At 68.5% G+C, this 896843-nt stretch carries 837 protein-coding genes, 9 tRNA genes, 1 other RNA gene, 5 pseudogenes and 2 riboswitches (2 of these 854 only partly in view); of the genes and pseudogenes, 422 read left to right on the forward strand and 430 right to left on the reverse strand.

From position 1 onward, the window contains the following. The 4 genes from glmM to ACYBYQ_RS15300 form a co-directional block, all read right to left on the reverse strand. Positions 1 to 1173: the 5' portion of a phosphoglucosamine mutase gene (gene glmM, locus ACYBYQ_RS15285; protein WP_459615124.1), read on the reverse strand. It extends 171 nt beyond the left edge of the window; the window shows 1173 of its 1344 coding nt (coding positions 1-1173); its start codon is at positions 1171 to 1173; its stop codon lies beyond the left edge, outside the window. Continuing rightward, entirely contained in the window at positions 1170 to 2012 is an 843-nt protein-coding gene (gene folP / locus ACYBYQ_RS15290; RefSeq protein ID WP_459615125.1) for a dihydropteroate synthase, read from the reverse strand. Before folP ends, glmM begins: the two co-directional genes overlap by 4 nt. A 22-nt stretch (positions 2013 to 2034) precedes the next feature. Beyond that, complete coding sequence (ftsH, locus tag ACYBYQ_RS15295) at positions 2035 to 3918, reverse strand: ATP-dependent zinc metalloprotease FtsH (protein WP_459615127.1); 1884 nt, start codon at positions 3916 to 3918, stop codon at positions 2035 to 2037. 176 nt (positions 3919 to 4094) lie between these two features. After that, positions 4095 to 4730 (reverse strand): RlmE family RNA methyltransferase, encoded by a 636-nt coding sequence (locus ACYBYQ_RS15300; protein ID WP_459615128.1) that lies wholly within the window; start codon positions 4728 to 4730, stop codon positions 4095 to 4097. Positions 4731 to 4748: 18 nt separating this feature from the next. Here ACYBYQ_RS15300 and ACYBYQ_RS15305 point away from each other — a divergent pair, with 18 nt between their 5' ends. After that, a complete protein-coding gene (locus ACYBYQ_RS15305) occupies positions 4749 to 5345 on the forward strand; it encodes a YhbY family RNA-binding protein (RefSeq protein WP_459615129.1) in 597 nt (198 codons plus the stop codon). Positions 5346 to 5441: 96 nt separating this feature from the next. Here the strand turns inward: ACYBYQ_RS15305 and greA are convergent, their stop codons facing one another. Beyond that, positions 5442 to 5918, reverse strand: a complete 477-nt coding sequence (gene greA / locus ACYBYQ_RS15310; RefSeq protein ID WP_459615131.1) for a transcription elongation factor GreA — start codon at positions 5916 to 5918, stop codon at positions 5442 to 5444. A gap of 314 nt (positions 5919 to 6232) precedes the next feature. Beyond that, a complete protein-coding gene (locus ACYBYQ_RS15315) occupies positions 6233 to 7555 on the reverse strand; it encodes a solute carrier family 23 protein (protein ID WP_459615133.1) in 1323 nt (440 codons plus the stop codon). 190 nt (positions 7556 to 7745) lie between these two features. On the opposite strand from ACYBYQ_RS15315, the gene ACYBYQ_RS15320 reads away from it, so the two are divergent. Beyond that, the gene (locus ACYBYQ_RS15320) at positions 7746 to 8387 is read left to right on the forward strand and encodes a histidine phosphatase family protein (protein WP_459615135.1); all 642 of its coding nucleotides are present in this window, start codon (positions 7746 to 7748) and stop codon (positions 8385 to 8387) included. Positions 8388 to 8432: 45 nt separating this feature from the next. Here ACYBYQ_RS15320 and ACYBYQ_RS15325 read toward each other — a convergent pair whose 3' ends face one another. The 4 genes from ACYBYQ_RS15325 to carA form a co-directional block, all read right to left on the reverse strand. Continuing rightward, the gene (locus ACYBYQ_RS15325; RefSeq protein WP_459615136.1) at positions 8433 to 9197 is read right to left on the reverse strand and encodes an SDR family oxidoreductase; all 765 of its coding nucleotides are present in this window, start codon (positions 9195 to 9197) and stop codon (positions 8433 to 8435) included. 67 nt (positions 9198 to 9264) lie between these two features. Beyond that, the gene (gene lpxO / locus ACYBYQ_RS15330) at positions 9265 to 10161 is read right to left on the reverse strand and encodes a lipid A hydroxylase LpxO (protein ID WP_459615137.1); all 897 of its coding nucleotides are present in this window, start codon (positions 10159 to 10161) and stop codon (positions 9265 to 9267) included. A gap of 52 nt (positions 10162 to 10213) precedes the next feature. Further along, positions 10214 to 13456: a carbamoyl-phosphate synthase large subunit gene (carB, locus tag ACYBYQ_RS15335; protein WP_459615138.1), complete on the reverse strand. Its 3243-nt coding sequence runs from the start codon at positions 13454 to 13456 to the stop codon at positions 10214 to 10216. A gap of 10 nt (positions 13457 to 13466) precedes the next feature. Beyond that, positions 13467 to 14639, reverse strand: a complete 1173-nt coding sequence (carA, locus tag ACYBYQ_RS15340; protein ID WP_459615140.1) for a glutamine-hydrolyzing carbamoyl-phosphate synthase small subunit — start codon at positions 14637 to 14639, stop codon at positions 13467 to 13469. Positions 14640 to 14812: 173 nt separating this feature from the next. On the opposite strand from carA, the gene tal reads away from it, so the two are divergent. After that, complete coding sequence (gene tal, locus ACYBYQ_RS15345; protein ID WP_459615141.1) at positions 14813 to 15763, forward strand: transaldolase; 951 nt, start codon at positions 14813 to 14815, stop codon at positions 15761 to 15763. A gap of 37 nt (positions 15764 to 15800) precedes the next feature. On the opposite strand, the gene ACYBYQ_RS15350 is transcribed toward tal, so the two are convergent. The 4 genes from ACYBYQ_RS15350 to ACYBYQ_RS15365 all read right to left on the reverse strand — a co-directional run bounded on the left by ACYBYQ_RS15350 (position 15801) and on the right by ACYBYQ_RS15365 (position 19729). Continuing rightward, a complete protein-coding gene (locus ACYBYQ_RS15350) occupies positions 15801 to 16595 on the reverse strand; it encodes an ABC transporter permease (RefSeq protein WP_459615143.1) in 795 nt (264 codons plus the stop codon). 3 nt (positions 16596 to 16598) lie between these two features. Next, the gene (locus ACYBYQ_RS15355) at positions 16599 to 17408 is read right to left on the reverse strand and encodes an ABC transporter ATP-binding protein (RefSeq protein ID WP_459615144.1); all 810 of its coding nucleotides are present in this window, start codon (positions 17406 to 17408) and stop codon (positions 16599 to 16601) included. Next, on the reverse strand, positions 17401 to 18441 hold the full coding sequence (locus tag ACYBYQ_RS15360) for an ABC transporter substrate-binding protein (RefSeq protein ID WP_459615145.1): 1041 nt from the start codon (positions 18439 to 18441) through the stop codon (positions 17401 to 17403). The genes ACYBYQ_RS15355 and ACYBYQ_RS15360 overlap by 8 nt, the downstream gene beginning before the upstream one ends. Before the next feature lie 178 nt (positions 18442 to 18619). After that, complete coding sequence (locus tag ACYBYQ_RS15365; RefSeq protein ID WP_459615146.1) at positions 18620 to 19729, reverse strand: LacI family DNA-binding transcriptional regulator; 1110 nt, start codon at positions 19727 to 19729, stop codon at positions 18620 to 18622. Between the two features lie 150 nt (positions 19730 to 19879). On the opposite strand from ACYBYQ_RS15365, the gene ACYBYQ_RS15370 reads away from it, so the two are divergent. Genes ACYBYQ_RS15370 through araD (ACYBYQ_RS15380) form a run of 3 tightly spaced genes read left to right on the forward strand, consistent with a single transcriptional unit; the run spans position 19880 to position 23465 of the window. Continuing rightward, complete coding sequence (locus tag ACYBYQ_RS15370) at positions 19880 to 20869, forward strand: Bug family tripartite tricarboxylate transporter substrate binding protein (RefSeq protein ID WP_459615148.1); 990 nt, start codon at positions 19880 to 19882, stop codon at positions 20867 to 20869. Between the two features lie 6 nt (positions 20870 to 20875). Further along, positions 20876 to 21691: an aldolase/citrate lyase family protein gene (locus ACYBYQ_RS15375; RefSeq protein ID WP_459615149.1), complete on the forward strand. Its 816-nt coding sequence runs from the start codon at positions 20876 to 20878 to the stop codon at positions 21689 to 21691. Positions 21692 to 21695: 4 nt separating this feature from the next. Beyond that, complete coding sequence (gene araD, locus ACYBYQ_RS15380) at positions 21696 to 23465, forward strand: L-arabinonate dehydratase (RefSeq protein WP_459615151.1); 1770 nt, start codon at positions 21696 to 21698, stop codon at positions 23463 to 23465. 18 nt (positions 23466 to 23483) lie between these two features. Here the strand turns inward: araD (ACYBYQ_RS15380) and recR are convergent, their stop codons facing one another. From recR to ACYBYQ_RS15420, 8 genes are all read right to left on the reverse strand, one after another. Beyond that, entirely contained in the window at positions 23484 to 24092 is a 609-nt protein-coding gene (gene recR / locus ACYBYQ_RS15385; protein ID WP_459615153.1) for a recombination mediator RecR, read from the reverse strand. Positions 24093 to 24120: 28 nt separating this feature from the next. Beyond that, a complete protein-coding gene (locus ACYBYQ_RS15390) occupies positions 24121 to 24447 on the reverse strand; it encodes a YbaB/EbfC family nucleoid-associated protein (RefSeq protein ID WP_459615154.1) in 327 nt (108 codons plus the stop codon). A 38-nt stretch (positions 24448 to 24485) separates the two neighbouring features. Then, complete coding sequence (locus ACYBYQ_RS15395) at positions 24486 to 26582, reverse strand: DNA polymerase III subunit gamma/tau (protein ID WP_459615156.1); 2097 nt, start codon at positions 26580 to 26582, stop codon at positions 24486 to 24488. Between the two features lie 147 nt (positions 26583 to 26729). After that, positions 26730 to 26827, reverse strand: an RNA gene (gene ffs, locus ACYBYQ_RS15400) — signal recognition particle sRNA small type. Between the two features lie 396 nt (positions 26828 to 27223). After that, positions 27224 to 30682: a UvrD-helicase domain-containing protein gene (locus ACYBYQ_RS15405; RefSeq protein ID WP_459615158.1), complete on the reverse strand. Its 3459-nt coding sequence runs from the start codon at positions 30680 to 30682 to the stop codon at positions 27224 to 27226. Continuing rightward, the gene (locus ACYBYQ_RS15410) at positions 30679 to 33351 is read right to left on the reverse strand and encodes a PD-(D/E)XK nuclease family protein (RefSeq protein WP_459615160.1); all 2673 of its coding nucleotides are present in this window, start codon (positions 33349 to 33351) and stop codon (positions 30679 to 30681) included. The genes ACYBYQ_RS15405 and ACYBYQ_RS15410 overlap by 4 nt, the downstream gene beginning before the upstream one ends. A 90-nt stretch (positions 33352 to 33441) precedes the next feature. After that, positions 33442 to 33576 carry a hypothetical protein gene (locus ACYBYQ_RS15415; protein ID WP_459615162.1) on the reverse strand — a complete coding sequence of 45 codons (135 nt, stop codon included), beginning with the start codon at positions 33574 to 33576 and terminating at the stop codon, positions 33442 to 33444. A gap of 11 nt (positions 33577 to 33587) precedes the next feature. Further along, positions 33588 to 34796 (reverse strand): MFS transporter, encoded by a 1209-nt coding sequence (locus tag ACYBYQ_RS15420; RefSeq protein WP_459615164.1) that lies wholly within the window; start codon positions 34794 to 34796, stop codon positions 33588 to 33590. Positions 34797 to 34995: 199 nt separating this feature from the next. Here ACYBYQ_RS15420 and ACYBYQ_RS15425 point away from each other — a divergent pair. Continuing rightward, positions 34996 to 35070 (forward strand) — tRNA-Arg (locus tag ACYBYQ_RS15425). Between the two features lie 216 nt (positions 35071 to 35286). Beyond that, positions 35287 to 36606, forward strand: a complete 1320-nt coding sequence (pbpG, locus tag ACYBYQ_RS15430) for a D-alanyl-D-alanine endopeptidase (RefSeq protein WP_459615165.1) — start codon at positions 35287 to 35289, stop codon at positions 36604 to 36606. Positions 36607 to 36640: 34 nt separating this feature from the next. On the opposite strand, the gene ACYBYQ_RS15435 is transcribed toward pbpG, so the two are convergent. The 5 genes from ACYBYQ_RS15435 to ACYBYQ_RS15455 form a co-directional block, all read right to left on the reverse strand. Then, the gene (locus ACYBYQ_RS15435; RefSeq protein ID WP_459615166.1) at positions 36641 to 37012 is read right to left on the reverse strand and encodes a ribbon-helix-helix domain-containing protein; all 372 of its coding nucleotides are present in this window, start codon (positions 37010 to 37012) and stop codon (positions 36641 to 36643) included. Between the two features lie 80 nt (positions 37013 to 37092). After that, positions 37093 to 37671 (reverse strand): DJ-1/PfpI family protein, encoded by a 579-nt coding sequence (locus ACYBYQ_RS15440; protein ID WP_459615167.1) that lies wholly within the window; start codon positions 37669 to 37671, stop codon positions 37093 to 37095. A 130-nt stretch (positions 37672 to 37801) separates the two neighbouring features. Then, positions 37802 to 38290 (reverse strand): Cys-tRNA(Pro) deacylase, encoded by a 489-nt coding sequence (gene ybaK, locus ACYBYQ_RS15445; RefSeq protein ID WP_459615168.1) that lies wholly within the window; start codon positions 38288 to 38290, stop codon positions 37802 to 37804. 61 nt (positions 38291 to 38351) lie between these two features. After that, complete coding sequence (gene xerD, locus ACYBYQ_RS15450) at positions 38352 to 39335, reverse strand: site-specific tyrosine recombinase XerD (RefSeq protein ID WP_459615169.1); 984 nt, start codon at positions 39333 to 39335, stop codon at positions 38352 to 38354. After that, positions 39305 to 40201 (reverse strand): LysR substrate-binding domain-containing protein, encoded by an 897-nt coding sequence (locus ACYBYQ_RS15455; RefSeq protein ID WP_459615170.1) that lies wholly within the window; start codon positions 40199 to 40201, stop codon positions 39305 to 39307. The genes xerD and ACYBYQ_RS15455 overlap by 31 nt, the downstream gene beginning before the upstream one ends. A gap of 137 nt (positions 40202 to 40338) precedes the next feature. Between ACYBYQ_RS15455 and ACYBYQ_RS15460 the strand changes: the two genes are divergently transcribed. Together ACYBYQ_RS15460 and ACYBYQ_RS15465 are read left to right on the forward strand one after the other, a co-directional pair. Further along, positions 40339 to 42039: a thiamine pyrophosphate-binding protein gene (locus ACYBYQ_RS15460; RefSeq protein WP_459615171.1), complete on the forward strand. Its 1701-nt coding sequence runs from the start codon at positions 40339 to 40341 to the stop codon at positions 42037 to 42039. 57 nt (positions 42040 to 42096) lie between these two features. Next, entirely contained in the window at positions 42097 to 43290 is a 1194-nt protein-coding gene (locus ACYBYQ_RS15465; RefSeq protein ID WP_459615172.1) for an acyl-CoA dehydrogenase, read from the forward strand. A gap of 73 nt (positions 43291 to 43363) precedes the next feature. Here the strand turns inward: ACYBYQ_RS15465 and ACYBYQ_RS15470 are convergent, their stop codons facing one another. The 3 genes from ACYBYQ_RS15470 to ACYBYQ_RS15480 all read right to left on the reverse strand — a co-directional run bounded on the left by ACYBYQ_RS15470 (position 43364) and on the right by ACYBYQ_RS15480 (position 46659). Continuing rightward, positions 43364 to 44350 (reverse strand): Bug family tripartite tricarboxylate transporter substrate binding protein, encoded by a 987-nt coding sequence (locus tag ACYBYQ_RS15470; protein ID WP_459615173.1) that lies wholly within the window; start codon positions 44348 to 44350, stop codon positions 43364 to 43366. Continuing rightward, entirely contained in the window at positions 44343 to 45620 is a 1278-nt protein-coding gene (locus ACYBYQ_RS15475; RefSeq protein WP_459615175.1) for an amidase, read from the reverse strand. Before ACYBYQ_RS15475 ends, ACYBYQ_RS15470 begins: the two co-directional genes overlap by 8 nt. Before the next feature lie 88 nt (positions 45621 to 45708). Beyond that, on the reverse strand, positions 45709 to 46659 hold the full coding sequence (locus ACYBYQ_RS15480) for a LysR substrate-binding domain-containing protein (protein WP_459615176.1): 951 nt from the start codon (positions 46657 to 46659) through the stop codon (positions 45709 to 45711). A 197-nt stretch (positions 46660 to 46856) separates the two neighbouring features. On the opposite strand from ACYBYQ_RS15480, the gene ACYBYQ_RS15485 reads away from it, so the two are divergent. Genes ACYBYQ_RS15485 through ACYBYQ_RS15500 form a run of 4 tightly spaced genes read left to right on the forward strand, consistent with a single transcriptional unit; the run spans position 46857 to position 53406 of the window. Continuing rightward, positions 46857 to 47861 carry a Bug family tripartite tricarboxylate transporter substrate binding protein gene (locus ACYBYQ_RS15485; protein ID WP_459615177.1) on the forward strand — a complete coding sequence of 335 codons (1005 nt, stop codon included), beginning with the start codon at positions 46857 to 46859 and terminating at the stop codon, positions 47859 to 47861. Positions 47862 to 47900: 39 nt separating this feature from the next. Beyond that, entirely contained in the window at positions 47901 to 48377 is a 477-nt protein-coding gene (locus ACYBYQ_RS15490) for a (2Fe-2S)-binding protein (protein ID WP_459615178.1), read from the forward strand. Continuing rightward, complete coding sequence (locus tag ACYBYQ_RS15495) at positions 48374 to 51175, forward strand: c-type cytochrome (RefSeq protein WP_459615179.1); 2802 nt, start codon at positions 48374 to 48376, stop codon at positions 51173 to 51175. The genes ACYBYQ_RS15490 and ACYBYQ_RS15495 overlap by 4 nt, the downstream gene beginning before the upstream one ends. Then, positions 51172 to 53406, forward strand: coding sequence for a xanthine dehydrogenase family protein molybdopterin-binding subunit (locus ACYBYQ_RS15500; protein WP_459615180.1), 2235 nt, complete (start codon positions 51172 to 51174; stop codon positions 53404 to 53406). Before ACYBYQ_RS15495 ends, ACYBYQ_RS15500 begins: the two co-directional genes overlap by 4 nt. 45 nt (positions 53407 to 53451) lie before the next feature. On the opposite strand, the gene ACYBYQ_RS15505 is transcribed toward ACYBYQ_RS15500, so the two are convergent. The 9 genes from ACYBYQ_RS15505 to ACYBYQ_RS15545 all read right to left on the reverse strand — a co-directional run bounded on the left by ACYBYQ_RS15505 (position 53452) and on the right by ACYBYQ_RS15545 (position 62972). Next, positions 53452 to 54156, reverse strand: coding sequence for a class II aldolase/adducin family protein (locus tag ACYBYQ_RS15505; protein WP_459615182.1), 705 nt, complete (start codon positions 54154 to 54156; stop codon positions 53452 to 53454). A gap of 27 nt (positions 54157 to 54183) precedes the next feature. Then, a complete protein-coding gene (locus ACYBYQ_RS15510; protein WP_459615184.1) occupies positions 54184 to 55122 on the reverse strand; it encodes a helix-turn-helix domain-containing protein in 939 nt (312 codons plus the stop codon). Positions 55123 to 55256: 134 nt separating this feature from the next. Further along, entirely contained in the window at positions 55257 to 56264 is a 1008-nt protein-coding gene (locus ACYBYQ_RS15515; protein ID WP_459615185.1) for an NADPH:quinone oxidoreductase family protein, read from the reverse strand. Between the two features lie 10 nt (positions 56265 to 56274). After that, positions 56275 to 56718: a PaaI family thioesterase gene (locus ACYBYQ_RS15520; RefSeq protein ID WP_459615186.1), complete on the reverse strand. Its 444-nt coding sequence runs from the start codon at positions 56716 to 56718 to the stop codon at positions 56275 to 56277. Further along, entirely contained in the window at positions 56715 to 58391 is a 1677-nt protein-coding gene (locus tag ACYBYQ_RS15525; RefSeq protein ID WP_459615187.1) for a class I adenylate-forming enzyme family protein, read from the reverse strand. Before ACYBYQ_RS15525 ends, ACYBYQ_RS15520 begins: the two co-directional genes overlap by 4 nt. Before the next feature lie 43 nt (positions 58392 to 58434). Next, positions 58435 to 59214, reverse strand: coding sequence for an SRPBCC family protein (locus ACYBYQ_RS15530; protein WP_459615188.1), 780 nt, complete (start codon positions 59212 to 59214; stop codon positions 58435 to 58437). Continuing rightward, on the reverse strand, positions 59214 to 61601 hold the full coding sequence (locus ACYBYQ_RS15535) for a xanthine dehydrogenase family protein molybdopterin-binding subunit (protein WP_459615189.1): 2388 nt from the start codon (positions 61599 to 61601) through the stop codon (positions 59214 to 59216). Before ACYBYQ_RS15535 ends, ACYBYQ_RS15530 begins: the two co-directional genes overlap by 1 nt. A gap of 2 nt (positions 61602 to 61603) precedes the next feature. Beyond that, positions 61604 to 62083 (reverse strand): (2Fe-2S)-binding protein, encoded by a 480-nt coding sequence (locus tag ACYBYQ_RS15540; protein WP_459615190.1) that lies wholly within the window; start codon positions 62081 to 62083, stop codon positions 61604 to 61606. Next, positions 62076 to 62972 carry an FAD binding domain-containing protein gene (locus ACYBYQ_RS15545; protein WP_459615191.1) on the reverse strand — a complete coding sequence of 299 codons (897 nt, stop codon included), beginning with the start codon at positions 62970 to 62972 and terminating at the stop codon, positions 62076 to 62078. Before ACYBYQ_RS15545 ends, ACYBYQ_RS15540 begins: the two co-directional genes overlap by 8 nt. Positions 62973 to 63119: 147 nt before the next feature. On the opposite strand from ACYBYQ_RS15545, the gene ACYBYQ_RS15550 reads away from it, so the two are divergent. Continuing rightward, complete coding sequence (locus ACYBYQ_RS15550) at positions 63120 to 64022, forward strand: polysaccharide deacetylase family protein (RefSeq protein WP_459615192.1); 903 nt, start codon at positions 63120 to 63122, stop codon at positions 64020 to 64022. Positions 64023 to 64089: 67 nt separating this feature from the next. Here ACYBYQ_RS15550 and ACYBYQ_RS15555 read toward each other — a convergent pair whose 3' ends face one another. The 13 genes from ACYBYQ_RS15555 to ACYBYQ_RS15615 all read right to left on the reverse strand — a co-directional run bounded on the left by ACYBYQ_RS15555 (position 64090) and on the right by ACYBYQ_RS15615 (position 75464). Continuing rightward, entirely contained in the window at positions 64090 to 64530 is a 441-nt protein-coding gene (locus tag ACYBYQ_RS15555; protein WP_459615193.1) for a MaoC family dehydratase, read from the reverse strand. A 135-nt stretch (positions 64531 to 64665) separates the two neighbouring features. Beyond that, a complete protein-coding gene (locus ACYBYQ_RS15560; protein WP_459615195.1) occupies positions 64666 to 66225 on the reverse strand; it encodes an acetolactate synthase large subunit in 1560 nt (519 codons plus the stop codon). A 164-nt stretch (positions 66226 to 66389) separates the two neighbouring features. Next, a complete protein-coding gene (locus ACYBYQ_RS15565; protein ID WP_459618799.1) occupies positions 66390 to 67115 on the reverse strand; it encodes an amino acid ABC transporter ATP-binding protein in 726 nt (241 codons plus the stop codon). Between the two features lie 32 nt (positions 67116 to 67147). Then, on the reverse strand, positions 67148 to 67840 hold the full coding sequence (locus ACYBYQ_RS15570) for an amino acid ABC transporter permease (RefSeq protein ID WP_459615196.1): 693 nt from the start codon (positions 67838 to 67840) through the stop codon (positions 67148 to 67150). Positions 67841 to 67873: 33 nt separating this feature from the next. Then, entirely contained in the window at positions 67874 to 68665 is a 792-nt protein-coding gene (locus ACYBYQ_RS15575) for an ABC transporter substrate-binding protein (protein ID WP_459615197.1), read from the reverse strand. A 41-nt stretch (positions 68666 to 68706) separates the two neighbouring features. Further along, entirely contained in the window at positions 68707 to 69615 is a 909-nt protein-coding gene (locus tag ACYBYQ_RS15580) for an arginase family protein (RefSeq protein WP_459618800.1), read from the reverse strand. Positions 69616 to 69858: 243 nt separating this feature from the next. Continuing rightward, on the reverse strand, positions 69859 to 70692 hold the full coding sequence (locus ACYBYQ_RS15585) for an IclR family transcriptional regulator (protein ID WP_459615198.1): 834 nt from the start codon (positions 70690 to 70692) through the stop codon (positions 69859 to 69861). A gap of 112 nt (positions 70693 to 70804) precedes the next feature. After that, positions 70805 to 71848 carry an L-threonylcarbamoyladenylate synthase gene (locus tag ACYBYQ_RS15590; RefSeq protein ID WP_459615199.1) on the reverse strand — a complete coding sequence of 348 codons (1044 nt, stop codon included), beginning with the start codon at positions 71846 to 71848 and terminating at the stop codon, positions 70805 to 70807. A 63-nt stretch (positions 71849 to 71911) separates the two neighbouring features. Continuing rightward, a complete protein-coding gene (locus ACYBYQ_RS15595) occupies positions 71912 to 73099 on the reverse strand; it encodes a 5-(carboxyamino)imidazole ribonucleotide synthase (RefSeq protein WP_459615200.1) in 1188 nt (395 codons plus the stop codon). A 1-nt stretch (position 73100) separates the two neighbouring features. Continuing rightward, positions 73101 to 73610: a 5-(carboxyamino)imidazole ribonucleotide mutase gene (purE, locus tag ACYBYQ_RS15600; RefSeq protein WP_459615201.1), complete on the reverse strand. Its 510-nt coding sequence runs from the start codon at positions 73608 to 73610 to the stop codon at positions 73101 to 73103. A 93-nt stretch (positions 73611 to 73703) separates the two neighbouring features. Beyond that, a complete protein-coding gene (locus ACYBYQ_RS15605; RefSeq protein WP_459615202.1) occupies positions 73704 to 74261 on the reverse strand; it encodes a disulfide bond formation protein B in 558 nt (185 codons plus the stop codon). Positions 74262 to 74271: 10 nt separating this feature from the next. Continuing rightward, positions 74272 to 74430 carry a DUF5993 family protein gene (locus ACYBYQ_RS15610; protein WP_459615203.1) on the reverse strand — a complete coding sequence of 53 codons (159 nt, stop codon included), beginning with the start codon at positions 74428 to 74430 and terminating at the stop codon, positions 74272 to 74274. A 152-nt stretch (positions 74431 to 74582) separates the two neighbouring features. Next, positions 74583 to 75464: a phosphoribosylaminoimidazolesuccinocarboxamide synthase gene (locus ACYBYQ_RS15615; RefSeq protein WP_459615205.1), complete on the reverse strand. Its 882-nt coding sequence runs from the start codon at positions 75462 to 75464 to the stop codon at positions 74583 to 74585. Positions 75465 to 75574: 110 nt separating this feature from the next. On the opposite strand from ACYBYQ_RS15615, the gene ACYBYQ_RS15620 reads away from it, so the two are divergent. Further along, complete coding sequence (locus ACYBYQ_RS15620; RefSeq protein WP_459615206.1) at positions 75575 to 76009, forward strand: GFA family protein; 435 nt, start codon at positions 75575 to 75577, stop codon at positions 76007 to 76009. 4 nt (positions 76010 to 76013) lie between these two features. On the opposite strand, the gene fba is transcribed toward ACYBYQ_RS15620, so the two are convergent. Beyond that, on the reverse strand, positions 76014 to 77078 hold the full coding sequence (gene fba, locus ACYBYQ_RS15625) for a class II fructose-bisphosphate aldolase (RefSeq protein WP_459615207.1): 1065 nt from the start codon (positions 77076 to 77078) through the stop codon (positions 76014 to 76016). 181 nt (positions 77079 to 77259) lie between these two features. Here fba and ACYBYQ_RS15630 point away from each other — a divergent pair, with 181 nt between their 5' ends. The 3 genes from ACYBYQ_RS15630 to ACYBYQ_RS15640 all read left to right on the forward strand — a co-directional run bounded on the left by ACYBYQ_RS15630 (position 77260) and on the right by ACYBYQ_RS15640 (position 78725). Then, a complete protein-coding gene (locus ACYBYQ_RS15630) occupies positions 77260 to 77676 on the forward strand; it encodes a GFA family protein (protein ID WP_459615208.1) in 417 nt (138 codons plus the stop codon). 399 nt (positions 77677 to 78075) lie between these two features. Continuing rightward, on the forward strand, positions 78076 to 78339 hold the full coding sequence (infA, locus tag ACYBYQ_RS15635; protein ID WP_459615209.1) for a translation initiation factor IF-1: 264 nt from the start codon (positions 78076 to 78078) through the stop codon (positions 78337 to 78339). 95 nt (positions 78340 to 78434) lie between these two features. Then, a complete protein-coding gene (locus tag ACYBYQ_RS15640) occupies positions 78435 to 78725 on the forward strand; it encodes a hypothetical protein (protein ID WP_459615210.1) in 291 nt (96 codons plus the stop codon). A 9-nt stretch (positions 78726 to 78734) separates the two neighbouring features. Here ACYBYQ_RS15640 and ACYBYQ_RS15645 read toward each other — a convergent pair whose 3' ends face one another. From ACYBYQ_RS15645 to mog, 3 genes are read right to left on the reverse strand one after another with little or no spacing between them, the layout of a single operon-like run. Further along, positions 78735 to 79607 carry a peptidoglycan DD-metalloendopeptidase family protein gene (locus tag ACYBYQ_RS15645; RefSeq protein WP_459615211.1) on the reverse strand — a complete coding sequence of 291 codons (873 nt, stop codon included), beginning with the start codon at positions 79605 to 79607 and terminating at the stop codon, positions 78735 to 78737. After that, complete coding sequence (locus ACYBYQ_RS15650) at positions 79607 to 79945, reverse strand: hypothetical protein (protein ID WP_459615212.1); 339 nt, start codon at positions 79943 to 79945, stop codon at positions 79607 to 79609. The genes ACYBYQ_RS15645 and ACYBYQ_RS15650 overlap by 1 nt, the downstream gene beginning before the upstream one ends. A 43-nt stretch (positions 79946 to 79988) precedes the next feature. Then, entirely contained in the window at positions 79989 to 80642 is a 654-nt protein-coding gene (mog, locus tag ACYBYQ_RS15655) for a molybdopterin adenylyltransferase (protein ID WP_459615213.1), read from the reverse strand. A 153-nt stretch (positions 80643 to 80795) separates the two neighbouring features. Here mog and ACYBYQ_RS15660 point away from each other — a divergent pair, with 153 nt between their 5' ends. Continuing rightward, entirely contained in the window at positions 80796 to 82271 is a 1476-nt protein-coding gene (locus ACYBYQ_RS15660) for an inorganic phosphate transporter (RefSeq protein ID WP_459615215.1), read from the forward strand. 17 nt (positions 82272 to 82288) lie between these two features. On the opposite strand, the gene ACYBYQ_RS15665 is transcribed toward ACYBYQ_RS15660, so the two are convergent. The 3 genes from ACYBYQ_RS15665 to ACYBYQ_RS15675 form a co-directional block, all read right to left on the reverse strand. Beyond that, on the reverse strand, positions 82289 to 82633 hold the full coding sequence (locus tag ACYBYQ_RS15665; protein ID WP_459615217.1) for an AzlD domain-containing protein: 345 nt from the start codon (positions 82631 to 82633) through the stop codon (positions 82289 to 82291). Further along, complete coding sequence (locus ACYBYQ_RS15670; RefSeq protein WP_459615218.1) at positions 82630 to 83349, reverse strand: AzlC family ABC transporter permease; 720 nt, start codon at positions 83347 to 83349, stop codon at positions 82630 to 82632. The genes ACYBYQ_RS15665 and ACYBYQ_RS15670 overlap by 4 nt, the downstream gene beginning before the upstream one ends. Positions 83350 to 83412: 63 nt before the next feature. Then, positions 83413 to 84342, reverse strand: coding sequence for a DnaJ C-terminal domain-containing protein (locus ACYBYQ_RS15675; RefSeq protein WP_459615219.1), 930 nt, complete (start codon positions 84340 to 84342; stop codon positions 83413 to 83415). Positions 84343 to 84522: 180 nt separating this feature from the next. Here ACYBYQ_RS15675 and ACYBYQ_RS15680 point away from each other — a divergent pair, with 180 nt between their 5' ends. The 13 genes from ACYBYQ_RS15680 (at position 84523) to ACYBYQ_RS15740 (ending at position 96936) form a co-directional block, all read left to right on the forward strand. After that, entirely contained in the window at positions 84523 to 85002 is a 480-nt protein-coding gene (locus ACYBYQ_RS15680; RefSeq protein ID WP_459615220.1) for a GNAT family N-acetyltransferase, read from the forward strand. A 50-nt stretch (positions 85003 to 85052) separates the two neighbouring features. Continuing rightward, a complete protein-coding gene (locus tag ACYBYQ_RS15685) occupies positions 85053 to 85382 on the forward strand; it encodes a DHCW motif cupin fold protein (protein ID WP_459615221.1) in 330 nt (109 codons plus the stop codon). A gap of 111 nt (positions 85383 to 85493) precedes the next feature. Then, on the forward strand, positions 85494 to 86135 hold the full coding sequence (gene yfcF, locus ACYBYQ_RS15690; protein WP_459615222.1) for a glutathione transferase: 642 nt from the start codon (positions 85494 to 85496) through the stop codon (positions 86133 to 86135). A 27-nt stretch (positions 86136 to 86162) separates the two neighbouring features. Next, a complete protein-coding gene (locus ACYBYQ_RS15695) occupies positions 86163 to 87299 on the forward strand; it encodes a sensor histidine kinase (protein ID WP_459615224.1) in 1137 nt (378 codons plus the stop codon). A gap of 6 nt (positions 87300 to 87305) precedes the next feature. Then, a complete protein-coding gene (locus ACYBYQ_RS15700; protein WP_459615225.1) occupies positions 87306 to 87947 on the forward strand; it encodes a response regulator in 642 nt (213 codons plus the stop codon). Positions 87948 to 88071: 124 nt separating this feature from the next. Further along, positions 88072 to 88755 carry a DJ-1/PfpI family protein gene (locus tag ACYBYQ_RS15705; protein ID WP_459615226.1) on the forward strand — a complete coding sequence of 228 codons (684 nt, stop codon included), beginning with the start codon at positions 88072 to 88074 and terminating at the stop codon, positions 88753 to 88755. An 18-nt stretch (positions 88756 to 88773) separates the two neighbouring features. Then, positions 88774 to 90132 (forward strand): CmpA/NrtA family ABC transporter substrate-binding protein, encoded by a 1359-nt coding sequence (locus ACYBYQ_RS15710; RefSeq protein WP_459615227.1) that lies wholly within the window; start codon positions 88774 to 88776, stop codon positions 90130 to 90132. Continuing rightward, positions 90132 to 90977: a nitrate ABC transporter permease gene (gene ntrB / locus ACYBYQ_RS15715; RefSeq protein ID WP_459615228.1), complete on the forward strand. Its 846-nt coding sequence runs from the start codon at positions 90132 to 90134 to the stop codon at positions 90975 to 90977. Before ACYBYQ_RS15710 ends, ntrB begins: the two co-directional genes overlap by 1 nt. 4 nt (positions 90978 to 90981) lie before the next feature. Beyond that, positions 90982 to 91803, forward strand: a complete 822-nt coding sequence (locus ACYBYQ_RS15720) for an ABC transporter ATP-binding protein (protein ID WP_459615229.1) — start codon at positions 90982 to 90984, stop codon at positions 91801 to 91803. Continuing rightward, entirely contained in the window at positions 91803 to 92246 is a 444-nt protein-coding gene (gene cynS / locus ACYBYQ_RS15725; protein WP_459618801.1) for a cyanase, read from the forward strand. The genes ACYBYQ_RS15720 and cynS overlap by 1 nt, the downstream gene beginning before the upstream one ends. A gap of 115 nt (positions 92247 to 92361) precedes the next feature. Beyond that, complete coding sequence (locus ACYBYQ_RS15730; RefSeq protein ID WP_459615230.1) at positions 92362 to 94785, forward strand: DUF3141 domain-containing protein; 2424 nt, start codon at positions 92362 to 92364, stop codon at positions 94783 to 94785. Then, positions 94782 to 95726, forward strand: coding sequence for a phosphate acetyltransferase (locus ACYBYQ_RS15735; protein ID WP_459615232.1), 945 nt, complete (start codon positions 94782 to 94784; stop codon positions 95724 to 95726). Before ACYBYQ_RS15730 ends, ACYBYQ_RS15735 begins: the two co-directional genes overlap by 4 nt. Before the next feature lie 25 nt (positions 95727 to 95751). Next, positions 95752 to 96936, forward strand: a complete 1185-nt coding sequence (locus ACYBYQ_RS15740) for an acetate/propionate family kinase (RefSeq protein WP_459615233.1) — start codon at positions 95752 to 95754, stop codon at positions 96934 to 96936. Here ACYBYQ_RS15740 and hutI read toward each other — a convergent pair. Next, positions 96923 to 98191: an imidazolonepropionase gene (gene hutI / locus ACYBYQ_RS15745; protein ID WP_459615235.1), complete on the reverse strand. Its 1269-nt coding sequence runs from the start codon at positions 98189 to 98191 to the stop codon at positions 96923 to 96925. The two genes, ACYBYQ_RS15740 and hutI, sit on opposite strands and share 14 nt — an antisense overlap. Positions 98192 to 98295: 104 nt before the next feature. On the opposite strand from hutI, the gene hutC reads away from it, so the two are divergent. The 6 genes from hutC to ACYBYQ_RS15775 are packed head-to-tail and all read left to right on the forward strand — an operon-like array spanning position 98296 to position 105443. Continuing rightward, on the forward strand, positions 98296 to 99042 hold the full coding sequence (gene hutC / locus ACYBYQ_RS15750; RefSeq protein WP_459615236.1) for a histidine utilization transcriptional repressor HutC: 747 nt from the start codon (positions 98296 to 98298) through the stop codon (positions 99040 to 99042). 22 nt (positions 99043 to 99064) lie between these two features. Continuing rightward, positions 99065 to 100747: a urocanate hydratase gene (hutU, locus tag ACYBYQ_RS15755; protein ID WP_459615238.1), complete on the forward strand. Its 1683-nt coding sequence runs from the start codon at positions 99065 to 99067 to the stop codon at positions 100745 to 100747. 33 nt (positions 100748 to 100780) lie between these two features. Further along, entirely contained in the window at positions 100781 to 102559 is a 1779-nt protein-coding gene (locus tag ACYBYQ_RS15760) for an HAL/PAL/TAL family ammonia-lyase (RefSeq protein WP_459615240.1), read from the forward strand. Between the two features lie 42 nt (positions 102560 to 102601). Beyond that, positions 102602 to 103588, forward strand: coding sequence for a Bug family tripartite tricarboxylate transporter substrate binding protein (locus ACYBYQ_RS15765; RefSeq protein WP_459615242.1), 987 nt, complete (start codon positions 102602 to 102604; stop codon positions 103586 to 103588). A gap of 14 nt (positions 103589 to 103602) precedes the next feature. Further along, positions 103603 to 104607, forward strand: a complete 1005-nt coding sequence (locus tag ACYBYQ_RS15770) for an ornithine cyclodeaminase family protein (protein WP_459615244.1) — start codon at positions 103603 to 103605, stop codon at positions 104605 to 104607. 17 nt (positions 104608 to 104624) lie between these two features. Continuing rightward, positions 104625 to 105443: a phosphate/phosphite/phosphonate ABC transporter substrate-binding protein gene (locus ACYBYQ_RS15775; protein ID WP_459615245.1), complete on the forward strand. Its 819-nt coding sequence runs from the start codon at positions 104625 to 104627 to the stop codon at positions 105441 to 105443. A 229-nt stretch (positions 105444 to 105672) separates the two neighbouring features. Here the strand turns inward: ACYBYQ_RS15775 and ACYBYQ_RS15780 are convergent, their stop codons facing one another. The 4 genes from ACYBYQ_RS15780 to tkt all read right to left on the reverse strand — a co-directional run bounded on the left by ACYBYQ_RS15780 (position 105673) and on the right by tkt (position 111856). Beyond that, positions 105673 to 107373: a SulP family inorganic anion transporter gene (locus tag ACYBYQ_RS15780; protein ID WP_459615246.1), complete on the reverse strand. Its 1701-nt coding sequence runs from the start codon at positions 107371 to 107373 to the stop codon at positions 105673 to 105675. 214 nt (positions 107374 to 107587) lie between these two features. Next, positions 107588 to 108784, reverse strand: a complete 1197-nt coding sequence (locus tag ACYBYQ_RS15785) for a phosphoglycerate kinase (RefSeq protein WP_459615247.1) — start codon at positions 108782 to 108784, stop codon at positions 107588 to 107590. Positions 108785 to 108788: 4 nt separating this feature from the next. Then, positions 108789 to 109799 carry a type I glyceraldehyde-3-phosphate dehydrogenase gene (gap, locus tag ACYBYQ_RS15790; RefSeq protein ID WP_459615248.1) on the reverse strand — a complete coding sequence of 337 codons (1011 nt, stop codon included), beginning with the start codon at positions 109797 to 109799 and terminating at the stop codon, positions 108789 to 108791. A gap of 14 nt (positions 109800 to 109813) precedes the next feature. Further along, positions 109814 to 111856: a transketolase gene (tkt, locus tag ACYBYQ_RS15795; RefSeq protein WP_459615249.1), complete on the reverse strand. Its 2043-nt coding sequence runs from the start codon at positions 111854 to 111856 to the stop codon at positions 109814 to 109816. Between the two features lie 222 nt (positions 111857 to 112078). Between tkt and ACYBYQ_RS15800 the strand changes: the two genes are divergently transcribed. Further along, positions 112079 to 112819, forward strand: coding sequence for a 16S rRNA (uracil(1498)-N(3))-methyltransferase (locus tag ACYBYQ_RS15800; RefSeq protein WP_459615250.1), 741 nt, complete (start codon positions 112079 to 112081; stop codon positions 112817 to 112819). A gap of 54 nt (positions 112820 to 112873) precedes the next feature. On the opposite strand, the gene ACYBYQ_RS15805 is transcribed toward ACYBYQ_RS15800, so the two are convergent. From ACYBYQ_RS15805 to ACYBYQ_RS15820, 4 genes are all read right to left on the reverse strand, one after another. Continuing rightward, complete coding sequence (locus ACYBYQ_RS15805) at positions 112874 to 113341, reverse strand: barstar family protein (RefSeq protein ID WP_459615252.1); 468 nt, start codon at positions 113339 to 113341, stop codon at positions 112874 to 112876. Next, positions 113338 to 114495: a patatin-like phospholipase family protein gene (locus ACYBYQ_RS15810; protein WP_459618802.1), complete on the reverse strand. Its 1158-nt coding sequence runs from the start codon at positions 114493 to 114495 to the stop codon at positions 113338 to 113340. The genes ACYBYQ_RS15805 and ACYBYQ_RS15810 overlap by 4 nt, the downstream gene beginning before the upstream one ends. 46 nt (positions 114496 to 114541) lie before the next feature. Further along, positions 114542 to 116830 (reverse strand): NADP-dependent malic enzyme, encoded by a 2289-nt coding sequence (locus tag ACYBYQ_RS15815; protein WP_459615253.1) that lies wholly within the window; start codon positions 116828 to 116830, stop codon positions 114542 to 114544. Between the two features lie 103 nt (positions 116831 to 116933). Next, positions 116934 to 117836: a hypothetical protein gene (locus ACYBYQ_RS15820; protein ID WP_459615254.1), complete on the reverse strand. Its 903-nt coding sequence runs from the start codon at positions 117834 to 117836 to the stop codon at positions 116934 to 116936. 114 nt (positions 117837 to 117950) lie between these two features. On the opposite strand from ACYBYQ_RS15820, the gene ACYBYQ_RS15825 reads away from it, so the two are divergent. After that, entirely contained in the window at positions 117951 to 119105 is a 1155-nt protein-coding gene (locus ACYBYQ_RS15825) for a pyridoxal phosphate-dependent aminotransferase (RefSeq protein WP_459615256.1), read from the forward strand. Between the two features lie 47 nt (positions 119106 to 119152). Here the strand turns inward: ACYBYQ_RS15825 and ACYBYQ_RS15830 are convergent, their stop codons facing one another. Continuing rightward, the gene (locus ACYBYQ_RS15830) at positions 119153 to 119998 is read right to left on the reverse strand and encodes a lytic transglycosylase domain-containing protein (RefSeq protein ID WP_459615257.1); all 846 of its coding nucleotides are present in this window, start codon (positions 119996 to 119998) and stop codon (positions 119153 to 119155) included. 86 nt (positions 119999 to 120084) lie between these two features. Between ACYBYQ_RS15830 and ACYBYQ_RS15835 the strand changes: the two genes are divergently transcribed. Further along, the gene (locus ACYBYQ_RS15835) at positions 120085 to 121629 is read left to right on the forward strand and encodes a UbiD family decarboxylase (protein ID WP_459615258.1); all 1545 of its coding nucleotides are present in this window, start codon (positions 120085 to 120087) and stop codon (positions 121627 to 121629) included. Positions 121630 to 121669: 40 nt separating this feature from the next. Here ACYBYQ_RS15835 and ACYBYQ_RS15840 read toward each other — a convergent pair whose 3' ends face one another. The 4 genes from ACYBYQ_RS15840 to ACYBYQ_RS15855 form a co-directional block, all read right to left on the reverse strand. Further along, positions 121670 to 122068 carry a hypothetical protein gene (locus ACYBYQ_RS15840; protein WP_459615259.1) on the reverse strand — a complete coding sequence of 133 codons (399 nt, stop codon included), beginning with the start codon at positions 122066 to 122068 and terminating at the stop codon, positions 121670 to 121672. 2 nt (positions 122069 to 122070) lie between these two features. Further along, positions 122071 to 122487: a phage holin family protein gene (locus tag ACYBYQ_RS15845; protein ID WP_459615260.1), complete on the reverse strand. Its 417-nt coding sequence runs from the start codon at positions 122485 to 122487 to the stop codon at positions 122071 to 122073. A gap of 62 nt (positions 122488 to 122549) precedes the next feature. After that, a complete protein-coding gene (locus ACYBYQ_RS15850) occupies positions 122550 to 122867 on the reverse strand; it encodes an ElaB/YgaM/YqjD family protein (protein WP_459615261.1) in 318 nt (105 codons plus the stop codon). A gap of 83 nt (positions 122868 to 122950) precedes the next feature. Next, a complete protein-coding gene (locus tag ACYBYQ_RS15855) occupies positions 122951 to 123676 on the reverse strand; it encodes a hypothetical protein (RefSeq protein WP_459618803.1) in 726 nt (241 codons plus the stop codon). Positions 123677 to 123880: 204 nt separating this feature from the next. Between ACYBYQ_RS15855 and cysG the strand changes: the two genes are divergently transcribed. After that, a complete protein-coding gene (gene cysG, locus ACYBYQ_RS15860) occupies positions 123881 to 125302 on the forward strand; it encodes a siroheme synthase CysG (protein WP_459615262.1) in 1422 nt (473 codons plus the stop codon). Positions 125303 to 125333: 31 nt separating this feature from the next. On the opposite strand, the gene upp is transcribed toward cysG, so the two are convergent. Beyond that, entirely contained in the window at positions 125334 to 125972 is a 639-nt protein-coding gene (upp, locus tag ACYBYQ_RS15865) for a uracil phosphoribosyltransferase (protein WP_459615263.1), read from the reverse strand. A gap of 267 nt (positions 125973 to 126239) precedes the next feature. Continuing rightward, complete coding sequence (gene dacB / locus ACYBYQ_RS15870) at positions 126240 to 127682, reverse strand: D-alanyl-D-alanine carboxypeptidase/D-alanyl-D-alanine endopeptidase (protein WP_459615264.1); 1443 nt, start codon at positions 127680 to 127682, stop codon at positions 126240 to 126242. A 145-nt stretch (positions 127683 to 127827) separates the two neighbouring features. Between dacB and queA the strand changes: the two genes are divergently transcribed. The 5 genes from queA to secF all read left to right on the forward strand — a co-directional run bounded on the left by queA (position 127828) and on the right by secF (position 133513). After that, positions 127828 to 128874, forward strand: coding sequence for a tRNA preQ1(34) S-adenosylmethionine ribosyltransferase-isomerase QueA (gene queA / locus ACYBYQ_RS15875; RefSeq protein WP_459615265.1), 1047 nt, complete (start codon positions 127828 to 127830; stop codon positions 128872 to 128874). Further along, complete coding sequence (tgt, locus tag ACYBYQ_RS15880) at positions 128871 to 130007, forward strand: tRNA guanosine(34) transglycosylase Tgt (protein ID WP_459615266.1); 1137 nt, start codon at positions 128871 to 128873, stop codon at positions 130005 to 130007. The genes queA and tgt overlap by 4 nt, the downstream gene beginning before the upstream one ends. Before the next feature lie 221 nt (positions 130008 to 130228). Further along, a complete protein-coding gene (gene yajC, locus ACYBYQ_RS15885) occupies positions 130229 to 130570 on the forward strand; it encodes a preprotein translocase subunit YajC (protein WP_459615267.1) in 342 nt (113 codons plus the stop codon). A 67-nt stretch (positions 130571 to 130637) separates the two neighbouring features. Beyond that, positions 130638 to 132524, forward strand: a complete 1887-nt coding sequence (gene secD / locus ACYBYQ_RS15890; RefSeq protein ID WP_459615268.1) for a protein translocase subunit SecD — start codon at positions 130638 to 130640, stop codon at positions 132522 to 132524. A 59-nt stretch (positions 132525 to 132583) separates the two neighbouring features. Then, positions 132584 to 133513 (forward strand): protein translocase subunit SecF, encoded by a 930-nt coding sequence (secF, locus tag ACYBYQ_RS15895; RefSeq protein ID WP_459615270.1) that lies wholly within the window; start codon positions 132584 to 132586, stop codon positions 133511 to 133513. A 96-nt stretch (positions 133514 to 133609) separates the two neighbouring features. On the opposite strand, the gene ACYBYQ_RS15900 is transcribed toward secF, so the two are convergent. From ACYBYQ_RS15900 to ACYBYQ_RS15930, 7 genes are all read right to left on the reverse strand, one after another. Continuing rightward, complete coding sequence (locus ACYBYQ_RS15900) at positions 133610 to 134599, reverse strand: tripartite tricarboxylate transporter substrate binding protein (RefSeq protein WP_459615271.1); 990 nt, start codon at positions 134597 to 134599, stop codon at positions 133610 to 133612. Positions 134600 to 134687: 88 nt separating this feature from the next. Continuing rightward, positions 134688 to 135938: a CaiB/BaiF CoA transferase family protein gene (locus tag ACYBYQ_RS15905; protein ID WP_459615272.1), complete on the reverse strand. Its 1251-nt coding sequence runs from the start codon at positions 135936 to 135938 to the stop codon at positions 134688 to 134690. Positions 135939 to 135973: 35 nt separating this feature from the next. Continuing rightward, a complete protein-coding gene (locus ACYBYQ_RS15910; RefSeq protein ID WP_459615273.1) occupies positions 135974 to 137104 on the reverse strand; it encodes an acyl-CoA dehydrogenase family protein in 1131 nt (376 codons plus the stop codon). Positions 137105 to 137126: 22 nt separating this feature from the next. After that, positions 137127 to 138323, reverse strand: a complete 1197-nt coding sequence (locus ACYBYQ_RS15915; RefSeq protein WP_459615275.1) for an acyl-CoA dehydrogenase family protein — start codon at positions 138321 to 138323, stop codon at positions 137127 to 137129. Positions 138324 to 138360: 37 nt separating this feature from the next. Continuing rightward, positions 138361 to 138537 carry a hypothetical protein gene (locus tag ACYBYQ_RS15920; RefSeq protein WP_459615276.1) on the reverse strand — a complete coding sequence of 59 codons (177 nt, stop codon included), beginning with the start codon at positions 138535 to 138537 and terminating at the stop codon, positions 138361 to 138363. 365 nt (positions 138538 to 138902) lie between these two features. Next, positions 138903 to 140216, reverse strand: coding sequence for an IS1380 family transposase (locus ACYBYQ_RS15925; RefSeq protein WP_459615278.1), 1314 nt, complete (start codon positions 140214 to 140216; stop codon positions 138903 to 138905). Positions 140217 to 140315: 99 nt separating this feature from the next. Then, positions 140316 to 141038 carry a phosphatase PAP2 family protein gene (locus ACYBYQ_RS15930; protein ID WP_459615279.1) on the reverse strand — a complete coding sequence of 241 codons (723 nt, stop codon included), beginning with the start codon at positions 141036 to 141038 and terminating at the stop codon, positions 140316 to 140318. Positions 141039 to 141204: 166 nt separating this feature from the next. Between ACYBYQ_RS15930 and miaB the strand changes: the two genes are divergently transcribed. The 5 genes from miaB (at position 141205) to lnt (ending at position 146807) form a co-directional block, all read left to right on the forward strand. Further along, positions 141205 to 142614, forward strand: a complete 1410-nt coding sequence (miaB, locus tag ACYBYQ_RS15935; protein WP_459615281.1) for a tRNA (N6-isopentenyl adenosine(37)-C2)-methylthiotransferase MiaB — start codon at positions 141205 to 141207, stop codon at positions 142612 to 142614. Next, positions 142611 to 143630: a PhoH family protein gene (locus tag ACYBYQ_RS15940; protein WP_459615283.1), complete on the forward strand. Its 1020-nt coding sequence runs from the start codon at positions 142611 to 142613 to the stop codon at positions 143628 to 143630. Before miaB ends, ACYBYQ_RS15940 begins: the two co-directional genes overlap by 4 nt. After that, the gene (gene ybeY, locus ACYBYQ_RS15945; RefSeq protein ID WP_459615284.1) at positions 143620 to 144126 is read left to right on the forward strand and encodes an rRNA maturation RNase YbeY; all 507 of its coding nucleotides are present in this window, start codon (positions 143620 to 143622) and stop codon (positions 144124 to 144126) included. The genes ACYBYQ_RS15940 and ybeY overlap by 11 nt, the downstream gene beginning before the upstream one ends. A gap of 144 nt (positions 144127 to 144270) precedes the next feature. Then, entirely contained in the window at positions 144271 to 145182 is a 912-nt protein-coding gene (locus tag ACYBYQ_RS15950) for a CorC family transporter (protein WP_459615286.1), read from the forward strand. Then, positions 145179 to 146807 carry an apolipoprotein N-acyltransferase gene (gene lnt, locus ACYBYQ_RS15955; RefSeq protein WP_459615288.1) on the forward strand — a complete coding sequence of 543 codons (1629 nt, stop codon included), beginning with the start codon at positions 145179 to 145181 and terminating at the stop codon, positions 146805 to 146807. The genes ACYBYQ_RS15950 and lnt overlap by 4 nt, the downstream gene beginning before the upstream one ends. 20 nt (positions 146808 to 146827) lie before the next feature. On the opposite strand, the gene ACYBYQ_RS15960 is transcribed toward lnt, so the two are convergent. Beyond that, positions 146828 to 147835, reverse strand: coding sequence for an aldo/keto reductase (locus ACYBYQ_RS15960; protein ID WP_459618804.1), 1008 nt, complete (start codon positions 147833 to 147835; stop codon positions 146828 to 146830). A gap of 355 nt (positions 147836 to 148190) precedes the next feature. On the opposite strand from ACYBYQ_RS15960, the gene ACYBYQ_RS15965 reads away from it, so the two are divergent. From ACYBYQ_RS15965 to ACYBYQ_RS15985, 5 genes are all read left to right on the forward strand, one after another. Then, positions 148191 to 148266: transfer RNA gene (locus ACYBYQ_RS15965), tRNA-Ala, on the forward strand. A 29-nt stretch (positions 148267 to 148295) separates the two neighbouring features. Then, positions 148296 to 148371, forward strand: a tRNA-Glu gene (locus ACYBYQ_RS15970). A gap of 36 nt (positions 148372 to 148407) precedes the next feature. Next, positions 148408 to 148484 (forward strand) — tRNA-Asp (locus tag ACYBYQ_RS15975). 450 nt (positions 148485 to 148934) lie between these two features. Continuing rightward, positions 148935 to 149927, forward strand: a complete 993-nt coding sequence (gene bioB / locus ACYBYQ_RS15980) for a biotin synthase BioB (protein ID WP_459615290.1) — start codon at positions 148935 to 148937, stop codon at positions 149925 to 149927. Continuing rightward, positions 149924 to 150784, forward strand: a complete 861-nt coding sequence (locus ACYBYQ_RS15985) for an EamA family transporter (protein ID WP_459615292.1) — start codon at positions 149924 to 149926, stop codon at positions 150782 to 150784. The genes bioB and ACYBYQ_RS15985 overlap by 4 nt, the downstream gene beginning before the upstream one ends. Positions 150785 to 150832: 48 nt before the next feature. Here the strand turns inward: ACYBYQ_RS15985 and ACYBYQ_RS15990 are convergent, their stop codons facing one another. Beyond that, positions 150833 to 152176, reverse strand: coding sequence for an MFS transporter (locus ACYBYQ_RS15990; protein ID WP_459615294.1), 1344 nt, complete (start codon positions 152174 to 152176; stop codon positions 150833 to 150835). Positions 152177 to 152240: 64 nt separating this feature from the next. Continuing rightward, a complete protein-coding gene (locus ACYBYQ_RS15995) occupies positions 152241 to 152744 on the reverse strand; it encodes a peroxiredoxin (RefSeq protein ID WP_459615296.1) in 504 nt (167 codons plus the stop codon). A gap of 226 nt (positions 152745 to 152970) precedes the next feature. Between ACYBYQ_RS15995 and ACYBYQ_RS16000 the strand changes: the two genes are divergently transcribed. Further along, the gene (locus ACYBYQ_RS16000; RefSeq protein ID WP_459615298.1) at positions 152971 to 153408 is read left to right on the forward strand and encodes a hypothetical protein; all 438 of its coding nucleotides are present in this window, start codon (positions 152971 to 152973) and stop codon (positions 153406 to 153408) included. 18 nt (positions 153409 to 153426) lie between these two features. Here ACYBYQ_RS16000 and ACYBYQ_RS16005 read toward each other — a convergent pair whose 3' ends face one another. Both ACYBYQ_RS16005 and ACYBYQ_RS16010 read right to left on the reverse strand, forming a co-directional pair. Then, complete coding sequence (locus tag ACYBYQ_RS16005) at positions 153427 to 154314, reverse strand: dienelactone hydrolase family protein (RefSeq protein ID WP_459615300.1); 888 nt, start codon at positions 154312 to 154314, stop codon at positions 153427 to 153429. Between the two features lie 22 nt (positions 154315 to 154336). Next, a complete protein-coding gene (locus ACYBYQ_RS16010; protein WP_459615302.1) occupies positions 154337 to 157663 on the reverse strand; it encodes a DUF748 domain-containing protein in 3327 nt (1108 codons plus the stop codon). Between the two features lie 152 nt (positions 157664 to 157815). Here ACYBYQ_RS16010 and moaC point away from each other — a divergent pair, with 152 nt between their 5' ends. From moaC to ACYBYQ_RS16035, 5 genes are read left to right on the forward strand one after another with little or no spacing between them, the layout of a single operon-like run. Beyond that, complete coding sequence (gene moaC, locus ACYBYQ_RS16015) at positions 157816 to 158304, forward strand: cyclic pyranopterin monophosphate synthase MoaC (RefSeq protein ID WP_459615304.1); 489 nt, start codon at positions 157816 to 157818, stop codon at positions 158302 to 158304. Beyond that, positions 158285 to 158536: a MoaD/ThiS family protein gene (locus ACYBYQ_RS16020; protein ID WP_459615306.1), complete on the forward strand. Its 252-nt coding sequence runs from the start codon at positions 158285 to 158287 to the stop codon at positions 158534 to 158536. The genes moaC and ACYBYQ_RS16020 overlap by 20 nt, the downstream gene beginning before the upstream one ends. Before the next feature lie 7 nt (positions 158537 to 158543). Continuing rightward, positions 158544 to 159026 (forward strand): molybdenum cofactor biosynthesis protein MoaE, encoded by a 483-nt coding sequence (locus ACYBYQ_RS16025; RefSeq protein WP_459615308.1) that lies wholly within the window; start codon positions 158544 to 158546, stop codon positions 159024 to 159026. Then, positions 159023 to 159547 carry a molybdenum cofactor biosynthesis protein B gene (moaB, locus tag ACYBYQ_RS16030; RefSeq protein ID WP_459615310.1) on the forward strand — a complete coding sequence of 175 codons (525 nt, stop codon included), beginning with the start codon at positions 159023 to 159025 and terminating at the stop codon, positions 159545 to 159547. Before ACYBYQ_RS16025 ends, moaB begins: the two co-directional genes overlap by 4 nt. A gap of 25 nt (positions 159548 to 159572) precedes the next feature. Continuing rightward, the gene (locus tag ACYBYQ_RS16035) at positions 159573 to 160778 is read left to right on the forward strand and encodes a molybdopterin molybdotransferase MoeA (RefSeq protein WP_459615312.1); all 1206 of its coding nucleotides are present in this window, start codon (positions 159573 to 159575) and stop codon (positions 160776 to 160778) included. Here the strand turns inward: ACYBYQ_RS16035 and mobA are convergent. The 3 genes from mobA to ACYBYQ_RS16050 form a co-directional block, all read right to left on the reverse strand. After that, positions 160751 to 161302, reverse strand: a complete 552-nt coding sequence (mobA, locus tag ACYBYQ_RS16040) for a molybdenum cofactor guanylyltransferase MobA (RefSeq protein WP_459618805.1) — start codon at positions 161300 to 161302, stop codon at positions 160751 to 160753. The two genes, ACYBYQ_RS16035 and mobA, sit on opposite strands and share 28 nt — an antisense overlap. Positions 161303 to 161363: 61 nt before the next feature. After that, positions 161364 to 162479, reverse strand: coding sequence for a GTP 3',8-cyclase MoaA (moaA, locus tag ACYBYQ_RS16045; RefSeq protein ID WP_459615314.1), 1116 nt, complete (start codon positions 162477 to 162479; stop codon positions 161364 to 161366). 7 nt (positions 162480 to 162486) lie between these two features. After that, positions 162487 to 163581, reverse strand: coding sequence for a substrate-binding domain-containing protein (locus ACYBYQ_RS16050; RefSeq protein ID WP_459615316.1), 1095 nt, complete (start codon positions 163579 to 163581; stop codon positions 162487 to 162489). 160 nt (positions 163582 to 163741) lie between these two features. Here ACYBYQ_RS16050 and ACYBYQ_RS16055 point away from each other — a divergent pair, with 160 nt between their 5' ends. The 6 genes from ACYBYQ_RS16055 to ACYBYQ_RS16080 are packed head-to-tail and all read left to right on the forward strand — an operon-like array spanning position 163742 to position 171027. Further along, positions 163742 to 164272: a formate dehydrogenase subunit gamma gene (locus ACYBYQ_RS16055; RefSeq protein ID WP_459615318.1), complete on the forward strand. Its 531-nt coding sequence runs from the start codon at positions 163742 to 163744 to the stop codon at positions 164270 to 164272. Continuing rightward, positions 164269 to 165840 (forward strand): formate dehydrogenase beta subunit, encoded by a 1572-nt coding sequence (locus tag ACYBYQ_RS16060; RefSeq protein WP_459615320.1) that lies wholly within the window; start codon positions 164269 to 164271, stop codon positions 165838 to 165840. The genes ACYBYQ_RS16055 and ACYBYQ_RS16060 overlap by 4 nt, the downstream gene beginning before the upstream one ends. Positions 165841 to 165856: 16 nt before the next feature. Continuing rightward, positions 165857 to 168733, forward strand: a complete 2877-nt coding sequence (gene fdhF / locus ACYBYQ_RS16065) for a formate dehydrogenase subunit alpha (RefSeq protein ID WP_459615322.1) — start codon at positions 165857 to 165859, stop codon at positions 168731 to 168733. After that, entirely contained in the window at positions 168730 to 169572 is an 843-nt protein-coding gene (gene fdhD, locus ACYBYQ_RS16070; RefSeq protein ID WP_459615324.1) for a formate dehydrogenase accessory sulfurtransferase FdhD, read from the forward strand. Before fdhF ends, fdhD begins: the two co-directional genes overlap by 4 nt. A 5-nt stretch (positions 169573 to 169577) precedes the next feature. Further along, positions 169578 to 169835 carry a formate dehydrogenase subunit delta gene (locus ACYBYQ_RS16075; RefSeq protein ID WP_459615326.1) on the forward strand — a complete coding sequence of 86 codons (258 nt, stop codon included), beginning with the start codon at positions 169578 to 169580 and terminating at the stop codon, positions 169833 to 169835. 46 nt (positions 169836 to 169881) lie between these two features. Continuing rightward, on the forward strand, positions 169882 to 171027 hold the full coding sequence (locus ACYBYQ_RS16080) for a methyltransferase (RefSeq protein ID WP_459615328.1): 1146 nt from the start codon (positions 169882 to 169884) through the stop codon (positions 171025 to 171027). Between the two features lie 32 nt (positions 171028 to 171059). Here ACYBYQ_RS16080 and ACYBYQ_RS16085 read toward each other — a convergent pair whose 3' ends face one another. From ACYBYQ_RS16085 to ACYBYQ_RS16095, 3 genes are all read right to left on the reverse strand, one after another. Further along, positions 171060 to 171587, reverse strand: a complete 528-nt coding sequence (locus ACYBYQ_RS16085; RefSeq protein ID WP_459615330.1) for a chromate transporter — start codon at positions 171585 to 171587, stop codon at positions 171060 to 171062. Continuing rightward, a complete protein-coding gene (locus ACYBYQ_RS16090; RefSeq protein WP_459615332.1) occupies positions 171584 to 172156 on the reverse strand; it encodes a chromate transporter in 573 nt (190 codons plus the stop codon). The genes ACYBYQ_RS16085 and ACYBYQ_RS16090 overlap by 4 nt, the downstream gene beginning before the upstream one ends. A 180-nt stretch (positions 172157 to 172336) precedes the next feature. After that, entirely contained in the window at positions 172337 to 172714 is a 378-nt protein-coding gene (locus tag ACYBYQ_RS16095; protein WP_459615334.1) for a COG4315 family predicted lipoprotein, read from the reverse strand. A 452-nt stretch (positions 172715 to 173166) separates the two neighbouring features. On the opposite strand from ACYBYQ_RS16095, the gene urtA reads away from it, so the two are divergent. The 5 genes from urtA to urtE all read left to right on the forward strand — a co-directional run bounded on the left by urtA (position 173167) and on the right by urtE (position 178852). Then, positions 173167 to 174417: an urea ABC transporter substrate-binding protein gene (gene urtA / locus ACYBYQ_RS16100; RefSeq protein WP_459615336.1), complete on the forward strand. Its 1251-nt coding sequence runs from the start codon at positions 173167 to 173169 to the stop codon at positions 174415 to 174417. A gap of 23 nt (positions 174418 to 174440) precedes the next feature. Beyond that, positions 174441 to 176096 (forward strand): urea ABC transporter permease subunit UrtB, encoded by a 1656-nt coding sequence (gene urtB / locus ACYBYQ_RS16105; protein ID WP_459615338.1) that lies wholly within the window; start codon positions 174441 to 174443, stop codon positions 176094 to 176096. Further along, a complete protein-coding gene (gene urtC / locus ACYBYQ_RS16110) occupies positions 176093 to 177244 on the forward strand; it encodes an urea ABC transporter permease subunit UrtC (protein WP_459615340.1) in 1152 nt (383 codons plus the stop codon). Before urtB ends, urtC begins: the two co-directional genes overlap by 4 nt. Beyond that, positions 177241 to 178083: an urea ABC transporter ATP-binding protein UrtD gene (urtD, locus tag ACYBYQ_RS16115; protein ID WP_459615342.1), complete on the forward strand. Its 843-nt coding sequence runs from the start codon at positions 177241 to 177243 to the stop codon at positions 178081 to 178083. Before urtC ends, urtD begins: the two co-directional genes overlap by 4 nt. Before the next feature lie 70 nt (positions 178084 to 178153). Next, a complete protein-coding gene (urtE, locus tag ACYBYQ_RS16120; RefSeq protein ID WP_459615344.1) occupies positions 178154 to 178852 on the forward strand; it encodes an urea ABC transporter ATP-binding subunit UrtE in 699 nt (232 codons plus the stop codon). Positions 178853 to 178880: 28 nt separating this feature from the next. Here urtE and ACYBYQ_RS16125 read toward each other — a convergent pair whose 3' ends face one another. The 3 genes from ACYBYQ_RS16125 to ACYBYQ_RS16135 all read right to left on the reverse strand — a co-directional run bounded on the left by ACYBYQ_RS16125 (position 178881) and on the right by ACYBYQ_RS16135 (position 181923). Further along, positions 178881 to 179363: a YajQ family cyclic di-GMP-binding protein gene (locus ACYBYQ_RS16125; RefSeq protein WP_459615346.1), complete on the reverse strand. Its 483-nt coding sequence runs from the start codon at positions 179361 to 179363 to the stop codon at positions 178881 to 178883. 115 nt (positions 179364 to 179478) lie between these two features. Further along, positions 179479 to 181068, reverse strand: a complete 1590-nt coding sequence (locus ACYBYQ_RS16130; RefSeq protein ID WP_459615347.1) for a gamma-glutamyltransferase family protein — start codon at positions 181066 to 181068, stop codon at positions 179479 to 179481. A 168-nt stretch (positions 181069 to 181236) separates the two neighbouring features. Next, positions 181237 to 181923: a peptidoglycan DD-metalloendopeptidase family protein gene (locus ACYBYQ_RS16135; RefSeq protein WP_459618806.1), complete on the reverse strand. Its 687-nt coding sequence runs from the start codon at positions 181921 to 181923 to the stop codon at positions 181237 to 181239. A 182-nt stretch (positions 181924 to 182105) separates the two neighbouring features. Here ACYBYQ_RS16135 and chrA point away from each other — a divergent pair, with 182 nt between their 5' ends. Continuing rightward, positions 182106 to 183302, forward strand: coding sequence for a chromate efflux transporter (gene chrA, locus ACYBYQ_RS16140; protein ID WP_459615349.1), 1197 nt, complete (start codon positions 182106 to 182108; stop codon positions 183300 to 183302). Between the two features lie 18 nt (positions 183303 to 183320). Here chrA and ACYBYQ_RS16145 read toward each other — a convergent pair whose 3' ends face one another. Beyond that, positions 183321 to 184025 carry a YrbL family protein gene (locus tag ACYBYQ_RS16145; RefSeq protein WP_459615351.1) on the reverse strand — a complete coding sequence of 235 codons (705 nt, stop codon included), beginning with the start codon at positions 184023 to 184025 and terminating at the stop codon, positions 183321 to 183323. A 260-nt stretch (positions 184026 to 184285) separates the two neighbouring features. Here ACYBYQ_RS16145 and ACYBYQ_RS16150 point away from each other — a divergent pair, with 260 nt between their 5' ends. From ACYBYQ_RS16150 to ACYBYQ_RS16185, 8 genes are read left to right on the forward strand one after another with little or no spacing between them, the layout of a single operon-like run. Further along, the gene (locus tag ACYBYQ_RS16150; RefSeq protein ID WP_459615353.1) at positions 184286 to 185278 is read left to right on the forward strand and encodes a TRAP transporter substrate-binding protein; all 993 of its coding nucleotides are present in this window, start codon (positions 184286 to 184288) and stop codon (positions 185276 to 185278) included. Between the two features lie 11 nt (positions 185279 to 185289). Continuing rightward, complete coding sequence (locus ACYBYQ_RS16155) at positions 185290 to 185847, forward strand: TRAP transporter small permease (protein WP_459615355.1); 558 nt, start codon at positions 185290 to 185292, stop codon at positions 185845 to 185847. Next, positions 185844 to 187124 carry a TRAP transporter large permease gene (locus ACYBYQ_RS16160; protein ID WP_459615357.1) on the forward strand — a complete coding sequence of 427 codons (1281 nt, stop codon included), beginning with the start codon at positions 185844 to 185846 and terminating at the stop codon, positions 187122 to 187124. The genes ACYBYQ_RS16155 and ACYBYQ_RS16160 overlap by 4 nt, the downstream gene beginning before the upstream one ends. A gap of 17 nt (positions 187125 to 187141) precedes the next feature. Then, positions 187142 to 188347, forward strand: coding sequence for a CaiB/BaiF CoA transferase family protein (locus tag ACYBYQ_RS16165; RefSeq protein WP_459615359.1), 1206 nt, complete (start codon positions 187142 to 187144; stop codon positions 188345 to 188347). A gap of 34 nt (positions 188348 to 188381) precedes the next feature. After that, positions 188382 to 189563, forward strand: a complete 1182-nt coding sequence (locus ACYBYQ_RS16170) for a carbohydrate ABC transporter substrate-binding protein (RefSeq protein WP_459615361.1) — start codon at positions 188382 to 188384, stop codon at positions 189561 to 189563. A gap of 3 nt (positions 189564 to 189566) precedes the next feature. Then, positions 189567 to 190334: an enoyl-CoA hydratase/isomerase family protein gene (locus tag ACYBYQ_RS16175; RefSeq protein WP_459615363.1), complete on the forward strand. Its 768-nt coding sequence runs from the start codon at positions 189567 to 189569 to the stop codon at positions 190332 to 190334. 16 nt (positions 190335 to 190350) lie between these two features. Further along, positions 190351 to 191430: a LacI family DNA-binding transcriptional regulator gene (locus ACYBYQ_RS16180; RefSeq protein ID WP_459615365.1), complete on the forward strand. Its 1080-nt coding sequence runs from the start codon at positions 190351 to 190353 to the stop codon at positions 191428 to 191430. Next, the gene (locus ACYBYQ_RS16185) at positions 191427 to 191894 is read left to right on the forward strand and encodes a MaoC family dehydratase (protein ID WP_459615367.1); all 468 of its coding nucleotides are present in this window, start codon (positions 191427 to 191429) and stop codon (positions 191892 to 191894) included. Before ACYBYQ_RS16180 ends, ACYBYQ_RS16185 begins: the two co-directional genes overlap by 4 nt. A 6-nt stretch (positions 191895 to 191900) precedes the next feature. Here ACYBYQ_RS16185 and ACYBYQ_RS16190 read toward each other — a convergent pair whose 3' ends face one another. The 5 genes from ACYBYQ_RS16190 to ACYBYQ_RS16210 are packed head-to-tail and all read right to left on the reverse strand — an operon-like array spanning position 191901 to position 197002. Next, positions 191901 to 192656, reverse strand: a complete 756-nt coding sequence (locus ACYBYQ_RS16190; protein ID WP_459615369.1) for an SDR family NAD(P)-dependent oxidoreductase — start codon at positions 192654 to 192656, stop codon at positions 191901 to 191903. Positions 192657 to 192689: 33 nt separating this feature from the next. Then, positions 192690 to 193742, reverse strand: a complete 1053-nt coding sequence (locus ACYBYQ_RS16195) for a LacI family DNA-binding transcriptional regulator (RefSeq protein WP_459615371.1) — start codon at positions 193740 to 193742, stop codon at positions 192690 to 192692. A gap of 19 nt (positions 193743 to 193761) precedes the next feature. Beyond that, the gene (locus ACYBYQ_RS16200) at positions 193762 to 194937 is read right to left on the reverse strand and encodes an aldose 1-epimerase family protein (protein WP_459615372.1); all 1176 of its coding nucleotides are present in this window, start codon (positions 194935 to 194937) and stop codon (positions 193762 to 193764) included. Then, complete coding sequence (locus ACYBYQ_RS16205) at positions 194934 to 195845, reverse strand: sugar phosphate isomerase/epimerase family protein (protein ID WP_459615374.1); 912 nt, start codon at positions 195843 to 195845, stop codon at positions 194934 to 194936. Before ACYBYQ_RS16205 ends, ACYBYQ_RS16200 begins: the two co-directional genes overlap by 4 nt. Before the next feature lie 47 nt (positions 195846 to 195892). After that, complete coding sequence (locus tag ACYBYQ_RS16210; RefSeq protein ID WP_459615376.1) at positions 195893 to 197002, reverse strand: Gfo/Idh/MocA family protein; 1110 nt, start codon at positions 197000 to 197002, stop codon at positions 195893 to 195895. A gap of 292 nt (positions 197003 to 197294) precedes the next feature. On the opposite strand from ACYBYQ_RS16210, the gene ACYBYQ_RS16215 reads away from it, so the two are divergent. The 10 genes from ACYBYQ_RS16215 to ACYBYQ_RS16260 all read left to right on the forward strand — a co-directional run bounded on the left by ACYBYQ_RS16215 (position 197295) and on the right by ACYBYQ_RS16260 (position 208556). After that, a complete protein-coding gene (locus ACYBYQ_RS16215) occupies positions 197295 to 197849 on the forward strand; it encodes a hypothetical protein (RefSeq protein ID WP_459615378.1) in 555 nt (184 codons plus the stop codon). Between the two features lie 128 nt (positions 197850 to 197977). After that, complete coding sequence (locus ACYBYQ_RS16220; RefSeq protein WP_459615380.1) at positions 197978 to 199162, forward strand: MFS transporter; 1185 nt, start codon at positions 197978 to 197980, stop codon at positions 199160 to 199162. A 195-nt stretch (positions 199163 to 199357) separates the two neighbouring features. After that, entirely contained in the window at positions 199358 to 199741 is a 384-nt protein-coding gene (locus ACYBYQ_RS16225; RefSeq protein WP_459615382.1) for a DUF4148 domain-containing protein, read from the forward strand. Positions 199742 to 199932: 191 nt separating this feature from the next. Continuing rightward, positions 199933 to 200700, forward strand: a complete 768-nt coding sequence (locus ACYBYQ_RS16230) for a class II aldolase/adducin family protein (protein ID WP_459615384.1) — start codon at positions 199933 to 199935, stop codon at positions 200698 to 200700. Between the two features lie 98 nt (positions 200701 to 200798). Then, the gene (locus tag ACYBYQ_RS16235; protein WP_459615386.1) at positions 200799 to 201536 is read left to right on the forward strand and encodes a sulfite exporter TauE/SafE family protein; all 738 of its coding nucleotides are present in this window, start codon (positions 200799 to 200801) and stop codon (positions 201534 to 201536) included. A gap of 77 nt (positions 201537 to 201613) precedes the next feature. After that, entirely contained in the window at positions 201614 to 202273 is a 660-nt protein-coding gene (locus ACYBYQ_RS16240; RefSeq protein WP_459615388.1) for a response regulator, read from the forward strand. After that, positions 202270 to 203640 (forward strand): ATP-binding protein, encoded by a 1371-nt coding sequence (locus ACYBYQ_RS16245; protein ID WP_459615390.1) that lies wholly within the window; start codon positions 202270 to 202272, stop codon positions 203638 to 203640. Before ACYBYQ_RS16240 ends, ACYBYQ_RS16245 begins: the two co-directional genes overlap by 4 nt. A 63-nt stretch (positions 203641 to 203703) precedes the next feature. Then, entirely contained in the window at positions 203704 to 205149 is a 1446-nt protein-coding gene (locus ACYBYQ_RS16250) for a DegQ family serine endoprotease (RefSeq protein ID WP_459615392.1), read from the forward strand. Between the two features lie 200 nt (positions 205150 to 205349). Beyond that, positions 205350 to 206495: an MFS transporter gene (locus tag ACYBYQ_RS16255; RefSeq protein WP_459615394.1), complete on the forward strand. Its 1146-nt coding sequence runs from the start codon at positions 205350 to 205352 to the stop codon at positions 206493 to 206495. A gap of 60 nt (positions 206496 to 206555) precedes the next feature. Beyond that, complete coding sequence (locus tag ACYBYQ_RS16260) at positions 206556 to 208556, forward strand: alkaline phosphatase D family protein (protein ID WP_459615396.1); 2001 nt, start codon at positions 206556 to 206558, stop codon at positions 208554 to 208556. A 6-nt stretch (positions 208557 to 208562) separates the two neighbouring features. Here the strand turns inward: ACYBYQ_RS16260 and ACYBYQ_RS16265 are convergent, their stop codons facing one another. The 3 genes from ACYBYQ_RS16265 to ACYBYQ_RS16275 all read right to left on the reverse strand — a co-directional run bounded on the left by ACYBYQ_RS16265 (position 208563) and on the right by ACYBYQ_RS16275 (position 213143). Further along, positions 208563 to 210362, reverse strand: coding sequence for a gamma-glutamyltransferase family protein (locus ACYBYQ_RS16265; RefSeq protein ID WP_459615398.1), 1800 nt, complete (start codon positions 210360 to 210362; stop codon positions 208563 to 208565). Between the two features lie 19 nt (positions 210363 to 210381). Next, positions 210382 to 211881, reverse strand: coding sequence for an ABC transporter substrate-binding protein (locus tag ACYBYQ_RS16270; protein WP_459615400.1), 1500 nt, complete (start codon positions 211879 to 211881; stop codon positions 210382 to 210384). A 104-nt stretch (positions 211882 to 211985) separates the two neighbouring features. Next, the gene (locus ACYBYQ_RS16275; RefSeq protein ID WP_459615402.1) at positions 211986 to 213143 is read right to left on the reverse strand and encodes a metallophosphoesterase; all 1158 of its coding nucleotides are present in this window, start codon (positions 213141 to 213143) and stop codon (positions 211986 to 211988) included. 127 nt (positions 213144 to 213270) lie between these two features. Between ACYBYQ_RS16275 and ACYBYQ_RS16280 the strand changes: the two genes are divergently transcribed. The 5 genes from ACYBYQ_RS16280 to mdoH all read left to right on the forward strand — a co-directional run bounded on the left by ACYBYQ_RS16280 (position 213271) and on the right by mdoH (position 220074). Next, positions 213271 to 213720, forward strand: a complete 450-nt coding sequence (locus ACYBYQ_RS16280) for a MarR family winged helix-turn-helix transcriptional regulator (RefSeq protein ID WP_459615404.1) — start codon at positions 213271 to 213273, stop codon at positions 213718 to 213720. After that, entirely contained in the window at positions 213717 to 214928 is a 1212-nt protein-coding gene (locus ACYBYQ_RS16285) for a multidrug effflux MFS transporter (RefSeq protein ID WP_459615406.1), read from the forward strand. Before ACYBYQ_RS16280 ends, ACYBYQ_RS16285 begins: the two co-directional genes overlap by 4 nt. A gap of 74 nt (positions 214929 to 215002) precedes the next feature. After that, on the forward strand, positions 215003 to 215710 hold the full coding sequence (locus ACYBYQ_RS16290) for a hypothetical protein (protein ID WP_459615408.1): 708 nt from the start codon (positions 215003 to 215005) through the stop codon (positions 215708 to 215710). A gap of 169 nt (positions 215711 to 215879) precedes the next feature. Beyond that, the gene (locus ACYBYQ_RS16295) at positions 215880 to 217565 is read left to right on the forward strand and encodes a glucan biosynthesis protein G (protein ID WP_459615410.1); all 1686 of its coding nucleotides are present in this window, start codon (positions 215880 to 215882) and stop codon (positions 217563 to 217565) included. Next, positions 217546 to 220074: a glucans biosynthesis glucosyltransferase MdoH gene (mdoH, locus tag ACYBYQ_RS16300; RefSeq protein WP_459615412.1), complete on the forward strand. Its 2529-nt coding sequence runs from the start codon at positions 217546 to 217548 to the stop codon at positions 220072 to 220074. Before ACYBYQ_RS16295 ends, mdoH begins: the two co-directional genes overlap by 20 nt. Here the strand turns inward: mdoH and ACYBYQ_RS16305 are convergent. Then, positions 220064 to 221233, reverse strand: a complete 1170-nt coding sequence (locus tag ACYBYQ_RS16305) for a zinc-dependent alcohol dehydrogenase (protein ID WP_459615414.1) — start codon at positions 221231 to 221233, stop codon at positions 220064 to 220066. The genes mdoH and ACYBYQ_RS16305 overlap by 11 nt on opposite strands. A gap of 216 nt (positions 221234 to 221449) precedes the next feature. Between ACYBYQ_RS16305 and ACYBYQ_RS16310 the strand changes: the two genes are divergently transcribed. Further along, positions 221450 to 222457, forward strand: coding sequence for an SDR family oxidoreductase (locus tag ACYBYQ_RS16310; RefSeq protein ID WP_459615416.1), 1008 nt, complete (start codon positions 221450 to 221452; stop codon positions 222455 to 222457). Between the two features lie 18 nt (positions 222458 to 222475). Here ACYBYQ_RS16310 and ACYBYQ_RS16315 read toward each other — a convergent pair whose 3' ends face one another. Continuing rightward, positions 222476 to 222946: a hypothetical protein gene (locus tag ACYBYQ_RS16315; protein WP_459615418.1), complete on the reverse strand. Its 471-nt coding sequence runs from the start codon at positions 222944 to 222946 to the stop codon at positions 222476 to 222478. Positions 222947 to 223053: 107 nt separating this feature from the next. Here ACYBYQ_RS16315 and ACYBYQ_RS16320 point away from each other — a divergent pair, with 107 nt between their 5' ends. The 3 genes from ACYBYQ_RS16320 to ACYBYQ_RS16330 all read left to right on the forward strand — a co-directional run bounded on the left by ACYBYQ_RS16320 (position 223054) and on the right by ACYBYQ_RS16330 (position 225476). Then, complete coding sequence (locus ACYBYQ_RS16320; RefSeq protein ID WP_459615420.1) at positions 223054 to 224367, forward strand: SDR family oxidoreductase; 1314 nt, start codon at positions 223054 to 223056, stop codon at positions 224365 to 224367. Beyond that, complete coding sequence (locus tag ACYBYQ_RS16325; RefSeq protein WP_459615422.1) at positions 224355 to 224819, forward strand: DUF2269 family protein; 465 nt, start codon at positions 224355 to 224357, stop codon at positions 224817 to 224819. The genes ACYBYQ_RS16320 and ACYBYQ_RS16325 overlap by 13 nt, the downstream gene beginning before the upstream one ends. 162 nt (positions 224820 to 224981) lie before the next feature. Beyond that, the gene (locus ACYBYQ_RS16330; RefSeq protein WP_459618807.1) at positions 224982 to 225476 is read left to right on the forward strand and encodes a YciE/YciF ferroxidase family protein; all 495 of its coding nucleotides are present in this window, start codon (positions 224982 to 224984) and stop codon (positions 225474 to 225476) included. 34 nt (positions 225477 to 225510) lie between these two features. On the opposite strand, the gene ACYBYQ_RS16335 is transcribed toward ACYBYQ_RS16330, so the two are convergent. After that, positions 225511 to 226362, reverse strand: coding sequence for an IclR family transcriptional regulator (locus ACYBYQ_RS16335; RefSeq protein ID WP_459615424.1), 852 nt, complete (start codon positions 226360 to 226362; stop codon positions 225511 to 225513). 123 nt (positions 226363 to 226485) lie between these two features. On the opposite strand from ACYBYQ_RS16335, the gene ACYBYQ_RS16340 reads away from it, so the two are divergent. Both ACYBYQ_RS16340 and ACYBYQ_RS16345 read left to right on the forward strand, forming a co-directional pair. Further along, positions 226486 to 227457, forward strand: a complete 972-nt coding sequence (locus ACYBYQ_RS16340) for a Bug family tripartite tricarboxylate transporter substrate binding protein (protein ID WP_459615426.1) — start codon at positions 226486 to 226488, stop codon at positions 227455 to 227457. Between the two features lie 84 nt (positions 227458 to 227541). Next, complete coding sequence (locus tag ACYBYQ_RS16345; protein ID WP_459615428.1) at positions 227542 to 229887, forward strand: cytochrome P450/oxidoreductase; 2346 nt, start codon at positions 227542 to 227544, stop codon at positions 229885 to 229887. A 15-nt stretch (positions 229888 to 229902) separates the two neighbouring features. Here the strand turns inward: ACYBYQ_RS16345 and ACYBYQ_RS16350 are convergent, their stop codons facing one another. Beyond that, a complete protein-coding gene (locus tag ACYBYQ_RS16350) occupies positions 229903 to 230817 on the reverse strand; it encodes a LysR family transcriptional regulator (RefSeq protein WP_459615430.1) in 915 nt (304 codons plus the stop codon). 220 nt (positions 230818 to 231037) lie between these two features. Between ACYBYQ_RS16350 and ACYBYQ_RS16355 the strand changes: the two genes are divergently transcribed. After that, positions 231038 to 232435: an APC family permease gene (locus ACYBYQ_RS16355; RefSeq protein WP_459615432.1), complete on the forward strand. Its 1398-nt coding sequence runs from the start codon at positions 231038 to 231040 to the stop codon at positions 232433 to 232435. A gap of 50 nt (positions 232436 to 232485) precedes the next feature. Here the strand turns inward: ACYBYQ_RS16355 and ACYBYQ_RS16360 are convergent, their stop codons facing one another. The 5 genes from ACYBYQ_RS16360 to ACYBYQ_RS16380 all read right to left on the reverse strand — a co-directional run bounded on the left by ACYBYQ_RS16360 (position 232486) and on the right by ACYBYQ_RS16380 (position 236621). Next, positions 232486 to 233919, reverse strand: a complete 1434-nt coding sequence (locus ACYBYQ_RS16360) for a PepSY-associated TM helix domain-containing protein (RefSeq protein ID WP_459615435.1) — start codon at positions 233917 to 233919, stop codon at positions 232486 to 232488. An 82-nt stretch (positions 233920 to 234001) separates the two neighbouring features. Further along, positions 234002 to 234532 carry a hypothetical protein gene (locus ACYBYQ_RS16365; protein ID WP_459615437.1) on the reverse strand — a complete coding sequence of 177 codons (531 nt, stop codon included), beginning with the start codon at positions 234530 to 234532 and terminating at the stop codon, positions 234002 to 234004. A 37-nt stretch (positions 234533 to 234569) separates the two neighbouring features. After that, on the reverse strand, positions 234570 to 234971 hold the full coding sequence (locus tag ACYBYQ_RS16370; RefSeq protein WP_459615439.1) for a hypothetical protein: 402 nt from the start codon (positions 234969 to 234971) through the stop codon (positions 234570 to 234572). A 49-nt stretch (positions 234972 to 235020) separates the two neighbouring features. Then, the gene (locus ACYBYQ_RS16375) at positions 235021 to 235602 is read right to left on the reverse strand and encodes a YceI family protein (protein WP_459615441.1); all 582 of its coding nucleotides are present in this window, start codon (positions 235600 to 235602) and stop codon (positions 235021 to 235023) included. A 98-nt stretch (positions 235603 to 235700) separates the two neighbouring features. Then, the gene (locus tag ACYBYQ_RS16380) at positions 235701 to 236621 is read right to left on the reverse strand and encodes a LysR family transcriptional regulator (protein ID WP_459615443.1); all 921 of its coding nucleotides are present in this window, start codon (positions 236619 to 236621) and stop codon (positions 235701 to 235703) included. 97 nt (positions 236622 to 236718) lie between these two features. Here ACYBYQ_RS16380 and ACYBYQ_RS16385 point away from each other — a divergent pair, with 97 nt between their 5' ends. After that, on the forward strand, positions 236719 to 237927 hold the full coding sequence (locus ACYBYQ_RS16385; RefSeq protein ID WP_459615445.1) for an MFS transporter: 1209 nt from the start codon (positions 236719 to 236721) through the stop codon (positions 237925 to 237927). A gap of 19 nt (positions 237928 to 237946) precedes the next feature. Here ACYBYQ_RS16385 and argC read toward each other — a convergent pair whose 3' ends face one another. Then, positions 237947 to 238870, reverse strand: a complete 924-nt coding sequence (gene argC, locus ACYBYQ_RS16390) for an N-acetyl-gamma-glutamyl-phosphate reductase (protein WP_459615447.1) — start codon at positions 238868 to 238870, stop codon at positions 237947 to 237949. Between the two features lie 257 nt (positions 238871 to 239127). On the opposite strand from argC, the gene ACYBYQ_RS16395 reads away from it, so the two are divergent. The 5 genes from ACYBYQ_RS16395 to ACYBYQ_RS16415 all read left to right on the forward strand — a co-directional run bounded on the left by ACYBYQ_RS16395 (position 239128) and on the right by ACYBYQ_RS16415 (position 244354). After that, a complete protein-coding gene (locus tag ACYBYQ_RS16395; RefSeq protein WP_459615449.1) occupies positions 239128 to 240012 on the forward strand; it encodes a LysR family transcriptional regulator in 885 nt (294 codons plus the stop codon). 305 nt (positions 240013 to 240317) lie between these two features. Then, positions 240318 to 240719, forward strand: coding sequence for a response regulator (locus ACYBYQ_RS16400; protein ID WP_459615451.1), 402 nt, complete (start codon positions 240318 to 240320; stop codon positions 240717 to 240719). A 524-nt stretch (positions 240720 to 241243) separates the two neighbouring features. Beyond that, positions 241244 to 242299 (forward strand): helix-turn-helix domain-containing protein, encoded by a 1056-nt coding sequence (locus tag ACYBYQ_RS16405; protein WP_459615453.1) that lies wholly within the window; start codon positions 241244 to 241246, stop codon positions 242297 to 242299. A gap of 195 nt (positions 242300 to 242494) precedes the next feature. Continuing rightward, positions 242495 to 242941 (forward strand): GNAT family acetyltransferase, encoded by a 447-nt coding sequence (locus tag ACYBYQ_RS16410; RefSeq protein ID WP_459615455.1) that lies wholly within the window; start codon positions 242495 to 242497, stop codon positions 242939 to 242941. A 99-nt stretch (positions 242942 to 243040) separates the two neighbouring features. Then, entirely contained in the window at positions 243041 to 244354 is a 1314-nt protein-coding gene (locus ACYBYQ_RS16415) for an IS1380 family transposase (RefSeq protein ID WP_459615278.1), read from the forward strand. A gap of 182 nt (positions 244355 to 244536) precedes the next feature. On the opposite strand, the gene ACYBYQ_RS16420 is transcribed toward ACYBYQ_RS16415, so the two are convergent. After that, positions 244537 to 245592, reverse strand: a complete 1056-nt coding sequence (locus ACYBYQ_RS16420; protein WP_459615457.1) for a glycosyltransferase family 4 protein — start codon at positions 245590 to 245592, stop codon at positions 244537 to 244539. Between the two features lie 556 nt (positions 245593 to 246148). Here ACYBYQ_RS16420 and ACYBYQ_RS16425 point away from each other — a divergent pair. Continuing rightward, positions 246149 to 247960 (forward strand): ABC transporter ATP-binding protein, encoded by a 1812-nt coding sequence (locus ACYBYQ_RS16425; protein WP_459615459.1) that lies wholly within the window; start codon positions 246149 to 246151, stop codon positions 247958 to 247960. Between the two features lie 172 nt (positions 247961 to 248132). Then, entirely contained in the window at positions 248133 to 250214 is a 2082-nt protein-coding gene (locus tag ACYBYQ_RS16430) for a TonB-dependent siderophore receptor (RefSeq protein ID WP_459615461.1), read from the forward strand. Between the two features lie 52 nt (positions 250215 to 250266). Here the strand turns inward: ACYBYQ_RS16430 and ACYBYQ_RS16435 are convergent, their stop codons facing one another. From ACYBYQ_RS16435 to nirB, 5 genes are all read right to left on the reverse strand, one after another. Beyond that, positions 250267 to 251535, reverse strand: coding sequence for a nitrate- and nitrite sensing domain-containing protein (locus ACYBYQ_RS16435; RefSeq protein ID WP_459615463.1), 1269 nt, complete (start codon positions 251533 to 251535; stop codon positions 250267 to 250269). A 14-nt stretch (positions 251536 to 251549) separates the two neighbouring features. Then, positions 251550 to 252323, reverse strand: a complete 774-nt coding sequence (cobA, locus tag ACYBYQ_RS16440) for a uroporphyrinogen-III C-methyltransferase (protein ID WP_459615465.1) — start codon at positions 252321 to 252323, stop codon at positions 251550 to 251552. A gap of 22 nt (positions 252324 to 252345) precedes the next feature. Further along, positions 252346 to 253158, reverse strand: coding sequence for a formate/nitrite transporter family protein (locus ACYBYQ_RS16445; protein ID WP_459615467.1), 813 nt, complete (start codon positions 253156 to 253158; stop codon positions 252346 to 252348). Positions 253159 to 253228: 70 nt separating this feature from the next. Continuing rightward, positions 253229 to 253588, reverse strand: coding sequence for a nitrite reductase small subunit NirD (gene nirD / locus ACYBYQ_RS16450; RefSeq protein ID WP_459615469.1), 360 nt, complete (start codon positions 253586 to 253588; stop codon positions 253229 to 253231). Continuing rightward, positions 253585 to 256143, reverse strand: coding sequence for a nitrite reductase large subunit NirB (gene nirB / locus ACYBYQ_RS16455; RefSeq protein ID WP_459615471.1), 2559 nt, complete (start codon positions 256141 to 256143; stop codon positions 253585 to 253587). Before nirB ends, nirD begins: the two co-directional genes overlap by 4 nt. Positions 256144 to 256460: 317 nt before the next feature. On the opposite strand from nirB, the gene ACYBYQ_RS16460 reads away from it, so the two are divergent. Together ACYBYQ_RS16460 and ACYBYQ_RS16465 are read left to right on the forward strand one after the other, a co-directional pair. Continuing rightward, positions 256461 to 256742: a peptidylprolyl isomerase gene (locus tag ACYBYQ_RS16460; RefSeq protein ID WP_459615473.1), complete on the forward strand. Its 282-nt coding sequence runs from the start codon at positions 256461 to 256463 to the stop codon at positions 256740 to 256742. A 201-nt stretch (positions 256743 to 256943) separates the two neighbouring features. Continuing rightward, positions 256944 to 257930 (forward strand): tripartite tricarboxylate transporter substrate binding protein BugE, encoded by a 987-nt coding sequence (locus tag ACYBYQ_RS16465; protein WP_459615475.1) that lies wholly within the window; start codon positions 256944 to 256946, stop codon positions 257928 to 257930. Positions 257931 to 257968: 38 nt separating this feature from the next. On the opposite strand, the gene ACYBYQ_RS16470 is transcribed toward ACYBYQ_RS16465, so the two are convergent. The 7 genes from ACYBYQ_RS16470 to ACYBYQ_RS16500 all read right to left on the reverse strand — a co-directional run bounded on the left by ACYBYQ_RS16470 (position 257969) and on the right by ACYBYQ_RS16500 (position 264103). Next, the gene (locus ACYBYQ_RS16470) at positions 257969 to 258352 is read right to left on the reverse strand and encodes an Hsp15 family ribosome-associated heat shock protein (protein WP_459618808.1); all 384 of its coding nucleotides are present in this window, start codon (positions 258350 to 258352) and stop codon (positions 257969 to 257971) included. 55 nt (positions 258353 to 258407) lie between these two features. Next, on the reverse strand, positions 258408 to 259346 hold the full coding sequence (locus tag ACYBYQ_RS16475; RefSeq protein WP_459615477.1) for an MBL fold metallo-hydrolase: 939 nt from the start codon (positions 259344 to 259346) through the stop codon (positions 258408 to 258410). Between the two features lie 115 nt (positions 259347 to 259461). Next, the gene (locus tag ACYBYQ_RS16480; protein WP_459615479.1) at positions 259462 to 260331 is read right to left on the reverse strand and encodes an amidohydrolase family protein; all 870 of its coding nucleotides are present in this window, start codon (positions 260329 to 260331) and stop codon (positions 259462 to 259464) included. Next, entirely contained in the window at positions 260328 to 261389 is a 1062-nt protein-coding gene (locus ACYBYQ_RS16485) for an isocitrate/isopropylmalate dehydrogenase family protein (protein WP_459615481.1), read from the reverse strand. The genes ACYBYQ_RS16480 and ACYBYQ_RS16485 overlap by 4 nt, the downstream gene beginning before the upstream one ends. Before the next feature lie 34 nt (positions 261390 to 261423). Then, positions 261424 to 262428: a Bug family tripartite tricarboxylate transporter substrate binding protein gene (locus ACYBYQ_RS16490; protein WP_459615483.1), complete on the reverse strand. Its 1005-nt coding sequence runs from the start codon at positions 262426 to 262428 to the stop codon at positions 261424 to 261426. A 25-nt stretch (positions 262429 to 262453) separates the two neighbouring features. Beyond that, positions 262454 to 263443, reverse strand: coding sequence for a tripartite tricarboxylate transporter substrate binding protein (locus tag ACYBYQ_RS16495; RefSeq protein WP_459615485.1), 990 nt, complete (start codon positions 263441 to 263443; stop codon positions 262454 to 262456). A 27-nt stretch (positions 263444 to 263470) separates the two neighbouring features. Beyond that, positions 263471 to 264103 (reverse strand): GntR family transcriptional regulator, encoded by a 633-nt coding sequence (locus ACYBYQ_RS16500; protein ID WP_459615487.1) that lies wholly within the window; start codon positions 264101 to 264103, stop codon positions 263471 to 263473. Positions 264104 to 264346: 243 nt separating this feature from the next. On the opposite strand from ACYBYQ_RS16500, the gene ACYBYQ_RS16505 reads away from it, so the two are divergent. The 8 genes from ACYBYQ_RS16505 to ACYBYQ_RS16540 are packed head-to-tail and all read left to right on the forward strand — an operon-like array spanning position 264347 to position 272283. Beyond that, positions 264347 to 265030 carry a GntR family transcriptional regulator gene (locus ACYBYQ_RS16505; protein WP_459615489.1) on the forward strand — a complete coding sequence of 228 codons (684 nt, stop codon included), beginning with the start codon at positions 264347 to 264349 and terminating at the stop codon, positions 265028 to 265030. 20 nt (positions 265031 to 265050) lie between these two features. Then, positions 265051 to 266763, forward strand: coding sequence for a dihydroxy-acid dehydratase (gene ilvD, locus ACYBYQ_RS16510; protein ID WP_459615491.1), 1713 nt, complete (start codon positions 265051 to 265053; stop codon positions 266761 to 266763). Next, complete coding sequence (locus ACYBYQ_RS16515; RefSeq protein WP_459615493.1) at positions 266760 to 267650, forward strand: NAD(P)-dependent oxidoreductase; 891 nt, start codon at positions 266760 to 266762, stop codon at positions 267648 to 267650. The genes ilvD (ACYBYQ_RS16510) and ACYBYQ_RS16515 overlap by 4 nt, the downstream gene beginning before the upstream one ends. Next, complete coding sequence (locus tag ACYBYQ_RS16520; protein WP_459615495.1) at positions 267647 to 268444, forward strand: hydroxypyruvate isomerase family protein; 798 nt, start codon at positions 267647 to 267649, stop codon at positions 268442 to 268444. Before ACYBYQ_RS16515 ends, ACYBYQ_RS16520 begins: the two co-directional genes overlap by 4 nt. After that, positions 268441 to 269391, forward strand: a complete 951-nt coding sequence (locus tag ACYBYQ_RS16525) for an SDR family oxidoreductase (RefSeq protein ID WP_459615497.1) — start codon at positions 268441 to 268443, stop codon at positions 269389 to 269391. The genes ACYBYQ_RS16520 and ACYBYQ_RS16525 overlap by 4 nt, the downstream gene beginning before the upstream one ends. A 43-nt stretch (positions 269392 to 269434) precedes the next feature. Then, positions 269435 to 270463 carry a TRAP transporter substrate-binding protein gene (locus ACYBYQ_RS16530; RefSeq protein ID WP_459615499.1) on the forward strand — a complete coding sequence of 343 codons (1029 nt, stop codon included), beginning with the start codon at positions 269435 to 269437 and terminating at the stop codon, positions 270461 to 270463. A 49-nt stretch (positions 270464 to 270512) separates the two neighbouring features. Further along, on the forward strand, positions 270513 to 270998 hold the full coding sequence (locus tag ACYBYQ_RS16535; RefSeq protein ID WP_459615501.1) for a TRAP transporter small permease: 486 nt from the start codon (positions 270513 to 270515) through the stop codon (positions 270996 to 270998). After that, entirely contained in the window at positions 270991 to 272283 is a 1293-nt protein-coding gene (locus ACYBYQ_RS16540) for a TRAP transporter large permease (protein WP_459615503.1), read from the forward strand. Before ACYBYQ_RS16535 ends, ACYBYQ_RS16540 begins: the two co-directional genes overlap by 8 nt. A gap of 48 nt (positions 272284 to 272331) precedes the next feature. Here ACYBYQ_RS16540 and ACYBYQ_RS16545 read toward each other — a convergent pair whose 3' ends face one another. After that, positions 272332 to 273231 (reverse strand): LysR family transcriptional regulator, encoded by a 900-nt coding sequence (locus ACYBYQ_RS16545; protein WP_459615505.1) that lies wholly within the window; start codon positions 273229 to 273231, stop codon positions 272332 to 272334. 98 nt (positions 273232 to 273329) lie between these two features. Here ACYBYQ_RS16545 and ACYBYQ_RS16550 point away from each other — a divergent pair, with 98 nt between their 5' ends. From ACYBYQ_RS16550 to ACYBYQ_RS16575, 6 genes are all read left to right on the forward strand, one after another. Then, positions 273330 to 274484, forward strand: a complete 1155-nt coding sequence (locus ACYBYQ_RS16550) for a TauD/TfdA family dioxygenase (protein ID WP_459615507.1) — start codon at positions 273330 to 273332, stop codon at positions 274482 to 274484. A gap of 11 nt (positions 274485 to 274495) precedes the next feature. Continuing rightward, the gene (locus tag ACYBYQ_RS16555; RefSeq protein ID WP_459615509.1) at positions 274496 to 275368 is read left to right on the forward strand and encodes an isocitrate lyase/PEP mutase family protein; all 873 of its coding nucleotides are present in this window, start codon (positions 274496 to 274498) and stop codon (positions 275366 to 275368) included. A 45-nt stretch (positions 275369 to 275413) separates the two neighbouring features. Further along, positions 275414 to 276385, forward strand: coding sequence for a Bug family tripartite tricarboxylate transporter substrate binding protein (locus ACYBYQ_RS16560; RefSeq protein WP_459615511.1), 972 nt, complete (start codon positions 275414 to 275416; stop codon positions 276383 to 276385). Between the two features lie 13 nt (positions 276386 to 276398). Continuing rightward, on the forward strand, positions 276399 to 277301 hold the full coding sequence (locus tag ACYBYQ_RS16565; protein ID WP_459615513.1) for an amidohydrolase family protein: 903 nt from the start codon (positions 276399 to 276401) through the stop codon (positions 277299 to 277301). Positions 277302 to 277343: 42 nt separating this feature from the next. Then, complete coding sequence (locus ACYBYQ_RS16570; protein ID WP_459615515.1) at positions 277344 to 278297, forward strand: Bug family tripartite tricarboxylate transporter substrate binding protein; 954 nt, start codon at positions 277344 to 277346, stop codon at positions 278295 to 278297. A gap of 98 nt (positions 278298 to 278395) precedes the next feature. Then, a complete protein-coding gene (locus tag ACYBYQ_RS16575; RefSeq protein WP_459615517.1) occupies positions 278396 to 279055 on the forward strand; it encodes a GntR family transcriptional regulator in 660 nt (219 codons plus the stop codon). Positions 279056 to 279087: 32 nt separating this feature from the next. On the opposite strand, the gene ACYBYQ_RS16580 is transcribed toward ACYBYQ_RS16575, so the two are convergent. From ACYBYQ_RS16580 to ACYBYQ_RS16625, 10 genes are all read right to left on the reverse strand, one after another. Beyond that, complete coding sequence (locus ACYBYQ_RS16580; protein ID WP_459615519.1) at positions 279088 to 280125, reverse strand: hydroxyacid dehydrogenase; 1038 nt, start codon at positions 280123 to 280125, stop codon at positions 279088 to 279090. 2 nt (positions 280126 to 280127) lie between these two features. Beyond that, entirely contained in the window at positions 280128 to 280802 is a 675-nt protein-coding gene (locus ACYBYQ_RS16585; RefSeq protein WP_459615521.1) for an RraA family protein, read from the reverse strand. A 34-nt stretch (positions 280803 to 280836) separates the two neighbouring features. Continuing rightward, positions 280837 to 281805 (reverse strand): Bug family tripartite tricarboxylate transporter substrate binding protein, encoded by a 969-nt coding sequence (locus tag ACYBYQ_RS16590; RefSeq protein WP_459615523.1) that lies wholly within the window; start codon positions 281803 to 281805, stop codon positions 280837 to 280839. A 62-nt stretch (positions 281806 to 281867) separates the two neighbouring features. Continuing rightward, positions 281868 to 282752 carry an NAD(P)-dependent oxidoreductase gene (locus ACYBYQ_RS16595; protein ID WP_459615525.1) on the reverse strand — a complete coding sequence of 295 codons (885 nt, stop codon included), beginning with the start codon at positions 282750 to 282752 and terminating at the stop codon, positions 281868 to 281870. A gap of 141 nt (positions 282753 to 282893) precedes the next feature. After that, complete coding sequence (locus ACYBYQ_RS16600) at positions 282894 to 283628, reverse strand: hypothetical protein (RefSeq protein ID WP_459615527.1); 735 nt, start codon at positions 283626 to 283628, stop codon at positions 282894 to 282896. A gap of 10 nt (positions 283629 to 283638) precedes the next feature. Continuing rightward, entirely contained in the window at positions 283639 to 285249 is a 1611-nt protein-coding gene (locus ACYBYQ_RS16605) for an MFS transporter (RefSeq protein WP_459615529.1), read from the reverse strand. 24 nt (positions 285250 to 285273) lie between these two features. After that, on the reverse strand, positions 285274 to 287163 hold the full coding sequence (locus tag ACYBYQ_RS16610) for an amidohydrolase (RefSeq protein WP_459615531.1): 1890 nt from the start codon (positions 287161 to 287163) through the stop codon (positions 285274 to 285276). 8 nt (positions 287164 to 287171) lie between these two features. After that, positions 287172 to 287852 (reverse strand): hydrolase, encoded by a 681-nt coding sequence (locus ACYBYQ_RS16615; RefSeq protein ID WP_459615533.1) that lies wholly within the window; start codon positions 287850 to 287852, stop codon positions 287172 to 287174. A 159-nt stretch (positions 287853 to 288011) separates the two neighbouring features. Next, positions 288012 to 288935 carry an NAD(P)-dependent oxidoreductase gene (locus tag ACYBYQ_RS16620; RefSeq protein WP_459615535.1) on the reverse strand — a complete coding sequence of 308 codons (924 nt, stop codon included), beginning with the start codon at positions 288933 to 288935 and terminating at the stop codon, positions 288012 to 288014. After that, positions 288932 to 289348, reverse strand: a complete 417-nt coding sequence (locus ACYBYQ_RS16625; protein ID WP_459615537.1) for a carboxymuconolactone decarboxylase family protein — start codon at positions 289346 to 289348, stop codon at positions 288932 to 288934. Before ACYBYQ_RS16625 ends, ACYBYQ_RS16620 begins: the two co-directional genes overlap by 4 nt. A 303-nt stretch (positions 289349 to 289651) precedes the next feature. On the opposite strand from ACYBYQ_RS16625, the gene ACYBYQ_RS16630 reads away from it, so the two are divergent. From ACYBYQ_RS16630 to ACYBYQ_RS16675, 10 genes are all read left to right on the forward strand, one after another. Continuing rightward, entirely contained in the window at positions 289652 to 290392 is a 741-nt protein-coding gene (locus tag ACYBYQ_RS16630) for a DUF3348 domain-containing protein (RefSeq protein WP_459615539.1), read from the forward strand. A gap of 10 nt (positions 290393 to 290402) precedes the next feature. Continuing rightward, positions 290403 to 292760: a DUF802 domain-containing protein gene (locus tag ACYBYQ_RS16635; protein ID WP_459615541.1), complete on the forward strand. Its 2358-nt coding sequence runs from the start codon at positions 290403 to 290405 to the stop codon at positions 292758 to 292760. Beyond that, entirely contained in the window at positions 292757 to 293407 is a 651-nt protein-coding gene (locus tag ACYBYQ_RS16640; RefSeq protein WP_459615542.1) for an OmpA family protein, read from the forward strand. The genes ACYBYQ_RS16635 and ACYBYQ_RS16640 overlap by 4 nt, the downstream gene beginning before the upstream one ends. Continuing rightward, positions 293400 to 294011 (forward strand): DUF2894 domain-containing protein, encoded by a 612-nt coding sequence (locus ACYBYQ_RS16645; RefSeq protein WP_459615544.1) that lies wholly within the window; start codon positions 293400 to 293402, stop codon positions 294009 to 294011. Before ACYBYQ_RS16640 ends, ACYBYQ_RS16645 begins: the two co-directional genes overlap by 8 nt. A gap of 162 nt (positions 294012 to 294173) precedes the next feature. Beyond that, positions 294174 to 294650: a thioesterase family protein gene (locus tag ACYBYQ_RS16650; protein ID WP_459615546.1), complete on the forward strand. Its 477-nt coding sequence runs from the start codon at positions 294174 to 294176 to the stop codon at positions 294648 to 294650. A gap of 257 nt (positions 294651 to 294907) precedes the next feature. Beyond that, complete coding sequence (locus ACYBYQ_RS16655) at positions 294908 to 295054, forward strand: hypothetical protein (protein ID WP_459618841.1); 147 nt, start codon at positions 294908 to 294910, stop codon at positions 295052 to 295054. 22 nt (positions 295055 to 295076) lie between these two features. Next, positions 295077 to 296567 carry a YXWGXW repeat-containing protein gene (locus ACYBYQ_RS16660; protein WP_459615548.1) on the forward strand — a complete coding sequence of 497 codons (1491 nt, stop codon included), beginning with the start codon at positions 295077 to 295079 and terminating at the stop codon, positions 296565 to 296567. A gap of 184 nt (positions 296568 to 296751) precedes the next feature. Further along, the gene (locus ACYBYQ_RS16665) at positions 296752 to 298908 is read left to right on the forward strand and encodes a TonB-dependent receptor domain-containing protein (RefSeq protein ID WP_459615550.1); all 2157 of its coding nucleotides are present in this window, start codon (positions 296752 to 296754) and stop codon (positions 298906 to 298908) included. A 4-nt stretch (positions 298909 to 298912) separates the two neighbouring features. Next, entirely contained in the window at positions 298913 to 299944 is a 1032-nt protein-coding gene (locus tag ACYBYQ_RS16670) for a MerR family transcriptional regulator (protein ID WP_459615552.1), read from the forward strand. A 58-nt stretch (positions 299945 to 300002) separates the two neighbouring features. Then, complete coding sequence (locus ACYBYQ_RS16675) at positions 300003 to 300881, forward strand: class I SAM-dependent methyltransferase (protein WP_459615554.1); 879 nt, start codon at positions 300003 to 300005, stop codon at positions 300879 to 300881. Between the two features lie 29 nt (positions 300882 to 300910). Here the strand turns inward: ACYBYQ_RS16675 and ACYBYQ_RS16680 are convergent, their stop codons facing one another. Continuing rightward, positions 300911 to 301675 carry an IclR family transcriptional regulator gene (locus tag ACYBYQ_RS16680; RefSeq protein WP_459615556.1) on the reverse strand — a complete coding sequence of 255 codons (765 nt, stop codon included), beginning with the start codon at positions 301673 to 301675 and terminating at the stop codon, positions 300911 to 300913. Between the two features lie 255 nt (positions 301676 to 301930). Here ACYBYQ_RS16680 and ACYBYQ_RS16685 point away from each other — a divergent pair, with 255 nt between their 5' ends. The 9 genes and pseudogenes from ACYBYQ_RS16685 (at position 301931) to ACYBYQ_RS16725 (ending at position 309881) form a co-directional block, all read left to right on the forward strand. Beyond that, positions 301931 to 303976, forward strand: a complete 2046-nt coding sequence (locus ACYBYQ_RS16685) for an acetate--CoA ligase family protein (RefSeq protein WP_459615558.1) — start codon at positions 301931 to 301933, stop codon at positions 303974 to 303976. Next, on the forward strand, positions 303933 to 304661 hold the full coding sequence (locus ACYBYQ_RS16690; RefSeq protein WP_459615560.1) for an enoyl-CoA hydratase/isomerase family protein: 729 nt from the start codon (positions 303933 to 303935) through the stop codon (positions 304659 to 304661). Before ACYBYQ_RS16685 ends, ACYBYQ_RS16690 begins: the two co-directional genes overlap by 44 nt. Before the next feature lie 39 nt (positions 304662 to 304700). Then, positions 304701 to 305843 (forward strand): acyl-CoA dehydrogenase family protein, encoded by a 1143-nt coding sequence (locus ACYBYQ_RS16695; RefSeq protein WP_459615562.1) that lies wholly within the window; start codon positions 304701 to 304703, stop codon positions 305841 to 305843. Further along, positions 305840 to 307003: a thiolase C-terminal domain-containing protein gene (locus ACYBYQ_RS16700; protein WP_459615564.1), complete on the forward strand. Its 1164-nt coding sequence runs from the start codon at positions 305840 to 305842 to the stop codon at positions 307001 to 307003. The genes ACYBYQ_RS16695 and ACYBYQ_RS16700 overlap by 4 nt, the downstream gene beginning before the upstream one ends. Positions 307004 to 307008: 5 nt before the next feature. Further along, positions 307009 to 307110 (forward strand): annotated as a pseudogene (locus ACYBYQ_RS16705) (hypothetical protein); the annotation flags it as partial. 48 nt (positions 307111 to 307158) lie between these two features. Further along, entirely contained in the window at positions 307159 to 307416 is a 258-nt protein-coding gene (locus ACYBYQ_RS16710; RefSeq protein ID WP_459618809.1) for a Zn-ribbon domain-containing OB-fold protein, read from the forward strand. Continuing rightward, positions 307413 to 308198, forward strand: a complete 786-nt coding sequence (locus ACYBYQ_RS16715) for an enoyl-CoA hydratase/isomerase family protein (protein WP_459615566.1) — start codon at positions 307413 to 307415, stop codon at positions 308196 to 308198. Before ACYBYQ_RS16710 ends, ACYBYQ_RS16715 begins: the two co-directional genes overlap by 4 nt. A 42-nt stretch (positions 308199 to 308240) precedes the next feature. Continuing rightward, positions 308241 to 308828 (forward strand): cysteine hydrolase family protein, encoded by a 588-nt coding sequence (locus ACYBYQ_RS16720; protein WP_459615568.1) that lies wholly within the window; start codon positions 308241 to 308243, stop codon positions 308826 to 308828. 60 nt (positions 308829 to 308888) lie between these two features. Beyond that, entirely contained in the window at positions 308889 to 309881 is a 993-nt protein-coding gene (locus ACYBYQ_RS16725; protein WP_459615570.1) for a Bug family tripartite tricarboxylate transporter substrate binding protein, read from the forward strand. 113 nt (positions 309882 to 309994) lie between these two features. On the opposite strand, the gene ACYBYQ_RS16730 is transcribed toward ACYBYQ_RS16725, so the two are convergent. Together ACYBYQ_RS16730 and ACYBYQ_RS16735 are read right to left on the reverse strand one after the other, a co-directional pair. After that, the gene (locus tag ACYBYQ_RS16730) at positions 309995 to 311410 is read right to left on the reverse strand and encodes an FAD-dependent oxidoreductase (RefSeq protein WP_459615572.1); all 1416 of its coding nucleotides are present in this window, start codon (positions 311408 to 311410) and stop codon (positions 309995 to 309997) included. Position 311411: 1 nt separating this feature from the next. Next, positions 311412 to 312560, reverse strand: coding sequence for a polysaccharide pyruvyl transferase family protein (locus ACYBYQ_RS16735; RefSeq protein ID WP_459615574.1), 1149 nt, complete (start codon positions 312558 to 312560; stop codon positions 311412 to 311414). Between the two features lie 142 nt (positions 312561 to 312702). On the opposite strand from ACYBYQ_RS16735, the gene ACYBYQ_RS16740 reads away from it, so the two are divergent. After that, positions 312703 to 313512, forward strand: coding sequence for an alpha/beta fold hydrolase (locus ACYBYQ_RS16740; RefSeq protein WP_459615575.1), 810 nt, complete (start codon positions 312703 to 312705; stop codon positions 313510 to 313512). Here the strand turns inward: ACYBYQ_RS16740 and ACYBYQ_RS16745 are convergent. The 3 genes from ACYBYQ_RS16745 to ACYBYQ_RS16755 all read right to left on the reverse strand — a co-directional run bounded on the left by ACYBYQ_RS16745 (position 313481) and on the right by ACYBYQ_RS16755 (position 318790). After that, the gene (locus ACYBYQ_RS16745; protein ID WP_459615576.1) at positions 313481 to 314464 is read right to left on the reverse strand and encodes a CatB-related O-acetyltransferase; all 984 of its coding nucleotides are present in this window, start codon (positions 314462 to 314464) and stop codon (positions 313481 to 313483) included. The genes ACYBYQ_RS16740 and ACYBYQ_RS16745 overlap by 32 nt on opposite strands. A gap of 143 nt (positions 314465 to 314607) precedes the next feature. Further along, positions 314608 to 316584 (reverse strand): choice-of-anchor I family protein, encoded by a 1977-nt coding sequence (locus ACYBYQ_RS16750; protein WP_459615577.1) that lies wholly within the window; start codon positions 316582 to 316584, stop codon positions 314608 to 314610. Between the two features lie 187 nt (positions 316585 to 316771). Next, positions 316772 to 318790 carry a helix-turn-helix domain-containing protein gene (locus ACYBYQ_RS16755; protein WP_459615578.1) on the reverse strand — a complete coding sequence of 673 codons (2019 nt, stop codon included), beginning with the start codon at positions 318788 to 318790 and terminating at the stop codon, positions 316772 to 316774. Between the two features lie 112 nt (positions 318791 to 318902). Between ACYBYQ_RS16755 and ACYBYQ_RS16760 the strand changes: the two genes are divergently transcribed. The 10 genes from ACYBYQ_RS16760 (at position 318903) to ACYBYQ_RS16805 (ending at position 328114) form a co-directional block, all read left to right on the forward strand. Next, positions 318903 to 319748, forward strand: a complete 846-nt coding sequence (locus ACYBYQ_RS16760) for an SDR family oxidoreductase (RefSeq protein WP_459615579.1) — start codon at positions 318903 to 318905, stop codon at positions 319746 to 319748. Between the two features lie 54 nt (positions 319749 to 319802). Continuing rightward, the gene (locus ACYBYQ_RS16765; RefSeq protein WP_459615580.1) at positions 319803 to 321047 is read left to right on the forward strand and encodes a branched-chain amino acid ABC transporter substrate-binding protein; all 1245 of its coding nucleotides are present in this window, start codon (positions 319803 to 319805) and stop codon (positions 321045 to 321047) included. Between the two features lie 111 nt (positions 321048 to 321158). Next, a complete protein-coding gene (locus tag ACYBYQ_RS16770) occupies positions 321159 to 322100 on the forward strand; it encodes a branched-chain amino acid ABC transporter permease (RefSeq protein WP_459615581.1) in 942 nt (313 codons plus the stop codon). A gap of 4 nt (positions 322101 to 322104) precedes the next feature. Next, positions 322105 to 323385, forward strand: a complete 1281-nt coding sequence (locus tag ACYBYQ_RS16775) for a branched-chain amino acid ABC transporter permease (RefSeq protein WP_459615582.1) — start codon at positions 322105 to 322107, stop codon at positions 323383 to 323385. After that, positions 323382 to 324137 (forward strand): ABC transporter ATP-binding protein, encoded by a 756-nt coding sequence (locus ACYBYQ_RS16780; protein WP_459615583.1) that lies wholly within the window; start codon positions 323382 to 323384, stop codon positions 324135 to 324137. Before ACYBYQ_RS16775 ends, ACYBYQ_RS16780 begins: the two co-directional genes overlap by 4 nt. After that, positions 324134 to 324850 (forward strand): ABC transporter ATP-binding protein, encoded by a 717-nt coding sequence (locus ACYBYQ_RS16785; protein WP_459615584.1) that lies wholly within the window; start codon positions 324134 to 324136, stop codon positions 324848 to 324850. Before ACYBYQ_RS16780 ends, ACYBYQ_RS16785 begins: the two co-directional genes overlap by 4 nt. 44 nt (positions 324851 to 324894) lie before the next feature. Beyond that, positions 324895 to 325836, forward strand: a complete 942-nt coding sequence (gene kce / locus ACYBYQ_RS16790; RefSeq protein WP_459615585.1) for a 3,5-dioxohexanoate:acetyl-CoA acetone transferase — start codon at positions 324895 to 324897, stop codon at positions 325834 to 325836. A 30-nt stretch (positions 325837 to 325866) separates the two neighbouring features. Next, on the forward strand, positions 325867 to 326763 hold the full coding sequence (locus ACYBYQ_RS16795; protein WP_459615586.1) for an SDR family NAD(P)-dependent oxidoreductase: 897 nt from the start codon (positions 325867 to 325869) through the stop codon (positions 326761 to 326763). Positions 326764 to 326968: 205 nt separating this feature from the next. Then, positions 326969 to 327304, forward strand: coding sequence for a hypothetical protein (locus ACYBYQ_RS16800; RefSeq protein WP_459615587.1), 336 nt, complete (start codon positions 326969 to 326971; stop codon positions 327302 to 327304). 24 nt (positions 327305 to 327328) lie between these two features. Further along, positions 327329 to 328114, forward strand: coding sequence for a mechanosensitive ion channel family protein (locus ACYBYQ_RS16805; RefSeq protein ID WP_459615588.1), 786 nt, complete (start codon positions 327329 to 327331; stop codon positions 328112 to 328114). A gap of 85 nt (positions 328115 to 328199) precedes the next feature. Here the strand turns inward: ACYBYQ_RS16805 and ACYBYQ_RS16810 are convergent, their stop codons facing one another. Beyond that, positions 328200 to 328478, reverse strand: coding sequence for a hypothetical protein (locus ACYBYQ_RS16810; RefSeq protein ID WP_459615589.1), 279 nt, complete (start codon positions 328476 to 328478; stop codon positions 328200 to 328202). Between the two features lie 245 nt (positions 328479 to 328723). On the opposite strand from ACYBYQ_RS16810, the gene ACYBYQ_RS16815 reads away from it, so the two are divergent. Further along, on the forward strand, positions 328724 to 329128 hold the full coding sequence (locus ACYBYQ_RS16815) for a RidA family protein (RefSeq protein WP_459615590.1): 405 nt from the start codon (positions 328724 to 328726) through the stop codon (positions 329126 to 329128). Between the two features lie 4 nt (positions 329129 to 329132). Here ACYBYQ_RS16815 and ACYBYQ_RS16820 read toward each other — a convergent pair whose 3' ends face one another. From ACYBYQ_RS16820 to ACYBYQ_RS16850, 7 genes are all read right to left on the reverse strand, one after another. Continuing rightward, positions 329133 to 329414: an alpha/beta fold hydrolase gene (locus ACYBYQ_RS16820; RefSeq protein ID WP_459615591.1), complete on the reverse strand. Its 282-nt coding sequence runs from the start codon at positions 329412 to 329414 to the stop codon at positions 329133 to 329135. A 128-nt stretch (positions 329415 to 329542) separates the two neighbouring features. After that, positions 329543 to 330457 carry an Ldh family oxidoreductase gene (locus ACYBYQ_RS16825; protein ID WP_459615592.1) on the reverse strand — a complete coding sequence of 305 codons (915 nt, stop codon included), beginning with the start codon at positions 330455 to 330457 and terminating at the stop codon, positions 329543 to 329545. A 70-nt stretch (positions 330458 to 330527) separates the two neighbouring features. Continuing rightward, a complete protein-coding gene (locus ACYBYQ_RS16830) occupies positions 330528 to 331502 on the reverse strand; it encodes a tripartite tricarboxylate transporter substrate binding protein (RefSeq protein ID WP_459615593.1) in 975 nt (324 codons plus the stop codon). 162 nt (positions 331503 to 331664) lie between these two features. Then, a complete protein-coding gene (locus ACYBYQ_RS16835; RefSeq protein WP_459618810.1) occupies positions 331665 to 332693 on the reverse strand; it encodes an amidohydrolase family protein in 1029 nt (342 codons plus the stop codon). After that, the gene (locus ACYBYQ_RS16840; RefSeq protein WP_459615594.1) at positions 332693 to 333241 is read right to left on the reverse strand and encodes a carboxymuconolactone decarboxylase family protein; all 549 of its coding nucleotides are present in this window, start codon (positions 333239 to 333241) and stop codon (positions 332693 to 332695) included. Before ACYBYQ_RS16840 ends, ACYBYQ_RS16835 begins: the two co-directional genes overlap by 1 nt. Before the next feature lie 13 nt (positions 333242 to 333254). Further along, positions 333255 to 334073, reverse strand: a complete 819-nt coding sequence (locus tag ACYBYQ_RS16845) for an SDR family NAD(P)-dependent oxidoreductase (protein ID WP_459615595.1) — start codon at positions 334071 to 334073, stop codon at positions 333255 to 333257. Positions 334074 to 334087: 14 nt separating this feature from the next. Next, the gene (locus ACYBYQ_RS16850) at positions 334088 to 335869 is read right to left on the reverse strand and encodes a flavin-containing monooxygenase (protein ID WP_459615596.1); all 1782 of its coding nucleotides are present in this window, start codon (positions 335867 to 335869) and stop codon (positions 334088 to 334090) included. 217 nt (positions 335870 to 336086) lie between these two features. Between ACYBYQ_RS16850 and ACYBYQ_RS16855 the strand changes: the two genes are divergently transcribed. The 4 genes from ACYBYQ_RS16855 to ACYBYQ_RS16870 all read left to right on the forward strand — a co-directional run bounded on the left by ACYBYQ_RS16855 (position 336087) and on the right by ACYBYQ_RS16870 (position 340322). Then, positions 336087 to 337028, forward strand: coding sequence for a LysR family transcriptional regulator (locus ACYBYQ_RS16855; protein ID WP_459615597.1), 942 nt, complete (start codon positions 336087 to 336089; stop codon positions 337026 to 337028). A 197-nt stretch (positions 337029 to 337225) separates the two neighbouring features. Then, positions 337226 to 337513 (forward strand): co-chaperone GroES, encoded by a 288-nt coding sequence (locus ACYBYQ_RS16860; protein WP_459615598.1) that lies wholly within the window; start codon positions 337226 to 337228, stop codon positions 337511 to 337513. A gap of 32 nt (positions 337514 to 337545) precedes the next feature. Further along, positions 337546 to 339186, forward strand: a complete 1641-nt coding sequence (groL, locus tag ACYBYQ_RS16865; RefSeq protein WP_459615599.1) for a chaperonin GroEL — start codon at positions 337546 to 337548, stop codon at positions 339184 to 339186. Positions 339187 to 339398: 212 nt separating this feature from the next. Then, on the forward strand, positions 339399 to 340322 hold the full coding sequence (locus tag ACYBYQ_RS16870; protein ID WP_459615600.1) for a YihY/virulence factor BrkB family protein: 924 nt from the start codon (positions 339399 to 339401) through the stop codon (positions 340320 to 340322). Between the two features lie 44 nt (positions 340323 to 340366). Here the strand turns inward: ACYBYQ_RS16870 and ACYBYQ_RS16875 are convergent, their stop codons facing one another. From ACYBYQ_RS16875 to ACYBYQ_RS16915, 9 genes are all read right to left on the reverse strand, one after another. Further along, positions 340367 to 341884 carry a mannitol dehydrogenase family protein gene (locus tag ACYBYQ_RS16875; RefSeq protein WP_459615601.1) on the reverse strand — a complete coding sequence of 506 codons (1518 nt, stop codon included), beginning with the start codon at positions 341882 to 341884 and terminating at the stop codon, positions 340367 to 340369. A gap of 10 nt (positions 341885 to 341894) precedes the next feature. After that, the gene (manD, locus tag ACYBYQ_RS16880; RefSeq protein WP_459615602.1) at positions 341895 to 343106 is read right to left on the reverse strand and encodes a D-mannonate dehydratase ManD; all 1212 of its coding nucleotides are present in this window, start codon (positions 343104 to 343106) and stop codon (positions 341895 to 341897) included. Positions 343107 to 343152: 46 nt separating this feature from the next. Continuing rightward, complete coding sequence (locus ACYBYQ_RS16885; RefSeq protein ID WP_459615603.1) at positions 343153 to 344691, reverse strand: D-arabinonate dehydratase; 1539 nt, start codon at positions 344689 to 344691, stop codon at positions 343153 to 343155. Between the two features lie 28 nt (positions 344692 to 344719). Next, complete coding sequence (locus ACYBYQ_RS16890; protein ID WP_459615604.1) at positions 344720 to 345586, reverse strand: fumarylacetoacetate hydrolase family protein; 867 nt, start codon at positions 345584 to 345586, stop codon at positions 344720 to 344722. 49 nt (positions 345587 to 345635) lie between these two features. Continuing rightward, entirely contained in the window at positions 345636 to 347039 is a 1404-nt protein-coding gene (locus ACYBYQ_RS16895) for a TRAP transporter large permease (RefSeq protein WP_459615605.1), read from the reverse strand. A gap of 9 nt (positions 347040 to 347048) precedes the next feature. Continuing rightward, entirely contained in the window at positions 347049 to 347669 is a 621-nt protein-coding gene (locus ACYBYQ_RS16900; protein WP_459615606.1) for a TRAP transporter small permease, read from the reverse strand. A gap of 34 nt (positions 347670 to 347703) precedes the next feature. Further along, positions 347704 to 348678 (reverse strand): sialic acid TRAP transporter substrate-binding protein SiaP, encoded by a 975-nt coding sequence (locus tag ACYBYQ_RS16905; RefSeq protein ID WP_459615607.1) that lies wholly within the window; start codon positions 348676 to 348678, stop codon positions 347704 to 347706. Between the two features lie 70 nt (positions 348679 to 348748). Next, positions 348749 to 349777 carry an L-idonate 5-dehydrogenase gene (locus ACYBYQ_RS16910; RefSeq protein ID WP_459615608.1) on the reverse strand — a complete coding sequence of 343 codons (1029 nt, stop codon included), beginning with the start codon at positions 349775 to 349777 and terminating at the stop codon, positions 348749 to 348751. Next, positions 349774 to 350490, reverse strand: coding sequence for a FadR/GntR family transcriptional regulator (locus ACYBYQ_RS16915; protein ID WP_459615609.1), 717 nt, complete (start codon positions 350488 to 350490; stop codon positions 349774 to 349776). The genes ACYBYQ_RS16910 and ACYBYQ_RS16915 overlap by 4 nt, the downstream gene beginning before the upstream one ends. Before the next feature lie 190 nt (positions 350491 to 350680). Between ACYBYQ_RS16915 and ACYBYQ_RS16920 the strand changes: the two genes are divergently transcribed. The 4 genes from ACYBYQ_RS16920 to ACYBYQ_RS16935 are packed head-to-tail and all read left to right on the forward strand — an operon-like array spanning position 350681 to position 354295. Next, positions 350681 to 351076, forward strand: a complete 396-nt coding sequence (locus ACYBYQ_RS16920) for a diacylglycerol kinase (protein WP_459615610.1) — start codon at positions 350681 to 350683, stop codon at positions 351074 to 351076. 40 nt (positions 351077 to 351116) lie between these two features. Further along, positions 351117 to 352436 (forward strand): NAD(P)/FAD-dependent oxidoreductase, encoded by a 1320-nt coding sequence (locus tag ACYBYQ_RS16925; protein WP_459615611.1) that lies wholly within the window; start codon positions 351117 to 351119, stop codon positions 352434 to 352436. Between the two features lie 5 nt (positions 352437 to 352441). After that, positions 352442 to 353260 carry an orotidine-5'-phosphate decarboxylase gene (gene pyrF, locus ACYBYQ_RS16930; RefSeq protein WP_459615612.1) on the forward strand — a complete coding sequence of 273 codons (819 nt, stop codon included), beginning with the start codon at positions 352442 to 352444 and terminating at the stop codon, positions 353258 to 353260. A 24-nt stretch (positions 353261 to 353284) separates the two neighbouring features. Beyond that, the gene (locus ACYBYQ_RS16935) at positions 353285 to 354295 is read left to right on the forward strand and encodes a zinc-dependent alcohol dehydrogenase family protein (RefSeq protein WP_459615613.1); all 1011 of its coding nucleotides are present in this window, start codon (positions 353285 to 353287) and stop codon (positions 354293 to 354295) included. 55 nt (positions 354296 to 354350) lie between these two features. Here ACYBYQ_RS16935 and ACYBYQ_RS16940 read toward each other — a convergent pair whose 3' ends face one another. Genes ACYBYQ_RS16940 through ribBA form a run of 6 tightly spaced genes read right to left on the reverse strand, consistent with a single transcriptional unit; the run spans position 354351 to position 358663 of the window. Further along, complete coding sequence (locus ACYBYQ_RS16940; RefSeq protein ID WP_459615614.1) at positions 354351 to 354914, reverse strand: CinA family protein; 564 nt, start codon at positions 354912 to 354914, stop codon at positions 354351 to 354353. Next, complete coding sequence (locus ACYBYQ_RS16945; protein WP_459615615.1) at positions 354911 to 355417, reverse strand: phosphatidylglycerophosphatase A family protein; 507 nt, start codon at positions 355415 to 355417, stop codon at positions 354911 to 354913. The genes ACYBYQ_RS16940 and ACYBYQ_RS16945 overlap by 4 nt, the downstream gene beginning before the upstream one ends. Before the next feature lie 26 nt (positions 355418 to 355443). Next, the gene (gene thiL, locus ACYBYQ_RS16950; RefSeq protein ID WP_459615616.1) at positions 355444 to 356439 is read right to left on the reverse strand and encodes a thiamine-phosphate kinase; all 996 of its coding nucleotides are present in this window, start codon (positions 356437 to 356439) and stop codon (positions 355444 to 355446) included. A 40-nt stretch (positions 356440 to 356479) separates the two neighbouring features. Continuing rightward, a complete protein-coding gene (nusB, locus tag ACYBYQ_RS16955) occupies positions 356480 to 356944 on the reverse strand; it encodes a transcription antitermination factor NusB (protein WP_459618811.1) in 465 nt (154 codons plus the stop codon). 7 nt (positions 356945 to 356951) lie between these two features. Then, positions 356952 to 357470, reverse strand: coding sequence for a 6,7-dimethyl-8-ribityllumazine synthase (gene ribH, locus ACYBYQ_RS16960; RefSeq protein WP_459615617.1), 519 nt, complete (start codon positions 357468 to 357470; stop codon positions 356952 to 356954). Then, a complete protein-coding gene (gene ribBA, locus ACYBYQ_RS16965; protein ID WP_459615618.1) occupies positions 357467 to 358663 on the reverse strand; it encodes a bifunctional 3,4-dihydroxy-2-butanone-4-phosphate synthase/GTP cyclohydrolase II in 1197 nt (398 codons plus the stop codon). The genes ribH and ribBA overlap by 4 nt, the downstream gene beginning before the upstream one ends. 137 nt (positions 358664 to 358800) lie before the next feature. Here ribBA and ACYBYQ_RS16970 point away from each other — a divergent pair, with 137 nt between their 5' ends. Together ACYBYQ_RS16970 and ACYBYQ_RS16975 are read left to right on the forward strand one after the other, a co-directional pair. Further along, the gene (locus ACYBYQ_RS16970) at positions 358801 to 359628 is read left to right on the forward strand and encodes an IclR family transcriptional regulator (RefSeq protein WP_459615619.1); all 828 of its coding nucleotides are present in this window, start codon (positions 358801 to 358803) and stop codon (positions 359626 to 359628) included. 98 nt (positions 359629 to 359726) lie between these two features. After that, positions 359727 to 361364, forward strand: coding sequence for a CYTH and CHAD domain-containing protein (locus ACYBYQ_RS16975; RefSeq protein WP_459615620.1), 1638 nt, complete (start codon positions 359727 to 359729; stop codon positions 361362 to 361364). A 61-nt stretch (positions 361365 to 361425) separates the two neighbouring features. Here the strand turns inward: ACYBYQ_RS16975 and ftsY are convergent, their stop codons facing one another. Further along, positions 361426 to 362661, reverse strand: a complete 1236-nt coding sequence (ftsY, locus tag ACYBYQ_RS16980) for a signal recognition particle-docking protein FtsY (protein WP_459615621.1) — start codon at positions 362659 to 362661, stop codon at positions 361426 to 361428. A 101-nt stretch (positions 362662 to 362762) separates the two neighbouring features. Here ftsY and rsmD point away from each other — a divergent pair, with 101 nt between their 5' ends. The 4 genes from rsmD to ACYBYQ_RS17000 all read left to right on the forward strand — a co-directional run bounded on the left by rsmD (position 362763) and on the right by ACYBYQ_RS17000 (position 365457). After that, complete coding sequence (rsmD, locus tag ACYBYQ_RS16985) at positions 362763 to 363383, forward strand: 16S rRNA (guanine(966)-N(2))-methyltransferase RsmD (protein WP_459615622.1); 621 nt, start codon at positions 362763 to 362765, stop codon at positions 363381 to 363383. An 18-nt stretch (positions 363384 to 363401) separates the two neighbouring features. After that, positions 363402 to 363908, forward strand: a complete 507-nt coding sequence (coaD, locus tag ACYBYQ_RS16990; protein ID WP_459615623.1) for a pantetheine-phosphate adenylyltransferase — start codon at positions 363402 to 363404, stop codon at positions 363906 to 363908. Positions 363909 to 363997: 89 nt separating this feature from the next. Continuing rightward, positions 363998 to 364249 (forward strand): YfhL family 4Fe-4S dicluster ferredoxin, encoded by a 252-nt coding sequence (locus ACYBYQ_RS16995; protein WP_459615624.1) that lies wholly within the window; start codon positions 363998 to 364000, stop codon positions 364247 to 364249. After that, positions 364246 to 365457, forward strand: a complete 1212-nt coding sequence (locus ACYBYQ_RS17000) for a benzoate/H(+) symporter BenE family transporter (protein WP_459615625.1) — start codon at positions 364246 to 364248, stop codon at positions 365455 to 365457. Before ACYBYQ_RS16995 ends, ACYBYQ_RS17000 begins: the two co-directional genes overlap by 4 nt. 46 nt (positions 365458 to 365503) lie before the next feature. Here the strand turns inward: ACYBYQ_RS17000 and ACYBYQ_RS17005 are convergent, their stop codons facing one another. The 11 genes from ACYBYQ_RS17005 to ACYBYQ_RS17055 form a co-directional block, all read right to left on the reverse strand. After that, positions 365504 to 365887 carry an MOSC N-terminal beta barrel domain-containing protein gene (locus ACYBYQ_RS17005; RefSeq protein WP_459615626.1) on the reverse strand — a complete coding sequence of 128 codons (384 nt, stop codon included), beginning with the start codon at positions 365885 to 365887 and terminating at the stop codon, positions 365504 to 365506. Continuing rightward, positions 365884 to 368388, reverse strand: coding sequence for an AsmA family protein (locus ACYBYQ_RS17010; RefSeq protein ID WP_459615627.1), 2505 nt, complete (start codon positions 368386 to 368388; stop codon positions 365884 to 365886). The genes ACYBYQ_RS17005 and ACYBYQ_RS17010 overlap by 4 nt, the downstream gene beginning before the upstream one ends. Positions 368389 to 368680: 292 nt before the next feature. Then, complete coding sequence (locus tag ACYBYQ_RS17015) at positions 368681 to 370336, reverse strand: TRAP transporter large permease (RefSeq protein WP_459615628.1); 1656 nt, start codon at positions 370334 to 370336, stop codon at positions 368681 to 368683. 2 nt (positions 370337 to 370338) lie between these two features. Continuing rightward, the gene (locus tag ACYBYQ_RS17020; RefSeq protein WP_459615629.1) at positions 370339 to 370962 is read right to left on the reverse strand and encodes a TRAP transporter small permease subunit; all 624 of its coding nucleotides are present in this window, start codon (positions 370960 to 370962) and stop codon (positions 370339 to 370341) included. A gap of 46 nt (positions 370963 to 371008) precedes the next feature. Then, the gene (locus tag ACYBYQ_RS17025) at positions 371009 to 371785 is read right to left on the reverse strand and encodes an ABC transporter permease (protein ID WP_459615630.1); all 777 of its coding nucleotides are present in this window, start codon (positions 371783 to 371785) and stop codon (positions 371009 to 371011) included. Next, positions 371782 to 372567, reverse strand: a complete 786-nt coding sequence (locus ACYBYQ_RS17030; RefSeq protein ID WP_459615631.1) for an ABC transporter ATP-binding protein — start codon at positions 372565 to 372567, stop codon at positions 371782 to 371784. The genes ACYBYQ_RS17025 and ACYBYQ_RS17030 overlap by 4 nt, the downstream gene beginning before the upstream one ends. Beyond that, on the reverse strand, positions 372564 to 373589 hold the full coding sequence (locus ACYBYQ_RS17035; protein ID WP_459615632.1) for an ABC transporter substrate-binding protein: 1026 nt from the start codon (positions 373587 to 373589) through the stop codon (positions 372564 to 372566). Before ACYBYQ_RS17035 ends, ACYBYQ_RS17030 begins: the two co-directional genes overlap by 4 nt. Before the next feature lie 56 nt (positions 373590 to 373645). Continuing rightward, positions 373646 to 374827 carry a xanthine dehydrogenase family Fe-S subunit gene (locus tag ACYBYQ_RS17040; RefSeq protein WP_459615633.1) on the reverse strand — a complete coding sequence of 394 codons (1182 nt, stop codon included), beginning with the start codon at positions 374825 to 374827 and terminating at the stop codon, positions 373646 to 373648. Positions 374828 to 374836: 9 nt separating this feature from the next. Continuing rightward, positions 374837 to 375667: an FAD binding domain-containing protein gene (locus ACYBYQ_RS17045; protein WP_459615634.1), complete on the reverse strand. Its 831-nt coding sequence runs from the start codon at positions 375665 to 375667 to the stop codon at positions 374837 to 374839. Beyond that, positions 375664 to 378042 (reverse strand): xanthine dehydrogenase family protein molybdopterin-binding subunit, encoded by a 2379-nt coding sequence (locus tag ACYBYQ_RS17050; RefSeq protein WP_459615635.1) that lies wholly within the window; start codon positions 378040 to 378042, stop codon positions 375664 to 375666. Before ACYBYQ_RS17050 ends, ACYBYQ_RS17045 begins: the two co-directional genes overlap by 4 nt. 34 nt (positions 378043 to 378076) lie before the next feature. Then, entirely contained in the window at positions 378077 to 379177 is a 1101-nt protein-coding gene (locus ACYBYQ_RS17055) for a TRAP transporter substrate-binding protein (RefSeq protein ID WP_459615636.1), read from the reverse strand. 479 nt (positions 379178 to 379656) lie between these two features. Here ACYBYQ_RS17055 and ACYBYQ_RS17060 point away from each other — a divergent pair, with 479 nt between their 5' ends. From ACYBYQ_RS17060 to ACYBYQ_RS17075, 4 genes are read left to right on the forward strand one after another with little or no spacing between them, the layout of a single operon-like run. After that, positions 379657 to 379968 carry a non-heme iron oxygenase ferredoxin subunit gene (locus ACYBYQ_RS17060; protein ID WP_459618812.1) on the forward strand — a complete coding sequence of 104 codons (312 nt, stop codon included), beginning with the start codon at positions 379657 to 379659 and terminating at the stop codon, positions 379966 to 379968. After that, positions 379949 to 381220, forward strand: a complete 1272-nt coding sequence (locus tag ACYBYQ_RS17065) for an NAD(P)/FAD-dependent oxidoreductase (RefSeq protein WP_459615637.1) — start codon at positions 379949 to 379951, stop codon at positions 381218 to 381220. Before ACYBYQ_RS17060 ends, ACYBYQ_RS17065 begins: the two co-directional genes overlap by 20 nt. A gap of 45 nt (positions 381221 to 381265) precedes the next feature. Continuing rightward, positions 381266 to 382555 (forward strand): aromatic ring-hydroxylating dioxygenase subunit alpha, encoded by a 1290-nt coding sequence (locus ACYBYQ_RS17070; RefSeq protein WP_459615638.1) that lies wholly within the window; start codon positions 381266 to 381268, stop codon positions 382553 to 382555. 13 nt (positions 382556 to 382568) lie between these two features. Next, entirely contained in the window at positions 382569 to 383087 is a 519-nt protein-coding gene (locus ACYBYQ_RS17075) for an aromatic-ring-hydroxylating dioxygenase subunit beta (RefSeq protein ID WP_459615639.1), read from the forward strand. Between the two features lie 112 nt (positions 383088 to 383199). On the opposite strand, the gene ACYBYQ_RS17080 is transcribed toward ACYBYQ_RS17075, so the two are convergent. From ACYBYQ_RS17080 to ACYBYQ_RS17110, 7 genes are all read right to left on the reverse strand, one after another. After that, positions 383200 to 383820: an isochorismatase family protein gene (locus ACYBYQ_RS17080; RefSeq protein WP_459615640.1), complete on the reverse strand. Its 621-nt coding sequence runs from the start codon at positions 383818 to 383820 to the stop codon at positions 383200 to 383202. A 53-nt stretch (positions 383821 to 383873) separates the two neighbouring features. After that, a complete protein-coding gene (locus tag ACYBYQ_RS17085) occupies positions 383874 to 384947 on the reverse strand; it encodes a 2,5-dihydroxypyridine 5,6-dioxygenase NicX family protein (RefSeq protein WP_459615641.1) in 1074 nt (357 codons plus the stop codon). Between the two features lie 43 nt (positions 384948 to 384990). Continuing rightward, positions 384991 to 385878, reverse strand: coding sequence for an alpha/beta fold hydrolase (locus tag ACYBYQ_RS17090; RefSeq protein ID WP_459615642.1), 888 nt, complete (start codon positions 385876 to 385878; stop codon positions 384991 to 384993). A 15-nt stretch (positions 385879 to 385893) separates the two neighbouring features. Continuing rightward, entirely contained in the window at positions 385894 to 386646 is a 753-nt protein-coding gene (locus tag ACYBYQ_RS17095; protein ID WP_459615643.1) for a maleate cis-trans isomerase family protein, read from the reverse strand. Between the two features lie 25 nt (positions 386647 to 386671). Continuing rightward, positions 386672 to 387634 (reverse strand): amidohydrolase family protein, encoded by a 963-nt coding sequence (locus ACYBYQ_RS17100; RefSeq protein ID WP_459615644.1) that lies wholly within the window; start codon positions 387632 to 387634, stop codon positions 386672 to 386674. A 360-nt stretch (positions 387635 to 387994) separates the two neighbouring features. Continuing rightward, a complete protein-coding gene (locus tag ACYBYQ_RS17105) occupies positions 387995 to 388462 on the reverse strand; it encodes a MarR family winged helix-turn-helix transcriptional regulator (protein ID WP_459618813.1) in 468 nt (155 codons plus the stop codon). A gap of 128 nt (positions 388463 to 388590) precedes the next feature. Further along, a complete protein-coding gene (locus ACYBYQ_RS17110) occupies positions 388591 to 389547 on the reverse strand; it encodes a LysR family transcriptional regulator (RefSeq protein WP_459615645.1) in 957 nt (318 codons plus the stop codon). 174 nt (positions 389548 to 389721) lie between these two features. Between ACYBYQ_RS17110 and ACYBYQ_RS17115 the strand changes: the two genes are divergently transcribed. The 13 genes from ACYBYQ_RS17115 (at position 389722) to ACYBYQ_RS17175 (ending at position 401174) form a co-directional block, all read left to right on the forward strand. Then, complete coding sequence (locus ACYBYQ_RS17115; protein ID WP_459615646.1) at positions 389722 to 389901, forward strand: hypothetical protein; 180 nt, start codon at positions 389722 to 389724, stop codon at positions 389899 to 389901. Beyond that, complete coding sequence (locus tag ACYBYQ_RS17120) at positions 389898 to 391307, forward strand: amidase (RefSeq protein ID WP_459615647.1); 1410 nt, start codon at positions 389898 to 389900, stop codon at positions 391305 to 391307. The genes ACYBYQ_RS17115 and ACYBYQ_RS17120 overlap by 4 nt, the downstream gene beginning before the upstream one ends. Positions 391308 to 391387: 80 nt before the next feature. Beyond that, positions 391388 to 392557, forward strand: a complete 1170-nt coding sequence (locus ACYBYQ_RS17125; protein ID WP_459615648.1) for an ABC transporter substrate-binding protein — start codon at positions 391388 to 391390, stop codon at positions 392555 to 392557. Between the two features lie 90 nt (positions 392558 to 392647). After that, positions 392648 to 393514 (forward strand): branched-chain amino acid ABC transporter permease, encoded by an 867-nt coding sequence (locus ACYBYQ_RS17130; RefSeq protein WP_459615649.1) that lies wholly within the window; start codon positions 392648 to 392650, stop codon positions 393512 to 393514. Between the two features lie 47 nt (positions 393515 to 393561). Next, the gene (locus ACYBYQ_RS17135; RefSeq protein ID WP_459615650.1) at positions 393562 to 394533 is read left to right on the forward strand and encodes a branched-chain amino acid ABC transporter permease; all 972 of its coding nucleotides are present in this window, start codon (positions 393562 to 393564) and stop codon (positions 394531 to 394533) included. Beyond that, positions 394530 to 395312: an ABC transporter ATP-binding protein gene (locus ACYBYQ_RS17140; RefSeq protein WP_459615651.1), complete on the forward strand. Its 783-nt coding sequence runs from the start codon at positions 394530 to 394532 to the stop codon at positions 395310 to 395312. Before ACYBYQ_RS17135 ends, ACYBYQ_RS17140 begins: the two co-directional genes overlap by 4 nt. Next, positions 395290 to 396000 carry an ABC transporter ATP-binding protein gene (locus ACYBYQ_RS17145; protein WP_459615652.1) on the forward strand — a complete coding sequence of 237 codons (711 nt, stop codon included), beginning with the start codon at positions 395290 to 395292 and terminating at the stop codon, positions 395998 to 396000. The genes ACYBYQ_RS17140 and ACYBYQ_RS17145 overlap by 23 nt, the downstream gene beginning before the upstream one ends. Positions 396001 to 396002: 2 nt before the next feature. Further along, positions 396003 to 396773 (forward strand): glucose 1-dehydrogenase, encoded by a 771-nt coding sequence (locus ACYBYQ_RS17150; protein ID WP_459615653.1) that lies wholly within the window; start codon positions 396003 to 396005, stop codon positions 396771 to 396773. A 69-nt stretch (positions 396774 to 396842) separates the two neighbouring features. Further along, positions 396843 to 397664 (forward strand): phytanoyl-CoA dioxygenase family protein, encoded by an 822-nt coding sequence (locus ACYBYQ_RS17155; RefSeq protein ID WP_459615654.1) that lies wholly within the window; start codon positions 396843 to 396845, stop codon positions 397662 to 397664. A gap of 40 nt (positions 397665 to 397704) precedes the next feature. Then, positions 397705 to 398601 (forward strand): polysaccharide deacetylase family protein, encoded by an 897-nt coding sequence (locus ACYBYQ_RS17160; protein ID WP_459615655.1) that lies wholly within the window; start codon positions 397705 to 397707, stop codon positions 398599 to 398601. Continuing rightward, positions 398598 to 399524, forward strand: a complete 927-nt coding sequence (locus tag ACYBYQ_RS17165; protein ID WP_459615656.1) for a polysaccharide deacetylase family protein — start codon at positions 398598 to 398600, stop codon at positions 399522 to 399524. The genes ACYBYQ_RS17160 and ACYBYQ_RS17165 overlap by 4 nt, the downstream gene beginning before the upstream one ends. A 13-nt stretch (positions 399525 to 399537) precedes the next feature. Further along, the gene (locus ACYBYQ_RS17170) at positions 399538 to 400524 is read left to right on the forward strand and encodes an NAD-dependent epimerase/dehydratase family protein (protein ID WP_459615657.1); all 987 of its coding nucleotides are present in this window, start codon (positions 399538 to 399540) and stop codon (positions 400522 to 400524) included. Positions 400525 to 400535: 11 nt separating this feature from the next. After that, positions 400536 to 401174, forward strand: coding sequence for a flavin reductase family protein (locus ACYBYQ_RS17175; RefSeq protein ID WP_459615658.1), 639 nt, complete (start codon positions 400536 to 400538; stop codon positions 401172 to 401174). A gap of 25 nt (positions 401175 to 401199) precedes the next feature. On the opposite strand, the gene ACYBYQ_RS17180 is transcribed toward ACYBYQ_RS17175, so the two are convergent. Then, positions 401200 to 402144 carry a siderophore ABC transporter substrate-binding protein gene (locus ACYBYQ_RS17180; protein ID WP_459615659.1) on the reverse strand — a complete coding sequence of 315 codons (945 nt, stop codon included), beginning with the start codon at positions 402142 to 402144 and terminating at the stop codon, positions 401200 to 401202. A 271-nt stretch (positions 402145 to 402415) separates the two neighbouring features. Here ACYBYQ_RS17180 and ACYBYQ_RS17185 point away from each other — a divergent pair, with 271 nt between their 5' ends. From ACYBYQ_RS17185 to ACYBYQ_RS17205, 5 genes are all read left to right on the forward strand, one after another. Then, positions 402416 to 402922 (forward strand): flavin reductase family protein, encoded by a 507-nt coding sequence (locus tag ACYBYQ_RS17185; RefSeq protein ID WP_459615660.1) that lies wholly within the window; start codon positions 402416 to 402418, stop codon positions 402920 to 402922. A 25-nt stretch (positions 402923 to 402947) separates the two neighbouring features. Continuing rightward, entirely contained in the window at positions 402948 to 404432 is a 1485-nt protein-coding gene (locus ACYBYQ_RS17190; RefSeq protein WP_459615661.1) for a 4-hydroxyphenylacetate 3-hydroxylase family protein, read from the forward strand. Between the two features lie 28 nt (positions 404433 to 404460). Beyond that, positions 404461 to 405657: an amidohydrolase family protein gene (locus ACYBYQ_RS17195; RefSeq protein ID WP_459615662.1), complete on the forward strand. Its 1197-nt coding sequence runs from the start codon at positions 404461 to 404463 to the stop codon at positions 405655 to 405657. 27 nt (positions 405658 to 405684) lie between these two features. Then, positions 405685 to 406293 (forward strand): amino acid synthesis family protein, encoded by a 609-nt coding sequence (locus tag ACYBYQ_RS17200; RefSeq protein ID WP_459615663.1) that lies wholly within the window; start codon positions 405685 to 405687, stop codon positions 406291 to 406293. Positions 406294 to 406527: 234 nt separating this feature from the next. Continuing rightward, complete coding sequence (locus ACYBYQ_RS17205; RefSeq protein WP_459615664.1) at positions 406528 to 407511, forward strand: Bug family tripartite tricarboxylate transporter substrate binding protein; 984 nt, start codon at positions 406528 to 406530, stop codon at positions 407509 to 407511. Between the two features lie 83 nt (positions 407512 to 407594). Here ACYBYQ_RS17205 and ACYBYQ_RS17210 read toward each other — a convergent pair whose 3' ends face one another. After that, positions 407595 to 408056, reverse strand: coding sequence for a MarR family winged helix-turn-helix transcriptional regulator (locus tag ACYBYQ_RS17210; RefSeq protein ID WP_459615665.1), 462 nt, complete (start codon positions 408054 to 408056; stop codon positions 407595 to 407597). 488 nt (positions 408057 to 408544) lie between these two features. On the opposite strand from ACYBYQ_RS17210, the gene ACYBYQ_RS17215 reads away from it, so the two are divergent. Genes ACYBYQ_RS17215 through ACYBYQ_RS17235 form a run of 5 tightly spaced genes read left to right on the forward strand, consistent with a single transcriptional unit; the run spans position 408545 to position 412739 of the window. Continuing rightward, the gene (locus ACYBYQ_RS17215; protein WP_459615666.1) at positions 408545 to 409777 is read left to right on the forward strand and encodes a cytochrome P450; all 1233 of its coding nucleotides are present in this window, start codon (positions 408545 to 408547) and stop codon (positions 409775 to 409777) included. A 35-nt stretch (positions 409778 to 409812) separates the two neighbouring features. Continuing rightward, a complete protein-coding gene (locus ACYBYQ_RS17220) occupies positions 409813 to 410007 on the forward strand; it encodes a ferredoxin (protein ID WP_459615667.1) in 195 nt (64 codons plus the stop codon). Continuing rightward, the gene (locus ACYBYQ_RS17225; RefSeq protein ID WP_459615668.1) at positions 410004 to 411179 is read left to right on the forward strand and encodes an NAD(P)/FAD-dependent oxidoreductase; all 1176 of its coding nucleotides are present in this window, start codon (positions 410004 to 410006) and stop codon (positions 411177 to 411179) included. Before ACYBYQ_RS17220 ends, ACYBYQ_RS17225 begins: the two co-directional genes overlap by 4 nt. A 22-nt stretch (positions 411180 to 411201) precedes the next feature. Then, positions 411202 to 412023 (forward strand): SDR family NAD(P)-dependent oxidoreductase, encoded by an 822-nt coding sequence (locus ACYBYQ_RS17230; protein WP_459615669.1) that lies wholly within the window; start codon positions 411202 to 411204, stop codon positions 412021 to 412023. 11 nt (positions 412024 to 412034) lie between these two features. Continuing rightward, positions 412035 to 412739 (forward strand): alpha/beta fold hydrolase, encoded by a 705-nt coding sequence (locus ACYBYQ_RS17235; RefSeq protein WP_459615670.1) that lies wholly within the window; start codon positions 412035 to 412037, stop codon positions 412737 to 412739. A gap of 31 nt (positions 412740 to 412770) precedes the next feature. Here ACYBYQ_RS17235 and ACYBYQ_RS17240 read toward each other — a convergent pair whose 3' ends face one another. Beyond that, the gene (locus ACYBYQ_RS17240) at positions 412771 to 413214 is read right to left on the reverse strand and encodes a MarR family winged helix-turn-helix transcriptional regulator (RefSeq protein ID WP_459615671.1); all 444 of its coding nucleotides are present in this window, start codon (positions 413212 to 413214) and stop codon (positions 412771 to 412773) included. A gap of 212 nt (positions 413215 to 413426) precedes the next feature. Here ACYBYQ_RS17240 and ACYBYQ_RS17245 point away from each other — a divergent pair, with 212 nt between their 5' ends. The 9 genes from ACYBYQ_RS17245 to ACYBYQ_RS17285 all read left to right on the forward strand — a co-directional run bounded on the left by ACYBYQ_RS17245 (position 413427) and on the right by ACYBYQ_RS17285 (position 421382). Further along, positions 413427 to 414302 carry a branched-chain amino acid ABC transporter permease gene (locus ACYBYQ_RS17245; RefSeq protein WP_459615672.1) on the forward strand — a complete coding sequence of 292 codons (876 nt, stop codon included), beginning with the start codon at positions 413427 to 413429 and terminating at the stop codon, positions 414300 to 414302. Next, complete coding sequence (locus ACYBYQ_RS17250; protein ID WP_459615673.1) at positions 414302 to 415159, forward strand: branched-chain amino acid ABC transporter permease; 858 nt, start codon at positions 414302 to 414304, stop codon at positions 415157 to 415159. The genes ACYBYQ_RS17245 and ACYBYQ_RS17250 overlap by 1 nt, the downstream gene beginning before the upstream one ends. Next, entirely contained in the window at positions 415156 to 415944 is a 789-nt protein-coding gene (locus ACYBYQ_RS17255) for an ABC transporter ATP-binding protein (RefSeq protein ID WP_459615674.1), read from the forward strand. The genes ACYBYQ_RS17250 and ACYBYQ_RS17255 overlap by 4 nt, the downstream gene beginning before the upstream one ends. Beyond that, entirely contained in the window at positions 415941 to 416651 is a 711-nt protein-coding gene (locus ACYBYQ_RS17260) for an ABC transporter ATP-binding protein (protein WP_459615675.1), read from the forward strand. The genes ACYBYQ_RS17255 and ACYBYQ_RS17260 overlap by 4 nt, the downstream gene beginning before the upstream one ends. 40 nt (positions 416652 to 416691) lie before the next feature. After that, a complete protein-coding gene (locus ACYBYQ_RS17265) occupies positions 416692 to 417885 on the forward strand; it encodes an ABC transporter substrate-binding protein (RefSeq protein WP_459615676.1) in 1194 nt (397 codons plus the stop codon). Positions 417886 to 417991: 106 nt separating this feature from the next. Beyond that, the gene (locus tag ACYBYQ_RS17270) at positions 417992 to 418987 is read left to right on the forward strand and encodes a Bug family tripartite tricarboxylate transporter substrate binding protein (protein ID WP_459615677.1); all 996 of its coding nucleotides are present in this window, start codon (positions 417992 to 417994) and stop codon (positions 418985 to 418987) included. Continuing rightward, positions 418974 to 419654, forward strand: a complete 681-nt coding sequence (locus ACYBYQ_RS17275) for an aldolase/citrate lyase family protein (RefSeq protein WP_459615678.1) — start codon at positions 418974 to 418976, stop codon at positions 419652 to 419654. Before ACYBYQ_RS17270 ends, ACYBYQ_RS17275 begins: the two co-directional genes overlap by 14 nt. Before the next feature lie 47 nt (positions 419655 to 419701). After that, positions 419702 to 420718 (forward strand): TauD/TfdA family dioxygenase, encoded by a 1017-nt coding sequence (locus tag ACYBYQ_RS17280; protein WP_459615679.1) that lies wholly within the window; start codon positions 419702 to 419704, stop codon positions 420716 to 420718. 19 nt (positions 420719 to 420737) lie between these two features. After that, complete coding sequence (locus ACYBYQ_RS17285) at positions 420738 to 421382, forward strand: aldolase/citrate lyase family protein (RefSeq protein WP_459615680.1); 645 nt, start codon at positions 420738 to 420740, stop codon at positions 421380 to 421382. Positions 421383 to 422002: 620 nt separating this feature from the next. On the opposite strand, the gene ACYBYQ_RS17290 is transcribed toward ACYBYQ_RS17285, so the two are convergent. The 13 genes from ACYBYQ_RS17290 to ACYBYQ_RS17350 form a co-directional block, all read right to left on the reverse strand. Next, positions 422003 to 422635, reverse strand: a complete 633-nt coding sequence (locus tag ACYBYQ_RS17290) for a type I restriction enzyme HsdR N-terminal domain-containing protein (protein WP_459615681.1) — start codon at positions 422633 to 422635, stop codon at positions 422003 to 422005. Between the two features lie 90 nt (positions 422636 to 422725). Then, positions 422726 to 423787: a Fic family protein gene (locus ACYBYQ_RS17295; protein ID WP_459615682.1), complete on the reverse strand. Its 1062-nt coding sequence runs from the start codon at positions 423785 to 423787 to the stop codon at positions 422726 to 422728. A 213-nt stretch (positions 423788 to 424000) separates the two neighbouring features. Beyond that, on the reverse strand, positions 424001 to 424801 hold the full coding sequence (locus ACYBYQ_RS17300) for a tyrosine-type recombinase/integrase (protein WP_459615683.1): 801 nt from the start codon (positions 424799 to 424801) through the stop codon (positions 424001 to 424003). Between the two features lie 196 nt (positions 424802 to 424997). Then, the gene (ychF, locus tag ACYBYQ_RS17305; protein ID WP_459615684.1) at positions 424998 to 426089 is read right to left on the reverse strand and encodes a redox-regulated ATPase YchF; all 1092 of its coding nucleotides are present in this window, start codon (positions 426087 to 426089) and stop codon (positions 424998 to 425000) included. 241 nt (positions 426090 to 426330) lie between these two features. Beyond that, positions 426331 to 426780, reverse strand: coding sequence for an SRPBCC family protein (locus tag ACYBYQ_RS17310; protein ID WP_459615685.1), 450 nt, complete (start codon positions 426778 to 426780; stop codon positions 426331 to 426333). A 173-nt stretch (positions 426781 to 426953) separates the two neighbouring features. Further along, positions 426954 to 427715 (reverse strand): CPBP family glutamic-type intramembrane protease, encoded by a 762-nt coding sequence (locus tag ACYBYQ_RS17315; protein ID WP_459615686.1) that lies wholly within the window; start codon positions 427713 to 427715, stop codon positions 426954 to 426956. Between the two features lie 46 nt (positions 427716 to 427761). Next, a complete protein-coding gene (gene pth / locus ACYBYQ_RS17320; protein ID WP_459615687.1) occupies positions 427762 to 428358 on the reverse strand; it encodes an aminoacyl-tRNA hydrolase in 597 nt (198 codons plus the stop codon). Positions 428359 to 428520: 162 nt separating this feature from the next. Beyond that, positions 428521 to 429126, reverse strand: coding sequence for a 50S ribosomal protein L25/general stress protein Ctc (locus tag ACYBYQ_RS17325; RefSeq protein WP_459615688.1), 606 nt, complete (start codon positions 429124 to 429126; stop codon positions 428521 to 428523). Between the two features lie 136 nt (positions 429127 to 429262). Continuing rightward, positions 429263 to 430213 (reverse strand): ribose-phosphate pyrophosphokinase, encoded by a 951-nt coding sequence (locus tag ACYBYQ_RS17330; RefSeq protein ID WP_459615689.1) that lies wholly within the window; start codon positions 430211 to 430213, stop codon positions 429263 to 429265. A gap of 129 nt (positions 430214 to 430342) precedes the next feature. Then, positions 430343 to 430416 (reverse strand) — tRNA-Gln (locus ACYBYQ_RS17335). Between the two features lies 1 nt (position 430417). Next, positions 430418 to 431350, reverse strand: coding sequence for a 4-(cytidine 5'-diphospho)-2-C-methyl-D-erythritol kinase (gene ispE, locus ACYBYQ_RS17340; RefSeq protein ID WP_459615690.1), 933 nt, complete (start codon positions 431348 to 431350; stop codon positions 430418 to 430420). Further along, entirely contained in the window at positions 431347 to 431925 is a 579-nt protein-coding gene (lolB, locus tag ACYBYQ_RS17345) for a lipoprotein insertase outer membrane protein LolB (RefSeq protein ID WP_459618814.1), read from the reverse strand. Before lolB ends, ispE begins: the two co-directional genes overlap by 4 nt. A 2-nt stretch (positions 431926 to 431927) precedes the next feature. Further along, entirely contained in the window at positions 431928 to 433808 is a 1881-nt protein-coding gene (locus ACYBYQ_RS17350; RefSeq protein WP_459615691.1) for a tetratricopeptide repeat protein, read from the reverse strand. Between ACYBYQ_RS17350 and mutM the strand changes: the two genes are divergently transcribed. The 4 genes from mutM (at position 433807) to ACYBYQ_RS17370 (ending at position 437659) form a co-directional block, all read left to right on the forward strand. After that, positions 433807 to 434634, forward strand: a complete 828-nt coding sequence (gene mutM / locus ACYBYQ_RS17355; RefSeq protein WP_459615692.1) for a bifunctional DNA-formamidopyrimidine glycosylase/DNA-(apurinic or apyrimidinic site) lyase — start codon at positions 433807 to 433809, stop codon at positions 434632 to 434634. The genes ACYBYQ_RS17350 and mutM overlap by 2 nt on opposite strands. A 90-nt stretch (positions 434635 to 434724) precedes the next feature. Then, positions 434725 to 435678, forward strand: coding sequence for an MBL fold metallo-hydrolase (locus tag ACYBYQ_RS17360; protein ID WP_459615693.1), 954 nt, complete (start codon positions 434725 to 434727; stop codon positions 435676 to 435678). 95 nt (positions 435679 to 435773) lie between these two features. Next, positions 435774 to 437474, forward strand: a complete 1701-nt coding sequence (locus ACYBYQ_RS17365; RefSeq protein WP_459615694.1) for an FAD-dependent oxidoreductase — start codon at positions 435774 to 435776, stop codon at positions 437472 to 437474. Continuing rightward, complete coding sequence (locus tag ACYBYQ_RS17370; RefSeq protein ID WP_459615695.1) at positions 437465 to 437659, forward strand: DUF2783 domain-containing protein; 195 nt, start codon at positions 437465 to 437467, stop codon at positions 437657 to 437659. The genes ACYBYQ_RS17365 and ACYBYQ_RS17370 overlap by 10 nt, the downstream gene beginning before the upstream one ends. A 21-nt stretch (positions 437660 to 437680) precedes the next feature. Here the strand turns inward: ACYBYQ_RS17370 and ACYBYQ_RS17375 are convergent, their stop codons facing one another. From ACYBYQ_RS17375 to ACYBYQ_RS17400, 6 genes are read right to left on the reverse strand one after another with little or no spacing between them, the layout of a single operon-like run. After that, positions 437681 to 439432 (reverse strand): ABC transporter permease, encoded by a 1752-nt coding sequence (locus ACYBYQ_RS17375; protein WP_459615696.1) that lies wholly within the window; start codon positions 439430 to 439432, stop codon positions 437681 to 437683. A 1-nt stretch (position 439433) separates the two neighbouring features. Then, positions 439434 to 440585, reverse strand: a complete 1152-nt coding sequence (locus ACYBYQ_RS17380; protein ID WP_459615697.1) for an ABC transporter ATP-binding protein — start codon at positions 440583 to 440585, stop codon at positions 439434 to 439436. Positions 440586 to 440594: 9 nt separating this feature from the next. Continuing rightward, positions 440595 to 441617: an ABC transporter substrate-binding protein gene (locus ACYBYQ_RS17385; protein WP_459615698.1), complete on the reverse strand. Its 1023-nt coding sequence runs from the start codon at positions 441615 to 441617 to the stop codon at positions 440595 to 440597. 55 nt (positions 441618 to 441672) lie between these two features. Further along, positions 441673 to 441867 (reverse strand): hypothetical protein, encoded by a 195-nt coding sequence (locus ACYBYQ_RS17390; protein WP_459615699.1) that lies wholly within the window; start codon positions 441865 to 441867, stop codon positions 441673 to 441675. Positions 441868 to 441889: 22 nt separating this feature from the next. Then, entirely contained in the window at positions 441890 to 442438 is a 549-nt protein-coding gene (locus ACYBYQ_RS17395; RefSeq protein ID WP_459615700.1) for a 3-phenylpropionate/cinnamic acid dioxygenase subunit beta, read from the reverse strand. Continuing rightward, positions 442435 to 443805: an aromatic ring-hydroxylating oxygenase subunit alpha gene (locus ACYBYQ_RS17400; RefSeq protein ID WP_459615701.1), complete on the reverse strand. Its 1371-nt coding sequence runs from the start codon at positions 443803 to 443805 to the stop codon at positions 442435 to 442437. Before ACYBYQ_RS17400 ends, ACYBYQ_RS17395 begins: the two co-directional genes overlap by 4 nt. Positions 443806 to 444262: 457 nt before the next feature. On the opposite strand from ACYBYQ_RS17400, the gene ACYBYQ_RS17405 reads away from it, so the two are divergent. Further along, positions 444263 to 445012, forward strand: a complete 750-nt coding sequence (locus ACYBYQ_RS17405; protein WP_459615702.1) for a FadR/GntR family transcriptional regulator — start codon at positions 444263 to 444265, stop codon at positions 445010 to 445012. A gap of 8 nt (positions 445013 to 445020) precedes the next feature. Here ACYBYQ_RS17405 and ACYBYQ_RS17410 read toward each other — a convergent pair whose 3' ends face one another. Then, on the reverse strand, positions 445021 to 445926 hold the full coding sequence (locus tag ACYBYQ_RS17410) for a LysR family transcriptional regulator (protein WP_459615703.1): 906 nt from the start codon (positions 445924 to 445926) through the stop codon (positions 445021 to 445023). Between the two features lie 154 nt (positions 445927 to 446080). Here ACYBYQ_RS17410 and hmgA point away from each other — a divergent pair, with 154 nt between their 5' ends. Together hmgA and fahA are read left to right on the forward strand one after the other, a co-directional pair. Next, entirely contained in the window at positions 446081 to 447379 is a 1299-nt protein-coding gene (gene hmgA / locus ACYBYQ_RS17415) for a homogentisate 1,2-dioxygenase (RefSeq protein WP_459615704.1), read from the forward strand. Between the two features lie 30 nt (positions 447380 to 447409). After that, positions 447410 to 448726 (forward strand): fumarylacetoacetase, encoded by a 1317-nt coding sequence (fahA, locus tag ACYBYQ_RS17420; RefSeq protein ID WP_459615705.1) that lies wholly within the window; start codon positions 447410 to 447412, stop codon positions 448724 to 448726. 102 nt (positions 448727 to 448828) lie between these two features. Here the strand turns inward: fahA and ACYBYQ_RS17425 are convergent, their stop codons facing one another. From ACYBYQ_RS17425 to ACYBYQ_RS17450, 6 genes and pseudogenes are all read right to left on the reverse strand, one after another. Next, complete coding sequence (locus ACYBYQ_RS17425; RefSeq protein WP_459615706.1) at positions 448829 to 450769, reverse strand: LTA synthase family protein; 1941 nt, start codon at positions 450767 to 450769, stop codon at positions 448829 to 448831. 88 nt (positions 450770 to 450857) lie between these two features. Continuing rightward, on the reverse strand, positions 450858 to 452168 hold the full coding sequence (locus tag ACYBYQ_RS17430) for a sensor histidine kinase (RefSeq protein ID WP_459615707.1): 1311 nt from the start codon (positions 452166 to 452168) through the stop codon (positions 450858 to 450860). Continuing rightward, on the reverse strand, positions 452165 to 452866 hold the full coding sequence (locus ACYBYQ_RS17435; RefSeq protein WP_459615708.1) for a response regulator transcription factor: 702 nt from the start codon (positions 452864 to 452866) through the stop codon (positions 452165 to 452167). The genes ACYBYQ_RS17430 and ACYBYQ_RS17435 overlap by 4 nt, the downstream gene beginning before the upstream one ends. Before the next feature lie 9 nt (positions 452867 to 452875). Further along, positions 452876 to 454291 (reverse strand): FAD-binding oxidoreductase, encoded by a 1416-nt coding sequence (locus ACYBYQ_RS17440; RefSeq protein WP_459615709.1) that lies wholly within the window; start codon positions 454289 to 454291, stop codon positions 452876 to 452878. A 145-nt stretch (positions 454292 to 454436) separates the two neighbouring features. Beyond that, positions 454437 to 455383: pseudogene (locus tag ACYBYQ_RS17445) on the reverse strand (IS481 family transposase). A gap of 86 nt (positions 455384 to 455469) precedes the next feature. Further along, complete coding sequence (locus ACYBYQ_RS17450; protein WP_459615710.1) at positions 455470 to 456096, reverse strand: BPTD_3102 family carboxylase-like protein; 627 nt, start codon at positions 456094 to 456096, stop codon at positions 455470 to 455472. A 278-nt stretch (positions 456097 to 456374) separates the two neighbouring features. Here ACYBYQ_RS17450 and ACYBYQ_RS17455 point away from each other — a divergent pair, with 278 nt between their 5' ends. Both ACYBYQ_RS17455 and pgi read left to right on the forward strand, forming a co-directional pair. Then, positions 456375 to 457760, forward strand: coding sequence for a phosphomannomutase/phosphoglucomutase (locus ACYBYQ_RS17455; protein ID WP_459615711.1), 1386 nt, complete (start codon positions 456375 to 456377; stop codon positions 457758 to 457760). A gap of 10 nt (positions 457761 to 457770) precedes the next feature. Further along, positions 457771 to 459342 carry a glucose-6-phosphate isomerase gene (pgi, locus tag ACYBYQ_RS17460; RefSeq protein ID WP_459615712.1) on the forward strand — a complete coding sequence of 524 codons (1572 nt, stop codon included), beginning with the start codon at positions 457771 to 457773 and terminating at the stop codon, positions 459340 to 459342. Positions 459343 to 459386: 44 nt separating this feature from the next. Here pgi and ACYBYQ_RS17465 read toward each other — a convergent pair whose 3' ends face one another. The 10 genes from ACYBYQ_RS17465 to coq7 all read right to left on the reverse strand — a co-directional run bounded on the left by ACYBYQ_RS17465 (position 459387) and on the right by coq7 (position 472155). After that, entirely contained in the window at positions 459387 to 460550 is a 1164-nt protein-coding gene (locus ACYBYQ_RS17465) for a glycosyltransferase family 4 protein (protein ID WP_459615713.1), read from the reverse strand. Then, positions 460547 to 461707 (reverse strand): glycosyltransferase family 4 protein, encoded by a 1161-nt coding sequence (locus ACYBYQ_RS17470; RefSeq protein ID WP_459615714.1) that lies wholly within the window; start codon positions 461705 to 461707, stop codon positions 460547 to 460549. The genes ACYBYQ_RS17465 and ACYBYQ_RS17470 overlap by 4 nt, the downstream gene beginning before the upstream one ends. Next, on the reverse strand, positions 461704 to 462825 hold the full coding sequence (locus ACYBYQ_RS17475) for a glycosyltransferase family 4 protein (protein WP_459615715.1): 1122 nt from the start codon (positions 462823 to 462825) through the stop codon (positions 461704 to 461706). Before ACYBYQ_RS17475 ends, ACYBYQ_RS17470 begins: the two co-directional genes overlap by 4 nt. Continuing rightward, positions 462822 to 464771 (reverse strand): asparagine synthase (glutamine-hydrolyzing), encoded by a 1950-nt coding sequence (gene asnB, locus ACYBYQ_RS17480; protein ID WP_459615716.1) that lies wholly within the window; start codon positions 464769 to 464771, stop codon positions 462822 to 462824. The genes ACYBYQ_RS17475 and asnB overlap by 4 nt, the downstream gene beginning before the upstream one ends. A gap of 40 nt (positions 464772 to 464811) precedes the next feature. After that, the gene (locus ACYBYQ_RS17485; protein ID WP_459615717.1) at positions 464812 to 465957 is read right to left on the reverse strand and encodes a glycosyltransferase family 4 protein; all 1146 of its coding nucleotides are present in this window, start codon (positions 465955 to 465957) and stop codon (positions 464812 to 464814) included. After that, positions 465954 to 467309 (reverse strand): murein biosynthesis integral membrane protein MurJ, encoded by a 1356-nt coding sequence (gene murJ, locus ACYBYQ_RS17490; protein ID WP_459615718.1) that lies wholly within the window; start codon positions 467307 to 467309, stop codon positions 465954 to 465956. The genes ACYBYQ_RS17485 and murJ overlap by 4 nt, the downstream gene beginning before the upstream one ends. 1 nt (position 467310) lies before the next feature. Beyond that, positions 467311 to 468339, reverse strand: coding sequence for an SDR family oxidoreductase (locus ACYBYQ_RS17495; RefSeq protein ID WP_459615719.1), 1029 nt, complete (start codon positions 468337 to 468339; stop codon positions 467311 to 467313). An 18-nt stretch (positions 468340 to 468357) separates the two neighbouring features. Continuing rightward, positions 468358 to 469632 (reverse strand): Vi polysaccharide biosynthesis UDP-N-acetylglucosamine C-6 dehydrogenase TviB, encoded by a 1275-nt coding sequence (gene tviB, locus ACYBYQ_RS17500; RefSeq protein ID WP_459615720.1) that lies wholly within the window; start codon positions 469630 to 469632, stop codon positions 468358 to 468360. A gap of 129 nt (positions 469633 to 469761) precedes the next feature. Further along, the gene (locus ACYBYQ_RS17505) at positions 469762 to 470865 is read right to left on the reverse strand and encodes an MraY family glycosyltransferase (RefSeq protein ID WP_459615721.1); all 1104 of its coding nucleotides are present in this window, start codon (positions 470863 to 470865) and stop codon (positions 469762 to 469764) included. Positions 470866 to 471474: 609 nt separating this feature from the next. Beyond that, positions 471475 to 472155: a 2-polyprenyl-3-methyl-6-methoxy-1,4-benzoquinone monooxygenase gene (coq7, locus tag ACYBYQ_RS17510; protein WP_459615722.1), complete on the reverse strand. Its 681-nt coding sequence runs from the start codon at positions 472153 to 472155 to the stop codon at positions 471475 to 471477. Between the two features lie 125 nt (positions 472156 to 472280). Between coq7 and ACYBYQ_RS17515 the strand changes: the two genes are divergently transcribed. The 3 genes from ACYBYQ_RS17515 to ACYBYQ_RS17525 are packed head-to-tail and all read left to right on the forward strand — an operon-like array spanning position 472281 to position 474214. Then, positions 472281 to 472715: an OsmC family protein gene (locus tag ACYBYQ_RS17515; protein ID WP_459615723.1), complete on the forward strand. Its 435-nt coding sequence runs from the start codon at positions 472281 to 472283 to the stop codon at positions 472713 to 472715. A gap of 10 nt (positions 472716 to 472725) precedes the next feature. Then, positions 472726 to 473697 carry a thymidylate synthase gene (locus ACYBYQ_RS17520; RefSeq protein WP_459615724.1) on the forward strand — a complete coding sequence of 324 codons (972 nt, stop codon included), beginning with the start codon at positions 472726 to 472728 and terminating at the stop codon, positions 473695 to 473697. A 31-nt stretch (positions 473698 to 473728) separates the two neighbouring features. Continuing rightward, positions 473729 to 474214, forward strand: a complete 486-nt coding sequence (locus tag ACYBYQ_RS17525; protein ID WP_459615725.1) for a dihydrofolate reductase — start codon at positions 473729 to 473731, stop codon at positions 474212 to 474214. 21 nt (positions 474215 to 474235) lie between these two features. On the opposite strand, the gene ACYBYQ_RS17530 is transcribed toward ACYBYQ_RS17525, so the two are convergent. Then, on the reverse strand, positions 474236 to 475660 hold the full coding sequence (locus ACYBYQ_RS17530) for an aminotransferase-like domain-containing protein (protein WP_459615726.1): 1425 nt from the start codon (positions 475658 to 475660) through the stop codon (positions 474236 to 474238). Between the two features lie 157 nt (positions 475661 to 475817). Here ACYBYQ_RS17530 and aptA point away from each other — a divergent pair, with 157 nt between their 5' ends. The 3 genes from aptA to ACYBYQ_RS17545 all read left to right on the forward strand — a co-directional run bounded on the left by aptA (position 475818) and on the right by ACYBYQ_RS17545 (position 480773). Then, positions 475818 to 477143 (forward strand): omega-aminotransferase AptA, encoded by a 1326-nt coding sequence (gene aptA, locus ACYBYQ_RS17535; protein ID WP_459615727.1) that lies wholly within the window; start codon positions 475818 to 475820, stop codon positions 477141 to 477143. Between the two features lie 86 nt (positions 477144 to 477229). After that, positions 477230 to 478723 (forward strand): CoA-acylating methylmalonate-semialdehyde dehydrogenase, encoded by a 1494-nt coding sequence (locus ACYBYQ_RS17540; RefSeq protein WP_459615728.1) that lies wholly within the window; start codon positions 477230 to 477232, stop codon positions 478721 to 478723. Positions 478724 to 478844: 121 nt separating this feature from the next. After that, positions 478845 to 480773 carry a DUF945 family protein gene (locus tag ACYBYQ_RS17545; RefSeq protein WP_459615729.1) on the forward strand — a complete coding sequence of 643 codons (1929 nt, stop codon included), beginning with the start codon at positions 478845 to 478847 and terminating at the stop codon, positions 480771 to 480773. 57 nt (positions 480774 to 480830) lie between these two features. On the opposite strand, the gene gcvP is transcribed toward ACYBYQ_RS17545, so the two are convergent. The 7 genes from gcvP to ACYBYQ_RS17580 all read right to left on the reverse strand — a co-directional run bounded on the left by gcvP (position 480831) and on the right by ACYBYQ_RS17580 (position 489752). Next, complete coding sequence (gene gcvP / locus ACYBYQ_RS17550; RefSeq protein WP_459615730.1) at positions 480831 to 483692, reverse strand: aminomethyl-transferring glycine dehydrogenase; 2862 nt, start codon at positions 483690 to 483692, stop codon at positions 480831 to 480833. 99 nt (positions 483693 to 483791) lie between these two features. After that, positions 483792 to 484166: a glycine cleavage system protein GcvH gene (gene gcvH / locus ACYBYQ_RS17555; RefSeq protein WP_459615731.1), complete on the reverse strand. Its 375-nt coding sequence runs from the start codon at positions 484164 to 484166 to the stop codon at positions 483792 to 483794. Between the two features lie 79 nt (positions 484167 to 484245). Next, entirely contained in the window at positions 484246 to 485346 is a 1101-nt protein-coding gene (gene gcvT, locus ACYBYQ_RS17560; protein WP_459615732.1) for a glycine cleavage system aminomethyltransferase GcvT, read from the reverse strand. 88 nt (positions 485347 to 485434) lie between these two features. Then, positions 485435 to 485554: riboswitch (glycine riboswitch) on the reverse strand. Between the two features lie 34 nt (positions 485555 to 485588). Continuing rightward, positions 485589 to 485695, reverse strand: a riboswitch (glycine riboswitch). 91 nt (positions 485696 to 485786) lie between these two features. Then, positions 485787 to 486680 (reverse strand): ZIP family metal transporter, encoded by an 894-nt coding sequence (locus tag ACYBYQ_RS17565; protein ID WP_459615733.1) that lies wholly within the window; start codon positions 486678 to 486680, stop codon positions 485787 to 485789. 19 nt (positions 486681 to 486699) lie between these two features. Beyond that, complete coding sequence (locus tag ACYBYQ_RS17570) at positions 486700 to 487314, reverse strand: superoxide dismutase (protein ID WP_459615734.1); 615 nt, start codon at positions 487312 to 487314, stop codon at positions 486700 to 486702. Between the two features lie 272 nt (positions 487315 to 487586). Next, positions 487587 to 488789 carry a BaiN/RdsA family NAD(P)/FAD-dependent oxidoreductase gene (locus ACYBYQ_RS17575; RefSeq protein ID WP_459615735.1) on the reverse strand — a complete coding sequence of 401 codons (1203 nt, stop codon included), beginning with the start codon at positions 488787 to 488789 and terminating at the stop codon, positions 487587 to 487589. A 9-nt stretch (positions 488790 to 488798) separates the two neighbouring features. Beyond that, on the reverse strand, positions 488799 to 489752 hold the full coding sequence (locus ACYBYQ_RS17580; protein WP_459618815.1) for a helix-turn-helix domain-containing protein: 954 nt from the start codon (positions 489750 to 489752) through the stop codon (positions 488799 to 488801). A 139-nt stretch (positions 489753 to 489891) separates the two neighbouring features. Here ACYBYQ_RS17580 and ACYBYQ_RS17585 point away from each other — a divergent pair, with 139 nt between their 5' ends. Further along, positions 489892 to 490818: a DMT family transporter gene (locus ACYBYQ_RS17585; RefSeq protein ID WP_459615736.1), complete on the forward strand. Its 927-nt coding sequence runs from the start codon at positions 489892 to 489894 to the stop codon at positions 490816 to 490818. Here ACYBYQ_RS17585 and axcR read toward each other — a convergent pair. Further along, complete coding sequence (gene axcR, locus ACYBYQ_RS17590; RefSeq protein WP_459615737.1) at positions 490784 to 491644, reverse strand: putative beta-lactamase transcriptional repressor AxcR; 861 nt, start codon at positions 491642 to 491644, stop codon at positions 490784 to 490786. The genes ACYBYQ_RS17585 and axcR overlap by 35 nt on opposite strands. A gap of 151 nt (positions 491645 to 491795) precedes the next feature. Here axcR and bla point away from each other — a divergent pair, with 151 nt between their 5' ends. After that, positions 491796 to 492647 carry a class A beta-lactamase gene (bla, locus tag ACYBYQ_RS17595; RefSeq protein WP_459618816.1) on the forward strand — a complete coding sequence of 284 codons (852 nt, stop codon included), beginning with the start codon at positions 491796 to 491798 and terminating at the stop codon, positions 492645 to 492647. A 25-nt stretch (positions 492648 to 492672) separates the two neighbouring features. On the opposite strand, the gene ACYBYQ_RS17600 is transcribed toward bla, so the two are convergent. After that, on the reverse strand, positions 492673 to 494934 hold the full coding sequence (locus tag ACYBYQ_RS17600; RefSeq protein ID WP_459615738.1) for an Orn/Lys/Arg family decarboxylase: 2262 nt from the start codon (positions 494932 to 494934) through the stop codon (positions 492673 to 492675). 139 nt (positions 494935 to 495073) lie between these two features. Then, the gene (locus ACYBYQ_RS17605; protein WP_459615739.1) at positions 495074 to 495532 is read right to left on the reverse strand and encodes a hypothetical protein; all 459 of its coding nucleotides are present in this window, start codon (positions 495530 to 495532) and stop codon (positions 495074 to 495076) included. 181 nt (positions 495533 to 495713) lie between these two features. Between ACYBYQ_RS17605 and ACYBYQ_RS17610 the strand changes: the two genes are divergently transcribed. Further along, complete coding sequence (locus ACYBYQ_RS17610) at positions 495714 to 496118, forward strand: VOC family protein (RefSeq protein WP_459615740.1); 405 nt, start codon at positions 495714 to 495716, stop codon at positions 496116 to 496118. Between the two features lie 28 nt (positions 496119 to 496146). Here the strand turns inward: ACYBYQ_RS17610 and dcd are convergent, their stop codons facing one another. From dcd to apbC, 4 genes are all read right to left on the reverse strand, one after another. Further along, on the reverse strand, positions 496147 to 496710 hold the full coding sequence (gene dcd, locus ACYBYQ_RS17615; RefSeq protein ID WP_012250980.1) for a dCTP deaminase: 564 nt from the start codon (positions 496708 to 496710) through the stop codon (positions 496147 to 496149). Positions 496711 to 496773: 63 nt separating this feature from the next. After that, entirely contained in the window at positions 496774 to 500337 is a 3564-nt protein-coding gene (locus tag ACYBYQ_RS17620) for a translocation/assembly module TamB domain-containing protein (RefSeq protein ID WP_459615741.1), read from the reverse strand. After that, the gene (locus tag ACYBYQ_RS17625; protein ID WP_459615742.1) at positions 500334 to 502247 is read right to left on the reverse strand and encodes an autotransporter assembly complex protein TamA; all 1914 of its coding nucleotides are present in this window, start codon (positions 502245 to 502247) and stop codon (positions 500334 to 500336) included. The genes ACYBYQ_RS17620 and ACYBYQ_RS17625 overlap by 4 nt, the downstream gene beginning before the upstream one ends. Before the next feature lie 3 nt (positions 502248 to 502250). Beyond that, positions 502251 to 503339 (reverse strand): iron-sulfur cluster carrier protein ApbC, encoded by a 1089-nt coding sequence (gene apbC / locus ACYBYQ_RS17630; RefSeq protein ID WP_459615743.1) that lies wholly within the window; start codon positions 503337 to 503339, stop codon positions 502251 to 502253. 101 nt (positions 503340 to 503440) lie between these two features. Here apbC and ACYBYQ_RS17635 point away from each other — a divergent pair, with 101 nt between their 5' ends. Together ACYBYQ_RS17635 and metG are read left to right on the forward strand one after the other, a co-directional pair. After that, positions 503441 to 503695, forward strand: coding sequence for a hypothetical protein (locus ACYBYQ_RS17635; protein WP_459615744.1), 255 nt, complete (start codon positions 503441 to 503443; stop codon positions 503693 to 503695). Between the two features lie 310 nt (positions 503696 to 504005). Next, the gene (metG, locus tag ACYBYQ_RS17640; protein WP_459615745.1) at positions 504006 to 506096 is read left to right on the forward strand and encodes a methionine--tRNA ligase; all 2091 of its coding nucleotides are present in this window, start codon (positions 504006 to 504008) and stop codon (positions 506094 to 506096) included. Positions 506097 to 506210: 114 nt separating this feature from the next. Here the strand turns inward: metG and ACYBYQ_RS17645 are convergent, their stop codons facing one another. From ACYBYQ_RS17645 to tssJ, 8 genes are all read right to left on the reverse strand, one after another. Then, positions 506211 to 506960, reverse strand: coding sequence for a sulfurtransferase (locus ACYBYQ_RS17645; protein WP_459615746.1), 750 nt, complete (start codon positions 506958 to 506960; stop codon positions 506211 to 506213). Continuing rightward, on the reverse strand, positions 506957 to 507751 hold the full coding sequence (locus tag ACYBYQ_RS17650) for an META domain-containing protein (RefSeq protein WP_459615747.1): 795 nt from the start codon (positions 507749 to 507751) through the stop codon (positions 506957 to 506959). The genes ACYBYQ_RS17645 and ACYBYQ_RS17650 overlap by 4 nt, the downstream gene beginning before the upstream one ends. A gap of 80 nt (positions 507752 to 507831) precedes the next feature. Beyond that, the gene (locus tag ACYBYQ_RS17655; protein ID WP_459615748.1) at positions 507832 to 509511 is read right to left on the reverse strand and encodes a hypothetical protein; all 1680 of its coding nucleotides are present in this window, start codon (positions 509509 to 509511) and stop codon (positions 507832 to 507834) included. A 21-nt stretch (positions 509512 to 509532) separates the two neighbouring features. Continuing rightward, on the reverse strand, positions 509533 to 510249 hold the full coding sequence (gene tagF / locus ACYBYQ_RS17660; protein WP_459615749.1) for a type VI secretion system-associated protein TagF: 717 nt from the start codon (positions 510247 to 510249) through the stop codon (positions 509533 to 509535). Between the two features lie 8 nt (positions 510250 to 510257). After that, positions 510258 to 513872, reverse strand: a complete 3615-nt coding sequence (gene tssM, locus ACYBYQ_RS17665; RefSeq protein ID WP_459615750.1) for a type VI secretion system membrane subunit TssM — start codon at positions 513870 to 513872, stop codon at positions 510258 to 510260. Further along, the gene (locus tag ACYBYQ_RS17670; RefSeq protein WP_459615751.1) at positions 513869 to 515152 is read right to left on the reverse strand and encodes a DotU family type VI secretion system protein; all 1284 of its coding nucleotides are present in this window, start codon (positions 515150 to 515152) and stop codon (positions 513869 to 513871) included. Before ACYBYQ_RS17670 ends, tssM begins: the two co-directional genes overlap by 4 nt. A 10-nt stretch (positions 515153 to 515162) precedes the next feature. Then, positions 515163 to 516497, reverse strand: a complete 1335-nt coding sequence (gene tssK / locus ACYBYQ_RS17675; RefSeq protein ID WP_459615752.1) for a type VI secretion system baseplate subunit TssK — start codon at positions 516495 to 516497, stop codon at positions 515163 to 515165. Between the two features lie 75 nt (positions 516498 to 516572). Beyond that, on the reverse strand, positions 516573 to 517079 hold the full coding sequence (gene tssJ / locus ACYBYQ_RS17680; protein ID WP_459615753.1) for a type VI secretion system lipoprotein TssJ: 507 nt from the start codon (positions 517077 to 517079) through the stop codon (positions 516573 to 516575). A 262-nt stretch (positions 517080 to 517341) separates the two neighbouring features. Here tssJ and ACYBYQ_RS17685 point away from each other — a divergent pair, with 262 nt between their 5' ends. Both ACYBYQ_RS17685 and ACYBYQ_RS17690 read left to right on the forward strand, forming a co-directional pair. Further along, positions 517342 to 517725 (forward strand): TssQ family T6SS-associated lipoprotein, encoded by a 384-nt coding sequence (locus tag ACYBYQ_RS17685; protein ID WP_459615754.1) that lies wholly within the window; start codon positions 517342 to 517344, stop codon positions 517723 to 517725. A gap of 36 nt (positions 517726 to 517761) precedes the next feature. Beyond that, a complete protein-coding gene (locus ACYBYQ_RS17690) occupies positions 517762 to 518598 on the forward strand; it encodes an FHA domain-containing protein (protein WP_459615755.1) in 837 nt (278 codons plus the stop codon). A 12-nt stretch (positions 518599 to 518610) separates the two neighbouring features. Here ACYBYQ_RS17690 and tssH read toward each other — a convergent pair whose 3' ends face one another. The 13 genes from tssH to rocF all read right to left on the reverse strand — a co-directional run bounded on the left by tssH (position 518611) and on the right by rocF (position 532276). After that, positions 518611 to 521241, reverse strand: coding sequence for a type VI secretion system ATPase TssH (gene tssH, locus ACYBYQ_RS17695; protein WP_459615756.1), 2631 nt, complete (start codon positions 521239 to 521241; stop codon positions 518611 to 518613). A gap of 41 nt (positions 521242 to 521282) precedes the next feature. Next, complete coding sequence (locus ACYBYQ_RS17700) at positions 521283 to 521666, reverse strand: DUF2195 family protein (protein ID WP_459615757.1); 384 nt, start codon at positions 521664 to 521666, stop codon at positions 521283 to 521285. Next, positions 521656 to 522177, reverse strand: coding sequence for a DUF2778 domain-containing protein (locus tag ACYBYQ_RS17705; RefSeq protein ID WP_459615758.1), 522 nt, complete (start codon positions 522175 to 522177; stop codon positions 521656 to 521658). Before ACYBYQ_RS17705 ends, ACYBYQ_RS17700 begins: the two co-directional genes overlap by 11 nt. Further along, on the reverse strand, positions 522174 to 523226 hold the full coding sequence (gene tssG, locus ACYBYQ_RS17710; RefSeq protein ID WP_459618817.1) for a type VI secretion system baseplate subunit TssG: 1053 nt from the start codon (positions 523224 to 523226) through the stop codon (positions 522174 to 522176). The genes ACYBYQ_RS17705 and tssG overlap by 4 nt, the downstream gene beginning before the upstream one ends. Positions 523227 to 523318: 92 nt before the next feature. After that, a complete protein-coding gene (locus tag ACYBYQ_RS17715) occupies positions 523319 to 523975 on the reverse strand; it encodes a DUF3540 domain-containing protein (protein ID WP_459615759.1) in 657 nt (218 codons plus the stop codon). Between the two features lie 29 nt (positions 523976 to 524004). Further along, on the reverse strand, positions 524005 to 525906 hold the full coding sequence (gene tssF / locus ACYBYQ_RS17720; protein ID WP_459615760.1) for a type VI secretion system baseplate subunit TssF: 1902 nt from the start codon (positions 525904 to 525906) through the stop codon (positions 524005 to 524007). After that, positions 525906 to 526460, reverse strand: a complete 555-nt coding sequence (gene tssE / locus ACYBYQ_RS17725) for a type VI secretion system baseplate subunit TssE (RefSeq protein WP_459615761.1) — start codon at positions 526458 to 526460, stop codon at positions 525906 to 525908. The genes tssF and tssE overlap by 1 nt, the downstream gene beginning before the upstream one ends. Beyond that, complete coding sequence (locus tag ACYBYQ_RS17730) at positions 526460 to 527281, reverse strand: type VI secretion system accessory protein TagJ (RefSeq protein ID WP_459615762.1); 822 nt, start codon at positions 527279 to 527281, stop codon at positions 526460 to 526462. The genes tssE and ACYBYQ_RS17730 overlap by 1 nt, the downstream gene beginning before the upstream one ends. Positions 527282 to 527370: 89 nt before the next feature. Next, positions 527371 to 527838: an Hcp family type VI secretion system effector gene (locus ACYBYQ_RS17735; protein ID WP_459615763.1), complete on the reverse strand. Its 468-nt coding sequence runs from the start codon at positions 527836 to 527838 to the stop codon at positions 527371 to 527373. 75 nt (positions 527839 to 527913) lie between these two features. After that, the gene (gene tssC / locus ACYBYQ_RS17740; RefSeq protein WP_459615764.1) at positions 527914 to 529416 is read right to left on the reverse strand and encodes a type VI secretion system contractile sheath large subunit; all 1503 of its coding nucleotides are present in this window, start codon (positions 529414 to 529416) and stop codon (positions 527914 to 527916) included. Positions 529417 to 529437: 21 nt separating this feature from the next. Further along, a complete protein-coding gene (gene tssB, locus ACYBYQ_RS17745; RefSeq protein WP_459615765.1) occupies positions 529438 to 529998 on the reverse strand; it encodes a type VI secretion system contractile sheath small subunit in 561 nt (186 codons plus the stop codon). A gap of 40 nt (positions 529999 to 530038) precedes the next feature. Further along, the gene (gene tssA, locus ACYBYQ_RS17750) at positions 530039 to 531076 is read right to left on the reverse strand and encodes a type VI secretion system protein TssA (protein ID WP_459615766.1); all 1038 of its coding nucleotides are present in this window, start codon (positions 531074 to 531076) and stop codon (positions 530039 to 530041) included. Between the two features lie 288 nt (positions 531077 to 531364). After that, positions 531365 to 532276: an arginase gene (rocF, locus tag ACYBYQ_RS17755; RefSeq protein WP_459615767.1), complete on the reverse strand. Its 912-nt coding sequence runs from the start codon at positions 532274 to 532276 to the stop codon at positions 531365 to 531367. A 208-nt stretch (positions 532277 to 532484) separates the two neighbouring features. Here rocF and putP point away from each other — a divergent pair, with 208 nt between their 5' ends. Further along, positions 532485 to 533996 carry a sodium/proline symporter PutP gene (gene putP / locus ACYBYQ_RS17760; protein WP_459615768.1) on the forward strand — a complete coding sequence of 504 codons (1512 nt, stop codon included), beginning with the start codon at positions 532485 to 532487 and terminating at the stop codon, positions 533994 to 533996. Positions 533997 to 534036: 40 nt separating this feature from the next. Here the strand turns inward: putP and ACYBYQ_RS17765 are convergent, their stop codons facing one another. The 3 genes from ACYBYQ_RS17765 to ACYBYQ_RS17775 form a co-directional block, all read right to left on the reverse strand. Further along, entirely contained in the window at positions 534037 to 535098 is a 1062-nt protein-coding gene (locus ACYBYQ_RS17765) for a metallophosphoesterase (RefSeq protein ID WP_459615769.1), read from the reverse strand. A gap of 79 nt (positions 535099 to 535177) precedes the next feature. Next, positions 535178 to 536548 (reverse strand): heavy metal sensor histidine kinase, encoded by a 1371-nt coding sequence (locus ACYBYQ_RS17770; protein WP_459615770.1) that lies wholly within the window; start codon positions 536546 to 536548, stop codon positions 535178 to 535180. Next, positions 536545 to 537243: a heavy metal response regulator transcription factor gene (locus tag ACYBYQ_RS17775; protein ID WP_459615771.1), complete on the reverse strand. Its 699-nt coding sequence runs from the start codon at positions 537241 to 537243 to the stop codon at positions 536545 to 536547. Before ACYBYQ_RS17775 ends, ACYBYQ_RS17770 begins: the two co-directional genes overlap by 4 nt. Before the next feature lie 297 nt (positions 537244 to 537540). Here ACYBYQ_RS17775 and ACYBYQ_RS17780 point away from each other — a divergent pair, with 297 nt between their 5' ends. Next, complete coding sequence (locus tag ACYBYQ_RS17780; RefSeq protein ID WP_459615772.1) at positions 537541 to 538515, forward strand: LysR family transcriptional regulator; 975 nt, start codon at positions 537541 to 537543, stop codon at positions 538513 to 538515. Between the two features lie 61 nt (positions 538516 to 538576). After that, positions 538577 to 538882, forward strand: a complete 306-nt coding sequence (locus ACYBYQ_RS17785; protein ID WP_459615773.1) for a DUF4148 domain-containing protein — start codon at positions 538577 to 538579, stop codon at positions 538880 to 538882. 73 nt (positions 538883 to 538955) lie between these two features. Here ACYBYQ_RS17785 and paoC read toward each other — a convergent pair whose 3' ends face one another. From paoC to paoA, 3 genes are read right to left on the reverse strand one after another with little or no spacing between them, the layout of a single operon-like run. Then, on the reverse strand, positions 538956 to 541160 hold the full coding sequence (gene paoC / locus ACYBYQ_RS17790; protein ID WP_459615774.1) for an aldehyde oxidoreductase molybdenum-binding subunit PaoC: 2205 nt from the start codon (positions 541158 to 541160) through the stop codon (positions 538956 to 538958). 3 nt (positions 541161 to 541163) lie between these two features. Further along, entirely contained in the window at positions 541164 to 542114 is a 951-nt protein-coding gene (locus ACYBYQ_RS17795) for an FAD binding domain-containing protein (protein ID WP_459615775.1), read from the reverse strand. Next, positions 542111 to 542761 (reverse strand): aldehyde dehydrogenase iron-sulfur subunit PaoA, encoded by a 651-nt coding sequence (paoA, locus tag ACYBYQ_RS17800; protein ID WP_459615776.1) that lies wholly within the window; start codon positions 542759 to 542761, stop codon positions 542111 to 542113. The genes ACYBYQ_RS17795 and paoA overlap by 4 nt, the downstream gene beginning before the upstream one ends. A gap of 110 nt (positions 542762 to 542871) precedes the next feature. Here paoA and ACYBYQ_RS17805 point away from each other — a divergent pair, with 110 nt between their 5' ends. From ACYBYQ_RS17805 to ACYBYQ_RS17815, 3 genes are read left to right on the forward strand one after another with little or no spacing between them, the layout of a single operon-like run. Further along, on the forward strand, positions 542872 to 543243 hold the full coding sequence (locus tag ACYBYQ_RS17805; protein ID WP_459615777.1) for an ArsR/SmtB family transcription factor: 372 nt from the start codon (positions 542872 to 542874) through the stop codon (positions 543241 to 543243). Continuing rightward, entirely contained in the window at positions 543240 to 543773 is a 534-nt protein-coding gene (locus ACYBYQ_RS17810; RefSeq protein ID WP_459615778.1) for an SRPBCC family protein, read from the forward strand. Before ACYBYQ_RS17805 ends, ACYBYQ_RS17810 begins: the two co-directional genes overlap by 4 nt. Before the next feature lie 43 nt (positions 543774 to 543816). Next, the gene (locus ACYBYQ_RS17815; protein WP_459615779.1) at positions 543817 to 545067 is read left to right on the forward strand and encodes an MFS transporter; all 1251 of its coding nucleotides are present in this window, start codon (positions 543817 to 543819) and stop codon (positions 545065 to 545067) included. A 110-nt stretch (positions 545068 to 545177) separates the two neighbouring features. On the opposite strand, the gene ACYBYQ_RS17820 is transcribed toward ACYBYQ_RS17815, so the two are convergent. From ACYBYQ_RS17820 to ACYBYQ_RS17830, 3 genes are all read right to left on the reverse strand, one after another. Beyond that, positions 545178 to 547496: a xanthine dehydrogenase family protein molybdopterin-binding subunit gene (locus tag ACYBYQ_RS17820; protein WP_459618818.1), complete on the reverse strand. Its 2319-nt coding sequence runs from the start codon at positions 547494 to 547496 to the stop codon at positions 545178 to 545180. Positions 547497 to 547528: 32 nt separating this feature from the next. Beyond that, positions 547529 to 547993 (reverse strand): (2Fe-2S)-binding protein, encoded by a 465-nt coding sequence (locus ACYBYQ_RS17825; RefSeq protein ID WP_459615780.1) that lies wholly within the window; start codon positions 547991 to 547993, stop codon positions 547529 to 547531. Positions 547994 to 548179: 186 nt separating this feature from the next. After that, positions 548180 to 549124: an AraC family transcriptional regulator gene (locus tag ACYBYQ_RS17830; RefSeq protein ID WP_459615781.1), complete on the reverse strand. Its 945-nt coding sequence runs from the start codon at positions 549122 to 549124 to the stop codon at positions 548180 to 548182. A 192-nt stretch (positions 549125 to 549316) separates the two neighbouring features. On the opposite strand from ACYBYQ_RS17830, the gene ACYBYQ_RS17835 reads away from it, so the two are divergent. From ACYBYQ_RS17835 to ACYBYQ_RS17845, 3 genes are read left to right on the forward strand one after another with little or no spacing between them, the layout of a single operon-like run. Continuing rightward, the gene (locus tag ACYBYQ_RS17835; RefSeq protein WP_459615782.1) at positions 549317 to 550051 is read left to right on the forward strand and encodes an SDR family oxidoreductase; all 735 of its coding nucleotides are present in this window, start codon (positions 549317 to 549319) and stop codon (positions 550049 to 550051) included. A 16-nt stretch (positions 550052 to 550067) separates the two neighbouring features. Further along, a complete protein-coding gene (locus ACYBYQ_RS17840; protein ID WP_459615783.1) occupies positions 550068 to 550550 on the forward strand; it encodes a carboxymuconolactone decarboxylase family protein in 483 nt (160 codons plus the stop codon). Further along, complete coding sequence (locus ACYBYQ_RS17845) at positions 550547 to 550909, forward strand: Atu4866 domain-containing protein (RefSeq protein ID WP_459615784.1); 363 nt, start codon at positions 550547 to 550549, stop codon at positions 550907 to 550909. The genes ACYBYQ_RS17840 and ACYBYQ_RS17845 overlap by 4 nt, the downstream gene beginning before the upstream one ends. Positions 550910 to 550939: 30 nt before the next feature. Here the strand turns inward: ACYBYQ_RS17845 and ACYBYQ_RS17850 are convergent, their stop codons facing one another. Continuing rightward, positions 550940 to 551842 carry an alpha/beta fold hydrolase gene (locus ACYBYQ_RS17850; protein WP_459615785.1) on the reverse strand — a complete coding sequence of 301 codons (903 nt, stop codon included), beginning with the start codon at positions 551840 to 551842 and terminating at the stop codon, positions 550940 to 550942. 91 nt (positions 551843 to 551933) lie between these two features. On the opposite strand from ACYBYQ_RS17850, the gene ACYBYQ_RS17855 reads away from it, so the two are divergent. Continuing rightward, the gene (locus tag ACYBYQ_RS17855; RefSeq protein ID WP_459615786.1) at positions 551934 to 552329 is read left to right on the forward strand and encodes a MerR family transcriptional regulator; all 396 of its coding nucleotides are present in this window, start codon (positions 551934 to 551936) and stop codon (positions 552327 to 552329) included. Between the two features lie 29 nt (positions 552330 to 552358). Here ACYBYQ_RS17855 and ACYBYQ_RS17860 read toward each other — a convergent pair whose 3' ends face one another. From ACYBYQ_RS17860 to ACYBYQ_RS17875, 4 genes are all read right to left on the reverse strand, one after another. Further along, a complete protein-coding gene (locus ACYBYQ_RS17860) occupies positions 552359 to 553258 on the reverse strand; it encodes an SDR family NAD(P)-dependent oxidoreductase (RefSeq protein ID WP_459615787.1) in 900 nt (299 codons plus the stop codon). Positions 553259 to 553287: 29 nt separating this feature from the next. Continuing rightward, positions 553288 to 554472, reverse strand: a complete 1185-nt coding sequence (locus tag ACYBYQ_RS17865; RefSeq protein ID WP_459615788.1) for an acetyl-CoA C-acyltransferase family protein — start codon at positions 554470 to 554472, stop codon at positions 553288 to 553290. 10 nt (positions 554473 to 554482) lie between these two features. Beyond that, positions 554483 to 557839 carry an acetate--CoA ligase family protein gene (locus ACYBYQ_RS17870; protein WP_459615789.1) on the reverse strand — a complete coding sequence of 1119 codons (3357 nt, stop codon included), beginning with the start codon at positions 557837 to 557839 and terminating at the stop codon, positions 554483 to 554485. Positions 557840 to 557985: 146 nt separating this feature from the next. Further along, positions 557986 to 558888 (reverse strand): LysR family transcriptional regulator, encoded by a 903-nt coding sequence (locus ACYBYQ_RS17875; RefSeq protein ID WP_459615790.1) that lies wholly within the window; start codon positions 558886 to 558888, stop codon positions 557986 to 557988. A gap of 199 nt (positions 558889 to 559087) precedes the next feature. Here ACYBYQ_RS17875 and ACYBYQ_RS17880 point away from each other — a divergent pair, with 199 nt between their 5' ends. Then, positions 559088 to 560068 carry a Bug family tripartite tricarboxylate transporter substrate binding protein gene (locus ACYBYQ_RS17880; RefSeq protein ID WP_459615791.1) on the forward strand — a complete coding sequence of 327 codons (981 nt, stop codon included), beginning with the start codon at positions 559088 to 559090 and terminating at the stop codon, positions 560066 to 560068. A 41-nt stretch (positions 560069 to 560109) separates the two neighbouring features. Here the strand turns inward: ACYBYQ_RS17880 and ACYBYQ_RS17885 are convergent, their stop codons facing one another. Then, positions 560110 to 561108: a GntR family transcriptional regulator gene (locus tag ACYBYQ_RS17885; protein WP_459615792.1), complete on the reverse strand. Its 999-nt coding sequence runs from the start codon at positions 561106 to 561108 to the stop codon at positions 560110 to 560112. 182 nt (positions 561109 to 561290) lie between these two features. Here ACYBYQ_RS17885 and ACYBYQ_RS17890 point away from each other — a divergent pair, with 182 nt between their 5' ends. Genes ACYBYQ_RS17890 through ACYBYQ_RS17910 form a run of 5 tightly spaced genes read left to right on the forward strand, consistent with a single transcriptional unit; the run spans position 561291 to position 566199 of the window. Continuing rightward, complete coding sequence (locus tag ACYBYQ_RS17890; RefSeq protein ID WP_459615793.1) at positions 561291 to 562133, forward strand: fumarylacetoacetate hydrolase family protein; 843 nt, start codon at positions 561291 to 561293, stop codon at positions 562131 to 562133. Between the two features lie 5 nt (positions 562134 to 562138). Further along, positions 562139 to 563311, forward strand: coding sequence for an alpha-hydroxy acid oxidase (locus tag ACYBYQ_RS17895; protein WP_459618819.1), 1173 nt, complete (start codon positions 562139 to 562141; stop codon positions 563309 to 563311). Continuing rightward, positions 563308 to 564081: an acetoacetate decarboxylase family protein gene (locus ACYBYQ_RS17900; protein ID WP_459615794.1), complete on the forward strand. Its 774-nt coding sequence runs from the start codon at positions 563308 to 563310 to the stop codon at positions 564079 to 564081. The genes ACYBYQ_RS17895 and ACYBYQ_RS17900 overlap by 4 nt, the downstream gene beginning before the upstream one ends. 1 nt (position 564082) lies before the next feature. Then, a complete protein-coding gene (locus tag ACYBYQ_RS17905; RefSeq protein WP_459615795.1) occupies positions 564083 to 564847 on the forward strand; it encodes an SDR family NAD(P)-dependent oxidoreductase in 765 nt (254 codons plus the stop codon). A 47-nt stretch (positions 564848 to 564894) separates the two neighbouring features. Next, positions 564895 to 566199 carry an MFS transporter gene (locus ACYBYQ_RS17910; protein WP_459615796.1) on the forward strand — a complete coding sequence of 435 codons (1305 nt, stop codon included), beginning with the start codon at positions 564895 to 564897 and terminating at the stop codon, positions 566197 to 566199. Between the two features lie 138 nt (positions 566200 to 566337). On the opposite strand, the gene ACYBYQ_RS17915 is transcribed toward ACYBYQ_RS17910, so the two are convergent. From ACYBYQ_RS17915 to ACYBYQ_RS17930, 4 genes and pseudogenes are all read right to left on the reverse strand, one after another. Then, a protein-coding gene (locus tag ACYBYQ_RS17915) for an IS3 family transposase (RefSeq protein ID WP_459614343.1) occupies positions 566338 to 567527 on the reverse strand; the annotation gives its coding sequence in 2 pieces (ribosomal slippage) (positions 566338 to 567257 and positions 567257 to 567527; 1191 coding nt in all). A 54-nt stretch (positions 567528 to 567581) separates the two neighbouring features. Beyond that, positions 567582 to 568184: pseudogene (gene istB, locus ACYBYQ_RS17920) on the reverse strand (IS21-like element helper ATPase IstB); the annotation flags it as partial. Then, positions 568174 to 569706, reverse strand: a complete 1533-nt coding sequence (gene istA, locus ACYBYQ_RS17925; protein ID WP_459615797.1) for an IS21 family transposase — start codon at positions 569704 to 569706, stop codon at positions 568174 to 568176. The pseudogene istB and the gene istA, both read right to left, overlap by 11 nt. Before the next feature lie 90 nt (positions 569707 to 569796). Then, on the reverse strand, positions 569797 to 570711 hold the full coding sequence (locus ACYBYQ_RS17930) for a LysR family transcriptional regulator (RefSeq protein ID WP_230592673.1): 915 nt from the start codon (positions 570709 to 570711) through the stop codon (positions 569797 to 569799). Between the two features lie 99 nt (positions 570712 to 570810). On the opposite strand from ACYBYQ_RS17930, the gene ACYBYQ_RS17935 reads away from it, so the two are divergent. The 3 genes from ACYBYQ_RS17935 (at position 570811) to map (ending at position 572422) form a co-directional block, all read left to right on the forward strand. Further along, the gene (locus ACYBYQ_RS17935; RefSeq protein ID WP_001554375.1) at positions 570811 to 571203 is read left to right on the forward strand and encodes a nuclear transport factor 2 family protein; all 393 of its coding nucleotides are present in this window, start codon (positions 570811 to 570813) and stop codon (positions 571201 to 571203) included. A 242-nt stretch (positions 571204 to 571445) separates the two neighbouring features. Beyond that, positions 571446 to 571658 (forward strand): ParD-like family protein, encoded by a 213-nt coding sequence (locus ACYBYQ_RS17940; RefSeq protein WP_009618131.1) that lies wholly within the window; start codon positions 571446 to 571448, stop codon positions 571656 to 571658. After that, on the forward strand, positions 571655 to 572422 hold the full coding sequence (gene map, locus ACYBYQ_RS17945; RefSeq protein WP_009618130.1) for a type I methionyl aminopeptidase: 768 nt from the start codon (positions 571655 to 571657) through the stop codon (positions 572420 to 572422). The genes ACYBYQ_RS17940 and map overlap by 4 nt, the downstream gene beginning before the upstream one ends. A 128-nt stretch (positions 572423 to 572550) precedes the next feature. Here the strand turns inward: map and ACYBYQ_RS17950 are convergent, their stop codons facing one another. After that, a complete protein-coding gene (locus ACYBYQ_RS17950) occupies positions 572551 to 572793 on the reverse strand; it encodes a hypothetical protein (RefSeq protein WP_052754977.1) in 243 nt (80 codons plus the stop codon). 102 nt (positions 572794 to 572895) lie between these two features. After that, entirely contained in the window at positions 572896 to 573684 is a 789-nt protein-coding gene (locus ACYBYQ_RS17955; RefSeq protein ID WP_009618129.1) for an alpha/beta fold hydrolase, read from the reverse strand. Positions 573685 to 573813: 129 nt separating this feature from the next. Here ACYBYQ_RS17955 and ACYBYQ_RS17960 point away from each other — a divergent pair, with 129 nt between their 5' ends. Next, complete coding sequence (locus ACYBYQ_RS17960; RefSeq protein ID WP_009618128.1) at positions 573814 to 574740, forward strand: LysR family transcriptional regulator; 927 nt, start codon at positions 573814 to 573816, stop codon at positions 574738 to 574740. Positions 574741 to 574881: 141 nt separating this feature from the next. On the opposite strand, the gene ACYBYQ_RS17965 is transcribed toward ACYBYQ_RS17960, so the two are convergent. The 3 genes from ACYBYQ_RS17965 to ACYBYQ_RS17975 form a co-directional block, all read right to left on the reverse strand. Then, on the reverse strand, positions 574882 to 575457 hold the full coding sequence (locus tag ACYBYQ_RS17965) for a TetR/AcrR family transcriptional regulator (protein ID WP_024128187.1): 576 nt from the start codon (positions 575455 to 575457) through the stop codon (positions 574882 to 574884). Positions 575458 to 575540: 83 nt separating this feature from the next. Next, positions 575541 to 576230: a glutathione S-transferase gene (locus ACYBYQ_RS17970; RefSeq protein ID WP_009618127.1), complete on the reverse strand. Its 690-nt coding sequence runs from the start codon at positions 576228 to 576230 to the stop codon at positions 575541 to 575543. A 504-nt stretch (positions 576231 to 576734) separates the two neighbouring features. Then, entirely contained in the window at positions 576735 to 577628 is an 894-nt protein-coding gene (locus ACYBYQ_RS17975; protein ID WP_088928724.1) for a LysR family transcriptional regulator, read from the reverse strand. A 103-nt stretch (positions 577629 to 577731) separates the two neighbouring features. Between ACYBYQ_RS17975 and ACYBYQ_RS17980 the strand changes: the two genes are divergently transcribed. Genes ACYBYQ_RS17980 through leuD form a run of 3 tightly spaced genes read left to right on the forward strand, consistent with a single transcriptional unit; the run spans position 577732 to position 580745 of the window. After that, positions 577732 to 578610 carry an alpha/beta fold hydrolase gene (locus ACYBYQ_RS17980; protein WP_043223427.1) on the forward strand — a complete coding sequence of 293 codons (879 nt, stop codon included), beginning with the start codon at positions 577732 to 577734 and terminating at the stop codon, positions 578608 to 578610. A gap of 18 nt (positions 578611 to 578628) precedes the next feature. Next, the gene (gene leuC, locus ACYBYQ_RS17985) at positions 578629 to 580047 is read left to right on the forward strand and encodes a 3-isopropylmalate dehydratase large subunit (RefSeq protein WP_043223483.1); all 1419 of its coding nucleotides are present in this window, start codon (positions 578629 to 578631) and stop codon (positions 580045 to 580047) included. Continuing rightward, on the forward strand, positions 580044 to 580745 hold the full coding sequence (leuD, locus tag ACYBYQ_RS17990) for a 3-isopropylmalate dehydratase small subunit (RefSeq protein ID WP_459615798.1): 702 nt from the start codon (positions 580044 to 580046) through the stop codon (positions 580743 to 580745). The genes leuC and leuD overlap by 4 nt, the downstream gene beginning before the upstream one ends. Positions 580746 to 580847: 102 nt before the next feature. Here leuD and ACYBYQ_RS17995 read toward each other — a convergent pair whose 3' ends face one another. After that, positions 580848 to 581633 (reverse strand): AraC family transcriptional regulator, encoded by a 786-nt coding sequence (locus ACYBYQ_RS17995; RefSeq protein WP_459615799.1) that lies wholly within the window; start codon positions 581631 to 581633, stop codon positions 580848 to 580850. A 106-nt stretch (positions 581634 to 581739) separates the two neighbouring features. Here ACYBYQ_RS17995 and ACYBYQ_RS18000 point away from each other — a divergent pair, with 106 nt between their 5' ends. From ACYBYQ_RS18000 to ACYBYQ_RS18030, 7 genes and pseudogenes are all read left to right on the forward strand, one after another. Next, complete coding sequence (locus ACYBYQ_RS18000) at positions 581740 to 582543, forward strand: sulfite exporter TauE/SafE family protein (RefSeq protein ID WP_027350552.1); 804 nt, start codon at positions 581740 to 581742, stop codon at positions 582541 to 582543. Positions 582544 to 582673: 130 nt separating this feature from the next. After that, positions 582674 to 582826: pseudogene (locus ACYBYQ_RS18005) on the forward strand (type I methionyl aminopeptidase); the annotation flags it as partial. Between the two features lie 317 nt (positions 582827 to 583143). After that, positions 583144 to 583581 carry a TIGR03757 family integrating conjugative element protein gene (locus ACYBYQ_RS18010; RefSeq protein WP_032958302.1) on the forward strand — a complete coding sequence of 146 codons (438 nt, stop codon included), beginning with the start codon at positions 583144 to 583146 and terminating at the stop codon, positions 583579 to 583581. Further along, positions 583578 to 584528, forward strand: a complete 951-nt coding sequence (locus ACYBYQ_RS18015; protein ID WP_459615800.1) for a TIGR03756 family integrating conjugative element protein — start codon at positions 583578 to 583580, stop codon at positions 584526 to 584528. Before ACYBYQ_RS18010 ends, ACYBYQ_RS18015 begins: the two co-directional genes overlap by 4 nt. 11 nt (positions 584529 to 584539) lie before the next feature. After that, entirely contained in the window at positions 584540 to 585934 is a 1395-nt protein-coding gene (locus ACYBYQ_RS18020; RefSeq protein ID WP_043223424.1) for an integrating conjugative element protein, read from the forward strand. Beyond that, on the forward strand, positions 585931 to 586281 hold the full coding sequence (locus tag ACYBYQ_RS18025) for a hypothetical protein (RefSeq protein WP_287497682.1): 351 nt from the start codon (positions 585931 to 585933) through the stop codon (positions 586279 to 586281). Before ACYBYQ_RS18020 ends, ACYBYQ_RS18025 begins: the two co-directional genes overlap by 4 nt. Before the next feature lie 13 nt (positions 586282 to 586294). Then, on the forward strand, positions 586295 to 587818 hold the full coding sequence (locus tag ACYBYQ_RS18030) for a conjugal transfer protein TraG N-terminal domain-containing protein (protein WP_459615801.1): 1524 nt from the start codon (positions 586295 to 586297) through the stop codon (positions 587816 to 587818). A gap of 14 nt (positions 587819 to 587832) precedes the next feature. Here the strand turns inward: ACYBYQ_RS18030 and ACYBYQ_RS18035 are convergent, their stop codons facing one another. The 4 genes from ACYBYQ_RS18035 to ACYBYQ_RS18050 are packed head-to-tail and all read right to left on the reverse strand — an operon-like array spanning position 587833 to position 588893. Beyond that, positions 587833 to 588030: a DUF3742 family protein gene (locus tag ACYBYQ_RS18035; protein ID WP_459615802.1), complete on the reverse strand. Its 198-nt coding sequence runs from the start codon at positions 588028 to 588030 to the stop codon at positions 587833 to 587835. Then, the gene (locus ACYBYQ_RS18040) at positions 587936 to 588205 is read right to left on the reverse strand and encodes a DUF3742 family protein (RefSeq protein ID WP_459615803.1); all 270 of its coding nucleotides are present in this window, start codon (positions 588203 to 588205) and stop codon (positions 587936 to 587938) included. The genes ACYBYQ_RS18035 and ACYBYQ_RS18040 overlap by 95 nt, the downstream gene beginning before the upstream one ends. Positions 588206 to 588261: 56 nt before the next feature. Further along, positions 588262 to 588675, reverse strand: a complete 414-nt coding sequence (locus ACYBYQ_RS18045; RefSeq protein ID WP_459615804.1) for a putative toxin-antitoxin system toxin component, PIN family — start codon at positions 588673 to 588675, stop codon at positions 588262 to 588264. Beyond that, positions 588675 to 588893, reverse strand: a complete 219-nt coding sequence (locus ACYBYQ_RS18050) for an AbrB/MazE/SpoVT family DNA-binding domain-containing protein (RefSeq protein ID WP_006489017.1) — start codon at positions 588891 to 588893, stop codon at positions 588675 to 588677. The genes ACYBYQ_RS18045 and ACYBYQ_RS18050 overlap by 1 nt, the downstream gene beginning before the upstream one ends. Positions 588894 to 589227: 334 nt before the next feature. Between ACYBYQ_RS18050 and mobH the strand changes: the two genes are divergently transcribed. Continuing rightward, complete coding sequence (mobH, locus tag ACYBYQ_RS18055) at positions 589228 to 591024, forward strand: MobH family relaxase (RefSeq protein WP_032958330.1); 1797 nt, start codon at positions 589228 to 589230, stop codon at positions 591022 to 591024. 65 nt (positions 591025 to 591089) lie between these two features. On the opposite strand, the gene ACYBYQ_RS18060 is transcribed toward mobH, so the two are convergent. The 4 genes from ACYBYQ_RS18060 to ACYBYQ_RS18075 all read right to left on the reverse strand — a co-directional run bounded on the left by ACYBYQ_RS18060 (position 591090) and on the right by ACYBYQ_RS18075 (position 593550). Continuing rightward, positions 591090 to 591764, reverse strand: a complete 675-nt coding sequence (locus ACYBYQ_RS18060) for a class I SAM-dependent methyltransferase (RefSeq protein ID WP_459615805.1) — start codon at positions 591762 to 591764, stop codon at positions 591090 to 591092. After that, positions 591761 to 592684 carry an NAD(P)/FAD-dependent oxidoreductase gene (locus ACYBYQ_RS18065; RefSeq protein ID WP_459615806.1) on the reverse strand — a complete coding sequence of 308 codons (924 nt, stop codon included), beginning with the start codon at positions 592682 to 592684 and terminating at the stop codon, positions 591761 to 591763. The genes ACYBYQ_RS18060 and ACYBYQ_RS18065 overlap by 4 nt, the downstream gene beginning before the upstream one ends. After that, positions 592681 to 593130, reverse strand: a complete 450-nt coding sequence (locus ACYBYQ_RS18070) for an Rrf2 family transcriptional regulator (RefSeq protein WP_032972743.1) — start codon at positions 593128 to 593130, stop codon at positions 592681 to 592683. Before ACYBYQ_RS18070 ends, ACYBYQ_RS18065 begins: the two co-directional genes overlap by 4 nt. Before the next feature lie 120 nt (positions 593131 to 593250). Next, positions 593251 to 593550 (reverse strand): helix-turn-helix domain-containing protein, encoded by a 300-nt coding sequence (locus ACYBYQ_RS18075; protein WP_027350562.1) that lies wholly within the window; start codon positions 593548 to 593550, stop codon positions 593251 to 593253. Positions 593551 to 593654: 104 nt separating this feature from the next. Between ACYBYQ_RS18075 and ACYBYQ_RS18080 the strand changes: the two genes are divergently transcribed. Next, complete coding sequence (locus tag ACYBYQ_RS18080) at positions 593655 to 594278, forward strand: LysR family substrate-binding domain-containing protein (RefSeq protein WP_032972513.1); 624 nt, start codon at positions 593655 to 593657, stop codon at positions 594276 to 594278. A 27-nt stretch (positions 594279 to 594305) separates the two neighbouring features. Here ACYBYQ_RS18080 and ACYBYQ_RS18085 read toward each other — a convergent pair whose 3' ends face one another. The 6 genes from ACYBYQ_RS18085 to ACYBYQ_RS18110 form a co-directional block, all read right to left on the reverse strand. Continuing rightward, on the reverse strand, positions 594306 to 596231 hold the full coding sequence (locus ACYBYQ_RS18085) for a tyrosine-type recombinase/integrase (RefSeq protein ID WP_062737768.1): 1926 nt from the start codon (positions 596229 to 596231) through the stop codon (positions 594306 to 594308). A gap of 239 nt (positions 596232 to 596470) precedes the next feature. Further along, a tRNA-Gly gene (locus ACYBYQ_RS18090) sits at positions 596471 to 596544 on the reverse strand. Between the two features lie 100 nt (positions 596545 to 596644). After that, a complete protein-coding gene (locus ACYBYQ_RS18095) occupies positions 596645 to 597637 on the reverse strand; it encodes a Bug family tripartite tricarboxylate transporter substrate binding protein (protein WP_459615807.1) in 993 nt (330 codons plus the stop codon). Positions 597638 to 597693: 56 nt separating this feature from the next. Next, positions 597694 to 598644 carry a hydroxymethylglutaryl-CoA lyase gene (locus ACYBYQ_RS18100; protein WP_459615808.1) on the reverse strand — a complete coding sequence of 317 codons (951 nt, stop codon included), beginning with the start codon at positions 598642 to 598644 and terminating at the stop codon, positions 597694 to 597696. Continuing rightward, positions 598641 to 599834, reverse strand: a complete 1194-nt coding sequence (locus tag ACYBYQ_RS18105) for a CaiB/BaiF CoA transferase family protein (protein ID WP_459615809.1) — start codon at positions 599832 to 599834, stop codon at positions 598641 to 598643. Before ACYBYQ_RS18105 ends, ACYBYQ_RS18100 begins: the two co-directional genes overlap by 4 nt. 63 nt (positions 599835 to 599897) lie before the next feature. Beyond that, entirely contained in the window at positions 599898 to 600845 is a 948-nt protein-coding gene (locus ACYBYQ_RS18110) for a LysR substrate-binding domain-containing protein (RefSeq protein ID WP_459615810.1), read from the reverse strand. A gap of 75 nt (positions 600846 to 600920) precedes the next feature. Between ACYBYQ_RS18110 and trmB the strand changes: the two genes are divergently transcribed. The 3 genes from trmB to thiS are packed head-to-tail and all read left to right on the forward strand — an operon-like array spanning position 600921 to position 602869. Continuing rightward, positions 600921 to 601712: a tRNA (guanosine(46)-N7)-methyltransferase TrmB gene (gene trmB, locus ACYBYQ_RS18115; RefSeq protein ID WP_459615811.1), complete on the forward strand. Its 792-nt coding sequence runs from the start codon at positions 600921 to 600923 to the stop codon at positions 601710 to 601712. Then, a complete protein-coding gene (gene pip / locus ACYBYQ_RS18120; protein WP_459615812.1) occupies positions 601712 to 602659 on the forward strand; it encodes a prolyl aminopeptidase in 948 nt (315 codons plus the stop codon). The genes trmB and pip overlap by 1 nt, the downstream gene beginning before the upstream one ends. 9 nt (positions 602660 to 602668) lie before the next feature. After that, positions 602669 to 602869, forward strand: coding sequence for a sulfur carrier protein ThiS (gene thiS, locus ACYBYQ_RS18125; RefSeq protein WP_459615813.1), 201 nt, complete (start codon positions 602669 to 602671; stop codon positions 602867 to 602869). 10 nt (positions 602870 to 602879) lie between these two features. Here the strand turns inward: thiS and ACYBYQ_RS18130 are convergent, their stop codons facing one another. The 4 genes from ACYBYQ_RS18130 to ACYBYQ_RS18145 form a co-directional block, all read right to left on the reverse strand. Next, entirely contained in the window at positions 602880 to 604259 is a 1380-nt protein-coding gene (locus ACYBYQ_RS18130) for an aminotransferase-like domain-containing protein (protein ID WP_459615814.1), read from the reverse strand. Between the two features lie 91 nt (positions 604260 to 604350). Next, the gene (locus ACYBYQ_RS18135) at positions 604351 to 605610 is read right to left on the reverse strand and encodes a TRAP transporter large permease (protein ID WP_459615815.1); all 1260 of its coding nucleotides are present in this window, start codon (positions 605608 to 605610) and stop codon (positions 604351 to 604353) included. A gap of 55 nt (positions 605611 to 605665) precedes the next feature. Then, entirely contained in the window at positions 605666 to 606205 is a 540-nt protein-coding gene (locus ACYBYQ_RS18140; RefSeq protein ID WP_459615816.1) for a TRAP transporter small permease, read from the reverse strand. 21 nt (positions 606206 to 606226) lie between these two features. After that, positions 606227 to 607210 carry a TRAP transporter substrate-binding protein gene (locus ACYBYQ_RS18145; RefSeq protein ID WP_459615817.1) on the reverse strand — a complete coding sequence of 328 codons (984 nt, stop codon included), beginning with the start codon at positions 607208 to 607210 and terminating at the stop codon, positions 606227 to 606229. 275 nt (positions 607211 to 607485) lie between these two features. Here ACYBYQ_RS18145 and hisC point away from each other — a divergent pair, with 275 nt between their 5' ends. From hisC to ACYBYQ_RS18165, 4 genes are read left to right on the forward strand one after another with little or no spacing between them, the layout of a single operon-like run. Beyond that, positions 607486 to 608601, forward strand: coding sequence for a histidinol-phosphate transaminase (hisC, locus tag ACYBYQ_RS18150; RefSeq protein ID WP_459615818.1), 1116 nt, complete (start codon positions 607486 to 607488; stop codon positions 608599 to 608601). A gap of 11 nt (positions 608602 to 608612) precedes the next feature. Beyond that, complete coding sequence (locus ACYBYQ_RS18155; protein ID WP_459615819.1) at positions 608613 to 610688, forward strand: hydantoinase/oxoprolinase family protein; 2076 nt, start codon at positions 608613 to 608615, stop codon at positions 610686 to 610688. A gap of 6 nt (positions 610689 to 610694) precedes the next feature. Further along, the gene (locus ACYBYQ_RS18160) at positions 610695 to 612317 is read left to right on the forward strand and encodes a hydantoinase B/oxoprolinase family protein (protein ID WP_459615820.1); all 1623 of its coding nucleotides are present in this window, start codon (positions 610695 to 610697) and stop codon (positions 612315 to 612317) included. Positions 612318 to 612334: 17 nt separating this feature from the next. After that, on the forward strand, positions 612335 to 613018 hold the full coding sequence (locus tag ACYBYQ_RS18165) for a maleate cis-trans isomerase family protein (protein ID WP_459615821.1): 684 nt from the start codon (positions 612335 to 612337) through the stop codon (positions 613016 to 613018). A 256-nt stretch (positions 613019 to 613274) separates the two neighbouring features. Here ACYBYQ_RS18165 and ACYBYQ_RS18170 read toward each other — a convergent pair whose 3' ends face one another. Next, positions 613275 to 614015 carry a transporter substrate-binding domain-containing protein gene (locus tag ACYBYQ_RS18170; RefSeq protein ID WP_459615822.1) on the reverse strand — a complete coding sequence of 247 codons (741 nt, stop codon included), beginning with the start codon at positions 614013 to 614015 and terminating at the stop codon, positions 613275 to 613277. 53 nt (positions 614016 to 614068) lie between these two features. Next, a complete protein-coding gene (gene ffh / locus ACYBYQ_RS18175; protein WP_459615823.1) occupies positions 614069 to 615472 on the reverse strand; it encodes a signal recognition particle protein in 1404 nt (467 codons plus the stop codon). Between the two features lie 85 nt (positions 615473 to 615557). Here ffh and ACYBYQ_RS18180 point away from each other — a divergent pair, with 85 nt between their 5' ends. From ACYBYQ_RS18180 to ACYBYQ_RS18195, 4 genes are all read left to right on the forward strand, one after another. After that, complete coding sequence (locus ACYBYQ_RS18180) at positions 615558 to 616403, forward strand: cytochrome C assembly family protein (protein WP_459615824.1); 846 nt, start codon at positions 615558 to 615560, stop codon at positions 616401 to 616403. A 1-nt stretch (position 616404) separates the two neighbouring features. Next, positions 616405 to 616668 (forward strand): PP0621 family protein, encoded by a 264-nt coding sequence (locus tag ACYBYQ_RS18185; RefSeq protein WP_459615825.1) that lies wholly within the window; start codon positions 616405 to 616407, stop codon positions 616666 to 616668. 91 nt (positions 616669 to 616759) lie between these two features. Continuing rightward, positions 616760 to 617341, forward strand: coding sequence for a 1,6-anhydro-N-acetylmuramyl-L-alanine amidase AmpD (ampD, locus tag ACYBYQ_RS18190; protein ID WP_459615826.1), 582 nt, complete (start codon positions 616760 to 616762; stop codon positions 617339 to 617341). 18 nt (positions 617342 to 617359) lie between these two features. Then, on the forward strand, positions 617360 to 617980 hold the full coding sequence (locus tag ACYBYQ_RS18195; protein WP_459615827.1) for a glutathione S-transferase family protein: 621 nt from the start codon (positions 617360 to 617362) through the stop codon (positions 617978 to 617980). Between the two features lie 8 nt (positions 617981 to 617988). Here ACYBYQ_RS18195 and ACYBYQ_RS18200 read toward each other — a convergent pair whose 3' ends face one another. After that, on the reverse strand, positions 617989 to 618870 hold the full coding sequence (locus tag ACYBYQ_RS18200; protein WP_459615828.1) for a LysR family transcriptional regulator: 882 nt from the start codon (positions 618868 to 618870) through the stop codon (positions 617989 to 617991). Between the two features lie 131 nt (positions 618871 to 619001). Between ACYBYQ_RS18200 and ACYBYQ_RS18205 the strand changes: the two genes are divergently transcribed. Continuing rightward, positions 619002 to 620342, forward strand: a complete 1341-nt coding sequence (locus ACYBYQ_RS18205) for a lactonase family protein (protein ID WP_459615829.1) — start codon at positions 619002 to 619004, stop codon at positions 620340 to 620342. A 51-nt stretch (positions 620343 to 620393) separates the two neighbouring features. On the opposite strand, the gene ACYBYQ_RS18210 is transcribed toward ACYBYQ_RS18205, so the two are convergent. Further along, on the reverse strand, positions 620394 to 621095 hold the full coding sequence (locus ACYBYQ_RS18210) for a GntR family transcriptional regulator (RefSeq protein ID WP_459615830.1): 702 nt from the start codon (positions 621093 to 621095) through the stop codon (positions 620394 to 620396). A gap of 104 nt (positions 621096 to 621199) precedes the next feature. Between ACYBYQ_RS18210 and araD (ACYBYQ_RS18215) the strand changes: the two genes are divergently transcribed. The 3 genes from araD (ACYBYQ_RS18215) to ACYBYQ_RS18225 are packed head-to-tail and all read left to right on the forward strand — an operon-like array spanning position 621200 to position 624724. After that, entirely contained in the window at positions 621200 to 622933 is a 1734-nt protein-coding gene (araD, locus tag ACYBYQ_RS18215) for an L-arabinonate dehydratase (protein WP_459615831.1), read from the forward strand. Between the two features lie 35 nt (positions 622934 to 622968). Further along, positions 622969 to 623688: a ribonuclease activity regulator RraA gene (locus ACYBYQ_RS18220; RefSeq protein WP_459615832.1), complete on the forward strand. Its 720-nt coding sequence runs from the start codon at positions 622969 to 622971 to the stop codon at positions 623686 to 623688. Between the two features lie 46 nt (positions 623689 to 623734). Then, positions 623735 to 624724, forward strand: a complete 990-nt coding sequence (locus tag ACYBYQ_RS18225) for a Bug family tripartite tricarboxylate transporter substrate binding protein (RefSeq protein WP_459615833.1) — start codon at positions 623735 to 623737, stop codon at positions 624722 to 624724. 13 nt (positions 624725 to 624737) lie between these two features. Here ACYBYQ_RS18225 and ACYBYQ_RS18230 read toward each other — a convergent pair whose 3' ends face one another. The 4 genes from ACYBYQ_RS18230 to htpG all read right to left on the reverse strand — a co-directional run bounded on the left by ACYBYQ_RS18230 (position 624738) and on the right by htpG (position 629278). Next, entirely contained in the window at positions 624738 to 625601 is an 864-nt protein-coding gene (locus ACYBYQ_RS18230) for a spermidine synthase (RefSeq protein ID WP_459615834.1), read from the reverse strand. Between the two features lie 42 nt (positions 625602 to 625643). Continuing rightward, entirely contained in the window at positions 625644 to 626909 is a 1266-nt protein-coding gene (locus tag ACYBYQ_RS18235; RefSeq protein ID WP_459615835.1) for a type II toxin-antitoxin system HipA family toxin, read from the reverse strand. Beyond that, on the reverse strand, positions 626906 to 627172 hold the full coding sequence (locus ACYBYQ_RS18240; protein ID WP_459615836.1) for a helix-turn-helix domain-containing protein: 267 nt from the start codon (positions 627170 to 627172) through the stop codon (positions 626906 to 626908). The genes ACYBYQ_RS18235 and ACYBYQ_RS18240 overlap by 4 nt, the downstream gene beginning before the upstream one ends. 204 nt (positions 627173 to 627376) lie before the next feature. Further along, positions 627377 to 629278, reverse strand: coding sequence for a molecular chaperone HtpG (htpG, locus tag ACYBYQ_RS18245; RefSeq protein ID WP_459615837.1), 1902 nt, complete (start codon positions 629276 to 629278; stop codon positions 627377 to 627379). Between the two features lie 224 nt (positions 629279 to 629502). On the opposite strand from htpG, the gene ACYBYQ_RS18250 reads away from it, so the two are divergent. From ACYBYQ_RS18250 to ACYBYQ_RS18265, 4 genes are all read left to right on the forward strand, one after another. Beyond that, positions 629503 to 629587, forward strand: a tRNA-Leu gene (locus ACYBYQ_RS18250). Positions 629588 to 629690: 103 nt separating this feature from the next. Then, entirely contained in the window at positions 629691 to 630212 is a 522-nt protein-coding gene (locus ACYBYQ_RS18255; protein WP_459615838.1) for a hypothetical protein, read from the forward strand. Between the two features lie 107 nt (positions 630213 to 630319). Further along, positions 630320 to 630634 carry a DUF1153 domain-containing protein gene (locus ACYBYQ_RS18260; RefSeq protein ID WP_126624673.1) on the forward strand — a complete coding sequence of 105 codons (315 nt, stop codon included), beginning with the start codon at positions 630320 to 630322 and terminating at the stop codon, positions 630632 to 630634. Further along, positions 630631 to 631452, forward strand: coding sequence for an IS3 family transposase (locus tag ACYBYQ_RS18265; RefSeq protein WP_126624674.1), 822 nt, complete (start codon positions 630631 to 630633; stop codon positions 631450 to 631452). The genes ACYBYQ_RS18260 and ACYBYQ_RS18265 overlap by 4 nt, the downstream gene beginning before the upstream one ends. Positions 631453 to 631518: 66 nt before the next feature. Here ACYBYQ_RS18265 and ACYBYQ_RS18270 read toward each other — a convergent pair whose 3' ends face one another. Then, positions 631519 to 632259, reverse strand: a complete 741-nt coding sequence (locus ACYBYQ_RS18270; protein ID WP_459615839.1) for an SDR family oxidoreductase — start codon at positions 632257 to 632259, stop codon at positions 631519 to 631521. A gap of 111 nt (positions 632260 to 632370) precedes the next feature. Beyond that, positions 632371 to 633429 carry a helix-turn-helix domain-containing protein gene (locus ACYBYQ_RS18275; RefSeq protein WP_459615840.1) on the reverse strand — a complete coding sequence of 353 codons (1059 nt, stop codon included), beginning with the start codon at positions 633427 to 633429 and terminating at the stop codon, positions 632371 to 632373. A 204-nt stretch (positions 633430 to 633633) separates the two neighbouring features. Between ACYBYQ_RS18275 and ACYBYQ_RS18280 the strand changes: the two genes are divergently transcribed. Continuing rightward, positions 633634 to 635223, forward strand: a complete 1590-nt coding sequence (locus tag ACYBYQ_RS18280) for a GMC family oxidoreductase (RefSeq protein ID WP_459615841.1) — start codon at positions 633634 to 633636, stop codon at positions 635221 to 635223. Between the two features lie 44 nt (positions 635224 to 635267). Here the strand turns inward: ACYBYQ_RS18280 and ACYBYQ_RS18285 are convergent, their stop codons facing one another. Then, positions 635268 to 636002 (reverse strand): class I SAM-dependent methyltransferase, encoded by a 735-nt coding sequence (locus ACYBYQ_RS18285; RefSeq protein ID WP_459615842.1) that lies wholly within the window; start codon positions 636000 to 636002, stop codon positions 635268 to 635270. 256 nt (positions 636003 to 636258) lie between these two features. On the opposite strand from ACYBYQ_RS18285, the gene ACYBYQ_RS18290 reads away from it, so the two are divergent. Beyond that, positions 636259 to 636711, forward strand: a complete 453-nt coding sequence (locus ACYBYQ_RS18290) for a (2Fe-2S)-binding protein (RefSeq protein ID WP_459615843.1) — start codon at positions 636259 to 636261, stop codon at positions 636709 to 636711. A 2-nt stretch (positions 636712 to 636713) separates the two neighbouring features. Further along, positions 636714 to 638924: a xanthine dehydrogenase family protein molybdopterin-binding subunit gene (locus ACYBYQ_RS18295; RefSeq protein ID WP_459615844.1), complete on the forward strand. Its 2211-nt coding sequence runs from the start codon at positions 636714 to 636716 to the stop codon at positions 638922 to 638924. Between the two features lie 35 nt (positions 638925 to 638959). Here the strand turns inward: ACYBYQ_RS18295 and ACYBYQ_RS18300 are convergent, their stop codons facing one another. After that, positions 638960 to 639793 carry an AraC family transcriptional regulator gene (locus ACYBYQ_RS18300; protein WP_459615845.1) on the reverse strand — a complete coding sequence of 278 codons (834 nt, stop codon included), beginning with the start codon at positions 639791 to 639793 and terminating at the stop codon, positions 638960 to 638962. Between the two features lie 111 nt (positions 639794 to 639904). Here ACYBYQ_RS18300 and ACYBYQ_RS18305 point away from each other — a divergent pair, with 111 nt between their 5' ends. Then, positions 639905 to 640855: an alpha/beta fold hydrolase gene (locus ACYBYQ_RS18305; RefSeq protein WP_459615846.1), complete on the forward strand. Its 951-nt coding sequence runs from the start codon at positions 639905 to 639907 to the stop codon at positions 640853 to 640855. Between the two features lie 238 nt (positions 640856 to 641093). Then, positions 641094 to 643163 (forward strand): BCCT family transporter, encoded by a 2070-nt coding sequence (locus ACYBYQ_RS18310; RefSeq protein WP_459615847.1) that lies wholly within the window; start codon positions 641094 to 641096, stop codon positions 643161 to 643163. Positions 643164 to 643258: 95 nt separating this feature from the next. Here ACYBYQ_RS18310 and ACYBYQ_RS18315 read toward each other — a convergent pair whose 3' ends face one another. The 5 genes from ACYBYQ_RS18315 to ACYBYQ_RS18335 form a co-directional block, all read right to left on the reverse strand. Next, positions 643259 to 644809 carry an argininosuccinate lyase gene (locus ACYBYQ_RS18315; protein WP_459615848.1) on the reverse strand — a complete coding sequence of 517 codons (1551 nt, stop codon included), beginning with the start codon at positions 644807 to 644809 and terminating at the stop codon, positions 643259 to 643261. A 106-nt stretch (positions 644810 to 644915) separates the two neighbouring features. After that, complete coding sequence (locus ACYBYQ_RS18320) at positions 644916 to 645491, reverse strand: hypothetical protein (protein WP_459615849.1); 576 nt, start codon at positions 645489 to 645491, stop codon at positions 644916 to 644918. Positions 645492 to 645571: 80 nt separating this feature from the next. Beyond that, positions 645572 to 646552 carry an asparaginase gene (locus ACYBYQ_RS18325; protein ID WP_459615850.1) on the reverse strand — a complete coding sequence of 327 codons (981 nt, stop codon included), beginning with the start codon at positions 646550 to 646552 and terminating at the stop codon, positions 645572 to 645574. 12 nt (positions 646553 to 646564) lie between these two features. Beyond that, the gene (locus ACYBYQ_RS18330; protein WP_459615851.1) at positions 646565 to 647560 is read right to left on the reverse strand and encodes a tripartite tricarboxylate transporter substrate binding protein; all 996 of its coding nucleotides are present in this window, start codon (positions 647558 to 647560) and stop codon (positions 646565 to 646567) included. A 187-nt stretch (positions 647561 to 647747) separates the two neighbouring features. Then, positions 647748 to 648614: a LysR family transcriptional regulator gene (locus ACYBYQ_RS18335; RefSeq protein WP_459615852.1), complete on the reverse strand. Its 867-nt coding sequence runs from the start codon at positions 648612 to 648614 to the stop codon at positions 647748 to 647750. A gap of 116 nt (positions 648615 to 648730) precedes the next feature. On the opposite strand from ACYBYQ_RS18335, the gene ACYBYQ_RS18340 reads away from it, so the two are divergent. Genes ACYBYQ_RS18340 through ACYBYQ_RS18350 form a run of 3 tightly spaced genes read left to right on the forward strand, consistent with a single transcriptional unit; the run spans position 648731 to position 651853 of the window. Beyond that, entirely contained in the window at positions 648731 to 649708 is a 978-nt protein-coding gene (locus ACYBYQ_RS18340) for a Bug family tripartite tricarboxylate transporter substrate binding protein (protein ID WP_459615853.1), read from the forward strand. A gap of 16 nt (positions 649709 to 649724) precedes the next feature. Beyond that, the gene (locus ACYBYQ_RS18345; RefSeq protein WP_459615854.1) at positions 649725 to 650591 is read left to right on the forward strand and encodes an HpcH/HpaI aldolase/citrate lyase family protein; all 867 of its coding nucleotides are present in this window, start codon (positions 649725 to 649727) and stop codon (positions 650589 to 650591) included. 50 nt (positions 650592 to 650641) lie between these two features. Continuing rightward, the gene (locus ACYBYQ_RS18350; protein ID WP_459615855.1) at positions 650642 to 651853 is read left to right on the forward strand and encodes a CaiB/BaiF CoA transferase family protein; all 1212 of its coding nucleotides are present in this window, start codon (positions 650642 to 650644) and stop codon (positions 651851 to 651853) included. Here ACYBYQ_RS18350 and ACYBYQ_RS18355 read toward each other — a convergent pair. Then, positions 651850 to 652602 (reverse strand): GntR family transcriptional regulator, encoded by a 753-nt coding sequence (locus ACYBYQ_RS18355; RefSeq protein ID WP_459615856.1) that lies wholly within the window; start codon positions 652600 to 652602, stop codon positions 651850 to 651852. The genes ACYBYQ_RS18350 and ACYBYQ_RS18355 overlap by 4 nt on opposite strands. 132 nt (positions 652603 to 652734) lie before the next feature. Between ACYBYQ_RS18355 and ACYBYQ_RS18360 the strand changes: the two genes are divergently transcribed. From ACYBYQ_RS18360 to ACYBYQ_RS18380, 5 genes are read left to right on the forward strand one after another with little or no spacing between them, the layout of a single operon-like run. Beyond that, the gene (locus tag ACYBYQ_RS18360) at positions 652735 to 653718 is read left to right on the forward strand and encodes a Bug family tripartite tricarboxylate transporter substrate binding protein (protein WP_459615857.1); all 984 of its coding nucleotides are present in this window, start codon (positions 652735 to 652737) and stop codon (positions 653716 to 653718) included. Between the two features lie 7 nt (positions 653719 to 653725). Next, the gene (locus ACYBYQ_RS18365; protein WP_459615858.1) at positions 653726 to 654868 is read left to right on the forward strand and encodes a mandelate racemase/muconate lactonizing enzyme family protein; all 1143 of its coding nucleotides are present in this window, start codon (positions 653726 to 653728) and stop codon (positions 654866 to 654868) included. Between the two features lie 3 nt (positions 654869 to 654871). Further along, on the forward strand, positions 654872 to 655771 hold the full coding sequence (locus tag ACYBYQ_RS18370; RefSeq protein WP_459615859.1) for a fumarylacetoacetate hydrolase family protein: 900 nt from the start codon (positions 654872 to 654874) through the stop codon (positions 655769 to 655771). Continuing rightward, positions 655768 to 656730, forward strand: a complete 963-nt coding sequence (locus tag ACYBYQ_RS18375; protein WP_459615860.1) for a hydroxyacid dehydrogenase — start codon at positions 655768 to 655770, stop codon at positions 656728 to 656730. The genes ACYBYQ_RS18370 and ACYBYQ_RS18375 overlap by 4 nt, the downstream gene beginning before the upstream one ends. Before the next feature lie 7 nt (positions 656731 to 656737). After that, entirely contained in the window at positions 656738 to 657880 is a 1143-nt protein-coding gene (locus ACYBYQ_RS18380) for a mandelate racemase/muconate lactonizing enzyme family protein (RefSeq protein WP_459615861.1), read from the forward strand. Positions 657881 to 657899: 19 nt separating this feature from the next. Here the strand turns inward: ACYBYQ_RS18380 and ACYBYQ_RS18385 are convergent, their stop codons facing one another. Then, positions 657900 to 658634 (reverse strand): IclR family transcriptional regulator, encoded by a 735-nt coding sequence (locus ACYBYQ_RS18385; RefSeq protein ID WP_459615862.1) that lies wholly within the window; start codon positions 658632 to 658634, stop codon positions 657900 to 657902. A 97-nt stretch (positions 658635 to 658731) separates the two neighbouring features. Between ACYBYQ_RS18385 and ACYBYQ_RS18390 the strand changes: the two genes are divergently transcribed. The 5 genes from ACYBYQ_RS18390 to ACYBYQ_RS18410 all read left to right on the forward strand — a co-directional run bounded on the left by ACYBYQ_RS18390 (position 658732) and on the right by ACYBYQ_RS18410 (position 663495). Continuing rightward, positions 658732 to 659451 carry a PIG-L deacetylase family protein gene (locus ACYBYQ_RS18390; protein WP_459615863.1) on the forward strand — a complete coding sequence of 240 codons (720 nt, stop codon included), beginning with the start codon at positions 658732 to 658734 and terminating at the stop codon, positions 659449 to 659451. Between the two features lie 71 nt (positions 659452 to 659522). Beyond that, a complete protein-coding gene (locus tag ACYBYQ_RS18395) occupies positions 659523 to 660485 on the forward strand; it encodes a Bug family tripartite tricarboxylate transporter substrate binding protein (protein WP_459615864.1) in 963 nt (320 codons plus the stop codon). A gap of 70 nt (positions 660486 to 660555) precedes the next feature. Then, positions 660556 to 661209, forward strand: coding sequence for a dienelactone hydrolase family protein (locus ACYBYQ_RS18400; RefSeq protein ID WP_459615865.1), 654 nt, complete (start codon positions 660556 to 660558; stop codon positions 661207 to 661209). Between the two features lie 198 nt (positions 661210 to 661407). Continuing rightward, a complete protein-coding gene (locus ACYBYQ_RS18405; protein ID WP_459615866.1) occupies positions 661408 to 662463 on the forward strand; it encodes a DUF481 domain-containing protein in 1056 nt (351 codons plus the stop codon). 84 nt (positions 662464 to 662547) lie between these two features. Then, positions 662548 to 663495, forward strand: coding sequence for a LysR substrate-binding domain-containing protein (locus ACYBYQ_RS18410; protein WP_459615867.1), 948 nt, complete (start codon positions 662548 to 662550; stop codon positions 663493 to 663495). Here the strand turns inward: ACYBYQ_RS18410 and ACYBYQ_RS18415 are convergent. From ACYBYQ_RS18415 to ACYBYQ_RS18425, 3 genes are all read right to left on the reverse strand, one after another. Next, positions 663478 to 664437: an alpha/beta hydrolase gene (locus ACYBYQ_RS18415; RefSeq protein WP_459615868.1), complete on the reverse strand. Its 960-nt coding sequence runs from the start codon at positions 664435 to 664437 to the stop codon at positions 663478 to 663480. The genes ACYBYQ_RS18410 and ACYBYQ_RS18415 overlap by 18 nt on opposite strands. Further along, positions 664427 to 665425 (reverse strand): tripartite tricarboxylate transporter substrate binding protein, encoded by a 999-nt coding sequence (locus ACYBYQ_RS18420; protein WP_459615869.1) that lies wholly within the window; start codon positions 665423 to 665425, stop codon positions 664427 to 664429. The genes ACYBYQ_RS18415 and ACYBYQ_RS18420 overlap by 11 nt, the downstream gene beginning before the upstream one ends. Positions 665426 to 665558: 133 nt before the next feature. Then, the gene (locus ACYBYQ_RS18425; RefSeq protein ID WP_459615870.1) at positions 665559 to 666575 is read right to left on the reverse strand and encodes a histone deacetylase family protein; all 1017 of its coding nucleotides are present in this window, start codon (positions 666573 to 666575) and stop codon (positions 665559 to 665561) included. 254 nt (positions 666576 to 666829) lie between these two features. Between ACYBYQ_RS18425 and ACYBYQ_RS18430 the strand changes: the two genes are divergently transcribed. Next, positions 666830 to 667810, forward strand: a complete 981-nt coding sequence (locus tag ACYBYQ_RS18430; RefSeq protein WP_459615871.1) for a Bug family tripartite tricarboxylate transporter substrate binding protein — start codon at positions 666830 to 666832, stop codon at positions 667808 to 667810. Between the two features lie 63 nt (positions 667811 to 667873). Here the strand turns inward: ACYBYQ_RS18430 and ACYBYQ_RS18435 are convergent, their stop codons facing one another. From ACYBYQ_RS18435 to ACYBYQ_RS18475, 9 genes are all read right to left on the reverse strand, one after another. Beyond that, the gene (locus ACYBYQ_RS18435) at positions 667874 to 668200 is read right to left on the reverse strand and encodes an NIPSNAP family protein (RefSeq protein WP_459615872.1); all 327 of its coding nucleotides are present in this window, start codon (positions 668198 to 668200) and stop codon (positions 667874 to 667876) included. 36 nt (positions 668201 to 668236) lie between these two features. After that, positions 668237 to 668626, reverse strand: a complete 390-nt coding sequence (locus ACYBYQ_RS18440) for a cupin domain-containing protein (protein ID WP_459615873.1) — start codon at positions 668624 to 668626, stop codon at positions 668237 to 668239. A 13-nt stretch (positions 668627 to 668639) separates the two neighbouring features. Continuing rightward, positions 668640 to 669533 carry an NAD(P)-dependent oxidoreductase gene (locus ACYBYQ_RS18445; RefSeq protein ID WP_459615874.1) on the reverse strand — a complete coding sequence of 298 codons (894 nt, stop codon included), beginning with the start codon at positions 669531 to 669533 and terminating at the stop codon, positions 668640 to 668642. A 99-nt stretch (positions 669534 to 669632) separates the two neighbouring features. Beyond that, positions 669633 to 670856, reverse strand: coding sequence for an ABC transporter substrate-binding protein (locus ACYBYQ_RS18450; RefSeq protein WP_459615875.1), 1224 nt, complete (start codon positions 670854 to 670856; stop codon positions 669633 to 669635). 38 nt (positions 670857 to 670894) lie between these two features. Next, positions 670895 to 671602, reverse strand: coding sequence for an ABC transporter ATP-binding protein (locus ACYBYQ_RS18455; protein WP_459615876.1), 708 nt, complete (start codon positions 671600 to 671602; stop codon positions 670895 to 670897). Beyond that, entirely contained in the window at positions 671595 to 673379 is a 1785-nt protein-coding gene (locus ACYBYQ_RS18460) for a branched-chain amino acid ABC transporter ATP-binding protein/permease (protein ID WP_459615877.1), read from the reverse strand. The genes ACYBYQ_RS18455 and ACYBYQ_RS18460 overlap by 8 nt, the downstream gene beginning before the upstream one ends. Continuing rightward, positions 673379 to 674341, reverse strand: coding sequence for a branched-chain amino acid ABC transporter permease (locus ACYBYQ_RS18465; protein WP_459615878.1), 963 nt, complete (start codon positions 674339 to 674341; stop codon positions 673379 to 673381). Before ACYBYQ_RS18465 ends, ACYBYQ_RS18460 begins: the two co-directional genes overlap by 1 nt. Then, a complete protein-coding gene (locus tag ACYBYQ_RS18470; RefSeq protein ID WP_459615879.1) occupies positions 674338 to 675723 on the reverse strand; it encodes an MmgE/PrpD family protein in 1386 nt (461 codons plus the stop codon). The genes ACYBYQ_RS18465 and ACYBYQ_RS18470 overlap by 4 nt, the downstream gene beginning before the upstream one ends. 29 nt (positions 675724 to 675752) lie before the next feature. Next, entirely contained in the window at positions 675753 to 676496 is a 744-nt protein-coding gene (locus tag ACYBYQ_RS18475) for an SDR family NAD(P)-dependent oxidoreductase (protein WP_459615880.1), read from the reverse strand. A 352-nt stretch (positions 676497 to 676848) separates the two neighbouring features. On the opposite strand from ACYBYQ_RS18475, the gene ACYBYQ_RS18480 reads away from it, so the two are divergent. Then, positions 676849 to 677553 (forward strand): GntR family transcriptional regulator, encoded by a 705-nt coding sequence (locus ACYBYQ_RS18480; RefSeq protein ID WP_459615881.1) that lies wholly within the window; start codon positions 676849 to 676851, stop codon positions 677551 to 677553. Between the two features lie 156 nt (positions 677554 to 677709). Continuing rightward, entirely contained in the window at positions 677710 to 678519 is an 810-nt protein-coding gene (locus tag ACYBYQ_RS18485; protein ID WP_459615882.1) for an N-acyl homoserine lactonase family protein, read from the forward strand. 103 nt (positions 678520 to 678622) lie between these two features. On the opposite strand, the gene cyoD is transcribed toward ACYBYQ_RS18485, so the two are convergent. The 6 genes from cyoD to ACYBYQ_RS18515 all read right to left on the reverse strand — a co-directional run bounded on the left by cyoD (position 678623) and on the right by ACYBYQ_RS18515 (position 684431). Continuing rightward, a complete protein-coding gene (gene cyoD, locus ACYBYQ_RS18490) occupies positions 678623 to 678979 on the reverse strand; it encodes a cytochrome o ubiquinol oxidase subunit IV (RefSeq protein ID WP_459615883.1) in 357 nt (118 codons plus the stop codon). Continuing rightward, entirely contained in the window at positions 678979 to 679593 is a 615-nt protein-coding gene (cyoC, locus tag ACYBYQ_RS18495; protein ID WP_459615884.1) for a cytochrome o ubiquinol oxidase subunit III, read from the reverse strand. Before cyoC ends, cyoD begins: the two co-directional genes overlap by 1 nt. A 3-nt stretch (positions 679594 to 679596) precedes the next feature. Further along, a complete protein-coding gene (cyoB, locus tag ACYBYQ_RS18500; protein ID WP_459615885.1) occupies positions 679597 to 681573 on the reverse strand; it encodes a cytochrome o ubiquinol oxidase subunit I in 1977 nt (658 codons plus the stop codon). Positions 681574 to 681576: 3 nt separating this feature from the next. After that, positions 681577 to 682485 carry a ubiquinol oxidase subunit II gene (gene cyoA / locus ACYBYQ_RS18505; protein ID WP_459615886.1) on the reverse strand — a complete coding sequence of 303 codons (909 nt, stop codon included), beginning with the start codon at positions 682483 to 682485 and terminating at the stop codon, positions 681577 to 681579. Between the two features lie 195 nt (positions 682486 to 682680). Then, entirely contained in the window at positions 682681 to 683235 is a 555-nt protein-coding gene (locus ACYBYQ_RS18510; protein ID WP_459615887.1) for a response regulator transcription factor, read from the reverse strand. Continuing rightward, on the reverse strand, positions 683232 to 684431 hold the full coding sequence (locus ACYBYQ_RS18515) for an ATP-binding protein (RefSeq protein ID WP_459615888.1): 1200 nt from the start codon (positions 684429 to 684431) through the stop codon (positions 683232 to 683234). Before ACYBYQ_RS18515 ends, ACYBYQ_RS18510 begins: the two co-directional genes overlap by 4 nt. 405 nt (positions 684432 to 684836) lie before the next feature. Here ACYBYQ_RS18515 and ggpS point away from each other — a divergent pair, with 405 nt between their 5' ends. After that, positions 684837 to 687095, forward strand: coding sequence for a glucosylglycerol-phosphate synthase (ggpS, locus tag ACYBYQ_RS18520; protein WP_459615889.1), 2259 nt, complete (start codon positions 684837 to 684839; stop codon positions 687093 to 687095). Positions 687096 to 687110: 15 nt separating this feature from the next. On the opposite strand, the gene ACYBYQ_RS18525 is transcribed toward ggpS, so the two are convergent. Further along, the gene (locus ACYBYQ_RS18525) at positions 687111 to 688277 is read right to left on the reverse strand and encodes a mandelate racemase/muconate lactonizing enzyme family protein (RefSeq protein ID WP_459615890.1); all 1167 of its coding nucleotides are present in this window, start codon (positions 688275 to 688277) and stop codon (positions 687111 to 687113) included. A gap of 155 nt (positions 688278 to 688432) precedes the next feature. On the opposite strand from ACYBYQ_RS18525, the gene ACYBYQ_RS18530 reads away from it, so the two are divergent. Further along, entirely contained in the window at positions 688433 to 689347 is a 915-nt protein-coding gene (locus tag ACYBYQ_RS18530; protein WP_459615891.1) for a LysR family transcriptional regulator, read from the forward strand. A gap of 45 nt (positions 689348 to 689392) precedes the next feature. Here ACYBYQ_RS18530 and ACYBYQ_RS18535 read toward each other — a convergent pair whose 3' ends face one another. From ACYBYQ_RS18535 to ACYBYQ_RS18545, 3 genes are all read right to left on the reverse strand, one after another. Beyond that, complete coding sequence (locus tag ACYBYQ_RS18535; RefSeq protein WP_459615892.1) at positions 689393 to 690163, reverse strand: phytanoyl-CoA dioxygenase family protein; 771 nt, start codon at positions 690161 to 690163, stop codon at positions 689393 to 689395. 102 nt (positions 690164 to 690265) lie between these two features. Next, complete coding sequence (locus ACYBYQ_RS18540; protein WP_459615893.1) at positions 690266 to 691363, reverse strand: AI-2E family transporter; 1098 nt, start codon at positions 691361 to 691363, stop codon at positions 690266 to 690268. Between the two features lie 151 nt (positions 691364 to 691514). Next, positions 691515 to 692537, reverse strand: coding sequence for a LysR family transcriptional regulator (locus tag ACYBYQ_RS18545; RefSeq protein ID WP_459615894.1), 1023 nt, complete (start codon positions 692535 to 692537; stop codon positions 691515 to 691517). Between the two features lie 198 nt (positions 692538 to 692735). Between ACYBYQ_RS18545 and ACYBYQ_RS18550 the strand changes: the two genes are divergently transcribed. Genes ACYBYQ_RS18550 through ACYBYQ_RS18560 form a run of 3 tightly spaced genes read left to right on the forward strand, consistent with a single transcriptional unit; the run spans position 692736 to position 698659 of the window. Continuing rightward, complete coding sequence (locus tag ACYBYQ_RS18550) at positions 692736 to 693932, forward strand: efflux RND transporter periplasmic adaptor subunit (RefSeq protein WP_459615895.1); 1197 nt, start codon at positions 692736 to 692738, stop codon at positions 693930 to 693932. 19 nt (positions 693933 to 693951) lie between these two features. Continuing rightward, on the forward strand, positions 693952 to 697137 hold the full coding sequence (locus ACYBYQ_RS18555) for an efflux RND transporter permease subunit (RefSeq protein ID WP_459615896.1): 3186 nt from the start codon (positions 693952 to 693954) through the stop codon (positions 697135 to 697137). Between the two features lie 10 nt (positions 697138 to 697147). Further along, on the forward strand, positions 697148 to 698659 hold the full coding sequence (locus tag ACYBYQ_RS18560) for an efflux transporter outer membrane subunit (protein WP_459615897.1): 1512 nt from the start codon (positions 697148 to 697150) through the stop codon (positions 698657 to 698659). A gap of 10 nt (positions 698660 to 698669) precedes the next feature. Here ACYBYQ_RS18560 and ACYBYQ_RS18565 read toward each other — a convergent pair whose 3' ends face one another. Next, the gene (locus ACYBYQ_RS18565) at positions 698670 to 699293 is read right to left on the reverse strand and encodes a TetR/AcrR family transcriptional regulator (RefSeq protein WP_459615898.1); all 624 of its coding nucleotides are present in this window, start codon (positions 699291 to 699293) and stop codon (positions 698670 to 698672) included. 73 nt (positions 699294 to 699366) lie between these two features. On the opposite strand from ACYBYQ_RS18565, the gene ACYBYQ_RS18570 reads away from it, so the two are divergent. From ACYBYQ_RS18570 to ACYBYQ_RS18600, 7 genes are all read left to right on the forward strand, one after another. Beyond that, positions 699367 to 700572 (forward strand): ABA4-like family protein, encoded by a 1206-nt coding sequence (locus tag ACYBYQ_RS18570; RefSeq protein WP_459615899.1) that lies wholly within the window; start codon positions 699367 to 699369, stop codon positions 700570 to 700572. Between the two features lie 111 nt (positions 700573 to 700683). Further along, positions 700684 to 701223 (forward strand): RNA 2',3'-cyclic phosphodiesterase, encoded by a 540-nt coding sequence (gene thpR / locus ACYBYQ_RS18575; RefSeq protein WP_459615900.1) that lies wholly within the window; start codon positions 700684 to 700686, stop codon positions 701221 to 701223. A 48-nt stretch (positions 701224 to 701271) separates the two neighbouring features. Further along, positions 701272 to 701832: a 5' nucleotidase, NT5C type gene (locus tag ACYBYQ_RS18580; RefSeq protein ID WP_459615901.1), complete on the forward strand. Its 561-nt coding sequence runs from the start codon at positions 701272 to 701274 to the stop codon at positions 701830 to 701832. 82 nt (positions 701833 to 701914) lie between these two features. After that, positions 701915 to 702589 (forward strand): GntR family transcriptional regulator, encoded by a 675-nt coding sequence (locus tag ACYBYQ_RS18585; protein WP_459615902.1) that lies wholly within the window; start codon positions 701915 to 701917, stop codon positions 702587 to 702589. Positions 702590 to 702671: 82 nt separating this feature from the next. Further along, positions 702672 to 703547, forward strand: a complete 876-nt coding sequence (locus ACYBYQ_RS18590; RefSeq protein ID WP_459615903.1) for a phytanoyl-CoA dioxygenase family protein — start codon at positions 702672 to 702674, stop codon at positions 703545 to 703547. Next, positions 703544 to 704881 carry an NAD(P)H-dependent oxidoreductase gene (locus ACYBYQ_RS18595; RefSeq protein ID WP_459615904.1) on the forward strand — a complete coding sequence of 446 codons (1338 nt, stop codon included), beginning with the start codon at positions 703544 to 703546 and terminating at the stop codon, positions 704879 to 704881. The genes ACYBYQ_RS18590 and ACYBYQ_RS18595 overlap by 4 nt, the downstream gene beginning before the upstream one ends. A 176-nt stretch (positions 704882 to 705057) precedes the next feature. After that, positions 705058 to 706224 (forward strand): MFS transporter, encoded by a 1167-nt coding sequence (locus tag ACYBYQ_RS18600; protein ID WP_459615905.1) that lies wholly within the window; start codon positions 705058 to 705060, stop codon positions 706222 to 706224. A 48-nt stretch (positions 706225 to 706272) separates the two neighbouring features. On the opposite strand, the gene ACYBYQ_RS18605 is transcribed toward ACYBYQ_RS18600, so the two are convergent. Further along, positions 706273 to 707028 carry an IclR family transcriptional regulator gene (locus ACYBYQ_RS18605; protein ID WP_459615906.1) on the reverse strand — a complete coding sequence of 252 codons (756 nt, stop codon included), beginning with the start codon at positions 707026 to 707028 and terminating at the stop codon, positions 706273 to 706275. Positions 707029 to 707223: 195 nt separating this feature from the next. Here ACYBYQ_RS18605 and ACYBYQ_RS18610 point away from each other — a divergent pair, with 195 nt between their 5' ends. From ACYBYQ_RS18610 to ACYBYQ_RS18660, 11 genes are all read left to right on the forward strand, one after another. After that, on the forward strand, positions 707224 to 708003 hold the full coding sequence (locus ACYBYQ_RS18610) for an enoyl-CoA hydratase/isomerase family protein (RefSeq protein ID WP_459615907.1): 780 nt from the start codon (positions 707224 to 707226) through the stop codon (positions 708001 to 708003). Further along, the gene (locus ACYBYQ_RS18615) at positions 708000 to 709613 is read left to right on the forward strand and encodes an acyl-CoA mutase large subunit family protein (protein WP_459615908.1); all 1614 of its coding nucleotides are present in this window, start codon (positions 708000 to 708002) and stop codon (positions 709611 to 709613) included. The genes ACYBYQ_RS18610 and ACYBYQ_RS18615 overlap by 4 nt, the downstream gene beginning before the upstream one ends. Beyond that, positions 709610 to 710026, forward strand: a complete 417-nt coding sequence (locus ACYBYQ_RS18620) for a cobalamin B12-binding domain-containing protein (RefSeq protein ID WP_459615909.1) — start codon at positions 709610 to 709612, stop codon at positions 710024 to 710026. Before ACYBYQ_RS18615 ends, ACYBYQ_RS18620 begins: the two co-directional genes overlap by 4 nt. 155 nt (positions 710027 to 710181) lie before the next feature. Next, positions 710182 to 711282, forward strand: coding sequence for a CaiB/BaiF CoA transferase family protein (locus ACYBYQ_RS18625; RefSeq protein ID WP_459615910.1), 1101 nt, complete (start codon positions 710182 to 710184; stop codon positions 711280 to 711282). Then, complete coding sequence (locus ACYBYQ_RS18630) at positions 711267 to 712181, forward strand: ArgK/MeaB family GTPase (RefSeq protein ID WP_459615911.1); 915 nt, start codon at positions 711267 to 711269, stop codon at positions 712179 to 712181. Before ACYBYQ_RS18625 ends, ACYBYQ_RS18630 begins: the two co-directional genes overlap by 16 nt. A 35-nt stretch (positions 712182 to 712216) precedes the next feature. After that, a complete protein-coding gene (locus tag ACYBYQ_RS18635; RefSeq protein WP_459615912.1) occupies positions 712217 to 713185 on the forward strand; it encodes a Bug family tripartite tricarboxylate transporter substrate binding protein in 969 nt (322 codons plus the stop codon). A gap of 12 nt (positions 713186 to 713197) precedes the next feature. Beyond that, positions 713198 to 714118, forward strand: coding sequence for an IclR family transcriptional regulator (locus ACYBYQ_RS18640; protein ID WP_459615913.1), 921 nt, complete (start codon positions 713198 to 713200; stop codon positions 714116 to 714118). A gap of 103 nt (positions 714119 to 714221) precedes the next feature. Further along, positions 714222 to 715541: an alpha-hydroxy acid oxidase gene (locus ACYBYQ_RS18645; protein ID WP_459615914.1), complete on the forward strand. Its 1320-nt coding sequence runs from the start codon at positions 714222 to 714224 to the stop codon at positions 715539 to 715541. Then, complete coding sequence (locus ACYBYQ_RS18650; RefSeq protein ID WP_459615915.1) at positions 715462 to 716430, forward strand: Bug family tripartite tricarboxylate transporter substrate binding protein; 969 nt, start codon at positions 715462 to 715464, stop codon at positions 716428 to 716430. The genes ACYBYQ_RS18645 and ACYBYQ_RS18650 overlap by 80 nt, the downstream gene beginning before the upstream one ends. A 29-nt stretch (positions 716431 to 716459) precedes the next feature. Next, positions 716460 to 717335, forward strand: coding sequence for a TauD/TfdA dioxygenase family protein (locus ACYBYQ_RS18655; protein WP_459615916.1), 876 nt, complete (start codon positions 716460 to 716462; stop codon positions 717333 to 717335). Positions 717336 to 717355: 20 nt separating this feature from the next. After that, a complete protein-coding gene (locus tag ACYBYQ_RS18660) occupies positions 717356 to 718078 on the forward strand; it encodes an RraA family protein (RefSeq protein WP_459615917.1) in 723 nt (240 codons plus the stop codon). On the opposite strand, the gene ilvD (ACYBYQ_RS18665) is transcribed toward ACYBYQ_RS18660, so the two are convergent. Both ilvD (ACYBYQ_RS18665) and ACYBYQ_RS18670 read right to left on the reverse strand, forming a co-directional pair. Beyond that, complete coding sequence (gene ilvD / locus ACYBYQ_RS18665; protein WP_459615918.1) at positions 718068 to 719927, reverse strand: dihydroxy-acid dehydratase; 1860 nt, start codon at positions 719925 to 719927, stop codon at positions 718068 to 718070. The genes ACYBYQ_RS18660 and ilvD (ACYBYQ_RS18665) overlap by 11 nt on opposite strands. 48 nt (positions 719928 to 719975) lie before the next feature. Then, on the reverse strand, positions 719976 to 720890 hold the full coding sequence (locus ACYBYQ_RS18670; RefSeq protein ID WP_459615919.1) for a LysR family transcriptional regulator: 915 nt from the start codon (positions 720888 to 720890) through the stop codon (positions 719976 to 719978). 133 nt (positions 720891 to 721023) lie between these two features. Between ACYBYQ_RS18670 and ACYBYQ_RS18675 the strand changes: the two genes are divergently transcribed. Then, positions 721024 to 721575, forward strand: coding sequence for a GNAT family N-acetyltransferase (locus ACYBYQ_RS18675; RefSeq protein WP_459615920.1), 552 nt, complete (start codon positions 721024 to 721026; stop codon positions 721573 to 721575). A gap of 8 nt (positions 721576 to 721583) precedes the next feature. After that, on the forward strand, positions 721584 to 722792 hold the full coding sequence (locus tag ACYBYQ_RS18680) for an MFS transporter (RefSeq protein ID WP_459615921.1): 1209 nt from the start codon (positions 721584 to 721586) through the stop codon (positions 722790 to 722792). Between the two features lie 20 nt (positions 722793 to 722812). Here ACYBYQ_RS18680 and ACYBYQ_RS18685 read toward each other — a convergent pair whose 3' ends face one another. Continuing rightward, entirely contained in the window at positions 722813 to 731731 is an 8919-nt protein-coding gene (locus ACYBYQ_RS18685) for a hypothetical protein (protein ID WP_459615922.1), read from the reverse strand. Positions 731732 to 731899: 168 nt separating this feature from the next. Further along, positions 731900 to 732601, reverse strand: a complete 702-nt coding sequence (queC, locus tag ACYBYQ_RS18690; protein ID WP_459615923.1) for a 7-cyano-7-deazaguanine synthase QueC — start codon at positions 732599 to 732601, stop codon at positions 731900 to 731902. 140 nt (positions 732602 to 732741) lie between these two features. On the opposite strand from queC, the gene ppc reads away from it, so the two are divergent. From ppc to ACYBYQ_RS18730, 8 genes are all read left to right on the forward strand, one after another. After that, positions 732742 to 735597: a phosphoenolpyruvate carboxylase gene (gene ppc, locus ACYBYQ_RS18695; RefSeq protein WP_459615924.1), complete on the forward strand. Its 2856-nt coding sequence runs from the start codon at positions 732742 to 732744 to the stop codon at positions 735595 to 735597. A 278-nt stretch (positions 735598 to 735875) separates the two neighbouring features. Continuing rightward, the gene (locus ACYBYQ_RS18700; RefSeq protein WP_459615925.1) at positions 735876 to 736802 is read left to right on the forward strand and encodes a 3-hydroxyacyl-CoA dehydrogenase NAD-binding domain-containing protein; all 927 of its coding nucleotides are present in this window, start codon (positions 735876 to 735878) and stop codon (positions 736800 to 736802) included. Between the two features lie 40 nt (positions 736803 to 736842). Further along, positions 736843 to 737568 carry an SDR family oxidoreductase gene (locus ACYBYQ_RS18705; protein ID WP_459615926.1) on the forward strand — a complete coding sequence of 242 codons (726 nt, stop codon included), beginning with the start codon at positions 736843 to 736845 and terminating at the stop codon, positions 737566 to 737568. 65 nt (positions 737569 to 737633) lie between these two features. Then, positions 737634 to 738323 (forward strand): 3-oxoacid CoA-transferase subunit A, encoded by a 690-nt coding sequence (locus ACYBYQ_RS18710; RefSeq protein ID WP_459615927.1) that lies wholly within the window; start codon positions 737634 to 737636, stop codon positions 738321 to 738323. Next, the gene (locus tag ACYBYQ_RS18715; RefSeq protein ID WP_459615928.1) at positions 738320 to 738967 is read left to right on the forward strand and encodes a 3-oxoacid CoA-transferase subunit B; all 648 of its coding nucleotides are present in this window, start codon (positions 738320 to 738322) and stop codon (positions 738965 to 738967) included. The genes ACYBYQ_RS18710 and ACYBYQ_RS18715 overlap by 4 nt, the downstream gene beginning before the upstream one ends. Before the next feature lie 44 nt (positions 738968 to 739011). Beyond that, positions 739012 to 739308: a YciI family protein gene (locus ACYBYQ_RS18720; RefSeq protein ID WP_459615929.1), complete on the forward strand. Its 297-nt coding sequence runs from the start codon at positions 739012 to 739014 to the stop codon at positions 739306 to 739308. 54 nt (positions 739309 to 739362) lie between these two features. After that, entirely contained in the window at positions 739363 to 739710 is a 348-nt protein-coding gene (locus ACYBYQ_RS18725; protein WP_459615930.1) for an FxLYD domain-containing protein, read from the forward strand. A gap of 66 nt (positions 739711 to 739776) precedes the next feature. Continuing rightward, complete coding sequence (locus tag ACYBYQ_RS18730) at positions 739777 to 740439, forward strand: carbonic anhydrase (RefSeq protein ID WP_459615931.1); 663 nt, start codon at positions 739777 to 739779, stop codon at positions 740437 to 740439. A 68-nt stretch (positions 740440 to 740507) separates the two neighbouring features. On the opposite strand, the gene ACYBYQ_RS18735 is transcribed toward ACYBYQ_RS18730, so the two are convergent. After that, the gene (locus tag ACYBYQ_RS18735) at positions 740508 to 741923 is read right to left on the reverse strand and encodes an amidase (protein WP_459615932.1); all 1416 of its coding nucleotides are present in this window, start codon (positions 741921 to 741923) and stop codon (positions 740508 to 740510) included. Between the two features lie 212 nt (positions 741924 to 742135). On the opposite strand from ACYBYQ_RS18735, the gene ACYBYQ_RS18740 reads away from it, so the two are divergent. Further along, positions 742136 to 743872, forward strand: a complete 1737-nt coding sequence (locus ACYBYQ_RS18740) for a nitrite/sulfite reductase (RefSeq protein WP_459615933.1) — start codon at positions 742136 to 742138, stop codon at positions 743870 to 743872. Next, on the forward strand, positions 743865 to 744398 hold the full coding sequence (locus ACYBYQ_RS18745; RefSeq protein ID WP_459615934.1) for a DUF934 domain-containing protein: 534 nt from the start codon (positions 743865 to 743867) through the stop codon (positions 744396 to 744398). The genes ACYBYQ_RS18740 and ACYBYQ_RS18745 overlap by 8 nt, the downstream gene beginning before the upstream one ends. Before the next feature lie 81 nt (positions 744399 to 744479). On the opposite strand, the gene ACYBYQ_RS18750 is transcribed toward ACYBYQ_RS18745, so the two are convergent. The 5 genes from ACYBYQ_RS18750 to hemA all read right to left on the reverse strand — a co-directional run bounded on the left by ACYBYQ_RS18750 (position 744480) and on the right by hemA (position 748690). Next, on the reverse strand, positions 744480 to 745058 hold the full coding sequence (locus ACYBYQ_RS18750) for a UbiX family flavin prenyltransferase (RefSeq protein WP_459615935.1): 579 nt from the start codon (positions 745056 to 745058) through the stop codon (positions 744480 to 744482). 2 nt (positions 745059 to 745060) lie between these two features. Then, on the reverse strand, positions 745061 to 745387 hold the full coding sequence (gene grxD, locus ACYBYQ_RS18755; RefSeq protein WP_459615936.1) for a Grx4 family monothiol glutaredoxin: 327 nt from the start codon (positions 745385 to 745387) through the stop codon (positions 745061 to 745063). A gap of 36 nt (positions 745388 to 745423) precedes the next feature. Beyond that, a complete protein-coding gene (prmC, locus tag ACYBYQ_RS18760; RefSeq protein WP_459615937.1) occupies positions 745424 to 746236 on the reverse strand; it encodes a peptide chain release factor N(5)-glutamine methyltransferase in 813 nt (270 codons plus the stop codon). A gap of 11 nt (positions 746237 to 746247) precedes the next feature. After that, positions 746248 to 747330 (reverse strand): peptide chain release factor 1, encoded by a 1083-nt coding sequence (gene prfA, locus ACYBYQ_RS18765; RefSeq protein ID WP_459615938.1) that lies wholly within the window; start codon positions 747328 to 747330, stop codon positions 746248 to 746250. A gap of 85 nt (positions 747331 to 747415) precedes the next feature. Then, positions 747416 to 748690, reverse strand: a complete 1275-nt coding sequence (gene hemA, locus ACYBYQ_RS18770; RefSeq protein WP_459615939.1) for a glutamyl-tRNA reductase — start codon at positions 748688 to 748690, stop codon at positions 747416 to 747418. Positions 748691 to 748898: 208 nt separating this feature from the next. Here hemA and ACYBYQ_RS18775 point away from each other — a divergent pair. Beyond that, positions 748899 to 748974, forward strand: a tRNA-Phe gene (locus ACYBYQ_RS18775). 19 nt (positions 748975 to 748993) lie between these two features. Here ACYBYQ_RS18775 and ACYBYQ_RS18780 read toward each other — a convergent pair. Genes ACYBYQ_RS18780 through ACYBYQ_RS18790 form a run of 3 tightly spaced genes read right to left on the reverse strand, consistent with a single transcriptional unit; the run spans position 748994 to position 750052 of the window. Then, positions 748994 to 749506 (reverse strand): hypothetical protein, encoded by a 513-nt coding sequence (locus tag ACYBYQ_RS18780; protein ID WP_459615940.1) that lies wholly within the window; start codon positions 749504 to 749506, stop codon positions 748994 to 748996. Further along, the gene (locus ACYBYQ_RS18785; RefSeq protein ID WP_459615941.1) at positions 749485 to 749709 is read right to left on the reverse strand and encodes a hypothetical protein; all 225 of its coding nucleotides are present in this window, start codon (positions 749707 to 749709) and stop codon (positions 749485 to 749487) included. The genes ACYBYQ_RS18780 and ACYBYQ_RS18785 overlap by 22 nt, the downstream gene beginning before the upstream one ends. 22 nt (positions 749710 to 749731) lie before the next feature. Beyond that, positions 749732 to 750052: a DUF1153 domain-containing protein gene (locus tag ACYBYQ_RS18790; RefSeq protein ID WP_459618820.1), complete on the reverse strand. Its 321-nt coding sequence runs from the start codon at positions 750050 to 750052 to the stop codon at positions 749732 to 749734. A 74-nt stretch (positions 750053 to 750126) separates the two neighbouring features. Between ACYBYQ_RS18790 and ACYBYQ_RS18795 the strand changes: the two genes are divergently transcribed. Both ACYBYQ_RS18795 and herA read left to right on the forward strand, forming a co-directional pair. Next, positions 750127 to 751392: an SIR2 family anti-phage-associated protein gene (locus ACYBYQ_RS18795; protein ID WP_459615942.1), complete on the forward strand. Its 1266-nt coding sequence runs from the start codon at positions 750127 to 750129 to the stop codon at positions 751390 to 751392. A gap of 68 nt (positions 751393 to 751460) precedes the next feature. Continuing rightward, positions 751461 to 753134 carry an anti-phage-associated helicase HerA gene (gene herA / locus ACYBYQ_RS18800; RefSeq protein WP_459618821.1) on the forward strand — a complete coding sequence of 558 codons (1674 nt, stop codon included), beginning with the start codon at positions 751461 to 751463 and terminating at the stop codon, positions 753132 to 753134. A gap of 216 nt (positions 753135 to 753350) precedes the next feature. Here the strand turns inward: herA and ACYBYQ_RS18805 are convergent, their stop codons facing one another. Continuing rightward, on the reverse strand, positions 753351 to 753686 hold the full coding sequence (locus tag ACYBYQ_RS18805; RefSeq protein WP_459615943.1) for a helix-turn-helix domain-containing protein: 336 nt from the start codon (positions 753684 to 753686) through the stop codon (positions 753351 to 753353). Further along, on the reverse strand, positions 753658 to 753969 hold the full coding sequence (locus tag ACYBYQ_RS18810) for a type II toxin-antitoxin system RelE/ParE family toxin (RefSeq protein WP_510677852.1): 312 nt from the start codon (positions 753967 to 753969) through the stop codon (positions 753658 to 753660). The genes ACYBYQ_RS18805 and ACYBYQ_RS18810 overlap by 29 nt, the downstream gene beginning before the upstream one ends. On the opposite strand from ACYBYQ_RS18810, the gene ACYBYQ_RS20890 reads away from it, so the two are divergent. The 5 genes and pseudogenes from ACYBYQ_RS20890 (at position 753919) to ACYBYQ_RS18830 (ending at position 756421) form a co-directional block, all read left to right on the forward strand. Beyond that, entirely contained in the window at positions 753919 to 754050 is a 132-nt protein-coding gene (locus ACYBYQ_RS20890; RefSeq protein WP_510676923.1) for a hypothetical protein, read from the forward strand. The two genes, ACYBYQ_RS18810 and ACYBYQ_RS20890, sit on opposite strands and share 51 nt — an antisense overlap. A gap of 41 nt (positions 754051 to 754091) precedes the next feature. Then, on the forward strand, positions 754092 to 754370 hold the full coding sequence (locus ACYBYQ_RS18815; protein WP_459615944.1) for a DUF1153 domain-containing protein: 279 nt from the start codon (positions 754092 to 754094) through the stop codon (positions 754368 to 754370). A gap of 13 nt (positions 754371 to 754383) precedes the next feature. After that, a protein-coding gene (locus ACYBYQ_RS18820; protein WP_459615945.1) for an IS3 family transposase occupies positions 754384 to 755471 on the forward strand; the annotation gives its coding sequence in 2 pieces (ribosomal slippage) (positions 754384 to 754636 and positions 754636 to 755471; 1089 coding nt in all). 42 nt (positions 755472 to 755513) lie between these two features. Further along, a pseudogene (locus ACYBYQ_RS18825) lies at positions 755514 to 755603 on the forward strand (DUF1153 domain-containing protein); the annotation flags it as partial. After that, positions 755600 to 756421 (forward strand): IS3 family transposase, encoded by an 822-nt coding sequence (locus tag ACYBYQ_RS18830; RefSeq protein ID WP_126624674.1) that lies wholly within the window; start codon positions 755600 to 755602, stop codon positions 756419 to 756421. The pseudogene ACYBYQ_RS18825 and the gene ACYBYQ_RS18830, both read left to right, overlap by 4 nt. Here the strand turns inward: ACYBYQ_RS18830 and ACYBYQ_RS18835 are convergent. Further along, a complete protein-coding gene (locus tag ACYBYQ_RS18835; RefSeq protein WP_459615946.1) occupies positions 756410 to 757003 on the reverse strand; it encodes an efflux RND transporter periplasmic adaptor subunit in 594 nt (197 codons plus the stop codon). The genes ACYBYQ_RS18830 and ACYBYQ_RS18835 overlap by 12 nt on opposite strands. Positions 757004 to 757012: 9 nt before the next feature. Beyond that, positions 757013 to 758485 (reverse strand): efflux transporter outer membrane subunit, encoded by a 1473-nt coding sequence (locus ACYBYQ_RS18840; RefSeq protein WP_459615947.1) that lies wholly within the window; start codon positions 758483 to 758485, stop codon positions 757013 to 757015. Between the two features lie 289 nt (positions 758486 to 758774). Between ACYBYQ_RS18840 and ACYBYQ_RS18845 the strand changes: the two genes are divergently transcribed. The 3 genes from ACYBYQ_RS18845 to ACYBYQ_RS18855 are packed head-to-tail and all read left to right on the forward strand — an operon-like array spanning position 758775 to position 761591. Continuing rightward, positions 758775 to 759533: a MipA/OmpV family protein gene (locus tag ACYBYQ_RS18845; protein ID WP_459615948.1), complete on the forward strand. Its 759-nt coding sequence runs from the start codon at positions 758775 to 758777 to the stop codon at positions 759531 to 759533. Further along, positions 759533 to 760219, forward strand: a complete 687-nt coding sequence (locus ACYBYQ_RS18850; RefSeq protein ID WP_459615949.1) for a response regulator transcription factor — start codon at positions 759533 to 759535, stop codon at positions 760217 to 760219. Before ACYBYQ_RS18845 ends, ACYBYQ_RS18850 begins: the two co-directional genes overlap by 1 nt. Continuing rightward, entirely contained in the window at positions 760182 to 761591 is a 1410-nt protein-coding gene (locus ACYBYQ_RS18855; RefSeq protein ID WP_459615950.1) for an ATP-binding protein, read from the forward strand. Before ACYBYQ_RS18850 ends, ACYBYQ_RS18855 begins: the two co-directional genes overlap by 38 nt. A 26-nt stretch (positions 761592 to 761617) precedes the next feature. Here ACYBYQ_RS18855 and ACYBYQ_RS18860 read toward each other — a convergent pair whose 3' ends face one another. The 4 genes from ACYBYQ_RS18860 to ACYBYQ_RS18875 all read right to left on the reverse strand — a co-directional run bounded on the left by ACYBYQ_RS18860 (position 761618) and on the right by ACYBYQ_RS18875 (position 765128). Then, complete coding sequence (locus ACYBYQ_RS18860; protein WP_459615951.1) at positions 761618 to 762082, reverse strand: hypothetical protein; 465 nt, start codon at positions 762080 to 762082, stop codon at positions 761618 to 761620. A gap of 26 nt (positions 762083 to 762108) precedes the next feature. Further along, positions 762109 to 763296 carry a glycosyltransferase family 4 protein gene (locus ACYBYQ_RS18865; RefSeq protein WP_459615952.1) on the reverse strand — a complete coding sequence of 396 codons (1188 nt, stop codon included), beginning with the start codon at positions 763294 to 763296 and terminating at the stop codon, positions 762109 to 762111. Then, positions 763293 to 764027: a polysaccharide deacetylase family protein gene (locus tag ACYBYQ_RS18870; RefSeq protein ID WP_459615953.1), complete on the reverse strand. Its 735-nt coding sequence runs from the start codon at positions 764025 to 764027 to the stop codon at positions 763293 to 763295. The genes ACYBYQ_RS18865 and ACYBYQ_RS18870 overlap by 4 nt, the downstream gene beginning before the upstream one ends. 189 nt (positions 764028 to 764216) lie before the next feature. Then, entirely contained in the window at positions 764217 to 765128 is a 912-nt protein-coding gene (locus ACYBYQ_RS18875; protein ID WP_459615954.1) for a helix-turn-helix domain-containing protein, read from the reverse strand. 800 nt (positions 765129 to 765928) lie between these two features. Between ACYBYQ_RS18875 and arnB the strand changes: the two genes are divergently transcribed. The 6 genes from arnB to arnF are packed head-to-tail and all read left to right on the forward strand — an operon-like array spanning position 765929 to position 771640. Next, positions 765929 to 767065: a UDP-4-amino-4-deoxy-L-arabinose aminotransferase gene (gene arnB / locus ACYBYQ_RS18880; RefSeq protein ID WP_459615955.1), complete on the forward strand. Its 1137-nt coding sequence runs from the start codon at positions 765929 to 765931 to the stop codon at positions 767063 to 767065. A 5-nt stretch (positions 767066 to 767070) separates the two neighbouring features. After that, positions 767071 to 768045, forward strand: a complete 975-nt coding sequence (gene arnC / locus ACYBYQ_RS18885) for an undecaprenyl-phosphate 4-deoxy-4-formamido-L-arabinose transferase (protein WP_459615956.1) — start codon at positions 767071 to 767073, stop codon at positions 768043 to 768045. After that, complete coding sequence (gene arnA, locus ACYBYQ_RS18890) at positions 768042 to 770045, forward strand: bifunctional UDP-4-amino-4-deoxy-L-arabinose formyltransferase/UDP-glucuronic acid oxidase ArnA (RefSeq protein WP_459615957.1); 2004 nt, start codon at positions 768042 to 768044, stop codon at positions 770043 to 770045. The genes arnC and arnA overlap by 4 nt, the downstream gene beginning before the upstream one ends. Continuing rightward, positions 770020 to 770916, forward strand: a complete 897-nt coding sequence (gene arnD, locus ACYBYQ_RS18895; RefSeq protein WP_459615958.1) for a 4-deoxy-4-formamido-L-arabinose-phosphoundecaprenol deformylase — start codon at positions 770020 to 770022, stop codon at positions 770914 to 770916. The genes arnA and arnD overlap by 26 nt, the downstream gene beginning before the upstream one ends. Continuing rightward, positions 770913 to 771263 (forward strand): EamA family transporter, encoded by a 351-nt coding sequence (locus ACYBYQ_RS18900; RefSeq protein WP_459615959.1) that lies wholly within the window; start codon positions 770913 to 770915, stop codon positions 771261 to 771263. Before arnD ends, ACYBYQ_RS18900 begins: the two co-directional genes overlap by 4 nt. After that, positions 771260 to 771640 (forward strand): 4-amino-4-deoxy-L-arabinose-phosphoundecaprenol flippase subunit ArnF, encoded by a 381-nt coding sequence (arnF, locus tag ACYBYQ_RS18905; protein WP_459615960.1) that lies wholly within the window; start codon positions 771260 to 771262, stop codon positions 771638 to 771640. Before ACYBYQ_RS18900 ends, arnF begins: the two co-directional genes overlap by 4 nt. Before the next feature lie 36 nt (positions 771641 to 771676). On the opposite strand, the gene ACYBYQ_RS18910 is transcribed toward arnF, so the two are convergent. The 4 genes from ACYBYQ_RS18910 to ACYBYQ_RS18925 all read right to left on the reverse strand — a co-directional run bounded on the left by ACYBYQ_RS18910 (position 771677) and on the right by ACYBYQ_RS18925 (position 773982). Beyond that, positions 771677 to 772087 (reverse strand): lysozyme inhibitor LprI family protein, encoded by a 411-nt coding sequence (locus tag ACYBYQ_RS18910; protein WP_459615961.1) that lies wholly within the window; start codon positions 772085 to 772087, stop codon positions 771677 to 771679. Between the two features lie 73 nt (positions 772088 to 772160). After that, positions 772161 to 773360, reverse strand: coding sequence for a transporter substrate-binding domain-containing protein (locus ACYBYQ_RS18915; RefSeq protein WP_459615962.1), 1200 nt, complete (start codon positions 773358 to 773360; stop codon positions 772161 to 772163). Then, complete coding sequence (locus tag ACYBYQ_RS18920) at positions 773357 to 773719, reverse strand: EF-hand domain-containing protein (RefSeq protein ID WP_459615963.1); 363 nt, start codon at positions 773717 to 773719, stop codon at positions 773357 to 773359. The genes ACYBYQ_RS18915 and ACYBYQ_RS18920 overlap by 4 nt, the downstream gene beginning before the upstream one ends. A gap of 11 nt (positions 773720 to 773730) precedes the next feature. Next, positions 773731 to 773982 carry a hypothetical protein gene (locus ACYBYQ_RS18925; RefSeq protein ID WP_459615964.1) on the reverse strand — a complete coding sequence of 84 codons (252 nt, stop codon included), beginning with the start codon at positions 773980 to 773982 and terminating at the stop codon, positions 773731 to 773733. Between the two features lie 348 nt (positions 773983 to 774330). Here ACYBYQ_RS18925 and ACYBYQ_RS18930 point away from each other — a divergent pair, with 348 nt between their 5' ends. The 5 genes from ACYBYQ_RS18930 (at position 774331) to ACYBYQ_RS18950 (ending at position 782250) form a co-directional block, all read left to right on the forward strand. Next, complete coding sequence (locus ACYBYQ_RS18930) at positions 774331 to 776100, forward strand: ArnT family glycosyltransferase (protein ID WP_459615965.1); 1770 nt, start codon at positions 774331 to 774333, stop codon at positions 776098 to 776100. Between the two features lie 121 nt (positions 776101 to 776221). Beyond that, a complete protein-coding gene (locus tag ACYBYQ_RS18935; RefSeq protein WP_459615966.1) occupies positions 776222 to 777271 on the forward strand; it encodes a phytanoyl-CoA dioxygenase family protein in 1050 nt (349 codons plus the stop codon). Positions 777272 to 777436: 165 nt separating this feature from the next. After that, a complete protein-coding gene (locus tag ACYBYQ_RS18940; protein WP_459615967.1) occupies positions 777437 to 779422 on the forward strand; it encodes a BCCT family transporter in 1986 nt (661 codons plus the stop codon). A 389-nt stretch (positions 779423 to 779811) separates the two neighbouring features. Then, the gene (locus ACYBYQ_RS18945; protein ID WP_459615968.1) at positions 779812 to 780000 is read left to right on the forward strand and encodes a hypothetical protein; all 189 of its coding nucleotides are present in this window, start codon (positions 779812 to 779814) and stop codon (positions 779998 to 780000) included. Positions 780001 to 780048: 48 nt separating this feature from the next. After that, positions 780049 to 782250: a phosphocholine-specific phospholipase C gene (locus tag ACYBYQ_RS18950; protein ID WP_459615969.1), complete on the forward strand. Its 2202-nt coding sequence runs from the start codon at positions 780049 to 780051 to the stop codon at positions 782248 to 782250. A 79-nt stretch (positions 782251 to 782329) separates the two neighbouring features. Here the strand turns inward: ACYBYQ_RS18950 and amaB are convergent, their stop codons facing one another. Then, positions 782330 to 783805 carry an L-piperidine-6-carboxylate dehydrogenase gene (gene amaB / locus ACYBYQ_RS18955; RefSeq protein ID WP_459618823.1) on the reverse strand — a complete coding sequence of 492 codons (1476 nt, stop codon included), beginning with the start codon at positions 783803 to 783805 and terminating at the stop codon, positions 782330 to 782332. Between the two features lie 191 nt (positions 783806 to 783996). Between amaB and ACYBYQ_RS18960 the strand changes: the two genes are divergently transcribed. Continuing rightward, positions 783997 to 784896, forward strand: coding sequence for a LysR substrate-binding domain-containing protein (locus ACYBYQ_RS18960; RefSeq protein WP_459615970.1), 900 nt, complete (start codon positions 783997 to 783999; stop codon positions 784894 to 784896). A 21-nt stretch (positions 784897 to 784917) separates the two neighbouring features. Here the strand turns inward: ACYBYQ_RS18960 and ACYBYQ_RS18965 are convergent, their stop codons facing one another. The 8 genes from ACYBYQ_RS18965 to ACYBYQ_RS19000 all read right to left on the reverse strand — a co-directional run bounded on the left by ACYBYQ_RS18965 (position 784918) and on the right by ACYBYQ_RS19000 (position 792359). Next, a complete protein-coding gene (locus ACYBYQ_RS18965; RefSeq protein ID WP_459615971.1) occupies positions 784918 to 786555 on the reverse strand; it encodes an acyl-CoA synthetase in 1638 nt (545 codons plus the stop codon). Positions 786556 to 786612: 57 nt separating this feature from the next. Further along, the gene (locus ACYBYQ_RS18970; protein ID WP_459615972.1) at positions 786613 to 787650 is read right to left on the reverse strand and encodes a phosphotransferase; all 1038 of its coding nucleotides are present in this window, start codon (positions 787648 to 787650) and stop codon (positions 786613 to 786615) included. After that, a complete protein-coding gene (locus ACYBYQ_RS18975; protein WP_459615973.1) occupies positions 787647 to 788864 on the reverse strand; it encodes an acyl-CoA dehydrogenase family protein in 1218 nt (405 codons plus the stop codon). The genes ACYBYQ_RS18970 and ACYBYQ_RS18975 overlap by 4 nt, the downstream gene beginning before the upstream one ends. A gap of 43 nt (positions 788865 to 788907) precedes the next feature. Further along, the gene (locus ACYBYQ_RS18980) at positions 788908 to 789669 is read right to left on the reverse strand and encodes an SDR family NAD(P)-dependent oxidoreductase (protein ID WP_459615974.1); all 762 of its coding nucleotides are present in this window, start codon (positions 789667 to 789669) and stop codon (positions 788908 to 788910) included. A gap of 192 nt (positions 789670 to 789861) precedes the next feature. Then, positions 789862 to 790821, reverse strand: coding sequence for a CDF family Co(II)/Ni(II) efflux transporter DmeF (gene dmeF, locus ACYBYQ_RS18985; protein WP_459615975.1), 960 nt, complete (start codon positions 790819 to 790821; stop codon positions 789862 to 789864). A gap of 7 nt (positions 790822 to 790828) precedes the next feature. Further along, the gene (locus ACYBYQ_RS18990) at positions 790829 to 791104 is read right to left on the reverse strand and encodes a metal/formaldehyde-sensitive transcriptional repressor (protein ID WP_459615976.1); all 276 of its coding nucleotides are present in this window, start codon (positions 791102 to 791104) and stop codon (positions 790829 to 790831) included. Between the two features lie 56 nt (positions 791105 to 791160). Next, positions 791161 to 791829, reverse strand: coding sequence for a GntR family transcriptional regulator (locus ACYBYQ_RS18995; protein ID WP_459615977.1), 669 nt, complete (start codon positions 791827 to 791829; stop codon positions 791161 to 791163). A gap of 29 nt (positions 791830 to 791858) precedes the next feature. Then, the gene (locus ACYBYQ_RS19000; protein ID WP_459615978.1) at positions 791859 to 792359 is read right to left on the reverse strand and encodes a V4R domain-containing protein; all 501 of its coding nucleotides are present in this window, start codon (positions 792357 to 792359) and stop codon (positions 791859 to 791861) included. Positions 792360 to 792575: 216 nt separating this feature from the next. On the opposite strand from ACYBYQ_RS19000, the gene ACYBYQ_RS19005 reads away from it, so the two are divergent. Genes ACYBYQ_RS19005 through ACYBYQ_RS19030 form a run of 6 tightly spaced genes read left to right on the forward strand, consistent with a single transcriptional unit; the run spans position 792576 to position 799750 of the window. Continuing rightward, positions 792576 to 794108, forward strand: coding sequence for an ABC transporter substrate-binding protein (locus tag ACYBYQ_RS19005; RefSeq protein ID WP_459615979.1), 1533 nt, complete (start codon positions 792576 to 792578; stop codon positions 794106 to 794108). Positions 794109 to 794114: 6 nt separating this feature from the next. Then, a complete protein-coding gene (locus ACYBYQ_RS19010; protein ID WP_459615980.1) occupies positions 794115 to 795131 on the forward strand; it encodes an ABC transporter permease in 1017 nt (338 codons plus the stop codon). After that, positions 795131 to 796021: an ABC transporter permease gene (locus ACYBYQ_RS19015; protein ID WP_459615981.1), complete on the forward strand. Its 891-nt coding sequence runs from the start codon at positions 795131 to 795133 to the stop codon at positions 796019 to 796021. The genes ACYBYQ_RS19010 and ACYBYQ_RS19015 overlap by 1 nt, the downstream gene beginning before the upstream one ends. Before the next feature lie 2 nt (positions 796022 to 796023). Continuing rightward, positions 796024 to 797901, forward strand: a complete 1878-nt coding sequence (locus tag ACYBYQ_RS19020) for a dipeptide ABC transporter ATP-binding protein (protein ID WP_459615982.1) — start codon at positions 796024 to 796026, stop codon at positions 797899 to 797901. Continuing rightward, positions 797898 to 799244 (forward strand): aromatic ring-hydroxylating dioxygenase subunit alpha, encoded by a 1347-nt coding sequence (locus ACYBYQ_RS19025; RefSeq protein ID WP_459615983.1) that lies wholly within the window; start codon positions 797898 to 797900, stop codon positions 799242 to 799244. Before ACYBYQ_RS19020 ends, ACYBYQ_RS19025 begins: the two co-directional genes overlap by 4 nt. After that, the gene (locus ACYBYQ_RS19030) at positions 799241 to 799750 is read left to right on the forward strand and encodes an aromatic-ring-hydroxylating dioxygenase subunit beta (RefSeq protein WP_459615984.1); all 510 of its coding nucleotides are present in this window, start codon (positions 799241 to 799243) and stop codon (positions 799748 to 799750) included. Before ACYBYQ_RS19025 ends, ACYBYQ_RS19030 begins: the two co-directional genes overlap by 4 nt. A 19-nt stretch (positions 799751 to 799769) precedes the next feature. Here ACYBYQ_RS19030 and ACYBYQ_RS19035 read toward each other — a convergent pair whose 3' ends face one another. Further along, on the reverse strand, positions 799770 to 801149 hold the full coding sequence (locus ACYBYQ_RS19035) for an MFS transporter (RefSeq protein WP_459615985.1): 1380 nt from the start codon (positions 801147 to 801149) through the stop codon (positions 799770 to 799772). 143 nt (positions 801150 to 801292) lie between these two features. On the opposite strand from ACYBYQ_RS19035, the gene ACYBYQ_RS19040 reads away from it, so the two are divergent. After that, entirely contained in the window at positions 801293 to 801880 is a 588-nt protein-coding gene (locus tag ACYBYQ_RS19040; RefSeq protein WP_459615986.1) for a TetR/AcrR family transcriptional regulator, read from the forward strand. Between the two features lie 12 nt (positions 801881 to 801892). Here ACYBYQ_RS19040 and ACYBYQ_RS19045 read toward each other — a convergent pair whose 3' ends face one another. Continuing rightward, a complete protein-coding gene (locus tag ACYBYQ_RS19045; RefSeq protein WP_459615987.1) occupies positions 801893 to 802927 on the reverse strand; it encodes an alpha/beta fold hydrolase in 1035 nt (344 codons plus the stop codon). Positions 802928 to 803125: 198 nt separating this feature from the next. Here ACYBYQ_RS19045 and ACYBYQ_RS19050 point away from each other — a divergent pair, with 198 nt between their 5' ends. Then, positions 803126 to 804067: a fatty acid desaturase gene (locus ACYBYQ_RS19050; RefSeq protein WP_459615988.1), complete on the forward strand. Its 942-nt coding sequence runs from the start codon at positions 803126 to 803128 to the stop codon at positions 804065 to 804067. A 22-nt stretch (positions 804068 to 804089) separates the two neighbouring features. Here the strand turns inward: ACYBYQ_RS19050 and ACYBYQ_RS19055 are convergent, their stop codons facing one another. Next, on the reverse strand, positions 804090 to 804827 hold the full coding sequence (locus ACYBYQ_RS19055; RefSeq protein ID WP_459615989.1) for a GntR family transcriptional regulator: 738 nt from the start codon (positions 804825 to 804827) through the stop codon (positions 804090 to 804092). 285 nt (positions 804828 to 805112) lie between these two features. Between ACYBYQ_RS19055 and ACYBYQ_RS19060 the strand changes: the two genes are divergently transcribed. The 11 genes from ACYBYQ_RS19060 to ACYBYQ_RS19110 all read left to right on the forward strand — a co-directional run bounded on the left by ACYBYQ_RS19060 (position 805113) and on the right by ACYBYQ_RS19110 (position 815336). Next, positions 805113 to 805898 (forward strand): SDR family oxidoreductase, encoded by a 786-nt coding sequence (locus ACYBYQ_RS19060; protein ID WP_459615990.1) that lies wholly within the window; start codon positions 805113 to 805115, stop codon positions 805896 to 805898. A gap of 11 nt (positions 805899 to 805909) precedes the next feature. After that, positions 805910 to 807043: a pyridoxal phosphate-dependent aminotransferase gene (locus tag ACYBYQ_RS19065; RefSeq protein WP_459615991.1), complete on the forward strand. Its 1134-nt coding sequence runs from the start codon at positions 805910 to 805912 to the stop codon at positions 807041 to 807043. 8 nt (positions 807044 to 807051) lie between these two features. Beyond that, entirely contained in the window at positions 807052 to 807933 is an 882-nt protein-coding gene (locus ACYBYQ_RS19070; RefSeq protein ID WP_459615992.1) for an alpha/beta fold hydrolase, read from the forward strand. Continuing rightward, entirely contained in the window at positions 807930 to 809186 is a 1257-nt protein-coding gene (locus ACYBYQ_RS19075; RefSeq protein ID WP_459615993.1) for a M20 family metallo-hydrolase, read from the forward strand. The genes ACYBYQ_RS19070 and ACYBYQ_RS19075 overlap by 4 nt, the downstream gene beginning before the upstream one ends. A gap of 71 nt (positions 809187 to 809257) precedes the next feature. After that, a complete protein-coding gene (locus ACYBYQ_RS19080; RefSeq protein WP_459615994.1) occupies positions 809258 to 810112 on the forward strand; it encodes an ABC transporter ATP-binding protein in 855 nt (284 codons plus the stop codon). After that, positions 810109 to 810909 carry a class II aldolase/adducin family protein gene (locus tag ACYBYQ_RS19085; RefSeq protein ID WP_459615995.1) on the forward strand — a complete coding sequence of 267 codons (801 nt, stop codon included), beginning with the start codon at positions 810109 to 810111 and terminating at the stop codon, positions 810907 to 810909. The genes ACYBYQ_RS19080 and ACYBYQ_RS19085 overlap by 4 nt, the downstream gene beginning before the upstream one ends. 40 nt (positions 810910 to 810949) lie before the next feature. Next, a complete protein-coding gene (locus ACYBYQ_RS19090) occupies positions 810950 to 811792 on the forward strand; it encodes a TauD/TfdA dioxygenase family protein (RefSeq protein WP_459615996.1) in 843 nt (280 codons plus the stop codon). 71 nt (positions 811793 to 811863) lie between these two features. Next, positions 811864 to 812883 (forward strand): ABC transporter substrate-binding protein, encoded by a 1020-nt coding sequence (locus ACYBYQ_RS19095; protein ID WP_459615997.1) that lies wholly within the window; start codon positions 811864 to 811866, stop codon positions 812881 to 812883. Then, a complete protein-coding gene (locus ACYBYQ_RS19100) occupies positions 812880 to 813656 on the forward strand; it encodes an ABC transporter permease (RefSeq protein ID WP_459615998.1) in 777 nt (258 codons plus the stop codon). The genes ACYBYQ_RS19095 and ACYBYQ_RS19100 overlap by 4 nt, the downstream gene beginning before the upstream one ends. Next, entirely contained in the window at positions 813653 to 814411 is a 759-nt protein-coding gene (locus ACYBYQ_RS19105) for an ABC transporter permease (protein ID WP_459615999.1), read from the forward strand. The genes ACYBYQ_RS19100 and ACYBYQ_RS19105 overlap by 4 nt, the downstream gene beginning before the upstream one ends. Continuing rightward, positions 814395 to 815336: a cupin domain-containing protein gene (locus ACYBYQ_RS19110; RefSeq protein ID WP_459616000.1), complete on the forward strand. Its 942-nt coding sequence runs from the start codon at positions 814395 to 814397 to the stop codon at positions 815334 to 815336. The genes ACYBYQ_RS19105 and ACYBYQ_RS19110 overlap by 17 nt, the downstream gene beginning before the upstream one ends. A 41-nt stretch (positions 815337 to 815377) precedes the next feature. On the opposite strand, the gene ACYBYQ_RS19115 is transcribed toward ACYBYQ_RS19110, so the two are convergent. The 7 genes from ACYBYQ_RS19115 to ACYBYQ_RS19145 form a co-directional block, all read right to left on the reverse strand. Beyond that, entirely contained in the window at positions 815378 to 816241 is an 864-nt protein-coding gene (locus ACYBYQ_RS19115; protein WP_459616001.1) for an FkbM family methyltransferase, read from the reverse strand. 135 nt (positions 816242 to 816376) lie between these two features. After that, positions 816377 to 816913, reverse strand: a complete 537-nt coding sequence (locus ACYBYQ_RS19120) for a hypothetical protein (protein ID WP_459616002.1) — start codon at positions 816911 to 816913, stop codon at positions 816377 to 816379. A 97-nt stretch (positions 816914 to 817010) separates the two neighbouring features. Continuing rightward, positions 817011 to 818098, reverse strand: a protein-coding gene (locus ACYBYQ_RS19125) for an IS3 family transposase (protein ID WP_459615945.1) whose coding sequence is annotated in 2 segments (ribosomal slippage) — positions 817011 to 817846 and positions 817846 to 818098 — 1089 coding nt in all. Because the reading frame shifts where the segments join, the coding sequence is not laid out codon by codon here. Between the two features lie 13 nt (positions 818099 to 818111). After that, a complete protein-coding gene (locus tag ACYBYQ_RS19130; RefSeq protein WP_459616003.1) occupies positions 818112 to 818690 on the reverse strand; it encodes a hypothetical protein in 579 nt (192 codons plus the stop codon). Between the two features lie 233 nt (positions 818691 to 818923). Further along, positions 818924 to 819000: transfer RNA gene (locus tag ACYBYQ_RS19135), tRNA-Pro, on the reverse strand. Between the two features lie 61 nt (positions 819001 to 819061). Continuing rightward, positions 819062 to 820027, reverse strand: coding sequence for an octaprenyl diphosphate synthase (ispB, locus tag ACYBYQ_RS19140; RefSeq protein ID WP_459616004.1), 966 nt, complete (start codon positions 820025 to 820027; stop codon positions 819062 to 819064). A 124-nt stretch (positions 820028 to 820151) separates the two neighbouring features. Continuing rightward, entirely contained in the window at positions 820152 to 821309 is a 1158-nt protein-coding gene (locus ACYBYQ_RS19145; protein WP_459616005.1) for a fumarylacetoacetate hydrolase family protein, read from the reverse strand. A gap of 101 nt (positions 821310 to 821410) precedes the next feature. Here ACYBYQ_RS19145 and ACYBYQ_RS19150 point away from each other — a divergent pair, with 101 nt between their 5' ends. The 5 genes from ACYBYQ_RS19150 (at position 821411) to proB (ending at position 825594) form a co-directional block, all read left to right on the forward strand. Next, positions 821411 to 822193 carry an IclR family transcriptional regulator gene (locus tag ACYBYQ_RS19150; protein WP_459616006.1) on the forward strand — a complete coding sequence of 261 codons (783 nt, stop codon included), beginning with the start codon at positions 821411 to 821413 and terminating at the stop codon, positions 822191 to 822193. 257 nt (positions 822194 to 822450) lie between these two features. Next, a complete protein-coding gene (rplU, locus tag ACYBYQ_RS19155; RefSeq protein ID WP_459616007.1) occupies positions 822451 to 822762 on the forward strand; it encodes a 50S ribosomal protein L21 in 312 nt (103 codons plus the stop codon). Positions 822763 to 822792: 30 nt separating this feature from the next. Beyond that, positions 822793 to 823050, forward strand: coding sequence for a 50S ribosomal protein L27 (gene rpmA / locus ACYBYQ_RS19160; protein WP_459616008.1), 258 nt, complete (start codon positions 822793 to 822795; stop codon positions 823048 to 823050). A 194-nt stretch (positions 823051 to 823244) separates the two neighbouring features. Continuing rightward, positions 823245 to 824390 carry a GTPase ObgE gene (gene obgE, locus ACYBYQ_RS19165; RefSeq protein ID WP_459616009.1) on the forward strand — a complete coding sequence of 382 codons (1146 nt, stop codon included), beginning with the start codon at positions 823245 to 823247 and terminating at the stop codon, positions 824388 to 824390. A gap of 67 nt (positions 824391 to 824457) precedes the next feature. Beyond that, positions 824458 to 825594: a glutamate 5-kinase gene (gene proB, locus ACYBYQ_RS19170; protein WP_459616010.1), complete on the forward strand. Its 1137-nt coding sequence runs from the start codon at positions 824458 to 824460 to the stop codon at positions 825592 to 825594. Here proB and ACYBYQ_RS19175 read toward each other — a convergent pair. Next, on the reverse strand, positions 825481 to 826293 hold the full coding sequence (locus ACYBYQ_RS19175; RefSeq protein WP_459616011.1) for a response regulator transcription factor: 813 nt from the start codon (positions 826291 to 826293) through the stop codon (positions 825481 to 825483). The two genes, proB and ACYBYQ_RS19175, sit on opposite strands and share 114 nt — an antisense overlap. Positions 826294 to 826396: 103 nt before the next feature. On the opposite strand from ACYBYQ_RS19175, the gene ACYBYQ_RS19180 reads away from it, so the two are divergent. Then, the gene (locus tag ACYBYQ_RS19180) at positions 826397 to 826798 is read left to right on the forward strand and encodes a helix-turn-helix domain-containing protein (RefSeq protein WP_459616012.1); all 402 of its coding nucleotides are present in this window, start codon (positions 826397 to 826399) and stop codon (positions 826796 to 826798) included. A gap of 74 nt (positions 826799 to 826872) precedes the next feature. Here the strand turns inward: ACYBYQ_RS19180 and ACYBYQ_RS19185 are convergent, their stop codons facing one another. Next, positions 826873 to 827475, reverse strand: coding sequence for a SecDF P1 head subdomain-containing protein (locus tag ACYBYQ_RS19185; protein ID WP_459616013.1), 603 nt, complete (start codon positions 827473 to 827475; stop codon positions 826873 to 826875). A 322-nt stretch (positions 827476 to 827797) separates the two neighbouring features. On the opposite strand from ACYBYQ_RS19185, the gene thiC reads away from it, so the two are divergent. Continuing rightward, the gene (gene thiC / locus ACYBYQ_RS19190; RefSeq protein WP_459616014.1) at positions 827798 to 829711 is read left to right on the forward strand and encodes a phosphomethylpyrimidine synthase ThiC; all 1914 of its coding nucleotides are present in this window, start codon (positions 827798 to 827800) and stop codon (positions 829709 to 829711) included. 55 nt (positions 829712 to 829766) lie between these two features. Here the strand turns inward: thiC and ACYBYQ_RS19195 are convergent, their stop codons facing one another. From ACYBYQ_RS19195 to gpmA, 7 genes are all read right to left on the reverse strand, one after another. Then, the gene (locus ACYBYQ_RS19195; RefSeq protein ID WP_459616015.1) at positions 829767 to 831200 is read right to left on the reverse strand and encodes an aldehyde dehydrogenase family protein; all 1434 of its coding nucleotides are present in this window, start codon (positions 831198 to 831200) and stop codon (positions 829767 to 829769) included. A gap of 86 nt (positions 831201 to 831286) precedes the next feature. Continuing rightward, positions 831287 to 832699 (reverse strand): FAD-binding oxidoreductase, encoded by a 1413-nt coding sequence (locus ACYBYQ_RS19200; RefSeq protein ID WP_459616016.1) that lies wholly within the window; start codon positions 832697 to 832699, stop codon positions 831287 to 831289. Then, entirely contained in the window at positions 832696 to 833427 is a 732-nt protein-coding gene (locus ACYBYQ_RS19205; protein ID WP_459616017.1) for a FadR/GntR family transcriptional regulator, read from the reverse strand. Before ACYBYQ_RS19205 ends, ACYBYQ_RS19200 begins: the two co-directional genes overlap by 4 nt. A gap of 87 nt (positions 833428 to 833514) precedes the next feature. Continuing rightward, a complete protein-coding gene (locus tag ACYBYQ_RS19210) occupies positions 833515 to 834264 on the reverse strand; it encodes a HesA/MoeB/ThiF family protein (RefSeq protein WP_459616018.1) in 750 nt (249 codons plus the stop codon). Beyond that, positions 834261 to 835706, reverse strand: coding sequence for a S41 family peptidase (locus tag ACYBYQ_RS19215; protein ID WP_459616019.1), 1446 nt, complete (start codon positions 835704 to 835706; stop codon positions 834261 to 834263). The genes ACYBYQ_RS19210 and ACYBYQ_RS19215 overlap by 4 nt, the downstream gene beginning before the upstream one ends. An 84-nt stretch (positions 835707 to 835790) precedes the next feature. Further along, positions 835791 to 837380 (reverse strand): murein hydrolase activator EnvC family protein, encoded by a 1590-nt coding sequence (locus tag ACYBYQ_RS19220; protein ID WP_459616020.1) that lies wholly within the window; start codon positions 837378 to 837380, stop codon positions 835791 to 835793. A 4-nt stretch (positions 837381 to 837384) separates the two neighbouring features. Then, complete coding sequence (gene gpmA / locus ACYBYQ_RS19225) at positions 837385 to 838137, reverse strand: 2,3-diphosphoglycerate-dependent phosphoglycerate mutase (RefSeq protein WP_459616021.1); 753 nt, start codon at positions 838135 to 838137, stop codon at positions 837385 to 837387. Between the two features lie 117 nt (positions 838138 to 838254). On the opposite strand from gpmA, the gene ACYBYQ_RS19230 reads away from it, so the two are divergent. Genes ACYBYQ_RS19230 through ACYBYQ_RS19250 form a run of 5 tightly spaced genes read left to right on the forward strand, consistent with a single transcriptional unit; the run spans position 838255 to position 841670 of the window. Continuing rightward, entirely contained in the window at positions 838255 to 838677 is a 423-nt protein-coding gene (locus ACYBYQ_RS19230) for a rhodanese-like domain-containing protein (protein ID WP_459616022.1), read from the forward strand. A 29-nt stretch (positions 838678 to 838706) separates the two neighbouring features. Next, positions 838707 to 838964, forward strand: a complete 258-nt coding sequence (grxC, locus tag ACYBYQ_RS19235) for a glutaredoxin 3 (RefSeq protein ID WP_459616023.1) — start codon at positions 838707 to 838709, stop codon at positions 838962 to 838964. Positions 838965 to 839014: 50 nt separating this feature from the next. Continuing rightward, complete coding sequence (secB, locus tag ACYBYQ_RS19240) at positions 839015 to 839542, forward strand: protein-export chaperone SecB (RefSeq protein ID WP_459616024.1); 528 nt, start codon at positions 839015 to 839017, stop codon at positions 839540 to 839542. A gap of 15 nt (positions 839543 to 839557) precedes the next feature. Beyond that, positions 839558 to 840631, forward strand: a complete 1074-nt coding sequence (locus tag ACYBYQ_RS19245; RefSeq protein WP_459616025.1) for an NAD(P)H-dependent glycerol-3-phosphate dehydrogenase — start codon at positions 839558 to 839560, stop codon at positions 840629 to 840631. Between the two features lie 40 nt (positions 840632 to 840671). Beyond that, positions 840672 to 841670: a Bug family tripartite tricarboxylate transporter substrate binding protein gene (locus ACYBYQ_RS19250; protein WP_459616026.1), complete on the forward strand. Its 999-nt coding sequence runs from the start codon at positions 840672 to 840674 to the stop codon at positions 841668 to 841670. A 105-nt stretch (positions 841671 to 841775) separates the two neighbouring features. Here the strand turns inward: ACYBYQ_RS19250 and ACYBYQ_RS19255 are convergent, their stop codons facing one another. Together ACYBYQ_RS19255 and ACYBYQ_RS19260 are read right to left on the reverse strand one after the other, a co-directional pair. Then, the gene (locus ACYBYQ_RS19255; RefSeq protein WP_459616027.1) at positions 841776 to 842246 is read right to left on the reverse strand and encodes a tRNA (cytidine(34)-2'-O)-methyltransferase; all 471 of its coding nucleotides are present in this window, start codon (positions 842244 to 842246) and stop codon (positions 841776 to 841778) included. 40 nt (positions 842247 to 842286) lie between these two features. Next, positions 842287 to 843066: a ComF family protein gene (locus ACYBYQ_RS19260; protein ID WP_459616028.1), complete on the reverse strand. Its 780-nt coding sequence runs from the start codon at positions 843064 to 843066 to the stop codon at positions 842287 to 842289. A gap of 85 nt (positions 843067 to 843151) precedes the next feature. Here ACYBYQ_RS19260 and ACYBYQ_RS19265 point away from each other — a divergent pair, with 85 nt between their 5' ends. Then, complete coding sequence (locus ACYBYQ_RS19265) at positions 843152 to 844084, forward strand: methyltransferase domain-containing protein (protein WP_459616029.1); 933 nt, start codon at positions 843152 to 843154, stop codon at positions 844082 to 844084. Positions 844085 to 844115: 31 nt separating this feature from the next. On the opposite strand, the gene ACYBYQ_RS19270 is transcribed toward ACYBYQ_RS19265, so the two are convergent. Continuing rightward, positions 844116 to 845348 carry a YbdK family carboxylate-amine ligase gene (locus ACYBYQ_RS19270; RefSeq protein ID WP_459616030.1) on the reverse strand — a complete coding sequence of 411 codons (1233 nt, stop codon included), beginning with the start codon at positions 845346 to 845348 and terminating at the stop codon, positions 844116 to 844118. 437 nt (positions 845349 to 845785) lie between these two features. On the opposite strand from ACYBYQ_RS19270, the gene ACYBYQ_RS19275 reads away from it, so the two are divergent. Continuing rightward, a complete protein-coding gene (locus ACYBYQ_RS19275) occupies positions 845786 to 846070 on the forward strand; it encodes a hypothetical protein (RefSeq protein WP_459616031.1) in 285 nt (94 codons plus the stop codon). A gap of 49 nt (positions 846071 to 846119) precedes the next feature. Here ACYBYQ_RS19275 and ACYBYQ_RS19280 read toward each other — a convergent pair whose 3' ends face one another. Both ACYBYQ_RS19280 and ACYBYQ_RS19285 read right to left on the reverse strand, forming a co-directional pair. Further along, positions 846120 to 846905, reverse strand: a complete 786-nt coding sequence (locus tag ACYBYQ_RS19280; RefSeq protein WP_459616032.1) for a hypothetical protein — start codon at positions 846903 to 846905, stop codon at positions 846120 to 846122. A gap of 38 nt (positions 846906 to 846943) precedes the next feature. After that, the gene (locus ACYBYQ_RS19285; RefSeq protein WP_459616033.1) at positions 846944 to 847435 is read right to left on the reverse strand and encodes an RNA polymerase sigma factor; all 492 of its coding nucleotides are present in this window, start codon (positions 847433 to 847435) and stop codon (positions 846944 to 846946) included. Between the two features lie 168 nt (positions 847436 to 847603). On the opposite strand from ACYBYQ_RS19285, the gene ACYBYQ_RS19290 reads away from it, so the two are divergent. Further along, positions 847604 to 848992, forward strand: a complete 1389-nt coding sequence (locus ACYBYQ_RS19290; RefSeq protein WP_459616034.1) for a S8 family serine peptidase — start codon at positions 847604 to 847606, stop codon at positions 848990 to 848992. Here the strand turns inward: ACYBYQ_RS19290 and ACYBYQ_RS19295 are convergent. From ACYBYQ_RS19295 to ACYBYQ_RS19340, 10 genes are all read right to left on the reverse strand, one after another. Further along, positions 848890 to 849522: a nucleotidyltransferase family protein gene (locus tag ACYBYQ_RS19295; protein ID WP_459616035.1), complete on the reverse strand. Its 633-nt coding sequence runs from the start codon at positions 849520 to 849522 to the stop codon at positions 848890 to 848892. The genes ACYBYQ_RS19290 and ACYBYQ_RS19295 overlap by 103 nt on opposite strands. A 29-nt stretch (positions 849523 to 849551) precedes the next feature. Beyond that, complete coding sequence (locus tag ACYBYQ_RS19300) at positions 849552 to 851021, reverse strand: TrkH family potassium uptake protein (RefSeq protein WP_459616036.1); 1470 nt, start codon at positions 851019 to 851021, stop codon at positions 849552 to 849554. Positions 851022 to 851080: 59 nt separating this feature from the next. Further along, positions 851081 to 852460 (reverse strand): Trk system potassium transporter TrkA, encoded by a 1380-nt coding sequence (trkA, locus tag ACYBYQ_RS19305; protein WP_459616037.1) that lies wholly within the window; start codon positions 852458 to 852460, stop codon positions 851081 to 851083. Beyond that, the gene (locus ACYBYQ_RS19310; RefSeq protein ID WP_459616038.1) at positions 852457 to 853149 is read right to left on the reverse strand and encodes a response regulator; all 693 of its coding nucleotides are present in this window, start codon (positions 853147 to 853149) and stop codon (positions 852457 to 852459) included. The genes trkA and ACYBYQ_RS19310 overlap by 4 nt, the downstream gene beginning before the upstream one ends. 11 nt (positions 853150 to 853160) lie before the next feature. Further along, the gene (locus ACYBYQ_RS19315) at positions 853161 to 855449 is read right to left on the reverse strand and encodes a sensor histidine kinase (protein ID WP_459616039.1); all 2289 of its coding nucleotides are present in this window, start codon (positions 855447 to 855449) and stop codon (positions 853161 to 853163) included. Continuing rightward, entirely contained in the window at positions 855446 to 856033 is a 588-nt protein-coding gene (locus tag ACYBYQ_RS19320) for a DUF4390 domain-containing protein (protein ID WP_459616040.1), read from the reverse strand. The genes ACYBYQ_RS19315 and ACYBYQ_RS19320 overlap by 4 nt, the downstream gene beginning before the upstream one ends. A 41-nt stretch (positions 856034 to 856074) precedes the next feature. Then, the gene (rsmB, locus tag ACYBYQ_RS19325; protein ID WP_459616041.1) at positions 856075 to 857403 is read right to left on the reverse strand and encodes a 16S rRNA (cytosine(967)-C(5))-methyltransferase RsmB; all 1329 of its coding nucleotides are present in this window, start codon (positions 857401 to 857403) and stop codon (positions 856075 to 856077) included. A 68-nt stretch (positions 857404 to 857471) separates the two neighbouring features. Next, a complete protein-coding gene (locus ACYBYQ_RS19330; protein ID WP_459616042.1) occupies positions 857472 to 858161 on the reverse strand; it encodes an HAD family hydrolase in 690 nt (229 codons plus the stop codon). Between the two features lie 129 nt (positions 858162 to 858290). Beyond that, positions 858291 to 858905, reverse strand: coding sequence for an OmpA family protein (locus ACYBYQ_RS19335; protein ID WP_459616043.1), 615 nt, complete (start codon positions 858903 to 858905; stop codon positions 858291 to 858293). A 177-nt stretch (positions 858906 to 859082) separates the two neighbouring features. Continuing rightward, positions 859083 to 859391, reverse strand: coding sequence for a hypothetical protein (locus ACYBYQ_RS19340; RefSeq protein WP_459616044.1), 309 nt, complete (start codon positions 859389 to 859391; stop codon positions 859083 to 859085). Between the two features lie 232 nt (positions 859392 to 859623). Between ACYBYQ_RS19340 and rimO the strand changes: the two genes are divergently transcribed. After that, positions 859624 to 860985, forward strand: a complete 1362-nt coding sequence (rimO, locus tag ACYBYQ_RS19345) for a 30S ribosomal protein S12 methylthiotransferase RimO (RefSeq protein ID WP_459616045.1) — start codon at positions 859624 to 859626, stop codon at positions 860983 to 860985. 28 nt (positions 860986 to 861013) lie between these two features. Here rimO and ACYBYQ_RS19350 read toward each other — a convergent pair whose 3' ends face one another. Continuing rightward, positions 861014 to 861568: a ferritin-like domain-containing protein gene (locus tag ACYBYQ_RS19350; RefSeq protein ID WP_459616046.1), complete on the reverse strand. Its 555-nt coding sequence runs from the start codon at positions 861566 to 861568 to the stop codon at positions 861014 to 861016. A gap of 231 nt (positions 861569 to 861799) precedes the next feature. Between ACYBYQ_RS19350 and ACYBYQ_RS19355 the strand changes: the two genes are divergently transcribed. Genes ACYBYQ_RS19355 through ACYBYQ_RS19370 form a run of 4 tightly spaced genes read left to right on the forward strand, consistent with a single transcriptional unit; the run spans position 861800 to position 864259 of the window. Then, positions 861800 to 862387 carry an LOG family protein gene (locus ACYBYQ_RS19355; RefSeq protein ID WP_459616047.1) on the forward strand — a complete coding sequence of 196 codons (588 nt, stop codon included), beginning with the start codon at positions 861800 to 861802 and terminating at the stop codon, positions 862385 to 862387. A 2-nt stretch (positions 862388 to 862389) separates the two neighbouring features. Further along, positions 862390 to 862971 carry a hypothetical protein gene (locus tag ACYBYQ_RS19360; RefSeq protein WP_459616048.1) on the forward strand — a complete coding sequence of 194 codons (582 nt, stop codon included), beginning with the start codon at positions 862390 to 862392 and terminating at the stop codon, positions 862969 to 862971. After that, entirely contained in the window at positions 862968 to 863597 is a 630-nt protein-coding gene (locus ACYBYQ_RS19365) for an HAD hydrolase-like protein (RefSeq protein ID WP_459616049.1), read from the forward strand. Before ACYBYQ_RS19360 ends, ACYBYQ_RS19365 begins: the two co-directional genes overlap by 4 nt. 20 nt (positions 863598 to 863617) lie before the next feature. Beyond that, positions 863618 to 864259, forward strand: coding sequence for a pyridoxamine 5'-phosphate oxidase family protein (locus ACYBYQ_RS19370; RefSeq protein WP_459616050.1), 642 nt, complete (start codon positions 863618 to 863620; stop codon positions 864257 to 864259). A gap of 46 nt (positions 864260 to 864305) precedes the next feature. Here the strand turns inward: ACYBYQ_RS19370 and fmt are convergent, their stop codons facing one another. Together fmt and def are read right to left on the reverse strand one after the other, a co-directional pair. After that, positions 864306 to 865256: a methionyl-tRNA formyltransferase gene (gene fmt, locus ACYBYQ_RS19375; protein ID WP_459616051.1), complete on the reverse strand. Its 951-nt coding sequence runs from the start codon at positions 865254 to 865256 to the stop codon at positions 864306 to 864308. An 80-nt stretch (positions 865257 to 865336) separates the two neighbouring features. Next, positions 865337 to 865849: a peptide deformylase gene (def, locus tag ACYBYQ_RS19380; protein ID WP_459616052.1), complete on the reverse strand. Its 513-nt coding sequence runs from the start codon at positions 865847 to 865849 to the stop codon at positions 865337 to 865339. Between the two features lie 171 nt (positions 865850 to 866020). On the opposite strand from def, the gene dprA reads away from it, so the two are divergent. From dprA to ACYBYQ_RS19395, 3 genes are all read left to right on the forward strand, one after another. After that, complete coding sequence (gene dprA / locus ACYBYQ_RS19385) at positions 866021 to 867130, forward strand: DNA-processing protein DprA (protein ID WP_459616053.1); 1110 nt, start codon at positions 866021 to 866023, stop codon at positions 867128 to 867130. Positions 867131 to 867230: 100 nt separating this feature from the next. Further along, complete coding sequence (locus ACYBYQ_RS19390; RefSeq protein WP_459616054.1) at positions 867231 to 868139, forward strand: hydroxymethylglutaryl-CoA lyase; 909 nt, start codon at positions 867231 to 867233, stop codon at positions 868137 to 868139. A gap of 34 nt (positions 868140 to 868173) precedes the next feature. Then, complete coding sequence (locus tag ACYBYQ_RS19395; RefSeq protein WP_459616055.1) at positions 868174 to 868650, forward strand: hypothetical protein; 477 nt, start codon at positions 868174 to 868176, stop codon at positions 868648 to 868650. A gap of 35 nt (positions 868651 to 868685) precedes the next feature. On the opposite strand, the gene ACYBYQ_RS19400 is transcribed toward ACYBYQ_RS19395, so the two are convergent. Continuing rightward, positions 868686 to 869699 (reverse strand): amino acid ABC transporter substrate-binding protein, encoded by a 1014-nt coding sequence (locus tag ACYBYQ_RS19400; protein WP_459616056.1) that lies wholly within the window; start codon positions 869697 to 869699, stop codon positions 868686 to 868688. A 24-nt stretch (positions 869700 to 869723) separates the two neighbouring features. Then, positions 869724 to 870965, reverse strand: coding sequence for an aminotransferase-like domain-containing protein (locus ACYBYQ_RS19405; RefSeq protein WP_459616057.1), 1242 nt, complete (start codon positions 870963 to 870965; stop codon positions 869724 to 869726). A gap of 213 nt (positions 870966 to 871178) precedes the next feature. Between ACYBYQ_RS19405 and ACYBYQ_RS19410 the strand changes: the two genes are divergently transcribed. Then, the gene (locus ACYBYQ_RS19410; RefSeq protein WP_459616058.1) at positions 871179 to 871925 is read left to right on the forward strand and encodes a YggS family pyridoxal phosphate-dependent enzyme; all 747 of its coding nucleotides are present in this window, start codon (positions 871179 to 871181) and stop codon (positions 871923 to 871925) included. 47 nt (positions 871926 to 871972) lie between these two features. Here the strand turns inward: ACYBYQ_RS19410 and ACYBYQ_RS19415 are convergent, their stop codons facing one another. Beyond that, positions 871973 to 872482 carry a copper chaperone PCu(A)C gene (locus ACYBYQ_RS19415; RefSeq protein WP_459616059.1) on the reverse strand — a complete coding sequence of 170 codons (510 nt, stop codon included), beginning with the start codon at positions 872480 to 872482 and terminating at the stop codon, positions 871973 to 871975. A gap of 34 nt (positions 872483 to 872516) precedes the next feature. Continuing rightward, positions 872517 to 873437 (reverse strand): LysR family transcriptional regulator ArgP, encoded by a 921-nt coding sequence (locus ACYBYQ_RS19420; protein ID WP_459616060.1) that lies wholly within the window; start codon positions 873435 to 873437, stop codon positions 872517 to 872519. Positions 873438 to 873568: 131 nt separating this feature from the next. On the opposite strand from ACYBYQ_RS19420, the gene ACYBYQ_RS19425 reads away from it, so the two are divergent. After that, positions 873569 to 874195 (forward strand): LysE/ArgO family amino acid transporter, encoded by a 627-nt coding sequence (locus ACYBYQ_RS19425; RefSeq protein ID WP_459616061.1) that lies wholly within the window; start codon positions 873569 to 873571, stop codon positions 874193 to 874195. A 7-nt stretch (positions 874196 to 874202) separates the two neighbouring features. On the opposite strand, the gene ACYBYQ_RS19430 is transcribed toward ACYBYQ_RS19425, so the two are convergent. From ACYBYQ_RS19430 to ACYBYQ_RS19440, 3 genes are all read right to left on the reverse strand, one after another. Continuing rightward, positions 874203 to 875204: an Lnb N-terminal periplasmic domain-containing protein gene (locus ACYBYQ_RS19430; protein ID WP_459618824.1), complete on the reverse strand. Its 1002-nt coding sequence runs from the start codon at positions 875202 to 875204 to the stop codon at positions 874203 to 874205. 25 nt (positions 875205 to 875229) lie between these two features. Continuing rightward, entirely contained in the window at positions 875230 to 876606 is a 1377-nt protein-coding gene (locus ACYBYQ_RS19435; protein ID WP_459616062.1) for an HdeD family acid-resistance protein, read from the reverse strand. Between the two features lie 85 nt (positions 876607 to 876691). Next, a complete protein-coding gene (locus ACYBYQ_RS19440) occupies positions 876692 to 876949 on the reverse strand; it encodes a hypothetical protein (RefSeq protein WP_459616063.1) in 258 nt (85 codons plus the stop codon). Positions 876950 to 877115: 166 nt separating this feature from the next. On the opposite strand from ACYBYQ_RS19440, the gene ACYBYQ_RS19445 reads away from it, so the two are divergent. Next, positions 877116 to 878015, forward strand: a complete 900-nt coding sequence (locus ACYBYQ_RS19445; protein ID WP_459616064.1) for a helix-turn-helix domain-containing protein — start codon at positions 877116 to 877118, stop codon at positions 878013 to 878015. Here the strand turns inward: ACYBYQ_RS19445 and ACYBYQ_RS19450 are convergent. Beyond that, positions 877979 to 878677: a Crp/Fnr family transcriptional regulator gene (locus ACYBYQ_RS19450; RefSeq protein ID WP_459616065.1), complete on the reverse strand. Its 699-nt coding sequence runs from the start codon at positions 878675 to 878677 to the stop codon at positions 877979 to 877981. The two genes, ACYBYQ_RS19445 and ACYBYQ_RS19450, sit on opposite strands and share 37 nt — an antisense overlap. A 196-nt stretch (positions 878678 to 878873) precedes the next feature. Here ACYBYQ_RS19450 and ACYBYQ_RS19455 point away from each other — a divergent pair, with 196 nt between their 5' ends. The 10 genes from ACYBYQ_RS19455 (at position 878874) to ACYBYQ_RS19500 (ending at position 889812) form a co-directional block, all read left to right on the forward strand. Next, positions 878874 to 880850: an AMP-dependent synthetase/ligase gene (locus ACYBYQ_RS19455; RefSeq protein WP_459616066.1), complete on the forward strand. Its 1977-nt coding sequence runs from the start codon at positions 878874 to 878876 to the stop codon at positions 880848 to 880850. Position 880851: 1 nt separating this feature from the next. After that, positions 880852 to 881661, forward strand: coding sequence for an ABC transporter ATP-binding protein (locus ACYBYQ_RS19460; protein ID WP_459616067.1), 810 nt, complete (start codon positions 880852 to 880854; stop codon positions 881659 to 881661). A 14-nt stretch (positions 881662 to 881675) separates the two neighbouring features. Continuing rightward, positions 881676 to 882605 carry a branched-chain amino acid ABC transporter permease gene (locus ACYBYQ_RS19465; protein WP_459616068.1) on the forward strand — a complete coding sequence of 310 codons (930 nt, stop codon included), beginning with the start codon at positions 881676 to 881678 and terminating at the stop codon, positions 882603 to 882605. A gap of 9 nt (positions 882606 to 882614) precedes the next feature. Then, on the forward strand, positions 882615 to 883679 hold the full coding sequence (locus tag ACYBYQ_RS19470) for a branched-chain amino acid ABC transporter permease (protein ID WP_459616069.1): 1065 nt from the start codon (positions 882615 to 882617) through the stop codon (positions 883677 to 883679). Between the two features lie 93 nt (positions 883680 to 883772). Continuing rightward, positions 883773 to 885107, forward strand: coding sequence for an ABC transporter substrate-binding protein (locus ACYBYQ_RS19475; protein WP_459616070.1), 1335 nt, complete (start codon positions 883773 to 883775; stop codon positions 885105 to 885107). 50 nt (positions 885108 to 885157) lie between these two features. Next, positions 885158 to 886006, forward strand: a complete 849-nt coding sequence (locus tag ACYBYQ_RS19480) for an ABC transporter ATP-binding protein (RefSeq protein WP_459616071.1) — start codon at positions 885158 to 885160, stop codon at positions 886004 to 886006. A 44-nt stretch (positions 886007 to 886050) separates the two neighbouring features. Then, positions 886051 to 887316 carry a phenylacetate--CoA ligase family protein gene (locus ACYBYQ_RS19485; RefSeq protein ID WP_459616072.1) on the forward strand — a complete coding sequence of 422 codons (1266 nt, stop codon included), beginning with the start codon at positions 886051 to 886053 and terminating at the stop codon, positions 887314 to 887316. A gap of 110 nt (positions 887317 to 887426) precedes the next feature. Beyond that, positions 887427 to 888896 (forward strand): polyphosphate:AMP phosphotransferase, encoded by a 1470-nt coding sequence (pap, locus tag ACYBYQ_RS19490; protein ID WP_459616073.1) that lies wholly within the window; start codon positions 887427 to 887429, stop codon positions 888894 to 888896. 5 nt (positions 888897 to 888901) lie between these two features. Beyond that, complete coding sequence (locus ACYBYQ_RS19495; RefSeq protein ID WP_459616074.1) at positions 888902 to 889351, forward strand: GNAT family N-acetyltransferase; 450 nt, start codon at positions 888902 to 888904, stop codon at positions 889349 to 889351. Between the two features lie 2 nt (positions 889352 to 889353). Further along, positions 889354 to 889812: an HIT family protein gene (locus ACYBYQ_RS19500; protein WP_459618825.1), complete on the forward strand. Its 459-nt coding sequence runs from the start codon at positions 889354 to 889356 to the stop codon at positions 889810 to 889812. 10 nt (positions 889813 to 889822) lie between these two features. Here ACYBYQ_RS19500 and ACYBYQ_RS19505 read toward each other — a convergent pair whose 3' ends face one another. Then, positions 889823 to 891991 (reverse strand): phosphocholine-specific phospholipase C, encoded by a 2169-nt coding sequence (locus ACYBYQ_RS19505; RefSeq protein ID WP_459616075.1) that lies wholly within the window; start codon positions 891989 to 891991, stop codon positions 889823 to 889825. Positions 891992 to 892046: 55 nt separating this feature from the next. Beyond that, positions 892047 to 892226 (reverse strand): hypothetical protein, encoded by a 180-nt coding sequence (locus ACYBYQ_RS19510; protein ID WP_459616076.1) that lies wholly within the window; start codon positions 892224 to 892226, stop codon positions 892047 to 892049. Positions 892227 to 892370: 144 nt separating this feature from the next. Here ACYBYQ_RS19510 and ACYBYQ_RS19515 point away from each other — a divergent pair, with 144 nt between their 5' ends. After that, complete coding sequence (locus ACYBYQ_RS19515) at positions 892371 to 893183, forward strand: HAD-IIA family hydrolase (protein WP_459616077.1); 813 nt, start codon at positions 892371 to 892373, stop codon at positions 893181 to 893183. 4 nt (positions 893184 to 893187) lie between these two features. Here ACYBYQ_RS19515 and ACYBYQ_RS19520 read toward each other — a convergent pair whose 3' ends face one another. Continuing rightward, positions 893188 to 894021 carry a MurR/RpiR family transcriptional regulator gene (locus ACYBYQ_RS19520; RefSeq protein ID WP_459618826.1) on the reverse strand — a complete coding sequence of 278 codons (834 nt, stop codon included), beginning with the start codon at positions 894019 to 894021 and terminating at the stop codon, positions 893188 to 893190. Between the two features lie 200 nt (positions 894022 to 894221). Here ACYBYQ_RS19520 and nhaA point away from each other — a divergent pair, with 200 nt between their 5' ends. The 3 genes from nhaA to ACYBYQ_RS19535 all read left to right on the forward strand — a co-directional run. Next, complete coding sequence (gene nhaA, locus ACYBYQ_RS19525) at positions 894222 to 895457, forward strand: Na+/H+ antiporter NhaA (RefSeq protein ID WP_459618827.1); 1236 nt, start codon at positions 894222 to 894224, stop codon at positions 895455 to 895457. A 114-nt stretch (positions 895458 to 895571) separates the two neighbouring features. Further along, positions 895572 to 896330: a uracil-DNA glycosylase gene (locus ACYBYQ_RS19530; RefSeq protein WP_459616078.1), complete on the forward strand. Its 759-nt coding sequence runs from the start codon at positions 895572 to 895574 to the stop codon at positions 896328 to 896330. Positions 896331 to 896648: 318 nt separating this feature from the next. Then, positions 896649 to 896843 carry the 5' end (the start) of a DEAD/DEAH box helicase gene (locus ACYBYQ_RS19535; protein WP_459616079.1) on the forward strand. Its footprint extends 1533 nt past the window's final position, so 195 of the gene's 1728 nt are visible here — the first part of the coding sequence; the start codon lies at positions 896649 to 896651; the stop codon falls past the right edge of the window.

Raw genomic sequence — 896843 nt, forward strand, 5'->3', positions numbered from 1 at the left:
GCGGGTCCAGTCGAGGCCCGGCGCCAGCGGCACGTTGATCATCTTCTGCGGATACATGCGCAGGTCGCCCACCCAGGCGGCCAGGGGCTGGCCGCCACGGCGCAGCGCGGTCAGCACCTGCAGCGCCGCGATGATGCCGTCGCCCGTGGTGTGGCAGTCTAGGCACAGCAGGTGGCCGGAGCTCTCGCCACCATAGAGCCAGCCGCGCGCAAGCATCTGCTCGAGCACGTAGCGGTCGCCCACGTTGGCACGCTCGAACGGGATGCCCAGTTGCTGCAGGCGGCGCTCGAAGCCGTAGTTGGTCATGAGCGTGCCCACCACGCCCTCGATCGGGCCGCGCTGCATGCGTTCGCGCACGATGGCGTAGAGCAGCTCGTCGCCGTCGTAGATGCGGCCTTCGCCGTCGACCATCTGCAGCCGGTCGGCGTCGCCGTCCAGCGCGATGCCGAGATCGGCGCCGCGGGCCCGCACCTCGCGCGCCAGGGATTCGGGATGCAGGGCGCCCACGCCCTCGTTGATGTTGAAGCCGTCGGGCGACACCCCGATGGCATGCACCTCCGCGCCCAGCTCGCGGAATACGTGCGGCGCCGTGTTGTAGGCGGCGCCGTGCGCGGCGTCGACCACCAGCCGCATGCCGTTCAGGTCGAGGTCGGAAGGGAAGGTGCTCTTGCAGAATTCGATGTAGCGGCCCTGGGCGTCGGGCATGCGCCGGGCGCGCCCCAGCTCGTCGGAACCCACGCAGCCCAGCGGCAGCTCGAGTTCGGCCTCGATCTCGGATTCGACTTCGTCGGGCAGCTTCATGCCCTGGGCCGAGAAGAACTTGATGCCGTTGTCCTGGTAGGGATTGTGCGAGGCGCTGATGACCACGCCGGCCACCAGGCGCAGCGCCCGCGTGAGGTAGGCCACCGCCGGCGTGGAAATGGGCCCGGCCAGCAGCACGTCGATGCCGGCGGCCGACAGGCCGGCTTCCAGGGCCGATTCCAGCATGTAGCCGGAAATGCGCGTGTCCTTGCCGATCACCACCTGCGGGCGGCCGCCGCCGCGGCTCGCCTGCTTGCGCGCCAGGACCTTGCCTGCGGCATAGCCCAGGTGCAATGCGAAGGCCGGATTGATGAGCGCTCCGCCCACTTCGCCCCGCACGCCGTCGGTGCCGAAATACTTGCGCTGGCTCATGTCGTTATGGCTCCTTGTTCTGCCGACTGCCACACTTTCAGGGCGTCCACCGTGGCCGCCACATCGTGCACGCGCACGATGGCGGCGCCGCGGGCCACGCAGGCCAGGGCACCGGCGATGCTGCCGGCCAGGCGTTCGCCCACGGGCCGCCCGGTGGCCGCGCCTATCATCGACTTGCGCGACAGCCCCACCAGCAGCGGCTGGCCGGACCCGGCCAGCCCGGGGAGCCCGCGCAGCAATTCATAGTTCTGGTCTGCGGTCTTGCCGAATCCGAAACCCGGATCGAGCGTGATGCGCCGCGGATCGACCCCCGCGGCGCCCAGGCGCTGCGTGCACTCGGCCAGGAAAGCGCCGACCTCGCCCAGCAGGTCGGTGTAGTGCGGCGCATCCTGCATGGTGCGGGGCTCGCCCTTCATGTGCATCACGCACAGGCCGCAGCGCGACTGCGCCACGGCTTCGACGGCGCCGGGCTGCCGGAACGCACGGATGTCGTTGATCATGTCGGCGCCGGCATCGAGCACGGCCCGCATGACCTCGGGCTTGAAGGTGTCGACGGACAGGGGCACGCCGGCTTGGCGCAGGCCTTCGACGACGGGCAGCAGGCGCTGCAGTTCGACGTCGGCCGGCACGGGCGGAGCGCCGGGGCGCGTGGACTCGCCGCCGAGGTCGAGGATGTGCGCGCCTTCGGCGACGAGCCTCAGGCCATGCGCGATGGCGGCGTCGGGCGCATCATGCGAACCGCCGTCGGAGAAGGAATCGGGCGTGACGTTGACGATGCCCATGACCAGCGGGCGTTCGAGACCAAGCTCGAAACGCCCGCATAGAAACGTAGAGGCCATGCGGGAACGGGGTGCGCGACGATCAGACGGCGGGAGCCGTGGTGCCGCCGGCCAGGCCCGAAGCAGGCGAGTCGGGCGTGTCGGAGGGACCCTGCGGCGTCTTGGGCGGACGCGGCGGACGGCCGTTCATGATGTCGTCGATCTGCTCGGCGTCGATGGTTTCCCATTCGAGCAGCGCCGCCGTCATGGCCTCGACCTTGTCGCGGTTCTCTTCCAGGATCTTGCGCGCCACGGCGTACTGCTCGTCGATGATGCGGCGGATCTCGGAATCGACCTTCTGCATCGTCGCCTCGGAGACGTGCGTGGTCTTGGTGACGCTGCGGCCCAGGAAGACCTCGCCTTCATTCTCGGCGTAGACCATGGGCCCCAGCTCTTCGGTCATGCCGTAGCGCGTGACGATGTCGCGGGCGATGGCCGTGGCGCGCTCGAAGTCGTTGGAGGCGCCGGTGGTCATCTGGTTCATGAAGATCTCTTCGGCGATGCGCCCGCCGAACAGCACCGCGATGGTGGACAACAGGCGCGTCTTGTCCATGCTGTAGCGGTCGTTCTCGGGGAGCTGCATGGTGACGCCCAGCGCCCGGCCGCGCGGGATGATGGTGACCTTGTGCACGGGATCCGTCTTGGGCATCATGCGCGCCACGATGGCATGGCCGGACTCGTGGTATGCCGTGTTCCTGCGCTCTTCTTCCGGCATGACGATGGACCGGCGCTCGGCACCCATGATGATCTTGTCCTTGGCCTTCTCGAAGTCGGACATGTCGACGGTGCGACCGTTGCGCCGCGCCGCGAACAGCGCCGCCTCGTTGACCAGGTTGGCCAGGTCGGCGCCGGAGAAGCCGGGGCAGCCGCGCGCCAGGATGGTGGCGTCGACGTTGGGCGACAGCGGCACCTTGCGCATGTGCACCTTGAGGATCTGCTCGCGGCCGCGGATGTCGGGCAGCGGCACCACGACCTGGCGGTCGAAGCGGCCCGGGCGCAGCAGCGCGGGATCCAGCACGTCGGGACGGTTGGTGGCGGCGATGACGATGACGCCCTGCCCCGACTCGAAGCCGTCCATCTCGACCAGCATCTGGTTCAGCGTCTGCTCGCGTTCGTCGTTGCCGCCGCCCAGGCCGGCGCCGCGCTGGCGGCCGACCGCGTCGATTTCATCGATGAAGATGATGCACGGGGCATGCTTCTTGGCGTTCTCGAACATGTCGCGCACGCGCGCCGCGCCCACGCCGACGAACATCTCGACGAAGTCGGAGCCCGAGATGCTGAAGAACGGCACCTTGGCCTCGCCGGCGATGGCCTTGGCCAGCAGCGTCTTGCCGGTGCCGGGCGAGCCCACCATCAGCACGCCGCGCGGGATGCGGCCGCCGAGCTTCTGGAACTTGCTGGGGTCGCGCAGGAAGTCGACGAGCTCCTGCACGTCTTCCTTGGCTTCGTCGCACCCTGCCACATCGGCGAAGGTGATCTGGTTGGTGTTCTCGTCGAGCATGCGCGCGCGCGACTTGCCGAAGCTGAACGCGCCGCCGCGCCCGCCGCCCTGCATCTGCCTCATGAAGAAGATCCAGACGCCGATGAGCAGCAGCATCGGGAACCACGACACGAAGATGCTCATGAGCAGCGACGGCTCTTCGCGGGCCTTGCCCGATACCTGCACGCCATACTTGAGCAGGTCGGACACCATCCAGAGGTCGCCCGGCGACGTGAGCGTGTAGGGACGTCCGGCGTCGGGCGTGACATAGAGCACGTCGCCCTGCACGTCGACCTTGCGTATGCGACCGGCCTTGGCGTCGTCCATGAACTGGGTATAGGTGACGCCGTCCTGGGTCTGGGCACGGCCGTCGAACTGCTTGAATACCGTGAACAGCACCAGGGCGATCACCATCCAGACCGCGACTTTAGAAAACGAATTGTTCAAGGTCGATCTCCTGCTTTCGATTCCGACCGATGGCCGTGCACCACGCTTTGCGGGCGCGGCCGATTGTAGATGAACCCATTCTACCCTGTCGGCGCCGATTGCGTTTTCGCGCGCAGGCAGGGCCCGGGAACGGGCGTATATGGTTACAAACCGGGCTGCAAGCCGCGCTGCAGCCCCTATTGCTTGAGGTTGCGCGCAACCAGAAAAGTTTCCGAGGATTTGTCGCGGGAGGCCTTGGGCTTGCGCTCCACGACCCGGCGGAAACGCTGCTTGAAGGATTCGACGATCTGCGAGAAACCGCTGCCGTGGAAAGCCTTGACGATCAGGGCTCCGTCGGGCTTGAGGTGGTTGCAGGCGAATTCCATGGCCAGCTCGCACACGTGCTGGATGCGCGCCGAATCCGCCACGCCCACCCCCGACAGATTGGGGGCCATGTCGGAAATTACAAGGTCCACGGCCTGACTGCCCACCCGCTCTTCCAGCTGGCGCAGCACCTCGTCGTCGCGGAAGTCGCCCTGGATGAACTCCACGCCCGCCACGGGTTCCATGGGCAGCAGGTCCAGCGCGATGATGCGCCCGTCCACCGCCCCGCCTGGGCCCGCCAGGCGTTCGCGCACCACCTGCGACCAGCTGCCCGGCGCCGAGCCGAGGTCGACCACGACGTCGCCCCGGCGCAACAGTTTCTCGGTGTCCAGTATCTCGATCAGCTTGAACGCCGCGCGTGCCCGGTAACCCTTCTGCTGGGCCAGCTTCACGTAGGGATCGTTGATATGCTGGTGTATCCAGTCTTTGGAGAATTTATTCTTGGCCATTACCGTACAATTCCACGCATGCCTATATTAGAACTTACCTCTCGCGAACGCAGCGACATGCGGGCTGCGGCGCATCCCTTGCGGCCGGTGGTGCTCATCGGCGACAACGGGCTCACGCCCGCCGTGCTCAAGGAAATCGATCGCGCCCTCACGGCGCACGGCCTGATCAAGGTCAAGGTGGCCGGCGAAGACCGCGATGCGCGCGACGCGATGCTCGCCGAGATCACCGACGCCCTCTCCTGCGCGCCGGTGCACCACCTCGGCAAGACCCTGATCCTGTACCGGCCCCAGCCCGGGCAGCAGGCCGCATCCGCCGAAGCCGCGCCGGGGCGGCGCAAGCCCTCGGAACCCTACACGCCCAAGAAAATGGCCGCCGAAGGCAAGCGCCTGGGCAAGACCCGTGCGCCGCGCAAGACTGCCAGCGAGCCGGCCGAGCCCGCCGTTCCGGCCCGCGGCGCCCTGCAGGGCGAACGCCCGCCCCGCCCCAGCACGCGCAAGCCGGCTGCCGGCGCCCACGGCATACCGCGCCGCGCAGGCAGCGCGCTCAGCCTGCGCGCCGGCGCACGCCGCGCCCCGGGCGCCGCCCGCAAGTCGGTGAGGTCGTTCAAGAAATAACGGCAGGCAAGCCGCCGCTTGCCGCGCCTCGCGCACCGGCGCAGGTCGCGCCGGGCGGAGCCGGCGGCAAGGGCTGCGCCGGCCCGCCGCGCCGCTTCAGACGTAGCGCACGTCGATCACTTCGTATTCACGCACGCCCGACGGGGCCTTGACCTCCACCACGTCGCCGGCGGACTTGCCGATCAGCGCACGGGCCACCGGGCTGGACACCGAAATCAGGTTGGACTTGATGTCTGCCTCGACGTCGCCGACGATCTGGTACGTGACGCGCTCGCCCGACTCCAGGTCTTCGATCTCGACCGTGGCGCCGAACACGGCGCGCCCGTCGGTGTCGAGCTCGGCAGGATCGATGATGTGGGCATTGGACAGGGTGCCCTCGAGCTCGGCGATGCGGCCCTCGATGAAGCCCTGGCGCTCGCGCGCGGCGTCGTATTCGGCGTTTTCCGACAGATCGCCCTGCGAGCGCGCCTCGGCTATGGCGTTGATCACCGCGGGGCGTTCGATGGTCTTGAGCCGGTGGAGCTCTTGTTGCAAGCGCTCGGCCCCGCGCACGGTCAGAGGAATGGCAGACATGTCGTTTCCCAAACAAAAAGTAGAAAACGCCCCCGAAGGAGCGTTTCGGTGAAGGTCGAGGCTGGCTATCCGGCTGCCGCGCAACGGCAGGCAGCCCGGACGAGAGCCCAAAGGCGCAGCGCCGCGGCCGGCTGGCTCGCGGGCATGGTGTCTCCTCTGGGGATCGCGGGCCGTATTGGGGCACATCTGCCGGAAAGCAGACCGTCGACCAAAACAAAACCCCGGCTCGGGTCGGAACCGGGGCAATCAGGTGATATTGTGGTCAAAACCGGGCGCAATTGCAAGCCGCCCGCCCCCTCCGCCGAGGCCGCCGTTCAGCCGGCCCGGCGGCGGCGCCCGCCCAGCAGCAGGTGCAGCAGGATCGCGCCGAAGGTGGCCGTGCCGATGCCACCCAGCGTGAAGCCGCCGAGCTTCAGGGTGAAGTCGCCGGCGCCCAGCACCAGGGTGACGGCCGCCACGATGAGGTTGCAGTTGTCGCTGAAGTCCACCCGGTTGACGACCCAGATGCGCGCGCCCGCGATGGCGATCAGGCCGAACACCACGATGGACATCCCGCCCAGCACCGGGCCGGGTATGGTCTGGATCAGCGCGCCGAATTTGGGCGAGAAGCCCAGCACGATGGCGATCAGGGCGGCGACCACGAATACCAGGGTGGAATAGATGCGCGTGACCGCCATCACCCCGATGTTCTCGGCGTAGGTGGTGACGCCGGTGCCGCCCACGGCGCCCGACACCATGGTGGCCACGCCGTCGCCCACGAAGGCGCGGCCCAGGTAGACGTCGAGGTTGCGGCCCGTCATGGCGCTCACCGCCTTCACGTGGCCCAGGTTTTCCGCCACCAGGATGATGGCCACCGGCACGATCAGGCCCATGGCGTCGGCGCGGAACACCGGCGCGGAGAAGCTGGGCAGGCCCAGCCAGGCCGCAGCCGCCACGCCGGAGAAATCGATGGGCTTGCCCAGCCCCAGCCCGTTGGCGCATAGGGCGTACACCGCGCAGGCCAGCAGCAGGCCCACCAGGATCAGCAGGCGCTGGGTCATGCCGCGCGTGTATACGGCAATGCCGCCCACGCACAGGATGGTGACGATGGCCATGGCGGCGTCGAAGCCGCCCGCGCCCATGGCGCTCCTGGCGGCGATGGGCGCCAGGTTCAGGCCTATCACTGCCACGACCGCGCCGGTTACCACGGGCGGCATCAGCGCCTCGATCCAGTCGGCCCCGCCGCCCGAGCGTGCGCCTGCCACCCAGACCACCAGCCCGATCGCCGTATAGGCCAGGCCGCAGGCGATGATGGCCCCCAGCGCGGCGCCGATGTCGGGATTGGGCCCGGAGCCCGCATACCCGGTGACGGCCACCACCCCGCCGATGAAGGCGAAGCTGGACCCCAGGTAGCTCGGTACCCGCCCGCCCACGAACAGGAAGAAGATCAGCGTGCCGACCCCGGACATCAGGATGGCGACGTTCGGGTCGAAGCCCATCAGCAACGGGGCCAGCACGGTGGCGCCGAACATGGCGACCACGTGCTGCGCTCCCATGGCGATGTTCTTGGGCCACGACAGGCGCTCGTCGGGCGCGATCACGGCGCTGGGCGCCGCGTCGTCGGCCAGCCGCCAACGCGGGAAATAGGAGTCGGACATGGATCCCCCTGCAGGTTTGGATGAGTTGTGCACGGCTTCGAGCCGGCGCAAGTGTAATGGGCGCGCCAAGCCGCGGGCAACCACGGCGCCGGCCTGCCGGCATGGCGGTCAGCGCGCCTGCGTCCATCCCCTATCATTCGGGGTACCCGGCCCCCCGTGCTTCCGGCCGCCAACCTCGACTCGACTTGCCATGACTGAAATCTGGTTCATCCGCCACGGAGAAACCGACTGGAACCGCCAGCGCCGCCTGCAGGGCTGGCAGGACACCCCGCTGAACGCCACGGGGCGCGAACAGGCGCGATGGCTGGCCGAAAGGCTGCGGGCCGATGCCGCCGGCACGCCCTTCGCCGCGCTCTACAGCAGCGACCTGCAGCGCGCGCATGCCACCGCCGCGCCGGTGGCGCAGGCCCTGGGCCTGCCGGTGCGTGTGGAGGCCGGCATCCGCGAGCGCGGCTTCGGCGTGCTCGAGGGCCTGGAGATGGAACGGCTCGACGAACTGGCGCCGCAGGCGGCGGCCGCCTGGAAAAGCCGCGATCCGCTGCGCCTGCTGGAGGGCGGCGAGAGCCTGGGGCAATTCCATGCGCGGGTGGTGGCAGCCATGGAAGCGCTGGGGCGGCGCCATCCCGGCGAGCGCGTGCTGGCCTTCACGCACGGCGGCGTGCTGGACATCGTGTGGCGGCATGCCAGCGGGGTGCCGCTGCATGCCCCGCGCCAGGCCGCCCTGCTCAACGTGAGCATCAACCGGATCGGCCGCCAGGGCGAGGGCTGGCAGGTGCTGCAATGGGGCGACGTGGCCCACACGGAACGCGCGGCGCGCGACGATATCGTCTAGGGGGCCGGCACGCCCCTCGAGCCTGCCGCCCGGCACCCGGCGCAGCTAGGAACGCCGCGGCTTGCGCGGCGCGTTGCGCGCGAGCCGGTCGTACAGGGCGTCGGGCAGGGCCCGCATCAGCCGGGCCACCACGCCCATCTGCCACGGGATCACGGCATACGACACGCCGCGGTCGATGGCGGCCTGGGCGCGCAGCGCGAAGGCGTCGGCGTCCATCAGGAACGGCATGCGGTACGGATTGTGCTGCGTCATGGGCGTGCGGATGTAGCCCGGCGCCAGCGTCACCACGCGCACGCCGCCGGGCGCGAGCTCCAGGCGCAGGCTCTCGCAATAATTGATGACCGCGGCCTTGGAGGCGCTGTAGGCGCCCGCGCCCGGCAGGCCGCGTATGCCCGCCACGCTGGCGATGCCCACCAGCCGCCCGCCGCCGGCGGCCCGCATCGGCTCGATGAAGGGCTCGAAGGTGGATACCGTGGCCAGCAGGTTGGTCTGCACGATGGCCTCGAAGACGGCGTGGTCCTGCATGCATTCGGTGAGCGTGCCGGCGCTGATGCCCGCGCTGGCCACGACCACGTCGACCTTGCCGCCGCAGTGGGCGAGGAAGTCCGCCGCGGCCGCATGCAGCGCGCCGCGCTCGCGCACGTCGACCGGGTAGCAATGATGGCGGCCGGGCAGCGCGGCGGCCAGGGATTCCAGGGCTTCCCCGCGGCGCGCCAGCAGGCCCAGCGTGGCGCCGCGCGCCGCATAGCGCAGCGCCAGCGCGCGCCCCAGCCCGCTGCTGGCGCCGGTGATGAAGACGTTCTGTGTCATGCCGGCCTTTGCGTGATGGCGTCCGGACGCCCGTGCGGGCGGACGGCGCGCCCTGCCCGGACGCGCCCTACAGGAAGATGAGCGCCAGTATGCCCAGTACCAGGGCCCACTTCAACGTGTAGTACAGGGGCTTGCTGCGTTTCTTGATGCCCTTGCCGAAGCGGCGCACGGCATAGACCGCCCCGAAGATGCGGTTGATGCCGCCGGTGCGGTCGCCCTCCTGGTTGGGCGATGCGGCCGCGCGCAGCAGCACGTTGGCGAAGAAGCGATTCACCGCCTGCGCCCAGCGGTACTTCATGGGCCGCTCGATGTCGGCGAACAGGATGATCCGGTTCTGGTCGGTGCGGTTCTCGGCGAAGTGGATGAACGTCTCGTCGAACACCACCGCCTCGCCGTCGCGCCAGAAGTAGCTCTGGCCGTCGACGTTGATGTAGCAGTCGGGGCTGTTGGGCGTGATCAGGCCCAGGTGGAAGCGCAGCGAGCCCGCGTAAGGATCGCGGTGGCGCGGCAGCTTGCTGCCCGGCGGCAGCGCCGCGAACATGGCCGCCTTGATGCCCGGGATGCCGGCGAGCAGCCCGGTGGTGACCGGACACAGCGCACGCGCGGAGGGATGGTCGGTGTCGTACCACTTCAGGTAGAAGCGCTTCCAGCCGCTCTTGAAGAACGAGTTGAAGCCCGCGTCGTTGTAGGTGCTGGAAGACTTGATGTGGCCGTCGCCGAACAGCTGCTCGGCCTCCGCGCGGATGTCCTGCCAGCGCGCCATCAGCGGCGCGAGCTGGGGGAACGCTTCCAGGTCGATGTACGGCTTGTTGGGCACGCGCGAGAACGCGTACATGAACACGTTGACCGGCGCCGTGAAGGTGGAGTGGTCCAGCACCTGCCGGGAGAATCGGTGCCTCACCCTGCCGCGGTAATGCACCACGGTTGCCGTGATGACGAACAAGGACAGAACGAACCACTTCATGGGACCACGCCTTCCGGTCAGGCGCGGCCCTCACCGCGCCTGGTGCCCGGTCTTATTGCTGTGCCAATGCCCCATGCAGCTCCTGCAGCGGGTAGACCTGGAGCCCCAGGCCCTGGCGCAGGTACTGCATGCCCTCGACCGCGGCGCGCGCGCCGGCGATCGTCGTGAAGAACGTGACGCGGTTGCCCAGCGCCTGCGTGCGGATGGTGCGCGAATCGGCGATGGCGTTGCGGCGCTCTTCGACCGTGTTGATCACGAGCGAGATCTCGCCGTTCTTGACCATGTCGACGATGTGCGGCCGGCCTTCCGTGACCTTGTTGACGACCTGCACCGGGATGCCGGCGGCTTCGATCTCCGCCGCGGTGCCCCGGGTGGCGACCAGCTTGAAGCCCAGCTCGTGCAGGCCGCGCGCCACGGCCACGGCACGCGGCTTGTCCTGGTTCTTGACGCTGATGAAGGCCGTGCCGGATTCCGGCAGGCGCACGCCGGCGGCGAGCTGCGACTTGACGAAGGCCTCGCCGAAGCTCGTGCCCACGCCCATGACCTCGCCGGTGGACTTCATCTCGGGGCCGAGGATGGTGTCCACGCCCGGGAATTTCACGAACGGGAACACGGCTTCCTTGACCGAGAAGTACGGCGGCACGATCTCGCGCGTGATGCCCTGCTGCGCCAGCGTGCGGCCGGCCATGGCGCGCGCGGCGATCTTGGCCAGCTGCAGGCCGGTGGCCTTGGACACGTAGGGAACGGTGCGGGAAGCGCGCGGGTTGACCTCGAGCACGTAGACGTCGCCGCCCTGGATGGCGAACTGCACGTTCATCAGGCCGCTGACGTTCAGGGCCTTGGCCATGACGCTGGTCTGGCGCTTGATCTCGGCGATGACCTCGTCGGAAAGCGAGTACGGCGGCAGGCTGCAGGCGGAGTCGCCGGAGTGCACGCCGGCCTGCTCGATGTGCTCCATCACGCCGCCGATGAAGACGGTTTCGCCGTCGGCCAGGCAGTCGACGTCGACTTCGGTGGCATCGTTCAGGAAGCGGTCGAGCAGCACCGGCGAATCATTGCTGACCTTCACGGCCTCGCGCATGTAGCGTTCGAGGTCCTGCTGCTCGTGCACGATCTCCATGGCGCGGCCGCCCAGCACGTAGCTGGGGCGCACCACCAGCGGGTAGCCGATGTCGGCCGCGTGCGCCAGGGCCTCGGCCTCGGTGCGCGCGGTGCGGTTGGGCGGCTGGCGCAGGCCCAGCTTGTTGAGCAGTTTCTGGAAGCGCTCGCGGTCTTCGGCGATGTCGATGGACTCGGGGCTGGTGCCGATGATGGGCACGCCGTTGGCCTCCAGGGCACGGGCCAGCTTGAGCGGCGTCTGGCCGCCGTACTGCACGATCATGCCGACCGGGTTTTCCTTGTGCACGATCTCGAGCACGTCCTCGAGCGTGAGCGGCTCGAAGTACAGGCGATCGGAGGTGTCGTAGTCGGTGGACACGGTTTCCGGGTTGCAGTTGACCATGATGGTCTCGTACCCGTCTTCGCGCAGCGCCAGCGCAGCATGCACGCAGCAGTAGTCGAACTCGATGCCCTGGCCGATGCGGTTGGGCCCGCCGCCCAGCACGATGATCTTCTTGCGGTCGGAGGGCTGCGCCTCGCACTCTTCCTCGTAGGTGGAGTACATGTAGGCGGTGCGCGTGGCGAACTCGGCCGCGCAGGTGTCGACCCGCTTGTACACGGGGCGCACGTTGAGCTGGTGGCGCAGCTTGCGCACCTCGGACTCGGAGGAGTCCAGCAGGAAGGCCAGGCGGCGGTCGGAGAAGCCGCGGCGCTTGAGCTCCCAGAGCGTGGCGTGGTCGAGGTCGGCCAGCGTCTTCTGTTCGAGCGCGAGCTCGATGTCGACGATTTCCTTGATCTGCGCCAGGAACCACGGATCGATGCGGGTGAGGTTGTGCACTTCCTCGAGCGTGAAGCCCTGGGCGAAGGCGTCGCCCACGTACCAGATGCGCTCGGGGCCGGGCTCGCCCAGCTCGACCTGCAGCTTCTCGCGGTCGGTGGTCTTCTGGTTGAGGCCGTCCACGCCCACCTCGAGGCCGCGCAGGGCCTTCTGGAACGACTCCTGGAAGGTGCGGCCGATGGCCATGACCTCGCCCACGGACTTCATCTGCGTGGTGAGGCGGGCGTCGGCCTGCGGGAATTTCTCGAAGGCGAAACGCGGCACCTTGGTGACCACGTAGTCGATGGTGGGCTCGAAGGAGGCCGGCGTGGCGCCGCCGGTGATCTCGTTCTTGAGCTCGTCGAGCGTATAGCCCACGGCCAGGCGCGCGGCCACCTTGGCGATGGGGAAGCCCGTGGCCTTGGAAGCCAGCGCCGAGGAGCGCGACACCCGCGGGTTCATCTCGATGACGATCATGCGGCCGTTCTGCGGGTTCACGGCGAACTGCACGTTGGAGCCGCCCGTGTCCACGCCGATCTCGCGCAGCACCGCGATGGAGGCGTTGCGCATGATCTGGTATTCCTTGTCGGTCAGCGTCTGGGCCGGCGCGACAGTGATGGAATCGCCGGTGTGCACGCCCATCGGATCCAGGTTCTCGATGGAGCACACGATGATGCAGTTGTCCGCCTTGTCGCGGACCACTTCCATCTCGAATTCCTTCCAGCCCAGCAGCGACTCCTCGATCAGCAGCTCGCTGGTGGGCGAGGCTTCCAGGCCGCGGCGGCAGATGGTCTCGAACTCTTCGGCGTTGTAGGCGATGCCCCCGCCGGAACCGCCCATGGTGAAGCTGGGGCGGATGACCACCGGGAAACCGGAGGTGCCGGCCTCGGCCGCGATGCGGCGCTGCACCTCCCAGGCCTCGTCCATGCTGTGGGCCACGCCCGACTTGGCCGACTCCAGGCCGATGTCGGTCATGGCCTGCTTGAACTTCTGGCGGTCCTCGGCCTTTTCGATGGCCTGCTCGTTGGCGCCGATGAGCTCGACGCCGTGCTTGGCCAGCACGCCCTGGTGGGCGAGGTCGAGCGCGCAGTTGAGCGCCGTCTGGCCGCCCATGGTGGGCAGCAGCGCATCGGGCTTCTCGCGCTCGATGATCTTCTCGACGGCCTGCCAGGTGATGGGTTCGATGTAGGTGACGTCGGCCGTTTCCGGGTCCGTCATGATGGTGGCGGGGTTGCTGTTGACCAGGATGGTGCGGTAACCCTCGGCCTTGAGCGCCTTGCACGCCTGCGCGCCGGAATAGTCGAACTCGCAGGCCTGCCCGATGATGATGGGGCCGGCGCCGATGATCAGGATGCTCTTTATGTCTGTACGCTTGGGCATGGTGGAATCTTTATTTCTGGCCGGCCATCTGGCTGATGAACTTGTCGAACAGCACGATGATGTCGTGCGGGCCGGGGCTGGCTTCCGGGTGGCCCTGGAAGCAGAAGGCCGGACGGTCGGTCAGTTCGAAGCCCTGCAGCGTGCCGTCGAACAGCGAGACGTGCGTGACGCGGGCGTTGGCCGGCAGCGTGGCGGCGTCGACGGCGAAGCCGTGGTTCTGGCTGGTGATGAACACCCGCTTGCTCTGGACGTCCTGCACAGGGTGGTTGGCGCCATGGTGGCCGGTCTTCATCTTGACCGTCTTGCCGCCCACGGCCAGGCCCATGATCTGGTGACCCAGGCAGATGCCGAAGGTGGGCAGCTTGCGCTCGAGGAACACGCGGGTGGCGGCCACGGCGTAGTCGCAGGGCTCGGGATCGCCCGGGCCGTTGGCCAGGAACACGCCGTCGGGGTTCAGGGCAAGCACCTCGTCGGCCGGCGTCTGGGCCGGCACCAGGGTGATGCGGCAGCCGCGGTCGGCCATCAGGCGCAGGATGTTGCGCTTCACGCCGAAGTCGTAGGCCACCACGTGGAACCGGTCTTGTGCGGGGCTGGCGTAGCCGCGGCCCAGTTGCCAGGTTCCCTGTTCCCAAGCCTGGGTCTGCGTGATGCTGACGTCCTTGGCGAGGTCCTGCCCCGACATGCCGGGAAAGCCGCGCGCCAGCTCCACGGCGCGGGCGGCGTCGTCGCCCACGAAGATGCACGCGCCCTGCGCGCCCTGGTCGCGCAGGATGCGGGTAAGCTTGCGGGTGTCGATGCCGGCGATGGCGACCACGCCCTCGTCGGCCAGGTACTGCGGCAGCGAGCGCGTGGCGCGGAAATTCGAGACGCGGGCGGGGCAGTCGCGGACCACCAGGCCGGCTGCGTACACACGAGCTGCCTCGACGTCTTCGTCATTGACGCCGGTGTTGCCGATGTGAGGATAGGTCAACGTGACGATCTGCCCGCTGTAGCTGGGATCCGTCAGGATTTCCTGGTAGCCGGTCATGGCGGTGTTGAACACCACCTCTGCCACGGTGTAGCCAGGCGCGCCTATCGATACGCCCCGGAAAATGGTACCGTCCGCCAAGGCCAGAATTGCAGGAGGGAAGCGGTTTGCTCCCTCGGGAAAGAGTTGCGGCAGCACAGTAAACCCCGGTTTCATAATCGATAATCAAACCTTAGGATTATACCCCGGATGCGGGTTTTTCCCGGGAAGCCCCGTCCTGCAAGGCTCTGCAGCCGGCCGGCCGCCGATACACCGCGTTAATGCGTCCCCTATTGATGCGGTGATACGCTAGGCGTTCGTGCATCGATTACCGAGGACCTGCAACCGCCATGCCCAGTCAACTCGAGGCTTTGCGCCGCCATACCACCGTGGTCGCCGACACCGGCGATTTCGAGGCCATGCGCCAGCTGCGCCCCACCGACGCCACGACCAACCCCTCGCTCATCCTGAAGGCCGTGCAGAAGGAGGCCTACCGTCCGCTGCTCGAGCACGTGGTGCGCGATCACCGCGCCGCCGGCACGGCCGAACTCACCGACCGCCTGCTGGTTGCGTTCGGCCGGCAGATCCTCGAGGTGGTGCCGGGCCGGGTCTCCACCGAGGTCGACGCGCGCCTGTCGTTCGACACGCGCGCCACGCTGGAGCGCGCCCGCGGCCTGGTGGCGCTGTACGAGCGCGCCGGCGTGCCGCGCGAGCGCGTGCTGATCAAGATCGCGTCCACCTGGGAGGGCATCCAGGCCGCCCGGGTGCTGCAGGCCGAGGGCATACGCTGCAATCTCACCCTGCTGTTCTCGCTGGCTCAGGCCGCGGCCTGCGCCGATGCCGGCGTGCAGCTGATCTCCCCTTTCGTGGGCCGCATCTACGATTGGCACAAGAAGGCAGCGGGCAGCGGCTGGGACGAGGCCGCCCATGCCGGCGAAGCCGATCCCGGCGTGCGTTCGGTGGCCACCATCTACCGCTACTACAAGGCGCACGGCATCGCCACCGAGGTGATGGGCGCGAGCTTCCGCAACGTGGGCCAGGTGCTGGCGCTGGCGGGCTGCGACCTGCTCACCATCAGCCCGGAACTGCTCACCGCGCTGGCCGGAACCGAGGGAGAGGTGCCGCGCCGGCTGCAGGCCGACGATGCCGCGCCCGCCCCGGCACGGGTGCCCACCGACGAGGTGTCGTTCCGCACCCTGCTGAACGCCGACGCGATGGCCACCGAGAAGCTGGCCGAAGGCATCCGCCAGTTCGTCGCCGATGCCGAAAAGCTCGACGGCCTGATCGAGGCGGCGCGCTGAGCACGCCGCGGCGGCGGGAGCCCCGGCGCTCCGGGGCTCAGAGCTTCTCGGTTTCCCCCGACCTGGGCTGCCACTTCATCAGCCGCTTCTCGCCCAGGCCCACGATGTAGTCGAGCACCAGGGCAAAGGCGGTAAGCACCACGATGCCCGCGAACACGGTGTTGACGTCGAAGGTGCCCTCGGCCTGCAGGATCAGGTAGCCCACCCCGCTTGCCGAGCCCAGGTATTCGCCCACCACCGCGCCCACGAAGGCCAGGCCCACCGACGTGTGCAGGCTGGAGAACACCCAGCTGGTGGCCGAGGGCAGGTACACATGGCGCAGCAGCTGGCGGCGCTGGGCGCCCAGCATGCGGGCATTGTCCAGCAGCGTGGGGCTGACCTCGCGCACGCCCTGGTACACGTTGAAGAACACGATGAAGAAGACCAGCGTGACGGCCAGCGCCACCTTGGACCAGATGCCCAGGCCGAACCACATGCCGAAGATCGGCGCCAGGATGACCCGCGGCATGGAATTGGCCGCCTTGATGTAGGGATCCAGCACCGCGCTGGCGGCCGACGACAGGCCCAGCCACAGCCCGAATCCCATGCCGGCCACGGTGCCGATGAAGAAGGCCAGCACCGTCTCGGACAGCGTGACCCACAGGTGGGCATAGATGTCGGCGTTGGTGACGAACCACGCCCAGATGCGGCCCCAGACTTCCAGCGGCTCGCCGAAGAAGAAGGCCACCTTGGGATCGCGCGAGGCCAGGTGCCAGACGGCCAGGATGATCACCAGCAGCCCGAGCTGCCATGCACGCAGGGACAGGGAACCCGGTTTGAAGGACTTCGACATGATTCAGGCCCGCTTCTGTTGGGCATAACCCTTGAGGACTTCCTCGCGCAGCACGGCCCAGATGGCGGCGTGCAGCTCGACGAAGCGAGGATGGACGCGAACTTCGGCCACGTCGCGCGGCCGGGGGAGATCGATGGCGAATTCGCCGATGGGGTGCGTGCCGGGCCCGGCCGACAGCACCACCACGCGGTCGCTCATGGCGATGGCCTCGTCCAGGTCGTGCGTGATGAACAGCACCGCCTTGCGCTTGGCCATCCAGAGGTCCAGCACCTCGTTCTCCATGAGCTGCCGCGTCTGGATGTCGAGCGCGGAAAACGGCTCGTCCATCAGGATCACGTCGGGATCGCGGATCAGCGTCTGGGCCAGCATGACGCGCTTGCGCATGCCGCCCGACATCTGGTGCGGATAGCGGTCTTCGAAGCCGCCCAGGCCCACCCGGCGCATCCATGCGCGGCCGCGTTCCAGGGCCTCGGCGCGCGGCACGCCGGCGAAATCCAGGCCGGCCGTGACGTTGTCGAGGGCGCTGCGCCAGGGCAGCAGCGCTTCGCCCTGGAACATGTAGCCTGCGCGGGCGTTGATGCCGGACAGGGGCTGGCCGAACACCCGCACCTGCCCCGAGGACGGGGCCAGCAGGCCCGCGCCCACGTTGAGCAGCGTGGACTTGCCGCAGCCGGTGGGGCCGACCACGGAGACGAACTCGCCCGGCGCGACCGCCAGCGAGGTGTCCTGCACCGCCGTGTAGCGCTTGCCCCCGCCATCGCGCGACACGAACGTGCAGGTGATGTTTTCCAGCGAAAGTGCAGCGTCAGCCATTGGGGTACTTCTCGTTCGCGCGCTTGGCGTATTCGTTGGTCCAGACCTTGGCCGGGTCGATCTTGCCCGCGTCGAAATCGGGCACGAAGGCGGCCAGGGCCTTGAGCGCGGTGTCCGCGCCGTCTTCCGGGATGATGCCGTCGGGCGACAGGCCTTCCATGCTCTTCTTGATGGCGGTGATGTAGACCTCGGGCTCGCCCAGCAGGTAGTTCTTGGGCACCACCTTGGCGATTTCCTCGGCGCCGGCCTGCTGGATCCACTTGTCGGCGCGCACGATGGCATTGGCAAGCGCCTGGGCCGTGTTCGGGTTGGCCGACACGAACTCCTCGGGCGCATACAGGCAGCCGGCCGGCATGTTGCCGCCGAAGATGTCCTGGGTGTCCTTGAGCGTGCGGGTGTCGACGATGATGCGCGTGTCGCCGGCCATCTCCAGCATGGAAACCACCGGATCGGTGTTGGAGATGGCGTCGATCTGCCCGCTGCGCAACGCAGTGACGGCGCCCGCGCCCGCCCCCACGCCGATGATGGACACGTCGCTGGCCTTCAGGCCGTGCTTGGCCAGGAAGAAGCTGACCACCATGTTGGTGGACGAGCCCGGCGCCGTGACGCCGATCTTCTTGCCCTTGAGGTCGGCCGCGCCCTTGTAATCGGGCATGTTCTTGCGCGACACGCCCACGCCTATCATGGGCGCGCGGCCCTGCAGGGCGAAGGCGCGGTAGGCCTGGCCCTTGGCCTGCAGGCTGAGCGTATGCTCGAAGGCGCCCGACACGACGTCGGCGCTGCCGCCCACCACGGCCTGCAGGGCCTTGGAACCCCCGGCGAAGTCGGCGATGCTGACTTCCAGGCCTTCGTCCTTGAAGTAGCCGCGCACCTCGGCGATGGTGAGCGGCAGGTAGTAGATCAGGGCCTTGCCGCCCACGGCGATCTGGACCTTGCTCTTTTCCAGCTTCTGGGCGCGCACGATGGCGGGCGCCAGGCTCAAGGCGCCGGCGGCGCCGGCCAGCTTGAGCAGTTCACGGCGAGTGACTGACATGGTTGTTGTCTCCTTGTGGCCGCCCGGGGCGGCAGGGCGAGGGCGAGTGTGCCCCGCGTTCTTTCGAGCCGGGCCGCGAGCCTGCTGCTGCACCGCGGCCGGATTACGCCGGTCTGCGCCGGCTTTGCGATCGCCGCATGATACCCCAGGCTCCCGTCGGCTTCTTCCGGATGTTCCCCTACGGGCGCGGCGCCAGCACGCTGCTGTCCCGCACCACCAGCGTGCACGGCACTTCCTCGCAATGCAGGTAGTCTGCAGCGTCGTCCCCGCGCAGCAGGCGCAGCACCGCTTCCGCGGCGGCACGCCCGATCTCGTAGGGCTGCGGACGCACCGAGGTCAAGGCCGGAGACACGATGGCTGCCAGCGGCGCGTCGCCGAACCCCGCCACGGCGCAGTCGCGCGGAATGGCAACCCGATAGGCCGGCGCCCGCAGGATGGCGGCGATCGCCATGTTGTCGCTGGCGAAGGCGATGGCGTCGGGCCGTTCGGTCGCTGCCAGGGCGGCATAGCGCGCCAGGATCTCCTCGCCGGCGGCAAGGTCGTCGGCCGCGGCGGCCGTGACCACCTCCGCCTTCAGCCGCGCCCCCCGCATGGCGGCGCGGTAGCCCTCGGCCCGGCGGCGCGCGCGCACGTCGCCCGTGGCGCCGCTCAGCGCGAACCAGATGCGGCGGGCGCCCTGCCCGATGAAATGGCGCGCCTGCATCCTGCCGACGTCCTGGTGCCGGAACCCCACCTGGTGGAACGGCCGGCCCTCGACCATGTCCCATGCCTCGACGATGGGAATGCGCGCCGCGCGCAGCTGCGCTTCCAGCTGCGGCGTGTGGTCGCCGCGCGTGAGGATCAGGGCGCTGGGGTGCCACCCCAGGAAGGCCTGCACGGCGCGCTCCTCGGCCTCCTGCCGGTAGTCGCTGCTGGCCAGCAGCAGCTGCAGCGAGGCCTGCTCCAGCACATGGCCCATGCCCTGCACCACCGATGCGAACGTGGGGCTGCCCACGGCCTGCATGATCGCCCCCACCACTCCGCCGCGTGACGAGGCCAGGCGTTTGGCGACCTGGCTGGGCACGTAGCCCGTGGCCTCGACGGCCGCGCGCAACCGTTCGCGCAGCGCCTCGGAGACCTGTTCCGGCGTGTTGAAGTAGCGCGAAACCGTGACCACCGACACGCCGGCGAGCGCGGCGATGTCGCGATTGGTGTAGGCCAGCAATTTGGGCCGCGGACCGCGACGGCGGACTGCGCCGCCCTCTGCGGGCAGGGCGGGAGCATCCGGCTTCGGGTTGGAACGAGGCATGGAGCGCAGGTATCCCGTGGGCGCGATTGACAATTTTTCCGGGCCGATCATACACTGCCCCCAAACAATGAAACCGGTTTCATCGGTGCGGAGATGACGCGATCCACCGCCTGCCGCGCCGCCCACCGCCCGCCCCTATGAGGAGACACCATGCACTTACCGAGGCGTATCGCAGCAGCCTTCGCCCTGCCGCTGGCAGCGGCCCTGATCATCCCCGCCGGGGCGCACGCGGCCGGGGGCTATCCGGCCCAGCCGGTGACCATCGTGGTGCCCCAGCCCGCCGGCGGCGCGGCGGACCAGTTCGCCCGCCCCTTCAGCCAGCAATTGAGCAAGGTGCTGGGCCAGCCAGTCGTCGTGCTGAACCGGCCGGGCGCCAACGGCAACATCGCCGCGTCCAACGTGGCCCGCATGCAGCCTGCGGACGGCTATACGGTGTTCTACGGCTCCATCAGCACCCTGGCCGTGAACCCCCATCTCTACCAGGATGCCGGCTTCGATCCCTTCAAGGACTTCCAGCCGGTCACCCTCACCAACCAGACCCCCAATGTGCTGGTGGTCGGCGCGCAGACGCCGTACCGGTCGGTGGCCGACGTGGTGGCCGCCGCCAAAAAGGCGCCCGGAGAGCTGGTGTTCGGCTCGGCGGGCAACGGCAACACCATGCACCTGGCTGGCGTGCAGTTCCAGGCGCGCAGCGGCACCGAACTGCTGCACGTGCCATACAAGGGCGGCCCGCCCGCGCTCAACGACGTGCTGGCCGGACAGATTCCCATGATGTTCCACAACCTGTCGGCCGTGGTGCCCTACCACAACAGCGGCAAGGTCCGCGTGCTGGCCGTTGCCGCGAAACAGCGCTCGCCCCTGCTGCCCGACGTGCCCACGATGGCCGAGGCCGGCGTGCCGGGCGTGGAATCCGTGGCCTGGAGCGGCATGCTGGTGCGCACCGGCACGCCGCCCGAGATCGTGGCGCGGCTCAACCAGGCCATGACGCAGGTGCTGCGCGACCCGGCCTTCCGCCAGCCGCTGGAGGGCCAGGGCTTCGAAGTGCTGGCTTCCACGCCCGACGAGTTCGCCGCGCGCATCAGGCAGGACTACGACGCAATGGGCGTCGTCATCAAGACCGGCAACGTCAAACTGGACTGATACCCCATGCCCCAGACCAATATCTTCAAGCAGGCGCTGCGCGCCGGCACGCCGCAGATCGGCCTGTGGTCGACCCTGAGCTCACCCTTCGTGACCGAGCTCATCGCCGGCGCCGGCTTCGACTGGATCATGCTGGACACGGAACACGCGCCGAGCGACGTGACGACGCTGTGGCGCCAGCTGCAGGCCGTGGGCTGCGATCCGCAGCACCAGCCGTCCGCGGTGGTGCGGCCGGCCTGGAACGACGCCGTCATGATCAAGCGCTACCTGGACCTGGGCGCGCAGACCCTGCTGATCCCCTTCGTGCAGAATGCCGACGAGGCGCGCGCGGCCGTGGCGGCGATGCGCTATCCGCCGCATGGCGTGCGCGGCATGGGCGGCGCCACGCGCGCCTCGCGCTACGGCCGCGACACGGCCTATGCGCAGCAGGCCGAAGAACAGCTCTGCCTGCTGGTGCAGGCGGAGACCGAAGAAGCGCTGGCGCGCATCGAGGAGATCGCGGCGGTGGACGGCGTGGACGGCATCTTCGTCGGGCCCGGCGATCTTTCCGCCAGCATGGGCCTGCATGGGCAAGTCACGCATCCGCGGGTGAACGCCGCGGTGGACGACGCCATTGCGCGCATCCGCGCCTGCGGCAAGGCGCCCGGCATCCTGATGGCCGACGAAGCGCGCGCCCGCGCCTGCCTGGACCAGGGAGCGCTGTTCGTGGCCGTGGCCACGGACCTCGTGCTGCTGCGGCAAAGCGCCGATGCCGCCGCGGCGCGCTATCGCACGCCGGCGGCAGGCCATGCCCCCGCCGTTTCCGACTCGACCCGCTATTGATCCCATGACGTCTCCCAAGCAAAACCGGCCGCGCGTTGCGCTGGCGGCGCTGCGCAGCCAGCGCTGGTTCGCCAGCGACGACATCCGCGGTTTCGCCCACCGCCAGCGCATGCACCAGCAAGGCGTGGCGCGCGACGCCTTCATGGGCCGGCCGGTGATCGGCATCCTCAACACCTGGAGCGAGCTCTCGCCCTGTCATGCGCACCTGCGCGAGCGCGCCGAGGCCGTCAAGCGGGGCATCCTGCAGGCAGGCGGCTATCCGTTCGAACTGCCCGCCATGAGCCTGGGCGAGGTCATGGTCAAGCCCACCACCATGATCTACCGCAATTTCCTCGCTATGGAGGCGGAGGAGCTGCTGCGCAGCCTCCCGCTGGACGGCGTGGTGCTCATGGGCGGCTGCGACAAGACCACCCCCGGCCTGCTGATGGGCGCCTTCTCGATGGACCTGCCCTGCCTGTTCCTGCCGGCGGGCCCCATGATGAACGACCGCTACCGCGGCCAGGTGGTGGGCGCCGGCACGCACACGAAGAAATTCTGGGCCGAGTACGCCATCGGCAATATCGGCGCCGAAGAATGGATAGGGCTGGAGGGCCGCATGGCCCGCACCCCCGGCACGTGCAACACCATGGGCACGGCCAGCACCATGACGGCCATCGTGGAGACCATGGGGCTGTCGCTGCCGGGCGCGGCATCGATCCCGGCCATGGACGCCGCCCACAGCCGCATGGCCTGGGCCTGCGGCCGGCGCATCGTCGACATGGTGTGGGAAGACCTGAAGCCGTCGGCCTTCATCACCAAGGCCTCCTTCATGAACGCCGTCGTGGCCTACATGGCGCTGGGCGGCTCGACCAACGCGGCCGTCCACCTGCCCGCCATGGCGGGGCGCATCGGCGTGCCGCTGACGCTGGACGAACTGGATGCCGTGGCGCGGCGCGTGCCGGTGATCGTGGACCTGCTGCCCTCGGGCCGCGGCCTCATGGAGGACTTCCACTACGCGGGCGGGATGCCCGCGGTGCTGAACAAGGTGGCCCGCCACCTGGACCTCGGGGCGATGACGGCCACCGGCCATACCCTGGGCGAGAACATCGCCGGCTGGGAATGCCACGACGCCGCGGTGATCCGCGACCTGGATGCGCCCCTGGTGACGCCGCCCGCCGATTGCCCGGAAGCAGGGCTGGCGCTGGCCGTGCTGCGCGGCAACCTGTGCCCCGACGGCGCGGTCATCAAGCCTTCCGCGGCGACGCCGGCGCTGCTGCGCCACAGCGGCCCTGCCCTGGTGTTCGACACGCACGCCGACCTGCTGGCCGCGGTGGACGACCCGGACCTGGACGTCGACGAACACACGGTGCTGGTGCTGCGCAATGCCGGCCCAGTGGGCGGGCCCGGCATGCCCGAGTGGGGCAACCTGCCCATTCCCAAGAAACTCCTGCGCCGGGGCGTGCGCGACATGCTGCGTATTTCCGATGCCCGCATGAGCGGCACGCACTACGGCACCTGCGTGCTGCACGTGGCGCCCGAGGCGGCGGTGGGCGGCCCGCTGGCGCTGCTGCGCACCGGCGACCGCGTCACCCTGGACATCGGCGCGCGCCGGCTCGACATGGAGGTCGGCGCAGAAGAGCTGGCGCGGCGCCGGGCAGCGTGGCGCCCGCCGGCCCAGCCCTACACGCGCGGCTACACCCGGATCTACCAGCGGGAAGTGCAGCAGGCCGATACCGGCTGCGATTTCGCCGCGTTGTGCGGCAACGCGCCCACGCCCGAGCCGCCGATCTACTGACGCAGCGGCCCGCGCCGCTCAGGCCGAGCGGCGCTCCATCAGCGCCCAGGCGATGGTGCCGGCATCGACGTATTCGAGTTCGCTGCCTGCGGGCACGCCGCGCGCCAGGCGCGAGACCTTCAGCCCGCGGCCGGCCAGCGCCTCGCTGAGGAAATGGGCGGTGGTCTCGCCTTCGGCGGTGAAGTTGGTGGCGAGGATGACTTCCTGCACCACGCCGTCGCCGGCCCGTTCGAGCAGCCGCTGGAAATCGAGCTCGCGCGGGCCCACCCCCTCGAGCGGCGCCACGCGGCCCATGAGCACGTAATACAGGCCGCGGTAGCCGTGGCTGGACTCGATCATGTTCTGGTCGGCAGGCGTCTCGACCACGCAGAGCAGCGCGGGATCGCGCCGCGGATTGGCACAGGTGGCGCAGATCTCGGCTTCGGTGAAGCCATTGCAGCGCGCGCAGTGGCGCAGGTTCTGCACGGCGCCGGCCAGGGCGCGGCCCAGGATCTCGGCGCCCTGCAGGTCATGCTGCAGCAGGTGGTAGGCCATGCGGCGGGCCGAGCGCACGCCCACGCCGGGCAGCCGGCGCAGCGCCTCGATCAGCGAGACCAGGGGCTCGGGTTCCGGAAGCTGGGAATCCATGAGAACTGCCGAAGGCTGCCGGGGAATGTCAGAACGGCAGCTTCATGCCCGGAGGCAGCGGCATGCCCGCCGTGACCGCGGCCATCTTTTCCTGGGCGGTGGATTCGGCCTTGCGCAGCGCGTCGTTGAAGGCGGCGGCAACCAGGTCCTCGACCATGTCCTTGTCGTCGGACAGCAGGCTGGGATCGATCTCCACGCGCTTGACGTCGTGGCGGCAGGTCATGGTGACCTTGACCAGGCCGCCGCCGGAGGCGCCCTCGACCACGATCTCGGCCAGCGACTCCTGGGCCTTCTTCATGTTTTCCTGCATCTGCTGCGCCTGGCGCATGAGCCCGGCCAGTTGGTTCTTCATCATGATGGGTGTTTCCTCGAAGAAAAAGACATGCCGCCGCGTCAGGCGGCGGACTGCGACTCGACGTGGCGCACCGAGCCGGGCAGCACGCGCCCGCCGAAATCGGTGACCAGCGCCTGCACGAAGGGATCGCTTGCCACCGCGTCTTCGGCAGCCTGCTGGCGGGCGGCCCGCTCGATCTGGGCCACGGCATGCGCCGTGCCGTCGCCCGTGGCGCCGACTTCGATCTCCAGCCTCAGGCCCTGGCCGAAATGTTCGCACAGCACGGTCTGCAGGCGCACCCGGCTCTCGCTTTCGGCCAGCGTCTTGACCGCGACGCGCAGCACGACCGCGTCGCCCTGCACGCCGGCCCATTCGCTCTGGCGGGCCAGCTCGGCGGCCAGGCCGGTGACCGGCAGGCGCGCCGCCAGCTCGGGCCAACCGGCGGCAGACATGTCGGACAGCCGCATCCGTGCCGTGCGCGTACGCGGACGCGCCGGCTGCGCCATGGGACGGACCGGCGCCGGACGCTCGACTTCGGCGCCGGCCAGCGTTTCGAATTCCTCGTCGGGATCGGCGAGGTAGCTTGCCTCCGGCACCCCGGCGGCATCGGCGTCATCGGGTATGGCCTCGTCCACCCACGCCGGCGGGCCGTCGTCGTCCGCGGACACAGGCGGTTCGGCAGGGGCGGACGCGCCCGGCTGCGCGGCGGCTTCGGTGGCTTCGGTGACTTGGGCTGCTTCGGTGGCAGCCGGAGGTTCCGCTGTCTCGGGGGGCAGGTCTTCCCAGGGCGGGACGGAGGCCGGTGCAGCAGGGGCAGGCGCTTCGGCTGCGGGCTGTGCTGCCGGCGCGGGCGCTGGCGCCTGCACGGCCGGCGGCGGCGCGACCGGTGCGGATGCAGATGCGGGTGCGGATGCGGATGCCCGGGCCGGTACCGGAGCGGGCGGCCTGGCGGCAGGCTGGGCCGCGGCCGCGGCGGGTTGCGCCGATGCGGCCGTGGCCTGGGGAACGGCTTCGGGTGCGGGCACGGCTTCGGCCGGCGCAGGCGACGCCTGCAGCGCAGTGGCCGGGCCGGCGTCGCCGTTCAGCGCCAGCATGCGCAGGCAGGCCATCACGAAGCCGGCGTATTCGTCGGGCGAGAGCGAGAGCTCGCCGCGGCTGTGCACCGCCACGGAATAGAACAGCTGCACCGCGTCGGGATGCAGCACCGACCCCAGCCGCTGCAGGTCGGCGGTGAGCGGGTCCTCGGCCGGCAGGGCGCCCGGCACGCGCTGGGCGATGGCCACGCGCGACAGCATGACGGCCAGGTCGGCCAGCGCCCCGGAATACGACAGGCCGCGGGTGGCGAGCTCGTCGGCCACGGCGAGCACGCCACCCGCGTCGCCGCCCGCGAGCGCCTCGAGCAGCCGCACGAGATGGCGCTGGTCTATGGTGCCCAGCATGCCGCGCACGGCTTCATCGGTGAGGTTGCCGGCGCTGTAGGCGATGGCCTGGTCGGTGAGCGACAAGGCGTCGCGCATCGAGCCGCCGGCAGCCTGGGCGATGAGCCGCAGGGCCGGCAGCTCGAAGCCGATGGACTCCTCGCCGAGCACCGCCTGCAGGTGGCCCACGATGGCGTCGGGCGGCATCTGCTTCAGATTGAACTGCAGGCAGCGCGACAGCACCGTGACCGGGATCTTCTGCGGATCGGTGGTGGCCAGGATGAACTTGACGTGCGGCGGCGGTTCCTCGAGCGTCTTGAGCATGGCATTGAACGCATGCCCGGTGAGCATGTGCACTTCGTCGATCATGTAGACCTTGAAGCGCCCTGCCCCGGGGGCATACACCGCCTGCTCGAGCAGCTGGGTCATTTCATCGACGCCGCGGTTCGAGGCGGCATCGAGCTCGAGGTAGTCGACGAAGCGGCCCGCGTCGATCTCGGTACAGGCGCGGCACTGGCCGCAAGGCCGCGACGTGATGCCCGTCTCGCAATTGAGGGACTTGGCCAGGATGCGCGAGAGCGTGGTCTTGCCCACGCCGCGCGTGCCCGTGAACAGCCAGGCATGGTGCAGGCGCTGGGTATCCAGGGCGTGGGTCAGGGCGCGCACCACGTGATCCTGCCCCACCAGGGTATCGAAGGATCGGGGACGCCACTTGCGGGCCAGTACCAGATAAGTCATGGGCGGATTGTAGAGCCAGTTGCGCGCAGCGTCGTGTGCACGACGGCAGCCCATGGCGGGCCGACAAAGCGAAAGGGGCGCCGCGCCGGCACGCCGCGCTGGAATATGCGCATGACGCTGCCGACACGGCGCCCCTAGGGGAAGCCGGGAGGCGAGCCTTACTCCGGCACTGGCTCTGAACGACTATGGCTGCTTCGTTCCCGACCTGACCAGGTTCGCCGTCGAACCATGCGAAGGGGCCCGCCAACTGCAATTCTAGCAGAACGGCCCCTTCGGGCCGTTCGCGACGAATTGCAGTTGGCGGGCCCCCTTGGGGCTGCATGGACGCCCCCCCTCCCCAGCCCTCCCCCTTGGGGAGGGAGGGCGTTGGAGGTGGGGGTTCTTATCGCGGGCGTTGCTTGATGGAGAGGTCTGTTTATCGACACGCGCCTGCATGGGAATGGAGCAGAACGGCCCCTCCGGGCCGTTCGCGACGAATTCCGGTTGGCGGGCCCTCTTGGGGCTGCATGAACGCCCCCCTCGCCGGCCCTCGCCCCTGGGGAGGGAGGGCGTTGGAGGTGGGGGTTCTTATCGCGGGTGTTGCTTGATGGAGAGGTCTGTTTATCGACACGCGCCTGCATGGGAAGTTGGAGGTGGGGGTGCTACAGATCTATCCACGCCTGCGCGCGGGGGAAATACAGGGCGGCGCGGGCGGGGCGGCCGTCCAGGGCCTGGACCTGGCGGCAATAGCGCTCGAGCTGGTCGCCATGGCGGCGGCGCATGCGGTCGGCGAAGGCGTCGGCGGACTCGCCGGGATGCGGGCGGCCGGTCTTGTAGTCGACGATGAGCCAGCCGTCCTCGGTGCTGAGCGCCAGGTCGATCACCGATACCCGGCCCGCCGCGTCGATCAGCGGCCATTCGCGGCGCGCGCCCGACTGTCCCAGCAGCCACAGGCCGCGTTCATGTTCCAGCGTGGCAAGCAGGGTGTCGAGGACGGCCTGGGCCGCCGCTTCGGATTGGGCTGCCGGCACGCCGGCGCGGGTGAGCTGCTTGCGCAGCAATGGCAGCCGCCGCCGCAGCGTCCCGGCGGGCCAGGCCTGGGGGCCGTCCTGCCCGATGCGCGCCAGCCAGGCGTGCGCCAGCGTGCCGATGGCGGCATCGTAGGCTTCGTCGAGCTGCCAGGCGGGATGGTCGGCGCCCTGGCCCCACTGCCGGCTGCCCGGCAGCGGAACGGCGAATCCGGGATTGCCCGCTACGCGGGGCCGGGCCGCCAGCTCGGCGAGCGCCGCGTCGGCCACGCGGCGCAGTGGTTCGCCGCGCGCGTACGTTTCGCGTTCGGGCGGCCGCAGGGGCATGCCGTCGGCGGGCGGCTGCTTTTCATGCGCGGGCAGCGCGTCCCAGAGCCGCGCCAGCAGGCTGCCGGACGCCGGCGCCCTGGCGGCGCCGGTCTGCGGGTCCAGGGCCACGTTGGCGACCAGGTGCAGGCGGTGGCGCGCGCGCGTGGCCGCGACGTACAGCAGCCGGTCGGTCTCGAACGCGGCGCGCCGCTTCTCGCGCTGGGCGAGGTAGTGGGAGATGGGGTCGGCCTGCCGTTCGGCGCGCGGCTTGACCGGACCGAACAGCACGCGCTCGCCGCTCTGCTCGAAGCTGACGAGCGGCGCGCGATCGCCGCGGGGCGAACGATGCAGGCCGTAGAGGATCACGGTGTCGAACTGCAGGCCCTTGGACTTGTGCATCGTCATGACCTCCACGACCCCGCCGTCCTCCTCGTCCGCCGCCGGTGCGGCATACAGGCGTGCCAGCGCGGCGTCCAGCCGGGCGGGATCGAGGCCGCCGTGCGGCGCCAGCCGTTCGAGCAGCAGGAAAAGGCTCTCGGCGTCTTCGGCGGCGCCGGCATCGGCGTAGAGAGCCGGGCCCCCCAGCCGGCGCCACAGGGTTTCGATCCAGGCGGCATACGGCAGCGCGCCCGCCGAGTTGGCGTCGTCGAGCAGCACCGCGGCAACGTGCCGCAACCGCTGCAGCTCGGCCGGATCCAGCAGCTGCGCGGCGCGGCAGCCCGCCGAGGCCGGCGGCGCGTCCCAGAGATCCAGCGTCTGGCCAGGCGGCGCAGCCGGCGCCGCCTGCCGCGGCTCGCGCAGCGCCTCGGCCAGCAAGGCCGGCACCGGCGCAGTCAGGTCGTGCCCGAACAGGGCGTGCAGCGTGTTCAGGGTGAGCCCGCACCACGGCGCGCGCAGCACCGACAGCCAGGCCAGCCGGTCTGCCGGATGGGCCAGGGCGCGCACCAGCTGGACCAGGTCGGAGACCACCGGCCGCTGCGCCAGAGGCACCAGGTCCACCGCCCGGCACGGAATTCCTTCCTGCGCCAGGCGCTTGACGAGCCGGCCCAGGTGGCCGCGCGCGCGCACCAGTATGGCCACCGGATGGCGGCTGGCGGGATCGCGCTGCGCGAGGGCCTGGCGCACCAGGTCCACGGCGATGCGCTCGGCCGTCTCGTCGGCCGCGCCCACGCCCTCGCCTTCGGGCGCGAAAGCGCCATGGAAGCGCACGGCCGGCCCGTCCAGGCCGGGATTGAAGGCGATGGAGTCCGAGTACTTGATCGCGCCCGCCGCGGCATCGTCCGCTTCGGGCAGCAGGCTGCGGAACGTGGCGTTGACCCACTCGACCACGCCGGCCTGCGACCGGAAGTTGTCGGTGAGCGCCAGGAACCCCGGGGCGATCTCGCCTATGCCGCGCTGCGCCACCTGCAGGAACAGCCCGACCTCCGCCTTGCGGAAACGGTAGATGGACTGCATGGGATCGCCCACCAGGAACAGCGTGCGCCCATCGTCCGGCTGCCACCCGGAAGTAAGCGTGGCCAGCAGCTGGATCTGGGCGAGACTGGTGTCCTGGAACTCGTCGATGAGCAGGTGGCGTATCGAGGCGTCGAGCTTGAGCAGCAGTTCGCCGGGATCGTCGGCGCTGCCCAGCGCGGCGGCGGCACGCTGCGATATCTCGATGAAATCGACTTCGCCGGTTTCGGCGAACCGCAGCTGCAGCTGGGCCACGGCAAGCTTCAGCGTCATGAGCTGCGCACCCAGCACGCGCCACTGCGCGTCGCTGAATTCGGCCGGCGGCGCCGATCTCAAGGCATGCAGCATACCGATCCAGCGTGCGGACTCGTCGGCGGCGTCGAGCCATTGCGTGAAGGGCTCCTTGTGCGCGCACCTGGCCGGGAAGCCCAGGTTCTTGTTCACGCCCCGGCTGCTGCGCAGCCTGCCTTCGCCGGTGAGCAGCAGGTGCGCCAGCGCCTGCCACTGCGGCAGGTGTTCGGCACGGGCCAGCAGCGGCGCATCCCAGTCGCGCAGCGCGGCCAGCTTGTGTGCGGTGCCGGCTTCGTCCAGCACGGACGCTGCCAGGCGCGCGGGCCCGCACAGCGCCTCCTGCCAGCCGTACGGCATGGCCTGCATGCAGGCGTCGAGGTCTTCGGCGATGGCTTCGGCCAGCGCGTCCTGCAGGGCCTCGCGGTTGCTGCCATGGCGCAGCAGCGGCAGCCATTGGTCGCGCTGGCCCAGCATGGCGGCGATCGCTTCGCGGGCAGCTTGCGTGTCCACGTCGAGGTGGGCGAGCAGGATGCGCACGTCCTCGAAATCGTCGGCGAGCTCGAGCGTGGCGCGCGCCGCCGCGTCGTAGTGGGCGCCGGCGTCGTCCGTGATGGCAGGCATGCCGCCCAGCTCGGACAGCCAGGGCATGCTGCGCACCAGCCCGGCGCAGAACGAGTCGATGGTACGGATCGCCAGGCGGGCCGGGTGCTGCAGCAGGTTCCAGCCGCGTTCGTCGTTGCGCGCCAGCGCGGCGCGCGCCAGGTCCCAGCTGCGCCGGCCGTGCTCGCTCGCGGGAGGCGGGCCTGCCGCGTCGCGCAGCTTGCCCAGCACGCGCGCATGCATCTCCGATGCCGCCTTGCGCGTGAAGGTGATGGCGACGATCTCCTCGGGGCGGTCGACCGTGGCCAGGAGGGCCAGGATGCGGTCGGTGAGCAGTTCGGTCTTGCCCGACCCGGCCGGGGCCTGCACCAGGAAGGAGTGCCGGGGATCCAGTGCGCGGGCGCGCGCCGCGTGATCGGAGGGCTGGCGTGCGCCGCTCATTCGTCGTCCTCCGCATCCAGGTGCAGGCGCAGGAAAGGCATCGCGTCGCAATACTTGAGATCGTCGGGACGCACGGCCAGGTTGGCGGCGTAGCCCGAGGCATACTCGTCGGCCAGGCCTTCTATGGCGCTGCGCCAGCGCGCCAGGATCTCGTTCCAGGCCAGGCCGTCGAACGCCCTGCTGTCGTGCACGGCCGATACGCCTTCCAGGCCCAGGTCGGCGTCGGCCAGGCCCTGCGCTCCCACCTGCCGCGCATGCACTTGCGCCAGCACCAGCCCCGCCACCTCGTCGCCGGCCGATTCGCCCGCCAGCACCGCGGCGTAGAACGGCAGCTGCAGATTGACCGGCCGCTCGCGCGACCAGTCGGCTTCCGGACTGGCCGGCGCCATGCCGGTCTTGTAGTCGACGATCACCGCGCGTCCGTCGGCAAGGCGGTCCTTGCGATCCAGCCGCACTTTCAGGACCAGCGCGCCGCGCGACCATTGCCGGTCGGCCTCGACCTCCTCCACGGCGAACGGCAGGCGCCGCGCCTCCAGGTCGAACCACCCGGCCAGCACATCGCGCGCCCGCTGGCACTCGAGTTCGCGCAGCGCCGCGGGGTAGCCGGACAGCCGCTCGTCGGCCGCCTGCGCCACCGCCTGCGCAGCGATCTCCTCGAGACCGCCCTCGGCCATGACTTCGTGCAGGCGCTCCTGGTCGGGCAGCATGCGCCACACCAGCTCCAGGGCGCGATGCAGGAACTCCCCGCGCACCCGCATGGCCGCCGCCTCGGCATAATCGGCCAGCGCGCGGCCGCCCAGGCGATGCCGCACGAAGGCCCACAAGGGATTGCGCGCCTGGGTGTCGAGCACGTCCAGGCCGCCCGTGGCGCCGGCCACGGCTGCCTGGCCCTGCGCCGCGGGCAGCGGCGGGCCGCGGTCGTCCTGCAGCACCTGCTGGGGCAGGGGCGCGGCACGGACCGGCGCAGGCGGACGCCAGGCGGTTTCCTGCAGCGCGTCGATCAGCGGCGACCCGCGCAGCTCGCGTTCGCCATCCATGCGCGCGTGGCTCACGACGACCTCCGGCGCGCAGGCGCACAGCGCCGCGTAGAGCGTCTCGGCCCATAGCCGCTCGCGTTCGGGCGTGGCGCGCGGAGCGCCTGCCGCCCGCAACACGGCCAGCGGCAGCAAGGGATTGGGCTTGGGCGAGGCCGGCAGCACGTCGTCGGTGAGGCCCAGCATCCAGATGCCGTCCCAGGCCCCGCCCTCCGCTTCCAGCAGGCCGAGCACATCCAGCCTGGCCAGCGGATCGCGCTGCGGCTGGAAGGTGCTGGCCTCGGCCGCGCGCGCCAGCAGTCGCACCGCGGCAGGCCCGTCGAGCAGTCCGGCCGCGGGCGCCAGGGCGCCGTAGCGCCCGAGCAGCTCGCCGAAGGCGCCGACCACCTGGTAGGAGACGCTGTCGAGCGGCCGCTCGCCGGGGAAGCCCAGGGCGGCCAGGGCCGCGCGCATCACCGGCATCCAGCCGTCCGCACCGGCGCGGCGGGATGCCCCGCGCCATGCCTGCGCCGCGGCGCGCCATGCGTCGGCCAGCGGCGTGCCGCCCAGATGGTGCAGCCAGCGATCCGCATCCAGCTGCACCACCGCCTGGCGGCGCCACCGGGCATCGAGCGCCGCGTAATGATGACCCTGCGCGGCATCGCCGGCACAATGCCCCGCCAGCAGGGCAGCGCCAAGGGCGGACACGTCCACGGCGCCGGCATGCTCCATCTGCGCCAGCGCCCGCAGCCAAGCCAGCGCCGCCCGCACGGCAGGCCATTCCGACAGCGGCCGGCCCACCGCCACGTTGAAGGCATGGCCGCCTGGAGCCAGGGCGCGGCCGACGACGCGGCGCGCGAAGGGCGATTCGTCTTCGAGCTGGGCCGACACGATGGCGTAGCGCCCGGCCGGGTCCTGGGCCAGGCGCTCGGCGGCCCAGGCCGCGGCGGCGCGCCATTCCGCGCCGTGGTCCTGGGCGCTGTAGCGGCCGGGGCGGGCCGGCGTGCGCGCGGCGTCCGCCAGCCAGGCAAGTTGCGCGCCCGCCCCGGCGAATGCATCGAGCAGGGCGGCAAAGCGCGGCGACACGTCGGCAAAACCGGCCAGCACCACGTGCGGCGGCGCAGCCAGGTCGCCCGCCTGCAACGAGGCCAGCACGCGTTCGTAGACCTGGTTGGCGTCTTCGGCATCGATTTCCTGCAGGCGCTGGCGATAGCGCATCCGCCAGCGGGCGAAGCTGCGGTATTCGTCGGTGTCTGCCCCGGCCGGCACACGCAGGCGCCATTCGTCCATCAGGAAATCCGCGTCGGCGGCCAGGCGGGCCGCCTGCGCCACGTCCAGCAGCACCCGTCCGGCTTCTTCCTGCTCGATGGCATCGACCCACACCATCTGGGCGGCGAAGGCATCGAGCCGGTAGGCCGGCAGCTCGGCCTCCGGCAGGAAGGCCAGTTCGTCTGCCGCCTCGCCCAGCCAGGCCGACAGCGGCAACACGCGCGGCAGTTCGCTGACCTGGCGTTCGCGGCGCAGCTGGCCCGCCAGCTCCAGCACCAGGCGGCGCGCCAGGCGGTTGTTCACCGTCAGCACCAGGGTGCCGTCGGCGGGCAGCGCGGCGAGTTCGTACGGCGCCAGCTCGCGGCGCCCGGAGGCTTCATACGACATGGACGTCGGACCTGGACGGCAGCGCCGCAGCGCCTGCGGCGCCGGGCAGTAAACGGAAAGACCGTAGGATAACCGCGCGGCGCGCCGGGATCAGAAGCCGCAAAGCGCTGCCAGGGCCTCCCAGCTGGCACGCAGGGACGGGCTGCGATAGCCCCAGAACGCCAGGGCCAGCACGGCGGCAAGCGCCACGGCGCCGGCCAGCCTGCGGATGCGGGGATGCGCCATGGCGACGATACCTAGGACACGGCGGCGGCGCGCACGGCCACCGGCTGTTCGCGCACAGGCAGGCACAGCACGGCGGCCACGAGAGCCAGCGCCACACCGGCCCACCACACCGGATCGTAGCTGCCGGTGCGCGCATAGGCGTAGCCGCCCAGCCATACGCCGATGAAGCTGCCGATCTGGTGGCCCAGGAAGGCGATGCCCGACAAGGTGGCGGCGTAGCGCAGGCCGTAGATCTGGCCGATGAGCCCCTGGGTGAGCGGCACGGTGCCCAGCCAGAAGGCGCCCATCCACGCGGCAAAGAAGTACAGCACCGCAGGCGAGAGCGGCAGCGCCAGCAGCACCAGGATGCCGATCGCGCGCATGGCGTACACCCCCGCCAGCAGCCGCTTCTTGCTGTAGCGGCCGCCGAGCTTGCCGGCATAGTACGAGCCGAACACATTGAACAGGCCGATCAGGGCGATGGCGGTGGCGCCGTGGCCCGCGTTCAACCCGGCGTCGACCACGTAGGCCGGCAGGTGCAGGGTGATGAAGGCGGTATGGAAGCCGCAGACGAAATAGCTCCAGAACAGGAAGTGGAACGACGGATGCGCCATGGCCTGGCGCACCGCGCTGCCCAGCGACTGCTGCGGCCCGCCCGCGCTGGCGGGCCGCCCGCGCAGGAAATACGCCAGGGGCAGCGCCACCGCCACCAGCATCGACAGCGCCCACAGCGCGCCGCTCCAGTCCAGGCCGTCGATCAGCATCTGGCCGGCGGGCACCACCACGAACTGCCCCATGGAGCCCCCGGCGCTGGCGATGCCCATGGCCGTGCTGCGATAGCTGGCCGGCACCGAGCGCGCCACCACCGGCAGGATGACCGGGAACGTGGTGCCGGCCTGGCCCAGGCCCACCAGCACGCCCGCGCTGAGGTACAGCGTGAACTCGTCGGTGGCGAAGCGCGTGCCCACCATGCCCAGGGCATACAGCACTACGCCCAGCGCCACGGTGCGGCCGGAGCCGTAGCGGTCGGCCATCATGCCCATCAGGATGCAGGCGGCACCCCACACCAGGTTCTGCAGCGCGAAGGCCATGGAGAACACTTCGCGGCTCCAGCCGTGCGCCAGCCCCATGGGCTGCATGAAGAGGCCGAACGTGGCGCGCACGCCCATCGCGAGCAGCACGACCAGCGTGCCCAGCAGCACGATGCGCAGGGATATGGGTTGGGATTCGGGTTGGGACATGGTCCAGCCTGGAATGGTAGGGTAAGGGGCACGCTCCCTCCTCGGAGCGCCCGCCCCGGGCGGGAATCCATGATAGACCAAGAGTCCCGCCCGTACCGGTACGGTGACTGCGGCCGTCGCCGGTACGGATACCGCAGGACGATTTGGGCTGGCCCGCGTCGGCTGGTAGACTTGCGTCCTGCCGCCATGTCGCGCACGCCTCGCCGTAGTTAAATGGATATAACCGGCCCCTCCTAAGGGTCAATTGGTGGTTCGATTCCACCCGGCGAGGCCACTCTCCCCCCCTTCCAGCACGAGTCCCGTCGTCGCGGCACCGCCCCTGGCGCAGCCCTGCACCCGCGCCGGCGCCGCCAAACCCGGCCCTCGCATCAAACACTTGCGGAAGTGCTGAAACTTCTGTTTAAATTCCGCCCGTAACCCGCTAATTTTTTTGATTTTTTTAAATCAAGCCTACGCGGGCCGTTCCCTGCCTCATCCTGTTCGCTACATCATGGCATTTTCCTGGGCCCGCGTATTCGGTGCCGCCTCGGCCGCTCTGTTGATCGCCGCCGGCGCACCACGCATGGCGCTGGCCGCCGCCGACCCCTGCAAGTCCGCACCCAAGTCGTCGGCCTGCAAGGCCCAGCAGGCCAAGGCCGCCGGCAGCAAGCGCGCCGCCCCGACGCCGGCGGCCAAATCCACGGACCGCACCAGCGCGGCAACCAAGACCAGCAGCGCCAAGACCGCCAGCACGAAGGCCGTCACCCGGACCGCCACCAAGACGGCAACTGCCAAGACGGCGGCCAAGACGGCAGCCAAGACCCCCACCCGCACCGCCAAGGCCACGAGCCGGCCCGCCACGAAAGCCACTGCCAAGACCAGCGGCAAGAGCACCGCCACGCGTACCTCGAGCCGCACGCTGAAGGCTGCCACCCGCACCGCCACCAAGGCCACCACGCGCAAGGTCGTGGTCCGGTCGGGCCCCACGCAATCCCTCAGCAAGGCGGCGGCCAGCCGCAGCACGAGCGGCCAGGCCATGGTGCGCCAGGCCTCGCTGGCGGCCACGGGCGACATCGGCAGCGACATCGCCGACCTGCGCTCCAGCACCGCCTATGTGCAGGACCTGGACTCCTCGGCCGTGCTGTTCGCCAAGAACGAGAACGTGGTCCGCCCCATCGCCTCGATCTCCAAGCTGATGACCGCGCTGGTGGTGGTGGACGCGCAGCTGCCGATGGACGAGATGCTGGAGATCACCGAGGAAGACGTGGACCAGATCAAGCACACCTCGTCGCGGCTGTCGGTCGGCACCCGGCTCAGCCGCGCCGACATGCTGCACCTGGCGCTGATGTCCTCGGAAAACCGCGCGGCCCATGCGCTGGCGCGCCACTATCCCGGCGGCCTGGGCGCCTTCGTGGCGGCGATGAACGCCAAGGCGCAAGCGCTGGGCATGACGAGCACGTACTTCATCGAACCCACCGGGCTGTCGAGCCGCAACGTCTCCTCGCCGCGCGATCTCACCCGCCTGCTGCGCGCGGCATCGCAGCAGCCGCTGATCCACCGCTATTCCACCGACACGGAATACACCGTGGAGATCAAGGATCGCACCCAGGTGTTCCGCAACACCAACCTGCTGGTGCGCAAGCCGGACTGGGACATCAAGGTATCCAAGACGGGCTTCATCAACGAAGCCGGCGAATGCCTGGTGATGATGGCGCGCATCGATGGCCGCAACGTGGCCATCGTGCTGCTCGACTCGCAGGGCAAGCTCTCGCGCATCGGCGACGCGGTGCGCATCCGGCGCATCCTCCAGAACCAGGTGGCGATGCTGTAAGGCCCTGCTGCGGAGCCAGCGCGGGGCCCGGCCGTCAGGCCGCCTGCATGGCCGCGTCGCACAGGCCTTCCGGCAGGTCGCGCAGCACCTCGGCCGGATCCAGCATGCGCAGCGGCACGGCGACGTCGTGCGGGATGCGCCCCTGTGCCATCAGCATGGCGTAGCGCAGGCAGCACACCCGTAGGAAGGACGCGAAATTGGCGGCTGCGCCGCGATAGGCGACCAGTTCGTCGTACAGCCGCGCGATCAATTGCGGCAGGCGCATGTCGTCGCGCGCGGCGATTTCCTCCAGCACGCTCCAGAAAAGACGCTCCAGGCGCACGCTGGTGGCTGCGCCGTGCAGGCGCAGCGAGCGTGTCTCGCAGGCATACGAGCGCGGATCGGCACGGATGAAGATTTCGCACATGGCGGGCTCCCGCAGAGATTCCCCGGCCACTGTACGGCCATGGGCAGGCCGGCGGCAAGCCTGCGCCGCCGGCCGCTCCCTCAGTGCGTGATGCGGGTGCCCAGCACCTCGAGGAACTGCGCTATCCACGCCGGATGGGCCGGCCAGGCCGGCGCCGTGACCAGATTGCCGTCGGTGTGGGCCTGGTCGATACCGATGTCGGCGTAGGTGCCGCCAGCCAGCCGCACCTCGGGCGCGCAGGCCGGATAGGCCGAGCACGTGCGGCCTTCGAGCACGCCGGCCGCGGCCAGCAGTTGCGCGCCATGGCAGACGGCGGCGATGGGTTTGCGGGCCTGCGCGAAATGCCGCACGATATCCAGCACGCGCGCATCGAGGCGCAGGTATTCGGGCGCCCTGCCGCCGGGAATGACCAGGCCGTCGTAGGCCGAGGGCTCGACCTGCGCGAAATCGTGGTTCAGCGCGAAGTCGTGGCCGCGCTTCTCGCTGTAGGTCTGGGCGCCGTCGAAGTCATGGATGGCCGTGGCGACCTTGTCGCCGGCCTTCTTGTCGGGGCACACGGCGTGCACCGTATGGCCCACGGCCTGCAGCGCCTGAAAGGGAACCATGGTCTCGTAGTCTTCGGCGTAGTCGCCGACCAGCATCAGCAGCTTCTTGCTCATGGATGTCTCCTGGTGTGCGGGCAGGCCTGCCCGGACGAGGGAATGCCGTTGCCCAGCAGGCCGATTGTGCAGCCGGAGGCGAGCCTGCTGGTGGTATGGGAATACTACGCACCGCACCGCGCTGCGCGGGCTATTCCAGCGCCGCCGACACCGGCCTCGCACCCAGCAGGTCCACCAGCACGCGCGGCTCGATGCCCACCAGGTAGCCGCGCCGCCCGCCGTTGATGTAGATGCGCGGGCATTCGAGCACGCTGGCCTCCACCCACACGGGCATGCGCTTGCGCGTGCCGAACGGCGAAGTGCCGCCCACCTGGTAGCCGGAATGGCGCTGCGCCACGTCGGGATGGCAGGGCGCGACCCGCTTGGCCCCGGCCTGGCGCGCCAGGTTCTTGGTGGAGACCTCGCGGTCGCCGTGCATCAGCACCACCAGCGGCCGGGCAGCCTCGTCTTCCATGACGAGCGTCTTCACCACCACATGCGGGTCCAGCCCCAGCTGGCGGGCAGCCTCGCCGCTGCCGCCGTGCTCGACGTAGTCGTAGACGTGCTCGGTGTAGGCGACCTTGTTCTGCTTGAGGAACTGGGTGGCGGGCGTTTCGGAAACGTGGCGGGCTTTGCTCATGGCGGACTCGGCGGCATGCGCGGCAAGTTTAGGCAGCGCCGCCGGCCTTGCGCAAGCCCGGTCAGCCGCGGGGATGATGCGCCGCGTGCAGCGCCTTGAGCCGCTCGCGCGCCACGTGCGTGTAGATCTGCGTGGTGGAGATGTCGGCATGCCCCAGCAGCATCTGCACCACGCGCAGGTCGGCCCCGTGGTTCAGCAGGTGCGTGGCAAAGGCATGGCGCAGCACGTGCGGCGACAGCGGCGCGTGGATGTCGGCCAGCCGGGCGTATTTCTTCACGAGCTGCCAGAAGGCCTGGCGCGTCATGGGCTGCGCGCGGGCCGTGACGAACAGCGCGTCGCTGACGCGCGCCCCCACGAGTTCGGGGCGCGCGCCGCGCAGGTAGGCGTCGATCCAGTGCGCCGCCTCGGCGCCCAGCGGCACGAGGCGGTCCTTGCCGCCCTTGCCCTGCACCACGCGCACCACGCCTTCGTTCAGGCTGACGTCGAGCACCCGCATGCCCACCAGCTCGGAAACGCGCAGGCCGGTGGCGTACAGCGTCTCGAGCATGGCGCGATCGCGCACGCCGCGGGCTGTGTCGAGGTCGGGCGCGCGCAGCAGTGTCTCGACCTGCGCCTCGGAGAGAGTCTTGGGCAGGCGCGGCGGCTGCTTGGCCGCCACCAGCGTGAGACAGGGGTCGCGCGGGCTGCGCTGCTCGCGCAGCGCCCAGGCATAGAAGCGCCGCAGCGCCGCGAGGCGCCGGTTGGCGGTGGTGGGCCGGGTTTCGGCATGCAGGGCGGCGAACCACGCCGCGATGTGGCCCGTGTCGGCCTGGCACAGCGGCAGCGCCGCCGGCAGGCCGCTGGCGGCGGGATTCTCGAGCCAAAGCGCAAAGGCGGTGAGGTCGCGGCGATAGGCGGCCAGCGTGTTGGCGGCCAGGCCGTCCTCGAGCCAGACGGCGTCGATGAAGGCGTCGATGTCGGCCTGCGCCGCCAGCGGACGCGACGGCGCGCCGGGCGCGGGAGAGCGGGAGGTCTTCACGGCGTGGCGGCCACGGTCTTGAGCCATAGTTCGAAGGCGCGCAGCGCGTCCGAGCGTTCGTTGCGCTGCGGGTAGCCGAAATAGTAGCCCTGGCGCACGGCCAATGCCTGCGGCACGGGCATCACCAGCGTGCCGGCCTCCAGGGCGGGGCTGGCGAGGAACCGCGGGATCAGGCCCACGCCCAGCCCGGCCTGCACCGCCGCCATCACCATGGTGAAGAGTTCGTAGCGCGGCCCGCCGGCCGCCTGCGGGCCGTAGGCGAGCTGGTTCGCGTCGTACCAGTGGCGCCACGCGTCGGGCCGCGAGATCATGTGCAGGTGCGTCAGGCCGTCGAGCGCGGCCGCGCCGCGCGCGCGCAGGCCCTCGGCCAGGTGCGGCGCGCACACCGGCACCAGCTCGCGCTCGGGGAACAGCAGCACCCCCTGCGTGCCGGGCCACAGGCCGTCGGCATGGTAGATCGCGGCGTCGAAGGGATGGTCCTTGAACTGGAACGGCAGCGTGCGCCCCGACAGGCTGACGGTGATGTCGGGATGCAGGCGCTGGAAATCGGCCAGCCGCGGCACCAGCCAGGTGGTGGCGAGCGTGGGCACCACCGCGATGTGGATGCTGCGGCCCATGCCGGTGCGGCTGACCAGGCCGAAGGTGTCCTTCTCGATCTGGTCCAGGTGGTGGCGGATGCGGCCGGCATACTCCGCACCGTGGTCGGTGAGCACGATGCGCCGCCGCACCCGGGTGAACAGCTGCACGCCCAGCCGCGCCTCCAGGCTGGCCACCTGGCGGTAGACTGCGCTGTGGGTGAGCGAGAGCTCCTCGGCCGCGCGCGAGAAACTGCCCAGCCGCGCCGCGGCCTCGAACGCCTGCAGCGCGCTGAGATTGGGAATGCCGTTGCGCATGGGATACCTGGCGCCGCGCCGGCCCCGCCGCAGCGGCGCCTCGCAACTTGCCCTCCAATCAAGAGATTGTGCAATTTTATCAATTGCTTTGTGCATTGCAGGCACACTATGCTCGGGCGATTGTTCATTGGTGCATCATGACGACAGCAACTTCTTCCACGCCCGCGGCCCGCATGGGCGGACACATCCTGGTCGACCAACTGGCCGCGCACGGCGTCAGGCACGTATTCTGCGTTCCCGGCGAGAGCTACCTGGCCGTGCTCGACGGCCTGCACGATGCCAGCATCGAGGTCACCGTCTGCCGCCAGGAAGGCGGGGCGGCCATGATGGCCGACGCCCATGGCAAGCTCACCGGCGAACCGGGCATCTGCATGGTCACGCGCGGGCCGGGCGCCTCCAACGCGCTGGCCGGCGTGCACATCGCCAAGCAGGACTCCACCCCGCTCATCCTCTTCGTGGGCCAGATCGAGCGCGGCATGCGCGAACGCGAGGCGTTCCAGGAAATGGACTACCGCGCCGTGTTCGGCACGCAGGCCAAGTGGGTCACCGAGATCGACCAGGTGGAGCGCATTCCCGAACTGATCTCGCGCGCCTTCCACGTGGCCACCTCGGGCCGCCCCGGTCCGGTGGTGATCGCCCTGCCCGAAGACATGCTGGTCGAGACGGCCGCCGTGCCCGATGCGCCGCGCTACGAAGTGATCGACACCGCGCCCGCGGCCGGCCAGCTCGACACGCTGGCCCGCATGCTGGCCGAGGCGCGCCAGCCCGTGGCCATCCTGGGCGGCTCGCGCTGGGATGCGCGCGCGGTGCAGCAGTTCGCCGATTTCGCGCAGCGCCACGCCCTGCCCACCGCGGTGTCGTTCCGGCGCCAGATGCTGTTCCCGGCCGACCATCCCTGCTACATCGGCGACGTCGGCCTGGGCATCAACCCGGCGCTGTCGAAGTACGTCGAGGAGTCCGACCTGATCCTGCTGGTGGGCGGGCGCATGTCGGAGAACCCCAGCCAGGCCTACACCCTGCTCGACATCCCGGTGCCGCGCCAGAAGCTGGTGCACGTGCATCCCGACGCCGCCGAGCTGGGCCGCGTGTATCGCGCCAGCCTGGCGATCAACGCCTCGCCGGCGGCGCTGTGCACCGCGCTGTCGGCCCTGCCGGCGCCGGCCGCCACACCGGCCTGGGCCGAGCGTACCCAGGCCATGCGCGCCTCGTACCTGGCCTGGAGCGATCCTGCCACGATCCGCACGCCCGGCAAGCTGCAGCTCGGGGAAGTCATGGCCTACCTCGAGCGCACGCTGCCGCCCGATGCCATCATGACCAACGGCGCCGGCAACTACGCCACCTGGCTGCACCGCTTCCACCGGTTCACCCGCTACGGCACGCAGCTTGCGCCCACGTCCGGCTCCATGGGCTACGGCCTGCCGGCCGCGGTGGGCGCCAAGCGCACCTGGCCCGACAAGACCGTGGTGTGCTTCGCCGGCGACGGCTGCTTCCTCATGCACGGCCAGGAGTTCGCCACGGCGGTGCAATACGACCTGCCCATCGTGGTGGTGCTGATCGACAACAGCATGTACGGCACCATCCGCATGCACCAGGAAAAGCACTACCCCGGCCGCGTCTCGGCCACCAGCCTGAAGAATCCCGATTTCGCCGACTACGCCCGCGCCTTCGGCGGCCACGGCGAGCGCGTGGAGACCACCGAAGAATTCGCGCCGGCCTTCGAACGCGCCCTGGCCAGCGGCAAGCCGGCCATCCTGCACTGCCTGATCGACCCGGAGACCATCTCGCCGTCGACCACGCTGCAGAAGATCCGCGAAGCCAGCCTGAAGGCCCAGGGCTGAATCGAGCCGGCCCCTATACTTGAAACCTGAACTTTTTTGATCATCCCGGAGTCCCGCATGTCCTCGATGCCCTCTTTCAACTGGCAAGACCCGCTGCTGCTGGACCAGCAGCTCACCGAAGAAGAACGCATGGTGCGCGAAGCCGCCCAGGCCTACGCGCAGGACAAGCTGGCCACGCGCGTGCTGGAGGCCTTCCGCCACGAGAAGACCGACCCGGCCATCTTTGCCGAGATGGGCGAGCTGGGCCTGCTGGGCCCCACCATTCCCACCGAATACGGCGGCGCCGGCCTGAACTACGTGTGCTACGGCCTGATCGCGCGCGAAGTCGAGCGCGTGGATTCCGGCTATCGCTCGATGATGAGCGTGCAGTCCTCGCTGGTGATGGTGCCCATCAATGAATTCGGCAGCGAAGCCCAGAAGCAGAAATACCTGCCCAAGCTGGCCCGCGGCGAATGGATCGGCTGCTTCGGCCTCACCGAGCCCAACCACGGCTCGGATCCCGGCAGCATGGACACGCGCGCGGTCAAGACGGCCGACGGCTACAAGCTCACCGGCAACAAGATGTGGATCACCAACTCGCCCATCGCCGACGTGTTCGTGGTCTGGGCCAAGTGCGTGGGCGGCGAGTTCGACGGCAAGATCCGCGGCTTCATCCTGGAAAAGGGCATGAAGGGCCTCACGGCCCCCGCCATCCACGGCAAGGTGGGCCTGCGCGCCTCCATCACCGGCGAGATCGTCATGGACGAGGTGGAGGTGGGCGAGGAGCAGATGCTGCCCGGCGTCAGCGGCCTGAAGGGCCCCTTCACCTGCCTGAACTCGGCCCGCTACGGCATTGCCTGGGGCGCGCTGGGCGCCGCGGAGTTCTGCTGGCACACGGCGCGCCAGTACACCATGGACCGCAAGCAGTTCGGCCGTCCGCTGGCCGCCAACCAGCTCATCCAGAAGAAGCTGGCCGACATGCAGACCGAGATCACGCTGGGCCTGCAGGGCTGCCTGCGCCTGGGCCGCATGAAGGACGAAGGCACCGCCGCGGTGGAGATCACCTCCATCATGAAGCGCAACTCCTGCGGCAAGGCGCTGGACGTCGCCCGCATGGCGCGCGACATGCTGGGCGGCAACGGCATCTCCGACGAGTTCGGCGTGGCCCGCCACCTGGTGAACCTGGAAGTGGTGAACACCTACGAAGGCACGCACGACGTGCACGCCCTGATCCTGGGCCGCGCCCAGACGGGCCTGCAGGCCTTCTGCTGAACGGAGCCGGCCGCGCGGCGAGCGCGGCCCGCCACGGCCTCCGCACCGGCGACGGGCGGAGGTCTTTTTGTTCCTAGTGCCCCAGCCCGGCCTCGCGCACCACGCGCGCCCAGGTTTCCACCTGGCCGGCAACGAAGGCGGCGAAGTCCGGGCCGGCCAGCGGGGCGATCTCGTCGCCCGACCGGGCCAGCGCCTCGCGCAGGGCCGGGCTGGCAAGCGCGTGGGCCAGCGCGCGCTGCAGCGCCTGGACCGCTTCCGGCGGCGTACCGGGGGGCGCGAACAGGCCGGTCCAGAACAGCACCTCGAAGCCGGGCAGCGTTTCGGCCAGGGCCGGCAGCCCGGGGAACGCCGCGCTGCGCGTGCGCCCCGTGGTGGCCACGCCGGCGAGCCGGCCCTCTGCCAGGTAGACGCGCGCGGCCGCGGTGGTGGTGATGGACGTATCGACCAGGCCCGACACCAGGTCGGACATGGCCAGCGCCCCGCCCTTGTAGGGCACGTGGACCAGGTTGGCGCCGGTGCGCAGCCGCAGCAGTTCGCCCGCCATGTGGGCCGCCGTGCCCACACCGGCGGTGGCGAAGGTCACGCCGTCGGCGCGCTGGCGCGACAGCGCACCGATGGCCTGCACCGTTTCGGCCGGCAGGCCCGGCGTGCGCACCATGACGTAGGGAGAAGCGGTAAGCCGGCCCACGGCGACCAGCCCGGTGCGCGCATCGTAGGGCGCCGGCTGCCGCAGCACCTGGTTGATGGGCAGGGCCGGATCCGCGATGAGCAGCGTGTAGCCGTCGGGCTCGGCGCGCATGGCAGCCGCCACCCCGATCTGCGAGCCCGCGCCGGCGCGATTCTCGATCACCACGGATTGGCCCAGCGCCTCGGCCAGCGGCTGGGCCACGGCACGCGCAATGGTATCCACGCCGCCTCCCGGCGGATAGGGCACGACCAGGCGGACGGGCTGCGACGGATACCCGGCGGCCACGGCCGATGCCGCCCAGCCGAGCCCCGCCAGCAGGACGCAGGCCAGCGCGGCCCGGCCGCGCAGCAGGCCGCGGCGGGATTCAGGCATCGCGCAGGATCTCGTGCAGCCACCCGCCCCACTGCAGCAGGCTGGCATCGCCGTGATAAGGGGCCACCAGCTGCACGCCGATGGGCAGGCCGTTGGCGGCGTGCCCGGTGGGCAGGTGCAGGCATGGCCAGCCGAGCGCCGACCAGATCTTGTTGTAGGCGGAGGAACCGGTGCTGGCCAGGCCGCGCGGCGCGGGGCCGGGCGCGCTGGGCGTGAGCACCAGGTCGGCCGCGCCGAAATACGTGTCCCAGGCGTGGCGCAGCGTCTCCTGCTCGGCGCGGCGCGCCAGGTATTCCTCGTGCGGCACCGCCAGCCCCTGCGCGACGGTTTCGCGCAGCCCGGCGCTGAGGAGTTCTGCATGCCGGCCCACCACCGGCGCCAGGCTGCGCGCGAACTCGTAGGTCATCACGGTTTCGTGCACCGCGTTCAGGCGCGCGCTGTCGACGAAGGCGTGCTCGTGGATGACCTGCACGCCCTGCGCGGCAAGCCTTGCGCAGGCCTGCTGCAGCGCGCGGTCGGCCGCGGGCTCGAGCGGCAGCGCAGGATTGGACGCCACCACGGCAATGCGCATCGGGCGCTGCGCCGGCGCCTGCCGCGTGCCCAGCGGCGACAGCACCCGCAGCACGGCGGCCGCGTCCGCCACGCAGCGCGCGTACCAGCCGATGACGTCGAGCGATTCGCAGGTCTGGGTGAGGCCGTCGCGGAACACCGTGCCGAAGGAGGGCTTGAAGCCGACCACGCCGCAGTAGGCCGCCGGGCGGATCATCGAGCCGCCGGTCTGCGTGCCCAGGGCGAGCGGCACCATGCCGGCGGCCACCGCGGCCGCCGAGCCGCTGGACGAGCCGCCGGGCGTATGCGCAGGATTCGCCGGATTGCGCGTGGGCCCGGGCTGGCGGAACGCATATTCGGCCGTGACCGTCTTGCCCACCGGCACGGCGCCTGCCCGGCGCAGCAGCGCGACGCTGGAGGCATCGTAGCGGCGGGGCGCCGGATCGGCGGCGGGGCTGCCGCAGCCCGTGGGCATGCCGGCCACGTCGATGACGTCTTTCACGGCGAACGGGATGCCATGCAAGGGCCCCTCGGGGATGGCGTCTTGCACGGCCTGGAGCGCGGCGGGCTGGCCCACGTGAGACCAGGCCTGTATGGCCGGATCGGCCTGGGCAATGCGGCGCAACGCCGCATGCACGCCCGACCATGCGCCATGGCCCGCATCCGCCGGCGTGACGGCCAGATCGGCAAAGCCGGTGCAGGGAGGAACGGAGCTATTCATTTAATTGGAATTTATACCTATTTTGGAACAAATCATGCGAGGGTATACCCGAATCCAGGCTCAGGCATGACCGGAAGCTGAAAAAAATTCAGTCCAGGCGATCCGGCGCGAGCGTCTCGCGCAGCCACTGCTTGAACTGCAGCACCGCGGGCCGCGAAGTGGGCCGGTGGACCAGGTGATAGGAATGGTCCAGCGCAACCCGCAGGTCGAACGGCGCCACCAGCAGGCCGGCGTCCAGTTCGGCGCGGCACAGCGCAGGCGTGGTCACGACCAGCCCCCGGCCGCGCACGGCAGCGTCGATGGCCAGCGCGGCATGGGTATAGCGGCTGCCGGCGCCGGCATCGGGCAGGTCCAGCCCGGCGGCGTCGAGCCACAGGCGCCAGAACGACGTACCCCCGTACTTGCTGCCGCGTTCGTCATGCAGCCAGGGGAAACGGGCCACGTCGGCGGGTTCCCGCAGCGGCGCGGGCCCGCGCAGCAGCGCCGGGCTGCACAGCAGCGTGATGGACAGGCGCAGCAGCTCCTCCCCCTCCAGGCCAGGGCAGACGCCCCCGCCGTAGACGATCACCACGTCGCTGGACTCGGCCCAGGCGCGCAGGGTCTCGGCCTCTTCCGCGGGGCGCCTGCCGATGTGGCCGGGCTCGCGCATGCGCGTTGCGATGTGCAGGTCGATCTCCGGGTGCAGGGCCAGGAATTGGTGGGTCACCGGCATCAGCAGCCGCATGGTGAAGGAAGGCGGCGCGCTCACCGAAAGGCGGCCGTCGTCCTGGTACTGGCGCAGGGTCTCCACGACGCGGCACAAGGCCCCGAAGCCGTCGCGCAGGGGCTGCAGGCAGGCCTCGGCTGCGGGAGTCAGCGCCAGGCCGCGATGCAGGCGCACGAACAGCTCCACGCCCAGCATGCGCTCCAGCGCCTGTATCTGGTGGCTGATGGCGGTGGGCGTGACGTGCAGTTCGGCCGCGGCCGCCTTGAAGCTGAGGTGGCGCGCCGAGGCCTCGAACGCTCTCAGCGCGGTAAGGGGTAGCTGGGAGGGCTGCATGCGGTTGAGATGAATTTAATTCTGCAAAGCTCCAGATTAAATCGTTTGACCCAATTTTGGTACACGCCTATCGTGTAGCTCGCGCCATGCCCAGCGGCATGCCATGCCGGGATCATGGCGCCCCAGTTCAACCGTCCTGACCCGTATGCCGAAAAAGACGGGCTGCAAGGGGACGATATCGCCTATCGGAGCGTTGAATGTTCAAGGCCAGCCTTACCCATACCCGGCGCCGCCGCGCCCTCCTGTCGGCCGCGCTGGCGTCCTTCGCCATCGGCCTGTCCGCCCAGCCCGCGGCAGCAGCCGAAGCGGCCTACCCCGACCGCCCCATCACCCTGGTCCTGGCCTATCCGCCGGGCGGCGCCGTGGACTTCGTGGGCCGCCAGCTGGCGCGCTATCTCGAAAGTTCGCTGGGCCAGCCGGTGGTGGTGGAAAACCGCCCGGGCGCCGGCAGCATCATCGGCACCAATGTGGTCACGCGCGCCAAGCCCGACGGCTACACCCTGCTGCTGGCCGATCCCGCGCTGGTCATCAATCCCAGCCTGATGAAGAGCGTGCCGTACGACGTCAAGCGCGACCTCGTGGCCGTGTCCACCGTCACGCTGTCGCCGCTGGTGCTGGCCGTGCCGCAGAACTCCCCGGTGAAGACGCTGGCCGATCTCGTCGCCGCCGGCAAGCAGGCCAAGACAGGCATCAACTTCGCTTCGGCCGGGCTGGGCACCACGCCGCACATGGCCGGCGAGCTGCTCAAGCTGCAAAGCGGCGCAGATTTCGTGCATATTCCCTACAAGGGCAGCGGCCCCGCCATGACGGACCTGATCTCCGGGCAGGTGGACTTCGCGTTCGCCACCCAGCCGGCCGCCGCGCAATACATCGCCCAGGGGCGCCTGCGCGGCCTGGCCATCAGCGGCGACCAGCCCAGCAAGGTGCTGCCCGAGCTGCCCACGATCGCCAGCTCCATTCCCGGCTTCCGCGTGCTGTTCTGGACGGCGCTGTTTGCGCCGGCCCAGACGCCCCGGCCCGTGCTCGAGAAACTGAGCCATGCCGTCGAACAGGCCATGACCCAGTCGGAAATGCCCCACGCATTGGAAAAAGCAGGAGAAAATCCCGCCTACATGTCGCTGGACCAGACGGCCGGATTCATCGATCAGGAAAGCGCCATGTGGACCAAGGTGGTGAGCCAGAGCCACATCAAGATCGACTGACCCGAGGGGGGCGCGCCGCGCCCTTGCCCAACGCACATCATGCCACTGGAACTGCGAGTCAATGACCAGGCGCACCGGCTGGAAGTCGAGGCCGGGACGCCGCTGCTCTACGTATTGCGCAACGATCTCGAGCTGAACGGCCCCAAGTACGGCTGCGGGCTGGGCGAATGCGGCGCCTGCACGGTGCTGCTCGATGGCGTGCCCGCGCGCAGCTGCGTGATTCCCGCCGGCGCCGCCGTGGGCCGGCAGGTCACCACGCTGGAAGGCCTGGGCACGCTGGAGCGGCCGGGCGTGGTGCAGCAGGCGTTCATCGACGCGCAGGCCGCGCAATGCGGCTACTGCATCAACGGCATGATCATGGCGGCCCACGCGCTGCTGGCGGCCGACCCGCACGTCACGCGCGAGGACATCCGCCGGGCGCTGCAATACCACTTGTGCCGCTGCGGCACCCACCTGGAAATCCTGGACGCCGTCGAACTGGCGGCCCGCCGCCTGCGCGAGGACAGTCCCGAATGAGCGCCGCCGTCCCGCTGCCGCCCTCGTCCTGCTGGACGGCCGTGGTGCTGCGCGCGCCCGATGCCGGCTGGGACGGCGCGCGCGCCACCGGCGCACGGCCCGAAGCGGTGCACGACGCCGCGGCCGGCGACGTCGACGCGCCTTATCGCATCGTGCAGCATGCGGGGTTCGTCGCGGTGGCCGCTCCGTCGGCCGAAGTGGCCCGGCACGTGGCCGCGCGGCTGCGCGTCGAATGGCGGCCCGCCGATGCGCTGCAGGCCCCGGCGCAGGAAGCCGCCGCCGAACTCGAGCACGCGTACCGCTGGCCGCTGTCGGCCCCCGCGCCGGCCGTCCTGCCCCATGCCGTGGCGCACTGGAACCAGGCCCGCCTGCGGGTCTGGGCCGAGCACGTGGACGCGGCGCGCCTGCAGCGCGAACTGGCCGCCCTCCTCGCGCTGCCCGCCGCCGACGTCGAGGTCCATGCCGGCCAGGCCGGCCCGGCCGACACCGCGGCGCACGACGCCGCAGTCGACGCGGGCCTGCTGGCGCATCGCCTGCACGTGCCGGTGCGCGTGCAGGCACAGGGGCGGGCCTGCGCCACGCCGCTCACGCTGCGCTATCGCGCCTGGCGCGACACGCAGGACGCGCTCGCCCGCTGGGCGTGCGGCGCCAGCCTGCCGCTGGCGCCGCGGCCGGCAGCCGCGGTCCTGCAGGCCGGCCTCGCGCCGGCCACGCCCGAAACCGCCACGCCGGTCTACGACCTGCCCGCCGACATCCTGCCGCCTGACCGGCCCCTGCCGCTGGATACGCGCCTGCCGGACGGCGAGGTGGCCCACGCCCAGGCGTTCGCCCGCGAGAGCTTCGTCGACGAACTCGCGGCAGCCCAGGGGCAGGACCCGGTGCAATGGCGGCTGCAGCACCTGTCCGACCCCACCGGACATGCCCTGGTCGAGGCCGTGGCGCGCCAGGCGGGCTGGCAGCCACGCGTCCAGCCTTCACGGCAGGGCCGCGGCCGCGGCTTCGCCTATGCCAGCATGCCGGACACCGCCTCGCAGCCCGCGCGCCAGGCCTGGGCGGCCTGGGTGGTGGACGTGGCCGTGGACAGCGACAGCGGCCATGTCCGTATCGAGCGCCTGACGGTGGGACACCATGCAGCCGGCGCGCCCGCCCTGGCCGACGACCCGCGCTGGCAGCGCCAGATCACCGCGGCAGCCAGGCAGCTGCTGGCTCCGGCGCCGGCCCACGACGACTGGGGCCCGCCTGCAACGGCGCCTGACGCCGCGGCGGCCAGCATGGGCGCGCTGCAATGGGTGGACCTGCCCGTGGCGCAGGTTGCCGAGCCCGGAGCGCTGTCCGAAAGCCCTGCGCTCACGCTGCCCGCCGCGGCCGCCATGGCCAACGCCATATACGACGCCACGGGCATCCGGCTGCGCGAACCGCGCTTCGACGGCCTGGGCCGGCAGGCACAGGCTGCGCTGCGCGGGCCGGCGGCACGCCGGCCGCTGGCGCGTGCCTGGGCCTGGGCCGGCGCGTCGGCGGCTGCGCTGGTGGGCCTGGGCGCCGCCCTGCTGCCATGGCGCGCGGAACTCCCGCTGGCCACGCCCGACCCCAGCCTGTATTCCGCCGCCGCCATCGAACGCGGCCGCCTCATCGCCGCGGCCAGCGACTGCGTGGTGTGCCACACGGCGCCGGGCGGCACCCCCAACGCCGGCGGCCTGGGGCTGGAAACGCCCTTCGGCACGGTGTATTCCACCAACATCACGCCCGACCCCGAAACCGGCATCGGGCGCTGGTCCTTCGAGGCATTCGACCGGGCCATGCGCCATGGCATCAGCCGCGACGGACGCCACCTCTATCCGGCGTTCCCCTACACCTCTTTCGCGAAGTTCTCCGACGGCGACATGCAGGCGCTGTACGCCTTCCTCATGACGCAGCCCGCCGTCCCGGCCCGGCCGCCCGAGACGCGGCTGGCCTTTCCCTACAATCTGCGCGGCATGATGGCCGGCTGGAATCTGCTGTTCCACGACGCCGCGCCGTTCCAGCCCGATCCGGCCCGCTCCACGCTGTGGAACCGCGGCGCCTACCTGGTGGAAGGCGCAGGGCACTGCGGCGCCTGCCACACGCCGCGCAACGCGCTGGGCGCCGAACGCGGCGGCCTGCAGCGCTACCTGGCCGGCGCACAGGTCGACCACTGGGACGCGCCCGCGCTCAATGCCCTGTCGAGCGCGCCCCTGCCCTGGACGCAACAGGACCTGTACGACTACCTGCGCACCGGCTTCTCGGCCCGCCACGGCGCGGCCACCGGCCCCATGGCCCCCGTGGTCGCCGGCCTGCAGGCGCTGCCCGACCACGACATCCTGGCCATGGCCACCTATCTCAGCGACCTGCCCGGCGCACCGGCGCCCGCGGCCGCGACGCCTGCGCCGGCCGCGACACCGGCCGCCGCCCCCGACGGCGCGGCGCGCGTGCTGGCGATGGCGGGCCGCGGCATCTACGAAGGCGCCTGCGCGGCCTGCCACGACCCGGCCCACGGCGCGCGCCTGTTCGGCGTGCGGCCCGATCTCGCGCTCAACAGCAACATCGCCGCGCCGCGGCCCGACAACCTGATCCAGGTGATCCTGCACGGCATCGCGTCGCCCGCCGACAGCGCGCTCGGCTACATGCCCGGCTTCGCCGACAGCCTCGACGACGCGCAGATCGCCGACCTGGCCGCCTACCTGCGCGCCCGCTACGCCGCCGACGCCCCGCCCTGGCAGAACCTCCCCGAAACCGTGCGCCGCCTGCGCGCCCTGCAACCCGTTGCGGAGCACGCGCCATGAGCCTGCCTGCATCCGCGGCCGCGCCCGTCTCGCGCGAGCGGCTGAACGCCTCCGGCGAGCCGCCGCCCCGCCATGCCGTGAACCTGGTCTCCAAGGGCAAGGTGGACACCTACGTGGCCATCACGGCCGAGGGCGAGGTGATCGCGGCCAATGGCCACGTGGACCTGGGCACGGGCGTGCGCACTGCCTTCGCCCAGATCGTGGCGGAAGAACTGGACGTGCCGCTGGAACGCGTGCGCATGGTGCTGGGCGACACCGACCGCACGCCCGACCAGGGCCCCACCACGGCCAGCGCCTCCATCCAGAGCGCGGCGGTGCCCATGCGCCGCGCCGCGGCCCAGGCGCGCCGCTTCCTGCTGCGCCGCGCCGCGGAGCTCATGCAGGTCGACGCCGGCCAGCTGCAGGTGGTCGACGGCGTGGTGCAGACTGCCGACGGCAGGCAGCGCCTGAGCTACGCCGAACTGCTGCGCGGCCAGCGCTTCGAGCTGGAGCTGGACCCCGACGTGCCGCTCAAGCCGCCCGGCACCTATCGCATCGTGGGGCGCGCGGTGCCGCGCGTGGACATCCCGGCCAAGGTCACCGGCGCGCTGACGTACGTGCACGACCTGCGGCTGCCCGGCATGCTGCACGCGCGCATGGTGCGGCCGCCCTATGGCGGCCGCGACGCCGGGCCGATGGTGGGAAACAGCCTGGTGGCGATACGGCGCGAATCGGTGGCGCACATCCCCGGCATCGTGGCCGTGGTGGCGCTGGGCGACCTGGTGGGCGTGGTGGCGCGGCGCGAGGAGCACGCCATACACGCCGCCCGGGCGCTGGAGGTGCAGTGGCGCGAGCCGCCGCCCCTGCCCGAACTCAACGAGCCGGCGGCTGCCGTGCGCGCGCAGGCCGCGCAGCGCCGCGAGCTGCGCAACACCGGCAACGTCGACGCCGCGCTGGCGCAGCATGGCGGCGGCCATGCCGCCACCTACCAGTGGCCCTACCAGATGCACGGCTCGATCGGTCCGTCCTGCGCGGTGGCCGACTATCGCGATGGCCAGGTCACCGTGTACAGCGGCACGCAGAATCCGCATTTCCTGCACGTGGACATCATGACCCTGCTGGACCTGCCGCAGGAGGCGGTGCGCATCGTGCGCATGGAGGCCTCCGGCTGCTATGGCCGCAACTGCGCCGACGACGCGGCGGCGGAGGCCGCGCTGCTGTCGCGCGAGGTGGGCGCGCCGGTGCGGCTGCAGCTGATGCGCGAGGAAGAGCATGTGTGGGAGCCCAAGGGCACCACCCAGCTCATGGACGTGCGGGGCGCCGTCACCGCCGGGGACACGCTGGCCTACGAATACACCAACCGCTATCCCTCCAACAATGCGCCGGTGCTCGCGCTGATGCAGACCGGCAAGCTGCCGGCCGATCCCATCGTCGAGCACAAGGGCGACCGCACCGTGGTGCCCCAGTACCGCTGCAGCGACGCGCGCGTCGCGGTGCACGACATGCCGCCCATCGTGCGGGCGGCATGGATGCGCGGCGTCTCGGCGCTGCCCAATGTGTACAGCCACGAGTCCTTCATCGACGAACTGGCCTGCCTGCACGGCGAAGATCCGATCTCCTTCCGGCTGCGCTTCATGGAAGACCCGCGCGCGCGGGCGCTGAGCCTGGCCCTGGCCGAGCGCGCGGGCTGGCAGCCGGGCGTGCGGCCCGGCCTGCGGCAGGATCCGGAGCGGCCGGGCCTGCGCCTGGGACGCGGTTTCGCGCAGCACCAGTACGTGCACGGCACGTTCCCGGGCGTGGGCTCGGCCTATTGCGCCTGGATCTGCGACGTGGAGGTCGATGTGCAGACCGGCCGGGTGCGCGTGGCGAAGGTGTGGGTGGGCTACGACTGCGGGCAGGTCATCAACCCCGCCGGCGTGCGCCACCAGGTGCACGGCAACGTGATCCAGTCGGTCAGCCGCGTGCTGCACGAGCAGGTGCGCTTCAACGCGCGCGGCGTGGCCGCGCGCGAATGGGGCGGCTACCCCATCCTGCGTTTCGACGAGGTGCCGGAGATCGAGGTGCTGATCATGCCGGCCAACGGCAACCCGCCGCTGGGCGCAGGCGAATCGGCCTCGGTGCCCAGCGCCGCCGCCATCGCCAACGCCATCCACGATGCCACCGGCGCGCGGCTGCGCAGCGTGCCGTTCCGGCCGGAGAAGGTGCGGGCGGCGCTGCAGCCCGCCGTGGCTCGAGAGGCCCTGCCCGCCTGAGGGTCCTGTGGTCCGGCGGCCATCGCGGGCGCCGGACCGCGGCGATCAGGCCTGTCCGCGGCTCGCCCAGAGATCCCAGGCGCGGTCCATGGGCGCCGGCGGCAGCCTGGCGGCGCGCTCCACCTCGCCCGGAGTCAGCCCGGCCACCGGGCCGAGCGCCATGGCGCGGTACTGGAACTCCGCGTTGTTGCAGGCCGCCACGGCGCGGAACACCAGTTCGCGCAGGCGCGTGCCCACCACGGTGGCGCCATGATGACGCATCAGCACCATCTGGGCTTCCCCCAGGGCGCGCGCCAGCGAAGCGCCCTGCTCGGCGCTGGTCACCAGCAGGTTGGTGTCGCCGAACTCGTCCCGGCTATCCCACAGGGGCACGGTGGCGCCGATCAGCGCGCCATGCTGGAACACCGGCACGATGGCCGCGCCGCTGATGCAGAACGGCATCACCGCCGGGCTGTGGTGATGGCAGATGGCGTGCACGTCGGGACGCAGCCGGTAGATCTCGCTGTGGATGTAGCGCTCGGCATAGTGGCCGCGCGTTTCCTCGTGCACGGGCTGCGCCTGCGCATCGTATTCGATGATGTCTTGCTCCGAGACCAGCTCCGGCGCCCTGGACACCGACAGCAGGAAATTCCCGGGACGCTCCGGGTGCCGCACGCTGACGTGCCCGAAGGCATCCAGCACGCCTTCGCGCGCCAGTATGCGGTTGGCCAGCACGAGTTCGTGGCGGCAGCGGGCTTCGTCCTGATTCATTGCGGCTCCGTGGAAGAATGGGAAAGTTCAGTCCGTCGGCATGGACTTGCGCGCACGCGGCGGCGGCTCGGATTCGGCGCGCGCGACGGCATCCGCGTCCAGCAGCGCACGCAGGTGCGCTGCGGCGGCCGGGCCCTTGATGGCCGTCTTCCAGGCATCCATGACGATCTTCTCGTGCAGCTTGAGCGCCTCGGGGGCGGACGTGAGCATGGCCACGCCGACGCGGATGTTGGGCTGTTCGCCCAGGCGGAACGGGCTGATGGTGAGGGTGCTGCGATCGGCCTGGCGGAAGATCTGGAAACCGTTGAGCGGCAGCACGTCGGTGACCAGGCCGATCTGCACGCCCAGGTTGTCTTCCTCGATGAGGCGCGCCAGGTGCTCGATCTCGGCGCGGGCGAGCGCATGGCGCTCGCGCTGGACCGCGGCCGGCAGGTCGCGCCGGCCCATCAGGCCGTTCTTGAGGAAGCGCGCGATCTGGTCCGCCGAGATCAGGTTGACGATGCTGGGGCGGCGATGCAGGTAGGCGCGCTTGCGCTGGTGCAGGATCTCCATCACCCGGTCCACGTCGGCCAGCAGCCGGGCGCGGTGTTCGCTGTCGTCGGGGATGGACTCGCGCAGCAGCTGCTCCAGCGCCGCCTCGAAGCGTTCGGAAGCCAGCAGGAACGATACCGGGCCGGCCAGCACGATGATCTGGTCGGCCTTCTCCTCGATCTGCCGGGTGCGCTCGAAGTAGCTGACCGCCGAGGCCAGGTATTCGATGCCCACGCCCAGCAGCGTGGGCAGCGAGACCTCGAGCAGGTCGGACAGGCGCTCCAGCGTGTCGATCTTGGCGATCTCGCCCTTTTCGACGCGATACAGCGCGGTGCGCGATATGCCGATGCGCTGCGCCACCTCGTCTGCACTGAAACCCGAGGCCAGGCGAAATGCCTTGACCCGCTGCCCTATCTCTTCATACCGCCAACGCATCAGCAACTCCCGTCGTAACCTGCCGCGGGGGCCGCATCGGCGGCCCGGCCGCTGTCTCCCGGCTGCCCGGCGATCCGCCGGACAGTGCGGATAGTACAACGGTGATCCATTTTTGGTACGCCGCCGACAGCCGTTCAGCGGCCCTGCGGATCGCCATTGGGCACGAGGATCTGGCGCCCGGCCGCGCGGCGCTCGCGCAGCGCCACCAGGGCCTCGGCCGCCGACGCCAGCGGGACCAGCGTGGCCGGCGCCGCGGCCAGCCTGCCCTCGCCGTGCAGGCGGAATATCTCAGCCATGCAGTGCGCCATCTTCCCGGGGGTGCGCTTGCGGTAGTCGCTGACCTGCACGCCGCTCACCTCGATATTCTTGAGCAGCACATAGTTGACCTTGAGCGTGGGGATGCGCCCCGCGGCGAAGCCGATGACCACCAGCCGGCCGCACCAGGCCACCGCGCGTATCGCCGCGTCGAAATAGTCGCCGCCCAGGGGATCGAGCACGATGTCCGCGCCGCGCCCCTCGGTGAGGGCGTGCACCTGCTCGCGCAGGCTGTCGCGCAGGTTCTCGCGCGACAGGTCGATCCAGTCGTGCGCGCCGGCCGCCAGCACGGCCTCGGCCTTGGCCGCGCCCGAGACGCCCGCAATGACGCGCAGCCCGTAGGCGCGCGCCAGCTGCACCGCAGCCAGACCCACGCCGCCGCTGGCGCCCAGCACCAGCACGGTTTCGCCAGCCTGGGCCCGTCCGCGTTCGCACAGGGAGAACCAGGCGGTGTCGTAGGCCAGCGCCATGCTCGCGGCGTCCACGAAGCCCAGGCTGTCGGGCAGGCGATAGCAGTCGCTCGCCTGGGCCAGGGCCAGTTCGGCATAGCCCCCCTGCTCGGCCAGCGTGAGCACGCGGTCGCCCGGCGCCAGGTCCGTCACGCCCTCTCCGACGGCGCGCACGATGCCGGCCGGCAGCTTGCCCGGCACGAAGGGCCGTGGCGGCAGGAACTGGTACTGGCCGGTGACCACCAGCAGGTCCACGAAATTGGCGGCGGCGGCCTGCACGGCAATCAGCACCTGGCCGGGGCCGGGCACCGGATCGGGGATCTCCTCGACGCGCAAGGCCTCCACCGGCCCGAATTCACGTATCAACACTGCTTTCATTGGCTGTCCTTTATGCGTGCGTATCCAGGGTGCTGAAGGTGCCGCGGCCGGCCGCCAGCAGGGGCGCGTCGGCCGCGGCGCGGATTTCCACGTCGACGCGCGCCACGGCGCGCCCCACCTTGAGGGTGCGGGCCGTGGCATACAGGTCGGCCGCGGGCGCGGGGCGCAGGTAATCGATGCGCAGGTCTATGGTGGGCGCCATGCGGCCGGTCTGCACCGCCACGGCCGCGTGGGCGCTGAGGTCGATCAGCGCTGCGACCACGCCGCCGTGCACGGCATCGCTGCCTGCCGCGCGGCCGAATGCCGGCTGGTACGGCAGGCGCACGACCACCACGCCCTGCGCGGCATCGGCGGCCACGGCCTGCGGCCCCAGCACGGCATGGAACGGCGGGTGCGCCAGCTCATGCTGGAGCCGCCGCATGGCTTCGGCGGAATCGGGCGGGACGGCGTTCATGCGCCGCTCTCCTGGGCCGCAGGCCGGAAACGCACCGGCGTGAGCGCCAGCCTGCCGGCGCGCGCGGCTTCCACCAGGTCGCGCTTGTACATCTTGCCGCTGGCCGTGAGCGGAATCTCGTCGAGCGCCACGAAGTACTCCGGCATGTCGTAGCGCGACAGCCCGGAGGCGTCCAGGTGCGCGAGCAGGGTCTCGGCCTCTGCCTGCGCGCCCGGCTTGAACATCACGGCCAGGCAGACCTTCTCCCCGAGCCGTGCATCCGGCACCGGCAGCACGGCCGCGCGCGCCACGGCGGGATGCTGCATGGCCAGGTTCTCGATGCGCGCCGGATAGATGTTGTGCCCGCCGCGGATGATGAGGTCTTTCTTGCGTCCGGTGATCACCAGGTAGCCGTCGGCATCCAGGCGGCCCAGGTCGCCGGTCATGAACCAGCCATGGGAATTGAACGAGGCTTCGGTGGCCTGCTGGTTGTCGTAATAGCCCAGCATCAGGCTGGCGCCGCGTCCGCCGATCTGGCCGACCTCGCCCACCGGCACTTCTTGGTCGGGGTCCTCGGTGGACCAGATGCGCACTTCGTAGCCGGCGCAGGCGCGTCCCGAGGTGTGGATCACACGCTCGGGGGGATCGTCGGGCAGCGTGTAGTGGTGCGAGCATGCCTCGGTCATGCCGTAGCCGCTCTGCGGCGTGACGCCGTGCTCCAGCAGGCCCGCCACCACTTCGGGCGGCGCCGACGCGCCGGAAATGCGGAACCCTTGCAGCCGGCCGATGCGCTGCAGCCCGCGGGCCCGCAGCTCGGCCAGAATGTCGATGGCATGGGTGGGCACGCCGAACAGGAAGGTGGCGCCGGTCTCCACCAGGCGGTCGACCAGGCTGTGGCCGCGCGGCAGGTCGTGCACCACCAGCTCGGCGCCGGTGGCCAGCGCGCTGATCATGGCGCCCAGGCCGAGGTTGTGGCTCAGCGGGCTCATGGTGTAGATCACCGACTCCGGCCCGAAATGCCAGTCGGCGGCAATGGTGCGGGCATTGGCCAGCAAGGTGTTGTCGCTGTGCATCACGCCCTTGGGCTCGCCCGTGGTGCCGGAAGTGAAGGCCAGGTACACCACCCGGTTCGGGTCGGTGGACCTGGGCGCCGCCAGGCTGGCCGGTGCGGCAGCCGGCACGAGTTCCGAAGCGCCGCCCACGCGCTCCAGCGCGATGCACAGGCGCAGCCCCTCCTGGCCGGCCAGGCGCTCGAAGATATCGTGGCGATCGGCATCGGCGCCCCAGCCGCGCTCGCCGATGAAGGCCGCCGCGCGCACGCGCGCCATCAGCGCCTGCACGTCGGCCACGGTGTGGTCGCGGTGCAGCGAGGGGCAGCAGGTATAGCCGTTGCGCGAGCAGGCCAGCCACGCCACGGCGGTCTCGACGCGGCTGGAGGTCCACAGACCCACCCGGTCTCCTGCGCGCAGGCCGGCGGCATGCAGCCGCTCGGCCAGGGCGTCGGCGCACGCCAGCAGTTCGCCGTAGCTCAGGCGGCGCGCGCCGTCGCGCAGCGCATGGCCATCGGGCCGCGCCTCGGCCTGCGCCCGTGCGCAGTCATAGATCGTCTCGCTGCGCCAGTGGCCGGACGCGTAGAACTGCGCGAGCTGCTCGGCGCTGAGCAGGGTGAGGACCGTGTTCTTCTTGAGGGACAAAATCAGACTCCTGGATTGGGACGCGGGACGGCGCGGGCGGCGGTCAGGATGGCCGGCGGCCGAACCAGCCGCGCACCGTGGCCCACAGCGAAGCGAAGAAGAGCGAGAAGCCGCCTATGGGCTGGGCGCGCGCAGGCCCGGCGTGCCGCGACGCCAGCGGGTCGCGGCCCTGGCGCAGCAGTTCGGCCGCGGCGCCGTAGCCCGCGAGGTGTCCGGCCGCGAAGCCCGCCATGTAGCCCTGGCGATAGACCTGGAGGAAATCGCCGCCTGCAGCGGCCGCGGCCGCGGCCGGCATGTCCGGCATGCCGGAGAGGGCAGCCCCCGCCGGCGGCGGCATGCCCGGCACCGCGGCCTCGCCATCGGCGTCGCGGCGCTGCGCGATGCGGGCCTCGAGATTGGCGGCGAACTGGCGGATGATCTGGTTGGCCACGTTCTGGATCAGGCCCACGCCCCGTCCGTACTGCGCCACCGTGCCCGACAGGGCCAGGTCGGTGTCGATCAGGATGAGCGAACCGGCCACGCAGGGCTGGCAGCGAAAGCCGATGGTGGCCTGCGCCCCGCCGCGTCCCTTGGCATCGGAACCCGTGGCCTGGACCGTGGCGGTGCGGGCCTGCGCATCCACGTCCTCGAAACGGGCATCGCACAGGAACACCAGGTTCACCGGCCCCAGCCGCACCGACACCTTGCCCTTGAAGGTGCGCTCGTCCACCACCTCCACCAGCTCGGCGCCCGGCATGCACGGCACCACTTCCCGCACGTCCATCAGGAGCGGCCAGGCCTCCTCGGGCGGCAGCGACACTTCGAAGCGATTGGCGAATTGCATCAGGGTTCTTTCCTTGGAGGCGCGTGCCGCGACGGCCGGCCGGCATCGCCGGCCAGGCAGTCCAGCACCTGCATGGGCATGATGGGTAGACGGACGATGGCGCCGGGCTGGCCGAGCGCGTCGTCGACGGCGGCGGCCACCGCGGCGCCCACGGCATTGGTGCCGCCTTCGCCCGCCCCCTTCAGGCCCAGCGGATTGAGGGGGCTGGGCGCGTCCTCGGTGATCAGCACCTCGACCTCGGGCATCTCGTGCGCCGTGACCATCAGGTAGTCGGCGAAGGTGGTGGACAACGGCTGGCCCGCGGCGTCGTAGGCGAACTGCTCGTACAGGGCGCCGCCCAGCCCCTGGGCCAGGCCGCCGACGATCTGGCCTTCGATCATCTTGGGATTGACGGCGCGGCCCACGTCATAGGCCACGAAATAGCGCTCCACGCGCACGCCGCCCGTGCCGGCATCCAGGCAGACCTGGGCCACGTGTATGCCGTAGGGATAGTTCATGTGCTCGCTGTAGAACCAGCCCTCGGCCGACAGGCCGGGCTCCAGCCCCTGGCTGGTCTTCTGGCCGGGATGGCGGTAGCGCGCCACCTCCGCCAGCGTGACGCCCTCGGCCTGCGGTTCGTCGCGCGGCACCACGCGGCCCTGGCGGACGGTGAGTTCGTCGGGAGCACGGCCCAGCATGCGGGCGGCTGCCTCCAGCGCCTTGGCGCGCACCTCGCGCGCCGCGATCTGGGTGGCCGAGCCGGACATCACCGTGACGCGCGAGGCGTGCGCCCCGTTGCCGAACTCGATCTGGTCGGTGCGCCCCTTGACCACGCGCACGCTGCGGTAGTCCACGCCCAGCTCGTGGGCGCAGATCTGCGCCAGCGCCGTTTCCATGCCCTGCCCCACCGAGCCCGCCCCCGTGACCAGCTCGACGCAGCCCGCGGTGTCCACCGTGAGGCGCACCATGTCGGAAGGCCCCAGGCCCGACTTCTCCACGAACATGGCCAGGCCCAGGCCCACGTGCTCGCCGGCGGCGCGGCGCCGTCGCAGGTCCTGCTGCAGCGATTCCCAGTCCAGCCGGGCCAGCGTCTTGTCGAGCAGGCCGGCGTAGTCGCCGGAATCCAGCACCACGTCGACGCCCAGCGCATCCAGCGGCCGGGTATAGGGCATTTCGTGCTTGCCCACGAGGTTGCGCCGGCGCACCTCGATCGGGTCGATGCCGACGCGCTGCGCGATGGCGTCCATGAGGCGCTCGCGCACGAAGGTGGTTTCGTAGCGCCCCGGCGAGCGGTAGGTGGCGGCCGGGGTCTTGTTGGTGAGGCGATAGTGCGCCGCGACGCGATACGCCGGCACGCAGTAGGGCCCCAGCAGCAGGCCGGCCGACATGTCGGCCACGCGCGGGCCGTGCGTGCGCACGTAGCCCCCCTGGCTGTGGTAGAACACGTTGTCGATGGCCAGGATGCGGCCGTCCTGGTCGATGGCGGCGCGGATGTCGTGGTACTGCTCGCGCGAGTGGTTCATCGCCACGAGGTTCTCGCGGCGATCCTCCACCCACTTCACCGGACGCCGCAGGCGCAGCGCCGCCAGGCACACCAGCACGTCTTCGGGATAGAGCTCGCCGCGCACGCCGAAGCCGCCGCCCACATGGCCTTCGTAGAGGTGCATGCTGGCCGGCGCGCGGCCCAGCATCTTCGCCATCTCGTCGCGATTCCAGTGCGACTTCTTGGCCGCGCCGTACATTTCCAGCACGTCGCGCGCGGCGTCGTAGCGCGCGATGGCGCCGCGGCACTCGAGCGGCACGCCGCTGTGCCGCCCCACCGACAGCGACAGCGAAACCTCGCCCCAGGCCGACGCGAAGGCGGCGTCCACGTCGCCATAGCCCTTGCGGATCACCGTGGGCTCGGTATCCAGGCCTGGCAGGAATTCGCCGGGCGCCTGGCGCGCGTCCAGCACCGGCGGCAGTGCCTCGATCCGCACGGCGACCAGCGCGGCCGCATCTTCGGCGAGATACGGATCGGTGGCGAACACCACCGCCACGGGCTCGCCCACGTAGCGCACGCGCGCCTGGGCCAGGATGGGCTGGCAATAGGGTTCCAGCCCCTGCACCTTGGTGGCCCGGAACGGAATCGGCGGGATGTCGGCCACGTCGGCGCCGGTCCAGACGGCCACCACGCCGTCGGCGCGGCGCGCGGCCTCGGTGTCGATGGCGCGCAGCAGGCCGTGCGCCACATCGGAGCGCACCACCCGCATGTGCAGCTGGCGCGGGAAATTGACGTCGGCCGCGAAGCTGCCCTCGCCGCGCACCAGCGGCGGATCCTCGAGCCGCGGCACCGAGCGGCCGATGACGGCTTCGGCGGCGTCGGCGGCATCCTGGGGCCGCGCCGGCGGCCTGGTCCGGGTATCCATGTTCAGCTTCCCTCCCGCATCGCGGCGCGCGCCTGGCGCACGGCCGCCATGATGTTCTGGTAGCCGGTGCAGCGGCACAGGTTGGACGACAGCGCGTCGAGCAGGTCGGCGTCGCTGATGTCGGGGTCGCGCTCGAGCACGCCGCGCGCCAGCATGAGGAAGCCGGGGGTGCAGAAGCCGCACTGCAGCGCATGCTGGTCCATGAATGCCTGCTGCAGCGGATGCAGGCAGCCGCCGCAGGCCATGCCTTCCACCGTGTCGATGCGCTTGCCCTGGGCCTGCACGGCGAACATCAGGCAGGAGCGCACCGGTTCGCCGTCGACCAGCACGGTGCAGGCGCCGCACACGCCGTGCTCGCAGCCCAGGTGGGTGCCGGTAAGGCCGCATGCGTCGCGCAGCGTGTCGGCCAGCGTACGGCGCGGCTCGACGCGCAGCGGGTAGGAATCGCCGTTGACGTCCAGCGTGATCTCGATCTCATGCATGTGCGGGCTCCTGGCCGCCTTGCGGCAGCCCATGGGCCAGGGCGCGCTGCAGCGCCCTGCCTGCTACGGTGGCGACCAGGCGCCGGCGGTAGCGTTGTTCTGCGGGGTCGGCGTCCACGGGCTCCACCGACTCGGCGGCGGCCTGCGCCGCGGCGGCGACGACGGCGGCATCGGGCGCGCGGCCTTCCAGCATGGCTTCCGCCTCGGCCAGGCGCCGCGGCTTGGCTTCCACCGCGCCCACGCCCAGCCGCACGTGCCGCATGACCCCATCGTGCAATTCCAGCGTGGCCAGCGCCATGGCCTGGGCGAAATCGCCCGCACGGCGGCTGAACTCGTCGAAGCCGAAGCGCGTGGCCGGCGCCAGCCGCGGCAGGCGCGCCGCCACCAGCAGTTCGTCGGGCGCCAGCGCCGTGGCCATGTAGCCCTGGAAGAAGGCCGACGCCAGCACCGTGCGCGTGCCGCGCACGCTGGCGACTTCCAGCCCGGCCTCGAGCGTGGCCGCCACCAGGCACCATTCCGAGGCCGGGTCGGCATTGGCCAGGCTGCCGCAGAAGGTGCCGCGGTTGCGTATGGGCAGGTGGGCGATGTGCCGCACCACGGTGGCCAGCAGCTCGCCCAGCGGCCCCTGGACCACGGGCTGATGGAACGCCGCATGGCGCACACAGGCGCGCACCACCAGGGCGTCGTCCTCGAGCGAGAGCTCGCGCAGCGCGGCGATGCCGTTGATGTCGATCAGGTAGGCCGGCTGCGCATAGCGCAGCGCCATGGCGGGCACCAGGGTCTGCCCGCCGGCGATGACCCTGCCGTCGTGGTCGGCCACGTCGGCCAGCATGACGCAGGCCTGCTCCACCGACGTGGGCTCGTAATAGGCGAATTTGCCGGGCTTCATTGTGGACGGGATCCGACGGGCAGCTGGCCCGTGCTGTTAACGTATTGGGATAATAACCAATTTTGGTACACTGCCGCCAGTCCTTTTCACACTGTTCACCTCGTTCACACCGGCCCGCGTCGGGCCGCCATCCTGCAGGAGGTCCGCATGCTGCTGCCGCACCACAACCGCTATGCCTACAGCCCGATCATCGAGCGCCCCGACTACAGCTGGCCCGAGGGCAAGCGCCTGGCCTTCTACATCGGCCTGAACATCGAGCACTTCGCCTTCGGCGCGGGCCTCACGCATTCCCTGTCCACGCCGCTGCCCGCGCCCGACCAGCGCGCCTTCGCCTGGTGCGACTACGGCAACCGCGTGGGCGTGTGGCGCGTCTTCGACCTGCTGGACGAGCTCGGGCTGCCGGCCGCCCACCTGATCAACACCACCCTGTTCGAATACGCGCCGCAGATCCTGCGTGCCATCCGCGCCCGCGGCGACGAGATCATCGCGCACGGCCGCACCAATGCCGAACGGCACGGCGGCATGTGGGAGCGCGACGAGGCCCGCTTCATCGCCGAGGTGCGCGACGAGATCGCGCAGCATTGGGGGCAGGCGCCGCGCGGCTGGATGGCGCCCTGGATGTCGGTGAGCAAGGTCACGCCGGATCTGCTCGAGGAGGCCGGCTTCAAGTTCGTGATGGACTGGCCGGCCGACGACCAGCCGCTCTGGATGAAGACGCGGGGCGGACGCATCATGTCGGTGCCCTACCCGTTCGAACTGAACGACTCGCCCCAGATGCTGGTGCGCCAGCAGAGCCCCGACGACTTCACGCAGGCCATCGTGGACCAGTTCGAGGAAATGCTGGCACAGAGCGCCAGGCAGCCGGTGGTATGCAGCCTGGCGCTGCACGCCATGGTGGTGGGCCAGCCCTACCGCCTGCGCGCCCTGCGCCGCGCCCTGCAGCACATCGCCCAGCATCCCCAGCGCGACCGCATCTGGTTCACGCGGCCCGGCGAGATCTACGACCACTGCGCGCAATTGCCGGCAGGCACCCTGCCCGAACCGGCCTGACCGGGCGCCCGGCCGCACGGCCTGGCCGGGCCACCGGCTTCGCGCCTGTGCCGGCCTGCCGTCAGGGCTAGTTGCCGGCCAGGTCGAACAGGCTGGTCGCGTCGAGCTCGAGCACCGCCTCGTTGTGCTGGTTGAGCACGATCCACGCCCAGGTGACGATGCCCAGGTCTTCGCGGGAGGAGGAAGCCCGCACGGCATGCACCCGCGCCTCCAGGCGCAGCGTATCGCCGGGCCGCACCGGCACGCGCCAGCGCACCTCGCCCAGGCCGGGCGAGCCGAACGACTCGGAATCATGGAGGATGGCGTCGACGGCCATGCGCATGGCCAGGGCACAGGTGTGCCAGCCGCTGGCGATCAGGCCGCCCCAGCGGCCTTCCTGGGCGCGCTGCACATCGGTATGGAACCACTGCGGATCGTACTTGCGCGCAAATTCCAGGATCTCCTGCTCGGTGACCACGACAGGCCCACCCTGGATCACCATGCCTTCGCGCAATTCGGCAAACTTCATGTCATGAATCCTTGCTGGCCGGCCGCGCCCCGCATGGCGAAGCGCCGCCCGGAAATCTTTCGCACTGCACAATCAGCATAGAGCAAACGCCCGCCCGGCGCAGGCGGGATGTCCGCGCCACGGCCATCCGCGGCGTCAGATGAGCGCTTCGATGAGATAAGGGCCCTTGCGCCCCAGCCCGTCGCGCAGGGCGCGCGTGAAGCCTTCCACCGTATCGGCGCGCACCGCCTCCACGCCCATGCCCCGGGCGACGTGCACCCAGTCGATGCTGGGGTCGTCGAGGTCCAGCATGCGGCGGGCATTGTGGCCGGGCTGCTGCACGCCCACGTTCTTCATTTCGCCATGCAGGGTGGCATACGACCGGTTGGCATAGATGATGGTGAGCACGTCCAGGCGCTCGCGCGCCTGGGTCCAGAGCGACTGCACGGTATACATGCCGCTGCCGTCGGCCTGCATGACGACCACCTTGCGGTCGGGGCAGGCGACGGCGGCGCCCACCGACAGCGGCAGGCCCGCGCCGATCGCGCCGCCGGTGAGCTGCAGCCAGTCGTGCGGCGCGGCAGCCACGTTGTACAGCGCCAGTTCGCGCCCCTGCGTGATCGACTCGTCGCACACGATGGCGTGCTCGGGCAGCATGGCGGCGGTGATGCGGTTGAGGGCGCTGCTGGTCAGGGCGCCCGAAGTGGGCAGGTCGAAATCGATGGCAGGCGCCTGCAGCTGCGGCGCGTCGGGCGCGATGCCCAGCTCGTCGGCCAGCCATTCCAGCGCCTGGGCCAGGTCCTGCTCGGGCGTGGCCATGGTGACGTGGCGGCACGACTCGGCCGCCAGCAGGCTGGGCTTGCCGGGATAGGCGAAGAAGGCCACGGGCGAGCGCGCGCCCACCAGCACGAGGTGGCAGACGTCCTTGAGGAAGGCCACGGCCAGGTCCACCGGGTAAGGCAGGCGCTCCACCGGTGTGCGCGTGATGCCGCGCTCGATGCGGCGATTGGAGGTCTCGGACGCCAGGCGCACGCCCGTGGCCTGCGCGATGCGCCCGGCGGCGGCCAGGGCCCGGCCGCGCAGCGCGGCGCCGCCCAGCAGCAGCATCGTGGCCTGGCCGGAACGGATGGCCTGCGCCGCTTCGCGGATGGCCTGGGCATCGGGCGCGGCCGGCGCAGCCGGCTCGACCGGCCGGGGCGCCGGCGTGTCGGCAGGCAGTTCGGTCCAGGCGGCATCGGCGGGCAGGATGAGGGTGGCGATGTTGCCCGGCGCCTGGCGGGCCACGCGGATGGCTTCGCTGGCGCGGGCCGACATGGAAGCGGCATCGGGAATCCGGCCTACCCAGTGCGACATGGGCGCCGCCACGGCATCCACGTCGCTGGTCAGGGGTGCGTCGTACTGGACATGGTAGGTGGCGTGGTCGCCCACCACGTTGACCATGGGCGTGCGCGCCCGCTTGGCGTTGTGCAGGTTGGCCAGGCCGTTGCCCAGGCCCGGCCCCAGGTGCAGCAGCGTGGCGGCCGGCTTGTCGGCCATGCGCGCATAGCCGTCGGCCGCCCCCGTGACCACGCCCTCGAACAGGCCCAGCACGCAGCGCATGCGCGGCTTGCGGTCGAGCGCGGCCACGAAATGCATCTCGGACGTGCCGGGATTGGCAAAGCAGACATCGATGTCGTTGGCAAGCAGGGTGTCGCAGAGGCTGTCGGCGCCGTTCATGGTGTTCCAGGCAGAGGATTTTGCAAAAGCGCGACCGGCCGGCCGCGCGGGACGTGGATACGCATCATAGGAAGGGAGCCGCCTCGCGGATAGGTCCACTCCGTGCCGCAAGGATAGAACCATTGCCGCGGGCGCGCCAACGCGGCGGCAACCGCGGCCCGCCCTCAGGGCAGGATCTGGCCCAGGAAGGCGCGGGCGCGCTCGGTGCGGGGCGCGCGGAAGAAATTGTCGGGCGTGTCGGTCTCGACGATGCTGCCCTGGTCCATGAAGACGATCCGGTTGCCCACCTCGCGGGCGAATCCCATTTCATGGGTCACGCAGATCATCGTCATGCCGTCGCGGGCCAGCTCCACCATGGTGTCCAGCACTTCCTTCACCATTTCCGGATCCAGGGCCGAGGTGGGCTCGTCGAACAGCATGACCTTGGGCTGCATGCACAGGGCCCGCGCGATGGCCACGCGCTGCTTCTGGCCGCCCGAGATCTGGCCCGGGTACTTGTCGGCCAGCTGGGGGATATGGACCCGCGACAGGTATTCCATGGCGCGGGCGCGGGCCTCGGGCTCGGGCACGCGCTTGACCAGCATGGGCGCCAGCGTGCAGTTCTCCAGCACGGTGAGATGCGGGAACAGGTTGAAATGCTGGAACACCATGCCGACTTCCGCGCGGATGCGCTCGATGCTGGACATCCTGTCGTCGAGCTCGATGCCGTCGACCACGATGCGGCCCTGCTGGTGCTCCTCGAGCCGGTTGATCAGCCGTATGGTGGTGGACTTGCCCGAGCCCGACGGCCCGCACAGGATGACGCGTTCGCCGGGCTGCACCTGCAGCGTGATGTCGCGCAGGACCTGGAACTCGCCATACCACTTCGACACGCCTTCGAACGAGATCATCGGCGCCTGGGGGGTTGCTACGCTCATGTCTTTCATGCCTTGCTGATGTCGTGGTTCTCGCCCGCCCCGCTCCAGTAGCCCGGGATGGTCAGCCGCTTCTCGGAGCGGCGGAACAGGTACGACAGCACGCTGCACATGGCGAAGTAGATCACGCCCACCATGGTGTAGACGGTGAGGGCCTGGAACGTGGCCCCGGCCAGCATCTCGCCGGCGCGCATGAGCTCGTATACGCTGATCACGGCGACCAGCGAGGTTTCCTTCACCAGCACCAGCGCATAGTTGCCCAGCGCCGGGAACACGGTGCGCAGCGCCTGGGGCAGCACGATGCGGCGCAGCCGCTGGGTCTTGTTCAGGCCCAGGGCGCGCGCCGCTTCGTACTGCCCGGAATCCACCGACTGGATGCCGCTGCGGAACAGCTCGGCCAGGTAGGCGCCGAAGTTGAGGGTGAGCCCCAGCACGCCCGCCACGAAGCCGTCCATGACGATGCCCATCTCGGGCAGGCCGTAATAGATGTAGAAGAGCTGCAGCAGCAGCGGCGTGCCGCGGATCACTTCGATATAGAAGCGGGCCGCGCGGCTCAGCAGCCGCGAGCGCGACAGCCGGCACAGGCACACCACCAGCCCGAGCGCGACGGCCAGGATGGCGGAACAGAAGAACAGGGCGAGGGTCCACGCCGACCCTTCGGCCAGGGGCGTGAGGTACATGCGCAGCGTGTCGAGCGTCATGCGGGGCTCCGGTGGGGATTCATGAAGGCCGGCTTACTTGCTGAGCAGGTCCGAAATGCCCCACTTGCGGCCGATCTCGGCCATCTCGCCGCTGCGCTTGATCTCGGCCAGCGCCTGGTTCACCGCGGCCAGCAGCTCGGCATTGCCCTTTTCCACGGCCATGCCCACCTGCCAGATCTTCTGCGGCTTGTAGCTCGTGTCGAGCTTGACGCCCGGGATGTTCTTGCTCTTGATCTGGTAGATGATGCTGGGGGGATCGACGATGCCCAGGTCGATGCGGCGGGCCCGCACGTCGGCCAGCAGCGTGGCATAGTCGGGATAGGTCGATACCTTGGTGCCGGGCATGTCCTTGATCATGTTGAACTGCACGGAATCCACCAGCACGCCCACGCGGCTGCCCTGGATCTGCTCGAAGCTGGCGTAGCTGCGCTCGCTTTTCTCGCTGACCACCACGCCTTCGCCCCATTCGTACACCGGCACGGAGAAATCGATGGCCTTGGCGCGCTCCTCGGTGATGAACAGCGGCGCCGACATGACGTCGGCGCGCCCGGAAGTCAGCGTGGGAATGAGGCCGGAGAACGGCACCTGGATCAGTTCCTGCCTGACGCCCAGCCGCTTGGCCACGGCGGCCCCCACGTCGACCATGATGCCTTCCATCCGGTTCGACGCCGGATTCATGAAGCCGTGCGGCGGCGCCGAGGCGGTGGTGACCACGTTGAGCGTCTGGCCGGCGCGGATCTCGTCGAGCGGCCGGGCCGAAGCGGGCATGGCGTGGGCAAGCAGGCCCGCAACGAGCAGGCCTGCGGCGATGATTCCGGATTTCATGTATTTCCCCTTGTTCACAGAATGGTGCAGCGTCGGCCCGCTCAGGCGGGACGGCCCTGCGGATGACGCTGGATGGCGGCGGCGGCGAGCATGCAGAACTCCTGCATCACCGTGGCCGCCAGGAAAGCGGTGGCGCCGCCCACGTCCTGCGGGGGCGACACCGTATTCACGTCGAAGGCGACGAAATTCAGGCCGACCAGGCTGCGCAGCAGCTCCAGGCCTTCGCGCGCCGACAGGCCGCCCCACTCCGGCGTGCACACGCCCGGCGCGCAGGAGGGATCGAAGATGTCCATGTCGAAGCACAGGTATACCGGCCGGTCGCCGATGCGGGCGCGGATGTCGGCGAACAGGGCCTGCGGATCGCGCTGCATCTCGTCGAACGGCACCACGGTGTAGCCCACTTCGCGGCCGTACTCGACCACGCCGCCCATGAAGGAATTGCCGCGGGTGCCCACGTGGTAGCTGGCGCCCACGTCCAGCAGCGACTCTTCGGCCGCGCGGGTGAACGTGGTGGCCGTGTTGTAGCCCGGGATCGGATAGGTGTCGGTGTGCGAATCGATGTGCAGCACCACGAAGCCCGGATGGCGGCGCGACACGGCGCGCAGCTGCGGCAGCGTGACGGCCCCGTCGCCGCCCATGCTGATCGGGATCGCGCCGGCATCCAGCACGCTGGCCACGGCAGCCTCGATCAGCGGATACGAAGCCTCGGGGTCGCCGGGATGGCAGACCACGTTGCCCAGATCGACCGCGCGCAGGAAATCCGGCGGGTTGTCCACGCCGGCGCGGCGGAAGAGATCGAAAGGCCGCAGCAGGCGCGACTGTTCGCGTATGGCATCGGGCCCCTGGCGCGACCCGACCCGGAACGGGTGGGTGCCGCAATCGAACGGAATGCCCATGACGCAGGCGCGGGGAGCGCCCGCCCCGGCCGGCAGGCTGGACGGCAGCCCCATGAAGCCCGCGACGGGCTGGAAAACTGGCGAAGACGGCTCTGGCACGAAAGGACTCCCGATGAGGCGCGCAGATGAAATCTGGATGATGGTATCGACAGACGATACGATCGTGTTGTTATTAGATTAACAAGTGCCACACCGTTCGGATAAGTAGGGAAATCCCCTTATGCCGATAAATAATCCCGATTAAATAAGTATGGAATCAACCCGCCTGGACGCGCCGGAGCGCGTGCCGCCGACTTGCTAGCCGGCCGGCGCCGGCGCGGCCATGGCGTAGAACGGATGGGCGCGGCCTATGGTGCGCGAGGCACTGATCGCATGCGCGGTCTCGAGCACCTGCGGGCCGAACACGGCCTGCGCCTCGTCGAAACTCCAGCGGCTGGACGGCACCGAGACGTTGACCGCCCCCACCGGCGTGCCGCCCGAATCCAGGATGGGCGCGCTCACGGTGATGTCGCCGGGATAGAACTCGCCATCGGAGCGGGCATAGCCGTGGTGACGCGCAAACGCCAGCTCTTCCATGAGCTGCGCCATGCCGGTGATGGTCGTGGCCGTATAGGCCCTGCGCTCGCAGCGCTCCAGCAGGCCGCGCGCCACCTCCTCGGGCAGGCGCGACAGCACGGCCCGGCCGGCCGCCGTGCAGTACAGCGGCAGCCGCATGCCCACGGGCATGTGCACGAACATCTGCTTGTGCGTGGCGAAGCGCGCCACGTAGACCATGTCGGTGCCGTCGGGCTCGGCCAGGCTGCAGGTCTCCTGGCTGGTCCGGTTGAGCGAGTGCAGGAACGGGTTGCCCCCCAGCACCACGGGGCTGGTCTGGGCATAACGCATGCCCAGTTCCAGCGACAGCGGTGCCAGCGAGAATTTCTTGTTGACCGGATCCTTGCGCAGGTAGCCCAGCGTCCAGAGCGTGTGGGCGAACCGCTGCACGGCGCTCTTGGTGAGCCCGGTGGCCTCGGCCAGTTCCGGCAGCGTCATGGCGGGACGCCCTTCCTTGAAGGCCGTCAGCAGCGAGATCCCGCGCGCAAGCGCGGCAACGAACAGCGGCGAGTCTTCATGGGAGGCAACGGACGGCATGGCGCGAACGGATCGGGACGAAGGATCGCGTAGCGTACAACGAACCGACCGTATCGCCTATCGATGTTTGCCCTTCCCCTCGCCCGCCCGCGGCGGCACAGGGCCTGTGCCCCTATTCGCCGGGCTCGAAAGCGGCCGCGGCACGGCCGATGCGGTCGTTCACGGCATCCCATTCCGGCGTGCGCGGCGGCGCCTGCACCAGGATGCGGTCATAGCCCTGGCGGTCGAGTTCGCGCAGCGTGGCATACAGGGCCTGCGCGTAGCGCGCCGGCTCGGCCGGCACGGGATGCAGCTGCAGCCGGCCGCCAACCGCGTCGGCCAGGGGCGGCGCCTGGTACGCCACCAGGGCGCTGCGTCCGGCCGGCAGTCCGCGCCCGAGCGCGAGATCGGCCAGGCGCCCCGGTCCGACCAGGGCCAGGGGCGTGCGCGGCGCATAGTGGGCCTTGAGCGTGCCGGAGGCGCGCGGCGCCGCCGCATCGGGCAGGCCCACCGGCTCGCCCAGCACGGCTTCGAGCTTGGCCTGGGTGACATGCCCGGGGCGCAGCAGCACCGGCCCCACGCCCTGATCCAGGCGCGACAGGTCGACGATGGTCGATTCGATGCCGACCTCGGCATCGCCGCCGTCGAGCACCGGCATGCCCTGCGCCACCTCGTGGGGGAACTCGGCGCGCACGTGCGCGGCACGCGTGGGAGAAACCTGCCCGAACTTGTTGGCCGATGGCGCCGCCACGCCGCCCTGCCCGCCCGGCTTGCCGGCAGCAAAGGCGCGCAGCAGGGCCTGGGCCACCGGATGCGCGGGGCAGCGCAGCCCGATGCTGTCCTGCCCGCCGCTCACCGCGGCGCAGACATGCGGCGCACGCTTGAGGATGAGCGTGAGCGGCCCGGGCCAGAATGCTTCCATCAGGCGCCGGGCCTGCGCTGGCACTTGCGCCGCCCAATACGCCAGGTCGGCCTCGGGAGCCACGTGCACGATGACCGGATGGTTGGCGGGCCGGCCCTTGGCGGCGTAGATGCGCGCAACCGCCTCCGGGCTCTCGGCATCGGCGCCCAGGCCATACACCGTCTCGGTGGGAAAGGCCACCAGCCCGCCGTCCAGCAGCCTGCGGGCCGCGGCCTGTATGGCTGCGGGATCGGCGGCGGAATCAGGGTGCGTCATGGTGCAGGAGCCGGGCAATCAGGAGCTGGGAAATCAGCGGTTGGAAAGTCAGGTGCTGGAAAGTCAGGGACTCGGCATGCCCAGGATACGCGCCACGCGGCCGGCGGCGTCCTGCGCCTCGGCCAGGGTCTGGCCGACGAGGGTGATATGGCCCATCTTGCGGCCGGCGCGCGCTTCGCGCTTGCCGTACAGATGCAGCTTCGCTTCGGGCGCCGCCGCCAGCGCCGCGGCCCAGTCGGGCTCGACGGCGCCGCCGCCGGGCTGCGGGAACCAGAGGTCGCCAAGGATGTTGAGCATGATGGCGGGCGCCAGCTGCCGCGTGCTGCCCAGCGGCAGTCCGGCCATCACGCGCGCCTGCTGCTCGAACTGGCTGCTGACGCAGGCGTCGATGGTGTAGTGGCCGCTGTTGTGCGGACGCGGCGCGATCTCATTGACGACGAGCCTGCCGTCCTGCAGCACGAAGAATTCCACGCACAACACGCCGTGGTAGTCCAAGCCGCGGGCGATGGCGCGCGCCGCCCGGGTGGCGTCGTCCTGGCGGCGCGCCGCATCGGGATCGGCCGCGTCGGCCACCGTGGAAACGGCCAGGATGCCGTCGCGGTGCACGTTGCGCGCCACGGGGAACACCACGTCGGCGCCGTCGAAGCCGCGCGCCAGCACCACCGAGATCTCGTAGGCCAGCGGCATCAAGGCCTCCAGCACGCAGGGCACGCCGCCGAATGCGGCATAGGCCTGCAGCGCCTCTGCGCGCGTGGCCACGCGCGCCTGGCCCTTGCCGTCATAGCCGAGGCGGGCGGCCTTGAGGATGCCCGGGAACAGGCTGTCGGGCGCGCCGTGCAGGTCGGCCTCGGCCAGCACCGGCACGTTGGGCGCCACGTCGATGCCTTGGGCCGACACATGGGCCTTCTCGGCATTGCGGTCCTGCGCCACGGCCACGGCATCGCCCGAAGGGCTCACGCGGCAGCGCGCAGCCAGCATGCGCAGGCTGTCGGCCGGCACGTTCTCGAATTCGGTGCTGACCGCGGGGCACAGTTCGGCCAGTGCCGCCAGGCCGGCGGGATCGTCGTAGGCGGCCCGGATGTGGCGGTCGGCCACCACGCCGGCGGGGCATTCGGCGGCCGGATCCAGCACGGCCACGCGATAGCCCAGGCTCTGGGCCGCGTGGCAGAACATGCGGCCGAGCTGGCCGCCGCCCAGCATGCCCAGCCACGAGCCGGGAGGAAGAGGAAGCGGGGAGTGGGAAGCGCTCATGTCAGGCAGCGGGAGGAACTTGCATGTTGCGGGCGGTTTCGGTCTGCCGGGCGCGGAACGCCACCAGCTTCTGGTGCAGGGCCGCGTCGGTGGTGGCCAGGGTGGCGATGGCGTGCAGCGCGGCATTGGCCGCGCCGGCCTCGCCGATGGCGAAAGTGGCCACCGGCACGCCCTTGGGCATCTGCACGATGGACAGCAGCGAATCCTCGCCGCGCAGGTAGCGCGACGGCACCGGCACGCCGAACACCGGCACTTCGGTCAGGGCGGCCATCATGCCCGGCAGGTGGGCCGCGCCGCCCGCGCCGGCGATGATGGCGCGCAGGCCCCGGGCGTGCGCCGCGGCGCCGTAGTCGGCCATGTCCTGGGGCATGCGATGCGCGGAGATGACGCGCGCCTCGTGCGGCACGCCGAACTCCTCGAGCATCGCCACGGCGTGCTTCATGATGTCCCAGTCGCTGGAAGAACCCATGATCACGCCGATGAGGGGCGTGGCGGTGGTGTCGGTCGTCATAGGAAGGAAGGGAGGCGGTTGGCGCGGGAGGCTGCGTCTGCCCGCAAAGCCGCCTATTTTACCCGCCGCCGCGGGCGCCCTACCGGGCGGCCCCTATGCGCCTTGCCGGGCAGCGTGCGCGTGCGCCAGCGGGTCGGGCCGGCAGGCGCCGTCGCGGCATGCCAGGGTGGCCGCCACCGCGTTGGCCAGCACGGTCACGGCGAACAGGGCCACCACGGCGACGGCCGGCCACGCCAGCGGTTTCCTGAGGGCGTTGTCGCCCCATTTGCGATCCAGCGCCAGCATCAGCACGGCGAAGCACAGCAGCGCGGCGTAGGCGGCGAAGGCCCAGGTATCGAAGCGCCATCCGGCCAGCGTGCCGGCCATGTCCGGCCCGGGCATGAGGATGCGCCAGCCCGCCAGCACCAGCCCGGCCATGGCCGCGGCGATGACCATGGCATAGTGCAGCGGCGAAGGCCCCAGCCGGACGTTGAGCAGCAGCCCTATGCCGGCCAGGACGAAGGCGGCGCGCTGCATCAGGCACAAGGGGCACACCGGCGCGCCCGTGGCCAGCTGCCACCCCAGCGTGAATGCCAGGATGCCGGCCACCCACAGCAGCACCAGCGTGTTGAGCACGCGCGAGCCGCGGCCGGGATTGCGCAGGAATATCATGGCGCACCCGTCATAGTGCAAGCGACGGCACGCCGTGCATGTGCCGGGAGGCGCCGGCGGCGAGTACGGCCAGGGTGGCGACCCACAACATGAAGCACGCGGACCGCTTGCCCTGAAAGCCGCACCAGGCGGCCAGCGCCCCGGTGAGAAACGGCAGCATCAATACCATGGACCGGCTCCGTGATTGCATCGGTGAGCCAGTATAGGTAACAAAGCGAAATATATGCAACACATCCGTGACGAGAGACCCGTCACGGACGCCGCCGCCCCGGACGCCGCCGGCCGGGCCGGCCCGTATTGCGCCCGGGTTGCGCCCGATCTTCAGCCCTTCAGGCGCTCCAGCGCTTCCCGGTACTTGGCCGCGGTCTGCTCGAGCACCGACTGCGGCAGGCGCGGGGCGGGCGGGGTCTTGTCCCAGGGCTGCGTCTCGAGCCAGTCGCGCACGAACTGCTTGTCGAAGGACGGCGGGCTGATGCCGGGACGGTAGCCGTCCGCGGGCCAGAAACGCGAGGAGTCGGGCGTGAGCACCTCGTCCATCAGGCACAGGTTGCCGGCGTCGTCGAGCCCGAACTCGAACTTGGTGTCGGCGATGATGATGCCCTGGGTGGCCGCATAGGCGGCCGCCTCGGTGTAGAGCCGCAGCGTGACGTCGCGGATGCGCTCGGCCATGTCGCGGCCGACTTCCTTCACGACGTGCTCGAAATCCACGTTCTCGTCGTGCATGCCGAACTCGGCCTTGGCAGCCGGCGTGAACAGGGGCTCGGGCAGGCGACTGGCCTGCTGCAGGCCGGGCGGCAGCGCGATGCCGCACACCGAGCCGCTGGCCTGATAGTCTTTCCAGCCGGAGCCGATCAGGTAGCCGCGCGCCACCGCTTCCACCAGGATGGGCTTGAGCCGCCTGACCACCATGGCACGGCCGCGCACCTGCTCGACCTCGTCGGGTGCGACCACGTCTTCGGGCCGGATGCCGGTGGCGTGGTTGGGCAGCACGTGGGCGAGCTTCTCCAGCCAGAACTCCGTGAGTTCGGTGAGGACCTGGCCCTTGCCGGGAATCGGATCGTCGAGGATCACATCGAAGGCGGAAATGCGGTCGGAAGCAACGATGAGCAGCTTGTCGTCGCCCACGGCGTACATGTCGCGCACCTTGCCGCGTCCCAGCAGCGGCAAGGACTTGATGCTGGATTGGTGCAAAGCAGAAGTCACGGATCGGCCCATGGCAAAGAAGACGGCCGCGCAGGACGCGGCCAAAGCGCATAGATTACTGCAAATGGACCCCAGAGTCGGTCCGCCACCCCCCAATTCCAGGAGCCACCATGTCCGATACGTCCCGCCCGCAAACCCGAGTCCTCAGCGGCGGCTGCCGCTGCGGCGCCATCCGCTACGTGCTGGAAGGCGCCCCGCTGACCGCGGCCACCTGCCACTGCCGGGATTGCCAGTACCTGAGCGGCGGCGCGCCCGCCCATGCGCTGATCTATGCGCAGGACGCGCTGCGCCTGCTGCACGGCAATCCGCGCGAATATCGCTATGAAGGCAGTTCCGGACACGGCGTGATGCGCAGCTTCTGCGGCGACTGCGGCACGCCGCTGTTCGGCGGCTCGGAAGGCCAGGGATATGTGATCGTGCGGGCCGGGTCGCTGGACGACCCGGAACATTTCCGCACGCAGGTGAGCCTGTGGACGGCCTCGGCGCCGTCCTGGCACAGCGTGGATGCGGAAGCGCCGCGCCACGCGCGCAACGCTCCCGCCTGAGGGCTTACTGCACCACCTGGGCCAGTTGGCCGGCGGCGTAGCGCTGCGCCATTTCCGACAGGGGCACCGCCTTGATCTTGCTGGCGTTGCCCGCCGTGCCGAATTGCTGGTAGCGCTGCACGCAGATGCCCTTGGCCGCCAGGCGGGCCGGCTTGAGGTATTCGCGCGGATCGAACTTGGACGGGTTCTCGGCGAAGAAGCGGCGGATGGCGCCGGTCATGGCCAGACGGATGTCGGTGTCGATGTTGACCTTGCGCACGCCGTACTTGATGGCTTCCTGGATTTCCTCGACGGGCACGCCGTAGGTTTCCTTCATGTCGCCGCCGAACTCGCGGATCTCGGCCAGCAGATCCTGGGGCACGCTGGAGCTGCCATGCATCACCAGATGGGTGTTGGGCAGGCGGGCGTGGATTTCCTTGATGCGCTTGATCGAGAGGATGTCGCCGGTGGGCTTGCGCGTGAACTTGTAGGCGCCATGGCTGGTGCCGATGGCGATGGCCAGGGCGTCGAGCTGGGTCTGGGCGACGAAGTCGGCAGCCTGCTCGGGATCGGTGAGCAGCTGTTCCATGGTCATGGTGCCTTCGGCGCCGTGGCCGTCTTCCTTGTCGCCCTTCATGGTCTCGAGCGAGCCCAGGCAGCCCAGCTCGCCCTCGACGGTGACGCCCACCTTGTGGGCCATCTCGACCACCTTGCGCGTGACCTCGACGTTGTAGTCGTAGTCGGCGATGGTCTTGCCGTCTTCCTTCAGCGAACCGTCCATCATGACGCTGGAGAAGCCCAGATCGATGGCGCCCTGGCACACCGTGGGCGACTGGCCGTGATCCTGGTGCATGACCACCGGGATGTGCGGATAGGACTCGACCGCGGCCTGGATCAGGTGCTTGAGGAAGCCCTCGCCCGCATATTTGCGCGCGCCAGCCGAAGCCTGCATGATCACCGGGCTGTCGGTTTCGGCGGCAGCCTCCATGATGGCCTGGACCTGCTCCAGGTTGTTGACGTTGAAGGCGGGAATGCCGTAACCGTGCTCGGCGGCATGGTCGAGCAACTGACGCATCGAAACTAGGGCCATGGGATGACCTCCTGGTACTGTTATTGAAATGATGAATACCTGCTGAACAGCCGGATTTTACGAGGGAATCACCGAAAGGTCTTGTGAGCATGCGTTGCAGATGGCGACGCCGCGCGCTGCGGTTAAGATTCGCACGTGAAGGCAAGACCCGATTCAACCGATCGCCATTCCGGAACCCGACATGCTCCATGGATCCTGCCTGTGCGGACGCGTGGCCTACGAGATCGACGGCCCGCTCTTCCATGCCCTCAATTGCCATTGCACCATGTGCCGCAAGGCCCATGGCGCGGCATTCCGCACGCGCGCCACGGTGCTCGCCCGCGATTTCCGCTGGGCCCGCGGCGAGGAGCACATCACCTGGTACTCTTCCTCGCCCGGCCATTACCGCGGATTCTGCGGCGCCTGCGGCACGCCGCTGCTCACGCGCTTCGACCAGACTCCCAGCGTCTATGGCCTGCCGCTGGGCCCGCTGGACGACGACCCCGGCATCAAGCCGGATCGCCACGTGCACGTGGCCGACAAGGCGCCATGGTTCGACATCTCCGACGCCTTGCCGCAATACCTGGGCGGACGCGACCCCGAGGCTGGTCAAACTTGACATAACGCGCTAGAATGGATGTTGGCTTTTGCATCACCCAGCGCTTTTGCATCACCCAGCATCCGGTATCTGCCCAAACCCGGTGCCAGCCCCGGTACCCAATCCCGGGCCGCCGTGCGACAACGGAGGCTTTCACCGGGAGGCTTCCATCGGGTGGCTTCCACCGCTTCTTCCGGCGGGGCCTGCCAGCCCTGTCGCGACCAAGCCGCGCCCCAAGCGCACCTTACCCTCCGGCATGAGTTCCTGCCCCAGGGCCTGTCAACCCTAACCGCCCGCTGCGGGGATCGTGGCCGTACCCGTGCCTGCCCGGACGAATTTCGTCTGCAGGCGCCACGCCTGCCCCGGAACGAGACGGCAAGACCGCTCGCGGCGGATCCGCGTAACGACCAAGGAGTCAATATGGCGAAAGAAGAGCTGATCGAACTGAACGGCGTCGTGGACGAAGTGCTGCCCGACAGCCGCTATCGCGTCCGTCTGGACAACGGCGTCGAAGTCGGCGCCTATGCGTCCGGCCGCATGCGCAAGCACCGCATCCGCATCCTGGCCGGTGACCGCGTCACCCTGGAAATGTCGCCCTACGACCTGACCAAGGGTCGCATCAACTTCCGGCACAAAGACGAGCGCGGCGCCCCGCCCCCGCGCAGCCCCCAGCACCGGCGCTGAGGCGCCCGGGGTGCGGGCGACCCGCAGCGAACCCGGCTGCCGGGTGCCGTAAACTGTGCAGTCGTGCGCGGCACATCGCGCCTGAGACGGCTGCAATGTCAGACACCCCCGAAGCACTGCGAGAAGCCGCGGACCGCCTGGCCCGCGCAAGACGCGAATACGAACGAGGCGAAACCGGACTGAAGCTGCTGCGCCAGTCCCGGACTGCCTTCGTCCACAGCCTGCGCAACACAGGACTGTCGCATGCGCAGGCCTGCCTCAAGTACGACAATTGCATGGAAGAACAGCTGCGCCTGCACCAACAGGCCGCGGCTGCGCTGCAGTATGCCGAGCGGCAATACCGCGCGCTGTGCGCGCAGGCCGGCACGCCGGCCCAGCCCGCCTGAGTTGCGGCATCAGGGCGTGTAGGCTCCGATGAATATCGCGGGATCGACCCGCGCGTCATTCAGGCTGACGTTCCAGTGCAGATGCGGGCCGGTGGCGCGGCCCGTGGCGCCGACCCGGCCGATCGGCCCGCCGCGCGGCACCTCGTCGCCCACGCGCACGTCGATGCGCGACAGATGGCAGAACATGCTGATGAAGCCCTGCCCATGGTCGAGGAACACCGTCTTGCCGTTGAAGAAGTAATCCCCCACCAGCACCACGCGTCCGGCGGCAGGCGCCGATACCGGCGTGCCTGCCGGCACCGCGAAGTCCAGCCCCGAATGCGGATTGCGCTCCTGGCCGTTGAAGAAGCGGCGCAGCCCGAACGGGCTGGACAGCCTGCCGCCCGCCACGGGACGATCGAGCAGCACGTTGCTGGGCACGACGCCCTCGCGATAGGCGGCGTAGGCGCGCATCTGCTCGGCGAGTTCGCGCTCGATGCGCCGCAGGTCTGCCGGATCGGGCGTGACCTGCCGCTTGTTCTTCAGGGTGATGTGCTGCGCGGCGTAGGTCTTGTGGGCCACGTCGAACGGCACGTGGCGCTCGCCGGCGGCGTCGCGTACGCGCAGGTGCTCGGTGCCGGGCTGGGTGGCGAGCGGGATGCCCACCACGGCCGCCCACGCGCCGGTGTCGTCGCGCAGCACCATGGTGCGATGCTCGCCATACCACGCCTGCGGCATCGTCGCCGATTGCCCCAGCGGCACCACCGCCACGCCGCCGGGCACGCGCGCATCGAGCTTGCGGGCGATATAGCTGGCCTGCTGCGCAGGCGCGCGGCGCGCGGCCGGCGCCAGGACGGCCAGCAAGCCCGCCTGCAGCAGGCGGCGTCTGGCGCGCGAGCCCATTACATGCACAGGTTGGCCGACTCGATCAGGGGCTGGCCGCGCGAAGGCAGGCGCGTGTAGAGCTTGACGTCGGTCTGGCCCCGCCACGTGATGACGTCGAGCACCGCCTCCACGCTGATGCTGCTGCTGGCCGACACGCGGTAGCCATCCTGGATGGGGGTGCGCTCGACCTGCTGCCCCTGGCCCTCCCAGGCCGCCGCCACGCAATTGCTGTAGTCGGCGGCATTGCGGGCCGAAGAGCCGAAGAAGGTGGGATCGCGGCTGGCGATGTCGTCGACGCTGGCGCAGCCGGCCAGGGCCAGGCCGAGAACGAGGGCGGCGGGAAGACGGATTTTCATTGTTTTGACGGGACTCCGGGCAGAGGAAGCAAGGCTGCCCAAACTATACCGCAGGCCTTCTTCCCTGCGCGCGCGGCGGCCGCTGCGCCGACTTGGGGCGGAACGCGCGCACCACGTTTTCGTGTGTCTCGATGTAGGGCCCGCCGATCAGGTCGATGCAATAGGGTACGGCGACAAAGATGCCGGGCACCTGCACCGCGCCGTCGGGGCCGCGCAGGCCTTCGAGGGTCTCGCGGATGGCCTTGGGCTGCCCGGGAAGATTGATGATGAGCGCGGCATGGCCGGACGGTATTTCGCGCAGCACGGCCACCTGGCGCGACAGGATGGCGGTGGGCACGAAGCGCAGGCTAATCTGACGCATCTGCTCGCCGAAGCCCGGCATCTCGCGGCTGGCCACCGCCAGCGTGGCCTCGGGCGTGACGTCGCGGCGCGCCGGGCCGGTTCCGCCCGTGGTGAAGACCAGGTCGCAGCCGCACTCGTCCACCAGTTCCACCAGGGCGGCCGAGATGCGGCCGGCATCGTCGGGCACCAGGCGCTCGGCGGCCTGCCACGGGCTGGCAAGCGCGCCGTCCAGCCAGGCGCGCAGCGAGGGGATGCCCTCGTCCTGGTAGACGCCCGAGGAGGCGCGATCGGAAACGGAAACCAGGCCGACGATGAGTTCGTCGGGGCTGCGGCGGGCGATGGAGGCTGCGGACATGGCAAAGGGAACGAAAAATGCGGGAGGAAGAGGCAGCGGACGCCGGCGCGGCGGCCGTGCGCCCTTCCCGATGCTACCTCATGCGCGGGCAGGCGGAATGCTGTCATGAATCTGCAATAATTCCACTCCGCACCCCTCCTCTTCCCTCTCCGCATGTTTTCGCTTTTCTCCGGTCTGGACTTCTGGGTGGGCGCCAGCCTGGTCCTCGCGCTGGCCTTCGTCCTGGCATTCGAGTTCATCAACGGCTTCCACGACACCGCCAACGCCGTGGCCACGGTGATCTACACCAAGGCCATGCCGCCGCACCTCGCGGTGCTGCTGTCGGGCATATTCAATTTCCTGGGCGTGCTGCTGGGCGGGGTGGGCGTGGCGTATGCCATCGTGCACCTGCTGCCCGTGGAACTCCTGATCAATGTGGACACGGGCCGCGGCCTGGCCATGGTGTTCGCCATGCTCACGGCCGCCATCGTCTGGAACCTGGGCACCTGGTATTTCGGCATCCCGGCCTCGAGCTCGCACACCCTGATAGGTTCCATCCTCGGCGTGGGCCTGGCCAACTCGCTGCTCACCGACGTGCCGCTGTCCGAGGGCGTGAACTGGGGCAAGGCGGCCGACATCGGCATGTCGCTGGTGGCCTCCCCGCTGGCGGGCTTTGCGGTGGCGGGCGTGCTCCTGCTGGGGCTGCGCCGCTGGCGGCCGCAGTCCAAGATGCACAAGACGCCGGAGCAGCGCCGTGCGCTCGACGCCAAGAAGCACCCGCCCTTCTGGAATCGCCTGGTGCTGGTGCTTTCCGCCATGGGCGTGAGCTTCGTGCACGGCTCCAACGACGGCCAGAAAGGCATAGGGCTGATCATGCTGGTGCTGATCGGCATCGTGCCGGCCAAATTCGTGCTCGACGCCACCGCCACGCCCTACCAGATCGACCGCACGCGTGACGCGGCCGCCCACATGGCGACGTTCTACGAGCGCAATGCGGCCGCGCTGGAGCCGCACATGGCCCTGTCGCGCCAATCCGCCACGCAGGACCTGCCCGCCGCGTTCCGCTGCGAGCCGCAGCTCACGCTGGCCACGATCGGGGCCCTGCAGCGCGACCTGCAGGGCGTGGCCAGCTATGACGACCTGGCGCCGTCACGGCGGGTGGCCGTGCGGCGCTACCTGCTGTGCCTGGACGACACGGCCAAGCGCGTGTCGGTGCTTGAAGCGCTGCCGGCCCGCGAGCGCGAAGACCTGCATCGCCTGCGCCGCGACCTCACCGCCACGACCGAGTACGCCCCGCTGTGGGTCATCGTGGCCGTGGCACTGGCGCTGGGCATCGGCACCATGGTGGGCTGGCGGCGCGTGGTCACGACCGTGGGCGAGAAGATCGGCCGGCAGGGCATGACATATGCGCAGGGCATGTCCGCGCAGATCACGGCGGTGGGCGCGATCGGGCTGGCCAATGTGTTCAGCCTGCCGGTATCGACCACGCACGTGCTGTCTTCGGGCGTGGCCGGCACCATGGTGGCCAGCGGCAGCGGGGTGCAGGGCGGCACCGTCCGCACCATCCTGCTGGCCTGGGTGTTCACGCTGCCCATCGCCATGCTGCTGTCGGCCCTGCTGTACTGGCTGGGCCTGGCGCTCGCCGCCTGAGGCCGCGCCGGCCGCCGCTACGCGCCGGCGAGCCAGCGCAGCAACGCATAGGCCGCCAGGCCGGCCAGCACCGCCGCACCGGTATTGCGCCACCTGCGCGCCACGCCCGCCGTCGCGGCGAGGCCCGCCAGGTAGGCGGCCAGGCGCCGCGCATCCGTGCCGGCGGCGATCACGTCCGGCACGATCACCGCCGCAGCAATGCCGGCCAGCAGGGCCGGCCCCAGCACGGCCAGCGCCTTGCCCTGCGCCAGCCGCTGCAGTCGCGGGCTGCGGGCCGACAGCAGGAAGGGCAGGGCCCGCGTCAGATAGGTGACGCCGGCCATCGCCGCCACGGCGCTCCAGAATGACAGGGAGTCGGTCATGGGCGCCGCTCCCGCCAGAAATGCGCCGCGCAGCCCGCCGCGGCACCGAGGATGATGGCAGCCGTGGCATGGCCTGCGGCCGCCACCGCGCCGCCGCAGGCCAGCGCCAGCCCGATGGGCAGCCAGAGGCCGCGCCGGCCGCTCTGGCACACCAGCGCCACGAAGAGCGCAGGCAGCGCGAAGCGCATCACCTCGGCCAGCATGGGGTAGCGCTGCTCCAGCCCGCCGCCGGCATAGACGCCCACGGCAGTGCCGGCGATCCAGGTGCACCAGGCCCCCAGGCCGAGGGCCGTCATCCAGGCCTGCCGCCGCGGGCCGGGCACGGCTTCGAGACGATGCAGGGCCGTGGCGAACACCTCGTCGGTCAGCAGGAACGCCAGGCCCAGGCGGGCGGACAAGGCCTCGGGCAGGAAGCGCGACAGCAGCGGGCCATACAGCAGGTGCCGGGCATTGAGCAGCGAGCACAGGGCCACGACGCCGAGCCAGGGGGTTCCCGCCTTGATGGCCGCCAGCAGCAGGAACTGGCTGGCGCCGGCATAAACCAGCACCGACACGCCGATGACCTGCAGCGGCGCGAGGCCCAGGGCCGCGCCGGCGATGCCGAAGGCCATGGCCACGGGAAAATAGCCGATCATCACGGGCAGGCAGGCCTGCAGGCCGTCGCGCCATGCGCGGGGCGCCGCAACCTGCCGCTCGCCGGCGACTCTGCTGTCCACCTCTCCCCCTCATGCTGGATTGCAACCGGGCCGATAGTGTAGCGGCGCCGCGCCGCGCGCCCCTCAGCCGCGCGGATCGCGCAGCCCCTGCCGCGGATCGAAAGCCAGTTCGCGGGCCATGCGCTGGTACGCCTGTCGCGCCTGCGGCGTGTCCGCCGGGGGCAGCACGACGTCCAGCACCAGATACAGGTCCCCGGGCGGCTTGCCCGGTATGCCGCGGCCCTTGAGGCGCAGCTTGCGGCCATTGCGCGAGCCCGCGGGAATGGCGAGCTCCACCGGGCCGGCCGGGGTGGGCGCCTGCACTGTCGCGCCCAGCGCCGCTTCCCAGGGGGCCACCGGCAGCGTCAGGTACAGGTCGGCGCCCTCGGCGCGGTACAGGCGGTGCGGCCGGAAGCGGACTTCCAGGTAGAGATCGCCGCTGGGCGCGCCGCCCTGCCCCGGCATGCCCTGGCCGGCCAGGCGTATGCGCTGGCCTTCGCGTACGCCGGCCGGGATGCGCACGCTGAGCGTGCGGGTGCGCACCTGCGGCGCGCCCTGCGCATCGGCCACCAGGGCGCGCAGCGAAATGTCGCGGACGGCGCCGTGCAGCGCATCCTCGAGGTCGATCTCGATGGTGGCCTGGTGGTCTTCGCCGCGCTCGCGGTAGGCTCCCCATTGCCCGAATTGTCCGCCGAACAGGGAAGAAAAGAATTCGCTGAACTGCCGGTCGGCCCCGCTGCCGCGGAACTCGAAGCCCTGGTCCCAGCCCGGCGGCGGCTGGAACCCGCCGTCATCGGACACGCCGGCGGCGAGCCTGTCGTAGGCGGCCCGCTTCTCCGGGTCGCCCAGCACGGCATAGGCCTCGTTCACGTCGCGCATGCGCGCCTCGGCGTCGGACTCCTTGCTGACGTCGGGGTGGTAGCGGCGGGCGAGCCTGCGGTAGGCGCGACGGATCTCGTCGTCGGAAGCGGTGTTCGCCACGCCCAATATGCCGTAGTAATCCTTGAATTCCATGGTCGGGCTCCGTAGCGCGGCGGGCCGCGCGGCGCGACGCCGCTCGGCCCCTCCTGCCCATGAGGATGGGGACGATCGCGGCGCTTTTCAATCGCGCCGGCCCGGCCGGCGGCGGGCCGGGCCGGCCGGTTCTATACTCCACCGGGTTTGCCGGCGCGCCGGCCCGCACAGGACAGCAAGGTGGTAGAGATCATCGACGCAGATTTCACGCATCCGGAGCATGGCGCCGCCGTGGTGGCCCTGCTGGACGAATACGCCCGCGACCCCATGGGCGGCGGCGCGCCGCTGTCGGCCCGGGCGCGCGACGGCCTGCTGCCCGAGCTGGCCCGCCGGCCCTGGGCGCACGCGCTGCTCGCGCGCGTGGACGGCCGGCCCGCGGGCCTGGCCATTTACTTCGAGGGTTTTTCCACCTTTGCCTGCAAGCCGCTCCTGAACCTGCACGACTTCATGGTGGCCGGCGCCTTCCGCCGCCGCGGCGTGGCCCAGGCGCTGCTCGCCGCGCTGGAGGCGCGCGCCCGGCAGCTGGGGTGCTGCAAACTGACGCTGGAAGTGCTGGAAGGCAATGCCTCCGCCCAGGCGCTCTACCGCAAGGCCGGCTTCGAGGGCTACCAGCTCGCCGAAGCCACGGGGCGCGCCATGTTCTGGCAGAAGAAGCTCTAGGATCCAGTCTGCGGGGCCGATTCCATGTCTTTCCTTCCACCGAGATTCCCATGAACATGCACGACATCCCCTTCGGCACCACCGACTGGTCCGAAGTAGAACGCACCGAGCACCCCGGCGAGACCGGCAAGGCCTACTGGCGCACCCGCCACTTCGGCAACATCCGCGTGCGCATGGTGGAGTACACGCCCGGCTACCTGGCCGACCACTGGTGCAGCAAGGGCCACATCCTGTTCTGCCTGGACGGCGAGCTGCATACCGAGCTCGAAGACGGCCGCCGCTACGTGCTCGGCCCGGGCATGAGCTACCAGGTGGCCGACGGCGCGGAGCCGCATCGCTCCTCCACCCTCACGGGCGCGCGCCTCTTCATCGTCGACTGACGCCGGCCTGCGGGTGGTGTCCGCGCCCGGCCAATTGCGTTACCCTTTTTCCTACACCGCATACGGGCGCCCGGGCCGTTCCGGGCCGACCTGCACAGCCGGAGATGCAACGTGGCAGTCCCCCTGACTCTGTACGTCGACGCGGCGTTCCTCAGCCCCTACGCGTTCTCGGCCTTCGTGGCCCTGTCGGAGAAACAGGTGCCCATGCAGCTGCGGCCCGTGGACCTCGACTGCGGCGAGCAGCACATGCGCCCCTTCCTGGTGCGCTCGCCCACCGGCCGCGTGCCGGCGCTCACGCACGACGACTTCCACCTGTCCGAATCTTCGGCGATCGCGCAGTATCTCGAAGAGGCCTTCCCGCCGCCGGCACACCCTGCCCTGTATCCCGGCGGGCTGCAGCCGCGGGCGCGGGCCCGCCAGGTGCAGTCGTGGCTGCGCACCGACCTGCAGGCCCTGCGCGCGGAGCGCAGCACCCGCTGCCTGTTCGAGGCGCCCTGTCCCGCGCCGTTGTCCGATGCGGCGCAGGCCGAGGCCGCCAGGCTGGTGCGGGTGGCGCAGGAGCTGCTGGCGCACGGCGCCCCGCACCTGTTCGGCGACTGGGGCATCGCCGACACCGACCTGGCGCTGATGCTCAGGCGGCTGGCGCACGACGCCGACGCCCTGCCCGCGTCCCTGCGCGACTACGCCGAGGCCCAATGGCAGCGCCCCGCCGTCCGGGAATGGGTGGCGCACCGTGCGGCAGCCAGCGCCTGAAGGCGCGGGCCGCCCGGTTTCCACGCCATGTTCGCCGATCTCCACCACCTGTCGCACCATGCCGCCTGGCGCCGCCAGCTCGAGATGCTGCTGGAATCGGCCGGCGAGGGCATCTACGGCATCGACCTGCGCGGCCGCTGCATCTTCATCAATGGTACGGGCGCGCGCATGCTGGGCTACACGGCCGACGAGATCGTCGGCCGCAACATGCACTACCTGATCCACCATTCGCGCCAGGACGCGACGCTGATCCCGCTGTGCGACTGCCGCATCTTCCGGGCGTTCCGCGACGGCAAGGGCGAGCGGGCCGACGACGAGGTGCTGTGGCGGCGCGACGGGACCTGCTTCCCGGCCCATTACGCCTCGCACCCCATCCTGGACGGCGAACAGGTCGTGGGCGCCGTGGTCACGTTTTCCGACATCTCCGAGCGCAAGCGCATCGAACACGAGCTGCAGGCCAGCCATGCGCTGCTGGAGCGGCGCGTGGCCGAGCGCACCGCCGAGCTCAGCAGCGCGCACGAGTCGCTGCGGCGGCTGTCGGCACACCTGAGCACCATGCGCGAAGAAGAACGCGCCCACATCGCGCGCGACATCCACGACGACCTCGGCGCCTCGTTCACCGCGCTGCAGCTGGACCTGAAATGGCTGCGCCAGCGCCTGGACACGCAGCCCGACCTGGCGGCCCACGTGGAACGCATGCTCGACGTGGCCCAGGCCGCCATGGGCGCCACGCGGCGCCTGCTCAACGACCTGCGCCCGGTGGTGCTCGACCACCTCGGCCTGTGGGCCGCCATCGAAGTCCTGCTGCAGGACATCCAGGCCCGCACGGGCCTGCAGTGCCGCTTCGTCTGCGGCCCGATGGCCGAACGCAAGCGGCTGGGGCGCGACGCCGAGATCGCCGTCTACCGCATCGTGCAGGAATTGCTCACCAACGTGCAGCGGCACGCCCGGGCCAGCCAGGTGAGCGTGGAGGTCGAGTGCGACGCCGGCGGGCTGGCCCTCACCGTGCAGGATGACGGCCAGGGCATGCGCGTGCCGCAGCGTCCCGCCACCTTCGGGCTGCTGGGCGTGCATGAACGGGCCCGGGCGATCGGCGGGGAACTGGCCATCGACAGCGCCCCGCAGGCCGGCACGCGCGCGCGCCTGCGCCTGCCCGGCATCTGAACCGCCATGGCCATCAACGTACTCATCATCGACGACCACATGATCATCCGGCGCGGCCTGCGCCAGATCCTGGCGGAGTCGCCCCGCATCGGCGAGATCGGCGAGGCCGGCGACGGCCCGTCGGCGCTGCGCGAACTGCGCCGCGGCAACTGGCACGCCATGCTGCTCGACATCGCGCTGGGCGAACGCGACGGCCTGGATTTCCTCAAGAGCGCCCGCACGGAGTTCCCCGGCACGGGCGTGGTCATGCTGTCCGTGTATCCGGAATCGCAGTTCGGCGTGCGCGCCATCCGCAGCGGCGCGCACGCCTACCTGAACAAGGGCTGCGATCCGGAGCAGATCCTGGCGGCCATAGGGCGCGCCGCCCAGGGCAGGCTGTACATCACGCCCGAGCTGGCCGAACTGCTGGCGCACGACGTGCGCCGCAAGCCCTCCGAAACACCGCACGAGGCGCTGTCCAACCGCGAATTCCAGGTCCTGCAGCTGCTGCTGCGCGGCCGCTCGGTGTCGGAGATCGCCGAACAGCTGGCGCTGTCGGCCAACACCATATCCACGTACCGCGCCCGCATCTTCGACAAGCTGGCGGTGCGCAGCCTGCTCGAGCTGGCGGACTACGCCTCGCGCCACGGCCTGAACCCGCAGGCCTGAACCCGCCGCCCCGCGGGTTATCCCTGTAGTGCCAGCACTACAGATCTTTCACGTCCGCCGCGATACCGGCAAACGCGCCGCGCCGCCATCATGCCGGCAAAAGCAACTCGCGGGCAGCGCTGGCATGAAGAATCCGGGTTACCGGCTGGGGATCTACGTCTATCACGACGCCGAAGTCATGGACATCTCGGTGCCGTTCGGCGTGTTCGCCACCGCCCGCCGCTACGAACCCGAGCTGGGCGTATTCCTGGTGGGCGACACGCGCGCCCCGGTGCACGCCGGCTCGGCTTTCTCGGTGACGCCGCGCTACGGGCTGGACGACCACCCTGCGCTCGATGCCTTCCTGATGCCGGGCGGCGCGGGCGCGCGCGACGAACTGCACAACCGGCGGCTGCACGACTACGTGCGCGCCCTGTCCGGGCACTGCCTGCTGGCGGGGCTGGGCAGCGGCGCCTGGCTGTACGGCCGCATGGGCCTGCTCGACGGCCTGCCGGCCACCAGCCGCAAGGAACCCGACAGGCTGGAGGCCTCCCATCTCGGGCAGTCGCCGCTGGACCGCCTGTCGGGCCTGGCGCCGGGCTGCCGGCCCAGCCGCGCGCGGGTGGTCGATGCCGGCCGCGTCGTCACGGCGGGCGGCGCCGCGGCCGGGCTGGACCTGGGCCTGCACCTGCTGCGGCGCGCCGGGCTGCCGGACGAAACCATAGACGACGTGGTGCGCGTGCTGGAGTACCAGCACGCGTACGCGCATTACCGCGAGGACATCGAGTACGCCGCCGGGCGCACCGGGTCCCCCTCCCTGCCGGCCTGATCCTTCAAGGAAAGCATCATGTCCCTGTTCCGCAATCCCTTCGACGCGAACACCCGCCTGTCCCTGCGCTGCAGCTGCGGCCAGCATGCCAGCCAGGCCCAGCACGACGAGGCCGCCTCCGCCGAGGCGCGCCAGGCGCGCGTGGTCGAAGGCGCCGTCATGCGCGCCCTGTTCCCGCAGGACGCCGTGCGCCGCGCCTTCATCCGCAGCGTGGGCGCCGGCACCGCCCTGGCGGCCGTCTCCAGCCTGTTCCCGATGGGCCTGGCCAAGGAGGCCTTCGCGCAATCCGCCGGCCCGCTGGAGAAGCCGAAACTGAAGATCGGCTTCATTCCCATCACCTGCGCCACGCCCATCATCATGGCGCATCCCATGGGCTTCTATGCGCGCCACGGGCTCGATGTGGAAGTGGTGAAGACGGCCGGCTGGGCGCTGATCCGCGACAAGGCGCTGTCCGGCGAATACGACGCGGCCCACATGCTCTCGCCCATGCCGCTGGCGATCTCGCTGGGCGCGGGCACGGGCAACGCCATCCCCTGGACCATGCCGGCGGTCGAGAACGTCAACGGCCAGGCCATCACGCTGTCGATGAAGCACAAGGACAAGCGCGACCCGCGCGACTGGAAGGGCTTCAAGTTCGCCGTGCCCTTCGACTACTCCATGCATGCCTACCTGCTGCGCTATTACCTCGCCGAGCACGGCCTGGATCCCGACCGGGACGTGCAGATCCGCGCCGTGCCGCCCCCCGAGATGGTGGCCAACCTGCGGGCCGACAACCTCGACGGCTTCCTCGCCCCGGATCCGGTGAACCAGCGCGCGGTCTACGACGGCGTGGGCTTCATCCATACGCTGTCCAAGGAGCTCTGGGACGGCCACCCGTGCTGCGCCTTCGCGGCCAGCCGGCAGTTCGTCACGCAGATGCCCAACACGTATCAGGCCCTGCTCAAGGCCATCATCGAGGCCACGGCCTATGCGCACGACCCGGCCCACCGCAAGGAGATCGCCGCGGCCATCGCCACGCCCAACTACCTGAACCAGCCGGTCACGGTGGTCGAACAGGTGCTCACCGGCACCTATGCCGACGGCCTGGGCAACGTGCGCCAGGTGCCCGACCGCATCGATTTCGCGCCCTTCCCGTGGCAGTCGTTCGCCGTGTGGATCCTCACGCAGATGAAGCGCTGGGGCCAGGTCAAGGGCGACCTCGACTACCAGAAGATCGCCGCCAAGGTGTTCCTGGCCACGGACGCGGCCAAGCTGATGCGCGAGGCCGGCCTCACGCCGCCGGAGGGTGTCAGCAAGCCGTTCTCGGTGATGGGCAAGCCCTTCGATCCCGCCCGGCCGGAAGAATACCTGGCCGGCTTCGCGATCCGGAGGAGCTGATGCAGGCAGGCAGCCAGGGCGGGCGCGCAACGCTGCTCTCCCTCCTCATTCTTGCGGTGCTGCTGCTGGCCTGGCACCTGGCCACCCGGCCCGACGCGGCCGCCGCCACCGTGGACCCCGCCTATGCGGCGCTGGTGGGCGGGGCGGCCGCCGGCGGCGGGCAGACCCCCGTGCCCGGGCCGCTGGAGGTCGGCGCCCAGCTGTGGGCCCACCTGCAGGATCCCTTCTACGACCGCGGCCCCAACGACAAGGGCCTGGGCCTGCAGCTGGGCTACTCCATCGCGCGCGTGCTGGCAGGCTTCCTGCTGGCGGCCCTGGTGGCGATCCCGCTGGGCTTTCTCATCGGCATGTCGCCGCTGGTCTACCGCGCGCTCGACCCCTACATCCAGATCCTCAAACCGATCTCGCCGCTGGCCTGGATGCCGCTGGCGCTCTACACGATCCGCGACGCGGGCATCTCGGCCGTGTTCGTGATCTTCGTGTGCTCGCTGTGGCCCATGCTGATCAACACCGCCTTCGGCGTGATGTCGGTGCGGCGCGACTGGCTCAACGTCGCGCGCACGCTGGAAGTGTCGCGGCTGCGCACCGTGCTGCACGTGGTGCTGCCCGCGGCCGCGCCCACCATCATGACCGGCATGCGCATCTCCATCGGCATCGCCTGGCTGGTGATCGTGGCGGCCGAGATGCTGATCGGCGGCACCGGCGTCGGCTATTTCGTCTGGAACGAATGGAACAACCTGTCCATCAGCAACATCATCTGCGCCATTCTCGTCATCGGCGTGGTCGGCATGCTGCTGGACACCCTGCTGGCGCGCCTCGCGCGGCTGGTGGCATACCGGGAGTAGACGCATGGCACGGCATTTCCTGCAGGTCCAGGGGCTGGCGCGGCGCTACCCCGGCCCGGGCGGCAAGGGCGAAACCACCGTCTTCGACGGCGTGGATTTCCATATCGAGCGCGGCGAGGTGGTCTGCGTGATCGGGCATTCCGGCTGCGGCAAGACCACCATCCTCAACATCCTCGCGGGCATCGACACGGCCAGCGCAGGCACCGTGATCATGGACGGCCGGGAGATCTCCGGCCCGGCGCTGGACCGCGGCGTGGTGTTCCAGGCCCACGCCCTGCTGCCCTGGTTCACGGCGCTGCAGAACGTGGCCTTCGGCGTGCGCTCGCGCTGGCCCGGCTACACGCGCCGGCAGGTGGAGGAGCACAGCGTGCGCTATCTCGAAATGGTGGGGCTGGGCCATGCGCTGCACCGCAAGCCGGCGGAACTGTCGGGCGGCATGAAGCAGCGCGTCGGCATCGCCCGGGCCTTCGCGGTGCAGCCCAAGATGCTGCTGCTCGACGAGCCCTTCGGCGCGCTCGATGCGCTCACCCGCGGCACCATCCAGGACGAGCTCCTGGCCATCGTGCGGGCCACGGGCCAGACCGTATTCATGATCACCCACGACGTGGACGAGGCCATCCTGCTGGCCGACCGCATCCTGCTCATGAGCGGCGGGCCGCGCCAGCCGGGCGGCCACGGCCGCATCGCCGCGACGGTGCCGGTGGACCTGCCGGCCGAGCGCAGGCGCGCCACGCTGCACCACCTCCCGCGTTACCAGGACATCCGCAACCAGCTGGTCGACTTCCTCATGGGCAAAGACCAGCCTCAATTGGAGACATCGCCATGATGACCCGCAATGAAGTCACCGAGCTCGTCGTCGCCCGCAAGATCGCCAAGGGCATCAAGTGGGAGGCCATCGCCGAAGCCGTGGGCCAGAGCAAGGAATGGACCACCGCCGCCCTGCTCGGCCAGATGACCATGACTGCCGAACAGGCCGAGGCCGCCGCCCGGGTGCTGGACCTGCCCGAAGAAGCGGTGATCCAGCTGCAGGTGGTGCCGTACAAGGGCTCGCTGCCCACCGCCGTGCCGACCGATCCGCTCATCTACCGCTTCTACGAGCTGGTCAACGTGTACGGCACCACGTTCAAGGCCCTGATCCACGAAGAGTTCGGCGACGGCATCATGAGCGCCATCGACTTCAAGATGGACATCGCGCGCGAGCCCGATCCCAAGGGCGACCGCGTGCAGATCGTGATGAGCGGCAAGTTTCTGCCGTATAAAACGTACTGAGGCGCGCTGCGCAGCCTGGCGCCCGTCGTGTTGCACTGCAACATGGATTGCGGTGTAATGGGGGTAAACCCCGCCGCGCTCGCAGGATGTGGGCGCGGCTCCCAAGGAGTACGCCATGGCAGCATCCGCAGCCGGTTCCCTTCCCCTTCCGGCCAGCCACCCCTGGAACGCCGCGTACGAGTACGCCACCGACGCCTGGCAGCGCGGCATCCTGTTTGCCGACGTCATGCGCCAGCGCGGCAACCAGTACCTGGCGCACATCGCCAAGCGCGCGCCCAACGTCCTGAGCATGAAATCGCAGGTCGTGCTCGACGGCCGCGAGTTCGAGCGCCCCGTCAACTACGTGCTGCTGCGCATCATCCCGCCCGAGGGCGTGGCGGTGGACCCGCTCAAGCGCCCCTTCCTCGTGGTGGACCCGCGCGCGGGGCACGGCCCGGGCATCGGCGGCTTCAAGCCCGAGAGCGAGATCGGCGTGGCCGTGCGCGCGGGCCATCCCTGCTACTTCGCCAGCTTCCTGCCCCGGCCCATGCCCACCCAGACGGTCGAGGACGTGATGCGCGCCGAGGCGCGCTTCATGGAAGAGATCATCGCCCGCCATCCCGAGGCCGAGGGCAAGCCGGTGGCCGTGGGCAACTGCCAGGCCGGCTGGCAGCTCATGATGACCGCGGCGATGCGCCCCGAGCTTTTCGGTCCCATCATCATCGCCGGCGCCCCGCTCTCGTACTGGGCCGGCTGGCGCGGCATGAACCCCATGCGCTACGCCGGCGGCCTGCTCGGCGGCAGCTGGCTCACCGCCTTCGCCAGCGACCTCGGCGCCGGCCAATTCGACGGCGCCTGGCTGGTGCAGAACTTCGAGAACCTCAACCCGGCCAACACGCTCTGGACCAAGCAGTACAACCTGTACGCCAAGGTCGACACCGAGGCGCCCCGCTACCTGGATTTCGAGAAATGGTGGGGCGGGCACGTGTTCCTCAACGGCCCCGAGATCCAGTACATCGTCGACAACCTGTTCGTGGGCAACCGCCTGGCCACGGCCGGCCTGGTCACCTCCGACGGCATCCGCATCGATCTGCGCAACATCCGTTCCCCCATCATCGTGTTCTGCTCCAAAGGCGACAACATCACCCCGCCGCCCCAGGCGCTGGGCTGGGTGCCCGACCTCTACCAGAACGACGAGGAGATCCGCGCCCACGGCCAGACCATCGTCTATGCCGTGCACGAAAGCGTCGGCCACCTGGGCATCTTCGTCTCGGGCAGCGTGGCCCGCAAGGAACACCAGGAATTCACCAGCAATATCGACTTCATCGACGTGCTGCCCCCGGGAATCTACGAGGCCGAGTTCGCCGAGAAGACCGCCGAAACGCCCCACGCCGACCTGATCGAGACCGACTACGTGATGTCGTTCGAACGACGCCACCTGCAGGACATCCGCGACATCGTCCAGCAGATCCCCGAAGACGACCGGCGCTTCGCCGCGGTCGCGCGCATCTCGGACATCAACCTGGGCCTGTACCGCAGCTTCCTGCAGCCCTGGGTGCGGGCCTGCGTCACGCCGCAGTGGGCCGAGGCCATGCAGCGCCTGCATCCGCTGCGCCTGCCCTACGAACTCATCTCCGACAACAATCCCTGGGTTGCGCCGGTGGCCAGGCTGGCCAGGGAAGTCCGCGAGCATCGCCAGCCGGTGTCCGAGGACAATCCTTTCCTGCAGGCCCAGAAGCTCATGTCGGGCGTGATCGAAAGCGGGCTGACTCTTTATCAGAAGTGGCGCGACGCGGCCGAAGAACAGCTGTTCATGGCCGTCTACGGTTCGCCGCTGGTGCAGGACTGGGCCGGGCTGGGCGCCAAGGAGGGCCCGCCGCGGCGCCACCCCGGCATTTCGCCGGAACACCGCGCCTTCATGCAGGAGCGCGCCCAGGAACTGCGCACGCTGGTCTCGGTGGGCGGGCTGCGCGAAGCGGCCATGCGCATGCTGCTTTACGTCAGCGGCATCGAGGGCGGCATGGACGCGCGCAGCTTCGCCCTCGTGCGCAAGCTGCGGGCCGAGAAAGACCACGTCCTGGCGCTGCAGCAGTTCAAGGACGTGGCACGCGAGCAGGCCATGGTGATGCGCCTGGACCGCGCCGGCGCGATCGACGCGATCCCCGTGCTGCTCCAGCATGCCAGCGCCGAAGAGATCCGCGCCGTGCTGGCCGACACCAAGCAGGTGCTGGAAGTCGGGCAGCCCCTCAATGAAAAGGCCCAGCGCAGCCTGCGCGAAATGGAGGAAGTCTTCGAGGCCGCCGCGCGCCGCGCCGAGGGCCGGCAGCCCGCGCGCAAGCGTGCCACGCCGGCCGAAACGGCCCTGGCGCTGCCGGCGCGCACGCCAGTGGCGGCGCAGTCCAAGGCGGTGGCGCAGGCTTCCGCCACCCTGCCGCTGCCTACCCATGCCGACGAGGCGCCGCCCCCGGCGGCGCGGCCCGCTGCACGCCGCCGCGCCGCCGCCAAGCCCGCAGCCAAGCGCGCCGCCAGGCCGGCGCCCCGAAGCAGGAAGCAGACATGAGCGGGGACGCGCAGCGGGCCCACTACGACAGGCTGATCGGCCGGGCCCAGGCCTTGCCGCCTGCCGTCTGCGCGGTCGCGCATCCCTGCGACGAACCGTCGCTGGGGGCCGCCGTGGAGGCGGCAAGGCTGGGCATCCTGCAGCCCGTGCTCGTGGGGCCGCAGCGCAGGATCCGCGATACCGCGGCCAGCTGCGGGCTGGACATCGACGGACTCGACATCCTGGACACCCCGCACAGCCACGCCGCCGCCGCCGCGGCGGTGGCCGAAGTGCGTGCCGGCCGCGCCGCCCTGCTCATGAAGGGCAGCCTGCACACCGACGAACTCATGCACGAAGTCGTGGCCCGCGACACCGGCCTGCGCACCGCGCGCCGCATCAGCCATGTCTTCATCATGGACGTGCCCACCTACCCGGAGCCGCTCTTCATCACCGACGCGGCGGTGAACATCTTCCCGGATCTCGCCACCAAGGCCGACATCGTGCGCAACGTCATCGACCTGCACGCCGGCCTGGGCCTGGGGCCGCCGCGGGTGGCCATACTGTCGGCGGTGGAACAGGTCAATCCCGGGATCCCGAGCACCATCGAGGCCGCGGCACTGTGCAAGATGGCCGAGCGCGGCCAGATCACGGGCGGCGTGCTGGACGGCCCCCTGGCACTGGACAACGCCATCAGCCCCGAAGCCGCGCGCATCAAGGGCATCGTGTCGGAAGTGGCGGGCCGCGCCCAGGTGCTGGTGGTTCCCGATCTCGAGGCCGGGAACATGCTGGCCAAGAACCTCACTTTCCTCTCCAACGCGCAGGCTGCGGGCATCGTGCTGGGCGCGCGCGTGCCCATCATCCTCACCAGCCGGGCCGACAGCCCCCGCACCCGCCTGGCCTCCTGCGCCGTGGCCGCGCTCTATGCGCATCATCTGGCGCACTCCCGGCCCGTGCCCGTCTGAAACCTCCTGCCCCACGGCGGCTCCCATGAGCGACACCCTACTCGTCATCAACGCCGGCAGTTCCAGCATCAAGTTCCACCTGTACGACGCCGCGGCCGATCGCACGCTGCATCCGCGGCTCGGTGGGCAACTCGACGGCATCGGCACCGCGCATCCCCGGCTGCGCGTGCGCGACGCGCAGGGCGCCATCCTGCTGGAACGCCAGGAGGCGCCGGCCCATGCGGCCGACGTGCACGCTGCGCAGGAAGTGGTGGGCACCTGGCTCGGCGGCCACCTCGGCGGCGCTCCGCTGGCGGTGGGCCATCGCGTCGTGCATGGCGGGCCCGACTTCGCCGCACCCGTGCGGGTCGACGACGCCGTGCTGCGCCGCCTCGAAGCGCTCACGCCGCTGGCGCCGCTGCACCAGCCCAACAATCTCGCCGCGATCCGCGCCATCCGTGCCCGGATGCCCGACATGCCGCAAGTGGCGTGCTTCGACACGGCCTTCCATCGCAGCCACGGCGAACTCGCCGACCGCTTCGCCCTGCCCGAGGCCATGCACCAGCGCGGCGTGCGCCGCTACGGCTTCCACGGCCTGTCGTACGAATACATCGCCCAGCGCCTGCGGGCCGCCCTGCCCGAGCTGGCCGCCGGCAAGGTGGTGGCTGCGCACCTGGGCTCGGGCGTGTCGGCATGCGCCATGGTGGCCGGGCGCAGCGTCGACAGCACCATGGGCTTCACGGCGCTGGACGGCCTGCCCATGGGAAGCCGTCCGGGCAGGCTCGACGCCGGCGTGGTGCTGTGGATGATGGAGCAAGGGATGGACCACGACCGGATCCAGCACCTGCTCTACCATGACTGCGGGCTCAAGGGCCTCTCGGGCCTGAGCGCCGACGTGCGCGACCTGCAGGGCAGCGACGACCCGCGGGCGCGCCTGGCGCTGGACTACTTCGCATGGCGCGTGGCCGAGGGCATGCTGGGGCTGGGCTGCGCCATGGACGGCATCGACGGCTTCGTCTTCACCGCCGGCATCGGCGAGAACTCGCCGGAAATTCGCGCAGCCATCTGCTCGCACTGGCGCTGGCTGGGCGTGCGCCTCGATCCCGAGCGCAACGCGCGCCACGGCCCGTGCATCTCGGCGCCGGACAGCCGCATCGGCGTGTATGTGGTGCGCACCGACGAAGAACGCATCATCGCGCAGCACACGCTGAACCTGGTCAGGCCCGCATGAACCCGCCTCCGATCCCGGCGCGCGCCACGCCCGCGTGCCAGACATGGGTGGGCAGATGGGCGCCGTAGCTATAGCAAAGCTCGGCCAGTTCCGGTACATCCCAGCACAGCAGGTCGGCGCGCTTGCCAACGGCCAGGCTGCCTGTTTCCGACTCCAGGCCGAGGGCGCGCGCGGCGGTAAGCGTGACGCCTTGCAGCGCTTCGGCCGGTGTCAGCCGGAACAGCGTGCAGGCCATGTTGAGCATGAGCAGCAAGGAGGCGAAAGGCGACGTGCCGGGGTTGCAATCGGTGGCCACCGCCATGGGCACGCCGTACCGGCGCAGCAGCGCGATGGGTGGCGCGTGGGTATCGCGCAGGAAGTAATAGGCGCCGGGCAACAGTACCGCCACCGCGCCGGACCGGGCCAGCGCGCGCGCGCCGGCTTCGTCCAGGTGCTCCAGGTGGTCGGACGAGAGACCGGCGTGGCGCGCCACCAGTTCGCTGCCGCCCAGGTTGGTCAACTGCTCGGCATGCAGCTTGACAGGCAGCCCCAACGTAGCGGCAGCCGTGAAGAGGCGCTCGATCTGCGCCGTGCCAAAACCGATGTTCTCGCAGAAGCCGTCGACCGCATCGACCAGGCCTGACTGGGTCGCCGCTGGAAGCACTTCGGCACAGACGAAATCGATGTAATCATCGGCGCGGCCGGCGTATTCCGGCGGCAGCGCATGCGCGCCGAGAAAGGTGGTGCGCACGCTCACCGGCTCGCGCTCGCCGAGCAGCCGCGCCGCGCGAAGCATGTTCAGCTCGGTGTCGCGGTCCAGGCCGTAGCCGGACTTGATCTCCACCGTGGTGACGCCTTCGCGCATCAGGGAGCGCAAACGCGGCAAGGACTGCTCGACGAGGGTGGGCACATCCGCTGCGCGCGTGGCACGGACCGTGGAGACGATTCCGCCGCCGGCGCGCGCAATGTCTTCGTAGCTGGCGCCGTTCAATCGCAGTTCGAACTCGCGGGCGCGGGAACCGGCGTGGACCAGATGCGTGTGGCAGTCGATCAGGCCCGGCATGAGCCATTGCCCACCGGCGTCGACCACGGTCTGTGCCCCACGCCCGCCTGCCTGGCCGGTGCGGCCTATCCAAGCGATCCGCCCTTGCGAAATGGCAAGGGCGTCGGCGTCTTGCGCCACGCCGTAGGGCGTGCCAAGGGCCGGATCGAAAGTCGCCAGACGGGCATTGACGATGAGGGTGTCCCACTGCGTGGAGATATCGGAAGCCGTCATGGGGAAAATCCTTTAACGCATGAATACATGATCAAAGTTTACTTGACTATACTTGTATATCCAAGTTAAATCCTGGTCATCCGCTGTTGCTTCCGAGATTTCTCATGAGCGCTCCTTCATCAGATAGCCGGCTCGCGCCCTACGCCCGTATCAAACGCCACATCGTCGAGAACATCGAGTCGGGCCAATGGGCGGTAAACGAGCAAGTGCCTTCCGAGAACCAGTTGGCCGCCCAGTTCGACGTATCGCGCATGACCGCGCGCCGCGCAATCCTTGAACTGACGCAAGACGGCATGCTGGTCCGCAGCCAGGGGTTGGGCACTTTCGTGGCCGAACGGCGGCCGGTGCTGCCCGTGCTGGAAGTGCGCAACATCGCCGATGAGATCGCCGGACGCGGCCACCGCTACGCCAACCGCGTCATCGAGCTGAAGGAGACCCCGGCCACCGAGGGCATCGCCATCGCGCTGAACGTCGCGCCGGGCAGCCCCGTCTACCACTCGCTGATCCTGCACCTGGACAACGACGTGCCGGTGCAGTTGGAAGACCGCTACGTCAATCCGGCGGTGGCGCCCGGCTACCTGGAGCAGGACTTCGGGCTGGAAACCCCTAACGCCTATCTCAGCCGCGTCGCGCCGTTGTCCGCGGTCGAACACACCATCGAGGCCATCCTGCCCAGTGCCGACGTGGCCCAATGGCTGGGCGGCAAGACCCCGCAAGCCTGCCTGCAGGTACTGCGTCGCACCTGGGCCGGCTCCCACATCGCCACCTTCGCGCGGCTGATCCATCCCGGCGATTCGTATCGCCTGAGCGGCTACGCCACGGTGCCGCCGCAGCCTGGCCGGCCCGCCTGACAAGACCTTCCGGAGACACGAGATGAGTGAACGCAATCCCGCCCGCCACGACGCCACGCGCACGGTCCGCGCGCCGCGCGGCAACCAGTTGAGCTGCAAGAACTGGCTGATCGAGGCCGCCTACCGCATGATCCAGAACAATCTGGATGCCGAAGTGGCCGAGCATCCTCACGAACTGGTGGTCTATGGCGGCATCGGCCGCGCCGCGCGCGACTGGCAGGCCTACGACAAGATCCTGGAAGTGCTGCGTCGCCTGCAGGAGGACGAAACCCTGCTGATCCAGTCCGGCAAGCCGGTAGGCGTGTTCAAGACCCACGCCGACGCCCCGCGAGTGCTGCTGGCCAACTCCAACCTGGTGCCGCACTGGGCCACCTGGGAGCATTTCCACGAGCTCGACCGCAAGGGCCTCATGATGTATGGCCAGATGACCGCGGGCAGCTGGATCTACATCGGCTCGCAGGGCATCGTGCAGGGCACCTACGAAACCTTCTACGCGGTGGTCAACCAGCATTTCGGCGGCGACCCAAAAGGCCGCTGGATCCTGACTGCCGGCCTGGGCGGCATGGGCGGCGCGCAGCCGCTGGCCGCGACCATGGCGGGCATGAGCATGATCGCGGTGGAATGCGACGAATCTCGCATCGATTTCCGGCTGCGTACTCGCTATATCGACGTCAAGGCCACCTCGCTGGACGAGGCGCTGGCGATCATTGAAGAAGCCCGCAAGGACCAGCGCGCCATCTCGGTCGGCCTGCTCGGCAACGCCGCCGACGTCGTGCCCGAACTGGTGCGACGCGGCATCACGCCGGATTGCGTCACCGACCAGACATCGGCGCACGATCCGCTGAACGGCTACCTGCCACAAGGCTGGAGCATGCAGCAATGGCGCGAGAAGCGGCACAGCGATCCGGCCGCCGTCGTCGCCGCGGCCAAGCAGTCGATGGCCCTCCATGTGCGCGCCATGCTGGCGCTGAAGGAACGCGGCGCGGCCACGCTCGACTACGGCAACAACATCCGGCAGGTGGCGCTCGAGCAAGGCGTGGAGAACGCTTTCGACTTTCCCGGCTTCGTGCCCGCCTACATCCGCCCGCTGTTCTGCCAGGGCATCGGGCCGTTCCGCTGGGTCGCGCTGTCGGGCGACCCCGAAGACATCTACAAGACCGACGCCAAGGTCAAGGAGCTGCTACCCGACGACGCGCACCTGCACAACTGGCTGGACATGGCGCGCGAGCGCATCGCCTTCCAGGGCCTGCCCGCCCGCATCTGCTGGGTGGGCGTGCGCGACCGCGCGCGGCTGGGGCTGGCGTTCAACGAAATGGTGCGCAACGGCGAACTGAGCGCGCCCATCGTCATCGGCCGCGATCACCTGGACTCCGGCTCGGTCGCCAGTCCCAACCGCGAAACCGAATCCATGCTGGACGGCTCGGATGCGGTGTCCGACTGGCCCTTGCTTAACGCGCTGCTGAACACAGCCGGCGGCGCCACCTGGGTGTCGCTGCACCATGGCGGCGGCGTGGGCATGGGCTTCTCGCAGCACGCCGGCGTGGTCATCGTCTGCGACGGCTCGGCCGAAGCTGATCGCCGCCTGGAGCGGGTGCTGCGCAACGATCCGGGCACCGGCGTGATGCGCCATGCCGACGCCGGCTACGACATCGCCGCTCGCTGCGCCGAAGAAGTCGGTCTGGACCTGCCCATGCTCCAACCGTAGTCCCTCCCTTCGTCCTGCCATCAAGGAGTTGTGATGCGCCATCCCATTGCGGCCCACCGCCGCGCAGTCCAGACCTTGTCTACCGCGTTCGGCTTGAAGGCCGGGGCGGCGCTGCTTGCCGTCACGGCCGCCTTGGGCGGGCTCGCCCCCCAGGCGCGGGCAGACGATACGTCTACCGCCGTGGCCACGCAGGCCGCGCACGGCGCTCGAGCCGAACAGGCCCCCCTGGCGCTGGATGGCCGATCGCTGACGCCGGCGCAGGTCCTGGAAGTGGCGCGCGGCGGGCGGCTAGTGGAGCCGGCGCAGCAAGCATGGAAGACAGTGCAGCGCTCGCACGACCTGCTCCTGGCCTACGCGCGCCTGGGCCAGCCCGTCTATGGACTGAATCGCGGCGTGGGACAGAACAAGGACCAGACGATCTTCTCCGGCGATGCGATCTCCGAGGAGGCGCGCGCCTTGTCGGAGGCGTTCAACCATCGCATGCTGTTGTCGCATACCGTGGCCTACGGCGAGCCCGCCCCGCGCGACGTGGTGCGTGCCACCATGGTGCTGCGGCTGAACACGGCACTGTTCGGCGGAACGGGCATGAGCCCTGCGCTGGTGCGGCAATACGTCGAGTTCCTGAACAAGGGCCTGACGCCCGTGGTGCTGGGCGAAGGCTCGGTCGGGCAAGCCGACATCACCATCCTGCCGCAGATCGGCTTGGCGATGATGGGCGAAGGGCAAATCGAGTTCGACGGCCAGGTCATGGACGCCGCCGATGCGCTGCGGCGCGCCGGCGTCGAACCGGTCAAGCCCTATGCCAAGGACTCCCTGTCCCTCCTGAGCTCGAACGCCTACGGCGCGGCGCTGGCCCTGCTGGCCGCACACGACGTGCGGCAACTGATCGAGCGTGCCGACGAAGTGGCGGCCTTGTCGCTGGAGGGGCTGAACGGCAACGTGGCGCCGCTGCTGCCGGTCACGCAGGGGCAACGTCCCTATCCCGGCCAACGCCAGAGCGCCGAACACATCCTTGGCCTGCTCGAAGGCAGCGCGCTGTGGCAGAAGGACGAGCAACGATTCTTGCAGGATCCGCTGAGCTTTCGCACCGTCAGCCAGGTCCATGGGGCGGCGCGCGAAGCGTTGCGGGCGCTGGATGCCCAACTCGCCATCCAGATCAACAGCTCAGACGACAATCCGACCGTCGCGCTGGGCGCCGTGCCGCCTGCCGGCGTCACGCCCCAGGAAGCGCGCTACTACGTAACCGAGGGCGAGGTGCGCGGCGCGATTCTGCCTAGCGCCGGCTTCGACCCGACCGTCTGGGCCGTGCCGCTGCAAGGCGTGGGCATCGCCTTGTCGCACATCGCGCAATCGTCGGCGCAGCGCGTCCTGCGCATGGGCGATGCGACCTTCACGCGGCTGCCTCGCTTCCTGGCGCCGGACGACAAGACGCTGGCCTACACGACCATCCAGAAGCCGGTGTCCGTGCTGGCCACCGAAATCCGTGCGCTGTTGCATCCCGTTTCGTCCGATGCGCTGGTGGTCGCCGGCCACATCGAGGACGTCGGCACCAACGCGCCGCTGGCCGCGCAACGGGTGGGCCGGCAGGTTCAGCGCCTGCGCACCCTGTTGGGCATCGAACTGATCCATGCCGCCCAGGCGGTGGACCTGCGTACCCGCGCTGACCCGCAACGCCAGGTGGGCAAGGGCACCGCTGCGCTGCTGCGCGACTTCCGCGCGCATGTCGCCTTTCTTTCAGAAGACCGGCGGCTGGCCGACGACATCGAGCGTGCCCGCCGCTTTCTTGAACGGCCCCGCGATACGGCACGCTGAGTACCGGGGCCCATCCGCGAACCGAGACAGCAAGGGGAAAACATGAAAGCGTCTCTCGCTCTACGCACCACGATGGCCATCCTGGCCGCAACACTGACCACGGCGCCAACACTGGCTGCCGAGGCCCGCTATCCCAGCAAACCCGTCACCGTCGTCGTGCCCTTCGGCGCGGGCGGCATCGCCGATGCCCTGCCGCGCATCGTCGGCCAGAGACTCAGCGAGAAATGGGGCGTACCTGTCGTCGTCGAGAACAAGGCCGGCGCATCGGGCAACATCGGCATGGCGCAGGTGGCGCGCGCCGCGCCCGACGGCTACACGCTCGCCCTGGCGCCGGCCGGCAACCTGACGGTCAATCCGCTGTTGTACAAGCAACTGCCCTTCGACACCGCCCGGGACTTCGCCCCGGTGACCCTGCTGGCCACCTCGCCCAACGTGCTGGTGGTCAACGAGAAGGTGCCGGCGCAAAGCTTCGAAGAACTCGTGGACTACGCCCGCCAGCACCCCGACAAGCTGAACTACGCCTCGCCCGGCCCCGGCAGCGGCGCGCACCTGGCAGGCGAATTGCTGAACCAGTCGGCGGGCATCGTCACCCGCCACATCCCGTACAACGGGATGGCGCCGGCGGTCAACGATGTCGTGGCGGGCAACGTCGACATGATGTTCGCCGGCATCTCAACCGTGCTGCCGCATATCCAGAGCGGCAAGCTGCGCGCGCTGGCGGTGGCCGGCCCCGAACGCCTGCCGCAGTTGCGCGACGTGCCCACGGTGGCGCAAAGCGGCTACCCCGGCTTCGACGTGACCTCGTGGTACGGCATCGTCGCGCCCGCCGGGGTACCCGCCGAAATCCTCGACACCCTGCAAAAGGACATCGCGCTGGCCTTGCGCGACGAGGCGGTGGGACAGAAATTTTCCGGCCTGGGCGTGACGCCCGCCGATTCCGGCCGCGAGGCGTTCGCCAGGATGATCCAGGACGAGACGCGCAAATGGGCAGACATCGTCGAGAAAGCCGGCATCCCGCCCATCCAATGAAACCCGGAGACACCATGCAGCCCATAGACATCACCTACCTGAACGGCCCCGACGTGCGGGCACTGGCGCTGACCGACGCCGAGATCCTGGCGGCGGTCGAAAGCGCGCTCGACGCCCAGGGGCGCGGCCGGACCGTCATCGAGCCGCGCGTGCACCTGGTGCCGGAGTCTTCGGACAAGGGGCATTTCAACGTGCTGCGCGGCTACATCGAGCCGCTGCACGTGGCCGGGGTCAAGGTGGTCAGCGATTTCGTGGACAACTACAAGATCGACCTGCCCTCGGAAATGGCTTTGCTCAACCTGTTCGATCCCGTCAACGGCAAGCCGCTGGCGGTGGTCGACGCCACGGCCATCACGGACATGCGTACCGGCGCGGTCACCGCGCTGGGCGCCAAGCACCTGGCCCGCAAGCACAGCAAGGTGCTTGGCCACATCGGCGCGCGCGGCACCTCGTACTGGAACGTGCGCCTGCTCGACAGCCTGTACGACTTCGACGAGATCCGCGTGCACTCGCGCCGCCCCGAAAGCCGCTGCGCCTTCGGCGAGCGGCTTTCGCAGGACCTGGGCAAGCCGGTCAAGGTCGTGGACGACTGGGAATCATGCGTGCGCGAAGCCGACATCGTCGTCGAGGCTTCGCGGCTGCCCGAACCCACTCCGCTGCTCAAAACCGAGTGGATCAAACCCGGTGCCCTGGTCATGCCCTACGGCACCATGAGCGCGGTCGAGCTTTCGCTCACCGACATCATGAGCAAGGTGATCGTGGACGACTGGGGCCAATGCCGCAAGGGCCTGCCCTATGGGGCGCTGCGCGCCCATGTCGACAGCGACCGCGTGACCGAGGAGAACCTGCACGCCGAACTGGGCCAGATCGTCGCGGGCCTGAAGCCTGGCCGGGAGCGCGAGGACGAAACCATCCTGTTCTGGCACCGGGGCTTGTCCACGACCGACATCGCCCTCGGCCACGCGATGCTCGAGAAGGCCCGCAAGCTGGGATTGGGACAGACGCTGAAGTTCGCCTAGACTGACGCGCGGCCGACATGACGCTCATCGCCTCGACCCGTATGTACGACGTTGCGCCAGCGGCACGTGCGGCCTGGCATGCCTTGCTGCACGAGGCGCACACGCGTGCCGGGCTGCGCGTGCGTTGGGTCGAGCATGGCTGGCCCACCCCTATCGGCGAACTCTGGGAGCGCCCCGGGCTGTGCCCGGCCTTCATGTGCGGCTGGCCGTTCGTCCAAGCCCTGCGTGACGGACGTCGCTTCGTGCCGGTAGCCGCGGTAGTGCCAGTGTGGTCAGCCTACGAAGGGTTGCCGCGTTATCGCAGCGAGTTCCTGGTACGGGACGCCGCCGGCTGGCGCACGCTGAATGAAGCGGCGGGAAGCCGCTACGGCTGGATGGTGCGCGACTCGCAATCGGGCTGGAATGCTCCGCGCGCGGTACTGGCCGGGCTCGCGCCCGCCCGGGGCGCGTTCTTTGCCGAATCCAAGGGTCCTTACGGCAATCCGCGCGGCTTGCTGCGCGCGCTCACCGAAGGCGAAATCGACCTGACCGCCGTCGACGGCTGGTATCTCGACCTGCTGCGGGAGCACGACCCGGCGGCGCTCGAAGGCCTGCGAACGCTTGCTTACACCCCTTGGACGCCCAATCCGCTCCTGGTGGCCAGCCGCGATGTGGACACCGCAATCGTCGCCCGATTGTCTGCCGCCCTGCTGGAATTGCATGCGGACGAGCAAGGCGCGCGCCTGCTGCGCGAGGCCGGTATCGCGCGCTGCGTGGAACCCGAGGTGGAAAGCTACCAGTCGCTGATCGACATGCAGGCGGCAGCGGAATCGGCCGGTTATCAGGAGATCCGCTGAATGGCTAGCTGCCGCTACGAACCGTTCCGCATTGCACTGAGCGAGCTGCCGGCCCACCCTGGCGCAACGGCGGCGGCATCACCCGCGAGATATCGCCCGCTTTCCCGAGATCCCGCGGCTACAGCGCGGAGCTCAACGGTCGTCTCAAGGGCGGCTACAACACTCGTCAATACGGCAGGCCGGACCAACGCATCGATGCCATCCCTGTACATCGACGGCGGCTACCACATCATCGATTGAGACCCGGCGCCGCGGCGGACGGCCCTGCCATCCCCCGCTCGATGGCCTCCACGGCCTGTTCCGGACTGGCGTAGAGGCGCCCGGGCCCCATGCGCCCGGCCAGGCCGCTGCGTTCCAGCGCGGTGCGGAACCGGCCGTGCCCTCCTCCCACGACCAAGCCGATGCCGCGCGCCGCGAGGTCCTGCCTGAGCCACTCCAGCGCCTCGATCGCGTCGGCGTCGGCCTGGGTCATGGCTTCCGCATCCAGCACGAACCACTGCACCGGCCCCGCCTGCGCGATGATCTCGCGCGCGCGGCGCCGGAAGGCCTCGGCATTGAAGAACCAGATCGAGGACTCGAACAGCCACACCACGGTGCCCGGTATGGGACGCGCCGCAGGATCGAGATGGAGCTTGGCCAGGATGCGCTCGTTGGGCAGCCTGCCGAGCAGGGCATCGCGCGGATTGGCCGACACGTACAGCGCATACAGTAGGGTCGCCCCCACCGCCACGGCCACGCCCTGCAGCACGCCGAAGGCCACCACGCCCACCGCCGCGAGCAGCGCAAAGACCAGCTCCACGCGCGAGACGCTCGCCAATTGCCGGAACGCCTGCAGGTCCACCAGGCTGGCTGCGGCCAGCAGCAGGATGGCCGAGAGCGTGGCCTGCGGCAGCCAATAGAGCGGCGCGTTCAGCAGCGCCACCACCAGGAGCAGGGCCAGCGCCGCGCAGATGCCCACCAGCGGCGTTGATCCGCCCGCCACGCGCGCCACGGCAGTGCGCGAATCGGCGCCGGTGACGGCGAAGCCCTGGAACAGCCCGGCCGCCACATTGGCCGCGCCGAATCCCACCAGCTCGCGGTTGGGGTCCACGTAGTCGCCGCTGCGCGCAGCGAAACTGCGCGCCGTGACAATGCCGCTGGAAAAGCTCACTACGAGCACTCCGGTGGCGCCCAGCAGCATGGCGTCGAGGCTCTCCACGCGCGTGGGCAGGCCGAATGCCGGCAGGCCGGCCGGCACCGCGCCCACCACCGCGATCCCCAGCCTGGGGAAATCGAGCAGCCACGACAGGACGCAGGTGACGGCCACCAGGATGATGGGGCCGGGCAGGCCCGGCCGCCAGCGGCGCAGCGCCAGCAATGCCGCGCAGCAGGCCACGCCCAGCGCCAGGGTGGGCAGGTGTATCTCGCGCAGGCTGCGCGACAGCTCCACGAACGGCGAGATCAGGCCGGCGTGGCGCAGCCCCACGCCGGTGAGCCCGCTGAGCTGCGACAAGGCCAGTGTGACGGCCACGCCGGCCAGGTAGCCCACCAGCACGGGCCGGGACAGCAGGTTGGCCACCAGGCCCAGCCGCAGCACACGGGCCAGCAGGCATCCCAGCCCGACGGCCAGCGCCATCGCGGTGGCCGCCTCCAGGCGCGCTTCCGGCGTGACGAGCCCCATGCCGGTGAGGGTGGCGGCGATCAGCGTGCAGGTGGCGGTGTCCGGACCGACAATGAGCGTGCGCGAGGCGCCGAACACGGCATAGCCCAGCATCCCGGCGATGGCCGCCCACAGGCCGGCCACGGGCGGCAGCCCCATCATGGCGGCATACGCCAGGCCCACCGGCAGCGCCACCGCCGCCACGCTGAGCCCCGCCACGAGGTCTTGCCGGGCCGTGGCCCGCGTCATGCCGCGTAGGTGGTTCAGGCCGGGAAAGTAGTCGAGGACCATGGTCTGCAGGAGAGATGTGCCGCGCAGGCGGCGGGTGAATACCGGCAGTAGCCTACACCAGGCAGGGCCGGGATACGGGATCTGCCATGGCTTTCCTTGGGATGGGGCGCGCCGGCGGCCTGGGGCCGGGGTGGCGGGGGATGGGTGTTGCCCGAACGGAAAACGCCCTGCCCGTCTTGCGGCGGGCAGGGCGTCGGGGGCTGGGCGCGCGGGTTCAGGGTTGGGCGCGCTGCTCCAGGATTTCCACGGCGGGCAGGGTCTTGCCCTCGAGGAACTCGAGGAAGGCGCCGCCGCCGGTGGAGATGTAGCCCACCTGGTCGGCGATGCCGTACTTGGCGATGGCCGCCAGGGTGTCGCCGCCGCCGGCGATGGAGAAGCCTTGGGCCCCGGCGATGGCGCGAGCCACCACCTCGGTTCCCTTGGCGAACTGGTCGAACTCGAACACGCCCACGGGGCCGTTCCACACGATGGTGCCGGCCTTTTCCAGCAGCGCAGCCAGCTGGCCGGCCGTCTGCGGGCCGATGTCGAGGATCAGGTCGTCGTCGGCCACGTCGGACGCGGCCTTGACGGTTGCCTCGGCCTCGGCGCCGAAGGTCTTGGCGCAGACCACGTCCACGGGAATGGGCACGTCGGCGCCGCGCTGCTTCATGATGTCGATCACGGCGCGGGCCTGGTCGGCCTGGTCGGGCTCGGCGAGCGACTTGCCGATGGGCAGGCCCGCGGCCAGCATGAAGGTGTTGGCGATGCCGCCGCCCACCACCAGCTTGTCGACCTTGCCCGCCAGCGACTGCAGGATGGAGAGCTTGGTCGAGACCTTGGAACCGCCCACGATGGCCACCAGCGGACGCCTGGGCTCGTGCAGCGCGCGCCCCAGGGCGTCCAGCTCGGCCTCGAGCAGCGGGCCGGCGCAGGCCACGGCCGCAAAGCGCGCGATGCCGTGCGTGGTGGCCTCGGCGCGGTGCGCCGTGCCGAAGGCGTCGTTGACGTAGACGTCGCACAGCGCCGCCATCTTGCGCGACAGCGCCTCGTCGTTCTTCTTCTCGCCCACGTTCACGCGGCAGTTCTCGAGCAGCACGACCTCGCCCGGCGCCACGCTGACGCCGTCGACCCAGTCCTGCACCAGCCGCACCGGCTTGCCGAGCAGTTCGGACAGGCGCTCGCCGACCGGGGCCAGCGTATCGCCCTCGCCCAGCTTGCCTTCGGACGGACGGCCCAGGTGCGAGGTGACCATGACGGCCGCGCCCGCCTCCAGCGCCATCTGGATGCCGGGCACCGACGCGCGGATGCGGGTGTCTTCGCTGATGCGGCCGGCATCGTCGAAGGGCACGTTGAGATCCGCGCGGATGAAGACCCGCTTGCCGGCCAGGGCGCCGGCCTTGGCCAGCGCCGTGAGGGTGTTGACCTTGGCCATGGGCTTACTTGGCGGACATCAGCGCGACGGTGGTGTCGAGCATGCGGTTGGAGAAGCCCCACTCGTTGTCGTACCACGACGAGACCTTGACCAGCGTGCCCGACACCTTGGTGAGCGTGGCGTCGAAGGTGCTGGAAGCCGGGTTGTGGTTGAAGTCGACCGACACCAGGGGCTCGGTGTTGTAGTTCAGGATGCCCTTGAGCTCGCCCTCGGACGCCGCCTTCAGGATGCCGTTGACCTCTTCCACCGAGGTTTCGCGCGCGGCCACGAACGACAGGTCGACGATCGACACGTTGATGGTGGGCACGCGGATCGCGAAACCGTCGAGCTTGCCGTTGAGCTCGGGCAGCACCAGCCCCACGGCGGCGGCGGCGCCGGTCTTGGTGGGGATCATGCTCTGCGTGGCCGAACGGGCGCGGCGCAGGTCTTCGTGGTAGACGTCGGTGAGGACCTGGTCGTTCGTGTAGGCGTGCACCGTGGTCATCAGGCCCGACACCACGCCCAGCTTCTCGTGCAGCGGCTTGACCAGCGGGGCCAGGCAGTTGGTGGTGCACGAGGCGTTGGAGATGACCGTGTCGGTGGCCTTGAGCACGCAGTGGTTCACGCCGTAGACGATGGTGGCGTCGACGTCCTTGCCGCCCGGGGCCGAGATCACGACCTTCTTGGCGCCGCCCTTCAGGTGGGCGCCGGCCTTTTCCTTGGAGGTGAAGAAGCCGGTGCATTCGAGCACCACATCCACGCCCAGCTCGCCCCAGGGCAGCTCGGCCGGGTTGCGGTTGGCCAGCACGCGGATCTTGTCGCCGTTGACCACCATGTAGTCGCCGTCGACCGAGACTTCACCCGGGAACTTGCCGTGCGCCGTGTCGTAGCGCGTGAGGTGGGCGTTGGTCTTGGGGTCGCCCAGGTCGTTGATGGCGACGATCTCGATGTCGTGCTTCTTGCCGGCTTCGTAGTGGGCACGCAGGACGTTGCGGCCGATGCGGCCGTATCCGTTGATGGCAACGCGGATGGTCATAGTCGATCTCCTTTTTACAGAACCTGCTTGACGGCCTCGGCCACCTTGTCGGCGGTCAGTCCGAAGAACTTGAACAGGGCGCCTGCGGGCGCGGATTCGCCGTAGCGGTCGATGCCGACCACCTTGCCCTCCAGGCCCACGTACTTGTACCAGAACGCGGTGACCCCGGCCTCGACGGCCACGCGCGGCAGGCCCGGCGGCAGCACGGCGCGCTTCCACTCGGCATCCTGGTGGTCGAAGACGTCGGTGCTGGGCATGGAAACCACGCGCACGGCGATGCCTTCCTTGCCCAGTTGCTCCTGCGCGGCCAGCGCCAGGGCCACTTCCGAGCCGGTGGCGAGGATGACCGCACGCGCGCCTTCGGCGTCGCGCAGCACGTAGCCCCCGCGCGAGATGGCCTGCAGCGTGGCGGCGTCGCGCGGCACGAAGGGCAGGTTCTGGCGCGACAGCAGCAGCGCCGTGGGACCGCCGTCGCGCACGTCCATGCCGATGCTGGCCGGGCGCGACACCGCGGCGCCCCAGGCCACGGCCGTCTCGGTGGTGTCGCACGGGCGCCAGACCGAGAGGTTGGGAATCAGGCGCAGGCTGGCGGCGTGCTCGATGGACTGGTGCGTGGGGCCGTCTTCGCCCAGGCCGATGGAATCGTGGGTGAACACGTGCACCACGCGCTGCTTCATGAGCGCGGCCATGCGTATGGCGTTGCGCGAGTAGTCGGAGAAGGTGAGGAAGGTGCCGCCGAAAGGCAGGTAGCCGCCATGCAGGGCGATGCCGTTCATGATGGCCGCCATGCCGAATTCGCGCACGCCGTAGTTGATGTGGCGGCCGAACTGCACGCCGCCGCCTTCGGCTGCGGCGCGCACCGGCGCCACGCCCTTCCAGTCGGTGTAGTTCGAGCCGGTGAGGTCGGCCGAGCCGCCCAGCAGCTCGGGCAGCAGCCCGGCCAGCTCGGTGATGGCGAACTGCGACGCCTTGCGCGTGGCCACGGTTTCGCCCTTGGCGTCGGTGGCCTGCACGAAGGCCTGCAGCCGCCCGGCAAAGCCCTCGGGCAGCTCGCCCTGCATGCGCCGCGTGAATTCGGCGGCCTCGGCCGGATAGGCGGCGGCATAGGCGTCGAAGGCCTGTTGCCATTGCGACTGGGCGCGGGCGCCCTGCTCGCGGGCGTTCCAGCCGTCGTAGACGGCCTGGGGGATCTCGAAGGCAGCGTTCTGCCAGCCCAGCGCATCGCGCGTGGCGACGATCTCGGCGGCGCCCAGCGGCGCGCCGTGCACGTTGTGGGAACCGGCCATGTTGGGCGAACCCTTGCCGATGACGGTGCGGCACACGATCAGCGTGGGCTTCTCGTTCTGCGCGCGCGCAGCCGCGATGGCGGCGTCGACGGCGTCGACGTCATGGCCGTTGACGCCGCGGATGACGTTCCAGCCATAGCCTTCGAAGCGCGTGGCGGTGTCGTCGCCGAACCAGTGCTCGACTTCGCCGTCGATGGAGATGCCGTTGTCGTCGTACAGCACAACCAGCTTGGACAGCTTGAGCGTGCCGGCCAGCGAGCAGGCCTCGTGCGAGATGCCTTCCATCAGGCAGCCGTCGCCCGTGAAGGCGTAGGTATGGTGATCGACGATGGTGTGGCCGGGGCGGTTGAACTCGGCCGCGAGCAGCGACTCGGCCAGCGCCATGCCCACCGCGTTGGCCAGGCCCTGGCCCAGCGGGCCGGTGGTGGTTTCCACGCCCGGGGTGATGCCGACCTCGGGGTGGCCCGGCGTGCGCGAGTGCAGCTGGCGGAACTGCTTGAGCTCTTCGAGCGGCAGGTCGTAGCCGGTGAGATGCAGCAGCGCGTAGATCAGCATGGAGCCATGGCCGTTGGACAGCACGAAGCGGTCGCGGTCGGCCCAGGCGGGATCCGCCGGATTGTGGCGCAGATGGCGCGTCCAGAGCGCCTGGGCCATCTCCGCCATGCCCATCGGCGCCCCGGGGTGGCCGGAATTGGCTTGCTGCACGGCATCCATTGCGAGAACGCGGATGGCGTCGGCCAAGGCAGGGGTGGGAACGTTCGACTGGCTCATTCGGAAGGCTCTGGCGGTAAGGGCGGGGAAATCGGGAATTGGCTGGCGCAGGCTGGAAACTCCAGCCGCAGGCAGGGAGCAAAGCCTCTGGATTTTAGCATCCGGGCCTGGGGCGCCCTGCCGCCTGCGGCCCCGCAGAGGTACCAGTCTGGATCAAAATGTTAGGCTACGCGGACTCGTGAGACACCACGTCCGGCCTGCCCGGACGCCCCAGACCCTACCATGCCCCTGCCCCGCTTCTACTGCGATGTGCCGCTGTCGGCCGGCGCGCGCATCGTCCTGCCGGATGCCACGGCGCACCACGCCGTGCGCGTGCTGCGCCTGCGCGACGGCGCCGCCCTCACCCTGTTCAATGGCACGGGCGGCGAATATCCCGCGGTCCTGCGCCTGGACGGCCGCAGCGCCAGCGCCGAACTGGGCCCGCTGGACCCGCGCGAGGCCGAGCTGCCCGGCCGCATCACCCTGGTGCAGGGCCTGCCCGGCAGCGACAAGATGGACTGGGTGGTGGAAAAAGCGGTGGAGCTCGGCGCTGCCTGCATCGTGCCGGTGAGCGCGCGCCGCAGCGTGGTGCAGCTGTCCGGCAACCGCGTCGAGAAACGGCTGGCGCACTGGCAGCGCATCGCCCAGGCGGCGGCCGAGCAATGCGGACGCAACCGCCTGGCCGCCGTGGAAGCGCCGTGCACGCTGGCCGAGTGGCTGGCGCGTCCGGCCGAGGGCCTGCGCCTGATGTGCCACCCCGAGGCTGCGCTGCCGCTGGCCGAAGCCCTGCCGCCCCGCGGCAGCGCGCCTTTTTCTCTGGCCCTGCTGGTAGGCCCGGAAGGCGGCTGGTCGGACGAAGAGATTGCGGCAGCCCGCGCCGCGGGTGTACAGGCGGTGCGCTTCGGGCCGCGCGTGCTGCGCACCGAGACCGCCGGCCTGGCCCTGATGGCCGCCGCGTGCGCGCTGCTGGGCTGGACCGACTAGGGCGCGCGTCAACTCGGACGCGCGCCCGCAGCAAGGCGCCGCGCGCCGGCCGGATCAGTCGTTCACGCCATAGGGCGCAGCGGCCACGCCGGGCTCGGGATCGGGATGGCGGCCGGCATGCTCGATCACGTAGGCGAAGATGCGCCCGTTCTCGCGCGCGAACTCGGCCGCGTCGGCACAGACGGCCTCGATGCGCCCGGCATCCTCGGCCAGGGCGGGATCGCCCGAATGCAGCCGGTACAGCCACAGCACCACGCCGGCCTTCTGGTCGAGCACCGTATCGCACAGGCAATCGTAGAGGGCGTCGAGATTGCCGCCGAAATATTCGGGGAAATCGACTGCCTTGGCGATGGCGCGCAGCACCGCCGAACGGCTGCGCGCGCGATCGCAGTCGGCGACCATGAGCGGCACGCCCAGCGCCTGGGCTGCGTCCACCATGGCCTGCTTGTCGACTTCGTCATGGTCGATCGCGCCGCCTCGGCGCAACTGGCGTAACAGGGAAGATTGGCCGTTCCGCGTCATGCTCTGGCCTCCTCGAAAAACCGGCTGACTTCTTCGATACGCCGCATCGTATCGGCATAACCCAGTTCGATCAATCGCCGCGTGTAGCCTGCCTCGAACAAGAGGTAGGACAACAACGCCCCGCCGCCCGAGGCCCCGGCTTCGGCGGACACGCCGAGCACGCGGAAGAGTGTCCGCGCCTGGGCCGGCATGTCGTCCAGATGCGCCAGGGCCAGATCGTCGAGCGACTGACTGGGGGTGAGCGCCAGCACGTCCACCTGCCGCAATCCCGTGGCATCGGGCGGCGAGGCGTGCCGCAGCAGCGCGTTGGTGCGTTCGAGCCGCTCCACGTCGGTGGAGAGGCTGTCCAGGAAAATGCCGGACAGCGCGTGGCCGGCCACCTGCGCCAGGGAAGGATAAGGCGGCGCCTCGGTGCGGTCCTCGGGATGGGTGTCGTCGCGGTAGGCGGTGCCGATGACCAGCACCCGGTGTGCACCAAGATGGATCGCCGGGCTGATCGGCGCCAGCTGCCGCATGGACCCGTCGCCGCACCATTCGAGCTGCCCGTGGACCTGCACGGCGCGGGCCGGAAAGATGAAGGGAATGGCCGAAGAGGCCATCAGGTGTTCGACGCCGATGGCCGTGGGCACGGCACGGCGCAGGAAACGGTGCCAGGGCTCGATGGGGTGGCCCGCCTGGTAGAAGGTGAGATGTTCGCCGCTGTTGTAGCCCAGGGCGGTCACGGCCAGCCCGGACACGAAACCGCGCGAAAGATTGGCCTGCAGCCGCCGGAAATTCAGCGCCCGGCCCAGCAGGTCCGCCAGCGGCGCATTGTCGAGCAGCGAGCGCGGGCGCTCGCCCGTGGCGCCGGCCATCATCCAGCCCAGCGACATCAGGCCCAGCCAGCGCACCCCCGTGCGTATCAGGCCGGGCGCGTCGGCCCGATACACCATGCCGGTTTCCAGCGATTCCCACAGCTGGCGCATGCGCCGCAGCGCCAGGTGCGGACGGTGGGCCCGGCACGCCAGGGCCGTGGCGTTGATCGCCCCGGCCGAGGTGCCGCAGATGATGGGAAAGGGATTGAGGAAGCCGGGCCGCCCGGCGGGGTCGAGTATGGCCATGACGGCGGCCAGTGCGCCGACCTGGTAGGCGGCGCGCGCGCCGCCACCCGTCAGGACCAGGCCGGTGGGCCGCAGCGACGGCGCGGCGACGGCGGGAGGCTCATCGGGCCATGTTGGCATCGACGACCGTGAGGGCGGTCATGTTGATGATGCGGCGGACGGTGGCGCTGGAAGTCAGGATGCACACCGGGGCATTGGCGCCCAGCAGGAACGGCCCCACCGCCACGTTGCCGCCGGCCGCGGTCTTCAGCAGGTTGTAGGCGATGTTGCCCGAATCCACGTTCGGGCACACCAGCAGGTTGGCCTCGCCCTTGAGCGTGGACGAGGGCAGGATGCGCAGGCGCAGCGCCTCGTCGAGCGCGCAGTCGCCGTGCATCTCGCCGTCGATCTCGATATGGGGCGCGTGCTCGCGCACCAGCTCGAGGGCGCGGCGCATCTTGGCGCCCGAGGCCGAGCTGCCCGAGCCGAAGTTCGAGCGCGACAGCAGCGCCACCTTGGGCGCCAGGTTCAGGCGCGTCATTTCCTCGGCGGCGGCAATGGTGAATTCGGCGATCTGCTCGGCCGTGGGATCGTCGTTGACGTGGGTGTCCACCAGCGCCACCGTGCGCTCGTTGAGCAGCAGGATGTTCATGGCTGCGTAGGTGGTGGTGCCGGGCCGCTTGCCGATGACCTGGTCGATGAAGCGCAGGTGTTCGGCATAGGCGCTGACCGTTCCGCACACCATGCCGTCGGCGTCGCCCAGGTGCAGCATCATCGCGCCGATCAGGGTGAGGCGGCGGCGCATTTCCACGCGCGCCATCTCCTTGGTGATGCCCTGGCGGCACATGAGCTCCCAATACGTGGTCCAGTAGCGGTGGAAGCGCTCGTCGTATTCGGGGTTGGTGACCTCGACGTCCTGGCCCAGGCGCAGGCGCAGGCCGAACTTCTCGATGCGCGCCGACAGCACCGCCGGGCGACCCACCAGGATGGGCTTGGCCAGGCCTTCGTCCACCACCACCTGCACGGCGCGCAGCACGCGCTCGTCCTCGCCCTCGGTGAAGACGATGCGCGCCTTGCCGCCCTCGCGCACGAGGCGCTTGGCGGCGGAGAACAGCGGCTTCATGAAGGCGCCCGAGTGGTACACGAACTGCTGCAACTGCTCGACATAGGCGTCGAGGTCGGGCAGCGGCCGGGTGGCCACGCCGCCGTCCATGGCGGCCTTGGCCACCGCAGGGGCGATGCGCACGATCAGGCGCGGATCGAAAGGCTTGGGGATGAGGTATTCGCGGCCGAAGCAGAGGTCGTAGGTGCCGTAGGCAGCCGCCACCACTTCGTTCTGTTCTTCCTGGGCCAGCTGGGCGATGGCGTAGACCGCCGCCTTCTCCATTTCGCGCGTGATGGTGGTGGCGCCCACGTCGAGCGCGCCGCGGAAGATGTAGGGGAAGCACAGCACGTTGTTGACCTGGTTCGGATAGTCCGAACGGCCCGTGGCCATGACCACGTCGTCGCGCACCGCGTGGGCTTCCTCGGGCAGGATCTCGGGAGTGGGATTGGCCAGCGCCAGGATCAGCGGCCGGCTCGCCATGGCCGCGACCATCTCGGGCTTGAGCACGCCGCCGGCCGAAAGGCCGAGGAACACGTCGGCGTCCTGGATCACCTCGGCCAGCTTGCGGGCCTCGGTGGCCTTGGCGTAGCGCGCCTTGTCGGGATCCATCAGGGTGGTGCGGCCCTCGTACACCACGCCTTCGATGTCGGTGACCCAGACGTTCTCCACGGGCAGGCCCAGGTCGACCATGAGGTCGAGACAGGCCAGCGCGGCGGCGCCGGCGCCGGAGGTCACCACCTTGACCTGCTTGATGTCCTTGCCCACCACCTTCAGGCCGTTGATGAACGCCGCGCACACCGTGATGGCGGTGCCGTGCTGGTCGTCGTGGAACACCGGGATCTTCATGCGTTCGCGCAGCTTGCGCTCGACGGTGAAGCACTCGGGCGCCTTGATGTCCTCGAGGTTGATGCCGCCGAAGGTGGGCTCCAGGCCGGCGATGATCTCGACCAGCTTGTCGGGATCGGTTTCGTTGATCTCGATGTCGAAGACGTCCAGGCCGGCGAACTTCTTGAACAGCACGGCCTTGCCTTCCATGACCGGCTTGGAGGCCAGGGCGCCGATGTTGCCCAGGCCCAGCACCGCGGTGCCGTTGGTGATCACGCCCACCAGGTTGCCGCGCCCGGTGAAGCGGAACACATTGGCGGGATCTTCCACGATCTCTTCGCAGGCTGCGGCGACGCCGGGCGAATACGCCAGCGCGAGATCGCGCTGGTTGGAAAGTTGCTTGGTCGGCGTGACCGAGATCTTGCCCGGGCGGCCCAGCTCATGGTACTCGAGCGCGGCCTTGCGAAGATTGGCGTCCATATGCGATGCGGGAAGAGTTGGAATAGGTTGAGACGAAGTGGGGCATTCTAGCCCCACCGGCGACATGAGCCCGACCCTGGCCGGGGCGGTCCGCAATCTGGCGCTATCTTACCTCCGCTGCCTGGCGCTGCCCGGCGGGCGCGGCATAGACGCCCTGCGGGTCGAACAGACCGACCACGGCGCCATCGAGCCGTGCGGCCGCCGCGCGCACCGGCGCGTCGGGTTCGTCGTGTCCGTCGCGCGCATCCACATCCACATCCGCATCCGCGGCCGGGGCCGGCATGGCGTGCAGGCTCAGGCCTTCCACCCAGGCCAGCGCGCCGCCATGGCCCAGCAGCAGGTGCGCCAGGTTCACGGCCCCGCCGGCGGGGCGCAGCGCATCCAGCCGGTATCGCGCGGGCCAGCGGCGGCGGGCCAGGCAGGCCGCGGCATCCGCGCCCCCCGCCAGCTGGAACAGCGCGGGCACCAGCCGCTGCGTGGTGGCCGAGGCCAGCGGCCGCTGGTCGGCGGCGCCGAACGGGCCCAGCACCTCGATGGTGCCGTCGGCCAGCAGCACATCGACCTCGTGCACGCCGCTGTCCGCCGTGGCGCCCGCCGGATACCGGTGCGGACCGGCCAGCCACGCCGCCACCGTGAGGCCGGGGTCCGCGCCCTGGAACTGCGTCAGGCCCGCCTCCAGCAGCCGGCCCACCCGGCATCCGGGCCCGGCATGCCAGCGCCCGCCCAGCCGGCTCAAGGTGTCCAGCGCAGCCGGGTCTATCCGCAGCACGGGGCGCCCCGCCGCCGCGCAGGGCACGCCGTCGAGCGCCAGCACGGCGCCATGTTCGGCGCACAGCGCACGCGCCCGGCGCACGTCGGCCACGCTGGCCGCCCGCAGGCGCGCGCAGCCCTCATCGATCTGCTCCACCCGGCCCTCGGCCACGCGCGCCAGGCGCAGCGTCAGCATTTCCCAGTCGGAGGGCCGGGGCCGGCGACCCAGCAGGAAGGCGCGCCGCGATGGCTGCATGGTCAGCGCGCCTCCCGCTTCATTGCCTGCGGCCCGAACCTGTATCCACGCATGCCCACTCCTCGTTCCGGGCCGGGCAGGCCCTAAAATCCGCTTTTCGCCCTGAGAATCACCATGCCGCGCCTTGCCACACGTACCGAATCCTTCCTCACCTTCCAGGTGGTAGAACTCTTCAAGCAGGCGCAGGCCCTGCAGGCCGCCGGGCGCGACATCATCAGCCTGGGCATCGGCGAACCGGATTTCACCGCGCCGCCCCAGGTGCTCGAGGCGCTCGAACGCGCCGCGCAGGCAGGGCTCAGCGGCTACAGCGCGCCGGCCGGCCTGATGCCGCTGCGCGAGGCCATCGCCGCATTCTACGAAAACGAGTTCGGCGCACGCGTCGATCCGCGGCGGGTGATCGTCACGGCCGGCGCCTCGGGCGCCCTGTCGCTGGCCTGCACCGCCCTGGTCAACCCGGGCGCCGAAGTGCTCATGCCGGACCCCTCCTACCCCGCCAACAGCAATTTCGTGCTGGCCGCAGGCGGCACGCCGCGGCTGATCCCCAGCACGGCGGCCGAGCGCTATCAATTGTCCGCCCAGGCCGTGCGGGAGCACTGGGGCCCGGCCACGCAGGGCGTGCTGATCGCCTCGCCGAGCAATCCCACCGGCACCTCGATCGCGCCGGCGGCGCTGGCCGAACTGCTGCAGGCGGTGCGCGAGCGCGACGGCTTCGTCATCATGGACGAGATCTACCTGGGCCTGTCCTACGACAGCGCGGGCCGCTCCGCCCTGACGCTGGACGACGACGTGGTCGTGATCAACAGCTTCTCGAAGTATTTCCACATGACGGGCTGGCGGCTGGGCTGGATGATCGTGCCCGAACCCCTGAGCGCCGCCGTCGAGAAAATGGCCGCCAGCCTGGCGATCTGCGCCCCCACCCTGGCGCAGCATGCCGCGCTGGCCTGCTTCACGCCCGCCGTGCTCAAGCTGTATGCACAGCGGCGCGAGGCCTTCCGCCAGCGGCGCGACTACCTCCTGCCAGAATTCGAGCGCCTGGGCATCCCGGTGCCGGTGCGGCCGGACGGCGCCTTCTATATCTATGCCGACCTCAGCCGCCTGGGACTGGACAGCGTGGCGTTCTCGCAGCGCCTGCTGCACGAAGCCGGCGTGGCCGCCGTGCCCGGCATCGACTTCGGCCCGGCGCACGGCAGGCACACCATGCGCTTCTCGTACGCCACGGGGCTCGACCGCCTGGAAGAGGCGGTAGCCCGCATCGCGAAAGTGCTGTAAGGGGAAACGGCATGCCCCCGGCCATCCGGGCAGCCGCCGCCGGGCGCTCAGTCGCGCGCCAGGGCGATGCCCGAGGCCAGCGCCAGGCGGCGCCGCTCGGCCTGCACCTTGGCGCTGTAGCCGCCGTCGTTCGGACCGGTGGCGCCCACGTAGCAGGCCAGGCCGCCGTCCAGCGAGCCGCGCCGGCTGATGCAGTCGCGCAGGATGGTGGTGCCCACGTGGATGTTGGCCACGGGATCCAGCGGATTGGCCCTGCCGCTGTCGGCGAGCTCCTCGAACTTGTCGAGGTGCACGCGCGTCATCACCTGCATCAGGCCCTGCGCCCCCACGGAACTCTCCGCGAAGGGGTTGTAGCGCGACTCGATGGCGATGACCGCCAGCACCAGCAAGGGATCCAGCTTCTTTTCCCGGGCCACCCGGTATACGGTGTTGACCATCGGGCCGGTGGCATCGTAGGCCACCTTGTACTTGCGCGAGATATAGTTCCGCAGCGCTTCGACCTGTGCGCTGGACACGCCGGGCGGCATGCCGCGCTCGCGCTTGGGCGCCGGCGGATGATCGCTGCGCAGCGGACCGAGAAAACCCGTGGCGTTACTCGTCGGCGCGGCCGGCACGGCCATTGCGACGGCGATCGCCGCATCGGAAGCGGTATCGAAAGCCGGATCGGAGTCCGCCGAAGCGGGCTGCGTGGACGAGGGAGCCAGGGCTGTCAGCAATGCGGTGTGCACCTGGAGGGCCTGGTCGCGCAAGCCGGGCAAGGCAACGCCCATGGCGACCGTGACGATGACCGCGATGCCCAGGTAAACGGAACAGATGCGCAGCCATTCGGCCAGGTGGTGGTGCACTCCCCGGGCCAGCTGCTGAAGAGAGCCGGCCACTGACGCATCGGGCATAGTGACCTCCTGCGGGGAAAAATGGAAGGACTGGATGTTAACCTCTCTTCTCCGATGAAAATGTAACCAAATCTCCGGGATCTGTAGTGAAATACCGCGACCTTCGTGATTTCGTGACCCAGCTCGAACGCCAGGGAGAACTCCGGCGCATCGGCCTGCCGGTGTCCACGAACCTGGAAATGACCGAGATTTCCGACCGCGTGCTGCGCGCCGCAGGCCCGGCGCTCCTGTTCGAGAACGCGCGGCACGGCGAGGCCGCGGCCGAGATGCCGGTGCTGGCCAACCTGTTCGGCACGCCGCGGCGCGTGGCCTGGGGCATGGGCGCCGAGGACGTCGGCGCGCTGCGCGAAGTCGGGGAGCTGCTGGCATCGCTGCGCGAGCCCGAACCGCCCCGGGGCCTGCGCGACGCCATGGCAAAAGTCTCCATGCTCAAGGCGGCGCTGTGGGACATGAGCCCCAAGCGGGTGCGCGGCCCGGCCTGCCAGGAGGTCGTGTGGGAGGGCGCCGACGTGGACCTGTCGCGCCTGCCCATCCAGACCTGCTGGCCCGGCGACGTGGCGCCCCTGCTCACCTGGGGCCTGGTGATCACGCGCGGGCCGAATGCCCGGCGCCAGAACCTGGGCATCTATCGCCAGCAGCTCATCGGCCGCGACAAGCTCATCATGCGGTGGCTGTCCCACCGCGGCGGGGCGCTGGATTTCCGCGACCACGCCCAGGCCTTTCCCGGCCAGCCGTTCCCGGTGGCCGTGGCGCTGGGCGCCGACCCCGCCACCACCCTGGGCGCGGTGACCCCCGTGCCCGACAGCCTGTCCGAATACCAGTTCGCCGGCCTGCTGCGCGGATCCCGCACCGAGGTCGCCCAGGCCCTGGGCAGCGAGCTCTCGGTGCCGGCCTGGGCCGAGATCGTGCTGGAGGGCCACCTGCTGCCCGCCGACGATCCGCGCGCGCGCCGCCCGGAAGTGCCGGAAGGCGTGCCGCCTCCCCCCGACACCGGCTACGAGATGGCGCTGGAAGGCCCCTACGGCGACCACACCGGCTACTACAACGAGCAGGACTGGTTCCCGGTGTTCACGGTAGACCGCATCACCATGCGGCGCAACCCCATCTACCACTCCACCTATACGGGCAAGCCGCCCGACGAGCCGGCCGTGCTGGGCGTGGCGCTGAACGAAGTGTTCGTGCCGCTGCTGCGCCGCCAGCTGCCGGAGATCGTGGACTTTTACCTGCCGCCCGAGGGCTGCAGCTACCGGCTGGCGGTGGTGTCCATCCGCAAGCAGTACGCCGGCCATGCCAAGCGCGTGATGTTCGGGCTCTGGAGCGTGCTGCGCCAGTTCATGTACACCAAGTTCATCGTGGTGGTCGACGAGGACATCGACCCGCGCAACTGGCAGGAAGTGATCTGGGCCATGACCACCCGCATGGATCCGGTGCGCGACACGGTGCTGGTGGAGCGCACGCCCATCGACTACCTGGACTTCGCCTCGCCCGTCTCGGGGCTGGGCGGCAAGATGGGCCTGGATGCCACCAACAAGTGGCCGGGCGAGACCGAGCGGGAGTGGGGCACGCCCATACGCATGGACGACGACGTCCGGCGCCGGGTCGACGCCATGTGGGGGGAACTGGGGCTCTAGAGGCCAGGCGGCGCGTACGGCGATTTGGCGTCAACAGGCCCTAGAAAGCGCCGTCGTCCCGGATCCGCGGGTCGGCCGGGCCGGCCGGCTTGCGCCGGCCGTGGCGCCAGGCCTTGAAGAGCTGCCAGCCGGCCAGTGCGCCGCCGGCCACGCGCAAGAGCCCGCGGCCCTTGCCCTTGCCCAGGAACACCGCCGACAGCGTGGAACTGAGGAAGGGATAGCGCCGCAGGGTCGAGACGGCCTGCCACAGCAGCGAACCGTGGCCGCCGCCGCCTCGCAGCAGGTTGCCCGGCAGCAGCCTGCGGATCAGGTTGGAAGGCTCCAGGGTATGGCTGACGTCGGCAATGCTCTGGGCGAACGCCTCGCGTTCTATGGCGGCCCGGGCGCGCAACATTTCGATGCGCACCTGGCGTTCGACGAAAGGAGAGACCTTGGCCATGCTCAAGCCTCCGGACGCCGGGACGGCGCCTCGTCATCGTCGGGATCGTCGTCGCGCACACGCTCGAGCAGCGCGGCGTCGCGGCCCAGCTCCTCGAGGGTGGCGGAAAACGGCGGGGGATCCTCGACCAGCATCCGGCGCACGCCCCACAACAGCAGCAGCCCCACGACCGCATACACGGCCGCCAGGACGCCCAGAGCCATGTAGCGGTTTTCCGTGGGCCAGAAACCCACCGCGATGGCGATGGTGAAGACCAGCACCGCCAGCGTAAGGAACAGCAGGGCTGCGAAGGCCATGCCCAGCAGCTTCAGCAGCCGGGCCTTCTCGTTGGCGGCTTCGAGGGAGAACAGCTCCAGGCGCGTACGCGCCAGCCCGACCAGACTGGCGGCCACACCGAGGACGGATTTACGCAGACCCATGGTGACGGCGATCCAATGTGCGGCCGACGGCAGTCCCGGGGCGGTGCCCCGGGACCGGCGCGTCAGCGGCGGCTGATCAGCAAGCCCAGCAGCAGGCCGGTGACGCCCGCGATGGTGATGGCTTGCCAGGGGTTGTCGTGCACGTAGTCGTCGGTGGCGCGGGCAGCGCGGCGGCCGCGCTCGAGCACCGCGTCCTGCGCATCGTGCAGGGCCTCGCGGGTGCGCTTGAGCGAGGCCATGGCCCGGTCGCGCAGCTCGGCGGCCTTGTCGCCCGTGGTGCCCGCCGCTTCCCGCAGCAGTGCCTCGGCATCGTTCAGGCTGGCCTTGACGTTGTCAATGAGCTTTTCCTTGGCGACGTCTTCAGATCTACTCGCGTTCATCGATGGACTCCTGTTGATGTGACGGGACCGACCCATGATACAGCGCCCCGCGGCTAAAGTGGGGACGCCCTTGCTACCTTCTGCTACTTCATTTGCGTAATCTCAACGGTGGAGCGGGTGCCCGCCAGGTCGATCTCCTGCTTCATGACCAGGTTGACCTCGGGGCAGAACCAGTCCGTCACGGTGGTGCTCATGCCGGGTATGGGCAGGGTGATGCCCTTGAAGGTGGCGAACGTGGGCTCGGTATCGCGGGAATACGTGATGGGCCAGCACGCATAGCGGCCCAGCGCCGTCTGCAGCGGCTGGCGCGCGCCCACCTGCTTCTCGCCGATGCGCACCGTGGTGGGCGAGCCGCCCACCGGCGCATCGCGCCCCGCGTTGATGCGATAGGTGGCGCCGGGCAGGCGCTGGCCCTCGCCGCTGATGCGGTCGTACGCGAAGAGTCCCAGCATGCGCAGGTCGAACTGGCCGTCGTCGGCCGGGCGCTCGCCGGCGCGGTCGTAGCGCACGAACGTGGCCTGGCCGCTGCGCACCGTCATGAGGTAATCGAGCTCGGACTTGCCCGGAGGCAGGCCGGCGTAGCTGAAGCGCGCCACGCCCTGCACGCGCGCCCGGCAATCGCCCGCCCCCTGCTTCGCCACCTCGGCGAAGCTCAGGTCGGCGCCCAGGTTGATGTTGCCCGAGCCGGTGAGCTGCACCATGCCGCCATCGTGCATGAACGGCGCATCGCAGATGCCCGCGTGGGCGGCCGGCGCCGCGGCGGCGCCCAGCAGGGCCAGCGAAAACAGTGAATTGCGGTAATGACGCAGGACCAAGAAGCACTCCCGAAGCCGCCTGGCGGCGCACCGCCGCCCAGGCCGATGGCCCAAGCGTACTATAGGCGGCGCCCGGCGGGCGTTACGGTTTTAAATCACTGCTGGCTATATCAATCCAAGAAAACAAAAGTTGTAGAGATGTGGCATCGCTTCCTATGATGCCGGAACATTCCCCGCGGCATGCCCGCCAGCCGATTCATGAATCTCTTTCCCCTCTTTGCCGACATCAAGGGCCGCCGCGTGCTGGTCGTGGGCGGCGGCGCAGTCGCCAGCCGCAAGACGCAGGCCCTGCTCGAGGCCGGCGCAAACGTCCGCGTCGGTGCGCCGGAGCTCGACCCCGCCCTCGCCGAGCTGCTGTCCGCCGGCCGCATCGGCTACCTGCCGGGCACCTTCGAGCCCTACTGGCTGGACGACGCCTGGCTGGTGGTGGCGGCCACCGACGACCGCGCCGTGAACGCCGCGGTGTCCCGGGCCGCCGAGGCCCGCCGCATCTTCGCCAATGTGGTGGACGATCCGGAACTCTCGTCGTTCCAGGTGCCGTCCATCGTCGACCGCTCGCCGCTCATCGTGGCCATCTCGTCTTCCGGCGTGGCGCCGGTGCTGGCACGCCGCCTGCGCGAGCGCATCGAATCGCTGTTCGACCATGCGCTGGGGCCGCTGGCCGCGCTGGCCGCGCGCTACCGCCCCCGCATCCGTGCCGCCCTGCCCGACCTGCGCCAGCGCCGGCGCTTCTACGACTGGCTCCTGGACGGCCCGGTGGCCGGATGGCTGCGGCAACAGCAGCCTGAGCAGGCCCAGGCCGCGCTCGAAGCCGCCCTGCGCCGGCCCGAGGCTCCGCCGGAAGGCAGCGTGGCGCTGGTGGGCGCGGGGCCGGGGGATCCGGGCCTGCTGACGCTCAAGGCGCTGCGCGCGCTCAACGAGGCCGACGTGATCCTGCACGACAGGCTGGTCAGCCCCGACGTCCTGGCACTGGCCCGGCGCGATGCCGAGCGCATCGCCGTGGGCAAGCTGCCCGGCGAGAACCACGACGCCACTCAGGCCCGCATCCATGCCCTGATGACGGAGCACGCCCGGGCCGGCCGCCGGGTGGTCCGCCTCAAAGGGGGAGACGCGTTCATTTTCGGCCGCGGCGGCGAGGAGCTCGAGCACCTGCGCGGCGCCGACATCCGCTACGAAGTGGTGCCGGGCATCACCGCGGCCCTGGCCTGCGCTGCCTACGCCGGCATTCCGCTCACCCATCGCGGCCTTGCGCAATCGGTGCGCCTGATCACCGCGCACTGCCAGAAAGACGAGGACACCCTCGACTGGCCCGGCCTCGCGCGCCCGGGCCAGACCCTGGCGTTCTACATGGGCGTGAGCGAACTCGAGCGCCTGGGCGCGCGCCTGGTGGATCACGGCCGCCCGGCCGACACGCCCTATGCGCTGGTGGAAAACGGCAGCCGCCCCGAGCAGCGCGTGATCGCCGGCACCCTGGCCACGCTCGCCGCCGATGCCCGGGCCGGGGCCGTGCGCTCCCCCGCCCTGCTCATCGTGGGGGAAGTCGCCGCGCTGGCGGACAGGCTGGCATGGTATTCGGAAACCGCCGAGGTGGCGGCCGGGGGCCCGGCCGCGGCGCCCTGAGCGCGGCGCATCATCGCGCCGCGGCGCTGGCTTATTCGGGCTTCTGCTTGGTGCCGAAGATGCGGTCGCCGGCGTCGCCCAGGCCGGGGATGATGTAGCCGTCGTCGTTCAGGCGCTGGTCGATGGAGGCCGTGTAGATGTGGACGTCGGGATGGCGCGACAGCACGGCCTCGATGCCGGTCGGCGCGGCCACCAGCACCAGGGCGCGGATCTCGCGGCAGCCGGCGCGCTTGAGCATGTCGATGGTGGCCACCATGGAGCCGCCGGTGGCCAGCATGGGATCGACGATGAGCGCCAGGCGCTGGTCGATCTCGCCCACCAGGCGTTCCAGGTAGGTGTGGGCCTGCAGCGTTTCCTCGTTGCGGGCGATGCCCACCACGCTGACCTTGGCGCCCGGGATCAGGCTCAGCACGCCGTCGAGCATGCCGATGCCGGCCCGCAGGATGGGCACCACGGTGACTTTCTTGCCGGCGATCTTCTCCACTTCCACGGTGCCGCACCACCCTTCGACGGTGGCCGACATCAGGGGCAGGTCTTTCGACGCCTCGTAGGTGAGCAGGGCCCCGACCTCCTGCGACAGCTCGCGGAAACTCTTGGTACTGAGGTCGGCCCGCCGCATGATGCCGAGCTTGTGGCGAATCAGCGGATGGCGGATTTCGTGCACGGGCATGTGCGTGTTTCTCCAGAAAGGGCGGGCATCGGTCGGAATGCCGCTGCGGGCTCAATGGTAGCCCGAACCGGGGGTGGAACGGGAGGTGGCGCGGGTCCGAAGTCGGGGTGTCGGACAGCTCTCTTTCTCGCTTGCCTGCGGAGACTGGTCCAAAGTCAGGAGGTGTCAGACACCTCGCTTTCGGGCCTGCCTGCGGAGACTGTCCTGGAGTCAGGAGGTGTCAGACACCATAGGTGTCAGACACCTCAGGGGAGTCACATCAGGGGATTACTGTTCGGCCAGCCAGGCGATCAGGGCGTCGTCGAAGGGGCGGACGGCGGCGGCGCGGTCGTGGTTGACCAGGCTCACCACCACGTAGCGCCGGCCGCTGGCGCCCTGCACGTAGCCGGCGATGGCGCGCACGTCGCGCAGCGAACCGGTCTTGAGGTGCGCCATGCCCTCGGCCTCGTTGCCGCGCAGCCTGCGCCGCACCGTGCCGTCCACGCCGGCGATGGCCAGGGACGACACGAACTCCGGCATCAGCGGCGAGCGCCAGGCCTGGGTGAGCAGCGCGGCCAGGCTGTCGGCCGAGATGCGCGCGTCCCGCGACAGGCCCGAGCCGTTGTCCACCACCAGTTCGGGCATGCTCAGCCCCTGGGCGGTGAGCACCGTATCGAGCACCACGCTGCTGGAGTCCGTGGTGGCCGGACGCGTCCCGCGTTCGGCGCCCAGCGTCAGGAGCAGGGTGCGGGCCATGACGTTGTTGCTGCGCTTGTTGATGACCCGGATGGCTTCGCCCAGCGTCGGCGATTCGTGCGCCGCCAGCACCACGGCGGCCGGGGGCACGATGCCGGCGCGCACGCGCCCCGTAAACTCCCCGCCCAACTCGCGCCACAGCAGGCGGAAGACGGCGTCGGCGTACTCGGGCTGCGCCAGCGCCAGGCGGTACAGGCTGAACTCGCCGCATGAACCGGCCACCGTGCCGCCCAGCCGTATCGACACCCCTTGCTGGGTCACCAGGGGTTCGGTGCGCACCACCGGGGCGCCGGGACAGGACACGTCGCTCCACTCCACTGCCCCCTCGAGGCGCAGGCCGGGAATCGGCGGATCGATCACGGGCACCCATTTCCGCGCCACGGGATCGGGCGTGAACAGCAGGCGCAACGCGCCGAAGCCCACCATGAGCGCGTCCGGGCTGGCGTTGTAGGCGCGGTCGGCCGCGCCGTCGAAGGCGCCGGGGTCGATCGCCACCTGGCCGAAGATGCTGCGGTCGATGACCAGGTCGCCGATGCGCTTGACCCCGCGCAGGCGCAGTTCGCGCAGCAGTGTCCAGACGTCTTCGAGCTGCAGCTGCGGATCGCCCCCGGCCCGCAGGTAGAGCGGCCCCCGCAATGCCCCCTCGGCATCGGGCCGCACGCCCGGGTCGGCCAGGAACTCCGTGCGCCACACATAGCTGGGGCCGAGCTCGGACAGGGCCGCCCAGGTGGTGACCAGCTTCATCACGGAAGCCGGATTGCGCGGAACGCCCGGATTGAACGACATCATCCGCGGGCCGTCCACCGGCTGCACCACCAGCGACAGCGCCTCGTCGGGCAGGCCGGTGGCCCGCCAGCGCGCCGCCAGTTCGGGCGGCAGCGGCTGCGACCGGACCGGCTGCGGCGCCTGCATGAGGCCCAGCGCCACGCACGCCGCCACCAGCCATCGTCCCAGCCCCCCGCGTCTGCCTGCCATGCCGTACCTCGTCCTGCGCGCGATTCGCGAAAACGAGAGCATACCCAAGGCGCGGCGCCCGTGGCGGCACGGGGGGGCCCGCGGCGTTGCGACTTACAATACCGGGTTCGCCGGCGCATGCCGGCACCCACTTTCCCGTATCCGCGTGTCCTCCCCGCTCACTCTTTCCGATTTCGACTACGACCTGCCGCCCGAGCTGATCGCCCAGCACCCGGCCGAGCAGCGCGGCGGCAGCCGCCTGCTGCACCTGGACGCCCGGAGCCAGCTCCACGACCTGCGCTTCCCGGATCTCGCCGGCCTGCTGCGCCCCGGCGACCTGCTGGTGTTCAACGACACCCGCGTCATCAAGGCCCGGCTGACCGGCCACAAGGCCACGGGCGGACGCGTCGAGGTCCTGGTGGAACGCATCGTCGAGCCCGACCGCGCGCTGGCCCACGTACGCGCCAGCAAATCCCCCGGCGCCGGCATGGTGCTGCGCCTGGCCGATGCCTTCGACGCCACGGTGCTGGGCCGCGAAGGCGAGCTCTTCGACCTGCGCTTCCCGGCACCGGTGCTGGACCTGCTCGAGGCCCATGGGGCCACGCCGCTGCCGCCCTACATCACCCATGCCGCCGAGTCGGAGGACGAAAGCCGCTACCAGACCGTGTATGCGCGCGAACCCGGCGCCGTGGCAGCGCCCACCGCGGGGCTGCACTTCGACCAGGACATGCTGGAGCGCCTGGCCGGGCTGGGCGTGGCCCGGGCCTTCGTGACGCTGCACGTGGGCGCCGGCACCTTCCAGCCGGTGCGCGTGCAGAACGTCGCCGAACACGTGATGCATGCCGAGTGGTACACCGTGCCGCCGGCCACGGCGCAGGCCGTGGCCGAGACCCGCGCGCGCGGCGGCCGCGTGGTGGCCGTGGGCACCACCAGCGTGCGGGCCCTGGAGTCGGCGGCCGCCGCCACCCCGCCTGGCGCGCCGCTGGCCGCTGCCCAGGGCGATACCCGGCTCTTCATCACGCCGGGCTACCGCTACCGGGTGGTCGACGCCCTGCTCACCAACTTCCACCTGCCCCAATCCACCCTGCTGATGCTGGTGTCGGCGCTGGCCGGCATCGAGCCCATCCGCCGCGCCTATGCGCATGCGGTGGCCCAGCGCTATCGCTTCTTCAGCTACGGCGACGCGATGTTCATCGAAACCCCCAACCCATGACCGGACTGCAATTCGAGCTGCTGGGCACCGACGGCGCCGCGCGCCGCGGCCGCATCACCCTGAACCACGGCGTGGTCGAGACGCCCATCTTCATGCCCGTGGGCACCTACGGCAGCGTCAAGGCCATGCTGCCGCACGAGCTCGCCGACATCGGGGCCCAGATCGTGCTGGGCAACACCTTCCACCTCTGGCTGCGGCCCGGCACCGACATCCTCGACAGGCATGGCGGCCTGCACGGCTTCATGCAGTGGCACAAGCCCATCCTCACGGATTCGGGCGGCTTCCAGGTCTTCAGCCTGCAGGGCATGCGCAAGATCACCGAAGAAGGCGTGAAGTTCGCCTCGCCCATCGACGGGGCGCGGCTGTTCCTCACGCCCGAGGAGTCCATGCGCATCCAGCGCTCGCTGAATTCGGACATCGCCATGGTGTTCGACGAGTGCACCCCCTACGAGATCGACGGCCGCCCCGCCACCGTGGAGGAGGCCGCGCGCTCGATGCGCATGTCGCTGCGCTGGGCGCGCCGCTCGCGCGACGAGTTCGACCGCCTGGGGAATCCCAACGCGCTGTTCGGCATCGTCCAGGGCGGCATGTACGAGTCGCTGCGCGACGAGTCCCTGGCCGGACTGGCCGACATCGGCTTCCACGGCTATGCGATCGGCGGCCTGTCGGTGGGCGAGCCCAAGGAAGACATGCGGCGCATCCTGGCCCACGTCACGCCGCGCCTGCCGCAGCACGCGCCGCGCTATCTCATGGGCGTGGGCACGCCCGAGGACCTGGTGGAAGGCGTGTCGCGCGGGGTGGACATGTTCGATTGCGTGATGCCGACCCGCAATGCCCGCAACGGCTGGCTGTTCACCCGCCATGGCGACCTGAAGATCCGCAACGCCCGCTACCGCGACGACACGCGCCCGCTGGACCCGCACTGCGCCTGCCATACCTGCAGCCACTTCTCGCGGGCCTACCTGCATCACCTGCAGCGCGCCAACGAGATCACCGGCGCGCGGCTGAACACGCTGCACAACCTGCACTTCTACCTGACCATCATGGCGGAGATGCGCCAGGCCATCGCCGAACAGCGTTTCGACGCCTGGCGCGCGCAGTTTGCCGCCGACCGCGCCCGCGGCGTCGAGTAGCCGGCGGGCGCCCCCGGGGCCGCCCGCGCGCCGGCCGCCGGTGGCATGGACGCCTCCCGCAAGCCCGCTACAATAGCCGGCTTGCCCGGTTACGGCTCGCGGCTCTGGCCGGGCGGGAACAGGCACGTGGTGCCGGTGGGGGGATCCGCCGGCACGGCCCATGTGCCGACGCACCCCAACCAAAACCCAACGACAACAGTCAAACCCTCAGGAGTACAACCATGTCCGCTATCGACACCGCCGGCCTCGTCCTGGCCCAGGCCGCCCCCGAAGGCAACGCGCTGATGGGCATGCTGCCCATCATCCTGATGTTCGTGATCCTCTATTTCCTGATGATCCGTCCTCAGATGAAGCGCCAGAAGGAACACCGCAACATGGTTGCCGCCCTCGCCAAGGGCGACGAAGTCGTGACGGCCGGCGGCCTGCTGGGCAAGGTTTCCAAGGTCACCGACAGCTACATCTCGGTGGAAGTGGCCGAACTGGCCGACAAGCCCGTCGAAGTGACCATGCAGAAGACCGCGGTGACGACCGTCCTGCCCAAGGGAACCATCAAGGCCCTGTAAGCGTCCCATGAAGCCCCCTACTCCCGAGAGGGGGCTTTCATCTTCTTCTCGCTAGAACTCGCCGGCAATGAACCGCTATCCCCTCTGGAAGTACATCACGGTCCTGGTCGCGGTCGTGATAGGCCTGCTCTACACCCTGCCCAATTTCTACGGCGAGTCGCCGGCGGTCCAGGTTTCCAGCGCCAAGGCCACCGTCAAGGTGGATCCTGCCATGCTGCAGCGGGTGGAGCAGATCCTGGCCAGCGCCAATCTGCGGCCCACCAGCGTCTATTACGAGCAGACCGGCACGCTGGGCACCGTGCGTGCGCGCTTCGAGTCCACCGACGTGCAGCTGCAGGCACGCGACGCGCTCGACCACGCCCTCAACACCGTGGCCGGCGATCCCCAATACACCGTGGCCCTGAACCTGCTGCCGGCCTCTCCCCCGTGGATGCGCGCGCTGGGCTGGTTCGAGCCGCGGCCCATGTACCTGGGCCTGGACCTGCGCGGCGGCGTGCACTTCCTGCTGCAGGTCGACATGCAGGGCGCCCTGACCTCCCGCTACGACGCGCTGGCCACCGATGTGCGCGCGGTGCTGCGCGACCAGAAGATCGAGGCATCGGGCGTCGAGCGCGCCGGCATGTCGGTGACGGCCACCTTTGCCGACGAGGCGGCCCGCGACCGCGCGCGCGACGCCCTGCGCACGCGCATGGCAGACCTGGAATTCACCGACGCCGAGAACGGCGGCCGGCCCCAGCTGGTGGCCCAGCTCAGCCCCGCGGCCGTCACGCGCGTGCAGGACAACGCGCTCCAGCAGAACATCAGCACCCTGCACAACCGCATCAACGAGCTCGGCGTGGCCGAGCCCGTGATCCAGCAGCAGGGCTCGGATCGCATCATCGTGCAGTTGCCCGGCGTGCAGGACGTGGCCAAGGCCAAGGAACTGCTCGGCCGCACCGCCACCCTCGAGATCCGCATGGTCGACGATACGCCGGCCGCGCAGAGCGCCCTCATGAACGGCACCGTGCCGTTCGGCCTGGAGCGCTACACCGACCGCGACGGCCGGCCCATCCTGGTGCGCCGCCAGGTGGTGCTCACCGGAGAGAACCTCCAGGACGCCCAGCCGGGACGCGATTCCCAGACCCAGCAGGCGGCCGTGCACCTCACGCTCGACGCGAAGGGCGCGCGCATCTTCCGCGACGTCACGCGCGACAACGTGGGCAAGCGCATGGCCATCCTGCTGTTCGAGAACGGCAGGGGCGAGGTCGTGACGGCGCCGGTGATCCGCACCGAGATCGCCGGCGGCCAGGTGCAGATCACCGGCAGCATGACGGCCGAGGAAGCCGCCGACACCGCGCTGCTGCTGCGCGCCGGCGCGCTGGCCGCGCCGATGTCCATCATCGAGGAGCGCACGATCGGCCCCAGCCTGGGCGCCGACAACATCTCCAAGGGCTTCAACTCCACCCTCTACGGCTTCCTCGCCGTGGCGCTCTTCATCATCGTCTACTACCACCTGTTCGGCGTGTTCTCGGCCATCGGCCTGACGATGAACGTGCTGTTCCTGCTCGCGCTGCTGTCCATGCTGCAGGCCACGCTAACCCTGCCCGGCATCGCCGCCATCGCCCTCACGCTGGGCATGGCCATCGACTCGAACGTGCTGATCAACGAGCGCATCCGCGAAGAGCTGCGCAACGGCGCGTCGCCGCAGGCCGCCATCCACCAGGGCTTCGAGCGCGCCTGGGGCACCATCCTCGACTCCAACCTCACCACGCTGATCGTGGGCCTGGCGCTGCTGGCCTTCGGATCCGGTCCGATCCGGGGCTTCGCGGTGGTGCACTGCCTGGGCATCCTCACCTCGATGTTCTCGTCGGTGGTGTGCGTGCGTGCGCTGGCCAACTTCTGGTACGGCCGCAAGCGCAAGCTCGAGCGCATCTCCATCGGCACCGTCTGGAAACCGGCCAGCAAGAAACAGTGATCGAATGATCGCGCGGGCGGCCCCTGGCCGCCCGCCCCCGAACCCTAGCAAGGCGACTCATGGAATTCTTCCGGATCCACCGCACCATCCCGTTCATGCGCCATGCGCTGGTGCTGAACGCCATCAGCCTCGTCACCTTCGTGTTGGCGGTGTTCTTCATCATCACGCGCGGCTTCCACCTGTCGATCGAATTCACCGGCGGCACGGTCATGGAGGTCAGCTACGCCCAGACGGCGCAGCTCGACGAAGTCCGCGGCGCCGTCTCCAGGCTGGGCTATACCGACTTCCAGGTGCAGAACTTCGGCACCTCGCGCGACGTCATGATCCGCCTGCCGCTCACCGAGGGCCAGACTTCCGCCACGCAGAGCGAGACCGTGATGCAGGGCCTGAAGGCCGTCGACCCTTCGGTGGAACTGCGCCGGGTGGAGTTCGTGGGCCCGCAGGTCGGCCAGGAACTGCTGCACAACGGCCTGATGGCCCTGCTGGTGGTGGTGATCGGCATCATGGTCTACCTGGGCTTCCGCTTCGAATGGAAGTTCGCCGTGGCCGGCGTGATCGCCAACCTGCACGACGTGGTGATCATCCTGGGCTTCTTCGCCTTCTTCCAGTGGGAATTCTCGCTGGCCGTGCTGGCCGGCGTGCTGGCCGTGCTGGGTTATTCGGTGAACGAGTCGGTGGTGATCATGGACCGGATCCGCGAGAACTTCCGCAAGTACCGCAAGGCCGACGTCAGGGAGGTGATCAACAGCGCCATCACCCAGACGATCTCGCGCACCATCATCACCCACGGGTCGACCCAGCTGATGGTGCTGGCCATGCTGTTCTTCGGCGGCCCCACCCTGCACTACTTCTCGCTGGCCCTGACCATCGGGATCTGGTTCGGCATCTATTCGTCGGTCTTCGTGGCCGCGGCGCTCGCCATGTGGATGGGCGTCAAGCGCGAGGACCTAGTCAAGCCGGTCAAGAAGGACGAGGCCGAGATCGCCTGATCCGGCCGGGCACCGTGGCCCGCATCCGAGACGACGAAGCCCGCGGCATGCCGCGGGCTTCGTGTTTTGCGGCGCCGCTGGCGCCTGCTGCACCCGCTATTGCACCGAGACCCCGGCCTCGCGGATCACGCGCGCCCACTTCACCGTCTCGGCCTCGATGAAGCGCCGGCAGTCCTGCGGCGTCGACCCCTCGGGCAACGTGCCCATGGCCTCCAGGCGGGCCTGCGCCTCCTGGCCGCGGATGATGCGGCCGATTTCCTCCGACATCCGCTGGACGATCTCCTGCGGCACCCCGGCCGGCGCGATCACCGCGGCCCAGGTGCTGCCCATCAGGCCTTCGATGCCCTGCTCGGCGAAAGTCGGCACGTCCGGCAGCACGGGCAGGCGCTTGTCGCTTGCCACGCCGATGAGGCGGATGCGCCCGGCCTTGGCCGGTTCGATCAGGTTGGGCGGGGGATCCAGGAACAGCGAGATCTGCCCGCCCATGAGGTCGACCAGCGCCGGCGCGGCGCCGCGGTAGGGCACGTGCACCATGTCGGTCCGGGTGAGCAGCTTCAGCAGCTCGGTGGTCAGATGGGCGCTGGAGCCGTTGCCGGAGGAGCCGAAGCTCACTTCGCCCGGATGGGCCCGCGCATGGGCCACCAGCTCCTGCGCCGTCTTGAAAGGCGCGTTGCTGGCCACCGCAGCCACCAGCGGCGAAACGCCCAGCAGCGACACGCACGCCAGGTCCTTGGCCGGGTCGTAGGGCAGCTGGGGATACAGCGTGGTGTTGGCCGCATAGGCCGCAATGACCACGCCGAAGGTGGTGCCGTCGGGCGTGGCCTTGGCCACCTGGTCCACGCCGATGATGCTGTTGGCGCCCGGCTTGTTCTCGATGATCACGGGCTGGCCCAGCGCCTGCTGCAGGCCCGGCTGTATCAGGCGGGCCATCTGGTCGGTGAAGCCCCCCGCGGTGTAGGGCACCACCAGGCGGATGGGCTGGTCGGGCCAGGCGCTGCGGGCGCGCGCGGGCAGCCCCACGGCCGAGGCCGCAGCGGCAGCAGCCGCCAGGCGCAGGAATGCGCGGCGCGAATGAGGATGTGGCATGGTTCGTCTCCTTGGTCTTGTCGTTGGCATGGTGCGGGCGTGCGCCGCGTGGTCGGCCCGGCCGCGCGGGCCTGGCCGGCTTGGAATATCAGGCGGGCGCGTCGGGCAGCGTCAGCACGCCGCGCGCCTGCAGCGCCTCGAGCTCGGCGTCGGGCAGCTGCAGCAGGCGCTGCAGCACCTCGCGCGTGCCCTCGCCCAGCGTCGGCGGCGCGTTGCGGATGGGCAGGCGCTGGCCGTCCAGGCGGTACGGCGGCGCGAATACGTGGGTGGAACCCGCCACCGGATGCGGCATCTCGCGCAGCAGGCCGCCGCGGCGCGTGCGTTCGCTGGTCAGCGCCTCGTGCAGGCCCGCCACCCGGCCGCAGGGGATCCCGCAGGCCGACATGCGCTCGATCAGCACGTCGCGCGGGAAGCCGGCGATCAGCTCCTTGAGCAGCGGCTGCAGGGTCAGGCGGTTGCGGGCGCGCTCCACGTTGGTGGCATAGCGCGGATCCTGCAGGATGTCCGGGCGCAGCACCACCTGGGTGCAGAACTTCTCGAACTGGCTGTTGTTGCCCACGGCGATGATCAGCGGGCCGTCGGCCGCCTCGAACATGCCGTAGGGCACGATGGACGGATGGGCGTTGCCGTAGCGCTGCGGGTCCCGGCCCAGCTGCATCGCGTCCAGGCCGTAGTAGCCGGTGATCATGATGCCGCAGTCGTAGAGCGCCATCTCGATCAGCCTGCCCCTGCCCGTGCGATCGCGCTGGTACAGGGCCGCCAGCACCGCCTGGGCCGCATACATGCCGGTCATCATGTCAACCACGGCCACGCCGAACTTGAGCGGCGGCTGGCTGGCCTCGCCGTTGATGGCCATGAGCCCGGACTCGCCCTGTATCACCAGGTCGTAGCCGGGGCGGCTGGCCTCGGGACCGCTGCCGTCGTAGCCGGTGAAGGCGCAGTAGATCAGGTCAGGCTTGAGGGCGCTGAGCTGCGCGTAGCCCAGGCCCAGCTTCTCGGCCCCGCCGGCCTTGAAGTTGTGGATCACCACGTCGCACCGGGGCAGCAGTTCGTGGACGATGCGCAGGCCCTCGGGCGTCTGCAGGTCCAGCGTGATGGACCGCTTGTTGCGGTTCATGCTGTTGTAGTAGGTGGTTTCGGTCTTGCCGATGCGCATGCCCCAATCGCGCGTGTCGTCGCCCCGGCACGGGTGCTCCACCTTGATGACCTCGGCGCCGAAGTCCGCCAGCACCTGGCCGCACAACGGACCGGCGAAGACGCGGGACAGGTCCAGCACCCGTATCCCCTCGAGCGGAAAATCCACGCCGTCGCCGGCCTGCGTCCTGGTCTGTTCTGTCATGCCTCGTGTCTCCCTCTTCCAATCCCGGCCGGCGTTCAGGCCGCCAGGGCGATATAGCGCGCCAGGTGGTGATCTTCGTCGCCGTACTGGTGGTCGATCATGACCAGGCGCTTGGCATAGTGCGCCAGCGGCAGTTCCCAGGTCATGCCGATGCCGCCGTGCATCTGTATGCTCTCTTCGGCCACCCGCGTGCCGATGCGGCCCACGCTGTACTTGGCGGCGGACAGCGCCCGCTCGCGCGGCACCCGCTCTGCGCCGTCGATGGCCGCGGCCGCGTTGATGACGGCCGAACGCGCCTGCTCCACCTCCAGCAGCAGGTCGGCCATGCGATGCTGCAGCGCCTGGAAGCTGCCGATGGGCACGCCGAACTGCTTGCGCGTGCGCAGGTATTCCAGCGTGTGCTGCTTGGCCACGTCCATGGCGCCCAGGGCCTCGGCCGACAGCGCCAGCAGCGCATAGCCGCAGATGCGCTCCAGCAGGGCATGGCCCTCGCCCTCCCCGCCCAGCAATGCCCCGGCGCCGACCTGCACGCCCTCCAGGCGCAGTTCGGCCGCGCGGCCGCCTTCGAACCGCCTGTAGCCGCGGCGCACGATGCCGGCGGCATCCCCCGGCACCAGGAACAGGCTGATCCCGCGGGGATCGGAGGCGTCGCCCGACGTGCGGGCGGAAACCAGCAGCAGCCCCGCCTGCTCGCCGAAGCTCACCACGCCCTTGGCGCCGTCGATCACCCAGCCGCCGCCGTGCCTGCGCGCCCGAGTCGACACCTGCGCAAGCTCGTAGCGGCTGCCCGGTTCGTCGTGGGCCAGTGCCGCGACCACGCTGCCGTCCATGATGCCTTCCAGCCACGCCCGCTGCGCGGCGTCGCCCGCCCGGACCAGGGCCTGGCCCACCACCAGCGCCCCCAGCAGCGGCTCGACCACCAGGCCGCGGCCCAGGCACTCGAAGACCACGCTGATGTCGAAGCCCCCGCCCCCGAAACCGCCCGCCTCTTCGGGGAACAGGGCCCCGATGGCGCCGAGCTCGGCGAAACGGCCATACAGCGCCGCGCTGTGTCCCTCGGCCCCGTAGGCGAGCCGGTTGCGGGTCTCGATGCCGTACTGCTGGGAGATGAAGCGCTCCAGCGTGTCCGCCAGCATGCGGCGGTCCTGCGTATGTTCGAAATTCATGGCGCCCGATTCCTTCCGTGCCTCACAGGCCCAGGATCATCTTCGAGATGATGTTCTTCTGGATTTCGTTGGAGCCGCCGAAGATGGACAGCTTGCGGTAGTTGAAGTAGGCGCAGGCGGCCGACGCGGCCTCCTCCGGCCCCACCGGATCTTCGTCGTAATCGTCGTAGAGGGCTTCCTCGATGAAAGGCGCGGCATAGGGCCCCAGGGCGCGCCGCATGAGCGAGAGGATCTCCTGGCGGATCTCGGTGCCGCGTATCTTGAGCATGGAGCTCTCCGCGCCCGGCACCCCGCCGCCCGCCACCGCGGCGAGCACGCGCAGATTGGTCGTCTTCATGTTCTCGAGATCGATGCCCACGCGGGCCATGCGCGCCGCGAACAGCGGATCCTCGGCCAGGGGCCTGCCGTTGTAGCGCAGCTTGCCGGCCAGCCGCTGCAGCCGCTCGAATGCCTCGGCCGAAAAGCCCACCCCGGCGATGTTGGTGCGCTCGTAGGTCAGCAGGTACTTGGCGTAGGTCCATCCCTGGTTCTCCTCGCCCACCAGGTTCTCCGCTGGCACCCGCACGTCGGTGAAGAACACCTCGTTGACCTCGTGCTCGCCGTCGAGCGTGATGATGGGTCGCACCTCCACGCCGGGCGCGGTCATGTCGACCAGCAGGAAGCTGATGCCGCGCTGGGCCTTGGCCTCGCGGTCGGTGCGCACCAGGCAGAAGATCATGTTGGCGTAATGGCCCAGCGTGGTCCAGGTCTTCTGGCCATTGACGATGTAGTGGTCGCCGTCGCGCACGGCCTGGGTCTGGACCGAGGCCAGGTCGGACCCCGCGCCGGGTTCGGAATAGCCCTGGCACCACCAGTCCTGGCCGTTCAGGATGCGGGGCAGCCAATGGCGCTTCTGCGCCTCGCTGCCGTACTTGATCAGCACCGGTCCCAGCATGTTCACGCCGAAGGGCACGATGCGCGGCGCGCCGGCCAGCGCGCACTCGTTCTCGAAAATGAATCGCTCGACCGGCCCCCAGCCCGGGCCGCCGTACTCCCTGGGCCAATGATTGGCCAGCCAGCCGCGCTCGTTCAGGATGGCATGCCACTGCGCGAGATCCTGCCTGGACAGGCGCAGCCCGTTCTTTACCTTGCGCGCCATGCCGGCCGGCAGCCTGTCGCGCAGGAAGGCCTGCACCTGCTCGCGGAATGCCTGTTCTTCGGGGGTGAATTGGAGGTCCATCTCTGCTTGGTCCTTGGTGTATCGGCGGCCCGTGCGCTCAGCAGCGCTGGCACGGGCTGCGCATGGCGGCCCGGCGTCGGCGCGTGGCCGAGCCGATGTCGTCGCCGGCCAGGTCCGCCCACAGGGCGTGGACGGGTGGGTTCTCCTTTGCGACCCCCAGCACGCTGCCCACGCGGCGGGTCGCAACGGGCAAGGCCTGGGCTGGTGCCGGCATGCGCTGTCTCCGATGCTGTTCTGATATCCAACAGAGGATTCTTGGGCCGGCAAAGGATCTTGACAATCCCAGCAGCCATTGACATGCCGTCAAGTTTTTTTGGACAGACAGCGGGCAAATCCTGCCGAGGGCAGCACCCTCCGGCGCCTGCGATGCCGTGTCCGGAGGCCCGATGCGCTGTCCGGAACCCCTAGCCCGGATATTTCGCGAGCAGGTCAGTTTCCGTAGGGGATGGCGCCAGAGGGAGCCAGAGGGGTGTGAGAGGGGGGCTGAAGTCGTTGAACAGGGTTTTTAACCGGCGTCAGGGCGCACGGCCCCCTTTCCCCCGAGCTGGACAGCGTGCCGGGGCCAGCACTTTGGATGGGTTATGGACCGAGCCGTTGTGCGGCGAGCAGGAAGACGGCTTTCATGGGATGGTTCGAGGCCAACAGCACCCGCACACGACGGGTGTTGCGCAGGATGGCCGCGCCGATTTTCAGTAGCCGGGTGCGGATGGTCTGGGTGCAGGCATGGGCCAGTTGCGTGCCTTGCAGGGCCAGTCGGCGCAAATGGACCATGAGGGTGTAGGCCAGCGCAGCGAGCAGCAGCCGAAGCTGATTGGCCTGCCAGGCGTGGCAACTGGCGCGTCGGCCGAACAAATCGAGTTGGGCTTCCTTGATGCGGTTCTCGGCCTCGCCGCGCGCGCAGTACAGGCGCTCGTACAGTTCGGCCGCATCGCCGCTCAGGCTGGTGACCACGAAGCGCGGATTGGCTCCACGCGCATCGTGTTCCAGGCGGGCGATGACGCGCCGTTGCCGGCTCCAGGTGCGTGCCGCGTAGGAGAACTCGCCGATCAGGCGCTGCTTGCTCTGCGCGCGCTCGTAGTTCTCGGCCAGCGCCAGTTCGGCCAACGCGGTCCGTTGCAGCAGCGCGGCGTTCTTCTGCAGCCCGATCACGTAGTCGATGCCCCAACGCTCGAAGCGGCGCAAGGCCGGCGCGCGGCAGAACCCCGAGTCGGCCCGCACAATCAGCTGTACCTGCGGCCAAGCCTGGCGCAGCCGCCGCGCCAGGGTGCGCACCAGCGCACTGAGAATCTTGGCCGGATCGCGGTCGCTGGGCCGCAGCACACAGGCCAGCAGATCCTGCCCGCAGAACACGTACACCGGCAGATAGCAGTAATTGTCGTAATGCCGGTTGAACGCGGCGCGCTCCTGCGCCCCGTGCAGCGGCACGTGCGTGGCATCGATGTCCAGCACCAGTTGGGCCGGCGGCGCACCGCGCCAATGTGCAATGAACTGCTCCACGAGCACCGCCTGCAAACGGGCCGTATCGCCCCGATCCACCGCGTTCTCGAACCGCGACAAGGTCGGCGCCGAAGCCAGCTCCTGGACTTGGCCGAGCGCCGTCTGCAGCGCCATGTCACCGCGCAGCACATTGTGGTCGCTGATGTCTTCCCAGCCGCAGCACAATCCGTAGACCCGCTGCGACAGCAGCGTATGCACCTCATGGCGCACGCTCGCAACGCGCCGGCGATCCGACAGTGCCGCGCTGGCCGAACGGGTCAGCCCAAGGCGACGGTCCACCTGGCGCAACAACAGCACCCCGCCGTCGCTGACCAGATCGCCACCTGTAAAGGATGCCTGAATCCGGCGACGTCCCACTCGCCCCATCGGCACCACTTCGACGGTACACTTTGGCATAGGCAGACCCCGTTTCGGTTAACGCTTCGACACCGCTAACCATAAGCCTTCGGGCTGGGGCTGCCTACCCCCATTCCCTCTCCTCGTGAAATATCCGGGCTAGGGGCGCCACCAGCGCCACGGTGCGCGCAGCATCCAGCGGCGCTCCTCATTCAGCACGTGGGGCGCCAGGTAGTGCGCCACGGCAATGCCGATGAAGGCGGAGGCCGTCACGTCGGAGAGGTAGTGGTCGAGATTGATGACCCGGCTCAGCGCCACCAGTACCGCCACCGCCAGCACCGGCCAGCGCCAGCGCGGCGCGATCTCGGCCAGCACCGCGGCCACCGCGAACGCGGTGAGGGTGTGGCTGGACGGGAAGGAATCGTAGGGGTCGCCCGAGAACGGCACGGCCAGGCCGTGGAAGCCGCGTTCGAAGAGCTCCTCGGGCCGCGCCCGCGACACGACTTTTTTCAGCAGGAGCGTAATCAGGCCGCCGATGGCCATGGTGCCCATCAGCAGCACGGCGTAGCGGGCGAGCTTCTCGTAGCCCGCCTGCAGCGGGCAGGCCCAGCCCCGCCGCAGCCCCACCAGCGACACCACGTAGAGGAGCAGCGCGGCGATCACGTAGCGCTCGCTGTCGCCGATGTCGCTGATGCGGTCGAACACCGCGTCGACCCAGGGCGCCACATGCCGCGACAGGGCATGCGCGAGCGGCTGGTCGACCCAGCGGCTCATCATGAGCAGCAGCACGGCGAAGCCGGCGGTGAGCACCACCGCCCGGCAGGAGCGCGGCCTGGCGGGGGGAACGGCGGGAGGCAGGGGAGCCGGAGGTATCTGGGACATGAACGGGACGATCAGGAATGCTGCGCGGGTATCCCGCGGCGCGGGCGCGCCCGCCATCGTATCCGGCATCCCGGCCGCTTCCAAGCGCGCATTCGTGTCAGCGCGGTAAAATTTCGTTTTCACCAGACCGCGCCCCCGGGATCTACACCCGTCACGGCCACCCCCAATGCAAGAAACCACGATCCGACGCGCGCCGGCCCAAGCCGGTGCCGACATGCCGCCCGCCACCGCCGGCGACCGCACCCGCAAGCTCTTCATCCGCACCTTCGGCTGCCAGATGAACGAGTACGACTCCGACAAGATGGCCGACGTGCTGCGCGGCGACCAGGGGCTGGAGCTCACCGACAATCCGGAAGAGGCCGACGTCATCCTCTTCAACACCTGTTCGGTGCGCGAAAAGGCCCAGGAAAAGGTCTTCTCCGACCTGGGCCGGGTGCAGCACCTCAAGAAGCTCAACCCGGACCTCGTGATCGGCGTGGGCGGCTGCGTGGCCAGCCAGGAAGGCGAGGCCATCGTCAAGCGCGCGCCCTACGTCGACGTGGTGTTCGGCCCGCAGACCCTGCACCGCCTGCCCGAACTCATCCGCCGCCGGCGCGCCCAGGGGGTGTCGCAGGTGGATATCTCGTTCCCCGAGATCGAGAAATTCGACAACCTGCCGCCGCCTCGCGTCGAGGGCGCCACCGCCTTCGTCTCCATCATGGAAGGCTGCAGCAAGTACTGCAGCTTCTGTGTCGTGCCCTACACCCGCGGCGAGGAGATGTCGCGGCCCTTCGACGACGTGCTGGTCGAGGTGGCCGACCTGGCCGACCAGGGCGTGAAGGAAGTCACGCTGCTGGGCCAGAACGTGAATGCCTACCGCGGCCGGATGACAGACACCGGCGAGATCGCCGATTTCGCCACCCTGCTCGAATACGTGCACGAGATCCCCGGCATAGAGCGCATCCGCTACACCACCTCGCATCCCAAGGAAATGACCCAGCGCATGGTCGAGGCCTACGCCCGGCTGCCCAAGCTGGTGTCGTTCCTGCACCTGCCCGTCCAGGCCGGCAGCGACCGCGTGCTGGCCGCCATGAAGCGCGGCTACACCGCCCTGGAGTTCAAGTCGGTGGTGCGCAAGCTGCGCGCCGCCCGCCCGGGGCTGACGCTCTCGTCCGACTTCATCGTGGGCTTTCCCGGCGAAACCGAGGAAGACTTCGGCAAGACCATGAAGCTCATCGAGGACGTCGGCTTCGACACCTCGTTCTCGTTCGTCTATTCGCGCCGTCCCGGCACGCCGGCGGCCGACCTGCACGACGACACGCCCCAGGAAGTGAAGCTGCGCCGCCTGCAGCGCCTGCAGGCGCTGATCAACGAGCAGGCCGCCGCCATCGCCCGGGCCATGGTGGGCACGCGCCAGCGCGTGCTGGTCGAGGGCCCGTCGCGCCGCGATCCCAACGAGCTCATGGGCCGCACCGAGAACAACCGCATCGTGAACTTCCCCGCCCCGCCCCGGCTCATCGGGCAGATGGTCGACGTGATCATCGCCGAGGCCTATCCCAACTCGCTGCGCGGCCGCGTCGCAGGCAGCGACGCATGAGCGCCCCCCGCAACCGCGCGCGCCGGCACATGCCCGTGATCGTCCAGCTCGACGGCGACAACACCCACCTGGCCAATCTGTGCGGCCCGCTCGACGAGAACCTGCGCCAGCTGGCCGACGGCATGGGAGTGAGCCTGTCGCGCCGCGGCAGCCGGGTCACCCTGGAAGGCGAGAAAGCCGAGCTGGCCGGCCGTGCGCTGCGCCGCTTCCACGACCAGGCCACGCACCGCGCGCTGTCGGTCGACGACATCCAGCTCGGGCTGGTGGAGATCGGCGTGGGCCGGGCCGAGGAGCCGGTGCGCGAAGAGGACGCGCGCGAACTGCCGCCGGTCGCGGACGAAAGCGGCGCCATCGTGCTGCGCACCCGCCGCAGCGACCTGCGTCCGCGCACGCCGCGCCAGCGCGACTATCTCGACAACATCCTCAAGCACGACATCACTTTCGGCGTGGGCCCGGCGGGCACGGGCAAGACGTGGCTGGCGGTGGCCTGCGCCATCGACGCGATGGAGCGCGAAACGGTGCAGCGGCTGGTGCTGACGCGCCCCGCCGTGGAAGCCGGCGAACGCCTGGGCTTCCTGCCCGGAGACCTGGCCCAGAAGGTGGATCCGTACCTGCGCCCGCTGTACGACGCGCTGTACGACCTGATGGGTTTCGAGCGCGTGCAGCGCCTCTTCGAGAAGCAGACCATCGAGATCGCCCCCCTGGCCTACATGCGCGGCCGCACGCTGAACCACGCCTTCGTCATCCTGGACGAAGCGCAGAACACCACGCCCGAGCAGATGAAGATGTTCCTGACCCGCATCGGCTTCGGCAGCAAGGCGGTGATCACGGGCGATCCGTCCCAGGTCGACCTGCCGCGCGGCCAGCAGAGCGGCCTGGCGCACGCCACCCGGGTGCTGGAGTCGGTGCAGGGCATTGCCACCACGCGCTTCACCAGCCGCGACGTCGTGCGCCATCCGCTGGTGGCCCGCATCGTCGATGCCTACGACCGCGCCGCCGACGAAGATGACGCCTGAGCTCTCGCTGTCGGTACAGTACGGCGTGGCGGAGCCGCGCCTGCCGCGCTGGCGCCTGCGGCGCTGGGTGCAGCATGCCCTGGCCGGCGCCGCCCACGACGGGCTGGTGCCGTTCCGCGCCGCCGAGCTCAGCATCCGGCTGGTGGGCCAGGCCGAGGGCCGGCGCCTGAACCGCGAATTCCGCGGACGCGACTACGCCACCAACGTGCTCACCTTCGAATACGGCCTGGACCCGGCCGGCACCGCCCGCGGCGACATCGTCATCTGCGTGCCGGTGCTGGCGCGCGAAGCCCGCGAGCAGGGCAAGACACTGCTGTCGCATGCCGCGCACCTGACGCTGCACGGCGTGCTGCACGCCCTGGGCTACGACCACGTCCGGGCCCGCGACGCCAGGCGCATGGAAACCCTGGAAACCGCCGTGCTGGCGCGCATGGGCATCGCCGACCCGTACACGCTGCCCCGCGACGCGGCGCCCCCGCGGGCGCGCGCCGCCTGAACGCCGCTGCCGGGCCGCTGCAGGAACCCGCACCTGTCCCGCGCGGATCCGCCGCCATCCGGCACCATCGCGACCGGCACGGTAACAATTCGTGCGACAGATTCGGGTATGCTGGACATCTTCGCAAACTTGTCCTCCCGGACGATGCCTGACCCTTCCCCTGCCTCCGATGCGCCTGCGCGCAGCGCAAAGCCCAGCAACAAATCCCTCCTAGACCGGCTGCTGTCCATCGTGCGGCGCGAGCCCGAAGACCGCGAAGGCATCAAGACCTTCCTCGAAGCCGCCCACGAGCGCGACCTCATCGACGCCGACTCGTACGCCATGATCCGGGGCGCCCTGGCCGTGTCCGAACGCACCGTGGCCGACGTGATGGTGCCGCGCTCGCGGATGGACCTGCTCGACATCGCCCAGCCCCTGCCGCAGCTGCTGGCCATCGTCATCGAGACCGCCCACTCGCGCTTTCCCGTCTACGAAGACGATCGCGACAACATCATCGGCATCCTGCTCGCCAAGGACCTCCTGCGCTGCATGCTGCAGCCCGACATCGAGCCCCGCACGCTGGTGCGCCCGGCGGTGTTCATCCCTGAAGCCAAGCGCCTCAACGTGCTGCTGCGCGACTTCCGCGCCAGCCGCAACCACCAGGCCATCGTCATCGACGAGCACGGCGGCATTTCGGGGCTGGTCACCATGGAAGACGTGCTCGAGCAGATCGTGGGCGACATCGAGGACGAGTTCGACGAGGACGACGAAGACTCCATCTTCCCCGAGGGCGAGAACCAGTGGCGCGTGCTGGCCTCCACCGAGATCAGCCACTTCAACGAAGCGGTGGATGCCGACCTGCCCGACGACGAGTACGACAGCGTGGGCGGCTGGATCGGCGGACAGCTGGGCCGCATCCCCCGCCGCGGCGACAGCGCGCGCTGCGGCGACATGCAGATCGAAGTGCTGCGCGCCGACGCCCGCCGCGCCTTGTGGCTGCGCGCCCGCCGGCTGCCGGCCGGGACGCCGGGCGCCGGAGCGCCGGCCGCCGCCACGCCCCCCGACAACGCCGCATGATCCGGCGCGCCCCGTTCGCCTGGCGTGGCCCGGCGCTGCTCGGCGTGGCGGCGTGCGCCCACGCCCTCACCTTCGCACCCGGACCGCTGCCCGCCTGGGCCCTCGCGCCGCTGCAGATCCTCTGCCTGGCCGTGCTCGCGCGCGCCACGCTGCGCGCCCCCGGGCTGCGGCCGGCCTTTGCCGCCGGCTGGTGGTTCGCCAGCATCACTTACGCCGTGGGCCTGTACTGGCTGTTCGTCAGCCTGCACCGCTACGGCGGGCTGTCCGCGCCGCTGGCGGTGGCCGGGGTGCTGGCGCTCTCCCTCTTCCTGGCCCTGTTCCCCGCCGCGGCCTGCCTGCTGGCGCGCTGGCTGTGGCCGCCCGAACGCGGCGCCACGCCGGCGGCAGCGCTGCGCGCCGCCCTCACCTGGGCTGCCGCCTGGACGCTGCTGGAATGGCTGCGGGCCACCGTGCTCACGGGCTTCCCATGGCTCAACATCGGCTATGCCCAGGTCGACGGCCCCATCGCCGGCTGGGCTCCCGTATTGGGCGTGCACGGCATGGCGCTGGTGGCAGCCTTCGCGGCCGCCGCCCTGGCCACGCTGTGGCGCCCCGCGGGCGCGTCCGGCGCCCGGCGCGACAGCCGCCAGTCCCTGGCCGCCGGCGTGGCGGTGCTGGCGGTGGCCGCGGGCTGGGCGCTGGGGCAGCTGCGGTGGGCCGAGCCTCACGGCGAACCGCTGCCCGTGCGGCTGGTGCAGGGCAACGTCGAGCAATCGCAGAAATTCGACCCCGCCCTGCTCGAATTCGGCGTGCGCCGCCACCTCGAGCTGGCCGCCCTTGCGCCGGGCGAGGGCGTGCCGGCGCCCGCCCTCATCGTGCTGCCCGAGACCGTGCTGCCCATATTCCAGGACCAGCTCGATCCGCGCGTCTGGGAGGCATGGCGGCAGACCGCCGCGCTGCGGGATGCCACCATCGCCATGGGGGTGCCGCTGCATACGCGCGGCGCCGACGGCCGGCACCGCTACACCAACAGCGTGATCGGCTTCGACGCCGCCACGCCGCTCGAGGCGCTGCAGTCCGGGACCACCAGCCTGCGCTACGACAAGCGCCACCTGGTGCCATGGGGCGAGTACGTGCCGCCGGGGTTTCGCTGGTTCGTCGACATGCTGGCCATCCCGCTGGGCGATTTCGACCGGGGCCCCGAGCGCCAGGCGCCGTTCGGCGTGCGCGACCAGCACCTGGCCTTCAACATCTGCTACGAAGACCTCTTCGGCCCCGAGCTGCTGCCCGCCCTGCTGCCCGGCGCCGACGGCAGCCCCGGCGCCACCATCCTGGTCAACGTGAGCAATCTCGGCTGGTTCGGCGACACCTGGGCCTTGCGCCAGCACCTGCAGATCGGCCGGCTGCGCACCCTCGAGACCGCGCGGCCCATGCTCGCCGTGACCAACACCGGCATCACCGCCGCCATCGACGCGCGCGGCCACGTGGCCGCCCGACTGCCCGCCCACCAGGCCGGCGTGCTGCCGGTCAATGTGCAGGGCATGACGGGGCTCACGCCTTATACCCGTCACGGAGACCTGTGGGCGCTGGCCCTGACCGGCATGCTGCTGATCGCGGCGGCGCGCAAGCCGCGCGTGCGGCGCTGAGCTCGCCACGGGGGCCGGATTCACCCGAGTATGTGGCCGGCCAGCGTGGCCGCGTCCCCTTCGGGCCGCAACGGCCCCGCGCCGGCTCCGCTGGCTTCGATCGCCAGCGCGACCTCGGCCATGTCCTCATCGTCCAGCTCCAGGGTTGCTGCCGCGATCCAGCCGTCGACCTGGCGCGCGTTGCGGGCCCCCGCGATCGCGCCCGTCACGCCCGGCCAGGCCAGCGTCCATGCCACGGCCGCCGCGCCCGGCGTGGTGCCGTGGCGCTGCGCGATCGGGCCGAACGCCTCGGCCAGCGCCAGGTTGCGCACCAGCTCGGGCGGCGTGAAATCGGGGTGGCGCGAGCGCCAGTCCGATGCCGGCAGCGCCCCGGCCCGCTCGGCGGAGAATGCGCCGGACAGCAGCCCGGAGTGCATGGGGCTGTACACGATGACGCCGACCTCATGCCCGGCACACCATGGCAGCAGATGTTCCGCCGCCTCGCGGCGGATCGCCGAGAACGGCGGCTGCAGCACGTCCACCGGCGCGACCCGTTCGGCAGCCTGCAGCTGCGCGAGGTTGTGGTTGGACAGGCCGATGGCCCGCAGCTTGCCGGCCTGCTTGAGGTCCTGCAGCGCCGCCCAATAGACCTCCAGCGGCGTGCCGTCGCCCGCAGGCCAGTGCATCTGGAACAGGTCGATGCGCTCCACGCCCAGGCGGCGCAACGACGCCTCCACCTCGCGCCTCAGGCTGTCGGGATTGCCGACGCGCCGCAGCCTGCCGGAAGGGTCGCCGGGCGTGCAGGCCAGGCCGCCCTTGGTGAACACATAGGGCCGCTCGGATGCCGGCATGCGCGCCAGCGCCTGCCCCACCAGGGTTTCGGCATGGCCCAGGCCATAGGCGGCCGCCGTGTCGATCCAGTTGATGCCCCGCTCCACCGCGTGGCGTATCGCGGCCAGGGTGTCGCCGTCGTCCTGCGGCCCCCACCCCATGGCCCAGCGCTCGCCGCCGAAGGCCCAGGTGCCCAGGCCCACACGGGTGATGTGCATGTCGGTGCGGCCCAGCCGCCGCGTCGGGAAGGATGTGCTTGCCATGCGCGACTCCTTTCAGCGTCCACAGCCCGAGTTCATCGCCGCGGGCCCGCGGCCCGCCTCGCGCCACGATGCCTGAGCCCGGTGGCATGCACAAGCATCCCGCGTTCCTGATGCGATGTTCGGGGCCGACTTGCACGCCACAAAAAACTTGTGCATAATCTCGTTTCTTCGCCAACGGCACTAAACAAAGCCGGCAACGACGAGACGGAAAGTTGAAAATCGACGCTTGAATTTCTCAGCTCAAGCAAAGATCCAAAACTTGGGTTATAATCCCGCTCCTGATCGAAATCGCCGGAATTGCTTGGAAAACGGGGGTATAGCTCAGCTGGGAGAGCGCTTGCATGGCATGCAAGAGGTCAGCGGTTCGATCCCGCTTACCTCCACCAGTCAAAAGCGAAGAGATCGTGCAGTCCAAGTCCCCTTCGTCTAGAGGCCTAGGACATCACCCTTTCACGGTGAGTACAGGGGTTCGAATCCCCTAGGGGACGCCAGCTTGCTGGCAATTGCATAGTGACATACGCCGCTGCGGAGCGGTAGTTCAGTTGGTTAGAATACCGGCCTGTCACGCCGGGGGTCGCGGGTTCGAGCCCCGTCCGCTCCGCCAAAAAATTCAGGAAGCCCTGCCGGGAAACCGGTGGGGCTTTCGTTTTTCCGGGTGTTCATTTCCCCAGGCGTTCGTCTTTCCTGGCTTTCGTTTTCTGTTTGCGCGCCCGGTTTCCGCATCGGCGCGCGTACATGGGATTGCCTTCTCATTGCGGCTACGCCGTGCTGCATTTCTTTCCCGTGCCCGACACCGGGCCCACAGTTGGCCACGGACGATGCCGGCGACCGGCATTGCCGCTCGCCCCGGTTACTTACATTTTGATTCAAAATTTCCGTGCGAGGCACGATGCGGAGTTGCCGTCACGATGACGCCGGCTGCCCCTCAACTTGCCCCCTTCGTCGGACTACCGCAAGCAAACCGCCGCCAAATCAGCGAAAAAACCGCCGATTGGCAAGGCGGTTCCGGCTTCATACGATCGCGGCTCGTTCCGCATCGCTGCAAGGAGCCCACATGCCGACGCCAACCGATCCCTGCCCCACGCCGCCCGCCCCCTGGACGGTGGACGCCGTGCTGGCGCTGTATGAACTGCCTTTCCCCGACCTGATGCACCAGGCGCAGCGCGCGCATCGCCGCCACTTCGCCGCCGACGCGGTGCAGCTGTCGACCCTGCTGTCGATCAAGACGGGCGGCTGCCCCGAGGACTGCGCCTACTGTCCGCAATCGGCACACCACGATACGGGCATGCAGGCCGGCAAGCTGCTGCCGCTGGACGCCGTGCTGCAGGCCGCCCGGGCCGCGCGCGACCAGGGAGCAAAGCGCTTTTGCATGGGCGCGGCCTGGCGCAGCCCCAAGCCGCACCAGGTCGAGGCCGTGGCGGAGATGGTGGCGGGGGTCAAGGCGCTGGGGCTGGAAACCTGCGTCACTCTGGGCATGCTGCGTGAGGGCCAGGCCGAACAGCTGCGCGACGCCGGCCTCGACTACTACAACCACAACCTGGACACGGCGCCGGAGTTCTACGGCCACATCATTTCCACGCGCACCTACGAGGACCGGCTGGAGACGCTGCAGCGGGTGCGCGAGGCCGGCCTGCGCGTATGCTGCGGCGGCATCGTCGGCATGGGCGAATCGCGCCGGCAGCGCGCCGGGCTGCTGGCCCAGCTGGCCAACCTGGATCCCTACCCGGAATCGGTGCCGATAAACAGCCTCATCCGCGTCGCCGGCACGCCGCTGGAAGGGGCCGAGCCCTTGGATTCCTTCGAGTTCATCCGTACGATTGCCGTCGCGCGCGTCATCATGCCGCGCGCCATGGTGCGACTGTCCGCCGGGCGGGAAAGCTTGAACGATGCCGAGCAGGCCCTGTGCTTCCTGGCCGGGGCCAATTCGATTTTCCATGGCGAAGTCCTGCTCACCGCCGCCAACCCGCAGGCCGAAGCCGACAGGCGCCTGCTGACACGGTTGGGCATGCGCGCTGCCGATGCCGTACCTCAACCGGAGACCCCATGACGTCTGGACTGTTCTACCTGCTTGCGAGCGTGACCTGCAGTGTCACAGTGGCCGTGCTGCTGAAGCTCGCACGACGGAAGGGGATAGACATACGCCAGGCCATCGCGGCGAACTATGCCGTCGCCGCCGCGCTATGCGTGTTCACGCTGCGTCCCTCGCTGTCCCAGACGCTGGCCAACACCGGCACCTGGCCCGTGCTGCTGGCGCTGGCGGTGCTGCTGCCCACGGTTTTCATGGCCATGGCCCAGTCGGTGCGTTTCGCGGGCATCGTGCGCAGCGATGCCGCACAGCGCCTCTCGCTGTTCATTCCGCTGCTGGCCGCCTTCGCCCTGTTCGGCGAAACGCTCACCACGCGCAAGTTGATCGCCATCGGCTTGGCCTTCGTGGCGCTGGCCTGCGTGCTGCGCCGCGTCCGGGAAGAGCAGGACGAAGGCGCGGACACCCGGCAGGCATGGATGTGGCCGCTGGCCGTATGGCTGGGCTACGGGGTGATCGACATCCTGTTCAAGCAGCTGTCGCGCGCGGGCACCGCCCTGCCCGGCACCCTGTTCTCCGTGTTCGTGCTGGCCGGGCTGCTGATGCTGGGCTATCTGCTGTGGCGCCGGGTGCAGTGGCAACCGCGCCACCTGGCCGCCGGCGCGCTGCTGGGGATGATGAATTTCGCCAACATCCTCACCTACATCCGGGCCCACCAGGCGCTGCCGGGCAATCCTTCGCTGGTCTTCGCCTCCATGAACATGGGCGTGATCGCCCTGGGCACGCTGGTGGGGGCCCTGGCCTTCCGCGAACGCCTGAGCCCGCTCAACCTGTTCGGCCTGGTGCTGGCCCTGGCCGCCATCGTGGCCATGATGCCGTGATGGCGCACCGGGTGTCCGGCGCCCGGGCGCCTGGAAGGCCTCGGCCGCTCAGGCGGCGCCGGGCCTGGCTGGCGGCGGTTCGGCCGGGGGGCCGGCCGGCGCCGGCGGAGTGACCACGTCGGCCTGGGGATCGGCCATGGACATGGTGACGTCCACGTCGGGATCCACGCGCGGATCCAGGGCGGCGGATGCAGGCGAGCTCTGCAGCGTGTCGGGCATGGGCACGAAATGCACCGGCGCATCCTCGACCTGGTGCACGCCCGTGACGCGGGCCGGCCGCACCTGCCAGACCAGGATCGCCGCGCACGCGGAAATGAACACGAAGTACATGGCCGGACCGCCCGCCGACATCAGCACCCCCGCCACCAGGGGCCCGAGGCAGGCGCCCACGCCGTAGGTCATGAGCAGGATGGCGCTCAGGCCCACGCGCCGCGCCGACTCGACGTGGTCATTGGCCAGGGCCGCCCCGAGCGGATAGAGGGTGAACTGCAGCACGCCGAACACGCAGGACAGCAGCACCAGCAGCCAGAACGGCAGCGTGACCCAGCCCCACATCAGGATGGGCAGCAGGGTCAGCAGCGCGGCATTGAAGCGGATCAGCCCGGCGCGGTTGATGCGGTCGGACAGCCAGCCCATGGGCCATTGCGACAGCAGCCCGGCCGTGACCGAGGCGGCCACGAACACGGCCGCCTGCGAAGTGCTGAGCCCGTACTTGGCTGCGTACACGGGAGCCAGGCCGTAGAAGGCGCCGGACACGTTGCCCGCGACGAACAGCACGGTCAGGGACAGCGGCACGCGCCGCATGAAGAATTTCAGGTCGAGCGGCGCCGGCAGCGGCGTGGGCGGATGCGACCGCGCGGTGACCGCCACGGGCACCAGGCACAGCACCATGCACATGGCGACCAGCGTCAGCGGGCTGTCGTCGAGCGTGGCGTAGCTGGTGAGCGCAAGCTGGCCCAGCACGGTGCCCAGGCCGGACACCACCATGTACACGGAGAATACGCGTCCGCGCTGGTGATTCTCGGTCTGCTCGTTGAGCCAGCTCTCGATCACCATGAGCTCGGTGACCATCACCATGCCCGCCAGCAGGCGCAACGCCAGCCACACCGGCATGCTGTCGATCTGCATCTGGGCCAGGATCATGCTGGTGGACACCGCCGCGCAAGCCACGAAGGCGCGGATGTGCCCCACGCGGATGATCAGCTTGTGGCCCAGCCGCGCCCCGCACACCAGCCCCAGGTAGTAGGCCGCGATCAGCGTCCCGATCCAGATTTCGCTGACCGACTGCTGCGTCAGGCGCAGGCCCATGTAGGTATTGAACAACCCGGTACCCACCAGCATGAGCAGCGTGGCGATGTAGAGGGACGAGAAGGACGAAATCGTGGCTAGCATGGAAAAGGCACGCGCGGGCGCAGCAGCGCCGCCCGTGGGCGGCGCTGCACGGGGAACGGAAGAATCAGAGCTGCGACAGCAGCGTGTCGACGTCGCTCACTTCGAACTTGCCCGGCGCCTCGACGTTCAGCGCCTTGACCACGCCGTCGTCGAGCAGCGCGGAATAGCGCTGCGAACGCACGCCCATGCCGCGCGCGTCGAGGTCCAGCGTGAGGCCCAGGGCGCGCGTCCAGTGGGCCGCACCGTCGGCCATCATGCGCACCTTGCCGGCGGTCTGCTGCTCGCGGCCCCACGCGCCCATCACGAAAGCATCGTTCACGGCCACGCACCAGATCTCGTCCACGCCCTTGTCGAACAGCGCCTGCGCCTTGGCCACGTAGCCGGGCAGGTGCTTGGCCGAGCAGGTGGGCGTGAAGGCGCCGGGAACCGCGAACAGCGCGATCTTCTTGCCCTTGACCAGGTCGGCCACCTGGAAGGCATTGGGGCCCACGGTGCAGCCCGGGGTTTCGGTTTCGATGAATTCGGTCAGGGTGCCGTCGGGCACGCGATCGCCGACTTTGATGGTCATGGACCTTCTCCGTGATGGGGGGGAATACGGGCGGCCCGCTGGTGCGCGGCGCCCGCAGGCTCAATCATAGATCGACTTGCACGATCCGACCGGCGGGGCCTCCCGCCGGCTACAGACTGATACCACCGCACACCGCCGGTGCGGGGGCCGTGCCGCCAGCCCTTGGCATAATGACCCGAGACCCGTGCGCCGCCTCCCGGCGGCCCAGACATCGAGCATCCCAGCCATGACCAAGCATCCCATTCACGGCCTGCGCGCATTGCTGGCCGCCGCGGCCCTGGGCCTGGCGGCGCAAGCCGCCGCGGGCGCTGACGACCAGTCCGGCTTCCAGCAGCTCGTCGCCGCCTCCGGCGCAAGCAACGGCGCAGCGCGCATCTGCGGCGCCTCCGCCGCCGACGTCGGCCAGCATGAAGCCACTGCCCGGGCCAACCTGCAGCGCTACGCGCGCGAATATGGCTACCGCACCGACGACTTCGACGCGCATTTCCGCCAGGGGCAGTCGCGCGGGGCGGAGATGATGCTGGGCATGCGCAACAACGGCGTGGACGGCTGCGCCGGCGTGCTCGACGCCTTCCAGCGCGAGCGCGCCATCAGCTACGAGGACATGAAACGCGGCATCGCCGAAGTGACCGACGGCCTGCCGGGGGAGAAGCCGGCCGAGTGACAACCGGCCACGCCGCCGTCAGCCGGCCGCCAGGCCGTGGCCGGCAAACCACTCCAGCATGCGGCCCCAGGCCAGTTCGGCCTCGGCCTTGCGGTAACTGGGCCGGTAGTCGGCATGAAAGGCGTGGGGCGCCTCGGGATAGATATCGATGCGCGAGGCCTTGGCCGGTGCGGGCCCCTGCGCCAGCGCCACGCGCATCTTGTCGACGTCTTCCAGCGGTATGCCTGCGTCCTTGCCGCCATAGGCGCCCAGCACCGGGGCCTTGAGCTGGTCGACCAGGCCGAGGGCCGAAGTCGGGCGCAGCGGGTTCGGCTGCCCGCCGAGCTGTCCGTACCAGGCGGCACCGGCCTTCAGGCCGGGATTGTGGGCGGCATACAGCCACACGATGCGCCCGCCCCAGCAAAAGCCCAGTATGCCCAGCCTTGCGGAATCCCCGCCGTGCGCGGCAGCCCATTTGGCCGTGGCATCCAGGTCCGCCATGACCTGCGCGTCGGACGCCTTGTCCACCACTTCGGCCCGCAGCTTGGCGATCTCGGTGTACTTGGACGGATCGCCGTGGCGGGCAAAGAGCTCGGGCGCGATGGCCAGGTAGCCGAGGTGCGCCAGGCGCCGGCACACGTCCTGGATGTACTCGTGCACGCCGAAGATCTCGGAAACCACGAGCAGCGTGGGCAGCTTCTGCCTGCCGGCCGGCGCCGCGCGGTATGCGGGCACCTCGCCGTCGGCGGTGGGAATCTTGACCTGGCCCGCCTCCAGGCCTGCGGCCTCGGTCTTGATGGCGGTCTGGGCGGCGGCATTGACCGCTGCCAGCGAGAAGCCGGCCGCCACGCTGGTGACCAGGAAACCGCGCCGCGAAACCTGGTGCGGCGGCAGCAGACTGTCGAAATGGGGATCTTGCACTGTCATCGCGAGCCTCCGGAAGAAACACCTACTGCAGGGAAAAATCCACTCGGGTCGTCTTGCCGCCATCGTCGACGCCATCGGCATCGAACCTGGGGGCCACCACGTAGATGCGATCGGCCGGCCCCTGCGCCTGCAGGGCCTCGAAGACGCCCTGCGCGCGCGCCTCGGCCAGCGCGCGCAGTGATTCCGGGCCGACCGGCGCAGCCTGGCGCAGCAGCGCCTCCATGTCGGCGGCCGGGATCGACTTGGCCATGCCGATGAAATTGCGCGGCTTGTTCTCGATGTCGGTGTCATCGTAGACCTGTTCGAGGTAGCGTGCGCGTTCTTCCGCCGTCAGCGTCACGCCGGCCGGATCGATCCTGGCGCCGCGCCGCGATTGCGCGCGGGCCTTGGCCTCGCGCAGCCGCGCCTCCAGCCAGGCCTGGCGCAGGGCCGGCTCGTCCAGCGCCGGGTCGACGCGCCCGCCGACGTCCAGCTTCAGGCCAGGACGATCGTTCAGCGCCTTGGCGAGCGTGGCGATGGCCTCGCCGGCCTGCGCGTCGAGCTCGGCCGAACCGGGCTCGAACGCGACGTACGACAGCTCCGCGTCGCCGCCGAAGGCCGAGGCCAGCAGCTGGAACGGCGCTGTGACGGCCTTGGTGAGCAGGTTCACGATCACGCGCAGCACGATGCCGCCGACGGAGAACTCGGGGTCGTCGAGCGAGCCCGAGACCGGCAGATCGATGTCGATGTTGCCGCGGCTGTCCTTGAGCAGCGACACGGCGAGCAGCACGGGCAGTTGGATGGCGTCGGGGCTGTCGGTGCGCTCGCCGAAGGTGAGCTGGTTGAGGACCAGGCGGTTGCGGGCCTGCAGCGTGCGGTCCTTGATCTGGTAGCGCACGTCCAGCGACAGCTTGCCGCGGCGTATGGGGTAGCCCACGTACTTGGCCGAGTAGGTGGTGAAGCGCGGCAGGTCCACGCCCCTGGCGGTGGCGTGCAGGTCCAGGGAGAGGAATTCGGCGAAAGGCTGCACCGTCCCCGTGACGGAGAACGGCGCGCTGCCGTAGACCCGTCCGCCCACCTTGACCTTCGCGGGGGTGGGACGGCGCGACGACACCGCCGACACCGAGCCCTCCACCGCCGAGAGCTCGGCCGTGTAGTTGGGCTTCACGAAGCGGTCGTTGAAAGTCATCTTGCCGCGCGCGAGCCGGATGCTGTTCACCGCGATCTCGGGCCCGGCGCCGGCTGCCCGTGCCGGGGCGCGCGCACGCGTCTGGGTGTCCTGCGTGATCGAGCCGCCGGCCTGGCCGGGCTCGGCCACCAGGTCCATCACGTTGAGCCGGCCCTCGGCGTCGAGCAGCACGTTGCCGTAGAAGTCGTCCAGCAGCACGTTGCCCAGGTTGGCGCTGATGCGCTCGCCCGCCATGGCCAGCTCGGTGCCGGTCAGCGCCAGCCGGCCCCAGCGCAGGAAGTCGGCGCGGTTGACACGGTCTTCCAGGTCGAAGTCGGTGAGTTCCAGGTCGCCGCGCCATGCTGCCTGTTGCGGCTTGCCTTCGTGGGCCGCGGCAAAGCTGGCCTCGCCACGAGCGCCCACCTTCGCCCCGCGCACGGTGGCGTTGAGGCTGGAGGCGGCGTAGGGGGCCAGGCTGGCCAGGTCGAAACCGGCCAGGTCCACGCGGGCCTGCACCGACAGCGGCTGCGGCACCAGCGTGCCCTGCGCCGCCAGCTTCCCCTCGCCCTGCAACCCATCGGCCTGCAGGCTGAACCGGCTGGGCCGCGCGCCGGGCGATACGCTGTCGGCCGTGAGCGCCAGCCGGCCTGCGGCGAACGGAACGGGAGGCGTGAGGCTGGCGTCCCGGGCGGCCAGCCCCGCGAGCTCGGCCTGCAGGTTGGCGAGCGACCATTCGGCGCCGGCGAGGTCCAATCGGGTACGCAGGGCCAGGCGGCCCTCGCCGATCTCGACCGGCGCGCTGGCGCGCACCAGCGGCGCCAGCGGGGCCAGCGCCAGGTTGCCCAGCTGGATGTCCGCCTGCAGCGCCAGCGGCTCCAGCGTGAGCGGCCCGCGCATGCGCAGCCAGCTGCCGTCGGCCGGGTTGTCCATGTCCAGCCACAGGTTCAGCGGCCGCCCCGCGGCCTGCGGGAGGGTCAGCCCCTCGGCGGTCAGGGCGAGGCCGGCAACGGGATAAGTCCAGCCGCTGGCCTGGTCGCGCACCTGCACGCTGGCCGACTCGACCCGGATGCTGTCGACCTCCACCTGCCATGGCTGCGCCGCCTCGCCGGCAGGCGTGGCGGCCTGCGGATCGGCGCTGGCGGTGGGCGCGGCAAAGCCCGCGGCCACCCGCTGCCAGTTCAGCTGTCCGGCGGCATCGCGCACGACCTGCGCGGCCGGGCCCCAGGCATGGACTTCGCCGATGGCGAGCCGGCGCGCCAGCGGCTCCAGCGCCACGCGTTCCAGCCGCAAGGCGTTCCAGGACAGCAGCCGCTCTCCGCCCGCCTCGCGCAGTTCGAGCTGGCGCAGCCCGAGGCTGCCGGTGGTGCGCAGCCGCGGCGGCGCATCGGCGGGCTGCTCGAAGTGCAGCTGCAGGTCGGAATCGAGCAGGCCGTGCTGCAGCGTCACCGGCAGCTGCAGCGGCCAGGCGTCGGCCCAGAGCGAGAGATCCAGCCCCGAGAACCTGAGGTCCAGGGTGGCGCTGCGCACCGTGTCGAATGGCCGCACCGTGCCCTGCAGCGACACGGGGCTGCCGTTCAGGCGCAGCGAAAGATGCGGCACCACGTCGATGTCGGTGGCGTAGCGGAAGGTGGAAATGAACGGCACGCCCAGCTCCAGGGCGTCGACCACCTGCCGGCGGCCGGTGACCCGGTCGTCCAGCGTGATCACGCCGCCCTCCACCACCAGGTTGTTGAGCGAGAACCGCGGCAGGCCGGCATCGTCCTGCGCGGCCGGCGCCGCGTCGGGCTGCGTGGCCAGGCGCTCAAGCAGGTCGGAAAAATTGAAACGCGTCGGCGCTTCGCGCACCAGGACGAACTTGGGCTGGCGCAGCACCGCGGCGTCAATGACGGGCGCCATGCGCAGGAGCGAGGCCCACGAGGCGCTGGCCTCGAGCTCCACCGCCTCGAAGAGTGGCGCCGCGCCCGCCTGTGCCACCGAGAGTTCGCGGGCGCGCACCGTGAGCGTGAACGGGTTGAAGCTGATCTCGCCCACGCCGACCTCGCGGCCGAGATGTGCCGAAACATCATGGACGAGGACGTCGCGCAACAGCTTCGGAACCTGCCAGGCCAGCAGCGCCGCCAGTGCCAGCAGCACTGCCACGAATCCCAGGACCCACTTGCCCATGCGACGGCTGAACATGAATCCCGGCATCCGCAGATGCATTCCGAATCTCCCGACATGGACTGCGGGGATTATCGCGCCCCGCCCTGCGCTCGTCTATGATAGGCAGGATTGCACGACCGCCCGGTTGCAGGCTGCCGTGCCTTGATATTCTTGACATTCCCCTACAACGACACATCCCAACGGCTCCACCCATGTCATCGACGCTACCCACGCTCAGCCACCTGGATGAATCCGGCCAGGTGCGCATGGTCGACGTCGGCGCCAAGGCCGACACAGAGCGTGTGGCCATCGCCCAGGGCCGCGTACGCATGAACGCGCATGCCTATGGCCTGCTCACGGCCCCCGGCCAGGGCAAGGGCGAGGTGCTCAACACCGCGCGGGTCGCGGCGGTGCTGGCGGCCAAGCGCTGCGCCGAACTGATCCCGCTTTGCCACAGCCTGCCGCTGGGCTTCGTCGGGGTGGAATTCGCGCTGCTCGACGCCGAGCATGCCGTCGAGATCCGCGCCACCTGCCGCACGCGCTACAAGACCGGCGTCGAGATGGAGGCCATGACCGCCTGCAGCGTGGCGGCGCTCACCATCTACGACATGTGCAAGGCCGCCGACAAGGGCATCGTGATCGAACAGGTACGCCTGGCATACAAGGCGGGAGGTAAAAGCGGTGAGTGGCGCAACGATTGAACTGCTGTATTTCGCGCGCATCGCCGAGCTCGTCGGCAAGCGCGCCGAGTCCTGGCCGCTCGAGGCGCCCACCACGGGCGCCGCGCTGCTGGAGACCCTGCGCCGGCGCTATCCGCAACTCGAGGATGCCGGGCGCCTGAGGCTGGCCGTGAACCAGGAGCATGCGCCCGCCGGCGCCCCGGTGCGTCCCGGCGACGAAGTCGCGGTGTTCGAACCGGTCACCGGAGGTTGAACGCGCCATGATCCTGGTCCAGGAAGCCGACTTCGACGCCTCGGCGCTGGCGGCCGACCTGCGCCGCCGCGTGGGCGCGCAGGCCGGCGCCATCGTCACCTTCACCGGCTACGTACGCGACTACGCGCCCGATTCGCCCACGGAAGTGCTGTATCTCGAGCACTATCCCGGCATGTGCGAACGCGAGCTCGAGGCCATTGCGGCCACCGCCACGCAGCGCTGGAACCTCTCCGGCACCGTGGTGGCGCACCGGGTGGGCGCGCTGCCGCGCGAGGCGCAGATCGTTTTCGTCGCGGCGGCCAGCGCGCATCGCGGCGACGCCTTCCGCGGCTGCGAATACATCATCGATGCCCTCAAGACCCGCGCGCCCTTCTGGAAGCGCGAAACCCTGGCCGGCGGCCGGCAGTTCTGGGTGGAGCAGCGCGAGGCCGACGCGGCCCGCACGCAATCCTGGGACGCCGCCTCCGCCCCCGACGACTCCACCCCATGAAAGCCACCGACGAAGAACCCGTATCCCTGGCCTGCGCCATCCTCACCGTCAGCGACACCCGCACGGCGGGCGACGACACCTCCGGCAACCTGCTCGCCCATAACGTGGCGCAAGCCGGCCACGTCTGCACCAGGCGCGAGATCGTGCGCGACGACATCTACCAGATCAGGCGCGTCATGAGCGACTGGATCGCCGACCCGGAGATCCAGGTCATCCTCACCACGGGCGGCACCGGGTTCTCGCACCGCGACGCCACGCCCGAAGCCGTGGCTCCGCTGTTCGACAAGGAAATCTCCGGCTTCGGCGAGCTGTTCCGCCAGATCTCGTACGCCGAGATCGGCAGCTCCACGATCCAGTCGCGCGCGCTGGCCGGCTACGCCAACGATACGCTGATCTTCTGCATGCCCGGGTCCAACAACGCCTGCCAGACCGCCTGGACGCACATCATCCGCGAACAGCTCGACAGCCGCCACCGGCCCTGCAATTTCGCCACCCAGTTCCGCCGCCGCGCCGACGCCTAGCGGCGGCCGCCCCATCCAGACACCGATGCTCGAATTCGACCAGGCGCTCGCCCAGCTCATCGCGGCTGCGCCCGCCCCCACCGCCACCGAAACCCTGGACCTGGCCCACGCCTGCGGCCGCGTCCTGGCCGCCAGCCTGAACGCCACGCTGGACCTGCCGCCCGCCGACAACAGCGCCATGGATGGCTATGCCATCCGCCATGCCGACTACCGGCCCGGCGCGGCCCTGCCCATCCAGCAGCGCTGCTATGCCGGCGACATGCCGGCGCCGCTGGTTCCCGGCCAGGCCACGCGCCTGTTCACCGGCAGCCTGATTCCCGAGGGCGCCGACACCGTCGTCATCCAGGAAGACACCCGCGAGGCCGACGGCCAGGTGGAGATCCTGCAGGCGCCCAGGCCCGGCCAGCACGTGCGCCGCCGCGGCGAGGACACGCGCGCCGGCGCGCCGCTGATCGAGGCAGGCACCGTGCTCGGCGCCGGCCATGTGGCCCTGCTGGCCTCGCAGGGCCTGGCCCGGGTCGCGGCCTATCCGCGGCTGCGCGTGGGCGTGCTCACCACCGGCGACGAGCTGGTGCCGCCGGGCGAGCCGCGCCAGGCCCAGCAGATCTACAACTCCAACGGCCCCATGCTCGGCGCGCTGGTGCAGGGGCTGGGCTGCGAGCTGGTGCACGTGCTGCATGCGCGCGACGAAGAAGCCGCGCTGCAGCAGGCGCTGCGCACCCTGGTTGCCGACTGCGACCTGGTATTGAGCGTGGGCGGCGTGTCGGTGGGCGAACGCGACCTCGTCAAGCCGGCGATCGAGTCGCTGGGCGGCGAACTGGCCTTGTGGAAAGTGCGCATGAAGCCCGGCAAGCCCGTGGCCCTGGCCCACATCGAGGGCACGCCGCTGGTGTGCCTGCCGGGCAATCCGGTTTCCGCCTATGCGGTGTTCGCCATGCTGGTGTCGCCCATGGTGCGCCGCATGCAGGGCCGCGCGCAGCCTTGCCCGCCGGTGCCCCGGCTGCCGCTGCGCACCGAGCGCCCGCGCCAGGACAGCCGCGAGGAGTTCCTGCGCGTGCAGCGGCGCGACCTGCCCGAAGGCGGCGCCGAGCTGGTGCCCTATCACCATCAAGGCTCCGGGGTGATCAGCTCCATGCCCTGGGCCACCGGGCTGGCGCGCCTGCCGGCCGGCGTGCCCATCACCGACGGCACCCCGGTTCCGTACTACGACTTGCGGTACTGGCTGGCGTAGCCCCGGGCCTGGGCCAGCTCCTGCGGCGTATTGAGGTTCATGAAGGCATCGGCGGCGCCAAAGTCCACGTCGACGGCGCCGGCCCGGTCCTGCCAGAGGTCGACCTTGCGGTCGCCGGCCGCCAGATAGGCGCGCAGATTCTCGTACAGATGGGTGCGGGCCGCCATGCATACCGCGTGGCGCCGCCCGCCGGCGCGGGCCACCGCCAGCGGCGCCCCGGCGGCCTCGGCCGCACCGACCAGGCGCAGGGCCAGGTCGGCGGGAAGGAAGGGCGTGTCGCACGGCACGACCACCAGCCAGGGGCCCGGCCAGGCGGCCAGGCCTGCGGCCACGCCGGCCAATGGCCCGGGCCAGCGGCCGTATGCCGGATCGTCGGCCAGGACGCGGCCATGCGCCGCGTATTGCCCCGGATTGCGGTTGGCGCTGATCAGCACGCGTTCGACCTGCGGCGCGAGGCGCTGCGCCACGTGCGCCACCAGCGGCAGCCCGTCCAGCGGCACCAGGCCCTTGTCGGCTTCCTGCATGCGCGCGCCGCGCCCGCCCGCCAGGATCAGCCCGCCCACGCCGCGGCCGTGGATGCCTGCCTCAGCCACCGATGTAGCTCATCTCGACCTTGCGCGCCCCCGCATGGGGGTCGGGCGTGTGGCTGGCGCGCCGCTCGGAGTAGTTGTCGGCGCGTGCGCCCCAGATGCGCGCCAGGCGCGCGGCCATCTGCGCGTCGGTGGAGCCGGCCCGCAGCGGCGCCCGCAGGTCGTGCCCTTCGTGCCCGAACAGGCACAGGAACAGCTTGCCCTCCGGCGACAGGCGCGCGCGCGTACAGCCGGAGCAGAACGCCTGCGTGACGCTGGAGATCACGCCGATCTCGCCGGCGCCGTCGAGATAGCGCCAGCGTTCGGCCACGCGGCCCAGGGGATCGGTCTGCACCGGCTCCAGCGGGTATTCGCGGGCGATGCCCGCGATCACGTCGGCGCTGGGCAGCACCTCGGCCAGGTTCCAGCCGTTGGTGTTGCCCACGTCCATGTATTCGATGAAGCGCAGGATGTGCCCCGTGCCGCGGAAGCGCCGGGCCATGGGCAGGATCTGGTCGTCGTTGACGCCGCGGCGCACCACCATGTTGATCTTCACCGGCGCCAGCCCGGCATCGGCCGCGGCGTCGATGCCGCGCAGCACGTCGTCGGGCGTGTAGTGGCTGTCGCTCATGCGCGCGAACATGGCCGGATCCAGCGCATCGAGGCTGACCGTGACGCGCGTGAGCCCGGCCTGCACGAGATCCCGGGCCTTGCGGGCCAGCAGGATGCCGTTGGTGGTGAGCGTGAGATCGAGCGGCTTGCCGGCGGGCGTGCGCAGACCGGCCAGCATGCCGACGAGATTCTCCACGTGCTTGCGCAGCAGCGGCTCGCCGCCGGTGAGGCGGATCTTCTCGACGCCCAGCCCGGTGAAGACGCCGGCCAGCCGGGCGATCTCCTCGAAAGACAGCAGGGCCGACTGCGGCATGAAGGCATAGTTGCCGTCGAACACTTCGCGCGGCATGCAGTAGGTGCAGCGGAAATTGCAGCGGTCGGTGACCGAGATGCGCAGGTCGCGCAGCGGGCGCTGCCGGCGGTCGAGCAGGGTCCCGCCCGGCGCCGCCACGGCGTCCCGGGGATCGGGATCCTCGCCGCCGGCATGCCGGCGATCGGACAGGTAGATCACTCTGCTCATCATGCAATCATAGCGCGCCCGCCTGGCCGAACGCCTCGCCCACGGTCTGCAGGCGGCCGGTGTGGGTGGCGTCGTAGCCGGCAAGCTGCCGCACATAGCCCAGGTAGCCGGCGCCGCGCATGGTGCCCAGCAGGTCCTGCATGGCGGCGCTCTCGAGCGCCGTGCGCCGTACCGCGAAGAAATAGCGCTCGCGCGCCAGGGGGATGAAGTCCAGGCCGAAGCGCCGGGCCGCCGTCTCCACGCCCAGGCCGGTGTCGGCCATGCCGCTGGCGATGTGCGCGGCGATCGCCATATGCGTGAATTCGTTGGTGTCGTAGCCGCGCACCTGGCGGGTAGGGACGCCAGCCCGCTGCAGCATCACCTCCACGAGGTAGCGGGTGCTGGAACCGATCTGGCGATTGACGAAACGCACGTCGGGACGCGCCAGGTCGGCGATGCCGCGTATCCCCTTGGGATTGCCGGCGACGACGAACAGGCCGGTATGGCGCGACGCCAGGTGGATCAGCAGGTAGTCGTCCGGATCCAGCAGCCCCGCATAGCGCGCCATGATCGGCGCCTCGAACTCGCCTTCGGGAACCTGGAAGCCCGCCAGGTCGCATTCGCGCCGCCCCAGGGACGCCAGCGCCTCGATGGCGGTGCGGTAGCGCAGTTCCAGCCCCGGACTGCGCCCCTCCATGTGCTGCATCAGCGCTTCCACCGCGAAACCGTGGCTGGCATGCAGCCGCAGGTGCGGCTCGTTCTGCGGCAGGAGGCGCTCGAGCTCTTCCTGCAGCTCCGACGCCAGGCTCTCCAGCGTGGGCATGAGGCGCGCCTCGATGCGGCGGTTGGCCCAGAGCAGGCGCTGGGCGAACTCGGACAGCTGCGTGCCCTGGCGCCGCCGCGTGATGAGCAGCGGCGTGCCGAACAGCGCCTCGAAACGGCGCAGCACGCCCCAGCCGTGGCGGTACGACAGCCGGCAGGCCTTGCACGCGCCGGCGATGTTGCCGGTGGCGTCGATGGCCGCCAGCAGCGCCAGCACATCCTGCAGGGGCAGCTCGCCGGCCTCGCCGGCGCCTGCCAGCAGCCATTGCGGACGCAGGCCGATGCGGAAGTTATATGTCATTTATTTCTTATTGAAGAGGGGAGCACAGCGCAATAAAGTAGCGCAAAGTCGATTGTCCGGCATGCCAATAATGCAAATAAAAGCATATTAAAGCCTTGCCGGCGCCACCTTGTGATCCGGCAGCCGCGGCCAGCCCCCGCCCTGCCGAACGGGAGACACCATGCACACACCCCCGGCTCCGGCCGAATCCGCCGCCCGCGCCGGCACGCGCCACGAGCCGGCCTCACCCGCGATGGCCGAGGTCGCCCGCATCGTGGACGCATTGCGCCACGAGCCTGGCGCGCTGCTGCCCATCCTGCATGCGGTCCAGGATGCGCTGGGCTGCATCCCGCCCGACACCGTGCCCGCCATCGCCGCGGGGCTGAACCTCTCGCGCGCCGAAGTGCATGGCGTGATCACGTTCTATCCGCATTTCCGCACTGCCCCCGCCCCGGCCCACACGCTGGCCCTGTGCCGCGCCGAAGCCTGCCAGGCCATGGGAGGCGAGCAACTGGCGGCCCATGCGCGCCAGCGCCTGTCCTGTGACTTCCACGGCACCAGCGGCGACGGCGCCTTCCTGCTCGAGCCCGTGTACTGCCTGGGGCTGTGCGCCCAGTCGCCGGCGCTGATGCTCGACGGCCGCCCGCACGCCCGCGTGACGCCCGAGCGGCTGGACCGCCTGCTGGAACGTGCGCAGGGGGGAACGCCATGAGCCAGCCCGCTACCGTCTACGTGCCGCGCGACGCCGCGGCGCTGGCCGTGGGCGCCGACGCCGTCGCGCAAGCGATCGAACGCGAGGCGGCGCGTCGCGGCCTGGCGCTGCGCCTGGTGCGCAACGGCTCACGCGGGCTGCTGTGGCTGGAACCGCTGGTGGAGGTGGCCACGGCCGGCGGCCGCATGGCCTATGGGCCTGTGGCCCCCGAGGACGTGCCCGGCCTGTTCGACGCCGGCTGGCTGAACGGGGCGCCGCATCCGCTGGGCCATGGGCTCACCGAGGCGATCCCCTACCTGCGCAACCAGGAGCGCCTGACCTTCGCCCGGGTGGGCATCGTGGACCCGCTCAGCCTTGAAGACTATGTGGCGCACGGCGGCCTGCAGGGCCTGCGGCGCGCTCTGGACATGCCGGCCGCCGGCATCGTCGAGGAAGTCACGCATTCCGGCCTGCGCGGCCGCGGCGGCGCGGCCTTTCCCACCGGCGTGAAATGGCGTACCGTGCTGGCCGCCGGCGCCGCGCAGAAATACGTGGTGTGCAACGCCGACGAGGGCGACTCCGGCACCTACGCGGACCGCCTGCTGATGGAGGGCGATCCCTATCTGCTGATCGAAGGCATGACCATCGCCGGCCTGGCGGTCGGGGCCACGCGCGGCTACCTCTACGTGCGCTCCGAATATCCGCATGCCATCGCCACGCTCGAGGAAGCCATCCGCCGCGCCCGGCAGGCGGGCTGGCTGGGCCCCGACGTGCTGGGAGGCGGCAAGGCCTTCGATCTCGAGGTGCGCAAGGGCGCGGGCGCCTACATCTGCGGCGAGGAAACCTCGCTGCTGGAAAGCCTGGAAGGCCGGCGCGGCGTGGTGCGGGCCAAGCCGCCGTTGCCGGCCATAGCGGGCCTCTTCGGCCAGCCCACCGTCATCAACAACGTGATCTCGCTGGCCACCGTGCCCATCGTGCTGGCGCGCGGCGCACAGTATTACCGCGACTACGGGGTGGGCCGCTCGCACGGCACGCTGCCCTTCCAGCTCGCCGGCAACCTCAGGCAGGGCGGGCTGGTGGAGAAGGCGTTCGGGCTCACCCTGCGCGAACTGCTCTACGACTACGGCGGCGGCAGCGCCAGCGGACGGCCGCTGCGCGCCGTGCAGGTCGGCGGACCGCTGGGCGCCTACCTGCCCGAATCGCAATGGGACGTCCCGCTCGACTACGAAGCCTACGCGGCGATCTCGGCCATGGTGGGCCACGGCGGCATCGTGGCCTTCGACGACACCGTGGACATGGCGCGCATGGCCCGCTATGCCATGGAATTCTGCGCCGTGGAATCCTGCGGCAAATGCACGCCGTGCCGCATCGGCTCCACGCGCGGCGTCGAGACCCTGGATCACATCATCGCCGGCGGCCCGCAGCGCGAGCAGCGCATCGCGCTGCTGCGCGACCTGTGCGACACCATGCTGGGCGGCTCGCTGTGCGCGCTGGGCGGCATGGCTCCCTATCCGGTGCTGTCGGCCCTGGACCACTTCCCCGAGGACTTCGGCCTCGCCCGTGCGGACGCGTCCGCGCCTGCAGCGTAAGCCCCAGGAGAGAGACATGCTCGAAACCGTCATCGCCCGCGACCGCGACCTGGGCACGCCCGCACGCGAATCCGCCGCGCAGGTCACCCTCACCATCGACGGCCAGGCCGTCACCGTGCCCGCGGGCACGTCGGTGATGCGTGCGGCCGCGCTCGCCGGAATCAACATCCCCAAGCTCTGCGCCACCGACAGCCTGGAGCCCTTCGGTTCGTGCCGGCTGTGCCTGGTGCAGATCGAGGGGCGCCGGGGCTATCCTGCCTCCTGCACCACGCCGGCCGAGGACGGCATGGTCGTGGCCACCGAGACCTCCCGGCTGCGCGAGCTGCGTCGCGGCGTCATGGAGCTCTACATCTCCGACCACCCGCTCGACTGCCTCACCTGTGCCGCGAACGGCGACTGCGAGCTGCAGGACATGGCCGGCGTGGTGGGCCTGCGCAACGTGCGCTATGGAACGGAAGGCGCCAGCCACCTGCAGGCGCCCAAGGACGAGTCCAATCCCTATTTCAGCTACGACCCGTCCAAGTGCATCGTGTGCAACCGCTGCGTGCGCGCCTGCGAGGAAACCCAGGGCACCTACGCGCTGACGATCTCCGGCAAGGGCTTCGCGTCGCGCGTGTCGGCGGGCCAGGACGAACCCTTCCTGCAGAGCGAATGCGTGTCCTGCGGCGCCTGCGTGCAGGCCTGCCCCACCGCCACGCTGCAGGAAAAGAGCGTGATCATGCTGGGCCAGGCCGAGCACTCGGTGATCACCACCTGCGCCTACTGTGGCGTGGGCTGCGGCTTCAAGGCCGAGATGAAGGGCCAGGAAGTGGTGCGCATGGTGCCCTGGAAGGATGGCCAGGCCAACCGCGGCCACTCCTGCGTGAAGGGGCGCTTCGCCTGGGGCTATGCCACCCACAAGGAGCGCGTGCTCAAGCCCATGATCCGCGAACGCATCACCGACCCGTGGCGCGAAGTGTCCTGGGAGGAGGCCATCGGCTACGCCGCGGCGCAGTTCCGCCGCATCCAGGCCGCCCATGGCCGCGACGCGGTGGGCGGCATCACCTCCTCGCGCTGCACCAACGAAGAGACCTGGCTGGTCCAGAAGCTGGTGCGCGCGGCCTTCGGCACCAACAACGTCGACACCTGCGCGCGCGTCTGCCATTCGCCCACCGGCTACGGGCTGAAGCAGACGCTGGGCGAATCGGCGGGCACCCAGACCTTCGACTCCGTCATGCACAGCGACGTCGTGGTGGTGATGGGCGCCAACCCCAGCAGCGGCCACCCGGTGTTCGCCTCGCGCCTGAAGCGCCGCCTGCGCCAGGGTGCGCGGCTCATCGTGATAGACCCGCGGCGCATCGAGCTGGTGGACGCGCCGCATGTGAGGGCCGACTACCATCTCCAGGTCCGCCCCGGCACCAACGTGGCCCTGCTGACGTCGCTGGCGCACGTGATCGTCACGGAAGGCCTGGTCGACGAGACCTTCGTGGCGCAGCGCTGCGAAGCCAAGGCCTATGCCGAATGGCGCGAATTCGTGTCGCGCCCCGAACACGCGCCCGAGGCCACGGCCGGGGTCACCGGCGTGCCGGCCGAGGCGGTGCGCGGCGCCGCGCGGCTCTACGCCACCGGCGGCAACGCCGCCATCTACTACGGACTCGGCGTGACCGAGCACAGCCAGGGCTCGACCACCGTGATGGCCATCGCCAACCTGGCCATGGCCACCGGCAACATCGGCCGCGAGGGCGTGGGCGTGAACCCGCTGCGCGGCCAGAACAACGTGCAGGGCTCGTGCGACATGGGGTCCTTCCCGCACGAGCTGCCCGGCTACCGGCACATCTCCGACGACGCGGCCCGCAGCGTCTTCGAACAGGACTGGGGCGTGACCCTGCAGCCCGAACCCGGCCTGCGCATCCCCAACATGTTCGAGGCCGCGCTGGCCGGCAGCTTCAGGGGCCTCTACTGCCAGGGCGAGGACATCGTGCAGTCGGATCCCAACACGCAGCACGTGGCGGCGGCGCTGTCGGCCATGGAATGCATCGTGGTGCAGGACCTGTTCCTCAACGAGACCGCCAAGTACGCGCACGTGTTCCTGCCGGGTTCCTCGTTCCTGGAGAAGGACGGCACCTTCACCAACGCCGAGCGGCGCATCTCCCGGGTGCGCAAGGTGATGGAGCCGCGCAGCGGCATGGCCGACTGGGAAATCACCATGGCGCTGTCCAATGCGCTGGGCTACCCCATGCACTACGGGCATCCGCGCGAGATCATGGCCGAGATCGCCCGGCTCACGCCCACGTTCGCGGGCGTCACCTACGAGAAGCTCGAGCGCCTGGGCAGCCTGCAGTGGCCCTGCAACGACGACGCCCCGGAAGGCACCCCGATCATGCATGCGGAATCCTTCGTGCGCGGCAAGGGCCGGTTCATGCTCACCCGCTACGTGCCCACCGACGAGCGCAGCACGCGGCGCTTCCCGCTGCTCCTGACCACCGGCCGCATCCTCTCGCAATACAACGTGGGCGCCCAGACCCGACGCACGCCCAACGTGCTGTGGCACGACGAGGACCGGCTGGAGATCCACCCGCAGGATGCCGAAGACCGCGGCGTGCGCGACGGCGACTGGGTGGGCGTGGAAAGCCGGGCCGGCCAGACCGTGCTGCGCGCCGTGATCACCGACCGGGTGCAGCCGGGCGTGGTATACACGACGTTCCACTTTCCCGAATCCGGCGCCAACGTGGTCACCACCGACAACTCCGACTGGGCCACCAACTGCCCCGAATACAAGGTCACCGCCGTGCAGGTCACGCGTGTGTCGCAGCCCTCGGCATGGCAGCGGCAATGGTCGCATTTCTCCGACCTGCAGCAGGCCCTGCTGCGCGAGCGCCGGCGCGAGGCCGAAACGGCATTGAGCGGAAAATGACGCCTCCGACGGACCCGCGCCCCACCGACCTGCAGGCCCGGCCCGACGCCGCCCTGGTGCAGGTGCGGCGCGTGCGCGACGCCGCGCTGGCCCGGCAGGCCGAGGACGACCACGTGGCCGAAGAGACGCCCGTGGCGCTCGAATACAACGGCATCAGCCACGCCACCATGCTGGCCACGCCCGCCGACCTGGAAGACTTCGCGCTGGGCTTCTCGCTCACCGAGGGCATCGTCAGCAGCCCCTCCGACGTGCGCGGCATCGAGGTGCGCCCGGCCTGCGGCGGCATGGTCGTGGAGCTGGAGATCTCCAGCGCCTGCGCCGTGCGGCTGCGCGAACGCCGCCGCGCAATGGCCGGCCGCACCGGCTGCGGGCTGTGCGGGGTGGAGACCCTGCCCGAAGTCCTGCGCGAGCCGCCGCCCGTGGCCGGCGCCGTTGCCCTGCGGCTGGCTGCCGTCCTCGAGGCCATGCACGCCATGCGCGCGCGCCAGTCGCTGCACGATCTCACGGGCGCTACGCACGCCGCCGGCTGGGCCGATGCCCAGGGCCGCATCGCCCTGGTGCGCGAAGACGTCGGCCGGCACAACGCGCTCGACAAGCTCGTGGGCGCGCTCGCGCGCGCGGGCCGCGATGCCTCCAGCGGCATGGTCCTGGTGTCCAGCCGGGCCAGCTACGAGATGGTCCACAAGACCGCAACCGCCGGCGCCGGAGTGCTGGCCGCGGTGTCGGCCCCTACCGCCCTGGCCATCCGCACCGCGCAGCGCGCCAATCTCAGCCTGCTGGGCTTCCTGCGCAACGCCGACGCCACCGTCTACACGCATCCCGAACGCATTCTTTCCTGATCCTCATGGACATCGGCAACCTGATACGCATGGCCAACCGCATCGGCGAGTTCTTCGAGGCCATGCCCGACCGGACCGAGGCCGCCGACGGCGTGGCCGACCACATCCGCAAGTTCTGGGAACCGCGCATGCGGCGGGCGCTGCTGGATTTCCTGGCGGCACACCCCGACGGGCAAGCCGCCGGCGCCAGCCTGCACCCGCTGGTGCGCGACGCCGTGGCCGCGCAGCGCGAGCGGCTCGCGCCCATGGAGCGGGCCGGCTGAGCCCGCCGGGCGTCCGGGCCGGGCAACTGCTACAGTGCCGGGCTGCATGTCTGCCTTCCGCCCGCCCATGAACCACCCCGCTCCCCGCATCGCCTGGACCGAAGTCGGCCAGCCCCGCGACGCCGCCTGGCGCTCCGAAGCCGCCCTGCCCCCGCCCTCCCGGGTGGCGGTTGCCGACGACACCATGCCGGCCGATGTGGCGTTCCGCCTGGCCTGCGAGGGCACGGCCCTGCTGTGGCGCGGCGACTACCACAACGCACGGCAGCTGCTGCAGGCCATGGGCCGGCGCGCCGAGCGGCGCCCGCGCAAGCCCGCGGCCACGCCCCGGGACGCCTTCAACCAGCACCGCCAGGCGCAATCGCGGCGCGCCCGCATCCTGGGCATGCTGCTGCTGCCGGTGGCGCCCGGCCATCGCGTCGACCTGCGCCGCGCGCCCGACGTGCGCGAGGCCTGCGAGGCCGCCTATGGCCCGGCCGACGAGGCCTACGTGGTCTCGCTGCGCGAACTGCTGGGCGTCATCGGCGCGCATGAATGGCGCCGCAAGGGCGTTGAGATTCCCGCGGCGGGAGGACGCATCCACCCGCACTACGGCGTGTTCTCCCCCGTGCGCGGCGAGTACGTGGATCTCGTGGCTGCGGCGCCGCTGCCGGCCCGCGAGCTGGCATTCGACATCGGCACGGGCACCGGCGTACTGGCCGCCGTATTGGCCCGGCGCGGGGTCGGGCACATCGTGGCCACCGACCAAGAACCCCGCGCCCTGGCGTGCGCCCGCGAGAACCTGCAACGGCTCGGCTGCGCCGCACAGGTCTCCCTGCAGCAGGCCGACCTGTATCCCGCCGGCACGGCGCCGCTGATCGTGTGCAACCCGCCCTGGCTGCCCGCCCGGCCGTCCTCGCCGCTGGAACACGCCGTCTATGATCCCGACAGCCGCATGCTGCGCGGCTTCCTCGACGGCCTCCCGCAGCACCTCGCTCCCCAGGGGGAGGGCTGGCTCATCATGTCGGACCTGGCCGAGCACCTGGGCCTGCGCGCGCCGGGCGAGCTGGCGGGCTGGATACACGAGGCGGGCCTGCGCGTGATCGAACGCCGCGACATCCGGCCGCGGCACGGCCGCGCCGCCGATCCTTCCGACCCGCTGCACGCCGCACGCGCCGCCGAGCTCACGTCGCTGTGGCGGCTGGGCGCCGGCTAAGGCCTGCCCGCTCGAAGCCGGAGCCGGCGGCGTCAGAAGAAGCTAGACAGCAGCCCGGCCAGGCCGCCGCCCAGCAGCAGCCATAGCGGATGCAGCCGGGTACGCACGCCAAGCACGGCCGAGGCTGCCGCGACTGCGCCCAGCAGCCATCCATGGACGGACGCCTCCGTGATCAGCCAGGCGCTGGCGCACACGAGGCCCACGGTCACCGGAAACAGGCCCTGCTGCACGCGGGCGCGCCAGGGCCGGTCCTTGAAACGTTCCCACAGGCCCAGCACCACGCCGGTGACCACGGACGAAGGCCCGAACTTGGCCACCGAGGTCACCAGCACCCCCTGCCATCCCGCCACGTGCCAGCCCACCAGGGGCACGATCATGAGGTTGGGCCCGGGCGCTGCCTGGCCGAGCGCGAACAGGGCGCTGAAGTCGGCCGCGGACATCCAGCCGTGCAGTTCCACCATCTGCCGCTGCATTTCCGGCAGGATGGTATTGCCGCCGCCGAAGGCCAGCAGCGACAGCTGGGTGAAGATGAGGGCCAGCGAGAGCAGCGTGTCGGTCATTGCCTCGGCCTCCGGACCAGCAGGATGCTGACCGGCGTGAGCACCAGCATGGTGGCCAGCAGCGGCAGGCGCAGCCAGGCGATGGCGGCAAAGCCCGCCAGCGCCACCGCAATGCCCAGGCGCTGGCCGCGCAGCGGCCGGGCGATCTTCACCGCCATCGACACCAGCAGGCCGGCGGCCGCGGCCGCCAGCCCGGCGAACATGTGCTGCAGATGGGGATCGTCCTGGAAGCGGTCGTAGACCATGCCCAGCAGGATCACGATGACGGTGGGCGCGGCGATCAGGCCCATGACCGCCGCGACGGCCCCGCGCACGCCGCGAAAGCGCATGCCGACCGCCACCGACAGGTTGATGATGTTGCCGCCCGGCAGGAACTGGCACAGGCCCAGCAGTTCGACGAACTCCTGCTCCGACAGCCAGCCGTGCTTCTCCACCAGCATGCGCCGCGCGAGCGGCAGCACGCCGCCGAAGGCGCTGATACCCAACAGGAAAAAGCCCCGGAACAACTGGCCCGACGCAGGCCTGGGCCCGGCATGGGGCATATCGGAAGACAAGAAGGAGGCAGGCATGACGGACCGGCGCAGCCGGCGGCGAAATGGCAAAGCGCGTAGGCTACGCCCGGCCCGTGCTGATGTCCAATCCATGATTCATGGACATCGGCCTGCGTCGGTTGCGCGGCTTCGTCGCCGTGGCCGGGCGCTCCATTGCGACCGGCCGGGCCGTGCCTGCCCGAGCGGCACGGCCCGGGCTCAGGGCTTGACGACGTGCCACACGCTGCGGAAGTTGTCGCCCTGCCTGTCGCCGGGCTTGGCGTCCGACGCATACAGGTACACCGGCTGGCCGCGATAGGCCCACTGGCGCGACCCGTCGTCGCGCACGACCACCGACCAGTCGCCCTGCGGCTTGGCGTCGGCCGGCGCGGCCAGCGGCGGCCATGCCTTGGCGCACGCGTCGTTGCATGCGCTCTTGCCGCTGCCGGCGGTGTCCTTGTCGAAGGTGTAGAGCGTCATTCCCCTGGCGTCGACCAGCACGCCGTCCTGCACGACGGCCGGCGGCTGTTGGGCCCATGCGGCGGCCGCATACCAGAGGGGCGCGGCGGCGAGAAAGACGGCAAGTCGGTGGTTCATGACGGGCTCCTCGGAGGATGAGGCGGGACGCGGGCTGCGCCGGCGCGGGATTGCGCCGCTGGACACGCCGCACCAGTGCGCACACCGGTGGTGCGCTGGCGCGCGGACCATGCCGCCAGGGGGCAAGGCGCAGGATTGCGCGATGTCGGTGCGCGAGTCTTCCGGTATAGCACCAAAACCGGGCAAGCAGTGCACCGCCGTCGTGCCAAGGCGGGCAGGGGCATGGCGCCCCGTGCCGCGATACCGTGCCTCCTCCCATCCAGGCCACCTGGCATGGGTATTGCTTGAAGCTCCCTGTCCGAACACGCTGCCCTGTCCATCGCATGCCGCAACCTGGCGCCGTGCACGGGTTCGGCCTTGCCGGCCTCGCCGCGCAGACACGCTGTCGGAGTGTTGTAGAGACCTTTCCAGAAAAACCGCGGCCTGGCGGCCGCCGACACACAGGAGTCAACATGCAACGCAGACTAGCCCTCAAGCAACTGACCGCCGTCAGCCTGCTCGCCTTGTCCGGATGGCTGCCGCAGGCGCACGCGGAAGACACGATCAAGGTCGGCATCCTGCATTCGCTGTCGGGCACCATGGCCATCTCGGAGACCTCCCTCAAGGACGTCGCCCTCATGACCATAGACGAGATCAACGCCCAGGGCGGCGTGATGGGCAAGAAGCTCGAGCCCGTCATCGTCGATCCCGCCTCCAACTGGCCGCTGTTCGCCGAGAAGGCGCGCCAGCTGCTGAGCCAGGACAAGGTCGCCGTGGTGTTCGGCTGCTGGACCTCGGTATCGCGCAAGTCCGTGCTGCCGGTGTTCAAGGAGCTCAACGGCCTGCTGTTCTATCCCGTCCAGTACGAGGGCGAGGAGCTCGAGAAGAACGTGTTCTACACCGGCGCCGCGCCCAACCAGCAGGCCATCCCGGCGGTGGAATACCTGATGAGCGAAGACGGCGGCGGCGCCAAGCGCTTCGTGCTGCTGGGCACCGACTACGTCTACCCGCGCACCACCAACAAGATCCTGCGCGCCTTCCTGCATTCCAAAGGGGTGAAGGACAGCGACATCGACGAGGTCTACACGCCTTTCGGCCACTCCGACTACCAGACCATCGTGGCCAACATCAAGAAGTTCGCGGCCGGCGGCAAGACGGCCGTGATCTCCACCATCAACGGCGATTCCAACGTGCCCTTCTACAAGGAGCTCGGCAACGCGGGTCTGAAGGCCACCGACGTGCCGGTGGTGGCCTTCTCGGTGGGCGAGGAAGAACTGCGCGGCGTCGACACCAAGCCGCTGGTGGGCCACCTGGCCGCCTGGAACTACTTCCAGTCCATCAAGAACCCGGTCAACGCCGAGTTCGTGAAGAAGTGGAAGGAATACGCGAAGGCCAAGAACCTGCCGAACGCCGCCACGGCCGTCACCAACGACCCGATGGAAGCCACCTATGTCGGCATCCACATGTGGAAGCAGGCGGTCGAGCAGGCCAAGACCACCGACGTCGACAAGGTCATCGCGGCCATGGGCGGCCAGAAGTTCAACGCCCCCGACGGCTACACCATCGAGATGGACAAGACCAACCATCACCTGCACAAGCCCGTGTACATCGGCGAAGTGCAGGCCGACGGCCAGTTCAGCATCGTGTGGAAGAGCAAGGGGCCGATCCGCGCGCAACCGTGGAGCCCGTACATCCCCGGCAACGAAGGCAAGCAGAACCTCTGAGCGCCGCAACGGGAAGGGCAACCATGCGATTCGCGGTACACACGGGCCGGCTGGGCCGCTTCCTGATGGCCTGGGTGCTGGGGCTGGCGGCGCTGGCCGCCGGCGCCGGGGCTCTAGCACAGGGCCTGGCGCAGGGCCTGGACCCCGCCGCGCTGGCCCCGCTGGCCAGCGACGAAACCGAGGCCAGGCTGGCGGCCATCGACCGCCTCGGCAGGCTGCCCGACCCCCGCGCCGCCGAGGTGCTGCAGGCGCTGGGCGAGGGCCGGCTGCTGGCCACGCCCGATGGCCGCGTCCTGATCGAGCGGGCCGACGGGCAGACGGTCGACCCGCTGTCCGGGCAGGCGCAGGCCCTGCCCGACGACGCGGGCAGCGTCATGGTCAACAACCGCCTGCGGCGCGCCATCAGCGCCGCGCTGGCGACTTCCCGACTCTATTCCGAGCAGGCCGGCGAACGCCTGGCGGCGGCGCAGCGCCTGCAGCAGACCAGCGATGCGTCGCGACTGCCGCTCGTGGCCGAAGCCCTCGCACGCGAAACCGACCCGCAGGTGCGCGCCGCGCTGGAGATCGCCCAGGCGCGCCTGCAGCTGGCCGCCGACGATCCGGCGCTGCGCCGCGCCGCCGCCGAGACGCTCGGCGCCACCGGCAACCCCGCTTTCCGCGCCATGCTCGCGGCGCTGGTGCAGCAGAACGCCGACGGCACCCACGCCGAGCCCGACGCGGCCGTGCGCTCGGCAGCCGAGGCCGCGCTGCACCGCATCGACCGCCACATGGCCATGGTGGAGTGGGCCGGCAACCTCTTCTACGGCATCAGCCTGGGCAGCGTGCTGCTGCTGGCCGCGCTGGGCCTGGCCATCACCTTCGGGCTGATGGGCATCATCAACATGGCGCACGGCGAATTGCTGATGATCGGCGCCTACGCCACCTACATGGTGCAGACGCTGTTCCGCCAGTGGCTGCCGCCGGGATGGCTCGACTGGTACGTGGTGGCAGCGCTGCCGGTGGCCTTCGTGGTCACGGCGCTGGTGGGCATGGCGCTGGAACGCACCGTGATCCGCTGGCTGTATGGCCGTCCGCTCGAGACCCTGCTGGCCACCTGGGGCATCAGCCTGATGCTGATGCAGGCCGTGCGCAGCCTATTCGGCGCGCAGAACGTCGAGGTCGGGAATCCCGGCTGGATGTCGGGCGGCGTCACGGTGCTGGGCGGCCTGGTGCTCACCTACAACCGCATCGCCATCATCGTCTTCGCCCTGCTCGTGGTGTTCTTCGTCTGGCTGCTGCTGAACCACACGCGGCTGGGCCTGTTCATGCGGGCCATCACGCAGAACCGCCGCATGGCCGACTGCGTGGGCGTGCCCACCGGGCGCATCGACATGCTGGCCTTCGGCCTGGGCTCCGGCATCGCCGGACTGGCGGGCGTGGCGCTCTCGCAGCTGGGCAACGTGGGCCCCGACCTGGGCCGCGGCTACATCGTCGACTCGTTCATGGTGGTGGTGATGGGCGGCGTGGGCCAGCTGGCCGGCACCGTGATCGCCGCGCTGGGCCTGGGCGGGATCAACAAGTTCCTCGAACCCTATGCCGGCGCGGTCATGGCGAAGATCACCATCCTGGTACTCATCGTGCTGTTCATCCAGAAGCGGCCCCAAGGCCTCTTCGCCCCGCGCGGCCGGAGCGTCGAATGAACGCCGCCAACGCCGACCTGATGCACCTGGCCCGCCGGCCGCTGTTCTCGCCGCGCGCCTGGCTGGCGCTGGCGCTGTGCACGCTGGCGCTGGCCCTGCTGCCCGCGCTGAACCTGGCCCTGCCGCCCGGCCATCCGCTGCACGTGTCCTCGTACATCGTGGCGCTGGCCGGCAAGTTCATGTGCTATGCGCTGGCCGCGCTGGCGCTGGACCTGGTGTGGGGCTACGCCGGCATCCTGTCGCTGGGCCACGGGCTGTTCTTCGCGCTGGGCGGCTATGCCCACGGCATGTACCTGATGCGCGCCATCGGGCGCGACGGCGTCTACCAGAGCGACCTGCCGGATTTCATGGTGTTCCTGAACTGGAAGGAATATCCCTGGTACTGGGCCTTCACCGAGCACTTCGGCTATGCCATGCTGCTGGTGGTGCTGGTGCCCGGCGTGCTGGCCTTCGTGTTCGGCTACTTCGCCTTCCGCTCGCGCATCAAGGGCGTGTACTTCTCCATCATCACGCAGGCCCTCACCTACGCCGCGATGCTGCTGTTCTTCCGCAACGACACCGGCTTCGGGGGCAACAACGGCTTCACCGACTTCAAGCGCATCCTGGGCTTCGACGTGACCGCGCCCGGCACGCGCGCCGCGCTGTACTGGATCACGCTGGCCTTCCTGGGCGGCTCGCTGGTGGTGGCGCGGCTGGTCACGCAGTCCCGGCTCGGCCGGGTCCTGACCGCCGTGCGCGACGCCGAGAGCCGGCTGCGCTTCCTGGGCTACGAGCCGCTGGGCTTCAAGCTGTTCGTCTGGACGCTGTCGGCCGTGATGTGCGGCATCGCGGGCGCGCTCTACGTGCCGCAGGTGGGCATCATCAACCCCGGCGAGATGTCCACCGAGAACTCCATCGAAATGGTGATCTGGGTGGCCACCGGCGGGCGCGGCACGCTGATCGGCCCCATCGTCGGCGCGGGCGCCGTCAACGGCCTCAAGACCTGGTTCACCAGCGTGGCGCCCGAATTCTGGCTGTACGCGCTGGGCCTGATCTTCGTGCTCGTCACGCTGTTCCTGCCGCAGGGCATCGTCGGCCTGGTGCGCAACCTGGCGGCGCGCGTGCAGGAACGCAGGGCCGGCGCCCGCATCGAGGAGCAGAAGGCATGAACGCCCCCACCTCCGACACCCGCCACGCACTCGAGGGCGGCCCGGGCGGCGAGGCCAGCTATGGCCGCGTCAGCCAGGAGGGCCTGGACACCACGCACGGCGCCATCCTGTACCTCGAAGACATCACCGTGAGCTTCGACGGCTTCAAGGCCCTGAACGGCCTCACGCTGGACATCGGCGTGGGCGAGCTGCGCTGCATCATCGGGCCCAACGGCGCCGGCAAGACCACCATGATGGACGTCATCACCGGCAAGACGCGGCCCACTTCCGGCACCGCCTATTTCGGCCAGACCATAGACCTCACCACCCTGAGCGAGGCCGAGATCGCCCATGCGGGCATCGGGCGCAAGTTCCAGCGTCCCACCGTGTTCGAAAGCCACAGCGTGTTCGAGAACCTGGAGCTGGCGATGAAGGCCGACAAGCGCGTGCGGCCCACCCTGTTCGCGCGGCTCGACAGCGAGGCCGCCGACCGCATCGCCCAGACGCTGGACCTGATCCGCCTGCGGGGGCAGGCCGCGCGCCCCGCCGGCCTGCTGTCGCACGGCCAGAAGCAATGGCTGGAGATCGGCATGCTGCTGATGCAGGAGCCGCGCCTGCTGCTGCTGGACGAGCCCGTGGCCGGCATGACCGACGCCGAGACGGAACGCACCGGCGAATTGCTCAACGAGCTGCGCGGCAGGCATTCGCTGATGGTGGTGGAACACGACATGGATTTCGTCACGCAGATCGCCGACGGCGGCAAGGTCACTGTGCTGCACGAAGGCGCCGTGCTGGCCGAAGGCACCATGGCTGCCGTGCAGGCCGATCCGCGCGTCATCGAGGTCTACCTGGGACGATGATGAGCGCCTCTCCCCTCTCCCGACGACAGCACCAGACCGGCGCCCCAGCCGGGCGCGCCTAGGCACCGACATGCTCGAAGTCAACGCGATCAACCAATACTACGGCGGCAGCCACACCCTGCGCGGCGTCTCGCTGTCGCTTCGGCGCGGCGAGTGCCTGGCCCTGCTGGGGCGCAACGGCGTGGGCAAGACCACCCTGCTGAAGTGCCTGATGGGCGTGCTGCCGGTGGCCAGCGGCAGCGTGCGCCTCGACGGCGACGACATCACCCGGCTGGCGCCGCACCAGCGCGCCGCCCGCGGCATCGCCTACGTGCCGCAGGGCCGCGACATCTTCGCTCGGCTCACCGTCGAGGAAAACATCGTCATGGGCATGGCCGCCAAACCGGCCGCCCAGGCGCGCCGCATCAAGGAAGACGTGTTCGAGCTCTTCCCGGTGCTCAGGACCATGCTGGGCCGCCGCGGCGGCGACCTCTCCGGCGGCCAGCAGCAGCAGCTGGCCATCGCCCGCGCGCTGGTGGCCGAGCCGCGCCTCATCATCCTCGACGAGCCCACCGAAGGCATCCAGCCGTCCATCATCAAGGACATCGGCCGCGTCATCCACATGCTGCGCCAGCGCGGCGACATCGGCATCCTGCTGTGCGAGCAGTACTTCGATTTCGCGCGCGAACTGGCCGACCAGTTCATCGTGATGTCGCGGGGCGAGGTCGTGGCCGGCGGCGACCGCTCGGCCATCGACAGCGAGGACGTCCGCCGGCATCTGTCGGTGTAGGCGGCCTTGGGGGCCCGGGGGCGGCGGGTCAGTCCCGGAAGTTCTGGAACTGCAGCGGCAGTTCCACGTCGGCCTTGCGCAGCAGCGCGATCACGGCCTGCAGGTCGTCGCGCTTCTTGCCGGTGATGCGCAGCTTGTCGCCGTTGATCTGGCTCTCGACCTTGATCTTGCTGGCCTTGATTGCCGCGATCAGCTTCTTGGCCGTGGGCTGGTCCACGCCCTGGCGTATGGTGACCTTCTGGCGCGCGCCGCCCAGGTTCTCGATGGGATCGGCCACCTCCATGCAGCGCACGTCGATGCTGCGCGCCGACAGCCGTCCGCGCAGGATGTCCAGCATCTGCCTGAGCTGGAAGGCGCTGGGCGCGCTCTGCGTGACCTCGTAGCCCTCGAGCTCGAACCTGGCCTGCGTGCCCTTGAAATCGAAGCGGGTGGCCAGTTCGCGGTTGGCCTGGTCGACCGCATTGGTCAGTTCATGTTTGTCGACCTCGGAGACGACGTCGAAACTCGGCATGAGCGGATCCTGTGGTGGTTGGAGACGAAAGAAAACGCAGCCTGCGAGGCTGCGTCGGAGAGTGTATGCCGATATCGCGGGCGCCCGCCACTTGGCGCCACGGCGCGGCCCGGCCTCAGAAGCCCACGGCCTGGCCGTCGCGGCGGGAGTCGGAGGCGGCCACGTAGCCGTAGGCGCCGCGCTGGATCAGCTGGGCCGAGCCGAAGTCCAGGCTCAGGCGCGGCGCCACGTCGAGCTTGTGGCCGCGATCGCGCAGCGCCTGCACCACATCGGCCGCCAGGTGCGATTCCACCGTGACCACCGGACCCTGCTCCACGCGCCAGCGCGGCGCATCGCTGATGGCCTGCGGATTCTGGCCGAAGGCCGCCAGGCGCGCCATGACCTGCACGTGGCCCTGCGCCTGCATCGAACCGCCCATGACGCCGAAGGCCATGACCGGCTCGCCGCCGCGCGTGATGAAGCCGGGAATGATGGTGTGCAGCGGGCGCTTGCCGGGCGCGACGCGGTTGACGTGGCCGGGGGTGAGCACGAAGCCGCAGCCCCGGTTGTGCAGCGCGATGCCGGTGCCCGGCACCACGACACCGGAGCCGAAGCCGTGGTAGTTGGACTGGATGAACGACACCATGGTGCCGTCGCTGTCGGCGGCGGCCAGGTACACCGTGCCCCCGCTGGGCGGCGTGCCGGCGCCGGGCGCCCCGGCGCGCTCCATGGAGATGAGGCGGGCGCGATCCTTGAGGTAGGCCGGGTCCAGCAGCTGCGCGGGCGCGGTGCGCATGGTGGCCGGGTCGGAGATGTGCTGGTGCAGGTCGGCGAACGCCAGCTTCATGGCCTCCAGGCCCACGTGGTAGAAGTCGGCGCTGTCGGGGCCCATGGCCTCGACGTCGAAATGCTCGAGGATGCCCAGCGCGATGAGCGCGGCAATGCCCTGGCCGCTGGGCGGGATCTCATGCAGGGTATGGCCGCGGAACGACTGCTGCAGCGGCTGTACCCACTCGGCCCGATGCGCGGCCAGGTCGGTGGCCCGCAGCGCGCCGCCGGTCTGGATGGCGTGGGTCTCGATGCGCTCGGCGAGCTCGCCGCGATAGAAGCTCTCGCCGCCGCTCTCGGCGATCAGGCGCAGCGTGCGCGCCTGCTCGGGAAAGCGCCAATGCTCGCCGGCCTGGGGCGTGCGACCGGCACGCAGGAATGCCTCGGCGAAACCGGGCTGGTCGGCCAGCTTGGGCGCCTGGGCCGCCCACTGGCGCGCCACCGTGGGGCTGACGGGAAAGCCTTCCTCGGCGTAGGCGATGGCGGGTTCGAAGAGCTGGGCGAACGGCAGTTTGCCGAAACGGTCGGACAGCGCCTTCCAGCCGGCCACCTGGCCGGGCACGGTCACCGTGTCCCAGCCGATGGGCGGCATGGCGTCGCGGCCGGCGAAATAGTCATCGGTCCAGCCGGCGGGCGCGCAGCCGCTCGAATTCAGGCCATACAGCTGGCCTTCGTGCCAGACCAGGGTGAAGAGGTCGCCGCCGATGCCGTTCATCACCGGCTCGACCACGGTCAGGGCGATGGCCGTGGCGATGGCGGCGTCCACCGCGTTCCCGCCCAGATAGCGCATGCGCAGGCCGGCCTGCGCGGCCAAGGGCTGGCTCGTGCTGACGACGTTGCGCGCCAGCACCGGCATCTTCTGGGAAGGATAGGGAAAAGACCAATCGTAGGACTGCATGGCGTAGCACTCGCTCTATGAGGAATCAGGCCCCGCGGACCGCGCTGTCGCGGGCGGGTGGCGTATTAGACCGGAGGCAAGGACCTACCGCTAGCTCCAATTTCCAGGTGGACGACGGAACCAATGTCCATCCGGATCGGCCCCGCCGCCCGGGCACGCAGGCAATGACTAGCGCCGCGGCAACGCCCCCAGGGGATTGACCGGCTTGCCGTCGCGGCGCACTTCGAAGTAGAGCGAGGTCCGGTTGGTGTCGCTGCTGCCCATCTCGGCGATGCGCTGCCCGCGCGACACGCGCTGTCCTTCGCGCACCAGCAACGTCCGGTTGTGGGCGTAGATCGTGAGGAAGCCGCCGTCGTGCCGCACGATCACCATGTTGCCGTAGCCGCGCAGCCCGTTGCTGGCATAGGCCACGGTGCCGTCGGCCGCCGCGACCACGGGCGTGCCCGGGCTGTTGACCAGGGTGATGCCCTTGGAAGTGGTGCCGTTGTACCCCTGCACCATATTGCCTTCGGCCGGCCAGCTCAGCGAAATGCCGCGCACCGGCGTGACCGGCGCGCTGGCCGCAGGCTTGCCCGGGCCGCCGGACGATGCCCCGCCCGCAGCGCTGGCGCCCGGCCCGCTGCCCTCGGCGCTGCCCGGCGGCTTGACCCGCAGGAGCTGGCCCTTGGCGATGCGGTTGGCGCTGGCCAGGCGGTTCCAGCGCACCAGGTCGGCCACGCTCTGGCCGTGGCGCCGGGCGATCTGCGTGAGGGTGTCGCCGGCCTGGACGCGGTAGAACGCCGAACCCGAGGTGGAGGAGGTGCTGCCGCAGGCCGCCAGCGCCGCGACCAGGACCGCGCATCCCGCTGCGCGCAGCCAGCGCGCCAGCCCGGCGGATCGGGGCGGCGGGGCTGGCGGAAAGCATGGACGGGAAACGGACGGTGGCAAGGATCGCGGCAAGGTCGAACGGAATGGACGCACAGAACGCCACTTAGGGTACCAAGAAATCGAGACGCCATGCCGCGGGGGTAAGATCAGGCACCTTTCCGGCGTCCAGCATGCCCATGCACATCCCTTCCGTTCCGCCCGGCCGCGCCGGCGAAGTCTTCCTGGCCTTCCTGCGTCTGGGCGTCACCGCCTTCGGCGGGCCGGTCGCCCACCTGGGCTACTTCCGCACCGAGTTCGTCGAGCGCCGGCGCTGGCTGGACGACCCCGCCTATGCCGAGGTGGTGGGGCTGTGCCAGATGCTGCCCGGGCCCGCCAGCAGCCAGGTGGGCATGGCCCTGGGGCTGCTGCGGGCAGGCTGGCCCGGCATGCTGGCCGCCTGGCTCGCCTTCACGCTGCCCTCCGCAGCGCTGCTCATCCTCTTTGCGCTGGGCCTGGCGCATGCGCCCGGCCTGGCCGGATCCGGCATGGTCCATGGCCTGAAGGTGGCTGCCGTGGCCGTGGTGGCGCATGCGGTCTGGTCCATGGGACGCACCCTGTGCCCCGACCTGGCCCGCAAGGCGCTGGCGCTGGCAGCTGCCGCCCTGGCCCTGGCGCTGTCCGGTCCGCCGGGGCAACTCCTGGCCATCGCAGTGGGCGCGGCGGCCGGACTGGCGCTGCCTGCAGCACGGATTTCCGATGGCGCCATGCCCGATTGCCCGGTGGGGCGCCGCACCGGCGCGGCGCTGCTGGCCGTCTTCTTCGTGCTGCTCGCAGCCCTGCCGCTGGTCGCGGCACGCCTGGACGGGCCCTGGCCGCTGATCGACGCCTTCTACCGCACCGGCGCGCTGGTCTTCGGCGGCGGGCACGTGGTGCTGCCGCTGCTGGAAGCCGAAGTGGTCGCTACCGGGCGGATGACGGTGGGCGATTTCCTGGCCGGCTACGGCGCCGCCCAGGCCGTGCCTGGGCCGCTCTTCACCTTTGCCGCCTATCTGGGCGCGCTGCTGCCGGCGCCGCTGGGCGGCTGGGGCGGCGGCCTGCTGCTGCTGGCGGCCGTGTTCCTGCCCGGCGCGCTGCTGGTGGCCGGCGTGCTGCCCTACTGGATGCGCTGGCGCCGCCATGCCCGGCCGCGACAGGCGCTGGCAGGCATCAACGCTGCGGTGGTGGGCCTGCTGCTCGCCGCCCTGTACGACCCGATCTGGACGGGCGCGGTGCGCAGTCCGGCCGACCTCGCGCTGGCCGCGGCGGCATTCGCGCTGCTGCACTGGGGCCGGCTGTCGCCGCTGTGGATCGTGGCCGGATGCGCACTGGCGGGCGCCATCCTGGCCTGAGCAGGCGGCGGCTGCGGCTCAGTGCCCGGCAGCGGCGGCGCTGCGTTCCAGCTTGGCGCGCATCTCGGCGTACTTGCGGTCCAGCCGGCGCCGATTGAGCGTCTTGCTCCATGCGTACAGGGGCAGCAGCTGCTTCGGCCCGTAGCCGTCTATCAGGTACATCCCCTCGCGCCCCTGGGCGTTGCGGCCCACCACGATATTGCGGCCGCCCACGTCGTTGAAGACCACATGCGCCTCGGCAAGGTCGTGGAAGAACGCATCGAGCCGGGCGCGCAATGCGCCGGAAAAACCGTCGCGCTTCACCACTTCGGCCAGGGTGGGCGCCATGCTGGTGCCGTCGTCGCCCACGATCTTCTCCACCGCCAGCCCCATCCCGCGCGAAGTGAGCACCAGGCCGGCGATGCGCGCCATGAGCATGTTGCCGCCTTCGTCCCAGCGGTGCACCGAGGTGGCCACGTATTCCGTGATCTCGCTCAGGAACACCCGGTGGGCATCCTCGCGGTGGAACTGCTTGTGCCAGCGCCTGCGCGAAGGCTGCTCGCGCGTCCGTGCGTGGTTGATGATCTTGATCAGCAGGCTGGGATCCGACGGGTGTTCGTAGATGTCCCGCTCGGCGCCCGCGGCAAGCCGGACCGAGCCCGAGAGGTCGAGCGTCTCGAACGGGGAAACGTAGAAGGGAACGCGGCCGGCCTGCAGCAGCCAGGGCGCCAGGACTGAGTTCATAGGAGGCGGGGCTTGGGCAACGCGGCGCCAGCGTACGGGGAACGCAGCGCCTGCCGGTGCCGGGGCCCTCTGGGTGTTATTTCGGTTGGCCCAGGAACGACTATATCGCTGCAAACCTCCTCCCGGGCGAGAAATGTTGCAGAAATCCTACAAGTCGTGCACGCCACCCTATCGGGCGGCGGCCTTGACAGCCGGACCGGGCCCGCCCAGAATAGGTTAACGCTAACGTTAGCGATAACTAAAACACCTGGAGGACGACAATGTTCAAACGCCTGATATCGGCAAGCATCGCCACGTGCGCGTTCGGCCTGGGCGCGCTGCCCGTCACGGCCCACGCGCAGAAAACCGCCATCTTCGGCGCTTCCGACGCCGCCGGATCCCTGTACGACCGCCAGAACCGCATGTTCGTGGACGAGGTCAACAAGCGGGCGGCCGGCAAGCTGAAGATCAACTACATCCCCGGCGAGCAGCTCGGCAACGACGTCCAGGTCATAGAGCAGGTCATGGGCAATTCGGTGCAGTTCTACGGCGACGACCTGAGCTGGTATGCCAACTGGGTGAAGGACTTCGGCATCCTCGGATGGGGCTTCACCTTCCATGACAACGCCCACATGGCCCGCTTCCTGGAATCGCAAACCTATGCCGGCATGGCGCAGGCGCTGCGCGACGGACAGGGTATCCGCCTGCTGGCGGCAGCCCCGATCCAGCCGCGCGTGCTGTTCGCGACCCGTCCGGTCGCCGGCGTGCAGGACCTGCAGGGCATGAAGATGCGCGTGCCCGAGATCAAGACCTACCTGGCGCTGTGGGAGACGCTGGGTGCCCGGCCCACCCGCGTCGCCTGGGGCGAGACCTTCCTGGGCCTGAAGACCGGGGTGATCGAAGGCGCCGAAGGCCCCGTTTCGGCCGCCTACGCGGCCAAGTTCCACGATGCCGCCAAGTACGTGGTGCGCACCGATCACATCCTCACCGCCACGCACCTGCTCGTGAACGAGAAGTTCTACCAATCGCTTTCGCCGGACGTGCGCCAGATCGTGGACGAGGCCGCACGCAACGCGACGGCATGGGCGCGGCGCGAGGCCGAAGCGGAAACCGAAGGCCTGCTGGACAAGATGGGAGAGCAGGGAGCCACCGTCAGCCGCATCGACGTCGCGCCGTTGCGCGAGAAGGCCCGAGCGGGCGTGGAGCAGATGGAAGCGTCCGGCGCCTGGCGCAAGGGCCTGTGGGCGGAAGTCCAGAGCCTGTCGCAGCATTGAGGAGGGCCGCCATGACTTCCCTGTTGACAGGCTATCGCGGCTTGCTGCGCGCGGTGGGACGCCTGGAGGCGGCCATCGCCATGGCGCTGCTCGCCGCCATCGTGCTCGCCATCGCGGCGCAGGTATTCAGCCGCTACATCCTCGGCCGGCCGCTGGTGTGGGTGGAAGAGTTGGCCACCTATTGCTTCATCTGGACGGCATTCCTGGGGGCCAGCATCGGAATGAAGCAATGGCGCCACGTGAAGGTGGAGATGCTGAGCCTGAAAGGCGGCCGCCAGACGCGTTCCGCGCTGAAGCTGCTCGCCTGCGTCGCGATGGCAATCGCCCTGGGCATGCTGGCCTGGCAGGCCACCGGCGTGATGCGCATCGAGTCGGCCAGCCGCTCGATCTCCCTGCCGCTGGACGTCTCGCGCATGTGGTTCTATTCGGTGCCGCTGTTCGTCGCCTCGCTGTCCATGCTGGCCACGCTGCTGTATGTGGTGCTGGCCGAACTGCACGCCTGCGTCACCGGGCTGGAAGCGCAGCCCGTGGAGGCCGACTCGTCCGGGCTGCGGGAGGACGCGGCATGACGCTCCCCATCCTGTTCGGCACCTTCCTGGTCCTGCTGCTGCTTGAGGTCCCGGTCGCCTTCACGGTCGTCCTCAGTGCATTCGCCGCCCTCACCCTGGGCTCCGAAATGCCGCTGCAGATCGTGGTGCAGCGCATTTCTTCCGGGCTGGACAGCTTCCCGCTGCTGGCCATCCCGCTGTTCGTGCTGGCCGGCAACATCCTCAACGGGGCCGGCATTGCCGACCGCATCTTCGCCTTTTCCACGGCGCTGGTCGGGCACATCCGCGGCGGGCTGGCGCAGGTGAACATCATGGCCAGCATGATCTTCGCCGGGATGTCGGGCGTGGCCCAGGCCGACGCCGCCGGCCTGGGCACGATAGAGATCAAGCACATGAAGGCGCGCGGCTACGACGCCGGCTTTGCCGCCGCCGTCACGGCCGCCTCGTCCATCATCGGCCCGGTCATCCCGCCCAGCGTCATCATGGTGATCTATGCCGTGACCGCACAGGTCCCGCTCACCGACCTGTTCCTGGCAGGCATCGTGCCGGGCGTGCTGATGGGACTGGCCCTGATGACGGCGGTGTACGTGCTGGCCCGGCGCAGCCCCGGCCGCATCCCGGTGGAGGCCCGTGCGTCGTGGCTGCAGGTGCTGCGCACCTTCCGCGCGGCGATCCCGGCGCTGCTCGCCCCGGTGCTGCTGACCGCCGGCATGCTCTCGGGCGCCGCCACGCCCACGGAGCTGGGCGCCCTGACGGTGCTCTACGCCGTGGTGCTCGGCTTCTGCTACCGGGACCTGACGTGGCGCTCGCTGCTCGGAGCACTCAAGGAAAGCGCGGTCACCACAGGCATCCTCACGCTGATCATCGCCGCCGCGATCCCGTTCGGCTGGATCATTTCGGTCAACAACGTGCCCGGCGCCATCGTGGAATCGATGACGGCACTGTCGGACGAGCCCTGGGTGCTGCTGCTCATCATCAACCTGTGCCTGCTGCTGGTCGGGCTGTTCATGGAGACCACCGCCGTCCTGCTGATCGCCACGCCGGCCCTGATGCCGGTGATCGGCGCCTACGGCATCGACCCCGTGCATTTCGGCGTGGTGATGGTGATCAACCTGCTCGTGGGCGCCCTCACGCCGCCGTTCGGCGTGATCCTGTTCATCTGCAAGCACATCGCGGCCGTCAGCTTCGGCAGGATGGTGCGCGCCATCCTGCCCTTCTACATCCCGCTGGCAGCGGTGCTGCTGCTGGTCACCTACGTGCCGCAGCTCACCCTGTGGCTGCCGGCGGCTTTCAAGTAACCAAGGAGATCCGACACATGACCGCATACACCGGTGCCCTGCAGGGCTACCGCGTCATCGACTGCACCATTGCCATGGCAGGCCCGTTCGCGGCCCAGCGCATGGGCGACCTGGGCGCGGACGTCATCAAGGTGGAGCCCGTGACCGGCGAATGGCAGCGCCACGTCGCCGCCGGCGGCAGCGAGGGCGGGCGCATCAACGTCTCGTTCCTGTCGCTCAACCGGAACAAGCGCAGCCTGGCCGTGGACCTCAAGTCCGAGGCGGGCCGGGAGCTGGTCTACAAACTCGTCGCCACCGCCGACGTGTTCGTGCAGAACTATCGCGCCGGCGTCGCCGCGCGGCTGGGCATGGACTACGAGACGCTGAAGCGCATCAACCCGCGGCTCGTCTACGTCTCGATGTCGGGCTACGGCGAGAGCGGCCCCTACCGCGACCGCCCCGGGCAGGACATGCTGCTGCAGGCCATGAGCGGCGCCATGTTCAACGTGGGCGCGCAGGACGAAGTGCCGCGCCCCGCCGGCAATTACCTGGTCGATGCGGTGACCGCATACTCCGCCTTCGAAGGCATGCTGGCCGCCCTGCTGCATCGCGAGCGCACCGGCGAAGGCCAGCTGGTGAGCACCAACATGCTGGATTCGATCGTGGCCTTCCAGATGCAGGAGCTGTCCGTCTACACCGTGGGGCGCCAGCCCCAGCGGCGCGGCAAGGAAGCCGACGGCCACGTCTACATCCGCGCCCCCTATGGCGTGTTCCAGACCGCCGACGGCCTGATCGCCCTGGCCTTCCCGCCCCTGCGCAGGCTGGGCGAGGTGGCCGGCATCCCGGAACTGCTCGACATGGTGGACGGCAAGGATTCCTTTGCCCAGAAAGACCGCATCATCGCGCTCACCCGCGCCGCGCTGCGCAGGCGCACCACGGCCGAATGGATGGAGGCCTTCGACGCGGCCGACATCTGGTGCGGCCCGGTGCATGACTACGCCGCGCTGGAAAAGGATCCGCAGGTGGCCCACAACGGCAGCTTCGTCGAGTACGAGCATCCCACCGAAGGCCCGGTCAAGACGCCCGGGTTCCCCTATCGCATGTCGGCCACGCCGCCGGCCGTGCGCCGCGGCGCGCCGCTGGTGGGCGAGCACACCTCGGAAATCCTGGAGGAGCTGGGCATCCCGCCGGAACGGATCGCGGAACTGTGCGCCCGCGGGGTCGTCGCGCAGGAACGCCCATGAGATGGCCGGGAGAATTCCCGCTCCGGGAAACCGCGTGCCGCGCCCCGGAGCCGACGCCATGACCTCGCCGGCGCTCACCCCGATACGCGGGCTGACCTGGGACCATCCGCGCGGCGTGGATCCGCTGCGCGCTTCCATACCCCATGCCGCCGGGCTGGGCCTGGACGTGCGCTGGGACGCGCAGTCGCTGGAGGGTTTCGAATCCACGCCGCTGGCGCAGCTGGCGCGCGACTACGACCTGATCGTCATCGATCATCCCCATGTGGGCGACGTGCAGGCCAGCGGCGCATTCGTGCCTGCCGACGTCTTTCTCGAGCCTGCCTGGACCGCCGCGCTGTCGGACGCCGCCGCCGGGGCCTCCGGGCAGAGCTACCGCTACGGCGGCCACACCTGGGCGCTGCCGCTGGACGCCGCGACCCAGACCGCGGTGCTGGGACCGGCCGCGCCCGCGCAGGCCCCTGCCCTCTGGGACGACGCACTGCGCCTGGCCGGCGAGATCCCCATGCTGCTGCCGGCCGCCGGCCCCCATCCGCTGCTGTCGGTGCTGGCGCTCGCTCGCGCCGCGGGAGATGCCCCGGGGCGGCGCCATGCCGAAACCCTGCTCGAAGAAGCCGCCGGGGAGCGCGCCATCGAATACTGGCTGCGCGCGGTGCGGGCCAGCGCAGGCGAGCCGCTGTGCATGAATCCCATCCACGTGCTGGAAGCCCTGTCGGATACCGTGCCGCTGGCGGCCTTCTGCCCGCTGGTCTACCAGTACGTGAGCTATGCGCGCGCCGGCCAGCGCCCCACCCGCCTGCGCTTCGCCGATGCCCCGCGCCTCGACCCCGGCGGCCCGATCGGTTCGGTGCTGGGCGGCACCGGACTGGCCGTCACGCGGCGCGCGCCCGATGCGCAGGCGCTGCGCGACTATTGCCGCTGGCTCCTGGACACGGAAACGCAGCGCGGCTTCATCGCCCGCCACGGGGGCCAGCCGGGCCTGGCCGCCGCCTGGGCCGACCCGCAAGTCAATGCCGCCTGCGGCGACTTCTACGCCGCCACGCGCGCCACGCTGGATGCGGCCTGGGTGCGGCCCAGGCGCCCTGGCTTCACGTCCTTCCAGGACGAGGCGTCGCGCCGCCTGCGCGAGGCGGTGGGCCCGCATGCGCAGCCGCTGCGCCTGGCGCGGGAACTCAACAACCTGTATCTGCGCCATTGCGGCGCGCAAGCCGAGGTCTAGCCCATGGATGAAGTTCTCTACACCATCGAAGATGGCATCGCCACGCTCACGCTGAACCGGCCGGCCAAGCTGAATGCCGTGACGCCCCAGATGTCGGATGAAATCGTGCGCGCGGCGAAAGACGCGAGCGCCAATCCGCAGGTGCGGGTGCTGGTGCTCACCGGCAGCGGCGATCGCGCCTTCTGCGCCGGCAGCGACATCGCCGAGCTGGACCAGTACGACAGCCCATGGGCGTTCCGCAACCGCCCCGATTACTGCGACGCCATCCGCCGCATCACCAAGCCCACGATCTGCGCCGTGAACGGCATCGCGCTGGGCGGCGGCCTGGAGCTCGCCCTGTCCTGCGACATCCGGCTGGCGGCCGAGGGCGCGCGCTTCGGCGCGCCGGAGATCAAGCTGGGGTGGATAGGCGGCGGCGGCGTGTCGGCCTTCCTGGTGCACACCATAGGCTTGAACAACGCCGCGGTGATGCTCTACACCGGCGACCCCGTGGACGCGGACACGGCATTGCGCTGGGGCCTGGTGGCGCAGGCCGTGCCGGCCGGGACGCTGGCCGACGCCGCGCGCAAGCTGGCGTCCACCATCGCCCAACGCGCCCCGATCGCGGCGCAGACCGCCAAGCTGAACCTGCGCGCCGCCGTCTCCATGGGGCTGGAACAGGCGGTACAGTACGAGCGCGATCTGCAGACGATCTGCATGGGTACGGCCGATGCCGCCGAAGGGCGCGCGGCCTTCAAGGAAAAGCGGCCGGCGCAGTTCCGCGGCGCCTGAATCACACGGAGAGACTGTGCCTAGAAGAGCGGGAAGCGGCGCCGGAGAGCGCCGCACCACCATGACCGACGTGGCCAGGCTGGCGCAGGTCTCGGCGCAGACCGTCTCGCGCGTCCTGCGCGATCCGGACTGCGTGCTGCCCGAGACCCGCGACCGCATCATGGACGCGGTGCGGCAGCTGAACTACGTGCCCCACCTGGCCGCCAGCCACCTGGCGTCGAACAAGAGCCTGCTCATCGGCGCCGTGATCCCTTCGCTGAACGCCTCGGTATTCTCCGAGACGATCCAGGGCCTGTCGGAAGTGCTGGTCCCGGCGGGATACCAGCTCCTGCTGGGCCATACGGAGTATTCGCTCGAGGCCGAAGAGGCGCTGGTGCGCACCCTGCTGTCGCGCCGCCCCGACGGCATCTTCATCGCCGGCACGCGCCATACGCGCGCCGCGGCCTCGCTGCTGCGTCACGCCGGCGTGCCGGTGGTGGAGAGCTGGGACTGGCCGGAACACCCCATCGACGCACTGGTCGGGTACTCCAACCACGACGCCGCGTTCGCCATGATGCAGCACCTGCATGCGCAGGGCTACCGCCACATCGCCTTTGCCGGCGTCGTCAACCGCGGCGACCACCGGGCACGCCAGCGCGAACTGGGCTACCGGCGCGGCGTGCGCGAGCTGGGGCTGGACCAGCCGCGCAGCGTCACGCTGCAGGGCAGGCCCCTGGCCATGCGGACCGGCCGCGAAGTGCTGCGCGAAACCCTGCAGCGCTACCCCGACACCGACGCGCTGTTCTTCAGCAGCGACGTGTTCGCCGCAGGCGCGATCCTGGGCGCGCCGCACCTGGGCCTGTCGCTGCCCGGCGATCTCGCGGTCGCCGGCTTCGGCGATTTCGACATCGCTGCACAGCTCACCCCGTCGCTCACCACGGTGGCGGTGCCGGCGGCCAGCATAGGCATCCGCGCGGGCGAGCTGCTGCTGGCCAGGCTGCAGGGCCGCGCCGACCTTCCCACACGCATCGACGTGGGCTACACCATCGTCGCCCGCGACAGCACGCCGCCCCGCCCGGCCGGGGCGCGCGCGCGCAAAACCCGGAACGCACCATGAAACTCGCGGAACTGAACTACTTCGAGGACCTGCAGGTCGGAGACGCCTGGACCACGCCCGCCATCACGATCACGGAAGGCCACATCGGCGCCTTCGCCGGGCTCACCGGCGACTTCTCCGACCTGCACGTGGACGAGGATTTTGCCCACGGCATGGGATTCCCCGGCCGCGTGGCCCACGGGCTGCTGGGGCTGGGCCTGATAGACGGACTGAAGAACCGGTCCGGCGTGCGCTTTGCCGTGGTGGCGGCGCTGAACTGGAACTGGCGCTTCAGCGGACCGCTGTACATCGGCGACCGGTTGCACGCCGAGCTGGAGATTGCCGCGCTGCGCCGCACCAGCCGCGGCGACAGGGGCATCGTCACGCTGCACATTGCCGGCCGCAACCAGCACGGCCAGGCCGTGCAGGAAGGCGAGAACCAGATCATGGTGCTCTGCCGGGAACCTGCGGCCGCCGGCGGCTGACCCGCGCTATTGCATCCACCACCCGCCGTCGACGTTGAGGGTCTGGCCGGTGATGAAGCCGCTGGCCGGCGAGGCGAAGAACAGCATGGCCTGGGCGATGTCCTCCGGCGTGCCGCGCCGCTTGACGGCCTGGCGCTCCAGGACATGGCGCTGGTAGCCCTCGGGATCGGGGTGGATCTTCTCGGCGTCCGTGGGGAAAGCCCCCGGGCTTATGCAGTTCACCGTTATGCCGTCCGGCCCCAGTTCGCGGGCCAGGGCCCGCGTCATGCCCAGCAGCGCCCCCTTGGAAGCCACGTAGGGCAGCAGGTTCGGCCAACCGCCCGACAGCGTGACGCTGGTGACGTTGATGATGCGGCCCCAGGCGCGCGCCCGCATGTATGGCAGCGCCGCCTGTACGCACACCAGGGCCGCGTCGGCATTGACGCTCTGCACCTCGCGATACTCGTCCAGCGTGTAGTCGGCGACGGCCTTGCTGGGATAGATCGCGGCGTTGTTCACCAGCACGTCCACCCCCCCGGACCCGGCGAACAGGGCGTCCAGCTGCGCGCGCAGCGCCTGGCTGCGGGCCAGGTCGGCCTGCACATAATGAATCCGGGCGCGTGCCTCGGCCGCGTCGCCGTGGCCGGCCAGGCGTCCGGCCCCCGCGGCATCCCGGTCCAGCGCCCACACTTCGGCGCCGGCGCGGGCAAAGGCCCAGGTCACGCCGGTTCCCAGCCCGCCGGCCGCGCCGGTGATCAATACCTTCTTGCCCTGCAACGACATGCTCCACTCCTCGTTCCACGTCCGCCGGGCGGCTCAAGGCATGTTCTCGCGCAGCACGATGCCTATGCGCAAGGGTTCCACGCCGGCCAGCGGCTCCTTGTGTTCGCGCAGATTCGTGAGGATCCGCACGCAGTTCATGATCTCTATCTGCGGGTTCTGGCTGATCACGGCGTCCAGCGTGCCATCCATGAGCAATCCCCGCGTATCCGGGGTGAGCTCGTGCCCCACGAGCGTGACCCGCTGGTCCAGCCCGGCCTCCTTGAGCGCCCGGCCTATTCCGCCCGTGGAGCCGCCGATGTTGTAGAGGCCGACCAGGTCCGGATGGTGGGCCAGCAGCACCCGTGTCTGCGCGTAGTTGCGCTCGGGGTCGTCATGGCCCTCGCGCAGGCCCACGATCTCGAGCTCCGGAAAGCGCTCGTGCAGCAGCTGCTGGAAGCCGGCTTCGCGCTCCTCGTGGCCGCGGTAGCTCAGGCTGCCCGCGATCATGCCGACCTTGCCGCGCCGGCCGGCCAGGAACCTGCCCAGCAGCAATCCGGCGGTGCGGCCTGCGGCGTAGTTGTCCAGCCCCACATAGGCGGTGCGGCGCGATGCGCTGAGGTCGGAGACCAGGGTGAGCACGGGTACGCCGTCCGCGGCGAGCGCAGCCACGGCGTCCCGCACCGTGGGGTGTTCCAGCGCGATGCAGACCACGCCGTCGGCGCGGCGGCCATGATGCAGCAGCGCGCGGGCCAATGCCTGCGGATCGAAGCCCTCGATCAGGTGGCAGCGGCACTGCGTGTTGAAGACGGCGAACTGCTCGTCGGCGATGCCGACGTAATCGGCCAGCATGCGGATGAACGGGTTGTCTCCCGCGGGCAGCAGGAAGGCCAGCTGCATGGGGCGGGGCCGCAGCATGCGGTAGAGCTCCACCTCGGGCCGGTAGTCCAGTTCGGCGGCGGCCTCGAACACGCGGCGCGCGGTGTCGGGCCGCACGCCCTTGCGCTGGTGCAGCACGCGGTCCACCGTGGCGGTGGACACGCCGGCGCGGCGCGCCACGTCGGCGACGCGCGAGCGTGGCCGGTCCGGGGCTTTGGGCGCGGGATGCATGGCGGTCTCCCGGCGCGCGTCAGGCTTCGAAGCGCCCGGTGATGGCCGGATAATCGGGCAGCGGCGGCGTGCCGATGGCGGCGACCCGCTCTTCGAAGGCGGCGATCTCCCCGGCGCCGTCCAGCACCGCGAAGCGCGTCCGGTAGGTGCGCGATTCGTCGTGTTCCAGCCAGATCATCTGGTCGTGCTCGCGCGCATGGCGCGCGCCCAGCACATGGTGGGTGCTGGGTTCTATGCCCATGGCGTAGAGCCCTTCCTGGTAGTTCTGCCACTGGAACTGGCAGGGGAACTGGGCCGCTTCCACCTCCACCGAGAATCCCAGGCCGCGCCCGCCGTCATAGCCGGGATTGACCAGCGCCACGGGAATGCGTCCCTGGGCGTCGGCGGCCATCGCGTGCTCGTAGACCTGCTCGTGGAACCCCGGCCGCGGCCCCGGCTGCAGCCGGCAGCCGGCCCCCTGGGCCTGCAGGGCGTCCGCATGGGAAGCCCACGGGGTATGGCGCACCGGCGCCACATAGCGGCTTCCCTCGTCGAGCACCGGATAGCCCACGTTGATGTGGTAGAGGAACATGTGCGGCGTGCGGTAGAAACCGCGATTGCGCACCACGTCGTGCAGCGTGAAGGCCGACTCGCCCACCCGGGCCTCGATGCGGCGCACCAGTTCCAGGTCCTCGCCGAAGACGGTTGCCTGGCTCACCACGCCTTCGCACCACAGGATGCAGTCGTCTCCCTCCCAGCGCTCGCCGTAGCCGGCGAGCCGCGCCGGCAGGTTGGAGACCCGGCCGTGCAATGAGCTGTCCACCGATCTGCGCGGCGTGTAGTGGTAGTGCCCGGCCGGCGCGCTGTCCATGAAAAGCGTGTGGTCCAGCCCGCCCGTGACCAGCAGGCCGGAAAAGGACCGCAGCCAGGCCAGCCCGCCCTCGCCTTCGTACTCGTGCAGGCCCGGGTGGCGAAAGCCGGTGGGGGATTGCCAGCCGATGGCGGCGCCACGGTATTCACAAGGGCCCACGTCCATGGCGCGATCCACCAGGACGTGGAACTGCAGGCCTGAACCCGTGCGGAATTCCAGGCAGCGTATGCCGCGCTCCACGCCGTCGCCCAGCGTGACGAGCCGCACCCCGGCGAACTGCGCCAGGCTGCCCGCGCGCCGGGCCAGTTCCGTGCGGCCCAGGTCGCGACCATAGAGCCGCGTCATGCGCCCACCTCCGTCAGCTTGCCATCGACGAACGCCTTGGCCCGGGGGATGTCGGCCTCGTCCAGGTGCTCGATGATGAGCGGGATGTTCGGATGCCGGCGCGCCAGCCGCTGCAGGTACAGGCTGTAGTTCAGGGAACCCAGGCCCGGCGCGGGCAGCTCGATCTCGCCCACCCCGCGGAACTTGTGCGCATCGGAGGCATCGATGTCGGCGAACTTCTCCGACAGGTCGGCGCCGCCGGCGCGCTTCACGTCCTTGGCATGCGCGATGCAGATGCGGTGATCGAGCGCGTCGAACATTTGGTTGAGCACATCGTCCATGCGGTCGATGTTGTGGGTCTCGAAATAGTTCGTGGGGTCCATCAGCAGCCCCAGCCCGGGGTGGTCCACGTCTGCGAACACCCTGAGCGTCTCCTCCACGGACCCGATGATGTTGTTCACGTAGGTTTCCATCAGGAACACCGCCCCGTGATCGTAGGCCTCCTGGGCCAGTTCGCGCAGCACATTGACGCAGTCCTCGTAGCAGCGTTCCGTCTTGTTGTCCGGATGGCTGGACCAGTCGCTCTCCGGGTTGGCCGTGCCGGTCTCGCTGATGACGTAGGGCGACCCGCAGTCGCGGGCATGCCGCAGGATGGCCTTGAGATAATCGTTGCGGCGGCGCCGCTCGTCGCGGTCGGGATGCACGATGTTGGTATAGCCCGAGATGCAGCTCACCGGGAGGTCGTGCGCCCGCAAGGTGTCGCGCACCTTGCGGCACTTCTCCGCCGTTATCGCTTCCGGCGTGGAGAAGTCCATGTCCTTGAAGGCCAGGTCGAGCTGGACGGTGTTGAAGCCATGCGCGCGGATGCGGCGTGCGGACTCCTCCAGGGTGTAGGGATAGTAGCCGCTGAAAATGCCTACCTGAATCATGGTCTTGTCTCCTCGTGGTTATGCCGAGCGGGCGGATCGTCCGGCCGCTACAGGAATTCGGCCGGCGAGACGGCGCGATGCTCGGCCATCGACCGGTACGCCGCCTCGACCAGGGCCATGGTCTTCACGTTGTCCTGGACATCCAGCTCCGGCGCCTGCTGCACGTGCACGGCCCACTGCAGCTGTTCCATGACGCCGATGAAGGCCTGGGGAAACCAGCGCGTCTGCCACGCGGGCTCGGTCCATTGGCCCTGCGTCTCGATGCGGGACATGTAGCGCAGGGTGCTGGGGCTGCCGTCCGGATAATCGGGCCAGCCTATGGTGCCCGTGGCCACGCCTTCCGTGCCCTCCACGCGCCATCGGATGCCGATGCCGGGGTCGGCGCAGGCGTCGCGCGGGCCGGCCCACACATCCTCGAGGCTCAGCGCCAGCAGGCCGCTTTCGAACCTGAGCGTGGAGCACACGATGCCGTCGCGATGCGCGAAGGACGTGCGCGGGTCGGGGCGGGCTGCGGTATAGATGTCCAGCGGCTCGCCGAACAGATAGCGCAGCGCGTCCAGGTGGTGCACGCTCATGTTGAGCAGCGTCAGCCTGTCGTAGCCGGCCAGGAAGCCCTGCCAGTGCGGCACCGCCCGCATGTCGATGGAGGCCATCACCGGCTTGCCGAGCGCGCCGCGGTCCAGCAGCTGCTTGAGCACGCGGATGGACTGGTCATAGCGCATGTTCTGGTTCACCGACAGCGGCTTGCCCGCGGCGCGCGCCTCGCGCGCCAGCGCCTGGGCCGTGGCCAGGTCCAGGGCCAGCGGCTTCTGGGCCAGCACCGCCTTCACGTGGGGCTGGGCCAGGGCCAGCCGTATCAGCGCGGGCTGCTGGTCCGGCGGATAGGCGATGTCCACGATCTGTACGGCAGGGTCGCGGATCAGCGCCTCCGGCGTGTCGTGCACCATGGGGATCTGCCAGCGCGTTGCGGCTTCCTGCGCCCGGGAAGGCGTGCGCGACGCGATGGCGGCCACCGGAAAGCCGGCCTCGCGGTAGGCCGCAAGCTGCACGTCGGCCATGATGAAGCCGGCGCCTATCGCGCCTATGGCGTAGTCCCGGCAGCGGACGGGCGCGTCCGGCTGCACCGCCGGCGGCAAGGGGCGGGAGTCCTGCGTCATTGTCTCTCTCCTGATGTTCTCTCCGTGCCGCGCAGGTTGCAGGCAGGGGCATACCGATACTAAGAACAGCCCGACCGCCCGGCAAACGCGGGCCATGATCGATTTTGATGGATTCCGGCTGCGCGGCCACGGTGCGCCACGGCCCTGGAGAAACAGTCGTTTACGGCTGGTAGCCCAAAGCTTAGCCCGCTGCACGGCACGTCCCTCAGAATGAACCGTGGACTGCCGCGCCGCCGCGCGCCCTGCGCCACGGCGGCGCTTCCTGTCTTCCCCCACCAAAGGAGCGCAGAACATGTCCTTGATCGTCGCCGCACGTTTCGACAGCTTTCCCGATGCCGAGGAAGCCGCCCGCCGCCTGTTCGCCCAGGGCTACGCCGAGGAGGCGGTCAATATCTTCTACGTCAATCCGCCGGGCTGGCACGACCGCTATCCCGTCGGCGGCGATCGCAGCGCCGACCCGGACTCGCGCGGCGCCAGCAAGGGCGCCTTCCTGGGCGCAGGCATACTGGCCGCCCTGGGTGCGCTGGTGGGCGCGGGCCTGCTCTTCGCCCTGGGCCAGGGCGGCATCTTCATGGTGATCGCGGCCGGCCTGGGCGCGTATATCGGCTCCCTGGCCGGCGCGCTGCGCATGGCCGGCCGCCGCAGCGACGCTGCGCCGGCCAATCCCGACGTGCAGGTGCGGCATGCCGGCGTGCTCGCCGCCGTCCGCGTCACGCCCGACCAGGAGGCCCAGGCGGCGGACATCCTGCGCGCCGCGGGCGGCAAGGACATCGAGCATGCCCAGGGCCGCTGGCGCGACGGCAAGTGGGTCGACTTCGACCCGGTGGAAGCGCCGCGCACCCAGTGATGCCGGCCTGACTCCTGCCTGAACACGGGCGGCGCGCGCGGCCGCTACAATCCTGCGCACGACTCCGGAACCACGGGGCCGCTTCGGGTCTGCCGCAGCGCGGCGCGCCCGTGTCTTCCGGAAGTGGAATGTCAGAAGCCTCCTTCAGTCTCCGGCAGATCGCCGTCCCGGCGTTCGGCCCATCCCTGCTCTACGGCATCAGCAACGGCGCCATCCTTCCCGTGGTGGCGCTCTCCGCGCGCGAACTCGGCGCCTCGGTGGCGATGGCCAGCCTCATCTCCGCCCTGATCGGCGTAGGCTCGCTGATCAGCAACATCCCGTCCGCGCTCCTGACTGCGCGCTACGGCGAACGCCGGGCCATGGCCGGCGCGGCGGCGCTGAGCGTGCTGGCCCTGGTGCTGGCGCTGTCCGCCTCGCACGCCTGGCTGCTGGCCGTGGCCATGCTGCTCGTGGGCATGGCTTCCTCCGTATTCCTGCTGGCGCGCCAGAGCTACCTGGTCGAGGCCGTGCCGCTGAGGCTGCGCGCCCGCGCCTTGTCGACCCTGGGCGGCACCACGCGCATCGGCGTGTTCATCGGGCCGTTCGCCGGCGCGGCGCTCATCCATGCCATGGGGCTGGCCGGCGCCTACTGGGTGGCGGTGGCGGCCATGGTGGGCGCCGGGCTGATCGCCCTGGCCGCGCCCGACCTGGAAGTGCGTGCGGATCCGGGCAACGCCGGACGCGCCGGGCCGTCCGGCGGCATGGCGCAGGTGTTGCGCAGCCATGCCGCCACCTATGCCACGCTTGGCGTGGGCGTCATGCTGATCAGCGCGCTGCGCGCCTCGCGCCAGGTGGTGATCCCCCTGTGGGCGGACCATCTCGGCATGACGGCTTCGACCACGTCGCTGATCTATGGCCTGGTGGCCGCAGTGGACATGTCGGTGTTCTACCCCGCCGGCAAGGTGATGGACCTGCGCGGGCGCCTGTGGGTGGCGCTGCCCTGCACCCTGCTGATGGGGATGAGCCTGATGGCCATGCCGCTGACGACCGGACTGCTGAGCTTCACCCTGGTGTCGCTGGTGCTGGGCTTCGGCAACGGCATCGGCTCGGGCATCGTCATGACGCTGGGGGCCGATGCCTCCCCGCAAGGCGCCCGCATGCAATTCCTGGGCATCTGGCGCCTGATGTCCGACCTCGGCTCCAGCGGCGGGCCGGTGCTGCTGTCGGCGCTGACCGCCCTGTGCTCCCTGGGAGCGGCCGCATTCGGGGTCGGCACGCTGGGCCTGGTGGCTGCCGGCGTATTCTGGCGCTGGCTGCCGCGCCGTGTGCGCTGAAGACCGCCCTGCGGATATGGATAATAAGCAGAAACTTCACCGATTATTCATGATTTTGAAAAAATGAATTCCTGAAACCAGGGTTTATCCTAGGTCTCCTCCGGCGCAGAATGCGTTCATTGGGAAACACAACGCGAACCGGACGGAATCCCCCGTCAGATTCGGTCCCACGAACTGATGACCAAGGAGGCCACCATGAAGACCATCGCTTCTGCCCTGATTATGTCCGCCAGCCTGCTGAGCGCCGCCGCCTACGCCGGCGACTACTACGTCGAGCCCAACAACGTCCCCTTCCAGGGCGTCTATGGCCAGCAGGAAGACAGTGCCACCCGCGCCCAGGTGCGCGCCGACCTGGACCAGGCCAAGGCCCAGGGCCTGGCCAGCAACGTCGAACCCAACGACACGCCGTTCCAGGGCGTCTACGGCCAGGACCAGGCCATCGCCAAGACGCGTGCCCAGGTGCGCGCCGAACTGGCCCAGGCCAAGGCCCAGGGCCTGGTGAGCAACGTCGAGCCCAATGACCTGCCCTTCCAGGGCGTCAACGGCCAGGCCGGCAACTCGCAAGTGGCGCGCTACTGAGCGCCCGGCGCTGCCCGGCACCTCGCAGCAACCGGTGCCGGGCGGCAAGCCCGCCAGCGGCGCGCCTGATGCGCCGGCGGGCCGCGCAGCAGGCTACGCGAGCCCGGGCCGGCGGTGTACCATGCCGTGCTTCACCCTTTGCCTAGCAAGCCGCCCGTGCCCCTCGGCACGGGCTTTTTCCGGGAAAGCACATGAACGCCGCCGTCTTCGACGACATCGAAAGCGCCCGCCTCGAATGGCAGGCGCGCTGTGAACTGGCCGCCCTGTATCGCCTGATGGCGCATTTCCGCATGACGGACATGATAGACACGCACATCTCGGCGCGTGTCCCGGGGCATCCCGGCCAGTTCCTCATCAATCGCTACGGCGTGCTGTTCCACGAAGTCCGCGCCTCCGACCTGGTCAAGATCGACCATCTCGGCCAGGTGCTGGAAACCGGCCGCGTGCCGCCGCCACGCGTGAACACCGCAGGATTCACCATCCATTCGGCCGTGCACATGGCGCGCCCCGACCTCAACTTCGTGATCCACACGCACACGGCCGCCGGCATTGCCGTGGCCGCCCAGGAAGAGGGCCTGCTGCCCATCAGCCAGCATGCGCTGAAGTTCTACGGCAAGCTCGCCTACCACGACTACGAAGGCATCGCGCTGGATCTCGACGAACGCCAGCGGCTGATCGCCAACCTCGGCCCGCACAAGGCCATGGTGCTGCGCAACCACGGCCTGCTGGCTGCGGGCGCCTCGGCCGCCGAGGCCTTCCACGAGATCTACTTCCTCGAGCGCGCCTGCCAGGCGCAGGTGCAGGCGCTGGCTGGCGGCCGGCCGCTGCGCATTCCCTCGCCTGCGGTATGCGAGCGCACGGCGGCCCAATACGTGGACGACGACGACGATACGCTCGGCCTGGCCTGGGCCGCCGCGCTGCGCCTCATCGAGGAAGGCCGGCCCGACTACCGCAGCTGAGCCGCCCGCGGCGCCGGCTGGCCAGCCGGGCCGCCTGCACTGGCCCTGTTCCGGCACGCCGGCACCCCGTACAGTCGGCCGTTTCCCGGTCCCGGCCCATGATCCCGCTTTCCACTCTCCTGCTGGGCAGTTGCATCGTCCTGGTCGCCGGCATCGCCCGCGGCCTGACCGGCTTCGGCTTCGCCCTTTTCGCCGTGATGGGCCTGGTGTTCCTGCTGCCGGTGCGCGAAGCCGTGCCCGTGGTGCTGTGCCTGGAGGTGCTGGCCAGCCTGCTGCTGGCGCCGGGCGCCTGGCGCCAGGTGGAATGGCCGGTGGCCCGCCCGCTGCTGCTGGCCGCGCTGTGCGGCGTGCCCGTGGGGCTGCTGGGCCTCACCCGCATCGACGGTTACTGGATGACGCTGGCCGTGTACCTGCTGATCGGCACGCTGGCCGTGCTGGCGCTGGCCCGCGTGCGCCCGCCGCTGCCGCGCGGTCCGGGGGCGGCCTGGGCGGTCGGCGGCGTGACGGGAGCGCTGCTGGCGGCGTTTTCCATCGGCGGTCCGCTGGTGGTGGCCTGGATGGCGCATGCCGGCGTGCGGCCCGCCCCGCTGCGCGCCACCCTGATCGTCTTCTTCGGCGTCATCGACGCGGCGGCGTTGGCCGGCCTGCTGGCGGCCGGTCAGATCGGGCCCGACACCCTGCTGCGCGTGGCCCTGCTGGTACCTGCCACCATCCTGGGCCTGTGGCTGGGCCAGCAGCTGTTCAACCGGGTGCCCGCATCCCGGGCCCAGTCCTGCACCCAGTGGCTGCTGCTGGTCCTGTCGCTGCTGGGCCTGTACACCAGCCTGCGCGCCTGACCGACCGCAGGCAGCGTGCAGGCGGCGCGCTGCCTGCTATGCTCATCGCCATGCTGTTTCCGCTTCCGTGATGCCCCATGCGATTGCTCCTGGTCGAAGACGACACGATGATCGGCGAAAGCGTGCAGGATTGCCTGCGCGCCGAAGGCTACGCGGTGGACTGGACCCGCGACGGGCAGGCCGCGTCGGCCGCCCTGCGCGCCGGCAGCTTCGACCTGGTGCTGCTGGATCTCGGCCTGCCGCGCCAGGACGGCCTCGCTGTGCTGCGCGAACTGCGCGCGCGGCGCGACCGCACCCCCGTGCTGATCGCCACGGCGCGTGACGCCGTGAGCGACCGCGTGGCCGGCCTGGACGCCGGCGCCGACGATTACGTGGTCAAGCCCTACGACCCCGAGGAACTGCTGGCACGCATCCGTGCGCTGCTGCGCCGCAGCGCCGGCCGCGCCGAACCGGTGTTCGAGCACAAGGGCGTCACGCTCGATCCGCAGACCCACGAGGCCTCGGTGGACGGACGGCCGGTCTCGCTCACCGCGCGCGAATGGGCCGTGCTCGAGCCGCTGATCGCGCGGCCCGGCACCATCCTCTCGCGCGCCCAGCTGGAAGAAAAGCTCTACAGCTGGCAGGAAGAGATCGCCAGCAACGCGGTGGAGGTCTACATCCACGGGCTGCGCAAGAAGCTGGGCCACGATTTCATCCAGACGGTGCGCGGCGTGGGCTACGTGGTGCCGCGGCGATGAAGCTGCCCTTCACGGATTCGCTGCGCGCGCGGCTCCTGTTCTTCCTGCTGGCATCGATCTTCGCCGCCGCGCTGGTGCAGGCGGTGGTCGCCTACCGTAGCACGCTGGCGCAGACCGACGCCATCTTCGACGCGCAGCTGCGCAGCACCGCGATCTCGCTGAGCACGGGCGATCGCCGGCTCAGCGCGATGCCCTCGCCCGTGCCGGGCGAGCCCAGCGCCTCGGTGGACGACCTCATCATCCAGATCTGGACCGCCGAGGGCGTGCAGCTTTATCGGTCTTCCTCCGGCAGGCTGCTGCCCGATCCCGTGGTGCTGGGCTTCTCCACGGCGCGCGCGGGCGACGACACCTTCCGCGTCTTTGCGATGGCCACGCCGTTCCAGGTGACCCAGGTGGCGCAGGACATGCGGGTGCGCAGCGCCACGGCGCGCGCGCTGGCGCTGCGCAGCGTCGGCCCCATCGTGGCGGCGGCGCCGCTGCTGATGCTGGTGGTGTGGTGGGTGGTGAGCCGATCGCTGCGGCCCGTGGCCCGCACGCGCGCGCAGCTGGCGGCACGCCGCCCCGACGACCTCTCCCCGGTGTCCGAAGCCGGCCTGCCCGACGAGATCCGGCCGCTGGTGCAGGAACTGAACCTGCTGCTCGAGCGCGTGCGCCAGGCTTTCGCGCTGCAGCGCCAGTTCGTGGGCGACGCCGCTCACGAACTGCGCACGCCGCTGGCCGCCCTGGCCCTGCAGCTGCAAGGCCTGCGCCGGGCCACGGACGGCGCAGGCAGGGAGCAGGCCATCGGCCGCCTGGCGGAAGGCGTGGAACGCGCCACGCGCCTGATCGAGCAACTGCTCTCCATGGCGCGCTACGACGCCGGCAGCGCCGCGCCGCAGCCCGTGCCCACGGACCTGGTGCAGGCGGTGCGCGAGGCCGTGTCGATGGTGCTGCCCCTGGCGAATGCCCGGCGCATCGACATTGCGCTGGAAGGTCCGGACGCGGCGCGGGTCGACGGCGAGGCCGACGCGCTGGTGCTGATGGTGCGCAATCTGCTCGACAACGCGGTGAAGTACACGCCTGAAGGCGGGCAGGTGATCATCACGGTGACGCCCGCCGCCGCCGGCGCGGGCGCCACGCTCACCGTCGACGACAACGGCCCGGGCATCCCCGCCGCCGAGCGCGAACGCGTGTTCGACCGCTTCTACCGGGCCCATGCCGGCGCGGTGCCAGGCAGCGGCCTGGGCCTCTCGCTGGTGCGCACCTTGGCCCGGCGCCACGGCGCCCGCGTGTCGCTGCACGATGCGCCCGCCGGCGGGCTGCGCGCCCGCGTGGACTTCCCTCCCCCGGCGTCCTCCGCGCCGGCCCGGCTGTCCGGCACGCCTTAAGATTCGCCTAAGCCGGCCGCGGCACCATGCGCCATGTCCAGAACCATGACGCAAGGAGCCGACATGAAGACGCAACTGACTTCCTCCCGCCTGGCCGCCGCACTGCTCGCGGCGGGCCTCATCGGCGGCGCCGGCGCCACGGCGTTCGGCGTGGCCAGCGTGGCCGCGCCTGCGCCGGCCGCCGCGCCGCAGGCCGGCGCTCCCGTGACGCTGGCGGCGCCCCCCAATTTCGCGCAGATCACCCGGCAGTACGGGCCGGCCGTGGTCAACATCAGCGTGACCGGCACCACGAAAGTGGCCGACAACCCGCTTGCCCCGTTCTTCGGCCAGTTCCCCGGCTTCCCCGGATTCCCGGGCATGCCCGGCGGCCAGCGCGAGGTGCCGGTGCGCGGACAGGGCTCGGGCTTCATCATCAGCCCGGACGGCATCATCCTCACCAATGCGCACGTGGTGGAGGACGCCAAGGAGGTGACGGTCAAGCTCACCGACCGGCGCGAATTCCGCGCCAAGGTCCTGGGCTCGGACCCGGCCACCGACGTGGCCGTGCTCAAGATCGAAGCGTCCAACCTGCCGGTGGTGCGGATAGGCGAGGTCGAGCGCCTGCAGGTCGGCGAATGGGTGCTCGCCATCGGATCGCCATTCGGGCTGGAGAATACGGCCACCGCGGGCATCGTCAGCGCCAAGGGCCGTTCGCTGCCCGACGACACCACGGTCCCGTTCATCCAGACCGACGTGGCGGTGAACCCGGGCAATTCCGGCGGGCCGCTCTTCAATGAACGCGGCGAAGTGGTGGGGATCAACTCGCAGATCTACAGCCGCACCGGCGGCTACCAGGGACTCTCGTTCGCCATCCCCATCGACGTGGCCTACAAGGTCAAGGACCAGATCCTCGAGCACGGCAAGGCGCGTCATGCGCGCCTCGGGGTGGCGGCGCAGGAGGTCAACCAGGCCCTGGCCGATTCGTTCAGGCTGGACACGCCCACAGGCGCCCTGGTGGCCAGCGTGGAACCGGGCAGCGCGGCCGAGAAGGCGGGCCTGAAGCCCGGCGACGTGATCCGCGGCATCGACGGCCGCGACATCGTGTCGTCCGGCGACCTCTCGGCGGTGATCAGCCTGGCTTCGCCCGGCCAGCGCGTGACGCTGGACGTCTGGCGCGACGGCAAGCCGCGGCAGCTCACCGCCACGCTGGGCTCGCGCGACGCGGATCGCACGGCGTCCGCCGATGACGGCGCCGGGCAGGCATCGCGCGGTCGCCTCGGCCTGGCGCTGCGCCCGCTCACGCCGCAGGAGCAGCAGGCCACCGAGGCCCCGGGACTGGTGGTGCAGCAGGTGGCCGGCGCCGCCGCCGAAGCGGGCATCGAACCCGGCGACGTGATCCTGTCGATCAATGGCGTGCCTGCCACCAGCGTGGCCCAGCTGCGCAAGGAACTGGACCGCGCCAAGGGCACGGTGGCCCTGCTTGTGCAGCGCGGCGAGAACCAGATCTTCGTGCCGGTGCGCATCGGCTGATGCCCGCGGCCTGTGCGGTCGATGCGGCCTGTGGCGGGTCCGAGACAAACGGCCCGCCGCCGGGCCGCGCATGTTGCATTGCCGCAAAGCGCTGACTATGCTGGCAGGGCCCGCACGCCCGCGTGCGCCTCTTTCTCCCATCCCCCATTTCCGTGCACAAAGGCCTGATTGCGCTCTTTCTCGGCGGCTTCAGCATAGGCATGGCCGAATTCCTGGTCATCGGCATGCTGCCCGAGATGTCCGCGGCGCTGGCCATCAGCATCCCCCAGGCCGGCCACCTGATCTCGGTATACGCGCTGGGCGTGGTCATCGGCGCGCCGCTGCTCGTCTTCCTGGCGGGCAACGCCCCGCCTGTGCGCATCCTGCGCGGCCTGATGGCCGCCTTCGCCGTATTCAACCTCCTGGCGGCCGTGGCGCCGACCTACGAGCTGCTCATCGCGGCGCGGCTGTTTTCCGGCCTGCCGCACGGCGCCTTCTTCGGCATCGGCGCGGTGGTGGCCGGCCAGCTGGCCGCGCCCGGCCGCGCGGCCAGCACCGTGGCGGTCATGTTCTCCGGCCTGACCGTGGCCAACGTGCTGGGCGTGCCGCTGGGCACCTACATAGGCCATGCGGTGAACTGGCGCCTGGCCTATGGCCTGGTTGCCCTCAGCGCCGTGGCGGCGGCGCTGGCGATCTCCACGTGGCTGGCCCGCTATCCGCTTGCCTTGCGCACGCCCGACCTGGCCCGCAGCGTGTCCAGCTTCGAGCGCGGCGCGTTCTGGGTCATCGTGGGCATGTCCACCATCGGCTCGGCCGGCATCTACGCCTGGATCAGCTACATCGCCCCCATGATGACCAGCGTGACGGGCCTGGCGCCAGGGAGGATCCCGTTCGTGATGGCCCTGGCCGGCATCGGCATGGCCGTGGGCAATTTCCTGGGCGGCTGGCTGGCCGACCGCTATTCGCCGGCGCGCACCACCTCGGGCCTGCTGCTCGCGATGGCGCTGGCCGCACTGGTGGTGGGCCTGACGGCCCGCCATGAAACCGTGGCGCTGGCCATGGCCTTCGTGGGCGGCGTGGTGGCCTTCTCCACCGTGGCGCCCATGCAGGTGCTGGTGATCCTCATGGCGCGCGGCTCCAAGATCCTGGCCTCGGCGCTGGTGCAGTCCACTGCCAACCTCGGCAATGCGCTGGGCGCGTACCTGGGCGGCGTGCCGATCGCGCTGGGCTATGGCGCCGCTGCCCCGCAATACGTCGGCGCACTGCTGGCGGCCGCCGGCTTCGGCCTGAGCGTGCTGCTGATCTGGCGCTACGTGCGCCCCGCCGAGGCCCCCCTGCCGCCCGAGCCCGCGCCGCAGACTGCCTGACCGCGGCGGCATGCGCAGGCGCGGGCTACACTGGCCGCCTGCCCCAGGCACTCGATTGCAATGCTTCTGTCCGATTCTTCTCCTGTATCCGCCGCACCCGACACTTCCCTGCCCGCCGTACTGGCCGGCCCCATCCTGCGCCGGCTCGAGCCGGGCCGCCTGGCGCTCTGGCTGGTGGGCAGCGCGCCGCTGCAGCTCACCCTGGTGCTGGAGCCCGCAGGCGGCCCGGCCCGCCGCATCGCGCTGGACGGCGGCAGCTGCCGCGCGCTGCGGGTGGGCCGCCACGCCTGGCTGCACTACATCGACCTGGCCCTGGACCCGCCGCTGCCGCAGGACACCCTGATCGCCTACGACCTGCTGGTGGCATCGGCGGGCGGCGCGCCGGCCGGCATCGCGCAATGGGCCCCGCACCTGCTGCATGATGGCGCCCGGCGCCCGAGCCTGGTGCTGCGCAGCCGCGCCGACGACATCCTGTTCGGCTCCTGCCGCAAGCCGCACCATCCCTCGCACGATGGCCTGGCGCGCGCCGACGCGCTGCTGGCGGGCGAGATCCGCAACGCCCAGGCGCGGCCCGCCATGCTGATGCTGTGCGGAGACCAGGTCTACGCCGACGACGTGGCCGGGCCCATGCTGGCGGCCATCCATGCGCTCATCCGCCGCCTGGGCCTCTACGGGGAATGCCTGGACGGCGCCGTCGTCGACGACAGCGAGGCCCTCTACAGCCATCCGGCCGGCTATTACCGGCGGGAAGACCTGCTGCCGGCCTTCCGCTCCAACGAGGCCCTGCGCGAACGTTTCTTCGGCGGCGTGGAAAAGCCCGTCTTCACCACCGCCAACGCACACAACCACCTGGTTACCCTCGCCGAGGTGCTGGCCATGTACCTGCTGGTGTGGTCGCCGGTGCCTTGGCAACTGGTGCCCGAACCGCAGATGCCGGCGCTGGACGCGGCGCATGCGCGCCGCTGGCGCAGCGAGTGCGACGCGCTGCGCGGCTTCCGCGCCGAACTGCCGCGCGCGTCGCGCCTGCTGGCCCACGTCCAGACGCTGATGATCTTCGACGACCACGACATCACCGACGACTGGAACCTGTCGGCCAAGTGGGAAACCACGGCCTACGGGCATCCGTTCTCGCGGCGCATCGTGGGCAACGCGCTGATCGCCTATGCGCTGTGCCAGGGATGGGGCAACCGGCCCGATGCCTTCGGCGCGGTCCTGGACGAGATGGCGGCGCTGAGCGCCGCGCCGGACGGGCGCGGACGACTGGAGCCGCAGGCCCAGGACGCGCTCATCGGACGCCTGCTGCAGTTCGGGCAATGGGGCTACGTGCTGCGCACCCATCCCACCGTGATCGTGCTGGACACCCGCACGCGGCGCTGGCGCAGCCGGCGCCTGCCGAGCCGGCCTTCGGGTCTGATGGACTGGGAATCCCTGACCGAGCTGCAGCAGGAACTGCTCGACGAGACCGCGGCGGTGATCGTGTCGCCGGCGCCGATGTTCGGCGTGAAGCTGATCGAGGTGGCGCAGCGGATATGCACCTGGTCGGGCCATGCGCTGACCGTGGATGCCGAGAACTGGATGGCGCACCGCGGCGCGGCCAGCGTGATGCTGAACATCTTCCGCCACTCGCGCACCCCGGGCAACTACGTGATCCTGTCGGGCGACGTGCACTACTCCTTCGCCTACGACGTGCAGGTGCGCGACCGGGACCGCGTGCCGCATATCTGGCAGATCACCAGCAGCGGCCTCAAGAACGAGTTCCCGCGGCGCCTGCTCGACTGGCTGGACCGGCTCAATCGCTGGCTCTATGCGCCGCATTCGCCGCTGAACTGGCTCACCAAGCGGCGCCACCTGGAGATCACGCCGCGCCTGCCGGACCGCCGGCGCAGCGGCGAACGCCTGTGGAACGGCGCCGGCATCGGCCAGGTATTCCTGGACGCCCAGGGCCGCCCCGCGCGCATCGTGCAGCACAACGCCGACGGCTCGCCGTCCACGCAGTTCCTGGTGCCGGACGACGGCGCGCCGGCCACGGCCGGCGCCGAGCAGGCCGGCACCGGTGCGTAGGGCGTATCAGCGGCCCACCGCGTAGGCCTGCATCAGGCGCGGCGTGGCCGCCGCGCGCAGCACGCCATCATCGTCGCGGGCGGCAGCGGTCAGGCGGCCCACCGTCCAGGCCGGCACTTCTTCCACGGCATGGCCGCGCGCGCGCAGCGCCGCGATGGCCTCGGCGCCGAACGAGGCCTCCACGGCCAGGTGGCCGGGCTTGCGGTCGCGCGGGTAGAACGAGCTCGGGAAATGCATGGTGTGCGACATGGGCATGTCGATGGCTTCCTGCAGGTTCAGGCCGTGATGCACGTGGCGCAGGAACAGCAACAGCTGCCATTGCTCCTGCTGGTCGCCGCCGGGCGTGCCGAACACCATGTAGGGCCGGCCCTCGCGCAGCGCCAGCGACGGCGTGAGCGTGGTGCGCGGACGCTTGCCCGGCGCCAGCGTCCCGGGCAGGCCCGGCTCGAGCCAGAACATCTGCGCGCGCGTGTTGAGCGCGAAGCCCAGCCCGGGCACGATGGGCGAAGACTGGAACCAGCCGCCCGAGGGCGTGGCCGACACCATGTTGCCCCAGCGGTCGATCACGTCCACGTGCGTGGTGTCGCCCCGCCTGGCCGATGCCCGCATGTCGGCCAGCGTGGGTTCGCTGCTGGGCGCGCCGGCCTCGCTGACGCGCGACAGCCGCGACAGCGTGTCCATCACGCGCTCGCGCTGCGCCGCATAGCCCGGCACGTGGCCGGGACGCAGTTCGTGCGAGGCCCGCTCGCCGATCAGGCCGCGGCGCTCGTCGTTGTAGGCTTCCGACAGCAGGTGCTCCAGGGGGACTTCGACGAAAGCCGGATCGCCGTAGTAGGCCTCGCGGTCGGCAAAGGCCAGCTTCATGGCCTCGGTGACCCGGTGCACGAACTCGGCGCTGGCCGGCCCCACCCCGCCCAGGTCCAGTCCCTTGAGCAGGGCCAGCGTCTGCAGGAACACCGGCCCCTGGCTCCAGGGGCCGGCCTTCGCCACGGTGTAGTCGCCGTAGTCGTACAGGGCGGGCGCCTCGTACGAAGCGGACCAGCCCGCCATGTCGTCGGCGGTGAGCACGCCGCGATGCGGCGTGCCGCTCTCGTCCATGACTTCCGCAGTGCGCAGGTAGTCGCCGATGGCTTCGGCCACGAAGCCGCGGTAGAAGGCGTCGCGCGCGGCCTCGATCTGGCGCTCGCGGCCGGCGCCGGCCGCCTCGGCCTCCTGCAGCACGCGGCGCCAGGTCTGCGCCAGCCACGGATTGCGGAACAGCTGGCGCGCCTGCGGCGCCTGCCCGCCCGGCAGGTAGACCTCGCAGGTGGACGGCCAGTGCTGCGCGAAGAAGCCCTGCAGCCCCGCGATGGTGTTGGCGATGCGCGGCATCAGCGCATGGCCGTGCTCGGCGTAGTGGATGGCAGGCTCGAGCACGTCGCGCACGCGCATCGTGCCGTGGTCGCGCAGCATGAGCATCCACGCGTCGAAGGCGCCCGGAATCACCGCGGGCAGCAGGCCATTGCCGGGGATCAGCGACAGGCCCAGCGAACGGTAGGCTTCCAGCGTGGCGCCGGCCGGCGTGCAGCCCTGGCCGCACAGGATCTCGGTGCGCCCGGTGCGCGCCGAATGGAACACGATGGGCACCTCGCCCGCCGGCCCCACCAGGTGGGGTTCGACCACCTGCAGCACGAAGCCGGCGGCGACCGCCGCATCGAAGGCGTTGCCGCCGCGCTCGAGCAGCGCCATGCCGCAAGAGCTGGCCAGCCAGTGCGTGGACGTGACCACGCCGAAGGTGCCCAGTATCTCCGGGCGCGTGGTGAACATGCGGTGGCCCGAGTCCATGCTAGCGGCCCGCAATGGTGACGTTCTTCAGGCGGATCAGGCCGTCGGGATAGGGCACGAAGCCCTGCACGCTCTTCTGCAGCCCGAACACCCAGGGCAGGTAGTACAGGTACACCGTGGGACGGTCTTCGCGCATTTTCTGCAGCACCCGGGAATACAGCTCGCGCCGCTTGCCCTCGTCGGCCACCGAGCGCGCCTCGTTCAGCCACTGGTCGACCTCGGCATCGCAGTAGCGGCCGTCGTTCAGGTTGCCCTTGCAGCTGATGTACTGGTGGATGTTGCCGCTGGGGTCGACCCGGCCCGACCAGCCGGTCTGGCCCACCTCGAAATCGCCGCGGGGCAGCGCGGCCTGCAGGGCCGCGAACTCCAGCGGGCGCAGCGAGATGTCGAAGCCCGCCTCCGCCGCCATGGCCTGGATCAGCTCGTAGACCTGCTGCATGGTGGTGTTGTTGCCGTACGTGATCTCCAGCTTGACGCGGTCGTAGCCGGCTTCCTTGAGCAGGCGCCGGGCCTGCTCGACGTCGCGGCCGGAATGCTCCACGCTCTTGTCGTAGGCGAAGCTGGCCGGCGGGAACGGCTGGTGGGCCGGCTGGAACATGCCTTCGCCCACCACCTGGTTGATGACGTCGCGGTCGATGGCAAGCTCAAGCGCCTGGCGCACCCGCTTGTCCTTCAGCGCGGCGTTGGCACGCTCGCCGTTGCCGATGTTGAAGGAAAACGACTGGAAGCCCAGGCCCGTGACGGGCGCGAGCACCAGGCGGGCGTCGGACTTCACCGTCTGCGCGTCGGAGGGCGCGATCCGCTCCACGATGTCCAGCCCCCCGGCACGCAGGTTGTTCAGGCGCACGGTGGAATCGGGCATGGGCGTGTAGACCACGCGATCGAAGTGGTAGCTCGCCGCATCCCAATACTGGGGGAATTTCTCCAGCACGATGCGATCGTTCTGCACCCGCTCCTTGAACTTGTACGGACCCGAGCACACCGGCTGGGCGCCGGGATCCTTGTCGAAGGACGCGGGCGACTGCATCATGCCGGCGCGGTCGGAAAGCTGCGACAGCAGCGAGGCATCGGCCTGCTTGAGGTTCAGCACCACCGTGCGCGCGTCGGGCGCCTCCACGCCGGCCACGCTGGTGAGCTCGCTCTTGCGGTTGCTGTCGGGCAGGGTCATGGCGCGCTCCAGGTTGGCCTTGACCGAGGCAGCGTCCACCGGCGCGCCGTCGTGGTAGAAGGCGCCCTCGCGCAGCTTGAACGTGAGCTGCCTGCCGTCGGCCGAGGTTTCCCAGGACTGCGCCAGCTGCGGCACGAACTTGAGCTCGGGCGTGATGTCGACCAGGCGGTCGCACAGCGACGCGAACACGATGCGCCCGACGAAGGTGCGGGCCCGCGTCGGATCCAGGACGTCGGGATCGTCCTGGAGGCCGATACGCAGGGTGGATTGGGCGGCGGCAACGCCGCTCGCCAACAGGCTGGCCGCGGCCAGCGCAATACAGAGGCTACGCATGAGGGTTCCCTGAATGGAAATTCGGCATGCCGGCAGCGGGGGGTCTGCCGGCGTATGCGTATGGAAGCACATTTGAAGCGGGGCCGCCAAGAATCCGCCGACGCTCACGCAGCCACGAGCCGCAGCCGCGTGATCTCCGAGGGCGCGGCCACCCGCTTGGGCGGCCCCCAGTAGCCGGTGCCGCGGCTGATATAGATCCACATGCCGCCATGCCGGTGCAGCCCGGCGGTATAGGGCTGCTGCAGCCGCACGAAGAAACCCCAGGGGAAGAACTGCCCGCCGTGCGTGTGCCCCGACAGCTGCAGGTGATAGCCCAGCGGGGCGGCAGCTTCGGCGCTGCGCGGCTGGTGCGCCAGCAGCAGGCGCAGCGCCGCCTCGGGCGGAGCGCCCGCCAGCGCCCGCGCAGGACTGCTGCGGTGCCCCGGGACATGCGCGCCGGCGCTGTAGTCGGCCACGCCGGCCACCACCACGCACTGGCCCGCGGGCCGGATCACGGCATGCTCGTTGAGCAGCACCTGCAGGCCCAGCCGGCGGAATTCCGCCACCCACTCCGCCGCGCCCGAGTAGTACTCGTGATTGCCGGTGACGAGATACACGCCATGGGGCGCCCGCAGATCGCCCAGCGGCCGGGTGTGGGGCGCCAGTTGCGCGACGCTGCCGTCCACCACGTCGCCCGTGATGGCAACCAGGTCGGCCCCGGCCTGGTTGACCGCGTCGACGATGGCCTGCACATAGCCGCGCTTGATCGTGGGACCAACATGGATGTCGCTGATCTGCACGATGGTGAAGCCGTCCAGGGCCGCGGGCAGGCCGGCGATCGGCACTTCGACCTCGACCAGCGGCGCGCGGCGGCGCGCGTTCGCGTAGCCCCACAGGCTGTCGGCCAGGGCCAGCAAGGGCACGGCCAGCGCCGAGACGGCGCGCAGCGCGGACATCGGCAGCGGCGCCCCCGCGAGCGCCAGCAGCCACGCCGCCAGCAGCGCCGCGTCGCGCAGCACGGTGTAGACGAAGAGCGACGAGAACACGCCCATGGCCAGCAGGCCCACCCATGCGATACGGTCGGCGGCGGGCTGGCGGCCCCAGGAGCGGCTCAGCATGCCCAGCGGGATCAGCACGCAGGAAAGCGCCAGCACCAGCCCGGCCGCAAGCCCGGCCCAGGTGGGGATGGGCGCGTCGCCGATCAGCCGCACGCCCACGTACACATGGGCCAGGGCGCCGAGGGCGATGAAACGCACGAAGAATGCGGACTGGCGCAGGGACACGGGCGAGGACCGGGGCGGGTTCGAGGTGGCGTCATTCTATGCCGCCCGGGGCTGCCGGCAGCGGCGGCATGCAGGCCAGGAAAATAGATGACATACAATCTATTGACATGACATCAATTACCTGACCATGGACGACACCCCCCGCGCCCGCTTCGGCGCCCTGGTGGCGCATACCGCACGCACCTGGCGCCGCGCGGTCGACCGCCGGCTGCAACCCTACGGACTCACCGAAGCCACCTGGCTGCCGCTGGTGCACCTGGCCCGCGCCGAGAAGCCCATGCGCCAGAAAGAGCTGGCCGCGCTGCTGGGGCTGGACGGCTCCTCCGTCGTACGGGTGCTCGACGCGCTGCAGGCCGCGGGCATGGTCGAGCGCCGCGAAGAAGACGGCGACCGCCGTGCGCGCCTGCTCGTCCTCACGCCCCAGGGCCAGGCCACCGTGGACCAGGTGCAGCGCGTGGCCGCCGCGGTGCGGGACGCGGTGCTGCAGCCGCTCTCCGACGCGGACCTGGCGCAGGCCTACGCGCTGCTGCAGCGCGTCTGCGACGGCCTGGATGCCGACATGCGGGACGACGCATGACCCCTGCCGGCACGTCCCTGCGCGGCCCGGGCTCCGTCAGGCACGTCCCGTTGTGGCTGCTGGCCCTGTTCACGTTCAGCGGCACGCTGGCCATGCACATCTTCGTGCCGGCCCTGGCCCTGGCCGGTTCGGACCTGCACGCCGGCAGCGCCGCCATGCAGATGACGGTGAGCCTGTACATCGCCGGCCTGGCGTTCGGCCAGCTGGTCTACGGCCCGCTCTCCGACCGCTACGGACGGCGTCCGGTGCTCATGGCGGGCCTGGCGCTCTACACCGGGGCGGGCCTCGCCGCGACGCTGGCGCCGGATGTCCACGCGCTGGTGGCGGCCCGCCTGTTCCAGGCCCTGGGCGGCTGCGCGGGCCTGGTGCTGGGCCGGGCGATCGCACGCGACACGGCCGGTCCGTCGGAAGCGGCCCGGCGCCTGGCGCTGATGGGCCTGATCGCCACGCTGGCGCCCGGCGCCGCGCCCATCATCGGCGGGCTCATCGCCTCCACCCTGGGCTGGCGCGCCATCCTGGCGGGACTGTGCGTGCTCGGCGTGGCGAACTTCGTGCTGGCCTGGCGCCTGCTGCCCGAGACCGGCCCGGCGGTGGCGCAGGTCACGGCGCGCACGCTGGCGCGCCACTACCGCCAGCTGCTGGCTTCGCCCGCCTTCGTCGGCTATGCGGTGGGCGGGGGCTGCGCCACCACATCCATGTTCGCCTTCATCGCGTCGGCCCCCTACATCCTCGTCGAGGAGCTGCATCGCCCGGCCGGCGAAGTGGGCGTGGCACTGGCCGTGCTGGTCTCCGGCGTATGGCTGGGCAGCCTCGTCACCACGCGGCTGATCGGGCGGATGCCGATCACGCGCCTGCTGGTGTGCGGCAACGCCCTGAGCGTGCTGGCCACCCTGGCGCTGCTGGGCATGGTGCTGGGCGGCATGGCCACCGTGCACAGCCTGGTGGGCGCCATGTTCTTCTTCACGCTGGGCGTGGGCATCTCCGGGCCCACGGCGCTCACGCTGGCGGTGGGCGTCAACCCGCACATCGTCGGTTCCGCCTCCGGGCTGTACGGCGCCGCGCAGATGGCGGTGGGCGCACTGTGCACGGCGCTCGCCGGGCTGGGTTCCTCGCCTTCGCTGTCCACCGCGCTGGTGCTGGCCGGCGCGGGGATCGGCAGCCAGGCGCTGTTCTGGATGGCCATGCGCGGCGGCAAGCCGCGGGCCTGAAGGCCCGGGAACCGGCGGGCCGCGCCGTTATGCTATGGTCTCTGCCCATTTCCGTACCTGTCCGACCCTTGCCCATGGCCCTGGTCCTGGCCCGTTTTCTCTTCGGCCTGGCGCTGACGCTGGCCGGCGCCTTGCTGCTGGTCTGCGCCGCCTGGCTGTGCCTGCGCCTGATCCGGCTGGTGATCCGCACCCTGCCCGACGACCGCAGCCAGGATGCCGCCAATGGCATCGGCGTGCTGGCCATCATGACGCTCGCCCTGTGGGCTATCCATGCCTGCGGCGATGCGCTCTACACTGCCCTGGGCAATTCGCCGCTGGTCGGCACGACCGGCACGACGCCCGGCTGGCTGGCCGGCGGGCACGCGCTGTCGGCCTCCGCCGTGCTCGGCGCCATCGTGGCCGTGGGCTTGCTGGCCTGGATGCCGGCGCTGTGGCGGCCCCGCGAACCGCGCGAGGCGGCTCCCGCGGCGCCTCCCCCCGATCCCGCCCCGCGGCGCCGGCCGGCCGACGCCGCGCCGCGCGGACCGCGCCGCCCCCTGTTGTGCGCCCTGGCGCTGTTCCTGCTGGCCATCGGCGGCGTGCTGCTGCTGTTCGCCCACATCGTGGCGCCGTGGGGCATGGCCGACGGCATTCCGGGCGCCGCGCCCATGCTGGAGCGCGCCTGGCCGATCTACCTGGCCGCCTTCGGCCTGCTGGCCGGCGGCCTCGCCGTCCTGCTGCTCTGGTGGTTCTGGCGCGGCGCTGCCCCGGCCGCCGCGAAGACGCCGAACCGCCGCGGCTGAAATGGCCGGATACCGCCCGGTATCATGTTGCAACGCAACAGTCCCGGGCTGACATGGTACCGTCGCAATCTCTGCGCGCTTTTTGCGGTGCACTGTGGTGCACGACAGACGCCATTTTTTCAAATGCGCATTTAAGTCCCTACGACAATCAGCGCCTGTGCAAAAATCCATGGTTACCCTGACTTCCCTCGTGTTGACTTCGAGGCATTCCACTGTGCTCTCCCATTCCGTTAGCCGCCACATCCGTCGCAGCCTGGTCCAGGGCTGTGCCTGCTCGCTGATTCTCCTGGGCGCCGGGCTGCCCGCTGCGCACGGCGCCGAAACACCGCCAGCCGCCGCGAGCTCGCCGGCCGCCCCGGCCGGGCAGTTCTCCTTCTTCGACGTCGTCAAGCGCGCCCGCGAGCTGGCCGCGCAGGACTACAGCGCCCCGACTTCCAACCTCCCCAAGGAATTCGAGAGCCTGAAGTTCGCGGGCTACCAGAACGTGCGCTACCGCGAGGACCACTACCGCTGGCGCGATGCCGGCACGGCGTTCCAGCTCGGTTTCTATCACCAGGGCATGCATTTCAAGTCGCCCGTGCGCATCAATGAAATCGATGCCGGGGGCGTGCGCGAGATCCCCTTCGACATGGCCGACTTCGACTACGGCCCCGACCTGAAGGTGGACCCGGAGCTGCTCAAGAACCTGGGCTTCGCCGGCTTCAAGGTGCTGTACCCGCTGAACACGCCCGCCAAGCCCACCGACGAGCTGGCCTCGTTCCTGGGTGCGAGCTACTTCCGCGTGATCGGCCAGGGCCAGACCTACGGGCTGTCCGCCCGCGGCCTCGCCATCGACACCGCGCTGCCGTCCGGCGAGGAATTCCCGGCATTCCGCGAATTCTGGATCGCGAAGCCCTCCCCCGAAAGCCGCGAGCTGGTGATCTACGCGCTGCTCGATTCGCCGCGCGCCACCGGCGCCTACCGCTTCGCGATCCGCCCGCAGGCCGACACCATTGTCGACGTGCAGGCGCGCATCTATCTGCGCGAGCAGGTGGGCCGCCTCGGCCTGGCCCCGCTCACCAGCATGTACCTCTACGGCGCCAACCAGCCGTCGCCCACGCCCAACTACCGGCCGGAACTGCACGATTCCGATGGCCTGGCCATCGTCACCGGCAACCAGGAGCGTATCTGGCGTCCGCTGAACAATCCCCGCAAGCTCGCGGTCAGCGCCTTCAACGTCGAGAACCCGCGCGGCTTCGGCCTGCTGCAGCGCGCCCGGGAATTCAGCCGCTACGAAGACCTCGACGACCGCTACGAGAAGCGCCCCAGCCTGTGGATCGAACCGGTGGGCAACTGGGGCAAGGGCAGCGTGCAGCTGGTCGAGATCCCCACCCCCGACGAGACCAACGACAACATCGTGGCGTTCTGGGTCCCCGAGAAGCAGCCCGATCCGGGCGCGCCGCTGGACCTCGAATACCGCATGATCTGGACCATCAACGAAGCCGGCCTGCGCACCACGCCGCTCGCCTGGGTGACGCAGACGCGCCGCTCGCGCGAGGAAGCCAAGGGCCCGGACCTCATCCGCCGCGCCGATGGCAGCACCACCCTGATCGTCGACTTCGCCGGCCCTGCGCTGCGCGGCCTGCCGCCCGACGCGGCGGTCAGCGCCGACGTCTGGACCGACGACAACGGCCAGATCGTCGAGAACGGGGTGCGCCCCAACGACGCCACCGGCGGACGCCGCCTCACGCTGCGCGTGAACGTGAAGGATCCGGCGCGGCCCGTGGAGCTGCGCGCCAAGCTCACCAACGGCCAAGCCGTGCTTTCCGAAACCTGGACTTATCAACTCACCAGCAATGCCCCAGACGCCAAATGATGCCGGCAATCTCGTCGGCGCCTACCTGGACCGCCTGCCGCTGACCCAGGTCCAGCGCCTGGCGCTGGAGCGCGACATCGATGCCGCCGTAGCCCGGGGCACGCCCCCCTGGACGGCGCTGCACGAGGCGCTGGGCCAGCAGCAGGCCGGCGAGCAGCCGGCCATGGCCTCGGAAGGCCAGCGTGTGATGCTGGGATACGGCAACGGGCCGCTGGCCGCCGGCGTCATGCGCAGCGGTGCCGGCGGCGCCACCATCGACGCCATGCCGCCCCACCGGCGGCAGCCCATGGCGCCCAAGCCCTGGGTCACCAACCCCCTGGTGCGCGCCTGGCGCCGGCTGCGCGCCGACCGGCCGCAGAACCCGCCCGACACCCAGGCGGCCCGCATCGCCAACAGCGGCGAAGCCTGGCGCCTGGCGGGCAGCCGGCGCCGCCTGGCGCTGCTGGTGGGCGTGGCCGTGCAGACCGCGGTGGCCACCTGGTACATGAAGGGCGTGCTGCCCTACCAGGGCGGTCAGGTGCTGGAGATTGCCATCCTGGCGCTCTTCGCCCTGCTGTTCTGCTGGGTGTCGTCCGGTTTCTGGACGGCCATGATGGGCTTTCTGCAGCTCATGATCGGCCGCGACCGCTACAGCATCTCGGCGCGCGGCCTGAGCGACGCGCCCCTGCCCGACGGCGCGCGCTGCGCGCTCGTCATGCCGATCTGCAACGAAGACGTGGTGCGGGTGTTCGCCGGCCTGCGCGCCACCTACGAATCGCTCGCGCGCACCGACTCGCTGGCGCAGTTCGACATCTACATCCTCAGCGACAGCTACAAGGCCGACATCTGCGTGGCCGAGCAGCAGGCCTGGATCGACCTGTGCAACATGGTCAACGGCTTCGGCCGCATCTTCTACCGGCGCCGCCGGCGGCGCGTCAAGCGCAAGAGCGGCAACATCGACGACTTCTGCCGCCGCTGGGGCGCCAACTACCGCTACATGGTGGTGCTGGACGCCGACAGCGTGATGAGCGGCGCCTGCCTGAAGTCGCTGGTGCAGCTCATGGAAGCGCACCCCGAGGCCGGCATCATCCAGACCGCGCCGCAGGCCAGCGGCAAGCACACGCTGTACGCCCGCATCCAGCAGTTCGCCACGCGGGTCTACGGGCCGCTGTTCACCGCCGGCATGCACTTCTGGCAGCTGGGCGAGTCGCACTACTGGGGGCACAACGCCATCATCCGGCTCGAGCCCTTCATGCGGCACTGCATCCTGGCGCCGCTGCCGGGCAAGGGTCCGTTCGCCGGCGCCATCCTCTCGCACGACTTCGTCGAAGCCGCGCTGATGCGCCGCGCCGGCTGGGGCGTCTGGATCGCCTACGACCTGCCGGGCAGCTACGAAGAGCTGCCGCCCAACCTGCTCGACGAACTCCAGCGCGACCAGCGCTGGTGCCACGGCAACCTGATGAACTTCAGGCTGTTCCTCATCGACGGCCTGCATCCGGTGCATCGCGTGGTGTTCCTCACGGGCGTCATGTCGTACCTGTCGGCTCCGCTGTGGTTCCTGTTCCTGGCCTTGTCCACCCTGCTGCTGGGCGTGCACACCCTGACCGAACCGCAGTATTTCGTGGAGCCGCGCCAGCTCTTCCCGATCTGGCCGCAGTGGCATCCCGACAAGGCCATCGCGCTGTTCTCCACCACCTTCGTGCTGCTGTTCCTGCCCAAGGTGCTGGGGGTGCTGCTGGTGTGCTTCAAGAATCCCGCAGACTACGGCGGACGCTACAAGGCGCTCAAGAGCATGCTGCTGGAGGTGCTGTTCTCCATGCTGCTCGCGCCCGTGCGCATGCTGTTCCATACCCGTTTCGTGGTGGCCGCGTTCCTGGGCCTGCAGGCCCGCTGGGTCTCGCCGCAGCGCGACGACGCCGACACGAGCTGGGAAGAGTCCTTCCGCCGGCACGGCTCGCAGACCGCACTGGGGCTGGCATGGGGCGCGCTCGTGGCCTGGCTGGATCCGGTGTTCCTGTGGTGGATGGCGCCCATCCTGGCCGCCCTGCTGCTGGTGATCCCGTTGTCGGTGTATTCCAGCCGCGTGGGTCCGGGCCGGCGCGCCGAGGCCGACGGGCTGTTCCGCATTCCCGAGGAGATCCATCCTCCCGACGAGCTCACCGCCACCCAGGACTACACCCGGTCGCGGCGCGAACTGCCCGGCGCGCAACAGGGTTTCGTCGACGCGATCAACCATCCCGCGCTCAATGCGCTGGCCTGCGCCATGGGCACGGCACGCCACCGCCCGGTGCCGGCCAATCTGCGGGCCCGCCAGACCCTGGTCGACCTCGCCTGGGAAGACCTCTCCCGCCTCGACGAGCCGCGGCGCATCAAGCTGCTGGACGACCCCGTGGCCATGGCCCAGCTGCACAGCCGCGCGTGGCTGCAAGGCGACGCATCGTCTGCCGCACGGTCCGCGCCGGCGCATGGCGGCGTGGCGCACGCCGACATGGCGCCGGAGCGCCAGGGGCCCGCAGCCGCTACGGCTTGAGCACCACCTTCACGCAGCCGTCGAGCTTGTCGCGGAAGGTGGTGTAGAGGGCCGGCCCGTCCTCCAGGCCGGCCCGATGGGTGATCACGAACGAAGGGTCGATCTTGCCGTCGGCGACGATCTGCAGCAGCTCCTCGCTCCAGCGGTTCACGTGGGTCTGGCCCATGCGCCACGTGAGGCCCTTGTTCATCGCCGCCCCGAACGGGATCTTGTCTATCAGTCCGCCATACACGCCCGGCACCGACAGTACCCCCGCGGGCCTGCACACGTAGATCATTTCGCGCAACACGTGGGGCCGGTCGGTCTCGGCGCCCACCGCCTGCTTGACCCGGTCGTACACGGCGTCCAGCGAGCGCGTCGCGTGCGACTCCATGCCGACCGCATCGATGCATTTTTCCGGCCCCTTGCCGCCGGTCAGGTCGCCCAGCCGTTCCAGCACGCTCTCGCGGTCGAAGTTGATGGGGATGGCGCCGCCCTCCTGCGCCATGGCCAGGCGCTCGGGCACCCGGTCTATGCAGACGACCTGGCGCGCACCCTGCAGCAGCGCGCTGCGCACGGCCATCTGCCCCACCGGCCCCGCTCCCCACACCGCCACGGTGTCGGTGGGCTCGATCCCGCACTGTGCCGCCGCCTGCCAGCCGGTGGGCAGTATGTCTCCCAGGAACAGCACCTGTTCGTCTGTCAATCCGTCCGGCACCTTGATGTGCGTGGCATCGGCGTAGGGCACCCGCACATACTCGGCCTGGCCTCCGGCATAGCCGCCGGTGAGGTGGCTGTAGCCGAAGAGGCCCGCCGTGCTGTGCCCGAACAGCTTGGACGCTTCGGCGGCATTGCGGTTGGTGCGCTCGCACACCGAGAAATTGCCGCGCCGGCATTGCTCGCATTCGCCGCAGATGATGGTGAACGGCACGACCACGCGATCGCCCGGCTTGAGCGCGTGGTTCTCGGGCCCCACCTCCACGACCTCGCCCATGAACTCGTGGCCCATCACGTCGCCGTGCTTCATCCCCGGCATGAAGCCGTCGAACAGATGCAGGTCGGAGCCGCAGATCGCGCATGCGCTGACGCGCACGATCGCATCGCGCCCTGATTCGATCATGGGGTCGGGGACGGTGTCGTAGCGGATATCTTTCTTTCCATGCCAGCACAGCGCTTTCATCGGTATCTCCCTGGAGGGCGGGTGCGTACCCGGCGCTGCACGGCCGCAATCCGCATGCCGCTCCCCCGGCGCGGCATGCGGGCACGCCGCGCCAGCCACCGATTTACATGCCTGCGCAAGTTTTACCCGCCCGCCGGGAATCGCCCGCATCCCGGCGAAGCGGCATGCGAATTGCGCACGCTTGCGGTCCGCAACAATCGATCCGAGGAGCACGCCATGAAATACAGCCTGAAACCCCTGCGCAAACAGGTGATGGTGATCACCGGCGCAAGCAGCGGCATCGGCGCAGCCACCGCGCGCGCGGCTGGCGCGGCCGGCGCCCCGCTGGTGCTGGCATGCCGCAACCAGGAAGCGCTGGAATCCGTTGCCCGCGAGATACGCGCGCACGGGGGCGAAGCCACCACCGTCGCGGCCGACGTCGGCATCCAGCAGGACCACGAGCGCATCCTGGCCGCCGCGCTGCAGGCCTACGGTGGCGTCGACACCTGGGTCAACAACGCCGGCGTCTCGATCTTCGGCACGCTGGACCGCGTCCCCATCGAAGACCAGCGCAAGCTGTTCGACACCGACTACTGGGGCGTGGTGTACGGGTCGATGACCGCAGTCAGCCACATGAAGCAGGCGGGCGGCGCGCTGATCAACATCGGCAGCGAAGTGTCCGACCGCGCAGTCCCGCTGCAGGGCGCCTATTCGGCGGCCAAGCATGCGGTCAAGGGCTATACCGATGCGCTGCGCATGGAGTTGCAGCAGGAGGGCATTCCCGTCTCCGTGACGCTGATCAAGCCCGCCTCGATCGCGACCGGGTTCACGCAGCACGCACGCAACTACATGGACGTGGAGCCCAGGCTGCCGCCGCCGGTCTACGCGCCGGAACTGGTGGCCAAGGCCATCCTCTACGCCGCCGAGCATCCCTGCCGCGACCTCTACGTGGGCAGCGCCGCCAAGGCCATCGGGACGCTGGGACAGCGCATGCCGGGCGTGGCGGACCGCATGGCCGGCTGGCTGATGCGCCACCAGCGCAGCGATGCGCCGCGCAACGGCGCGCCCGACGCCCTGTACGAAGGAGGCCAGCCCGTGGCAACGGACGACGCCCGGCACGTGCGCCGGCACAGCGTCTACACGCACCTGGCGACGCGCGGCCGCTCGCAGCTGTGGGCAGGCGCCGGCGCGGCCCTGCTGCTGGGCGGTGCCCTGCTGGCACGCCGGCGGGTGGGCTGGCACTGACGTCCGCGGGCCGGCCTCTCAGCTCCGGCGCCGCACGGCGAGGGTCGCCAGCGCAATGGCGAGCCCGAAGCCTGCGTAGACCGTGGCGAGCGCCGGCCGCGACAGCCTGTGCTCGAAACCCGGCGTGAAGCGCTGCGGGGTCAGGCGGAAGTCGGCCCAGCAGGCGACGGCGGCCGTGGCCAGGCCGCCCGCCACGGCGGGCAGCGCCTGTCGTGCGTGCGGGCGGTGGCAGGTGGCGCGCGCGTAGAGCGTGGCCCACAGCACCGACGCGGCATGGTGGATGAGATAGCCGGGCACCGTGTGGCGCGTGCTCGGCGCGTCGGCATGGAGGGCCGGGCGGCCCCAGACCCACTGGCTGGTGGCGTTCGTGGGCGCCGCCATGCTGCCGGTTTCCCTGCGGCCGGCCGCCGCGAGTATCGCCGTCGACGCCAGGCTGGCGCAGGTGCCGGTGATCACACCCTCCTTGATGGCCCGCAACCACAATGACATGGCACGCTCCCTGGTATGGCCGGCACGGGTCTTGCTGCCGGCACGGGCCGGGCTCTTCCGGACCCGCACCCACTGTTGTGACCTAACGCCCGCCCGAATCCGACCCTATGAATGTACTCATTACAGGCGCCACGGGCTTCCTCGGCAGCCGTCTGGTGCAACGCCTGGCGGCAGGGGGCCATCAAGTACTGTGCCCGGTGCGCCATCCTCCCGCCGGCGCCGCGGCCGGGCCCGTGCGCTACGTGCAATTCGACATGGCGCAGGCCACCGAACCGGGACCCTGGCTGCCGCTGCTGCAGGGCGTGGACGTGGTCGTGAACGCCGTGGGCATCTTCCGCGAGCGCGGCGCGCAGACCTTCGACCTGCTGCACGCGCGCGCCCCGGGCGCGCTGTTCCGCGCCTGCGTTGCGGCAGGCGTCCCGCGCGTGGTCCACCTGTCGGCATTGGGCGCCGACGCCCATGCCCGTACCCCCTATCACCGCAGCAAGGCGGCGGGCGACAGCCTGCTTGCCTCGCTGCCGCTCAGCGCCGCCATCGTCCAGCCCTCGCTGGTCTACGGGGCGGGCGGCGCCAGCGCCGCGATGTTCGACACCTGGGCCAGCCTGCCCGTGTGGTTCCTGCCCGCGGGGGGGCACCAGGCGATACAGCCGGTGCATGTCGACGACGTGGTGCAAGGGCTGGCTGCGCTCGCGCAGGCGGCTCCCGGCGCGACGGCCCGCGTGCCGTTCGTCGGCCCGCGGCCGCTTAGCCTCCGGGCCTATCTTCTGGCCTTGCGACGCGCACTGGGATGGCCGCGCCCGCCCTGGGTGGTACCGGTGCCTCCGCCCCTGGCCCATGCCGCGGCCAGCCTGGCCGGACACGTGCCCGGCAGCCTGGTCGATGCCGATGCGCTGGCCATGCTGGCGCGCGGCAACACCGCCGACCCCGCCCCGCTGACGCGCCTGCTGGGACACCCTCCCCGCCCCGCGGAACGCTTCATCCCGCGCGACCAGGCGCCGCTGCGGCGCCGCGCGGCAGTGCTGGACAGCACCCTGCCGTTGCTGCGGTGGGCCATCGCGCTGGTCTGGATCTGGACCGGCATCGTCTCGCTCGGGTTGTACCCGGTGCAGGACAGCCTCGCCCTGCTGGCTCGCGTCGGCGTGTCCGGCGCCATGGCGTGGACGATGCTCTATGGCGCCGCCTTCCTGGACCTGGCCGCCGGCGTCGCCACGCTGGCACTGCGCGGCCCGGCGCGACGCCCGCTGTGGCTCGCCCAGCTGGCGCTGATAACGGCCTATACGGTGCTCATCAGCTGGCGGCTGCCGGAGTTCTGGCTGCATCCCTACGGCCCCATCAGCAAGAACCTTCCCATGATGGCGGCCCTCGTCCTGCTGTACCGGCTCGAGCCGCCGCGGCCCCGGAGCGCTTCATGGACTACCTGATCGGCAAATGGGTGCACGTGATCTCGTCCACGCTGCTCTTCGGCACGGGCGTGGGCTCGGCCTTCTACCTGCTGTGCGCCTCGCTGCAGCGCAATCCGGCCGTGGTGGCCGCGGTGGCGCGCTATGTGGTGATCGCCGACATGCTGTTCACGGCCACCACGGCGGTGCTGCAGCCGGCCACGGGCTTCTATCTGCTCCACCGCACCGGTCTGCCGCTGTCCACGCCGTGGGTGGCGTGGAGCCTCTGGCTCTATGTCCTGGCGATAGGCTGCTGGCTGCCGGTGGTGTGGCTGCAGGTGCGCCTGCGGGACCTGGCCGCGCAGGCGGCGGCAAGCGCCGACGAACTGCCCGCCCGGTACTGGCGCCTCTTCCGCTGGTGGGTGGCGCTGGGCGTGCCGGCGCTGCTGGCCTTCCTTGCCATTTTCTACCTGATGATAGCCAGGCCCGCCTGACGGCGGCGGGCAACGGCCCTGCGGCTTGCCGCCTTTGTAAATCGCGCGCACGCGGCGTGCGCCTTGCCCCCGCATGGCGCCGGGAACGGCATTTGCGGCGGGTGTGTGGCCAGTGTCAGGGCGCAAGGCAACGGCAGCGCCCATCAACCCAGGAGACCCATGATGTCCGTAAAGTCCATCGAAGACCTGTTCCTGCACGAGCTGTCCGATATCTACAGCGCCGAGAAGCAGCTTACCAAGGCGCTGCCCAAGATGGCTCGCGCCGCCACCAATCCGGAACTGTCCGCCGGCTTCGAGGCCCATCTCGAGGAAACCCAGGGGCAGATCGAGCGCATCGACAAGGTCGTCGAACTGATGAACCTGCGGCTCAAGCGCGTGAAGTGCGCCGCCATGGAGGGCCTGGTCGAGGAAAACAAGGAAACCATCGACGAAGTGGAGAAGGGCCCCGTGCTGGACGCCGCGCTGATCGCCGGCGCGCAGAAGGTCGAGCACTACGAGATCGCCAGCTACGGCACCCTGGCTACCTATGCCAAGCTGCTCGGCCAGGACGAAGCGATGAAGCTGCTGCTGCAGACGCTGGAAGAAGAAAAGGCCACTGACGAGAAGCTCACCAAGCTGGCCAAGTCCCAGACGAACGCGGAAGCTGCCCGCAAGTAAGCCGCCTGGGGTATCCGCGGTGCCGCCGCCGCCGTCAGGCGCCGGGCGCCGCGCGATAGCCCAGTTGCTCGCTGGCCGCCGCCGCTTCACGCCGCACGGCGTGCGCGATGGCGCCGTCCACCGATGCGTCGAAGCCGCCCGTGGCGCCCAGCGCCGTCAGCACGCCGCAGAGTTGGCCCGCATGGTTGTAGAGCGGGGCGGCTACCGCGCTGATTCCCTTCAGGTTGGTATCCCGCACGCTGGCGCAGCCCTGCGCGTGCACCTCGGCGCGCAGCTTTTCTATGGGATCCGCATCGGCCAGCTGCGCCCGCTGCTCGGGCGTGGCCTGGGCCAGTTCGGCCTGCGCCAGCGCGCCCACCCGCGGATCGTCCAGCAGGCCGATGAAGACGCGCCCGGTTGCCGACCACAGCAGCGGCAGCACCGAACCCACGCGCACGTTCACCGTCACCGGCAGGCCCGGCTCCTCGAACCGGACGATGGTGGGCCCCTTGTTGCCCATGACGGCGATGAAGCAGGTCACTGCCAGCGTCTCGCGCAGGCGCACCAGCGCGGGCTCGGCCAGCCGGATGGGATCGGCCTGGCGCATCGCCGCCACGCCGACCAGCATGGCTTCCAGCCCCAGGTAGTACTGCTGCGTGGCGGCATCCTGCGCGACCAGCCCTTCCTGCATCAGGCTGACCAGGTAGCGATGCACCTTGGCCGGGCTTTCCTGCACGTGGGCCGACAGGACGGTGAGGCTGGCCCGGCCGCCGACCCGCGCCAGGCCCTTGAGCACGGCCATGCCGGTCTCGGCGGCCTGGACGCGCTGGCGGCGCTCGCGAGGACGTGCGGCAGGCTGCGCGGGGACGCGCGCGGACGGTGCCGCGGCAGGGGATTCGGGCTTCATCGGCGGAAATTGTAGTGAGGGCATACCGGTTTTCGAGGTTAACCCCGATGCAGGAATTACGCCATGCGTATATGATTTACGCCAACTACAACAATCGGCATCCCGCCGTGACCCGGAGACAACATGAAAAGCCTTGCCCGCCTCGCCACACTTGCCCTGGGCGCCTTCGCGCTCGCCGGCGCGGTCCACGCCGCCGACTCCTCCTCCAAGCCGCTGCGGTGGGTGGTTCCCTACGCCGCCGGCGGCGGCTCCGACTTCCTGGCCCGCACCATCGCGCAGGGCCTGGGGCCCCGCCTGGGCCAACCCGTGGTGATCGACAACAAGCCGGGCGGCAACACCGCCATCGGCGCCGCCGACGTAGCGCGCTCGGCGCCCGACGGCCATACGGTGCTGTCGGCCGACAACGGCACGCTGGTGTTCAACCAGGCCCTCTATAAATCCCTGAGCTACGACCCCGTGAAGGATCTGGCGCCGGTCACGCTGCTGGGCCGCTTCCCCATGATCCTGGTGGTCGGCCCGGCCACCCAGGCCAAGACGGCGCAGGAATTCATCGCGCAGGCCAAGGCCGCCAGGAACGGCCTGGACTACGGCTCCGCCGGTGCCGGCAGCCCGCACCATCTCGCCATGGAGCTGCTCAAGGTCGAAGCGGGATTGCAGCTGGTGCACGTGCCGTACCGCGGCGCCGCGCCGGCCCTGGCCGACGTGGCCGGCGGACAGATTCCCGCCATGATGGTCGACCTGGCCGCGGGCGCGGGCTTCATCCAGGGCGGCAAGGTGCGCGCGCTGGCCGTGGCGCATCCCACCCGCCTGCCGCAGCTGCCCGACGTGCCCACCTTCGCCGAGCTGGGCATGCCCAGCGTGGAGGCCGCCGCGCTGGTCGGCATGGTGGCGCCTGCCGGCACCCCGGCCGACGTGATCCAGGCGCTCAACAAGCAGGTGGTCGACACCATCCGCGATCCCGCCATCAACAAGCGCATGGTGGATTTCGGCATCGAACCGGTGGGCGACACGCCGGCCGAATACGCCGCCCTGCTCGACAGCGAGCGCGTCCGCTGGCACAAGCTGATCGCCGACCTCGGCATCAAGCTCGATTGAGCCCTGCCGCCCGTCGCGGCGGCAGGCCCGTGTCGCACGCGGCGCCCACGCGCCGCATGCGCCGTTTCCGACAGGAGACCCGCCATGAATGAAACAGCCCTTCCTGCCCGCAGCGGCTGCCCCGTGGACCACGCCGCCCTGTCGGGCCTGCGCAGCCCCACCGGCTGCCCGGTGAGCGCGCGCGCCGCCGAGTTCGATCCTTTCGGCGACGGCTACCAGCAGGATCCGCCCGAATACGTGCGCTGGGCGCGCGAGCAGGAGCCGGTGTTCTACAGCCCCAGGCTCGGCTATTGGGTGGTTACGCGCTACGACGACATCAAGGCCATCTTCCGCGACAACATCACGTTCAGCCCGTCCATCGCGCTGGAGAAGATCACGCCCACCGGGCCCGAGGCCAACGCCGTGCTCGAGTCGTACGGCTACGCCATGAGCCGCACGCTGGTCAACGAGGACGAGCCCGCCCACATGCCGCGCCGCCGCCTGCTGATGGAGCCGTTCACCCCGGAGGAGCTCAGGCACCACGAACCCATGGTGCGGCGCCTCACGCGCGAATACGTGGACCGCTTCATCGACGACGGCCGCGCCGACCTGGTCGACCAGATGCTGTGGGAAGTGCCGCTCACGGTGGCGCTGCATTTCCTGGGGGTGCCCGAGGAAGACATGGACCTGCTGCGCAAATACTCGATTGCGCACACGGTCAACACCTGGGGGCGCCCCAAGCCCGAGGAGCAGGTGGCCGTGGCGCATGCCGTGGGCAACTTCTGGCAGCTGGCCGGCCGCATCCTCGAGAAAATGCGCCAGGATCCCTCGGGGCCCGGCTGGATGCAATACGGCATCCGCAAGCAGAAGCTGCACCCCGACATCGTCACCGACTCGTACCTGCATTCCATGATGATGGCGGGCATCGTGGCCGCCCATGAAACCACGGCCAATGCCGCCGCCAATGCGATCAAGCTGCTGCTGCAGCATCCGGATGCCTGGCGCGAGCTCTGCGAGGATCCCGGCCTGATTCCCAACGCCGTGGAAGAATGCCTGCGCCACAACGGCTCGGTGGCGGCCTGGCGCCGGCTGGCCACGCGCGACGTGGAGATCGCCGGCGTGAAGATCCCGGCCGGCTCCAGGCTGCTCATCGTCACCTCGTCGGCCAACCACGACGAAAGTCAGTTCGCCGACCCCGACTTCTTCGACATACGCCGCGACAACGCCAGCGACCAGCTCACCTTCGGCTATGGCTCGCACCAGTGCATGGGCAAGAACCTCGCGCGCATGGAGATGCAGATCTTCCTGCAGGAGCTCACGCGCCGGCTGCCGCACATGAAGCTGGCCGAACAGCGCTTCACCTACGTGCCCAACACCTCCTTCCGCGGGCCGGAACACCTCTGGGTGGAATGGGACCCGAGCCGCAACCCCGAGCGCAGCCGGCCCGAAGTGCTGGACGAGGCGCCCCCCGTGCGCATCGGCGAGCCCTCGGCCCATGCCATCACGCGCACGGTGGTCGTGCAATCCGCCGAGCCGGCCGCCGAGGGCATACTGCGCCTGACACTGGCCGCGCCCGACGGCAAGCCCCTGCCGCGCTGGACGCCCGGATCGCACATCGACGTGGAATGCGGCGATACCGGACTTTCGCGCCAGTACTCGCTGTGCGGCGACCCCGCGCGCGCCGACGTGCTGGAGATCGCCGTGCTCCAGGAACCCGACGGACGCGGCGGTTCGCGCTGGATCCATGGCAACGTCAAGGCCGGCGACCGCCTGCGCATACGCGGCCCGCGCAACCACTTCCGGCTGGACGAGAGCGCCCGGCGCTACATCTTCGTCGCCGGCGGCATCGGCATCACGCCGATCAGCGCCATGGCCCGCCGCGCCCGCGAACTCGGCATACCCTACGCGCTGCACTACAGCGGCCGCACGCGCGCCCGCATGGCGCTGGTCGACGAGCTGGCGGCGCTGCACGGCGATGCGCTGCACCTGCACATCCGCGACGAGCAAGGGCGGGCGGACTACGCCGCCCTGCTGGCCACGCCGCAGGCCGGCACGCAGGTCTATGCCTGCGGCCCGCAGGCGCTGCTCGACGGTCTGGCCGCCTGCTGCGCGCACTGGCCCGAAGACGCGCTGCGGGTCGAGCACTTCCATGCCACGCTGGGCGCGCTGGACCCTGCCAGGGAGCATGCATTCGAAGCCGTGCTCAAGGACTCGGGCATCAGCGTCATGGTGCGGGCCGACCAGACCCTGCTGGCCGCATTGCGCAGCGCCAATATCGACGTGCAGAGCGATTGCGAGGAAGGCCTGTGCGGCTCGTGCGAGGTGCCGGTGCTCGACGGCGAGATAGACCACCGCGACGTGGTGCTCACGCGCAGCGAGCGCGAGGCCAACGACCGCATGATGTCGTGCTGCTCGCGCGCCTGCGGCAAGCGCATCGTGCTGGCGCTGTAGCGGACGGCGGCGGCGTCAGGCCGCCGGCTCGCCGCCGAAGTACTCCTGGTAGACCTGGCTGACCCAGTCCACGAATACGCGGACCCGCGGCGCCAGCTGCCGGTGGAACGGATACATGATGGACACCGGCAGGTCGGGACAGCGCCACGCCGGCAGCACCTGCACCAGCCGCCCGGCGCGCAGATGCGGCTCCAGCCGGAAGCGCGGGGCCTGGATGATGCCGCAGCCGCCCAGGGCCGCCGCCGTGTAGCACTCCGCGTCGCTCACCGCCAGCCAGCCGCGGGCCTCGAACGACTCCACCCTGCCGTCCACGATCAGCGTGTACGGATAGCGATGGTCGCTGCTGCGCGTGTAGAAGCGCACGCCCTGGTGCCCGGCCAGGTCGGCGGGTTCGCTGGGCGTGCCATGGGCTTCCAGGTAGGCAGGGCTGGCGCACAGGATCTCGGGCAGGTGGGCCAGGCGCCGCGCCACCAGCGAGGAATCGCGGGGCTGCCCGGCCCGCACCACGCAGTCCACGTCTTCCTTCATCAGGTCCACCAGCCGGTCGCCGCTGCTGACGACCACGTCGATGTACGGATGGCGGGCACGGAATTCGGCCAGGCGCGGCAGGATGATCAGCGTGGCGTGCACGCCGTGGAGGTCCAGCCGCAGCGTGCCCCGGGGCTGGACCCGCTGCGTGCTCAGCGCGGCCTCGGCATCCTCGAGGTCCTGCAGGATGCGCTTGGCCCGCTCGTAGTAAGCCTGCCCGTCCAGCGTGGGCCGCACCTGCCGGGTGGTGCGTTCCAGCAGCCGCGCCTGCAGGCGGGCCTCCAGCTGCTTGATGGCGTGGGTGGCGGTGGCGCGCGGGATGTCCAGGGCGCGGGCGGCATCGGTGAAACTGCCGAGCTCGACGATCCGGGTATAGAGCCTGAGCGAATCGAAGCGGTCCATGTCACCCTTTATTGGCGTCCGTTGAACGATCCGGCCGATTATCCCGCAATCGTCCAATACGTACGCACAGCCGGACGCCGGGACTTGTATCACAAAGACCGTCCATTCCTACATCTCGTTGCAGAGTCATTCCGACCCCGGTTACTGGTCTCCCCTAGAATCGGTTGACGCATGCCGCGCCGCCTGGCCGGCGAGACCAACCGTGGAGACAAAGAATCAAATGGCGAGCGACGCGCAATCCGCCCATCCGCCCCTGAAGCGGGTGATGGGCCCGAAACTCCTGTTGCTGTTCATCCTCGGCGACATCCTCGGCACCGGCATCTACGCCCTCACGGGCCAGGTTGCCAAGGAAGTGGGCGGCGCCGCCTGGGCGCCTTTCCTGGTGGCCTTCGTGGTGGCGCTGCTCACCGCTTTCTCGTACCTGGAGCTGGTAACCAAATATCCGCGGGCGGCGGGCGCCGCGCTCTACGTGCACAAGGCCTTCGGCGTGCACTTCCTCACGTTCATCGTGTGCTTCACCGTCATGTGCTCGGGGCTGACCTCGGCCTCCACCGCGTCGCAGGCCTTTGCCGCCAACCTGTTCGTGGCGCTGGGCATCGATTCGGATCCCGGGCTCGTCACGCTGGGCGCCATCGGCTTCATGGTCCTGGTCATGATCGTGAACTTCCGCGGCGTGTCGGAGAGCGTCATGGCCAACGTGGTGCTGACGCTGGTGGAGCTCAGCGGCCTGCTGCTGGTGATCATACTGGGCTTCTACGCCATCGCCGGCGGCCAGGCGGACTTCTCGCGCGTCGTGGCGTTCGACACGCCGGAGGACAAGAGCGTGTTCCTGGCCATCACATCGGCCACCGCCCTGGCCTTCTTCGCCATGGTGGGCTTCGAGGATTCGGTCAACATGGCCGAGGAAACCCATGAGCCGCACCGCATCTTCCCCAGGGTGATGCTGACGGGCCTGGGCCTAGCCGCGCTGATCTATGTGCTGGTGTCGATCTGCGCCGTGGCGCTGATCCCGGTGGGCGAGCTCGCGGCCAGTTCCACGCCGCTGGTGCTGGTGGTCCAGCGCGCCGCGCCGGGCCTGCCCATGGAAACCATCATGCCCATCATTTCGATGTTCGCCGTGGCCAATTCCGCGCTCATCAACATGATGATGGCCAGCCGGCTGCTGTACGGCATGGCCCGCCAGGGCGTGCTGCCGCATTTCCTGGCCCACGTGCATGCCCGCACGCGCACGCCCTGGACGGCCATCCTCTTCACCACCGCGCTGGCGATCGGCCTCATCATCCTGGTTTCCAATGCGGAATCGCAGGCCATCCGGGCGCTGGGCGGCACCACGGCGCTCCTGCTGCTGGGCGTGTTCGCCTGCGTGAACATCGCCGTGCTGGTGCTGCGGCGCGATCGCGTGGAGCACACGCACTTCCGCGCGATCACGCTGTTCCCCGTGATCGGCGCCCTGGCATGCCTGTTCCTGGTCACGCCGCTCACCGGCCGCGACCCCATCCAGTACCAGGTGGCCGGGTGGCTGCTGGCGCTGGGCGTGGTGATGTGGGGCCTCACGCTGCTCACCCACCGCAAGCCGGTTCCCCACCTCGATCCCGAGAAGCTGAACGACGAGGATTGAACCGGGGCCTCCCCTGCGTGGGGAGGCATCCCCGGCATGCGCGCCCGCGCTCAGCCGCGCGCCAGCCTGCCGCGCGCCACGTCCACCGCCAGGAACGCCAGCAGGCTGGCGCCCATCAGCGGCAGGCACCACCCCAGCGCCACCGCGGCGGCCAGCACGGCCGCGCGCCATCCCATGGGAAGCCCGCGCCACGCCCGCCACAGCGTGGGCACCGGCGCGCCGGGCGGCGGCCGGCGCCGCCACCAGGTCAGGTACCCCAGCACGACCAGCGCGCTCAGGGCGATGCCGAAGGCCGCCACGAGCAGCTGGTTCGCCAGGCCGAACAGAATGCCCATGTGGAAATCTATGCCCCAGCGTATGAGCTTGGCGATCAGCGGGAAAGTCTCGAAGTCGGCGCGGCTGGTCACGGCCATGCTGGCCGGATCCAGGGCGATGGTGTCGACCTGGGTGGGCCAGCTGCGATCGACCTCGCGCACCATCCAGGCCTGCCCCGCCTGGCGCGGCGGACGGATCTCCAGGTAGGCCGAATCGATGCCGGCCTCGCGTGCCGCGGCCAGGACGCGATCGAACTGCAGGACCGCGGGCGGCACCGGCATCGCGGCGGCGTCGCCCTGCCCCATGTGGTGCGGGGCATGGTCGTGATGCGCATGTCCTGCGGCCGGCGGCGCCGTGCCGTCAAGCTGCAGAGAGATGGGAGGCGTGACCCAGCCCAGGGCCTGGCGCAGCTGGTCGACCCGGCCGCCGGCCCATTGCGACCACGTGAGCCCGGTGGCCGAGAAGAACACCAGCCCCGCCAGCAGCCACACGCCGGTCCATGCATGCAGGCGCCGCGACCGCTGCCGCGATCCCGGCTGGGCGGCCCGCGCCGCGGCATGGCGCCGATGCACGCCGAACCACAGCGCCGCCCCGCCCGCGGCGGTGAGCCACAGCCATGAGGCCGCCAGCTCGCTGTAGTTGCGGCCCAGGTCCCCGAGCAGCAGGTTGCGATGCAGGTAGTCCAGCGTGGTGCGCAGCGGCAGGATGCCGCTGGTGCCGTACACCACCAGGTCGCCCCGGATCTCCAGCGTGACGGGATCCACGAAGATCGCACGGCTTTCCGAGTCGCCCAGGCCGGGCTGGGAGTACATCACCCGCGAGGTCTGGCCGGGGCCGGGCGCCGGACGCACCGCGAACAGCCTGGGCTCCGGGCCGATGTGCGCGCGCGCCGCCTCGATCTGGCGCGCCAGCGGCTGGGCGGGCCCGGTCGACTCCGTGCGCAATTCCCGGGCATACAGCAGGTCCTCGATCTGCGGCGTCAGCACGAACAGCGTGCCGGTGACGGCCGCCACCAGGATGAAGGGGCCGACGAAAAGGCCGGCGTAGAAGTGCAGGCGCCCGAGCAGGGCGTAGAACGCGGTGCGCGTCGGCACCGCCGCGGCGGCGGCCGTGGACGCGCGGTCGCGCGCAAGGGATCGCCTCAGGCGATCCGCAATCAGGGCAATCATGGGTATACCTCGCTGCAGGTATGACGGGCCGCATGCGCGGCCGGACACGGCGCGCGGCTGGCGCGCGCCGGGCTTGTACCAGTCAGGCGGGTCGGCGAGGCGGGCCGCGCGGCCCCAGCGGCGGCCCTGCAGCGGGCAACGGCGGCAGCGTACGGACGGAGGGCGGCGGCACAGGCAGGGCGGCCTGCGCCGCGAGCGGCATGACCAGCGGCGCGGGCGGTGTGTCGAGCGCCTGGTGCAGGACCATCCAGAACGGACACTCCTGGGCGCCGGCCTGTTCTCCATGGCCGGCGCCATGGGCCGCGTGATGGCCGGCATGCGCCTCATGGCCGGGATGGCGTTCATGCCGGGGATGCCCTGCCCCGTGATGTTCCGCCCCGTGATGTCCCGCCGCCTGGGCTGCGGGCAGTTGCGCCAGGGCATGCAGCAGGGTGGGGCCGCCGCCCGCGGCGGTACAGAAGCTGATCTGCAGGCGCCCTTCGCGCAGCGCCTGCGCATCGGGCATGTACCCCAGCGGGATCAGCGCGCGCAATCCCAGCGCCAGCAGCAGCAGGCACAGGAGCAGGCGTGCGCCCGCGCGGAAGGAGCGGGCCGGAACGGCCGGTGAGGACATGGAGGGGATTTTAGCGGCCGCAGGCGGGCTGCGGCGCTCAGCCGGCGCCCAGCAGGCCTTGCGCATCGAGGATCGCGTAGGCGATCTCGGGGCGCCGCTCCAGGCTGCGCCGGATGGCCGCCGGTATGGCTTGCCGCGTCTTGCGGCACAGCCCGGGCTGGTCGGCGAGCTGGATATGGAAGCCGCGCACGGTGCGCACCTCGTTCGGGCCGGGCGCGATGGTGAGGCGGATGCCCAGCAGCGCCTCCATCTTCGCCTGCATGTGCTGCAGGTCGGCCAGGCTTTCCAGGTTCTCCAGCCGCTGGACCAGGCGCTTTTCCTCCTCGCGGGTCAGGCGCAGCACGCGGATGTCGGCTGCCGGATCGTCCAGCAGCACTTCCCGACGGCAGGAACAGGCGCCGGGAGGACATTCGATGCGCAGGGGAAAGGGGGCATTCATGGCCGCCAATGATACCGGCTGCGCGAGCCGGCGGCTCGGCCCCCGCCGGTTACGGGCGGCGCAGCCCTTCTACCTGTATCTCCAGTTCGACCTCGGGCCTGAATCCCATGTCCAGTCCGAAGTCGATGCCGAAATCGCGGCGGTTGAACTGGGTGGAGACATCCGCACCGCATGCCTCGCGCTTTTCCATCGGGTGCTGGATGCACTTGAAGTCGTCGATGTCCAGCGTGACCTGGCGGGTCACGCCGTGCAGGGTCAGCTCGCCCCGGGCCTCCTCGGGAACGTCGCCGTCGAACTCGGTGAAGCGGCCCTTGAACGTGGCCGTGGGATAGCGCTCCGCGTCCAGGATATCGGCGGCCAGCGCATGCTTGTTCATCTCGTCGTGGCCGAAATCCACCGAGCGGATGTCCACCGTGACTTCGATGGTGCCGGTGCGCGCCGCGCGGTCCAGCACCACCACCCCGCTGGACCGGTTGAACTTGCCGCGCCAGGTCGACAGCCCGCCCATGTGGTCGGCTTCGAAGCTGGGGTAGGTATGGTTGGGGTCCAGGTCGTACGTGACGGGTTCGGCGTATGCCGCGCCGCCGAGCGCGATCCCGGTGGCGAGGAAGAGGGCCTTGGCAATATGCATGGGAACTCCTGGTTGGTTGGAAGCGGCGCGGATCCCCCCGCGCAGGGCCGCCCGCACGGGCAGCCCCAAGTCTACCGACAGGCGCGCGGCCTGTCCGTTCACGCCAGCACGACCGGCATGGCCTGGCGCATGGTGTCGAGGAAGCAGCGCAGCCGGGCCGGATAGAAAGGCGCATAGGGATACGCCAGGTATACCGGCAGGGGTTCGCCCTGCCACTGCGGCGCCAGGTGCAGCAGCCGCCCTTCGGCCACGTCGGGCCGCACCAGCCACGCCGAGACCAGCGCCACGCCCAGCCCGGCGCGCACCGCATCGCACAGCGCGTACAGGCTGTCGGTGCTGAGCCGCGGACGGATCTCGAACCTGTGTACCACGCCATCTGCCATACGGACCAGTTCCACCGCGTCGCGGTAATAAGTGCGCAGCGAGAGCCAGGGCAATGCCGCCAGCTCGGCAGCGCTGCGGGGCGGCGCCCGCCCTGCCAGCAATCCGGGGGCGCCTATCACGATGCGGGGCACTTCCGCGAGCTTCACCGCGATGACCGACGGATCGGACACTTCGCCCACCTGGATGGCGCAGTCCACGCCCTCGGCAACGAAATCGGGGCCCCGGTCGTACAGCAGCCACTCTACCCGCATGCGCGGATAGCGGCGCAGATAATCCGCCAGGGGCGCAATCAGCTTGCCCTGCCCGAAGGCGTGCGGCGCGACCACGCGCAGCAGCCCTTCGGGCTCGTCGCGCGCATTGCCCAGGGCCGAAGCCATGGCGCCCCAGTTGTCGAGCAGGGCCTTGGCATGGGCAAAGCAGCGCTCGCCGTCTTCGGTGAGGGTCATCCTGTGGGTGGAGCGCTGCAGCAGCCGCAGGCCCAGCATGCGTTCCAGGCTCTGCAGCCGCCGGCTGGCCGTGGGCTGCGTGGTGCCCAGCCGGCGCGCGGCGGCGGAAATGCTGCCGGCCTCCACGATGCGCACGAAGGTCTGCAGCAGCGCGAGCCGGTCCGTGCCCGGGTTGTCGGTCTCCCTCATGCGTTCTACGTATAACAGAAGTACGCCAGCAGCCGCTACCCTGGACCCCACCTTCCCGTCAGAATGCCGGCACTGTTATCCATTTACGCCCCAAGCCATGACCCATCCCATTCAGCAAACGCATGACGGCACCGAAGCGCCGCCCTCCTCCGCCCGCATCCTGCTGCTGGCGGCCGGGGCGGGCCTGAGCGTGGCGTCGATCTACTACAGCCAGCCCATGCTGGGCGTGCTCGGCGCCGACCTGCAGGCGGGTGAGCGCGCCATCGGCCTGATCCCCACGCTGACGCAGCTGGGCTACGCCGCGGGTATCCTGCTGCTGGCCCCGCTGGGAGACCGCTACGACCGGCGCAGCATCATCGCGGGCAAGGCCGCCCTGCTGGCCGTGGCGCTGCTGGCCTGCTGCCTGGCGCCGGGCCTGCCCGCCCTGCTCGCGGCCAGCCTGGCGGTCGGCGTGATGGCAACTATGGCCCAGGACATCGTGCCCGCGGCTGCCACGCTGGCGCCGGCCTGGATCCGCGGCAAAGTCGTGGGCACCGTGATGACCGGGCTGCTGCTCGGCATCCTGCTGTCGCGCGTGGTCAGCGGGCTCGCCGCCGCGCACTTCGGATGGCGGGCGGTCTACGGCGGCGCGGCGGTGAGCGTCGCGCTGATCGGCGTGGCCGCGTGGCGCGGGCTGCCGCGCTTCGCGGCCACCACGCAGATACACTACGGCGCGCTGCTGGCGTCCATGGCCGGGCTATGGCGCCGCCATGCGGCGCTGCGCCGCGCGGCGTGGGCACAGGGCCTGCTGTCGGCGGGGTTCAGCGCCTTCTGGTCGACACTGGCCGTCATGCTGCACGGCGAGCCGTTCCACCTCGGCAGCGCCGCCGCCGGCGCATTCGGCCTGGCTGGCGCAGCGGGCGCGCTGGCGGCGCCGCTGGCGGGCCGCATCGCGGACCGCAGCGGCCCCGAGCGCGTGGCCCGGCTCGGCGCCGCACTGGCCGCCCTGTCCTTCGCCGCCATGGCGACGGCTCCGCTGCTGCCCCCGTCCGCCCAGCTGGCGCTGATCGTGGCCAGCGCCATCGGCTTCGACTTCGGCATCCAGGCCACGATGGTGGCCCACCAGACCATCGTATACGGCATCGACCCTGGCGCACGCAGCCGGCTCAATGCGCTGCTCTTCACCTGTGTCTTCATCGGCATGGCCTTCGGCGCGGTGCTCGGCAGCCAGGCCCTGGCGCTCTGGCAATGGCCAGGCGTGGTGGCGGTATGCACGCTCGCGAGCCTGGCCGCCCTGGCAGTGCGGCGCGCGCCGCGGGCCCGATGATGCCGCGCCGGCGCCGGCCTCAGCTTCGGCCGGCCAGCATCAGGTCGAGGTTCTGCACTGCCGCGCCGGAAGCCCCCTTGCCCAGGTTGTCGAACACCGCGGCCAGCACCACCTGTCCATGCCCTTCATGGGCGAAGACGGCAAGCCGCAGGTCGTTCGTGCCGTTGAGCGCCTGGGGATCCAGCTGGGCCTGACCGCGCGCCGCCTCCAGCGACAGCAGCTCGATGCCGCCCGCGTCCGCGTAGGCCTCGGCCAGGCATGCATGCAGCCGGTGCGGGTCCGTCCCCGCCGGCAGCAGGCGCAGCTGCAGGGGGATGGTCAGCACGATCCCCTGCCGGAATGCCCCATACGCCGGCAGGAACACGGGACGCTCCTGCAGGCCCGCATGGTGCTGGATCTCGGGCGTGTGCTTGTGCGAGAGGCCCAGCCCATATGCCAGGTAGGCAGGGCCTTCGCCCCGTTCATGCTCGGCCACGCCGGCCCGCCCGCGTCCGGAATAGCCGGATACCGCATGCACCGTGACGGGATAGCCGCCCGGCAGCAGCCCCGCCTCGCGCAAGGGGCGCAACAGCGCGATCGCGCCGGTGGGATAGCAGCCCGGATTGGACACCCGCGTCGAATGCGCGATGCGTGCCGCCTGCCCCGGCGCCATCTCGGGAAAGCCGTAGGTCCAGTCCGGATGGACGCGGTGCGCCGAACTCGCATCTATCACGCGCACGCGCGGGTTGGCGATCGCGGCGACGGCGTCGCGGGCTGCCTCGTCCGGCAGGCACAGCATGGCGATGTCGCAGGCGTTGATGGCCTCGGCGCGGCGCCGCGCGTCCTTGCGCTCGGCCTCGGGCAGCGTGAGCACGCGCAGGTCGCTGCGCGGCCGCAGCCGCTCGTGGATCATCAGGCCCGTGGTGCCCTGGTCGCCGTCGATGAAGATTGTCGGAGCTGTCATGGCGCCCCCTTGGCGCTGCGCGCCGTCCCCCCGAGGGGGAATTCGCCCTTGAAGCGGTTCTTCGGGCTCATGGCGCCCCCTTGGCGCTGCGCGCCGTCCCCCCGAGGGGGAATTCGCCCTTGAAGCGGTTCTTCGGGCTCATGCTGCCTCCCTGGATGGTGCGATGGAAAGTGAAGCGACATGGTGCCCCAGGGATTAGAATCGCAAAAGTTGAATTTCATGAGCATCAAATTCATCTTTTCTGAATTGCCACGACCATGCGCGAACTCAGCCTCGACCGCCTGCGTACCCTGGTGGCCATTGCCGACCTGGCTTCGTTCGCCAAGGCAGCACAGGCCCTGCACTTGGCTCCCCCCACGGTGAGCCTGCACGTGGCCGAGCTCGAATCGCGGGTGGGCGCGCCGCTGCTGTACCGCAAGCGCGGCCAGGTGGGCCCCACGCCGGTGGGCCACACGCTGATCGAGCGCGCCCGCCGCCTGCTGGCCGAGTCCGACGGCCTGCTCGACGACGTGCGCCGCCAGGTGCAGGGGCTGGCCGGGCGGGTCCGTCTCGGCGCCTCCACCGGCGCCATCGCGCACCTGCTGCCGCGCGCGCTCCAGGCGCTGGCCGCCGAACATCCCGGCATCGACGTGCAGGTGGCCGTGCTGACCTCCCAGGAAACGCTGGCGCGGCTGGCGGCAGGCACGCTGGACGTGGGCCTGGTGGCCTTGCCCCAGGCACCGGTGGCCGGCCTGGCCGTGCGCCCCTGGCGCCGCGATCCCGTCATGGCCTTCCTGCCCGCAGACTGGCCCGCCCCTGCCCGCGTCACCCCGGCCTGGCTGGCGCAGCGCCCGCTCATCCTGAACGACGCCACCACGCGCCTGTCGCGCCAGACTTCCGAGTGGTTCGCCGCCGCAGGCCTGCAGCCCTCGGCGCGCATACACCTGAACTACAACGACGCCATCAAGAGCCTGGTGGCTGCCGGCTACGGCGCCGCGCTGCTGCCGCACGAGGCCAGTGCTGCGCCGCCGCAACCGCAGATACTCATGCGCCCCTTGCGTCCCTCCCTGTGGCGGCCGCTGGGCATCGCCCACCGCAGCGGCAACATCGAGCAGGCAACGCAACACGTGCTCGACATCCTCTGGCGGCTGCGGTTGCGCTAGCCTCCGGGCCACCGGCGCCCGCCGTCAATGGAACGCGCCGGCCTGCGGGCAGGCGGCCGCACGTGCCGCCAAAACTGTATCTTTGTGCGCGCAGCCGTAACGCCGCTCTCCCCCGATGCCGCCGCGCCGAAACGATACGCGCCGTTACGCACGCGCCACGTAGATCGACTCGCACTTCCCTAAAATTGCGCATCGACGTGCCGCCATTGCGGCGCTCATGTACGGCATACACCGTACCGGCAGCACCCGGACGGCCAGCGCGCCGCTTCCCTGTCTTCTTTCCGCATCCATCGCGGCCCCACACCATGCCCAAGATCTACGTAGTGGACGACGAGCCGATCAATGTCGACCTCTGGCGCGAATACCTGAGCAGCTACGGCTACGACGTATCCACGAGCACCGACGGCGTGCACGCCCTGCAGCAGATGGTGGCGCTGCGCCCCGACCTCGTCATCACCGACCTCAGCATGCCCGGCATGAACGGCGGCTCGTTGCTGGCCGCCATGCGCGAGAATGCCTACTTGAGCGACGTGCCGGTCATGGTCGTGAGCGGCCATTCCAAGGAAGAGGCCAGCGCGCAGTGCCCGGGGCACCAGGCGTTCCTGCGCAAGCCGGTCGATGCCGACGTGCTGGTGGCCGCGGTGCGCCAGCTGCTCGCAGCCCACGTGCCCCACGCGCAGGCGCCGGTGCAGGCCCTGGCGTCCTGAACCGCACTGGAGAGCCGTCAGGCCGACATCATGCTGCCTCGGCAGGGATGCGCTCCCGGCGGGAGGCCGGCACGAATGCTCAGCACCGGAACGGGCCGTGTCGCCGCCGCGCCTGCAACGCCGCCGCCCGGTCCGGGCCCGATGGCGGGCGTACGGACGCCGGACCGCTCGGGCATGGACGGGCGCACCTCCGCAAGGGTGATTGTGGAAGCGACCGACGCCAGGCTGGCGCCCAGCGCGGCGGCAAGCACCGCTGTACGGACGAACCGGCGCCGCGGAGCGGGCGTGAATGACCTCGGCTGCATATTCCTGAAGCAACAATGAATTGACGATGGCGCGCGCGTCCTGCGCTGTGCGGCTGCCCCGGGGCATGCGCGTGGCGCCGGGCTACGCAGGGCGGCAAGTATCGCCGTTGCGGGCCGGCGGCCTATACTTGGCGTCTCATTTGGAAAAAACCTCATTCACCCGGCATCCGGCAACGTGCGCGCGGCCCGGCATGCGCCAACCCGGCGGAGCCGCCATCCATGTCTTCCCACGCAAAGCCAGGCGGGCACGCCCGGGATGTCGTCCCGGTGCAGCGTTTCGACGTGGCCGGCCTGCCGGCATCCCGGCAATTGCTGGCCTGGCGCGATTCGGTCGGTCATGTGATAGACGTGGTGCCCACGAAGGAACAGGCGGGACGCCCCTTCCACGCCGGCATCGATCGCTACCGGATCGGCAACTGGCTGTTCTCCGACTGCACCTCCGACGCCATGACGCTGGAGCGCTCGATCGCGCGCATTTCCACCGACGGGCAGCGCGGCTACGCCTTCCACGTCTTCCTGGAGGGGGAGCCCCATGAGATCCATGGCCTGGGCAGGCGCAGCCAGGCGGGCCCCGCCACCGTGCTGGCGCTGGACCTGGACCAGCCGATGCGCATGCGGCGCGGCCGCTGCCGGGTGCTGACGCTGTTCGTGCCGCGCCCGGTGGTCGACGCAGCGCTCCCGCACGCCGATGCCCTGCACGGGCGCGTACTTCAACCCGCCACGCCGCTCATCCGGTTGCTGGCCGACCATGTCCGGGCGCTCGGCAGCGAACTCGGGAGCCAGTCTCCCGAACAAGCCGGCAGATCCCTGGACACCGCCGCCGGCCTGCTGGTGGGTGCCTTCGGCCAACAAGCGCGGCTCTCCGGCACGCCGCGCGCCGCCGTCCGCGCCGCCCTCTTCGACAGGGCGCGCCGCTACGTGCATGCCCACCTGCACGACGCGGACCTGACCCCCGACAAGGTCATCCGTGCGCTGCAGCTGCCGCGTGCCTCGATCTACCGGTTGTTCGAGCACGAAGGCGGCCTGGGCGCCTACATCCGGCATCGACGCCTGCGCGAAGCCGCCAGCGAGCTGCTGCGCTATTCCGGGCTCCCCGTGGCAGACGTGGGATATGGGCTGGGTTTCGCCAGTGCGTCCGATTTCTCGCGGGCCTTCCGGCGGGCTTTCGGGCTTTCTCCCGGGGAACTGCGCGAGGCTGCCTGGTGCAAGGCGGGGGGCCCAGCCCCCGGCATGGCCGCCTCCATTGCGCCGACATGCGATATGCTAGCCGCATGATCTCCAGCCCAGCCTGCATCCGTTTTTTCCGACGAGCCTCCCGACGTCCGCGTTGAGTGGCCATCGATCGCATGTCGCCGGCAGCCCGCCGGCCATTTTCCGAAGGCCACGAATCCGTGGCCTTTTTCGTGGGGACCACCCCTGCGGCAACAGGCCCGGCATTCCGGCCCTGCCCTCTTGCCACAGGAACCCAGCATGTCATCCGTACCCCTGCACATCCGCCCCTACCAGACCGCCGACGAAGCCGCGGTGATCCGTCTCTGGGAAGTCTGCGGCCTCATCCGGCCCTGGAACGATCCGCGCAAGGACATCGCGCGCAAGCTCACGGTGCAGCCCGAGCTATTCCTGGTGGGCCTCGAGAACGCGCGCGTGGTGGCATGCGTGATGGCCGGCTACGACGGACATCGCGGCTGGGTCAATTACCTCGCGGTGGACCCCGCCTGCCAGCGGCGCGGCCATGCCCGCGCGCTGATGCAGGCCGTGGAGGACGGCCTGCTGGCGCTGGGCTGCCCCAAGCTCAGCCTGCAGGTGCGCCGGGGCAACAGCGCGGTGCTGGAGTTCTACGACCGGCTGGGCTTCACGGTGGACGACACCGTCAGCCTGGGCAAGCGCCTCATCTCCGACCTGCCCGCGGCGGGCTAGCCCGGATATTTCACGAGGAGAGGGAATAGGGGTAGGCAGCCCCAGCCCGAAGGCTTATGGTTAGCGGTGTCGAAGCGTTAACCGAAACGGGGTCTGCCTATGCCAAAGTGTACCGTCGAAGTGGTGCCGATGGGGCGAGTGGGACGTCGCCGGATTCAGGCATCCTTTACAGGTGGCGATCTGGTCAGCGACGGCGGGGTGCTGTTGTTGCGCCAGGTGGACCGTCGCCTTGGGCTGACCCGTTCGGCCAGCGCGGCACTGTCGGATCGCCGGCGCGTTGCGAGCGTGCGCCATGAGGTGCATACGCTGCTGTCGCAGCGGGTCTACGGATTGTGCTGCGGCTGGGAAGACATCAGCGACCACAATGTGCTGCGCGGTGACATGGCGCTGCAGACGGCGCTCGGCCAAGTCCAGGAGCTGGCTTCGGCGCCGACCTTGTCGCGGTTCGAGAACGCGGTGGATCGGGGCGATACGGCCCGTTTGCAGGCGGTGCTCGTGGAGCAGTTCATTGCACATTGGCGCGGTGCGCCGCCGGCCCAACTGGTGCTGGACATCGATGCCACGCACGTGCCGCTGCACGGGGCGCAGGAGCGCGCCGCGTTCAACCGGCATTACGACAATTACTGCTATCTGCCGGTGTACGTGTTCTGCGGGCAGGATCTGCTGGCCTGTGTGCTGCGGCCCAGCGACCGCGATCCGGCCAAGATTCTCAGTGCGCTGGTGCGCACCCTGGCGCGGCGGCTGCGCCAGGCTTGGCCGCAGGTACAGCTGATTGTGCGGGCCGACTCGGGGTTCTGCCGCGCGCCGGCCTTGCGCCGCTTCGAGCGTTGGGGCATCGACTACGTGATCGGGCTGCAGAAGAACGCCGCGCTGCTGCAACGGACCGCGTTGGCCGAACTGGCGCTGGCCGAGAACTACGAGCGCGCGCAGAGCAAGCAGCGCCTGATCGGCGAGTTCTCCTACGCGGCACGCACCTGGAGCCGGCAACGGCGCGTCATCGCCCGCCTGGAACACGATGCGCGTGGAGCCAATCCGCGCTTCGTGGTCACCAGCCTGAGCGGCGATGCGGCCGAACTGTACGAGCGCCTGTACTGCGCGCGCGGCGAGGCCGAGAACCGCATCAAGGAAGCCCAACTCGATTTGTTCGGCCGACGCGCCAGTTGCCACGCCTGGCAGGCCAATCAGCTTCGGCTGCTGCTCGCTGCGCTGGCCTACACCCTCATGGTCCATTTGCGCCGACTGGCCCTGCAAGGCACGCAACTGGCCCATGCCTGCACCCAGACCATCCGCACCCGGCTACTGAAAATCGGCGCGGCCATCCTGCGCAACACCCGTCGTGTGCGGGTGCTGTTGGCCTCGAACCATCCCATGAAAGCCGTCTTCCTGCTCGCCGCACAACGGCTCGGTCCATAACCCATCCAAAGTGCTGGCCCCGGCACGCTGTCCAGCTCGGGGGAAAGGGGGCCGTGCGCCCTGACGCCGGTTAAAAACCCTGTTCAACGACTTCAGCCCCCCTCTCACACCGCTCTGGCTCCCTCTGGCGCCATCCCCTACGGAAACTGACCTGCTCGCGAAATATCCGGGCTAGAGCGCCTTCACGCGGCCTCCAGCATGCGCTGCTCGTGGCTTGCCAGGAGCTTCTTGTAGACCGCGACATAGCGGTCGGCCATGGCGGTGGCCGAGAAGCGCCGTTCGAACTCGCGGCGTATGCGCGGCCGCGACAGCTTGTCGAGCTGGCGCAGGGCGGCGACCGCGCCGTCCTCGTCCTCCACGATGTAGCCGGTGACGCCGTGCTCCAGCACTTCCGGCACCGAGCCCCGGTTGTAGGCCACCACGGGCGTTCCGCAGGCCATGGACTCGATCATCACCAGGCCGAACGGCTCTTCCCAGTCGATGGGGAAAAGCAGCGCGTGGGCATTGCCCAGGAACTCCGCCTTCTGCGATTCGCTGATTTCACCGATGTACTCCACATGGGGCAGCGCCATCAGCGGCTTCATGTGCTGCTCGTAGTAATCGCGGTCGGCCTCGTCGATCTTGGCGGCAATCTTGATCTTCATGCCGGCCGCCTGGGCGATGCGGATGGCTCGGTCCGCCCGCTTCTCGGGGCAGATGCGGCCCAGGAAGGCCAGATAGCCGGGCTGGGCGTTGGCCACCGGCTGCAGCAGGTTCTCGGGCAGCCCGTGGAGCACCGTCGAAAACCAGTTCGCCTGGGGCAGCGGCTGGCGCTGGCTGTCCGAGATCGACACCACCGGCACGTCGCGGAACCGTTCGAACACGGGCTGCAGCTCCGGCAGGTCGAGGCGGCCGTGCAAGGTCGTCAGGAACGGCACCGGCTGGCGCGAGAACAGCGAGAAAGGATAGTAGTCGACGTGGAAATGCAGCACATCGAATTCTTCCGCACGGCGGCGCACGTCTTCCAGCATCAGCAGGTGCGGGGCGACGCGGTCGCGCACCGTGGGATCCAGGCGCAGCGCGCGCGGCCAGGACGCATGCAGCTCGGCCGCGGTTTGCGAGTCGCCGCTGGCGAAAAGGGTGACATCGTGTCCCTGCTGCACCAGCGCTTCGGTAAGGTAGGACACGACCCGTTCAAGGCCTCCGTAGAGCTTGGGCGGGACCGCCTCGTAAAGCGAGGCGATTTGGGCGATTCGCATGTCGGAGACTCCTAGTAAAACCAGCCCTGACGGGCTTGACGCATGATGGCTCTGCCGGGCACGCAGCGTCAGCAATGCGTTGCGTTGCAGGATGGCAGGCGGGGCGCGCACGCCGGACGGGCACACATACACAATGACCCGCCCCCGCCAGACATGAGGACACCGTCGAAAGACGGTGGCACGCGGCTGCCGGATCGCTCAGCCGCTACGGGACTGCGGACGGCCGCCGGCAGGAGTGCGTGCCGGCAGCGACAGGCGTAGGAATAGCACGCGGCCTACAGGCGGGGTATATCGGAGTTTTTCGAAAATCTATCAAAAGCCTACCCTGGCCGTGCCGATCGCCGGGGATCATGGCGCACATGACGCATCTCCTGCGTATGCTCACCCTCGGGGAGCACGCGCGTGCGCGCTTGCGCGCGGCCGCGGCGCCGATATTCATGTCATTACAATACGAGAACGTTTTGCAAACGTACCTGCCGCCACGTCTGTTCTACAGTGGGAGCTCCCGGCGCACGGCCGCGCCGGTGGCTCACCCGAAGACGAAAGGCTGGTTATCTTGGATCGATCAACGGTTTCCCGGGGCAACGCCCACAACGCCCGGCTCGCAGACTACGCGCACCGGCCGCTGGCGTTCGTGCTGAGGTACATACGCCGGCACCCCGTGGCGCATGCCGTGGTGCTGGGCAGCGTGCTGGCGGCGGTGGGCTGCGCGCTGGCCTCGCAATACGCCATCAAGAACCTCATCGACGTCCTGGCAGGAGGACGCGAGCAACTGGGCCCCGTATGGGCAGCATTCGCCATCCTCGTGGCGTTGATCGCCGCCGACAATCTGTGGTGGCGCGTGGGCGGCTGGGTGGCGGCCCGCACTTTCGTCGCCGTCACCGGCGACGTCCGGCGCGACCTGTTCCAGTACCTCACCGGCCACGCCCCGACCTATTTCGCGGAAAGGCCCCCGGGGGTGCTGGCCAGCCGCATCACCGCTACCGCCAACGCCATCTATACGGCCGAGAACATGACGGCCTGGAACGTCCTGCCGCCATGCGTCGCCGTGGCGGGCGCCATCGTGGTCATCGGCACCGTCAATCCGATGATGGCCGTCGGCCTGCTGCTGGTGTCGGCGGTGCTGGCCGCGGCGCTGTACAAGCTCGCCGGCCGCGGTTCGGCCCGCCACCACCGCTACGCAACCAAGGCTGCCGACGTCGACGGCGAACTGGTGGACGTCATCGGCAACATGTCGCTGGTGCGGGCCTTCGGCATGACGCGGCGCGAACAGGCACGCTTCGGCCAGACCGTCGAGAACGAGATGGGCGCGCGCAGGAAGAGCCTGCTGTACATGGAAAAGCTGCGGCTGCTGCATGCCGTGGTCACTGCCCTGCTGACGGCGGGGCTGCTGGGCTGGGCCTTGTGGCTCTGGACCCAGGGCCGCGCCACCGCCGGCGACATCGTGCTGGTGAGTTCGCTGGGTTTCACCATCCTGCACGGCACGCGCGACCTCGCCGTGGCGCTGGTGGACGTCACCCAGCATGTGGCGAGGCTCTCCGAGGCCGTCCAGACCCTGCTGCAGCCGCACAGCATGCCCGATCGTTCCGACGCAGCCGAACTGCAGCCGCGCGGCGGACGCGTCGATTTCCAGGACATCACCTTCGCGTATCCGCGCCGCCACCCCATCCTGGAGAATTTCGAACTGCACATCGAGCCCGGCCAGCGGGTCGGTCTCATCGGCAAGTCGGGCGCCGGCAAGTCCACGGTGCTGGCGCTGCTGCAGCGCTTCTACGAACCGCAGGAAGGGGTGATCCGCATCGACGGCCAGGACATCCAGGCCATCACCCAGGAGAGCCTGCGCCAGTCCATCGCCGTGGTGCCCCAGGACATCTCCCTGTTCCATCGCACCATCTACGAGAACATCGCGTACGGCAGGCCGGACGCCAGCCGCGAGGAAGTGATCGGCGCGGCGCGCGATGCGCGCTGCCTGGAGTTCATCGAGGCCATGCCGGAAGGCTTCGACACCATCGTGGGGGACCGCGGCGTGAAACTTTCCGGCGGGCAGCGCCAGCGCGTGGCCATCGCGCGCGCCATCCTGAAAGACGCCCCCATCCTGCTGCTGGACGAAGCCACCTCGGCCCTGGACAGCGCGTCCGAGGAGGCGATCCAGGAAGCGCTGGACCGGCTCATGATCGGGCGCACGGTCATCGCCATCGCGCACCGCCTTTCCACCCTGCAGAACTTCGACCGGCTCATCGTCATGAGCGCCGGCAAGGTCATCGACGACGGCTCCCCCCAGACCCTGCGCGAACGGCCGGGCCTCTACCGCGAACTGCTGTCGCGGCAGCACGGCCCGGCATCCGTGGTCGCGCTGCGTCGCGCATGAACGTGAGTCGTGCAAATACTGATTGAGAATCTTTATTATTCTGATTTAATATCCTGGGCTTCCGTCTTCATGACCCGAGAGGCCCGCCTTGCAATCCTGCTTCCGCCCTGGCCACACCCCATTTTCCGGCGGGGATTCCCAGCCGCACCGGCGTGCCGCCCTGGCAACGGCATTGGCCCTAGGCCTGCCCTACCTGGCGGCGCAGCCGGGCGATGCACTCGCGCAGGATGCAGCACAGTTGCCGGCCGTCACGGTGCAAGGCACGGCGCCAGGCGGCACGCTGCTGGACCTGCAGGCGCCGGTGAACACGGGCGCCCTCGGCGAGCGCAGCCAGCTCGAGACCCCTTACTCCACCACGGTGGTCACGCAGGCCGAGCTCGAAGACCGCCTGGTGAACAAGCTCGGCGACATCTTCGCCCTCGACGCGTCGGTGTCCGACAACAGCGGAGCCTACGGCGGCTGGGCCAGCTACCTCAGCGTGCGCGGCCTGCCGCTAGACTGGCAGAACGCCTACCGCATCGACGGCAAGCCGTTCCTCAGTTACGTCACGGTGCTGCCGCTCGAGCACATGGAGCGCATCGAGTTGCTCAAGGGCTCGTCGGGCTTCATGTACGGCTTCGGCTCGCCGGGCGGCCTGATCAACTACGTCACCAAGAAGCCCACCGATGAACCCGTGCGCAGCGTGGCCCTGGGCTATGTCTCACAGGGCCTGTTCCAGGGCCACGCCGACATCGGCGGGCGGACCGGACCCGACGGCGCCTTCGGCTACCGTCTCAATGCCACCCACCAGGAGGGCACCACCTACAACGACGGATCGCTGTATCGCGATGCCGTCTCGCTGGCCCTGGATGCGCGCCTCACCGACCGGCTCACCTGGGATTTCCAGTCCATCTACCAGGACCGCAAGGCCATAGGCCAGGAGCCCAGCATCTACACCGGGCTGCTGTCCGCCGACAGCCTGCCCTCGCCGGTGCGCAACGACGATGACACACTGGTGGGCAATGGCCCCTACGCCGACAATGAATTCCGCTTCTACTCCACCGGCCTGAAGTATCAGTTGGCGGCCGACTGGAGCCTCAGCACCTCGTACAGCTACAGTTCCACCGACACCCGGCGCAACGAGTCCGTCCTGTTCCTGGGCGATGCAGCAGGAAACTACGCCGACTACCACTCCGACTACGCCGAGGCATACCGCTACAACGCCTGGGACACCCGGCTGCAGGGCCGCTTCGACACCGGGCCGCTGCGCCACCAGCTGGTGGTGGGCGCCTCCTGGCAGAAGCAGAAGAACGACTACAGCGCCGACGGGTTCTACCAGCAGATCGGCACCGGGAACCTGCACAGGCAGAACACGAACACCTATTACAGCCAGGGCCAGCTCGACATGTACCGCGCCGTGGAGATCACGCAGAAGGCGCTCTACGCCAGCGACACCGTCGCCCTGACCGACAGATGGTCGGTGCTGGCCGGCCTGCGGTATACCAATTACGAACAGACGGGCTACGACACCTCAGGTGCGCAGGCCTCGTCCTATGACCAGAACGGGGTGCTCACGCCCACGCTGGCGCTGATGTACAAGATCACTCCGCAGACCATGGCCTACGCCAGCTACATCGAGTCACTGGAGCCGGGCTCCACCGTGGGCGCCACCTACGCCAACTTCGGCGAGGTACTCGATCCGCTCAAGAGCAAGCAGTACGAACTGGGCATCAAGACCGCCCGCGACGGCTGGTCTGCCACCGCCGCCGTGTTCCGCATCGAGCGCAAGGCCGAGTACGCCGACGCCGGCAACCGGCTGGTGCAGAACGGCAAGTCCATCTACCAGGGGCTGGAGCTGGCAGCCTCGGCGCAGCTGGATGCCCGCTGGAACGTGGGCGGCAGCCTGATGCTGCTGGATTCGGAGTACAGGAAGGGCTCCGACTACACCGGCAACCGCGTCGCCGGCGCCCCCGGGTTCGTGGCGGCCGCCCAGGTGGCATACAGCGTGCCCCAGGTACCCGGTCTCAGGCTGCGCGCCGACGTGAAATACACTGGCGACACCGAGGTGCGCCCCGCCAACGATCTCGATGTGTCCGGCTATGCCATCGTGAACATCGGCGCCACCTACGACACGCGCATCCAGGGCTACGACACGACCTTCCGGGCCGGCATCAACAACGTGTTCGACAAGCGCTACTGGCTGTACCAGTCGAGCGACTACGTCAAGGCCGGCGACCCCCGCATCTTCAGCCTGAGCGCCTCGCTGCACTTCTGATGGCCTGCGCCGCGCGGCCGGGATCGGCGTGCGGCAGACGGAGGCGGCCGGATCAGTCGGCCGCTTCGCCGAACTGCGCCAGCACCTGGCGCGCCACGTCTCCCAGCGCCAGCCCGCCGTCCATGGCGGCGCGCTGCATGCGGTCGTGGGCGGCCTGTTCGCTCAGGCGCAGGCGGCTCACCAGCAGCCACTTGGCCCGCTCCACGCGCCGGCGCTCCTCGAGCGCGCTGCGCGCCTGCGCCAGCGCCTCGTCGGAATGCTGTATGCGCAAGGTCTGCTCGCGCAGTACGTCCAGCAACGAGCGGGCCATGTCGCTGCCCACGCCGTCGCGCGGCGGCATGTCGAGTATGCGGCCCTGCACGCTGAAGAGCATGGCGCCGCTCTCGCCGCTGGCCTGCTCGGCCAGGCGGCTGAGCAGCAGGCGGTGGTTGTCCAGTTCCTCCTGCGTTTCGGCGATGCGCCGCCTGCATTGCTGCTCCAGCCCTTCCGCCAGCATGCGCTCGATGTCGCGCATGGCGTCGATGCGCTCGGTATACAGCTGGAACCACAGTTCGGCCAGCCCCGGGTCCAGCGGCTGGCTCTCGGCGGTGGCCTGCGCCATGTCGCGCATGCGCTGCACCGGGCCGCATGCGGCCTGCAGCCGCTCCCAGGCCTGCAGCGCCGCTTCCGGCGCGAACTGCGAGAAGGTCTCGAAGCTGCGCCGCTGGCTGTCGACCAGGGCCAGCATGCGGGCCTTCTGCGGATCGCTGAAAAAACCGGCCACATAGCCGCCGACGCCGTGCGCGCGTTCCTGGCCGCTGAGCTCCTTGCCCTGCATGAAATTCAGCAGCGCCACCAGGGTGCGCGTCACGTCGGCGTCCAGGGCCGAATCGGCGGCCTCGAACACCACGGCCAACAGGATGGAGATCAGCCGCGTGAACCGGATCCGCGCCTCCGCGGGCGCCAGGCGCGCCTCGCGCACGCGCCAGCGCAGGTCGGGCAGCTCGTCGAGCCGGTACAGCGCCTGGGCGATGCAGTTGAGCAGGCGGGCCCTGCCGGCCATGCCCGCCGACTCGGGCTCGATGCCGCCCAGGAAGGCGCGCACCGACTTTTCGACGCCTGCCGCTTCGTCGCGCAGCCCGGCCAGGGTCTGCACCATGCCGGGACCGGGACGGCACAGATACATGTTGGAATAACCGCGCTCCTTCTGCAGCGCATGCACCAGGCTGCCGATGCGCGTGACGAGCTCGCAGGTCCCCGCCAGGCTCTCCAGCGCGTGCAGCTCGGCGCGGCGGGCCGCCAGGAGGAACCGCAGTGTGGGGGGAAGCGCCGTGCCGGTCATGGTGCCCGCCGGCCTCAGGCCTGGCGCCGCAGCCCGGCCTCTGCGGCAAGCGCCGGCAGCGCGCCGGCACAGGCCGCCACCTCGCCGATCACCAGTATGGCCGGGCTGCGCAGGCCGAAGGCCCGCGCGTCGTCGGCCATCGCGGCCAGCGTGGAAAGGCAATGGCGTTGTCCGGCCAGGGAGGCGCGTTCGATCATGGCTACGGGTGTGGTGTCGGGCATGCCGCCGGCCAGCAGGTGCGCCCGCGTATCGGAGAGCCGGGCCACGCCCATGTAGATGACCAGCGTGGTGCCGCCGCGCGCCAGCGCAGCCCAGTCGGGAGCGGCGTCGTCTTCCGTATGCGCGGTGACCAGTGTAACGCCGCGCGCCACGCCGCGCAGGGTGAGCGGGATGCCGCAGGAGGTGGCAGCCGCCAGGCCGGCGGTGATGCCGTTGACGATCTCGCAGGCAATGCCGTGCCGTGCCAGCCAGGCCGCCTCTTCGCCGCCGCGGCCGAACACACAGGGATCTCCCCCCTTCAGACGGGCCACGCGCCAGCCCTGGCGCGCATAGCGCAGCATCAGGCGCTGGATGAAGTCCTGCGGGGTCGAGCGGCAGCCGCCGCGCTTGCCCACGCGGATCACGCGGGCCTGCGGGCAGTATTGCAGCACGGACGGATCGACCAGATCGTCGACCAGCACCACTTCGGCCTGCGCCAGGGCTTTCACGGCCTTGATGGTGAGCAGTTCGGGATCGCCGGGGCCGGCGCCGATGAGCCAGACCTGGGGGGATGAAGGGGGATGAGCCATGATGGAATCGCCGGCGTCAACGTCAGTTGAAGCTGCGCTTCGGCGCGGTCTTCACGTGCGTGGCATAGAGCGTCAGGCCGGTCAGCGAGATGCCGCCCACCAGGTTGCCCAGCACCACCGGTATCTCGTTCCAGATGAAGTAATCCATGATCGAGAAGTTTCCGCCCATGATCAGCGCGGAGGGGAACAGGAACATGTTCACCACCGAGTGTTCGAAGCCCATGAAGAAGAACAGCATGATGGGCATCCACATGGCGATCACCTTGCCGCCGACCGTGGTCGAGATCATGGCGCCGACCACGCCCAGCGAGACCATCCAGTTGCACAGCACGCCGCGGATGAAGATGGTGAGCATGCCGGCCGCGCCGTACTCCGCGTAGCCCAGCGTGCGGTTCTCGCCGATGTGCGAGATCACCTCTCCCACTTTGTTGGGCGGCGTGGAAAAGCCGTAGGTGAACACAATGGCCATCAGCAGGGCCACGGTCAGGGCGCCCAGGAAGTTGCCCACGAACACCACGCCCCAGTGCTTGAGCACCGCCTTGGGCGTTACGCCCGGCCGCTTCTCGATCAGCGCCAGCGGCGTCAGCATGAACACGCCGGTGAGCAGGTCGAAACCCATGAGATACAGCATGCAGAACCCGACGGGGAACAGCGCGGCGCCGAGGATGGCCGACCCGCTCTGCACCGTCACGGTGACGGCGAACGCCGCCGCGATGGCCAGGATGGCGCCGGCCATGTAGGCCCGGATCAGCGCATCGCGGGTGGCCATGTGGATCTTGGATTCACCGGCATCCACCATCTTGGTGACGAACTCGGAAGGGACGATGTAGGACATGACGATATGTTCCTGTCTGAATCGAGGGCGGGCCTCGGGACGTGCTGCAACTTCGGGATGTTCGCGGCGCTCAGGTCCAGCCGATCTCGACCGCATCGCCGTTGAGGCGCGCCGGCCAGGTGCGCAGGCGCTGGTCGGGATATTCCACGCAGACGCCGTCCTCGAGCCGGAAATGCTGCTTGTAGAGGGGCGAGGCCACGACCAGCGATCCGCCGAGATGACCCACGATGCCCCGGCCGATCACGTTGGCGCCGGAACGCGGGTCGCGGTTCTCGATGGCGTGCAGCGGCTGCGCGGCCTCCTGCGGCAGGTAGAACAGCGCCACCTGCACGCCGTCCACCAGGGCCACCACCCCGGAATTGGCGACCAGGTCGAGGCGGGAGCAGACCAGCCGCCAGGCCAGGGCGCGGTTTTCGACGACGGCGTTCATTGGGCAATTTCCTCCACCAGGGGGATCACGCGCTCGCCGGGCCGCGCCGGGCGCCGCTGGCCGCGCTCGTCGACAAAGCGGATGTCCGGATCGCCGCCCTGCTGGTTGACGAAGGTGCGGAAGCGCTTGAGCTTTTCCGGGTCTTTCAGGGCGTTGGCCCACTCGCATTCGTAGCGGTCCACCACCAGCTGCATCTGGGCCTCCAGTTCGGCGGCCAGGCCCAGGCTGTCGTCGATGATCACGGCCTTCAGGTAGTCGAGCCCGCCTTCCAGCGCGTCGCGCCAGACCGACGTGCGCTGCAGCTTGTCCGCCGTGCGGATGTAGAACATCAGGAAGCGGTCGATGTAGCGGATCAGGGTCGCGTCGTCGAGATCGGTGGCGAACAGCTCCGCGTGGCGCGGACGCATGCCGCCGTTGCCGCATACGTAGAGGTTCCAGCCGTTCTCGGTGGCGATCACGCCCACGTCCTTGCTCTGGGCCTCTGCGCATTCGCGGGTGCAGCCCGACACGGCGAACTTGAGCTTGTGGGGCGAGCGCAGGCCCTTGTAGCGGTTCTCGATGTGCAGCGCCATCGCCACGCTGTCCTGCACGCCATAGCGGCACCAGGTGCTGCCCACGCAGGACTTCACCGTGCGCGTGGACTTGCCGTAGGCATGGCCGGTCTCGAAGCCGGCGGCGATCAGCTCGGCCCAGATGTCGGGCAGCTCATGCAGCTGCGCGCCGAACAGGTCGATCCGCTGCCCGCCGGTGATCTTGGTGTACAGCTTGTACTTCTTGGCCACCGCGCCGATGGCGATGAGGCCGTCGGGCGTGACTTCGCCGCCGGGAATGCGCGGCACCACCGAATAGGTGCCGTTCTTCTGCATGTTGGCCATGAAGGTGTCGTTGGTGTCCTGCAGCGGCACCAGGCTCGGGTCCTGGATCGGCCGGTTCCAGCACGAGGCCAGGATGGACCCCACGGCCGGCTTGCAGATGTCGCAGCCCACCTTGCCGCGGCCATGGCGGGCCAGCAGTTCCTCGAAGGTCTCGATGCCTTCCACGCGCACGATGCCGTAGAGCTCCTGGCGCGTGTAGGCGAAATGCTCGCACAGGCTCCGGTCCACGGCCACGCCGCGCGCCGTCAGCTCATGGTCGAACACCTGCTTGAGCAGCGCCGCACAGCCGCCGCAGCCGGTGGATGCCTTGGTGCAGGCCTTGATGCCCGCCAGGTCGGCGCAGCCGCCGTCGATGGCCGCGCAGATCGCGCCCTTGGTGACGTTGTGGCAGGAGCAGATGGTGGCCGTCTCGGGCAGCGCATCGGCGCCCAGCCGGGGCGCGCCCTCGCCGGCAGGCAGGATCAGGGCCGCGGGATCGGCAGGCGGCGCAATGCCGTTCTGCACATACTGCAGCAGCGTGTCGTAGTACTGGTTGTCGCCTACCAGCACCGCGCCCAGCACGCGCTTGCCATCCTCGGAAACCACCAGGCGGCGATAGCTCGCGCCCGCCTCGTCGATGTAGCGGTAGCTGCGCGCGCCCGGCGTCTTGCCGTGGGCGTCGCCGATCGAGCCGACGTCCACGCCCAGCAGCTTGAGCTTGGTCGACATGTCGGCGCCGGCAAACGGCTCCGCAGGCTGGCCGCACAGGGTGGCGGCCACGCTGCGGGCCATCTGGTAGCCCGGCGCGACCAGGCCGAAGATGGTGTCGTTCCAGGCCGCGCACTCGCCCACGGCGTAGATGTCGGGATCGCTGGTGCGGCAGTACGCGTCGATGGCCACGCCGCCGCGCGCGCCCAACGCCAGGCCGGCCGTGCGGCCCAGCCCGTCGCGCGGCCGGATGCCGGCGGAGAATACGATCAGGTCGGTCTCCAGCGGTTCGCCCTCGGCGAAACGCATGCGGTACCGGTGCTTGGCGCCCGGCTTGATCGACTGGGTGGCGCGCGCGACGTGCACCCCCACGCCCAGCGCCTCGATGCGCGCCTTCAGGGCGTCTCCGCCCGGTTCGTCGAGCTGCACGGGCATCAGGCGCGGCGCGAACTCCACCACGTGGGCCTCCAGGCCCAGGCTCTTCAACGCGTTCGCGGCCTCCAGGCCCAGCAGGCCGCCGCCCACCACCACGCCGCGGCGCGCACCGCGCGCCGCCTCGCGGATGAGGTCCAGGTCTTCGAGCGTGCGATAGACCAGCCTGGCAGTCCCTTCGGCGCCTTCCACCGGCGGCACGAAGGGATAGGAGCCGGTGGCCAGCACCAGCTTGTCGTAGGGCTGGCGGCAGTCGGCGGTGACGATCTCGCGGCGCGCGCGGTCGATCTCCTGCACCCTCACGCCCAGGTGCAGGACCACGCCGGGCTGCTCGTACAGCGCGGCGTCGCCCAGCGCCATGGAAGACGCGTCCTGCCGCGCCATGTACTCCGACAGGTGCACCCTGTCGTAGGCGCGGTGCGGCTCCTCGCCGTAGACATGGATGCGCCATCGGGCCAGCGCGCCGGCCGCCACCAATTGTTCGACGCAGTGGTGCCCGACCATGCCGTTTCCGATGATCACCAGGTCCTGCAAGGGCTGGGTTGAGGTCTGTGCGTTCATGCTATCCCCGCGGCTGACGCCGGCTGCAAAAGACGAAAGGCGCCCTGGACAACGTGGGTCCGGGGCGCCTTTGCCGGGTAAAACTCGAGTTTTGGTCCGGGCGTGCCCGGCACATTCATCTCAAGCAACAAGCATGCCAACCCAGTTCCGCGGCACGACGCCGCAGATGGGAAAGCCCTATTCGCTGCACCGCATCAATCTGGTGCAAATCCGCGTGCACATTGCACCAACGTGACGCCGGCCTGACGCCTGTTTCGCCGGGCGTTCCGGCCCATGCGTTAAGCTGGCAGGCCATTCTTCTTTTTCCGGAGCTCTCCATGGCCCTCGCCGCTGCCCGCCACATCCTGGTTTCCACCGAAGCCCAGTGCCAAGAACTCAAGACCGCCATCGAGAATGGCGCCGACTTCGCGCAAGTCGCCCGTGAACATTCCAGCTGCCCCTCCGGCCGTGACGGCGGCGAGCTGGGCACTTTCGGCCGCGGCCAGATGGTCCGCGAGTTCGACGAAGTCGTGTTCAGCGCGCCCGTCAACGTGGTCCAGGGTCCCGTCAAGACCCAGTTCGGCTACCACCTGGTGGAAGTCACCAGCCGCCAGGACTGACCTGCACAGGGCGGCCGCGCGCCGCCCCCCCCTGATCCCCGGGCCCCGCGCTCCGCGGAGGTTCCGGGGCTGCCTCCTTGCGCTTCGGGGTTCTCCCGTATGGCGGCGCCATGTCGATCTGGCGTCAAATCCGCCCACATTCGCCCCGGCCGACCCGGCCCGGCGCCGGATGCCCATAAAGCCATAAACGAGGAGAACGGATTGAATACGCCTACCCCCCGCAAGCCCTTGCTGCGCGCCGCCGCGGCCCTGATACTGGGCCTGGCTGCCGGCGCCGCCGCGGCCGCCTATCCCGACAAGCCGGTACGCCTGATCGTGCCCTTTGCCGCGGGCGGCACCACCGACATCGTGGCCCGCATCGTGGCCACCGGGCTCTCGAAGGAGCTGGGCCAGCCCGTCGTGGTCGAGAACCGCGGCGGCGGCGGCGGCTCGATCGGCGCCGATGCGCTGGCGCGCTCGCCCAACGACGGCTACACCCTGGGCGTGGCCACGGTAAGCACCATGGCCACCAATCCGGCCACCAATCCCAACACGCCCTACGACCCCGTCAAGGATTTCGCGCCCATCACCAACCTGGTCAACGTGCCCAACGTGATGACCATCAATCCGCAGGTGCCGGCGCAGGACATGAAATCCTTCATTGCGCTGCTCAAGGCCAATCCGGGCAAGTACAGCTACGCGTCGTCCGGCACGGGCGGCATCTCGCACCTCGACGGCGAGCTCTTCAAATCCATCACCAAGACCGACATGGTGCACGTGCCCTATCGCGGCTCGGGTCCGGCGCTCAACGACACGCTGGCAGGCCAGGTGAACGCGCAGTTCGACAACCTGCCCTCGTCCATTCCGCACATCAAGGCCGGCAAGCTGCGCGCGCTGGCCGTGGCGGCCCCCAAGCGGCTGGACTACCTGCCCGACGTGCCCACCTTTGCCGAAGTCGGCCTGGCCGAAGTGAACAACATGGCGTGGTATGGGCTGCTGGCGCCCGCCGGCACGCCGCAGGAAGTCATCAAGAAAGTGCACGACGCGGCGGTGAAGGCGCTGCAGCTGCCCGAGGTGCGCGATCGCCTGGTGGAGTCGGGCTCGCTGGTCGACGGCAACACGCCCGAGGAGTTCGCCGCGCAGATCCAGCGCGAGCTCGAGCTGCGCCGGCGCATCGCCAAGGAGCAGAACATCCAGCTGACGCAGTAAAGGGGGCGGCGCCTGCGGCGATTTGGCGGCCGCAGGCCCTAGTGGCCCCGGACGCGCTCGATCAGGCGGCGGTCGCGCTTGGTCGGGCGGCCGGCCTCGATGCTCTGGGCGGGCTCGGGCGCCAGGCGCCGCATCTCGGCAGCGCGTTCGCGCGCAGCCACGCTCTCGGGCGTTTCTTCATACAGGGTACGCGCCACCGGCGCCGGCCCGCGCACTGCGCTGACGGCCTGCACGCGCACCACCACCGGCGGCTCTTCCTTGCGCACGCTGACCAGGTCCCCGGGCCCCACTTCGCGCGCGGGCTTGGCCGGCTGCCCGTTCACCGCCACCCGCCCCTTGGCGACTTCCGCCGCAGCCAGGCTGCGGGTCTTGTAGAACCGGGCTGCCCACAGCCATTTGTCGAGGCGTATCCTTTCATCCATATCGTCCATCTGCCGGATCCCGGCATGCATGATAGCGGCTCGCCCGGCATGCGGGTCAGAACGCGTTGACCGGCACCTTGAGATAGCGCACGCCGTTGCCCTCCGGTTCGGGCAGGCGTCCGCCGCACATGTTCACCTGCACCGAGGGCAGGATCAGCCGCGGCATGGAGAGGGTGGCGTCGCGCGCCTGGCGCATGGCCACGAACTGCGCCTGCGTCACGCCCTCGTGCACATGGATGTTCCCCCTGCGCTGCGCCCCAACCGTGCATTCCCAGGCGTAGCAGTCTCGGCCGGGCGCCTTGTAGTCGTGGCACAGGAACATCCGGGTGGCGTCCGGCAGCGCCAGCAGGCGGCGGATGGACCGGTACAGCGAGGCTGCGTCGCCGCCCGGGAAATCGCAGCGCGCCGTGCCGTAGTCGGGCATGAAGAGCGTGTCGCCGGGGAACACCGCATCGCCGATCACGTAGGCCATGCAGGCGGGCGTATGCCCCGGCACCGACAGGGCGATGGCTTCCAGGCTGCCGACGCAGAACCGCTCGCCGTCGGTGAACAGATGGTCGAACTGGCTGCCGTCCCGGGCGAACCGCGTGCCCGCATTGAACACCTTGCCGAACACCTCCTGCACCAGCGTGATGCCGCTGCCGATCGCCAGCCGTCCGCCCAGGCGCTCCTGCAGCCAGGGCGCCGCCGAGAGATGGTCGGCGTGGGCATGGGTCTCCAGCACCCACTGCACCGACAGGCCGAGGTCCCGCACCCGGCGCTCCAGCGCCTGGGCGGACCTCTCGCTGGTGCGCCCGCTGGCCTGGTCGAAATCCAGCACGCTGTCGATCACCGCGCAGGCCGCAGTGCGCGGATCCCTCACCACGTGGCTGACCGTGTTGGTGGATTCGTCGAAGAACGAGTGGACCTCCGGCCGCGGCGCTGCCCCGGCGTGCACACGCCCGACGATGGAAATGGCCTGGTCCAGGGCCGGGTCACTGGCGGGTCCGGACATGGTTGATCCTTTGTGCGTGTACTGGCGGGAGCCCATGTTAGCCAAAGCGGGGGCATCCATGTGTTTCGCACTTTAACCGTGGCCGGCGGCGCGCCGGCCACACGGTGCGCCCGGCTCAGAACCCGTACAGGCGCTGCGGGTTCTCCACCAGCACCTGCAGGCGCGTGTCGGGATCGGCCAGCCACTGCGCCGCGGCCTGGCGCAGATCCCCGGCGTCGATGGCGCGGTAGGCGCTGACTTCGGTGGGCAGCCTGCCGGGCTCGCGGTTGGTGTGCGGCCAGTCGCTGGCCCACAGGACCCGTTCGGGGTTGGCACGCAGGAACGCATGCGCCAGTTCGGCCACGCGATGATCCTGCCCTGCCCCTCCGCCGATCCGATAGGGCGCGGAGAGCTTCACATAGGCCGCGCCCGACGCGACCAGGCCCAGGATTTCGCGGACGCCGGGCTCCGACAGGGGCGTGTCCACGGGGATCATCGCGAAGTGGTCCAGCACCACCGGCACTGCCATGGCCCGCAGGACGCCGGCCGCGGCAGCCAGCGCCGCGGCGCTGGCGTACACCTGCACGTGCCAGCCCGAACCCGCCAGGCGGCCGGCCCAGCGCTGCAGCGCACGCGCCACCGCCTGCGGTTCGCTGGCGCCCACGCTTTCGAGATTCACGCGCACGCCGCGCACCCCGGCCGCATGCAGCCGCGCCAGCGCGTCGTCGGACGCCGCCACGTCCAGCACTGCCACCCCGCGCGCCGCACCCTGCAGCGCCGCCAGGGCGTCGAGCATGCAGCGGTTGTCCGTGCCGTACACGCTGGGCTGCACGATGACGGCCCGGCTGGCGCCCACGCGCGCCAGGTGCGCGCGCAGCGCCTCGGGAGATGCCGGCCCCGGGGTGTAGTGCCTGTCGGGCATCATGGGGTAGCGTGCAGGCTCCCCGATGACATGCACATGGCAGTCGCAGGCGCCGGCGGCCAGCGGGGCCGTGTCCGCCCTCATTGCGCCTGCAGGCGGCGCACGAAGGCCGCGCCTGCCTCGCGGGTGCCCAGCGTGCCGCCCACGTCGCGCGTGCATTCCCGGGCGGCGATCGTCTCGGCGATGGTGCGCTCGATCGCGGCGGCGGCCTCCAGGAAATTCTGCTGCCCGGTGCGCTGGCCGTGCCAGTTCAGCAGCATGGCGCCGGAGAGGATCTGCGAAACCGGATTGGCGACATTCTGGCCGGCGATGTCCGGAGCCGAGCCATGGGCGGCCTGGCCCATCGCATGGTCGCGGCCCGCGTTCAGGGAACCGCCCAGCCCCAGGCTGCCCGAAAGCTCCGCCGTGAGGTCCGACAGGATGTCGCCGAACATGTTCGTGGTGACGATCACGTCGAAACGCTGGGGCGCCCGCACGACATGCGCCATCATCGCATCCACGATCACGTCGTCGATGGCCACTTCCGGAAACTCCCGGCCCACCTCGCGGCATACGTCGATGAACATGCCGTCGCCGCGCTTGAGCACGTTGGCCTTGTGCACGATGGTGAGCTGCTTGCGGCGCGTCATGGCCAGTTCGAACGCCGTGCGGGCGATGCGCTCGCAGCACGGCCGCGTGATGCGGCGCAGCGACACCACCACGTCCGGGGTGATGAGCATCTCGCTGTTGCCGGATTCGATATTGCGGTCCGCATAGAACCCTTCGGTATTCTCGCGGACCACCACCAGGTCGAACTCGCCCAGCCGCGCCGGCATGCCGGGATACGTGCGCGCCGGCCGGATGTTGGCATGCAGGTCCAGGCTCTTGCGGAAGAACTTCGACGGATTGATCTCGCCGCGCGACTCGTCCTTGAAGTCGTACGTGGCCATGGGGCCCAGCATCAGGCCGTCGGCCTGCCGCACCTTCTCGAGCAGGGCGGGCGTGACGGTGGCGCCATGGCGCTGCAAGCTAGCATGGCCGGCCACGTCGTGATCGAACTTCAGGCCCAGGGCGTAGCGGTCGGAAGCCGCCTGCAGCACATCGACGGCCACGGCCATGGTTTCGGGGCCGATGCCGTCGCCCGGCAATACGACTATATGCATGATGTAGTTTCCTGGTTGGGTTGGTACGAGAGGGTCATTCCACCTGGATCCCGGCGGCCTGCACGAGACGCTGGTACTTGGACGCCTCGGCCTTCACGAAGGCGCCGAACTCGTCCGCCGTGTTCGCGGGCACGGCGGCGCCGTCGGCCTCGAAGCGCTGGCGCGTGGCCGGCTCGGCCAGGATCTCGTTGATGTGCCGGTTCAGCGCCGACACCACGGGCGCGGGGGTGCCGGCAGGCGCGAACAGGCCGCCCCACAGGCTGAATTGGAACGCCGGCGCCAGCGTTTCGGCAATCGTGGGCACGTCCGGCAATGCGGCCATGCGTTGCCGAGACGACACCGCCAGCACGCGCAGCTGCCCCGACTTCACATGCGGCATGGCCGCCGACGCACTGGAGAAGAAGAAATCCACGTGGCCGCCCAGCAGGTCCGTCATCGCCTGGCCCGCCCCCTTGTACGGCGCATGCAGCATGCGGGTGCCGGTTTCCAGCGCCAGGGCCGCGGCTGCCAGGTGGCCCGGCGTCGCGGTGCCCGACGAGGCGTATGCCACGGCATCGGCCTGGGCGCGCGCCGCCCCGATCAGCGCCTGCAGATCCGCATGGGGGGACTTGGCCGGCACCACCAGCACCAGCGGCGAGTCGCCGACCAGCACCACGGGCGCGAACTCGCGCAACGGGTCGTAGCCCGGCGCCTTCATGGCATAGGGATTGACGGCGATCTCGCCCGTCTGGCCCAGCAGCAGCGTGTGGCCATCGGGCTTCGCACGCACGACCAGGCGCGCGCCCAGCGCGCCGGATGCGCCCGGCCGGTTCTCCACGATCACGGACTGCTTCAGGCGCGCCCCCAGGGGCTCGGCCAGGATGCGCGCGAACACGTCGCCTTGCCCGCCCGGCGCATACGGCACGACGATCGTGACGGGCCGCGATGGATAGGCCTCCTGCGCCAGGGCGCGCGCGCCCGGCAGCCATGCCGCGCCTGCGCAGGCCAGCTTGAGGATCTGGCGGCGCGACAGCGGCCGGCTCTTCTGTTCGTTCATCATTGCGTCTCCTTGAAGAAATAATGCGTCAATCCAGCGTCATGCCCGAGCGCTTCACGACCCCGCGCCACATGTCCAGCTCGGCTGCCAGGGCCTGGGCGAAATCGGCCGGACTGCCGCTGAGAGTGTCCGCGCCTTCATGAACCAGGCGCTCGTGCACCAGCTTCGCGCCTGCCGCGGCGTTGATCTCGCGGTTGAGCTGCTCGACGATTTCCGGGGGGGTGCCCTTCGGGGCCAGGATTCCCCACCAGGTGGTGATGTCGAAATCCGGCAGGCCGGCTTCCGCCATCGTGGGCGTTTCCGGAAACAGCGGCGAACGCTGCCTGCCCGTGACGGCCAGCAGGTCCACCCGTCCGTCGCGCACCTGGGACAGCATGGTGGGCACGGTGGCGAAGAAGACCTGCACGCGGCCGGCCAGCAGATCCACCGTGGCGGGGCCGCTGCCCTTGTAGGGCACGTGGGTCATGTCCACGCCGGCCTGCTGCTTGAACAGCTCGCCGGCAAGGTGGTTGATGCTGCCGTTGCCGGCGGAGCAGAAGTTCAGGCCGGCATCGGGCTTGCCCGCCAGCTCGCGCAATTGCGCCACGGAACGCAAGCCCAGGTTCTTCGCCGCGACCACCAGCAGCGGACCGCGGCCCAGCATCGCCACCGGCTCGAACGACTCGCGCACGTCGTACGTGGAAGCCATGCCGGCTGCGGCGTTGGTGACGAAAGTGGAGGTGGCGAACAGCAGCGTGTGGCCGTCCGCCCTGGCCCCTGCCACGTAGCCGGCGCCGATGGCGCCCCCGCCGCCGCCGCGGTTTTCCACCACCACGGGCTGCCCGAGGCGCTCCGACAGCGTGCGCGCCAGGTCGCGGGCGATGCTGTCGGTGCCGCCGCCTGCGGCGAAGGGCACGACCAGCGTGACGGGACGGTCGGGAAAGCCGGCGGATCGGGCTGCCGGCGCAAGCATGGCGGAGGTTGCGGCAAGCATCAGGGCCGTCAGCAATTGCCGCCGGCGCCGGGGGGATGTGGACATGGTCTGTCTCCGAACAACAGCGTGCGCTCAGCCCTGGCGCAGCATCTTCAGTCTTTCCAGCAGGGCCTGGTGTATGTGGTGCTGCGCGGCTTGCTGCGCGCGAAGGGCGTCGCGGGCGCGGATCGCGTCGACGATCTCGCGATGTTCCTGGTCGGAACGCCGGGCCCGTTCGGGCGTGCTGAGCGTGCTGCGGCCCAGCAGGTACGTGGTGTCCGTGAGCGACTGCAGCGAGCGGATCAGGTAGCGGTTGTGCGCCGCGCTGTAGATGGCTGCATGGAAGTGCAGGTTCTGCGCCACCGGATCGCCGCCATCGCCGTCGTCCAGTATGGCCTGCATGTTGGCAATCTCGGCTTCCGTGGCGTGCCGCGCGGCGAATGCCGCGGCCGCCCCCTCCAGCACTTCGCGCATGGCATAGAGTTCGCCCACCTCCTGCGGGCCCATGGTGGCCACCACCATGCCGCGGCCCGGCTGGTGCGTGATCAGCCCTTCATCATGGATGCGCTTGAGCGCCTCGCGCACGGGCGTGCGGCCCAGCTGGAGCAGGCCGGCGATCTCGACCTCGCGCAGGCGGGTATCCGGCGGGAATTCGCCGGCAAGGATGCGGCGCTTGATCTCGTTGTAGGCGGCGTACGAACGCGACTGGCTCTGGGGAATGGGCATGTCTCGACCTTTTTGTATATTTTTGCATACAAAAAATAGCGTCGCAAACCGCCGCCACGGGGCTGCCGTTCGCCCGCGGCACCGGCACGCCCCGTATCGGAGTCCGGCGCAGGCCGGCGGATCCGCTTCGGGAAAAACGCCTGCGGGGAAAGCCGCCCTGGCCCTCCTGTAAGGGGAAACCTGAATAGGCGGTGCGACGCTTTTTGCGCACATTAGCGACTTTGATTTTTGATCAAAGATCGAATGCCCCGCCATCCCGACCTGGAGCCCCTGGTTCACACCTCGGTCCACGAAGCCGTCTACCGCCGGCTGCGCGACCACCTGATGCGCGGCGACTATGCCGCCGGCGAGATCCTGGGCATCCAGGAGCTGGCGGATGCCTTCGGCACCAGCGCCATGCCGGTACGGGAGGCGCTGCGCCGGCTGGCCGCGCAGCGGGCGCTGGAACCCATGAAAAGCCGTTCCATGCGGGTGCCGGTCATCTCGCGCGCGCGGCTGGAAGACATCCGCCGCGCGCGCGTGCTGATCGAAGGCACGGTCACCGCCTGGGCGGTCGAGCACATCGACGCCGAAACGCTGGAAACGCTGCGCGCGCTGGCCGCGCAGATCGGCCAGTCGCTGGCCGATCCCGCCTCGGTGCGGGACGGCCTGGAAAACAACCAGCTCTTCCACTTCACCATCTATCGCGCCGCCCGGTCGGATTCGATGCTGGCCACGATCGAAAGCCTGTGGCTGCAATCGGGCCCCTACCTGCGCGCCACCCGCGCCCTCATGCACTCGCACGAACGTCCTTCCGCCGAGTTTCACGCCGCCATCGTGCAGGCCATCGCGCAGCGCGACGCCGACAAGGCCCGGGCGGCCATGGAGCGCGACATCTGCTGGGCCTTCGACAAACTCGCCGCCCACCGCACCGCGCTGGCCGGCTGATCCACCAGGAACCTCCCGCAATGTCCCTGCACAAGCACCGCTCCCGCATGGTCACCGACGGCCTGACCCGGGCGCCGCACCGCGCGTTCCTGCGCGCCACCGGGTTCGACGACGCCGCGCTGGAAAAATCGGTGGTCGGCATCGTCAGCACCCAGGGCGAGAACACGCCCTGCTCGATGGGCCTGGCTCCGCAGGCGGACCGGGCCCGGCTGGGCGTCGCGGCGGGCGGCGGCGTGCCCGTCAGCTTCTCGACCATCTCGGTGTCCGATGGCACGTCCATGAATCATGCCGGCATGCGCATGAGCCTGCTGTCGCGCGAGACGATCGCCGACAGCGTCGAGCTGGTGGTCCGCGGCCATGCCTACGACGGCCTGGTGGCCTTCGCCGGCTGCGACAAGACGCTGCCGGCCATGATGATGGCCATGGTGCGCGTCAACGTGCCGGCGGTGTTCCTCTATGGCGGGGCCACGCTGCCCGGCCACGCCCTGGGGCGCCAGGCCACCATCCTGGACACCATCGAGGCGGTGGGCCGCGTGCAGCACGGCGCCATGACGGCGGCCGAGCTCAAGCTGATGGAGCGCACCTGCACCCCGTCGGCCGGTTCGTGCCCAGGCCAGTTCACCGCCAACACCATGGCCATGGTGGGCGAAGCGCTGGGCCTGTCGCCGCTCGGCTCGGCAATGATGCCGGCGGTGTACAGCGAACGGCTGGCCCTGGCCCAGCGGGCCGGCGAGCAGGTCATGCGCACCCTGGCGCAGGGCGGCCCGCTGCCGCGCGACCTGGTCACCCGGGCGAGCCTGGACAACGCCTGCGCCGCGGTGGCGGCCACCGGCGGCTCGACCAACGCCGCGCTGCACATCCCCGCGATTGCCCACGAAGCCGGCATCCGCTATACCCTGGACGACGTCGCGCGCGTGTTCCAGCGCACCCCGCTCATCGCCGACCTGCAGCCGGGCGGCCGCTTCCTGGCCCGCGACCTGCACGAAGCCGGCGGCGTGCCCGCCGTGCTCAAGGCCCTGCTGGCAGGCGGCCATATCGACGGCAGCGTGCTCACGCTCGACGGGCGTCCCCTGGCGCAAGCGCTGGCGGACGCGCCCGAACCGGACGGCGAAGTCGTGCGTCCCTGCGAGCGTGCCCTCCATCCGTCGGGCGGCGTCACCGTGCTCAAGGGCAATCTCAGCCCGCAGGGCGCCCTGCTGAAGATCGCCGGCCTGAAATCGCTGCGCTTTTCCGGGCCGGCCCGCGTGTTCGAGAACGAAGAAGACTGCATGCGCGCCGTCTCCCAACGCACCTACCGGCCGGGCGAAGTCCTGGTCATCCGCAACGAGGGCCCCAAGGGCGGCCCCGGCATGCGCGAGATGCTGAGCGTGACGGCGGCCCTGTACGGGCAAGGCATGGGCGAGAAAGTCGCGCTGCTCACCGACGGCCGTTTCTCGGGCGCCACGCGCGGCCTGTGCATCGGCTATGCCGGTCCGGAGGCGGCGGCGGGCGGCCCCATCGGCCTGATCCGCGATGGCGACATGATCCACATCGACGCGCAGGCCAACACCTTGAATGTCGAACTGAGCGACGCCGAACTGGCGGCCCGGCGGGCCAGCCATGTGCCGCCGGCCCGGCCGCGCCTGGCCGGCGCGCTGGAAAAATACGCGCTGCTGGTGCGCCCCGCCCACGAAGGCGCCGTCACGCACTCCGGCGCCGTCGAATGGCCTTACGAAACACCGGAGGCAGAATGATTGCAACCGTTGCGTTCTGCGGCATCGGCCTGATGGGCGCGCCCATGGCGCGCCGCCTGCTGGCGGCCGGCCATCGCGTGCGCGTCTGGAACCGCAGCCCCGAGAAGGCGCGCGCGCTGGCCGTCGAGGGCGCCGAGCCGGCCGATACGCCGGCGGCGGCCGCCGCCGGGTGCGATGCCGTGTTCCTGTGCCTGACCGACGAAGCGGCGGTGCGGGACACGGTATTCGGCGAGCAGGGCGTGCAGCGCGCCGCCGGCGCCTGGCTGGTCGACCACTCCAGCATTGCGCCCGTAACGACACGCCAGTACGCCGACAAGCTGCGCCAGGCCTGCGGCCGCGTCTGGATCGACGCGCCGGTATCCGGCGGCGTCGCGGGCGCGCAGGCCGGCACCCTGTCCATCATGGCGGGCGGGCCGGCCGAGGCGGTCGATGCCGTCTCGCCGTGGCTGCGCGCGTACGCGGGCCGCATCACGCGCATGGGCGACGTGGGCGCCGGCCAGGTCGCCAAGCTGTGCAACCAGACCATCGTCGCCAGCACCGTCAATGCCATCGCCGAGGCGGTGGCCCTGGCGCAGCGCAGCGGCATCGACGCAGCCGCCCTGCGCACCGCGCTGGCGGGCGGCTGGGCCGACTCCACGCTGCTGCAGATCTTCGTGCCGCGCATGACGGCGCCGGTCGAGCAGCCGCTGGGTTCGGTGGCCACCATGCTCAAGGATGTCGAGAACGTGGCGGCCCTGGCGCGCGCCACCGGCACCGAACTGGCCGGCCTGAACGGCGTGCTGGCCAGCTACCGGGCCGCCGCCGCCCAAGGGCTGGGGCCGGCCGACCTGTCCGATATCGTTCGCGTGGCATGGCCCGAGCGGCCGGCCACGCACAAGGAGCCATGATGAAACTGGCCGCCAATCTCTCGTTGCTCTATCCCGGCCTGCCGCTGGCCGAGCGCATGGCCGCGGCCGCGCACGACGGTTTTGCCGGCGTGGAGATCCTGTTCCCCTACGACATCGCGCCGCAGGAGCTTGCCGCCATGCTGCGCGACCACGCGCTGGAACTCGTGCTGGTGAACACACTGCCCGGCCAGGCGGGCGAAAAAGGCCTGGCCTGCCTGCCCGGACGCGAAGACGACTTCCGGCAGGCCCTGCGGCGCGCGCTGCAGGTGTGCGAGGCCACGCAATGCCGCATGATCCACGCCATGGCGGGCATCCCGCCGGCAGGCACCACGCACGGCGCCTGCCGCGCCACGCTGATCGACAATCTGCGCGAAGCCGCCGTGCTGGCGGAGCAGACAGGCGTGACGCTGACGCTCGAAGCCCTCAACCGGGCCGATGCGCCGGGCTATTTCTACTACCGGCCCGATCAGGTGGCCGACATCATCGCCGCGGTGGGCCACGATGCCGTGCGCCTGCAGTTCGACCTCTACCATACCCAGCGCGAAGGCCTGGACATGGACGCCGCGCTCGACCAGGCGCTGCCGTGGGTGCGCCACGTGCAATTCGCCGGCCCGGCCGGCCGGCATGAGCCGGACCCTACCGACCCCGCCGTGGCGCGCGCGCTGCGCACCCTGGCCGCAAGCGGCTATGCAGGCTGGATCGGCTGCGAATACATCCCGGCCGGCGATACCTCGGCGGGGCTCGCATGGCGGCGCGACTACCAGGCCATCCTCGATGCGGTGGGCGCGGCATGAACATCCTCATAACCGGCGCCAATGGCTATATCGGCCGCGCCCTGGTGCAGCGGCTCTGCGCCATGCCGGCCTTGCCCGGCTACGGCGCGCCCACCGCGATCACCCTATGCGACCTCGCCCTGGATGCGCCGCCGGCCGACCCGCGCATCCGAGGCATCACGGGCAATTTCGCCGATCCGGCCGTGCTGGCCGCCATGACCGAGCCGGCGCCCGACCTGGTGTTTCATCTGGCCAGCGTGGCCAGCGGACGGGCCGAGCAGCAGTTCGAACTCGGCCTGCAGGTCAACCTGGAAGGATCGCTGCGCCTGCTGGAGCGGCTGCGGCAACAAGGCCGCGCCCCCGGCCTGGTATTCACCAGCAGCATCGCCGTGTTCGGCGCGCCCCTGCCGCCCCGCGTGGACGACGCCACGCCGGCCGTGCCGGCCCTGAGCTACGGCGCGCACAAGCTCGCCATGGAAATCCTGCTGGCCGACTACACGCGGCGCGGCTTCGTGCGGGCCCGGGCCGTGCGCCTGCCCGGCATCGTGCCGCGCCCGGCCGCGCCCAACGGCGCCTGGTCGGTGTTTTCCAGCACACTGATACGCTCGCTGGCGGCCGGCGAACCCTGCACCATGCCGGTGAGCCCGCAGGCCACGCTGTGGCTCATGTCGCGCCACTGCTGCATCGACAACCTGCTGCATGCCGCCGGCCTGACTGCCCGGCCGCCGGGCGAGCGCATCGTCTGGACCCTGCCGGCCCTGCGCGTCTCGGTGGAGCAGATCGTGCAGGCCTTCGATGCGCGCGGCGTCCGCGCGCGCGAGCTGGTGCGCTATGCGCCCGACCCGGACATCGAAGCCCAGTTCGGCGCGCAGCCGCCGTTGTACACGCCTGCCGCCGAAGCGGCGGGATTCGGCCACGACGGCGACCTGCCTACCCTGCTGGACCGCGCCGCGGCGGCCTCGCCTTAGCCCGGACCCAGCCAGAACACCAAGACCATACCGAGGAGACACCATGACCAAGACCCTGGCCACCATCGTGATTGCCGGCGCGGCATTGGCCGCCGCCCTGCCCGCGCAGGCACAGAAGAAAGTCGAACTGACCGTATCCAGCTGGCTGCCTCCCACCCATGCGGTGGTCGCAGACTTCATCATGCCCTGGGCCAAGGAGATCGAGCAGGCCACCGACGGCCGCGTGACCCTGCGCCTGCTGCCCAAGCCGGTCACCAACCCGGCCGGGCATTTCGACGCGGTGCGCGACGGCCTGGTGGACATTTCATTCATCTCCCACGCCTACTATCCGGGCCGCTTCCAGCTCACCAAATTCGCCGTGATGCCGTTCTCCGGCAACACCGCCACCTCGCGCTCCATCGCCGCGTGGGACACCTACGAGAAGTACCTGCTGCCCGCCGACGAGCACAAGGGCGTACGGCTGCTGGGCATCTACGCGCACGGCCCCGGCATCGCATTCACGACCAGCAGGCTGCTTGCGAACATCGATGCCTTCCAGGGCTTGAAGGTGCGGGTGGGCGGCGGCATGGCGGCCGATGTCGCCAAGGCAATCGGCGCCATACCGATCGCCAAGCCGGCCCCGGAATCCTATGAGCTGCTGAGCACCGGCGTGGTGGACGGCGTGTTCTTCCCCGCCGAGTCGCTGGTGTCCTTCAAGCTCGACGGCATCATCAAGAACGCCACGGTCTTTCCTGGCGGGCTGTACTCGGACTCGCACGCGGTCATCATGAACCGCGACGCATTCGCGCGCCTGTCCAGGCAGGACCAGGACGCCTTGCTCAAGCTGTCGGGCCGCCACCTGGCCGAACTGGCCGGCAAGGCGTGGGACAAGCACGACGCCGAAGCGCACAAGGTGCTGAACGGCGGCGGAATACAAGTGGTGCATGCGGACCCCGCGCTGGTGGCGGCGGTGCGCGAGCGCACCCAGGGCTTCGAGCAGGCCTGGCTGGACGCGGCCGCGGCCAAAGGCATCGACGGCCCGGCCGCGCTGGCGGCGTTTCGCGCCGAGATCAAGCAGCTCGACGGCCAATGAGCGCGGCAGGCGCCGGCCCGAGGCCGGCGCGCATTCCAGCGAGGACGCCATGAAGATCCTGAACTGCGCGATCGTGGCCTTGCTCAAGGCCATCGCGGTGATCAGCCTGTGCGGCATGAGCCTGCTGACCGTCGTCGACGCGACGGGCCGCTATCTGCTCAACCGCCCCATCATCGGCTCGGTCGAGCTGGTCGAGCTGATGATGATCGCCGTCATCTTCTCCAGCATTCCTCTCATGACCCGTTCGCGCGGCCACATCACGATGGACGGCTTCAGCCACCTGTTCACGGCGCGCGCCGTGCGCCTGCAGGATCGCTTCGGTGCGCTGATCGCCATGATCGTCAGCGGCTTCCTGGCCTGGATCACCTGGGGCAAAGCGGCCAGCACCGCCGACTACGGCGACATGACCGCCATGCTGGGCATCCCCCTCGCCCCGTTCGTCTATTTCATGGCCGTACTGCTGGCCCTGGACGCCATCTACCAGGCCGCCAACCTGTGCCGGTCCAGCCCCGAGGAAGCGACGCATCATGACTGAATCCCTGCTGGCGCTCGGCGTCATGTTGTTGCTGGTTTTCCTGCGCGTGCCCGTCGCCTTCGCCATGGCGCTGGTCGGGTTCATCGGCCTGGGACTGGTGCGCAACTGGAACGCGGCCTACGCCATGGCCGGCTCGGTGATCTACGAAAGCGGGTTCCAGTATCTGCTGTCGGTGTTGCCGCTGTTCATCCTGATGGGCAATTTCGTGACCCAGTCGCGCATGTCGCGCGAACTGTATGCGGCCGCGCACGCGGTGCTGGGCCACCGGCGCGGCGGCCTGGCCATGTCCACCATCGTCGCCTGCGGCGGCTTCGGCGCGATCTGCGGCTCCAGCCTGGCCACGGCGGCCACCATGGCCAAAGTGGCCTATCCGGAAATGCGCCGCATCGGCTACAGCGAGAAACTGGCCGCCGGATCGATCGCGGCGGGCGGCACGCTGGGCATCCTGATTCCGCCTTCCATCATCATGGTCGTGTACTGCCTGCTGACCGAGCAGAGCATCGGCAAGATGTTCGCCGCCGGCGTGCTGCCCGGCCTGCTGGCGATAGCCTGCTACATGCTGGCGGTCGGCTGGGTGGTGCGCCGCGATCCGGCCGCCGGCCCCAAGGGCGAGCGCCACACGTGGCCGCAGATCCGTCACGCGCTGGGCCGGGTGTGGAGCGTGCTGGCACTGATCGCCATGCTCATGGGCGGCATCTATGCCGGCGCCTTCACCCCCGCGGAAGCCGCCGGCATCGGCGCGTTCCTGGGTTTCGTCTTCGCCTGCTGCCGCCGCACCATGAGCTGGCGCACTTTCGTGGACGTGGTGGTGGAATCGGCCAAGACCACCGGCATGATCTTCCTGGTGATGATAGGCGCGCTGATGCTGGCCAATTTCATCAATTTCACGTCGCTGCCGGCCGACCTCCTGGCGCTGGTGGAACGCTACCAGCTGAGTCCGCTGGCCGTGATCTTCGCCATCTGCGGCATCTACATCGTGCTGGGCTGCGTCCTCGAGAGCATGTCGATGATCCTGCTGACCGTGCCGGTGTTCTACCCGCTGGTGCAGAGCCTGGGGTTCGACCTGATCTGGTTCGGCATCATCGTGGTGGTGGTCACCGAGATCAGCTTCATCACCCCGCCGTTCGGCATGAACGTGTTCGTGCTGCGCGGCCTGCTGCCCGGCGTCAGCACGCAGACGATTTTCCGCGGGGTGATGCCCTTCGTCATCGGCGACGTCGGACGGCTGAGCCTCCTGATCCTGTTTCCGGCAATCTCGCTGTACCTTCCGCAGTTCGTCAACTAGGGCCGCCGCAGCGCGCCGGACAAGCTTCGCCGGCAGTCGTCCCCCGGTTCAGCGCCCGACCGGCGCCGTCTTGCGCTGGTACGTGGCCAGGCTGGACTGCATGGCCTCGCGTACGGCGTCGACCAGCCGGTTGTCGTCGTCGTGCTTGCGCGTGACCATCGACAGCTGCAGCACCGGCGCGCCGCGGCCCAGCCGCACGATACGCACGGGATAGTTCTGCAGGGCCTGCGGATCAGGCATCTGCAGCACCGAGAGCCCCAAGCCGGCGCTCACCATGGCGACGATGGCCGGCGCACTGTCGAACTCCAGCGTGCCGTGGACCTCCGATACATTCGCGCTGACATACTGGTGCGCCATGGTGCCCGTGACGGTGCCGCGGTCGTAGCGGATCCAGTCGTACTGACGGAACAGCGCGGCCACGCTGTTGTCCTGCGCGTCGGGCGGCGCCACCACCACGAGCTCGCGCCGCAGCATCGGCGTCCAGCGCAGGCGGGCGGAGCCTCCCGTGGGGGGCTGCGCCACCAGCGCGGCATCGATCTCTCCCGCCTTGACGGCGGCCGTCAGCGTGCTGCTGCGCCCGCGCGACAGCCTCAGTTCCAGGCGGGGATGGCGTTCGCGCAGGAAACGCATGATTCCCGGCAGCACCACCGGCTGCAGCGATTCGATGACGCCCAGGCGCACCAGCCCCTCCACCGCCAGGCTGTGCCCCGTGCGCAGGGCCTCCAGCCCGCGCAGGCCGTCGCGCAGCAGCGCGGCCACCTCGTGCGCCAGCCGGTTCGGCCGGGCCTGGAGCCCGGAACGATCGAACAGCGGTTTGCCCAGATACAGTTCGAGCTGCTTCATCTGCATGCTGACGGCGCTCGGCGTCACGTTCGCCTGCCTGGCGGCGCCGGCAAAAGTGCCCGCCTGCAGCACCGCCTCGAGGGTGTAGAAGGTCTCGATCTTCATCAAGAATCCTTATGAAGTAGCTCAAATAAGTTCGCTATTCTAATGAAGCACCCCATGCCAGACTAGCGCCCGGATACCTACCACCAGGAGCGAGCACGATGTCTGCCCCCACTCAACCACGCCCCCAGGCCTGGACCGCCCAGCAGGCGCGCGAAGACGATTCATGGGTCCTGCGCCTCACCCAGGAGGAAATCCAGGGCTTTCGCGATGCGCTGGCGCATGCCAGGCAACTGGCCAAGCCCCTGCTCGCCATGGAGCAGGCCGATTTCCCGCTCAGCCCGGCAGCGCGCCAGGTATTGCAGCGCGCGATCGACACCACGCAAGGGCGCTGGGGCATGTGCCTGGTGAAGGGCTTCCCCGTGGACGAATGGACGGAGGCCGAATCGCGCCTGGCCTATTGGGGCATGAGCCTGTACATGGGCGTGGGGCGTACCCAGAACCGCGCCAGCGAATTCATGAACGACGTGCGCAACGAAGGCGGCGAATACAAGGTCAAGGGCGGCCGCGGCTACAACACCAATGCGGGCCTGGACTTCCACCAGGACTCCTGCGACGTGGTCGGCCTGCTCTGCCGCCGCACCGCCAAGGCCGGGGGCACGAGCAAGGTGATCAGCTCCATCGCCCTCTACGAGGAAGTGCAGCGCCGCCGCCCCGACCTGATCCCCGTGCTGAAAGGCGCCTTCTACCACAGCTACCAGGGCACGCAGGATCCCAGCCAGCCGCCCTACTACCGCTGCCCCATCTTCGGCAGCCATCCCGACTACTTCGCCGCGCGCACCAACCGCAAGAACACCATTGCCGCCCAGCGCGACTTTCCCGAAATCCCCCGGCTCACCCCGGCACAGACCGAGGCGCTGGACCTGCTGGACGAGCTGATGCCCAGCGAGCTCCTGTGCTACACCATGGAACTGGAGCAGGGCGACATGCAGTTGCTGAACAACTACGTGACGCTGCATTCGCGCACGCCGTTCGAAGACTACGACGAACCCGACCGCAAGCGCCACCTGTTCCGCCTCTGGCTGTCCATCCCCGGCTCGCAGCCCCTGCCGGCCGACTGGGAGGAATACTACGGCGACGTGCGGGCAGGCGCGGTGCGCGGCGGCGTGCGGGGCAGCGCCATCACGCGCGAGTTCCTGGAATACGAAAAGCGCCAGGCAGCCGCCCTGGGCATGCTGTTCGAGACCTGGCGCCCGAAGGTGCGCAAGGAAGACATGGAACGCATACTCGCCGCCGACGCGACGGCCACGGCTTGAGGAGACCCCGCGTGCCGACATCCCAACTGAAGGAACGCCTGGCCCGGCCCGCGCCGGTGCTGGCGCCCGGCGTCTACGACGCGCTCACTGCGCTCATTGCCGAACAGGCCGGCTTCGACGCGCTGTACCTCTCCGGCGGCGCGGTGGCATACACGCAGCTGGGCCGCTCCGACGTAGGGCTCACCACCGCCACGGAAACCGCCGACGTGCTGGCGCGCATCACCGACCGCGTATCGCTGCCCCTCATCGTCGACGGCGACACGGGCTACGGCAACGCGCTGAACACGCAGCGCACGGTGCGCCTGTTCGAGCGCGCCGGGGCTGCCATGATCCAGCTGGAGGACCAGACCTTCCCCAAGCGCTGCGGACACCTGGATGGCAAGCCGCTGGTCCCGCCGCACGAAATGTGCGGAAAGCTGCGTGCCGCGCTGGATGCCCGGCACGATGCCGGCACGCTCATCCTGGCCCGCACCGATGCCGTCGCGGTGGAGGGCCTGGATGCTGCCATCGAACGCGCGGAGGCCTACCTGGAGTGCGGCGTGGACGCCTTGTTCATCGAGGCCGTGCACAGCGCCCAGGACATGGACCGCGTATGCGGACGCTTCGCCGGCCGCGTGCCCATGCTCGCCAATATGGTCGAGGGCGGCAAGACCCCGATCCAGAGCGCCGCCGAGCTCGGCGCGCGCGGCTATCGCATCGTGATCTACCCCGGCGGCACCGCCCGCTTCGTATCGCGCCAGCTGCAGCGCTATTTCGCCGGCCTCAAGGAGCACGGCACCACCCGGCCGTTCCGCGAGGAGATGAACGACTTCGACGGACTCAATGCGGTGATAGGTACGCCCGAACTGCTGGAGACCGGAAGGCGCTACGCCGGCGAGACCTAGGGCCGTCCAGGCCCGACACTCATCACAAAAAACGAGGAGACAACAATGAAACGCAAGCTCTGCAGCCTGATCGCGATGCTGTGCTGTACCACGGCGATTGCCGCCGGCGGCGCCTACCCCGACAAACCGATCAAGTTGATCGTGCCATTCCCGCCCGGCGGAAACATCGACGCGACGGCCCGGATCGTGGCCGAGGGCCTCTCTGCACAGTTGGGCCAGGCCGTCATCGTCGAGAACCGCGCCGGCGCGGGAGGCATCGTCGGGGCGGAATTCGTGGCGCGCGCCGCGCCCGACGGCTACACCGCGCTGTTGGGATCCACCGGCGCCCTGGCGCCCGTGAAATCGCTGCATCCCGACGCGAAGCTCAGCCCCGCCCAGGACTTCGTATCGGCCGGGTCCATCGCGCGCGCACCGCTGGTCCTGGCCGTAGGCCCGAGCCTGCCGGTCCGGACTCTGGCTGAATTCGTCGAATACGCGAAGGCCAAGGCAGGCAAGCTCACGTTCGCCACCGCCGGCATCGGCACCGCCGCGCACCTGACCGGCGAATACTTCCAGAAGCAAAGCGGCATCCAGCTGCTGCACGTACCGTACAAGGGCAGCAGCCTGGCGGTGTCGGACCTGCTGGGCGGGCATGTAGACCTGACCTTCGACCAGCTGGCGTCCACTCGTGCCCAGATCGAGGCGGGCAAGCTCACGGCGCTGGGCGTAACCACCGCGGAACGCACCGCCATGGCCCCCGGCCTGCCCACCCTCGCCGAATCCGGCCTGCCGGGATTCGAAGCTTCCACCACGACCGGCCTGCTGTTTCCCAAGGGAACGGCGCCCGAGATGCTGCTGCGGGTGAACGCTGCCCTGCAGGCGACGCTCCAGCGCGACGACGTGGCGGGGAAATTCCGCGAGCTGGGCGCCGACCCGCAACCCGGTACGCCCGCGGAATTCGACGCCACCCTGGCAAGCGAGACCGCGAAATGGGCGAACGTCATCTCCGCCGCCGGCATCAAGCCGGCCACCAACTAGAGCGGGACAACTCATGGATCATCACGCCACCGCCGAGCCGCGGCTGTGCCTGCCGCCCATGCGGCAGGTATCCCGGCCGCGCGTCGTGCTCCCTGAGCACGCCACGGATTGCCATTGCCACGTTTACGAAGACCCGGCGCGCCATCCGCTCGCGCCGGGGCGATCCTATACACCGGCCAGCGCCACACTGGAACAGTATCTGGATATGTGCCGCGAGGTGGGCCTGTCCCGTACGGTACAGGTCAGCGCCAGCGTCTACGGCGCCGACAACAGCCTTACCCTCGACGTCATTGGGCGGCTGGGCCAGGATCGGGCCCGTGGCGTCGCGGGCCTGCACCCCGACGTGAGCGACGGCGAGCTGGACGCTCTTCACGCTGGCGGCATGCGCGGCGTGCGCGTATCCACCCACGTCCAGGGCTATGGCGGCACCCAGGCCATCGCGCACTACGCCTCCCGTGTGCAGCGCCTGGGCTGGCACGTCCAGGTGCACGTGGCCCGCGCCGACGAGATCTTCGAACTGGAAGACACCCTGCTGCGCATCCCCGTGCCGCTGGTCTTCGACCACCTGGGCTGCGTGCGCGGCGCCGAAGGACCCGGCCAGCGGGGTTTCCAGGCACTGCTGCGCCTGTTGAAACAGCGGGACGACTGCTGGACGAAGATCTCCAGCTGGTATCGCCGATCGGATGCGGGAGGTACGCACGAAGACATGGAGCCCATCGTCGCGGCCCTCGTCGATACCCGCCCCGACCGCCTGGTATTCGGCACAAACTGGCCCCATCCCGCGCTGTTTCCCCCGCAGGAAGTGCCCGACGACGGCGCGCTGGTCGACGCCTTCACAAGTTGGGTTCCCGACGAAGCCGTGCGCCGGCGCATCCTCGTGGACAACCCCGCGCAACTGTACGGGTTCCCGAATTGACGACTGGCACGCCAGCCGTCCAGAACACTTCCGAGGACAACCATGCATCGCAGATCCTTCATGGGCGCCATCGGCGCCGGCATGCTGGCCGCGTCCGGCCTGGCACGGGCCAGCGCCCCCACACGCATCATCGTGGGCGCCACCCCGGGCGGCGGAACCGACACCGTGGCACGGGTGCTGGCCGCCGAGCTGGGCCAGGCCCTGGGCAGCACCTTCGTGGTGGAGAACCGCCCTGGCGCAGGCGGCAACATCGCCGCCCAGGCCGTGGCCGGCGCGCAGCCGGACGGCGCCACGCTGCTGATGTGCTACACCAGCCATGCCATCAATGCCACGCTGTACGACCAGCTCCCCTTCGATCCCATCAACGACTTCACGCCCATCTCGCAGGTGGCCACGGCGCCCTCCGTGCTGCTGGCCAACCCCAAGGTGCAGGCCGGCAACATGGCCGAGCTCATCGCGCTGGCCAAGGCAAGGCCCGGCCAGCTCAGCATGGCCCTGCCCGGGATCGGGTCGGCCGGCCACCTGGGCTCGGAAGTGATCAGGATGCAGGCGGGCGTCGACATCCTGCTGGTGCCATACAAGGGCACCGCGCCGGCCATGAACGATCTCCTGGGCGGCCAGGTGGACCTGATGTTCGCAGGCGCGGCGCTGGCGAAAGGCCAGCTGCAGTCCGGCACGCTCAAGCCGCTGGGCATCAGCAGCGCCAGGCGCATGAGCAACTACCCCGACATCCCGCCCATCGCCGACACCCTGCCGGGCTACGACTTCAGCGCCTGGTACGGGATGCTGGGGCCCAGGGGCATGGATCCTGCCCGGACGCAACGACTGGCCCAGGCCACGGCGCAGGTGCTGGCGGACCCGGCAATCAGCCGGCGCCTGCTGGACGAGGGCCTGATCGCCGCGAGCAGCACGCCCGACGCATTCAGCCGCTTCATCGGCAGCGAAGTGGCAAGCTGGGGCAAGATCGTGAAGGCCTCGGGCGCGCGCGCAGGCTGAACCCGGGCGCACGCCGGCACGGCGGCGGCCCGACCGCGGACGACAGCCTTCGGGTATAGTCGGCAGCTTCATGCCGCGTACTGGAGCCCACGCCGAACATGCCTAGCGCACGCGACCTGGTCTATGGGGAATTGCGACGCCGTCTGATGTCGGGCGCCTTCCTGCCCGGCGAACGCCTGCGTGAAGAACACATCGCGGCGGAGCTGTCGGTAAGCCGCACGCCGGTGCGCAGCGCCATCGAACGGCTGGTTGCCGACGGGCTGGTCAAGCGCGAAGGACGCGGCACGGTGGTGCTGGGCTGGCTCGATCGCGACATCGACGAAGCCTTCGAGCTGCGGCTGCTGCTGGAGCCCTATGCCGCCCGCGTGGCGGCCGGGCGCGCCACGCCCGGGCAGATCGACCTCCTGGAGTCCCTGAACCTGCAGATGCTGCGCGCCGTGGAATCCGACGAGCCCGATCGCGTCGCGCAGGTGCAGCACTGCAACAACCGTTTCCACCATGCGCTGCTGGAGGCCTCGCAGTCGGCGCGCGTGCGCGCGCTGGTGGAACAGCTGCTGGACATGCCCATCATCATCGGGTCGTTCTACTTCTACAGCCGCGACGACATGCTGCGCAGCGTGGAGCATCACCGCCAGATCATCCTGGCGCTGCGCATGCGCGACGCGGAATATGCCGAGACGGCCACCCGCTTCCATCTCACCGCAACACGGATGCTGTTCCAGAAACAGCGCCGGCGGGACGCACCCGCCGGCCACTGAACCCCGGGGCGCGCCCCGGCCTGCCGCGGCGTCTACCGCTGCGCCCGGGCCAGCCGCTCGAGGAAGCGCGGCCATACCTCCGGATTAAGCAGGCGCGGCGGACGCTCGCCGGCGAGCATGGCTGCGATCTGCCGGGCCGAGCCTTCGGCGACCTTGCGCCTGGCATCGTGGGTGACGCCGCCGGTATGGAAGGTCGCCACCACGTCGGTGCGCCGCAGCAGCGGATGCGTGGGCGCAGGCGGCTCCACCGACCAGACGTCGAGCCCGGCGCCGGCCAGGTGCCCGCCCTCCAGCGCCGCCAGCAGCGCAGCCTCGTCGTGGATGCCGCCACGTGCCGTCGACAGGAACAGGCTGCCAGGCTTCATGCGCGCATACGCCCGGGCATCCATCATGCCGCGCGTGCTTGCGTCCAGCGGGCAGTGCAGGCTGACCACGTCGGACTGCGCCAGCAGTCCGTCGAAATCCACGGGCTCCGCGCCGCGTGCGCGTATCTCGTCGGCAGGCAGCAAGGGATCGAAGGCGATCGGGCGCATGCCGAAGCCTGCGCCGATGCGGGCCACGCGCCGGCCGATCTCGCCCAGGCCGACGATGCCCAGCACCCGCCCCTCGATCTCGTCGCCCATCAACGCTTCGCGGCTCGACGCCGCGCCGCTGCGCAGGGCTACGCCGGAGGCGTCGAGTTTCTTGACCAGCGAGAGCAGCAGGGCGAAGGTCATCTCGGCCACCGACGCGGCATTGGCGCCGGCCTGGTTCACCACCGCAACGCCGGCCCGCGTGCATGCGGGAACGTCTATCGTGTCGTAGCCGGCGCCGCCCGAGGAAACGCACAGCAGGCCCGGACAGCGGGCCAGCAGGGGCTCGCCCACGAACCAGCTGCGCGCCAGCTCGTCCTTGGCAGCCGACACATGGTAGGCATGGGCCTGGGCCAGGCCGGCCCAGGTGCGGGGATCATCGGCGCCGGGGGGCAGCACCGAGAGGTCCAGGCCGCCGGTCTGCCGGATCACGTCGTCGAAGACGGGATTGAGCCAGAGATCCAGGCGCGCCACGCGCAATGCGGCTGCAGGGCTCATGCTCACCCCGGCAGTTCGCAGCCCAGGGCCTTCAGCCGCGCATCGATCCAGGAGGTGTCGAGCTTGCCGGCCGCGATCTGCGCCAGCGTCTCCTCTTCGGCGGCGTGCTTGGCGGAGGCAGCCTGGTAGAGCGCTTCCGCCTGGTCGTAGGGCACGCACAGCAGGCCGTCCTCGTCGCCGAGGATCAGGTCGCCCGGCGCCACGGTCATGCCGTCCAGGGCCACGGTGCAGTTGATCTCGCCCGGACCGTCCTTGTAGGGGCCGCGATGGGTGATGCCCGCCGCATAGACCGGAAAGGCGCTGCGGCCGATGGTGCCGGAATCGCGGATGGCGCCGTTGATGACGATGCCGGCGATGCCGCGGGACGCGGCGTACGTGGTCATGATCTCGCCGATGATGGCATTGGTGAGATCGCCGCCCGCATCCACCACGACGACGTCGCCCGGCTGGGCCAGGTTCAGCGCCTTGTGCACCATGAGATTGTCGCCAGGGCGGGTGCGCACCGTCAGGGCCGGGCCAGCCAGGAGCGATCCGTCGTGCATGGGGCGCAGCCGCGCGCCGCCGGCGGTCATGCGCGACATGCAGTCGCTGATGTTGGCCACGGGGATCTTGCGGAATTTCTCGACGAGTTCCGCGCTCACGGCGCGCGTGCGGGGATGGATCTGGAAGCCGATCATGCAGGTGCTCCTGAATGGGTGATGGGGATGTGCATTATTGCCTGGGAATGCCGGCGTCCTGCACCACCTTGCCGAACACATCGTGATCGGTGCGGTGGCGCCGGGCCAGGTCTTCCGGCGTGCCCTTCATGACGCTGTAGCCGGCGGCCTCCAGCTTCCTTGCCGCCTCGGGCTGGTCCAGCGCCCGGTTCAGGGCCGCGTTCAGCGAGGCGATCACCTCGTCCGGCGTCTGGCTGGGCGCCATCAGGCCCCACCAGATGGTCTGGTTGATGGACTTGAAACCGCTCTCCACGAAAGTGGGCACCTCCGGCAGCGCCGGCGAGCGCTGGTCGGCCACCACGGCCAGGGCGCGCACCTTGCCGCTGCTGATCTGCGGCAGCAGCGAGGCCACCGAGCCGGTATAGAGGTCGATACGTCCGCTCATCAGGTCGGGGAACGCCTGCGACCAGCCCCGGTAGGGCACGTGCATCAGCTCGATGCCGGCCGCCTTGCGCCAGAGATGGCCGATGAGGTCGCCGCTGCCGCCTATGCCCGGGATGCCCAGCGAGACCTGGCCGGGCTTGGCCCGCGCGGCGGCCACCACGTCGTCCAGCGTCTTGAACGGCGATCCGGGCAGCACCACGAAGACACTGGGCGACGAAGCCACCAGGCCCACCGGCCGAAAGTCCTTGAACGTGTCGTAGCTGAGCTTCTGGTACAGCCACGGGTTCAGCACGATGTTGTCGGTCTGTGCCATCACCAGCGTGTGCCCGTCGGGCCGGGCCCGCGCCGTGGCGTCCAGCGCCAGGTTGCCGCCGGCGCCCGGCTTGTTTTCCACCACGATGTTCCAGCCGGTGTCCTGGCCGATGGCCGTGGCCATCATGCGCGTCAGCGTATCGGTGCCCCCGCCGGGCGGAAATGGCGAAATGAAGGTGATGGGCGCCGATCCGAGATCGGCCGCGCCGGCCATGGTGGCTGCCAGGGCCAGCGCAGCGGCGCCGGCCAGTGTCTTGAACGATAGCATTGTCTTCCTCACGAGTCGTTGTTGTCATGCGGCTGCGGCAGCCTTGGGAGGCTGCCGCGCCCTCAGGGCTGCCGGGCCAGCGCCGTCAGCCATGCCAGGCGTTCCGGCACGGTGTCGGGTATCTCGAGCGGTGCGCCGCCCTGCGCGGCGCGCGCCGCCTGCAAGCCCTGCGCGGTGCGTGCGAACAGGCGCTCCACGCCGTCCAGCACCAGGGGCTGCAGGCCCGCGTCGCACAGTTGCTGGCGGGCCTCGCGCACTTCGGCCAGGCGCCGCGGCGCATGCTGCACGTGCGAGCGCACGAAGGCGTCCACGAAAGTCGTCAGCGGAGTGCGGTCCATGTCGGCCAGGACCTCGTACAACGGCGCACGCAGGCCCATGCTCTCGGCGGCCACCAGGCATTCCACCGCCAGGCTTTCCATGCCCTTGGTGAGGATGCTGCGCAACAGCTTGAGCCGCACCGCGTCACCGGCCTGGCCCTCGATGGCCTGTGCCGGAGCGCCGCACGCCTGCATCGTGGCGGCGGCCTCGTGCGCGCCCGTGCCGGCGCACAGCAGCGGCGTACGGGCGCCCAGGAGTGCGATGGCGCCCATGATCGCCACGTCGGCGAACGGCATGCCGCGATTTGCGGCAACCTCCGCAGCGGCCTGCATGTCCGGCGCGCCGGCGGTGGTGAGATCCATGTACAGCGTGCCTGGTCGCATGTGTGGCATGGCCTGCTCGGCCACGGCGCGGGCGGCATGGCCGTACACCGCGCACACCACCAGGTCGGCGTCGGCCAGCCAGGGCCCGGGCGCTGCATGCAGCGCGGCGCCGTAGGCGCGGGCCCGCGCCTGCATCTCGGCATCCTGGCGCAGGTCGCAGATGGCATCGAGCCTGTGGCCCGCTGCCATCCAGGCCTGGGCGTAGCAACTGCCCACCTCGCCACACCCTATCAGGCTGATATTCATGTTTCGGTACATAAAAAAAACAATACCGGTTTGTAGCCTGAGGACACTTCCGTTGAATACTAGGGTAAATACCAGTAATTGCCGCGCGAAGAAAAACATTTTTAATACAAATCCACGGACAGCAGCCGGCTCCCCGCCCTGTCAGCGCCGATCCCGCTCTTCGCCGGACAGGCCCGATCCCAGGCCCAACCCCATGCCGACGCCTGCGCCACCTGCGCCACCGGCTCCGCCACGTCCTCCGCCACGCGCCGCGCCGCTGCCCTCCGCCCGCCCGCGGGCCGACGGGCCCGCCGGTCTCGCGGGGCCCTGCTGCGGAATCCGCACATCGGCCGGAACGGCCTCGAGGGCCAGCACGGCACGGATGAAGTCGCGCAGTGAAACCACCAGTTCGGCGGTATGCACGGGCCGGCCGGCCGCCAGTTCGGCGGCGGCATGCGCGGCGAGCCGCACCTGCTCTTCCGTGCCGAGCAAGATGATGTCGGAGAGCGCCGCCTCGACGGCATCGCGTATGCGCCGGGGGCGATCGAACGCGTAGGCGTCTGCACTTCCCACGAGCATGTCCTGCGGCAGAGAGGCCTCCGCCTCCTGCCCGGCGCCTCCGGGCACCGTGGCCGCCACCGGCTCGGCGCGCCCCCGCAACTCGCGCAGATGGGCGGGGTTCACCGCCAGGTTGCCGGTGAACGAGCCGCCCAGCACCTTGTAGGCCGCGATCAGCGTGCGCAGGCGTTCGTTGATCTGGCGGTTCTCGCGTTCGCGGCGCTGCTGCACCGTCTGCATGACCAGCAGGCGCACTCCCACGCCGATGAGCGTGATCAGGGCCAGGCCCAGCAGCGTCAGCAGCAGGCCGTGCCAGGAAGAGAAGTCGAGCAAGCGCATGGGGATGCCGTTATGCCTGGCCGAGACCGGGCCGGTTGATCGCCAGCATGTGCCGCACGCGCGGCGGCTGGCTGCCGCGGTGATAGGCACGCACCGACTCCTGGACATCGGCATCGGCCCGGGACACGCGGCGATGCTGCCGCATGTGTTCGGCCCAGGACTCCACCATGAACCATTCCAGCATCAGTCCGCCGTCTTCGGCGTCCTCGGTGATGCCCCAGTCGTAGGCGCCGTCGCGGCGCCGCTCGGCCGACAGCCCGGCCAGCGCCTTGAGGAAAGCGGCACGGTCGGACGGATCGATGCGGTATTCGATGAGGATGAGGACCGGCCCCCGGTCGTGATCCACCGGCGCGGCGGTCAGGGGTTCGGGCCAATGGTTGGACGGCACCAGGTCGGCCTCGCCCCTGGGCAGCTTGAGCGCGTGCGAAGCCAGGCCCGTCGCGGCCAGGCCCGCCGCCCCGGCCGCCAGCGTGTACGCCACGCCGATGAGCTCCGCCACCGCGCCCCATGCCAGGCTGCCGGCCGTCATGGCGCCATTGAACACCGTGAGATAGACCGCCAGCGAACGGCCCCGCACCCAGTTGGGCAGGATGGACTGCGCCACCCCGTTGAGCGTGGTGAGCGCCGTGATCCATGCCGCCCCCAGCAGCAGCAGCGCCACGGCAGCAACCCATTGCACCGGCACCAGCGCGAGGAACAGCATCACCGCCGCCGTGACCAGCGCAGCCAGGAGCAGCAGGCCGTCGGCGCTCAGGTGGGCGCGCAGGCGGGGCAGCAGCACGGCCCCGCCTATGGCCCCCAGCCCCACGGCGCCGAGCAGCAGGCCGTAGAAGCCCGCGCCCCCGCCCAGCAGTTCCCGGGCCACCAGCGGCAGCAGCGCCCATACCGAGCTGGCGAGCGCAAAGAAGACGAAGGCGCGGATGAGCACCACGTGCAGGTCGCGACTGGCGCGCGCATACCGCAAGCCCGCCCGGAACGCGCCGGAGAAGCGCTCGGCGAGCGCATCTTCGGCCACGGCCGGCCGGCGCCACCACAGCAGGGCCGAGATCACGAATACATAGCTGATCACGTCCACCCCGTAGGTGACCGCCGCGCCCAGGCTGGCGAGCACCGCGCCCCCCAGCGCCGGGCCGATGGCGCGCGCCACGTTGATCCCCAGGGAGTTCAGCGCCACCGCGCTCTTGACGTCCTTTTTCTCCACCAGCTCCGGGACGATGGACTGCCAGGTCGGCCCCATCAGCGCGGCGCCCACCCCGCCCAGGAACGTCAGCGCGATCAGCGACGTCACCGACTGCAAGCCCCAGGCCGACAGCAGCATCAGGCAGGCGCTCACGGCGGCAAGCAGCAACTGGATGGCGATCAGGAAGCGTCGGCGGTCGAGGATGTCGGACAGCACGCCCGCCGGTATCGCCAGCAGGAAGATCGGCAGGGTGCCGGCGGCCTGCACCATGGCCACCGCCGTCGGCGAGGGCGACAGGTCGGTCATGATCCAGGCACTCGCCACGTCGCGCACGAAACTGCCCGTATTGCCTATGACCGTGGCGATCCACAGCACCGCGAACAGCTGCTGGCGCAGCGGAGCGAAGCCGCTGGAGGGCGCAGGCCCGTTGGGTGAGGTCATGCGCGTTGCTCCGTCGCGGCCCGGCTAGACTGCCCAGCAGGAGCAGCCCAGCGCACCGAAAAAGCCCTGTGGGTCCGATACGGGCAGGCGCGAACCCCAGGCGTGCGCGTGCCGGTGCCCGTGCACGCCGCAGGCACGCGCGCAGCCGCAGGCGGCCACCATGCGATAGCCCAGCGAATTGCGCCCCGCGCCTTCCGGTTCGCCCCAGGCCGCATAGCCGCCGTAGGCCCGCACCGGCGACCAGTCGGGCATGGCGGGCGGCAGCGGGTTGTCGTCGAGCGCAGCGAACTGCCCGGCGGCATACACCACGCGCCCTCCGACCAGGGTGAGATCCGACACGAGAAAGGAGATCTCGTCCTCGGGGCAGGCGAAGTAGTCCCTGTCGGGCACGATGAGGTCGGCCAGCTGGCCGGCCTCGATGCGGCCGCGCCGGCCTTCTTCGCTGGAGAACCAGGCCACGTTCTCGGTCCACATGCGCAGTGCGGTCTCGCGATCCAGGCAATTCCGGCGCGGATAGAGCTGCATGCCGCCCACGGTCTTGCCGGTGATCATCCAGGCCAGTGAAACCCACGGGTTGTAGGACGCGACACGGGTGGCGTCGGTGCCCGCCGAGACGCGCACGCCCTGCTCCAGCATGCGGGCCACCGGCGGCGTGGCCTCGGCGGCGGCAGCGCCATAGCACTCGACGAAATACTCGCCCTGGTAGGCCATGCGATGCTGCACCGCCACGCCTCCGCCCAGCGCCGCGATGCGATCGGTCGAACGCTGGGAGATCGTCTCGGCATGGTCGAAGAACCAGTTCAGTCCGGCCAGCGGGACGTCGCGGTCGACCTTCTCGAACACGTCCAGCGCGCGCGATATGGTTTCGTCGTAGGTGGCATGCAGGCGCCACGGCCAGCGGTTCTGCGCCAGCACGCGCACCACCTCCTCGAGCTCGCCCTCCATCGTGGGCGGCATGTCCGGGCGCGGCTGGCGGAAATCCTCGAAGTCGGCCGCGGAGAACACCAGCATCTCGCCGGCGCCGTTGTGGCGGAAGTAGTCGTCGCCCTGCTTGTACTTGACCGTGGAGGTCCAGTTCAGGAAGTCTTCCTTCTCATGTCCGGGCTTCTGCGTGAACAGGTTGTAGGCCAGCCGCACCGTCATCAGGCCTTCGTCGGCAAGCTTCTGGACCACGGCATAGTCTTCAGGGTAGTTCTGGAAGCCGCCGCCGGCGTCGATCACCCCGGTCACGCCCAGCCGGTTCAGCTCGCGCATGAAGTGCCGGGTGGAGTTCACCTGGTAGTCGAACGGCAGCTTGGGGCCGCGCGCCAGCGTCGCGTACAGGATGGTGGCGTTGGGCCTGGCGATCAGCATGCCCGTGGGATTGCCCTGCGCGTCGCGCACGATCTCGCCGCCCGGCGGCTCGGGCGTTTGCCGGGTATAGCCCACCGCGCGCAGGGCGGCGCCATTGAGCAATGCGCGGTCGTACAGGTGAAGCAGGAACACCGGCGTATCCGGCGCCACCGCGTTGATCTCCTCGAGCGTGGGCAGGCGCTTCTCGGAAAACTGGTGCTCCGTGAATCCGCCCACCACCCGCACCCATTGCGGCGGCGGCGTCACCGCGACCTGGCGGCGCAGCATGTCCATCGCATCGGCCAGCGTGCGGACGCCATCCCAGCGCAGCTCGAGGTTGAAGTTCAGGCCGCCGCGCACCACGTGCGTATGGTTGTCGACCAGGCCCGGCAGGACGCTGCGCCCGGCCAGGTCGATGACGCGCGTGGCCGGCCCGGCCAGGGCCATGACGTCGCGGTCATCGCCGACAGCCAGGAAACGGCCGTCCTTGACGGCCACGGCGCTGGCCGTGGGGTTGCGCCGGTCTAGCGTGGCGATGCGGCCGCGATGCAGCACGACATCCGCATGGTTGGCGGTATCCATGCGCGCGGCTACCTGGCGGGATTGGGGCCGATGCGCTCGCCATGCTGCACCCGCTCCGGACCCTTGTGCACGTGGGTGACCGCATAGTCGATGCCCATGCCATAGGCGCCCGAGTGCTCCTTGACGATGCCGGTCACCGCGTCGTAGGTTTCCTTGCGCGCCCAGTCGCGCTGCCACTCCAGCATGACCTGCTGCCAGGTCATGGGCACGGCCCCCGCCTGCACCATGCGGTCCATGGCGTACTTGTGCGCATCCACCGAGGTGCCGCCCGACGCGTCGGCCACCATGTAGATCTCGTAGCCGCCTTCCAGCATCGCGCACAGCGCGAAGGTGGTGTTGCAGACTTCGGTCCAGAGGCCGGACACCACGACCTTCTTGCGGCCGTTGGCGGCCAGCGCGTCGCGCACGTTCTGGTCGTCCCAGGAGTTCATGGAGGTGCGCTCGAGGATCGGGTGGTCCGGGAACACCCCGAGCAGCTCCGGATAGGTGTTGCCGGAAAAGCCGTCGGTCTCGACGGTGGTGATGGTGGTGGGGATGTTGAACGCCTTGGCCGCCTTGGCCAGGCCCACCACGTTGTTCTTCAATGTCTGGCGGTCGATCGACTGCACGCCGAATGCCATCTGCGGCTGCTGGTCGATGAAGATGAGCTGGCAGTTCTGCGGCGTGAGGACCTCGAGATACTTGGACATGGCCGTGCTCCGTATAAGGTACGCTGGGGAACCTGCATTCGTGGCACGAAGATTTCCGCCATGTTACCCGCGCAGCATCCCATGCCGAGCAAGCGGGCGCCCGTCCGCGGGCACCTGCCAGTCGAGTTTACAGAGGGGCTTGCATGGCTGCAATGCAATCTAGGCCCGGGGCCCGGACCCGAGCTCCACGCCGGCCAGTTGTTCGCACAGCCTGGCGACGGCGGTGTGGTCCTGCCCTGTACCCAACGACTTGCCGGCGGCCGCCCAGAGTTCGCGGCACAGCGACGCGAACGGGGTGGGGGTGCCCGTGTCGGCGGCGATGCCCAGCGCGATGCTCAGGTCCTTCACCATGAGGTCCAGCCCGAAGCCGGAATTGAACTGGCGCGAGAGCACGAACTGCTTGAATTTCTTCTGCGTCGAGTTGTTCATGCCCGTAGAAGCATTCAGCACGTCGACGACCACTTCGGGGTCCAGGCCGAACTGCTGGCCGATCAGCATGGCCTCCACGCCGATCAGGAATCCGCCCGCCGACACCAGGTTGTTGAGCGCCTTCATGGCGTGCGCCGACCCGACTGCGCCGGTATGGAGAATGGAGGTGCCCATGGCCTGCAGCACCGGCCTGACCCGCTCCAGCGTCTGCGCCGGACCGCCGAACATGATGGCCAGCTCGCCGGTGCGCGCCCGCGGCACGCCCCCCGAAACCGGAGCATCCACCAGTTCGCCGCCGGCCGCCGCCACCTCGGTGGCCAGCGCCTGCGTGCGGGCGGGCACGCCCGAGCTCATTTCTATCACGACGGCGCCGCGTCGCAGCCCGGCCAGCACGCCGTCCGCGCCCTGCAGGACCTGGCCGACGATGGCGCTCGTGGGCAGCATGGTGACCACCATGTCGCTTCGGGCGGCCAGCTCGCGGCAGGATCCGGCCGCCACGCCGCCGACCTCGGCGGCGAAGCGCGAAGCCTGCCCGTCCACCGCGTCGTAGACGCAGACCTGATGGCCGGCCTGCACCAGCCGGGCGGCCATCGGCCATCCCATGCTGCCTATGCCCACCACGCCCACGGCCAGGGCGGGAGCGGGCGCGCTCATTGGCCCGCCTCCTTGAAGGCGCCCTCTTCCTCGAGCACCTGGTTGGCCACCTTGAACGCATCCAGGCCTGCCGGTATGCCGCAGTAGACCGTGGCCTGCAGCAGGATCTCCTTGATCTCGTCCACGGTGACGCCGTTGTTCAGCGCGCCCTTGACGTGCAGGCGGATCTCGGCGGGGCGGTTGAGCGCGGTCAGCATGGCCAGGTTGATGATGCTGCGCGTCTTCTTCTCCAGGCCCGGGCGCCCCCAGGCATAGCCCCAGCACCATTCCGTGGTGATGTGCTGGAACGCCATCATGAACTCGTTGGCGCGCGCCAGCGACCCGTCCACGTATTCGGCGCCCAGCACTTCCCGGCGCAGGGACAGGCCTTTCTCGAACAGGGCGCGGGTTTCGGTTTCGGGTGTGTCTGCCATGGATTCCTCTTCGTACGGTGGGGGAAGCGGCGTGCACGCGCACGCCGGCCCAGGGCCGGCGGAGGTCCGGATGCCCGGCTGTCCTGGTTTCGCGCATCATTTCAGACAATACTCTCAACAGTCAATAATATCGTCTTACGAGAATTCGCGAATCTGATGGTCCCACAGACCCCGTTGGCCGCGCGCAGGGACGCCGCCTCGATCCCGGTGGGCGGGGCCCGCGGCCTCGCCCCGCCATACCCCGGCAGGCCCTCGGCATCCCGCCCTGCGCGTGTAAACTCCTGGATTTTTGACACGAGTGGTATGGCGCTAGTACCACCGCGCACCGGTCCGAGCGGCCCGGCCCTCACCCGCCTGCTGGCCCGGCTGGGAGAGGTCGAGGCCGGCCGATCCCCGCATTCGACTTCCGACCGCCTCAGCCTGTGGCTGGGCTGGGCCGATGCCATCGCATTGGCCTCGGCGCTGGACGGCACGCCGCCTCCCGTGCCGGCCGGCTCGCGCGCGTCCGCCGCCGAAGAGGAACGCGAATACGCGCGTGTGCGGCGCTATCTGGTGCAGGCCATCGCCGCAGACACGTCCGCGGCCGGCCGGCGCCGCGACAACGCGCGGGTGGCGTTGCGCAAGCCTGCCCGCGAGCCCAGGATCGGCTACGCGGATTTCCGCCAGTGCTACCTGCTGCTGCAGAAGACCATGGAGACGGAGATCGCCGGCCTGCGCAGCCGCCTGCGCTCGGGGCTGGCGGCAAAAGCCTCCGAAGCGACACGGCTGGCCGTCGTGGACGCCGTGATGGAGCGGGTGCTGGGCGCGCGCGAGCGGGCCCTGCTGGCCAGCGCCCCCGCCCTGCTCGAGAAGCATTTCGAACGCCTGCGGCAGGCGGCCCGGGAAACCGAACCGGAAGCTGCCGGGCCGGATGCGGCGGCTGCGCCCGCGCCGGACGCATGGGTCGAGCTGTTCCGCAAGGACATGCGCAGCGTGCTGCTCGCCGAGCTGGACGTGCGCCTACAACCGGTGGAAGGACTGCTTGCGGCCCTTCGCGCCAGCTAACCAGAACACCATGACCAGATATCTCATTCCTCTTGCTGTCTTCGTCGCGGGTCTGGCCGCCGTGTGCTGGATCGGAGCCGGTTATGCCGGGTCCAACCCGCTAGCGCTGGCCGTCACGGCGCTCATCGGCGCCTTCTACCTGGCGGGCGCCCTGGAACTGCAGCGCCACCAGCGGGCCAATGCCGCCCTGGAACGTTCCCTGGCGGGCTTGTCCACGCCGCCTTCGGGCCTGCAGGCCTGGCTCGACAGCCTGCCTCCCGGACTGCGCAACGCGGTGCGCCTGCGCATTGAAGGCGAGCGCGCGGGCCTGCCCGGGCCGGTGCTCACACCCTACCTCGTCGGCCTGCTGGTGCTGCTGGGCATGCTGGGCACCTTCCTGGGCATGGTCGCCACGCTGCGCGGCACCGGCGCCGCATTGCAGAGCGCGACGGACCTGCAGGCCATCCGCGCCTCGCTGGCGGCGCCGGTCCAGGGCCTGGGATTTGCGTTCGGCACCTCGATCGCCGGCGTCGCGAGCTCCGCCGCGCTGGGCCTGCTCTCGGCATTGTCCCGGCGCGAGCGCTTCAGGGCGGCGCAACGGCTGGATGCCGCCATCGCCACCTCGCTGCGCCCCCATTCGCGCCCGCACCAGCGCGAGGAGGCATTCAGGCTGCTGCAGAAGCAGGCGGACGTCATGCCCTTGCTGGTGGATCGCCTGCAGGCCATGACCACGGCACTGGAGCTGCAGAGCCGGACCCTGAACGAGCGCCTGCTCGCCAGCCAGGAGGCCTTCCACGGCAAGACCGAGGCCGCCTACGCCCGGCTGCTCGCGTCGGTGGAGCAATCCATGCAGGCCAGCGCCGCGCATAGCGCGCGTGCCGCGGGCGAGGCGATCCAGCCGGCCGTGGAAGCCACCATGTCGGCCCTCGCGCGCGAGGCCTCGGCCTGGCACGACACCATAGGCCGGGCCCTGCAGCGGCAGCTCGACGGCATGGCGGGCCGCTTCGAAGCCACGACCGGCAAAGTGGCGGAAACCTGGAACCAGGCCCTGGCAGGCCAGCAGCGCACCAGCGAAACCATGGCGCAAGACCTGCGCAGCGCGCTCCAGCGCTATGCGGAAACCTTCGAGCAGCGTTCCGCCGAATTGCTCGAAGGCATATCGCGCCGCCTCGAAACCGCGGCCGGCAATGTCTCGGCCGCCTGGAACGACGCCCTGGCGCGGCAGGAGCAGGCCAGCGGCAGATTGGCCGAGGAGAGCCGGCTGGCCCTGGCCGCCACGGCAGGCACGCTGGAACACCATACGGCCTCGCTGCTGCGCAGCATCAGCCAGTCGCACGCCGAGCTGCAGACGGAACTCGCAGTGCGCGACGAACAACGCCTGGCCGCCTGGACCGGATCCCTCGGCGACATGGCCGCGACGCTGCGCCAGGAGTGGGAGCAGGCGACACGGCAGGCGGCCGCCCGCCAGCAGGAGATCTGCGACATGCTGGCCCGCACCGCCGATGCCGTCGCCTCGCAGGCGCAGGAACATGCACGCGCCACGCTGGCCGAGATCGACCGCCTGGTGCAGGCCGCCGGCGAAGCGCCCCGCACCGCGCTGGCCCTGCAGGCCGACCTGGCCGCGAAGGACGAGCAGCGGCTGGCCGCCTGGACCGGCTCCCTCGACGACATGGCCGCGAGACTGCGCCAGGAATGGGAGCAGGCAACGCTGCAGGCGGCCGGCCGCCAGCAGGAGATCTGCGACATGCTGGCGCGCACCGCGAGCGAGCTGTCGTCCCAGACCCGGGAGCAGGCCAGCAGCACCATCGCCGAAGTGCGCCAGCTGGTGCAGGCCGCCGTGGAAGCGCCCAAGGCCGCCGCCGACGTCATTGGGGAATTGCGCCAGAAGCTTACCGAGGGCATGGCCCGCGACAACGCCATGCTGGAAGAACGCAACCGCCTGCTGGAGACGCTGGGCACGCTGCTGGATGCGGTGAACAATGCATCCACCGAGCAGCGCAGCGCAGTGGATGCGCTGGTCTCCACTTCGGCCGAGCTGCTCGACCGGGTCGGGACGCAGCTGGCCGACAAGGTCGGCGCCGAAACCGGGAAACTGGCGGAGGTCGCGGCCCAGGTCACCGGCAGCGCGGTCGAAGTGGCCAGCCTCGGCGAAGCCTTCGGCACGGCCGTGCAGATCTTCAGCGAATCGAACGAGAAGCTGCTGGACCACCTGCAGCGCATCGAAGCCGCGCTGGAGAAATCCATGACGCGCAGCGATGAGCAACTGGCCTATTACGTGGCCCAGGCCCGCGAAGTCGTGGACCTGAGCATGCTGTCGCAGAAGCAGATACTCGAAGACCTGCAGCAGCTCGCCGTGCAGCGGGCGCCGGCCGACAGCGACGCCGCATGAACGACGACCTCGACACCGGCCTGGAACCCGCTGCGCCGACCTGGGCCGTCTTTGGCGACCTGATGTCGGTGATGCTCGGCGCATTCGTGCTGATCCTGGTGGGCATCGTCGCCATGCAGCTCGAACTCGCCACGCGCCTCGACGAGGAGGTCCGGCAGCGGCAGGAGGAAACCCATCGTCGCGAGACGCTGGAACAGGCATTGGCCGCGCCGCTGGCGGCAGGCCGGGTCACGCTCACCGACGGCCGCATCGGCATCAGCGGCAGCGTGCTGTTCGCGCTGAACTCCGACCAGCTGCAGCCCGAAGGACGCGAGGTCCTGCAGAGCCTGGTCCAGCCGCTGGCCGGGTACCTGCAGGCCCGCGATGAAATCCTCATGGTGAGCGGCTTCACCGACGACCAGCCGGTGCACGAGACCAACCGGCGCTTTGCCGACAACTGGGACCTCTCCGCCCAGCGTGCGCTGACCGTGACGCGCGCGCTGGTCGATGCCGGCATCCCGGCCTCGTCGGTGTTCGCCGCCGCCTTCGGTGCGCAACAGCCCGTGGCCTCCAACGCCGATGAAGCCGGACGTGCGCGCAATCGCCGGGTGGAAATCGCCCCCGTTCCCCGGCCGTCGGCGCAGCAGAAGGAGGCTGCGCTTGACTAGCGTCGAAGCCACGCTTGCCTCCTGGCGCGAATCTGGCGCCGATCGCGTCGATCCGGTCCGCTTCCGTTTCATCGAAGCGCTGGCCCGCCGTGCCTCGCAGCACCAAGGCCCGGCCCGGCGCAGGCTCGAAGCGCGGCTGGCGCAGCTGCTGGACGACTATCGCCTGGGCCTGGAGGCCGGCGGGGCGCCGCAGCCGTCCGACCCGCCGCGCCGCGCGTCGCCGGGCGTCCTGTCTCAACTGCTCGGCCACATGGCCAGCCAGCCTCGCGCCCCCGGCCAGGGCCCCGATCCCCGCGCGTCGTACCCCGAGTCCGTCTGGCTGGACGACTTCCGCAAGACCTGGGCCCGCCTCAGCGCCGACAGGCAGCTGCGCCATTCGCAGGAACAGGTTCCCGACAATGCCGGCCCGCTCAACTCCAGCCACCTCGTGCATCGTTCGCTGTCGCTCATGCGGGAAGTCTCGCCGGCATACCTGCAGCACTTCCTCTCGTACGTCGATGCGCTGGCCTGGCTGGAACCGCTGCAGGACGCGCTCGCGCCGGCGCCCAGGGAGACCCCGCGCGCCGCACCCCGCAAGAGCCCGCGCGGCAAGCCGGCCCGCTAGACATCATGGTCGCTGGCGTATCGCCGGGCGGCAAGCTCCATCCGGCGATATCGGCGCGCCGGGGCACATCGCGCTACGATGGCGCATCGCGGCCGGAACGAAATCCCGTCATGCAGCCGCGGCGCGAATCATCCCCTGCTGCCCTTCTGCCCTGACGCTCCCATGCAATCCCTACCGCACACCACACTCTCCGTCGACCCCGCCTGGATCGACGAATACGGCCACATGAACGCCGCCCACTATGTCGGCGTCTTTGACCGCGTGGGCTTCGAACTGATGCGCCAGCTCGGCGTGGGGCTGGACTACACTGCGGCCACGCGTTGCGGCGCCTACACCATGAACATTCACGTGGCCTACCTGCGCGAGGTGCTGGCAGGCGATCCGCTCATGCTGCGCCTGCGCGTGCTCGAGTCGGACGACAAGCGGCTGCTTTGCCTGATGGAACTCATCCAGACCCGGGACGGCTATGTGGCGGCCACCATGGAACAGCTCTCGCTGCACGTGAACCTCGACACCAGGCGGGCCACGCCTTTTCCCGCATCGCTCGCGCAACGGCTCGCAAGCCTGGCGGCAGAACATGCAGCCCATCCGCTGCCCGACGGCTATCGCAGGATGCTGCCGCTGAAGCCGCCGCGCTGAAGCCGACCGCTCATCCCGGCACGGACGCGGCGCGCACGTAGGCTCCGCTTACGCAGCCTTGCAATTTGCATCGTCGCCCCACCTGCGTCCTGCAGGAAGCGGGCCGCGGCGCGCAGAACAGACCGTCACAAATAACCCCTTTCGTCACCATTCACCGATTTCAAAGCGATTACAAAGACGAACTCGCCGTGGCGGGCCGTGCCTAAATTGAGACGAGCGTGCGAAACCCTGCGCGCCGTACGGAAGGAGCGACCGTCATGAAAACGATAGCTGCACTGCTGGTCATGGCCGCCACATTGGCCGGATGCGTGGTGGTGCCAGCCCGTCCGGCCCACCACTACCATCATCGCCCCGGCCCGCCGGTGTACTACTACCCGGCGCCGTACTTCTACTACGGGTACTGAACGTTCCCGTCAGGAGACCGACATGAACAAGCTCAAACGCCTGTCCGCCAGCGTGCTGATCGCAGGCGCACTGACCGGAGCCATGGCCGTGCCCATGCCGGCCATGGCCGACGTCTCCATCAGCATCGGCGTCAATGCCTGGAATTCCCCGCCTCCGCCGCTGCCGGAATACAGCCAGCCCATGATCCCCGGCCCGGGCTACATCTGGACCCCCGGCTACTGGGCGGTCAGCCAGGGAGGCTATTACTGGGTGCCGGGCTCCTGGGTGCGGCCGCCGTTCGTGGGCGCGCTATGGACGCCGGGATACTGGGCCTATGTCGGCAACGTCTACCGTTGGCATCCCGGCTACTGGGGCCGCCGCGTGGGCTACTACGGCGGCATCAACTATGGCTACGGCTATGTCGGCCGCGGCTACCACGGCGGCTACTGGAACCGCGACCGCTTCTACTACAACCGCGAAGTCAACAACATCAACGTCACCCGCGTCACCAACGTCTACCAGCGCAAGGTCGTGGTCAACAACATAGACAGGCGTCGCGTCAGCTACAACGGCGGGCGGGATGGCGTCCGCTACCAGCCCACCCGCGAGGAACGCGAAGCCGAACGCGAACGCCGCGTTGCGCTCACCCGCGAGCAGGAAGAACGCATACGCGAGGCGGCGCGCGACCGCAACCAGTTCGCCGAACACAACAAGGGCCGGCCGCCGCGCACCGTGGTGGAAAATCGGCAGGACGGCCAGCCCGACCGCCGCGACCGCAATGAGCGCCCGGGTGACCGCCAGAACGGCGACCGCCGCGAGGACGGCCGGCCCGGCAATGGCGACACGGCGGATCGCAACAATGCCCGCCCGGACAACAACGCCAACCGTACGGACCCGCGCAATCCCGGGCAGGAGCGCAACGACGCGCAGCGTGCCGGCAACGAACGCGACAACGCCTCCCGGCAGGAAAGGGAGCGCGCCCAGCAGGAGCAACAGGACGCCCGGCAACGGCAGCAACGTGAGGCCCAGCAACGTGAGGCCCAGCAGCGGCAGCAGCCGCAACGCGAGCAAGAACAGGCACGCCAGCAGCAGGACGAAGCGCGGCGGAAGCAGCAGCAGGCGCAACAACGCCAGCAGGAGCAGGGCCGCCAGCAACAGCAGGAACGGGCCCGCCGGGAACAGCAGCAGGCGCAGCAACGCCAGCAGGAACAAGGCCGCCAGCAACAGCAGGAACGGGCTCGCCGGGAACAGCAGCAGGCACAGCAACGTCAGCAGGAACAAGGCCGCCAGCAGCAGGAACAAGCCCGCCGGCAGCAGCAACAGCAGCAGCAGGAACAGTCCCGCCGTCAGCAGCAGCAGATGCAGCAGCGCCAGCAACAGGAGCAACGGCGTCAGCAGCAGCAGACGATGGAACGCCGCCAGCAACAGGCGCAGCAACGGCAGGCCGCGGAGCGGCGGCCCTCGCAACCCCAGCGCGAGCAACGCCGCGCAGAGCCCCGCGGTGGCGGCCAAGGCGGCGGACGCGACCGGTGAAGAGGATCGATCAGCTATCATAGGTACGACTCCAATAGCTGACGCATTGCCGGCCCGCGGAATCCGGGGCCGCAATGCCTGGGGGACGCCACATGGGCGTCCTCTTTCGCGTCCCCCCCCCGCCTGCCGTACAGTCAGCGGGAAAGACGCAGGCAAAAACCTCTCCGGCCATTTCGACGCAGCGATGCCCCACCCTGCCACCCGCCGCAACGCCATCCCTCTCGCCCGGCCCGGAGCGTGGACATGGCTGGCGCTGCAGGGAACGCTGGGACTGGCCACCCCGGCTGCCTACGCGCAGGGGCCGGTGCAGACGCTCCAGCCGGTGGTCGTGACCAGCACCCGCTACGACACCTCGCTGCTGGACACGCCGGCATCGGTGAGCATCGTGGAAGGCGCGCGCCTGCGCGCCGATTCGCTGCAGATCAATCTTTCCGAGAACATGGGCAGCGTGCCCGGCCTGCAGATCCAGAACCGGCAGAACTATGCGCAGGACCTGCAGATCTCGGTGCGCGGCTTCGGCGCACGTTCCACCTTCGGCGTCCGCGGCGTACGGCTCTACGTGGACGGCATTCCTGCCACCATGCCCGATGGCCAGGGCCAGACCTCGAACATCGACATCGGCTCGGCCGCCCGGGTCGAGGTATTGCGCGGTCCATTCTCCTCGCTCTACGGCAACTCGTCGGGTGGCGTGATCCAGGTGCACACCGAGGATGGCAAGCGGCCGCCGCGCGTGCAGGCCAGCGTGGCGGGCGGCAGCTACGGCACCTACCGCTACGGCATGAAAGCCAGCGGCGCCACGGGCACCGCGGTCGGCGATGTGGACTACGTGCTGGACGCGACCCGGTTCACCACCGATGGCTACCGCGACCATAGCGCCGCCCGCAAGAACCTGGGCAACGCCAAGCTGGGCATCCAGCTCGACGAGCGCAGCCGCCTGACCGTGATCGGCAACAGCGTGGACCTGAAGGCCCAGGACCCCCTGGGGCTGACGCGCGAGCAGTATGAGGCGGATCCGCGCCAGGCCACGCCGCAGGCCGAGCAGTACAACACGCGCAAGACGGTGCAGCAGACCCAGGGCGGGCTGGTGTACGAACGGCAGATCGATGCCGACAACGACCTGCGCGCGATGATCTACTACGGCCAGCGCGAGATGACGCAGTACCAGTCCATTCCCGCCTTCGTGCAGGCGAGCCCGCTGCATGCCGGCGGCGTCATCGGCCTGGAGCGCGAATACGGCGGCATGGACCTGCGCTGGACTTCCCGGCTCGACCTTGCGGGGCAGCCTTTCACCCTGATAGGGGGACTGGCCTACGACTCCCTGCGCGAGGAGCGCAAAGGCTGGGAGAACTACACCGGCCCCGCCTCCGCGCCCTCCGCGCTGGGCGTGAAGGGCCGCCTGCGCCGCAGCGAGACCAACGAGGTCTACAACCTCGACCCGTATGTCCAGGCCTCGTGGAATTTCCTGCCGGAATGGACGCTGGACGCCGGGCTGCGCTACAGCACCGTGAGCTTCGAGTCCGACGACCACTACATCCAGGGCGCCAACGGCGACGACAGCGGCTCGACGCGCTACCGCAAGGCGCTGCCCATGGGCGCACTGCGCTACGCGGTCAGCCCGTCGACCTCCGTCTATGTCTCGTACGGCCGCGGCTTCGAGACCCCCACCACCAACGAAGCCTCCTACCGCCCCGACGGCGGCGCAGGCCTGAACCTGGGCCTGCGGCCCGCGGTCAGCAACAACTACGAAGCCGGGATCAAGACAGAGCTGGGCAGCGGCCTGCTCTCCCTGGCGGTGTTCCATACCGACACCCGCGACGAGATCGTTTCCGCCGGCAGCACCAACGGCCGCGGCACGTTCCGCAATGGAGGACGCACCCGCCGCAACGGCTTCGAGGCCGCCTGGAGCGGCAACCTGGCTTCCGACTGGCGCGCCGACCTCGCCTATACGTGGATCGATGCGCGCTACCGCGACGACCTCGATGGCACCGACATACGTTCCGGCAAGCGCATTCCCGGCATTGCCCGGCAGATGGTCTATGGGGCGCTGGCCTGGGCGCCGCCGGAAGGCTGGCGCGCCGGCATCGAGGGCCGCTACCTCAGCAAAGTCTATGTTGACGACGCCAACAGCGACGCCGCGCCCAGCTACTTCGTGGCCTCGCTGTCCGCCGGCTACCTGTGGCGCCGCGGCCCCTGGGAATGGAACGCCTACGCCCGCGTCGACAACCTGTTCGACCGCGAGTACGTCGGCTCGGTCATCGTCAACGAAGGCAACGGCCGCTACTTCGAACCGGCGCCCGGGCGCAACTGGAGCGCCGGCATGAGCATCTCCTATACGTTCTAGGACCATGCAGGAACCTCAACTCCAGGCGCGGGCGCCTGGCATCACCATCGGGGCACTGGCCCGCCAGGCCGGCGTCACGGTCCGGACCCTGCACCACTACGACGCCATCGGCCTGCTGCGCCCCAGCGCGCGCAGCGTAGCGGGATACCGGCTGTACCTGCCCCAGGATGTGCAGCGGCTGCATGTCGTGCTCGCCCTCAGGCAACTGGGATTGAGCCTGCCGGAAATCGCCGACCACATGGCGCGCGGACCCGTGGCCACCCGCGCCCTGGTCGAACGGCAGATCAGCGAAGCACGACGCCTGCTGCGCGAGACGCACCAGCGGATCGAGACGCTGGCCCTGCTGCGCGACACGCTGCGGCGTGACGACGCCGGCGAAAGCGACCTGGTTGACGCGAGCCGGCTGGTGGCGCACTACGAGCGTCACTTGCGCGGCCAGCGCATACGCCGCCAGCTCGAGGCGTGGCGGCGGGCACGGCCGCGCTGGCAACCGGTGGCCGAGGAACTTTCCGCGCGCATGCAGGCCCGGACCGACATCGGCGAGCCCGCCGTGCAGCGCCTGGCGCAGCGCTGGATGAACCTGGCCATGCAGGCATTCGGCGGAAACCTCGGCACCATACTGCGCTGGACTCGCATGCACCGCGAGGCGCCCGAGACTGCCCGGCATGCCGGCCTGGAACCGGCCTTGCTGGCCTACCTGGAAAACGCCGTGGGTGCCCGCATGCAGGCCCTGGCACGGCACCTGTCCTCGGACGAACTCCAGCAGCTGGACGGGACCACCGGCCCGGCCTGGGAGCGCCTTGCCGAAGACGGCGAAGCGCTGCTGGCCACGGGCGCGCCCCCCGACAGCGCGCCGGCAAAGGCGCTGAAAAAGCGCTACCTGCAGCTGCTGGCGCGCACTGTCCGGCACGACCCCGTGGTCGCCGGGAAGCTGCGTGCCGCCCATGAGCGGGAGCCCATCCTGGCGCACGGACATTTTGTCTCGCACAGGCTGCGGGCCTTCCTGGACCGCGTCCCGGACGGCCCCGGCACTTGACCCTCACGCAACGTCAGGCCTCAAGCTGGCGCTTCACATCACTTGCATGAGGCACTCCATGACGCACCCCGATTCCGGCGCAAGCCCCTGTCCCAGCCCGTCCGCCCTGCGCGTGGCCGCCGCGCGCGCCCTGCATCGCCTGCTCGACGCCCCCCTCGTCCTGGACGAGGCGCACGCGCTGCCCATGCTCGGCCCGCAGGCTGCCGCATCACTGCTGGCGGACCCGCTGGCGCACAATGATGTGGCGGCGCGTTCCCTGCGCGCCGGCATCGTGGCGCGTACGCGCCATGCCGAAGACCGGCTGCTGCGCGCCGTGGCCTCGGGTACCCGCCAGTACGCCCTGCTGGGCGCCGGGCTGGATACCTGGGCCTGGCGGGCGCACCATACCCTGCCCGCCGTGCACGTCTTCGAACTCGACCAGCCCGCCATGCAGGCCTGGAAGCGACAAGTGTGCGCAGACAACGGCTGGACGGCGCCGGCGCACCTGCACTGGGCATCCTGCGACCTGACCCGCGACGATCCCGTCGCCGTCCTCCGCCGCGCCGGCGCCCGCCTGGAACAGCCCCTGTCCGTCTCCCTTCTGGGCGTGCTGGTCTACCTGGACGAAGCCTGCGTTTCCCGGATCCTCGATGCGCTGGGCGGGCTGGCGCCGGGCAGCACGCTGGTGCTGGACTATCGGCTCGATGACGCGCTCCTGCCCCCGATGGAATGCTTCATGATGCAGGCGGTTGCCCAGGGCATGGCTGCCGGCGGCGAGCCCTGGCTGTCCAGCTGCTCGCCGCAACGGCTGCAGCAGTTGCTGGCCCGCGCGGGATTCGAGGTAGAGGAAGACATCGATGCGTCGGACCTCAACCGGCGCTATTTCCACCAACGCCGGGACGGCCTGCAGATCGCCGGCGGGGGCTTTCGCCACGCAAGTGCGATAAAGAAGGGCTGAAGCCGCGGCCCCGGCCCGCGGCATCCGGCTCACACCATCAGTATGCTGGATAGCTCCTCTGCGAGCTCCATCATGGCCTGCGCCACGGGGCCCTCGAGCTTCTCCTGCGTCATGATGGAACTCGCGCCACCGCAGTTCATCGCCATCACCCGCCTGCCGTTGGGCGAGACCACCGCAACACCCAGCGCATTCACGTCCGGATGGTACCTGCGCAGGTTCAGCACGTAGCCGTGCCGGCGATAGGTGTCGAAGCACTCGTCGAGATAACGCCGGTGCTCGGCCCAGCCCTCAGGCCGGGCCTGTTCGAGCATCTGAAGCAGGACGTCCCGTTCTGCATCGGGCAAGGCCGCCAGATAGGCTGCCCCCACAGCCGAGCGCTCGATCTGCAGTGCAGACCCCACATGGAAATTCAGCCGCAGCATCGTGGGGGCTGAGGCCCTGGTCAGGATGCGCATGTCCAGCTGATCCCGCGCTGCCACGGAAACCGACGAACCGAATCGGTCGGCTATGTCGGTGATGCGGGGAAACGCCACCTCCGCGATTCCGCCATAGGACAACGCCGCGCAACCCAGCGCCAGTACGCCGGGGCTCACGCGCAATCGTTCCGGGTCGTTACCAGGCTCCAGGTAGCCGGCCTTTTGCAGCGTATAGCAAAGCCGCCAGACCGTGGATTGCGACAAACCCAGCATGCGCGCGATCTCGGTGCTGCCGAGTTCGCGGTGTTCGGCAGTAAAGCAGCGCAGGACGTCCAGCCCCCTGGCCAGGGCGGTAACGAAATGACGGTCTTCCTTCACTTGCCCTCCTGGCACAGTCAAACGCCGCCACGCGTTGACAACGCGGACAGCAGGCACTTAAACTAATCTGCAATGCAGATAATCAAACTGCAGTGCAAATTATAAGGAGACAAAGTGGAGTTGGCAAATCATTCGGCACGCACCTCGCCCAGCGGGGCTGCCCACGGCTTCCCGGACCTGCAACGGCTCTTTTCCCCTCGGAGCGTGGCGCTGATCGGCGCGACCGAAGACCTGTCCAAATTCGGAGGGCGGTGCATGCGGCAGACCCTGGATTTCGGCTACGCGGGCACGGTCTATCCGATAAACCCGCGCCGCCAGGAAATCTTCGGCCTGCCGTGCCATGAATCCATCCGTTCACTGCCCGAAGTACCCGACCATGTCGGGATCGTCCTGCCGGCTCATGCCGTGCCCCAGGCGCTGGAAGACTGTGCGGCCCGGGGCGTGCCGTTCGTCACGGTGTTCTCGGCCGGGTTCGGCGAACTGGGCACGGAAGCCGGCCATGCGGCCCAGCGGCGCATCGTGGACATCGCCCGTGCGGGGAACATCCGGCTCATGGGGCCGAACTGCAATGGCATGGTCAATTTCGTGGATGGCTTTGCCCTCACCTCCACTGCCACCATCAGCGGGCCGCGCCGCCCCGCGGGCGACGTGGCCGTTGCCAGCCAATCCGGCGGCGCGGGGCAAGTCAATGTCATGTGGCGGGCACAGCAGGCCGGCCTGGGCATCAGCTACCAGGTCAGCTGCGGGAACGCCGCCGATCTCGACCTGATCGATTACGCGTGGTTCATGGTGGAAAGCCCTGCCACGCGCGTCGTGCTCATGCTCGCGGAACGCCTCTCCGACGGAGACAAGCTGCGCAGGCTGGCCGAACGGGCAGACGAGCTGGGCAAGCCCATCGTCATGGTGAAAGTGGGGCGTACCGCAGCAGGAAGCCGCGCAGCGGCCTCGCATACGGGCGCAATCACCGGTGCCGACGAGGTCTGCGACGCGGCCCTGCGCCAGATGGGTATCGTGCGGGTCGACGACTGCAACGAGCTCTATGAAACGGCCATGCTGCTACGCCAAGGACGCATCGCGGCAGGCCGGGGCGCAGCCGCCACCTCGATCTCGGGCGGCAACCTGGTCATGGTCGCTGACCTGGGCGCGTCCGTCGGCATCGAATGGCCGGATTACGCAGACGCCACCAAAGCGCAGCTCGAAGAAGCGCTGCCCGGGTTCGGCTCGGCCAGCAATCCCACCGACCTCACGGCTGCGGCGATCGGGCAGCCCGGCGCCTACGAACGCGCGGCCAGGACGATACTTGCCGACCCTTCGGTCAACGTCATGATCCCGGTGTTGACCATCGCCAGCGCGGCAGACATACGTACCGTGGCCAACGTGGCGGCCGCCAGCGACAAGCCAGTCCCCATCCTCTGGACCGGATGCACCGCCGACGATCCCGACCTCACGCCCGAGACCCTGGTTGCACAAGGCCTGGCCGTCTACCGGGATGCCTTGCCCTGCCTGAAAGCGGTACGCCGCGCAATGGATTTCGCGGAGCGGCGCCGTCACGTCCGCGCGCCCGCTGCACGCCCGGACGGCATGGACGCCGAGGCTGCGCGGAAATTGCTCACGCAGGCCGACGGCCCCCTGAGCGAGTACCAGGCCAAGGCACTGCTTGCCTGCTACGGGCTGCCCCTGCCCAGCGAATTCCTGGCCGAAACCCCGGCCCAGGCCGCCGAATGGGCCGCGCGCCTAGCCGGACCAGCCGTACTGAAGGTGCAGTCGCCAGACATCCCGCACAAGACCGAAGCCGGAGCCATCCGCATTGGCGTGCGCGGAGAAGCCGAGGTGGCGCGCGCATACGACGAGATACTGACTGCGGCAGCACGATACCGGCCCGATGCCCGCATCGACGGCGTCCTGGTGCAGGAAATGATCACGGGCGCCCGCGAAATGCTGATAGGCGTCTCCCAGGACCCGACTTTCGGACCGGTACTCACGATAGGCCTGGGCGGGATCTATGTCGAAGTGCTGAAGGACGTGGTGTTCCGGCTCGCTCCGCTTGGCTTCGAAGAGGCCAGGCGCGCCGTCATGGAACTGCGCTGCATCGGCCTGCTTCAGGGCGTGCGAGGCGAGCCTCCCGCCGATATCGACGCGCTGGTCGATTGCATCGTCCGCGTTTCGTGGCTGGCGTCCGATCTGCGGGAGCACCTGGCTGAACTCGACATCAATCCGCTATGCGTACTTCCATCCGGGCAGGGCGTGCGGGTGGTGGATGCGCTGGTCGTACCCGCCGGAATCGCTCGTCCCCATGATTGACCCGACGCACCGCGATGGCGTGCTGTGGCTGACGCTGAATCGGCCCGCCAATGCCAACGCGCTCGACGAAGCCACGCACGCGGCCCTGGTTGCCGCGATAAGGCAGGCCGGCGCCCGGCATGACGTACGCGCGCTGGTCCTCGCCGCAGCAGGTGCGAGGGCATTCTGTGCGGGGGCCGACCTCAAGGAGTTCAGCGAGCTTCCTCCCGGTGACGCGCAGCAGCGCCGGCGCACGCTGCTCCTGCAGACACTGGACACGCTGCTGGCACTGCACAAACCGGTCATCGCCGCGGTCCAGGCGCCGGCCGCGGGCGCCGGCGCCATGCTGGCGCTGGCATGCGACGAAGTCTTCATCACCGAGGACGCATGGTTGGGCTTTCCGGAGGCGGCACACGGCATGCCCTCCCCGATGGGGGCGGTCATGCTTGAGCGGCGCACGTCCTGGCCGGCCATGCAGGCAATGTTGCAGGCGGGGGAACGGTATAGCGCTCAACAGGCAATACGTGCGGGCTTGGCAGACCAGGTCGCATCCGCCGGAAGCCTGGTCGAGGCCTGCCGGGCCCGGGCCGCGCATCTGGCGTCGATACCGCCAGCCGCTTTCGCGGCCAACAAGGCATGGCTGCTGGCGCCCTGGCGGCGGCGCCTGGCCGAGGCTGCAGCGTACGCATCCCGCCAACAGAATTGAGGCGCCACCAAGACGCCGGCTACAAAGGAGACCACTATCTTGCAGCGCGAAATCCAACCCGGACTGGCTGCCATGAGGGCGGCGGTAAGACGATTCACGCAGGAAAAACTCGAACCCATCGCACAGGAAATCGACCGCACGGGCGATATTCCGGCAGAAACCCTGGAACTGCTCAGGCAGCAGGGCTATCTTGGCATGCGGCTTCCGGCCAGCTTCGGCGGAGCCGACGCCGACTTGTCCACCTACTGCCTGGTGCTGGAAGAGCTGAGCAGATCCCACCGCATCTTCACGCTCATGCTGGACGCAACCAGCGGCCTGAACCCGATCGCGATCGCCCGCTACGGCACGCCGGCGCAGCAGCAAAAGTACCTCGCCGGTCTGTGCAACGGCACGCTGCATGCATCCTTCGCCCTGACAGAGCCTGACGCAGGGAGCGACGCGCAGGCCATCCGGACACGGGCAGACCGCAGTGCCCGCGGCTGGATCCTGAACGGGCGCAAGCACTTCATCAGCGGCGCCCATCTGGCCGATGTGATCCTCGTCATCGCCGTCACCGATCCGCAACGTCGGGCCGCCGGCGGGATCACGGCCTTCCTGGTCGACCGGGAAACGCCGGGGTTCCGTGTGACGCGCGTGGACAGCACCATGGGATCCGACCCGATCAAGCTGGCGGAGCTCTCATTCGAGGACTGCGAGCTCGACGAACAGGCTGTGCTGGGCGAAGTGGGCCAGGGCTTCAAAGTGGCCATGTCCTCGCTGGTCAGCGGCCGCATGGGCGTGGCCTGCTCCTGCATCGGGGCCGCCGACCGCCTGCTCGAAATGAGCGCAGCCTGCGCGCGCGAACGCCGTACCTTTGGCAAGCCCCTGGCCGACCGGCAGGCCATTCAGTGGCTGCTGGCCGACTCCGCCACCGAACTGGCCATGGTCCGCAGCCTTACCTACGACACCTTGCGCCGCCTGGAAGCCGGCGAAGAAGTCGGAGCGGCCACCAGCATGTGCAAACTGGCCGCCTCTGAAATGGTCGGTCGCGTGGCCGACCGTGCGGTGCAGATCCACGGCGGCATGGGTCTCATACGCGGATTTCCCGTGGAACGCTTCTATCGCGACATACGCCACTACCGCGTGGGCGAAGGCACGTCGGAAGTCCAGCGCATGTTGATCGCCCGCGAGGTCCTCCAATGACCGCGCCCGCCGCCGCGATAGTCGGGATCGGCGAAAGCCCCGTAGGCCGGGTACCGGAACTCGACACCCTGGGGCTGCAGCGTCATGCCGCGCTGGCGGCGCTGCACGACGCAGGGTTGACGCTGTCGGACATCGACGGTCTGCTCACGACCCCGGTCCGGGTGGAAAACTGGGCCATGCCGTGCGGCGTGGTCGTAGAGGGCTTGGGGCTGCGTCCGCGTTACCTGGCCACGCTCGATGTGGCCGGCGCTTCGGGCACCGCCATGCTGCACCATGCCGCGATGGCAGTGGCTACAGGCCAGTGCGATACGGTGCTGTGTGTCGGAGGGCAGAGCCTGCTCTCTTTCCATACACGCGGCTCCGCAGTGCAGAAGCTGGCCGACGCGGGCTGGGCACATCCGGAATTCGAGGCGCCATATGGCCCGCTGGTTCCGACGCTCTACGCGCTGGTCGCGCAGCGCCACATGGCCCAGTACGGCACCACGCCCGAACAGCTTGCCGAGGTCGCCGTCACGCTGCGGGAACATGCGGCGCTCAATGACAATGCGCACAAGCGGGACCCGCTCAGCCGAGACGACGTCATGTCGTCCCGCATGATCACCTCACCGCTGCGCATGCTGGACTGCGCGTTGGTTTCCGACGGGGCAGCCGCATTCATCGTCACCCGCGCAGAGCGGGCACGCGACACCCGACAGCCTGCAGTGCGCCTGCTGGGTTGCGGATACGGCCACAGCCACACTTATATCGGCGACTACCCCGACATCACCGCCACGGGAGCCGTGCAGGCCGGCCGCGACGCCTATGCCATGGCGGGCTTGGGTCCGAAAGACATCGATGTCGCGCAGCTCTATGACTGCTTCACCATCACCGTCATCATCGAACTCGAGGACCTCGGGTTCTGCGCCAAGGGCGAAGGCGGTGCTTACGTGCAGCACCACGGCATCGGGCTGAAAAGCAGCATGCCGGTCACCACCCACGGCGGGCTGCTTTCCGCGGGCCATCCGGGCCTGGCCGGCGGCATGTTCCATGTCCTGGAGGGCGTACGCCAATTGCGCGGCCAGGCCGGACCCCGGCAGGTGGCTGAAGCAGAAACGGCCCTCGTGCACGGGAACGGCGGAATCATCGGCCTGCACTGCAGCGTGATACTGGGAAAAGAGTAAGCACCATGTCGGACCACCATTCCACACCTGAACTGCCACCGTCCGGTTATTGGAGCCGGGTAGCGGAGCTGGGATTCGCACTACCGCAATGCGGGAATTGCGGACGGTTCCACTTCTATCCCCGCCCGTGCTGCCCCCTCTGTGGCAGCGAGGACGTGGCTCCCCAGCGGGCCAGCGGCCTGGGTCGGCTCTACAGCTATTCGGTGGTGCACCGCGCGCCCTCGCCGGCCTATGCCGAGGACGTGCCATACACCATTGCCATCGTCGCCACTGACGAAGGCCCCCATCTGATGACCCGCATCGTCGGCATCTCCCCGGAGCGGCTCGAGATCGGAATGCGCTTGCGGGCCTGCCCGGGCCGTGCCGGGCTGCCTCCCGTGTTCGAGCCGGCCTCACCGGAGCAAGCATCATGACTTCTCCTCCCATCCTCCACGAGTACCACGAGGGCGTGGCCTGGCTCACACTGAACCGCCCGGCGGCGCTCAATGCCATCAACGACGACATGCGCCGCGCGCTGCCGCGCGCGCTGGACGAGGCCGCCGCCCGCGACGACGTCCGGGTGGTCGTCGTATCGGGCGCCGGACCGCGCGCCTTCTGTGCAGGCGCCGACATCAAGGAATTCGACGGACCGCAGGAGCCAGCAGCCCTCTGGCGCCAGGCCCGGGTACACCAGCATTGGATTTCCGCGTTCGATCGCCTGGCCAAGCCGTCCATTGCCGCGGTGCACGGACACTGCCTGGGTGGCGGCCTGGAAATCGCATTGGCCTGCGACATCCGCGTAGCCTCCGACGATGCCACCTTCGGTTTCCCGGAAACCGGCCACGGCATCATCCCCGGTGCGGGCGGCACACAGCGCATCACCCGCATGCTCGGCATGGGCGTCGCGCTCGACATGATCCTCAGCGGTGAAGCCATCGATGCTGCCCGGGCCCACGCCATCGGCCTGGTATCGCGCGTCGTGCCCTCGGCAGAATTGCGCCAGGCGGCCTTGGCCCTGGCCCGGCGTATCGCTGCTCGTCCGCCTCTGGCGGCGCAGCTGGCAAAGGAGGCGGTCAAGGCGGGCGCAGACCTGCCGCTGGCGTCCGGGATGCGCTACGAATCCGATCTGTCAGCCCACCTTTTGCATACCGAAGACCGCCTCGAGGCGGCGCGGGCTTTCCGTGAAAAGCGCCCGCCCCGCTTCACCGGCCGATGACCGCGGACGAACATTCCGCATTGTTCACAACAAGGAGTCCTCATGGCAGCAAAATCGCTTTATCTGGTGCTGGATCTGATCAACGACCTGGTGCATGACGACGGACCGAACGGAAAAGGTCCGCTCGGTGAACAAGTACGTGGCCGGCAGGTCATCGCCAACACGCGACGGGCTCTCGAGAAGGCGCGCTCGGCGGGCATCCCGATCGGGTATGTGCGCGTCGGCTTCTCCCCCGACTATCGCGAATGCCCGGCGGATTCGCCGGTCTTCTCCAAGGCGCGCGAACATGGTCTCTTCAAGCTGGGCACCTGGGGCACTGAGGTTCATCCGGAAATCGCCCCGGCAGAAGGGGATTTCGACATCATCAAGCACCGTGTCAGTCCCTTCTATGGCACCTGCCTTGAACCCCTGCTGCGGGCGCACCGGATCGAGCGCCTGTACGTCGGCGGCGTCTCGTCGACCGCAGTCGTGCAGGCCACCGTCCGGGATGCCCACGACCGGGACTATGAATGCTTCGTGCTGGAAGACTGCTGCGCATCCTTCTCTGCCGAAGACCACCAACAGTCCATGCAGGCCGTCGCACGCTTTGCGCGCGTGACGACATCCGTCGAACTGAGCTTCGAGGGCTGACGCCCCCTGATTCGCGCCGCCTCCACGGCATGGATAGAGATACAGAACAGGAGACAAACCATGAATGCGACACGAAAGGGAAACAACTGGGCGGGATGTGCGGGGGGAATCCTGATTGCCCTGGCGGCGCTGGCACTGGGTGGCCAGGCCAGCGCTGCATACCCCGAGAAACCGATTACGGTCGTCAATCCGTGGACGGCAGGCGGCCCGGCAGACACGGTTGCCCGGCCCATCCTCGAGAAGCTTTCCGAACGGCTGGGGAAGCCCGTCGTACTGGAGAACCGCGCCGGCGCCAATGGCGTCATCGGCGCCAGCTATGTGGCACGTGCCACGCCTGACGGCTACACACTGCTGTTCTCCCACGTCGGACCCATCACCATCAGCCCGGCGCTGACCCAGAAAATGCCCTACGATCCCGTGCGGGACTTCGCTCCCATCACCCAGATCGTTTCGGCGCCCACCGTGCTCATGGTACGCCCGGACCTTCCCGTCCACGACCTGAAGGAGCTGGTCGACTATGCCGGCAAGAACCCAGGCAAGCTTTCCTATGGATCCGTGGGGCCGGGCAGCACGACCCATCTCGCCGGCGTGATACTGGGCAACATGGCCGGGGTGGAATTGCTGCACGTGCCCTACAAGGGCGCCGCCCCCGTCATTACCGACATGCTGGGAGGGCAGATCGACATGGCGTTCCTGAACATCGCAGGCGCCATGCCCTACATCAAGTCCGGCCGCCTCCGCGCCATCGCGGTCAGCACCCTGAAACGCTCGACGCTTCTGCCCGACCTGCCTGCCATCAATGAAACCTACCCCGGTTTCGAGGTGAATTCCTGGTATGGCCTCATGGCTCCGGCAGGAACGCCGCAAGCCATCGTCGGCCAGCTGCAGCGTGACGTCGCGGAGATCCTGAAGATGCCCGACATCGTGAAAATGCTCGATGCCAACGGGCTGGCCCCCGAAGGCACCAAGCCCGACGTCTACGCGGCCCAGATCCAGCGCGATCTGGACCGCTGGCAAAAGGTCGTCAAGGAGGCGGGCCTGCCCACCCAATGATCTTCGTTCGTCGCCACCATGGCTCGCCCGGAACGAATCGCTCCGTGCCGGGCGAGTGCACAGCACGGCGGGCATCTAATCATCCGCAAGGCCTCCGCCGCCCGCGGCCAGCCTCAATACCCATGCAGGCTGCCCCCCTGGCGCACCAGCTCCTCCCGGACCTCCTGCGCCGGCACGTCGCGCGGGACGGCATGGCGGCGGGCTGCCACGGCGGCGCAGATCCCCGCCGCCTGGCCGGTGGCCATGGCGATGGGCATCACACGATAAGACGAATGCGCCTCGTGCGTGCCGGAGATGCAGCGCCCCGCAACGATCACGTTGTCCACGCGCTGCGGGATGAGCGCGCGCAGCGGGATGTCGTAGGCGTCGTCGGCAGGAATGCGCTTCAGCGTGGTTCCCTTGCCGGTGGGATTGTGGATGTCGACGGGATAGGATCCCCGCGCGATCGCGTCGGGAAACTTGCGTGCGCCAAGCAGGTCTTCCGCGGTGAGCTGGTATTCGCCGACGATGCGCCGCGTTTCCCGCACGCCGGCATGCACGCCGCTCTGCACGACATAGCTGCGTTCGAATCCCGGCACGTACTTGCGCAGGAACCGCATGATCTGGTCCAGCTGGCGGCGGCTTTCCCACTCCGCCAGCGTCCAGTCCCAGACGTCGGTGCCCAGCACCCGCGTCACGCGGGTGGAGTTCACGCTGACTTCATGGGGGTGCGGCGTGGCGAAGAACAGGATGTCCTCGCGGGCGAGGTCCAGCTCGCCCTTGCCCGCGGCCTGCTGGACCAGGTCCCACAGGCCATGCACGCCCCGCCACTGGCCGGGATTCTGCCTGACGTACTCCTGGAACAGGGCCGGGTCGAAGTCGGCCATGCGGAACATCAGCGTCATGGGCTGCACCAGGCCGTCGGCCTCGCGCCCCACCTCGTAGCCGGCGCCGGCAAGCACGGCAATATCGCCGTCCCCCGTGCAGTCCACCACGGTACCCGCCTTGATGACGAGCGGTCCGCTCTTGGTCTCGAACACCACCCCCCGAACCCCGCCGTCGGCGAACGTCTCGCTGGCAAAGGCATGGAACAGCACGCGCACGCCGGCCTGGTCCAGCATTTCCAGCGCAACCCACTTGAATATTTCAGGGTCGAACGGCACCACGTACCCCGTGTCGAGCGAGGGGGCCACCGCCCCGTCTGCCTGCACCAGCCGCTCCAGCAACTCCTTGAGCACGCCTGCGATCACCGGATGGCCGGGCCCGTGGTCGTCCGGCAGCAGGTTCGTGACGCCCAGCCTTTCGAATGTCGGCCGTTGCGTGTGGAACGACATCAGCGGCATGACCAGCGCCGCCGTGGCGTTGCCGCCCAGGAAACCGTAGCGCTCGACCAGGATGACGTCGGCGCCGGCTCGTGCGGCCCCTATGGCGGCGCCTATGCCGGAGGGCCCTCCGCCCACCACGAGCACGTCGGCCTCTGCCGCCAGCCTGGCCTTGCGCGGAGGAAGCTGCAGTTCAAGGGCTTGGGCGGGTTTCTGGAGTATGGGCATTTCACTGCCCTCCTGCGGCCACCGCCGGGGCCTTCAGGCTGCCCAGCAGTTCCAGGAGCATGCGGTTGCTCGAGCGCGCGCGCTCCTGCAGCGCCGGCAGCCGCTCCTGGATGCGCCTGCGTATGTCTGCGCGGAAGTCCCAGGAATGATCGATCGACGCCAGCAGCTGCCCGGGGCTGACGTCATGCAGCGGCGGCGTCTCCATGTCCAGGTCCTGCAGCAGCCCCGTGACCTTGGAAGCGTAGGGCAAGGCCACGAACGGGACGCTCTGCAGGGCGGAGAAAATGAGGAAATGCAGCCGCATGCCGACGCAGAACTCGAAGCCCTCGATGATGCTCATCAGCTGGCCCGGACTGTATTCCCCCTTGAGCACGCTGGCCTGCTGGGCGCGGCGCATGCGCGCTGCCACGGCGTGGCTGTGCTGCAGATCCAGGTTGCCCCGTTCCAGGGGAATGAAGACCACGTCGGCGTCGAACCGGCGCACCATGAAATCGGCCGCGTTGGCCAGCAGGTCATGATAATGGTCGGCGCTCATGCCGGGCGCCGCGGGCCCGGGTTCACGCACGGAGAATCCGATCCTGCGGCGCGGCAGGTCCAGCCCTTCGCGGGTCAGCGCGCCGTCGGGCAGCATCTGCGCCTTCATCAGCAAGGCAGGGTCCGCCGTCACGTGGATGTCGCGCTGCAGGCCCACCTCCTCGAGCAGCCGGAATCCCTGGCGGTCCCGGACGGTGATCAGGGCAGCCGGCCGCAACGCCTCGCGGACCAGCTCGCGGTTGGCCGAGCGCTCCAGCGGCCCCGCACTCACGGCATAGACCATCACGGGCACCCCCAGCTCGTGGGCAAGCAGCACCTCGCGCAGGTAGACGTCGACCTCGCCATCGTACAGAATGCCGCCTCCGCCCAGCACGAGCACATCCAGGCGGGCCACTTCCTGCCTGGCTTCATTGCGCGAAAGCTCGCGCACCGGCACGGCGCGGTCGATCTGGTGCCGCTGCTCGGTGTCCTTGGCATTGCGGGAAAATACCGTGATCTCGGCCGCCGTGGTTGCCCTCAGCTGCGTCACGATGCTTTCCAGGATGGCCTCGTCGCCGAGGTTCAGGCCTCCGTAAGAGCCGGATATCCCGATCCGGACCGGCCGGTTTTCCATCATTGCGCTACCCCGCTGCGTTGGTGGTGAAAGTCCATCCGGCGTGTGCAGCAAGCAGCGTGCCAGGGGCCGGCGGGCGTGGCGCTTGGCTACACTGTGATGCCGGCGCCGAGCCGGTTCTCCGGACGACACACTCGCAGAACCCATGGCCCACACCACGCCCCCCACCGCACAGGTCATCGAACACGAGGCCCGCGTTTCCATTGCGCAGGGGAACCTGTACACGAAGCGCTGGACGCCCGGGGACGGCGACGCAGCGCTGCCCGCCCCCATCGTGCTGTTCCATGATTCGCTGGGCTGCGTCGCGCTCTGGCGCGGCTTTCCCGCGAAACTCGCCGCTGCCACGGGCCGTGCCGTCATCGCCTATGACCGCCTGGGCTTCGGCCGCTCGGATCCCCATCCCGCCAGGCTCGGTTTCGACTTCGTCGCACAGGAAGCCGAAGCCGTCGTTCCGGCGCTGTGCGAGCAGCTCGGCATCGGCCGGTTCATCGCCTGCGGCCACAGCGTGGGCGGCGGCATGGCAGTCGAGGCCGCGGCGCGTTCAGGCGGCAACTGCATCGGCCTCATCACGCTGGGCGCCCAGGCGTTCGCCGAGGGAAAGACGCTCGAAGGCATCCGCAAGGCAAAGCTGGACTTCGCCGATCAGGAAAACCTGGCTAGGCTGGCCCGCTATCACGGCGACAAGGCCCGGTGGGTGGTGGACGCCTGGACCGACACCTGGCTGGCCCCGGAATTCGCCTCCTGGACGCTGGACGCGGCGCTGTCGCGCATCGCATGTCCCGTATTGGCCATACACGGCGAGATGGACGAATACGGTTCGACCGCGCACCCCCTGCGCATCGCCGAGGGGCGCGGCCAGGCCGAGATCCTGCCCGGCGCGGGGCACGTCCCCTATCGCGAAAGCGAAGCGCTCGTGCTGGCCATCATCCAGCGGTTCGTGCGGCCCCTGGACTAGCGCTTGTTGACGCTACATCGCCGGTGCCGCCAAGCCCCTCGGCGCGCGCGGCGGCGATGAAGGCGGCGGGGTCCCGACCCAGCATGAGCGGCAGATAACGGTCGACGACGTCGTCCGGCCAGTTCCACCACGCGATGGCCTGCAGCGCCGCAATGGTGGCTTCGTCGAAGCGGTAGCGCACGCAACGCGCCGGATTGCCGGCAACGATGGCGTACGGCGGCACGTCGCGGGTCACCACGGCCATGGCGCCGATCACGGCGCCATCCCCGATCGTCACGCCCGAACCGATGAAGGCGCCCGAGGCGATCCAGACATCGTTGCCGATCACCACCTCGCCGCGCGTGGCGTGGTCTTCGGTGCCGGTGGGAGCAGACGGCCACCAGCGGCTCAGCGCCGCGAAAGGATAGGTGGTGACGGTGTCGGTGCAATGGTTGCCGAGCGCGATGCGCACGCCCTCCGCCATCGAGACGTATTTGCCGATGCGCAATTTCGCGAGACGCTCGAAGACCTGGGGGATGCCGTAGCTGTGGTCGCCGATTTCCCAACCGTAGGTCATGATCTCATGGTGGAAATGGTTCTTCGTGAGCGCCGACCAGCGCTCGCGCGCGTCGAAATCGCGCTGCTGCATCCGGAACACCTGGCTTCCCGTCCGGACGGACCTGGCCTCGAGCAGGTCGGTGCCGGGCACGCGCACGGTGACGATCGCCGGGGCGCCATCCGGGCCCAAGAAACACGGCAGCCCGCCTTCCTCGCGCCAGGTGAGCGCATCCGCCATGGGATGGCCCGTGAGGCGGCCGCCCGGCAGGAAGCGCAGCGCTTCCACCGCGATGTCGCCGTTGGGCATGATGAGGCGCCATACGCCCTCGGTGGGGGCTGCACCACCGGGGGTCTCGCCCTGCGGGCGGGGTTGGGTATCGATGGCTGGCAATCCGGTTCCGTCGGTGAGGGGCATGGCGACGATCTTGATGCAAGCGCCCGCCGGGATCAAGCCCCGGCCTGCGTCAAGGCGTAAACGCATGCTGCGGGCGCGCTCGATCAAAAACGCCCTCTGCGGATCACCGGAGCGGGCGTCGGTTCCAGGCCGGCAGCGGCCTGTTACGGATTGAAGATCTGCTCGATCTTGTAGATGGCCGTGGTGCCGCTCACTTCATTGCCCACGATGAGCAGCGCGTCCTGCGTCGGCGAGTTTTCCGGCGACACGAACTTGATGCCCTCGGGCCCGAGGTCGCCCACCGTATCGAGGATGCCTTCGGGATCGTCGGTCCAGTTCGCGCGGCTGTTGTAGTAGTCGACGAACTTCGGCGCCTCCGGCGTGGTGACGTCATAAACCATGATGCCGCCCATGCGCTCCAGGCCGATGAAGGCGTAGACCTTGTCGCCCAGCTTGCCGATCTCGATCGCTTCCGGTTCCGGGCCCTTCGAATCGCTGCGGCTGTCGAAGGCGTTGCCCTCGTCGTGGCCCGAGTTGAAGTAGTCGGCGCAGGGAATGTCGCGGTTCGGCCCCAGGCGGCATTGGTCGCTGGCAAGGTAGGTTTCGAAGGCGCTGCCCGAATCCCACACCATCTTGCCGTCGGCATCCAGGATGGAGAACGAGCGGCCGCCATAGGCATACAGATTGTCGTACATCAGCAGCGTGCCGGTCGGGCTTTCGGTGCCGGTGGCGTCGAACTTCACCGGATCGCCGTTGGCGTCGGTGCGGTAGCCCAGCGTCCAGGTGATGTTCAGGCGCCCGAGGACCTCGTCATCGCGGCAGTCGCCGGGGTCGCCCGCCGTGGCCCCGCACCAGGCGAACGTCTCCGGATTGAGCAGGGCGCCTTCGGCCAGCTGGTCGAGCTGCGGCGGCAGGTCGTCGCCGCGGCGGCGTGCAAAGCCGCTCGCATGCACCAGATGCTTGACACGGAATTCCTCGACGAAACCCTGGGCGGGATCGCCGGGCGTCGCGGGGTCGGTGCTGCCATCGCCCCAGTATGCATCGTTGTCCTCGCCCCATGCGCGCGCGTCGCCTTCGTTCGCCGTGGCGATCCAGGTCTTGCCCTGGGCTTCGAAGGCGCTGATCGCATCGGGCAGGTACATGCCCTTCACGCCCGGATGCGTTGCGATCTTCAGCTCCGCCGGATCGTCGCTCGCGTCGAACTCGTTGCCGGCCACCCCGTGGTCCTTGAAGCCCAGCGGCACGATGTCGGTAATGGTGGCGGAGGCGATGTCGATCTTGGCGATCGCATTGTTCTCCTGCAGCGTCGCCCAGGCGGTGGTGCTGTCGGGCGAGACGGCGATGTATTCGGGTTCCAGGTCCTGGGCGGCGGTGGCGCCGTTGACCAGCTTGCCGTCACCCGGGCCGTAGATCCGCACGCCGGCCGCGCGCAGCTCGGCTTCCTTGCCGTTCCAGGCTGCGAAGCCGGCGGTCCGCACGGTGGGCGCCGCCGGGTCGGTGGCATCGATGATGGAGATCGAGCCGACCGGATCGACCGAGTAATCGTCGCTCGGCTCGCCTTCGTTCGCCACCAGCACGTACTTGCCGTCCGGCGTGAAAGTCAGCATGTCGGGCAGGGAACCCACGCCGACGTGCCCCAGCAGCGCCAGCGTCGCGGCGTCGTAGAAGCCGACGAAACCGGGATCGGTCTTGTCGCTGGCTTCGATCGCCAGCGCGATGATGCCATTGCGCACGGTCACGCTGTTGACCACTGCGCCGGGCGCGACGTCGGCGGCGTCGATCTCGCCGACCTTCTGCGGTGCGGCCGGATTGGACAGGTCGAGCACGTCGAGCGTGCCGCTCAGCGCATTGACGATGAAACCGCGCTTGGTTCCCGGATCGTACGACGGGATCTCGGCAGCGGACTCGTCGAACTGGCCGGTGGAATAGCGGCCCAGCAGCGACAAACGCAGGCTGTCGGGCGTCGGGGCCGCCGGCGGCGTTTCGGGCACCTGTTCGGCAGGCGGGGGACCGGGATCGGCAGCGGCGACATCATCGTCGTCCGAGCAGGCGGCGATGGTGGCCGACACGGCGGCGATGGTGAACAGGCGGAGCAGGGTGCGCAGCGTGGGGCGCAGGCCAGGCAGCGAAACAGGGGGCATACGTAGAGTTCCCGGTTGTTATCAGAAATTTCTGGTTCTGAACGAATGCTGACTACCCCCCATGACATCAGCATGACACCGCGATGACATCTGAAGCGCCTCGGGGCGCCGTCTTGCGGCTGTTCGTGCGGCGCCGGCCGCAGGAGTTGCCGGTGGTGGCATTGGCCCGCCCGACAGCCGACAGCGGTCAGGCTGGCGGCCTGACGGGGATCGAGGCAGGAAGGTCCGCCACGCCGATGCGCCACAGGCGCAAGGCGACATGCAGCTCCAGCGCCCGGCCCGCGTCGCCCCAGTAGCCGATGAGCTCCTCCGCGCCCGCCAGCCTCTGCCTTACCGTATTCACATGGATGCCCAGGCTGGAGGCGGTGAGCGTGGCATTCTGGTTATGGTCGAAATAGGCCAGCAGGGTGGCGGCCAGCTCCGGCCCGCGCTGGTGCCCGTGGCGAATGAGCGCGCCGATCGTGGCATCCAGGAAGGTGTTCAGGCTGGCGCGGTCCTGCGTCTCGAACAACACGGAATACAGCGCCAGCTCGTTCTGCCGCAGGATGCGGCCGCGCATGCCCAGGCGCCCCACTACCGAGAGCGCGCGCCGCAACGCCCCGTACAGGGCCGGCATCTCCGCAGCGCCCTGCGCCGGGCGTGACAGCACGCCCCGGTACGCATCGCCCAGTTCGCGGCGGGCAAACTCGCCGAAGGCTTCCAGCAGATCCTGCGCCCGTGTCGCGCCGCATACGAAGACGAGCACGCCGTCCACGTCGTCCAGCACCAGGGCCGGACGCGCCAGGACGGTACGCAGGCGCCGCGCCAGGAAGCCGGGCGCGGCGTGGTCCAGCTCGACCAGCATGAGCGACAGGGGCTGCGAGACATCGATGCCGAAACGTTCGGCCCGGCCGGGATGCAGCATGCGCTCGCCCTGCCTGGGGGAAATGAGCGACTGCATGAATTCGGAGACATCGCGGCTCCGGCTCGCTTCCATGCGCTCCTGGGACAGCAGCACGACGCCGATGACGCTGGAGCTGCGCTCGAAGGTCCGGATGGAAATATCCCGCATGTCCCCGCGCCTGAACAGCAGGATGGAGCCGAGCACCTCGCCGCCGCCGATCACCGCAATGACGCGGCAGATCTCGCCCCCGGCTTCATAGGCGATCGTGGAGCGGCCGGCCCGCCGGCTGTCTCCCAGGGCTTGCGTCAGTGCCGCACTATGCGGCCCATAAGGCTGGTAAGCCGCGGCGGCAGTCCCGTCATACTCGGGCGCCGCGGCGCGCGCCATCACCTGATGGCCTTCGTCCAGCACGAGGATGCTGCCTTCGAGCAGCTCCGCGATAGACTGGCACAGCTCGCCCAGCGTCGCCCCCCTGGCAAGCAGCATCGTCAGGCGCTCGTGCGCTTCCACGGCGCCCTGCACGTCGCGCGCATGCTGTTCGAGCTCGGCGCGGGCCAGGTCGGCCTTCTCCAGCGCCGACTGCGCATCCGCAAAGGCCTTGGCGTTGTTGATGGCCACGGCGGCGTGCGTGGCCAGCGTGCAGAGGATCGACACATTGAACGCCGTATGGGTGCGGTGATAGCGGTCGGCAACGAACAGCAGGCCGATCACGTTGTCGTCCCAGATCAGCGGCACGCCCACCAGCGCCGCCACGCCTTCGTCGCGGAAGATATCGTCCAGGTCGGGATCATGCGTGAAGCGGTTGTCGTGCAGGTAGTCCGGCGTGGAAAACGGCAGGCGGGTGGACATCACCACGCCTGCAACGCCCAGCTTGCGCCTGGCCCTCATCTTCCCGGTGCGCTCGGCGATCGCGCCCTCGGCCACCACCACCTTGAACTCGCCCGCGTCGGGATCGTAGATCGTCAGCCAGCACAGATGCGCCCGGAGGAGGTCGCGGGCCCGGGTGACGATCGCCTTGAGCAGCTCGGAGAGATCGAGGCGGCCGGCCAGATCCTGTGCCGACTCGATCACGGCCAGCATGCCGCGCTCGCGCTGCGCGTGCTGTTCGAGCCGGTTACGCAGGGCGGTGGCCATGCGCCCGAGTTCCACCAGGCTGTTCTTCTGCACCAGCTCGTCGGGCAGCGCCTCGAGATAGGCCAGCCGGGCCGAGAAGTCTTCGGTCGGGGCATTGCCATGCAGCAGCGCCACCAGCTCGGCGGCAATGGTCTCCACGCCGGGGGTCGTGCCCGCGCGCGCCGCGGGATTCGGAAATGGACGGGACATGGGCCTTCGAAGCAGGGACGGCATGAGAGAGCAAGCCGGGCATGCACCCGTGCAGTGTGCAAACATCATATCAACAACTATGTCCCCATGTGCATATCGCATATAGCTTTGCATGCGCCGCTCGCCGACACTCACGCTGTACAACAAAGGAGACAAAGCGGTGCACAAGCGCATCATCGATACGCTCCGTCCCACCCCGGGCCTGCGCGTCCTGGTCACCGCCGGGGGTTCGGGCATCGGTGCCGCCGTGGCCCTGGCCTTCCGCGAAACGGGGGCCCGCGTACACGTCTGCGACATCGACCGGGACGCACTCGACCGGCTGGCGGCCGAAACGCCGGAAATCACCACGAGCACGGCCGACGCCTCGGTTCCCGCGGACGTGGACACCGTGTTCGACGACGTCCGGAACAACCTGGGCGGCCTGGACGTGCTGGTGAACAACGTGGGCATCGCCGGGCCCACCGGCCCGGTGGAGCAGTTGCGGCGCACCGACTGGGAACGCACCGTCGACGTGAACCTGAACAGCCACTTCTACTTCGCGTCGCGCGCGGTTCCGCTGCTGAAGGAATCTCCCGGCAACCCCTGCCTCATCGCCATGAGTTCAGTGGCCGGCCGGCTGGGCTACGGCCTGCGCACACCCTACGCATCGACCAAATGGGCCATCGTGGGCTTCATGAAGTCGCTCGCGATAGAGCTCGGCCCGCACGGCGTGCGCGTGAACGCCATTCTCCCCGGCACCGTGGAGGGCGCCCGCATGAACGGCGTCATCGGCGCCAGGGCTGCCGCGTCCGGCGTGCCCGTGGAGGCGATGCGCGAAGAGTACCTGCGCAAGATCTCGCTGCGCCGCATGGTCACGACGGACGACATTGCCGCCACGGCGCTGTTCCTGTGCTCGCCGGCAGCCCGCAACATCACGGGGCAGGCAATCAGCGTGGACGGCAACATGGAGTACCTCTGAGCGCCAGCGCCCATCCGCCACCCCGCATCACGACTCAAAAACAAGGAGACAGACATGAACAAGCTCGACCTTTCCGCCATCGCCCTGGCCGCGTTCGGCGCCTCGTGCACCGCCACGGCCTGGGCTGCCCCGGTCAAGATAGGACTGGTTGAAACGCTTTCCGGCCCGCAGGCATCCTCCGGGCAGTCGTACCGCACGGCCGTGCGCTATGTGGTCGACCAGATCAACGCCAATGGCGGATGGAATGGCGAACCGGTGCAACTGCTCGAGTACGACAACCAGGGCGGCCCAGCGGGAGCCGCCGACAAGCTCAAGGCGGCCGCCGCCGACGGCGTGCAGATCGTGGTGCAGGGCGCGTCGTCCGCCATCGGCGGACAGATCACCGAGGACGTGCGCAAGCACAACCTGCGCAACCCCGGCAAGGAGATGGTCTACATCAACATGGGGGCCGAGGCGCTGGAACTCACCGGGGAAAAGTGCAACTTCTACCATTTCCGCTTCGCCGGCAATGCCCAGGTGCGCACCAAATCGCTGGTCGAAGGCATGAAGAAGGCCAACGCGCTCGGCACCAGGGTCTATGCCATCAACCAGAACTACTCCTGGGGCCAGGACATGGAGCAGGCCATCGTCGACAACCAGAAGCCGGGTGGCTACACGGTGGTGGAGAAGACCCTGCACGACGTGAACAAGATCCAGGACTTCGCGCCCTACGTCGCGAAGATCGCGGCTTCGGGCGCCGATACCGTCATCACCGGCAACTGGTCCAACGACCTGCTGCTGCTCATGAAGGCATCCAAGGCCGCAGGGCTCAAGGCGCGCTACGGCACCGTATACCTGGACCAGCCCGGCAACCTGGCCAACGCCGGAGACCTGGCCGAAGGCAACTTCGTCGTGCACACGTTCAACGCCGAAGCCGGCGGCGAAGAAGGCGACCGGTTCGTGGAAGACTACCGGTCCAAGACCGGCCACATGCCGGTGTTCATCGAACCGCAGACCGTTTACGGCATGAAGATGGTGGCCGAGGCGCTCAAGCGCACTCCGCCCGCCAACGGCGCACTGAGCGTGAACGACTTCGCGAAGGCCCTGGAGACGACCCGCATCCCGACGCCCATGGGCGAGATGAGCATGCGGGCCTCCGACCACCAGGCGCAGCTGCCGCTGGTCGTCTCCACCGTCTCCCGGGATGCGCGGCACAAGGTGGACGGCACCGACCTGGGATTCAAGCCGGTCCTGCTGCTCTCGGCCGAGGACGCGTCCACGCCCGCGCAGGCGAGCTGCAAGATGAAGCGGCCGGACTGAGTCGTACACGCACCTGTCTGCTCGGCCGCCAGCCGGCCGTGCACCATCAGCGCAACTGAAACGGGCGGCCCGGCCTGCGCAGTCCACGCCACCCGGCTGCCCCCGGACTCCATGGAACAACTTCTCTTTTCCCTCTTGAACGGCGTCATCTACGGATTGCTGCTGTTCATGGTATCGGCCGGCCTCACGCTCATCTTCGGCATGATGGGCGTGCTGAACTTCGCGCACGCCTCGTTCTACATGCTCGGCGCCTATTTCGCCTACACGCTGCAGGGCGCGATCGGATTCGTGCCGGCCCTGGTCGCCTCGCCCCTGCTGGTGGGGCTGGTCGGCGTGGTGGTCGAACGCTATTTCCTGCGCCGGGTACATCATCACGGCCACGCCCACGAGCTGCTGCTGACCTTCGGCCTGTCGTTCATCATCGCCGAGTCGATCAAGCTGTTCTTCGGCAACTACCCGGTGGACTACCGCGTACCGCCCTTCCTGGACTTCTCCGCCTTCAGCATCGGCAGCACCCAGTATCCCGTCTACCGGCTGCTGATGGGGGGCATCGCGATCGCGATGTTCATCGTGATCTACCTGCTGCTGACCCGCACGCGCATCGGCATCGTAGTGCGCTCCGCGATCCACAGGCCGCGCATGGCGGAAGCGCTGGGGCACAACGTGCCGCTGGTGTTCATGGGCGTGTTCGGCGCCGGCGCCGCGCTGGCCGGCCTGGCCGGCGCCGTGGCGGGCGCCTTCTACACCACCAGCCCCAACATGGCGCTGGAGCTGGGCGTGATGGTGTTCGTTGTGGTCGTCGTGGGCGGGCTGGGCTCCCTGGTCGGCGCGATGCTGGCCTCGCTGCTGATCGGCATCATCACCTCGCTGGCAGTGTCGATCGACGGCAGCCTGGCCGACCTGCTGGCCCTGGTCGGCGCCGGGCAGTGGGCCCGCGACGTGGGCGGACTGATGACCCTCAACCTGTCCAGCCTGGCGGCCACCCTGCCGTTCGCGCTCATGCTGCTGATCCTGCTGGTGCGGCCGGGCGGACTCATGGGCGAAAGGGGCTGACACGATGAGCAAGACCATTCTTTCCTGCCTGGCGGGCGTCGCGCTGCTGGCGGCATTGCCGTTCCTGCTCTCGCAGGGGCTGCTCAACGCGGCCATCCAGATGCTCATCGCCGCGCTCTTTGCCACCGCCTACAACCTGCTCTGCGGGCAGGCCGGCATGCTGTCCTTCGGCCACGCGGCCTATTTCGGCGTCGGCGCCTTCGCCACCGTGCACGCCATGAATGCCCTGGACGGCGCCGGGCTGCTGCCCACCCCGCTGATGCCCCTGGCCGGCGCCCTCGGCGGGCTGGTGTTCGGCGGCATCGCCGGCTGGTTCGCCACGCAGCGCAGCGGCACCTACTTCGCCATGATCACCCTCGCCATCGCCGAACTCGTCCATTCGCTCGCCCCGCACCTGAAGGGAATCTTCGGCGGGGAAGCCGGCCTGTCGACCATGCGCATGCCGGCCTGGGGCTACGACTTCGGTTCCACCACGCAGGTGTACTACCTCACGCTGGCCTGGGTGCTGCTGGCCATGGCGCTGCTCTATCTCTACACGCGCACGCCGCTGGGCCGGCTTACGCTGGGATTGCGCGAGAACAGCCATCGCCTGAGATTCCTCGGCTACGACGTCCATGGCCTGGGCACCGTCGTATTCGCCATCTCCGCGATGTTCTCCGGCATGGCGGGCGGCCTGCAGGTATTGTCGAACGAATCGGCCAACTACGTGGTCTTCGATCCTTCCCTGTCGGCCGCCGCGGTGCTCAACACCTACATCGGCGGCGTGCAGGTCTTTCTCGGCCCCGCGTTCGGCGCCGCGCTCATGACCTTCTTCGGCTATGCGGTCTCCGACCTGACCCGGTCCTGGCTGCTCTACCAGGGCGTCATATTCGTGCTGGTCATGATGTTCATGCCTGGCGGCCTCACCGGCCTGATCGGAACGGCGGGCCGCCTGCGCGAGCGCCACCCCGCCGACCCGCTGATGCCGGTATTCATGCTGGCCGTCGCAGCCGCCGCGCTGGCCGGCGCCGGCGCCGTGTTCCTCGTCGAACTGCTGCAGCGCCTGTATTCCCAGGAGTACCAGTCGCTGATCGCCCTGAACCCAGGCCAGCCCTGGCCGGCCCTGACGCTGTTCGGCCGTGCGTGGCAACCGCAGTCCGCCGCCACCTGGGGCGCGCCGGCGCTGCTGCTGGGGCTCGGCGGCCTGCTGGTCTGGCTGTGCCGGCGGCGCCTGGCCGCGCTCGACGGCGACGGCACGCCGCCGGCAGCCGCGCCCGTGGCCACCCAGGGCAAGGAGCTGGCATGACCGACCCCATTCTCTGCATCCGCGACCTGCGCAAGTCCTTCGGATTGACCGACATCATCCGCGGCGTGGACCTCGACGTGCTGCCCGGCGAGCGCCACGCGCTGATCGGCCCCAACGGCGCCGGCAAGTCCACCCTGTTCCACCTGATGTCGGGCCAGCTCGCCCCGACCTCCGGCACCATCCGCTTCGAGGGCAGCGAGATAGGCGGCCGTTCGCCGCAGGCGATCAACCGGCGAGGGCTGTCGCGCTCGTTCCAGATCACCAATATCTTTCCCAGGCTGAGCACCTTCGAGAACATACGGCTCGCGGTGATGCGCAGGCACGGGCTGCAGTACGCCTTCTGGAAGTTCGTCGACCGCGACCGCCGCATACGCCAGGAAACCGAACGGCTGCTGGAGCAGGTGCGGCTCACGGCCCGGGCCGGCTCGATCGCGGGGGAAATGGCCTATTCCGAACAACGCTCCCTGGAGATCGCCATGACGCTCGCATCCGACCCCAGGCTCATCCTGCTGGACGAGCCCATGGCCGGCATGTCGCACGAAGAGACGGCCTACACCGCTCAATTGATCCGGGAAGTCTCCGCCGGCCGCACGCTCATGATCGTCGAGCACGACATGGACGTCGTCTTCGCCCTGAGCGACCGCATCAGCGTGCTCGTCTACGGCCAGGTGATCGCCACCGGCACGCCTGCGGAGATCCGTGCCCACCCGGCCGTGCGCGAGGCCTACCTGGGCGACGAGGGCGAAGAATGACCAGCACCGCATTGCTGAGCGTGGAGAACCTGCACGCGCACTACGGAAAGAGCCACGTCCTGCACGGCGTGGACCTGCAGGTGAGGCGCGACGAAGTGGTGAGCCTCGTGGGCCGCAACGGCTCGGGCCGGTCCACCACCTTGAAGACCATCATGGGCCTGGTGGCGCCCACGTCCGGCCACGTACGCCTGCTCGGCCGCGACCTCGCCGGCGCCCGGCCCTACGCCATCTGCCGCGCGGGCGTGGCTTACGTGCCGGAAGAGCGCGAGGTGTTTGCCAACCTCAGCGTGGACGAGAACCTGCGCATGGGCGAACAGCCGCCGGTGCCGGGTGCGCATCGCTGGACGGTGGAGGAGATGTTCGACTATTTCCCCCGGCTCAAGGAACGGCGCGGCACCAAGGCCGGGAGCCTGTCCGGCGGCGAACAGCAGATGCTGACGATCTGCCGCTCGCTGCTCGGCAACCCCCTGGTCATGTTGATCGACGAACCCACAGAGGGGCTTGCCCCGCGCATCGTGGCCCAGGTCGGCGAGTGCATCCAGGACATGCACCGCAAGGGCGTCTCGGTGGTGCTGGTGGAGCAGAAACTCACCATCGCGCTCAAGGTCTCGACACGCGTCTGCGTGATGGGACACGGCCGCATCGTGTTCGAGGGCAGGCCCGACGAACTGGGCTCGAACGAATCAGTGGTCTCCCAATGGCTGGCCGTATGAACGGCCAGGCGCCCCGCACTTCAACTCCATGGATGGCATCCGACATGAAAAGCAGCCAAGACAAGGTCATCATTTCCTGCGCGGTCACGGGATCGGTCCATACGCCCACCATGTCTGCGCACCTTCCCCTGACGCCGGAGCAGATCGCCAGGCAGGCCATCGAGGCGGCGCGCGCCGGCGCCGCCATCCTGCACCTGCATGCGCGCGATCCGCAGGACGGCAGGCCCACGGCGGACCCGGCCGTGTTCGACCAGTTCATTCCCCACATACGCGACGCCACCGATGCGGTGATCAACATCACCACGGGCGGCAGCACCCGCATGACGCTGGAGGAGCGGCTGGCCTATCCGCTGCGCGCCAAGCCGGAAATGTGCTCGCTGAACATGGGATCGATGAACTTCTCCATCCACCCCGCGGCCCGGCGCATCACGCAATGGCGGCACGACTGGGAAAAGCCCTACATCGAGGGCATGGAGGACCTGATCTTCCGCAATACGTTCCGCGACATCCGGCATATCCTCAAGGTGCTCGGCGAAGAGTGCGGCACGCGCTTCGAGTTCGAATGCTACGACATGGGGCACCTGTACAACCTGGCGCACTTCGTCGACGAGGGGCTGGTGCAGGGGCCGCTCTTCATTCAGAGCATCTACGGCATACTGGGCGGCATGGGCCCCGACCCGGAGAACCTGGTCGCCATGAAGACCACGGCCGACCGGCTGTTCGGCCGTGGCGGCTACCGCTTTTCCGTGCTCGGCGCGGGCCGCCACCAGATGCCGCTCGTGACCATGGGCGCCATCCTGGGCGGCAACGTGCGCGTGGGGCTGGAAGACAGCCTCTACCTGGCCCGCGGACAACTGGCAAAGTCCTGCGCCGAGCAGGTGGCCAAGATACGCCGCATCCTCGAAGAACTTTCGCTCGAGATCGCCACGCCCGACGAAGCCCGGGCCATGCTCGGGCTGAAGGGCCGGGACGCCGTCGCGTTCTGATCTCTTTCCGATTCATTGACTGGAGCATTCATGAAGAAGTCCCTGCAGGGCCGCGTCGCCGTCGTCACCGGAGCCGGAAGCGGCCTGGGCCGCGCCCATGCCCTTGAGCTGGCCCGGCACGGCGCGCGGGTCGTGGTCAACGACGTGGCGGGCTCGCATGCGGGTTCGCCGGCGGCTGCCGTGGTCGACGAGATCGTGCGCCATGGCGGCGAGGCCATTGCCGCGGGCGGCGACGTCACCGACTACGCCTGCATGCAGCAGATGATGGAGCGGGCGGTAGCCGCCTGGGAGCGCATCGACATTCTCGTCAACAATGCCGGCATCCTGCGCGACAAGACCTTCTCCAACATGTCGCTGGACGACTTCCGGCTGGTGATGGACGTGCACCTGATGGGCAGCGTGCATTGCATCAAGGCGGCATGGGAGACCATGCGTGCCCAGCGCTACGGCCGCATCGTGATGACGACATCGTCGTCCGGCCTCTACGGCAACTTCGGCCAGGCCAACTACAGCGCCGCCAAGATGGCGCTGGTGGGCCTGATGCAGACGCTCGCGCTGGAAGGCGCCAAGTACGGCATCCGGGTGAACTGCCTGGCGCCCACCGCCGCCACTGCCATGACCGAGGGTGTCCTGGCGCCCGAGGCCCTGGCGCGGCTGGCGCCCGCCGCCGTGAGCCCTGCCCTGGTCGCCCTGGTGGCCGAGGACGCGCCCACCCGGTGCATCCTGCTGGCGGGTGCCGGCAGCGTCGAAAGCGCGAACGTCACGATGACGCGCGGCATCTTCCTCGGCGATCGCCCGGATGCCGCAGAACAGATACGCACGCGCATGGACGAGGTGCTCGACCGCACGGGCGAACGGGTGCCCGGCACGGGTTTCGAGCAATGCCAGTTCGAGCTGGCCAAGGCCGGATTCGACATGAAACTCTGATGCCGCGGCGCAACCGCGCCGGCACGGCCCGCCCCCTTCCCGCCAGGCGCCGTTACGCAGGCGCTGTTACCCGCGCCGTTACCCCGCTGTTACCCTATAGGGGCTGTTACCCTATAAGGGCTGCATCCTTGCACAGGCCGCCACCGTTTCAGCAGCATCGCCGCGCGGCCGCCATACGCCATCGCCATCAACCGGGGAGACATCGATGTCCGGCACGTCCTTCGGCGCCTTCTTCACCGAAATCCGATTCCTCGGCATACCGCTGGCCAACTGGCTGCTGGCGGCTGCCGTGGCCATCATCGTATTCCTGGTGGCGCGCGTCGCCATCGGCTTCGTCCAGCGCCGCCTGCACCGGCTCGCCGAGGCGGGCGGCAACCATTTCGTCCGCATCGTGGCCGACGTCGTGGCAGGCACCAGCAACACGCTGCTGGCGCTGGCTGCGCTGCTCATCGGCGCGGGCGTGCTGGATCTCCCGGAACGCTGGAGCGACCGCATCGGCAGCCTCTGGTTCGTCGTGGCCATACTCCAGGTGGCGTTGTGAGCGCACCGCGCCATCGTCCTGGGCATGCAGTCGTACTTCCGCCGGCAGGCAGGGGTGCAGGACGCCCAGCTCACTGCACTGGCCACGCTGTCGGTATGGGCCGCCAAAGTGCTGCTGTGGGCCGTCGTGCTGCTGGCCATGCTGTCGAACATGGGTGTCAACATCACGGCCTTCGTCGCCAGCCTGGGCGTGGGCGGCATCGCCATCGCCCTGGCGGTGCAGAACATCCTGGGCGACCTCTTCGCGTCGCTGTCCATCGCGATCGACAAGCCCTTCGAAGTCGGCGATTTCATCGTGGTGGGTCCGCTGGCGGGCACGGTCGAGCACGTCGGGCTCAAGACCACGCGCATACGCAGCCTGGGCGGCGAACAGATCGTCATGTCGAACACCGGCATGCTCGGCGCCACCATCCAGAACTACAAGCGCCTGCAGGAACGCCGCATCGTGTTCCAGTTCGGCCTCACCTACGACAGCACGCCTGAGCAGCTGCGCCAGGTGCCGGGAATCGTGGAGAAGATCGTCCGGGCGCAGCAACAGGTGCGCTTCGACCGTGCGCACTTCAAGGGCTTCGGCGAAAGCTCGCTGGATTTCGAAGTGGTCTACATCGTGCTGGATCCCGGCTACAACCTCTATATGGACATCCAGCAGGCCATCAATCTCGCCATGATGGAGGCCTTCGCCGAGCTCGGCGTGGACTTTGCGTTCCCCTCGCGCACGCTCTATGTGGCGTCGCTGCCCGAGGGCGCCATGCAGGCCGGCCGGAACGACGGCCACGCCGAGCGCGGCGGGCCGGCCACGACGCCGGCATAGTCGCGCACGTCCCGCGGGCCGCCCGGCACGGCGGCCCGCGCAGGGGACGAGACTGCACCCATACCCGGATCTGCGGCCGAGCCGCTCAGGCCAGCCTCTTCACCACGCGCGCCACCCGCGCGATGCCGCCCGTGCCGCTTGCCGCGCGCCCGACGAAGGCCGCGCCCGCTGCCGTGAACAGCCCGCGGCGCAGCACGGAACGGCTGCGCATGCCGGCCATCATGAGCAGCGCCCCCACGCCGAACACGATCAGGTGCTCGCCCGGAAAATCCGGACGGTCGGCGTCGATCTCTTTCAGGCGCTGCATCGGCGAGACGGGCCTGGCCTGGCTGACGGCGGCATCGGCCGTGGAAGCAGTTTGCATGACGGTACTCCTGCGTGAGAGGTACATCCCTGCAGCAACTGGCATGCCAACGCCATCGATGGCGGACTATTGCCGGCCGTGCCGCTGCGCTGCAGCGCAAGCGAGCCGGTACCGTGCGCGTCCACATTGTTCGACCATTACAAACAGTAAAGGCGTGGCTTACCCGTTTATCCGCACGAGATGCGCAATTAAAGTGGGCCCATCATGGACCACGGGTCGGCTTCGACCCACACCTGGAGCGCATCATGACTACCCGCGACGTCGTTTTCCCGCCCGGACGCCAGGCACTTTATGAACGGAACCGGTATTCGCCGGCCATCCGCTCCCATGGCTTTCTCTTCGTCTCGGGGCAGGTCGGCAGCCGCGACGACGGCTCGCCCGAGCCGGACCTGCGAGCCCAGGTGCGGCGTGCATTCGACAACCTCGCTGTGATCCTGAAGGCGGCCGGCTGCACATTCGACGACGTGGTCGACGTCACCGTCTTCATCGTCGACCCGCAAGCCAAGTTCGAAACGATCTGGGAGATCGTGCCGGAATACTGGGGCGAGGCGCCGCATCCCACCCTGACCGCCGTGGGCGTGACCTGGCTCTATGGCTTCGACTTCGAGATCAAGGTGATTGCGAAGCTGCCCCCGGGGGCCGAGGGCTGAACGACTAGCCAAAGAACCGGATCAGTTCGGCCGCCACGGCTGCAGGCTGTTCTTCCGGCAGGAAATGTCCGCACCGGCCAATCACCACGCCCTCCACATCTTCGGCATAGGCGCGCAGCGGCCCGGCCATGTCCGGAATCGAGCCCTGGTCCGCACTCACCGCCAGGACCGGCATCTTCAGCCGGCCCCGCGCGCTGAGCTCCCGGTTCTGCTGCGCCGACAGCCCCGCCGCGCGGTAATAGGCAAGCCCCGCGCGCAGCCCCCCTTCCCGCATGAATACGCGCATGTATTCGTCGATGTCCGCCTCCGAAAAGATCTGCCTGGATCAACCAGAGCCGCCGCCTGATTACGCGCAACGCTATCCCGACTTTCGGCTCCCCACAACACGCTGACCTAGCAGTTCCCAGCCCGCCCTCAGCCTCTCCTCAGCGCCTCACAGATGGCCTCATCCACCTCAATCCATCCCCGGGCCCGGCCTTCGGCCACGTTGCGCGAGCCGCGCGAGCCCGGCGCCCTTACGGCGCTGTTGCCTTGCGCCGGCCGCGAGTCCTCGATGGCCGTCCGCATCGCCGAGATCCGGGCCTTGAAGTCCTGCGCGGGCATCAACAGCTCCGGATCCATGGCAAAGAACCAGTAACCCCATTTCCCGGTCTCGCTGACGATGGGATCGCTGCCGCCCAGGATGCCGAGCGCCTGGATGGCAACCGAAAGCCCGTATCCACGCACGCCGCCCCACGGCAGGATGGCGCCGGCCAGCGCTGCCACGGGGTCCAGGGTGGGGCGGCCTTCCGGATCGACGGCGCGCCCCTCGGGCAGGGGCCGCCCGGTCTGCTGGTGGTAGATCACGTCGCCCCACATCAGGGAAGCCGAGGCAAAGTCGATCACCAGCGGCGTATCGTTGGCCGGGAATGCAAATGCGATGGGATTGGTGCCCAGCAGGCGGTCGATGCCGCCGAAGGGTGCGACGCGTGCCGTGGTATTTGCGGCGTGGATGGCCACCAGGCCCTGCTCTGCGGCTCGCTCCACGTAATAGCGCAGCATTCCGGAGAACCAGCTGTTGCTGACCGCCACCACGCCCACGCCGCTCTGCTTCGCCAGCGCGATCGCCTTGTCCATGCCGATTACCGAAGTGACATAGCCGTTGACGCCCGCCCCGTCGATGAAAGCCGACTTGTCGGTTTCCCGGACGGTCCGGATTTCTCCTCCCAGCCCGATGGACTGCAATCTTTCGGCCAGGGGCAGCAAGCGCGAAAGGCCCGCGAAGTCATGCCCTGCCATGGTGGCGTAGATGAGATGATCGGCCACCATCCCTGCGTGGTCGTTGCTCATCCCGTGGCGCCCCAGGAAAGCGACCGCCAATGCCCTCGCTTCCGCGATTCCCATACGCTGCATTGCCATGTCACTCACCCTTGGCCACGGCCACCACGCGCTTCCAGCGCGCCGTTTCCGCGGCAAGAACCGGCTGCATCTCCCGGGATCCCATGACCTCATGGGTCAGGATCTGCTTCGAGCAGAAATCCTTGAAAGCCTGGGTCGCGGCGATGCGGGTCAATTCATCGGACAGGACTTTCAGCACCGGCTCAGGCGTTCCTGCCGGCGCCATGAAATCGAGCTGCGACGACACCTCGAAGCCCGGCACGCCGGACTCGGCAACGGTGGGCACGCTGGGCAGCGCCTCCCAGCGGTCCGCCGTCGTTACCGCGAGGGCCCGCAGCCTGCCGCCGTTGACCAGCGGCAATACCCCGACGGAAGTCTGGCAGGTGAACGAGATCCGGCCGCCCACCACGTCGGTGACGGCCATCGTCGTCTCCTTGTAGCCGATGTGCCGCGCCCGGGTCTTGCTCATGTCGTTCAGGATCACCGAGCACAAGTGCGCGCTGCTGCCGACGCCCTGGGAGGAGTAGGTCACGGTGTCGGGCTTTTCCGTCATGCCCTGGACGAGATCCTGCATGCTGCGATACGGCGAATCCGCGCCGACGACGATCGCGTACGGCACACGGGCAACCCGGGCGATCGGCGTAAAGTCCTGGGCCGGATCGAACACGGGCGGATCCTGCTGGGCCGAGTAAAGCGGCAGCAGGTACAAGGGCGTTCCCGTCAGGATGATGGTGTAGCCGTCCGGCGCGGACTTGGCCACGCTCGTGTACGCCATCAGGCCGCCCGCGCCCGACTTGTTCTCCACGATGACGGGAGTGTTCAGTGCCTTGGACAGCGGCTCCGAGAAAAAGCGGGTCACCGCGTCGATCGACGTGCCCGGCGATGCCGGCACGATGATCCTGATCGGTTTTTCCGGATAAGGTCCGGCAAATGCCGGCCGCATGCCGAGAATCGGCAGCGCTGCGGCGGCCAGCAGGAATTGTCGCTTGGTCAGCATGGAATGGGTCTCCTTGGTTCCAGCCCTGGAGGCGGATGCCTCGTGCAGCTCTGCGGCTGCTGGTGAAAAATTCTAGTTTCCGGCGCAATGCCGGGGTGCGTGCCAGATGGCAAGGTGCTTTGCGAAAAACACAAGGATCGCCCGGCATCGGAATCTGCCCGGCTACATGGCAAACTCCGGCAGGCGATAGAAGCGCGCAGCGTTCCTTCGGAAAATGTCTGCCTTTTCATCGTCGCTCGCCTGGCGCAGGATCCGCTTCATGGCATTGAGGCCCGTTGCGTAGCGGTAGCTCGCCTTGTCCGGCGGAAAATTGCTTTCGATCATGCAGCGCCTCGAGCCGAAAGCCTCGACGCAAGTCTCCACCCAGGGACGCCAGGCACTGGCCAGCGCAGCGGACGACGCCGCCTGCTTGCGGGTGTCGAATCCGAATCCGGACAAGGGCATGCCCAGGCCGCCGAGCTTGACCATGACGTTCGGGCAGGACGCCAGGTCTTCGATTCCCGCCTTCCAGGCCTGGAAGACCTGGTCCCGTATCCGCGCATAGCGGCCGATCCCCACGACGCCGCCGCAGTGGTTCAAGGCAATGGGCACCGCAGGAAAGGCGCGTGCCAGGCGTGCCAGCCGGGGCAGCTGGTGGAACAGTACCCAGGCGTCGAAGCTCAGGCCGAGCGCCCCCAGCTGGGCAAATCCGGCCCGGAAAGCGGGGCTGTCCAGCATGCCCTCCGTCGTCGGGTAGGCAGGGTTGAGGAGCTCGGCAGATTCATCCCAGGCCGCGATATGCCGGACGCCCTTGAAGCGGTTCCCCCCTCCCTCCGGGGCGGTGCCCGCCTCGACGTGCGCCTCCAGCACCGGGCTGACGCGACTCCCCAGCAGCAGATCGGCATGGCCGACGATGCCGGCGCACACGCGCGGGCCGTCGTGCCCCCTTTGCAGGGCCTCCCGTGCCACGCCATTGGCGAAGACCGTTTCGCCCACGGGGCGCAATGCTTCCGGCCCGTCGGTGTACGGCATGCTGCGGGCCTGCACATACACGGTGGCCACCACACGATGGCCGGAGTGCAGGTCGCGGAGATAGTCGTCCAGGAGATAGGTCAGCCCCGGCCGCACATAAAGATGATGATGCGCATCGACAACGGGCAGGTCCGGATCGATGGGAATCTCGTCGCCGGGCGCCGGCGCGCAGCCCGCCATCACGCGAGCTCCGGCGCGAAATTGTCCGGCAGGCCCAGCTCGAAGGTGTTGAGCGTCAGCGCGACGTAGCAGTAATAGCCCAGCACGGCCACCAGCTCGACTACGCCCCGCTCGCCCAGGGACGCGACGCATTCCGAATACAGGTCCGGGGGAACGGCGCCCGTGCTCAGCAACGTGTGCGAAACGCGATATACGAGCAGGGCTTCGGGGTCGTCACACTGCGGCTGCCTCCGCGCCGCGATGTCTGCAATGGCCCCGGCGTCCAGCCCCGCCGCCAGGGCCAGCGCCTTGTGCGCCGTCCACTCGTGATGCGAGGTCCAGTGCCGCGCGCACACGAGGATGGCCAGTTCCGTCAACCGCGGGCCCAGCGTTGTCTCGAATCGCAGCAGCTCACCCAGGCGTTGCGACCGGCGTGCCAGCTCCGGATTGCAGATCCATGCAATCATGGGCGCCGGCGCCTTGCCTCTTGGTCCGGCCACGACCTCTGTCCAGGCCTGCCGTTGCTCGGCGGACAGGCTGGCTGGTGCAGGCATGTCGATGCGCGGCATGGTCTCTCCTTCGTCACCGGGCGGCGGTAACGCCACCGTCCACCACCAGCTGCGTGGCGGTGATGTACCTGGCCTCGTCGCTCGCGAGGAACAATACCGCATGGGCAACGTCCCATGCGTCGCCCATGCGGCCCATGGGCACGCTGGCGTGGCGTTTCTCGATCAGGCCTCGCGCATCCGCCGCACCCAGTTGCTTCACCAAGCGCTCCTCCACCAGGGGCGTATGCATGACGCCGACCACCACCGTGTTGACCCTTATTCCCTTGCGCGCATAGGCGATGCCGGTAGCGCGGCTGAACGCCACGACGCCCGCCTTGGCCGCCGCATAGGCCACGTTGACGCGGCCCGCGACCTGGTGGCTCATGCAGGCAATGCTGGAGATGTTGACGATCGCCCCGCCCCGGCCCTCGGCATCGAACTGGCGTTCCATCACGGGCAGCACGTGCTTGCATCCGAGGAACGTCGTCTTCAGGTTCAGGTCCATCTGGCCGTCCCAGGCTTCCTCGGGCATCGACACGGGATCCCCCTGCACGCTGCCGCCGATGTTGTTGACCATGATGTCGATCCGGCCATGGAGAGCCAGGCAATGCCCGACCGCGCGCTGCACCTCGGCGCTCACCGTCATGTCGCAGGCCATGCCGGTCCAGTTTGCATGCCCCTCCTCCGTCATGCGGGATGCGGTTCCCGCCAGCGCCTGCTCGCTCACGTCGGTGCCGAAGACCGTGGCGCCGCGCCGCGCCAGCAGCACCGCCGTCGCCCGGCCGTTTCCCCAGCCCTCGCCGACCGAGCCGGCACCGGCCACGAAGGCCACTTTCCCTGTCAGATCCAGCATGGCGTCCGCCTCCCTCAGGCCACCAGGCCCAGCTCACGCGCCTTGATCTGCATCGCGATGAAGTGCGAATAGATCCTCGCCTGGGCAAAGCTGCTACCCAGGAACCACAGCCCTTCCTGGGCGGTGGGGCGGAACATGTTGGCCAGCTCCCCATCGTCAGCCAGGCCCCACACGGGCCCGATCCTGTCGGCGATCCGGTCGCCGAGCAGCTCGCGGACCACTTCCTGCTGGCTCTGGTATCCGGTGGCCGCCACCAGGAGCTCGGCTTCTTCGATACGCCCATCCTTCATCAGCAGGCCGTCCTCCACGAAGCGCTCGATCTCCTCGAACTGGATCAGGCCGATCTTCCCCTCGACGATCAGCTCCGAACAGCCGCAATTGAGGTAGTAGCCGCCGTGAATGCGGCGCACCTTCATCAGATGCCCGGTGTCGTCCTCGCCGAAGTCCAGCTTGAATCCCCTGGCGCGCAGGCCTTCGAGCAGGTCCTTGTCCATCTCGATCATGCGCTGGGTGGCGAGCTGGGCGTTGCGCACGGCCAGCGGGTAGGTTATGGCGGTCGTTATCAGGTCGGCGTCTTCCGTCGACAGGCCTTCGTCGTAATAGACCGCATGGCCGATGGAAGCCGCCTTGACGCTGGACACCGTGACCGAACCCCGCTGGATGAGGCTGACGTGCGCGCCGTGGCCATGCAGATCCTGGGCGATGTCGTGTCCGCTCGTGCCCGCCCCCAGCACCAGCACGCGCTTGCCACGCCAGCGTGCGCCGTCACGGAAGCCATGGGTATGGACGACCTCGCCCTTGAAGGCTTCCAGCCCCGGAAGCTTGGGTATCCTGGGCTTGCCGACCACGCCGTTGGCGAAAACCAGGTGCCTGGGATGGAATGTCCGCGTGGTTCCGTCGTCACGGCGCACCTCCGCGGCCCAGCGCCCGGCAGCGGCGTCGAACGTTGCGCCGGTGAACGTGGTGCCGGTCCACACATTGCACTCCATCGCCCAGGCATAGGTTTCCAGCCAGTTCCCTATCATGTCCTTGGGCAGGTACTTCGGCCAGCTCGGCGGAAAAGGCAGGTAAGGCAGGTGATTCAGCGGCACCCGGTTGTGCAGCGCCAGGGAGTGATAGCGATTGCGCCAGACGTCCCCCACCCGCGGATACCTGTCGACGCAAAGCGCATCGACCCCCAGCAGGCGCAGCCGGGCGGCCGTGGAAAGCCCGGCCTGGCCCGCGCCGATGATCAGGACCGTGGGATCGCGGTCCGCATAGAGCTGTTCCTTGCGGCGGCGGTCAGCCCAGTTGTCGCCGCCGAATTCCCGGGAATACGCGGCGCCGCTTGGCCGGCGGTCATGGATGGGCTCTTCGTGCCCCCGGATCTCCTGCAGCGAGGTCATGAAGACCCAGACCCTCCTGGGTCCGTCCGCGGGAATGCGCAGCACGCCGTGGCACCGGCCCACCGCCGTCTCGAATTCAAAGATGGCCTCGATGACCAGCGTGCCGGTGCGGCGCACCCGCCGCGGCGCGACATGGTTCCGGGCGATCCGGAACTTCTCCGCCTTCACCTCCGGCTGCTTCGCGGCCAGTTGCTCCGCGATCGCCTGCGCCCCGGCAAACGGGACGATATTCCACTCGAACGCCAGGAGGTCGCGCCAGTGGCTCTCCTCCGTGAACAGCTCCCGCATCTTCCGGATATCGCCGTCATGCAGCGCCTGCTCGAAATGCGACAGCCACCAGGCAACGACGTCTACGTCGCCCAGCTCCGGCTCTGCCGACACGCCGGCCGGATGCAATGTGATGTCTTCCATTACCGCCCTTTTATTCGTAGCGGCCTTGCTCGAATGAGAAGCCGTCTGACGAAAATTCTAGGGACGCGGCCCCGGCCTGACCATGTGGCCCGGTGGCAAGCATCTTTGCTTCCAGCGCAACACTGGCGTGGTCCAACCGGCAGGCCACGTTACAATTTCCCTGCCCAGAACCAACGAATGCACAGACAAAAGCCGGGGCGAACACGGGAGACGAGCGATGGACGAACTGGGCCGGATCAAGACTTTCATCAAAGTGGTGAAAGCCGGCAGTTTCTCGGCCGTCGGGCGGCACGAATCATCCGTCAGTTCCGTGGCGCGGCAGATCCGGTCGCTCGAGGACGAACTGGGTGTGCGCCTGTTGAATCGCAACACGCGCAGCCTTTCCCTTACCGAGCCCGGCCGCCTGTTCTATGAACGGGTCAGCGTCATCGCCAACGAGCTGGGCCGGGCCAAGCAGGAGGCCTCTTCCTTCCAGGAGAGCGCCAAAGGGCTGCTGCGCGTATCGCTGCGCGTTTCGGCCGGCGCGGCGATGATCGTCCCGGCCCTCGAAGGCCTGCTGAAGGCCTATCCCGAGCTCACGATAGACGTCACGCTGACGGACCAGCGCTGCGACCTCATCGCGGAAAACATCGACGTGGCCGTATGGATCGGATCGCCGCCCAACGCCGACATCGTGGCCCGCAAGATAAGCCCGAGCCAGCGCATGCTGTGCGCCTCCCCGGAATACTTCCGCCAGCACGGGACGCCGCGCAAGCCCGCCGACCTGCTGGAGCACAACTGCATTCTCTACACCGCGCCCGGCTACAACGACTACTGGGAGTTCTGCAGGGACGGACAGTGCGAGAAAGTCTTTGTCGGCGGCAAGCTGCGCAGCGACAGCTCCATCGCCTTGCTGTCTGCCGCGTTGTCCCATATGGGGCTCATCGTCGTACACGAGTGGATGGTGCGCCTCTATATGGAGCAGGGCCGCCTGGTGCGCGTACTGGACGAATACGAAGTGAAGCCGATCGCCACCGAGGCCGAACTCTACGTGATCTATCCCAGCAGCCGCGGCTTGTCCCAGAAGGTGCGGATCTTCGTCGATTTCCTGGTGGACCTGTTCAATAAAGACGGGCGGGGTTTTGCGGGCAGGTCGTCGAACGAGCGGGTCGGCCTGTAGCTACCCGGGTGGCGGAAGGAGGTATTGATGGCGCCCTCAACCGCATCAAAATGTAACAACTCCCGCCGTCCCCCCTTGAACCTGCGCAACTCATCCCTATAATTAGCACTCGTCGACGGTGAGTGCTAACAGCCCGGCTGCGGCTTCGCCTCGTCACAACGATCAATGGCCTTTTTACTAGAAACAGGAGTTTCCTCATGGCCCTGCGTCCTCTGCACGATCGCGTGATCGTCAAACGTCTGGACAACGAGCGCAAGACTGCCTCGGGCATCGTCATCCCTGAAAGCGCCGCCGAAAAGCCCGACCAGGGTGAAGTCGTGGCCGTCGGCCCCGGCAAGAAGACCGAAGACGGCAAGGTTCTGCCCGTCGATCTGAAGGCTGGCGACAAGGTGCTGTTCGGCAAGTATGCCGGCCAGAGCGTGAAGGTCGATGGCGAGGAACTGCTCGTCATCCGCGAGGACGAAATCCTCGCCGTGATCCAGTAATTGCCTAACCGAATCTACTAAGGAAGCTGACTATGGCTGCCAAGCAAGTCCTGTTCGCCGACGATGCCCGCGTGCGCATCGTCCGTGGCGTGAACGTCCTCGCCAACGCCGTCAAGACCACGCTGGGTCCCAAGGGCCGCAACGTGGTGCTGGAGCGCTCCTTCGGCGCCCCCACCGTCACCAAGGACGGCGTGTCCGTCGCCAAGGAAATCGAACTGAAGGACAAGTTCGAGAACATCGGCGCCCAGCTGGTCAAGGACGTCGCCTCCAAGACCTCCGACAACGCCGGTGACGGCACCACCACCGCCACCGTGCTGGCCCAGGCCATCGTGCAGGAAGGCCTGAAGTACGTGGCCGCCGGCTTCAACCCCATCGACCTCAAGCGCGGCATCGACAAGGCCGTGGCCGCCGCCGTGGCCGAGCTGCAGAAGCTGTCCAAGCCCGTCACCACCAGCAAGGAAATCGCCCAGGTGGGCTCGATCTCGGCCAACAGCGACAGCTCGATCGGCCAGATCATCGCCGATGCAATGGACAAGGTCGGCAAGGAAGGCGTCATCACCGTCGAAGACGGCAAGTCGCTGGAAAACGAGCTGGATGTCGTGGAAGGCATGCAGTTCGACCGCGGCTACCTGTCGCCCTACTTCATCAACAACCCCGACAAGCAAGTCGCCGCGCTGGACGACCCGTTCGTCCTGATCTACGACAAGAAGATCAGCAACATCCGCGACCTGCTGCCCGTGCTGGAGCAAGTGGCCAAGTCGAGCCGCCCGCTGCTGATCATCGCCGAGGACGTCGAGGGCGAAGCCCTGGCCACCCTGGTGGTGAACAACATCCGCGGCATCCTCAAGACCACCGCCGTCAAGGCCCCTGGCTTCGGTGACCGCCGCAAGGCCATGCTCGAAGACATCGCCATCCTGACCGGCGGCACCGTGATCTCGGAAGAGACCGGCCTGTCGCTCGAGAAGGCTACCCTGGCCGAGCTGGGCCAGGCCAAGCGCGTCGAAGTGGCCAAGGAAAACACCACGATCATCGACGGCGCTGGCGACAGCAAGTCGATCGAGGCCCGCGTCAAGCAGATCCGCGTGCAGATCGAGGAAGCCACTTCCGACTACGACCGCGAGAAGCTGCAAGAGCGCGTGGCCAAGCTGGCTGGCGGCGTTGCCGTGATCCGCGTCGGTGCTGCCACCGAAGTCGAAATGAAGGAAAAGAAGGCCCGTGTCGAAGACGCGCTGCACGCCACCCGTGCCGCCGTTGAAGAAGGCGTGGTGGCCGGCGGCGGCGTCGCGCTGCTGCGCGCCAAGCAGGCCATCGCCGAGCTGAAGGGCGACACGCCCGACCAGAACGCCGGCATCAAGCTGATCCTGCGTGCCGTGGAAGAGCCCCTGCGCACCATCGTCACCAACGCCGGCGAAGAAGCCAGCGTGGTCGTGAACAACGTGCTCAACGGCAAGGGCAACTACGGCTACAACGCCGCCACCGGCGAGTACACCGACCTGGTCGAGCAAGGCGTGCTGGACCCCACCAAGGTGACCCGCACCGCGCTGCAGAACGCCGCTTCGGTGGCCAGCCTGCTGCTGACGGCCGAAGCCGCCGTGGTGGAACTGCCTGAAGACAAGCCCGCTGCCCCGGCCATGCCCGGCGGCATGGGCGGCATGGGCGGCATGGACTTCTAAGTCCCGCCTTCCACGCTGGTCCCCGCCCGGGGACCTCGGCTACCGGACCCCGCAAGGTGCAAGCCTTGCGGGGTTTGTCTTTTTTGCGGCGCGCCGTGCAATCAAGCTGCCCCGTTTTACATTTGGGCACGCGCCCAATGGGCAGGTGCGGCCAGGGTCCCTAAAATGGGAGCAACGACGCACGGCGCGCCCAGGCAACGATCCGGATACCCATGCACCCACTATCCCGCTTCCGCATCCCCCGCCCCGCCGAGATCGGCGGCCTGCTGGCCGACTGCGCCCGCGAGTGGTCGCGCCATCGGGCCTCGAGCAAGGGGGCCGCCCTGGCGCTGTACATGGTGTTCTCGCTGGCGCCCATGCTGATCCTGGTGATCGCCGTTGCCGGCGCGTTCTTCGGCGAGGAGGCGGTGCGTTCCGAGCTGTTCTCCCAGGTGCGGGACCTCACCGGCCCGCGCGGCGCCGAGGTGATCCAGACGGTGCTGGCCAGCGCCCATGAATCGGGCAGCGGCTGGATCGCGGCGCTGCTGTCGATCGGGGTGCTGGTCTTCAGCGCCACCACGGCGTTCGCCGAGCTCAAGGCCAGCCTGGACGACCTCTGGGAAGTGCAGAGCACCCGCAGCGGGCTGCACGATCTGGTGCACAGCCGCATGCTGTCGTTCGGCCTGGTGCTGGTGCTGGCGGTGTTCCTGCTGATCTCGCTGACGGTGAATGCCGCCCTCGGTGCGGCCAAGGCCTACTACGGCGACCTGTGGAGCTCCTCCACCTTTGCCACCGTGGCGGGCTGGATGGCCAACGCATTCTCGTTCTCGGTGGTGACGGCGCTGTTCGCGGTGGTCTACAAGCTGCTGCCCAGCGCCCGCCTGCCATGGCTGGACGTGATCCCGGGCGCCATCGTGACGGCGGCGCTGTTCCTGGTGGGCAAATGGGGCATCGGCCTGTACCTGGGCCGCGGCGCGGCGGTGTCGGCGTACGGCGCCGCCGGCTCGCTGATCGCCCTGCTGCTCTGGATCTATTACTCGGCGCAGATATTCTTCTTCGGCGCGGTGTTCACGCGCCAGTTCGCCCTGCGCTTCGGCAGCCTGGGCCGGCAGAAGCAGGCCGGGCAGGCCCGGCCTGCCGAAGACGCGACGGCCTGAGCCGCGGCGGGCGGCGCCTCAGCTGAGCCGCGGCCGGCGGCGCCTCAGGTGCGGGCCTGCACGGCTGCGCGCACGCCCTGCGTGCGCAACGCCTGCAGGGCCGTGCCGAGCGTCTGCACGAAGTCTGCGTCGGCCCCCAGGTCGCCGAATACCGGGGCGTAGCCGGCGGCCTGCGCGGCGGCATGGGCCGCGTCGCCCGGCTTGCCGGCTTCGGCGGCGGCCAGGCGTTCGATCAGCTCGGGCGCCAGCGGATCCTGGATGGGATAGGCCTGGCCCTGCTCGTCGACGCCGCGCAGGTAATGCAGCCAGGCCGCCACCGCAAGCGCCACGCGCCGATAGCCCGCCCCCTGGCTGCGGCGTGCGCGCACGGTCTCGAGCAGGCGCTGCGGCACCTTCTGCGAGCCGTCCATCGCGATCTGCTGGCAGCGGTGCGGCAGCGCCGGATTGGACAGCCGCGCCAGCAGGCGCCCGCGGAAGTCGTCCAGGTCCACGCCGGGCACGTCCAGCGTAGGCGCCACCTCCTCGCGCATCATCGCGTCGACGAAGGCGCGCAGCCAGGGCTGCGCCACCGCCTGGTTGTTGGTGGGGATGCCGGCCATGCTCCCCAGATAGGCCAGCGTGGACTGCGGGCCGTTCACCATGCGCAGCTTGAGGCGTTCGAAGGGCGCGCTGGCCTCGACCAGCCGGGCCCCGGCGCGCTCCCAGGCGGGCCGCCCCGCGGCAAAGCGGTCTTCGATCACCCATTCCAGGAAGGGCTCGCCCACCACCGGCCAGGCGTCGTACAGGCCCAGCCGGCCTGCCACGCGGGCCCGGTCCTCGTCGCTGGTGCGCGGCACGATGCGGTCCACCATGGTGTTGGGGAAGGTGCAGCGCTCCGCCACCCAGGCTGCGAGGCCGGCATCCAGCAGGCCGGCGAAGGCCAGCACCAGGCCGCGCAGCGTATCGCCGTTGGCGGGCAGGTTGTCGCAGGACAGCAGCGTGACCGGGCCGAGCCCGCGCGCGTGGCGCCGGTGCAGGCCATATGCCAGCATGCCGATGGCGCTGCGCGGCGCCAGCGGATGCGCCAGATCGTGCCGCACGTCGGGATCGTCCAGCCGCAGCCGGCCGGTGGCGGGTTCGTGCGCATAGCCCTTCTCGGTCACGGTGAGGCTGACGATGCGGGTGTCCGGATGGGCGATCTGTTCCAGCACGGCGTCGGGGTCTTCGCTGGCAACCAGCACGCGCAGCACGGCGCCGACGACCTGCAGCGCCTCGCGCGGCGCGCCGCTTTCGTCGGCATCGCGCAGGGCCACGGTATAGAGGCCCTGCTGCGGCGCCAGCGCATCGCGCGTGTCGGGGCTGCGCAGCGACACGCCGACGATGCCCCAGCGCAGGTCGCCGGCGGCCGCCATCGCGGCATCGGTGAGCGGGGCCTGGTGGGCGCGGTGGAATGCGCCCATGCCCAGGTGCACGATGCCGGGCCGCAGCCGGCCGCGGTCGTATCCGGGCGAGGCGATGCCGGCGGGCAGCCGGGCCAGCTGGTCCGGGGCCAGGCGGGGCAGGCCTTGCATATCGTGGTTCATGGCGCCGGTCCTACCAGTTGCACAGCGTACCGTCGTGGGCCAGCCGGTTCACCGGCAGGTAGGCGCGCCGGTACGGATAGCGCGCCGCCAGGGCCTCGTCGATCTCCACGCCATGGCCGGGCGCCTCGCCCGGCACCATCATGCCGTCCTCGAAGGAATAGGCGTGCGGGAACACGGCATCGGTCTCCTCGGTATGCCGCATGTATTCCTGGATGCCGAAGTTCGGCACCCAGATGTCGAAGTGCAGCGCCGCCCCCATGCATACGGGCGACAGGTCGGTGGCGCCATGGCTGCCGGTGCGCACCTGGTAGATCGAGGCCAGGTCGGCGATGCGCCGCAGGTGCGTGATGCCGCCCGCATGGACCACCGTGGCGCGGATGTAGTCGATGAGCTGGTTCTGGATGAGGTCCTTGCAGTCCCAGATGGTGTTGAAGATCTCGCCCACCGCCAGCGGCGTCACGGTGTGCTGGCGGATCAGCCGGAAGGCCTCCTGGTTCTCGGCCGGCGTGGCGTCCTCCATCCAGAACAGCCGGTAGGGCTCCAGGCTCTTGCCCAGCCGGCCGGCCTCGATGGGCGTGAGCCGGTGGTGCACGTCGTGCAGCAGGTGGACATCCCAGCCCACGGCGTCACGCACGCGTTCGAAGAGGCGCGGCGCGTGATCCAGGTATTTCTCGGTGGACCAGTCGTGCTCGGACGGCAGGTCGGCATCGGCGGGCTCGTAGAACATGCGCCCGCGCCCGACGCCATACACCGCATTGAGGCCCGGCACGCCGCTCTGCGCGCGGATGGCGCGATAGCCCATCTCGCGGTAGCGCAGCACCTCGTCCACGGTTTCTTCGATGTCGCGGCCATTGGCATGGCCGTAGACCATCACGCCGGTGCGGCTCCTGCCGCCCAGCAGCTGGTACAGGGGCAGCCCGGCCGCCTTGGCCTTGATGTCCCAGAGCGCGGTGTCGACCGCCGCGATGGCCGACATGGTGACCGGCCCGCGCCGCCAGTAGGCGCCCCGGTACAGGAACTGCCAGATGTCCTCGATCTGGTGCGGGTCGCGCCCGATCAGGCACGGCACGACGTGGTCGGCGAGATAGCTGACCACGGCCAGCTCCCGGCCGTTGAGCGTGGCGTCGCCGATGCCGGTGAGCCCTTCGTCCGTCTCGATCTTGAGCGTGACGAAATTGCGGCCGGGGCAGCAGACGATGACGCGGGCATTGGTGATCTTCATGGGCGTTCCTGCGGGAAGCGGAATTCCGGGTGGAAAGGGGAAAGGACTACATCACGGCCCCGAGCTGCCAGGGCACGAACTCGTTCTGGCCATAGCCATGCGCCTCGCTGCGGGTCTGCCGGCCCGAGGCGGTGGCCAGCATCAGCTCGAAGATGCGCCGGCCCATGCCGGCCACGTCCTCGAGGCCGTCGACCACCTCGCCGCAGTTGATGTCGATGTCGTCGGACTGGCGCTGCCACAACGCGGTGTTGGTCGACAGCTTCAGGGAAGGCGCGGGCGCGCAGCCGTAGGCCGAACCGCGGCCCGTGGTGAAGCAGATCAGGTTGGCGCCGCCTGCGACCTGGCCCGTGGCCGAGACCGGGTCGTAGCCCGGCGTGTCCATGAAGACCAGGCCCCGGCTGCGCACCGGTTCGGCGTATTCATAGACGTCGGCCAGGTTGGTGGTGCCGCTCTTGGCGATGGCGCCCAGCGACTTCTCGAGGATGGTGGTGAGCCCGCCCGCCTTGTTGCCGGCCGAGGGGTTGTTGTCCATCTCGGCATCGTTGCGGGCGCAGTAGTCTTCCCACCAGTGCAGGCGCGCCAGCAGCTTCTGCGCCACCTCGGGCGAGGCGGCGCGCCGCGTCAGCAGGTGCTCGCCGCCGTAGATCTCGGGCGTCTCGGACAGGATGGCGGTGCCGCCGTGGCGCACCAGGAGGTCCACGGCCGCGCCCAGCGCGGGGTTGGCGCTGATGCCGGAATAGCCGTCGGAGCCGCCGCACTGCAGGCCCACCAGCAGATGGCTGGCGGGCACGGGCTGGCGTGCCACGCGGTTGGCGTCCTCGAGCATGGCTTCCACCAGCTCGATGCCGCGGGCCACCGTCCGGCGGGTGCCGCCGGTGTCCTGGATGTTGAACGTATGGAAGCGGCCGCTTTCGCTCAGGCCCTCCTGGGCCATGAGGCCGCCTATCTGGTTGGTCTCGCAGCCCAGGCCCACCACCATGACGGCGGCGAAGTTGGCGTGGCGCGCATAGCCGCCCAGCGTGCGGCGCAGCACGCGCAGCGGCTCCCCGTCGCTGCCGGTGGCGCAGCCGGCTCCGTGGGTCAGCGCCACCACCCCGTCCACGTTGGGGTACGCCGCCAGCGCCTCGGGCCGCACATCGCGGCGGAAGTGATCGGCGATGGCCCGCGCCACCGTGGCCGAACAGTTCACCGACGTGAGTATGCCGACGTAGTTGCGGGTGGCCACGCGGCCGTCGGGTCGCACGATGCCCTGGAACTGCGCCGGCGCCTCCACGTATTCGGTGGGATGCGCGTCGAGGCCGATGGCGTAGTCGCGCTGGAAGTCCGTATAGGCCAGGTTGTGGGTGTGCACGTGCTGGCCCGCTGCGATCGGCTGCGTCGCGACGCCGATGATCTGGTTGTAGCGCCGCACCGGTTCGCCGGCGGCCACGGGGCGCACCGCAACCTTATGCCCCGGCGGCACCAGGCCGTTGATGGTCACGCCTTCGGAAGCGATATGCGTGCCGCCCACCAGTTGCCGCCGTGCAATCACCACGTTGTCGGCTGGATGGATGCGTATGACGGGAATGTCGGAGGTATGGGACATGCCTGCTCCCGGAAGGCGTGACGGTGGCTCAGTTGTCGATCAGGTCGGGGTTCCAGGCGTGCACGCGCTGCTGCTGCTGTCCCAGCCCGTCTATCCCCAGGCGCATCACATCGCCCGGCTTCAGGTATTGCGGCTCGGGCTTGGCGCCCATGCCGACACCCGGCGGCGTGCCGGTGCTGATGAGGTCGCCCGGATACAGGGTCATGAAACGGCTGAGGTAGCTGACGAGCTGCGCCACGCCGAACACCATGGTGCGGGTGCTGCCATCCTGGCGGCGCCGGCCATTGACGTCCAGCCACAGGTGCAGCGCCTGCGGCTCGGGCACTTCGTCGGCGGTCACCAGCCACGGGCCCACGGGGCCGAAGGTGTCGCAGCACTTGCCCTTGTCCCAGGTGCCGCCGCGCTCGAGCTGGTATTCCCGCTCGGATATGTCGTTGACCACGCAATAGCCGGCCACGCAGTCCAGCGCCTGGTCCTGCGGAACGTAGCGGGCGCGCTTGCCCATGACCACGCCCAGCTCCACCTCCCAGTCGGTCTTGACCGAATCCTGCGGCAGCACCACCGGGTCGTTGCAACCGACCACCGCCGAGACGGGCTTCATGAAAAGCACGGGCTCCTTGGGCACCGGCTGGCCCGACTCGGCTGCATGGTCGGCGTAATTGAGGCCGATGCAGATGAACTTGCCCATGCCGCGCCAGGGCGGTGCCACGCGCACGCCGGGCTCCACTTGCGGCAGCGTGGCCGGATCCACGGCGCGCAGCGCTGCCAGCCCCTGCGGCGAGAGGGTCTCGGCCGTGATGTCGGGCAGCACGCCGGAGAGATCGCGGATGTGCCCGGCGGCGTCCACCAGTGCGGGCCTTTCGCTGCCCTTGGCGCCATAGCGCATGAGTTTCATGTCGATGATCTCCTGGATAGGGTTCGTTGCGTGGAAAGCATGCGCGCGGTCAGGACATGCCCGCCAGCCGCGGCAGCCACATGGTGATGCCGGGGATATAGGTGATGCAAGCCAGCGCGAGGAACAGGGGCACCAGCCAGGGCAGGATGACGACGAACGTGCGTTCCACCGGCAGGCGCGCGATGCGGGCCAGCACGAAGGTGACCATGCCCAGCGGCGGCGTCAGCAGCCCTATCATCAGGTTCAGGGTGAGGATCAGCCCGAAATGGATGGGGTCTATGCCCAGCTTGAGCACGATGGGCAGCAGTATGGGAACCAGGATGGTGATGGCCGCGATGGTATCGATGAAGCAGCCCACCAGCAGGATCAGCACGTTGGACATCAGCAGGAACACCCACTTGTTCTGCGTGATGCCCAGCATGGCGTCGGCCAGGGTCTGGGCCGCCTGGGTGGTGGTGAGCAGCCACGCGAAGATCGAGGCGGCCGTCACGATGAACAGCACCGAGGCCGTGGTCTCGAGCGTATCGAAAGTGGCCCGGGCCAGCGTACGCAACGTCATGGTGCGGTAGCGCACCAGCCCCAGGAACAGCGCCCACAACACCGCGGCCACGGCGGCCTCGGTGGGCGTGAACCAGCCCATGGTCATGCCGCCGATCAGGATCACCGGCGCCATCAGCGCCATCACGGCGGAGAAATCGAAATACCAGTCGAGCGCCAGCAACAGCGCGAACACCACCAGCACGGCCGTGTTGGACGAGACGCCGGCGCGCACCAGCAGCCATATCGACAGCGGCACGGCCAGCACCACCAGCACCTCCAGCGATGCCCGGGCCAGCCGCTGCATCGAGAACGGAACGTCCCCGCCCCAGTTATTGCGGCGGGCGAAGTAGGCCACCGTGCCCATCATGAGCAGCGTCATGAAGACCCCGGGCACCAGGCCCGCCAGGAACAGGCTGCCGATGGAAACGTTGGCCATCATGCCGTAGATCACGAAAGGCAGCGAGGGCGGGATGATGGGACCCAGCGTGGCCGAGGCGGCCGTCACGCCCACGGCGAACTCGGTGTTGTAGCCGTGATCCTTCATGGCCTTGATCTCGATCGTGCCCAGGCCGGCGGCATCCGCGATGGCCGTGCCCGACATGCCCGAGAACACCACCGAACCGATGATGTTCACCTGGCCCAGCCCGCCGCGCATCCAGCCCACCAGCGATACCGCGAAGTTGTAGATGCGCGAAGTGACGCCGGCGATGTTCATCAGGTTGCCGGCCAGGATGAAGAACGGCACGGCCAGCAGCGGGAACGACTCGATGCCGGCGATCATGCGCTGCGCCAGGACCACGTCGGGCACCGTGCCGGAGACCAGGATGTACAGCAGCGAAGCGCCCGCCATCGCGATGGCCACAGGCAGGCCGACGATCATGAGCAGCAGGAAACTACCGATCAATATCCACATGCCGGCTCCTCAGCTTTGCGAAACGTCGTAGGCTTCCGGGCGCTCCAGGACGGAGTAGCCGCGCCGCCAGTTCTGCCACGTCACCTGGCACGATCTCAGGAACATCAGGGCGAAGCCCGCGAAGGCCAGCCAGTACACGTGGGCCTTGTTCCAGAAGACCGTGGTCATGGGCTCGAACCCCACCAGCGAGATGAAGCGGTACACCAGCCAGCAGCCATAGGCGAGGAAGGCCGTGCGCGCCAGGTCCACGAAAGTGGCCATGACGCGCGCCGCGCGCGCCGGCAGCATGCGATACAGCACGTCCACCTGGATGTGGCGGCTGGTGCGCACGCAGGCGGAGGCCCCGATGAACACCACGCCGATGAGGCCGTACACGGCCAGTTCCTCGGTCCAGGCGTAGGCGTCGTTGAGGATGTAGCGCGAGAAGAACTGCAGGAAGACCAGTCCCGCCATGCACCAGAAGAGGACCAGGGTGAACCAGTCCTCTGGGGCATGGCCGCGCAGGTCGGTCTCGGCCTCGGGATGGCTCTCGAAGCTCCTGACGACGGACTCCACGGAGGCCGGCTGGCCCGCAGCGGGCCGCTGCAAGGCGCCGGACGGAGCGGATTGCGTGGAAGCATGGGGTGGCATGGCGGTCTCCTGGTGTTGCAAGCCTTGCTGGGCGTCACTTCACTGCCTGGATGCGTTCCCAGTCGGACTGCTCGTAGCCGTACTGCTTGAACGGCACCTTCTCGAGCACGATCTTGCGGTAGGCCGCCGTGTCCACCTCGGTGACGTTCAGGCCCTTCTTGCGGAACTCGTCCACCAGCTGCTTCTCGCGCGCCGAGACCTGCTCGGTTGCCTTGACCGCGGCTTCCTGGGCCACCTCGGCGAAGATCTTCTTGTCCTCGTCCGACAGGCTCTTCCAGAGCTTGCCGGAGATCACGGTATTCAGGTGGTCGACGATGTGGCCCGTGAGGATGATGTTCTTCTGCACCTCGTAGAACTTCTTGGCCTCGATCGTGGGCAGCGGGTTCTCCTGCGCGTCCACGGTGCCGTTCTGCAGCGCCAGATACACCTCCGCGAACGCGATGGGCGCGGTGTTGGCGCCGCAGGCGCGCGGCATGGCGAGGTAAGCGGGCACGTCCGGCACCCGCATCTTCAGGCCCTTCATTTCCTCGCACTTGGTGAACGGCCGGTTGGACGTGGAGTGGCGCGTGCCGTAATACGTGGTGGAAACGATGTGATGGCCGCTGGCCTTCTCGTATCCGGCAGTGAGCTCCTTGTAGATGTCGCTCTTGGTGTAGGCCAGCAGGTGCTCGGGGCTGCGGAACGTGTAGGGATAGTAGGTCACGCCGATGCGCGGGAAGCTCTTGGCCGCAAAGCTCGATCCGGAGATGATCATGTCGACCGTGCCCAGGGTGAGTCCCTGGTTGATGTCGTTCTCCTTGCCGAGCTGCGAGGCGGGATACACGTCGATGTGGTAGCGCCCGTTGGTGCGCTTCCCGATTTCCTGCGCCGCCCACACCGAGGTGGTGTGGAAAGGTTCGGAAGTCTCGTAGACGTGGGCCCATTTCAGCTTGGTCTGGGCCAGCACGCTGCCCGACAGGGCCAGTGTGACGGCGGCCAGCAGTGCCTGGACGGCTTTGCCTTGCTTCATGCTTGTCTCCTCGGGTGATGAGGCCGGCGGCGTGCTTGTTATGGTTGCCGGTCCGGCCCGGTTTCGGTTTTCACGTTTCACATACGAGCTGCACCTTGGTACTGCGGTTGCGGTCGGCTGCCAGTTCGAACGCCTCGGCAGCGCGTTCGAACGGCAACTGGGCGCTCATGAGCGGACGGACGTCCACCTTGCGGCTGGCCAGGTAGGACACCGCCCAATCGAATTCGACGCCCGCCCGGAAGGCGCCGGCGTAGTCCAGTTCGCGCGCCATGATCTGGTTGGCCGGGAACGGCAGCTCGGCGGGCAGCGTGCCCACCTGCACGATGCGGCCGCCCCGCCGGACGGCGGCCAGGCAGGTGGCCAGCGCCGCCGGGCTGCCTGCGGCCTCGATGGCCACGTCGGCGACCTCGGCCAGCGCATCGGGCGCCATCGTGTCGGTGCGCAGCGCTTCGTCGGCTCCCACGGCGCGGGCAACGTCCAGCGGGCGCTGGGCCACGTCGCAGACCAGCACGCGCGCGGCGCCGGCCAGCCTGGCGGCGATCACGCACATGCAGCCTATGGTGCCCGCCCCGGTCACGAGCACGCTGCGGCCGAGCAACGGCCCCGCGCGCCGCACGGCGTGCAGGCCGATGGACAGCGGCTCGGCACAGGCGATCTCGCCCAGCGAGATGTCGGCCTCGACCGGGGTGAGCTGGCGTTCGCCCAGCACGAAACGCTGGCGGAACATGCCCTGCGCATGCGGATACACGCTGGCGCTGCCGAGGAAATACATGTTGCGGCACAGGTTGTCGCGGCCGGCGCGGCAGTAGTCGCAGCGCCCGCAGGGGTGCGAGGGATTGATGGCCACGCGCATGCCGGGCCGCACCCGCGTCACGCCCTCGCCCACGCTCAGCACCACGCCGGATGCCTCGTGGCCCGGGATGAGCGGCTCGCGCATGACGAAGGCGCCGGCGCGGCCATGCTGGAAATAGTGCAGGTCCGATCCGCAGATGCCGGCTGCGCCGAGCTGCAGTTCCACCTCGTGCGGGCCAGGCAGCGGCACCGGCTCGGGTTCCAGGCGCAGGTCGCGCGCGGCGTACAGGCGGCAGGCCAGGCTCATGGTCTCCCCCCCTTGACGCTCTCGCCCGCCGCCGTCCAGTTGGCGGTGAAGCGGTCGTGCGAGCGCGAGAGGTGTTCGTGCATGGCGTGGCGTGCGCCCGGCTCATCGCCGCGCGCGATGGCTTCGATGACCCGCTTGTGCTCGGCGATGGCGCTGGCCCAGTTGGCCGGGTTCTCGAAGTAGTCGCTGAGCTTGAGCGACAGGGGATTGTGGCGCTCGTCGAAGAGTTCATCGACCACGCGCAGCAATACCGAATTGCCGCCGATCTCGGCGATGCGCAGGTGGAACAGGCGGTCGCCGTGGATGGGCATGTCGCCCTGCCCCGTGTCGGCCTCCATGATGTCCACCGCCTCGCGCAGGCCGCGCACCTGCCCGGGCGTGGCGCGGCGGGCGGCTTCGCCGGCCAGCTCGGTTTCGATGAGGCGGCGCGCCAGGATGGTTTCGAGCGGGCTTTCGGCAACCAGGCGGTCGACGGAGGAGACGGGCTCGCGGACGTACACGCCCGAGCCCATGCGGACCTCGACCAGCCCCTCGACCTCCAGGGCGATCAGGGCTTCGCGCACCGAAGGCCGCGACACCCCCAGCTGGACGGCGAGATCTCGCTCGGGCGGCAGGCGCGACCCCACGGCGAACTCGCCGCGCTCGATCGAGGCGCGCAGCTGATCGGCGATCTGGCGGTACAGGCGGCGGGGCTCGATGGTGTGGAGGGGCATGACGGCACTGGCGCGGGAAAGCGGAACTGGCGTGGGAAAGGTAAAGTGGCCTTACCAATTTGGATCATCTTGCGCTGGGCCCCCCGTACGCGACAATAGGGGTTTGCACGAAGCCGAGCGGCGCTTGCGCCTGTCATGTGCGCATCTGGTACAAACTGCGTTGCCCCCTACCCGACCGTAGCCGCCCGCCATGTCCGACCCCAACCACGCCTCCCCTTTCAAGAGCACTGGCGGCCTGCGCCGCATCTTCAACGCCCTGCGTTATTCGCTGCAGGGCCTGCAGGCTGCGATAAGGTACGAGGCGGCGTTCCGGCAGGAGCTGGCCCTGGCCATCCTGCTGGTTCCGGCGGCTTTCTTCCTGGGCCGCAGCACCGACGAAGTCTTCATGCTGATCGCGTCGGTGATCCTCGTGCTGGTGGTGGAACTGCTCAACTCGGCCATCGAGGCCCTGGCCGACGCACTTTCGGTGGAACGGCACCCGCTGCTGGGCCGCGCCAAGGACCTCGGCAGCGCAGCGGTGATGCTGATGCTGCTGTTCACCGTGGCGGTATGGGTTGCGGTGGCCATCAGCCGCTACGCCATGTAGCAGCGGTCGCAGCATCTGCGGGGCCTCGTATACTCCCGCCATGAACCACACATACATGCACCGCACCCCGCAACGTGTGCTCATCGTGGGCGGCGGGGCAGGCGGCCTGGAACTGGCCGCCCGACTCGGCCGCGTCCACGGCCGCGAGCGCATCACCCTGGTCGACAGCCGGCCTTTCCATATCTGGAAGCCCTCCCTGCACGAAGCCGCCGCCGGCACCCTGGACATCCACCAGGAAGGCCTTTCGTATCTCATGCTGGCGCACCTGTGCGGCTTCTCCTTCGCCCAGGGCGAGCTGCGCGCCGTAGACCGCGAACGGCGCCGGATCACCCTCGGCGCGGTGAGCGACGCCGCCGGGCACCAGGTGCTGCCCGAACGCGAACTGGACTACGACATCCTGGTGATGGCCGTGGGCAGCATCTCGAACTTCTTCAATACGCCCGGCGCCGAAACGCATGCCGTCACCCTGGACACCACCGAGGGCGCCGAGCAGTTCCGCCTGACCATGCTGAAGGCCATGGCGCTGGTGGACCAGGCCAAGGTGCGCGACCCTTCCGCGCGCCTGGACCTGGTGATCGTGGGCGGGGGAGCCACGGGCGTGGAGCTGGCCGTGGAACTGGTGGAGGCGGGCCAGGTTGTCAGCGCCTACGGGCTGCCCAACTTCCGACCCGAGCGGGACCTCGCCATCACGCTGGTCGAGGGCGCGCCCCGCATCCTCTCGGCGCTGCCCGAGAAGATCTCGAAGGCCGCCCACGATCGCCTCACCGAGCTGGGCATACGCGTCGAGACCGGCTGCCGCGTGGCCGAGGTGCGGGCCGATCGCGTGCTCACGGCCGACGGCCGCGATTTTCCCGCCAGCCTGTGCGTGTGGGCTGCCGGCATCAAGGCGCCCGCAGTGATGGCCACCTTGGGCCTGCCGCTCAACCGCATCGGCCAGCTCGAGCTGAACGAGCGACTGGAAAGCCCGGATCCGCACATTCTTGCCCTGGGCGATTGTTCGGCCGTGCCCTGGACCGAAGGCCGCACCGTCCCTGCGCGCGCCCAGGCCGCCCACCAGCAGGCCGATTACCTGGCCGCCAGGATCACGGCCAGGTTGCGCGGCAAGCCCGACCCTGCCGGGCCTTACGTCTATCGCGACCACGGCTCGCTGGTGTCGCTGGGCCAGGACGCCGGCGTGGGCAGCCTGATGGGCAAGCTGGCCGGACGGGGCCTGTTCGTAAGCGGTACACTGGCGCGCCTGATGTACATGAGCCTGCATCTCATGCACCACCGCGCGGTGCTGGGAATCTCCCGCACCGCCACCCTGGCCCTCGCACGGCTGCTCATGCGCCGCACCCGGCCACGGGTAAAACTGCACTGATTCCCATGACCTTCCAACAGAAACTCGCCAATGCCTGGGCCGCCAGCGGCTCGCTGCTGCAGGTCGGCCTCGACCCGGACCCGCAGCGCTTCCCCCGCGAGCTGCACGGCAAGCCCGACGCCATCTTCGAGTTCTGCCGCGACATCGTCGACGCCACGGCGGAGTTCGCCTGCAGCTTCAAGCCGCAGATCGCCTATTTCGCCGCACACCGCGCCGAAGACCAGCTCGAGGCGCTGTGCCGCCACATCCGCGAGCGGCACCCCGCGCTGCCCATCGTGCTCGACGCCAAGCGCGGCGACATCGGCTCCACGGCCGAGAACTATGCGCGCGAAGCATTCGAGCGCTACCAGGCCGACGCGCTCACCGTCAGCCCCTACATGGGGCTGGATTCCATCGAGCCCTACCTCTCGTGGCGCGATCGCGGCGTGATCGTGCTGTGCCGCACGTCCAACCCCGGCGGCTCCGACCTGCAGTTCCTAAAGATGGCCGACGGCCAGCCGCTGTACCTGCACGTGGCCGGCCTGGTGGCAGACAAATGGAACGCAGCGGGCCAGTGCGGCCTGGTGGTGGGCGCCACCTATCCCAATGAATTGGCCGCGGTGCGCCAGCGCATCGGCGATGGCGTGCCGCTGCTCGTGCCCGGCATCGGCGCACAGGGCGGCGACATCACCGCCACCGTGCAGGCCGGGGCCGACAGCCAGGGCGCGGGCATGATGATCAACTCCTCCCGCGCCATCCTGTACGCCAGCGGTGGCGACGACTGGCGCGCGGCGGCCGCCGCGGCCGCCCGCGGCCTGCGCGACGCCATCAACGACGTACGCTGACCCATCCTGCAAGGAGACGAACCCATGAAAGCCGTCGTCGTACACGCCCCGGGCGGGCTCGACAACCTGGAACTGCGCGAACTTCCCGATCCCGGCCAGCCTGGTCCGGGCCAGATCCGCGTGGCCCTGCACGCCAGCTCGCTCAACTATCACGACCTCCTGGTGGCCAAGGGCAGCAGCACACCCGATGGCCGCGTATTGATGGCCGACGCCGCGGGCGTGGTCGAGGCCGTGGGCGCCGGCGTTTCCGAATTCAAGCCGGGCGACCACGTGGTCTCCTGCTTCTTTCCGCAATGGCAGGACGGCCCGCCGTGGCAGGCCGTGGGCGACTTCGCCGCCACGCCGGGCGATGGCGTCGACGGCTATGCCGCCGAATATGCCGTATGCGCCGCCACCGCTTTCACGCGCGCACCGCGCGGCTGGAGCCATGCGGAATCCGCCACCATCACCACCGCCGGGCTCACCGCCTGGCGCGCGCTGGTGGCCGACGGCGGCCTGAAGGCCGGCGACACGGTGCTCACCCTGGGCACGGGGGGAGTATCGATCGCCGCGCTGCAGATCGCCAAGGCCATGGGCGCCCGCGTGATCGTCACGTCTTCATCCGACGCGAAGCTGGAACGCGCGCGGTCCCTGGGCGCCGACCATGTCGTCAACTATCGGCAGCATCCCGACTGGGGCAAGACCGTGCTCGAGCTCACCGGCGGACGCGGCGTCGACCACGTCATCGAGCTGGGCGGGCCGGACACGCTCGCACAGTCCATCACCGCGGTGCGGGTGGGCGGACACATCTCGCTGATCGGGGTGCTGACGGGATTCGAGGGCTCGATCCCCACCGCCATGCTGATGGCCCGGCAGGCGCGCCTGCAGGGCCTCATCGTGGGCAGCCGGCGCCAGCAGCAGGAGTACGTTGCCGCGCTCGAGCAGACCGGTATCCGGCCGGTGCTGGACCGCACCTTCGCGCTGGCCGAGCTGGCCGACGCCTTCCGCTACCAGGAAAGCGGCGGCCATTTCGGCAAGATCTGCGTGGCCTGGTGATGCTAGGCCGGCAGCACCGGCAGGCGCCGCCCGGCCGGAGACATGCCGCCTGGCGCTAGTGCCGGTTGACCGAAGCGCCCAGCAGGTCCAGCAGGCTGCGCAACGCGTATTCCACCGACGCCTGGCGCACCTGGGTGCGGTCGCCGCCGAAGCGCTGGGTGGCAGCGCGCGACGTGATGCCGTCCGCCCCGCGCCAGGCGAAGCCGAAGCACACCATGCCCACGGGTTTGCCCGGCGTGCCGCCCCCGGGGCCGGCCACGCCGGTGGTGGATACGGCCATGTGCGCGGACGGGCTCGCCAGCAGCACGCCGCTGGCCATCTCGAGGGCCACGGGCTCGCTCACGGCGCCGTAGTGGTCGAGCGTGTCGGCAGACACCGACAGGTCGGCCATCTTGGCGGCATTGCTGTAGGTGACGTAGCCGCGCTCGAACCATTGGCTGGAGCCCGCGATGGCCGTCATGGCGCCGGCCAGCAGCCCGCCGGTGCAGGACTCGGCCGTGCCTATCGCCCAGCCCCGCGCCACCAGCGCCTCGCCGAGGCGCTCGGCCAGGCCCTGCAACGCGGCTTCCGCCAGGGGCGCGGCCGCAAGGCCGGCACCATGTGTGTCGTGTGCGCTCATCCCATGACTCCCATGCGTACCGCAATGGCGACGACCAGCAGCGTACAGCCTGCCGCGACGATATCGTCCCACATTACACCGAATCCCCCCTTGAGATGCGCATCGAAGTAGCGGATGGGCGGGGGCTTCACCGTGTCGAAGAAGCGGAACAGCACGAAGGCCACGGCCTGCGCGGCCAGCGTCGGCGGCGTGAGCCACAGCACCAGCCAGAAGGCCACCATCTCGTCCCAGACCATGCCCACGTGGTCGTCCACCCCCAGCTCCCTGCCGACGCGCCGGCAAGCCCAGCAGCCGTAGGCGAAGGCGGCGAGCAGGAACACGCCCAGCGCAAGATCCGGCACCCGGGGCGCAGCCGCCGCCCACAAGGGCCAGGCCAGCAGCGTGCCCCAGGTGCCCGAGCCCGGGCGCAGCAGGCCGCTGCCGAAGCCGAAGACCAGCAGCCTGCCGGGGTCGGAACGTACCCAGCGCCAGGAGGGAAACGCGACGCGGTTGCGTTCGCGCATGCTGGGAGAAACAGGATCGGGAGAAGTCATCGGGAGCCAGGATTGCGCGGCCAGGCGGCCGGCGTGCTGAAATGATCGAAGCCTGCAGGCAGGTCGTCGATGGGCAGGCCTGCGGGATCCAGCACCAGCAGGCCGGGACGGGACACGATGCGCCCTATGCACGTGACGGGTATGCCCACCGACTGCGCCGCCTGCATGATGTGCGGACGTGCCGCCGGCGCCGCGGTGAAGCATAGTTCGTAGGCATCGCCGCCGCCCAGCAGGGCCTGGCGCACGGCGGCCTCGGGCAGGCCGGCCAGCGCCGCAGCCGCCGGCAGGTCGGCGTACCGGAGCTCGGCACCCACTCCGCTGGCATGCAGGATGTGGCGGAGGTCTTGCAGCAGGCCATCGGAAATGTCCAGGCCGGCGTGGGCCGCGCCCGCCAGCGCCTGGCCCAGCGCCACGCGGGGCTCGGGCCATTCGAGCGCACGGCGCGTCGCGGCCAGCCGCGCCGGATCGGCGGGCAGCTGGCCGTCGAGCAGCCGGTAGGCCAGGTCGGCCGCCCCCAGCTCGCCCGACACCCACACCTCGTCGCCCGCGCGCGCCGCATCGCGGCGCAGCGCGCGCTGCGGCGCCACTGCGCCGAACACCGTCACCGAGATCGTCAGCCCCGCCATGCTGCGCGTGGTATCGCCGCCCACCAGCGGGCAGCCCCAGCGCGCTGCCAGGGCGTGGAACCCTCGCGCGAAGGCATCCAGCCACGCATCGTCGCGTCGAGGCAGCGCCAGGCCGAGCAGGCAGCCTATCGGGCGTGCGCCCATGGCGGCGAGGTCCGACAGGTTCACCGCAAGCGCCTTGTGGCCCAGCGCTTCGGGATCGACGTCGGGATAGAAGTGCCGGCCCTCGACCAGCAGGTCGGTGCTGGTGGCCACGTGTTCGCCGGGGGGCACCGGGAACAGCGCGCAGTCATCGCCCACGCCCAGCATGCCCGGGCCGGCAGGCCGGGAGAAATGGCGGGCGATGAGATCGAATTCCGATGCCATGGCTGGGATTGCGCGGCGAGGCCGGCGGCCCCGCCCGGTTTCAGCGGCGCGCGGCTGCCTGGACTTCGGCGGCGCGCACGTCGGCGGCGAGCTTGTCGAGCACGCCGTTGACGAACTTGAAACCGTCGGTGCCGCCGAACGACTTGGCCAGCTCCACGGCCTCGTTGATGGCGACCTTGTACGGCACCTCGACGTGGTGCACCAGCTCGAAGCTGCCGATCAACAGGATGCCGTGCTCCACCGGCGACAGCTCGGCCAGCGGCCGGTCGACATAGGGTGCGAAGCGCTCACGCAGGGCCGGCGCCTCGCGCAGCACGCCATGCAGCAGCGTCTTGAACCATTGCGCGTCGGCCTCGGGAAAATCCTCGGCGTCGCGCAGGTGCGCGTCGATGTCGCCTGCGTCCTGCGTCCCCTCGCCGCCGCGCAGCAGCCAGGCGTACACGCCCTGCAGCGCGAACTCGCGGGCGCGCCGGCGCGCGCTGCGCGCATTGGCGCGCGCCTGCACGCCGCCATCAGCGGCCGTCGTCGTCTTCTTCGTCGTCAAAATCTTCGTCCTCGTCGTCTTCTTCTTCCGGCTCCAGCGCCGCCACCAGGTTGGCCATTTCCACGGCGACCAGCGCGCAGTCGCGGCCCTTGCCGGCCGCGCGCGCCTGCGCCTGCTCGTCGGTGTCCACCGTGAGCACGCCGTTGGCCACCGGGATGCCGGTTTCCAGCGAGATGCGCGAGATCGCGGTGGCCATCTCGTTGCTGACCACCTCGAAATGATAGGTTTCGCCGCGGATCACCGCGCCCAGCGCGATGAGTGCGTCGAACTCGAAAGTCTCGGCCATGTGCGACAGCGCCACGCCGAGTTCCAGCGCCCCCGGCACGGTGACCACCATGATGTCGCGCTCGTCGACGCCGAGGCGGCCCAGTTCCTCGAGGCAGGCCTCGAGTTCGGCCTGGCCGATCTCTTCGTTGAAGCGGGCCCGCACGATGCCGATGTGCAGCCCTTCGCCGTTCAGGTCGGGGGTAAGGATGTAGGGGTTCATGTGCTGGCCTTGTCGTGGGTGGCGGGGGAATCCGGGGGAGCGCAATCGTAACCCGTAATCGTGAGCGAGAAGCCGGCCATGCTGGGCATTTTGCGCGGGCGCGCCAGCAGGCGCATCTGCCCCACGTTGAGATCGCGCAGGATCTGCGCGCCTATGCCGTAAGTGCGCAGGCCATGGCGATCGCCATCGGGCGCCGCCTGGCCGGGCTGGCCGGCCCAGCCCGCGACCTGGCTGAACAGGTGCTCGGCCGACGACTGGCAGTTCATCAGCACCAGCACGCCGGCCGGCGAGGCCGCGATGGCCCGCAGGGCCTGGCCCACCGACCAGCTGTGCGGGCTGGCGCCGGTATCGAGCACATCCAGGATGGACGCCGGCTCATGCACCCGCACCAGCGTCTCGGCGGCCGGGTCGATGCTTCCGTGCACCAGCGCCAGGTGAGGCGAGCCGGTGACGTCGTCGCGATAGGCCACGGCGCGGAAGCTGCCCCACGGCGTGGCCATGGCGCGCTCGCCCACGCGCTTGACGATGGACTCGTGCTCGCTGCGGTACTGGATCAGGTCGGCGATGGTGCCGATCTTGAGGCCGTGCTCGCGCGCGAACACGACCAGGTCGGGCAGGCGCGCCATGCTGCCGTCGGGCTTGAGGATCTCGCAGATCACGGCGGCGGGGGTGAGGCCCGCCAGCGCAGTGAGGTCGCACCCCGCCTCGGTGTGGCCCGCGCGCACCAGCACGCCGCCCGGCACGGCCCGCACGGGAAAGATATGCCCCGGCTGGACCAGGTCGGACGGCTTGGCGTCGCGCGCCACCGCCACCTGGATGGTGCGGGCGCGATCGGCCGCCGAAATGCCCGTCTCCACGCCCTCGGCAGCCTCGATCGACTGCGTGAAGTTGGTGCCGTAGCGCGTGCCGTTGCGGCTTGCCATGAGAGGCAGGTCGAGCTGGCGGCAGCGCTCTTCGGTGAGCGTCAGGCAGACCAGGCCGCGCCCGTGGGTGACCATGAAGTTGATGGCCTCGGGCGTGACGAATTCGGCAGCCATGACGAGATCGCCCTCGTTCTCGCGGTCTTCTTCGTCGACGAGGATCACGATGCGACCGGCACGCAGCTCGGCGATGATTTCCGGCACCGATGCGATGTCGTAGGCTTCGGATTGCGCCTGGGCACCGGCGGCAAGAGGGGATATCTGGGCAGACATGGCTGGCGCGTAGGTCTTGCGAGGGAAAGACCGGATTTTACCGCCCTTGGCGCCGCGCCGCCGCCGCCACGGTAAACTTCGCCCAGGGAACCGCCCCCGATAAAAACCACAGGGTCCCGACAGAGGAGAGCCACGGCATGCCCGCCCCGCGCAAGACCCCTGCCACCGCGTCCGCCCCGGCCAACGACGGCCGCCGCAGCATCCAGTCGGTGGAGGTCGGATTCCCGCTGCTGGCGGCGCTGGTCGACGCGGCGCGGCCCCTCACGCTGCGCGACCTGGCCGCCGCCGCCGGCATGACTTCCGCCAAGGCCCACCCCTACCTGGTGAGCTTCACGCGCGTGGGCCTGGTGCAGCAGGATCCCACTACCGGCCATTACGAACTCGGCTCCTTCGCGCTGCAGATGGGGCTGGTCAGCCTGCAGCGCCTCGATCCGGTGCGCATCGCCCTGCCCGAGATCGCCAAGCTGCAGGCCTGCATCGGCCACACGGTGGGCGTGGCCGTGCTGGGCTCGCACGGCCCCACGGTGATCCACATCGCCGAAGCCAGCTACCCGGTGCACGTCAACATGCGCAAGGGCACGGTGATGTCCATGCTGCACACTGCCACCGGCCGTGTATTCGCCGCCTGGCTGCCGCCGCAGGTGGCCGAGCACTACATTGCCCGCGAAAGGAACGACAGCGCCGTCATCGCCAGCCCGGCGGCCCGGCCGCAGGAGCCGCCGGCGCATCGCGACGCCATGCTGGCAGACGTGCGCGTGCACGGCATGGCGCGTGCGCTCGGCAATCCGCTGCCCGGCGTCGACGCGCTTTCCGTCCCGGTGTTCGACCATACGGGCGCCATCGTGCTGGCCCTGACGGCGCTGGGGCCATCGGGCCTGTTCGACGTGGCCTGGGATGGCGCCATTGCCCAGCCGCTGCAGGCTTGCGCCCAGGCAATCTCGCGCAAGCTGGGCTATCGCGGGTGAGGGCATGCTGCCAGATGACGGATCCATGACAAGTCATCACGGCAGCGCGCCTGATTGGCTAAGATCGAAGCTTTGCCCAGAAGCCTGGAGAGGCCGCCATGCCAGAACAAGAACTGAAACTGCACGTCCCCGCCGCCTCCGCTGAAGGGGTATTGCGCGAACTGCGCAAGCGCGCCGTCAGCCGCCTGCACCTGCACGCCCTGTACTTCGACACGCCGGAGCGCGAGCTGGCCCGCGCCCGCATCGCGCTGCGCCTGCGCCGCGAAGGCGACCACTGGGTGCAGACGCTGAAAATGCCGGGCGCCGATGCGATCACCCGCCTGGAGCTCAACCACCCCCGACCCGGCCCCGTGCTGGACCTCTCGGTGTATGCCGGCACGGAAGTCGAGGCGCCGCTCATGGCCATACAGGGCGAACTCGGCCTGCGCTATGAAACCGACATCGTGCGCCAGCTCTGTCAGCTGCGCACCCGCCAGGGCACGCTGGAGCTGGCCTACGACACCGGCGCGCTGCGTGCCGGCGGGCTGGCCCTGCCGGTTTCCGAAGTCGAATTCGAACTGCTGTCCGGCCGGCCTGCCGCCATCTTCACCGCCGCGCGCGCCTGGCAGCAGCGCCATGGGCTGGTGCTCGACGCCCGCAGCAAATCCGAGCGCGGCGACGCGCTGGCCACGCTGGCCGCCCGCCTGGCCGAACTGGGCCCCGATGCGCAACCCGAAGCGCAGCGCCGCGTGGCCGGCTTCTGGGCGCCGCGCCCGGCCCAGTCGGTGACGCTGCGCGAAGACATGGACGCAGGCCAGGCCATGGCGGCCATCGCTGCAGAATGCGTGGACCAGATCGTGCGCAATGCCGTGCCGCTCGCGGAAGTCGACACGGCGGGCGTATATCCGGCCGGCAACTCCGAGCACGTGCACCAGCTGCGCGTGGGCATGCGGCGCCTGCGTTCGGCCTGGCGCCTCTTCGATGGCTGGATCGAGCCGCCGCCCGCGGAACTCCTGCAAGGCCTGCGCGGCCACTTCGGCACCCTGGGCGCCAACCGCGACCAGGACGTGCTTGCCGAAACGGTGGCGCCCGCGCTCGAACGCGCCGGCATGCCGTCCATCCCGGTCCAGCCGTCGCGGCCCGACGAAGACGCGCGTTCGGTCGTGGCCGGCCGGGCTTTCCAGGGATGGCTGCTGGATCTCCTGGCCTGGAGCCTGAACGTGAAGGCCGCTCCGCTCGACCGCGCCGCCGCCTCCGATGCCGCCAAGACCGTAAGCGCCGCAAGCGTCGCCGGCGCACAGCCGGAGAACGAGGCCGTCGTGGCCACCATCATCCCCCTGCACGCCCCCGAACCGCAGCCGGCGCCTGTGCTGAGCAAGCTGTTGCGCCGCCGCCTGCATGGCTGGCACAAGCGCGTGGTGGCCGAAGGACAGCACTTCGCGACCCTGCCGGTGGAGGCCCGCCACGAGCTGCGCAAGCGCGCCAAGCGGCTGCGCTACGGACTGTCGTTCGCCGAATCGCTGCTGTCCGCAGAGCGCCTGCGCTCCTACCGCAAGACGCTGGCCCGCGTACAGGACCTGCTGGGCGAATTCAACGACCTCGCCGTGGCCCGCGGGCATTACGAGAACTGCCTGGCCGAGCATCCGCAGGCCTGGTTCGCACTGGGCTGGATCAACGCCCGCATGGACGCCCTGAGCCACCAGGCCGAGGAGGCGTTCGTGGAACTGGCCCGCGCCCGGGCCTTCTGGAAATCCTGAACCGCCGCAACGGCCGTCGTGGCCTCGCCGGTCTGGCGCCGGCGCCGGATGGCCGTGCGCGTCAGTCGGCCAGCAAGGCCGCAGCGAATTCGTCGGCCACGAAGGGCTGGAGATCCTCCATGCCCTCGCCCACCCCGATCCAGTAGACCGGAACCTGGCGCACGCCCTGGCTGCCTGCAGCCACGGCGGCCAGGGTACCGCCCTTGGCCGTGCCGTCGAGCTTGGTGACCACCAGGCCGGTGAGATTGATGGCCGCGTCGAAAGCGCGGATCTGCGCCAGCGCGTTCTGGCCGGTATTGCCGTCCACCACCAGCAGCACCTCGTGCGGCGCGGCCGGATCGGCCTTGCCGATCACGCGGCGGATCTTCTTCAGCTCTTCCATCAGGTGCAGCTGCGTGGGCAGACGTCCCGCCGTGTCGACCATGACGACGCCGGTCTCGCGGGCGCGGCCGGCGTTGACCGCATCGAAGGCCACCGCAGCCGGATCGCCGCCTTCCTGGGCGATGACCGCCACGTTGTTGCGGCTGCCCCACTCCACCAGCTGCTCGCGAGCCGCGGCGCGGAAGGTGTCGCCGGCGGCAAGCAGCACGCTTGCCCCCTGGCTCTGGAACGTATGGGCCAGCTTGCCGATGGACGTGGTCTTGCCGGCGCCGTTCACGCCGGCGATCATCACGACCAGCGGACGGGCGCGTTGCAAGTCGAACTTGCGCTCCAGCGGCCGCAGGTGATCGGCGAGCAGCTCGCGCAGCGCAGCCTTCACCTTGGCCGGGTCTTCCAGGCGCTCCTTGCGCACGCGCGTGCGCAGGGCCGTGATCAACTGCTCGGTGGCCTCGATGCCGGCATCGGCCATGATGAGCGCCGACTCGAGCTCCTCGAACAGGCCCTCGTCTACCTTCACCCCCACGAACAGCCCGCCCAGGCTCTGGCCCGTGCGCGACAGGCCCTGCTTCAGGCGGTTCAGCCAGGATGACTTGCGCGGCGGCTCGGCGGCCGGCGGCACCGCTTCCGGCTCCGGCTGGGGTGCGGGCTGGAGCGTGGCCTGAGGTGCGGGCTGCGGCGTGGCCGCAACTGCGGGCTCCTCGGCCACCGGCGGAACTTCCGCGGCAGGCGCTGCCGGTTCGTCGTCGGAAGACGTGGGCTCGGGTGGTCTCGCGGCCGGCGCCGGTGCAGCCACGGGCGGCGGCGCAGGCGGCGCTGCAGCAGGCTCCGCAGACGCAGGCTTGTCGGCCGGCGGCGCAGCCTCGGGCGGGGCCGATTCGGCCGGCGCAGGGGTTTTTTTCTTGAAGAAGCGGAACATGGCGAAAGTATATTCCCAACGTGCCGCCTGGCCGCCCGGGCCCGGGCGCGTGGAAGAACCGGGCGCGCAGAATACTATACGCGGCCAGGAGGTCATTCCCTTTGAAGCACAGCAATACGGGCGGCAAGCCCATCCGCATCGTGGCGGGACGCTACCGGCGCACCCCCATCAACGTTCCCGACGTGCCCGGCCTGCGGCCCACGCCCGACCGCGTGCGCGAAACCCTGTTCAACTGGCTCGCCCACCTGTGGGACGGCCGGTTCCAGGACAAGCAAGTGCTGGACCTGTATGCCGGCAGCGGCGCGCTGGGCTTCGAGGCCGCGTCGCGCGGCGTGGCGCACGTGCAGCTGGTGGAGCGCGACCGTGGCGCCGTGTCGGCGCTGCGCGCGCTGCGCGACAAGCTCGGCGCGGGAAACGTGCGCATCCATGCCGGCGATGCGCTCGAGGCCCTGGCCCGCATGGACGCCTCGCGCTACGACCTGGTGCTGCTCGACCCGCCCTTCGGCCAGGGCTGGCTGCCGCGCCTCTGGCCGCGACTGCCCGCGATCCTCGCCGATGGCGGCCTGGTGTATGTGGAAGCCGAGACCGCGTGCGATCCGCCGGACGGCTACACCCTGCTGCGCCAGGGCAAGGCGGGCGCCGTCCACTACCACCTGCTGCAATTTGCTGCATTGCGCAAAACAGTCAATAATCCGGGTTTGGAGGACGGTGCAAGCCACTAACAATAGTACGGAGCACGCATGATCACTGCAGTCTACCCCGGCACTTTCGACCCGCTCACCCGCGGCCACGAAGACCTGGTGCGCCGCGCGGCCACGCTCTTCGACAAGGTGGTCGTCGGCATCGCCCACAGCCGCAACAAAAAGCCGTTCTTCACGGTCGAGGAGCGCGTCGACATCGCCCGCGAGGTGTTGGGCCACTATCCCAACGTGGAAGTGCTGAGCTTCGGCGGCCTGCTCAAGGACTTCGTGCGCGAACAGAACGGCCGCGTCATCGTGCGTGGCCTGCGCGCCGTGTCCGACTTCGAATACGAATTCCAGATGGCCGGCATGAACCGCCACCTGCTGCCCGACGTCGAAACGCTGTTCATGACGCCCTCCGACCAGTACCAGTTCATCTCGGGCACCATCGTGCGCGAGATCGCGCAGCTGGGCGGCGACGTCAGCAAGTTCGTGTTTCCCTCGGTGGAGCGCTGGCTGCAGGAAAAGGCCCGCGAACACCGCGAGCAGTCCTGGCCCGGCGCCTGACGCCCCTTGGCCGCGCTGCCCGTGCGGCCGTACGGCACGCCGGGCGGCGCTAGAATGGCGCCATACATCCCGCTCCGTTTCCCCGCGCCATGGCCCTCACCATCACCGAAGAGTGCATCAACTGCGACGTCTGCGAACCGCAGTGCCCGAACCAGGCCATCGCCATGGGCGCCGACTACTACGTCATCGATCCCGACCGCTGCACGGAGTGCGTGGGCCATCACGACGAACCGCAGTGCAAGGTGGTCTGCCCGGTGGATTGCATCGAGCTGCATCCCCAATGGCATGAAGGCCAGGAACAGCTCATGGCCAAGTACCATCGCCTGACCGGCCGCACATGAAAGACGCCGCCGGCTTCCACCTGCCGCCGCAGCGCCCTTCCACCTCGCACGTCTCGCTGTCGGCCGTGGTGGCCGGGCTGGTGGCCGTGCTGGTCAGCTTCGGCGGCACCGCCGTGCTGATGGTGCAGGCCGGCCATGCCGCCGGCCTCGACACCGCGCGCATCGGGTCGTGGCTGGGCTCCATCTGCCTGGCCCTGGGCCTGGGCGGAGCCATCGTCAGCCTGCGCACCGGCATGCCGGTCGTGCTGGCATGGTCCACGCCGGGCGCTGCCCTGCTGGTCACGGCGCTGGCCGGCGTGCCGTTCGACCAGGCGGTGGGCGCCTTCCTGCTGGCGGCGCTGCTCACGCTGCTGTGCGGCGCCTTCGGCTGGATCGATCCCATCGTGCGGCGCATCCCCGCCGAGATTGCTGGCGCCATGCTGGCCGGCGTGCTGCTGAACTTCGGCATGGGCGTGTTCCGCAGCGTCGGCGGGCAGCCGCTCCTGGTGCTGGCCATGTGCGCGGCCTACCTGGCAGGCAGGCGCTGGGCGCCACGCTATGCGGTGCTGGCCGTCCTGGCCGTGGGCTTTGCCGGCGCCTGGACCGCCGGGCTGCTGCGCTACGACGGCATCGCGCTCGAGTTCACCCGTTTCGTCTGGACCACGCCCAGCTTCACCTGGCAGGCCGCCATCAGCGTGGGGGTGCCGCTGTTCGTGGTGGCGATGGCATCGCAGAACCTGCCGGGGCTGGCCATCCTGCAGGCTGCGGGGTATCGTCCGCCCGCCTCGCGCATCGTGGCGCTCACCGGCGTGCTGGGCATTGCTGCCGCGCCTTTCGGTGCGCACAGCATCACGCTGGGCGCCATCATCGCAGCCATATGCGCCGGCCCCGAAGCCCATCCGGACCCGAGCCGCCGCTACGTGGCAGCTGCCACCTACGGCATCACGTATGTCGTGCTGAGCCTGGTGGCCGGCACCGTGGCGGCCTTCTTCCAGGCCCTGCCCGCGCCGCTCATCGCCACGCTGGCCGGCCTGGCGCTGCTCGGCGCCATCATGGGCGGGCTGTCCACGGCGATGGCCTCTCCGCAGCGCCGCGAGGCGGCGCTCATCACGTTGCTCGCCACCGCCTCCGGAGCCAGCTTCTGGGGCATAGGCTCGGCATTCTGGGGGCTGGCCGCGGGCCTGCTGGCGCACGGCGTATTCTCGTACCGGCGCCGCGACGCCGCCTGACGGCAACCCCGCGGGCGGCCCGCGCGGGCCGTCGAAAGGCCGCCAGTCAGGGCCAGCTCACCTCGCCCATGTCGGGATGCACCTTCAGGATGCGGCACGGCACGCCGGCCACGTTGGAGATCCAGGCCGCAGCCAGCTCGCCCTCGTCGACCACGTCCACCGTCTGCTCGCCCACCAGGATCTGGTAGCGCACGCTGTCGTCGTCCTCGATCACGTCGAGCGGAATGTCGAGCCGCAGCATGCCGGGCGCCTTCAGCACCAGGTAGCCCAGCCGCAGCGACACGGAAACCTCGGCCAGCCGCGGGCACAGCGCGCGGTCCAGCCATTGTCCGGCATCGTTGGCGACCAGCCAGCGCCGATGGTAGGCCGCGGCCTCGGGTTGCGCGGTGACGCCGCACTCGGCCACCGGCTGGAAAACGGTAGAGCTCATTTGCCTAGCAATCCTTTCAGGGCATTTTCGAGATTGTGGCTGCCTCCGCCGTCGGAGGATCCACCCAGCACATTGCGCAGTCTGTCGGCCAGGCCGCGCTTGAGCGCCTCGCTGGCCACGTCGGTCCAGCGCACCGTGTACACCGGCTTGTCGAAGGGACCCGTGACATGCACCGGCACGGTGATGTCCTTGAGGGCCTCCAGCTCCTTGCCGTCCTGCCCGGTGGAGGTATTCACCACGCGCACCATGGCCACGAAGTCCAGTGCGCTGCGCGGGAAGTCTATTCTGGCAGGATCGCCCTCGGACACGCGCAGCAGCGGCGCAGCCAGGCTCAGGCGCTTCGCGGTGGCAACGCCCTTGTCGAACACCAGGTCGGCTTCCAGCGACGTGAAGTCCGTCTGGCGGGATTGGTCGGACTGCTGCGCCGCATCCTGGCCCTTGCCGGCCAGCCTGGCCTTGAATTCGCGCAAGGTCTGCGCCACGTTGATGCCCTTGATGGCCCCGTCGCGCAGCCGCAGCTGCATCGAGCCTGCCAGCGCATTGGTCATGGCATAGGTATTGGCGCCCGCGGTCTTGATGTCCAGCGCCACGCTGCCCGTGCCGCTCAGCGTGTCCTTGCCGGCCAGGTCCACGAGCAGCGGCTGGATGGCGATTCCCGCCAGCGTGAGCTTGGCTGCCGTGGCATTGCCGTCGGCGGCGTCCACCGACATCACGCCCGCCAGCTTGCCGCCATACAGGGCTGCCGCGATGCTGGCGATGTCGAGCCGGCCCTTGGCAAGCTTCATCTGCGCAGAGACCTCCGAGGCCTTCAAGCCCCGCACCACCAGCTGGCCGATCTTTACCGTGCCGTTGGCGCTGGGCCCCACGAGGGCGGACAGGTCTATCGTGCCGTCGTCGGCCGGCGTGGAACCTGCCGGCTGGGCCGGCTTGCCCGGCTGTGCCGCGCCGCCCTCCGGCCGGGACGGCGGGGCAGCCATGATCGGCGGCGCCAGCTTGTCCAGGTCCAGCGTGTCCACCGCCAGGGCGAACTTCACCGACGGCACCTCCGACAGCTGCGACACGTCGGCCGCGAGGTCGAACTTGCCGCCTTCGAGCACGGCATTGATGCGGGCAGTGGCCAGGTCCTTGCGCAGGTCGGCCGAAACGCTGCCGATCACGGGGATCTGCAGGCTGCCCTTGGGCAGGCCCGGATCGGTGATGTTCACGTCGCCCTTGAGCGCCGACAGGCCGCCGGTGCGCGCCAGCAGATCCAGCGACAGGGGCGAGGCGAACGCCGTCTTGACGACGCGGTCGCCCCGCTTGAAGGTGCCGTCCACCTTGGCTTCGTCGATGTCCAGCTCCAGCGCATTGCCGCCGATGCCCGTGAAACCGAAGCTGGCGTCGAGCTCCTGGGTGCGCAGGCGGCCCGTGAGCGCCTGGCCGGAGGCCGAGACCGGAGAGATGTTGAGCGCGGGCGCGTCCATGGCGAACTCCAGCGGCCCGCCTTGCCGCGTGCCCTTCAGGCGCACGGCGACGCGGTCCATCTGCAGCGCCCGCTTGTGCGGGTCGATGGCCAGCTTCGGCATGGCCACGCTGGCTTCCACGGCAGTCATGGGCAGCGCCGGATCGGTGATCTCGCCGGCAAACAGCATTTCCAGCGCGGAGATGTCGAGCGACGCGGTGCGGCCATCGTAGGCCACGTTGCCGCGCGCCGAGAGGTTCTTGGCCTGCGCGCCGGGCACGATGCCCTCGAGCCGCAGGTCGAGCTTCTGGGCGCCATAACGCTGCCCCACCGGGTCCAGCGTGAGCTGCGCGCGGCCGGTGAGATTGGCGTCCATGCGCGGATTGCCGCCCTCGACGTTCGCCGACAGCGACACATCGATGGCCTGGTTGAACGTGACGCGGCCGGTGTTGGCATTGAGCCGCGTCACCGCCACCGCCATGCCCGTGATGGCATCCTGCAGCTGCAGCTCGCCGTCTTTGAGGTCCAGGCCTGCGATGTCGATCTGCATGTCCGAAGGCGTGGCGGCGGTGCCCGTCACCAGCGCCTTGGCCGCGCCGCCTATGGCGCCTGCGGTGGCCTGGGCCGCATTGCCGGGCCTGGCGTCGACCTGCGGGGCCTGGCCGTGCGTCAGGTCGTCGAAGTTGAAGCGGCCGGTCTTGTCGCGCACCACGCGGGCCTTGAAGCCGTTGACCGACACGTGATCGACCACGAAGCTGTTGGACAGCAGCGGCCATACCGCCACGGCCAGGCGCATGCTGTCGACGGAAGCAAAGGTCTCAGGGCTCGCGGGCTCGGACAGGGACACGCCCTGCACCGACAGGCCTATGCGCGGGAACAACGAAAGCTCGATATCTCCGTCTATGGTGAGCGTGCGCTGGTAGCGCTCCTGCACCATCTCCGCGAGCTTGTATTTGTAGGCGTTGGGGTCGAACGTCAGCAGGAAGATGGCCAGGCCGACGACGGCCACCACCACCACAACCACCAGGCCTATCAAAATACGCTTGAACCACGTTTTCATTGCCGCCCCGTCGATACCTCGACTTGGAAATCTACTTCGCCAAGCCGGCCCGACACGGGGAGGACCGGCACGTGTCATGCGGCGCGAGGCGAACCGCGCAACCGCGGCCGCCTCCTGGCCTGGCCGCGACAACCCGCGCAGGGATAGAGTTCAGGGGACGGGAAAGTCGTCGACGGCCGCGAAATCCAGGCCGCAGCGCCGCATGATGCCGCTATGGTAGCAAATCGGGCGTGCAGCCCCGCGCGCAGCCGCTGCGGCGATGCAGCACCGTTGCGCGGGACGGCAGGCGCGCCTACTGGAATGGCGTTTCGTCGGCGCCATAGACGCCCTGCCCATACTCGCCCTCGACCTCGATCTTGACCGAGTCGGGGTCGACCTGGCTGGCGGTGCCCTTGTAGTGCATCACCAGCCCGGGGAAGAGCATGACCACGGCCACCATCAGCAGCTGGATGCAGATGAACGGCACCGAGCCCCAGTAGATCTGCCCGGTGGTCACCGGCGCGATCGTCTTGCCGGTGATCTTGTCGGTGTAGGCCTCCTTGGGCGCGACCGAGCGCAGGTAGAACAGCGCAAACCCGAACGGCGGGTGCATGAACGAGGTCTGCATGTTCACCGCCAGCAGGATGCCGAACCAGATCAGGTCGATGCCCATCTTGTCGGCCACCGGCCCGAGCAGCGGCACGATGATGAACGCCAGCTCGAAGAAGTCCAGGAAGAACGCCAGCACGAAGGTCAGCACGCTGACCACGATCAGGAACCCCCACTCCCCGCCCGGCAGCCCCAGCAGCAGGTGCTCGACCCACAGGTCGCCGTTGACGCCGCGGAAGGTCAGGCCGAACACCGTCGAGCCCACCAGGATGAACACCACGAAGCACGACAGCTTGGTCGTGGTGTCCATCGCCTGCTTGAGCAGGTCCAGCGTCAGGCGCCGGCGGATCAGCGCCATGATGATCGCCCCCACCGCGCCCATCGCACCGCCCTCGGTCGGCGTGGCCACGCCGATGAAGATCGTGCCCAGCACCAGGAAGATCAGGAACAGCGGCGGGATCATCACGAAGGTCACCCGCTCGGCCAGCGCCGAGAGCACCCCCAGCCGGAACACCTTGTTCACGATCGCGATCACGAAGGCCGTCAGCCCCCACAGCAGCAGGCTCACCACCACCTGCTCGTCGACCGGCGCCGTGTCGTTCTCCAGCCACTGACCCAGCACGTAGGCCGAGGCCGCCGAGATCAGCATCAGCACCAGCAGCGAGCGTCCGCCGCGCGTGCCGTTGGCCTCGCGAAACGCCCGCGCCTCCTCCGGCAGCGCCGGCGCCGAGGCCGGCTTGATCAGCGACATCACGATGATGTAGACCAGGTACGCCCCGGTGAGCAGAAAACCCGGCAGCATCGCCCCGCGGTACATGTCGCCCACCGAGCGGCCCAGCTGGTCGGCCAGCACGATCAGCACCAGCGACGGCGGGATGATCTGCGACAGGGTTCCCGAGGCCGCGATCACCCCGGAGGCCAGCTTGCGGTCATACCCGTAGCGCAGCATGATCGGCAGCGAGATCAGCCCCATGGAGATCACCGAGGCCGACACCACCCCCGTGGTGGCCGCCAGCATCGCGCCCACGAACACCACCGCGATCGCCAGCCCCCCGCGCAGCGGACCGAACACCTGCCCGATGGTCTCCAGCAGGTCCTCGGCCATCCCCGAGCGCTCCAGCACCAGCCCCATCAGCGTGAAAAACGGCACCGCCAGCAGCGTGTCGTTGGCGATGATGCCGAACACCCGCTGCGGCAGCGCCTGGAACAGCGCCGGCGTCAGCAACCCCAGCTCGATCCCCACCAGCCCGTACAGAATGCCGTTGGCCGCCAGCGCAAACGCCACCGGAAAGCCCAGCAGCAGAAACACCACCAGCGTCCCGAACATGATGGGCGCCAGGTTGGCAATGATGAACTCCATGATCAGCGCCCTTCTTTCATCTGTTGTTGCAGTGCCGCCTCGCGGGCCTGCGCCTCGCGCGCAATCTGCTCGGCCAGCTCCTGCTCGGCCGTCTTGCCCACCTCACGCGCCGTCGGATCCGGACACTGCCCGCGCAGGTAACCCACGCACTTGATCAGGTGCGACACCCCCGCCAGCACCAGCAGCGCAAACCCCACCGGAATCAGCAGCTTCACCGGCCAGCGCACCAGCCCCCCGGAATTGGACGACTGCTCGTTCGACAGGTACGAGTCCATGAACACCGGCCACGACAGATACATGATCAGCCCGCACGCCGGCAGCAGGAAAAACACCACGCCGAAAATCTCGATCCAGATCTGCTTGCGACGCGACAACATCGACGACAGGATGTCCACCCGAACGTGCTCGTTCTTCAGCAGCGTGTAGCCGGCCGCCAGCAGAAAAATCGCGCCGAACATGTACCACTGCAGCTCCAGCCACGCGTTCGAACTCGTCTGGAACAACTTGCGTACCACGGCATTGCCGGCACTGACCAGCACGACCAGCAACGTGACCCATGTCACCGCCCGGCCGACCCGCAGATTCAGCGCGTCTATGCCGCGCGACAGGGCGAGTAAAGCTTTCATGATTTCCCCGGAATTCCTGCCCTGGCGGCCCGACGGCCGCAAGGCTTCAATGTTCGTCCGACGGCTTGCGCCACGGCATGGCGCGCCGTTCGAACCAGGCCAGCGCCCAGAAGAGCGCCATGCCCATGATGGCCAGCAGCACCAGCGCGGCGAAGACGCGCACGGTGTCGAAGGTGCCCTGGGCGCTCATGATGACGTAGCCCAGGCCGCGCTGCGAAGAGACGAACTCGCCCACGATGGCGCCTACCAGCGCCAGCGAGACCGCCACCTTCATGCCCGTGACCATGGACGGCAGCGCCGCGGGCAGCCGCACCTTGAAGAAGAAGTCGCGGCGCGAGCCCTTGAGCACCGTGCCGAGGTCCAGCACATCCTGGGGCACGGACTTCAGGCCGTGCACCGTATCGACGATGACTGCGAACACGGCGATCAGGAAGGCGATGGCGATCTTCGGTTCCGAGCCCGTGCCCATCCAGATCACGAACAGCGGTGCGATGGCGACCTTGGGCACGCTGTTCAGGGCCACGATCAGGGGGTAGAACAGGCTTTCCACCCAGCGCGAACTGACCAGCGCGACGGCAATGGCCGCTCCGCCCAGGACTGCGATCAGGAAGCCCGCCACCGTCGTCATCAGCGTGTAGGCCGCCTGCCCCAGGTACCAGCGCCATTCCGCCGCCAGTTCCAGCAGAACCTGGGACGGGGCGGGCAGCATGATGGCGCGAACCTGGAAGCCGCGCACGATGGCCTCCCATGCCAGCAGGAACACCAGTATGGATGCCGCGCCCGCCAACCCGTGCAGCAGCCTGCGGCGCAATGCCTCTTTCATGCGTGGCCTCCCTCTTCGATCACACCCATGCTCTCGAACAGCCCGCGGATGTGCCGCACGTACCGGCCGAACTCGGGGGTCTCCCGCACGGCCAGCGGCCGCGGCCGAGGCAGGTCCACGACGATGCGCTCCTGGATGCGGCCCGGCCGCGGCGAGAACACCACGACCTCGTCTCCCAGGAACACGGCTTCGGCGATGCCGTGGGTGACGAACAGGACCGTGTTGCGCGTTTCCAGCCAGATGCGCTGCAGCTCCACGTTCATCTGGTCGCGCGTCAGGGCGTCCAGCGCGCCGAAGGGCTCGTCCATCAGCAGCAGGGCCGGGTCGTCGACCAGGGCGCGGCAGATCGCGGCGCGCTGGCGCATGCCGCCCGACAGTTCCCGCGGATAGCTGTCGGCGAATGCGGACAGCCCCGTCAGGCGCAGCAAGGCGTCGGCCTTGTCGCGATAGCGCGCCAGCGGCTTGTGGGCGAACTCGATGGGCAGCAATACGTTGCGGCGGATGCTGCGCCACTCCAGCAGGGCATCGCGCTGGAACACCATGCCTATGCCGTCGGGCGGGCCTTGCACCGGCCGGCCCGCCACCTGCAGCTGCCCCGCCGAGATGGATTCCAGGCCTGCCACGCAGCGCAGGAAGGTGCTCTTGCCGCAGCCGCTGGGGCCGAGGATGCTGACGAACCGGCCCGGGGGCACCTCCAGCGACACGGTGTCCAGGGCCTGCACGCCGCGTTCGCCCGGATAGCGCTTGCACACTTCGTGCGCGCGCACGGCCATCATGCTCACGGCTTCACCAGGCTGTCGAAACGCTGCGGATCGACCAGGCCCGTGGCATAGAACCCCGCAGGCTGCGCGTCGGGACGGATCAGGCCGACCGAACCCAGCGTCTTCACCGCGGCCTCCCAGTCGGCCGGCACCGGTGCGCCGATGCGCCTGCCGTCCTCCAGCCCGAAGTAGCCGCGCAGCGCGTCGATCTGGCCGCGCAGCACCTTGGCATCGAGCCGCGCCTGCGGCCGCTGCGCAAGAATGGCGGCAACGGCCTCGTCTTCATGGCCGGCGTAGATGTATTCCCAGGCACGCGCGCTGACGCTGGCGAAGGTGGCGATGGCCGCGCCGCGGGTGCGCAGCTTCTCCTCGCTGGCGAACAGCCCGAAGCTGGGCATGTCGAGGCCGAAATCGGCGAACCGCACCGCCTCTGATGCGCGCGTCTGCGACACCACGGGCAGGAAGAACGGGATCGTGGAGAATGCCGCGTCGGCACGCCCCACGGCGTAGGTGGAGGCCTTGCTGGCCGCATCCACGTTCAGCAGTTCCAGGTCGCTGCGCTTGAGCTTGCCATGGGCCAGAAAGGCATCGATGAACGGCGCCTCCAGGGACCCGGCCGTATAGGCCACCTTGCGTCCCGCCAGTTGCGCCGGACCGCTGATGCCCGACCCGGCAGGCACCAGCAGGCCGATGTCGCTGTGGCGGGCGAACACGGCCACGGCCTTGACCGGCAGCCCCTTGTCGCGCGCGATCATCATGGATGCCAGCGCGGCATGCCCCACGTCGAAGCGGTCGCTACCGCCCACGATCTGCACCGTGGTCACCGAGCCGTTGCCGTCTTCCAGCTCCACGTCCAGGCCGGCCGACTTGTACCAGCCCTTCTGCTGGGCCAGGTGGAACGCCGCCTGCACGCCCCATGGCGTCCAGTCCAGCCTTACCTTCACCGGCTCCAGCGCCTGTGCCTGCGCGCCGGCGCCGGCCGCCGCCATCAATACTGCGCCGGCGGCCAGCCGCCGCCACCATTTCCCGATTGCAGCCTGCATTGTTTTTCCCCCGAAGTATGGCGCGGCCCGCCTGGCCGCGCCCTGTGGGCCGGCCCTCAGCCGCGCCCGAACCAGCGCTTGATCCGCATCCACAGCACACTGAAGAACATGGCCACCGGGTTGAATCCCGCCCGGGGCAACGGGGCGCCGTCGGGCTGCTCCATCCTGGCGGCCACGTTCCTGCCGAAATCCGCGATCATGCGCCGCACGAAGTCCTGCACCAGGCCGGAGCGCGAGAACTGCGCCAGCGGGCCCTGCAGGGCGTACTTGAGATCCACGCTGACGCGGGCCTGCCCGGGCGAGGCCTCCTCGACCCGATAGGCGATGTCGCCGGTTGCTCGCGACTGGCTCAGGCTGTCCTGGCCGGCCCCCCGGAACACCGCGCTGCGCGTGGCGTCGTCGCGCTCCAGGCGGGCCGCGCCATTGAAGGCGGCGGCCATGGGGCCGAACTTGATCGCTATCCGCCCCTTGACGCGCTGGCCGTCGAATTCTTCGATCTCCGCGCCCGGCAGGCAGGCCGCCACCCGGGGCAGGTCCACCATGAAGTCCCACACCCGGTCGGGCGGGAACGGCACGGTGAACGCATCGGCGATCTGGTTTCCCTTGTTGCGCTCACCCGCCTCCGCGGCGGGCGCGGCCGGCGCGGCTGCAGCGGGAACGGCCGCAGGCGTCGGGGTGAAGGGCACGAAACGCAGCGGCGCCTGTGCCGCAGGCAGCGCAGCGCGCCCTTCCTGGACGGCGCGGCGCAGCGCTTCCACCGCGGGATCGGGCTCTGCGCGCAGCGTCTCCAGCACCGACTTCACCGCGGCCACGATGCCCATGTAGCCGGTGCAGCGGCACAGGTTGCCGGAGAGCTCCACCCGCACCCGCGCTTCGTCTGCATCGGGCAGACGCAGCACGATGTCGCGCGCCGTGGTCAGCATGCCGGGCGTGCAGTAGCCGCACTGCAATGCGTGGTAGCGCGTGAACGCGGCCCGCAGGCGGGCCATGACGGGATCGTCTTCGTAGCCCTCGATGGTGGTGACCTTGCGGCCCTCGCAGGCCGCCGCATACGAAATGCAGGAACGTACCGGCTGGCCGTCGAGCAGCACGGTACAGGCGCCGCACACGCCGTGCTCGCAGCCCAGGTGGGTGCCGGTCAGCCGCGCGTGGTCGCGCAGGTAATCGCCCAGATGGGTGCGCGGCGGCACCTCGTGCGACACGCGCCTGCCATTGACTTCCAGAGTGACTTGAACCATGGTGTTTCCCTATGCGCCGAGCGCCTGCTTCAGGCATCGGCTGACGGCAGCGGCGTGCAGCTTCCGGTGCACCGCGTCCTTGCCGGGCAGTGCGGCCTCCAGCGCCTGCGCAATGCGCGCCGGCTCGAGCGCAGCCTCGCCCTGGCTGGCCACCGCTTCGGCCAGGCCCGGCAGCAGCTGCGGTCCGCCGTCCAGCGCGCCGATGGCCACGCGTGCCACGCGCCGCTGCGGGTCGAACCAGGCAGCGCAGCTGGCTTCCGCGAATTCGCCCGTCTTGCGGCAGAACTTGTAATACCCCCAGCGGGTTCCCGGGCCGGCAGCCGGCACGAGCACCGCCGCGATCATCTCGCCTTCGCCCAGCACGGTGGTGTAGGCGCCCTGCATGAATTCATCGGCCGGCACCCGGCGCGTGCCGGCCGGTCCCAGGATCTCGATGTCGGCGCCCAGCGCCACCATGGTCAGCACCCAGTCGGCAGCGGGGTCGGCATGTGCCAGGCTGCCGCCCACCGTTCCCCGGTTGCGCACCGCCCGGTAGGCGATGCCGCCGGCCACGGCCTGCAGCGGCGAGCCGCGCAGCAACGCGTGGACGCCGTCCTCGATCTCGGCATGGGTGACGGCCGCCCCGACGCGTACGCGGCCGTCGCGCTCGGACACCTCGCGCAGCTCGGGCACGCCCGAGATATCGACCACGACGGCCGGCCTGGCCAGCCGCAGGTTCAGCATCGGGCCCAGCGACTGCCCTCCCGACATCAGCTTGCCCCGCCCCTCGTGCTGCTGCAGCAGCCGCAGCGCGGCGGCGGCCGTGTCGGCCTTGAAATATTCGAAACGCGCCGCCTTCATGCCCGGCTCCCCTCGCCCTGCGCAATCGCCTCCAGCACGCGGATGGGCGACAGCGGCGTGCGCGTCAGCTCGGCCGCGCCCAGGCCGTGCAGCGCATCGTTGACCGCGTTGAAGAGCACGGCAGGCGGCGCGATCGCGCCGCCCTCGCCCATGCCCTTGGCGCCGAACTCGGTGTGCGGCGACAGGGTCTCGAAATGATGCAGCCTCATGTTGGGCACTTCGGTAGGACCGGGCAGAAGATAATCGGCCAGGGTGGAGGCCAGGGGCTGGCCGTTCTCGTCGTAGGGCGTTTCCTCGTAGAAGGCCGTGCCGATGCCCTGGGCAATGCCGCCTATGGTCTGACCCTCGACCACCATGGGGTTGATCATCCGGCCGCAATCCTCCACGACGACGTAGTCCAGGATCTCGACCGCGCCGGTTTCGGGATCGACCGCGACCACGGCCGCGTGGCTGGCATAGGTGAAGCAGCCCGTGTCGACCTTGGGCTTGTAGCCCGTGGTGACTTCCAGGCCCGACGGGTCGACGTCCGCAGGCAGCAGGTGCGGATTGAGGTACCAGGCTTCGGCAACGCGCTGCGTGCTCACCGACTGGCTGCCGGCCCGGTACAGCGCGCCCTCGCGCACGACCTCGGCGTCGGATACGCCCAACAGGTGCGCCGCGATGTGCTGCAGGCGCGGCAGCAGCCGCTTGCAGGCCTGGGCCACCGCCCCGCCCGACATCACCAGCGAGCGCGAGGCGTAGGTGCCGGTGGAAAACGGGGTCTGCCCCGTGTCGCCGTGCAGCACCTTGACCCGGTTCACGTCGATGCCGAGGATCTCGTTGGCGATCTGGGCGAAGGTGGTCTCCATGCCCTGGCCGTGCGAGTGCACGCCCACGCGCACCTCCAGCCCGCCGTCGGGCGTGACGCGGGCCGTGGCCTGGTCGAAGCCCGGGATGATGGGCGTGCCCCAGGCGGCGAATACCGATGTTCCGTGCGCGGCCTGCTCGGTATAGGTGGCCACGCCCACGCCGATGCGCCGGCCATCCGGTTCGCCGTGCGCCTGGCGCTCGCGCAGGGCTGCCGCGCCGATCATTTCCAGGGCCTTCTCCAGGCTGGCGGGATAATCGCCGCTGTCGAGGTGCTTGTTGGTGACGTTGACGTAGGGCATCTGCTCGGGGCGCACCAGGTTCTCCAGGCGCACCTCCCAGGGTTCGCGCCCCACTTCCCGCGCCACCGCATCCATCGTGAGCTCGATGGCAAAGCACACGCCGGTGCGCGCCACGCCGCGGTAGGGAACGAAGCCCGGCTTGTTGGTGGCGACGCAGCGCGTTTCGCAGCGGTAGCCGCGGAACGCATAGGGTCCGGGCAGGTTGCCCACGGCCTGTCCCGGCTCCAGGCCGATGGTGAACGGCCAGACCGAATACGCGCCGCCGTCGATGGTGATCTTCGCCTCCAGCGCCAGCAGCTTGCCGCGCCGGTCGGCGTAGGCCGTCATTTCATAGTGGTGCTCGCGCGAGTTCGCGCCCGCGGTGAGGTGCTCCCGGCGGTCTTCGATGAAACGGAACGGGCGCCTGTAGGTTTTGGCGAGCCAGGCCACGCACAGCTCTTCCTGCTGCAGCACGCACTTGTAGCCGAAGGCGCCGCCCACATCCGGGGAGATCACGCGCACGCGGCCCTGGTCCAGGCCCAGGCACTGGGCCAGCACGCTGCGTATCATGTGCGGCACCTGCGTGGCGCTCACCACGACCAGCTGGTCGGCCTGGTGGTCCCAGTAGGCCAGCACCGCCTTGCCTTCCATCGGCACCATGCACTGCCGGGCGAGATCGATCTTGCGCCTGACCACGACCTCGGCGCGCGCGGCGTTCTCCTCGAAATCCCGGTCGGCCTTGAGCGTGACGAAGACGTTGTCGCGCCAGTGCTCGTGCACCAGGCTCGAGGCGGCAGCCTGCGCCGATTCCACGTCGGCATAGACCGGCAGTTCGTCGTAGTCGGCCTCGACCAGTTCAGCCAGGTCTTCCGCCTCGGCGCGCGTAGGCGCGAACGCCATGGCCACGGGCTCGCCCACGAAGCGCACCTTGCCGCTGGCCAGCGGCGGCTGGGCGGACGACTGGTAGGTGGGCAGCGTGGAGTCCGCCACGATGTCGGTGGCGTCGGCCATCATGTGGCGCAGCACGATGCTGTCGCGGACAGCTTCGGGAATGCGCACGTCCACGATGCGCGCATGCGCCAGCGGGCTGCGCAGGAACGCCACCTCGCACAGGCCGGGCATGGCCATGTCGGCCACGAAGTTCCCCTTGCCATGCAGGTGCCGCGTATCTTCCTTGCGCGGCACGCGGGCCCCGACGCCTTGCGGGGCCCCCGGCGACACATCGGCGCCGGTATGCTCTGTGCTCATAGTGTTGCTCTGAGAGAAATGCAGGAAACCCTGACTACCTGGAGGCGCGCGCGACGGCCGCAAACGTGTAGTTGTCGAGCGCGTTCTCGGCCACGCGGAACCAGCCCGCCTCGTCTTCCTGGAACTTCTTCCAGCCCGGATACAGGGCCTTGAAGTCGGGGTTCTTGTCCGACAGCTCGACCCAGAGCTCCTGCGAGGCCTTGTAGACCGCGTCCATCACTTCCTTGGGGAAGTAGCTCACCTTCGCGCCGCCGGCGATCAGCTTGCGCAGCGCCTGGGGATTGCGGGCGTCGTAGTTGGCCAGCATGCGCATGGTCTGTTCGCCGCAGGCCGCCTCGAAAGCCGCCTGGTAGGCAGGAGGCAGGGCCTCCCACGCCTTGTCGTTGACCATGGTGGTGATCGAGGCGCTGCCCTCGAACCAGCCCGGGGAGTAATAGTAGGGCGCCACCTTGTTGAAGCCCAGCTTCTCGTCGTCGTACGGACCGATCCATTCGGCGGCATCGATGGTGCCCTTCTCCAGCGCCGGGTAGATATCGCCAGGCGGGATCTGCTGCGCCACCACGCCCAGCTTGGCCAGCACCATGCCGCCGATGCCGCCGATGCGCATGTTCAGGCCGTTGAGATCGGCCACCGACTTGATCTCCTTGCGGTACCAGCCGCCCATCTGCACGCCCACGTTGCCGCAGACGTGGTTCACGATGTTGTACTTCTTGTAGAGCTCGCGCAGCATCTTCAGGCCGCCGCCGTAGTGCACCCAGGCGTTGTGCTGACGCGCGTTCAGGCCGAACGACAGGCCGGTATCGAAGGCCAGCGCCGTGTTCTTGCCCACGAACATCGTGCTGAGCACGTGGTTGCACTCCACCGTGCCATTGCCGACCGCATCCATGTTCTGCCCCGCGGGCACGATCTCGCCGCCGGGGAAGGCGCGGATCTCGAACTTGCCTTCGGTGAGCTGGCCCACGCGCTTGCACAGTTCGTCGGCGGAGCCGTAGATGGTGTCCAGGCTCTTGGGCCAGCTGGTGGACATCCGCCACCGCACGGTGGGGTTCGATTGCGCCACGGCGGGCGCGCCTACGGCGGCCAGGCCTGCCCCGGCAGCGCCGGCGGCATGTGCGAGAAAACGGCGTCGTTGCATGGATGACTCCTGTTCTTGGGATGTCGATTGCGAATCTGGAAAGGCGGACACCTGCCGCTGCGCCACGACGTTGGACAAGAAGCGCACCGCAAGTACCGCCAGCTGCGCCCGCGCCCATGTTTGCCATGGCCTGTGGGTGGCTTGCGTAACGAACCGCTCGGCCGTGCCGGACGGCAATGGTCATTCCCCGGAAAAAGTAAGTATGCTGATCTTTTACTCAGCATACTGATAGAGTTTTGTGCTTGTCAACGAGGTATTCCCCCATGCCCGGCCGCCTGTGCCGGGCGTTTTCCGGGCCTCTGCATTGACCGGCGATATCCAGCAACGGCGCGGCTTTCCGCTGGTTTCCCCGATGCAGTCCAGCCTGCGGTTACGACCGCGGCGCCTTCCTCGCGGCCAGGGAAATCCCTAGGGCAATTTTTTGTTTTTTCGGAAGTACACTGCACCTACATGATCAGTGTACTGACTAAATGACCACAATGAACTGGATCAAGATCGCTACCACCGACCAACTCGAAGACGACGAGGTCATGCCCATCGAAGCAGGCGAGGCAAAGCTGGCCCTGTATCGCAGCGAGGGCGAGTTCTATGCGTCGGACAACATCTGTACGCACGCGTATGCGCTGCTGTCCGATGGCTACCTCGAAGACGGCTGCATCGAATGCCCGCTGCACCAGGCCCGCTTCGACATCAAGACCGGCCGCGCCCTGTGCGCCCCCGCCACGCGGGATATCCGCACCTATCCGATCAAGGTCGAGAATGGCGACGTCTATGTCGACCTCCAGCCCTGAGACCCCCGGCATCCGTGCCGTGGTCATCGTAGGCGCCGGCCAGGCCGGCGCAGCCGCGGCGGCAGCGCTGCGCGCGCAGGGCTACGCCGGCCGCCTCACGGTCGTGGGCAGCGAACCCCATGCCCCCTACGAACGTCCGCCGCTGTCCAAGGCCGTGCTGCAGGGCGAGGCCGGCCACGAAGGCCTGGCGGTGCATCCGGCAGAGTTCTACGCGCAGCAGCAGGTCGACCTGATCACGCACACCCGGGCCGTGGCGCTGGACCGCACCGCGCGCCTGCTGCGCTTGGCCGACGGCCGGGAACTGGCCTACGACCGGCTGCTGCTTGCAACCGGCGGCTCGGCGCGGGAACTCCCCAGCCTGCCGCGCGGGGCGGCCTCGGTGCATTACATCCGCACCCTGGACGACGCGCTGGCGCTGCGGGCGGTGCTGCAGCCCGGCGTGCGCCTGGCCGTCGTCGGCGGCGGATTCCTGGGGCTGGAGGTGGCATCCACCGCCAGCGCGCTGGGTGCCGAAGTGCAGGTGATCGAGTCGGCTCCCCGCCTGCTGGAGCGCGCCCTGCCCGAGGCCCTGTCGGCATGGCTGGCAGCCCGCGCCGCGTCCTGGGGCGTAAGGCTGCACCTGGGCCGCACGCTGGCCGAAGCCGCAGGCACCACGCCCCGCACGCTGCGCCTGGACGACGGCACGTCGATCACGGCGGACGTCGTGGTGGTCGCCATCGGCCTGGTCCCGGAGGTCGCCCTGGCCCGCGATGCCGGGCTGCCGCTGGATTCCAATGGCGGCATCCGGGTCGACGGCCAGGCGCGCACGGCAGACCCGGCCATCTATGCCGCCGGCGACTGCGCCAGCCAGCCCCGCTCGTGCCTGGGCGCGCCGGCCCGGCTCGAGTCCTGGCAGAACGCCAACGAGCAGGCCAGGCTGGCCGCGGCCGCCATGCTGGGCCAGGCGCTCCCTGCCGAGCCCTACCCCTGGTTCTGGACCGACCAGTATGGCTGCAACGTGCAGATGCTGGGCCTGCCCGAACCCGGCCTGGTCTATGTGTGCCGCGACACCGGCAACGCGGAGGCGCCGCGCCAGATATGGCTGGGGTTGCGCCACGACGTGCCGCGGCACGGCATCGCCGTCAACGCCGGCGGCGACCTGCGCCAGCTGCGTCCGCTGTTCGAGCGCAGCATGCCGCTGGAGGCGGCCCGCTTCGCCGACGGCGGCAATCCCATCAAACCCCTGGTCAAGGGCTGGCTGGCCCGCGCTTGACCCACCCGACCCACATACGCCCCCGATATCCTCAGGAGCAGCTCCATGTACCAATCCCAAACCGTGATAGGCCGCACATTGGCCACCAAGGACGCCCCCTTGGCGGAATGCGTGTGGCCCGCCGACGCCCTGCACTACATCCCCGACTGGGTCTACACCAGCAACGCCGTCTACGAGGCCGAGCAAGATAAGATCTTCCGCGGCAAGACGTGGAACTTCGTGGCCCTGGAGGCGGAGATTCCCAATTCGGGCGACTACAAGCGGTCGTACGTGGGCGCCACGCCGGTGGTGGTCTCGCGCGCCGAAGACGGCTCCATCCACGTGTTCGAGAACCGCTGCGCCCACCGCGGCGCCGAGTTCTGCCGCCACAACCAGGGGAATGCCAAGGAATTCGTGTGCCCCTACCACCAGTGGTCCTATGACCTCAAGGGCAACCTGCAGGGCATCCCCTTCAAGCGCGGCGTGAACCGCGAAGGCGGCATGCCGCGCGACTTCAAGAACGAGGAGCACGGGCTGCGCCGGCTGCACGTGACCACCCGCCACGGCGTGGTGTTCGCTTCCTACTCCAGCGAGGTCGAGCCCATCGAGGAATATCTCACGCCCGAGATCCTGGCCGACTTCGACACCGTCTTCCCCGGCAAGCCGCTCAAGATCCTGGGCTACTACCGCAACGAGCTGCCCTGCAACTGGAAGATGTACCACGAGAACCTCAAGGATCCGTACCACGCCACGCTGCTGCACTCGTTCCTGGTGGTGTTCGGCCTGCTGGTGGCGGGCAACAAGTCGGCCATGCTGGTCGACCCGGTGCACGGCCGCCACGGCACCATGGCGTCGGCCAAGAGCGAGGAGAAGTACGCCACCGTAAGCGAAGAGAACAAGAAGGAGATGCGCTCCTTCCATGACGGGCTGCGGCTGCGCGACGACCGCTTCCTCGAGTTCGTCAAGGAATTCGATTCCCCCTGGTCGGTCACCATGCAGACCGTCTGGCCCAACCTCGTCGTGCAGCGCGAGATGAACACGCTGGGCGTGCGCCACATCATCCCCAACGGCCCCGACAGCATGATCATGCAATGGACCATGTTCGGCTACGAGGACGACACCGAGGAAATGCAGCGCCACCGCCTGCGCCAGGGCAACCTGATGGGGCCGGCCGGCTTCCTGGGCCTGGAAGACAACGAGGCCATGAAGTTCGTCCAGGAAGGGGTGCGCCGCGCCAGCACCGACGTGAACGTGCTCAAGCTCGAGTCGGGCAAGATGGGCACCTCCAACAACCTCATCTCCGAGGCGGCCATCCGATCGATGTATGCCTATTACCGTGAAGTCATGGGATTCTGACCGGGAACGCACAATGAACAAGCCGTACGCCTACCCTCCCCGCAACATCGATCCGGCGCGCGCCATCGCCCTGAAGCTGGAAGTCGAGGAATTCAACGCCGACTACTGCGCCACGCTGGACGGCGGCGATATCGAGTCCTGGCCGGACTACTTCACGGAAACCGCGCTGTATCGCGTCACCTCGCGCGAGAATGCCGAGCTGGGCCTGCCCGTGGGCCTGGTCTACGCCGAAGGGCGCGACATGATGCATGATCGCGCCGTGGCCATCTCGCGCACGCAGATGTTCGCCCCGCGCCACATGCTGCATGCGCTCAGCAATACCCGCGTCTCCCACGAATCCGCCGACGGCGGGATCACGGCCAGCTGCACTTTCCTGCTGCTGCAGACCCTGGTCGAAGGTCCTACCACCGTGCACCTGGCGGGCGCCTATCACGATCGCTTCGTGCGCGAGAACGGCCGCCTCAAGCTGCAGGAACGGCAGGTCGTCTACGACACCGCGATCCTCGCCAACGACCTGGTCTATCCGGTGTAGGCCGGGCCTGCGGATCCCCCCGGGGCTGCAGCTGCCCCGGGGCCGCGGCCAGAAGAACGTGCTCAATCAGATCGGGCCCCATGCGGGGCCCGGTTTCATTGATACCTGGCGCTCAGCCGATGCAGGCCGCGATGGCGGCGTCGCGGGGCATGACGGCGGCGTACTTCTGCTGCATGTCGAAGAGGTTGGCCTGGTGGGGTCCGAGGGCGCGGTCGCCCACGCAGTCCGACAGCACCAGCGGCCGGAAACCGGCCGACATGGCGTCGACCACGCTGGCGCGCACGCAGCCGCTGGTGGTGCAGCCGGCCACCAGCAGCGTGCACACGCCGCGCTGGGCCAGCCAGGGCGCGAGCATCGTGCCGTAGAAGGCCGAGGGCGTGCTCTTGCGCACCACGTACTCGCCCGGCGCCGGCGCGAGCTCGGCCACGATGGCGCTGGCCGGGCTGTGCTCCTTGAGCGTGAGCATGCCCGGCACCTTCAGGCTGAAGATGTTGCCGTCGGCGTCGTCATCGGCGTAGACGATGCGGCTGTGCGCCACCGCCCAGCCCTGGGCGCGCGCATGCGCGAGCAGCCCCACCGTCTGCGCGATGGCCTGGGCGATGTTGCCTCCGCCGAACTGCGCGGGATCGGCAAAGCCGTTGACGAAGTCCACGATCAGCAGCCCGTAGGGGGCCTGTGGCGCCAGGTCCGCGCCAAAGCCCTGGCGCTGGTAGGTGGCGAGTTCCGCGTCCATGAGTGTGTGTTCCTGTTGCTGCGTTGAAAGTCGGTTTGCGCCAGGTGCGCGTCTCAGGTGTCTGACACCTGCCGGGTTGCGCCGGCCTGTCCGTGCGCATCGAGCACCTTGCCCGCGCGCACCACCTCCACCCCGTCGAGGGCCACCGTGCAGCCGCGCAGCGGGATGTCGATGTGGCAGGCCGTGGTGCGGCTGCCCCCGGCCTCGTTGTTCGGCCCCAGCGAGAACAGGAAATTGCCCTCGTAGGCGCGCGCATCCATGCCGATGGTGGCCTCGCGGTCGTACAGCCCCAGCGTGGACCAGTGCGCCCGCGGCTGCAGCCCCCAGCCGATGTGCGAGATCGCGTAGGCCTCCGGATCGTTGAACGAGGCCATGTACTGGCTGAGCAGCTCGGCGTCCACCCCGCCCTCGATGCGCGTGGCGTAGCCCGCCTGCACCGTGAGCACGATCCGCCCCGTGGTGTACGACTTCTGCGGCAGCAGGATGTCGCCCGCATCGATCACGATGGTGCCGTGGCTGCCGCCCTCGTTGGGCCAGGTCAGCGCAAAGCCGCTGGGCCAGTGGTCCCAGCGCCCGGGCTCGTCGACGAAGCCGTACTCGCTGATCGCCGGAAACTCCCCCAGCGCGCAGCGCAGGTCCGTGCCCGCGGCCGAGCGCACCGTCATCTCGCGCGCGCCGGCCAGACGCGCAGCCGCGGCCTTGACCCGCTCGCGGTCGGCCTCGGTGGGCACCAGCCGCGCCAGCACCTCCGGCGGTTCGACCGCCAGCAGGATCTTCGTGCCGCCCTGCAGGATCTCGTGCTGCTCGGGCGAGAACAGCAGCGTCATCAGGTCCAGCACCAGGTCGCTGGCCTTGAGCATGGCGATGGCCGCGGCGTTGCCCGTCAGCGGCGTGGTCCCCAGGTAGGCCAGCGCGTCGCGGCTGAGCGCCTTCTCGCCGTTGACCGGCGGCAGGTCCAGCCGGTTGACGATGGCCCCCTTGGACTGCGCCGCAATCAGCGCCGTGGCCAGCGTCTGCGGATGCGTCGCCGCGCTGGTGAGTATGGTGACGGTCTGCCCCGGCTCCAGCCGGGACAGCGTGAGCACCTGGTTCCAGGCGCGGATCATCTCGAAGTCGCTCACGGGCATGACAGGTCTCCCACAACTGGTGTCTGACACCAGCGTTCAGTCTTTACAGAAATTTCTGTGCGCCGGTGTCTGACACCAGCAGGGGGGCGCCCAGGAAGTCGCCCAGGGCGGCGTAGAAGCCGGGCTCGTTGTCCCAGGGGATCATGTGGCCGGCGTCGGGCACGCGCACGTGGGCGGTGCCGGGGGCCAGGCGCTGGATCTCGGCGACGTCCTCGTCGCGCACGACGTCGCCGCGTTCGGCGGTGAGCAGCAGCCGCGGGGCCTGCACGTGCGGCAGGTCGGCGTGGATGTCGTCGGTGGCGAAGCCGTCGAAGCTCGCGAGGATGGCGCGCTCGTCGCAGGTGTGCAGCCATTGGGCGCGCAGCTGGCGCTGGGCCTCGGTCCAGGTCGGGCAATAGGCCAGCATGTCCTCGGCGCTCATGCCCGCGCGGGCCTGGGCCATCGAGCCCACGTACCAGCCGAGCTTGGCCGGATACGGGCGGCGCCCGGGGCCGGAGACCGGCGGATCGACCATGACCAGCCGCGCCAGGCCCGCGGGCCGGGTGCGCGCGGCGCGGATGCCGATGCGCCCGCCCATGGAGTGGCCCACCACGCTGTAGCGCGCCAGGCCCAGGGCCTGGGCGAAGGCCAGCAGGTCGGCGGCCTGCGCGTCCAGGCTGTAGTCCAGCGAGGCGTCGGCCTGCGACAGGCCGCGTCCGCGCACGTCCAGGATGTAGGTGTCGAAGGCGCGGCCGAAGACCTCGCCCACGAAGCCCCAGGTGGCCGCCGGGCTGGTGATGCCCGGCACGATGATCACCGGGTCGCGCCCGGGGCGCTCGCCGCCGTAGCGCAGGTAGTGCTGGCGGATGCCGTTGGCGTGCACGTGGCCGCCGTGGAGATAGGTGCTGGCGGCCTGCGTGGCCGGGCTGTTCAGGCTGTTCATGGTGCTCATGTGGCGGCCCTCCCGTCAGTACGCGCCCGAGAGCAGCGCGCCCGCGCCCGGCACCACCGGCTCGAGCTCCAGCGCCTTGAGCATGGCGTAGGTGGTGGCCACCGCCGCGGTGACCACCGGCTTGCCCGTGAGCGCCTCGACCTTGGCGATGGCCCCCAGCGAGGGCATCTGCACGCAGGCCGACAGCACGATGACGTCGGCATCGCGGTAGTTCAGCCCCGCCACGATCTCCGGCAGGCGCGCCGGGTCGTGCCGGCCGACCTCCAGGTTGTCCGGGATCTCCAGCGCGCGGTAGTCCAGCACCTCGTAGCCCTCGCTGCCGATGTAGTCGACCACCAGCTCGGTCAGCGGCTTCATGTAGGGCGCGACCACGGCGATCTTGCGCGCGCCCATGATCTTCAGCGCATCGACCAGCGCCCCGGCGCTGGTGATCACCGGCGCGCTCGCGCCGTTGGCCGCCGTGTGGCCGGTGAGCCGCTGCTGCGAGACGCGGTGATAGCCCCGGCCCATGGCCATGATGGCCACCAGGCAGGCGTAGCCCAGCACGTCCACGCGCGCGTCGCTCAGCTCCAGCGCGCAGCGGTCGGACTCCGCGTCCATCGCCGCCAGCTCCTCCTTGACCACCTTCTTCATGCGCATGCGGCTGGAGTGAAACGTGAAGCGCTCCGGACGGATCTGCTGGCGCGCCAGCAGCATCGCCGGAATCTCCGTCTCCATCGTGGTGTTCGAACTCGGCACGATCTGGCCGATGCGGTAGGTCTTCTGCATGTCGCGCTCTCCTTCAGGGATGCGTTTACAGCTTGAACAGACGCGCGGCGTTGCCGTAGCACACCAGGTCGCGCGTGGCCTCGTCCAGCGGCGCGGTCTCGATGAACTCGACCGCGGCGTCGGTGGATTCATAGGGATAATCGATGGAGAACATCACGGCTTGCGCCCCCATCTCGCCGATGGCGGCCATGAGCGTCGGATGGGAACACACCCCTGAAGTCGTGATGAGGATGTTCGTGCCGATGTACTCGGACGGGCGGCGCGCCAGCTTGATGCCATAAGGATACGCCGCGAAGCGGCTGTCGAAGCGCCAGCGCAGGAACGGCAGCCCCTCGCCCATGTGGCCCAGAATGAGCTTCACGCCGGGATAGCGGTCGAAAACGCCGCCGAACAGCAGGCGCAGCGCATGCGTGCCGGTTTCCACGCCCCAGCCCCACGTGGCGCCCGTGAGCTCCGGGTGGCCGTTATAGGCATGCGGCATGATGTAGGCATCGAACGGGTGCAGGTACACCGGCACGTCCAGCTCCTGCACGCAGGCCCAGAACACGTCGTAGGCCGGGTCGTCGTAGTACACGCCGTTGGTATGGCCGTTGATCAGCGCGCCCTTGAACCCGAGCTCGCGCACCGTGCGGGTGAGCTCCTGCACCGCCACCGCCGGGTCGTGCATGGGCACGACCGCGAACCCGCCGAAGCGCTCCGGATGCAATGCGATCTTCTCCGCCAGGAAATCATTGTTCTCGCGTGCCCTGCGCAAGGCCACGGCCGCGTCTTTCTCGCCCTGCACGCCCGGGCCGGTCTGGGAAAGGATCACGTAGTCGATGCCGGCCCGGTCCATCTCGGCCAGCCGGCCTTCGCCGAAATCGCTCAGGCGCGCCCCGAGCTCGGCAGCGACGGCCGGGTCCAGGTGCTGCACGAACGCCTTGGAATAGTCGCCGAAACCGACCGCCGTGTAGTGTTCCTCGAAGGCGATCTTGCGGACTTTGCTCATACATCAGCTCCCTTGATGGTGAGTCGGTGGCGAGCGGCCTCCCCGACCGCTCATGTACTCAGCATGCTGACAATCTGCCGGCACATCGCGAAGCCCGCCGGACCAGACGGCACCCTCGATGGCGGCACTGCACTCCTGCCGCAGCGATTATCTTTGCAGCCGTCCGCGCCTTAAATCAGTACACTGACCTTATAGTCAGTATACTGATAAATATGGCGGACCGGCACCTGACACACATCAGGGAGAACCATGATCGACAGCCGTAAAATTAGTCAGTACAGTGACTAATTGACTGCGCCCGCCGCGGGGCTATTCTGCCCATGCGCAGTGGCACGGCCGCAGCCAGCGCCTACATGCCCCCTACATGCCCTTGAGCAGCGTGCGGCTGTACTGGTTGTTCGCTTCCACCAGCGTGGACAGCAGCTTCATGAAGATTTCGCGGTTGCGCGGCGTGAGCGGCTCCAGCAGCCGCTCCTGCGCCCGCGCCATGCCATCCTGCAGCAGGCCCATGATGCGCAGGCCCTCCTGCGTGATCACCGCCTGCCGCGACCGGTTGTCGTTGGGATTCACCCGCCGGTCAACCAGCCCGCGCTCCTGCAGGCGCTTGATGACGTCGGCCGTGGTGGTGCGGTCCAGGCCCAGCTTGTTGCCCACGGCCGTCTGGTCCAGCCATGGGCTGAGCGACAGGGCCGTCAGCACGCCATACTGCACCGGGGTGATGTTCTGCGACTTGCACTCTTCATAGAACAGCGCGTAGTGGATCTGGTTCAGGCGCCGCACCAGGAAACCGGGCCGTGCCCACAGCACCTGCTTGGCGGGGTCGAACAGCGTGTTGTCTGCCGGGGCGGTCGTCTTGCGCCTTTTTGCTACTGGCTTCTTTTCTTCTGGCATGGGACAGGAAAGGCTTCCGCCGGAATAGTTAGTATGCTGAATAATATACCACCCGGGCCTGCGTCTCAGGCGGCGGCGAGCCGTGCGTCTCGCAGCGCGGAAAAGCGCAGGCTGCGGCCGGCAGGACGGGCCACCTTGCGGATGCCCCGGTCCGTGGGCACCGCCTGCCCCAGCAGTTCCACGAAATGGCTGGCCACCGGGCTCAAGGTGGCCCGCTTGCGGTACAGCACGCCTATCTTGCGCCGGCATCCGCGGCCGGGCATGGCCGTGGCCCGCAGGCCATCCATGTTGACGCCCTTCAGGGCGCTGCTGGGAAGAATGGTGATCCCCATGCCGCTGCGCACCATGCTGACGGCCGTGCCCATGTAGGCAACCTCGATGGCGGGCACCAGGCTCGGACGGTTGATGCGCAGTGCGCGTTCGGCCGAGCCCAGCGCGAGGATGATCAGCGGGTGGGCCTCCACCTGCTGCCACGTGACCGGCTCGTCGAACACGGGATGGCCAACCGGCGCGACGATGACCAGGTGATCCAGGAACAGGGGCATGAAGCCCACCTCCGGATCCCCGTTGAGCTCCGAGCCGATGCCCAGCTCGACCTCACCCCGCTTGACCGACTCGATGAGGTCCACGTTCAGCTCCTCGCGCATCAGGATGCGCAGCCCGGGATAACGCTGCTTGAAATCGCCCAGCACTTCAGTCAGCAGCCCGAATGCCAGCGAGGGCAGCGCCGACAGCTGCAGCTGGCCGGTACGTCCGGCAGCCAGGTCCGACATCCGGGCATAGGCCTCGCGCAGGTCGTTGAGGATGGGAACGATCTCCCGATAGAACGCCTGGCCGGCCGGCGTGAGGCGGCACGTGCGCGTGGTGCGCTCGAACAGCTGGATGCCGATGTCGAGCTCCAGCTGGCGTATCTGCACGGAAAACGAAGGCTGGGTAACGCAAAGCTGTGCCGCCGCCTTGGCAAACGAACCCAGCCGCCCTGCCAGCACGAAGGCCTGCAACTGCCGATATTTGATGTTCACGCGATCTTCCGCCTTGATGTTCTCGCACCCCGCCCCATGAGGGTGTGCTCACTTAGTTTTTTCCTAATAGTGCTTGAATATTATCGAATAGCTATTCCACCAACAATGCCGCCAAACTAGGCCATCCTGATCGAGAGGAACCAGATCATGGCGTCACCAGGCGCGGCAAGTACGATGAACCCGCTATTCCTTCTGCTGGCCCAGGATGCCGGGCTGCAGGAGATCGCAACAGATTTCCAGGAAGACCTGTATGCCGCCGTGCAGTCGGCGGTGCAACTGCGCAATGCGCTGTTCACGCTCGACGACGTCACGGCGGAACCCTGGCCGCCGATGCAGGCGCGGGGCCAGGCATGACCGACATCCACTGGCTCACCGCTGCGGAGCTGGCCCGCGCCTATCGCGCCGGCACGCTGACGCCGGAAATCGTCGTGGAGGCGCTGCTGGAACGCATCGCACGTCACGACGGCCGCATCAACGCCTTCATCTCGCTGGACGCCGAGCAGGCCCGGGCCCAGGCCCGCGCCGCCACGCGCGAGTTCGCCAACGGCCATTTCCGCTCGCCGCTGCATGGCGTGCCGGTAGGCATCAAGGACCTGATCGACGTGGCAGGACAAGTGACGAGCTGCCATTCGCGCCTGATGCTCAACCGCGTGGCGCAGCGCGACGCCACGGTGGTGGCGCGCCTGCGCGACGCCGGCGCCATCCTGCTGGGCAAGCTGGCGCTGCACGAGTTCGCCATAGGCGGACCCAGCGACGACGCGGCCTACCCTCCTGCACGCAACCCCTGGAACCCCCGCCACCAGACCGGCGGCTCCTCCTCCGGCTCTGGCGCCGCCGTGGCGGCAGGCTTCGTCCCGCTGAGCCTGGGCACGGACACGGGCGGCTCGATACGCAACCCGGCGGGCCATTGCGGGGTGGCCGGACTGAAGCCCACCTATGGGGCGGTGTCCCGCCATGGCGTCTTCCCGCTGTGCTTCACGCTCGACCACGTGGGCCCGCTGGCGCGATCGGTGGAAGACCTGGCTCTGGCCATGGACGTGCTGGCCGGCCACGACCCCGCGGATCCCGGCAGCGCCCGCACGCCGGCGCGCGACCATCTGGCCCACCTGGGCCAGGGACTCGAGGGCCTGCGCTTCGGCGTGGTGCGCAACTTCCACGAGCAGGACTCCCGCGCCAGTGACGAGGTGATCACCGCCATCGACACCACGGCGCAGCTGCTGCGCGGCCAGGGTGCGCGGGTGGTCGATGTGCAACTGCCGCCACTGCCCCGCTTCACCACTGCGCAGCGCGTGATCTTCCATGCGGAATCCTGGGCGGTGCACGCCAACTGGCTGCGCGCCCGCCCCGCAGACTATACGCACATCGCGCGCCGCAAGCTGATCGTGGGCGCCTTTCTCGGCGCCGGCGACTACGTACAGGCCCAGCGCTGGCGCAAGCAGATGATGGATGCGATCGACACGGCGCTGCGCGACGTGGATGTGCTCGTGGTGGCCAACTCGTTCGAACCCGCGTCCGAGATCGCCGACGAGGTCGAGTTCGTACGCACCTACGGCCGCCACGCCCGCTCGCCCTTCAACCTCACCGGACACCCGGCCCTGGCCCTGATGTGCGGGCTGTCGGAAAAGGGCCTGCCGCTGTCCGTCCAGTTTGCAGGCCGATACCACGAAGACCCGCTGCTGCTGAGGGCCGGCGCCGCCTTCGAGAAATGCGCTGCCTGGAACACCCGGCATCCCCCCATGCCGCTGCCGGAGGCGGCCTAGGGATCCTCCACAGGCCCCGGCAGTCGACGGGACCACAACAAGCTGCACGATCAATAGCCATATCACACAAGGGAAAAGACATGTTCAAGCAGATCAAAGTGTTGTCGTTTGCCGCGGCCATGCTCCTGGCCGCGGGGGCCAGCGCGCAGGAAGAGCTGAAGATAGGCGGCATCGGGCCGCTGTCGGGCGGCGGAACCGCCTGGGGCCTGGCGCTGCAGCGCGGCGTGCAGATGGCGCTCGACGAAGCGGTGGCCGAGGGAGGCCTGAAAGTCGGCGACAAGGTCTACATGCCCAAGCTGGTGATGTACGACGACAAGTACACCGCCGCGGGCGGCCGGCTGGCGGCAGACCGCCTGATCAATGCCGACAACGTCAAGTTCATCATCGGCCCGATCGGCTCGCCGTCGGTGCTGGGCGCGGTTGCGGTGACCAATCCGGCCAAGGTGCTGCTGCTCTCCAACGGCTTCGCGCCCAACATCCTCAAGAACGAGTCCAAGTCTCCCTACAACTTCCGCGCCACGAACAGCACGGTGGAATTCGGGCCGCCCATGGTGAAGTGGTTCCACGACAACTTCCCCGAGGTGAAGAAGGTGGCCCTCATCGCCCCGAACGACGCCGTGGGGCAGGCCGTCATCCCGCAGCTGGAGGCCTACTACAAGGCCAACGGGATGGAAGTCTGGACCGAGCTCTATGACCGCGGCACCAAGGAATTCATGCCGCTGATGGCCCGCATGATGGCCCAGGGCGTGGACGCGCTGGACCTCAACAGCAATGCGCCCGGCGAAGGCGCGCTGCTGCTCAAGCAGGCACGCCAGATCGGCTTCAAGAAACCGATCTGGCAGATCGGCGGCCCCGCGGTCGACGAGATGATGGACATCGCCGGCCCCCTGGCGGAAGGGTTCATCTCGCTGAACTTCTTCGATTTCAGCACCCCCGAGGCCCGGCACTTCATCGACACGTACCGCAAGAAGTACGGCGACGGCGTCATCAACGCCCAGACGCCTGCCTGGTACAACGCCGGCAAGATCATGCTGGAGGCGATCCGCCGGGCCGGCACCACCGACGTGACGGCGGTGCGCGACGCGCTGGAGAAGCTCGAAGGCTATGACGCCGGCCTGTACGGCGCGGTGCGCTGGGGCGGCATGGGCGATTACGGCGTCGACCACCAGCTGCTGCTGAAGTTCTGGATGGTGCAGGTCAAGGATGGCAAGCAGGCCGTGATCCAGGCGTTGGAACCCGAGAAGCGCTGAATCCGCAGTTCACCTGAAGACGCGCCCCCCTGGGCCTGCCTGCGGGCCGGCCGGGCGCGCGCGTCCGGACTCTCTTTCGGAGCTTCGCCGATGTTCACATTGCCCATTCTGAGCCAGGTCGTGGTGAACGGCCTGAGCCTCAGCGCCATCTACATCCTGGTCGCGCTCGGCTTCACGCTGCTGTTCGGCATCATGCGGGTGGTCAACTTCGCACACGGTTCCTTTGCCATGCTGGGCGGCTACGCGCTCTACTACCTGTACGGGGTGTATGAGCTGCCTTACCCCGTGGCCGTCATCGGCGGAGCGGCGCTGGTGGCAGCGCTGGCGCTGGTGCTGGAACGCCTCGTGTTCCGCTGGTTCTACCACAAGATGTTCCAGAGCATGATCGCGCTGCTCGGCCTCAACATGGCCCTGATGTATGCCGCCGTGCTGGTCTGGGACGTGAACGAGCGCTCCCTGCCCTCGGTGTCCGACGACATGTTTGCGTGGAACGGCATCCTCGTTCCCATGGACCGGCTGATCATCATGGGCATCGCCGCCGTGGTGCTGGCGCTGTTCTGGTTCTTCGTCACGCACACCCGGCACGGCCTCGCGATGCGGGCCGCCGCCCTCGACGTCGAGATCGCCGCGACCCAGGGCATCAACACCCGTTTCATCTACGTCCTGGCATTCTTCATCGCCATCTTCATGACCGCGCTGGCCGGCGGCCTGTACGCGCAGACCTATGCGCTGTCTCCCTTCATGGGAGAGCGGCCCCTGATGGTGGCCTTCATCGTGGTGATCCTGGGCGGCATGGGCAGCGTCCCGGGCGCGGCCCTGGGCGGGCTGCTGCTGGGGTTCGCCGAGAGCTTCCTTTCCACCTTCTACGGCGCGTCGGTCTCGACCTTCGTGTCCTTCGGCGTGGTGATCGCCTTGCTGATATTCCGCCCATGGGGCCTGCTGGGGAAACCTGAATGAAGACGCTTCCGCTACCCGGGGCCGGCGCCGCGCCCACGGAACAGACCATGAAAAACGCATCCAAACCCGCAGGAACGCAGGGCCGGTGGCTTGCGGCGGCCGCGCTGGCGATCGCCGCGCTCTGGCCCCTGGCCGCCGGCGGCAACAACTTCTACATCACCCTGGGCACCATGATCGTGCTCGCCATGATCGGCGCCGCCAGCCTGAACCTCATCATCCGCACCGGCCACGTGTCGCTCGCGCATGGCGCCTTCATGGGCGTCGCGGCCTACACCTGCGTGCTGCTGCAGACACGGCTGGACTGGCCCTTCCTGCTCGCCCTGGTGGCAGGCTGCGGCGCATCCGGGCTGCTGGCGCTCCTCATCGGGCCCATCATCCTGCGCCTGACGGGCAAGTATTTCGTGCTCGTCACTTTCCTGTTCGGCGAGATCCTGCGGCTGATATTCGTGGAGTGGCAGTCCGTGACCGGCGGCGCCAACGGCATCCAGGAGATTCCCCTGGGCCTGCCGTTCTTTGCCTCGCCGACCGCGTTCTACTACTTCTGCCTGGCCGTGTCGGTGCTGAGCATCGCCATCGTGTGGCGCATCCTGTGTTCCGAGACCGGGCGCGCCATCGATGCGGTGCGCGAGGCCGACCGCATCGCCGAGAGCTCCGGCGTTCCGGTGATCCGGCTCAAGGTGACCATGTTCGTCATCGCCTGCACCCTGGTGGGCCTGCAGGGCGGGCTGCAGGCCCAGCTGGTGCACGCCATCGAGCCCGCCGGATTCAACATGGAAGTCTCGCTGGGCATGGTCGTCATGAACGTGCTGGGCGGCATGTACTACCTGGCGGGGCCCCTGCTGGGCACGGTGTTCATGGTGGCGCTGCCCGAGCTGCTGCGCGGCTATGTCGAACTGCAGCAGATCATCTTCGGCGTGATCCTGATCGTCGTCATGGCGGCACTGCCCGGCGGCATCATCGGCATGCTGGCCCTGGCGCGCCGCCTGCTTGCCGGCTCGACGCAGCGGAGGCCGGCATGAGCGCACTGCTGGAAGTCTCCCGTCTGTCGCGCCGCTTCGGCGGCCTGGTCGCCGTCAACGACCTGAGCTTCCAGGTCGGCGAGGGCGAGATCGTGGGCCTCATCGGACCCAACGGGGCCGGCAAGACCACCGTGGTGAACCTGGTCAGCGGCATGATCATGCCCAGCGCCGGCTCGGTGCGCTTCGACGGCTCGGACGTCACCCGCCTGCCGTCCCATGCGCGGGCCCGCCTCGGCCTGGTCCGCACGTTCCAGTCGACGGCGGTCTACCGCAGCCGCACCGTGCGCGAGAACGCGATACGGGGCACCTACCTGCAGTGCTACCCCGGACACCTGGCCGCCTTCCTGGGCACCGCGCGGGCACGCGCCCTGCGGCGCGAGGCCGCCGAGCGCGCCGACCGCCTGCTCGACTGGCTGGGCCTGTCCGGATTGGCCGATGCCCAGGCGGATTCGCTGCCCTACGGCCACCAGAAGACCCTGGGCATCGTCATCGCCCTGGCGGCCGAACCCCGCATGATCCTGCTCGACGAGCCGGTTGCGGGGCTCAGCGCCGAAGAAACCGACCACGTGCGCGACACCATACTCCGGGTGCGCGAGCGCGGCATTTCGGTGATGGTGATAGACCACAACATGCGATTCATATCAGGCCTCTGCGACCGGCTGTTCGTGTCCGCGCAGGGTTCCAAGATCGCCGAAGGCACGCCGTCGGAGGTCCTGGCGCAGCCGCAGGTGATCGAAGCTTATCTGGGGAAGGCCTATGCCGCTACTGAGCGTGAATGATCTGCAGGTCCGCTACGGCCATATCCAGGGCACCCATAGCGTGTCGCTGGACGTGAACCCGGGCGAGACCGTGGCGCTGATCGGCTCCAACGGGGCCGGCAAGAGCAGCACGCTGAAGGCGGTGCTGGGGCTGGTGAACTGGTCGGGCGGGGACATCCTCATGGAAGGCCGCAGCCTGAAAGGCCGCAAGCCGCACGAGATCCTGCACGCGGGCATCGGCTTCTCGCCCGAGGGGCGCCGCGTATTCGCCCAGCTCAGCGTGCGCGAAAACCTGCGCGTGGGCGGCTACAGCCGGCGCGCCGACCAGGTCGAGGCCCGGATGGAACAGATCTACGGCTACTTCCCGCGCCTGAAGGAGCGGCACCGCCAGGATGCCGGCAGCCTGAGCGGCGGCGAGCAGCAGATGCTGGCCATCGGCAGGGCGCTGATGTCATATCCGAAACTCTTCCTGCTGGACGAGCCCTCACTGGGCCTGGCACCGATCATCGTCGAGCGCATCGGCGAGATCCTGCGCGAAGTGCAGCAGGCCGAGGGCCTGGCCATCGTGCTGGCGGAGCAGAACGCCACGTGGGCGCTCGGCATGGCCCACCGGGGCGTCATCCTGGAAATGGGACGCAACGTAGCCTCCGACAGCGCCGAGACCCTGCGCGCCAGCCCGCGCATCCGCAGTGCCTACCTGGGGATATGAGCATGGACCAGCCGAAACTGCAGGACAAGGTCGCAGTGATCACCGGCGCGGCATCGGGCATAGGCGCAGCCACGGCAAGGCTGTTCGCCCGGCACGGCGCCCGCGTGGCGCTGGTCGACATCGACCGGGAAGGCCTGGAGGAGGTCGCGCGCGACATCACCGGATCGGGAGGCCTGTGCCGCATCGAGCCCTGCGACGTGCGCAGCGCTGCCGAGGTCCAGGCTGCCGCCGGACGCATCATCGAGGCCTGGGGAGGCGTGGACGTCATGATGCCGTGTTGCGGCATCTCGGTCGGCGGCACGGTGGACAACATCGACGAGGCGCTCTGGGACCGCGTGTTCGAGATCAACGTCAAGGGCAGCTACCTGTGGCTGCATGCGACCCTGCCCTCGATGATCGCGCGCGGCGGCGGCTCGGTGATCCTGCTGGGATCGCAACTGGTGGCCTCCAGCGGCGGCCGCAATGCCGCCTACATCGCCTCCAAGGGCGCCCTGGCCACGCTGGCCAAGGCCATGGCCGTGGATCACGCCGCCCAGGGCATACGCGTCAACGCCCTGATGCCCGGCGTGACCGACACCGCCATGGTGCGGCGCTCGGTGCAGCGCTACCCGGATCCCGAGGCCACGCGCCAGCGCTGGGCGGCGCGCCACGCCATGGGCCGCCTGGCCCAGCCCGAGGAAGTGGCGCGTGCCGCGCTGTTCCTGGCCTGCGACGACTCCTCCTTCACCACCGGCAGCCATCTCTACGTGGATGGAGGCTGGTCTGCCATGTAGCACCCATTGCGCGGCCCGGGCGCAATAAGCCCGCCGCCGCACCCCACACCTGATCCACGGAGATTCGAGATGGGCAAGAAACTGACTCAAGCGATGATCGATCAGTATCATGAGAAAGGCTATGTATATCCGGTAGACGTCTTCAGCCGGGAGCAGGCCGCCGCCTACCTGGCCAGGCTCGAGGCCTTCGAGGCCTCGGAAGGCCGGCAGCTCGCCAAGGGCTTCAACTTCAAGCCCCACCTGCTGTTCCCCTGGGTGGACGAGATTGCGCGCCATCCCGCCGTGCTCGACGCCGTCGAGGACCTCATCGGCCCCGACATCCTGCTGTTCCACCTCTCGGTGTGGCCCAAGAACGCCCACAGCTCGGCCTACGTCAGCTGGCACCAGGACGCCACCTACTTCGGCCTGGACCCGAGCACCCAGGTCACCGCCTGGGTGGCGCTGTCGGACGCGCCGGTGGAAGCCGGCTGCATGGAAGTCGTGCCCGGCTCGCACAAGCTCGGCCAGCTGCATCACGGCCAGGACCACAAGGACAACATCCTCTTGTCGAAGGGACAGACGATAGACGTGCCGTTCGACCACTCCCATACCGAGTTCATGCCCGTCACGGCAGGCCAGATGTCGCTGCACGACACCTTCCTGGTGCATACGTCGGGGCCCAACAATACCGACCATCGCAGGGTGGGCCTGGGCTTCAGCTTCATTCCGGCCTCGTCGCGGTGCGTCAGCAAGGTGCGCCTGACGGCTTCCCTGGTGCGCGGCCGCGACTACGGCAATTTCGACCTCGAGCCCCGCCCCAAGGCGGACTACGGCGAAGCCGAGCGTGCCTTCCACCAGGACGCGGTGCAGCGCTTCCGCGCAGCCAATGAAGAGCTCGCCGCAACGTACTGAGCCCGCGCGCACGACGCACCCTCCACGACAGGAACCCGCAATGCTGGAACTTCCCCACCACGGGCGCTACGGCTACTCCGCCATCACGCGCCGACCCGACTACAGCTGGCCGGATGGAAAGCGGCTGGCCGTGTATCTGGCCTTGAACATCGAGCACTTCGCGTATGGCGCCGGCCTGGGGCACGCCATGACCAACGAGCTTCCCGCCCCCGACGCCCGTACCTTCGCCTGGCGCGACTACGGCAACCGGGTGGGCGTCTGGCGGCTCTATGACCTGCTGGAAGAGCTGCGTGCGCCCGCCTGCCACCTGGTGAATACGGCGGTGTTCGACTACTGCCCCGAAGTCATCGAGCCCATCGTGGCCAGGGGCGACGAGATCATCGGCCACGGCCGCACCAATGCCGAACGCCAGGGCCAGTGGTGGGAGGCAGACGAACGTCGCATGATCGAGGAAGTCCGCGACACCATCGCGCGGCACACCGGGCGCGCCCCGCGCGGCTGGATGGGGCCGTGGATGTCGCAGAGCCGCGTGACGCCCGACCTGCTGCAGGAGGCAGGCTATGGCTTCGAGATGGACTGGCCCGGCGACGACCAGCCCGTCTGGATGCGCACGCGCAACGGGCGTCTGCTCTCGATGCCTTATTCGCTGGAGATCAACGACTCGCCGCAGATCCTGGTGCGCCACCACACCGGCGAAGAGTTCGCCACGATGATCGTGCATCAGTTCGAGGAAATGCTCAGGCAGTCCGAGCGCCAGCCGCTGGTGCTGGGCATCGCGCTGCACACCATGATCGTCGGCCAGCCCTACCGGCTGTACGCCCTGCGCCGCGCCCTGGAACACATCGTGAACCACCCTCAGGCCGACAAGGTATGGCTGACCCGCCCCGGCGAGATCTACGATCACTGCCTCTCCCTGCCCGAAGGGACGGTGGCATGACGCAGCGCGATCCCCGCAGCGCCCTGCCGCTGCCCGGCCACGGGCGCTACCCTTTCTCCCTGATCGAGGACAGGCCGCCCTACGCCTGGCCGGGCGGCAAGCGCCTGGCCTTCTATGTGTGCTTCAACCTCGAGTATTTCGCCTTCGGGGCGGGCATGGGCTCGGACGTCGGGCTGGCCAATCCGCCGCCCAACCACCGCAGCTACGCATGGCGCGACTACGGCAACCGCGTGGGCCTGTCGCGCATGCTGGACCTGATGGACGAGCTGGACCTGCCGGCGGCCCACAACGTCAACTCGTTCCTGTACGACGCGCACCCGGAGATCTTCACCCGCATCCGGGCCCGCGGCGACGAGATCATCGGCCACGGCCGCACCAATGCCGAACGCCAGGTGCCGATGTGGGAAGCCGACGAGGCGCGCCTGATCCGCGAGGCCACCGAAACCATCACCCGGCGCGAAGGCAGGCCGCCGCAAGGCTGGCTCGGCCCCTGGCTGGCCGAGACCTACGTCACGCCGGACCTGCTGCAGGAGGCCGGCTATACCTACCTCCTCGACTGGGCCTGCGACGACCAGCCCATCTGGATGCGCACGCGGTCCGGCCGCATCCTTTCGGTGCCCTATCCGCTGGAAGTGAATGACTCGCCGGCCATCGTGTTCCGCCAGCACTCCGCGCGCGAATTCGCCGACATGATCGTCGACCAGTTCGAGGAAATGCTGGTGCAGAGCGAGCGCCAGCCCCTGGTCTGCCCGATCGCCCTGCACACCTTCGTCGTCGGCCAGCCCTTCCGGCTGCGGCCGCTGCGCCAGGCGCTGCGGCACTGCCGCGAGCACCCGCGCAGCGACCAGGTCTGGTTCACCCGTCCGGGCGAAATCGCCCGGCACTGCTACCAGCTGCCCGAAGGCACCCTGGTGTCGGCCTGAGCGGAGACGAGCCATGCGCGTATTGATCACCGGCGGCGCCGGCTTCGTCGGCCTCGCCCTGGCGGAAGCCCTGCTGGCTCGCGGCGATGAAGTGGTGCTGTTCGATCGCCGCACGCCGCCGGAGGCATTCCTCGCCGCGATGCGGCCTCATGCGGCACGCCTCTCTATCCTGCAGGGCGACGTCTGCAGCGATGCCGACGTGGCGCACGCCTGCCGCGGGGCCACCCACGTCTTCCACGGGGCTGCGATCACCGCCGGCCCGGGACGCGAGGCCGAAACCCCGCTGCAGGTGCTGCACGTGAACCTCGGCGGCACTGTACGCATGCTGCGTGCAGCGGCCGACCACGGCATACGGCGCTTCGTCTACCCCAGTTCGCTCACCGTGTATGGCGCAGCCATCGAAGGCGCCGGGACGCTGGACGAGACCACGCCCGTCGCGCCGGACACGCTCTACGGCATCACGAAATACGCCGGCGAAGCCACCGCCCTGCGGCTGGGCTCGCTGTGGAACATACAGGTCGTGGCGGCGCGCATCGGCTCGGTGTTCGGCCCCTGGGAAGGCGAGACCGGCGTACGCGACATGGTCAGCCCCTATGCGCAGGTGGCGGCACGAGCGGCGCGCGGAGAATCGGTCGTGCTGCCCGGCCGCTACCCACGCCGCGAGATGATCTATGCGCCCGACCTGGCCGCCGGCCTGATCGCGCTGCTGGCTGCGCCGCAACCCGGGCACCAGCGCTACAACCTGTCGGCCAACGTAGACTGGCAAGACGCCATGTCCGCATGGTGCGCGGCGCTGGCGCGGCATCTGCCCGGGTTCGGCTGGCGCGAGGCCGCGGCGGGCGAGCAGCCCAACATCGACTACCACCAGGCCACCCCGCGCGCCGGCCTGGACGCGGGCCGCGCCTGCGCCGACCTCGGCTTCACAGTGCAATTCCCCCGGGATGCGGCGCTGGACCACTACGCCGGCTGGGTCGCCCGGAACCGCAGCTTCTTCATCTGACAGGACAGACCATGGAAATCGACATCCAGGCCCTCGCACCGGCCGACCAGTACCGGCTCATCTCCTCCACCGTCGTGCCGCGCCCCATCGCGCTCGTCGCCACCTATTCCGAGCGCACCGGCCACAACGCCGCGCCCTTCAGCTTCTTCAACGTGATGGGCGAGGATCCGCCCGTGCTGGCCATCGGGCTGGAAGACAAGCGCGGCAGCGGCGCGCTCAAGGACACCACCATCAACATCCGGGAAAACGGCGAATTCGTGGTGCACCTGGTCGACGAAGACCTGGCCCAGGCCATGAACGTGTGCGCCATCGACTTCCCCAGCGACGTCAGCGAAGTGGCCGCGGCCGGCCTGACGCTGGTGCCGAGTTCGGCAGTGCGCCCGCAGCGCATCGCCGAGGCGCCGGTGGCCTTCGAGTGCCGCAAGATCGCCATGCTGGAGATCAACTCCCACCGCCACATCACCCTGGGCGAAGTGGTGAAGATGCATGTGCGCGACGGGCTGTTCGACGCCGAGATGAAATACATCGACCCCGGCAAGTACCGCCCCATCGGCCGCATGTTCGGCCGGCTCTACACCACCACGCGGCAGCAGTTCGAGATGGAAGTGCCCGACTACGCCGCATGGCGGGAAGCGAACGCGGGCCGGTAGATGCGGCCCCGTGCGGCTGGCGTGTTCAGCGCTTCATGGCCTGCAGCATGTCGCCGGAAATGGCTTCCAGGTTGCCCAGCCCCGTGCCCACCACGTACCAGGCGTTCGGACCCACGTAATACACACGGCCTTCCTTGAAGGCCCGCGTCCGGCTCAGTTCGGGATGCGCCGCCAGCGTCGCTGCCGCCGTTTTCTCCCCGCCGTTGATGGCGCCACGGTCCAGCACGATCAGCCAGTCGGGCTCGGCCTGGGCCACGGCCTTGATCTCCTCGGCTCGCCTGGCGGCAGCGGCCTTGGCCTCGGGCGATCCTGCGGCGGGGCGCGCCGCCGGCTCGGCCCCGGGCTCGCGCTGCGGCAGCACCGGCTTCAGGCCTGCCAGCTCATAGGCATAGCCGAAGCGGTCGCCCGGCGCATGCGCCATGACGTTGCCCTTGATGACGAACAGGAAGGCGCCGGTCTTGCCCTGGTTGGCCTGGTGCAGCGCGTCGAGGTTCTTCTGGATGCGGTCCAGCACCGCCTGCGCCTGGGCCGTCTTGTCGAAGGCCTTGCCCAGCGCCAGCGCATCGTCCTTGAACGAGGCGACGAACCGCGCAGGATCCGCACCCAGCTCGACGGTGGGCGCGATGGCCGAAAGCTCGGGCACCGCCTTGCGCGAGCGGCCGCTCGCGAAGATCAGTTCGGGCTTCAGCTGCTTGAGCGCGGCATAGTCGGGCTCGAAGAGCGTGCCGACCACCGGGGCGTCGTTGTAGCGGCTCAGCGCGCCTTCATAGCTGGACTTCGGCACGCCGGCCACGGCTACGCCCAGCGTATTCAAGGTGTCCAGCACGCCCAGGTCGAAACTGACGATGGCTTTCGGCGTGGCCGGCAACGACAGCGTGCCGCCGTCGTGTTCCAGCTCGAACGCCTGCACGGAGGCGCTGGCGAGCAAGGCGGAGCCGAAAATGAAAGTGCTGAAGCGATAGGCCATCATGATCCCTCAATAATCAATGAGAATTATTAGCAGGGCATGTTAGGGGAAAGCGGGCCGTAGATCCAGCGCGGATAGTTTTGAGGGTGTAGGCATAGGCCCGCTCACGCAAGGCTGCTTGGATGACCTGCCCTTTGCCAACGGCTCAGCCCTCGGCCGAGCTCAGGGATATCCCTAGGAAAAATCCCTTAACAACGTATTCATAAAAGCTTTGTTATAAAGCTAAAATGCAGTCATCAACAGTCCCACCCACTCTGCTGGCAAGGAGTCAGACATGACTGAAGAATTTTGCCCCAAACGCTTTCGCAATGCGCTTGGCTTGTTCGCGACAGGCGTCTGCATCGCAACCACCAAATCCCGGGGCGAGCCTGTCGGCATCACGATCAACTCGTTCTCGTCGGTCTCACTGGATCCTCCGCTCGTCCTGTTCAGCGCCGCGCGCTCTCTGCGCTCTTTCAAGGTATTTGAAGAAGCAGAGGGTTTCGCCATCAATGTGCTCGCGGACGACCAGGTGCACCTGTCGGACCGCTTTGCCCGTCCCGGGCAGGACAAATGGCAGGACCTCAGCGCCGAAGACGGACGCCATGGCGGGCTGCTGATCCCTGGCGCGCTGGCGCGCTTCGACTGCAAGCGCCATGCCGCCTACGACGGCGGCGATCATGTCATTTTCGTCGGTCGGGTGGTCGACATTCACACCTCCTCCGACACTGCCCCGCTTGTCTATTTCGGCAGCAAATATCGAAACCTGGCCGACGCCGTCCCACTTGCGGCGGTCGCCTGACTCCTCTATTTCAGGATCTCACTTCATGACAAAATCCATCAAGAACGGCCAGTCCCATATCGACAGTCTGCGCGATGCCCGGACTGTGTTCATCAACGGCGAACTGGCGGGTGATGTCACTGAGCATGCGGCCTTCCGCAACGCGGTGCGTTCTTCGGCCAGCCTGTACGATTACCAGGCGGCCCCCGAGAATGCCGACATAATGACCTTTGAGACCGAAACCGGCCATCGCGTCAACCGCGCCTGGCAGGCACCGCGCAATCATGCCGAAATGGTCGGGCGTCGCAAGGCACTGGTGAATTGGGCCGAGCTCCATGGCGGCTTCATGGGCCGCTCGCCCGACCACGTGGCATCGGCCTTGCTCGGTCAGCATATGGGCCTGAATGTGTTCGCGCAATACAACGCCGAACGCGCCGCGGCCTTCGACGCATATTTTCGCAACGCGCGCGACCAGGATCTCTTTTTGACCTACGTCATCATCAACCCGCAGTCCGACCGCTCCAAGTCGTGGGGCGAACAGCAGCAGGATCTGGTGGCCGCCGTGGTCGATGAAAATGCCGAAGGCATCACGATCCGTGGCGCCAAGATGCTGGGCACCAGCTCGATCATGGCTAACGAGGTCTTTGTCGCCAACCTCCAGCCCCTGCAGAAAGGCGAGGAAAAACTGGCCTTCAGTTGCGCCATCCCCATGGGCACGCCCGGCCTCAAGGTTCTGTCGCGCAAATCCTTCGAGCAGCACGCCGTCTCCGAATTCGACAACCCGCTGTCGCATCGCTTCGATGAAAACGACGCGCTGATGTACTTCGATGACGTCAAAGTGCCCTGGGAGCGTGTGTTCACCTACAACAATACCGATGCCTGCCGTGCCCAGTTCCACGACACGCCGGGCCACACCATGCAGAACTACCAGGCGCAGATCCGCCTGTCGGTCAAAATGCGCTTCCTGGTGGGCATCGCCCGCAAGATCACCGAAGCGATCGGCACCATCGCCCTGCCCCCGGTCCGCGAAAAGCTCGGCTGGCTGTCCGCGCAGGTCGGCATGGTCGAGGGCATGCTCTACGGCATGGAAGCCAATGGTACTCAGTACAACGACTACTTCGTCCCCGATCGTGCCATCATGTATTCGGCTCAGGTCGTGACCCAGGAGCTCTACGCCAAGGTCATCAATCTGCTGCGCGAGCTGGCTGGCGGCGCGCTCATCATGCTGCCTTCCTCGGTCAAGGACCTCGAAAACCCCGAACTGCTGCCGATTCTGGCCAAGACACAGGTGTCCGCCGCGCTGACGCCCGAAGAGCGCGTTCTGTTCTTGAAATTGGCCTGGGATGCCATTGGCAGCGAATTCGCCTCACGCCACCAGCAATACGAAATGTTCTACGCCGGTGCGCAATTCGTGACCTGCGGCCACAGCTTCCGCACCTTCAATTGGGATCGCGCCACCGAAATCTCCAACACCCTGCTGAGCAACTTCTCGCACCCGCTCAAGCAAGAAGAGATCAAGTGCGCAGCCTGATGCATCGCTCACCCCCAAGGAACCCCTCATGAAGACCGCAATTGTCAATGCCGGCACCATCGTATCAGGCGACTGGAGAACCCCTTTCGTCGCCGGCGACGCCCTCCTGATGAATGACGGCAAGATCGCTGCCATCGGCAGCGTGTCCGACGCCGAGCTCAAACAGTGCGACGTTGTCATCGATGCCGCGGGCGCCACGCTCTGCCCTGGCTTCATTGATTCGCAGATCCACAACACCTTTGGCGACTACACACCTCGTCAAAAAACTGTCGGCTTCCTCGAAAGCTATGTGCATGGCGGCGTGACAACCGGCATCAGCGCGTCCGAGGTCCACACCCCCGGCCGCCCCAAGGACCCCGAAGGCGTCAAGGCCTTGGCCATCGCAGCCGAACGCTGCTTCAGGGATTTTCGTCCGGGCGGCATGCGTGTCTGGGCGGGCGCCGTCATTCTCGAACCCGGTCTGGTCGAGGCTGATTTCGCCGAGCTCGCCGAAAAAGGCGTATGGCTGGCCAAGGCTGGGTTCGGCGCGTTCAAGACGCCGTACGACTACGCCCCGATGATGCACTGGGCCAAGAAACATGGCATGACGACCCTGGTGCATACCGGAGGCTCTTCGATCCCGGGTTCATCCGGGATCTGGGCTGACCACGTCATCGCCATGGATGCCAGCGTGTCGTTCCACACCAATGGCGGCCCGGTAGCCATGCCCGACGAAGACTACCCTCGCCTGGTGAACGAATTCAAGGGCGCGTTGCAGGTGTGCACCGCGGGCAATCTCCGCACCACCCTGATGCTGGGCAAGATGATGCGCGAGGCGGATCAGTTCGACCGCTTCCTGATCGCGACCGACACGCCGACCGGCTCGGGCATCATGCCCCTGGGCATGATGTACACCATCACCCACCTCGCCAGCCTCGGCGACATGCCGCCCGAGATGGCCATCGCAGCTGCGACAGGCAACAACGCCCGCATCTACAAACGTAATTCGGGCCTGCTTGAAGTAGGCCGGGACGCGGACGTTCTCATTCTCGACTCCTGCGTAGGCGGCGCATTCACCGAGGCGCTGGACTCGATCCGCAATGGCGACATTGTGGCCGTCTCCGCCGTCATCACCGACGGCGTGCCGCGCTTTGTTGGCCGCAGCCGCAACACGCCCGCCGGAAATCGCCCCGTACGTGTTGTGCAGAATACCGTCCTGAACGATTTTTCCGGCGCCGCGCATTAAAGCCATCAACTCTCGGAGCATTCATCGATGTCTGCAACTCAATCGGCCACGGGCGTGTCCATTCGCCGCTGGTACCACTACGAAGAAGAAACACTGACCAACGAAGCGGGCATTCCCGCCGACGGCGACAGCGTGCGCAAAGTCGTCATCGGCTGTCTGTTCAAGAATCCCGCAGTCGACAAGCCCTCGCCCGCTTCGCTACAAGAAGAGATCGACCGATCGCCGGCCCTGGGAGAAATTTTCGCCCAGAAGATTCTCGCGGCCATGGGCGGCCAGAAGATTGCCAGCTATGGCAAGTCCTGCGTGGTAGGCATGCGCGGCGAATACGAACATGGCAACGCCTTCCTCACCGAATCGTTCATGAACCCCATCCGCAGCGCCATCGGCGGCGGCAAGGCCTGGGTACCCTCCAGCGGCAAGCGCGGCAGCGCCTGCACGACCATCGACATTCCCCTGGCCAACAAGGACGCGCTCTATGTCCGCGCGCAGTACGACACTGTCACGGTCACCTTCCCCGACGGCCCTGCCGACGACGAGATCCTGCTGCTGTTCGCCGTGGCAACCCGCGGCCGCCTGCATGCCCGCCTCGGCGGCCTGCAAGCCGCCGATGTCAAGGGCGAGGATGGCCTACGCTGATACGCGGCACCGCCCCGCTCAAAACAGCAGCCGTGGCTGCTGTTTTTTTTACACACGACAATTAATTAGCCTACCTAATGGTTAACCATAATTTAATAGCTAATAAATCTAGCTATTATGGGATATCTGTCAGCGTAGCGGTGTTTCTCTCATCTCGCCACGCAAGCCGCACTTCTCGCGATGGGCACTCCCCTGTCTTCGGGTCCTCTCTCTTTCATTCCAGGAGCTATTGACATGATTCAATCCCTGTTCGGCCGCAAGTTCAGCCGGGCTCTGGCGACGGCCGCACTCTGCATTGCCCCGATGGCAGGCCATGCCGACACATTTTCGGACAAGCCCATCCGTCTGGTCGTGCCCTTCCCTCCCGGCGGCGTGTTCGACAATGCCGCGCGCGTGATCAGCGACGAGATGTCCAGGGATCTCAACGCCAATGTCATCGTGGAAAACCGTCCTGGCGCCTCCGGTACCATCGGCGCCCGTGCCGTCGCCACAGCCAAGCCCGACGGCCATACCCTGCTCCTGATGTCGACACCCACCCTGTTGGCGCCGCATGTCATCACGGTCAAAGGCTATGATGCCCGCAAGGATCTGCGCGCAGTTGCCGGCACCTTCGACCTGCCGCTCGTTCTGCTCGTCAACCCCGAAAAGCATCCAGGGATCACCGACCTCAAGAGCCTCGCCGCCGCGGGCAAGGCCGCGCCGCACCCCTTCACCTACACCTCGTCGGGCAACGCCAGCCTGGGCCACTCGTCCACCGCGCTGATCGCCGGGACGATGGATGTGCCGATGACACACATTCCCTACAACGGCATCGCGCCGGGCCTGGTGGCACTGATGGGCGGTGAACTCGACGCCATGTTCTCCGACACCTCGGCCCTGCCTCACATTGCCAGCGGCAAACTGCGCCCCATCGCCTGGGGCTCCAAGCACGGTCAGGTTTTTCTGCCCGAAGTCCCCACCGTCGCCGAACAGGGCATTGACGGTTTTGAAGCGACCACCTGGGGCGCCGTCATGGCCCCGGCCGGCACGCCGGATGATGTCGTGGAAAAGCTCAGCGCCTCTTACAAGCGCATCCTCGAGAACCCCGAGATCATCAAGACCCTGCAACAAACCGGCCTGATCCTCAACTACAGCTCGCCCGCCGATTTCACCGCCAAGCTGGAAACCGATTACCTCAAATGGGGTGACGTCATCGCCAAGTACAACCTCAAGCCCTGATCCATTCATAAAAAAAGCGTCGAGGCCTGCCAACGCAGGCCTCGACGCTTTTTTCGGATTGGGTATTGTGGGCTCGTATGGCTTCAGGCGGAACGTTCTTCGTCCAGGCTCAGGTATGCCTGCAAGGCAATCGCCTGCTCAGCGCTGTCGATGAGCTTCTCCAAGAGTTTGCACAGCATCAGGAATTCTTTGCGCGAGAGGCAACCGAACTGCACATCATTGACCTGCCGCTGAACCGGCGCCAATTCTGCAAGCAGCTTCAGACCGCTGGGCGTCACCTCGAGGCAGACCTTGCGGCGGTCTTGCTCATCGATCTTCTTGCTGATCAGCCCCCGCTTGACCAGCTTGCCTATCATGGTCGTGCAAAACGCCCCACTCAGATACAGACGCTGCGCCAGCAGCTTCACGCTGACATCGCCCTCGTCCTGCAGGTGCAGCACGGAAATCAGGAACGAATACTCGATACCAGTCAGGCCGATGCGCTGAGCATGACCAGCCCGCACGGCCTCGTGACGCGCCAGGAACGCGAACAAGGTGTCGATCATGTGGCGGTACTGCTTGTCTGAACCGTCAATCAGCAACTCAGGCCGGGAGACAGTAAGAGGAGCTCGTTGCATCGTGTTGATTCTTCATTGTTTAGGTACATAAAGCCGCAGACAGTGCCGGCACGGCCTTGCACAAACGTCTTGTCCGGGATGCGGAAAGATACGTTGAATTAAGTAATTCGCGAAGCATACCACTATGCCTGGCAGGGATTTACGCCATGCCTTCCGGTGTCCTGCCAGGGATCCGCAGACGGCGCATTCAACGCTGCCCAGCATGTCGACAGTTCTTGGCCCAGTCATTTGACTGGGTCTACCTTGAAGATGCCGAGATAGGCGCGAAAGCAATGCGCCAGATATTGGCTCATTGACCGCCGGTTCACCACACTAGGTATTCATCCGCATTGACGGGCACCCAATTAGTAGTTAGCCTAACTACTTCTAAGAGAAGCTATTTTCAAGATCATACCCGTCCTGTTCCAGGAGCCATCATGCCGGACCCGATCTCCACGGGCTGCCCTTTCAGCGGCGCCGCCCCAACCTTTCCCCAGCAACGGCTGTGCCCTATCAGCCCTCCGCCTGCCTATTACGAATGGCGTGAAGAAGGCCCCCTCAAGCGAGTCACGCTCTGGGACGGGCAGGAAGTCTGGATGGTGCTCGGCCACGAAGAATCCCGCACCCTCTTGAACGATCCTCGCGTCAGCGCCGACAGCAGCAACCCCAACTACCCGGGCGTCAACCGCAGCATGACCATGATGCGAAAGAACTTTCGCACGTTCATTTCCATGGACCCGCCCGAGCACACCATACAACGCCGCATGCTGACCGGCGAGTTCACGCTCAAGCGTATCGAGGCCATGCGCCCCATGGTGCAGGCCATGGCAGACAAGTTGCTGGACAACCTCACCGCCAACGGTGCGAACGGCTTTGATTTCGTCGAGGAGTTTGCCTTCCCGTTGACCTCCAACATGATCTGCGGCCTGCTCGGCGTGCCGTACGAAGATCATGATTTTTTCCAGGCCAAGGCCGCCATCCTGGCATCCGCCAAGACCAGCCCCGAAGACGCCGCCAAGGCCAGCAAGGAACTCTGCACCGACTATATCGGCTCGCTCATCCGGAAAAAGGACGCCGCTCCCCAGGATGACCTGCTCAGCCGCCTGGTCGTCAACTACATGCGCCCCGGCACCATCTCGTATGAAGGCCTGATCGCCCTCTCTCGCCTGCTGCTCGTCGCCGGCCACGAGACTTCAGCCAACACCATGTCCGTCGGGCTGCTGGCTCTGCTGCAGCATCCCGAGCAATTGGCGGAACTGCGCGCCAATCAGGAACTGATGCCCAATGCGGTCGAAGAAATCCTGCGCTATTGCGATGTCACACATGGCGGACGCCGCCGCGTGGCGCTCGAGGACATCGAGATCGCGGGCCAGACCATCCGCGCCGGAGAAGGCATCATCTGCCACAACCAGATTGCCAACCGCTCACCTGAAGCATTTGATGATCCCGACCGCTTTGACATTCATCGCGATGCGCGCGGCCACATGGCCTTTGGTCACGGCGTGCACCAATGCCTGGGCCAACCGCTCGCGCGTCTCGAGCTCAACATTGGCCTGACCACCATGCTGCGCCGCCTGCCGGATTTCCGCCTCGCCGTCCCGGCCGAAACGCTCAAGTTCAAATCCGACATGCTGGTCTACGGCGTACACAACCTGCCCTTGACCTGGTAAGCCTTGCTTATCAGGCAGCCTTCACAGGAAGCACCATGAAGATCTTGATTGACGAAGAAAAATGCTGTGGCGCCGGACAATGCGTCATCCAATGCCCCGAAGTATTCGATCAGCGCGAGGATGACGGCATCGTCGTTCTTCTGGACGCCAACCCGCCCGCCGAGATCCACCCCAAACTGCGCATGGCCGCCCGTCTCTGCCCCGCAGCGGTCATTGAGCTCGTCGAATGATGCCCGACACCAGCCATGTCATCATCGTGGGCGCGGGGGCCGGGGGCCTTGCCACGGCAGAAGGCCTGCGCAACGAAAGCTTCACCGGCGCCATCACCCTCATCGGCGAAGAGGTTCATGCGCCTTATGACCGTCCACCGCTATCCAAGCAACTGCTGAGCGGCGCCTGGGAGCAGGCGCGCATCATGTTACGCACGCCCGATGCGCTGGCGTCCCTTGGCGCAACCTTGCGCCTGGGCATGCGGGCACAATCCGTGGATACGCAAGCCCGGCTGCTCTCGCTCGAAAACGGCGAGACGCTGAAGTACAGCCACCTCGTCGTCGCTACCGGCGTCAATCCCAGGGCCTTGCCTGGCGCTGCATGCGACGGCGTATTCCAGATGCGCACGCTGGACGACGCGCTCGCCCTGCAGGCTCGGCTGACCGCGCCGCGCAAGGTGCTGGTCATCGGTGCCGGATTCCTCGGCACCGAGTCCGCCGCATCCCTGCGCAGCCTAGGCCACGACGTCACGCTGGCCTACCCGCAATCCCAACCGCTCGAGCAGCCGTTCGGTCCGGCGCTTGGCCGGCATATCGCGGCGCTGCATGCCAGCCATGGCGTCACCCTAAAACCCAACGCGTCTGCTACCGAAATCGTGAGCGAAAACGACGTAGCGAAAGGCGTCGCCTTTGCGGATGGCTCCTTCGAGCCGGCAGACATCGTGCTGCTGGCAATCGGATCGACTCCCGCCACGACCTGGCTGGCCGGCAGCAATCTGGATATCGAAAACGGCATACGCTGTGACAGCCATGGCGTGGCGGCGCCCGCCGTCTACGCCGTCGGCGATGTCGCCTCGTGGCTGCATACGCGCTACGGCCGCCACATCCGCCTCGAACATCGCATGAATGCGGCAGAGCAGGGTCTGCTGGTTGCCAAGCACATCACGGGCAAGCCCGAGCCGTTTAGTTCTATTCCTTTTGTCTGGTCGGATCAATTCAAAGACAAACTACAGATGTATGGCCTGTTCCCTGCCAATGCGACTGTCGAAATCGAAGACCTCGGCACCCCGGAGCGCAGCAAACGTCTGGCGCACTATTACGCCGACGGAATGCTCACCGGCATACTGGGCTGGAACGCACCCAAAGAGACTCGCCAGGCATCGGCCCGCCTTAACGAAGTCGCCACCGCCTGAGCCCCTCTGCACGGAACCCTTCATGGACAAATTCGACAATCGCGTTGCCGTCATCACCGGCGCGGCTTCCGGCATCGGCCTGGCCTTGGCCAAGGCGCTGGCTCACCAAGGCATGGATGTCGCCCTGCTCGATATCCGCGATGACATGCTGCAAGCGGCGCAAGCCGAAGTCGCCGCCGTCGGACGCCGCACCCTGACCTGCGCAGTGGATGTCTCCGATGCACAGCAAATGGAGGCTACCGCCCGGGAAATCCAGCGAGCATTCGGCCGCGTCGATCTGTTGGCCAACAACGCGGGCGTTGCCCTGGCCGGCAAGGGCGTGGACACTGACCCCGAAGACTGGAACTGGATTCTGCGCGTCAATGTCCTGGGCGTGATTCATGGCATCCGCGCCTTCCTGCCCTTGATTCAGGCGCATGGCCAGGGCGGCCATATCCTCAACACGGCTTCGATCGCGGGTTTTCGCGTCAATGCCGGCCGCAAGACGGGACCTTACGCTGCGTCCAAGTACGCTGTCGTCGCCTTGAGCGAAGCACTGGAGATAGAGCTGCAGGGCACAGGCATTGGCGTGTCCGTTCTCGGACCCGCTGGCGTCAACACCAATATCTATCGCTCCGCCGAATTGCGCGGCAATGATCCTGCCGCCTCCCCCGCCAGCGACAAGCCTGCGCACATCCTCGGCGGCCTTCCCCCGGAAGACGTGGCGCAGCAAGTCGTCCGTGCCATACGCCAGAACGCGTTCTACATCTTTACCCACCCCGAGACACGCGCCGGCATCGCCGCACGTCATGCCCGCATGATGGCGGCCTTCGACGCGCAACACGGCACCGCCGCGTCCCAGTAGGAATACGCCCCATGCACGCCACCCCCCATTTGATGATTCCGGGCCTCAATTGCTCGGCCACCCTGTTTCGTCATCTGATGCCCGTACTATGGCGCAGCGGACCCGTCATGGTATGCGACCATCGCGGCGCGGACACCATCGCCGGCCTGGCCGACGAAATCCTGCGCAACGCCCCCGATCGCTTTACCTTGACGGGTTTCTCCATGGGCGGCTTCATTGCCTTCGAGATCCTGCGGCGCTGCCCCGAACGCGTGGCCAAGCTTGCGCTCATTTCGACCAGCGCACGCCCCGAAGCCGCCGGAGGTCCCGCAGCCCAGATCCGGGCGGAACGCATCGGCATGGCGCAAGCCGGTCGTTTTGACGAGATTCCGCCCTTGCACTATGCCAACAATGTCGACCCTTCGCGCCAGGCTGATGACGCCCTGCGCGCCGCACACCGCGACATGACCCGGGATGTCGGCCCGGCCGGCTATATCAATCAGCAAAAAGCCATTGCCACGCGCGCGGACTCTCGCGCCATGCTGGCCGACATCAAGGTTCCGACCATGATCATCGTCGGCGAGCACGACAAGCTGACGCCGGTTGCGCATGCCCAGGAACTGGCGGCAGGCATCGTCAACAGCGAACTCGTGGTCCTGGAACAGTGCGGACACCTGGCGCCGCTCGAAAAGCCCGAAGAAGTCACCCGCGCCATCGAACGGTGGTCACGAGCCTGACCCTCCCGCGCATCTGCCTGTCTACGGCGGCTCAACGCCAGGGCGTGCGGTCGTACATCTTGTCCAGGACGGGAATGATATCGGCAAGGGCGCGCAGCTCGCCCTCGTCGAGCAGCGCCAGCCGCTGCTTCAGTGACTTGTTGCGCGTCGCAGCCACGGCCTTGACCATGCATCGGCCCGCGTCCGTGATTGTCAGGAAATTGTTGTAGCTGCCCGCCGGCGACTCGCGCTGAACCAGGCCGATATCGATCATGCGCCCCACCATCTGCGTCATGGTGGGCAGCGACACCGACTCGGCCCTGGCCAGATCACTGACCCGCAGGGGCTCCAGCATCAGCCATCGCAGCACCGCGCATTGCGCCTCGGTCAGGGGCAGGTCGCGTTCTTCGCGGCGCAATGTGTGCGCGATGCGCAAAAAACGCAAACGCAGATCATCAACCATGACATCAGGCGTCAGCATCGTTTTCGTTGACATGATCTACACATCTCTCATGGTTCTTGGTCGACGCCAGCCAGCACATACCAAGTTACGGAAGTTGCCGGCCATTCTACACGTCCCTCCCCTCGCCCGCATGCGGTGCACCCAGTACTATCCCTAACTATCAAAGCTATTTTTAGAAAATAAAATCATCAACGGCTCGCATCATCAAAAATGCGCCTTTCCACGAAAGGATTCAGGGGAAATACGTGTTAGCGCAACAATTTATCAACGGCATCCTGCTGGGCGGAATCTACGTCCTGGTTGCCGTCGCGTTCTCCATCTGCTGGGGATTCCTGGGCTTCTTGAACTTCTCCATCCCCGCCCTGTTCACCATCGGCGGATTCGGCTTGTGGATGTTCATGCAACAGTCCCTGAGCTGGAGTTCGGCGCTGATTCTGTCCATCGGACTGGCCGCCGTCGTGTCGCTCATTGTTGAGCGCTCAACCTATCGCTTCCAGCGCAATGCCGGCCCCATCATCCCCCTGGTGAGCTCCCTGGGCTTCCTGATCCTGATCGAGAACATCATGCTGGCCGTCTACGGCTCCGAGGGCCGCGCGGTCGAGCGCCCGTTCGGCAATCCGAACTGGTATACCGGCGACGTCGTCATCAGCATCCCGCAGACACTGGGCCTGATGTTTGCCATCGCCATGGTGGCCATTTTTTCGGTCCTGCTGAGCAAGACCCGCTATGGCCGTGGCATCCGTGCGCTGGCGGAGAATTCCGACACCGCCACCATACTGGGCATACGTATCGAACGCCTGGTTCCCCTGGTGTTTGGCATCGCCGGCGTGTTTTCTGCCGTGGCGGGCGTGTTGTTTACCGTCAGCTATTCGCAGGTCTCTCCCTTCATCGGCGACCAGGTTGCAATGAAAGGCCTGGCCGCCATGGTCCTGGGCGGCATGGGCAGCATCTGGGGCGCCGTTCTGGGCGGGCTCATCATCGGCATCGTCGAGGTCATGGCCATCAGCCTCTGGTCTGCGGACTTCGTCAAGATCGCGGTCTACGGCGTCCTGCTCATCCTGCTGATCCTCAAGCCTAACGGCCTGTTTGGCGCCGCCCGTGTCTACCAGGAGAAATTCTGATGAGCGGATATCTCGAAACCATCCTGGTGATGCTGTCACTCAACGTCATCCTGGCCTATGCCGCCTTCATGCCACTGGCAGCAGGCCAGGTCAACCTGGGCACCGCCGGGCTGATGGCGATCGGCGCCTACGGTTCGGCCGTATCCGGCACGGAATGGGGGATATCTCCTCTGCTCGCGGTTGGCTTCGGCACCATACTGAGCGGGCTGGTTTCCTTTGTGCTGGCCTTCCCGATCCTGCGCACGCGTGGCATCTATATGGCCCTGGCCACCCTGGCCTTGTGTGAATGCATCAGCGGCATCGTCATCAATACCGAATTCCTGGGCGGCGCGGCCGGCTACCCTGTGATCGAATACCTCGGGCTGGAGTGGATTGCCGCCGCCGCGGTGCTGACCATCATCCTGGTCTACTTCCTGCTTCAAACGCGCTTCGGCCTCTGCCTCATCGCGGTCGATGACGACGAGCGTGTGGCCGACCTGCTGGGCATCAATGTCCGCGCGGTCCGGGTCGCCGCCTTCACCATAGGCGGCGCGCTTGCGGGTCTGGCCGGCGGCCTCTATGCCCACCACTTCAGCTTCATCGAAGGCCAGCATTTCACCGTACTGCTGTCTGTCTACATCGTCCTGTACGTGCTGCTGGGCGGCGCAAAGACCTTGATAGGGCCCTTCGCCGGCGCGGTGATCTTCACGCTCTTGCCGGAACTGCTGCGCGCGGGCGAAGAATGGCGCTATGCCGCCTTCGCCTTGGTCGTCATCGTCATCATGGCGATACGCCCCTACGGCCTGTTCGTCCCGCGTGCCGGCAAAGTCCACCGCAAGTCGCGCCCTGCTGCCACGCCCGCCTCGGAGGCCGCATGAAAACCGCCGAAATGCCTCCGTTCGACAATGCCCTGGAATTGCACAAGGTATCCAAATCCTTTGGCGGGCTGAGCGTCATCAAGGACTTCTCCTGCCATATCCGCCGCGGCTCGCGCAGCGCCTTCATCGGCCCCAACGGGGCAGGAAAATCCACGCTGTTCAACTTGATCAGCGGCGCCTTCCCCATGGACAGCGGCAACGTGAAACTGGATGGACTCGACATTACCCACCTGCCGTCGCGCAAGCGCATCAGCCATGGGCTGGCGCGCAACTTCCAGAACATCCGCCTGATGCCCAGTCTGACCGTGACCGAAAACCTTTTGCTGGGCCAGCAGGCCCGCGCCAAGGGGCTGGGCCAGATGCTCTCCCCCTTGCGGCTGCGCGGCAACTCAGCCTGGCACCGAGAAGTCCACGAAGAACTGCGGGCAGCAGACTTGCATGATTATGCCGGCAGCCGCATTACCGAGCTTCCATACGGCATACGCAAGAAAATCGAGATCGTCCGCGCACTGCTGGCCAGGCCCAAGCTGCTGCTGCTGGACGAACCGTGCGCCGGGCTCAACACCGTGGAGCGTCAGCAGATCATTCCTTTTCTCAAGGGCCTGGAAGACCGGGGCATCACCTTGCTCATTGTCGAGCACGACATGCAATTCATCGCCAGCCTTTGCGAACACGTGATTGCCTTGAATTTCGGCGAGAAGATCGCCGAGGGAACAGTCGAGGATGTGCGCAACCATCCGGATGTCATCAGCGCCTATCTCGGCAGCGAAGGAGATGAAGCATGAGCATCCTGAGCGTCAAGTCCCTATCCATCAACTACGGCCGCAATGTCGCGTTGCGCAACTTCTCGATGAGTCTGCCCAAGGGCGGCCTGGTCGCGGTTCTGGGCGCAAACGGCGCAGGCAAGTCATCGCTGCTCAAGAGTATCGCCGGCCTGAAAGCGCCAAGCTCAGGACAGATTCATTACCAGGGCCAGGACATCACCACGCGCGACACCGCCTGGCGCGTCGGCAACGGCCTGAGCCTCGTTCCCGAAGGGCGCCGCATCCTGGTGTCCATGACCGTCCACGAGAACCTGCAGATGGGAACCTGGTGCCGCAAGGACAAGGTCGCCAACGCAGAATACGAAGCCATCTACGATCGTTTTCCCAACCTCGCCCGGCGTCGACACATGCAAGCGTCGGTGCTGTCCGGCGGCGAACAGCAAATGCTGGCCATTGGCCGCGCGTTGCTGGCCAGGCCCTCCGTCCTGCTGCTCGACGAACCCTCGCTGGGCCTGTCGCCCCTGCTGGTCTCCCAGCTGTTCCAGCTGATACGCGACATCAACAACGAGGGAATCAGCATCATCCTTATCGAGCAGAACATCCACAAGGCGCTTCAGTACGCCAGCTATGCCTATGTGCTGGACCTGGGCGAAAAGGCAATCGAAGGCCCTGCCGAAAGCCTTCGCAACTCCGACACGGTGCAGGCCGCATACCTCGGCAAGCAGTGAGCTTCTCCTTCCATCACAACTCCACCGACAAGGGCGAAACATGAAACTTCTTTCTCTTACGATTTTTGCCGCTGCATTGGCCGCCGCTGTACCTGGCGCCCAGGCCCAGGACGCCGACACCATCCTCCTGGGCTTTACCACGGCGAAATCCGGGCCCACCGTCACATTCACCCGTCGCAACGAGATCGCGGTCAACCTGGCAGTGGCCGACATCAATGCCGCTGGTGGCGTCAATGGCAAGAAACTCGCCGTCAAGCTCTTCGACACCGCAGGCAAACCTGACCAGGCGGCCGCTGCAGTACGCCACTTCGCCAACGACACCAATGCGCTGGCCATCGTCGGCCCCTACACCTCGAGCGAAGCCCGTGTCGCCTTCCCGGTAGGCGAGCGCGCGAAGATCGTTCAGATGGCCATTGGTTCCGCCGCCCCTGGCCTGGCCAAGCCCTACAAATATGCGTTCCGCAACACATCGGACGAAGGCTACCTGTTCACCCGCCTGATGACGGTACTCAAGGAAAAGGGCGTGCCTTACCAGAACGCCGCGCTGGCCTACGCCACCGACGACGTCGGCGGCCGTACCATGGGCGAAAAAACCTTCCCGCAGATCTTCAAGGAATTTGGCGTCACGCCATCGCAGAGCATTTCGTTCCCCACCGCGGTGTTTGACCTCTCCACCCAGGTTGCTCAGCTCAAGCAGAATCCGCCGGATGTCATCGGCCTGGGCGCCTTTCCGGAACCCACGGTCGTCCTGCTCAAGGAGCTGGCTCGCCAGGGCCTGAAATCACGCATCATCGGCGGCACCCAGTCGGCCGACTGGAACCTCATCCAGCGCGCTGGCGCCGACGCGGAAGGCTCGCTGGTCTCGACCACCTACAACCCGGCCGATGAACGCCCCCATTCCAAGGCCTTCAGCGACGCCTTCGTCGCCCAGGCCAAGGCTGCCGGTGAAACCGGCGATCTACGTCCCAACATGTATGACGCCGCCGCCTACACGATTGTGCGCCTCTACGCCGAAGCCATGACCCGCGGCAAGGTCACCGGCGATCCCGCCAAAGTGGCGGCCGAACGCGACATCATCCGGCAACAGCTCCTGACCATCACCGACTTTGAAACCGTGGAAGGCCATCACAACGGCTTTACCGACGGAGATGCGCTCAAGACTGCCTACACGCTCGAAGTCAAGAACGGTGCATGGCACATGCTCGGCTCGAAAGGCCCGAACGACCTGAAGTGAGCCATCATCCCAGGAAAAACCCTAGCTTAAATAACTTTCAATAGAAGCTATAGTGGTATCAAGAAGAGCGCCCTGATCTCTGGGCGCCACGCATAAGGGGAAATCCATGAAACGCATCACCAGAAGCACGATCGCAAGCCTCTGCACCACGATGGCCTGCCTTGGCCTCGCTGCCCTGGCCCCCGCTCAGGCGGCCGACTGGCCGACCAAGCCGGTCCGCGTGATCGTGCCCTTTACGCCCGGTGGCACGGTAGACCTCATCGGCCGCACGCTTGCCGACAAAATGGGCATGAATCTCGGCAAGCCTGTCGTCGTCGAAAACAAAGGCGGCGCATCGGCCATGATCGGGACGGCCGCGGCCGTCCATGCCGCCCCTGACGGGCACACCCTGCTGATCGGCTCAACCACCTCCATCAGCATTCGCCCTCAGATGGCTCCGCCCGTGGGCTTCGATGTTCACAAAGACCTCATCCCCATTACCCAGGCCGCCTATGTGCCACACGTGATCCTGGTCAACCCGAGAGTCCCTGCAACCAACATGAAGGAATTGGTCGCGTGGGGCACGGCCAACGGCACAGAGGTCACGTTCGGCGATGGCGGCACCGGCACGCCCCACCATTTGTCCACGCACATCATGGCCAAGGGCTTCCACACGGCCTTTCTGCCTGTCAGCTACAAAGGCGGCGGCGAAGTACTGAATGATCTGATCGCCGGCCACGTGAATGCCGCTTCCGTCGAACTCTCGGTATCCACGCCTCATATGCTTTCGGGCGCCCTGCGCCCCATCGCCATCGCCGCGTCCCAACGCGACGCCAAATGGCCCGACCTGCCCACCGTCGCCGAGCAAGGCATCCCCGGCTACGAAACCACGTCGTGGTTCGGCGTCTTCACCACTGCCGGCACGCCGCCCGACGTCGTTTCCCAGATCACGGAGCAAGTCCGCAAGGTCTTCAACGACCCCGAAATCCAGGCGAAGCTGGCTGATGTCGGTCTGACCACGGTCGGCGGCACGCAAGAGGAATTCATCACCCATATCGACCGCGAATCCAAAAAATGGGCAAGCGCCATCCAACTTGCCGGAATTGCGCATGAAGCAAAGTAAATCCCAGCGCCGCAGCATCGTGCTGGTCACTGGCGCCAACTCGGACATGCTCGAAGAGGCGTTGCGCAGCGAGGCGGACGTGATCTGCCTCGATTTCGAGGACACCGTCGCCGACAAGGCAGCCGCGCATGCGCTGCTGCCCCGCCTGATGGACGGCAGTTTCAAGGGCGAAGTCGCTATCCGCATCAATCCCCTGAGCGAAGCCGAAGGCCTGCGCGACTTGCTGTTCCTGCAGTCCCTGCCCAATGCCCCGCGCCTGGTCAAGATGACCAAGGTGTCCGATCCCTATGAGGTGAAACTGGCCGCGCAGATGCTACCCGACACCGAATTCATCGTCATCATCGAAACCGCGCAGGCCCTGGAAAACGTCGCCGCCATCGCGGCCGCCTCCCCTGCCGTGTACGGCCTGGTAGTGGGCGGCAAGGACTTGTCCAGCTCCCTTGGCGCCAGCCGTTCCTGGAGCGGTCTGTTATATGCCAGAGGCCGCATTGCCGCCGCTGCCGCCGCTGCGGGTGTTGCTGCGGAAGACGAACCCTATCGCCCCCTCGATGACCTTCAAGGCCTTGAAGAGACCTGCGTCAAGATCCGCGAAATGGGCTTTACCGGCAAAACCACGGTCGACCTGCGCCACGTGCCGATCATCAACCGCGTCTTGAGTACGAGCTGATCGCCTGCGCCCGCACTCATCACAGCAATACAATTGGAGATATAGTCATGCTTGATCTCGCAGCCAACGCCAAGGCCGGCACAACCGGATGGATGGGACAGGACCTGGCCAAGGATGAATCCCGTTGGATCACCCACCTGACCGAACAGGACATCGCCGAAATCGAAAGCGCCCTCGCCGTCTTCAATGCCAGCGGCAAGACCGTCGAGGAAATGACGCGCGCCGACTTCCCCCTGTCCGCATTCGCGGGCAAGATCGACGGCTACATCAATACCATCCGCAACGGCCTGGGATTCATCATCCTGCGCGGCCTGCCCGTCGCCCGCTATAGCGATGCCGACGCCGGCGCCATTTTTTACGGCCTGGGGCTGTATCTCGGCTCGCCCGTCCCGCAGAACCCACAGGGCGACGTGCTGGGCCGCGTCTACGATCAGGGCCGCAAGTACGGCGAGCTGGATGTGCGCGGCTACGAGACCAATGCCTTGCTCCCCTTCCATACCGACGGTTGCGAAATGGTGGGCCTGCTCTGCCTGCGTCAATCCAAGCGCGGCGGCCTGAGCAGCCTGTCCAGCTCGGTATCGGTTTTCAAGGAAATCGAAAAGACCCACCCCGAGTACCTGCAGCCGCTGTTCGCCGGCTACCGCTACATTCGCCGCGAAGCCGCACTGACGGATGATCCGGTTTCGCCGCCGATTTCCGTGTTTGGCGTAAAAGACGGCGTGGTGAGCTGCCGCCTCGTTCCCAACCAGATCGAAGCCGCGGCCAAACGCCTGGGCGAGCCTATTGTCGGTCTCGAGCGCGAAGCCTTCGACGAGTTGCTGCGCCTGTGCAAAGACGAACGCTTCCGCCTCGACATGGACCTGCAACGCGGCGATATCCAGCTCGTCAACAACTACACCGTCCTGCACTCGCGCACCGAGTACGAAGACTACCCGGAACCCGAGCGCAAGCGCTGCATGCTGCGTCTCTGGATCTCGTTCGACGAAGCCTGGCCGCTGCCTCCCGAGTTCCCCCGCCAGCTTGGCTACAGCAAGGGGCAATTGGCAGAGCGTCACCTTGCCTAGGCCGCATCCACGTCGCAGCATGATCCTGGTAACCGGCGCGGATCGCGCCGGTCTTGATGCCGCAGTCCAGAGCGGCGCCGACATCGTCTGCGTCGACCTCGAAGACACTGTCGACGACAAGGCCGCCGCACGCAGGCTGCTCCAGGTGGCGCTCCAGCAAGGTTACGCGGGCGAAATCGCCGTTCGCATCAATCCCGTCGGTACAAAGGAGGGGCTGGAAGACCTGCTGCTGCTGCAGTCGCTCGCTATCAGGCCCGCTCTGGTCGTGCTGACCATGGCCGAGCATCCCGGCGAAGTCCGCCTGGCAGCCCGGATTCTGCCGGATACGCCGCTCATGGTCATCATCGAAACAGCCCAGGCCCTCGACCGCGCGCCAGAATTCCTGATGGCCGCCACAACCGTCCAGGCCGCCTGGCTCGGCGGCAAGGATCTTTCTTATGCGCTCGCCTGCGACCGGGCGCACGGCCTCGAATGGGCACGCGGCCGCGTCGTCGTCGCGGCCGCCATGGCTGGCATACCCGTCCTGGACGATATCTATCGTCCCTTCGAGGACCTCCAAGGCCTCGCCGCCGCATGTGCCGACGGGCGCGCACGCGGCCTGCACGGCAAGGTCACGCTGGACCCACGCCAGGTGCCCGTGATCAACCAGGCGCTGGCCGCTTGAACTCCACTGCGTGTTGCGGCGCATTTGAAACTGACCAGGGATGCGCATTGAATATTGATCAGGGGACAACCCGCTTTTGAGACGGGGGAGCGTGGAACTGTACTGCATCAATTCCGTAGAACGGCTCCCCTGCGCGGCTACGGCTCTGGCTTTTTCCGTTCCCGAATTTCAAAGTGGTAGAGCAGCAGCATTGCCGGCAGGCCGGACATGCTGCCACCGAAAAATTCGTCAGACGTTGATCACACGTTTAAACGTTGATCGGTTGGCAAAGGGCCGTGAATGCTAGGTTTCGCGGGGAAATCGGGCCACGGCCTTTGCGGGAATCGCTGGAAGTACCCCAGTTGTACCCCCATAGGGGTATCGGGATGATAGATCAGTCTGGATGCCGGTGCCAGCGCTGCGCCTGCCGGATAAAACGGGTATGGCGCAGACCGCATTGTTGGCTGACTGCCGAGAGGGTACGCGATGAGATGCAGGGGAACGGGCCGCTGTGGCCCAGACCTTGGAGAACTCTCATGGCAGACCTTCTCCTGATTGCGACCATCATTCCTCCGCCTTGGTCTGAAGCACTTGCATCAGCGCTTGTACCTCGCCCCGGAACGGGCTGTTATCGAACTCGCTCAGGTCGCAGGCAAGACAGGCCACAATATCCTTGCGCGACAGATAGTGTTTGTGCAGTCGCGCAGAAATCGGAGCTTGTTCTTCGCGATGAAAGCCGGACGTTCGTCAACGTTGATCCAGCCCGCTTCTTTCTCGTAACCCGGCTGCTGAGTCTGGACGATGTAATCGCGCCCGACGGCTTCTGTGATCAAGCGCTTCTGATCAGGTTCGAACTTCTGATAGCTCTTGAGCGAGTCCGGCGTCGGGAAGGAGGTGATGATGTGCGGATTGCCCTGCTGCAGGTCCCAGAAGTAGTGTAGGTTGCCGTTTGACAAGATCACAAATCGGCAGTTGAGCGACTTGGCATACTTTCGCGCCTGCTCCTTGCCGACCAGCGGGTTCTTGTCTTCGGACTTAGCTTCCAGCACCACCAACGGAAAGCTCTTTTCATCTAGCAGTAGAAAGTCAACAAATCCGTTCTTGGTCGATTCGAAGTTGTCACCCAGATCGTTGATCTGATCCTGGCTGAGCTTGACGTTCGGCTCCAACGTTACGTTCGCCTTGCCCTTCGCGCTGTTGAAGAACTGCCAGCCGGCACTCTCCAGCAGTTTGTTGATCTTGATGCGTGCTTGGGCTTCCTTCGCGTTCGCCATCTCAGGCCTCCCCCTCGGCTGATTCACCTTGAGTGCCCAGCTTCAGGTTCTGCACGCAGGCGTATTCCAAAACCGCCAGGAATTTGCACATTAGCTTTGCCCCTCTGCCTTGATCTTTAACCACTTCGCACCTCGCCCCTTGCCAGTCGATTCGATCAAACCCTCTGATTTCATCGCTCGCAGCACTAGTCGAACCATGTCCCGGCTCACGCCCGGGCAGGCTTCCTCGATTTCGGAAATCGAAAACGGCAGAGTGCGTCCCAGGACTTCCGCACGAACCCGATCGCCTTTACTGCCACGGCCACGCTCAATGGTGCCGACACGCTCCTCGAACTCACGGTAGGCCCGCAGCAAGGCACCCCAGAAGTAGTCGAGCCAGGGCTTAACATCGTGCTGTCCCTGGTGCCAGCCCTGCGAGCTGGCTTCCAGCGTTTCGTAATAGCCTTCCTTGGTGTCCTCGAAGATGCGTTCCAAGCTGATGTAGCGACCCACGGCATAGTCGAAGTGGTAGAGCAGCAGCAAGGTCAGCAAGCGGGACATGCGGCCGTTGCCGTCCGGGAAGGGATGGATGCACAGGAAGTCGAGCATCGCCAGCGGCACCAGCACCAGAGGGTCGGCCAGGTGCTGATCCAGCGCGGTGGCGTAGCGCCCGGTCAGATCTGCCATGGCCATCGGCGTGAGATGCGCAGCTACCGGCTGAAAGCGCAAACGCGAAGTGCCATCCGGGTGACGCTCGACGATGTCGTTATTGGTGGCCTTCCAGCGTCCGCCCGCCTGCGGCATGTAGCGGTACAGCAGGGTATGTAATTGCAGCACAACACCCTCGCTGAAGGGCATGTGCGCGGCCGATTCGTGGATCAGCGCCAAGGCATCACGGTAGCCGGCGATCTCCTGTTCCGACCGGTTCTTTGGTGTTGCATTGCGGAGGACCAAGGACTTCAATCGCGAGGGTGCGACGACAACGCCTTCCAGACGGTTGGAAGACTCGGTGGACTCCACCACCGCAGCCTGGCGCAGGCCTTTCAAGGCTTCGGGCGACTGCGCAGCGTAGAGTTGCTGTTTGCCCTGGTACTCACCCAGCGAGCGCAGCGTGGCCGCCTGAGTGCCATCGAAGCGAAGCGCGGCAAGGTACTCGGGTGTGAGCGAGTGCATGGAATGTAAGCCCAGGCTATCTAAATGGGGTAATCATAGCCTTTAAAGGGGGCATTGTCTCTATAAATACCTCATTAATGGTGTTTGACTACCCCATTTCCTGAACGTCGGCCCGGTCGTGGGGGGCCGACAAAGCTGACAAGGAAGGAAACGGACGACACAATACTAAATAACAGGGCAATAAATTATAAATTACCCTATTTAATCCGTTATTTACCCTATTCCCAGGCCCAAGCTGGGGCAAAGGCAAACAGCAAGGGAACGGTACCAAGGGGCAACGGCCCTACCTGAAAAGGAAAAGGCCGCCCCCCCTTGCTCACTCGCTCTGTAACAACCGGCCAAACCCCTCTGGATTTGCTCTCGCGTCATCGCCGCCTTGCTCTCGCTGAACGGCACGCGCAGCAGCCCATGCAGGCTGGGAATTGGATTTGCCTCGACCAGCCCCCGCACCACCGCAAACTCAAAGATTGCCGAAAGATCACCTTTGACGTCAATGGCCGCCCACGCGCCATGTGCCTTGCACTCCTCCAGCAACGGGCGAATCTGCTTGACGCCAATGTCGCTCATCGGCATCCCGTCGAACTTCGGCGACAGGTACTTCCTGATGCGGGATTCTTTCGTGCGATAGGAGCTGTGGGCGAAGACAGGCTTGATCTCCGCCAGGTACGCTTTCGCCACCTTGGCGAACGAGCTTTCCTTTGCGCGCTTGCGTTCCTCCAGCGCCTCCAGATTGCGCTGCTTGACCTGCTGCCGCTCATGGGCAGGATGGATGCCTTGCTTGACCAAGGCGCGTGCCTTCTCACGGGCCGCACGCGCCTCCGCAAGGCTTACTTGAGGAAAGCGGCCAATAGCAAAGAGGTTCTCCTTGCCTTGCAGGCGGTACTTCCACCGCCAGAGCTTGCCGCCGGTGGGTTTGACCAGCAGGAACAGGCCCCCGCCGTCTGAAAGTTTCCAATCTCGATCAGTCGATTTGGCCGACCTGACCTTGAGGTCGGTGAGTAGGTTTTCGGGCATCGTTGGACTCCACTGCGGGGAAAAATACCCCCACGGTTGAACACGAGTACCCCCAACGCTACCCCCGAATTTTTCAGACCTCGATGAACAATAGGAACGCTCAGCAGACCGTATTATTTCTGCAACCCATTGATTTGAAACGGGTCAACTAATCCACCAAGCGCTACTAAGCGCCACCGAGATCCAGCAAAAATCGTCAGACGTTGAACAGGAAGTTCATTACGTCGCCGTCCTGCACCACGTACTCCTTGCCTTCGGCGCGCATCTTGCCGGCTTCCTTGGCGCCGGCCTCGCCCTTGTAGGTGATGAAGTCGTCGTAGGAGATCGTCTGGGCCCGGATGAAGCCGCGCTCGAAGTCGGTGTGGATCACGCCGGCCGCCTGCGGCGCCGTGGCACCTACCTTCACCGTCCAGGCGCGGACTTCCTTCACGCCGGCGGTGAAATAGGTCTGCAGGCCGAGCAGGCGGTAGCCTGCGCGAATGAGGCGATCGAGGCCGGGCTCTTCCATGCCCATGTCGGCAAGGAAGGCTGCCTTGTCGGCGTCGTCGAGCTCGGCAATCTCGGCCTCGATGGCTGCGCAGATGGCAACCACGGGCGCGTTCTGCGCCTTGGCGTAATCGGTGAGGCGGTCGAGCAGCGGGTTGTTCTCGAAGCCGTGGTCGCTGACGTTGGCCACGAACATCGCCGGCTTGGCCGTGATGAAGCCGAACGACTTCAGCGCGAACAGCTCCTCGGCGCCCAGGCCGAGCGAGCGGATGGGCTGGCCGCCATCCAGGTGCTTCTGGCAACGCTCGAGCAGCGCCACCAGCTTGGCGGCTTCCTTGTCGCCGGAACGCGCGGTCTTGTTGTTGCGGTGGATGGCCTTCTCGATCGTCTGCAGGTCGGCCAGTGCCAGCTCGGTGGAGATCACCTCGATGTCGGCAATGGGATCGACCTTGCCGGCCACGTGGACCACGTTGGGGTCCTCGAAGCAGCGCACCACGTTGACGATGGCGTCGGTTTCACGGATGTGCGAGAGGAACTGGTTGCCCAGGCCTTCGCCCTGGCTGGCGCCGGCCACGAGGCCGGCGATGTCGACGAACTCGACCACTGCCGGCACCACGCGCTCGGGCTGGACGATCTCGGCCAGTTTCTGCAGCCGGGGATCCGGCACTTCCACCACGCCCACGTTGGGTTCGATGGTGCAGAAGGGGTAGTTCTCGGCGGCGATGCCCGCCTTGGTGAGCGCGTTGAATAGCGTCGATTTGCCGACATTGGGCAGGCCGACGATGCCACATTGCAGAGCCATGGAAATCCTTGAGTTATCTGGGCACGGGCGACCCCGGCGGTGCAACCGGGGTACCCGCCGCAGGCCTGGCGAGGCCGGCCCCTGAGGCCGGGGCGCATCCCGCGGTCTACGGGGCGCAGGTCCGCCGTGCGCGTGCCTGTTTGATCCGAAACCAGGCGATTGTAGCCCCGCGGCCCCCCCTGCCCAAGTTCCCTGCAGACGCCTGACACTGCCGGGCGTCTGGCAACTGGCAACCCCCGCCTCATCCCTCGTCGGGAATCTCCGCCTCGACGAGCTTGGCCAGCAGCATCAGGGATTCCTGCCACCCCAGGTAGCACGCCTCCGCGGGAATGACGTCGGGGATGCCCTCCTGGGTGATGTCGAGTTCGACGCCGCAGGACACCGGCCTCAACACGACGGTGGTCTGCATTTCACCGGGCAGGTTGGGGTCGTCGAACACGTCGGTGTAGCGCAGGCGCTCGTGCGGCACGAGTTCCAGGTAGTTGCCGCCAAAGGCATGGCTCTTGCCCGTGCTGAAGTTGGTGAACGACATGCGGTATGAGCCGCCCGGACGGGCATCCATGTGGTGCACCTTGCCCGTGAATCCATTGGGCGGCAGCCACTTGGCCATGGCGTCGGGATCGAGAAACGCCCGGTAGACGCGCTCGGGCGTGGCCCGCAGGACACGATGCAGGCGTACGGTATTGGGCATGATCTACCCTCCTCTGTTTGTGGTGCCGGAAGGCACGCTGTGGCGGGACGAGGCGGTGCGGTTTTCTTGTTGTGCCACCACCCTGGCGCCCCCCTTGGGGGGAACGCGTTCGTACTATAGCCGTACGACGGCCGCCTGCGGGGCCAGCGGCGGCCATTGCGCCGGCCGCCTCCCTAGATGCCCAGCTCCGGAAACCACTTCGACATGGACAGGATCACCAGCACCGGGCCGGCATTGAAGACGGCATGCAGCAGCACGGCCGCGCCGATGCCGCGGCGGCTGCGCATCCAGCCCAGGACCAGGCCGGTGGCCCATTGCGGCAGCACCAGCAGGGGCAGCATCCACCACGTCGTGTGGTTCAGCGAGAAGTTGTTCAGGTGCATGGCGGCGAACGTCAGGGCCGCCAGGTGGAACACCAGGGGATAGCGCAGGGCGTATTGGCGCCGCCAGCCGGCGCGCCAATGCTTCGGGCGCCCCCGGCGCAGCGGCAGGCAGGCCGCGAGCATCACGCAGGCGCCCAGCGCCATGGTCCAGCCCAACGGCCCCCACAGCAGCAGCGGCACCAGCGCGGGCACCACCCACAAGGCCTGCGCGGGCCGGCGCAGGCCGTAGCGGAACAGCATCTCTTCCACCAGCGGCGCCCACAGCACGGCGGCCAGCCACGGCAGGTTGCCCGGATCGAGGCGATGCGCGGCGCCTCCGGCGCCCGCGGCGGCTACGGCAATCGGGCCCAGGGCGAACAGGTTGATGGCCCAGAGCAGCCCGGCCCAGGCCAGCAGGCGCCCGGCTGAGATGCCCGGCAGCCAGTCGCTGGCCAGGATGCCGCCCGCATGTCGCCCGGGCATGCGCCCGCGCAGCGTGGGCCGCTGCAGGAAACGCCAGCAGTCGGCCACTTCATCGCGAAAGCGCGTGTTGCGGGGAGATGGAGCAGTCATCAGCATCTCTCCTTGGCGCTGCGCGCTTGTTGATAGGCCTCATGCATCACGCAGGATTGCCGCCGTGCAGCTGGCGGGCAGCCTGGGCGAAATTGCCGTCCAGCATGGCGGGGACGACGGCGCGGCAGCGGTCGAGCACGGCCTCGATGGCCTGCTGCTCTTCGCGGCGGGGCGGATGCAGCACGAAGTCGGCCACCGGTTGGGCCAGGCCCAGCGTGCGCGGATGGCCTATGCCCAGTCGCAGCCGCCAGAAGTCGGGGCTGCCCAGCGCCGCCTGGATGTCCTTCAGGCCGTTGTGCCCGGCATGGCCGCCGCCCTGCTTGAGCTTGACCTGGCCGGGCATGAGATCGAGTTCGTCGTGCAGCACCAGCACCTGCTCCGGCGCGAGCTTGTAGAAACGCGCGAGCGCGCCCACGGCCTGGCCGGAACGGTTCATGTAGGTGGCGGGCTTGAGCAGCAGGAGGTTCTCGCCATCGCGGCGCGCCTTGGCCACCTGGCCGAAGAAGGCCTTCTCGAAGGCGAAGCTGGCGCGCAAGTCGTCTGCCAACTGGTCTGCAAGCCAGAAGCCGGCGTTGTGCCGGGTGGTTTCGTACTCGGGGCCGGGATTGCCCAGTCCCACGATGAGCCGGATGGGTGCTGTCATGACCGCTGTGAGATACGGAGAAGCCCCCCACCGCGCCGCGCCCCGGGAATGAAGCGCGTTTGCCTGGGGAGGGCCAGACGGTAAAAAGCCCTGCGCGTGCAACGCGCACGCGCAGGGCGGATACTGCAGGCAGGCGCCGGGCGGCTGCCCGGCACAGCGTCATCAGGCGGATTGATCGCCCGACTCGGCTTCTTCGTCGGCCGCACCGCCGCCCTTGACGACAGCGGTGGCAACCACCGGATTGCCTTCGCCATGCGAAGCCAGGGTGACGCCCTTGGGCAGCTTGATGTCGGACACGTGCACCGAACCGCCGGCCAGCAGCGCGCCGAGGTCGACCTCGATGAACTGGGGCAGGGCTGCCGGCAGGCAGGTCACGTCGATTTCGTTCATCACGTGCGTGATGATCGCGCCGCTCAGCTTGACGGCCGGCGAGGTCTCGGCGTTGATGAAGTGCAGCGGCACCTTGGTGTGCAGCGCCTGGTTGGCATCGACACGCTGGAAATCGACGTGCAGGACCTGGGGCTTGTAGGCGTGCCATTGGACGGCGCGCAGCAGGACCTGTTCGGTCTTGCCTGCCATGTCCATGGTGAGGATGGACGAGTGGAACTCTTCCTTGCGCAGGGCATGGAAGATCTCGTTGTGATCGAGTTCGATGTTCAGCGGGTCGGCAGTGCCGCCATAGACGATGGCAGGAACGCGGCCCGCGCGGCGCAGGCGGCGGCTCGCACTCGAACCCTGGACGCTACGCGCAGTGGCATTGAATTTCATGGAAAAACTCCAAACTTCTTGCAGATGGCGGCGCGATACGGCGTGCGCTGCCGGGGTTGGCCGGGCGCGACATGCGCCTGGCGTACTTCACGCCCCGCCGCGACCAGCGGGGCGCAAAATGGGATGAACCGGAACTTCAGTCGGCGAACAGCGAGCTGACGGACTCGGCGTTGGAAATCCGCAGGATCGTCTCGCCCAGCAGGGCAGCACAGGAGAGCTGGCGGATCTTGCCGCTGGCCTGGCCGCGTTCGGACAACGGGATGGTGTCGGTGACCACGAGCTCGTCGAGCTCGGACTGCTCGATGCGCTCGACCGCCCCGCCCGACAGCACGGGGTGCGTGCAATAGGCGTACACCGCGCCCGCGCCGCGCTCCTTGAGCGCCTGCGCGGCCTTGCACAGCGTGCCGGCGGTGTCGACCATGTCGTCCATGATGATGCAGGTGCGGCCGTCGACTTCGCCGATGATGTTCATGACTTCCGACACGTTGGCGCGCGGACGCCGCTTGTCGATGATGGCCAGGTCGGCCTCGAGCTGCTTGGCCAGCGCCCGGGCGCGCACCACGCCGCCGATGTCGGGCGAGACCACGACCAGGTTCGGGAAGTTGCGGCGCCAGATGTCGCCCAGCAGGATCGGACCGGCGTAGATGTTGTCGACGGGAATGTCGAAGAAACCCTGGATCTGGTCGGCGTGCAGGTCCATGGTGAGCACGCGGTCGACACCGGCCACCTGCAGCATGTTGGCCACCACCTTGGCCGAAATGGCCACGCGGGCCGAACGCGGCCGGCGGTCCTGGCGGGCGTAGCCGAAATACGGGATGGCCGCGGTGATGCGGCCGGCCGAAGCCCTGCGCAGCGCATCGACCATCACCATGATTTCCATCAGGTTGTCGTTGGTGGGAGCGCAAGTGGGCTGCAGCACGAAGACGTCCTTGCCCCGGACGTTCTCGTTGATTTCCACCATGACTTCGCCATCTGAGAAGCGGCCCACCGTCATTTTGCCGAGGGACATGTCGAGATGGTTGACGACGTCCACGGCCAGGCGGGTGTTGGCCGTGCCCGTGAAGATCATGAAGCTTTCGTTTGCCATGATGGGGGATATGGGTGTCGTTTCGGGGCACGGGCGCGAAACCGTGCTCGAACCTTGTAAAACAAAAAAGCTGCTGAACTGGGGTCAGATACTGACGTTCGAGTTCAACAGCTTCTTTATGAATTTGGGCTGGGGAGGAAGGATTCGAACCTTCGCATGCCGGAATCAAAATCCGGTGCCTTAACCAGCTTGGCGACTCCCCATCTAACTTGCAATCCAGTTCCGCAACGGATGTTCGGCAAGGCCCAAACAAGCCTGAACCCACCGAATACCTGGATACGCTGGGCCGGTGGTTTTTCCGGCGACGCGCATTGTAGCGGTAATTTCTTTCTCTGCCAAAACGGCCTGCGAGAGGCTGGGAAACTCGGCAAACACGCAAGCGCCGGACCCCGACATGCGCACCGAAGCGGGCAAATTCACCCCCTCGGTGGGCACCCCCCTGATCTGCGATTCGAGCCATCGGGCGGCATCCTGGATTCGAGGATAACGCCGAAACACAACCGCTTCCAGATCGTTCCTGCCAAAGGCAGAAGAAGGCAAAGCAAGAAAGTCCGCTATTTTGACCAAAGCGGAATCTCTTGTCAAATCCGGTGACGAGAAAACCTCGGCAGTCGGCACGCTGGCGTCGGGTTGCGCAACCAGGTAGCCCGCTTGCGGCAGGCTGATCGCAGACAGGCGCTCGCCCACCCCTTCCGCGAAGGCCGACTGGCCGAATACGAACACGGGCACGTCTGCACCGAGCGGCAGCGCCAACGCCATCAGCTCGCTGCGCGACAGGCCGGTGCCCCACAGGCGGTTCAGGGCGATGAGCGTGGTCGCGGCATCGCTGGAGCCGCCGCCCAGGCCGCCACCCTGCGGGATGCGCTTGCGCAGCGCGATCTGGGCGCCGTGCCGCGTGCCGGTGGCCTGCTGCAGCGCGCGCGCGGCGCGCACTACCAGGTCCTGGTCCTCGGGCACGCCGGGCAGTTCGTAGGCGCGCCCGATGCGTCCGTCGCTGCGCAGGTCGAAATCCAGGCTGTCGGCCAGGTCGATATAGCGGAACACCGTCTGCAGCAGGTGATAGCCGTCGGGACGGCGGCCCACCACATGCAGGAACAGGTTGAGCTTGGCCGGCGCGGGTACGTCGTAAAGCGTCACGGCTGCGTCGTGCTGGCGTCGACCACCAGCCGGACCATGATGCGGCGCCCCGCCTCCTGGCGTTGCAGCACCAGCAATTGCGGGCCCAGCGCGTCGTAGCGGGACAGCCGGGCGTTCCAGCCGCCCTGCCCGAATGCCGCGGGGCGGCCCTGTTCGTCGTGCTGCAGGCGCTCGGCCTCCGGGGCCTCGGCCACGCGTCCGCGCAGCCAGTCGCGCAGGCCCTGCACCGGCACGGGGCTGCCCAGGGCTTCCTCGGCCAGTGCGTCGGGCCCCGGCGCGCTCAGGCGGGTGCCGTCGGCCTTGGTCAGCACGGCATGGCCAGGCTGCCCCTCGACCCGGGCCTCGGTCGAGCCCAGCGGATTGGTGAGATCGAGCTGGTAGCGGCGGCCATCATCGCGCCAGGCGAAACCGCCCTGCACCGCCTGCTGGCGGCCGCCCTCTTCGGTGACGGTGATGGCGAAGCGGCCCACGCGGGAAAAGGCATCGCCGTCGCCGGCCACGGGCTTGGGCACGGTGGTGCAGGCAGCCAGGCCGGCCATCAGCGCGGCGCCCGCCCAGGCACACAGGCGACGCATGATCACGGCAGCACTCCCAGCCGCTTGAGGGTGTCCTGCACCGTGCGATTTCCGGGATCCTTCCGGTATGCCTCGCGCAGCAGCTCCACGGCGCGGTCGCGCCTGCCCTGGCTCCAGAGCACCTCGGCCAGATGCGCGCCGATGTCGGCTTCGGGCCGCTGGGCATAGGCCCGCTGCAGGTACTCCACGGCAGAACCCGGTTCGCCCAGGCGGAATTTCACCCAGCCCATGCTGTCGAGGATGAACGGATCGTCGGGGGAAAGCTCCAGGGCCTGCGTGATGAGGTCCAGCGCCTCGGACAGGCGCTGGTTGCGGTCGGCCAGGGTGTAGCCCAGCGCGTTGTAGGCATGGGCGTGGTCGGGATCCAGCGCGATCACCTGGCGCAGCAGCTGCTCGAGCCGGTCGAAGCGGCCGCGCCGTTCGTAGAGCATGGCCAGCTCGTACTTGACCTCGACCGTGTCGGGCATGGCACGATCGGCTTCTTCCAGCATGGCGATGGCCTGGTCGAGGCGTTCGCCGTCGCGCAGCACCTGAGCCTTGGTGAGGATCGCCAGCACGCGCTCGTCGTCGTCGCGGGGCTCGGCGGCGTCGATCATGGCCAACGCGTCGTCGATGCGGCCCTGCCGGGCGCGCAGCGTGGCCTGGCGCATGTGCGCGGAGAACCGCATCGAGGGATCGTCGATGCGGTCGAGGTGGCCGATGGCTTCGTCATAGCGCCCCTGGTCTTCGGCGATGCGCGCCAGCAGCACGCGGGCATCGGTGGCCGCGGCATCGGCATCGGTGGAACCCGGGATGCTGGCCTGCTGCCGCTGGTCCTGCACCTGCAGGTACTGGCCGAGCAGGCCGCGGGCCTGGTCGAGCCTGCCGGCGCGGTAGGCGAGCTGCGCCTGCATGAAATACAGGTCGAAATCCTCGGGCGAGCGGCGGGACATGGCCTGCAGCTCGGCCAGGGCTGCGTCGTAGTCGCCGCGCTCGGCCAGCTGCCCGGCCAGCATGAGCCGCAGCTTGCGGGCGTCGGGATAGCGTGCAGCATAGGCGCGCGCGGCCGCCTGCGCCGCCACCGGGTCGACCTTGGACCCGTATTCGAGCACGCGCTGCGCCGCCGCCTCCGACGCCGGATCGGCCGCCAGGGCGGCACGGGCCTCGCTGGCAGCGCGTTCGTAGTCGCCTGCGGCATTGGCGACGTCGGCCAGCGCGGCATGCGCAACCGGCAGCCGGCGCACCTTGTCGCTGAGGGATTCGTCCAGGATGCGCAACGCCAGGCGGCGGTCGTTCATGCGGCTGAGCACGCCCAGCGCCTGGGCGATGGCGGTGGCCTTGTCGGGCGCGGCATCGATGCGCGTGCGCAGGGCTTGCGCCAGGCCCGCGGTTTGCCCGTTGGCGGCGGCCAGCGCCAGCTCGGTGGAGGTGGCCTCGGAATCGTACGGCGCCAGCCGGGCCCAGACCCGGGCGGCGTCCAGCGCGCCGGCGAGATTGCCGCCCGCCAGCTGGAACTCCAGCGCGCGATGCGCCAGGCGCGGATCGCCGGTTTCCCGGGCCAGGTTCACCAGGGTGGCGGCCGCCGAGCCGTACATGCCGCGCTGGGCCGCGATTTCGGCGGCCAGCACGCGGTAGAAGATGTCGCCCGTCAGGCTGACGAATGGCAACTGCCCGGGACGCAACTGGATGATTTCGGTTTCCGGACCACGGGGAGGCATCAGGCGCGGCCCGGTGGCGTCACCGGGACGGACCTCCGCGGCCTGAGCCGTGATGCCCTGCATGGCCGCCAGCACCGCCAGCGTGATGATTCCGACATTGATTGATTTGAGCGACAACTTCACGCGGCCTGTCCGGGTTGATGGCACAATCGTCCTATACACATAGATGATCTTACACTGGCTCATGCCGGAACTGCCCGAAGTCGAAACCACGCGGCGCGGAATCGACGCCGTCATCACGGGCCGGACACTGCGACGCCTCATCGTGCGCGAACCGCGCATGCGCTGGCCCATCCCCGTCGACCTGCCCGGCCTGCTTGCCGACCGCACCGTCCTGGAATGCGCCCGCCGCGGCAAATACCTGCTCTTGCGCTTCGAGCATGGCGTGCAGATCGTGCACCTGGGCATGTCGGGTTCGCTGCGACGCGTGCCGCAAGCCGAGTCGCCACGCCGGCACGACCACGTGGAATGGGTCTTCGACCACGCCACCCTGCGCCTGCACGACCCCCGCAGGTTCGGCGCGGTGCTGTGGCATCCCGCAAGCGCCGGGCCCGTGGAGGCCCATCCCCTGCTGGCGCACCTGGGCATCGAACCCTTCGACCCGCGCTTCGACGGCGCCTGGCTGCACGCCCAGTTCCGCGGTCGCAGCGTGGCGGTCAAGCAGGCGCTGCTCGCCGGACATGCCGTGGTGGGCGTGGGCAATATCTACGCATCCGAGAGCCTTTTCCGCGCCGGGATCGATCCGCGCACGCCCGCCCAGCGCCTCTCGCGGCCGCGCTGCCAGCGGCTGGCCGACAGCATCCGCGCCACCCTGGCCGATGCCCTGGCCTCGGGCGGCAGCACGCTGCGCGACTACGTGGGCGCCGGCGGCGAGCCCGGCAGCTACTTCGAGATCCACGCGGCCGTGTACGAACGCCAAGGCCAGCCCTGCCGGCTCTGCGCCACCCCGATCCGGCGGCTGGTGCAGGGCCAGCGCGCCACCTATTACTGTCCGGCCTGCCAGCGACGCTGATTCGTCAATAACGAACGTATTGAACCAAAACGAACGCGGCGCTATATTGGCTCCATCCCGATTCCTATAAAGACAGTGGAAGGAGCCAACATGAGCAAGCAATTCGCCTCGCACGCCGACCTCCAGGACAAGGTCGTCTCGTTCGAGAAGCTGTCCGACCATGCCTACGCCTATACCGCCGAGGGCGATCCCAACACCGGCGTCATCATCGGCGACGAAGCCGTCATGGTGGTCGATACCCAGGCCACCCCGGTGATGGCGCAGGACGTGATCCGGCGCATACGCGAAGTCACCGACAAGCCGATCAAGTACATCCTGCTGTCGCACTATCACGCCGTGCGCGTGTTCGGCGCCTCGGCCTACGGCGCGCAAGAGATACTTGCCAGCCGCGACACCCACGACCTCATCGCCGAGCGCGGCGAGCAGGACAAGGCCAGCGAGATCGGCCGCTTCCCGCGCCTGTTCCGCAACGTCGAGTCCATTCCGCCCGGCCTGGTCTGGCCCACCATGACCTTCAAGGGCGAGATGACGGTGAACCTCGGCAACCTCGAGGTGCAGCTGCTGCAGGTGGGGCGCGGCCACACCAAGGGCGACACCATCGCCTGGCTGCCCGAGCAGAAGATCCTGTTCGCCGGCGACCTGGTGGAATACCAGTCCACGCCCTATTGCGGCGACGCCTATTTCCGCCGCTGGCCCGCCACGCTGGATGCCCTGGCCGCCTTCGGCGCCGAAAAGATGGTGCCGGGCCGGGGCCCGGCCCTCAAGAGCGCCGAGGAAGTGCGCAAGGGGCTGGCCGGCACGCGGGCATTCCTCACCGATCTCTACGCCATGGTCAACCGGGGCGTGGCCGACGGCAAGGACCTGAAGTCCATCTACCGCGAAACCTACGACTTCATGAAGCCGCGGTACAGCGACTGGGTGATCTTCGATCACTGCATGCCGTTCAACGTCTCGCGGGCGTACGACGAAGCCACCGGCCACGATGACCCGCGCATCTGGACCGACAAGCGCGACCTGGAGATGTGGCAGCAGCTGGAGGGCTGAGCCGTCGTCAGCGCAACGCCGGCGTGGCGCCGGCGCGCGGATGCCGCAGGGCCCGCGAGTACAACAACACATAGAACACCACGCAGGAGACAGCCGTGGGAGACATCGATTACCAGGCGGCGGAGTTCGCCTATCGCCAATGCGCCGACCAGCGTGCCGCGGCGCCGGCGCGCCATCCCGTGGTCGTGGTGGGAGCGGGCCCCGTGGGGCTGACGGCGGCCCTGGACCTCGCGCGCCAGGGCGTGCCCGTGGTCGTGCTGGACGACGACTGCCGCCTCGCCAACGGATCGCGCGCCATCTGCTTTGCCAAGCGCACGCTGGAGATCTGGGACCGCCTGGGCCTGGGGCAGCGCATGGTCGACAAGGGCGTGTCCTGGAACGTCGGGCGCGTGTTCTTCCGCGACCAGGAAGTCTGGAAGTTCGACCTGCTGCCCGAGGCCGGCCACCGGCGCCCTGCCTTCATCAACCTGCAGCAATACTACGCAGAGGGCTTCCTGTGCGAACAGGCCCAGGCCGAGCCGCGCATCGACCTGCGCTGGAAGAACAAGGTGGTCGAGGTGGTGCCCCAAGCCGACGGCGTGCAGGTCCGGGTGGAAACCCCGGACGGCGAGTACGTGCTGGTCGCAGACTGGCTGGTGGCCTGCGACGGCTCGCGCTCCCCCGTGCGCCGGATGCTCGGCCTGGAAGCACATGGGCGCATTTTCCGAGACCGCTTCCTGATCGCGGACGTGAAAATGGAGGCGCCGTTTCCGGCAGAACGCTGGTTCTGGTTCGACCCGCCGTTCCATCCCAACCAGTCGGTGCTGCTGCACATGCAGCCCGACCACATATGGCGCATCGATTTCCAGCTGGGCTGGAACGCAGACCCGGTGGAGGCCGTCAAGCCCGAGAACGTGCTGCCGCGCATCCGCGCCCTGCTCGGCGACGAAGCGCGCTTCGAGCTGCAATGGGTCAGCGTCTACACCTTCGCCTGCGAACGCATGGACCGCTTCCGCCACGGCCGCGTGGTGTTCGCCGGCGACAGCGCCCACCGCGTCTCGCCTTTCGGCGCGCGCGGCGCCAACAGCGGCGTGCAGGATGCCGAGAACCTCGCCTGGAAGTTGCGCCTGGTGCTGGCCGGCCTGGCGCCGGAAAGCCTGGTCGACTCGTACTGCGCGGAACGCGAATACGCGGCCGACGAGAACATACGCAATTCGTCGCGCTCCACCGACTTCATCACGCCCAAGAGCGAGGCCAGTCGCGTGCTGCGCAATGCCGTGCTCAACCTTGCCCGGCACCATGCCTTCGCGCGCACGCTGGTCAACAGCGGCAGGCTCTCGCTGCCGTCCAGCTACGTGGATTCGCCACTGAATACGCCCGACGATGCGGCGTACGCGGGCCACATGCATCCGGGCGCGGTGGCAGCCGATGCGCCGGTGCGGCATCGCGCCTGTGACGCCTGGTGGCTCCCGCAGCTCGGCAACGACTTCGTCCTGGCGATGTTCTGCGGCGCGGCGCGCCCCGACGCCGCGCTGCGCTCGGCAGCCGCCGGGCTGGCGCTCGGCCCCCTGCCCGTGCGCACCGTCTATATAACGGATGCCGCCGACCCGCGCGCTGCCGACGAAGTGGCCGATACGCAGGGCCTGCTGGCGCAGCGCTACGACGCGCGGCCCGGCACCTGCTATCTGCTCAGGCCCGACCAGCACGTGGCAGCGCGCTGGCGCGCCTTCGACCCTGCCGCCGTACGGGAGGCGCTGCACCGCGCCGTGGGCCACGCGCAGCCGGTAACCCGCGAGGAGGCCGTGGCATGCCACTGAACACCCAGCCCAACCTGGCGTCGCCCGACGACTTCTACGAATGCCTGCTCGAGGCGCACCGGGACCTCAGCGACACGCAGAGCCAGGAGCTGAATGCGGCGCTGGTGCTGCTGCTGGCAAACCACATCGGCGACATGGCGCTGCTGCGCGAAGCGCTGGACCGGGCGCGGGAGTCGGTGCTGTAGCAGGCGGGGCTGCTCACGCCCCTAGCCGAACAACCGCAATTTGCGCCGGGCCAGATACAGCATCGTCATTACCACGACGGCATCCAGCAGGGTCATGATGAGCGCGATGGCCGACAACTGGGGAAACGAGCCGTTTTCCCAGAGATCGAGCAGCACCAGGCCCACCACCGGATTGTTCGTGCCTGACAGCAGCGCGCTGGCGGTGAGCTCGCCGCTGATGTGCACGAACAGGATCACCCAGCCTGCCATCAGGCCGGGCAGCATCAGCGGCAGGATGATCCGGCGAAAGGTCTTGAACGACCCCGAGCGCGCCATGTGCGCAGCTTCGATGAGCTCGGATCCGACCTGGGCCAGAGCGGAATGGGCGGACCGCACGGCCTGGGGTACGACCAGCACGAGATTGGCCAGCAGCAGGATCAGGAAGGTGCCGTGCAGATTCAGCACGCCGCCCGTGAAAGCGAGCACCATGCTGACGGCGACCACGGTATGGGGCAAGGTGGCGGGAAAAGCCGTGGTGCCGTCTATCAGCATCTGCGCGCGTGGCCCGGCCGAGCGGGAGAACAGCACCAGCACGGCTGCTCCCACCATGCCCAGCGTGGCGCCCACCACGCCCAGGCCTATGCTGTTCATCAGCGCGCGCGAGGTCATCTCGTTCTCGTGGAGCACATAGCGATAGTTGGCCAGGTCCAGCATGCTCCAGTCCACGTTGGTCGTCCAGAACGGCTGCAGCGACACGACGAGCAGTGCGGCGACCGGGATGATTGCCGTGGCCAGCAGATGGGCATTGATGGCCGACCGGGCCAGCCAGCGCCAGGGCCCCAGCGCGATCCGGGTCGGGGCGGTGCCCTTGCCCGAGATCACGGCATGCCGCGAGGCGCGCGTCACCACGAGCTGCGCCAGCAGCGCAAGCTGCACGATCACCATCATTGCGAGGCTCAGCATGACGGCCAGGTCGGTCTGCGGCGGATGGTTGTACAACAGCCTGTAGATGGTGACCGACAGCACATCGATGCCTGCCGAGGTGCCGATCACGATGGGCACGGAGAACAGCGAGATCGCAAAAATGAGCACGATGATCCCGGCATTGACGATGGCGGGCCAGACCGCAGGGAGCGTGACGCGCCGCAAGGTCCGCCACGGGCTTGCGCCGCAGATGCGGGACGCTTCCTCCAGGCTGGGGTTCAGGTTCTGCAGGGCGGCGGAGACGGTCAGGTACACGTAGGGCACCAGGTACAGCGTCATCACGCAGATCAGGCCGGTGTATGTGAACAGATTGATCGGTCCGCTGTCGAAGCTCACGCCGAACCAGCCGGCGATCCAGCGCAGCACGGCATTGGCCATGCCGGCCTGGGGCGACAGCAGGATGACCCACCCTATGACGCCCGAGATCTGCGGCACCAGCAGCGGGACGAGCGGCAGGAACTCGGAGGCAAGCCCGGTGCGGGCGTCGGTGCGCTCGATCAGCCAGGCGAAGGACGCGCCGATGAGCAGCGCCAGCAGACTGCTGGCGCCCGCCACCAGGAACGTATTGCCGAAGACGCCGAGCATGGCTGGCGTGGCCACGGTGTCCAGCACCTGGGCAAGGCCGGTTCCGCCCTCCACGAAGAAGGCCCGCCAGAAGATGGTGCCAAGCGGGTAGAAGATCATTGCCGCCGTCAGCCCCAGCAGCAGCACGGACGCCGTCTCGAAGGGCCCGAAACGCAGCCGGCGCCGGGCCCGGCGCGGCGACCCGGCAAAGTTCGCCGGATTCAGCGGCATGGTATCGCCGGACATCTCAACTGGGCTCCGTATCGACGAACAGGCGTGCGTGCTCGGGCTTGATGCTGACACTCACGATCGCTTCCGGATCGAAGGCGTCGGTGACGAGACTGCGCGCCACGAGCCTGTGATCCCCTACCCGGACCGCATGCTCGGAGCAGTTCCCCAGGAACATGGACGCCTCGAGCCTGGCCTCGAAACAGTTGGGGCTGTGCGCGTCCGGGACGCCCGCCCGGATCTCCAGCTGCTCGGGACGGAACATGATCGTCACGGCGTCGCCCACCGACGCTGCATGGGCGGTGCGCAGTTTCAGCATGCCGATACGGGAACGCACCACCGCCAGTCCGTCTTCGTGGCCGTCCAGAACTCCCGGGACGGTATTGCTGGAACCCATGAACTCCGCGACATAGCGCGAAACCGGATGGTTGTAGATCTCGCCCGGCGTGCCGAGTTGCGCGATCTGGCCTGCCTTGAATACCGCAATGCGGTCTGCAACGGCGGTGGCCTCGGTCTGGTCGTGCGTGACGTAAAGCCAGGCAAATCCCAGCCGGCGCTGCAGGGTCACCAGCTCGATGCGCAGCTGCTCGCGGACCTTTGCATCGACATTGGACAGGGGTTCGTCGAACAGCACCATGCCATCGTTCGCGATGACGGCACGCGCGAGGGCGATGCGCTGCTGCTGACCGCCGCTCAATTGCGCCGGATAGCGGTTCTGCAGTCCCGTACAGGCCACCATGGCGAGCGCCGCGTCCACCCGGGCCCGGTCGGCCTTTTTATCGGCTCCCGCCCTGTTCTCCAGCGGATAGCCGACGTTCTGCGCCACGGTCATGTGCGGCCACAGTGCGTACGACTGGAACATCATGCTGACGCCGCGCGCCTCGGGCGGCACGAATATGCCCCGGCTGGCCGAGAAGACGGTGACTCCGCCGATCTCGATCTCGCCCTCGTCGGGCTGCTCGAGGCCCGCAACGCAGCGCAGCAGTGTCGTCTTGCCGCAGCCGCTGGGGCCCAGCAGCACCACGCGTTCGGACTGCGCGATGTCGATGGAAACGTTGTTCAGGGCCAGTACCTCGCCCCGCCGGGTGCGGTAGCGCTTCACCAGGTTGCGCACGCTGACCTGCGGCGCGGCGGCAGGCCTCGCGGCGGCTGCGGCGGCATGCTGTTCCATGGTCCGTCCTCAAGTCAGTCCGAGCAGTTTCAACAGCTCGGGCGCCCGAGCCAGTGCTTCCTTGATCTTCGCCCGATGGAAATCGGCCGGCAGCGGCAGCGCACCGGCAACCCCCGCCATGGGCGAGGCGGCCGTATCCTTGCTGAGCACTGTCTGCCCTTCCTGGGTAAGGATGAAATTGGCGAACAGCCGGGCGGCATTCGGGCTGCGCGATCTGGTCGAGATGGCCAGCATGGATTCCAGGCCCGAGTTCGGCGACGGCGTCACGTCGTCCAGAGGGGCGCCTTTTTCGATCAGCGAATAGCTGACCATGCGCAGGTTGGGCAGCACGAAGGCGGCTTCGCCGGCAGCCACCATCTGGGTTCCCGGCAGCGTGCTGGCCACGACGCGGGGCTTGAGCGAGGCCAGCCGCTTCAGGTAATCGGCGCCGTAGGTGTCATACATCAGCGCGGCCCATTCGATCAGCGTGGGGCTGTTGCGGACGTCGGCCATGATGATCCGGCCGGTCCATTTGTCGTTCAGGACGCCTTGCCAGTCGCGGGGGATGTCCTCGCCTTTGACGAGGTTCGTGTTGTAGGTAATGGTATGGGGAAACAGCGACACGACCGCCAGGTATGGCTCCTTGAACCCGGCCGGCCAGGCCCGGTGTGCCGGCAGGTCCTGGATGTCGGCAAACCATCCCTTCTGGTGCCCCTCCGCCAGCAGCAGGGGGTCGCCCAGCTGGAGAATGTCGGCCACGGCATTGCCGGCCTCCATCTCCGAGGCGAAGCGGCGCCCCAGCGGGCCGGTGGCCAGGCGGACGATGTTCACCTTGATGTCCGGGTACGTCTTGTTGAACAGCGCCACCAGCCGCTTGGACAGCTCGGGGTTGGTCGAGGCGTAGTAGGTCAGCCCGCCCTCGTCGCCCGCCTTTCTCGCAAGCTCGGCCAGGTCCAGAGCCGCGGGCTGGGCGCGCAAGGCGGCCGGCAGCAGCCCTCCGGCAGCTGCGCCAGCCGTTGCAAGGAGGAATTCTCGTCGTCCGAATCGGGTCATGGCAGCTCCGTATGCGCGTCCGGGCCCGTGGGCGTGGACGCATCGGGGTGGAACATCAGGGCAGGAGTTCTTTGACGTCGTGAGCGAAGATGGATCGCTCGGTGCCGTCCACCAGCTCGGGATGTGTGGGATGTGAGGTATATCGGGCGAAGAGCCACAGGCCGTCTTCGGGGTTGTAGGTCACGACGGCCTGGGCGCCATTCAGCAGGACGATGCGCGTGCCCGGCACCACGTCCAGAAAATTGTCCATGTTCATGGTGGTCCTGGTCGGCTCAGAAGAAGGTGGTCAGGTTCTTTGCCAGCAACACGTTCTGGTCGAGGAAAATTTCCCTGCGGGCGATCTTCCACTCGCCATCCACGCGGCGCAGCACGTCCTGGCGCTTCCCCACCAGGATGTCGACTTCCGTCTCCATGCGGTTGCGATAGACCAGGAAGCGGCACCTGACGCTCAACTCCTGGGGCGAAGGCCCGAGCGAACCGGCGTCGAGAATGCGAACGTTGGTGATCAAGTGCGACATGCGCGACCGCGGCTCTTCCGCCCAGTGGATGCCGGTGGCCAGCTGCTGCACGCGCTGGCCGAGCGTACGCTTGTCTTCGTCGATCCACGCGTTGTCCACGCCTTCGCGGCTGTATTCGTCCTGGCTGTGCCGGTATTGCACGTTCCGGGCCAGCGGCATCCAGTAGCGCACGTCGTCGGTGAACAGGGCCAGCCAGTCGGCGAACCTGCGTTCATCGAGCAGGTCTGCCTCGGCGAAGTAGAACCGCTCGATCTCCCGCTCCAGCAGCAGCATCGCAATCTCGGGGGTGTGCTGCGCATTCATCTTGCGCCCTCCATCGCCGCGCCGCGCGCTCCGGCCATGAGCTCATCCCAGCTCTTGCCCTGCATCAGCTGCTTCCAGCGGCTGTAATAGATGCGGGCGTTCTCCTCGGTGGTATCGCCGCCTTCCACCGCATCCTTCAACCCGGCGACCGGACGCGCGTGTCCCATCCCCATCTGATAGTTGTAGTCATACCGGCGTGCGATCACGCCCTTGCTTGCGTCGGTGGCGTACCCCCAGTTCTCGGCGTCGTCCGATTCGGTCATGCCGCCCGGGCCGGAGTAGCGCAGGTAGTAGGCTCGCATGGCGGCCTTCACCGCCTCGGGTGCGTCTTTGTCGACCAGGTAATAGCGCCACATCTCCATTTCCGTGGGGCTCACGGGATGGAAGACGGCCAGCGTACGCGGCTGGCGCCCGTGGAACGACATGCTGGGGAAAATGGTGGCTGCTCCCGTCTGGACGCGCATGCGGTCGCCGAGCTTGCGCACCCGCGCTTCGTGCAGCTCGCGGAAATACTGCTGCAGTTCCGGATAACGGGTGAACTGCGGCGTGTATTCCGGCTCGGCATAATGAGGCGGGTGCCCGATGACGCCATGGCCGAGGTGCGGGAAACCCATGATGATGTTGGGAACGGTGTTGTCGCGGCGGCCCTTGCCTTCGCTCGGCCCGATGCCCACCAGGTTGACCGAGCGATGGCTGATGTCGTGGTAGTGGTCGCCGATGAAGTTCTCGGGCGGGAACTTCCAGTTGCATGGCATGCGCCATTTCTGGACGCCGCCCAGGATCTCGGACCCGCCTTCGCTGCCGTCGCGATGATCCAGCGCCGCGTCCAGATACAGGCGCATGTCGCCCAGGTATTCTTCGAAGGACGGCGCGGCAGGATCCCAGTTGGCCCAGATGGTGCCCTTGTAGTTCACTACCTTGGGACAGGGAACGAGACCCCATGCTTTCTTGTCGAGCTCGCCTTTGTAGTGTTCTTCGAATCCCGGCACCCCGACCAGTTCGCCCGGCATCTCGACCAGCGAACCATCGATCGAATAGCTCCAGGCATGGTAAGGGCAGGTAAACGACCGGGCATTGCCCTGGTCGTAGCGGCAGACCTTCATGCCGCGATGGCGGCAGCTGTTCAGCAGGACGTGGATCTGGTTCTGCGGGTCGCGCGTCACGATCACCGAATCCAGCCCCATGCGGGAGACCACATAATCATTCGGCTTGGGAATCTGGCTTTCGTGGCCCACCATCAGCCAGGAGCGGGCGAATATCTGCTCCAGTTCCTGCTCGAAAATATCCGGATTGACGAATATTTCCCGGCTGATGGTGCCTCTGGTGGTGTCCACCAGGGATTCGAGATGGTCCGCGCTGAATCGCATTCATGTCTCCAGCACTGCGTTGCATGGGATGTAGGGAGGACAGGCTCCGTCTCCGGCTGCCGAGATAATTGTAGGATAATCTTATTAAGACAAAGTACATCGAAATCACGGATTGTGCCGTGCGGCGCTTTGGTATAAAGGCACGAGCATTCCAGCCGGCAGGGAAGCGCGGTGTCCGCCGCAGCTGCGTACGTGCGCTTTGAGGCGCTTTGGATACTCCCCGGCGCTCGGGCCAGGCGCGGACAGCTCCGCGAAGGGCGGCGGATCCGGCGCCGCGAGCGGACGGCGGGCCGGGCCTCCGCTTTCATTTGTGTGATAAATGAAACGGACGCCAGCACCCCGTTCCAGCCTGTTTTTTTATAATTAAATAATCAGGTCATATTATCTGCATATTAATAAGCGCGAGCGGCCGGCATGCGGTTTGTACTACAATTCATATATTGGATGCGAGGCCGCCATGGCATTATTGAAGAAGCAACGCAATATCCCGGCACGCGGAGAAGCCAACCTCACCGACCGGATCGCCGCCATCCTGGTCAACGAGATCACCAGCGGGCAATACAAGGTGGGCGAAATACTCCCGCCCGAGCAGGTGATTGCGGAAAGGCTGGGCGTTTCCCGCACCGTGCTGCGCGAGGCCGTATCGCGCCTGAAGGCAGACGGGCTGGTTTCCAGCAAGCAGGGCCGCGGGCTGGCCATCCAGGCCACCACCCGGCCTTCCGTCCTGAGGATGCATGCCGACGAAGGCAACCTGGTGCAGATACTCAGCATCGTGGAGCTGCGCCGGGGCTTCGAGATCGAAGCGGCATCGCTGGCCGCAGCGCGGCGCACCGAGGCCGATCTGGCGGCCATGCGCGAGGCATTATCGGAAATGGCCTACGCCATCGAGTCGGATAATGTGGCGGCCGGGGTCGAGGCCGACCTGAAATTCCACCGTGCCGTCGCCGAAGCGACCCGGAACGAACACTACATCGAGTTCTTCATTTTTCTCAGCAGCCTGCTGGCAGATAATCTGCGGGTATCGCGCACCCGCTCTGCGGAGGCAAATCGCGGCAGCGACGCGCAGCGCGAGCACGAAACGATTTATCGCGCCATAGAACGCGGCGACCCGGAGCTTGCGCGCCAATGCGCGCGCAACCATATCGAGAATACCGAATCTCGCCTGCGCAGCAATCACCCCGGCGCCGCCTTCAGGCTCAGCGCCTGACCACGCGCTCAGGGCTCGGCAAACCGTTCCGCCAGCAGTTCGCGCAGCCAGGCATTGCCGGCGTCGCGCTGGAACCGGCGGTGCCAGTACAGGTTGGTCTGCAGCGCCGGCACGCGCACGGGGGGCTGCAGCATCTGCAGCCCGAAGCGCGGCGCGGCGCTGGCCGCCAGCTTGGCCGGCACGGTGGCCAGCAGGTCGGTGGTGCTGAGGATATAAGGCACCGCCGAGAAATGCGGCACGCTGAAGTGTTCGTGCAGCGCGATGCCGGCGTCCTCCAGCGCCCGGTTGACCTGGCCATAGGGCGCCGCCCGGGACACCACCAGGTGCCGCTGCGCGCGGAATGCGCGCAAACCCATGCCCGCGTGCGCCTGCGGGTGGCCGTGGCGAAACAAGGTCATGTAGCCCTGGCGGAACAGCATGCGCTGCACGATCTCGCCTCCCAGGTCGTCGAAGGCCCCTACCGCGGCATCCACGGCCCCGGATTCCAGGCCGCGCTGCAGCTCCGGCCCCGCCAGGCGCACGGAATCGATGCGCACCGCGGGCGCCCGCTGGGCGCAGATGTCCATGAGCGTGGGCATGAAATGGATCTCGCCGACATCCGTCATGGCAATCCGGAAGCGCCGCCGGCTGGTTGCCGGGTCGAAGCCGGCGCCGGCCTCAGCCAGACCCGACAGCAGCGACAGCGCCTCGCCGACCGGCCCGGCTATGCGTTCGGCCAGCGGCGTGGGCAGCATGCCCTGCCCGGTGCGCACGAAAAGATCGTCGCCGAAAGTATCGCGCAGGCGCCGCAGCGCGTTACTGACGGCGGGCTGGGACAGGTCGAGGCGGCGCGCCACGGCCGAGATGTTGCGCAGTTCGAGCAGATGCTGGAATACCACCAGCAGGTTCAGGTCCAGCGAGCGCGGATCGAGCATGGCGGTCTACTATTCATGAAATTTATAGGATGTATTTTTGCATTCCCATAGCCGTATGTCATGGGATTGCCGACAATAGCTTCAATTCCCACACCGCGGCAGGAACGCACCGTGCCCCGGGGCCCCGGCCCATCGTCCAGATACAGGAGGAACCATGGAACCGACATACCAGTCCGGATTCGGCAACAGCTGCGCCACCGAAGCGCTGCCCGGCGCCCTGCCGGCGGGCCGCAACTCTCCCCAGAAATGTCCCTACGGCCTGTATGCGGAACAGCTGTCGGGCACGGCGTTCACGGCGCCGCGCGCCGAAAATCGCCGTTCCTGGCTTTATCGCATCCGGCCGGGCGTCACGCACCAGCCTTTCGAGCCGTACGCAGGAGCCGCCGGCTGGCTGAGCGATTTCGGGCGCCTGCCCGTCACGCCCAACCAGCTGCGCTGGAGCCCCCTGCCCCTGCCGGCGCAGCCCACCGATTTCGTCGACGGCATGCACACCTGGGGAGGCAACGGTTCGCCCGAGGAGCACGGCGGCGTGGGCATCCACCTGTATGCGGCCAACCGCTCGATGCAGGGCCGCTTCTTCTATGACGCCGACGGCGAACTGCTGATCGTGCCGCAGCTGGGCCGGCTGCGGCTGGCCACCGAGCTGGGCCTGGTCGACATCGAACCGCTGGAGATCGCCGTGATCCCCCGCGGCATACGCTTTCGCGTGGAACTGCTGGATGCCGAGGCGCGGGGCTACGTGCTGGAGAACTTCGGCGCGCCCCTGCGGCTTCCCGAGTTGGGCCCGATCGGCTCGAACTGCCTGGCCAACGCCCGCGACTTCCTGGCGCCGCATGCCTGGTACGAGGACGTGGAAGGCGACTTCGAATTGATCGCCAAGTTCACCGGCGGCTTCTGGCGCGCCCGCATCGACCATTCGCCGCTGGATGTGGTGGCCTGGCATGGCACTCACACGCCATACAAGTACGACCTGCGCCGCTTCAATGCCATCGGCTCGATCAGTTTCGACCATCCCGACCCGTCCATCTTCACGGTGCTCACTTCGCCCTCCGACACCCCGGGCACTGCCAACATGGACTTCGCCATCTTCCCGCCGCGCATCCTCACGATGGAGGATACGTTCCGCCCGCCCTGGTTCCATCGCAACGTGGCCAGCGAATTCATGGGCCTGATCCAGGGCGTGTACGACGCCAAGGCGGAGGGCTTCGCCCCAGGCGGAGCCAGCCTGCACAACTGCATGAGCGGCCACGGCCCGGATGCCGAGACCTTCGAGAAGGCCAGCAACGCCGACACCAGCAAGCCGCACTACATCCGCGATACCATGGCCTTCATGTTCGAGACGCGTCGCGTGATCCGCCCCACCGAACAGGCCCTGGCCTCGCCGCAGCGCCAGGCCGACTACTACCAATGCTGGCAGGGCCTGAAGAAGCATTTCCGGCCCGACGCCGCCTGAATCCAGAACGACACGAGACATCCAGACCCCATGAGCCTGTTGAACGAAACCCACGACCCCTCCCTGCGGAGCTGGGTAGCGAGCGCCAACACGCCGGACACCGGCTTCCCGCTGCAGAACCTGCCCTATGCCACTTTCCGGCGCCGGGGCAGCGGGCAGGCCTTCCGGCCGGGCGTCGCCATCGGCGACCAGATCCTAGACCTCGCCGCCCTGGCTGCGCTGCAACCGTTCGACGGACCGGCCGCCCAGGCACTGGCCGCCTGCGTGGCGGAAACGCTGAATCCCCTGATGGCCCTGACGCCGGCCCACTGGAGCGCGCTGCGCCTGGCGCTGTCGCGCGCGCTGCGCCAGGGATCGCCGCTGCAGGCCCAGGCGGAGCCGCTGCTGGTACCGCAGTCCGAGGCCGAATACGCCAATCCGGCCCGCATCGGCGACTACACCGATTTCTACATTTCGGTGCACCACGCAACCGCCGTCGGCAAGCAGTTCCGCCCCGACAATCCCCTGCTGCCGAACTACAAGTGGGTGCCGATCGGCTATCACGGCCGCGCGTCCAGCGTGGGCGTGAACCAGGCGTTCCCGCGCCCCGTCGGCCAGCAGCGTCCCGCCGCGGAAGGCGAAGCGCCGCAGTTCGGGCCGTGCAAGCGTCTCGATTACGAGTTGGAGCTCGGCATCTTCATCGGCCAGGGCAATGCCCAGGGCGAGCGCATCCCGCTGCCCGATGCCGAATCCCATGTGTTCGGCCTGTGCATACTCAATGACTGGTCCGCCCGCGACATCCAGGCCTGGGAATACCAGCCCCTGGGCCCGTTCCTGGCCAAGAACTTCGCCTCCACGATCTCGCCGTGGGTGGTAAGCCTGGAAGCGCTGGCGCCCTTCCGCGCGGCCTGGACCCGCGACGCCGCCGACCCGCAGCCCCTGCCCTACCTCGACGACGCCGCCAACCGCGCGGGCGGCGCGCTGGACGTGCAGATGGAAGTGCTGCTCAGCACCGAGAAATCGCGCGCCGGCAAGCAGCCGCCCGTGCGCCTCTCCCGCAGCAACTTCCGCGACGCCTACTGGAACGTGGCCCAGCTAGTCACGCATCACACCGTCAATGGCTGCAACCTGCAACCCGGCGACCTGCTGGGCACCGGCACCTTGTCCGGCGCCAGGCCCGAGGAGGCCGGCTCGCTGCTCGAGCTCACCGACGGCGGCAAGCGCCCCCTGGAACTGCCCTGGGGCGAGCAGCGCACCTTCCTGCAGGACGGCGACCAGGTCATCATCCGCGCCGAATGCGTGAAGGACGGCTATCCGCGGATCGGCTTCGGCGAATGCGTGGGCACGGTGATGCCGGCCCGACCCTGATCGCGCACGGGCGGCAAGCCCATGGCAGGACGGCCCGCGGAATGCGGGCCGTCCTGCTTTTGCGCAAGGCGCCCTGCGCTTTGCGCCTCGCATGCCGCGGCGCTACTTCACCCCCTCCGGCAGCTTGTAGCGCTCTTCCCGATACGCCCAGCTCGGCCACAGCGCATGCGCCAGCGCCTCTTTCTCGAGCACCGGGTCTACGGGGGATTCCTGGTATCCGTCTTCCTGGTCGTAGGGCCGGCGCGTATACCGGTACTGGTGCGGCGGCTTGCGCGGCTCGATGACCACCAGCTGGTCGCCCTTGAGATAAGCGAAGTTGTCGCCGTACTGCATGATGGCGCGGTTCGGATCGCGCTGGGTGAGGTCGGCCCCCAGCATGGGGTTGGTGTTGTCCAGGCCGATCAGCGACAGCAGCGTGGGCCCCATGTCGATCTGGCTCACGATACGGTCGTCGCTGCGCGGCGCGATGCTCCCGCCGAGGATCAGCGCGGGGATCTGGAAATGGCGCACCGGCACCAGGTTGGCGCCCCAGACGCGCGAGTCGTGGTCGGCGATGACGAGGAACACCGTGTTGTCCCAGTATGGCGCCTTGCGGGCCTTCTCGAAGAAGTCGCCGATGGCCCAGTCGGCATAGCGCACGGTGTTTTCCACTGTTGCCGGGTTTCCGTCGGGCTGGATGCGGCCGGCAGGATACTCCCACGGCGAATGGTTGCTCACCGAGAAGGCCAGCGTGAAGGTCGGACGCTCGCCGTCGGCGCGCAATGCCTTGTCGAGCTGGGTGAACATGTCTTCGTCGGAGGCCCCCCAGGACCCGACGAAGACCGGGTTCTCGAAGTTGCCGCGGTCGATGACCTGGTTGAAGCCGTTGCCCAGGAAGAAGCCGCGCATGTTGTCGAAGTGCGCCTCGCCCCCGTAGATGAAGCGCGAATGGTAGCCATGGCGACCCAGCAGATCGGCCAGGGTGAAGAAGCCGCGCTGCGACCGTGGCAGCTTGAGGACCGCCTCGGCCACGGTAGGCAGGAAGCCCGCCGTGACTGCCTCCAGTCCGCGCACCGAGCGGGTGCCCGTGGCATAGGCCCGGTTGAACATCCAGCCTTCACGGGCCAGCCGGTCGATGTGGGGGGTGAGGTTGCGGCCTCCCAGGCTCCCCACGTACTGCGCGCCGAGGCTCTCCTGCAGGATGATGACCAGGTTGAGCGGCTTGTCGCGGCGCACCGTGGCGCGCTGCGCATGCAGGCTGGGCAGCGCAGGGTCCAGCGGCGGGTCGGCGAAGCCGGCGGAGGCCCGGACGATGCGCTGCATCTCGTCTTCCGCCATTTCGGGGTACAACGCCGCCGACGACCGCTCGTCGCGCATGCGATAGGCGGCGTCGAACACGTTGTAGAGCGAGTTCAGCGCCAGCGTGTTGACCATGGCGTCGCTGCTGAAGGCCACCACTGCCGGGTTCAGCGGGCGATGCGCCAACGTGCCCCGTGCAGCCAGCACCACCACGGCCAGGATGAGGACGGACGCGATCGGCCGCTTCCACCAGCGCATCGGCGCGTCCTTCAGGTGCGTGGGAAAGAGGCGCACCGACAGCCAGGCCGCCGCGACCAGCACCAGGGCGGCGGCCGCCAGCACCCCCTTGTAGCCCTCCCAGAGCATGGCGGACACTTCCCGGGGATGCACGAGGTACTCGAAGAACAGGCGATTCGGGCGCGTGTCGTACTCGAGGATGAACTGCGGCGTGGACACCTCGAGCAGCACGAACAGCATCCACCACACGCGGAACCACCAGGCCATCAACCGCGCGGCCAGGGGCCGGTGGCCCACCCAGGGGCCCAGCACCGCCGGCACGGCCACGACCATGGCCAGCAGGCACAGGTCGATGCGCAGCCCGCCCAGCATCACCGGCCAGAGCCCGCCGGCGGCGTGGACCCGATCCCAGAGCCAGAACGAGAGCGCCAGCCGGCTCAGGGTCAGCATGACCAGGACCGCCACGATGAAACGCAGGGTAAGGCGGCACGGCATGCCGCGCGCGGCAGGCGCGGAAGATTGCGTCATACGTTGCTCTATTCTCGGGAAAACGTCGTAGCTTAGGGCCCGGGGCGTCGAATTTGCGTGAAATCCGCCTGCAACACGGCGAGGCGGTTCAACCCAGGCGCAGCGTGAAGCAGGTGCCGCGCTGCGGCCCCTCTACGGCCGAATCCACGTCCAGCCGCCAGCCATGCATGTCGCAGACACGCTTGGCGATGGCCAATCCCAGGCCGCGCGGCATGCTGCCCGCCGGCGCGGCTGCCGCGGAGTCGCGCAGGCGGCCGCTGTAGTAGCGCTCGAAGACGAACGGCAGCTCGGCCGCAGGAATGCCCCGGCCGTTGTCGCGCAGCGCCAGCACGCCGTCGCGCTCGAGCGAGGCCCGCAGCGCCGCGGGCGCCGCGTGCTCGATCGCGTTGCGCACCAGGTTGCGCAGCACCACGAGCAGCGCGTAGCGGTCGAGCACCCGCACTTCGTTCGCCGGGATGCCGTTGCGGAACGTCACGCCGGCTGCCGCCGCGGCGTCCTCGAAGCCGCGCCAGGCATCGTCCATGCAGGCGGCCAGGTACACCGCCTCGGTACGGCCCGGCTGGTCGCTGGCCATGGCGCGCGCGCTTTCCAGCGCCGCAGAGATCGCGTCGACGTTGTCCACCACGCGCTCGATCCGCATGCGCTGCGCCTGCGGGAGCGCGGGATCCAGCAACATCATTTCCCCATCGGACCGGATGGCCGCCAGCGGCGTGCGGACCTCATGGCTGACGTTGGCCGCGAATTCGCGCTCGCGCGCGATGGAGCGCTCGACCTGGGTCTGCACGCGATTGAAGGCCTCCATCAGGCGGCCCGCTTCGTCGTCGCGGGTGACGGCCAGGTCCGGCGCGCCGGGCGCCCAGGTGCTGAGCCTGCGGGTGAGGTCCACCAGCGGGCCGACGGCCACGCGGGCCACGCGCCGCGACATGCCGTAGGCCGCTACCAGGCAGATGGCGCCCACGGCCAGGACGACCCACCCGAAGGCGCGCACGCGCGCCTCGTTGTCGGTGGCGTCGTAGAGCACGTAGAGCCGCCCGCCTGCCGTGTCGGCCACCCGCACATGCCAGGTCTCCATGCCGGGCTCGAGCAGATGCAGGCCCGGCTCGAGCCCGCGCAGCGGCTCGGGCAGGACGTCCGGGGAACCGGCCGGCGCCACCATCCAGGCGCGCATGGCGCCGCCCAGCTCGCGCATGGCGCCCACCGGGCCGGGATCGTCGCCCATGGCGATGTGCTGCGTCAGCCGCCCGGTCTCGGTGGTGAGGATGTCGTTGACGAGATCGTCCTCCATCTGGTCGAACGTGAGGTACGCCAGCAGGGCCAGGGCGGTGACGAACAGCGCCACCGAACCGGTCAGCGCCCACACCACGCGCTGGGTGAGAGTCCCGCGCGGACTGATGCTCATGGGCCGTCTTCGGCCAGGCGCCAGCCGGCGCCATGGACGGTCTCGATGCCGTCGAAGCCGGCCTCGGCCAGCGCGCGCCGCAACAGGTGCAGCTGGCTGCGCAGCGCATCCGGGGACGGCGCTTCGCCGGCCCACAATGCAGCCTCGAGCTCGTCGCGCGACACGACGCGGCCGGGATCGCGCAGCAGGATCTCGAGTATGGCCACCGACTTGCGCGCCAGGCGCACCGGCTTGCCCGCAACGCTCACCACCCGCGTCCGACTGTCGAGCTGCAGCGTGCCGAAACTGCGCACCGCCGTGACCACGTCGCCGCGGGCGCGATGGATCAATGCCAGCAGACGGGCCTCGACCTCGGCCAGCGCAAACGGCTTGGTGAGATAGTCGTCGACCCCATGGGCGAACCCCGCCAGCTTGTCGTCCAGGCCGTCGCGCGCCGTGAGCATCAGCACCGGCACGTCGAGGCGGCGTTCATGGCGTATCGCATGCACCACCCCATATCCGTCGAGCCCCGGCAGGCCCACGTCGAGCACGACGGCGTCGAACCCCTGCGCAGCCAGCACCGACAGGGCCGCGTGGCCCTCGTAGGCCACGTCGGGCACGAAGCCGCGCGCCTCCAGGTAGGCGTACAGGTTCCCCGCAATGGTGAGATCGTCCTCGACGATCAGCACGCGATAGTGCCGGACGTGCGGCGCGGCCATGTCTGCGTCTCAGGGCTGCAGGACCTTGCCGGGATTGAACAGCCCCTGCGGATCCAGCGCGCGCTTGATGCGTTTCATCAGCGCCAGCTCCACCGCGCTCTTGTAGCGCGGCAGCTCGTCGCGCTTGAGCTGGCCCACGCCGTGCTCGGCGCTGATCGAGCCGCCGTGCGCCTGCACGCTGTCATGGACCACGTCGTAGATCTGGGGCTGCAGTGCCAGCAGGTCCGCCTCGGTCTGGCCGGGCGCGCGCGCCACGTTGTAGTGCAGGTTGCCATCGCCCAGGTGGCCGAAGATCACGTTGCGCACCTGCGGGAAGCGCTCCTGGAGCAGCGCGTTGGTGGTGTGCACGAATGCGGCGATGGACGAGATCGGGATGGACACGTCGTGCTTGACCGACTTGCCGAGCTCGGCCTCGGACAGCGGGATGCTCTCGCGCAGGTGCCACATGGCCTTGCTCTGGGCCAGATTCCCGGCGATGGCGGCATCGGTGGCCAGGCCGTCCTCGAGCGCGGCGCCCAGCACCGCCTCGAAGCGGCTGCGCGCATGCTCTTCGCTTTCGCTGTCGGACAGCTCGAGCAGCGCGAACCACGGCGCGGCCGCCGAGTCGCCCTCGAAGGGCAGGCGCTGCTGGGGGAACAGCTTGACGACAGCCTGCAGGCAATCCCCGGCCATGAGTTCGAAACCGGTGAGGGCCGCGCCGAAGCCCGAACGTGCACGCGACAGCAGTTCGACCGCCGCATCGATGGTGGGCAGGGCCAGCAGCGCGGTGCAGCGCGCCACCGGGCGGGGGAAGAGCTTGAGCGTGGCCGCGGTGATGACCCCCAGCGTGCCTTCGCTGCCGATGTACAGGTCGCGCAGGTCGTAGCCGGTGTTGTCCTTGCGCAGGCCCCGCAGGCCATGCCAAATCTCGCCCTCGGCCGTGACGACTTCCAGCCCCAGCGTCAGCTCGCGCGCATTGCCATAGCGCAGCACCTGGGTGCCGCCGGCATTGGTGGCCAGATTGCCGCCGATGGTGCAGCTGCCCTCGGCCGCCAGGCTGAGCGGAAACAGCCGGCCGGCCTGCTCGGCCGCCTGCTGGACGGCCTGCAGGATGCAGCCCGCTTCCACGGTGATGGTGTCGTTGTCGGTGTCGATGTGGCGCACGCGGTTGAGGCGCGCAGTGGACAGCACCACTGCCCGGCCTGATGCGTCGGGGGTGGCGCCTCCGCACAGGCCGGTGTTGCCGCCCTGGGGCACCAGCGGCGCGCCGTGCCGGGCGCACAGGCGCACCACGCCGGCGACCTCCTCGGTGGAGCCGGGCCGCACCACGGCCATGGCCGTGCCCTGGTAGCGGCGGCGCCAATCGATCAGGTAGGTTTCGGCGTCCTCGCCGGTCAGTACGTGGGCCTGGCCCACGAGGGATTGCAACTCGCTCAGCAGCGTCATGGCAGGCGTACTCGCATAAGCCGGCATGGCAGCCGGCCCGTGTCCAGAAGCGCCTATTGTAGGGGAACGCCAATGGCGCCAGCCCTGCCCGGGCTGGCCGCATCCCAGCCCGATACCGCAGCCCGGCAGCCCCGGGCCGGCCCACCTAGCTGTGAAGTTTCAAGAGGTTGTTCATGGCCGGGATGCGGCTCATGGGCGGGAGGTCGTTCAACGCGGAGTGTGGCCGAAGCCAGTTATATCGGTCGATGAAGGGTTGTAATGCGGCCTCGCGGTGGGCAGAGGAGAGGTAGGGGTGGGCGTACGCCCACTCCCTGAGGCTGGTCTGCACGAAGCGCTCTGCCTTGCCGTTAGTCTTGGGGGTGTAAGGCCGAGTGCGGATGTGGCGTACGCGCAGTGCCTGGCAGGCCATTTTGAAGGCCTTCGAGACGTAGCCGCTGCCGTTGTCGGTCATGACCCGATCGATGCGCACGCCCAGGCTGGCGTAGTAGGCCACAGCCTCGTGCAGGAATTGCGCGCAACTGGGGCCTGACTCATCGGCTCTGATGCGGGCAAACGACACCCGCGAGTGGTCATCAATGGCCAAGTGCACCAGATCCCAGCCGATGCCCCGATTACGATTCTTTGCCCGGTCTCCCGTGATTCGGTGGCCCACGCCCCGGATACGGCCCAGTTTCTTGGTATCGAGGTGCAGCAGTTCGCCTGCGGCGCTGCGCTCGTATCGACGCACGGGCTGCACCGGATCCAGGGACTTCAACCGCGACAGGCCTGCCCGCTTCAGATGCCGGCTCAACAAGGCCAGGCTGCATTGGCCGGCAGCGGCAATTTGGCGAAAGGTCCGCCGCTGGCGCCGTAACGCCTCGATCTGCGACAACCGACTGGCCGTATATGCGCGCGGGCTGCTGGCGGGCCGCGAACTGCGGTCGACCAGACCGCCCGGCCCTTCGGCACGAAAACGTGCCAGCCACTTATAGCCCGTACGCACGCTTACCCTGCCTGCGCGGCTGCGGCCACCTTCCATCCTTGCGTCAATACGCGATCGACCATCAGGGCTCGACCTCGAGCTGTCAATCCTGCATGCTTATGGCTGTTCATCCGGGCCTTGGGGTTGGGAGGTTGAAGCGTAGAGAACTCCAGTTTCCCAAATCCTTCCGGATGAACAACCTATTGGAACATCACACCTAGCGCCGCGCGCGCAGCCGGGATTCCGCGTAGGCCAGGGCCAGGCGTGCGCCCGTGACGCCGGCGCAATACGCGGGGGAATTCAGCCGCGCGAGCAGCAGCGCCCGTTCGCCGGCGGGCAGGGCGCGCATGCGGGCAACGGCGAAGTACGCACGCCGCAGGGCGTCGCCGCGCGTGCTGCCGCAGACCAGCAGATGCGCCGCCGGCGCGTGCCCGCGACGCGCGCCGATCTGCAGATCCAGTACATGGGGTGCCAGCGGCTCGAGCGTGGGCCGCGCGCCGGCATAGCGGCATGGGCGCTGGACCTGCATCACGCGAAACTGGCCGCTGTCGGAATCCAGGGAGAACGAGACGGTGCCCAGACCCTGCCAGCCGCGGTCGCGCGCCAGCGATACGGCCACGGTGCGCAGCGCCGCCGCGATGGACGGCGCCAGGCGCGGCGCCGGGCATTCGGCGATCAGCACCGCAGCGTCCTGCCACACGGACCGTTCCCAGATGCGGCCGGCCTCGACCATGCCGCCGGCCTCTGCGTACACCGGAATGTCGAGCCGCCGCTCGCCACCCGGCAGGGGGGAACGGTTGTCGCGGCCGCTGGAATCGGCCGCGAACAAAGCTTTGGCACCCATGGGCCACCTCCCGTTCGAATTTCGCATTAGCGTAGCACTAGTTGCGAGATGCAATTTTCATGCCAGTGGACGCGCGCCTCGCCAGCGGGCGCGAATACCCGTCACTGCACCGACATGGCGCGCCAGGCGCACCAGGAACGGGCCAACTTTACGTCACGTTTTACGCGTCGCGCGTCACGCGTACGACCGCCGAATCGAGGATAATCCGACGCATGCGCGGTCCGCCCGCTATACGAAGACCGCCCCACGACTGCCTACTTTTCGACAAGGACCATTCCGTGAGCAATCCGTCGAGTTTTCCCGCTTCCGTATTCAAGGCCTACGACATCCGGGGTACCGTGCCCGACCTCATCGATGCGGTCTTCGCCCGCCACCTGGGCCTTGCGCTGGCTGCGCGTGCGCGGCGTGCCGGCGTGGGCACCGTGGTGGTCGGCCGCGACGGCCGGCTCAGCAGCGCCTCGCTGTCCGAAGGGCTGATCGACGGGCTGCTGGCCGGGGGCGTCGACGCGCTCGACATCGGCCAGGTGCCGACGCCGCTGGTCTACTACGCCGCCTACACACAGGGCACGGGCACGGGCGTGGCCATCACGGGCAGCCACAACCCGCCCAAGTACAACGGCTTCAAGATGATGCTGGCCGGCCGCGCGCTGTACGGCGACGAAGTGCAGCAGCTGCGTCCGGAAATGGAGCAGGCCGCCGAGGCCGCGCAGCGCGGCACGTGCCGCCAGGTCGACCTGGTGCCCGAGTACATCGCGCGCATCGTGGGCGACGTGAAGCTGGCCCGCCCGATGAAGATCGCCATCGATTGCGGCAACGGCGTGGCCGGCGCGATAGCGCCGCAGCTGTTCCGCGCGCTGGGCTGCGAGGTCGACGAGCTCTATTGCGAGGTCGACGGCAACTTTCCCAACCACCATCCCGATCCGGCCGATCCGCACAACCTGGAAGACCTCGTCGCCCACCTGGCACGCACCGACTGCGAGCTGGGCCTGGCCTTCGACGGCGACGGCGACCGCCTCGGCGTGGTCACCAAGTCCGGCCAGATCATCTGGCCCGACCGCCAGCTGATCCTGCTGGCGCGCGACGTGCTGCAGCGCTGCCCCGGCGAAACCATCATCTACGACGTGAAGTGCAGCCGCCACGTGGGCCTGGCCGTCGAGGCTGCGGGCGGCAAGCCGCTCATGTGGCAGACCGGCCATTCCCTGGTCAAGGCGAAGCTGGCCGAGACCGGCGCTCCGCTGGCCGGCGAGATGAGCGGCCACATCTTCTTCAAGGAGCGCTGGTACGGCTTCGACGACGGCCTCTACACCGGCGCGCGCCTGCTCGAGGTCGTCTCGCGCGAGACCGATCCTTCGGCCGCGCTCGAGGCCCTGCCTCAGGCCCTCTCCACGCCAGAACTCAAGCTCGAGATGGAGGAAGGCCAGCCGCACGCCCTGATCCGCGAGCTGCAGGCCAGCGGCAATTTCGAAGGCGCCACCCGCGTGGTCACCATCGACGGCGTGCGCGCGGAATATCCCGACGGTTTCGGCCTGGCGCGCCCGTCCAACACCACGCCCGTGGTGGTATTGCGCTTCGAAGCCGACGACGAAGCCGCGTTGGCCCGCATCCAGGCGGATTTCCGCCGCGAACTGCTCAAGCTGGCGCCTGAAGCCAAACTGCCCTTCTGACCGCCGCCCGATGCCCACGCCTCTCGCCGCCAGCCCCGCATGGCTGGCCTTTTCCACCGCGGCACGCGAGGCGCCGCGGCGCGGCCAGCCGCTGCGCCTCATCGAGGCGGCCGGCCTGGAGATCGACCTGACGACGCAGCCGCAGTCGCCTGCGCTCCAGGCGGCGGGCGCGGCCCTGCTCGCGCAGCAAGGCTTCGACGCGGCCCGTGCCGGGCTGTTCGCAGGCGCGCACGTCAACTGGACCGAAGACCGGCCCGCCTGGCACACTGCGCTGCGCGCCGGCGAACCGCCGGCCGCGGTGGCCGACGCCATACGGCAGGAGCGCGAGCGTCTGCGCCGATTCGTGCAGGCAGCCGACGCCCGTGGCGCATACAAGTCCGTGCTGCACCTGGGCATAGGCGGCAGCGACTGGGGCCCGAGGCTCACGCTGCGCGCGCTGCGCCACGGCGGCCTGCGCCGCGACGTGCGCTTCGCCTCCAACGTCGATACGCACGAGATCGCCGACGCGATGGCCGGCCTGGATCCGCGCGAAACCCTGGTGATCGTGGCGTCGAAGTCCTTCACCACCACCGAACCCCTGGCCAATGCCGCCGTGGCGCTGGACTGGCTGCGCGACGGCGGCGTGGCCGAGCCGATGCGGCAGGTCGTGGCGGTCACGGCCAACGTCGCGGCGGCGCGCGAGTTCGGCGTGCTGCCCGAGCACATCTTCCCCATATGGGACTGGGTGGGCGGTCGCTACTCGCTCTGGTCGGCCATCAGCCTGCCCACGGCGCTGGGGCTGGGCTGCGATGCGCTCGATGCGCTGCTTATCGGCGCCGAAGCCATGGACCGGCACTTCCTGCACGCGCCCGTCGCCGCCAATGCGCCGGTGCAGATGGCGCTGGCCGGCGTGGCCAATCGCAGCGTGCTGGGCTATGGCTCGCTGGCCATCACCCCGTACGATTCGCGGCTGCAGCACCTGGTGCCATGGGCGCAGCAACTCGAGATGGAATCCCTGGGCAAGACGGCCACTGCCGACGGCACGCCCGCGGGCGTGCCCACGGGCCCCGTGGTCTGGGGCATGACAGGCACCGACTGCCAGCACACGTTCTTCCAGTGGCTGCACCAGGACGCCGAAGGCGCCCCGGTGGACTTCATCGTCTGCCGCCATCCCGACCACGGCTATGCGGCCCATCACCGGATGCTGATGGCGAATTGTCTCGCGCAGCGCGCGGCGCTGCTCGCCGGCAAGTCCTATGACGAGGCGCTGCAGGAAACCCTGCGCACCGAGCCCGACGCCCGACGCGCCGCCATCCTGGCGCGTCACAAGGTCCATCCGGGCGGACGCCCCTCCACGCTCATCGTGTTGCCCCGCCTGACGGCACAGGCCCTCGGCGCCCTGCTGGCGCTCTACGAGCACAAGGTGTTCACGCAAGGCGTGGTGTGGGGCATCAATCCCTTCGACCAATGGGGCGTGGAATTCGGCAAGGTGCTGGCCAAGCGCATCGTGCATGAGCTGGGCGCGCCCGATGCCACGGGCGCGGTCGCGTCGCAGGACGCCTCGACCGGCCACTGGATCCGGCTGCTGGCGCAGGACGGCTGATCGGCCGGGCGCCCGGAGGCGCGTCGCCTGGCCGCAGGAAGACGCTATCCGCGGCCAGCCCCCAACGCCGCATACGCTTCCAGGTGCCGCCGGCATACGTCCTCGATCGAGAACTCCTGCTCGGCCAGCTTGCGGCCGGCCTGTCCCATCCGACGACGCAGCGCGTCATCCACCGCCAACCGTCCGATGGCGGCAGCCAGCGAGTGCGCATCGCGCGGCGGCACGAGCAGGCCGGTTTCCCCGGGCTCGATGGCATCGCGGCAGCCCGGCACGTCGGTGGTGACCACGGCCCGGCCGCAGGCCGCGGCCTCCACCAGCGACTTCGGCAGACCCTCGCGATATGAAGGCAGCACGGCGATGTGGGCCTGGGCATACAGGTCGGCCACGTCGCTGCGCTCTCCCAGCGCTTCGATGCAGCCCTCGCGCTGCCAGCCCGCCACGTCGTCCTGCGTGACGGACGCCGGGTTGCCGGGATCCACGCTGCCCGCAAGCCTCATGCGCAGGTCCAGGCCCTGGGCGCGCAGCAGCCGCGCCGCCTCGACGAACTCGGCCACGCCCTTGTCGCGCAGCAGCCGCGCCACCATGAGCGCCACCACCGGACGCGGCGGCTCGGGCCGGGCGGCATAGGCCTGCAGGTCCACGCCGGAGCCGCGCACCATCAGCACCTGGCTGTCGCGCACCGCGCCCAGGCGCCGCAGCACGTCGCGATCCGCCGTGTTCTGGAAGATCACGCGGCTGTTGGGATGGCCCAACGCGATGCGATAGAGCGGGCCCACGAGCGCGCGCACGATGCGCACCCTGAGGCTGTCGGACACGAACAGGAAACCCAGCCCCGAGATCGCCGCCACCATGCCCGGCACGCGCGCGAGCCGCGCGGCAATGCCGCCGTAAAGCACGGGCTTGATCGTGACCAGGTGCACCAGGTCCGGCCGGACCCGGCGAAACAGCCGGTAGATGGCATGCAGCGCCCGCAACTCCTGCAGGGGGTTCTTCCCGCTGCGGTTCAACGGCAGCACGTGGTGGATCAGGCCATGCCCCACGATCGTGGCCACGGCCGCGCCGTCCATAGTGGCCACGTGCACCTCATAGCCCGCGCGCCGGGCCGCCTGCGCCAGGGGCAGGCGGTGCGACAGGAAGAACGCGGGGTTGTTCACCACGAACAACAGGCGACGCCCGCCGCCGCCGGCTACGGCATCGGACGCGCTCATCGTGCCCTCTCCCTGGCGATGCGGCGCCAGATGGCGCCATAGGCTTCCACCATGCGCTGCAGGCTGAAATGCTCGAGCACGCGCTCGCGCCCGGCCCGGCCCACCGCCTCGCGCCCGTGCGCCGCGATCTCCGCCAGCCTACCGGCGATGGCATCGGCCAGCGCATCGGGCTGCTCGGGAGGCACCACCGGCCCCGTGGATCCGACGATGTGCGCGGCATCGCCCACGTCGGTGACCACGCAGGGCGTGCCGCAGGCCATGGCCTCGGCCACCACGTTGGGAAATCCTTCGGCGCAGCTCGACAGCACATGCAGGTCCAGCGCGTTCATCACGGCCGGCACGTCTTCGCTGGGCCCGGCCAGCAGCACGCGGCCGCGCAGCCCTTCGGCCTCGATCAGGGCGACCAGCTCGGCGTTGGAGGGCGACATGCCGCGTCCCACCAGCACGCACTGCAGTCGGCCGTCGCGTCCTCCGCGCACCAGCCGGCCCAGTGCCTGCAGCAGGTTGCGATGGTCTTTCAGCGGATCCCAGCGGGCCACGCAGCCCGCCAGCGGCACATCGTCGGCCACGCCCCAGGCCGCGCGCATGGCAGCCCGCGCCGCGGCATCGGGCGCGAACCGCGAGAAGTCGTAGCCATTGGGCACCACGACCATGCGGTCGGCGCGATAACCCTGGGCGCGATGGCGCTCCAGCGCATCCTGGGCAGCGCAGACGATCACGGCGGGGATCCGGCCCGAGAGCAACGCGCAGGCCTTCAGCACCAGCCGGGCAGACCGGCTGCTGCGCTGCAGGTGCGTGCCGGAATTGCGGATACCCCAGGCCACGGCCCGGATGCCGGCCAGGCGGGCGGCGATCCCGCCGACCAGGTCGGCGTGGTACATCCAGGTCTGTACCGCCATGGGCTGCTCGCGCCGGATCAGCGCGTGCAGGTCGCGCAGGCCGGCCAGCGTGACCCGCCCGCGCGGCATGCCCAGCGCATGGACCGCCACGCCGGCGGCGCGCAGGCGCGCGCCATATACGCCTTCGTCGGTCAGCGACACCACGACATGGCGCAGCGTCTGGGCGGAACAGGTGGCCAGGCGGTACAGGACCGACTCCGCGCCGCCCTGGCCCAGGCCGGTTATCACGTGCAGCACGATGCCGGAGCGGGCCGTCATAGGGTCCCCTTGGCGCGGCGCGCCATGGCGAAGAGTTCGTCCCAGCGCGCCAGCACCGCGGGCAGCGCGTAGCGGCTGCGCACCGACTGCGCGGCACGGCTGCCCAGCTGCGCGCGCAGCGCCGGCTCGTCCATCAGCCGGCCGATGGCGTCGCGCAGGCCGGCGCGATCGCCCAGCGGCACCAGCAGAGCGTCCTCGCCCTCGCGGGTTATTTCGCGCGGACCGCTGGGGCAGTCATAGCTCACGCAGGGCAGCCCCAGCGCCATGGCCTCCAGCAGCACATTGGGAAATCCCTCCACCGCCGAGCTCATGGCGAAAGCCTGGGCGCGGCCCAGCTCTTCCCATGGCGCCTCGGTGCGGCCGGGCATGTGCACGCGCTCTGCCAGGCCCGCGGCACGCACCTGGGTCTCCAGGCTTGCGCGCTGCGGTCCATCGCCCCAGATCCAGAGATCCCACTCGGGCTGGCGCGGCGCCAGTTCGGCAAAGGCGGCGATCAATTGATCGAACTGCTTTTCCGGCACCATCCGGCCCATGGCCACCAGGCGGCGCCGGCCGGTGCCGCCCGCCGTATCGGCCAGCGGCGCTGCAGCGAGTTCCGGAGGCAAGGGATTGGGCACGACCTCCAGCCGTCGCAACCCCGGAACCCGGCGCGCAAACGGCGCCACGGTGGCCTGCGCCTGGACCGTCACGACGTCGGCGTGCGGATAGCACAGGCGCCGCAGGCCCGACCACACGCGGCCCAGCTGCGCCACGGCCGGATTGGTGCGCTCGCACACGATCAGGGGCACGCCCAGGCCGCGGGTGGCCAGCACGGCTGCCACGTTGACATTGGTGAGGAAGGACACGACGACGTCCGGCGCACGCCGGCGGATCAGCGCGCGCAGCGCCGCCAGCCGGCGCGCTGCGGCCAGCGGCCCGCCGGCGCGCGTGCCGGCATGGTCGGCCAGCCAGCACAGCTCCACGGCATCGGATAGCGGATAGAAACACACGCCCTTGGACGAATAGGTCGGCACCAGCGTGGCCTCGTCTCCGCGCGCCGCCCAGGCATTGACCAGGGTGGCGGCCACGCGCTCCGCGCCGCCTGCATGCATGGAACTCACCAGCAGCATGATCCTCATCGTTGCAGGGTCTCCTTGAGGTGCCCGGTTGCCGTGGAGGCCGGGTCGGCCGTGCGGTAGCGGTCCAGCCAGGCCTGCATCATGAGCGCGCCCCACAGGTGGCTGCTCCAGTTGCGGTGGCCGCTCAGGTGCTCGCGCCATTTGCGCAGGATGGGCTCGGGCTCGAACCAGCCCTCCTGGCGCAGCCGTGCCGGATCCAGCAGGGATTCGGCCCAGTCGCGCAGCGGCCCGCGCAGCCAGGACGCCAGCGGGACGGCGAAGCCGCGCTTGGGCCGGTCCACCAGCGATTGCGGCACATGGCGGTACAGCAGCTGGCGCAGCAGCCACTTGCCGGTGCCGCCCCGCACCTTGTACTGCATGGGCAGCCGCCAGGCGAATTCGTAGACCCTGTGGTCCAGCAGCGGCACGCGGGTCTCGAGGCTGACCGCCATGGCCGCCCGATCCACTTTCACGAGTATGTCGTCCGGCAGATAGGTGATGGTGTCGAGCAGCATCATGGCCTCGAGCATGGGGCCGTCCATGGGGCGCTGGAACGGCGAAGGCGGTTCCGTCGCGCCCCTTACCACCTGCGCCGGGTCGGCCCAGTACGACACGAAACGGCGATAGAACTCGCCCTGGAGATCGGCGCCGAGCAGGTCGCCCATCTTGGACACCTTGCCGCGCCAGGCGCCGCGCCCGGGCAGATGCGCGGAGGCGCGCAGCATGGCGCCGGCCAGATGGCGCACCGGACGCGGCAGGCGCTGCGCCTGGGCGTGCCAGCCGCGCACGCGGAAATAGCGGGTATAGCCGCCGAAGAGCTCGTCGCCGCCATCGCCCGACAGCGCCACCGTGACGTGCCGGCGCGCCATGCGCGTGACCAGCGAGGTGGGGATCTGCGAGGAGTCGGCGAACGGTTCGTCGTACATGTCGGCCAGGCCGGGCACGACGGCGAGCGCGTCCTGCGGCGTGACGTACAGCTCGGTGTGGTCGGTGCCCAGGTGCCGCGCCACGGCCTTGGCGTGCTGCGCCTCGTCATACGCCTTCTCGTGGAAGCCGATCGAGAAGGTGCGCACCGGCTGCCCGCTCTGCGCCTGCATCAAGGCCACGATGGTCGAGGAGTCGATGCCGCCCGACAGGAAGGCGCCCAGCGGCACGTCGGACAGCATCTGGCCGGACACGGCGTCGCGCAGCACGCGCTCGAGCGCATCGACCGCGGCCGCATCGTCGCCGAACGCCAGGGGTTCTTCCCGGCCGCGCCGGGCCTGCTCCTCGGCAGACCAGTAGACGCGCGGCTCCGGCAGCTCGCGCCGCGCCGCCGCCTCGGCGCCCAGCTCCAGCCAGGTGCCGGGCGGCAGCTTGCGTATCCCCTGGTAGATGGACATCGGCGCCGGGACGTAGTTGTGGCGCATGTAGGCGGCCAGCGCGCCGCGATCCAGCTCGCGGCCGAAGCCCGGAATGGGCGTGAGGGCCTTCAGTTCGGAGGCAAACACGAAGTGGGCGCCGCTGTAGCCGTAGTACAGCGGTTTCTCGCCCATGCGATCCCGGGCAATGGCCAGGCGGCGCGCCTGGCGGTCCCAGAGCGCGATCGCATACATGCCCACGGCGGCCTTCAGCGTGGCTTCCATGCCCCAGGCCGCGAAGCAGGCCAGCAGCGTCTCGGTGTCGGAGTGCCCGCGCCAGTCGGGCGCCTGGCCGGCCCGCTCCAGTTCGCGGCGCAGGGCCTGGTGGTTGTAGATCTCGCCGTTGAGCACCAGCACATAGCGCCCGCAGGCCGAGATCATGGGCTGGTGCCCGGCCTCGCTGAGATCCTGGATGGCCAGGCGCACGTGCGCGAAGGCCAGGCCCGCGGGCTCGTCTTCCCAATAGCCATGGCTGTCGGGCCCGCGATGCCGGATGCGCCGGCAGCTTTCGGCCAGCACATCGCGCTTGCCCGCCAGGGGCCCCCAGATTCCCGCTATTCCGCACATGATCTCGAGATGTCCATTCCTGTCTTGACGAGGCCGCCGGCTAGCGACGCGCGGCCAGCACCTCGTCGAATAATTCCTGCCACATGGCGAGGATCCGCGCTGCCGAGAACCGCTCGCGCGCCTCCCGGGCGCGCGTCGCCATGGCGGCGCGCCGCCGGTCGTCGCGCATCATCGGCGCCAGCGCTTGGGCAAGCACCCCCGCGTCTCCCACCGGCCGCACCAGCACGCCATCCACGCCGTCGCGCACGATTTCGCGCGGCCCCGTGTCGCAATCGAAACTCACCGCGGCCAGGCCGCTGGCCAGGGCCTCGATCAGGGTATTCGACAACCCCTCGAACCGCGAACTCAGCACGTAGAGATCGGCGCTGCGGTACCAGTCGCCCACGTTGCCCACCCGGCCCGGCATCCGGACCCTCTCCGTGAGGCCGGCCTGGTCGATGCGGGCCTGCAGCGCCCCACGCTCCGGCCCTTCCCCCAGGATGATCAGGTCCCAATCGGCGAATTCATCGGCCAGCCGCGCATAGGCATCGACCAGCACGCCGAAGCCCTTGTCGGGATGCAGCCGCCCCACGGCCAGCAGGCGCCTGCGCTGCGGCGCCTGCGGCGGTTCGCGGCGCGGTTCGCCGTCCGGCAAAGGCCAGTGCACCGCGTTCGGGATCACCGCCAGGCGGGAGCCCGGCACGTGCTGCGCGATCCAGGCGGCGGTGCCCCCGGTCAGGGCCACGACGCGCGCGGCATGCGGGTAGGTCACCCGCCGCAGGCGCTGCCACAGCCCGGACAGTGCCTGCGAAGGCGGATGCGCATGCTCGGTGGCAATGACGCGGCAAGGCAGGCCGCGCGCCGCCAGCACGGCAAGCACGGAGGCGGTGGTCATCATGGCCAGCACCACGTCGGGCTGGAATTCCCGCAGCACCGCGCGCAGCGCACGCACGCGCCGCACGTTGCGCCACAGGCCGCCCAGGCCGCCGCCTTCGGCTGCCGTGCCGAGCACCCGGCGCGCCACGCGCGGATGCAGCGCGTAGGCGTCGCCTTCGGGGCCGGCCTGGGTCACCAGCATCACCTCGCCGCCGGCCTGCGCCCAACTGGCCGTGAGGTCGGCAGCCACGCGCTCGGCTCCGCCGCCATGCAGCGAGTGGATGAACACCAATATGCGCGGCGGACGCGCAGGCATGTCGTCGCGGTTCATGTCGTCTCCGGTGCGGGCCGCGCCGGCTGCAGCGCCACCACCGTATAGCAGATATAGGACAGCAGATACATCAGGCTGGTGGCGAGCATGATGCCCCCGGCCCCCATGCGCGGCGCCAGCAGCAGGGTCAAGGCCGCCTTGAGCGCGAAATTGGCCACCGCGATGGCAGCCATGATGCGGTAGCGGTTCTGGCTGGCGAGCAGTTGCACCAGCACCAGCACGCCGAAATAGAACGGCAGCTGCAGCAGCCCCCAGCGCAGCACCCCGGCCACCGCGGCCGTGTTCTCGGCAGTGAAGGCCCCGCGCTCGAACAACAGGGACACGCCCCACGGCGCCAGCAGCCAGCCCGCCACCACGGCCACGGCGCCCGCCGCGACCATCAGCACGGACCACTTCAGGGCCATGCCGCGCGCGCGCGCCGCATCGCCCCGCCCCTGTACGTCGGCCAGCACCGGCAGCGCCGCCCTGCCCACCGAGACCGCCCCGATGCCCAGCACCAGCGACAGCAGCCGCGCCGCATAGCCCAGCGTGGCATTGGCGTTGTCGCCCAGCCGGGCAGCGGCGTACTGGTCCAGCGGACCGACGAAGCTCATCGCCACCTGGCCCACCAGCATGACGCCGGCGGCCGCAGCCAGCTGCGGCCAATGGGGCGAACGCATGGCCAGCCGGGGGGCGCCCCAGAACCCGCCGTCGGCGCGCGCAGCCAGCCAGGCCAGCCAGACAGTCTGCACCAGGTAGCCCACCAGGGTGCCCCACAGCAGCGGGCCCACCTCGCCCGCCTGCCCCGCGGCCAGCATGACCCAGGCCAGCGTGGCCACTGCCGGCACGCTGTCCAGCAGGGTGTTCACGTGGCGCTCCTGCGCCCGCAGGCGCGCGGCGCTGATGCCGGCAACCAGCAGCAGCGCCGTCACGGGCACGAAGGCGTACAGCAGCTCCCGGGTCATGCCGGCGACGCGCGCGGACAGGCCGGTGCCCAGCCACTGCAGCACCCAGGGCCAGGCCAGCGCAGTCAGCGCCGCCAGGACCAGGCCGGCAAGCAGCGCCATGCCCTGCAGTTCGCGCAGGAACTGCTCGCGCTCGGCACGTGTGCCGCGGCGCAGGCGCACGAGCACGGGTATGAGCACGACCGACAGCGCCCCCACGATGGTGACGGGCAGCCAGTTGGCCATGGTCATGGTGAACTGGTAGGCGTCGACCGCGTCGCTGATGCCATAGCGGTACGCGACCGCCATCTCCTTGAGGGCCCCCGCCGCCTTGCCCAGGACGAGGAAGACGGCGACCCGGAAAGCGCCCTTGAAGATGCGCTGGTGATCCGGATGTACCGCGCCGAGTTTGCGGATGAGGGCTTTCAAGTCAACGCAGGAATTGCGCGTACCAGGGCATCGCCGTCTCCAGCCCGCGCACGATGTCGTAGGCGGGCTGGTAGCCCAGCAGCTTGCCGGCCTTGCCGATATCGGCCTGGGAGTGGCGCACGTCTCCCGCCCGGAAGTCGCCGTATACCGGCGCCTTGTCGTAGGCCACGCCCTGGTCTCCCAGGGTGCGCTTGAGGTAGTCGAACAACTGGTTGAGCGTGGTGCGGCCGCTGTAGGCCACGTTGTAGACCTGGTTCACGGCCTCGGGGCCCGCCATCGCAGCCAGCAGGTTGGCCTGCACGGCATTGTCGACGAAGCAGAAATCGCGGCTGGTCTCGCCGTCGCCGTTGATCACGACGTCTTCGCCGCGGATCATGGCCGCGGTCCATTTGGGGATCACCGCCGCATAGGCGCCGTCGGGGTCCTGGCGCTTGCCGAACACGTTGAAATAGCGCAGGCCCACGCTGCCGAAGCCGTACGAGCGCGCGAACACGTCGGCATAGAGCTCGTTGACATACTTCGTGACGGCGTAGGGGGACAGCGGCTTGCCGATGCGATCTTCCACCTTGGGCAGGCCGGGGTGGTCGCCATAGGTGGAGCTCGAGGCGGCGTAGACGAACGACTGCACGCCGGCGTCGCGCGCGGCGACCAGCATGTTCAGGAAGCCGCTGACGTTCACCTCGTTGGTGGTGATGGGATCCTTCAGCGACCGCGGCACCGAGCCCAGCGCGGCCTGGTGCAGCACGATCTGCACGCCCTCGGCGGCGCGCCGGCAGGCGTCCAGCTCGCGGATGTCGCCTTCGATGAAGCGGAAGCGCTGCCACTGCGCGGCCGTGACGGAACGCTGGACTTCGTCGAGGTTGTGCCGGAAGCCGGTGGCGAAGTTGTCCAGCCCGACGACGCGCTGGTCCAGCGCGAGCAGGGTTTCGAGCAGGTTGGAACCGATGAAGCCGGCGCAGCCCGTGACCAGCCACGTGCGCGGCTGCGCGCGCAATTCGGCCTGGATGCTTTCGTACCGGGTGCTACTCATGGACGCTTTCTCCTTGGTTCACAGGCGCAGGTCCGCCTCTTCCGGCGCCAGCACGTACTTGAGGTCGTACAGCACGTGCGAGGCCTTGCCCAGCCGCCGGATCGATTGCGCCCCCATCTCGACGAACTGGCGGTGCGAGACCGCCAGGATGATGGCGTCGTAGGCGCCTTCCTTCGGCTGCGCCACCGGCGTGATGCCGTACTCGTGCATGGCCTCCTCGGGATCGACCCAGGGGTCGTGCACGTCGACCGCCACGTTGTACTCGCCCAGCTCCCTCACGATGTCGATCACCCGCGTGTTGCGCAGGTCGGGGCAGTTTTCCTTGAAGGTCAGACCCATGATCAGCACCCGCGCGCCCTCGACGTGGATGCGCTTCTTGGCCATGGCCTTGACCAGCTGCGACACCACGTAGCTGCCCATGGCGTCGTTGAGCCGCCTGCCGGCCAGGATGATCTCCGGGTGGTAGCCGATGGACTGGGCCTTGTGCGTGAGGTAATACGGATCCACCCCGATGCAGTGCCCGCCGACCAGGCCTGGCCGGAACGGCAGGAAGTTCCATTTGGTGCCGGCGGCCTGCAGCACGGCTTCGGTGTCGATGCCCATCTTGTTGAAGATCAGCGCCAGCTCGTTGATCAGCGCGATGTTCACGTCGCGCTGCGTGTTCTCGATGACCTTGGCAGCCTCGGCCACCCGGATGCTGGGCGCCTTGTGCGTGCCGGCGGTGATGATCTCGCGATACAGTGCGTCCACCAGCTCGGCAATCTCGGGCGTGGAGCCCGACGTGACCTTCTTGATGGTGTTGACGCGGTGCGCCTTGTCGCCCGGATTGATGCGTTCGGGGCTGTAGCCGGCGTAGAAGTCCTCGTTGAACTTAAGCCCGGAGACGCGCTCGAGCACCGGCACGCAGTCTTCCTCGGTGGCGCCGGGATACACGGTGGACTCGTAGATCACGATGTCGCCGCGCTTGAGCACCGAACCTATGGTTTCGCTGGCCTTGATCAGCGGCGTCAGGTCGGGCTGCTTGTATTCGTCGATGGGCGTGGGCACGGTGACGATGTACACGTTGGCCTGGGCCAGGTCTGCCCGGTTCGCGGTGTAGACCAGCTGACGCGCCTGCGCCAGTTCCGCGTCTTCGACCTCCAGCGTGTGGTCGTGCCCGGCCTGCAATGCCTCGATGCGGCGGGTATTGATGTCGAACCCGATCACGGGACGCTTTTTGCCGAACTCGACGGCCAGCGGCAGGCCCACATAGCCCAGACCGACCACGGCAAGCTTCACATCCTGGATACGCAAGATAAATCTCCCTATCGCCGCAATACGGCTACGGCATTTCGATGTCATGGGGGAACTTGTAACACGCCAGCCCGCGGCACGCTCGCCGCCCGGTCTGCGGCGCCCCCGCAGGGCCGCGACCGCCCCGCCTTATGGCGTGCGCAATACCGAGGGCAGCAGCAGCCACCCCGGACGGCGCCAGGAAACCAGGCGCATGTAGAGCCAGGTATACACGGCGGCAAACACGACCAGGCTGGCGCAGAGGAACCAGGCGTTGTCCCACCAGATGGTGGCGGGAACGAGGCCGATCAGCGCCAGCACCCACATATAGGGCGAAGCCATGGCGTTGCACAATGCCGGGACCGCATGGCGGCGGCCGCGGCTGAACGTGACACGCACCAGACGGCGGAATACCAGCTGGTGCAGGTGCAACGCATCGGGCTGGTCTACCGGCACGCCCCGCTTGAAGCGCCGCCGCCAGATCGAGAACGCCGTCTCGAAGACAGGATAGAACAGCACCGCCAGCGCATAGAAGGGGGAAACGGAGGGATTGCGCACCACCAGCAGCACGGCCAGTTCCGCCAGCATGAAGCCGAGGAAATACGCGCCGCCGTCGCCCAGGAACACCCGGCCGAACGGGAAGTTCCAGACCAGGAACCCCAGCGTGGCGGAGGCCAGCGCCGCCGCGATCATGAAGATGGGCGCATCGCCCACCTGCAGGGCCACCAGGCTGATGGATACCGCCATCAGGGTGGCCACCATGCCGGCCAGGCCATTCATTCCGTCGACGATGTTGAGCGCGTGCGTGCAGCCGCCCACCGCGAACATGGTGAAGAGCAGCGACACGGGCCAGTAAGACAGCACCCAGTCCACCGGCGCGATGCCCACGCGGCTGACGCCGCCCAGCAGCCACCACGCGATGGCGGCCGACACGAAGGCCGCCAGCAGGCGCTTGCCGGCTCCGATGTCTTTGGTGATGTCTTCGAGCAGGCCGGCCACGAAAACCGGCAACGCAGCCACGAAAAGCGCCGGCCATAGCCAGGTGAGGGTCATGTTGCTGGGCCCGAGGACCAGCAGCCCCGCCAGCGAACCCGCCAGCACCGCCAGCCCGCCCACGCGCGGCGTGGCGCGCGAATGCGACGCCTGGGGCTTGTTGAGGTCGCTGTCGCCGGTGAAAGCGCCGTGCCAGCGCTCCGACGCCACGATGAGGCCTCCCACCATGAAAGCGACCACGCAGATATACAGCCAGGTCACTGAGCCACCTTCGTTGGTCATTCGAGACAGGCCCGCCATTATGGGCGGGTCGTGTAACGCCCGTATATGGCGGCCTTGATCAAGTGCAAGCCCCCGGAACGAAACGTAACACCCCGATTGTATCGCCGGCTGTACGGGCTTATCCCGGCACCCGACCGAATCAGGATAAAAAAAAGCCCGAGATCTTGCGATCTCGGGCTAAATCCACCAAAGGAGGAGGGTGGAGGAGACAACCGTGGCATGTCGGATCACGCTGGGCTTGAGCCTGGGATCTGCACAACCGGGGTTTTGCACCGCACCGACTGTGTTTCGACATCCGTTGAATGAATAGTAGAGCATCCATTGCTGCGATGCAAGATCTTTTTTTGCATCCCAACCCCGCCCCGCGCGTTTGTTGATGAAAAACAACAAACTTCGCAAAATCCCTGGCTGCCATGGCGGAAACTACGTAGAAACCCGGCGGCGTGCCGAGATTGGCATGGCCTCACCTGGGGATTACCCTGAAGTATAAACCCCAATCCGCCTCAGCACCGGGGCGGGGCTGGCGCCCAGGAAGATGCCTATGCCCAGCCGGGTTTTGCGCGACGCACCATCAACGCGCAATACCTTTCAGATCCAGTAAGCCGTGCTGGTCATGACCTTGGACATGGCCCGCATGGCGCCACGTACCGGGGCAGGCAGCGGGACCCCGCCGTTGCGCTCGGCGCTGTCGCGGTGGCCCGCCTCGTCTTCCTTCATCTGCAGGACGACTTCGCGCGAGCGCTGGTCGGCGGCGGGCAAGGTCTGCAGGTGGCGATCCAGGTGGGCCTCCACCTGGCGCTCGGTTTCGGCCATGAAACCCAGGTTGCGCGGCACGCCTGCCACGCTGGCCAGGACGCCCAGCCCGAAGGAGCCCGCATACCACAACGGGTTCAGGAGGCTGGGCCGGCTGCCGAGTTCCTCGAGCCGCTGGGCGCACCAGGCCAGATGGTCGACCTCCTCGGCGGCCGCTTCGCGCAAGACGGCGCGCGCGGCCTCGTCGCGGCAGGCCACCGCCTGCCCGCGGTACAGGGCCTGGGCGCAGACTTCGCCCACGTGATTCACCCGCATCAGGCCCGCGGCATGGCGCTTTTCGGCTTCGCCGAGCTGGTCCGGCGCCTCCGCAGCCCGGGCCGGATAGGGACGCTGCGCGGTGGCGGCGCCCGACACCACGCGCAAGGCGCGGTCGACCTCCCCCAGCAGGGCATCGAGGCGGCCCGGACGGCGCGTCAGGCGCGCATGACCGGAATGCGGCAGGGTACGAGAGGACATGGTGGCGACTCCTGGAAAACGGGCGCTCCAGAACCCTGGACGGCAGGCGGGGCACCTCCCGGGGATTGTACTTAACGAGGTTATGATCGTCGTTTGATGCGCGCAAGCACGAGGACACTTTCACTATGGAATGCACGATCGACTGGGGCGGCCCCTCGGGCATGATGTTCGTGGCCAGCACCGGCAGCGGCCACGTGGCCGTGATGGACGGCGCCGTCGAGGGCGGCGGCCACAACCTGGCGCCGCGCCCCATGGAAATGCTGCTGGCCGGCACGGGCGGCTGCACCGCCTATGACGTGGTGCTCATCCTCAAGCGCGGCCGCCACGCCGTCACGGGCTGCAGCGTCAAGCTGCAGGCCGAACGCGCGGAGACCGATCCCAAGGTGTTCACCCGCATCCATTTCGCATTCACGGTGTCGGGCCGCAACCTGCCCCGCGCCGCCGTGGAGCGGGCCGTCCAGCTCTCGCACGAGAAATACTGCTCGGCCTCCGCCATGCTGGCCCACACCGCCGAACTGACCTTCTCGGTAGACATCGTCGACACCCAGGCGGCAGCCTGACGCAGCGGCCATGAAAGCCTATCTCGACCTCGTCCAGTCCATCCTCGACCACGGCAGCTGGCAGGAGAACCGCACCGGCGTGCGCACCCTGTCGCTGCCGGGCGCCGCGCTGCGCTTCGACCTGCAGCAAGGCTTCCCGGCCGTCACGACCAAGAAGCTCGCCTTCAAGTCGGCCATCGGCGAGCTGGTGGGGTTCCTGCGCGGCTCGCGCAGCGCCGCGGAGTTCCGCGCGCTGGGCTGCAAGGTCTGGGACCAGAACGCCAACGAGAACGCCCAGTGGCTGGCCAATCCCTACCGGGAAGGTCCGGACGACCTCGGCCCGGTCTACGGCGTGCAATGGCGCCGGTGGCCGGCCTACAAGCTGCTGCCCGCCAGCCAGGCCGACCGCATCGCCGATGCGCTCGCGCGGGGCTACGCCAAGGTGGCCGACGTGGCCGAACAGGGCGAGCCCCACGTGCTGCTCTACAAGGCGGTCGACCAGCTGCGCCAGTGCCTGGACGCCATCATCGAGCGCCCCGGCGACCGCCGCATCCTGTTCCATGGCTGGAACTGGGCGCAGATCGAAGAGATGGCGCTGCCGCCCTGCCACCTGCTCTACCAGTTCCTGCCCAATGCCGGCACCCGCGAGATCTCGCTGTGCCTCTACATACGCTCCAACGACGTGGGCCTGGGCACGCCATTCAACCTCACCGAAGGCGCCGCCCTGCTGCACCTGGTCGGCCGGCTCACGGGCTACACGCCGCGCTGGCTGTCGTACTTCATCGGCGACGCGCACATCTACGAGAACCACCTGCCCATGCTGCGCGAGCAGCTCACGCGCACGCCCTATCCGGCGCCGCGGCTGGTGCTGTCGGAGCGCATCCCCGACTACGCCGCAACAGGCCGCTACGAGCCGGAATGGCTGGAACGGGTCGAGCCGGGCGACTTCGCCCTCGCCGATTACCAGCACCATGCGCCGCTCACGGCGCCGATGGCCGTCTGAGTCCGGCCGGCCGCACTCCCGCCTCCTGCCCATGCCCACGCTCACCCTGATCGTCGCCTACGCCGGGAACCGCGCCATCGGGCGCGACAACGCGCTGCCCTGGAAGCTGCCGGGCGACCTGGCCCATTTCAAGCGCAGCACGCTGGGCCACCCCATCATCATGGGCCGCAAGACCTGGGAATCGCTGGGCCGGCCGCTGCCCGGGCGCAGCAACATCGTCATCACGCGCAGCAGCGGCTATCGTGCCGACGGTGCCGCGGTGGCGCCGACGCTGGACGCGGCGCTGGCCGTCTGCCCTCCCGACGCCGGCGAGATCTTCGTGATCGGCGGCGCCCAGATCTATGCCCTCGCGCTGCCGCGCGCGGATCGCATACTCGCCACCGAGGTCCATGCCGACGTGGAGGGCGACGCCTTCTTCCCCGAGCTGCCGCCTGGACAATGGCGCGAGACTGCCCGCCAGCCGCAGCCGGCAGAAAACGGCCATGCCTACGATTTCGTCATCTACGAGCGAACCTGAACCGCCCGCGGCGGGCCGGCGCTAGGATTGCGCCGCGCGCGCCTCGCGCAGGAAGCGCCACAGCTGGGGATGGTCGGAATAGGCCACGTTGAAGCGCAGCCAGGGCACGTCCTCTTCTCCCGGATCGAAATAGGACCCCGGCGCAAGCCAGATCCCATGCGCCAGCGCCCGCTCGGCCAGCGCATTGGCACCCGGGCCGGCGCCGCCAGCCGGACGGGCCCACAGGAACAGCCCCGCGTGCGGCCGCGTGGCGGGCTCGAAGCCGCTGGCCTGCATGTGCTGCAGCACGGCCGCATGGGCCTGTGCCAGGCGTTCGCGGGTACGCGTGATGTGGGCGCGGTAGCGCCCCTCGCGGATCACGTGGTGCACCACGCGCTCCATGATCTCCGGCGACGTGAGCCCCACCGCCATCTTGGTGCGGGCGATGTCGCGCACCAGGTCGCGATGGGCCGCCACATAACCCACGCGCACCGAAGGACTGATCACCTTGGAATAGCCGCCCAGGTAGATCACGCGGTGCGCGCCGTCCAGCGCCGCGAGCATGGGCGCCATGCCGCCCAGCAGCTCGCGCGAGATGTCGTCTTCCATGATCCAGAAGTCGTGGCGCTCCGCCAGCTGCAGCAGCCTGAAGGCGTTGGCCATGCCGAGCGTGGCGCCGCTGGGATTCTGCAGCACCGGGTTGACGAACAATGCGCGCGGCTGGTGCCGCTGCGCGGCGCGCTCCAGCGCCTCGCAGTCCAGTCCCGCTTCGGTGCGCGGCACCGCCACGATGCGCATGCCCGCCAGGCGCAGCAGCTGCAGCAGGTTGGCATAGCAGGGCGCCTCCACCAGGACCGTGTCGCCCGGCCGCAGCAAGGTGCGGATCACCATGTCCAGCCCCCGCGTGACGCCCTGGGTGAGCAGCACTTGGTCGGCCTCCACCTGCATGCCCTGCGCGCCGAGGCCGGCCGCGATGGCCTCGCGCAGGGGGGCGTAGCCGTAGGGGTGGCCATAGCCCGTGATGCGCAGCGCCGGCACGCGGCTGAGCTGGCGCAGCGCCAGATGCAGGCCTTCCTCGTTGAGCCAGTCTCCGGGCAGCCAGCCGCAGCCGGCCTTGATCGGGATGGAGTGATCGGCGTAGATGTCGGACAGCAGCCAGGCGGCATTGAGCCGCGGCGGCGCCCAGCTGCCCGGCGCCGCCGCGGGCGCCGATGCCTGGGCGGGCGCCGCCACCCGGTATCCCGCGCCGGGACGGGCGGCCAGCCATCCCTGTGACACCAGCCGGGCGTAGGCGCTGGCCACGGTGAACGTGCTGACCCCGTGCTGGCGCGCGAACTGCCGCACCGACGGCACCGCCATGCCGGGCAGCAGCCGCTGCCCGGCGATGGCCTGCGTGTAGGCCTGGACCACCTGCTCGACCAGCGAGGGCGCCTGGCCGCGTGCGCGCACCGGCTGGAAATCGATCATGGGTATCCTGTACGGTTAAATCACAAATGCCTATACAGTCTGGGGCATTTACGTAGATTGTATATTTTCATTCCGCAGGGGCCGGCTCAGAATCCATGCATACCCGTGATCCGGCCGCCGCAATGCGCGGCCATCTACTTCCCCCGTGGAGCCCCCCATGAACGCCCCCGCCGGCCTGCCCGACCTGTCCCATCTCTGGATGCCCTTCACCGCCAACCGGCAATTCAAGGCCCAGCCGCGCATGCTGGCCGGCGCCAAGGGCATGTACTACACCTCCACCGACGGCCGCCAGATCCTCGACGGCACTGCCGGCCTGTGGTGCGTGAACGCCGGCCATTGCCGCGAGGAGATCGCCCAGGCCATCGCCCGCCAGGCCGCCGAAATGGACTACGCCCCCGGGTTCCAGCTGGGCCATCCGCTGGCATTCGAGGCAGCCAGCGCCGTGGCCGGCCTGATGCCCGCCGGCCTGGACCGCGTGTTCTTCACCAACTCGGGCTCCGAGTCGGTGGATACCGCGCTGAAGATCGCCCTGGCCTATCACCGCGCGCGCGGCGAAGGCCAGCGCACCCGCCTGATCGGCCGCGAGCGCGGCTACCACGGCGTGGGCTTCGGCGGCATCTCGGTGGGCGGCATCGTGTCCAACCGCAAGACCTTCTCCGGCGCCCTGCTCCCCGCCGTCGACCACCTGCCGCACACGCACAACCTCGAGCAGAACGCCTATTCCAAGGGGCAGCCCGCCTGGGGCGCGCACCTGGCCGACGACCTCGAGCGCCTGATCGCCCTGCACGACGCCTCCACGATCGCCGCGGTCATCGTCGAGCCCATGGCCGGCTCCACCGGCGTGCTGATCCCGCCGCAAGGCTATCTCGAGCGCCTGCGCGAGATCACCGCCAGGCACGGCATCCTGCTGATATTCGACGAGGTGATCACGGCCTACGGCCGCCTGGGCGCCGCCACCGCCAGCGAATTCTTCGGCGTCACGCCCGATCTCATCACCATGGCCAAGGGCGTGAGCAATGCCGCGGTTCCGGCCGGCGCGGTCGCGGTGCGCCGCGAAGTGCACGACGCCATCGTCAACGGCGCGCAGGGCGGCATTGAGTTCTTCCACGGCTACACCTATTCGGCCCACCCGCTGGCGGCCGCGGCGATCCTGGCCACCCTCGGGATCTACCGCCGCGACCAGCTGTTCGCCCGGGCACGGGAGCTGTCGCCGGCCTTCGAGGCCGCGGCGCACTCCCTGCAGGGCGCGCCCCACGTGATCGACGTGCGCAACCTGGGCCTCGTGGCCGGCATCGAGCTGGCCCCGCGCGAAGGCGCCCCGGGCGCGCGCGCCGGCGAAGTGTTCCAGAAGTGCTTCGACCAGGGCCTGATGGTGCGCTACACCGGCGACATCCTTGCCGTGTCGCCCCCGCTCATCATCGAGCCCGCCCAGATCGAGGAAATATTCCATCGCATCGGCGAAGTCCTGCGCAGCGTCGCCTGAACCGCGCTCCGCCAGGCACGAATCCGTATCCCGCCGGTGCCGGGCACTCCGGTGTCCGGCACTCTGCATCTCCCGACAGGAAAGCCATGAAGCAGATTCCCCATTTCATCAACGGCGTGGCCCAGGAAGGCCGCGACGGCCGCAGCACCCAGGGCTTCAATCCGGCCACCGGCGAGGTCATCAGCACGATCCCGCTGGCCTCGCCCGCCGACGTCGACGCGGCAGTGGCCGCGGCCCGCGCCGCGTTTCCCGCGTGGTCCGAGACGCCTGCGCTGAAGCGCGCCCGCATCCTGTTCAACTTCAAGACGCTGCTGGACCAGCACCAGGACGAACTCGCCGAACTGATCACGCGCGAGCACGGCAAGGTCTTCTCCGATGCCAAGGGCGAAGTGACGCGAGGCATCGAGGTCGTGGAATTCGCCTGCGGCATCCCGCAGCTCATGAAGGGCCAGTACACCGACCAGATCGGCGGCGGCATCGACAACTGGAGCATGCGCCAGGCGCTCGGCGTGGTGGCCGGCATCACGCCGTTCAACTTCCCCATGATGGTCCCGTGCTGGATGTTCCCGGTGGCGATCGCCTGCGGCAACACCTTCGTGCTCAAGCCCTCCGAGCGCGACCCCTCCGCCTCCGTGCGCCTGGCCGAACTGTTCAAGCAGGCCGGCCTGCCGGATGGCGTGTTCAACGTGGTGCACGGCGACAAGCAGGCGGTGGACGCGCTGATCTCCCACCCCGACGTCGAGGCCCTGTCGTTCGTGGGATCCACGCCCATCGCCGAATACATCTATGCCGAGGGCACGCGGCGCGGCAAGCGCGTTCAAGCCCTGGGCGGCGCCAAGAATCACCTGGTGGTGATGCCCGACGCCGACCTCGACCAGGTCACCGACGCGCTGATCGGCGCGGCCTACGGTTCGGCCGGCGAGCGCTGCATGGCGATCTCGGTGGCCGTGGCGGTGGGCGACGTGGCCGACGAGGTGGTCGAGCGCCTGATACCGCGCGTGAAGTCGCTGACCGTCAAGAACGGCATGGAACCCGACGCGGAGATGGGCCCGCTCGTGACCGCGCAGCACCGCGCCAAGGTCATGGGCTACATCGAGGACGGCGCGGCCGCCGGCGCCACGCTGGTGGTCGATGGCCGCAACCTCACGGTGCCGGGCCACGAGCAAGGGTTCTTCCTGGGCGGCACGCTCTTCGACCACGTGACGCCCGAGATGAACATCTACCGGGAGGAGATCTTCGGCCCGGTGCTGTGCGTGGTGCGCGTCCCGGACTTCGCCGCCGCGGTGGAGCTGATCAACGCCCATGAATTCGGCAACGGCGTGTCCTGCTTCACGTCCGACGGCGGCATCGCGCGCGCCTTCGCGCGCCAGATCAAGGTCGGCATGGTGGGCATCAACGTGCCCATTCCCGTGCCGATGGCATGGCACTCCTTCGGCGGCTGGAAGCGTTCGCTGTTCGGCGACCACCATGCCTACGGCGAGGAAGGCGTGCGCTTCTACACCCGCTACAAGAGCGTGATGCAGCGCTGGCCCGACAGCATCGCCAAGGGCGCCGAGTTCACCATGCCCGTGGCCAAGTAACGCCCCCGCCCTGCCATCCGCAGCCGGCTGCGTCCTGCAAGGGATGCGGCCGGTTCGCCATGGGCCGCCGTTATACTCGCTGCACGCGCCCACGGGTGCATGCGTAAGGGCATTCAAGACCATGAAGAAAGCTGTAGCGGTCACCGCCGGGGTGACCATCGTGGGCGTGGCAGGCTGGCTGGGCGCCACCTGGTACACCGGCAAGCGCATGGAGGCCGAGCTTCCGGCCCTCCTCCAGCAAAGCAACGACAAGCTGGCCGAGGCGCTGCCGGGCTACGGCGCCAGGGTCGAGCAGCTGAGCTACGAACGCGGCTTCTTCTCGAGCCGCGCGCGCTACGGCATCGTCATCCCCGGGCCCGCCGATGCCGAGGACGGCCCCCTGCTGCCCCCCGGCCTCGTGGAGGTGGACGCCACGGTCGAGCACGGTCCGTTCCCCCGCAGCGCCGTCGTCCGCGGCCAGCTGCTTCCCAAACTGGGCTTCGTGCATTCGGAGCTGGTCCGCACCCAGGGCATGGAGCCCCTGTTCGCCGCCGCGGGCGGGCAATCCCCGCTGGCGGGCGACACGGCGCTGTCCTACAACGGCGACAGCACCGGCACGGCGCGCTTCGCGCCCCTGGAGCTCGAGGAAGCAGGCCAGGGGAAACTGAGCTTCAGCGGCGCCACGGTCCAGGCCCGATACACGCGCGCCACCGAAGCGGTGAAAGGCAACATCGCGGCGGGGTCGCTGCAGCTGCACCTGGTCGACGCGCAAGAGGGGCCGACTTCGGTTGCGCTCGAGGGCCTGGCCGTGGAGATCGACACGCGCATGGGCAAGCACGGGCTCACACTGGGCGACACCCGCATGTCGGTCCGGCGCCTGACGCTGGGTGAACCCGGCTCCGGCCTGCAGGCCAGCCTGGATCAGCTGGCCTATGACCTCAGCATCGGCGAGGACGACACCACCCTCAACGCGCAGGCCGGCTATCGCATCGGCAAGCTCACGGTCGGCGGGCAGGACTTCGGCAGCGGCCAAGCGGTGATGAAGATGGCCGATTTCGACGGCGCCGCCACCAAGCGGGTGATGGACAGCTATCGCCGCCTCGTGGATCTGGCCTGGGCCGGGGATGCCGGCCGGGCATCCGACGCCGAGAGGCAGGCCCTCGTCGACGAACTGCTGGCCGACACGCGCGCGCTACTGGCGGCCGGCCCCAGCATTGCGCTGGATCCCTTGAGCTGGCAGACGCCCAAGGGCGAGAGCCGCGTGACGTTCTCGGTGGCGCTGACGCAGCCCGGCGAGGCGGCCTCCGGCTCCGTGCGCGAGCTGGTGCAGCAGTCGGTGAAGGCGCTGGAGGCCCGCGCCTCGCTGTCCAAGCCCATGATGCAGGACATGGTCGCGCGCTACCTCGCCGCAGGCGGCGCGACGCCCGACGAAGCGGCCCAGGAGGCCCGGGCCCAGGTGGACATGGTGGCAGGCCTGGCCGACATGCTGCAGATGGGCCGCAACGAAGGCGACAACATCGTGTCGGTGCTGCGCTATGCAGGCGGCAAGGCACAGCTCAACGACCGCGACATTCCCGTGGAACAATTGTTCGGCAGCCTTCCCGATGCCCCGCCCCAGGCCTTGCTGGACCAGCAAGCCGGCACGGAAGCGGGCAGCGGCGGCGCCGCAATGATGCAGCAGCTCGGCGGTCCGGACGTGCAGGCATTGGTGGCCGAGGCCGGCTACGCGGCCCGCATCGAGCGGGACGAGCACGGCGACCCGGTGCTGCGCATCGAGCCGGGCGACAGCGGCGCCGAAACGATCGAGGTGGACTTCTACGATTGCGAGGCAGACGCCTGCGACAGCATCATGCTGAACGCCAGCTTCGCCGCCACGCCCGAGGTCGGCCTGGACATGATCAATGCCTGGAACCGGGCCAACCGCTGGACCCGCGCCTACCTCGACGAGGATGGGCGCGTGGCGCTGGAGATGGACGTGAACGCGTACGGCGGCATAGGCCAGGAAAGCCTGCGCAACCACATCCGCACCTTCCTCGACAGCGTCCGGGAATTCGGCGACGAAGTGCAGTGAAGCGGCAGGCAACCTCCCCGGCGGCGCACGCCTGAGCGGCGCGCCCCACCGGCGGCGTCAGGAAGCGTAGGCCTCCACCGGCAGGCAGGCGCACATGAGGTTGCGGTCGCCGTAGGCGTTGTCCACGCGCGCCACGGGCGGCCAGTACTTGGCCTCGCGCAGGCTTGCCAGCGGATAGGCGGCCTGCTGGCGCGGGTAGTCGTGGTGCCACGCCTCGGCCAGCAGCATCTGGGCCGTGTGCGGTGCGTTCTTCAGCACGTTGTCGTCGCGGTCGCGCTCGCCGCGCTCGATCTGGGCGATCTCCTCGCGGATGGCGATCATCGCGTCGATGAAGCGGTCGAGCTCGGCCAGCCCCTCCGACTCGGTGGGCTCGACCATCAGCGTGCCCGCCACCGGGAAGCTCATGGTGGGGGCATGGAAGCCGTAGTCCATCAGGCGCTTGGCGATGTCCTCGGCCGAGACGCCGCTGGTTTCCTTCAACGGGCGCACGTCGAGGATGCACTCATGCGCCACGCGGCCATTGCGGCCGGCGTAGAGCACGGGATAATGCCCGGCCAGGCGCCTGGCCACGTAGTTGGCGTTGAGGATCGCAACTTCGGTGGCGCGGCGCAGGCCCTCGGCGCCCATCAGCGCGATGTACACATACGGAATGGGCAGGATGCCTGCCGAGCCGTACGGCGCGCCCGACACCGGGCCGACCTTGGCCTCCACGGGCAGCCTGCCGCGGGCGTCGAGCACGCCCGGCAGGTAGGGCGCCAGGTGCGCGCGCACCGCCACCGGGCCCACGCCGGGCCCGCCGCCGCCGTGCGGGATGCAGAAGGTCTTGTGCAGGTTCAGGTGCGACACGTCGGAGCCGAACTTGCCCGGCTTGGCCACGCCCACCATGGCGTTCATGTTGGCGCCGTCCAGGTACACCTGGCCGCCAGCCTCGTGCACGATGTCGCAGATCTCGGTGATCGCTTCCTCGAAGACGCCATGCGTGGACGGATAGGTGATCATCAGGGCGGCCAGCGCGTCGCCCACCTGGGCCACCTTGGCGCGCAGGTCGGACACGTCGACGTTGCCGTTGGCATCGGAGGCCACCACCACCACGCTCATGCCGGCCAGCTGGGCCGATGCGGGGTTGGTGCCGTGCGCCGAGGCGGGGATCAGGCAGACGTTGCGCTGGTGCTGGCCGTTGGCCTGGTGATAGCCGCGGATGGCCAGCAGGCCGGCGTACTCGCCTTGCGCGCCCGAGTTGGGCTGCAGGCTGATGTGGTCGTAGCCGGTGATCTCGCACAGCGCAGCCGACAGGCGCTCGATGAGCTCGCGGTAGCCCTCGCTCTGCTGAGGCGGGGCATAGGGATGCAGGTTGGCGAACTCCGGCCAGGTGATGGGGATCATCTCGGCCGTGGCATTGAGCTTCATGGTGCACGAGCCCAGCGGGATCATGCTGCGGTCCAGGGCCAGGTCCTTGTCGGCCAGCTTGCGCAGATAGCGCAGCATGTCGGTCTCGGAACGCACGCTGGAGAATACCGGGTGGGCCAGCACCGGCTCCTGCCGGCGCAGCGCCTGCGGAATGCCGCCGGGGGCCGCGTCGTCGAGGGCCACGGCGTCCCGGCCCAGGCCGGCCGCGAACACATTGGCCAGCGCCTGCAGGTCGGCCGCGGTCACGGTTTCATCGAGCGAGACGGCCAGCCGCGCGCCGTCCACGCGCCGCAGGTTGATGCGCGCGCACTCGGCCGCGGCCACGATGGCGGGCGTGGCCGCGCCGGTTTCCAGCAGCAGCGTGTCGAAGAACGTGTCGTTCACCACCTTGATGCCCAGCTCCTGGAGCCCCGCGCGCAGCATGGCGGTGCAGCGCTGCACCCGCTCGGCGATGCGCACGATGCCCGCCGGGCCATGCCATACCGCATACATGCCGGCCATCACCGCCAGCAGCACCTGCGCCGTGCAGATGTTGGACGTGGCCTTCTCGCGGCGGATGTGCTGCTCGCGGGTCTGCAGCGCCAGGCGCAGCGCCGGATTGCCTTGCGCGTCGCGGGACACGCCGACCAGCCGGCCGGGCATGTTGCGCTTGAAGGCGTCCTTGCAGGCCATGAAGCCCGCGTGCGGGCCGCCGAAGCCGAACGGGACGCCGAAGCGCTGCGCCGAGCCGATGGCGATGTCGGCGCCCCAGCTGCCCGGCGGGGACAGCAGGGCCAGCGCCAGCAGGTCGGTGGCGCACGCCACGACGGCGCCCTGGCCATGGACCGCCTCGGCCAGCGCCCGGTAGTCGGAGACCGCGCCCAGGCTGTGCGGGTACTGCAGCAGCACGCCGAAGCACGCCGGCAGGCCTTCCGATTCATCGCCCACCACGATGTCAATGCCCAGGCCTTCGGCGCGGGTGCGCACCACCTCGATGGTCTGCGGATGGCAATGCTGCGAGACGAAGAACACGTTGCTGTCGGCCTTGGCGCCGCGCCGCGCGAGCGTCATGGCCTCGGCTGCGGCCGTGCTTTCGTCCAGCAGCGAGGCGTTGGCGATGTCCAGGCCGGTGAGGTCGGCCACCATGGTCTGGTAGTTCAGCAGCGCTTCGAGGCGCCCCTGCGAGATCTCCGGCTGGTACGGCGTGTAGGCGGTGTACCAGGCGGGGTTCTCGAGGATGTTGCGCAACACCACGTTGGGCGTGTGCGTGCCGTAATAGCCTTGCCCGATGTAGCTGCGATAGATGCGGTTGCGCCCGGCGATGCGCTTGAGTTCGTCGAGCACGTCCGGCTCGGAGCGGGCTGCGGGCAGGTCCAGCGGCTCGGACACGCGGATGCGGGGCGGCACGACCTCGGCGATGAGGGCGTCGAGGCTGGGGCTGCCCACGACGGCAAGCATGCGGGCCTGGTCGTCGTCGGAAGGGCCGATGTGGCGGGGAATGAAATCGGTGTGGGTGTCTAGGGCGCGCGACATGAATGATCTCGGTGGCGATGGCGCAACGGAACTGACCGTGCGACAGGGGCGAAGCAGCCAGGCGCCGGGGCGCCTGGCGTTCTCCGGCCGGAGCCGGCCTCAGCCGTTGGCGGCTTCGTAGCCGGCGGCGTCCAGCAGGCCGTCGGCGTCGGCCGCGTTGTCGGGCTTGATCTTGAAGATCCATGCCGTATAGGCCGACTCGTTGATCAGGTTGGGGCTGGCGTCGAGTTCATCGTTGAAGGCGACGATCTCGCCGCTCACGGGCGCGTAGATGTCGGACGCCGCCTTCACCGACTCGACCACGCCGGCCGTCTCGCCGGCCTTGAGCTTGGCGCCGACGTTGACGTCGCCCACGAAAACCAGGTCGCCCAGCTGATCCTGGGCGTTGTCGGTGATGCCGACGACGAACACGTCGCCTTCGGCTTTGACCCATTCATGGGTAGCGGTGTACTTGCGATCGGTGGGCAGACTCATGCTGAGCTCCTGGAGCAGATGCGATTCGGGATGGGATTGCGCGCCTCCACGCCCTCCCCGGGGCGTGGAAGCTTCGAGTTTACGAGTGTTCGACGGCCTTGCCGTGACGCACGAAGGGCAGCTTGCAGACCTGGGCCGGGACCCATTTGCCACGGATTTCCACGTGCACGGTATCGCCGGGCCGCACGCCGGCCGGCATGCGGGCGAAGCCCACCGACACCCCCAGGGTGGGCGACATCGTGCCGCTGGTGACTTCGCCGTTGCCATGCGCGGTGCGCACGGCCATGTGGGCGCGCATGACGCCGCGCTCGAGCAGCTTCAGGCCCAGGAAGGCAGCCGGCGTGGAAAACTGCTCCAGCGCCTCGCGCCCGATGAAGCGGCGCTCAGGCTGCTTGAGCGACACCGTCCAGGCCAGGCCGGCCTGGTCGGGCTGGGTAAGCTCGTCCATGTCCTGGCCGTAGAGGTTCATGCCGGCCTCCAGGCGCAGCGTATCGCGTGCGCCCAGGCCGCAAGGGCGCACGCCCTGGGCCGCGAGGTCTGCCCACAGGGCCGGCGCGTCGGCGGCGGGCACCACGATCTCGAAACCGTCTTCGCCGGTATAGCCGGTGCGCGCCACCAGCGTGTCGGGGGCCACCTCGGCCGCCGAGAACGGGCCCAGGGGCTCGGATCCTGCCTGCCAGGCCGGACGGGCCGCCCACACTTTGGCACGGGCCTGGGGCCCCTGCACGGCCACCATGGCCAGGTCGCGGCGCGGCGTGACGACGACATCGAAACCGCCGGCGGCAGCCACGCGCCGCATCCACGCCATGTCTTTTTCGGCCGTGGCGGCATTGACCACCACGCGCCAGCGGTCGGGCGCGAAGAAGTACACGATGAGATCGTCGATCACCCCGCCCTGCGGATTGAGCATGCAGGTGTAGAGCGCCTTGCCCGGGGTGGTGAGCCGGGACACGTCGTTGGCCACCAGGCGCAGCAGGAAATCGCGCGCGCCGGGACCCGCCACGTCGGCATTGAGCATGTGCGAGACATCGAACATGCCGGCGTCGCGCCGCACGGCGTGATGCTCCTCGATCTGGGAGCCATACGACAGCGGCATTTCCCAGCCGCCGAAATCGACCATGCGGGCGCCGGCGGCGAGATGCGACTCGGCCAGCGGAGTGCGTTGCAAGGATGTGGACATGCAGGGCTCCGGCACGGGCGACCGCAAGCCGCCCTGAGGTTACGGAGGCCGGATCGGAAGCGGGATGCGCCCGGAAACCGGCCGGAATCTCCGCCCCTCTGTCCTTTTGCCTGAGAGTTGCCCCGCGCGGCGGGTGTGCACCTTCGGCGCCTGGGCCGGGACGCCGCCCGGGGGCAGCGAAACGCCAGGTCTCTCCAGAGTGCTGTTTCGGTGGCAGCCATGCCGGAGCAAGGCGGCGGCCGAGGCAGGAGGCGGTATGGGTTACCTGAGCGATTCCGGGCGAATTGCGCCTTCGGCGGCCATGCGCGGCAATGGATATGCCGCGGCGGCTCTCTCCCGCAACCTGCGTGACAGCGGACGAAGCATACAACGAAAGCCGGACGCCGCAAAACCCGGAATTGCCCCCGCCGCGCGCACGCCCGCGGCTGCCCGGGCGGCCGTCAGCCCAGGGCGGTGTCGAGCATCATCATCAGCACGAAGCCCACCATCAGGCCGGTGGTGGCATGCGCCTCATGGCCCTTGCGGTGCGACTCGGGGATGATCTCGTGGCTGATCACGAACAGCATGGCGCCGGCGGCGAAGCCCAGCCCCCACGGCAGCATCGTGGCCGACCACCCTGCCACGGCCGCCCCCAGCAGCGCGCCCACCGGTTCGATGAATCCGGAGAGCACGCCCAGCAGGACGGCGAGCCCGCGGCCGTAGCCTGCGGCCAGCAGCGCCACGGCAACCACCAGGCCTTCGGGCACGTCCTGGATGGCAATGCCGGTTGCCAGGGCCGTGCCTCGCACCACGTCGTTGCCCACGAAGCCCACGCCTATCGCCAGCCCCTCGGGCAGGTTGTGCAGGGCGATGGCGAACACGAAGAGCCAGGCGCGCCGCAGCTTGGCCGATTCCGCGCCTTCCTTGCCCTTGATGAAGTGCTCGTGGGGCAGCAGCCGGTCGGCCGCGAGCAAGGCCGCGCCGCCGAGCAGGATGGCCACGGCGATCAGCCCCGCCGAGCCCCATGGGCCGTAGCCGAGCCCGGCGGCGGCGTCGATGCCGGGGACGACCAGCGAAAACGCGCTGGCTGCCAGCATCACCCCCGCGCCGAAGCCCAGCATGATGTCCTGGGTCTTCTCGGACATGGACTGGGAAAAGAGCACGGGCAGCGTGCCCAGGGCCGTGGCCGCGGCGGCCACCATGCCGCCTGCCAGGGCCTCCGCCACGTGGGGCGCACGTACCGAGTAGTACACCCACAGCTGGTAGAAGATCAGGCAGGCAACCAATACCGCGAACGTCCAGATGCTGAGATTGGCTGCGGCGGGACGCACACGTTGACGGCTGTCGGTGTCCAAGCGGGGCTCTCCGGGAGATTTATCCGCGCGCGGCCTCGTAGCGGCGCGCGACCTCGTTCCAGTCGATGACATTGTAGAACGCGCCTATGTATTCAGGCCGGCGGTTCTGGTACTTGAGGTAGTAGGCGTGCTCCCAGACGTCCAGGCCCAGCACGGGCACGTTGCCGTGCATCAGGGGGCTGTCCTGGTTCGCGGAACTTTCTACCACCAGCTTGCCCTGCGGCGTCACGCTGAGCCAGGCCCAGCCGCTGCCGAAACGGCTGAGCGCGGCCTTGGTGAAGGCGTCCTTGAAGGCCTCGAAGCCGCCGAGTTCGGCGTCGATCGCCTCGGCCAGGCGGCCCTGGGGCTGCCCCCCGCCCTGGGGCGACATCACCGTCCAGAAAAGGCTGTGGTTGGCGTGGCCGCCGCCATTGTTGCGCACGGGCCCGCGTATGCCCTCGGGCAGGGCGTCCATGTCGGCGAGCAGCGCCTCGACCGGCTGGTCAGCGCCGACGCCGGCGCCTTCCAGCGCGGCATTCAGGTTATTGATGTAAGTCTGGTGATGCTTGGTGTGGTGGATTTCCATCGTCAGCGCGTCGATGTGCGGCTCGAGCGCATCATAGGCATAAGGCAGGGAAGGCAGGGTATAGGCCATGTCGATCTCCGGTTCTGCTTCCCGGGCAGGAAGCGGTGTCAGGAAACAATCCCGGGCCCCGGAGGCCCGGCGTCAAAACAACGGCGCAGCATCTTCCGTGCCTGCTGGAAGGGCCGTGCATCGTGGCATGCAGCCCATTCCATGCGCTCGCCTTTCCATCGTGCCGGGACATGACCCGGGCACCACTCAGATGATAGTGATTTTCATTCTATATGAAGTGCGGCACCGCTGTCCGCACCCGGAAGCGCAGCCGCATGACGGCCCCGCCGCAGCTAGAGCGCGCGGGCGCAGGCCACGGCCGAAGCCCAGGCCCACTGGAAGTTGTAGCCGCCGAGCCAGCCCGTGACGTCCACCGCCTCGCCGATGAAGTACAGCCCCTGCACCTCGCGTGCCTGCATGGACTTCTGGTCCAGGCCGCGCGTGTCGACACCGCCGCGCATGACCTCGGCCTTCTTGTAGCCCGCCGTGCCGGTGGGCACCAGCTGCCACCGATGGATGCGCGCCCCCAGCTCGCGCAGGGCACGGTCGGGCAGGTCGGCCAGCCGGCTGCCCGCCAGATCCGGCGCGCCGTCGCCACCGGCCGACTGCAGCCAGCGTTCGGCCAGCCGCTTGGGCCACAGCGAGGCCAGCACGGTGTGCAACTGCTGGCGGCTGCCGGCCTTCATTGCCAGCAGTTCGCCGCCCAGGTCGCGCCCCGGCGCGAGATCCAGCACGATCGGCTCGCCGGGTTTCCAGTAGCTGGAGATCTGCAGGATGGCGGGCCCCGACAGGCCGCGATGCGTGAAGAGCAGGTCCTCGATGAACTCGCCGCGTGCCCGGCCCGTGCCCGTATGCAGGCCGACCTCCAGCGCCACGCCGGACAGCTCGGCAAAGGGCTTCCATTGCGCCGGGTCGAAGGTCAGCGGCACGAGCGCCGGCCGCGGCTCGACCACCTTCAGGCCGAACTGGCGCGCGATGCGCAGGCCGAAGTCGGTCGCCCCCAGCTGCGGAATCGCCATGCCGCCCGTGGCCACGACCAGCCGCCCGGCGCGTATCGGGCCGTTATCGGTGCGCAGCACGAACGCCTCGGCCTCGCGCGCGATCTCCTGCACGCGGCACGGCATGCGCCAGTTCACGCCGCCCTGCGCGCACTCCGCGCGCAGCATCTCGATGATGGATTCGCTGGAGTCGTCGCAGAAGAGCTGGCCGCGATGCTTCTCGTGCCAGGGGATGCGATGGCGGCGCAGCAGGTCGAGGAAATCCCGCGGCGTGTACCCGGCCAGCGCCGAGCGGCAGAAATTCGGGTTCTCCGACAGGAAGTTGGCCGGACCGGCGCCCAGGTTGGTGAAATTGCAGCGTCCGCCGCCCGAGATGCGGATCTTCTCGGCCAGTTTCCCGGCGTGGTCGAGCAGCACCACGCGCAGGCCGCGCTGGCCGGCCACGGCAGCGCACATCATGCCGGCGGCGCCGGCGCCCAGGATTGCTACGTCGTACATGGGGAGATTCTAGGTGTTGCCGCCGCCGGCAGCCGGGCGCCACACCCGGCGGTACGCATTGGGCGTGGCGCCCACGCTGGCGCGGAAGCGATGGCTGAAATGGCTGACGTTGGCGTAGCCGCAGCGCGTGGCGATGTCGGCCAGGGAAAACTCGGTGGTGCGCAGCAGCGTGCGGGCGCGGTCCAGGCGGGCCTGGGCGATCCACGCATGCGGCGGCAGGCCGAACGATACACGGAACATGCGCGCCAGGTGGAACTCGGACAGCGCGGCCACCTCGGCCAGGTCGCCCAGCGTGAGCGGCTGCGTCAGACAGGTATCGATGTAGTCGCGCAGGCGTCGGCGCACCGCCGCCGACAGGCCGCCCTTGGGCGCCGGGCCGCCCCGGGTCACGCTCTGGCCGCGCAGCAACCGGCTCAGCACCTCATGGGCAGTCTGGTTGGCGCGCAGCCGGCCATCGGCGTCGTCCCAGGCATGGCAGGCCAGCGAGCGGCACAGTTCGGCCAGGCCTGCATCCTCGAAATAGGTGCGATCGGCCAGGGTCAGTTCGCGCGGCTCGCGGTCCAGTTCCACAATGGCCCGCCGCGTGAAGTGCTCGGGCAGGAAATACAAGTGCATGAAATGCATGTAGCCGCGCACCCACCAGCGCGATTCGTGCTCGCCGGGCAACGCGCAGAGTTTGCTGGGCGCGCCGTACTGGCCGGGCAGGCGCTGGCGCTCGGTGCGGTAGCCCCCGTCCAGGTAGCACGACAACGTGTGGTGCCCGGGCCGCACGTAGGCCGTCTCGACCTCCTCGGTGCGGCGCGTCCAGATCGCGACGGCCAGCTGGTCGCCCAGCCAAGCGAAGCGTTCCAGCGTGGAATCGGCGGCGGCCAGGGTATGGCAGACCGACTGCAGCCCGAAGGGCGGCTCGTCGGGCAGCACGGCGGCGGAGTCGGCAGGGTTCACGGAGCAAGACATGGGCATGCGATGCGGACAGTATAGGGACATGGCGGGGACACGGCGTTGCGGTTGGCTCGCCGCCCGGAACAAAAGCGCAAGCCTGGACAATCGGGGCCTTCGCCCGGCGCGCAGAATTCCGATCCCGTCTTCCATTTTGTCCGCCATGAATGTCGCGCTGTACCTGCTGACCGTGCTGATCTGGGGCACGACGTGGATCGCCATCAAGTGGCAGATCGGTGCCGTGCCGCCGCCGGTATCCATCGCCTGGCGCTTCGCCATCGCCGCCGCAGTGCTGTTCATCCTGCTGCGGCTGCTGCGCCGGCCGATGCGGCCGCCCGCCGGCGCCTGGGGCTTGCTGCTCGCCCAGGGCCTGGCGCTGTTCTGCCTGAACTTCCTCTGCTTCTATTACGCGGAGCATTACGTGGCCAGCGGCCTGGTGGCGGTGGTGTTCTCGCTGGCGCCGCTGATGAACGCCGTCAACGGCCGCCTTTTCATGGGCCGTCCGCTGCAGCCGCAGGTGGTGGCTGGGGCGCTGCTGGGATTGACCGGCATCGCGGCGCTGTCGGTCCAGCAGATGGCCGGCCACCTCGACGACGCGGATACGTGGCTCGGCATGGGGCTGGCGGTGCTGGGCACCCTGTGTTTTTCCACCGGCAACCTGCTGTCGACGCGCATGTCGGCCATGGGCCTGCATCCCCTCTCCGCCAACGCCTGGGCCATGCTGGTCGGCGCGTCGGTGCTGGCGCTGGGCAGCGTGGCGGCCGGGCTTCCGCTGGGCCTGGAGGCCGACGCGCGCTATCTCGGCGCCCTGCTCTACCTGGCGATCCCGGGGTCGGTGATCGGCTTTACCACCTACCTGGTGCTGGTCGCGCGCATCGGGCCCGACCGCGCAGCGTATTGCACGGTGCTGTTCCCCTTCGTGGCGCTGGCCGCCTCGACGCTGTTCGAGGGCTATGTGTGGTCGCCGCTGGCCGTGACCGGCCTGGCGCTGGTGGTGGCGGGGAACCTGGTGGTGTTCGGCGCGCCGCGCAGGATCATGGCGGCCTGGGCCGCCGCTACGCGCCCACGGCCCGATGCATCCAGCCGCTGAAGGCCTGCATGGCGGCGTTGGGACGGCGGCTGGCGAGGCGCGTCAGCCAATAGCGTCCTGTCTCCACCTCCAGCGCAAAGGGGCGCTGCAGGCGTCCGGCCAGGAACTCGCGCTCGAACAGCCGCGTGGGCAGCAATGCAATGCCCGATCCCTGCGCGGCCGCATCGGCCAGCACCAGTGAAGAATCGAACATCCAGCCCTGCAGAGTCGGCGGCTCGAGCCCGGCGGCGCTGAACCAGGCCGGCCATTCGTCCGGCCGGTACGAACGCAGCAGTGTTTCATGCAGGATGTCGCGCGGCGCGCGCAGGCGGGCGGCCACTGCGGGCGCGCAGGCCGGCGACAGCGGCGCGGACAGGAGCGGCTGCGCGTCGATGCCGTGCCAGTTGCCGTCGCCAAACCGGATGGCCAGGTCCAGGCCTTCGCCCGCCAGGTCGACCCGGTTGTTGTTCGAGAACAGGCGCAGGTCCACGTGCGGATGCAGGCCCTGGAACTCGCGCATGCGCGGCAGCAGCCAGCCCACGGCGAACGTGCCGACCACGCCCACCGACAGCACCTGGCGACGCACCTTGCCGCGATAGCCTTGCAGCGCGCCGCTGATGCGGTCGAAAGACTCGGACAGCACCGGCACCAGCGCCAGGCCTTCGTCGGTCAGCACCAGCCCGCGCGGCACGCGGCGGAACAGCGCGACGCCCAGCCGGGCCTCGAGAGTCTTGACGTGCTGGCTGACCGCGGCCTGGGTCAGGTTCAGCTCCTGCGCAGCGCGCGTGAAACTGAGGTGCCGCGCCGACACCTGGAACGCCCGCAACGCATTCAGTGGTAGGTCCATGCCCGCCCCAGCCATAAGTTTTTCCATGGAATCATCGCAATTATTCCCGTTTGTCCGCGCCCGGGTCCAGCCCCTAGCATGTAGCCGCCTTTCCAAGGAGGACACATTGATTACGAGACGGAACTTCACCGCCGCCGCCCTGGTGGCCGGCATGCTGCCGGCCCGGGCATGGAGCCGGACCAACAAGAAAAACCGTTGGCCGGCCGAGCGCCTGGCTGAACTGGACCAGGCCCTCGCGCGCCTGGAAAAGCAAAGCCAGGGCCGGCTGGGCGTGGCGCTGACCGACACGGCCAGCGGCCAGACCGCCGCCTATCGCGGCGACCAGCGCTTCATGATGCTGAGCACGTTCAAGACCCTGTCGGCGGCATACATCCTGGCACGCGCCGATCGCGGCGAGGACCGCCTGGACCGGCGGGTGCCCATCGTCCCATCGGATCTGGTGGAACATGCGCCCGTCACGTCGAAGCACGTCGGCCCGCGCGGCATGACGCTGGCCGAGTTGTGTCACGCCGCCGTCACCACCAGCGACAACACGGCGGCGAACCTGATGCACCGGAGCTACGGCGGGCCGCAGGCGCTGACGCGCTTCGTGCGCGGGCTGGGCGACACCGTTACCCGCCACGACCGTCACGAGCCGGAACTGAACGTGCCCCATGCCGGGGAACCCCTGGACACCACCAGCCCGCGGGCGATGAACCGCACGCTGGGCGTGCTGCTGTTCGGCCGCGCGCTGGCGCCCGAGTCGCGGCAGTTGCTGCGAGGATGGCTGGAGGCCAGCGTGACGGGCGCCACGCGCCTGCGCGCCGGCCTGCCGGCAGGCTGGACGGTGGGCGAGAAGACGGGCACGTACTCGCGGGTGGGCGGCAATGATGCCGGCTTCGCACAGCCGCCGGGCGGCTCGCCGCTGCTGATTTCCGTCTATCTGGAAACCACGGCGGTCCCGCCTGCGGAACGCGACCGCATCATCGCGGACGTCGGCAGGCTGGCGGCCGCGCTGCCCTAGCGCGGCGAGGGGAGCCGGGCCGGGTTCAGTCTTCCTTCAGGCAGTCCACGTAATACCGCTTGGTGCCGTCGGGCGCCGTCTCGTCGGCCAGGCCGTGGATGTACGTTTCGAAGCCCGGGAAGCGCGAGTTGAACTCGCGGGCGAACTGCAGGTACTCCACGATGGTGCGGTTGAAGCGCTCGCCCGGGATGAGCAGGGGAATGCCCGGCGGGTAGGGGGTGAGCAGCACGCCGGTGACGCGGCCCTCGAGTTCGTCGACCGCCACGCGCTCCACCTCGCGGTGCGCCATGCGCGCAAAGGCGTCGGACGGCTTCAGCGCCGGCACCATGTCGCTCAGGTACATCTCGGTGGTGAGCCGCGCCACGTCGCGCTCGCGGTACGCCTCGTGGATCTGCTGGCACAGGTCGCGCAGGCCCATGCGCTCGTACTGGCGGAAATCGCGGCAGAACTCGGGCAGGATGCGCCACATGGGCTGGTTGCGGTCGTAGTCGTCCTTGAACTGCTGCAGCGCGGTCAGCAGCGTGTTCCAGCGGCCCTTGGTGATGCCGATGGTGAACAGGATGAAGAAGGAATAGAGGCCGGTCTTTTCGACGACCACGCCGTGCTCGGTGAGGTACTTCGACACCAGCGCCGCGGGAATGCCGGTTTCGCCGAAGCTGCCGGAAATGTCCAGGCCCGGGGTGATGACGGTGGCCTTGATCGGGTCCAGCATGTTGAAGCCGTCGGCCAGGTCGCCGAAGCCGTGCCAGTGCGCCCCCGACTCCAGCACCCACTCCTCGCGGTTGCCGATGCCCTCGGCCGGCAGCCGGTTTGGCCCCCATACCTTGAACCACCAGTCGTTCTTGCCGAACTCCGATTCCACCTTGCGCATGGCGCGGCGGAAATCCAGGGCCTCGCGGATGCTTTCCTCGACCAGGGCGGTGCCGCCCGGCGGCTCCATCATGGCCGCGGCCACGTCGCAGGACGCAATGATGGCGTACTGCGGCGACGTGGAGGTGTGCATGAGGTACGCCTCGTTGAAGACGTTGCGATCGAGCTGGCGGGTCTCGGACTCCTGCACGATGATCTGCGAGGCCTGCGAGATGCCGGCCAGCAGCTTGTGGGTGGAGTGCGTGGCGAACACCATGGCGTCCTTGCTGCGCGGGCGGTCCTGGCCGATGGCGTGCATGTCCTGGTAGAACTCGTGGAACGCGGCGTGCGGCAGCCAGGCTTCGTCGAAATGCAGGGTGTCGACGTAGCTGCCCAGCTTTTCCTTGATCATCTCGACGTTGTAGATCACGCCGTCGTAGGTGCTCTGGGTAAGCGTGAGGATGCGCGGCTTCTTGTTCAGCGCCTCGCGGGCGAACGGGTTGGCCTCGATCTTCTTCATGATGTTTTCCGGCTCGAACTCCTCGAGCGGAATGGGGCCGATGATGCCCATGTGGTTGCGCGTGGGGCGCAGGAACACCGGGATGGCCCCCGTCATGGTGATGGCATGCAGGATGGACTTGTGGCAATTGCGGTCCACCACCACCACGTCGCCGGCGGCCACGTTGGCATGCCACACCACCTTGTTCGAGGTGGACGTGCCGTTGGTCACGAAGAAGCAGTGGTCGGCATGGAAGATGCGGGCCGCGTTGAGCTCGGACTCGGCCACCGGGCCAGTGTGGTCCAGCAGCTGGCCGAGCTCGTCCACCGCGTTGCAGACGTCGGCGCGCAGCATGTTCTCGCCGAAGAACTGGTGGAACATCTGGCCCACCGGGCTCTTCAGGAAGGCCACCCCGCCCGAGTGCCCCGGGCAGTGCCACGAATAGGAACCATCCTGCGCGTACTTGACCAGCTCGCGGAAGAACGGCGGCGGCAGGCCGTCGACGTAGCTGCGCGCCTCGCGGATGATGTGCCGGGCCACGAACTCGGGCGTGTCCTCGAACATGTGGATGAAGCCGTGCAGCTCGCGCAGGATGTCGTTGGGGATGTGCTCGGAGGTGCGCGTCTCGCCGTACAGGTAGATGGGGATGTCCGCATTGCGAAAGCGCAGCTCGCCGATGAAGGAGCGCAGGTTCTTGATCGCGCTGGCCACGTCCTCGGGCGAGGCATCGTCGAACTCTTCGTCGTCGATCGACAGGATGAAGGCGCTGGCCCGGCTTTGCTGCTGGGCGAACGAGCTGAGGTCGCCGTAACTCGTCACGCCGATGACCTCCACGCCCTCGGCCTCGATCGCCGCGGCCAGCGCGCGCACGCCCAGGCCCGAGGCGTTCTCGGAGCGATAGTCTTCGTCGATGATGAAAATGGGGAAGCGGAATTTCATGCGGGCGCTCCAGGGGCTAGGCGGGACGGACCGGAGTGTACTGCTAGACCGCTACGGCCAGTTGACGCACGGTCGTAGCGCGGCGGGCCGCTGCGAACGCATTGTAGGACGACGGGGAAGGCTGCCACGAGGCCGGGCGTCAGCGCACGACTTCGGAGCGGGCGGCGCGCACCGCGTCGACGTGGCGCGCGTAGAACGCCGGCAAGGGCTCGGGCTCATGGCCGGCAAGCCGGCGCTCGACGTGGGAGATGGCGCAAAGGCACACCGCGAACTCCGGCTCGCCCACCACCAGCACCACAGGGTCCTCGTCATCGCAGACCTCGTACAGCCCGCCGTGGCAGCCCCGCGCCACTTCGTACACGTAGGCGGCAATGCCGACGCGCTGCAGCGGCGTCAGGGTGAATTCACCACGCTGCACCTGCAGCGCCACCTGGTCGAGCCGGGCCAGGCTGCCGGGGCTGTAGTCGAGGATCTGCTGCGTTTCGAGGGGCAGCGCCTGCCGCACGGCCTCGGCCGCGGTACGGACCCGTTCGACGAAGGCGTCCTGCACACCGGGATCGACCTGTGGCGGCGCTGCCTTTCTGAGGAAACCGAACATGGCTGACTCCTGCGCGGATCGCCGCGCATGCGACAGTTTCATTATAGGAAGCGCTATCCTGCTGGCCAGCGGCCCGGCGCCTGCCCGCCGCGCACGGTTACCAAGGCCAACGCGATGTCACATCCCCCCGGCGCGCAGCGCGCGCCCGCGTTGTACCTGCACAACGGCAATGGAGGCCTGCATGGACCTGCTGGTGAATATCGACGTGGACGATCTCGGGATCGCCGAACGCTTCTACACCGCTGCATTCGGCCTGCGCCCCGGCAGGCGCTTCGGCACGGCCGGGCTCGAGCTGCTGGGCGCCTGCGCCCCGCTGTACCTGCTGCACAAGCCGGCCGGCACGCAGGCGGCGCCCACCACCCCGCAGCGCCGCGACTATGCGCGCCACTGGACACCGGTACACCTGGACTTCGTGGTGCCCGACGCGGACGCAGCCGTACAGCGCGCCGTGCGGGCAGGCGCGAAGCTGGAGGACCCGCCCTGTTCGCACGACTGGGGCCGCATCGCACACCTGTCTGACCCGTTCGGGCACGGCCTCTGCATCCTGCAGTTCACCGAACGCGGCTACGACGCCATCGCCACATGAGCCATACCGACGACGCCGAACCCGCAGTTCAGGTGCGCGGCAGCGTGACGCCGCGCTGGCCCTGGTACTTGCCGCCGCGATCGCGGTAGGAGGTTTCGCAGACCTCGTCGCTTTCGAGGAACAGCATCTGGGCGCAGCCTTCGCCGGCGTAGATCTTGGCGGGCAGCGGGGTGGTATTGGAGAACTCCAGCGTGACGTGGCCCTCCCACTCGGGCTCGAGCGGGGTCACGTTGACGATGATGCCGCAGCGTGCGTAGGTGCTCTTGCCCAGGCAGATGGTGAGCACGCTGCGCGGAATGCGGAAATACTCCACGGTGCGCGCCAGCGCGAAGGAGTTGGGCGGGATGATGCAGACGTCGCCCTTGAAGTCGACGAACGACTTTTCGTCGAACTGCTTGGGATCGACGATGGTGGAATTGATGTTGGTGAAGATCTTGAATTCGTCGGCGCAGCGCACGTCGTAGCCGTAGCTGCTGGTGCCGTAGCTGACGATCCGTCCGCCATTGGCGGTGCGGACCTGGCCGGCCTCGAACGGTTCGATCATGCCGGCCTCGGCCGCGCGGCGGATCCAGCGGTCGCTTTTGATGCTCATGGGTAGGCGCCTTTAGGGAATGGCCGGTATTTTATCCGGTCGGATGGCGCCCCGACGGGCGCCTCAGTCGTCGATCAGCACACGGTACACCAGTGCCAGGCCGTTGACGCCGCCGGCCTTGAGGTCCAGTGACAGCCCGCGCGCGAGCCGGTAGCTGGCCCGGCCCACCGTCTCGGTGCCGGCCAGGGCCTGCTCCACGCTGAGCGTGATGCCGTTGGCGAAATGCTTGCTCGCGACCAGGAACTGGGTGGAGAGGTCGCTGTCGCCGACCTGGTTGACGTCGCCGGCAACGGTGCGATCGGGCAGCAGGCTGCCCGACGAGCCGATGGCGCCGGAACGCACGCTGACGTCGTCCAGCCCGAATTGCCGGTAGAACGGCTGCCCGCCGCCCAGCAGTGCCGTGCCGACCGACAGCAGCAGCGCCGTATCGCCGCCGCCTTCGTCGGGCCCGCGCCCCAGCACCAGCCACGAGAGCTTCTCCACGTCGCTGACATCGGGGTAGGACACCAGGTCGATGCGGGGACGCTGGGCCGTGCCCGACACCCGCACGCCCGCCTCGACCTGGTCGCCCGTGCGCAGCGCCTCGATGTCGAGCAGCGGATTGTCGATGCGCCCCTGGAACGTGATGGTGCCGCGGCGCAGCCGCAGTTTCTGCCCATAGGCCTCGATCCCGCCGCCCCGGGTGCGCAGCGCCCCCATGCCGGTGAGGCGGCCCTCGGCCATCATGACGCGGATGCTGCCCACCACGCCCGCGTCCAGGCCCATGCCGGTGATGTAGAAGCGCGGCCCCATGTCGAAGTTCAGGTTCATGGCGAGCTGCATGGGGGTGGACGCGGCTTCCTCCTCGCCGGCGCGGACCACGCGCACGTCGTCATCCAGGGTGGGCACGCCCTGCAGGATCTCCAGGCTGACCCAACCCGCATCGGCCTTGAGGTCGCCGGTGACGACAAGGCGCGGCAGCTCTGCCTGCAGCGCCACCTTGCCCGATATCATGGCGTAGCGGTCCGAGCGCTGCAGCGCCGGGAAGCGGTGCAGGGTGAGGTCCACGTTGCCGCGGGAGGCACTGAGTTCCCAGACGCCGGAGGCCTCGATATAGCCGTTCTTGGCGTCCGGGTCGGAGGTGATCCAGGTGCGCGTGCGCCACTCGTCGGGCATCACGCGCAACGAAGCCGGAAAGCGCAGCGAGTCCAGGAAGAACCGGTCGCCGTCGAGGCGGGCGCGCAGCGTGCCGTCGATCAACCGCACGCCGTCGTCCACGCGCACCACGCGCAGGCGCTCGCCCCGCACCGAGCCCGAGGCCGACCACTTGCCTTCCAGCGTGCCCTGCGCCTGCAGCGCGGCATCCACCTGCCCGCCGACCTCGATGCTGTCGCCGGTGAACAGCCCCACCCAGGCCAGGTCGTCGATGTCCGCATCCAGCGAGGCGCGGATCGGCTGGCGCGGACCGAGCGCAAGCCCGTTGAGCACGGCGCTGGCTTGCGCGCCTATCGTGCCCATTTTTTCCGTGGCGACGTCCAGTGCCGCCTCCAGCCTGCTGGTAGCCGCGCCGGTCGGCGTGGCCTTGAGCTGCAGCGCCAGCCGCCTCAGGCCCAGCGCGATGGGAGGATCGCCCGGGATCATCAGGTCGCCGTCGCGGCGGGCGATGCGCGCCGTGCCCGACAGCGCGCCGGCGAATCGCAGGTCCCAGTCCAGGTCCAGGGCGATGCGCCGCACGGCGTCGGATTGGCGGGCATGGACATGGCGGGCTTCGCGCCGCGCGCGCTCCGCCGCGGCGGGGTCCAGCGCGCGCAGCACCTGGCGCACCATGGCCGCGGTGATCACCAGATTGTCGGCACTGCCCTTCGTCTCCCAGCGTCCGCCCGCTACGCGCGATCCGCCATGCTGCAGCACCGCCTGCTGCCTGTCGGGAAAGCCCAGCAGCAAGGTCGTGGCGCCGATTTCCGCTTGCCAGCGCGGGGGCTGCGCGCCGGGCAGGATGGCCACGTCCAGCGGCTTGCCGAACTTCAACCCGAAGCCGGCCGTGTCGACCTCCAGGCGCCCCAGCGTGCCGCGCCAGCCCGCGAGGGCGGGCTGCCCCTGCTCGCCCGGCTGTTCGCCCCAGCCGCCCTGCAGTTCAAGATTGGCGCGCACCGGCGCCTGGCCCAGCCTGTCTGCGCGCGCCTGGGGCGGCGCATAGCGGGCCTGCAGGGTGGCGCGATGACGCGCCGCCACGCCATCCAGCGCCGCCTTCAGCGTGACCGCTCCCGGCAAGCCGGGCCAGAAAGCTGCCAGGCGCGGCGCATTGACGTCGAGCGCCAGCTTGCCTGCCGTCGCGCCCAGCATGCCCGAGGCCTGCACGCGATTCGGGCCCAGGCGCAGGTCCGTGTCCAACCCGTCGATGCGCCATCCCGCGGGCAGGCCGGGCACCGGCGGTGCGGCGGGGGCGCTTCCCGCCGCCGGGGCATCGGCCTGGAGGCGGCCGGCCAGCTTGCCGGACAGCGGCTGGCCGTTCCAGCGGCTGCCTTCGTCGAATACCAGGTCCAGGCTGGCGCGTCGCAGCGTCTGGAGATTGGCCACTTCGGCGTCCAGCCCGGCGCGCGCGCTCAGCACACCCGCGGGCATGCCGGGGCCGAGCAGCCCGCCCACGTCGAGTTTCTCGGCCTGCAGCGTGGCCACGACCCGGTCCACGCCGGGCTCGCCCCCCACGGCCTGCCAGTCCAGCGTGGCGGCCAGCACCCGCTTGCCGTCGTTCGACAGCAGCAGGTTGGCATTGCGCAGGGGAAACGCCGCACGCGGCGCGAGTCCGGTCCGGGCCTGCAGGCCCAGGGCGCCCCCCTGGCCGTCGACGGTGACGTCGACCACGTCCAGGCTGCCGTCGGCCTGCAGCGACATCTGCACGGGGCAGTCGGTGGGATCGGCATCGGCTGCGCCGACGGCTTGCGCCAGTCCGTTGCGCGCCATCCACGCGTTCACGCACAGCGGCGAGTCCGCCCCCGTTCCCCAGGCCGACACGTCGAGCCGCGCCTGGAAAGGCCAGGGGTCGGCCAGCCCGGTGAGCGCCATGTCGCCCTGCAGGGCGGCGCGGGCCCAGGGGTGGTCCATGTGCAGGCTGGCGATCTGCAGGCGCGCGCCCTGCGCGTCGGCGGCCAGGCTGGCCACCAGGTCGTGCAGGGCCACCGGCAGCGGCTGCCCGTCCTGCGTGAGCGAGAAGGCCCCGACGGCGAAGCGATCCACGGCCACCGCGACGGGCAGCGCCACCTTGCCCGGGGGCTGCGCCGCGGGGTCCTCGGGCGCGGGCGCCGCGCCTGCCAGCGCCACCTTCACCTGCCCGGCCGATACCTCGCGCACATGCAGCCGGCGATGCCGCAGCGCACGCCAGTCCACGTCCAGCCGCAGCCCCGTGACGTCGACCTCGGTGCCGTCGAAGGCCAGCCGCAGGCTGCCCACGTCCAGGCCGCGCAGCAGCGTGCCGCGCACGTCGCGCGCTTCGCCGCCCAGCAGTTCCACCGCGCCGCCAAGCAGCATGCGCGTGCCGTGCTGCGTGCCGGCCAGCCAGAACAGCAGCGCGACCGCGAGCGTGGCCACCATGACCAGGCCAGGCAGCCACCACACCACGACATGCCGCAGGACGGCCCGCAACGCCTTCAAAATGCAATCCCCAGGGAAAAGTGCAGGCGCAGGTCGCGCTCGCGCTGTCCGTAGGCGAGATCGAGGAACAGCGGCCCCGCCGGCGTGCGCACGCGCGCGCCCACGCCGTAGCCGAGGGCGACGTCCATCTCGCCGAACGACGTGGCGGCATCGCCCGCGTCGACGAAGACGCCCATGCCCCAACGCTCGTCGAAGTAGTGGTCGTATTCGATGCTGGCCACGGCCAGCGTGGGCGCGCCCACCACGGCGTCGTCCTTCTCCAGCCCCAGGCTGCGATAGCGATAGCCGCGTATGGTGCGTGCGCCGCCCGTGCGGAAGCCGAAGTCGTCGGGAATGCGCGTGGCTTCGCTCGACCAGATGCGGCCGACTTCGCCGCGCACCGTGAGCACGTCGCGCTCGCCCACCGGCCACCATTTCTGGGCACGCAACTGGGCGCGCGTGAACGGCTTGCCGGTATCGAGCGCCACGCCCAGCCCGCCGCCCACCGCGATGAGGTTGCCTTCGCGCGGGTCGTACTTGTTGTCCACGTCGCGCCTCAGCCATTCGGCGGTGAGGGTGGCGGTGGGCAGGTCATAGGAGTCGCCGCCGTCGATCCGCACATGATCATGGGCCAGCAGGGCGCCCCAGCGCGTCTCGTATTCGACCCGGCTGCCGCCGGCGCCCTTGCGCTGCTGCAGGCGCGTGGCGCCGAGCGCGTAGCGGGTCACTTCCAGGCCCTGGATGTCGGAACGGTCGGCCAGCACGCCGTAGGAATCCTTGTAGCCGCGTTCGTCGGGAGGCAGGTTGAAGTCCAGGAAGGCTCGCTGGCGCAGCCGATCGACGCCGAAGCCGGTTTCCATGGTGACCGGCAGCCCGAAGACCACGTTCTGACGGTAGATGGACTCGAGCCGCACGCCAGCCTCGTCGTCCACGCCCAGCGATACGGCGGCGCGCTTGGGCGGCGCCTCGACCACCCGTACCTCCACCGGCAGCGTGACCTCGCCCTGCGAGTCGGGGCGCGGGGCGCCGCTCACGCCAGGCGCGCCCGACACCCGTGGATCGCCGGCAGGCTCGGCCGCGGCCATGCCGGAGGAGCCCGGCGGCCGCGCCGCATCGCCCGGCTGCGGCGCCGGTGGCTGCGGGGACTCGGCCGGCGTGTCGAGCACGGAAGGGTCCAGCGAGACGAAGGCGCCCCGGAAGAAGGCCGTGGTCTGCAACGACTGCTGCCAGTCGTCCAGCTTCTGCTGGCTGTAGACCGAGCCCGGCGTATACCGCACGTAGCGATCGATGAGGGACTCCGGCACGCGCTCCAGCCCCTGGACCTTCCTCTCGCCCATGCGCACCAGCGGGCCGCTGTCGATGGACACCGACAGGCGTACGCGCGCCCGCTCGGCATCCACCTGGGCCGCGGAAGCGGTCAGGCGGGCCAGCAGGAAATCACGGTCGGAGACGGCTTGCAGCAGCTCGGACTTGGCCTTGTTCCAGTCGGCGTTGATGAAGGGCTTGCCGGGAGCCAAAGCCCAGTCGCGCCGCCAGGCGGCAACGCGCTCGGCGTACTCGGGCCGCGCGACGCGTCCGGTGAAGTCCAGCTCCACCGATTCCACCTCGGCGCGCGGTCCCGTCTGGATGACGATGTCCCAGGTTTCGCCGCCCACGTCGGTGCCCGGCGTGAGGGTCACCGTGGGCGTGAAATAGCCTTGCGTGGCCAGGGCTGCGAGCGCGGCGTCGCGGGCGCGGCGCCGCAGGCGATTGATCTCGCCGCCATCCTGGTCGGCGGCCAGCCGGGTGATGGCCGCGACCGCCTCCGTGATGGCCTGCAGCGCAGCAGGCGGGGCGCCACCGGGATCGATGACGACCTCCGGAACCTCCGCCCTGGCCGTGCCGGTGAGCAGGGCCAGGGTGGCCGCGAAGGTGCATGCCACCCACCGCATCGGTCAGGTTGGCGCCTGGACCACGACGGAAGGAAACTTGCCCGCCATGTCGCGCGGCAATGCGGCAACGCCGGCAGCAAGCTTGCGCGCTATGCCGCGATACAGGGCGGCCGCTTCGCTGCCGGGGTCTGCCACCACGGTGGGCTTGCCCGCGTCGGTCTGCTCGCGTATGCCGAGCGCCAGCGGCAGGCTGCCCAGCCATGGCACCTGGTACTGCTCGGCCATGCGGCGGCCGCCGCCCTCGCCGAAGATGTGCTCGGCATGGCCGCATTGCGAACACACATGGATGGCCATGTTCTCGACCACGCCCAGCACCGGCACTTCCACTTTCTGGAACATGCGCAGGCCCTTGCGCGCATCGAGCAGCGCGATGTCCTGCGGCGTGGTGACGATGACGGCGCCCACCACCGGCACCTTCTGCGCCAGGGTGAGTGCGATGTCGCCCGTGCCGGGCGGCATGTCGACGACGAGATAGTCGAGGTCGTCCCAGTTGGTCTGGCGCAGCAACTGCTCCAGCGCCTGCGTGACCATGGGCCCGCGCCAGATGGCGGGCGAATCGGCGTCGATGAGGAAGCCGATGGAATTGGCCTGCAGCCCATGGCCGCGCAGCGGCTCCATGGACTTGTTGTCGCGGCTCTCCGGACGGCCCGAGATGCCCAGCATGGTGGGAATGCTGGGGCCGTAGATGTCGGCATCGAGCACGCCCACGCGGGCGCCGTCGGCAGCCAGCGCCAGCGCCAGGTTCACGGCCGTCGTGCTCTTGCCCACGCCTCCCTTGCCGGAGGCCACGGCCACGATGTTGCGCACGTTGGGCAGCGGCTTGAGCCCGCGTTGTACCGCATGCGCCGCCACCTGCCAGCCCACCGAAACGCGCGCATCGGGCACGCCCGCCGCTGCCAGGGCCTGCCGGGCTGCTTCCCGCACTGCCGCCTCGGCATGCGCGGCGGGATAACCCAGGGAGATATCCACCTCGACTCCGCCGGCGCCGATGCGTATGTCACGATCTTTTACACCGTGATGGAGCGCCAAACCGGTTTCAGGATCTTTCGCGGCGCGCAGCGCGTCGCGGATTTGCTCTACCGTTATACTCATTACAGTCTGATTTCCACAGGCAGCACGGGAATTCCGTCGCCGATACCCGCAAGGATAGCGGATAGGCGGGAACCTTTAGCCGGGTTTTACATCCTACCCCCATGACCGATCTCCTCTCCCGCTTCGTGCGCGCCGTCTGTTTTGCCCTGCTTGGCCTGGTGGGCATGGCCATGGCGCTCGTCTTCATGGCATCGACGGCAATCGCGGTCGGCGTGCTCTACATCGTGGCCAAGGTCCGCGGCAAGCCGTTCGGCGTGCGCGCCTACTGGAGCCAGCGCCAGTCCGCACGCCCCGGCTCGTTCCAGGACGCCCCCCGCGGCGACGTCATCGACGTCGAAGTACGCGAAGTACGCTAACCGGGTCGTCCGCCGGCGCGCGCACGTGCCGCGCGCCCGGCGCCCCCGACACGCCTGCTGCCCGCGCGCGGCCGATTGCGCTGCGCGTGTCGGCGTCGGGCCGCGCCGTGCAATGGCAGCCGCGGCCTGGTGGTGGGCACACGCTTCCCTTCCAAAACCTGCATGCGCAGACCGCATGCCAATGCCCGGGCTCACGGCAGGCCGGGGCGGGGTGCGCCGAAAGGCCCTAAAATGCCCGGTCGAGCTTTCGGCAACCCGGGTGCGCCACGCGCCATCCGCGGTTGAATTCACTGCAACCCGTCGATCCGCCATGTCACGCACGCTATTCGTTACCACCGCCCTGCCCTATGCCAACGGCTCGTTCCACATCGGCCACATCATGGAATACATCCAGGCCGACATCTGGGTGCGGGCGATGCGCATGGCGGGGCATACGGTGCACTTCGTGGGCGCCGACGATGCGCATGGCGCGCCCATCATGCTCAAGGCCGAGAACGAAGGCATCACGCCCGAGCAGCTGGTGGCGCGCTACGCGGCCGAACGTCCGCGCTACCTCGACGGCTTCCACGTGCGCTTCGACCACTGGCACTCGACGCACTCGGCCGAGAACGTCGCGCTGTCGCAGGAGATCTATCGCGCGCTCAAGGCGCAGGACCTGATCGAGACGCGCACCATCGAGCAGTTCTACGATCCGGTCAAGGGCATGTTCCTGGCCGACCGCTACATCAAGGGCGAGTGCCCCAAGTGCCATGCCAAGGACCAGTACGGCGATTCCTGCGAGGTCTGCGGCTCGGCCTACGCACCCACCGAGCTGATCCAGCCCTACTCGGCACTCACCGGCGCCACGCCGGTGGTGAAGTCGTCCGAGCACTTCTTCTTCAAGCTGTCCGACCCGCGCTGCGTGGCCTTCCTGCGCGAATGGACCGCCGGCAGCAGCGCCTCGGGCGCCCCCCACCTGCAGGCCGAGATGCTGGCCAAGACGCGGGAATGGCTGGGCAGCGACGATGCCGACGCCAAGCTGGGCGACTGGGACATCTCGCGCGACGCCCCGTACTTCGGCATCGAGATCCCCGATGCGCCGGGCAAGTATTTCTATGTGTGGCTCGACGCCCCCGTCGGCTACCTGGCCTCGCTCAAATCCTATTGCGCCAAGACCGGCCTGGATTTCGACGCGCTACTCGACCCCGCCGGCGCCACGGAGCAGGTGCACTTCATCGGCAAGGACATCATCTACTTCCACGCCCTGTTCTGGCCGGCCATGCTGAAGTTCGCCGGCCGCAAGACCCCCGACGCGATCAACGTCCACGGCTTCATCACGGTCAGCGGGGAGAAGATGTCCAAGAGCCGCGGCACCGGCATCTCGCCGCTGCGCTATCTGGAGCTGGGCATGGACGCCGAATGGCTGCGCTACTACATGGCCGCCAAGCTCAACGCCCGCGTCGAAGACCTGGACTTCAATCCCGAGGACTTCGTGGCGCGCGTGAACGCCGACCTGGTCGGCAAGTACGTGAACATCGCCAGCCGCGCCGCCAACTTCATCACCCGGCATTTCGACGGCGCCCTGGGCTACGCGGGCGACACGGTGGCGCTGGGCGCCGAATATGCCGCCCAGGCCGAGGCCATCCGCGCCGCCTTCGAGGCGCGCGAATACAACCGCGCCATCCGCGAGATCATGGCGTATGCCGACCGCATCAACCAGGCCTTCGACAGCGCGCAGCCCTGGGTGCTGGCCAAGGGCATCGCCACCGCCGACGACGCCACGCGCACGCAGTTGCAGGACATCTGCTCTCGCGCCCTGGCAGGCTTCAAGGCGCTGTCGGTCATGCTGGCCCCCGTGCTGCCGGCGCTGGCCTCGCGCGTGGCGCGCGAGCTGTTCGGCGGCGAGCGCGATTTCACCTGGGAAGACGCCGGCGTGCTGCCGCAGCGCGTGGCGCCCTTCAAGCACCTGATGCAGCGCGTGGATCCCAAGATGCTGGAAGCGCTGTTCGAGGCGCCGGCCAGCAACGCTGCGCCCGCCGAGGAGGCACCGGCCGTGGTCCCCGGCGGCGAACCGCTGGCCGAAACCATCGGCATCGACGACTTCGCCAGAATCGACCTGCGGGTGGCCCGCATCGTGGACTGCCAGCACGTCGAAGGTTCCACCAAGCTGCTGCAGCTCACCCTGGACGTGGGCGAAGGCCGCCATCGCAACGTCTTCTCCGGCATCAAGTCGGCCTACAAACCCGAAGACCTGGTGGGCAAGCTCACCGTCATGGTCGCCAACCTGGCGCCGCGCAAGATGAAGTTCGGCGTATCGGAAGGCATGGTGCTGGCCGCCAGCCATGCCGACGAAAAAGCCGATGCCGGCATCTACGTGCTGGAACCCTGGCCCGGCGCCCAGCCCGGCATGCGCGTGCGCTGACCAGCGGTGAGCCCCTTGCCGGGGCCGGGGTGTTCAGTCGAGTCGCGGCCGCGCTGGTGTCTGACACCAGGTTTCAGTCTGGAGTGAAAGCTGGTGTCAGACACCTTCGTGGGGTCAGGCCTGGGGCGCCAGGGTGGGGTCCAGGGCCACGCGCTCGTCGAAGACGAAGCAGTTGCCGTGGAAGCCTGTGCCGCCGGTCTCCTCGAAGTACTTAAGAATGCCGCCTTCGAGCTGGTAGACGCGGGGCACGCCCGCCTGCGCGAGGTAGATGGCGGCTTTTTCGCAGCGTATGCCGCCGGTGCAGAAGCTCACGACGGTCTTGTCCTGCAGTTCGGCCAGGTGGGCCTGCGCCGCCGCCGGGAACTGGGTGAAGCGCGCCAGCCGCCAGTCGGTTGCGCCCGCGAACGTGCCGGCGTCCACTTCGAAGGCATTGCGCGTATCGAGCAGCAACAGGGGCCGGCCGTCATCGTCGGCGCCCTGCGCCAGCCAGCGCGCCAGCGTGGCGCTGTCCACGCTGGGCGCGCGCCCGGCGGCGGGGCGTATGGCGGGATGATCCATGCGGATGATCTCGCGCTTGATCTTCACCAGCATCTTGCCGAACGGCACCTGCGCGGACCAGCTGGTCTTGGCCTCCAGGTCGGCGAAACGCGCGTCTGCGCGCAGCCAGGCCATGAAGGCTTCCAGGGGAGCCGGTTCGGCTGCCAGGAACAGGTTGATGCCTTCGGGCGCGAGCAGCACCGTGCCCTTGATGCCCGCGCCGCGAGCACGCTCGAGGATGCGGGTACGCAGCTCGGACAGGCCATCGAGCTCCACGAACTTGTAGGCGGCGATATTGGCGATGCGCTGCGGCATGGCATCCGTCATGGCGTCTGCACCCGTTGCTCGATCACCGCATCGAGGATCCAGCGCACTTCCGGCGCGCCGGCCTGCGGCTGGGGATCGCGCTGCTCGACCACGCGCAGGCGGTATTCGATGCCCGGCTGGTACGCGAAACCCAGGATGTCGCCGTGCCAAAGCTGCCAAGGCTGCGAGACATCGTCGCGCACCTGATAGCAACGGGACCGGATGGCGCCCGTGCCGCATGGCGCCTGGCGTGCGGCGACGTACACCAGCTTGGTGGCGCCCTGCTGCCCGCCCACCACGGGATCGGCACGCCGGCCGAACTCGAGCACGTCGCCCGAGCCCAACGCCAGGGTGAGCCGCTGCGGACCGGGCACGCCGTCGAGCCGGCTGGCCCGGATGTCGGTGAGCGCGGCGAGATAGTCGCGTTCGCGCTGCATGGCCTCGGCATCGGCGCAGGCCATGCGCGTGGTCATGGGAGCCTGGGGCACCACCAGCAGCCCGTTGGCCATCGTGTACGTGCCGGAATAGCGGTTGCAGCCTGCATGACCCGACAGCACGGGACGTCCGTGCTCGCGCGTGAACTCCAGGGTGATGGGGCGGCTGCTGGACGTGGGATGCGGGACCGGCCGCAGCGTGCCGCCGGGACGCGTCCAGCGCGCCAGCTCCCAGTGGGTCTGGGCCAGCGCGTCGGTGCGCGCCGCCAGCGCGGCCGCAGAGCCCGGCGCAACGCCGGGCGACGAGCTGGCGCAGGCCGCCAGGACCAGCGGCAGGCAGGCCGCCAGCAGGCGGCCGGGCAATGACGATACGGGCATGCACTTCTCCGGACGGCGCCGGGACGCGGCCCGGCCAAGCCGCCATTTTAGGCGGCTGTGCGGCGGCCGGCGGCGTCGCCCTATTCGAACACGTGCGAGACCGAAGCCGGACGACCGCCCGAGACGTCCACCGTGACCTTGTAATCGGCCCCGGCCGGATTGCGCACCGTGATCGTGTGCCGCCCCGGCGGCAGCCGGAGCTGTTTGAGCGGCGGGCTCACGCCCTGCGGACGGCCGTTCACCAGGACCTCGCCCCAGGGCCGGATGTTCAGGCTGACGCTGGCCGACGCGGCCGGCGCCGGGGGCTCGGTCTTGGGGGGTTCGGCATTGGCCGGCGCTGCAGCCTGGCTGTCCGTTTCTGTCTGCGGCGGCGCGTCCGGGGTCTGTGTGGCCGCGCCCGCGGAAGGCTCGGCCGGCGTCGCTTCGGCAGATTCCGGCACGGCGGCGGCATCGGGGGCCTGGCCCGGCGCGGACGGCGTCGGTGCGTCGACGCCGGGCGGCACCGAGGGGTCTGCAGCGGGCGGCGCGCCGGCACCCGTGGCGGACGGATCCGTCGGCGCGGACTGTGTCCCGCTGCCTGCGGACGGCGCATCGCCGGGAAGCGGCGGCGGCATCGCAGGAGCCGCTGCGTCCGGAGGGGTATCGGCCATGCCCGCAGCCGGCCCCGGCTCCCCAGCCGGCGCTGGAATCGCAGCCGGCGCCGGCTCGCCGGACGAGCCCAGCGCAGGCGGCGCGGGCGGCGCAGGTTCGACCGCTGGGGGAGCAGGCGCCTGCGGCGCTGCGGGCGCCGGCGCGGATGGCACGGGAGCCTGGGCCACGGTTTCCGGCTGTTCCGGCTGCGGGCCGCGCAGCCAGAAATACAGCACGCCGGCCACCGCCACCAGCACCAGCCCGATCATGAGCACCGGCGCCCGCGCGGACCTGGCCGGATCGGCTTGCTGCGCCGCTGGCGCAGGGACCTCGTCCGCGGCGGGCGCGGGCGCATTGCGGGCGGGTGGCACGGCAGAGGCCGCCGCGGCGGATGCAGCCGCCGCCGTGGCGGCAGCGGCCTGCGGCTGCGCCGCAGGCGCGGGTTCCGCCGGTTCGGCCTGCGCGAGGGCTGCAGCCGCCGTGACCGGGCCTGCCGCGTTCGCAGGCGCAGCCGGCACGGCCGCTGCTTCGGGCTCGGCCGGCAATGGCTCCGGCTCGGCCAGCGGCAGACCCGCGGCGCGCGCGAACGCCGCCAGGTCCTGGGGCCGGGCCGAGGCATCGAACGCCAGGCCGGCATCGATGGCACGGGCGAAGTTGCGCGCGGCCGGATCATACGCCATGCGTTCGGCCAGGGGCACGTAATCTTCCCGCACGCAACGCTGCAGCGCGGGTGGCGGCGCCTCGCCGGTGGCCAGGGTGTAGGCCAGGGCACTGAGACCGTAGACGTCGGTCCAGGGGCCGCAGGGGGACCGCGGGTCGTCGGTGTACTGTTCGAAGGCCGCATAACCGGGCGCGCGCTCGGCCGCCTCGGCATCCGCCGCGGGCTCCAGCGGGCCGGCCAGCAGGTGCGCCCTGCCGGCGTCATCGATGCCGACCGCCGACATGGCGAGGGCTCCATGCACCCTGCCCTGGGCATGCAGCGGCGCCAGCGCGGCCACCAGGTCCGCCAGTATCTGGCGTATGCGGGCCACCGGCATGCTGCCGCTGGCCGGGAGCTGGTCCAGCGGGCGCGGCGTCCCGTGCCGGGTGCCGGCACCGCGTGTTTGCGCCGTAGCGGAAGAGGTGGTCATGCGGAGCCTCCGTCGAAAAGCCTATAGGCGCCAGGTGCTGAGCGCCGTGAACAGCCGCACGAACAGCGTCGCGTTCAGCGCCCCCCCGTGCACGTAGGTCTGCAGGGCGGCGCCGTCGGCCTGGTTGGTCCACCAGTAGCTGGTATGCGAACTGGGGTTGAAGCAGAACGGCAGGTCGGGCCAGCCCGCCAGGGCGCGCTGGGCGACCGGCGCACTTCCCGGACCCGGCCCGGCATTGAGGATCTCGAGAATGTCGCTGCCGGCCGAGCGCTCGGGCGGCTGCGCCGATGCCGTCGGTGGATTCAGCTGCAGCAAGTTGCGGTCCAGCTGTTCGGCAGCGCAGCCGTGGCGCACGGCGCTGAGCATGCTGGCGCCGACCTGGTGGTAGTAGTCGGACGCCCCCTCGAGGAGGCTGCTGTCGTAGGCATGCTCGGGCAGGGCCAACACCACGCACAGCGGATACGACCGCCCCACCCTGTCGTGGCTGGGCGCGATGCAGCCCAGCTGCACCACGCCGGCGCCCGGCCCGCTCGGTATCGCGAAGTTCCAGATCGGCGCCGTGGCGTAGGCGCGTTCGGCGCTGCCGTCGGGCACCTGCTTGAGGGCGGCCACGCCGTACTGCAGCCATTTGTCCCACCAGGCCACCAGCTCGCGGCCCAGCCGGCGATGCATGAAATCGCCGGCGGCGGGGATCTTGCCGTACCAGCCGATATCGTGGCGAAGTCCGTGGTTGCGCATGGCCGGCCTCACGAACGGCCGGGGCACGCGAACCCCTGCATTTCGGCGAGGTGGAACGGGCTCTTGACGCTGCTGGCGGTAATCTCGAGCACCACCTTGCGCCCGCCGATGTCGAAAGTGGCCAGCGTGACCTCGGGCGAACGGCCGCGTCGCAGCGCGGCCTTGTCCAGCATGCGGTTGAGGGCCCAGGGGCCGGTGCTGACCAGCCCCGCAGTGCCGGTCTGCGGCGTGAGCTCGATGCGTACCTGGTTGGTGCCGCGCGGGCCCGGCCACTGCACCGTGGTCGAGACCTGCGGGCCGTGCGCATAGCGCACCGCCTGGCCATCGACGTCCATCACGAACTGGGTGATCTCCGGGTCCATCTCCACAGGCCGGATCGAGACACGGTACGACGGCAGGTTGTTGCCGGCCATGAAGTACACGTCGCGGATCACGGCGGCGCGCTGGAAGGAATCGAGATAGGCGGATCGCTCGCCGGGCGTGCCGTCGATGTTCGGCTTGAAGCGCCAGCGCGATCCGGATACATCGATATGGTTTACCAGGTTCTGCTGGAAGAACTGGTCCATCATCCCGTTGGGGGCGAACAGCCGCGCCATGTCGTTGGGCGCCACGTCGCGGTCGGAGCGCGCGGAGAACGGATAGCGCCCGGCGATGGATTGCTGGCAGAACAGGCCTATCGTGGCATAGACGGTATCGCCCAGGCGCTCGCGGGCCACGCCCGACACTTCGTCGGCCGCGCCGGTCGAGAGATCGTCCAGCACGCTGCGCAGCGGCCCCGGCATGCGCCCGGCCTCGGCGCGCACCTTGGTGACCACGTCGGAGCCGGGCGCCGGGCTGCCGCTGCGCAATGCCGCGTCGGCGGCGGTGAGATAGGTATAGAGCTCGTTGAGCAGGCCGGCGGTGGCCATGATGGGCGCCGGCTGGCCATTGCCTTCGCTGCGCGCCAGGCGGCGCCACGGCTCGAAGTGCTGATCGACGATGCGCTCCAGCTTGTCCGCGCCCGCATCGGCCCGCTGGGCGCCCGACGGGCCGGTGGGGCCGAACATCTGCTCCAGCGCCTCGCGTGTGCTGCTGACGCGGTCGCGCGCCTGGTCCACCAGCGAGCGCTCGTCGGCGGCGGCATCGCGCAGCAGCGTGGTCTCGCGGCCCACGCCCTGCACCAGCTGCACCAGCGGCGATTCCGGCGCCGACAGGGTGCGCGCCATCTGGATGCTCTGCAGCAGCGATTCGCGCGGCGCCAGGGCCAGGTCGTTGAGGTAGGCGTCCCACTGGGCCACGTAGTCGTTGAGATACAGGCGGCGGATGTCGACGATGAGCTGCTCGCGCGCCGCCTGGTCGAGCATGCCGGGCGGCGCGATGTCCAGGACCCAGGCGTCGTCGCTGCGCAGGCGCTCGGCCACGCGGATCACGCGCGGATTGAACACCTCCCAGTAGCCGCGGTAGGTGTACAGCGCCGGAATGCCTTCGTTCAGCGGCTTGCCGCTCTTGCGCCGGAACACCGACGTGGCCTGCGGGCCGCCCAGCGTGACGGCGGTGGTGTCGGGCGTGGCGTCGGCGCCCGCGAGCAGCCGCCGCAGCCGGCTGTAGGCGCGCTGCGGCAGGGTATAGCGGGCCAGGCGCTCGCGCGCCTCGCTCACCAGCGCCTCGTCGCGCGGAAAGGGAGATGCCAGCACACGGCCCTGCACCAGGTTGCGCAGATGCAGCGACATCATGTCGTACTGCTGCCGCGTGTATCCCTCGGGCAGCGTCTGCTGCATGTCGGACAGCAGCCAGGCATGCATGAATTCGGCGTCGTAGCGATCGGCCTCGTACAGCATCAGGTAGGCGCGCAGCGCCTCGTAGCCGTATTCCAGGTCGTCGGGGCGGGCCTGGCGCAGGGCCGTTTCCACCCGGCGGGCCACCTGCGGCAACAGCACGTTGTCCAGCGTGTCGCGGTACACGCCCTGCACCGCCGCCTGCATCTTGCGCCCCTGGTACAGGCCGAAGCGGTAACCCATCGGCGGCGCATCGATCTCGAAGTCCTGGTGCCGCGGCAGATACCACAGGCTGTCGAGGAACGGCATCAGGCCGAGCACGTCGCCGGCGCGCGTGATCTTGATCTCGCGGCCCAGCTTCTCCACGGTGGGAACGCGGCGCGCCACTTCCTCGAGGTAGGCGCGGTTGTTGCCGTAGCTCACGACCCAGCCCCCGACCAGGGCCAGCAGCACCAGCGTGATGAGCCCGTAGCCGGCCCAGTGCAGGCGCCGATAGCGGCGCTCCCAGCGCAGGTTGCGCCCCGCCAGGCCGGCCTCGCGGAAGATCACGTCCTGCAGCAGGTTCTTCAGGAAGAAGCTGCGGCCCTCGCCCTCGGGGGGCGGCGGCACGGTGGCACCGGTGCCTTCGATGCGCAGGTAGCGCCGCAGGTGGCCCGTGACCTGGTCGAACGTCTCGCCGCCCTGCGTGCCGCTGGTGAAATACACGCCGCGCGGCACCAGCCGCGCCTCGAACTTGGAGGTCGCGAAGACGTCGCTGAGGAAATGGCCCAGCACCGACTGCAGGCCGGCGAACTGTTGCGGCAGCATGTAGGCCCGGGCGCGCCGCGCCGAGTCGGGCTCGGCGGCCAGGACCTCGGGCAGCGCATCGTCGAGCCGGCGCTGCAGCAGCCGGTATTCGGTATGGAAGGCCTGGTAGAGATCGAAATCGGGCTCCTGGCTGCGCGCATACGGCAGCGTGAAGCCCCAGACCTGGGCCAGGTCCTCGCGGCTGAACGAGGCGAAGTATTCCTCGAAGCCCGACAGCAGGTCCGCCTTCGTGACCAGCACGTACACCGGAAAGCGGATCCCCAGCTGCTCGCGCAATTCCTGCAGGCGACGGCGCAGCACGGCGGCGTGCTGCACCCGCTCCGCGTCGGACGAGGCGAGCAGGTCTTCCACGCTGACCGTGAGCATGGCGCCGTTGATGGGCTGGCGGCCGCGGAAGCGCGACAGCAGCCCGAGGAAGCCCTTCCACTCTTCTTCGTCGCCGGTGGGATCGCTTTCGTGGGTGGTGTAGCGCCCGGCGGTGTCCAGCAGCACGGCATCGTCCGTGAACCACCAGTCGCAATTGCGCGTGCCGCCCACGCCGCGCAGCGCCGTCTTGCCGAAGCGGTCGGCCAGCGGGAAATTCAGGCCGGAGTTCACCAGGGCGGTGGTCTTGCCGGAACCGGGCGCGCCGATAATCACATACCATGGGAGCTGGTACAGGTACTGCCGCGAGAAGCGGTCCAGCGACCAGCGCGCCGCCTTGCCGTCGAAGCGGGTCTTGCGCAGCAGTTCCACGGCCTCGTCGAAACGGCTCTCGAGCTCGCGGATCTCGGCGTTCTCCGGCTCGGGCGCGGCCTTCTCGGAGGCGGCCGGCCGCCGCAGCTGGCCCAGCAGCTGGGCATTGAGCCGGCCCTCGCGCCATTTGCGCCACAGCACCCGCAGCAGCCAGAAGGCAAACAGCGCGACGATCACGACGATGCGCGACAGCTCGGTTTCGAGCGGCCGCAGCGCGCCGATGGCCAGCAGCGGCCCGGCGATCCACACCAGCAGCGCCAGCGCCACGATGCCCAGGAAATTCCACAGCCCCCGGCTGAACAGGAACCCGAATAAGCGGTACATCATGGGCGAGTCCCCTCCAGCGTCTCCCCGCGTGCGACGGGCGGCACCAGCACGGTGATCTCCACGCGCCTGTTCAGCGCCCGGCCCGCGGCCGTGTCATTGGGCGCGACCGGATCGGCATCGCCGCGGCCTTCGGCCCTCACCCTGCCCGGCTGTTGCAGCCGCTCCTCCAGCATTTCCTTGACCACGTCGGCGCGCGCCTGGGAAAGATGCCAGTTCGAGGGATACCGCGCGGTGCGGATGGGTACGTTGTCGCTGTAGCCGCGCACGAGAATGTCTCCCTGGGTCTGGCGCAATGCATCGGAGACGCGCGACAGCACCGGCACGTAGCGGTCGCGGATCGCCGCCGAGCCGGCATCGAAGAGGCCGTCGCCGCGCAGCACCACCACGCTGCGATCGACTTCGTCGCGCACGGCGATGAGGTCCTCGCGGATTTCCGGCTCGAGGAACACGGCCAGGCGCGGCGACGGGGCGGGACGGCGCTCGGTGGGCGCGATCTGCACCGTGGGCGGCTTGAGCTGGTTGACCGCGGAGTACACGGCATCGGACCTGCCTCCCAGACTCCAGCTCAAGCCCCAGAACACCAGCAGCGCCAGCACGGCGGCCAGCGCTCCGTACACCCACAGCGGGATCGGCAGGCGGCGCAGCTCCTGCTGGGCCGGCGCGTCCTGCCAGTGCGGCGACAGCGCCCGGGGGTACTCGCCGCGCGCGCTGCGCAGGATGCGCAGCAGCCGCTGGCGCAGCGTCTCGAGCTGCGAGCGCCCGTTGTCGACCACGCGGTAGCGCCCCTCGAAGCCGAGCAGCAGGCAGTAATACAGCAGTTCGAGCAGGTCGAGGTGCTGGCTGGGGTTCTGCGACAACTTGGCCAGCAGCTGGAAGAATTTCTCGCCGCCCCAGGTCTCGTTGTGGAAGGTCACGAGCAGGCTGTGGGCCGACCACACGCCGTTGCCGCCCCAGGGCGTGAGGGCCGCGGCCTCGTCCAGGGCGGTGCAGAGACAGTAGCGGGCGCCCAGGATGGTCTCGTTCGGGATGCCGGCCTGCTGTGCGCGCAGCTCGAACTGCCGCACCTCGTCGAGCAGGTGCTCGCGCAGCATGGCGGGCGACGGGTGGGAGGCGGTCGCGCGTATCTGCGGTATCAGGTCGAGCAGCGGATTGGCGGCAGCCACCAGCGGATTGGAACCGCTGATCACGTACTCGTGCGGTCGCAGCCGGCTGGCAGCGCCGCCGTCCGGTGCGCCACCGCCGTCCAGCGGTCCGGCGAAGGGGGGATCGGAAGCGTGCATGGCTTGTTTCCTAGTCGCGCAAGGCCCAGAATTCCATCGACAGGCCCGGGAATTCGCCCGCCAGGTGCAGGGCCAGCGCACCCGTGCGCTCGAGCTGCTTCCAGAAGTCCCCGCTCTTGTCCAGTTCGAAGTAGACGTAGCCGGCGTTGTACGGGATCTGGCGCGGCGCCACGGGCAGGGCGCGCACCGTCACGCCCGGCAGCTGCAGATGCACGAGGTCGCGGATGCGGTCCACCGGGCCGATCTTCACCTGCGCCGGGAAGCGGCTGCGCACCATCTCGGCAGGCAGGTCGGCATGCACGGCCAGCACGAAGCCGGCGGTGCGCAGCAGTTCCGCGTCGGGGATCTGCGCGGTGCGCACGCCCTGGCCGCGGTCGTGCAGCGGAATCTGCACTGCGTGCTGCTCCAGCACCACCGACAGCGAACGCCGCAGCTCGGCCATGAGCGGCTCGAAGCTGGCCTGGAGATCGTCGTGGCGATATTCGGGCAACACCTGGGGCCGGCGGTCGGCACTGGTGTAGGAAGCCAGGTCGCAGGCCAGCATCAGCCAGTCGCGGAACAGGCGCTCGGGATGCATGGCCACCATCTGGCGCGCATGCCACAGCGCGCCCACGTAACGGTTCACCGTCACCAGCAGCATGAAGTCGGCGACCTCCGAGACGCCGCCCCGCCCGGCCTGCGACAGCCGGCCCGCCAGCGCCTCGCTGCGGGCCTCCAGCAGCCCGTACAGCTCGCCGGTGTAGGCGCGCAGGACCGGGTGCGTGTCTGCCGCCAGCCAGGGCGCGATGTAGGCGTCGTCGAGCACGACGCGATTGTCGGCGCGGCGCTCGACCACGCGGGCCACGGCCATTCCGACCCACTCGTCGCCCATGTCCTGCTCGAGCATGAGGCGCAGCCGCAGCCGGCCGAGCTGCAGCAGGGCGGGCTCCAGGCCGCTGGCGCCCGAGTCTTCTATGTCGGCTTCATGGACCTGGTAGCGCGCCAGCCCGTCTTCGTCGCCTTCATAGACGACCTCGGCGCCGCCTGCGCGGCGGCGCGGCAGCGCCAGCATCACGCGGGCATCATGCGTCTGGGGCGGGACGTCCAGCGCCGCGGGCGCCTCGTCGGGATGGTCGAACTCGAAGGGCGTGCCGTCGGGCAGCACGCCCCGGCCGCGGGTCAGGACGAGCTTGCCCAGGGACAAGGCGTCGCGATCGATCGCCACCTCGCCGAAGCCCCAGAAGAAGCCCTGCAGGTCCTGCGTACGCTGCCGCAACTGGGCTTCGAGGTAGCGTTCGAACTGCTGGAAATGTTGCGGCCGCAGGAACATCCCCTCCGACCAGACAACCTTATTCTTCTGTGTCATAGATACGCTTCATGTCATAGGGTGCATGCCCGGCGCCTTCAGGGAGAAGGCCGCCGGCCGGCGGGGCAGCCCGCGTCAGAACGGCCACCAGGACCGTTCCCGGTCCACGACCTCGACGCCCTTGCTGCCTACCGAGACCCTCACGGTTTCCTCGTTGGGCGAGAACTGCCATACCTTGTAGATGTTGGTGTTCTGAGGTTCGGGCAGGGGAATCACCAGGCGCCAGCGGCTGCTTTCCAGGTCGCGGTAGGCGGCGACGATGCCCACCACGCGCGCCTCGACGTTGCCCGGCTGGCTTACCTTGTACGTCTGCCCGGGCCGCAGGATGATCTGTTCGGTGTTGAGCAGTTCCTTGCCGAGCGCCGCCTGGGCATCGCCCTGCAGGGTGAAGAAATCGCGCGACTCGAACGTGCTGGGCGAGCTCAGCTCGTACACCGTGACCTGGATGGGCGAGGGCCGGCCGTTGGCGTCGGGATTGACGGCGGGGTCGGCATGCAGCTCGATGGCATACGGGACGGGCCGGCGGCTTGCCGTGGAGGAGCAGCCCGCCAATATCGCGGCCGCCGCCACGGCGGCCATCATTACCCGCAGTACGCCCCCCGCTGTGAACCCCTTTCCTGGCATCCTCTTTCCTGCTCGCTTGCCCACGGATCTCGAAAGCGCCTATGACAAGCGAAAAAAAGCACGTTGTCGTGAAAATAAAGAAACAGTTACGCCTGTTACGGGTCATGCCGGGCACTCTTGCGATTCGACATATTTGGCTTACCCACCATGATTGTTTCCGTCATGCTCGCCCGATATGATCGCGACAGGCCAGCTTTCCTCAACCCTAGAAAATACCAACATGACACTGCGAGCCTATTACGGCGGCATGGCCGCCACGGCACTCCTGGCGGGATGTGCCGCCGTGGTCGAACCCCAACCCAGCAAGGAGGCCCAGGACGCGCTGGAGCAGGTACGTGCCTCCTACGATGCCGGCCGCTACGGCGACGTGATCCGGGAGGTCGCACGCTCCGACGTGCTGGCCGACGCGCCCAAGTCGATACGCGTGGAAGCCCTGAAGCTGCAGTCCTTCAGCTACTGCGTCAACAACTATCGGGTACTCTGTGAAGACGGTTTCCGCCGCATCCTGGCCATCGATCCCACGTTCACGCTCGCGCCCGCGGAAGCCGGCCACCCGCAATGGGGCCCAGCCTACCAGGCAGCCAGGGGCGCACGCGGCGGCTGAAGCCCGCGCCGTGCCCATGCGTGCAGGAGACGCCACATGAGGCTTACGCTCACACAACGCAACGCCACGCCCGACGCCGCGGGCTGCCACGCCGAATTCCAGGCGCCCGGCGGCACGGTCGGACGCGGCGCGGAGAATCATCTGGTCCTGCCCGACGAGTCGGGCGGCATCTGCCGCGTGCAGGCGGTGGTGCGCGTGGGTGCGGACGCCTGCTACCTGCACAATCTCAGCAGCATGAGCTACGTGAGCCTGAACGACCGGCCCGTGCGGCAGGGCCAGGAAATTCCCCTGTCGGCTGGCGACGTGCTGCGCATCGGCCCCTACGCCCTCGAGGCGGCACTGGCCGGCAACGCGATTGCCGAGCCGGCCCCGGCGGCCGCTGCGGCCGCGCCGCTCGCGGATCCGGAAGCGCCGCAGCCCTTCCCGGAAGCCGAACCCGCTCCGGCCGACGCAAAGCCGGCCGACGACGTGTTCAGCGGCCTGTTCGGGCCCGGCACGCTGCCGGTGGGGTCGGCCCCCGAGGTCTCGGCCCATCCGTTCGAGCTGGATTCCGCCCAGGCCCGCAATGCCGAAGACCCGTTGGCGCACCTGCCGCGCGGCGACGCCAACGTGTCCGGCCGCACGCGGGATCCGCTGGACCTGTTCGAGGCGCCCCACGGCGGCGACGACGTCTTCGCCGACCGCACGCCCTCCACCCTGCCCTCGCATGACCCGCTGGCGCCGCTGCGCGCCGATCCGGTCGACGAAGTGCTGCGCGGCAAGCGCGACGAATCCGCCGACGGCCCCGCCGCGCGCGACCATCTGCGCGAATCCGGCGGTTTCCTGCGCCCGGCAAAGCCCCGCAGCAAGCCGCCCGGCCCCGATAAAGGCTGACCCCGGGGCCGCTCAGGCGTAGTCGTAGACGAATTCGCCCTCGGCGGCGCGCAGCCCGACCTTGCGCAGCGCCTCCCCGCCCAGCGCGGTCTCGAGCAGGCGGCGGCTGATCTGCGGCAGCACCGTGCCCGACAGGATCGCATCCACCATGCGGCCGCCCGACTCCACCTCGGTGCAGCGCCGCACCACCAGTTCGGTCGCGCTCGGGTCCACCTCCAGCATCACGCCATGGTTCTCCTGCAGGCGGCGCGCCACGCGTTCGAACTGCAGCGCCACGATGCGGCCCAGTTCGGCGTCGGAAAGCGGCAGATAAGGCACGGCCACCAGGCGGCCCAGCAGCGCGGCGGGGAACACCTGCAGCAGCGGCTGGCGCAGCGCGCCGGCCAGGGCCTGCGGATCCGGCGCCAGCTCCGGGTCGGCGCACAACCGCGCGATCAGGTCGGAACCCACGTTGGAGGTGAGCAGGATCACGGTGTTGCGGAAATCGATGTAGCGCCCCTCCCCGTCCTCCATCCATCCCTTGTCGAACACCTGGAAAAAGATCTCGTGCACATCGGCATGGGCCTTCTCCACCTCGTCGAGCAGCACCACGCTGTGCGGGCGGCGGCGCACCGCCTCGGTCAGCACGCCGCCCTCGCCGTAGCCCACGTAGCCCGGGGGCGCGCCCTTGAGCGTGGAGACGGTGTGCGACTCCTGGAACTCGCTCATGTTGATGGTGATGAGATTCTGCTCGCCGCCATACAGCGCCTCCGCCAGCGCCAGCGCGGTCTCGGTCTTGCCCACGCCGCTGGGCCCGCACAGCAGGAACACGCCTACGGGCTTGGCCGGGTCGGTGAGCCGTGCACGGGAAGTCTGGATGCGGCGGGCGATGGCCTCCAGCGCATGGCGCTGCCCGATCACGCGCTGCTCCAGGGTATCGGCCAGTTCCAGCACGGCGCGCGCTTCGTCGCGCACCATGCGGCCCACCGGGATCCCCGTCCAGTCGGCCACGACCGACGCCACGGCCGCCGCATCCACGGCAGGATGGATCAGCGGCCCCTCGCCCTGTCGCGACTGCAAGGCCTCCTGCGCGCGCCGCAGTTCGCCGCGCAGGGCGTCGGCCTGCTCCGCGTCCGGCGGCGAGCCTGCGTCGTCCAGCTGGTCGCGCAGTGCGAAGATCCGCTCGGCGAGCTCGGATTCGGCCTGCCAGCGCGCCGCCACGTCGGCTTCGTGCGCCCGGGCCGCCTCCAACGCCGATTCCAGCCCGGGAACGCGGGCGGGGTCGCCGCTGCCCAGCCGGGTTTCACGCCGGGCGATGGCCAGCTCCATCTCCAGGGCCTCGATGCGCCGGCGCGCGTCCTCGAGCTCCGCGGGCACGGCATGCTGGCTCACCGCGACGCGCGCGCATGCCGTGTCGAGCAGGGCCACGGCCTTGTCCGGCAGCTGGCGCGAGGGGATGTAGCGATGCGACAGCCGCACGGCGGCATCGATGGCTTCGTCGAGCAAGAGCACGCGATGATGCCCCTGCAGCGTGTCGGCCAGCCCGCGCAGCATCAGCACGGCGCGCGCCTCGTCCGGCTCGTGCACCTGGATCACCTGGAAGCGCCGTGTCAGGGCGGGATCCTTCTCGATGTACTTCTTGTATTCAGACCAGGTCGTGGCACCGATGGTGCGCAGCTGGCCGCGCGCCAGTGCGGGCTTGAGCAGGTTGGCAGCGTCGCCGGTGCCGGCCGTGCCCCCCGCGCCGATCAGCGTATGGATCTCGTCGATGAACAGCACGATGGGTTGCGGGCTGGCCTGGACCTCGTCGATCACGCCGCGCAGGCGCTGCTCGAACTCGCCCTTGACGCCGGCGCCCGCCTGCAGCAGCCCGATGTCGAGCAGGCACAGCCGCACCTCGCGCAAAGGGGGCGGCACGTCGCCGGCCGCCAGGCGCAGGGCCAGCCCTTCCACCACGGCCGTCTTGCCCACCCCGGCCTCGCCTGCCAGCAAGGGGTTGTTCTGGCGCCGCCGCATCAGGATGTCGACGATCTGGCGGATCTCCTCGTCCCGGCCGGTCACCGGATCGAGCTGCCCGGCGCGTGCGCGCGCCGTGAGGTCCACGGCATAGCGCGACAGCGCGGACTCGCCGGCGGCGCCCGGCGCGGCCGGGCCTTGCGCAGCCTGTGCCGCCGCGGCCTCGGCGTCCTCGGGAGAGCCCGCCACGAGTTCTTCCAACCGCTGCATCAGCACGTCGGGGACGATGCGCTCGAACTGCGCCGACATGCCCGTGAGCACGTTGCGCAGGCTGTACGTCTTGACCAGCGCCAGCAGCAGGTGGCCGCTGCGGATGCGGACTGCCCCGTAGCGCAGCGAGCCCAGCACCCACGCACGCTCCACGGCATGGTCGACGTGTTCCGAGAGGTCGGATACCGAGCCGGCGCCGCGCGGCAGCTGGTCCAGGGCTTCGACCAGGTCTGCCTGCAGGCCCGCCATGTCGAGGGAGAACGCGCGCGCCACGCGGTGCACGTCACCGTCCTGGCCCTGCACGATGGCGTGCATCCAGTGCACCAGCTCCACATAGGGATTGCCGCGCAGCTTGCAAAACGCGGTGGCGCGTTCCAATGCCTGGTACAGCAGGGGGTCGAGTTTGCCGAAGAGGTCGGCGCGGCCGATGTCGGACATGATGCTCCGGATAGCGGATACGGTCGGGGGGAAACGGGAAATCAGTCAGGCGTGGCGCAGCTCAGCGCCAGCACCACCGGGCGGTCGCCCACCAGCGCGGCATCCGTGGCCAGCGGCAGCGTGCGCGCGCCGGAGCGCCTGGCATTGACCACGCCGGATTGCGTGGCGCTGCGCGCGTCGCCGTCGAGGACCACGCTGGCGGTGTATCCCATGAGGGCAGACTTGCAGCCGCATTCGCCGATGGGCCGCGCCACCTGGAGGTCGACCTGCTGCAGCAGCACGCCCTGCTCCTGCGTCTGCAGTCCGGGCTGCACCGCCACGCAGGCCTGCAGCGGATTCTCGACCGAGACCGGGCCGGCGACCGCCGGCCCGCAGGCGCCCATCAGCCCTGCCAGCAGCATCGCGGCCCCATGCTTACTGGACATGCGTGCCTCCGTTGGTGCTGCGCCCGGGCACGTACTCGACCTTGACGATCAGGGAGTCGCGGCGATAGGTGCGCACATATGTGCGCAGCAACGGGAAGATGCGCCCCTCCACCTCGATGCACCCATGGCTGTAGCCCTTGGATGAATCGTGCAGGTAGAAGCCGCCGCGGATGGGCGCGCAGCGGTTGCGCGTGGCCGCGTCGGCCGGCTCCATGCGGGCACGGTTGTAGCCCCAGTTGGCCCAGTAGGGTTCGCAGTCGCCCGCAGCCGCGCCGCGCGGGATGGTCTGCATCCCCCAGGCGGCCGACAGGTTGCAGACACCGCGTCCGTCGTCCTGCGCCGTGCCGCGATCGGTCAGCAGCACGCGGTAGAGGCCTTCCGGGATGGGGCCGAAGTCGCGCACGCAGAAATGTTCGGGAGACTGGTGGTCGGGCAGTCCGCTGCTGGCGCGGAACTTGCCGTGTCCGTTCCAGGCCAGCACCTGGCCGTCGTAGTGCATGTCGTAGGTCACGCCGTCTGCTCCTCTTGCTTGGGTTGCACCGGCCGGGCCGCGCGACTCGCCTCGCGCAGCCGGCTCTCGTAGTCCAGTACCAGTTCTCCCGCGTCCCCCTGCGCCGCCTGCCGCCGGCCGAGCCAGGAAGCGAGCCCCAGCGGCACGGGTTCGCCCAGGTGCACGCCGCGCACTTCGCTGCGCTTCAGGATGGGGCGGACATCCCACGCGAACTCGATGCCGACGTAGTCGCGCACCCAGTGCGTCAGCTGCCTGGCGCGCTGTGCGCCGGGCAGGAAGGTGGCATGATCGGCCCGGTCCAGGGGGCCGATCTCCAGCCGGAACTTGTGCTGCGCGTCGCGCACGGCCACGCCCAGCACCGTATCGCGGCCCAGGCCGGCATTGCCTCCCAGCGCCAGCTGCTGGCGCGGCTCCAGCCGTATCCATTGGGGCACGAACTCGCGCACCCGCACGGGCAGGCCGAAGAACGTCTGCAGGATGCAGCGCAGGCCTTCCGGATTGCGCGTCTGGCGCAGCAGGTGGCCCGCCATGTAGTACTTGGCGTGGTCCATCACGCTGTCGCGCCGCCGCAGCGACGCAGCGCCCATGTGCAGCAGGCTGGCCACATACCGGCTGAAGCGCTCCTCGCCGCGGTCCAGGCTCACCGTGCTCTGGGCATCGGCCCAGGCCCGGTAGAAGAGCAGGATCATGCGGTGATGGAACACGTCGGCGAACGCCGTCAGCGTACGGTCGCCGAAGTGATGCATGCGTTCCCGGGCGTGCTCGGTCAGGTGCAGGGGCAGCGGGCCGTTCGGCCCGAACAGGCCGAAGCTGTAGATCGACAGCTCGGCCGGCGCGCCGCCGCGCGCAGCGCGCGCCGACGCCAGCGTGGCAGGCGCGAAGGCCAGGGAAGGCTCCTGGCGCAGCCGCACCGGCTCGTTGCGCGGCGAACCGTCCCGCCCCAGCGGCATGCGCGCGCCCGCCCGCGCGTCGATCCAGCGCAGCGCGTGGAACAGGTCGTGCGCATAGGGCTCGCGTTCCAGGGCGCGCCAGAAGCCGTCCGGCAGCATGTCGGCCGCCCTGTGCGGGGCCTCCGGCGGCCCCGCCGCCTCGGCGTGTACGGGCGCCGCGGCGTCCGCCTCGGGACTGGACACCTGCATGCCTACCCCATGTGGATCTGCTTGGCGTCCACCTTGACCAGCTTGTCGGCCGTGACCATGGTGTACGAAGCGTGCACGCGGGCGCTCTGCTCGGCCTTGACGTCCAGGTTGCCCACGCGCACGTGCTCGACCTCGCTGGCCATGCGGAACATCAGCCGGCTGAGGTGCGAAATGCGGTCCACCACGGCCTCGTAGACCTTGCCCACCAGGCGCAGCGTTCCCACCGTGGCATTGAGTTCGGACGCGACGTAGCGCGCGGTGCCCGTGACGCAGTCGGCCTGTTCGGCACGCACCTCGAGCGAGCCGGTCTCCATCCGGACGGCCTTGCCGCTGGCGAGGTTCAGGTCGCGCGCGGCTTCCAGGCTCACGTCGCCGCTGCGCGAACGCAACAGCAGGCGCCCTTCCACGTCCAGCGTGGCCGCCGATGCGTCGGCCTGCTCGATCACGGCGATCAGGTAGACGCGGCCGGCATCCGGACCGCTGATCAGCACGCTGTCGCCCTCGGCCGGCGCCAGCAGGCAGCTCGCGGCGCGCTTGGCGCGCCATTCGCGGCCGTCGCACAGCACGACGTAGGCGTCGTCCTGCACGCGCAGCACGGTGCCGATGAGGTGGATGGGGTCGTAGGCGGGATAGATGCGTTGTACGGCAGTGGTCTGCATGATGCGTCCTCGTCGAACCTGCTGCGGCCCTATACCGCGGGCCGGCGCCCCATGCGGGGCTTCCATCGGGCGATCTCGCCACGCTGCAGCGTGGACAGGACCAGCTCCGACATCATGTTGATGGAAACGTGGCGGGCGAAGAACTGCTCCAGCACCGCGCCGAACAGGTAGGGGCTGATGCCCGAGAAAGCCGACTCATCGACCTGCAGGTCGATGCGCACGCCCCGCCCGTACACCATGGGCCCGGCAACGGGCAGGCGATGGTGCACCGGCGTGGCCGAAACGTGCCGCACTCCCGAGATGTGCTTGCGCACCACCGGGTCTGCGAGGTTGCCGTACACGTTGAGCATCTCGCGCAGCGTCTCGGCGCCGCGCTCGGAATCCACGTCGACCAGGCTCAGGTAGTGCAGGCCCAGGTGGCTGATGAGCTGCCACGCCGCCGCATCGTCGGCCAGCGCCGACACGGGCCGGGACGGGCCGTGCAGCACCTTCACGGCCTTCACCGGCGCCGACACGCGCAGCGTGAAATCCGTGTCGCCGCCGAGCGGCAGCAGCATGGGCAGGTCCCGGTTGGTGCACAGGGTGTCCAGCGTCAGGTGGCGCAGCTGGCCGGAAAACGGCGCGTCGCGCTGGTCCACCAGCGAGATGTGGACCTCGCTGCCGGTATAGCGCGTGCGCGTGCCGTAGCGCCGCCCGGTGTCCGAGATCAGCCGCGGCTCGCGGCGCAGCGAGAAATAGGCGCCGTAATCCTCGGCGTCCGCGCCGAACGAGCCATAGAACGGCCGGAACTCCTGCTCCGGCTGCTGGGCCGATGCGTGGCCCACCACCTGCGTCACGCCGTAGACCTCGAAATCGAGCGGCCGGGTGCGGTCCACCACCACGTGGTATTCGTGGGTGCGCGGCGTGATCGCGACGCGGTCGGCGCGTCGCTCGAACAGATTGATGACGGGCGCGCAATGCAGCGCCAGGTTCTCCGCGGAGATGGCGCCTTCCAGCTCGGGCGCGGCGGCCGACAGCAGCAGGGTGAGGTCGAAGCTGCGCGTCTCCGGCTGCGGGTTTCCGGCCCGCGCTGTGCGCAGGCCCTGGCGCAGCCCGTTGATGCTGAAGAACAGGTAGCGCCGCGGGAACGCGAAATATTCCTGCAGCAGGCGATAGCCCTGGAAGACCCGCGCATCCACCGGCAGCAGGGCCTGCTCGTCGTCGAAGCCCTCGTGGCGCACGGCATCCGCCGGCATGCGGTTCATCCAGCTCACCGGACGCGCGCTGTCGTGGCCCAGCACGGCGACCGTATGGCCCATGATGAGCTCCATCAGGCGCTGCATGGGGAGGTCCTGGCCGTTCAGGTAGAACACCAGCTGGTCCAGGTCCAGTTCCTCGAGCTGCACGCCGCCGCACAGTTCCAGGCGGATGCGCAGCGCGCTGACCACGCGGCTGCCGCGCCCCGCCAGGCCCAGCCTAGCCAGCGGCAGGTCGGGCGGCGGGCCGGAGAACTCGGCCTGCGCGACGCGCAGCGGCCAGAGCTTGACGGCGTGGCCGGTGGCGAACTCGCAGGCGGTCTGCTCGCCGCGCGGCACCCGGCCGCGCAGCAGCGTGCCGCGCGGCAGCTCGAAACCGCCGGCCAGCGTGCCTTCGTTCATGCTGGGCGCGAACTGCACCACCGCCATCGACGGCGTCGGCGCCAGGTAGTGGGGATGCACCACCTCCAGCAGCCGCTGGGTGAAGCGCGGGAACTCCGCATCCATCTTCATGTGGATGCGTGCGGACAGGAAGCTGAACCCCTCCATGAGCCGCTCTACGTACGGGTCCGCCACCTCGGTGCCGTTCATGCCGAGGCGGCCGGCCACCTTGGGATACTGGCGCGCGAACTCCGCGCCCATCTCGCGCAGGTAGACCAGTTCGCGGTTGTAGTAGTCGAGCAGCCGGGTATCCATCACGCGCTTCCCAGGTCGCGCAGGTCCATGTGCCCGCTCTCCAGGTCGATGTCGGTGCGGAACAGGAACTCGAGCGGATGCGGTACGCACCAGAGCATGCCGCGGATTTCCATGCTGAGCACGTTGTGATGCTCCAGCGCGGTGGGCTCGGTGATGCAGCGCACCTCCACCGAGGAATCCAGGATGCGCGGCTCGAAAGCCGCGATGGCGCGGCGGATGGATTCCTCGACATCGACCCAGTCGATCTCCGACATGCGCCGTCCCGCCATGGCCCGCACGCCGAAATTCACCGTGGACATCGCCGCCGACGGATGGGCGGAGAGGTCCTGCGTGGATTCCAGGTTGACGGTATTGAGGAGCCAGCGCAGGTCGCGCAGCACGGCCGCGCGCAGTTGCGCATGCGTCAGCAGCGAAGCCTCCGGGGCCTCGCTGCGCCGCGCCGGCTCGTCGTCCATGAGGCGATCGAGCAGCGACGGCTGCAGGCGGTCCCGGGCCACCCTGTCGTCATGCGACAGGCGGCCCGAACCGCGCACATGCGGCTCGCCATGACCCATCAGCCCTCCTCCTGCTCCAGGCTCCGGATGTCCAGGAGCGCGAACTCGCCGGCATCCGTCATCCACATTTTCTGGCCCTGGCCGGCATACGTGTCGTCCGCCAGGGGCCGCCACTCGGTGACGCGGCCCAGGCAGAAGCGCTCGTCCTGCCCGGACAGCGCCTGCCCCGGCGGCGCGGGATAGCGCGCCGGGACCAGGCCGTGCAAGGTGGGGCCCGAAGCCAGCTCGACTTCCGCCCGCGCCCACACCACGTCGGACAGGCCTTCCGGCTCCAGCAGGCTGACGCGGCGCAGCGCATCGAAAGGCAGCCAGCCGTAGCGGCCGCCCGTGATCAGTTCGAAAACCGGGCCGAGCCGGCTGTCGCCATCGCAGATCCAGGCGTATGCGCTGGTCTCGGGCTGGACGGCCAGCCGCAGCGTGCCGGCGCGCGTCGGCGCGGCTTCCAGCGCCTCGGCGCGCAGCGAGGCGGCACGCCCGGAGTCGTCCGCATCGGCCGCCAGCGCCTGCAGCAGCAGGTCGCACCAGGCGGGCCGGCCGGCGGGGAACGCGGGCTCGCCGTTGCCGCCGAGCACGGCTTCGCGCTGCGCCTCGGCCAGCATGGCCTGCCCGTACAGGGCGGCCATGGGCTGCGCAGCCGGATTCAGTTCGGCGCACAGCCGCAATTGTTCGGAGGCGCGTTTCCAGTCGCCCTGCACGGCCCGCAGCTGGAAAAGCTGGGCGCGCAGGTCCGCGTCGGCAGGGGCGCTGCGCACCCGCGCGGCCACGGCCTCCAGATGTTCGGTCAGGGTGCCGTCACGCAAGGACACGGTGGGTTGAGGCATGGCTTAGGTCCTGGCACCAGTAGGGGTAGGGGAAAACAACGCGCCGCGGATACCCGATCCGCGGCGCGCGGTCGGCAATCGTGGCGCGATCAGCCGATTTCTTTGTTCTGCTTGATGTCCCAGGCAACCAGGCTTTCGGCGCCCTTGCCGCCGGCTTCCGTCTGCTCCCAGTATTGCTGGCGCACCTTGGCAGCCTGGAAGGCGTAGTTCACCACCACGGACTCCGAGCCGTTGTCGGCCGAGATCTGCACCGAGGTCACCAGCACATCCTCGAGCGTGATCTTGCTGTACTCGACCTGCTGGCCGCCGGCCTTGCAGACGGACAGCTCCACCTTGCTCAGGTGCTTGCCGCTGGCGCAATGCTTCATGACGGCCGGAGCGGCCTTGTCGATGCGCGCGACGACGTGCAGATCGTTGAAGCTGGCCTTGCCCGCTCCCTGGCCTCCGCCGGTGGCCAGGTTGGCCGGTTGGGTTGCGCCCCATGCGAACGAGACGATGTCCGTCCAGTTCTTGTGATTGGCGTCCTTCGACTCGCCGCTGGCGCCATCGATTTTCATGAACATGTCAACAGCCACTTCTTCTCTCCCAGAGTAATCACAGCGCTAGGCCCCCCTAGCTACGAAATGGAGTCCTCACCCTTCGTTCTGCTTCAACGAAGGCAGCTTGGACACAAGGCGCAGCGACACCGTCAGCCCTTCGAGCTGATAGTGCGGCCGCAGAAAAAACTTCGCCGAGTAGTAACCGGGGTTGTCCTCGATCTCCTCGACCTGGACTTCGGCGGCCGCCAGCGGCTTGCGCGCCTTGGTTTCCTGTGACGAATTGGCCGGATCGCCGTCGACGTAATTCATGATCCAGTCGTTGAGCCAGCGCTCCATGTCGTCACGCTCGCGGAACGAGCCGATCTTGTCGCGCACGATGCACTTCAGGTAGTGCGCGAAGCGGCAGCAGGCGAACAGGTACGGCAGGCGCGCCGCCAGCTTGGCGTTGGCGCTGGCGTCCGAGTCGTGATACTCGGCCGGCTTCTGCAGCGACTGCGCCCCGATGAACGCCGCGAAATCGGAATTCTTGCGGTGCACCAGCGGCATGAAGCCGTTCTTGGCCAGCTCGGCCTCGCGGCGGTCGCTGATGGCGATCTCCGTGGGGCACTTCATGTCCACGCCGCCGTCATCGGTGGGGAAGGTGTGGCACGGCAGGTTCTCCACCGCGCCGCCCGACTCCACGCCGCGGATGGACGTGCACCAGCCGTACAGCTTGAACGAACGGTTGATGTTGGCCGCCATGGCATAGGCCGAGTTGGCCCAGGCGTAGCGGTCGTGATTGGCGCCGTCGGTGTCTTCCTCGAAATCGAACTCGTCCACCGGGTTGGTGCGCGCGCCGTAGGGCAGGCGCGCCAGGAAGCGCGGCATGGCCAGGCCGATGTAGCGCGAATCCTCGGATTCGCGCAGGCTGCGCCAGGCGGCGTATTCCGTGTTGGTGAAGATCTTGGTGAGGTCGCGCGGATTCGACAGCTCCTGCCAGGAGTCCATCTGCATCACGTTGGGGGAGGCGCCGGCAATGAACGGGCAGTGCGCTGCGGCCGAAACCTTGGCGATCTCGCCCAGCAGCTCGACATCGGGCGGGCTGTGGTCGAAGTAGTAGTCGCCCACCAGGCAGCCGATGGGCTCGCCGCCGAACTGGCCGTACTCTTCCTCGTACACGCGCTTGAAGATCGGGCTCTGGTCCCAGCCCACGCCCTTGTAGCGCTTGAGAGTGCGGCCCAGTTCCTTCTTCGAGATGCACATGACGCGGATCTTCAGCAGCTCGTCGGTCTCGGTGTTGGAAACCAGGTAATGCAAGCCGCGCCACGAGCCTTCGAGCTGCTGGAAATCCGGGTGGTGCATCACCAGGTTGATCTGCTCGGACAGCTTGCGGTCGATTTCGGCGATGATGGCCTGGATGGTCCGGTAGGCGTCCGACGACACGGCCACGCCGCTGTTTTCCAGCGCCTGGTGGGCCAGCGTGCGGACGGCGTGCTCCACCGCCTCGCGGGCCTGGTCGGTCTTGGGCTTGAATTCCTTCTTGAGGAGGGCGGACAGGTCGTCCGCCTCGAGCATCTGGGCGTCGGTCGCCTTCGCGCGATTGGCCACTGCGGTCATGATTCTCTCCGTGGTCTCGTCTTAGTTGCCCGCATCCGGCTTGGCGGAATCGTCCGGCGCCGCGCCGGACTGGGTCTCGTCCGGTTTCGGCGCGGCGGCCAGGGCGTTGAGCAGTTCCGGATTCTTGAGCACCCGGCCGATCAGTTCCTCGGCGCCGGTCTTGCCGTCCATGTAGGTGAGCAGGTTGGCCAACTGCGTGCGGGCCTGCAGCAGTTCGTCCAGCGCCCCCACCTTGCGGGCCACGGTGGCCGGGGAGAAGTCGTCCACGCTCTCGAACGTGATGTCGATGTTCAGGTTGCCCTCGCCGGTCAGCGTGTTGGGAACCTGGTAGGCCACGCGCGGCTGCAGCGACTTCATGCGCTCGTCGAAATTGTCGATGTCGATGTCCATGAACTTGCGTTCATTGATCTCCGGCAGCAACGACTCGGACTTGCCCGCGAGGTCGGCCATGACGCCCATGACGAAGGGCAGCTGGATCTTGCGCTCGGCGCCGTAGATCTCCACGTCGTACTCGATCTGTACGCGGGGCGCCCGATTCCTGGCGATGAATTTCTGGCCGCTGCCTTTTATGCTGGTTGCCATGTGTTTTTCTCCTGAATGTTCCTGCTTGAACGCCCGGCCTTCATGCCTGCGGGCCGCCATCGGCCTCGCGCGGTATCCATGATTCGAATTGCTCCAACCCCTGCGGCGCCAGGTTGCGCAGGATGTCGTGGAAGCCCAGCGGTATGAGTTGCTGCGCACGACGGATCAGGTAGGGCGCCGGATGGCTGGGCTCGTGCGCATCGAAGTACTCGCACACCTTGGTGAGCATGGCCGCCGCTTCCTCGCGCGAGCGGATCTGCACGTCCTGCCAGCGTATGGCCACAGGCGCCTCAGGGGCGGCGGGCGCCCCCCCGCCATCCTGCGCCGCCGCCGGCGGCTCGGCCACGGGCACCGGCTTGGCCTGGATGTCCTGCCAGACGCGCTGCACGGCGTCCAGCGCGCGCAGCACCGCGGCGTAGTCGGGGCACCATGCGGCACCCAGCCGCACCGTGGACTGCTCCTGTATGCGGCGCAGCGCGGCGGCCGCCTGCTCCACCGCCATCACTGCCGCATCGCCTTCCAGCCACGCCTGGCGCAGGTTCTCCACCAGCCGGGCGCGCCCTCCCGGGTAATCGGCTTCCGTCTTGCCGCCATCCAGCAGGGACTCGGCCTCGCGCAGCGCCAGCCGGCCATGCATGTCGTCGAGGAGGCAGGCGGAGCGCGCGCTGCGGCCGCAGCCCTGCATGTCGCCGAGCGACGCCAGCGCATTCATGCGCGGCATGGGGTCTTCCTCGCCATCGACCGACGCGCGGGGATGCACGTCGTCCCAGTAGCGCTCGAGTGCGCCGGCGGCCAGCGCCACGCCTTCGGCATAACCGGGCAAGCCGCGCATCTCGGTCCAGGCCTGGGTGAGGTAGCTGATGATGCGCAGGTCGCGGGTGCGCTCGAGCAGGCTCAGCGCCAGGCGTTCGACCGCGCGCCAGTCCGGTGGCTGCGCAGGAATGATGGTGGCGCCGAACTGCTGTTCGCTCTTGCCCACCGCCGCCTGTTGCAACTGGAGGAAGTCGGCGTCGTACTCGAGATCCTCACCGCACGGCAAACTGGGATCGAGCGTCTTCAGAATGTCGGCAAATTCCATAGTGTTCTGAGCCTGCGCGGAGCATCCGGCGGCCTGGTTTCACTGCATGCGCTCGTGACGCGTTACATGCCCGAATTCTATGCACAGCCCTCGCGGGAGCCGATGACATCTAACATGCACTGTTTTTTCTTACGTTCTGTTAACAACCTTGCAAATATTCCAACATCTTCGTCAGGGGCAGAATTCACTTTCTGTAATATTCATGCCCTCTGATGAAGGCCGGAAACGGACCGCAGGGCCGGCCCGTTTCCCCGCTTTTATGGTGACGCACCCCGCCTTGCGCCCGTCTCACCGCGCAAATAGGTACCCGAGCAAATCCACCACCGTTCCGGCCGTGCTGTTGCGCACGTCCAGCGCGGGATTGAGTTCCACGATGTCGAGCGAACGCAGGCGGCCGGTCTCGGCCAGCAGTTCCATGCACAGTCGCGCTTCGCGGTAGGAAGGCCCGCCGGGCACCGGAGTGCCCACGCCGGGGGCGATGGCAGGATCGAGGAAGTCCACGTCGAAACTCACGTGCAGATGCGTGTGCGCATCGACGCCGGCCAGCGCCATCTGCATGACGGCCTTCATTCCCTGCTCGTCGATGTCGCGCATGTCATAGACCGCAAGCCCGGCCTGCCGGATGCGGCCATCCTCGCCCGGATCGATGCTGCGCACCCCCACCTGTCTCACCCAGGCCGGCCACAGCGCCGGCCTGCGCCCCGACAGGCGCACCAGGGCGGCAGGGCCGTCACCGCACAGACAGGCCAGTGGCATGCCGTGCAGATTGCCGGTGGGGGAGAGCTCGCGGGTATTGAAGTCGGCGTGGGCATCCAGCCAGATGACCCGCAACGCCTGCCCGCGCTCGCGGCAATGCTGTGCCACGGCACTGAGCGAACCCACGCTTACGCTATGATCGCCGCCGAGCACCACGGGCATGCGCCCTTCGTGCAGCGCCGTCTGCACGGCGCCGTGCACGATGCCGCACCAGGCGCCGACCGCATCCAGATTGCGATAGCCGTGCCGCCGCGGCAGATCGGGGTTCGGCGGCCCGGACAGGTCTCCGGCATCCTGGTACGCAAGGCCGCGGCGCGCCAGCATGGCGGCAATGCCCGCCACGCGCAATGCGCCGGGGCCCAGGCTGCAGCCCCGCACCCCGGCGCCGGCATCGGTGGGCGCCCCGATGAGTGTGACGGGCAGGTCCTCGGGATGACGATACACGCGGCGGCTCCTTGCAGGCAGGGACGGCAGCTATGGTAATCAACCAGACAGGAAAACAGGAAAAGAAAGCGCTGCAGGAAAAGGACCGCGGGCAGGATCAGGGTGGCTGCGCATCGCCATGCTTGAGCCCGCGCGGCAGCGCGTCTACGATGGAGCCGCAGCCGGCACGGGCCTGCGGACACAACATCCCTATAAAAGGAAGACAGCCATGCAGATGAGCAGCACCCCCGTCACCATCATGTTCGTGGTCTACATCCTGGGCATGCTGCTCATCGGCTGGCTGGGATACCGCGCCACGCAGGACCTCTCCGACTACATCCTCGGCGGGCGCAAGCTCGGCGCCTTCGTGGTGGCGCTGGCGGCGGGCGCATCGGACATGAGCGGCTGGCTGCTGATGGGCCTGCCCGGCGCGGTGTACACCGACGGCATCTCGGCATCCTGGATCGCCATCGGGCTCACCATCGGCGCCTACCTGAACTGGCGCTTCATTGCCGCACGGCTGCGCGTGCACACGGAGCATTCCGGCAATGCGCTCACCCTGCCCGACTTCTTCTCCAACCGCTTCAACGACCGCGCCAACCTGCTGCGCATCGTCTCCGCGCTGGTGATCCTGGTGTTCTTCACCCTCTACTGCGCCTCCGGCGTGGTGGCCGGGGCGCGCCTGTTCGAAAGCATGTTCGGCATGCCCTACGCCACCGCGCTGTGGGTGGGCGCCCTGTGCACCATCGGCTATGTGTTCATCGGCGGCTTCCTCGCCGTGAGCTGGACCGACACCATCCAGGCCTCGCTGATGTTTGCCGCCCTGGTCCTGACTCCGCTGATGGTGATCCATGCGCTCGGCGGCTTCGACGAGAGCACGCAGGCCGTGGCCACCGTGGATGCCAACAACCTGGACCTGTTCCGCGGCATGACCGGCGTGGGCGTGGTGTCGCTGCTGGCGTGGGGCCTGGGCTACTTCGGCCAGCCCCATATCCTCGTGCGCTTCATGGCGGCGGAGTCGCTGCGCACCATACCCAACGCCCGCCGCATCAGCATGACCTGGATGATCCTGTGCCTGGCCGGCGCCGTGGCGGTGGGCTTCTTCGGGATCGCCTATTTCGCCGCCAATCCCGGCCAGGGCGCCGGCGTCACGGAGAATGCCGAGCGCGTCTTCATCGAGCTGACGCTGATCCTGTTCAGCCCCTGGATCGCCGGCATCCTCCTGGCCGCCATCCTGGCCGCGGTGATGAGCACGCTGTCGGCCCAGCTGCTGGTGTGCTCCAGCTCCCTCACCCAGGACATCTACAAGACCTTCCTGCGGCGCGATGCCAGCCAGCGCGAGCTGGTCTGGTTCGGCCGGGCCATGGTGCTGGCCGTGTCGCTGGTGGCCATTGCGCTGGCGTGGAATCCGGACAGCCGGGTGCTGTCCATGGTGAGCTACGCCTGGGCGGGCTTCGGCGCCGCCTTCGGCCCCGTGGTGATCCTGTCGCTGCTGTGGCGCCGCATGACGCGCAACGGCGCACTGGCGGGCATGATAGTGGGCGCCGTGGTCGTGCTGGTGTGGAACCACTATGCCTGGTTCGGCCTGTACGAGATCATCCCGGGCTTCATCCTGGGCGCGCTCGCCATCTACCTCGTGAGCCTGATCGACGCCCCGCCGCCCGCCTCGGTCACCGAGACCTTCGACCTCGTACAGGCCGAGATGCAGTCGCCGCGCGTGCGCGAAGCCACGGAGGGGTGAGACCGGAGCGCGGGGCGGCGGCCGCCCCGCGGCGGCCCCTTCAGCCGCGCGACGGCGCGCGCAGCGTGATCTCGGTGATCTCCGACGGACGGCCGATGCGCAGCGGAAAGCCCGGCCACAGCCCTGCGCCGTTGCTCACGTACAGCTGCATGCCGTCCACGTCGTAGAGCCCCGACACGAAACCCGCGTTGAAGCGCGCAACGATGAGGTCCAGTCCGCGCACATGGCCGCCGTGGGTATGGCCCGACAACTGCAGCCCCACGCCTTCGGCCTGGTTTCGCCATGCATGGCCCGGACGGTGGTCCAGCAGCACCACGGGCACGCCCCGCGGGCGGCCCGCCAGCGCCCGGCCGATGTCGGGCCCGACCTGGCCATGCCGCGGTCCCACCTGGTCGGGCACGCCGGCCAGCACGAACGCGCCCGCGCCGGCGCGGATCACCGTGTGCTCGTTCTCCAGCACGGTTATGCCCAGCTCCCGGAATATGCCGATCCAGCGCGCGAACATGGCGTAGTACTCATGATTGCCCGAGACGGCGTACACGCCGTCCCGCGCCGACAGGCGGCCCAGGGGCGGATAGTCGTCGCGCCTGGCCTCGGGCGTGCCGTCCACGAGATCCCCGGAGATCAGGACCAGGTCCGGGTCCAGCGCATTGGCCCGGTCGACCACCGCCTCGATCCAGGGCCCGTGCATGAGCCGGCTGGCGTGCAGGTCGGTCAGGTGCACGATGCGGTAGCCGTCGAATTCGGGCGCGAGCCCCGCCAGCGCCACTTCGAGCTTGCGCACGGCGGGCACCTGCACGGCCTGCCAGGTTCCCACGGCAGCGAGCAGCAACGACGCCGCGGCCATGGCATGGGGCAATGCCCGCGCCCCGAGCAGGCGCCTGCCGGCAGGCCGCGACACCAGGTACACCAGCACGCCGGCCACGTCCCTCAAGGCCAGCAGGCAGGCCAGCAGGATGAGCGTCCCGTAGGCCACGCCCAGCGCCATGATGAAAGGCCGCGGAATCTCGGGCGAGGCCACGGTGCCGGCGACCCGGCTGACCAGCCAGTGGTGCTCCATCACCAGCAGGACACCGGCCGCCGCGATGGCCTTGGCGGCCATGCGCACATCCAGCCGGAGTACATAACGCCATACCAGGTAAAGACCAATCAGACCCGCCACCAGCTGGAACACGTACGCCTTACCCTTTCAACAGAGAGAAACCGAAAGTATTGATGCCCCGTTCGCTGCTCACGAACACCTCGCCGCCATGCATGGAGGCGATGGCCCGCACGATCGACAACCCCAGGCCGTGGTACAGGCCGCTGCCGGTGCGCGCCTTGTCGCCGCGGTAGAAGCGCTCGAACAGGCGCGCCTGCTGCTCCGGCGGTATCGGGTCGCCATGGTCGGCGACCAGCACGCGCACCGAGTCGCTGCGTTCTTCAATGGAAACCACCACCTCGGTACCCTCGCGGCCGTAGCGCGCGCTGTTCGAAAGCAGGTTGGCCAGCGCCCGGTGGAACAGACGGCGGTCGACCCGCGCACGCGCCTCGCCGTCCACACGCACCACCATGCCGCGCTGCGCAAAGACTTCCTCGAGATACTCGGCCGTCTTCCGGGCCTCGGTCTGCAGCGAGACGTCGCTCAGCTCCGCCGCCCGGTTGCCGTTTTCCGCGCAGGACAGGAACAGCATGTCGTTGACGATGCTGCTCATGCGCTCGAGTTCCTCGAGGTTGGACTCCAGCAGGTCCTTCAGCGCGTCCACGTCGCGCTCGTGCACCAGCGCCACCTGCGTCTGGCCGATGAGGTTGGTCAGCGGCGTGCGCAGCTCGTGCGCGACATCGGCATTGAACCCCTCGAGCTGCAGCCAGGCCGCCTCGCGCCGCGCCAGCGAGTTGTTGAACGACACGGCCAGTTCGCGGATCTCCGGCGGCAGCCCCTCCACATCCAGGCGCTCGCGCGGATTGTTGGGCGGCAGGGAATTTGCCTGCCGGCTGAGGGCGCGCACCGGATGCAGGCCCAGCTTGGCAATCCAGTACCCCAGCAGCGCCACCAGCAGGATGGCCAGGCCGGAGGCAACCCCCATGACCCGGGTGAAGCGCTCTTTCGTGTGGATGTGCGCCGTGGCGTCGAGGGCCACCGTGAACTCCACGGCGGGCCTGTCCTGGTAGGCGGGAATCTGCTTGCGCAGAATGCTCCAGACCCGGTCGTCTTCTGCCCTGACGAAGCCGAAGCGGCTGTCGTACATGTGCCAGGCGGCTTTCTCCACGGGCAGCGGCGCGCCATACGCGAACCGGGGGTCCGGCGACTCGATCCAGTAGCGCACGCGTCCGCCGGCTTCCGACATGCCGTCGAGCTTGCGCCGCACCAGCACCCATTCTTCGGCGGTGTGACGATCCACCAGCATCTGGTCCAGCAGCGAATGATGGAACGCCAGCTCGCCCCGGACCTGTTCGCGCACGGAATCTCCCAGCACGCAATACAGGAAATAGGCCACCCCGGAAAACACCACGGCGGCGGTGAGGGCAAACATGACAGCCAGGCGCCATGCGATGGGGAACGTGCGGGTCATGCCGCGTCTTCGATCGGCGCCGCCTGGCGGCTCTCCAGCACGTAGCCCATGCCCCGGACCGTATGCAGCAGCTTGTTCGGATACGGCGCATCGACCTTGGCGCGCAGCCGCTTGACGGCGACCTCGACGACGTTGACGTCGCTGTCGAAGTTCATGTCCCATACCTGCTCGGCGATCATCAGCTTCGACATGACCTCGCCCTGGTGGCGGGCAAGCAGGCTGAGCAGGGAGAACTCCTTGGCCGTGAGATCCAGGCGCTGGCCCGCGCGCGTGACCTTGCGCGCAAGCAAGTCGATGAGCAGGTCGTCGATCTGCAGCATCGTCGCCTCGACGCCGTCGCCCCGGCGGCGGGTCTGGGCCTGCAGGCGCGCCACCAGCTCGGTGAAGGAGAACGGCTTGGGCAGGTAATCGTCGGCGCCCTTGCGCAGCCCCGTGACCCGGTCGTCCACGGCGCCGCGCGCCGAAAGCATGATCACCGGCGTGGACTTGCGGCGCCGCAGGCGCTCGAGCACGGAATGGCCGTCCATGCCCGGCAGCATCAGGTCCAGCACGATGGCGTCGTAGTCGAACTCGAGCGCGAGATGCAGGCCGTCCGTGCCGGAATCGGCGACGTCGACGGTGTAGCCGAGCTCCGTCAGGCCACGCAGGATGTAGGAGGACGTTTTTTCCTCGTCCTCGACGACGAGTACACGCACGGCGTTTTTCTTGCTCAGGAATGGATGGGCTGCGATGCAAGGCGAGCCAGTCTACAAGGCCATGACGGTCGGTGCGCTGACGGCTGCCTGACATTTCCGTCAGGAAGGGGCCGCTGCCCGGCGCCTTGCGCCATGGCTGACACGCGCGTCAGCCGGCGGTCCGGCTGCCGTCAGCACGGCGTCACCCGGCTGACAGCGGCGGGCCTCTAGAGTGCCTGCATCGACACACCGCTGCGCGCCGTGTGCGGCGCATCCCGCCTGCCGCAGCTCCGGCCGCCGCCTGCCACGGACAGTGTAATGGAACGTTCCGGATTCGGCTTCGATTTCAATTTCAACGATGTCGCGATCTTCGTGGAAGTCGCGAAGCAATGCAGCATCTCCCGCACGGCGGAACTGACTGGCGTGCCCGCCTCGACCCTGTCGCGCCGCCTGAGCGTGCTGGAGGATCGCCTGGGCATGCGGCTGCTGTCGCGCACCACGCGGCGCATCGCGCTGACGGAGGCAGGCAGGCTGTATTTCGAACGCTGCCGCAACCTGATCGAGCAGGCCCTGGACGCGCAGGACGTACTGCGCGACCACGGCATGCGGCCGCGCGGCACGCTGAAGATACTGCTGCCCGATCCGCTGGGCATCGTCCGGCTGCCGGCCTTCATGGTGCAATTCGCCCGGACCTGGCCGGAGCTGCAGTTCCGCTGCAGCTACCGCCGTGGCCGCCGCTGGGAGCACGACGGCGACTTCGATGTCGCGCTGCGCTGGGGCACGCAGGCCGACAGCGACCTGGTCGCGCGCAGCGTCGCCCAGTTCGAATTCCGGCTATATGCCGCTCCCGGATACCTGGCGCGGCAGGGATGCCCGGCGCACCCCGACGATCTGCGCCACCATGACTGCGTGTACACAGACATGTGCCCGGAGCTGAGCTGCTGGACGCTGCACGGCGGCGAGCAAAGGCTCAGCGTGAAACCCCGGCCCCGCCTCGTCGTGGACGACCTGGATCTGGCGCACCGTCTCGCATGCGAGGGCGGCGGCATCGTCGCGCTACCCCCGTCCGCCGCGTGCCGCGCAGCGCTGGAACCGGTGCTGCCGGGCTGGCGCCTCGCGCCCGTCAGCCTTTATGCCATGTACGCCACGCGCACGCCACCGGCGCGCGTGCGCGTCTTCGTCGATGCACTGGTCGAGCATGCCGGCGCCGTTGCCGATGCTGACAGGAATGACCGCGTCCGGTCACGTCCGGGACAGGCGCCCCTCTCTAGAGTAGAGACATGGGCTGCCTGATCGCGATACCGCCTGGCGGCAGACCCTGTCCTCACCTTTTCCATTCATCAAGGAATCCATCATGAAGACGCATCTCCGCATCCCCAGCCTCATCGCCGCCGCCACGCTCGCCGGTCTCGCCGGCCTTGCGCAGGCCCAGGAAGAGACGCCGCCGCAGGCCTCGCACAGCAGCCAGTCGCGCGAGGCCGTGCGCGCCGACCTGCAGGCATGGCGCGAGTCCGGCCTGGGCGACGCATGGCACGGCGAAAGCACCCCAAGCCTCGACAGCGCGGCCTATCGGGAAATGCAGCAACGCTATGCGCAAGCCACGCAGCGCAGCCAGTACGCGCGGGCCCGCACCGGCCAGCAGACGGGCGGCGAAAGCTGAGCCTGTGTGCCGGCGCGCGCAGAGGGACGCCGGTTCGCGGCGGCCCTCCTGCCGCGCCGGCACGCCAGCCGGGTCAGGCGAACCGGGGCAGTCCGTCCAGCAGCTTGTCCAGCGTGACGGGATAGTCGCGCACACGCACGCCCGTGGCGTTGTAGATGGCATTGGCCACTGCGGCAGCCACGCCGCAAAGTCCCAGCTCGGCCACCCCCTTGGCCTTCATGGGCGAAGACACCGGGTCGGTTTCATCCAGGAATATCGCCTCCTGGTGCGGGATGTCGGCATGCACCGGCACGTCGTAGGCCGCCAGGTCGTGGTTGACGAAGAAGCCTGCCCGCGGGTCGACGGCCAGATGCTCCATGAGCGCCGCGCCCACGCCCATGGTCATGGCGCCTATCAGCTGGCTGCGCGCCTGCTTGGGGTTGAGGATGCGGCCCGCGGCACAGACTGCCAGCATGCGCCGTATGCGCGTCTCGCCGGTATCCGCGTCCACCCCCACCTCGACGAAGTGCGCCGCGAAGGTGGACTGCTGGTAGCGCTTGGCCAGGTCGCCGAATTCGATGGCATCCTCCGCCACCAGTTCGCCGTCCCGGGCCGCCATGGCAAGCGGCACGATGCCTTGTTCCCCCTGCACGTTGCCGTCGGCGAACACCGCCAGCGCCGGGTCCATGCCCAGCTTCTGCGCCACCGCCTCGCGCAGCTTGACGCAGGCCGCATAGACGCCGGCTGTGGAGCAGTTGCCGCCCCACTGGCCGCCCGAACCCGAAGAGGCCGGAAACGAGGAGTCGCCCAGCCGCACCACCACGCGCTCCAGCGGCAGGCCCAGCATTTCCGCCGCGGTCTGCGCGATGATGGTGTAGCTGCCCGTGCCGATGTCCGTCATGTCGGTCTCGATGGTCAGCACGCCTTCGCCGTCCAGGCGGGCCCTTGCGCCGGATTTGGTCAGCAGGTTGTTGCGTATGCCGGCAGCCACGCCCATGCCCACCAGCCAGCGTCCGTCCCGGACCTGCGCCGGCCGGGCAGAGCGCCGGCTCCAGCCGAAGCGTTCCGCGCCGGTCCGCAGGCATTCCGTCAGCCGGCGCTGGCTGAAGGGGCGGTCCGGGTGCTCCGGGTCGACCTGCGTGTCGTTCAGCACGCGCACCTCCACGGGATCCATGCCGAGCTTCTCTGCCAGTTCGTCCATGGCGATCTCCAGCGCCATCAGTCCCGGCGCTTCGCCCGGCGCGCGCATGGCGTTGCCCTCGGGCAGGTCGAGCACGGCAAGGCGATGCGCCGTGAGCCGGTTCGGGCCGGCATACAGCAACCGCGCCGGCATGGAGGCCCATTCCGGCCCGCCGCCGGGCAGGTCGCCCGACCAGGTTTCATGCGCGATGGCCCCGATCCGGCCATCCGCGTCGGCGCCGATGCGGATGCGCTGGATGGTGGCCGGCCTGTGCGTGGTGTTGTTGAACATGAAAGGACGCGGCAGCGCCAGCTTGACGGGACGGCCCGCGGCGCGGGCGCCCAGCGCAGCAAGCACCGTGTCGGCGCGCAGGAACAGCTTGCCGCCGAAGCCGCCGCCCACGTAGGGCGATATCACCCTGACATGCTCGGGCGGCATGTCGAGGGTGAGCGCGAGATCCGCCGTGGTCCAGGCCACCATCTGGTTGGACAGCCACACGGTGAGCCGGTCGCCGTCCCAGCTTGCCAGCGTGGCGTGCGGTTCCATCATGGCATGCGACTGGTCAGGCGTGGTGTACGTGGCGTCGAGCTGCACCGCGGACTGCGCGTAGGCCGCGTCGAAATCGCCTACTGCCGTGTCGGGCTGCTGCTCTCCCCCCTCGGGCCGCGTTGCGCCGTTGCGCGCCGCGGCCAGGTCGTAGACGCCGTTCGCACGCTCGTAGTCGACCTGCACCAGCTGGGCGGCGTCGCGCGCCTGCTCGAAGGTCTCTGCCACCACGATGGCAATGGCCTGGTGATAGTGCTGGATCTCCGGACCGCCCAGCAGCCGCGCCGTGTTCCGCTTGCCCAGGCCGAGCTTGCCGGCGTTCTCATGGGTGACGATGGCGATCACGCCGGGCGCGCGCCATGCGTCTTCCAGGTAGAGCCGCCGGATCCGCCCTTTGGCGACGGCCGAGCCCACCACGAAGCCATACGCGATGCGTTGCACCACCTCGTGCCATTCATAGGCATAAGGCGCGGTGCCGGTGGTCTTGAGCGGACCGTCGATGCGATCGACCGGGCGGCCCACCACCCTGAGCTGGTCGATCGGGTTCTCCGTGGCCGGCGTGTCGAATTTCATGGCTCAGCTCCTTGCTTCGGCCAGCGCCGCATGGAGAGTGCGTGCAGCCAGGGTAAGTTTGAAGGCGTTGTCGCGCGTGGGCCGCGCGCCGGCGAACAGCGCGTCCGCCACGGCCTGGCCGCCGCGCGGCAGGGCCGCATCGGCCTCTTCCAGGCGCCATGGCTTGTGGGCCACGCCGCCCAGGGCCACGCGCCCCGTGCCGTCCGGCTGCAGCACCGCCGCCACCGACACCAGGGCGAACGCATACGAGGCGCGGTCGCGCACCTTGCGATACACGTGCCGCCCGCCCGGCGGCGGCGGCAGGATCACGGCAGCGATGAGTTCGCCCGGCTCGAGCACGGTCTCGATATGCGGCGTGTCGCCGGGCAGCCGGTGGAATCCGGCGATCGGAATGCGGCGCCCGCCGCCGCCCGCCCTGACGGTTTCCACTTCGGCGTCGAGCACGCGCATGGCCACCGCCATGTCGCTGGGGTGCGTGGCGATGCAGGCATCGCTGGACCCCACGACGGCATGCTGGCGGCTGTAGCCCTGCAGCGCGGCGCAGCCGCTGCCCGGCACGCGCTTGTTGCATGGCTGGTTCGTGTCATAGAAGTACGCGCAGCGGGTGCGCTGCAGCAGGTTTCCTGCGGTCGTCGCCATGTTGCGCAGCTGCCCCGAGGCGCCGGCGAGCAGCGCGCGCGCCAGCACGGCGTAGTCGCGCCGCACCACGGGATCCGCCGCCAGGTCCGTGTTGCGCACCAGCGCGCCGATGCGCAGGCCGCCTTCCGGCGTGGGCTCGATGCGGTCCAGCGCCAGGCCGTTCACGTCGACCAGGTGCGCGGGCTGTTCGATCCGCAGCTTCATCAGGTCCAGCAGATTGGTGCCGCCGGCGATGAAGCGCGCCCCGGGCGTGCGGGCGGCCGCGTCCGCCGCCTCCTGCGGCGTGCGTGCCTTCTCGTATGTGAACGACTTCATGCCTGGCCCTCCGCCACCTCGGTGATCGCCTCGACGATGTTCGAATACGCGGCACAGCGGCAGATGTTGCCGCTCATGCGCTCGCGGATCTCTTCGGCGCTCAGCAGCGGCTCCGCGCCCAGGTCCGGGCTGGCGTGGCTGGGAATGCCGGCCTCGAGTTCCTCCAGCATGGCCACGGCCGAACAGATCTGCCCAGGCGTGCAGTAGCCGCACTGGAAACCGTCGTGCCGGATGAACGCCGCCTGCATGGGATGCAGCTGCTGCGGCGTGCCCAGCCCTTCGATGGTGGTGATGTGCGCCTCCTGCTGCATCACGGCCAGCGTGAGACAGGAATTGATGCGGCGCCCGTCCGCGATCACCGTACAGGCGCCGCACTGGCCATGGTCGCAGCCCTTCTTGGTGCCCGTCAGCCGGAGATGGTCGCGCAACGCGTCCAGCAGGGTGGTTCTCAGATCCAGGTCCAGCTCGTGGACCGTGCCATTGACATTGAGTCGAGTAAGCGCCGTCATCTTGCCTCCGGATGCCGAAGCCGCGTACGCCACCGGACCGGCCACGCCCACGGCCGGCACCGCCGCGGCAGTGACCGAAACGGTTCCCGCCTTGAGCAGGCTCCTGCGGGACAACTTGAATCCACCAGAATCTTCCATGTGTCGCCTCTACAAAGCAGTATGCGGGCCGATGCCGGCGAAACGCATGGCCCGCAAATAATTCAACCAAATGGTTGACTTTCTGCGCCGGGCGCCATACATTCAACCCCATGGTTGAATTGAATGCCTCCCAGCTCGACACCGTCTTCCGCGCGCTCGGCGACCCCACGCGCCGCCAGATGCTGCACGAACTCGCCGCGGGCGCGCGCACCGTGGGCCAGCTGGCCGAACCCCATGCGATCTCGCTGGCAGCGGCGTCCAAGCACATCAGGGTGCTGGAAACCGCCGGGCTCATCCGGCGCGAAGTGCGGGGCCGCACACACCTGTGCCACCTGGCTCCGGGGCCCCTGGCAGGCGCCCATGAGTGGCTTGGCTTCTACCGGCACTTCTGGACGGACCGTCTGGATGCGCTCGAACAACTGTTGCGCAAGGAACGTGCCCGCGCTTCACCCCCAACCAAAGGAAAAGGAGACGCTCCATGAATCCACGTACGCCAGCCGACGCCTACGGCGCCCTGATCGAACCGGCCACGCTGAAGATCCAGCGCGTCCTGCCGGGATCGATAGAGCGCGTCTGGGCCTACCTCACCGAAAGCGAACTGCGCCGCAAATGGCTGGCCGCGGGCGAAATGCGCCTGCAGGCCGGCGCGCCCGTGGAGCTCGTCTGGCGCAACGACGAACTCAGCGACCCTCCCGGCCAGCGGCCCGCCGGCTTCTCCGAAGAACAACGGATGCAGAGCCGCGTCCTGGAGGTGGATCCTCCCCGGAGCCTGGCGATCGCCTGGGACGACGGCAGCGAAGTGCGCTTCAGCCTCGAGGCACGCGACCAGGAGGTGCTGCTCACCGTCGTCCATCGCCGCCTGCCCGACCGCCCCACCCTGCTGGGCGTGTCTGCGGGCTGGCACATCCACCTGGACGTGCTTGCGGCGCGCCTGGCAGGCCGGCCCGCGCCGGTGTTCTGGGACGGCTGGCTGCGGCTCAAGCAAGAGTACGACCTGCGCCTGCCTGCATAAGCTTCGCTGGCCTGCACAATTTACGCACGCAAGGACATCCGCCATGTCTCCTGCCTCCCCCCATGCCGCGCCGGGCATCGACCGGAACTGGGCCCTGGTCGCCGCCGGCGCACTGCTGGGCTGCGTAGCCATCGGCGTCGTGTTCGCGCTGGCGGTCATGCTGCAGCCCATGAGCACCGCCACGGGATGGTCGCGCGCCGGCCTGTCCAGTGCGATGACGCTGGCTTTCCTGAGCATGGGCGTGGCCGGCTTCGGCTGGGGCATGCTGAGCGACCGCTACGGGCCCCGGCTGGTGGTGCTGGCCGGCTCCCTGCTGCTGGGCCTGGCCTGCATACTGGCCAGCCGGGCCGCCACCCTGCTGCAATTCCAGCTGGCGTACGGCGTGCTGCTGGGCGCCGCCTCGGCCAGCTTCCTGGCGCCCGTCATCGCCGCCACGGCGGCGTCGTTCGAACGGCGCCGCAACCTGGCCGTGTCGCTCGTCTCGGCAGGCATGGGCGTGGCCCCCATGACGATCTCCCCGCTGGTCGCCTGGCTGCTGCAGTCCTACGACTGGCGCCACGCCCTGGCGATCGTCGGCGTGATGGCGTGGCTGCTCACCTTGCCCGCGGTCTGGTTCGTGCGGGCCGCCCGCCAGCCGCCTGCGGCGCAATCCGGCGCGCCTTCCACGGACGGCATGCATGCCGGCAAGGCGCTGCGCTCGCGGCCCTTCATCGTGCTGGCGCTCACCTTCTTCGCCTGCTGCGCAGCGCATTCCGGGCCCATCTTCCACACGGTCAGCTACGCGGTGGGCTGCGGGCTGTCCGTGGCCTCCGCCGTCACCATCTACAGCATGGAAGGCGTGGCCGGACTGGGCGGCCGCCTGCTGCTCGGCATGCTGGCCGACCGCCTGGGCGCCAAGCCGGTGCTGGTCGCGGGCCTGCTGGTGCAGGCCCTGGCTGCGGTGGCCTACCTGGCCGTGGACCAGCTCGGCGGGTTCTATGCCGTGGCCCTCGTCTTCGGCATGGCCTACGGCGGCACCATGCCGCTGTACGCGTCGCTGGCCCGCCAGGTCTTCCCGCCGCGCATCCTGGGCACGGTACTGGGCGCCGCCAACATGCTCTCCAGCCTCGGCATGGCGCTGGGGCCCCTGCTGGGCGGCTGGCTCCACGACCGCTACGGCACCTACACCTGGCTCTACGTGGGCTCGATGGCCGTGGGCCTGGGCGCAGCCGCAATCGCCCTGCTGTTCCCGGGCGCGCCGCGGCAGCAACGGGATGCCGGCCTGCCCACGCCGCTGGCCGACCGCGCGTCCTGAGGAAAGCCTGCCGCAAAAATCCCGGACACGGCCTGGACCGTGCCCGGGATCGGACGGTACCGGATACCGCGCAACGCCCGGGCGGCAGTCGCAACGTCCGGGCGCAGCCCTCAGGCCTTGAGCTGGTCGCGGATCGGCAGGTTGCGGATGCGCTTGCCGGTGGCCGCGAAAATGGCGTTGCACAGCGCGGGCGCGAACGGCGGCACCGCCGGCTCGCCCACCCCGCCCAGCGGCACGTCGTAGCCGTGTTCGACCACGTGTACCTTGATGTCGCGCGGCGCTTCCGACATGCGCGTGACTTCGTACTGGTGGAAGTTGGTCTGGTTGGTGCGCCCCTTGGAGAAGGAGATCTCGCTGCGGGTGGCCAGGCTCATGCCCATGATGCAGGCGCCTTCGGTCTGCGCACGCACGCGATCGGGATGCACTTGCGGGCCACAATCGATGGCCACGTGCACCTGCGGCACGACCAGGCTGCCGTCCTGGCCCACCTGCACCTCGACCACGGTGGCCACGTAGGTCACGAAGTTGTAGCAGACCGCCAGCCCCAGCCCGCGGCCGGCCTCCAGCTTGCGCCCCCAGCCCGCTTCCCGGGTGGCCACCTCGATGACGTGCCGCATGCGGCCCGTGTCGAGCGGATAGACCTCGGGCGATTCGCCGTAATTCCAGCCGTCCGACATCTCGGCGGGCGAGATCTTGCGCGGCGGGCCGATCAGCTCCAGCAGGAAGTCGCGCGGATCGCGCTTGAGCTCGTGGGCCATTTCCGCCACGAAGCTCTGCACGGCGAACACGTGCGGGATGTTGGACACCGACCGGAACCAGCCGATGCGCGTATGCGCCGGCACGGGCACCGACTCGACGCGGAAGTTGGGAATGGCAAAGGGGATGTTGACCGCCGACATGCCCAGTTCGAAGGGCTGCTGGCCCTGCGCATCGGCCACGAACGTGGAACCGATGGTGGGCGCCGCCGTGCGGTGCAGCCAGGCCACGGGCTTGCCCTGCTCGTCCACGCCGGCCTCGATCCGCTCGACCGACACCGTATGGAAGTAGTCGTTGGTGATGTCGTCCTCGCGCGACCAGGTCACCTTCACCGGCTTGCCATCCATCGCGCGCGACAGCAGCGCCGCCTCCACCGCGAAATCAGACTTGGACTTGCGGCCGAAGCCGCCGCCCAGCAGGGTCTGGTGCACAGTGACGTCGGCGATGTCCAGGCCCAGGTGCTTGGCCAGGTTCTCGCGCGTGCCATAGGGCGACTGCACGCAGGCCCAGACTTCGCACTTGCCGTCGGCCACGCGGGCCGTGGCCGCGGGCGGCTCCATGGTGGCGTGGGCCAGGTGCGGCAGGTAGTACTCGGCCTGGATGCGCCTGGCCGCGCCTTCCAGCGCCTTCATGGCGTCGCCGTCATTGCGCACCGCCTTGGCGGGCTTGTTCGCCCCCTCGCTCAGCACCTTGCGGAAAGCCTCGGAATCGTAATCGGCATGCGGCCCGTCGTCCCACTCGATCTCCAGCGCCTGCCGGCCCTTCAACGCGGCCCAGGTGTCCGATGCGATGACCGCCACGCCGCCCAGCGGCGCGAACATCGGCGGCTTGGGGCCGGCGGGAAGCTCCACCACCTTGACCACGCCGGGGACTTTCATGGCCGCCTCGGCCTTGTAGGCCTTGACCTTGCCGCCCAGCACCGCCGGCCGCGCGATGGAGGCATACAGCATGCCGTCCAGCCGGGTGTCGATGCCGAAGTGGGTCTTGCCCGTGACGATGTCCTGGATGTCGACGCTGCGCGTGGACTGCTTGCCGATGTAGCGGAACTGCTCGGGCGTCTTCAGGCGCAGCGCGTCTGCGGCCGGGACCGGCAGGGCTGCCGCGGCTTCGGCCAGCTCGCCGTAGCCGAGCTTGCGGCCGGATTTCTCGTGCACCACTTCATGGTTGCGCGCCGCCACCTCCTCCACCGGCACGCCCCACTGCTTGGCGGCGGCGGCTTCCAGCATGCCGCGCGCAGCGGCTCCCACGCGTCGCATGGGCTGGAAGAAATGGCGGGTGCTGCGGGAACCGTCGGTGTCCTGGTTGCCGTAGCGCGGCTCGTCGCCCGGCGCCTGGATCACGCGCACCTTGCTCCAGTCGGCCTCGAGCTCGTCTGCCACCACCATGGGCAGGCCCGTGCGCACGCCCGTGCCCATCTCGGCGCGGTGCGCCACGATGGTCACGATGCCGTCCGTTCCGATCGAGACGAACACCTGCGGATCGTCGACGGTGCCATGCGGCATGCCGTCGGCCCCGTATTTCTTTTCCTCTTTCGCGGCCTCTTCGGCGGCGCGCACCACGCCGGCGGCGCCCACGGCCAGCACCAGGCCGGTCAGGGCGCCGGCGGTCTTGAGCCAGTCGCGGCGTGCCGGCGAAGCGGGCGAATCGCCGACCAGGCCGGCGCCGGGCGCCATGAAAGCTTGCGGGACGAGACGGGAAAATTCGCTCATTTGGCAACTCCCTTGCTGGCAACCTGCTTGATGGCGGCGCGGATGCGCGGATAGGTGCCGCAGCGGCAGATATTGCCGCTCATGGCCGCGTCGATGTCTTCGTCGGTGGGCGTGGCGTTGCTCTTGATGAGCGCGGTGGCCGCCATGATCTGGCCCGACTGGCAGTAGCCGCATTGCGGCACCCCGATCTCCGTCCAGGCCTGCTGCACGGCGCGGCCCACGGCGTCTTCGCCCACCGCCTCGATCGTGGTGATCTGCTTGCCGGCCGCCGCCGCGACCGGCGTGATACAGGAGCGTATGGGCTGTCCGTCGAGATGCACCGTACAGGCGCCGCACATGGCCATGCCGCAGCCGAACTTGGTTCCGGTCATGCCGAGGCGGTCGCGGATGACCCACAGCAGGGGCATGTCGTCGGGGACGTCGATTTCCTGGGACTTGCCGTTGATCGTCAGATTGGCCATGAGGGCTCCTTTGGCGAGGGAAGGCAGAAAGAACGCGGGCGCTGGCGCCTGCGGGGGACGGCCATGCAGCGTGGCCTCTTGCGGGCCGGCATCGGCACAGCCGGAAAAGCTACGAGATACTAGCGCAGCCGGGCCGGGCGGACCAGCCGGCCTGCCGGTGGCGCCATCCCGCCTGCCACGCCAGCGCTACGCAGACCCGGCCTCCCCGACCGTCGGCCCGCTCATTGCCAGCAGCTGCTTGAGGTGGCGCGCTTCGTCCGTCGGGCTGCGGCCGAACAGGCGCTTGAACTCGCGGCTGAACTGCGACGGGCTTTCATAGCCCACCCGATCCGAGGCCGTCGCCGCGCTCAGGCCGCTGCGTATCATCATGAGGCGGGCCTGGTGCAGGCGGATGGCCTTGATGTACTGGAGCGGCGAGGTCATCGTGACTGCCTTGAAATGCGCGTGGAAGGCCGGCACGCTCATGTTCGCCTCGCGCGCCAGCGTGCTCACGTCCAGCCGGCGCTCGTATTGCGCATGGATGCGCCGCAGCACCTTGGCGATGCGCCCGAAGTTGCCGCCCTGGTGCAGGGCCGCCCGCAGGCCGGCACCCTGCTCTCCGGTGAGCACCCGATACGTGATCTCGCGGAAGATGGCCGGGCCGAGCAGGCGCGCCTCTACCGGCGAGGCCAGCGCCTCCAGCAGGCGGAGCACGGCATCCGCCAGCCGCCCGTCCATCCGCGTCGCATAGAGCGTCAGGGGCTCGGCCTCGCGATGCAGTGCGGCTTCATCGATGCCCATGGCAAGCTCTGCCGTCATCGTCGGATCCACGCGCAGGGCAAGCCCGAGCATGGGCTCGGCTGCGCTGGCCTGCGTTTCGGTATTGAACGGCAAGGGCACGGAAAGCACCAGGTAATGGCCGGCGTCATACACGTACATGCTGCCGCCGTGAAAGCCCCGCTTCCGCCCCTGGAGCACGATCACGATGCTGGGCTCGTACAGCGCCGGCGTGCTGGCCAGCGGACGATCCGCGCGCATGAAGGTGACGCCGTCCAGTATCGATTGCGTATACCCCTCGGACGGCGCCAATTGCCGCAGGAGTTCCACCATGCGGGCGTGGCGGCCCGCATCCGGTGCGCCGGCCAGTTCCATGTGCAGCCCCAGAAGAGAAGAAATACAGGCCAGAAAATACCAAATATCCCGCCTGTTCGAGCAGGTTCCGATAGGAACAGGCAAGAACCGGAGAGAAACGGGCCTTAGCATCCGGGAGGCTGGTCTCTAGCATGAGCGCCATGGGGAAAGGGTGTTCCTTCCGCCCCGATTCATCTTCACGGAGAGACCACGATGAGCCAACCCGCCCAGACCAAGACCATCCTCGTCACCGGCGCCAGCAGCGGCATCGGCGAAGCCACCGCAAGACTGCTTGCCGGCCAGGGGCATCGCCTGGTGATAGGCGCCCGCCGCACCGACCGCCTCGAAACCCTCGCCGCGGGCATCCGTGCCGATGGAGGCACCGTGGACTACTGCGCGCTCGACGTCACCCGGCGCGACAGCATGCAGGCCTTCGCCGATTCCGCGCTCGCGCGCCACGGCCGCATCGACGTCATCGTCAACAATGCCGGCGTCATGCCGCTCTCGCCCATGGCCTCGCTCAAGCTCGACGAGTGGGACCGCATGATAGACGTGAACATACGCGGCGTGCTGCACGGCATCGCGGCCGTGCTGCCCGCCATGCAGCGCCAGGGCTGCGGCCAGATCATCAATGTGTCGTCGATCGGCGGCCTGTACGTCGTTCCCACTGCCGCGGTGTATTGCGCCACCAAGTATGCGGTACGCGCGATCTCCGACGGCTTGCGCCAGGAGCACGGCAATATCCGCGTCACCTGCGTCTATCCCGGCGTCGTGGAGTCGGAACTGGCCGACACCATCACCGACGCCACGGCAGCCCAGGCCATGGTGGAGTACCGCCGGATCGCCCTCAAGCCCGAGGCCATCGCCGCGGCGATCGCGCACGTGATCGCGCAGCCCGACGACGTCGACACCAGCGAGATCGTCGTCCGGCCCACCGCCAGCCAGTGAACGCAAGGAGGACACGATGCAACCACGCTACGCAAGACCGCTGCCTGCCCGGCTCGCCGGCGCTGCCCTGCTCGCCGCCGCCGGCATTGCGCCGGCAGCCGACGCAACCACCACCGAGGCCCGGGCCGCGCGCGGTGCCGAGGTGATCCGCAGCCTGAACCGGGGCAGCACCCAGCCTAACCTGGAAGCCATGCGGCGCGAATTCCCTTTCCTCGCCGAGGCAACGGAAGCCTACGCGCTGGGCGACGTCTGGAGCCGGCCGGGCCTGGACAACCGCACCCGCCAGCTCGCCGCCGTAGCGGCGATGGCCGCCCTGGGCGAGACCGCCATGATGCGCGTGCACGCCGGCTATGCCCTGAACATCGGCGTGTCCGAGGACGAGCTGAAAGAGGTGGTGTACATGATCACCGTGCCGGCGGGTTTTCCCCGCGCCATCGCGGCATCCCAGGCCTTGTCCGCGCTGCTGCAGGAGCGGCGCGACGCCGCAGGCACACAATGAACGCGCGCCGCCATCCCCCCGCAACCCGTGCCCGCGGCATCCTCGGCCCGCTGCTCGCCGGCGTGCTCGCCCTGTGCGCCGGCGCGCCCCTGGCCGCAGAGAATATGGGAACATCCGGCATGGCAGACCACCCCTACGTCGGCATGTGGGTCACGCAGGACGGCTACATACGCCACGAACTCCTGCCCGGCAACCGCTATGACGAGGCCCGCGGAGACCGCCGCAGCGCCTACCAGGGCCGTTACCGCGTCACCGGCGACTACATCGAGTACTGGGACGACACCGGCTTCACGGCCGATGGCAGGTTCATCGACGGTGTGCTGCACCACGGCGGAATGGTGCTGCGCAGGGAGCCCTGAAGGCAAGGCGGACGCGGCGCACGGCCTGGGTCAATGTGCCGCCACTGCCGCCACGAAGGCGGCCAGGTCGCGATTGAACCGGTCGGGCTCTTCAATGAACGGCGCGTGGCCCGACGCCGGGTAGCGCTGCACGCGTATCCGCGGATTCAATGCCGTCGCCCGCGCAATCGACGGCTCCGCGGCCACCAGCGCATCCTGGGCCCCGTACACCAGCAGCACCGGCTTGCGGGCCGCCGCCAGTCCCCGCGTGTCTATCGTCATGCCGTGCACCACGCGCTGCATGTCGGCCGATGCCATCGCAGCCCCCGCCAGCAGCCGCTGGAACCGGACCGCATCCGGCGGCGTGCGGAAACAGAGCCCCAGGAACTCGCGCTGGGCGTCCAGCCGCGTGCGCAGGTCGTCTGCGTTCAGGTCCCGGTAGACCGCCGGGTGCGGCACGATCAGCGACGGCTCGAGCTCCACGACGCCGCCCACGTACAGCGCGCCGCCGATCCGTTCCTCTCCATGGGCGGCCAGATAGTTCGATATCACCGCGGCGCCCAGCGACCACCCGACCAGCACCGGCTGACGGGCACCGGTGGCGGCGATCACGGCGGCCAGATCGTCCGCCCAGCGGCGCCCGTCTCGATAGGCCTCGCCGGCCTGCGGCTTGCCCGAAAGCCCATGGCCGCGCATGTCGTACGTGATCAGCCGCAAGCCCTGCATGGCCGGGCTCTCGCGCTGGCCGTCCCAGTTCAGGTGACTGCCCAGCAGGCCATGGACCAGGATCACCGTGGGCCCGTCCGGATTGCCGGACTCCTGAACCGCCAGCGCCACGCCGTCCGGCGCCTCGACCGTATAGGATTTCGTCATCGTCGGCGCCGCCTGCGACGCCGCCAGCAACCCCATCAGAAACAGGCCGCATACGGCCCGGCACAGCTTCTGCACCAACATGGCAGCACTCCTTGTCAATTGAGATGCTGCACAGTCTCAGCCCTTACACTGATGTCAGAGTCAAGCAGAAAAAAGCCATCCTGCCTTTGTCATGAACGAGCCCGATTCCCCCTCCCTGCTGTCCATCGGCGCCCTGGCGCGCGCCACCGGCGCCAGCTTGCGGTCGATCCGCCATTACGACCAGCATGGCCTGCTCGCCTCCAGCCGTACCCCCAGCGGCTACCGCAAATTCCCCCCTGCGGCGGTCACCCAGGTGAAGCAGATCCAGCGCATGATCGCCACGGGCTTCACCGTGGCTGAGATCCGCGCCTTCCCCGACTGCATGCGCCTGATCGAAGGCGCCAGCGTCTGCTCGGTGGCAACGGCGGCGCAGCGCAAGCGCCTGGCCTCCATCGAACGCCAGATCGCAGACCTCGAACGCCGGCGCGCGCGGCTGCTGAAGACGCTGGAGGAAGGCGTGATCCTGCCGCTGGAAGGCGAGTCATAGGCGCGGCGGGGGGCCCCGCACGCCCGCTTTCAGGCCCCACGACCCCCACCCTTTCCGCCGGCCCGGGCCTTGGCCAGCTCATGCCGCGGCTGGTCCCAGCCGGACCCGGGTATCAGCTGGCCGGCCTCGGCCTGGACTTCCGCCAGCCGACCGCACAACGAGCCGGCGGGATCGTCCTGGTCGGCGATATGGATGCCCTGCGTCATGGTGATGTGGGCGCACTCGAAGCTGCCGCCGCCGGCCAGCAGGATCATGCGGGTGGGCGCAGCCTCGCACACCAGGGCCAGCAGCCCCTGGCTGGCCCGCCCGGGCGTCAGGACGGCGGCGTCGTCCGGCTGCAGCAGCCCTGCGGTCATGGCAGTCATGGCGCTGGGCGCCAGGCAGTTCACACGCACGCCGTGCCGCGCGCCTTCCAGCGCCAGCGTCTGCATCAGGCCGACCAGCGCCATCTTGGCCGCGCCGTAGTTCGACTGCCCGAAGTTGCCGTACAGCCCCGAGGATGAAGTCGTCATCACCACGCGCCCATAGCCCTGTTCCTGCATCTGCGGCCATACCGCCCGGGTGGCGTGCACCGCGCCCATGACGTGCACCTCCAGCACGAGCCGGAAATCGTCCGGCGCCAGCTTGGCGAAGGTCCGGTCGCGCAGGATGCCCGCGTTGTTCACCAGGATGTCGATACGCCCGTATGCCGAGACTGCGCGGGCCGCCATGGCCTCCATGTCGGCATGCCGGGTCACGTCGCCGACGCAGGCCATCGCCTCGCCGCCCGCCTTGCGGATCTCCTCGGCCACGGCCTCTGCCGCGTCGCCCAGGTCGTTCACGACCACGCGCGCACCGTGCCGCGCGAGCTCCAGCGCGTGCGTACGCCCGAGGCCGCCCCCGGCGCCGGTCACGATGGCCACCCTGTCTTTCAACAACGTTTCCCGCATGGATTCCTCCCTCTGGGCGCGTTTTTCGCTCAGGTCCGTTCGAACAGCGCCGCGATGCCCTGGCCGCCGCCGATGCACATCGTCGCGAGCGCGTAGCGACCGCGCACGCGCTCCAGCTCATGGAGCGCCTTGGTGGCGATGATGGCCCCGGTGGCGCCCACGGGGTGCCCCAGCGCGATGCCCGAACCATTCGGATTGACCTTGTCCGGATCGAAGTCCAGCTCCCGGCTGACGGCGCAGGCCTGTGCGGCGAACGCCTCGTTCGACTCGATGACGTCCAGGTCGGCCACCGTGAGGCCGGTGCGCGCCAGCAGCCTGCGCGTGGCCGGTATGGGGCCCGTGCCCATGAGCAGCGGGTCCACGCCGGCATGGGCCCAGCCCGCCAGGCGGCCCAGGGGCTGCAGGCCATGCGTGCGCACCGCCTCGGCGCTGGCCAGCACCACGGCGGCAGCGCCGTCGTTGATGCCGGAGGCATTGCCTGCCGTGACAGTGCCCCCGTCGCGCTTGAAGGCCGGCTTCAGGCTCGAGAGCGCTTCCAGCGTCGTGCCGGGCTTCACATGCTCGTCGGTCTCGAACCTGAGCACGCCCTGCCGGGTGGCCACCTCCACCGGCACGATCTGTTGCGCGAACCTGCCCTCCCGGATCGCCGCCGCGGCCCGGCGGTGGCTGGCAACGGCCAGCTCGTCCATCATGCGCCGCGTGATGCCGAAGCGCTCGGCCACGTGCTCGGCCGTCATGCCCATGTGTATTCCATGGAAGGGATCGTGCAGGGCATTGACCATGAGATCCAGCATGGCCGCGTCGCCCATGCGCGTGCCCCAGCGTGCGGACGGAACCACGTGGCCGGCGCGCGACATGGATTCGGCCCCGGCGCCGACCGAGATCTCGCAGTCTCCGGAAAGAATGGCCTGCGCCGACGACACAATGGCCTGCAGGCCCGACCCGCACAGGCGATTGACGTTGAGGGCGGCCACCGTATGCGGCAGCCCGGCCTCGAGCGCCGCGACGCGGCTCATGTAGATATCGCGCGGGTCCGTCATGATGACGGTGCCCATCGCCACGTGCTCCACGGCGTCGGGCGGCACGGCACTGCGCCTGACCGCCTCGCGCACCACCGTGGCAGCCAGCCCGGCGGGCGGCACGTCCTTCAGTGTCCCGCCGAAGTTGCCGATGGCCGTGCGCACTGCGGCCACCACATAGACTTCCCTGTTCATGGACGCGTCCTCAGCCCACCCGCTGCACGGGCGGATAGTCGTAAGTGCCGTCGAGATGGACGCGCTGCGGCTGGTACAGCCGCAGGGTGAGATAGAAGCCCTGGCCTGCAGGCGCCGGGAGCCAGTTCGCGCCCGGCCCGGGATCGCCGGCCTGGATCGCGATGCTCAGTCCGCCGTCCGCGTCATGCTGCAGGCCCGGCGTGCGGTCGCCTATCGAATGCCGGCCGATGGGGTTGGCCACCAGCAGGCAGTCGCTGCGGCGATACAGCGTGATCGACCAGAACGCCCCCACCTGCGGGCCGCCGCCGGGCGGAAAGCGCAACACATAGCGCCGCGCGCCCGTCAGCGGTTCGCCGTCCGCGTCCACCTCGGCCATGATGTACATCGCCTCGTCGATGCCCAATGTGCCGATCCAGTTGCGCGCCACCCGCGCCCGCGTCTCGATGTCGTCGCCGAAGCTGGTGCGCACCGTGACTGCCGTGGTCCAGCCGCCGCCGAGCGCCGAAGGCTGGGGCACCTCGCGCAGCTCCGTGTAGACCTCGGCCAGTGCCTGCTGCAGGGTGCCGCGCGCCGGCGGCCAGCCCGGCAGCGGCGCCTGCGGCGGGTTGCGGGCAAGCATGGCGTCGAGCACGCGCACGTACGCCTGCGCATCCGGCACGCCGGTGTCGCGTCCATCGACCAGCGTATCGATGCGCGACAGCGCAGGGCTGCCGTCGAGGCGGCGGATCGCGAACCGGTCCTGCAATGCGTGCACGCTGGCCAGGTCCGAGGCGTCGGCATCCACCAGGATGCGGCCTATGATCCATACGTCGTTGCCAGGCGCGCTGATGCAGTGCATGCCGGCCGGCGCCTCGCCCGTCCAGCCCGGCCCGTGCACGAACAGCTGCTGCGCCTGCCCGCCCGTGGTGCGCCGGCCCGCATAGGCCCAGGGGTTGGTCCAGGCATCCAGAAAGCCGAGGACCCAGTAGCGCGGGCCCATCTCCGGGACGTCGATGACCAGCGGGCCGGCCGACAGGTCCAGCCAGGCATTGGTGAACAGCGTGTCGTTGTTGGGCGTGACCACTTCCCTGTCGTCCGGGTTGCGCAGGCGGCGTGTGTGTGTGAACTGGTTCACCCAGCGCATCCTGGAATCGGGACTGTCGCCGGCAAAGCCCGCCACGGGGTGCTTGCGCGCCGTGTTCGCCGCGCGCATGCGCGCCATCTCGAACAGCGGCAGCGTGGCCATCACGGCCTGCCGGGCGGCCGGCGGCACGACGGGCACCGGCCGGGCCAGCAGCACGGCGTCGAGCGCGCACGCCCCCTGGCCCCTGGGCAGCACGACGAAAGGGTTCAGCTCCACCGATTCCAGCGCATCGCCGGCCGAGAGCCCGAACTGCGCGATCCGCACGATGGCGTCGGCCAGCGCATCCACGTCCGCCGGCGGCGCACCGCGGAAGCCCTCGAACAGCGGTGCGATCTTCAACTCGGCCACCATTTCCAGCGCCTGCCGGCGATCCACCGGCGCCAGGCGGAAAGCCACGTCGCCGAGCAATTCCACGTTCACCCCGCCCGAGCCCAGCATGACCACCACGCCCAGGGCCGGATCGCGGCGCACGCCGAGTATGCACTCCACGCCGCCGCGCACCATGGGCGCAACCAGCACGCCTTCCACCTGCGCCTGCGGCGCGGCGGCCCGCGCGGCAGCCATGATGCGATCGTAGGCCGCGCAAGCCTCGTCCGCATCGCGCACGTTCAGCACCACGCCGCCCACGTCGCTCTTGTGCGTGATGTCGGCCGACAGCACCTTCATGGCCACGGGGAAGCCCAGTTCGCAGGCGCGGTCCCGCGCCTGCTCGCGGGATGCAGCACGGTGCGCCGGCACCACCGGCACGCCGGCCTGGCGCAGCAGATCCATCGCGTCGGCCTCGCTGTACGGCCCGGGCCGCAGGACTGGCGCCACGCCCCCAGGATCTGCCGGCCGCGGCGCGGGCGGTTGTGCCGGCCGGCGCAGCTGCGAGAGAAAGAAGCGCATGGCGGCGAGCACACGTATCGCGCGCGCCGGATCCGGAAAGCAGAGGCAGCCTTCCGCCTCCAGCTGCCGCTGCAGGGCCGCGTCGGCCAGCATGCTGAACATCAGCAGGCGCCCGGGGAAGTCGCGCCGCAGGTCCTGCGCCAACTGCTTCTGGAGGGCCTGCATGGCCGGCGTGCTGCCGAACGCCGCCAGGAATATCAACAGGCTGCCATGGCCCGCCTCCCCCAGCATCGCGCGCGCGGCCACCTCGACCAGCGCGGGCTCCGCCGTCACCTGGCCCGTCAGGTCCACCGGATTCTGCGTGGCGGCCAATGGCACGCGGCTGCGGATGATGTCCTGGGCCGCCGCCGGCAGCGGGGAGACTTCCAGCCCTGCCTCGGCCGCGTCATCCGCCATCATGACGCCCACGCCGCCGGAGACGGTGAGCAGCCCCACCTGTGCATTGACGGGCAGGCCGGACACCGCCAGGCAATGGGCGATGTCGAAGAACTCCTCGATCGTGCGCGCCCGCCAGGCGCCGTGCTGGCGGAACAGCGCCTGGAATACGGCGTCGACGCCCGCCAGCGCCGCGGTATGCGATGCGGCTGCGCTGGCGCCCAGCGCCGTCCTGCCCACCTTGACCACGACCACGGGCTTGCCCGCTGCGCGCGCCAGGTCCAGCGCCTGCCTGAGCTTCGCCCCGTCGCGGCAGCCTTCCAGGTAGGCCATGATGACCTGTGTGGCCGGGTCGCGCGCCATCCAGGCTATGCAGTCGGCCACCTCGATGTCGGACTCGTTGCCGGTGGTCACCCACATCGAGAGCCCGACTTCGCGCTGGCGCGCCATGGCGTAGGCATAGGCCCCGAACGCGCCGCTCTGGCTGGCGATGCCCACCTTGCCCGGCTGCACGCGCCCGGTGGACACCACGGGAGAGAATGTCGCATACACCGACTGCGCCACGTTCATGAAACCCAGGCAATTGGGCCCCAGCACCCGGACGCCGGCCGCCCGCGCCTTGTCCGCGAAGGCCTGCTGCGCGTCGACTCCTGCTGCCCCGGCCTCGGCGAAGCCGGCGGAGAACATCACGATGTTCTTCACCCCGGCATCGATGGCATCGTCCAGCGCGGCATCGGCTCCCGCCGCGGGAATCGCGAATATCGCCAGGTCGATCGGCCGGCGCACGGCGCGCAGCGAAGCGTAGGCGCGGCGCCCGGCAATCTCGCCGACTCGCGGATTGACCGGATATATCTCGCCGGCATAGCCATGCTCGACCAGGTACTGCACCGGCACGGCGCCGATCTTGGCGGGATTGGAGGAAGCGCCGACGACGGCGATGGAGCGCGGCGAGAGGAAGGAATCGAGGTCTGACCAGGTCATGGGCGGCAGGGCCGGAATGGAGAAACGCCTCGCGAAATGCGATGGGCTCCCGCATCATGCGCAAGCCCCAGGCTGGCCGCCTAAGATACCCGCCGGTCTTTTATCGGACAAGACGAGTTTTCCGACATTTTTATCGGGAAAAATTATTAATCTGGATCGTCCTGCCCGGCGCTTGCCAGCGCGTAGTCGAGAAAGCTCTCCACCGCGGGAGACAAGGCCGAGCGGCTGCGGGCGAACACCGCGATGCGCCACGTGACGACGGGCTGGCACAACGGACGGAACACCAGGCCGAAGCCCGATACCAGCGAACGCGCCATCGAAGGGCAGATCACGTAGCCCTCCCTCACCCGCAGCAGGGCCAGCGCAGTATTGACCCGATGCACCGGCACGACGATGCGCGGATGATGCCTGGCCGACACATTGCTCAGTACATTGCGCGCGAGATTCGGCATGTAGTTGATCAGCGGCCGCTCGCGCAGGTCCTTCCAGCTCACGGCCTCCTTGTCCGCCAGCGGATCGTCGGGGCGAAGCGCGGCCCACAGCGGATCGACGCGGATCACGTGCGCCTGCACGGCATCGTCGGCCAGCACCCCGGCCGGGCCGAAGCCGATGTCCGCGCTGCCGTTGTGCAGTCCGGCGAGAACCTGCTCGATCGGCACGTCCTCGAACCGGACGTCCACGCCCGGATGCCGCTCCCCGTAGCCGGCGATCAACCCGGGCAGCAGCGTGCACGACAGCGTCTCCGGCGCGGCCACGCGCACCAGTCCGCGGCGCAGCGCCTTCAGGTTGGTCACGCGCGCCAGGGCTTCGTCGAGGTCGGCCAGCACGCGCCGCACCAGCGGCTCGAACTCGGCTCCCACCACGGAGGCACCGACACTGCGCGTACTGCGGTCCAGCAGGCGCACCCCGAGCCGGCTCTCCAGCTCCTTCACCAGGCCGCTGAGCGCCGCCTGGGACAGGCACATGGTATCGGCCGCCTCCGAGAAACTGCCGCACTCCAGCACGGCAACGAATGCGCGCAACTGCCTCAACGTCACTTCGACCGCCATGATGGACCTCCCCTGCATGCCTGGCGACGGACAAGTCCCATTTATAACCCTGGCTTCTAGGTAATCAATAAATTGAAAATTGTCCTGATAGAACCCGCCACTCTATCATCGCGTCTCGAGGCGTGCGCGGCCCCTGGACCTGACGAATGCCGCGACGGGATTTCCATCCCATTCCTATACCAAAACCGAGGAGACATTCATGGAAACGAACCGGCGGGCGCTGTTGGGCGCGGCTGCGGCGGCCCTCTGCGCGGGGGCCATGCCGCGCGCATTCGCGCAAGGCGCGTGGCCCTCCCGCGCCGTGAAAATCGTGTCTCCCTATGGCGCGGGCGGGCCCAACGACATATCGGCCCGGCTGTTCGGCGACTACCTGGCGCAACAACTGGGCCAGCCGTTCATCGTCGAGAACAAGGCGGGCGCCGGCACGCGCCTGGCCAATGAATCCGTGGCGCAGGCCCCGGGCGACGGCTACACCATCCTCTATGCCGCCGCGCCCTATGCCACGCTGGAGGCCCTGTACGGCAAGCTGGGCTACGATCCCCTGAAAGACCTGCAGCCCGTGGCCATGGCCGCCACGGTTCCGCTCTTTCTCGTCGTCAATGCCCAGTCGCCGGCACGCACGGCGCAGGAACTCGTGGCCTACGGCAAGTCGCAGGCCAACGGCCTGACCTTCGGCGCCCCGGGCAACGGCTCGCTGCCGCACCTGGCATGCGAACTGCTGTTCCGCGATGCGGACGTCAAAGGCCTCACGGTCCAGTACCGCGGCGACGTCATGGCCTACACCGACCTACTGGCCGGCCGGCTCGATGCCACCCTCACCGCCATCACCGCGGCCCTCCCGCACATACAGAGCGGCAGGCTGAGGGTCCTGGGGGTCGCGTCCGCCGCGCGCAGCGACATCTACCCGCAGGCTCCCACGCTGCGCGAACAGGGCCTGGCCAACGTCGTGGCATCCGGCTGGTACGGCTTCATGGCGCCGGCCGCCGTGCCCGGCCCGGTCGTCGCGCGACTCGACGCAGAAATCAACCGCGCGCTGGCCGACCCCGGCATCAGGCAACGCCATCTGGCCCAAGGCATGGAACCCTATCCCGGCAGCGCCGCCGACTTCGGCAAGTTCATCCGAGCCGAAATGGAGAAATGGGGCGACGTGATCCGGAAGGCGGGGATACGGGGGGAGTGAAAGGCGCTGCGCGCGGCGGGCCGGAACCCCGCTGCGCCGCCTTATCCCTGCACCAGGTAAGGCGGCATGGCTGCGGGCTTGAGCGCCGCCGCCCCTTGGAAACGCTTGAGCCATCTCTCGTCGGCATGCCGCAGGTGTTCATGCAGTGCCCGCGCAGCCTGGACGGGTTTGCGGCAAAGCAGCAGATCGTAGATGTGCACATGTTCGCGCAAGGCGTCCTCGATCAAGCCCAGCGGGATGTGCAGCACGGGATCGAACAGATAGCGGGTAGGCACGAAGAGCACCCGCGTGCGCGAAAGCGCATGCAGGATGTCTTCGTTGGGACAATGCGACAACAGCGTGACGTGCAGGTCGTGCTCCACCACGTCCGTGTCGAATCCTTCGCGCGGGAAGCCGTCCAGAGCGTCCACCACGGTGGCGCGTGCGCGTTCGAGATACGCTGCCGGCACATGCGGTGCAGCCTGGCGCAGCGCCTCGGGCTCGAGCAGCCAGCGCAGTTCGTAAAGATGGTGCGTCTTGTCCGGAGTGACCTTGGCGGCGATCCATCGGCCCAATGAATCCTTGCGTACCAATCCGACGCTGTGCATGCGGGCGAGGACGTCGCGCACCACCGTGCGGCTAACGCCGAAGTGCTCGGCCACTCGCTCCTCCACGATGCGCACGCTCGAAAAAATGACCTGCGCGCAGAGCTCGCGCTCCAGTTGCCCGTACATGCGCTCCCATTGGGGTACGGACAGGATCTGCACGCTGTCGAGCACAGCGCGCCGCGACGGTCCTGCCGCCAGGCCGGGTCGCCTCCCGGCCCGCGGACCCGCCACCTCGTAGCCCCGCCCCGCAGACTCCCGGATCAGCTTCTCTTCGCAGAGCATGCGCAGCGCATGGCGTGCCGGCGAGCGGCTGATCCCGAATGCCTTGGCCACTTCGGCCTCCAGCAGTTTCTCTCCCGCCTGCAGGCGCCCTTCGCCGATCATGTCCTTCAGCAACTGATAGGCACGGCCCTGGATCGACTGCCTGTCCAGGGCCGGGGATAGTTCACTCATCGGTTTCAACATGCTGTTTCAGTCATGGTGCGTCCTCTTGCGCGCAATGGTATCGCGCTTCCCCTCCGCACGTTGCGCGGGCTCCGATTGGGGGATTACCCTAATCAAATGTACTTCGCACACAATGTACATTAATAACCATCGCCAGTGTTCTGGCGCATGGATATCGGGAGTATCGGAACATGAAGTTGGTACGTTGGGGCAGCGCGGGTGCAGAGCGTCCGGGATTACTGGACGACGCGGGCCAGGTGCGCGATCTGTCGGGCCTGATTCCGGATATCGCAGGCGAAACACTGGCGGACGAGGCCATGGCACGCATCGCCGCGTCAGGTGCCGCCGCCCTGCCGGCTGTGCCTGCAGGCACCCGCCTGGGGCCTTGCGTGGGAGCCATTGGCAAGATCGTTTGCATCGGGCTGAACTACCGCGACCATGCCCGCGAAGCCGGGCTCCCCGAGCCCAAGGAGCCGATCATTTTCTTCAAGGCAACCAGCGCCGTCGTCGGCCCCCATGATCCGGTCCTCATCCCGCCCCGGGCGGAGAAGGTCGACTGGGAAGTGGAACTGGGCGTGGTCATCGGCAAGACGGCCCGCAACATCGCCGCGGCCGACTCGCTGCGCCACGTCGCGGGCTACTGCATCGTCAATGACGTATCGGAACGCGCCTGGCAGATGGAGCGCGGCGGCCAGTGGGACAAAGGCAAGTCGGCAGATACATTCGCTCCCATCGGCCCCTGGCTGGTAACCCGCGACGAAGTAGCCGATCCGCAGCGCCTCGCGCTGTGGCTGGAAGTCGACGGCGTGCGCCGGCAGGATGGAAACACCTCCGACATGATCTTCGGGGTGGCGGACCTGGTGGCGTATGTCAGCCAGTTCATGACCCTGCTGCCCGGCGACATCATCGCCACGGGTACGCCGGCCGGGGTGGGCATGGGCTGCACGCCGCCGACATACCTGGAGCCCGGACAGACCCTGCGCCTCGGCATACAGGGGCTTGGGGAACAGCGCAACCCCGTAAGGCTGGCATGACGACCATGCCGGCCGTCATCACCTGCATCGAAGACCTGCGGGAAATGGCGCGCAAACGCGTACCCCGCCTGTTCTACGACTACGTCGACAGCGGCTCCTGGAGCGAATCCACGTACAGAGCCAACGGCGAAGACCTGGCCCGCCTGAAATTCCGCCAGCGGGTAGGCTGCAACGTTGCCGACATCCGCACGGAAGCCACCCTGCTGGGCGAGCCGGCCGCAATGCCTGTAGGCCTGGCGCCCGCCGGGCTGGCCGGCATGGTACATCCCGACGGCGAAATCCTGGCTGCGCGTGCTGCGGCGGACTTCGGCGTGCCGTACGTCCTGTCCACGGTCAGCATCTGTTCCATCGAAGACCTTGCCCGGCATACCTCGCGCCCATTCTGGTTCCAGCTGTATGTCATGAAGGACCGCGATTTCATCGAACGGCTCATCGAGCGGGCCCGGGCGGCCCAATGCTCGGCGCTGGTGCTCACCCTGGACCTGCCGATCCAGGGGCAGCGCCACAAAGATATACGCAATGGTCTCTCGGTACCGCCCCGCCTCACACTGGGCGGGCTCTCCGCGCTGCTGGCGCACCCCCGGTGGTGTGCCGGCATGTTGCGCACGCCGCGCCGCACCTTCGGCAATATCGTCGGCCATGCCAAGGGCGTGTCCGACACGCTGGGTTTCTCGGACTGGGTAAGCCGCCAGTTCGACCGCACGGTTTCATGGGACGACGTGCGATGGCTCAAGCAACGCTGGGGCGGCAAACTCGTCGTCAAAGGCATCATGGACCCGCACGACGCCTGCCAGGCCATCGATGCGGGGGCCGACGCGATCATGGTTTCGAACCATGGCGGCCGGCAGCTCGACGGCGCGCCCTCCACCATCCGCGCCCTGCCCGCCGTGACGCAAGCCGTAGCGGGCCGCGCCCAGGTCTACCTCGATGGCGGCATACGCAGCGGCCAAGACGCGCTGCGCGCGCTCGCGCTGGGCGCTTCGGCCGTCTTCGTCGGGCGCGCATACATGTACGGCCTGGGCGCAGCAGGCCAGGCCGGCGTCGCGCGCTGCCTGGACATCCTGCGCCGCGAGCTGGAGTCCACCATGGCTCTCTGCGGCCTGACCGACATCCGGAATGCAAACCGTGACTTGATCGTCAATCCCTACACCCTGTCAATGCAAGGAGACCACACATGACCCCGATGTTCGGAAACTACAAGATGCACCAGGACAGCGGCGTCAATCCGCCGTACTCGCCCGCGTACCCGGTGGAATGGGAATGCCCGCTGCGCACCGTGGAAGTCGTAACCAGGGTAGACCGGAGCAAAGTCGAAAAGCTGCTGTCCGACACGCCTTTCGAACTGGTGAACGACCGCGTCGCCTTCCGCTTCATGCTCTCGCCCGGGCATACCCTCGCCATCCACGCAGGCCAGATGTTCGACCTGATGGTCACCGTGCCGGTCCGCTACCGGGACCTGTTCACGCAGACGCACATCTTCATGTATTGCAGCGACCCCATGGGCATCTGCGCCGGGCGCGAACTGTTCGGCTACACCAAGAAGGACACGCACTACGCCTTCGACGAAGCTCCCGATGGGCAGATCAGCGGATGGGTACGCCGGCGCAACGTACCGCTGGTCGACTACAAGTTCACGCCCGACGAGAATGCGCCGTTGGTGCTGCTGACCGACGAAGCCGAACAGCCCGGCGGCGAGATTCATGTACGCCGCCTGCCCGATCCCGAGAAAGTGGGCACTGCCTACGCAGACATCGTGTATCGGCGCACGCCACTGCGCTATACCAAGCCGATCCCGGGCCGCATCGACTGGACGCTGCACGCCAGCGAGTACGACCCTATCGCGGCGCTGGAACCCGAAGTGCTGGGCGCTCATTTCATGACTTCGGACGTCTACGGCGGCGGCTTCGCCGTGGAAGACCGCCGCCTGCTCGCCAGGCTGATCCCTTGATATGGCCGGCACAGACCAATCGACGCGGGTGGCGCTGATCACAGGCGCGGCCGGCGGCATCGGCGCCGCCATCGCGCTTGCCCTCGCCCGTCAGGGCTGGCGCTTGTTGGCCACGGACCGCGATGCCGCGGCGCTGGAGGACACACGGCGGCAGTGCCGGGCCCTCGAAGCGGAGGTGGAAACGCTGGTGCTGGACGTGACCAGCGAAGAGGAAGTCGCAGGCGCGGTCGCGAAGGCGATGTCCCGGCACGGCAGGCTGGACGGCTTCGTCAGCAATGCCGGCATTGCAGGCGTGGTGCAGCCCATCGCCCGCTATCCTGCCGACAGCTTCGCGCACACGATGGCCGTCAACGCCATCGGCACCTTCCTGTGCCTCAAGCATGCATTGCCGGCGTTGCGCTCATCGGGCGGGGGCAGCTTCGTGGCGATCGGCTCCACCTCCTCCATCCGCGGACGCGCCAACCTGGCCGGCTACGTGGCAAGCAAGCATGCCGTACTCGGACTGGTCCGAAGCGCCGCGCTGGAAGTGGTGGGCACTGCGGTACGCGTCAATGCCGTGCTTCCCGGCCCTACGCAGACTGCCATGATCGATGCCATCGACGCCATGGCAGCCAGCGGCAGCGCCGGCAAGGTGCAGCGCGCCGTCGCCGTGCCCTATGGCGAGCCCAGGGACGTGGCCGGCGCCGTCGCCTTTCTATTGTCGCCCGAGTCACGCCATATGAACGGCGCTGCCCTCGTCGTCGACGGCGGCAGCACGCTCGCCTAGCCACGCCGCCTTCATCGAGACCCCACACAATCACAAGGAGACAACCCATGCAGACCCTGACGAGCGCCGCATCCCCCGGCCGACCGGCCGCGGCGCAGCACAAGCGTGCGCTGGTTGCCGCATGTATCGGCAACTTCATCGAGTACTTCGACTTCGTCATCTACGGCTATTTCGCGCCCGTCATCGCGCAGCTGTTCTTTCCGGCGGATGATCCGGCCGCCAGCCTGCTCCTGACCTTCGCCGTGTTCGCCATCAGCTACGCATCCCGACCCCTGGGCGGCATCGTTTTCGGCCATCTGGGCGATCGCTACGGACGCAAGACGCCGCTGGCGGTAGCCATCATCCTGATTGCTGCCGCAACCACCGTGATCGGCCTGATGCCGACCTACGCGTCCATTGGCATCGCCGCCCCCATCCTGCTTACCGTCGCCCGCCTGATACAAGGTATCTCGGTGGGCGGCGAGTACGGCGGCGCCACCTCCTTCATTTCGGAATATGCGCCGGCCAATCGACGCGGCTTCTATACCGGATGGCAGACCTTCACCATTGGCCTGGCGCTGCTGGTGGGCGGAGGCGTCGCCTCGTTGATCACGGGCACGCTGACCACCGAGCAACTGCACAGCTGGGGATGGCGGTTGCCCTTCCTTGCCGGCGTGCCGCTCGGCATGGTCGGGCTCTATCTGCGCCTGAAGCTGGAAGAGACACCGCATTTCACGTCGGTGCAGGAACACGCGGAAGTGGAAAAGGCGCCGTTGCTCACCGGCCTGAAACAGGAATGGAAAACCCTGCTCATCGGCATGGGCCTGATTTCCGCGCCGTCCGCCTGCATCTACATCTACTACATCTACTCGCCCACCTATCTCGCCAATGTGCTGGGCTTCAACCTCGCCGATGCCCAGCGCGCCAACCTTTACAGCCTGATCTTCTATTGCGTGCTGCTGCCCTTCTTCGCCTTGCTCAGCGACATCGTGGGCCGCAAGCCGCTGATGCTGGCGAGTTCCCTGGCCATAGCATTGGTGACCTATCCCGCATTCCACCTGCTCGACCCGACAGACTTCAACCAGACCGTACTGGGGTTGTGCCTGATGAGCCTGGCCTTCGCCCCGCACTCCGCCACCGCGCTGTGCGCCATGTCGGAGATCATGCCGACCAAGCTGCGCTATACGGGCTTGTCCGTGAGCCTCAATATCCCCGTTACGCTGCTCGGCGGCACGGCGCCTTTCCTGGCCACCTATTTCGTGGCCCGCACCGGCAACCTGCTGTCGCCCTCATGGATCGTCATCGGCGCGGCCATACTTACGTTGCTGGCAGTGCTGGCCTATCGGGAGACCCTGAAGACCGGGTTGCGGTAACAGAAGGCCGCGCCACCGGAATGGCGCGGCCCGTTTCACTGCGCCGCAAGCGCCGGGTGCTGGGGCAGCAGGCTTGCGGCCGGCGATGAAGTGGATTTGGATTTATCCCGCTTTCACGGACAGGTTAGGGCTTGGTTTTCAAGCCGGAACGGGTTCAGGTATTGCTTGATTTGAGCGTTCGAAGTTGGCAGGCGACAGATACCCCAGGCCGGAGTGTCGGCGCCGCGGGTTGTACCAGCCCTCGATGTAACTGAACAGCGCCATGCGGGCCTCGGTCTTCGTTTTAAAGACGTTGCGTTCAATCAGTTCACACTCGAGCGTAGCGAAGAAGCTCTCGGCCATGGCGTTGTCATAGGCATCGCCCACGCTGCCGGTCGAAGGTCTGACACCCATTTGCGCGCAGCGCTTGCCGAAGGCCACACTGGTGTATTGACTGCCCTGATCGCTATGATGGATGACCTCGTCGGGCTTGCGCTGCGCCAGCGCCATGTTCAACGCGGTCAGCACCAGATCGGTCGTCATGCGTTCGCCGATGGACCATCCCACCACACGCCGGCTCCAGACATCGAGCACGATGGCCAGGTAGACGAACCCCGCCCAGGTTGGCACGTAGGTCATATCCGCTACCCACAACTGATTCGGGCCATCGGCCTGGAAACGTCGGTTGACCAGGTCGGCCGGCGGGCGCTGGCGAGGCTCGCGCTGCGTGGTGATCGTAAAGCCCCGACGCTTGCTGACTCCGCGCAACTTGGCCGCGCGCATCAACCGGGCGATGCGCTTACCCCCGACACGCACGCCGTGCTCGGCCAGTTCGGCCCGGATACGCGGCATGCCGTAAGTCTGGCGCGAGTCGGCGTGGATCGTGCGGATACGCTCGCTGAGCACTGCATCGGCGATCGCCCGCTTCGATGGCCCTCGGTGCTGCCAGTCGTAGAAGCCGCTGTGCGACACGCCGAGTATTCGGCACATGGCTCTCACGGGGAAGTCGGCCTGGTGCGCGCTCATGAGTTCGAAGACGGCGTGGACGTCTTCTCGCTTTTGTTTGCGAACCAGGCCGTAGCCTTTGCCAGGATGTCGCGCTCCATCTGGACCTGGCGCAGTTGGCGACGCAGTCGGATGAGTTCTTCACGCTCGGCCTCGTTCAAGGCACTGCCTGCCGACTTGGCCGGCTTGTCTGCCTTCAGGCCGGCAGCAGCCACCCAGTTGACGACCGTCTGGGCCGAGCAACCGAACTCCTGGGACAGCTCGGCAGGAGTTCGGCCGGCTGCGACCAACTCCACGATCTGCTGGCGAAATTCCGCCGGATACGGCGGGCGTGTCTTGGGCATTGCGGACTCCTTGTTCCACTAAGGGTAAGGTGTCCGTCAAACCGGGGCAAATCCAATCACAACGCTCGTCCGTTCATAGAGCTTGCTCAGAAGGTGGAAGAGCAGTGCTCCCCCTGAGGCGCTGAACGGCAGGTATCCCAACTCGTCGAGGATGAGCAGATCAAGGCGGACCAAGGTCTCTGCGATCTGCCCCGCCTTGCCTTTAGCCTTCTCCTGCTCAAGCGCGTTGACCAATTCGATGGTCGAGAAGAATCGGACCTTTCGACGGTGATGCTCGATCGCCTGGATGCCGAGGGCGGTGGCGACATGTGTTTTTCCTGTGCCCGGTCCGCCGACAAGCACGATATTCTGCGCGCCGTCGATGAACTCGCATCTATGCAATTGGCGCACCGTCGCTTCGTTGATTTCGCTGGCGGCGAAGTCGTATCCGGAGAGGTCCTTGTAGGCTGGGAAGCGGGCAGCCTTCATGTGATAGGCGATGGACCGGACCTCGCGCTCGGCCATCTCGGCTTTCAGCAACTGGGACAGGATCGGCACGGCTGCATCAAAGGCTGGAGCACCTTGCTCGATCAGGTCACTGACGGCTTGGGACATGCCATACATCTTCAGGCTTCGCAGCATGATGACGACGGCGGCACTGGCTGGATCATGACGCATGGCGACCTCCAACGATCCGGACACGCAGGCCATCATAGCGTTCGACATTGGCCTTGGGTTCGCGCAGCAAAGTCAGTGCCTGTGGCGTATCGACGTCGGGACCGTCAGTCGTCTTATCGTCGATCAGCATATGCAGCAGGTTTAGCACATGCATTTTGGTTGCCACGCCTTGATCCAAAGCCAATTCCACAGCACTGATGACGGCCTGTTCGTTGTGATGAAGGACGAGGGCAAGGATATCGGCCATCTCACGATCACCACCAGGGCGGCGCAGCATCTGCTCCTGCAGCTGTCGAAAGGCCAGCGGCAATTCCAGGAAGGGTGCGCCATTGCGCAGTGCTCCAGGCTTGCGCTGGATGACCGCAAGGTCATGGCGCCAGTCGTAAATCGTCCTCGGCGGTTTGTCGTGGCTGCGTTCTATGATCCGCGGATGTTCGCAAAGGATATTGCCCTCGGCCGCAACGACCAGTCGCTCGGGATAAATCCTCAGGCTGACGGGCCGGTTCGCAAAAGACGCAGGCACGCTGTAACGATTGCGCTCGAAGGTGATCAGGCATGTCGGCGAGACGCGCTTGCTCTGCTCGACGAAGCCGTCAAACATGGCGGGGAGCGCCATCAATGCTGCCCGCTCATCAGCCCAAACATCCGCGATCGAGCCGGACAAGGTGCCATGCGCTGTCTCCCGCCACAGGTCCTGGCAATGCTGTTCCAGCCAGATATTCAATGCCCCCAAATCTGGAAAGTCGGGCATCTGTTGCCACAGCCGCGGTCGGGCATCCTGGACGTTCTTCTCGACCTGCCCCTTCTCCCAGCCCGCGGCGGGATTGCAGAACTCTGGCGCAAAGACGTAATGGTTCGTCATCGCAAGGAAACGGATGTTGACCTGTCGCTCCTTGCCGCGGCCCACACGATCGACCGCTGTCTTCATGTTATCGTAGATGCCACGACCAGGCACGCCGCCAAACACGCGGAAGCCGTGCCAATGGGCGTCAAACAGCATCTCATGCGTCTGCAACAGGTAGGCCCTGACAAAAAACGCGCGACTGTGCGATAGCTTGATATGCGCGACCTGAAGCTTCGTGCGCTCGCCGCCTATCACGGCATAGTCCTCACTCCAATCGAACTGGAATGCTTCGCCTGGTCGGAAAGACAGCGGAACGAATATGCCGCGGCCCGTCGTCTGCTGCTCACGTTGCCGATCAGCCCGCCAATCACGAGCGAATGCGGCGACCCGACCATAGGAGCCGGTAAAGCCGAGAACCACCAGATCGGAATGAAGCTGCTTCAGTGTTCGGCGCTGCTTGCGCGACTTTCCGGTCTCGGTCTTCAGCCAGGCCGCGAGTTTGTCGGCAAAAGGATCAAGCTTGCTCGGTCGTTCCGGTACCGTGAACGTCGGCTCTATCGTACCCGCGCTCAAATACTTCGCGATCGTGTTGCGCGACAGACCGGTGCGCCGGCTGATCTCGCGGATCGACTGCTTCTCTCGCAGCGCCATGCGCCGGATGATGTTTAAAAGTCCCATGTGGATCACTCCGCTGCCCCCGTCGCTCACCGCGTTGGGGGGAAGGTTCACATGGCTCAGTTCTCAATGGAAATTATCTGCCTAACTGGCTCAGTTCTGCGTGGAAACCAACAGCCTCACCGCAATCAGCTGTTCACGCAGCCACTGATGTCCTAAATCTTCGTCAAAGCGCGGATGCCAACCGACCTGCAGCTGGAACGGATCGAATGCGAATGGGAGGTCGAAGCGGTCGATCATGTGATCAAAGCGGTGTAGGAAGCGCTCAGGCAACGTCGCCAGGCAGTTCGTGCGCTCAAGTATCGGTGGCACCGCTGTGTAGTACTGCACGGATACCGTGGTGTGTCGATAATGCCCCAGCTCTGCAAGAAAATCATCGATCCCACTGTGATAACTGCCATTGGTAGACACCAGCACATGCTCATAAGCGCAGTATTGCTCCAGCGTCATTGCAGCCGTGCCGCGAGGATGCCCTTTGCGTTGGGCCACCTGAAACCTGTCGTCGACCAGATCATGGGTGCGCAAACCAGGGGGCATGAAGGCTCGGGTGCCGATCACCAGGTCGATGCGGCCGCGAGCTGCAAGATCCAGGACCTCATCCCGGGGTATCTGGAGCATGGCCAATCTAATGCCTGCATACGACTGCTTCCGAATGCACTCGATGAGATCCAGTCCAATCGTCATCGCGGCATTGTCATTGAGGGCGATCGTGAAATCGCGCTTGGCCGTGCTGGGATCGAAAGCGTAGGGCGCCTCGACAAGATCCTCAAGCCGTGTCAGCAACTCATGCAGGGGTGATTTCAGCTGCGCTGCACGTGGCGTCAACCGCATACCTCGGCCGCGCTCGGCCGGCACCAGCAAAGGATCATCAAGCACCTGCCGCAAGCGGGCCAATTGGGCTGAGAGTGCAGGCTGGCTGATGGCTAAGCGTCGTGCTGCACGAGTGACGTTGGCCTCTTCAAGCAGAACATCCAACGACACCAGTAGACCCATGTCGTGCTTCTTCATAACTTTAATCTATTGCTAGCTACTATCAAATATCAATTTTACAGATCCATTCCTGGCGCTGTCTAATCTCGCTGTACACCCTGCTACAGGAGAATAGTCATGCATACCTACGAAACAAAGCTTGCTTTGGCCAAGCAGTTTCATGCCGCACTGACCCGCCGCGACTGGCAGGCGATCCGTAAGCTTCTTACCGACGATGCCACCTGGGTTCTGCCCGGAGACAATCAGATCTCTGGTCCAGCGGTCGGTGCGGAAGCAGTCGTTGCCAGAGCTGAGCTAATTGCCAGCTTCGGCCTGAATTTCGAGCTCAAGCACATTCTGGTAAGCCGGGATAATGTCGCGCTCTCGCTGCATAACACTGCACGCCGGAATGACCTCGTACTGGACGAGCATCTGGCTACGGTCTGCACCTTGCGCGATGGCAAGATCGCTGCTATCGAGACCTACCTGTCCGACCTGCCGGGCATGAATGCCTTTTTTGCCAGGGACTGAAGGTTCGAGGTCAAGGCGACGCCCTCGGTCGAGAGTGGAGCTTGGCCGAGCTTGCCGATGCCCATGCCGTCATAGCCCGATCGGCGAACTCGGCCCGCCATTGCTATCGCGCCGAGTCAGGCCTGCGCTACCGGCTCCTAGGAAACCATCATGGCGTCGACTTGGTCACGTCAGCGCAGTTCACTTGCGCTACGGCCATGACGCCTATATGATTCGTATACGTTTCATATACAACTAGACACATGGGTATCGTGAACATCGACGACGATCTGCATGACCAACTGCGCAAGGCCAGCGCAGTATCGTGCCGGTCGATCAACGCACAGGCAGCCTTCTGGATCAGGATCGGCATGCTGTGCGAAATGAATCCAACGCAAAGCTTCAACGATATCGTTGCCCGTGAACTGCGGGCCGCGGGCGTTGTGGCACAACCCATCAAGATGGGGGCGGCATGACCAAGCGGCCAGAAGAAATTGCGCTGATGGCAGAGTCAGGCCAGCTTTTGGCGCAGGTGTTCAGCCATCTTGATCGGCTGAACCTGATCGGCATGTCCACGATGCAGGTCAACGATCTGGTCGATGACCTCATCGTCCATGAACTCAACGCACGTCCGGCCAGCAAAGGGCAATACGGTTACGCCTACGCGCTAAACGCCTCCCGCAACCATGTGGTCTGCCACGGCGTTCCTTCCGCCGAGGACGTCCTGCAAAACGGAGACATCGTCAATTTCGACATCACGCTGGAAAAGAACGGCTACATCGCCGATTCCAGCAAGACCTATCTGGTGGGCGAGGTGTCGCAGCCGGCGCGGCGGCTCGTGCAAGTAGCTTATGAGGCGATGTGGAAAGGCATCCAGGCCGTCCACCCGGGCGCTACGCTCGGTGACGTGGGCCACGCCATCGAGCGGCATGCCCGCAGGAATGGCTATTCAATCGTTAGGGAATACTGCGGGCACGGCATCGGCCGGGAGATGCACGAGCCGCCGCAGGTGTTGCATTGGGGCAAGCCGCGAACGGGGCTAGTACTGCGCGAAGGCATGGTTTTCACCATAGAGCCGATGGTGAACCAAGGACGACGTGCCATTCGAACTGAGGACGACGGCTGGACGGTCGTCACGCGCGACGGGCAACTGTCGGCTCAGTTCGAGCATACCGTTGCCGTCACCGAGAGCGGCGTGCGTGTCTTGACACTGCGCCCGGGCGAAAAAGCGTTGCACTGATCCAGTGTGGTAGCGATACGGACTTTCGCTCAGGACCTGACTTTGCCTTCGGGTAAGAACACGCCGTTGCCGGCGTGCTCTCGGTGCGTGTCAAGGTAGTTGTCGCCTGATCTCATGCAGCTAATCGGTTACTTGTCATGCTGTCGGCTTTGCCTCGGCGCGCCCGCATCGCGGTCGGGATTGAGGGTGACGGCGCCAACGCGGCTCCAGTTGCGGGTCGGTCCGGTCCTGCGCTGCGGATGACGCTGGCGGGCAAGCTCGTATACCCATCTGCGTGCCTGCAACTGGACCTCATCCTGACCGGCATGGCGAACGGCCGGGGCCACGAAGCGCAGCCCGCTGTGCAGGTGCTCGTGGTTGTACCAGTGCACGAACTGCGCCGCCCACGTCCGTGCAACGCCCTTCGGGGGGCGAGCTTTTCGCCGCGTATTAGCTGCGAGGCGCTTCGATTGCGCACCGCCGCGATGTCCGCTTCACCCCTTCCCTGGCAGTGAACGGCAGAAATTCTCAATCAATGGAGTCAATGCATCCGGTGTTTCTAACATAGGCAAATGCCCTGCATCTGGTACTACGGTCATGACGGCTTGCGATACGCGGGGAAGTAATTCTTTCCTCAGTACCTCGGGCGAATCCACGCGATCCCGCTCGCCTGCAATAACAAGCGTAGGTACGTCGATGGCACCTACCTGTCCAGTGATGTCTTCCAAGCTGGTCGCTCTGGGCCAAGCTAGCTTGGCCGCTGGCGCGCCACGCAAGCTGTCCGCGATCACTTGTTCGCGATCCTCCGCTGACAGTGGGAGGGCCGTCAGCACGTTGTCGATAGTCGCCTCCACTGTTTCGCGATTTGCGTAGGCTCCTGCCATCATTTCGCGTGCCTCTTTCGGCAAGATCATTGGCGATGGCGGTGAAGGAGCGATGAGAACCAGCCCGACCAGTCCGACAGGCCGCCGCGACGCCATAAGCTGAGCAACCTTGCCTCCCATAGAGTGACCGATCAGAACGTAGCGCTTCGGGTGCAGCGCTGCGATCACGCCCTCCGCATCGGCTGCAAGGTCTGCCAGCCCGTAGCCCATCGAAGGCGCGTCGGATTGACCCCAGCCGCGATGATCGAGAGCAAGCGTATGGAAGTTCGGCGCCAGCCTGGAGCAGACATGCTTCCAAGTGCGAGACGAGCCGCCCCAGTAATGCAGAAAAACGAGTGACGGATCGCCTTGCCCTTGTTCCTCGACATGGATCTCTATGCCGTTCGATTCGACCTTCATTGGAACATCCTTTTGCTAAAGCCCACCGGGGATCGGCTGGCTACAGTGCTAGGCTAGACCCATTCCGTTCGGCCGATAATTGGCCTAGATTTATTACCACCTGATAATCAGGATATCGAATGAGGTGGTATGGATAGATTGCTCAGCATGGCGGTGTTCGTCTCCGCAGTCGAAGAAGGCAGCTTGGTAAGCGCCGCTCGGCGGTTTGGCCTGTCACCCTCGATGGCGGGCAAGCACGTTTCCGCGATCGAGGGACAGTTGAAAGTTCGGTTGCTTCAACGCAGTACGCGCAAGTTGACGCTAACAGATGTAGGGCGGTCCTACTACACGCGATGCAAGCGCTTACTGGAAGAGTACGAGGACGCGAATCGCGAAGCCCAGGACGCGCAACAGAGTGTGCGTGGAATGTTGCGCGTGGCTGCGCCGACAACCTTTGGGGCACTGCATCTTGGTCGCGTTGTATCGAATTATCTGGCTGAATACCCCGATGTCTCGATCGAGACCACGCTGAGCGATCGCTATGTCGATCTACTGGCAGATGGCATCGACATTGCTATCCGCATCGGCCGTCTGCAAGACTCCGATCTCGTTGCTCGGCGGCTCGCCTCGTGTCGCATGATGTTCTGCGCAGCGCCATCCTTTTTGGCACGACATGGCGAGCCGAAAACCGTCGAACAGCTCCGCCAGGCACCTCGGCTCGCTTTCTCCCAGGCGGTTTCAGCCGGAGACTGGAGCGTCACGGATGCTAACGGCCAGACCCATCACATTGATGGTGCGATCCGGCTCGCTGCAAACAACATGCAGATGCTGCTAGCGGCAGCGCTGACAGGGGCGGGGGTGGTCTACGGCCCCAGCTTCGTGTTCGAGCAGTCCATCGCCAGCGGTGCGCTTCGTGTCCTGCTGGCCGACCACAAAACAACTGATTTGGCGATTCATGCCATCTATCCGAGCAAGCGGCATGTGTCGTTGAAAGTTCGCCGCTTCATCGAGCATCTGAGCATGAGCTTCGGCGACACGCAGCCATGGGATCTCATGCATAGGAGCACTACGGCTTGAGGTTGCCCCTGAGCCCTGGAATGCATAGCCCCAGCCCTGAGAATGCCGGGCGTTGGACGCGCCCCAAACGTAGCGTGGCGGTTGCCTTGCTCAAACAGCAGTCGAGCGCTTGTCTTCGTGGTGCGTCCGCTGGCCTCGCCTCTAGGCCGGCAGAAGCCCGGTTGCCCTGTAGCTCGTGATCAACGTATCGAAAAGACTTAAGTCGGAACGCCCACGTGCCATCAGCTGCGCTCCTGTGATTGCAGCATAGATGGCCTGCGCGCGTTCTTTCGCGATGTTCGGATTGACAATCCCGGCGCTCGCCAAAACCTTAGCCAGCCATGTGATATGCACATCAGAGAATGTTCGAACTTCTTGCCTCACATTCTCGGGAAGGTCATCGTATTCAGCCGTCATGAAACTGCACAGGCAGATGCGGTTGTCGTTCTCCAGCGCCTTCCTGAACATATTGGGATATCTGCGCAAGCAATCTGTGGGGTCCGGAAGCCTATTCAACAGTTCTTCCAATTGCGTCGACGAATTTTCCCAGTATCGCCTGGCAACTGCAGCAGCGAGAGCCGCCTTGCTCGGGAAATGATGGTAAAGACTTGCAGGTTTGACACCGACTTCTTCGGCCAAGCGGCGAACGCTCAAGCCACCGTAACCGTGCGCCTGGGCGATTCGTGTTGCAATGGACAAGATCTTGTCACTGGAGTTCGTGTTTCTCTGACTCTCCACGGCTGTCGCCCTCGACTTGTGTAATGACGCTCCACTGCGGTATCTTGTCTTGCGACCGTCTGGTTACGAGTACGTCGAACGGCCTACCTGCGAGCAAATGCGGGTTGGCTCTTTACGCTGGGGCGCATTTTCATCCTTTCGTACCATGCCAAGAGCGCCGTGCATTCGGCGGGTACCGCCAAGTCGACGATATCAGCGAATATCAGTCCGGCGATGACCGTAATGTCGGCCATGGAGAACGCGTCGCCGGCAACATAAGCTCGCTTGCGAAGCACATCGTCGAAATAATGCATGCCTCGCAAGGCCTTGTCGCGCTGCCTGAGTCCCCATTCCCTGTTCTGGTATTGCTCCACCAGTGGCCCCAAACCCGGCGTTCCATGGTGGAAGTAAACACTGATGGCGTCAAGCAGCTCCAGTTCGGCGCGCTTGCTCATCATGTGAATCATTCCCCTCTCGAACGCTGTGGAGCCCGTCAAAACCGGACCGCCGACAAGCGCATCGAGATACTCCGTGATGGCGGTGCACTCGGCAATGCACGTTCCATCCGCAAGCTCAAGCACCGGAACCGTTCCGGAGTAGTTTTTATCCGAGATGAACCTGGGATCCTTGTGCTCCCCCTTGCGGAGATCAACCATCACGAACTCCACGCGTGACTGGAGGTTTTTTTCTGCTAGGGCGATCCGGACACGCGTCGGGTAAGGGCCCCGAGGGAAGTCGTAGATCTTCAGCGGAAATCCCGCCTCACCATCGACTGGTCCTGCAACCGCACTCATTCGAGAACTCTCCATGTGGTGAATTCGTATCGGTCAACAACCGATAACGATCCGAGAATACCTAACGATCGTTAGTTAGAATGCTATTCCGTAGCAATGGCGATGTCAACTGCATCGCCGTCGCACCTGCCGGTCAAGCCATGTGATCGTTTGCACTCCCCAGCGACACCTCATTCGCCTCCGACCGCTGGGTTGCATTCATGCGTGACCAAGCGCGCCGGGATGAGGTTCGTCAACGAGATTGTGCGCATCACAAATGAAGCACTGAAGTCCGCTGCCGCGGCTGTTGCTGGACTCTGGCGGCGCAACCTCGGCGAGGGCTCAAGCGCGATCTCGCCCAGCGCAGTCTGCTGCCGGGGATGGTGGAATCGGCGTTGTTGATGGGGCATTGCAACAGTGCCGATGTATGATCCGCCTGGCATCGGCCTCTCGAGTGCGTGATCGCCTTTGGCGTCACGATGACTCCTCCCCTGGAAATGCTTATTGCTGCCTTTTGATGGCGTTTCAACTCGTCGCCAAGTATTTTGCCGTGAAGTCAAGAAACGCGCGCACTTTGGCGGACGACACCTCGCTGCGTTCCAGGTAGGTCGCGTAGATGTCGGCGTTGGGTAGCTTCCAATCCCCCAGCAATGGAATCAGTTCGCCCCGGGCCAGGTAGGGTGCGATTTCCCATGCTGAGCGGATGGCGATGCCATGGCCGTCCAGCGTCCAGCGCAGCACGGCGTTGCCATCGTTGCTCGATAGCACATTGTCGACTTTGACCGTCTCGGTGGACTTTCCGCGGCGGAAATGCCAAGCGCCGTAGGCCGCATCGTTTTCCCGAACGATCAAGCAGGCGTGACGCACCAAGTCGTGCGGAACGTTCGGCTTACCGTTCTGGGCAACATAGGCCGGCGAAGCGCATAAAAGACGGTGATTGCGCAGCAACAACCTTGCATTGATCCGGGTGCTGGGGGGATCGCCGAAGCGGATGCCGATGTCATAACCGTGTTCGCGCAGGTTCAAGGGCTGGTCGGTCAATTGCAGTTGCACCCGTATGGCGGGATAGCGGGCAACGAACGCCGAAATGGCCGGTGCCACCCGCGCACGACCGAAACCGTATGAGGCATTGACACGGAGCAGTCCGGCCGGTTCGGCATGGCCGCGGATCAGCACTTGCTCAAGTTCCTGCAATTCCCCGAGCAGGCGTGATCCCTCGGCCAGGTAGCGTTCGCCCTCCGGCGTGAGTGTCAGGCGTCGTGTCGTGCGATGGGTCAGGCGCACGCCGAGCCGCTTTTCCAAATGCGCCAGGCGCTTGCTGACCGCTGGCGGGGTGACGCCAAGTTCGCGCGCGGCCGCAGCCAAGCTGCGATGGCGCGCCACTAGGGTGAAAAGGCGGATGTCGGAGAACTCGGACATGATGCTCCAATTCGTTCTTATAAGTTATGAATTGAATAAATATAATTCAATAACGCCGTTCTGATGCAGGAATAGAATGGCCGTCGGAACATGGAGGCAAGGGATGTTCGAAGGCTTTTCCGACGTATCCGCCACGGTCGATGGCATCAAGATTCATGCGTTGATGGCCGGCACCGGGCCGGCGCTGCTTCTGCTGCATGGACACCCTCAGACACACGCGATCTGGCACAAGGTGGCTCCGACGCTGGCGCGGCAATTCACGGTTGTCGTTGCGGACCTGCGCGGCTATGGCGACAGCGGGAAGCCGCCAGGCGAGCCAGACCACGCCAACTATGCCAAGCGTCGGATGGCCTTGGACCAAGTGCGATTAATGCAGGCGCTGGGCCTGCCGACGTTCGCGGTGATCGGTCATGACCGGGGTGGTCGGGTCGCGGCGCGGATGGCGCTGGATCATCCAGATGTGGTATCCCGCCTGGTCACGCTGGATGTGGCACCCACGCTGGCGATGTACCAGCAGACCTCATTCGAATTCGCGCGCGCCTACTGGCACTGGTTCTTCCTCGTGCGACCGTCGCCTTTCCCAGAGACGTTGATCCGGGCCGACCCGGATCTCTACCTGAAGCAGACCATGGGAGCCCGCAGTGCCGGCCTGAAGCCTTTCGCGCCGGAGGCCTATGCTGCCTATCTGCGTTGCCTGTCCGATCCGGCAACCGCACATGGCATCTGCGAGGACTACCGTGCCTCGGTAGGTATCGACCTCGAACACGATCAGGCCGATCTTGCCGCGGGCAAGCAGATCCAATGTCCCTTCCTGGCATTGTGGGGACGCGATGGCGTGATCGAACGGTGCTTCGACCCTCTGGCCGAGTGGCGCCGCTGGAATCCCGGCGTAAAGGGTATGGCGCTGCCCTGCGGCCACTACATCCCGGAGGAAGCACCCGAGGTGTTGCTCGATCACGTCCTCGCCTTCCTGCCTTCATGAATGTCCTCGAGCCTGCCCATGCCAGCGACGACGCTTTACCGAAAACTGGTCGATTCGCACACCGTCGAACGCCTGGATGTCGACAACGTGCTGCTATATGTCGACCTGCACATCATGAACGAATACACCAGCCCACAAGCTTTTGCAGGACTGGCGCAACGTGGATTGCGGGTGCGGCGCCCACACCAGCAAATGGGCGTGGTCGATCACGTCATCCCCACGCGCCCGGTGCCGATCGCGGCGCGTACGATCGACATCGCCCCCGCCGCACGGCAAGCGGCGAACTTTGCCGCCAACTGTGCTGAGCAGGGGATCGAGCTGTTCGACGTGCGTGATCCGATGCAAGGAATCGAGCATGTCGTCGCGCCGGAACTTGGCCTGATCCGTCCCGGCATGGTCGTATTATGCGGCGACAGCCATACCACGACCTACGGTGCCCTCGGGGCACTCGGGTTCGGGATCGGCACGTCGGAAGTGGAGCATGTGCTTGCCACGCAGACTCTGGTGTACCGCGTGGCCAAGGACATGCGAATCCAAGTCGATGGTCGACTGCCTCTGGGGACGACGTCCAAGGACCTGATCTTGCACATCATCGCCAAGATCGGAGCACAAGGCGCGCGTGGCTATGCGGTCGAGTATGTCGGCGAAGCTATCGCCGCACTGTCCGCCGAGGCGCGCATGACCTTGTGCAACATGACCGTGGAAGCCGGTGCCCGCGCGGCGCTGATCGCGCCTGACGCGATCACATCCGACTACGTGTCCGAGCGGATCTGCGATATGGACGACGCTGCGCTGGCGGCCGCGCACACGGCATGGAAGCAACTCCGCACGGACGCATCGGCGCGTTTCGATGCCGAGCATCGCTTCGATGCTTCCGAGGTCGCCCCCTATGTCACCTGGGGGACCAGTCCCGACCAGGCGCTGCCGGTGAATGGCACCGTGCCGCCATTGAGCGACGCCTCGGGTGATATCGAGAAGGCAACTTGGCACAAGGCGCTGGATTACATCGGCTTGGCGCCTGGCACGCCGATCGAAGGTATTCCGATCGACCGCGTGTTCATCGGTTCGTGTACGAATGCCCGCATCGAGGACCTGCGCGAGGTGGCGCGGGTGGTGCAGGGGCGCAAGGTTGCACCAAGCGTGCGGGCGATGGTGGTGCCTGGCTCCGGGCTGGTCCGTGACCAGGCCGAACGCGAAGGGATCGCGCAGGTGCTGGTCGAGGCAGGGTTCGAATGGCGACAGCCGGGCTGTTCGATGTGCCTGGCGATGAACGACGACGTACTCGCGCCGGGCGAGCGTTGCGCCTCTACGACCAACCGCAACTTCGAGGGTCGGCAGGGCCGGGGCAGCCGCACGCATCTGATGAGTCCGGCCATGGCTGCCGCTGCCGCAATCGCCGGACGCATCGTCGACATTCGCAAGGAGTTCCGTGCATGAGCGAAACGCACCGTATCACAGGCGTGGCGGCGCCATTGCCAATCGGCAACCTGGACACCGACCAGATCATGCCCAAGCAGTTCCTGCTGGGGATCGACAAGAGCGGATTGGCAGACGGACTGCTGCATGACCTGCGTTTCGACACCGAAGGGCGGCTTCGCCCGGACTTCGTGCTCAACCGTCCGGAATATCGCGGCTCGCGCATTCTGTTGGGCGGGGCGAACTTCGGCTGCGGATCGAGCCGGGAGCACGCGGTATGGGGATTGCAGCAGGCCGGGTTCGATGCTGTCGTCGCGCCGAGTTACGGAGAGATCTTCTATTTCAATGCGATGAACAATCGCCTGCTGCTTGTCACCTTGCCGCCGGAGCAGGTCCAGGCGTTGATGGACAGCGTGGCGCATGGCCAGGAAAAGCGCCTGACCATCGACGTGGAGAAGCAAATCGTTTCCACGCCGCAGGGCGATGAATATCCCTTCGATTTGCAACCCAGGCAGAAGCGGATGCTGGTCGATGGCTTGGACATGATCGGCATGACCTTGCGCGATGCAGCAGCCATCGACCGGTTCGAAGCTGAGCATTGGCAGGTACGTCCCTGGTGCCGTGTCGATATCGCCAGGACGCGGGCAAGAAAACGCGGTGCGGGCTTGAATTCCGTACGCAGCCAAGGACAGGCCTTGTCCTCCGAAAAGGAAAGGTAGCGATGAACATGGCGATCATGGGGAACGGATGGTTAACGTTCAGCCACTGCCTGCTTGCGGCGGCTGGGCGATGTGTATTTCACGACAGGGACACGGAACCCCCTACCGAGATGCGGCCGTGTCGGATTCGCTGATGAAGTTCATCGGCGTCTTGCCGAGCCGCCGTTTGAACATGGTGGAAAACGCGCTGGGGCTGTCGTAGCCCAGATCCAGCGCCACCTGCGTGACGGACCGCCCAGCCGATAGCCGGGGCAGCGCCGCCAGCAGGCAGGCTTGCTGCCGCCATGCCCCGAAACTCATGCCCGTCTGCTGGTGAAAGAACCGGGTGAAAGTGCGCAGGCTCTTGTGCAGCCGTTGCGCCCACATCTGCGGCGTGGCCTGGATGCTGGGCGACTTCAGGAACGCCTTGCACAGCCGTGCAAGCTGGCGGTCTTGGGGGATCGGCGCGAACAGGGGCATCGTCTGCGTCTGGCGCACTTCGTGCAGCAGCAACTGCGCCAGCGCACCGTCGCGCCCGTCCTCGTCGTACAGCGCGGGCATGTCCGCCGAGGCCAGCAGCAACTGGTGCAGCAGAGGGGAGATGACCAGCGCCTCGCAGTGATCTGCCGGGCGCGGCGCGGCAGCCGGCTCGATGTAGAGGCTGCGCGTACTCACACCCTGCATCCGCACGCGGTGGGGTTTGCCGGCGGGAATCCACACGCCGCTGTACGGTGGAATGGCCCATGCGCCATCGTCCGTTTCCACTTCCATCACCCCGCTCATGCCGTACAGCACCTGGGCGCGCCGGTGCGTATGGGTGTCGAGCAAGGTGCCCGGCGGGTAATCGGTGCCGATGGCCAGCACGGGGCGCGCCACGGCATCCACGGAGTCCAGCGGTATGTTGCGCATGGCAATGGATGGCCTAAACAAAAGGATTATTGACCAATCAGCGAGAGACAGCCAATTCGGCGCACCCTATCGTGAAGTTTCGTCCTCTCACGATGCGGTTTCCGCCATGTACTTCCTGCTTTTGTTCTTTGGTTTCCTCGCCGGGATAACGACCGTGCTGTTCGGCTTCGGCGGTGGCTTCGTCGTCGTGCCCGTGCTGTATTCCGTGCTCCTGGCTACGCATGGCGGCAGCGCCGTGGGCGACGCCGCCATGCACGTGGCCGTTGCCACGTCCACCTGCGTGATGATCTTCGGTGCGGGGCTGGCGACGATGCGCCATCACAAAGCTGGCACGGTGCCGTGGGATCAGGTGCGCCCGCTACTGGGCTACATCGCCGTGGGCGCAATACCGGGCGCGGCTGCCGCATTGGCATTGAGCGGGGACTGGGTACGCTGGGCCTTCATCTTCTACCTGGGGTTGACGATCCTCGACAGCATCCTGCGGCCGGGCTTCACCCAGGAAACGGCTGCGCGGATTCGTCCATGGGGACGGTGGATGACCGCTGCCGCAGGCACGGCGATTGGTGCGATCGCCGCCTTCCTGGGCGTGGGCGGCAGCGTGATGACCGTGCCGCTGATGCGCCGCCGCGGCGCCAGCATGACCGCTGCGACAGCAGCGGCCAACCCACTGTCGCTGCCAATGGCCGTGGTCGGCTCGGCGACTTATGCGCTGCTGGCGTGGAACGATGCACCGCTGGGTGCATGGCACGCGGGTTACATCGACTTGCGCGCTTGCGCGGTCTTGGCGGTTGGTTCATGGCTGGGTATCCGGGCCACATCGAGGTGGATTGGCCGGATTCCCGATACCATTCACGCCAAGGCATACATCACGCTGCTGTGCGTCGTTCTGCTGGTGATGCTGGTGGCTTAGTCTTCTCTGCCTCTAGCTGTGATCTCTCAGTAGGTTGTTCATCCGGGGCTCCTGGGGGCTGGTTTGGCTTCGTAACCCCCATCTTCCAGAGATGCCCCGGATGAACAACCTACTGAGAGATCACAACTAGTCCACAATGCAGGTCAACGATCTGATCGTTGGCCTCATCGCCCACGAGCTCAAAGCGTTCCCGGCCAGCAAAGGGCAGTACGGGTACGTCTATGCGCTCAACGCCTCCCGCGACCACGTGGTCTGCCGCGGCATTCCTTCCGCCGAGGACATCCAGTAGGACTGGGGACATCGTCTAGGCTCAAGTCGCAACAACCAGATACGTGGCCGTTGTCATCGCCGATATCAATCTCGGCCAGCAATCAAGCCACATCGGCGTCCGATGTGAACAGCTTGGGCCACGGGGCCGGATCGGCCCATACCCATCCACTGCACACAGTCAGCTCATGGCACGCGCGTAGGTCCGGATCAGCGAGTCGGGGCAGACAAGGATGGTGAAAACGGGGCGAGGTGGTCTCCGCTTTGTTTGTCGCGTCGAGGACTGGTTTCGGTTCGACTGCCACCGGATTGGCTTCCCTCCGGTGTTGTCCCATGGACTCTTGCGCTGTTCCTCATGCCGCTCGCGCTCGCCCAGCATGGATTGCTACGGCCATCGCCATTCTGGCGTTGGCCACTCGCGCCGCCGCTTCGGAAGTCTGGGTCGTTACCGACTCGCATCATCCGGTCCTTGGCCAGGCTGACCGACACCTCATCCTGGACGCGGCCGCGGTGCTCGAAGCGGAGCTGGCCGACAACCTGCCCACCGATCCTGAGCGCGCCAGCGCCATCGTCCAGCAACGCCTGAAATTGGGCGGTACAGACCTGCAGCGAAGGATCGGCACCGCCTACCAGGGTATTGCCGATGCCTGGAGCCTTGGCGTCACCAAGATTCCCGCCATCGTGGTGGATCGCCGATACGTGGTCTATGGCGAGACGGACGTGGCCCGTGCGGTAGCCCGCATCGACCAATACCGGAGAACGCAGCCATGACGAGGCGTCCGTTCGCGCCATCCCGGCGCCAGCGGTTGGCCATCGCTGCGCTGCTGCTGGGGTGTTCCGCATCGTCCTTTGCACTGAACACCGCCACCATCGTGGCCTTCACCCTGTCGCCGGATTGCCTGGAATACCGCGTCACCGGCATCTGCTATTGGCTCTATTGCACCTGGACGGGATGCACCGTACGCACCTCGGTCAAGGTGCGCCACTACATCCCGGATGCAGTGGTGTCGAGCTACTCGAACACCGGCGAGAACCCTTGGGTCGAGGTGCGGGCGATGAGCCTGCCGAACCCGACCGCGAAGGCCGGCGGCGACGGCACCACCAACGAGGATCACGAGAACAACCTGGCGAAGTTCAAGAACGCCGACGTCATCGGCCATCCGGGTGGCTATGTGTTCAGCCAGTTCGCCAGCGCCTCCGGCTACACCTGCGAGGGCGCCGGCACCGCCTTCATGCCCTATCTGCTGAGCACGCTCGACACGCTGGCATGGCGCTACAACATCCCCGAGGCGCTGTATCCGGAAGCACTGATTCCCGGCCGGCGCGAGATCGGCACGCGCACGGCCATGAATCTCTGGGGCAACGTCTATCCGCGTGGCGGCTTCCTGCACCAGGTGGATGACCACAAGGCCGCAGCCGTGGTCGCCCAGCGCGCGGGTGACATCGTGACGCGCCGCAACCAGATCCACGTCTACCAACCGCTGCTCGCCAGTTCGCGCGATGGCTACTGGCCGGCCGGCGCCCTGATGGAAACCGATGCCGCCACGGGCAAGTGGCAGGAGCTGACCCCCACGCTGTCCAGCAGTTGCGCGGTATTCCCCCACGGCAATGCCAAGGTGCAGGCCCGGCAAGGCGACTACGCCTGGGCATTGTGGCGTCCCTATAGCTGCTGCCAGCGCCGCGGCCAGGTGTTCCTCGGCAGCGTCGATTTCCTGTGAGGCCCGATGCCATGACGACTCCACCGCCGAGCGCCCGTCGATTTCTTTGCGTCGCATTGGCCGTTGCAGCAATGTGCTGCTCCGGCGCCGGGGCGCAGACCAGCGTCAACGAGTACGGCGTCCAGCATCAGGGCAGCGTGATCGGCGACGACGTGCTCTACAGCATTGGGGGCGGCCGCGCGGTATCCATGAGCGGTGCGGCCAACATGCACTCCATCGGTGTTGGCGTCGGCTGGAACAGCAACCTGATCTGTGGCGACATGAGCATCACCACCACGCTGCAGAACCAGTTGAACGGCATCACCAACGGCTTCCAGGCCATCATGTCCTCGGTGATCCAGAACGCCACCGCTGCCGTGGCGTCGCTGCCCGCGCTGATCATCCAGCGCGCCGATCCAGGGCTGTATAACCTGCTGACCAATGGGGTGCTGCAAGCCAGGCTGGATTTCGATCGCAGCAAGCTGACCTGCCGTGCCATCGCCAACCGCATGGCCGACATGGCGGGTGGGCAGCTCGGCTGGGGCCAACTCGCCGAAGGCATGGCGCTGAAGCAGGCCGTCGCGAGCACCGATGCGGTCTCGGCCATCGACGACGCCGAGGCGAACCGTGGCAACAATGGCGTACCGTGGGTCGGCGGAGACAACGCCGGCGGCGCGGGCCAACGTCCGGTGCGCGTGGTCGGCGACGTGACCCGCGCCGGCTACAACCTGCTCAATGGCCGTGGCGTCGGCGATGCCAGTTCGATTCCGCAAGCCAGTTGCGGCGGCAACATGGCCTGCCAGACCTGGAGTTCGCCCGATGCCGCCGCGGCCTGGGCCGTTCGCGTGCTGGGCGAGCAGGAACAGCGCACCTGCGATGCATGCACCAAGACCGTCACCACGCCGGGCGTTGGCCTGACCCCGCTGATCCAGGAGGAATACGAGGACAAGCTGCAGGCCCTGCAGGAGTTGGTCGCCGGCAGCCGTCCAACCACGGCGCAGAACCTGCAGGCTGCGGGTAGCGCGTCGCTGCCCATCACCCGTGGCGTGATCGAGGCGCTGCGCGACGAGACGGACCAGGACATCCTGGCTCGGCGCCTGGCCTCGGAGGTTGCGCTGGCCAGCGTGCTGGAGAAGGCGCTGCTGCTGCAACGCACGCTGCTGACCGGGCGCAAGGAGCCCAACGTGGCCGCCAACGAACTGGCCCAGAAGGCCGTCACCCACGAAAGCGACATCCTCGATCGCGAGATTCACAACCTGAAGGCAGAGCTGGAGCTGCGCCGCGAACTGGCCAGCAACTCGCCGATGGCGATCATCCAGCGCCACAGCACCCGCGCCGCCGGTGCGCGTGGCATCTACGAGGGCGACCCGGTACGCAATCGGGTCGATGAATTGCAGCGGCCGCCGTCCGGCGGAAGCCATCCATGAGTGCCGCAGGGCGGTGCCCGCGCTGGCTGTCCAGCCGGCGTGCCATCCGGGTACTGGTGTGGGCGGTGTCGCTGCTGATCGCCGCGATCGCCGTCAATGTGGTCGGCATCCGCATCGCGGGCAGCATCGAGGGCTGGCAGCGCTGGATGGCGGCGCAATCCGGGGCCTTCCTGGTCTGGCGGTTGTTGCTCTACGCCATCACTGCCTGGGGTTGGCTCTGGATGCGCCGTCGCCTGCGCACGCGGGAACCGGAGCGCGCTGCCGGGCAGCGACTGCTGCGCGCGGAGGTTGCGGCCATCGTCGCCGTGATCGCGCTGGAAGCCAGCCTGCTGATGCAGGCACGGTAGCGCGAGGTTCGCCATGACGCTGTTCACCACCGACTACCTGGAGTACTACCTGACACTGGTGTCCTGGGTAGTCCACAACGGCATCTGGTCGGTGCTGGTCGCCAGCGGCATGTTCGCCGTCCCGTTCCTGGCGATCGTCATCCAGGAATGGTTGAAGGCCCGCGCGGAAGGCGCGGACGAAGGCAACAAGGGCGTGCTGTCCTCGGCTCGCATCGAGAACCGCGTCTTCGTCGCCATCGTGGTGATCATGTTCGCGGGCATCCCCTTCATCGACGTCGATCTCAACACCATCCGCTACGACCGGTCGCGTTCGACCCAATGTCAGGTAAGCGTCCCGGAGCCGACCGATACCGGCTGGTCGCAATCGTTCAGCACGATCAACAACCAGTCGGCGAAGGTGCCGGTGTGGTGGTTCGCCATGCACGCGATCTCGCGCGCTATCACCGGCGCCTCGGTCGCGGCCATTCCCTGCGGCACCGACCTGCGGCAGATCCGCATGGACATCGACGCGACCCGCATCGACGATCCGGTGCTGGCCCAGGAGGTCAGCGACTTTACCCGCGACTGCTATGGCCCCGCCCGCGCCAAGCTGTTCATGACCCGGCCCAGCCTGAGCGAGGAGCAGATGCACGACGTCACCTGGATCGGCTCCAGCTACTTCGTCGGCACCGCCGGCTTCTACGACAGCTACCGCTCCAGGACACCGCGCGATGCTTGGCCGTTCGACGCCACGCGCGACGCTGGGCTGGCCCAGGTGCCCGGCGGGGGCGGCTACCCGACCTGCCGGCAGTGGTGGTCCGACGGCGGCCATGGCCTGCGGGCACGACTGCTGGCCCAGGTCGATCCCAACCTGCTGACGCGATTGGCGGGCTGGGCAGGCTTCCTGAGCCAGGCCGAGGTCAACGACTCGGTGATCCGCGCTATCGCAAGCCCTCGCCAGCAGAAGCTCAACCAGGGGGCGGTCTACACGGACTACGGTGGCCAGATCGACATGACGCTGCCCAACATCGTCACTCGTGCCGTCAGCGACGTGGGGCTGACCGTCGGATCACTGGGCTATTTCCCGGCGATGGACGTGGTGCGGCAGGCGCTGCCGATGGTGCTGTCCCTGCTCAAGATGGCGCTGGTCATCTGCATCCCGCTGGTGCTGCTAATCGGCACCTATGACCTCAAGACCATGGTCACGGTGAGCGTGGTGCAGTTCGCGCTGTTCTTCACCGAATTCTGGTTTCAGCTCGCCCGCTGGATCGACTCGACGATCCTGGATGCGCTCTACGGCTGGGGGTGGGGCTGGAACCGGCCGCACACGAACTTCGATCCGCTGGTGGGCCTCAACAACACCTTCGGAGACATGCTGTTGAACTTCGTGATGGCCACGATGTTCTTGATCTTGCCCACGTTCTGGGTGGCGGCATTGGCCTGGGCTGGTATCCGTGCAGGCAACGTGCTTCAAGGATTGAGTACTGGCACGCGGGATGCCGGACAAGCCGGTGGCAGGGGCGGCGGCTTGATGATCGGTGCGGCCAAGCAGAAATAGCTCCAACCGCCGGTTCAATCGTCTTCGAATCGTGGATCTGGGTCATCGCTGTAGTTGATGGGGTCGTAGGCAAGGCTTTCACGATGATCCAGCTCTTCGGCCTTGCGTCCGAGGAAATCATCGTCGCCTTGCGGCGCTTGCTCCGCCATCCTGGCTGCCACGACGAGAGCGACCGGCAACAGCGCCGCCCAGACCGCGATGTACAGCAACACCCCAAGGGTCGCCAGCTTGACCCCCCAAGATCAGCACCGCTACACCGCCCGCCGGCAGTCCTTGCGCCATCAGCCATCGATGCACCCGACGCTCCGCGCGCAGCCAACCGCGCCATACGCTGCCCAGCCAGCGGCCGAGTCGCGCTGCGGTGGTCATGCCTGCGGTGTGCTTCATGGTTGGCTACCTCATGGTCGTTCCACGGTCGTTGGGCAAGGCCGTGCCGGTTTCCTTCATGCCTGCCGCGCCGCGAATGCTTCGGCGGTCATGATCAGGCCGGGAAAGTCCTCTCGCATGGCGAGAATGTCCGCATCGCCCGTGATCAATGCATCCGCCTTGCCGACATGCGCGAGCACCAGGAACACCTGGTCCTTCTCGTCGCGGCAGACCGGCAGGTCTGGCCATGGCGCTGGCAGTTCCACCACATCGGCGTAGGGCAGGAAGTCCGCCAGCAACTCCTGCTGTTCCAAGTTCGACAGCTTGAACTTGGGATAGGCCAAAACGCGCAGCAGTTCACTGGCCGTCTCCCGGCAGACCAGCGGCTGCAACTGCTGTTGCTGCCAGGCATGGCGTATCCAGGCCAGGCGTCCTGCATTGAAGACCAGCGCCGACAGCACGATGTTGGTGTCGAGCACGACCCTGCGCATCAGCGCCGCGCCCAGGCCACGGCATCCTCGACGTCCTGCTCGGTGATCCCGAGTTGCTCCAGCTTCTCGCGCACGGCCTGGGCCTTCTGGACCCGCACGGGGGTCAGGACGATCCGACCGCCTTCGACGGTCACGTCGAAGTACTCCGCCGCATCCACGCCGGACACGGCCGCCTTGGGCAGCGTGATCTGGTTTTTCGAAGTGAGCTTGGCAAGCATGGGAAGCCTCCGTAAGTTTCAAAGGAAATCTTACTTCCTTACTTCATTCCCGACAAGCATGCCTTCGGGCGCATGGATTTCAGGACCTGCCGTGCTTTCAGCGCCGGTTGAAGCGGCCTGATCCGGTGAAAACACAGCGCCTGTTCCGATCCCCGATCCTGGAGCGCATGGGCTCCGCATTGATTGCGGCACACGAAGCCAACTGCCCCTATACCAAAGGGCTTGTCGAAGGCCAAAGGGCTGGGGAAGGGGCAAGGGAATGGCCTCAACGGGAAAGGCCCTACCCGAAAAGGCCAAAAGGCTCCTCCGGCCAGCCCATCACCAGGATGTCGCCATGCTTTCGCTGTTCCAGCGCAAACGGGTGCCGCTGGCCAACGCCGCGGCGCCGCCTCCCGTCGAGCCTGCCAAAGGGTTGACCCGGCCGCAGTCGGCCACATCGCTGCTGGCGGAGCCGCGCCGGCAGCGATTGCTGGAACACATCTGGCAGCGCACCTCGCTGTCGCGTCGGCAGTTCCGCTCGCTGTACCTGGCGCCACTGGAGCGCTACGCCGAGCTGGTCCAGCAGTTCCCGGCCTCGGAGGCGCATCACCATGCCTGGCCGGGCGGCATGCTGGACCACGGCCTGGAGATCGTGGCCTACGCGCTCAAACTGAGGCAGTCCCACTTGCTCCCGGCCGGCGCCTCGCCCGAGGCCCAGGCCGCGCAAGCCGAGGCCTGGACCGCCGGTACCGCCTACGCCGCGCTGCTGCACGACATTGGCAAGATCGCGGTCGACCTGCACGTCGAGCAGGCCGATGGCCTGGTCTGGCACCCCTGGCACGGGCCGCTGCGGCAGCCGTACCGCTTTCGTTACCGGACGGATCGCGAGTACCGGCTGCATGGCGCCGCCACTGGGCTGCTCTACACCCGTGTGCTCGATGCCGGCATCCTCGACTGGCTGAGCGACTACCACGATCTATGGTCGGCGCTGCTCTACGTCCTGGCGGGCCAGTACGAGCATGCCGGCACGCTGGGCGAGCTGGTCGTCAAGGCCGACCAGGCATCGGTGGCCCTGGCGCTCGGCGGTGATCCGGCCAGGGCCATGGCGGCGCCGAAGCATGCGCTGCAGCGCAAGCTGCTGGATGGCCTGCGCTACCTGCTGCGCGAGGAGTTCAAGCTGAACCAGCCCGGCGGCCCGTCGGATGGATGGCTGACCCAGGACGCACTCTGGCTCGTCAGCAAGACGGTCAGCGACAAACTGCGCGCGCATCTCCTGTCGCAGGGCATCGAAGGCATCCCATCGAACAACACCGCCGTCTTCTCGGTGCTCCAGGACCATGGCATCGTGCAGCCCGCCCCGGATGGGAAGGCGATCTGGCGGGCGACCGTCACGAGCGGCACCGGCTGGTCGCACAGCTTTACCTTCCTGCGCCTGTCGCCGGCCTTGATCTGGGAGTCGGGCGAGCGTCCCGCACCGTTCGCCGGCACGGTCACGACGGAAGAGCCCCTCCCTGGCGATGAGGCAGCGCCGGGCTCCGACGGCATCCCGGCCACCTCACCGCCCCCTGGGGTGGCGGATTCCCCGGCCGGGCTCGCGGACCCGGTCTCCGATCTGCTGTCGATGCTCGATGCATCCGGCGCAGCCACCGCCGGTGCATCGTCCGCCGGCGCGGAACCGCCGTCACCATCCGCCGGAGCAACTGTGACAGTGACCCATTCGGCGCTGACCGGTCCTGCCACGATGCCGGCTCCCGCGAAGGCCACGCCGTCCGGGGAAGCCTTCATCGCCTGGCTCAGGCAAGGCATCGAGTCGCGCAAGCTCATCATCAACGATGCGAAGGCACTGGTGCATACCGTCGATGGCACGGCGTACCTGGTCAGCCCCGGCGTCTTCCAGCGCTACGTGCAGGAACATCCGGAGATCCAGGCGCTGGCCCGACAGGACGATCTGCACGACTGGCAATGGGTGCAGAAGCGCTTCGAGAAGCTGGGGCTGCACCGCAAACAGGACAGCGGCCTGAACATCTGGACCTGCGATGTCACAGGACCGCGCAAGTCGCGGCGGTTGCACGGCTATCTGTTGGCGGCGCCTTCGGCATTGTTCGCGGAAGTCCCGCCGGACAACCCCTACCTGTCCCTGGCGCGCGGCTAGGAGTCTCCTCGCCACACACGGGCAGCGCACCTGCCGACCCTATGTCTTGCATCGTCGATACCCCCTCATGCTCGATGGGCGACCCAACCCTTGAAGGTGAACGCGCAATAGAAAAGGTCGATGTCCGTGAATCCAGCCTCGCGGAGCAGATCGACATCCTGCACGGGCGAAAGCACGGGCAGCCGTTCCTTGATCGCCGCGATGCTGCCTTCGGCTTGACGCACGGGTACGCCGGAAATAGCCGCGAACACCGTATTGCGCGAGAGCCATCTGTCCCGACCGGGATCTTCGCCGGGAAAGCTGTGATGCGCGACGACAAGGGGCGCACCGGGCTTGAGTCGCAGGTGCATCTGCTGCAGCGTCTTCAGGCGCTCGGCTGGAGGCAGGAAATGCAATGTCAGCAGGCAGGTCGCGCCATCGAAGGGCCCCTTGGGGGCGCTGTCGATATAGCCCTCGTGCAAGCGCACGTGAGGCGCCATCGGGCCCAGGATCGTGCGGGCGAGTTCGAGCATCTCTGCGGAAGGATCGACGCCGTCGAACTGCCAGCCGGGCTGCATTTCAGCGAGGGCCTTCAGTTCCAGCCCGCCGCCGGCGCCGAGCACCAGGATGCGCGCGTCGGCCGGTGCGCGTTCGGCCAGCAGCACGCCCGCCATCCGGTGCAGGTCGCACAGGCCCGGCACGATCCTCGCGGTTCTTTCCGCATAGCCCGATACAGCCGCCGGGTCGGAGAACGACGTCATAGAGCGCGGCTTTCCGCTTGCGCTGGCTCGATCGTCTCGGGCCAAAGCAGTGATCGGTGAATGTGAAATCCCGTCATGGCCCCGTTGCCCACGGCCAGCGACACCGAATGAGGAAACCGTGCCGCGTCGCCGCAGGCAAAGACCCCAGGCACCGAGGTCTTGCTCTCGGCATCCGTGCGGATCTGGATGCCCATGGGCGTTTCTTCCAGTGCACAACCGATTGTCTCGGCCAAAGGGCTGGAGGGGGCGGTTCGCGTTACAACAAACATGCCCGCAAAGCTCAGTCGCCTCCCATCCACCATCGTCACGTCGGCATGTCCCTCGATCCTGTCGATGCGGGCCTCGTCGATGACCACGCCTCGGCGTTCCAAAGTGGACCTGATTTCCTCGTTGAGTTCCAATGCACCGTTGACGAGCAAGGTGACATCCCCCCAATCCGTGAGCAGTTCAGCCTGATGGATGGACATCGGGCTGGCACCGACGATGCCGATGCGTCCCTGTCCAAGTTCATAGCCATGGCAGTACGGGCAGTGAAAAACCGTCTTCCCCCAGCGTTGCGCGAGTCCGTCGATGGCTGGAAGCTGGTCGGTCACCCCCGTCGCCAATAGAATGCGTCGCCCCAGGTGCGACTCGCCATCGGCCGTCGTGACGGTGAATTCGTCCGCCTGCCCGGCGACCGCTTCCACCCGACCTTCAAGCCAGGTCAGCGTTGGATAGGCCTCGAGCTGGCGGCGTGCGTTTGCAGCGATTTCACCTGGCGGCACACCATCCTGGCCGAGAAATCCGTGTGAATGGCTGGCGAAGCGGTTGCGCCGCTGGCCCGCATCGATCACCAGCACTGACCTGCGTGCGCGCACCAGTTGCAGGGTCGCGGCCATGCCTGAGTAGCTTCCGCCGACGACGATCACGTCGTGATTCATGATTTATTCCTTGAGTGTCGTAAGGCCGCATGCCGGCGTGCGAAGTCAGAGGCCAGATCGGCAAGGGTGATTTCCGAAAACCGCGTGAGCAGCAGCGCCTCGGCTTCGGCAAACGTGCCTTCGAGTGCCGCATTGACCGTCTGCTCGACCAGACACTCCGGTGTCTCGTTGCGGTTGCCGATGGCAAACGTCGCCGGCTCTCCCAGGGCTTCGTGCAACTGACGCAGGGTGACGCTGCCAAGGTCGGCGTGGATACGCCATCCTCCTGCGTGGCCTCGTTCGGAGGTGACGATTCCCGCTTGCCGCAGGTATCCCATCGTGCGTCGAACGACGACCGGGTTGGTTCCCAGGCACAGCGCCAAGGTTTCCGAGGTAACGGGTCCATCCTGCTCGGCCATGTGCAGCAGCGCATGCAGGACAGACGAGAGGCGGCTGTCTCTTTTCATGAAACAAATGATGTTACGAAAAAGGCCGCGTGTCAAATGCGAGGTGGCAATGAACACCTGGCAAGTCACAGCCTTGACGTACAAGAACGTTGTTGACACCTCACCGCCATGACGGCATGGCTATTCGGTGCCGCTCTCTTCCTCGGACAGTTGCGCCTCGGTCGCGGCCATCAGCGTCGCGGCCGAGCACCCCAGCCCCTTCGCGATCCGCAGGATCAACACCAGCGTGGGCATGTGCTCGCCGCGCTCGATCTTGCCCATGTGCGACCGGGCGATGCCCGCCTGTTCCGCGAGCACCTCCTGCGCCAGCCCCTGCGCGGACCGGGCCTCGCGCACGGCAACGCCGAAAGCGCGCGCTGGCTCGCTTTCATAGGTTCTTGTCCCTGCGGGTCTCCCGCGTTGCACCGATCGCTTCTGCATCAACAGAAGCGTCACGCGCAAAGCGAATCTAAACCACGTTAAACTTATCTCATCGACCGGTCGCGCCCGGTTTTTCCCAGTGTCGGCGTTGTGCAGGTGACACGATGATCGCTCCCGATCCCTTGAACATTGCCCTGTCGGACTGCCTGGCCTATCCCCGGTTGTCGGTGCCGATGGCGGAACATCGCCGGCGCCATCCGGACCACCCCATTCGCCTTCATGAAGAACGCCTGGTGGATCTGCATCGAGGACTGCTCGCGGGGGCCTTCGAGGCAGGCCTCTGCCAGTCGCCCGCAGCACCGGAAGGCATCGATGTGCGCCCCGTCTGGCGCGACACGCTGGCATTGGCCGTGTCGGCCCATCACCCCTTGCTGGCCTTCGCGTCAGTGTCCCTGGAGCAGGCGGCCGACCACCCTTGGATCGCCCTGGATGGGCGCGGCTGTGTGGGCTACTGCGGGCAGATCGACTCACTGCTGACGGCGGCCGGCGTCGTTCCCTCGGCCGTCACGACGGCCACATCGTTCGGGTTGATGATGACCTTGGTGGCCGCCGGCTACGGCGTCTGCCTCGCACCCGCCGCCCGCATCGAGGGTCATCGTTCCCTTGGCGTTGTCCAGCGTCCCTTGCAAGAGGGCGCGCTGACGCTCACCACGTACTTCCTGAGCCGTCGTAGTACGGACAGCACCCACCTGGAGCCGTTTTTCCAAGCGCTCCAGGCAAGCGCCTGACCGAACCTCGGCGCGACCCTGGCTTGATCAATCTCCGGCCGTCGCTTCGGCGGCATCGGCAGCGACGGCTTCGCGCACCAGCCGCTGCACGCTTTGCCGGACCGGCTCAGGGAACTCGGTCGTCACGACTGGCTCGCTCGCCTGCGTGCACTGTGCGGCCACCAGCCGCGCGGCAAGGTGCAGGTTCGTTGGGTTGACGGCTTCGATGGCCGGCCGTGTCCCGAGCGCCTCGTACGAGCGCAGGAGTGCGTGGTAGATGTCCCAGGTGTCGATGCCCCGTGGCAGTTGCTTCAGCACGGACTGGACCAGCCTGCGCTTGAGCGGATCGAGCTGCCAGTCTGGCACTCGCTGCCCGCGATGCCCCATGTGGATCGACAGCAGGTTGCCGGCCTGGATCTCGTAGGTGATCCAGCGGCGCGACTTGCCCGCGAGCCTGGCGTAGTCCGCCACTGAGAGGTTGTGCGGCGCCTCGAAGGTCTCCAGCACTTGCTGGCGTTCGCGCTGCACCTCCGACAGGCGCGGCCGTGCGTACTCGGGCATGCGCACGGCCGACAGCCGCTGCACCGATGCCGGCGCTTCGGGTTGGCCGGGCGCCGGCGCGGTCACGATCAGTTGCGGCGCGGAGAGGTCGACCACCGGCGGCTGCGCGGCCGCCTGGCCGGCGATGGTCGGCAGGCCCTGGAGCGTGATGGTCAGATGCCGGCTGGCAACCTCGACCTGGTTCTGCTCGAACAGGTCCAGGCGATCGGCCCAGTCCTGCATCATGACGCGGCGCTGCTCGACGTATTCGGCATGGTTGTAGGTCGCGCTGATCCTGTCCGGGTCGGCATGCGAGAGCTGGGCGTCCACCCATTTCTTCGGGTACCCGAGTTCGTTCAGTGCCGTCGAGATCGTGGCACGGATGCCGTGGCCGGTCAGCTGGTCCTCGTAGCCCATGCGCTTGAGCGCCCCGTTAAACGTGTTCTCGCTGACGGGATGCTTGAGGCACCAGTCGCCCGGGATCAGGTAGACCTGGGCCGGCTTGAAGTTGTCGAGCAGGTGGCGAACGATCTCCTGCGCCTGCACCGACAGCGGCACGATGTAGGGCGGGATGTCGATGAGACGCTTGCGCTTCTTCCTGGTGAGCAGCTTGCGCTGCTTGAGCCTGGCCACCGGGATGATCCACAGGCCCCGGTCGAGGTCGAACTGATCGGGCGTGGCGAAGCGCAACTCGCCAGTGCGCACACCGGTGAGCATCAACAGCCGCAAGCCCAACTGCGTGTTCAGGCGCCCGCGGTACTTGCGCAGTGTCTGCAGCATGACTGGCAGCTCGTGCATGCGCAGGAACGGGTTGTGTTCGACCGGCGGCAATGGCAGTGCGACCACTTCCAGGTCCCTGGACGGGTTATCGCCCATGTTGGGAATCGCCACCGTGGCGTAGGTGAACAACTGGGTGAACCAGGTCCTCAGCTTCTCGGCCACCGACAGCGAGCCGCGCTTTTCCACCTTGCCGATGATGTCCAGCAGGTGTGCGCGGGTGATCTCGTAGATGGTCAGGTGCCGCAGCGAGGGGAACACGTCTTTCTTGAAGACGCGCCCGATCTGTTCAAGGCTGGTCTGCCGTCCTTCCTCCAGCGAGAGCCGGCGATGGGCCAGCCATTGCTCGTAGACGGCCATGAAGGTGTGCTCGCCGGCCAGGACGATCGCGTGCCGCCTGCGCTTGCGTTCGCTGTGCGGATTGACGCCCTTGGCGAGCAGCGAGCGGGCTTCATCGCGAAGCGCACGGGCGTCCTTCAGCGAGAGCGCTGGATACGTGCCGAAGGACATGCGGTCGCGCTTGCCGCCCCACGAGAAGCGGAAGTGCCACGCCTTTGCACCGGTGGCTGAAACAAAGAGGGAAAGGCCGTCTGTGTCGGCCAGGGTGTACGGTTTGCCGGTCGCCTTGGCCTGGCGAACCGTGAGGTCCGAAAGCATGATCCCAACTCCTTGAAAGCGAGTTGAGTGCCATGTTTCCCATCGGGCCCCGGCTCCCCCAGCAACAATGCGGAACAGGGAAGCTCCGCATTGCGATGTACCACCTAATGTACCGGTTTTGACCGGCTGTCAGTGGATTTCGCTGGACGTCACTGGATCGAAGATTCTTAAAAAATCGAACCGTGACAATGACTTGCAACACTCCATGGACGTCCCTGGAACACCATGGAAAGTTGAAGTGGAGCGGGTGATGGGAATCGAACCCACGCTTGAGGCTTGGGAAGCCGCCGTTCTACCATTGAACTACACCCGCGTCGGTGTCGTGCCGCGCGCCGTGGCGCGGCAGAGGAAACGATTATAGCGCGAGGCGGGCGGGAATATGCCCAGCCCGGCCCGCCCACGCAGCGGCCGGATCAGTTCGCCTTGATGTCGGCTGCCTTCACCACCTTGGCCCAGCGCGCCAGCTCTTCACGGGTGTAGTCGCCCAGTTCCCTGGGGCCCATGAAGCGCGCTTCGGCGCCCTGCTCGGCAGCCTTCTGGCGGAAGGCGTCGGTCTTCATGATTTTCTCGATCTCGCCGGCGATCTTGTCGACCACGGGCTGGGGCGTGCCGGCCGGGGCATACATGGCGAACCAGGACGAGACGAGGAGATCGGGGTAGCCCGCCTCGGCGGCGGTGGGCACGTCGGGCAGCGAGCCCAGGCGCTGGTCGCCGGTGATGGCCAGGGCGCGCAGCTTGCCGGCGGCGATGTGGCCCAGCAGCGGCGGCGGCGTGGTGATGGTCATGTCGACGGCGCCGCCCAGCAGGTCGTTGAGCGCAGGGCCGGTGCCCTTGTAGGGGATGTGGGTGGTCTGGATGCCGGCCATCTGGTTGAGCAGTTCGGTGGCCACCTGCTGCAGCGAGCCGTTCCCGGAGGAGGCATAGTTGAGCTTGCCGGGATTGGCCTTGGCGTAGCCGACGAGTTCCTTCAGAGACTTGATGGGCAGGTCCGCGCGCACCACCACGACCTGCGGGGCGGACAGCACGTTGGCGACCGGCGCGAAATCCTTGATGGGGTCCCAGCCCAGGTTGGACATGACGTTGGGCGTGATGACCTGGTAGCCGGAATACTGCAGCAGCAGGGTGTAGCCATCGGGCTGGGCGCGGGCCACGGCCTGCGCGGCGATGCCGCCCGAGGCGCCGGGCCGGTTCTCCACGACGACGCTCTGGCCCAGCGCCTCGCCCAGGGGTTGGGCGATGAGGCGCGCGGCGATGTCGGTGGTGCCGCCGGCGGCGGCCGACACGATGAGCGTGATGGGCCGGCTGGGGAAGCCGTCCTGCGCGGCAGCGGGGCCTGCCGCCAGGCAGAGGGCGCCGGCGGCGGCCAGGAATAGGCGCAGCGGCCGGGAGAGGAAGCGTACGGGCATGGAAGTCTCCTTGGTTCTTATGAAGAATGGCGCGCGCGCTGGGCACGCGCGGGGTTTCAGGCTGCGCCGAAGCGTTCGGCCAGCCAGTCGGGTGCGGGATGGGTTGCCAGCCGCGGGCCGGCGGCGATGAGCGGATTGGACAGCGGGCGCTGCACGAGCCCGGGCAGGGTCCGCACGATGTCCATGAGCGCGGCCAGGTCTACGCCGGTGCGCACGCCCATGCAGTCGAACATGTGCACGAGCTCTTCGGTATTGACGTTGCCGCTGGCGCCGGGGGCATAGGGGCAGCCGCCCAGGCCGCCGGCCGCGGCGTCGTAGCGCACGATGCCTGCCTGCCAGCCTGCGATGGCGTTGGCCAGGGCCATGCCGCGGGTATTGTGCAGGTGCAGGGTGACGGCGATGCCGGGCAGTTCGCGCTGCACGCGCTCGCACAGGGCCGCCACCTGGGTGGGATAGGCCATGCCGGTGGTGTCGCACAGCGTGATGCCGGTGGCGCCGGCGTCGGCCATGGCATGTGCCAGATGCAGCACCTCGTCGGGCGGGACGTCGCCGTCGAAGGGGCAGCCGAAGGCCGTGGAGAGCGACACGTTGCAGGGCTTGTTGGACGGCCCCGCGGCGCGCAGGATGACCGTGAGTTCGGCCAGCGACTGCGCGCGCGTCATGCGCAGGTTGGCGCGGTTGTGCGTTTCGCTGCAGGACATCACCAGGTTGAGTTCGTCGGTGCCGCACTCCAGCGCGCGCTCGAGTCCGCGCACGTTCGGCACGAGCGCGGTGTAGATCACGCCCGGCCGGCGCCGGATGCGGCGCATGACGTCCTGCGCGTCGGCCAGGGCCGGAATGGCCTTGGGCGAAGTGAAGCTGGTGACCTCGATGCGCGCGAAGCCGCAATCGGACAAGGCGTCGACGAAAGCGACCTTGGCGTCGGTGGGCACCATGGCCTGTTCGATCTGCAGCCCGTCGCGCGGGCCGACTTCGTTGATCTCGATGCGGGCGGGTCCGGCCTTCATGCGATGACTCCCCGGGCGCGCAGCTCGGCCCGCTGTGCGGCGTCCAGGCCGGCGGCCTCGAGCACGGCGTCAGTATGTTCACCCAGGGTGGGCGCGCGGCGCGCGACCGCGCCGGGGTTGGCCGAGAGCAGCGGGAACACGGCAGGCATTTCCACCGGCACGCCGCGCGCCGACTCGACCTGCACGATGGCCTGGCGCGAGCGGTAGTGCGGATCCTGAGCGATGTCGGCCACGGAATAGATGCGGCCGGCAGGCACGTGCGCCTCGCGCATGGCCTCGAGCACTTCGTCGATGCTGCGCACGGCGGTCCAGGCGCCGATGGCGGCGTCGATCTCGTCGGCGCGGCGCGCGCGCCCGTCGTTGTGGGCCAGGTCGGGATCCTGGCCGAGATCGTCGCGGCCGATGCGGGCCATCAGGCGGGTGTAGATGGCGTCGCCATTGCCGGCGATGAGCACGAAGCCGTCGCGGCAGGGATAGGCGTTGGACGGGGCAATGCCGGGCAGCGAGGCGCCGGCCGGCTCGCGCACCACGCCGAACACCGAGTATTCGGGCAGCAGGCTCTCGCTCAGGTTGAAGACGCTTTCGTAGAGGGCGGTGTCGATGACCTGGCCTTCGCCGCCGCGGGCGTCGCGCTGGTACAAGGCCAGCATCACGCCCAGCGCGCCGTGCAGCCCGGCGATGGTGTCGCCCAGCGAGAGCCCCGCGCGCACGGGCGCCCGGCCCGGCTCGCCGTTGAGGTAGCGCAGCCCGGCCATGGCCTCGCCGATGGCGGCGAAGCCCGGCTCGCCTGCACGCGGCCCGGTCTGGCCGTAGCCGGAGATGCGCAGCATGATCAGGCGCGGATTGAGGGCGTGCAGCGTCTCCCACGACAGGCCCCATTTCTCGAGGGTGCCGGGGCGGAAGTTCTCGATGAGCACGTCGGCCTGCGCGGCCAGGCGGCGCACCAGATCCTGGCCCTCGGGCTGGCGCAGGTCCACGCACACGGACTGCTTGCTGCGCGACTGGGCTTCCCACCACACGGACGTGCCCTCGTGCAGCAGGCGCCATTTGCGCAGGGGATCGCCCTGCCCGGGCGGCTCGATCTTGATGACCTCGGCGCCGAAGTCGGCCAGGGTCTTGGCCGCGAAGGGCCCCGCGATCAATTGCCCCAGTTCCAGCACGCGTATGCCGGCCAGTATCTGCGCTGCCATGTCTCCTCCGGCTTTGCTCGTTCGAGCCGGCAGTGTGCGCAAACGCGGCCGCGCTGGGAATGGTTAATCCGGCAAGAGGGGTTTCGCGTCCGGTGAAAGCCCCGCCTCCTCTACACCTGCCTGCTGCCGCAGGTGCGAAACCAGCAGGCGGGCGGCGGCAGTGAGCACGTCCAGGTCGCGCACCGCCAGCAGCAGCCCGCGGCGCGCCCAGTCGTCGGCAAGCGGGATCAGCCGCAGGCCCATGGACCGGGCGTGCGGCTCGGCGGCCACGCGGGGCAGCACGCCGATGGCGCGGGTGGCGGCCACCATGCGGCAGATGGCGTCGAAGCTGCGCACCTGGATGCGCAGCCGCATGGGCTGTGCGAGCCGCGCGCTGGCCTCGGCCAGGCGCGTGGCAAGCGACGTGGCGGGCGGGAGGCCCACGTAGTCGTAGTCCAGCGTGTCGGCGAAGGCCACGCGGCGCCGGCCGCCCAGGGCGTGCCCGGCCGGCGTCACCAGCACGAGCTCGTCGGTGCGATAGGCCAGGGTCTGCAGGCCCTGCGCCGGCGTGCGGTCGGCGATGATGCCCACGTCGGCGCGATTCTCCAGCAGCGCGGCCACGATGTCGGCGCTGTTCTGCTCTTCCAGGTCGATGCGCACGGCGGGATGCGCGGCCATGAAACCGGCCAGGTCTTCGGGCAGGAACTGGGTGATGGACGAGGTATTGGCGGCAATGCGCACCTGGCCGCGCACGCCCTGCGCGAAATCCGACAGGGCGCCCGCCATCTGTTCCAGGTCCTGCAGCACGCGCTGCGCGTGTGCCAGGCAGGCCTGGCCGGCGTCGGTGAGTGCCACGCCGCTGGCGTTGCGAAACAGCAGCGGCGTGCCGAGCGCGGCCTCCAGGTCGGAGATGCGCTTGCTGGCCGCGCCCACCGCCAGGTGCGACTGGCGCGCGCCGGCGGAGATGCTGCCGTGGCGCGCCACCGCCACGAACAGCGCCAGCGTGGTGAGATCGAAACGGGCCGGATTCATGGAGCCGATGCTAACCCAGCCGGCGGCGGCCGGCGCCATGCCGGAACCCGGACTGGGCCCAATTACAATTCCCCCATGAATACGAACACCCCCGACCGTCCCGCCGGGACGCCGCCCTCCGCCGCGGAGGGTCTGCCCGCGGCATCCCCGCAAACCGCTGCCGCCCTGGCCCAGGCCGGCCATGCGCCGGCCAGCCCCGGCGCCACGCACATCCGCAGCTTCGTGCACCGCCGCGGCCACATCACCCAGGGCCAGCGCGAGGCGCTGGAGCGCCTGATGGACAAATGGTCCATTCCCTACGCGCCCAGGCCGCTGGACACAGCCGCGGCTTTCGGCCGCGCCGCGCCCGTGGTGCTGGAAATCGGCTTCGGCATGGGCGAAACCACCGAGAAGATCGCCCTGGCCCGGCCCGGCGACAACTTCCTGGGCGTGGAGGTCTTCAATGCCGGCGTCGGCGCCATGCTGCGCCGCATCGAGGATTCCGCGCTGCCCAATGTGCGCATCATCCAGCACGACGCGGTCGAAGTGGTGCGCGACATGATCACCCCGGGCTCCCTGGCCGGCGTGCACATCTATTTCCCCGATCCCTGGCCCAAGAAGCGGCACCACAAGCGCCGCCTGATCCAGCCCGCCTTCGTGGCGCTGCTGGCCAGCCGCATCGCTCCGGAGGGCTACCTGCACTGCGCCACCGACTGGGAAGACTATGCCGTGCAGATGCTGGAGGTGCTGAGCGCCGAGCCGCTGCTGCGCAATACGGCGCAAGGCTATGCGCCGCGGCCGGACTACCGCCCGCAGACCAAATTCGAGACGCGCGGCCTGCGCCTGGGCCACGGCGTATGGGACCTGATCTTCAAGCGAGCCGCCTGATGCTGTATCCCCCGATAGAACCCTACCGCCAGGGCATGCTGGATACCGGCGACGGCCACCAGGTCTACTGGGAGCTGTGCGGCAATCCCGCCGGCAAGCCGGCCGTGTTCCTCCATGGCGGCCCGGGCAGCGGCTGCTCGCCGGTGCACCGGCAGCTGTTCGATCCGAGCCGCTACAACGTGCTGCTGTTCGACCAGCGCGGCTGCGGCCGTTCGACGCCGCACGCCAGCCTGGACAACAACACCACCTGGCACCTGGTGGCCGACATGGAGCGGCTGCGCACCGAAGTCCTGGGCGCCGAGCGGTGGCTGGTGTTCGGCGGCTCCTGGGGCTCCACCCTGGCCCTGGCCTATGCCCAGACGCATCCCGGACACACCAGCGAACTGGTGGTGCGCGGCATCTTCGGCCTGCGCCGCGCGGAGCTGCAATGGTTCTACCAGGAAGGCGCGTCGTGGCTGTTCCCCGACCACTGGGAAGACTACGTGGCGCCCATTCCGGAAGCCGAGCGCGGCGACATGATCGCCGCCTACCGCAAGCGCCTCACCGGCGACGACCCGGAAGAGCAGCTGCGCGCGGCCAAGGCATGGAGCCGCTGGGAAGACAACACCATCACCCTGCTGCCCAGCCCGCGCCACCAGCAGAGCCACGCGGCCGACCGCGCGGCGCTGGCCTTCGCGCGCATCGAGAACCACTATTTCGTGCACGGCGGCTTCATGGAAACCGACGGCCAGCTGCTGCGCGACGCCCACAAGCTGCATGGCATTCCCGGCACCATCGTGCAGGGCCGCTACGACGTCTGCACGCCGGCGCGCACCGCATGGGAACTGCACCGGGCCTGGCCCCAGGCACGCTTCCACCTGGTGCCCGATGCCGGCCATGCCTTCGACGAGCCCGGCATCCTGGCCCGGCTCATCGAGGCCACCGATGCCTATGCCGCCCAGCCCTGAGGAATCTGCATGAACATCATCCTGAATGGCGAACCGCGGGAACTGCCGGCAAGCCTCACCGTGACCGGCCTGCTCGAGACGCTGGGCTACGCCGGCAAGCGCGTGGCCGTGGAACGCAACGGCGAGATCGTGCCCAAGAGCCGCCACACCGACACCGCGCTGGCCGACGGCGACATGCTGGAGATCGTGGTGGCGGTGGGGGGCGGCTGAGCGCCTCGCCTCAAACGATGGAGCCTACCGCCACGGGATGGCTCAGAGACAACCGGTCCGCGATTAGCCGTAGCGGCTCCTCGAGTGCCCGTGCGCTGGCGGCGCGGCCCAGGCTGAGCCGCATGGCGTAAGGGGCCGGCAAGTCGCCGATGACGAAGTGCGAGGCGGGCGACACCTGCACTCCTTCCCGATATAGCTGCGCGGCCATGTCGTCCGCGCGCATGGCGCCGGTAGACACCCAGATGTGGTACGTGCACGCGTCCACGGAGGTCTGCATGGACTGCCCGAGGATATCGCGGGCCAACCGTACGCGCCGCTGGGCCTCGTTGCGGTGCAATGCCACGCACTGCTCCGCCCGGCCCGACATGATGAGCCGCGTAGCAAACGCAGCCTGCAGCAACGGCTCCGTCCAGGCCAGCATCAGGATGGCATCCCGTACGCGCGAAACAAGTTCGGCGGGAGCGGCCACATAGCCCAGGCGCAGGCCCGGCGCGATGGTCTTCGACAGGCTGGTGACCGCGATCACCCCTTCAGGCCACAAAGTGGCAAGCGGGGCAGGATCGTTGCCGAGGAACAGCCCGTAGATGTCATCCTCGATGATCGGCACACCGGCGGCCCGCGCGGCGCTGACCAGCCCCATGCGGCGCTGCGGCGACATCGTGACGGACGTAGGATTGTGCGTGGCAGGCGTACAGACGATGGCCTTCGCCTGATGCCTCGAGATGAGCCCGGGCAGGATATCGGCGTCCATACCGTGCCCGTCCACATCCACGCCGACCAGCTTGATGCGCAGCAGATCGCCGATGCGGCGCAGACCGGTGTAGTTGAGCTTCTCGCACAGCACGGTATCGCCGGGCTGCGTGAGCGCCAGCAGCGACACCACCAGCCCTTCGTGCGCGCCCTGCGTGATCAATATCTGAGCGGGATCGACCTCATACCCGCGACGCGCGAACCAGGCGCTACCCGCGGCACGATGCTGCAGGCTGCCCGGTACGGGTTCATAGTCGAAGCCGCCCGCGGCATCGACCGCATTGGCCACGTCCTTGAGATTCTCTTGCAAGAGCGAGGCCGCGACGGACACTGGCGGTGCATTCAACGACAGATCAAGCGCACCGGGCGCGGCGCCCTTTCCCCCGTCCAGCACGGGGCGCGCGGCAATGAAGGTGCCGCTGCCCGCGCGTGCGGTGACGAGGCCCTTGCGCATCGCGATATTGATCGCCTTGGTGACCGTAGCGATGGTGACGTTGAGGTAATTGGCGATATCGCGCTGGGGAGGCAGGCGGGTACCGGGCAGCAGGGCGCCGTCCGCCACACCCTGCTCGATCGCGGCGACGACCGCTGCATACTTCGTACCGCCGCGCGTGTCCAGGCGCGGCGACCAGTCAGCCATGAGCGGCGCGGCCGGTTCGTGTCCGGCTGGCTTGGCCGGCTCGGCTCTGCGCCCCCGCCGTGGACCTGTCATTGTCATCAGAGGCTCCTCGCTACCAACCCGTCGTCAGCCACAAAGCCCCAGGCAAGTACATCAAGCCCAATAATACTATTAGGACCGCGCCGACGAACGGGAGTGTACCCTTAAATACCGCCATCACCGGCACCTTGCTGATGGCGCTGATCACGAACAGGTTCAGGCCGATCGGCGGGGTGATCACGGCCAATTCCATATTCAGGATCAGCACGATGGCGAAGTGCGTCAGGTCGACCTGGGATGCATTCAACAGCGGAATCAAAATGGGCATGGTGATCAGAATCACCGAGATCACCTCGAGGAACATGCCCAGCACCAGGAAGAAGAACATGAGCGCCGTCATCAACTGCCAGCCTTCCAGGTTGAGCGCCGAGATCGACTCGAATATCCCGTGCGGCAGGCGCTCGGCAGTCAGTGCGTAACTGAACAGGCTCGCCCCGGCGATGATCAGCATGATCATCCCGGCGGTAGACGCGGACAGCGTCAACATGGAGGGCAACTGTTTCAGCGGCGTGCGGTATACGAATGCCGCCATCAGGAGCGCGTACACGCAGGCAACGGCCGAGGCCTCGGTGGGCGTGAAATACCCCGAGTAGATGCCACCCAGGATGATCACCGGCAGCAGCAGCACGCCGCCGGCCTCGCGGGTGCGCTGCAAGCGCAGTGCCAGCGGCTGCTTGGGCGACGGTTCGACGCCGGAGCGCACGCCACAGACGTAGGCGAACACCACCAGCATCGCCGAGAGGGCGAGCCCCGGCAGGATCGCAGCCTTGAACAACCCGCTGATCGAGGTATCCGTGACCATGCCGTAGATGATCAGCGGGATAGACGGCGGGAGCACAATGCCCAGCCCTCCGGCAGTGGCGATCAGCCCCACGGAATACGAGCGGTTGTAGCCGCGCTTGAGCATCTCGGGAATCATCACCGATCCAACGGCTGCTGCCGTGGCCGTGGAAGAGCCGCATATCGTCGAGAAGAAGATGGTGGCCAGGACGGCCACCACGGGCAGGCCGCCGCGATTGTGGCCCATCCAGGCGTCGACCATGTACACCAGCTTGGCGGTGGCGCCGCTGCGGTTGAGGATCTCGGCCGAAAGTATGAAGAACGGGATCGAAAGCAGCGTGGTGGAGTTCAAGGCGCCGAACAAGTAAGACGCGAATGTGCTGGGATACTCCCCCGCAGCGAGCATGTACGCCAGGCCCGACAGCGCCAGCGTGAATGCCACGGGAGCGCCGATCAGCAGCCCGGCGCCAAGAAGACCAAAAGTGGAAAACATGGGAAGACTCTCATTCGTGCGTTCGGGCAGCCGGCATGGCACCCGGAAGGGCCCGTCACAGATTGACGGTATTGGGCGAGAGTTCCGACTCCGCCGGCGCGGCATCCGGCTGCGGCCCGGCGCGGAAGATCTCAATGAGGTGAGCAATGGCGTGCACGAGCATCAGGGCCCCTCCCAGCGGCATGATGAGCTGTGGGATCCACATCGGGATGCTGACAGCACCGAGCGTGCGGTCGCCGAACGTGATGCTCTCCTCCACCAACAGGTAGCCCGAATAACAGAGCATCGCGCATGCAGCTACGATCAACAAGCCGCCCGCCAGCCGCAGCACGTAGGCAGCGACCGGCGGACACACCATGAGCAGCACGTCTACGCGAACGTGGATATTGCGCTGGATGCCTACGCCCGCCGTCAGAAACACGCTCCAGATGACGCAGAACGCGGCGACCTCATACAGGCCGCTGAAACTCAGGCCCAGCATACGCAGCACGATCTGCAAGAACACCAGCCCCGCGGACGCGAGCAGGAGGAAGCCGCCGCTCATGTCTTCTATCCACTCCGTGACGGCCACGGCCCTGTGCAGAATTCGACTCATGATGCCTCCTGTCGACCGGACTCAATCGGCCTGCTGCCGGATGCGCTTGATCATCGCCTTGGCCTCTTCGCTCTGCACGGCCTCTGCAGCGTCGGCCGCCTTCTGCCACTGGGCCAGCTCGTCGGGGCTGGGCGTGAACCACTGCAGCCCGTTGTCCGCCAGGAACTTTTCCCAGTGAGCGATGTTGCCCGCAGTCTGCTCGCGATTCCAGGCACTCGCCTCTTCAGCGGCCTTCAGAAATCCCGCCCGCTGCTTGTCGTCGAGCTTGGCCAGGCTCTTGCTGTTCACGACAAGGGCATAGCCGCCCACGCCGAACATCATCTTGCTGCCCGATGTAAGCACCTCATTCCACTTTGCCGGCCCGGCAAAGGTGGGCGTCGTGAGTACCGCATCGGCCACGCCCTGCTGCAATGCCAGATAGACCTCTGTGGCGGGAATCCCTACCGACGTGGCACGCAATGTGTCCATCATTGCCTCGAGCGGCCGGGAGGGCGCCATGCGGACCTTACGGCCGGCAAGCGCTTCAGGCGTCCGCAAAGGATCGCCCTTTGCAAAAAGGTACACCGGGCCATCGTGCCAGATGCCCAGGCCCGTCATGCCGCGGGAGGAGAGCCCGTCCAGCAGCTCCCTGCCGATGGGGCCGGCGAAGACGTCGATCGCATGCTGCGGGTTCTTGAAGAGCAACGGCTGGTAGAGCACGTCCCACATGCGGTCGATACTCGAGAAGTAGCTGCTGTACGGCGCTGCGATGTCGATCTGGCCCCGGCCCACGGCACGGATTTCCTCCATGGTCGGGACCAACTGGCCGCCGGGGTACACCTGTACCTTGACGGTGCCGTCCGTGTACTGGCTCACCAACTCCGCGAACTTATTGGCCGTACGGCCTTTGATTGCCGTCTCCGGCGCTTCGTGCGCGAAGCGCATGACTACGTCTGCCGCGTGGGCCGTGCTGACCGTCACCGCCAGGCACGCCGCTCCTGCAAGGCTCTTAATGCGTCGAAACATGGAACTACCCCTTGTCTGGTCGTGGATACCTCAGCACCATAAAATCATATTACGGTAGAACATCGTATAGGTATAAATACTAGGCCAATAGATTCTCAGCCTGTCCTATCCTGGTTTCCCCAGGGGAAGCCGCCGGTAAGCCGTAGGGAATTTGCGCTATCGGGCACTGCAGGCACCCAACAGAATTGCAAGCCTATTCAAAAATACTAGTTGACCATCAAAACTGTACTCTTTAGTCTCCATATTGAACTAGTTTTATTACCAAGGAGCATGAGATGGTCAGGCCCAGCAACCAGGAATTGGTGAACGGCGAACTGTATGTCCCCGGACTCCCGGCCGACTACGTCGCGGAAAAATACGGCATCGCGCGATCGGACATCGCGAAACTCGGCTCGGCCGAAAACCCGCACGGCGCCTCGCCCAAGGCGATGGAAGCCGTGAAGGAAGCGGAGTCCCGCCTCGACATCTACCCGGACTGGACTGCGCGCGCGTTGCGCACCGCCATCGCCGAGAAATACGGCTTCGAGCCCGACGGCGTGGTCTGCGGTTCGGGCGAAACTGAAGTCATCTCGATGGTCATCCGGGCGTTCGCCGGCCCCGACGACACGGTGTTGATGCACAAGCCGTGCTTCCCCCTATATCGCATCTACTCGAATTGCGAGGGCCGCCGTCCGCTGTACGCGCCCATGGGCCCCGACTTCGAGTTCCTGATGGACGAGTACCTGAAGCTGCTGGCCGAGCGTCCACGCATCGCCTTCCTGACCAGCCCGCACAATCCCTGCGGCCGCCTGCTCGAGGAGGCCGATATCCGCCGCGTGTGCGAAGCTGCCGACGAAGCCACGCTGGTGGTGCTGGACGAGGCCTACATCCACTACAGCGAGACCGAAGGCGGCATGCACCTGCTGCGGGAATATCCCAACCTGATCGTGCTGCGCACCTTCTCGAAGGCCTTCGGGCTGGCCGGCCTGCGCATCGGCTTCGGGATCTCGGCCAACACGCGCCTGATCGACCCACTGCGCCGCATCAAGCCCACCTGGAACATGGGCCAGATGCAGATCGCGGGCGGCGTGGCGGCCATCAACGACGACGAGCACGTGCAACGCGCCGTGAAGACCGTGGTGGAAAACCGGGCCTACGTCGAAGCCGAACTGGCAAAATCGACCAGTTTCCGCATGGTGCCCGGCTCGCGTTCGAACTTCTTCCTCACCCAGATCCTGGATCCCGACCTCGGCGCCACGCATGTGTTCAACGAACTGCTCAAGCGCGGCGTGATCGTGAAGGACGGTAACGACATCATCGGCCTGGGAGACAAGTACCTGCGCGTCGACGTGAACCTGAAGCGCCACATGGACCGCTTCCTGTGGGCCCTGTCAGAGATCCGCGCACAGTGAGGAAATAAGCAATGGCAAAGCAAGCAATCGTGATCGGCATCGACGTGGGGGGAACCTTCACCGATGCCATCGCGCTGGATCCGCGGGCCGGCCGCATCCTGACCGCCTTCAAGCTGCCGTCCACCCCCGCTGACCCGGCTGTCGCGGTGATCGCCGCGCTCGAGCGCATCGCCGAGGAGCACGACATCGCCGGCGCCACGGTATGCCATGGCACCACGGTGGGCACCAACACGCTGATCGAGCGCAAGGGCAGCAAGGTCGCGCTGGTAACCACCGAGGGCTTCACCGACGTGATCGAGCTGCGACGGCAGAACCGGCCCACACTCTACGACCTGTCCGTGCGGGTTTCGGAACCGCTGGTTCCGACGGCCCAGCGCTTCGGCGCAACCGAGCGCATGGACGCGCAGGGCAACGTCGTCAGGCCGCTCGCCAACGTGGATCAACTGATTGCGCGGATGCGCGAGAGCGGCGCGGACGCCTTTGCCATTTCCTGCCTGCACGCCTACGCGAACAGTGCCCACGAGCAGGCCGTCGTAGCGGCGGTGCTGCGCGCGTTCCCGGACAGCTTCGTCACGGCGTCGCATGACGTCTGCCCCGAGTTTCGCGAATACGAACGCACCAGTACGACTGTAGTCAATGCGTACATCGGGCCGGCCGTCGGACGCTACATCCGTCGGCTGGCGACCGCCGCCGCCGAGATGGGCATCGCCGACCTGATGATCGTCAAATCCAACGGCGGCCTCACCGCGCCGGACAACGCGCAACGCTATCCGGTGCACCTGATCGAGTCAGGCCCGGCGGCGGGCATGATCGCCACGACGGCCTACGCGCGCGCCACTGACCGGCGCAATGTCATCGCTTTTGACATGGGAGGCACCACGGCCAAGGCCGGCGTGGTGCAGGACTACCAGCCCAAGGTCACCGACGAGTTCCATGCCGACCACCTCGTCAATGGCCTCGACGTGGGGGGTTATCCCATCCGCAGCGCAGTGCTCGACATCATCGAGGTCGGCGCGGGGGGCGGCAGCATCGCGTGGATCGACGATGGCGGGGTGCCCAAGGTGGGCCCGGAGAGCGCTGGCGCCGATCCCGGACCAGCCTGCTATAGCCGTGGCGGCAAGCGTCCCACCGTCACCGACGCGCACGCCGTGATCGGAACGCTCAGCGCCGAGACGTTCGAGGGATCGGGCGTGACGTTTTCGCGCGAGCTGGCCCTCGAGGCCATCAAGACGCACATCGCCGACCCGATGGGCTGGACGGTGGCGCGGGCCGCGCACGCCATCATCGCCATCGCGGTAGCCAACATGACCGAGATGGTACGGCTGGCCACCGTCCGCCGCGGCCTGGATCCGCGCTCGTTCTCCATCGTCGCCTCCGGCGGCGCCGGCCCGCTGCATGCGGCCACCGTAGGCGCCGAAGTAGGCGTGAAGGAAGTCGTCGTTCCGCCCTACCCCGGCATTTTCTCGGCGCTGGGCGCGATGCTTGGCGAGATCCGCCACGACCTTTCTACAACCCTGTTGCGTCCGTTGAGCGGACTCCGTATCGAGGCGCTGGCCACCGCCTTCGAGGGGCTGGCGTCCAAGGCCGCGCAGCTTCTCGAGCGCGAGACCAGCGGCGCCGGTACCGCCTCGCTGCATCGCCATGCCGACCTGCGCTTCGCCGGGCAGCTCTCCGAACTACGCGTGCCGCTCGGCAAGCAGGAAGACCCACTGCCCGACGCCGACGAGATCGAGCGCCGCTTCCGGACGGCCTACCAGGCCGAGTTCGGATTCGACCTGGCTGACTCGGCCGTCGAACTCGTGACCGTGCACCTGGTAGCAGAACTGCCGATCAAGGCGACAGCCGGCAGCGCCTTCCGCGAGGAGCCCGCCTTGGGCGCGGGCACGCCCTACCAGACCCGGACCTACCTGGACGCCGACGGCGGCGTACAGACCATCCCCGTCTACCGCAGCGCCGAATGCCGCGGCGCCACGCTGCGCGGCCCGCTGCTGGTGGACCATGCCGGTTCGACCGTGTGGGTGCCGGCGGGACAGACCGCAACGGTAGGCGCCGACGGCGGCGTCGTATTCCGTATCGAGGGAGCCTGACACCTTATGGACACCACCAAGCAACCTGCCTCCATCCTCGAGCGCGACCCTGTCACGTTCGAAGTGGTCAAGAGCGCGCTGTACGCTATCTGCGGCGAAATGAAGAGCGTGATCATGCGCACATCGTTCTCGCCTTTGCTCAGCCTGTCGGCGGACCTGTCGTGCGCACTGCTGGATGCGCAGTGCAACGTCATCGCGCAAGGTGTGGACATCCCCGTGCACCTGGGGGCTGCCCGCTTCACCGGCCTCGCAGCACTTGCCCGCTACCCCGCCGCCACGTGGCAGGAAGGCGACGGTGTGCTGCTCAACGACCCCTACGAGGGCGGCACGCACTTGCCGGACATGTCGCTGCTCACGCCGATCTTCTCGCAGGGTGTGCACGTCGGCTTCGCGTTGAGCCGTATCCATTGGCCGGACGTGGGCGGCATCGCGGCCGGCAGTTCCAGCGTGTGCGACGAGATCATCAAGGAAGGCCTGCGCGTTCCACCTATCAAAATCATCGATCGCGGTGAGATCCGCGAAGATGTGCTGCGGCTGATCCTTGCGAATGTACGCGTACCGTCTGACCGCAAGGGTGATTTCCAGGCTGCTCTTGCCGGCCATGCCCGCGCCACCGAACGTGTGCTGCAGCTTTGCGAACGGTACGGCGCCGCCACGGTTACCGAGATCATGGCCGACACACAACGCTACAGCCGCCGCCTGGTCGACGCCGCGCTGGGCGCGCTGCCAGACGCGGAAGTCAGCCATGAAGAGTGCCTGGACGGCGACGGCATCACCCCCGGCATCGCACCGCTGATCAAGGTCACTATCCGCAAGACAGGCTCTGAATTGACCTTCGACTTCAGCGGCTCCTCGCCGTGCGTGCCGGGCCCGATCAATGCCCCGTTGCCTGTCACCGCGTCGGCTGTCTACTACACGGTCCTGAGTTTCCTGGGCGGCACCATCGCCCCAAATTCTGGGGTGTACGCCGGTATCAATGTCGTGGCCGAACCGGGCAGCATTGTCAACGCCACGTACCCGTTCCCAGTCGTGGCAGCCAATACTGAAACGGCCAACCGTCTCGCTGACATCCTGCTGGGCGCGCTGGCCAAAGCGTACCCGACCCGCGTAAGCGCGGGCAGCTATGGATCGGCATGCGTATATACCATGGGCGGTTTCGATCCGGAGCGCAAGCGCCCCTTCGTGCACTACGAGACCATAGGCGGCGGCATGGGCGGTTCGGCGAAGCATCGAGGGGCAAGCGGGCTGCGCACCCACATGGGCAACACGATGAACCTGCCCATCGAGAGCATGGAAGCGCAGCTGCCCGTGCGATTCGTCAATTACGAGATCGTCCGCGGGAGCGGTGGCAACGGCCTCCATGCCGGCGGCGACGGCGTGCGCAAAACTATCGAAATTCTCACCGATGACGTACGTGCCTCGGTGTTGGGCGAGCGGACACGTACAGCGGCGGCCGGAGTTTTCGGGGGAAGCCCGGGCGCTCTCGCGATGTTCCGCCTGCATACCGCAGGCGGCGCCCAGGAACTGGAATCCAAGAGCGGCCCTCACCGGCTCAACAAGGGTGACCGGCTGGAGATGGTCACTGCTGGCGGCGGCGGCTGGGGAAAGCCGTCGAACGAATCGCTGTAAACAGACAAGGAGCAGTCATGAAGAGAGCAGACCCCCGGATCCGCGTTGCCCTGCTGGTTCCGTCCTCGAATCGCGTCATGGAGAACGACCTGCATGCGGCGCTTCCCAAGGACCGCTATACCGTGCATACGGATCGGATGTACCTGGTCGAGACCACACGCGACAAGGAGATCGAAATGATCGAACGATACGCTCCGCAAGCGGCCTCCGATCTCGGCACTGCCAATCCGGACGTGCTGGTCTTCGGTTGCACATCCGCCGGATCGCTATTTGGGTTGGAGTATGACGCACGAATCTGCCGCGAATTGGGCGAACGCGCCGGCTGCCCCGGCATGGGCGTCATATCGGCAGTGGCGACCGCACTGAAAAAACAGAATGCGCGCAAGCTGGCGGTGATCACACCCTACAACGACGACCTCACCCAATCCGTAGCCAAGGCTGCCAGCGGCGACCGCGAAGTGGTCTGCGCCTACGGCATGGGCATCACTGACAACGTCGCACTGGCAGATCCCACTCCGGAAGACATCGTTTCCTTTGCCAAGAGCAAGCTGGCAGGCCATGAGTTCGACGGTCTCTTCGTGTCGTGCACGAATTTCCGCGCCGTGGAAGCACAGCAATCCTTGCAGGATGCTTTCGGCGTCCCCGTGGTGACCAGCAATGGTGCGATGATCGACGCATTGCTGGCTTACCAGCCCGCGTAAGCACAGGCCGTAACGCCGCGTGCTGCCAAAAGACCATGCACACCGTTACACCTTGTGCTTTGCCGACCCGGCCACGCGGCGCCCATAATTTCTGCATCGAACGCGGCACACGCCGCCACCCCACAGGCCGGACAGCCGCGCAGCGCTGGACGGCGTGTATCGATGCGGGCCATCCCCGCCCGTGTCGATCAACTCGGCCAGATGCCCCATCTGGCCGCCTTTTTGGGCGCACGCCGATGGCGTGCCCTTGCCCTGCTTATCTGCTTCCGGCAAGGCCCGGCGCGACCGACGCGCCCTGTATGCCGTGGCGCGCCAGGGCCTGGGCCACGAAACCCTCTGCCTTCATGCGCTCGACGAAATCCGCCAGGAACCGGACGGCGGCGGGCGGGAACGACTTGGGGCAGCCCATGGCCTGCTGGACCACCATGAAGCGGCCCGGCAGCAGGCGCAGGCCCGGCTGGCGGCGCGCATCGGCCTCCAGCTGCTGGCGCACGCCGGCGGCAACCTCCAGCCCTTGCTCCAGGAAGGCGGCCACCACGGCGGGCGATGCGGGCGCGCGCAGGATCTGCGCGTGCTTGAGCTCGCGCGTGAGATGCAGATCGTAGGCGCTGCCCTTGCCGACCGCCACGCGCGTGCCGGGGCGGTCGACTTCGTCATTGCGCTGCAGCGGCGAGTCCCGCCTCACCAGGTAGGCGCCTTCGATCAGCACATAGGGCGCCATGAACGAGATGCCGGCGCCGCGCACCGGGTCCACGGCGAAGAAGCCAATGTCGGCGCGCCCCTGCGTGACGGCCTCCACCGACTTGCCGGCGGCGTCGAAAACCACCAGATCCAGCGGCACGCCCAGGCTGTCGGCAAAGGCCCGCGCCAGGTCCACCGAGACGCCGGCGGCCTCGCCGCTTGCGGGGTCGCGTCCGGCCAGGATGGGATTGCCCAGGTTGATGGCGGCGCGCACGGCGCCGCCCGCGGCAAAGGCCTGCTCGATAACGGGGTCCATGCGCCTGCCTCCAGTGCGTTCAACAGGCCGGCGGACCGCCGCCGGCATACGGCTCAGCGGCCGAAGCGTCCCAGGCCTTTCATACCGCCCATGGCGCGCATCATCTTGGCCATGCCGCCCTTCTTCATCTGCTTCATCATGCCCTGCATCTGCTCGAACTGATTCAACAGGCGGTTGACTTCCTGCACCGGAACGCCGGCGCCGGTGGCGATGCGCCGCTTGCGCGAGGCCTTGATGAGTTCAGGCTTGGCGCGCTCGGCCGGGGTCATGGAGTTGAGGATGCCCTCGGTGCGCCGCAATTGCTTCTCGGCCTGGCCGCTCTGGATCTGGCCGGCCGCCTGCTGGAACTGCGCCGGCAGCTTCTCCAGCAGCGAGCCCATGTCGCCCAGCTTCTTGACCTGGCCGAGCTGCTCGCGGAAATCGTTCAGGTCGAACTTGTTGCCGGACTTGATCTTGGCCGCCAGCTTCTGGGCATCGGCAATGTCGATGTTCTTCTGTGCCTGCTCCACCAGCGACACGATGTCGCCCATGCCCAGCACGCGCTGGGCCATGCGTTCGGGGTGGAAGGGCTCCAGCCCGTCGAGCTTCTCGGAGACGCCGACGAACTTCAGCGGCTTGCCGGTGACGTGGCGCACCGACAGGGCCGCGCCGCCGCGCGCATCGCCGTCGAGCTTGGTGAGCACCACGCCCGTGAGCGGCAGCGCCTCGGCAAAGGCGCGTGCGGTATTGACGGCATCCTGGCCCTGCATGGCGTCGACCACGAACAGCGTTTCCACCGGCCTGACCAGGTCGTGCAGTGCGCGGATCTCGCGCATCATGGCTTCGTCGATGCCCAGGCGGCCGGCCGTGTCGACGATGAGCACGTCGTAGTGGTGGCGGCGCGCGTGCTCCACCGCATTGCGCGCGATGTCCTCGGGCTTCTGGCTGGGATCGGAGGGCAGGAAATCCACGCCGGCCTGGGCCGCGACGGTCTTGAGCTGCTCGATGGCGGCGGGGCGATAGACGTCGGCGCTGACCACCAGCACCTTCTTGCGGCCGCTCTTGCGGCCGCCCTGGCTGTGCTGCCCTTCGGCGAGCCAGCGCGCGAGCTTGCCGGTGGTGGTGGTCTTGCCGGCCCCCTGCAGGCCGGCCATGAGGATGACGGCCGGCGGCTGCACCGCCAGCGAGAGCTCGCCGGCGTTGGGGCCAAGGTCTCCGCCCATGAGGCTGGTGAGTTCCTTGTGCACCACGCCCACCAGCGCCTGGCCGGGGCTGAGGCTGCCCGCCACTTCCTCGCCCAGGGCCTTTTCCTTCACCCGGGCGACGAAATCGCGCACCACGGGCAGCGAGACGTCGGCCTCGAGCAGGGCCATGCGCACTTCGCGCAGCATCTCCTGCGTATTGGCCTCGGTGAGGCGGGCTTCGCCACGCAGCGTCTTGACGACACGCGACAGTCGTTGGGTGAGGTTATCGAGCATGAGAGGCGTTTCCGCTTACACTAGTCGGCTGAATCAAGGCCCCGGAGGGCAGAACGCGCCCCGGGCCATCCAGACGACGGTTTCTATGTCACCAGGCATTGTATTTCACGCCGTGGCCGCCCTGGCTTACGCCGTGCTGGGCGCCGGGCTGTGGCGCCGCTTGCAGGCAGGCGAGCGCAGCGTCGAGCATACCGGCCGGCTTGCCCGCGGTTGCCTGCTGGGCGCGCTGGTGCTGCACGGTGCCGGGTTGTATGCCGCCATGCTGGGCGGCGGCCAGCTCTTCGTGGGCTGGGCCCTGGCCCTGTCGGCGGCGGTCTGGCTGGGCCTGGTGGTGTTCTGGCTGGAAAGCCTGCTGGTGCGGCTGGACGGCCTGCAACTGCTGCTGGTGCCCGCCGGCATGCTCGCCAGCGCGGTGGCTGCGCTGTTTCCCCAGGGCATCGTGGTGCCGCATGCCGACGACGCCGTGCTGCGGGTGCACCTCGTGCTGGCGCTGGCGGCCTACGGCCTCATCACCATCGCGGCGCTGCAGGCCGTGCTGATGGCGCTGCTCGACCGCCACCTGCACCGCCCGCTCGAGGCGCCCGCCGAGCGCAGCATCGTGAGCCGCGTGCTGGATGCACAGCCGCCGCTGCTGGTGCAGGAACAGCTGCTGTTCCGCCTGATCTGGGTGGGCTTCGTGGTGCTGACGCTGGCGGTGGGCTCGGGCTCGGTCGCGTCGCTGGCGCTCACCGGGCTGGTGCTGCCTTTCGACCACAAGACCGTATTCACGCTGCTGTCGTGGATCACTTTCGGCGTCCTGCTCCTGGGGCGCCACATCCGGGGCTGGCGCGGGCGCGTGGCGCTGCGCTGGACGCTCACGGGCTTCGCCTTCCTCATCCTGGCCTATACCGGCAGCCGGTTCGTCCTGGAAGTCATCCTGCACCGAGGTTGATGTGGGTAAATTGCTGTTGTGGATCCTCATCGTGCTGGCCGCCATGTTGGCCATGCGCCTGATCAACGCGCAGGCGGCCCGGCGCCGCGCCGAACCGCCGCCGCGCCCCCGCGCGGCGCCGCCCGGCAAGAGCGGCGTGCCGGCCGAGGCCATGGTGCGCTGCGCCCACTGCGGCATACACCTGCCGCGCTCGGAGGCCCTGCTGCAGCAGGGCCAGACCTGGTGCAATGCCGAGCACGCCAGGCTGGGGCGCCCGGCCGGCTAGGGCCTGTCAACGCGGAATCGCCGTAGGCGTTTTTGCATCGCGGGCGGCACCCGGCATAATGCCGGTTGGACACACAAAGCCAGAGTCGCTCATGCAACAACTGCATCTCGATCGTCACGGCTGGCTGGTGCCCGGCCCTGCGGCCGGGCTGCTGCCTTCGCCCAACGTAGACCAGCGGCCTCCCGGAACCCAGGTGTCGCTGCTGGTGCTGCACAACATCAGCCTGCCTCCCGGCCGCTTCGAAGGCCCCTGCGTCGCCGACCTCTTCCTCAATCGCCTCGACTACGGCGCCCACCCGTGGCTGGAACGGCTGCGCGGCCTGCGCGTGTCGGCCCACTTCTTCATCCGCCGCGATGGCCGCATCCTGCAGTTCGCGTCCACCGAGGCGCGCGCCTGGCATGCCGGCGTATCGCAGTTCGAGGGTCGCGAGCGCTGCAACGACTACTCCATCGGCATCGAACTCGAAGGGGCCGACACCGTGCCCTACACCGACAGGCAGTACCAGGTGCTGGCCAGGCTCGCGCGCGTGCTGCGCGCCCGCTATCCGCTGGCCCACGTGCGCGGCCACCAGCACATTGCACCGGGGCGCAAGACCGACCCCGGCCCGGCCTTCCACTGGGCCCGCTTCGGCCGCGAAAGCGGCTTCCTGCGGCGCGCCCTGCCGCCGCGCTGAATCCCGCAAGGACGCGACATGCTCAAGATCTGGGGACGCCCGAGTTCCGTCAACGTGCAGAAGGTGCTGTGGGCCGTGCGCGAACTGGCCCTGCCCCATACGCTGGTGCAGGCCGGCGGCGAGTTCGGCGGGCTGGACACGCCCGACTTCGGTCGCCTGAATCCCAATCGCAAGATACCGGTGATCGACGACGGCGGCTTCGTGCTGTGGGAGTCCAATGCCATCGTGCGCTACCTGGCGGCCCGCTACGGCCAGGGCAGCCTCTGGCCTGCCGACCCCTGCCTGCGCGGCGATGCCGACCGCTGGATGGACTGGCAGGCCACCGAATGGCAGCCCGGCATGGCGGCTGCCTTCCTGGGGCTGGTCCGCACGCCCGAGGCGCAGCGCGATCCGCGCGCCATCCAGGATTCCGCCCGACGCGCCAACGGCCTCGCGCTGGTCCTCGAGCAGGCGCTGCAAGGCAAGGAATTCGTCGCGGGCTCGCAGTTCGGCATGGGCGACATCGCGCTGGGCTGCGCCGCCCACCGCTGGCTGGGCATGCCCATGGAGCGCCCCGCCACGCCGGCGCTGTCGGCCTGGTACCGCCGCCTGATGATGCGCCCGGCCACGCAAGGGGTGTTGACGCTGCCGCTGAAGTAGGCCGCGCCTCAGCGCATCGCGCGCTCGACCTGCGCCACGAAAAGCTCGCCGGCGCGAGTGAGTGCGGGCGCGCGCCATGCCATGGCCAGCGGCAGGCGCGGCGGCTCCGGCCGCACGGGACGAAACACCACGCCGGGCCGCGTGGCCGCGGCAATGCCTTCGGTGACGAAACCGATGCCCGCCCCGGTGGCAACCAGCCCCACCAGTACCGTCATGGGCATCACTTCCTGGACAATATCCGGGCTGAAGCCATGCGTCTGGAACATGCCGATGACCCGGTCATAGATCGAAGGGCCCACCTGCCGGGGCGCGATCAGCAAAGGCTGGCCGGCCAGGGCCTGCACCGGTATCACCTTGCGGCGCGCCAGCGGATGCCCGGCGGGCAGGGCCAGAACCAGCCGCGAATCCGGCAATGGATGGCAGACCAGATCCGGCTCCGCCACCGGCGGATGCAACACACCCAGGTCGATCTCGCCGCGCGACAAGGCCTGCTCGACGGCCGGAGAATTCATTTCCAGCAGGTCGACCTGCACCCCCGGATAGCGTTCGCGGAATTGCCGCACGGCACGCGGCAACGCGCTGTAGAAGGCAATGACGGTGAATCCCAGGCGCAGGCGGCCCAGTTCGCCACGCGCGGCCTGCTGCGCCTGGCGCCGCGCCAGTTCGGCCTGCGCCACCGATGCCCGGGCTGGCCCCAGGAAGGCCTGGCCCGCGGCGGTAAGCGCCACACGCCGCCGGTCCCGTTCGAACAAGGCCACGCCCAGCGCATCCTCCAGGGCCCGGATGCGCTGGCTCAGGGCGGGCTGGGTGAGATGCACGCGCTCGGCCGCGCGCCGGAAATGCAAGGTGTCCGCCACGGCAATGAAGCACTGCAGGGCACGCAAGTCCATCGCGGCCTCCCGGCTATTGATAAGATTTCATTATCACAGACTGGCTATTTCGAATTGGATAGGAATCAGCAAGCGGCCTAGGATCATCGCCGACCTTGCCGCTCCCGGCAGGGCTTCACCAGGAGCCCATCATGCGCAATGCATTGTTTCTGCTGCTGCTTCCCCTGGGCATGACCTCGCATGCCGCGCCCCCGGACGTCCGCCTGCTGCGCGGTGTTGCCGCCCCCCTCATCGCCACCGTATCCGATGGCGATTTCGTCGCCCGCAGCTATGCCGACGGCACGCTGGCCCCCGAGCAGGCCGGATATCGCGACGTGCTCACCGTGATGTCGCGCACCGGGGACGGCTACACAACCGCACAGCTGCCGGTGTCCAACTCGGTGACCGCCGCGCCGGAGGTCCTGGCCGTGTCCCGCGATGGCCGCCGCGCCTACGTGGTCGAGCGCCTGGGCCAGCGCCCCGCGGGCGCCACGCGGGTCGCGCAGCTGCCGCCCGGAGACGCACTGCATGCGATCGATCTCTCCGATCCGTCGGCCCCCACGCTGGCGGGTACGCTGGCCCTTGCCCGCTTTCCGGAAAGCGTGGCCCTGAGCCCGGACGACCGCCGGCTGGCGGTGGTGTCCAACACGCCAGAGGCCGCCTACCTGCAGATCATCGACGCGAGCGCACGCACGCCCAGGCTGCTCGCGCGCGTCGACCTGTCCATGCTGGGCATCGCGGGCCAGGCCGATACGCCGCGCCGGGGCGTGACCGCCACCAATGTGCAATGGCATCCCTCCGGGCGCTACCTTGCCGTCAACCTCAACACCCAGAACCGCGTGGCGTTCTTCCAGCTCGACGACGACAACGGCCAGCTGCGACTATCGCCGTGGGGCGCGCCCGTCGCCACGGGCCCCGACCCATTCGTCGGTCGCTTCACGCCTGACGGCCGGCATTACCTCACCTCGAACTGGGGGCGCGATTTCAGCGCGACCACGCTGGATGGCCGCATTCCGCAAGCTCCTTCCACGATCAGCGTCATACGACTGGACCAGGATACGACGCCGCCCAGGCATGCGGTCGTCGATACCGCAACGACCGGCAACTCGGCAGAAGGCTTGGCCATCAGCCCGGACGGCCGCCTGGTTGCCACCATCAACATGCGGACCACCGCTTTTCCGCCGGACTCTCCCCGCTTCACGCGCGACGCGTCGGTGACCCTGCTGCGTTTCGAGCCAGGGCAAGGCCGGCTGGAACCGCTAGGCGAATACCCCTTCGAAGGCGTCCTGCCTGAGGGCGGCAGCTTCGACCTGGACGGCAGGCACCTGCTGGTGACGGTGTTCGAGGGCCATCTGGACGCCGGCCCCGGCCTGAGCGCCGGGCTGGAGGTTTTTCGTGTCGTGGAGCGCGATGGCCGGCCTGCGCTGGAGCGGCGCGGTCGCCTGCCCATGCCGCACGGCGTGCACCATGTCGTCGTGGCGGGAGCACGATGACCCACCCAGGCCAGCCCGGCGCGGCCCGGGGCGCGGCGCCCGGCCGCCTGGCTACGGCCGGACGTAGTCGGGATAGCGCTCGCAGATCTCGTCGACCTGGCTGAGCGTGCCCGACAGGTGCGCGCGCAGCGCGTCCTGGGCGGCCGCGGCATCGCGCCGGGCAATCGCCTCGACGATGCGCTGGTGGTCGTTGAGGATGCGCTCCGCCTTGCCCGACTCGGGCAGGTGCAGCCGGCGCAGGCGGTCGACATGGCCGCTGTAGCGCTGCTCCAGCTGCCAGAGGCCGCCCACCCCCGCGGCCTCGTGCATCTCGCGGTGGAAGGCCCGGTCGGCGTCCAGGAAGCGGTGATAGCGGTCGGCGCCCCGGTTGGCGCGCTGCACGTCGATGTGGGCCTGCAGCCGCTCGACGAGCCCGGGATCGTCGCGCCCGGCCAGCTCGCGCACGATCTCGAGCTCCAGAGAGCGCCGCAGGAAATGGGCCTGCCGGGCCGCGGCCACGTCGATGCGGCTGACTTCCGTGGTGTGCTGGGGGAAGATATCCACCAGCCCCTCGTCGCGCAGCTGGCTGAGCGCGTCGCGGATGGGCGTCTGGCTCAGGCCGAAGGCCTCGGCCAGCTCCCCGCGCGACAGCACCGTGCCGGGCTTGAGCTCCAGCGACACGATCAGCTCGCGCAGTTTCTCGAAAACCTGCGGCGCAGCGTGGCGCGAGCGGTCCAGGCGCAAGTCGATGGGCAGGGCATCCAGCACGGGCATAGGCGGAAAAACAGCGGAAACGAGGCGATTGTACCGGGCCGCCCTCACATTGACGTACTAATATATTAGTGTTTTAATCGCCCGACTTTCCCGGACTTCCTGAGATGACACGCACCTACCAAGACCTGCGCAGCGCCCGCTGGATGGCCCACGACGACCTGCGCTCATTCGGCCATCGCTCGCGCATGATGCAGATGGGCTACGGCCCGCAGGACTGGGCCGGCCGCCCGGTCATCGCCATCATCAACACCTGGTCCGACCTCAACCCCTGCCACGCCCACTTCAAGGACCGCGTCGAAGACGTCAAGCGCGGCGTGCTGCAGGCCGGGGGCTTTCCGGTGGAGCTGCCCGCCATCTCGGTGTCGGAGTCCTTCGTCAAGCCCACGACGATGCTCTACCGCAACTTCCTGGCCATGGAAACCGAAGAGCTGCTGCGCAGCCATCCGGTCGACGGCGCGGTCCTCATGGGCGGCTGCGACAAAAGCACGCCGGGCCTCATCATGGGCGCGATCAGCGCCAACCTGCCCTGCGTGTACCTGCCCGCGGGCCCCATGCTGCGCGGCAACTGGAAGGGCAAGGTGCTGGGCTCGGGCTCCGACGCCTGGAAGCTCTGGGACGAGCGCCGCGCCGGCAACATCAGCCAGGCGCAGTGGGTCGAGGTGGAGGCCGGCATCGCGCGCAGCCACGGCCACTGCATGACCATGGGCACGGCCAGCACCATGACGGCCATCGCCGAAGCCATGGGCATGACGCTGCCCGGCGCCTCGTCGATCCCGGCGGCCGACGTCAACCACATGCGCATGTCGGCCGAGTGCGGCCGCCGCGCGGTGGAGATGGTGTGGGAAGACCTGACGCCTTCCAGGGTGCTGTCGCCGGCCTCGTTCCGCAACGCCATCAACGTGGCCATGGCCATGGGCTGTTCCACCAACGCCATCGTGCACCTGGTGGCCATGTCGCGCCGCGCGGGCTGCGCCGTGGGGCTCGACGACTTCGACGCGGCCAGCCGCGAGGTGCCCGTCATCGCCAACATCCGGCCCAGCGGCGACAAATACCTGATGGAAGACTTCTACTACGCCGGCGGCCTGCCCGGCCTGATGTCGCGCCTGGCGCCTGCGCACCTGGACCTCTCCGCCGCCACCATCAACGGCAGGACGCTGGGCGAGAACCTGGCCGGCGCCGAGGTGTATGACGACGACGTGATCCGGCCGCTGGACAACCCCATCTACAAGGAGGGTGCGCTGGCGGTCCTGCGCGGCAACATCGCGCCCGATGGCTGCGTGATCAAGCCCAGCGCCTGCGCGCCGCAGTATCTGCAGCATACCGGCCCGGCCCTGGTGTTCGACGACTATCCCAGCATGAAGGCCGCCGTCGAGGACGAGAACCTCGACGTGACCGCCGACCACATCCTCATCCTGCGCAATGCCGGCCCGCAGGGCGGCCCGGGCATGCCGGAATGGGGCATGCTGCCTATCCCCGCCAAGCTGGTGAAGCAGGGCGTGCGCGACATGCTGCGCCTGTCCGACGCCCGCATGAGCGGCACCAGCTACGGCGCCTGCATCCTGCACGCCGCGCCCGAGGCCTATGTGGGCGGGCCGCTGGCGCTGGTGCGCACCGGCGACCTGATCACCGTGGACGTGCCCGCGCGCCGCATCCACCTCAACGTCAGCGACGCGGAACTGGCCGCGCGCCGCGCCGCCTGGACGCCGCCGCCCAGGCGCTTCGAGCGCGGCTACGGCTGGATGTACGCGCGCCACATCCTGCAGGCCAACGACGGCTGCGACTTCGACTTCCTGGAAACCGGCTTCGGCGCCCCCGTGCCCGAGCCCGACATCTTCTGAACCCCACTGCCCGCGGCCCCATTCCCGAGACAGCCATGACCACTCTTTCCGAAGCCACCCGCGCCAGGCTTGCCGGCGTCAGCACCGCCACCCTGTGCACCGCGCTCTTCAAGCGCGGCCTGCGCAACCAGTTCATCCAGGACGTGCGGCCGCTGGCCGCGGGCCTGCCCAACATGGTGGGCCCCGCCTACACGCTGCGCTACATTCCCGCGCGCGAAGACCTCAACCCCATCAAGGTGTTCGAGGATCCGCAACATCCGCAGCGCGTCGCCGTGGAGTCCTGCCCGCCGGGCGCGGTGCTGATGATAGACAGCCGCAAGGACGCCCGCGCCGCATCCGCGGGCTCCATCCTGGTCACCCGCCTGATGAAGCGCGGCGTGGCCGGCGTGGTCACCGACGGCGGCTTCCGCGATTCCCCCGAGATCGCCGCACTGGGCTTTCCCGCCTACCACAACCGCCCCTCCGCCCCCACCAACCTCACGCTGCACCAGGCCATGGACCTCAATGTGCCCATCGGCTGCGGCGACGTGCCCGTCTTCCCCGGCGACATCGTGGTGGGCGACGGCGAGGGCGTGGTGGTGATCCCGGCGGAGATCGCCGACGAGATCGCGCAGGAAGCCGTGGAAATGACCGCCTTCGAGGATTTCGTCACCAGCGAGGTCCAGGCCGGACAGAGCATCATCGGCCTGTATCCGCCCACCAACCCCGCCACGCGCGAACGCTTTGCCGCGTGGCGCGCACAGAACGGCCGCTGACGGCCGGCCCTGCAGGCCCACACATCAAAAGAACCAGGAGACAACCATGAACACGCATCGTCGCCGCTGCATCGCCTTCGCGCTGGCCGGCGCCTCGCTCGCCGCCCTGGCGCTGCCCGCCCGGGCTGCCGAATGGCCGCAGGCCAAGCCCATTTCGTACGTCGTGCCCTTCACGGTGGGCGGATCCACCGACGTGGTCGGGCGCCTGCTGGCCCAGAAGCTGGGCGAGCGCCTGAAGCAGAACGTCGTGGTCGAGAACAAGCCGGGCGCGGCCGGCGCCATCGGCGCCACCTACGTGGCCAAGGCCCCGCCCGACGGCTATACGCTCTTCGGCGGCACCATCAGCACCCATGCCATCAACGCCAGCCTCTACAAGCACCTGCGCTACGACCCGGTGAAGGATTTCGAGCCGGTCTCGCTGGTGGCCACCCTGCCCAACGTGCTGCTGGTGGACCCCAACCTCGGCGTGAATTCCGTGGCCGACCTCATCGCGCTGCTCAAGCGTGATCCGTCCAAGCGCACCTTCGCCTCGTCCGGGCCCGGCACGTCCACCCACCTGGCAGGCGAACTGTTCGCCGATGTCATCGACGTGCCGCTCACGCACGTGCCCTACAAGGGCACCCCGCCCGCCATGGTGGACGTGTCGGCTGGCGCCGTCACCTTCATGTTCGACCAGATGACCGCCGCGCTGCCGCTGCTGCAGAACGGCAAGCTCAAGCTGCTGGCCGTGACCACGCCCCAGCGCATCGCCCTCGCGCCCGACACGCCCACCATGGAAGAAGCCGGCGTGCCGGGCTTCCAGATGGCCTCGTGGCAGGCGGTCTACGCCCCCAAGGGCACGCCCAAGCCCATCGTGGACCGGCTCTCGCAGGAGATCGCCGCCATCCTCAAGGAGCCCGACGTGCAGGAGAAACTGGGCAAGACCATGGGCATGGAACTGGTGGGCAGCACGCCGGAGGCGCTGCGCGACCTGATGGCCAGGGAGATCCCGCGCTGGGCGGAAGTGGTGCAGAAATCGGGCGCCCAGGCCGACTGAGCGTCAGCAGGCCCTAGTCGCCGTCGCGCAGCACCGCGGTGTCGGCCGGATACGACGCCCCGCGCGAGAAACGCTGCAGTTCGCGCTCGACATCCACGCCGTAGGGCGCCAGGCGCGGGGCCCAGCGGCTGGCGCGCTGCTGCAGCTCGGCGTCGTCCGGCAGCGGGCCGTTCACCGCGAAAATCACCCGGTTGCTGGCGCGCAGGTTGAAATACACGCCGAACACGCTGGCATAGGTGGCCGATTCGCGATCGTAGAAATCGCTGCTGGAGAACGTGTTGGCCGCCAGCACGCCCTGCGGCGCCAGCAGGGCGCGCACCTGCCCGAGGAACTCGCGGGTGGTGAGGTGGCGGGGGATGTAGTCCTCGTCGAAGGCATCCAGCAGCACGAGATCGTAGCGCTGCCCCTCGCGCACTGCACGCTCCACGTAGGCGCGCCCGTCGGCCTGGTGCACGCGCAGCCGCGCGGAAGGCCGGAACCCGAAGTAGGCCTGCGCCACCCGCACCACCGCCGGATCCAGCTCCACCGTGTCGATCTCCGCCTGCGGCAGCAGGTCGGCCAGCGCCATGGGCAGCGTGCCGCCGCCTAGGCCGATCACCAGGATGCGGCGCGGCTCGGGCTGCACCAGCAGCGCCGCCATCATCATGCGCGTATAGCCCAGCACCATGCCCTTGGAGCCGTCCGCAGCCACGCAGGTCTGGCGCCCCAGGTTGCTGGCGCTGCCGAAGGTCAGGCAGCGCTCGCCGTGCGCCTCGTACACCACCACCGGCGAATACGCTGAAGGCTCGGTGTGCAGCACCTCCTGCGCCACCGCCGGAAAACAGGCCAGCAGCGGAAGCCAGGCAAGACAGCGGCGCGGCAGCGGGGATGGCGTCATGAAGGTCCTCCGGCGACAGGCCTGCAGTATGGCATGGCGGCGCTACGCGTCCACGCCCCACCGCTGCGCATGCTTGCGCGTGTTCGACACGATCCATTTGCCCAGCCGCTCCAGCAACGTGGCTTCCGTGCCCGGCTGCAGCGTTGCCAGCAACCCCGCCTGCACCGCTCGCAGGGCCCCGGGCAGCGCCTGCACCATGGCGCGCGCCAGGGCCGACACGTAGCGCGGGGCCAGGCCCAGCTCCCGCGCCATGGCCTCCAGCTGCGCGGCACCGATCCGTCCCGGCGCCGTCTCGCCGCCCACCCGAAACGCAAAATTGCGCGACAGGCCCGGATACATGGCGGTGCACATGAGATCGTAGAACGGCGCCAGCCGGTACGCGCCGCGCTCGTCGCAGAGCACGGAGAGGTTCTTGGCATGGCTGTCGTTGTTGCCCACGCAGAGATTGAACACGATCCATTGCACGAAGCGCTTCAGGTCGGCCGCCTCCACGCCCACGCCGCGCAGCAGGCCCAGGCAGGCCGTCAGCGAGGGCCCGCCGTCCGCCTCGTATTTCACGTCCGACGGCTTGCCGGCCAGCTGGCAGAGGTCCAACTGGTGAAGCCGGCGCAGCCCTCCGTGCCCGTCCGGCACGCGGTCATAGCGCAGGATCAGGCAGGCCCGCGTGTCGGGCTGGTAGACCGCCTGCGCCGCATGCAGGCCCAGCCGGGCCGCCAGCTGCATGACCAGCGCCTCGTTCAGGGCCGAGGCCCATACGCCCTCCAGGCCGCGGATGTCCGGCTTCAGGATGTGCGAAGACGGCGCCGCGCCTTCCGGAATCGCGGGGCTGCCGTCGGGCATCACCATCAGCAGCAGCTTGTCCTGCGCTCCCGCCAGCGAAATCCGCGTGCCCTCGGCGTTCTGCGCCACCAGGGCCGGCACCGCCGACTCCGCCAGCCGGGCCGCGATCTCCTGCCAGGTAGCCGGGCGGTAATGCGCAGGCCCGGGCCGCTCGCCCGGCGGCAGCAGCGTCAGGCCGCTGGCCGTGTCGCCGCCCACGCTGCGCAGCAGCCCGAACACCGTGGTGGCGTGGCGGCTGGCCTGCAGGAACCTGCGCAGCTGCCCCTCGGGCAGCAGGTTCTCGAAGAACGCCAGCACGGGCTCGCCGCTGTGCTCGGCCGACTGCAGCGGCAGCGTGGGCGCGATGGCGCGCCCGTCCGGCCGCGCCAGCCAGGCCGGGTCATACACGAACCGCAGCGGGCGCTCGTCATGCAGCCGCCCCACCCGCACCCCGGCTTCGTACACGTCCAGCGCGTCGGCAGTACTCATGACCCGGGCCGCTTGCGCCGCACCTGCACCTCGAGCCCCAGCAGGTCCAGCATGTCCAGCACCTTCTGCAGCTGCAGCGTGGGCTTGCCCCGCTCCAGGTCCACCACGAACCGGTTGCCGCTGCCCGACAGCCCGGCCAGGTCGGCCTGCAGCAGGCCCTGCCGGCGGCGCGTACGGCGCACCAGCTCGCCCAGCTCCTGCGAGGTATGGATGGTGGCCGCCGCGTCGGTGTCGGCGGCGGCGGAAGAATCGCCTGTGCCCATGGTCGGGTTCCGGAAATTACCGTACGGGAATTCTAGGCCGGTTTGCCGGCCTTTTCCAGGGAAATTTCCCGATCGGTAAATTACGCAGCCATCACTGACTCACGATGGCAGAAAATTCCCGATCGGGAATTTCCGGATGACCGGCAAAAGAATGACAGGCAAGAAACGCCCGCCAGGCGGCAGGCGTTCCGGCGGGGCCGGCGCTTACTTCAGCAGCAGCGCATTCATGCGCTTCACGAAAGCCGCCGGGCTGGCGATCTGGGCGCCCTCGGCCAGCAGCGCCTGGTCCAGCAGCAGCCGGGCCCAGTCGTCGAACTCGCCCTCGCCGGCATCGCGGATGCGGCCGATCAGCGGGTGCTCGGGATTGATCTCCAGCACGGGCTTCACGTCCGGCGCGTCCTGCCCGGCCGCCTTCAGCATGCGCAGCAGGTGCGGGCTGAGCTCGTTCTGCCCCACCACCACGCAGGCCGGCGAATCCACCAGGCGCAGCGTCACGCGCACCTCCTTCACCTGGCCTTCCAGCGACTTCTGCAGGCGCTCCACCAGCGGCTTGAACTCCTCGGCCACTTCCGACTGGCGCTTCTTCTCTTCCTCGTCCGCCAACTCGGCGAGGTCCAGCCCGCCCTTGGCCACCGACACCAGCGACTTGCCGTCGAACTCGCGCAGGTACGACAGCATCCACTCATCCACGCGGTCCGACAGCAGCAGCACCTCGATGCCCTTCTTGCGGAAGATCTCCAGGTGCGGGCTGTTGCTCGCGGCCGCAAAGCTGTCGGCCGTCACGTAGTAGATCTTGTCCTGCCCTTCCTTCATGCGCGACACATAATCCGCAAACGACACCGTCTGCGCCGCCTCGCCGGTATGCGTGGACGCAAAGCGCAGCAGCCTGGCGATGCGCTCCTGGTTGCCGACGTCCTCGCCCGCGCCCTCCTTCAGCACCTGGCCGAACTCCGACCAGAACGCCGCGTAGTCCTCGGGCCTGTTCTCCGCCAGGTCTTCCAGCAGCGACAGCACACGCTTGGCCGAGCCCTCGCGGATCGCCCGCACGTCGCGGCTCTCCTGCAGGATCTCGCGAGACACGTTCAGCGGCAGGTCCGCCGAATCGATCACCCCGCGCACGAAGCGCAGATACGCCGGCAGCAGCTGCTCGGCATCGTCCATGATGAACACGCGCTTCACGTACAGCTTCACCCCGCGGCGCGCGTCGCGGTCCCAGAGGTCGAACGGCGCATGCTTGGGGATGTACAGCAGCTGCGTGTACTCGCTGCGGCCTTCCACCCGGTTGTGCGTCCAGGCCAGCGGATCGTCGTAATCGTGCGAGATCGTCTTGTAGAACTCGCGATACTGCTCATCGCTGATGTCGCCCTTGGCGCGCGTCCACAGCGCATTCGCCTGGTTCACCGTCTCCAGCTCGTCCTTGACGACCTGCTCGCCCTTCTCCGCATCCCACTCCTCCTTCGCCATGCGGATCGGCAGCGAGATGTGGTCCGAATAGCGGCGCAGGATCTCGCGCAGCTTCCAGCCGTTCAGGAACTCGTCCTCGTCGGCACGCAGATGCAGCGTGACGTCCGTACCGCGGCCCGCCTTCTCGGCCTCCGCGATCGTGAACTCGCCCTGCCCGTCCGACTCCCAGCGGATCGCCTGCGCCGAACCCGCGCGGCGGCTCGTCACCGTGACCTTCTCCGCCACGATGAACGACGAATAAAAGCCCACGCCGAACTGGCCGATCAGCTGGGCATCCTTCTGCTTGTCGCCCGTGAGCTGCGAGAAGAACTCGCGCGTGCCCGAGCGCGCGATCGTGCCCAGGTTGGCGATCGCCTCCTCGCGCGACAGGCCGATCCCGTTGTCCGAGATCGTGATCGTGCGCGCCGCCTTGTCGTAGGCCACGCGGATCGCCAGCTCGCTGTCGCCGTCCAGCAGCTCGGGCCGGTCGATCGCCTCGAAGCGCAGCTTGTCGCACGCATCCGACGCGTTCGACACCAGCTCGCGCAGGAAGATCTCCTTGTTGCTGTACAGGGAGTGGATCATCAAGTGCAGCAATTGCTTCACTTCGGCCTGGAAACCCAGGGTTTCAGCGGGTGCGGAAGATGCGGCGTTCTCGCTCATGGTGGTCCGTAATGGGTATCAAGTGGTCAAAACAGGGGAACATGCTGCGCCGCAACAGCCCTGGTCCAGGCCGGCCGGCGCGAAGTGCCCAAGTAGATGGGCGCCGGGCGGGAAATTTCAAGAGGCCCTATAATGCGGAGCTTCGCACTGCCGCAGCCGGACCGGAACTCGACCCGGAACTGGCCAGGCCGTGCCCCCACCGCCGCGACGTCCGTTGCAGCCCTGCCCGGGTGGTGAAATTGGTAGACGCAGGGGACTCAAAATCCCCCGCCGCAAGGCGTGCCGGTTCGATTCCGGCCCCGGGCACCATTTGTAGATCAAATACTTATGGCAGCTCAGCACGGTACAAAACCGATGCATTTCTCGGTTTTCCGTGCCGAGTTCCGCGTTCGCCAAGCAGAAGTTACGAACCATGGGTAGGCACATTGACCAACGTATTGCCATTGCTGGCTTGTTCCTGACCGCATGTGGCGGAATACTCGGCTGGCTTCTTGTAGACACCTGGAATCGTGGTGTTGCAGAAGAACGAATGGCATCACTTCAGCAGCAAGTCGCGCGAATTTCTGAAATCGAAAATCAGCGCCAGCGCGAGAAGGATCGCGCGGATCGTTTAGATCTCGAAGTTGCATCACTCCGGCAGCGCCTCGACGACACGAGTAAAGCGCACAACGCCGAGAATGCCCGCTTGCAGGAAGCCCTTGTTTCTACTCAGAAAGAACTGAACGCCGCCAATCTGAGGCTATCTGCACAGCAGAAATGTGGATACTTGGATGAACTTACGAGAACAAGCAAAAAGAGGCTAGATAACCTTTCTTCGATAGTCGTGGCCAGTGACAGGGATGCATTCGCTCAACAGCAAAAAGAGCGCAGAGAACTCCTATTGGATGAATGCGAGAAAAACCGCACGGCTCTGCTTGAATGCCTCAAAAACTAACTGCGCAATGATCGCCAAAGTCACACTCAATAAGCGGTGCCGACTTTGAGGGTTTTCGTGTATTGACCCAGTGAAATCCTGCTCACGTCATAATCGAGGAAACGACGTTGAGCACGAAGATGGAAGAAGACATCAAACGCTGGACGGCCAAGCGCAAGAGTGCGCTGGTGCTGGACATCATTCAGGGCAAGACCACCGTGGCTGAGGCAAGCCGTCAGTACGACCTATCACCGTCGGAGGTCGAACAGTGGATCGATGACGGCAAGCGGGGCATGGAGAACGCCCTGCGCGCGAATCCGCAGGACGTGCGCGAACAGTACGAACGCCAGCTCAAGGACCTGCAAGAGGCCTATGGCGAGGCGATGCTGGAGCTGCGCGCCAGAAAAAAATTGCAGTCCCTGCTGGGCGAGGACGAGAAGTGATCGAGACGATCCGCCAGGGACTGCAAGCCGACGGTATCACCGTCTCGATCGCCAAGTTGTGCCGCTGGTTCGGTGTGCCGCGCCGTACGGTGTACTACAAGCCGGTGAAGTCCGCACCCAAGGTCGATCCCAAGTTCGCCGTGCCGATCAAGGCGATGATCGAGGAATCGCCGTCGTTTGGGTACCGGACGGTGGCGCACCTGCTGGGGTTCAACAAGAACACCGTGCAGCGCGTGTTCCAGTTGATGGGCTGGCAGGTTCGCAAGCGGCCGATCGGGTTCAGGCCTCGCATCCAGGCTCTGCCTTCGGTAGCGACGATGCCCAATGAACGCTGGTCTACGGACCTGTGTCGCGTGTGGGCCGGACGGGACGGCTGGGCAACGCTGGCGCTGGTGATCGACTGCCACACACGTGAGTTGCTTGGCTGGCATCTGTCGCGAAGCGGTAGGGCCTGCACGGCGGGTGCTGCTCTGGAACACGCTCTGATCGCTCGCTTCGGGACGCTGGGGCGAGTACCGATGCCGTTTCTGCTGCGCTCGGACAACGGCTTGGTTTTTACCTCGCGCAGCTACACCGCCCTGGTGCGTAGCTACGGCTTGCGCCAGGAGTTCATCACGCCGCACTGCCCGCAGCAGAACGGCATGATCGAACGGGTGATCCGCACGCTCAAGGAACAGTGCGTGCATCGGCACCGCTTCGAGACGATCCAACACGCCAGCCGCGTGATCGGAGACTGGATACGCTTTTACAACGACCGGCGCCCGCACCAGGCGCTTGGAATGAAGACGCCGGCTGAGGCATTTGCATTAGCCGCTTAACCTGAGCAGGTTCTGCTGGGTCAATACATTCGCTTTCACGGCCTGCGCTATGACGCCGTAAGCTGATCACGCATTCGCTCCCCCGTCGATCGTCACTCCCGTGCCCGTGATCGAACGCGCCTGCGGGCCGGCAAGAAAGGCGACCAGCGCGGCCACGTCGTCGGGGTCGCCGTAGCGGGGGATCGCCATCCGTTCCCGCTGCGCGTCGGCAAGCGGCCCATCGGCGGGGTTCATGTCGGTGTCGGTGGATCCCGGATGGACGATGTTGACGGTGATCCCGCGCGGGCCGAGGTCGCGGGCGAGGCCCTTGGTCCAGCCGATCAGCGCGGCCTTGCTCAGGGAATACAGGCTCAGGCCGTCCTGCGGGACACGCTCTGCGAGGTTACTGCCGGTGGAGATGATGCGCCCGCCTTCGCCCATGTGCGCGGCGGCCGCCTGTGAGGCCACCACGACGGCGCGGATGTTGATTGCCAGCGTGTCGTCGATGTCCTGGAGGGTCATGGCGTCGATCGGGCCGCCGCGGAAGATGCCGGCGTTGTTCACGAGGATGTCCAGGCCGCCGAGCTCGCGCGCCGCGGTGTCGGCTGCTGCCTTGATGGCCGCCGGGTCGGCGGCGTCGGCCTGGATGGCGAAGGCGCGGCGTCCCGTGGCGGCGATCTGTGCGGCGAGCGCTTCGGCCCGGGCGGCGGAACGCTCGTAGCCGAGCGCGACGTCCGCGCCCTCGGCCGCCAGCCGGCGCGCGATCGCCGCTCCGATTCCGCGGCTTGCTCCGGTGACGAATGCGCGTTTTCCTGAAAGCGTAGACATGGTCGGCTCCATTTATATAGTGATCGATATATAAATGGTGCGCGCGCTTGCAGCATCTCGTCAAGCGATTTATGTGCCAATCAATACAGACTGGAGATCGCCAGCCTCGGCTCAGCCCCTGGCCGACGCTTCCCGTAGCCTGACTTCGTCGGATGCGATGGCGGCCAGCTCCAGCAGGGTCCGCCGCTGGTTCTGGTCCAGTTGGCGCGGGTGGAAGTCGATGATGCAGATCGAGCCCAGCGCGAAGCCATCGGCGTCATAGACAGGAGCGCCTGCGTAGAAGCGGAAGTGCGGGGCATTCGCAACAGCCGGGTTCTGCGAGAAAACAGGGTGTTCGGCCAGATCAGGGACTTCGAATACGCCCTTCTGCAGTACTGCGTAGTTGCAGAACGCCCAGCTTCGCGGCGTCTCCTCCATGTCCAGGCCCTGGCGGGACTTGAACCACTGCAGGTCCGGGGTCAGCACGGTCATCAGGGCAATGGGACTTTCCAGCCCCCATGCCGCCAGCCACGTGACCCTATCGAATTGTTCTTCCGCCGGGGTATGGACCAATCCTGAACGTTGCACCGCCTGCAGCCGGCTTGCCTCGTTCGCGGCAATCGGAAAATCCCCCTGCAGCACTTGGCGGATCAACTCCGGTGGATCCGAGGTCAATAGATTGACCGTTTCCGCCAGGGTCCTGGGCGTTGCCTGATGAACCCGGGCAGGCAGGGACGCCACGCGCCCCTCCGCCACGGCGGTGACGGCGACCAGCCGGGTGTTCTTGAAGCGGCTATCGGCTGCGAAGGTCTGCAGAAGCTGCACGCCCTCTTCCTTCCATCCATCCAGGTCGACGACGGCAAGCGCGGGCGCGTGAGCACCGGCGGCAACCGCGGCCAGCCAGGTGTTGGGGAAGAAATGCGTGACGACGTGGCCTATCGCGTCGAACAACGGCTGCAACACCGGTTGGCGCTCCGGCGTGGTCACCACGTAAACCAATGCCGACCGGGACTTCTCGTGGGCCCGGGTCTGTTCCATGAAGGCTTCGACGTCGGAGCGGTGAACGCGCCGATGGCCGCCAGGCGTCTTCCAGGAAGGCAGCCCGCCGCTTTCGATCAAAAGTTGGGCGGTCCGAACCGAGATGCCGAGCAGCTTTGCGGTTTCCGTCGTGGTGAGGACCTTGTCTTCCATGAGCCTGGCGCGCATGCCGGCTGGGTCAGGGATGCCGGCACGCTGTGCCTGTCATTCTAGCCCACGGGATCGCATTGGGGACGGATGAACCTGCAATATCGCTTAAAACATAAAAATTTGATATTTTTGATGTTTTTGATATATGCTCTCGCCCAGCCTGAGGAACGGGCGTCCTGCCAACCCACTGAAGATTGGAACGAGACCATGAACCCGCAATTTCCTGCCGCCGGATCGGCGCCTCCCGATGGCGGTCCGCCCGCCAGTCACTTCGACTTCATCGTTTGCGGAGCCGGAACCGCCGGCTCGGTGGTCGCCGGCCGCCTGGCCGAGAATCCGGATGTGCGCGTCCTGCTGATCGAAGCCGGCGGCGACGATGAGCACCCGCATGTGCTCGAGCCGGGAAACTGGCCCTTGAACCTGGGCAGCGAACGCGACTGGAACTTTGCCGGCGTGCCGAATGCGCATGTGAACAACAGGCGGATCCCGCTGAACATGGGACGCGGCCTGGGCGGCGGCTCCAGCGTCAATGTCATGGTGTGGGCGCGCGGCCACAGGAACGACTGGGAAGACTTCGCGGCGGAAAGCGGCGACCCGGCGTGGAGCTATGCGTCCGTGCTCAAGATCTACCAGCGTGTCGAAGACTATTGGGGCGTTGCCGATTCATCGCGCCGCGGCACCGGCGGCCCGGTCCATGTTGCCCCGGCGCGAGGGGCGCAACCGATTGCCAGTGCGATGATAGGCGCAGCCAGCGAGATGGGCCTGCCCGTCTTCGACAATCCGAACGGCGAGATGATGGAAGGCCGCGGCGGCGCCGCCATCAACGATCTCATCGTCAAGAACGGCCGACGCAACTCCATCTACCGCGCCTATGTGCACCCGCGCCGCGGGCAGCGCAACCTCACCGTGCTGACCAACACGCTGGTCAGCCGGCTGGTATTCGAAGGCAAGCGCGTGGTGGGCGTGGAAGCGGTAACGGACGGCCAGGCGCGGCGCTTCTTCGCCGGCTGCGAGGTGGTGCTGTCGCTCGGGGCAATCAATACGCCCAAGGTGCTCATGCAATCGGGCGTGGGTCCGGAAAACGAGCTGCGACGCCACGGGATACCGGTGGTCCAGCACCTGCCGGGGGTAGGCGCCAACCACCAGGATCACGTGTCGTTTGCGGTGATCTTCGAATACTTGAAACCCCAGCCCGTGGGCTATGGGGGATCCGAAGCCACGCTTTACTGGAGCAGCGACAGCACCTTGCGCCTGCCCGACATGTTCCACTGCCAGGTCGAATTTCCGTTGCCCAGCGCCGAGAACGCCGAACTCGGGGCGCCCGTGCACGGCTGGACCATGTTCGCCGGACTGGCGCATCCCAAAAGCCGCGGCCAGGTCACGCTCTCCGGCCCGAACCCCACCGACGCCCCCATCATCCAGCCCAACACCCTGTCTGATCCGGCAGACCTGCAAGGCGCATACGAGAACATCCGCTTCGTGCAGGAACTGGGCGCCCAGGCCGCGTTCAGGGGCCTGGTGAAAGGCGAGAGCCTGCCTGGACGGCTCGACCCGAAGGCGCTCGAAGCCTACGTCCGCAACGCGGCGGTGACCTACTGGCACCAGTCGTGCACGGCCAAGATGGGCCGGGACGCGATGTCGGTGGTCGATGGCCAGCTGCGGGTCTACGGGGTGCACGGCCTGCGCATCGCGGACGCATCCGTCATGCCGCACGTGACCAGCGGCAACACCATGGCCCCCTGCGTGGTGATCGGTGAGCGGGCCGTGGACGAAATCCGCGCAAGCCATCGCTTCTGAGCGCATGGAGCGCCACGGCCGCGTTGACGCAAGCCGCGCCGTCTTCACGCCGCCCTCTTCGCCGACACCAGCAGCAGCATCGGCCGTTCCAGTTCCTCGGCCAATTCGGGCGAGCGCTCGATCTGGTCGCGAGTGGGCGCGAATTCCTCGACCCGGTTCAGTACGAAGCCCGCCTCGATCAGGGTATTGAGCGTGGTGCCGAGGGTCCGGTGGTACTTCAGCACACCCCGGGCAAACCAGTCGGTGCGGCGCTCGCCCTCGATCGAATAGCCATTCACCGGCCAGGTCTTGCGGCCGTCTTCGTCGGCGATCCAGTGCGGATGCGCCGCCGCCATGAATATCGGGTGCTCGATCGTGAAGACCAGGTATCCACCCGGAACCAGCGCCTTGTGGATCATGCGGGCAAGCCGCCGGAAGTCGGCCACATAGTGAAAGGCCAGGGCGCTATGGACGAGGTCGAAAGCGGCTTCGGGCAGCGCAAGCGTCTCGAGATCGGCGATCCGATATTCGATGGCCGGGTCCGCCGTATCGGCCCGGGCGCGCCCGATCATGTTCTGAGAGAGGTCGACGCCCAGCACCGAGACGGCGCCCTGGCTGCGCATCCAGCGCGAGGCCCAGCCGAAGCCGCACCCCAGGTCGGCAACGCGCCGGCCCGCCAGGGGAGGCAGCATCGCGCGGATGGCCGGCCATTCGGGCGCGCCCTGCAGTCCATGCACCTGCCGGGGCAGCTGGCTATAGCCGGCGAAGAAATCGGGATTGTCGTAGATGTTCTGTGCCATGTTGTGCTCCATGGTGGAGGGGGGCGAAGTGCTGCCGGGCCTGCCAAATGGACAAAGGCTGCGCTGCAGGCAGGACGCTGCCTGCAGCGCATTGTTGTGCTTTCTTAGATAGTCATCGCAATTTTCCCCTGATTTTCCCGGCGTGCAGGCCTGTTAGCCTTCCGCGAAACGGCAACGATCCGGCGAGCAGGGGAGTCAACATGCGTGCAAAGCCAGGTTCAGCCGTAATCATCACGATCAGCGCAAAGGAGCATCCATGCCCAACGTGACCATCAATGGACGCAGCGTCGACGTAACGGCCGATCCCGAGACTCCCCTGCTCTGGGTATTGCGGGAACACCTCGGCCTGACCGGCACGAAATACGGCTGCGGCGCGGGCGCTTGCGGCGCCTGCACGGTCCACCTTGACGGCGAGGCGGTTTACGCGTGCCAGATGCCGCTCGAAGCGGCCGCGGGGCGAGCCGTCACCACGATCGAAGGGCTCTCGCCGCACGGCGACCACCCCTTGCAGAAGGCCTGGATTGCAGAGCAGGTGCCGCAATGCGGCTATTGCCAGTCGGGCCAGATCATGCGCGCCGCCGCGCTGCTGTCAGCCACCCCCAGACCCTCGCGCGAAGAGATCGTGGACGCCATGGTGCCGAACCTGTGCCGCTGCGGCACTTACCATCGGATCGTCCGCGCCATCGAACGCGTCTCCCGGGAGGCATGACGATGACCGGTTCCCTGAATCTCTCGCGCCGCGATTTCTTCCGCTCGGCTGGCGCGCTGGGCTTCGCCGTCATGGCCGGAGGAGCCGTCCGGGTATTTGCCGGGACAGCGCAGGCGCAGGACGCCGCGCCGGCATGGGCAAATGCGTGGGTCACCATCGGCCGCGACGATGACGTCATCATCCGCTTCGGGGCCACCGAGATGGGCCAGGGCGTCATGACCTCGCTGCCCATGATCCTGGCCGAGGAGCTCGACGCCGATTGGTCGAAGGTGCGGGTGGAGCAGGTCGACCAGGGCCCCGCGGACGTATACGGCAATCCCCATACCGGCGGCATGTTGTTTACGGCGGGGAGCTCGTCGGTTGCCGGCTACTTCGACATCATGCGGCGTGCCGGAGCCGGCGCGCGCCGCATCCTGATTCATACGGCCGCCGATGCCTGGGGCGTGCCGGCGGGGGAAGTCACGACCGAGCCCGGCGTGGTGCTGCATCCGCCCAGCCGTCGCCGCCTGCGCTACGGCGAGGTCATCGCCCTGCCCCGGATCGCCACGCAGGTGCCGGAAATCACCGATGCCGACCTGAAGGCGAGGTCCGCCTACCGCCTGATCGGCACCGACCCCGGGCGCCGCGACATCCCCGGCAAGACGCGCGGCGAAGCCGTTTATTCGATCGACGTGCGGGTGCCGGGCATGGTCTACGCGGCCCAGCTGCACGCGCCCGTGGAAGGGGAAAAGCCGCTGGCCGTGTCCGACGCCGAGGCCAGGGCGCTGGCGGGCGTGGTGGATGTGATCGCCCTGCCCCATTCGGTGGTGGTCGTGGCCGAGCGCTGGGAGACGGCACTGCGGGCGCGTGACCTGTTGCAGGTGGAGTGGAGCGAGGAATCGCGATTCCGCTCGGCCAGCGGCGACGCCGATCTGGCCGCGGCCGTGGCCGCCGCCGGCGATGCGCAGCGGCCGGGAACGGCATGGGAAGCGCGGGGGCAGGCACGGGAAGCCCTGCAGGACGCGCGGCATCGCCGCGTCGAGGCAAGTTTCACTACCGAGTATGTCTACCACGGGCAGATGGAGCCACTGAACGCCGTCGCTGCCGTCGATCCCGACGGCAAGGGCGCCGAGATCTGGCTGGGCACGCAAAGCCAGTCCGTGTCGATTGCGGCGGCCGTCCAGGCGCTGCAGACGACGCCCGACCGCATCCGCTTCCACGCCATGCAGATGGGCGGCGCGTTCGGCCGCCGCACCTTCTTCGCCCGCGACATCCTGCACGACGCGCTGGTGCTGTCGCGGCAGTTGAAGCGGCCGGTGAAGCTGATGTGGACGCGCGAAGACGACGTCAAGAATGGCTGGCTGCGGCCCGTCACCGCGCACAAGCTCGAGGCCACGCTGGACGCCAGCGGCAGCGTCATGGCGCTGCGCCACCGCGTGGCCAGCCCGTCGATCCTGGCCTTTGCCGCCCCCTCGCGCTGGCAGGGAGCCAAGGGCCGGGATGTGCTGGTGATGGAGGGAACGGAAAGCAGCGACTACGACATCCCCGATTTTCTCGCGGAACACGTGATCCTCGAGCGGCAGTCGCGCGTTTCCGCGTGGCGCGGGATCGGCTGGGGGCCGAACTGCTTCGCGCGCGAGTGTTTCATCGACGAACTCGCCGCAGCCGCCGGCAGCGACCCGGTGAGTTTCCGGCGGCGCCTGCTCGCGAAAAGCCCGCGTGGCCGTGCCGTGCTGGATGCGGTGGTCGCCATGTCGAACTTCGGCAAGGCGCCCGCCGGACGCGCGCACGGGATTTCATTCGCCGGCTACAAAGCCACCCTGGGCGCGGGCGTTGCCGAAATCTCCATCGATGCGGAGTCGGGGCAGATCCGCGTGCACCGCTACTGGGCCGCGGTGGACCCCGGCATTGCGATCCATCCCGACAACCTCGTGGCGCAGGCCGAGGGCGGCATCCTCTTCGGGCTCTCGGGCGTGCTCAAGGAACGCATCACCGTTGCGAAAGGCCAGATCCAGCAGAACAACTTCTACGACTATGAGCCGCTGCGCATCCATGAGATCCCGGAAATCGAAGTCCGGATCATCGAATCGGGCGCGGCGCCCTCAGGCGCGGGAGAAATCGGCGTGCCCATGACGGGCGCGGCGGTGGCCAACGCCGTTCATGCCTTGACGAAGCAAAGGCTGCGGGCCATGCCGTTCACGGCCGAGCGGATCAAGGCCCTGCTGGCCGCCTGAGCGCATCGTGAGCCGGCCCGAGGCCGGCTCCGGCTTCAGGGCGCGGCGCCATCGTGGGCTTTGCGCCACTGCCCGGGCGACTTGCCGGTGTGCGCCTTGAATGCGCGCGACAGCGCGGCTTCGCTGCCGTAGCCGACATCGCCGGCGATGAGCTTGAGCGGCCGCCCCTGGCGCAGCGCGCGCTGCGCCAGGCCGATGCGCCAGCCCTGCAGATACTGCCCCGGCGTGACGCCGACCACGTCGCGAAACGTCGTGGCGAACGCGCTGCGCGACATGCCTGCGCTGTCGGCCAGCTCTTCCAGCGACCAGTCCCTGGACGGCGCCTCGTGCATCGCCACCAGCGGAATGCGCAGGCGCGCATGCGCCAGCCCGGCCAGCATGCCGCTTTTCACCAGTTCGCTTTCCATCAGCTGGCGCAGGACCTGGATCATCACCACCTCGAACAGGCGGTTCACCACCGCATGCCGGCCGCAGCGTTGCGCAAAGGCCTCGTCGAACAATACGCGCAGCACCGCTTCCGCGCCGTCGACCGACGCCAGCGGCAGGCACATGAATTGGGGCAAGGCGGCGCTGATCGGATTGCGCGCACCGCCCTCGAACCTCAGGTTGGCGCAGACCAGGTCGGCCCCCTGCACGGGGTCTGTGACGAAGCGGTGCGCCATCGGCCGCGGATACAGCAGCAGGCTGGGCGCCTCGACGCGCATCGACACGTCGCCGTGCAGGACCTCGACAGGGCCGCGCCGTATCAGGTGCAGCTGGCCCACTTCGCCTTGCGCCTCGAGCATGTTGTGGCCGCACAGCGTTCCGGCGTGGAACACCTGCGCATCGATCGCGAAGCGCTGCAGCAGCTCGGCCAGCCTGTCCGCCATTCTGTACTCTCGATCAAGTTTTCTGGACTTTATATCACCAATCGTTTGGCGCGACCACCCACAATACCCATAAGCCGCTACGGCCCCAACCCCCAACGATGAGGTGTGACCATGAATACCGTTTCCACTGTTGTTGCCACTGCCCTGCTTGCCACCGCCGCCCAGGCCGGCACCGCCGCCCAGGCTGCACCGACGGCCGAACGCGCCCAGGCCGGCGCCATCGCCAAGAACGGCAGCTACGTCACGACGCCTGACGGCGTACAGATCTATTTCAAGGACTGGGGCCCGAAAGACGGCCCCGTCGTCACCTTCAGCCACGGCTGGCCCTTGAGCTCGGACAGCTGGGAATCGCAGATGATCTACCTGGCCTCGCAAGGCTACCGCGTGGTTGCCCACGACCGCCGCGGCCATGGGCGTTCCAGCCAGCCCTGGGACGGCAACGACATGGACCACTATGCCGACGACCTGGCCGCCGTGATCCAGGCCCTGGACCTGAAGGACGTCACGCTGGTCGGCTTTTCCACCGGCGGCGGCGAAGTGGCGCGCTACATCGGCCGCCACGGCACCAGCCGCGTGAAGAAGGCCGTGCTGGTCAGCGCGGTGCCACCGCTGATGCTGAAGACCGCCGACAATCCGGGCGGCGTGCCCATCGAGGTATTCGACGGCCTGCGCAAGGCATCGCTGGAGAACCGCTCGCAGCTGTACCTGGACATCGCCTCGGGTCCGTTCTTCGGCTTCAATCGCCCCGGCGCCAAGCCCAGCCAGGGCCTGATCCAGTCGTTCTGGGTGCAGGGCATGCAGGGTGGCCACAAGAACACGTATGACTCCATCGCCGCCTTCTCGGCCACCGATTTCCGGGCCGATCTGCAGAAGTTCGACGTGCCCACGCTGGTGATCCATGGCGACGACGACCAGATCGTCCCGCTGGACATTGCCGGCCGCGCATCGGCGGCGCTCGTCAAGGACGCCCGGTTGCTCGTCTACCCGGGCGCGCCGCACGGGCTGGCCGACACGCACAAGGACCGGCTGAACGCGGACCTGCTCAAGTTCCTGCAGGATTGAGCGCGCCGGACGCCGGGCTGCCATGGGCGCCCGGCGCCCGGGCGGCGGGCGGCAGCACTCAGCGCCGTCCGAACCCAAGTCCGCACCCATGGGCTGCAGCACATCCCGCTTGGGAAGCAGGCCGGTTCTCAGTTACCGTATAGGCCACCGCTTCCGGGAAATCGTACAGGGTCGGGAATGGCGAGACGGCCGGTACGGGAATGGGGAGGCGTGTCCGATCGACTTGCGAGGAAACGCGATGACGGCTGATACCCCACGCCCAAACTGGCGAACCTACATCCTGGTACCGGTTTTTGTGCCAGCCGTGATCATCACCCTGCTGCTGGTCGTCGGCACCGTGAGCAACCCGGAGCTCGCGCAGGAAGCCTTCTCGGCGACGCTGTCCTACGTTACCAGGACATTCGGCTGGTTCTACATGCTGGCTGTGGCCATTTTCCTGGTCTTCATCGTAGCGATCGCTTTCAGCAAGTGGGGCGACATCAAGCTCGGCCCGGACCATGCTGAGCCGCAATACAGCTTTTCGGCCTGGCTGGCCATGCTGTTCTCGGCAGGTTACGGAATCGCACTGCTCTTTTTCGGTGTCGCCGAGCCGGTCCTGCATTACGCCACTCCGCCGGCAGGCGCGGCCCAGACTGTCGACGCGGCGAAGCAGGCGATGCAGATCGCCTTCTTCCACTGGGGATTCCACATCTGGGCCATCTACGGGCTGGTCGGCGTGGTACTGGCCTATTTTGCCTTCCGCCATGGCTTGCCGTTGTCGATGCGCTCGGCGCTGTATCCGCTCATCGGCGAGCGCATCCATGGCCCGATCGGCCATACCGTCGACATCTTCGCCATTCTCGGCACGCTGTTCGGCATCGCAACGACGCTGGGCCTGTCGGTCGCCCAGATCAACGCAGGCCTCAATTATCTCTGGCCGTCCATTCCCGTGGACGTCACGGTACAGATCATTGCCATCGCGGTGATCACGGCGCTGGCGCTTATTTCGGTGCTTGCCGGCCTGGACAAAGGCGTAAAGAACCTTTCGATACTCAACATGGTGCTTGCGATAGCGCTGCTCTCGTTCGTGTTCCTTACCGGCCCGTCGATCTTCATCCTCGAGGCGTTCCTGCAGAACACCGGCAGCTATCTCAACAACATCATCGAGCGCACCTTCAACCTGCAGGCCTACACGCACAGCGACTGGATCGGCAACTGGACGCTCTTCGTCTTCGGCTGGACCATAGCCTGGGCGCCGTTCGTAGGCCTTTTCATCGCCAAGATAAGCCGCGGGCGAACAATACGCCAGTTCGTGGTCGGGGTGATGTTCGTACCGACGATGTTCACGTTCCTGTGGTTCTCGGTGTTCGGGGATACTGCGCTGCACATGATCATGAACGAGGGCTACACGGCGCTCATCACCGAAGTGCAGAACGATACGGCCATAGCTTTGTTCAAGCTCCTGGAACGGCTGCCGTTCACGTCCTTCGCCTCCTTCATCACGGTGATATTGATCATCACGTTCTTCGTGACGTCCTCCGATTCCGGGTCGCTGGTCATCGACTCGCTCGCATCCGGCGGAGCCATGCATACGCCCGCCTGGCAGCGTGCATTCTGGGCCATATTGGAAGGGGTGGTTGCTTCCGTACTGCTGCTGGCGGGCGGGCTGAAGGCGCTGCAGACCATGACGATAGTCAGCGCCCTGCCCTTTGCGATCATCATGCTGATTTCAGCGGTAGGCATGTGGCGCGCCCTGTCGATCGAGACGCACCGCGACAACAGCTTGCGCCATCACATGCAGAACACCCGGCATGGCAGCCAGAATCCGCTCACGTCCTGGAAGCAGCGCCTGGCTGGAATCGTGCACTATCCGGACATCGAGGAAGTGCGGACGTTCATAGCCGGCGATGCGCTGAAGGCCATGACCCGCCTGAGCAAGGGCTTGAACGAACAGGGCTGGCAGGCCAGCGCGCAATACGACAGCGACCCCTGCCGTGCCTATATCGAGATAAAGAAGGGAGACGAGCTGGACTTCATCTACGAAATCCGCATGCGCGAGTATGCCCGTCCCAGTTTTGCCTTCCCGGAAATCACGTCGGACGACAACACCGAGGAGAAATACTACCGCGCCGAAGTCTTCCTCCGGCGTGGCGGCCAGATGTATGACGTTTACGGGTACGACCAGCAGGAAATCATCACGGATATCCTCGATCACTTCGAGAAATACCTGCACTTCCTGCATATATCACCAGGGGTACTCCCGTGGAACATGGCCGAGCACGACGAAATGCTCAATACGGATGAGCGCGCCGACAACCAGGCTGGTTGATCCCCGCGGCCCATCCTTCCAGTTCATGGGAAAGATGGGCCGCATGAACCCGGCGTGAACCGGGTGTCAGTTCAATCGGTGCCTGGCACAACCGTTCAGTGCTGCTTGCCGCTCGCCAGCAGTTTCTCGAAATCCCCGTCCAGCCGGGCCAGGGACTCGTCGATGTGCTGGCGCCGGGCCTTGATCCAGGCATCCTGCTCGGCCAGTTGCGCACGCGCCTGCTTCAGCATGCGCTCCATCTCGGCGGGTTGCGGGCCGCCTACGGTGGCACGGTTCTTCACGATGGCCACCGGATCCAGGGTGGAGCGGAACTCCGCCTCGGCCATCGGCAGCTCGGCGGGATAGTTGCTGCCGTGCACCGCCTCGCGGTAAATGCGCTGCGCCTCCGCATACGGGAAGTCCAGCGGCTTGATGCCGTGCTCGCGCGCATAGGACACGATCTCGGAGGCGAAGTGATGGCCCACGCGGAACGGCAGCTTGTACTTGCGCATCAGCACGTCGGCCAGTTCCTGCGAAGCCGTCCAGTCGCTGTTGAGCTCTTCCAGCGCGCGATCCGGGCTGATGACGAGCGCCTTGAGCACGCGATCCCATTTCTTCAGCATGGCGACGGCGCTCTCGACCATGGCGGCGTTCTGCTGTTGATCCTTGGGATCGCTCATGCCCGGGGTGATGTTGTGCATCTGGATCACCGGCCCCATGGCCAGGGTGATGGCGGTGGAGGCATCGCTGCGCGTGGCGTTGAGCAGGCCCGGATTGCGCTTCTGCGGCATGGCGCTGGAAACGTAGGTATTGCCGCCGCCTTCCTGCAGCAGGATCCAGGGCCGCGACTGCGCATACTGCGTCATCACGTCCTCGATGAAGTTGCCGGTGTGCAGCGCGATGCTGGTGACGATGGAGGCCGCTTCCACCGGCTCGTCCATGGAGGAGATCTGCGAAGCGTCGTAGGCGTTGTCAACCAGCGCGGAAAAGCCCAGGTAGTCGGCCATGCGCTGGCGATCGAGCGGCCAGCTCGTGCCGTTCAGCACGGTGGTGCCCATGGCCGAACGGTCGATGCGCGCATAGGCCTCGCGGATGCGCTGCGCGTCGCGCGCGAGCCCGGCGGCGTGGCCCAGCAGGTAGTGGCCGTAGCTGTTGGGCTGGGCGGCCACGCCATTGGTATAGTTGGGAACGATGGTGTCGACATGCCTGGCGGCCAGTTCCACCAGCGTGCCGGCGGTCTGGTTGAGCTGGCCGGCAAGCGCCAGCATGTTGTCGCGCAGCATGGCGGCGCGGTAGGTGGCATGCATGTCCTGGCTGGAGCGGCCGGCGTGCAGCAGGGTCACGTCTTCGCCGGCGGCCTTGATCAGCAGGGGCTCGAAGGTGATCACCGTGGACGGCCGCTTGGCGCCCGGCCGGTTGCCCTCTTCGATTACCTTTGCGACGCCCGCGGCCAGACGCGGCGCGATGGCCTTGTCGAGCAGGCCCGCATCGGTGTTGATGACGGCAGTGGCCTTGTTGATCTCGCCCAGCCAGAAGAATTCGTCGCGCACGGCAGGCGCGGGAGCCTGTTGTGCCGGGGATTGGGCCGGGGTGGTCTGGGCGGCGGCCGGCAAGGCGGCCGATGCGATGGCAAGGGCCATGGCCCAGCCGGATAGTGCGTGTCTCATCCTGTGCTCGCAATGGGGAGTGGGGGCTCCCCATTCTAGGCCGGATGGGGCCCTGGCCGGCAAGTGCCGGCGGCCCGGGCCCTGGCGGGACGAGACTGCACGCCTCCTAGTTCTTCCGTTCCCGGGAAGACAGCATCAGGGCCGTCGCCGCAACGTACTTGAGTTGCGCATCCGCGATCTTCTGGCGCATGGCGTTCTTGAAGGGGGTCGTCACCATGATGCCCACGATGCTGTCGGAGATCTGGAAGAAACACTGCAGATCTCTCAGGTTGAGGGGATCTTTCTGCTCCCGCTGACGGCGCTCGAGCGAACTGCAGGTGAGCATCAGGCTGGACACCTTCACGGTGGACGCCACGACGACGCCGGATTCATAGGACTCGCCCAGCGCCTTGGTGCCCTGCCTGATGTTGTTGGCCGCCGCCTCCAGCATGGCCAATTGCGCAAGCTGCGAAGGCCCTTCGAACTTGCTTCCTGCGTCGGGCGCCGGAATCAGGTACACCGTGCCTCGGCCCACGGACTCCCCGTAGTGCGCGACGATCTTGCCGCCCTCTTGCGGCAGCGTCTGGACTTTCAGCAGCCGCATGCCCTCGACTTCCTTGGGCAGGCGTTGTTCGAGTTCCGTGACGTCGGCGTATGCCGGCGTGGCGGCAAGTATGGCCAGGGCGGCCAGCAAGGTTCCCATGCTTACTCCCATGTTCCGCTGGTGTTCGAAGGCGGGAACATGATAGCCGGGGCGGCTGCAATGTTGCCGCCATGATCCCCTCAGGTATCGAACAGCGCACGCAATGCGGCGGTATCCGCCCTGCCCGCCTGGATCGCCAGCATCAGCAGGATGCGCGCCTTCCAGGGAGACAGGTCGCCGCTCAGCACGGCGCCGTGCTCGACCATGTGCTGGGAGGATCCCGCGAAACCGTAGCCCGCGCGGGTGCCGCCGCGCGGGATGCGCGTGGACAGCACCACAGGGATGCCGCGCCGGCGGGCGTGCAGCACCGCCTCGTACACGGCCTCATTGACGTGGCCGGATGCCACCGCCTGCACGACGATGCCTTGCGCGCCGTCCTCCAGGGCCGCGCGCAAGGGCGCGCCCGTGGCGCCCACGTACATGGGCACGATGTCCACCTGGGGCAAGGCGTCGGCCACGATCGGCACATGCAGGCGCCGGCAGCTGCGCCGATGGAAGGTGACCCGCTGGCGCACCACGGCGCCCAGGAAGCCCCACTCGCCCGACTGGAATGTCTCCACATCCAGCGTATGGGACTTGGTGGCCTCGCGCGCCGCGTTGATGTGATCATTGAGGGCCACCATCACGCCCTGGCCGCGCGCCGCTTCGGTGCGGCAGATCAGCAGCGCGTTGTACAGGTTGCGCGGGCCGTCGAAGTCCGGTTCCGACGCGTTACGCTGTGCGCCCGTGACCACGATGGGCTTGGGCGTGTCCAGGACCAGGTCCAGGAACCAGGCGGTTTCCTCCAGCGTGCTGGTGCCATGGGTGACGACGATGCCCGCGATGTCCGGGCGCGCGGCCAGCGCGCTGACCTTGCGGTACAGGGTGATCCAGTCGTCCAGCCCGATCTGCGGCGAAGCCACCCGCACGACGTCATGGACCTCGACCTCCCCCACGTCGCCATAGGGCTGGAGCGAGGCGACCAGGTCTGCCCCGGACAGGACCGGCATGGCCAGGCCCGTGGCCGGATCGATGCGGGAGACAATGGTGCCCCCCGTGGTGACGAGTGCGCATCTGCTCATGGCATCCTCCGCTCAGTCCATCGAGATATGGGCGGCTTCCACGACCTTGCGCCACTTTTCGGTCTCGGCCTGCACATGGGCTGCGAACGCCTGCGGGCCGCGCAGCACGGCCTGGCCGCCCAGGCCGCGGATACGTTCCTGCATGGCGGGTTTCTGCAGGATGCGGTCGACGGCAGCCGCCAGCTTCTCCACGACGTCGGGCGGCGTGCCGGCAGGCGCGGCCAGGCCGTTCCACGACGTGACCTCGAAATCGGCCAGGCCTGCCTCGGCCATGGTCGGCACGTCGGGCAGTTCGGGCAGGCGGCTGCCGTAGGCCACCGCCAGCGGCCGCATCTTGCCCGTCTGCATCTGCTCCAGCACGCCCAGCGTGGTCATGAAGCTGGCCGAGACGTTGCCGGCGATCACGTCCGTCATGGCGGGGGCCGTGCCCTTGTAGGGCACGTGCAGCATGTCGATGCCGGCCCGCCACTTGAGCATCTCGCCCGCCAGGTGCGGCGACCCGCCAACGCCGGTGGACGCGTAGCTCAGCGCCCGGGGGTCCGCCTTGGCGGCGGCGATGAGCGAGGCCAGGCTGTCGACGGGAAGCGCAGGCGAGACCACGAGCACGCTGGGCGATGCCATGAACTGGGCAATGGGCTGCAGGTCCTTGTTGGTGTCGTAGCCGATGTTCTTGTACACCGACATGTTGGTGGCGTTCTGGATGGTAAGCACCAGCAGGGTGTAGCCATCGGGCTGCGCACGGACGACGGCTTCCGTGGCGATGTTGGATCCGGCGCCCGGCCTGTTCTCCACGATGAACGGCTGGCCCAGTTCCGCCGACAGCTCGGTGGCGACGAGCCGGGCCAGCACGTCGGTTGCGCCGCCGGGCGAGTAGCCCACCACGATCCTGACCGGCTTGGCGGGATAGTCGGCCGCTTCGGCGGCCTGGCTGGCGCTGGCGGCGGCCGCGAGCGCGCCGAAGGCCAGGATGGCCGCCCGGGCCCACCCGACGGGATTCCTGATGTACATCGCGTTCCCCTTGTGTACGTTGTGGGTTTTCTTGGTGAACCCGCAAGCCTAAAGGATTGCGCGGCGCGGTGCGCAGGGGACGGGCCGAATTTTGCTTATGGACGTGTGAAGAAAATTTGATGTACCGGTTTCATCGTGTCGGACTGCGCGCCCCGCCAGGCTCACGCAGGGCCGACACAGGCGTCTCCTACGTCGTGGCGCCCTGGGCGCAGCTCAGCAGGGCCTGGACCAGGCGGTGATCCTGGTCGGCCAGGCGGCAGACGAAGGAGACCTGGCGGTAGAGGCCGGCCTTGCCCAGGGGGATCACGCGCACGGGATGCGCCACGTACAGGTTGGGGCCGGGCTCGGGCAGTATGGAAATTCCCAGGCCCTGCGACACCATCGCGGTCAGCGCCGCCAGCGACTGCAGGTCTATCCTGCAGCGCGCATGCGGCGCATGCCGGGCGACGTAACGCGCGGCGATGCGCCCGCCCACGGTGGATTTGTCGAAGCGGATCCACTCGTAGCGCTCGAACAATTCGGTCACGCGCGTTTCGGTGGAGTCCGGCGGGGCGATCAGCACCAGCTTCTCCCGGAACAAGGGCGTCCATGCCAGCCTGCGGGATCCTCCTTTTTCAGGCTGGACGATGATGGCGGCGTCGATCTCGCCGCTTTTGATCTTCTCGACCAGGTCGGTCACCCTGCCGCGCACCGGACGTACGTCCAGCCGCGGATAGCGGTTGCGCGCCGCATGCAGCAACCTGGGCAGCAGGGTCACTTGCAGGGGCTCGATGGTACCCAGCCGCACCTTGCCTTCGACCTCCGGAGAACTGCGCCGCCTCAGCGCATCCAGCTTGCCGAGCGCCTCCTGGAGCACTTCGTCGACCTCGCGGGCAAAGCCGGTTGGCCGCACCTGCAGGGCGCTGCGATCGAACAGGGGCTGGCCGAAGTACGCCTCCAGCTGCTTCATCTGCAGGCTCACGGCACTCGGCGACAGGTTCATGTCGGCGGCAGCGGCCGCGAAGCTGCCTCCCCGCAGCACGGCGTTCAACGTACGGAAGGCCTCGATCTTCATGAGGATTCCTCACCAAGTGTTCCAGGAATCCTCGCTTTATATCACCGGAATCCGGCCCTAGCATTCGGAGGCACAACCCATAACGCCTTCGGCGAATACGGAAACGGAGACATTCCATGAAACTCACTGCCTTGCTTGCGGGGGCACTGCTGTGCGCCGCCACGATGGTCCCGCCCAAAGTGGCACTGGCCCAGCCAGCGCCGGCCTTTCCCAAGACCATGACCCTGGTTGTGCCCTTCCCGCCAGGCGGCAGCAATGACGTCTTCGCGCGGGTGCTGGCAGAGCAGCTGTCCAAGCGGCTGCAGAATACGATCGTGGTGGAGAACCGTCCCGGCGCGGGCGGGGCGATAGGCGCGGAGTTCGTGGCACGGGCGCCCACCGACGGCTCGGTGCTGATGCTGTCCTCCTCCACGCTGACCACCAACGCGGCAGTGCAGCCGGCGCTGAAGTACGACGTGGTCCGGAGCTTCGCGCCGGTGGCCATGCTGGCAACCAGCCCCATGGCCATCGTGGTGGGCAAGGACTCGCCCTACCAGAACCTGCAACAGTTGCTGGACACCGGACGCAAGGAATCCGGCAAGCTGGTCTACGGCAGCGCCGGGGTAGGTTCGGTGAACCAGATGGCCAGCGAGATCCTCGCGGCCGGCGAGAAATCCACTTACACGCACGTCCCCTACAAAGGCATGTCGCCGGCCATGAACGACCTCGCGGCGGGCCGCGTGGACTTCATCGTCGCCAGCTTCGCTTCGCTGTCGTCGATGCAGAAGGCCGATCGCGTCCGCATCCTGGCCGTCACCTCGCCGCAGCGTTCACCCTTCTACAAAGACATTCCCGCCGTCGCCGAGACGCAGCCCGGCTATTCCGTGGAACTGTGGTGGGGCGTGCTGGGCCCCGCCGGCCTGCCCGCGGCCATGGTGGAAAAGCTGAACAGCGAGATCCGCGACATCGTGTCGCAGCCCAGGATGCGCGAAATGTTCGCCCAGGAAAGCGCGGTGCCTTCCACACTTTCCAACGAGCAGTTCGCCGCCCTGGTGCGCAGCGACGCCGAGAAATGGAAGCAGGTGGCCCGGGAACGGAATATCAGCGTGCAATGACGGGGACGATATGTTGATGCGTAGCAAGTTGTTCGTTCCGGGCTCGCGGCCCGAACTCTTCGCCAAGGCGCTGGCCAGCGAGGCCGACGGCCTGTCGTTCGACCTGGAAGATGCCGTCGCGGAAGAGCGCAAGCCCCAGGCCCGGGAACAGTTGCGCGAACTGTTTGCCTCGGAGGCCACGGCAGCGTGCGGCAAAGTCATGATCGCGCGGGTGAACGGCCAGGACACGCCGCATTTCGAGGCCGACATCCGGGCCGTGGTCCGGCGCGGCTTGAACCTGGTGAACGTTCCCAAGCTGGACAGCGCGGACAAGGTGCGCGCCGCCGCGCAGGCGGTGATCGACGCAGAACGGGAAAACGGCGTGGCGCATGAGGTCGGGCTCCTGCTGAACATCGAATCGCCCCGCGGCCTGCGGCTCGCCGCGGAGCTGGCCGGTGCCCACCCGCGCGTGGCCGGCCTGCAGCTGGGCCTGGGCGACCTGTTCGAACCGCTGGGCATCGCTCGCCACGAAACGGCCGCCATCACGCAGGCCATGTTCTCGATCCGCATGGCTGCGGGCGAAGCCGGCGTCTTCGCATACGACTCGGCCTACGCCAACATCCAGGACCGGGATGGCTATCGGGCCGAGGCCGAGCTTGCCCGGCGCATGGGATTCCTGGGCAAGAGCTGCATCCACCCCAGCCAGGTGGCGCTGGCCAACGCCGCATTCCAGCCCACGCAGGAGGAGATCGCCCATGCCCTGCGCGTGGTGCAGGCCGCCCAGGATGCCGAAACCCGCGGCGTGGGCGCATACGTGGTGGACGGGCGCATGGTGGACGGACCGTTCGTGCGGCGTGCGCAGGCCATCGTGGCGCTGGCCCGCAGGCTCGGCCTGCTTCCCTGAGCCTTTCCCAACCCACAGACAGATGCAATTTCCTAGCACCCGGTGATGCAATGACCACGACGCCCGCAGCATCCACATCGTCCATGCCGGTTTCCGGCCCCCTCGCCGGCATACGCGTGCTGGACCTGAGCGCCTACATAGCCGGCCCGTACGGCTGCGCCCTGCTGGCCGACCAGGGCGCCGAAGTCATCAAGATCGAGCCGCCGGCGGGCGACAACCTCCGCAAGTATCCTTCCACGCTGGAAACCGAGAGCCGCGCCTTCCTGGGCGTGAACCGCAGCAAGCGCGGCCTGGCGCTGGACCTGAAGCAGGAAGAGGCGCGCGACGTGCTGCGCGAACTCGCCCGCACGGCCGACGTGCTGGTGCACAACTTCCGGCCCAGCGTGCCCGCCCGCCTCGGCATCGCCTATGAGCAACTGCAGGCCATCAATCCGCGCCTGGTGTATTGCGCCGTGACGGGCTACGGCGAATCCGGTCCGCTGAAGGACAAGGCCGGCTACGACCAGGTGCTGCAGACCATGACGGGCATGTGCACCCTGCAAGGGCCCAAGGAAGGCCCCCCGCAGATTCTCTACGGCTCCATCGTGGACTATTACGCTTCGGCGCTCGTCGCCGCCGGCGTGGCCTCCGCCCTCTACGAGCGCGAGCGCAGCGGCATCGGCCAGTACGTCGGTGTTTCGCTGCTGCGCAGCGCCCTCACCCTGCAGTCGGCCCGCATGGTGTGGGCCGATGGCGAGCCGCGCGACGTGGGCCGCGACATGCGTTCGGGAGGGATCACCGGCATCCATCCCACCCGGGACGGCTATCTGTACATCTCGGCCAATACGCCGCATTTCTGGCGGGCGCTCTGCACAAAGACCGGCCTGCACGAACTGGCCGACGACGAGCGGTACGACTCCGTGCGCAAGCGGGCGCAGCGCAAGGACGAGATCGTGCCGAAGCTGCACGCGGCCCTGGCGGCGCGCAGCGCCCTGGAGTGGGAAGCCCTGTTCGGCGAAGAGGTGCCCTGCGCGGCAGCCCGAACCATAGAAGACATGTTCGATTTCCCGCAGGTGCAGGCGGAGGGCCTGGTGGCGGAGTTCGAGCATCCGGTGGTGGGGCGGTACCGCGGCTTCCAGAAGCCGATCGACTACCGGCGCACTCCGTGCGCCACCCCCTACGCCGCCCCCACGTTCGGCCAGCACAGCGACCAGGTGCTGGCGCAAGCCGGATTCTCGCCGGAAGTGATCGCGGCACTGCGCGAGAAGGGTGCGGTGCTCTAGGAATCCTGGCCGGTGCGGGCCGTCTGCCCGCCGCCTTGTTCCAAGCCCGCGGGACGGCCCGCCGCATCCTGGAGCAGCCGGTAGATATAGACCCCGGCCTCGCTGATGTCCTGCCGTATCGCGGCAGCCACGCCATCGGCGTCGCGCTCGGCAAGCGCCCGCAGCGCGCGCTCGTGGTAATCCACCCGCTTGAGGTAGGGCACATATTCGGGCAGCACCGCCGTCAGCACCGGGCCGCAGCGCAGCCACAGGTTCTCGATGACGTCCAGGATGACCGGCATGTCGGCCAGCCCGTAGATACCGAAGTGAAAGCGGCGGTGCAGGTCCAGGTAGGCAAGCCGCTCGCCGTCGATCGCCTTGCGCATGGCCGCTAGGCAGCCACCCAGCCGGGCCACGTCCTCGTCCTTCACGTATGCGGTTGCCTCGTAGGCGGCGCGCGCCTCGATGTCGGCGCGAATGATGGTGAGCTGGCGGAACTGCTCGGCATCGAGGAAGGGCACGGTGGCGCCCCCGCCCTGGCCGCCCGTGCCCCGCTCCAGGACGCGCTCGGCAATCAGGTGATTGACCGCGTCCCGTACCGGCGTGAGGCTGATGCGCAGCTCCGCGGCCACCTCCCGCAGCAGGATGCGCTCCCCGGGCGCGAACCGCCCCGCCAGCAAGGCATTGCGGATCTCGCCGTAGGCGCGATCCCATAGCGTCTGCCGCTCTATCGGTTTGAGCCGCACGCTTTCCACTGCCAGATCCCCCACGAACAACCCTCCGATGGCACGCTTGACCGCATCATTTGACCACGCTTTAGGTTGTTGTTTGTTATAACAAACAATATAATTCGCCTCACAACACCAGCCTGACCAAGGGCGCATACCTCGGAGGAGACAAGCATGTCCTTTATCAAGAAGGCTTTTCTGGCCGCTTGCGCGGCAACCTGCGTCGCCATCGGCCCGGCCCATGCAGCCGGCGATTTCCCGACCCGGGAAATCCGGTTCATCGTGCCCTGGAACGCAGGGGGATCGAACGACATCGCGGCCCGCGCCCTGCAACAGATCCTGGCGGAAGACGGCATCAATCTCGTGGTGGAGAACGCCCCCGGCGCCACCGGTGCGATCGGCCTTACCAAGGTCGCCAACTCGCCCGCCGACGGTTATGTCGTGGGCATGGGCACCAGTTCCACGCTCGCGCAGATCGCCCAGAAGCTCACGCCGCTGCGCAACGACCAGTTCACGCCCATCGCAAGGGTGTCCGTGGATCCGCTGATGCTGCTCGTGTCCAAGGGCGGGCCGGCCGACACGCTGGAGGGGTTCCTCGAGCACATGAAGCGCAACCCGGGCAAGATTTCCATCGGAACGCCGGGAACCAACAACCTGAACCACATATTTGCCGAGATGACCGCGCGCGCCGCCGGCGTGGGCTACGTGAACGTGCCCTATCCCGGGGGATCGCGGGTCATCGCCGACCTGTCGGGCAAGCAGATCGACGCTGCCGTGCTCAAGCCTTCGGAAAGCCGCGGGCAGATCGAGGCCGGATATGTGACGCCCATCGCCGTATTCGACAAGTCGCGGCTGGACGTCTATCCGGATGTGCCCACGTTCGAGGAGAAGGGATTCGATGCCTTCCCGTACGGTCCGCTGGTGCAGATGGCCTACATCGTTGCGCCGGCCGGCATCCCGGACACTGTGCGCGACCGCCTCATCGCCATCTTCCGCAAGGCCATCCAGAGCCAGAAGTTCAAGGATTTCTCGGTCCAGAACGGCTTCGTCGTCGACGACCTCACGGGCAGTGCGCTCGAAAAGGAAATCAATGCCGTCCAGCAGACGCTGGACGAAGTGGGCAGCAAGGTCTTCATCCAGGCAAAGCAATCCAAGTGAGGCATCCGTGAGCATCATCAAGAAAGTGACCTGCCATGTGGTCAGCGCCCCCGTCGAACGGCCTTTCACCTCCTCGCGAGGCTGGCTGTACAAGACGCGCGGCTCCTGCATCGTGGAAATCGAGACCCAGGACGGCATCGTGGGCTGGGGCGAATGCTATGGCCCGGCGCAGGTGGCGCGGGCCTTCATCGAAAGCCAGTATGCGCCGCGTATCGTGGGGCGGGACGCCTTCGACGTGGAAGTGATCTGGGAAGACCTCTACAACCGCATCAAGGACTACGGCAACAAGGGAATGTCGATTGCCGCGCTCAGCGGCATCGACATCGCCCTGTGGGACATCATCGGCAAGCGTTGCGGCAAGCCCGTGCACAAGCTGATCGGCGGCGCCTTCCGCAGCGAGGTCGCATGCTATGCCACGGGCCTGTACTTCATCGACATGGACCGGCTCATCGAGGAAGCCGTCGAAGAGGCCCGCGGCTACGCCGAAGAAGGCTTCACGGCAATCAAGATGAAGATAGGCCTCGGGTCTCCCAAGCTGGACATCGAGCGTGTGGCCGCCGTGCGCCGCGCCATCGGCGACGACGTCCGCCTCATGGTGGATGCCAACCATTGCTATACCGTGCCGGCCGCGATCCGGCTCGGGCGCGAACTGCAGGACCTGGACGTGGAGTGGTTCGAGGAACCGATCTCGCCTGAGGACATCGACGGCTACGTCGAGGTGACACGCGCGCTCGACATGGCGGTGGCCGGCGGCGAGAACGAGTTCACACGCTGGGGCTTCCGCGACCTCGTATCGCGCAAGGCGATGGACATCATCCAGCCCGACGTGTGCGCCGCCGGCGGCCTGAGCGAATGCCGCAAGATCGCAGCGCTGGCGACGGCCCACGGCGTGGAGTGCGTGCCGCACGCCTGGGGTTCGGTGATCGGCCTGGCCGCCACCCTGCACTTCCTGGCCGCCCTGCCCGACCAGCCGCCGAGCTACCGCCCCGTCCCGCCCATGCTGGAGTTCGAGCAGTGCGAGAACCCGTTCCGCGACACCCTGTCGGTAGACCCGATCGTGCAGCGCAACGGCGTGGTCGCGATCCCCACCGCCCCGGGGCTGGGCATCGAGATCCGGCGCGAAGTGCTGGATCGGTACCGGAGCGCCTGAACCATGCGCTTCGTCTCCTTCGCGGGTGAAGACGGCCGGGCGAGGGCCGGCGTATTGCTGCCAAGCCCCGCCTCGTCCGATGCCATCGTGCTCGACGGCGGCCATCCGGTCTGCCGCGAGCGGCTGGGCGGCCTGGCTCCCGACATGCAGGCGTGGATCGAGGCAGGCCTGCAGGCGGTGGGGCATCGCCTGCTGGAAGATCCCCCCGCAGCCGCATGCCGGCCGCTGTCTGCCCTGCGCCTCTTGGCCCCGCTCCCGCGCCCGGGGAAGATCGTCGGCGCGGCCTTCAACTACGTCGATGCCCTGGCCGAACGCAGCATGGCCCATCCGGCCGAGCCGGTGATATTCGTGAAGTCGGGCCGTACGGTCGTGGGCCCGGGCGAGCCTGTCGTGCTGGGGACGGCACTGGCCGACGTGACCTACGAAGCCGAACTGGCCGTGGTCATCGGCACGCCCGCCCTGAAAGTGGCCCGCGCGCAGGCGTTGTCTCATGTCTGCGCCTACACGCTGTTCAATGACGTCAGCGTCACGAGCATGGTGAAGGCGGACGGGGGCTTCGTACGCGGCAAGAACCAGCCGACCACCGGGCCGCTCGGCCCATGGCTGGTCACGCCCGACGAAATAGCCGACCCCATGGCCCTGCCCATCCGGCTCGATGTGGACGGGACCCGCCTGCAGGATTCGGCCACGTCGCAGATGCTCTTCGACATTGCCCAGCTGATCGAGTATGCCTCCGCCCGCATGCCGCTGGATCCAGGCGACGTCATTGCCACGGGAACCCCGGCCGGCGTGGCCGGCGCGCATCGGCCGGCACGCTGGCTGGTTCCGGGCAACATGGTGACGCTCTGCATCGACGGCATCGGCGAACTCTCCAATCCGGTGGTCGCGGGGAGCCCGACATGAATCCGAATCTCTTGCCCAGGATACTGCTGACCAATCCCATCCATCCCGATGCCGTGTCGCTGCTGGCCCCGCATGCGGAACTCGTGGTGGCGCCGGATACGGCTGCGGCCACGCTGCGCGACCTGGTGCGCGACGCTGACGGGCTGATCGTACGGGCCCAGCTGCCCGCGGACATCTTCGACGCAGCGCCCCGGCTGCGCGGCGTGGTGCGCCATGGGGTGGGTCTGGACATGATTCCGGTGGAGGCCGCTACGGCACGGCGCATCCCGGTGGCCAACGTGCCGGGATCCAATGCCACGGCCGTGGTCGAGTATGCGCTCTCTGCCATGCTGCTGTTGCGCCGGCCCTTGGCCCGGGCCGACCGGATCCTGCGCGAGCAAGGCTGGGCGGCCGCCCGCGCGCCCGCGGACGCTGCGCAGGAGATCGAAGACAGCGCCTGCGGCATCGTCGGCCTGGGCGCGATCGGCAGCCAGCTCGCACGCAAGGCCCAGGCCCTGGGCATGACGGTACTGGGCTGCACGCCGCATCCCGAGGCTGCGCCGGCAGGTGTAACCTGCTTGCCGCTGGACGAACTGCTGGCGCGCGCCGACGCCGTGGTGCTGTGCTGCCCGCTCACGGACCGCACGCGCGGCATGATCGGCGAGCAGGCCCTGGCAACCATGAAATCGGGAGCCGTGCTGATCAATGTCGCGCGCGGCCCCATCGTGGACGTACAGGCCCTGGGCCGGGCGCTGCAGCAAGGCCACCTCGCAGGTGCCGCGCTCGACGTGCATGCCGTGCAGCCTCTGCCGCCCGACAGTCCGGTGTTCGACTACCCGAATCTCCTGCTCACTCCCCACATTGCCGGCATCTCGGCCACCAGCCTGCGCAACATGAGCATGGGCGCGGCAACCCAGATGCTAGACATCCTGCAGGGCCGGCGGCCGGCCCATCTCGTCAACCCCGCCATTCTCTCGTGAGGCCCCAATGAAAATCGCAGACATACGCGCCGTGCCGATCTCGTTTCCCGTTCCCGCGGAGAAATCGGTGCGGCTGGGCATAGGCCGCAGCGTCAAGCGCGATGCGGTGCTGGTCCGCGTGGAAACCAACGAAGGCCACATCGGCTGGGGCGAAGCGCATCATGGACGCTGTCCCGGCGCGGTCGCCCGGCTGGTTGACACGACGATACGCGAACTCGTGCTGGGCATGGACGCCACCGACGTCGCAGGCGTGTGGCACAAGGTCTACCGCATGCAACTGGCCAGCCACGGCATGGGAGCCGCCGCGGCCCTGGCCTTGAGCGGCCTGGACCTCGCGCTATGGGACCTGCGCTGCCAGGAGACGGGCTGGCCGCTGTACCGGCTGCTCGGCGGCAGTGCCAGGCCGATCAAGGCATATGCTGGCGGGATTGCCCTGGGATGGCAGGACCCCGCCGCGCTGGTGGACGAAGCCCGTGCCCTGGTGGCCCAGGGCTATCGCGCCCTCAAGCTGCGCGTGGGCGACACGCCGCGGCGTGACATCGCACGCGTGCAAGCCGTGCGCGCGGCGTTCGGCGACGAAGTGGATCTGCTGGTGGACGCAAACACAGGGTACACGCTGGAAGACGTGCGCCGGGTGATGCCGGCCTACGACGAACTGGGCGTAGGCTGGCTGGAGGAGCCGTTTCCCGCCTGGGACCGGCACGCGTACCAGGCCGCCGCGCAGCTGGGCCGCACCCCGCTGGCCGCCGGGGAGAATCACTACACCCGCTATGAGTTCCAGGCGCTGATGGACGACGGCGCGGTACGCTACGCCCAACCCGACCTGTCGAAGACCGGCGGCATCACCGAAGGCATGCGCATCGCGGCCATGGTCTCGGCCCGCAAGATGACGGTGAATCCGCACACTTCCGCAACCGCCATCAACATGGCCACCTCCATTCACTTCCTCTGCGCGGTGGACAACCCCGGCTACTTCGAAGGCGACGTGACTGCACTGAATCCGTTCCGCGACCACCTGGCCGGCCGGCAGCCTTACGAACTGGATGCGCAGGGCTGCGTCAGCCCGCTGCAGGGGCCGGGCATAGGCCTGCAGCTCGATCTGGACTTCATCGCCGCGCACCCGCTCATCGAGGGGCCGTGCTACGTGTAGACGTTCCCGGCCATGACGCTCAGTCGTCTGCCGCCTGAGCATCCTCATCCTGCTGATACAGGGACGCGCGGACCTCGGCCGAGGCGCCGAGCCGGCGGGCAAGGTCGTCGGCGTGCTGGAGGATGAGCCGGGCATAGCGCGCCGCGTCCACGGTGCGCAGGCGCTCCGATGGCCCTGCCACGGTGAGCGCGCCCACGAAACGATCGTCATCGCCGACGATGGGCACGGACCACGACGACGTATACGGATCGCGCATGCCGCAGGAGAACAGCGGCAGGCGCTCGTCGCCCTTGCCCCGCCCCTGCGCCCAGATGGCGAAGACCCGGCCTGTGGAGGAAAGGTCCGGCGGCATGACGCTGCCGGCGATGACCTGGCTGTGCAGCCCCTCGTGCGGCTGGTGCCGGAAAAGGCACAGGCGGTGCCCCTCCTGCCCGGATTCAACGTAATACGCGGCGCTTTCCCCGGTTTCCTGCGACAGGCTGGCCAGTACCGGCATGACGATGGCCGCGAGGTCGAACCCGCGTTCGTACACGCGCGCCAGATACAGCACCCGCGGCCCCAGGGCGTAGCGCCCGTCGGGCTCCTTCACCACATAGCCGCAGCGCGCCAGCGAGTTGAGCAGCCGGAATATGGTGGTCTTGTGCAGGGGCAGGCGGGCGGAGAAATCCGCCAGCGACAGGCGCTCCGCCCCGGGCCGGAAGCAGTCCAGCACGCCCAGCGCCCGCTCCACCGCCACCACGCCATCGTTACTCATATCCTCATTAACCCTATGAACGTTGGTTTGTTGTATATCGTACAACGGCATTTCACAAAAATATAATGCAGGCATTCAATCAACGAGGAGGGGCGACGTGGCGCATTCGATCCTGGTCGTGACGGCCCATGTGGGCGATTTCGTATGGCGCTGCGGCGGCGCCATGGCTTTGCATGCAGCCCGTGGCGTGGACGTGCACCTGGTCTGCCTGAGCTATGGCGAGAACGGCGAGTCCAATGCCGCCTGGCAGGCGGAAGCCGACGCGCAGCGGGATGCCGTGAAGCAACTGCGGCGGGCGGAAGCCGAGGCCGCTGCCGGCATCCTGGGCGTGGCTTCGCTCGACTTCTACGACCTGGGCGACTATCCCATGCCGGATTCACCCGACGCGGTGCACCGGCTGTCCACGGCCCTGCGGCAGGTCCGCCCAAGTGTCGTCATCACGCACCCCGAGCACGACCCGTCCAACCTGGATCATTGCCGCACATTCGACATGGTGCTGCGCGCCCGCATGCAGGCCATGGCGCCCGGCCACGGCGCCGACTACATCGTGCCGCCGCAGGTGCTGTGCTTCGAGCCCCACCAGTCCGAGCTGTGCGGCTTCCGGCCGAATCTGCTGCTCGACATCAGCAGCGTCTGGGAACGCAAGCACCAGGCCATGCAGGCCATGGTCACGCAGCGCAATCTGTGGGCCTATTACGAACGCGTGGCGCTGCAGCGCGGCGCACAGGCCGGCCGCCGCGCAAAGACGACCGCCACCGCCTACGGCGAGGCCTACCAGAGCATATTCCCGGCCGTCGTGTCGGCGTTCGTGGAGTAAGGCGCAACGGCGCCACAGGTTCCTGCGCAAGCACTGTACTTGCGCCCATTCGACTACACAGGAGGAAGACAATGTCCATCAAGAAAACCCTGGGCGCCGCAGCGCTGCTGCTGGGGCTGATGCCGCTGGGCCAGGCTGCCGCGGAGTATCCCGAACGGCCGATCCGCATGGTCGTGCCCTTCGCCGCCGGCGGACCCGCCGACATGGTGGGACGCGAATTCGCCAAACTGTTCGGCGAAGCCCTGGGACAGCCCGTGGTGGTGGTCAACGCCGGCGGCGGGCACGGCGTACCGGCGCTCAACCAGGTGCTGGGCGCGCCGGCCGACGGCTACACCCTGCTGATGCCCGCCTCGGGCAACATGACGATTCCCTCCAAGGCCATGCCGGACCAGAACGTGCTGGAATTGCTGGCCCCCATCAGCCAGCTCACCCAGAGCCCGCACGTGCTGGTCGTGAACGCGGCCCTGCCCGTCGATTCCGTGCAGGGGCTCATCGACTACGCCAAGGCGCACCCCGGCAAGGTCAACTTCGGCTCCGCGGGCGTGGGCGGCGTGGCTCACCTGGGCATGGAACTCTTCAAGAGCCAGGCCAAGGTGGACGTGGTCCACGTCCCTTACCGCGGCACCTCGCAAGTCATCACGGACCTCGCGTCGGGCCAGGTTCAGGCCCTGTTCAGCAGCATGCCGTCCCTGAAACCCATGATCGACAAGGGCGCGGTCAGGGCACTGGCCATGAGCGCGCCCAGCAAGGGCGCCGACACGGCAGCGCTGCCGACCATCTCGCAGACGCTGCCCGGGATGGAATACACCACCTGGTACGGGCTCTTCGCCAAGGCCGGCACGCCGCAGGACATCATCGCCACCCTGAATCGCGCAGTGGCCAAGGCGCTGCAGGACCCGGCGCTGAACCAGAAGTTCGAATCGCAGGGCGTCGAGTTCGTGTCCGGCACGCCCGAGGCGCTGGCCGACCTGGTGCGCAAGGACACGCAGAAGTGGACGTCCCTGATACAGGAAGCCGGCATCGAGATCGAATAACGGGGGCTACCCGCACGACACGCCGTCCCGTAGACTTGGGAGTTTTCCACCGCAACCCAGGGAGGACACCATGCCCAAGTTCATGACCCAGGACGACTTCGAACTCGATTCCTACAGGCAGGGCGAGCAGAATCCGCGCGGCATCGTCGTGCTGCAGGAAATCTTCGGCGTCAACGCGCACATGCGCGACGTGGTGGAGCAGTTCGCGCGGGAAGGCTACGACGCCATCGCGCCCGCGCTGTTCGATCGCGTGCAGCGCGGCGTCGAGCTGGACTACTCCAATGAATCGCTGCAGGAAGGCGTGAAACTGCGCGGACAGATCCCGCTCGAACATACGTTGGCCGACATCCAGGCCGCCATCGATGCACTGGACGGCAAACCCACGGCGATCGTGGGCTATTGCTGGGGCGGCACGCTGGCATGGCAGGCCGCCTGCAAGCTCGACGGCCTGCGCGCCGCGTCGTGCTGGTATGGCTCCGGCATCGCCAAGGCCGCGGCACTGCAGCCGCGCGTGCCGGTGCAGATGCACTTCGGCGCCGAAGACGGATCCATCCCGCTGGACGACGTGGAGGCCATCCGCGCCGCGCAGCCCACGGTGGAGGCCTACGTGTATGAGGGTGCAGGCCACGGCTTCGGGTGCGACCAGCGCAGCTCGTTCAACGCGGAAGCCTACACCCTGGCCCAGCAGCGCACGCTCGACTTCTTCGCCAGGCACCTGGGCTGAGCCGCCCGCCACGCTGCCGGTCCGGGCCATGGCGGATGGAACAAAACGCTGCAGCGATGTTGCGATTGGCAAGACGATGTCTCATCCCGGTGTCTGTGCCGGGCTGCCGTAAGACAGGCAAGCACTCCGAACCATCCCGTCACATCGTGCGGCGCGCAGTCGTTAGGATGACTGTTTTCCTTCATCCGACGCGTGCCCATGAATCGTCTTGCCCAGACCTCGATGCGGCTGCAACTGCCGCTTTCCGCCTTGCTGCTTGCTGCCTCGGCCGCCGCCCAGGCCGACACGGTGTGGCTGAACAACGGCGACCGGCTCACCGGCACCATCAAGTCGCTGGACGACGGCAAGCTGCTGATCGAGACCGAATACGGCGGCGACGTCCGCGTCGCCTTCGACAAGGTCAAGACCCTGCAGAGCGACACGGAACTGGTGATCCGCGACCAATCCCTGGCGCATGACTATCGCGCCAAGCTGGTTCCCGCCGAGGCCGGCTCGGTGGCGCTGAACGGCGTGCAGCGCAACGCAGATTCCACCCAGCCGGTGGTGAACACCGATGTCCCGCTGGCCTCGCTCGACAGCCTGGTCCGACCCCGGCCGTTCCTGAACGAGGCTGCCTTCTCGGGGCGCGTGGACGTGGCGGCCAGCCGGAAATCCGCGTCCACCGACACGCAGGACTACTCGGCCTCCCTGCAGCTGGGGATGCGCCAGGGGCTGTGGCGCCACGCCTTCACGGGCGGCTACGCGCGCAGCAAGGAAAACGAGAGCGTCAACACCAACAACTACGGCCTGGACTACACGCTGGACCGCTTCATCACCGAGAAGACCTTCTGGCAGGGCCGCCTGATGCACCGGCGCGACTGGGTGGAAGAGCTGAACCGCCAGACGGCGTACGGCACGGGCCCCGGCTATCAGTTCTGGGACAACGAACTGGGCGCCTTCTCGATGTCGGCACTGCTGGGCCGCGTGCACTACGGCTATTCCGACGGCGCGAGCGAGAGCGCCTATGCGGCCAGCCTGCGCTGGGACTATGTGCGTTACCTCAGCGGCAAGCAGTTCGAGCTGTATACCCGCGGCGAGCTGATGCGGCCGTTCGGCAGCGGCGCCGAGATCGCCGTCAACGGCGAGGCAGGCGTGCGCTACAACATGAACGACTGGATGTCGCTGTATGTCAAGTACGCGCGCAACCAGGTCAGCGGCTCGCGCGAGACGGTGAACGAATCCATCTACAGCACCGGGATCGGCGTCAGCTGGTAGACGGCCCGCCGGCCCCGGGGCGGCGCGCGCGGCGGCATGCCGCTTTAGAATCGCTGGATCCGCATGCCGCTTCCGGGGGCCGCCATGACTCCGACACGTCCGCCGTTCTCGCTGCTCACGCTGCAGGTGTTCATTGCCGTGGCCCGGCTGGGCAGTTTCACGCGCGCCGCCGAGGCCATGCACCTTACCCAGAGCGCCATCAGCAAGCACGTGGGGATGCTGGAGAAGCAGCTGGGCGTGGCGTTGCTGACCCGGGCCGGCGGCGTGGCGCTCACCCCGGCCGGCCTGCAGTTCCTCGACGCGGTGGAGCCGGCGCTGCAGCAGATCATGGGCGCAGTCGAGCGAGCCTCGACGCCGTCGCAGAAGGCGTCCGTCACGTTCCTCGCGCCGCCGGCCGTGCTGCAGTTCTGGCTGGTGCCGCTGCTGCCGCGCTTTGCGGCCGAGCATCCCGGGATCGACCTGCGCATGCGGCCGCGCCTGCTGGGCAGCGGCGCCGAACGCAACGACCTGGACGCGGAGATCCGCTTCGGACGCGGGGTCTGGCAGGGCGTGCGGGCCCAGTACCTGTTCGGGCGCGAGATGTGCGTGGTGGCCAGCCCCGCGCTGTGCGCGCGGCTGCCGCTGCGCGAGTATGCCGACCTGCGGCGGGTGCCGCTGCTGCGCCACGTGCTCTATCCCAGCGCCTGGCACGAATGGCAGGTGACCATGGCGCCGGACGTCGCGCTGCAGCCCTCGGCCCAGGAATACGACCATTATTCGGTCATGGTGGAAGCCGTGCAGGCGCAGCTGGGCGTGGCCATCGTGCCGCGCCTGCTGGTGCGCAAGCAGCTGGCCACGGGCGAGCTGGTGGCGCCGTTCAATGAAGTGATGCTGGGCTCCAGCGGCTATTACCTGGTGCTGCGGGCGAGCGGCGCGCCGGCCCAGGCAGTACGCACCGCCGGCGAATGGATGAAGGCGCGCGCCGAAGAGATGGCGCGCGAGTGGCTGGCCAGCGCCCTGGCGCCCGTGGCGTATTCAGACGATAGACCGTAGCATGCGGCAGGCGCGCCGCACGTGGGCCCGCGCCGCCGCGCTGGCCGCGTGCATGCGGGCGAAGCCGTGGATCATGCCCTGCGCGCGCCAGCACACCACGGGCACCCCCGCCGCGGCCAGCCGGTGGGCATATGCCTCGCCCTCGTCGCGCAACAGGTCCAGCTCGGCCGTGACCAGCACGGTGGCGGGCAGCCCTGCCACGGGCGATTCCAGGGGCAGCGCCCCCGTCCGGGTGGCGGCCCGGCCCAGTAGCGCGTCCCAGTAATAGGCCATGGCCTCGCGCGTGAGGCCCGGGCCGTGGGCATAGGTGCCGGCACTGGCCGACGCCAGCGCCGGATCCAGCGCCGGGTAGAACAACAGCATGCGGTCGACCAGGCCGGGCGCCTCGCGGCGTGCGCGCTCGGCATACCCCAGGACGAGGTGCGCGCCGGCACTATCGCCCCCGAGCGCGATGGGCCCGGCCACATCCAGGGCCAGGGCTGCGGCATGGCGCCGCAGCCATGCGATGGCGTCCCGCAGATCGTCGTGCTGGGCCGGATGCGGGTGCTCCGGTGCGCGCCGGTAATGGATGCTGGCCACCGCATAGCCGGTTTGCGCGGCGAGCTCCGTGCACAGCGTATCGTGGGTGGCGATGCTGCCCACCACCCAGCCGCCACCGTGCGCATACGGCATCAGCCGGGCGGGCGCCGACCCGCTCTTCCCGGCGGCGCGATACAGGCGCAGCGGGATTTCGCGGCCGTCGACGGTGGCGTAGAGGTCCGTGCGCGTCACGCTGCGTCGTCGCGGCACGGGCAGCAGCGCCGCCGCACGCTCGCTGACCTGGCGCCGCCGCTCGGGCTCCGGCAGGCCCCACAGCCGGCTCTCCGCCTCGATTTCCGCGGTCTGCCGCAATACTTCCAGCAGGGCTGGATCTGCTCCCGGAGCCGGCGCGTCAGTCTGCACGGATGCCCCGGCTGCGCACGATCTCGCCCCACTTGGCCGTCTCGTCGGCGACGAACTTGCCGAACGCGGCGCCGGCCGGCCCGCCCACGTCCACCCCGTCCTGGGCAAACCGGGCCTTGAGCTCCGGGGACTGCAGGGCGCGCTCGAGCTGCCGGACGATCTCCTCGGCCACGGGCCCGGGCACGCCGGCCGGCATGAACATGCCGAACCAGTTGATCACGTTGAAGCCGGTTACGCCGCTTTCGGCCAGCGTGGGCACCTCGGGCAAGGCCGGGCTGCGCTTCCCGCCCGTGACGGCCAGCGCACGATAACGCCCCCCTTTCACCAGCGGCAGCGCCGAACTGGGATTCTCGAAAATGCCGGTGACCACCCCGCTGACCACGTCGGCGGTATGTGCCGAACCGCCGCGGTAAGGCACATGGGTGATGGGCAGGTTGCGCATGGAAGACAGCAGTTCCATGGACATGTGGCTGAGGGTGCCCTTGCCGCCCGAAGCCAGGGTGATGCGGGCATCGGGCCGGGCGGCCGCGTCGAGGAACTCCTGCACGGTCTGGTAGGGCTGGCCCGCGCCCACCACCAGCAGCAGCGGATTGGACACGACCAGCCCGACGGGCAGGAAATCCCTGGCGGTGTCGTAGGGAAGATTGTCGAACAGCGCGTTGTTGACGGCAAAGCCGCCGCCTGCCAGCAGCAGGGTATAGCCATCGGGCGCTGCCCGGGCCACGTGCTCGGTGCCTATGCGGGTATCGGCGCCCGGCTTGTTCTCCACGACGAAAGGTTGGCCGGTATTGGCGGCCAGCTGCTGGGCTGCGGCGCGCGCCGCGATGTCGGCGATGCCGCCCGGCGCATAGGGTACGACGATGCGCACCGGGCGGCTGGGCCAGCTTTCGGCCGCGCTGGCGGGAACGGCCAGGGCCAGGGTAGCGCCGGCTGCGGCCAGGCCTCCCAGGCATGCGCGCAGCAGCGCGCGGCGTCCGGATCGGAACATGGATGGTCTCCTCGTCTCGTTATGGTGTGCAGGAAGACCGAACTATGTCACGCGCAACGGCTACGCACGATGAAGAGTTGTCATGCGTATTCCCGCCTGGAATGCCGCTGCGCGCCGCCGGCGCGAGACGGCCTCAGGCGCCCAGGCCGCCGAAGAATGCCCGGGCATTCTGCTGGAGGGAGTCGTAGTGGTAGCCGCCTTCCTGCACCACCAGGGTGGGCAGCTGCAGGCCGGCGATCGCGCCGCCCAGCCGGCCGAAGCCTTCGGTGGTGACGGCCACCTTGGCCTGGGGATCCTCGACATACACGTCGAAGCCCAGCGAGAGCACCAGCACTTCGGCGCCGAAGCTGCGCACCGCGGCCAGCGCCTGGTCCAGCTTCTCGAAGAAGACGGCTTCGGGCGAGCCGTGCGGCATGGGCAGGTTGAGGTTGTAGCCTGCGCCCGCGCCCGAGCCGGTCTCGTCGGCATGGCCGGCCGTGGCCGGATAGAAGTTGACCGGGTCGCCGTGAATGGACACGTACAGCACGTCGGCGCGGTCGTAGAAGATTTCCTGGGTGCCCTGGCCGTGGTGCATGTCGGTATCCAGGATGGCGACCTTGCCGTAGCGCGCGCGCAGGGCCTCGGCCGCGATGGCGGCATTGTTCAGGTAGCAGAAGCCGCCGGCGGCTTCCTTGCGGGCGTGATGGCCTGGCGGACGGCAGAGGGCATAGGCGCGGTTGGCGCCGTCCAGCACAGCCTGGGCGCCGGCGATGGCGCATTGCGCCGCCCAGTACGAGGCGCGCCAGGTGTCCCGGCCCACCGGGCAGCTGCCGTCGGCCAGGTAGCGCCCGGCCTGGGCCAGGATGCCGCGCAGGGCGTTGGGTTCGCGCACGAAGATGTTGGACATCACTTCCTCGCCCCAGTCTTCGGGCAGGTCGTGCCATGCGTCGTAGGCGGTTTCGAGGAAATGCAGGTACTGCGGCGTGTGTACCTTGGCCAGCAGTGCGGTGCCGGCGTCCGGGGGAGCCTGCACGTCGAATCCCATGTCGACGGCGGCCCGCAGCAGGTGCTCGGCCCGCACGGGGAGTTCCTGCGGCTGGCGCATCTTGCCCCGCGAGAAATAGTTCATGGGCACGTGCAGCAGCTGGTCGGTATGAAAGAAAGTGAGCATTTCCCTTGATTCCTTGTCATTGTGGCGCCGCCGGTACCGCCACGGCACGCGCCCTATTATGAGCCAAGGCCCGGCAACGTCAACGCCGGCCGCCGCAGGCGGCGCCTTCCGGGTATTGCCCTCCCACTCTCAATACACAATAATACAATCTTACGATAATAAAATAAGCTGATGGCCGCAGAGCCGCCGGCGCAACCGGCGTCCTGCATCCGCACACCGACACACCCGGTCCACGGGTGACTCTGGGAGACAACATGCGCAAACTCGCTCGCCTCATCGCCGGCCTGGCACTCGTTGCCGGCAGTGCCACGGCCCTGGCCGACTACCCCGACAAACCCATCACCATGCTGGTGCCGTATGCGCCGGGCGGGTCGACCGACGGGCTGGCCCGGATCGTGGCCGAGGCCATGGGCAAGTCGCTGCAGACGCAGGTGATCGTGGAAAACGTCGGAGGCGTGGGCGGCGTTCCCGGCGTGCAGAAGTTCCTGCGCGCCAGCAACGACGGCTACACGATCATGCTGAGCAACATGGGCTCGTTCGCCATCGCCAACACCCTCTATCCCAAGATGGGGTTCGATCCCAAGACCGACATCCAGCCCCTGGGCCTGGTCGCCGAAGTGCCCATGGTGCTGTCGGTGAGCGCCGAAAGCGGCATCAAGGACCTGCCCGCCCTGCTGGCGCGCATGCGCGACACCGCACAGCCGCCGATACACCTGGGCAATGGCGGGCCGGGCGGCACGGGCCACATCGGTTCGGAGTTCTTCCTCTACGTCACGCAGACCAAGGCGCAGCAGATCCCTTACCGCGGCACCGGCCCTGCCCTGGTGGACCTGATGGCAGGCACGGTGGACATGGTCATCGACCAGACCGTCGCGATGATTCCCGCAAGCAAGGGCGGGCGTGTGGTACCCCTGGCGGTGGCAAGCGAGAAACGCATTCCCCAGATGCCCGACACGCCGACCTTCATCGAAGGCGGCGTGCCGGAATTCGACATGGCAGTCTGGAATGCGGTAGCCGCGCCCAAGGGCATAGACCCGCAAAAGCGGCAGAAGCTGGTGGACGCGCTGAACGCGGCGCTGGACGATCCGAAGGTCAAGGCCTCCCTGGACTCCCTGGGTGCGATCGCACCGCAAGGAACGCGCCGCGGGCCCGAGGAAATGCAGCGCCTGATCGAGCGCGACGTGGACCGCTTCGCCAGGCTGATCCACGAGGCCGGCATACCCATCAACCAATAGGCATCCCGGCCTGCGCCTCCGCCCCGCGCGGAGGCGGCTGCTCCGGCTGGCCCGTACGGCGATTCAGCGCAGCGCGGAATACGCCGTCGGCGTGAGGAATACGTTCTCTATCCGCTCGACGATGGGTTTCTCGGCCTCGGAGGCCGCCCGCTTGGCGATCCATTCCTCGTCCGCCTGGAAGGCATTCCACTTGCGCTCCCGCTCCTCGAGGCTTTCCCATTTGAGCAGGTAGGTCAGCGCGTGGTTGCTCGGCCCGATCAGGGTGGTCCAGAAGCCGATGGGCTCGATGCCGTACTTCTGGAAAAAGCCCAGCGTGGTCGTGCTGAAGCGCTCGTTGAGCGCAGGCAGGCGGCCAGGCAGGCAGTGATATACGCGCATTTCGACGATCATCGTTTCCTCCGTGTGGGGTTGGCTGCAGGCAGGATACTAGCGCCCGGCCTGGGCGTAATCGGATTCGGCCACCTCTTCCTGCCAGATGCTCCGGCCCAGCGAGGTTGCCAGGTGCACCATGTAGCTGTCGGCTGCGGCGCCGTGCCAATGGCGCTCGTCGGGGCCGATCCAGACCACGTCGCCGGAGCGGATCTCCTGCGGCTTCTCGCCCTCCAGGCATACCCAGCCGCGGCCTGCCGTCACCTGCAGCACCTGGCCCTGTTCGTGAGTGTGCCAGAAGGTGCGCGCGCCCGGCGAGAAGAACACATGATTGATGGTGACGTTGTCGGTCGTGGGCATGACGGGATCCGCCCAGACCACGCCGGTGAAGGTGGGGCCGCGCTGGTCCGAAGGCTTGCCGCGCTCCCGGCCGTGAAAGACTTTCATTGCAGTACTCCTCTCATGCGGTTTTCAACCGGACGCCGCCCGACACGTCGCCGATGGCGTCCACGACCCGATTGCTGATCTGCTCGCCGTAGCCCAGCGCCGTGGCCAGGCCGAAACTGGCCATGGGGCCGGAGGCATTGAGCGACGCCACGCCCAGCTCGCGCGCCAGCTCCACGTAGAGCAGCACGTCCTTGGTCATGAGCTTGCTGGTGAGGCCGCCTTCCAGATAATCGCCGTCGACGATGTGCGGAAAGCGCTTGAGGGTGGCGAAGTTCACGCCGCTGCTGCTGTTGAGCACGTCCAGCAGCCGGTGCAGGTCCAGCCCGGCCTTCTTGCCTGCCACCATGACCTCGGCGGTGGCCGCCAGGCTGACGGCATTCAGGAAATTGTTCAGCAGCTTGGTGGCATGGCCCGCCCCGCTGGCCCCCATGTGGACGACCTTGGCGCTGAAGGGCTCGAACACCCACTGCACCGCGGCGACCGCGTCGGGGGCGCCTCCTACCATCAGGGTCAGCGCCCCCTGCTCCGCCGCGGCGGCACCGCCCGAGATGCCCGCGTCGATGTACTGCACGCCGCGCTCGAGGAAGCGCGCGTTCAGGCGCATGGTGGAGCTGGCCGCCGCCGTGCTGAGGTCGACGATGACCTGCCCCGCGCGGCAGCCCGCGAGCACGCCGTCGGTGCCTTCCACCACGGCCTCGACCACCCTGCTGTCGGGCAGCGACATCAGCACCACGTCGGCGCCCTCCACCACCTCGCGCAAGGTCGCAGCCGCCCGCGCGCCCGCCGCGTCGGCGCGCGCCGGGTCCACGTCGTAGCCCAGCACCGGGATGCCTGCATCGACCAGGCGGCGCGTGATGCGTCCGCCCATGTTGCCCAATCCGATGAATCCAACTCGCTGATCAGCCATTGCCACAGTCTCCGTCATGTCGATACGTCACGGCGCCAAGCCCCGGCGTGCCCGCGCCGCCTTGCAGCGGCCCGTGCAGGCACACACCGCGCCCGCGCTTCAGGGCTTCCCGGGCCAGATGGGCGCAGCCACTGCCTGGGGTTCCGGAAAGACGGTGACCGGCACGCCGTTCTGCCACTGGATCACCGTGAGGGTGGCGCCCACCCGGTGGCCCGCCTCGTCGAACTTGAGCTCGCCGCCCGGGAAGTACGGGCTCGGGCCTTCGTCGAGCTGGCGCAGGGCCTGGGCCACGGCCTCGCGGTCGGCCTTGCCCGCCTTCTCCAGCGCCGCCTTCATGATCCACATGTCGCCGTAGGTGGAGATCGCGTTCTGCGTCATCCAGGGTTCTTTGTACTCCGTCTTCATGCGCGCGATCAGGCCTTCCTGCCCTTTCGCGCCCCAGTTCCCCACGGCCGACATCACGCCATTGAGCAATTCCGGGCTGACGGTATTGAGCACGTCCGGCTCGGCGATGGCGATGCCGAACGAGATCACCGGGACGCGCACGTTGGTCTCGTTCATCTTCTCCAGGATCAGCTTGGCATCGGAGATCACGGTGGGCAGGAAGAAGACCAGGTCCGGGCGCCGCGAGCGCACGCGCTGGATGAGCGAGGAGGCATCGGCCAGCGGCGGGGTGAACGTCTCGTCCACCACCAGCTCGAGCCCGTTCTTCTCCAGCAGGCCGCCTTCCTTCAGGGCCTTCACGGTGGACAGCGAAGCCGCGGTATTGTCGGTAAGGATGGCCACCGTGCGGGGCCGCTTGCCCGAGGCCTTCTCCGCCAGGTCGAGGATGCTGGGCAGCGCGATCGAGGCCTGCTTGCCCGCCGGCGCCGAGGTCTGGAATATGTACTTGAAGCCGCGCGCGGTGATCTGGTCGGAATACGACAGCGTCAGCATCGGCAGCCTGGCGCGCTCGGTCACCTCCGTGACGGCCAGGGTGAACGAGCTGAGATAGGCCCCCGTGCCGGCCACCAGGCCGGGATAATCGGCCACCATCCGCTGCGCCGCGCTCTTGGCCTTCTCGGTGGAGTCGCCGGAATCCACGACCACGAGCTTCAGCCTGGCGCCGCCCAGGGCCTTGATGCCCCCCTGGTCGTTGATGTCCTTGACACCCATCTCCGCGCCCATGCGCATCACCTGCCCATAGCGCGCATAGATGCCCGACATGGGCGCAATCAGCCCCACGCTCACTTCCGATTCCGCCGCCGCGGCGGGCGCGCCGGAGAGCGCCAGGCCGCACAGCGCCGCGGCGCCCGCCAGTTTCCCGAAGAATAGTCTGCTCATGTTCGTCTCCTGTGACCTGCCTGCCGGGCGATATCGCCCTACATTCCCAGATATGCGCGGCGGACGCGGTCGTCCGCCTGCAGCGTCTCGTGCGTGCCCTCCAGGACCACCCGCCCGGTCTCCAGCACATAGCCGTGGTCGGCGTACTGCAACGCTTCGGCCACCCGCTGCTCCACCAGCAGGATGGTCAGGCCGGCGTCCCGGCGTATGTCGATGAGCCGCTCGAAGATGAAGTCGGCGATCGCCGGCGACAGCCCCATGGATGGCTCGTCCAGCATCAGCAGCCTGGGCGAGGAAGCCAGGCCGCGGCCGATGGCCACCATCTGCTGCTCCCCGCCCGACAGCGTGCCGGCCAGCTGGCGGCTGCGCTGCTTCAGCACGGGAAACCATTCATAGATGCGCTCGAGATTGCCCGCCCAGTGGCGGCGCCCGGCGTCGGTATAGGCGCCGAGCTCCAGGTTCTCGAGCACGCTCATGGAAGCGAACACCTGCCGCCCCTCCGGCACGTGCGCGATGCCCAGGTGCGGGCGCCGCGAGACGGGCACCGCGAGCAGGTCATGCCCGTCGAACCGGATCTCGCCGGACATGGCCCGCACCGTGCCCGAGATGGTCTTGAACAGGGTGCTCTTGCCGGCGCCGTTCGGACCCACGATGGAGACGAAGCGGCCCGGTTCGACGATGACGGACACGTCTTTCAGGACAGGCAGCGCCGAATACCCCGCCACGAGATTTCTGATCTCAAGCATGTCGTGCGCTCCATTTCCGGCCGAGATAGGCCTCCACCACCCGCGGGTCGCGCGTGATGGACTGCGGATCCCCGACGGTCAGCACTTCGCCGTGGTCCAGCACGACGAACTGGTCCACCAGCCGCACCATTGCCTGCATGGTGTGCTCGATGATGACGATGGTGATGCCCGATTCGGACAGCGCGCGTATGGCCGCCACCACGTCGTCGATCTCGCCGTGCCCCAGGCCTGCCAGCGTCTCGTCGAGCAGCAGCAGCTCCGGCTGGCCGGCCACCGCACGCGCGAGCTCCATGAGGCGCAGCTCGCGGGTCGTGAGCACGGAGGCCACCTTGCCGGCGGACGGCGCCAGCCCCACCCGTTCGATCGCGGCCGCCGCCAGGGTCTCGGCCTCCGCTTCGCTGCGAGCCCGCACATAGGCGCCGACCTTCACGTTCTGGGCCACCGTCAGGCGCATGAAGGGCCGCATGACCTGGAAGGTGCGGCCCACGCCGGCAGCACACAGCACGTGCGGCTTCCTGCCGGCCATGTCCACGCCCTTGACCACCACCCTGCCCGAATCCGGACGCAGGAAACCGTTGAGCAGATTGAACAGCGTGGTCTTGCCCGCGCCGTTGGGGCCGATGATGCCCAGGATCATGCCCTTGCGCACCGAGAAGCTGACGTTGTTGACCGCCTGCAGGCCGCCGAAGCGGCGCGATACGCCCTGGACGTCCAGAATGATCTCGTCGGACAGCGCACGGGGGGCGGCGGGCGGCGGCGCATGGGAGCCGGCGACCGCGGGCTCCGCCGCCTGCTGCGCCGGCGCGACGTCCGGCGCAGGATCGCTGGCCTGGCGGCGGCGCCGCAGGTAGTCGCGCGCCTTCCAGAACACGCCTTCCGGCGCCGCCAGGATGACCGCGACGATGGCCGCCCCCAGGACGACGCCCTGTATGCCGGGATAGGACGGCCCCAGCTCCGCATGGAGGATCTCCCCCAGGGGCACGAGGATGGCCGCGCCGATGACCGGCCCCCACGCGGAGCCCACGCCGCCGAACATCGAGACCGTAAGCGCCTGCGCGGACACCAGCATGCCGAACACGGACACCGGCGTCACCACCAGCAGCACCACCGCATAGAAGGCGCCCGTCGCGCCAGCGATGGCGCCGCTCAGCGCGATGGCGCGCAGCTTCCAGCGCAGGGTATCGATGCCGGCGGCCTCGGCCGCGGCCTCGTTCTGCTTGATGGCTATCAGGGCCATGCCGAAACGGGTTCGTTCCACGTATCGGGTGAGCTGCACGAAGAGCAGCAGCATGGCCATGGCCACGACGGTGTAGATGCGCGGATCCGGGAACTGCATGTACCACGCGGCATCTTCCCGCTTCATGGGGAAGGTGACTTCCTGCAAGCCCAGCCATTCGAACACGTAGAGCAGCGCCAGCGGATAGGCAAGCATCGCCAGGGCGAAGTAGTGCCCGCGCAGCCGGAACGTGGGCAGCCCCACGAGCAGCCCGGCCACCGCGCCTATCGCCGCGGACAGCGGAATCATCAGCCACGGCGACAGGCCCAGGTGTATCTGGGCCAGCACGGTGGCGTAGGCGCCCAGGCCGAAGAACGCCGCATGGCCGAACGAGACCAGCCCGGTATAGCCGCTCAGCATGTTCCACGACAGCCCGAAGCAGGCCCATACCAGCACCAGCGTGAAGATCAGCTGGTGATAGGCGTTCTGCACCAGCAGCGCGGCGCCCAGGTACGCGGCCGCCGCCAGCAGCAGGATGAGGGACACAGGCAGGCGCTTCATCAGGTCCGCTCCGAAACGCGGCCGAAGAGCCCCTGCGGCCGGAGAGTGACGATCAACAGGAAGAACACGAAGATGGCGGCGTTCTGCAGCTGCGTCGGCAACACCAGCGCGGAGAGCTGCTGCACCAGGCCGATCACCATGCCGCCCCAGAAGGCGCCGAATATGCTGCCTATCCCGCCCAGCACCACGCCGGCGTACATGATGATCACGTACTCCAGGCCCACGAAGGGGTGGAAGGGATAGTTGGTGGCCAGCAGGCCGCCGGCCAGGGCCGTGATGCAGGTGCCCAGGGCGAACGCGATGCGGTAGGCCCGGTCCACGTCGATGCCCATGTAGGCAGCCGCCACGGGGTTGTCGGCCGAGGCGCGCAGGGCCTTGCCCAGGCGCGTGCGGCTCACCAGCGCCCCCAGCGCGGCGATGACGGCCACCGAGATCAGCGTGGCCACGGTGCGCCCCTTGTTGGCGAACACGCTGACGAAGTCGCCCCACAGCGGCCCGATCTCCCAGGCGCTGCTCGACAGGGGCGTGCGTATCGAGACCAGCTGCGGTCCGAACAGCATCATTGCGCCGTTCTGCAGGATCAGCGCGATCCCCAGGGTGAGAATGAGCTGCGCATAGTGTCCTTCGCCGTCCAGCGCGGCGCTGCGCCCGCCGGTGACCCGGGAGATCAGCAGCAGATGCACCAGGTAGCCCACCGCGAACATCACCGGCACCATCAGCAGGATCGATACGTACGGCCCCAGCATCGACCCCGCCATGAAGTTCGCCGCCACCAGCACGAAGAAGTAATAGGTGGTGTACATGCCCAGCATCATGAAATCGCCCTGGGCGAAATTGATGACCCGCATGATCCCGAAGATCATGGCCAGGCCCACGCACATCAGCCCGTATATGCCGCCCACCAAAGTCCCGGCGACCAGGGCCTGCAGCAGGGCCTCGAGATGGATCTGCAGTTCCGTCATGGCTCTCTCCGGGTTGCCGTGGGCGATGCGGCGGCTGCACACAGGCGCGGCAGCGCCGCCGCATCCGGCTCGGACTCGTATGCGTCCACCATGCGCTCGATCCGCGCGGCGCGCTCGCCGCCCACGACGGCCTGCGCCGCCTGCCGGAAGCGCGCGCGGATCAGCGCCATGTCGGCCGCCACCACGTCGTCCAGCGCGCCCACGGCCTGTGTGCCGTCATCCAGCGCGAGGGTTACCCGCGCACCCTGGCGGGCGGGAAAGGCCCGGGTGTAGGCGGCGTCCTGCACCAGCGTGGTGGCCGCCACCAGGCGCCCGATTTCGGGATCGTCCAGCACGCGGTAGTTGGCTTCCGCGATCTCGCCGCGCGCCAGCACGGCTGCGACGCCGAAGAGAATGCTCATCTTGGCCTGGAGGGCATGCCGGAAAGGACCGCGCGCATCGCATCCCGGATAGGTCACGGCGGCATGGGTGGTGGCCACCTGCACGGACACGATGCGACGCCCGGCGCCGGCGGACCGCAGGGCCAGCAGGGCGGCCTGGCATGGGGTCTGGGCGAAGTTGCAGGCCGGGACGGGCTTGTTGAAGACCTGGGCGATCTCCGCGCGCCCGCCCTCGAACAGGCACAGCGGCGTTGCCAGCGGCACTCGCGCGTAGGCCTGGAAGAAGCCCGCCTCGCCCTCGAGGATGGAGTCGGAGGCCTGCGCCCCCAGGCGAGCCAGGTCCAGGCAGGCCAGCGCGTTGCGCACGGCGAAACCGGGATGGAAGTACATCTCGCTGCCCCCGGTGTGTGCCCATTGATTGAGGCCGGCGCTGCAATTGCCTGCCAGGGCGAAGGCCTGCAGCGCCTGCCGTTCGTCCAGCCCGACCACCCGCGCGCCCGCCGCCACGGCGGCGTAGGGCCCCACGAGCCCGGTCGGCCTGAACAGGCGGGACAGCGATGGCGTGATCACGGCGCGGCCGATGCGCGCGCCGACTTCGTAGCCGACGATGGCGGCGGCCAGCGCCTCGCGCCCCGAGACGCGATGGCGCTCGGCCAGCGCCAGGACCGTGGGCCAGACCACCACGCCCAGATGCGCCACGCTGCCCGCGTGCATGTCTTCCCGCACCAGGCCGTGCCCTGCCACCGCGTTGGCGAATGCTGCCCCGGCCAGGCTGCGCATGCCCGGACGGCCGACGCCGTGCGCACCATCGGCCGGTTCGGCCAGCGCCCAGGCCTGCTCGCTCCATGGCAGCGGCAGCGCCTCGAAGGCGCATGACAGGTAGTCCAGCAGGCAGCGCCTGGCATGCGCCAGGGTGTCGCCGGAGCACGCCTCGGGCGTCATCGCCATCGCGGCATGCACCAGCTGGGCCGCCGCGCTTGCGGTCGTCTCGCGCTTGTCCATATGTGTTCCGGAACGCCGGCCGTGGCGCCCTAGTAGCCCACGACCGTCATGGCGCCGTCGATCTTCAGCGTGACGCCGGCGATGCTGGCACCGGCATCCGAAGCCAGGAACACCGCAGCCGCGGCAATGTCGGCTCCCTGGGCGAGGCGCCCGGTGGGGGTGCGCCGGCGGCGGGTTTCCCAGCCCTCCGGCGTGATCACCGAACCCGCTCCCGGGGTGACCACCGGCCCGGGAGCGAGCGCATTCACGCGGATGCCGTGTGCGCCGAGCTCCACCGCCTGCTGCCGGGTGAGCGTGTCCAGCGCGCCCTTGATGGCGCTGTACACGGCCGCGTTGGTGATGGACACCGACACGGCCACCGACGAAAGATTGATCACCGAACCGCCGCCTCGTGCGACCAGGTGCGGCGTGGCCGCCTGCAGCGACCACAGCGCTCCCTTGAATCCCACGTCTATCATTCGCGACACCGCGTCTTCGGGCATCTCGACCAGCGGCGCGTAGTAGAAATACGCGGCGTTGTTGACGAGGATGTCCAGCCCGCCCTGTTCCGCCACGAAAGCGTCGACGCTGCGGAGCACCGCTGCGCGGTCCGATACGTCGCAGGCCAGCGCCCGGGCGCCCGGCACATCGCGCCGGGCCTCGGCCAGGAGCTTCTCGTTGACATCCAGCAAGCCGACAGCAGCTCCTTCGCGGGCATAGGCCCGGGCGATTTCGCGCCCGATGCCCCCGGCCCCGCCCGTGACGATGGCGACCTTGCCGCTCAGCACTCCCATGCCTGCCTCCTTGGTATGGCCCGCTGGCGCGCACTGCGCGCCGGCCCGGTGCTTCCAGGCCTGGCGGTGTCTCCGGATACGGCACTCCTGATGGGTGCCGAAATTTGTATGTTGGTATTATAAGAAGATTGTATTATTGAATACAACCGTTCATCTAGGTATTTTCCCGGGCTGCAAGCCAGGCAGCCCGGCCCCGTCGCTGCAGCCCATCTGCGCGCAGGAGTAGGAACGTTAAAATCGCACGCCGCCACACGCTTGCCCGGGCTGCGGCTCCGGGCGGCGTTCAGCGGCATCACGCCCATGGCGCGGCGCAAGCCGCAACGCTTCCCCGACACACCTCCCCATACAGCGCATGAAAGCAGCCGCCAAGGTTCCAGCAGACTTCAAAGTGCAGCGTTCCGCCTCGGTGCTGCGTCACAGCGTGACCGAGAACATCCGCAACGCCATCCTGCTGGGCCGCTTCCGGCCCGGCGAGCGCCTGCCCGAGCGCGAACTGTGCGAAATGACCGGCGTCAGCCGCACGCTGGTGCGCGAGGCGCTGCGGCAGCTCGAATCCGAAGGGCTGATCCACGTCATCCCCTACCGCGGGCCGGTGGTGGAACGCCTGCTGCCGGAGCAGGCCCAGGGCATCTACCAGGTGCGGGAAGAGCTGGAAGGCCTGGCGTGCCAGCTGTTCGCCGACCGCGCCACCGACGCCCAGCTCGCCGCCCTGCAGGCGGCATTCCAGGCGCTCAAGCGGGCGCTGACCCAGGGCGCCGCGCTGGAGCAGCTGTCGGCCAAGAACTTCTTCTATCAATGCCTGCTGGAAGGCGCCGGCAACGAAGCCCTGACCACCACGCTGCGGCTGCTGAACTCCCGCGTGATGCTGCTGCGCTCCACTTCCATGCAGGCGCCTGGGCGGGCCCGCAAGAGCGTTGCCGAACTGGCGGCATTGATGGAGAGGCTCGAAGCCCGCGACGGCGCGGGGGCGCGCAAGGCCGGGAGCCTGCACGTGCGCAATGCCGCCAGCATCGCCATCCGCATCCTGCGCGAGACCCAGCCCGACGCGCAGGAGTAAGGCCGCCTGCTCCACATCTGCGACGCCCGCGCCAGGGACATCGACAGGGTGATCTTGCCGTTGCGGCCGTAATACAATCCTACTATCCTAGCGGCATTGCTGTTCCGTCCCGGCGCCGGCCATCGCAGCCGGCGCGACCACGCCAGGAGACACACGTTGAACGCCACGCCCGCGGATCCCTTCGAAGTCTATGCCATCCGGTACGCCTACCACGACGGGCGACGGGCTTCCGACAACTACCTGGGAAGCGTCGACTTCCACGACGCCGAGTCGAACCTGGACTACTTCGTATGGGTCCTGAGGCGCGGGGAGGAGGTCTACTTGGTGGACACCGGCTTCGGCCAGGAAGCCGCTTCCCAGCGGGGACGCCAGTTGCTGCTGCGTCCCGCGCAAGGGCTGGCGCTCCTCGGCATCCAGGCCGAGTCCATCCGCGACATCATCATCACGCACCTGCACTACGACCATGCCGGCACGCTGGACGACTTCCCGGCGGCCACCCTGCACATCCAGGACGCGGAAGCCGCGTACGCCACGGGCCGGTGCATGTGCCATGCGGTGCTGCGCCACCCGTACGACGTGGAAGACATCGTGGATTTCGTGCGCACGCTGCATGCCGGGCGCGTGCGCTTCCACCGGGGAACCGCCACGCTGGCTCCGGGCCTGTCCGTGCACCTCGTCGGCGGGCACACGGCCGGCCTGCAGATCGTGCGGGTCTGGACGCAGCGAGGCTGGGTGGTCCTGGCGTCGGACGCCACCCACCTCTACGGCAACATCGATCGCGATGCCCCCTTCCCCACGGTGTACAGTGTGGGCGACATGCTGGAGGGCTATGGCATCGTGCGCGCCATGGCGGACTCCGATGCCCACATCGTGCCCGGCCACGATCCCCTGGTCATGGAACGCTACCCTGCGCCCTCGCCGGAGCTGGCCGGGCGGATCGTGCGCCTGGACGTGGCGCCGCACTGAGCGCGGCGTACAGAAACGACAACCCCCCGGCATGACCGGGGGGCTGCGGCCGGGCATCGCGCCATGCATGGCGCACGGCCGGCCCGGAATGCGGCTGGCGCCCTTACTGGGCGACGGCCGCCGGCATGGGATGCATCATGTTGGCGTTCATGTTGTGCAGCACCCACACCGAACCGCCCACCAGGATGGCGATGACCATGAGGGTGAAGACGAAGGCGGTGGTGTTTTCACGCGCCGACTTCGACAGGCCCATGTGCAGGAAGAACACCAGCTGCACCAGGAGCTGGGCCACGCACAGCACCACGATGCCCGGCAGGGCTAGGTGGCGCGGCGCAGCGTCGCTCATCACCAGCCAGAAGGCGGCCAGGGTCAGGATGATCGACAGGATGAAGCCGATCACGTACGACTTCATGCTGCCATGGGAGGCGTGGTCGTGGTCGACCGCAGAATCGTGCGACATCAGAGGGCTCCGAACAGATAGATGAAGGTGAACACGCAGATCCAGACGATGTCCAGGAAGTGCCAGAACAGGCTCAGGCAGGCCAGGCGGCGCTTGTTGACGGCGTCCAGGCCATGGCGGCGGATCATGTCGATCATGATCACCAGCCAGATCAGGCCGAAGCTCACGTGCAGCCCGTGGGTGCCGACCAGCGTGAAGAAGGCCGAGAGGAAGGCGCTGCGGCCGGGACCGTAGCCTTCGTGGATCAGGTGATGGAATTCATAGACTTCCATCGCGATGAACCCGAGGCCGAACAGGCCGGTGATGGCCAGCCAGGCGATCACCTTGCCCGCCTTGCCGGCCTGCATGTTCAGCATGGCCACGCCGAAGGTGAAGCTGCTGATCAGCAGCAGCATGGTCTCGACCAGCACGAAGGACAGGTCGAACAGCTCGCCGGCGGCGGGGCCGCCCGCCGTGGCATCGTGCAGCACGGCAAAAGTGGCGAACAATACCGAGAAGATGAGCAGGTCGCTCATCAGGTAGATCCAGAAACCGAATACGGTCTTGGATCCGTCGTCGTGGTGCTCGTGATGGTGAGCCACGTCGTGCAGGGAAGTATGTACGGCTTGGGTCATGACTCAGGCAGCCTGTTGCTGATTGTTGTAGTGCGCGGTCTCGATGCGCTCGACTTCCTTGGCGGGGACGTAGTAGTCCACGTCGCGGTCATAGGCGCGCACCACGAACGCAGCGATCATGCCGACGAAGCCCGCGATGCCCAGCCACCAGATGTGCCAGATCAGGCCGAAGCACATCACCAGGCCGAAGGCGCCGATGTAGACGCCGGCACCGGTATTGCGCGGCATGTGGATGTCTTCGTAGCGGCCGGGCTTGGGATGGGCGCGGCCGGCCTCCTTGTCTTCCCAGAACTGGTCCAGGTGCTCCACGTGGGGCACATGGGCGAAGTTGTAGAAGGGCGGGGGCGACGAAGTCGACCACTCCAGCGTGCGGCCGCCCCAGGGGTCGCCCGTCAGGTCGAGATTGTCCTTGCGCTGGCGGATGCTGACGAACACCTGCAGCAGCAGGAAGCCGATGCCGGCGGCGATGATGACCGCGCCCACGAAGGCCACGATGAGGTACGGCTCCCACTCGGGGTTGTCGTAGTGGTTCAGGCGACGCGTCATGCCCTTGAAGCCCAGGATGTACAGGGGCATGAAGGCCAGGTAGAAGCCCACCAGCCAGCACCAGAACGAGCACTTGCCCAGGCGCTCGTTCAGCTTGAAGCCGAAGGCCTTGGGGAACCAGTAGGTCATGGCGGCGATGCAGCCGAACACCACGCCGCCGATGATCACGTTGTGGAAGTGGGCGATCAGGAACAGGCTGTTGTGCAGCACGAACGACACGGCCGGGATGGCCATCAGCACGCCCGTCATGCCGCCGATCACGAAGGTGACCATGAAGCCGATGGTCCAGAGCACCGGCGAGGTCATCTGCACGCGGCCGCGGTACATCGTGAACAGCCAGTTGAACACCTTCACGCCCGTGGGAATGGAGATGATCATGGTGGCGATGCCGAAGAACGCATTGACGTTGGCCCCCGCCCCCATGGTGAAGAAGTGGTGCAGCCAGACCATGAACGAGAGCACGCCGATCGACGCCGTGGCGTAGACCATGGACTTGTAGCCGAACAGCGGCTTGCGCGAGAACGTGGCAATGATCTCGGAGAACGCGCCGAACACGGGCAGGATCAGGATGTACACCTCGGGGTGGCCCCAGATCCAGATCAGGTTCACGTACATCATGGCGTTGCCGCCGCCGTCGTTCGTGAAGAAGTGCGTGCCCAGGTAGCGGTCGGCGGTCAGCAGCGCCAGGGTGGCGGCCAGCACCGGGAAGGCGGCCACGATGAGGATGTTGGTGACCAGCGCGGTCCAGGTGAACACGGGCATCTTCATCAGCGACATGCCGGGCGCGCGCATGCGCAGGATCGTCACGATGAAGTTGATGCCGGACAGCGTGGTGCCCAGGCCCGATATCTGCAATGACCACAGGTAGTAGTCCATCCCCACGCTGGGGCTGTAGTCGAGCCCCGACAGCGGCGGATACGCCAGCCAGCCCGTGGCGGCGAATTCGCCGACGAACAGCGACAGCATCATCAGCACCACGCCGGCCCCGAACAGCCAGAAGCTCAGCGAGTTCAGGAAGGGATAGGCCACGTCGCGGGCGCCGATCTGCAGCGGCACGACGACGTTCATCAGGCCCGTGATGAAGGGCATCGCCATGAAGAAGATCATGATGACGCCGTGGGCGGTGAAGATCTGGTCGTAGTGGTGCGGCGGCAGGAAGCCTGCCGAGTCGCCGGAGGCGACGGCCAGCTGCGTGCGCATCATGATCGCGTCGGCGAAGCCGCGCAGCAGCATGACCAGCGCCACGATGATGTACATGATGCCGATCTTCTTGTGATCGACGGTGGTGAACCACTCGGTCCAGAGGTACTTCCACTTGCCCATGTAGGTGATGGCGCCCAGCAGGGCGGCGCCCCCCAGCAGCACGGCCGCCAGGGTGATCATCACGATGGGCTCGTGATAGGGGATGGCTTCCAGGGTGAGTTTGCCGAACATCGTTTACTCCGCGATCGCTACCAGGTTCTTGGACGTCGGCGTGCAGATGGACGAGTCCACCCCGGCGATCTTACTCATCTGGTTATGCATAATGAAATCGAACATGCTCGGCGGCGTGGTCGAGTAGTAGGCCACGGGCGTGTGCTCGCTGGGCTTTTCCAGCTGGGCATAGGCCTCGGGCGTGAGGGGATTGTTGGAATCCTTGGCCTTCTGGATCCACGCGTCGAAGCCTTCCTGCGTGGTGGCGATGGCCTTGAAGCGCATGCCGGAGAAGCCGCCGCCGCTGTAGTTGGCCGACAGGCCGGCGTAGGTGCCCGCTTCGCGCGCGATGAGGTGCAGCTTGGTCTCCATGCCGGCCATCGAATAGATCATGCTGCCCAGCTGGGGAATGAAGAACGCGTTCATCACCGATCCGGAGGTGATGCGGAACTCCACCGGGGCGTCGACGGGGAAGGCGATCTCGTTCACCGTGGCGATGCCCTGCTCGGGATAGATGAACAGCCACTTCCAGTCGAGCGACACCACTTCGATGGTGACCGGCTTGGCGTCGGCCTCGATCGGCTTGTAGGGGTCGAGGGCGTGCGAGCTCTTCCAGGTCAGCACGGCCAGGATGGCCACGATGATGCAGGGCACGGTCCAGACCACCACCTCGATCGCGGTGGAGTGCGACCAGCGCGGCGCATAGGTGGCGCTGGTGTTGCTGGCGCGGTATTTCCACGCGAACCACAGCGTCATCACGATCACCGGGACGACCACGATGAGCATGAGGCCGAGCGCGATGAGGATGAGTTGTTTTTCCTGCTGCCCGATGTCGCCCTTGGGCGACAGGATTTCCATGGAACAGCCGCCAAGCAGCATGACGGCGCCGACGCCCAGCAGGCGCGCGGTGGATGCAAGGGAAGGGATTTTCACTGACTGCCTTCGACGATGGAGGTGCTGCCTTGCAGCAAAGCCGCAATCGTAGCTTGCGCGCGCGAGGCCGGCCTGCGACCGATAGTCGCACTTGCAGGCGTTTTCGCACCGCATTGGTGCAAAAATGCAAGAAAACGCGAGGAAACTTCCCGGGCGCTTACGCGCCGCACTGCGACAAAATGTCGCACCCCGGATTCAGTCCAGCGGCGGCGGTTCGCGCTCCGGTCCGGGCTTCTTGGCCAGCTTGCGCTGCAGCGAGCGCCGGTGCATGCCCAGCAGGCGCGCCGCGGCCGACACGTTGCCGCCGGTCTCGGCCAGGGCCTGGTGGATGTGTTCCCATTCCAGGCGATGCAGCGGCGTCATGGCGCTTTCTATGGTGACAGCCTGGGGTTCGGCCAGGCCCAGCGTGCGCAGGATCATGGGCGCGGTGGCGGGCTTGGGCAGGTAGTCGTCGGCGCCGCGCTTGATGGCTTCCACCGCCGTGGCCACGCTGGCGTAGCCCGTGACGAGCAGGATGCGCATGTCCTCGCGCAGCGCGCGCAGCGGCCGGATGAGGGTGAGGCCGGAATCTTCGCCCAGGCGCAGGTCCACCAGGGCAAAGGCCGGACGGATCTCCTCGGCCACGCGCAGCGCCTCGCCGACGCTGCAGGCGATGCGGGTCTCGAGGCCGCGGCGCGCCAGGCTGCGCTGCAGGGTGCGCAGGTACAGCTCGTCGTCGTCGATCAGCAGACCGGGTTCGGAGGGGTTCATGCGGAATTTCCTAGCGGCAGGTCGAAACGGATGCGGGTGCCTCCGCCTTCGGCCGCGGTGAGCGTCATTTCGCCGCCCAATTGCTCCACCGTGGCATGGGACAAGGCCAGGCCGACGCCCAGGCCCTGCGGCTTGCCGCTATGGAACAGGCCGCTGGCCGGAAGCAGCGGGCGGTCGGGGTCGATGCCCTTGCCATGGTCGCGCACTTCGCCGCGCAATATGCCTTGCCGATACTCCAAGTGTAATTCCACCCGCAGGTCGCCCGCCTCCTCGCCGGCATCCGCCGCGTTGTTCAACAGCGCCTGGATGAGGTGGGCGATGGCCGGCTCCACCCGCAGCGACGCCGGCAGCGTGCCCGTGCGGCTGAGTTCGATGGTGGGCCGCACCAGCGTCCATTGGCTCACCACCCGCACCAGATCGACGCGGCTGGGCACGGCCAGGTTGCGTATGCGTTCGCGGCACAAGGCCAGCAGCTGGACCAGCGTGGCGGCATCGGCGCGCATTTCTTCGTCGGGCGCCTGCGCGGCGATTTCGTCGGCCAGCAGCGTCATGGTGGCCAGCGGCGTGTTCAGTTCGTGCGCCATGGCGGCGGCATGGGTGGCCAGCGCCACGATGCCCTCGTTGCGCGTGAAGCGTTCGCGCAGGGCCGCCAGTTCGCGCTCGCGGCTGCGCAGGTCGGTGGCGACGCGGGTCAGGAAGTAGCACACCACGCCCACCGAGATGAGGAAATTGGCCGCCATGCCCCACAGCACGAGGGTGTGCGTATCGTGCCGGCTCTCGAGAGGCTGGCCGAACACCGCCGACACCACGTAGCCCAGCACGCTGGCGGCCGCCGCGGCCAGGGCCCAGCCGCGCGGCAGCGCCAGCGCAGCCAGGGCCAGCAGCACCAGGAACATGAGGCCGAACGGATTGGTGATGCCGCCGCTCCAGGCCACCATCCAGGCCAGCACGGCCATGTCGACCAGCAGGTGCATGAAGGCGACGCCGGGCGCGAGTTCTTCGGTGCGGGGCGGGCGCAGCGAGGCGTACAGGTTGAACACCACCAGCACCGCGACGCCGCCCCACAGCGGCCACAGCGGCAGCGAGACGTCGAAGAGGCCGCTGACCACCAGTATGGTGGCGGCCTGCCCGGCGATGGCGACCCAGCGCAGGGTGCACAGCGTGCGCAGAAAGGAATTGGCGGAACTACCGGACATGGAGGATACGGGGCGCGGCACCGCGCAACCGGAGGCTGCGGGCGGGCAAACGCGGGGTCCATTTTAGGGGAATGGCCGGGCGGACCCGGCCGCATGGGTTGGCGGCATCGCTGCAGCGCGGTATACTGCCCTCACATTTTAGCCAATTTCGTTCAATTCGCATTGATCTTGCAGCAAAAGATCGGCTACGCGCGGCTTGTTGCAAAGCAGTATTGCTGCCCCACCGCGCCGGCTGCAGACCGAGGTTGAATCGCCCCAGGCCGGCCCCGGCCTGTCCCGTGTCCTGCGGACACGGTCCTCCGCCTGCGATGCGTCCCGCCCGCGGCCGGCTCCGCCGGTCCTGTGCGCCATCCATGGCCGCCCACCGTCCCGTGCACGCGTGGCGGCCGTTTCAGGAGAAATGCGATGCTGCTGGCCACCGACCTCGACGGTACCTTTCTGGCAGGCTCCCCCGAAGAGCGCCTGCGCCTCTATCAAACCATAGCGTCCCACCCGGAGATCCGGCTGGCCTACGTCAGCGGCCGCAATCTCGAGCGCATCCTGCCGCTGCTGGACGACCCCACCCTGCCCACGCCCGACTACATCATTGCCGACGTGGGCGCCACGGTGGTCCACGGCAATACGCTGCAGCCGGTGCAGCCGCTGCAGGTGCAGGTGGAGTCGCAGTGGCCCGGCGACCAGGCAGTGGCCACCGCCATGGCCGCCTTTCCGGGCCTGGAACGCCAGGACGTGCCCCAGGCGCGGCGCTGCTCGTACTTCTGCACGCCGGAACAGGCCCAGGACCCGGCCTTGCACCAGGCCGTGCGCGATCTCGGGTGCGACATGCTGTTCTCGGCCGGCCGCTATTTCGACGTGCTGCCGCCCGGCGTGAACAAGGGCAGCACGCTGCGCGGGCTGGTCGAGATCCTGGGCCTGCAGGACGACGAGGTCCTGGTGGCCGGCGACACGCTGAACGACACCAGCATGTACCACACCGGCTTCATGGGCGTATGCGTGGGCGGCTCGGAGCCGGCCCTGCTGGAACAGACCCGCAACAGCACCCGCGTGCTGCATGCCAGCCGCGCCGGCTGCGGCGGCATCCTGGAAGCCTTCGCCCATTTCGGATTCCTGGGCGAACAGGGCGTCAGCGCCGAACTGCCGCCCACCGTCACGCCGGGTTCGGCGGAGCTGGTGATCGTCTATCACCGCCTGCCCTACGAGGAAAAGCGCGTCGACGGCGTGCTGCAGCGCCGCCGCCCGTCCTCGCCCAACGGCATCATCCCCACGCTGCTGGGCTTCTTCGACAACAACCAGGCCGGCTCGTGGGTGGCCTGGGCCGAGCATGACGAGGCCGACGGGGAGTTCGAAGTCCACACCACCGTCGACGCGCGCCGCTATCCCAAGCTGAAGGCCGCGCGCGTGGCCCTGCCCAAGGCCGACGTGGACGTCTTCTACCGCCGCTTCTCCAAGGAAGCCTTCTGGCCCACCCTGCATACGTTCTGGGAGCGCGCGCGCTTCCACGAGGAAGACTGGCAGGTGTTCCTGCGCGTGAACCGCCTGTTCGCCGAACGCGCCGCGGCCGAGGCGGCCATGGGCGCGGTCGTGTGGCTGCACGACTACAACCTCTGGATGGTGCCGGGCTATCTGCGCGAGATGCGCCCCGACCTGCGCATTGCCTTCTTCCACCACACCTACTTCCCCTCGGCGGACGTGTTCAACGTGCTGCCGTGGCGCCGCGCCATCGTGGGCAGCCTGCTGCAGTGCGACTACATCGGCTTCCACATCCCGCGCCAGGTCGAGAACTTCGTCGACGTGGCCGGCGGCGTGATGCCGCTCAAGCGCACCGAGCGGCAGAACTGCGCCCCGCGCTTCCTCACCTATGGCTGCGCGGTCGGCGTGGAAACCATGACCACCGAGATCGAGACCGACACGCGCACCGTGCGGCTGGGCGCGCATCCGGTGGGGCTGGACGTGGGCCGCGTGCGGCGCGTGCTCCAGGAGGAGCCCGTACAGGCCAACATGGAGCGGCTGCGCAAGGAGATCGACGGCATCCGCATCATTCTCTCGGTGGAGCGCCTGGACTACACCAAGGGCACGCTGGAGAAACTGCAGGCGTTCGAGCGCATGCTGGAGGAGAACCCGGAACTGCAGGGCAAGGTGTCGCTGGTATGCGTGTGCGTGCCGGCCGCCCGCGAGATGACCATCTACGACGACCTGCAGCTGCAGATCGAGCAGGTCGTGGGCCGGATCAACGGCCGCTATTCGCGCGTGGGCTGGACCCCGCTGCACTTCTATTTCCGCCCCCTGCCCTTCGAGGAAGTGGTGGCCTGGTATGCCATGGCCGACGTGATGTGGATCACCCCGCTGCGCGACGGCCTGAACCTGGTGGCCAAGGAATACGTGGCGGTCCAGGGCATCGTGGGCGGGCGCGGCGTGCTGGTGCTGTCGGAGTTCGCCGGCGCGGCGGCCGAGCTGAAGGGCGCGCTGCTCACCAATCCGCACGACCGCGACGACCTGGTGCGCACCTGCTACCTGGCCTTGAACCTGTCGGCAGACGAGGCCCGCGCCCGCGTGCGCGAGCTGTTCGACATCGTCTCGGGCCACGACGTGCACCGCTGGGGCCAGGAGTTCCTGGCCGCGGTGGCGCTGCCGCCCAGCTCCGCCGAGCTGGAAGCAGCTGCCTGAGGGCGGCGCCCTGGCCTATTGCGCCAGGGCGCGCATTTCCGCGTAGAGATCGGCCTTGCCCTCGAAGCCGATGCCGGGCAGTTCGGGCAGCGTGACGATGCTGTCGCGCACCTGCACCCCGTCGGGGAAGCCGCCGTACGGCTGGAAGAGGTCGGGGTACGACTCGTTGCCGCCCAGGCCCAGGCCGGCGGCGATGGCCAGCGACATCTGGTGCCCGCCGTGCGGGATGCAGCGCGAGGCCGACCAGCCGTGCGCCTTCAGCATGTCCAGGGTGCGCAGGTACTCCACCAGCCCGTAGCTCAGCGCGCAGTCGAACTGCAGCCAGTCGCGGTCGGGGCGCATGCCGCCGTAGCGGATCAGGTTGCGCGCGTCCTGCATGGAGAACAGGTTCTCGCCCGTGGCCATGGGCTTGTCGTAATGCTGCGCCAGCTCGGCCTGCAGGGCGTAGTCCAGCGGATCGCCCGGCTCCTCGTACCAGAAGAGGTCGTACTGCGACAGCGCCTTGGCGTATTCGATGGCGGTGGGCAGGTCGAAGCGGCCGTTGGCGTCGACCGCCAGGCGCTGCCCCGGGCCGAGCAGCTTCAGCACGGCCTCGATGCGCTTGCAGTCTTCGGCCAGCGAGGCGCCGCCGATCTTCTTCTTCACCACCGAATAACCGCGGTCGAGGTAGCTCTGCATCTCGCGCTGCAGGCCTTCCAGGCCCTGCCCGGGCCAGTAGTAGCCGCCCGCCGCATAGACGAACACGTCGCGGTTCGGCCTGCCGTTGCCGTAGCGTTCGGCCAGCAGCTGGTAGAGCGGCTTGCCCTCGATCTTGGCCACGGCATCCCATACCGCCATGTCGATGGTGCCCACCGCCACCGAGCGCTCGCCATGGCCGCCGGGCTTCTCGTTGGTCATCATGGTGTCCCAGATCCGGTGGGGATCCAGGTTGTCGCGGGCCTCGTCGAGCAGGCTGGCCGGGTCGGCTTCCAGCACGCGCGGACGGAAACGTTCGCGGATCAGCGCGCCCTGGCCGTAGCGGCCGTTGGAATTGAAACCGTAGCCGATGACCCGCTTGCCGTCGCGCACCTGGTCGGTGACCACGGCGACCAGGCTGAGGGTCATTTTGGAAAAGTCGATATAGGCGTTGCGGATGTTCGACTTGATGGGGCGGGTGCTTTCGACGATGTCCAGGATCTTCATGGCGGTACGGTGCGTATGAGAAGGCGCGGGGCGCCGGTCCTACAATGAGGGCCGCCCGTCCGGCGGGATGCCGGCGCGCACGACCATTATTGGCGCTGCGGCGCGGCAAAGCCAATGCCGCTTTTCTCTACTTCCATGCTTTGCGTGCATAGACCATGAACCTGTCCTGGCTTGCCGACTTCCTCGCCCTGGCCGCCAGCGGCAGCTTCTCGCGCGCCGCCCAGGAACGCCACATGACGCAGCCGGCGTTCAGCCGCCGCATCCGCGCATTGGAGACCTGGCTGGGCGTGACGCTGGTGGACCGCGCCACGCAGCCGGCCACGCTGACGGAAGCCGGCGACTGGTTCCGCGGCGTGGCGCGCGAACTGCTGGCGCGCGTCGAGCGCCTGCCCGACGAGGCGCGCGCCACGGCCGCCGCCAGCGCCGCCACGCTGCGCTTCGCCGCCACGCATGCCCTCTCGCTGCACTTCATGCCCCAGTGGCTGCGCAGCCTGGAACCGCGTACCGGCATGGGCCCCATCCAGCTCGTATCCGACGTGCTGCAGCAATGCGAGACCTGGATGCAGCAGGGCCGCGTGCAGTTCCTGCTCTGCCATGCCCATGCCCACGTGCCCGGCGGCCTTGACCGGCCCGGCTATCTGTCGGTGCAGGTGGGGTCGGACCTCCTGCTGCCGGTGTGCGCGCCCAACCGCCAGGGCAGGCCGCGCTGGCGCCTGGCAGCCGGCGCCCGCAACGCGCCGCCGGTGCTGGCCTACAACGCGGAATCGGGCGTGGGCCGGCTGCTGCGCGCCCTGCGCGGCGAGGCGCTGGCCCGCGCTGCCGGGGAGCCCGTCTTCACGGCGCACCTGGCCACGGTACTCAAAAGCATGGCCCTGGACGGACGCGGCATCGCCTGGCTGCCGCGCAGCCTCATCGAGGACGAGCTGCGTGCCATGCGCCTGGTGCCCGCGGGCGGGGCCGACTGGGAAATCCCCCTGCAGGTGCGCCTGTACCGGCGGCAGGCGCCCGATACCCCGACGGCCGAGGCATTCTGGCAGGCGGTGTGCGCGGCATCGGCTCAGAAGCCCTGATCCGGCTGCGGCGCAGCCCCCCGCACGCGGCCGCGCCGTCCGCGCTCAGGCCAGCGGCACTTCGGGCTTGCCCGCGGAACGGGTGCCCGGCACGGGCCGGCAGGTGTCGGCGTGATAGGTGTGCACCAGCGAGAACTTGACCTGGTCGCTGGCATTGCCGCGTGCCGCGTGCAGCGTGCGGCAGTGGAAGAAGACCACGTCGCCCGGCGCGAGTTCGGGACAGACCGCACGCTCGATCCAGGCGCGGTTCTCGGCCACGTCGGCGCGGAAGAACTTGTCGGCGTCGAACTGCGCCGGCGCAAAGCGGGCGGCGTGCGAGCCGGGCACGAAGAAGAGCCCGCCGTTCGCGGCGGACTCGTGGCCCAGGGCCAGCCAGCTCGACACCAGGTCGTCGTCGGAAAAAGACCAATAGCGGATGTCCTGGTGCCAGCCGGTCTGGCTGCCATAGGATGGATGCTTGGTCATCACGCAATTGTGGTGCGCCGTGGAAAGCACCGGCGTGCAGGCCGGGCCGTAATAGGCGCGCAGCCACTCGCGGATGCGCGGCGAGGTGGCCCACTGCCGGAACCGCCCATCGCGCCCGTAGGCATCGAGCAGGCGGCGCACGGTGAGGCCGCCTTCGGCCTCGCGCGAGGCCGGTGCGCCGGGGTAGCGCAGGTCGGCCTCGTATTCGAGCGGCGCCACCGCCGCATCGAGATGGCGCTGCGCCAGGTTGCGCAGTGCCTGCACCTCTTGCGCCGAGGCGAACCCCGGCACCACCACGAACCCCTGCTCGCGCAGGGTGGCGATCTGTGCGGCAACCTCGGGCCGGGACATGCTGCGATTTCCTTCTGCTGCTGATGATCCGGCCTGGCCGGCCGGGGGCGGTACGCGCCCGGCCCTAAGCATACTACCGCGCAGGCCGCCCGGCAGCGGCGGTCAGTGGGGCCGGTCGGTGCCGGACGAAAGCCGGGCGGTTTCACGCTCTTCGGTGACGCTGCGCACCCACTCGCGCCAGATCGCCACCAGCAGGGCCATGAGCACCGGCCCCACGAACAGGCCCACGATGCCCATGGTCTTGACGCCGCCCACCAGCCCGAAGAACGTGGGCAGGAAGGGCAGCTTGACCGGCCCCCCGACCAGGCGCGGACGCAGGGTCTTGTCGACGATGAAGAGTTCGACGGTGCCCCACACGAACAGGCCCAGGCCGGCGACCAGCTGGTTCGACCCGACCAGGTACAGCGAAACCAGGGTGAAGGAGAGCGGCGCCCCGCCCGGGATCAGGGCCATGAATCCGGTGATCACCCCCAGCAGCACCGGCGAGGGCACCCCGGCGATCCAGTACGCCAGGCCCAGCACCACGCCCTCGCCCAGGGCGATGAGGCACATGCCGGTGACGGTGGAACTGATGGTGGCCGGGACCACGCGCGAGAAGCGCTGCCAGCGCGCCGGCAGGATGCGTTCGCCCAGGATGTCGAGCTGCGCCACCATGAGGCTGCCGTCCTTGTAGACGAAGAACAGCGTGATGAGCATGAAGAGCACGGTGAGCAGCAGCTGGAAGGCGTTGCCGGTGGCCGACAGCACCATGCGGTAGATGTTGCCCAGGTGCTCGCCGCTGACGATCTGCACCAGCTCGCCCAGCGCATGCGGCTCGCCCAGGTACTGCCGCCAGTAGTCGGCGAGCCGCTCCCCCACCATGGGCAGCGACAGGATCCACGACGGCACCTCGACGCCGTGCCGGTTGGCCGCCAGGGCCCAGGCGAACAGATTGCTGGCTTCCTGCACGGCATAGCTCAGCGCCATGGACAGCGGCACCACCAGCACCAGGATCACCACCAGCAGCGCCACGGTGGCCGCCACGACCGTGCTGCCTCCGCAGCGGCGCAGCAGCCTCTGGTAGAGCGGCCAGGTGGCCAGGCCGATGATCATCGCGGCCAGGACCGGCACGAGGAAGCCGCTGAGGAAGTACACGCCTGCGAGCAGGACCAGCAGGAGCAACCAGCGGGCAATCAGCGATGCAGGAAGGACGGGCGGCATGGACTAGGGCAGAGGTTTGTACCTGGACCCTGGAATATACCGAGTTTTGATCGAACGCCCGCAACCCGGCTGCCGCGGGCGGGGCGAAAGGCGCCGCGAGACGCCCGCCGCGGCCCGGGCGCCGGGCGTGCCGGCGCCTCGGACGGCCGCCTTACATGACGAAGTCCGGCGCCTCGGAAGGCACCCGCCGGCGCGTGGCCTGGTCGGCTGCTTCCGTGAGCTGCGGCTTCTCTATGCCGCATTGCAGGACGGAAGGATCGCTTTCGTCGGCCCCGTTGAGCAGCGGGCAGCGTGCGAACAGCTCGGCGACCCAGTCGGAGAAGGCCCGGACCTTGGGCGACAGCTGACGGCTCTGCAGATACAGCAGCGAGATGGGAATGGGCGTGGGCCGCCACTGCGGCAGCACCTCGATGAGCTCGCCCTTCATCAGGTGCGGCAGGGCCAGGAAGCGCGCCGTCTGGATCATGCCGAATCCCTGCACGCCACAGGCCAGGTGGGCCATCCAGTCGTTCACCGAGACCACGCCCGGCACGTCGACGTGCTTTTCCTTGCCGTCGACCACGAAATCCCAGACGCAATTGCGGCCGGACGAAGAAAAATAATGCACCGCCTGGTGCCGCGCCAGGTCTTCCAGCGTCTGCGGCATGCCCCGGCGCGCCAGGTAGTCGGGCGACGCGCAGGTGGCGGTCTGGAACAGGCCGATGCGGCGCGCCACCAGGCTGGAGTCCTCCAGCGGGCCGCCGCGGATCACGCAATCCACCGCTTCCTGCACCAGGTCCACCCGCCGGTCGGACAGGCCGATGACGAGTTCGACGTCCGGATAGCGCGTATGGAACTCGCACAGGGCCGGGATCAGTATCTTCTGCCCCACGCTGGGCGGCACGTCGACGCGCAGCCTGCCCTGCGGGCGCGACGCCGCATCCTGCAGGCAGGCCTCCGTTTCCTCGACTTCCGCGAGGATGCGGGTGCAGTGCTTGTAGTACGCGGCCCCGTCGGGCGTCAGGCTGATCCGCCGCGTGGTGCGGTTGAGCAGGCGTACGCCCAGGTGGCGCTCGAGGTTCTGGATGATGGTGGTGACGGTGGTGCGGGGCAGCGCCATCGCGTCGGCGGCACGGGTGAAGCTGTTGGCCTCCACGACGCGCACGAACACCTGCATGGCTTGAAAGCGGTCCATGGCGGTTTCCTGGAAAGGACGTGCGGCAAGCATAGCGCGGAACCTGCGCCAGATTGTTCCGTTGGAACGAATAGTGTTGCCGGAGAACGATTGTTTATCCGGTTCGACGAAAGCCGCAGAATTCGCTTCATCTGTCGGATATTGCACCGCAGCATAGCCTGCGGGACTTCCCTCTTCCCAAGCTTCCAGGACACTCCCATGACGGTCACCCGCTCCCGCTTTGCCGTGCTGGCACTCGTAACGGCCCTGGCCGTGGCCGGCGGCGGCTACGCCCTACTCGCTCCTTCCCCCGGCACCGGCGCCGCGCACGCCCAGGCCGCGCCTCCCGCCACGCCGGTCGATGTCGCGCCGGCGCTGTCGCGCCCCATCATCGACTGGCAGCGCTACTCGGGCCGCCTGGAGGCCATCGACCGGGTCGAGATCCGGCCGCTGGTCTCGGGCACCCTGACCCAGGTGCATTTCAAGGACGGCGCCCTGGTCAAGAAGGGCGACGTGCTGTTCACCATCGATCCGCGCCCCTACGCGGCCGAGGTCCAGCGCGCCGAGGCCCAACTGGCCGCGGCCCGCGCGCGGGCGGCCTACACCGCCTCCGACCTCGCGCGCGGCAAGCGCCTGCTGGCCGAGAACGCCATCGCCCGCCGCGACTTCGAAGAAAAGCAGAATGCCGCCCGCGAGGCCGCCGCCAACCTGCAGGCCGCCCAGGCGGCGCTGGAAACCGCCCGCATCAACCTCGGCTACACCCGCATCGTGGCCCCGGTGGACGGCCGCGTGTCGCGTGCCGAGGTCACCGTGGGCAACGTGGTGTCGGCCGGCGCCTCGTCGGTGCCCCTGACCACCCTGGTGTCCGTGGCGCGCCTGTATGCGTCGTTCGACGTGGACGAGCAGACCTTCCTGCGCTATGTCAATCCCAGCAGCGCCACCGGCACGTCCGTGCCGGTGCAACTGGGCCTGGCCAACGAAGAAGGCTATTCGCGCGAAGGCGTGGTGGCGTCGGTCGACAACCGGATGGACCCCACCTCGGGCACGATCCGCGTGCGCGCCGTGTTCGACAACCAGGACGGCACCCTGCTGCCCGGCCTGTACGCCCGCGTCCGCCTGGGCGGCAGCGCCCCCTACGAGGCCGTGCTGATCGACGAGCGCGCCATCGGCACCGACCAGAGCAAGCGCTTCGTGCTCGTGGTCGGCGACGACAACCACGCCAATTACCGCGAGGTGAAGCTGGGGGCCAACGTCGGCCAGCTGCGCGTGGTCGAGTCCGGGCTGAAGCCAGGCGAACGCATCGTCGTCAACGGGCTGCAGCGCGTACGCCCCGGCGACGTGGTCGCGCCCAACCTGGTGTCCATGGATACCGCGCCGGAAACCGTCAAGACTGCATCGGCCGACCTGAAGCAATAAGGCGCCGACTGGAACCTCCATGAATATCTCCAAATTCTTCATCGACCGGCCGATCTTCGCGGGCGTGCTGTCGGTCCTGGTGCTGCTGGGCGGCCTGCTGGCCATGTTCCAGCTGCCCATTTCCGAGTACCCCGAGGTGGTGCCGCCGTCCGTCGTCGTGCGGGCGCAATACCCCGGCGCCAACCCCAAGGTCATCGCCGAGACCGTGGCCTCGCCGCTGGAGCAGCAGATCAACGGCGTCGAGGACATGATGTACATGCAGTCGCAGGCCAACAGCGACGGCAACCTCACGCTGACGGTCTACTTCAAGCTCGGGGTGGATCCCGACAAGGCGCAGCAGCTGGTGCAGAACCGCGTGTCGCAGGCCCTGCCGCGCCTGCCGCCCGACGTACAGCGCCTGGGCGTGACCACCGTCAAGAGCTCGCCCACGCTGACGCTGGTGGTGCACCTGATCTCGCCCGACAACCGCTATGACGCCACCTACCTGCGCAACTACGCGGTCATCAACGTGAAAGACCGCCTGGCGCGCATCTCCGGCGTGGGCGAAGTCACGGTGTGGGGCGCCGGCGACTACTCCATGCGCGTGTGGCTCGACCCGCAGAAGGTCGCGCAGCGCGACATGACCGCCATGGAAGTGGTCAACGCCATCCGCGAGCAGAACGTGCAGGTTGCGGCGGGCACCATCGGCGCCTCGCCCAACGACGTGCCCATGCAGTTCTCCGTCAATGCCCGCGGACGCCTGCAAAGCGTGGAGGAATTCAACGACATCATCCTCAAGACCTCGCCCGAGGGCGCCGTCACGTACCTGCGAGACGTGGCCCGCGTAGAGCTCGATTCGCAGGAATACGCCCTGCGCTCGCTGCTGGACAACAAGCCGGCGGTGGGCATGGGCATCATGCAGTCTCCCGGCTCGAACGCGCTCGAGGTCTCCAGCCAGGTGCGCGCCGCCATGGCCGAGATGTCCAAGGACTTCCCGCCCTCGGTGGAATACCGCATCGAGTACGACCCCACGCAGTTCGTGCGCTCCAGCATCGAGGCCGTGGTGCATACGCTGCTGGAGGCCATCGCGCTGGTGGTGCTGGTGGTGATCGTGTTCCTGCAGACCTGGCGCGCATCCATCATCCCGCTGCTGGCCGTGCCGGTGTCCATCATCGGCACCTTCGCGCTGCTGCTGATGTTCGGCTATTCCATCAACGCGCTGTCGCTGTTCGGCATGGTGCTGGCCATCGGCATCGTGGTGGACGACGCCATCGTGGTGGTGGAGAACGTCGAGCGCAACATCGGGGAAGGACTGTCTCCCCGGGAGGCCACGTACCGGGCGATGCAGGAAGTCAGCGGCCCCATCATCGCCATCGCGCTGACGCTGTGCGCGGTGTTCGTGCCGCTGGCCTTCATGACGGGCCTCACAGGCCAGTTCTACAAGCAGTTCGCCATGACCATCGCCATTTCGACGGTGATCTCGGCCTTCAACTCGCTGACCCTGTCGCCGGCGCTGTCGGCCCTGCTGCTCAAGGGCCACCACGACAGGCCCGATGCGCTGACCCGCGGGATGAACCGCGTGTTCGGACCGTTCTTCAACTGGTTCAACCGCACGTTCAACCGCGCTTCCGACCGCTACGCCGCCGGCGTGGGCGGGGTCATCCGGCGCAAGGGCGGCTCGATGCTGGTGTACGCGGTGCTGCTGGGCCTGACCGCGCTGATCGGCAACATCCTGCCCGGCGGCTTCATCCCGGCGCAGGACAAGCAGTACCTGATCGGCTTCGCACAGCTCCCCAACGGCGCCTCGCTGGACCGCACCGAAGACGTGATCCGCCGCATGAGCGACATCGCCCTGCAGCAGCCTGGCGTCAAGAGCGCCATCGCCTTCCCGGGCCTGTCGATCAACGGCTTCACCAACAGCTCGAGCGCCGGCATCGTGTTCGTCACGCTCGACGACTTCAACGAGCGCACCAGTCCCGAGCTGTCGGGCAACGCCATCGCGGGCGCGCTGAACCAGAAGTTCGGCGCCATCAAGGACTCGACCGTCGCCGTCTTTCCGCCTCCGCCCATCCTGGGCCTGGGCACCCTGGGCGGCTTCAAGCTGCAGATCGAGGACCGCGGCGCGCAGGGCTACGAGGCACTCGACCGCGCCACCCAGGCCTTCGTGGCCAAGGCGGCGCAGACGCCCGAACTCGGCCCCACGTTCTCGAACTACCAGATCGCCGTGCCGCAGCTCGACGTCGACCTGGACCGCGTGAAGGCCCGCCAGCTGGGCGTGCCGGTGACCGACGTGTTCGACACCATGCAGGTGTACCTGGGCTCGATGTACGTGAACGACTTCAACCGCTTCGGCCGCGTGTTCCAGGTGCGGGCCCAGGCCGATGCGCAGTTCCGCGCGCATCCCGACGACATCCTGCAGCTGAAGACCCGCAACGCCGCGGGCGAGATGGTGCCGCTGTCGTCGCTGGTCACCGTGAAGCAGAGCTTCGGCCCCGAGATGGTCGTGCGCTACAACGGCTACACCGCCGCCGACATCAACGGCGGCCCGGCGCCGGGCTTCTCGACCAACCAGGCGCAGGAGGCGGCCGCGCGCATCGCCGCCGAAACCCTGCCGCGCGGCTTCCAGATCGAATGGACCGACCTGGCCTACCAGCAGATGCTGGCCGGCAACGCGGGCCTGTGGGTCTTTCCGATCAGCGTGCTGCTGGTGTTCCTGGTGCTGGCCGCGCTGTATGAAAGCCTGACGCTGCCGCTGGCCGTGATCATGATCGTGCCGATGAGCGTGCTGGCCGCCCTGACCGGCGTCTGGCTGACCGGCGGCGACAACAACATCTTCACCCAGATCGGGCTGATGGTGCTGGTGGGGCTGTCGGCGAAGAACGCCATCCTGATCGTGGAATTCGCCCGCGAGCTCGAGATGGGCGGCAGCACGCCGGTGCAGGCCGCCATCGAGGCCAGCCGCCTGCGCCTGCGCCCGATCCTGATGACGTCGATCGCGTTCATCATGGGCGTGGTGCCGCTGGTGCTGTCCACCGGCGCGGGCGCGGAAATGCGCCAGGCCATGGGCGTGGCCGTGTTCTTCGGCATGCTGGGCGTGACGCTGTTCGGCCTGTTCCTGACGCCGGTGTTCTACGTGCTGCTGCGCAAGCTGGGCAAGCGCCCCCTGCACAGCGCGCATGCGCACACCGCGCCGATCGCGCACCACCAACCTGCCGAAGCCGACTGAGGAGCCAGCCATGACGCATACCATCACACGTGGCTCCGCCCTGCTTGCCCTGCTGCTGACGCTGGCGGGCTGCGCGGTGGGCCCCGATTACCAACGCCCCGAGGTCGCCACGCCCGCGGCCTACAAGGAAGCCGCCGCGCTGCCCGCCAGCGAGGCCGGCAGCTGGCAGCCGGCCCGTCCGGCCGACGACACGCTGCGGGGCCAATGGTGGAAGATCTTCGGCGACGCCGAACTGGATGCGCTGCAGGAGCAGGCGCAGCGCGCCAATCCCAGCCTGCAGGCCGCCGCGGCCCGGCTCACGCAGGCGCGGGCCCTGCTGCGCGATGCCCGCTCGGCGCGCGCGCCGCAGGTGGGCGTGGGCGTGGGGCCCATGCGCCAGCGCAGCTCCCCGGCCTCCGAGGGGCTGCCCGACGACGGGCCCGGCACCTACGGCACGCTGTGGCGCGGCCAGGCCACCGTGTCGTACGAGGCCGATCTCTTCGGCCGCGTGGCCCGCAGCGTCGAGGCGGCGAACGCCGACGCCGCGCAGAGCGCGGCGCTGTATCGCTCGGTGCTGCTGGCGCTGCAGGCCGACGTGGCGCAGGGCTACTTCCTGCTGCGCGAGCTCGACGCCGACCTGCAGATCTACCGCCGTACCGTGGCCCTGCGCCAGGAAAGCCTGGACCTGGTCCAGCGGCGCTACGACGCGGGCGACATCAGCGAACTGGACCTGGCACGCGCGCGCACCGAACTTGCGTCGGCGCAGGCCGAGGCCACCGGCGTGGAACGCCGCCGCGCGAGCGCCGAACATGCGCTGGCGGTGCTGCTGGGCAAGGCGCCGGCGGAATTCAGCATGCCGTCCCGGCCGCTGGCGCGCGTCGCGGTGGAAATCCCTGCGGGGCTGCCTTCCACGCTGCTCGAGCGCCGGCCCGACATCGCCGCTGCCGAGCGCGCCATGGCGGCGGCCAATGCCCGCATCGGCGCCGCGCAGGCTGCCTTCTTCCCGCGCCTGGACATCACGGGCGCGGCGGGCTTCGAGTCGTCCGAACTGGGCAACCTGTTCCAGTGGTCCAGCCGCACCTTCCTGCTGGGGCCCCTGATGGGCACCGCCCTGTCGCTGCCCATCTTCGACGGCGGACGGCGCCAGGCCAACGTGGAACGCGCCCGCGCGGTCTACGAGGAAGACGTCGCCAAGTACCGCGAGACGGTCCTGAATGCGTTCCGCGAGGTGGAGGACAACCTCTCCAACCTGCGGCTGCTGCGCGGCCAGGCCGAGGCGCAGAACCAGGCGCTCGAAGCCTCGATGCGCGCCGCGAGCCTGTCGCAGACGCAGTACCGCGAAGGCTCGGTCAGCTACCTGGACGTCATCGAGGCCGACCGCAGCGTGCTGCTGCAGCAGCGGGCCTCCCTGCAGCTCGAAGCCGAACGTGCCCGTTCCACCGTGGACCTGATCCGCGCGCTGGGCGGAGGCTGGGACCTGCCCCTGCCGGACGCCCCCTCCACGGCCCGGGCGGAGGCGAGCGCGGAAGTCGCGCAGCGCTGACGTTCTGCCCTCAAGGGAACAGGCGCTGCAGCATCGCCGGCAGCGTCCGCGCCATGAAGGCATCGATGCCCGCCGCACCCGCGGCGGCGTCGAACTTGCCGTCCAGGGCCAGGTGCGCATAGCCGTGCACCGTGGACCAGGCGCCCAGCAGCAGCACCTGTGCCGCGTCGTCCAGCGGCGCGCCGGCAGCCAGGCCGGCATAGCCGCGCACGCCCCGTTCGAGCTCGCCGTAGGCCGCCTGGCCCGCCGCGGCCAGCCGCGGATCTTCCTGCAGGCGGTCCTTGCGGAACATCAAGAGGAAACGCCCGGGATGCGCCAGGGCGAAGCGCACGTAGCCCAGGCCCTGCCGGCGCAGGCAATCGGCCGGATCGCTGCCCGCCTCGCGCCCGTCGCGCAGATACACGGCCAGCGCCTCGAAGCCGAGGATCGCCACTTCCGTCAGCAAACCGGCCGCGCTGCCGAAATGATGCAGCGGCGCAGCCGGCGACACGCCCACGCGCCGCGCGGCTTCCCGCAGGGTGAAGCCCTCCAGCCCGCCCTCGGCCAGCATGGCCTCGGTGGCCTGCACCAGCGCCGCGCGCAGCGCGCCGTGGTGATAGGAGTCGGACGCGCGGGATCGGGAAGACGTGGCCATGGCACCTGGAACTTTACACCGTAAAGATCCAATGCTAATTTATCTGAACACTGTTTAGATAAAGGTGGCAGGCATGGATGGCATCTCCTACGAAACCGGATTCCAGGCGGCTTCGGCACTGGTCTTGCCCGGCTGGCTGGCCCTGTGGGCCTCGCCCTGGCTCGGGCGGCTGCGGCGCGGCGCATGGCTGTACTCCGGCGCGCTGGCGCCGCTGGCGCTGGGCGCGGCCTATGTCGTGCTGGTGGCCGCCCACTGGCCCGGCGCCGGCGGCGGCTACGGCTCGCTGGCGGGGGTCGGGGCGCTGTTCGCGCACCCGGGCATGCTGCTGGCCGGCTGGCTGCACTACCTGGCCTTCGACCTGCTCGTGGGCACGTGGATCGCCCGCGCCGGGCTGCGCGCCGGCATGCCGGCGTGGCAGCTGCTGCCCTGCCTGGCGCTGACCTTCCTGTTCGGCCCCTCGGGCCTGCTGGCCTACCTGGGGCTGCGCCATGCCGGCACGATCCGCCGCGGGGTGGCGGCCCTGCATGCGCGCCAGCCGGCATTGACGACATTCGGCCTGCTCATGTTCGCCGCCATGCTGCCCACCGCCGTGGCAGCCGTCCTGGACCCGCGCACGCTCCATGGCGTCGGCGTCTGGATCAAGCCGCTGAAGTTCATGGCGGCCATCGGCGTGCATGTCCTGACGCTGGCCTGGCTGCTGGGCGCGGTGCCGGAGCCCGTGCGGCGCGGCCGGCTGCTGCGCGCCACCGTGGCGGTGGTGCTGGCCACGGCCGGCTTCGAGTTCGTCTACATCACCCTGCAGGCCGGGCTGGGCCAGGACTCGCACTTCAACCATGCCACGCCCCTGCATACCGCGCTGTACGCGCTGATGGGCCTGGGCGCGGTGCTGCTCACCACCGCGTCGCTGCCCGTGGCGTGGGCGCTGTGGCGCCATGGCCGGGCGCTGGCGCCGGCCCGGCGCCTGGCGGCCATGCTGGGATCGGTGCTGTCGGCGGCAGGCGGCGTACTCTCGGGCGCCCTCATCGCCGCGCAAGGCGGGCCGCTGGTGGATCCCACCCTCTCCTATTCGCCCGTTCCGCTGCTGGGCTGGTCCTGGACGGGCGGTGACCTGCGCCCGGCCCATTTCGTGGGCCTGCATGCCCTGCAGGTGCTGCCGCTGCTCGGCGTGCTGGCGCTTCGCCTGCGCCTGTCCCGGCCCATTGCCTGGGTCGCCCTGGCCGCGGCCGGCTACACGGCGTTCTACGCCTGGACCGTCGGCCAGGCCCTGGGGGGAACCTGATACCCGGAAACCTGATACCGGGAGGCTGACATTGGACGCCCGGCATGTCCGTGCGGGGCGTCGGACACACGGCGCCTGACGCCGCGCGGCGACACCCGCATAATGGCAGGCATGTCGTCCCGCCCCCTGCCGCCGCCGCGCCTGTTCTTCGCGCTGTGGCCGGACGCCGCCACCGCGGCCCGGCTGCACGACTGGATCCGCGCCGCCCATGCGGCCTGCGGCGGCCGGCCGATGCGCATCGACACGCTGCACATCACGCTGGCTTTCCTGGGGCCGGCCGACCCGGCGCGCACGGCGCAATTGGTGCAGGCAACCCGCCAACAGTCCATCCCGCCGGGGGAAATCCCTATCGTGCGCTACGGGGTGTTTCCCCGCCCACGCATCGTCTGGGCCGGGCCCGCGGAAACCGGCCAGCCGGGGCTGGAGGCGCTGCACGACGAACTGTGGGCCTGGCTTGCGCCGCTGGGCTGGCAGCGGCCGGCCCAGCCCTTCCGGCCCCATGCGACGCTGCTGCGCCATGCCGACACGGCCGCCCCGCTCCCGCCCCCGCCCGGGCCCGTGGTGTGGCGCTACGAGCGCTACGCATTGGTCCATTCCGAACCCGGCGGCGGCGCGCGCTACCGCACCCTGGCCACGAGCGCCCCGGCCTGACGGGCCCATGGCACAATCGGCGTCCCAGACCGACTCGCAAGGCCCCCGATGCTCATCTTGCTGGACCAGGACGGCGTGCTCGCCGACTTCGAAGGCGCCTTCCTGGCAGCCTGGCGCGCACGCTACCCGGACGTCGCGCCGGTGCCCTACGAAGACCGGCGCTCCTTCCACCTGCTCGACGACTATCCGCCTGCCCTGCGGGCCCAGGCCGAGGCCATCTATACCGCGCCCGGCTTCATCCGCGACCTGCCGCCCGTTCCCGGCGCCATCGAGGCCTACCGGGAACTGCAGGCGCTCGGCATGGACGTGCGCATCTGCTCCTCGCCGCTGCGCCAGTACGAGAACTGCGTGGCCGAGAAGTACCAATGGGTGGAACGCCACCTGGGCCGCGAAGCCACGCAGAAGCTGATCCTCTCGCGCGACAAGACCCTGGTGTACGGCGACCTGCTGATCGACGACCGGCCCCGCATCGAAGGCGTCGCGCGGCCGCACTGGCGCCACATCCTCTACGACGCCCCCTACAACCGCCACGAAACCGGCCGCCCGCGCCTGACCTGGGCCAACTGGCGCAGCGTGCTGGCCGGCGAGCTCTACACCGCCGACCGGTAGCCGCGTCCGCGCCGTGCGGCGCTGCAGCGTGACTTGGCCGCGGATTTCTGTATTCTGAATCCAGAAATCGCCCGGAGGCCGCATGCTCAAACCCCTGCCCGCAGCCAGCGACCTGGCCCGCACCGTGTACCTGCAGCTGCGCCAGGCCGTCATCGACGGCACGCTGGCGCCGGGCACGCGCCTGGCGCAGGAAGACCTGGCCGCCCGGCTGGGGGTGTCGCGCCAGCCCGTGCTGCAGGCCCTGGCCCGCCTCGAGCGCGACGGCCTGGCCGTGCGCGCCGACGGGCGCGGCACGCTCGAAGTCGCTCCGCTGGACCCGCAGCTGGTGCAGGAGTTCTACCAGCTGCGCGCAGAAACCGACGCCCTGGCCGCCCGGCTCGCCGCCGCGCGCATCGCCGCCGGACACGCCCGGCCGCTGCCCGATGCGCTGGTGGAGCGCGGCCGGGCGGCGCTGCGGCGCGGCCGCATGCCGGCCCTGATCGCCGCCGATACCCAGCTGCACCACGCCATCTACGCCGCCTCGGGCAACCAGCTGCTCGCCAGCGTCATGGCGCCCCAATGGGACCACCTGGAACGCGTGATGAGCGCGGTGCTGGAGCCCGCCGCGGTGCGCGGCGGCCTGTGGGACGAACACGCGGCCATGGTGGCCGCCATCAATGCCGGCGACGGCGCCCGCGCGGCCGAGCTCTCCCGCGCCCATGCGCAGCGCGCCGCTGCCGGCCTGCTGCCGCGCCTGGATCGCCGCGAGGCGGCCTGAAGGCCCGTTTCCCGTACCGGCGCGCCACGACGCCGGACCATCCAGAGCCGGTCGCAGCCGGCCCGCTTTCCGGAGACAACGCATGGAACTCACGCAAGCCCAACGCGAGCAGTTCGACCGGGATGGCTACCTGTTCTTCCCGGGCCTGTTCGCGCCGGAAGAAATCGCCCGGCTCACCGACGAAGTGCCGCGCCTGTACGCGCAGGACCGCCCCGAGAACGTGCGCGAGAAGAACGGCGGCGCGGTGCGCACCAACTTCGCCGCGCATCTCTACAGCGCGCCGTTCGCGCGCCTGGCCCGCCATCCCCGCATGGTGCGCCCGGTGGAGCAGCTTTTCGGCGAACCGGTCTACATGCACCAGTTCAAGATCAACGGCAAGAACGCCTTCGACGGCGACGTCTGGCAATGGCACCAGGATTACGGCACCTGGCTCAACGACGATCTCATGCCCACGCCGCGCGCCATGAACGTCGCGATCTTCCTGGACGAGGTCAACGAATACAACGGCCCGCTGATGTTCATCCCGGGCAGCCACCGGCTGGGCGTGCTGGATGCCGGGCACGACACCACCACCACCAGCTATCCGCTGTGGACCATCAACAACGAGAACATCCGCGAGCTGGTCGACAAGGCGGGCGGGCGCCACGGCGGCATCGTCGCGCCCAAGGGGCCGGCCGGCTCCATGCTGCTGTTCCATTCCTGCCTGGTGCATGCCTCCTCCTCGAACCTGAGCCCCTGGAACCGGGTCAGCGTCTACCTGAGCCTGTGCGCGGTTTCCAACCACATCCGGCGCCACAAGCGCGTGGGCTGGATCGCGCATCGCGACTTCACGCCCATCCAGTGCCTGCCCGACGACTGCCTGCGGCGCGACTATCCGGTGGACCTGCCCTGGGCGCGTGGCACGCCCCCCGAGGAAGCGCGCACCTCGCTGGAGCGGCTCGAGGAGGCGGTCCAATGAACCTGCATCGCATGCTCAAACAGCGCGAGGCCGACGGCAAGCCGTTGCGGGTGGCGCTGATCGGCGCCGGCAAGTTCGGCGCCATGTTCCTCAGCCAGGCGCGGCGCACGCCGGGCATCCGGCTGGTGGCCGTGGCCGACCTCGCCCCCGACCGCGCCCGCGCGGCCCTCACCCGCGTGGGCTGGCCGGCCACCGCCCTGAACGCGCCCAGCATCGCCGACGCGGTCCATACGGGCGCGGTGCACTTCAGCGACGATGCATCGGCCGTGATCGCCGATCCCGGCGTGGAGATCGTGATCGACGCCACCGGCAGCCCCACGGCAGGCATACGCCACGTACTGGCCTGCTGCGAACACGGCAAGCACATCGTCATGGTGAACGTGGAGGCCGACGCACTGGCCGGCCCGCTGCTGGCCCGGCGCGCGCGCGAGGCGGGCATCGTCTACTCGCTGGCCTACGGCGACCAGCCGGCCCTGATCTGCGAGATGGTCGACTGGGCCCGGGCCAGCGGCTTCGAAGTCATCGCCGCGGGCAAGGGCACCAAGTACCTGCCCGAATTCCACACCTCCACCCCCGACACCGTGTGGCCCTACTACGGCTTCACCGACGAAATGGTGGCTGCGGGCGACTTCAACGCGCAGATGTTCAACAGTTTCCTCGACGGCACCAAGAGCGCCATCGAGATGGCCGCGGTGGCCAACGCCACCGGGCTGGCCTGCGCGCCGTCAGGCCTGCACTTCCCGCCCTGCGGCGTGGACGACCTGGCGCGCGTGCTGCGTCCGCGCGAGGACGGCGGCACGCTGCATCATCGCGGCCAGGTGGAAGTGGTGTCTTCGCTGGAGCGCGACGGCCGGCCGGTGTTCCGCGACCTGCGCTGGGGCGTGTACGTCACGCTGGCCGCCGACAGCGACTACGTACGGCGCTGCTTCCAGGAATACGGGCTGGTCACCGACCCCGGCGGCAACTACACCGCCATGTACAAGCCCTACCACCTGATCGGACTGGAGCTGGGCATCAGCGTGGCGAACGTGGGCCTGCGGCGCGAACCCACCGGTACGCCCGCCGGCTGGCACGGCGACGTGGCGGCCACGGCCAAGCGCGACCTGGAAGCAGGCCAGGTGCTCGACGGCGAAGGCGGCTACACCGTCTATGGCAGGCTGGTGCCCGCGCCCACCTCCCTGGCCGAGGGCCTGCTGCCGCTGGGCCTGGCCCACGGCGTGCGGCTCAAGCACCCCATACGCCAGGGCCAGGCGGTACGCTGGCAGGACGTGGAGTTCGACGAAACCGCCCTGGCCGTGCGCATCCGCCGCGAGATGGAGCGCGAATTCGCCTGAACCGCAGGCTCCGCGCGGCGCCGGTGTCGGTTCGTCGAGGCCCGACACCGGCGCAGCCGCCAGCCGTCATTTGATCCAGCAGCAAAAGTAAATTGCGTTTTTTGCGGTTACTCTGAGAAATCGAAACGGGCAGAATGCCGTCCTGATGAGCCATGCCGGCTCTGTTGGAGTCATTCATGCCTATCGCTTTGTGGGCGCTCGCCGTCGGCGCCTTCGGTATCGGAACCACCGAGTTCGTCATCATGGGCCTGCTGCCCGAGGTCGGCGCCGATCTCGGCGTGTCGTTGTCCTCGGCCGGCCTGCTGGTCACGGGTTACGCCCTGGGCGTCACGCTGGGCGCGCCGCCCGTGGCCATCCTCACCACCCGCCTGCCCCGCAAGACGCTGCTGCTGGGCCTGATGCTGATCTTCACGCTGGGCAACCTAGCCTGTGCGCTGGCGCCCGGCTACGGCACCCTGATGGCGGCCCGCGTGCTCACCTCGCTGGCGCACGGCGCCTTCTTCGGCGTGGGCTCGGTAGTGGCCGCCAGCCTCGTCCGGCCCGACAAGCAGGCCTCGGCCATCGCCCTGATGTTCACCGGACTCACCCTCGCCAACGTGCTGGGCGTGCCCCTGGGAACCTGGCTGGGCCAGGCCTGGGGCTGGCGCGCCACCTTCTGGGCCGTGACCGTCGTGGGCGTGGCCGCCATGGCTGCCATCGCGACGTGGGTGCCGGCCAGCCGCGGCAGCCAGGCCGGCGACCTGCACGGCGAATTGCGCGCGCTGGGCCGGCCGCAGGTGCTGCTGGGCTTTCTCATGACGGTGCTGGGCTTCGGCGGCGTGTTCACCGCCTTCACCTACATCTCGCCGCTGCTCACCGAACTGGCGGGCTTTCCCGACAGCGCGGTCTCGCCCATCCTGGTGCTGTTCGGCGTGGGGCTGGTGGCCGGCAACACGCTGGGCGGCCGCCTGGCCGACCGCCGCCTCATGCCCACGCTGGTGGGCAGCCTGGTGCTGCTGTCGGCCGTGCTGGTGCTGTTCAGCTTCACGGTGCACGACCGTACCTGGGCGGTGATCACGGTGGCCGTGCTGGGCGCGGCCGCCTTCGCCACCGTGCCGCCATTGCAGATGCGCGTGCTGGAGCAGGCGGGCGGCGCGCCCAATCTCGCCTCGGCCTTCAACATCGCCGCCTTCAACCTGGGCAATGCCGCCGGCGCCTGGCTGGGCGGCCTCACGATAGACCACGGCCCCGGCCTGGCCGCCACGCCGCTGGTGGCCGCGGCCGTCACCGGCGCCGGACTGCTGGTGGCGCTGTACAGCTGGAGCCGCAGCCGCCGCAGCCCGGCCGCGGCGCTGGCCTGCTGAGTCGGAAGCACCTCCTCCCCAAGGTTGCAATGAAAGCGGTCGCGGCAGCTAACGCCCGGCCGCCAGCTGCCGCGAAATGAAGCTGCAGGTGGCCACCAGCAGCTGCGCGCACTCGGGCATGCTGCCTTCCATGCGATGCCCTGGCCCTGCAACGGCGATGCCCAGGGTTTCCTTGTTCACGTTCAGGAACGCCGCCACTGCCCACACGTCGCCGACGTTCTCTCCCCGCGTCTGGAAGTAGCCCAGCCGACGGCTTTGCTGGATGTCGGCGATCAGCGCCTCCGGATCCGTAATGGTGGCGGACGTGATGGGCGCCAGGGTGCGGCCCTGCAGCCACTCGCGCAGTTCCTGCTCCTTCATGCAGCCCAGCAGCGCCTTGCCGATCGAGCTCGAGTGCAGGGGCTTGATGTCTCCCGGCTTGGCCGAGTAGCGGATCGAGTGTGTGCCCTCCACCACCTGCAGATACACCACCGAATCGCCCTGGCGCTTGCCCAGGATCACGGTTTCGCGCGACGTGTCGCGCAGCCGTTCGAGCATGGGCGTGGCCTGCTCCACGATAGGGTCCTGCTGCAGGATGTCGCGCGCCACGTCGTACATCCGCTTGGTTGGGTAGAGTGCCCGCGGCCGGCTCAGCGTGTACAAGTAACCGCGCGCGCTCAACGTCGCCACGATCGCATGGCAGGTGCTCTTGGGTATGCCCGCCGCATCGGCCAGTTCGGTCAGCGACATGGGCCGCTGGCTGGACTGGAAGGCCTCGAATATATCGAGCACGCGCTCGACCGCGGTGACGCTTTCGCTGGCCATCTGGACTCCTCCTCCGGTGCGCTCGGCCGAAGGCGGAATTCAGCCGGCCGAACAATGCTGCGCCATCTGCGCGTATGCGCGACCTCGGGGTCGTCTTGTTCGAAATATAGAACATTCGTTCTTGCGGCGGGAAATTGCGCCACCTAGCATCCCTGCATACCCGACCCGCAAGCGGGCAGCCAGGAGACACAGCGCGTGACAGCGGATTCCCCCATCCACATCGAGCACCGGGCCGACGGCGCCTGCCGGATCACCGTGGACCGCGCGCGCAAGCACAACGCGCTGTCACGCGAGGTGCTGGCGCGGCTGGCCGACGCCGTGGCCGAGGCCGGCGCCCGGCCCGCTACCCGGCTGGTGCTACTGAGCGGCGCCGGCGAGCGGTACTTCGCCGCGGGCGGCGACCTGGTCGACCTGGCCTCGGTGCGCGATGCAGCGGCAACCCGGGAGATGGCCCGGGAGGCGAGTGCGGCACTGGACGTGGTGCGCGAGTCCCCGGTGCCTGTCGTGGCCTACTTGAACGGCGATGCCATTGGCGGCGGCGCGGAGCTGGCCCTGGCCTGCGACCTGCGCCTGCTGGCGCCGCACGCCCGTATCGGCTTCGTGCAGGCGCGCATGGCCATCACCTCGGCGTGGGGCGGCGGGCCCGACCTCTGCCGACTGGTGGGCGGCGCCCGTGCGCTCCGCATGATGAGTCGCTGCGAACTGGTGGACGCGGAACAGGCTGTCTCCTGGGGGCTGGCGGACGCCGTGGCGGCGGGCGGATCCGACGGCGCAGGCGCCCAGGCCTTTCTCGCCCCCATGCTGGCCTGTCCGCCGCAGGTGCTGCGCGGCATCAAGGCGCAGGCCCTGGCATGGCGCCGCGGGGAAGCACTGCAAGCCTGCCGCGACGTGGAGCAGCGCCACCTGATCGAAACCTGGCTGCACGACGACCATTGGCGTGCGGTCGAAGCCTTCTTGTCCAAAGGAAAGCGATGAGCCAATCCCCTCCCGCGGGTATCCCGCCACGTCTGCTATCCGTGAATCGCAGCGGCATCGAAGTCCCGGTGAGCGTCGGCCCCGACGCCGTGGACCCCGACCGCATCGGCGAGCCGGGCCAGTATCCCTTCACGCGGGGCATCTTCCCCGACGGCTACCAGGGCAGGCTGTGGACCATCCGGCAGTATTCCGGCTTCGGCACCGCCGAAGAGTCCAACGCCCGCTACAAGTTCCTGCTGGAACAGGGCCAGACCGGCCTGTCGGTGGCGCTGGACCTGCCCACCCAGTGCGGCCTGGACCCCATCCATCCGATGGCGCGGCCGGAGATCGGCAAGGTGGGCGTATCGCTGTCCAACCTCAGCGAGGCCGAGATCCTCTTCGACGGCATCGACCTCTCGAAGATCTCCACCTCGTTCACCATCAACGGCACGGCCGCCATTGTGTACGCCATGTACCTGGCGGTGGCGGACAAGCAGAACGTGCCGCGGGAAAAACTCACCGGCACGATCCAGAACGACATCCTCAAGGAATACGTGGCCCGCGGCACGTGGATCTTTCCGGTGCGGCCTTCCATGCGCCTCATCGCCGATTCCATCCTGTATTCCAACGAGGTCTCGCCGCGCTTCAATCCGATCAGCATCGCGGGAGCGCACGTGCGCGATGCCGGCGCCACCGCCGCCGAGGAGATGGCCTACACGCTGGCCAACGGATTGGCCTATGTCGACGAACTGCGTGCGCGCGGCGGCGACGTGGAAAAGTTCGCCAAGCGGCTGTCGTTCTTCTTCTACGTGCACATGGATTTCTTCGAGGAGATCGCCAAGTTCCGCGCCGGACGCCGACTGTGGGCGCGGCTCATGAAGGAGCGCTACGGCGTGCAGGATCCGAAGGCCCAGCATTTCCGCTTCGGCGTGGTCTGCGGCGGCTCTTCGCTGATCGCACCGCAGCCCTACAACAACATCGTGCGCGTGGCCGTCGAGACCATGGCCGCCGTGTTAGGCGGCGCGCAGTCCATCTTCACGTGTGCATTCGACGAGGCCTTCCAGATACCCACGGAATTCTCTGCGGAGCTGGCCGTGCGCACGCAGCAGATGATCGCCTACGAAAGCGGGATCGGCCGCACCGTAGACCCGCTTGGCGGCAGCTACTTCCTCGAACAGCACACCGACCGCATGGAGGAGAAGATCATCCAGGTGATGGAAGAGATCGATGCCTACGGCGGCGTGATCCGGGCCATCGAGGACGGATGGATCCAACTGCGCCTGGCCGAGCGCGGCCTGGAGCGCAAGCTCGACACCGATTCGGGCAAGACTGTGATCGTGGGCCAGAACCATTTCCGCAAGTCGGACGAAGAGATCAAGGTGGGAGAGGTCTTCACCCTCGACCCCACAGCGGCGCAGCGTGCCCTGGAGAAATTCCAGCGCGTGCTGGACACCCGCAGCCAGGCGTCTGTGGACGCCGCGCTCGCACGGCTGGGCAGGGCCGCCGCACAGGACCGCGAGAACGTCATGCCTTACCTGGTGGAGTGCTGCCACGCCTATGCCACCGTGGGGGAAATGGTGGCCTGCCTGAAGCGCGAATGGGGTGAATTCAAGGAGCCGGTGAATCTATGAACACGTCGCAAACACGGCCGCTTCTGGCGGGCAAGCGCATCCTGGTCGGCAAGCCGGGACTGGACGGCCACGACATCGGCGCAAAGATCGTGGCGCTGGCCATGCGCAATGCCGGTGCCGAAGTCATCTACACCGGTCTGCGCCGCAGCCCCGAACAGATCGCCCGGGTCGCGATCGACGAAGGCGTGGACGCCGTCGGGCTGAGCATCCTGTCGGGCAGCCACAAGGAACTGGTGCAGGATGTCTTCGCCCAACTGCACGCGCAGGGCGCCAACGACATCAAGGTCTTCGTGGGCGGCACCATCCCGGCCGAAGACCAGCCCTATCTGCTCGAACTGGGTGTCGCCGCCGTCTTCACCTCCGACATGCCACTGGAAGACACCCTGCGCATTCTCGCGGAGAGGTTGTCATGAGCCCGCACGGCCGTCCGAAGGGCGAATCCTCCCTTGGGGAGGAAGTCGCGCAGCGACAGGAGGGTCGTCCATCCAGCCCGCACGGCCGCCCGAAGGGCGAATCCTCCCCTGGGGAGGAAGTCGCGCGGAGAAACGCGCCGCTGGCGGGCATTCGCGTGATCGAAGTCGGGCACATGCTGGCAGGCCCCTATTGCGGGTTGATGCTGGCCGACATGGGGGCCGAGGTGATCAAGGTCGAGCCGGTCGACGGCGACATCGGGCGCAGCGTGAGCCCGCATTTCGTCGGGCCGCACAACGCCTACTTCGCCAGCCTCAACCGCAGCAAGAAGAGCATCGTTCTGGACCTGGCGCAGCCCGAAGGCAAGGAGGCGCTGGGACGCATCGCGGCAGAGTCACATGCGCTGGTCACCAACCTGCGCCCCTCGGCCATCCACAAGCTGGGCCTGACCTACGACGCGATGCGGGCATGGAACGAGAAACTGGTCTGCGTGGCCCTGACCGGCTACGGGCTCGAAGGCCGCCACGCCGACAATCCGGCCTACGACTACGTCATCCAGGCGATGACGGGCGTCATGGCGCTTACCGGCGAACCGGATGCCCCGCCCGCCAAAGCGGGCTATTCCGCAGTGGACAACTCGGCCGGCCTGGTTGCTGCGCTGGGGCTGCTGGCCAAGATCGTGCAGGGCCAGGGCGGCCAAGTCGACGTGGCGATGTACGACGTGATGCTGTCCCAGCTCAATTACCTCGCCGGCGCCGACCTCAATGCCGGCGAGACCATCGAGCGTCTGCCCGCATCCTCCCATCCCTATGTGGTGCCGGCCCAGCTCTTCCCGACCGCCGACGGATGGCTGGCGCTCTTCATCACGCACGACAAGTTCTGGCAGAAGTTCTGCAACGAGGTCGGACGCCCGGAATGGATCACGGACCCGCGCTACGCCAGCATGGCCGGCCGCCGCGCGAACCGGGCCGACGTCGTGGCGGGCATCACGGCGGTGCTGGCCGGCGCGCCGGCGGCGGCCTGGGTCGAGCGCCTGGCGCCGCTGGGGGTGGTGGCCGCGCGCGTCGGCACGCTGGGCGAGGCACTGCGCAGCGACATTGCCGCCGAACGGGGCATGGTGGTGCCGCTGGGTGACGGCAGCCTGCCGCTGCGGGCCGTGGCCAGTCCGATCCGGTTCCTGGGCCATACGCCGGAATACCGCATGCCGCCTCTGTTGGACGAGCATCGCCAGGAGATCCTCGCGTGGGCCTCCCGCTGAACGAACCTCCGCTCGACCGGCGCGCGCTCGGCCGCACACTCAGCTGGCTGGCCAACGCCAGTCCGCTCGAAGCCGCGCTGCGCCAGCCCGCAGCCCCCCGGCATGCCGCAAGGCGCATCGGCATCACCGGCCCGCCGGGAGCCGGCAAGAGCACCCTGCTGGGCCAGCTTGCCCTGCATCGCCGGACATGCGGGCGCCTGGGCGTGCTGGCCGTGGATCCCAGCAGTCCCTTGAGCGGTGGCGCCATCCTCGGCGACCGGGTGCGCATGGACGAGCTGGAAGGCGTCGAAGACCTGTACATCCGCTCTCTGGGCTCTCGCCGAACTTCCGATGGCCTGGCCGACAACCTGCCCGAAATGCTGGACGCCATGGACGAGTTCGGCTTCTCGGAGATCATGCTGGAAACCGTAGGCGTGGGGCAAGCGGAGTACGCGGCGCGGGCGCACGTCGACACCCTGGTGCTGGTGCTGCTGCCCGACAGCGGGGACACCGTGCAGGCCATGAAGGCCGGCATCATGGAACTGGCCGACATCCTGGTGGTGAACAAGGCCGACCTGGCGGGCGCGCACAGGATGGCGGTGGACATCAAGCGCATCGCCGCGGTCACGCGCCACGCCGCAGAGGCGTGGATACCGCCGGTGCTGCTGGCCGCCCATGCCCGCCCGGAATCCATCGTGGCGCTGTCGGATGCCATCGACGCCCACCAGCGCTGGCTGGCCACCACGCAGCGGCGCGCCGCCCTGCTCGAGCAACGGGCCCGCTACCGGCTCAAGCGACTGCTCGAGATTCATGCCGCACGGATCATGGATCGATACGAGCCCGCATTTTTCACCCAGCCGCTGGAACAGCAGCTGGCATTGACGCTGGCGGCGCTCGCCAGCCAGCGGCGCAAAGCGTGACACAACGCAGCCGATACCACCAAAAGGAGACAGTCATGCGCAATTTCCTCGGGGCCTTCGCCCTGGCCGCCCTGCTGGCGCCCGCCGTACTCCCCGCCTGGGCGCAATCCGGATTTCCGACCAAGCCGGTGCGCATCGTGGTGCCCCAGACGCCCGGCGGCGCTTCCGATGCCCTGGCACGTATCGTGGGCCAGCATCTCTCGAAAGAATGGAACCAGCCCGTCGTCATCGAGAACCGCGCGGGCGCCGGCGGCAACGTCGGCATGGAAGCCGTCCATGCCGCCGAGCCCGACGGCTACACGCTGCTCATGAGCTATGTGGGTACGCAGGCCATCAACGGCGCCTTGTACAAGAAGCTCGCCTTCGATCCCGGCACGGACTTCGCGCCGGTGGCCACGCTGGCCACCCTGCCCTTCGTGGCCGTCGCCTTGCCCGGTGCCGGCTTTCGCACCATGGATGAGCTCGTCGCCACGGCCAAGACGCGCCGCGTGACCTACGGCTCGGCGGGCAACGGCTCGGTCAACCACCTGCTGGGCGAAATGTTCAACGCCGCGGCCGACGTCAAGCTCGTGCACGTGCCGTACCGGGGCGCCGCCGCGGCGTTGCAGGACCTGCTGGGCGGCCGCATCGACGTGGTCTTCACCAGCCTGCCGTCCGTGGCGGGCTCCATCAAGAGCGGCGCGCTGCGGCCCATTGCCGTCACCAGCGCGAAACGCGCCAGGTCGTTCGCCGACATCCCCACCATCGCCGAGGCGGGCTTCCCCGACTTCGACGTCAATCCATGGTTCGGCCTGATGGCACCGGCACGCACCCCGGCCGAGATCATCGCGACGATCAATCGCGACGTCAACGCCGTGCTACGGGACCCCGAGGTCGTCCGCAGCTTCGCCGCCCAGGGAGCCGAGCCCTACCCCACGCAGCCCGCCGTCTTCGCCGAGGTCCTTGCGGCCGACGTCCAGAAATGGGGCGGCGTGGTGCGCGCTTCGGCCGCGAGCGTGGACTGAGGAGGCGGCGCCATGGCGCGCAGTGCCCGAGCCGTACCGGCGCCCCCCGCTCGCCGGCCGAACATGGGCGTGGAGAAATCGCCTGTCGAACCGGACATCCGGCCGGCACTCCACCTTGTGGCCGCGGGAGAACACGGCGGAACCCAGAGTATCGAGCGTGCGCTGCGCATTCTCCGGGAACTGGCATCGCGGGGAGAGTTTGGCTGGCGGCTTTCCGACCTTGCCGCGCGCTGCGAAATGGACAAGGGCACGGCACACCGGGTACTGGCCTGCCTTGCACGCGAACATTTCGTGCAGCAGCGGCGCGCCGACAAGCGCTACTTCCCTGGGCCCATGCTGTTCCAGCTCGGCCTTTCCCTGCCGGGATACGCCGCCTTCCAGCACGCCTGCGCGGTGCCGCTCGCACGTCTTGCGCGACGCACCGAAGCCATCGCGTGGCTGATCCTGCGCAGCGGCAACGACTACGTCTGTGCCGTGCGCGAGGGGAATGCCGCGCTGCGAGGCTTCCTCGTGCAGGTGGGCACACGCCGTCCGCTCTTCACGTCGGTCGGCGGCGCCGCCATCCTGATGACACTGCCGCGCGAGGAGGCCCGCGCCATCCTCGATGACAACACCAGGCAGGAGATCGCACAACGCGGCCCCGACAGACTGCCGGGCCTGCGGCAGATGCTGGCACGCTCCCGCCGGCACGGTTTCGGCGTCAACCTGGGCGACGTCGCACCGGGCCTGCACGCCTACGCGGCGCCGATATGCGGAGAGGACGGCCGTGCCTTTGCGGCATTGTGCCTGACGGGCCTGGCCGACCAGCTGTGTGCCAGCCAGATCGACACACTGCGCACGATGTTGTTCGAGGTGGCCAGCCAGGTGGAAGGCCATGCAGACCGCCTGCTGCCCCCGGACATGCTGCCGGCACGCGCGCCGCATGCCCGCTGACGCTGCACAAGTTCAGATCGTGAAACTCCGATGCCCGCGGCTATGGGCAGGCCGGGAGGGCATCGATATGCTGGTCCGCGGAGACAACTCAGCCGCCAGCAACATGAACATAGATTCCGCGGTCAACCTCGAAGACCTGCGCCGCATGGCGCGACGCAAGCTGCCCAGGATCGCGTTCGACTTCATCGATGGCGGTGTCGACGACGAAATCTGTTTGCAGCGCAACCGGGACGCTTTCCGGCAATACCGGCTGGTTCCCCGCTATCTGGCCGACGTCTCGACACGCGACCAGTCCACCGAATTGCTGGGCCGCCGTTATGCCAGCCCGTTCGGGATATCTCCTACGGGCTTGGCGGGGCTTTTCCATCCGGGCGCCGACGCGCTGCTGGCCCACGCGGCCAAGGCCGCCGATATCCCGTTCCTGCTTTCCAGCGCCAGCAATGCCGCCATCGAAGATATCGCCCGGATCGCGCCGGAACACGTCTGGTTCCAGATCTACGGCACCCGCTCGGCAGCAATCAACGAAGATCTCATACAGCGGGCTCGCGCGGCGGGTGTCCATGCGCTGGTGCTGTCGGTGGACGTCCCGGTCAATGCCAACCGCGAACGCAACCGGCGCAACGGCTTCAGCCGTCCGTTCCGCATGACGCCGTCCATCGTGCTGGACACGCTGGGGCACCCCCGTTGGCTGTGGCGCTACCTGCGCACGGGCGGCGTGCCGATGATGCCGAACTGGCAGCCCTATGGACGGCCGGACGCCTCCGCCGGCGAGATCGCCGACCTGTATGGGTCCCTGACGCCGGCGCCGGGCATCATGTGGACCGATCTCGAGCGTATCCGGGCTGCCTGGCCAGGCAAGCTGGCGGTCAAGGGCCTGCTGCATCCCGATGACGTGCGCCGCGCCGCCGCGCTGGGCGTGGATGCCGTCATCCTGTCGAACCATGGCGGCAGGCAACTCGACGCGGCGCCGTCGCCTATCGAGATGCTGCCGGAGATTCGTGCCGCCGTGCAACCAAGCCTGGAGTTGATCGTCGACAGCGGCGTGCGCAGGGGTTCGGACATCGTCGTGGCCCGGTGCCTGGGCGCCCGTTTCTCGCTGTTCGGCAGGCCCACGCTGTATGCCGTGGCGGCGGGAGGCGGACGTGGCGTGACGCGGGCCATACAGATCGTCAGAGCGGAAGTCGACATGGTGCTGGCACAGATCGGCTGTCACGCATATGACGCATTGCATGCGGGATACCTGCGCCATGCCGCTGGCACCGCGCACAGACAGGAGATGCCCGGCCCGCCTGTGAAAAACCATAAAAGCGGCCATGCGCCGATATCCACCGAAGGAGACGAAGATGGACAGCATTTTCAGGAAACTGGCCTGCCTGACCGCTGCACTGCTGGCCTGGCTGGTTCCCGCAGCAGCCTGGGCTGACGACTACCCGGCACGCCCGCTCAGAATCATCGTGGCGTACCCTCCCGGGCAGAGCACCGACATCGCAACGCGGTACTTCGCAGGGAAACTGGCTGCGGCCTTGGGCCAGCCCGTCGTCGTGGAGAACCGCGCCGGTGCCTTCGGCAACATAGGAACCGCCTACGCGGCTCGCACGGCACCCGACGGCTACAACCTGCTCATGGGCGCATCCGGCACCCATGCGCTCAATCCTGCCCTGTACGATGACATCGGCTACGACGCGGAAAAAGATTTCGAGCCCATCGCGGCAACGGCCCTCATCCCCATGGTGGTGTCGGTCAGCCCGAAGCTGGAGGTGGATTCGCTGGCCGGCTTGTTCCAGCTGGCGCGCTCGCGGCCGGACAAAGTGGACGTCGCGCTGCCCAGCGTGACCGCACAGCTGGTGTTCGAAATGATGAAGCTCAATGGCGTCCCCCTGTATGCCGTGCGATACAAGGGCTCAGGGGAAGCCATGGCTGCGCTGCTGGGCGACCAGGTGCCTGTCCTGATCGACACCGTCGCGGCGTCCCGTGCCCAGTTTGACCGGATTCGCCCCCTGGCCGTGACCTCCCTGCGTGCGATGAGCGCGCTGCCGGACTTGCGCCCGGTGTCCGAGCAAGGCCTGGAGAAATTCAATGTGGTTGCGTGGAACGTCCTGATGGCGCCACGCGGCATACCGCCGGAGGTGCGCTCGCGGCTGGCGGACGAGATGCAGAAAATCCTCGCGCTGCCGGAAACCCGGGAAACGCTGCACAAGCTGGGTTTCGAGCCGGCACCGTGGATGGAACGCGCGGAATTGGTGGAATGGCTGCGCAGCGAACGCCAGTCCAACGCCGACGTCGTGCGGGCTGCCAACATGAAAGCCCAATGAGGAGGGAACATCCCATGACGACCCCAGGCATGACCTTGAGACACCGTGTCCTGCACGAAGGCTTCGTCTCCGAAGTCCAGGAAAGAATCGACGAACTGCTCGACGACGACACCGCCATGGCGCAGTTGCGCACGCTGTGGCGCCATACGCCTGTGCTCGTATTCCGACGGCAGTCCATCGAAGAAGACGAACAGGTACGGTTCAGCCAGCAGTTCGGCGAGTGCGAGATCATCAAGCGCAAGGACATCCTCTCTCCGTATCGGAACGAGGTCATCTACTTCAGCACGCTGCGCTACGCGGACGGCAGATTCGTGGGAGGGTTCGCCGGAGGCGACGACGTGGCATGGCACTCGGACCAGACTTTCATGCGCACCCCCGCCACCGGCGCCATGCTCTACGGCGTGGAGGTCCCGCAGGGCGGCGGCGACATCTACTGGGCCAACCAATACGAGGCCTGGGGCCGCCTCCCCGCGGACATCCAGGCGCTGATCGACGGTCGCACGGGCACTTATCGGTACGCGAAGCGCATGGCCATCATGAGCCCCCTGGAACTGCAGAAGGACGACGCCCAGGCCCGGACCATGATGGCGCTGCCCGATGCCACGCACCCGGTGGTCCTGACCCATCCCATCACGGGCCGCAAGGCCCTGTATGCCGATCCGACCACGCTGGTATCGATCGAGGGCCTGAGCGAACAGGACAATGCGCGGGTTCTGCCATTGCTGTTCGAGGCTGGCGGGCACCCGGACCTGGTCTACCGTCACAAGGTACGCAACGGCGATCTCATCATGTGGGACAACGGCTGCACCATGCACAAGCGCGACGAAATGCGGCTGGACCAGCCGCGCCTGATGAAGCGCACCACATTCCGGCTGCCCGCCGATGCCTACTGCACGCCCTATTGATATCGCCCGGGAGGAACAAGGTGAACCGATCCCTGGTCTACCTGCGCGTCAACCGCGTGGATGCCGAAACCTGCAATCTTGCGCAGGCCGTCACGGTCTCGGACCTGCATGAGGCCGAATACGCCGACGGCCGCAGCGGGCTCATGTCCGGCCGGATGAAGCCGGTGACGCCCGGCATGAGCATTTCCGGGCCGGCGGTCACGGCCTACTGCCCGCCCGGCGACAACTTGATGATGCACCGGGCGCTCTACCTGGCGCAGCCTGGCGATGTCCTGATCGTGGTCTGCGAGGCCGAAACGTCCGGGGCCCAATGGGGAGACATGGCGGCACGCTACGCGATGCGCAAGGGCCTGGCCGGCGTCGTGGTGCAGGGTTGCGTGCGGGACACCGACACCGTGCGCGCATTGGGATGCCCGGTATGGTCGACCCATGTGCGCGCCGTGCATCCCGACAAATCGGGCCATGGCCGCGTCAATGCGCCGCTGATCTGCGACGGCGTGCAGGTGTGCCCCGGCGACCTGATCGTCGCAGACGGCGACGGGGTAGTCTGCGTGCCTCGCCGCCATGCCGCGGCATCGGTGGCGCGAGCCCTGGCGAGGATGCGTAGCGAAGACGCCATGGCGCAGGCAGTTGCCGCCGGCGCATCGGTATGGGAACTGAGCGGCGCGGCGGCACGCTACGCCGCCATGTCGATCAAGGAGATCGACGCCGCCTGCGACGATCCGCCGAACCTCAGCGCTTGAGCTGAGACAGGTCGCGCACGGCGCCGCGGTCGGCCGAGGTGGCCAGCGCGGCATAGGCCTGCAGGGCCTGCGACACCACCCGCTGCCGGTTCTCGGGCTGCCATGCACGGTCGCCGCGCGCGTCCATCTGCGCACGGCGGCGCGCCAGTTCGTCGTCGGCCACGGCAAGATGGATCCTGCGGTTGGGGATGTCGATCTCGATGGTGTCGCCGTCCTGCACCAGGCCGATGGTGCCGCCCTCGGCCGCCTCGGGCGAGGCGTGGCCGATCACCAGCCCCGACGAGCCGCCGGAGAAACGGCCATCGGTGAACAGCGCGCAGACCTTGCCCAGCCCCTTGGACTTCAGGTAGGACGTGGGATAGAGCATTTCCTGCATGCCCGGCCCGCCCTTGGGGCCTTCGTAGCGGATCACCACCACGTCGCCGGCCACGACCTTGTCGCCCAGGATGCCTTCGACGGCGTCGTCCTGGCTCTCGAACACGCGCGCCTTGCCGGTGAACACCCATTGGGATTCGTCCACGCCGGCGGTCTTGACGATGCAGCCCTTCTCGGCCAGGTTGCCGTACAGCACGGCCAGGCCGCCGTCCTTGGAATAGGCGTTTTCCTTGCTGCGTATGCAGCCGGTCTTGCGGTCGAGGTCGAGCGTGAGGAAAGTGGCATCCTGGCTGAAGGCCACGGTGGTGGGAATGCCGCCGGGCGCGGCGCGGTAGAACTTCTGCACGGCCTCGCCGGCGCCCCCGGCCACGTCCCATTGCGCAATGGCCTGGCCCAGCGTGCCGCTGTGCACGTTGCCGCAGGACAGGTCGAGCAGGTCGGCGCGCGCGAGTTCACCCAGGATGCCCAGGATGCCGCCTGCGCGGTGCACGTCCTCGATGTGGTATTTGTCGGTGGCGGGCGCGGCCTTGCACAGGCACGGCACCTTGCGCGAGATGCGGTCGATGTCGGCCATGGTGAAGTCCACGCCGGCTTCCTGCGCCGCGGCCAGCAGGTGCAGCACGGTATTGGTGGAGCCGCCCATGGCCACGTCCAGCGACATGGCGTTCTCGAACGCGGCCTTGGTGGCGATGCTGCGCGGCAGCACCGAGGCGTCGTCCTGCTCGTAGTAGCGCCGGCAGAGGTCCACGACGAGGCGGCCGGCCTGCTCGAACAGGCCCTTGCGCCAGGCGTGCGTGGCCACGATGGTGCCGTTGCCGGGCAGGGCCAGGCCGATGGCCTCGGTGAGGCAGTTCATGGAGTTGGCCGTGAACATGCCCGAACACGAGCCGCAGGTGGGACAGGCGCTGCGTTCGTACTCTTCGGCCTCGGCATCGGTGATGTGCGGGTCGGCGGCCTTGATCATGGCGTCGATGAGGTCGATCTTGGCCACCACCTTGCCGTCGGTGGGCGACTTGATCTTGCCGGCCTCCATGGGCCCGCCCGACACGAAGACCACGGGGATGTTCAGGCGCATGGCGGCCATGAGCATTCCCGGGGTGATCTTGTCGCAGTTCGAGATGCACACCATGGCGTCGGCGCAGTGCGCGTTGACCATGTATTCCACCGAGTCGGCGATGAGCTCGCGCGACGGCAGCGAATACAGCATGCCGCCGTGGCCCATGGCGATGCCGTCGTCCACGGCGATGGTGTTGAATTCCTTGGCCACGCCGCCCGCGGCTTCGATCTCCCGGGCAACCAGGGCGCCGAGATCGCGCAGGTGCACGTGGCCCGGCACGAACTGGGTGAACGAGTTCACCACGGCGATGATGGGCTTGCCGAAGTCGCCGTCCTGCATGCCGGTGGCGCGCCAAAGGGCGCGGGCGCCGGCCATGTTGCGGCCGTGGGTGGAGGTGCGGGAACGATAGTGCGGCATGGCGGTCTCGGTCGGTTCTTATCGTATGGGCAAGGCGGAAACCTCAAATCATACGCCGGATTGCCGCGCCGGGCCCTGCGCCCGCAGGGCCAGCAGCAGGTCGGCCACCTGGCGCAGGCCGCGGCTGACGGGCTTGTCGCGGCGCATCACCAGGGCCAGCTCGCGCTGCAGCATGGGCGCGAGCGGGCGCACCACCAGGCGACCGCGCCGGGCCGCGTCGCCGCCCAGGGCCAGGCGGGGCAGCACGGCGCAGCCCAGGCCGGCGGCCACGATCTCCTTCATGGCCTCGGTGCTGCCCAGCTCCATGACGGGCCGCGCCCGCATGCCGGCGGCCTCGAACCACTCGTCGACCAGGCGCCGCGTGTGCGCGCCCGGCTCGAACAGCACCAGCGGCCGCTGCGCCAGCACGTCGGGCGCGATCCGCGCCGGCACGCGGGCCCTTGCGGGAAAGATCGCCACGAACTCATCGCGCAGCACCGGCGTCACCTGCAGCATGCGGCCGGGCGCGGGCAGGGTGACCAGGCCGGCGTCGAGCGCGTTGGCCTCGATGTCGCGCAGCACGTCGGTGGTGTTGCCGGTGCTCACCACCACGTCGAGATCGGGAAACCGCTGCCTGAGGCGAGCCAGCAGGCCGGGCAGCAGGAAGGTGCAGGCGGTGCCGCCCGTGCCCAGCCGCACCCGCCCCGCCACGCCGGACGAGTGCGACTGCATGGCGTGCTCGGCCTCGGCCACGGCGGCGTCGATGCGGCGGATGTGCTCCAGCAGCGTGAGCCCCGCGGCCGTGGCGGCGACGCGGCGGCCGACGCGCTCGGCCAGGCGCAACCCATAGCGGCGTTCCAGCTGGCGCACCTGCTGGCTCACGGCAGGCTGGCTCAGGCCGTGCCGCTCGGCCGCCGCCGAGAAGCTTCCGTGCTCGATCACGTCGAGGAAGATGCGGAGATGGTCGAGATTGAGGCCGCGCATGAGGGGCGCCGCAGGCAGGCGGCAAGCCGTATCCGAAGTTTTACTTATACATCGCAAAACCATCCAAAGCTTCTCTTATCCCACGATTCCGCGCAAACTACGCGGGTATTCCCGGTCCGCTTCCGTCATCCTCATGCCCGCATCCCCTGCTTCCCTGATCGTCCGCGACACCACCGATCACGACATCGCCACCATCCAGCGCATCTACGCGCACCACGTATGCCACGGCACGGCCTCCTTCGAGCTGGAGCCGCCCACCGAGGCCCAGATGCGCGAGCGCCGCGCCGAGGTGCTGGCGCGCGGCCTGCCCTACCTGGCGGCCGAGGTCGACGGCGTGGTGCGCGGCTATGCCTACGCCACGCCCTACCGCCCGCGGCCGGCCTACCGGTACACCGTGGAGGACTCGGTCTACGTGGAGCAGGGCTGGGGCGGCCGCGGCATCGGCAACCGGCTGCTGGCCGAGCTCATCGCCCGCTGCACGGCCGGAGGCTGGCGGCAGATGCTGGCCGTGGTCGGCGACAGCCGCAATGCCGGATCGCTGGCGCTGCATGCCCGCCAGGGCTTCCATCCGGTGGGCACGCTGCGCTCGGTGGGCCACAAGCTCGGCCAATGGCGCGACACGGTGCTGATGCAGCGCGAACTGGGCGAGGGCGACCGCGCCGCGCCCCCGGACCGCCGCGCCTGAGCCCGCCCGTGCCTCCCGTCATTCCCGCACGCGCCGTCATCTGCCTGGGCATCACCCAGCTCGTGGGCTGGGGCGTCTCGTTCTACCTGATCAGCAACTTCGGCCCCGCCATGCAGGCCGACCTCGGCTGGAGCGCGGCACGGATCTACGGCGGCTTTTCCCTGGCCATCGTCATCATGGCCGTGGCGTCGCCCATGGCGGGGCAGGCCATCGATCGCTGGGGCGGCCAGCGCGTCATGCCGGCGGGATCGATATTGATCGCCCTGGGCTGCGCGTTGCTGGCCTGCGCGCATTCGGCGGCGCCCTACTACGCGGCCTGGGTGGTGCTGGGCGTGGGCATGCGCCTGACGCTCTACGACGCCGCGTTCGCCACGCTGGCCCGCATCGGCGGCCCGCAGGCCCGGCGGGCGATGTCGCAGATCACCCTGTTCGGCGGGCTGGCCTCAACGGTGATGTGGCCGGTCGGCCAACTGCTGGCGCAATGGCTGGGCTGGCGCGGCGCGGTACTGGGGTACGCGGTGTTCGCGCTGCTGACGCTGCCGCTCTTCCTGGCGCTGCCGCGGGCCCGCTATGCGGCCGGTCCGCAACAGGCTGCCGAGCGCCCCGGACTGGCCCGCACGCCGGCCGACCGGCGGCTGGCGCAAGCGCTGTACGCGCTGATCGCCATGCTGGCCAACTTCCTCACCGCCGCCAATGCCACGCACCTGATCGCCATGCTGACCGGCCTGGGCCTGGCCGCGTCGGCCGCGGTGGGCATCTCGGCGCTGTGGGGCATCGGCCAGGTCAGCGCGCGCCTGCTGGAACTGCTGTTCGGCGGACGCGTGCATCCGCTGATGCTGAACCTGGCCACCAGCGCCGCGATGCCGCTGTGCTTCCTGGCCGGCACGCTGGCCGGACACCCGGTTGCGGCGGCCCTCTACGCCGGCCTGTACGGCGCCTGCAATGGCCTGCTGACCATCACTCGCGGCACGCTGCCGCTGGCCTTGTTCGACTACCGCATATACGGCGCGCTGGTGGGGCGCCTGCTGGTGCCGGGCTTCCTGCTGACGGCCGCCGGCCCGGTGGCCTACGCCGAACTGATCGCCTGGCAAGGGCCGCGGGCCGCCATGGCGGCCTCGATCATCCTGTCCATGACGATCCTGGCGGCTTCGGCCTGGCTGTACCTGCGGTTCGGCGCCGGCGCAAGGCACGGGCACCCCGGGGATGCCGGCGGGTAGCGCGGCGCGCCACCCCGCATTCAGAACCGGTACATCACCTTCAGCTGGCCGGCATGGCTGGTGGCCCGGCTGGAGACCTCGCCGTCATACTGCAGCCGGAAATCCAGCCCCGAGCGGTTGTTGACCTGCATGCCCACGCCGAAGCGGCCGATCACGTTGTCGCCGGGCAGCGAAGTGTCGAAGCCGCCGCTGCCCGCGGGCGCTCCCTTGAAGCGCGCCTTGGTCTCCCAGGAATCCTCGCTCAGGAGCGACACGCCGGCGTAGGCATACGGCCGCATGGTTGCGCCCTGCGGCAGGTCCACCCGCCCGCCGATTTCCAGCGTCGGCGACAGGCCGGCCACGAACTGGTCGCTGCTGTCCACGCGCAGGCTCAGCGGCCCGCCCGATTCGGTATAGCCGGGCATGCGCGCATAGAGGGCGTCCAGGTCCACATAAGGCTTCAGGTAGAACCGGTCGGTGACGCCGATGTGGCGCGAAACCCGCAGCCGCATGCCGAGGCTGTAGGCCTCGGGGCTGCTGCCGGCCTCGCGGTCGTAGCCGTCGATGCCCAGGCTGCGGTCCAGGTCGTATGAGCCGTAGCCGCCGCTGAGCGCCGCCGCATACACCCACGGCCCGGCCTGGTGCTTCAGCACCACCCCCGCATAACCCGCATCGCCGCTGCCGCCCGCGCGCCCGTCATCGGCCCGCACGCGCTCGTTCTGGTAGGCCACCGACCCGCCCACGAACCAGCCCGGGCGGAATTCGCGCTGCCCGCCGACCTGGTAGGTGGTGCTGTCGAACGAAAAGCCGGAGATGCCGTCTGCCGCGTCCTGGTCGGTGCTGCGCCGCGATACCTGGCCCCAGAAGCAATCCCGTTCGATTCCGTCGGTACCGACGCGCTCCATGTCGGGACACGACATCATCGACCCGGCAAACCGTCCCATGCCGGCCGCCATCTGCGCCGCCGGCGCCAGGGTCACACCGGGCGACAGGCCCGCCAGCCGCTCACGGTAGGCGCCCGGCCCCTGGCTGGCCGCCGTGTTCAATACGGCGAACAAGGGCGCCGTCTCCACAGTGCCGCCCCGGTCCCAGATTTCCTGCAGGTGCCCGGCGACGGCGCGCTGGCTGCGCGCCAGCTGCTGGCCGGGGGCATTGAAGTCGGCGGCCTGCACCGTGATGCGGTGCTGGCCGCCCGCCTGCCGCACATCGAAATCGAAGATGGGCGAGTCGGCGGCCTGCAGCGCGCCCGTGGACGTGCCCTGGACCTCGAGCACGGTCAGTTCGCGGCTGGGCAGCAGGCTGGTGGCAGCCAGCTCGAAGCGGCCGTCCAGGTGCGCATCGCCCTGCACCGTCATCCTGGCCGCGCGCATGCCCGCGAAATCGACATCGGCGCGCAGCACGCCGGAACTTGCCTGGGTGTAGTCGCCTGCAACGGTAAGGCGGCCGAAGCCGCCGGCGCGTCCCACGACCAGTTCCCCGGCATTGGACACATCGGCCTGGTACAGGGCCGCGCCGACCAGCTTGCCGGTGGGCGCGTTCTCGATCCGGCAGGCGTCCGGATCCCCGCACTGTTTGCCGCCGTCCATCACGCCATGGTTGCGGATGAGCATGGCGGCGTCGCCGTCGTAGCGCACGGCGATGCCGGACAACGCGGAAACCACGCCGCCGGTTCCGATCTCCACCAGGCTTTCCCCCACGCCATTGCCTGCCACCCAGATGCCGGCCCCGCTGCCCGAGCCGCCCGTCACCGTCCCGTTGACCGTGACGGTGGCCGGGGAGCCTTTCTGGTCCGAACCTGCGCTCTGGGCGAACACGCCCACGCTGCCGTCGCCAGTGGCGCTAACGGATCCGTCGACGGTGACGTCGATCCGGCCCGCCCAGTTCTCGGTATTGCCCGTGGCGGAATTCACGCTGCCCGCGAAACCGCCCTGCGCGGATCCGGCAAGCCCGCCCCCGCCGCCTATGGATTGGGCGATCACGCCGTGCGCGCTGGCGCCCGTGGTGGCCACGGCGTTCTGTATCGCCACCGTGACATCGCCGCCGCTGCCGTATACCTGGCCACTGGTCCTGGCCCAGCCGGCGGTGTCCAGCGAAATGGCCTGGCCGAGATCGCCGGCAATGCCGCCACCGCCGCCCACGGACTGCGCCACCACGCCATGCGCGCCTGCACCCTGGGTGGCGACCGTTCCTCCGGTGAGCGCCACCGACACCGCGCCGCCGTCGCCCCGCACCTCGCTGCCGCCGCCCAGGCTGACGCTGCCCAGGACTGCAGCGTCGCCCGCGCTGACGATGCCGCCGCCGCCGCCGACAGACTGCGCCACGACGGCGATCGAACCCTTGCCCTGTGTTGTCACGTCGGCGCCCGTCGTGAGGCTTACTGCGCCGCCGTCTCCGCTGCCGGCCTGGCCAGCGCCCGCGACGAGGCCGAACCGCGCCGGGCCCGCATCGGCAGGGCCGCCGTATACCGTGGCCAGCCCGCCGCCGCCGCCGATGGACTGCAGCACCAGGCCATGCGCGCTCTGGCCGGCCGTGCTCGCCCGGACCGAGCTGGACGGCAGCACTTGTACCTGGCCGCCCGAACCCCAGGCGCCATCGATGCCTCCCGCCTGCACGGTGCCCGTGCCGCCCGCGGCCGAGGACGCCGCCACGCCGCCTCCGCCGCCGATCGACTGCACGACCACGGCGTTGGCCCCGTAGCCATTGGTGTAGGCGGCGTTGTTGTCGCCGCCGGCGTCGAACCGCAGTGCAATGGATCCGCCGCCCGACTGCTCCGCGGAGGAAGATCCCGCCGGCCTGGCATTGCCGCCCACCCGCAGATTCAATGATATGGGCGCCGCCCCCGATGCAGAGGCGCCGCCCTGGCCGCCCCCGCTGCCGATGGACTGCAGCAGCACGGCTTCGGCGAAGTCGCCATAGGTCGTCACGCGTGCCGCAAGGCGGGCAGGATCGTCGGCGCTGCCGATCGAGCCGCCCGCGCCTGTGCCCGCCGCGCCGCCGACAGCCAGGTCCAGCGCATAGGGTGCGCCGGTGGGGCCGCCCGCCACGCCGGCGAGCGACGTGCTACCGGTGGCCCCGCCCAGCCCGCCGCCGCCGCCGATGGCTTGAACCACCACGCCGTCGGCGCCGGCTCCCGCGGTCTGGATCTGCCCGTCCAGGTCGAGGTCGATGTGGCCAGCCCCGTTCCCGCCAACCTCGTCGTCCGCGTCCGCAGGATCTGCCCCGCCGATGCGCACCTTGGTCGAACCCGGCGAGCCCGAGTCGGCAACGCCGATCACGCCTATCCCGCCTCCGCCGCCTATCGACTGCGCGACCAGGCCGTAGGCGCCGTCGCCTGCCGTGCTGACGATCCAGCCCGTCGCCACGGAAACGTCGCCGCCCGCGCCCGCCATGTAGCCGCCGACGTGCAGGTCGGCGCCGGCCAGGCCCCGCCCTTCCAGCGCCAGCACGCCGCCCACGCCACCGCCTCCGCCTATGGACTGGGCCGCGATGCCGGTCGCGTGATCGCCCCAGGTATAGATGCCCTGGTCCATGTTCACCGAGACCCTGCCGGCGGCATCGCCCGATACCACCGCCACCGTATCCGACCCGCCCCCGACATGTATCACCGCGGCGCTGTCGGCCACCATGCCGGTGCCGAGCCCGCCGCCCTGGCTGATCGACTGGGCAAGAATGCCGTAGGCCCCCGCCCCGGTCGTCATGAGCATCCTGCCGGTATGGCGCGACACCTGGACATCCACGCCGCCCGCCGCGCCGGTGCGCCCCAGGCTGCCCACCTGGATATTGGCGGCGCCGTTGTCGAACGTGCCGTCGACCGCCAGGCCGGCATGGCCCACGCCGCCGCCGGCGCCTATCGATTGCGCCAACACGCCCATGGCCCAGGTGCCGTTGGTCAGCAAGGTGCCGTCGTGCGACACGCGCACCACGGGCTGGGCCGCGCCGGCATCGGGATCGCCGCTGCTGCCGACCGCCGTGCCCACGGCATCGCCGCCGGCGCCCAGCGTCAAGGATCTTGTGATCTCCGCATCGTCCGACCACGCATCGGCCGTGCCGGCATCGGCGTCGTCTTTCAGCACGGTGCCCGCCATGCCGCCACCGCCGCCGATCGATTGCGCGACCAGCGCGTTCGACCCGTCTCCCACGGTGGCGATCGTGCCCTTGCTCGTCAGCGCGACGACGCCGCCATCGCCGACGTTGCCGTCGGCCAGGCTGCCCAGCGTGATCAGCATCTGGAGCTCGGTCATGAGCGAGTGCTCGGGCGACCCCAAAGGCGGCGTGGTGTTGAAACTCATGCCGAGCGGGTCATTCACGCCGGCCAGCCCGCCGCCCCCGCCTATCGATTGCGCCGCGATGCCATGGGAGAAGTCCCCCCGGGTGGTGATGTCGTGCACGCCATCGACCCTCACGGTGCCGCCCTTGCCGCCGTCGCCGCCTGCCCCGCCCAGCAGCAGGTCCAGGTTGAAGCTGCCGCCAAGGCCGGGCTCCTGGTCCGGACTGCCGAGCGAGCCGATGCCGCCCCCGCCGCCGATCGATTGCGCCACCAGGGCGCTTGCCAGGTGGCCGCCCGTATAGATCCCGACGGGCCTGCAGTTCGTGTCCGCGCACATGTTCACGGCGCCGCCATCGCCGCCGTCTCCGCCCGAGCCGCCTATCGACAGCGTGAAATCGAGCGAGACGCCGACCCGGGTGCCGCCCACGCCCTGCGTCAGCCCGCCCGTTCCGCCCCCGCCGCCTATGGATTGCAGGGCGATCGCATGCGCCGCATCGCCGAAGGTCTGGATGCGGTTGGCGGTGTCCGACTTGAAGTCGACGGTGCCGCCGTCATTGCCGTCGCCGCCGGTTCCGCCCACGCCGGCGCCGATCTCGATCCGCCCCTTGGTGGCCAGGGTGCCGCTGCCGCCCTGCCCGCCGCCGCCGCCGATGGACTGGGCGAGCACCCCATAGGCCTCGTACCCCTGCGTCTGGATCTGAGCCTGCCTGGACAAGGTCACCGACGCCTCCCCGCCCTGGCCGCCGACGCCGCCTCGGCCGCCCACCGCGATGTTCAGGTCGAGCCAGTCCAGGTAATTCGTGGAATAGCTGCCGCCGCCGATCCCGCCACCGCCGCCGATGGACTGCACCACGATGCCATCGGCATAATCGCCCGAAGTCAGCACGGTGCCGCCCGCCACCAGCCGGGCCGCGCCCCCGTCCCCGCCCTCGCCGCCCCGCCCGCCCACATTCACCGTGATGCTGCCATTGGCGCTCAGGGGGTTGTGATCGAGCGTGGCCTTGATCGCATTGAATACGGTGTCGAGGATATCGCCCTCGTCGGCGCCCATCGAACCGCCGACGCCGCCACCGCCGCCGACGGACTGCACCAGCACGCCGTCGCTGTCACGCCCGGTGGTCGAGATCACACCCAGGTGCCCCACCTTGGCTTCCGCGGCATCGCCGCCCCTGCCGCCGGTCATGCCGACGCCGACGTCGATGGCGAATCCGCCTTCCAGCGCTTTGGTGACCTGGCCTTCGGCGCCCACGTACACCGCGGTGCCCTGCCCCGTGCCGCCGCCGCCGCCCACGCTCTGCGCCACCAGGCCGCGCGCCCCCGAGCCCGTGGTGGCGATCTGCACGTCGTCATAGACATCGATGTCCACGGGACCGCCGTCTCCGCCCGCGCCGCCCTGGGCGCCGACGGTGACCAGGGCGGCGGCGCTGACCGCGACGCCCGTCTCGAAGTCGAACGAGTAGGCGTTGGCCGAACCGCCGTCGCCGCCGCCACCACCTATCGATTGGGCGAGCACGCCGTTCGAATAATCTCCGCTGGTTTGCAGCACCGTCCGGCCCACGCCATCCCCGTCGCCCAGGACGACGCTGACCGCATCGCCGTTGCCGCCCGCGCAGCTTCCGTCTCCGCCGTCGCCCGGGCTCACGCACCGGCCGCCCACCGCCGCCTCGTCCTGGATGTTGATGCTTTCCAGGCCGAACACGGCATCCACCGAAAAGGCAGAGGCCGCGCCGCCGTCGCCGCCGCCGCCGCCGACCGATTGCGCGTACACGCCATGGGAAAACTGGCCTTCCGTGCCCAGGTCCGAATCCCAGATGGTGGTCCAGACCTTGCCGCCGTCGCCGCCGTTGCCGCCCTGGCCGCCCACCACGACCAGGTTTTCCCACGCTGCGGCCGTGCCGATTTCCGTGAAGATGATGCCGATCATGCCGCTTTGATCCTTCACATCCCCGCCCGAGCCACCGCCGCCGCCGATCGACTGGGCGACGACTGCCGAAGCGTCCGACACCTTGTGGCCTTCGCCATCGGTCTGTCCGCCGTTGCCGGGGTCATTGCCGGAATCCGGGCTGTCCGGGCCGTGGGTATGGATCGACGCCCCGCCCAACTGGGTGGAAATGTCGCCGCCGTGCCCGCCATCGCCGCCCGTTCCGCCCACGCCGACGATGAGCTGGCCCATGATCGACATATCCTCGGCACGCAGGCCGCCGGCGCTGCCGCCGCCGCCACCGATGGACTGCAGTGCGATGCCGCGCGCCGCGCTGCCGAAGGTGTCCACCTCCAGGTTCTGCCACAACAGGGCAATGTCATTGCCGTCGCCTCCCTGAGCCGCATCGCCGCCGACGATCAGTGCCGCGACCTCGGCTCCGCCGTGCAGCATGTCGCCGCCGGCGCCACCGCCGCCGCCTATCGACTGCGCCAATATCCCGTGTGCGTTGTGACCCGAGGTCGCGATCGATGCCGGCGCCCCGCCATAGAAGTTGATCTTGCCGCCGTTGCCGCCGCCGTCGCCCGACCCGCCCACACTCACCGTGCCGCCGATGCCGATGTCGAGCGTATCGCCGCCATTGCCGCCCCCGCCGCCGGTGGACTGGGCGATCACGCCGTAGGAAAAATTGCCGGACGTCCGGATCGTGCCCAATTGCCCTGCGGTTCCGCCTCCGTCGAAATGAAGCGAGGCGCCGTCGCCCCCGCTGCCGCCGGTTCCGCCCACCGTGACGATGCCGACAATGCCGCTTGCATTGCCTCCGCCGCCGCCGATCGATTGCGCGCTCATACCCGGCGCTGCGTCGCCCAGGGTCGTGATGACGCCGGAATTGGACATGTGCGCCACGCCGCCATCCGCCCCCTCCCCCTCCGATGCGCCGCCGCTGCCGCCCACCGACACGAGGCCGGCCGTGACGCCGGCATTGCCGCCGCCGCCGCCGATGACTTGCGCGCTCATCCCGACGGCGCCATATCCCCGCGTCGTGATGGAGCCGGTGTTGAAGGCGTCCGCCACGCCCGCCGCGCCGCCTATGCCGCCGTCGCCGCCCACGCTGGTCACGGCGTCCACGCCCAGCCCGCCCGCGCCGCCGCCGCCCGAATTGGACTGCACGTCGATGCCGAAGGCCCAGTCGCCGGCGGTGGCGATGGCCCCGGCGTTCTGCACCTTGGCCATGCCGGAGGCGCCGCCATCGCCGCCCTTGCCGCCGCCCCCCAGGATGGAATAGAAATCGCCGCCGGTGCCGCCGCCGCCACCGATGGAATAGGCCACCACGCCGGAGGAATAGGAACCGGCCGTCGATATCGCGACGTTGCTGCCGATATCGACCGTGACGTTGCCGGCGTTGCCGCCATAGCCGGCGCCGCCGGGCTGGCCCGCCAAGGCCACCGAGCTGTCGCCGTCGCCGCCGAAGCCGCCCTTGGATTGCGCCTCCACGCCATACAGGTAGGCGCCGCCCGCCGTGGTGATGGTGTAGGGCGTCGTCGAGTCCAGTGTCACGGCCACGTCTCCGCCTGCTCCACCGGCGCCGCCGCTGTGGTCCTGCCGGGGGCCGTATCCGCCCTTGCCGCCCTCGGATACCGCCTGGATGGCCGCGCCGGCGGCATTCGATACGTTGATATCGATATCGCTGGCCACGGTCACGGTGACGTTCCCCGCCCGGCCTCCCTGGCCCCCCGGATCCGATGAATCGTTCGATCCATCGCCCTCGGCCCCCTCGGACGTGGCGCGCAGGCCATATACCAGGGTATTGCTGCCTGCATCGGCCACCATCTGCAACAGGCCGTCCTGGTGCTCGATGCTCACCGCGCCGCCGTTGCCTGCCGCGCCGTTGTCCGGCCCGCCCTTGCCCCCATGCGAATCGGCCCGGATCAGGCCCACCAGGATGCCATCGACGATGCTCAGCTTGTTGCCGGTGCTGCCCGCCAGGGCATCGCCCGCGAAGATGAATGAGCCGGAGTTGGCCACGTGCACCTTGCCACCGTCGCCGCCGGTGCCGCCGAACTGGTCGCCGATGCCCAGGTCAGACGAGTTCTGCTCGCCGCCATCGCCGCCGGCGCTGGCGACGAAGATGCCGGACATGTCCTGGGTTATCTTGCCTGCCACCCGGTACAGGCCGGTGCCGTACGTACGGACCTCGATCGTGTTCCCCGCGCCGCCGTGGCCGCCGTCCGTATCGTTGTTGGTGTTGCCGTTGCCGTGTCCGTCGGTGTCGTGCTCGTCGCTGTCGCCGTGGCCGCCGCTGCTTCGGCCGTAGAGCACGGCCGCGACCTGGCCCAGGCCATTCTGGTCGCCGACCACCATGTTCACCTGGCCGGCGCTCTCCAGCCTCACGCTGCCGGCATCGCCGGCATCCTTTTCTTCGCTGCCGTCGCCGCCCGTCGAGGTGGCATAGATAGCCCCCGTCCAGGAGCTCAGCGCGCGGCCGCCTGCCGCGGGGTCCAGGTTGAAGACGGCGCCCTGGTCCAGCACCTCGACATTGCCCCCCGGCTTGCCTTCCCTGCCGTCATGGCTGTTTCCGTCTGCGCCCGTGCTGGTCGTACCGGCTGACGAGGTATAGACGGAGCCCTCCGCCAGCTTGCGACATGTCGTGCCCGCGCTGCAGTTCATTTCCTCGGCCCGGGCCGCCGACGGCCCGAACACCATGCCCAGGCTCATGGCCAGGATGGTCTTGCCTGCGATCTGGCGGTTCTTTTGCGTGTTGTGGCGCGACATGGAGGCATCCGGTGGGGTGGCCGTAGACCACCGGAACTTAACCAATCGCCGCCGCATCAACCATGTTTTTTCGACGAAGCTGCCGATTGGCTCGACGAATCGGCCTGTTGCCCGCCTTCCATGGCACAAGCCGGCCGTACAGCAAGCGCTGCTCGGCCGTGCGCGGCGCTACCCCTGCCAGCGCAGCCAGCCGGCCTTGCGGAGTTCGCAAGCCGGGCACTGCCCGCAGCCGTAGCCCCAGTCGTGGCGCGCGCCACGTTCGCCGAGGTAGCAGGTGTGGCTGTGCTCGACGATGAGATCGACCAGGGCCCGCCCGCCCAGCCGCTGCGCCAGCGCCCAGGTCTCGGCCTTGTCCAGCCACATCAGCGGCGTCTCGATCGTGAGGCGCGCGCCCAGGCCCAGCCCCAGCGCCACCTGCTGCGCCTTGATGGTGTCGTCGCGGCAGTCCGGGTAGCCGGAGAAATCGGTTTCGCACATGCCGCCCACCAGCACGTCGAGCTGGCGCCGGTAGCCCAGCGCCGCAGCCAGCGTGAGGAACATCAGGTTGCGGCCCGGCACGAAGGTATTGGGCAGGCCGTTGGCCTGCATCTCGATCTCGCGTTCGGAGGTGAGCGCGGTGTCGGCCACCTGCCCGAGCACGGACAGGTCCAGGAGATGGTCCTCGCCCAGCCGTGCGGCCCATTGCGGGAATTGCGCGCGCAAGGCGTGCAGCACCTGCAGCCGCGCATCCAGCTCGATGCGATGGCGCTGGCCGTAGTCGAAGGCCACGGTCTCGACGTGGTCGTAGCGCTCGAGGGCCCAGGCCAGGCAGGTGGTGGAATCCTGCCCGCCCGAAAACAGGACCAGCGCGCGGCGGGGAGAAGTCGGCATGACGGATGCGTGGGGAAAGTGATGCAGCAGAGACTGTAACGCATGGCCCAGGGCCCTGCGTACAATGCCTGCACCGCGTTTCCAGGCCGTACCCGCAGCACCGAGATCCTTCCCCTCCCACTTCTCGACGCGTCCCGCCCATGAAGCCGCATGCCGCACGCCCTGCGCCCCCCGCCGCAGACCCGTCCCGCCACAACATCCGCCTGCTGGGCCGCTTGCTGGGCGAGGTGATCGAAGCATGCGAAGGCCGGCGGGTCTTCGACACCATCGAGGCCCTGCGGCGCACTGCCGTGCGGTTCCGCCGCGAGGGCCGCGAGGCGGATGGCCGCGCGCTGCAGGCACGCGTGCGGCGCCTGCAGGGCGACGATCCCAATTCCGTGGCGCGCGCCTTCAGCTACTTCCTGCACCTGGCCAACATCGCCGAAGACCGCGACCTGAACCGCGAGCAGCGGGCGCGCACCCTGGCCGACCCGGCTCCGCCGCGCGGCAGCCTGCGCGACGCGGTCGACAGGCTCCGGCAGCTCGGCGTGGGCCCGGCCCGCATCCGGCGCCTGCTCGCCGAGGCCAGCCTGATGCCGGTGCTCACGGCCCACCCCACCGAAGTCCAGCGCAAGAGCACGCTGGACGTGCACCGCGAGGTCGCGGCGCTGCTGCTGCAGCGCGAACAGCCGCTCACCGGCGAGGAGCTCGCCGAGCTCGACCTGGCCCTGCTCGGCCGCATCGCCACCCTGTGGCAGACGCGCATGCTGCGCTACACGCGCCTCACCGTGGCCGACGAGATCGAGAACGCGCTGTCGTACTACCGCAGCACGTTCCTGGGGGTGATCCCCCGGCTGTACGGCGACCTGTCCAAGCTGCTCAACCGCGAACCGGCCGGCCCCTTCGCCGCGCCGGCCGAACCGCTGGAGCCCTTCCTGCGCATGGGCAGCTGGATCGGCGGCGACCGCGACGGCAACCCCAACGTGGACGCCGGCACGCTGGAGCGCGCCCTGCTGCGCCAGGCCACCGTGCTGTTCGAGCACTACCTCCAGGAAATCCACACGCTGGGCGCGGAACTGTCGATGACCACGCTGCTCGTGGACGTGGCGCCGGCGCTGCAGCACCTGGCCGATGCCGGCGGCGACGCCTCGCCCCATCGGCGCGACGAGCCCTACCGGCGCGCGCTGGTCGGCATCTACGCCCGCATGGCCGCCACGGCGCGCCGCCTCACCGGGCAGGAACTCGCCCGCCGCCCCACGTTCGAGGCCGAACCGTACCCGGCTCCGGAAGCCTTCGAGCGCGACCTCGCGATCATCGCGGCGTCGCTGTGCGAGCACCGCGGAGCGCCCGTGGCGCGGCTGCGCCTGACGGGCCTGCGCCAGGCCGTGGCGGTATTCGGCTTCCACCTCGCCACCCTGGACCTGCGCCAGAGCTCCGACGTGCACGAACGCACCCTGGCCGAGCTGTACCAGCGCGCCGGGGCCACGTGGCAGGGCCAGCCCGTGGACTACGCCGCCATGGACGAGGAAACCCGCGTGGCCCTGCTGCGCGCCGAACTCGCCCAGGCCCGGCCGCTGGCCTCTCCCTGGATCCACTACAGCGAGGAAACCACGCGCGAGCTGGCCGTGCTGCGCGCGGCCGCCGCCGCCCGGGCCCGCTACGGCAAGCAGGCGGTGCGCCAGACCATCGTGTCGCACACCGAGACGCTGAGCGACCTGCTGGAAGTGCTGGTGCTGCAGAAGGAAGCGGGGCTGATCGCGCCGGCCGGCGAGGCGCTGGCGCCGGACGACGGCCTGATGGTGGTGCCGCTCTTCGAGACCATCCCCGACCTGCAGCGCGGGCCGGACATCATGGCGGCCTGGCTCGACCTGCCGGAGATCCGCCGCCGCGTGCGCCTGGCCCAGCACGACGCCCAGGAAGTCATGCTGGGCTACTCCGACAGCAACAAGGACGGCGGCTTCCTCACGTCGAACTGGTCGCTCTACCAGGCCGAGCGGGCGCTCGTCGACGTGTTCAGGCAGCGCGGCGTGCGCCTGCGCCTGTTCCACGGACGCGGCGGCTCGGTGGGCCGCGGCGGCGGGTCCAGCTTCGATGCCATCCTGGCGCAGCCGCCCGGCAGCGTGGCGGGGCAGCTGCGGCTCACCGAACAGGGCGAGGTGATCCAGAGCAAATACAAGGATGCCGAAGTCGGCCGCTGGCACCTGGAACTGCTGGTGGCCGCGACGCTGGAAGCGTCGCTGACGCCGTCCCGGGCCGCCGCCAGCGCCGAGGACGCGCACATGGCCGAATACGGCCCGGCGATGGCGGCGCTGTCGGCGCATGCCGAGCGCACTTACCGCAAGCTCGTCTACGAAACGCCCGGCTTCACCGAATACTTCTTCGCCGCCACGCCCATCAGCGAAATCGCCGGGCTGAACATCGGCTCGCGTCCGGCCTCGCGCAAGCAGGGCCAGCGCATCGAAGACCTGCGCGCCATACCGTGGGGCTTCTCGTGGGCGCAGTGCCGCGTGATGCTCACCGGCTGGTACGGCATGGGCTCCGCGCTGGAGCGCTACCTGGAAGAAGGCGTGCCGGGCGGACCGCGCTCGCGCCGGGCCCGCCTCGGGCAACTGCGCGCCATGGCGGTGTCGTGGCCGGCGCTGCGGACGCTCCTGTCCAACATGGAGATGGTGCTGGCCAAGTCCGACCTCGCGATCGCCGCCCGCTACGCCCAGCTCGTGCCGCAGCGCGGCCTGCGCGAGCGCATCTTCGGCATGATCCGGGACGAACACGTCCGCACCGTGGACATGCTGCGCCTGCTCACCCGGCGCGACCTGCTGGCCGACAACCCGGCCCTGCAGGCCTCGCTGCGCGAGCGCTTCGCCTACATCGACCCGCTGAACTACCTGCAGATCGAGCTGATCAAGCGCCACCGCGCCACCCAGGCATCCTCCGGGGCCAAGCCCGACAAGCGGGTGCAGCGCGCGATCCACCTCACCATCAACGGCATCGCGGCGGGGCTGCGCAACTCGGGCTGAGCCGGGCCGCGGGCCGCAGCGTTGTTCCCTGGGCTCCTGCCGGCACCGGCAAATCCCGGCCGGCCGACACGTCCATCCTGCGGACATTTTCCAACACGGGCCCGGATGCGGCCCGCGGGCCTTCGGTACTATCGCAGGCGACCCCATGCGTCGTACCCTCGCATGGATACATAACGATTTTTCCGGCCCACGCACGGAAAGGCAACGCGGAGGAGACCGCCCGCATTGGCCGGGCGCTCCCGCGCCGCTCCGTTGCATGGGCCTGCGGGCAAAACAGCATGAACCTTCCCCTTACCCGACTGGCGGTGATCGGCGCCGGCGCCATGGGCAGCGGCATCGCGGCGCTGTTCGCCGCCAAGGGCGCGGACGTGGCGCTGATCGATCCCGTCGACGGCGCACTCGACCGCGCCCGCGGCCACATCGCACGGCAGCTGCAGGTATTGCAGGCCGACCCCGCGGCAGAAAGCCGGATCCGCTGCGCGCCCGGCATGGACGCGGCGCGCGACGCCGAGCTGGTCATCGAGGCCGTGCCCGAGACGCTGGAACTCAAGCGCGAGGTCTTCGCGCAATTGGACGGCCTGTGCGCGCCGCAGGCCGTCTTCGCCACCAACACCTCGGGCCTGTCGATCAATGCCATCGCGCAGGCCGTGGCGCGCCGCGACCGTTTCGTGGGCACGCATTTCTTCACGCCGGCCGACGTGATCCCGCTGGTGGAGGTCGTGCGCAACGATGCCACCTCCGACGACACGGTGGCGCGCGTCATGGAAGCCCTGCGCGCCGTCGGCAAGCGGCCCGTGCTGGTACGCCGCGACATTCCCGGTTTCATCGCCAACCGCATCCAGCATGCGCTGGCGCGCGAGGCCATCTCGCTGCTGGAACAGGGCGTGGCCAGCGCCGAAGACATCGACGAAGTCGTGAAATGGAGCCTGGGCCTGCGCCTGGCCCTGTCGGGCCCGCTGGAACAGCGCGACATGAACGGCATCGACGTGCACTGCGCCATCGCGGAATACCTGTACCCCGACCTCGAAAACCGCACCACGCCTTCGGCGCTGCTGCGCAGCAAGGTGCGCGACGGCGAGCTGGGCGCCAAGGCCGGGCAGGGATTCTATGCCTGGCCGCCCGAGCGCCGCGACCAGATCCTGCGCGACAAGAGCGCCGCGCTGGCCGAGCTTGCCGCCTGGCTCACGCGCCGCACGGGCAGCTGAGGAGCCCCGCGCCCCGCCTTCCCGTTTCCGGATACCGAACATGAAACCTCGAGCCTACCTGGTCACCGGCGCAAGCGCCGGCATCGGCGCCGCCATCGCCCGCGCCTTGCTGGACGCCGGCCACCGCGTCGTCAACATCGATCACCGCCTGCCCGAGGCGCCGCCCGAGGGCCTGGTCTCGTACCAGGCCGACCTCACCGATGCCGGACAAACCGAGGCCGTGGCGCGGCAGGTGAACGAGGCCTATGCGATCGTGGGCCTGGTGAACAACGCCGGCGCCACCCGCCCGGGCACGGTCGACACCGCCACGCTGGCCGACCTGGACCACGTGGTGAACCTGCACCTGCGCGCCTCGCTCATCCTGGTCCAGGCGGCCCTGCCCGCCATGCGCGAGGCCGGTTTCGGCCGCATCGTCAACATGGCCTCGCGCGCCGCCCTGGGCAAGCCCGAACGGGTGGTGTATTCGGCCACCAAGGCAGGGCTGATCGGCATGACCCGCACCCTGGCCATGGAGCTGGGCGGCGAGGGCATCACCGTCAATGCCATCGGTCCGGGCCCCATCGCCACCGATCTGTTCATGAAGAGCAACCCTGCCGGCGCGCCGCGCACCCAGCGCATCATCGACAGCATCGTGGTCAAGCGGCTCGGCACCCCGGAAGACGTGGCCCGCGCCGCCATGTTCTTCCTGGCGCCGGAAAACGGCTTCGTCACCGGGCAGATCCTGTACGTATGCGGCGGCACCACGCTGGGCGTGGCGCCGGCCTGAGCCCGCAGGCCCCGCCGCGCGAAGCGCAACCTTCTCATCCACGCCCCTACTGGTCGTATATATCCATGATCAACAAACTCGTTTCCAGCGCCGCCGAGGCCCTTGCGGACGTCCCCGACGGCGCCACCGTGATGATCGGAGGGTTCGGCACCGCCGGCCAGCCCATGGAACTGATCGACGCCCTGCTGGAGCAGGGCGCCAGGGACCTCGTCATCGTCAACAACAATGCCGGCAACGGCGAGACCGGCCTGGCGGCCCTGCTGGGCGCCAACCGCGTGCGCAAGATCATCTGCTCGTTCCCGCGGCAATCGGATTCTCAGATCTTCGACGGCCTCTACCGCAGCGGCAAGATCGAGCTCGAGCTGGTGCCGCAAGGCAACCTGGCCGAGCGCATCCGCGCGGCGGGCGCCGGCATCGGCGCGTTCTTCACGCCCACCGGCTACGGCACCCCGCTGGCCGAAGGCAAGGAAACGCGCGAGATCAACGGCCGGCACTACGTGCTGGAATATCCCCTGCATGCCGACTATGCCCTGATCAAGGCCGAGCAGGCCGATCGCTGGGGCAACCTCACCTACCGCAAGACCGCGCGCAACTTCGGCCCCATCATGGCCACCGCCGCGCGCGTTGCCGTCGCGCAGGTGCGCGGCATCGTGGAATTGGGCGGACTGGATCCGGAGAACGTGATCACCCCCGGCATCTTCGTGCAGCGTGTCGTCGAGATCAGCGCCCCGCGCGGCGCCAAGGAGCAGCAATGAGCAGCAAACTGACCCGCGACCAGATCGCCGCCCGCGTCGCCCAGGACATCCCCGAAGGCGCCTACGTGAACCTGGGCATCGGCCTGCCCACCCTGGTGGCCAACCACCTGCCGCCCGGCCGCGAGATCATCCTGCACACCGAGAACGGCATGCTGGGCATGGGGCCGGCGCCGGCCAAGGGCGAGGAAGACTACGACCTGATCAACGCCGGCAAGCAGCCCGTCACCGAGCTGCCCGGCTGCGCCTTCTTCCACCACGCCGACTCCTTCGCCATGATGCGCGGCGGTCACCTGGACATCTGCGTGCTGGGCGCGTTCCAGGTCTCCCGCCACGGAGATCTGGCAAACTGGCACACGGGCGCGCCCGACGCCATTCCGGCGGTGGGCGGCGCCATGGACCTGGCCATCGGCGCCAAGGACGTCTTCGTCATGATGGAACTGCAGACCCGCGACGGCCAGAGCAAGCTGGTCGAAGCCTGCACCTACCCGCTGACCGGCGTGCGCTGCGTCTCGCGCGTGTACACCGACCTGGCCGTGTTCGACCTGAACGGCGGCGAGATCACGGTCACGGACATCTACGGCGATGCCACGCCCGAGTCGCTGCTGGCGCTCACGGGCCTGCCCCTCAGGTTCGCCCGCACGTAACCGCATCCGGGCCCGGGCGCCCGGATCACCTTTTCGGAGCCGTCATGCCCTACATCATCGAGACCTTCGACAAGCCGGGCCAGCTGGCCCTGCGCCAGCAGCACCGCGCCGAGCACCTGAAGTTCCTGGACGAGCACAAGCACCTGCTGCTGGCCACGGGCGCCAAGCTCAACGACGACGGCAGCGACGCCGGCGGCGGACTGTACATCGTGGCGCTGGAATCGCGCGACGAGGCCCAGCGCTTCATCGACGCCGACCCCTTCTCGGCGGCGGGCCTCTTCGAGCGCGTGACCATCACGCGCTGGCGCAAGGCCTACGTCGACGGCAAGTGCTATCTGTAGCCCGCCGCCCGTAGCCGGCGCCGCGCGGCGCCGGGGGCAACACCGGAGGCAGCCATGAACAAATATTGCGCCATCCTGCTGCTGGCCATGGCCGGCAGCCTGCTCCCGCCCTGCGCACCGGCGCAGAGCCTGCCCTACGGCGCCGCCCTGGGCCCGCTGCAGGCCACCACCGATACCGCCAGCGGGCAGACCACCATCACCGGCACGCTGCACAACCACGGCGAGCGCGTCCTGCCCTCGCCCTCGGTCACGTTCGTGCTGTACGACGAGCAGGGCCGCGAGATCGATCGCATCGTGGCCCGCGCCTCCGCGCCGCTTCCGCCGGGCGCCACCTGGGACATCCGGGAGACCACGCCGCACCGCTTCGTGCGCTTCACCGCGCTGCACGTCAAGGCCGAGTAGCAGCTGCGGCACGCAGCGGGCCGCGATATGGGAAAATCCCGCCCGACTGCTACACAAGGAGCCACCATGTTTCCCAAAAGACTCACCGACGGCTACCAGGCTTTCCTGCGTGGCCGGTTCCTTTCCGAACGCAGCCGCTACGAGACCCTGGCCGAGAAAGGCCAGCAACCCGAGATCCTGGTCATCGGCTGTTGCGATTCGCGCGTGTCCCCCGAAGTCATCTTCGACGCCGGGCCGGGCGAACTCTTCGTGATCCGCAACGTGGCCAACCTCGTGCCCCCTTGCGAGACCGATGCCGCCGACACGTCCTATCACGGGACCAGCGCCGCCATCGAGTTCGCCGTCAACGGCCTGCGCGTCAAGCACATCGTGGTGCTGGGCCATGCCTCGTGCGGCGGGGTGCGGGCCTTCCACGACGAGGCCGAGCCGCTCTCGCGGATGGACTTCATCGGCAAGTGGATGTCCCAGATCCAGCCCGTGGCCGACCGCCTCGGCCCCAGCACCGGCGACCGGACCACCGACCTCAAGCGGCTGGAGCTGGGCGTGATCGAGCACAGCCTGGCCAACCTGATGACCTTCCCGTCGATCCAGCGCCGCGTCGCCGCAGGCGAACTGGAATTGCACGGCACCTACTTCGGCGTGGCCACCGGCATGCTGTTCGTGCGCAACCCCGCAACCGGGGCGTTCGAGCCCTGCACCGAAGACCCCACCAGCGTCGCCCGCGGCTAGACCGGCCGGGACGAGGCGGTGTCAGACACCTTGGCTACCTTGGCACCTTGGTGTCTGACACCGGGAAATTACAACCCCAGGGCAGTGAGGTCCGGCGTGCGGCGGTGCCAGTCGGTGACGGCCTGGAAGGCCATGCCGATGCGGCACAGCCGCGCATCATCGTAGGGCTTGCCCAGCAGCTGGACCGACAGCGGCAGGCCGTCGGCGCTGAAGCCGGCGGGCAGCGCCAGCCCGCACGCCCCCATGAAATTGCCGGCGCGGCTGAAGGCGGCCAGCGGCGTGGCGGCCTCGTCGACCTGCTCGAGCGGGCAGGCCGGGAACGGCGCCGCCGGCGTGAGCAGGGCGTCGGCGTCGTGCAGCCACACGCGCCAGGCCTGGCGCGCGCGGGCATGCTCCTGCAGCGCGTGGATGTAGTCGGCAGCCGGCATGGACTTCCCGCCCAGCACGCGGGCACGCACGAACTCGCCCAGGGGCAGGCTGGCATCCTCGATATACGCCCCGTGCAGCGCATAGGCTTCGGCCGCGATGATCTGGCCGTTGCGCACCATCATGGCATGGAAATCGAAAGGCACTTCGCAGGTCTCGATCTCGGCCCCGAGCTCGCGCAGCTGCGCGCAGGCCGCCTCGAAAGCGGCAAGCACCTGCGGATCCGGCTCGATGGGGTACTGCTCGGCCGGCATCCTGCGCAGGCGCGTGCCGGCAAGCGGCCGTGCGCCGGAGGCCGGCGCGTCCCAGCTCAGCGCAGGCGCGGCCAGCGTGTTCGGGTCCAGGGGGTCCGGGCCGGCCATCGCCCGGGTGAGCAGCATGGCGTCGTGGGCGTCGCGCGTCATGGGCCCGATGGAATCCAGGGTATGCGACAGCGGCACCGCGCCGTGCAGGCTGAGCAGCCCGTACGTGGTCTTCAGCCCGGTGATGCCGTTGAGGGCGGCCGGGATGCGCACCGACCCGCCCGTGTCCGAGCCGATGGCGGCCGGCGCCAGGCCCGCCGCCACCGCCACGCCCGAGCCGCTGGACGACCCGCCCGGCGCGCGCGCGCAGTCCAGGTCCCAGGGATTGTGGGGCGTGCCCATCACCGGATTGGTGCCCCAGCCGCCGAAGGCGAACTCCACCATGTGCGTCTTGCCCAGGATAACCATGCCGGCCGCAAGCAGCCGCTGCACCACCGTGCCGGTCAGGCTGCTGCGGCGCTCCCGCCAGGCCTGCGAGCCCGCCGTGGTGACCTGGCCTTCGACCTCGCACAGGTCCTTCAGCGCGATCGGCACGCCGTCCAGCGGCCCCAGCACGTAGCCGGCGCGCCGCCGGGCGTCGGCGGCCTCGGCCAGCCGCAGGGCGCCCGCCTCGTCTACGCTGGCGTAAGCGTGCAGCCTGGCATCGGCCCGGGCGATGCGCTCCAGGTAGTGGCGCGCCAGCTCGACGGCGCTGTAGCGGCCGTCCCGCAACCCCTGGGACAGTTCGGCCAGGGTGGCATAGGCAATCTCTGACATGGATTCCTCGATGACGTGGTGAATGGAAACGAGAAAACGACGCTTGCGCCGGCGGCATGCCGGCCCGGCGGCGCAGCCTGCCCCACCTTCTTTTCATATAACCACAATGACTTAGACGATGGGGTCGGTCGGCTGCTACGGTTATGAAAACCGCGCCCGGGCGCAGGCTTGCCCGCGGCCGCTCTGCCACCATACCCGAAGGCATCCGATAAATGTACGTGTACGACCCGATCGACCAGCGCCTGGTCGATGAGCGCGTGGCGCAGTTCGCCGACCAGACGCGCCGCTTCCTCGCCGGCCAGCTCACCGAAGACGAGTTCCGCGTGCTGCGGCTGCAGAACGGCCTCTACATCCAGCGCCACGCGCCCATGCTGCGCGTGGCCATCCCGTACGGCCTGCTGGCCGCCCGGCAATTGCGCACGCTGGCCCACATCGCGCGCACCTGGGACCGCGGCTACGGCCACTTCTCCACGCGCCAGAACATGCAGTTCAACTGGCCGCGCCTCGAAGACGTGCCCACCATCCTGGCCGAGCTGGCCAAGGTGCAGATGCACGCCATCCAGACCAGCGGCAACTGCATCCGCAACACCACCACCGACCACTTCGCCGGCATCGCGCCCGACGAGCTGGTCAACCCGCTGGTGTGGTGCGAGCTCATCCGCCAGTGGTCCACGCTGCATCCGGAATTCGCCTTCCTGCCGCGCAAGTTCAAGATCGCGGTCAGCGGCGCCGTGGAAGACCGCGCCGCCGTGGGCGTGCACGACATCGGCCTGCAGGCGGTCGAGCGCGACGGCACGCTGGGCTTTCGCGTGTGGATCGGCGGCGGCCTGGGCCGCACGCCCATGGTCGGCCACCTGATCAACCCCTTCGTCGAATGGCAGCACCTGCTCACCTACCTGCAGGCCGCGCTGCGCGTCTACAACCTGCACGGACGCCGCGACAACAAGTACAAGGCGCGCATCAAGATCCTCGTGAAAGACCTCACGCCCGAGGAGTACGCCCGGCAGGTCGACGAAGAATGGCAGCGCATCAAGAATGGCCCCGACACGCTCACGCAGGAGCACGTCGACGCCATTGCCAGCCGCTTCACCTGGCCGCAGTACGACCCGCAGGCTGCCGACGAAGCCGACCCCACCGCACGCCAGGCCGCGCTGAATCCGGCCTTCGCGCACTGGCTGCGCCGCAACGTGCACGCGCACAAGGTGCCGGGCTACGCCGCGGTCACCGTGTCGCTGAAGGCCACCGGCGTGCCGCCGGGCGACATCACGGCCGACCAGATGGACGCCGTGGCCGACCTGTCCGAACGCTACGGCTTCGGCGAGCTGCGCGTCTCGCACGAGCAGAACCTGATCCTCTCCGACGTGCGCCGCGCGCGCCTGTTCGACCTGTGGCAGGAGCTGCGCGCGCTGAACCTGGCCACCGCCAACATCGGCCTCCTCACCAACATCATCTCCTGTCCCGGCGGCGATTTCTGCGCCCTGGCCAACGCCGTCTCCATCCCGGTGGCCGAGGCCATCCAGCGCCGCTTCGACGACCTCGACTACCTCTTCGAGATCGGCGAACTGGACCTGAACATCTCGGGCTGCATCAACGCCTGCGGCCACCACCATGTGGGCCACATCGGCATCCTGGGCGTGGACAAGGCCGGCGAGGAGTGGTATCAGGTCACCATCGGCGGACGCCAGAACGGCGCGGCCAAGCCGCTGCCCGACCTGGAGTCCCTGCGCGGCGGCGGCGCGGCCATCGGCCGCATCATCGGCCCCTCGTTCGCGCGCGACACCGTGCCGGTGGTGGTCGACCGCCTGATCCGCACCTACCTGGACCTGCGCGACAGCGACGCCGAGCGCTTCATCGACGTGGTCGACCGCGTCGGCATCGATCCGTTCAAGAAAGACGTGTACAGCGACCCCGCGATCGTCAAGCCCCATAAGGAGACCGCCGATGCCTGACGCCGCCCTGGAACCGAACGGTCCCCACCTGATCCGCAACGGCCGCCTGGAAGCCGACGCCTGGCGCAATTACGTGCCGGCCGAAGGCGCTGCGGCCGATGCCGTGCCCGCCGACGAACCCGGCTGGATCGTGCCCCTGGCCACGTGGAACGCCGCGCGCGACGCCCTGCGCGCGCGCAGGCATCCGGTGGGCCTGCTGCTGCCGCCGGACGCCGACCTGGTCGAGCTGGCAGGCGGCGCCGAAACGCTGGACCCCGCCGGCATCGGGCTGATCGCCATCGACTTCCCCGCCTACACCGACGGCCGCGGCTATTCGCTGGCGCAGCAGCTGCGCCACCGCTACGGCTGGCGCGGCGAACTGCGGGCCGTGGGAGACGTGATGATAGACACCATCCACTACCAGGCCCGGGTGGGTTTCGACAGCTTCCTGGTGAAGCCCGGCCACGATCCCCACGCCGCGCTGGCCGCGCTGAAGACCTTCAGCGTGCACTACCAGCGCTCGTATCCTGCCCCGGCTGTTGCCTGAGCGCTGCGGCAATTCGCAAGACCGGCATTGCGTAGCACCGGCAGGGACAGCGAGGTGTCAGACACCCCGCCTTTCCGACCCTCAGGCGCCGCCAGGGCTGCCCGTGCCTTCCCAGCGCGGGCCGGGCACGTGGATGTCGAAGAGCTCCAGCACGCGGGCCACGGTGTGGTCCACCATCTCCTCGATGGACGCCGGACGATGGTAGAACGCCGGGAGCGGCGGAAAGACGATGCCGCCCATCTCGGTCACGGCCGTCATGTTGCGCAGGTGCGCCAGGTTGAAAGGCGTTTCGCGCACCATCAGCACGAGGCGCCGGCGCTCTTTCAGCGTGACGTCGGCGGCGCGCGTGATGAGGTTGTCCGACAGGCCGTGCGCCACGGCCGCCAGCGTGCGCATCGAACACGGCGCGATCACCATGCCGGCGGTCTGGAAGGCGCCGCTGGCCAGGGTGGCCCCCACGTCGCGCACGCTGTGCACGTGGTCTGCCAGCGCCTGGACCTCATGGCGGCCGATGTCCAGCTCATGCCTGATGTTGAGCACGCCGGACGCGGACATGACCAGGTGCGACTCCACGTCCTGCACCGCGCGCAGCGCCTGCAGCATGCGCACCGCATACAGGGCGCCGGTGGCGCCCGTGATGCCGACGACCAAGCGCCGCATCGTCAGGCCGTGGCGCCGGCGTCGTCGAGCAATTGCTTGAGCTCGCCGCTCTCGTTCATCTCGTTCATGATGTCCGAGCCGCCGACGAATTCGCCCTTGACGTAGAGCTGCGGGATGGTGGGCCAGTTGGAGAATTCCTTGATGCCCTGGCGCACCTCGTCGTCTTCCAGCACATTCACGGTGACGAGCTTCTTCACGCCACAGCCCTTCAGGATCTGGATGGCGCGGCCGGAGAAGCCGCATTGGGGAAACTGGGCCGTACCCTTCATGAAGAGCACCACGGGGTGCTGGGTAACGGTTTCACGGATGAATTCTTGCACGTCGCTCATGGTGGCCTCGAAAACGGGGGAAGCGGAACAGTTCAATTATAGGTACCCGCCGGAAATGCGCTCTATGCCGGCCAGGTCGCGCCGGCTCTCCACGCCGGCAAAGCCGGCCCGCCGCAGCAGCGCGCGCACCGGCTCGGCCTGGTCCCAGCCGTGCTCCAGCCACAGCGCGCCGCCGGCGCGCAGCCGCGCCGGGGCGCCGGCAACGATGCGGGCCAGCGCCGACAGGCCGTCGGCCCCGTCGGTCAGCGCGCCGCGCGGCTCGTGGCGCAGGTCGCCCTGCCCGAGGTGCGCATCGCCGTCGGCGATATAGGGGGGGTTGGACACGATCACGTCATAGCGCTGGCCGTCCGGCAGGGCGGCATACCAGTCGCCCTCGAAGAACCGCACCTGCGCCCCCAGGCGGCCGGCGTTGCCGGCGGCCACCGCCAGCGCGGCGCGGCTGCTGTCGGTGGCATGCACCTGCGCCTGCGGGCAGGCCAGCGCCACCGCAATGGCGATGGCGCCGCTGCCGGTGCCCAGGTCCAGCACGGCCAGGCCGGGGCGCGCGCCGGCCGCGGCGATCGCCGTCTCGGCCAGCAATTCGGTGTCGGGACGCGGGATCAGCACGTCCGGCGTCACGCGCAGCCGATGCCCCATGAACTCGCGCTCGCCCACCAGATAGGCCATCGGCTCGCCGGCCAGCCGGCGCGCCGCCAGCGCCTGGTAGGCCTGCTCGGCTTCCGGCGGCATGGGGTCGGTGTCGTGCGCCAGCAGCCAGGCGCGCGGGCGGCCCAGCACGTGCTCCAGCAGCATGCGGGTCTCCAGCCGCGGCAGGCGCGCATCGCGCAGCAGATCGGCGATCAGCGCCATGACGTCGCGCCTCAGCCCTCGTCGCCCAGCGCCGCCAGCTGCTCGGCCTGGTGCTCGGCGATGAGCGCGCCGGTGAGCTCGTCCAGGTCGCCTTCCATGATCTGCTGCAGCTTGTACAGCGTCAGGTTGATGCGGTGGTCGGTGACGCGGCCCTGCGGGAAGTTATAGGTGCGGATGCGCTCGGAACGGTCGCCCGAGCCGATCAGGCTCTTGCGCTCGGCCGCCTCCTTGCTCTGGCGCTCGCGCATCTCCTTGTCTTTCAGGCGCGCAGCCAGCACCTGCATGGCGCGATCCTTGTTGCGGTGCTGCGAGCGGTCATCCTGGCACTCCACCACCAGGCCCGTGGGCAGGTGCGTGATGCGCACCGCCGAATCGGTCTTGTTGATGTGCTGGCCGCCCGCGCCGCTGGCGCGGAACGTATCGATGCGCAGGTCCGCCGGATTGATCACGATCTCGCCCGCCTCGTCCGCCTCGGGCATCACCGCCACCGTGCAGGCCGAAGTATGGATGCGGCCCTGCGCCTCGGTGGCGGGCACGCGCTGCACGCGGTGCGCCCCCGACTCGAACTTGAGGCGGCCGTAGGCGCCGTCGCCGTCGATGCGCGCAATCACTTCCTTGTAGCCGCCGAGCTCCGACGGACTCTCCGACATCAGCTCCACCCGCCAGCCGCGCTGTTCGGCATAGCGCGTGTACATGCGCAGCAGGTCGCCCGAGAACAGGGCGCTCTCGTCGCCGCCCGTGCCCGCGCGGATCTCCAGGAACAGGCTGCGGCCGTCGTTGGGATCGCGCGGCAGCAGCAGCAACTGCAGGTCCGCGGCCAGCTGCTCCAGCCGCGCCCGGCCGTCCTTGATCTCTTCCTCCGCCATCTCCCGCATCTCGGGATCGGACAGCATCTCCTGCGCCGCCTGCAGATCGGCCTCGGTCCCCTGGTAGGCCTTGAAAGCCTCCACCACCGGCTCGAGCTCGGAACGCTCGCGCGACAGCTTGCGGAAACGGTCCATGTCGGACGCGGTGTCGGGCTCGGCCAGCATGGCGTCCACTTCGATCAGGCGGTGGGACAGCTGTTCCAGCCGGGTGCGCATGGAAGCTTTCATAGGCGGCTACTGCAAAATGGGGAAAGGCATGGCGGGCGCCCGCGAGGCGAACGTCCGCCCCGGAAGGCGGAGCGCGCAGGCGCCGCTAACGCCGCGTGTCGCGGCTGGGAAACAGGCGCGGCATCCAGGCGAGCAGCTGCTTGCGCTCCTCGCCTTCGCTGCGGTTGAGTGCCGCCAGCGGGCCGTGCAGGTACTTCTGCGTGAGCCCGTGCGCCAGTTGCTCGAGCACGGCATCGGGGGACTCGCCGCGCGCCAGCAGGCGCCGCGCGCGTTCGAGCTCGGCCGACTGCACGTCGGCCGCGGCCTGGTGCAGGTCGCGGATCACCGGCACCACCTCGCGCGACTGCATCCAGTGCATGAAGCCCTGGACGCGGGTCTCGATGATGGCCTCGGCCTGCACCACCGCCGCGCGGCGCGCGTCGGTGCCGCTTTGCACCAGCCGGCCGAGGTCGTCCACCGAATACAGGAAGACGTCGTCCAGGCGGCCCACCTCGGGCTCGATGTCGCGCGGCACGGCCAGGTCGATCATGACCATGGGCTTGTGGCGGCGCTGCCGCGTGACCCGCTCCACCATCCCCAGGCCGAGGATGGGCAGGGAACTGGCCGTACAGGACACGATCACGTCGAAGTCCGACAGGCGATCGGGCAGGTCGGCCAGCTTCATGGTGCTGGCCGAGAACCGCCCGGCCAGCGCCTCGGCGCGGTCCAGCGTGCGATTGGCCACCACCATGGACTGCGGGCGCTGCGCCGCGAAGTGCGTGGCACAGAGCTCGATCATTTCGCCGGCGCCGATGAACAGCGTGCGGGCCTGATCCAGCCGCCCGAACACCCGCTCGGCCAGGCGCACCGCGGCCGCGGCCATGGACACCGAATGCGCGCCGATGGCGGTCTGGGACCGGACTTCCTTGGCCACCGAGAACGTGCGCTGGAACAGCTGGTGCAGCAGCGTGCCCAGCGAACCCGCTTCCTCGGCGGCGCGCACCGCGTCCTTCATCTGGCCCAGGATCTGCGGCTCGCCCAGCACCATGGAATCCAGGCCGCTGGCCACGCGGAACGCGTGGCGCACGGCATCGTCCTGGTGATGGCGATACAGGTGCGGCCGCAGCGCGACCGCCTCGATGCGATTGTGCTCCGCCAGCCAGGCCGGCAGCTGCTCGGCCACCTGGGCCTCGGCGGCGCAATAGACTTCGGTGCGGTTACAGGTGGACAGGATCGCCGCCTCGCGCACCGACCCGCCAAAGGCCTGGCGCAATCCCGCCAGCGCGGGCCGCACCAGGTCCACAGGCATGGAAACGCGCTCGCGCACCGACACAGGCGCGGACGTGTGATTCAGACCAAAGGCGAGGACGGCAACTGACATGGGCGCGGGACGCGGCCAGGAACGTGGCCGCACGGAGGGCACTGCACAACATGTGTAACAGCAGACAGCGGGATTATACTCCCCACCCCCTTCCCGGCACATTGTCAAGATGTCGCACCCCGGCAGGGGCGCGGCGCCGGAGCCGCACCGCGGGGACATCCACGCCATGCGCACACGAAAAAATTCGTGTATAGTGGCGGACTTCGTTGGCCTGGTAGCTCAGTTGGTAGAGCAGCGGATTGAAAATCCGCGTGTCGGTGGTTCGATTCCGCCCCAGGCCACCAGAGATCCGATGCCCAGCCCTCAAGGCTGGGCATTTTCATTTGTGCGCCAGGCACCGTTGAGAAACAAACCCGCGCCATCGAGGGTGGCGCCGAAGGGCTGTATGAACCGCCCCGGGTTTCGCGGAGGCCATTTGGTTAAGCAAAACGGCCTCGTCGGGAGTGTGCTGGTCATGCTTCTTATGGAATAGATAAAGAAGCACTCCATTCCAGGACCAGGACCAATAAAAAACATCAACACGGTCGATTCGTTGGTACCAACACCAACGAGGTCAAGCATGTTCGATGACAGCAGCCGTGAACATGGCATCCGCCGTGACGACGAAATCAGAAGCCGCAAAGCATCCCGAGCCAGATTCCGCAGGAACAGACGCAGAGGACTGGCGTTTGAAGAAGCGCTGTTCCGCGCGACCAGGTCCGTAGACCAGCGTTCATTGGGCATCGTCGCTACCGACGGCAGAGCCTGGATACGAGGCCTGAACCCGATCGGCCGCTTGCGAACCTGCCAGCCCATCAACTGGAACACGCGCTGCACGGTGTTCTTGTTGAACCCCAGCAGTACGCCACCGTCCGGTACCCAAACGGCGGCGATTCCTCGATCATCGCCTTGATCGGCGCGGCGAACTTGGGATCGACCTTGGGCGCGGACTTCACCGGCTTGTAGTACACCGTACGGCGCGGCACACCGAACCAGCGGCACAACTTGGCGATCGAGACGGTGATACCGTCGGCTTGCACAGTCCCTGGCGGATCGTCTCGATCACTTCTCGTTCTCGCCCAGCAGGGACTGCAATTTTTTTCTGGCGCGCAACTCCAGCATCGCCTCGCCATAGGCCTCTTGCAGGTCCTTGAGTTGGCGTTCGTACTGTTCGCGCACGTCCTGCGGATTCGCGCGCAGGGCGTTCTCCATGCCCCGCTTGCCGTCATCGACCCACTGTTCCACCTCCGAGGGCGATAGGTCATACTGACGGCTCGCCTCAGCCACGGTGGTCTTGCCCTGAATGATGTCCAGCACCAGCGCACTCTTGCGCTTGGCCGTCCAGCGTTTGATGTCTGGATTTGTATATACCCGGCACCTAATCCTGGTAATTTTTGACACCCCCCGGTAATATCTGTTTCATTGGTCGCCGATGAATCTAAAACGGGAAACTACATATGGCTTTCGTGGGTATACGGGGGACAAGCCCGTTAAAAGATGAAATCGAACTGCAAGCCCATCTTGCCACGTTATTGCGTCTGGAGAATATCGGCCTATTTGTGGGAGCTGGAGCGTCTGTTTCTGCTGGCGGGAAAACGATGTGGGGCCTCTGGGAAGACTTTCTGGCAACCTCACCAGATGAAGCTCAATGGCTTCTCGGTCAACAATTCGTAAAAGAGTCCGCGCTAGAGACTGAACCCGCCTTTCGTGAGGTTCCAAATGTAGAACAACTAGCCGATGCGCTTGAAATTGCTCACGTAGAGTGGACTCGCCAAGGCAATGATGCACTGCCCAAGCTTGAATTGGCCCGAGCCCAACTCAATCGTTCCGTTGTTCGTGCTGCTCGCCTCCAGCCAGCCTGGTGGAAAGCACCGGGAGGAGCAGAAGTAGATGCGGATCAACTTGAACATCACAGGACTATTCTGCAGAAGCTGGTTGCCACTCGCCAGCCAGGTCAAGCTGCACCATGGGTCTTCACAACAAACTACGATCTTGCCTTTGAATGGGCAGCCGAATCCATCGATCTCCAAGTCGTCAATGGATTTCTAGGAATCCATGGCCGCAGATTTTCGCCCCAAAGCTTTGATCTCGGCTATCGCAACACTCAGGCCCGTGGTGAAGCACGGTTTGGCGTTTACAACATTTATCTTGCAAAGTTGCATGGATCGCTGAGCTGGCGAGAAGATGCTGAGCAGGTTTATGAGGTACAAGCGCCCTTAGCTGGAGAGCAGATTAATCAGTTTCTTAGTGACGTGAACAACACTGAACTCGGTCTTATGGTCATGCCACGGGCTGCAAAGTACATGCAAACAGTTGGCTATGTACTGGGCGAACTGTTCAGGCGCTTCTCTGAGTTTTTATCTCGTCCACAAGCTGCTTTGCTGGTTTGTGGCTACGGCTTCGGCGACGAACACATCAACCGTCTTCTACGCTCAGCACTTCTAAACCCTACACTTCAACTAGTGGTGTATTTCCCCGAGTTCACTGGGGATGTAACCGCCACCAAACTGCCGAGCGCTCTTCGAAAACTATTGTCCTTGAAAAATCCCAGAGTCACGGTCATTGGCGGAGGCGAAGCCGCTCACCTCGACAAATTTGCAACTCAGCTTCCGGACCCCTTGCTCTATGACGAGGATTTGCGAAAGTTGGAAAAGGCCCTTCGAGAATCACCGGAGCAACCGGCTGCAAGTGCGGCCAACGATATCCCGGATGTATTTCTATGAGAAGCCGACAACCCATCGGTTACGTTGTTCAAGTTGACGGAGCAGAGGTCACGCTAAACCTCCTCGACATGCATCGCGGCCAAGTAGCATCTCACCTTCAAGGCGTTTCCACCGTTACGGAAGTGGGTAGTCTACTTGCATTGGATGCGGGCGACCGAGCACTCGTAATGAAGGTGCTGACATTGAGTTTCGCCGAACCTAGGGAAGCTCATCGCTTGGGGATTGGTTCCAGCACACATCAAGCGGAACCTTTGCGAAACATGACCGGCGTCGTCGTCGGGCAGCTAAAACGAGAAAACAACGTCCCTAAGTTCGTTAGCGACTCTCTGCCTACACCACCTCTTGGAGCCAAGGCCTTTCCCCTAACTGGGAATGAACTTGCAGCAGCACTGGGAAACGCAGAGGATGAAGATCTTCCCATCGTGCTCGGCGAGGATCTCCGTGGTGGCGGCATGCTTCGTGTGGGATTGGAGAGCCTGATCTCACGACACGTGGCTGTGCTTGGCAGTTCCGGTCAGGGAAAAAGCTGCTTTACTGCTGCAACCCTCCAGCAAATCGTCCGCCTTCCCGGAGCGCGTATTGTTATCTTCGACATTAATGGCGAGTATCCAAACGCATTTAATCTGCCAGATCTAGCTCCCAATTCTGTCAAACGCACCACGCTTGGGGGCAATGAGGAAGACTCATTTAAAGTTCCATATTTTGCGCTTGGCCGATTTGGACTTCATCGGCTGCTCATCCCTAGTGAAAAAACTCAGAGACCTGCGCTCTCATTTGCGCTTGAACACTTGAATAAAGTTCGATGGTTCCCTGATGAAAAAGGGGCAGGCCTAGCGACAGATCAGCAGGCTTCTTTGTACGACGATTGCCGTCAAACCGGTGCGAGAGAGGCCGAAGCCAAAATTCAAAGTCTACGAACGGGTCGCGCCACGCTCGCCGATGAGTGGCCACATATGGCAGCTTTGGCAGCACTTATCGCCGAAAGCCATGGAATACAACCCGGCAGGAATGGGGAGCCAGAACGCTCAAGTTTTCACTACTCAAATGTCTCCCCACTGGTAACTCGCATTCACCGATTTGCCGAAGACCCCATGTTCACAGACGTTGTCAATGTAAATGGCGGTCCCAGTAGCGGAGGCGCTTCCCTATCGTGGGCCACAGAATCAGCCAACTTGGTTGAACGTATCTTCGGAGGTCGTGAGGTGAGTTGGCGAGTACACATCATTAATTTGCGTCACGTATCTCATGACTTGACTCCCTTTGTCCTTGGATCCTTGCTTGAACTTTATGCATACGAACTGTTTCGACGCGGGCAGGCGCAGGCAATCCCGACACTGCTTGTATTGGAAGAGGCTCATCACTACATGCGCCCAATAGGATCAGGAGAAGAAGCCAATGAAAAATCGCTTGCTTATGAGCGCCTAGCAAAAGAAGGGCGCAAATTCGGCCTTGCTTTATGGCTGAGCACGCAGCGACCTTCTGAAATCTCACCGACTGTCTTATCTCAGTGCAACAACTGGATCACCTTCCGCCTTACATCAGAGAAGGACTTAAATGCTGTTCAGTCTGCAAGCGAATGGGCCGACCGGCGTGAGGTCCGAAGAATTGCAGGCCTAGCGCGACAAACCGCAATCGTGTTCGGCGGCAGCATTGCTATGCCAACGATGTTGCGAGCTCCGAATGCTGATCCTCTCCCAGACTCCACCGATGGGGCTTTCGCCAGATGGGGACAAGCTCTTTAAAACAAGCTGTGGATGGTCGTGAGCATTCATGATGGTTTTTTGCCTCAGAACGAAACGCCTCTGCGAGGCACATCTCATCGAACTCGCGCATCGTTTGTTTGCTCACCACGCCAGCGTGATGAAGATCCGAGGCTGCGCTATGAATGGCTTCGAACGCATCGCTCTTAAATCGGGGTTCAGTCATTGCAAAGCCTCCGTGATCACCATCACACCTGATCAGGCGTGCGCAAGCAGCAAATGCCCAACAGGTTCTTTCGTCGGCCGTACCCGAATCTCGATGTTGTAGCCCAGGCGATTCAGGCAATCCATCAGCTTGCGTTCGGAGAAGTTGGCGAAATCTCCATTCAGCAGGGCGGACACCTTGGGTTGCGTCAGGCCCATGCGCTTGGCGGCCTCTGCCTGAGTCAAGCCAAGCTTGCGGATGGCCTTCGTAATCTCGATGGTGAGGCCGGATTTGATCTTGAGTTTTTCAGCGTTAGGCAGACCAAGATCGGCAAACACGTTGCCAGAGCTGACCTCTATATCAATTTTTTTTGCGTCGTGCTTTTTCATTTCTCAGCTCCTGAGCCGCTTCGGTCGCGGCCTTGAGGCGGTCACGGATCAGATCCATATCTGGCTTGGGCGCTTCGATGCCCTTCTTGCTCTTCTTCTGGAACACATGCAGCACGTAGACAGCCTCAAGGAATCGAACCGTATACACAGCACGGTATGTGCCATGCGAGTCGCTTTCGACGACTTCAATCACATCGGCCGCGCCAAAGCCCTTTAGCACCTTGGCGGCATCGTGCTGCTCGCCTTGTTGCGCGAAGTGCAGTGCGTGACCAAAAAAACGGATGACATCCTCCGGGAGCGGCCCGCCGTGGCGCTGCGCACGGAAATCACGCCATCGTCCGGGGCCAGCACGCGGGTGTATTGACCCAGTGAAATCCTGCTCACGTCATAATCGAGGAAACGACGTTGAGCACGAAGATGGAAGAAGACATCAAACGCTGGACGGCCAAGCGCAAGAGTGCGCTGGTGCTGGACATCATTCAGGGCAAGACCACCGTGGCTGAGGCAAGCCGTCAGTACGACCTATCGCCGTCGGAGGTCGAACAGTGGATCGATGACGGCAAGCGGGGCATGGAGAACGCCCTGCGCGCGAATCCGCAGGACGTGCGCGAACAGTACGAACGCCAGCTCAAGGGTAATCCCCCCGCAAAAGCGTTGAGGTCAGAAGTAGAATTTTCTCGTTGAGGAGTTCTACAGCATGAAGAAGTCACGATTCACGGACAGCCAGATCATCGAAGCCATCAAACGGGTGGAAGCCGGCCTTGCGGTACCCGAACTGTGCCGGGAGCTGGGCATCAGCTCGGCGACGTTCTACAAGTGGCGATCGAAGTACGGTGGCATGGACGTGTCGCTGATGGCACGGATGAAGGAGCTGGAAGCCGAGAACGCGCGCCTGCGCAAGATGTACGTCGAGGAGAAGCTCAAGGCCGAGATCGTGACGGAGGCGCTCGAAAAAAAGTGGTGAGGCCATCTCGCCGCCGCGAGATGGCCCGACGTGCCGTGCAAGATCACGGCGTATCAATCCGGATGGCTTGCGAGGCGTTCAGCATTAGCCAGACCTGCTATCGGTACATCGCCAAGACCGACGCCGAGAACGAGGAGATCGCAAACTGGCTGCTTCGCCTGACGGACAACCACCGCAATTGGGGCTTTGGGTTGTGCTTTCTGTACCTGCGTAATGTCCGCGGCTTGCGGTGGAACCACAAGCGCGTGTACCGGATCTACCGCGAGCTCGAGTTGAACTTGCGGATCAAACCGCGCAAACGGCTGGTTCGGCAGGCGCCCGAGCCGTTGACGGTACCTACCCAGGTCAACCAGGTGTGGTCGATGGACTTCATGCACGACCAACTTGCCGACGGACGTAGCATCCGAGTGCTGAACGTGATCGACGACTTTAACCGCGAGGCGCTGGGCATCGAGGTCGACTTCTCGTTGCCTTCAGAGCGTGTGATTCGCACGCTCAAGCAGATCATTGGCTGGCGAGGAAAACCCTCGGCGATTCGTTGCGACAACGGTCCGGAGTACCTGAGTGCGGCCATTGTGCAGTGGGCAGGCACATGGGGCATCAAGCTCGAATATATTCAACCGGGCCGACCCCAGCAGAACGCCTACGTCGAGCGATTCAACCGGACCGTTCGCTACGAATGGCTGTCCCAATATCATTGGGACGATCTGGATCACGTTCAGCGTGTCGCCACGCAGTGGATGTGGTCCTACAATCACGAGCGCCCGAACATGGCACTGGGCGGATTTACCCCGAAACAGCGGCTCGCCATGGCCGCATAGCGTTCCTACTTCTGGCAAACGCTAAAAATGGGGGGATTACCCAAGGACCTGCAAGAGGCCTATGGCGAGGCGATGCTGGAGCTGCGCGCCAGAAAAAAATTGCAGTCCCTGCTGGGCGAGGACGAGAAGTGATCGAGACGATCCGCCAGGGACTGCAAGCCGACGGTATCACCGTCTCGATCGCCAAGTTGTGCCGCTGGTTCGGTGTGCCGCGCCGTACGGTGTACTACAAGCCGGTGAAGTCCGCACCCAAGGTCGATCCCAAGTTCGCCGTGCCGATCAAGGCGATGATCGAGGAATCGCCGTCGTTTGGGTACCGGACGGTGGCGCACCTGCTGGGGTTCAACAAGAACACCGTGCAGCGCGTGTTCCAGTTGATGGGCTGGCAGGTTCGCAAGCGGCCGATCGGGTTCAGGCCTCGCATCCAGGCTCTGCCTTCGGTAGCGACGATGCCCAATGAACGCTGGTCTACGGACCTGTGTCGCGTGTGGGCCGGACGGGACGGCTGGGCAACGCTGGCGCTGGTGATCGACTGCCACACACGTGAGTTGCTTGGCTGGCATCTGTCGCGAAGCGGTAGGGCCTGCACGGCGGGTGCTGCTCTGGAACACGCTCTGATCGCTCGCTTCGGGACGCTGGGGCGAGTACCGATGCCGTTTCTGCTGCGCTCGGACAACGGCTTGGTTTTTACCTCGCGCAGCTACACCGCCCTGGTGCGTAGCTACGGCTTGCGCCAGGAGTTCATCACGCCGCACTGCCCGCAGCAGAACGGCATGATCGAACGGGTGATCCGCACGCTCAAGGAACAGTGCGTGCATCGGCACCGCTTCGAGACGATCCAACACGCCAGCCGCGTGATCGGAGACTGGATACGCTTTTACAACGACCGACGCCCGCACCAGGCGCTTGGCATGAAGACCCCGGCTGAGGCATTTGCATTAGCCGCTTAACCTGAGCAGGTTCTGCTGGGTCAATACACGGGTATGCTCCAGGCGCAGTGTCTGCGCCTGCACATCGGCGAGCGCCGCGAGGTGGCGCGCCCTGGCCCCGAGCTCCGTGGCCTCGTACTGCTGGATCTGCTGGTTCGACAAGGCGCCGCTTCCCCGCACGGCACGCGCGCGCCGTGCGTTGCCGCTGGCTTCGGCCAGCGCCGCCTCGGCCTCTGCCGCCACGGCACGGCTCCTGGCGAGATCCACCTGCACCGTTTCCGGGGCGAAGCGGGCCAGCACTTGGCCGCGGCGCACCGCATCCCCGACATCCACCGCGATCTCGGCCAGCCGCAGGCCGCTGGTCTCGGCGCCGATGCTCACTTCCTGCCAGGCCTCGATATTCCCATTGGCCGGCACGCGCATTTGCAGGGCGCGGATTTCCGGCGTCGTGACGGCGACGGAAAGCGAGGGCTGCATCGCGGGCGCCATCGCACCGCCGTCGTGCGGCGGCGCTGCCGGAGCCAGCAGCCATGCCCCAACGAGCGCCATCGCGGCGAATGCAAGCGCCAGTACGCCCGGGAGCCGCTTTCTTGTGAGAGCCATGCCCTTCCTTCACCAACCCGACACGCGGGGCGCGCATCGCGGTCCGGCCCGTTCGCCGGCACAAGCCTCGTCCCTTGCGGGCTCCGCCGCCGCCGGCGCACGCCCGTCCGGCCCCTCCGGATTCCCGGGGCGCCAGCCCCCTCCCAGGGCGCGATACAAGGCAATCCAGGCCAGCACTTGGTCGCCGGCGGTCTCGCTCAACGCCAGCCGCGAGGCGATCATGCTGCGGCGGGCGTCCTCCAGTTCCAGCAAGGACGCGGAACCGGCCCGGTAGCCGGACTGCAGGGCGAGGTAGGCGCGCGTGAACCCGTCCACGGCAGCCTGGGCCGCGTCACGGCGGGTTTCCGCGCTGTGCAGCCTGATCAAGGCGCCTTCCACCTCCTGGACGGCCTCGCGCAGCCGCGCCGCGTAGAGGATGGCGGCGGCCTGGTAACGCACGCGGGCCGCCTCGGCCGCGGCACGACGCCGCCCTCCGTCGAACAACGGCAGCGTGATGCTCACCGGCCCGATCTGCCACACCGTGCCGTCGGTACGCATGCCGCCGGTTGCCAGGCGGTCGAGGCCGATGGTCCCTGCAAGCCGGATGCGCGGCATACGCTGCGCTTGCGCCTGGGCCGCTTCCGCGCTGGCTGCCGCCACGTCGCGTTCGGCGGCCTGCATGTCCGGCCGCTGCGCCAGCACGTCGGCCGGCACGGCCCCGACCGTTATCCGCTCGGGGCTTGGCAGCCGGGCGGTGCGGGATTGCAACTGGGCGCGCAGCGCGCTTTCCTCCTGGGCCGACAGGGCGACCAGGGCCTTGATCCACAGTTCGCAGCTCGCCTGCTGCCGGATCAATTCCGACCTGCCCTGGGCTGCGCCGGCGCGCGCCAGTTCGTCGGCCATCGGGGCCGCCAGCCCCGCGTTCGCGGCCAGCGTCGTCAGGGTCGACGTCTGCTGGCGAGACTGCACATCCTGCGCGACCTGCGCCAGCCGGGCTTCACACATCCTCAGCTGCACATAGTTGCTGGCGACTTCCGCGGCAACCGAGACCCTGGCCGCGTGCCAGCCCGCCTGGCGCGACTGCAGCCGGGCCTGCGCCGCGCGCCAGCCGGCGCGATGGGCGCCGAAGAGGTCCAGTTCCCAGCTTGCCTGCAGGCCGGCGGACAGCAGCGTCCCTGTCGGCTCGTCCAGGTCGATGCGTCCGCGGCCCGCGCTGGCCGTGGCATCGAGCGCGGGCTGCAGGGCGGCGCCGCTGGCTGTCCCCTGCGCACGCGCATCGGCAAGATTGGCCGCCGCCTGCGCCACGGTGGGGCTGGCACGCTGGGCGGCATCGACGAGACGGGACAGCAGCGGATCGTCGAACTGCGACCACCATTGCCGCAGGTCTGCCAGACGGCCGCCATGAGGCAGCGGCGCGTGCCACCGGCTGGCGACGGCGTCGTCGGGAATGACGGGCTCGGGCAGGGGCGCGAAGGCGGCGCAGCCGCCGAGCAGCGCGGTCATCAGCACGCTCGTCAGGAAAGCGGGGCGCGGCCCCGGAAAACGGAGGCAGCGCCGGGCGACATCAGGCATAGGGCACTCGATAAGACACGGCCATCAGTGTCTTGCGAGCCGACTTTCCCGTTACTTACCGAAACCGTGACGGAAGGCGCCGTGACGCCGCGCGCCAGTAAGTGAGCCGTAAGAGAACCCTGTCGATGATGGCGCATCCGTCTCAACAAGGAGCAAACCCATGGGCCCCCGACTGTTCCCGCGTCACTCACGCCAACGCAGCGCCGCGCGGTACGCGGCAGTGCCGATCCTCTGCGGCGTCCTCATTGCCCCCGTTTCCGCCTTCGCCGCCGATCCCGACGGCCCGGAGTCCACCACGTGGGGAATCGGGCTGGGGGTGGCCGGAACGCAGAAGGCCTATACCGACATCGACCGCGAGTACACGCCCATCCCGCTACTGCGCTACGAGAACAAGTATCTGCGCTTCTTCGGCACGACGCTGGAGGCAAAGCTGCCCGGACTGACCCTCAGCGAAAGCCAGGAGCTCCGGTTCGGTCTCATCGCCCGATACGACGGCGCGGGCTACGAAGCAGACGACTCCTGGGCGCTCGATGGCATGGACGAGCGCAAGGGCGGATTCTGGGCCGGCGCGAAAATCGAATGGCGCAGCGATATCGTCAACCTCCATGCCGAGTGGACGCACGACATTTCCGGCCACAGCAAGGGCCAGAGCCTGAGCCTGGGCGCCGAGCGCACCTGGCAGCTGAGCCAGCGCCTCTCGCTCACGCCACGCGTCGGCGCCACCTGGCACGACGACAAATACGTCGACTACTATTACGGCGTGCGTGCCCACGAGGCCCTCGCCTGGCGTCCCGCCTATGAAGGCAAGTCCGGTTTCGATACGGAAGTCGGCCTGCAGGCGGTCTATGACTTCAACAAGCACCACTCCGTCATGCTGGATCTCCAGCTCACCCGCCTGTCTTCAGACGCCAAGGACAGCCCCCTGGTGGACCGGTCGACCGAGAACCGCGTTTTCCTGGGCTATATGTACCGCTTTTGATGAACCGAGTACTTCTGATCGAAGATCACGAGCACCTGGCGAGGCTGATATGCAAGGGGCTCGCGGCGTCCGGCATCGCCGCGGACGTCGCGGAACGCGGCGAATCCGCCTGGAGCGCGATACGCCAGTTCCCCTATCAGGCCATGGTGCTCGACCGCGGCCTGCCGGACGGCGACGGACTCCTGCTGCTGAAGCGCATGCGCCAGGCCGACCTCGCCATTCCCTGTCTCATGCTGACCGCCCGCGACGCGCTGCACGACCGGGTGCAAGGCCTTGAAGCCGGGGCGGACGACTACCTCCCCAAGCCGTTCGAGATGGCCGAGCTGGTGGCGCGGGTCCGGGCCTTGCTGCGCCGCCCGTCCTTGAGCCAATCGCTGCAGCCGGGCTACGACGACCTGATGCTGAACCCGGAGGCCGGGACAATGTGTTGCGGCAGCGAATGCGTCACGCTGGCGCCGGCGGAAATGCAGATCATGCTGCTCCTGGTGCGCCGGCAAGGCGACGTGGTGCGGCGTGGCGCCATGGAGGGAGCCGGCTGGGGGCTGAACGAGGCCGTCACGCCCAATGCACTGGACGTCGCCCTGCATCGCATGCGCCGCAAGCTGGCCGCGATCGGATCGCAGCTGCGGATCGTCAACATGAGAAGCCATGGCTATGCGCTGCGCAAGAGCGAGCCGGCTGAATAGCCTGGCATTCAAGATCTTCCTGGCATACGTTGCGGGCGCGGCGCTCAGCATCGCGCTGCTGCTGGCGTTCGGCGCCCTGCACAAGGACCGCCTCCCCGGGATGGAGCTGGAGGATCGTGCGCATGACCTGGGGCGCAGGCTGCAGTTCGGTGAAGGCGGCCTGCCGGTCGGCTTCCAAGAAGACGAGTCCCATCCGCTGTGGATATACGACAGCCTGCACCGGGAGACGGCCTATCGGGTGATCGACGAAGAGGGCCGGGTGATTCTCTCGTCTGCCGGCGCACGCACCTGGCCCGATGACGCGGATGCGTCCAGGCCGAAGCCGGGCAGCTTCAGCTACACCGTGGATGGCATGCTGGTCCGGGGCGCGACCGAGCCGATCGAACACGACGGCAGGACCTGGTTCGTCCAGCTGACGGCCAGCAACCGGATCATCGACTTCCTGCATCAGGGGTTTGCCCTGCCGTTCATCCAGCTCGGCATCGAGGTATTCAGCCTGATACTGCTTTTCGTATTCGGCATCTGCGCGTTCATCACGCTCAAGTATTCCCTGAAGCCATTGCGCCAGGCGTCGGAATCGGCGGCGGCCATTTCCCCGCGGACATTGCAGGCGCGGCTGCGCGTAGACCAGATGCCTTCGGAGATCGCACCCCTGGTGAACAGTTTCAACCAGGTGCTGGAACGCCTGGAGCAGGGCTACCGCATCCAGCAGGAGTTCCTGGCCACGGCAGCGCACGAGCTGAAAACGCCGCTCACCCTGATCCGTTCGGAAATCGAGCTGGCGCAGGTGGACGAGGAAACCCGGGAGTCGCTGCTCAGGCACACCGGCCACCTGGCCCGCCAGGTCCAGCAGCTGCTGCTGCTCGCGGAAGCCAGTGAGCCTCTCAGCTACGACTTCGCCGACGTCGATGTGTTCGACGTGGCCCGCGAGTGCACGGGCTACCTGGAAAGACTCGCCGTATCGGCCAGGGTACGCCTCACTGTGGGCGGCGCCGATACCGGCGCCAGATGGCGCGCGGATCGTGGTGCGCTCTTCACGCTGCTGAAGAATTTGCTGGAGAATGCCATCCAGCATGCCCCGCCGGGCACGGAGGTCCATACGGAAATCCGCGCCGACAGCTTCAGCGTCCGCGATCACGGGCCGGGTGTCGATCCGGAGCAACTGCCCCTGCTGTTCGCCAGGTTCTGGCGCGGCCCGCACCGCCGCGACCTCGGCGCGGGGCTGGGGCTGGCGATCTGCCAGGAAATCGCCATGGCCCATGGCTGGACGCTGTCGGTCCACGGCGCAGAGCCCGGCCTGATCGTGAAAGTGTCCCGCAACGCATCCGCAGACCGGCAGGCGCCTGACGCTCCAGGCGATTCCGCGGGCTGATAGACCCACAACATGGGCGCACAATCTCAAGGCACGAGCCGCGTCGACGCGTTCTCCGAGATCAGCCCACAATGGAGCGTGACGACGGCGTTCTGGAGCACATGCACCGGTCCGTCGATGAAATCGCACGCCAGCAGGTTGTCGGGGCCGCTTTTGCGCGCTGAAGCAACGTTGACGTTCACCTTGACAGGGCCATCGATCCACGCGAGCCTGCCTGCGGATACGGTGGATCCACTGATGTGCGCATGGGCGTTGTCCAGGTCCGGGATATCGACTTGCTCGTCTTCCGGGTTCAGGTCGATCTGTCCGACTTCATCGGCGTGCTTTTCCGCGCCACGCCTGGGGTCGCCATAGTAAGAGGCATACGCAACCAGCGACTCGCCCTTGCGGGCAAGCTCGGCGCTTGCCTGACGGGAAAGCGCAATGCGGATGTCGAAGCCCAGCTCGACCGCGTGGGCTGAGATCGGCAGCGCGAGAATGGCCAGCGCCACCCCGATTCGGGCAGATGCACGCCTCTTCACGATTCCTGCCTCCTGGCATCGCCAGCCAGGCCGACGCTGGCGGAAGACGTGTCCGTGGCGCGCTTCCGTTGCCGGAATGCCGTCTCGTAGACTTCCTCCGTGCGGCGCGCGAAGTCGCCCACGGAAAACTCGGCCACGCTCTTCTGCCGGGCCGCCATGCCGAGGGGCGCGAGCCGCCCGGGGTCATCGAGGATTTCTCCCAGGACTTCCGCGACCCCGTCCGGCGCATGGCTGGGCACGATCCAGCCGTCGACCCGGGGGGTGACATTCTCCGGCAGGCCTCCCGCATTCGAGACGACGACGGGCAGGCCCATGGCCATCATCTCCCGGCAAGCGATCGAGATGCCCTCCCGCCGCGAGAGCACGAAGCCGACGTCCAGCGCGGCCAGGAACGGTCGGACATCATCCAGGTGTCCCGTGAAAACGACACGATCCTGCACTCCGGTGGCTGCCAGTTCCTCCTGCTGTCTCGCGCTAATTCCGGAGCCTGCCAGGGCAATGTAGATTCCCTCGCCATCCGGTCCGAGGCGCCGCACGGCCCTGACCATGTCGATCCAGCCCTTGTAATCGTCCGTGCCGGCATTGCTGCCCAACAACAAGCGGCAATCGCGGGCGCGGGCGCCCAGCAGGATCTCGCGCTGGGCCGCCCTGGCATGCGCCGGCCATGGCGAAAACCGGCCGGTGTCCACGCCGTTGGCAATGGCGGAGATCGGCCGCAGCGCGTAGGGCGATTCGCGCAGCATCTGCGCAACGTGCCAGGAAACGCCGATCGCGTGGTCGGTTCCCAACCTTGCCCGTATCGCCGGCCCGAAGCGGGAAACGGGCACATCGTTGTGCTTGGTGAAAACGATCGCAGGCCGCATGGCCCCCAACCCCAGGCAGGCCAGCAGCACAGTCCGGTGATCCGACGAGCCGTTGACGTGGACCACGTCGACCCGTTGTTCGCGTATCAGCCTGCGTAGCCGCCGCGCACCGGCCAGGCGCTGAGGTATGCGGTTCGCATACGACTGGTCCACCACCTGAACGCCATCGATCCGCCGGGCTTCGCGGTTGAGGGCACTGCCGGCAGGGCTTGCCACGATGATCCGATGGCGCCGCACCAGTTCCTCGATCAAGGACAGGATGTAGACAGAGTGCCCGCCCTTGCCTGGGGAGGCATGAAAGTTCGTATAAAGAATGTTCATGCGGAGTCGGGAAGCGGGGCGGAACAGAATCGCGCCTTGCGGTCCTCATGGCCGGTCAGGCACTTGTGCAGGAACTGCAGCATGTTCGTGCTGCCGGATATCGGTACCCTGGGAAGGCAGAACATGTCATCGCAAAGCCTGGCGCGGCCGCGCAGCGTCGACGTGGCGCTGATGTAGCCCGCCCTGCTTGCCATGCGACGGTGTTCCGGCCGGTGTTCACCATAGGGATAGCAGAATGCACGCACCGGCGCCCCCACGATCTGTTCGAGAACCTGGCGTGGCTGGGCGATCTGGCGGTTCGCTTCGGCCTCGTCGAGTTCGGGAAGGTGCACGTGGTCTATGGTGTGCGCGCCAATTTCCTGCCCCGCCGCATGCCAGGCCTGTATTTCGGAAGCGTTCATGAGCGCCGCGCGCGGAATGCCCTTGGGCAAGTCCCATGCATTGACCCCGCCTACCTGCCCGCTGACGACATATGTCGTCGCGGTGAAATCGAGGCTGGCGAGGATGGGCAGGGCATTGCGGAACACATTGCAATAGCCGTCGTCGAATGTGATTCCGAATACCCTGCCGTGCCGCTGTCCTGCCAGGTATGGCATGAGGTCGCGCATCGACAGCCCGCGATACCCCATGCGGCGCATCCATTGCATCTGTGAGCGAAAGCGCGAGGGATGCACGACAAGTCCGCGCAGCGGCGTACCCGCGGGAGGCGCGTCCCCGATCTGGTGATACATCAGGATGGGAATCGATGCTGTCATCGGCGTGTGAAGGACGATCTACCGGAGGCGCCTGGCCTGACCGGACTGTTCATCCCTCCTACACTACCGTCACTGCATCAGAAAACTTCATGCATATCGCTGGAATATCAAATTAATGGCATGACATTCCGGACAGACAGAATTCTCCCATGCGGGCGAAGCACATCAGTTGTTGCTTACGGGGCCGAGGAAGTGTTTAGCCCGATGCTCGCGACGAAGCTCCCTGGGCGTGACCCCCCACGCCCGTCGCATCGAAGAAGTCAGGTGGGAATTGTTGACGAAGCCACTTTCACGCGCGATTTCCTCCAGGGAATGAGGGGTCGTGATGATCAATTGACGCGCGTACTGCAGGCGCGCAGAGATCACGTACTGGTATGGAGTCACTCCCACTGCCTGCTTGAAAGCGCGGGAGAAATGCCCGGGCGAGATGTTCACCAGCCTTGCCAGCTTTTCCAATGTAATGACGCTGGTCAGGTTGCTGAGCACGTAATCGTTGACCTGGCGCCATGCGCGGGAGGACAGCCCTCCGCGCGCCGGCGTGCGCGCCAAACGGCTCAGCGTGGAGTGATGACGCAGGATGTGGGTACCGAACAGGGTTATCCACGCGTCGATGGCTTCTTTGTCGGCGATGTTCTGCGACTGGACCTCGCAGCGCAGCGCCATGGCGTAGGACAATGCCTTGGTGTCGATGCACCCCAGGTGCGGGATGAACAACTCGAATGTTTCGTTGTCGAACTCATTGCCTGCCAGGCGCAGCAGGCGTTCCTCGCTGAAGGCAAGGAGCAGATTGTGCTTCGGCTGGGTCCATTCGGCATGCACCTCTGAGTTCTTGGGAAGGATCTCCAGAGATCCCACGCTTGCAAGGCCGCGAACGCGACTGTCGCTGTTGACCGCCAGACATCGTTCCGGCTGCGCCGTGTAGTGCACGATGAAACAGTGCGCTGGAGCTCGATAACTCAGCACCTCTCCCTCTGCGGGGGGATTAGGCGTGGTGGTTATCGTCAGGCCAGCGCCATCGCATTCGAATTTCGGTCCCCATTCATCCGGTATCGTGTCTAGCAGCTTCTTGACGGACATTATCGGAAAGTAGCTTTTCTAGGAGCCATCAGGACAATTACGAACCCCGCTATTCACTGATTCACGGAAACCAACCCCATTGCGAGGTTGAGCGAATGCACCTGCCGCTCCTGCGGAACAGGGCCGATTTGGTTTTCTCTGCCAGCGTGGAAGCGCGACCCGGGCCACGTGGCCGTTGCCTACGACCCACGAACATGGCCCGATCCGGAAGATACGAGACAGGAATCATCTTTTCATATTCGTCGCTGCGCGCCCCACAACGAAATACGCCTGCCATCCCCGCGACAGCATGGACGAGCGGCGACAGGGCCAAAGGCTGACTCAGCCTTCAACTAATAGCACAGAACCCCTGGCCCCCCTATCCGCCTGCCCCGCGGGATGCGCAGAATATGCGGTTTTTCTGATAAATCGGGATATCCTGACACTGGCGATATCCGCACCATGGCCGATCATGCCGGGATGCATCACGAAGATACGGAATATGTCTTCATCTGTCGCCAGGCGCCTGATTATCGAAATGTCGCCGCATTGCCAGATTTCTCCCTGAACATCTCGGCATTTCCCCCCGGCTTCCCCGCCTCGGGTTCATGCCAGCGGCCGCGCGTTCCTATACTGCAGAAAATCAGATAACGCAGGTTTGCGAACGCCACATCCGTGACCAAAGCCACACCCGCTTCCAGCATCGGCATGCGAGGCAGACCGCCTGTATCCGACGCAGCGGCTTGCCACTGAAATATACCCACAACATAGGCGCAATAGAATTTTTCCCTTCCCCGGGAACCCTATCGAGGCCCCCTTCCATGCAGGCGTTTCTACCCTTCACGAAGCCAGCCATCGGCGAAGCGGAAATCGCCGCGGTCAATGAAGTTCTCAGGTCGGGCTGGATCACCACCGGCCCCCGGAACCAGGAGCTGGAACGACGCTTCTGCGAGGCCTTCGGCTGCCAGCACGCCGTGGCGGTGTGCTCCGCAACGGCCGGCATGCATGTCGCCTTGATGGCGCTGGACATCGGACCTGGCGACGAGGTCATCACGCCTTCGCAGACGTGGGTGTCCACGATCAATCTCATTACGCTGCTGGGCGCCCGCCCCGTTTTCGTGGACGTGGACCGGCATACGCTGATGACCGATGCGTCGCGCATCGAGCCCCTGATCACGCCGCGCACCAAGGCCATCGTCCCGGTGCACTACGCTGGCGCGCCGGCCGACATGGACCCCATCCGCGCCCTCGCCGGGCGCCACGGCATCGCGGTCGTCGAGGACGCCGCTCACGCGGTGGGCACCCGCTATCGCGACCGCTGGATCGGCCAGCAGGGCACCGCGGTGTTCTCGTTCCATGCCATCAAGAACCTGACCTGCGCGGAAGGCGGCATGGTGGTCACGGATGATGCCGGGCTGGCCGACAAGGTGCGCATGCTGAAGTTCCACGGGCTGGGCGTCGACGCCTTCGATCGCATGACCCAGGGCCGCAGGCCCCAGGCCGAAGTCATCATGCCCGGGCTGAAGTACAACCTGCCCGACATCAATGCGGCGATTGCCCTGGTGCAGCTGGAGCGCCTGCCCGAACTCAACGCGCGGCGCGCCGAGCTGGCGGCCCGCTACCGGGCGCGCCTGGCTGCGCTGCCGCTCACGCCGCTGGCCATTCCCGATTACCCGCACACGCATGCATGGCACTTGTTCATGGTGCGCGTCGACCCGGAGCGTTGCGGCCTGGACCGCGACCAACTGATGCAGCGCCTGCAGGAACGGCAGATCGGCACCGGGCTGCACTTTCGTGCGGCCCATACCCAGAAGTACTACCGCGACCGCTATCCGGCGCTTTCACTGCCCGATACGGAGTGGAATTCCGCGCGCCTGTGCACGCTGCCGCTGTTTCCCGACATGCGCGACGAAGACGTGGACCGCGTGGCGCAGGCCCTTGCCGACATCCTGGAGTAGCCCTCTTGCGTGCCCCATCCATCCGGCTGGTATCGATCGTCATCCCGGTCTACAACGAGATCGGCAACCTGCCCCAGCTGATCAGCCGGCTGGGCGCAGCCTGTGCCAGGCTGCCGCAGGCCTACGAGATCATCCTGGTCGACGACGGCAGCCGCGACGGCTCCACCGAACTGATCAGCGAGGCCGCCGGCCAGGACCAGCACCTGGTTGGCGTGCTGCTGAACCGGAACTACGGGCAGCATGCCGCCATCATGGCCGGCTTCCAGACCGCCAAGGGCGACCTGATCATCACGCTGGATGCCGACCTGCAGAATCCGCCCGAGGAGATCCCGCGCCTGGTGGCGGCTGCCGAAGAGGGCCATGACGTGGTCGGCACGGTGCGCCGCAACCGGCGCGACACCCTGTTCCGCAAACTGGCATCCCGGGTCATCAACTTCTCGGTCAAGAAGGCCACGGGCGTCACCATGACGGACTACGGCTGCATGTTGCGGGCGTACCGCCGGCATATCGTCGACGCCATGCTGGCGTGCCAGGAACGCAGCACCTTCATCCCCATACTGGCCAACAGTTTCGCCCGCCGCACGACCGAAATCGACGTGGCCCACGCGCAGCGCGAGCACGGCACCTCCAAGTACAGCCTGATGCGCCTCGTCAATCTCATGTATGACCTCGTCACCTGCATGACGACCGCGCCCCTGCGGATGCTCAGCATCGTGGGCAGCGCGGTGGCCGTCATCGGCTTCCTGTTCTCGCTCGCGCTGATCCTCATGCGCGTGCTGCTGGGGCCGGAATGGGGCGCGGACGGGGTCTTCGTGCTCTTCGCGATCCTGTTCACCTTCGTCGGCGTGCAGATCCTGGGCCTGGGCCTGCTGGGCGAATACATCGGGCGCATGTACACCGACGTGCGCGCGCGCCCGCGCTATTTCATCGACCGTATCGTGCGGGCAGCGCCGCAAGCCATCGAGGGTATCCAGGCATGAAGGTAGCCGTCTTCGCCTACCACGACATCGGCTGCATCGGCATCGAAGCGCTGCTGCGCGCAGGCCACGAGATCGTGGCCGTGTTCACGCATGCGGACGATCCGGGGGAAAACCGGTTCTTCGACTCCGTGGCGCAGCGCTGCGCCGAGCGCGGGCTGCCGGTGCATTCGCCCGAGGACGTCAATCACCCCATCTGGGTTCAACGCCTGCGCGAGCTCGGGCCGGACGCGATCTTCTCGTTCTATTACCGCCACCTGCTCAAGCAGCCCATCCTGGACATCGCCCCGGCAGGCGCCTTCAACCTGCACGGCTCGCTGCTGCCCGCCTATCGCGGCCGGGCGCCGGTGAACTGGGTGCTGGTCAACGGCGAGCGCCAGACGGGCGTCACCCTGCACCGCATGGTGGCGCGGGCCGATGCCGGCGACATCATGGGCCAGCGTGCCGTCGACATCAGCGACGACGACACCGCGCTCACCTTGCACGGCAAGGTGCGCGAGGCGGCACGTGTGCTGCTCGACGAAACGCTGCCGCGCCTGTTCGATGGCCGGATCACCCCGATCCCGCAGGACGAAAGCCGCGCCAGCTACTACGGACGCCGCACGCCGGCCGACGGCGAACTGCACTGGCAGCAGCCCGCCCGGCGCCTCTACGACCTGGTGCGGGCGGTTGCCCAGCCCTACCCCGGCGCGTTCACCTTCGCAGGAGACCGCAAGCTCACCGTCTGGAAGGCGCGCCACGAGCCCGCCCCCCTGGCCCGGCCCGCCGGCACCGTGGTGTCGGTGGAGCCGTTCAAGGTGGCCTGCGGCGACGGCGTGCTGGAAATCGTGGCCGGGCAGGAAGACGGCGGGGTCTACCTGCGCGGCGCGCAGCTGGCGCGGGAGCTGGGCCTGGTGGAGGGCATGCGGCTGGGCCCCCGGGCCGGCAGCGCCAGGAACCGCACCACGCGTGTCCTGATACTGGGCGTGAACGGCTTCATCGGCAACCACCTGATCGAACGCCTGCTGCGCGAAGACGAGTACGAAGTCTACGGCCTGGACATCGGCTCCAGCGCCATCGCGCGCTTTCTCGGGCATCCGCGCTTCCATTTCGTGGAGGGCGACATCAGCATCCACACCGAGTGGATCGAGTATCACATCAAGAAGTGCGACGTGGTGCTGCCCCTGGTTGCCATTGCCACGCCCGTGGAATACGTGCGCAACCCGCTGCGCGTGTTCGAGCTGGATTTCGAGGAGAACCTCAGGATCGTCCGTTACTGCGTGAAGTACCGCAAGCGCATCATCTTCCCCTCCACGTCGGAGGTGTACGGCATGTGCGACGACGACGAATTCGACGAGGACACCTCGCGCCTGATCGTGGGCCCGATCAACAAGCAGCGCTGGATCTATTCCACCTCCAAGCAACTGCTGGACCGCATCATCTGGGCGTACGGCAAGAAGGAAGGCCTGCGCTTCACGCTGTTCCGTCCGTTCAACTGGATAGGCCCGCGCCTGGACAGCCTGAACTCCGCACGCATCGGCAGCTCGCGCGCCATCACGCAGCTGATACTCAACCTGGTCGACGGCACGCCGATCAGGCTGGTGGACGGCGGGGCGCAGAAGCGCTGCTTCACCGACATCGCCGACGGCATCGAAGCGCTGTTCCGCATCATCGAGAACAAGGGCGGCGCCTGCGACGGCGAGATCATCAATATTGGCAACCCCGACGGGGAGGCCAGCATCCGGGAGCTGGCCGAACTGCTGCTGGCCAAATTCGACAGCCATCCGCTGCGCCGCCACTTTCCCCCGTTCGCCGGCTTCAAGATCGTGGAAAGCCGCGTATTCTATGGCGCAGGCTACCAGGACGTCTCGCACCGCCGCCCCAGCATACGCAAGGCTCGCCGCCTGCTGGGCTGGGCGCCCACGGTGCATCTGGAACAGACCGTGGGCAATACACTGGATTTCTTCCTGACGGAAACCCTGGAAGCCGGAGCGGCGCATGTTGCAGACGGGCCTGAGGATTGACGTGGACACCTACCGCGGCACACGGGACGGCGTGCCGCGGTTGCTGGACATCCTGCAGAAGCATGGCGTGCGCGCCACGTTCTTCTTCTGCGTCGGCCCCGACAACATGGGGCGCCACCTATGGCGCCTGCTCAAGCCCCGCTTCCTGGCCAAGATGCTGCGGTCGAACGCGGCGTCTCTGTACGGCCTGGACATCCTGCTGGCCGGCACGGCCTGGCCCGGCAAACCCATAGGCAAGCACCTCGGGGCATTGATGCGCGAGGCCGACGCCTGCGGCCATGAGATCGGCCTGCACGCCTGGGACCACCATGCATGGCAGATGGGGGCCGGGCGCTGGAGCGAGGCCCAGCTGGTCGCGCAGATACGCCGGGGCGTGGACGCCTTGAACCACATCCTGGGCCGCGAAGTCGATTGCTCGGCGGCTGCAGGCTGGCGTGCCGACGCCATGGCGGTGCAGGCCAAGTCCCATTTCGGTTTCCGGTACAACAGCGACTGCCGGGGCTGCGGGCCGTTCCGCCCGCTGCTCCCCGATGGCCGGCCCGGCGCCCCCCAGATCCCGGTGGACCTGCCCACGTACGACGAAGTGGTGGGCCGGGCTGTCACGGCTGACGACTACAACCGGCTCATCCTCGACCTGTTGCTCGCGTCGGCGCCCGCGCCGCACGTCTACACCGTGCATGCGGAAGTCGAGGGCATCGCCATGGCAGACCGCTTCGATGCCTTGCTGGCCCAGGCCCGTGCCGGCGGCGTCGGGTTCCAGGCGCTGGGCGACCTGCTGCCCGACGATGTCGCGGCGCTGCCCACGGGCCGGGTGGTCCGCGGACAGGTGCCCGGGCGGGAAGGCTGGCTGGGCTGCAGGGCGGACGCATGACGGACTTTGCCCTGGTGCTGCTGGTGTCGGTGCTGACCTGCGCGGGCCAGATGCTCCAGAAGCAGGCGGTCCGGTCATGGCAGGGCAGGCCCGCCACACGGCCATGGCGCAGGCTGGGCTCGCCGTGGCTCATCGGCGGGCTGGCGGCACTGGGCTGCGCCATGGCGGTCTGGCTGTATGTGCTGCACCGCATGCCGCTCGGCGTCGCATACCCGATGTTGAGCATGAACCTCGTGCTGGTGCTGCTGGGCTCGCGCGTTTTCTTCGGGGAACGCATCACGCTCCGCAACTGGCTGGGCGCGGCTGCCATCATCCTGGGCCTGTTCCTGCTGGGCGGATCGGCATGAGCGGCCATCTCTACGTGCTGGCCAGCATCGTGCTGACCACCTTGGCGCAGCTGTGCATGAAGTGGGGCGTGATGCACCTGCATGACATCGCCCTGACCCGCTCGTTCGCGCTCGACCACGCCATGCAGCTGTCCGCCATCGCCGGCGGCGTCCTGTGCTATGCCGCGTCGCTGCTGGGCTGGCTGGCGGCCCTGCGGCACCTGCCATTGAACGTCGCCTATCCCATGCTCAGCATCAGCTATGCGCTGGTGTACCTGTTGGCGGTTTGCATACCGTCCTTTGGCGAGACCCTCACGCCGGGCAAGACCTTGGGCGTCCTGTGCATTCTGCTGGGCGCCATCCTGATCGGCGCCAAGCCGCCTCCGGCGTTGCGCTGACGCGCCGCCACGAAAGCGTTTTCGCCAGGCATCGTCTCAATCCTGAGGGATTGCGCAGGCCAGGTCCCCTTCCTCGCATTGCATGTAGCCCCTGAGAGCAGCCGTGCGGCGCGTCGTGAGATCGGCCATGCACTGCGCCATCAACATGGGGTAGACCGAGCCACCATCCGCATTCCCCGTTGCCAGCGCGCATTCGGCGTCCCGGAATGCGATCCAGGCGCGCTGCGCCGCGACCAGCCGCTGGTGCTGTGCCTTGTCGGTCTTCAGTCTGGCCAAAGCCGTCTTGTACGTGGCGTTGAGCTCGGCGTCGGCATGGTCGTACGAGGCGGCCTCGCATTGGTTCATGGCCGCCTGGGTGCTGGCATTGCCGCAAGGTTGCTGCTGCGAGAAGGCATGCATCGGTGCCGCTGCCAGGAGCAGGGCCAAGAGTACCGGGTGTCCATGCATGGGTTGACCTCTTTGTTCATTGAGCGTTACAGGGATCGGACAACAATTCTCCCCCAGGCGCTGCTTCGCGGGATCAGGCGGGCGCGCCGAAATAACTTTTCCTGATCTGCTCCAGTGCTCCCCTTTCCTGCATGTCCAGGAGCTCCAGCACGACGCGGCGGCTCAGGGTTCCGCCGTGCGGAAAGGCAAAGCCGTACTTGTCGGCGCGGAAAAGGTTGCCCACCACGTCCAGCCCCGCGTCCGCGTGCTTGTGCACATAGTGCTCCAGCACCGGAGCGTCTCCCAGTATGGCGTCGACTTGCTGTGCCTTCAGGGCCGCGACGGCTTCGCTGAGTCCGGGAAAGGCGCGGGTCGCCAATCCGACGTCCCGGGCGTAGGCCTCTGCCGTACTGCCTGTGGCAACGGCGACCGTGCGGCCCGGCAGGTCTGCCAGGCTGTTGATGTCCTGGGAAATCGACGCCGCCGTCATGATGCTGGTGATCGAAGAAGTGATGTAGGCGATGATCCCTACGCCCGCCAGCAGCCACAGCGCCTGCCAGACCCTGCCTATCCATCCCAACAGGTTCTTGCGTGCCGTGCGGCCCGTGGTTGCTATCGACATCACATGATAGAAGCTTTCCGCGAGCCCCTCGCGCCAGGTCCTGGGGAAGCCGGGGTCGAACCGTCGGTCGAACAGCGTGAAACCCAGCGTGGCCGCCATGATGAGCGCCAGCAGCCACGCATAGGCCCTCAGGTGTCCTGCGTCGTCCAGCCCTGCGACAATGTCCGAGAAACTTCCGGAGCCTGCCGATTGGGGGACCATGATGCGCAGGCCCGCGTCGTACCATGGCTGGGTGAAGGTCACGTCCTCTGCCCTGTCGCGCGTGATGGTCAGGTTCGTGACCGCCGCGTCGATCCGACCCTGCGCCGTGTCCTCGACCAGTTCGTGCAGGTTCTCGTAATGAATGTAGCGAAACGCCAGCCCCAGCCGCTGTGCGACGGTCTCCCACAATTCGATGGCCATTCCGGAATAGCCGGTACCTTGCTGCACCACGAAAGGCTCGCTGACGTACACACCTACAGCGACCGGTCCGGCTTGCCCCTGCGCATGGGCGGCATGCACGCAGCATGCTGCCGCAAGCGTATGCAGGAAGACGGCAATGAAATAGCGGGAGAATCGATGCCGCATGGTCCGTGGATCGTCGGCGGCGTACGCGATGCGAGGCGGTGTAGCCGGCATCAGCGCGCCTGTGCGGCTGCGGGCGCGCCAAAGCGCGGCCGCGTCGTGCGTCATTTCAACTCGCCATCCTTGACCCTGTCCGCGGCATCGAAGTCCCTCAGGACTTGCTCCATGTACTCGACCTGGGTGACTTTGCCATCCTTGTCCACGTCCATGATGGCGATCTGCTCTTCGGTCAGGATGCCCGAGAGCTCGCCCTTGCCGAGGCTGCCGTCTCCATCTGCGTCGATACGCGAGAATCCCGAGATCATATAGGCCTGATACTCGGCCTTGCTGACGCCGCCGTTGCCGTCCGTGTCCACCTGCTTGAGATGCGCCTCATGCAGGCCCGTCGCCGGCGTGTGTGCGTGCACCGGCATGGCAGCAAGGACCAGGAGCAGCGTTCCGGCGACAGCGCCAAAGTGCGTATTCATTCCGAGCCTCCTCATTTGCACGCCAGGTGGTTTCCAAGGTAGCCGCCCAAACCGGCCCCTCCGGCCATGCCCAGGGCGGCGCCCTTGCCCCGGCCTATCGTCGAACCGGCCAGGGCGCCGATGAGGCCGCCACCGATCGTTGCCGCCATGCAGCCGAATTCATGGTTGTGGGCCTGGACTTCCTGTTCGTTCCTGGCTGTGCCACATGCAGCCAGCAGAACGACCGACGCCGTGATTGCAGACACTGAACGTGCAACTTTCACTTCGCTCTCCTCAGTGATTCGGTTCGCGAATAGTGCCATCCCCATGCGCGCACGCATCGCGCTTGCCAGGATTAAGTGGTGGGAATCTGATAATGAGACAGGAACCAGACAAGGAAAAACGCTGTCGTCGCGGATCTGCCCCAAGCCGGGACGATATGCTGTGGCATGCATGGACCCGGGGCGAGATGCCGGGCGGGAGGTGCTTGACCGTTTCTGCCCGGCGCCCTGGTTCCCCGTAGGATCGGTTCATTGCAGCACGGCTGCAACATGCCTGCGGTCTGATTGCCGGCAGCGGGCTGCCCGCACCTGCCCCGAAACGTCCGTATTCGCCACCGCCACACCACGAAGATGACGACACGCTCTCCGGATCCCACGACCCGCCAGGCCCCTGCCGCGATACAGGATGTCCGGAAGTCCGAGCGCACGTACCTGGCCTGGCTGCTGGCCATCGTGGCACTGGTGGCGTTTGCCGGCCAGGCCGGCCACCAGCTCTGGACGCCCGACGAGCCCCGCGAAGCCGCCATCGCCCGGGAAATGGCACGCAGCGGCGACTGGGTCGTGCCCACGCTGGCCGGCCAGGCCTTCATCGAAAAGCCGCCCCTCTACTACATCGCCGCCGCCCCCCTCCTGACGCTGGCGGGCGACGGAGTCGGCCTTGCCGACACGCTGCGCCTGATGAACGCCGTGTGGGCACTGGGCACGCTGCTGTTCACCGGGCTGCTGGCCCGGCGCGTGCTGGGCGACGCCCGGGCGGCATGCTGGTCGGTGATCGCGCTGGGCACCATGGAAGGCTTCGTCACCAACACCCACTGGATACGGGTGGACGTGGCCCTGGCCTTTTTCGTGGCCTTCAGCATGTGGGCCTTCGCCGCGTTCTACCAGACCGGACGCTGGCGCCTGGCCGTGGCGGCAGCGCTGGGGCTGGGCGGCAGCTTCATGTGCAAGGGCCCGATCGGCCCGGGCACCGTGTTCTTCGGCTGGCTGGCGCTGTTCGCCTTCGGGCTGGCCGATGCACGCCGCAACGGCAGCCAGAAGCGCTTCTGGCCCCAGCACCTGGCCATCGCGGTCTTCTTCGTATTGCCCGCGGCGCTGTGGATATTTGCCCTGCTGCGCCACGCGCAGGCCGACGAGCTGTGGCGCCAGTGGTTCTGGGAGAACCAGGTAGGCCGGCTGACAGGCACTTCCACCCAGCTGGGGCACATCAAGAAGCACGCCTATTTCTACTATCTGGGCGCCCTCGCGGAATACAGCCTGCCATGGCTGCCCGTGGTCGTTGCGTGGTTCTGGCAGACGCTGGCCCGGCGCCATTGGGACCGGGCGCGCGTGTTCCTGCTGGCCTGGTCGGTGGCCACGCTGTTGCTGCTGACCCTCTCGTCCACCAAGCGCACGCTTTATCTGTTTCCCCTGCTGCCTGCGTTCGCGCTCATGGTGGGCCAGCTGAGTCTTTCCTGGCCGCGGTGGATGGATGCCTACGCCCGCGCGTGGGCGGTGCTGGCGGCGCTGTTCTGCCTTGCCCTGGCAGCCAGCCCGCTCTATGCGGCCTGGCTGCCGGCCCGGGTACCCGAAGACGTCCGCGCGGTGCTCGCCGAGCCGGGGTGGCGCCACGCAGCCGGCGCAGCCATCCTGCTTGGCGCCTGCTGGCTGGCGTGCCGGCGGCCCCGCATGCCGGCCGCCGCGTCGCTGGCGGGCGCCATGGCGGCGATCTACCTGGCGTTGTTCTCCCTGGGCATACCCGCCATCGATGCCGTCAAGGGCATGAGGAACGAGACCGAATACCTGCTGGCACAGGTGCCGCACGCACAGCGCGACCGCGTCGCCGGATGGAGCCTGGACGAAACGGAACGCGGCCTGTTCTCCGCCTATGGCGATTGGCACATCGTGAACGTCGACGCGCAGCGCGTGCGGCAGATCATGCGCTGCGAGGACCCGCAGTTCGACAGCCTCATGGTCAACAAGGACTCCCCATCGTTCAGGCTCGAGGACGTCGTGGGGCCGCACTATCGGCTGCTGGCCCAGGCATCTCCGCGCAAGCGCGCCAAGTACGGCCTTTACTGGGTGTCGGGCACGTGCGCGCCCCCGGCCCTGGCCCCCGCAGCGACGGGCGCGGCCCCGCGCTGAGGCCGCATCTTCCCCCACGGCTGTTTCTGCGGTAAGGTGGCCCCGACACCGCCGCACATGCGCTGGTGCGCCCGCCCCGCGCGCCGTATCCCACGGACGCGCACCGCCTCCCTCCCGCGCCATGATCGCCGCCACATCCTTAAGACGTGTCCTGCGCTGGCTCAAGCTGCCCTGGTGGATCGCCGAACTCGGCACGGGCGCCAAGTCGTTCCGCGACAACCCCATCCTGGGCAGCAGGCGGCTGAACGCGGCGGGCCTGCACACCGCCCGCATACGGCTCGCGCATCGCATGGCATGGTGGCGGCGGCGACGCCTGGCGCACCTGATCAGCCCTGAAGACCGCGCCGCCTTCGACGCCCAGGGCTACATCCTCAAGCCGGACTTCCTGCCGCCCGACGCATTCCAGGCATTGCGCCGCGAGATCCTGTGCACGGCCCTCTCCGCCCGCGAAATGGTGCAGGGAGATACGGTCACGCGGCGCATTCCGCTGGACGACAGCGTGCTGGCGGGACTGCCCGGAGTGCGCGCGCTGGTGCGCAACTCCGCCTGGCTGGGCCTGCTGGCCTACGTCTGCAGCTTCCGGATCCGGCCGCTATGCTATGTGCAGACCATACTCACGCATGCGCGCGAGGCTGCGCCCGATCCGCAGACGCGCCTGCATGCCGATACCTTCCATCCCAGCGCCAAGGCATGGCTGTTCCTCACCGACGTGGGTGAGGACGAGGCGCCCTTCACCTACGTGCCTGGCTCGCACCGGCTGACGCCGCAGCGCCTGCAATGGGAACGACGCAAGGCGCAGACGGCGGCAGGCGCGGACCGCATGAGCGCACGCGGCTCGCTGCGCATCGATGCAACCGAGCTGCCTGCGCTGGGCTATCCGCCGGCGCGGGTGTTCGCGGTACGGCGCAACACGCTGGTCGTGGCCGACACGGTGGGCTTCCATGCCCGCGGCCCGAGCGCCGGCGCCGGCACGCGCATCGAGATCTGGGGCTATGCGCGCCGCAATCCTTTCCTGCCCTGGCTGGGCATGGAGCTGGCTGCGCTGCCCGGCATCCGCGGACGCGCCATCGGGCTGCACTGGCGCTTGAGCGACCTCATCGAAAAGCTGGGCGGCCGGCGCAATCCGTGGCGCGACGTCGGCAAGATGCGGGCAGACGAGCCTGCCCGCTGAGCCGGCGCGCACCCGCGGCGTGCAGCCTGCCGGCCGCTGTTTTCCTTGAAGCAGGGGGAAAGCCTTGCTACGCTACGTCGACCTGACGTACCGGGCGGCTTGCCCCCACGGGGGCCGGCGCCCGCAGGCTGCGGTCTTCCGCCATCACGCCATACGGGAGGGGCCTTGACTCAGAACAAACTCGCATCCCAGATTTCCCCTGTCACCTTCGTCGGATCCGCGGTCATCGCGCTGGCGCTCATCGGCTACGCCAGCCTGCGCCCCGACGCCGCGGCGCAGCTGTTCAAGCACGCCAACGACTGGATCATCAACGAAGGCGGCTGGTTCTATCTGCTGGCGGTCGGCTTCTTCGTCGTCTTCCTCGTGGGACTGGCCATCAGCCCGTTCGGCCGCATCAAGCTCGGCCCGGACGAGTCCACCCCGGACTACAGCTATGGCACCTGGGTGGCGATGCTGTTCTCGGCGGGCATGGGCATCGGCATCGTGTTCTACGGCGTGGCCGAACCCATCATGCACTTCTCGGCGCCGCCCGACGCCGAGCCGCGCTCGGCGCAGGCCATGCGCGACGCCATGGAGATCACCTTCTTCCATTGGGGCGTGCACGCCTGGGCGATCTACGCGCTGATGGGCATGTGCCTGGCCTATTTCGGCTACCGCAAGAACCAGCCGCTCACGCTGCGCTCCGCGCTGTATCCGCTGATCGGCGACCGCGTGAACGGGCCGATCGGCTCCATCATCGACATCTTCGCCGTGGTCGGCACCCTGGCCGGCCTCGCCACCTCGCTGGGCCTGGGCGTCTCGCAGCTCAACGCCAGCATGAGCTACCTGTTCGACCTTCCCCAGAACCTCGACACCCAGCTGGTGCTCATCCTGATCGTCACGGTCCTGGCCACGATCACGGTGGCCACCGGGCTGGACAACGGCATCCGCCGGCTCAGCGAGTTCATCATCATCGTCTCCTTCGTGCTGATGGCCGCGCTGCTGTTCCTGGGGCCCACTGCCTTCCTGCTGCAGGCCTTCGTCGAGAACATCGGCCTCTATCTCAACGGATTCATCGCGCGCACCTTCCATGTGTACGCGTACCAGCCTTCCAACGCGCAGTGGGTGGGCGAATGGACGCTCTTCTACTGGGGCTGGTGGATTTCATGGTCGCCCTTCGTGGGCCTGTTCATCGCCCGCATCTCGCGCGGCCGCACGATACGGCAGTTCCTGCTGGGCGTGCTGTTCGCGCCGGCCGGATTCAGCTTCATCTGGTTCACCATCTTCGGCGATCTCGCCATCTGGCTGGACGTCAACCGCGCAGGTGGCGAAATCTCCCGGGTCGTCACCGACAACATGCCGATCGCACTGTTCAGCGTGTTCGAGTACATGCCCTTCTCCAGCATCCTGGCCTGGGTCACGGGCCTGCTCGTGGCGGTGTACTTCGTCACGGCCTCGGATGCGGGCGCGCTGGTCATCGCCATGATCACGGCACGCAACACGGAAGACGAGCCGGCGCTGTGGCTGCGCGTATTCTGGGCTCTGGTGTGCGGCGCCTTCGCGGCCTGCCTGCTGCTGGCCGGCGGCCTGGATGCCGTGCAGATGGCTGCGGTGATTGCGGGCTTCCCCCTGGCCATCATCCTGGTGATCATGTCGTGGGGCATCTGGAAATCGCTCAGGGACGAAGCCTACATGCTGGCCACGCAGGCGCTGCAAGCGGTTCCGCTGCTGCCCACCGAAGGCAGCGTGCCATGGCGCCGGCGCCTGGGCGGCATCGTGAGCCACCCCAGCAAGGAACAGGTCAACCGCTTCATCGAAAAGACCGTGGCGCCGGCGCTGGACTCGGTCAGGGAAGAGCTGGCCCGCCGCGAACTGCAGGCCGTCACCGAACCCCTGGAAGGCGTAGACGGCATCCAGCTGCGCGTGCTCCATGGTGAGGGCATGCCCGAGTTCCTGTATGCCGTGCGCCGCGTAAGCTATCCCATACCGGCCTTCGCGCTGTCGGACCAGCACAGCAGCAAGGACGAACGGCGCCGCTATTCGCGCGCCGAGGTCTACCTGAGCCAGGGCGGACGCGGCTACGACATCTATGGCTACAACACCGAGCACGTGATATCGGACGTGATCACGCACTACGACCGCTTCCGGCATTACCTGCACACCAAGCAATGACGCATAAGGCGGCGCAGCCGCCTTTTTGTATCACTGTGTGAGGCCGTCGCCGGGCCGACATCTCACCGACACACGCATCTTCCGGCGAATCCCCGGGCAACGTCGTCCATCTCCCGGATTCCCGCGGCCTTTACAGTGGCCGCGGCCTTCGGGCGGCGGTGGCTCCCTGCATGCGGCGCACGAGGGAGGTCATGTTTCTGACATGCGGCCTCCCGAGAATCCAGCCCCGCAAGTCCCGGCCTGCACATCCAGCACTGGCGTTCAGTTTCCTGAAAGCTAGCGCTCACTATCGGGCATCGCCGACGCGAGTTTCCTGCCCGCGCAAGTCCGCAGGTTCCTACCCAACCCGCCTTGCGCCATCTCCGGATGGCAATTGGACTTTTTCGACCATGAACCGCAAATCTCCCCTGTCCAGCATCCTCGGCAAGCCGCTATGGGGTACCGGCGCGCTATGCCTGGTCCTGCTCCTGAGCGCCTGCGGCGGAGACGACGACGACTCCCCCGCCAATCCCGGCGGCGACGCGGGCACGCCGCCTCCCGCCGTCTGCACCACGGCCCACTGTGCCCCTGCGCCCTGACGCGGCCTCGTCCCAGCCTCCCGCCACTTCCCGAGATTTTTCTTCGACATGAACTTCAATCCGTCCAAACGCAAGTTCCTGCGCACCTCGCTCGGCTCCGCCACGGCAGCCGCGGCGCTGGCCACGTTCCCGCCCAGCATCCGCCGCGCGCTGGCGATCGATGCGAACAACGTCACCGGCACCATCCAGGACGTGCAGCACGTCGTGCTGCTGATGCTGGAGAACCGCGCCTTCGACAGCTACCTCGGCACCTACAAGGGCGTGCGCGGCTTCGGCGATCGCTTCGCCATCCCGGTGGCCAATGGCAAGAACGTCTTCTACCAGACCGACGCCGACGGCAACATCATCACGCCCTACCACCTGGACGCCAGCAGGGGCAACGCGCAGCGTGCGGGCGGCACGCCCCACACCTGGCCGGACGCGCAGGCCGCCTGGGACCACGGCCGCATGAACCGCTGGCCGGTCGCCAAGCACCCGCTGTCGATGTCGTACTACGAATCCGCGGAGGCGCCGTTCCAGCGCGCGCTGGCGGAGGCCTTCACGATCTGCGATGCGTATCACTGCTCGATGCATACCGGCACCATCCCGAACCGGCTGTTCTACTGGACGGGCACCAACGGCCCGAGCGGCGACAACATCGCGGCCATCATCAACGAATTCAACGGCGGCAACGACGTCGGCCCTTCGACGGAAGGCTGGACCTGGACGACCTACGCCGACCGCCTCGAAGAAGCCGGCGTGCCGTGGAAGGTCTACCAGAGCCTGGACGACAACTACGGCTGCAACCAGATGATGGGCTTTCGCCACTGGCGCGCCGCCATGGAATCCATGCCGGCCGAGCGCCGGCCGCTGGCGCTGCCCGACAAGTCGCCGGCGTACGATCCCGCCATCGACGACGCGCTCAGCCCGCTGGCCAAGGGCTTCGGCAACACCATGCCGGACGGCTTCCTGCAATCGCTGCGCGACGATGTGCAGAACGGCACGCTGCCTGCCGTATCCTGGGTGATCGCGCCGTCGACCTACAGCGAGCACCCCGGCCCCTCGAGCCCCGCGCAGGGCGGCTGGTACGTGCAGCAGGTGCTGGATGCGCTGACGGCCAATCCCGAGGTCTGGAGCAAGACCGTGCTGCTGGTCAACTACGACGAGAACGACGGGTTCTTCGACCACCTGCCGCCGCCGTCTGCGCCCTCGCGCAATGACGACGGCAGCCTGGCCGGCGCCACCACGCTGGCCGACGCCGACATGGCGTATGAGTACTTCGACTACCCGCCCGCAACGTCCAGGCATTCCGCGCAGGACGGCAAGCCGTTCGGCCCCGGCCCGCGCGTGCCGCTGTGGGTGATCTCGCCATGGAGCCGCGGCGGCTGGGTCAACTCGCAGACCTTCGATCACACGTCCACGCTGCTGTTCCTGGAAAAACGCTTCGGCGTGCGCGAGCCGCAGATCAGCGCCTACCGGCGCGCCATCTGCGGCGACCTGACCTCCTGCTTCAACTTCGTCAACCCGAACACGGAAGCCCTGCCCACCCTGGCCGGCCGCAGCACCAAGGTGGCGGTGGACAACCTGGTCGCCGCGCAGCAGGCCGAGCCGGCGATCCCCGTTCCCACGCAAGCCGCGGTGCCGGCGCAGGAAACCGGCACGCGCCCCTCGCGCGCCCTGCCCTATGAGCTCCACACCACCGCACGCATCGACGCAGCGGCCGGCAGCGTGACGCTGCTGTTCGCCAACACGAGCCGGAACGAGGCCGGCGCGGTGTTCCACGTGTACGACAAGCTGCACCTGGACCGCATTCCGCGCCGCTACGTCGTGGAAGCCGGCAAGACGCTGGACGGCGCCTGGAGCACGGCCGACGACGAGGGCAAGTACCATCTGTGGGTCCTGGGGCCCAACGGCTATCACCGCGAGTTCGTCGGCAACCTCGCCGAGGTGCCCGCCGGCGGCCCGGAGATCCAGGTCTGCTATGTGCTGTGCGAACCGCCGGAGATCCAGGTGAAGCTGCACAATCGCGGCAGCGCGGCCTGCAGCTTCACCGTGACGGCCCAGGCCTACCGCACCGACGGCCCCTGGACGCTGGGCGTGGCGCCGGGAGAAGTGGGCGAACTGAGCTGGCCGGTGGGCGACAGCGGCAACTGGTATGACTTCTCGGTTGCCTGCGACGCCACGGCTTCGTTCAGCCGCCGCTTTGCGGGGCGCATCGAGGATGGCAAGGACTCGGTCTCCGACCCTGCCATGGGCGAAGTCGAGGACTGACGCTGGCCTCCCGGCGCCCGGCCCTGATGCCGGGCGCCGGGCGCCGGCAAGGCCGGGACACCCGGCACGCTGCCGCAGCTCAATCGAAGCTGATGCCTTGCGCCAGGGGAAGCTCGCGCGAGTAATTGATGGTGTTGGTCTGGCGGCGCATGTAGGCCTTCCAGGCATCGGACCCCGACTCGCGGCCGCCGCCGGTTTCCTTCTCGCCGCCGAATGCGCCGCCGATCTCCGCGCCACTGGTGCCGATGTTGACGTTGGCGATGCCGCAGTCGCTGCCCACCGCGCTCTGGAATAGCTCCGCCTCGCGCATGTCGCTGGTGAAGATGCACGACGACAGGCCCTGGGGCACGTCGTTGTTCAATGCGATGGCCTCGTCGATCTCGCGATAGCCGATCACGTAGAGAATGGGCGCGAAAGTCTCGTGGCGCACCACGTCGGACTGCCCGGGCATCTCCACGATGGCCGGCGACACGTAATAGGCATCGGGATACTCGGCCTGCAGCTGGCGTTCGCCGCCATGGACCTTGCCGCCCTGTTCGCGCGCACGCGCCAGCGCATCCTGCATGGCCTCGTAGGCCGCCTTGTCGATCAGCGGCCCCACCAGGTTGCCCTGCAGCGGATGGCCGATGCGCACCTTGGCGTAGGCAGACTTCAGCCGCGCCACGATTTCCTCCCTGACCGACTCATGGGCGATCAGGCGGCGCAGCGTCGTGCAGCGCTGGCCGGCCGTGCCCACTGCCGCGAACAGGATGGCGCGCACGGCCAGGTCCAGGTCTGCGCTGGGCGCGAGGATCATGGCGTTGTTGCCGCCCAGCTCCAGGATGCTGCGGCCGAAGCGCGCCGCCACCCGCGGCCCCACCTCGCGGCCCATGCGCGTGCTGCCGGTTGCGCTGACCAGGGCCACCCGCGGATCGTCCACCAGCGCCTGCCCGGCGGCGCGGTCGCCCACCGATACCTGGCTGAGGAATTCCGGCGCATCGCCGAACTCGCGCATGGCCTGTTCCAGCAGGGCCTGGCTGGCCAGCGCCGTCAGCGGCGTTTTCTCCGACGGTTTCCAGATCACGGCATTGCCCGTGACCAGCGCCAGGGTGGTATTCCACGCCCATACCGCCACCGGGAAATTGAAGGCGCTGATCACGCCCACCACGCCCAGCGGATGCCAGGTCTCGCGCATGTGGTGCCCCGGACGCTCCGAGGCGATGGTGAGGCCATACAGCTGGCGCGACAGGCCGACCGCGAAATCGCAGATGTCGATCATTTCCTGGACCTCGCCCAGGCCCTCCTGGGTGATCTTGCCCGCCTCCCAGGAAACCAGCTCGCCCAGCGCCTGCTTGTTGCGCCGCAGGACCTCGCCGAACAGGCGCACCAGCTCGCCGCGGCGCGGCGCAGGCACGACGCGCCAGGCCTCGAACGCCTGGCGGGCCCGGCCTATCCTGGCCCCGACGGCCGCGGCATCGTCGAGCGCGACCCTGCCGATGCGGCTGCCGTCTATGGGCGTGTGGACGGGATGGGAGCCGCCGTCATATACGGAGGCCGGCACGCCCAGGCTGGCCATCAGTTTGTCGATCATCATGCTTCCTCTGGATATCGTTGCGAATTGAACACGGTGTGTAGTATCGGCCGCCGCCGGCCGCGCCGCCAAGCGAGAAATTCTTCTCAATTCATTCCATTGATTCATGATCTGGCATAACATGCCGCGATCGGGCGGCTGCCGCCCGCGCTTCTCCCCAACCCGGAGGCCCCACGATGTCCAAGCGGCCCATGCCGTCGCTGACCGCGCTGCAATGTTTCGAGGCGGTGGCCCGCCACCTCAGCGCAACCCGGGCGGCGCAGGAACTGCACCTCACGCAGAGCGCCGTCAGCAAGCAGCTCGCGCAGCTCGAGTCCATGCTGCAGAACCCCTTGTTCCGCCGCATCCGCAAGCGCCTGCACCTGACGCCGGCCGGCGAACTCTATCTGGGCGAGGTCAGGAAAATTCTGAATCAAGTCGACATGTCGTCGCGATACATCCAGTCGTACGGCGGCGATACCGAGGTCCTCACCGTGACGGCCCCGCCCACGTTCGCCTCGCGCTGGCTCATCCCCCGCCTGCTGGGCTTCGGCGAACGCTTTCCCAACATCCACCTCGACATCCGCACCGAGTCCGATCCCTTCGACCTGCTGCACAAGCAGGCCGACGTTGCGTTCTTCTTCGGGGAGGGCACCCGGCCCGGCGCCGAATGCCTGCGGCTGTTCGACGAGGAAGTCGTCGCCGTCTGCGCACCGCGGTTGCTGGCCGGGGCCGGCAAGTCCTTCACGCTTGCGCAGCTGGCCGGCCAGCGGCTGCTGCAGCTCGGCTCGCGTCCGCAGGCATGGCACGAATGGTTCGCCGCCAAGGGCATGCACAGCGCCCGCAGCTACCACGGGCCCCGGTTCGAGACCTTCGACATGTCGATCCATGCCGCGCGGGCCGGCTGCGGCATCGCCCTGGTGCCCCGTTTCCTGGTGGAGGAAGAGCTGCGCGAGGACAAGCTGGCGCTGGCCTGGCCCGAAGCCCACCGCAGCCAGCCGGCGTATCACCTCGCGTATGCCGAGCATGCCGCCGACGTGCCGAAGATCCGCGCCCTGGTGCAATGGGTGCGCGAACAGCTGCCCACGCAGGGCTGAGCGCCCCCACCTGCCGTGCCGCTACGCGGCGTCCAGCCGGGCGGCCTGCTCGCGCAGCAGGTACTTCTGGATCTTGCCCGTCGAGGTCTTGGGCAGCGGCCCGAACACGACGGTGCGCGGCACCTTGTAGTGCGCCAGGTGCTCGCGGCAGAATTCGCGCAGCGCTTCGGGCGCCACGGCGCGCCCATCCTTGAGGGTGACGAAGGCGCACGGCGTCTCGCCCCATACCGCATCCGGCCTGGCCACCACGGCAGCCTCGAGCACGTCGGGATGGCGGTACAGCACGCCCTCCACCTCCACGGTGGATATGTTCTCGCCCCCCGAGATCACGATGTCCTTGGCGCGATCCTTGATGGCCACGTAGCCGTCGGGGTCCACCACGCCCAGGTCGCCGGTGTGGAACCATCCGCCCTTGAATGCCTCCGCGGTCGCTTCCGGGTTGTGGAGGTAGCCCTTCATGACGCTGTTCGCCTGGATCACGATCTCGCCCAGGGTCCTGCCGTCGGCGGGCACGGGACACATCGACGCATCCACGACGCGCACGCGCTCCACGTTGATCTTGCGCACGCCCACGCGCGCCTTCATGGCGGCCCGCTGCGCCAGCGGCAGGTCGTCCCACGCGTCGTGCCAGGCGCAGCCCATGGACGGCCCGTAGGTCTCGGTGAGGCCGTACTGGTGCGACACGCCTATGCCCAGCGCCTCCATGGCCTGGATCACGGCGGCCGGGGGCGCGGCGCCGCCGGTGACCACCTGCACGGGATGCCCGGCGCGATACTGCTGCTCGGCCGGCGCGTTGACCAGCATGTTGAGCACCACCGGGGCGCCGCAGAAGAAGCCCACGCGGTGGCGCCGGATGGCATCGAACACCAGGGCCGGCTCGACCTTGCGCAGGCACACGTTGGTGCCCGCCAGCGCGGCGAGCGTCCAGGGAAAGCACCAGCCGTTGCAATGGAACATCGGCAGCGTCCACAGGTAGACTGCGTGCGCAGGCATGCCGCTGGCCAGCACGTTGCCCATGGCGTTGAGATAGGCGCCGCGGTGGTGGTAGACCACGCCCTTGGGTTTGCCGGTGGTGCCGGAGGTGTAGTTGAGGCAGATGGACTGCCACTCGTCGGCCGGCCAGGGCCAGCCGGCCTGCGGATCCGCCGCGGCGAGCCAGTCTTCGTAGGCGGCGTCGCCCAGCGCGCCATGAGGCCCGGCGTAGCCCGTGTCCTCGATGCGCACGACGCGCGGGCGGGCGTCGAGACGCCGGAGCACGTCTGCCACCAGGCCGGCGTACTCGCTGTCATACAGCAGGACGCGAGCCTCGCCATGCTGCAGGATGTAGGCCAGCGTGGCGGCGTCGAGCCGCGTATTGAGGGCGTTGAGCACCGCGCCGGCCATGGGCACGCCGAAGTGCGCCTCGTACAGCGCGGGCACGTTGGGCGCCAGCACGGCCACGGTGTCGCCCGTGCGCACGCCGTCCGCGGCCAGCGCCGCGGCCATGCGGCAGCAGCGTTCGTAGGTCTGGCGCCAGCTTTGCACGAGCCCGCCATGGACGAGCGCGGGATGGTCGGGATACACCGCCGCCGCCCGCTCGATGAACCCCAGCGGCGTCAATGGAACATGATTGGCCGCGTTGGGCTGCAGGCCGGTTTCGGTACGCGGGTCGGACATCATGGCGTGTCTCCTCGTCGATTGCGCCGCCAGCCGGCCGGCTGGCCGCCGGCGCGGGCCTCAGGCGTGCCGGTTCGCCGCCTCCCACCCCAGTTCCGCCAGCGGCGCGACGCGCGCGCCCATCGCGGCCGCGTCGTCGGCGGCGGCATTGCCCGCCCGGGCGCGGTGATACACGCCCTGCAGGATGGCGGCGATGCGGAAGAAGCTGTAGGCCAGGTAGAAGTTCCAGTGGGCGGGCGTTGCAATGCCTCGCGCCCGGCAATAGGCCGACAGGAACTCCTGCTCCGACGGGATGCCGAGCGCGGCCAGGTCCAGCCCGCCCAGGCCGCGCCACAGGCTGGGCGGTATGTGCCAGCACATGCAGTGATAGGCCAGGTCGGCCAGCGGATGGCCCAGGGTCGACAGCTCCCAGTCCAGCAGCGCGATGGCGCGCGGCTCGGCCGGATGGAACACCAGGTTGTCGATCCGGTAATCGCCATGCACCAGGCGCGTCTGCCCGTCGTCCTGCGGCATGTGCCGCGGCAGCCAGTCGATCAATGCGTCCATGGCGGGAATGCGCTGCGTCTGCGTTTCGCGGTACTGGCGGCTCCAGCGCGACACCTGCCTGCCGAAATAATCGCCATGCCTGCCGTAGTCTTCCAGCCCCAGGGACGCGGGCTCGAGCGCGTGCAGGGCCGCGAGCACCCGCCCGGTTTCCGCGTAGACGGCGGCCCGCTCGGCCGGCGCCAGCCCAGGCAGCGCCGGGTCCATGAAGGTCCGCCCGTCCGCATGGCTCATCAGGTAGAAGGGCGTGCCGACCACGGCGGGATCGGCGCAGTAATGCAGGGCGCGCGGCACCGGCACGGCGGTGCCGCGCAACGCGCCGATCACGCGGAACTCCCGGTCTATGGCGTGCGCGGAGGGCAGCAGTTTCCCGGGCGGCTGCTTGCGCAGCACCATGCGCCTGCCACCCGCCTCCAGCAGGAACGTGGGATTGGATTGCCCGCCGGACAGGCGGCGCAAGTGCAGCCCGGCCGTCGCATCGACCAGGCCCTGGCGCGCCAGGTAGCCCGACAGGGCGTCGGCCCACCGGGGCGACCCGGCCGCCCCGGCGCTCATCGCCCCGCTCCCTCCGGCGCATCCCAGCGCCAGAAGCCGTCCCCCTCCTCCATGAGGAAGCGCGCGAGCACCATCTTGTGCACCTCGGACGCGCCGTCGACCAGGCGGGCCTGGCGCGCATAGCGGTAGATCCATTCCAGCGGCGTGTCCTTGGAGTAGCCCCGCGCCCCGTTGAGCTGGATGGCCGTGTCCACGGCCTTGTGCAGCGTCTCCGAGACCACGATCTTGGCCATGGAGACCTCCTTGCGCGCATAGTGCCCCTGGTCCAGCCGGGTGGCGGCGCGCATGGTGAGCAGGCGCCCTATCTCGATCTGCAGCGCCGCCTCGCCCAGCAGCCACTGCACGCCCTCGCGCTCCGCCAGGCGCTGGCCGAAGCTGCTGCGTTCGCGCACGTAGTCGGTTCCGATGGCCATGGCGCGCCGCGCCAGCCCCAGCCAGCGCATGCAGTGCGTGAGCCGGGCCGGGCCAAGGCGGATCTGCGTGACCTTGAGCCCGTCGCCCACCTCCATCAGCCGGTTCTCGTCGGGAATCTCCAGCCCCTCGAAGACCAGTTCGCAATGGCCGCCGTGCTCCTCCGGCCCCATGATCGGAATGCGCCGCTCGATGCGCCAGCCCGGCTGCACCGCGTCGAAGAGGAATGCCGTAAGCCCCTTGCGCGCGTCGTCGGAGGTGCGGGCGATCAGGATGAAATGCTTGGCCACGCCGGCGCCGGTGATGAACCACTTGCGCCCCTCGATGATCCACTTGTCGCCCTGGCGCGTGGCGCGCGTCTGCATCATGGAAGGATCGGATCCGCTGCCCGGATGCGGCTCCGTCATGGCGAACGCCGAGCGCACCTCGCCATCGATGATGGGTTGCAGCCAGCGCGCCTTCTGGTCGGGCCGCCCCACCTGGGACAGCACGCGCATGTTGCCGTCGTCCGGCGCCGCGGCATTGAATACGACCGGCCCGAAGAGCGCGCGGTTCATCTCCTCGTAGCAGGGCGCCAGGCCGGCCATGGACAGCCCCAGGCCTCCCAGCTCGGGCGGCATCTGCAGCGCCCACAGGCCGGCATCGCGCGCCTGCCGGCGCAGCTGCTGCAACAGGGGCTCGGCCACGTTCTCGTGTTCGTCGTAGCTGCTGCGGTCGGCCTCCAGCGGAATCAATGTCTCGTCGACGAACTGCCGGATACGCTGGCGCAGGTTTTCTATCTCGGCGGGTAGTGCGAAGTCCATGCGTTCATTCCTTGAGCGGGGATGGAGAAGCAGGAAGCCGGCCCTACAGCGTGCTGGCCAGGTGGCCGCCGTCCACGTCCAGCACCGCGCCGGTCATGAATGCGGAAGCCTCCGACGCCAGCAGCAGCAGCGGCCCGTCCAGGTCCGAGAGCCGGCCCAGCCGGCGCTGCGGCACGCGCCGGATGAGTTCCAGGCCAGCCGGGGTTGCGAAGAAATCCCGGTTGAGGTCGGTCTCGATATAGCCGGGGGCGAGCGCGTTGACACGGATGCCGTATCGCGCCCACTCCAGCGCCAGGGCCCGCGTGAGGTGGATCAGGCCCGCCTTGGAGGCGGCATACGCCGACACCTGGGCGGCCACCCGCTGCCCCAGGATGGAGGCGATGTTCACGATGCTGCCCCCCATCTCGTGGTGCCGCATGTGGCGGCCCGCCGCCTGCGCCACCCGCCATGCCCCGTTGAGGTTCACGTCGATCACGCCGGTCCATTCGGACTCGGAGAGCTCCATCGCCGGGCGGGTGAATGCGATGCCGGCATTGTTGATCACCACGCCGATCGGGCCCCACGCCGCGGCGGCGGCATCGAAGGCGTGCTGCACGCTGTCCGCGTCCGTCACGTCCATGGGGTAAGCCGCGGCCTGCCCGCCGGCCGCGCGTATCCGGCCGGCCAGCTGCTCGCCCAGCTCGGTGCGCCGGCCGCACAGCGCAACCCGCGTGCCCGCCCCGGCGAGGACCTGCGAAAAATGCAGCCCCAGGCCGCTATAGGCGCCGGTGACCAGCGCCGTCTTGCCGTGCAGGTCGTCAAACATGAGGCCTGCCTCCCGGCCCGCGCAGGGCGGCGCCCTGGGCGGCAGCCGCCCCGGACGCGCGGCCGGGCCACGCCAGCGATGTGCGCATGCGGTCTCCTCCAGACGAATCGGATCTCGTTCTGTTGTCGTTCTGGTATATCGTCGCGCCGGACCAGTGTAGACCACAAGCCCCCAATGCGCACCGCTACGGCATCAGCCGATGCGCGCCTCGTACGTGAGGTGGGAGATGCCCGGAATGGCGGACAGGCGTTCGCGCACGGCCCCGGCTGCCGCCGCGCTGTCGGCCTGCACGCTGACGATGGCGGCGCGGCCTTCCGGGCCGACGCGCCAGGCATGCAGATCGACGATGCGGGCGCCGCCGCAGGCCTCGACCGCCTCGCGCACCTGCGCCGCCACGGCTTCGTCGGTGACGTCGAGCAGGACGCGCGCCGTGTCGCGCATCAGCCCGTGCGACCAGCGCGCGATGACCACGGCGCCCACGATGCCCATGGCGGGATCCATCCAGCCCCAGCCCAGGTAGCGGCCCGCCAGCAGCGCGATGATGGCAAGCACCGACGTGAGCGCATCGGCCAGCACGTGCAGATAGGCCGAACGCAGATTGTTGTCGGGATGATCATGCCGGGGGGAATGGTCGTGGTCGTGTTCGTGCGCCGCGGCGCGATGCGCGCCATGGCTGTGGCCGTGCCCGCCGGCGCCGAGGATGGCGGCGCATGCCAGGTTCACGGCCAGGCCCAGCACCGCCACCAGCGCAGCCTCGCCGAAGGCCACGGCGGCAGGCTGGAACAGCCGCAGCGCGGACTCGGCGCCTATGCCCAGGGCGAAAAGGCCCAGCACCACCGCGGAGGCAAACCCCGCCAGGTCGCCGACCTTGCCCGTGCCGAAACTGAAGCGCCGGTCGGCGGCATGGCGGCGGGCGTAGCCGTAGGCCGCCGCCGCGATGCCCAGGGCGCCCGCATGCGTGGCCATGTGCAGCCCGTCGGCCAGCAGCGCCATCGAACCCGTGGCCACGCCCGCGGCGAGCTCCAGCGCCATGGCCAGCAGCGTGAAGGCCACCACCCAGCGCGTGCGGCGCGCGTTCGCGTCGTGGGCCGCCCCCAGGTAGACGTGCTCGTGTTCGTGCGCCTGCGCGCCGGAATGCGGAATGTGCATCATGGCCGGGCTAGGTGGCGTAGCGGCGCAGTGCCGTGATGAGCTCTTCCACTCCCTGGGCCCGGTCGGCGCTGCTCAGGCCGGGGCGCGCAACGTGTTCGCGGGCATGGGCCTCGATGACCTCGGCCAGCAGGCTGCCGATGGCGCCCCGGGTGGCCGCGATGAGATGCAGCGTTCTTGCGCAATCGGCGTCGCCGGCGATGGCCCGCTCTATGCCCTGCACCTGCCCGGCAATGCGGCGCACGCGCTTGATCAGCTCCTGCTTGTTCTCGATGGTGTGCGACATACCTATACCTCCCCGGGGTATAGGCAGATGCTAGCATGCGCTCCGGTAAAGCGGCTTCAGGCCACGTGGCGCTGGTAGCACTCGTAATAGCAGGCAGCAGCCGCCCGGGCATGCGCGGTCATGCGCTCGCGCACGAGCGCGGCGTCGCCGGATATGAAGGCCTCGTACAGGCCGCGCATGCCGTCCAGCACGATGCGCCGCACGCGTTCGTCGTACATCGTCACCAGGCGCACGACCTGGGCATGATCGATGTAGCGCGAGATGGTTGCCGCCATCTCGCGGTTCGGCACCATCGAGAGCCAGGCGGCGCGGAACTGCGCGTTGTGGCGCATGAAGGCGTCGAGATCGCCGCGCCTTCCGGCATCCTCGGCGGCCTCCAGCGCGGCGCCCATGGCGCCCAGCCCCGCGCCGTTGGCATTGGCCGAGGCCGCGGCGGCCGCGGGCGGCTCAAGCAGGGTGCGGATCTCGAACACGTCGTTCATCTGCTGCAGCGTATAGCGCCGCAGCCGGAAGCCGCGCGCCGTGCCTTCCAGCAGGCCCTCGCTCTTGAGCTGCATCAGCGCCTCGCGCACCGGCATGCGGGAGATGTGCATCTCCCGCGCGATGTCGTGGTCCACCAGGCGGTCGTCGAGGCTGATCTGGCCCATCTGTATGCGTTCGCGCAGCAGCTGGTAGGCACGCTCGCGCAGGTTGGGCCTGCGCATCCCGGCCATGCTTTGTGTCATCGTCCCTCCCCCAGGGGTGCGCGCCAGGCTCACGCTGTGGCGCGCACCTCGAAACGGCAGCATGCCGCGCCCATGCCGGCGCATTGCGATTCGCGGACTTCGGCCGGCACGCCCAGCACCAGGCTGCCGACCGTGGCGAGCATGCCGGCGATCGCGTGGCAGGCCGGCGCATCATGCCAGGCGGCGGCAGCCGCGAACGGGCTGCCCTGCACTTCCAGCGCCAGCGCGCCCGCCCGCGGCCCGTCGAAGCGCCAGCGCCCCCAGCCCAGGTCTGCCGCCGAGTCCGCCATCACGGCCAGCAGGGCGGCAACGTCCTGGTCCACCGCGGCGAAGTAGGCGCGCGCCGAATCGCCGCCGCCTGCCTCGACCGACGCGGCCAGCGCCGCAAGCGCCTCCTGCCGCGCAGCAGGCGCGAGCCGGTTGAACACCCCCATCAGCACGTCCGCGCGCAGCATGACATAGCGGCGCTCGGCGTCGTAGAGACCTCCGCTGCCGGCATCGCGCCGCAGCCGTTCGGCCAGCTTTCCCATGCAAACGCCCTCCTCGAGGCCGCAGGACCTAGGGTTTCCACTTAAACAATATATTTTTCCCCATTATCTCAAGCTCTTGTTATCAAAGGGAGAAAATTATTTTAGAAATAAACCATTGACGCCTGAACTTTCAGAAGTATACAGTTTGCCGCAGCATGACTCGTCCAGTGTGACCCGTCTTTTCCCGCAACCCAGGTTCCGTCCCGGAGACTGCACATGAGCACCGGTTTACTGTCGCGCGCGCGGCTCGCGTTCGCTTCCTGTCTGTTGGCGCTGGGTTGCGCGGCCATGCCCGCGGCAGCGCACGCCGCCGACGAACTGAAGATCGCCTACCCGGTCGACGTGCCGTCCTGGGACCCCACGGCAGTCACGTTCCCGGCAGGCCAATCGGTCTACAAGGCCGTCTTCGACTCGCCGCTGATGATCGACGGCAAGCTGGCCCTCACGCCGCGGCTCATCCAGGCATGGCGCTGGCTCGACGACAAGAACATGCGGCTCGGCATCACGCTGCGCAACGACGTCACCTTCCACGACGGCAGCCGGCTCACCACCGAAGATTTCAAGTACAGCTTCTTCGATCGGCCCAAGGCCGACAAGAAACTGGCCATCAACGGCTTCTTCGGCAACCTCACCGCCATCGAAGTCAGCTCGCCCACCGAAGCGGTGATGGTGTTTTCCACGCCCACCCCCACCGCGCCCAATTACCTGGGTTTCCTCACGTCCTACATCCTGCCCAAGGCCTATATCGAGAAGGTGGGCGAAGACGGCTTCCGCGAGCGCCCCATCGGTGCCGGCCCCTACAAGATCGCCAACTACGAGCGCGGTTCCCGCGTGGTGCTCGAGGCCTATGACGGCTATTGGGGCCCCAAGCCGGCCATCAAGCGCGTGGTGTTCGAATTCGTGCCCGATTCCTCGGCGCGCGTTGCCATGCTGGAATCCGGCCGTGCCGACGTGGCGGTGCAGATCCCGCTGCGCGAGGTGAACCGCCTCGCCAAGAACGACGCGCTGCAGGCGCAGGTGTATCCCTACAGCGAGATCTTCATCCTGCAGATGCCCAGCTACGTCGAGGCGTTCCAGAACGTGCACGTGCGCCGCGCCCTCCACATGGCCATCGACAAGAAGGGCATTTCGCGCGCCTTTTATGCCAACGCGGCCAAGCCGATCTCCGTGCTGGCCACGCCGGGCTCGCCCGGCTACCTCGACGGCTACGATTTCCCCTACGACAAGCAGGGCGCCATCGCCGAACTGGCCAAGGCCGGCTACGGGCCCGACAAGCCGCTGAAGATCAAGTTCCTGTCCACCAACAACACGTTCCCCAGCGACTACGAGATGGCGCGCGCCATCGCCCAGATGTGGTCGCAGATCGGCGTGCAGGCCGAGCTGGAGGAAATCACGCTGGCCAAGTACCTGGAGCTCAGCCACTCCAGCAAGGTGCCGGGCGTGATGCTCTACAGCTGGGCCAACGCCACCGGCGACCCGGAAATCTTCGCCGGCAAGATCCTCGATCCGCGGTTGCGCTTCTCCACCTGGAAGGAGCCCGAACTCGCGGGCGTGATCGACGGCCTGGCCGCGCTGGGAGACCCGCAGAAGCGCTACGCCGGATACCGCGACCTGGCCCGTCGCGCCACCGAGGAAGCCTGGAGCCTGCCCCTGCTGCAGTCGGTGGCCACCATCGCCTACAAGAAGTCGCTGGCGCTCGAAACCTACCAGACCGCCTACATCCTGCCGGCCGAGTACCGCTGGAAGTAAACCGCCATGCCAGCCGTCTTCCTGCGCCATGCGCTGCAGCGCCTGGTGATCGCCGTACCGATGATCCTGGCGCTGTCGATGGTGGTGTTCGTGGTGCTGCGCCTGCTGCCGGCCGATCCGCTGGGCATGATGCTGCCGCCCAGCGCCACGGTGGCCGAGGTCGACGCCCTGCGCGCCAGCCTGGGCCTGAACCGCTCCCTGCCGGTGCAATACGCCATCTGGCTGGGGCACGCCCTGCAGGGCGACCTGGGCCGCTCGATCACTTCCGGTTCGCCGGTCACGCACCTGATCGCCACCACGCTGCCGGCCACGCTGGAGCTGTCGCTGCTGGCGCTGGTGTTCGCGCTGCTGATCAGCGTGCCGGGCGGCCTGCTGCTGTATGCGCTGCACCAGCGGCGCGGCGAATTGCTGGCCGACGGCGTGCTGGTGCTGCTCATCTCGGTGCCGGCCTTTCTCTGGGGCATCTTCCTGATGCTGGGCCTGGGAGTGAACTGGCCGGTGCTGCCCTTCACCGGGCGCTTCAGCTCCGACGTGGTCGCCCACGGGCCCACCGGCTTCGTGCTGCTGGACTTCCTCCTGGCGGGAGACCTCGCCGCATGGCGCGACGCATTCTCGCACCTGGTGCTGCCCGCGCTGTCGCTGGCCCTGGGCTTCAGCCCGCTGGTGGTCCGGGTGCTGCGCGCCAGCCTGATCGAGGCGGCCAACGAGCCCTACACGGCCGTGGCGCGGCTGCGGGGCCAGCCCGAACACCGCGTGGTGCTGCGGCACATGCTGAAGAATGCCGCCCTGCCCACCCTCACGCTGATCGGCGTGCAGTTCGGCTTCCTGTTCGGCGGCACCCTGCTGATCGAGATGATCTTCTCGTTCCCGGGCATGGGCAACCTCATGGTGCAGGCCGTGCGCAACCATGACCTGCCGCTCATCCAGGGCATCGCCCTGGTCTTCTGCGTGATGATCCTGCTGATCAATACCTGCGTCGACCTGCTGTACGCCGTGATCAACCCCCGACTCAGAGACGCCTGATGTCTACCCTCGCCCTTGCATCGGCACCTCCCTGGCGGCAGCTGGGCGTCGTGCTGCGACGCTCGCCCAAGGCGCTGTGCGGCGCCGTCCTCGTGCTGCTGCTGGTGTCCGTTGCCGTCTTCGCCCCCTGGCTCGCCCCCAACGACCCCATGGCCCAGGACCTCCTGGCGCCGCTGCTGCCGCCGGCCTGGTCGCCCGACGGCATGGCCCAGTATCCGCTCGGCACCGACAGCCTGGGCCGCTGCGTGCTCTCGCGCACGCTCTACGGCACGCGGGTGGCCCTGTGGGTGGGCCTGTGCGCCGCCACGGGCACCATGCTGCTGGGCTGCGCGCTGGCGCTGACGGCGGCCTACTTCGGCGGCCGCGTCGACAAAGCCATCGGCTACCTCGTGGACCTGTGGATGTCGTTTCCCCCGGTCGTGCTGTCGCTGATCCTGATGGTGGGCCTGGGCACGGGCGTGGGCAACGTCATCCTCGCCGTGGTGCTGGTCGACTGGACGCGCTTCTGCCGCGTGGTGCGCGCCGAAGCGCTGGTGATACGGCGCCGCGATTACGTCACGGCGGCGCAATTGATGGGCTATTCGCACCTGCGCATCATGCTGCGCGAGATGCTGCCCGGGCTGGTGCCGCTGATCATCACCCTCTTCAGCCTGCAGATGGGCGTGGCCATCGTGGTCGAGGCCATCCTGAGCTTCGTGGGGCTCTCGGTGCCCGCCAGCGTGGTGGCCTGGGGCGTGATGATCGCCGATGCGCGCGGCTACCTGCAGGAAGCCATCTGGAACCTCATTCCGCCGGTGGCCGGCATCGTGCTCACCGTGCTGGGCTTCAACCTGCTGAGCGACGGCCTGCGGCAGGCGCTGGATCCGCGGGCCATCCGCTCGAGGGTATAGCCATGGCCACCATCGAGTTCCGCGGCCTCACCCTCACGCTGCCCGTACGCGGCCGCCCGGCCCACGTGCTGCGCGACATCGATCTGGCCGTGCAGCCCGGCCAGATGCTGGGGCTGGTGGGCGAGTCGGGCGCGGGCAAGAGCATGATAGGGCGCGTGATCGCCGGCGAACTGCCGCCCGGCTTCGCCGTGACGGCCGGCAGCGTGTCGTTCGGCGGACACGACCTCACCCGGTTGGCGCCGCGCGCGCATCGCGCCCTGCTGGGCCGGCGCATCGCCTTCATTCCCCAGGAGCCGCTGTCGGGCCTGAACCCGGTGCTCACGGTGCGCCAGCAGATGCACGAGCACCTGGCGCACCTGGGCATGCCCAGGGCCCAATGGGACGACACCGCCTGCCGCCGGCTGGCCGAAGTCGGGCTGGCCGACGGCGCAGCGATCCTGGCACGCTATCCGCACCAGCTGTCGGGCGGCCAGTGCCAGCGCATACTCATCGCCATGGCATTCTGCGGCGATCCCGCGCTGATCGTGGCCGACGAACCGACCACCGCGCTGGACGTCATGACCCAGGCGCAGATCATGCGCGTGCTGCGCGAGCAGCAGCGGCGCCACGGCACGGCCGTCATCCTCATCACGCACGACCTGCGCCTGGCCGCCCACGTATGCGAGACGGTGGCGGTGCTCTACGCCGGCGAGGTCGTCGAGACGGGCACCGCGGCCCAGGTGCTCGACCGCCCGATGCATCCCTATACGCGCAGCCTGCGCAACGCCACCCCTGCGCTGGACGGGCCGCGCACCGCCCTGCCCGCCCTGCCGGATTTCATGCCCGGCGTGGGCGACTTCCCCGACATCGCGGGCTGCCGCTATTACTCGCGCTGCAGTGTCCGCCAGGACGTCTGCCGGGCAAGCGCACCCGCCCTGCTGCCCCGGGCCGGCGCGCGCCAGGTGCGCTGCCTCGAGACCCTGCCCGAGTTCGCGTCCGCCGACGCCGCCGAGGCCCTGCCCCGCCCCCGTCCCGAACGCGGCGCCCGGCCCCTGCTCGAGTTCCGCGACGTGGCACTGAGCTACCCGGGCCGGCCGCACTACTTCAGGCGCGGGGCGCCATTCCATGCGGTACACCCGGTATCGTTCAGCGTGGCGCCGGGCGAGTTCGTCGGCATCGTGGGCGAAAGCGGCAGCGGCAAGACTTCCATGGCCCGTCTCATCATGGGCCTGGCCACGCCCACCTCGGGCCGCGTGCTGATCTCCGGCCAGGACCGCGCCCGCGCCGATGCCCGCCAGCAGCAGGCCATCCGCCAATGCGTGCAGATGGTCTTCCAGAATCCCGACTCGGCGCTCAATCCGCGGCGCCGCGTGGCCGAGCTGGTCACGCAGATCCTGGAGGCCGACGGCGCCGATTCGCCCCAGGCCGCCGACCGGCGCGCCGCCGCAGCGCGGCTGCTGCAGGCCGTGGGGCTGCCGCCGGACAGCCTGGGCCGCTATCCCTCCCAACTCTCGGGCGGCCAGAAGCAGCGGGTGAACATCGCACGCGCGCTGTGCCTGGCCCCGCGGCTGCTGGTGGCCGACGAGATCGTCTCGGGCCTGGACGTGTCGGTGCAGGCCCTCATCCTGAACCTGCTGTTGCAGCTGAATCGCGAATTCGGCATCGCCCTCGTCTTCATCTCGCACGATCTCGCGGTGGTGCGCTACCTGTGCACGCGCGTGCTGGTCATGCACCGTGGCCACGTGGTCGAAGACGGCGAGACCGAAGCCGTGTTCGCGGCGCCCCAGCACCCCTACACGCGCGCCCTCATCGCCGCGGTGCCGCCCGCCACGGGCACCGCGCCCTGGCCGCCCGCCGCGGAAGAAACCCCGGACGCCGCCCTGGAGACCCAGACGCCATGAACTCCCCGTCCGACCCGCAGTACGAACCGGCCGAGGGCCTCGTCGAAGACGACCGCGTGCATCGCGATCTGTTCCTGGACGAGCGCATCTTCCAGCTCGAGCAGCAGCGGCTGTTCCGCCGCGCATGGCTCTACGTCGGCCATGCCAGCCTGGTTCCCCAACCCGGCGACTACTACACCACCGAGATCGCGGGCCAGCCGGTGATCCTGGTGCGGCTCGCCGACGGCGGCACGACCGTGCTGATGAACCGATGCGCCCACAAGGGCAGCCGGCTGGTGCACGACCGCCGCGGCAATACCGGCAAGTTCTTCCGCTGTCCCTATCACGCCTGGACCTACCGCACCGACGGCAGGCTGCTGTCGATCCCCCTGAAGAACGACTACGAAGGCACCGGCCTGGCGCAATGTCCCGCGGGCACCGGCCTGGCCGCGCCCCCGGCGGTGCGCGACTATCGCGGCTTCGTATTCGCACGCCTGGCGCCGGACGGCCCCGACTTCGAGGCGTATTTCGGCGCCGCCCTCGAAACGCTGGACAACATGGTGGCGCGCTCGCCCGAAGGCGAGCTGGAGGTGGTGGGGGAGCCGCTGCGCAATGTCATCCGCTGCAACTGGAAGATGTACCTGGAGAACATCAACGACACGGTGCATCCGATCTCCACGCACGAATCGGCGGCGCAGGCCGCCGGCGCGGTAAGCAAGCGCCTGCCCACCGGCACCGACCAGACCCTGGCGATGGAGCAGCTGCTGCCCTTCGGGGCAGGCTACAGCTTCTATGCGCAGATGGGCGCGCGCATCCTCCCCAACGGCCACAGCGTGCTGGGCACGCGCTTCAGCATCCATACCGGCTATGCGCCATTGCCGGAGTACGAGGCCGCGCTGGCGGCGGCGCACGGCGAGCAAGCCGCACGCGACATTCTTGCCTTCTCGCCGCAGAACACGGTGCTCTATCCCAGCGTGGCCTTCAAGGCTTCCCCCACGATGCTGCGCGTGATACGCCCGCTCGCGGTGGACAGGACCCTCGTCGAAGCCTGGGCCCTGGCGCCGAAGGGCGCGCCCTCGCGGCTGCGCCAGCGCGCCGCATCCTATGCCCGCCTGGTCTTCTCGCCGCTGTCCGTGGTTGCGCACGACGACGTGCACCTGTTCGAGAGCCAGCAGCGCGGCCTGCGCTGCGACGGCAATGAATGGCTGAGCCTGCACCGCGGCCATCGCCCCGGGGAAGCGGACCAGCCGCATGCCGAACTCGACAGCGGCAACAACGAATGGCTGCTGCGCAACCAGTACCGCGGCTGGGCAAGGCTGATGCAGCCCGATGTGCCGCGCGATTCCGATCCGGACGCCCCATGACCGACACGCCCGCCCCCATGCCGGCCGCCCCGCCCAGCGACGCAGACCTGGCCGCCCTGGTCTACCGCGAAGCCCGGCTCATCGACCGCGGCCAGTATGAAGACTGGTACGCGCTGTATGACGACGACGCGCTCTACTGGATGCCGCTGTCGCCCGGCCAGGCCGAGGGCGCCGACACGCCGGCCCTGCTCTACGAAGACAAGATGCTGCTGCGCCTGCGGCTGGACCGCCTGTCGGACCCGCGCGCCCATTCCCTGCATCCGGAGGTGCGCTGCCTGCACGTGCTGCAGGCGCCCGAAGTCTGCCTGCGCGACGAGACGGCCAACCGCTACGTGCTGAGCACGCCTTTCATCTATGTGGAAGCCCAGGGCGAACACCAGCACGTGCTGGCGGCCACCGCGGAACACGTGCTCGCAGCCACCCCGGCCGGGCTGCGCATCAAGGTGAAGAAGGTGGTGCTGCTCAACTGCGATGCGCCCTTGCCGGCGCTGCAGCGTTTTCCGTAGGGCCGGGCTGCGTCAGCGCTCAGGCGTACCGCAGCCGCATGAAGCTCGCCGCGCAGGCCAGGGCGGCGAAGCCCGCCCCCAGCCACAGCGCGATCACGGCGCCGTGCGTCGACGAGACATTGAAGCAGCCTGCCACCAGCGCCGCGCCGGCCGACTGGCCGAGCAGGCGGACGGTGCCCACCATGCCGCTGGCGCCGCCCGCGCGCTCCGGCGGCGCGGACATCATGATGGCGCGCAGATTGGGCGACTGGAAAAAGCCGAAGCCCGCGCCGCACAGCGCCATGCGCCATACGATGTCCAGCACGGACGGCTGGGGCGGCAGGAGCGCCAGCAGCAGCATCCCCGCGCCCAGCGCCGCCAGCCCCACGCCGCCCAGCATGCCCGCCGGATAGCGATCCGACAGGCGGCCGGCCACCGGCGCCATGGCAGCCACCAGCACGGGCCAGGGCGTGATCAGGTAGCCGGTGTCCGTCTGGCTGTAGCCCAGCACGCCCTGCAGCATGAAGGGCAGCGACACGAAGGCCAGCGCCTGGGCGGCGAAGGCGCACACCGCGGTGGCGGACGACAGCGCGAACACCGGCCGGCGCAGGAGGTCGAGCGCCAGCAGCGGCGCCGGCACCCCGGCCTGGCGGCGCAGCAGCAGCACCAGGCACAGCACCGTGAGGGCGATCTCGATGGCGAGCTGCCCGCCGGTGCGCGCGTGGGCACCCTCGTTCAGCGTGAATACCAGCAGCGCGAAGAAGGCGGCGCACAGCGCCGCCGCCACGCCGTCGTAGCGGCGGGTGCTGCGCGGCGTCGGCGGCAGCGACCTCAACCCCAGCACGATGGCCAGCGCCCCCAGCGGCACGTTGATGAGGAACAGCCAGTGCCAGGAAGCGAACGTGAGGATGAAGGAAGCGATGGTCGGGCCGGCTGCGAAGGAGCATCCCACCACCAACGCGTTGAACCCCATGCCGCGGCCCAGCGACTCCGCGGGATAGATGAAGCGCAGCATGGCGGCCTGCACGGCCATCAAACCGGCCGCGCCCAGCCCCTGCGCCACGCGCGCCGCCACCAGCCAGTCCAGCGTGGGCGCCAGGCCGCAGGCCAGGGACGCCGCCGTGAACACCAGCAGGCCGCCCACGATGAGCCGGCGATGGCCGACGATTTCGCCCAGCGCGGCCGCAGGCAGCAGGAACGCCACCATCGCCAGCTGGTAGCTGCTGACGATCCACACCGACAGGGCCTCGGTGGTGCCCAGGTCGCGCGCCATGGTGGGCAGCGCGGTATTGGCAATGGCCGTGTCCAGGCTCGACATCCCCACGGCCAGCAGCACCGCCAGCACGGCCCCCCATCGCTCCGACCGCGGCAAGCCCTCGCCGATGGGATACTGCCGGGTACGCACGAAACTGAACAACATGATGGCCACGTAGGGAGAAGGAACAGGAGAGACGGGCGCGAGCCGCGGAAACCGCCGGTGATATTACTCCTGCCTGCGGCAGGCCCCTCCGTTCGTACAATACGGGGCGCGCCGGCCCTGCGCCGCGCCTGAGAGGAACCCAAGTGGCGACCACCGACACCAAGCCCGCCCGTCCAGGAAGACCGCGCTCGGCCGAGAGCGAGACGGCGATCCTCGAGTCCGCCTACGACCTGCTTGCAGCCGAAGGGCTGGCAGCCGCCAGCATCGAGGCCATCGCCAAGCTGTCGGGCGTATCGAAGATGACCATCTACAAATGGTGGCCCACCCGCGAGCAGCTGCTGGTGGACGCCTTCCTGCGCCGTGCCGCGCGCATGCTGCCGCTGTCCGAGGAAGGCGATCCCTTGGCGATCCTGCAGGCCCACGCCGGCGCCTACGCCAGCGCCCTGGCCACCAGCTTCGGCAAGGTGCAGCTTGCCGTGATTTCGGAATGCGTCACGCAGCAGGGCGACGCGCGCTACTTCGCCAGGCACTACCTGGGGCCGCGCCGGGACATCGCCATCCGGGTGATCGAGCGCGGACAGCGCGAATCGCGCTTCGCTGCAGCCAGTCCGGCGCGCGACCTGTACGACCGCATCTACGGCACGCTGTTCTACCAGTACACCTTCGGCTGGCGCAGGCTGTCGGCCGCGTATGCCAGGGCCCTCGTCGCCGAGGTGCTGGTCGCGAAATAGCCGGCGGCGGGGCTACGACGCCATGAAGCGCCGCACCTGCGCATTCAGGAAGGCGCGGTCGGCCTCGATGTTGAACGGATTGCCGGCGCGATGCCCGTGATCCGACGGGATGGGGCAGAACGCCACCGACGCGGCCTGCGTGAGCAGCGGCACTTCAGCCTCGTTGTCCTGCGCCTGGAAATAGCGGTCGGTGGCGCCGGGCATCAGCAGCACGCGGGCCCTGATCGCCGCCATGGCGCGCGCGAAATCGCCGCCGTAGGCCTCGCACCGGCTGATGTCGCCGTGCTGCCAGGTCCAGAGCTGCGCCAGCAGGTCGTTGGCGTCGCGCCGCGCGAAGTTCACGTCCCAGTACGAAGCCAGGTACTCTTCCAGCGACTGCATGCCGTACTCGCGCCACAGCTCGTCGCGATAGAAGGCATGCGACAGGGCCCAGCCGGCATACACGCGGCCCATGGCGCGCAGCCCGGCCGCCGGACGCGCCACGAAACGGCCGCCCTGGTAGGCCGGATCGGCCGTCAGCGCGGCCCGCACCCCTTCGAGGAAAACCTGGTTGAACGGCGAGCAGCGCGCGCTGCCGCACACCACCGCAATGCGTTCGACCATCTCGGGAAAACAGGCGGCCCAGTGATAGGCCTGCATGCCGCCCATCGACCAGCCGTACACCAGCGCAACCTTGCCGATGCCGAAGCGTTCGACCAGCAGCCGGCGCTGCACGGCCACGGCATCGTGATACGTAACCTCGGGGTAGGCGGCGTCGCCGAACTGCTGCGCCGCGTTCGATGGCGACGACGACAGGCCATTGCCGAACAGGTTCGGAATGATCACGAAATACTTTTCCGGATCCAGGGCCGAACCGGGGGCCACCAGCCACTGGGTGTCGTAGTGCTGCGCCGCGAACGAAGTGGGGTACACCACCACGTTGTCCCGGGCGGCGTTGAGGCGGCCGTAGGTCTTGTAGGCCAGCTGCATGCGGGGAAAGACGGCCCCCGATTGCAGCCGCACCGGCCCCGCGTCGAACACCTCGTAGTCCTGCTCTGCCTGCATCATGATCTCCGTCGTGATGGTTCATGCGCAAATGTAGACGCATCCGCGCCTGCCGGACACGGCACCCCCTAGGGAAAAACACTAGGTCGCGCGTGCGCCGCCGCCATTGACGTACGCCGTGCGCAGATTTAATGTACGAATCGTACACTTATTATGCGGCACGGCAAGCCGCCATGCCCACCCGGCGATTCCGAGGCCCCCATGGAACACACCCAGACTTCCCCTACACGGCCCGTGGACGCAGCCGCGCTGCGCGGGCTCATGGCACGCTCCGACGGCGCCGGGCTGCGCCGCGCGGCCAGCCACCTGGGCGCGATCGCGCTGGTGGGCTGGGCCATCGCCGCCGTGCAGGCCCGCTACGGCCTGATGTGGTCCCTGCCCCTGGTCCTGCTGCAGGCGCCGCTGGTGGCGTTCCTCTTCATGCCGGTGCATGAATGCGCCCACAAAACCGTCTTCCGCACCCGCTGGCTCAATGTGGCCCTGGGCAACCTGGCCGCCGCGGCCATCGTGCTGCCCTACGAGTACTACTCCCTGTTCCACTGGGACCACCACCGCTACACCCAGGATCCCGAGCGAGACCCGGAACTCGTGGGCGTACGGCTGCCCGCCACGCCGTCGGGGCTGGCACTGGCCTTCACCGGCGTGGTGCAACTGGCCAACCGCATCCGCCTGCACCTGCGGCACGCGCTCACGGGCCGCGTCACCGCGCCGTGGATCCCGCCGGAAAAGCGCGGCATGATCGTGCGCGAAGCGCGCCTGTACTTCGCGCTGTATGCCCTGCTGGCGATCGCCTCGGTGGCCGCCCAGTCCGCCCTGCTGGTCTGGACCTGGCTGGTGCCGCTGGTGCTGGGCCAACTGCTGCTGCGCCCCTATCTGTATGCCGAGCACACCGGCTGCGGGCGCGGCCGCAGCGCCTACGACAACACCCGCACCACCTGCACCAACGCACTGATGCGCTGGCTGGCCTGGAACATGCCCTATCACGTGGAGCACCATGCCTACCCGGCCGTGCCTTTCCATGCCCTGCCCCGGCTGCACGTACTGGTGGCGCCGCACATCCAGCACTACGGACAGGGCTACACACGCGTGACGCGCACGGCATGGCGCTGGTTCCGTGAAGCGGCGCGCGGCGATTCCGCCTGACGCGGCCAACGATATCCCGGGTTCAACCGCCGCGTGCCCCGCCTGCCCCCTCCTTCGGGAACAAGGCGATGAAATCCAGCAGCTTCTCGCCCAGCAGGTTCACGTGGCCCCTCATGGCATTGGCCGCGGCGTCTTCGTCGCCGGTCACGATGGCGCGTAGCACCGCGGCATGCTCGGTCAGTGTATCGGCGCGCCGGCTGGGCCGGTGCGTGACCAGCTTGCGATAGGCGCCGATACGGTTGCGCAGGGCGCGCGTCTGCTCGGCAAGGAATTCGTTCTGCGAGGCCTCGTAGATGAGCTCGTGGAACTGCCGGTTCACTTCATAAAAAGCATCGACCTGATCGGACTTGGACAGCTCGACCAGCTGGCGCTGCAGCGCGTCAAGCTGGGAGATCTGCGCCGCAGACGCGCGCCGCGCCGCCAATCGGGCACACAGGCCCTCCATCTCGGCCATCACCTGGAACATCTCGATAAGCTTGTGCGCCGACAACGCCGCCACGAGCGCCGGCTGGCGGGTGCGCATCTGGATCAGCCCGGCCGAGGCGAGGTGGCGCAGCGCCTCGCGCACCGGCGTGCGCGATACGGCGAAGCGCGCGGCGAGCTCGACTTCATCGAGCCGGGCTCCCGGCGCAAGCACGCCTTCAAGGATCTCGTTTTCCAGGACCTGCTGGATCTGCTCGGAGCGGCTGGCGATGGGCTTCATGGTGGGGGAACGGGCAGCCGTGGCGGCAAACCCGGGGGAGTCTAGCTTCACTTGCATGTTTCTCTCAATCGACGCGTGCCGGGACTGACGACCGCCCGCGTATTCTCGCTCCTATTGCATACAAGATCTACATATTTGTATGCACTATTCGATAGCAAGCATGCACCGACTCACGCACCATCCTGGAGCGACACCCCTCCCCGTCCCACCAACTCCCCGCTGAATCGAAATTGGCACGCAATTTGCATGTAATCCCGCATGGGCCGCGTGGGCCGCGTGTATGGAACATGGCCGGCCAATGAATACGCAACTCGCTTATACGCATACAGAAGGAAGTCGAACATGGATCTGGGCCTGCAAGGCAAATCCGCGCTGGTCACCGGCGCCTCGAAGGGCATCGGCCTGGCCACCGCCCACAGCTTTGCCCGCGAGGGCGTGTCCACCCTGCACCTGGCGGCCAGGTCGGCAGACAAGCTGGAAAAAGCGCGCGACGCGCTCCAGGGCGAGTACGGCGTCACCGTGCATGTGCATCCGCTCGACCTCTCCGTGACTGCGAATGCACTGGAACTGGCGTCGCGCTGCGCCGGAGTCGACATCCTGGTGAACAACGCGGCCGACTCCACGCCTGGGCCTTTGGACAAACTTTCCGACCAGGCCTGGCGGGAAAGCCTGGACATGAAGATCTTTTCATACGTCACGCTCACACGCGAACTGTACGCCCACATGAAGGTGCGGGGCACGGGCGTCATCGTCAACGACATCGGCAACTCGGGCGAGAACTGGGATGCCAACTACATCGTGGGCACGACGGGCAATGCCGCCATGATGGCGTTCACACGCGGCGTAGGCGGGCGCAGCCTGGACGACGGGATCCGTGTCGTCGGTGTGAATCCCGGCCCCGTAGCCACGGACCGCATGGTGAAGCTGATGAAGCGGCGCGCCCTGGACTGGTACGGCGACGAAGGCCGTTGGGAAGAGCTGTTCGACAAGTACCCGGGCAAGCGGCCCGCCCAGCCGGACGAAGTGGCCGACCTGATCGTGTGGCTTGCGTCGGAACGCGCAGCCTACATCACCGGCACCATCGTCACCATAGACGGCGGCATCGCATCACGCCGCTCCATCATCTGAGGGCCGGAACGATGCGCGCCTTCGAAGAACGCAACGCCTATTTCGACCGGCTCTGCAACACGCCGGGCCTGATGTGGCTGGGCCAGAACACCAACCATTTCGATCCGCATCCCAGCGTGATCTCGGCCGTTACCGATGCCCTCGCGCGTGGCGATTACCACGCCTATGCGCCGCCCGCCGGGTTCGAGATCCTGCGTCAGCTCATCGTCCAGGACGCCGGCGTGCCCGAGGCGTGCGCCTTCGTCACCGACGGCGCAGTGGAAGGCCTGTACAACGTCTGCCGCAACGTGTGCGAGCCCGGTAAGGACTTCATCACCACTGACCCCAGCTGGGCCTGGCCCATGCACTTTGCGCGCCAGGCGGGAAGTCGCGTGGTGGAACTGCCAATCTACGACCCCGCCCAGGGCTACAAGCTCACCGCCAGCCAGTTGCGTGCGGCGGTGGGGCCGGACACCGGCGTGATCTACCTGGTCGACCCCAACAATCCGCTGGGCACATGCCATACCGAGGAGGAGATCCGCGAGATCGCCGCCATCGCCCGCGAGGTGGATGCATACCTCATCCATGACGCAACGTACTCGCAGTTTGCCGACAGCTTCACGCCTGCCTGGCGCTACTACCCCGAGAAGACGATCATGACGTACAGCTTCTCCAAGTGGCTGGGCCTCGCCGGGATGCGCCTGGGCGCCGTGATCGCCCATCCCGACATCATCGAGCGCATTGCCACGGCACCGCCCAACAACCTGGGCAGCAACGTGCTGTCGCAACGCGCCGCCATCGCGGGCCTGCAGACCAAGGCGGAGTGGTTTCCGGAAATCCGCCGGCGGCTGCGGCGCAACCAGGCTGCGCTGGCGCAGGCCGCTTCAGGCGTACCGGGCCTGCACATCCCGGTGTACCCCTCGCAGGCCAACCTGCTGGTGATGGAAACCGTGGAAGCCGGCATCACTCCCGAATCTCTGGTCGCCGCCTACCAGACCGAAGGCGTCATGATCCGCCAGGGTACCTATCACACCCGGCGCTTCGGCCCACGCTTCGTGAAGATCAGCCTCAGCGTGCCCGAAGCCTGGGCCGACCGCTGCTGCGAACTGCTGCCCGCCATGGTCGAGCGCGCCCGCGCCATGCCCGCAGACGCCAACCTGTTCTAGGAACCGACATGCCCTTCATCACCACCCGCGACGGCATCCGGCTGCATTACGAATCCGCCGGCTCCGGCACGCCCATCGTGTTCGTCCATGAGTTCGGCGGCGACTGGCGCAGCTGGGAACCCCAGATGCGCTATTTCACCCGCCGCTATCGCTGCATCACCTTCAGCGCACGCGGCTATCTACCCTCGGATGTGCCGGAATCGCTGGACGCCTATTCCCAGCAGAAGGCCGCCGACGACATCGCGGACGTGATGGACGCGCTGGAGATCGCCAAGGCGCATGTGGTGGGGCTGTCCATGGGCGGGTTCGCCACGCTGCACTTCGGCCTGCGCCACGCGGAGCGGGCTTTCTCGCTGGTGGTGGCCGGAGCCGGATATGGAGCGGAGAAGGAATACGAAGACTACTTCCGCAACGTGTCGCTGGAAGTCGCGAACCAGTTCGAAAGCAAAGGTGCGGCGGAATTCGCCCCCACTTATGCCCAGGCTGCATCACGCATCATCTTCCAGCTCAAGGATCCGCGCGGATGGCAGGAATTCGCCACGCAGCTGGCCGAACATTCATCCCTGGGATCGGCCATGACGATGCGAGGGGTACAGGCGCGCCGCCCCTCCATCTACGATCTGGAAACGGAACTGCGCAATATGGCTATCCCGACGCTGGTGATGGTGGGCGACGAGGACGACCACTGCCTGCAGCCGGGCATTTTTCTCAAGAAGACCGTGCCGGCCTGCGGCCTGCTGGTCCTGCCCAAGAGCGGCCACACCCTCAATATCGAAGAGCCTGCACTGTTCAACCAGTTCGTGTCGGACTTCCTCGCCACGGTCGAACAGGGAAAGTGGCTGCCACGCGACCCGCGTGCAATGCCGTCCGAGATCATGAAGACGTCATGAGCGGCACGCCATCCTCATATGTCGATGAAGCGCGGCTGAGTGCACGCCTGCAGGAGATGGCGCGCATCGGCGCCACCCCGGCCGGCGGCGTGAACCGGCAGGCCCTGAGCGCCGAGGACGCCCAGGCCCAGGCACTTCTGGCAAGCTGGGGCGTAGAACTGGGCCTGGCCGCCACGCGCGATCCGGCGGGCAATCTCTTCCTGCGCCATGAAGGCACCCGGCCGGAGCTTCCCCCTGTGCTGAGCGGCTCGCATCTCGACAGCCAACCCACCGGCGGGCGCTACGACGGCGCATATGGCGTGCTGGCCGCGCTCGAGGCCGTGCAGGCCATCCTCGAAGCCGGGATGCGCCCGCCGCGCGCCATCGAAGTGGTGGCCTGGATGAACGAGGAGGGGTCGCGATTCGCGCCCGGCATGCTGGGTTCGGCGGCCTACGCCGGAGCGCGCAGCCTTGACGACACGCTGTCCATCGTCGACGCGGACGGTGTCAGCATCGCCAGGGCGCTCGAGAGCGTGCAGGCGGCCTTGCCCCATGTCGGCCGCCGCCCGCTGGGAGGCCGGCCGCACGCCTATGTCGAAGCGCATATCGAACAGGGGCCGGAACTCGAGCGTGCCGGCCTGCCGGTTGGCGTGGTCACGGGTATCCAGGGCAAGTACACGTTTCGTGTTGCCGTGGAAGGCGAAGCCGCGCATGCCGGCACCTCGCGGCGCAGCGACCGCCGCGACGCGCTGCTGGCTGCCACGGCCATGGTACAGGCGCTTGGCCACGCCATGCATGACCCTGAAGACATCGTGAAGTTCACGGTGGGACGCTTCGATGTCACGCCCAACGCTCCCTCCGTCGTGGCGCGACGGGTGGTGTTTTCCATCGACCTGCGCCACCCCGACACGGCGACCTTGCGCGCGCTGGCCGGCCGGGTCGAACCCATCTGCCGGGCGCATGCCGGCCGATGCTCCGTCGCCGTGCAATGCCTGTCCGCGGCCGATTCGCTGGAATTCCCCATGTCCATGCGCAAGCATGTCCAGGCCGCGGCCAGCGCCCTGGGCATAGGCCACCTGGAACTCCCCTCCGCAGCCGGCCACGACGCGCGCTACCTGCATGCCGTATGCCCCAGCGCGATGCTGTTCGTACCGAGCCGGGGCGGCATCACCCACAACGAGGCCGAGTACACCGCGCCCGCCGACCTGGCCACGGGAACGCGCGTGCTGGCCGACGTCCTGGCCACGCTTGCCCAGGAAGGGGGCGAACGATGACATTGCTGCGCCTGCCCAGGCGGGCCGCCCCATCCCCCCTGCTTTCCACCCGACATTCCGGAGGCCTGTCCATGCATGCCCTGACCGATACTCACCCGGACCCTGGCGGCAACGCGCCGGCGGCCACCGTACCCTTGCTGAAGCTGTCGGGGATTTCCAAGACCTTCGGCTCGGTCCACGCCCTCGACGATCTGGGCGTCTCCATCGCCCCGGGAGAGTTCGTGACCGTCGTCGGCCCCAGTGGCTGCGGCAAGAGCACGCTGTTCAACATCGTGGCGGGCCTGGAGGAGCCGGACTCCGGCGGCCAGATTGCGTTCCTGGGCACACCCTGCCCGGCGCGGCACCTGCTCGGACGCGTTTCGTTCATGCCGCAGCGCGACCTGCTGCTGCCATGGCGCACCGTGATCGACAACGCCATCCTGGCTGTGGAGCTGGAAGGTACGCGGCGCAGCGATGCGCGGCGCGCAGCGCTGAAGATGCTGCCGGAGTTCGGGCTGGCCGGTTTCGAAGGCCAGTATCCCCACCAGCTCTCCGGCGGCATGCGGCAGCGCGTGGCGCTGATGCGCACATTCATGTTCAACCGCGACCTGATGCTGCTGGACGAACCATTCGGCGCGCTGGATGCGCTCACCCGCACCATGATGCAGCGCTGGCTTCTGGACGTATGGCAGCGCCATCGCCGCACTATCCTTTTCATCACGCACGACGTGGACGAAGCCCTGTTCCTCGGCGACCGCGTGCTGGTGATGACAGCCCGCCCCGGCCGGGTCAAGCTGGAACAACCCGTCCCGCTGCCGCGGCCGCGGCGGCCCGAGATCGTCACGTCGCCGGAGTTCATCGCGCTCAAGCGAACGCTGCTCGAGGCCATCGAGGAAGAAAGCATGAAGACCTTTGCCGCGGCCGAACGGGCCAAGGAGGCGCCATGAGCCGGGCGGACTGCGTCAACGCCGAACCCCATTCGGGCGGACCGGACGGCATGGACCCGGCAGAGTGGGAAGCCCGCGTCTCGCTCGCCGCATGCTACCGGCTGGTGGCCAGGCTGGGCATGGACGACCTGATCTACAACCACATATCGCTGCGCGTGCCGGGCCGGCACGACCAATTCCTGATCAACCCGTACGGTCTGCTGTTCGGCGAAGTCACGGCTTCCAGTCTGGTCCGCATCGACCTGCAGGGCCGCAAACTCTGCGATTCACCCCATGAGGTGAATGCCGCAGGATTCGTGATCCACGGCGCCATCCACCAGGGCCGCCCGGACGCGGTGTGCGTGCTGCACACGCACTCCGACGCCAGCATCGCCGTGTCGGCCCAGGCACCCGGCCTGCTGCCCCTGTCGCAATTCGCCATGCGCTTCTACCAGCGCCAGGCTTTCCATGATTACGAAGGTGTGGCCATCGACATGGACGAACAGCAGCGGCTGGTAGCCGACCTGGGCAGCCATCCGGTGATGCTGCTGCGCAATCACGGTGTGCTTACCGTGGGGCGCACAGTGGGCGAGGCGTTCATGCTGCTGTACTACTTCGAGCGCGCTGCCCGCATACAGCTGCAGATGCAGGCGGCCGCCGCCACGGCGGGCCCGGTCATCGCCCCACCGCACGAGGTTTGCGAGAAGGCCGCCCGCCAATTCTGGGAGAACAAGGGCGACATCCTGATCGCCGGCCAGCGCGAGTGGCCCGCTTTCCTGCGGCAGCTAGACCGCGAAGACCCCTCCTACCGGCTCTGAAGGCCGCATCCTATCCTGCAAACGACTCGAGGACACTGACGTGATCAAGACCCGCCCGCTCCACATGGGCTTCGGCATCGAAGCCCTGGACCTGGACCTTTCCCGCCCCGAAAGCGACGCCGCCGTGGAAGAACTGGTCCCGCTGCTGGACCAGCACTCTTTGATCCTGGTGCGCGGCCAGTCGCTCGGCAACGCCCGCCATGTCGAGATAAGCCGGCGATTCGGCGCGTTGATGACCCACGTCCTGAAACAATTCCTGACCACCGAGCACCCCGAGATATACGTACTGTCCAACGTCACTGCGGACGGCAAGCCCATCGGCAATCACAAGGAAGGCTGGAACTGGCACTCCGACCTGTCGTACGTCGCCGAACCCAGCATGGGATCCCTGTTGTATGCGGTGGAGGTGCCGCCGGAGGGCGCCGATACGCTGTTCGCCAGCATGCACCTGGCCTACGAGGCCCTGCCCCGGGCCACCCAGGAACGCATTCGACACCTCACAGCAACGCATTCCTACTCCGGCTATTACGGCAAGGCTTTCGCCGATCGCGCGCCGCTGACTGAAGAGCAGAAGGCGCGCACGCCCGACGTCGTACACCCGGTGGTGCGCACGCACCCCGTGACCGGCCGGCTGTCGTTGTACGTCGGCCAGGACATCGTCAAGGAGATCAACGGCCTGCCCAAAGACGAAGCCGCGGAGCTGCTCGATGCGCTCAACGCGCATGCGGTCAGCGACGCCTTCGTCTATCGCCATCGCTGGCGCCAGGGCGATCTGATCATCTGGGACAACCGCTGCACCATGCACTGCGCCACACCCTACGACGACCTGAAGTACCGGCGCATCATGCACCGCACCACGGTGGCCGGCACGCGGCCGTTCTGATCCAGGGCTTCCGGGCGCCGCTGCACAGCGAGGCCCGCCATGCAGTCTCCGACCATTCCAAGGGGAAAACGATGATGAAGAAACGACGTCTGCTCGCGCTGCTCGCCGGTGCCACACTCGGCCTGTCGGCGCTCCTGCCAGCTACGGTCCAGGCCAAGGAGGCGGTCAAGGCCACGCTGCGCCTGAAATGGCTGCCGCAGACCCAGTTTGCCGGGTTCTACTACGCACAGGCCAAGGGCTACTACAAGGACGAGGGGATCGACCTCACCATCAATCCCGGCGGCCCCAACCTGCTGGCCGAGAACCTGGTGGCCACCGGCGCCGATACGTTCGGCCTGTCGGGCGGCACCGACAGTGTGCTGGCCGCGCTCGACAAGGGGCTACCCATCGTATCGGTGGGGATATCGCATCAGATCACGCCCTTCGTCTTCGTCACGCGCAAGGACGGGCCGATCAAGACCTTGCAGGATTTCACCGGAAAAAAAGTCACGACCTGGTTCACCGGCGCCAATTACGTGCTCTTCGGCATGCTGGCCAACAACAAGGTGGATCGAAGCAAGGTCGACATCCAGCCGCAACAGGTGAGCGTCACGCCGTTCGTCAACGGCGACACCGACGTGGCCACTGCCACCTGGTACAACGAGCTCTACACCATCAAGCAGCGCATGGGCGAGGACAATCTACACCTGTTCGTCGCGGAGGACTACGGCATCACCTTCCCGCGCGATACGCTCATCGTGTCCACCAAGACGGCCCAGGAACGCCCCGAACTCGTCACCGCCTTCCTCAAGGCCTCGATCCGCGGCTGGCGCGATGCCATGGCCAACCCGAAGGAAGCCGTGGACATCGTCATGAAGGTCGCTCCGACCCTGGACCGCAAGCACCAGGAGTTCATGTTGACGGAGGCCTACCGGCTGATGACAGCGGGCAAGGCCAAGACTGAAGGGCTGTTCTGGATCGACCCCGATGCCGTAGGCACAGCCGAGAAATTCCTGCTGGAGAACAAGGTGCTCAGCAAGGAAATCGACGTGTCCAAGGCCTTCGACGGACGCTTCCTGCAAGCCATTCCTGTCGCGGACCGCCGCCCATGAGCAGCACCGCCACAGTCCGGAGGCTGGCTTCGTCCCTGCTGCGCGGCGCCACCATCCTGATCCTGGCCGGCCTGTGCTGGGAAGGGCTGGTGGTGGCCACCGGCATCCGGCCGCATTACCTGCCCCGCCTGTCCGACATCCTGGCCTCCATTGCCGCCGTTCCACAGGCCTATGCCGCCGGATTCGCCCGTACGCTGGGAGAGACCGTGCTGGGTTACGTGGCGGGAGCCATCGTGGGCGTAGCCAATGGCGTGCTGTTCCACCGCTCTCGATTGCTGCGCGAACTGGTGTTCCCGCTGTTCGTCATCTCGCAGACCATCCCGGTCATCGCCTTCGGCGCCGTGGTGGTGCTGTGGTTCGGCAACACCATGCTGGCCAAGGCTCTGATCGCGTTCTACCTGACCTTTTTCCCGGTCACGGTGAACACCCTGAACGGCCTCGAAGCCGTGGACAAGCGGCAGGAGGACCTGCTGCGCAGCTTTGGCGCCACACGCTGGCAATTGCTCTGGCGCCTCCAATTGCCAGCCGCCCTGCCGCAGGTCTTCGTGGCGCTGCGCCTGGCCTGCACGCTCAGCCTGCTCGGCGCCATCGCGGGCGAATGGTTCGGCGACACCGTAGGGCTCGGCGTGCTGCTGCTCCAGGCCATGTACAACGAGAACGTCGTGGCGATGTGGGCCGCCATCCTGGCCTGCGGACTGCTCGGCACCGCGTTCTACGCGCTCGTGACCTGGATAGAGCGGAAAATCGTCTTCTGGAAGGCGGAACAGCTATGAGCGACAACTCCTCGCGATCGCAACGCACCGCCGTGCGGGCCTGCATCGGATTGGCGGGCGTGGCGCTGCTGTGGGAGGCCGCGGCGCGCGGGCTGGACCTGCCGGTCTACGTGTTGCCCAGCTTCAGCCACATCCTGCAGTCCATCGTCGACCAGCATGCGATGCTGCTCGCCTCCGCACGCATCACCGTGATGGAAGCCGTGCTGGGTTTCCTCGCGGGATCGGGGGCCGGCGTCCTGCTGGCGGTGATTCTCGTCATGATGCCGCCGTTGCGGCGCGTGCTGCTGCCATTGGCGACCATGCTCAACTCGGTCCCTGTCGTTGCCTATGCGCCATTGATACTGCTGTGGTTCGGCATCGGCCCCGAGTCCAAGATCGTGATGGTGGCGCTGGCAGTAGGGTTTACGGTGTTCCTGCATGCCCTGTCCGGGCTGGACCGCGTCGACCAGCGCGCCGTGGACCTGTTGCGCAGCTTCGGGGCCGACCGCGCCGCCATCCTGTGGCGCCTGCGGTTGCCGGCCGCCATCCCGCTCACCGCGGCCGGCATGCGGGTCTCGACAGTGCGCGCCATGATCGTCGCCATCGTCACGGAGATGCTGGGCGCCACCGGCGGCCTGGGCTGGACGATCTACCAGGCCGTGCTGCAGGTGGACTTCGTACAGGTCTGGTCCGCCATTTTCGTCGCTTCGGCAGCCAGCCTGCTGTTCTTCGGCAGCATCAACTTCCTGGAGAAGCGCTATGTGTTCTGGAAATGAAGCGCCGCGCGCCATGTCCTCGCTGGGCGTGCAGCATGCACGCTCGCCGGCCCACGCAGCCCAGCGACGCGGGCGCTACTTCAATTCGGCCAATGCCTTCAACGTCAAGCTGGGCGAGGTGCCGGCGGGAATCTTCGTGCAGCAGGCGCGTGCCGCCATGGCCCCGGGCGCGGCCACTGGCTACTACGCCTGCGATCAATCGACAGAACTGGGCTGCCCGTATCCTGCCACCACGCCGCTCATGCTGGCCCGCTATGCGCGCATACGCGCCGGCGCCACGCTGCACGCGGACTTCAATGCCAGCGGATCGATCTGGTACGTGATCGCGGGCAATGGGACAGTGGACGCGGGCAACGAGCGATTCGCCTGGCGCCGCGGTGACGTCCTGCACCTTCCCCCTGGCCATGGCATGTTGCACGCGGACTCCGACGACGCAATCCTCTGGCTCGTCACGGACGAACCGCTGCTTGCTCATCTGGGCCTGCAACCCGCGCCGGGTCGCAGCAGTGTCGTGCACTTCGGCTCCGCCGACATCGCCGAGCAGATCGAGCAGATCCAGCGCGCCGTGCCGGACGCCGGCACCTCTGGCATGGCGGTGGTGTTCTCCTGCGAACGACAGGAGGCGGGGCGCAACCTCATGGCCGACCTTACCCTTTCGCTGAACACGCTGCCGGCCGGCGCAAGCCAGAGCCCGCATCGCCACAATTCTGCGGCGCTGACACTGGTCGTTGCCGGCGAGCAGTGCCATAGCCAGGTCGGCGGTGCGCGCTGCCCTTGGGAACACTGGGCCACGCTCGTCACGCCCGCCGGCGTCCCTCACTCGCACCATAACGGCGGATCGCAGCGCGCGGATTTCCTGATCGTGCAGGATGGCGGCCTGTATTACCAAGCACGCACGATGGGCTTCGAGTTCCTGGACAGCTGAAACGCGACGGGCCCGCGAGCGGCATGCGCGGTGCGCGCTCCCTACCGATACACCAGCCCGCCCAGCACGCCCGCCTTTTCCCGCGGCACCAGCAGCACGTCGTTGACGCGCTCGCGGTGCGCCTCGGGATCGAAACGGGTGAGCACGCGGCGCTTGCGCGTGCCCAGCCGCACCGCGAGCCGCCGCACCCGGCCCCAGGGCCGGGCCGCCCAGTACGCCACGTTGGAATTCCAGATGTAGGCATAGATGTCGTAGCCGGGAAACAGCGCCTGCAGCGTGGAGGGATCGGCCAGCCACTGGCGGTCGCTGCTGGCCGCGTCCCACTCCAGTTGCACGAGCGGCCGACAACCGGCGATGGTGCGGGCCAGGCCCTGCACCACCTGGCGCTCGTGGCCCTCCACATCCACCTTGATGAAATCCACGTCGGCGATGCCGAGCTCCTGCAGGCAGGCGTCGCCGGCGCGCAACTGCACCGGTTCCGCCATGCCGGCGGGATCGCAATGATGCAGGCTGGAAGCGCCCAGGTTTCCCCGTCCGTTTACGTGCAGCATCGCCTGGGCATCGGTGTCGGAGAGCCCGTAGTCGAGCACGACGGCATGCCGCATGCCGTTCTCCTCGAGATTGCGGCGCAGCAGCTGGCTGGCATGACGGCCGGGCTCGAACGCCAGCAGCCTTTCGCAGAGATCCGCCAGGGCGAGCGCGTGGTTGCCGATGTTCGCTCCTACGTCCAGCACGGTACGGGGGCGCAGCCGCTGCAGTATGTCGCGCAGTGCAGCGATGGTGGCGCGGTCGTAGAGCCCGTGGCGCAGTATCTGGCGGCCGATGTAATCGGCGGGATCGATGAGCACGGTATGACCGTAGCGCGTACGGACGGCGCGCACGGGGGAAGGAAGTGCAGTCGTCATGTTTCCGGGCGTAGCTTGGAGAAGCCACGTAGTTAGCCCGGAAGCAGGCCGCTTCAGACGGGAGTGCCGTTCTTTTCAGTCCGATTCACCGGTGTGCAGCGTCACACCTTTTGCAACAGAGGGGGAGAGACCTGCCTACTCTGCCCCGATAGCGTCCGGAAACCGGAAAATCTCGCCGTAGACAGGCTCGCTCCAATAGTTCAACCGGGCGCTCAGTTCATCCCGCGCGCCACGATAGTCGCCGAGCAGTCCCGCATAGGTCAGGAATGTCTTGTCCGACTCGCCGTAAGAACGGGTGAACGAGCGCGACATGAGCGTTTTTCCTTCCGCATCTTTCAACGCATATTCGATGCTGGTCACCGGTTTGTAGGAATCCGTCACGGAAGCGGCGCCGTAACCCGCACTCAAGCGCAATAGCAGCTGCATGTATTCCGGCGTGGGAATCAAGTCGTCAGATGTGCTCCATGCCAGGTCATCGCTACCGTGGGGTCGTGCCACCAGGGTGATCTTCACCTGCCGACCGTCCTTCTCGAGCAGCTCGCCAAGACGTTGGGCAAAGTCCCGGTTGATGCTCTCGTTGGGCAGATTATCGGCAATCAATTTGGAGAACTCTTTGGATCGGCGCTCGACGCGCGACCTGGTATCCAACCTGTGTGCCGCGTCGGCGGTCATACCCGCCATTAAGCCTATTGGTCCCAGAATCCCAAGCAGACCGGCCGATTTGGATCGGTAATCCCCCCATTTTTAGCGTTTGCCAGAAGTAGGAACGCTATGCGGCCATGGCGAGCCGCTGTTTCGGGGTAAATCCGCCCAGTGCCATGTTCGGGCGCTCGTGATTGTAGGACCACATCCACTGCGTGGCGACACGCTGAACGTGATCCAGATCGTCCCAATGATATTGGGACAGCCATTCGTAGCGAACGGTCCGGTTGAATCGCTCGACGTAGGCGTTCTGCTGGGGTCGGCCCGGTTGAATATATTCGAGCTTGATGCCCCATGTGCCTGCCCACTGCACAATGGCCGCACTCAGGTACTCCGGACCGTTGTCGCAACGAATCGCCGAGGGTTTTCCTCGCCAGCCAATGATCTGCTTGAGCGTGCGAATCACACGCTCTGAAGGCAACGAGAAGTCGACCTCGATGCCCAGCGCCTCGCGGTTAAAGTCGTCGATCACGTTCAGCACTCGGATGCTACGTCCGTCGGCAAGTTGGTCGTGCATGAAGTCCATCGACCACACCTGGTTGACCTGGGTAGGTACCGTCAACGGCTCGGGCGCCTGCCGAACCAGCCGTTTGCGCGGTTTGATCCGCAAGTTCAACTCGAGCTCGCGGTAGATCCGGTACACGCGCTTGTGGTTCCACCGCAAGCCGCGGACATTACGCAGGTACAGAAAGCACAACCCAAAGCCCCAATTGCGGTGGTTGTCCGTCAGGCGAAGCAGCCAGTTTGCGATCTCCTCGTTCTCGGCGTCGGTCTTGGCGATGTACCGATAGCAGGTCTGGCTAATGCTGAACGCCTCGCAAGCCATCCGGATTGATACGCCGTGATCTTGCACGGCACGTCGGGCCATCTCGCGGCGGCGAGATGGCCTCACCACTTTTTTTCGAGCGCCTCCGTCACGATCTCGGCCTTGAGCTTCTCCTCGACGTACATCTTGCGCAGGCGCGCGTTCTCGGCTTCCAGCTCCTTCATCCGTGCCATCAGCGACACGTCCATGCCACCGTACTTCGATCGCCACTTGTAGAACGTCGCCGAGCTGATGCCCAGCTCCCGGCACAGTTCGGGTACCGCAAGGCCGGCTTCCACCCGTTTGATGGCTTCGATGATCTGGCTGTCCGTGAATCGTGACTTCTTCATGCTGTAGAACTCCTCAACGAGAAAATTCTACTTCTGACCTCAACGCTTTTGCGGGGGGATTACCGAATGGCTTCTGCATCCACGGGTAATCAGGCTGGAGGGTTGCCGGGAGCGCCTCTACCGGAACACCAATCTTGGCAGCTATGCCCTTGCGGTCATGTGCATTGAACTTCCCCGTCCCACCGCGCCAGAGTTTGGCATACTTGTATTTGTCCACCTCGTTCCAACCTTTCAGTCGGTTCGGGCCTTCCTCCTTCATATAACGTTCAAGCAGCTCAATGAACGTCACGCCTCGGGCACGAAGATAGTTATTGTCGAGGCCTCGTGCCCGGTCAAGCTCAACTGTTCTGACGAACTGCTCTGCCGCTTGGAGCGAGTCAAATCGTCCTGATTGCGGCTCCCACCCCTTGTCACGGATACGAACGAGAATCTTATCTTCGAGCTGCTGCACCTGAGGTTTGAATCCCTGCTCAGTCAGCTCAGCAAAGTAAGCGGCTGCGTCGTCGCGTTTGTTGTAAGGAAAGGCGCGCGTGAGGTCATCCCGATTGCGCACGGTGACGATGTAGTTGCTGCGATTGTCGATACTGGCCATAACGAAATTTCCTGAATGATTGATGGAAACTCGTATAGCGACGCGTGGGGGGCCTAAATTTTCACCAGGGCTTTAGACATAACGCGGGATGAAACAACACGCCATGCGAGGCGTGCATCGCGAATTTGGTACAGATTTGGTACAGACTCGATGTACGAGCCAAAAAAACAAAAAAGCACGGTCTGCACCGTGCTTTTAAGCCCTTGATTTACAAGGATTTTCGACCAAATTCTTGGTCGGGGCGAGAGGATTCGAACCTCCGACTCCTGCGTCCCGAACGCAGTACTCTACCAGGCTGAGCTACGCCCCGATTTACATCAATCTCGCGCGAACCAACGAAAGCGCCAACGAATCCGCAAGCGGCGGTTGCATCAACGATCTCGGTTTACCGCGAAAGCGCAAAATTCTAGCAGGGAATCGAGATAAATGGAAGCCGGGTAGCCGGCCAGGGCAGCGCGGGCCTGCTCGGCCTCGGCTTCGGCGGCGCGGCGCGCATGCTGCAGGGCGTCGGTGGCCTGAATGGCCGCGGCCACGGCAGCGAAGTCGCCATCGCCGGTCTTGATGGCATCGCGGATCAGTGCCTGCTGCGACGGCGTACCCACTTCCATCACGCGGATCAGCGGCAGGGTGGGCTTGCCTTCGCGCAGGTCGTCGCCCACGTTCTTGCCCAGCGCATGGGCATCGCCGCTGTAGTCCAGCACGTCGTCGACGAGCTGGAAGGCCGTGCCCACGTGCCGGCCGTATGCCGCGGCAGCGTCCTGCTGCGCGGGCGTGGCGCCGGCCAGCACGGCGCCCACCTGGGCGGCGGCCTCGAACAGCTTGGCCGTCTTGTAGCGCACGACCTGCAGGTAGCGCGCTTCGGAGACCTCGGGATCGTGCACGTTGAGCAGCTGCAGAACCTCGCCCTCGGCGATGACGGTCGTGGCCTCCGACAGGATCTGCATGATGCGCATGTTGTCGGCCTCGACCATCATCTCGAACGAGCGCGAATACAGGTAGTCGCCCACCAGTACGCTCGCGGCATTGCCGAAGACCGCATTGGCCGTTTCGCGGCCGCGCCGCAGGTCGGACTCGTCGACCACGTCGTCGTGCAGCAGCGTGGCGGTATGGATGAATTCGACGACCGCCGCCAGCAGGTGGTGGAAGGTGCCCTGGTAGCCGAGGGCCCGCGCCACCATGAGGACCATGGCCGGGCGCATGCGCTTGCCGCCGGCGCCGATGATGTAGTCGCCGATGGTGCGGATCAGGACGACATCGGAATTGAGCCGGGCACGGATGACCGCATCGACGGCCTTCATGTCCTCGGCAATGGGGGCGATCAGCGCAGAGAGGTTCAAAACGAATCCGGGAATGGGGGCGAGCCGTCCCTGCGGCTCGGGCAGCGAGCCCGGACGCGTGCAGCGCCGGGCCAGGGACCGGCGGAAATTATACGGTCTCGCGTTGCGCGCCCCCGCGCGGGCGCTACAGGCCGCGGGCCCGCAGGCTGGCGTAGAGCGCCCGCACGCCGAAGTCCCAGCGCGGGATCTCGGTGCACAGGCCCACCCGGTTGACGAGCGAACCGAGGCGGGGCGAGGAAATGCGCACGACGTCGGCGCGGCGATGCGTGAAGCCGCTGCCGGGGCCCGCGCGGTCCTGGGTGGGCGAGAACATGGTACCCAGGAACAGCATGAAGCCATCGGGATACTGGTGGTGGTCGCCCCAGGTCTGGCTCACCAGGTCCAGCGGATCGCGGCTGATCTCGCGCATGTGGCTCACGCCGTCCAGCACGAAGCCGTCTTCGCCCTCGATGCGCAGCGCCACGTCGGCATCGCGCACGTCGTCCAGCCCGTAGCCCTCGTCGAACAGGCGTATGAACGGACCGATGGCGCAGGAACCGTTGTTGTCCTTGGCCTTCGTGAGCAGCAGCGCGCTGCGGCCCTCGATGTCGCGCAGGTTGACGTCGTTGCCCAACGTGGCGCCGGCCACCTCGCCGCGCGCGTTCACCGCCAGCACGATCTCCGGCTCCGGGTTGTTCCACTCGGACGCAGGCAGCAGGCCGATCCAGGCGCCCGATCCCACCGAGGACATGGGCGGTGCCTTGGAAAACACCTCGGCATCGGGCCCGATTCCCACTTCGAGGTATTGCGACCACTGGCCGCGCGCCTGCAGCTCGGACTTCAGCCGCATGGCCTGTTCCGATCCGGGGCGCAGCCGCGACAGGTCGGAGCCGATGAGCGTGTGGATGCGCTGCCGGGTAGCCTCGGCGCGGGCCGGATCGCCGCCGGCCTGTTCCTCGATCAGGCGCTCGAGCAGGCTCACCGCGAAGGTCACGCCGGCGGCCTTCACGGGCTGCAGGTCGCAGGGAGCCAGCAGCACCGGCCCTCCACCCGCGCCCGTGTGACTGCGCTCGACCAGTTCCTGCACCGGGCCCAGTGCCACTCCGGGGGCGCCGCGTGCCACCTCGAGGCGATCGGGGCGATCCAGCAGGTCTGCCATGGTGGGAACCGTGGCGGTGATGTCGACCACCTGGCCCTGCCGCACCGCCACGACGGCCGGGCCGGGCGTCGGCTCGTCGCGCCACACGCGGCCCACAAGCAGGGCGTGGTCCAGGTCGGCGGGCAGGTCTTGCGGATGGGGCATGGCGGTCTCCGGAGGGAAGTCTTGTTGGGAAGGTGCAGTCTAGGCCCGCGGCCGGCCGATGTCCAATATACTGATTGGCAATCCAATATATTGGAATTCTTATGGCGGAATCCTACGAAGTGCCGGCCTTGCGCCGCACCCACGACATCCTGCGGGCCCTGGCTGCGTCCCCCGCCCCGCTGTCTGCCGCGGCGCTGGCCGCAGCCTGCGGCATGCCGCGCAGCTCGCTCTACCTGCTGCTGGATACGCTGGTGCGGCGCGGCTGGATCGAACGCCAGGCCGAGGGCTACGGCATCGGCCTGGAGCTGCTGAGCCTGGGGACGGCATACCTGCGACAGGACCGGCTGGAATCCGCCTTCCGCGAGGCCGCGGCCGATTTCGTGGCGCGTCACAACGAGGTGATGCAACTGGCCGTGCTCGACGGCGCCGAGGTGGTGTACCTGGCGCGCGAGGATGCGCGGCGCCCCGTGCGGCTGGTCTCGGACGTCGGATCGCGCCTGCCTGCGCATACCTGCGCGCTGGGCAAGGCGCTGCTGGCCAGCCTGGACGAGGCGGAACTGGCAGCCCGGCTGCCCGCAAGGCTGACCGCCCTCACCGAGCGCACCTGCACCGATGCGGCTGCGCTGCGCACGGAGCTTGCCCGCGCGCGGAAGACCGGCCAGGCCGAGGACCAGGAGGAAGTGGCCGCCGGCCTGCACTGCTATGCCGCGTATGTGGGATGCACGCCACAGGGCCGGCGGGTGGCGGTGAGCACCTCGCTGCCCACCGAGCGCAATGACCCGGCGCACTGCGGCGCCGTGCGCCGCTCGCTGGGCGAGGCGGCCCGCCGCATCGCCCAGCGCACCGGCGCCCGGGCCGGCCTGGGCACCGGCCTGGGCGGCTAAGCGCTTGCCCCCAAAGCTCTTTTTGACTTTTCCACAGGGGTTGGCTAGAATTCTTGATTCGGCTAAATGCCGAAAGCACGTTTGGGCGTGTAGTTCGCCATCTGGCTGCGGCATACTGGGCTTTCATGGCACAGGCAGCAGCTTTCCCGCAGGCAAGCCTGGAAGGCAAAAGTCCGGCAGGCAAAGCAGCAGCAAGCCGCGGGGCCGGGCGATGGTGAACGAAGAAGCGCGCCCTCAACCATTCAAGGAAATTCCCCATGTACGCGGTCGTAAAAACCGGCGGCAAGCAATATCGTGTTGCTGCTGGCGAAAAACTCAAGGTAGAACAGATACCTGCTGACATCGGGCAAGAAATCACCCTGGACCAGGTTCTGTCCGTGGGCGAAGGCGACCAGCTGAAAGTTGGCACGCCGATCGTCTCGGGCGCCGTGGTCAAGGCTACGGTTCTTGCGCATGGCCGGCACGACAAGGTCAAGATCTTCAAGATGCGCCGTCGCAAGCACTATCAGAAGCATCAGGGCCACCGTCAGAACTACACCGAAATCCGCATCGACGCCATCACGGCCTGATACGGACGGTCCCTTAATTAGGAGCTAAACATGGCACAGAAAAAGGGCGGCGGCTCAACTCGCAACGGCCGCGACTCCGAATCGAAACGACTGGGCGTCAAGGTTTACGGCGGCCAGGAGATCCTGGCGGGCGGCATCATCGTGCGCCAGCGTGGCACCCGTTTCCACCCGGGCGTGAACGTGGGCGTGGGCAAGGACCACACCCTGTTCGCCCTGGCCGACGGCAAGGTGAAGTTCGGCACCAAGGGTGCCCTGAACAAGCCCACCGTCTCCGTGGTGGCCGAGTAAGTCCATCGCCGGGCACCCCTGCCCGGCGCGTTCCCCGGAACGGCAAGCGCCCTGCCGCACGCGGCGGGGCGTTGTCTTTTGAGAACCCGGCCACACGCAAGGTGTCAGCCACCTTGGCGCGGTGCAATCCCGCGGCGTGGCAGAATCTGCCGTGAGGCCCTGGATCCTCTCGGATCTTTTTCCAGCACACCACCATGAAATTCGTAGACGAAGCCACCATCGAAGTCATCGCCGGCAAAGGCGGCAACGGCGTGGCGAGCTTTCGCCGCGAGAAATTCATCCCCAAGGGCGGCCCGGACGGCGGCGACGGCGGACGCGGCGGCAGCATCTATGCCGTCGCAGACCGCAACATCAACACGCTGATCGACTTCCGCTATGCCCGCCTGCACCGCGCCAAGAACGGCGAGAACGGCCGCGGCTCCGACCAGTACGGCGCGGCCGCGCCCGACATCGTGCTGCGCGTGCCGGTCGGCACCGTGGTGCACGACGCCGACACCGGCGAGGTGCTGTTCGATCTGGACCGCCATGGGCAGCAGGTGACCCTGGCCGCGGGCGGCCAGGGCGGCATGGGCAACATCCATTTCAAGTCCAGCGTGAACCGCGCGCCGCGCCAGTGGACGCCGGGCAAGGAAGGCGAGCAGCGCCGCCTGCGACTGGAGCTCAAGGTGCTGGCCGACGTGGGCCTGCTGGGCCTGCCCAACGCCGGCAAATCCACGCTGATCAGCCGGATTTCCAACGCGCGCCCCAAGATCGCCGACTATCCCTTCACCACGCTACACCCCAACCTGGGCGTGGTGCGCACGTCGGCCGCGCGCAGCTTCGTCGTCGCCGACATCCCGGGCCTCATCGAGGGCGCATCCGAGGGCGCCGGCCTGGGGCACCTGTTCCTGCGCCACCTCGCGCGCACCCGCGTGCTGCTGCATCTGGTGGACGTGTCCAGCCCCGACCCGGACACCGATGCCGTGGCCGAGGCGGTGACGGGCGCCAGGGCCATCGTGGAGGAGCTGCGCCGCTACGATCCGGAGCTCGCCGCCAAGCCGCGCTGGCTGGTGCTCAACAAGCTCGACATGGTGCAGGATCCGCAAGTCGTGCGCGAGCGCTTCTGCGCCGAGTTCGGCTGGACGGGCCCGGTATATGGCATTTCCGGCCTGAACGGCGACGGCACCCAGGATCTGATCTGGGCGCTGCAGGACTACCTCGACGCGGAGCGCGAGAAAGAGCAGGTGGCCGCCGACCAGGCAGCCGGCACCTATGTGCACGAAGACCCCCGCTTCGACGCCTCGCGCGGCGATGCCGCCCCTGCCGCGCCGCGTGGCGGTGATGATCCAGGCTCACACTGAGCGATAATCCCGATCCGTCACCCGTCGCCCCCGGCGACGCCCGCTCCGCACCATCCCGGTCATTGCCATGACTGCCCAGAACACCGACGTCTCCGTCATCGCCGCGGCCAGCCGGCTGGTCGCAAAAGTGGGATCATCCCTGGTCACGAACGAAGGCCGCGGCCTGGACCGCGCGGCCGTTGCCCAATGGGCGGCCCAGATCGCGGCGCTGCGCAAGCAGGGCCGCGAAGTGGTGCTGGTGTCGAGCGGCGCCGTTGCCGAAGGCATGGCCCGGCTGGGCTGGCGCAAGCGCCCTTCGGCCATGCATGAACTGCAGGCCGCCGCCGCGGTGGGCCAGATGGGCCTGTGCCAGGCCTACGAGGCGGCCTTCGCCGAATACGGCCTGCGCACTGCGCAGGTGCTGCTCACGCACGAAGACCTGGCCGACCGGCGCCGCTACCTGAACGCGCGCTCCACGCTGTTCGCGCTGCTGCGGCTGGGCGTGGTGCCCATCGTGAACGAGAACGACACGGTGGTCACCGACGAGATACGGCTGGGCGACAACGACACGCTGGGCGCCCTCGTGACCAATCTCATCGAAGCCGATGCGCTCGTCATCCTGACCGACCAGCGCGGCCTGTACAGCGCAGATCCCCGCGGCAATCCCGACGCGCGCTTCATTTCCCATGCGCAGGCAGGCGACGGTGAACTCGAGGCCATGGCCGGCGGCGCCGGCAGCGGCATCGGCACCGGCGGCATGCTGACCAAGGTGCTGGCGGCGAAGCGCGCCGCGCGCAGCGGCGCCCATACGGTGATTGCCTCCGGCCGCGAGCGCGACGTGCTCTCGCGCCTGGCGGGCGGGGAATGCATAGGCACCGAGTTGCGCGCGGTGTTGCCGGTGTGGTCGGCGCGCAAGCAGTGGCTGGCCGACCACCTGCGGCTGCGCGGCCGCGTGGTGCTCGACGAAGGAGCCGTGCGTGCGCTGCTGCATGAAGGCAAGAGCCTGCTGCCCATCGGCGTGACCGAAGTGCAGGGCGATTTCGAGCGCGGCGACGTGGTGGCGTGCGTGGACGCCAGCGGACGCGAATGCGCGCGCGGCCTGATCAACTATTCATCTTCGGATACCCGGCGCATCATGCGCCAGCCCTCCAGCCAGATCGTGCACATCCTGGGCAGCATGAGCGATACCGAACTCATGCACCGGGACAACCTGGTGGTGGTGTAGAACCTGCCGGCCCTCTGCGAGGCCCTGGGCGGGAGCCTGGGGCTCCTGCGGCAGGAACACATAGCCCCAGCGCCGCACGGCGTACAGCGGCAGCGCCAGGCCCAGCCCGGCGGCCTTGGCCCGCAGCCGCGCCACGGTGACGTCCATGCTGCGCCCGCCTGCATCCGGGCGCGGCAGGCGCCCGCCCGGGGCCGCCAGCAGGGCCTGGACGAGCATCGCTTCGGAGCGGGTGAGCGGCAGCCGCTGGCCTTCGGGGCCCGCCAGCAGCCGTTCTTCCAGCAGACGCCAGCCCTGGCGCGCCCCCGTGGTGGACATCGCAGGAACCCCCCTGCGACGCAGCACCGCCCGCAGTACGGCCGCGAGCTCGGACGGCCCGACGAAGATATCGCAGCAGGCGTCGGCGCCCGCATTCATGGCTGCGATGCGCGCCCCGGCGCCGGCTTCGGCGGGCAGCAGCGCCACCACCGCCGCCGCCGGCGCCCCGATGCGCACCTGGGCGATGCGCCTGCCCATGCGCCGCGCCGACGTGCGCACCACCACCGCGCCCGGCGAAGACGCCCGTGCCAGCGCCTCGAAGCTGCGCATGCCGTGGCAGGTGCAGACCTGCCATCCGGCCCGCCCCAGGCCGGCGCAGGGATCCGGGGCCGCGGGCGGAAGATCGGTTTCGTGCAGCAGGAAGAGGCGCAGAAGCTCGGGCATGGCGGGACGTTGATCCGGCGAAAATCACCAACGTGATTTTCATCCGTACCAAGGTACTCGAAGCTCACGCTCCAATCGCAGCGTGACCTCATTTTCAGACCGATTGAGAACCGCGCGCGAGCGCTGCGGCTACACGCAGAAGGCGCTGGCGCGCGCCAGCGGCGTGTCGCAGAGCGCCATCGCCAGCTATGAACGCGGATTACGGCGCAGCAGCCGCTCGCTGCGCAGCCTGGCGAAGGCGCTGCAGGTGGAGCTCGAATGGCTGGAAACGGGCAAGGGGCCCATGGAGCCGCCGCCGGGCGCATACCGGCTCGACGCGTCGCCCGGCCAGGCCCACACGCTCAATGAAGGCGCCGGCGCCTGGCCGTTCTCGGTGGAGCCCGGCAAGCTCGGAGCGCTGAGCGCCGAGCAGCTGCGCACGCTGGACGCGATGATCTCCACGTACGTCGAAACCTGCCTGCGCCCCGGTGCCCGTCCCGAGCGGTCCAGGCGGCGGCGCGGCTAGCCGCGCGCCACGCATCCGCTGCAGGAAAGCAAAGCCCGGACACGAGGTCCGGGCTTCGTCATGCGGGCTGCGCTTCAGCGCGGGGCGGTCATTCCGGGCTGGCCCGGCACGGTGCCCGACGGCGCGGTGGCCGGCGGGACGGTGTCCGACGGCACGGAGCCCGCGGGCGGCGGCACGTCGCCGCGGATCTTGGCGGCGATCTCGGATGCCGCCTGGGCCGACGGCACGCCGAATGCCAGCACGCCGCGGTTCAACGGCTCGGCAATGCGCGGGGCGGCCACCAGTTCGCGGTCGATGACCAGGGCCAGCATGTTGCCCACGTTCTGCGTGCTCACGTCGGTGAGCTTGCGGGTGCCCTCTTCGGTGAAGCGCAGGCCCACGAAATTCTGGCCCTGGCGATCCACCAGCGCGGCAGCCTCGCGCAGGTCGGCGCGCGTGAGCACCGGCTGGCTCTGCATGTAGAGGGCGCCGTCGGGCACTTTCACCTCCACCAGGCCGCTCGCGGGCTGGGCGTGCGCCACATAGAACTCGACGGGCGCGACCGAGGATTGCTGGGTCGGGGGCGCGGGCTGGGAGGGCGCCGAGGCCTGGTCCTTGGAGGGCGGAGTCTGGCAGCCGGCCAGAACCAGGGTGGCGAGCGCCATGGCGGGCGCCAGCTTGCGTAGCGTGAGAGACATGATGCGTTTCCTTCTGTTTTGCATGGCGGATGAACGACGATCCGGCGAGGTCCCCTCCCGGCCGTAACAAAAAAGTGTACAGGCCATCGGAGACGCCCACCCTTCAAGACTGCTTCCAGATGTAATGAGCCTGTGCGGACAGGAGGCCGATTGCGCCTATACTTGCGCCCACGCAGGGGTACTCGCGGCCTGGCCGCGTGTTGAGAGAGTCCCTTCGTACCAGTACGGATAATGCCGATGCTGGGAGCGTATCCCGCCATGCCTGCGCGCATGCGGGCGTCCTTCCCGATCGGCTCCAACCTCTTCTTGATTGGAGCTTTCCATGCCAGCCACCACCCCATTCCGCGCGGCAGAAGCCGCCGTGGATGCCGCCGCCATCGCCCCGCTGCCCTGCTCGCGCAAGGTCTACCAGACCGGCTCGCGGCCGGACCTGCGCGTACCGTTCCGCGAGATCCGGCAGGCCGACACCCCGACGCTGCTCGGCGGCGAACACAATCCTCCCATCACGGTATACGACACCAGCGGCCCCTACACCGACCCGGACGTGCGCATCGACATCCGGCGCGGCCTGCCCACGCCGCGCCAGCCCTGGATCGTCGAGCGCGGCGACACCGAGGAGCTGCCCGGCCCCAGCAGCGCCTACGGCCGCGAACGCCTGGACGACCCGCGCCTGGCGGCGCTGCGCTTCGAACTGGCGCGCGCGCCGCGCCGGGCGCGGGCCGGGGCCAACGTGACGCAGATGCACTATGCACGGCGCGGCATCGTCACGCCGGAAATGGAGTTCGTCGCCATCCGCGAGAACCTGCGGCGCGAACAGTATGTGGAATCGCTGCGCGCCAGCGGACCGGACGGCGAGAAACTGGCGCGGCGCCTGCTGCGCCGGCACCCCGGGCAGTCGTTCGGCGCAGCCATCCCCGAGCACATCACGCCCGAGTTCGTGCGCGACGAAGTGGCGCGCGGACGCGCCATCATCCCGGCCAACATCAACCATCCCGAGCTCGAGCCCATGGCCATCGGGCGCAATTTCCTGGTGAAGATCAACGCCAACATCGGCAATTCCGCCGTGAGCTCCGGCATCGCCGAAGAAGTCGAGAAGATGACCTGGGCGATCCGCTGGGGCGCAGACACGGTGATGGACCTGTCCACCGGCAGGCACATCCACGAGGCGCGCGAATGGATCGTGCGCAACTCGCCCGTGCCCATCGGCACCGTGCCGCTGTACCAGGCGCTGGAGAAGGTGGACGGCAAGGCCGAGGAGCTGACCTGGGCGTTGTTCCGCGACACGCTCATCGAGCAGGCCGAGCAGGGCGTGGACTACTTCACCATCCATGCCGGCGTGCGCCTGCCCTTCATCCCCCTGACCGCCGACCGCATGACCGGCATCGTCTCGCGCGGGGGATCCATCATGGCCAAGTGGTGCCTGGCGCATCACCGCGAGAGCTTCCTCTACGAGCATTTCGAGGAAATCTGCGAAATCATGAAGGCGTACGACGTGAGCTTCTCGCTGGGGGACGGGCTGCGCCCCGGCTCGGGCTACGACGCGAACGACGAGGCCCAGTTCGCCGAGCTGAAGACGCTGGGCGAACTCACGCAGCTTGCCTGGAAGCACGACGTGCAGGTCATGATCGAGGGGCCGGGCCACGTGCCCATGCACATCATCAAGGAGAACATGGACCTGCAGCTCGAGCACTGCCACGAGGCCCCGTTCTACACGCTGGGGCCCCTGACCACCGACATCGCGCCCGGCTACGACCACATCACCTCCGGCATCGGCGCGGCGCTGATCGGCTGGTATGGCACGGCGATGCTGTGCTACGTGACGCCCAAGGAGCACCTGGGCCTGCCCGACAAGCAGGACGTGAAGGACGGCATCATCACCTACAAGATCGCCGCCCATGCCGCCGACCTGGCCAAGGGCCACCCCGGCGCGGCGATCCGCGACAACGCCCTCTCGAAGGCGCGCTTCGAGTTCCGCTGGGAAGACCAGTTCAACCTGGGACTGGACCCCGACACCGCCCGCGCCTTCCACGACGAGACGCTGCCCAAGGAGGCCATGAAGGTGGCGCACTTCTGCTCCATGTGCGGCCCGCATTTCTGCAGCATGCGGATCACCCAGGACGTGCGCGAGTACGCTGCCGCGCAGGGCCTGGCAGACGAGCAGGCGCTGGCGCGCGGCATGCAGGAAAAGGCGGTGGAATTCGTGCGCGGCGGCGGCGCCGTATACCAGCGCGCCTGACGCGCACCGCGCAGGCGCCCCGGGGCTTGCCCCGGAGGCCTGCGCAGGCGCGGACTCAGCCCGCGGCGGTGTAGGCGGTCTTCACCGTCGTGTAGAACTCCACGGCATAGCGGCCCTGCTCGCGCGGGCCGTAGCTCGAGCCCTTGCGGCCGCCGAACGGCACGTGGTAATCCACCCCGGCGGTGGGGCAGTTCACCATCACCATGCCGGCCTGCGAGTCGCGCTTGAACTGCGTTGCATACTTGAGCGAGGTCGTGCAGATGCCCGACGACAGGCCGAATTCGGTGTCGTTGGCCAGCTCGAGCGCGTGCTCGTAGCTGTCGGCGGGAATGACCGCCGCCACCGGCCCGAAGATTTCCTCGCGGGAGATGCGCATGCCGTTGCTGCAGTCGGTGAAGAGCGCGGGCGTGAAGTAGTAGCCTTCGGTGGCCCGCTCGACGCGCTCGCCGCCGCACACCAGCTTCGCGCCCTCGTCGCGGCCGATCGCCACGTAGCTGAGGTCCTGCTCGAGCTGGCTCTGGTCGACCACCGGGCCGATGTCGGTGCCCGCCAGCAGCGCGTCGTCGACCTTCAGGCCGCGCACGCGTTCAGCCACGGCTTCCACGAAGCGCGGGTAGATGCCCTTCTGCACGATGAGCCGGCTGGAAGCGGTGCAGCGCTGGCCCGTGGCGAAGAAGGCGCCGTTCACGGCGCACTCCACCGCCGTCTTGAGGTCGGCGTCGTCGAGCACCACCAGGGGGTTCTTGCCGCCCATCTCGAGCTGCACCTTGGCCATGCGCGGCATGGCCGCCTCGATGACGCGGCGGCCCGTGGAAACGGAGCCGGTGAAGCTGATGGCATGGACCCGCGGATCGTTCAACATGGCCTGGCCCACCACGGTGCCGCGCCCCATCACGAGGTTGAACACGCCGGCGGGCAGGCCGGCGCGGCTGAGGATCTCGGCCAGCGCCCAGGCGCTGCCCGGCACCAGGTCGGCCGGCTTGAACACCACGGTATTGCCATAGGCCAGCGCAGGCGCGATCTTCCAGGCGGGGATGGCGATGGGAAAGTTCCACGGCGCGATGATGCCCACCACGCCCACGGGTTCGCGCGTGACCTCGACGTCGATGCCGGCGCGCCCCACCGGCGGCTTCTCGCCCTGGATGCGCATCGCCTCGCCGGCGAAGAACTTGAATATCTGGCCGGCGCGCGCCGCTTCGCCGATGCCTTCGGGCAGCGTCTTGCCTTCCTCGCGCGAGAGCAGCCGCCCCAGCTCTTCCTTGCGCGCCAGGATCTCGTTGCCCACGGCGTCGAGGACGTCGGCCCGCTGCTGGCCCGTCGTGCGGGCCCAGGCGTGAGCCGCCGCGCTGGCGGCGGCAATGGCCTGGGCCGTCTGGGCCGCATCGGCCTGCGCGTATTCGCCGATCACGTCGGCAAGATTCGAAGGATTGATATTGGGGCGGGCGTCTGCGCCTTCGACCCAGGCACCGCCTATGTAATTCGCGTACATCACGCTCTTCCGTCCGATGGGGTTGAAAAAACAGAGCCCGGCAGCGGCTGCATGGGAGACATGGCCACCGCGCCCTGTGACACAGCCTACAACAGCTTACCCGGATTCATGATGCCCGCGGGATCCAGCACCCGCTTGATCTCGCGCATCAGGCGCAATTCCAGCGCGGGCTTGCTGTGCAGGAAATGCGCGCGCTTGAGCTGGCCTATGCCGTGCTCGGCGCTGATGCTGCCGCCGTAGCGGTCGACCTCGTCCAGCACCACGTCCGTGATGGCCCCGCCCTGCGTGGCCGCCCAGTCGCGTCCGGCGCCGGCCGGCCGCGACAGGTTGTAGTGCAGGTTGCCGTCGCCGAAATGGCCGAAGATGTATGGCCGCACGTCGGGGCAGACCTCGCGCACCCGCGCCTCGGCCGATACCATGAACTCGGGGATGCGCTCGATCGGCAACGAGACATCGTGCTTGAGATGCGGGCCGTCGGCGCGCTGCGCTTCGGAGATCTCCTCGCGCAGCTTCCACAGCGCCTGCAGCTGGGCCAGCGAGGCGGATACCACCGCGTCCAGGCACAGCTCGCGCTCCAGCGCCTGGCCTATCACCTGCTCGAGCAACGCGTTGAGCGCGGCCTCGTCGGTGCTGTCGGCCAGCTCCACCAGCACGTAGCCGGGATAACGCTGCGCGAACGGCTCCTGCACGCCTTCGGCGTGCTGCAGCACCAGGTCGACGCATTCGCCGGTGAAGTATTCGTAGGCCTGCAGGCGCGCCCCGCATTGTTCGAACAGCAGGGCGTAGAGCTGCAGCGCCTGCGCCGGCGACTCCACCGCGGCCAGCACCACGGAGCGCGTGTCGACGCGCGGGAAGAGCCGCAGCGCCACGGCGGTGATCACGCCCAGCGTGCCTTCCGAGCCGATGAGCAGCTGCTTGAGGTCGTACCCGGTGTTGTCCTTGCGCAGCGTGCGCAGGCCGTGGAAGACCTCGCCGGTGGGCAGCACCGCCTCCAGCCCCAGCACCAGTTCGCGCGCCATGCCGTAGCGCACCACATTCACCCCGCCGGCATTGGTGGCGACATTGCCGCCGATCTGGCTGGAATCTTCGGCGGCCAGGCTGAGCGGCAGCAGGCGCCCCGCTTCCTGCGCTGCGCGGCGCAGGTTGCCGAGGATGCAGCCCGCTTCGGCCACCAGGGTATTGGCCACCGTGTCGATGCTGCGGATGGCCTGCATGCGGTCGAGGCTGAGCACCACGTTGGCCGGACTGCCGTCGGGCGTGGCGCCGCCGCACAGCCCGGTATTGCCGCCGCGCGGCACCACCGGCACCCCGGCCTGCTGGCACAGGGCCAGGCAGCGCGCCACCTCTTCCGTCGTGCGGGGGCGCACCACGGCCTGCGCCTGGCCACGGTACATGCCGCGCCAGTCTGCCAGCCAGGGCGCGACGTCGGCCTCGGCGGTGGCCACCACATCGGGGCCCAGCGCCTGCACCAGGCGCTGCGCGAAATCATGGGAACTCATGGAATCATTCCTTCTGCGGGCGCGCCTGCGGCGCGCGTGAGATCGAGTTGCAGGCGCGCTGCCGCGCCCTGGAGGTGACGCACGGCGGCCGCGCGCGCAGCCGCCGGATCGCCCTGGCGTATGGCCTCGAAGACGGCGACGTGCTCGTCATGCACGCGGGCCGGCAGCCCATGCTGCTGGCCGCTGTTGGCGCGGGCGGTGCTCACCGCGGCCCGCAGCTGCAGGTTGAGATACTGCAGCAGCTGGCGGTAGCAGGGGTTGTGCGTGGCTTCGGCCACGGCGATGTGGAAGGCCACGTCGTGCTCCACGCCGCGGTCCGGGTCGGTGAGATGGCCCGCCAGGGACTCGAGGGCCCGCTGCATCGCGGCCAGGTCGGCCCCGGTGCGCCGCTGCGCGGCCAGCGCTGCCGCCCCGCCTTCGAGCTCCATGCGCAGCTCGTAGACCGACGCCAGCTGCGCCCGGTCGGCCTCGAGCATGGCCGGCACCCGGAAGCCGGCATTGCCGGTGCGCGACACCACCGTGCACCCCGAGCCCTGCCGGCTCTGCACCAGGCCCTGCGCGCGCAGGCGCTCGGTGGCCTCGCGGATCACGGCGCCGCTCACGCCGTACTGCTGGGCCAGCGCGCGCCCCGTGGGCAGCTTCTCGCCCACGGCATACGCGCCGCGGGCGATGGCGTCGGCCAGTTTCCCGGCCACCTGCTCGGTGAGGGTGGGGTTGCGCGTCAGCATCCGGGCATTATGCCAATTTTCAGGTTATATGAAAACTTAGGACCAGCCGCCGGGCTTAGATTGCCGCGACGCCGGACGCGCTGCCGCTCAGCGATGCCCGCAGACCGGGCACTCCGGATCTCGGCGGAACTTGATGGTGTGCCAGTGCATGGTGCGGGCGTCGAGCTGCAGCAGCCGCCCGACGAGGGGCTGGCCCACGCCGGCGAGCAGCTTGAGCGCCTCGGCGGCCTGCATGCTGCCGATGATGCCGACCAGCGGGGCGAAGACGCCGGTGGTGGCGCAGCTGACGTCCTCGACGTCGTCGGCCTCGGGGAACAGGCAGTGATAGCACGGCGCCTGCGGATCGCGCAGGTCGTACACGCTGACCTGGCCGTCGAAGCGGATGGCCGCGCCCGACACCAGCGGCCTGGCGTGCCGCACGCAGGCGCGGTTGATGGCGTGGCGGGTGGCGAAGTTGTCGCTGCAGTCGAGCACCACGTCGGCTGCCGCCACGGCCGCGTCCAGGGCCTCGTCCTGCAGCCGCTCGACCCGCGCGTCGACCTGCGCGTCGGGATTGAAGGCGGCCAGCATGTCGCGCCCGGACTCGGCCTTGGGCCGGCCCAGGCTGGCGGTGGTGTGCAGGATCTGGCGCTGCAGGTTGCTCAGCTCGACCTGGTCGTCGTCGGCCAGCACGAGATGGCCGACGCCGGCCGTGGCCAGGTAGAGCGCCGCGGGCGAGCCCAGCCCGCCCGCCCCGATGACCAGCGCGCGCCCGGCCAGGAAGGCTTCCTGCCCTTCGATGCCCAGCTCATCGAGCAGGATGTGGCGGGCATAGCGCAACAGCTGCTGGTCGTTCATTTGACCTTGGCTGGCTCGACTCCGCTGGGCGTGATCTTCAGGCGCTGGGGGTCGCCTGCCGGCTTGATGTCGGCCTTGGCCTGAGCGGTGGACATGCCCTTCTGCACCGGGCGGCCGGACAGCAGGTTGATGGCCTGCTGCAGCTGGAAGTCGTCCTTGCCGCCGAACTCGAACATCTTGGTGGGCAGCGCGGGCTCGGGCTCGATGCTGCCGGAGCGGATCTCGTTGGCGTCCTGCTGGTTGGACAGGTGGCGCTGCAGGTCGGCCTCGCGCGGCAGGCGGAAGAGGTCGCCCTCGGCCGTGTCGGCCACCACGTAGTCGGGCTCGACGCCGGTGGCCTGGATGGAGCGGCCGCTGGGCGTGAAATACCGCGACGTGGTGAGCTTGACGGCCGTGTCCTGGCTGAGCGGCAGGATCACCTGCACGGAGCCCTTGCCGAAGGTGCGGTTGCCCAGCAGCTTGGCGCGCTTGTGGTCCTGGAGCGCGCCGGCGACGATCTCGGAAGCCGAGGCGGAGCCCACGTTGACCAGTACCACCATGGGCACGGTCTTGACCCAGCCGGGCAGGTCGGCGAGGTAGTTGCCTTCGCCGCGGGCGTATTCGCCGGGCGTGGCGTGGTACTTGTGGCGCGAGTCGGGCGTGCGGCCGTCGGTGGACACCACCAGCGCATCGGGCGGCAGGAAGGCGCCGGCCACGCCGATCGCGCTGTTGAGCAGGCCGCCCGGATCGTTGCGCAGGTCCAGCACCAGGCTCTTGGGCGCGCCCTTGGCGCCCAGCTCCTTCAGGTGGCGGGCGAGGTCGGGGCCGGTCTTTTCCTGGAACTGGGCGATGCGCACGTAGGCCACGCCGTCATCCAGCATCTTGCTGCGCACGCTGCGCACCTTGATGATGTCGCGGATGATCTTGACCACGATGGGCTGCGGCTGCTCGGCCCGCATGATGGTCAGGGTGATGGGCGACTTGGGCGCGCCCCGCATCAGCTTGACCGCGTCGTTGAGCGCCATGCCCTTGGTGGGCGTGTCGTCGATCTTGATGATCAGGTCGCCGGCCAGGATGCCCGCGCGCGCGGCCGGGGTGTCTTCGATGGGCGAAATCACCTTGACGAAGCCGTCTTCGGCTCCGACCTCGATGCCCAGGCCGCCGAACTCGCCCTGCGTGGCCGTCTGCATGTCGCGGAAGGCGTCGGCATCGAGGTAGGCCGAGTGCGGGTCCAGGTTGGACACCATGCCGGAGATGGCATTGCCGATGAGGGTCTTGTCGTCGACCGCCTCGACATAGTTTTCCTTGATGGCGGCGAAGACGTTGCTCAGCTGCCTGAGCTCGTCGAGAGGCAGCGGGCTGCCGCGCTGGGCGACGGCCGAAACCCCCACGCTGAGCAAGATGCCCGCGATCGCACCGATGGCGACCAGACCGAAACCGCGAAACTTGCGAGTGCTGCTCATGCACGCTTCCTGAATTTTGATGCCCTGGCACCCGCCCCGGGCGGTTCGCACGGCGGGGGTGCACACGGGATTTGCATTACGGTACTACAAGGCCAGCCAAAGGGCAGGGTCCACTGGGGCACCGCGATGGCGGATTTCAAAGTATAGGCCCGATTCCACCTGACCACCGGTGGCGCCCACCGTGGCAATGGTGTCGCCGGCGGCGACCGGATCGCCCACGCGCTTGAGCACGCTCTGGTTGTAGGCATAGACGGTCATGTACTGCTGGCCATGGTCGACGATGATCAGGTTGCCGAATCCCCTCAGCCAGTCGGAGTAGACCACGATGCCCGGGGCCACCGCCTTGACGGGCGTGCCCTCGGGCGCACGCAGCACGATGCCCCGCCAGACGCCGCCGTCCGGGCGGTCCACCCCGAAGCGCCCCTGGGTGGGGCCGCGCACGGGCACCGGGAGACCCCGCTTCAGGCCCCTGCCCGCGTCCACGGGCGCGGCGGCCCGGCGCTCGGGCTGGGCCTCGGCACGGGCCGGGGGCGGCTCGGCCGCCGGTGCGGGCTGGGCCGGCGGGGGCGGTTCCCGCGGGGCCTCGGGGTCGGGCACGGATTTGGTTTCGGGTACCGGTTCGGGTTGCGGCGCCGGCGTGGCCGGCCCGGACGGCAGGACGCGCGTGCCGGGCTGCCCGGGCGCCGGGCGCAAGCCGATGGCGTCGGGATCGCCCAGGGCCACCGGCCCCCGGGGTTGCCGCGCAGCCGCCTCCGCCTGCTCGCGCACCCGCGCCGCCTCCTGCTCCGCGGCGGCCCGGCGGGCCTGTTCGGCGGCCAGCCGGGCCTGCTCGGCCTGCCGTGCCGCCTCGGCCCTGCGGGCTGCCTCCGCCGCCTGGCGCTCCGCCTCGGCGCGGCGCCGGGCGGCCTCCTCGGCGGCGCGACGGGCCAGTTCGGCCTGGCGTGCGATTTCCGTGTCGAGATCGTCGATGAGCCGGGACAGCCGCTGGTCGTCGCGCCCCAGCTTGCCCGCCTCGACGCGCTGGGCCTGGATCTGCCCTTCCAGCCTGGCCAGCACGGCCGCCCGCTCCTTCTGCTGGGACTGCAGTTCGGTCTTCTGGCTGGAGGTCTCGGCCACCACGGCGGCGATCTCTTCGCGGCGCGCGTCCGCGTCCTGCTGCAGCGCCGCCAGCCGCGCCAGGTCGGTGCGCAGGGCCTGCACGGCCTGGGCCCGGGCCCGCGAAACGTATCCCAGATAGCCGAGGTTGCGCCCCAGCTGCTGCGGGTCATCCCCGGACAGCAGCGCCGTCCAGGGCGACAGCCCGCCGGCGTACTGCGCCCGCAATTGCCCGGCCAGTTCGGCCCGCCGCTGCGCCAGCATGCGCTGCTGGGCGGCGATCTGCCGCTCGAGTTCGCCCAGGCGCGCCTCGGCGCGCTGCTGCTCGGCGGCCAGGTCGCTCAGCCGGCGGTTGATGCGCGAGATGGCCGACTCGGATTCCTTCAGCGCGTCGGCCGCTTCCTTGCGGGCGGCCTCGCGTTCGTCGATTTCCTTCTGCAGGGCCTCGATGCGGCTGCGCAGCGCAGCCTGCTGTCGCTCCGCCTCGGATTGCCGTGCGGCGAGATCGGCAGCCGCCGCGTGCACGGCCGGCGGCAGCGCCGCCAGGGCAGACAACAGCACCCACGCTGCGCGTCGCATCAAATCATTCCTTCTTGGCCTTGCCTTGCGCGGCCACCGCAGCCATGGCGGCTTCGATCTCGGCCGGATCGCCCAGATAGTAATGGCGGATCGGCTTGAGGTCGTCGTCGAGTTCGTACACCAGCGGCTGGCCCGTGGGGATGTTCAGGCCCACGATGTCGTCGTCGGACATCTGGTCCAGGTGCTTGATCAGCGCGCGCAGGCTGTTGCCGTGGGCGGCGATCAGCACGCGTCGGCCGGCGCGGATGGCCGGCGCGATGGAATCGTTCCAGAAGGGCAGCACGCGCGCCACGGTGTCTTTCAGGCACTCGGTGGCGGGCAGCTGGTCGGCCGGGATCTTGGCGTAGCGCGGGTCGAAGCGCGGATGGCGCGGGTCGTCCTGGCCGAGGGGATCGGGCGCGATGGCGTAAGCACGGCGCCAGATCAGCACCTGCTCGTCGCCGAACTTGGCGGCGGTCTCGGCCTTGTTCAGGCCCTGCAGGGCGCCGTAGTGGCGCTCGTTCAGGCGCCAGCTGATGCCCACCGGGGTGTACATGGCGTCCATGGCGTCGAGCGCGATCCACAGGGTGCGGATGGCGCGCTTGAGGACCGAGGTATAGGCCAGGTCGAAGACATAGCCTTCGCGCTTGAGCAGTTCGCCCGCCTGGCGGGCCTGTTCGCGGCCGGTGTCGGTGAGGTCGACGTCGGTCCAGCCGGTGAAGCGGTTCTCGAGGTTCCACTGGCTTTCGCCGTGGCGCATCAGGACGAGTTTGTGCATGGTAGGCAAGGGTCGGAGTGGAGGAAATGGGCTCATTTTATAATTGAGTGATTTTTCTCACGGCGCGCCCGGCTAGGCGCCGTTTCCCAGGCCTTGCGCCGCATTTCAGGACGACACGTGGATTTTCTGCAATTTCTGCTCGACAAGAACAACGTCTTCATCGTCGCCGTGGCCGTGGTCTCGGGCGCAATGCTGGCGCTGCCGGCGCTGCGCAAGGGCCGCACGGGCGCAACCATCGGCACCTCCGAGGCCATCCAGATGGTGAACCAGCGCCAGGCCGTGTGGGTCGACGTGCGCCCGCCCGAGCAGTTCCAGGCCGGCCACATCGCCCAGGCCCGCAGCCTGCCCGCCGCCGAGCTCGAGCAGAAGGCGGGTTCGCTGCCCAAGAACAAGCCGCTCATCGTGGTGTGCGAACATGGCCGCAACGCCCCGCGCATCGCCGCCCGCCTGCGCGCCCAGGGCTACGCCGAAGTCGCCGTGATGGAAGGCGGCATGCGCGCCTGGTACGCCGCCGGCCTGCCCGTCACGCAGAAGGGCTGAGGCCCCTGCGCACTGAAAAAGGATCCGGAATGAACAAAGTCGTAATGTACGTCAAGGATTATTGCCCCTATTGCGCGCGCGCCGAAACGCTGCTCAAGCAGCGCGGCGTCACGGAGATCGAGAAGATCCAGATCGACGCCGACCCGGCGCAGCGCGAAGCCATGATCCAGCGCACCGGGCGCCGCACGGTGCCGCAGATCTATATCGGCGACACGCATGTCGGCGGCTGCGACGACCTGCAGGCGCTGGACCGCGCCGGCGGACTGCAACCGCTGCTCAACGGCTGACGCATCCCGCCCGCCGCCCTTCTTCGCACCACCACCAACCGGAATCACTCATGGCTGATCAGGACCAAAACACCCAGCAAGCAGGCTCGAACGCGCCGTCGTTCAACATGCAGCGCGTCTACCTGAAGGACCTCTCGCTGGAAATGCCGAACGCGCCGCATGTCTTCCTCGAGCAGGAAACGCCGCAGGTCGAAGTCAGCATCAACGTGGGCGGACAGCGCCTGGCCGAGACGATCTTCGAATCCACCGTCACCGCCACCGTCACCACCCGCATCAACGACAAGGTGCTGTATCTCGTCGAGGGCACGCAGGCCGGCATCTTCGAACTGGCCAACATCCCGGTCGAGCAGATGGATCCACTGCTGGGCATCGTCTGCCCCACCATGCTGTACCCCTACCTGCGCGCCAACATCGCCGACGCCATCACCCGCACCTCGCTGCCCGCCCTGCACCTGGCCGAAGTCAACTTCCAGGCCCTGTACGAGCAGCGCATCGCGGAACTCCAGCAACAGCAGCAATCCGAGCCCAACGGCCAGGATTCCGGCATCATCCTGCCCCCGGGCGCCACGCGCCAGTAAGCGGGACGCCACGCCATGCCCATGCCGTCCGCCCCCGCGCTGCGCATCGCCGTACTCGGCGCGGGCAGCTGGGGGACGGCGCTGGCCGCCGCCGCGGCCCGCGCGCATCCCGCCATCCTGTGGTCGCGCCGGCCCGAGCAGGCCGAGGCCATGGCGCGCGATCGCGAGAACAGCCGCTACCTGCCCGACGTGACCCTGCCGGCCAGCCTGCAGGTCACCTCCCGGATCGACGCCGCGCTGGCGTTCCTGCAGGGCGAGGCGCCTGCCCTCATCATTCTCGGCGTGCCGGTTGCCGGCCTCGAGGACGCCTGCCGCGACCTGGCGACGCGCCTGCCCGGCATGGGGCTGGGGGCCGTGCCGCTGATCTGGACCTGCAAGGGCTTCGACGAGGCCAGCGGCCGCCTGCCGCACGAGATTGCCGACCAGGCGCTGGCCGGCCTGCCCGGGTGGCGCGGCGGCGTGCTGTCGGGCCCCTCCTTCGCCCGGGAGGTGGCGCAGGGGCTGCCGGTGGCCCTCACCATCGCCAGCCTGGATCCCGCCGTCCGCGATCTCGCCGTGCAGGCCCTGCACGGCGGCGCGATGCGCGTCTACGACAGCCCCGACGTGGTGGGCGTGGAAGTCGGCGGCGCACTGAAGAACGTCATCGCCGTGGCCTGCGGCATCGCCGACGGGCTGCGTTTGGGCACCAATGCGCGCGCCGCCCTCATCACCCGCGGCCTGGCCGAGATCACCCGCTTCGGCGTGGCCCTGGGCGCCCAGCCCGAGACCTTCGCCGGCCTCACCGGCCTGGGCGATCTCGTGCTCACCGCCACCGGTGACCTCTCCCGCAACCGGCGCGTAGGCCTGGAGATCGGCGCGGGCCGGGCGCTGCCCGACATCCTCGCCAGCGGCCTGACCGCCGAAGGCGTGCGCTGCGCGCGCGCCGTGCTGCAGCGCGCCCGCACGCTGGGCGTGGAAATGCCCATCACCGAAGCCGTCTGCGCCGTGCTGTTCGACGGCGTGGCGCCCATGACGGCGGTGTCGGCGCTGCTGGCGCGCGAAGCGGGCCCGGAATATCCTGCCACCGACGACAGCCAACCCCAACCATAACGACCCTGCGTCGCAAGACCACCAACCCGAGGAGCCACACATGATCCATGTCCGCGTCCGCCGCGCCGGCCGGCTGCTGCGCCATGCCTGGCTGGCGCTTGCCGCCATCGCCTGCATCCCCGCGCCCGCCCTGGCCGATTGGCCGGAGCGTCCCATCCACCTGGTCGTGCCTTTCCCGCCGGGCTCCTCGCCCGACCTGCTTGCCCGCACCATCGCCGAACCGCTGTCGCAGAGCCTGGGCCAGCCTGTCGTGGTGGACAACAAGCCCGGCGCGGGCGGCAACATCGGCACGCGGCAGGTGGCGCAGAGCCAGCCCGACGGCTACACCCTGCTCTACACCATCAACGGTCCGCTCGTCACCGCGCCCACGCTGTACAAGAAGACGCTGGGCTATGACCCGCTGCGCGACCTCGCGCCGGTCACGCTGGTGGCAACCAGCCCCAACGTGCTCACCGTGCCCGCCAGCCTGCCGGCCGATGACGTGCAGGCCTTCGTGAAGCTGGCCCGCGAGCGCAGCGGTTCGATGAACTACGGGTCCGTGGGCGCGGGCAGTTCGGCGCACCTGGCCATGGAGATGTTCAAGCACGAGGCCGGCGTCGACCTGCTGCACGTGCCGTATCAAGGCTTCCCGCAGGTGATCACGGCCATCATCGCAGGCGACGTGCAGGCCGGCTTCATGGTGCCTGCCATCGCCATGCCGCAGGTACGCAGCGGCAAGGTGAAGGCGCTGGCCATCACCAGCCTGGAGCCCAGCGACGCGCTGCCGGGCATCCGGCCCATGGCGCAACAGGGCTACGCGGGTTTCGAATCGATTTCGTGGAATGCCATACTCGCGCCCGCCGGCACGCCGGCTCCGGTCGTCGAGCGGCTCAACCAGGAGCTCGCGCGCATCATCGACAGCGAGGCGGTGCGCAAGCTGCTGGCCCAGCAGTACTTCACGCCTGCGCCGTCCACGCCGCAGGCGCTGACCGAGCGCATCGTGGCCGAGAAGGCCCGCTGGGACGAGGTGATCGGGCGGCTGGGCTTGTCGCTGGACTAGGGGCTGTCGACGCCGCGGGGCCCTGGCCGCGCCGTTCAGACCCCGCCGTTCAGACCCCGCCGTTCAGACCCAGTCGTTCATACCCGGCCGTTCATACCCGGCCGTTCAGATGCCGCCCGCGTAGCCCTGCTGGCGCCAGGCCTCGAACACGGTGACGGCCACGGCATTCGAGAGATTCAGGCTGCGCTGCCCGGGACGCATGGGCAGCCGCAGCCGCTGCGCCTCGGGAAAGCACGCCAGCTCGTCGTCGGTGAGGCCGGCCGTCTCCCTGCCGAACACGAAGACGTCGCCCGGATGGAAGGTCGCCTGGGCCAGGCTGCGTCCTGCGCGCGTCGTCAGGGCATGGCAGCGCTGCGCCGGCGCGCCCGTGGCCTGCAGCGCAAGCGCCAGCGTGTCGTGCACCTGCACCGGCTGCCATTCGTGGTAGTCCAGGCCTGCCCGGCGCAAGCGCGCGTCGTCGAGCTCGAACCCCAACGGACGCACCAGGTGGAGCCGGGCGCCGGTGTTGGCGCACAGGCGTATGGCATTGCCGGTGTTGGGCGGGATTTCGGGGCAGACGAGTACGACGTGGAACATGACGGGATTCGGAGGAACGAGGCAGACGGCGCCCCGGCCGCTATTGTGCCAGCCCCGGCCATGGCGTGCGGGCCGCCACCAGCACCGTGACCTGCGCGGCGCCCGCCTCGAGCAGCGCTTGCGATGCCGCCTCGGCGGTGCTGCCTGTGGTCATCACGTCGTCGACCAGGGCCACGTGCATGCCGGCCAGCGAACCCTGGCAGAGATAACGCCCCTGTGCCGCCTGCCGCCGCGCCCGGCGGTCCAGCGTGGCCTGGCGGCGCTGCGCTTCATGGCGCAGCGACAGCACGCCATGCAGCCGCGGCACGCCCAGACCGGCCGCCAGGGCGGCAGCCAGTTCGCCGGCCGGATTGAAACCGCGGCGCCGCAGCGAGGCAAGGCTGGCCGGCACTGCCACCAGTGCCTGCAAGGGTCCGCCGCGCAGGTCCGGCCCCGCCTCGAGCGCCTGTTGCACCAGGCCTGCCAGGGTGCGGCCCAGGGCCAGCTGGCGCTGCGCCTTGAAGCGCATGATCAGTCCGTCGTAGGGCGGCGCGTAGTCCAGCGCCGTGCGGGCGCAGCAATGCGACGGCAGCTGCAGCACACACGACGGGCAGGCCAGGCCATGGCCGGCCAGGCGCAATGCGCAGCGTCCGCAGCGCGGCGCCAGCGGCAGCATGGCCATGCGCGCATCCTGCCGGCAGCCATCGCACAGGCCGCCGCCGCACGCCGCGCCGCCGCACGCCGGGCAGTCGGTGGGCACGGCGGCCACCAGGCGGCGCAGCGCCTGCCGGCTCCTGGCAAGCATGGCCGCAGGCGGATGGGCAATAATGTGATGTTGCATGGGTCGGAATCCTCCGGCGCAATTGCCTGCCGACCCGCATTCGATCACGCCAGCGGCCGGCCCATCCAGGGCCGGCGCGATAGAAATGTCCCAGCCTGCCTCCGCCTCCCTCCCCACCCTGCCCATCGACCCCGGACACGTGATCCGGCAGTTCGCCCGCCGCGGCGACCTCTCCGATGCCCAGTTCCTCTACGGGGAAATCGCGCGCCGCATGCTGGGCCGCCTGCAGTACATCCGCCTGCAGCCCGCGCACATGCTGGACGCCGGCTGCGGCGCGGGCGACAACCTGGCGCTGCTGCGCGAACGCTACCCCCAGGCCGGCTATCTCGGCCTGGATGCCTGTGCGCCGCTGCTGGCGCATGCGCGCCGCCGCCATGCGCCGGGCGGCATCGCGAACTGGCTGGGCCGGCTGGGCCGGCCCGCGCGGCCCGAGACCCGCTACGTCCAGGCAGACCTGGCCGACACCGGCCTGCCGCCCGAATCCCAGGACCTGGTGTGGTCGAACCTGGCCCTGCACTGGCATCCGGCGCCGCACGCCGTGCTGGCCGAGTGGCGCCGCGTGCTGCGCGTGGACGGCCTGGCGATGTTTTCCTGCCTGGGTCCGGGCACGCTGCGCGAGCTGCGCCAGGCGCTGGCGGACGCGGGCCTGCAGACGGCCACGCCCGGCTTCGTGGACATGCACGACTTCGGCGACCTGCTGGTGGAGAACGGTTTCGCCGATCCCGTCATGGATCAGGAGGTGCTGACGCTCACGTACGAGACGCCGCAGCGCCTGCTGGAGGACGTGCGGGCGCTGGGCGGCAACCCTGCGCTGGGCCGGCGGGCCGGCCTGGTGGGACGGGCCTGGCGCGACCGGCTATGCAGCGCCCTCGACGCGCAACGCGGACCGGACGGCCGCATCGGCCTGAGCATCGAAGTGGCCTATGGCCATGCCTGGCGCGCCGCGACCCATCGCGCCGCGCCGGGCGAAACCCGCCTGTCGGTCAGCGCCATCGGCAGGACGCGCCCGGGGGGCTGAACGCGGCGTCCGCCGGCGGACGACCCTGCGTTCAGTGCAGGCGTTCGGTCCAGCCGTCGCGCGTGGCAAGGGCCTGCACCTCGTGCACGGGCTCCGACGTGGCGCGGATGCGGCGGCGTGCCGTCGTGGGTTCCAGCGCCGCCACGCCGCCGCGATCGCCGCGCCAGGCGCGCGCCATGGCCTCCACCACCATCGGCAGCTCGCGTACGCGATGGAACTGGCTGCGCATCCAGCGGGCATCGTTGCCGCCATGCAGGATGTCTTCGCGCAGGTTCGTCAGCATGTCGGACGTGCCCAGTTCGTCGCCGATCGGCGCCAGGCGCTGGAACAGGGCCTGGAGGTGGTCCTGCAGCCGCAGCCGCTCGCCGTCGGGGGTGACGTAGCTGCCGTGGAGGCCGAAGCGGCAAGCCTGGAAGTGATTGCTGCGGTAGGCCAGCCACGCGTTGGGGCCCGGCTCGGGATCGCGCGTGACCAGCACGGCCAGCGCCTGCGCGACAGCCGCAAGCTGGCAGGCGCGCTCGACGCCCAGCGGGGTGTCGCAGACGCGGATCTCCACCGTGCCGAATTCGGGCTTGGGCCGGATGTCCCAGTAGAGGTCCTTGATGCTCTCGGCCAGGCCGGTGGTGCGCAATTGCGCGATGTGCGCCTCGAAGCGGTACCAGTCGAGCACCTCGGGCGGCAGGTGCCCCGACAGCGGGAAGCTGTTGACCGCATTGAGCCGGCAGCATGAATACAGTGTGTCGACGCCTTCGCTGTAAGGCGAGGACGCGGAGAGCGCGATGAAATGCGGCACGTACGGCGAGAGGCCGCGCACCAGCCGGATGGCGGCGTCGCCCGAGGCCACGCCCACGTGGATGTGCTGCCCGAACACCGTGAACTGGCGCGCCAGGTAGCCGTACATCTCGGCCAGGTACTGGAATCGCGGCGTGTCGGAGATGGCGCGGTCCTGCCAGCGCATGAAGGGATGCGTGCCGCCGCCCGACACGGCCACGCCGATGGCGTCGGCAGCCTCGCACAAGGCGTCGCGCATCTCGCGCATTTCGGCCTGCAGGCCCATGGGGTGCTCGTGCACCGAAGAATTCAGCTCGATCATCGAGCGGGTGATCTCGGGCTTGACCCGGTCGGCAATGGGATGATTGGCGAGCTGGGCCAGCAGTTCGTCGGCAGCCGCGGCCAGATCGAAACTGCGCGGATTGATCAGCTGCAGCTCGAGTTCGATGCCCAGGGTGTTGGGGGCGGACGAAGTGAACGGGATCTGTTCCATCTCCGACTCCTTGTAAGGGGATATTTGTAGGTACGCGCCTTTCCGCCTTGAAGCCCGCCAGGATGCGTCGGGGGGCGTTGGATGACGTCTTATTTGCGCATGATAGCCGCAGAATTGTGGCAAAACGAGGGGGAATAGTGACAAATCTCAGTAACATCGCGCAAATCGCGATTTTCCCCTCGGCAAATCGGTAAGCAACTGCTCACTCTCTAGGATTGGCGCGGTCTTGCGGACCGTCCGGGTTAGAGAACCCCGCCATCCACGGCTTCCCAGGGGGCTACGGGCCTCCCCGGCCAGGCCTGCCCCGCAAGCGGCGCCCGGCGCCGCGCGGACAACGGACCACAAAAAAACGCCGCCAGACGGAATAAACCGCCGGCTGGTGCGTTTTCCTTGTGAGGCTCGCATTCACGGGCTCGCAACGCAAAAGGAGCATCACGATGAAAAGCATCATGACCCTGGCGGCAGCAGCCGCCACCCTGGCCCTGGCTGGCGCGGCGCCGGCCCACGCCGACGATCTGCCGGTGCGGGGATGGGCGTACGTCACGCTCGCCACGACCGACGACGGCATGCGTCATGTCGCGCGCTACGACGACGACGATGACGACGGTCCACGCTGGCGGCGCCATGAGCGCGGCGACGACCGCTGGGAGCGCGACGACGATGATGACGACGACGACCGTCGCGGCTGGGACGACGACGATGATGATGACGACGATGACTGAAAGTGGCGCCTGAACGGGCTGCCGGCCCTGGCCGGCGCCCGGCCGGCGTTCATGGCCGCTTCCGGTCGGCAAGGCGCGCAAGCGCCTTGGCCTCGTCCCCGGGGCTCAGCGGCTGGCCGGCGCCCGCCGCAGCCAGATAGGCATCGAGGGCGCCCAGTGAAGACGCCGGCGCATACCCGCCAGACCCGCCAGCGGCAGCAGCGAAACGCAAGTCCCATGTGCTGCCATCATGGCACGCCACCGATACCAGCGAACGCGAGTCCGCCTCGAGCTCGAACTCGCGGCACAATGCTCCCTGCCCGTCAAGGAACGAGGCAACCAGCGTGACCTCGCCTGCGGCGACCGATGCGCGCGCGCCGGATTCGACACGCGCCAGCGCCTCGGCCACCCCGCCATGCTCGAGGGCGGCCGTACCCAGCCATTCCCCCTGCCCGCCCTGCGGAGCCATCCACATCCCGGCGCCCAGCCCCACGGCCAGCGCCAGGCTGGCGGCCAGGGCCAACGGCCCGGCCATGGCACGCCGCGGCCGCGCGGGGCCGCTCGCGTCATCCGGCCTGGCCGGGCGCTGGAACGGCAGCACCTTGCTTCCCTGCGGGGCGCGGGCCTCGTCCAGCATCTGCTGCACACGATCGCGCAGCGCCTGCGGCAGCGGCTCGGCGCGACGCGCCTGTGCTGTCTGCCGCAGTGCAGCCCCCGTCTGGCGGAACAGGGCGATGCGGGCCGCCACGCGGGCGTCCGCGCGCGCAGACGCCTCCACCTGCGCCGCCGTCTCGTCATCGAGCATACCGTCGGCGTAGGCCATCAATGTCGCGTCGGTGAAATCCCTGTCTGCCATGCGTTCGTCTTCCATACCCGGTGTATACGTCCGCGCCTTCACTTTATTCCCATCTTTTCTGCCAATGCCAGCCGGCCACGCGCCAGACGGCTCATGACGGTGCCCGCGGGGATGCCGAGCACGCTGGCCGCCTCGGCATACGTGAGCTCCTCGATGCAAACGAGCGCCATCACTTCGCGATGCTCGGGCGCCAGCGCAGCCAGCGCCGTTTCGGTTTCCCGCAGCAGCATGGATGCCTCGATGGCGCGCGCGCCGTCGTGGACCACGGCTTCGGGCATTTCATGGACATCCAGTTCCGTCCCACGGGTTGCCGTGCGGCGGACATCGTCTATCCATGCATTGCGCAGAATGCGGAAGAGCCAGGGCTGGAGACGGCTGCCGGGCTCCAGGCCCTGCCGGCCGGCCAGCGCCCGCTCGGCTGCCGTCTGGACCAGATCGTCGGCCATGTCGGCCCTCAGGCAGAGTGACAGCGCATAACGGCGCAGCGCCGGCAGCGCGTCGATCAGCTCTGTCTCGAATCGGTCTTGCATGCCCCGCCAGCCCTCCGTCGGCAACGTATCCTTGTCGGCAGCCGCGGCGGCAGCCATGGCGCCACATCATACCGAAGCCCCGCGCTGCAGCCGGCAGCCCCCCGGTGGCGGAATAATGTGCACGCCGGCACGTAGACTGGAAATATGCAGACGAAACAGGATCAGCCCATGCCTTCCCCCTTCCACCGCAGACTGTCGCGTGCCCTCCGCGCGCTGCTCGCAGCCGGCCTCGTCGCCCTCGCCGCGCTGCCCTGCACCGCCGTACTCCTCGTCGCCACGGCGACGCCCGCGTGGGCCGACGACGATGACTATGGGGGGTACGACGATGATGACCACGACGATGATGATGACGACGACGATGATGACGACGACGACGATGACGATCGTCCGCGCCGGCGGGCGGCTCCCTTGCCTGCGCATGCCCCCGATGAGATCGTGGTGCACGCGCTGGGCAGGGCCGATCTGGCACGCCTGCAGGCGCAGGGATACGCCGTGATCGGGGAGACCCGGCTGCCGGGATCGGGCGGCACCGTGCATCGCCTGCGCATTCCGCCCGGCAGCACGCTCTCTGGCGCACGGGACACCGTGCGCGGCCTGCGTTCCGGCGAGAACGCCGACTACAACCACTACTACCGCGCAAACCAGGGCACCGAAGCCTGCCACGGCCCCGGCTGCCTGGCTCGCGGCATGATAGGCTGGCCCAGCATGCCGGAGCGCGCGGCCGCCTGCGGCCGCAGCGTGGCCATCGGCATGGTGGACACCGGCATCAATGCGGATCACCCCGCCTTCCAGGGCGCGCAGCTGGACCTGCGGCGCATCGCCTCGCAAGGCGCGGATCCTGCGCAGGCGGTGCATGGCACCGCAGTGGCCGCGCTCTTCGCCGGGCACCCCGCCTCCCGTGCGCCCGGACTGGTGCCGGGATCCCGACTGGTGGCGATCGATGCTTTCCACCGCCGGGGTTCCGACGAGCGCACCGACGCCTACAGCCTGCTGCAGGCGCTGGACATGCTGGTGACCGCAGACGTGGGCGTGATCAACCTGAGCCTGGCGGGGCCGCCCAACAGCGCCCTGGCGCGCGCCATCGATCGCCTGGTCCACGAACACGACATCGTCGTGGTGGCGGCGGTGGGCAATGACGGCCCGCGGGCGGCGCCGGCCTATCCCGCAGCATACGAGCCCGTACTCGCCGTCACCGGCGTGGATGCCGCCGGACGCGTGTATCGGCGCGCCATCCAGGGCCCGCATGTGGACCTGGCGGCGCCGGGCGTGCAGGTCTGGACTGCCGCCTCGATCAGCGGAGTGCGGACGAAGACCGGCACCTCGTTCGCCGCGCCCTTCGTTTCGGCCGCTGCCGCGATCCTGCGTGAAGCCCGGCCGGCCCTGGATGCGCCGGAAGTGGCCGAGACCCTGGCCCGCATGACGCGGGACCTTGGCGCCCCGGGCAAGGATCCGGTCTATGGTTCGGGGCTGCTGGCGCTGGACGGGCTGTGCGGCACGCGCGCCAGGTCGTCCGGCACGTCGACATCGGCCAGCACCCCGGCATCCTCCGTGTCGTAGCGATGGACGCCTGCGGCGCCGGCCAGCACTTCGCGCGCGCCGACGTCGCCCGCCAGCTGCGCCAGCGCCGGCCACAGCGCTGCGCCGAACGCCACCGGATGGCCGCGGCGGCCGCGGTGCCAGGGCGCGACGGCCGCGTGCGGCCCCGCCATGGCCAGCGTGGCGATGCGCGCGACGGTGTCGGGGCGCACCCAGGGCATGTCGGCCAGGGCCACCACGCAATGCTGCGCCGGGCGTTCGGCCAGCAGCAGCGCGGCCGCCGCGGCCAGGCTCGCGCCCATGCCCTCGCGTGCCCGTTCGGTGGCCACGATGCGGCACCCTTCGGCCGCCAGCAATGCGGCCAGCTCCGTGCTTTCCGGGCGCACCACGGCCCAGATGGTGTCCGGGCCGGGGCCCGCGGCGGCGCGCAAGGCCTGGGCCGAAGCCACGGCCACCGGCCGGCCGTCGGGCAGGCGCGCCAGCAGCTTGTCGCCCCCCTCCGCCTGCGCGTAGCGGCGGCCATAGCCGCCCGCCAGCAGGATGCCGACCATGCCCGTGTCCGCCAGGCCCGTGCCCATCGCTATTTGCGCCAGAAATACGGGGTGAACAGCACCAGCACCGTAAGCAGCTCCAGCCGCCCGATCAGCATGGCGAAGGTGCAGACCCATACCTGGAAATCGGTGAGCACGGCGAAATTGCCCGCCGGGCCCACCGGCCCCAGGCCCGGGCCGGTATTGTTCACGGTGGCCATGACGGCAGAGAATGCGGTGATCGGATCCATCCCGGAGAGCAGCAGCAGACTGGTCAGCACGCCCACCGACAGGCCGTAGACCACCATGAAAGCCAGCACCGACTGCAGCACGCGCGACTCGACCAGGCGTCCGCCGACACGCACCGGACTGACCGCATGGGGATGCAGCATGGTCACCATCTCGGCGCGCGCCTGCTTGACGAGCAGGATGACGCGGATCATCTTGATGCCGCCGCCGGTGGAGCCCGCCGAGGTGGCGAAAGCCGCCAGAAGCAACATGCTCAGGGGCGCGAACAGCGGCCAGACGGCGTAGTCGGTGTTGGCATAGCCGGTGGTGGTGGCCACCGAGATGGTGTTGAACATGCCATAGCGCAAGGCTTCCAGCGGTTCGCCGTATACGCCCTTGATGTAGAGGAAGGCGGAGATGACCAGACCCATGCCCAGCACGATGACCAGGTAGGGCACCGTCTGCGGGCAGGCCAGGTAGGCGTGCGGGTTGCGCTGGCGCAGCGCATTGAAGTGGGTGGCGAAGTTGATGCCTGAAAGCAGCATGAACACCATGGCCACCAGTTCCACGGCCACGGAATCGAAATGGCCGATGCCGGCATCCCACGTGGAAAACCCGCCGAGGCCCATGGTGGTGGCCATATGGCACCAGGCGTCGAACCAGCTCATTCCCGCCACCCGGTAGGCCAGGAAGCACACGATGGACAAGCTGAAATACACGGCATACAGCGCCTTGGCGGTGCTGGCGATGCGCGGCGTGAGCCGCTCGTCTTTCATGGGGCCGGGCGTTTCCGCGCGCACCACCTGGTGGCCGCCGACGCCCAGCAGCGGCAGGATGGCCACGGCCAGCACCAGGATGCCCATGCCGCCGATCCAGACCAGCGTGGCGCGCCACAGGTTGATCGACCGCGGCAGGTGTTCCAGCCCGGTGAGCACCGTGGCGCCGGTGGTGGTGAGCCCCGACATGGCCTCGAAATACGCGTCGGTGAACGACAGCGGCATGCCCGCGCCATCGTAGTAGAGCAGCAGCGGAATGGCCGCGAGCAGCGGCAGGCCGGCCCATACCGCGGACACGAGCAGGAAGCCGTCGCGCGCGTGGAGCTCGCTGCGCGCATGCCGGGTGAGCAGCCACACGCCGCCCCCGATGCCCAGCGCCAGCAGGAACCCTTCGACGAAGGCGGTCAGGCCGTCGTCCCTGCCCAGGAAGGCCACGGCCAACGGGATCAGCATGGTCAGCGCGAACACCACCATGGTGAGGCCCAGCACGTAGCAGATCGGCAGCAGCCGCCTCATGGACGACTCCGTGGCGTAAACCGGTAGGGGACGGCGTGCATCGGCTGGATGGGAGCGTGTCAGAAGAACGAGGCCGAGACCTGGAACAGCTTCTCGACCCGCGGCATCTGCTGGCGCGACGCCACGAACACGATGACATGGTCGTCGGACTCGATCACCGTTTCCTCGTCGGGCAGCAGGATCTCGTCGCCGCGCACCAGCGCACCGATGCTGGCGCCCTTGGGCAGGCGGATCCGGCCCACGGGCCGGCCCACCACCTTGGAGGTCGAGCTGTCGCCATGGGCCACGGCCTCGAGCGCCTCGGCCACGCCCTGCCGCAGCCGGTGCGCCACCACCACGTCGCCGCGCCGCACGTGGCGCAGCAGTTCGCTCATGGTGGCCTGCGAGGGCGAGACCGCGATGTCGATGAGGCTGCCCTGCATGAGGTCGCCATAGGCCTGCCGGTTGATCAGCGCGATGACCTTGCGCGCGGCGAGCCGCTTGGCCAGCAGCGACGACATGATGTTCTCCTCGTCGTCGTTGGTGAGCGCCAGGAAGGTGTCCATGTCGCCGATGTTCTCGCGCTCGAGCAGGGACTCGTCGGTGCCGTTGCCATGCAGCACCAGCACGTTGCTGGGCAGCACCGTGGCCAGGTATTCGCAGCGCTTTTCGTCGCGCTCGATGATGCGCACGCTGTAGTTGTCCTGGGCCAGCTCGCGCGCCAGGCGCAGGCCGATGTTGCCGCCCCCGGCGATCATCACGCGGCGCACGGATTTCTCGGCCTCGCGCAGCTGGCGCACCGCCCGCCGAGCGTGGCGCGTGTCGACCACGAGTATCACTTCGTCGCCCGGCGCGATCACGGTGCCGCTTCCGGCATGCAGCGGACGGCCGTCGCGCAGCACGTCGATGACGCGGGCGGTGACGTCGGGCCAGACCTCCTTGAGCTCGTCGAGCGGATGGTGCGCCATCAGGCTGCCGTGGCCCACCCTCACGGTGACGACGCTGACCCGCCCGTCGGCGAATTCCACCACCTGCAGGGCCTCGGGGAACTCGATGAGGCTGTGCAGGTACTTGGTGACGCTGCGCTCGGGGCTGATCAGTGCGTCGATGCAGAAGCCGTCGTCGCCCATGAGCTCGGGGTGGTCTGCGAACTCGGGTTGGCGGATGCGCGCGATGCGCCGCGGGATGTTGAACAGCTGGCGGGAGATCCTGCAGGCCACCATGTTGACCGAATCGGAGGCGGCGCAGGCGATGAAGAGGTCGGTGTCGGCGGCCCCGGCCTCCTCCAGCACCGACACCTGCGTGCCGTCGCCGTGCAGCACCCGCAGGTCGTAGCGTTCCTGGAGGTAGCGCAGGTGGGCCGGATCGGTGTCCACCACCGTGATGTCGTTCTGCTCCGACACCAGGTTCTCGGCCACGCTGGTGCCCACGCGGCCCGCCCCCAGGATGAGGATTTTCATGTGCTGCGCTTGCGGGCCGACTCGATGCCGAGCTGCTTGAGCTTGCGGTAGAGGTGCGTGCGCTCCAGGCCGGTGCGCTCCGACACGCGCGTCATGCTGTGGTTCTCGCGGACCAGGTGGTATTCGAAGTAGATGCGCTCGAAGGCGTCGCGGGCCTCGCGCAGCGGCTGGTCGAGGGAGATGCTGCCCAGCTGGCCATTGGCGGCGGCGGGAACCTCGGCCGGGGCGAGCGCGGCCGGCACGGCGGGTTCGGCGTCGGTGGTGAGCGGCGGCAGGGCCGGGCGCAGCGGCATCGGGGCGGCGGCCGGCGCCGGCTGGGGCGCATTGCCGCGCGCCAGCGCACCGGAGATCGTCTTGAGCAGGCGCTGCAGGGTGATGGGTTTTTCGAGGAAGTCGAGCGCGCCAATGCGCGTGGCCTCGACGGCGGTGTCGATGGTGGCGTGGCCGCTCATCATGATGACGGGCATGTCGAGCAGGCCCTGCGATGCCCATTCCTTCAGCAGGCTGACCCCGTCGGTGTCCGGCATCCAGATATCGAGCAGGACCAGGTCGGGGCGCATGCGCAACCGCGCATCGCGCGCCTGCGCCGCGTTTTCGGCCAGTTCGACCGTGTGTCCTTCGTCGTATAGGATCTCGGACAACAGTTCGCGAATGCCAACTTCGTCGTCGACCACCAGAATTCTGGCCATAAACCTCTCACCTATTGCGTAGCCGCATTATCCTTTGCTTGCGAGGCCGCGTCCATAGTACCGGTAGTATCGGACCCCTGCGCCAGACGGGTCAACAGAATGGACACGCGGGCCCCGCCCTCCTTGCGATTGGCCAGGTCGATGCGGCCGCCGTGCTCGTCGATGATCTTGCGCACGATTGCCAATCCTAACCCGGTCCCGTGTGATTTGGTGGTGACGTAAGGCTCAAAGGCCCGCTGCGCCACCTGCGGCGCGAAGCCCGGCCCGGTATCGGCCACGGTGAAGCGCACGGCACGCTGCGTGCTGCCGTCGGGCTGGCCGCTTTCCGCCAGGTGCGTCGAAACCCTGACGCAGCCTTCGCTGCCCTGGTCGGCCACCGCGTCGCGCGCGTTGGCGAGCAGGTTGTGGATCACCTGGCGCAGCTGGGTGGGGTCGCCCTCCACGGCCGGCAGGCCCGGCTCCAGGCGCACGTCCAGGCTGATCCCGCGCGGCCCCTCCCCGCCTTCCCATCCGTACAGCGCCAGCACGTCGGCCACTAGCGCGTTGAAATCCACGCGCTGCATCACGGCCGGGGGCGTGCGGGCGTACTCGCGGAACTCGTCGACCATCTGCTTGAGCGAGCCGACCTGGTTCACGATGGTATTGGTGGCGCGCACCAGCATCTGCGCCTCGGCCGGCGGCAGGCGGTCGGCCAGCTTCATGGCCAGCCGCTCCGCCGAGAGCTGGATGGGCGTGAGCGGGTTCTTGATCTCGTGGGCCAGGCGCCGCGCCACCTCGCCCCAGGCCATGGTGCGGTTGGCGGAGATCACTTCGGTGATGTCGTCGAACACCACGAGGTAGCCGTTGCCGCGCCCGTCCGCGCGCAGGTGCGTGCCGCGCGCCAGCAGCGCCACGGGCTCGCCCTGGCCCGGCCTCACTTCGAACTGCTGCTGCCAGTGCGAGCGCTCGGACCCCACCGCCGCATGGGCGGAGAAGGCCTGGCGGATCACCTGCGCGAACTCGAGCATGCCGTCCACCGTTTCGAGCGGCCGGCCGATCACCGAGCGCAGATCGGCCTGCAGGATGTTCTGCGCCCCCTGGTTGACCGTGGTGACGCGGAATCCTTCGTCGAACACCAGCACCCCGGACGACAGGTTGGCCAGCACGGTCTCCAGGTAGACGTTGGAGCGCTCGAGCTGGCGCCGGTTGCTCTCGACCATCTGCCGGGCTTCGTCGAGCTGGCGCGTCATGGCGTTGAAGGAGCGGGTGAGCTGGCCGACTTCGTCGCGCTCGGGAGGCTCGGGCAGGGGCCGGTAGTCGCCCACGCCCACCGCCTGCGTGCCCGCCGCCAGCCGCAGCAGCGGGCGCACCAGCCGCTTGGACAGGGACAGCGCCACGGCGATGGCCGTGAACACCGACAGCAGCAGCGCCAGCGTGAGCGTGATGCCGTAGAGCTTGCGCAGCCCTAGCCGCGACAAGGCCAGTTCCTGGTAGTCGCGGAAGCCCTGCTGGACCCGGTTGGCATTATGGGCGATCTGCTCCGGCACGGGCTGCACCAGCTGCAGCCAGCGCGGCTCCGACGAGCCCAGTATGCCGTCCAGCCGCGCCGGCGTGGCCAGCGGGATCACCACCCTCAGGTGCAGGCCCGCCTCGTCGGCGGACGTGGCCGGATCGTCGGCTTCGGCAGCCGAATAGCCGCGCGCCAGCCGCAGCTGGTTCAGCACCGTGGCGGGCGGCATGACGGGCAGCAGCTGGCCGTACTGGTTGGTGGAGAAGGCCACCAGCCGGCCGCTGCCGGTGAATACCATGGCTTCCTGCACGCCGTTGTTCTCGCGCAGGCGGGTCAGGGCCAGGGCGATGTCGTTGTCGCTCATGTTGTTGAGCTCGGTGGCCATGGTGCGCGCGCGCGCGTCCATGTCGGCCAGCAGCGAGTCGAGCGCGGCCCGGCCCAGGTTCAGGCCCGCTTCCAGCGCGCTGTCGACGCGCACGTTGAACCACGACTCGATCGAGCGCGACATGAACTGCACCGACAGCGTGTAGATCAGGGCCCCCGGCACCACGCCGATCAGGGCGAAGGCCAGGGCAAAGCGCGCCGTGAGCCGCGCCCCGAACTGCCGCCTGCGGATCTGCCGCGCCAGCCGCACCGTGAGCGCCACCACCCAGACGAACAGGGTCAGCGCGAATATGCCGTTGAGGACCAGCAGCGTGTCGTAGTAGCGGGCGAAGCGCGAGGCATTGCCCGTGGACCAGGCCAGCAGCCCCAGCAGCGCCAGCCCGCTGATGGCGCCGACCACCAGAGCCAGCCGCAGGAAACGTCTCATGAGGGATTGGCCGGCGGCGCCAGCTCGAAGGAGAATTCGGTCCAGGGCGTGGCGGGCGACCACGAGCTGCTGTTGAGCGCGTTCACCTGGAAGGGACGCGCCAGCAGCGAGGTGTCGAGCCGTACGCGCAACTGGCCGGTGTACTTCACGCCCAGGTCGAATTCTTCGGCGTCGGCCACGGCCCAGTTGCGTATGGTGCGCACCATGGCCATGGCTTCGTCCAGCGAAGCCACCGGCAGCGACAACTGGTCTGCGCCGGCGCGCCACTGCCGGGTGAGCGCGTTGTAGACGATGCGCCAGGTCATGCTGGTGTCTGCCACGGTGCTGTCGAACCACCACCACCGGTGGCGGGTGATGATGACGTCGGCCGTGAAGTACAGCGGCAGGCCCCGCTGGGCCGCATCGCGCAGCTGGTCGTTGAGCTCGAAGCTGACTTCGGCGTTGATCTCGAGCTTGCCGTCGCGCAGCAGCGGATCGACGCGCACCACCCGCGGATCGGCCGCCCACGCGTCTTCCGCCGGCGCCAGCGGAACCAGGGCCGACGCCAGCAGCAGCATGGCAAAAAAGCGAAAAATCATGAACATACGGCGGCAAGCGGCGGCATCATGCCGCTATTCTTGGCGATTCAGGACTGCTTGGCAAACAAGGCATAGAAAAAACCGTCGTGCCGGGCAGGCAGTGTTGTGTCCATGGCAATGGGCAGCAGTTGCCCGGGCGCTTCCAGGCGCCGGGCATCGCCATGCCGGGCCGCAAATGCAGCGGCCTGGTCCTCGCCCTCGGCGGGGAAGATCGAGCAGGTCACGTAGAGCAGCCGCCCGCCGGGCGCCACGGTGCGCCATAGCGCGTCCACGATCTGCGCCTGCAGCCGCGCCGTGCGCGATACGTCGTCGGCGCGCCGCAGCCAGCGGATGTCGGGATGGCGCCGCACGATGCCGGAGGCGGTGCACGGCACGTCGGCGAGCACCGCATCATAGGGGCGGCCGTCCCACCAGGCGTCCAGGTCGGCGGCATCGGCCTGGGTCAGCCGCACCCGCGGCGAGCGCAACCCCAGGCGATCCAGGTTCTCGCCCACGCGCGCCAGCCTGGCGCCGTCGGCATCCAGCGCCAGCAGCTCCACGTCGGCCTGTTCGAGCAGATGCGCGGTCTTGCCGCCGGGCGCGGCACATGCATCCAGCACCCGCATGCCGTCGCGCACGGCCAGCAGCGGAGCCGCCAGCTGGGCTCCCGCGTCCTGCACCGACCACCAGCCGGCATCGAAGCCTGGCAGCTGCGTCACCGGCCGCGGGGCGGCCAGCAGCACCCCGGCCTCGCCCACCGGCCCTGCCGCCACGCCTGCCTCGCCGAACTCGTGCAGCAGGCGTTCGCGCGTGATGCGCCGCCGGTTGGCCCGCAGCATCAGCGGCGCGGGCACATTGGCCACCTCCAGCAGCGCTTCCCAATGGTCCGGGTAGTCGGCCTGCAGGCGTTCGATCCACCAGCGCGGATGGTTCCAGCGGGCGACGGGATCCTCCGCCAGCACGGCGGCCAGCGCCGCGCTTTCGCGCAGTACCCGCCGCAGGCAGGCATTGAGCAGGCCCTTGTACGGCGCCAGCTTGCGCTGGCCCGCTGCCGCCTCCACGGCCTGGTCCACCACCGTGTGCGGCGCATAGCGCGGCATGCCGGGAAGCTCGCCGGCATCGGGCTTGAGCAGGGTCAGGGCAACGCGCAGCAGCGCGTCGAAACGCAGGCCGGGCGACTTCTGCACCAGCGTGCGCGCCAGCGCATCGGCCCAGCCCAGCTGCCGCATCGCGTGGAAGGCCAGGGCCTGCGCCCCCGGCCGCAGGGGCGCGGGCGCCTGCGCCAGCGCCTCGGTGAGCGAGCCGCCCTGCTGCACGGCCTGGACGGCGTCGGCGGCAGCCAGCAGGCTCTGCGACAGCGGCGGGGCCCAGGCCCGGGAATCTGGAGACGAAGGCATGGCGAAATATCGATACGGGGACCGATATGGTAGCCGTACTCCGGCCGCGGCATGGCGCGGCCAGGGATTCAGGCCGGCATGGCCTGGCTGCTGCCCGCTGGCAGCAGCTCGGCGTAGTCGTCGAAAGCCGCCGCGATCGGATACTGGTGCACCAGTTCGCTGCCATAGCCCGAGCGGAACAGCAGGAACGGCACCCCGGCACGGCTGGCGCTCAGCGCGTCGACGTGGGTGTCGCCGATGTAGGCCGACTGATCCGCCGTCACGCCCAGCGCCGCGAAGGCCTGGCGCAGCGGCTCCGCGTCGGGCTTGGGCCGGCTCACGGTGTCGCTGCCCGACACATGCGAGAAATACGGCAGCAGCCCCGTCTGCTGCAGCGCCTGCAGGGCCGGCGCATGGCGCTTGTTGGTGCACACCGCCAGCCCCACGCCGCGCCGGCGGCAGTCATCCAGGAAGCCCAGCAGGCCCGGATAGGGCCGTGAATTGCCATGCGCGAGCCGATCATAGTGGCCGGTATAGGAGGCAATGAGGGCATCGCGCAGGCTGTCGGGCACATTGCGGTCGCGCATCACCGCCACCAGGGCCGAAGGGAAGGCGCCGTGCAGGTCCGGCATGCGGTAATCGGGCGGCAGCGCCGCGAAGCCGCACTCCGCCAGGGCCAGGCTCACGGCCTGGCGGATGTCTTCCACCGTGTCGAGCAGCGTGCCGTCCAGGTCGAAGACGATGGCTTTGCGGTCGGCGAGCAGGGCAGAAGGCGTCATGGCGGTTCGGGATACGGCCCGCCGGAGCGGGCACAGGTGGCATAGGCTTATTGAACCATGCTCCGGCGTCAGGGGCATGACGGCGGGCGGCGGTCGGCCCACGCCTTGCCCTGTCGCGGCTGCGGGCACTCATTGCCTGGGCAGTACGAACTCCACCCGGCGGTTGCGCGCGCGCCCCTCGGGATTTTCCTTGCCCTCGATTTCGTTGGGAGCGACGGGCTGGCTTTCCCCGCGACCTTCTGGCGCCAGACGCCCCGGTTCCACGCCCAGCGTGCGCAGGAAGTCCGTTACCGAACGGGCGCGGGCCTCCGACAGGGACTGGTTGTAGGCGTCAGTGCCCTTCGCGTCGGTATGGCCGACGACCTTCACCGTGCCCTGCGGCGCACTTTTGATGATGGTCGCCAGGTCTTTCAGCGTGGTCTTCGCCTTGGGCGAGAGCGCATCGCTGTCGAAAGCAAACAGGATGTCGCTGGCGACGGACAGCACGATGCCCTCGTCGGACTCGCGCATGGAAATGTCCTGGTTCTGCTCGATCAGTTTGCGCGCATCGTCGGACAGGCCGGCGGTGGTGGCGGTGACATCCAGCGACAGGCCCTTGATGTCGCGCACCTCGGGCACGAGGTCCAGGATGTAGAGGGCGGGGTCGTAATCGGCCTGCCCGGACTGCGCAAGCGCCAGGCCGGGCACACCGAGCATCATCGCCAGCGCCAGGCGCGGTCCCAGACAGGCAAGCCGGCTGCCCACGACGCCGTCACTCCCCGGAGGCGGTGAAGGGCCCCAGCGGCTCCACATTGGGCAGGAACAGCATCAGGCTTTCACCCGCGGGCGGCGCCGGGAAAATGCCATACCAGGTGCCACGCACCTTGCCTTCCTGCGAGAGGCTGAAATCGGGCGGCGTCAGCGCGTTGCCCGCCGAGTCCTTCAGCAGCAGATACTTCTTCTCATCAGCAAGAAGGAGAACTCTGTTTCGTAGCTGGATTTGGAGATGCTGCCGTAGAGCGTCCTGCCCCCGCCCTTTGCACCCGGCACTTCAACGAAACGCGCCTTGACGGTGAGGCGATTGCCGGTCCTGACTGCCGCGCTCACTTCCGCCGTGACATTCCCGCCGTCCACCATACCGCTCGCCAGCGAAGCTTGTGCCGTCTGCGCCGCCACGGGCGCGGAGATCGCCGAAAAGAGCAGCGCGGCCGCAGCAAACGACATCGAGGCCAGAGCGATGCGAGGTGTCATGGTCTTGTCTTCCTTCGAACTGGGCGGATCGCCGGAAATGATCCCACGGCATCATGAACGGGAAGTGCAGCCTGCAGGAGGCTTCGTGGCGGGCGCGCGGGTTCCGGCACGAGGGCTCATGCCGCCAGGGCCCGCATTGATACAATGCGGTTTCCCCTCGCGCGCAGGCTCCACTTCGGTTTTTGCGCGCCGCGCCGGCCCCGGCGCCCCGCACTCAGAACGGACACCCCCCATGACCCGCATTTCCGCTCCGGAAGAGCAAACCGCGTCGCGCGCGAACGCGCCCAAAGTCGGCTTCGTCAGCCTCGGCTGCCCGAAGGCCCTGGTCGACTCCGAACGCATCCTGACCCAGCTTCGCACCGAAGGCTACGAGGTCACGCCCACCTACGACGACGCCGATGTGGTGGTGGTCAACACCTGTGGCTTCATCGACAGCGCCAAGGCCGAATCGCTCGAGGCCATCGGCGAGGCGATTGCCGAGAACGGCAAGGTCATCGTCACCGGCTGCATGGGCGTGGAGGAAGCGGCGATCCGGCAGGTGCATCCCAGCGTGCTGGCCGTCACCGGCCCGCAGCAGTACGAACAGGTGGTGCGCGCGGTGCACGAGGCGGCTCCGCCGCGGCAGGACCACAACCCCTACCTGGACCTGGTGCCGCCGCAGGGCATCAAGCTCACGCCGCGCCACTACGCGTACCTCAAGATTTCCGAGGGCTGCAACCATCGCTGCAGCTTCTGCATCATCCCGTCGATGCGCGGCGACCTGGTCAGCCGCCCGGTGGGCGAGGTGCTGAACGAGGCCGAGCGCCTGGTGAAGGCGGGCGTGAAGGAGCTGCTGGTGATCTCGCAGGACACCAGCGCCTACGGCGTGGACCTGAAATACCGCAGCGGCTTCTGGAACGGCCGCCCGGTGAAGACGCGCATGACGGAGCTCTGTGCCGCCCTTTCCGAACTGGGCGTCTGGACGCGCCTGCACTACGTCTATCCGTATCCGCACGTCGACGAGGTGATCCCGCTGATGGCGCAGGGCAAGATCCTGCCTTACCTCGACATCCCGTTCCAGCACGCCAGTCCGCGCATCCTCAAGGCCATGAAGCGGCCGGCCTTCGAAGACAAGACGCTGGCGCGCATCAAGCAATGGCGCGAGACCTGTCCGGACCTCACCATCCGCTCCACCTTCATCGTGGGGTTCCCGGGCGAGACCGAGGACGATTTCCAGTACCTGCTCGACTGGATGAGCGAGGCGCAGCTCGACCGCGTGGGCTGCTTCCAGTATTCGCCGGTGGAAGGCGCCCCGGCCAACGCGCTGGCCAACCCGGTGCCCGAAGCGGTGAAGCAGGAACGCTGGGAACGCTTCATGGCGCACCAGCAGGCCATCTCCGCGCAGCGGCTGCAGGCCCGCGTGGGCCGGGAAATCGAGGTGCTGATCGACGGCACGGACGAGGACGGCGACATCGTCGGCCGCTCCAGCGCCGATGCGCCGGAGATCGACGGCTGCGTCTATGTGGACAGCACGCGCGCGCTGAAGGCAGGAGACCTGGTGCGGGTGCGCGTCACCGAAGCCAGCGAATACGACTTGCGGGGCACGGCGCTGTAGCGTGCGCGCCAGGCCGGCGCGCGCCGGCTCAGTTGCGGACCAGGAAGTCCGCCAGGTCGTCGGCGTGCTCTTCCTCCGTGGCGAGGATGTCCTCGAGCAGGCGCCGGGTGGTGGGATCCTTGTCGCCGATGTAGTCGATCATCTGGCGATAGCTGTCGATGGCGATGCGCTCGGCGACGAGGTCCTCGTGGATCATGTCGCGCAGCGTGACGCCCTCGACGTATTCGGAGTGGCTGCGCAGCACCAGCCCGTCGGGCGACAGGTTGGGTTCGCCCCCGAGCTGCACGATGCGCTCGGCCAGCCGGTCGGCGTGTTCCTGCTCCTCGGAAGCATGCTCGGCGAATTCGGCCGCCACGGGTTCGGCATTCAGGCCCTTCGCCATGAAGGCGTGCCGCTTGTAGCGCAGCACGCAGACCACCTCGGTGGCCAGCGCCTCGTTGAGCAGCTTGAGCACGGTGGCACGGTCGGCGCGATAGCCGCCTGTGACGGCGCCATCTTCGACGTCCTGGCGGGCGCGGGCGCGGATGGCCTTGACGTCGATGGCAAACTGGCCTGCCTGCTGGGAATGGGTAGAAGGCTCCATGTCGCTAGCTCCTGGTCTGGTTGACGGCGGCGGGGCTGGGTCGGATCGCGAGCCAGCCGTTGGAACCAGTGTATCGACTGCAATCCATTAAGCTGTTTCGAATGTTTGCTGCATGGCAACAAAGCGCGGCAGGTTCCGGGAAAACCCCGCCCGACAATTGCGTAAACTAACCGCTGCCGTTCCCGCGACGCATTTCGCAACAATCCGTCGCCTCCTTCCGAAGACGATTCAATGGCCTTGCAAAGCATCTGCGTATACTGCGGCTCGAACAGCGGCCGCCAACCCATCTACCTCGAACAAGCCCGCGCCCTCGCCCGCGAGCTCGCGCGCCGGAACATCACCCTGGTCTATGGCGGTGCGCGCGTCGGCCTGATGGGGGCGGTGGCCGACACCGTCATGGCCGAGGGCGGCCGCGTCATCGGCATCATCCCCCAGTCGCTCATCGACAGGGAGCTGGCCCATCCCGGCCTCACCGAACTGCACGTGGTGGCCTCCATGCACGAGCGCAAGACCATGATGGCCGAGCGGTCGGACGGCTTCGTGGCGCTGCCCGGCGGCGTGGGCACCTTCGAGGAACTGTTCGAAACCTGGACCTGGGCCCAGCTCGGCATGCATCGCAAGCCCTGCGGCGTGCTCAACATCGCCGGCTACTACGACAAGCTGGCGGGCTTTCTGGACCACACCGTGGAGGAAGCCTTCATGCGTCCCGAACACCGCGCCATGCTCGCGGTGGAGTCCGATCCCGCCGCCCTGCTCGACCGCTTCGAGCGCTACGCCCCGCCCACGGTTTCCAAATGGATCAGCCAGGGCGAGCACTGACCATGGCCGCCGGCCCGTCCCCGCGCGACACGGCGGCGGTGCTGCGCGACTATTTCCATGCCAAGGACGAGAACCGTCCGTGGTTCATGACGCGCGCCTTCGCGCCCGACGCGGTGCTGAGGATGACGCTGCGCACCGAGGCCATCGCCTTCCCGCCGGAGGCCCGCGGCGTGGCCGCCATCGCCGAGGCGCTGGTGCGCCGCTTCGGCCAGACCTACGAGAACGTCTACACCTTCTATCTCTCGCGGCCCGCCAGCGGCGCGGTGCTGGCGTCCTACACCTGCGACTGGCTGGTCGGCATGACCGAAAAGGCCACCGGCCGGGCCCGCGTGGGCTGCGGCACCTACGATTGGCGCTTCCGCGCCGAGCCCCACCAGGCCGAATACCTGGAGATCGTCATCGAGGACATGGTCACGCTCGAGCCGGGCCAGACCGATGCGGTGCTGGCCTGGATCACGGCGCTGCCCTATCCCTGGACCGATGCGCAGCGCGTGGTGGCCGGGGCGCCGGCCATCGAGGCCCTGGCGCCCGTGCTGGCCTGGATCCGCCGCGACGCGCCGCCGCCCGCGTGGAGCACGGCTTGAGCTACCGCGTCGTGGCCTTCGACTTCGACGGCACCCTGGCCGACACGCTGCCCTGGTTCGAGAGCATCCTGGACGACGTGGCCGAGCGCTACCGCTTCCGCAAGCCGGGCCCCGAGGAGCGCGCCCGGCTGCGCCACCGCAGCGCCCAGGATGTGCTCGCCGCCCTGCAGGTTCCATTGTGGAAGCTGCCGGCCATCATGAACCACGTGCGCACGCGCATGCGCGACATCAGCCCCGACGTGCGCCTGTTCGACGGCATCGCCCAGGCCGTGGCGCAACTCAGGCAGGCGGGCCTGGTGCTGGCCGTGGTGAGCTCGAACTCCATCGAGAACGTACGGCGCGTGCTCGGGCCGGATGTCGGCGCGCTGTTCGACGACTACGAGTGCGGCACCGACATGTTCGGCAAGGCGGCCAAGCTGCAGCGCCTGGTGGCGCGCCACGGGATCGAGCCGCAGGCGCTCATGCTGGTCGGCGACGAACTGCGCGACATCGAGGCGGCGCGCAAGGCCGGCGTGCACGTCGGCAGCGTGGCCTGGGGCTACAACGACGTGCAGGCGCTGCGGACCGGCGGCCCCGACGCCGTATTCATGACCGTCCAGGACCTCGCCGCCCTGCCGGACTGCTGACACCCACCACGGAGCCATCCATGCCATCCGATCCCCGGCCCGACGCCGCCCCGCACCGCATCGCCGACCTGCAGGCCCTGCAGGCACTGTACGGCGAACCGGCCGGGGCCTCGCTGGTCAAGGAGGTCGACCACGTGCACCCGCACTACCGCGCCTTCATCGAGGCGGCCCCGTTCGCCGTGCTGGCGACCTGCGGGCCCGACGGCCTGGACGCCTCGCCGCGCGGCGACCCCGCCGGCTTCGTGGCAGTGCACGACGAACGCACCCTGCACATCCCCGACCGCCGGGGCAACAACAGGATCGACAGCCTGCGCAACATCCTGGCCGATCCCCGGGTGGCCCTGCTGTTCCTGATACCCGGCGTGGGCGAGACGCTGCGGGTGAACGGCCGCGCCGAGATCCGCACCGACCCCGGGCTTCTGGCCCGCTACGCCATGGACGGCAAGCCGCCGCGCACCGTGCTGGTGGTGCGCGTGGAAACGGTGTTTTTCCAGTGCTCGCGCGCCATCGTGCGCTCGGGCCTGTGGGATCCGGCGCGCCAGGTGCCGCGCGAGGCCTTGCCCAGCACCGGCCGCATGCTGTCGGACCTGAGCGCCGGCACGCTGGATGGCGCCGCCTACGACCGGGACCTGCCCGCGCGGGTCAAGGCCACGCTGTATTGATTGCCGACTGCGGCATCCCGCCCCGGCGGGCGCCGGCAGACGCCGCTCAGTCTGCGGCGGGCGGCTGCCAGCCCCGCACGAAGACGTCGGCGGGCTGGCGCTTGCCGCCGGCCTTCTGCAGTTCCAGCAGGCGCAGCACCCCCTGGCCCGTCGCCACGTCCACCCCCTGGGCGGCAGCCCGCAGCACCGTGCCGGGCTCGCCCCCCCGCTCGTCGGGCAGGGCCTGGGCGCGCCACACCTTGACCGGATCGGGCAGCCCCGGCAGACGCACGGTGGCGCCCGGCACCGGATTGAAGGCATGCACGCGACGCGCCAGGGCTTCCGCAGGCTGCGCGAGGTCGAGCGCGGCCTCGGCCTTGTCGAGCTTGGCGGCATAGGTCACGCCGGCGGCGGGCTGCGGCCGCGCCGCCAGTTCGCCGGCCGCCAGGCGGGCCAGCGCCTCGACGATGGCCTCGCCGCCCGCCTGCGCCAGGATGTCGTGCAGTTCGGCGGCGGTCTGCCCGGGTGCGATGGGCACGGCGCGTTCCAGCAGCATGGGGCCGGTGTCCAGCCCCTCGTCCATCTGCATGATGGTGATGCCGGTGCGCGCGTCGCCCGCCTCGATGGCGCGCTGTATCGGTGCGGCGCCGCGCCAGCGCGGCAGCAGGCTGGCATGGATGTTGAGGCAGCCCAGGCGCGGCAGCTGCAGCGTCCAGGCAGGCAGGATGAGCCCGTAGGCAGCCACCACCATGGCCTCGGGCGCGGCCTGCAGCAATTGCTCGCGGGCCTGCGCGGCGTCTTCGGGATAGCGGCCGTCCAGGCGCAGGCTGCGCGGCTGGGCCACCGCGATGCCGGCGGCCTGCGCCGCCTGCTTCACCGGGCTGGGGGTGAGCTTCAGGCCGCGTCCGGCCGGGCGGTCGGGCTGGGTGAGCACGAGCGGGACGTCATGGCCCGCGGCCAGGATGGCGTCCAGGGCGACGCGGGCGAATTCGGGAGTTCCGGCAAAGACGAGGCGCATGGATGGCGGCGGGTACGGACGGGCGGATCGGGTCTGGAGAGGCCCAAGGATACCGCGTACCGCCGGGACGCCGCCCGGGCTCAGGCCTTCAGCGCCTCGCGCTCGGCCTTCTTGAGCTTGGTCTTGATGCGGTTCTGCTTGAGGCTGGACAGGTATTCGACGAATACCTTGCCGTCGAGGTGGTCGATCTCGTGCTGCACGCACACGGCCAGCAGGCCGTCGGCCTCGAACTCGTAGGGCCGGCCCTGCTCGTCGAGCGCCTTGCAGCGGATGCGCTCGGCGCGCTGGACTTCATCGTAGATGCCCGGCACCGAGAGGCACCCTTCCTCGTAGGTTTGCAGGGTTTCGCTCTTCCAGGTGATCTCGGGGTTGATCAGCACGCGCAGTTCGTTGCCGCCCTCGGAGACGTCGATGACGATGACGCGCTCGTGCACGTCGACCTGGGTGGCGGCCAGGCCCACGCCGGGGGCTTCGTACATGGTGTCGGCCATGTCGCGCACCAGCTTGCGGATGCGGTCATCCACCACCTCGACCGGCTTGGCCTTCTTGTGGAGGCGGGGATCGGGATAACGGAGGATGGGAAGCAAAGCCATGAAAAACCACGTGCCTAATCAGAGTGGGTAGACATGATAATGCATTAGAGTGTTGATTTCTAATAGTTTTCCGCTAACCGGCGTATAGGCCGCGTGGCGTTTCGGTCCGTGCCTCGGGCCTGCCGCGCGGGCCGGCATGCGACACTACGGCCCTTCCCGATACCCGCTTCCATGCCGCTCACGCACACGTCCGCCGAACTGTCCGCCTGGCTGCGCCTGTCGCTCGAACCGGGCGTGGGCCCCGCCACGGCATACCTGCTGCTGTCGGCGCTCGGCCTGCCCGAGGAGATCTACGCGCAGCGCGCGAGCCAGCTGGAACGCCACATCCCCCAGGGGCTGGCGCGCCAGCTCGCCGCGCCGCCCGCGCCCGAGATCGCCGCGCAGATCGACCAGGCGCTGGAATGGGTGCAGGCCCCCGGCCGCCATATCCTCACCCTGGCCGATCCGGCCTACCCGCAGCAGCTCCTCACGATCGCCGATCCGCCCGTGCTGCTGTATGTGGTGGGCGAACCGGCCTGCCTGCAGCGCCCCGGCCTCGCGGTCGTGGGGGCGCGCAGCGCCACGCCCGGCGGCTGCGACAATGCGCGCGCCTTCGCCCGCCACCTGGCGGCCAGCGGCTGGAGCGTGATCAGCGGACTGGCGCAGGGCATAGACGCCGCCGCGCATGAGGGTGCAATGGAGGCCGGCCCCCAGGGCGGCGGCACGGTGGCAGTGATGGGCACTGGGGCCGACCGCGTGTATCCGGCTGCACACCGCGAACTGGCCCATCGCATCGCCGCCCAGGGCGCCCTGCTTACCGAGCTGCCGCTGGGCACGGGCGCCAGCCGCCACCACTTTCCCCGGCGCAATCGCCTGGTGGCGGGTCTTGCCCGCGGCGTGCTGGTGGTGGAAGCCGCCCGCCAGAGCGGTTCGCTGATCACCGCCAGGCTGGCGGGGGAAAGCGGCCGCGAGGTGTTCGCCATCCCGGGCTCCATCCACTCCCCGCTCTCGCGCGGTTGCCATGCGCTGATCCGCCAGGGCGCCAAGCTGGTCGAGACCGCCCAGGACATCACCGACGAGCTGGGCACGCCCGCCGGCACGCCGGCGACGGCGCCTGCGGCGGCGGCCCCGCTTCCCGCGCACCCGCTGCTGGACGCCATGGGCTACGACCCCGCCGACCTGGATACGCTGCAGGCGCGCACCGGCCTGCCCATCGCCACGCTGCAGGCCCAGCTGCTGGAACTGGAGCTGGACGGACGCCTGGTGCGGCTGGACGGCGGGCGTTTCCAGCGGCGCGCCTGAGTGCGCTCAGGTTTTACACGCGTTGGTACTACTATTGACTATTGCGGGATGGGCCCCGGCCCGCAGTCCATACATCACGACAGCACCAACAGGAAGAGACATGCCGCTGCCAACTCATGTGAAGATCGTGGAGGTCTCCCCTCGCGACGGTCTGCAGAACGAGAAGGAATTCATTTCCACCGACATCAAGGTGGAACTGGTGGACCGCCTCAGCGCGGCAGGCTTCCCGAATGTCGAGGCCGCCTCCTTCGTGTCGCCCAAGTGGGTGCCCCAGATGGCCGACGGCGCGGAAGTGATGGCGCGCATAACGCGCCGCGCCGGCACGATCTACTCGGTGCTCACGCCCAACATGAAGGGTTTCGAGGGCGCCGTGGCCGCCAGGGCCGACGAGATCGTGATCTTCGGCGCCGCCAGCGAGGCGTTCTCGCAGAAGAACATCAATTGCTCCATCGCCGAGTCCATCGCCCGCTTCGAACCCGTGGCGGCGGCCGCCAAGGCCGCCGGCATGCGGCTGCGCGGCAGCATCAGCTGCGCGCTGGGCTGCCCCTACCAGGGCGAGGTGCCGGTCGAGGCCGTCGTCGACGTGGCGCGCCGCTACCTGGCGCTGGGCTGCGACGAAATCGACGTGGCCGACACCATAGGCGTGGGCACGCCGGGCCGCGTGCGCGCGGTCATGGACGCCGTCACCGCCCAGGTGGACCCGGCACGCGTGTCGGGCCATTTCCACGACACCTACGGACAGGCGCTGGCCAACATCCTGGCGGCGCTCGAAACCGGCATCGCCATCTTCCATGCCTCGGCCTCCGGGCTGGGCGGCTGTCCCTATGCCAAGGGCGCCACCGGCAACGTGGCCACCGAGGACGTCCTCTACCTGCTGCGCGGCCTGGACATCGACACCGGCGTGGACTTCGACGCCGTGGTCGACACCGGACAATGGATCTCGGCCCATCTCGGCCGCAAGGGCGGCAGCCGCGCCGGCAATGCCGTGGCCGCCAAACGGGCCGCCTGACAGCACGTTACAGCCTCACCCGCAGCCTTCACGCATGAACGATACCTACGACAGTCCCGCCCCCGGCGATCAATCCGCGCTGCTCAAGGAGATCGGGCCCCTGCCGCTCTCCGGCCAGGCCTGGCCCGACTGGGTGCGCATCCTGGCCTGGGTGATCCTGGCCGTCATCGGGGTGCAGATCGTCAGCGCGGCCATCCGGGTGCCCGAAGACCAGGTCAGCCCCGCCCTGGCGCTCATCGTGGTGCTGTGCTTTCTCGGCCTGGCGCTGGTGTCGTGGCACATGCAGACCTCCATCACCACCATCGACGATCGCGGCATGCGCCAGACCTGGATCACGCGGCGCGAAGTGGCCTGGCAGGACATCCATTTCGCCAAGTTCGTGCCGCTGCTGTTTTCCAAGCGCCTGGTGGTGTTTCCCAAGCGCGGCCGCCCCATGGTGTTCCAGGGCGGCACGCGCGAGCTGCAGGTGGCGTTCGCGAAGATCTCGCTGCTGTACCGGCGCCAGCGCTAGGCTGCCGGCGCCGCAACGAAGCTCCAGCCGAAGCCCTAACGTATCGGCAGCGCGTACATCAGGCCGCCGTCCTTCCACTGGCGGTTGAGCCCGCGGGGAATCTTCAGGGGGCTGTCCTGCCCCACGTTGCGGGAAAAGCTCTCGCCGTAGTTGCCTACCTGCTTGATGATGTTGTAGGCCCACTTGTCGTCCAGCCCCATGTTCTTGCCCGCCCCGGGCGTCACGCCCAGGATGCGGCGCACATTGGGGTTGGTGCTCTTGAGCTGCGCATCCACATTGGCCGAGGTGATGCCGTATTCCTCGGCCTCGATCATGGCCGACAGCGACCAGCGCACGATGTTGAGCCAGGCGTCGTCGCCCTGGCGCACGAAGGGCCCCAGCGGCTCCTTGGAGATGATCTCGGGCAGCACGATGTAGTCGTCGGGCTTGGCCAGCTTGGAGACGCGGATGGATGCCAGGCCCGACGCGTCCGTGCTGAACACGTCGCAGCGGCCGGCGGCGAAGGCGTTGACCACCTCGTCGAAGGTCTCGATGACCACCGGCTTGTATTTCACGTCGTTGGCCCGGGCCCAGTCGGCCAGGGTGTTTTCGTTGGACGTGCCGGTCTGCAGGCAGATGGTGGCGCCATCGAGCTGGCGCGCGCTCTTCACGCCCAGCGCGCGCGGCACCAGGAAACCCTGGCCGTCGTAGAAGTTGATGCCGGCGTGGATGATGCCCAGCGCGGTGTCGCGCTGCTGGGTCACGGTGGTGTTGCGCGTGAGCACGTCGACCTCGCCGGACTGCAGCGCGGTGAAGCGCTGCTGGGAATTCAGCGGCACCGCCTTGAACCTGGTGGCATCGCCGAACACGGCCGCCGCCACGGCGCGGCAGAGATCGATGTCGAGCCCATGCCACTGGCCCTGGGCGTCGGGCGCGGAAAATCCGGCGAATCCCGTGGTCGTGCCGCACACCACCGCCCCGCGCTCGCGCACGACGTCGAGGGTGGCAGCCTGGGCGGTCGCGGCGCCGGCCAGGATGGCGGCGCCTGCCAACAGCTTGATCAGTTTCATCTTGTACCTCCCGGGGTCGGCCGCTCAGGCGGCCAGCGAAATGGAAACCGGCGCGTTGGCCTGGCAGGCATCCAGCGCCTTGCCCAGGCGCTGGATGCCCAGGGCGATCTGCGCTTCGTTCATGGTGGCAAAGGACATGCGCATCGCGTGCAGGTCGGCGCGCGCCGGATCGGCATAGAAGGCCTTGCCCGGCACGTACACGACCTCGTGCTCGATGGCGTAGGGCAACAGGCGCGTGGCGTCGATCTCGCCCGTGAGGCGCGCCCAGAAGAACATGCCGCCCTCGGGCTTGGCGAAGGTGATGCGGCCGGCCAGGTCGCGCGCCAGCGCCTCGGCCATGGCGTCGCAGCGGCTGCCGTAGGCCGACCGGATGCGCGGCACGTGCACGTGATAGCTGCCATTGGCCAGGTACTGCGCCACCACTTCCTGGATCCAGGCCGAACAGGCCATGTCGTCGGCCGCCTTGGCGCCGACGCAGCGGCGGCGCACTTCGGCGGGGGCCACGAGCCAGCCGATGCGCAGGGCCGGCGCCATGGTCTTGGACATGCTGGAGATGTAGACGGCCCAGTTGCGCGCCTCGCCCTCGGCGAGGGCCGCAATGGGCGGAACGGCCTCGCCGGCGAAGCGCAGCTCGCCGTAGGGGTCGTCCTCGACGATGAGGAAGCGGTGCCGGACCGCGAGTTCGAGCAGCTTGAGGCGCCGTTCGCGGCTGATCGTGGCGCCGCAGGGATTGGAAAAGGACGCCACCACGCAGACCATCTTGGGCCGCACGCGGGCAGCCAGCTCGTCCAGGGCCTCGATGTCTATGCCCTGCGGCCCGGACGCCACGGTGTGGACGGTGGCGCCGGTATAGCGCAGCGCCTGCACGGAATTGGGAAAGGCCGGACTCTCGATGATGGCGTGGTCGCCCGGCTGCAGCATCACGCGGCTCAGCAGCGCCAGCGCCTGCTGCGACCCGCCCGTGACGGCCAGCTCGGTGTCCGGATCGCAGACCAGGCCGCGCTCGGCGCTGAGCCGGCCCAGCTCGTGGCGCAGGCTGGCCTGGCCGTCGATGTTGGAATACTGCAGGCAGGCTCCCAGCCTGGCCAGCACCTGCGTGGCGGCGGCCTGCAGGCCCTCCACGTCGAACAGTTCCTGGGCCGGATAGCCGCCGGCCAGCGAGATGGTGCCCGGCCGCATGGCGTATGGCATCAGGGACCGGATGGGCGAGGCGGGCGGCTGCTGGAAAGGTACCGCGAAAGCGTAGTTCGGCGCGGGGGCGGACATGGGGGCGAGGGCAGGAGAAGGGAGGAAACGGCGCGGCGTACGCGCGGCCGGCGTGGACGCACGGTCGCGCGTCCGGACGAGCCTTGCAAAACATGGGGGAAATCCGTCCCGGATTCTAAGCCGGGCGCCGCGCCAGGGTCAACGCGGGCGCGTTCAACGACACCGGCCGTTGCGCTAGCATGGATGCTTCGACGCACCTCCGATCCGTACCGCATGACCCACCCGAACGGCTCCCCAGTTTCCTCGTCCATGGCCGGCCGGCTGGCGGACATCCGCCGCCGCATGGCCCAGGCCTGCGCCCGTGCCGGCCGCGACCCGGCCGACGTGGCCCTGCTGCCCGTGAGCAAGACCTTCGAGCCGGACATCATCCGGGCAGCGGCCGCACTGGGCCTGCGGCGCTTCGGCGAGAACAAGACGCAGGAAATCCGGCGCAAGGCCGAGCCGCTGGCCGACCTGGGCCTGCAATGGGTGATGATCGGCCACCTGCAGACCAACAAGGCCAAGGACGCCGCGCGCGACGCCGCCGAGGTGCAGTCGCTCGACCGGCTGGAACTGGCGCAGGCCCTGCAGCGCCGGCTCGAGCCGCTGGACCGCACGCTGGACGTGCTGGTGCAGGTGAAGACGTCGCCCGAGCCCGGCAAGGCCGGGCTGCCGCCCGCGGAGCTGGACGGCTTCCTGCGTGCCGTGGCACGCGAATGCCCGTCGCTGCGGGTGCAGGGGCTGATGACCATGGCCGTCAACAGCGACGACGAGTCGGCGGTGCGCGCCTGCTTCGCGCAGCTGCGCCAGCTGCGCGACCGCATGCGCGAAGAGGCGATCGCCGGCGTGACGCTGGACCGGCTGTCGATGGGCATGAGCGGCGACTATGAACTCGCCATCGAGGAAGGCGCCACCGAAGTGCGCATCGGCAGCGCCCTGTTCGGCGCGCGCGACTACGGCGCTGCCGGCGCGCCGGCCTGAGCGCCCGCGGTCCGTGCCGCAGCCGGCACAGGCTGCCGGCTGCCGGTTCAGTGCTTCATGCCGGGCATGGATTCGTGCCCGCCGTGGCCGGCATGGCCGTCGTCGCCGCGGTACGACAGCGGCCGCACCTTGAACTGCACCTGCACTTCGCCGGCGCGCTCGAACTGCAGCGTGGCGGGCACCGTGGCGCCTTCCTTGAACGGCGCCTTGAGCTTCATGAACATGATGTGATAGCCGCCCGGCTCGAGGTCCACCTCGCCGTCGGCCGGCACCGGCAGGCCCTGCTCGAGGGCGCGCATGCGCGCCACGCCGCCTTCGGTCGCCACCTCGTGCAGCTCCACGCGCTCGGCGGCCTCCGACCGCACCGCCACCAGGCGGTCGGGCGTGTCGGCATCGTTGTCGATTTCCATGTAGCCGGCGCCATGGGGCTGGCCCGGCGCGGTGGCCCGCACCCACAGGTCGTCGATCTCGATCTGCCCCACCTTGAACTCGGCAGCGTGAACCGAGGCAGCCGCCAGACCGGCCAGAAGGGCGAACGCCAGCTTGCGTGTGCGCATGAGAATCTCCTTGTGATGAAAACGGGGCGGGCAGCTAGGATCTGCCGGCGCCGCCCTGGCGTGGACGCACCAGGCAGCGCGCGGCGGCCAGCACGGCCTCGGTGAGCGCATCCATGGCCTGCGAGTGTACCCGCCAGTGCTGCCAGTACAAGGGCACGTCCTCCCAGGCGCGCGGACGCAGCGGCACCAGTTCGCCCGCCTCGATGTGGTCGCGCACCAGCATCAGCGGATTCATGGTCCAGCCCAGCCCGCCCAGCGTGGCCTGCACGAAGGCGCGGGTGGAAGGCACCCACCATACCGGCGGATGCCAGGCCAGGCGGCCCATGATGCGGCGCGCAAAGCGCGCCTGCAGGGCGTCCTTGCGGTTGAACACCAGCACCGGGGCCTCGGCCAGGCTGCGCGGACCCACGCCGTCGGCGAAATGGCGGGCATGGAACTCGGGCGTGCACGTGGCCACGTACCGCATGCTGCCCAGCGGATGGATGCGGCAGCCCTGCACGGGTTCGGCCAGGGCGGTCACCGCGCCCAGCACCGTGCCGTCGCGCAGCAGCGCTGCGGTGTGGTCCTGGTCTTCGGACTGCAGGTCCAGGGTGGCGCGCGACTGCGCCGCGAAGCGCACCGCCGCGTCGACGAACCAGGTTTCCAGGCTGTCGTGGTTCACCGCCACGGGGATGCCGGCACGGGGCATGTCGTCGTCGTCCATGCCGAGCCGACCGAGCGCGTCGAGCTCCAGCAGCGCCGTCTGTTCGGCCAGGCTCACCAGCACCTGGCCGTCGGCAGTGGCGCGCGCCGGCACGGTGCGCTGCACCAGCAGCCGGCCAACCCGGTCTTCGAGAGCCTTGATGCGCTGCGACACCGCCGACGGCGTGACGTGCAGCGTGGCCGCGGCCCGCTCGAAACTGCCTTCACGCACCACGGCCGCAAGCGCCCGCAACTGGGCATGGTCGAGCTTCATGATTAGTCCTACTTAATTTCGTTAAGGAAAATTAGCTGTATTTCACACGCTGCGCAAGCCAGAATGGCGTCCTGGCGGGCCTTTCCCCGGCCCGCGCGGTTTCTCCTCGCGGTTTTTCCTATACGCTGGCCATGTACTCCTCTTCCTTCCTCGCCGCCTGGTTCAGCGGCACCGCCACCGGCCTGGGGCTGTTCGCCGTGGTGGGCGCACAGAGCGCCTACATACTGCGCCAGGGCCTGATGCGCGCCCACCTGCTCAGCATCCTGGCCGTATGCGCGGCCATCGACGCCTGCATGATCTTCGGCAGCGTGTGGAGCCTGCAGGCCCTCACCGCCTGGTTCCCGGGACTCACGCAGGCCGTGCTGTGGTTCGGCGTGCTGTTCCTGGCCTGGTACGCCGTGCAGTCGGCGCGGCGCGCGCTGCGCCCGGGCACCGGGCTGGCGGCAGCGCGCGCCGCCGTGCCATCGCGCAGCGCCGCCCTGCTGGGCGCGGTGGGCTTCACGCTGCTGAATCCGCACTTCTGGCTGGACATCATGGTGCTGGGCTCGCTTGCCCATGGCTTCGGCGAGGCGCGCGCCGCCTTCGCCATCGGTGCCGTCACGGCGAGCGTCGTCTGGCTGGCGGTGCTGGGAGTGGGGTCGCGCCTGTTCGCGCCGCTGTTTGCCGATCCGCGCGCATGGCGCGTGCTCGACGGCGTGATCGCGCTGGTGATGGCCTCGCTGGCGATCAAGCTCGCCGCCGGCGGCCTGTCGCCGTGATGGGCCGTCAGGCTGCCGTCCGGGCGCCGTCCGCCGGCGCCATGCCGGGCACGCCCACCCGGATTGCGCGCGAGAACTCGCCGAGGTCGGTGCAGGCACGGGCGCGGTCGGTATAGCGGCCGCCGCGGCGATAGGCCTCGACATCGTCGGCGCCGTTCAGCACGCCCAGGTCGTACAGATATCCGGGCAGGTGGCCCGAAAGCAGGATGCGGTAGTCCAGCGGCAATCCCGGCACGATGCGATCCACCATCTGGTACACGATGGTGGTGCAGTTCGCCGTGACGGTGTTGTAGAAACGCGGCCGCTCGACCAGCCGGTTGGCCGAGCGCACATAGGCCAGGAAGATCGAGGCCGCCGTCTCGCGCGGCACGTGCACACGGTAGAGATAGCCCTCTTCGCCACGGAAGTTGGTGCGCACGCGCAGGCTGTCGGTTTCGGTGGCCGCGATCACGCTCAGCTCGTACATCCTGAAGAAGGCGCCGATCTCGGAGAATTTGTCGCCCCGCTTGCGGCGGATCTCCACCGAGAACACCACCTGCTGCCCGTCCTCGAAGCCGAACGACACCATGACGTGCGCGATGCCGGGGCGCCCCCATTGCGAGAGCACCATGTCCAGCGAGGCCAGGCGCGCCAGGTCGTAGACCCGCGTCTCCCAGGCCGGCACGAACTCGGTGCGCGACAGCCAGTGGAAATTGCGCACATTGTGCAGCGTGACCACCTGGCCCTGGATCTCGCCATGCGTCTGGCGGCTGACCTCGGGAATCCAGTCGCGCTGGCTGGACGGCCGGATGCGCGACCACCACGCCAGCAGCAGCGCGGCGGCCAGCGCGAAGGCCGCGGGCACGGGCCAGTATTCCGCGGACAGGGCTGCCAGCGTGGCGGCGGCCAGCGCCAGCCAGCCGCAGACCAGGGCGATCCTGGCCGCCGGCCGGGACGCCAGCTGGAACCACAGCGCTGCAGCGCCCCAGGCGCCGAACACCAATGTGGCCGCCATCAGGCCGCAGAGCATCAGCATGCGGCACCCGCCCGCCGCTTCAACTGCCTTCCTGCTGCCGGGCCGCGACAGCAGCCCGATCCTGGCTGCGCCAGCCCTTGCGCAGCGCGGCGATCTGCCGCACGGCCGCCTGCGACATCTTCCACCAGCCGAAGGGCCGTGGATCGGCCAGCATGCTCATGGCGCGTGCGTAGTCGAGCGTGAGGCCCGGCGTCCAGGCCATGGTGGTGGCGCGCTTGCGGATCTGCGCGGCCACCCACAGTTCCGGCGTGAAAAGCAGCCGCAGCAGCACCCGGCTGCTGTTGCCCGCCATGCGCCCCACCACGCCGTCCAGGGCGGCATCCAGCGCGGCCGACACGCTGCTGGAGCAATTGCGATGCGTGAGGTTGTAGGTGGTGTCCTGCCGGTACTGTTGCCAGAATGCCTGCAGCTTGCGCGCGTCGTAGTTGCGGATGCGCACCTGCACGGTGGACGGGCACCAGGCCTTGGACTCGGTGGCATAGTCGGGCTGGAACACGCCGGGCATGTCGTTGTCGGCCGTGGCCCGCAGCATCGAACCGAACTCCGTGGGGGAATGGTCGATTTCCTCGCCGGGGTAGAGGCTCACGTACACGCCCTCCGGCGACTCCAGCGCGGCATGCCCCGTGGAGACCACACCGTTTACGTCCACCGCGGCGATGTAGCGGTCCACCACCGGATAATTGCGCGTCTCGGCCTTGGCCGAACCCGTCGGCGTCCAGATGTGCACCGTGAGCGCCTTCTCGGAGGGCTCCGGCGGGCCGTCCCATACGCGCAGGCCGTTCTGCTGCGGCGCCTCCGTCGGCATGAAGCCGGGATGTTCCGCGGCGGCGAACGCCGGATTGGCGGACAGGCGGCGCGCGCGTCCGGCCAGCGACAGCAGCTTGAGGCCGGCCATGAACAGGAAGAGGCCCAGGCAGTACGGCAGCGTTCCCACATAGTTCGTGGGATAGGGCTGGAAGAAGAAAATGGCCACCAGGATCTCGACGACGCCGGCGGCGAACACGTAGCGCCAGCGCCTGTAGCGCACGACGTAGCTGGCGATGCACTGGATGAGCCCGTCGAGCAGGAAGAGCAGGCCGAAGATCATCGACAGCACGAAGTGCCCGTGATGATGGCCGGCCAGGATCAGCATGCCGGCCAGCAGCACGAAACCGCCCTTCGCGTAGCGCAGCACGCGCTGCCCGCCCACCCCGCTGGTGGCGATGACCAGCGTGGCCAGGCCCTCCAGGATGAAGAGGATGGCGAACAGCTCCATGGGGAAGAACCGCGCGCCGTCCAGGGCGTCGACGAAGACCGTGATGCCGGCAGCCAGGAACACGATGCCGGCGATGACCAGCGCGCGGCTGCGCCGGCGCAGGTACTCGACTCCCAGCAGCAGCAATATCAGTTGTGTCATGCTCCGCTCCCGTTCTGCTTGTGATGCCGGCCGTGATGCGCCAGCCGGCAAGCAGCGGCGGAGTCCGGCCGCAGGCCCCGCGCCTTCAGTGCTTCTTCTTGTTCAGCCGCTCGGCCTCTTCGCGGTCCATGGAATGCTGTATCTCTTCCTCGTTGAGCCTCTGCTGCTGCAGCATGCACTCGTCGTAGGTGGGCGTGCCGCGGGCGATACCGAGGTTGTCGCACTCATGCTGGTAGTTCTCGCGCTCCATGTCGTCCAGCGCCTGGCAGCCCGCCATCATGACGGGCAGCAGCACCGTGCCGCAGAAGCGCGCGCCGCCGCGCAAGATCCAGCGCAATGTCATTATGCGTCCCCTGAAAATGGCCCAGCGCCGATGATATGCCAGCGACCCTATCACATTGCGCCCCGCTCCGCGATATTGCAGCAGGAACCTGACAGGGACGTCTTTTTTTGATAGGCTCGCCTGGCTGAGAGCCCATCGCTCGCCATGCCCAGCGTTCATTCCTGCCATGACGGATCTGCTCAAGGACGTACCCAGCGCATGGGGCCCCAAATTGCACACGGATGCCGGCGCAGTCTCCCTGACGCGCACCGGACCCAACCATATCGTCTTGCGGCCGCCCGCACACCTCGTGCTGCTGCTGTTCACGCCGCAGCCCGACCGGCTGCTCAGGCTCAACAGCGCCCGCCAGACCGTGGGATTCGCCCCGGCGGGCTCGCTGGAGATCATCCCGGCCGATTCGGACTTCATGGCACGCTGGAAAGTGGCGAAGGAGAATCTCCTGGTGGCGCTGGACCCGGCCAGCCTGGCCGAGCTGGCCGGCACCGAGTTCCAGCGCACCGATTTCGAAATCCATGTGCCGCGGCTGGGCACTGTCGATGAGCAGGCCCGCGTGCTGGCCGGCCTGCTGAAAGCCGAGCTGCAGCAGGCCGCCGCGGCCAACCCGCTGTGCATCGATGCCTTGCTGACGCTGTTCGGTACCCACCTGCTGCGTCGTCATTCCTCGCTGGGCAGGCCGGCGCACCCGCGTGCCGTGGGCGGCCTGTCGGCACGCAATTGGCGCAGGGTGCGCGACTACATCGATGCGCATCTGGGGAACAGGCTGACGGTGGCGCAGCTGGCCGCGCAGGCCGGCCTCTCGCCCAGCCATTTCCTGCGCGCATTCCGCCAGACAGCCGGCCTGCCCCCGCATCAATATGTGCTGTCGCTGCGGCTGGCAAAGGCGCGGCAGCTGGTGCTCGACGCGCGCCAGCCCCTGGACGGCATTGCGCGGGCCTGTGGATTCTCGAGCCACAGCCACCTGACTGCGGCCATGCGCCGGGCCTGGGGCGTCACCCCGTCGGCATTGCGCAGCCGCCGCGGCCACCCGCCTCAGGCGGCGGCCGCGTCCTGGCTGTCGGCGCCGTAGGCTTTCAGGCCTTCCAGATCGCGCACCCGCACCGCGCCGTATTCCACCGTGAGCAGCCCCGCCTCCTCGAGCTTGCGCAGGGCCTGGTTGGCGCGCTGGCGCGACACGCGCGCCAGGTAGCCGACCTCCTCCTGGGTGATGGCCAGCCGCATGCCCATGCCGGGATACAGCAGCGGATTGAAGAGCTCGGCCAGGCAGCGCGCCACCCTGGCATCGGGATCGAGCAGGCGGTCGTATTCGGCCTTGCCGATGAACTGGGCGACCCGCTCGTTGAGCTGGTGCAGCAGGTAGCGGTTGAACGGAATGCTGGTATCGAGCAGCCATTCGAAGGTGGCCGCCGGCAGCCGCGCGATCACCGAATCGCGCAGCGCCACCACGTCGTATTTGCGGGCCTCGTGCTTGAGCAGGGACCCCTCGCCGATCCAGCCGCCGGCCGGCACGCCAGTGAGCGAAGCGACCTTGCCGTCCGCGTTGCCCACCGACACCCGCACCAGGCCCGCCAGCACCCCGATCCAGGCCTGGGCCTGATCCCCTTTCCGCTCTATGATCGAACCCGCCTGGACCTGCTGCACCGCCACGTCGCGTTCCACGCGCGCACGCTGCGCCTCGTCGAGAACGCGGAACCACGCGGCGGCCAAGTGCAGGGAGTCGGCAAGCTGCATCGGGAATACCCTAAATGATTCTTGAATGTCGCGATGGCGACAGTCGGTTGCAATCCAAGCTTATACCTTATGTCCTGCGTCAGGGCCCGTGCGCCGCAACCATGCGTACCGGCAGGCCCTGAACCCGAGAACACAAACCGGTCGAGCACCGGCTGCCCGCTCCGCGGGCGCCGTGCCGAACCGGACAGGAGACAACGTGGCACACCAACGGCCTGCGCCCTCGACGGCGCCGGCAGTCGCGCAGACCTTTCCTGCGCTGCTGCTCGAACATGCCCGCGTGCGCGGCGCACGACCCGCCATCCGGGAGAAGGATCTCGGCATCTGGCAAACCTACACCTGGCACGACGTGGAACGCCACGTGAGGCTGGCGGCGCACGGGCTGGCCGCGCTGGGGATACGCCCGGGCATGCACGTGGCGGTGATAGGCGAGAACCGGCCGCGCCTGTACATGGCCATGATGGCGACCCAGACCCTGGGCGCCATCCCGGTGCCGCTCTACCAGGATGCCGTGGCCCAGGAAATGGTCTATGTGCTGCAGGATGCCGAGATCAGCGTGGCCGTGGCCGAAGACCAGGAACAGGTCGACAAGATGCTGGAGGTGCGCGGGCAATGCCCGGCCCTGCGCCACGTGGTCTACGACGACCCGCGCGGGCTGCGCCACTACGACGATCCCATGCTGTGCGCCTACGAACGGCTGGAAGCCATGGGCGAGGCCCGCCAGCGCGAGCAGCCGCAGTTCTTCGACGACTCGGTGGCGGCCGTGCAGCCGCATGATCCGGCGGCGATGTTCTATACCTCCGGCACCACCGGCAAGCCCAAGGGCGTGGTGCTCACCCACCACGCGCTGATCGACCGGGCGCGGGCAGTGGCGGAAATGGAGGGCCTGACCGACCGCGAGGATGTGCTGGCCTACCTGCCGCCGGCCTGGATAGGCCAGAACATGTTTTCCTATACGCAGCTGCTGGTGTCGGGCTTCACCGTGAACCACCCCGAATCGCCGGACACCGTCTCGATCGACATGCGCGACATCGGCCCCACCTATTACTTCGCGCCGCCGCGCGTGCTCGAGGGGCTGCTGACCCACGTCACCATACGCATGGAAGACGCGGGCTACCTGAAGCGCCGGCTGTATGCCGCCGCCATGTCGCTGGCGCGCCGCGTCGGCACCGCCATCCTCGACGGCAGGCCGGTGAGCGCCTGGGACCGCCTGCGCTACCGGCTCGGCGACCTGGCCGTCTACGGTCCGCTGCGCAACGCGCTGGGCATGAGCCGGGTGCGCGTGGCCTACACCGCCGGCGAAGCCATAGGCCCGGACCTGTTCGTGTTCTACCGCTCCATCGGCATCAATCTCAAGCAGCTGTACGGGTCCACCGAAACCTCGGTGTTCGTGTGCGTGCAGCCCGATGGCCAGGTGCGCGACGACACCGTCGGCCCGCCCGTCTCCGGCGTGGAGATACGCGTTGCCGACAACGGCGAGATACTGGTCAAGAGCCCCGGGCTCTTCAAGGAGTACTACCGCAATCCCGACGCCACCCGCGAGGCGCGCGATGCCGAGGGCTGGTTCCACACCGGCGACGCGGGCTACCTCGACACCGACGGCCAGCTCAAGATCATCGACCGCGCCAAGGACGTGGGCAAGCTGGCCAACGGCGACCTGTTCGCGCCGAAATACATCGAGAACAAGCTCAAGTTCTTTCCCTATATCAAGGAAGCCGTGGCCTTCGGCGCCGGCCGCACCGAAGTCTGCGCCTTCGTCAACATCGACCTCGAAGCCGTGGGCAACTGGGCCGAGCGGCGCGGCCTGCCCTATGCGGGCTATACCGACCTGGCCGGCAAGCCGGAGGTCTACGACCTGATCCGCGAATGCGTGGAATCGGCCAACGCCGACCTTGCCGCCGATCCGCGGCTGGCCAGTTCGCAGGTTGCGCGCTTCCTGATCCTGCACAAGGAGCTCGATCCCGACGACGACGAGCTCACCCGCACGCGCAAGGTGCGGCGCGCGTTCATCGCCCAGAAGTACGGCGTGCTGGTCGACGCGCTCTATGCCGGCAAGGACACGCAATACATAGAGACCGAAGTCAAGTACGAAGACGGGCGCACCGGCAGCATCGCGGCCGACCTGCGCATCTGCACGGCGCGCACCCACGGCGCCACGCTCGCCAAGGCGGCATGACATGACCAGTACCCGGGAACAACGCATCGGCGACGTGCTGCTCGACATGCAGAACATCTCGCTGGCATTCGGCGGCGTGAAGGCCTTGACCGACATCTCGTTCAATGTGCGCGAGCACGAGATCCGCGCCATCATCGGGCCCAACGGCGCAGGCAAGAGTTCGATGCTGAACGTGATCAACGGCGTCTACACGCCGCAGAACGGCGCAATCCTGCTGCGCGGAAAACGCTTCTCCCGCATGAACCCGCGGCGCGCCGCCGAGATGGGCATCGCGCGCACGTTCCAGAACCTGGCCCTGTTCAAGGGCATGAGCGTGCTCGACAACATCATGACCGGCCGCAACCTCCGCATGAAATGCGGCCTGCTTGCCCAGGCGCTGCACTGGGGCCCGGCCGAGCGCGAGGAGATCGCCCATCGCGAGTTCGTCGAGCAGATCATCGACTTCCTGGAGATCCAGGCCTACCGCAAGGTGCCGGTGGGGCGCCTGCCATACGGCCTGCAGAAGCGCGTGGACCTGGGCCGGGCGCTGGCCATGGAGCCGCGCCTGCTGCTGCTGGACGAACCCATGGCCGGCATGAACATCGAGGAAAAGCAGGACATGAGCCGCTTCATCCTTGATGTGAACGACGAGTTCGGCACCACCATCGTGCTCATCGAGCACGACATGGGCGTGGTCATGGACATCTCCGATCGCGTCGTGGTGCTGGACTACGGCAAGAAGATCGGCGACGGCACGCCCGAGGAGGTGCGTTCGAATCCGGAAGTGATCCGCGCCTACCTGGGCGCGGGCGCCGACGCCGCGGCTCACTGAACAAGGGGACACGCATGGCCTTTTTCCTGGAAACCCTGTTCGGCGGCCTGATGAGCGGCATGCTGTATGCCCTGATCGGGCTGGGCTTCGTGCTGATCTTCAAGGCTTCCGGCGTATTCAATTTCGCGCAGGGCGCCATGGTGCTGGTGGCGGCCCTGTCCATGGCGCGCTTCTCCGAATGGATCCCGCGCTGGCTGGGCTTCGACAACATGCTGCTGGCCAACGTGCTGGCCTTCATCGTCAGCGCGCTGCTGATGTTCCTGCTGGCCGTGGCGGTCGAGCGCTACGTGCTGCGCCACCTGGTCAACCAGGAAGCCACCACGCTGCTGATGGCCACCCTGGGCATCAGCTACTTCCTCGACGGCGCGGGCCAGATCGCCTTCGGCAGCTCGGTGTACTCCATCGACGTGGGCATGCCCAAGGATCCCGCGCTGGTGCTCGACGGCGTGTTCGAAGGCGGGGTGCTGCTCAACCTGGAAGACCTTACCGCCGCGGTGGTGGCGGCCCTGCTGGTGGCGGCCCTGGCGCTGTTCTTCCAGTACACCGCCACCGGCCGCGCGCTGCGGGCCGTGGCCGACGACCACCAGGCGGCCCAGTCCATCGGCATTCCGCTGAACCGCATCTGGATCGTGGTCTGGAGCGTGGCCGGCCTGGTGGCCCTGGTGGCCGGCATCGTGTGGGGCTCGAAATACGGCGTGCAGTTCACGCTGTCGACCGCGGCGCTGCGCGCACTGCCCGTGGTGATCCTCGGCGGACTCACGTCGGTTCCGGGCGCCATCCTGGGGGGCCTGATCATCGGCGTGGGCGAGAAGCTGTCGGAGGTCTACCTGGGGCCGCTGGTGGGCGGCGGCATAGAGATCTGGTTCGCCTATGTGCTGGCGCTGGGGTTCCTGCTGTTCCGCCCGCAGGGGCTGTTCGGCGAGAAGATCATAGACCGCGTCTGAGGAGCACCCATGTTCTATCGCGAAAACGGCCAGTTCAAGACCAGCTACCGCGCCGACCAGCAGATCTTCCCGATCCGCCAGGACCGCATCGTCATGCTGGGCCTGCTGGCAGCGGCCTTCGTGCTCGTGCCGCTCATGGCCAGCGACTACCTGCTGCGCGCCATCCTGATCCCGTTCCTCATCCTGTCGCTGGCCGCAGTGGGGCTGAACATCCTGGTGGGCTACTGCGGCCAGATCTCCCTGGGAACCGGCGCCTTCATGGCGGTGGGCGCCTATGCGGCCTGGAACCTGGGCGTGCGCCTGCCCGGCATGCCGCTGGTGCTGCAGATCCTGCTGGGCGGCGGCTTCGCCACGCTGGTGGGCATCGTGTTCGGCATCCCCAGCCTGCGCATCCGCGGCCTGTACCTGGCGGTGGCCACGCTGGCGGCGCAGTTCTTCGTCGACTGGGCCTTCCTGCGCATTCCCTACTTCACCAACTATTCGTCGTCGGGCAACGTGTCGGTGCCTCCGCTCTACGCCTTCGGGCTGCCGGTGCAGAGCTCGGTGCAGAAGTACCTGTTCGTGCTGGCCTTCGTGGCGGTGTTCGCGCTGCTGGCCAAGAACCTCGTGCGCGGCGCCATCGGCCGCCAGTGGATGGCCATCCGCGACATGGACGTGGCCGCTGCCGTGATCGGCATCCGGCCCATGTACGCCAAGCTGTCGGCCTTCGCCGTGAGCTCCTTCATCGTGGGCGTGGCCGGGGCGCTGTGGGGCTATATCCACCTGGGCTCGTGGGAACCGCTGGCCTTCGACCTGGGCCGCTCGTTCCAGCTGCTCTTCATGGTGATCATCGGCGGCCTCGGCTCGATCGCCGGCAGCTTCTTCGGCGCGGCCTTCATAGTGCTGGTGCCCGTGGCGCTCACCAACGTGCCGCACATGCTGGGCCTGTCGCTCTCGGTCGACACCGCGGCCCACATCGAGCACATGGTGTTCGGCGCCCTGATCGTGTTCTTCCTCATCGCGGAGCCGCACGGCCTGGCCCGGCTGTGGAGCATAGGCAAGGAAAAACTCCGGATCTGGCCGTTCCCGCACTGAAACCCACGGCGCCGGCCGCCGTGGCGGCCCGGCGCCCGCCCACCCGGCGCAGACCGGGCAACCCCGGTGCATGACGCACCAAGCAGGAGGTAAATGGAGATGACTCGCTACAACCTGAAGTTCGCCGCGGCCATGCTGACCTTCACCGGCGCCCTGGGCGCGCTCGCCACGCCTGCGGCGGCGGCCGAGGAGCAGTTCGTGCCGCTGCTGGTGTACCGCACCGGCTCGTTCGCCCCCCTGGGCATCCCCTGGGCCGACGGCAAGCTCGACTATCTCAAGCTGGTCAACGCGCGCGACGGCGGCGTCAACGGCGTGAAGATCACCTACGAGGAATGCGAAACCGCCTACGCCACCGACCGCGGCGTGGAATGCTACGAGCGCCTCAAGCGCCGCGGCGTCGGCGCCGCCGGCTTCGACACGCAGTCCACCGGCATCACCTTCGCCGTGAGCGACAAGGCCATCGTCGACAAGATCCCGGTGGAAACCGTGGGCTACGGGCTGTCGCAGTCGGTGGACGGCTCGGTCTTCGAATGGAACTTCCCGCTGCTGGGCACCTACTGGACCGCCGCCGACGTGATGATCCAGGACATCGCCAAGAAGGAAGGCGGCCTGGACAAGCTCAAGGGCAAGAAGATCGCGCTGGTCTACCACGACTCGCCCTATGGCAAGGAGCCCATCCCGCTGCTGCAGAAGCGCGCCGAGCAGGCGGGCTTCCAGCTGCTGCTCTACCCCGTGACAGCGCCCGGGGTGGAACAGAAATCCACCTGGCTGCAGGTGCGGCGCGAGCGGCCAGCCTATGTGCTGCTGTGGAGCGCCGGCATCATGACGCCCACGGCCATCCGCGAAGCCCAGGCCAGCGGCTACCCGCGCGACAAGATGTACGCCATCTGGTGGGCAGGATCCGAAGGCGACGTCCGCGACCTCGGCGCCGTGGCCAAGGGATACAACACCGTCACCATCCACAACAGCGCCGCCCGGGGCAAGGTATACGAAGACCTCAAGAAGTACGTCTACGACAAGGGCCAGGGCAGCGACGCCTCGGCCGGCGCCACGCTGGACACCATCGCCCATACCCGCGGCATGATGATCTCGATGCTGCAGGTCGAGGCCATCCGCACCGCGCAGGAGAAGTTCGGCAAGGGCAAGGCCATGACGCCGGAACAGGTGCGCTGGGGCTTCGAGAACCTGAACCTCACGCAGGAGCGCCTGGCAGCGCTCGGCTTCGGCGAGATCATGCGGCCGGTGCGCACCAGCTGCAACAACCACATGGGCGACGACTGGGCCCGCATCGCCCAGTGGGACGGCAGCAAGTTCGTGGTGGTCTCCGACTGGTACCAGGCCGACAAGTCGCTGCTCGACCCGCTGGTGAAGGACGCCGCTGCCAAGTACGCCAAGGAGAAGAACATCACGCCGCGCAAGTGCGAGTGATGCCGACCCGCCGCCGGCACGTGCCGGCGGCACTTCCCCAAGGAGCCGCGATGACTGCCGCCCATCCCCCCGCCGCCGACGCGGCCACGCCCGCCCCCAAGGTGCTGCTCGACGTGAACGGCATCGAGGTGATCTACAACCACGTGATCCTGGTGCTCAAGGGCGTTTCGCTGCAGGTGCCCGAGGGCCGCATCGTGGCGCTGCTGGGCGCCAACGGCGCCGGCAAGACCACCACCCTGCGCGCGGTATCGAACCTGCTGCGCGGCGAGCGCGGCGACGTCACCAAGGGCCATATCCGCTATCGCGACGAACGCATCGAACGGCTCTCGCCGGCCGAACTGGTGCGGCGCGGGGTGGTGCAGGTGATGGAAGGCCGCCATTGCTTCGCCCACCTCACGGTGGAGGAGAACCTGCTCACCGGCGCCTACACCCGCAGGCTGTCGCGGGGCGAGACCAGCGCGGCGCTGGACAAGGTGTACCAGTACTTTCCCCGGCTCAAGCAGCGGCGCACCAGCCAGTCGGGCTACACCTCCGGCGGCGAGCAGCAGATGACCGCCATCGGCCGGGCGCTGATGGCCAGCCCCAGCATGATCCTGCTCGACGAGCCCTCCATGGGCCTGGCGCCGCAGATCGTGGAAGAGATCTTCGAGATCGTGCGCGACCTGAACCAGCGCGAGGGGGTCAGCTTCCTGCTGGCCGAGCAGAACACCAACATCGCATTGCGCTATGCCGACTACGGCTACATCCTGGAGAACGGCCGCGTGATGATGGATGGCGAAGCCGCCGAACTGGCCAGCAACGAAGACGTGAAGGAGTTCTACCTGGGCATCGCCAGCGGCGAGCGCAAGAGCTTCCGCGACCAGAAGTTCTACCGGCGGCGCAAGCGCTGGCTGGCCTAGGGCCCGCCCGACGGATCCCACCATCCCATTCGATAGCAGAGATCATGGCTGATTATTTTGACGATCTGGAGGTCCGCCCGCCGGAAGTGCGCGAACAGGCCCTGATGGCCGCGCTGCCGCAGGCCCTTGCGCGCGCCATGGCCGCCGCGCCCGCGATTGCGCGGCAACTGCAGGGCGTCGACCCGCGCGCCGTCGCCAGCCGCCAGGCGCTGGCCGGCCTGCCCGTGCTGCGCAAGCACGAGCTGCTGGCGCAGCAGCAGGCCAGCCGCGACGGCGCCGGCGCGCCCGGCGCGGCCAAGGCCATGGGGGGCTTCTCCGCGGTAGGCTGGGGCCAGGCGCTGCGCGTCTACGCTTCTCCCGGCCCGATCTACGAACCCGAGGGCGCCCGGCGCGACTACTGGCGCTTCGCGCGGGCGCTGTATGCCGCCGGCTTCCGGCCAGGCGAACTGGCCTACAACTGCTTCTCCTACCACTTCACGCCCGCCGGCTCCATGATGGAGACGGCCGCGCACGCCGTGGGATGCACGGTGTTCCCGGGCGGCACGGGCCAGACCGAACAGCAGGTGCGCGCCATTGCCGACCTGGCCCCGGCCGGCTATACCGGCACCCCCAGCTTTCTCAAGATCATCCTGGAGAAGGCCGACGAACTCGGCATGCCGCTGCCCTCGCTGCGGCGCGCGCTGGTTTCCGGAGAAGCCTTCCCGCCCTCGCTGCGAGACTGGTTCGCCGCGCGCGGCATCGAAGGCTACCAGGCCTACGGCAGCGCCGACCTGGGCATGATCGCCTTCGAGACGCCGGCGCGCGAAGGGCTGGTGCTGGGCGAGGAGATCATCCTCGAGATCGTGCGGCCCGGCACCGGCGACCCGGTGCCCGACGGCGACGTGGGCGAGGTGGTGGTCACCACGCTGAACCCCGACTATCCGCTGGTGCGGTTCGGCACCGGCGACCTCTCCGCCATCCTGCCCGGCGCGTCTCCCTGCGGGCGTACCAACACCCGCATCCGCGGCTGGCTGGGCCGCGCGGATCAGACCACCAAGGTGCGCGGCATGTTCGTGCATCCCTCGCAGGTGGCCGAGGTGCTGGCCCGCCATCCCGGCCTGGGCCGCGCGCGGCTGGTGATCAGCGGCGCCGTGGGCGCCGACCGGATGGTGCTGCGGGTCGAGGCGGCACAGGGCACGCCCGAGCTCGCCGCCCGCCTGGCCGCCACGGTGCGCGACGTCACCAAGCTGCGGGCCGAAGTGGAATGGGCCGTCCCGCAATCGCTGCCCAACGACGGCAAGGTCATCGACGACCAGCGTTCCTACGACTGAATGCGGCAGACGTCCGGCGCCGGCGGCGATGTGGCGTCCACAGGGCCCCAGGCTTGCGCCCCGGCCGGATATGCAGCAACATCGTCCGGTCGCCGCTGCCCCGCCCCGCCATGTTCGACGAAGCCGAATCCGACCCGGTACTGCCCAAGCCCCAGTTCAAGCGCCGGGAGCCGCGGCTGCGCACCGCCCTGCTCAAGGCCCAGTACGACATGCTCGCCGACGCGCAGCGCGCGCTGCTGATCGTGGTGGCGGGCATCGACGGCGCCGGCAAGGGCGCCACGGTGAACCTGCTGAACGAATGGATGGACCCGCGCCACATCCACACCATGGCCTACGGCCCGCCCACGCCCGACGAGGCCCAGCGGCCGCCGCTGTGGCGCTACTGGAACGAGCTGCCGCCCAAGGGGCGCATCGGCATCGTCTTCGGCTCCTGGTACGTGCCCTTGCTGAAGGAGGCCGCACGCAAGCATCCGCGCGTCGGCCGCATCGAACGGCACGCCGAGGAAGTCCGCGCCTTCGAGGCGCACATGGCGGCCAATGGCGTACAACTGCTCAAGCTGTGGTTCCATCTGTCGCCGCAGGCGCAGCTCGAGCGCACCGAACGGCTGCTGTCCAGCCCGGAAACCGCATGGCAGGTGACGCGCGCCGACCGCAAGGTGCACAAGCATTTCCAGCGGCTGCGCACGGCCGGCGAAACCGCCCTGGTGCGCACCGACGCCGGCCATGCGCCCTGGCTGGTCGTGCCCAGCGCCAATGAAGAGATGCGCACCCTCGTCACCGCCGAGGCCGTGCTGAAGGCGCTGCACCGGCGTGCGGCGCCGCGCGTGCCGGCGGCCTTCTGGCCCCAGGCGCCGCGCAAGGGGCACGCCGACCGCCTCGGCAGCCTCGACTACGCCGCGCGCGTCGACAAGGACGACTACGAATCCGAACTCGGGCTGCTGCAGGGCCGCCTGGCCCGCGCATCCCGCTCCGCGGCCTTCCGCTCGCATTCGCTGATCCTGGTCTTCGAAGGGCAGGATGCCGCGGGCAAGGGCGGCACCATACGCCGCGTCACCCATGCGCTGGATGCGCGCCAATACGTGATCACGCCGATCAGCGCCCCCGCCGACTACGAGCTGGCGCGGCCGTACCTGTGGCGCTTCTGGCGCCGGTTGCCGGCCCACGGCCGCATCGCCATCTTCGACCGTTCCTGGTATGGCCGGGTCCTGGTCGAGCGCGTCGAGCGCCTGACCGCGCCACCCGACTATCGCCGCGCGTACGGCGAAATCAACGATTTCGAGCACCAGCTGCACGCAGCCGGCGCGATCGTGCTGAAATTCTGGCTGGCCGTCACCCAGGACGTGCAGCTCGAGCGCTTCCGCGAACGCGAGCAATCGCCTTTCAAGAACTTCAAGATCACACCCGACGACTGGCGCAACCGCAAGAAGTGGGCCGAGTACGCCGATGCGGCCAACGAGATGCTGGCGCGCACCGACACCGACGTCGCGCCCTGGCACGTCGTCTCCGCCAACGACAAGCGCTACGCGAGGCTGCAGGTACTGCGGCACATCGTCGAAGCCCTGGAATCCCGACTCCGATAACGCCCATGAGCACCCTGGAAATCCGCCCCGTCACGCAGGCCGACTTCGACGCCTGGCTACCTCTCTGGAAAGGCTACCAGGCCTTCTACCGCGTCGACATCGACGATGCCGTCACCCGCCATACCTACGCGCGGTTCCTCGATCCCGCCGAGCCCATGCACGCCGCGCTGGCCGTCTCCGCCGGCCGGGCGGTGGGCCTGGTGCACTGGATCTTCCACCGCTCGACCTGGACGGCCGGCGACTACTGCTACCTGCAGGATCTCTACGTCGACCCCGACGTGCGCGGCACCGGCGCAGGCCGGGCGCTGATCGAGCACGTATACGCCGCTGCCGCCCGCCACAACGCGGCGCGCGTCTACTGGCTCACGCACGAGACCAACCACACGGCCATGCAGCTCTACGACCGCATCGCCGACCGTTCCGGCTTCATCCAGTACCGCAAGGTGATGCCGTGACCATGCACGATCCGGCCTGCCCGCTGTGCACCCAGGAGGGCGGCAACCTGCTGTGGCGCGGCCCGCACCTGCGCGTGGTCGAGGTCGACGATGCCGACTATCCCGGCTACACGCGGCTCGTCTGGAACAGCCACCTGGCCGAAATGACCAGCCTCTCGCATCATGGCCGGGAGCTCATGATGCGGGCGGTATGGGCAGTGGAACAGGCGCAGCGCGACGTGCTGCATCCCGACAAGATCAACCTGGCGGCGCTGGGCAACATGGTGCCTCACCTGCATTGGCACGTCATCCCGCGCTGGCGCAACGACAGGCACTTCCCCGACGCCATCTGGGCGCCGCCGCGCGTGGCGCCCGGCAGCGAACCGCCGGGCTGGCAGGCGCAGCGCGACCAGGTCCGCGCCAGCCTGCCGCGCTACCGCGACAGGCTGGTCGAAGCCATGGACGCGCTGCTCTGGCACTAGCTGCCGGCGCTCAGAGGGTGGTGGCCATGGCCGGATCGCTGATGCCGTGCTTGCCGGTCTCCACCCGGCCCGCGAAACGGCGCGTCACGCCGTCGGCGAGCAGCGTGAAGTCGTACCAGTTGCCGCTGCTGGCCAGCTGCCAGTGCCGCTCGACGACCTCGCCCGCCGGCACATCCAGCGTCCAGGGGCCATCCTTGCGGTAGGCGTTGGCTTCCAGCCTGACGCTGGCCGCCGCCGCGCCGCCATTGGCCACCTTCACATAGACCGCACCCTTCTGCGCGTCGTAGCAGACCTGCGCCTCGACCGGTGCGCCGGTGGCCGTGTTGCCGCCGAACGTGCGCACGAAGCCGTTGCTGCTGTAGACCCACAGGTCGTAGTCGCCGCCATCGGCGGACGCGTCCCACACGTCTTCCAGCGTCTTGCCGGGTTCCACCGTGTAGCGGCGCGGGATCAGGTCCAGGTGCTTCTTGTCGTACACATGGAACACCGCGCCCGCCGTGCCGGTGTTGCTGAATATCAGCGTGACGCGCCCGTCCTCGCCCACGCGGGCGCTGGTGTGCAGTTCGTAGGGCAGCGCACGCGAGTAGCGGGTGCCCTTTTCCTGGAACAGCGGCTGCGGCGTCAGCGGCGGATCGGCACGCGGCAGGGTGCGCTGCTGGGCCTCCTGCGCCGCGTAGTCGCTGTTGTCGGGCAGCACGGGGAACGACGGATCGTTGGGGCTTTCGAAGTCGAAGGCGGAGGTCAGGTCGCCGCACACCGCGCGGTGCCAGGGGCTGATGCTGTCGACGGTGAGGTCGAAGCGCTTTTCCAGGAAGCGGGCCAGCGAGGTGTGGTCGAACACTTCCGAACTCACCCAGCCGCCGCGGCTCCACGGCGAGATCACGTACATGGGCACGCGCGGCCCCAGGCCCCAGGGGCGGGTCGTGCCGCTGATGGTGTCATCGGGGTGCAGGTACTTGCGGTCGGGGTCGTAGAAGTACTCGCCGTCCAGCGGCACCGTGGACTTGCCCATCAGCTTGCCATCCGCATCGTACGAGGGCACTGCGGGCGGCGGAAGATGGTCGAACAGGCCGTCGTTCTCGTCGAAGGTGATGAAGAACGCGGTCTTGCTCCAGACCTCGGGATTGCTGGTCAGCGCATCCAGCACGCGGGAGATGTAGTCCGCGCCCTGCGAGGTGCTGCCGCCGCCGCCCGGGTGTTCCGACACGGCCGGCCAGGGCAGCACCCACGATACTTCCGGCAGCGTGTCGTTGCGCACGTCGTTCGTGAGGTCTTCCAGGCTGTAGTGCTTCATGCCCTTCTCGTACAGCGGCGAGCCGGGCTCCGCGGTGCGGAACGATTCGAATGCCAGGCCGCCGTGCATGGCGCCCGTCCAGTTGTTGTTGGGATCCTGGTAGAAGCGCCAGCTCACGCCCGCCTTCTCCAGCAGGTCGGGCAGCGTGGGCCACTTGAACGACGAGCCCTGGTAGGTGTAGCCCGGTTCCGGCAGCGCGCCGGTGATCCAGCAGCGCAGATTGTTCGGCTCCGAGTCGGCATCGGTGCAGTTGATGCCCTGGCGGCCCAGCTCCGGATTGAAGTTCGATCCCGACCAGAACACGATGCGGTTGGGATCGGTGCCCGTGGTGATAGAACAGTGGTATCCGTCGCAGATCGTGAAGGCCTCGGCGAGCGCGTACTGGAAGGGAATGTCGTTGCGCTTGTAGTAGCCCATCGAGTGCACGTTCTTGTACTTGGGCCAGAAGTCCAGCTTGCCCTGGTTCCAGGCCGCCTGGGCGTCCGAGAACGAGTGAGGGGTGCCGGGCACGAAGATCGCGTTCATGGTCTCGCGGTCCAGGTGGTAGGGCGGCACCTCCTTGGTGCCGTCCGACTGGAACCATACCGGCTTGCCGCTCGCCAGGGGAATCGGGAAGCGGTCGCCGAAGCCGCGCACCCCGCGCATGGCGCCGAAGTAGTGATTGAACGCGCGGTTCTCCTGCATCAGGATGACCACGTGCTTGACGTCCTTGATGGTGCCGGTCTCGACCGATGCCGGAATGGCCAGCGCGCGCTGGATGGAGGCGGGCAGCAGGGCCGCCGCGGACAGCGCGCCCATGGTGCCGGCCGATTTGCGCAGGAAGTCGCGACGGTGGGCATTGCGCGGCGGGATGCCGCCGGACGCCGGAGGAAGATGCTTGCTCATAGGGATTCTCACGCAGGAAAAGAGGGAAACGGGGCGGGCGGAAGCGCTGCGCCGGTCAGGGCGCACACCGCAGCTGCGGCTCGGGCTTGCCGGGTTGTCCGGGCTCGCCGGGCTGCTCTGGTGTTTCCGGCGGGTTGGGCGGGGCATCGTCGTCGTCGCTGTTGCAGGCAGCCAGCAGGCACAGCAGCAGACTGGCCGCCAAGGCGGCCCAGGGGCGTGTGGGAGAGCGGTTCATCAGCAGGTCCTCATGCGGGGTGGATCGTCGATGGATGCAAGCCTAGGCACGCCACATGACAGAGGAATGAAATTAGCTCAATAATTAATTCTTACAAACTGAGCTTTATTCAGATAGACTGTCTCCGCAGTCATACTCAACACGATGCCCCGGCTGCTTGCCCACGACCATTCCCCACCGGCCCCGGCGCCGGGCCATGACGACCACCCCTACCGGCACGCCGGCAGCGCCAGCCTGATACTGGACCTCGACGGCACCCTGATCCGCGAGCACGAACCCCTGGATGGCGCGTCCGCGCTGCTGCATGCGTTCCGCGGCCGCTTCGTCATCGTGTCGAACAATTCCACCCACACTTCCCGCCAGCTGGCGCAGCGTCTGCAACGCATGGGCTTGCCCGTGCGGCCCGCAGACCTGGTCCTGGCCGGGGAGCAGATGGTGGCGTACCTGCGCCGGGAGCACGCCGGTGCGCGCGTGCTGCTGCGCGCCTCGGCGGCGCTCAGGCGCCACGCGGCGGCGCGCGGCTGCCAGCTGGTCGACCGCGACGCGCACGTGGTGGCGCTGGCCCTGGACAAGCGCTTCGATTACGCAGCGCTGTCGGACCTCGTCCGTGAACTGGCCCGGGGCGCCAGGCTGGTGGTCAGCAACGCCGACCTCAGCCATCCCGGACCCGATGGGCTGGCCATACCCGAGACCGGCGCGCTGCTGCAGGCGGTGCAGGCCTGCAGCGGCATCGTGCCCTGGCATGTGGTGGGCAAGCCGGAGCCCGCGATGTTCCACGAAGGACTGCGCCGGTTGGGCAGCGCGCCCGCCGCCACGCTGGTGATCGGCGACAACCCCGACACGGACGCCCTGGGCGCCCGCCGGGCTGGTCTGCGGCACGTGCTGGTGGGCAATGATGCCCGGGCGTCGGCGGCCACGCCGGCAGAGCTGCTGGCGCGCTGGCGCACCGCAGCGTGAGGCCCTAATAGCGCTTGAGCGAAAGCACGTTGAAGGTGCTCTTGAGCGTGGCCACCGATTTGTCGTAGTTGGCCAGCGCCAAGCAGGCGATCAGGGCGTCGATGATGGCCAGCTGCGCCAGCCGGCTCGTCATGGCTTCCGTGCGGAAGCGGGTTTCGCGCGCCATGGTGTGCAATTGCACGTCGGCATAGGCCTGGATGGGCGACTTGCCGAAATTGGTGATGCAGATGGTGCGCGCGCCGGCCTCCTTGGCCAGGCGCGTGGCCAGCACCGTCTCGTGCGTGCTGCCCGAATGCGAAATGGTGAGCACCGCGACCTCGGGCCCTGTGAGCGAGGCGCTGATCGCCTGCACGTGCGAATCGGTGACGGCCGTGGCGTTCAGGCCGATGCGCAGCATGCGGTAGTGCGCATCCTCGGCGATGGTGGCCGAGCTGCCGATGCCGTAGATCTCGATGCGCCGGGCCTGGGCCAGCAATTGCACCGCGCGCTCCAGCGCCTTCGTGTCGAGCACCGAAGCGGTTTCCTGCAGGGCCTGGATATTGCTCTGGAAGATCTTCCCCACCACCGCCTCGGCGCTGTCTTCGGGGGCCAGGTCTTCGTGGATGTATTGCACCGGCCGCACGATCTCCTGCGCCAGCGCGATCTTGAGCTGCTGGAAGCCCGTGGCCCCCACCATCTTGCAGAAACCGATCACGCTGCCTTCGCTGGACCCGGTTTTCTCGGCCACCTCGCTGACCGACATGTGCACCACCTGGCCAGGATGCCGGCTGACGAATTCCCCGATGCGCTGGGCCGCCGGCCCCATCGTGGACAGCAGGCTCTGGATGCGCGCCAGCATGGCGGACGGCGCCGCATTCGAAGCGGCAACATCAGTGCCGGACGGGGAGGATTTCTTGGTGGTGACCATGGGTACTCGCTACGTCGCGTCATTCTCGCATGGCAACATGAAAGGCATGGGGCATACTGGGAGGCGCAGCGGGCCGCATGCATTTTCGTTCAGCTAGAATTCAGGTTTCGCCGCATGGAGACATGATGACCCTGCCCACCACCCCGGCGCAACGCCCGAAATCGCTGCTGCTGGCCTTCCTGCAATCGGAGGCCATCGGCGGCTATGTCCTGATGCTGGCAGCCGTGCTGGCCCTGATCGTCGCCAATTCCCCGCTGGCCCCGGCCTATTCCGGCGTGCTGGAAACCAAGCTGGGCTTCGCGCTCGGCCCCCTCGTCCTCAAGGAATCCGTGCTGCACTGGATCAACGACGGCCTGATGGCCGTGTTCTTCCTGCTGGTGGGCCTGGAGATCAAGCGCGAGATGCTCGACGGCCAGCTGCGCGGCATGTCGCGCGTGGCATTGCCCGGCATCGCGGCGCTGGGCGGCATGGCGGTGCCGGCGCTCATCTACCTGCTGGTCAACCAGGGCAACCCGGAAGGCCTGCGCGGCTGGGCCATTCCCGCAGCCACCGACATTGCCTTCGCGCTGGGCATCCTGGCCCTGCTGGGCAGCCGCGCCCCCACCTCGCTCAAGATCTTCCTCACGGCGCTGGCCATCCTCGACGACCTGGGAGCCATCGCCATCATCGCGCTGTTCTATACCGACGAGCTCAACGTGGCGGCGCTCGGCGCCTCCGGCGCGCTGCTGGCGGCGCTGGTGGTGCTGAACCGCCTGCGGGTCGAGAAGCTGTGGCCCTACCTGCTGCTCGGCGTGGTGCTCTGGTATTTCGTGCTCGAGTCGGGCGTGCATGCCACGCTGGCGGGCGTTGCCCTGGCGCTCACCATCCCGCTGCGCCGCCAGGACTACAACCAGCCCGGCCGCGAGCATTCGCCGCTGCATGCCCTGGAGCATGCGCTGCATCGCCCGGTGGCCCTGGCCATCGTTCCCATCTTCGGCTTCGCCAACGCGGGGGTGTCGTTCACGGGCATGGGGCTGGAGAGCCTGGCCGAGCCCGTACCGCTGGGCATTGCGCTGGGCCTCTTCCTCGGCAAGCAGTTGGGTGTGTTCGGCTTCAGCTGGATCGCCATCCGCGCCGGCATCGCCACCATTCCGCACCAGGCGTCGCTGCTGCAGCTGTATGGCGTGGCGCTGTTGTGCGGCATCGGCTTCACCATGAGCCTCTTCATCGGCGCGCTGGCCTTCAGCGATCCCGCCACCATCGACGCCACCAAGATCGGCGTGCTGGGCGGTTCGCTGCTGTCGGCCGTCTCGGGCTACCTGCTGCTGCGCCTGGCGCGCGGGCCCGCCGTATCGGCCGAGTCCTCCGCGCCGGTGGCCGCCCGCTGAGGCGGGGCGCCGCGGTGCCGGGCTGCCGGCCTGCACACCGGGCGCCGCCGCGTCCGGCCACGCAGCCGGCGAACTGCATGCAGACTGCCCGCAGCCTGTGCCACAATTCCGGCCATGCCTGCAGACAACCGCCTAGCCCCCGACATGCTGGCCGCCGACGCGGCCGCCCTGGCCGCTCCATGGCGCCGGGCCCTGCAGGCCCCCGAGGCCGCCCGTGCGCTGCAGGCCGTGATCGCCTATGTAGAGCAGCGCCTGACCGAAGGCGCCACGGTATATCCGGCGCGGCCCTGGCGTGCGGTGCAGGAGCTGGCCCCCGCCGATGTGCGGGTGGTGATCCTGGGCCAGGATCCCTACCATGGCCCGGGCCAGGCCCAGGGCCTGGCCTTCTCGGTGCCGGACGACTGCCGCACTCCTCCGAGCCTGCGCAACATCCGCAAGGAAGTGGCGGCGGACGACCCGGGCGCCGTGCTGGCCGGCAACGACCTGGCCGCCTGGGCGGCGCAGGGCGTGCTGCTCCTCAATACCTGCCTCACCGTCGAAGACGGCAATGCCGGCTGCCATGCCAAGCGCGGCTGGGAGGCCGTTACCGATGCGCTGATCGCGGCCGTGGCCGCGGATCCCGCCCCCAAGGTGTTCATGCTGTGGGGCGCGCACGCACAAGCCAAGCGCGCCCTGCTGCCGCCCGATGGCCGGCACCTGGTGCTGGCCGCCAACCATCCTTCGCCGCTGTCGGCCACGCGGCCGCCCGTGCCATTCGTGGGCTGCGGGCATTTCCGCCGGGCCAACGAATGGCTGGCCGAACGCGGCTCGGCACCCATCGACTGGTCGATGGGCCGCACAAATATCGGACAGCAGCAGGAATTCGCGCTATAATTACTGCGCTGCACAACTCGGATTCGGCATTTTTCCCTATGGCAAGGCATCCGTCCTTGCTCACTGCAGTCCATCCGGCCCGCGCCGTTGCGTGATACACGCCCGGCAGCATCCCGGCCTGGTTCCATGCCGAACCTCATCGATTCCTGACCTCTTTCCATTCGCCACGCGCTTCCGCACGGAACCCCGCACGGAACCGCCCTCGCGCACGGTTGATTCGGTCGGCACGATGCTCCATCAACCGCTGCCTGGATCCCGGCCCCACTTTCTTTGGCCCGGCCAAGCGCACATGCCGTCATGCACGGCGAGGAAGCGCGAATGTCTTTCGCTGAAATGGGTCTTGCGCCCACCCTGTTGTCCGCTCTCGAAGAGACCGGTTTCTCCACGCCCACTTCGGTCCAGGCCGCCGCGATCCCGCAGGCGCTGGCCGGCCACGACCTGATGGTCTCTTCGCAGACGGGCAGCGGCAAGACCGCGGCCTTCATGCTGCCCGCCCTGCACCGCATTGCCCGG

This window comes from Bordetella sp. 2513F2, assembly GCF_054642735.1.

Excerpts from the sequence above, each read along its gene's own strand:
- ACYBYQ_RS18640 (WP_459615913.1), top strand. The coding sequence starts at position 713,198 with ATGGCGCGCAGTGCCCGAGCCGTACCGGCGCCCCCCGCTCGCCGGCCG.
- ACYBYQ_RS16060 (WP_459615320.1), top strand. The coding sequence starts at position 164,269 with ATGAGCCAGCCCGCTACCGTCTACGTGCCGCGCGACGCCGCGGCGCTG.
- ACYBYQ_RS16345 (WP_459615428.1), top strand. The coding sequence starts at position 227,542 with ATGAATGAAACAGCCCTTCCTGCCCGCAGCGGCTGCCCCGTGGACCAC.
- ACYBYQ_RS16310 (WP_459615416.1), top strand. The coding sequence starts at position 221,450 with ATGAAATACAGCCTGAAACCCCTGCGCAAACAGGTGATGGTGATCACC.
- rimO (WP_459616045.1), top strand. The coding sequence starts at position 859,624 with ATGACCCGCATTTCCGCTCCGGAAGAGCAAACCGCGTCGCGCGCGAAC.
- ACYBYQ_RS19520 (WP_459618826.1), bottom strand. The coding sequence starts at position 894,021 with ATGCTGGCGCGCATCCAGAGCCTGCTGTCCACGATGGGGCCGGCGGCC.
- ACYBYQ_RS18935 (WP_459615966.1), top strand. The coding sequence starts at position 776,222 with ATGATCGCCGCCACATCCTTAAGACGTGTCCTGCGCTGGCTCAAGCTG.
- ACYBYQ_RS16655 (WP_459618841.1), top strand. The coding sequence starts at position 294,908 with ATGAAAACGATAGCTGCACTGCTGGTCATGGCCGCCACATTGGCCGGA.
- ACYBYQ_RS15350 (WP_459615143.1), bottom strand. The coding sequence starts at position 16,595 with ATGTCGAAGTCCTTCAAACCGGGTTCCCTGTCCCTGCGTGCATGGCAG.
- ACYBYQ_RS18460 (WP_459615877.1), bottom strand. The coding sequence starts at position 673,379 with ATGAAGCGCCTGCCTGTGTCCCTCATCCTGCTGCTGGCGGCGGCCGCG.
- ACYBYQ_RS19010 (WP_459615980.1), top strand. The coding sequence starts at position 794,115 with ATGCCAGCCGTCTTCCTGCGCCATGCGCTGCAGCGCCTGGTGATCGCC.
- ACYBYQ_RS19415 (WP_459616059.1), bottom strand. The coding sequence starts at position 872,482 with ATGCGCACACGCAAGCTGGCGTTCGCCCTTCTGGCCGGTCTGGCGGCT.
- ACYBYQ_RS18165 (WP_459615821.1), top strand. The coding sequence starts at position 612,335 with ATGAAGAGAGCAGACCCCCGGATCCGCGTTGCCCTGCTGGTTCCGTCC.
- ACYBYQ_RS16085 (WP_459615330.1), bottom strand. The coding sequence starts at position 171,587 with ATGACCGACACGCTGCTCTCGCTGGCCCTCATCTTCACCCAGCTGTCG.
- ACYBYQ_RS16515 (WP_459615493.1), top strand. The coding sequence starts at position 266,760 with ATGATTGCAACCGTTGCGTTCTGCGGCATCGGCCTGATGGGCGCGCCC.
- cyoD (WP_459615883.1), bottom strand. The coding sequence starts at position 678,979 with ATGTCGCACGATTCTGCGGTCGACCACGACCACGCCTCCCATGGCAGC.
- bla (WP_459618816.1), top strand. The coding sequence starts at position 491,796 with ATGCTGCCGGCCCGGGCATGGAGCCGGACCAACAAGAAAAACCGTTGG.
- ACYBYQ_RS19025 (WP_459615983.1), top strand. The coding sequence starts at position 797,898 with ATGAACTCCCCGTCCGACCCGCAGTACGAACCGGCCGAGGGCCTCGTC.
- ACYBYQ_RS16925 (WP_459615611.1), top strand. The coding sequence starts at position 351,117 with ATGAACCACACATACATGCACCGCACCCCGCAACGTGTGCTCATCGTG.
- ACYBYQ_RS15820 (WP_459615254.1), bottom strand. The coding sequence starts at position 117,836 with ATGCAGCCATCGCGGCGCGCCTTCCTGCTGGGTCGCCGGCCCCGGCCC.
- grxD (WP_459615936.1), bottom strand. The coding sequence starts at position 745,387 with ATGAGCGACGTGCAAGAATTCATCCGTGAAACCGTTACCCAGCACCCC.
- ACYBYQ_RS16470 (WP_459618808.1), bottom strand. The coding sequence starts at position 258,352 with ATGGATGAAAGGATACGCCTCGACAAATGGCTGTGGGCAGCCCGGTTC.
- ACYBYQ_RS15465 (WP_459615172.1), top strand. The coding sequence starts at position 42,097 with ATGTCCTCGATGCCCTCTTTCAACTGGCAAGACCCGCTGCTGCTGGAC.
- gcvP (WP_459615730.1), bottom strand. The coding sequence starts at position 483,692 with ATGTCGCGCGCCCTAGACACCCACACCGATTTCATTCCCCGCCACATC.
- ACYBYQ_RS17810 (WP_459615778.1), top strand. The coding sequence starts at position 543,240 with ATGAATCCACGTACGCCAGCCGACGCCTACGGCGCCCTGATCGAACCG.
- ACYBYQ_RS16405 (WP_459615453.1), top strand. The coding sequence starts at position 241,244 with ATGTCTTCCCACGCAAAGCCAGGCGGGCACGCCCGGGATGTCGTCCCG.
- ACYBYQ_RS15555 (WP_459615193.1), bottom strand. The coding sequence starts at position 64,530 with ATGAAGTTTGCCGAATTGCGCGAAGGCATGGTGATCCAGGGTGGGCCT.
- ACYBYQ_RS15320 (WP_459615135.1), top strand. The coding sequence starts at position 7,746 with ATGACTGAAATCTGGTTCATCCGCCACGGAGAAACCGACTGGAACCGC.
- ACYBYQ_RS19245 (WP_459616025.1), top strand. The coding sequence starts at position 839,558 with ATGCCCATGCCGTCCGCCCCCGCGCTGCGCATCGCCGTACTCGGCGCG.
- ACYBYQ_RS18455 (WP_459615876.1), bottom strand. The coding sequence starts at position 671,602 with ATGCTTGAGATCAGAAATCTCGTGGCGGGGTATTCGGCGCTGCCTGTC.
- ACYBYQ_RS17265 (WP_459615676.1), top strand. The coding sequence starts at position 416,692 with ATGAAACTTCTTTCTCTTACGATTTTTGCCGCTGCATTGGCCGCCGCT.
- ACYBYQ_RS16595 (WP_459615525.1), bottom strand. The coding sequence starts at position 282,752 with ATGAATATCAGCCTGATAGGGTGTGGCGAGGTGGGCAGTTGCTACGCC.
- ACYBYQ_RS19420 (WP_459616060.1), bottom strand. The coding sequence starts at position 873,437 with ATGAAGCTCGACCATGCCCAGTTGCGGGCGCTTGCGGCCGTGGTGCGT.
- ACYBYQ_RS16530 (WP_459615499.1), top strand. The coding sequence starts at position 269,435 with ATGACCAAGACCCTGGCCACCATCGTGATTGCCGGCGCGGCATTGGCC.
- ACYBYQ_RS17060 (WP_459618812.1), top strand. The coding sequence starts at position 379,657 with ATGAACTGGATCAAGATCGCTACCACCGACCAACTCGAAGACGACGAG.
- thpR (WP_459615900.1), top strand. The coding sequence starts at position 700,684 with ATGTCGTCCCGCCCCCTGCCGCCGCCGCGCCTGTTCTTCGCGCTGTGG.
- ACYBYQ_RS16380 (WP_459615443.1), bottom strand. The coding sequence starts at position 236,621 with ATGAGGGAGACCGACAACCCGGGCACGGACCGGCTCGCGCTGCTGCAG.
- ACYBYQ_RS17425 (WP_459615706.1), bottom strand. The coding sequence starts at position 450,769 with ATGACGCAATCTTCCGCGCCTGCCGCGCGCGGCATGCCGTGCCGCCTT.
- ACYBYQ_RS19060 (WP_459615990.1), top strand. The coding sequence starts at position 805,113 with ATGGATCTGGGCCTGCAAGGCAAATCCGCGCTGGTCACCGGCGCCTCG.
- ACYBYQ_RS18550 (WP_459615895.1), top strand. The coding sequence starts at position 692,736 with ATGACGGTCACCCGCTCCCGCTTTGCCGTGCTGGCACTCGTAACGGCC.
- ACYBYQ_RS17485 (WP_459615717.1), bottom strand. The coding sequence starts at position 465,957 with ATGAACCGCGACGACATGCCTGCGCGTCCGCCGCGCATATTGGTGTTC.
- mog (WP_459615213.1), bottom strand. The coding sequence starts at position 80,642 with ATGTCCGCAGCCTCCATCGCCCGCCGCAGCCCCGACGAACTCATCGTC.
- ACYBYQ_RS18580 (WP_459615901.1), top strand. The coding sequence starts at position 701,272 with ATGCTCATCTTGCTGGACCAGGACGGCGTGCTCGCCGACTTCGAAGGC.
- ACYBYQ_RS15705 (WP_459615226.1), top strand. The coding sequence starts at position 88,072 with ATGAAGAATCCGGGTTACCGGCTGGGGATCTACGTCTATCACGACGCC.
- ACYBYQ_RS15610 (WP_459615203.1), bottom strand. The coding sequence starts at position 74,430 with ATGGTATTGATGCTGCCGTTTCTCACCGGGGCGCTGGCCGCCTGGTGC.
- ACYBYQ_RS18305 (WP_459615846.1), top strand. The coding sequence starts at position 639,905 with ATGAATACCGTTTCCACTGTTGTTGCCACTGCCCTGCTTGCCACCGCC.
- ACYBYQ_RS18225 (WP_459615833.1), top strand. The coding sequence starts at position 623,735 with ATGAACACGCATCGTCGCCGCTGCATCGCCTTCGCGCTGGCCGGCGCC.
- ACYBYQ_RS15675 (WP_459615219.1), bottom strand. The coding sequence starts at position 84,342 with ATGGAATTCAAGGATTACTACGGCATATTGGGCGTGGCGAACACCGCT.
- ACYBYQ_RS15570 (WP_459615196.1), bottom strand. The coding sequence starts at position 67,840 with ATGACGCTCGACACGCTGCGCATGTACCTCACGCCCCTGGCCGAAGGG.
- ACYBYQ_RS17370 (WP_459615695.1), top strand. The coding sequence starts at position 437,465 with ATGCCACTGAACACCCAGCCCAACCTGGCGTCGCCCGACGACTTCTAC.
- ACYBYQ_RS18075 (WP_027350562.1), bottom strand. The coding sequence starts at position 593,550 with ATGCAGAAGCGATCGGTGCAACGCGGGAGACCCGCAGGGACAAGAACC.
- ACYBYQ_RS19410 (WP_459616058.1), top strand. The coding sequence starts at position 871,179 with ATGACCCACCCGAACGGCTCCCCAGTTTCCTCGTCCATGGCCGGCCGG.
- ACYBYQ_RS15515 (WP_459615185.1), bottom strand. The coding sequence starts at position 56,264 with ATGAAAGCAGTGTTGATACGTGAATTCGGGCCGGTGGAGGCCTTGCGC.
- ACYBYQ_RS16350 (WP_459615430.1), bottom strand. The coding sequence starts at position 230,817 with ATGGACCGCTTCGATTCGCTCAGGCTCTATACCCGGATCGTCGAGCTC.
- ACYBYQ_RS19475 (WP_459616070.1), top strand. The coding sequence starts at position 883,773 with ATGGAGATGACTCGCTACAACCTGAAGTTCGCCGCGGCCATGCTGACC.
- ACYBYQ_RS18900 (WP_459615959.1), top strand. The coding sequence starts at position 770,913 with ATGACGGACTTTGCCCTGGTGCTGCTGGTGTCGGTGCTGACCTGCGCG.
- bioB (WP_459615290.1), top strand. The coding sequence starts at position 148,935 with ATGCCGACGCCAACCGATCCCTGCCCCACGCCGCCCGCCCCCTGGACG.
- ACYBYQ_RS16620 (WP_459615535.1), bottom strand. The coding sequence starts at position 288,935 with ATGAGCGCGCCCGCTCCCGCCCTGGCCGTGGGCGTGGTGGGCATAGGC.
- ACYBYQ_RS15605 (WP_459615202.1), bottom strand. The coding sequence starts at position 74,261 with ATGATATTCCTGCGCAATCCCGGCCGCGGCTCGCGCGTGCTCAACACG.
- ACYBYQ_RS16050 (WP_459615316.1), bottom strand. The coding sequence starts at position 163,581 with ATGACATATAACTTCCGCATCGGCCTGCGTCCGCAATGGCTGCTGGCA.
- ACYBYQ_RS19320 (WP_459616040.1), bottom strand. The coding sequence starts at position 856,033 with ATGTTCATGATTTTTCGCTTTTTTGCCATGCTGCTGCTGGCGTCGGCC.
- ACYBYQ_RS18535 (WP_459615892.1), bottom strand. The coding sequence starts at position 690,163 with ATGTCCCGGCCCGAGGTTGCCGCACAGATCGCCACCCTGCGCGAGCAG.
- ACYBYQ_RS18585 (WP_459615902.1), top strand. The coding sequence starts at position 701,915 with ATGCTCAAACCCCTGCCCGCAGCCAGCGACCTGGCCCGCACCGTGTAC.
- ampD (WP_459615826.1), top strand. The coding sequence starts at position 616,760 with ATGCAACAACTGCATCTCGATCGTCACGGCTGGCTGGTGCCCGGCCCT.
- arnB (WP_459615955.1), top strand. The coding sequence starts at position 765,929 with ATGCAGGCGTTTCTACCCTTCACGAAGCCAGCCATCGGCGAAGCGGAA.
- ACYBYQ_RS18280 (WP_459615841.1), top strand. The coding sequence starts at position 633,634 with ATGAACCCGCAATTTCCTGCCGCCGGATCGGCGCCTCCCGATGGCGGT.
- ACYBYQ_RS19185 (WP_459616013.1), bottom strand. The coding sequence starts at position 827,475 with ATGTCTCTCACGCTACGCAAGCTGGCGCCCGCCATGGCGCTCGCCACC.
- ACYBYQ_RS16255 (WP_459615394.1), top strand. The coding sequence starts at position 205,350 with ATGGCCGAATTCCTGGTCATCGGCATGCTGCCCGAGATGTCCGCGGCG.
- asnB (WP_459615716.1), bottom strand. The coding sequence starts at position 464,771 with ATGTGCGGAATAGCGGGAATCTGGGGGCCCCTGGCGGGCAAGCGCGAT.
- ACYBYQ_RS18600 (WP_459615905.1), top strand. The coding sequence starts at position 705,058 with ATGCCTATCGCTTTGTGGGCGCTCGCCGTCGGCGCCTTCGGTATCGGA.
- ACYBYQ_RS19390 (WP_459616054.1), top strand. The coding sequence starts at position 867,231 with ATGCCGCTGCCAACTCATGTGAAGATCGTGGAGGTCTCCCCTCGCGAC.
- ACYBYQ_RS17290 (WP_459615681.1), bottom strand. The coding sequence starts at position 422,635 with ATGGCGAACGCGAAGGAAGCCCAAGCACGCATCAAGATCAACAAACTG.
- mobH (WP_032958330.1), top strand. The coding sequence starts at position 589,228 with ATGCTTTCGCTGTTCCAGCGCAAACGGGTGCCGCTGGCCAACGCCGCG.
- carB (WP_459615138.1), bottom strand. The coding sequence starts at position 13,456 with ATGCCCAAGCGTACAGACATAAAGAGCATCCTGATCATCGGCGCCGGC.
- ACYBYQ_RS18530 (WP_459615891.1), top strand. The coding sequence starts at position 688,433 with ATGAACCTGTCCTGGCTTGCCGACTTCCTCGCCCTGGCCGCCAGCGGC.
- ACYBYQ_RS19530 (WP_459616078.1), top strand. The coding sequence starts at position 895,572 with ATGCCTGCAGACAACCGCCTAGCCCCCGACATGCTGGCCGCCGACGCG.
- ACYBYQ_RS17890 (WP_459615793.1), top strand. The coding sequence starts at position 561,291 with ATGAAGTTGGTACGTTGGGGCAGCGCGGGTGCAGAGCGTCCGGGATTA.
- ACYBYQ_RS17130 (WP_459615649.1), top strand. The coding sequence starts at position 392,648 with ATGTTCACATTGCCCATTCTGAGCCAGGTCGTGGTGAACGGCCTGAGC.
- ACYBYQ_RS18685 (WP_459615922.1), bottom strand. The coding sequence starts at position 731,731 with ATGTCGCGCCACAACACGCAAAAGAACCGCCAGATCGCAGGCAAGACC.
- ACYBYQ_RS17195 (WP_459615662.1), top strand. The coding sequence starts at position 404,461 with ATGAAGACCGCAATTGTCAATGCCGGCACCATCGTATCAGGCGACTGG.
- ACYBYQ_RS17005 (WP_459615626.1), bottom strand. The coding sequence starts at position 365,887 with ATGAGCTCTACCGTTTTCCAGCCGGTGGCCGAGTGCGGCGTCACCGCG.
- ACYBYQ_RS16260 (WP_459615396.1), top strand. The coding sequence starts at position 206,556 with ATGCTTCTGTCCGATTCTTCTCCTGTATCCGCCGCACCCGACACTTCC.
- herA (WP_459618821.1), top strand. The coding sequence starts at position 751,461 with ATGCATCGCGGCCAAGTAGCATCTCACCTTCAAGGCGTTTCCACCGTT.
- ACYBYQ_RS16325 (WP_459615422.1), top strand. The coding sequence starts at position 224,355 with ATGGACTACCTGATCGGCAAATGGGTGCACGTGATCTCGTCCACGCTG.
- ACYBYQ_RS17860 (WP_459615787.1), bottom strand. The coding sequence starts at position 553,258 with ATGCGGGAAACGTTGTTGAAAGACAGGGTGGCCATCGTGACCGGCGCC.
- ACYBYQ_RS19290 (WP_459616034.1), top strand. The coding sequence starts at position 847,604 with ATGCCTTCCCCCTTCCACCGCAGACTGTCGCGTGCCCTCCGCGCGCTG.
- ACYBYQ_RS16945 (WP_459615615.1), bottom strand. The coding sequence starts at position 355,417 with ATGCGCGAACGCAACCGCGTCGCGTTTCCCTCCTGGCGCTGGGTACGT.
- ACYBYQ_RS17165 (WP_459615656.1), top strand. The coding sequence starts at position 398,598 with ATGACGCAGCGCGATCCCCGCAGCGCCCTGCCGCTGCCCGGCCACGGG.
- ACYBYQ_RS18855 (WP_459615950.1), top strand. The coding sequence starts at position 760,182 with ATGGCTATGCGCTGCGCAAGAGCGAGCCGGCTGAATAGCCTGGCATTC.
- ACYBYQ_RS17635 (WP_459615744.1), top strand. The coding sequence starts at position 503,441 with ATGACCGATCTCCTCTCCCGCTTCGTGCGCGCCGTCTGTTTTGCCCTG.
- leuC (WP_043223483.1), top strand. The coding sequence starts at position 578,629 with ATGCCAGCGACGACGCTTTACCGAAAACTGGTCGATTCGCACACCGTC.
- ACYBYQ_RS16125 (WP_459615346.1), bottom strand. The coding sequence starts at position 179,363 with ATGCCGAGTTTCGACGTCGTCTCCGAGGTCGACAAACATGAACTGACC.
- ACYBYQ_RS16210 (WP_459615376.1), bottom strand. The coding sequence starts at position 197,002 with ATGACGCAGGACTCCCGCCCCTTGCCGCCGGCGGTGCAGCCGGACGCG.
- cobA (WP_459615465.1), bottom strand. The coding sequence starts at position 252,323 with ATGGCTCATCCCCCTTCATCCCCCCAGGTCTGGCTCATCGGCGCCGGC.
- ACYBYQ_RS15560 (WP_459615195.1), bottom strand. The coding sequence starts at position 66,225 with ATGAACGGCGCCGACAGCCTCTGCGACACCCTGCTTGCCAACGACATC.
- ACYBYQ_RS18975 (WP_459615973.1), bottom strand. The coding sequence starts at position 788,864 with ATGGACTTCGCACTACCCGCCGAGATAGAAAACCTGCGCCAGCGTATC.
- ACYBYQ_RS18220 (WP_459615832.1), top strand. The coding sequence starts at position 622,969 with ATGACCACTCTTTCCGAAGCCACCCGCGCCAGGCTTGCCGGCGTCAGC.
- ACYBYQ_RS17310 (WP_459615685.1), bottom strand. The coding sequence starts at position 426,780 with ATGCCCAATACCGTACGCCTGCATCGTGTCCTGCGGGCCACGCCCGAG.
- ACYBYQ_RS16910 (WP_459615608.1), bottom strand. The coding sequence starts at position 349,777 with ATGAGCCTGGCCTGCCGCCTGTACGCCGCGCGCGACCTGCGCCTGGAA.
- ACYBYQ_RS17205 (WP_459615664.1), top strand. The coding sequence starts at position 406,528 with ATGATTCAATCCCTGTTCGGCCGCAAGTTCAGCCGGGCTCTGGCGACG.
- ACYBYQ_RS16195 (WP_459615371.1), bottom strand. The coding sequence starts at position 193,742 with ATGCATCCCGCGCCCAAAGCCCCGGACCGGCCACGCTCGCGCGTCGCC.
- ACYBYQ_RS15990 (WP_459615294.1), bottom strand. The coding sequence starts at position 152,176 with ATGCTAGCCACGATTTCGTCCTTCTCGTCCCTCTACATCGCCACGCTG.
- ACYBYQ_RS19265 (WP_459616029.1), top strand. The coding sequence starts at position 843,152 with ATGTCCCAGCCTGCCTCCGCCTCCCTCCCCACCCTGCCCATCGACCCC.
- ACYBYQ_RS19425 (WP_459616061.1), top strand. The coding sequence starts at position 873,569 with ATGTACTCCTCTTCCTTCCTCGCCGCCTGGTTCAGCGGCACCGCCACC.
- ACYBYQ_RS17905 (WP_459615795.1), top strand. The coding sequence starts at position 564,083 with ATGGCCGGCACAGACCAATCGACGCGGGTGGCGCTGATCACAGGCGCG.
- fdhD (WP_459615324.1), top strand. The coding sequence starts at position 168,730 with ATGACGCCTCCGACGGACCCGCGCCCCACCGACCTGCAGGCCCGGCCC.
- ACYBYQ_RS18385 (WP_459615862.1), bottom strand. The coding sequence starts at position 658,634 with ATGAGTAACGATGGCGTGGTGGCGGTGGAGCGGGCGCTGGGCGTGCTG.
- ACYBYQ_RS18370 (WP_459615859.1), top strand. The coding sequence starts at position 654,872 with ATGCGCTTCGTCTCCTTCGCGGGTGAAGACGGCCGGGCGAGGGCCGGC.
- ACYBYQ_RS19065 (WP_459615991.1), top strand. The coding sequence starts at position 805,910 with ATGCGCGCCTTCGAAGAACGCAACGCCTATTTCGACCGGCTCTGCAAC.
- ACYBYQ_RS17185 (WP_459615660.1), top strand. The coding sequence starts at position 402,416 with ATGACTGAAGAATTTTGCCCCAAACGCTTTCGCAATGCGCTTGGCTTG.
- ACYBYQ_RS18290 (WP_459615843.1), top strand. The coding sequence starts at position 636,259 with ATGCCCAACGTGACCATCAATGGACGCAGCGTCGACGTAACGGCCGAT.
- lpxO (WP_459615137.1), bottom strand. The coding sequence starts at position 10,161 with ATGAAGTGGTTCGTTCTGTCCTTGTTCGTCATCACGGCAACCGTGGTG.
- ACYBYQ_RS15710 (WP_459615227.1), top strand. The coding sequence starts at position 88,774 with ATGTCCCTGTTCCGCAATCCCTTCGACGCGAACACCCGCCTGTCCCTG.
- ACYBYQ_RS17880 (WP_459615791.1), top strand. The coding sequence starts at position 559,088 with ATGGAAACGAACCGGCGGGCGCTGTTGGGCGCGGCTGCGGCGGCCCTC.
- ACYBYQ_RS19210 (WP_459616018.1), bottom strand. The coding sequence starts at position 834,264 with ATGAACGACCAGCAGCTGTTGCGCTATGCCCGCCACATCCTGCTCGAT.
- ACYBYQ_RS17515 (WP_459615723.1), top strand. The coding sequence starts at position 472,281 with ATGGAATGCACGATCGACTGGGGCGGCCCCTCGGGCATGATGTTCGTG.
- amaB (WP_459618823.1), bottom strand. The coding sequence starts at position 783,805 with ATGGCCAGCCTGGGCGTGCCGGCCTCCGTATATGACGGCGGCTCCCAT.
- ACYBYQ_RS15960 (WP_459618804.1), bottom strand. The coding sequence starts at position 147,835 with ATGCACATCACCCGTGTGGGCCTGGGCACCTGGGCCTTCGGCGGCGAG.
- ACYBYQ_RS17045 (WP_459615634.1), bottom strand. The coding sequence starts at position 375,667 with ATGAAGGCGGCGCGTTTCGAATATTTCAAGGCCGACACGGCCGCCGCC.
- ACYBYQ_RS17495 (WP_459615719.1), bottom strand. The coding sequence starts at position 468,339 with ATGAGTAGCACCCGGTACGAAAGCATCCAGGCCGAATTGCGCGCGCAG.
- ACYBYQ_RS15395 (WP_459615156.1), bottom strand. The coding sequence starts at position 26,582 with ATGACTTATCTGGTACTGGCCCGCAAGTGGCGTCCCCGATCCTTCGAT.
- ACYBYQ_RS19120 (WP_459616002.1), bottom strand. The coding sequence starts at position 816,913 with ATGACCGCCGACGCGGCACACAGGTTGGATACCAGGTCGCGCGTCGAG.
- ACYBYQ_RS19485 (WP_459616072.1), top strand. The coding sequence starts at position 886,051 with ATGGCTGATTATTTTGACGATCTGGAGGTCCGCCCGCCGGAAGTGCGC.
- ACYBYQ_RS19395 (WP_459616055.1), top strand. The coding sequence starts at position 868,174 with ATGAACGATACCTACGACAGTCCCGCCCCCGGCGATCAATCCGCGCTG.
- ACYBYQ_RS17475 (WP_459615715.1), bottom strand. The coding sequence starts at position 462,825 with ATGAGGATCATGCTGCTGGTGAGTTCCATGCATGCAGGCGGCGCGGAG.
- hmgA (WP_459615704.1), top strand. The coding sequence starts at position 446,081 with ATGGAACCGACATACCAGTCCGGATTCGGCAACAGCTGCGCCACCGAA.
- ACYBYQ_RS18315 (WP_459615848.1), bottom strand. The coding sequence starts at position 644,809 with ATGAGACACGCACTATCCGGCTGGGCCATGGCCCTTGCCATCGCATCG.
- ACYBYQ_RS18065 (WP_459615806.1), bottom strand. The coding sequence starts at position 592,684 with ATGAATCACGACGTGATCGTCGTCGGCGGAAGCTACTCAGGCATGGCC.
- ACYBYQ_RS16675 (WP_459615554.1), top strand. The coding sequence starts at position 300,003 with ATGACGCACCCCGATTCCGGCGCAAGCCCCTGTCCCAGCCCGTCCGCC.
- ACYBYQ_RS16025 (WP_459615308.1), top strand. The coding sequence starts at position 158,544 with ATGATCCTGGTCCAGGAAGCCGACTTCGACGCCTCGGCGCTGGCGGCC.
- ACYBYQ_RS17655 (WP_459615748.1), bottom strand. The coding sequence starts at position 509,511 with ATGACCACCTCTTCCGCTACGGCGCAAACACGCGGTGCCGGCACCCGG.
- ACYBYQ_RS17055 (WP_459615636.1), bottom strand. The coding sequence starts at position 379,177 with ATGCAACGACGCCGTTTTCTCGCACATGCCGCCGGCGCTGCCGGGGCA.
- ACYBYQ_RS18965 (WP_459615971.1), bottom strand. The coding sequence starts at position 786,555 with ATGATGTCCGACCCGCGTACCGAAACCGGCCTGCAGCCCAACGCGGCC.
- ACYBYQ_RS18205 (WP_459615829.1), top strand. The coding sequence starts at position 619,002 with ATGCGCAATGCATTGTTTCTGCTGCTGCTTCCCCTGGGCATGACCTCG.
- ACYBYQ_RS17125 (WP_459615648.1), top strand. The coding sequence starts at position 391,388 with ATGTTCAAGCAGATCAAAGTGTTGTCGTTTGCCGCGGCCATGCTCCTG.
- ACYBYQ_RS18140 (WP_459615816.1), bottom strand. The coding sequence starts at position 606,205 with ATGAGTCGAATTCTGCACAGGGCCGTGGCCGTCACGGAGTGGATAGAA.
- ACYBYQ_RS18480 (WP_459615881.1), top strand. The coding sequence starts at position 676,849 with ATGAAAGCAGCCGCCAAGGTTCCAGCAGACTTCAAAGTGCAGCGTTCC.
- ACYBYQ_RS17520 (WP_459615724.1), top strand. The coding sequence starts at position 472,726 with ATGAAAGCCTATCTCGACCTCGTCCAGTCCATCCTCGACCACGGCAGC.
- ACYBYQ_RS18095 (WP_459615807.1), bottom strand. The coding sequence starts at position 597,637 with ATGCCCGTACGCTTCCTCTCCCGGCCGCTGCGCCTATTCCTGGCCGCC.
- ACYBYQ_RS18675 (WP_459615920.1), top strand. The coding sequence starts at position 721,024 with ATGCCCGCATCCCCTGCTTCCCTGATCGTCCGCGACACCACCGATCAC.
- ACYBYQ_RS17840 (WP_459615783.1), top strand. The coding sequence starts at position 550,068 with ATGCAACCACGCTACGCAAGACCGCTGCCTGCCCGGCTCGCCGGCGCT.
- ACYBYQ_RS15475 (WP_459615175.1), bottom strand. The coding sequence starts at position 45,620 with ATGAATAGCTCCGTTCCTCCCTGCACCGGCTTTGCCGATCTGGCCGTC.
- yajC (WP_459615267.1), top strand. The coding sequence starts at position 130,229 with ATGTCCGCTATCGACACCGCCGGCCTCGTCCTGGCCCAGGCCGCCCCC.
- ACYBYQ_RS17210 (WP_459615665.1), bottom strand. The coding sequence starts at position 408,056 with ATGATCGACACCTTGTTCGCGTTCCTGGCGCGTCACGAGGCCGTGCGG.
- tssF (WP_459615760.1), bottom strand. The coding sequence starts at position 525,906 with ATGGATACCCGGCTGCTCGACTACTACAACCGCGAACTGGTCTACCTG.
- ACYBYQ_RS16295 (WP_459615410.1), top strand. The coding sequence starts at position 215,880 with ATGGTTACCCTGACTTCCCTCGTGTTGACTTCGAGGCATTCCACTGTG.
- ACYBYQ_RS16560 (WP_459615511.1), top strand. The coding sequence starts at position 275,414 with ATGAAACGCAAGCTCTGCAGCCTGATCGCGATGCTGTGCTGTACCACG.
- ACYBYQ_RS18020 (WP_043223424.1), top strand. The coding sequence starts at position 584,540 with ATGACGACTCCACCGCCGAGCGCCCGTCGATTTCTTTGCGTCGCATTG.
- ACYBYQ_RS19510 (WP_459616076.1), bottom strand. The coding sequence starts at position 892,226 with ATGAACCGCTCTCCCACACGCCCCTGGGCCGCCTTGGCGGCCAGTCTG.
- ACYBYQ_RS16835 (WP_459618810.1), bottom strand. The coding sequence starts at position 332,693 with ATGGCGGGCTGCGCGCCGGCGCCCGGCGACGAGATTCCCATCGATCCG.
- ACYBYQ_RS16940 (WP_459615614.1), bottom strand. The coding sequence starts at position 354,914 with ATGAGCGCACACGACACACATGGTGCCGGCCTTGCGGCCGCGCCCCTG.
- tkt (WP_459615249.1), bottom strand. The coding sequence starts at position 111,856 with ATGAGCCAGTCGAACGTTCCCACCCCTGCCTTGGCCGACGCCATCCGC.
- ACYBYQ_RS17360 (WP_459615693.1), top strand. The coding sequence starts at position 434,725 with ATGAGCAAGCAATTCGCCTCGCACGCCGACCTCCAGGACAAGGTCGTC.
- ACYBYQ_RS16460 (WP_459615473.1), top strand. The coding sequence starts at position 256,461 with ATGGCCCTCGCCGCTGCCCGCCACATCCTGGTTTCCACCGAAGCCCAG.
- ACYBYQ_RS16565 (WP_459615513.1), top strand. The coding sequence starts at position 276,399 with ATGGATCATCACGCCACCGCCGAGCCGCGGCTGTGCCTGCCGCCCATG.
- ACYBYQ_RS16200 (WP_459615372.1), bottom strand. The coding sequence starts at position 194,937 with ATGACGCGGCTCTATGGTCGCGACCTGGGCCGCACGGAACTGGCCCGG.
- ACYBYQ_RS18875 (WP_459615954.1), bottom strand. The coding sequence starts at position 765,128 with ATGTCCGTCAAGAAGCTGCTAGACACGATACCGGATGAATGGGGACCG.
- ACYBYQ_RS17135 (WP_459615650.1), top strand. The coding sequence starts at position 393,562 with ATGAAAAACGCATCCAAACCCGCAGGAACGCAGGGCCGGTGGCTTGCG.
- ACYBYQ_RS19030 (WP_459615984.1), top strand. The coding sequence starts at position 799,241 with ATGACCGACACGCCCGCCCCCATGCCGGCCGCCCCGCCCAGCGACGCA.
- pth (WP_459615687.1), bottom strand. The coding sequence starts at position 428,358 with ATGACAGCACCCATCCGGCTCATCGTGGGACTGGGCAATCCCGGCCCC.
- ACYBYQ_RS15780 (WP_459615246.1), bottom strand. The coding sequence starts at position 107,373 with ATGGTCCTCGACTACTTTCCCGGCCTGAACCACCTACGCGGCATGACG.
- ACYBYQ_RS18085 (WP_062737768.1), bottom strand. The coding sequence starts at position 596,231 with ATGCTTTCGGACCTCACGGTTCGCCAGGCCAAGGCGACCGGCAAACCG.
- ACYBYQ_RS15645 (WP_459615211.1), bottom strand. The coding sequence starts at position 79,607 with ATGGGCTCGCGCGCCAGACGCCGCCTGCTGCAGGCGGGCTTGCTGGCC.
- def (WP_459616052.1), bottom strand. The coding sequence starts at position 865,849 with ATGGCTTTGCTTCCCATCCTCCGTTATCCCGATCCCCGCCTCCACAAG.
- ACYBYQ_RS18335 (WP_459615852.1), bottom strand. The coding sequence starts at position 648,614 with ATGAAGATCGAGGCCTTCCGTACGTTGAACGCCGTGCTGCGGGGAGGC.
- ACYBYQ_RS17540 (WP_459615728.1), top strand. The coding sequence starts at position 477,230 with ATGAAGCAGATTCCCCATTTCATCAACGGCGTGGCCCAGGAAGGCCGC.
- ACYBYQ_RS16590 (WP_459615523.1), bottom strand. The coding sequence starts at position 281,805 with ATGCTATCGTTCAAGACACTGGCCGGCGCCGCTGCGCTGGCCCTGGCA.
- ACYBYQ_RS16505 (WP_459615489.1), top strand. The coding sequence starts at position 264,347 with ATGCCCCGCCATCCCGACCTGGAGCCCCTGGTTCACACCTCGGTCCAC.
- ACYBYQ_RS18865 (WP_459615952.1), bottom strand. The coding sequence starts at position 763,296 with ATGAACATTCTTTATACGAACTTTCATGCCTCCCCAGGCAAGGGCGGG.
- xerD (WP_459615169.1), bottom strand. The coding sequence starts at position 39,335 with ATGGCTCAAGACCGTGGCCGCCACGCCGTGAAGACCTCCCGCTCTCCC.
- ACYBYQ_RS16305 (WP_459615414.1), bottom strand. The coding sequence starts at position 221,233 with ATGAAAGCGCTGTGCTGGCATGGAAAGAAAGATATCCGCTACGACACC.
- cyoB (WP_459615885.1), bottom strand. The coding sequence starts at position 681,573 with ATGTTCGGCAAACTCACCCTGGAAGCCATCCCCTATCACGAGCCCATC.
- ACYBYQ_RS16610 (WP_459615531.1), bottom strand. The coding sequence starts at position 287,163 with ATGGATACCGCCAACCATGCGGATGTCGTGCTGCATCGCGGCCGCATC.
- ACYBYQ_RS17845 (WP_459615784.1), top strand. The coding sequence starts at position 550,547 with ATGAACGCGCGCCGCCATCCCCCCGCAACCCGTGCCCGCGGCATCCTC.
- arnA (WP_459615957.1), top strand. The coding sequence starts at position 768,042 with ATGAAGGTAGCCGTCTTCGCCTACCACGACATCGGCTGCATCGGCATC.
- ACYBYQ_RS16900 (WP_459615606.1), bottom strand. The coding sequence starts at position 347,669 with ATGCCACCCCATGCTTCCACGCAATCCGCTCCGTCCGGCGCCTTGCAG.
- ACYBYQ_RS19275 (WP_459616031.1), top strand. The coding sequence starts at position 845,786 with ATGAAAAGCATCATGACCCTGGCGGCAGCAGCCGCCACCCTGGCCCTG.
- hutC (WP_459615236.1), top strand. The coding sequence starts at position 98,296 with ATGAGCGCTCCTTCATCAGATAGCCGGCTCGCGCCCTACGCCCGTATC.
- ACYBYQ_RS16185 (WP_459615367.1), top strand. The coding sequence starts at position 191,427 with ATGAAACTCGCGGAACTGAACTACTTCGAGGACCTGCAGGTCGGAGAC.
- ACYBYQ_RS15545 (WP_459615191.1), bottom strand. The coding sequence starts at position 62,972 with ATGAAGCCCGGCAAATTCGCCTATTACGAGCCCACGTCGGTGGAGCAG.
- ACYBYQ_RS18475 (WP_459615880.1), bottom strand. The coding sequence starts at position 676,496 with ATGGGAGTGCTGAGCGGCAAGGTCGCCATCGTCACGGGCGGGGCCGGG.
- ACYBYQ_RS16525 (WP_459615497.1), top strand. The coding sequence starts at position 268,441 with ATGAACATCCTCATAACCGGCGCCAATGGCTATATCGGCCGCGCCCTG.
- cynS (WP_459618801.1), top strand. The coding sequence starts at position 91,803 with ATGACCCGCAATGAAGTCACCGAGCTCGTCGTCGCCCGCAAGATCGCC.
- ACYBYQ_RS17830 (WP_459615781.1), bottom strand. The coding sequence starts at position 549,124 with ATGGAACTGGCCGGCGCACCGGATGCGGGCCGCCACGCCCGCATGGTG.
- ACYBYQ_RS19195 (WP_459616015.1), bottom strand. The coding sequence starts at position 831,200 with ATGTACGCGAATTACATAGGCGGTGCCTGGGTCGAAGGCGCAGACGCC.
- ACYBYQ_RS18380 (WP_459615861.1), top strand. The coding sequence starts at position 656,738 with ATGAAAATCGCAGACATACGCGCCGTGCCGATCTCGTTTCCCGTTCCC.
- ACYBYQ_RS16840 (WP_459615594.1), bottom strand. The coding sequence starts at position 333,241 with ATGCCGCGCATCGACATGCCTGCACCAGCCAGCCTGTCCGCCGAGCAA.
- ACYBYQ_RS16825 (WP_459615592.1), bottom strand. The coding sequence starts at position 330,457 with ATGAGCAACGACCACGCAGGGATGGTGGCCGATCATCTCATCTACGCC.
- ACYBYQ_RS17900 (WP_459615794.1), top strand. The coding sequence starts at position 563,308 with ATGACCCCGATGTTCGGAAACTACAAGATGCACCAGGACAGCGGCGTC.
- ACYBYQ_RS17260 (WP_459615675.1), top strand. The coding sequence starts at position 415,941 with ATGAGCATCCTGAGCGTCAAGTCCCTATCCATCAACTACGGCCGCAAT.
- tssM (WP_459615750.1), bottom strand. The coding sequence starts at position 513,872 with ATGATGTACCGCTTATTCGGGTTCCTGTTCAGCCGGGGGCTGTGGAAT.
- moaB (WP_459615310.1), top strand. The coding sequence starts at position 159,023 with ATGAAAGCCACCGACGAAGAACCCGTATCCCTGGCCTGCGCCATCCTC.
- ACYBYQ_RS19020 (WP_459615982.1), top strand. The coding sequence starts at position 796,024 with ATGGCCACCATCGAGTTCCGCGGCCTCACCCTCACGCTGCCCGTACGC.
- ACYBYQ_RS17250 (WP_459615673.1), top strand. The coding sequence starts at position 414,302 with ATGAGCGGATATCTCGAAACCATCCTGGTGATGCTGTCACTCAACGTC.
- ACYBYQ_RS15950 (WP_459615286.1), top strand. The coding sequence starts at position 144,271 with ATGCCTGACCCTTCCCCTGCCTCCGATGCGCCTGCGCGCAGCGCAAAG.
- ACYBYQ_RS17865 (WP_459615788.1), bottom strand. The coding sequence starts at position 554,472 with ATGAACAGGGAAGTCTATGTGGTGGCCGCAGTGCGCACGGCCATCGGC.
- ACYBYQ_RS15995 (WP_459615296.1), bottom strand. The coding sequence starts at position 152,744 with ATGACCATCAAAGTCGGCGATCGCGTGCCCGACGGCACCCTGACCGAA.
- ACYBYQ_RS19000 (WP_459615978.1), bottom strand. The coding sequence starts at position 792,359 with ATGGGAAAGCTGGCCGAACGGCTGCGGCGCGATGCCGGCAGCGGAGGT.
- pyrF (WP_459615612.1), top strand. The coding sequence starts at position 352,442 with ATGACCTTCCAACAGAAACTCGCCAATGCCTGGGCCGCCAGCGGCTCG.
- ACYBYQ_RS19340 (WP_459616044.1), bottom strand. The coding sequence starts at position 859,391 with ATGACACCTCGCATCGCTCTGGCCTCGATGTCGTTTGCTGCGGCCGCG.
- ACYBYQ_RS15850 (WP_459615261.1), bottom strand. The coding sequence starts at position 122,867 with ATGAACGCGAGTAGATCTGAAGACGTCGCCAAGGAAAAGCTCATTGAC.
- queC (WP_459615923.1), bottom strand. The coding sequence starts at position 732,601 with ATGCCGACTTCTCCCCGCCGCGCGCTGGTCCTGTTTTCGGGCGGGCAG.
- ACYBYQ_RS16370 (WP_459615439.1), bottom strand. The coding sequence starts at position 234,971 with ATGAATGCCCCCTTTCCCCTGCGCATCGAATGTCCTCCCGGCGCCTGT.
- hemA (WP_459615939.1), bottom strand. The coding sequence starts at position 748,690 with ATGTCAGTTGCCGTCCTCGCCTTTGGTCTGAATCACACGTCCGCGCCT.
- folP (WP_459615125.1), bottom strand. The coding sequence starts at position 2,012 with ATGGCCTCTACGTTTCTATGCGGGCGTTTCGAGCTTGGTCTCGAACGC.
- ACYBYQ_RS17390 (WP_459615699.1), bottom strand. The coding sequence starts at position 441,867 with ATGGACAATTTTCTGGACGTGGTGCCGGGCACGCGCATCGTCCTGCTG.
- ACYBYQ_RS19360 (WP_459616048.1), top strand. The coding sequence starts at position 862,390 with ATGGCCGCCGGCCCGTCCCCGCGCGACACGGCGGCGGTGCTGCGCGAC.
- ACYBYQ_RS16540 (WP_459615503.1), top strand. The coding sequence starts at position 270,991 with ATGACTGAATCCCTGCTGGCGCTCGGCGTCATGTTGTTGCTGGTTTTC.
- fahA (WP_459615705.1), top strand. The coding sequence starts at position 447,410 with ATGAGCCTGTTGAACGAAACCCACGACCCCTCCCTGCGGAGCTGGGTA.
- purE (WP_459615201.1), bottom strand. The coding sequence starts at position 73,610 with ATGACGACCGACACCACCGCCACGCCCCTCATCGGCGTGATCATGGGT.
- ACYBYQ_RS16625 (WP_459615537.1), bottom strand. The coding sequence starts at position 289,348 with ATGGCAGACACACCCGAAACCGAAACCCGCGCCCTGTTCGAGAAAGGC.
- araD (WP_459615831.1), top strand. The coding sequence starts at position 621,200 with ATGACACGCACCTACCAAGACCTGCGCAGCGCCCGCTGGATGGCCCAC.
- ACYBYQ_RS18515 (WP_459615888.1), bottom strand. The coding sequence starts at position 684,431 with ATGTCCGGTAGTTCCGCCAATTCCTTTCTGCGCACGCTGTGCACCCTG.
- ftsY (WP_459615621.1), bottom strand. The coding sequence starts at position 362,661 with ATGTTCCGCTTCTTCAAGAAAAAAACCCCTGCGCCGGCCGAATCGGCC.
- ffh (WP_459615823.1), bottom strand. The coding sequence starts at position 615,472 with ATGCTCGATAACCTCACCCAACGACTGTCGCGTGTCGTCAAGACGCTG.
- ACYBYQ_RS19205 (WP_459616017.1), bottom strand. The coding sequence starts at position 833,427 with ATGCTGACGCGCAACCCCACCCTCACCGAGCAGGTGGCCGGGAAACTG.
- ACYBYQ_RS15365 (WP_459615146.1), bottom strand. The coding sequence starts at position 19,729 with ATGCCTCGTTCCAACCCGAAGCCGGATGCTCCCGCCCTGCCCGCAGAG.
- ACYBYQ_RS15495 (WP_459615179.1), top strand. The coding sequence starts at position 48,374 with ATGAGCGCCGCCGTCCCGCTGCCGCCCTCGTCCTGCTGGACGGCCGTG.
- ACYBYQ_RS15920 (WP_459615276.1), bottom strand. The coding sequence starts at position 138,537 with ATGCCGGCACCAGCCCAGGCCTTGCCCGTTGCGACCCGCCGCGTGGGC.
- ACYBYQ_RS16175 (WP_459615363.1), top strand. The coding sequence starts at position 189,567 with ATGGATGAAGTTCTCTACACCATCGAAGATGGCATCGCCACGCTCACG.
- ACYBYQ_RS18030 (WP_459615801.1), top strand. The coding sequence starts at position 586,295 with ATGACGCTGTTCACCACCGACTACCTGGAGTACTACCTGACACTGGTG.
- ACYBYQ_RS15630 (WP_459615208.1), top strand. The coding sequence starts at position 77,260 with ATGCTCCATGGATCCTGCCTGTGCGGACGCGTGGCCTACGAGATCGAC.
- ACYBYQ_RS18465 (WP_459615878.1), bottom strand. The coding sequence starts at position 674,341 with ATGACGGAACTGCAGATCCATCTCGAGGCCCTGCTGCAGGCCCTGGTC.
- ACYBYQ_RS17350 (WP_459615691.1), bottom strand. The coding sequence starts at position 433,808 with ATGAGCCAGTGTAAGATCATCTATGTGTATAGGACGATTGTGCCATCA.
- ACYBYQ_RS17025 (WP_459615630.1), bottom strand. The coding sequence starts at position 371,785 with ATGAAAGAGGCATTGCGCCGCAGGCTGCTGCACGGGTTGGCGGGCGCG.
- ACYBYQ_RS18345 (WP_459615854.1), top strand. The coding sequence starts at position 649,725 with ATGCGTAGCAAGTTGTTCGTTCCGGGCTCGCGGCCCGAACTCTTCGCC.
- ACYBYQ_RS18555 (WP_459615896.1), top strand. The coding sequence starts at position 693,952 with ATGAATATCTCCAAATTCTTCATCGACCGGCCGATCTTCGCGGGCGTG.
- ACYBYQ_RS15815 (WP_459615253.1), bottom strand. The coding sequence starts at position 116,830 with ATGGACGCCAATCTTCGCAAGGCCGCGCTCGAGTACCATGAGCTGGGC.
- ACYBYQ_RS15805 (WP_459615252.1), bottom strand. The coding sequence starts at position 113,341 with ATGACGCGGAACGGCCAATCTTCCCTGTTACGCCAGTTGCGCCGAGGC.
- ACYBYQ_RS15420 (WP_459615164.1), bottom strand. The coding sequence starts at position 34,796 with ATGTCCCAACCCGAATCCCAACCCATATCCCTGCGCATCGTGCTGCTG.
- map (WP_009618130.1), top strand. The coding sequence starts at position 571,655 with ATGACCAAGCGGCCAGAAGAAATTGCGCTGATGGCAGAGTCAGGCCAG.
- ACYBYQ_RS17805 (WP_459615777.1), top strand. The coding sequence starts at position 542,872 with ATGGTTGAATTGAATGCCTCCCAGCTCGACACCGTCTTCCGCGCGCTC.
- ACYBYQ_RS17160 (WP_459615655.1), top strand. The coding sequence starts at position 397,705 with ATGCTGGAACTTCCCCACCACGGGCGCTACGGCTACTCCGCCATCACG.
- ACYBYQ_RS17765 (WP_459615769.1), bottom strand. The coding sequence starts at position 535,098 with ATGGCCGCCAAGGCCATCGCGGCGGCCGGTGTCCTGCTGGTGATGGAG.
- ACYBYQ_RS15985 (WP_459615292.1), top strand. The coding sequence starts at position 149,924 with ATGACGTCTGGACTGTTCTACCTGCTTGCGAGCGTGACCTGCAGTGTC.
- ACYBYQ_RS15435 (WP_459615166.1), bottom strand. The coding sequence starts at position 37,012 with ATGTGCGAAATCTTCATCCGTGCCGATCCGCGCTCGTATGCCTGCGAG.
- ribBA (WP_459615618.1), bottom strand. The coding sequence starts at position 358,663 with ATGTCTGCCCAGATATCCCCTCTTGCCGCCGGTGCCCAGGCGCAATCC.
- ACYBYQ_RS16410 (WP_459615455.1), top strand. The coding sequence starts at position 242,495 with ATGTCATCCGTACCCCTGCACATCCGCCCCTACCAGACCGCCGACGAA.
- ACYBYQ_RS15580 (WP_459618800.1), bottom strand. The coding sequence starts at position 69,615 with ATGGGGCTGCCGTCCAGCCTGCCGGCCGGGGCGGGCGCTCCCCGCGCC.
- ACYBYQ_RS16670 (WP_459615552.1), top strand. The coding sequence starts at position 298,913 with ATGCAGGAACCTCAACTCCAGGCGCGGGCGCCTGGCATCACCATCGGG.
- ACYBYQ_RS17375 (WP_459615696.1), bottom strand. The coding sequence starts at position 439,432 with ATGTCCGGCGATACCATGCCGCTGAATCCGGCGAACTTTGCCGGGTCG.
- ACYBYQ_RS16730 (WP_459615572.1), bottom strand. The coding sequence starts at position 311,410 with ATGCCCATACTCCAGAAACCCGCCCAAGCCCTTGAACTGCAGCTTCCT.
- ACYBYQ_RS17065 (WP_459615637.1), top strand. The coding sequence starts at position 379,949 with ATGTCGACCTCCAGCCCTGAGACCCCCGGCATCCGTGCCGTGGTCATC.
- ACYBYQ_RS17670 (WP_459615751.1), bottom strand. The coding sequence starts at position 515,152 with ATGCACGCTTCCGATCCCCCCTTCGCCGGACCGCTGGACGGCGGTGGC.
- ACYBYQ_RS17190 (WP_459615661.1), top strand. The coding sequence starts at position 402,948 with ATGACAAAATCCATCAAGAACGGCCAGTCCCATATCGACAGTCTGCGC.
- ACYBYQ_RS15845 (WP_459615260.1), bottom strand. The coding sequence starts at position 122,487 with ATGGGTCTGCGTAAATCCGTCCTCGGTGTGGCCGCCAGTCTGGTCGGG.
- ACYBYQ_RS16395 (WP_459615449.1), top strand. The coding sequence starts at position 239,128 with ATGCGCGAACTCAGCCTCGACCGCCTGCGTACCCTGGTGGCCATTGCC.
- ACYBYQ_RS18970 (WP_459615972.1), bottom strand. The coding sequence starts at position 787,650 with ATGAGCGCCGGGGCGGCCGGGTCGCCCCGGTGGGCCGACGCCCTGTCG.
- ACYBYQ_RS16340 (WP_459615426.1), top strand. The coding sequence starts at position 226,486 with ATGAAAAGCCTTGCCCGCCTCGCCACACTTGCCCTGGGCGCCTTCGCG.
- ACYBYQ_RS19100 (WP_459615998.1), top strand. The coding sequence starts at position 812,880 with ATGAGCAGCACCGCCACAGTCCGGAGGCTGGCTTCGTCCCTGCTGCGC.
- ACYBYQ_RS16775 (WP_459615582.1), top strand. The coding sequence starts at position 322,105 with ATGAGCAAGACCATTCTTTCCTGCCTGGCGGGCGTCGCGCTGCTGGCG.
- ACYBYQ_RS16805 (WP_459615588.1), top strand. The coding sequence starts at position 327,329 with ATGCAGTCGTACTTCCGCCGGCAGGCAGGGGTGCAGGACGCCCAGCTC.
- ACYBYQ_RS17975 (WP_088928724.1), bottom strand. The coding sequence starts at position 577,628 with ATGTCCGAGTTCTCCGACATCCGCCTTTTCACCCTAGTGGCGCGCCAT.
- cyoC (WP_459615884.1), bottom strand. The coding sequence starts at position 679,593 with ATGACCCAAGCCGTACATACTTCCCTGCACGACGTGGCTCACCATCAC.
- ACYBYQ_RS19200 (WP_459616016.1), bottom strand. The coding sequence starts at position 832,699 with ATGAGTTCCCATGATTTCGCGCAGCGCCTGGTGCAGGCGCTGGGCCCC.
- ACYBYQ_RS15535 (WP_459615189.1), bottom strand. The coding sequence starts at position 61,601 with ATGGATACCCGGACCAGGCCGCCGGCGCGGCCCCAGGATGCCGCCGAC.
- ACYBYQ_RS16760 (WP_459615579.1), top strand. The coding sequence starts at position 318,903 with ATGCGCCGCTCGCCGACACTCACGCTGTACAACAAAGGAGACAAAGCG.
- infA (WP_459615209.1), top strand. The coding sequence starts at position 78,076 with ATGGCGAAAGAAGAGCTGATCGAACTGAACGGCGTCGTGGACGAAGTG.
- ACYBYQ_RS17120 (WP_459615647.1), top strand. The coding sequence starts at position 389,898 with ATGACCGACATCCACTGGCTCACCGCTGCGGAGCTGGCCCGCGCCTAT.
- ACYBYQ_RS19215 (WP_459616019.1), bottom strand. The coding sequence starts at position 835,706 with ATGAGCAGCACTCGCAAGTTTCGCGGTTTCGGTCTGGTCGCCATCGGT.
- ACYBYQ_RS19435 (WP_459616062.1), bottom strand. The coding sequence starts at position 876,606 with ATGACACAACTGATATTGCTGCTGCTGGGAGTCGAGTACCTGCGCCGG.
- ACYBYQ_RS16335 (WP_459615424.1), bottom strand. The coding sequence starts at position 226,362 with ATGAAGCCCGAATCCCCTGCCGCGGCACCGTCCGCGCGCGTCCCCGCG.
- ACYBYQ_RS15305 (WP_459615129.1), top strand. The coding sequence starts at position 4,749 with ATGCCTATATTAGAACTTACCTCTCGCGAACGCAGCGACATGCGGGCT.
- dcd (WP_012250980.1), bottom strand. The coding sequence starts at position 496,710 with ATGAGCATCAAAAGCGACCGCTGGATCCGCCGCGCGGCCGAGGCCGGC.
- ACYBYQ_RS18735 (WP_459615932.1), bottom strand. The coding sequence starts at position 741,923 with ATGTCAGAGATTGCCTATGCCACCCTGGCCGAACTGTCCCAGGGGTTG.
- ACYBYQ_RS17955 (WP_009618129.1), bottom strand. The coding sequence starts at position 573,684 with ATGAAGGTCGAATCGAACGGCATAGAGATCCATGTCGAGGAACAAGGG.
- ACYBYQ_RS19270 (WP_459616030.1), bottom strand. The coding sequence starts at position 845,348 with ATGGAACAGATCCCGTTCACTTCGTCCGCCCCCAACACCCTGGGCATC.
- ACYBYQ_RS16475 (WP_459615477.1), bottom strand. The coding sequence starts at position 259,346 with ATGTCCGGACCCGCCAGTGACCCGGCCCTGGACCAGGCCATTTCCATC.
- ACYBYQ_RS19450 (WP_459616065.1), bottom strand. The coding sequence starts at position 878,677 with ATGCAGCTTGCCGACTCCCTGCACTTGGCCGCCGCGTGGTTCCGCGTT.
- ACYBYQ_RS18715 (WP_459615928.1), top strand. The coding sequence starts at position 738,320 with ATGAGCAGCAAACTGACCCGCGACCAGATCGCCGCCCGCGTCGCCCAG.
- ACYBYQ_RS15740 (WP_459615233.1), top strand. The coding sequence starts at position 95,752 with ATGAGCGACACCCTACTCGTCATCAACGCCGGCAGTTCCAGCATCAAG.
- ACYBYQ_RS16150 (WP_459615353.1), top strand. The coding sequence starts at position 184,286 with ATGTTCAAACGCCTGATATCGGCAAGCATCGCCACGTGCGCGTTCGGC.
- obgE (WP_459616009.1), top strand. The coding sequence starts at position 823,245 with ATGAAATTCGTAGACGAAGCCACCATCGAAGTCATCGCCGGCAAAGGC.
- ACYBYQ_RS17405 (WP_459615702.1), top strand. The coding sequence starts at position 444,263 with ATGGCATTATTGAAGAAGCAACGCAATATCCCGGCACGCGGAGAAGCC.
- ACYBYQ_RS15485 (WP_459615177.1), top strand. The coding sequence starts at position 46,857 with ATGTTCAAGGCCAGCCTTACCCATACCCGGCGCCGCCGCGCCCTCCTG.
- leuD (WP_459615798.1), top strand. The coding sequence starts at position 580,044 with ATGAGCGAAACGCACCGTATCACAGGCGTGGCGGCGCCATTGCCAATC.
- ACYBYQ_RS18980 (WP_459615974.1), bottom strand. The coding sequence starts at position 789,669 with ATGTTTGACGACCTGCACGGCAAGACGGCGCTGGTCACCGGCGCCTAT.
- paoA (WP_459615776.1), bottom strand. The coding sequence starts at position 542,761 with ATGGAAGATTCTGGTGGATTCAAGTTGTCCCGCAGGAGCCTGCTCAAG.
- ACYBYQ_RS18595 (WP_459615904.1), top strand. The coding sequence starts at position 703,544 with ATGAACCTGCATCGCATGCTCAAACAGCGCGAGGCCGACGGCAAGCCG.
- ACYBYQ_RS16735 (WP_459615574.1), bottom strand. The coding sequence starts at position 312,560 with ATGATGGAAAACCGGCCGGTCCGGATCGGGATATCCGGCTCTTACGGA.
- ACYBYQ_RS17525 (WP_459615725.1), top strand. The coding sequence starts at position 473,729 with ATGCCCACGCTCACCCTGATCGTCGCCTACGCCGGGAACCGCGCCATC.
- ACYBYQ_RS18295 (WP_459615844.1), top strand. The coding sequence starts at position 636,714 with ATGACCGGTTCCCTGAATCTCTCGCGCCGCGATTTCTTCCGCTCGGCT.
- ilvD (WP_459615918.1), bottom strand. The coding sequence starts at position 719,927 with ATGCCGCACTATCGTTCCCGCACCTCCACCCACGGCCGCAACATGGCC.
- ACYBYQ_RS18360 (WP_459615857.1), top strand. The coding sequence starts at position 652,735 with ATGTCCTTTATCAAGAAGGCTTTTCTGGCCGCTTGCGCGGCAACCTGC.
- ACYBYQ_RS18915 (WP_459615962.1), bottom strand. The coding sequence starts at position 773,360 with ATGACGCACGACGCGGCCGCGCTTTGGCGCGCCCGCAGCCGCACAGGC.
- ACYBYQ_RS17395 (WP_459615700.1), bottom strand. The coding sequence starts at position 442,438 with ATGAATGCGCAGCACACCCCCGAGATTGCGATGCTGCTGCTGGAGCGG.
- ACYBYQ_RS15415 (WP_459615162.1), bottom strand. The coding sequence starts at position 33,576 with ATGGCGCATCCCCGCATCCGCAGGCTGGCCGGCGCCGTGGCGCTTGCC.
- ACYBYQ_RS18160 (WP_459615820.1), top strand. The coding sequence starts at position 610,695 with ATGGACACCACCAAGCAACCTGCCTCCATCCTCGAGCGCGACCCTGTC.
- ACYBYQ_RS17150 (WP_459615653.1), top strand. The coding sequence starts at position 396,003 with ATGGACCAGCCGAAACTGCAGGACAAGGTCGCAGTGATCACCGGCGCG.
- mutM (WP_459615692.1), top strand. The coding sequence starts at position 433,807 with ATGCCGGAACTGCCCGAAGTCGAAACCACGCGGCGCGGAATCGACGCC.
- urtE (WP_459615344.1), top strand. The coding sequence starts at position 178,154 with ATGCTCGAAGTCAACGCGATCAACCAATACTACGGCGGCAGCCACACC.
- tssK (WP_459615752.1), bottom strand. The coding sequence starts at position 516,497 with ATGACACAGAAGAATAAGGTTGTCTGGTCGGAGGGGATGTTCCTGCGG.
- ACYBYQ_RS15800 (WP_459615250.1), top strand. The coding sequence starts at position 112,079 with ATGCCCCTGCCCCGCTTCTACTGCGATGTGCCGCTGTCGGCCGGCGCG.
- ACYBYQ_RS17855 (WP_459615786.1), top strand. The coding sequence starts at position 551,934 with ATGAACGAGCCCGATTCCCCCTCCCTGCTGTCCATCGGCGCCCTGGCG.
- pbpG (WP_459615165.1), top strand. The coding sequence starts at position 35,287 with ATGGCATTTTCCTGGGCCCGCGTATTCGGTGCCGCCTCGGCCGCTCTG.
- ACYBYQ_RS16485 (WP_459615481.1), bottom strand. The coding sequence starts at position 261,389 with ATGCATATAGTCGTATTGCCGGGCGACGGCATCGGCCCCGAAACCATG.
- ACYBYQ_RS16585 (WP_459615521.1), bottom strand. The coding sequence starts at position 280,802 with ATGATCGGCTTCCAGATCCATCCCCGCACGCGCGCCGTGAGCGCGGAA.
- ACYBYQ_RS17530 (WP_459615726.1), bottom strand. The coding sequence starts at position 475,660 with ATGATCGATTTCCAGCCGGTGCGCGCACGCGGCCAGGCGCCCTCGCTG.
- ACYBYQ_RS18590 (WP_459615903.1), top strand. The coding sequence starts at position 702,672 with ATGGAACTCACGCAAGCCCAACGCGAGCAGTTCGACCGGGATGGCTAC.
- metG (WP_459615745.1), top strand. The coding sequence starts at position 504,006 with ATGTCACGCACGCTATTCGTTACCACCGCCCTGCCCTATGCCAACGGC.
- ACYBYQ_RS17270 (WP_459615677.1), top strand. The coding sequence starts at position 417,992 with ATGAAACGCATCACCAGAAGCACGATCGCAAGCCTCTGCACCACGATG.
- ACYBYQ_RS15660 (WP_459615215.1), top strand. The coding sequence starts at position 80,796 with ATGTTTTCGCTTTTCTCCGGTCTGGACTTCTGGGTGGGCGCCAGCCTG.
- axcR (WP_459615737.1), bottom strand. The coding sequence starts at position 491,644 with ATGGACCTACCACTGAATGCGTTGCGGGCGTTCCAGGTGTCGGCGCGG.
- ACYBYQ_RS16095 (WP_459615334.1), bottom strand. The coding sequence starts at position 172,714 with ATGAACCACCGACTTGCCGTCTTTCTCGCCGCCGCGCCCCTCTGGTAT.
- ACYBYQ_RS16445 (WP_459615467.1), bottom strand. The coding sequence starts at position 253,158 with ATGTCCTACATCGTCCCTTCCGAGTTCGTCACCAAGATGGTGGATGCC.
- ACYBYQ_RS17835 (WP_459615782.1), top strand. The coding sequence starts at position 549,317 with ATGAGCCAACCCGCCCAGACCAAGACCATCCTCGTCACCGGCGCCAGC.
- ACYBYQ_RS16875 (WP_459615601.1), bottom strand. The coding sequence starts at position 341,884 with ATGAACCACGATATGCAAGGCCTGCCCCGCCTGGCCCCGGACCAGCTG.
- ACYBYQ_RS18805 (WP_459615943.1), bottom strand. The coding sequence starts at position 753,686 with ATGAAAAAGCACGACGCAAAAAAAATTGATATAGAGGTCAGCTCTGGC.
- ACYBYQ_RS15650 (WP_459615212.1), bottom strand. The coding sequence starts at position 79,945 with ATGAAAATCCGTCTTCCCGCCGCCCTCGTTCTCGGCCTGGCCCTGGCC.
- putP (WP_459615768.1), top strand. The coding sequence starts at position 532,485 with ATGCAGATGAGCAGCACCCCCGTCACCATCATGTTCGTGGTCTACATC.
- ACYBYQ_RS17225 (WP_459615668.1), top strand. The coding sequence starts at position 410,004 with ATGATGCCCGACACCAGCCATGTCATCATCGTGGGCGCGGGGGCCGGG.
- ACYBYQ_RS19075 (WP_459615993.1), top strand. The coding sequence starts at position 807,930 with ATGAGCGGCACGCCATCCTCATATGTCGATGAAGCGCGGCTGAGTGCA.
- ACYBYQ_RS17715 (WP_459615759.1), bottom strand. The coding sequence starts at position 523,975 with ATGCAGACCACTGCCGTACAACGCATCTATCCCGCCTACGACCCCATC.
- ACYBYQ_RS19330 (WP_459616042.1), bottom strand. The coding sequence starts at position 858,161 with ATGACGCCTTCTGCCCTGCTCGCCGACCGCAAAGCCATCGTCTTCGAC.
- ACYBYQ_RS16280 (WP_459615404.1), top strand. The coding sequence starts at position 213,271 with ATGGACGACACCCCCCGCGCCCGCTTCGGCGCCCTGGTGGCGCATACC.
- ACYBYQ_RS18605 (WP_459615906.1), bottom strand. The coding sequence starts at position 707,028 with ATGGCCAGCGAAAGCGTCACCGCGGTCGAGCGCGTGCTCGATATATTC.
- ACYBYQ_RS18230 (WP_459615834.1), bottom strand. The coding sequence starts at position 625,601 with ATGACGCCATCCCCGCTGCCGCGCCGCTGTCTTGCCTGGCTTCCGCTG.
- grxC (WP_459616023.1), top strand. The coding sequence starts at position 838,707 with ATGAACAAAGTCGTAATGTACGTCAAGGATTATTGCCCCTATTGCGCG.
- ACYBYQ_RS16920 (WP_459615610.1), top strand. The coding sequence starts at position 350,681 with ATGTCCGACCCCAACCACGCCTCCCCTTTCAAGAGCACTGGCGGCCTG.
- ACYBYQ_RS17295 (WP_459615682.1), bottom strand. The coding sequence starts at position 423,787 with ATGCACTCGCTCACACCCGAGTACCTTGCCGCGCTTCGCTTCGATGGC.
- ACYBYQ_RS16545 (WP_459615505.1), bottom strand. The coding sequence starts at position 273,231 with ATGAAGATCGAGACCTTCTACACCCTCGAGGCGGTGCTGCAGGCGGGC.
- ACYBYQ_RS17575 (WP_459615735.1), bottom strand. The coding sequence starts at position 488,789 with ATGTACGACGTAGCAATCCTGGGCGCCGGCGCCGCCGGCATGATGTGC.
- ACYBYQ_RS18010 (WP_032958302.1), top strand. The coding sequence starts at position 583,144 with ATGGACTCTTGCGCTGTTCCTCATGCCGCTCGCGCTCGCCCAGCATGG.
- ACYBYQ_RS16145 (WP_459615351.1), bottom strand. The coding sequence starts at position 184,025 with ATGAACTCAGTCCTGGCGCCCTGGCTGCTGCAGGCCGGCCGCGTTCCC.
- ACYBYQ_RS18400 (WP_459615865.1), top strand. The coding sequence starts at position 660,556 with ATGCCCAAGTTCATGACCCAGGACGACTTCGAACTCGATTCCTACAGG.
- ACYBYQ_RS19255 (WP_459616027.1), bottom strand. The coding sequence starts at position 842,246 with ATGTTCCACGTCGTACTCGTCTGCCCCGAAATCCCGCCCAACACCGGC.
- tssB (WP_459615765.1), bottom strand. The coding sequence starts at position 529,998 with ATGGCAACCAGCATAAAAGGCAGCGGCCAGAAATTCATCGCCAGGAAT.
- ACYBYQ_RS16400 (WP_459615451.1), top strand. The coding sequence starts at position 240,318 with ATGCCCAAGATCTACGTAGTGGACGACGAGCCGATCAATGTCGACCTC.
- lnt (WP_459615288.1), top strand. The coding sequence starts at position 145,179 with ATGATCCGGCGCGCCCCGTTCGCCTGGCGTGGCCCGGCGCTGCTCGGC.
- ACYBYQ_RS19260 (WP_459616028.1), bottom strand. The coding sequence starts at position 843,066 with ATGCAACATCACATTATTGCCCATCCGCCTGCGGCCATGCTTGCCAGG.
- thiC (WP_459616014.1), top strand. The coding sequence starts at position 827,798 with ATGCCAGCCACCACCCCATTCCGCGCGGCAGAAGCCGCCGTGGATGCC.
- ACYBYQ_RS16650 (WP_459615546.1), top strand. The coding sequence starts at position 294,174 with ATGCAATCCCTACCGCACACCACACTCTCCGTCGACCCCGCCTGGATC.
- ACYBYQ_RS19315 (WP_459616039.1), bottom strand. The coding sequence starts at position 855,449 with ATGAGACGTTTCCTGCGGCTGGCTCTGGTGGTCGGCGCCATCAGCGGG.
- ACYBYQ_RS19110 (WP_459616000.1), top strand. The coding sequence starts at position 814,395 with ATGTGTTCTGGAAATGAAGCGCCGCGCGCCATGTCCTCGCTGGGCGTG.
- ACYBYQ_RS19050 (WP_459615988.1), top strand. The coding sequence starts at position 803,126 with ATGGAACACACCCAGACTTCCCCTACACGGCCCGTGGACGCAGCCGCG.
- ACYBYQ_RS18870 (WP_459615953.1), bottom strand. The coding sequence starts at position 764,027 with ATGTATCACCAGATCGGGGACGCGCCTCCCGCGGGTACGCCGCTGCGC.
- gpmA (WP_459616021.1), bottom strand. The coding sequence starts at position 838,137 with ATGCACAAACTCGTCCTGATGCGCCACGGCGAAAGCCAGTGGAACCTC.
- ACYBYQ_RS16360 (WP_459615435.1), bottom strand. The coding sequence starts at position 233,919 with ATGATTGCCCTGATTGCGGATCGCCTGAGGCGATCCCTTGCGCGCGAC.
- ACYBYQ_RS18100 (WP_459615808.1), bottom strand. The coding sequence starts at position 598,644 with ATGAAGGCCGGACCCGCCCGCATCGAGATCAACGAAGTCGGCCCGCGC.
- ACYBYQ_RS18420 (WP_459615869.1), bottom strand. The coding sequence starts at position 665,425 with ATGTTCCGATCCGGACGCCGCGCGCTGCTGCGCGCATGCCTGGGAGGC.
- ACYBYQ_RS18310 (WP_459615847.1), top strand. The coding sequence starts at position 641,094 with ATGACGGCTGATACCCCACGCCCAAACTGGCGAACCTACATCCTGGTA.
- ACYBYQ_RS15520 (WP_459615186.1), bottom strand. The coding sequence starts at position 56,718 with ATGAACGCCGTCCCGCCCGATTCCGCCGAAGCCATGCGGCGGCTCCAG.
- ppc (WP_459615924.1), top strand. The coding sequence starts at position 732,742 with ATGAAGCCGCATGCCGCACGCCCTGCGCCCCCCGCCGCAGACCCGTCC.
- ACYBYQ_RS19460 (WP_459616067.1), top strand. The coding sequence starts at position 880,852 with ATGACCAGTACCCGGGAACAACGCATCGGCGACGTGCTGCTCGACATG.
- ACYBYQ_RS17960 (WP_009618128.1), top strand. The coding sequence starts at position 573,814 with ATGGATAGATTGCTCAGCATGGCGGTGTTCGTCTCCGCAGTCGAAGAA.
- proB (WP_459616010.1), top strand. The coding sequence starts at position 824,458 with ATGACTGCCCAGAACACCGACGTCTCCGTCATCGCCGCGGCCAGCCGG.
- ACYBYQ_RS19465 (WP_459616068.1), top strand. The coding sequence starts at position 881,676 with ATGGCCTTTTTCCTGGAAACCCTGTTCGGCGGCCTGATGAGCGGCATG.
- ACYBYQ_RS16580 (WP_459615519.1), bottom strand. The coding sequence starts at position 280,125 with ATGAGCCCTGCAGCCGCATTGCGCGTGGCGCGCCTGGATCTCTGGCTC.
- ACYBYQ_RS19400 (WP_459616056.1), bottom strand. The coding sequence starts at position 869,699 with ATGAAACTGATCAAGCTGTTGGCAGGCGCCGCCATCCTGGCCGGCGCC.
- ACYBYQ_RS15470 (WP_459615173.1), bottom strand. The coding sequence starts at position 44,350 with ATGCCTGAATCCCGCCGCGGCCTGCTGCGCGGCCGGGCCGCGCTGGCC.
- ACYBYQ_RS17465 (WP_459615713.1), bottom strand. The coding sequence starts at position 460,550 with ATGAGCGCGTCCGATGCCGTAGCCGGCGGCGGCGGGCGTCGCCTGTTG.
- greA (WP_459615131.1), bottom strand. The coding sequence starts at position 5,918 with ATGTCTGCCATTCCTCTGACCGTGCGCGGGGCCGAGCGCTTGCAACAA.
- ACYBYQ_RS18705 (WP_459615926.1), top strand. The coding sequence starts at position 736,843 with ATGAAACCTCGAGCCTACCTGGTCACCGGCGCAAGCGCCGGCATCGGC.
- ACYBYQ_RS17435 (WP_459615708.1), bottom strand. The coding sequence starts at position 452,866 with ATGGCCGCGCCGCACGTCCGGCACTATCGCGTGCTGATCGTCGAGGAC.
- ACYBYQ_RS18450 (WP_459615875.1), bottom strand. The coding sequence starts at position 670,856 with ATGAGCAGACTATTCTTCGGGAAACTGGCGGGCGCCGCGGCGCTGTGC.
- tssH (WP_459615756.1), bottom strand. The coding sequence starts at position 521,241 with ATGTCCGACATCGGCCGCGCCGACCTCTTCGGCAAACTCGACCCCCTG.
- ilvD (WP_459615491.1), top strand. The coding sequence starts at position 265,051 with ATGTCCCTGCACAAGCACCGCTCCCGCATGGTCACCGACGGCCTGACC.
- ACYBYQ_RS18395 (WP_459615864.1), top strand. The coding sequence starts at position 659,523 with ATGTCCATCAAGAAAACCCTGGGCGCCGCAGCGCTGCTGCTGGGGCTG.
- ybaK (WP_459615168.1), bottom strand. The coding sequence starts at position 38,290 with ATGAGCAAAGCCCGCCACGTTTCCGAAACGCCCGCCACCCAGTTCCTC.
- aptA (WP_459615727.1), top strand. The coding sequence starts at position 475,818 with ATGAACGCCCCCGCCGGCCTGCCCGACCTGTCCCATCTCTGGATGCCC.
- ACYBYQ_RS18045 (WP_459615804.1), bottom strand. The coding sequence starts at position 588,675 with ATGCGCAGGGTCGTGCTCGACACCAACATCGTGCTGTCGGCGCTGGTC.
- ACYBYQ_RS16600 (WP_459615527.1), bottom strand. The coding sequence starts at position 283,628 with ATGCGCTTGCTCGACTTCTCTTCCTGGCACGGCCTGCTGCTGACGCTG.
- ACYBYQ_RS15695 (WP_459615224.1), top strand. The coding sequence starts at position 86,163 with ATGTTCGCCGATCTCCACCACCTGTCGCACCATGCCGCCTGGCGCCGC.
- ACYBYQ_RS16220 (WP_459615380.1), top strand. The coding sequence starts at position 197,978 with ATGTCAGAAGCCTCCTTCAGTCTCCGGCAGATCGCCGTCCCGGCGTTC.
- ACYBYQ_RS18725 (WP_459615930.1), top strand. The coding sequence starts at position 739,363 with ATGAACAAATATTGCGCCATCCTGCTGCTGGCCATGGCCGGCAGCCTG.
- nirD (WP_459615469.1), bottom strand. The coding sequence starts at position 253,588 with ATGAACGCCGTCGTCGAAAACCGCGCCCTGGCCTGGCGGCTGGTCTGC.
- ACYBYQ_RS15620 (WP_459615206.1), top strand. The coding sequence starts at position 75,575 with ATGTCCGATACGTCCCGCCCGCAAACCCGAGTCCTCAGCGGCGGCTGC.
- ACYBYQ_RS16615 (WP_459615533.1), bottom strand. The coding sequence starts at position 287,852 with ATGTCCAAGTATCTCGAGGTCCTCACGCCGCAGAACTGCCAGCTCATC.
- ACYBYQ_RS19440 (WP_459616063.1), bottom strand. The coding sequence starts at position 876,949 with ATGACATTGCGCTGGATCTTGCGCGGCGGCGCGCGCTTCTGCGGCACG.
- ACYBYQ_RS17700 (WP_459615757.1), bottom strand. The coding sequence starts at position 521,666 with ATGTCCAGTAAGCATGGGGCCGCGATGCTGCTGGCAGGGCTGATGGGC.
- hutI (WP_459615235.1), bottom strand. The coding sequence starts at position 98,191 with ATGACGGCTTCCGATATCTCCACGCAGTGGGACACCCTCATCGTCAAT.
- ACYBYQ_RS17230 (WP_459615669.1), top strand. The coding sequence starts at position 411,202 with ATGGACAAATTCGACAATCGCGTTGCCGTCATCACCGGCGCGGCTTCC.
- ACYBYQ_RS19310 (WP_459616038.1), bottom strand. The coding sequence starts at position 853,149 with ATGGCCAGAATTCTGGTGGTCGACGACGAAGTTGGCATTCGCGAACTG.
- ACYBYQ_RS16850 (WP_459615596.1), bottom strand. The coding sequence starts at position 335,869 with ATGGAAGACATCACATTGCATCCGGCCGGCGTGTCGGCAGAGCCGGAG.
- ACYBYQ_RS15565 (WP_459618799.1), bottom strand. The coding sequence starts at position 67,115 with ATGATCTCGTTCGAAGGCGTGTCGAAGTGGTATGGCGAGTTCCAGGTC.
- ACYBYQ_RS17610 (WP_459615740.1), top strand. The coding sequence starts at position 495,714 with ATGGACCTGCTGGTGAATATCGACGTGGACGATCTCGGGATCGCCGAA.
- ACYBYQ_RS17050 (WP_459615635.1), bottom strand. The coding sequence starts at position 378,042 with ATGAGCACAGAGCATACCGGCGCCGATGTGTCGCCGGGGGCCCCGCAA.
- ACYBYQ_RS15585 (WP_459615198.1), bottom strand. The coding sequence starts at position 70,692 with ATGCCGTCCGTTGCCTCCCATGAAGACTCGCCGCTGTTCGTTGCCGCG.
- apbC (WP_459615743.1), bottom strand. The coding sequence starts at position 503,339 with ATGAGTATAACGGTAGAGCAAATCCGCGACGCGCTGCGCGCCGCGAAA.
- ACYBYQ_RS17035 (WP_459615632.1), bottom strand. The coding sequence starts at position 373,589 with ATGCAGGCTGCAATCGGGAAATGGTGGCGGCGGCTGGCCGCCGGCGCA.
- ACYBYQ_RS18720 (WP_459615929.1), top strand. The coding sequence starts at position 739,012 with ATGCCCTACATCATCGAGACCTTCGACAAGCCGGGCCAGCTGGCCCTG.
- ACYBYQ_RS15325 (WP_459615136.1), bottom strand. The coding sequence starts at position 9,197 with ATGACACAGAACGTCTTCATCACCGGCGCCAGCAGCGGGCTGGGGCGC.
- ACYBYQ_RS18670 (WP_459615919.1), bottom strand. The coding sequence starts at position 720,890 with ATGCGCGGCCTCAATCTCGACCATCTCCGCATCTTCCTCGACGTGATC.
- ACYBYQ_RS17075 (WP_459615639.1), top strand. The coding sequence starts at position 382,569 with ATGAACAAGCCGTACGCCTACCCTCCCCGCAACATCGATCCGGCGCGC.
- ACYBYQ_RS16725 (WP_459615570.1), top strand. The coding sequence starts at position 308,889 with ATGAATGCGACACGAAAGGGAAACAACTGGGCGGGATGTGCGGGGGGA.
- ACYBYQ_RS15910 (WP_459615273.1), bottom strand. The coding sequence starts at position 137,104 with ATGAATTTCGAACATACGCAGGACCGCCGCATGCTGGCGGACACGCTG.
- ACYBYQ_RS16500 (WP_459615487.1), bottom strand. The coding sequence starts at position 264,103 with ATGCCCATTCCCCAGAGCCAGTCGCGTTCGTACGCCGCCTACAACGAG.
- ACYBYQ_RS15575 (WP_459615197.1), bottom strand. The coding sequence starts at position 68,665 with ATGAAATCCGGAATCATCGCCGCAGGCCTGCTCGTTGCGGGCCTGCTT.
- ACYBYQ_RS15500 (WP_459615180.1), top strand. The coding sequence starts at position 51,172 with ATGAGCCTGCCTGCATCCGCGGCCGCGCCCGTCTCGCGCGAGCGGCTG.
- ACYBYQ_RS19085 (WP_459615995.1), top strand. The coding sequence starts at position 810,109 with ATGAGCCGGGCGGACTGCGTCAACGCCGAACCCCATTCGGGCGGACCG.
- ACYBYQ_RS16215 (WP_459615378.1), top strand. The coding sequence starts at position 197,295 with ATGTCCTTGATCGTCGCCGCACGTTTCGACAGCTTTCCCGATGCCGAG.
- ACYBYQ_RS16830 (WP_459615593.1), bottom strand. The coding sequence starts at position 331,502 with ATGCTGACCAAGCGACAATTCCTGCTGGCCGCCGCAGCGCTGCCGATT.
- araD (WP_459615151.1), top strand. The coding sequence starts at position 21,696 with ATGACGTCTCCCAAGCAAAACCGGCCGCGCGTTGCGCTGGCGGCGCTG.
- ACYBYQ_RS19015 (WP_459615981.1), top strand. The coding sequence starts at position 795,131 with ATGTCTACCCTCGCCCTTGCATCGGCACCTCCCTGGCGGCAGCTGGGC.
- tssJ (WP_459615753.1), bottom strand. The coding sequence starts at position 517,079 with ATGATGGCCGCCGTGGCGGCGGCCGCGATATTGGCGGGCTGCTCCTCC.
- ACYBYQ_RS18270 (WP_459615839.1), bottom strand. The coding sequence starts at position 632,259 with ATGTCTACGCTTTCAGGAAAACGCGCATTCGTCACCGGAGCAAGCCGC.
- ACYBYQ_RS15315 (WP_459615133.1), bottom strand. The coding sequence starts at position 7,555 with ATGTCCGACTCCTATTTCCCGCGTTGGCGGCTGGCCGACGACGCGGCG.
- ACYBYQ_RS17220 (WP_459615667.1), top strand. The coding sequence starts at position 409,813 with ATGAAGATCTTGATTGACGAAGAAAAATGCTGTGGCGCCGGACAATGC.
- ACYBYQ_RS16480 (WP_459615479.1), bottom strand. The coding sequence starts at position 260,331 with ATGAGGGCGGACACGGCCCCGCTGGCCGCCGGCGCCTGCGACTGCCAT.
- ACYBYQ_RS19405 (WP_459616057.1), bottom strand. The coding sequence starts at position 870,965 with ATGTCCGCCCCCGCGCCGAACTACGCTTTCGCGGTACCTTTCCAGCAG.
- ACYBYQ_RS17440 (WP_459615709.1), bottom strand. The coding sequence starts at position 454,291 with ATGACGCTGCTGAGCGAGTTGCAATCCCTCGTGGGCCAGGCCCACGTA.
- ACYBYQ_RS16745 (WP_459615576.1), bottom strand. The coding sequence starts at position 314,464 with ATGCCCCTCACCGACGGAACCGGATTGCCAGCCATCGATACCCAACCC.
- ACYBYQ_RS16535 (WP_459615501.1), top strand. The coding sequence starts at position 270,513 with ATGAAGATCCTGAACTGCGCGATCGTGGCCTTGCTCAAGGCCATCGCG.
- ACYBYQ_RS15785 (WP_459615247.1), bottom strand. The coding sequence starts at position 108,784 with ATGGCCAAGGTCAACACCCTCACGGCGCTGGCCAAGGCCGGCGCCCTG.
- ACYBYQ_RS16715 (WP_459615566.1), top strand. The coding sequence starts at position 307,413 with ATGACTTCTCCTCCCATCCTCCACGAGTACCACGAGGGCGTGGCCTGG.
- rsmB (WP_459616041.1), bottom strand. The coding sequence starts at position 857,403 with ATGCCTTCGTCTCCAGATTCCCGGGCCTGGGCCCCGCCGCTGTCGCAG.
- manD (WP_459615602.1), bottom strand. The coding sequence starts at position 343,106 with ATGAAGATCACCAATGCCCGCGTCATCGTCTGCTGCCCCGGCCGCAAT.
- ACYBYQ_RS16660 (WP_459615548.1), top strand. The coding sequence starts at position 295,077 with ATGAACAAGCTCAAACGCCTGTCCGCCAGCGTGCTGATCGCAGGCGCA.
- ACYBYQ_RS16855 (WP_459615597.1), top strand. The coding sequence starts at position 336,087 with ATGGACGAACTGGGCCGGATCAAGACTTTCATCAAAGTGGTGAAAGCC.
- secB (WP_459616024.1), top strand. The coding sequence starts at position 839,015 with ATGGCTGATCAGGACCAAAACACCCAGCAAGCAGGCTCGAACGCGCCG.
- ACYBYQ_RS17795 (WP_459615775.1), bottom strand. The coding sequence starts at position 542,114 with ATGAAGTCGTTCACATACGAGAAGGCACGCACGCCGCAGGAGGCGGCG.
- ACYBYQ_RS16935 (WP_459615613.1), top strand. The coding sequence starts at position 353,285 with ATGAAAGCCGTCGTCGTACACGCCCCGGGCGGGCTCGACAACCTGGAA.
- ACYBYQ_RS17155 (WP_459615654.1), top strand. The coding sequence starts at position 396,843 with ATGGGCAAGAAACTGACTCAAGCGATGATCGATCAGTATCATGAGAAA.
- thiL (WP_459615616.1), bottom strand. The coding sequence starts at position 356,439 with ATGGCATCGGAATTCGATCTCATCGCCCGCCATTTCTCCCGGCCTGCC.
- pip (WP_459615812.1), top strand. The coding sequence starts at position 601,712 with ATGCTGTATCCCCCGATAGAACCCTACCGCCAGGGCATGCTGGATACC.
- recR (WP_459615153.1), bottom strand. The coding sequence starts at position 24,092 with ATGGATTCCCAGCTTCCGGAACCCGAGCCCCTGGTCTCGCTGATCGAG.
- gcvT (WP_459615732.1), bottom strand. The coding sequence starts at position 485,346 with ATGTCCACATCCTTGCAACGCACTCCGCTGGCCGAGTCGCATCTCGCC.
- ACYBYQ_RS16055 (WP_459615318.1), top strand. The coding sequence starts at position 163,742 with ATGCACACACCCCCGGCTCCGGCCGAATCCGCCGCCCGCGCCGGCACG.
- ACYBYQ_RS16890 (WP_459615604.1), bottom strand. The coding sequence starts at position 345,586 with ATGAAACTCATGCGCTATGGCGCCAAGGGCAGCGAAAGGCCCGCACTG.
- ACYBYQ_RS15590 (WP_459615199.1), bottom strand. The coding sequence starts at position 71,848 with ATGACGCACCCTGATTCCGCCGCCGATCCCGCAGCCATACAGGCCGCG.
- ACYBYQ_RS18040 (WP_459615803.1), bottom strand. The coding sequence starts at position 588,205 with ATGAAGCACACCGCAGGCATGACCACCGCAGCGCGACTCGGCCGCTGG.
- ACYBYQ_RS16385 (WP_459615445.1), top strand. The coding sequence starts at position 236,719 with ATGACCCATCCCATTCAGCAAACGCATGACGGCACCGAAGCGCCGCCC.
- ACYBYQ_RS17820 (WP_459618818.1), bottom strand. The coding sequence starts at position 547,496 with ATGGCGCCCGGCGCCGGCCTGGTCGGCGATTCGCCCGCTTCGCCGGCA.
- ACYBYQ_RS15440 (WP_459615167.1), bottom strand. The coding sequence starts at position 37,671 with ATGAGCAAGAAGCTGCTGATGCTGGTCGGCGACTACGCCGAAGACTAC.
- ACYBYQ_RS17930 (WP_230592673.1), bottom strand. The coding sequence starts at position 570,711 with ATGAAGAAGCACGACATGGGTCTACTGGTGTCGTTGGATGTTCTGCTT.
- ACYBYQ_RS17940 (WP_009618131.1), top strand. The coding sequence starts at position 571,446 with ATGGGTATCGTGAACATCGACGACGATCTGCATGACCAACTGCGCAAG.
- ACYBYQ_RS16225 (WP_459615382.1), top strand. The coding sequence starts at position 199,358 with ATGAAGACCATCGCTTCTGCCCTGATTATGTCCGCCAGCCTGCTGAGC.
- ACYBYQ_RS15665 (WP_459615217.1), bottom strand. The coding sequence starts at position 82,633 with ATGACCGACTCCCTGTCATTCTGGAGCGCCGTGGCGGCGATGGCCGGC.
- ACYBYQ_RS17115 (WP_459615646.1), top strand. The coding sequence starts at position 389,722 with ATGAACCCGCTATTCCTTCTGCTGGCCCAGGATGCCGGGCTGCAGGAG.
- ACYBYQ_RS16995 (WP_459615624.1), top strand. The coding sequence starts at position 363,998 with ATGGCCCTCACCATCACCGAAGAGTGCATCAACTGCGACGTCTGCGAA.
- ACYBYQ_RS18200 (WP_459615828.1), bottom strand. The coding sequence starts at position 618,870 with ATGGACTTGCGTGCCCTGCAGTGCTTCATTGCCGTGGCGGACACCTTG.
- ACYBYQ_RS17570 (WP_459615734.1), bottom strand. The coding sequence starts at position 487,314 with ATGGCCTATACCCTGCCTTCCCTGCCTTATGCCTATGATGCGCTCGAG.
- ACYBYQ_RS17650 (WP_459615747.1), bottom strand. The coding sequence starts at position 507,751 with ATGCCCGTATCGTCATTGCCCGGCCGCCTGCTGGCGGCCTGCCTGCCG.
- ACYBYQ_RS19055 (WP_459615989.1), bottom strand. The coding sequence starts at position 804,827 with ATGCAAGTGAAGCTAGACTCCCCCGGGTTTGCCGCCACGGCTGCCCGT.
- ACYBYQ_RS18570 (WP_459615899.1), top strand. The coding sequence starts at position 699,367 with ATGGATGGCATCTCCTACGAAACCGGATTCCAGGCGGCTTCGGCACTG.
- ACYBYQ_RS16090 (WP_459615332.1), bottom strand. The coding sequence starts at position 172,156 with ATGCCTGCCTCCTTCTTGTCTTCCGATATGCCCCATGCCGGGCCCAGG.
- ACYBYQ_RS15375 (WP_459615149.1), top strand. The coding sequence starts at position 20,876 with ATGCCCCAGACCAATATCTTCAAGCAGGCGCTGCGCGCCGGCACGCCG.
- ACYBYQ_RS16160 (WP_459615357.1), top strand. The coding sequence starts at position 185,844 with ATGACGCTCCCCATCCTGTTCGGCACCTTCCTGGTCCTGCTGCTGCTT.
- ACYBYQ_RS16495 (WP_459615485.1), bottom strand. The coding sequence starts at position 263,443 with ATGTCCACATCCCCCCGGCGCCGGCGGCAATTGCTGACGGCCCTGATG.
- ACYBYQ_RS16685 (WP_459615558.1), top strand. The coding sequence starts at position 301,931 with ATGCGGCAGACCCTGGATTTCGGCTACGCGGGCACGGTCTATCCGATA.
- ACYBYQ_RS16080 (WP_459615328.1), top strand. The coding sequence starts at position 169,882 with ATGTCTGCCTTCCGCCCGCCCATGAACCACCCCGCTCCCCGCATCGCC.
- ACYBYQ_RS17095 (WP_459615643.1), bottom strand. The coding sequence starts at position 386,646 with ATGCAGAAGACCTACCGCATCGGCCAGATCGTGCCGAGTTCGAACACC.
- ACYBYQ_RS18350 (WP_459615855.1), top strand. The coding sequence starts at position 650,642 with ATGACCACGACGCCCGCAGCATCCACATCGTCCATGCCGGTTTCCGGC.
- ACYBYQ_RS18510 (WP_459615887.1), bottom strand. The coding sequence starts at position 683,235 with ATGAACCCCTCCGAACCCGGTCTGCTGATCGACGACGACGAGCTGTAC.
- ACYBYQ_RS19350 (WP_459616046.1), bottom strand. The coding sequence starts at position 861,568 with ATGGAGCCTTCTACCCATTCCCAGCAGGCAGGCCAGTTTGCCATCGAC.
- ACYBYQ_RS18000 (WP_027350552.1), top strand. The coding sequence starts at position 581,740 with ATGTACTTCCTGCTTTTGTTCTTTGGTTTCCTCGCCGGGATAACGACC.
- dmeF (WP_459615975.1), bottom strand. The coding sequence starts at position 790,821 with ATGATGCACATTCCGCATTCCGGCGCGCAGGCGCACGAACACGAGCAC.
- ACYBYQ_RS17085 (WP_459615641.1), bottom strand. The coding sequence starts at position 384,947 with ATGCCCGTGAGCGACTTCGAGATGATCCGCGCCTGGAACCAGGTGCTC.
- ribH (WP_459615617.1), bottom strand. The coding sequence starts at position 357,470 with ATGAACCCCTACATCCTTACCCCCGACCTGAACGGCGAAGGGCTGCAC.
- ACYBYQ_RS15455 (WP_459615170.1), bottom strand. The coding sequence starts at position 40,201 with ATGCGCAACGGCATTCCCAATCTCAGCGCGCTGCAGGCGTTCGAGGCC.
- ACYBYQ_RS15905 (WP_459615272.1), bottom strand. The coding sequence starts at position 135,938 with ATGACAGAACAGACCAGGACGCAGGCCGGCGACGGCGTGGATTTTCCG.
- ybeY (WP_459615284.1), top strand. The coding sequence starts at position 143,620 with ATGACGCCTGAGCTCTCGCTGTCGGTACAGTACGGCGTGGCGGAGCCG.
- dacB (WP_459615264.1), bottom strand. The coding sequence starts at position 127,682 with ATGGCAGGCAGACGCGGGGGGCTGGGACGATGGCTGGTGGCGGCGTGC.
- ACYBYQ_RS17090 (WP_459615642.1), bottom strand. The coding sequence starts at position 385,878 with ATGAGCACCATGAACAGCCTGAACAGCCCGGCCACGCAGGCCGCCAGC.
- ACYBYQ_RS15825 (WP_459615256.1), top strand. The coding sequence starts at position 117,951 with ATGCCGCGCCTTGCCACACGTACCGAATCCTTCCTCACCTTCCAGGTG.
- ACYBYQ_RS16690 (WP_459615560.1), top strand. The coding sequence starts at position 303,933 with ATGCGCTGGTCGTACCCGCCGGAATCGCTCGTCCCCATGATTGACCCG.
- groL (WP_459615599.1), top strand. The coding sequence starts at position 337,546 with ATGGCTGCCAAGCAAGTCCTGTTCGCCGACGATGCCCGCGTGCGCATC.
- ACYBYQ_RS17300 (WP_459615683.1), bottom strand. The coding sequence starts at position 424,801 with ATGCCCGAAAACCTACTCACCGACCTCAAGGTCAGGTCGGCCAAATCG.
- moaC (WP_459615304.1), top strand. The coding sequence starts at position 157,816 with ATGTCATCGACGCTACCCACGCTCAGCCACCTGGATGAATCCGGCCAG.
- tssC (WP_459615764.1), bottom strand. The coding sequence starts at position 529,416 with ATGACCGCAGTGGCCAATCGCGCGAAGGCGACCGACGCCCAGATGCTC.
- ychF (WP_459615684.1), bottom strand. The coding sequence starts at position 426,089 with ATGGCTCTGCAATGTGGCATCGTCGGCCTGCCCAATGTCGGCAAATCG.
- ACYBYQ_RS19080 (WP_459615994.1), top strand. The coding sequence starts at position 809,258 with ATGCATGCCCTGACCGATACTCACCCGGACCCTGGCGGCAACGCGCCG.
- ACYBYQ_RS16355 (WP_459615432.1), top strand. The coding sequence starts at position 231,038 with ATGGCGAGCGACGCGCAATCCGCCCATCCGCCCCTGAAGCGGGTGATG.
- ACYBYQ_RS18300 (WP_459615845.1), bottom strand. The coding sequence starts at position 639,793 with ATGGCGGACAGGCTGGCCGAGCTGCTGCAGCGCTTCGCGATCGATGCG.
- ACYBYQ_RS18210 (WP_459615830.1), bottom strand. The coding sequence starts at position 621,095 with ATGCCCGTGCTGGATGCCCTGCCCATCGACTTGCGCCTGGACCGCTCG.
- tagF (WP_459615749.1), bottom strand. The coding sequence starts at position 510,249 with ATGCGCAACCACGGACTTCGCCACGATATCGGCTGGTACGGCAAGATC.
- ACYBYQ_RS17170 (WP_459615657.1), top strand. The coding sequence starts at position 399,538 with ATGCGCGTATTGATCACCGGCGGCGCCGGCTTCGTCGGCCTCGCCCTG.
- ACYBYQ_RS16245 (WP_459615390.1), top strand. The coding sequence starts at position 202,270 with ATGAAGCTGCCCTTCACGGATTCGCTGCGCGCGCGGCTCCTGTTCTTC.
- ACYBYQ_RS17545 (WP_459615729.1), top strand. The coding sequence starts at position 478,845 with ATGAAGAAAGCTGTAGCGGTCACCGCCGGGGTGACCATCGTGGGCGTG.
- ACYBYQ_RS18930 (WP_459615965.1), top strand. The coding sequence starts at position 774,331 with ATGACGACACGCTCTCCGGATCCCACGACCCGCCAGGCCCCTGCCGCG.
- trmB (WP_459615811.1), top strand. The coding sequence starts at position 600,921 with ATGAATACGAACACCCCCGACCGTCCCGCCGGGACGCCGCCCTCCGCC.
- ACYBYQ_RS17645 (WP_459615746.1), bottom strand. The coding sequence starts at position 506,960 with ATGACGGATGCCATGCCGCAGCGCATCGCCAATATCGCCGCCTACAAG.
- ACYBYQ_RS16250 (WP_459615392.1), top strand. The coding sequence starts at position 203,704 with ATGAAGACGCAACTGACTTCCTCCCGCCTGGCCGCCGCACTGCTCGCG.
- ACYBYQ_RS17935 (WP_001554375.1), top strand. The coding sequence starts at position 570,811 with ATGCATACCTACGAAACAAAGCTTGCTTTGGCCAAGCAGTTTCATGCC.
- rplU (WP_459616007.1), top strand. The coding sequence starts at position 822,451 with ATGTACGCGGTCGTAAAAACCGGCGGCAAGCAATATCGTGTTGCTGCT.
- ACYBYQ_RS15300 (WP_459615128.1), bottom strand. The coding sequence starts at position 4,730 with ATGGCCAAGAATAAATTCTCCAAAGACTGGATACACCAGCATATCAAC.
- ACYBYQ_RS16330 (WP_459618807.1), top strand. The coding sequence starts at position 224,982 with ATGTCCGTAAAGTCCATCGAAGACCTGTTCCTGCACGAGCTGTCCGAT.
- ACYBYQ_RS18990 (WP_459615976.1), bottom strand. The coding sequence starts at position 791,104 with ATGTCGCACACCATCGAGAACAAGCAGGAGCTGATCAAGCGCGTGCGC.
- ACYBYQ_RS17875 (WP_459615790.1), bottom strand. The coding sequence starts at position 558,888 with ATGGCGGTCGAAGTGACGTTGAGGCAGTTGCGCGCATTCGTTGCCGTG.
- ACYBYQ_RS15540 (WP_459615190.1), bottom strand. The coding sequence starts at position 62,083 with ATGCATGAGATCGAGATCACGCTGGACGTCAACGGCGATTCCTACCCG.
- ACYBYQ_RS15640 (WP_459615210.1), top strand. The coding sequence starts at position 78,435 with ATGTCAGACACCCCCGAAGCACTGCGAGAAGCCGCGGACCGCCTGGCC.
- tssG (WP_459618817.1), bottom strand. The coding sequence starts at position 523,226 with ATGCTGCCGGACGGCTTCTGGCGCGCCCTGGAACGCGAGCCCTATGCG.
- ACYBYQ_RS16240 (WP_459615388.1), top strand. The coding sequence starts at position 201,614 with ATGCGATTGCTCCTGGTCGAAGACGACACGATGATCGGCGAAAGCGTG.
- ACYBYQ_RS15730 (WP_459615230.1), top strand. The coding sequence starts at position 92,362 with ATGGCAGCATCCGCAGCCGGTTCCCTTCCCCTTCCGGCCAGCCACCCC.
- ACYBYQ_RS17145 (WP_459615652.1), top strand. The coding sequence starts at position 395,290 with ATGCCGCTACTGAGCGTGAATGATCTGCAGGTCCGCTACGGCCATATC.
- ACYBYQ_RS17380 (WP_459615697.1), bottom strand. The coding sequence starts at position 440,585 with ATGGAACAGCATGCCGCCGCAGCCGCCGCGAGGCCTGCCGCCGCGCCG.
- ACYBYQ_RS18275 (WP_459615840.1), bottom strand. The coding sequence starts at position 633,429 with ATGGAAGACAAGGTCCTCACCACGACGGAAACCGCAAAGCTGCTCGGC.
- ACYBYQ_RS17180 (WP_459615659.1), bottom strand. The coding sequence starts at position 402,144 with ATGATGGCCTATCGCTTCAGCACTTTCATTTTCGGCTCCGCCTTGCTC.
- ACYBYQ_RS18025 (WP_287497682.1), top strand. The coding sequence starts at position 585,931 with ATGAGTGCCGCAGGGCGGTGCCCGCGCTGGCTGTCCAGCCGGCGTGCC.
- ACYBYQ_RS18405 (WP_459615866.1), top strand. The coding sequence starts at position 661,408 with ATGAATCGTCTTGCCCAGACCTCGATGCGGCTGCAACTGCCGCTTTCC.
- prfA (WP_459615938.1), bottom strand. The coding sequence starts at position 747,330 with ATGAAAGCTTCCATGCGCACCCGGCTGGAACAGCTGTCCCACCGCCTG.
- ACYBYQ_RS15840 (WP_459615259.1), bottom strand. The coding sequence starts at position 122,068 with ATGGCCAAGGTCTCTCCTTTCGTCGAACGCCAGGTGCGCATCGAAATG.
- ACYBYQ_RS18745 (WP_459615934.1), top strand. The coding sequence starts at position 743,865 with ATGCCTGACGCCGCCCTGGAACCGAACGGTCCCCACCTGATCCGCAAC.
- arnF (WP_459615960.1), top strand. The coding sequence starts at position 771,260 with ATGAGCGGCCATCTCTACGTGCTGGCCAGCATCGTGCTGACCACCTTG.
- ACYBYQ_RS16785 (WP_459615584.1), top strand. The coding sequence starts at position 324,134 with ATGACCAGCACCGCATTGCTGAGCGTGGAGAACCTGCACGCGCACTAC.
- ACYBYQ_RS18255 (WP_459615838.1), top strand. The coding sequence starts at position 629,691 with ATGGGTAGGCACATTGACCAACGTATTGCCATTGCTGGCTTGTTCCTG.
- ACYBYQ_RS16315 (WP_459615418.1), bottom strand. The coding sequence starts at position 222,946 with ATGTCATTGTGGTTGCGGGCCATCAAGGAGGGTGTGATCACCGGCACC.
- ACYBYQ_RS16700 (WP_459615564.1), top strand. The coding sequence starts at position 305,840 with ATGACCGCGCCCGCCGCCGCGATAGTCGGGATCGGCGAAAGCCCCGTA.
- ACYBYQ_RS16005 (WP_459615300.1), bottom strand. The coding sequence starts at position 154,314 with ATGACAGTGCAAGATCCCCATTTCGACAGTCTGCTGCCGCCGCACCAG.
- ACYBYQ_RS17235 (WP_459615670.1), top strand. The coding sequence starts at position 412,035 with ATGCACGCCACCCCCCATTTGATGATTCCGGGCCTCAATTGCTCGGCC.
- ACYBYQ_RS17400 (WP_459615701.1), bottom strand. The coding sequence starts at position 443,805 with ATGCGATTCAGCGCGGACCATCTCGAATCCCTGGTGGACACCACCAGA.
- ACYBYQ_RS16795 (WP_459615586.1), top strand. The coding sequence starts at position 325,867 with ATGAAGAAGTCCCTGCAGGGCCGCGTCGCCGTCGTCACCGGAGCCGGA.
- ACYBYQ_RS19095 (WP_459615997.1), top strand. The coding sequence starts at position 811,864 with ATGATGAAGAAACGACGTCTGCTCGCGCTGCTCGCCGGTGCCACACTC.
- ACYBYQ_RS17785 (WP_459615773.1), top strand. The coding sequence starts at position 538,577 with ATGAAGACGCATCTCCGCATCCCCAGCCTCATCGCCGCCGCCACGCTC.
- ACYBYQ_RS15925 (WP_459615278.1), bottom strand. The coding sequence starts at position 140,216 with ATGCCAAAGTGTACCGTCGAAGTGGTGCCGATGGGGCGAGTGGGACGT.
- ACYBYQ_RS18155 (WP_459615819.1), top strand. The coding sequence starts at position 608,613 with ATGGCAAAGCAAGCAATCGTGATCGGCATCGACGTGGGGGGAACCTTC.
- ACYBYQ_RS18950 (WP_459615969.1), top strand. The coding sequence starts at position 780,049 with ATGAACTTCAATCCGTCCAAACGCAAGTTCCTGCGCACCTCGCTCGGC.
- ACYBYQ_RS18440 (WP_459615873.1), bottom strand. The coding sequence starts at position 668,626 with ATGAAAGTCTTTCACGGCCGGGAGCGCGGCAAGCCTTCGGACCAGCGC.
- ACYBYQ_RS17870 (WP_459615789.1), bottom strand. The coding sequence starts at position 557,839 with ATGACCTGGTCAGACCTCGATTCCTTCCTCTCGCCGCGCTCCATCGCC.
- ACYBYQ_RS15760 (WP_459615240.1), top strand. The coding sequence starts at position 100,781 with ATGCGCCATCCCATTGCGGCCCACCGCCGCGCAGTCCAGACCTTGTCT.
- moaA (WP_459615314.1), bottom strand. The coding sequence starts at position 162,479 with ATGAGCAGAGTGATCTACCTGTCCGATCGCCGGCATGCCGGCGGCGAG.
- ACYBYQ_RS19145 (WP_459616005.1), bottom strand. The coding sequence starts at position 821,309 with ATGCCCCATCCGCAAGACCTGCCCGCCGACCTGGACCACGCCCTGCTT.
- ACYBYQ_RS18565 (WP_459615898.1), bottom strand. The coding sequence starts at position 699,293 with ATGGCCACGTCTTCCCGATCCCGCGCGTCCGACTCCTATCACCACGGC.
- argC (WP_459615447.1), bottom strand. The coding sequence starts at position 238,870 with ATGACAGCTCCGACAATCTTCATCGACGGCGACCAGGGCACCACGGGC.
- miaB (WP_459615281.1), top strand. The coding sequence starts at position 141,205 with ATGCAAGAAACCACGATCCGACGCGCGCCGGCCCAAGCCGGTGCCGAC.
- ACYBYQ_RS16235 (WP_459615386.1), top strand. The coding sequence starts at position 200,799 with ATGATCCCGCTTTCCACTCTCCTGCTGGGCAGTTGCATCGTCCTGGTC.
- ACYBYQ_RS15490 (WP_459615178.1), top strand. The coding sequence starts at position 47,901 with ATGCCACTGGAACTGCGAGTCAATGACCAGGCGCACCGGCTGGAAGTC.
- ACYBYQ_RS16130 (WP_459615347.1), bottom strand. The coding sequence starts at position 181,068 with ATGCAGTCCTACGATTGGTCTTTTCCCTATCCTTCCCAGAAGATGCCG.
- ACYBYQ_RS17315 (WP_459615686.1), bottom strand. The coding sequence starts at position 427,715 with ATGACTGCTCCATCTCCCCGCAACACGCGCTTTCGCGATGAAGTGGCC.
- coq7 (WP_459615722.1), bottom strand. The coding sequence starts at position 472,155 with ATGTCCTCTCGTACCCTGCCGCATTCCGGTCATGCGCGCCTGACGCGC.
- ACYBYQ_RS19515 (WP_459616077.1), top strand. The coding sequence starts at position 892,371 with ATGCCCCGGCTGCTTGCCCACGACCATTCCCCACCGGCCCCGGCGCCG.
- ACYBYQ_RS17815 (WP_459615779.1), top strand. The coding sequence starts at position 543,817 with ATGTCTCCTGCCTCCCCCCATGCCGCGCCGGGCATCGACCGGAACTGG.
- ACYBYQ_RS15770 (WP_459615244.1), top strand. The coding sequence starts at position 103,603 with ATGCAGCCCATAGACATCACCTACCTGAACGGCCCCGACGTGCGGGCA.
- ACYBYQ_RS18170 (WP_459615822.1), bottom strand. The coding sequence starts at position 614,015 with ATGGACCCCGTTATCGAGCAGGCCTTTGCCGCGGGCGGCGCCGTGCGC.
- ACYBYQ_RS16035 (WP_459615312.1), top strand. The coding sequence starts at position 159,573 with ATGCTCGAATTCGACCAGGCGCTCGCCCAGCTCATCGCGGCTGCGCCC.
- pgi (WP_459615712.1), top strand. The coding sequence starts at position 457,771 with ATGCCCACGCCTCTCGCCGCCAGCCCCGCATGGCTGGCCTTTTCCACC.
- tssA (WP_459615766.1), bottom strand. The coding sequence starts at position 531,076 with ATGGAATTTGCCGACATTCTGAAGACGCTCGATCCCAGTTTGCCGTGC.
- secD (WP_459615268.1), top strand. The coding sequence starts at position 130,638 with ATGAACCGCTATCCCCTCTGGAAGTACATCACGGTCCTGGTCGCGGTC.
- ACYBYQ_RS16915 (WP_459615609.1), bottom strand. The coding sequence starts at position 350,490 with ATGCCCCTCCACACCATCGAGCCCCGCCGCCTGTACCGCCAGATCGCC.
- ggpS (WP_459615889.1), top strand. The coding sequence starts at position 684,837 with ATGCTGCTGGCCACCGACCTCGACGGTACCTTTCTGGCAGGCTCCCCC.
- ACYBYQ_RS16575 (WP_459615517.1), top strand. The coding sequence starts at position 278,396 with ATGCCTAGCGCACGCGACCTGGTCTATGGGGAATTGCGACGCCGTCTG.
- ACYBYQ_RS17895 (WP_459618819.1), top strand. The coding sequence starts at position 562,139 with ATGCCGGCCGTCATCACCTGCATCGAAGACCTGCGGGAAATGGCGCGC.
- ACYBYQ_RS19495 (WP_459616074.1), top strand. The coding sequence starts at position 888,902 with ATGAGCACCCTGGAAATCCGCCCCGTCACGCAGGCCGACTTCGACGCC.
- urtB (WP_459615338.1), top strand. The coding sequence starts at position 174,441 with ATGCGATTCGCGGTACACACGGGCCGGCTGGGCCGCTTCCTGATGGCC.
- tal (WP_459615141.1), top strand. The coding sequence starts at position 14,813 with ATGCCCAGTCAACTCGAGGCTTTGCGCCGCCATACCACCGTGGTCGCC.
- ACYBYQ_RS16230 (WP_459615384.1), top strand. The coding sequence starts at position 199,933 with ATGAACGCCGCCGTCTTCGACGACATCGAAAGCGCCCGCCTCGAATGG.
- fdhF (WP_459615322.1), top strand. The coding sequence starts at position 165,857 with ATGCTCGAAACCGTCATCGCCCGCGACCGCGACCTGGGCACGCCCGCA.
- ACYBYQ_RS18195 (WP_459615827.1), top strand. The coding sequence starts at position 617,360 with ATGCTCAAGATCTGGGGACGCCCGAGTTCCGTCAACGTGCAGAAGGTG.
- ACYBYQ_RS17285 (WP_459615680.1), top strand. The coding sequence starts at position 420,738 with ATGATCCTGGTAACCGGCGCGGATCGCGCCGGTCTTGATGCCGCAGTC.
- gap (WP_459615248.1), bottom strand. The coding sequence starts at position 109,799 with ATGACCATCCGCGTTGCCATCAACGGATACGGCCGCATCGGCCGCAAC.
- ACYBYQ_RS18635 (WP_459615912.1), top strand. The coding sequence starts at position 712,217 with ATGCGCAATTTCCTCGGGGCCTTCGCCCTGGCCGCCCTGCTGGCGCCC.
- ACYBYQ_RS15480 (WP_459615176.1), bottom strand. The coding sequence starts at position 46,659 with ATGCAGCCCTCCCAGCTACCCCTTACCGCGCTGAGAGCGTTCGAGGCC.
- ACYBYQ_RS15830 (WP_459615257.1), bottom strand. The coding sequence starts at position 119,998 with ATGCCCGATGCGTCAGTGGCCGGCTCTCTTCAGCAGCTGGCCCGGGGA.
- ACYBYQ_RS18070 (WP_032972743.1), bottom strand. The coding sequence starts at position 593,130 with ATGAAAAGAGACAGCCGCCTCTCGTCTGTCCTGCATGCGCTGCTGCAC.
- ACYBYQ_RS19250 (WP_459616026.1), top strand. The coding sequence starts at position 840,672 with ATGATCCATGTCCGCGTCCGCCGCGCCGGCCGGCTGCTGCGCCATGCC.
- ACYBYQ_RS16520 (WP_459615495.1), top strand. The coding sequence starts at position 267,647 with ATGATGAAACTGGCCGCCAATCTCTCGTTGCTCTATCCCGGCCTGCCG.
- ACYBYQ_RS17070 (WP_459615638.1), top strand. The coding sequence starts at position 381,266 with ATGTACCAATCCCAAACCGTGATAGGCCGCACATTGGCCACCAAGGAC.
- ACYBYQ_RS19430 (WP_459618824.1), bottom strand. The coding sequence starts at position 875,204 with ATGCTCTGCGGCCTGATGGCGGCCACATTGGTGTTCGGCGCCTGGGGC.
- ACYBYQ_RS17780 (WP_459615772.1), top strand. The coding sequence starts at position 537,541 with ATGGAACGTTCCGGATTCGGCTTCGATTTCAATTTCAACGATGTCGCG.
- ACYBYQ_RS18375 (WP_459615860.1), top strand. The coding sequence starts at position 655,768 with ATGAATCCGAATCTCTTGCCCAGGATACTGCTGACCAATCCCATCCAT.
- ACYBYQ_RS17410 (WP_459615703.1), bottom strand. The coding sequence starts at position 445,926 with ATGCTCGATCCGCGCTCGCTGGACCTGAACCTGCTGGTGGTATTCCAG.
- ACYBYQ_RS15370 (WP_459615148.1), top strand. The coding sequence starts at position 19,880 with ATGCACTTACCGAGGCGTATCGCAGCAGCCTTCGCCCTGCCGCTGGCA.
- ACYBYQ_RS15685 (WP_459615221.1), top strand. The coding sequence starts at position 85,053 with ATGAACATGCACGACATCCCCTTCGGCACCACCGACTGGTCCGAAGTA.
- rpmA (WP_459616008.1), top strand. The coding sequence starts at position 822,793 with ATGGCACAGAAAAAGGGCGGCGGCTCAACTCGCAACGGCCGCGACTCC.
- ACYBYQ_RS17010 (WP_459615627.1), bottom strand. The coding sequence starts at position 368,388 with ATGAAAACGTGGTTCAAGCGTATTTTGATAGGCCTGGTGGTTGTGGTG.
- ACYBYQ_RS17100 (WP_459615644.1), bottom strand. The coding sequence starts at position 387,634 with ATGAGCAAAGTCCGCAAGATCGCCTTCGAGGAACACTACACGGCGGTC.
- ACYBYQ_RS18135 (WP_459615815.1), bottom strand. The coding sequence starts at position 605,610 with ATGTTTTCCACTTTTGGTCTTCTTGGCGCCGGGCTGCTGATCGGCGCT.
- ACYBYQ_RS16845 (WP_459615595.1), bottom strand. The coding sequence starts at position 334,073 with ATGCTGGATCTGACAGGGAAAGTGGCCTTCGTGGCCGGTGCCGGCTCG.
- ACYBYQ_RS16605 (WP_459615529.1), bottom strand. The coding sequence starts at position 285,249 with ATGACCTCACCCAACGGGCCTGCGCCCTCCAGCGGCTTCGCTCCGCTG.
- istA (WP_459615797.1), bottom strand. The coding sequence starts at position 569,706 with ATGGGACTTTTAAACATCATCCGGCGCATGGCGCTGCGAGAGAAGCAG.
- ACYBYQ_RS19005 (WP_459615979.1), top strand. The coding sequence starts at position 792,576 with ATGAGCACCGGTTTACTGTCGCGCGCGCGGCTCGCGTTCGCTTCCTGT.
- ACYBYQ_RS18620 (WP_459615909.1), top strand. The coding sequence starts at position 709,610 with ATGAACACGTCGCAAACACGGCCGCTTCTGGCGGGCAAGCGCATCCTG.
- ACYBYQ_RS18130 (WP_459615814.1), bottom strand. The coding sequence starts at position 604,259 with ATGGCTGACTGGTCGCCGCGCCTGGACACGCGCGGCGGTACGAAGTAT.
- ACYBYQ_RS18325 (WP_459615850.1), bottom strand. The coding sequence starts at position 646,552 with ATGAGCAGATGCGCACTCGTCACCACGGGGGGCACCATTGTCTCCCGC.
- ACYBYQ_RS15410 (WP_459615160.1), bottom strand. The coding sequence starts at position 33,351 with ATGTCGTATGAAGCCTCCGGGCGCCGCGAGCTGGCGCCGTACGAACTC.
- ACYBYQ_RS15505 (WP_459615182.1), bottom strand. The coding sequence starts at position 54,156 with ATGAATCAGGACGAAGCCCGCTGCCGCCACGAACTCGTGCTGGCCAAC.
- ACYBYQ_RS17255 (WP_459615674.1), top strand. The coding sequence starts at position 415,156 with ATGAAAACCGCCGAAATGCCTCCGTTCGACAATGCCCTGGAATTGCAC.
- ACYBYQ_RS16740 (WP_459615575.1), top strand. The coding sequence starts at position 312,703 with ATGGCCCACACCACGCCCCCCACCGCACAGGTCATCGAACACGAGGCC.
- ACYBYQ_RS16365 (WP_459615437.1), bottom strand. The coding sequence starts at position 234,532 with ATGTCCTCACCGGCCGTTCCGGCCCGCTCCTTCCGCGCGGGCGCACGC.
- ACYBYQ_RS17735 (WP_459615763.1), bottom strand. The coding sequence starts at position 527,838 with ATGAAAATCGATGGCGCCAGCGGCGAGTCGAAGGACGCCAATCACAAG.
- ACYBYQ_RS16285 (WP_459615406.1), top strand. The coding sequence starts at position 213,717 with ATGACCCCTGCCGGCACGTCCCTGCGCGGCCCGGGCTCCGTCAGGCAC.
- ACYBYQ_RS19355 (WP_459616047.1), top strand. The coding sequence starts at position 861,800 with ATGGCCTTGCAAAGCATCTGCGTATACTGCGGCTCGAACAGCGGCCGC.
- ACYBYQ_RS19280 (WP_459616032.1), bottom strand. The coding sequence starts at position 846,905 with ATGGCAGACAGGGATTTCACCGACGCGACATTGATGGCCTACGCCGAC.
- htpG (WP_459615837.1), bottom strand. The coding sequence starts at position 629,278 with ATGAGCGAGAACGCCGCATCTTCCGCACCCGCTGAAACCCTGGGTTTC.
- ACYBYQ_RS17580 (WP_459618815.1), bottom strand. The coding sequence starts at position 489,752 with ATGCCCATGTCTTGCTCCGTGAACCCTGCCGACTCCGCCGCCGTGCTG.
- ACYBYQ_RS18960 (WP_459615970.1), top strand. The coding sequence starts at position 783,997 with ATGTCCAAGCGGCCCATGCCGTCGCTGACCGCGCTGCAATGTTTCGAG.
- ACYBYQ_RS19500 (WP_459618825.1), top strand. The coding sequence starts at position 889,354 with ATGCACGATCCGGCCTGCCCGCTGTGCACCCAGGAGGGCGGCAACCTG.
- hisC (WP_459615818.1), top strand. The coding sequence starts at position 607,486 with ATGGTCAGGCCCAGCAACCAGGAATTGGTGAACGGCGAACTGTATGTC.
- ACYBYQ_RS17325 (WP_459615688.1), bottom strand. The coding sequence starts at position 429,126 with ATGAAATTCAATGCCACTGCGCGTAGCGTCCAGGGTTCGAGTGCGAGC.
- ACYBYQ_RS17430 (WP_459615707.1), bottom strand. The coding sequence starts at position 452,168 with ATGAGCATCAGTCCGCGCGGGACTCTCACCCAGCGCGTGGTGTGGGCG.
- ACYBYQ_RS15360 (WP_459615145.1), bottom strand. The coding sequence starts at position 18,441 with ATGTCAGTCACTCGCCGTGAACTGCTCAAGCTGGCCGGCGCCGCCGGC.
- ACYBYQ_RS18145 (WP_459615817.1), bottom strand. The coding sequence starts at position 607,210 with ATGTTTCGACGCATTAAGAGCCTTGCAGGAGCGGCGTGCCTGGCGGTG.
- thiS (WP_459615813.1), top strand. The coding sequence starts at position 602,669 with ATGAACATCATCCTGAATGGCGAACCGCGGGAACTGCCGGCAAGCCTC.
- ACYBYQ_RS16415 (WP_459615278.1), top strand. The coding sequence starts at position 243,041 with ATGCCAAAGTGTACCGTCGAAGTGGTGCCGATGGGGCGAGTGGGACGT.
- ACYBYQ_RS16770 (WP_459615581.1), top strand. The coding sequence starts at position 321,159 with ATGGAACAACTTCTCTTTTCCCTCTTGAACGGCGTCATCTACGGATTG.
- ACYBYQ_RS16800 (WP_459615587.1), top strand. The coding sequence starts at position 326,969 with ATGTCCGGCACGTCCTTCGGCGCCTTCTTCACCGAAATCCGATTCCTC.
- ACYBYQ_RS18920 (WP_459615963.1), bottom strand. The coding sequence starts at position 773,719 with ATGAATACGCACTTTGGCGCTGTCGCCGGAACGCTGCTCCTGGTCCTT.
- ACYBYQ_RS19505 (WP_459616075.1), bottom strand. The coding sequence starts at position 891,991 with ATGAGCAAGCATCTTCCTCCGGCGTCCGGCGGCATCCCGCCGCGCAAT.
- ACYBYQ_RS16765 (WP_459615580.1), top strand. The coding sequence starts at position 319,803 with ATGAACAAGCTCGACCTTTCCGCCATCGCCCTGGCCGCGTTCGGCGCC.
- ACYBYQ_RS15530 (WP_459615188.1), bottom strand. The coding sequence starts at position 59,214 with ATGCAATTCGCCAATCGCTTCGAAGTGTCGCTGCCGCCCGAGGAGGCC.
- ACYBYQ_RS18330 (WP_459615851.1), bottom strand. The coding sequence starts at position 647,560 with ATGTACATCAGGAATCCCGTCGGGTGGGCCCGGGCGGCCATCCTGGCC.
- ACYBYQ_RS17585 (WP_459615736.1), top strand. The coding sequence starts at position 489,892 with ATGAATGTCGCGCTGTACCTGCTGACCGTGCTGATCTGGGGCACGACG.
- upp (WP_459615263.1), bottom strand. The coding sequence starts at position 125,972 with ATGCCCGTGCACGAAATCCGCCATCCGCTGATTCGCCACAAGCTCGGC.
- fmt (WP_459616051.1), bottom strand. The coding sequence starts at position 865,256 with ATGCGCCTCGTCTTTGCCGGAACTCCCGAATTCGCCCGCGTCGCCCTG.
- ACYBYQ_RS16630 (WP_459615539.1), top strand. The coding sequence starts at position 289,652 with ATGGCGCTAGTACCACCGCGCACCGGTCCGAGCGGCCCGGCCCTCACC.
- ACYBYQ_RS18710 (WP_459615927.1), top strand. The coding sequence starts at position 737,634 with ATGATCAACAAACTCGTTTCCAGCGCCGCCGAGGCCCTTGCGGACGTC.
- ACYBYQ_RS16885 (WP_459615603.1), bottom strand. The coding sequence starts at position 344,691 with ATGTCCCATACCTCCGACATTCCCGTCATACGCATCCATCCAGCCGAC.
- ACYBYQ_RS17015 (WP_459615628.1), bottom strand. The coding sequence starts at position 370,336 with ATGGAGTTCATCATTGCCAACCTGGCGCCCATCATGTTCGGGACGCTG.
- arnD (WP_459615958.1), top strand. The coding sequence starts at position 770,020 with ATGTTGCAGACGGGCCTGAGGATTGACGTGGACACCTACCGCGGCACA.
- ACYBYQ_RS18105 (WP_459615809.1), bottom strand. The coding sequence starts at position 599,834 with ATGGCAGCGCAGATACTGGCCGGCATACGCGTGCTGGAACTGGGGCAA.
- ACYBYQ_RS17770 (WP_459615770.1), bottom strand. The coding sequence starts at position 536,548 with ATGACCCGCACGTTCCCCATCGCATGGCGCCTGGCTGTCATGTTTGCC.
- lolB (WP_459618814.1), bottom strand. The coding sequence starts at position 431,925 with ATGCGTCGCCTGTGTGCCTGGGCGGGCGCCGCGCTGATGGCCGGCCTG.
- ACYBYQ_RS15915 (WP_459615275.1), bottom strand. The coding sequence starts at position 138,323 with ATGGACCTCCAATTCACCCCCGAAGAACAGGCATTCCGCGAGCAGGTG.
- ACYBYQ_RS18545 (WP_459615894.1), bottom strand. The coding sequence starts at position 692,537 with ATGGACCGCTTTCAAGCCATGCAGGTGTTCGTGCGCGTCGTGGAGGCC.
- ACYBYQ_RS18995 (WP_459615977.1), bottom strand. The coding sequence starts at position 791,829 with ATGACACAAAGCATGGCCGGGATGCGCAGGCCCAACCTGCGCGAGCGT.
- urtD (WP_459615342.1), top strand. The coding sequence starts at position 177,241 with ATGAACGCCCCCACCTCCGACACCCGCCACGCACTCGAGGGCGGCCCG.
- ACYBYQ_RS18525 (WP_459615890.1), bottom strand. The coding sequence starts at position 688,277 with ATGAAGATCCTGGACATCGTCGAAAGCACCCGCCCCATCAAGTCGAAC.
- ACYBYQ_RS17280 (WP_459615679.1), top strand. The coding sequence starts at position 419,702 with ATGCTTGATCTCGCAGCCAACGCCAAGGCCGGCACAACCGGATGGATG.
- ACYBYQ_RS17850 (WP_459615785.1), bottom strand. The coding sequence starts at position 551,842 with ATGTTGGTGCAGAAGCTGTGCCGGGCCGTATGCGGCCTGTTTCTGATG.
- ACYBYQ_RS19045 (WP_459615987.1), bottom strand. The coding sequence starts at position 802,927 with ATGATGCAGGCAGAGCAGGACTACGAGGTGTTCGACGCGGGGCCGGTG.
- urtA (WP_459615336.1), top strand. The coding sequence starts at position 173,167 with ATGCAACGCAGACTAGCCCTCAAGCAACTGACCGCCGTCAGCCTGCTC.
- ACYBYQ_RS15510 (WP_459615184.1), bottom strand. The coding sequence starts at position 55,122 with ATGCGTTGGCGGTATGAAGAGATAGGGCAGCGGGTCAAGGCATTTCGC.
- ACYBYQ_RS18835 (WP_459615946.1), bottom strand. The coding sequence starts at position 757,003 with ATGGCTCTCACAAGAAAGCGGCTCCCGGGCGTACTGGCGCTTGCATTC.
- ACYBYQ_RS19300 (WP_459616036.1), bottom strand. The coding sequence starts at position 851,021 with ATGAGGCGGCTGCTGCCGATCTGCTACGTGCTGGGCCTCACCATGGTG.
- ACYBYQ_RS16165 (WP_459615359.1), top strand. The coding sequence starts at position 187,142 with ATGACCGCATACACCGGTGCCCTGCAGGGCTACCGCGTCATCGACTGC.
- ACYBYQ_RS16010 (WP_459615302.1), bottom strand. The coding sequence starts at position 157,663 with ATGCATCTGCGGATGCCGGGATTCATGTTCAGCCGTCGCATGGGCAAG.
- ACYBYQ_RS18560 (WP_459615897.1), top strand. The coding sequence starts at position 697,148 with ATGACGCATACCATCACACGTGGCTCCGCCCTGCTTGCCCTGCTGCTG.
- ACYBYQ_RS18650 (WP_459615915.1), top strand. The coding sequence starts at position 715,462 with ATGGACAGCATTTTCAGGAAACTGGCCTGCCTGACCGCTGCACTGCTG.
- ACYBYQ_RS18615 (WP_459615908.1), top strand. The coding sequence starts at position 708,000 with ATGAGCCAATCCCCTCCCGCGGGTATCCCGCCACGTCTGCTATCCGTG.
- ACYBYQ_RS18850 (WP_459615949.1), top strand. The coding sequence starts at position 759,533 with ATGAACCGAGTACTTCTGATCGAAGATCACGAGCACCTGGCGAGGCTG.
- ACYBYQ_RS19480 (WP_459616071.1), top strand. The coding sequence starts at position 885,158 with ATGACTGCCGCCCATCCCCCCGCCGCCGACGCGGCCACGCCCGCCCCC.
- ACYBYQ_RS16815 (WP_459615590.1), top strand. The coding sequence starts at position 328,724 with ATGACTACCCGCGACGTCGTTTTCCCGCCCGGACGCCAGGCACTTTAT.
- ACYBYQ_RS16870 (WP_459615600.1), top strand. The coding sequence starts at position 339,399 with ATGCACCCACTATCCCGCTTCCGCATCCCCCGCCCCGCCGAGATCGGC.
- ACYBYQ_RS17970 (WP_009618127.1), bottom strand. The coding sequence starts at position 576,230 with ATGAGTGCGGTTGCAGGACCAGTCGATGGTGAGGCGGGATTTCCGCTG.
- ACYBYQ_RS18700 (WP_459615925.1), top strand. The coding sequence starts at position 735,876 with ATGAACCTTCCCCTTACCCGACTGGCGGTGATCGGCGCCGGCGCCATG.
- ACYBYQ_RS17730 (WP_459615762.1), bottom strand. The coding sequence starts at position 527,281 with ATGCCTCAACCCACCGTGTCCTTGCGTGACGGCACCCTGACCGAACAT.
- ACYBYQ_RS17080 (WP_459615640.1), bottom strand. The coding sequence starts at position 383,820 with ATGGACGCGGAACTCGCCACCTACCAGCGCCAGGGCTTTGGCGCGGAC.
- ACYBYQ_RS18645 (WP_459615914.1), top strand. The coding sequence starts at position 714,222 with ATGAACATAGATTCCGCGGTCAACCTCGAAGACCTGCGCCGCATGGCG.
- ACYBYQ_RS17470 (WP_459615714.1), bottom strand. The coding sequence starts at position 461,707 with ATGACGGCCCGCTCCGGCATCGTGCTGCACGTGATAACCGGCCTGGGC.
- ACYBYQ_RS17200 (WP_459615663.1), top strand. The coding sequence starts at position 405,685 with ATGTCTGCAACTCAATCGGCCACGGGCGTGTCCATTCGCCGCTGGTAC.
- ACYBYQ_RS16750 (WP_459615577.1), bottom strand. The coding sequence starts at position 316,584 with ATGCCCCCTGTTTCGCTGCCTGGCCTGCGCCCCACGCTGCGCACCCTG.
- ACYBYQ_RS15775 (WP_459615245.1), top strand. The coding sequence starts at position 104,625 with ATGACGCTCATCGCCTCGACCCGTATGTACGACGTTGCGCCAGCGGCA.
- ACYBYQ_RS18730 (WP_459615931.1), top strand. The coding sequence starts at position 739,777 with ATGTTTCCCAAAAGACTCACCGACGGCTACCAGGCTTTCCTGCGTGGC.
- ACYBYQ_RS19105 (WP_459615999.1), top strand. The coding sequence starts at position 813,653 with ATGAGCGACAACTCCTCGCGATCGCAACGCACCGCCGTGCGGGCCTGC.
- ACYBYQ_RS18410 (WP_459615867.1), top strand. The coding sequence starts at position 662,548 with ATGACTCCGACACGTCCGCCGTTCTCGCTGCTCACGCTGCAGGTGTTC.
- ACYBYQ_RS16970 (WP_459615619.1), top strand. The coding sequence starts at position 358,801 with ATGCCCGCCCCGCGCAAGACCCCTGCCACCGCGTCCGCCCCGGCCAAC.
- ACYBYQ_RS17385 (WP_459615698.1), bottom strand. The coding sequence starts at position 441,617 with ATGACCCGATTCGGACGACGAGAATTCCTCCTTGCAACGGCTGGCGCA.
- ACYBYQ_RS18050 (WP_006489017.1), bottom strand. The coding sequence starts at position 588,893 with ATGCTTGCCAAGCTCACTTCGAAAAACCAGATCACGCTGCCCAAGGCG.
- ACYBYQ_RS16375 (WP_459615441.1), bottom strand. The coding sequence starts at position 235,602 with ATGCATATTGCCAAGGCCCTCTTCCTCGCCACCGGGATCGCGCTCGGC.
- ACYBYQ_RS19130 (WP_459616003.1), bottom strand. The coding sequence starts at position 818,690 with ATGGCCAGTATCGACAATCGCAGCAACTACATCGTCACCGTGCGCAAT.
- ACYBYQ_RS17175 (WP_459615658.1), top strand. The coding sequence starts at position 400,536 with ATGGAAATCGACATCCAGGCCCTCGCACCGGCCGACCAGTACCGGCTC.
- ACYBYQ_RS16860 (WP_459615598.1), top strand. The coding sequence starts at position 337,226 with ATGGCCCTGCGTCCTCTGCACGATCGCGTGATCGTCAAACGTCTGGAC.
- ACYBYQ_RS16435 (WP_459615463.1), bottom strand. The coding sequence starts at position 251,535 with ATGACCGGCACGGCGCTTCCCCCCACACTGCGGTTCCTCCTGGCGGCC.
- ACYBYQ_RS18015 (WP_459615800.1), top strand. The coding sequence starts at position 583,578 with ATGACGAGGCGTCCGTTCGCGCCATCCCGGCGCCAGCGGTTGGCCATC.
- ACYBYQ_RS16420 (WP_459615457.1), bottom strand. The coding sequence starts at position 245,592 with ATGCGAATCGCCCAAATCGCCTCGCTTTACGAGGCGGTCCCGCCCAAG.
- ACYBYQ_RS18235 (WP_459615835.1), bottom strand. The coding sequence starts at position 626,909 with ATGAGTACTGCCGACGCGCTGGACGTGTACGAAGCCGGGGTGCGGGTG.
- ACYBYQ_RS15720 (WP_459615229.1), top strand. The coding sequence starts at position 90,982 with ATGGCACGGCATTTCCTGCAGGTCCAGGGGCTGGCGCGGCGCTACCCC.
- carA (WP_459615140.1), bottom strand. The coding sequence starts at position 14,639 with ATGAAACCGGGGTTTACTGTGCTGCCGCAACTCTTTCCCGAGGGAGCA.
- paoC (WP_459615774.1), bottom strand. The coding sequence starts at position 541,160 with ATGAAATTCGACACGCCGGCCACGGAGAACCCGATCGACCAGCTCAGG.
- cysG (WP_459615262.1), top strand. The coding sequence starts at position 123,881 with ATGAATCTCTTTCCCCTCTTTGCCGACATCAAGGGCCGCCGCGTGCTG.
- ACYBYQ_RS17690 (WP_459615755.1), top strand. The coding sequence starts at position 517,762 with ATGAGGCTTACGCTCACACAACGCAACGCCACGCCCGACGCCGCGGGC.
- ntrB (WP_459615228.1), top strand. The coding sequence starts at position 90,132 with ATGCAGGCAGGCAGCCAGGGCGGGCGCGCAACGCTGCTCTCCCTCCTC.
- ACYBYQ_RS19115 (WP_459616001.1), bottom strand. The coding sequence starts at position 816,241 with ATGACGACTGCACTTCCTTCCCCCGTGCGCGCCGTCCGTACGCGCTAC.
- ACYBYQ_RS18540 (WP_459615893.1), bottom strand. The coding sequence starts at position 691,363 with ATGCCGCCCGTCCTTCCTGCATCGCTGATTGCCCGCTGGTTGCTCCTG.
- ACYBYQ_RS17450 (WP_459615710.1), bottom strand. The coding sequence starts at position 456,096 with ATGGGTGCCAAAGCTTTGTTCGCGGCCGATTCCAGCGGCCGCGACAAC.
- ACYBYQ_RS16290 (WP_459615408.1), top strand. The coding sequence starts at position 215,003 with ATGGCCCTGGTCCTGGCCCGTTTTCTCTTCGGCCTGGCGCTGACGCTG.
- ACYBYQ_RS18425 (WP_459615870.1), bottom strand. The coding sequence starts at position 666,575 with ATGCTCACTTTCTTTCATACCGACCAGCTGCTGCACGTGCCCATGAAC.
- ACYBYQ_RS16905 (WP_459615607.1), bottom strand. The coding sequence starts at position 348,678 with ATGAAGCAAGGCAAAGCCGTCCAGGCACTGCTGGCCGCCGTCACACTG.
- ACYBYQ_RS16635 (WP_459615541.1), top strand. The coding sequence starts at position 290,403 with ATGACCAGATATCTCATTCCTCTTGCTGTCTTCGTCGCGGGTCTGGCC.
- ACYBYQ_RS17995 (WP_459615799.1), bottom strand. The coding sequence starts at position 581,633 with ATGCGCAACATACCGCTGGACTCCGTGGATGCCGTGGCGCGCCCCGTG.
- ACYBYQ_RS19220 (WP_459616020.1), bottom strand. The coding sequence starts at position 837,380 with ATGCGACGCGCAGCGTGGGTGCTGTTGTCTGCCCTGGCGGCGCTGCCG.
- prmC (WP_459615937.1), bottom strand. The coding sequence starts at position 746,236 with ATGGCGCTGATCGCCGATCTGCTGCGCGATGCGCGCCTGCCGCGGCTG.
- ACYBYQ_RS16665 (WP_459615550.1), top strand. The coding sequence starts at position 296,752 with ATGCCCCACCCTGCCACCCGCCGCAACGCCATCCCTCTCGCCCGGCCC.
- ACYBYQ_RS19445 (WP_459616064.1), top strand. The coding sequence starts at position 877,116 with ATGACGGATCTGCTCAAGGACGTACCCAGCGCATGGGGCCCCAAATTG.
- ACYBYQ_RS16075 (WP_459615326.1), top strand. The coding sequence starts at position 169,578 with ATGGACATCGGCAACCTGATACGCATGGCCAACCGCATCGGCGAGTTC.
- ACYBYQ_RS18740 (WP_459615933.1), top strand. The coding sequence starts at position 742,136 with ATGTACGTGTACGACCCGATCGACCAGCGCCTGGTCGATGAGCGCGTG.
- ACYBYQ_RS16490 (WP_459615483.1), bottom strand. The coding sequence starts at position 262,428 with ATGATGAACGAACAGAAGAGCCGGCCGCTGTCGCGCCGCCAGATCCTC.
- ACYBYQ_RS17330 (WP_459615689.1), bottom strand. The coding sequence starts at position 430,213 with ATGGCAAACGAAAGCTTCATGATCTTCACGGGCACGGCCAACACCCGC.
- dprA (WP_459616053.1), top strand. The coding sequence starts at position 866,021 with ATGCCGCTCACGCACACGTCCGCCGAACTGTCCGCCTGGCTGCGCCTG.
- ACYBYQ_RS17625 (WP_459615742.1), bottom strand. The coding sequence starts at position 502,247 with ATGCGGTGGGTGGCATGCACCTTCGCGGCCACCCTGGCCCTGCTCACC.
- ACYBYQ_RS18285 (WP_459615842.1), bottom strand. The coding sequence starts at position 636,002 with ATGGCACAGAACATCTACGACAATCCCGATTTCTTCGCCGGCTATAGC.
- ACYBYQ_RS16820 (WP_459615591.1), bottom strand. The coding sequence starts at position 329,414 with ATGCGCGTATTCATGCGGGAAGGGGGGCTGCGCGCGGGGCTTGCCTAT.
- ACYBYQ_RS16640 (WP_459615542.1), top strand. The coding sequence starts at position 292,757 with ATGAACGACGACCTCGACACCGGCCTGGAACCCGCTGCGCCGACCTGG.
- ACYBYQ_RS16975 (WP_459615620.1), top strand. The coding sequence starts at position 359,727 with ATGCCAGAACAAGAACTGAAACTGCACGTCCCCGCCGCCTCCGCTGAA.
- tssE (WP_459615761.1), bottom strand. The coding sequence starts at position 526,460 with ATGGGTCATGGCGAGCCGCATGTGCGCGGTTCGGGCCGCCTGTCGCAT.
- ACYBYQ_RS17825 (WP_459615780.1), bottom strand. The coding sequence starts at position 547,993 with ATGGCCAATCTGACGATCAACGGCAAGTCCCAGGAAATCGACGTCCCC.
- ACYBYQ_RS15900 (WP_459615271.1), bottom strand. The coding sequence starts at position 134,599 with ATGCCACATCCTCATTCGCGCCGCGCATTCCTGCGCCTGGCGGCTGCT.
- ACYBYQ_RS18655 (WP_459615916.1), top strand. The coding sequence starts at position 716,460 with ATGACCTTGAGACACCGTGTCCTGCACGAAGGCTTCGTCTCCGAAGTC.
- ACYBYQ_RS19035 (WP_459615985.1), bottom strand. The coding sequence starts at position 801,149 with ATGTTGTTCAGTTTCGTGCGTACCCGGCAGTATCCCATCGGCGAGGGC.
- urtC (WP_459615340.1), top strand. The coding sequence starts at position 176,093 with ATGAACGCCGCCAACGCCGACCTGATGCACCTGGCCCGCCGGCCGCTG.
- fba (WP_459615207.1), bottom strand. The coding sequence starts at position 77,078 with ATGGCCCTAGTTTCGATGCGTCAGTTGCTCGACCATGCCGCCGAGCAC.
- ACYBYQ_RS15595 (WP_459615200.1), bottom strand. The coding sequence starts at position 73,099 with ATGAGCGCTTCCCACTCCCCGCTTCCTCTTCCTCCCGGCTCGTGGCTG.
- ACYBYQ_RS18795 (WP_459615942.1), top strand. The coding sequence starts at position 750,127 with ATGGCTTTCGTGGGTATACGGGGGACAAGCCCGTTAAAAGATGAAATC.
- ACYBYQ_RS16570 (WP_459615515.1), top strand. The coding sequence starts at position 277,344 with ATGCATCGCAGATCCTTCATGGGCGCCATCGGCGCCGGCATGCTGGCC.
- mobA (WP_459618805.1), bottom strand. The coding sequence starts at position 161,302 with ATGCAGGAAGCCGACAAGGGCCTGGTGCCGCTGGACGGGCTGCCGCTG.
- ACYBYQ_RS18445 (WP_459615874.1), bottom strand. The coding sequence starts at position 669,533 with ATGGCTGATCAGCGAGTTGGATTCATCGGATTGGGCAACATGGGCGGA.
- hutU (WP_459615238.1), top strand. The coding sequence starts at position 99,065 with ATGAGTGAACGCAATCCCGCCCGCCACGACGCCACGCGCACGGTCCGC.
- ACYBYQ_RS18750 (WP_459615935.1), bottom strand. The coding sequence starts at position 745,058 with ATGCGGCGCTTGGTCGTCGGCATCACGGGCGCCACCGGCGCCCTGTAT.
- ACYBYQ_RS18840 (WP_459615947.1), bottom strand. The coding sequence starts at position 758,485 with ATGACCGCGCTGCTCGGCGGCTGCGCCGCCTTCGCGCCCCTGCCCGAG.
- ACYBYQ_RS18110 (WP_459615810.1), bottom strand. The coding sequence starts at position 600,845 with ATGAATCCGGCCCGTTTCGATCTCACCACGCTGGCGCTGTTCGTGGCG.
- ACYBYQ_RS15460 (WP_459615171.1), top strand. The coding sequence starts at position 40,339 with ATGACGACAGCAACTTCTTCCACGCCCGCGGCCCGCATGGGCGGACAC.
- ACYBYQ_RS17685 (WP_459615754.1), top strand. The coding sequence starts at position 517,342 with ATGACACTGCGAGCCTATTACGGCGGCATGGCCGCCACGGCACTCCTG.
- coaD (WP_459615623.1), top strand. The coding sequence starts at position 363,402 with ATGATCACTGCAGTCTACCCCGGCACTTTCGACCCGCTCACCCGCGGC.
- gcvH (WP_459615731.1), bottom strand. The coding sequence starts at position 484,166 with ATGAGTCTGCCCACCGATCGCAAGTACACCGCTACCCATGAATGGGTC.
- ACYBYQ_RS19285 (WP_459616033.1), bottom strand. The coding sequence starts at position 847,435 with ATGCAAGACCGATTCGAGACAGAGCTGATCGACGCGCTGCCGGCGCTG.
- ACYBYQ_RS19470 (WP_459616069.1), top strand. The coding sequence starts at position 882,615 with ATGTTCTATCGCGAAAACGGCCAGTTCAAGACCAGCTACCGCGCCGAC.
- ACYBYQ_RS18180 (WP_459615824.1), top strand. The coding sequence starts at position 615,558 with ATGTCACCAGGCATTGTATTTCACGCCGTGGCCGCCCTGGCTTACGCC.
- ACYBYQ_RS18340 (WP_459615853.1), top strand. The coding sequence starts at position 648,731 with ATGAAACTCACTGCCTTGCTTGCGGGGGCACTGCTGTGCGCCGCCACG.
- ACYBYQ_RS16320 (WP_459615420.1), top strand. The coding sequence starts at position 223,054 with ATGAATGTACTCATTACAGGCGCCACGGGCTTCCTCGGCAGCCGTCTG.
- ACYBYQ_RS15700 (WP_459615225.1), top strand. The coding sequence starts at position 87,306 with ATGGCCATCAACGTACTCATCATCGACGACCACATGATCATCCGGCGC.
- ACYBYQ_RS18435 (WP_459615872.1), bottom strand. The coding sequence starts at position 668,200 with ATGATCGTCGAAATGCGCGTATATCACTGCCTGCCTGGCCGCCTGCCT.
- ACYBYQ_RS18470 (WP_459615879.1), bottom strand. The coding sequence starts at position 675,723 with ATGGACAAGCGCGAGACGACCGCAAGCGCGGCGGCCCAGCTGGTGCAT.
- ACYBYQ_RS16270 (WP_459615400.1), bottom strand. The coding sequence starts at position 211,881 with ATGCGTAGCCTCTGTATTGCGCTGGCCGCGGCCAGCCTGTTGGCGAGC.
- ACYBYQ_RS16155 (WP_459615355.1), top strand. The coding sequence starts at position 185,290 with ATGACTTCCCTGTTGACAGGCTATCGCGGCTTGCTGCGCGCGGTGGGA.
- ACYBYQ_RS16265 (WP_459615398.1), bottom strand. The coding sequence starts at position 210,362 with ATGTTCACCACGCGCCCGGAGATACTGGGCACCTTCGGCGTGGTCACG.
- secF (WP_459615270.1), top strand. The coding sequence starts at position 132,584 with ATGGAATTCTTCCGGATCCACCGCACCATCCCGTTCATGCGCCATGCG.
- ACYBYQ_RS15390 (WP_459615154.1), bottom strand. The coding sequence starts at position 24,447 with ATGATGAAGAACCAACTGGCCGGGCTCATGCGCCAGGCGCAGCAGATG.
- kce (WP_459615585.1), top strand. The coding sequence starts at position 324,895 with ATGAAAAGCAGCCAAGACAAGGTCATCATTTCCTGCGCGGTCACGGGA.
- ACYBYQ_RS15355 (WP_459615144.1), bottom strand. The coding sequence starts at position 17,408 with ATGGCTGACGCTGCACTTTCGCTGGAAAACATCACCTGCACGTTCGTG.
- ACYBYQ_RS17040 (WP_459615633.1), bottom strand. The coding sequence starts at position 374,827 with ATGGTTCAAGTCACTCTGGAAGTCAATGGCAGGCGCGTGTCGCACGAG.
- ACYBYQ_RS18320 (WP_459615849.1), bottom strand. The coding sequence starts at position 645,491 with ATGGGAACCTTGCTGGCCGCCCTGGCCATACTTGCCGCCACGCCGGCA.
- ACYBYQ_RS15940 (WP_459615283.1), top strand. The coding sequence starts at position 142,611 with ATGAGCGCCCCCCGCAACCGCGCGCGCCGGCACATGCCCGTGATCGTC.
- ACYBYQ_RS18430 (WP_459615871.1), top strand. The coding sequence starts at position 666,830 with ATGCGCAAACTCGCTCGCCTCATCGCCGGCCTGGCACTCGTTGCCGGC.
- mdoH (WP_459615412.1), top strand. The coding sequence starts at position 217,546 with ATGCCCCAGACGCCAAATGATGCCGGCAATCTCGTCGGCGCCTACCTG.
- ACYBYQ_RS17885 (WP_459615792.1), bottom strand. The coding sequence starts at position 561,108 with ATGAGTGAACTATCCCCGGCCCTGGACAGGCAGTCGATCCAGGGCCGT.
- ACYBYQ_RS15930 (WP_459615279.1), bottom strand. The coding sequence starts at position 141,038 with ATGTCCCAGATACCTCCGGCTCCCCTGCCTCCCGCCGTTCCCCCCGCC.
- ACYBYQ_RS18240 (WP_459615836.1), bottom strand. The coding sequence starts at position 627,172 with ATGGGCACAGGCGATTCTTCCGCCGCCGCCGACACCGACGCGGCGGCC.
- ACYBYQ_RS16000 (WP_459615298.1), top strand. The coding sequence starts at position 152,971 with ATGACCAAGCATCCCATTCACGGCCTGCGCGCATTGCTGGCCGCCGCG.
- ACYBYQ_RS16205 (WP_459615374.1), bottom strand. The coding sequence starts at position 195,845 with ATGATTCAGGTAGGCATTTTCAGCGGCTACTATCCCTACACCCTGGAG.
- ACYBYQ_RS15405 (WP_459615158.1), bottom strand. The coding sequence starts at position 30,682 with ATGAGCGGCGCACGCCAGCCCTCCGATCACGCGGCGCGCGCCCGCGCA.
- ACYBYQ_RS17605 (WP_459615739.1), bottom strand. The coding sequence starts at position 495,532 with ATGTTCGGTTTCCTCAGAAAGGCAGCGCCGCCACAGGTCGATCCCGGT.
- ACYBYQ_RS19295 (WP_459616035.1), bottom strand. The coding sequence starts at position 849,522 with ATGGTCGGCATCCTGCTGGCGGGCGGCTATGGCCGCCGCTACGCGCAG.
- ACYBYQ_RS17240 (WP_459615671.1), bottom strand. The coding sequence starts at position 413,214 with ATGTCAACGAAAACGATGCTGACGCCTGATGTCATGGTTGATGATCTG.
- ACYBYQ_RS17000 (WP_459615625.1), top strand. The coding sequence starts at position 364,246 with ATGAAAGACGCCGCCGGCTTCCACCTGCCGCCGCAGCGCCCTTCCACC.
- tgt (WP_459615266.1), top strand. The coding sequence starts at position 128,871 with ATGACCGGACTGCAATTCGAGCTGCTGGGCACCGACGGCGCCGCGCGC.
- ACYBYQ_RS17600 (WP_459615738.1), bottom strand. The coding sequence starts at position 494,934 with ATGAAATTCCGCTTCCCCATTTTCATCATCGACGAAGACTATCGCTCC.
- ACYBYQ_RS16190 (WP_459615369.1), bottom strand. The coding sequence starts at position 192,656 with ATGTCGTTGCAGGGCAAGAAGGTATTGATCACCGGCGCGGCCGGCGGG.
- ACYBYQ_RS18080 (WP_032972513.1), top strand. The coding sequence starts at position 593,655 with ATGATCGCTCCCGATCCCTTGAACATTGCCCTGTCGGACTGCCTGGCC.
- ACYBYQ_RS17980 (WP_043223427.1), top strand. The coding sequence starts at position 577,732 with ATGTTCGAAGGCTTTTCCGACGTATCCGCCACGGTCGATGGCATCAAG.
- pap (WP_459616073.1), top strand. The coding sequence starts at position 887,427 with ATGTTCGACGAAGCCGAATCCGACCCGGTACTGCCCAAGCCCCAGTTC.
- ACYBYQ_RS15735 (WP_459615232.1), top strand. The coding sequence starts at position 94,782 with ATGAGCGGGGACGCGCAGCGGGCCCACTACGACAGGCTGATCGGCCGG.
- ACYBYQ_RS17215 (WP_459615666.1), top strand. The coding sequence starts at position 408,545 with ATGCCGGACCCGATCTCCACGGGCTGCCCTTTCAGCGGCGCCGCCCCA.
- ACYBYQ_RS18910 (WP_459615961.1), bottom strand. The coding sequence starts at position 772,087 with ATGCATGGACACCCGGTACTCTTGGCCCTGCTCCTGGCAGCGGCACCG.
- trkA (WP_459616037.1), bottom strand. The coding sequence starts at position 852,460 with ATGAAAATCCTCATCCTGGGGGCGGGCCGCGTGGGCACCAGCGTGGCC.
- ACYBYQ_RS18945 (WP_459615968.1), top strand. The coding sequence starts at position 779,812 with ATGAACCGCAAATCTCCCCTGTCCAGCATCCTCGGCAAGCCGCTATGG.
- ACYBYQ_RS15550 (WP_459615192.1), top strand. The coding sequence starts at position 63,120 with ATGCTGCTGCCGCACCACAACCGCTATGCCTACAGCCCGATCATCGAG.
- ACYBYQ_RS16780 (WP_459615583.1), top strand. The coding sequence starts at position 323,382 with ATGACCGACCCCATTCTCTGCATCCGCGACCTGCGCAAGTCCTTCGGA.
- ACYBYQ_RS19370 (WP_459616050.1), top strand. The coding sequence starts at position 863,618 with ATGCCATCCGATCCCCGGCCCGACGCCGCCCCGCACCGCATCGCCGAC.
- ACYBYQ_RS17140 (WP_459615651.1), top strand. The coding sequence starts at position 394,530 with ATGAGCGCACTGCTGGAAGTCTCCCGTCTGTCGCGCCGCTTCGGCGGC.
- ACYBYQ_RS19070 (WP_459615992.1), top strand. The coding sequence starts at position 807,052 with ATGCCCTTCATCACCACCCGCGACGGCATCCGGCTGCATTACGAATCC.
- ACYBYQ_RS16755 (WP_459615578.1), bottom strand. The coding sequence starts at position 318,790 with ATGTCCCGTCCATTTCCGAATCCCGCGGCGCGCGCGGGCACGACCCCC.
- ACYBYQ_RS16810 (WP_459615589.1), bottom strand. The coding sequence starts at position 328,478 with ATGCAAACTGCTTCCACGGCCGATGCCGCCGTCAGCCAGGCCAGGCCC.
- chrA (WP_459615349.1), top strand. The coding sequence starts at position 182,106 with ATGCCCATGCACATCCCTTCCGTTCCGCCCGGCCGCGCCGGCGAAGTC.
- ACYBYQ_RS19175 (WP_459616011.1), bottom strand. The coding sequence starts at position 826,293 with ATGCCCGAGCTTCTGCGCCTCTTCCTGCTGCACGAAACCGATCTTCCG.
- ACYBYQ_RS17020 (WP_459615629.1), bottom strand. The coding sequence starts at position 370,962 with ATGAAAGCTTTACTCGCCCTGTCGCGCGGCATAGACGCGCTGAATCTG.
- ACYBYQ_RS17910 (WP_459615796.1), top strand. The coding sequence starts at position 564,895 with ATGCAGACCCTGACGAGCGCCGCATCCCCCGGCCGACCGGCCGCGGCG.
- nirB (WP_459615471.1), bottom strand. The coding sequence starts at position 256,143 with ATGAACGCACAGACCTCAACCCAGCCCTTGCAGGACCTGGTGATCATC.
- ACYBYQ_RS19150 (WP_459616006.1), top strand. The coding sequence starts at position 821,411 with ATGGCGGAATCCTACGAAGTGCCGGCCTTGCGCCGCACCCACGACATC.
- ACYBYQ_RS16550 (WP_459615507.1), top strand. The coding sequence starts at position 273,330 with ATGTCTGCCCCCACTCAACCACGCCCCCAGGCCTGGACCGCCCAGCAG.
- ACYBYQ_RS15765 (WP_459615242.1), top strand. The coding sequence starts at position 102,602 with ATGAAAGCGTCTCTCGCTCTACGCACCACGATGGCCATCCTGGCCGCA.
- ACYBYQ_RS16720 (WP_459615568.1), top strand. The coding sequence starts at position 308,241 with ATGGCAGCAAAATCGCTTTATCTGGTGCTGGATCTGATCAACGACCTG.
- ACYBYQ_RS17275 (WP_459615678.1), top strand. The coding sequence starts at position 418,974 with ATGAAGCAAAGTAAATCCCAGCGCCGCAGCATCGTGCTGGTCACTGGC.
- ACYBYQ_RS18060 (WP_459615805.1), bottom strand. The coding sequence starts at position 591,764 with ATGACGTCGTTCTCCGACCCGGCGGCTGTATCGGGCTATGCGGAAAGA.
- ACYBYQ_RS16895 (WP_459615605.1), bottom strand. The coding sequence starts at position 347,039 with ATGTGGATATTGATCGGTAGTTTCCTGCTGCTCATGATCGTCGGCCTG.